Source organism: Vibrio sp. R10-SF1-ISO8 (genome assembly GCF_059833805.1).
In genome coordinates this window covers 57,672-980,417 of sequence record NZ_JCBDHL010000021.1, presented here as the reverse complement: position 1 = coordinate 980,417, position 922,746 = coordinate 57,672, and the positions used below count along the sequence as shown (strand labels likewise).

At 44.8% G+C, this 922,746-nt stretch carries 817 protein-coding genes, 31 tRNA genes, 2 other RNA genes, 4 pseudogenes, 2 riboswitches and 2 other annotated features (2 of these 858 running past the window's edge); of the genes and pseudogenes, 347 read left to right on the top strand and 507 right to left on the bottom strand.

All coding sequences use genetic code 11. The features are described from left to right. Positions 1 to 24 carry the 5' end (the start) of a heme o synthase gene (gene cyoE / locus AC6R00_RS22570; RefSeq protein WP_500642019.1) on the bottom strand. 891 nt of this gene lie to the left of the window's left edge, so 24 of the gene's 915 nt are visible here — the first part of the coding sequence; its start codon is at positions 22 to 24; its stop codon lies off the left edge, out of view. Then, positions 1 to 296 carry the 5' portion of a cytochrome o ubiquinol oxidase subunit IV gene (gene cyoD / locus AC6R00_RS22565; protein ID WP_500642018.1) on the bottom strand. It extends 16 nt beyond the left edge of the window, so 296 of the gene's 312 nt are visible here — the first part of the coding sequence; the start codon lies at positions 294 to 296; its stop codon lies beyond the left edge, outside the window. Before cyoD ends, cyoE begins: the two co-directional genes overlap by 40 nt. Further along, on the bottom strand, positions 296 to 895 hold the full coding sequence (gene cyoC, locus AC6R00_RS22560; protein ID WP_500642017.1) for a cytochrome o ubiquinol oxidase subunit III: 600 nt from the start codon (positions 893 to 895) through the stop codon (positions 296 to 298). The genes cyoD and cyoC overlap by 1 nt, the downstream gene beginning before the upstream one ends. After that, positions 885 to 2,921 carry a cytochrome o ubiquinol oxidase subunit I gene (cyoB, locus tag AC6R00_RS22555; RefSeq protein ID WP_500642016.1) on the bottom strand — a complete coding sequence of 679 codons (2,037 nt, stop codon included), beginning with the start codon at positions 2,919 to 2,921 and terminating at the stop codon, positions 885 to 887. Before cyoB ends, cyoC begins: the two co-directional genes overlap by 11 nt. A 4-nt stretch (positions 2,922 to 2,925) precedes the next feature. Continuing rightward, positions 2,926 to 3,807, bottom strand: a complete 882-nt coding sequence (gene cyoA, locus AC6R00_RS22550; RefSeq protein ID WP_069666485.1) for a ubiquinol oxidase subunit II — start codon at positions 3,805 to 3,807, stop codon at positions 2,926 to 2,928. 597 nt (positions 3,808 to 4,404) lie between these two features. After that, positions 4,405 to 4,878: a hypothetical protein gene (locus AC6R00_RS22545; RefSeq protein ID WP_500642015.1), complete on the bottom strand. Its 474-nt coding sequence runs from the start codon at positions 4,876 to 4,878 to the stop codon at positions 4,405 to 4,407. 332 nt (positions 4,879 to 5,210) lie between these two features. Between AC6R00_RS22545 and AC6R00_RS22540 the strand changes: the two genes are divergently transcribed. Further along, positions 5,211 to 6,965 (top strand): Na/Pi cotransporter family protein, encoded by a 1,755-nt coding sequence (locus tag AC6R00_RS22540; protein ID WP_500642014.1) that lies wholly within the window; start codon positions 5,211 to 5,213, stop codon positions 6,963 to 6,965. A gap of 96 nt (positions 6,966 to 7,061) precedes the next feature. On the opposite strand, the gene AC6R00_RS22535 is transcribed toward AC6R00_RS22540, so the two are convergent. Further along, entirely contained in the window at positions 7,062 to 8,000 is a 939-nt protein-coding gene (locus tag AC6R00_RS22535) for a LysR family transcriptional regulator (protein WP_500642229.1), read from the bottom strand. A 100-nt stretch (positions 8,001 to 8,100) separates the two neighbouring features. On the opposite strand from AC6R00_RS22535, the gene accD reads away from it, so the two are divergent. Beyond that, positions 8,101 to 8,970 (top strand): acetyl-CoA carboxylase, carboxyltransferase subunit beta, encoded by an 870-nt coding sequence (gene accD, locus AC6R00_RS22530; protein WP_500642013.1) that lies wholly within the window; start codon positions 8,101 to 8,103, stop codon positions 8,968 to 8,970. A 62-nt stretch (positions 8,971 to 9,032) separates the two neighbouring features. Here the strand turns inward: accD and AC6R00_RS22525 are convergent, their stop codons facing one another. The 6 genes from AC6R00_RS22525 to nrdH form a co-directional block, all read right to left on the bottom strand. After that, positions 9,033 to 10,742 (bottom strand): protein adenylyltransferase SelO, encoded by a 1,710-nt coding sequence (locus AC6R00_RS22525; RefSeq protein ID WP_500642012.1) that lies wholly within the window; start codon positions 10,740 to 10,742, stop codon positions 9,033 to 9,035. 84 nt (positions 10,743 to 10,826) lie between these two features. Beyond that, entirely contained in the window at positions 10,827 to 11,705 is an 879-nt protein-coding gene (locus AC6R00_RS22520) for a 6-pyruvoyl trahydropterin synthase family protein (protein ID WP_500642011.1), read from the bottom strand. A 264-nt stretch (positions 11,706 to 11,969) separates the two neighbouring features. Next, positions 11,970 to 12,941 carry a class 1b ribonucleoside-diphosphate reductase subunit beta gene (nrdF, locus tag AC6R00_RS22515; RefSeq protein WP_486793926.1) on the bottom strand — a complete coding sequence of 324 codons (972 nt, stop codon included), beginning with the start codon at positions 12,939 to 12,941 and terminating at the stop codon, positions 11,970 to 11,972. A gap of 13 nt (positions 12,942 to 12,954) precedes the next feature. Further along, positions 12,955 to 15,087, bottom strand: a complete 2,133-nt coding sequence (nrdE, locus tag AC6R00_RS22510) for a class 1b ribonucleoside-diphosphate reductase subunit alpha (RefSeq protein WP_500642010.1) — start codon at positions 15,085 to 15,087, stop codon at positions 12,955 to 12,957. Continuing rightward, positions 15,080 to 15,478 (bottom strand): class Ib ribonucleoside-diphosphate reductase assembly flavoprotein NrdI, encoded by a 399-nt coding sequence (gene nrdI / locus AC6R00_RS22505; RefSeq protein ID WP_239855628.1) that lies wholly within the window; start codon positions 15,476 to 15,478, stop codon positions 15,080 to 15,082. The genes nrdE and nrdI overlap by 8 nt, the downstream gene beginning before the upstream one ends. Next, positions 15,478 to 15,699, bottom strand: coding sequence for a glutaredoxin-like protein NrdH (gene nrdH, locus AC6R00_RS22500; protein WP_004746201.1), 222 nt, complete (start codon positions 15,697 to 15,699; stop codon positions 15,478 to 15,480). Before nrdH ends, nrdI begins: the two co-directional genes overlap by 1 nt. 186 nt (positions 15,700 to 15,885) lie before the next feature. On the opposite strand from nrdH, the gene AC6R00_RS22495 reads away from it, so the two are divergent. The 7 genes from AC6R00_RS22495 (at position 15,886) to azu (ending at position 21,952) form a co-directional block, all read left to right on the top strand. Beyond that, the gene (locus AC6R00_RS22495; RefSeq protein WP_500642009.1) at positions 15,886 to 16,254 is read left to right on the top strand and encodes an iron-sulfur cluster assembly accessory protein; all 369 of its coding nucleotides are present in this window, start codon (positions 15,886 to 15,888) and stop codon (positions 16,252 to 16,254) included. Positions 16,255 to 16,256: 2 nt separating this feature from the next. Further along, positions 16,257 to 17,720 (top strand): Fe-S cluster assembly protein SufB, encoded by a 1,464-nt coding sequence (sufB, locus tag AC6R00_RS22490; RefSeq protein ID WP_500642008.1) that lies wholly within the window; start codon positions 16,257 to 16,259, stop codon positions 17,718 to 17,720. 4 nt (positions 17,721 to 17,724) lie between these two features. Next, positions 17,725 to 18,471 (top strand): Fe-S cluster assembly ATPase SufC, encoded by a 747-nt coding sequence (gene sufC, locus AC6R00_RS22485; RefSeq protein ID WP_500642007.1) that lies wholly within the window; start codon positions 17,725 to 17,727, stop codon positions 18,469 to 18,471. Beyond that, positions 18,446 to 19,717, top strand: coding sequence for a Fe-S cluster assembly protein SufD (gene sufD, locus AC6R00_RS22480; RefSeq protein ID WP_500642006.1), 1,272 nt, complete (start codon positions 18,446 to 18,448; stop codon positions 19,715 to 19,717). The genes sufC and sufD overlap by 26 nt, the downstream gene beginning before the upstream one ends. Next, positions 19,710 to 20,942, top strand: coding sequence for an aminotransferase class V-fold PLP-dependent enzyme (locus AC6R00_RS22475; RefSeq protein ID WP_500642005.1), 1,233 nt, complete (start codon positions 19,710 to 19,712; stop codon positions 20,940 to 20,942). The genes sufD and AC6R00_RS22475 overlap by 8 nt, the downstream gene beginning before the upstream one ends. A 5-nt stretch (positions 20,943 to 20,947) precedes the next feature. Next, the gene (gene sufE, locus AC6R00_RS22470; RefSeq protein ID WP_500642004.1) at positions 20,948 to 21,373 is read left to right on the top strand and encodes a cysteine desulfuration protein SufE; all 426 of its coding nucleotides are present in this window, start codon (positions 20,948 to 20,950) and stop codon (positions 21,371 to 21,373) included. Between the two features lie 129 nt (positions 21,374 to 21,502). After that, a complete protein-coding gene (gene azu / locus AC6R00_RS22465; protein WP_239825655.1) occupies positions 21,503 to 21,952 on the top strand; it encodes an azurin in 450 nt (149 codons plus the stop codon). An 89-nt stretch (positions 21,953 to 22,041) separates the two neighbouring features. Here azu and AC6R00_RS22460 read toward each other — a convergent pair whose 3' ends face one another. Then, complete coding sequence (locus AC6R00_RS22460; protein ID WP_500642228.1) at positions 22,042 to 23,934, bottom strand: methyl-accepting chemotaxis protein; 1,893 nt, start codon at positions 23,932 to 23,934, stop codon at positions 22,042 to 22,044. Positions 23,935 to 24,349: 415 nt separating this feature from the next. Here AC6R00_RS22460 and AC6R00_RS22455 point away from each other — a divergent pair, with 415 nt between their 5' ends. After that, positions 24,350 to 26,248 carry a PLP-dependent aminotransferase family protein gene (locus AC6R00_RS22455; RefSeq protein WP_500642003.1) on the top strand — a complete coding sequence of 633 codons (1,899 nt, stop codon included), beginning with the start codon at positions 24,350 to 24,352 and terminating at the stop codon, positions 26,246 to 26,248. A gap of 76 nt (positions 26,249 to 26,324) precedes the next feature. On the opposite strand, the gene AC6R00_RS22450 is transcribed toward AC6R00_RS22455, so the two are convergent. Further along, a complete protein-coding gene (locus AC6R00_RS22450) occupies positions 26,325 to 26,693 on the bottom strand; it encodes a VOC family protein (protein WP_500642002.1) in 369 nt (122 codons plus the stop codon). Between the two features lie 364 nt (positions 26,694 to 27,057). After that, the gene (locus AC6R00_RS22445) at positions 27,058 to 27,609 is read right to left on the bottom strand and encodes a sugar O-acetyltransferase (RefSeq protein ID WP_500642001.1); all 552 of its coding nucleotides are present in this window, start codon (positions 27,607 to 27,609) and stop codon (positions 27,058 to 27,060) included. A gap of 183 nt (positions 27,610 to 27,792) precedes the next feature. Between AC6R00_RS22445 and AC6R00_RS22440 the strand changes: the two are divergent. Both AC6R00_RS22440 and AC6R00_RS22435 read left to right on the top strand, forming a co-directional pair. Beyond that, positions 27,793 to 28,853, top strand: a pseudogene (locus AC6R00_RS22440) (cytochrome-c peroxidase). After that, complete coding sequence (locus AC6R00_RS22435; RefSeq protein ID WP_500642000.1) at positions 28,840 to 31,173, top strand: ATP-binding protein; 2,334 nt, start codon at positions 28,840 to 28,842, stop codon at positions 31,171 to 31,173. Before AC6R00_RS22440 ends, AC6R00_RS22435 begins: the two are co-directional and overlap by 14 nt. A gap of 73 nt (positions 31,174 to 31,246) precedes the next feature. Here the strand turns inward: AC6R00_RS22435 and AC6R00_RS22430 are convergent, their stop codons facing one another. The 5 genes from AC6R00_RS22430 to tssI all read right to left on the bottom strand — a co-directional run bounded on the left by AC6R00_RS22430 (position 31,247) and on the right by tssI (position 39,273). After that, a complete protein-coding gene (locus AC6R00_RS22430; protein WP_500641999.1) occupies positions 31,247 to 31,603 on the bottom strand; it encodes a PilZ domain-containing protein in 357 nt (118 codons plus the stop codon). A gap of 209 nt (positions 31,604 to 31,812) precedes the next feature. Beyond that, positions 31,813 to 32,781 carry a hypothetical protein gene (locus AC6R00_RS22425; protein WP_500641998.1) on the bottom strand — a complete coding sequence of 323 codons (969 nt, stop codon included), beginning with the start codon at positions 32,779 to 32,781 and terminating at the stop codon, positions 31,813 to 31,815. A gap of 57 nt (positions 32,782 to 32,838) precedes the next feature. Then, positions 32,839 to 36,375, bottom strand: coding sequence for a hypothetical protein (locus tag AC6R00_RS22420; RefSeq protein WP_500641997.1), 3,537 nt, complete (start codon positions 36,373 to 36,375; stop codon positions 32,839 to 32,841). Next, positions 36,365 to 37,168, bottom strand: coding sequence for a DUF4123 domain-containing protein (locus AC6R00_RS22415; RefSeq protein WP_500641996.1), 804 nt, complete (start codon positions 37,166 to 37,168; stop codon positions 36,365 to 36,367). The genes AC6R00_RS22420 and AC6R00_RS22415 overlap by 11 nt, the downstream gene beginning before the upstream one ends. Continuing rightward, positions 37,165 to 39,273 carry a type VI secretion system tip protein TssI/VgrG gene (tssI, locus tag AC6R00_RS22410; RefSeq protein WP_500641995.1) on the bottom strand — a complete coding sequence of 703 codons (2,109 nt, stop codon included), beginning with the start codon at positions 39,271 to 39,273 and terminating at the stop codon, positions 37,165 to 37,167. Before tssI ends, AC6R00_RS22415 begins: the two co-directional genes overlap by 4 nt. A 261-nt stretch (positions 39,274 to 39,534) precedes the next feature. Here tssI and AC6R00_RS22405 point away from each other — a divergent pair, with 261 nt between their 5' ends. Further along, positions 39,535 to 40,494 carry an AEC family transporter gene (locus tag AC6R00_RS22405; protein ID WP_500641994.1) on the top strand — a complete coding sequence of 320 codons (960 nt, stop codon included), beginning with the start codon at positions 39,535 to 39,537 and terminating at the stop codon, positions 40,492 to 40,494. 123 nt (positions 40,495 to 40,617) lie between these two features. Next, positions 40,618 to 41,508, top strand: coding sequence for an EamA family transporter RarD (gene rarD, locus AC6R00_RS22400; protein WP_500641993.1), 891 nt, complete (start codon positions 40,618 to 40,620; stop codon positions 41,506 to 41,508). Positions 41,509 to 41,555: 47 nt separating this feature from the next. Here rarD and AC6R00_RS22395 read toward each other — a convergent pair whose 3' ends face one another. Together AC6R00_RS22395 and AC6R00_RS22390 are read right to left on the bottom strand one after the other, a co-directional pair. After that, positions 41,556 to 42,974, bottom strand: coding sequence for a basic amino acid/polyamine antiporter (locus AC6R00_RS22395; protein ID WP_500641992.1), 1,419 nt, complete (start codon positions 42,972 to 42,974; stop codon positions 41,556 to 41,558). Between the two features lie 496 nt (positions 42,975 to 43,470). Continuing rightward, entirely contained in the window at positions 43,471 to 43,692 is a 222-nt protein-coding gene (locus AC6R00_RS22390; RefSeq protein WP_500641991.1) for a hypothetical protein, read from the bottom strand. Positions 43,693 to 43,984: 292 nt separating this feature from the next. Between AC6R00_RS22390 and AC6R00_RS22385 the strand changes: the two genes are divergently transcribed. Next, positions 43,985 to 44,851 carry a patatin-like phospholipase family protein gene (locus tag AC6R00_RS22385; protein WP_500641990.1) on the top strand — a complete coding sequence of 289 codons (867 nt, stop codon included), beginning with the start codon at positions 43,985 to 43,987 and terminating at the stop codon, positions 44,849 to 44,851. A gap of 339 nt (positions 44,852 to 45,190) precedes the next feature. Here the strand turns inward: AC6R00_RS22385 and AC6R00_RS22380 are convergent, their stop codons facing one another. The 8 genes from AC6R00_RS22380 to AC6R00_RS22345 form a co-directional block, all read right to left on the bottom strand. After that, positions 45,191 to 45,793 (bottom strand): 2OG-Fe(II) oxygenase, encoded by a 603-nt coding sequence (locus tag AC6R00_RS22380; protein ID WP_500641989.1) that lies wholly within the window; start codon positions 45,791 to 45,793, stop codon positions 45,191 to 45,193. A gap of 113 nt (positions 45,794 to 45,906) precedes the next feature. After that, the gene (locus AC6R00_RS22375) at positions 45,907 to 46,245 is read right to left on the bottom strand and encodes a DOPA 4,5-dioxygenase family protein (protein ID WP_171321471.1); all 339 of its coding nucleotides are present in this window, start codon (positions 46,243 to 46,245) and stop codon (positions 45,907 to 45,909) included. Positions 46,246 to 46,342: 97 nt separating this feature from the next. Beyond that, positions 46,343 to 46,981 carry a response regulator gene (locus AC6R00_RS22370; RefSeq protein WP_004746224.1) on the bottom strand — a complete coding sequence of 213 codons (639 nt, stop codon included), beginning with the start codon at positions 46,979 to 46,981 and terminating at the stop codon, positions 46,343 to 46,345. Further along, a complete protein-coding gene (locus AC6R00_RS22365) occupies positions 46,974 to 48,335 on the bottom strand; it encodes a cache domain-containing protein (protein WP_500641988.1) in 1,362 nt (453 codons plus the stop codon). Before AC6R00_RS22365 ends, AC6R00_RS22370 begins: the two co-directional genes overlap by 8 nt. A gap of 89 nt (positions 48,336 to 48,424) precedes the next feature. Next, complete coding sequence (locus AC6R00_RS22360) at positions 48,425 to 49,708, bottom strand: TRAP transporter large permease (RefSeq protein WP_239855442.1); 1,284 nt, start codon at positions 49,706 to 49,708, stop codon at positions 48,425 to 48,427. Between the two features lie 12 nt (positions 49,709 to 49,720). After that, positions 49,721 to 50,254 carry a TRAP transporter small permease subunit gene (locus tag AC6R00_RS22355; RefSeq protein ID WP_500641987.1) on the bottom strand — a complete coding sequence of 178 codons (534 nt, stop codon included), beginning with the start codon at positions 50,252 to 50,254 and terminating at the stop codon, positions 49,721 to 49,723. A gap of 112 nt (positions 50,255 to 50,366) precedes the next feature. Continuing rightward, entirely contained in the window at positions 50,367 to 51,413 is a 1,047-nt protein-coding gene (locus tag AC6R00_RS22350; protein ID WP_500642227.1) for a TRAP transporter substrate-binding protein, read from the bottom strand. A 450-nt stretch (positions 51,414 to 51,863) separates the two neighbouring features. Then, complete coding sequence (locus tag AC6R00_RS22345; RefSeq protein ID WP_171321467.1) at positions 51,864 to 52,238, bottom strand: MarR family transcriptional regulator; 375 nt, start codon at positions 52,236 to 52,238, stop codon at positions 51,864 to 51,866. Positions 52,239 to 52,459: 221 nt separating this feature from the next. Between AC6R00_RS22345 and AC6R00_RS22340 the strand changes: the two genes are divergently transcribed. After that, positions 52,460 to 53,128: a DUF2982 domain-containing protein gene (locus AC6R00_RS22340; RefSeq protein ID WP_239825631.1), complete on the top strand. Its 669-nt coding sequence runs from the start codon at positions 52,460 to 52,462 to the stop codon at positions 53,126 to 53,128. A 45-nt stretch (positions 53,129 to 53,173) separates the two neighbouring features. Here the strand turns inward: AC6R00_RS22340 and AC6R00_RS22335 are convergent, their stop codons facing one another. The 18 genes from AC6R00_RS22335 to AC6R00_RS22250 form a co-directional block, all read right to left on the bottom strand. After that, entirely contained in the window at positions 53,174 to 53,830 is a 657-nt protein-coding gene (locus AC6R00_RS22335) for an MBL fold metallo-hydrolase (RefSeq protein ID WP_500641986.1), read from the bottom strand. A 77-nt stretch (positions 53,831 to 53,907) separates the two neighbouring features. After that, complete coding sequence (gene mepK / locus AC6R00_RS22330) at positions 53,908 to 54,450, bottom strand: peptidoglycan L,D-endopeptidase MepK (protein WP_500641985.1); 543 nt, start codon at positions 54,448 to 54,450, stop codon at positions 53,908 to 53,910. A 183-nt stretch (positions 54,451 to 54,633) separates the two neighbouring features. Next, a complete protein-coding gene (locus tag AC6R00_RS22325) occupies positions 54,634 to 56,205 on the bottom strand; it encodes a L,D-transpeptidase family protein (protein WP_500641984.1) in 1,572 nt (523 codons plus the stop codon). 108 nt (positions 56,206 to 56,313) lie between these two features. Next, positions 56,314 to 57,390: a DUF1513 domain-containing protein gene (locus tag AC6R00_RS22320; RefSeq protein ID WP_500641983.1), complete on the bottom strand. Its 1,077-nt coding sequence runs from the start codon at positions 57,388 to 57,390 to the stop codon at positions 56,314 to 56,316. Continuing rightward, positions 57,380 to 58,411 (bottom strand): imelysin family protein, encoded by a 1,032-nt coding sequence (locus AC6R00_RS22315; protein ID WP_500641982.1) that lies wholly within the window; start codon positions 58,409 to 58,411, stop codon positions 57,380 to 57,382. Before AC6R00_RS22315 ends, AC6R00_RS22320 begins: the two co-directional genes overlap by 11 nt. 9 nt (positions 58,412 to 58,420) lie before the next feature. Further along, positions 58,421 to 59,812 (bottom strand): di-heme oxidoreductase family protein, encoded by a 1,392-nt coding sequence (locus tag AC6R00_RS22310; RefSeq protein ID WP_500641981.1) that lies wholly within the window; start codon positions 59,810 to 59,812, stop codon positions 58,421 to 58,423. A gap of 119 nt (positions 59,813 to 59,931) precedes the next feature. Beyond that, positions 59,932 to 61,194: an imelysin family protein gene (locus AC6R00_RS22305; RefSeq protein WP_500641980.1), complete on the bottom strand. Its 1,263-nt coding sequence runs from the start codon at positions 61,192 to 61,194 to the stop codon at positions 59,932 to 59,934. 168 nt (positions 61,195 to 61,362) lie between these two features. After that, positions 61,363 to 62,010, bottom strand: a complete 648-nt coding sequence (locus AC6R00_RS22300) for a GTP cyclohydrolase II (protein WP_500641979.1) — start codon at positions 62,008 to 62,010, stop codon at positions 61,363 to 61,365. 162 nt (positions 62,011 to 62,172) lie between these two features. Continuing rightward, positions 62,173 to 62,346, bottom strand: coding sequence for a hypothetical protein (locus AC6R00_RS22295; RefSeq protein ID WP_500641978.1), 174 nt, complete (start codon positions 62,344 to 62,346; stop codon positions 62,173 to 62,175). Between the two features lie 180 nt (positions 62,347 to 62,526). Continuing rightward, positions 62,527 to 63,486: a GGDEF domain-containing protein gene (locus tag AC6R00_RS22290; RefSeq protein WP_500641977.1), complete on the bottom strand. Its 960-nt coding sequence runs from the start codon at positions 63,484 to 63,486 to the stop codon at positions 62,527 to 62,529. Between the two features lie 104 nt (positions 63,487 to 63,590). Continuing rightward, a complete protein-coding gene (locus AC6R00_RS22285) occupies positions 63,591 to 64,064 on the bottom strand; it encodes a DUF2947 domain-containing protein (RefSeq protein ID WP_500641976.1) in 474 nt (157 codons plus the stop codon). 19 nt (positions 64,065 to 64,083) lie between these two features. Further along, complete coding sequence (locus AC6R00_RS22280; protein ID WP_500641975.1) at positions 64,084 to 64,671, bottom strand: HD domain-containing protein; 588 nt, start codon at positions 64,669 to 64,671, stop codon at positions 64,084 to 64,086. A gap of 2 nt (positions 64,672 to 64,673) precedes the next feature. Then, on the bottom strand, positions 64,674 to 65,252 hold the full coding sequence (gene rimJ, locus AC6R00_RS22275) for a ribosomal protein S5-alanine N-acetyltransferase (protein ID WP_500641974.1): 579 nt from the start codon (positions 65,250 to 65,252) through the stop codon (positions 64,674 to 64,676). Further along, positions 65,253 to 66,797 carry a transcriptional regulator TyrR gene (tyrR, locus tag AC6R00_RS22270; protein ID WP_500641973.1) on the bottom strand — a complete coding sequence of 515 codons (1,545 nt, stop codon included), beginning with the start codon at positions 66,795 to 66,797 and terminating at the stop codon, positions 65,253 to 65,255. A 100-nt stretch (positions 66,798 to 66,897) separates the two neighbouring features. After that, the gene (locus tag AC6R00_RS22265; RefSeq protein ID WP_500641972.1) at positions 66,898 to 67,947 is read right to left on the bottom strand and encodes a YcjF family protein; all 1,050 of its coding nucleotides are present in this window, start codon (positions 67,945 to 67,947) and stop codon (positions 66,898 to 66,900) included. Continuing rightward, complete coding sequence (locus AC6R00_RS22260; RefSeq protein WP_500641971.1) at positions 67,944 to 69,320, bottom strand: YcjX family GTP-binding protein; 1,377 nt, start codon at positions 69,318 to 69,320, stop codon at positions 67,944 to 67,946. Before AC6R00_RS22260 ends, AC6R00_RS22265 begins: the two co-directional genes overlap by 4 nt. Before the next feature lie 119 nt (positions 69,321 to 69,439). Next, entirely contained in the window at positions 69,440 to 69,625 is a 186-nt protein-coding gene (locus AC6R00_RS22255) for a hypothetical protein (RefSeq protein WP_004746177.1), read from the bottom strand. Positions 69,626 to 69,747: 122 nt separating this feature from the next. Beyond that, positions 69,748 to 71,271: a fumarate hydratase gene (locus AC6R00_RS22250; protein ID WP_500641970.1), complete on the bottom strand. Its 1,524-nt coding sequence runs from the start codon at positions 71,269 to 71,271 to the stop codon at positions 69,748 to 69,750. 169 nt (positions 71,272 to 71,440) lie between these two features. On the opposite strand from AC6R00_RS22250, the gene pabB reads away from it, so the two are divergent. Then, on the top strand, positions 71,441 to 72,805 hold the full coding sequence (gene pabB, locus AC6R00_RS22245; protein ID WP_500641969.1) for an aminodeoxychorismate synthase component 1: 1,365 nt from the start codon (positions 71,441 to 71,443) through the stop codon (positions 72,803 to 72,805). Between the two features lie 301 nt (positions 72,806 to 73,106). Here the strand turns inward: pabB and AC6R00_RS22240 are convergent, their stop codons facing one another. Further along, a complete protein-coding gene (locus tag AC6R00_RS22240; RefSeq protein WP_500641968.1) occupies positions 73,107 to 74,804 on the bottom strand; it encodes an ATP-binding protein in 1,698 nt (565 codons plus the stop codon). A gap of 5 nt (positions 74,805 to 74,809) precedes the next feature. Next, positions 74,810 to 75,352, bottom strand: a complete 543-nt coding sequence (locus tag AC6R00_RS22235) for a heme NO-binding domain-containing protein (protein ID WP_500641967.1) — start codon at positions 75,350 to 75,352, stop codon at positions 74,810 to 74,812. A gap of 84 nt (positions 75,353 to 75,436) precedes the next feature. Here AC6R00_RS22235 and AC6R00_RS22230 point away from each other — a divergent pair, with 84 nt between their 5' ends. The 5 genes from AC6R00_RS22230 (at position 75,437) to AC6R00_RS22210 (ending at position 82,841) form a co-directional block, all read left to right on the top strand. Then, on the top strand, positions 75,437 to 76,045 hold the full coding sequence (locus tag AC6R00_RS22230; RefSeq protein ID WP_500641966.1) for a CoA pyrophosphatase: 609 nt from the start codon (positions 75,437 to 75,439) through the stop codon (positions 76,043 to 76,045). 289 nt (positions 76,046 to 76,334) lie between these two features. Beyond that, positions 76,335 to 77,588, top strand: coding sequence for an aromatic amino acid transport family protein (locus AC6R00_RS22225; RefSeq protein ID WP_494504859.1), 1,254 nt, complete (start codon positions 76,335 to 76,337; stop codon positions 77,586 to 77,588). A 95-nt stretch (positions 77,589 to 77,683) separates the two neighbouring features. Beyond that, positions 77,684 to 79,045, top strand: coding sequence for an L-serine ammonia-lyase (locus AC6R00_RS22220; protein ID WP_004746169.1), 1,362 nt, complete (start codon positions 77,684 to 77,686; stop codon positions 79,043 to 79,045). Positions 79,046 to 79,272: 227 nt separating this feature from the next. Continuing rightward, a complete protein-coding gene (gene tpdA / locus AC6R00_RS22215; RefSeq protein WP_500641965.1) occupies positions 79,273 to 80,985 on the top strand; it encodes a cyclic di-GMP phosphodiesterase TpdA in 1,713 nt (570 codons plus the stop codon). 248 nt (positions 80,986 to 81,233) lie between these two features. Further along, positions 81,234 to 82,841 (top strand): endonuclease, encoded by a 1,608-nt coding sequence (locus tag AC6R00_RS22210; RefSeq protein ID WP_500641964.1) that lies wholly within the window; start codon positions 81,234 to 81,236, stop codon positions 82,839 to 82,841. Positions 82,842 to 82,904: 63 nt separating this feature from the next. Here AC6R00_RS22210 and AC6R00_RS22205 read toward each other — a convergent pair whose 3' ends face one another. The 4 genes from AC6R00_RS22205 to AC6R00_RS22190 form a co-directional block, all read right to left on the bottom strand. Beyond that, positions 82,905 to 84,059, bottom strand: a complete 1,155-nt coding sequence (locus AC6R00_RS22205) for an amino acid permease (RefSeq protein WP_500641963.1) — start codon at positions 84,057 to 84,059, stop codon at positions 82,905 to 82,907. 416 nt (positions 84,060 to 84,475) lie between these two features. After that, on the bottom strand, positions 84,476 to 85,102 hold the full coding sequence (locus AC6R00_RS22200; protein ID WP_500641962.1) for a hypothetical protein: 627 nt from the start codon (positions 85,100 to 85,102) through the stop codon (positions 84,476 to 84,478). 125 nt (positions 85,103 to 85,227) lie between these two features. After that, complete coding sequence (locus AC6R00_RS22195) at positions 85,228 to 86,718, bottom strand: SulP family inorganic anion transporter (RefSeq protein WP_500641961.1); 1,491 nt, start codon at positions 86,716 to 86,718, stop codon at positions 85,228 to 85,230. Between the two features lie 177 nt (positions 86,719 to 86,895). Further along, a complete protein-coding gene (locus AC6R00_RS22190) occupies positions 86,896 to 87,363 on the bottom strand; it encodes a hypothetical protein (protein ID WP_500641960.1) in 468 nt (155 codons plus the stop codon). 758 nt (positions 87,364 to 88,121) lie between these two features. Between AC6R00_RS22190 and AC6R00_RS22185 the strand changes: the two genes are divergently transcribed. The 3 genes from AC6R00_RS22185 (at position 88,122) to AC6R00_RS22175 (ending at position 91,637) form a co-directional block, all read left to right on the top strand. Further along, on the top strand, positions 88,122 to 89,735 hold the full coding sequence (locus tag AC6R00_RS22185; protein ID WP_500641959.1) for a methyl-accepting chemotaxis protein: 1,614 nt from the start codon (positions 88,122 to 88,124) through the stop codon (positions 89,733 to 89,735). A gap of 180 nt (positions 89,736 to 89,915) precedes the next feature. Next, a complete protein-coding gene (gene asnS, locus AC6R00_RS22180; RefSeq protein ID WP_494504853.1) occupies positions 89,916 to 91,316 on the top strand; it encodes an asparagine--tRNA ligase in 1,401 nt (466 codons plus the stop codon). Positions 91,317 to 91,445: 129 nt separating this feature from the next. Continuing rightward, the gene (locus AC6R00_RS22175; protein ID WP_138922207.1) at positions 91,446 to 91,637 is read left to right on the top strand and encodes a hypothetical protein; all 192 of its coding nucleotides are present in this window, start codon (positions 91,446 to 91,448) and stop codon (positions 91,635 to 91,637) included. A gap of 40 nt (positions 91,638 to 91,677) precedes the next feature. On the opposite strand, the gene AC6R00_RS22170 is transcribed toward AC6R00_RS22175, so the two are convergent. Together AC6R00_RS22170 and AC6R00_RS22165 are read right to left on the bottom strand one after the other, a co-directional pair. After that, entirely contained in the window at positions 91,678 to 91,887 is a 210-nt protein-coding gene (locus AC6R00_RS22170) for a hypothetical protein (protein ID WP_004746160.1), read from the bottom strand. Between the two features lie 82 nt (positions 91,888 to 91,969). Beyond that, positions 91,970 to 93,358, bottom strand: coding sequence for an aminotransferase-like domain-containing protein (locus AC6R00_RS22165; RefSeq protein ID WP_500642226.1), 1,389 nt, complete (start codon positions 93,356 to 93,358; stop codon positions 91,970 to 91,972). A gap of 187 nt (positions 93,359 to 93,545) precedes the next feature. On the opposite strand from AC6R00_RS22165, the gene AC6R00_RS22160 reads away from it, so the two are divergent. The 3 genes from AC6R00_RS22160 (at position 93,546) to AC6R00_RS22150 (ending at position 96,937) form a co-directional block, all read left to right on the top strand. Then, positions 93,546 to 93,845: a hypothetical protein gene (locus AC6R00_RS22160; protein ID WP_500641958.1), complete on the top strand. Its 300-nt coding sequence runs from the start codon at positions 93,546 to 93,548 to the stop codon at positions 93,843 to 93,845. Positions 93,846 to 94,053: 208 nt separating this feature from the next. Next, complete coding sequence (locus tag AC6R00_RS22155; RefSeq protein ID WP_500641957.1) at positions 94,054 to 95,544, top strand: HD-GYP domain-containing protein; 1,491 nt, start codon at positions 94,054 to 94,056, stop codon at positions 95,542 to 95,544. Positions 95,545 to 95,746: 202 nt separating this feature from the next. Then, on the top strand, positions 95,747 to 96,937 hold the full coding sequence (locus tag AC6R00_RS22150; protein WP_500641956.1) for an amino acid aminotransferase: 1,191 nt from the start codon (positions 95,747 to 95,749) through the stop codon (positions 96,935 to 96,937). Between the two features lie 59 nt (positions 96,938 to 96,996). Here the strand turns inward: AC6R00_RS22150 and AC6R00_RS22145 are convergent, their stop codons facing one another. The 3 genes from AC6R00_RS22145 to AC6R00_RS22135 form a co-directional block, all read right to left on the bottom strand. Beyond that, on the bottom strand, positions 96,997 to 97,650 hold the full coding sequence (locus AC6R00_RS22145) for an outer membrane beta-barrel protein (protein ID WP_500641955.1): 654 nt from the start codon (positions 97,648 to 97,650) through the stop codon (positions 96,997 to 96,999). Between the two features lie 294 nt (positions 97,651 to 97,944). Beyond that, positions 97,945 to 98,322, bottom strand: a complete 378-nt coding sequence (locus AC6R00_RS22140) for a transporter (protein WP_500641954.1) — start codon at positions 98,320 to 98,322, stop codon at positions 97,945 to 97,947. A gap of 215 nt (positions 98,323 to 98,537) precedes the next feature. Then, positions 98,538 to 100,883, bottom strand: coding sequence for a helicase-related protein (locus tag AC6R00_RS22135; RefSeq protein ID WP_500641953.1), 2,346 nt, complete (start codon positions 100,881 to 100,883; stop codon positions 98,538 to 98,540). Between the two features lie 156 nt (positions 100,884 to 101,039). Here AC6R00_RS22135 and AC6R00_RS22130 point away from each other — a divergent pair, with 156 nt between their 5' ends. The 3 genes from AC6R00_RS22130 to AC6R00_RS22120 all read left to right on the top strand — a co-directional run bounded on the left by AC6R00_RS22130 (position 101,040) and on the right by AC6R00_RS22120 (position 103,942). Continuing rightward, the gene (locus tag AC6R00_RS22130) at positions 101,040 to 102,728 is read left to right on the top strand and encodes an NAD-dependent malic enzyme (RefSeq protein ID WP_500641952.1); all 1,689 of its coding nucleotides are present in this window, start codon (positions 101,040 to 101,042) and stop codon (positions 102,726 to 102,728) included. Positions 102,729 to 102,866: 138 nt separating this feature from the next. Next, the gene (locus AC6R00_RS22125; RefSeq protein ID WP_038197444.1) at positions 102,867 to 103,187 is read left to right on the top strand and encodes a DUF3392 domain-containing protein; all 321 of its coding nucleotides are present in this window, start codon (positions 102,867 to 102,869) and stop codon (positions 103,185 to 103,187) included. Further along, entirely contained in the window at positions 103,160 to 103,942 is a 783-nt protein-coding gene (locus AC6R00_RS22120; RefSeq protein ID WP_500641951.1) for a SanA/YdcF family protein, read from the top strand. Before AC6R00_RS22125 ends, AC6R00_RS22120 begins: the two co-directional genes overlap by 28 nt. Here the strand turns inward: AC6R00_RS22120 and AC6R00_RS22115 are convergent. Then, positions 103,923 to 105,203 carry a GGDEF domain-containing protein gene (locus tag AC6R00_RS22115; RefSeq protein ID WP_500642225.1) on the bottom strand — a complete coding sequence of 427 codons (1,281 nt, stop codon included), beginning with the start codon at positions 105,201 to 105,203 and terminating at the stop codon, positions 103,923 to 103,925. The two genes, AC6R00_RS22120 and AC6R00_RS22115, sit on opposite strands and share 20 nt — an antisense overlap. Positions 105,204 to 105,520: 317 nt before the next feature. Between AC6R00_RS22115 and AC6R00_RS22110 the strand changes: the two genes are divergently transcribed. Next, on the top strand, positions 105,521 to 106,345 hold the full coding sequence (locus AC6R00_RS22110) for a DUF2797 domain-containing protein (RefSeq protein WP_069666569.1): 825 nt from the start codon (positions 105,521 to 105,523) through the stop codon (positions 106,343 to 106,345). Positions 106,346 to 106,402: 57 nt separating this feature from the next. Here the strand turns inward: AC6R00_RS22110 and AC6R00_RS22105 are convergent, their stop codons facing one another. Continuing rightward, the gene (locus tag AC6R00_RS22105; RefSeq protein WP_500641950.1) at positions 106,403 to 107,638 is read right to left on the bottom strand and encodes a cysteine desulfurase-like protein; all 1,236 of its coding nucleotides are present in this window, start codon (positions 107,636 to 107,638) and stop codon (positions 106,403 to 106,405) included. Next, positions 107,622 to 108,278, bottom strand: a complete 657-nt coding sequence (locus AC6R00_RS22100; protein WP_174329880.1) for a 2OG-Fe dioxygenase family protein — start codon at positions 108,276 to 108,278, stop codon at positions 107,622 to 107,624. The genes AC6R00_RS22105 and AC6R00_RS22100 overlap by 17 nt, the downstream gene beginning before the upstream one ends. A 398-nt stretch (positions 108,279 to 108,676) precedes the next feature. Here AC6R00_RS22100 and trxB point away from each other — a divergent pair, with 398 nt between their 5' ends. The 4 genes from trxB to AC6R00_RS22080 all read left to right on the top strand — a co-directional run bounded on the left by trxB (position 108,677) and on the right by AC6R00_RS22080 (position 113,545). Beyond that, positions 108,677 to 109,639 carry a thioredoxin-disulfide reductase gene (trxB, locus tag AC6R00_RS22095; protein WP_500641949.1) on the top strand — a complete coding sequence of 321 codons (963 nt, stop codon included), beginning with the start codon at positions 108,677 to 108,679 and terminating at the stop codon, positions 109,637 to 109,639. 112 nt (positions 109,640 to 109,751) lie between these two features. After that, on the top strand, positions 109,752 to 111,539 hold the full coding sequence (gene cydD / locus AC6R00_RS22090) for a heme ABC transporter permease/ATP-binding protein CydD (protein ID WP_500641948.1): 1,788 nt from the start codon (positions 109,752 to 109,754) through the stop codon (positions 111,537 to 111,539). Beyond that, complete coding sequence (gene cydC / locus AC6R00_RS22085; RefSeq protein WP_500641947.1) at positions 111,532 to 113,253, top strand: heme ABC transporter ATP-binding protein/permease CydC; 1,722 nt, start codon at positions 111,532 to 111,534, stop codon at positions 113,251 to 113,253. The genes cydD and cydC overlap by 8 nt, the downstream gene beginning before the upstream one ends. Positions 113,254 to 113,344: 91 nt before the next feature. Next, positions 113,345 to 113,545, top strand: a complete 201-nt coding sequence (locus AC6R00_RS22080) for a DUF1289 domain-containing protein (protein ID WP_500641946.1) — start codon at positions 113,345 to 113,347, stop codon at positions 113,543 to 113,545. A gap of 60 nt (positions 113,546 to 113,605) precedes the next feature. On the opposite strand, the gene rluB is transcribed toward AC6R00_RS22080, so the two are convergent. The 3 genes from rluB to rnm form a co-directional block, all read right to left on the bottom strand. Next, a complete protein-coding gene (rluB, locus tag AC6R00_RS22075) occupies positions 113,606 to 114,544 on the bottom strand; it encodes a 23S rRNA pseudouridine(2605) synthase RluB (RefSeq protein ID WP_004749286.1) in 939 nt (312 codons plus the stop codon). Between the two features lie 106 nt (positions 114,545 to 114,650). Then, entirely contained in the window at positions 114,651 to 115,271 is a 621-nt protein-coding gene (locus AC6R00_RS22070) for an L-threonylcarbamoyladenylate synthase (RefSeq protein WP_500641945.1), read from the bottom strand. A gap of 36 nt (positions 115,272 to 115,307) precedes the next feature. Then, positions 115,308 to 116,174: an RNase RNM gene (rnm, locus tag AC6R00_RS22065; protein ID WP_500641944.1), complete on the bottom strand. Its 867-nt coding sequence runs from the start codon at positions 116,172 to 116,174 to the stop codon at positions 115,308 to 115,310. An 82-nt stretch (positions 116,175 to 116,256) separates the two neighbouring features. Here rnm and trpL2 point away from each other — a divergent pair, with 82 nt between their 5' ends. From trpL2 to AC6R00_RS22025, 8 genes are all read left to right on the top strand, one after another. After that, complete coding sequence (trpL2, locus tag AC6R00_RS22060; protein ID WP_500641943.1) at positions 116,257 to 116,382, top strand: tryptophan operon leader peptide; 126 nt, start codon at positions 116,257 to 116,259, stop codon at positions 116,380 to 116,382. Continuing rightward, positions 116,329 to 116,432 (top strand) — a sequence feature (Trp leader region). (Overlaps the previous gene by 54 nt.) Positions 116,433 to 116,560: 128 nt before the next feature. Continuing rightward, positions 116,561 to 118,123, top strand: a complete 1,563-nt coding sequence (locus tag AC6R00_RS22055) for an anthranilate synthase component 1 (RefSeq protein ID WP_500641942.1) — start codon at positions 116,561 to 116,563, stop codon at positions 118,121 to 118,123. A 7-nt stretch (positions 118,124 to 118,130) separates the two neighbouring features. Beyond that, positions 118,131 to 118,721, top strand: coding sequence for an aminodeoxychorismate/anthranilate synthase component II (locus tag AC6R00_RS22050; protein ID WP_500641941.1), 591 nt, complete (start codon positions 118,131 to 118,133; stop codon positions 118,719 to 118,721). Between the two features lie 11 nt (positions 118,722 to 118,732). Then, complete coding sequence (trpD, locus tag AC6R00_RS22045; protein WP_500641940.1) at positions 118,733 to 119,731, top strand: anthranilate phosphoribosyltransferase; 999 nt, start codon at positions 118,733 to 118,735, stop codon at positions 119,729 to 119,731. 25 nt (positions 119,732 to 119,756) lie between these two features. Next, positions 119,757 to 121,184 carry a bifunctional indole-3-glycerol-phosphate synthase TrpC/phosphoribosylanthranilate isomerase TrpF gene (gene trpCF, locus AC6R00_RS22040; protein ID WP_500641939.1) on the top strand — a complete coding sequence of 476 codons (1,428 nt, stop codon included), beginning with the start codon at positions 119,757 to 119,759 and terminating at the stop codon, positions 121,182 to 121,184. Between the two features lie 50 nt (positions 121,185 to 121,234). Then, entirely contained in the window at positions 121,235 to 122,425 is a 1,191-nt protein-coding gene (gene trpB, locus AC6R00_RS22035; RefSeq protein WP_004743950.1) for a tryptophan synthase subunit beta, read from the top strand. After that, positions 122,425 to 123,231 (top strand): tryptophan synthase subunit alpha, encoded by an 807-nt coding sequence (gene trpA, locus AC6R00_RS22030; RefSeq protein WP_004743949.1) that lies wholly within the window; start codon positions 122,425 to 122,427, stop codon positions 123,229 to 123,231. The genes trpB and trpA overlap by 1 nt, the downstream gene beginning before the upstream one ends. 293 nt (positions 123,232 to 123,524) lie before the next feature. Beyond that, positions 123,525 to 124,829, top strand: a complete 1,305-nt coding sequence (locus AC6R00_RS22025; RefSeq protein WP_500641938.1) for a dicarboxylate/amino acid:cation symporter — start codon at positions 123,525 to 123,527, stop codon at positions 124,827 to 124,829. Positions 124,830 to 124,873: 44 nt separating this feature from the next. On the opposite strand, the gene AC6R00_RS22020 is transcribed toward AC6R00_RS22025, so the two are convergent. The 6 genes from AC6R00_RS22020 to AC6R00_RS21995 all read right to left on the bottom strand — a co-directional run bounded on the left by AC6R00_RS22020 (position 124,874) and on the right by AC6R00_RS21995 (position 134,223). Then, positions 124,874 to 125,227: a VOC family protein gene (locus AC6R00_RS22020; protein WP_500641937.1), complete on the bottom strand. Its 354-nt coding sequence runs from the start codon at positions 125,225 to 125,227 to the stop codon at positions 124,874 to 124,876. Positions 125,228 to 125,258: 31 nt separating this feature from the next. Continuing rightward, entirely contained in the window at positions 125,259 to 127,070 is a 1,812-nt protein-coding gene (locus AC6R00_RS22015) for an ABC transporter ATP-binding protein/permease (RefSeq protein ID WP_500641936.1), read from the bottom strand. Positions 127,071 to 127,227: 157 nt separating this feature from the next. Continuing rightward, entirely contained in the window at positions 127,228 to 127,719 is a 492-nt protein-coding gene (locus tag AC6R00_RS22010) for a porin family protein (protein WP_500641935.1), read from the bottom strand. Between the two features lie 102 nt (positions 127,720 to 127,821). Further along, the gene (gene hrpA, locus AC6R00_RS22005) at positions 127,822 to 131,658 is read right to left on the bottom strand and encodes an ATP-dependent RNA helicase HrpA (protein ID WP_500642224.1); all 3,837 of its coding nucleotides are present in this window, start codon (positions 131,656 to 131,658) and stop codon (positions 127,822 to 127,824) included. A 184-nt stretch (positions 131,659 to 131,842) separates the two neighbouring features. Continuing rightward, entirely contained in the window at positions 131,843 to 132,775 is a 933-nt protein-coding gene (locus AC6R00_RS22000) for an ABC transporter substrate-binding protein (protein ID WP_500641934.1), read from the bottom strand. 122 nt (positions 132,776 to 132,897) lie between these two features. After that, complete coding sequence (locus AC6R00_RS21995; RefSeq protein WP_500641933.1) at positions 132,898 to 134,223, bottom strand: MipA/OmpV family protein; 1,326 nt, start codon at positions 134,221 to 134,223, stop codon at positions 132,898 to 132,900. A gap of 118 nt (positions 134,224 to 134,341) precedes the next feature. Here AC6R00_RS21995 and AC6R00_RS21990 point away from each other — a divergent pair, with 118 nt between their 5' ends. From AC6R00_RS21990 to AC6R00_RS21980, 3 genes are all read left to right on the top strand, one after another. Next, positions 134,342 to 134,707, top strand: a complete 366-nt coding sequence (locus tag AC6R00_RS21990) for a VC1380 family protein (RefSeq protein ID WP_004743343.1) — start codon at positions 134,342 to 134,344, stop codon at positions 134,705 to 134,707. 3 nt (positions 134,708 to 134,710) lie between these two features. Continuing rightward, the gene (locus tag AC6R00_RS21985; protein WP_500641932.1) at positions 134,711 to 136,612 is read left to right on the top strand and encodes an alkaline phosphatase D family protein; all 1,902 of its coding nucleotides are present in this window, start codon (positions 134,711 to 134,713) and stop codon (positions 136,610 to 136,612) included. Positions 136,613 to 136,689: 77 nt separating this feature from the next. Beyond that, positions 136,690 to 137,139 carry a tellurite resistance TerB family protein gene (locus tag AC6R00_RS21980; RefSeq protein WP_500641931.1) on the top strand — a complete coding sequence of 150 codons (450 nt, stop codon included), beginning with the start codon at positions 136,690 to 136,692 and terminating at the stop codon, positions 137,137 to 137,139. On the opposite strand, the gene AC6R00_RS21975 is transcribed toward AC6R00_RS21980, so the two are convergent. From AC6R00_RS21975 to AC6R00_RS21955, 5 genes are all read right to left on the bottom strand, one after another. Next, entirely contained in the window at positions 137,136 to 137,582 is a 447-nt protein-coding gene (locus AC6R00_RS21975; RefSeq protein WP_500641930.1) for a hypothetical protein, read from the bottom strand. The two genes, AC6R00_RS21980 and AC6R00_RS21975, sit on opposite strands and share 4 nt — an antisense overlap. Next, positions 137,575 to 138,252: a winged helix-turn-helix domain-containing protein gene (locus AC6R00_RS21970; protein WP_500641929.1), complete on the bottom strand. Its 678-nt coding sequence runs from the start codon at positions 138,250 to 138,252 to the stop codon at positions 137,575 to 137,577. Before AC6R00_RS21970 ends, AC6R00_RS21975 begins: the two co-directional genes overlap by 8 nt. 94 nt (positions 138,253 to 138,346) lie before the next feature. Further along, positions 138,347 to 139,012 carry a hypothetical protein gene (locus AC6R00_RS21965; protein ID WP_500641928.1) on the bottom strand — a complete coding sequence of 222 codons (666 nt, stop codon included), beginning with the start codon at positions 139,010 to 139,012 and terminating at the stop codon, positions 138,347 to 138,349. A gap of 307 nt (positions 139,013 to 139,319) precedes the next feature. Further along, the gene (locus tag AC6R00_RS21960) at positions 139,320 to 139,850 is read right to left on the bottom strand and encodes a 3'-5' exonuclease (RefSeq protein ID WP_500641927.1); all 531 of its coding nucleotides are present in this window, start codon (positions 139,848 to 139,850) and stop codon (positions 139,320 to 139,322) included. A gap of 88 nt (positions 139,851 to 139,938) precedes the next feature. Further along, complete coding sequence (locus AC6R00_RS21955) at positions 139,939 to 141,468, bottom strand: sensor domain-containing diguanylate cyclase (RefSeq protein WP_500641926.1); 1,530 nt, start codon at positions 141,466 to 141,468, stop codon at positions 139,939 to 139,941. Between the two features lie 320 nt (positions 141,469 to 141,788). On the opposite strand from AC6R00_RS21955, the gene AC6R00_RS21950 reads away from it, so the two are divergent. Genes AC6R00_RS21950 through AC6R00_RS21940 form a run of 3 tightly spaced genes read left to right on the top strand, consistent with a single transcriptional unit; the run spans position 141,789 to position 147,217 of the window. Continuing rightward, complete coding sequence (locus AC6R00_RS21950) at positions 141,789 to 142,421, top strand: DUF2760 domain-containing protein (protein WP_171321343.1); 633 nt, start codon at positions 141,789 to 141,791, stop codon at positions 142,419 to 142,421. Further along, positions 142,421 to 144,352 (top strand): Hsp70 family protein, encoded by a 1,932-nt coding sequence (locus AC6R00_RS21945; protein WP_500641925.1) that lies wholly within the window; start codon positions 142,421 to 142,423, stop codon positions 144,350 to 144,352. Before AC6R00_RS21950 ends, AC6R00_RS21945 begins: the two co-directional genes overlap by 1 nt. Before the next feature lie 57 nt (positions 144,353 to 144,409). Continuing rightward, positions 144,410 to 147,217 (top strand): Hsp70 family protein, encoded by a 2,808-nt coding sequence (locus AC6R00_RS21940; RefSeq protein WP_500641924.1) that lies wholly within the window; start codon positions 144,410 to 144,412, stop codon positions 147,215 to 147,217. A gap of 86 nt (positions 147,218 to 147,303) precedes the next feature. Here the strand turns inward: AC6R00_RS21940 and AC6R00_RS21935 are convergent, their stop codons facing one another. Next, positions 147,304 to 148,845, bottom strand: a complete 1,542-nt coding sequence (locus AC6R00_RS21935) for an ADP-ribosyltransferase (protein WP_500641923.1) — start codon at positions 148,843 to 148,845, stop codon at positions 147,304 to 147,306. A gap of 218 nt (positions 148,846 to 149,063) precedes the next feature. Between AC6R00_RS21935 and AC6R00_RS21930 the strand changes: the two genes are divergently transcribed. Beyond that, positions 149,064 to 149,495 (top strand): CesT family type III secretion system chaperone, encoded by a 432-nt coding sequence (locus AC6R00_RS21930; RefSeq protein ID WP_500641922.1) that lies wholly within the window; start codon positions 149,064 to 149,066, stop codon positions 149,493 to 149,495. Positions 149,496 to 149,633: 138 nt separating this feature from the next. Here AC6R00_RS21930 and sctB read toward each other — a convergent pair whose 3' ends face one another. The 12 genes from sctB to sctW are packed head-to-tail and all read right to left on the bottom strand — an operon-like array spanning position 149,634 to position 159,633. Beyond that, positions 149,634 to 150,974, bottom strand: coding sequence for a type III secretion system translocon subunit SctB (sctB, locus tag AC6R00_RS21925; RefSeq protein WP_500641921.1), 1,341 nt, complete (start codon positions 150,972 to 150,974; stop codon positions 149,634 to 149,636). 12 nt (positions 150,975 to 150,986) lie between these two features. After that, a complete protein-coding gene (gene sctE / locus AC6R00_RS21920) occupies positions 150,987 to 152,102 on the bottom strand; it encodes a type III secretion system translocon subunit SseC family protein (protein ID WP_500641920.1) in 1,116 nt (371 codons plus the stop codon). A gap of 3 nt (positions 152,103 to 152,105) precedes the next feature. Beyond that, positions 152,106 to 152,597, bottom strand: coding sequence for a SycD/LcrH family type III secretion system chaperone (locus AC6R00_RS21915; RefSeq protein ID WP_500641919.1), 492 nt, complete (start codon positions 152,595 to 152,597; stop codon positions 152,106 to 152,108). 11 nt (positions 152,598 to 152,608) lie between these two features. Beyond that, positions 152,609 to 154,507 (bottom strand): virulence-associated V antigen, encoded by a 1,899-nt coding sequence (locus AC6R00_RS21910; protein WP_500641918.1) that lies wholly within the window; start codon positions 154,505 to 154,507, stop codon positions 152,609 to 152,611. A 10-nt stretch (positions 154,508 to 154,517) separates the two neighbouring features. After that, positions 154,518 to 154,808 (bottom strand): LcrG family type III secretion system chaperone, encoded by a 291-nt coding sequence (locus AC6R00_RS21905; protein ID WP_004745553.1) that lies wholly within the window; start codon positions 154,806 to 154,808, stop codon positions 154,518 to 154,520. 60 nt (positions 154,809 to 154,868) lie between these two features. Beyond that, on the bottom strand, positions 154,869 to 155,279 hold the full coding sequence (locus AC6R00_RS21900) for an LcrR family type III secretion system chaperone (protein ID WP_500641917.1): 411 nt from the start codon (positions 155,277 to 155,279) through the stop codon (positions 154,869 to 154,871). Then, positions 155,279 to 157,405: a type III secretion system export apparatus subunit SctV gene (gene sctV / locus AC6R00_RS21895; RefSeq protein ID WP_500641916.1), complete on the bottom strand. Its 2,127-nt coding sequence runs from the start codon at positions 157,403 to 157,405 to the stop codon at positions 155,279 to 155,281. The genes AC6R00_RS21900 and sctV overlap by 1 nt, the downstream gene beginning before the upstream one ends. Further along, positions 157,389 to 157,730, bottom strand: a complete 342-nt coding sequence (gene sctY, locus AC6R00_RS21890; protein ID WP_500641915.1) for a type III secretion apparatus assembly chaperone SctY — start codon at positions 157,728 to 157,730, stop codon at positions 157,389 to 157,391. The genes sctV and sctY overlap by 17 nt, the downstream gene beginning before the upstream one ends. A gap of 6 nt (positions 157,731 to 157,736) precedes the next feature. After that, on the bottom strand, positions 157,737 to 158,114 hold the full coding sequence (gene vscX / locus AC6R00_RS21885) for a type III secretion system protein VscX (protein WP_004745557.1): 378 nt from the start codon (positions 158,112 to 158,114) through the stop codon (positions 157,737 to 157,739). Continuing rightward, positions 158,111 to 158,485, bottom strand: a complete 375-nt coding sequence (gene sycN, locus AC6R00_RS21880) for a type III secretion chaperone SycN (protein WP_004745558.1) — start codon at positions 158,483 to 158,485, stop codon at positions 158,111 to 158,113. Before sycN ends, vscX begins: the two co-directional genes overlap by 4 nt. After that, on the bottom strand, positions 158,472 to 158,756 hold the full coding sequence (locus AC6R00_RS21875; protein ID WP_500641914.1) for a TyeA family type III secretion system gatekeeper subunit: 285 nt from the start codon (positions 158,754 to 158,756) through the stop codon (positions 158,472 to 158,474). Before AC6R00_RS21875 ends, sycN begins: the two co-directional genes overlap by 14 nt. Next, a complete protein-coding gene (gene sctW, locus AC6R00_RS21870; protein WP_500641913.1) occupies positions 158,737 to 159,633 on the bottom strand; it encodes a type III secretion system gatekeeper subunit SctW in 897 nt (298 codons plus the stop codon). The genes AC6R00_RS21875 and sctW overlap by 20 nt, the downstream gene beginning before the upstream one ends. Before the next feature lie 190 nt (positions 159,634 to 159,823). Between sctW and sctN the strand changes: the two genes are divergently transcribed. The 8 genes from sctN to sctU are packed head-to-tail and all read left to right on the top strand — an operon-like array spanning position 159,824 to position 166,242. Then, a complete protein-coding gene (gene sctN, locus AC6R00_RS21865; protein ID WP_500641912.1) occupies positions 159,824 to 161,146 on the top strand; it encodes a type III secretion system ATPase SctN in 1,323 nt (440 codons plus the stop codon). Next, a complete protein-coding gene (locus tag AC6R00_RS21860) occupies positions 161,143 to 161,604 on the top strand; it encodes a type III secretion protein (RefSeq protein ID WP_500641911.1) in 462 nt (153 codons plus the stop codon). Before sctN ends, AC6R00_RS21860 begins: the two co-directional genes overlap by 4 nt. An 8-nt stretch (positions 161,605 to 161,612) precedes the next feature. Continuing rightward, a complete protein-coding gene (locus AC6R00_RS21855; RefSeq protein WP_500641910.1) occupies positions 161,613 to 162,497 on the top strand; it encodes a type III secretion system needle length determinant in 885 nt (294 codons plus the stop codon). Next, positions 162,497 to 163,456, top strand: coding sequence for a type III secretion system cytoplasmic ring protein SctQ (sctQ, locus tag AC6R00_RS21850; protein ID WP_500641909.1), 960 nt, complete (start codon positions 162,497 to 162,499; stop codon positions 163,454 to 163,456). Before AC6R00_RS21855 ends, sctQ begins: the two co-directional genes overlap by 1 nt. Before the next feature lies 1 nt (position 163,457). Then, a complete protein-coding gene (gene vscR, locus AC6R00_RS21845; RefSeq protein WP_004749292.1) occupies positions 163,458 to 164,108 on the top strand; it encodes a SctR family type III secretion system export apparatus subunit VscR in 651 nt (216 codons plus the stop codon). 14 nt (positions 164,109 to 164,122) lie between these two features. Then, entirely contained in the window at positions 164,123 to 164,389 is a 267-nt protein-coding gene (gene sctS, locus AC6R00_RS21840) for a type III secretion system export apparatus subunit SctS (protein ID WP_004745567.1), read from the top strand. Continuing rightward, on the top strand, positions 164,386 to 165,177 hold the full coding sequence (gene sctT, locus AC6R00_RS21835) for a type III secretion system export apparatus subunit SctT (RefSeq protein WP_500641908.1): 792 nt from the start codon (positions 164,386 to 164,388) through the stop codon (positions 165,175 to 165,177). The genes sctS and sctT overlap by 4 nt, the downstream gene beginning before the upstream one ends. 9 nt (positions 165,178 to 165,186) lie before the next feature. After that, the gene (gene sctU / locus AC6R00_RS21830) at positions 165,187 to 166,242 is read left to right on the top strand and encodes a type III secretion system export apparatus subunit SctU (RefSeq protein ID WP_367939686.1); all 1,056 of its coding nucleotides are present in this window, start codon (positions 165,187 to 165,189) and stop codon (positions 166,240 to 166,242) included. 55 nt (positions 166,243 to 166,297) lie between these two features. Here sctU and AC6R00_RS21825 read toward each other — a convergent pair whose 3' ends face one another. From AC6R00_RS21825 to AC6R00_RS21740, 18 genes are all read right to left on the bottom strand, one after another. Continuing rightward, positions 166,298 to 167,773 carry a CesT family type III secretion system chaperone gene (locus AC6R00_RS21825; RefSeq protein ID WP_500641907.1) on the bottom strand — a complete coding sequence of 492 codons (1,476 nt, stop codon included), beginning with the start codon at positions 167,771 to 167,773 and terminating at the stop codon, positions 166,298 to 166,300. Between the two features lie 11 nt (positions 167,774 to 167,784). Continuing rightward, entirely contained in the window at positions 167,785 to 168,243 is a 459-nt protein-coding gene (locus AC6R00_RS21820) for a type III secretion system chaperone (RefSeq protein ID WP_500641906.1), read from the bottom strand. A 390-nt stretch (positions 168,244 to 168,633) separates the two neighbouring features. After that, the gene (locus AC6R00_RS21815) at positions 168,634 to 171,411 is read right to left on the bottom strand and encodes an ADP-ribosyltransferase domain-containing protein (RefSeq protein WP_500641905.1); all 2,778 of its coding nucleotides are present in this window, start codon (positions 171,409 to 171,411) and stop codon (positions 168,634 to 168,636) included. A 14-nt stretch (positions 171,412 to 171,425) separates the two neighbouring features. Beyond that, positions 171,426 to 171,809 (bottom strand): hypothetical protein, encoded by a 384-nt coding sequence (locus tag AC6R00_RS21810; RefSeq protein ID WP_500641904.1) that lies wholly within the window; start codon positions 171,807 to 171,809, stop codon positions 171,426 to 171,428. Positions 171,810 to 172,163: 354 nt separating this feature from the next. Next, positions 172,164 to 172,796 carry an HrpE/YscL family type III secretion apparatus protein gene (locus AC6R00_RS21805; protein ID WP_004745574.1) on the bottom strand — a complete coding sequence of 211 codons (633 nt, stop codon included), beginning with the start codon at positions 172,794 to 172,796 and terminating at the stop codon, positions 172,164 to 172,166. Further along, the gene (vscK, locus tag AC6R00_RS21800; RefSeq protein ID WP_171321300.1) at positions 172,775 to 173,440 is read right to left on the bottom strand and encodes a SctK family type III secretion system sorting platform protein VscK; all 666 of its coding nucleotides are present in this window, start codon (positions 173,438 to 173,440) and stop codon (positions 172,775 to 172,777) included. The genes AC6R00_RS21805 and vscK overlap by 22 nt, the downstream gene beginning before the upstream one ends. Beyond that, complete coding sequence (gene sctJ / locus AC6R00_RS21795; RefSeq protein WP_004745576.1) at positions 173,433 to 174,176, bottom strand: type III secretion system inner membrane ring lipoprotein SctJ; 744 nt, start codon at positions 174,174 to 174,176, stop codon at positions 173,433 to 173,435. Before sctJ ends, vscK begins: the two co-directional genes overlap by 8 nt. Before the next feature lie 3 nt (positions 174,177 to 174,179). Beyond that, on the bottom strand, positions 174,180 to 174,524 hold the full coding sequence (gene sctI / locus AC6R00_RS21790) for a type III secretion system inner rod subunit SctI (protein WP_004745577.1): 345 nt from the start codon (positions 174,522 to 174,524) through the stop codon (positions 174,180 to 174,182). An 8-nt stretch (positions 174,525 to 174,532) separates the two neighbouring features. Continuing rightward, positions 174,533 to 175,162 (bottom strand): YopR family T3SS polymerization control protein, encoded by a 630-nt coding sequence (locus AC6R00_RS21785; RefSeq protein ID WP_004745578.1) that lies wholly within the window; start codon positions 175,160 to 175,162, stop codon positions 174,533 to 174,535. Then, positions 175,159 to 175,518, bottom strand: a complete 360-nt coding sequence (locus tag AC6R00_RS21780) for a YscG family type III secretion system chaperone (RefSeq protein WP_004745579.1) — start codon at positions 175,516 to 175,518, stop codon at positions 175,159 to 175,161. Before AC6R00_RS21780 ends, AC6R00_RS21785 begins: the two co-directional genes overlap by 4 nt. A gap of 3 nt (positions 175,519 to 175,521) precedes the next feature. Further along, positions 175,522 to 175,773: a type III secretion system needle filament subunit SctF gene (gene sctF / locus AC6R00_RS21775; RefSeq protein WP_004745580.1), complete on the bottom strand. Its 252-nt coding sequence runs from the start codon at positions 175,771 to 175,773 to the stop codon at positions 175,522 to 175,524. Positions 175,774 to 175,784: 11 nt separating this feature from the next. Next, entirely contained in the window at positions 175,785 to 175,994 is a 210-nt protein-coding gene (locus AC6R00_RS21770; RefSeq protein WP_500641903.1) for an EscE/YscE/SsaE family type III secretion system needle protein co-chaperone, read from the bottom strand. After that, positions 175,981 to 177,282, bottom strand: coding sequence for a type III secretion system inner membrane ring subunit SctD (gene sctD / locus AC6R00_RS21765; RefSeq protein WP_500641902.1), 1,302 nt, complete (start codon positions 177,280 to 177,282; stop codon positions 175,981 to 175,983). The genes AC6R00_RS21770 and sctD overlap by 14 nt, the downstream gene beginning before the upstream one ends. Before the next feature lie 5 nt (positions 177,283 to 177,287). Continuing rightward, positions 177,288 to 179,141, bottom strand: coding sequence for a type III secretion system outer membrane ring subunit SctC (gene sctC, locus AC6R00_RS21760; protein WP_171321291.1), 1,854 nt, complete (start codon positions 179,139 to 179,141; stop codon positions 177,288 to 177,290). After that, a complete protein-coding gene (locus AC6R00_RS21755) occupies positions 179,138 to 179,566 on the bottom strand; it encodes a YscB family type III secretion system chaperone (protein WP_239825558.1) in 429 nt (142 codons plus the stop codon). The genes sctC and AC6R00_RS21755 overlap by 4 nt, the downstream gene beginning before the upstream one ends. Positions 179,567 to 179,579: 13 nt before the next feature. After that, a complete protein-coding gene (locus AC6R00_RS21750; protein WP_500641901.1) occupies positions 179,580 to 180,560 on the bottom strand; it encodes a T3SS regulon anti-activator ExsD domain-containing protein in 981 nt (326 codons plus the stop codon). 150 nt (positions 180,561 to 180,710) lie between these two features. Continuing rightward, positions 180,711 to 181,571, bottom strand: coding sequence for a helix-turn-helix transcriptional regulator (locus AC6R00_RS21745; protein ID WP_004749294.1), 861 nt, complete (start codon positions 181,569 to 181,571; stop codon positions 180,711 to 180,713). Between the two features lie 645 nt (positions 181,572 to 182,216). Then, entirely contained in the window at positions 182,217 to 182,618 is a 402-nt protein-coding gene (locus AC6R00_RS21740; protein ID WP_171321284.1) for a YscW family type III secretion system pilotin, read from the bottom strand. A 471-nt stretch (positions 182,619 to 183,089) separates the two neighbouring features. Between AC6R00_RS21740 and AC6R00_RS21735 the strand changes: the two genes are divergently transcribed. From AC6R00_RS21735 to AC6R00_RS21695, 9 genes are all read left to right on the top strand, one after another. Then, complete coding sequence (locus tag AC6R00_RS21735) at positions 183,090 to 183,536, top strand: CesT family type III secretion system chaperone (protein WP_004742995.1); 447 nt, start codon at positions 183,090 to 183,092, stop codon at positions 183,534 to 183,536. Positions 183,537 to 183,543: 7 nt separating this feature from the next. Then, positions 183,544 to 183,819: a T3SS regulon translocated regulator ExsE2 gene (exsE2, locus tag AC6R00_RS21730; protein WP_425665894.1), complete on the top strand. Its 276-nt coding sequence runs from the start codon at positions 183,544 to 183,546 to the stop codon at positions 183,817 to 183,819. A gap of 306 nt (positions 183,820 to 184,125) precedes the next feature. Next, positions 184,126 to 185,103, top strand: a complete 978-nt coding sequence (trhO, locus tag AC6R00_RS21725) for an oxygen-dependent tRNA uridine(34) hydroxylase TrhO (protein ID WP_500641900.1) — start codon at positions 184,126 to 184,128, stop codon at positions 185,101 to 185,103. Positions 185,104 to 185,350: 247 nt separating this feature from the next. Continuing rightward, on the top strand, positions 185,351 to 185,599 hold the full coding sequence (locus AC6R00_RS21720; RefSeq protein WP_414931195.1) for a hypothetical protein: 249 nt from the start codon (positions 185,351 to 185,353) through the stop codon (positions 185,597 to 185,599). A 132-nt stretch (positions 185,600 to 185,731) separates the two neighbouring features. After that, a complete protein-coding gene (locus AC6R00_RS21715) occupies positions 185,732 to 186,568 on the top strand; it encodes a DMT family transporter (RefSeq protein ID WP_500641899.1) in 837 nt (278 codons plus the stop codon). Positions 186,569 to 186,643: 75 nt separating this feature from the next. Then, a complete protein-coding gene (locus AC6R00_RS21710; RefSeq protein ID WP_500641898.1) occupies positions 186,644 to 187,192 on the top strand; it encodes a DinB family protein in 549 nt (182 codons plus the stop codon). Between the two features lie 112 nt (positions 187,193 to 187,304). Further along, a complete protein-coding gene (locus AC6R00_RS21705) occupies positions 187,305 to 187,604 on the top strand; it encodes a DUF2834 domain-containing protein (protein ID WP_500641897.1) in 300 nt (99 codons plus the stop codon). A gap of 78 nt (positions 187,605 to 187,682) precedes the next feature. Next, positions 187,683 to 188,054 carry a hypothetical protein gene (locus AC6R00_RS21700; RefSeq protein WP_500641896.1) on the top strand — a complete coding sequence of 124 codons (372 nt, stop codon included), beginning with the start codon at positions 187,683 to 187,685 and terminating at the stop codon, positions 188,052 to 188,054. A gap of 88 nt (positions 188,055 to 188,142) precedes the next feature. Next, on the top strand, positions 188,143 to 188,742 hold the full coding sequence (locus AC6R00_RS21695) for a thiol:disulfide interchange protein DsbA/DsbL (protein WP_500641895.1): 600 nt from the start codon (positions 188,143 to 188,145) through the stop codon (positions 188,740 to 188,742). A 62-nt stretch (positions 188,743 to 188,804) separates the two neighbouring features. Here the strand turns inward: AC6R00_RS21695 and AC6R00_RS21690 are convergent, their stop codons facing one another. From AC6R00_RS21690 to AC6R00_RS21680, 3 genes are all read right to left on the bottom strand, one after another. After that, on the bottom strand, positions 188,805 to 189,506 hold the full coding sequence (locus AC6R00_RS21690; protein ID WP_500641894.1) for a substrate-binding periplasmic protein: 702 nt from the start codon (positions 189,504 to 189,506) through the stop codon (positions 188,805 to 188,807). A gap of 204 nt (positions 189,507 to 189,710) precedes the next feature. Then, positions 189,711 to 190,691, bottom strand: coding sequence for a Gfo/Idh/MocA family protein (locus AC6R00_RS21685; RefSeq protein ID WP_500641893.1), 981 nt, complete (start codon positions 190,689 to 190,691; stop codon positions 189,711 to 189,713). Then, positions 190,691 to 190,987 (bottom strand): putative quinol monooxygenase, encoded by a 297-nt coding sequence (locus AC6R00_RS21680; RefSeq protein ID WP_500641892.1) that lies wholly within the window; start codon positions 190,985 to 190,987, stop codon positions 190,691 to 190,693. Before AC6R00_RS21680 ends, AC6R00_RS21685 begins: the two co-directional genes overlap by 1 nt. Before the next feature lie 105 nt (positions 190,988 to 191,092). Here AC6R00_RS21680 and AC6R00_RS21675 point away from each other — a divergent pair, with 105 nt between their 5' ends. The 4 genes from AC6R00_RS21675 (at position 191,093) to AC6R00_RS21660 (ending at position 194,217) form a co-directional block, all read left to right on the top strand. Further along, a complete protein-coding gene (locus AC6R00_RS21675) occupies positions 191,093 to 191,959 on the top strand; it encodes a LysR family transcriptional regulator (RefSeq protein WP_500641891.1) in 867 nt (288 codons plus the stop codon). Positions 191,960 to 192,056: 97 nt separating this feature from the next. Next, a complete protein-coding gene (locus tag AC6R00_RS21670) occupies positions 192,057 to 192,743 on the top strand; it encodes a DNA-3-methyladenine glycosylase I (RefSeq protein ID WP_500642223.1) in 687 nt (228 codons plus the stop codon). Between the two features lie 13 nt (positions 192,744 to 192,756). After that, positions 192,757 to 193,371 carry a Crp/Fnr family transcriptional regulator gene (locus AC6R00_RS21665; RefSeq protein WP_500641890.1) on the top strand — a complete coding sequence of 205 codons (615 nt, stop codon included), beginning with the start codon at positions 192,757 to 192,759 and terminating at the stop codon, positions 193,369 to 193,371. 84 nt (positions 193,372 to 193,455) lie between these two features. Beyond that, entirely contained in the window at positions 193,456 to 194,217 is a 762-nt protein-coding gene (locus AC6R00_RS21660; RefSeq protein WP_500641889.1) for an SDR family oxidoreductase, read from the top strand. 46 nt (positions 194,218 to 194,263) lie between these two features. On the opposite strand, the gene AC6R00_RS21655 is transcribed toward AC6R00_RS21660, so the two are convergent. Next, entirely contained in the window at positions 194,264 to 194,812 is a 549-nt protein-coding gene (locus AC6R00_RS21655) for a GNAT family N-acetyltransferase (RefSeq protein WP_500641888.1), read from the bottom strand. A gap of 98 nt (positions 194,813 to 194,910) precedes the next feature. Between AC6R00_RS21655 and AC6R00_RS21650 the strand changes: the two genes are divergently transcribed. Next, complete coding sequence (locus tag AC6R00_RS21650) at positions 194,911 to 195,330, top strand: BLUF domain-containing protein (protein WP_500641887.1); 420 nt, start codon at positions 194,911 to 194,913, stop codon at positions 195,328 to 195,330. Here AC6R00_RS21650 and ohrR read toward each other — a convergent pair. Further along, positions 195,327 to 195,788 (bottom strand): transcriptional regulator OhrR, encoded by a 462-nt coding sequence (ohrR, locus tag AC6R00_RS21645; protein ID WP_500641886.1) that lies wholly within the window; start codon positions 195,786 to 195,788, stop codon positions 195,327 to 195,329. The two genes, AC6R00_RS21650 and ohrR, sit on opposite strands and share 4 nt — an antisense overlap. Positions 195,789 to 195,899: 111 nt before the next feature. Between ohrR and ohr the strand changes: the two genes are divergently transcribed. After that, positions 195,900 to 196,322, top strand: a complete 423-nt coding sequence (gene ohr, locus AC6R00_RS21640; protein ID WP_500641885.1) for an organic hydroperoxide reductase Ohr — start codon at positions 195,900 to 195,902, stop codon at positions 196,320 to 196,322. Between the two features lie 70 nt (positions 196,323 to 196,392). Here ohr and metE read toward each other — a convergent pair whose 3' ends face one another. Continuing rightward, positions 196,393 to 198,678, bottom strand: a complete 2,286-nt coding sequence (gene metE, locus AC6R00_RS21635) for a 5-methyltetrahydropteroyltriglutamate--homocysteine S-methyltransferase (protein ID WP_500641884.1) — start codon at positions 198,676 to 198,678, stop codon at positions 196,393 to 196,395. A gap of 281 nt (positions 198,679 to 198,959) precedes the next feature. On the opposite strand from metE, the gene metR reads away from it, so the two are divergent. Further along, positions 198,960 to 199,871 carry an HTH-type transcriptional regulator MetR gene (gene metR / locus AC6R00_RS21630; protein ID WP_500641883.1) on the top strand — a complete coding sequence of 304 codons (912 nt, stop codon included), beginning with the start codon at positions 198,960 to 198,962 and terminating at the stop codon, positions 199,869 to 199,871. Between the two features lie 35 nt (positions 199,872 to 199,906). Here the strand turns inward: metR and AC6R00_RS21625 are convergent, their stop codons facing one another. The 4 genes from AC6R00_RS21625 to AC6R00_RS21610 form a co-directional block, all read right to left on the bottom strand. Further along, complete coding sequence (locus AC6R00_RS21625) at positions 199,907 to 200,107, bottom strand: DUF4250 domain-containing protein (RefSeq protein ID WP_004742976.1); 201 nt, start codon at positions 200,105 to 200,107, stop codon at positions 199,907 to 199,909. Between the two features lie 86 nt (positions 200,108 to 200,193). Continuing rightward, positions 200,194 to 200,874 (bottom strand): HI_1241 family integral membrane domain, encoded by a 681-nt coding sequence (locus tag AC6R00_RS21620; protein WP_500641882.1) that lies wholly within the window; start codon positions 200,872 to 200,874, stop codon positions 200,194 to 200,196. Between the two features lie 55 nt (positions 200,875 to 200,929). Beyond that, positions 200,930 to 203,404 carry an EAL domain-containing protein gene (locus AC6R00_RS21615; protein ID WP_500641881.1) on the bottom strand — a complete coding sequence of 825 codons (2,475 nt, stop codon included), beginning with the start codon at positions 203,402 to 203,404 and terminating at the stop codon, positions 200,930 to 200,932. A gap of 53 nt (positions 203,405 to 203,457) precedes the next feature. Beyond that, positions 203,458 to 205,923, bottom strand: coding sequence for a bifunctional diguanylate cyclase/phosphodiesterase (locus AC6R00_RS21610; RefSeq protein ID WP_500641880.1), 2,466 nt, complete (start codon positions 205,921 to 205,923; stop codon positions 203,458 to 203,460). 206 nt (positions 205,924 to 206,129) lie between these two features. Between AC6R00_RS21610 and AC6R00_RS21605 the strand changes: the two genes are divergently transcribed. After that, complete coding sequence (locus AC6R00_RS21605) at positions 206,130 to 208,424, top strand: YgiQ family radical SAM protein (RefSeq protein ID WP_500641879.1); 2,295 nt, start codon at positions 206,130 to 206,132, stop codon at positions 208,422 to 208,424. A gap of 106 nt (positions 208,425 to 208,530) precedes the next feature. Here the strand turns inward: AC6R00_RS21605 and serC are convergent, their stop codons facing one another. Together serC and AC6R00_RS21595 are read right to left on the bottom strand one after the other, a co-directional pair. Further along, positions 208,531 to 209,613 carry a 3-phosphoserine/phosphohydroxythreonine transaminase gene (serC, locus tag AC6R00_RS21600; protein WP_500641878.1) on the bottom strand — a complete coding sequence of 361 codons (1,083 nt, stop codon included), beginning with the start codon at positions 209,611 to 209,613 and terminating at the stop codon, positions 208,531 to 208,533. 122 nt (positions 209,614 to 209,735) lie between these two features. Next, entirely contained in the window at positions 209,736 to 211,001 is a 1,266-nt protein-coding gene (locus AC6R00_RS21595; protein WP_500641877.1) for a DUF945 family protein, read from the bottom strand. Between the two features lie 173 nt (positions 211,002 to 211,174). Between AC6R00_RS21595 and AC6R00_RS21590 the strand changes: the two genes are divergently transcribed. The 3 genes from AC6R00_RS21590 (at position 211,175) to AC6R00_RS21580 (ending at position 214,355) form a co-directional block, all read left to right on the top strand. Continuing rightward, entirely contained in the window at positions 211,175 to 213,124 is a 1,950-nt protein-coding gene (locus AC6R00_RS21590; protein ID WP_500641876.1) for an ATP-binding protein, read from the top strand. Continuing rightward, entirely contained in the window at positions 213,125 to 213,622 is a 498-nt protein-coding gene (locus AC6R00_RS21585; RefSeq protein ID WP_500641875.1) for a response regulator, read from the top strand. A gap of 166 nt (positions 213,623 to 213,788) precedes the next feature. Further along, positions 213,789 to 214,355 carry a hypothetical protein gene (locus tag AC6R00_RS21580; protein ID WP_500641874.1) on the top strand — a complete coding sequence of 189 codons (567 nt, stop codon included), beginning with the start codon at positions 213,789 to 213,791 and terminating at the stop codon, positions 214,353 to 214,355. Between the two features lie 108 nt (positions 214,356 to 214,463). Here AC6R00_RS21580 and AC6R00_RS21575 read toward each other — a convergent pair whose 3' ends face one another. Next, the gene (locus AC6R00_RS21575) at positions 214,464 to 215,051 is read right to left on the bottom strand and encodes a TfoX/Sxy family DNA transformation protein (RefSeq protein WP_500641873.1); all 588 of its coding nucleotides are present in this window, start codon (positions 215,049 to 215,051) and stop codon (positions 214,464 to 214,466) included. 355 nt (positions 215,052 to 215,406) lie between these two features. Between AC6R00_RS21575 and AC6R00_RS21570 the strand changes: the two genes are divergently transcribed. From AC6R00_RS21570 to AC6R00_RS21550, 5 genes are all read left to right on the top strand, one after another. Next, positions 215,407 to 216,327, top strand: a complete 921-nt coding sequence (locus tag AC6R00_RS21570; RefSeq protein WP_500641872.1) for an HDOD domain-containing protein — start codon at positions 215,407 to 215,409, stop codon at positions 216,325 to 216,327. A 38-nt stretch (positions 216,328 to 216,365) separates the two neighbouring features. Then, positions 216,366 to 217,271, top strand: a complete 906-nt coding sequence (locus AC6R00_RS21565) for a LysO family transporter (RefSeq protein ID WP_500641871.1) — start codon at positions 216,366 to 216,368, stop codon at positions 217,269 to 217,271. A 116-nt stretch (positions 217,272 to 217,387) separates the two neighbouring features. Then, positions 217,388 to 217,900 carry a hypothetical protein gene (locus tag AC6R00_RS21560; protein ID WP_500641870.1) on the top strand — a complete coding sequence of 171 codons (513 nt, stop codon included), beginning with the start codon at positions 217,388 to 217,390 and terminating at the stop codon, positions 217,898 to 217,900. A 142-nt stretch (positions 217,901 to 218,042) separates the two neighbouring features. Next, on the top strand, positions 218,043 to 219,689 hold the full coding sequence (panP, locus tag AC6R00_RS21555) for a pyridoxal-dependent aspartate 1-decarboxylase PanP (RefSeq protein WP_500641869.1): 1,647 nt from the start codon (positions 218,043 to 218,045) through the stop codon (positions 219,687 to 219,689). Positions 219,690 to 219,982: 293 nt separating this feature from the next. Continuing rightward, on the top strand, positions 219,983 to 220,837 hold the full coding sequence (locus tag AC6R00_RS21550) for a MurR/RpiR family transcriptional regulator (protein WP_004749005.1): 855 nt from the start codon (positions 219,983 to 219,985) through the stop codon (positions 220,835 to 220,837). A 55-nt stretch (positions 220,838 to 220,892) separates the two neighbouring features. On the opposite strand, the gene AC6R00_RS21545 is transcribed toward AC6R00_RS21550, so the two are convergent. Continuing rightward, complete coding sequence (locus AC6R00_RS21545; protein ID WP_500641868.1) at positions 220,893 to 222,143, bottom strand: iron-containing alcohol dehydrogenase; 1,251 nt, start codon at positions 222,141 to 222,143, stop codon at positions 220,893 to 220,895. Between the two features lie 267 nt (positions 222,144 to 222,410). On the opposite strand from AC6R00_RS21545, the gene AC6R00_RS21540 reads away from it, so the two are divergent. Then, a complete protein-coding gene (locus AC6R00_RS21540; protein ID WP_004749003.1) occupies positions 222,411 to 222,677 on the top strand; it encodes a GrxA family glutaredoxin in 267 nt (88 codons plus the stop codon). Between the two features lie 189 nt (positions 222,678 to 222,866). Then, positions 222,867 to 224,549 (top strand): aspartate:alanine antiporter, encoded by a 1,683-nt coding sequence (locus AC6R00_RS21535; protein WP_500641867.1) that lies wholly within the window; start codon positions 222,867 to 222,869, stop codon positions 224,547 to 224,549. Between the two features lie 73 nt (positions 224,550 to 224,622). Here AC6R00_RS21535 and AC6R00_RS21530 read toward each other — a convergent pair whose 3' ends face one another. From AC6R00_RS21530 to AC6R00_RS21515, 4 genes are all read right to left on the bottom strand, one after another. Then, complete coding sequence (locus tag AC6R00_RS21530) at positions 224,623 to 225,300, bottom strand: ABC transporter permease (protein WP_500641866.1); 678 nt, start codon at positions 225,298 to 225,300, stop codon at positions 224,623 to 224,625. A 3-nt stretch (positions 225,301 to 225,303) separates the two neighbouring features. Beyond that, the gene (locus AC6R00_RS21525; protein ID WP_500641865.1) at positions 225,304 to 226,044 is read right to left on the bottom strand and encodes an ABC transporter permease; all 741 of its coding nucleotides are present in this window, start codon (positions 226,042 to 226,044) and stop codon (positions 225,304 to 225,306) included. Between the two features lie 87 nt (positions 226,045 to 226,131). Beyond that, the gene (locus tag AC6R00_RS21520; RefSeq protein WP_500641864.1) at positions 226,132 to 226,902 is read right to left on the bottom strand and encodes an ABC transporter substrate-binding protein; all 771 of its coding nucleotides are present in this window, start codon (positions 226,900 to 226,902) and stop codon (positions 226,132 to 226,134) included. Positions 226,903 to 226,971: 69 nt separating this feature from the next. After that, complete coding sequence (locus AC6R00_RS21515; RefSeq protein ID WP_272785268.1) at positions 226,972 to 227,742, bottom strand: ABC transporter ATP-binding protein; 771 nt, start codon at positions 227,740 to 227,742, stop codon at positions 226,972 to 226,974. Between the two features lie 670 nt (positions 227,743 to 228,412). On the opposite strand from AC6R00_RS21515, the gene AC6R00_RS21510 reads away from it, so the two are divergent. The 3 genes from AC6R00_RS21510 to AC6R00_RS21500 all read left to right on the top strand — a co-directional run bounded on the left by AC6R00_RS21510 (position 228,413) and on the right by AC6R00_RS21500 (position 233,752). Continuing rightward, on the top strand, positions 228,413 to 229,960 hold the full coding sequence (locus AC6R00_RS21510) for a DUF3360 family protein (protein WP_500641863.1): 1,548 nt from the start codon (positions 228,413 to 228,415) through the stop codon (positions 229,958 to 229,960). A 325-nt stretch (positions 229,961 to 230,285) separates the two neighbouring features. Beyond that, on the top strand, positions 230,286 to 232,562 hold the full coding sequence (gene pflB, locus AC6R00_RS21505; protein WP_239856136.1) for a formate C-acetyltransferase: 2,277 nt from the start codon (positions 230,286 to 230,288) through the stop codon (positions 232,560 to 232,562). 182 nt (positions 232,563 to 232,744) lie between these two features. Continuing rightward, entirely contained in the window at positions 232,745 to 233,752 is a 1,008-nt protein-coding gene (locus AC6R00_RS21500; RefSeq protein WP_500641862.1) for a lipid A deacylase LpxR family protein, read from the top strand. A 35-nt stretch (positions 233,753 to 233,787) separates the two neighbouring features. On the opposite strand, the gene AC6R00_RS21495 is transcribed toward AC6R00_RS21500, so the two are convergent. Further along, entirely contained in the window at positions 233,788 to 235,668 is a 1,881-nt protein-coding gene (locus tag AC6R00_RS21495) for a methyl-accepting chemotaxis protein (protein WP_500641861.1), read from the bottom strand. Between the two features lie 228 nt (positions 235,669 to 235,896). On the opposite strand from AC6R00_RS21495, the gene pflA reads away from it, so the two are divergent. The 3 genes from pflA to AC6R00_RS21480 all read left to right on the top strand — a co-directional run bounded on the left by pflA (position 235,897) and on the right by AC6R00_RS21480 (position 237,994). Further along, on the top strand, positions 235,897 to 236,637 hold the full coding sequence (gene pflA / locus AC6R00_RS21490) for a pyruvate formate lyase 1-activating protein (protein WP_500641860.1): 741 nt from the start codon (positions 235,897 to 235,899) through the stop codon (positions 236,635 to 236,637). A 65-nt stretch (positions 236,638 to 236,702) separates the two neighbouring features. Beyond that, on the top strand, positions 236,703 to 237,365 hold the full coding sequence (locus AC6R00_RS21485; RefSeq protein ID WP_500641859.1) for an energy-coupling factor ABC transporter permease: 663 nt from the start codon (positions 236,703 to 236,705) through the stop codon (positions 237,363 to 237,365). Positions 237,366 to 237,493: 128 nt separating this feature from the next. Then, positions 237,494 to 237,994 carry a YfbU family protein gene (locus tag AC6R00_RS21480; RefSeq protein WP_004743860.1) on the top strand — a complete coding sequence of 167 codons (501 nt, stop codon included), beginning with the start codon at positions 237,494 to 237,496 and terminating at the stop codon, positions 237,992 to 237,994. A gap of 58 nt (positions 237,995 to 238,052) precedes the next feature. On the opposite strand, the gene AC6R00_RS21475 is transcribed toward AC6R00_RS21480, so the two are convergent. After that, positions 238,053 to 239,939: a methyl-accepting chemotaxis protein gene (locus AC6R00_RS21475; RefSeq protein WP_500641858.1), complete on the bottom strand. Its 1,887-nt coding sequence runs from the start codon at positions 239,937 to 239,939 to the stop codon at positions 238,053 to 238,055. 183 nt (positions 239,940 to 240,122) lie between these two features. After that, on the bottom strand, positions 240,123 to 240,815 hold the full coding sequence (locus AC6R00_RS21470) for a MipA/OmpV family protein (RefSeq protein ID WP_500642222.1): 693 nt from the start codon (positions 240,813 to 240,815) through the stop codon (positions 240,123 to 240,125). A 434-nt stretch (positions 240,816 to 241,249) separates the two neighbouring features. Here AC6R00_RS21470 and AC6R00_RS21465 point away from each other — a divergent pair, with 434 nt between their 5' ends. The 3 genes from AC6R00_RS21465 to AC6R00_RS21455 all read left to right on the top strand — a co-directional run bounded on the left by AC6R00_RS21465 (position 241,250) and on the right by AC6R00_RS21455 (position 246,120). Then, complete coding sequence (locus AC6R00_RS21465) at positions 241,250 to 243,184, top strand: PrkA family serine protein kinase (protein ID WP_004747033.1); 1,935 nt, start codon at positions 241,250 to 241,252, stop codon at positions 243,182 to 243,184. Between the two features lie 116 nt (positions 243,185 to 243,300). Then, positions 243,301 to 244,572, top strand: a complete 1,272-nt coding sequence (locus AC6R00_RS21460; RefSeq protein WP_004747028.1) for a YeaH/YhbH family protein — start codon at positions 243,301 to 243,303, stop codon at positions 244,570 to 244,572. 9 nt (positions 244,573 to 244,581) lie between these two features. Next, positions 244,582 to 246,120, top strand: a complete 1,539-nt coding sequence (locus AC6R00_RS21455) for a SpoVR family protein (protein ID WP_500641857.1) — start codon at positions 244,582 to 244,584, stop codon at positions 246,118 to 246,120. 45 nt (positions 246,121 to 246,165) lie between these two features. On the opposite strand, the gene kdsB is transcribed toward AC6R00_RS21455, so the two are convergent. Genes kdsB through AC6R00_RS21430 form a run of 5 tightly spaced genes read right to left on the bottom strand, consistent with a single transcriptional unit; the run spans position 246,166 to position 252,041 of the window. Further along, complete coding sequence (gene kdsB, locus AC6R00_RS21450; protein ID WP_500641856.1) at positions 246,166 to 246,921, bottom strand: 3-deoxy-manno-octulosonate cytidylyltransferase; 756 nt, start codon at positions 246,919 to 246,921, stop codon at positions 246,166 to 246,168. Continuing rightward, positions 246,921 to 247,100, bottom strand: a complete 180-nt coding sequence (locus AC6R00_RS21445) for a Trm112 family protein (RefSeq protein WP_004747022.1) — start codon at positions 247,098 to 247,100, stop codon at positions 246,921 to 246,923. The genes kdsB and AC6R00_RS21445 overlap by 1 nt, the downstream gene beginning before the upstream one ends. Then, positions 247,081 to 248,091 carry a tetraacyldisaccharide 4'-kinase gene (lpxK, locus tag AC6R00_RS21440; protein WP_500641855.1) on the bottom strand — a complete coding sequence of 337 codons (1,011 nt, stop codon included), beginning with the start codon at positions 248,089 to 248,091 and terminating at the stop codon, positions 247,081 to 247,083. The genes AC6R00_RS21445 and lpxK overlap by 20 nt, the downstream gene beginning before the upstream one ends. Positions 248,092 to 248,093: 2 nt before the next feature. Further along, positions 248,094 to 249,842 carry a lipid A ABC transporter ATP-binding protein/permease MsbA gene (gene msbA / locus AC6R00_RS21435; RefSeq protein WP_239825509.1) on the bottom strand — a complete coding sequence of 583 codons (1,749 nt, stop codon included), beginning with the start codon at positions 249,840 to 249,842 and terminating at the stop codon, positions 248,094 to 248,096. Between the two features lie 33 nt (positions 249,843 to 249,875). After that, positions 249,876 to 252,041, bottom strand: a complete 2,166-nt coding sequence (locus AC6R00_RS21430) for a DNA internalization-related competence protein ComEC/Rec2 (protein ID WP_500641854.1) — start codon at positions 252,039 to 252,041, stop codon at positions 249,876 to 249,878. An 81-nt stretch (positions 252,042 to 252,122) separates the two neighbouring features. Here AC6R00_RS21430 and AC6R00_RS21425 point away from each other — a divergent pair, with 81 nt between their 5' ends. Further along, the gene (locus AC6R00_RS21425) at positions 252,123 to 252,653 is read left to right on the top strand and encodes a DUF2062 domain-containing protein (RefSeq protein ID WP_004747017.1); all 531 of its coding nucleotides are present in this window, start codon (positions 252,123 to 252,125) and stop codon (positions 252,651 to 252,653) included. Positions 252,654 to 252,799: 146 nt separating this feature from the next. On the opposite strand, the gene AC6R00_RS21420 is transcribed toward AC6R00_RS21425, so the two are convergent. The 6 genes from AC6R00_RS21420 to lolC all read right to left on the bottom strand — a co-directional run bounded on the left by AC6R00_RS21420 (position 252,800) and on the right by lolC (position 258,548). Further along, positions 252,800 to 253,297, bottom strand: a complete 498-nt coding sequence (locus tag AC6R00_RS21420; protein WP_500641853.1) for a GDYXXLXY domain-containing protein — start codon at positions 253,295 to 253,297, stop codon at positions 252,800 to 252,802. A 4-nt stretch (positions 253,298 to 253,301) separates the two neighbouring features. Continuing rightward, on the bottom strand, positions 253,302 to 254,345 hold the full coding sequence (locus tag AC6R00_RS21415; protein ID WP_500641852.1) for a DUF4401 domain-containing protein: 1,044 nt from the start codon (positions 254,343 to 254,345) through the stop codon (positions 253,302 to 253,304). Next, complete coding sequence (locus AC6R00_RS21410) at positions 254,342 to 255,307, bottom strand: DUF2157 domain-containing protein (protein ID WP_500641851.1); 966 nt, start codon at positions 255,305 to 255,307, stop codon at positions 254,342 to 254,344. Before AC6R00_RS21410 ends, AC6R00_RS21415 begins: the two co-directional genes overlap by 4 nt. Before the next feature lie 108 nt (positions 255,308 to 255,415). Then, the gene (gene lolE / locus AC6R00_RS21405; RefSeq protein WP_500641850.1) at positions 255,416 to 256,660 is read right to left on the bottom strand and encodes a lipoprotein-releasing ABC transporter permease subunit LolE; all 1,245 of its coding nucleotides are present in this window, start codon (positions 256,658 to 256,660) and stop codon (positions 255,416 to 255,418) included. Beyond that, positions 256,661 to 257,347 carry a lipoprotein-releasing ABC transporter ATP-binding protein LolD gene (lolD, locus tag AC6R00_RS21400; RefSeq protein WP_500641849.1) on the bottom strand — a complete coding sequence of 229 codons (687 nt, stop codon included), beginning with the start codon at positions 257,345 to 257,347 and terminating at the stop codon, positions 256,661 to 256,663. Then, a complete protein-coding gene (lolC, locus tag AC6R00_RS21395; protein ID WP_500641848.1) occupies positions 257,340 to 258,548 on the bottom strand; it encodes a lipoprotein-releasing ABC transporter permease subunit LolC in 1,209 nt (402 codons plus the stop codon). Before lolC ends, lolD begins: the two co-directional genes overlap by 8 nt. Before the next feature lie 197 nt (positions 258,549 to 258,745). On the opposite strand from lolC, the gene AC6R00_RS21390 reads away from it, so the two are divergent. The 4 genes from AC6R00_RS21390 to AC6R00_RS21375 are packed head-to-tail and all read left to right on the top strand — an operon-like array spanning position 258,746 to position 264,172. Continuing rightward, positions 258,746 to 259,312, top strand: coding sequence for a PilZ domain-containing protein (locus AC6R00_RS21390; protein ID WP_500641847.1), 567 nt, complete (start codon positions 258,746 to 258,748; stop codon positions 259,310 to 259,312). 8 nt (positions 259,313 to 259,320) lie between these two features. Continuing rightward, complete coding sequence (gene mfd / locus AC6R00_RS21385) at positions 259,321 to 262,782, top strand: transcription-repair coupling factor (protein ID WP_500641846.1); 3,462 nt, start codon at positions 259,321 to 259,323, stop codon at positions 262,780 to 262,782. 46 nt (positions 262,783 to 262,828) lie between these two features. Further along, positions 262,829 to 263,599 (top strand): peptidoglycan binding protein CsiV, encoded by a 771-nt coding sequence (locus tag AC6R00_RS21380; protein WP_500641845.1) that lies wholly within the window; start codon positions 262,829 to 262,831, stop codon positions 263,597 to 263,599. A 33-nt stretch (positions 263,600 to 263,632) separates the two neighbouring features. Continuing rightward, positions 263,633 to 264,172, top strand: coding sequence for a GNAT family N-acetyltransferase (locus AC6R00_RS21375; protein WP_500641844.1), 540 nt, complete (start codon positions 263,633 to 263,635; stop codon positions 264,170 to 264,172). A 57-nt stretch (positions 264,173 to 264,229) separates the two neighbouring features. Here the strand turns inward: AC6R00_RS21375 and AC6R00_RS21370 are convergent, their stop codons facing one another. The 7 genes from AC6R00_RS21370 to hinT all read right to left on the bottom strand — a co-directional run bounded on the left by AC6R00_RS21370 (position 264,230) and on the right by hinT (position 270,319). Next, entirely contained in the window at positions 264,230 to 265,519 is a 1,290-nt protein-coding gene (locus tag AC6R00_RS21370; RefSeq protein WP_500641843.1) for an NAD(P)/FAD-dependent oxidoreductase, read from the bottom strand. Positions 265,520 to 265,916: 397 nt separating this feature from the next. After that, the gene (ycfP, locus tag AC6R00_RS21365) at positions 265,917 to 266,459 is read right to left on the bottom strand and encodes an alpha/beta hydrolase YcfP (RefSeq protein WP_500641842.1); all 543 of its coding nucleotides are present in this window, start codon (positions 266,457 to 266,459) and stop codon (positions 265,917 to 265,919) included. A 100-nt stretch (positions 266,460 to 266,559) separates the two neighbouring features. Next, complete coding sequence (locus AC6R00_RS21360; protein WP_500641841.1) at positions 266,560 to 267,414, bottom strand: phosphotransferase; 855 nt, start codon at positions 267,412 to 267,414, stop codon at positions 266,560 to 266,562. Between the two features lie 31 nt (positions 267,415 to 267,445). Then, positions 267,446 to 268,036: a penicillin-binding protein activator LpoB gene (gene lpoB, locus AC6R00_RS21355; protein ID WP_500641840.1), complete on the bottom strand. Its 591-nt coding sequence runs from the start codon at positions 268,034 to 268,036 to the stop codon at positions 267,446 to 267,448. Positions 268,037 to 268,075: 39 nt separating this feature from the next. Further along, positions 268,076 to 268,465 carry a YcfL family putative periplasmic lipoprotein gene (locus tag AC6R00_RS21350; RefSeq protein WP_500641839.1) on the bottom strand — a complete coding sequence of 130 codons (390 nt, stop codon included), beginning with the start codon at positions 268,463 to 268,465 and terminating at the stop codon, positions 268,076 to 268,078. Further along, a complete protein-coding gene (locus AC6R00_RS21345; RefSeq protein WP_500641838.1) occupies positions 268,462 to 269,859 on the bottom strand; it encodes a COG3014 family protein in 1,398 nt (465 codons plus the stop codon). The genes AC6R00_RS21350 and AC6R00_RS21345 overlap by 4 nt, the downstream gene beginning before the upstream one ends. Positions 269,860 to 269,968: 109 nt before the next feature. Further along, positions 269,969 to 270,319: a purine nucleoside phosphoramidase gene (hinT, locus tag AC6R00_RS21340; protein ID WP_004746983.1), complete on the bottom strand. Its 351-nt coding sequence runs from the start codon at positions 270,317 to 270,319 to the stop codon at positions 269,969 to 269,971. A gap of 224 nt (positions 270,320 to 270,543) precedes the next feature. On the opposite strand from hinT, the gene AC6R00_RS21335 reads away from it, so the two are divergent. Beyond that, positions 270,544 to 272,535: a methyl-accepting chemotaxis protein gene (locus AC6R00_RS21335; protein WP_500641837.1), complete on the top strand. Its 1,992-nt coding sequence runs from the start codon at positions 270,544 to 270,546 to the stop codon at positions 272,533 to 272,535. Between the two features lie 143 nt (positions 272,536 to 272,678). After that, positions 272,679 to 273,851 carry a DUF1887 family protein gene (locus AC6R00_RS21330; RefSeq protein ID WP_500641836.1) on the top strand — a complete coding sequence of 391 codons (1,173 nt, stop codon included), beginning with the start codon at positions 272,679 to 272,681 and terminating at the stop codon, positions 273,849 to 273,851. A gap of 69 nt (positions 273,852 to 273,920) precedes the next feature. On the opposite strand, the gene fadR is transcribed toward AC6R00_RS21330, so the two are convergent. Continuing rightward, positions 273,921 to 274,760 (bottom strand): fatty acid metabolism transcriptional regulator FadR, encoded by an 840-nt coding sequence (gene fadR / locus AC6R00_RS21325; RefSeq protein ID WP_500641835.1) that lies wholly within the window; start codon positions 274,758 to 274,760, stop codon positions 273,921 to 273,923. Between the two features lie 675 nt (positions 274,761 to 275,435). On the opposite strand from fadR, the gene nhaB reads away from it, so the two are divergent. Then, positions 275,436 to 277,025: a Na(+)/H(+) antiporter NhaB gene (gene nhaB, locus AC6R00_RS21320; RefSeq protein WP_500641834.1), complete on the top strand. Its 1,590-nt coding sequence runs from the start codon at positions 275,436 to 275,438 to the stop codon at positions 277,023 to 277,025. 92 nt (positions 277,026 to 277,117) lie between these two features. Then, positions 277,118 to 277,636 (top strand): disulfide bond formation protein DsbB, encoded by a 519-nt coding sequence (gene dsbB / locus AC6R00_RS21315; protein ID WP_500641833.1) that lies wholly within the window; start codon positions 277,118 to 277,120, stop codon positions 277,634 to 277,636. A gap of 378 nt (positions 277,637 to 278,014) precedes the next feature. On the opposite strand, the gene AC6R00_RS21310 is transcribed toward dsbB, so the two are convergent. Next, complete coding sequence (locus AC6R00_RS21310; protein WP_500641832.1) at positions 278,015 to 280,960, bottom strand: DNA translocase FtsK; 2,946 nt, start codon at positions 280,958 to 280,960, stop codon at positions 278,015 to 278,017. Positions 280,961 to 281,143: 183 nt separating this feature from the next. Then, positions 281,144 to 281,638: a leucine-responsive transcriptional regulator Lrp gene (gene lrp / locus AC6R00_RS21305; protein WP_004414493.1), complete on the bottom strand. Its 495-nt coding sequence runs from the start codon at positions 281,636 to 281,638 to the stop codon at positions 281,144 to 281,146. A gap of 174 nt (positions 281,639 to 281,812) precedes the next feature. Between lrp and ald the strand changes: the two genes are divergently transcribed. Beyond that, on the top strand, positions 281,813 to 282,937 hold the full coding sequence (ald, locus tag AC6R00_RS21300; protein ID WP_004747491.1) for an alanine dehydrogenase: 1,125 nt from the start codon (positions 281,813 to 281,815) through the stop codon (positions 282,935 to 282,937). Between the two features lie 333 nt (positions 282,938 to 283,270). Here ald and yfbV read toward each other — a convergent pair whose 3' ends face one another. Next, a complete protein-coding gene (gene yfbV, locus AC6R00_RS21295; protein WP_004747489.1) occupies positions 283,271 to 283,723 on the bottom strand; it encodes a terminus macrodomain insulation protein YfbV in 453 nt (150 codons plus the stop codon). Between the two features lie 346 nt (positions 283,724 to 284,069). Between yfbV and AC6R00_RS21290 the strand changes: the two genes are divergently transcribed. The 3 genes from AC6R00_RS21290 to AC6R00_RS21280 all read left to right on the top strand — a co-directional run bounded on the left by AC6R00_RS21290 (position 284,070) and on the right by AC6R00_RS21280 (position 288,727). After that, on the top strand, positions 284,070 to 285,266 hold the full coding sequence (locus AC6R00_RS21290; protein WP_004747487.1) for an acetate kinase: 1,197 nt from the start codon (positions 284,070 to 284,072) through the stop codon (positions 285,264 to 285,266). A gap of 119 nt (positions 285,267 to 285,385) precedes the next feature. After that, the gene (gene pta, locus AC6R00_RS21285; RefSeq protein ID WP_500641831.1) at positions 285,386 to 287,551 is read left to right on the top strand and encodes a phosphate acetyltransferase; all 2,166 of its coding nucleotides are present in this window, start codon (positions 285,386 to 285,388) and stop codon (positions 287,549 to 287,551) included. Between the two features lie 138 nt (positions 287,552 to 287,689). Then, positions 287,690 to 288,727, top strand: a complete 1,038-nt coding sequence (locus AC6R00_RS21280) for a GGDEF domain-containing protein (RefSeq protein WP_500641830.1) — start codon at positions 287,690 to 287,692, stop codon at positions 288,725 to 288,727. On the opposite strand, the gene AC6R00_RS21275 is transcribed toward AC6R00_RS21280, so the two are convergent. From AC6R00_RS21275 to AC6R00_RS21250, 6 genes are all read right to left on the bottom strand, one after another. Further along, a complete protein-coding gene (locus AC6R00_RS21275; protein WP_500641829.1) occupies positions 288,692 to 289,645 on the bottom strand; it encodes a glutathione S-transferase family protein in 954 nt (317 codons plus the stop codon). The genes AC6R00_RS21280 and AC6R00_RS21275 overlap by 36 nt on opposite strands. 173 nt (positions 289,646 to 289,818) lie before the next feature. Then, positions 289,819 to 290,811: a murein tripeptide/oligopeptide ABC transporter ATP binding protein OppF gene (gene oppF, locus AC6R00_RS21270; RefSeq protein ID WP_004747474.1), complete on the bottom strand. Its 993-nt coding sequence runs from the start codon at positions 290,809 to 290,811 to the stop codon at positions 289,819 to 289,821. Then, positions 290,808 to 291,779 carry an ABC transporter ATP-binding protein gene (locus AC6R00_RS21265; RefSeq protein WP_272785302.1) on the bottom strand — a complete coding sequence of 324 codons (972 nt, stop codon included), beginning with the start codon at positions 291,777 to 291,779 and terminating at the stop codon, positions 290,808 to 290,810. Before AC6R00_RS21265 ends, oppF begins: the two co-directional genes overlap by 4 nt. Before the next feature lie 50 nt (positions 291,780 to 291,829). Then, on the bottom strand, positions 291,830 to 292,732 hold the full coding sequence (gene oppC, locus AC6R00_RS21260; protein ID WP_494504756.1) for an oligopeptide ABC transporter permease OppC: 903 nt from the start codon (positions 292,730 to 292,732) through the stop codon (positions 291,830 to 291,832). 15 nt (positions 292,733 to 292,747) lie between these two features. Beyond that, the gene (gene oppB, locus AC6R00_RS21255) at positions 292,748 to 293,668 is read right to left on the bottom strand and encodes an oligopeptide ABC transporter permease OppB (RefSeq protein ID WP_171321180.1); all 921 of its coding nucleotides are present in this window, start codon (positions 293,666 to 293,668) and stop codon (positions 292,748 to 292,750) included. Between the two features lie 135 nt (positions 293,669 to 293,803). Beyond that, the gene (locus tag AC6R00_RS21250) at positions 293,804 to 295,474 is read right to left on the bottom strand and encodes an ABC transporter substrate-binding protein (protein WP_500641828.1); all 1,671 of its coding nucleotides are present in this window, start codon (positions 295,472 to 295,474) and stop codon (positions 293,804 to 293,806) included. Positions 295,475 to 296,092: 618 nt separating this feature from the next. Between AC6R00_RS21250 and AC6R00_RS21245 the strand changes: the two genes are divergently transcribed. The 4 genes from AC6R00_RS21245 (at position 296,093) to AC6R00_RS21230 (ending at position 301,965) form a co-directional block, all read left to right on the top strand. Beyond that, positions 296,093 to 298,285 (top strand): alpha/beta fold hydrolase, encoded by a 2,193-nt coding sequence (locus AC6R00_RS21245; protein WP_500641827.1) that lies wholly within the window; start codon positions 296,093 to 296,095, stop codon positions 298,283 to 298,285. A gap of 15 nt (positions 298,286 to 298,300) precedes the next feature. Further along, positions 298,301 to 299,509: an outer membrane protein transport protein gene (locus AC6R00_RS21240; protein ID WP_500641826.1), complete on the top strand. Its 1,209-nt coding sequence runs from the start codon at positions 298,301 to 298,303 to the stop codon at positions 299,507 to 299,509. 172 nt (positions 299,510 to 299,681) lie between these two features. Further along, positions 299,682 to 301,724, top strand: a complete 2,043-nt coding sequence (locus AC6R00_RS21235) for an NHL repeat-containing protein (protein ID WP_500641825.1) — start codon at positions 299,682 to 299,684, stop codon at positions 301,722 to 301,724. A gap of 10 nt (positions 301,725 to 301,734) precedes the next feature. Continuing rightward, on the top strand, positions 301,735 to 301,965 hold the full coding sequence (locus AC6R00_RS21230) for a hypothetical protein (protein ID WP_500641824.1): 231 nt from the start codon (positions 301,735 to 301,737) through the stop codon (positions 301,963 to 301,965). 26 nt (positions 301,966 to 301,991) lie between these two features. Here the strand turns inward: AC6R00_RS21230 and AC6R00_RS21225 are convergent, their stop codons facing one another. From AC6R00_RS21225 to AC6R00_RS21180, 10 genes are all read right to left on the bottom strand, one after another. Then, entirely contained in the window at positions 301,992 to 302,696 is a 705-nt protein-coding gene (locus tag AC6R00_RS21225) for an ABC transporter ATP-binding protein (RefSeq protein WP_500642221.1), read from the bottom strand. 19 nt (positions 302,697 to 302,715) lie between these two features. Continuing rightward, complete coding sequence (locus AC6R00_RS21220) at positions 302,716 to 303,999, bottom strand: ABC transporter permease (RefSeq protein ID WP_500642220.1); 1,284 nt, start codon at positions 303,997 to 303,999, stop codon at positions 302,716 to 302,718. A 2-nt stretch (positions 304,000 to 304,001) separates the two neighbouring features. Next, a complete protein-coding gene (locus AC6R00_RS21215; protein WP_500641823.1) occupies positions 304,002 to 305,216 on the bottom strand; it encodes an ABC transporter permease in 1,215 nt (404 codons plus the stop codon). Further along, a complete protein-coding gene (locus tag AC6R00_RS21210) occupies positions 305,213 to 306,484 on the bottom strand; it encodes a TolC family protein (RefSeq protein ID WP_500641822.1) in 1,272 nt (423 codons plus the stop codon). Before AC6R00_RS21210 ends, AC6R00_RS21215 begins: the two co-directional genes overlap by 4 nt. Further along, complete coding sequence (locus AC6R00_RS21205) at positions 306,477 to 307,610, bottom strand: efflux RND transporter periplasmic adaptor subunit (protein ID WP_500641821.1); 1,134 nt, start codon at positions 307,608 to 307,610, stop codon at positions 306,477 to 306,479. The genes AC6R00_RS21210 and AC6R00_RS21205 overlap by 8 nt, the downstream gene beginning before the upstream one ends. Positions 307,611 to 307,789: 179 nt before the next feature. Beyond that, positions 307,790 to 308,326, bottom strand: coding sequence for a copper-resistant cuproprotein CopI (gene copI, locus AC6R00_RS21200; RefSeq protein ID WP_500641820.1), 537 nt, complete (start codon positions 308,324 to 308,326; stop codon positions 307,790 to 307,792). Positions 308,327 to 308,388: 62 nt separating this feature from the next. Then, a complete protein-coding gene (locus AC6R00_RS21195; RefSeq protein ID WP_500641819.1) occupies positions 308,389 to 311,559 on the bottom strand; it encodes an efflux RND transporter permease subunit in 3,171 nt (1,056 codons plus the stop codon). Next, a complete protein-coding gene (locus AC6R00_RS21190; protein WP_500641818.1) occupies positions 311,556 to 313,268 on the bottom strand; it encodes an efflux RND transporter periplasmic adaptor subunit in 1,713 nt (570 codons plus the stop codon). The genes AC6R00_RS21195 and AC6R00_RS21190 overlap by 4 nt, the downstream gene beginning before the upstream one ends. Before the next feature lie 17 nt (positions 313,269 to 313,285). Beyond that, positions 313,286 to 314,575, bottom strand: a complete 1,290-nt coding sequence (locus AC6R00_RS21185; protein ID WP_500642219.1) for a TolC family protein — start codon at positions 314,573 to 314,575, stop codon at positions 313,286 to 313,288. A gap of 147 nt (positions 314,576 to 314,722) precedes the next feature. Then, positions 314,723 to 315,100 carry a hypothetical protein gene (locus AC6R00_RS21180; protein ID WP_500641817.1) on the bottom strand — a complete coding sequence of 126 codons (378 nt, stop codon included), beginning with the start codon at positions 315,098 to 315,100 and terminating at the stop codon, positions 314,723 to 314,725. Positions 315,101 to 315,321: 221 nt separating this feature from the next. Here AC6R00_RS21180 and AC6R00_RS21175 point away from each other — a divergent pair, with 221 nt between their 5' ends. Then, positions 315,322 to 316,104 (top strand): substrate-binding periplasmic protein, encoded by a 783-nt coding sequence (locus tag AC6R00_RS21175; RefSeq protein WP_500641816.1) that lies wholly within the window; start codon positions 315,322 to 315,324, stop codon positions 316,102 to 316,104. A 56-nt stretch (positions 316,105 to 316,160) separates the two neighbouring features. On the opposite strand, the gene AC6R00_RS21170 is transcribed toward AC6R00_RS21175, so the two are convergent. The 4 genes from AC6R00_RS21170 to AC6R00_RS21155 all read right to left on the bottom strand — a co-directional run bounded on the left by AC6R00_RS21170 (position 316,161) and on the right by AC6R00_RS21155 (position 319,659). Then, positions 316,161 to 316,442: a hypothetical protein gene (locus AC6R00_RS21170; RefSeq protein ID WP_500641815.1), complete on the bottom strand. Its 282-nt coding sequence runs from the start codon at positions 316,440 to 316,442 to the stop codon at positions 316,161 to 316,163. An 86-nt stretch (positions 316,443 to 316,528) separates the two neighbouring features. Further along, positions 316,529 to 316,625, bottom strand: an RNA gene (gene ffs / locus AC6R00_RS21165) — signal recognition particle sRNA small type. A 127-nt stretch (positions 316,626 to 316,752) separates the two neighbouring features. After that, entirely contained in the window at positions 316,753 to 318,762 is a 2,010-nt protein-coding gene (locus AC6R00_RS21160) for a diguanylate cyclase domain-containing protein (protein WP_500642218.1), read from the bottom strand. Positions 318,763 to 318,918: 156 nt separating this feature from the next. After that, positions 318,919 to 319,659, bottom strand: a complete 741-nt coding sequence (locus tag AC6R00_RS21155; protein WP_272785322.1) for a VP0952 family biofilm-associated protein — start codon at positions 319,657 to 319,659, stop codon at positions 318,919 to 318,921. Positions 319,660 to 319,708: 49 nt separating this feature from the next. Here AC6R00_RS21155 and AC6R00_RS21150 point away from each other — a divergent pair, with 49 nt between their 5' ends. Beyond that, positions 319,709 to 320,011: an MGMT family protein gene (locus AC6R00_RS21150; RefSeq protein WP_500641814.1), complete on the top strand. Its 303-nt coding sequence runs from the start codon at positions 319,709 to 319,711 to the stop codon at positions 320,009 to 320,011. 18 nt (positions 320,012 to 320,029) lie between these two features. On the opposite strand, the gene AC6R00_RS21145 is transcribed toward AC6R00_RS21150, so the two are convergent. Then, complete coding sequence (locus AC6R00_RS21145; RefSeq protein WP_500641813.1) at positions 320,030 to 320,458, bottom strand: YbaY family lipoprotein; 429 nt, start codon at positions 320,456 to 320,458, stop codon at positions 320,030 to 320,032. 193 nt (positions 320,459 to 320,651) lie between these two features. Between AC6R00_RS21145 and tesB the strand changes: the two genes are divergently transcribed. Continuing rightward, on the top strand, positions 320,652 to 321,512 hold the full coding sequence (gene tesB / locus AC6R00_RS21140; RefSeq protein ID WP_500641812.1) for an acyl-CoA thioesterase II: 861 nt from the start codon (positions 320,652 to 320,654) through the stop codon (positions 321,510 to 321,512). 41 nt (positions 321,513 to 321,553) lie between these two features. Here the strand turns inward: tesB and AC6R00_RS21135 are convergent. The 3 genes and pseudogenes from AC6R00_RS21135 to AC6R00_RS21125 all read right to left on the bottom strand — a co-directional run. Then, positions 321,554 to 322,225 (bottom strand): annotated as a pseudogene (locus AC6R00_RS21135) (YHYH protein); the annotation flags it as partial. Positions 322,226 to 322,246: 21 nt separating this feature from the next. Beyond that, entirely contained in the window at positions 322,247 to 322,585 is a 339-nt protein-coding gene (locus AC6R00_RS21130) for a hypothetical protein (RefSeq protein WP_500641811.1), read from the bottom strand. 97 nt (positions 322,586 to 322,682) lie between these two features. Further along, positions 322,683 to 323,150 carry an Lrp/AsnC family transcriptional regulator gene (locus AC6R00_RS21125; protein WP_272785327.1) on the bottom strand — a complete coding sequence of 156 codons (468 nt, stop codon included), beginning with the start codon at positions 323,148 to 323,150 and terminating at the stop codon, positions 322,683 to 322,685. Positions 323,151 to 323,273: 123 nt separating this feature from the next. Between AC6R00_RS21125 and AC6R00_RS21120 the strand changes: the two genes are divergently transcribed. Continuing rightward, positions 323,274 to 324,341 carry a pyridoxal-phosphate dependent enzyme gene (locus tag AC6R00_RS21120; protein ID WP_494504726.1) on the top strand — a complete coding sequence of 356 codons (1,068 nt, stop codon included), beginning with the start codon at positions 323,274 to 323,276 and terminating at the stop codon, positions 324,339 to 324,341. A 93-nt stretch (positions 324,342 to 324,434) separates the two neighbouring features. Here the strand turns inward: AC6R00_RS21120 and AC6R00_RS21115 are convergent, their stop codons facing one another. Next, complete coding sequence (locus AC6R00_RS21115) at positions 324,435 to 324,755, bottom strand: DUF1244 domain-containing protein (RefSeq protein ID WP_004748255.1); 321 nt, start codon at positions 324,753 to 324,755, stop codon at positions 324,435 to 324,437. 124 nt (positions 324,756 to 324,879) lie between these two features. Then, positions 324,880 to 325,764: a Tim44 domain-containing protein gene (locus tag AC6R00_RS21110; RefSeq protein WP_500641810.1), complete on the bottom strand. Its 885-nt coding sequence runs from the start codon at positions 325,762 to 325,764 to the stop codon at positions 324,880 to 324,882. A 194-nt stretch (positions 325,765 to 325,958) separates the two neighbouring features. On the opposite strand from AC6R00_RS21110, the gene AC6R00_RS21105 reads away from it, so the two are divergent. The 3 genes from AC6R00_RS21105 (at position 325,959) to AC6R00_RS21095 (ending at position 329,485) form a co-directional block, all read left to right on the top strand. Then, complete coding sequence (locus AC6R00_RS21105) at positions 325,959 to 326,549, top strand: WHG domain-containing protein (RefSeq protein ID WP_494504724.1); 591 nt, start codon at positions 325,959 to 325,961, stop codon at positions 326,547 to 326,549. 7 nt (positions 326,550 to 326,556) lie between these two features. Next, positions 326,557 to 328,428, top strand: a complete 1,872-nt coding sequence (locus AC6R00_RS21100) for an MFS transporter (RefSeq protein WP_500641809.1) — start codon at positions 326,557 to 326,559, stop codon at positions 328,426 to 328,428. A 133-nt stretch (positions 328,429 to 328,561) separates the two neighbouring features. Beyond that, a complete protein-coding gene (locus AC6R00_RS21095) occupies positions 328,562 to 329,485 on the top strand; it encodes a YeiH family protein (RefSeq protein ID WP_500641808.1) in 924 nt (307 codons plus the stop codon). On the opposite strand, the gene AC6R00_RS21090 is transcribed toward AC6R00_RS21095, so the two are convergent. Both AC6R00_RS21090 and AC6R00_RS21085 read right to left on the bottom strand, forming a co-directional pair. Next, positions 329,477 to 329,653, bottom strand: coding sequence for a hypothetical protein (locus AC6R00_RS21090; RefSeq protein WP_500641807.1), 177 nt, complete (start codon positions 329,651 to 329,653; stop codon positions 329,477 to 329,479). The two genes, AC6R00_RS21095 and AC6R00_RS21090, sit on opposite strands and share 9 nt — an antisense overlap. A 110-nt stretch (positions 329,654 to 329,763) precedes the next feature. Next, positions 329,764 to 330,645, bottom strand: a complete 882-nt coding sequence (locus tag AC6R00_RS21085; RefSeq protein WP_239856032.1) for a LysR substrate-binding domain-containing protein — start codon at positions 330,643 to 330,645, stop codon at positions 329,764 to 329,766. A gap of 170 nt (positions 330,646 to 330,815) precedes the next feature. Between AC6R00_RS21085 and nagE the strand changes: the two genes are divergently transcribed. Further along, complete coding sequence (nagE, locus tag AC6R00_RS21080; protein WP_500641806.1) at positions 330,816 to 332,270, top strand: N-acetylglucosamine-specific PTS transporter subunit IIBC; 1,455 nt, start codon at positions 330,816 to 330,818, stop codon at positions 332,268 to 332,270. Between the two features lie 109 nt (positions 332,271 to 332,379). On the opposite strand, the gene menE is transcribed toward nagE, so the two are convergent. From menE to AC6R00_RS21050, 6 genes are all read right to left on the bottom strand, one after another. Next, on the bottom strand, positions 332,380 to 333,750 hold the full coding sequence (gene menE, locus AC6R00_RS21075) for an o-succinylbenzoate--CoA ligase (RefSeq protein WP_500641805.1): 1,371 nt from the start codon (positions 333,748 to 333,750) through the stop codon (positions 332,380 to 332,382). Next, positions 333,750 to 334,736, bottom strand: a complete 987-nt coding sequence (gene menC / locus AC6R00_RS21070) for an o-succinylbenzoate synthase (protein WP_500641804.1) — start codon at positions 334,734 to 334,736, stop codon at positions 333,750 to 333,752. Before menC ends, menE begins: the two co-directional genes overlap by 1 nt. A 175-nt stretch (positions 334,737 to 334,911) precedes the next feature. After that, complete coding sequence (menB, locus tag AC6R00_RS21065; RefSeq protein ID WP_004746667.1) at positions 334,912 to 335,778, bottom strand: 1,4-dihydroxy-2-naphthoyl-CoA synthase; 867 nt, start codon at positions 335,776 to 335,778, stop codon at positions 334,912 to 334,914. A 37-nt stretch (positions 335,779 to 335,815) separates the two neighbouring features. After that, positions 335,816 to 336,595, bottom strand: a complete 780-nt coding sequence (menH, locus tag AC6R00_RS21060) for a 2-succinyl-6-hydroxy-2,4-cyclohexadiene-1-carboxylate synthase (protein ID WP_500641803.1) — start codon at positions 336,593 to 336,595, stop codon at positions 335,816 to 335,818. Continuing rightward, positions 336,585 to 338,315, bottom strand: coding sequence for a 2-succinyl-5-enolpyruvyl-6-hydroxy-3-cyclohexene-1-carboxylic-acid synthase (gene menD, locus AC6R00_RS21055; RefSeq protein WP_500641802.1), 1,731 nt, complete (start codon positions 338,313 to 338,315; stop codon positions 336,585 to 336,587). Before menD ends, menH begins: the two co-directional genes overlap by 11 nt. Then, positions 338,316 to 339,623 (bottom strand): isochorismate synthase, encoded by a 1,308-nt coding sequence (locus AC6R00_RS21050; RefSeq protein WP_500641801.1) that lies wholly within the window; start codon positions 339,621 to 339,623, stop codon positions 338,316 to 338,318. A 220-nt stretch (positions 339,624 to 339,843) separates the two neighbouring features. Here AC6R00_RS21050 and AC6R00_RS21045 point away from each other — a divergent pair, with 220 nt between their 5' ends. Both AC6R00_RS21045 and yfbR read left to right on the top strand, forming a co-directional pair. Then, positions 339,844 to 341,058, top strand: a complete 1,215-nt coding sequence (locus tag AC6R00_RS21045; protein ID WP_486785735.1) for a pyridoxal phosphate-dependent aminotransferase — start codon at positions 339,844 to 339,846, stop codon at positions 341,056 to 341,058. A 71-nt stretch (positions 341,059 to 341,129) separates the two neighbouring features. Further along, positions 341,130 to 341,729: a 5'-deoxynucleotidase gene (gene yfbR / locus AC6R00_RS21040; RefSeq protein ID WP_239855041.1), complete on the top strand. Its 600-nt coding sequence runs from the start codon at positions 341,130 to 341,132 to the stop codon at positions 341,727 to 341,729. Here the strand turns inward: yfbR and AC6R00_RS21035 are convergent. Further along, positions 341,722 to 342,630, bottom strand: a complete 909-nt coding sequence (locus AC6R00_RS21035) for a LysR family transcriptional regulator (RefSeq protein ID WP_500641800.1) — start codon at positions 342,628 to 342,630, stop codon at positions 341,722 to 341,724. The two genes, yfbR and AC6R00_RS21035, sit on opposite strands and share 8 nt — an antisense overlap. A gap of 122 nt (positions 342,631 to 342,752) precedes the next feature. Between AC6R00_RS21035 and AC6R00_RS21030 the strand changes: the two genes are divergently transcribed. From AC6R00_RS21030 to AC6R00_RS21020, 3 genes are read left to right on the top strand one after another with little or no spacing between them, the layout of a single operon-like run. Further along, positions 342,753 to 343,811: an HlyD family secretion protein gene (locus AC6R00_RS21030; protein ID WP_500641799.1), complete on the top strand. Its 1,059-nt coding sequence runs from the start codon at positions 342,753 to 342,755 to the stop codon at positions 343,809 to 343,811. A gap of 2 nt (positions 343,812 to 343,813) precedes the next feature. Continuing rightward, positions 343,814 to 345,361, top strand: a complete 1,548-nt coding sequence (locus AC6R00_RS21025) for a DHA2 family efflux MFS transporter permease subunit (RefSeq protein ID WP_500641798.1) — start codon at positions 343,814 to 343,816, stop codon at positions 345,359 to 345,361. A gap of 56 nt (positions 345,362 to 345,417) precedes the next feature. Next, positions 345,418 to 346,734 (top strand): anti-phage deoxyguanosine triphosphatase, encoded by a 1,317-nt coding sequence (locus tag AC6R00_RS21020; RefSeq protein ID WP_500641797.1) that lies wholly within the window; start codon positions 345,418 to 345,420, stop codon positions 346,732 to 346,734. A gap of 47 nt (positions 346,735 to 346,781) precedes the next feature. Here AC6R00_RS21020 and AC6R00_RS21015 read toward each other — a convergent pair whose 3' ends face one another. Next, positions 346,782 to 347,795 (bottom strand): adenosine deaminase, encoded by a 1,014-nt coding sequence (locus tag AC6R00_RS21015; protein WP_500641796.1) that lies wholly within the window; start codon positions 347,793 to 347,795, stop codon positions 346,782 to 346,784. Positions 347,796 to 348,012: 217 nt separating this feature from the next. Then, positions 348,013 to 348,112, bottom strand: a riboswitch (purine riboswitch). 109 nt (positions 348,113 to 348,221) lie between these two features. Then, positions 348,222 to 348,833 carry a DTW domain-containing protein gene (locus tag AC6R00_RS21010; RefSeq protein ID WP_494504707.1) on the bottom strand — a complete coding sequence of 204 codons (612 nt, stop codon included), beginning with the start codon at positions 348,831 to 348,833 and terminating at the stop codon, positions 348,222 to 348,224. Positions 348,834 to 348,836: 3 nt separating this feature from the next. On the opposite strand from AC6R00_RS21010, the gene rrtA reads away from it, so the two are divergent. The 3 genes from rrtA to AC6R00_RS20995 all read left to right on the top strand — a co-directional run bounded on the left by rrtA (position 348,837) and on the right by AC6R00_RS20995 (position 351,886). Next, the gene (gene rrtA / locus AC6R00_RS21005) at positions 348,837 to 349,403 is read left to right on the top strand and encodes a rhombosortase (protein WP_500641795.1); all 567 of its coding nucleotides are present in this window, start codon (positions 348,837 to 348,839) and stop codon (positions 349,401 to 349,403) included. A gap of 107 nt (positions 349,404 to 349,510) precedes the next feature. After that, positions 349,511 to 350,947 carry a DEAD/DEAH box helicase gene (locus AC6R00_RS21000; RefSeq protein WP_500641794.1) on the top strand — a complete coding sequence of 479 codons (1,437 nt, stop codon included), beginning with the start codon at positions 349,511 to 349,513 and terminating at the stop codon, positions 350,945 to 350,947. 222 nt (positions 350,948 to 351,169) lie between these two features. Next, positions 351,170 to 351,886: a GntR family transcriptional regulator gene (locus AC6R00_RS20995; RefSeq protein WP_500641793.1), complete on the top strand. Its 717-nt coding sequence runs from the start codon at positions 351,170 to 351,172 to the stop codon at positions 351,884 to 351,886. Positions 351,887 to 351,920: 34 nt separating this feature from the next. Here the strand turns inward: AC6R00_RS20995 and AC6R00_RS20990 are convergent, their stop codons facing one another. Further along, on the bottom strand, positions 351,921 to 353,120 hold the full coding sequence (locus AC6R00_RS20990) for an enolase C-terminal domain-like protein (protein ID WP_500641792.1): 1,200 nt from the start codon (positions 353,118 to 353,120) through the stop codon (positions 351,921 to 351,923). Positions 353,121 to 353,405: 285 nt separating this feature from the next. Between AC6R00_RS20990 and AC6R00_RS20985 the strand changes: the two genes are divergently transcribed. The 3 genes from AC6R00_RS20985 (at position 353,406) to AC6R00_RS20975 (ending at position 356,480) form a co-directional block, all read left to right on the top strand. After that, positions 353,406 to 354,812, top strand: a complete 1,407-nt coding sequence (locus tag AC6R00_RS20985; RefSeq protein WP_500642217.1) for a PTS transporter subunit EIIC — start codon at positions 353,406 to 353,408, stop codon at positions 354,810 to 354,812. A gap of 72 nt (positions 354,813 to 354,884) precedes the next feature. Next, complete coding sequence (locus AC6R00_RS20980) at positions 354,885 to 355,841, top strand: sugar kinase (protein ID WP_500641791.1); 957 nt, start codon at positions 354,885 to 354,887, stop codon at positions 355,839 to 355,841. A gap of 9 nt (positions 355,842 to 355,850) precedes the next feature. After that, positions 355,851 to 356,480: a bifunctional 4-hydroxy-2-oxoglutarate aldolase/2-dehydro-3-deoxy-phosphogluconate aldolase gene (locus AC6R00_RS20975; protein WP_500641790.1), complete on the top strand. Its 630-nt coding sequence runs from the start codon at positions 355,851 to 355,853 to the stop codon at positions 356,478 to 356,480. 42 nt (positions 356,481 to 356,522) lie between these two features. Here the strand turns inward: AC6R00_RS20975 and AC6R00_RS20970 are convergent, their stop codons facing one another. Continuing rightward, positions 356,523 to 357,470, bottom strand: a complete 948-nt coding sequence (locus AC6R00_RS20970) for an NAD(P)H-dependent oxidoreductase (RefSeq protein WP_500641789.1) — start codon at positions 357,468 to 357,470, stop codon at positions 356,523 to 356,525. A gap of 131 nt (positions 357,471 to 357,601) precedes the next feature. Between AC6R00_RS20970 and AC6R00_RS20965 the strand changes: the two genes are divergently transcribed. Continuing rightward, positions 357,602 to 358,498 (top strand): LysR family transcriptional regulator, encoded by an 897-nt coding sequence (locus AC6R00_RS20965; protein WP_500641788.1) that lies wholly within the window; start codon positions 357,602 to 357,604, stop codon positions 358,496 to 358,498. A gap of 70 nt (positions 358,499 to 358,568) precedes the next feature. Here AC6R00_RS20965 and AC6R00_RS20960 read toward each other — a convergent pair whose 3' ends face one another. The 5 genes from AC6R00_RS20960 to AC6R00_RS20940 all read right to left on the bottom strand — a co-directional run bounded on the left by AC6R00_RS20960 (position 358,569) and on the right by AC6R00_RS20940 (position 361,944). Then, positions 358,569 to 359,210 carry a transmembrane anchor protein gene (locus AC6R00_RS20960; protein ID WP_500641787.1) on the bottom strand — a complete coding sequence of 214 codons (642 nt, stop codon included), beginning with the start codon at positions 359,208 to 359,210 and terminating at the stop codon, positions 358,569 to 358,571. Between the two features lie 15 nt (positions 359,211 to 359,225). Further along, on the bottom strand, positions 359,226 to 359,969 hold the full coding sequence (locus AC6R00_RS20955; RefSeq protein ID WP_500641786.1) for a HupE/UreJ family protein: 744 nt from the start codon (positions 359,967 to 359,969) through the stop codon (positions 359,226 to 359,228). A gap of 52 nt (positions 359,970 to 360,021) precedes the next feature. After that, positions 360,022 to 360,378, bottom strand: a complete 357-nt coding sequence (locus AC6R00_RS20950) for a hypothetical protein (protein ID WP_500641785.1) — start codon at positions 360,376 to 360,378, stop codon at positions 360,022 to 360,024. A gap of 86 nt (positions 360,379 to 360,464) precedes the next feature. After that, entirely contained in the window at positions 360,465 to 360,815 is a 351-nt protein-coding gene (locus tag AC6R00_RS20945; RefSeq protein ID WP_272785353.1) for a DUF3147 family protein, read from the bottom strand. Positions 360,816 to 360,867: 52 nt separating this feature from the next. Further along, positions 360,868 to 361,944, bottom strand: a complete 1,077-nt coding sequence (locus tag AC6R00_RS20940; RefSeq protein ID WP_500641784.1) for a nickel/cobalt efflux protein RcnA — start codon at positions 361,942 to 361,944, stop codon at positions 360,868 to 360,870. Between the two features lie 134 nt (positions 361,945 to 362,078). Here AC6R00_RS20940 and rcnR point away from each other — a divergent pair, with 134 nt between their 5' ends. Then, positions 362,079 to 362,351, top strand: a complete 273-nt coding sequence (rcnR, locus tag AC6R00_RS20935; RefSeq protein ID WP_069666778.1) for a Ni(II)/Co(II)-binding transcriptional repressor RcnR — start codon at positions 362,079 to 362,081, stop codon at positions 362,349 to 362,351. A 71-nt stretch (positions 362,352 to 362,422) separates the two neighbouring features. Here rcnR and sohB read toward each other — a convergent pair whose 3' ends face one another. Beyond that, on the bottom strand, positions 362,423 to 363,484 hold the full coding sequence (gene sohB, locus AC6R00_RS20930; protein WP_500641783.1) for a protease SohB: 1,062 nt from the start codon (positions 363,482 to 363,484) through the stop codon (positions 362,423 to 362,425). An 89-nt stretch (positions 363,485 to 363,573) separates the two neighbouring features. Between sohB and AC6R00_RS20925 the strand changes: the two genes are divergently transcribed. The 4 genes from AC6R00_RS20925 to AC6R00_RS20910 all read left to right on the top strand — a co-directional run bounded on the left by AC6R00_RS20925 (position 363,574) and on the right by AC6R00_RS20910 (position 369,636). After that, the gene (locus tag AC6R00_RS20925) at positions 363,574 to 364,317 is read left to right on the top strand and encodes a YciK family oxidoreductase (protein ID WP_004746632.1); all 744 of its coding nucleotides are present in this window, start codon (positions 363,574 to 363,576) and stop codon (positions 364,315 to 364,317) included. Positions 364,318 to 364,468: 151 nt separating this feature from the next. Then, complete coding sequence (gene imuA, locus AC6R00_RS20920; RefSeq protein WP_500641782.1) at positions 364,469 to 365,146, top strand: translesion DNA synthesis-associated protein ImuA; 678 nt, start codon at positions 364,469 to 364,471, stop codon at positions 365,144 to 365,146. Between the two features lie 2 nt (positions 365,147 to 365,148). Beyond that, a complete protein-coding gene (locus AC6R00_RS20915; RefSeq protein WP_500641781.1) occupies positions 365,149 to 366,549 on the top strand; it encodes a Y-family DNA polymerase in 1,401 nt (466 codons plus the stop codon). Positions 366,550 to 366,564: 15 nt separating this feature from the next. Further along, positions 366,565 to 369,636, top strand: a complete 3,072-nt coding sequence (locus AC6R00_RS20910; RefSeq protein WP_500641780.1) for an error-prone DNA polymerase — start codon at positions 366,565 to 366,567, stop codon at positions 369,634 to 369,636. 285 nt (positions 369,637 to 369,921) lie between these two features. Here AC6R00_RS20910 and AC6R00_RS20905 read toward each other — a convergent pair whose 3' ends face one another. Both AC6R00_RS20905 and mlc read right to left on the bottom strand, forming a co-directional pair. Then, positions 369,922 to 370,866: a chemotaxis protein CheV gene (locus AC6R00_RS20905; protein WP_004746626.1), complete on the bottom strand. Its 945-nt coding sequence runs from the start codon at positions 370,864 to 370,866 to the stop codon at positions 369,922 to 369,924. A 131-nt stretch (positions 370,867 to 370,997) separates the two neighbouring features. After that, entirely contained in the window at positions 370,998 to 372,215 is a 1,218-nt protein-coding gene (gene mlc / locus AC6R00_RS20900) for a sugar metabolism global transcriptional regulator Mlc (RefSeq protein WP_500641779.1), read from the bottom strand. Between the two features lie 503 nt (positions 372,216 to 372,718). On the opposite strand from mlc, the gene pyk reads away from it, so the two are divergent. Continuing rightward, entirely contained in the window at positions 372,719 to 374,161 is a 1,443-nt protein-coding gene (pyk, locus tag AC6R00_RS20895) for a pyruvate kinase (RefSeq protein ID WP_004746621.1), read from the top strand. A gap of 40 nt (positions 374,162 to 374,201) precedes the next feature. Here pyk and AC6R00_RS20890 read toward each other — a convergent pair whose 3' ends face one another. Then, on the bottom strand, positions 374,202 to 375,353 hold the full coding sequence (locus AC6R00_RS20890) for a patatin-like phospholipase family protein (protein ID WP_500641778.1): 1,152 nt from the start codon (positions 375,351 to 375,353) through the stop codon (positions 374,202 to 374,204). A 7-nt stretch (positions 375,354 to 375,360) separates the two neighbouring features. After that, a complete protein-coding gene (gene cydH / locus AC6R00_RS20885; RefSeq protein WP_004746619.1) occupies positions 375,361 to 375,453 on the bottom strand; it encodes a cytochrome bd-I oxidase subunit CydH in 93 nt (30 codons plus the stop codon). 133 nt (positions 375,454 to 375,586) lie between these two features. On the opposite strand from cydH, the gene AC6R00_RS20880 reads away from it, so the two are divergent. Beyond that, complete coding sequence (locus AC6R00_RS20880) at positions 375,587 to 376,177, top strand: outer membrane beta-barrel protein (protein ID WP_500641777.1); 591 nt, start codon at positions 375,587 to 375,589, stop codon at positions 376,175 to 376,177. A gap of 43 nt (positions 376,178 to 376,220) precedes the next feature. Here the strand turns inward: AC6R00_RS20880 and AC6R00_RS20875 are convergent, their stop codons facing one another. The 15 genes from AC6R00_RS20875 to yceD all read right to left on the bottom strand — a co-directional run bounded on the left by AC6R00_RS20875 (position 376,221) and on the right by yceD (position 389,615). Then, complete coding sequence (locus tag AC6R00_RS20875) at positions 376,221 to 376,643, bottom strand: hypothetical protein (protein WP_500641776.1); 423 nt, start codon at positions 376,641 to 376,643, stop codon at positions 376,221 to 376,223. Between the two features lie 421 nt (positions 376,644 to 377,064). Next, positions 377,065 to 378,495, bottom strand: a complete 1,431-nt coding sequence (ptsG, locus tag AC6R00_RS20870; protein WP_500641775.1) for a PTS glucose transporter subunit IIBC — start codon at positions 378,493 to 378,495, stop codon at positions 377,065 to 377,067. A gap of 444 nt (positions 378,496 to 378,939) precedes the next feature. Beyond that, on the bottom strand, positions 378,940 to 379,707 hold the full coding sequence (locus AC6R00_RS20865; protein ID WP_500641774.1) for a TatD family hydrolase: 768 nt from the start codon (positions 379,705 to 379,707) through the stop codon (positions 378,940 to 378,942). Further along, positions 379,698 to 380,660, bottom strand: coding sequence for a DNA polymerase III subunit delta' (holB, locus tag AC6R00_RS20860; RefSeq protein WP_500641773.1), 963 nt, complete (start codon positions 380,658 to 380,660; stop codon positions 379,698 to 379,700). Before holB ends, AC6R00_RS20865 begins: the two co-directional genes overlap by 10 nt. Before the next feature lies 1 nt (position 380,661). Continuing rightward, on the bottom strand, positions 380,662 to 381,291 hold the full coding sequence (gene tmk / locus AC6R00_RS20855) for a dTMP kinase (RefSeq protein WP_500641772.1): 630 nt from the start codon (positions 381,289 to 381,291) through the stop codon (positions 380,662 to 380,664). After that, complete coding sequence (gene mltG / locus AC6R00_RS20850; RefSeq protein ID WP_500641771.1) at positions 381,288 to 382,304, bottom strand: endolytic transglycosylase MltG; 1,017 nt, start codon at positions 382,302 to 382,304, stop codon at positions 381,288 to 381,290. Before mltG ends, tmk begins: the two co-directional genes overlap by 4 nt. Continuing rightward, the gene (pabC, locus tag AC6R00_RS20845; protein WP_500641770.1) at positions 382,301 to 383,104 is read right to left on the bottom strand and encodes an aminodeoxychorismate lyase; all 804 of its coding nucleotides are present in this window, start codon (positions 383,102 to 383,104) and stop codon (positions 382,301 to 382,303) included. Before pabC ends, mltG begins: the two co-directional genes overlap by 4 nt. 116 nt (positions 383,105 to 383,220) lie before the next feature. After that, positions 383,221 to 384,462, bottom strand: a complete 1,242-nt coding sequence (gene fabF, locus AC6R00_RS20840; RefSeq protein WP_500641769.1) for a beta-ketoacyl-ACP synthase II — start codon at positions 384,460 to 384,462, stop codon at positions 383,221 to 383,223. A 90-nt stretch (positions 384,463 to 384,552) separates the two neighbouring features. Then, complete coding sequence (acpP, locus tag AC6R00_RS20835) at positions 384,553 to 384,786, bottom strand: acyl carrier protein (RefSeq protein WP_004406112.1); 234 nt, start codon at positions 384,784 to 384,786, stop codon at positions 384,553 to 384,555. A 306-nt stretch (positions 384,787 to 385,092) separates the two neighbouring features. Next, entirely contained in the window at positions 385,093 to 385,827 is a 735-nt protein-coding gene (fabG, locus tag AC6R00_RS20830) for a 3-oxoacyl-ACP reductase FabG (protein ID WP_004746550.1), read from the bottom strand. Between the two features lie 27 nt (positions 385,828 to 385,854). Then, positions 385,855 to 386,778: an ACP S-malonyltransferase gene (fabD, locus tag AC6R00_RS20825; protein ID WP_500641768.1), complete on the bottom strand. Its 924-nt coding sequence runs from the start codon at positions 386,776 to 386,778 to the stop codon at positions 385,855 to 385,857. A gap of 84 nt (positions 386,779 to 386,862) precedes the next feature. Then, complete coding sequence (locus AC6R00_RS20820; protein ID WP_500641767.1) at positions 386,863 to 387,843, bottom strand: beta-ketoacyl-ACP synthase III; 981 nt, start codon at positions 387,841 to 387,843, stop codon at positions 386,863 to 386,865. Positions 387,844 to 387,848: 5 nt separating this feature from the next. Beyond that, entirely contained in the window at positions 387,849 to 388,874 is a 1,026-nt protein-coding gene (gene plsX, locus AC6R00_RS20815; protein WP_500641766.1) for a phosphate acyltransferase PlsX, read from the bottom strand. Between the two features lie 9 nt (positions 388,875 to 388,883). Then, positions 388,884 to 389,054, bottom strand: a complete 171-nt coding sequence (gene rpmF / locus AC6R00_RS20810; RefSeq protein WP_004414666.1) for a 50S ribosomal protein L32 — start codon at positions 389,052 to 389,054, stop codon at positions 388,884 to 388,886. A 30-nt stretch (positions 389,055 to 389,084) separates the two neighbouring features. Next, a complete protein-coding gene (yceD, locus tag AC6R00_RS20805; RefSeq protein WP_004746543.1) occupies positions 389,085 to 389,615 on the bottom strand; it encodes a 23S rRNA accumulation protein YceD in 531 nt (176 codons plus the stop codon). 148 nt (positions 389,616 to 389,763) lie between these two features. Here yceD and AC6R00_RS20800 point away from each other — a divergent pair, with 148 nt between their 5' ends. Then, on the top strand, positions 389,764 to 390,345 hold the full coding sequence (locus tag AC6R00_RS20800) for a Maf family protein (protein ID WP_500641765.1): 582 nt from the start codon (positions 389,764 to 389,766) through the stop codon (positions 390,343 to 390,345). Between the two features lie 237 nt (positions 390,346 to 390,582). On the opposite strand, the gene rluC is transcribed toward AC6R00_RS20800, so the two are convergent. Continuing rightward, positions 390,583 to 391,527, bottom strand: a complete 945-nt coding sequence (gene rluC / locus AC6R00_RS20795; protein ID WP_500641764.1) for a 23S rRNA pseudouridine(955/2504/2580) synthase RluC — start codon at positions 391,525 to 391,527, stop codon at positions 390,583 to 390,585. A gap of 570 nt (positions 391,528 to 392,097) precedes the next feature. On the opposite strand from rluC, the gene rne reads away from it, so the two are divergent. Continuing rightward, the gene (gene rne / locus AC6R00_RS20790; RefSeq protein ID WP_500641763.1) at positions 392,098 to 395,049 is read left to right on the top strand and encodes a ribonuclease E; all 2,952 of its coding nucleotides are present in this window, start codon (positions 392,098 to 392,100) and stop codon (positions 395,047 to 395,049) included. Between the two features lie 298 nt (positions 395,050 to 395,347). After that, the gene (locus tag AC6R00_RS20785) at positions 395,348 to 396,907 is read left to right on the top strand and encodes a SulP family inorganic anion transporter (protein WP_500641762.1); all 1,560 of its coding nucleotides are present in this window, start codon (positions 395,348 to 395,350) and stop codon (positions 396,905 to 396,907) included. 51 nt (positions 396,908 to 396,958) lie between these two features. Here the strand turns inward: AC6R00_RS20785 and rnd are convergent, their stop codons facing one another. From rnd to AC6R00_RS20745, 8 genes are all read right to left on the bottom strand, one after another. Beyond that, the gene (gene rnd, locus AC6R00_RS20780) at positions 396,959 to 398,074 is read right to left on the bottom strand and encodes a ribonuclease D (RefSeq protein WP_500642216.1); all 1,116 of its coding nucleotides are present in this window, start codon (positions 398,072 to 398,074) and stop codon (positions 396,959 to 396,961) included. A gap of 103 nt (positions 398,075 to 398,177) precedes the next feature. Then, positions 398,178 to 399,866, bottom strand: a complete 1,689-nt coding sequence (fadD, locus tag AC6R00_RS20775; protein ID WP_500641761.1) for a long-chain-fatty-acid--CoA ligase FadD — start codon at positions 399,864 to 399,866, stop codon at positions 398,178 to 398,180. A 112-nt stretch (positions 399,867 to 399,978) separates the two neighbouring features. Further along, complete coding sequence (locus AC6R00_RS20770; RefSeq protein WP_500641760.1) at positions 399,979 to 400,833, bottom strand: alpha/beta fold hydrolase; 855 nt, start codon at positions 400,831 to 400,833, stop codon at positions 399,979 to 399,981. After that, positions 400,833 to 401,387: a Slp family lipoprotein gene (locus AC6R00_RS20765; RefSeq protein ID WP_500641759.1), complete on the bottom strand. Its 555-nt coding sequence runs from the start codon at positions 401,385 to 401,387 to the stop codon at positions 400,833 to 400,835. The genes AC6R00_RS20770 and AC6R00_RS20765 overlap by 1 nt, the downstream gene beginning before the upstream one ends. A 21-nt stretch (positions 401,388 to 401,408) precedes the next feature. Then, positions 401,409 to 401,711 (bottom strand): hypothetical protein, encoded by a 303-nt coding sequence (locus AC6R00_RS20760; protein ID WP_004746527.1) that lies wholly within the window; start codon positions 401,709 to 401,711, stop codon positions 401,409 to 401,411. A 34-nt stretch (positions 401,712 to 401,745) separates the two neighbouring features. Beyond that, positions 401,746 to 402,447: a tRNA (adenosine(37)-N6)-threonylcarbamoyltransferase complex dimerization subunit type 1 TsaB gene (gene tsaB / locus AC6R00_RS20755; protein WP_500641758.1), complete on the bottom strand. Its 702-nt coding sequence runs from the start codon at positions 402,445 to 402,447 to the stop codon at positions 401,746 to 401,748. Positions 402,448 to 402,531: 84 nt separating this feature from the next. Further along, complete coding sequence (gene yoaA / locus AC6R00_RS20750) at positions 402,532 to 404,445, bottom strand: DNA repair helicase YoaA (protein ID WP_500641757.1); 1,914 nt, start codon at positions 404,443 to 404,445, stop codon at positions 402,532 to 402,534. A gap of 92 nt (positions 404,446 to 404,537) precedes the next feature. Further along, positions 404,538 to 404,741 carry a hypothetical protein gene (locus AC6R00_RS20745; RefSeq protein ID WP_004746521.1) on the bottom strand — a complete coding sequence of 68 codons (204 nt, stop codon included), beginning with the start codon at positions 404,739 to 404,741 and terminating at the stop codon, positions 404,538 to 404,540. A 197-nt stretch (positions 404,742 to 404,938) separates the two neighbouring features. Here AC6R00_RS20745 and purU point away from each other — a divergent pair, with 197 nt between their 5' ends. Next, positions 404,939 to 405,772: a formyltetrahydrofolate deformylase gene (purU, locus tag AC6R00_RS20740; RefSeq protein ID WP_171321097.1), complete on the top strand. Its 834-nt coding sequence runs from the start codon at positions 404,939 to 404,941 to the stop codon at positions 405,770 to 405,772. A gap of 64 nt (positions 405,773 to 405,836) precedes the next feature. On the opposite strand, the gene AC6R00_RS20735 is transcribed toward purU, so the two are convergent. Beyond that, on the bottom strand, positions 405,837 to 407,849 hold the full coding sequence (locus AC6R00_RS20735; RefSeq protein WP_500641756.1) for a 2,4-dienoyl-CoA reductase FMN-binding domain-containing protein: 2,013 nt from the start codon (positions 407,847 to 407,849) through the stop codon (positions 405,837 to 405,839). Positions 407,850 to 408,049: 200 nt separating this feature from the next. On the opposite strand from AC6R00_RS20735, the gene sppA reads away from it, so the two are divergent. Beyond that, complete coding sequence (gene sppA / locus AC6R00_RS20730; RefSeq protein ID WP_500641755.1) at positions 408,050 to 409,900, top strand: signal peptide peptidase SppA; 1,851 nt, start codon at positions 408,050 to 408,052, stop codon at positions 409,898 to 409,900. 156 nt (positions 409,901 to 410,056) lie between these two features. Then, the gene (ansA, locus tag AC6R00_RS20725) at positions 410,057 to 411,073 is read left to right on the top strand and encodes an asparaginase (RefSeq protein ID WP_004749650.1); all 1,017 of its coding nucleotides are present in this window, start codon (positions 410,057 to 410,059) and stop codon (positions 411,071 to 411,073) included. 64 nt (positions 411,074 to 411,137) lie between these two features. On the opposite strand, the gene AC6R00_RS20720 is transcribed toward ansA, so the two are convergent. After that, the gene (locus tag AC6R00_RS20720) at positions 411,138 to 412,478 is read right to left on the bottom strand and encodes an aminotransferase-like domain-containing protein (RefSeq protein WP_500641754.1); all 1,341 of its coding nucleotides are present in this window, start codon (positions 412,476 to 412,478) and stop codon (positions 411,138 to 411,140) included. A gap of 160 nt (positions 412,479 to 412,638) precedes the next feature. Here AC6R00_RS20720 and AC6R00_RS20715 point away from each other — a divergent pair, with 160 nt between their 5' ends. From AC6R00_RS20715 to AC6R00_RS20705, 3 genes are read left to right on the top strand one after another with little or no spacing between them, the layout of a single operon-like run. Continuing rightward, positions 412,639 to 413,658 (top strand): TauD/TfdA family dioxygenase, encoded by a 1,020-nt coding sequence (locus tag AC6R00_RS20715; protein WP_004748906.1) that lies wholly within the window; start codon positions 412,639 to 412,641, stop codon positions 413,656 to 413,658. A gap of 14 nt (positions 413,659 to 413,672) precedes the next feature. Beyond that, positions 413,673 to 414,545: an NAD(P)-dependent oxidoreductase gene (locus AC6R00_RS20710; protein ID WP_500641753.1), complete on the top strand. Its 873-nt coding sequence runs from the start codon at positions 413,673 to 413,675 to the stop codon at positions 414,543 to 414,545. A 16-nt stretch (positions 414,546 to 414,561) separates the two neighbouring features. Continuing rightward, the gene (locus AC6R00_RS20705; protein WP_500641752.1) at positions 414,562 to 415,347 is read left to right on the top strand and encodes a sulfite exporter TauE/SafE family protein; all 786 of its coding nucleotides are present in this window, start codon (positions 414,562 to 414,564) and stop codon (positions 415,345 to 415,347) included. Between the two features lie 57 nt (positions 415,348 to 415,404). On the opposite strand, the gene AC6R00_RS20700 is transcribed toward AC6R00_RS20705, so the two are convergent. From AC6R00_RS20700 to AC6R00_RS20680, 5 genes are all read right to left on the bottom strand, one after another. Then, on the bottom strand, positions 415,405 to 416,892 hold the full coding sequence (locus tag AC6R00_RS20700; protein WP_500642215.1) for a M28 family metallopeptidase: 1,488 nt from the start codon (positions 416,890 to 416,892) through the stop codon (positions 415,405 to 415,407). Positions 416,893 to 417,110: 218 nt separating this feature from the next. Then, positions 417,111 to 418,418 carry a serine--tRNA ligase gene (gene serS, locus AC6R00_RS20695; RefSeq protein ID WP_239852157.1) on the bottom strand — a complete coding sequence of 436 codons (1,308 nt, stop codon included), beginning with the start codon at positions 418,416 to 418,418 and terminating at the stop codon, positions 417,111 to 417,113. A gap of 96 nt (positions 418,419 to 418,514) precedes the next feature. Then, positions 418,515 to 419,861, bottom strand: coding sequence for a replication-associated recombination protein A (locus AC6R00_RS20690; RefSeq protein ID WP_500641751.1), 1,347 nt, complete (start codon positions 419,859 to 419,861; stop codon positions 418,515 to 418,517). 2 nt (positions 419,862 to 419,863) lie between these two features. Beyond that, positions 419,864 to 420,460, bottom strand: a complete 597-nt coding sequence (gene lolA / locus AC6R00_RS20685) for an outer membrane lipoprotein periplasmic chaperone LolA (protein ID WP_004748912.1) — start codon at positions 420,458 to 420,460, stop codon at positions 419,864 to 419,866. 103 nt (positions 420,461 to 420,563) lie between these two features. Continuing rightward, complete coding sequence (locus AC6R00_RS20680; RefSeq protein ID WP_004748913.1) at positions 420,564 to 421,178, bottom strand: SEC-C metal-binding domain-containing protein; 615 nt, start codon at positions 421,176 to 421,178, stop codon at positions 420,564 to 420,566. A 262-nt stretch (positions 421,179 to 421,440) separates the two neighbouring features. Here AC6R00_RS20680 and AC6R00_RS20675 point away from each other — a divergent pair, with 262 nt between their 5' ends. After that, complete coding sequence (locus AC6R00_RS20675) at positions 421,441 to 421,992, top strand: prepilin-type N-terminal cleavage/methylation domain-containing protein (RefSeq protein ID WP_004748914.1); 552 nt, start codon at positions 421,441 to 421,443, stop codon at positions 421,990 to 421,992. A gap of 68 nt (positions 421,993 to 422,060) precedes the next feature. Next, on the top strand, positions 422,061 to 423,011 hold the full coding sequence (gene dusC / locus AC6R00_RS20670; protein ID WP_004748915.1) for a tRNA dihydrouridine(16) synthase DusC: 951 nt from the start codon (positions 422,061 to 422,063) through the stop codon (positions 423,009 to 423,011). On the opposite strand, the gene AC6R00_RS20665 is transcribed toward dusC, so the two are convergent. From AC6R00_RS20665 to cysB, 6 genes are all read right to left on the bottom strand, one after another. Beyond that, positions 423,008 to 424,468: a GGDEF domain-containing protein gene (locus AC6R00_RS20665; protein WP_500641750.1), complete on the bottom strand. Its 1,461-nt coding sequence runs from the start codon at positions 424,466 to 424,468 to the stop codon at positions 423,008 to 423,010. The genes dusC and AC6R00_RS20665 overlap by 4 nt on opposite strands. Before the next feature lie 140 nt (positions 424,469 to 424,608). Beyond that, positions 424,609 to 425,403 (bottom strand): ABC transporter ATP-binding protein, encoded by a 795-nt coding sequence (locus AC6R00_RS20660; protein WP_500641749.1) that lies wholly within the window; start codon positions 425,401 to 425,403, stop codon positions 424,609 to 424,611. Then, entirely contained in the window at positions 425,400 to 426,344 is a 945-nt protein-coding gene (locus tag AC6R00_RS20655; RefSeq protein WP_500641748.1) for an ABC transporter permease, read from the bottom strand. Before AC6R00_RS20655 ends, AC6R00_RS20660 begins: the two co-directional genes overlap by 4 nt. 68 nt (positions 426,345 to 426,412) lie before the next feature. After that, the gene (locus AC6R00_RS20650) at positions 426,413 to 427,378 is read right to left on the bottom strand and encodes an ABC transporter substrate-binding protein (protein WP_004748919.1); all 966 of its coding nucleotides are present in this window, start codon (positions 427,376 to 427,378) and stop codon (positions 426,413 to 426,415) included. Positions 427,379 to 427,648: 270 nt separating this feature from the next. Continuing rightward, positions 427,649 to 428,842, bottom strand: coding sequence for a methyltransferase (locus AC6R00_RS20645; protein WP_500641747.1), 1,194 nt, complete (start codon positions 428,840 to 428,842; stop codon positions 427,649 to 427,651). 45 nt (positions 428,843 to 428,887) lie between these two features. Further along, entirely contained in the window at positions 428,888 to 429,862 is a 975-nt protein-coding gene (gene cysB / locus AC6R00_RS20640) for an HTH-type transcriptional regulator CysB (protein WP_004749651.1), read from the bottom strand. Positions 429,863 to 430,159: 297 nt separating this feature from the next. On the opposite strand from cysB, the gene AC6R00_RS20635 reads away from it, so the two are divergent. Both AC6R00_RS20635 and miaE read left to right on the top strand, forming a co-directional pair. Further along, positions 430,160 to 430,924, top strand: coding sequence for a hypothetical protein (locus AC6R00_RS20635; RefSeq protein ID WP_004743671.1), 765 nt, complete (start codon positions 430,160 to 430,162; stop codon positions 430,922 to 430,924). Positions 430,925 to 430,996: 72 nt separating this feature from the next. After that, positions 430,997 to 431,767 carry a tRNA isopentenyl-2-thiomethyl-A-37 hydroxylase MiaE gene (gene miaE, locus AC6R00_RS20630; protein WP_500641746.1) on the top strand — a complete coding sequence of 257 codons (771 nt, stop codon included), beginning with the start codon at positions 430,997 to 430,999 and terminating at the stop codon, positions 431,765 to 431,767. A 66-nt stretch (positions 431,768 to 431,833) separates the two neighbouring features. Here the strand turns inward: miaE and AC6R00_RS20625 are convergent, their stop codons facing one another. From AC6R00_RS20625 to tig, 14 genes are all read right to left on the bottom strand, one after another. Further along, a complete protein-coding gene (locus tag AC6R00_RS20625) occupies positions 431,834 to 433,018 on the bottom strand; it encodes a hypothetical protein (protein WP_500641745.1) in 1,185 nt (394 codons plus the stop codon). A 193-nt stretch (positions 433,019 to 433,211) separates the two neighbouring features. Then, entirely contained in the window at positions 433,212 to 433,907 is a 696-nt protein-coding gene (gene pyrF / locus AC6R00_RS20620) for an orotidine-5'-phosphate decarboxylase (RefSeq protein WP_500641744.1), read from the bottom strand. A gap of 85 nt (positions 433,908 to 433,992) precedes the next feature. After that, a complete protein-coding gene (gene lapB / locus AC6R00_RS20615; RefSeq protein ID WP_500641743.1) occupies positions 433,993 to 435,162 on the bottom strand; it encodes a lipopolysaccharide assembly protein LapB in 1,170 nt (389 codons plus the stop codon). A gap of 26 nt (positions 435,163 to 435,188) precedes the next feature. After that, complete coding sequence (locus AC6R00_RS20610; protein ID WP_004743675.1) at positions 435,189 to 435,467, bottom strand: LapA family protein; 279 nt, start codon at positions 435,465 to 435,467, stop codon at positions 435,189 to 435,191. Between the two features lie 141 nt (positions 435,468 to 435,608). Beyond that, positions 435,609 to 435,890, bottom strand: coding sequence for an integration host factor subunit beta (gene ihfB, locus AC6R00_RS20605; RefSeq protein ID WP_006881264.1), 282 nt, complete (start codon positions 435,888 to 435,890; stop codon positions 435,609 to 435,611). A 211-nt stretch (positions 435,891 to 436,101) separates the two neighbouring features. Further along, positions 436,102 to 437,772: a 30S ribosomal protein S1 gene (gene rpsA, locus AC6R00_RS20600; protein WP_004748546.1), complete on the bottom strand. Its 1,671-nt coding sequence runs from the start codon at positions 437,770 to 437,772 to the stop codon at positions 436,102 to 436,104. Positions 437,773 to 437,875: 103 nt separating this feature from the next. Continuing rightward, a complete protein-coding gene (cmk, locus tag AC6R00_RS20595; RefSeq protein ID WP_500641742.1) occupies positions 437,876 to 438,556 on the bottom strand; it encodes a (d)CMP kinase in 681 nt (226 codons plus the stop codon). Between the two features lie 152 nt (positions 438,557 to 438,708). Next, positions 438,709 to 439,002 (bottom strand): ComEA family DNA-binding protein, encoded by a 294-nt coding sequence (locus AC6R00_RS20590; RefSeq protein ID WP_500641741.1) that lies wholly within the window; start codon positions 439,000 to 439,002, stop codon positions 438,709 to 438,711. Positions 439,003 to 439,137: 135 nt separating this feature from the next. After that, the gene (ppiD, locus tag AC6R00_RS20585) at positions 439,138 to 440,997 is read right to left on the bottom strand and encodes a peptidylprolyl isomerase (protein WP_500641740.1); all 1,860 of its coding nucleotides are present in this window, start codon (positions 440,995 to 440,997) and stop codon (positions 439,138 to 439,140) included. A 174-nt stretch (positions 440,998 to 441,171) separates the two neighbouring features. Then, positions 441,172 to 441,444 (bottom strand): non-specific DNA-binding protein Hbs, encoded by a 273-nt coding sequence (gene hbs / locus AC6R00_RS20580; RefSeq protein ID WP_004414742.1) that lies wholly within the window; start codon positions 441,442 to 441,444, stop codon positions 441,172 to 441,174. Positions 441,445 to 441,637: 193 nt separating this feature from the next. Continuing rightward, a complete protein-coding gene (lon, locus tag AC6R00_RS20575; RefSeq protein ID WP_500641739.1) occupies positions 441,638 to 443,989 on the bottom strand; it encodes an endopeptidase La in 2,352 nt (783 codons plus the stop codon). A 129-nt stretch (positions 443,990 to 444,118) separates the two neighbouring features. Beyond that, the gene (gene clpX / locus AC6R00_RS20570; protein WP_004748541.1) at positions 444,119 to 445,402 is read right to left on the bottom strand and encodes an ATP-dependent protease ATP-binding subunit ClpX; all 1,284 of its coding nucleotides are present in this window, start codon (positions 445,400 to 445,402) and stop codon (positions 444,119 to 444,121) included. Positions 445,403 to 445,491: 89 nt separating this feature from the next. Continuing rightward, a complete protein-coding gene (gene clpP, locus AC6R00_RS20565) occupies positions 445,492 to 446,118 on the bottom strand; it encodes an ATP-dependent Clp endopeptidase proteolytic subunit ClpP (protein ID WP_239825371.1) in 627 nt (208 codons plus the stop codon). 105 nt (positions 446,119 to 446,223) lie between these two features. Next, a complete protein-coding gene (gene tig, locus AC6R00_RS20560) occupies positions 446,224 to 447,528 on the bottom strand; it encodes a trigger factor (protein ID WP_239852130.1) in 1,305 nt (434 codons plus the stop codon). Between the two features lie 514 nt (positions 447,529 to 448,042). Between tig and AC6R00_RS20555 the strand changes: the two genes are divergently transcribed. Next, positions 448,043 to 449,821 (top strand): sensor histidine kinase, encoded by a 1,779-nt coding sequence (locus AC6R00_RS20555; protein ID WP_500641738.1) that lies wholly within the window; start codon positions 448,043 to 448,045, stop codon positions 449,819 to 449,821. Between the two features lie 12 nt (positions 449,822 to 449,833). After that, entirely contained in the window at positions 449,834 to 451,180 is a 1,347-nt protein-coding gene (locus tag AC6R00_RS20550; protein ID WP_239852126.1) for a sigma-54-dependent transcriptional regulator, read from the top strand. A gap of 171 nt (positions 451,181 to 451,351) precedes the next feature. Here AC6R00_RS20550 and AC6R00_RS20545 read toward each other — a convergent pair whose 3' ends face one another. From AC6R00_RS20545 to AC6R00_RS20505, 9 genes are all read right to left on the bottom strand, one after another. Further along, positions 451,352 to 452,713, bottom strand: coding sequence for a TRAP transporter large permease (locus tag AC6R00_RS20545; protein WP_171321070.1), 1,362 nt, complete (start codon positions 452,711 to 452,713; stop codon positions 451,352 to 451,354). A gap of 3 nt (positions 452,714 to 452,716) precedes the next feature. Beyond that, positions 452,717 to 453,388 carry a TRAP transporter small permease gene (locus AC6R00_RS20540; protein WP_500641737.1) on the bottom strand — a complete coding sequence of 224 codons (672 nt, stop codon included), beginning with the start codon at positions 453,386 to 453,388 and terminating at the stop codon, positions 452,717 to 452,719. Positions 453,389 to 453,466: 78 nt separating this feature from the next. Then, positions 453,467 to 454,462: a TRAP transporter substrate-binding protein gene (locus tag AC6R00_RS20535; protein ID WP_004748532.1), complete on the bottom strand. Its 996-nt coding sequence runs from the start codon at positions 454,460 to 454,462 to the stop codon at positions 453,467 to 453,469. 416 nt (positions 454,463 to 454,878) lie between these two features. After that, positions 454,879 to 455,994, bottom strand: a complete 1,116-nt coding sequence (locus tag AC6R00_RS20530; RefSeq protein ID WP_069666843.1) for an ABC transporter ATP-binding protein — start codon at positions 455,992 to 455,994, stop codon at positions 454,879 to 454,881. 5 nt (positions 455,995 to 455,999) lie between these two features. Further along, on the bottom strand, positions 456,000 to 456,857 hold the full coding sequence (locus AC6R00_RS20525; RefSeq protein ID WP_069666844.1) for a carbohydrate ABC transporter permease: 858 nt from the start codon (positions 456,855 to 456,857) through the stop codon (positions 456,000 to 456,002). Beyond that, a complete protein-coding gene (locus AC6R00_RS20520) occupies positions 456,854 to 457,777 on the bottom strand; it encodes a carbohydrate ABC transporter permease (RefSeq protein WP_500641736.1) in 924 nt (307 codons plus the stop codon). The genes AC6R00_RS20525 and AC6R00_RS20520 overlap by 4 nt, the downstream gene beginning before the upstream one ends. Before the next feature lie 118 nt (positions 457,778 to 457,895). Next, on the bottom strand, positions 457,896 to 459,143 hold the full coding sequence (locus AC6R00_RS20515; protein WP_004748526.1) for an ABC transporter substrate-binding protein: 1,248 nt from the start codon (positions 459,141 to 459,143) through the stop codon (positions 457,896 to 457,898). 143 nt (positions 459,144 to 459,286) lie between these two features. After that, positions 459,287 to 460,747, bottom strand: coding sequence for an ATP-binding protein (locus AC6R00_RS20510; protein ID WP_500641735.1), 1,461 nt, complete (start codon positions 460,745 to 460,747; stop codon positions 459,287 to 459,289). Further along, positions 460,737 to 461,459, bottom strand: coding sequence for a response regulator (locus tag AC6R00_RS20505; RefSeq protein WP_004748522.1), 723 nt, complete (start codon positions 461,457 to 461,459; stop codon positions 460,737 to 460,739). Before AC6R00_RS20505 ends, AC6R00_RS20510 begins: the two co-directional genes overlap by 11 nt. Before the next feature lie 652 nt (positions 461,460 to 462,111). Between AC6R00_RS20505 and AC6R00_RS20500 the strand changes: the two genes are divergently transcribed. After that, positions 462,112 to 464,109, top strand: a complete 1,998-nt coding sequence (locus AC6R00_RS20500; RefSeq protein ID WP_500641734.1) for a methyl-accepting chemotaxis protein — start codon at positions 462,112 to 462,114, stop codon at positions 464,107 to 464,109. A 208-nt stretch (positions 464,110 to 464,317) separates the two neighbouring features. On the opposite strand, the gene AC6R00_RS20495 is transcribed toward AC6R00_RS20500, so the two are convergent. The 3 genes from AC6R00_RS20495 to AC6R00_RS20485 all read right to left on the bottom strand — a co-directional run bounded on the left by AC6R00_RS20495 (position 464,318) and on the right by AC6R00_RS20485 (position 467,179). After that, a complete protein-coding gene (locus tag AC6R00_RS20495; protein WP_500641733.1) occupies positions 464,318 to 464,926 on the bottom strand; it encodes a DUF2913 family protein in 609 nt (202 codons plus the stop codon). 118 nt (positions 464,927 to 465,044) lie between these two features. Further along, positions 465,045 to 466,694, bottom strand: a complete 1,650-nt coding sequence (locus AC6R00_RS20490) for a response regulator (RefSeq protein WP_500641732.1) — start codon at positions 466,692 to 466,694, stop codon at positions 465,045 to 465,047. Positions 466,695 to 467,102: 408 nt separating this feature from the next. Further along, a tRNA-Arg gene (locus tag AC6R00_RS20485) sits at positions 467,103 to 467,179 on the bottom strand. 201 nt (positions 467,180 to 467,380) lie between these two features. On the opposite strand from AC6R00_RS20485, the gene folD reads away from it, so the two are divergent. Continuing rightward, on the top strand, positions 467,381 to 468,241 hold the full coding sequence (folD, locus tag AC6R00_RS20480; protein ID WP_004748512.1) for a bifunctional methylenetetrahydrofolate dehydrogenase/methenyltetrahydrofolate cyclohydrolase FolD: 861 nt from the start codon (positions 467,381 to 467,383) through the stop codon (positions 468,239 to 468,241). A 190-nt stretch (positions 468,242 to 468,431) separates the two neighbouring features. Here folD and AC6R00_RS20475 read toward each other — a convergent pair whose 3' ends face one another. The 4 genes from AC6R00_RS20475 to AC6R00_RS20460 form a co-directional block, all read right to left on the bottom strand. Then, entirely contained in the window at positions 468,432 to 469,631 is a 1,200-nt protein-coding gene (locus AC6R00_RS20475; RefSeq protein ID WP_500641731.1) for a NupC/NupG family nucleoside CNT transporter, read from the bottom strand. 228 nt (positions 469,632 to 469,859) lie between these two features. Continuing rightward, positions 469,860 to 470,801, bottom strand: a complete 942-nt coding sequence (locus AC6R00_RS20470) for a LysR family transcriptional regulator (protein ID WP_500641730.1) — start codon at positions 470,799 to 470,801, stop codon at positions 469,860 to 469,862. Between the two features lie 56 nt (positions 470,802 to 470,857). Further along, a complete protein-coding gene (locus AC6R00_RS20465; protein WP_494504652.1) occupies positions 470,858 to 471,823 on the bottom strand; it encodes a lytic murein transglycosylase in 966 nt (321 codons plus the stop codon). A 47-nt stretch (positions 471,824 to 471,870) separates the two neighbouring features. Further along, positions 471,871 to 472,158: a YcgL domain-containing protein gene (locus tag AC6R00_RS20460; protein ID WP_486787631.1), complete on the bottom strand. Its 288-nt coding sequence runs from the start codon at positions 472,156 to 472,158 to the stop codon at positions 471,871 to 471,873. 161 nt (positions 472,159 to 472,319) lie between these two features. Between AC6R00_RS20460 and minC the strand changes: the two genes are divergently transcribed. Genes minC through minE form a run of 3 tightly spaced genes read left to right on the top strand, consistent with a single transcriptional unit; the run spans position 472,320 to position 474,077 of the window. Beyond that, a complete protein-coding gene (gene minC, locus AC6R00_RS20455; RefSeq protein WP_500641729.1) occupies positions 472,320 to 472,982 on the top strand; it encodes a septum site-determining protein MinC in 663 nt (220 codons plus the stop codon). Between the two features lie 18 nt (positions 472,983 to 473,000). Then, a complete protein-coding gene (gene minD / locus AC6R00_RS20450; protein ID WP_004748505.1) occupies positions 473,001 to 473,813 on the top strand; it encodes a septum site-determining protein MinD in 813 nt (270 codons plus the stop codon). Next, positions 473,814 to 474,077 (top strand): cell division topological specificity factor MinE, encoded by a 264-nt coding sequence (gene minE, locus AC6R00_RS20445; RefSeq protein ID WP_171321054.1) that lies wholly within the window; start codon positions 473,814 to 473,816, stop codon positions 474,075 to 474,077. It begins immediately after the preceding gene. A gap of 252 nt (positions 474,078 to 474,329) precedes the next feature. On the opposite strand, the gene AC6R00_RS20440 is transcribed toward minE, so the two are convergent. Together AC6R00_RS20440 and adhE are read right to left on the bottom strand one after the other, a co-directional pair. After that, positions 474,330 to 476,504: a CHASE3 domain-containing protein gene (locus tag AC6R00_RS20440; protein ID WP_500641728.1), complete on the bottom strand. Its 2,175-nt coding sequence runs from the start codon at positions 476,502 to 476,504 to the stop codon at positions 474,330 to 474,332. 201 nt (positions 476,505 to 476,705) lie between these two features. Then, positions 476,706 to 479,408: a bifunctional acetaldehyde-CoA/alcohol dehydrogenase gene (gene adhE / locus AC6R00_RS20435; RefSeq protein WP_004748499.1), complete on the bottom strand. Its 2,703-nt coding sequence runs from the start codon at positions 479,406 to 479,408 to the stop codon at positions 476,706 to 476,708. Positions 479,409 to 480,020: 612 nt separating this feature from the next. On the opposite strand from adhE, the gene AC6R00_RS20430 reads away from it, so the two are divergent. Beyond that, on the top strand, positions 480,021 to 480,659 hold the full coding sequence (locus AC6R00_RS20430; RefSeq protein ID WP_500641727.1) for a YchE family NAAT transporter: 639 nt from the start codon (positions 480,021 to 480,023) through the stop codon (positions 480,657 to 480,659). Positions 480,660 to 480,708: 49 nt separating this feature from the next. Beyond that, entirely contained in the window at positions 480,709 to 481,557 is an 849-nt protein-coding gene (locus tag AC6R00_RS20425; protein ID WP_500641726.1) for an ion transporter, read from the top strand. Here AC6R00_RS20425 and AC6R00_RS20420 read toward each other — a convergent pair. Then, entirely contained in the window at positions 481,554 to 481,964 is a 411-nt protein-coding gene (locus AC6R00_RS20420; protein WP_500641725.1) for a hypothetical protein, read from the bottom strand. The two genes, AC6R00_RS20425 and AC6R00_RS20420, sit on opposite strands and share 4 nt — an antisense overlap. Positions 481,965 to 482,035: 71 nt before the next feature. Then, positions 482,036 to 483,151: an aspartate-semialdehyde dehydrogenase gene (gene asd, locus AC6R00_RS20415; RefSeq protein ID WP_486795466.1), complete on the bottom strand. Its 1,116-nt coding sequence runs from the start codon at positions 483,149 to 483,151 to the stop codon at positions 482,036 to 482,038. Positions 483,152 to 483,599: 448 nt separating this feature from the next. Between asd and nhaC the strand changes: the two genes are divergently transcribed. Further along, complete coding sequence (nhaC, locus tag AC6R00_RS20410) at positions 483,600 to 485,036, top strand: Na+/H+ antiporter NhaC (RefSeq protein WP_239853216.1); 1,437 nt, start codon at positions 483,600 to 483,602, stop codon at positions 485,034 to 485,036. Between the two features lie 51 nt (positions 485,037 to 485,087). Here the strand turns inward: nhaC and AC6R00_RS20405 are convergent, their stop codons facing one another. The 3 genes from AC6R00_RS20405 to yejK form a co-directional block, all read right to left on the bottom strand. Continuing rightward, positions 485,088 to 486,239: a chemotaxis protein gene (locus AC6R00_RS20405; RefSeq protein ID WP_500641724.1), complete on the bottom strand. Its 1,152-nt coding sequence runs from the start codon at positions 486,237 to 486,239 to the stop codon at positions 485,088 to 485,090. Between the two features lie 68 nt (positions 486,240 to 486,307). Then, positions 486,308 to 487,609 (bottom strand): Hpt domain-containing protein, encoded by a 1,302-nt coding sequence (locus AC6R00_RS20400; protein WP_500641723.1) that lies wholly within the window; start codon positions 487,607 to 487,609, stop codon positions 486,308 to 486,310. A 105-nt stretch (positions 487,610 to 487,714) separates the two neighbouring features. Next, positions 487,715 to 488,716, bottom strand: coding sequence for a nucleoid-associated protein YejK (gene yejK, locus AC6R00_RS20395; RefSeq protein WP_500641722.1), 1,002 nt, complete (start codon positions 488,714 to 488,716; stop codon positions 487,715 to 487,717). An 84-nt stretch (positions 488,717 to 488,800) separates the two neighbouring features. Here yejK and AC6R00_RS20390 point away from each other — a divergent pair, with 84 nt between their 5' ends. The 4 genes from AC6R00_RS20390 to AC6R00_RS20375 all read left to right on the top strand — a co-directional run bounded on the left by AC6R00_RS20390 (position 488,801) and on the right by AC6R00_RS20375 (position 491,340). Continuing rightward, positions 488,801 to 489,025: a YejL family protein gene (locus tag AC6R00_RS20390; RefSeq protein WP_004748486.1), complete on the top strand. Its 225-nt coding sequence runs from the start codon at positions 488,801 to 488,803 to the stop codon at positions 489,023 to 489,025. Positions 489,026 to 489,053: 28 nt separating this feature from the next. After that, a complete protein-coding gene (locus AC6R00_RS20385) occupies positions 489,054 to 490,859 on the top strand; it encodes a DUF3413 domain-containing protein (protein WP_500641721.1) in 1,806 nt (601 codons plus the stop codon). Positions 490,860 to 490,913: 54 nt separating this feature from the next. Beyond that, positions 490,914 to 490,990 (top strand) — tRNA-Pro (locus AC6R00_RS20380). Between the two features lie 259 nt (positions 490,991 to 491,249). After that, positions 491,250 to 491,340, top strand: a tRNA-Ser gene (locus AC6R00_RS20375). 160 nt (positions 491,341 to 491,500) lie between these two features. Here the strand turns inward: AC6R00_RS20375 and AC6R00_RS20370 are convergent. Further along, entirely contained in the window at positions 491,501 to 491,983 is a 483-nt protein-coding gene (locus AC6R00_RS20370) for an NUDIX domain-containing protein (protein ID WP_500641720.1), read from the bottom strand. A 9-nt stretch (positions 491,984 to 491,992) separates the two neighbouring features. Continuing rightward, positions 491,993 to 492,916, bottom strand: coding sequence for a histone deacetylase family protein (locus AC6R00_RS20365; protein WP_500641719.1), 924 nt, complete (start codon positions 492,914 to 492,916; stop codon positions 491,993 to 491,995). 565 nt (positions 492,917 to 493,481) lie between these two features. Between AC6R00_RS20365 and AC6R00_RS20360 the strand changes: the two genes are divergently transcribed. From AC6R00_RS20360 to AC6R00_RS20305, 12 genes are all read left to right on the top strand, one after another. Further along, a complete protein-coding gene (locus tag AC6R00_RS20360) occupies positions 493,482 to 494,810 on the top strand; it encodes a carbohydrate porin (RefSeq protein ID WP_500641718.1) in 1,329 nt (442 codons plus the stop codon). A gap of 361 nt (positions 494,811 to 495,171) precedes the next feature. Further along, complete coding sequence (locus AC6R00_RS20355) at positions 495,172 to 496,167, top strand: LacI family DNA-binding transcriptional regulator (RefSeq protein WP_049843552.1); 996 nt, start codon at positions 495,172 to 495,174, stop codon at positions 496,165 to 496,167. Positions 496,168 to 496,191: 24 nt separating this feature from the next. Beyond that, a complete protein-coding gene (locus tag AC6R00_RS20350; RefSeq protein ID WP_049843551.1) occupies positions 496,192 to 497,436 on the top strand; it encodes an ABC transporter substrate-binding protein in 1,245 nt (414 codons plus the stop codon). Between the two features lie 62 nt (positions 497,437 to 497,498). Beyond that, positions 497,499 to 498,488 (top strand): carbohydrate ABC transporter permease, encoded by a 990-nt coding sequence (locus AC6R00_RS20345; protein ID WP_500641717.1) that lies wholly within the window; start codon positions 497,499 to 497,501, stop codon positions 498,486 to 498,488. 1 nt (position 498,489) lies between these two features. Continuing rightward, the gene (locus tag AC6R00_RS20340) at positions 498,490 to 499,371 is read left to right on the top strand and encodes a carbohydrate ABC transporter permease (RefSeq protein ID WP_004748472.1); all 882 of its coding nucleotides are present in this window, start codon (positions 498,490 to 498,492) and stop codon (positions 499,369 to 499,371) included. Between the two features lie 16 nt (positions 499,372 to 499,387). Then, a complete protein-coding gene (locus AC6R00_RS20335; RefSeq protein ID WP_500641716.1) occupies positions 499,388 to 500,737 on the top strand; it encodes a GH1 family beta-glucosidase in 1,350 nt (449 codons plus the stop codon). Beyond that, a complete protein-coding gene (locus AC6R00_RS20330; RefSeq protein WP_008077974.1) occupies positions 500,737 to 501,831 on the top strand; it encodes an ABC transporter ATP-binding protein in 1,095 nt (364 codons plus the stop codon). The genes AC6R00_RS20335 and AC6R00_RS20330 overlap by 1 nt, the downstream gene beginning before the upstream one ends. Positions 501,832 to 501,960: 129 nt before the next feature. Continuing rightward, positions 501,961 to 502,980 carry a LacI family DNA-binding transcriptional regulator gene (locus tag AC6R00_RS20325; RefSeq protein ID WP_272785432.1) on the top strand — a complete coding sequence of 340 codons (1,020 nt, stop codon included), beginning with the start codon at positions 501,961 to 501,963 and terminating at the stop codon, positions 502,978 to 502,980. 50 nt (positions 502,981 to 503,030) lie between these two features. Beyond that, positions 503,031 to 503,711 (top strand): SDR family oxidoreductase, encoded by a 681-nt coding sequence (locus AC6R00_RS20320; RefSeq protein WP_500641715.1) that lies wholly within the window; start codon positions 503,031 to 503,033, stop codon positions 503,709 to 503,711. A 176-nt stretch (positions 503,712 to 503,887) separates the two neighbouring features. Further along, positions 503,888 to 504,436, top strand: a complete 549-nt coding sequence (locus AC6R00_RS20315) for a YbhB/YbcL family Raf kinase inhibitor-like protein (protein WP_500641714.1) — start codon at positions 503,888 to 503,890, stop codon at positions 504,434 to 504,436. Between the two features lie 16 nt (positions 504,437 to 504,452). Beyond that, positions 504,453 to 505,271 carry an AraC family transcriptional regulator gene (locus AC6R00_RS20310; RefSeq protein ID WP_500641713.1) on the top strand — a complete coding sequence of 273 codons (819 nt, stop codon included), beginning with the start codon at positions 504,453 to 504,455 and terminating at the stop codon, positions 505,269 to 505,271. Further along, positions 505,268 to 506,245: a DUF3080 domain-containing protein gene (locus tag AC6R00_RS20305; protein ID WP_500641712.1), complete on the top strand. Its 978-nt coding sequence runs from the start codon at positions 505,268 to 505,270 to the stop codon at positions 506,243 to 506,245. The genes AC6R00_RS20310 and AC6R00_RS20305 overlap by 4 nt, the downstream gene beginning before the upstream one ends. A gap of 142 nt (positions 506,246 to 506,387) precedes the next feature. Here AC6R00_RS20305 and AC6R00_RS20300 read toward each other — a convergent pair whose 3' ends face one another. Together AC6R00_RS20300 and AC6R00_RS20295 are read right to left on the bottom strand one after the other, a co-directional pair. Beyond that, positions 506,388 to 508,361: a DNA topoisomerase III gene (locus AC6R00_RS20300; protein WP_500641711.1), complete on the bottom strand. Its 1,974-nt coding sequence runs from the start codon at positions 508,359 to 508,361 to the stop codon at positions 506,388 to 506,390. A gap of 369 nt (positions 508,362 to 508,730) precedes the next feature. Beyond that, positions 508,731 to 509,066 carry a Grx4 family monothiol glutaredoxin gene (locus AC6R00_RS20295; RefSeq protein WP_004748458.1) on the bottom strand — a complete coding sequence of 112 codons (336 nt, stop codon included), beginning with the start codon at positions 509,064 to 509,066 and terminating at the stop codon, positions 508,731 to 508,733. Positions 509,067 to 509,369: 303 nt separating this feature from the next. Between AC6R00_RS20295 and sodB the strand changes: the two genes are divergently transcribed. The 3 genes from sodB to AC6R00_RS20280 all read left to right on the top strand — a co-directional run bounded on the left by sodB (position 509,370) and on the right by AC6R00_RS20280 (position 511,457). Beyond that, positions 509,370 to 509,954, top strand: coding sequence for a superoxide dismutase [Fe] (gene sodB, locus AC6R00_RS20290; RefSeq protein WP_004748456.1), 585 nt, complete (start codon positions 509,370 to 509,372; stop codon positions 509,952 to 509,954). 132 nt (positions 509,955 to 510,086) lie between these two features. After that, on the top strand, positions 510,087 to 510,590 hold the full coding sequence (locus tag AC6R00_RS20285) for a VC2046/SO_2500 family protein (protein ID WP_500641710.1): 504 nt from the start codon (positions 510,087 to 510,089) through the stop codon (positions 510,588 to 510,590). 204 nt (positions 510,591 to 510,794) lie between these two features. Then, positions 510,795 to 511,457: an SDR family oxidoreductase gene (locus AC6R00_RS20280; protein WP_069666881.1), complete on the top strand. Its 663-nt coding sequence runs from the start codon at positions 510,795 to 510,797 to the stop codon at positions 511,455 to 511,457. A 26-nt stretch (positions 511,458 to 511,483) separates the two neighbouring features. On the opposite strand, the gene AC6R00_RS20275 is transcribed toward AC6R00_RS20280, so the two are convergent. Beyond that, positions 511,484 to 511,933: a low molecular weight protein-tyrosine-phosphatase gene (locus AC6R00_RS20275; protein ID WP_500641709.1), complete on the bottom strand. Its 450-nt coding sequence runs from the start codon at positions 511,931 to 511,933 to the stop codon at positions 511,484 to 511,486. Between the two features lie 111 nt (positions 511,934 to 512,044). Here AC6R00_RS20275 and cobO point away from each other — a divergent pair, with 111 nt between their 5' ends. Beyond that, positions 512,045 to 512,650, top strand: a complete 606-nt coding sequence (gene cobO / locus AC6R00_RS20270) for a cob(I)yrinic acid a,c-diamide adenosyltransferase (protein ID WP_367937640.1) — start codon at positions 512,045 to 512,047, stop codon at positions 512,648 to 512,650. 48 nt (positions 512,651 to 512,698) lie between these two features. On the opposite strand, the gene AC6R00_RS20265 is transcribed toward cobO, so the two are convergent. From AC6R00_RS20265 to apbC, 4 genes are all read right to left on the bottom strand, one after another. Next, complete coding sequence (locus AC6R00_RS20265) at positions 512,699 to 513,490, bottom strand: hypothetical protein (protein ID WP_500641708.1); 792 nt, start codon at positions 513,488 to 513,490, stop codon at positions 512,699 to 512,701. A 156-nt stretch (positions 513,491 to 513,646) separates the two neighbouring features. Then, positions 513,647 to 515,809, bottom strand: a complete 2,163-nt coding sequence (locus tag AC6R00_RS20260) for an AsmA family protein (protein WP_500641707.1) — start codon at positions 515,807 to 515,809, stop codon at positions 513,647 to 513,649. A 156-nt stretch (positions 515,810 to 515,965) separates the two neighbouring features. Then, positions 515,966 to 516,607: a uridine kinase gene (gene udk, locus AC6R00_RS20255; RefSeq protein WP_004748444.1), complete on the bottom strand. Its 642-nt coding sequence runs from the start codon at positions 516,605 to 516,607 to the stop codon at positions 515,966 to 515,968. A gap of 248 nt (positions 516,608 to 516,855) precedes the next feature. Further along, a complete protein-coding gene (apbC, locus tag AC6R00_RS20250) occupies positions 516,856 to 517,929 on the bottom strand; it encodes an iron-sulfur cluster carrier protein ApbC (protein ID WP_500641706.1) in 1,074 nt (357 codons plus the stop codon). 156 nt (positions 517,930 to 518,085) lie between these two features. On the opposite strand from apbC, the gene metG reads away from it, so the two are divergent. From metG to AC6R00_RS20235, 3 genes are all read left to right on the top strand, one after another. Then, on the top strand, positions 518,086 to 520,146 hold the full coding sequence (metG, locus tag AC6R00_RS20245; RefSeq protein WP_500641705.1) for a methionine--tRNA ligase: 2,061 nt from the start codon (positions 518,086 to 518,088) through the stop codon (positions 520,144 to 520,146). Positions 520,147 to 520,346: 200 nt separating this feature from the next. Then, the gene (locus tag AC6R00_RS20240) at positions 520,347 to 521,159 is read left to right on the top strand and encodes a hypothetical protein (RefSeq protein WP_500641704.1); all 813 of its coding nucleotides are present in this window, start codon (positions 520,347 to 520,349) and stop codon (positions 521,157 to 521,159) included. Positions 521,160 to 521,308: 149 nt separating this feature from the next. After that, a complete protein-coding gene (locus tag AC6R00_RS20235; RefSeq protein WP_500641703.1) occupies positions 521,309 to 522,067 on the top strand; it encodes a substrate-binding periplasmic protein in 759 nt (252 codons plus the stop codon). A 68-nt stretch (positions 522,068 to 522,135) separates the two neighbouring features. Here AC6R00_RS20235 and udp read toward each other — a convergent pair whose 3' ends face one another. The 5 genes from udp to nrtS form a co-directional block, all read right to left on the bottom strand. Further along, complete coding sequence (udp, locus tag AC6R00_RS20230; RefSeq protein ID WP_500641702.1) at positions 522,136 to 522,894, bottom strand: uridine phosphorylase; 759 nt, start codon at positions 522,892 to 522,894, stop codon at positions 522,136 to 522,138. Positions 522,895 to 523,154: 260 nt separating this feature from the next. Then, positions 523,155 to 525,455: a zinc/cadmium/mercury/lead-transporting ATPase gene (locus AC6R00_RS20225; RefSeq protein ID WP_500641701.1), complete on the bottom strand. Its 2,301-nt coding sequence runs from the start codon at positions 525,453 to 525,455 to the stop codon at positions 523,155 to 523,157. 57 nt (positions 525,456 to 525,512) lie between these two features. Beyond that, a complete protein-coding gene (locus AC6R00_RS20220) occupies positions 525,513 to 526,979 on the bottom strand; it encodes an MATE family efflux transporter (protein ID WP_500641700.1) in 1,467 nt (488 codons plus the stop codon). An 86-nt stretch (positions 526,980 to 527,065) separates the two neighbouring features. After that, on the bottom strand, positions 527,066 to 527,482 hold the full coding sequence (locus AC6R00_RS20215; RefSeq protein WP_500641699.1) for a CBS domain-containing protein: 417 nt from the start codon (positions 527,480 to 527,482) through the stop codon (positions 527,066 to 527,068). A 126-nt stretch (positions 527,483 to 527,608) separates the two neighbouring features. After that, positions 527,609 to 527,812, bottom strand: coding sequence for a nitrate/nitrite transporter NrtS (nrtS, locus tag AC6R00_RS20210; RefSeq protein WP_500641698.1), 204 nt, complete (start codon positions 527,810 to 527,812; stop codon positions 527,609 to 527,611). Positions 527,813 to 527,896: 84 nt separating this feature from the next. Between nrtS and AC6R00_RS20205 the strand changes: the two genes are divergently transcribed. After that, a complete protein-coding gene (locus AC6R00_RS20205; protein WP_500641697.1) occupies positions 527,897 to 528,874 on the top strand; it encodes a sensor domain-containing diguanylate cyclase in 978 nt (325 codons plus the stop codon). A 24-nt stretch (positions 528,875 to 528,898) separates the two neighbouring features. Here the strand turns inward: AC6R00_RS20205 and moaE are convergent, their stop codons facing one another. The 5 genes from moaE to moaA form a co-directional block, all read right to left on the bottom strand. Further along, positions 528,899 to 529,360 (bottom strand): molybdopterin synthase catalytic subunit MoaE, encoded by a 462-nt coding sequence (gene moaE, locus AC6R00_RS20200; RefSeq protein ID WP_500641696.1) that lies wholly within the window; start codon positions 529,358 to 529,360, stop codon positions 528,899 to 528,901. 2 nt (positions 529,361 to 529,362) lie between these two features. Continuing rightward, positions 529,363 to 529,608 carry a molybdopterin synthase sulfur carrier subunit gene (gene moaD, locus AC6R00_RS20195; RefSeq protein WP_500641695.1) on the bottom strand — a complete coding sequence of 82 codons (246 nt, stop codon included), beginning with the start codon at positions 529,606 to 529,608 and terminating at the stop codon, positions 529,363 to 529,365. Further along, positions 529,605 to 530,084 (bottom strand): cyclic pyranopterin monophosphate synthase MoaC, encoded by a 480-nt coding sequence (gene moaC / locus AC6R00_RS20190; RefSeq protein ID WP_069666900.1) that lies wholly within the window; start codon positions 530,082 to 530,084, stop codon positions 529,605 to 529,607. Before moaC ends, moaD begins: the two co-directional genes overlap by 4 nt. Positions 530,085 to 530,099: 15 nt before the next feature. Beyond that, positions 530,100 to 530,612: a molybdenum cofactor biosynthesis protein B gene (moaB, locus tag AC6R00_RS20185; RefSeq protein WP_004748419.1), complete on the bottom strand. Its 513-nt coding sequence runs from the start codon at positions 530,610 to 530,612 to the stop codon at positions 530,100 to 530,102. A gap of 76 nt (positions 530,613 to 530,688) precedes the next feature. Beyond that, positions 530,689 to 531,678, bottom strand: a complete 990-nt coding sequence (gene moaA, locus AC6R00_RS20180; RefSeq protein WP_500641694.1) for a GTP 3',8-cyclase MoaA — start codon at positions 531,676 to 531,678, stop codon at positions 530,689 to 530,691. After that, positions 531,667 to 531,802, bottom strand: a riboswitch (molybdenum cofactor riboswitch). It overlaps the preceding gene by 12 nt. Positions 531,803 to 531,969: 167 nt before the next feature. On the opposite strand from moaA, the gene AC6R00_RS20175 reads away from it, so the two are divergent. Beyond that, the gene (locus tag AC6R00_RS20175) at positions 531,970 to 532,857 is read left to right on the top strand and encodes a YvcK family protein (protein ID WP_500641693.1); all 888 of its coding nucleotides are present in this window, start codon (positions 531,970 to 531,972) and stop codon (positions 532,855 to 532,857) included. Here the strand turns inward: AC6R00_RS20175 and luxU are convergent. From luxU to uvrB, 3 genes are all read right to left on the bottom strand, one after another. After that, positions 532,843 to 533,184, bottom strand: a complete 342-nt coding sequence (gene luxU, locus AC6R00_RS20170; protein WP_500641692.1) for a quorum-sensing phosphorelay protein LuxU — start codon at positions 533,182 to 533,184, stop codon at positions 532,843 to 532,845. The genes AC6R00_RS20175 and luxU overlap by 15 nt on opposite strands. Further along, the gene (luxO, locus tag AC6R00_RS20165) at positions 533,184 to 534,578 is read right to left on the bottom strand and encodes a quorum-sensing sigma-54 dependent transcriptional regulator LuxO (RefSeq protein ID WP_500641691.1); all 1,395 of its coding nucleotides are present in this window, start codon (positions 534,576 to 534,578) and stop codon (positions 533,184 to 533,186) included. Before luxO ends, luxU begins: the two co-directional genes overlap by 1 nt. Before the next feature lie 261 nt (positions 534,579 to 534,839). Continuing rightward, positions 534,840 to 536,870 (bottom strand): excinuclease ABC subunit UvrB, encoded by a 2,031-nt coding sequence (gene uvrB, locus AC6R00_RS20160; protein WP_500641690.1) that lies wholly within the window; start codon positions 536,868 to 536,870, stop codon positions 534,840 to 534,842. Between the two features lie 547 nt (positions 536,871 to 537,417). Here uvrB and AC6R00_RS20155 point away from each other — a divergent pair. The 14 genes from AC6R00_RS20155 to AC6R00_RS20090 all read left to right on the top strand — a co-directional run bounded on the left by AC6R00_RS20155 (position 537,418) and on the right by AC6R00_RS20090 (position 549,946). Then, positions 537,418 to 537,493: transfer RNA gene (locus AC6R00_RS20155), tRNA-Asn, on the top strand. 734 nt (positions 537,494 to 538,227) lie between these two features. Then, positions 538,228 to 539,280 carry an ABC transporter substrate-binding protein gene (locus AC6R00_RS20150; protein WP_500641689.1) on the top strand — a complete coding sequence of 351 codons (1,053 nt, stop codon included), beginning with the start codon at positions 538,228 to 538,230 and terminating at the stop codon, positions 539,278 to 539,280. Further along, positions 539,270 to 540,253 (top strand): hypothetical protein, encoded by a 984-nt coding sequence (locus tag AC6R00_RS20145; RefSeq protein WP_500641688.1) that lies wholly within the window; start codon positions 539,270 to 539,272, stop codon positions 540,251 to 540,253. The genes AC6R00_RS20150 and AC6R00_RS20145 overlap by 11 nt, the downstream gene beginning before the upstream one ends. Before the next feature lie 2 nt (positions 540,254 to 540,255). Continuing rightward, positions 540,256 to 541,002 carry an SDR family oxidoreductase gene (locus AC6R00_RS20140; RefSeq protein ID WP_500641687.1) on the top strand — a complete coding sequence of 249 codons (747 nt, stop codon included), beginning with the start codon at positions 540,256 to 540,258 and terminating at the stop codon, positions 541,000 to 541,002. A 75-nt stretch (positions 541,003 to 541,077) separates the two neighbouring features. Further along, a complete protein-coding gene (locus AC6R00_RS20135) occupies positions 541,078 to 541,737 on the top strand; it encodes an HAD family hydrolase (protein WP_500641686.1) in 660 nt (219 codons plus the stop codon). 267 nt (positions 541,738 to 542,004) lie between these two features. After that, positions 542,005 to 542,586: an electron transport complex subunit RsxA gene (gene rsxA / locus AC6R00_RS20130; RefSeq protein ID WP_004748403.1), complete on the top strand. Its 582-nt coding sequence runs from the start codon at positions 542,005 to 542,007 to the stop codon at positions 542,584 to 542,586. After that, a complete protein-coding gene (gene rsxB, locus AC6R00_RS20125; RefSeq protein WP_500641685.1) occupies positions 542,586 to 543,170 on the top strand; it encodes an electron transport complex subunit RsxB in 585 nt (194 codons plus the stop codon). The genes rsxA and rsxB overlap by 1 nt, the downstream gene beginning before the upstream one ends. A gap of 8 nt (positions 543,171 to 543,178) precedes the next feature. Then, entirely contained in the window at positions 543,179 to 545,893 is a 2,715-nt protein-coding gene (rsxC, locus tag AC6R00_RS20120; protein WP_500641684.1) for an electron transport complex subunit RsxC, read from the top strand. Then, positions 545,893 to 546,939 (top strand): electron transport complex subunit RsxD, encoded by a 1,047-nt coding sequence (rsxD, locus tag AC6R00_RS20115; protein ID WP_500641683.1) that lies wholly within the window; start codon positions 545,893 to 545,895, stop codon positions 546,937 to 546,939. Before rsxC ends, rsxD begins: the two co-directional genes overlap by 1 nt. 9 nt (positions 546,940 to 546,948) lie before the next feature. Continuing rightward, the gene (gene rsxG, locus AC6R00_RS20110; RefSeq protein WP_500641682.1) at positions 546,949 to 547,584 is read left to right on the top strand and encodes an electron transport complex subunit RsxG; all 636 of its coding nucleotides are present in this window, start codon (positions 546,949 to 546,951) and stop codon (positions 547,582 to 547,584) included. Beyond that, positions 547,577 to 548,269 (top strand): electron transport complex subunit E, encoded by a 693-nt coding sequence (locus AC6R00_RS20105; RefSeq protein WP_004743382.1) that lies wholly within the window; start codon positions 547,577 to 547,579, stop codon positions 548,267 to 548,269. The genes rsxG and AC6R00_RS20105 overlap by 8 nt, the downstream gene beginning before the upstream one ends. A gap of 50 nt (positions 548,270 to 548,319) precedes the next feature. Next, positions 548,320 to 548,961 carry an endonuclease III gene (gene nth / locus AC6R00_RS20100; protein ID WP_004743383.1) on the top strand — a complete coding sequence of 214 codons (642 nt, stop codon included), beginning with the start codon at positions 548,320 to 548,322 and terminating at the stop codon, positions 548,959 to 548,961. 12 nt (positions 548,962 to 548,973) lie between these two features. Next, complete coding sequence (gloA, locus tag AC6R00_RS20095) at positions 548,974 to 549,390, top strand: lactoylglutathione lyase (protein WP_500641681.1); 417 nt, start codon at positions 548,974 to 548,976, stop codon at positions 549,388 to 549,390. Positions 549,391 to 549,508: 118 nt separating this feature from the next. Further along, the gene (locus AC6R00_RS20090) at positions 549,509 to 549,946 is read left to right on the top strand and encodes a DUF2753 domain-containing protein (protein ID WP_500641680.1); all 438 of its coding nucleotides are present in this window, start codon (positions 549,509 to 549,511) and stop codon (positions 549,944 to 549,946) included. A 58-nt stretch (positions 549,947 to 550,004) separates the two neighbouring features. Here AC6R00_RS20090 and motY read toward each other — a convergent pair whose 3' ends face one another. Then, positions 550,005 to 550,856: a flagellar protein MotY gene (gene motY, locus AC6R00_RS20085; RefSeq protein ID WP_500642214.1), complete on the bottom strand. Its 852-nt coding sequence runs from the start codon at positions 550,854 to 550,856 to the stop codon at positions 550,005 to 550,007. Between the two features lie 228 nt (positions 550,857 to 551,084). On the opposite strand from motY, the gene rnt reads away from it, so the two are divergent. Continuing rightward, positions 551,085 to 551,747, top strand: a complete 663-nt coding sequence (gene rnt / locus AC6R00_RS20080; RefSeq protein ID WP_004743387.1) for a ribonuclease T — start codon at positions 551,085 to 551,087, stop codon at positions 551,745 to 551,747. A 26-nt stretch (positions 551,748 to 551,773) separates the two neighbouring features. Further along, the gene (locus AC6R00_RS20075) at positions 551,774 to 553,099 is read left to right on the top strand and encodes a Na+/H+ antiporter NhaC family protein (protein WP_494504609.1); all 1,326 of its coding nucleotides are present in this window, start codon (positions 551,774 to 551,776) and stop codon (positions 553,097 to 553,099) included. 85 nt (positions 553,100 to 553,184) lie between these two features. Here AC6R00_RS20075 and bamC read toward each other — a convergent pair whose 3' ends face one another. Next, positions 553,185 to 554,207: an outer membrane protein assembly factor BamC gene (gene bamC / locus AC6R00_RS20070; RefSeq protein ID WP_500641679.1), complete on the bottom strand. Its 1,023-nt coding sequence runs from the start codon at positions 554,205 to 554,207 to the stop codon at positions 553,185 to 553,187. Between the two features lie 58 nt (positions 554,208 to 554,265). Next, positions 554,266 to 555,144 (bottom strand): 4-hydroxy-tetrahydrodipicolinate synthase, encoded by an 879-nt coding sequence (gene dapA, locus AC6R00_RS20065; protein ID WP_494504607.1) that lies wholly within the window; start codon positions 555,142 to 555,144, stop codon positions 554,266 to 554,268. Positions 555,145 to 555,443: 299 nt separating this feature from the next. On the opposite strand from dapA, the gene AC6R00_RS20060 reads away from it, so the two are divergent. Further along, positions 555,444 to 555,986 carry an ACT domain-containing protein gene (locus tag AC6R00_RS20060; protein WP_494504606.1) on the top strand — a complete coding sequence of 181 codons (543 nt, stop codon included), beginning with the start codon at positions 555,444 to 555,446 and terminating at the stop codon, positions 555,984 to 555,986. 12 nt (positions 555,987 to 555,998) lie between these two features. Next, a complete protein-coding gene (gene bcp / locus AC6R00_RS20055; RefSeq protein WP_494504605.1) occupies positions 555,999 to 556,469 on the top strand; it encodes a thioredoxin-dependent thiol peroxidase in 471 nt (156 codons plus the stop codon). 68 nt (positions 556,470 to 556,537) lie between these two features. On the opposite strand, the gene AC6R00_RS20050 is transcribed toward bcp, so the two are convergent. From AC6R00_RS20050 to AC6R00_RS20040, 3 genes are all read right to left on the bottom strand, one after another. Next, positions 556,538 to 558,409: a methyl-accepting chemotaxis protein gene (locus AC6R00_RS20050; RefSeq protein WP_494504604.1), complete on the bottom strand. Its 1,872-nt coding sequence runs from the start codon at positions 558,407 to 558,409 to the stop codon at positions 556,538 to 556,540. A 207-nt stretch (positions 558,410 to 558,616) separates the two neighbouring features. Continuing rightward, positions 558,617 to 559,681 (bottom strand): AI-2E family transporter, encoded by a 1,065-nt coding sequence (locus AC6R00_RS20045; RefSeq protein ID WP_004747045.1) that lies wholly within the window; start codon positions 559,679 to 559,681, stop codon positions 558,617 to 558,619. Beyond that, complete coding sequence (locus AC6R00_RS20040; RefSeq protein WP_425665995.1) at positions 559,682 to 559,924, bottom strand: sulfurtransferase TusA family protein; 243 nt, start codon at positions 559,922 to 559,924, stop codon at positions 559,682 to 559,684. It lies immediately after the preceding gene. Between the two features lie 245 nt (positions 559,925 to 560,169). Here AC6R00_RS20040 and bepA point away from each other — a divergent pair, with 245 nt between their 5' ends. The 4 genes from bepA to AC6R00_RS20020 are packed head-to-tail and all read left to right on the top strand — an operon-like array spanning position 560,170 to position 562,980. Further along, complete coding sequence (gene bepA / locus AC6R00_RS20035; protein WP_425666860.1) at positions 560,170 to 561,624, top strand: beta-barrel assembly-enhancing protease; 1,455 nt, start codon at positions 560,170 to 560,172, stop codon at positions 561,622 to 561,624. Between the two features lie 17 nt (positions 561,625 to 561,641). Next, positions 561,642 to 561,986: an arsenate reductase (glutaredoxin) gene (arsC, locus tag AC6R00_RS20030; RefSeq protein ID WP_494504603.1), complete on the top strand. Its 345-nt coding sequence runs from the start codon at positions 561,642 to 561,644 to the stop codon at positions 561,984 to 561,986. Beyond that, complete coding sequence (gene wrbA / locus AC6R00_RS20025) at positions 561,983 to 562,552, top strand: NAD(P)H:quinone oxidoreductase (protein ID WP_500641678.1); 570 nt, start codon at positions 561,983 to 561,985, stop codon at positions 562,550 to 562,552. The genes arsC and wrbA overlap by 4 nt, the downstream gene beginning before the upstream one ends. Positions 562,553 to 562,554: 2 nt before the next feature. Beyond that, positions 562,555 to 562,980, top strand: a complete 426-nt coding sequence (locus tag AC6R00_RS20020; RefSeq protein WP_069666930.1) for a DUF2069 domain-containing protein — start codon at positions 562,555 to 562,557, stop codon at positions 562,978 to 562,980. A gap of 69 nt (positions 562,981 to 563,049) precedes the next feature. Here the strand turns inward: AC6R00_RS20020 and AC6R00_RS20015 are convergent, their stop codons facing one another. Further along, on the bottom strand, positions 563,050 to 564,312 hold the full coding sequence (locus tag AC6R00_RS20015) for a DUF2066 domain-containing protein (RefSeq protein WP_500641677.1): 1,263 nt from the start codon (positions 564,310 to 564,312) through the stop codon (positions 563,050 to 563,052). 260 nt (positions 564,313 to 564,572) lie between these two features. Here AC6R00_RS20015 and AC6R00_RS20010 point away from each other — a divergent pair, with 260 nt between their 5' ends. After that, the gene (locus tag AC6R00_RS20010; protein ID WP_239854691.1) at positions 564,573 to 565,817 is read left to right on the top strand and encodes a uracil-xanthine permease family protein; all 1,245 of its coding nucleotides are present in this window, start codon (positions 564,573 to 564,575) and stop codon (positions 565,815 to 565,817) included. A 285-nt stretch (positions 565,818 to 566,102) separates the two neighbouring features. On the opposite strand, the gene ybaK is transcribed toward AC6R00_RS20010, so the two are convergent. The 8 genes from ybaK to hemA all read right to left on the bottom strand — a co-directional run bounded on the left by ybaK (position 566,103) and on the right by hemA (position 574,284). Next, positions 566,103 to 566,576: a Cys-tRNA(Pro) deacylase gene (ybaK, locus tag AC6R00_RS20005; protein ID WP_425665998.1), complete on the bottom strand. Its 474-nt coding sequence runs from the start codon at positions 566,574 to 566,576 to the stop codon at positions 566,103 to 566,105. Positions 566,577 to 566,660: 84 nt separating this feature from the next. Beyond that, positions 566,661 to 568,322, bottom strand: a complete 1,662-nt coding sequence (gene ushA, locus AC6R00_RS20000) for a bifunctional UDP-sugar hydrolase/5'-nucleotidase UshA (RefSeq protein WP_500641676.1) — start codon at positions 568,320 to 568,322, stop codon at positions 566,661 to 566,663. A gap of 569 nt (positions 568,323 to 568,891) precedes the next feature. Beyond that, positions 568,892 to 569,743, bottom strand: a complete 852-nt coding sequence (kdsA, locus tag AC6R00_RS19995; protein WP_500641675.1) for a 3-deoxy-8-phosphooctulonate synthase — start codon at positions 569,741 to 569,743, stop codon at positions 568,892 to 568,894. Between the two features lie 46 nt (positions 569,744 to 569,789). Next, on the bottom strand, positions 569,790 to 570,599 hold the full coding sequence (locus tag AC6R00_RS19990) for a SirB1 family protein (RefSeq protein WP_500642213.1): 810 nt from the start codon (positions 570,597 to 570,599) through the stop codon (positions 569,790 to 569,792). Between the two features lie 33 nt (positions 570,600 to 570,632). Next, the gene (locus AC6R00_RS19985) at positions 570,633 to 571,016 is read right to left on the bottom strand and encodes a SirB2 family protein (RefSeq protein WP_004747076.1); all 384 of its coding nucleotides are present in this window, start codon (positions 571,014 to 571,016) and stop codon (positions 570,633 to 570,635) included. A gap of 17 nt (positions 571,017 to 571,033) precedes the next feature. Further along, positions 571,034 to 571,888 carry a peptide chain release factor N(5)-glutamine methyltransferase gene (prmC, locus tag AC6R00_RS19980; RefSeq protein WP_500641674.1) on the bottom strand — a complete coding sequence of 285 codons (855 nt, stop codon included), beginning with the start codon at positions 571,886 to 571,888 and terminating at the stop codon, positions 571,034 to 571,036. A gap of 4 nt (positions 571,889 to 571,892) precedes the next feature. Continuing rightward, on the bottom strand, positions 571,893 to 572,981 hold the full coding sequence (prfA, locus tag AC6R00_RS19975; protein ID WP_004747078.1) for a peptide chain release factor 1: 1,089 nt from the start codon (positions 572,979 to 572,981) through the stop codon (positions 571,893 to 571,895). 46 nt (positions 572,982 to 573,027) lie between these two features. Continuing rightward, positions 573,028 to 574,284: a glutamyl-tRNA reductase gene (gene hemA / locus AC6R00_RS19970; RefSeq protein ID WP_500641673.1), complete on the bottom strand. Its 1,257-nt coding sequence runs from the start codon at positions 574,282 to 574,284 to the stop codon at positions 573,028 to 573,030. A gap of 161 nt (positions 574,285 to 574,445) precedes the next feature. Here hemA and lolB point away from each other — a divergent pair, with 161 nt between their 5' ends. From lolB to AC6R00_RS19845, 25 genes are all read left to right on the top strand, one after another. Next, positions 574,446 to 575,060 (top strand): lipoprotein insertase outer membrane protein LolB, encoded by a 615-nt coding sequence (lolB, locus tag AC6R00_RS19965; RefSeq protein ID WP_500641672.1) that lies wholly within the window; start codon positions 574,446 to 574,448, stop codon positions 575,058 to 575,060. Then, a complete protein-coding gene (gene ispE, locus AC6R00_RS19960; RefSeq protein WP_500641671.1) occupies positions 575,057 to 575,929 on the top strand; it encodes a 4-(cytidine 5'-diphospho)-2-C-methyl-D-erythritol kinase in 873 nt (290 codons plus the stop codon). Before lolB ends, ispE begins: the two co-directional genes overlap by 4 nt. A gap of 29 nt (positions 575,930 to 575,958) precedes the next feature. Beyond that, entirely contained in the window at positions 575,959 to 576,903 is a 945-nt protein-coding gene (locus AC6R00_RS19955; protein WP_004747085.1) for a ribose-phosphate pyrophosphokinase, read from the top strand. A 139-nt stretch (positions 576,904 to 577,042) separates the two neighbouring features. Further along, entirely contained in the window at positions 577,043 to 577,633 is a 591-nt protein-coding gene (gene pth / locus AC6R00_RS19950; RefSeq protein WP_004747087.1) for an aminoacyl-tRNA hydrolase, read from the top strand. A 10-nt stretch (positions 577,634 to 577,643) separates the two neighbouring features. Continuing rightward, positions 577,644 to 578,735: a redox-regulated ATPase YchF gene (gene ychF / locus AC6R00_RS19945; RefSeq protein ID WP_004747089.1), complete on the top strand. Its 1,092-nt coding sequence runs from the start codon at positions 577,644 to 577,646 to the stop codon at positions 578,733 to 578,735. 269 nt (positions 578,736 to 579,004) lie between these two features. Further along, positions 579,005 to 579,081 (top strand) — tRNA-Met (locus tag AC6R00_RS19940). A 39-nt stretch (positions 579,082 to 579,120) separates the two neighbouring features. Next, positions 579,121 to 579,205, top strand: a tRNA-Leu gene (locus AC6R00_RS19935). 29 nt (positions 579,206 to 579,234) lie between these two features. Next, positions 579,235 to 579,309: transfer RNA gene (locus tag AC6R00_RS19930), tRNA-Gln, on the top strand. Positions 579,310 to 579,387: 78 nt separating this feature from the next. After that, positions 579,388 to 579,464, top strand: a tRNA-Met gene (locus AC6R00_RS19925). 52 nt (positions 579,465 to 579,516) lie between these two features. Next, positions 579,517 to 579,601, top strand: a tRNA-Leu gene (locus AC6R00_RS19920). A gap of 31 nt (positions 579,602 to 579,632) precedes the next feature. Further along, positions 579,633 to 579,707, top strand: a tRNA-Gln gene (locus tag AC6R00_RS19915). Positions 579,708 to 579,757: 50 nt separating this feature from the next. Beyond that, a tRNA-Leu gene (locus tag AC6R00_RS19910) sits at positions 579,758 to 579,842 on the top strand. A 31-nt stretch (positions 579,843 to 579,873) separates the two neighbouring features. Continuing rightward, positions 579,874 to 579,948 (top strand) — tRNA-Gln (locus AC6R00_RS19905). A 50-nt stretch (positions 579,949 to 579,998) separates the two neighbouring features. Then, positions 579,999 to 580,083: transfer RNA gene (locus AC6R00_RS19900), tRNA-Leu, on the top strand. 31 nt (positions 580,084 to 580,114) lie between these two features. Next, positions 580,115 to 580,189 (top strand) — tRNA-Gln (locus AC6R00_RS19895). A 50-nt stretch (positions 580,190 to 580,239) separates the two neighbouring features. Beyond that, a tRNA-Leu gene (locus AC6R00_RS19890) sits at positions 580,240 to 580,324 on the top strand. A 31-nt stretch (positions 580,325 to 580,355) separates the two neighbouring features. Continuing rightward, positions 580,356 to 580,430: transfer RNA gene (locus AC6R00_RS19885), tRNA-Gln, on the top strand. A gap of 50 nt (positions 580,431 to 580,480) precedes the next feature. Then, a tRNA-Leu gene (locus tag AC6R00_RS19880) sits at positions 580,481 to 580,565 on the top strand. A 31-nt stretch (positions 580,566 to 580,596) separates the two neighbouring features. Continuing rightward, positions 580,597 to 580,671 (top strand) — tRNA-Gln (locus AC6R00_RS19875). A 50-nt stretch (positions 580,672 to 580,721) separates the two neighbouring features. Then, positions 580,722 to 580,806 (top strand) — tRNA-Leu (locus tag AC6R00_RS19870). Between the two features lie 3 nt (positions 580,807 to 580,809). Then, a tRNA-Met gene (locus AC6R00_RS19865) sits at positions 580,810 to 580,886 on the top strand. A 49-nt stretch (positions 580,887 to 580,935) separates the two neighbouring features. Further along, positions 580,936 to 581,020, top strand: a tRNA-Leu gene (locus AC6R00_RS19860). 25 nt (positions 581,021 to 581,045) lie between these two features. Then, positions 581,046 to 581,130: transfer RNA gene (locus tag AC6R00_RS19855), tRNA-Leu, on the top strand. Between the two features lie 2 nt (positions 581,131 to 581,132). Beyond that, positions 581,133 to 581,209: transfer RNA gene (locus AC6R00_RS19850), tRNA-Met, on the top strand. Positions 581,210 to 581,261: 52 nt separating this feature from the next. After that, positions 581,262 to 581,346 (top strand) — tRNA-Leu (locus AC6R00_RS19845). Between the two features lie 192 nt (positions 581,347 to 581,538). Here the strand turns inward: AC6R00_RS19845 and AC6R00_RS19840 are convergent. The 15 genes from AC6R00_RS19840 to AC6R00_RS19770 all read right to left on the bottom strand — a co-directional run bounded on the left by AC6R00_RS19840 (position 581,539) and on the right by AC6R00_RS19770 (position 597,575). After that, positions 581,539 to 582,672 (bottom strand): flagellin, encoded by a 1,134-nt coding sequence (locus AC6R00_RS19840; RefSeq protein WP_500641670.1) that lies wholly within the window; start codon positions 582,670 to 582,672, stop codon positions 581,539 to 581,541. A gap of 499 nt (positions 582,673 to 583,171) precedes the next feature. Then, entirely contained in the window at positions 583,172 to 584,317 is a 1,146-nt protein-coding gene (locus AC6R00_RS19835; protein WP_500641669.1) for a flagellin, read from the bottom strand. Between the two features lie 372 nt (positions 584,318 to 584,689). Beyond that, complete coding sequence (flgL, locus tag AC6R00_RS19830; RefSeq protein ID WP_500641668.1) at positions 584,690 to 585,883, bottom strand: flagellar hook-associated protein FlgL; 1,194 nt, start codon at positions 585,881 to 585,883, stop codon at positions 584,690 to 584,692. Positions 585,884 to 585,893: 10 nt separating this feature from the next. Further along, complete coding sequence (flgK, locus tag AC6R00_RS19825; RefSeq protein ID WP_500641667.1) at positions 585,894 to 587,768, bottom strand: flagellar hook-associated protein FlgK; 1,875 nt, start codon at positions 587,766 to 587,768, stop codon at positions 585,894 to 585,896. A 267-nt stretch (positions 587,769 to 588,035) separates the two neighbouring features. Next, complete coding sequence (gene flgJ / locus AC6R00_RS19820; RefSeq protein ID WP_500641666.1) at positions 588,036 to 588,944, bottom strand: flagellar assembly peptidoglycan hydrolase FlgJ; 909 nt, start codon at positions 588,942 to 588,944, stop codon at positions 588,036 to 588,038. A gap of 10 nt (positions 588,945 to 588,954) precedes the next feature. Further along, positions 588,955 to 590,046, bottom strand: coding sequence for a flagellar basal body P-ring protein FlgI (locus tag AC6R00_RS19815; RefSeq protein ID WP_500641665.1), 1,092 nt, complete (start codon positions 590,044 to 590,046; stop codon positions 588,955 to 588,957). 67 nt (positions 590,047 to 590,113) lie between these two features. After that, complete coding sequence (gene flgH, locus AC6R00_RS19810) at positions 590,114 to 590,893, bottom strand: flagellar basal body L-ring protein FlgH (RefSeq protein ID WP_500641664.1); 780 nt, start codon at positions 590,891 to 590,893, stop codon at positions 590,114 to 590,116. A gap of 25 nt (positions 590,894 to 590,918) precedes the next feature. Further along, positions 590,919 to 591,707, bottom strand: a complete 789-nt coding sequence (flgG, locus tag AC6R00_RS19805; protein WP_004746763.1) for a flagellar basal-body rod protein FlgG — start codon at positions 591,705 to 591,707, stop codon at positions 590,919 to 590,921. Between the two features lie 19 nt (positions 591,708 to 591,726). Continuing rightward, positions 591,727 to 592,476, bottom strand: a complete 750-nt coding sequence (gene flgF, locus AC6R00_RS19800; RefSeq protein ID WP_069666949.1) for a flagellar basal-body rod protein FlgF — start codon at positions 592,474 to 592,476, stop codon at positions 591,727 to 591,729. A 204-nt stretch (positions 592,477 to 592,680) separates the two neighbouring features. Next, entirely contained in the window at positions 592,681 to 593,985 is a 1,305-nt protein-coding gene (gene flgE / locus AC6R00_RS19795) for a flagellar hook protein FlgE (RefSeq protein WP_500641663.1), read from the bottom strand. Positions 593,986 to 594,024: 39 nt separating this feature from the next. Continuing rightward, complete coding sequence (gene flgD, locus AC6R00_RS19790; RefSeq protein WP_069666951.1) at positions 594,025 to 594,735, bottom strand: flagellar hook assembly protein FlgD; 711 nt, start codon at positions 594,733 to 594,735, stop codon at positions 594,025 to 594,027. Positions 594,736 to 594,750: 15 nt separating this feature from the next. After that, positions 594,751 to 595,167, bottom strand: a complete 417-nt coding sequence (gene flgC / locus AC6R00_RS19785) for a flagellar basal body rod protein FlgC (RefSeq protein WP_171383551.1) — start codon at positions 595,165 to 595,167, stop codon at positions 594,751 to 594,753. Further along, positions 595,168 to 595,566 (bottom strand): flagellar basal body rod protein FlgB, encoded by a 399-nt coding sequence (gene flgB, locus AC6R00_RS19780; protein ID WP_100753759.1) that lies wholly within the window; start codon positions 595,564 to 595,566, stop codon positions 595,168 to 595,170. It lies immediately after the preceding gene. 242 nt (positions 595,567 to 595,808) lie between these two features. Further along, a complete protein-coding gene (locus AC6R00_RS19775; RefSeq protein ID WP_004746773.1) occupies positions 595,809 to 596,636 on the bottom strand; it encodes a protein-glutamate O-methyltransferase in 828 nt (275 codons plus the stop codon). Between the two features lie 12 nt (positions 596,637 to 596,648). Beyond that, positions 596,649 to 597,575 carry a chemotaxis protein CheV gene (locus tag AC6R00_RS19770; protein WP_004746774.1) on the bottom strand — a complete coding sequence of 309 codons (927 nt, stop codon included), beginning with the start codon at positions 597,573 to 597,575 and terminating at the stop codon, positions 596,649 to 596,651. 80 nt (positions 597,576 to 597,655) lie between these two features. Between AC6R00_RS19770 and flgA the strand changes: the two genes are divergently transcribed. The 3 genes from flgA to AC6R00_RS19755 all read left to right on the top strand — a co-directional run bounded on the left by flgA (position 597,656) and on the right by AC6R00_RS19755 (position 599,245). Next, a complete protein-coding gene (gene flgA, locus AC6R00_RS19765) occupies positions 597,656 to 598,402 on the top strand; it encodes a flagellar basal body P-ring formation chaperone FlgA (protein WP_500641662.1) in 747 nt (248 codons plus the stop codon). An 84-nt stretch (positions 598,403 to 598,486) separates the two neighbouring features. Continuing rightward, entirely contained in the window at positions 598,487 to 598,801 is a 315-nt protein-coding gene (flgM, locus tag AC6R00_RS19760; protein WP_500641661.1) for a flagellar biosynthesis anti-sigma factor FlgM, read from the top strand. An 18-nt stretch (positions 598,802 to 598,819) separates the two neighbouring features. Continuing rightward, positions 598,820 to 599,245 carry a flagella synthesis protein FlgN gene (locus AC6R00_RS19755; protein ID WP_500641660.1) on the top strand — a complete coding sequence of 142 codons (426 nt, stop codon included), beginning with the start codon at positions 598,820 to 598,822 and terminating at the stop codon, positions 599,243 to 599,245. A gap of 65 nt (positions 599,246 to 599,310) precedes the next feature. Here AC6R00_RS19755 and flgP read toward each other — a convergent pair whose 3' ends face one another. Then, positions 599,311 to 599,742, bottom strand: coding sequence for a flagellar assembly lipoprotein FlgP (flgP, locus tag AC6R00_RS19750; RefSeq protein WP_004746782.1), 432 nt, complete (start codon positions 599,740 to 599,742; stop codon positions 599,311 to 599,313). 8 nt (positions 599,743 to 599,750) lie between these two features. Next, entirely contained in the window at positions 599,751 to 600,386 is a 636-nt protein-coding gene (locus AC6R00_RS19745; RefSeq protein ID WP_331425247.1) for a FlgO family outer membrane protein, read from the bottom strand. A gap of 163 nt (positions 600,387 to 600,549) precedes the next feature. On the opposite strand from AC6R00_RS19745, the gene AC6R00_RS19740 reads away from it, so the two are divergent. The 5 genes and pseudogenes from AC6R00_RS19740 to AC6R00_RS19720 all read left to right on the top strand — a co-directional run bounded on the left by AC6R00_RS19740 (position 600,550) and on the right by AC6R00_RS19720 (position 606,734). Further along, on the top strand, positions 600,550 to 601,686 hold the full coding sequence (locus tag AC6R00_RS19740; protein ID WP_500641659.1) for a flagellar assembly protein FlgT: 1,137 nt from the start codon (positions 600,550 to 600,552) through the stop codon (positions 601,684 to 601,686). A gap of 53 nt (positions 601,687 to 601,739) precedes the next feature. Continuing rightward, positions 601,740 to 601,816, top strand: a tRNA-Arg gene (locus tag AC6R00_RS19735). 238 nt (positions 601,817 to 602,054) lie between these two features. Continuing rightward, positions 602,055 to 602,246 (top strand): annotated as a pseudogene (locus AC6R00_RS19730) (hypothetical protein); the annotation flags it as partial. A 123-nt stretch (positions 602,247 to 602,369) separates the two neighbouring features. Then, entirely contained in the window at positions 602,370 to 604,877 is a 2,508-nt protein-coding gene (locus AC6R00_RS19725) for a DUF8727 domain-containing protein (RefSeq protein ID WP_500641658.1), read from the top strand. A gap of 105 nt (positions 604,878 to 604,982) precedes the next feature. Then, complete coding sequence (locus AC6R00_RS19720; protein ID WP_500641657.1) at positions 604,983 to 606,734, top strand: hypothetical protein; 1,752 nt, start codon at positions 604,983 to 604,985, stop codon at positions 606,732 to 606,734. 157 nt (positions 606,735 to 606,891) lie between these two features. Here AC6R00_RS19720 and AC6R00_RS19715 read toward each other — a convergent pair whose 3' ends face one another. From AC6R00_RS19715 to AC6R00_RS19675, 9 genes are all read right to left on the bottom strand, one after another. Next, the gene (locus AC6R00_RS19715; RefSeq protein WP_500641656.1) at positions 606,892 to 607,722 is read right to left on the bottom strand and encodes an MBL fold metallo-hydrolase; all 831 of its coding nucleotides are present in this window, start codon (positions 607,720 to 607,722) and stop codon (positions 606,892 to 606,894) included. Positions 607,723 to 608,771: 1,049 nt separating this feature from the next. Beyond that, complete coding sequence (locus AC6R00_RS19710) at positions 608,772 to 609,158, bottom strand: hypothetical protein (RefSeq protein WP_500641655.1); 387 nt, start codon at positions 609,156 to 609,158, stop codon at positions 608,772 to 608,774. A gap of 51 nt (positions 609,159 to 609,209) precedes the next feature. Beyond that, on the bottom strand, positions 609,210 to 609,935 hold the full coding sequence (locus tag AC6R00_RS19705) for a hypothetical protein (RefSeq protein WP_500641654.1): 726 nt from the start codon (positions 609,933 to 609,935) through the stop codon (positions 609,210 to 609,212). Beyond that, entirely contained in the window at positions 609,932 to 611,884 is a 1,953-nt protein-coding gene (locus tag AC6R00_RS19700) for a lipase family protein (protein WP_500641653.1), read from the bottom strand. Before AC6R00_RS19700 ends, AC6R00_RS19705 begins: the two co-directional genes overlap by 4 nt. Positions 611,885 to 611,886: 2 nt before the next feature. Further along, positions 611,887 to 612,759, bottom strand: a complete 873-nt coding sequence (locus tag AC6R00_RS19695) for a DUF4123 domain-containing protein (protein WP_069666970.1) — start codon at positions 612,757 to 612,759, stop codon at positions 611,887 to 611,889. Between the two features lie 169 nt (positions 612,760 to 612,928). After that, positions 612,929 to 614,176 (bottom strand): VapE domain-containing protein, encoded by a 1,248-nt coding sequence (locus AC6R00_RS19690; RefSeq protein ID WP_272275825.1) that lies wholly within the window; start codon positions 614,174 to 614,176, stop codon positions 612,929 to 612,931. After that, positions 614,169 to 614,408, bottom strand: coding sequence for a helix-turn-helix transcriptional regulator (locus AC6R00_RS19685; protein ID WP_069667283.1), 240 nt, complete (start codon positions 614,406 to 614,408; stop codon positions 614,169 to 614,171). Before AC6R00_RS19685 ends, AC6R00_RS19690 begins: the two co-directional genes overlap by 8 nt. Before the next feature lie 75 nt (positions 614,409 to 614,483). Beyond that, positions 614,484 to 615,491, bottom strand: coding sequence for a hypothetical protein (locus AC6R00_RS19680; RefSeq protein WP_500641652.1), 1,008 nt, complete (start codon positions 615,489 to 615,491; stop codon positions 614,484 to 614,486). A gap of 21 nt (positions 615,492 to 615,512) precedes the next feature. Further along, positions 615,513 to 616,742 carry a site-specific integrase gene (locus AC6R00_RS19675; protein WP_500641651.1) on the bottom strand — a complete coding sequence of 410 codons (1,230 nt, stop codon included), beginning with the start codon at positions 616,740 to 616,742 and terminating at the stop codon, positions 615,513 to 615,515. Between the two features lie 391 nt (positions 616,743 to 617,133). Between AC6R00_RS19675 and AC6R00_RS19670 the strand changes: the two genes are divergently transcribed. Further along, on the top strand, positions 617,134 to 617,640 hold the full coding sequence (locus tag AC6R00_RS19670) for a Fe3+-citrate ABC transporter substrate-binding protein (RefSeq protein WP_500641650.1): 507 nt from the start codon (positions 617,134 to 617,136) through the stop codon (positions 617,638 to 617,640). A 64-nt stretch (positions 617,641 to 617,704) separates the two neighbouring features. Here the strand turns inward: AC6R00_RS19670 and AC6R00_RS19665 are convergent, their stop codons facing one another. The 5 genes from AC6R00_RS19665 to AC6R00_RS19645 all read right to left on the bottom strand — a co-directional run bounded on the left by AC6R00_RS19665 (position 617,705) and on the right by AC6R00_RS19645 (position 623,741). After that, positions 617,705 to 618,676, bottom strand: coding sequence for an OmpA family protein (locus AC6R00_RS19665; protein WP_500641649.1), 972 nt, complete (start codon positions 618,674 to 618,676; stop codon positions 617,705 to 617,707). Positions 618,677 to 618,904: 228 nt separating this feature from the next. Continuing rightward, entirely contained in the window at positions 618,905 to 619,882 is a 978-nt protein-coding gene (locus AC6R00_RS19660) for an OmpA family protein (RefSeq protein ID WP_500641648.1), read from the bottom strand. A gap of 433 nt (positions 619,883 to 620,315) precedes the next feature. Next, a complete protein-coding gene (gene gltX, locus AC6R00_RS19655; RefSeq protein ID WP_239825276.1) occupies positions 620,316 to 621,743 on the bottom strand; it encodes a glutamate--tRNA ligase in 1,428 nt (475 codons plus the stop codon). A 121-nt stretch (positions 621,744 to 621,864) separates the two neighbouring features. Continuing rightward, positions 621,865 to 622,521, bottom strand: a complete 657-nt coding sequence (locus AC6R00_RS19650) for a DUF2057 family protein (protein ID WP_500641647.1) — start codon at positions 622,519 to 622,521, stop codon at positions 621,865 to 621,867. Between the two features lie 74 nt (positions 622,522 to 622,595). Continuing rightward, complete coding sequence (locus tag AC6R00_RS19645) at positions 622,596 to 623,741, bottom strand: porin (protein WP_500641646.1); 1,146 nt, start codon at positions 623,739 to 623,741, stop codon at positions 622,596 to 622,598. Between the two features lie 481 nt (positions 623,742 to 624,222). On the opposite strand from AC6R00_RS19645, the gene AC6R00_RS19640 reads away from it, so the two are divergent. From AC6R00_RS19640 to AC6R00_RS19625, 4 genes are all read left to right on the top strand, one after another. Beyond that, positions 624,223 to 626,919, top strand: a complete 2,697-nt coding sequence (locus AC6R00_RS19640) for a heavy metal translocating P-type ATPase (RefSeq protein ID WP_500641645.1) — start codon at positions 624,223 to 624,225, stop codon at positions 626,917 to 626,919. Beyond that, positions 626,916 to 627,359, top strand: a complete 444-nt coding sequence (locus AC6R00_RS19635; protein ID WP_500641644.1) for a DUF411 domain-containing protein — start codon at positions 626,916 to 626,918, stop codon at positions 627,357 to 627,359. The genes AC6R00_RS19640 and AC6R00_RS19635 overlap by 4 nt, the downstream gene beginning before the upstream one ends. Positions 627,360 to 627,637: 278 nt before the next feature. Beyond that, positions 627,638 to 628,264, top strand: a complete 627-nt coding sequence (locus tag AC6R00_RS19630; protein WP_500641643.1) for an outer membrane beta-barrel protein — start codon at positions 627,638 to 627,640, stop codon at positions 628,262 to 628,264. Between the two features lie 145 nt (positions 628,265 to 628,409). Next, positions 628,410 to 629,909, top strand: coding sequence for a winged helix-turn-helix domain-containing protein (locus AC6R00_RS19625; protein ID WP_500641642.1), 1,500 nt, complete (start codon positions 628,410 to 628,412; stop codon positions 629,907 to 629,909). 59 nt (positions 629,910 to 629,968) lie between these two features. Here AC6R00_RS19625 and AC6R00_RS19620 read toward each other — a convergent pair whose 3' ends face one another. From AC6R00_RS19620 to htpG, 4 genes are all read right to left on the bottom strand, one after another. Further along, entirely contained in the window at positions 629,969 to 630,652 is a 684-nt protein-coding gene (locus AC6R00_RS19620) for an oligogalacturonate-specific porin KdgM family protein (protein WP_500641641.1), read from the bottom strand. Positions 630,653 to 631,131: 479 nt separating this feature from the next. Next, the gene (gene hemH, locus AC6R00_RS19615; protein ID WP_500641640.1) at positions 631,132 to 632,091 is read right to left on the bottom strand and encodes a ferrochelatase; all 960 of its coding nucleotides are present in this window, start codon (positions 632,089 to 632,091) and stop codon (positions 631,132 to 631,134) included. A gap of 132 nt (positions 632,092 to 632,223) precedes the next feature. Then, entirely contained in the window at positions 632,224 to 632,868 is a 645-nt protein-coding gene (gene adk, locus AC6R00_RS19610; protein ID WP_004748977.1) for an adenylate kinase, read from the bottom strand. A 316-nt stretch (positions 632,869 to 633,184) separates the two neighbouring features. Further along, on the bottom strand, positions 633,185 to 635,089 hold the full coding sequence (gene htpG, locus AC6R00_RS19605) for a molecular chaperone HtpG (RefSeq protein WP_500641639.1): 1,905 nt from the start codon (positions 635,087 to 635,089) through the stop codon (positions 633,185 to 633,187). Between the two features lie 266 nt (positions 635,090 to 635,355). Between htpG and AC6R00_RS19600 the strand changes: the two genes are divergently transcribed. Genes AC6R00_RS19600 through AC6R00_RS19585 form a run of 4 tightly spaced genes read left to right on the top strand, consistent with a single transcriptional unit; the run spans position 635,356 to position 637,833 of the window. Continuing rightward, on the top strand, positions 635,356 to 636,222 hold the full coding sequence (locus tag AC6R00_RS19600; protein WP_500641638.1) for a winged helix-turn-helix domain-containing protein: 867 nt from the start codon (positions 635,356 to 635,358) through the stop codon (positions 636,220 to 636,222). An 11-nt stretch (positions 636,223 to 636,233) separates the two neighbouring features. Then, the gene (locus tag AC6R00_RS19595; protein WP_069666989.1) at positions 636,234 to 636,749 is read left to right on the top strand and encodes a regulatory protein ToxS; all 516 of its coding nucleotides are present in this window, start codon (positions 636,234 to 636,236) and stop codon (positions 636,747 to 636,749) included. Between the two features lie 39 nt (positions 636,750 to 636,788). Continuing rightward, positions 636,789 to 637,544: a sulfite exporter TauE/SafE family protein gene (locus AC6R00_RS19590; RefSeq protein WP_500642212.1), complete on the top strand. Its 756-nt coding sequence runs from the start codon at positions 636,789 to 636,791 to the stop codon at positions 637,542 to 637,544. Between the two features lie 10 nt (positions 637,545 to 637,554). After that, complete coding sequence (locus AC6R00_RS19585) at positions 637,555 to 637,833, top strand: Rdx family protein (protein ID WP_500641637.1); 279 nt, start codon at positions 637,555 to 637,557, stop codon at positions 637,831 to 637,833. 57 nt (positions 637,834 to 637,890) lie between these two features. Here AC6R00_RS19585 and yfcE read toward each other — a convergent pair whose 3' ends face one another. The 5 genes from yfcE to AC6R00_RS19560 are packed head-to-tail and all read right to left on the bottom strand — an operon-like array spanning position 637,891 to position 640,756. Further along, positions 637,891 to 638,439 carry a phosphodiesterase gene (yfcE, locus tag AC6R00_RS19580; RefSeq protein ID WP_500641636.1) on the bottom strand — a complete coding sequence of 183 codons (549 nt, stop codon included), beginning with the start codon at positions 638,437 to 638,439 and terminating at the stop codon, positions 637,891 to 637,893. A 50-nt stretch (positions 638,440 to 638,489) separates the two neighbouring features. After that, on the bottom strand, positions 638,490 to 638,894 hold the full coding sequence (locus AC6R00_RS19575; RefSeq protein WP_239853754.1) for a CBS domain-containing protein: 405 nt from the start codon (positions 638,892 to 638,894) through the stop codon (positions 638,490 to 638,492). Beyond that, on the bottom strand, positions 638,891 to 639,241 hold the full coding sequence (locus AC6R00_RS19570; RefSeq protein WP_004748985.1) for a P-II family nitrogen regulator: 351 nt from the start codon (positions 639,239 to 639,241) through the stop codon (positions 638,891 to 638,893). Before AC6R00_RS19570 ends, AC6R00_RS19575 begins: the two co-directional genes overlap by 4 nt. Next, on the bottom strand, positions 639,231 to 640,025 hold the full coding sequence (locus tag AC6R00_RS19565; protein WP_500641635.1) for a DUF1538 domain-containing protein: 795 nt from the start codon (positions 640,023 to 640,025) through the stop codon (positions 639,231 to 639,233). Before AC6R00_RS19565 ends, AC6R00_RS19570 begins: the two co-directional genes overlap by 11 nt. Next, a complete protein-coding gene (locus tag AC6R00_RS19560; RefSeq protein ID WP_500641634.1) occupies positions 640,022 to 640,756 on the bottom strand; it encodes a DUF1538 family protein in 735 nt (244 codons plus the stop codon). The genes AC6R00_RS19565 and AC6R00_RS19560 overlap by 4 nt, the downstream gene beginning before the upstream one ends. 230 nt (positions 640,757 to 640,986) lie before the next feature. Between AC6R00_RS19560 and AC6R00_RS19555 the strand changes: the two genes are divergently transcribed. The 6 genes from AC6R00_RS19555 to AC6R00_RS19530 all read left to right on the top strand — a co-directional run bounded on the left by AC6R00_RS19555 (position 640,987) and on the right by AC6R00_RS19530 (position 645,987). Next, the gene (locus tag AC6R00_RS19555; protein ID WP_171325294.1) at positions 640,987 to 641,901 is read left to right on the top strand and encodes a TIGR01777 family oxidoreductase; all 915 of its coding nucleotides are present in this window, start codon (positions 640,987 to 640,989) and stop codon (positions 641,899 to 641,901) included. Between the two features lie 46 nt (positions 641,902 to 641,947). Next, complete coding sequence (locus tag AC6R00_RS19550) at positions 641,948 to 642,775, top strand: SDR family oxidoreductase (RefSeq protein ID WP_500641633.1); 828 nt, start codon at positions 641,948 to 641,950, stop codon at positions 642,773 to 642,775. Positions 642,776 to 643,105: 330 nt separating this feature from the next. Then, positions 643,106 to 643,960, top strand: a complete 855-nt coding sequence (locus tag AC6R00_RS19545; protein WP_500641632.1) for a co-chaperone YbbN — start codon at positions 643,106 to 643,108, stop codon at positions 643,958 to 643,960. Positions 643,961 to 644,101: 141 nt separating this feature from the next. Further along, positions 644,102 to 645,025, top strand: coding sequence for an SPFH domain-containing protein (locus tag AC6R00_RS19540; RefSeq protein ID WP_171325300.1), 924 nt, complete (start codon positions 644,102 to 644,104; stop codon positions 645,023 to 645,025). Positions 645,026 to 645,033: 8 nt separating this feature from the next. After that, on the top strand, positions 645,034 to 645,489 hold the full coding sequence (locus tag AC6R00_RS19535; protein WP_500641631.1) for an NfeD family protein: 456 nt from the start codon (positions 645,034 to 645,036) through the stop codon (positions 645,487 to 645,489). 330 nt (positions 645,490 to 645,819) lie between these two features. After that, positions 645,820 to 645,987 carry a hypothetical protein gene (locus AC6R00_RS19530; RefSeq protein WP_239853765.1) on the top strand — a complete coding sequence of 56 codons (168 nt, stop codon included), beginning with the start codon at positions 645,820 to 645,822 and terminating at the stop codon, positions 645,985 to 645,987. Positions 645,988 to 646,075: 88 nt separating this feature from the next. Here the strand turns inward: AC6R00_RS19530 and AC6R00_RS19525 are convergent, their stop codons facing one another. The 4 genes from AC6R00_RS19525 to zipA form a co-directional block, all read right to left on the bottom strand. Continuing rightward, positions 646,076 to 646,882, bottom strand: coding sequence for a DUF2057 domain-containing protein (locus AC6R00_RS19525; RefSeq protein WP_500641630.1), 807 nt, complete (start codon positions 646,880 to 646,882; stop codon positions 646,076 to 646,078). A 136-nt stretch (positions 646,883 to 647,018) separates the two neighbouring features. Beyond that, a complete protein-coding gene (locus AC6R00_RS19520) occupies positions 647,019 to 648,167 on the bottom strand; it encodes a porin (RefSeq protein ID WP_500641629.1) in 1,149 nt (382 codons plus the stop codon). A gap of 495 nt (positions 648,168 to 648,662) precedes the next feature. Beyond that, positions 648,663 to 650,672, bottom strand: a complete 2,010-nt coding sequence (gene ligA / locus AC6R00_RS19515; protein ID WP_500641628.1) for an NAD-dependent DNA ligase LigA — start codon at positions 650,670 to 650,672, stop codon at positions 648,663 to 648,665. 151 nt (positions 650,673 to 650,823) lie between these two features. Beyond that, positions 650,824 to 651,714, bottom strand: coding sequence for a cell division protein ZipA (gene zipA, locus AC6R00_RS19510; RefSeq protein WP_500641627.1), 891 nt, complete (start codon positions 651,712 to 651,714; stop codon positions 650,824 to 650,826). Between the two features lie 194 nt (positions 651,715 to 651,908). Between zipA and cysZ the strand changes: the two genes are divergently transcribed. From cysZ to crr, 5 genes are all read left to right on the top strand, one after another. Beyond that, a complete protein-coding gene (gene cysZ / locus AC6R00_RS19505; protein WP_500641626.1) occupies positions 651,909 to 652,646 on the top strand; it encodes a sulfate transporter CysZ in 738 nt (245 codons plus the stop codon). Between the two features lie 462 nt (positions 652,647 to 653,108). Next, positions 653,109 to 654,077 carry a cysteine synthase A gene (gene cysK / locus AC6R00_RS19500; RefSeq protein WP_004746230.1) on the top strand — a complete coding sequence of 323 codons (969 nt, stop codon included), beginning with the start codon at positions 653,109 to 653,111 and terminating at the stop codon, positions 654,075 to 654,077. A 300-nt stretch (positions 654,078 to 654,377) separates the two neighbouring features. Further along, entirely contained in the window at positions 654,378 to 654,635 is a 258-nt protein-coding gene (locus AC6R00_RS19495) for an HPr family phosphocarrier protein (RefSeq protein WP_004415108.1), read from the top strand. A gap of 137 nt (positions 654,636 to 654,772) precedes the next feature. Continuing rightward, positions 654,773 to 656,497 carry a phosphoenolpyruvate-protein phosphotransferase PtsI gene (ptsI, locus tag AC6R00_RS19490; RefSeq protein WP_500641625.1) on the top strand — a complete coding sequence of 575 codons (1,725 nt, stop codon included), beginning with the start codon at positions 654,773 to 654,775 and terminating at the stop codon, positions 656,495 to 656,497. A gap of 104 nt (positions 656,498 to 656,601) precedes the next feature. Further along, entirely contained in the window at positions 656,602 to 657,111 is a 510-nt protein-coding gene (crr, locus tag AC6R00_RS19485; RefSeq protein WP_004746232.1) for a PTS glucose transporter subunit IIA, read from the top strand. A 63-nt stretch (positions 657,112 to 657,174) separates the two neighbouring features. Here crr and AC6R00_RS19480 read toward each other — a convergent pair whose 3' ends face one another. Continuing rightward, positions 657,175 to 658,353, bottom strand: coding sequence for a 2-octaprenyl-3-methyl-6-methoxy-1,4-benzoquinol hydroxylase (locus tag AC6R00_RS19480; RefSeq protein ID WP_500641624.1), 1,179 nt, complete (start codon positions 658,351 to 658,353; stop codon positions 657,175 to 657,177). A gap of 286 nt (positions 658,354 to 658,639) precedes the next feature. On the opposite strand from AC6R00_RS19480, the gene miaB reads away from it, so the two are divergent. From miaB to lnt, 5 genes are all read left to right on the top strand, one after another. Continuing rightward, on the top strand, positions 658,640 to 660,064 hold the full coding sequence (gene miaB, locus AC6R00_RS19475; protein ID WP_004746234.1) for a tRNA (N6-isopentenyl adenosine(37)-C2)-methylthiotransferase MiaB: 1,425 nt from the start codon (positions 658,640 to 658,642) through the stop codon (positions 660,062 to 660,064). A gap of 108 nt (positions 660,065 to 660,172) precedes the next feature. Beyond that, positions 660,173 to 661,282, top strand: coding sequence for a PhoH family protein (locus AC6R00_RS19470; RefSeq protein WP_500641623.1), 1,110 nt, complete (start codon positions 660,173 to 660,175; stop codon positions 661,280 to 661,282). After that, on the top strand, positions 661,279 to 661,743 hold the full coding sequence (ybeY, locus tag AC6R00_RS19465) for an rRNA maturation RNase YbeY (protein ID WP_004746236.1): 465 nt from the start codon (positions 661,279 to 661,281) through the stop codon (positions 661,741 to 661,743). The genes AC6R00_RS19470 and ybeY overlap by 4 nt, the downstream gene beginning before the upstream one ends. A gap of 76 nt (positions 661,744 to 661,819) precedes the next feature. Continuing rightward, entirely contained in the window at positions 661,820 to 662,719 is a 900-nt protein-coding gene (gene corC, locus AC6R00_RS19460; RefSeq protein ID WP_004746237.1) for a CNNM family magnesium/cobalt transport protein CorC, read from the top strand. 36 nt (positions 662,720 to 662,755) lie between these two features. Beyond that, the gene (gene lnt, locus AC6R00_RS19455; protein ID WP_500641622.1) at positions 662,756 to 664,273 is read left to right on the top strand and encodes an apolipoprotein N-acyltransferase; all 1,518 of its coding nucleotides are present in this window, start codon (positions 662,756 to 662,758) and stop codon (positions 664,271 to 664,273) included. A gap of 325 nt (positions 664,274 to 664,598) precedes the next feature. Here the strand turns inward: lnt and AC6R00_RS19450 are convergent, their stop codons facing one another. Continuing rightward, a complete protein-coding gene (locus AC6R00_RS19450) occupies positions 664,599 to 665,069 on the bottom strand; it encodes a zinc ribbon-containing protein (protein WP_171325340.1) in 471 nt (156 codons plus the stop codon). Positions 665,070 to 665,258: 189 nt separating this feature from the next. On the opposite strand from AC6R00_RS19450, the gene leuS reads away from it, so the two are divergent. From leuS to AC6R00_RS19385, 13 genes are all read left to right on the top strand, one after another. Beyond that, complete coding sequence (gene leuS, locus AC6R00_RS19445) at positions 665,259 to 667,832, top strand: leucine--tRNA ligase (RefSeq protein ID WP_500641621.1); 2,574 nt, start codon at positions 665,259 to 665,261, stop codon at positions 667,830 to 667,832. A 144-nt stretch (positions 667,833 to 667,976) separates the two neighbouring features. Beyond that, complete coding sequence (locus AC6R00_RS19440; protein ID WP_500641620.1) at positions 667,977 to 668,624, top strand: LPS-assembly lipoprotein LptE; 648 nt, start codon at positions 667,977 to 667,979, stop codon at positions 668,622 to 668,624. An 8-nt stretch (positions 668,625 to 668,632) separates the two neighbouring features. Beyond that, on the top strand, positions 668,633 to 669,646 hold the full coding sequence (gene holA, locus AC6R00_RS19435; protein ID WP_500641619.1) for a DNA polymerase III subunit delta: 1,014 nt from the start codon (positions 668,633 to 668,635) through the stop codon (positions 669,644 to 669,646). 45 nt (positions 669,647 to 669,691) lie between these two features. Beyond that, the gene (gene rsfS / locus AC6R00_RS19430) at positions 669,692 to 670,036 is read left to right on the top strand and encodes a ribosome silencing factor (RefSeq protein WP_408068355.1); all 345 of its coding nucleotides are present in this window, start codon (positions 669,692 to 669,694) and stop codon (positions 670,034 to 670,036) included. Positions 670,037 to 670,039: 3 nt separating this feature from the next. Then, positions 670,040 to 670,510 (top strand): 23S rRNA (pseudouridine(1915)-N(3))-methyltransferase RlmH, encoded by a 471-nt coding sequence (rlmH, locus tag AC6R00_RS19425; RefSeq protein ID WP_171325349.1) that lies wholly within the window; start codon positions 670,040 to 670,042, stop codon positions 670,508 to 670,510. Positions 670,511 to 670,516: 6 nt separating this feature from the next. Then, positions 670,517 to 672,403 carry a penicillin-binding protein 2 gene (mrdA, locus tag AC6R00_RS19420; protein ID WP_500641618.1) on the top strand — a complete coding sequence of 629 codons (1,887 nt, stop codon included), beginning with the start codon at positions 670,517 to 670,519 and terminating at the stop codon, positions 672,401 to 672,403. A 2-nt stretch (positions 672,404 to 672,405) separates the two neighbouring features. Then, positions 672,406 to 673,527 carry a rod shape-determining protein RodA gene (gene rodA / locus AC6R00_RS19415; RefSeq protein WP_004746246.1) on the top strand — a complete coding sequence of 374 codons (1,122 nt, stop codon included), beginning with the start codon at positions 672,406 to 672,408 and terminating at the stop codon, positions 673,525 to 673,527. Further along, positions 673,528 to 674,310 carry a septal ring lytic transglycosylase RlpA family protein gene (locus tag AC6R00_RS19410; RefSeq protein WP_500641617.1) on the top strand — a complete coding sequence of 261 codons (783 nt, stop codon included), beginning with the start codon at positions 673,528 to 673,530 and terminating at the stop codon, positions 674,308 to 674,310. A gap of 90 nt (positions 674,311 to 674,400) precedes the next feature. Then, on the top strand, positions 674,401 to 675,579 hold the full coding sequence (locus tag AC6R00_RS19405) for a serine hydrolase (protein ID WP_004746248.1): 1,179 nt from the start codon (positions 674,401 to 674,403) through the stop codon (positions 675,577 to 675,579). Between the two features lie 148 nt (positions 675,580 to 675,727). After that, positions 675,728 to 676,006, top strand: a complete 279-nt coding sequence (ybeD, locus tag AC6R00_RS19400) for a DUF493 family protein YbeD (RefSeq protein WP_004415161.1) — start codon at positions 675,728 to 675,730, stop codon at positions 676,004 to 676,006. 178 nt (positions 676,007 to 676,184) lie between these two features. Beyond that, a complete protein-coding gene (lipB, locus tag AC6R00_RS19395) occupies positions 676,185 to 676,853 on the top strand; it encodes a lipoyl(octanoyl) transferase LipB (RefSeq protein ID WP_500641616.1) in 669 nt (222 codons plus the stop codon). A 7-nt stretch (positions 676,854 to 676,860) separates the two neighbouring features. After that, positions 676,861 to 677,826, top strand: coding sequence for a lipoyl synthase (gene lipA / locus AC6R00_RS19390; RefSeq protein ID WP_500641615.1), 966 nt, complete (start codon positions 676,861 to 676,863; stop codon positions 677,824 to 677,826). 242 nt (positions 677,827 to 678,068) lie between these two features. After that, positions 678,069 to 678,395 (top strand): hypothetical protein, encoded by a 327-nt coding sequence (locus AC6R00_RS19385; protein WP_500641614.1) that lies wholly within the window; start codon positions 678,069 to 678,071, stop codon positions 678,393 to 678,395. A gap of 156 nt (positions 678,396 to 678,551) precedes the next feature. Here AC6R00_RS19385 and glyA read toward each other — a convergent pair whose 3' ends face one another. Continuing rightward, on the bottom strand, positions 678,552 to 679,802 hold the full coding sequence (glyA, locus tag AC6R00_RS19380; RefSeq protein ID WP_500641613.1) for a serine hydroxymethyltransferase: 1,251 nt from the start codon (positions 679,800 to 679,802) through the stop codon (positions 678,552 to 678,554). Positions 679,803 to 680,165: 363 nt separating this feature from the next. Between glyA and AC6R00_RS19375 the strand changes: the two genes are divergently transcribed. Next, positions 680,166 to 680,765 (top strand): YitT family protein, encoded by a 600-nt coding sequence (locus AC6R00_RS19375; protein ID WP_500641612.1) that lies wholly within the window; start codon positions 680,166 to 680,168, stop codon positions 680,763 to 680,765. 294 nt (positions 680,766 to 681,059) lie between these two features. Here the strand turns inward: AC6R00_RS19375 and vexH are convergent, their stop codons facing one another. Together vexH and AC6R00_RS19365 are read right to left on the bottom strand one after the other, a co-directional pair. After that, positions 681,060 to 684,182: a vibriobactin export RND transporter permease subunit VexH gene (vexH, locus tag AC6R00_RS19370; protein WP_500641611.1), complete on the bottom strand. Its 3,123-nt coding sequence runs from the start codon at positions 684,180 to 684,182 to the stop codon at positions 681,060 to 681,062. Continuing rightward, entirely contained in the window at positions 684,182 to 685,252 is a 1,071-nt protein-coding gene (locus tag AC6R00_RS19365) for an efflux RND transporter periplasmic adaptor subunit (protein WP_500641610.1), read from the bottom strand. The genes vexH and AC6R00_RS19365 overlap by 1 nt, the downstream gene beginning before the upstream one ends. 287 nt (positions 685,253 to 685,539) lie before the next feature. Between AC6R00_RS19365 and AC6R00_RS19360 the strand changes: the two genes are divergently transcribed. The 4 genes from AC6R00_RS19360 to AC6R00_RS19345 all read left to right on the top strand — a co-directional run bounded on the left by AC6R00_RS19360 (position 685,540) and on the right by AC6R00_RS19345 (position 686,186). Continuing rightward, positions 685,540 to 685,624 (top strand) — tRNA-Tyr (locus AC6R00_RS19360). A gap of 102 nt (positions 685,625 to 685,726) precedes the next feature. Further along, positions 685,727 to 685,811, top strand: a tRNA-Tyr gene (locus tag AC6R00_RS19355). 102 nt (positions 685,812 to 685,913) lie between these two features. Further along, positions 685,914 to 685,998, top strand: a tRNA-Tyr gene (locus AC6R00_RS19350). A 103-nt stretch (positions 685,999 to 686,101) separates the two neighbouring features. Beyond that, positions 686,102 to 686,186: transfer RNA gene (locus tag AC6R00_RS19345), tRNA-Tyr, on the top strand. A 128-nt stretch (positions 686,187 to 686,314) separates the two neighbouring features. On the opposite strand, the gene treC is transcribed toward AC6R00_RS19345, so the two are convergent. From treC to gmhB, 5 genes are all read right to left on the bottom strand, one after another. Continuing rightward, on the bottom strand, positions 686,315 to 687,997 hold the full coding sequence (gene treC / locus AC6R00_RS19340) for an alpha,alpha-phosphotrehalase (protein WP_500641609.1): 1,683 nt from the start codon (positions 687,995 to 687,997) through the stop codon (positions 686,315 to 686,317). Between the two features lie 74 nt (positions 687,998 to 688,071). Continuing rightward, positions 688,072 to 689,496, bottom strand: a complete 1,425-nt coding sequence (gene treB / locus AC6R00_RS19335; RefSeq protein ID WP_500641608.1) for a PTS trehalose transporter subunit IIBC — start codon at positions 689,494 to 689,496, stop codon at positions 688,072 to 688,074. Between the two features lie 209 nt (positions 689,497 to 689,705). Beyond that, positions 689,706 to 690,653, bottom strand: coding sequence for a trehalose operon repressor TreR (gene treR / locus AC6R00_RS19330; protein ID WP_500641607.1), 948 nt, complete (start codon positions 690,651 to 690,653; stop codon positions 689,706 to 689,708). Between the two features lie 70 nt (positions 690,654 to 690,723). Next, positions 690,724 to 691,068: an MliC family protein gene (locus AC6R00_RS19325; protein ID WP_500641606.1), complete on the bottom strand. Its 345-nt coding sequence runs from the start codon at positions 691,066 to 691,068 to the stop codon at positions 690,724 to 690,726. A gap of 48 nt (positions 691,069 to 691,116) precedes the next feature. Further along, positions 691,117 to 691,668 carry a D-glycero-beta-D-manno-heptose 1,7-bisphosphate 7-phosphatase gene (gene gmhB / locus AC6R00_RS19320; protein ID WP_004744827.1) on the bottom strand — a complete coding sequence of 184 codons (552 nt, stop codon included), beginning with the start codon at positions 691,666 to 691,668 and terminating at the stop codon, positions 691,117 to 691,119. 222 nt (positions 691,669 to 691,890) lie between these two features. Between gmhB and metN the strand changes: the two genes are divergently transcribed. From metN to AC6R00_RS19305, 3 genes are read left to right on the top strand one after another with little or no spacing between them, the layout of a single operon-like run. Further along, complete coding sequence (metN, locus tag AC6R00_RS19315) at positions 691,891 to 692,925, top strand: methionine ABC transporter ATP-binding protein MetN (protein ID WP_500641605.1); 1,035 nt, start codon at positions 691,891 to 691,893, stop codon at positions 692,923 to 692,925. Then, entirely contained in the window at positions 692,915 to 693,592 is a 678-nt protein-coding gene (locus AC6R00_RS19310) for a methionine ABC transporter permease (protein WP_004744825.1), read from the top strand. Before metN ends, AC6R00_RS19310 begins: the two co-directional genes overlap by 11 nt. 47 nt (positions 693,593 to 693,639) lie before the next feature. Next, entirely contained in the window at positions 693,640 to 694,449 is an 810-nt protein-coding gene (locus AC6R00_RS19305; protein ID WP_004744824.1) for a MetQ/NlpA family lipoprotein, read from the top strand. 44 nt (positions 694,450 to 694,493) lie between these two features. Here AC6R00_RS19305 and AC6R00_RS19300 read toward each other — a convergent pair whose 3' ends face one another. From AC6R00_RS19300 to AC6R00_RS19285, 4 genes are all read right to left on the bottom strand, one after another. Continuing rightward, the gene (locus tag AC6R00_RS19300; protein ID WP_500641604.1) at positions 694,494 to 695,276 is read right to left on the bottom strand and encodes a substrate-binding periplasmic protein; all 783 of its coding nucleotides are present in this window, start codon (positions 695,274 to 695,276) and stop codon (positions 694,494 to 694,496) included. Positions 695,277 to 695,498: 222 nt separating this feature from the next. Continuing rightward, positions 695,499 to 697,085, bottom strand: coding sequence for an AbgT family transporter (locus AC6R00_RS19295; RefSeq protein WP_500641603.1), 1,587 nt, complete (start codon positions 697,083 to 697,085; stop codon positions 695,499 to 695,501). Positions 697,086 to 697,473: 388 nt separating this feature from the next. Beyond that, complete coding sequence (ykgO, locus tag AC6R00_RS19290; protein ID WP_004744821.1) at positions 697,474 to 697,599, bottom strand: type B 50S ribosomal protein L36; 126 nt, start codon at positions 697,597 to 697,599, stop codon at positions 697,474 to 697,476. Beyond that, the gene (locus AC6R00_RS19285) at positions 697,600 to 697,860 is read right to left on the bottom strand and encodes a type B 50S ribosomal protein L31 (RefSeq protein WP_004744820.1); all 261 of its coding nucleotides are present in this window, start codon (positions 697,858 to 697,860) and stop codon (positions 697,600 to 697,602) included. Between the two features lie 116 nt (positions 697,861 to 697,976). Between AC6R00_RS19285 and tsaA the strand changes: the two genes are divergently transcribed. Beyond that, entirely contained in the window at positions 697,977 to 698,672 is a 696-nt protein-coding gene (gene tsaA, locus AC6R00_RS19280) for a tRNA (N6-threonylcarbamoyladenosine(37)-N6)-methyltransferase TrmO (protein ID WP_500641602.1), read from the top strand. 111 nt (positions 698,673 to 698,783) lie between these two features. Continuing rightward, positions 698,784 to 700,499, top strand: coding sequence for a proline--tRNA ligase (locus AC6R00_RS19275; protein WP_500641601.1), 1,716 nt, complete (start codon positions 698,784 to 698,786; stop codon positions 700,497 to 700,499). 47 nt (positions 700,500 to 700,546) lie between these two features. Here AC6R00_RS19275 and AC6R00_RS19270 read toward each other — a convergent pair whose 3' ends face one another. From AC6R00_RS19270 to lpcA, 3 genes are all read right to left on the bottom strand, one after another. After that, complete coding sequence (locus AC6R00_RS19270; RefSeq protein ID WP_500641600.1) at positions 700,547 to 701,944, bottom strand: serine hydrolase domain-containing protein; 1,398 nt, start codon at positions 701,942 to 701,944, stop codon at positions 700,547 to 700,549. 117 nt (positions 701,945 to 702,061) lie between these two features. Then, on the bottom strand, positions 702,062 to 702,907 hold the full coding sequence (locus AC6R00_RS19265) for a class II glutamine amidotransferase (RefSeq protein ID WP_500641599.1): 846 nt from the start codon (positions 702,905 to 702,907) through the stop codon (positions 702,062 to 702,064). 105 nt (positions 702,908 to 703,012) lie between these two features. Continuing rightward, a complete protein-coding gene (gene lpcA / locus AC6R00_RS19260; RefSeq protein WP_004744815.1) occupies positions 703,013 to 703,594 on the bottom strand; it encodes a D-sedoheptulose 7-phosphate isomerase in 582 nt (193 codons plus the stop codon). Between the two features lie 307 nt (positions 703,595 to 703,901). Between lpcA and fadE the strand changes: the two genes are divergently transcribed. Then, positions 703,902 to 706,355: an acyl-CoA dehydrogenase FadE gene (gene fadE, locus AC6R00_RS19255; protein ID WP_500641598.1), complete on the top strand. Its 2,454-nt coding sequence runs from the start codon at positions 703,902 to 703,904 to the stop codon at positions 706,353 to 706,355. Between the two features lie 158 nt (positions 706,356 to 706,513). On the opposite strand, the gene AC6R00_RS19250 is transcribed toward fadE, so the two are convergent. Beyond that, a complete protein-coding gene (locus tag AC6R00_RS19250) occupies positions 706,514 to 707,764 on the bottom strand; it encodes a TIGR03503 family protein (RefSeq protein ID WP_500641597.1) in 1,251 nt (416 codons plus the stop codon). An 8-nt stretch (positions 707,765 to 707,772) separates the two neighbouring features. Further along, entirely contained in the window at positions 707,773 to 708,510 is a 738-nt protein-coding gene (gene dnaQ / locus AC6R00_RS19245) for a DNA polymerase III subunit epsilon (protein ID WP_500641596.1), read from the bottom strand. 56 nt (positions 708,511 to 708,566) lie between these two features. On the opposite strand from dnaQ, the gene rnhA reads away from it, so the two are divergent. Next, the gene (rnhA, locus tag AC6R00_RS19240) at positions 708,567 to 709,031 is read left to right on the top strand and encodes a ribonuclease HI (protein ID WP_171322916.1); all 465 of its coding nucleotides are present in this window, start codon (positions 708,567 to 708,569) and stop codon (positions 709,029 to 709,031) included. Here rnhA and AC6R00_RS19235 read toward each other — a convergent pair. After that, positions 709,028 to 709,765 (bottom strand): class I SAM-dependent methyltransferase, encoded by a 738-nt coding sequence (locus AC6R00_RS19235; protein ID WP_500641595.1) that lies wholly within the window; start codon positions 709,763 to 709,765, stop codon positions 709,028 to 709,030. The genes rnhA and AC6R00_RS19235 overlap by 4 nt on opposite strands. Positions 709,766 to 709,817: 52 nt before the next feature. Between AC6R00_RS19235 and gloB the strand changes: the two genes are divergently transcribed. From gloB to AC6R00_RS19220, 3 genes are all read left to right on the top strand, one after another. After that, positions 709,818 to 710,576 (top strand): hydroxyacylglutathione hydrolase, encoded by a 759-nt coding sequence (gene gloB / locus AC6R00_RS19230; RefSeq protein WP_500641594.1) that lies wholly within the window; start codon positions 709,818 to 709,820, stop codon positions 710,574 to 710,576. A 70-nt stretch (positions 710,577 to 710,646) separates the two neighbouring features. Next, entirely contained in the window at positions 710,647 to 712,209 is a 1,563-nt protein-coding gene (locus tag AC6R00_RS19225; RefSeq protein WP_500641593.1) for a LysM peptidoglycan-binding domain-containing protein, read from the top strand. Then, the gene (locus tag AC6R00_RS19220) at positions 712,206 to 712,892 is read left to right on the top strand and encodes a YIP1 family protein (RefSeq protein ID WP_069667046.1); all 687 of its coding nucleotides are present in this window, start codon (positions 712,206 to 712,208) and stop codon (positions 712,890 to 712,892) included. Before AC6R00_RS19225 ends, AC6R00_RS19220 begins: the two co-directional genes overlap by 4 nt. Here the strand turns inward: AC6R00_RS19220 and AC6R00_RS19215 are convergent. The 21 genes from AC6R00_RS19215 to rpsB all read right to left on the bottom strand — a co-directional run bounded on the left by AC6R00_RS19215 (position 712,889) and on the right by rpsB (position 735,348). Next, on the bottom strand, positions 712,889 to 713,740 hold the full coding sequence (locus tag AC6R00_RS19215; RefSeq protein ID WP_500641592.1) for an endonuclease/exonuclease/phosphatase family protein: 852 nt from the start codon (positions 713,738 to 713,740) through the stop codon (positions 712,889 to 712,891). The genes AC6R00_RS19220 and AC6R00_RS19215 overlap by 4 nt on opposite strands. A 55-nt stretch (positions 713,741 to 713,795) precedes the next feature. Then, positions 713,796 to 714,134: a nitrogen regulatory protein P-II gene (gene glnB, locus AC6R00_RS19210; protein WP_004744805.1), complete on the bottom strand. Its 339-nt coding sequence runs from the start codon at positions 714,132 to 714,134 to the stop codon at positions 713,796 to 713,798. Positions 714,135 to 714,235: 101 nt separating this feature from the next. After that, on the bottom strand, positions 714,236 to 714,550 hold the full coding sequence (locus AC6R00_RS19205; RefSeq protein ID WP_500641591.1) for a c-type cytochrome: 315 nt from the start codon (positions 714,548 to 714,550) through the stop codon (positions 714,236 to 714,238). A 50-nt stretch (positions 714,551 to 714,600) separates the two neighbouring features. After that, on the bottom strand, positions 714,601 to 715,920 hold the full coding sequence (gene tilS / locus AC6R00_RS19200) for a tRNA lysidine(34) synthetase TilS (RefSeq protein WP_500641590.1): 1,320 nt from the start codon (positions 715,918 to 715,920) through the stop codon (positions 714,601 to 714,603). 93 nt (positions 715,921 to 716,013) lie between these two features. Continuing rightward, positions 716,014 to 716,973, bottom strand: a complete 960-nt coding sequence (gene accA, locus AC6R00_RS19195) for an acetyl-CoA carboxylase carboxyl transferase subunit alpha (protein ID WP_004744802.1) — start codon at positions 716,971 to 716,973, stop codon at positions 716,014 to 716,016. Positions 716,974 to 717,011: 38 nt separating this feature from the next. Then, positions 717,012 to 720,491, bottom strand: a complete 3,480-nt coding sequence (gene dnaE / locus AC6R00_RS19190; RefSeq protein ID WP_500641589.1) for a DNA polymerase III subunit alpha — start codon at positions 720,489 to 720,491, stop codon at positions 717,012 to 717,014. 90 nt (positions 720,492 to 720,581) lie between these two features. Continuing rightward, positions 720,582 to 721,199: a ribonuclease HII gene (gene rnhB / locus AC6R00_RS19185; RefSeq protein ID WP_500641588.1), complete on the bottom strand. Its 618-nt coding sequence runs from the start codon at positions 721,197 to 721,199 to the stop codon at positions 720,582 to 720,584. Beyond that, a complete protein-coding gene (lpxB, locus tag AC6R00_RS19180; protein WP_500641587.1) occupies positions 721,192 to 722,346 on the bottom strand; it encodes a lipid-A-disaccharide synthase in 1,155 nt (384 codons plus the stop codon). The genes rnhB and lpxB overlap by 8 nt, the downstream gene beginning before the upstream one ends. 91 nt (positions 722,347 to 722,437) lie before the next feature. Beyond that, complete coding sequence (gene lpxA / locus AC6R00_RS19175) at positions 722,438 to 723,226, bottom strand: acyl-ACP--UDP-N-acetylglucosamine O-acyltransferase (protein WP_239853844.1); 789 nt, start codon at positions 723,224 to 723,226, stop codon at positions 722,438 to 722,440. Between the two features lies 1 nt (position 723,227). Then, entirely contained in the window at positions 723,228 to 723,680 is a 453-nt protein-coding gene (gene fabZ / locus AC6R00_RS19170; RefSeq protein ID WP_139152290.1) for a 3-hydroxyacyl-ACP dehydratase FabZ, read from the bottom strand. A gap of 96 nt (positions 723,681 to 723,776) precedes the next feature. Beyond that, positions 723,777 to 724,808 (bottom strand): UDP-3-O-(3-hydroxymyristoyl)glucosamine N-acyltransferase, encoded by a 1,032-nt coding sequence (gene lpxD / locus AC6R00_RS19165; RefSeq protein ID WP_500641586.1) that lies wholly within the window; start codon positions 724,806 to 724,808, stop codon positions 723,777 to 723,779. A 7-nt stretch (positions 724,809 to 724,815) separates the two neighbouring features. Beyond that, entirely contained in the window at positions 724,816 to 725,325 is a 510-nt protein-coding gene (locus AC6R00_RS19160) for an OmpH/Skp family outer membrane protein (protein ID WP_500641585.1), read from the bottom strand. Positions 725,326 to 725,342: 17 nt separating this feature from the next. Beyond that, complete coding sequence (bamA, locus tag AC6R00_RS19155; RefSeq protein WP_500641584.1) at positions 725,343 to 727,754, bottom strand: outer membrane protein assembly factor BamA; 2,412 nt, start codon at positions 727,752 to 727,754, stop codon at positions 725,343 to 725,345. Between the two features lie 37 nt (positions 727,755 to 727,791). Further along, the gene (rseP, locus tag AC6R00_RS19150) at positions 727,792 to 729,150 is read right to left on the bottom strand and encodes a sigma E protease regulator RseP (protein WP_500641583.1); all 1,359 of its coding nucleotides are present in this window, start codon (positions 729,148 to 729,150) and stop codon (positions 727,792 to 727,794) included. After that, positions 729,147 to 730,355, bottom strand: a complete 1,209-nt coding sequence (gene ispC, locus AC6R00_RS19145; protein WP_500641582.1) for a 1-deoxy-D-xylulose-5-phosphate reductoisomerase — start codon at positions 730,353 to 730,355, stop codon at positions 729,147 to 729,149. Before ispC ends, rseP begins: the two co-directional genes overlap by 4 nt. A 41-nt stretch (positions 730,356 to 730,396) precedes the next feature. Further along, positions 730,397 to 731,239: a phosphatidate cytidylyltransferase gene (locus tag AC6R00_RS19140; protein WP_500641581.1), complete on the bottom strand. Its 843-nt coding sequence runs from the start codon at positions 731,237 to 731,239 to the stop codon at positions 730,397 to 730,399. 11 nt (positions 731,240 to 731,250) lie between these two features. Beyond that, entirely contained in the window at positions 731,251 to 732,024 is a 774-nt protein-coding gene (uppS, locus tag AC6R00_RS19135) for an undecaprenyl pyrophosphate synthase (RefSeq protein WP_500642211.1), read from the bottom strand. Between the two features lie 78 nt (positions 732,025 to 732,102). Further along, on the bottom strand, positions 732,103 to 732,660 hold the full coding sequence (gene frr, locus AC6R00_RS19130) for a ribosome recycling factor (protein WP_004744789.1): 558 nt from the start codon (positions 732,658 to 732,660) through the stop codon (positions 732,103 to 732,105). Positions 732,661 to 732,761: 101 nt separating this feature from the next. After that, positions 732,762 to 733,493: a UMP kinase gene (pyrH, locus tag AC6R00_RS19125; protein ID WP_004744788.1), complete on the bottom strand. Its 732-nt coding sequence runs from the start codon at positions 733,491 to 733,493 to the stop codon at positions 732,762 to 732,764. A gap of 152 nt (positions 733,494 to 733,645) precedes the next feature. Next, on the bottom strand, positions 733,646 to 734,488 hold the full coding sequence (gene tsf, locus AC6R00_RS19120) for a translation elongation factor Ts (protein WP_500641580.1): 843 nt from the start codon (positions 734,486 to 734,488) through the stop codon (positions 733,646 to 733,648). A 131-nt stretch (positions 734,489 to 734,619) separates the two neighbouring features. Beyond that, positions 734,620 to 735,348, bottom strand: a complete 729-nt coding sequence (rpsB, locus tag AC6R00_RS19115; RefSeq protein ID WP_004744786.1) for a 30S ribosomal protein S2 — start codon at positions 735,346 to 735,348, stop codon at positions 734,620 to 734,622. A gap of 353 nt (positions 735,349 to 735,701) precedes the next feature. Between rpsB and map the strand changes: the two genes are divergently transcribed. The 3 genes from map to AC6R00_RS19100 all read left to right on the top strand — a co-directional run bounded on the left by map (position 735,702) and on the right by AC6R00_RS19100 (position 739,825). Continuing rightward, positions 735,702 to 736,580, top strand: coding sequence for a type I methionyl aminopeptidase (gene map, locus AC6R00_RS19110; protein ID WP_500641579.1), 879 nt, complete (start codon positions 735,702 to 735,704; stop codon positions 736,578 to 736,580). Between the two features lie 98 nt (positions 736,581 to 736,678). Continuing rightward, positions 736,679 to 739,300, top strand: a complete 2,622-nt coding sequence (gene glnD / locus AC6R00_RS19105) for a bifunctional uridylyltransferase/uridylyl-removing protein GlnD (RefSeq protein ID WP_500641578.1) — start codon at positions 736,679 to 736,681, stop codon at positions 739,298 to 739,300. Between the two features lie 141 nt (positions 739,301 to 739,441). Beyond that, entirely contained in the window at positions 739,442 to 739,825 is a 384-nt protein-coding gene (locus AC6R00_RS19100; protein WP_004744783.1) for a DUF3461 family protein, read from the top strand. Between the two features lie 284 nt (positions 739,826 to 740,109). Here AC6R00_RS19100 and pgpA read toward each other — a convergent pair whose 3' ends face one another. The 15 genes from pgpA to vcdP form a co-directional block, all read right to left on the bottom strand. Then, positions 740,110 to 740,616 carry a phosphatidylglycerophosphatase A gene (gene pgpA, locus AC6R00_RS19095; protein WP_239825209.1) on the bottom strand — a complete coding sequence of 169 codons (507 nt, stop codon included), beginning with the start codon at positions 740,614 to 740,616 and terminating at the stop codon, positions 740,110 to 740,112. A gap of 12 nt (positions 740,617 to 740,628) precedes the next feature. Continuing rightward, positions 740,629 to 741,594, bottom strand: a complete 966-nt coding sequence (gene thiL, locus AC6R00_RS19090) for a thiamine-phosphate kinase (protein ID WP_500641577.1) — start codon at positions 741,592 to 741,594, stop codon at positions 740,629 to 740,631. Positions 741,595 to 741,668: 74 nt separating this feature from the next. Next, the gene (gene nusB / locus AC6R00_RS19085; protein ID WP_004744878.1) at positions 741,669 to 742,136 is read right to left on the bottom strand and encodes a transcription antitermination factor NusB; all 468 of its coding nucleotides are present in this window, start codon (positions 742,134 to 742,136) and stop codon (positions 741,669 to 741,671) included. Continuing rightward, positions 742,136 to 742,606: a 6,7-dimethyl-8-ribityllumazine synthase gene (gene ribH, locus AC6R00_RS19080; RefSeq protein WP_004415274.1), complete on the bottom strand. Its 471-nt coding sequence runs from the start codon at positions 742,604 to 742,606 to the stop codon at positions 742,136 to 742,138. The genes nusB and ribH overlap by 1 nt, the downstream gene beginning before the upstream one ends. A gap of 208 nt (positions 742,607 to 742,814) precedes the next feature. After that, a complete protein-coding gene (ribBA, locus tag AC6R00_RS19075; protein WP_500641576.1) occupies positions 742,815 to 743,924 on the bottom strand; it encodes a bifunctional 3,4-dihydroxy-2-butanone-4-phosphate synthase/GTP cyclohydrolase II in 1,110 nt (369 codons plus the stop codon). Between the two features lie 66 nt (positions 743,925 to 743,990). Then, entirely contained in the window at positions 743,991 to 744,641 is a 651-nt protein-coding gene (locus tag AC6R00_RS19070; RefSeq protein WP_500641575.1) for a riboflavin synthase, read from the bottom strand. Between the two features lie 2 nt (positions 744,642 to 744,643). Further along, positions 744,644 to 745,750, bottom strand: a complete 1,107-nt coding sequence (ribD, locus tag AC6R00_RS19065; RefSeq protein WP_500641574.1) for a bifunctional diaminohydroxyphosphoribosylaminopyrimidine deaminase/5-amino-6-(5-phosphoribosylamino)uracil reductase RibD — start codon at positions 745,748 to 745,750, stop codon at positions 744,644 to 744,646. Between the two features lie 12 nt (positions 745,751 to 745,762). Then, positions 745,763 to 746,212 carry a transcriptional regulator NrdR gene (nrdR, locus tag AC6R00_RS19060; RefSeq protein WP_004744882.1) on the bottom strand — a complete coding sequence of 150 codons (450 nt, stop codon included), beginning with the start codon at positions 746,210 to 746,212 and terminating at the stop codon, positions 745,763 to 745,765. A gap of 104 nt (positions 746,213 to 746,316) precedes the next feature. Then, positions 746,317 to 747,567 carry a glutamate-5-semialdehyde dehydrogenase gene (locus AC6R00_RS19055; protein WP_500641573.1) on the bottom strand — a complete coding sequence of 417 codons (1,251 nt, stop codon included), beginning with the start codon at positions 747,565 to 747,567 and terminating at the stop codon, positions 746,317 to 746,319. 11 nt (positions 747,568 to 747,578) lie between these two features. Beyond that, the gene (gene proB, locus AC6R00_RS19050; RefSeq protein WP_004744884.1) at positions 747,579 to 748,712 is read right to left on the bottom strand and encodes a glutamate 5-kinase; all 1,134 of its coding nucleotides are present in this window, start codon (positions 748,710 to 748,712) and stop codon (positions 747,579 to 747,581) included. Positions 748,713 to 748,879: 167 nt separating this feature from the next. Continuing rightward, positions 748,880 to 749,269: a sigma factor-binding protein Crl gene (gene crl / locus AC6R00_RS19045; protein ID WP_500641572.1), complete on the bottom strand. Its 390-nt coding sequence runs from the start codon at positions 749,267 to 749,269 to the stop codon at positions 748,880 to 748,882. Positions 749,270 to 749,372: 103 nt separating this feature from the next. Next, positions 749,373 to 750,620, bottom strand: a complete 1,248-nt coding sequence (frsA, locus tag AC6R00_RS19040; RefSeq protein WP_500641571.1) for an esterase FrsA — start codon at positions 750,618 to 750,620, stop codon at positions 749,373 to 749,375. A 100-nt stretch (positions 750,621 to 750,720) separates the two neighbouring features. Continuing rightward, on the bottom strand, positions 750,721 to 751,185 hold the full coding sequence (gene gpt / locus AC6R00_RS19035; RefSeq protein WP_004744887.1) for a xanthine phosphoribosyltransferase: 465 nt from the start codon (positions 751,183 to 751,185) through the stop codon (positions 750,721 to 750,723). A 237-nt stretch (positions 751,186 to 751,422) separates the two neighbouring features. Next, positions 751,423 to 752,712, bottom strand: coding sequence for an NCS2 family permease (locus AC6R00_RS19030; protein WP_500641570.1), 1,290 nt, complete (start codon positions 752,710 to 752,712; stop codon positions 751,423 to 751,425). 479 nt (positions 752,713 to 753,191) lie between these two features. Next, the gene (vcdP, locus tag AC6R00_RS19025) at positions 753,192 to 753,278 is read right to left on the bottom strand and encodes a small protein VcdP (RefSeq protein WP_500642210.1); all 87 of its coding nucleotides are present in this window, start codon (positions 753,276 to 753,278) and stop codon (positions 753,192 to 753,194) included. A 465-nt stretch (positions 753,279 to 753,743) separates the two neighbouring features. Here vcdP and AC6R00_RS19020 point away from each other — a divergent pair, with 465 nt between their 5' ends. From AC6R00_RS19020 to AC6R00_RS19005, 4 genes are all read left to right on the top strand, one after another. Beyond that, on the top strand, positions 753,744 to 755,216 hold the full coding sequence (locus AC6R00_RS19020) for an aminoacyl-histidine dipeptidase (protein WP_500641569.1): 1,473 nt from the start codon (positions 753,744 to 753,746) through the stop codon (positions 755,214 to 755,216). Positions 755,217 to 755,481: 265 nt separating this feature from the next. Further along, positions 755,482 to 755,922 (top strand): ATP-dependent zinc protease family protein, encoded by a 441-nt coding sequence (locus tag AC6R00_RS19015; protein ID WP_500641568.1) that lies wholly within the window; start codon positions 755,482 to 755,484, stop codon positions 755,920 to 755,922. Beyond that, positions 755,922 to 756,827, top strand: a complete 906-nt coding sequence (gene rimK / locus AC6R00_RS19010) for a 30S ribosomal protein S6--L-glutamate ligase (RefSeq protein WP_049842825.1) — start codon at positions 755,922 to 755,924, stop codon at positions 756,825 to 756,827. Before AC6R00_RS19015 ends, rimK begins: the two co-directional genes overlap by 1 nt. Then, positions 756,787 to 757,878, top strand: a complete 1,092-nt coding sequence (locus tag AC6R00_RS19005; RefSeq protein WP_500641567.1) for a succinylglutamate desuccinylase/aspartoacylase family protein — start codon at positions 756,787 to 756,789, stop codon at positions 757,876 to 757,878. The genes rimK and AC6R00_RS19005 overlap by 41 nt, the downstream gene beginning before the upstream one ends. A gap of 75 nt (positions 757,879 to 757,953) precedes the next feature. Here the strand turns inward: AC6R00_RS19005 and AC6R00_RS19000 are convergent, their stop codons facing one another. The 4 genes from AC6R00_RS19000 to AC6R00_RS18985 all read right to left on the bottom strand — a co-directional run bounded on the left by AC6R00_RS19000 (position 757,954) and on the right by AC6R00_RS18985 (position 762,378). Then, complete coding sequence (locus AC6R00_RS19000; protein WP_500641566.1) at positions 757,954 to 759,318, bottom strand: sodium-dependent transporter; 1,365 nt, start codon at positions 759,316 to 759,318, stop codon at positions 757,954 to 757,956. Between the two features lie 111 nt (positions 759,319 to 759,429). Continuing rightward, positions 759,430 to 760,983, bottom strand: coding sequence for a sensor domain-containing diguanylate cyclase (locus AC6R00_RS18995; RefSeq protein ID WP_500641565.1), 1,554 nt, complete (start codon positions 760,981 to 760,983; stop codon positions 759,430 to 759,432). A 119-nt stretch (positions 760,984 to 761,102) separates the two neighbouring features. Then, the gene (locus AC6R00_RS18990; protein ID WP_500641564.1) at positions 761,103 to 761,846 is read right to left on the bottom strand and encodes a YggN family protein; all 744 of its coding nucleotides are present in this window, start codon (positions 761,844 to 761,846) and stop codon (positions 761,103 to 761,105) included. 55 nt (positions 761,847 to 761,901) lie between these two features. Further along, positions 761,902 to 762,378 (bottom strand): transcription elongation factor, encoded by a 477-nt coding sequence (locus AC6R00_RS18985; RefSeq protein WP_500641563.1) that lies wholly within the window; start codon positions 762,376 to 762,378, stop codon positions 761,902 to 761,904. A gap of 79 nt (positions 762,379 to 762,457) precedes the next feature. Between AC6R00_RS18985 and AC6R00_RS18980 the strand changes: the two genes are divergently transcribed. Beyond that, entirely contained in the window at positions 762,458 to 764,395 is a 1,938-nt protein-coding gene (locus tag AC6R00_RS18980; protein ID WP_500641562.1) for a RecQ family ATP-dependent DNA helicase, read from the top strand. Between the two features lie 12 nt (positions 764,396 to 764,407). Here AC6R00_RS18980 and dinB read toward each other — a convergent pair whose 3' ends face one another. Then, positions 764,408 to 765,472, bottom strand: a complete 1,065-nt coding sequence (gene dinB / locus AC6R00_RS18975) for a DNA polymerase IV (protein WP_500641561.1) — start codon at positions 765,470 to 765,472, stop codon at positions 764,408 to 764,410. Positions 765,473 to 765,627: 155 nt separating this feature from the next. On the opposite strand from dinB, the gene AC6R00_RS18970 reads away from it, so the two are divergent. Continuing rightward, the gene (locus AC6R00_RS18970) at positions 765,628 to 766,842 is read left to right on the top strand and encodes a GGDEF domain-containing response regulator (RefSeq protein ID WP_500641560.1); all 1,215 of its coding nucleotides are present in this window, start codon (positions 765,628 to 765,630) and stop codon (positions 766,840 to 766,842) included. Positions 766,843 to 766,915: 73 nt separating this feature from the next. Here AC6R00_RS18970 and nqrM read toward each other — a convergent pair whose 3' ends face one another. The 9 genes from nqrM to bolA form a co-directional block, all read right to left on the bottom strand. Continuing rightward, positions 766,916 to 767,149, bottom strand: a complete 234-nt coding sequence (gene nqrM / locus AC6R00_RS18965) for a (Na+)-NQR maturation NqrM (protein WP_004744900.1) — start codon at positions 767,147 to 767,149, stop codon at positions 766,916 to 766,918. 21 nt (positions 767,150 to 767,170) lie between these two features. Then, positions 767,171 to 768,175 (bottom strand): FAD:protein FMN transferase, encoded by a 1,005-nt coding sequence (locus AC6R00_RS18960; protein WP_500641559.1) that lies wholly within the window; start codon positions 768,173 to 768,175, stop codon positions 767,171 to 767,173. 190 nt (positions 768,176 to 768,365) lie between these two features. After that, positions 768,366 to 769,592 (bottom strand): NADH:ubiquinone reductase (Na(+)-transporting) subunit F, encoded by a 1,227-nt coding sequence (gene nqrF / locus AC6R00_RS18955; protein WP_500641558.1) that lies wholly within the window; start codon positions 769,590 to 769,592, stop codon positions 768,366 to 768,368. 33 nt (positions 769,593 to 769,625) lie between these two features. Continuing rightward, positions 769,626 to 770,222 carry an NADH:ubiquinone reductase (Na(+)-transporting) subunit E gene (gene nqrE, locus AC6R00_RS18950; RefSeq protein WP_004744903.1) on the bottom strand — a complete coding sequence of 199 codons (597 nt, stop codon included), beginning with the start codon at positions 770,220 to 770,222 and terminating at the stop codon, positions 769,626 to 769,628. A 7-nt stretch (positions 770,223 to 770,229) separates the two neighbouring features. Further along, positions 770,230 to 770,862, bottom strand: a complete 633-nt coding sequence (locus AC6R00_RS18945) for an NADH:ubiquinone reductase (Na(+)-transporting) subunit D (RefSeq protein WP_004415330.1) — start codon at positions 770,860 to 770,862, stop codon at positions 770,230 to 770,232. Further along, positions 770,862 to 771,632: a Na(+)-translocating NADH-quinone reductase subunit C gene (locus tag AC6R00_RS18940; RefSeq protein ID WP_004744904.1), complete on the bottom strand. Its 771-nt coding sequence runs from the start codon at positions 771,630 to 771,632 to the stop codon at positions 770,862 to 770,864. The genes AC6R00_RS18945 and AC6R00_RS18940 overlap by 1 nt, the downstream gene beginning before the upstream one ends. Continuing rightward, entirely contained in the window at positions 771,622 to 772,866 is a 1,245-nt protein-coding gene (locus AC6R00_RS18935; RefSeq protein WP_500641557.1) for an NADH:ubiquinone reductase (Na(+)-transporting) subunit B, read from the bottom strand. Before AC6R00_RS18935 ends, AC6R00_RS18940 begins: the two co-directional genes overlap by 11 nt. Before the next feature lie 5 nt (positions 772,867 to 772,871). Next, positions 772,872 to 774,212 carry a Na(+)-translocating NADH-quinone reductase subunit A gene (locus tag AC6R00_RS18930; RefSeq protein ID WP_500641556.1) on the bottom strand — a complete coding sequence of 447 codons (1,341 nt, stop codon included), beginning with the start codon at positions 774,210 to 774,212 and terminating at the stop codon, positions 772,872 to 772,874. Between the two features lie 434 nt (positions 774,213 to 774,646). Continuing rightward, entirely contained in the window at positions 774,647 to 774,955 is a 309-nt protein-coding gene (bolA, locus tag AC6R00_RS18925) for a transcriptional regulator BolA (RefSeq protein WP_500641555.1), read from the bottom strand. Positions 774,956 to 775,093: 138 nt separating this feature from the next. Between bolA and AC6R00_RS18920 the strand changes: the two genes are divergently transcribed. The 4 genes from AC6R00_RS18920 (at position 775,094) to AC6R00_RS18905 (ending at position 778,866) form a co-directional block, all read left to right on the top strand. After that, complete coding sequence (locus tag AC6R00_RS18920) at positions 775,094 to 776,224, top strand: methyltransferase (protein ID WP_500641554.1); 1,131 nt, start codon at positions 775,094 to 775,096, stop codon at positions 776,222 to 776,224. 62 nt (positions 776,225 to 776,286) lie between these two features. Then, positions 776,287 to 776,856: a YajG family lipoprotein gene (locus AC6R00_RS18915; RefSeq protein WP_004744909.1), complete on the top strand. Its 570-nt coding sequence runs from the start codon at positions 776,287 to 776,289 to the stop codon at positions 776,854 to 776,856. Next, positions 776,856 to 777,401, top strand: coding sequence for a peptidylprolyl isomerase (locus tag AC6R00_RS18910; RefSeq protein WP_500641553.1), 546 nt, complete (start codon positions 776,856 to 776,858; stop codon positions 777,399 to 777,401). The genes AC6R00_RS18915 and AC6R00_RS18910 overlap by 1 nt, the downstream gene beginning before the upstream one ends. Positions 777,402 to 777,474: 73 nt before the next feature. Then, positions 777,475 to 778,866 carry an AmpG family muropeptide MFS transporter gene (locus tag AC6R00_RS18905; protein WP_500641552.1) on the top strand — a complete coding sequence of 464 codons (1,392 nt, stop codon included), beginning with the start codon at positions 777,475 to 777,477 and terminating at the stop codon, positions 778,864 to 778,866. 55 nt (positions 778,867 to 778,921) lie between these two features. Here the strand turns inward: AC6R00_RS18905 and AC6R00_RS18900 are convergent, their stop codons facing one another. Genes AC6R00_RS18900 through AC6R00_RS18890 form a run of 3 tightly spaced genes read right to left on the bottom strand, consistent with a single transcriptional unit; the run spans position 778,922 to position 780,803 of the window. After that, positions 778,922 to 779,584, bottom strand: a complete 663-nt coding sequence (locus AC6R00_RS18900) for a ChrR family anti-sigma-E factor (protein ID WP_500641551.1) — start codon at positions 779,582 to 779,584, stop codon at positions 778,922 to 778,924. A gap of 1 nt (position 779,585) precedes the next feature. Further along, positions 779,586 to 780,164: a sigma-70 family RNA polymerase sigma factor gene (locus AC6R00_RS18895; RefSeq protein WP_500641550.1), complete on the bottom strand. Its 579-nt coding sequence runs from the start codon at positions 780,162 to 780,164 to the stop codon at positions 779,586 to 779,588. Positions 780,165 to 780,221: 57 nt separating this feature from the next. Then, the gene (locus tag AC6R00_RS18890) at positions 780,222 to 780,803 is read right to left on the bottom strand and encodes an LON peptidase substrate-binding domain-containing protein (RefSeq protein ID WP_500641549.1); all 582 of its coding nucleotides are present in this window, start codon (positions 780,801 to 780,803) and stop codon (positions 780,222 to 780,224) included. Positions 780,804 to 781,147: 344 nt separating this feature from the next. On the opposite strand from AC6R00_RS18890, the gene AC6R00_RS18885 reads away from it, so the two are divergent. From AC6R00_RS18885 to csdA, 4 genes are all read left to right on the top strand, one after another. Then, positions 781,148 to 781,924 (top strand): outer membrane protein OmpK, encoded by a 777-nt coding sequence (locus tag AC6R00_RS18885; RefSeq protein WP_004744916.1) that lies wholly within the window; start codon positions 781,148 to 781,150, stop codon positions 781,922 to 781,924. A 105-nt stretch (positions 781,925 to 782,029) separates the two neighbouring features. Next, positions 782,030 to 782,917 (top strand): 2-dehydropantoate 2-reductase, encoded by an 888-nt coding sequence (panE, locus tag AC6R00_RS18880; RefSeq protein ID WP_500642209.1) that lies wholly within the window; start codon positions 782,030 to 782,032, stop codon positions 782,915 to 782,917. After that, entirely contained in the window at positions 782,917 to 783,516 is a 600-nt protein-coding gene (locus AC6R00_RS18875; protein WP_500641548.1) for a DJ-1 family glyoxalase III, read from the top strand. The genes panE and AC6R00_RS18875 overlap by 1 nt, the downstream gene beginning before the upstream one ends. After that, positions 783,516 to 784,727 carry a cysteine desulfurase CsdA gene (csdA, locus tag AC6R00_RS18870; protein WP_500641547.1) on the top strand — a complete coding sequence of 404 codons (1,212 nt, stop codon included), beginning with the start codon at positions 783,516 to 783,518 and terminating at the stop codon, positions 784,725 to 784,727. Before AC6R00_RS18875 ends, csdA begins: the two co-directional genes overlap by 1 nt. 251 nt (positions 784,728 to 784,978) lie before the next feature. Here the strand turns inward: csdA and radA are convergent, their stop codons facing one another. After that, on the bottom strand, positions 784,979 to 786,358 hold the full coding sequence (gene radA, locus AC6R00_RS18865; protein WP_171323012.1) for a DNA repair protein RadA: 1,380 nt from the start codon (positions 786,356 to 786,358) through the stop codon (positions 784,979 to 784,981). A gap of 155 nt (positions 786,359 to 786,513) precedes the next feature. Here radA and AC6R00_RS18860 point away from each other — a divergent pair, with 155 nt between their 5' ends. Next, the gene (locus AC6R00_RS18860) at positions 786,514 to 788,859 is read left to right on the top strand and encodes a PilZ domain-containing protein (protein ID WP_500641546.1); all 2,346 of its coding nucleotides are present in this window, start codon (positions 786,514 to 786,516) and stop codon (positions 788,857 to 788,859) included. A gap of 214 nt (positions 788,860 to 789,073) precedes the next feature. On the opposite strand, the gene serB is transcribed toward AC6R00_RS18860, so the two are convergent. Then, positions 789,074 to 790,054, bottom strand: a complete 981-nt coding sequence (gene serB, locus AC6R00_RS18855; protein ID WP_500641545.1) for a phosphoserine phosphatase — start codon at positions 790,052 to 790,054, stop codon at positions 789,074 to 789,076. 104 nt (positions 790,055 to 790,158) lie between these two features. Here serB and AC6R00_RS18850 point away from each other — a divergent pair, with 104 nt between their 5' ends. Continuing rightward, on the top strand, positions 790,159 to 790,764 hold the full coding sequence (locus AC6R00_RS18850; RefSeq protein WP_500641544.1) for a YtjB family periplasmic protein: 606 nt from the start codon (positions 790,159 to 790,161) through the stop codon (positions 790,762 to 790,764). 256 nt (positions 790,765 to 791,020) lie between these two features. On the opposite strand, the gene deoD is transcribed toward AC6R00_RS18850, so the two are convergent. From deoD to deoC, 4 genes are all read right to left on the bottom strand, one after another. Beyond that, positions 791,021 to 791,740, bottom strand: a complete 720-nt coding sequence (deoD, locus tag AC6R00_RS18845; RefSeq protein WP_171323020.1) for a purine-nucleoside phosphorylase — start codon at positions 791,738 to 791,740, stop codon at positions 791,021 to 791,023. Positions 791,741 to 791,829: 89 nt separating this feature from the next. Then, complete coding sequence (locus AC6R00_RS18840; protein ID WP_004744925.1) at positions 791,830 to 793,050, bottom strand: phosphopentomutase; 1,221 nt, start codon at positions 793,048 to 793,050, stop codon at positions 791,830 to 791,832. Positions 793,051 to 793,238: 188 nt separating this feature from the next. Next, positions 793,239 to 794,567: a thymidine phosphorylase gene (gene deoA, locus AC6R00_RS18835; protein ID WP_004744926.1), complete on the bottom strand. Its 1,329-nt coding sequence runs from the start codon at positions 794,565 to 794,567 to the stop codon at positions 793,239 to 793,241. A gap of 224 nt (positions 794,568 to 794,791) precedes the next feature. Continuing rightward, positions 794,792 to 795,568, bottom strand: a complete 777-nt coding sequence (gene deoC, locus AC6R00_RS18830; RefSeq protein WP_004744927.1) for a deoxyribose-phosphate aldolase — start codon at positions 795,566 to 795,568, stop codon at positions 794,792 to 794,794. Positions 795,569 to 795,683: 115 nt separating this feature from the next. On the opposite strand from deoC, the pseudogene AC6R00_RS18825 reads away from it, so the two are divergent. Further along, positions 795,684 to 795,915: pseudogene (locus AC6R00_RS18825) on the top strand (hypothetical protein). On the opposite strand, the gene AC6R00_RS18820 reads toward AC6R00_RS18825, so the two are convergent. The 6 genes from AC6R00_RS18820 to AC6R00_RS18795 all read right to left on the bottom strand — a co-directional run bounded on the left by AC6R00_RS18820 (position 795,835) and on the right by AC6R00_RS18795 (position 801,266). After that, positions 795,835 to 796,005: a XapX domain-containing protein gene (locus AC6R00_RS18820; protein ID WP_004744928.1), complete on the bottom strand. Its 171-nt coding sequence runs from the start codon at positions 796,003 to 796,005 to the stop codon at positions 795,835 to 795,837. The pseudogene AC6R00_RS18825 and the gene AC6R00_RS18820 overlap by 81 nt on opposite strands. Before the next feature lie 426 nt (positions 796,006 to 796,431). Further along, positions 796,432 to 797,694 (bottom strand): NupC/NupG family nucleoside CNT transporter, encoded by a 1,263-nt coding sequence (locus AC6R00_RS18815; protein ID WP_500641543.1) that lies wholly within the window; start codon positions 797,692 to 797,694, stop codon positions 796,432 to 796,434. Positions 797,695 to 797,898: 204 nt separating this feature from the next. Next, a complete protein-coding gene (locus tag AC6R00_RS18810; protein WP_500641542.1) occupies positions 797,899 to 798,672 on the bottom strand; it encodes a TatD family hydrolase in 774 nt (257 codons plus the stop codon). Beyond that, entirely contained in the window at positions 798,672 to 798,818 is a 147-nt protein-coding gene (locus AC6R00_RS18805) for a DUF5363 family protein (RefSeq protein WP_500641541.1), read from the bottom strand. Before AC6R00_RS18805 ends, AC6R00_RS18810 begins: the two co-directional genes overlap by 1 nt. 16 nt (positions 798,819 to 798,834) lie before the next feature. Next, a complete protein-coding gene (yaaA, locus tag AC6R00_RS18800; protein WP_500641540.1) occupies positions 798,835 to 799,608 on the bottom strand; it encodes a peroxide stress protein YaaA in 774 nt (257 codons plus the stop codon). A gap of 227 nt (positions 799,609 to 799,835) precedes the next feature. After that, a complete protein-coding gene (locus tag AC6R00_RS18795) occupies positions 799,836 to 801,266 on the bottom strand; it encodes an alanine/glycine:cation symporter family protein (protein WP_500641539.1) in 1,431 nt (476 codons plus the stop codon). 707 nt (positions 801,267 to 801,973) lie between these two features. Here AC6R00_RS18795 and AC6R00_RS18790 point away from each other — a divergent pair. Continuing rightward, the gene (locus AC6R00_RS18790) at positions 801,974 to 802,156 is read left to right on the top strand and encodes a DUF3545 family protein (protein ID WP_004744935.1); all 183 of its coding nucleotides are present in this window, start codon (positions 801,974 to 801,976) and stop codon (positions 802,154 to 802,156) included. A 36-nt stretch (positions 802,157 to 802,192) separates the two neighbouring features. Here AC6R00_RS18790 and AC6R00_RS18785 read toward each other — a convergent pair whose 3' ends face one another. The 3 genes from AC6R00_RS18785 to nfo form a co-directional block, all read right to left on the bottom strand. Continuing rightward, positions 802,193 to 802,744, bottom strand: a complete 552-nt coding sequence (locus AC6R00_RS18785; RefSeq protein WP_500641538.1) for a hemerythrin domain-containing protein — start codon at positions 802,742 to 802,744, stop codon at positions 802,193 to 802,195. 100 nt (positions 802,745 to 802,844) lie between these two features. Next, complete coding sequence (gene ung, locus AC6R00_RS18780) at positions 802,845 to 803,531, bottom strand: uracil-DNA glycosylase (RefSeq protein ID WP_500641537.1); 687 nt, start codon at positions 803,529 to 803,531, stop codon at positions 802,845 to 802,847. A gap of 244 nt (positions 803,532 to 803,775) precedes the next feature. After that, positions 803,776 to 804,669, bottom strand: a complete 894-nt coding sequence (gene nfo / locus AC6R00_RS18775; RefSeq protein WP_500641536.1) for a deoxyribonuclease IV — start codon at positions 804,667 to 804,669, stop codon at positions 803,776 to 803,778. 322 nt (positions 804,670 to 804,991) lie between these two features. Between nfo and grcA the strand changes: the two genes are divergently transcribed. After that, entirely contained in the window at positions 804,992 to 805,369 is a 378-nt protein-coding gene (gene grcA / locus AC6R00_RS18770; protein WP_049842864.1) for an autonomous glycyl radical cofactor GrcA, read from the top strand. A gap of 591 nt (positions 805,370 to 805,960) precedes the next feature. After that, the gene (locus AC6R00_RS18765) at positions 805,961 to 806,962 is read left to right on the top strand and encodes a TetR family transcriptional regulator (RefSeq protein ID WP_500641535.1); all 1,002 of its coding nucleotides are present in this window, start codon (positions 805,961 to 805,963) and stop codon (positions 806,960 to 806,962) included. Between the two features lie 64 nt (positions 806,963 to 807,026). Here AC6R00_RS18765 and AC6R00_RS18760 read toward each other — a convergent pair whose 3' ends face one another. Then, positions 807,027 to 808,094: a 3-deoxy-7-phosphoheptulonate synthase gene (locus AC6R00_RS18760; protein ID WP_500641534.1), complete on the bottom strand. Its 1,068-nt coding sequence runs from the start codon at positions 808,092 to 808,094 to the stop codon at positions 807,027 to 807,029. Positions 808,095 to 808,473: 379 nt separating this feature from the next. On the opposite strand from AC6R00_RS18760, the gene AC6R00_RS18755 reads away from it, so the two are divergent. From AC6R00_RS18755 to AC6R00_RS18735, 5 genes are all read left to right on the top strand, one after another. Beyond that, complete coding sequence (locus tag AC6R00_RS18755; protein ID WP_500641533.1) at positions 808,474 to 809,094, top strand: isochorismatase family protein; 621 nt, start codon at positions 808,474 to 808,476, stop codon at positions 809,092 to 809,094. Continuing rightward, entirely contained in the window at positions 809,094 to 811,022 is a 1,929-nt protein-coding gene (locus AC6R00_RS18750; RefSeq protein WP_500641532.1) for an anthranilate synthase family protein, read from the top strand. The genes AC6R00_RS18755 and AC6R00_RS18750 overlap by 1 nt, the downstream gene beginning before the upstream one ends. Before the next feature lie 28 nt (positions 811,023 to 811,050). Continuing rightward, a complete protein-coding gene (locus AC6R00_RS18745) occupies positions 811,051 to 812,532 on the top strand; it encodes an MFS transporter (RefSeq protein WP_500641531.1) in 1,482 nt (493 codons plus the stop codon). A gap of 79 nt (positions 812,533 to 812,611) precedes the next feature. Continuing rightward, on the top strand, positions 812,612 to 816,007 hold the full coding sequence (car, locus tag AC6R00_RS18740; protein ID WP_500641530.1) for a carboxylic acid reductase: 3,396 nt from the start codon (positions 812,612 to 812,614) through the stop codon (positions 816,005 to 816,007). Positions 816,008 to 816,103: 96 nt separating this feature from the next. Then, a complete protein-coding gene (locus AC6R00_RS18735) occupies positions 816,104 to 816,970 on the top strand; it encodes a LysR family transcriptional regulator (RefSeq protein ID WP_500641529.1) in 867 nt (288 codons plus the stop codon). A gap of 8 nt (positions 816,971 to 816,978) precedes the next feature. Here the strand turns inward: AC6R00_RS18735 and AC6R00_RS18730 are convergent, their stop codons facing one another. From AC6R00_RS18730 to secA, 6 genes are all read right to left on the bottom strand, one after another. Beyond that, positions 816,979 to 817,761, bottom strand: a complete 783-nt coding sequence (locus AC6R00_RS18730; protein WP_500641528.1) for a TSUP family transporter — start codon at positions 817,759 to 817,761, stop codon at positions 816,979 to 816,981. 182 nt (positions 817,762 to 817,943) lie between these two features. Next, the gene (gene carB, locus AC6R00_RS18725) at positions 817,944 to 821,174 is read right to left on the bottom strand and encodes a carbamoyl-phosphate synthase large subunit (protein ID WP_004744941.1); all 3,231 of its coding nucleotides are present in this window, start codon (positions 821,172 to 821,174) and stop codon (positions 817,944 to 817,946) included. A 16-nt stretch (positions 821,175 to 821,190) separates the two neighbouring features. Next, positions 821,191 to 822,330: a glutamine-hydrolyzing carbamoyl-phosphate synthase small subunit gene (carA, locus tag AC6R00_RS18720; protein ID WP_500641527.1), complete on the bottom strand. Its 1,140-nt coding sequence runs from the start codon at positions 822,328 to 822,330 to the stop codon at positions 821,191 to 821,193. Between the two features lie 482 nt (positions 822,331 to 822,812). After that, on the bottom strand, positions 822,813 to 823,622 hold the full coding sequence (gene dapB, locus AC6R00_RS18715) for a 4-hydroxy-tetrahydrodipicolinate reductase (RefSeq protein ID WP_171381838.1): 810 nt from the start codon (positions 823,620 to 823,622) through the stop codon (positions 822,813 to 822,815). 108 nt (positions 823,623 to 823,730) lie between these two features. Next, a complete protein-coding gene (mutT, locus tag AC6R00_RS18710) occupies positions 823,731 to 824,129 on the bottom strand; it encodes an 8-oxo-dGTP diphosphatase MutT (RefSeq protein ID WP_171323043.1) in 399 nt (132 codons plus the stop codon). A 123-nt stretch (positions 824,130 to 824,252) separates the two neighbouring features. After that, positions 824,253 to 826,982, bottom strand: a complete 2,730-nt coding sequence (gene secA / locus AC6R00_RS18705; RefSeq protein WP_500641526.1) for a preprotein translocase subunit SecA — start codon at positions 826,980 to 826,982, stop codon at positions 824,253 to 824,255. Between the two features lie 585 nt (positions 826,983 to 827,567). On the opposite strand from secA, the gene AC6R00_RS18700 reads away from it, so the two are divergent. Beyond that, entirely contained in the window at positions 827,568 to 828,026 is a 459-nt protein-coding gene (locus AC6R00_RS18700; RefSeq protein ID WP_004744947.1) for a DUF721 domain-containing protein, read from the top strand. 90 nt (positions 828,027 to 828,116) lie between these two features. On the opposite strand, the gene lpxC is transcribed toward AC6R00_RS18700, so the two are convergent. The 16 genes from lpxC to rsmI all read right to left on the bottom strand — a co-directional run bounded on the left by lpxC (position 828,117) and on the right by rsmI (position 846,319). Then, on the bottom strand, positions 828,117 to 829,034 hold the full coding sequence (lpxC, locus tag AC6R00_RS18695; RefSeq protein WP_500641525.1) for a UDP-3-O-acyl-N-acetylglucosamine deacetylase: 918 nt from the start codon (positions 829,032 to 829,034) through the stop codon (positions 828,117 to 828,119). Positions 829,035 to 829,131: 97 nt separating this feature from the next. Next, complete coding sequence (ftsZ, locus tag AC6R00_RS18690) at positions 829,132 to 830,367, bottom strand: cell division protein FtsZ (RefSeq protein ID WP_004744949.1); 1,236 nt, start codon at positions 830,365 to 830,367, stop codon at positions 829,132 to 829,134. Positions 830,368 to 830,397: 30 nt separating this feature from the next. Continuing rightward, complete coding sequence (ftsA, locus tag AC6R00_RS18685) at positions 830,398 to 831,660, bottom strand: cell division protein FtsA (RefSeq protein WP_069667120.1); 1,263 nt, start codon at positions 831,658 to 831,660, stop codon at positions 830,398 to 830,400. Continuing rightward, entirely contained in the window at positions 831,653 to 832,435 is a 783-nt protein-coding gene (locus AC6R00_RS18680; protein WP_494505395.1) for a cell division protein FtsQ/DivIB, read from the bottom strand. The genes ftsA and AC6R00_RS18680 overlap by 8 nt, the downstream gene beginning before the upstream one ends. A 186-nt stretch (positions 832,436 to 832,621) precedes the next feature. Further along, positions 832,622 to 834,082 (bottom strand): UDP-N-acetylmuramate--L-alanine ligase, encoded by a 1,461-nt coding sequence (murC, locus tag AC6R00_RS18675; protein ID WP_500641524.1) that lies wholly within the window; start codon positions 834,080 to 834,082, stop codon positions 832,622 to 832,624. Next, positions 834,079 to 835,155, bottom strand: coding sequence for an undecaprenyldiphospho-muramoylpentapeptide beta-N-acetylglucosaminyltransferase (gene murG / locus AC6R00_RS18670; protein ID WP_500641523.1), 1,077 nt, complete (start codon positions 835,153 to 835,155; stop codon positions 834,079 to 834,081). The genes murC and murG overlap by 4 nt, the downstream gene beginning before the upstream one ends. Next, positions 835,142 to 836,338 carry a cell division protein FtsW gene (ftsW, locus tag AC6R00_RS18665; RefSeq protein ID WP_171381843.1) on the bottom strand — a complete coding sequence of 399 codons (1,197 nt, stop codon included), beginning with the start codon at positions 836,336 to 836,338 and terminating at the stop codon, positions 835,142 to 835,144. The genes murG and ftsW overlap by 14 nt, the downstream gene beginning before the upstream one ends. Before the next feature lie 14 nt (positions 836,339 to 836,352). Then, positions 836,353 to 837,675, bottom strand: a complete 1,323-nt coding sequence (gene murD / locus AC6R00_RS18660; protein WP_500641522.1) for a UDP-N-acetylmuramoyl-L-alanine--D-glutamate ligase — start codon at positions 837,673 to 837,675, stop codon at positions 836,353 to 836,355. 14 nt (positions 837,676 to 837,689) lie between these two features. Next, on the bottom strand, positions 837,690 to 838,772 hold the full coding sequence (gene mraY / locus AC6R00_RS18655; protein ID WP_069667126.1) for a phospho-N-acetylmuramoyl-pentapeptide-transferase: 1,083 nt from the start codon (positions 838,770 to 838,772) through the stop codon (positions 837,690 to 837,692). After that, positions 838,769 to 840,127, bottom strand: a complete 1,359-nt coding sequence (locus AC6R00_RS18650) for a UDP-N-acetylmuramoyl-tripeptide--D-alanyl-D-alanine ligase (protein WP_500641521.1) — start codon at positions 840,125 to 840,127, stop codon at positions 838,769 to 838,771. The genes mraY and AC6R00_RS18650 overlap by 4 nt, the downstream gene beginning before the upstream one ends. After that, on the bottom strand, positions 840,124 to 841,608 hold the full coding sequence (murE, locus tag AC6R00_RS18645) for a UDP-N-acetylmuramoyl-L-alanyl-D-glutamate--2,6-diaminopimelate ligase (RefSeq protein WP_500641520.1): 1,485 nt from the start codon (positions 841,606 to 841,608) through the stop codon (positions 840,124 to 840,126). Before murE ends, AC6R00_RS18650 begins: the two co-directional genes overlap by 4 nt. Before the next feature lie 11 nt (positions 841,609 to 841,619). Beyond that, on the bottom strand, positions 841,620 to 843,344 hold the full coding sequence (locus AC6R00_RS18640; RefSeq protein ID WP_004744959.1) for a peptidoglycan glycosyltransferase FtsI: 1,725 nt from the start codon (positions 843,342 to 843,344) through the stop codon (positions 841,620 to 841,622). Continuing rightward, the gene (gene ftsL, locus AC6R00_RS18635; protein ID WP_004744960.1) at positions 843,341 to 843,658 is read right to left on the bottom strand and encodes a cell division protein FtsL; all 318 of its coding nucleotides are present in this window, start codon (positions 843,656 to 843,658) and stop codon (positions 843,341 to 843,343) included. Before ftsL ends, AC6R00_RS18640 begins: the two co-directional genes overlap by 4 nt. Before the next feature lie 3 nt (positions 843,659 to 843,661). After that, positions 843,662 to 844,612, bottom strand: coding sequence for a 16S rRNA (cytosine(1402)-N(4))-methyltransferase RsmH (gene rsmH, locus AC6R00_RS18630; protein ID WP_004744961.1), 951 nt, complete (start codon positions 844,610 to 844,612; stop codon positions 843,662 to 843,664). A gap of 183 nt (positions 844,613 to 844,795) precedes the next feature. Next, an RNA gene (gene rnpB / locus AC6R00_RS18625) (RNase P RNA component class A) lies at positions 844,796 to 845,226 on the bottom strand. Positions 845,227 to 845,455: 229 nt separating this feature from the next. Next, positions 845,456 to 846,319, bottom strand: coding sequence for a 16S rRNA (cytidine(1402)-2'-O)-methyltransferase (gene rsmI / locus AC6R00_RS18620; RefSeq protein WP_500641519.1), 864 nt, complete (start codon positions 846,317 to 846,319; stop codon positions 845,456 to 845,458). Between the two features lie 63 nt (positions 846,320 to 846,382). Between rsmI and AC6R00_RS18615 the strand changes: the two genes are divergently transcribed. The 4 genes from AC6R00_RS18615 to AC6R00_RS18600 are packed head-to-tail and all read left to right on the top strand — an operon-like array spanning position 846,383 to position 849,716. Further along, complete coding sequence (locus AC6R00_RS18615) at positions 846,383 to 848,197, top strand: penicillin-binding protein activator (RefSeq protein WP_500641518.1); 1,815 nt, start codon at positions 846,383 to 846,385, stop codon at positions 848,195 to 848,197. Further along, entirely contained in the window at positions 848,181 to 848,549 is a 369-nt protein-coding gene (locus AC6R00_RS18610; RefSeq protein ID WP_500642208.1) for a YraN family protein, read from the top strand. Before AC6R00_RS18615 ends, AC6R00_RS18610 begins: the two co-directional genes overlap by 17 nt. 3 nt (positions 848,550 to 848,552) lie before the next feature. Further along, positions 848,553 to 849,143, top strand: a complete 591-nt coding sequence (locus tag AC6R00_RS18605) for a phosphoheptose isomerase (protein WP_004744965.1) — start codon at positions 848,553 to 848,555, stop codon at positions 849,141 to 849,143. A gap of 3 nt (positions 849,144 to 849,146) precedes the next feature. Then, positions 849,147 to 849,716: a BON domain-containing protein gene (locus AC6R00_RS18600; protein WP_500641517.1), complete on the top strand. Its 570-nt coding sequence runs from the start codon at positions 849,147 to 849,149 to the stop codon at positions 849,714 to 849,716. 46 nt (positions 849,717 to 849,762) lie between these two features. On the opposite strand, the gene sspB is transcribed toward AC6R00_RS18600, so the two are convergent. From sspB to zapE, 8 genes are all read right to left on the bottom strand, one after another. Continuing rightward, a complete protein-coding gene (gene sspB, locus AC6R00_RS18595; RefSeq protein ID WP_500641516.1) occupies positions 849,763 to 850,257 on the bottom strand; it encodes a ClpXP protease specificity-enhancing factor in 495 nt (164 codons plus the stop codon). Between the two features lie 11 nt (positions 850,258 to 850,268). Continuing rightward, on the bottom strand, positions 850,269 to 850,904 hold the full coding sequence (gene sspA / locus AC6R00_RS18590; RefSeq protein ID WP_004744968.1) for a stringent starvation protein SspA: 636 nt from the start codon (positions 850,902 to 850,904) through the stop codon (positions 850,269 to 850,271). 97 nt (positions 850,905 to 851,001) lie between these two features. Next, entirely contained in the window at positions 851,002 to 851,739 is a 738-nt protein-coding gene (locus tag AC6R00_RS18585; protein WP_500641515.1) for a cytochrome c1, read from the bottom strand. Further along, on the bottom strand, positions 851,736 to 853,001 hold the full coding sequence (locus AC6R00_RS18580; protein ID WP_069667137.1) for a cytochrome b: 1,266 nt from the start codon (positions 852,999 to 853,001) through the stop codon (positions 851,736 to 851,738). The genes AC6R00_RS18585 and AC6R00_RS18580 overlap by 4 nt, the downstream gene beginning before the upstream one ends. Then, positions 853,001 to 853,594 (bottom strand): ubiquinol-cytochrome c reductase iron-sulfur subunit, encoded by a 594-nt coding sequence (gene petA / locus AC6R00_RS18575; protein WP_004744971.1) that lies wholly within the window; start codon positions 853,592 to 853,594, stop codon positions 853,001 to 853,003. Before petA ends, AC6R00_RS18580 begins: the two co-directional genes overlap by 1 nt. Positions 853,595 to 853,924: 330 nt before the next feature. Beyond that, on the bottom strand, positions 853,925 to 854,317 hold the full coding sequence (gene rpsI / locus AC6R00_RS18570) for a 30S ribosomal protein S9 (RefSeq protein ID WP_004415472.1): 393 nt from the start codon (positions 854,315 to 854,317) through the stop codon (positions 853,925 to 853,927). 15 nt (positions 854,318 to 854,332) lie between these two features. Further along, the gene (gene rplM / locus AC6R00_RS18565; protein ID WP_004744972.1) at positions 854,333 to 854,761 is read right to left on the bottom strand and encodes a 50S ribosomal protein L13; all 429 of its coding nucleotides are present in this window, start codon (positions 854,759 to 854,761) and stop codon (positions 854,333 to 854,335) included. A 245-nt stretch (positions 854,762 to 855,006) separates the two neighbouring features. Beyond that, positions 855,007 to 856,113, bottom strand: coding sequence for a cell division protein ZapE (gene zapE / locus AC6R00_RS18560; RefSeq protein WP_500641514.1), 1,107 nt, complete (start codon positions 856,111 to 856,113; stop codon positions 855,007 to 855,009). Between the two features lie 152 nt (positions 856,114 to 856,265). Between zapE and zapG the strand changes: the two genes are divergently transcribed. The 3 genes from zapG to degS all read left to right on the top strand — a co-directional run bounded on the left by zapG (position 856,266) and on the right by degS (position 859,408). Continuing rightward, positions 856,266 to 856,724 (top strand): Z-ring associated protein ZapG, encoded by a 459-nt coding sequence (gene zapG / locus AC6R00_RS18555; protein ID WP_500641513.1) that lies wholly within the window; start codon positions 856,266 to 856,268, stop codon positions 856,722 to 856,724. Between the two features lie 123 nt (positions 856,725 to 856,847). Beyond that, entirely contained in the window at positions 856,848 to 858,215 is a 1,368-nt protein-coding gene (locus tag AC6R00_RS18550; protein ID WP_500641512.1) for a DegQ family serine endoprotease, read from the top strand. 128 nt (positions 858,216 to 858,343) lie between these two features. Beyond that, positions 858,344 to 859,408: an outer membrane-stress sensor serine endopeptidase DegS gene (degS, locus tag AC6R00_RS18545; RefSeq protein WP_500641511.1), complete on the top strand. Its 1,065-nt coding sequence runs from the start codon at positions 858,344 to 858,346 to the stop codon at positions 859,406 to 859,408. 71 nt (positions 859,409 to 859,479) lie between these two features. Here degS and parC read toward each other — a convergent pair whose 3' ends face one another. The 6 genes from parC to nudF form a co-directional block, all read right to left on the bottom strand. Further along, complete coding sequence (gene parC, locus AC6R00_RS18540) at positions 859,480 to 861,762, bottom strand: DNA topoisomerase IV subunit A (protein ID WP_494505408.1); 2,283 nt, start codon at positions 861,760 to 861,762, stop codon at positions 859,480 to 859,482. 3 nt (positions 861,763 to 861,765) lie between these two features. After that, a complete protein-coding gene (gene parE / locus AC6R00_RS18535) occupies positions 861,766 to 863,646 on the bottom strand; it encodes a DNA topoisomerase IV subunit B (RefSeq protein ID WP_004744978.1) in 1,881 nt (626 codons plus the stop codon). 226 nt (positions 863,647 to 863,872) lie between these two features. Then, complete coding sequence (gene yqiA, locus AC6R00_RS18530; RefSeq protein WP_500641510.1) at positions 863,873 to 864,454, bottom strand: esterase YqiA; 582 nt, start codon at positions 864,452 to 864,454, stop codon at positions 863,873 to 863,875. Between the two features lie 9 nt (positions 864,455 to 864,463). Next, complete coding sequence (gene cpdA, locus AC6R00_RS18525) at positions 864,464 to 865,285, bottom strand: 3',5'-cyclic-AMP phosphodiesterase (protein WP_500641509.1); 822 nt, start codon at positions 865,283 to 865,285, stop codon at positions 864,464 to 864,466. An 11-nt stretch (positions 865,286 to 865,296) separates the two neighbouring features. Continuing rightward, the gene (locus tag AC6R00_RS18520; protein WP_004744981.1) at positions 865,297 to 865,737 is read right to left on the bottom strand and encodes a DUF1249 family protein; all 441 of its coding nucleotides are present in this window, start codon (positions 865,735 to 865,737) and stop codon (positions 865,297 to 865,299) included. After that, positions 865,725 to 866,354, bottom strand: a complete 630-nt coding sequence (nudF, locus tag AC6R00_RS18515; protein ID WP_500641508.1) for an ADP-ribose diphosphatase — start codon at positions 866,352 to 866,354, stop codon at positions 865,725 to 865,727. The genes AC6R00_RS18520 and nudF overlap by 13 nt, the downstream gene beginning before the upstream one ends. Positions 866,355 to 866,586: 232 nt before the next feature. Between nudF and tolC the strand changes: the two genes are divergently transcribed. Continuing rightward, positions 866,587 to 867,906: an outer membrane channel protein TolC gene (gene tolC, locus AC6R00_RS18510; RefSeq protein ID WP_500641507.1), complete on the top strand. Its 1,320-nt coding sequence runs from the start codon at positions 866,587 to 866,589 to the stop codon at positions 867,904 to 867,906. Between the two features lie 96 nt (positions 867,907 to 868,002). Here the strand turns inward: tolC and AC6R00_RS18505 are convergent, their stop codons facing one another. The 4 genes from AC6R00_RS18505 to mnmL all read right to left on the bottom strand — a co-directional run bounded on the left by AC6R00_RS18505 (position 868,003) and on the right by mnmL (position 873,673). Beyond that, positions 868,003 to 868,449, bottom strand: coding sequence for a hypothetical protein (locus AC6R00_RS18505; RefSeq protein ID WP_500641506.1), 447 nt, complete (start codon positions 868,447 to 868,449; stop codon positions 868,003 to 868,005). A gap of 17 nt (positions 868,450 to 868,466) precedes the next feature. Then, the gene (arcB, locus tag AC6R00_RS18500) at positions 868,467 to 870,812 is read right to left on the bottom strand and encodes an aerobic respiration two-component sensor histidine kinase ArcB (protein WP_500641505.1); all 2,346 of its coding nucleotides are present in this window, start codon (positions 870,810 to 870,812) and stop codon (positions 868,467 to 868,469) included. 99 nt (positions 870,813 to 870,911) lie between these two features. After that, positions 870,912 to 872,660, bottom strand: coding sequence for a sensor domain-containing diguanylate cyclase (locus AC6R00_RS18495; RefSeq protein ID WP_500641504.1), 1,749 nt, complete (start codon positions 872,658 to 872,660; stop codon positions 870,912 to 870,914). 65 nt (positions 872,661 to 872,725) lie between these two features. Further along, a complete protein-coding gene (gene mnmL, locus AC6R00_RS18490; RefSeq protein WP_500641503.1) occupies positions 872,726 to 873,673 on the bottom strand; it encodes a tRNA modification radical SAM protein MnmL/YtqA in 948 nt (315 codons plus the stop codon). A gap of 532 nt (positions 873,674 to 874,205) precedes the next feature. Between mnmL and gltB (AC6R00_RS18485) the strand changes: the two genes are divergently transcribed. From gltB (AC6R00_RS18485) to AC6R00_RS18465, 5 genes are all read left to right on the top strand, one after another. After that, the gene (gene gltB / locus AC6R00_RS18485; protein ID WP_500641502.1) at positions 874,206 to 878,753 is read left to right on the top strand and encodes a glutamate synthase large subunit; all 4,548 of its coding nucleotides are present in this window, start codon (positions 874,206 to 874,208) and stop codon (positions 878,751 to 878,753) included. Next, positions 878,753 to 880,222: a glutamate synthase subunit beta gene (locus tag AC6R00_RS18480; protein ID WP_486795311.1), complete on the top strand. Its 1,470-nt coding sequence runs from the start codon at positions 878,753 to 878,755 to the stop codon at positions 880,220 to 880,222. Before gltB (AC6R00_RS18485) ends, AC6R00_RS18480 begins: the two co-directional genes overlap by 1 nt. Before the next feature lie 429 nt (positions 880,223 to 880,651). Then, complete coding sequence (gene gltB / locus AC6R00_RS18475; protein ID WP_500641501.1) at positions 880,652 to 885,115, top strand: glutamate synthase large subunit; 4,464 nt, start codon at positions 880,652 to 880,654, stop codon at positions 885,113 to 885,115. A gap of 21 nt (positions 885,116 to 885,136) precedes the next feature. Further along, positions 885,137 to 886,549 (top strand): FAD-dependent oxidoreductase, encoded by a 1,413-nt coding sequence (locus AC6R00_RS18470; RefSeq protein WP_500641500.1) that lies wholly within the window; start codon positions 885,137 to 885,139, stop codon positions 886,547 to 886,549. A 95-nt stretch (positions 886,550 to 886,644) separates the two neighbouring features. Next, positions 886,645 to 887,073 carry a DUF1499 domain-containing protein gene (locus AC6R00_RS18465; RefSeq protein ID WP_500641499.1) on the top strand — a complete coding sequence of 143 codons (429 nt, stop codon included), beginning with the start codon at positions 886,645 to 886,647 and terminating at the stop codon, positions 887,071 to 887,073. A 197-nt stretch (positions 887,074 to 887,270) separates the two neighbouring features. Here AC6R00_RS18465 and truB read toward each other — a convergent pair whose 3' ends face one another. From truB to ubiT, 10 genes are all read right to left on the bottom strand, one after another. After that, positions 887,271 to 888,218, bottom strand: coding sequence for a tRNA pseudouridine(55) synthase TruB (gene truB, locus AC6R00_RS18460; RefSeq protein ID WP_500641498.1), 948 nt, complete (start codon positions 888,216 to 888,218; stop codon positions 887,271 to 887,273). Further along, complete coding sequence (rbfA, locus tag AC6R00_RS18455; RefSeq protein WP_005472794.1) at positions 888,218 to 888,625, bottom strand: 30S ribosome-binding factor RbfA; 408 nt, start codon at positions 888,623 to 888,625, stop codon at positions 888,218 to 888,220. Before rbfA ends, truB begins: the two co-directional genes overlap by 1 nt. 114 nt (positions 888,626 to 888,739) lie before the next feature. After that, on the bottom strand, positions 888,740 to 891,427 hold the full coding sequence (gene infB, locus AC6R00_RS18450; RefSeq protein WP_500641497.1) for a translation initiation factor IF-2: 2,688 nt from the start codon (positions 891,425 to 891,427) through the stop codon (positions 888,740 to 888,742). Between the two features lie 21 nt (positions 891,428 to 891,448). Further along, entirely contained in the window at positions 891,449 to 892,936 is a 1,488-nt protein-coding gene (gene nusA, locus AC6R00_RS18445; protein WP_239825146.1) for a transcription termination factor NusA, read from the bottom strand. A 24-nt stretch (positions 892,937 to 892,960) separates the two neighbouring features. Continuing rightward, the gene (gene rimP / locus AC6R00_RS18440; protein WP_004744998.1) at positions 892,961 to 893,416 is read right to left on the bottom strand and encodes a ribosome maturation factor RimP; all 456 of its coding nucleotides are present in this window, start codon (positions 893,414 to 893,416) and stop codon (positions 892,961 to 892,963) included. A 222-nt stretch (positions 893,417 to 893,638) separates the two neighbouring features. Next, positions 893,639 to 893,715: transfer RNA gene (locus AC6R00_RS18435), tRNA-Met, on the bottom strand. 56 nt (positions 893,716 to 893,771) lie between these two features. Beyond that, positions 893,772 to 893,855: transfer RNA gene (locus AC6R00_RS18430), tRNA-Leu, on the bottom strand. Between the two features lie 31 nt (positions 893,856 to 893,886). After that, positions 893,887 to 894,219 (bottom strand): preprotein translocase subunit SecG, encoded by a 333-nt coding sequence (gene secG / locus AC6R00_RS18425; protein WP_004415521.1) that lies wholly within the window; start codon positions 894,217 to 894,219, stop codon positions 893,887 to 893,889. Between the two features lie 223 nt (positions 894,220 to 894,442). After that, a complete protein-coding gene (locus AC6R00_RS18420) occupies positions 894,443 to 894,946 on the bottom strand; it encodes a GNAT family N-acetyltransferase (protein ID WP_500641496.1) in 504 nt (167 codons plus the stop codon). Beyond that, positions 894,930 to 895,457, bottom strand: coding sequence for a ubiquinone anaerobic biosynthesis accessory factor UbiT (gene ubiT / locus AC6R00_RS18415; protein WP_500641495.1), 528 nt, complete (start codon positions 895,455 to 895,457; stop codon positions 894,930 to 894,932). The genes AC6R00_RS18420 and ubiT overlap by 17 nt, the downstream gene beginning before the upstream one ends. Positions 895,458 to 895,653: 196 nt before the next feature. On the opposite strand from ubiT, the gene AC6R00_RS18410 reads away from it, so the two are divergent. The 3 genes from AC6R00_RS18410 to AC6R00_RS18400 all read left to right on the top strand — a co-directional run bounded on the left by AC6R00_RS18410 (position 895,654) and on the right by AC6R00_RS18400 (position 899,737). Then, the gene (locus AC6R00_RS18410) at positions 895,654 to 897,693 is read left to right on the top strand and encodes a sensor domain-containing protein (RefSeq protein ID WP_500641494.1); all 2,040 of its coding nucleotides are present in this window, start codon (positions 895,654 to 895,656) and stop codon (positions 897,691 to 897,693) included. A 117-nt stretch (positions 897,694 to 897,810) separates the two neighbouring features. Beyond that, a complete protein-coding gene (gene ubiU / locus AC6R00_RS18405; protein WP_500641493.1) occupies positions 897,811 to 898,824 on the top strand; it encodes a ubiquinone anaerobic biosynthesis protein UbiU in 1,014 nt (337 codons plus the stop codon). 34 nt (positions 898,825 to 898,858) lie between these two features. Continuing rightward, complete coding sequence (locus AC6R00_RS18400) at positions 898,859 to 899,737, top strand: U32 family peptidase (protein WP_500641492.1); 879 nt, start codon at positions 898,859 to 898,861, stop codon at positions 899,735 to 899,737. A gap of 49 nt (positions 899,738 to 899,786) precedes the next feature. Here AC6R00_RS18400 and AC6R00_RS18395 read toward each other — a convergent pair whose 3' ends face one another. The 5 genes from AC6R00_RS18395 to rpsO form a co-directional block, all read right to left on the bottom strand. Next, complete coding sequence (locus AC6R00_RS18395) at positions 899,787 to 901,124, bottom strand: MATE family efflux transporter (RefSeq protein ID WP_500641491.1); 1,338 nt, start codon at positions 901,122 to 901,124, stop codon at positions 899,787 to 899,789. A 45-nt stretch (positions 901,125 to 901,169) separates the two neighbouring features. Beyond that, complete coding sequence (locus AC6R00_RS18390) at positions 901,170 to 901,580, bottom strand: MarR family winged helix-turn-helix transcriptional regulator (protein ID WP_500641490.1); 411 nt, start codon at positions 901,578 to 901,580, stop codon at positions 901,170 to 901,172. A gap of 108 nt (positions 901,581 to 901,688) precedes the next feature. Next, entirely contained in the window at positions 901,689 to 902,618 is a 930-nt protein-coding gene (gene nlpI, locus AC6R00_RS18385) for a lipoprotein NlpI (RefSeq protein WP_500641489.1), read from the bottom strand. A gap of 133 nt (positions 902,619 to 902,751) precedes the next feature. Beyond that, on the bottom strand, positions 902,752 to 904,884 hold the full coding sequence (pnp, locus tag AC6R00_RS18380) for a polyribonucleotide nucleotidyltransferase (protein WP_500641488.1): 2,133 nt from the start codon (positions 904,882 to 904,884) through the stop codon (positions 902,752 to 902,754). 308 nt (positions 904,885 to 905,192) lie between these two features. Next, positions 905,193 to 905,462 (bottom strand): 30S ribosomal protein S15, encoded by a 270-nt coding sequence (rpsO, locus tag AC6R00_RS18375; protein WP_005472830.1) that lies wholly within the window; start codon positions 905,460 to 905,462, stop codon positions 905,193 to 905,195. 346 nt (positions 905,463 to 905,808) lie between these two features. On the opposite strand from rpsO, the gene mtnN reads away from it, so the two are divergent. From mtnN to AC6R00_RS18355, 4 genes are all read left to right on the top strand, one after another. Continuing rightward, a complete protein-coding gene (gene mtnN, locus AC6R00_RS18370) occupies positions 905,809 to 906,504 on the top strand; it encodes a 5'-methylthioadenosine/S-adenosylhomocysteine nucleosidase (protein ID WP_500641487.1) in 696 nt (231 codons plus the stop codon). Positions 906,505 to 906,518: 14 nt separating this feature from the next. Continuing rightward, a complete protein-coding gene (locus tag AC6R00_RS18365) occupies positions 906,519 to 907,472 on the top strand; it encodes a cobalamin biosynthesis family protein (protein WP_500641486.1) in 954 nt (317 codons plus the stop codon). After that, positions 907,473 to 908,294, top strand: a complete 822-nt coding sequence (btuF, locus tag AC6R00_RS18360; RefSeq protein ID WP_500641485.1) for a vitamin B12 ABC transporter substrate-binding protein BtuF — start codon at positions 907,473 to 907,475, stop codon at positions 908,292 to 908,294. Between the two features lie 74 nt (positions 908,295 to 908,368). Further along, the gene (locus AC6R00_RS18355) at positions 908,369 to 908,989 is read left to right on the top strand and encodes a TRIC cation channel family protein (protein ID WP_239850900.1); all 621 of its coding nucleotides are present in this window, start codon (positions 908,369 to 908,371) and stop codon (positions 908,987 to 908,989) included. Positions 908,990 to 909,361: 372 nt separating this feature from the next. Here AC6R00_RS18355 and thrC read toward each other — a convergent pair whose 3' ends face one another. Genes thrC through thrA form a run of 3 tightly spaced genes read right to left on the bottom strand, consistent with a single transcriptional unit; the run spans position 909,362 to position 914,073 of the window. Continuing rightward, a complete protein-coding gene (thrC, locus tag AC6R00_RS18350) occupies positions 909,362 to 910,645 on the bottom strand; it encodes a threonine synthase (RefSeq protein ID WP_486787313.1) in 1,284 nt (427 codons plus the stop codon). Then, complete coding sequence (gene thrB, locus AC6R00_RS18345; RefSeq protein WP_500642207.1) at positions 910,642 to 911,598, bottom strand: homoserine kinase; 957 nt, start codon at positions 911,596 to 911,598, stop codon at positions 910,642 to 910,644. Before thrB ends, thrC begins: the two co-directional genes overlap by 4 nt. Positions 911,599 to 911,613: 15 nt before the next feature. Continuing rightward, a complete protein-coding gene (thrA, locus tag AC6R00_RS18340; protein WP_500641484.1) occupies positions 911,614 to 914,073 on the bottom strand; it encodes a bifunctional aspartate kinase/homoserine dehydrogenase I in 2,460 nt (819 codons plus the stop codon). Between the two features lie 30 nt (positions 914,074 to 914,103). After that, positions 914,104 to 914,223: a sequence feature (Thr leader region), on the bottom strand. Between the two features lie 284 nt (positions 914,224 to 914,507). On the opposite strand from thrA, the gene AC6R00_RS18335 reads away from it, so the two are divergent. After that, positions 914,508 to 914,969, top strand: a complete 462-nt coding sequence (locus AC6R00_RS18335; RefSeq protein ID WP_500641483.1) for a hypothetical protein — start codon at positions 914,508 to 914,510, stop codon at positions 914,967 to 914,969. Here AC6R00_RS18335 and AC6R00_RS18330 read toward each other — a convergent pair. After that, positions 914,966 to 915,451, bottom strand: coding sequence for a putative 4-hydroxy-4-methyl-2-oxoglutarate aldolase (locus AC6R00_RS18330; protein ID WP_004744732.1), 486 nt, complete (start codon positions 915,449 to 915,451; stop codon positions 914,966 to 914,968). The two genes, AC6R00_RS18335 and AC6R00_RS18330, sit on opposite strands and share 4 nt — an antisense overlap. A gap of 37 nt (positions 915,452 to 915,488) precedes the next feature. Beyond that, on the bottom strand, positions 915,489 to 915,878 hold the full coding sequence (locus AC6R00_RS18325; protein WP_239850889.1) for a DUF3293 domain-containing protein: 390 nt from the start codon (positions 915,876 to 915,878) through the stop codon (positions 915,489 to 915,491). A 326-nt stretch (positions 915,879 to 916,204) separates the two neighbouring features. Between AC6R00_RS18325 and arcA the strand changes: the two genes are divergently transcribed. Further along, a complete protein-coding gene (gene arcA / locus AC6R00_RS18320) occupies positions 916,205 to 916,921 on the top strand; it encodes a two-component system response regulator ArcA (protein ID WP_038202903.1) in 717 nt (238 codons plus the stop codon). Between the two features lie 116 nt (positions 916,922 to 917,037). Here the strand turns inward: arcA and hldE are convergent, their stop codons facing one another. The 3 genes from hldE to AC6R00_RS18305 all read right to left on the bottom strand — a co-directional run bounded on the left by hldE (position 917,038) and on the right by AC6R00_RS18305 (position 922,729). Then, positions 917,038 to 918,468, bottom strand: coding sequence for a bifunctional D-glycero-beta-D-manno-heptose-7-phosphate kinase/D-glycero-beta-D-manno-heptose 1-phosphate adenylyltransferase HldE (gene hldE, locus AC6R00_RS18315; protein ID WP_500641482.1), 1,431 nt, complete (start codon positions 918,466 to 918,468; stop codon positions 917,038 to 917,040). Positions 918,469 to 918,520: 52 nt separating this feature from the next. Next, complete coding sequence (gene glnE, locus AC6R00_RS18310) at positions 918,521 to 921,361, bottom strand: bifunctional [glutamate--ammonia ligase]-adenylyl-L-tyrosine phosphorylase/[glutamate--ammonia-ligase] adenylyltransferase (RefSeq protein ID WP_500641481.1); 2,841 nt, start codon at positions 921,359 to 921,361, stop codon at positions 918,521 to 918,523. A 111-nt stretch (positions 921,362 to 921,472) separates the two neighbouring features. After that, entirely contained in the window at positions 921,473 to 922,729 is a 1,257-nt protein-coding gene (locus AC6R00_RS18305) for a methyl-accepting chemotaxis protein (RefSeq protein ID WP_500641480.1), read from the bottom strand. Positions 922,730 to 922,746 lie beyond the last annotated feature (17 nt).

Sequence of the window (922,746 nt, the reverse complement as noted above, 5' to 3'; positions counted from 1 at the left end):
ACGTTCATGTTGTAGATGATCCACACCGAGCCAGCGATGAGGATCAAAACGACAATGGCGGTAAACATCAATGAAACCAAATTCCAGCGACCATCGGAAGTTTTGGCTTCCATATGTAGGAAATACTTAAAGTGGACAAAGATCTGCACGATGGCACAGCCAAACAAAATCACATAGGTCGCACCATCAGGCAAAGATTGCGCCCAAACAAAGTAAAACGGGATGACGGTTAGAATCAACGATGCCACAAAGCCTTTCACGTAATCCGACGCACCGGTTTCTAGATACTGTTCCATTACATTACCCCCAAGAGATAAACGATGGTGAATACACAAATCCAAACGATATCGAGGAAATGCCAAAACAAGCTCAGGCATTGGAACCGCATCGACATATTCTCATTCAAGCCTTTGGTAGATAGTTGGTGATAACACACCGCTAACCAAATCAAACCAAAGGTCACGTGTAAACCGTGCGTCCCAACCAACGTAAAGAAAGCCGATAGAAACGCACTTTGCTGTGGACCATAACCTTCAACAATCAGATGATGGAACTCATACACTTCCATGCAAATAAAACCCAAACCAAGTAAGAAGGTTACTTTTAACCAACGTTTTAACCCAGTGACATCATTGCGCTTGAGGGCGATCATGCCAAAGCCAAACGTGATGCTGCTAAAGAGCAGCAACATGGTTTCAACAAACACGAAAGGCAACTCGAAGATGTCTTTACCTGTGGGACCTGCAATCGACGCGCTTTCCAATACGGCGTAAGTCGCAAACAACGTCGCGAACAATACGCAGTCGCTCATCAGGTACACCCAGAAGCCAAAGAGCTTGTTACCTGTAGCATCATGGTGGTGTTCGTGGTCATGAACGGTAACATTAGTTTGCATACGTCACCTCTAGATCATCGTTGTTTTCATTGTCTTTCACTTGTTTCTTCTTCGCCTGCTCCAATTGCTCTCGACGCTGTGCTTCAATCGCTTTTATCTCGTCAACTTCCACGTAGTAATCCACATCCTCGTTGTAACTGTGTTCTATACACGTCACAATGATGCCGACGAGGCTCGCAGCGGCAAGCCACCAGATGTACCAAATCATCGCGAATCCAAACGCCAGTGCCCAGGCAGACACATAGATGCCAGTTGGCGTGTTCTTCGGCATATGGATACGCTCATATTCCACTGTTTTGGTGGGGTCAAAGTCCCCGTTCTGTTTTTGGTACCAGAACGCGTCTAACACGTCACCTTTCGGTAAATGTGCAAAGTTATAGAATGGCGGTGGTGATGAGGTCGCCCATTCGAATGTACGCCCTCCCCACGGATCACCCGTTAAATCGCGATTCTGCTCACGATCACGCACACTGACATAGAACTGAACAAACTGACACACCACACCTAAGGCAATCACAGCAGTACCAGCAGCGGCCACGGCCAGCAGCGGGAAGTATTCAGGATTGAGGTCTTGGCTTAACCGACGTGTCATCCCCATAAAACCCAAAGCATATAGTGGTAAGAAGGCCATAAGGAAACCAACAATCCACAACACAAACGCGCGTTTACCCCAAGTTTCGTTAAGGGTGAATCCAGTCGCCTTCGGGAACCAGTAAGTGATAGCGGCGAAACAGCCAAATACCACGCCACCAATAATAACGTTATGGAAGTGGGCAATTAGGAACACTGAATTGTGCAACACGAAGTCAGCCCCCGGAACCGCCATCAATACGCCCGTCATTCCACCGACGGTAAAGGTAATCAAGAAGCCCACCGTCCACATCATTGGCGTTGTAAAACGGATACGACCTTTATACATCGTGAACAGCCAGTTAAAGATCTTCACGCCAGTTGGGATGGAGATAATCATGGTGGCAATTCCAAAGAAGGCATTCACATTTGCGCCCGAGCCCATGGTGAAGAAGTGATGAAGCCAAACGACAAACGCTAAAATCGTGATCACTATCGTTGCCCACACCAAAGAGGTATAGCCAAATAACTTCTTGCGTGAGAAGGTCGCGGTCACTTCAGAGAACACTCCAAAGATAGGCAAGATCAGAATATACACTTCCGGATGACCCCATGCCCAAATCAGGTTGACATACATCATGACATTGCCACCCAGATCGTTGGTGAAAAAGTGCATGCCCAAGTAGCGGTCAAGCGTTAACAGCGCGATGGTTACTGTCAGAATCGGGAAAGAAATGATGATCAGGATATTGGCACACAAGGATGCCCAAGTGAACACCGGCATCTTCATCATTGGCATCGATGGCGTACGCATACGCAAGATGGTGGCAAAGAAGTTCACCCCAGTCAGTGTGGTCCCTACTCCTGAGATTTGCAAAGCCCATATCCAGTAGTCAACGCCGACTCCCGGACTGGCATCGATCCCAGACAACGGAGGATAAGCCAACCAGCCAGTTCGGCCAAACTCACCCAAACCTAGCGACATGTTGGTCAAGATCACTCCGACCACAAACAGCCAGAAGCTAAGGTTATTCAAGTAAGGAAAAGCTACGTCGCGGGCACCTATTTGCAGAGGAACAATAATGTTCATCAGACCAATAACCAACGGCATCGCGACGAAAAAAATCATGATTACGCCATGGGCGGTAAAGATTTGATCGTAGTGATGAGGAGGTAAATAGCCGCTCTCACCAGCGGCAGACAGGAGCTGCTGACTGCGCATCATCACCGCATCAGCAAAACCACGGATCAGCATAACCATCGCCACCGCGATGTACATAAAGCCCAGTTTTTTATGGTCAACTGAGGTAAACCATTCGTGCCATAAATATTGCCACTTACCCGCTTTGGTAACGGCGGCCACAATAGCTAAACCCACTAAGGCAATCACCGCTAGTGTGACGACAATAATCGGTTCGTGATAAGGGATTGAATCAAGTGTTAGTCTTCCAAACATGCGATTATCCTTGGTTTTCCGGCAAACAGTTCATGGAACCCGGATGCTGGGTCACGACGTCAGTGAATAAAAATGGGGGCACGCTCGAGAACAGAGTCTTCGGCTCTGCAACCGAGGGCGCGGCCAATGCACGAAACTGCTCCCAGTCTTCGATTCGATTAGGACTGGCTTTCACCTGCTGCACCCAGTTAAGGAAAGCAGTGCGATCTTCCATGGCTGTTGCGGTGAACTTCATGTGTGAAAAACCTTCTCCGCTGTAGCTTGAGCCAAAACCTTTATAATCCCCTGTATGGTTGGCGATCAGGTTGAGCTTGGTCACCATGCCCGGCATAGCGTAAATTTGCGTGCCAAGCCGAGGAATAAAGAACGCGTTCATGATGTTGTCGGACGTCAGTTTAAACTGAACAGGCACATTTTTTGGGAACGCGACGTAGTTGACAGTGGCAATGTGCTCATCCGGATAGATGAACAGCCATTTCCAATCAAGCGACACCACCTCAATGGTCATCGGAGTAACGTCACTGGCGATCGGCTTGGAGGGCTCGAGTTCGTGGGTTGAGCGCCATGTGATGGTGGCAAGGATCGCGATAATGATAATGGGGATCGTCCACACCACGATTTCAATTTTTGTTGAGTGCGCCCACTCTGGTGCGTACTCTTCGTTGGTGTTTGACTCGCGATAGCGATACGCGAAGTAAATTGTCATCAAAATCACTGGGATCACGACAATTAACATCAGCAGTAGTGCTGTAATGATTAGTTCTTTTTCTTGAACGCCAATACTGCCCTTCGGGTCAAGTAGTGCAGAATTGCACCCCGAGAGGATAAGTATGGTGCCAAGCAAACTTATCCTCGCAAAGAGGCGTGTGTACCTTGAAACTTCCATTCACTTTCTCAAAATTTTTCCGACTTTAGGTAGTACCTAAAGGTCGGTTGTTATAGTCATTAGAATGCTTATGTGTTTAGGATGTAAGATTGTGAAGAGCAAAATGTAGGGTTTTCAATCACACCACTGAGTTAAAAGCCCTGTGATTTATATGGATTAATTGTTACATTTTGAAACACATTGTTACATTCGGCGCATTATGCTGATCTCCAATAAGAAACTCACCCGCTGAAATTGGAATCTAATCTTCTAAGAATGAAAGACACTCTCAGTGATGAGGTCGTGCGAGTTTCAGATCAACATTGACGTGCTACAAGATAAAGCCATAGCCAATAAGGGATAGCCACCTCTTGCCTAACAGCCGATAAGTTGGAAGTAGACACACTTTACTCCGCTTAGCTAACGTTCACTGTGGGTGCAAAAGTGTGATCTGTTTTAAATTAATGAATTCACGCAGTAATTACATGGTATTGATGGGAGAAAACCTAAACGCCCACCATTCATTGACATAGATAATAAATGCCGCCCTGATGGTGAGGAGGTGTTAAAAGCTGTTGGCTAAGCTTGCAATATTACCAACAGCTTGGAGGTAGGATTCTATTCCGGAGCTTTAAAAGACATATTCAAGTTAAACAGATAGTTTGCCGTCTTAAACATTGGGTCGCTATCTTGCTTTTGTTCATGCTTGGGATTGGTTTCAAACACACCTTCCCATGTCATATTCTTATCCTCATCACACGTTACTTTTCGCGCCATAACTATCTGATTGGGCGGAATAGCGTTACAAGCAATTTCCATTTGTGTGTAAGCATTGGGTAAAGCGGCATGCTTCCCTTTCTTGTAGAGTTCTTCTACCACATCGACCGATTTATCGTCGGTGTATAGAGCATAAACGTACCCACCATACAAAGATGCATACTTCATCGCTATCGTAATATCTTTTGAAGTTGAAATACCCCCTATCATCTGCCCCCCATCTTGGATCTGAATCCCCCCTTTAAAGCGTGGCTTGAAGCCCACGGAAAAGATGGTTGAAGGGGGACGAGTATCAGCTCTATAGACTATACGCATACGCTGTTTGTCTCCTTGTTGCGAATGATTTAAGCGGTGTAAAAGGTCTGTCAGCACTTCTAGCTGAGTTAACCAACAACCCGCCAATAAGAAACAAGTTTAATATACACTAACTTGCTATTCCAAGTATCTCTGAGTTATCTAGCACTGTTTCTATCACAAAGCTAGGTAACAACAAACAGATGTTGTTTTGATTCAATAACTTTCAATTACCACGATGGCACAGATAAAAAGTTCTTATTAGCCGATATAGGACAAACAAGATAAAGGAGATGTACATACGGAAAGCAGCATTTCACCTATGCTTATAAAAAACAATAATAAGTGTCGATATGAAATTCTGCATTCTGCTTACTCTACTATTACTCCCTTTCTCATCTAACGCATCCATCACTGAGCCAGATCAACTGGATTACTTTTCCATGCTTATGGGGCTATTTGGTGGCTTGGCAATGTTTCTGTATGGCATGGAAAAAATGTCTGATGCCTTAAAAAGAACCGCAGGCAGTCGTATGAAGCAGGTTCTTGGTACATTGACTACAAATCGAATGAGTTCCGTTGCAACTGGTGCCGGACTGACTGCCGTTATTCAATCATCCTCAGTAACAACCGTGTTGGTCGTCGGCTTTGTCAGTGCTGGTTTGATGTCCTTAAACCAAGCAGTTGGCGTAATTATGGGCGCAAATATCGGTACCACCGTCACTGCTCAGATTATTGCATTTAAAGTCACCAAAGCAGCCATGGCAATGATCGCGATTGGTTTTGCAATAGAAATGACCTCCAAACGACAACAGAGCAAAAACTACGGCAATATTATTTTTGGACTGGGATTACTATTTTTGGGTATGAACCTGATGAGTGAAGCCATGTCTCCCCTGCGGGTTTTTCAGCCCTTTATCGACTTTATGGCAAGAATGGACAACCCAATTTTTGCGATTTTACTGGCCGCTTCGTTCACTGCCTTAGTCCAGTCATCGTCGGCGACCACAGGTATTGTCATAGTCCTTGCGAGCCAAGGCTTTATTACACTTGAATCTGGCATCGCAATGTCGATGGGAGCCAATATCGGTACATGTGTAACAGCACTACTAGCAGCTATTGGTAAAAGCACAGAAGCAAAGCAAACTTCTGCTATTCATCTTTTATTTAACCTTATCGGCGTTGTTATTTGGCTACCTGTAATCAGTCTTATCGCGTTCGCGGCTACCTCCATATCCCCCAGCCACCTTGATTTGGACGGTATAGAGCGCCTTGCCGCAGAGACACCGCGTCAGATAGCTAATGCAAATACCATGTTTAATATCGCAAATACACTAATCATGCTCCCATTTAGCGCCTTATTTGTTGCCGCTGTTAAAAAGCTAGTGCCGCACCACACTGCAAAAAAGGAACACAAAAAAATCCAGCTTAAGTACATAAAAAAGGAATACTTAGCAACGCCTGATATCGCCCTAGAGCAAGCACACTTAGAAATTGGTCGACTTGGCCGTCGCGTAACCAATATGGTTAATCGTCTTCCTCCTTTGGCAGACCAACCTAAAGATGAAAGCGACAAAAAAACTGTTCGGCAAACACTACGTGAGATTGAAAAAGTAGAGGATGAAGTAGATATCTTACACGCCAAGATCCTTTCTTACTTGGGTAAGTTACGTCAATCTCCACTTAGCCAGAATGAAAGTCGCAATCAAATCAAGTTAGTCAGCATCACAGACCAATTGGAAAGTATTGCTGATCTCGTGGTCAACAACATGCTACCTCTTTGCTACAAGGCATTAGATGCCAACATTCAAGCCAGCCCTGAAATGCGCGATACGCTTGACCGTACCCATTCGAGAGTCAATCAAGCACTCCTCGATAGCGTCAATGCGATACGCCGAGAAGACACCCAGCTCGCCGAGAGTGTGCTCAACGCTAAACGTGAAATTAATGTACTTCTTGAATCGATTCTCGAACTTCAAGCACAAAGACTCTCTCAAGCTACGGAGAAAAGGTTGGATATTTTCCGTGTTCAAATGGAGTGGGTAGAAGCACTAAAACGCATTTACACTTTGAGCAAACGTATTGCCAAATTACAGTTGAGAAAGTAACACCATCTGTCTTCAGTGATAATATTCGTTGAAACCTTGTCAGCTCCTAGATATGGGTAAGATTTGCTTTGTCAGCTTGTAAACATGTCGGAGCAATCAACCCTTCTCGTCACGTATACTTAAGGATTTACCAGCGCTAATGAGTCTGGCTTGTCGTTGCAAATACTCTATAAACACAGGGATCTTTTTGGCGACATGCTTTCTAGACGCGTAGAATGCATACAACACAAGATCTTCAGGTTCGTATTCTAGATCAACGACTTCAAGCGCTCCAGATTCGATCTCGCTCGCGCAAGACTCTTCTGCGAGTATCGCGAACCCCAATCCAGATAACGCCCCTGCTTTAGCAAGATTGCCACTATTTACCTTAAATGATGATTGTACCTTTTGCGTTAACAAGTCACCGTCACCCTTTTTGAAAGTCCATGGTGTTCCGTTAAGTGCCGATAAGCTGCTAATACATGGCACATGTTTTAAGTCCGTGATGTGATAAGGCCTCGTGCAGGTTTGTAACAGCTTGGGCGAAGCAACAACAACACTTGACCAGCGTTCAATCTCTTTTGCTATCCAGTTGCTGTCTGTTAGCTTTCCTCGATTGAAAGTTAACACAACATCAAAACCATCAAGTAAGTCTTCTTTTGGGCTGACGCTCGTGTCGCAGCATAGTGAAATAGCCGAATGCTCTGCACAAAACGATGCCACCACCTGAGATAAAATTGGCGAATCTGGCATTAAGACTCTCAGCTCACCCACAATATCATTGGACGTTTGCATGACCTCGATTAAAGCATCGTTCAACTTCTCCAAGAGTGGTTGAGTTCGTAGGTAGAGAGCTTCTCCCGCTTCGGTAGGAAAAATTCGACGTGTCGTTCGATCAAACAATCGAGTGGCGAGCTTTTCCTCAAGCAAAGCAATATGGCGGCTGACATTTGATGTTGGTAAGTCCAAAAACTCAGCAGCTTTTTTGAAACTATTGCTCTCATATACACAGTGAAAGCTCTTTAGCCATTTCTGATCAATATCCCCAAACACCATTAATCCCAATTTGTTGGATTTACAATCCCAAATAAGCCACTTTATTACCATATTTGGGCTTATACAATACGAGTTTGATTAATACTTAATAAGATGGGTTATGAATTGGTTAGATAAGCTGCTCGATAAGAAACGCATTATCGGTGCGCAAAAAGCATCGATACCAGAAGGTGTTTGGAAAAAGTGCCCTGAGTGCGAACAGATTCTCTACCACTTAGCGCTAGAATCTAATTTGGACGTCTGCCCTAAGTGTCATCATCACATGAGGATGAGCGCCCGACGAAGATTAGAAACATTTCTAGATAATGGGAGCAGCACTGAAATTGGAGTTGAACTAGAACCGAAAGACATACTCAGTTTTAAAGATCGAAAGCGCTACAAAGAACGTCTCGACCTTGCGCAAAGAGAGACGGGAGAAAAAGATTCGTTGATCGCGATGAAAGGCACTCTTGTTGGTTTGCCGGTTGTTGCCTGTGCTTTCGAGTTTAATTTTATGGCTGGCTCAATGGGCTGCGTAACGGGAGCACGCTTCGTTCGCGCTATTGAGGAGGCAATCAATGCCCAGTGTGGGCTCGTGTGTTTTTCCGCTTGCGGAGGCGCTAGAATGCAAGAATCTTTGATGGCTTTACTGCAAATGTCCAAAACAAGTGCCGCATTAGATCGCTTAGCCCAAAAGGGGCTACCTTATATTTCTGTCCTCACTGATCAAACTTTCGGTGGTGTTTCCGCAAGCCTAGCGATGCTGGGCGATATTAATATCGGCGAACCAAATGCCAGAATCGGTTTTGCTGGTCGTCGTGTCATTGAGCAAACGGTTCGAGAGAAACTGCCCGAAGGCTTTCAACGTAGTGAGTTTCTTCTAGAGCACGGTGCTCTAGATATGATTGTTGATAGACGAGAAATGCGTGAGAAAATAGCAGGGCTGCTTGCCAAGATGACTTATAATCCAGCCCGCGAAAAATTCTCTTAACTTCGTAATTGATAAAGTTCCCACAGCGCTAGTTATGCTATAACTAGCGCTATTCAAAACGGCTATGATGAACAGCTGTAATGAGACACACCACCAGCGGCAAAATATTCCATCGGTCTTAGCTGATAGTACTTAGCTTCAATCTCTTCTGATTGCTCGTCATACGGGTTAGCCAGAATGCTTTGCAGTTCTTGGATTAGGCTAAAGTCCCCTTTCTGCGCTTGTTCATAAGCCGGAACAATCAACCACTCTCGCCAAGTATACTTAGGGTTCACCTGTTTCATTTGGCGCGAAACATCCTCAAGGCTTTTCTCCCCAGCCGAGCTCAGTAACTCTCGCCAAGATTTAAGCCACTGATTCCACGCCAGTTCTAACTCCTCACTTAATTGCGCATAGAAGCATGCAGATAAGTCAGACACCTCTGTTGGGATCTTAGAAAGTTCGCGGAAGAAGATAGTGTAGTCAACATGGCTTTTGATCATCAAAGCGAGCAGTTGGTTAAATAGATCGCTGTTTAGTGCCTCTAAACCGAGCTTAGATGCCCACATACGGCTCGCTTTCGCCTGCATAACTGAAGAAAAACCTTCAACAATTTGTTCCAGCTTTTCTAACGCATCCGGTTGCGATTGCATTAGAGGTTTCAAGGCACCACAGAATGTCTCGAAGTTCTTCTCGGCGGCCTGAGATTGGTTAAGAAAGGCGAAATGACGACCACCACCAGTCCAAGGTTGGAAAAATGGTTCAAAGTACTCGCAGAATCCGAAAGGCCCATAGTCTAGGGTAAATCCGCCCACTGAGCAGTTATCACTATTAAAATTACCCTGACAGTAACCGACACGTAACCAGTTAGCGATTAGAGAAGTAAGCCTGTCTCTAAACTCAGTCGCTAGAATCAGTATTTTTTCAGCCAATGGTAAGCTGGAGTCAATTTGCTGTTTGTACTCTCTTTCGATGATATGCAACACCATCATCTCTAGCTCAACCAACGCGTTCGGATGCTCGTTCACACGTGCTCTGCGGCTAAATAGCTCTAGTTGCCCTACCCGCAAAAATGAAGGCGCAACCCGAGTCGAGATAGCAACCGGATTAGCGATCATAATATCTGGATTCTCTGACCGTGAACCTTCACTGTACCAAGGGCGATCAACCGTTTCCGTTTGTGAAGCAAATAGGCTCAATGAACGTGATGTTGGGATCCCTAAAGCATTCATATACTCTTGCGCTAAAAACTCGCGAACGCTTGAACGCAATACCGCTCTACCATCAGCTCCGCGGCAATACGGTGTTGGGCCGCCACCTTTGAGCTGCATTTCCCAACGCTTGCCGTTCAATACCCCTTCGAAAACCGATACAGCGCGACCATCACCATAACCGTTCCCCGTTTTGAAAGGACACTGATCGATATATTCATTGCCAAATATGGAAAGCGCATAACCCGTCGCCCACCCTATCGTTCTCATCGGTGCAGGCACGTTAGTCACGTCTCCAGAGAACAGTTGTTTGAACGCTTCAGTTTTAGCTAAACGATCATCAAGACCTAGCTCACGAAACAACTTTTGGCTGTGAGCAATGTAAACAGGATCTGCAATTGGCGTGGGCATCACTGGTACATAATGCCCAGAGAACACTTGTCTCGGATAAAAGTCTAGGCCATCTTCCGTTGCATCAGGATCAGGAACAAGCGAATTCAACAACGAATAATCTGCGGCTTTCGCAAGGTCATTCAGTTCAAGAATGCGTGCAGAAGTTTCTGTACCTGCTTTATTACTCATTGCGCTACTACTCCATGTATTTTAAAGACCAAAAGTGGTCATACGTCCATCACTAGCAAAAAGTATCAACGCTAGTTCAAGGTTTTATCGAAAAGCCATCGCCCCTTTACCTACACCTTCATAAGCGATAACTTGTAATGATTGACCTTCTGCAACCGTTGGTTTTACTTCATCAGCAATGTAACCCGCTAATAGCTCAACCGTTGTATCCGTTGGCAGAATTTCAGTTTCACTTTTGGCGATGGCAAGCTCAAACTCACCCTGCGGCGCTGTGTATCGGAAACCATAATGGCTTTCGTCGGAAATTGCCTTAGCACCTTCGCTTAGATTCAGCGTTGAAACAGAAACCTGGTCTTCCTTTGAACCTAAATAGATATCTTCCCAGCGTTTGGCAAAAGCCACTTCTTTGTCGTTGTCTCGCTCCCCATCGACAATAATTTCGATTGGTGAACGGTGTCCGTGTGCGATACGTTGGCAGTTACCATCGTGCTTTTTCAAACCATGCGTGTAATGGTAGAAGGCACCTGCAATATTCTCATGACGCAGGGTAATTTCCAGCCCTGTCACATTGCTAGGCAGGTTGTTTCGCAGAATCTGGTATACGTGTTTAGTAATGCTCTCGATGGTGACGGCTTCAGCATCAATCAAGCAATACGCTTCATTTGGGCAGTTTAGGTGGATACTCCCCTCACCACGCAGAACGTCAAGTGTGGAGTAACCCGTTTTACTTGGTTTGTAAACGATAGCCGCGTTTTGCACTGGGATAAGCAAACGATGATCGACAAACTCATCAACGAGTTGTTTGATTTGCTTCTTCACCCTACCGAAATCCAACACCATACTCATTTCATTAAGCTCACCAGACATGATGACATCGACTATCCAGCTGTCTCCGACGACTCCTCTCTGTTCACAGATGTATGAAGAATCGATAACGGTGAGATCTCTTACAAATAGGTTCAAGTTGAACTCCTTACTGCTTTAATGAGATACGGGAGGCTGATTATCATGTCAGCAGGCACTTCGTCTCATTGTTTAGGGTGAATAAAATGGAGTGGCAGAATGTATCAACGACTATATAAAGTCCACCTTTTTCATTGCTACCTATTAAGAAAAGAACAAAGTCTATACAGTTGCCACTGTAACTAGCCCAAGATACGGCAAATAGCCATAAATTGGGCAGGGAGAACAGCGTATAAAAGCAAGAATCGAAACTGAGTTTAGGCCTTAAAAATCCCAATCTTCGTCTTCAGTAGCGACAGCTTTGCCTATAACGTAAGACGAGCCAGAACCGGAGAAGAAGTCATGGTTCTCATCGGCATTTGGCGACAACGCTGCCATAATGGCAGGATTAACCTGACATAACTCATCAGGGAATAGAGGTTCAAATCCAAGGTTCATCAAAGCCTTATTCGCGTTGTAGTGTAGAAAGTGTTTTACATCTTCTGTTAAACCGACTTGGTCATACAGTGACTCTGTATACTGGCTTTCAATTTCGTACAAAGAGAACATTAAGGAGTAGGCTTCGTCTTTGACCTTAGCTTGCTCTTGTTCCGTCAGTTCGTTAAACGCTAACTGGAACTTATAACCTATGTAGTAACCGTGAATGGCTTCGTCACGAATGATCAGGCGAATCAAATCTGCTGTATTGGTCAACTTTGCTCGGCTCGACCAGTGCATTGGTAGATAAAAACCGGAGTAGAACAAAAAGCTCTCAAGAAATACACTTGCCACTTTTTTCTTAAGTGGATCGCCTTCAGCCAGATAGTCTTCAAGCACTAATTGAGCTTTCTTTTGCAGTAACGGATTCTCTTCAGCCCAACGAAATGCTTCGTCGATCTGTGGTGTAGTGCACAAGGTCGAGAAGACAGACGAATAGCTGCGAGCATGCACAGCTTCCATAAAGGCAATATTCGTTAGCACAGCTTCTTCATGTGGCGTTCTGGCATCTGCCATTAATGCCGGGGCACCCACCGTATTCTGAATCGTATCGAGCAAGGTTAAGCCAGTAAAAACTCGAATGGTTAATGTCTGCTCTTCTTCAGTCAGCTGTTTCCACGTCTGAATATCATTGGATAAAGGCACCTTTTCTGGAAGCCAAAAGTTAACCGTTAATCGGTTCCATATTTCAAGGTCTTTATCATCTTGCATTCGGTTCCAGTTGATAGCGCGAACCGGTTCAGCGTATGTAGTACTCATGGTGATTCCTTGTTTACAGAGAGCAAGAGACGCAACCTTCAACTTGCGTACCTTCGAGCGCTTTTTGGCGCATACGTATGTAATAAAGCGTTTTGATCTTCTTCGTCCACGCATAAATTTGCGCTTTATTGATATCACGAGTCGTGACTTCATCACTGAAGAAGAGCGTCAAAGATAAGCCCTGATCGACATGCTCTGTTGCTGCAGCGTAAACATCAATAATGGCTTTAGGACCAATCTCATAAGCATCTTTGAAGTACTCGAGGTTTTGGTTATTGAGGTATGGTGCCGGGAAGTAAACTCGCCCAATCTTGCCCTCTTTACGAATCTCAACTTTCGCTGTCACTGGGTGAATCGAAGCCGTCGCATCGTTGATGTAACTGATTGACCCTGTTGGTGGAATCGCTTGCAGGTTGCGATTGTACAATCCAAACTCAACAACCTTGGCTTGCAGTTGTTGCCATTCTTCAACAGTGGGCACGCGCATATCGAGTCGCTCAAACATCTCTCTGACGGTATCCGTCTTAGGTGAATAGTCTTTCTGCACATACTTGGTGAAAAACTCACCGTTAGCGTATTGAGATTGTTCGAAGCCAACAAATACTTGCTGTTTCTCTTGAGCCAATTTGTTTGAAGCCGTTAAACAGTGGAACAAAGTGGCGGCGAAGTAAGCACTGGTAAAGTCGATCGCCTCTTCGCTGTCATAATGAATCTGCTCTCTAGCTAGAAATCCGTGCAGGTTCATCTGACCTAAACCGATAGCATGACTTTCATCATTCCCTTTGCGTATCGACGGCACACTGTCTATCGCACTCATTTCAGAAACGGCATTGAGTGCCCGAATTGAAACCTCTACCGTATGAGCTAATTGCCCACCATCTAGAGCTTTAGCAATATTAACCGAACCTAAGTTGCAGGAGATGTCCCGCCCTAAATGCAGGTAACTCAAATCATCATTAAAGTAAGAAGCCTCGTTGACTTGCAAAATCTCGGAACAAAGATTCGACATGTTAATGCGTCCCTCAATCGGGTTGGCAGCGTTTACCGTATCCTCAAACATGATGTAAGGATAACCAGATTCGAACTGAATTTCGGCCAGCGTTTGGAATAAGCCTCGCGCAGGAATTTTGCTCTTGCGAATGCGTGGATCGTCGACCATTTCATGGTATTTCTCGCTCACGCTGATTTCAGAGAAAGGCATACCATAGACTCGCTCGACATCATGTGGTGAGAACAAATACATATCTTTGTTCTGTTTGGCTAACTCCAGAGTAATATCCGGGATCACAACGCCTAGACTTAGTGTTTTGATACGGATTTTCTCGTCTGCGTTTTCTCTTTTGGTGTCCAGAAACTGCATAATGTCAGGATGGTGCACATTCAAATACACCGCTCCGGCACCTTGGCGAGCCCCGAGTTGATTCGCATAAGAGAAGCTATCTTCTAGCAACTTCATAACAGGCACAACACCGGAACTTTGATTAAGAATACCTTTGATCGGAGCCCCTTGCTCGCGCAGGTTACTTAATAAGAGTGCAACGCCTCCCCCTCGGCGAGACAGTTGTAATGAAGAGTTAATCGCCCTACCGATGCTCTCCATATTGTCTTCGATGCGCAGCAAAAAGCATGAAATCAGTTCGCCACGACTCTTCTTACCCGAATTGATAAAAGTAGGAGTCGCTGGCTGAAAACGCTGAGAAATGATCTCTTGCATGAGATCGAGAGCGAATTCTTTATCTCCCCGAGCAAGTGTCAGCGCCGTCATCACAACACGATCTTCAAAACGCTCTAAATAACGTTTTCCATCGCGCGTTTTCAGTGCATAAGAAGTAAAGAATTTGTAGGCACCAAGAAATGTTCTGAAACGGAACTTAACTTGATAAGCGCGATCCCATATTTGCTGCAAAAACTCTCTATCGTATTGTTGTAAGACTTCTTTTTCGTAATATCCCTCATTGACGAGGTAATCCAGCTTTTCACCTAGATTGTGAAAAAAGACTGTGTTCTGGTTGACGTGCTGTAAGAAGAATTGTCGAGCGGCCTGTCGGTCGGCATCAAACTGAATACCGCCTTGATCATCAAGTAAATTAAGCATGGCATTGAGCGCGTGGTAGTCCAACGGCTCGGTGCTGAATTGGTTATCCATGGTGTTTCCAAAATTGTTCTAATCCCTGCTGCACGGCTTGGACATCGTGCTGGGTTCCCGAAAGTTCGAAGCGATAAAGCACTGGGACATGGCATTTATTCGCAATTATTTTTCCAGCCTGAGCAAACAACTCACCAAAATTTCGATTACCAGAAGCAATGACACCCTTTAGGTGAGCACGGTTTTCCGCTTGATTGAGTACTTTGATCACCGATTTTGGTACGGCACCACGCCCTTTCCCGTCAGCATATGTCGGGCAGATAAGAACATAAGGCCGACCGATAAGCAGCGTGGGTTCGTCTTCGCTGATAGGAAGTCGAATCGCTTCAACATTTAACCTCTCAACAAATCGCTGGGTATTGCCCGAAGCGCTGGAATAATAAACAATCATTACGCGATCTGGCTGATCATATCTGGGCGAAAACCAGACCAATGACGTTCACCTGCCACGACGACAGGCGCCTGCCTATAGCCCATGGATTGCACCGACTCCATCGCCGAGTCATCTAATGTTAGGTCTACAACTCTATGAGCAATACCCTTCGCTTGTAGTGCTCGAACCGTTGCGGTGCACTGAACGCATTGGGGCTTAGAGTATACGATGATATCCATATTTCATTACCTTTTGTTAAACTTCGTAATGACAACCATTATCAATTACATCCATATATAGTATTACTAGATCTTACTTTGTCAATATGTAGTGCAGATTAGCATTCTCCACACTAAATTCATGGTTGATAATGAAATGATAATCAATATCATTCTCGTAAATTTAAGAACAAAAGGAACTTTGTAATGAGTATTCCAAGTTCAAATTCTACTCAAATATCTATTCATGACATGGAGTGGCAAGGTGTCACGCTGACCGAGAACGCAGCCAAAAGAGTTTCGCATTTGACGCAAGATGGGCATCACTTTCACCTCAGCGTTAGACCATCTGGATGCACTGGTTTTGCCTATGAAGTGAAGTTGGTAGAAGAGATTTCTAGTGAAGATTTGAGATTTGAGTCACATGGCACGCCTTTTTATGTCTCTCTGTCCGCGATGCCAATGTTAGACGGCACAGAACTCGATTTCGTCCGTCAGGGCTTAAACAGCACTTTTGTTTACAACAACCCCAACGTAAAAAATCTTTGCGGATGCGGTGAAAGTTTTGGAGTTTAATCATGTGTGCAGTTGAAACACAGCCTGAAGTAGAGGAATTCTTCCAAAGCAGTCACTATAAGGAAGGTTTCTATACGCAGCTTTCCTCCGACACGCTATCAAAGGGGATAAACGAACAAGTTGTTAAAGCTATTTCAGCCAAACGCAATGAGCCTGATTGGATGCTTCAGTTTAGGCTAGATGCCTTTAGGAAATGGCTACAAATGGAGGAACCGCACTGGCTCAAAGCTGACTACCCTAACCTCGATTATCAAGACTACAGCTATTACTCAGCACCAAGCTGCGGCAGTTGTGAATCTGACTGTAATGATGACGGATCAAATGAATACCTGACCAAAGAAGTTGAAACCGCATTCGAGCAGTTAGGTGTTCCAGTTCGTGAAGGGGCTGAAGTTGCAGTCGATGCCATTTTTGACTCTGTTTCAGTCACAACCACCTATAAGAACGAGCTAAAAGAGCTCGGAATTATCTTCTGTTCATTCAGTGAAGCAATTCAAGAACACCCGGAGCTCGTTCAGCAATATTTGGGCACAGTCGTACCACCAGAAGATAACTTTTTTGCTGCATTGAACGCCGCCGTGGCCTCTGATGGTACCTTTGTTTACATTCCTAAAGGGGTACGTTGTCCGAGAGAGCTATCGACTTACTTTCGAATCAACCAAGCCAAAACAGGCCAGTTCGAGCGTACCATTTTGATTGCCGATGAAGATGCGTATGTCAGCTATATTGAAGGCTGCTCTGCCCCAATGCGCGACACCTATCAGCTACACGCCGCAGTCGTGGAAGTGATCATCCATGCCCGAGCAGAAGTGAAATACTCAACAGTACAAAACTGGTTCTCTGGGAAAGAAGATAGCCAAGGTGGCATCTTAAACTTTGTCACTAAGCGAGCGGTTTGTGAAGGTCGAAACAGCAAAATGTCATGGACTCAGTCCGAGACAGGTTCCGCTATCACTTGGAAATATCCAAGCGTCATTCTTAAGGGTGACTACTCCGTTGGTGAGTTCTTCTCAGTTGCTTTAACCAACGGGAGCCAACAAGCCGATACAGGTACCAAGATGATACATATTGGTAAGCACACCCGTTCAACTATCATCTCCAAAGGGATCTCTGCGGGTAAGAGCGAAAACAGTTACCGAGGTTTGGTAAAAATATTACCCACAGCAGAAGGCGCAAGAAACTTCACGCAATGTGATTCCATGTTAATTGGTACAGATTGTGGTGCTCACACCTTCCCTTACATCGAAGTTAAAAATCCGTCAGCACAAGTTGAACACGAAGCCACGACATCAAGAATTGGTGAAGATCAGCTCTTTTACTGTGTGCAACGCGGCATCAGCGAAGATGACGCTATTTCAATGATCGTAAACGGATTTTGTAAAGACGTATTTTCAGAACTACCCCTTGAGTTTGCTGTAGAAGCACAAAAACTGCTTTCAATCAGCCTCGAACATAGCGTGGGATAATCCAATGTTAGAAATTAAAGATTTGCACGTCAGTGTAGAAGACAACCCTATTCTAAAAGGTATTAGCCTGTCGGTAAAACCAGGCGAAGTACATGCCATTATGGGGCCAAACGGCTCGGGTAAAAGTACCCTATCTTCTACGCTCGCAGGTAAAGATGATTACCAAGTCGATTCCGGAGAAATTGTTTTTAAAGACAAGGATCTGACTGAACTCGATCCGGAAGAGCGCGCTGGTGAAGGGGTATTCCTCGCATTTCAATATCCAGTAGAAATACCTGGTGTAAGTAACAAGCTATTTCTTAATACTGCCTTAAATGAAATTCGTGATTATCGAGGCCAAGCCCCTCTAGACCGTTTTGATTTTGAAGATTTGTTAGAGGAAAAAGCACAACTACTAAAAATGCCAACCGATCTCCTACAACGCTCGGTCAATGAAGGCTTCTCAGGAGGAGAGAAAAAGCGTAATGACATTTTGCAAATGGCTGTGCTCTCTCCCGACCTGTGCATTCTGGATGAAACTGATTCTGGCCTAGACATTGACGCTCTAAAGGCAGTCTCATCAGGTGTAAATGCCCTACAAGATGGCAAACGTGCTTTCATTCTAGTGACTCACTATCAGCGCATTCTCAACTACATTAAGCCCGACTATGTGCACGTTCTTTATAAAGGCAAGATTGTCAAATCTGGCGATCATACATTGGCACACGAACTAGAGGAGAAAGGCTATGGGTGGATTACTGGTGAAGAGTAACCAACACGGTTTTGATTCTTTGGCGCACCTAGTACAGCCTCAAGAGTGGCAAAAAAAGCAGTTTGGTAAGGCCGTTGAATTAGGAATTCCTACTTCAAAAGACGAGGCGTGGAAATATACTTCTCTCAATGATTTTAATGCCTTGCCACTCCAATTAGCGATGCTTCAATCGGCCGAGAATATCTCTTATGAAGGGTTAAGCTTAGGAATAGATGCCTACCGACTCGTCTTCTTCGACGGACATTTCTCTGCAAGGTGCTCTGATTGGATACCTAAAGTTCGCGTTACTCCTCTCAACGTTCTGACTTCAGTGGAAACGTATGAGCTATCGCAGTCAGTTCGCCCAGACGCATTCACTCATCTCAACGATGCTACCGCAACTGGTGGAGTCTTGATTGAAGTTGAGCCCAATACCCAGGTCAATAAACCAATCTACCTACTGCATATTAGCTCTGGTCAGAAAGGTGAAGTGTGCAGTTATCGTCATCACATAGAAATTGGACCACTTTCAGAGCTTGAGGTTATTGAACATCACATATCGCTCGATCAAGGTGGTGGAGTAACGCTGTCACGTTTAACCAACTACGTTGGAGAAGGTGCTTGTTTTCATCACACCAAACTAATCGAAGAGTCACCGCAACATCATCATTTTGGGCACAACGACATTCGCATTCAGCGAGATGCAAAAGCTAGCTCGACATCACTACTTCTTTCAGGTCTATTGCTAAGAAATCAAACAAGCAGTGAACTTTGTGGAGCAAATGGTGAAATTGCCATGAACAGTATCTCGCTGCCTACCGATAAGCAAACCTTTGATACAAGGACTTATCTCAAGCACAACGCCCCTCACTGTCAAAGTGAACAAATGCACAAGATTATTGGTCGTGACCAATCCAACGCCGTATTTGACGGGATGATTTACGTCGCTCCAACTGCATTGAAAACCGATGGTCAAATGGACACACATAGTTTACTGCTCAGCGACAAAGCACAAGTCAACTGCAAACCTCAACTTGAAATTTATGCGGACGATGTGAAATGTAGCCATGGTGCAACGACTGGTCAGTTAGATCCTAACCAAATCGCCTATATGAGAGCGAGAGGCTTCAATCGCTTTAATGCCGAGCAAATGTTGATGTCCGCTTTCGTCTGCGAAGTTGCAGAAAAGATTCACCATCCGAGCTTGCGAAATTACGTTATCTCTCAGCTACACAACTCATTACATGGAGAAATCCGTCATGGTTGATTTGCGCTATCTTGAAAGCCCATGGGCAAGTGATTTTCCTGCTCTAACAACTGAAGTCTATGGAAAACCGCTCGTCTACTTAGATACCGCAGCCACAGCACAAACACCAAACTCTGTTATCGAGCGCATGACTCAATTCTATCAGCGTGATTATGCCAGCGTGCACCGCGGAGCCCATTACTTAAGTGCTAAAGCAACGGAAGATATGGAGTTGGTACGCAAGCAAGTCGCAGATTTTATACATGCAAAAGAGGCGAGCAATATTGTCTTCACTAAAGGGACAACCGAAGCGATTAACCTAGTGGCTAACAGCTACCTTAGACCTAAAGTGGATGCCGAAGACGAAATCATCGTCACAGAGATGGAGCATCACGCGAACTTGGTGCCATGGCAGCTTCTTTCTGACATCTGCGGCGTTAAAATTCGAGTCTGGGTAATGAACAGCCAAGGTCATCTTGATCTATCTGAACTAAAGACCCTTTTGAATCGCAAAACTCGCTTGGTTGCGATTAGCCACGTATCAAATGTCTTAGGCCAGATTAACCCGATTAAAGAGGTGGTCAAACTGGCACATAAAGCGAACGTTCCTGTGCTTGTTGATGGCGCTCAAGCGGTTATGCACCAAGAAGTCGATGTGACTGCCCTTGATTGTGATTTTTATGCTTTCTCAGCTCACAAACTTTACGGCCCTACAGGGACTGGTGTTTTATACGCAAAATCAAAGCACCTAGACTGCATGGCCCCTTGGGAAGGTGGTGGCGCAATGATCGACCAAGTCACCTTGCCTCTTGGGACATCTTATGGTCAAGCTCCATGGAAGTTTGAGGCAGGAACGCCCAATATCGCAGGTATATTAGGCTTAGGCGCTGCCATTGAATACGTAGACAGTATTGGCTTAGATAATATTGCTGTCTATGAAGCGCAATTGATGCAGTACATGGAGCATTCCTTATCACGAGTTACCGGCATCGAGATCTACGGAGACACAAATAATCGTTCAGGGTTAGTTTCTTTTAACCTCAATGGGCTTCATTCATTTGACGTTGGTGCCTTCTTAGATAGATATGGCATTGCCATTCGCACCGGACACCATTGCGCGATGCCATTAATCAAACGACTTGGGCAATCTTCTGTATGTCGTGCATCTATCGGTATGTACAGTCAACCCCATGATATCGACCAGCTCTGCCAAGCTCTGCGTCGAATCAACCAATTGCTAAGGTGATTAATATGATGACACCTGAAAAAGTGATCCGAAACTTTAACCGCTGCGTAGGTTGGGAAGAGCGTTACTTGTACCTTATCGAACTTGGTGAAAGACTAGATGAATATCCCGCTGAAAAGAAAGACGACGACCATTTAGTAGCAGGGTGTCAAAGCCAAGTTTGGGTGTGTAGCAAGTTAGATGAACACGGAAAAATTGCTCTTAAGGCGACCAGTGATTCTTCTATTGTTAAAGGTGTCCTGTCACTGGTCTTAGTGGCTTATAACAACCAAAGCGCTGAGGATGTTCTTTGTTTTGATATTCACAACTGGTTCGAACAACTTGATATCAAATCGCATCTGACTCCAGGGCGAACTCAGGGTTTAGAGGCGATTGTAAAATCCGTTCGTAATCTAGCTTTCATTTACCAACAAGGTGTGCCAACTCTTTGAAGTTAACCCAGATCTGTAGACATTTATTTAAAGAATCGCACACTTTTTCGATCGACAATTGATGATAATAAGAGCTATTTGAGAAAAGGTCGGATGTAAACAAAACATAATATAATGGAGAATCTAAATATGTCTTTTCGTATCCTTACTGCAGCCCTAGCCCTTGCGAGTTTAAGTTTTGGTGCTCAAGCTAGCGAATGTGAAGTATCTGTTGATGCCAACGATATGATGCAATTTTCTGCCACGACACTAAGTGTTCCGGCAACATGTAAAGAGGTTAAGTTGACACTTAACCACACGGGTAAGTTACCGGCTCAATCAATGGGACACAACGTTGTAATTACCGACACTGCCGCACTTCAAGCAGTTGGTACGGAAGGTATGTCTGCTGGAGCAAGCAACGACTATGTTAAGCCAAACGACGAGCGTGTCTATGCCCATACAAAAGTCATCGGTGGTGGCGAGTCAACAACCATTACCTTTAGCACAGAAAGAATGAAAGCTGGTGGAGACTACTCATTCTTCTGTTCTTTCCCTGGTCACTGGGCAATCATGAAGGGTAAATTCGAATTTAAGTAAATCTCTACTCAAGCTTTGTTAGAACATTTCGCTTAGCTAACTGTAATATGGAAAAAGCTGGGAGTACTTCTCCCAGCTTTATTTTTTAGTTAACTCAGTTTGAAGTTGGCTACCTGACGCTTAAGATCGTCGTTAGTATCATTGAGCCTTTCTGCTGCCTGTACCGTTTCTTGTCCGCTATCGACAAGTGACTCGACAATATCCCTTATGGACAACATGTTTCTGCTTAGCTCTTCAGCCACGGTACTCTGCTCTTCTGTTGCGGCGGCTATCTGAGTACTCACATCATCAATTTCTTTGACCGAGTCACTCATCATAGAGAGGCTTTGAGAAACGTCTGACGTTTTATCTGCCGTTTCTTGGCATTGGTTTTTCGTTGCGTCCATGGCAGTAACAACACTCTCCGTCCCACTTAGGAGCTGGCTGAGCATATCCGAGATTTCCATCGTGCTGTTCTGAGTTCTTGCTGCAAGCGCTCTAACCTCATCCGCAACCACGGCAAATCCTCGTCCTTGCTCCCCTGCTCGAGCAGCCTCAATTGCGGCATTTAAAGCAAGCAAATTTGTTTGCTCTGAAATTTCCCCAATAACATTGAGCACATTGCTGATTTTATTTGCGTCTTGATTCATGCGCATGATGCTGTTGGACATCTCATCAACCTCTGAAACGAGTGCACTTACCGTATCAACCGCATTATTTACTATTTTCAAAGACGATATGGCTTCTTTACTGGCTTCATCAGTAATACGATTTGACTGATTAACGTTCTCTGCCACATTTCGCGCACTCTCACTCATTTCTGTAATCGCGGTAACGACCTGCTCAGTCTCTTTCGAATGAGAGATGAGCTTGGACTCGTTACTTCTCGCTGTAGAACCAAGCTGCTCGACACTTACAGAGATGTTTTCACTCGCATGAGAAATATGAAGCATCATTTGTTGCAGGTTTTCGACAAACTTATTGAATCCCGCACTGATTTGCGCCAAGTCATCATCGCCATTAACATCCAACCTTTGAGTCAAATCACCATTACCATGGGAAAGATCGAGAACAGCGGATTTGAGTTTCAGTAACGGACGATATGCATAACGGAGAATGAGGAAAATAGCGCCACAGCTGATAAGGAGCAATAGTCCGCCAGTGGCGAAAGATTCGTACATAGCACTATAAACATCGGTCAGGGCAGATTCCTGATCCACAAACACCATTAACGTCCAGTACATACCCGAAGCTAGATTCACTCGCTCAAAGTAGCCGTCAAATTGAATACCTAAATATGGAAAGGTTAGATGCCCTGACTGCTCGGCAAAGAACATCTGCTCCATTTCCTGAAAATTAGGACTAATTTGAGATGGCGTTCGCCCAATATCATTAGGATCATCACTGGCAAAAAAGACTGCATTTCTATCAGTAAGCGTTGCCGCTCCACCAGCAAACCGCATGTTACTTACTGCCGTTACAACATCGCCTAACTGGACATCCCCTAGCAATACACCAGTAAACTGACCATTCTCGACCACTGGCATGGTTACGCTCACCACTTTTTGCTTAGTGACTTGGTCTTGGTATATATCAGTTAGTGAAACGCCAGAGGCATTCTTTGCGGCTCGGTACCAGTCTCGGGTGCGAAAATCAAACTTGGTCCCATCTAATGACATATAAGTGCGTCCATCATCGTAAGTCATAATGACATTTGAAATGGAACTGCTCTCTGCCAGTAAAGTAACTAGGTGTTGGTTTTCCGTGTCACTAAGCCGGGAATTAAAGCTCTTGGCACCTTGAGCAATGGCATTTGTTTTGAATTGCATCATTTGCTCGAGTTCTGATACGTGAAAACTCAGTTTGTCTGATGTTTTAGAAACAAGGCCGCCAATCATCTTGTCTCTCATCGCTAAGATGTTCAGCGTACCTAATACGATCAATGACACAGCAACCAAAGTGCCAACGCCAATGTAAATCCTTGATTTAAAGCCTAAGTTCATCATAAACCTCACTTGCTAAGCGAGCTAACATGGAATTATGAATGACATTCGGTTGTTTTAGTTGTTATGTAGCGGCGCCATATTGTTATTGTATGCGCGCAATCAACCCATCACCCAGCCAACGATAACTTTCCTGCACAGTATGCAACTGAGTTATCAATAGAACATCTAGTTGCAGATGAGTGAATTTTCAATATTTAACTAGCGAAATGTATAAATAATCACTCTTATTTACCACTCACTCATTTATATACTGAATATATGAGATCTCATAGATACTTTTAGATCTATAAATATAGAGCCTCTACTCAGTGTCTATATTCACCTATACACGAGTTTTCGTGTTGGCTAGGTAGCGAAAAACACTCTCGCTGCTTGTTCCTGATACTAAGTACTTAAATCTTGGAGCAAAATTATGAGTAACGATAACAATATAAACTATGGTCCGAAACGAACACCTTGGATTGAACAAGTTCCAGAGTTCGCTGTAGGTAAAATAACCGCACCTTCTGCTGATCCTATAGAGGTATACGCAGAAAGAAACTATGACTTTCACTATACCGAACAGGCAATTAATGGCTTTGACGTTGAATTACCACCGACAGGCCAAAACTGCGGTGAGCAAAACAATGTCTATGAACAGATACAAGCCTATGTCGATTCACAGAAGGAAAGGTTTTTAGGCTATCAGACGGAAGAGAATATTAGCTATAAAAACCGCTTAGCGCCTTTTCTTAACGTCAGCTTAAACAATGTTGGTGACCCATTCGTCAATGGCAACTATACGATCAACTCTAAGTGCGTCGAGCGCTCTGTCCTCGATTATTACGCTTCACTTTGGAACGCTCAGTGGCCATCGCAAGGCCCTTACATAGATGAAGATGGCAACTTCCAAAAAGGAGTAGGCGAAAGCTATTGGGGCTATGTACTCACTATGGGGAGTACAGAAGGCAATTTATACGGCATGTTAAATGCGCGAGATTATCTCAGCGGAGTGATGCTGCTAGAAGAGGAAATACGCGCTGAAACCGACGATGGTGAGACAATTTCAAATTGCCAAGTGTATGCGCACCACCCTTCTCCACCAATCCACACCCCTCACGCATACACTCCGGTGGCGTTTTTCTCTGAAGACACTCACTACTCCATCGTCAAAGCAATGGCTGTAGAGAAAATAGAGACCTTTGGTGAACTTGGTAATCGGCTTTATCCTGATGAGAACCCAGTCAGTCCGGGTAAGCCTTGGCCTGCTGAAGTAGAATCAGAAGGACCAACCGCTGCGCTGCCTGCAGGCTCTGGTGCAATAGACGTGGATAAACTAATCCAATACGTCACCTTCTTTGCTGAAAGAGGATACCCAATACTTCTAGTCCTCAATTGCGGAACAACATTTAAAGGCGCATATGATGATGTTTCGACAATTACCGCCAGGCTAAAACCAATCCTTGAAAGAAATGGACTATGGAAAAGAGAAGTACCTATCGATCCAGACGACCCAACTCATGGATATGAGACTCGGACTGGCTATTGGCTTCATATTGACGGAGCGCTTGGAGGAAGTTATGTCCCCTTCATAAAAATGGCGAAAGATTGTGATGAGTACCAATCCTTCTTTAAAGAGCATGGTGACTATACTGGCCCTAATTTCGACTTTACTAACCCTATGGTGCACTCAATTGTAACCAGTGGGCATAAATTTCCCGGAGCACCGTGGCCAACGGGTGTCTATATGACCAAGCAGCAGTATATGGTCTCTCCTCCGGATAACCCAGAATATATCGGTTCACCAGACACGACGTTTGCTGGCTCACGAAATGGGCTATCGCCATTAGTGTTATGGGAATACTTCGCCCGCAATAGCTACAAAGAGCAAATTAGGCTGACAATGAAAGCTCAAGAAGTCGCCCAATACGCTCAGGAGCAGCTTGCGCTGGTTGCTGATTATTGGGCCGAAAAAGGATCACCTCTTCCTGAAGGGCTGTGGTTGCAACGTACTCCGCTTTCTTTGTCACTCATATTTTGCCAGCCAAATGAAGAAATCATCTTCCGCTATTCTTTGGCAAAAGAAAGCACCACAGTGACGACTTACGAGGATGGTAAGGAGATTGATCAAGTTCGACACTATGTTCACTTGTTTACGATGTGGGATGTCGATAAACAACTTATAGACAGTCTATGTGAAGACTTAAAGCAAGAAGGAGCATTTGATACTCGACTGTTTAAAAAGATCAAACATACGACTGTGCATAAACCGAGAGTGAAGAACGCTGTGAGGCAAATTCAGCTGCCACTTAAGGGGCGGTCCTTTCGTTAGAGAGCTAGAAACATTGGAATATTAGTAATATGCTTAGCTCACTTAAAGTGAGCTAAGCGACTGTTAATCTATCCATTTAAAGGTAGGTACTAACCTCAATCAGGTTTGAGTCAGGGTCGAGAAAGTAAACAGACTCAATCGCGCCAGTCGCGCCCGACTTCTCAACAGGCCCCTCAACGATGGTTACTTGCTCTGCTTTAAGATGATTGATGATCTCTTCCATTTTCCATGAAGAGATCAAACACAGATCTCCAGAGCCTACTCTTGCCCTGTTTCTTGGCTCTTGCCCAAGTAATTGAAAGTTGATTTTCTGGTTACCAAATTGAACCGCTTTACGCCCACCAGAAAAAGTGAGCTCCTTCATTAGCAGTACACGTTGGTAAAACGCCACTGACGCGTCAATATCTGAAACTGTCAGCACTATGTGGTCAATATGGCTAATCATAAAATCCCTCGATTATTAGGGTCTGTTGACCTTTTGCGGTTAAATTTTGTTCGAGATAAAAGCGCTTTAATCGCGGCGAGTGGCGGACGGCTAGTTGTTTGTCGCCTAGTCATTCTAAGCAAAACACCTCTCAACAAAGAGTAAAGCGCTTTTAGCCGACCCCTTCGGGCAGCGTTTGTGGCTCCTTTCTGCTGCGTTATCGGCTTATCAGGTAGAGCAACTACAATTCAAAGCCTCTGCCTTGCATTAAGAACCCACAAACTGCTGCAAAAATCAGCTCAAAAGGTCAACAGACCCTAGACTCCGACTTGCCCTCTCGCATATTGAAACTTGTTCATGGAGGAGTCAAACCCGCCGAGTATTATTAATCCTGATTTAAACGCCGTATCAGTTTTGCTGGCGTACCGCCATATAAACAATCTGCTGGTACATCGCTGTTCACCACTGAATTTGCCGCTATTACCGAACGTGCTCCTATTGTTACTCCCTGATTAATAACACAATTGCCACCAACCCAAACGTCGTCTTCGACGATAATCGGTTTACAGTACGTTTCCCACTCTCTTCGCTTGTTAAAGTCTAATGAGTGTGACGCAGTGTAAAATTGTGTGCTAGGACCAATCAGTACATTATCACCAATGGTAATTTTTGCCCCATCTAGCATAACTACATTCATGTTGATAAAGGTGTTGTCGCCTATTTCGACGGTTTTACCAAATTCACAATGAAACGGAGATTGGACAACGCTATGACCAAAGCCTGCAAATAGAGATTTAAGAAGCTTCTGCCTCTCGCTTGCCTCTATCTCTAGATTAAGGCTTTTCAATGTATTTAAGGCATGATTTCGAAGCGTATCGATTTCTTGATCAGCACCATCAAACCGCTGACCTGACATCATTTTTTCTAGTTCAGACATGACAACTACTCTTTGATTAAGACACTGCGAAGCTAACAGCTTTATAGAAGCTTAAAAAGAGTAAAGACAGAGAAACAGTTTTCCTATTTTCAGTCGAAATTTATAGCACAACGCCAATATGAAACTATATTTATAACTATAACCATAAGAAATACCTTTGGCTTAAAAAATACGGACTAATAAATGACAAAAAATCAAAGGTCAGTTGCCATAATACTTGCCATAGCATTGGTAGGTATCGCTCCGCTATTTTGGCTAATACTGTATAGCGGAGAAAACGCTCATAGCCACGACGATGAGCACCAACATCACACTCTTTCAGCAAATATTCGGAAAGACCAATCTCCGAGTACAAATCTTGTGTCTCCAATCCCTTCAGACCATCAAGTGGATAAGGCTCAAGCAAAAATAGGCTGGCTACTATTCAAAGATCCGCTACTCTCTTCCAATGGGCAAATCAGCTGTGAATCATGCCATGATTTGAGTAGTAATGGGGCAGAGCCAACCGCGGTGTCTACTGGTGTCGAAGGGAGCGGAGATAGAAACTCTCTTACCGTTTTTAATGCAGCATTGAACTACCGCTTTTTTGGGATGGACGAGCTAATTCTTTGAATGCTCAAATTGATGGCCCTATACACAGCAACGTTGAGATGAACTCTAATTGGAAAGATATCAGCGAATATGTTGCAACCTCCCCTCAATATTCCCAACTCTTTGATGAGCAGCAAGTCGAAGTCAATGAAGCGACAATTAAATCTATGCTCGTCGAGTTTATGAACGCCCTTGTCACACCAGACTCTCCTTTTGACAAGTATCTATCCGGCGATAAAAGTGCCTTAACCACGCAGCAAATAGAAGGATGGAAACTCTTCCAACAGCACGGCTGTATTCGCTGCCATCGTGGCACCAATATCGGAGGTGGTATGGTGATGAAATTTGGCTTGTATGGACAGGAGTACAACGGACAAGAGCGTTCCGCTGATACTGGCCGTCATATGCATACTAATAAGCCGGAAGACATGTATATCTTTAGGGTAGCAAGTCTAAGGAACGTCGCCACAACCCCACCCTATTTTCACGATGGGCAAACACACAACCTTGAAGACGCTATTGAGATTATGGCGCGCAGTCAGCTTGGACTTTCACTGACAGCGAAAGAAGTAGACGCTATTAGTGCTTTTTTAAATACCTTGACGGCCGAACGGCCTGCCATCCTTGAGGAGTTTGAAAATGAACTTTACTAAAATCTTGTTTTCGCTCGCTTCAGTATTGTCTTTATCAATTGGCACTCTAGTGTACTTTCTCTACCAAGAACATAAGCAGATTAGTCAATACTCCTCCTCTGTTAGCGCTTTAGGTCATGAGCTCATTGAAGTTCGTGACGCAGTAACCAATCATGCCCTCTCTCCCCAGCTAGACCCTTACTTTCTAAATGCTGAAATCGTCAATCTGGAAAAGGAGAGTAAAGATTTGCTCACTCACTACCAAGAAACGTCCAAATTTGGCCTCTACAAAGAACAAACAAGTGAAGTCATGACCCAGTTCCACCAGTCTTTGCTGCGTTTGTCAGAAACGCTGGATAAGGTAGTCGGGCTGATTATTGTTAAAGATGCCTTACTCACATCAGTTCTAGAACATGTAGAACTCGGCACCGAGAGTTCTGGTTTAGAGCGAGATGCCATGGCCAAGAAAATACATCAAGACTCGAAACTGGATAACATTCCCGCCAAATTGGAATCAACGGTTTCAACCTTTAAACAAGTAGACACACAAAGACGTGAACTCTTTACGGCACTACTATCGCCCCAAAATTCAGAGTTTGTCGAACATACCGAGAAACAACTAAGGCAACAAGCGATCAGTGTTCAGAATAAAGTGTTTCAGTTACTCGCAGTATTAGCCGTCGTGATTTTTTTGTTCGTCATTTACACCTACATACACAGACTACAAGAATTAAGAAGAAACAATCGTGCTTATCAAGAGGCCATTGATCGAACAGAAAAAGCTAATCACGCTAAATCTATTTTCTTGGCCACCATGAGTCATGAGCTAAGGACACCTATGAGTGGTGTACTCGGTGTCGCACAGATGATTCGTGAAGACACCAAAGAGTTAGAAACTAAAGAACACGCCGACATAATTATTAACTCAGGCAATCATTTGGTCACGCTGCTTAATGACATTCTTGACTTCTCTAAAGTTGAGGAAGGTAAGCTTGAACTCGAACACACTCCATTTTCAATGAGAGAGCTTGTACAACCTTTGGAAAGCACGTTACGACCTTTGGCGCAAAAAAAGAATATCACACTGACTATCCCGCATTACCCGTCCGATGATTTAAAACTGGTTGGGGATGTCGCACGTACAAGGCAATTGCTATTCAACCTAATTGGAAACGCGATTAAGTTCACTCAACAAGGAAAAGTCGAAGTCGACATCAGGGTTAACGATTCTGGCTCAATCGGCGTACTATTTACCGTAAGCGACACTGGCATAGGAATTGAGGACGATAAGCTAAACAATATTTTCATTCCTTTTGAGCAAGCCGAACTTTCCACTACTCGAAAATTTGGTGGTACAGGCCTTGGTCTTTCTATTGTGAAAAAATTGGTCGACTTAATGGAGGGCGATATTTCAGTCTCAAGCCGAGTTGGCTACGGTTCTAAGTTCGATATTTTCTTGCCTTTAGAAGTCCAACAAGAAGTTGTGGATTTAGGTAACGTCGGAGAACCCGCTCTAAATGATTCTGAACTTTTTCATAAAAAGCGCATACTTTTGGTTGAAGATAATCGCGTTAACGCCGTCGTCGCGAAAGGTTTCCTTAAAGATTACGCACAAGACATCACTTGGGCAGAAGACGGATTGCAAGCCCTAGAGGTTTTAGAAAACGAACAGTTCGATCTTATTGTTATTGATAACCACATGCCCAACCTAAGCGGTGTTGAAACCATCAAGCGAATTAGAGAAACGCTAAAGCTCAATACGGTGATTTTCGCCTACACCGCTGACGTCTTTAAAGAAGCTCACGACTCGCTTATCGCAGCTGGCGCTAATTTTGTGCTGACTAAACCTCTTCAGAAACCTAGCCTAGATGTAGCACTAAAACAGTTTTCTAGGGAGATAATCGCAAGTTCGTATAATGACAATAACGGAGATACTGTCATACCGTTGATTCGCCACCCAGCGAGTCAACTCGCCCTGACAGAAGAGGAGTTATCTGCAAGTTTTGCCTTCAACGACCCGTCATTAAGTCGTGTTACTAAGCTGGAGTTGCTAATAGGGTTAAAGGCAAAACTCAATACTCTCACAGACCAACTCATTGATGCCTACTCAAGTTCAAATCTACCGTTATTAATTGAAGCTTTACGTCAAGTAGAAGCATCTGCATCTGAGCTTGAACTCGAAGAGGTGCAGGCTCTGGCTAACATGGCTAAAGAGAGTTGTGAAAAGAACGAGCTACCCAACGTCGAACACTTACAGCAGTTGATCAATCGTATGTTGGTGAATCTCCATCAAGCTCAGCGGCTTACTATGGAGTTAAGTCGATCAACGAAACATGCATAATCTTTTGAGAATCTAGGCATCCTTAAAACGACAAACGGAGCCTTCAGGCTCCGTTTATATATTATTAGTGAGATCAGGCTGCGGCTTCTCTTAACCGAGCAAAGAAAACGGGATATTTACTTCGAATCTTTCTTTGTTCATCAACCATGATTTTGAAAGTCGGGCCTTTACGTAACTGAACAATTACTTCATCACGATCAAATCGCAAGACTGCACCTTCGATTTCCACGCGACTCTCATCATTAAGGTTAAGCATTCCTTTAACCGTAAGACCTTTGTACATAGTGTTCGAGTTGGCTATCACCATTCTAATACCACCTTCAGAAACTTCCGTTACCTGAAACAGCTCATCTCCGAGCCTAACAAAAGGCCTAGCGCGTTTCGGGTACCTTAAACGGTAATACTGTCGTTTCTGTATATAGCTACTCATGGTCCTGCTCCGTGCTACTCATAGCTAGGTATAATCCTTAAGTATACCCTTTCTACGTAAAAAATGATGCAAATAAGCACTCGTTATTCTACTTCCACTTTACTATATCGGCAATGAATTGGTTTTTTGAAGGTTTGAGCTAGGTTGAGGTTGTAAGAATGTGAGACTGGTTAGTTTTGACAAAGCCGCTCGGGAGAGCGGCTTGTTAGCTAAGAAGCTATGGCTTTGGCGTCTTCGGAAAAAATATTAATTGCAGGCCCTGTGGCTGGCTGTGAACGTTGTTTCTCTTCGAGTTGTTTCATCTCTTTTTCAAACTGTTCATCCGTCATATCACGCCAATATCTAGGATTACGATGAGTAGATTTATCATACGCAGCCGTGGTTGGGTCTTTCTCTCGAGCTGGTTCAAGAACCATAATATCTGGCATTGGCTGGCTAACGTCCATATACCTTTGGATCATATTCCATAACCGATGATATTCAGACACCATCTGGTTGGTACCGACAAAATTATGTAGAGGAACACCAACAGAGTATTCATGATAGCGATGAATGAGTACTAAATTGTAATTTAAATGCCCTTGCGGAGAAGGAGCAGAGATAAGGACACAGTCAAACTCGATAAATGGATGCTCAAAACGCTTTCTATTGCCCTTTTTAAATAAAGTGACCATACCAGTTTGTCTATTCAGCTCGAAAAGTATTTTACTTTTTAAGAAAGGTGCTAAGAACAAATACCCTCTATCAATCAGCTTAAAATGCCCATAGATAAGTAAGCACGGCAACAAACCATAAAATGATAAACCATAAAATAGCGAAGACATAGCTTCCCAGCCTCCTTCATCAATAGCTAGCGTAAAAATTATTATAAGTAAATATGCAAACGGTAAGAAAAACAGCAGTCCCATTTTAGCCGAGCCTGCAATAAATAAATAAAACTGCGACCAGTTTGATAGTGTTTCACAAGTTAATGTCTCTTCATTCCAAAACATCGGCTTATCGTTGTTTTCTTCGAGTACTTCCATTGAGGACGGTTTAGTATCTTTCGCGAATGAGGTTGCAATGCTGGTGTTGGCTTTGCTAAAACCGAAATCTTGCCCCTTAGTCAATACCTGACGCAGAAAGCCTTGAGGAGCCTTTCGAGCCTGAGGTTCAAACTGTTCTGAGTTGTAAGCCATTTTATTGCCTATCCTTTTGGTGCTTTATTTTTTAGTAGAGAATCAGGGATATTAACGTTAACTGGATGCTGGAATCACCATATTGATCCAACGCTTATCCTCTTCGGTAAAATCTGGATTAGTTGTTGGTACGCTCGGTTCATCTTGTTTCTCTAGGGGAAGTGCCGGCAAGTAGAGTTCTTCAACTTGCAGCCGAACTCGGATAACAAAGACGGGTAAGAACTCATACGTATATGATCGATTCATCCAAACACTATAGTCACTATATGATTCTGGGACTGCAAGATTATGTTGGATAAAGTATGCGATCCCTCCCTCTACGTCTTCCTGATGAATGATTGCTAGATCATGCTTGCCCTGATTAATAACGTTAGTTTCAATATCTGGGCCGTATACACTCGCTCGGCTTATTGTTTCTGTTTTACGCTGAATAGCCTGTCTGGCGTGGAAGTGTATATCGATAGAGTTTATGTTCAATAAAGACGCCAGGTTAGTGTTGAGATAAACAACATGGGTAGCGCCTAGTACTTTGAGCCGATTAGTGACTTCTTCAGAGAAAGAAGTTTCAGCCTCAATTCGGTATGACTTAATTGACACGTTAAATACCAAACTAATAAATCGATTATATGCCACCTTTGGATCTTGCAAGTGATTGTAATCTGAAGAAGGGTCAGCGCCAAATGGCCCATTCTTTAGCCATATTTCTATCGGTGAATCTTTAAAAAAGGTATAGAGCGCTAAACCAGTAACAGCAACCCCTATGCCTATCCATGCTATAGGTCCCATACCAAATAGAACTGGCGCACTGGTCGTAAACAGACCCGTCGCTATAGTCGTCACCAATGTACCGGTCGCGACCATTCCCATCGCTATACTCGCATCAATATCATTATTTTTAGCTAACTTAAACGTGTCCCATGCAGCAATGCCAGCTGTCAGAACACCTGCCCCGATGCCGATAAAATTTAAGCGACTGAGATTGTTTACGAGTCGCACAGCACCTTTTTGAAAAGTCAGTCGACTTACTGTACTTTCCGAAAATGCTATGACAGTTTTATGCGAGTTTGTCGCTAGCCAAGATGCATTTTTAGTGTATAGGTTAGATGCATGGGTAATTGCGACTCCTAGGTCTAGTAACGCACTAGAAAAGTTAGCAAACGAATATAATATGTCTTCTTTCTCTAAGACACTTTCCACATGTTTCCAGTTGTTCTTCAGATTAATCATCTCAATTACAACGATAAAATAGGGAACCCTGAATTTTTCGTAGGCGTTACTTGCAGTCAATCCAGACTTGTTTAAATCCTCTAATGTTCTTCTCGTATTAGCCTGATTTAATGCGTTAGCGATAGCGTTGTTTTCTGATACCACCACAACTTTTAATGGAAGTTTCGGACCAGTATCAGCTTTAACACCAGTGATGAGGTCGGAGCTTTTAAACGCATTTCTCCCAGTGGAAACAAACAGTTTTCCAGACTTATCGTAAAGGCGTCCCATAGGTGTCTTTTTATTACGGGTTTTAATGTAGTCACGGTCAGTTGCACTCAATCCATAGCTAAGACCATGACCATGTACGCCGACAACAGTTCCTTTATACTCAGCTCCACCCACTGGAGTGTACAATATATCCCCAAAAAACTTAGAGTTAGTCGCTTTCATTAAACCCAGTACAGGAGCGTAAGCACTATTGAACGCTATAACTTTTGCGTGTTCAGTTAAGTCTTTGCTTAGTGCTTGCAGGGCATCAAAGTAACCTTTAAATATTCCATCAGTAACATTAGCCAAACGTCTTTCTGTGTTGAACGCTCCTTCTTCATTATCATTAGCCTTGGACATAAATGCTAGATCCATGAATTGCAGCTTCTCATCATTTATAAGAAAGTCTTCTTGTGCCCAAATAGCTAAAGATTCTGGTGTTGCAAAACCTGAACCAGAGTTGTTCGGTGCAGGTGATATATAGTTCCCGTCTAATGTGATGCTGCTTTCTGGTGGAAACAAAACGGCATGCAACGGATGGTTGCTATTTGAAGTAATTATTTGCTTTACCGTCTCTAAATGCTGAGATGGCTCTTTGTTGGTGTTATTAGACATTTGATCTAGCTGATCTATGCTAGTACTTAATGCACCGATAGCATTACCTACGATGACATGCGCCGCCGCAGCGTTTATATCATTTAGTGAGCTTATATCTCGTAACACTCGTGCGATGCGTGTGTCTTGCAGTTTGTTATTTAGCTTCTCTTGGAGTAATTTCGTATCTCTACAGCATATTTGGCGCTCTACCGTTCTAAGAGTTCGATGAAAGCGTCCTCCTAAGTATTGATCAATATCATCTTTGTGTTCATAAAATGGATTGCCTTGCTCACCAAAGCTTTTTGGCATAACCATTTTTTGTACAAGTTCAGCACACTGATAGTATTTTTGGGTACTCATATCAACATATACTTGTTGCAGGTAACCCATTGCGAATAGTGTTAAGAATGTATGATGTCGCAAATCAAACAGCGGATCGTCTAATACAATCGCTCTCAATTGCCGTTGTTTGGCATCTTCTAAAAAATCATTGCTTTGTGACGTTGACCATGTGTCCTCTGTATTTAAATCTGGCGTTAATATTTCTTTTAAAACAGATTGTTTTACGCCGTATTCATACTGGAACGGTTTATTGTATTTTAGTATGTCTAATGCTCGGCTCCCGTCTGCGTTCGCCGAAGTTATTTCATCTTTGATTTCCTGATAGGTCTTTTTAAGCCAATTTCCACTTAGGTCTCGGCTCAGTTTGGAAGGTTCAGCTAGAAAAAACTCAAGATCTGGTTCCCGAACTCGCATCTCAGGTAGATCTTTTGTCCTTAAAACATCTATATCTCCTTCAATATTGAGTTTATGAAAAGCAATCGCCCGTTGAGTTAACTCATTTACGTTTTCTTCCAAATAGTTAAGATACTGTGAGCTCCACTGTGATTCTGAGAATGCGATATGTACTCTCGCACCCTGATTATTATCTTTAGCGGGAATCCATAGTTCCTTTAGTGGTAACCCCGTCGCAATTCGTTCTACATCTTTGAAAGGTTTATCTTTGCCTGTCCGGTATTTATATAGATGAATATCTCGGAGGGACATATTGCCATCATCTCCCGGGTGAACATCCACTTCTCGCCATGCTTTGTTGTTATAAAATATATAAATAAAACCAGCTCTAATCGGAGCGAGTCTGTCTTCATAAGTTACTTCATCTTGATATGTAGGAAGAAGAGTCAAAGGTAAGACTGAATGAACCAAGTAATCTTGCTCATCTTGCTTTCTAGGTATTGCCGTAACGTCTTGGAACAAAGGTAGCTTTATTGGGCCGTCTTCTGCTTCAATTTTTAGCCAAACATTGCGGTTTTTGCTTTCATCACACCAATCCCAGCTGTAGACAGTGGTATCGTCTAATTCAGGGTCGATAAGTTTTTTGTTTTCAAGAGCAGATTGCTGTGACATGTCAGTAAGATCGTAAAACTCAAAATCTTGCACTGAGCCGTGTTGAATGCCTGTAACTTCAACATAAAACTTTTTACCTTCACAAGCTGGGTTTGAAGCGAACTTAGCAGACATAGTTATACTCCCTAGATATCAACTGCTCTAACTGTTTCACAATATTCTCTGATGTTGGGTTGGTGTCCACCTGGTAGCGGTTATCTAGAGATATGTTATAGGTATGCACTAAATGGCGTAGTTTCGACAATAGTTTTGGTTGTTCAATTTGATGTTGTGTGCAAAAAGAACTTACGCTTTTCTGATTTTTCCAATCAAAAGCCTGTATATCCTCAGCTTGTGCCCAAGCATCTATTTCTTGTTCGATAAACTTATCGTTTAAACCTTGTTCCTGAGATTGGGTTAGTAGCCAAGTGGCTGAAGAGAAAGGGCTAAATTCCCCTTCGATATGTATCCATTCATTTGCTTCACTCTTTACTTGTTTATAGAAGCAGACAGCAGATAAACAGCCCAGCCATTTGCTTGAGTCCTCTTGACTAGCTCGGTAAAAGAAATAACTGGCTACCGATGGTAAATAATAGTGAAATAGCCCTTTTCTATCGCCATCGAACTGTATTTGCAATCGGTTTCGCAACTGATCCAACACTTGCTCAAAACTGATATCTAAGGATGCAGCAAAGTAGAGAGTTTCTTTCTGTGGTAATGAATTTATCAGTGCATCACCTTTCTTAAGTGAAACAACCAAAGGACTTCGATCAAGCAATGATTCTAGGGAGGTTGTTAAATATAAAGGCTCTACTGTGTGGTCTGAGATTTTTTGAAAAACTTCTGCCAACATATTGTCGTAATAATTCACTAATGCATACCAATTGACTCTTTGCTTTTGCTGCTTTTCATAGAGTGAGAGTTTCATGAATTGTTACCACACGGGCAGTCACTTAAGGGACAACTGCCGTCTGCCCGTTTTTGACACAATTGAGTGATAGGCATGTCAGCTTTAATATCAGCAATCACATGCTGGATAAGCGTCGGTGTCGGGTTGGCTAGAACTACCTCCTCCGGCGCCACCAGCGCCTCTAACCCCAACGGTAAAACAGGTGCTAACCCACCGTAGCCGCTGCCGCTTCCTGCGCTGCCACCAGAGTTAAGGTTGATAGCAGAGCCAACAACGTGAACACCGCCGGCATCGACTTTAACGAAGCTTCCACCAGCTTTAATCGTGATGGCGCTACCCGCGTCTAATACGATTTTGTTGCCTGCTTTTAGGTGTACTTCGTCACCTGCATCGATAGCCGTTTTACTTTTCACCTTTTGTTGCAGTCCACCACCAATATTGACGGACTTGTCGGCGATCACTCTTTCTCGGAGTTCGCCTTGAACTGTTAAGTGCCGATTGTTTTTCGTCAGTTCAAACTGGTCATTTTCTACGGTGAGATGTGAGTCATGCTTAATTTCTAACGAGTGATCGTTTTTTACCTCTATGTCGAAGTCTTTCTGCGCATGAACATAAATACGCTCTTTATCTGCTTGGTCTTCGAAGCTCAATTCATTGAAACCCTGTCCTTGGTAGGTCTCTGTTCGAATCGCGGTTTTAGTTTTATGTTCCGGGAGTGGATAGGGAGGAACATTCGTGGCGTGGTAAGTTCGACCTGTAATGATCGGTTGATCCGGATCGCCATTTAAGAAAGAGACGATAACCTCATGCCCCACACGTGGTAGCGCGACCATCCCATATTGATTACCCGCCCAGCCTTGCGACACTCTCACCCAACATGAGCTATTTTCATCATTGTTCGAATAGCGATCCCAATGGAAATGCACTTTTACTCGGCCGTACTCATCACAATAGATGTCTTCCCCTTCGGGCCCTGCTACAGTCGCTACCATTGGTCCGTCGACCTGAGGTTTTACAGTTGGTTCAGCTTGCCAAACATAATCTGTCGGTATCACTTTAAACTGATTGCTATAGGTAGTTTCACCACTGCCACCCTCTTCTTCTAGAGCTTGAGGCTGCTTTCCGACATGTTCTACACAAACAACTAGCCATTCACGATTAACTTCAGCGGTAATGTGTTCTTGCAGCTCGAACTTTTTGCCCGCAATAAGACCGGCATGGTTACTTTTTCCCAATGCAGTTCTCGCATCTCGACGCAGGTACGCTAGGCGCGCTGTATTAAATAAAGTTCCTGATGCGTCGTCTTTAAATCTCCCCGGGAAATCAAAGTGTTCGTATACGTCTGCTCTTTGGTAATCCATTTTAGTGCCGCGTGCGTTTTGGGCAAACGTATAAGTCGGCTTTTTAAAACTGTAGTCTTGAAGGTCGTTGTGACTGACTTCGCTGCGCACCCGAGTAGAAAACGTATTAATGAAAGGCTGCTCAACCACTCCCCCACTTATGCTGTTGTAAGGAATGGGCTGTGTCAGTTTGATAAGACCATCGTTAGCGTCGGTGAATAAAAGCGTATGTTTGCCTTGCTCATGGACAAAGCTATATACCATGCCTTCCTCTGCAGCCAATCGATGGAGGAAGTCGAGATCAGACTCTCTATATTGCACGCAAAACTCTCGCTGAATGTGTTCGTTCTTAAGCACAAAAGCGTATTCATTGATGCCCATTTCTTGCAGCAAAATAGACAGAATTTCGGGTACCGTTTTTAACTGGAAGATACGTGAATTACGTCGTAGTGCGAGTCGCTCTAGTGCTGGCACCATAGTCAGGGTATAGAAGGTATGATGATGACCTGTGTCCCCCTTGCCAAACTGGCGCACGATGCCATTTAGCCGTTGAACAATCACCCCATCTCGAACGATTTCAAAATCAACGCAGCGATCAACAATGTCGTTAGGTGATAGGTTAGGTTGACGGCTAGCAAGTTGAAATTCGAAGCGAAAACCATTGCAGTCAACACCATTACTTAACTTCGTGTGCGAGAACGAGTCTCGACCCGAATACTCGATAACACGCAATGTGTCTGGCTCTTGTCCATCGATTTGAATATTGAAGCTAAGCGTTGGCATTGTAACGTCCTTCTATTAGAGGCTTTCGACAGATAACTGTCCGAAGCAGTTACAAAGCAAACTTAATACCAAGAGTAATTATCAAAGTTTCAACAACTTACGTCGTTTCGAGACCTTCAATGAGCAACGAATTACCTCAATCAAGCAAACTCTTGCTCAGAAAGACCAATTAGTTAGCTAGCCACCAATTAATTATTATCCACCAAACACTTACAGTCTGGTATGGTGTAACCTAGGTTTTGCTTAGACTAGATGGAACTGATGGATATTCTTAACCAATTGCAATTTTCTCTCTCTATTACCGGGCCTATTTGTTTGATGCTCATATTGGGAATCGTGTTTAAGCGCATTGGTTTGATTAACGAAAACTTTATTGATATCGGCTCAAAGCTGGTCTTCAAAGTGACTCTCCCAACGATGCTGTTTTTGAGCATCGTGGTTTCTGAACACGACTTTTATGCGGCCAGTAGCTTTATTGCTTTTGGGGTTGTCTCTAGTGTGTTGTTTTTTATATTCTCCTCCATCGCTGTTAAAGGTCTTTTTTCCCAATCGCCAGATCAAGGCGTTATCGTTCAAGGCAGTTTCAGAGCCAATACGGGCATCATTGGCATTGCATATGTAGCTAACGCATTCGGCGAACAAGGCGTTGCGTTGGGAGCCATCTACGTTGCTGCTATTACTCTCACCTACAATATTCTGGCGGTCATCTGTTTGACACCTAAAGGGGCTGAGTCTGGTGAGAACGTTGGGAAGATGATGATTTCCACCCTGACAAAGAACCCGTTAATCATATCTATCCTTCTTGGACTGGCAGTTTACCTGCTCTCTATTCCTGTTCCTGATATCGCAGTGGATGCGGGTAACTACCTCGCTAAAATGACCCTCCCCCTTGCATTATTGTGTACTGGCGGTTCACTAAACTTAGGTTCATTAAAAAAGGAGCCCGGCCCCTCTTGGTTTGCCAGCGTCAATAAGTTGGTGATTGCCCCCGTGCTCATCACAGCTTCTGCTTATTGGCTTGGATTTCGCGGCCTTGAGCTTGGGGTTCTGTTCTTTATGAATGCAGCCCCCGTTGCCGCTGCAAGCTACGTAATGGCCCGTTCGATGGGAGGGAATTCAACTCTAGCCGCCAACATCATTGCTTTAACCACAGTGCTATCCACTTTAACGTGCACTGTGGGCGTCCTGTTGCTTCTTGGCCTAGATCTAATGCATACATAAAATCAATGCAAACCATTGTTATATAAAGATTTAAAACCCAATACTCTTTCATAAAATCTTTGCTTTACTTTTAGAAGGTTTAGGCTTAGATTTCGCTCAATTATTCCCCTTTTTGAGACTACTATGCCTGAGCAACGTTTAGGCAATGGAATGGCCGCTTTTTCGTTTTTACTATGGGGCCTGTTGCCACTTTATTATCAGTTTTTACCTAATGCCGCGACTGATGAATTGCTCGCGATGCGTTTGATTGCCTCGGTTCCGCTCGGAGCGTTGATTGTACTAGGCGTGACAAAGCGTCTACCAAATATTCGCGCTATCTGGGCAGACAAGCGCTCCCTTGCCTTTACCACTGCGGCCACAATCATGATGTCGATTTCGTGGTGTGCCTTTACGTGGGCGCTGACCAATGATCGAGTCATTGATGCCAGTCTGGGTTTCTTTATCAGCCCGATTACTATGATGGCTCTAGGTGTGTTTTTCTTGAAGGAGTCGCTATCCACGGGCAAGAAAGTCGCTCTAGTCCTCGCTTGTATTGGTCTCACCTATCAAATAATCCACTATGGCGAGATCCCATACATTGCATTAACAATGGCGATTTTCTTTACCTTTTATGGTTGGTGTAAGAAGAAAATTAATTATAACTGGAGCACCGGACTGTATGTTGAAGCTTTGGTGTTATTGCCTATCGCGCTTTTCTATATGGGCTACAAAGAAGTCACGGTCGGTACTGAGTCTTTGCATCAAGGCGCAACCACGCTCGCGCTATATTTAGGGGCTGCTCCCGCTACTTTGCTTCCATTAGTGTTTTATTCAATTGCAATTCGTTTGACCACTATGTCAACCATTGGGTTAATGCAGTACATCGAGCCGACTATCCAGTTTTTCCTCGCGATTTACTTGTTTGGGGAAGCCTTTGATGAGGTGAAGTTAATCAGCTTTAGCTTTATATGGGCGGGGTTAATCTTTACCATTTTTGACAGTTTGCGCTTTAAATATAGCGCCAAGTACAGATAAAAAAATCCCCTACCTTAATAGGTAGGGGATTTCTTCTCATAATCAGCTTAGAAAGCCAAACTCAAACTACCTTGCCAAATCATGCCTACGGCTAGCATTGCTATAACGCCTAACATGCCTGCTCCTAGCTTCTCGCGGCCTTCAAATGGGTTTATCCCCTGCTCTTTTTTCGCCTGTATGTAAAAGTAAAGTCCAGGGAGGTAGAGGATTGCAGAGAGCAGCAAGTAATTTAAACCCGATGCATAAAGCAACCAAATACCATAGAGAGTGGCACCTACACCAATAATTAATAAGCTACCTCTGTTTTTTTCCGCAATCGCAATCTTTAATACGAAAGCGCCGACAAAAAAATACGGCACTAAGATCATTTCTGAAGCGATGATCAATAAAGTGTCATAAGTACTGCCAGCAAACATGACGAACACGAGAGAGATTTGAATCCAAACATTGGTCAACGTAAGTGGCTTAACCGGGCTGCCCGCATTGTTTAACTCGGCATAGCGCTTAGGGAACATCTTCTCTTTCGCACACAAATAAGGCGCTTCGGATGCTAAAACCGTCCAGCTAAGAAATGCACCACAGACTGAAATCAGTAGGCCGACACTGATAATGTACTGACCCCAAGGCCCTAATATTTCGGTTAACACTTTCGCCATAGATGGGTTTTGATAGCCTGCCAGCTCAACAGGTTTTATCACCCCCATAGACAGCAATGTCACAAACACATAAATCGCTAACGCAGTAAGGAGACCAAGAATCGTCGCTCGGCCAATATCTTTGCGATTTCTTGCACGACCAGAGACAACGACGGCGCCTTCAATACCAATGAAAACCCAGACCGTTACCAACATGGTACTTTTTACTTGAGACATCAAATCATGCCCTTCACCAAAATGAAGCCCCGCGAAATCCAAAGTAAAAGTGTTCCACTGAAAAGCAAAAGCTGCGCAGACAATAAAGATAAACAAAGGCACTAACTTAGCGTAGGTCGTCACCATGTTAATCAGTGCTGCGGTTTGAACGCCTCGCAGCACCAAAGCGTGTACCATCCAAAGCAAACATGAAGCACCGACAACTGAAACAAGCGTATTCCCTTGGCCGAAAATGACGTTGTCTGGTGTATCAAACAACATTCCAAGTGTGCTAAAAACAATCACTAGATAAGAAACGTTAGCCAGCATGGCACTTAGCCAGTATCCCCAAGCAGAGCAAAAACCAACAAAATCACCAAAGCCTTCTTTTGCGTAGCCAAAAACGCCGCTATCGACATTCGGCCTATGTGACGCAAGCTTTTGAAAAGAAAGGGCGAGAAAGATCATGCCTACACCCGTTATCGTCCAACCGATCATTACTGCTGCTGGGCTGGCAACCGATGCCATATTTTGAGGCAAGCTAAAAACACCTGCACCGATCATCGAACCGATGACGATCGCAGTTAGTGAACTCAAGCCGAGTTTATTATCCATTATAGTTTCCGGTACAACCGTTTAGGAGGTGCAATACTACGCTGAAACAGATTCATAAGGCAGAGCTGATGTGAGCTAAGTCGCACATATGATTGGCAAATCGTAGATTTCATTGTCACCGATCAATTCAGGTTACGCATTATAATATCTTTACAATAATTAATGAAAAGAAATTAGCATTAAACACCACTCTAAAGATGTTTTTGCAAAATATATAACCACAAACAAAACATTTACAAACATATAATAGAAATGAAATTTAACAAGGATAACGACTAATTATCCATTTTTTTCGTAAGTTATTCATAGACCCAAGCATTCTTGTCAGATTCAACTAAGCTATTAAAAGGTAAAGGTGACTGTTCCGCACATTACCTCTCAATGATATCCATTACTTCCTGTTTGTGGGGTCGCTGAAAGGCGACCATTTTTTTGTGCCTGCTTTATGTAGCAAGCAATAAAAAAGCAGCCGAAGCTGCTTTTAGAATTCTACGATTTAGTGTTTAGAGCTTTCAGACCTGTGCCCGAATTCAGCTTGTTGATATATATCTGCCAGACTGCGATCTTTTCTCTGCTTCGCACTCTTTACTTTGGCGGCATAATGGTAATTTTGATCTTTGAGCGCCTTTTCATGAGCTTTTGCCGATTGGATAAACTCTGGATCGGACAACGCTTGTTGGCGTAGGCGGTTAACGCGTTCGATGGTTTCCAACAACATAATACACCCCCATTTACCTGTATTTATAACCAGTATAGTTCTTTGATGTTTCAAATCAAGAAAACACTGTATATAAAAACATGAACTAACTTTAATCTCTTGTTATCAATAACAATACTCTTAGGCAGTCCATAGGTAAAAGCGCCAATCTCTATATATTCAATAGTTCATACCTATTAAAAACTAAGAGCCGTTCATAGTTAATAGCTATTACAGTGATTCGTAACATCCATTTCTCACCACTTATCTAGCTCGATAAGATGCTTATCAAATCGAGAAATTGGATAAAGTTATGAAAGCGCTCGTCGTAGAAGGTGGAGCAATGCGCGGTATTTTCGCTGCAGGTGTTTTGGATTCATTTATTGAAAACGGCTATCAGCCGTTTGATTTTGCCATTGGTGTTTCTGCTGGGGCGTCTAACCTTGTGGGTTACTTGGCACAGCAGCACAAACGCAGTTATCAGGTCATCACCCAGCTAGCAACCAACCGCGAATTCTTTAACCCCAAACGCTTTATCAAGGGTGGAAACTTAGTGGATGTGAAATGGCTTGTTTCAGAATCAGACAAGCTGTTTCCTTTGAATAGAGAACAACTTTTTTCGAGTACACCTTTAGTTGCAACAACGACGAACATTGAGACCGGAAAAGCGGATTATTATCAAGTCACACCCGGCAACCTCAATTTGGCACTTGAAGCAACCAGCGCGTTACCCATCGCCTATAAGCAAACACCTTGCTTTTCGGGCGGATGCTATACCGATGGAGGCGTAGCGGACTCTATTCCCGTAATGGAGGCATATCGACGCGGAGCAAAAGAAATTACGGTGGTTTTGTCGCATCCTTTAAGCTATGAAATGCCTCAAACAAGAGCATCTTGGTTACTCAAAAGGTTGCTTGCGAAATACCCCATGATTGGTAAAGCGATGGCGAATCGAGCAACAAGCTACAACAAATCACTAGAGTTTATTCGTCACCCACCGAAAGATGTCACCATACGAGTGATTGCTCCGCCAGAAGATTTTGCCGTAAAACGCTTAACCATGAAAAAAGAGTTGCTCGACAAAGGCTACCAAATGGGAGTTCTTGAAGGAGATAAACACCTCGCAAGTCGCGATGGGGTCTATGGATTAACGGAAGAAAACTGTCATTTCTGTTTATAAAGCCTAGTAATTGCGGATTATGTTAGACTCTACGGGCTACATCCTATTATTTCCATCTGTATGAAACTAATTAAAGCTTTAAAACCATTAGGTTGGTTACTGCTCCACTTTTTCATTGGCGTCGAGCTCGCCTACATTTCTATCATCTTAATTGCTATTTTTGGCGCGGGTTATGATGGAACCATAGAGGAGATTCAACGAGACGAGCTAATGATAAACCTGGTGTACGCGGTTTTCATCCTCTATCAATGTTGGTCTGTCTATCGGTTTGGCTATAAAGGCCTTGTTCCCATATTAGTAAAGTCTCGAAATTAACAAAGGTCGCACTAAGCGACCTTCTTAATGCGCAATATCTAATGAATTATCTTTGACGCCATTGACTCGAAACCAACCAGCGATGCTGTAACGCTCAGTATTAGTTGGCAACACTTCATGTGGGAACTGCTCGGATAAAAATACAAACAGTCGTCCCGATTTTGGCGGAATCGTCGCAACATGCTTGTCGGCCAGATCATAAACCACCAGCTCGCCGGCATCTTGCTCCGACCACGCTTCATTCATATAGAAAACCGTGGTGAGACGACGATTTTCGTTACCTCTAAAGCAATCCAAATGTTTCTGATAGAAATCGCCTTTTTCATACTTGGCAAAGTGCGCTTCATACTCAAACAAGCCTAAGAAAAAGTGGCGGTTAGCTTCTAGGCGGATCTGCTCCATCTTGGACAGAAAGCTGGCTACTGGCGCTCCCATATCAGAGTGTAACCACTGAATTTTATCGCTACGAATGGCGCTTTCTCGTGTCAGTTCTTCATTACGCCCGATCCGCGCTTTGCTCCAGTCTTGAGGAATGCAGTCGCGTAGCTCAGCCACTTCTTGGCTTGAAAGAAAGTCGTCCCAAACGTAATAGCCCTGAGCAAACAAGGCGTCAATCAATTGGTTCATAGGTGTTGGAGTCCAATGATTAAATCAGAAGACGCCTTATACACAAGCGTACCATGAACCTACAAATCAGATTAATTGTCGTGACGACAAGCGAAGTGGTGCTGCTCTAGTCGTTAAAAGCGAGATAAATCAATTTTGACAGGCTCACCAAGCCAATAAGCGTACTCAGTGTGATCTTTGACATCATCGTCAGTGAGCGCATGAACCAATACCGTTAAACCTTCACGTTTGCTATCTAACCATGACACAACAGACTCAAATTCACTTGCCGTAAACGTGATTGAAAAACTCCACATAGTATGAGGGCCAACTCGCTTCTCGTTAAATCGACCTACTGGCAAATCAAATTGACTCAACACTTGTTCTCGGATTTGCCGGGCGAACTCGCAAGTCTGTTGATCGAAGTAAACATGAGCATGATAATTTTGATGAATATTTTTTGGATAAGACACAGGCAGTTAACCTATCGAGTGGATCATGGCGCTATCCTATCACTGTAGCGGATAAGACTCGCGCCAACTTACAATCATTACAAAACTTACGAGGCTTCTAAGCCACTATGCCCTGCTCGACCGCGTATTTGGCTAGCTCTGCGGTACTATGGAGATCGAGTTTATGTTTGATATTTTGACGGTGAGTTTCAACCGTTCGATAACTAATATTAAGTAGTGAGGCAATCTTCTTGCTGCTGTTTCCTTCGGCAACAAGTTTAAGTATCGCTTCTTCACGGCGACTAAGCGGATTCGGCTTTTGTGCAACGGGCACCACCTCTTGAGAAAAAAGCGTTTGCGTCACTGATTCACAAAAATAAGTGGAACCTTGATAGACAGTCTTGATGGCTTGCACCATGCGTCGCGCGCAAATCTCTTTGAGCATATAGCCCACAGCCCCTACTTGCATCACCTTCATGATGTATTCGCGGTTATCATGCATGGTGAGCATTAACACTTTTACGTCAGGCATGGACTCCTTAATGACGCGAGTCGCATCGATACCGTTCATCATTGGCATACTGACATCCATCAGCACTACATCCGGCTGCAATGACTTAACGACGTCTATTGCTTCTAGGCCATTACTGGCTGAACCAATCACTTCAATCTCAGGCTCTGTTTGAAGTCGCGCGATAAATCCATCTAAGACAACTTGGTGATCATCAACGATCACCACTTTAATTGGTTCATCCATATACTAATCCATCCAATTCCAGTAATACGGTAATCTCTGTACCAAAGCCCGGTTCACTTTCTATTTCAAAGTCACCACCGATAAACTCAACTCGCTCACGCATATTGCGTAGCCCAATACCACTTTTTCTCAGCGATGCGTTTACGTCAAAGCCCACGCCATCATCGCGAATAATCAGCTGAAGCATATTACCCATCTGATGCAATATCACGCTTACTGTATTGGCATGGGCGTGTTTTTCGATGTTAGTCAATGATTCTTGAGCAACACGATACAATGTGGTCGCTACTTCTGATTTTAGTTTTCCTGGCTGAGTCGTCAAAGAGGCTTCCACCTCAACACCAGAGTGGGATTTAAAATCTTGCAGTAAGGTGTTCATGGCGGCTTGTAAGCCAATGTCATCGAGTGCGCTCGGGCGTAGGTTATGAGAAATATGCCTCACTTCATTAATCGCTGTCATCAAGGATTGTTGAGACTTAGCTAAATGCTGTTGCAAGGGTGCGTCCGTAATCTTGCTTGATAGCAGCTCTAAATGGCATTTGCTCGACACTAATAACTGATTGATTCCGTCATGCAGTTCGCGTGCTAGATGTTTCTTTTCGTCTTCTTGAAACATCACTGTTTTGTGGGCTAACTCTTTTAAACTTCTATCTGCCAGACGATGTTCATGCAAGTTCACCGCTAACGTAATGACTACGATCACCCCTACCGTCACTATCATAATCACGATAACGGAGAAGAAAGTAGTTTCGATGTTTCTGTTCACCTCAGACTTAAGATTAGCGACCTCATAGGTGATGTCTTCAATGTATAAGCCAGTCCCGACCATCCAGTTCCATTTATCGAGCCAAGCAGCGTAACTTAATTTAGTTACGTTTTCCCCAGTAGAAGGTTTCTGCCACAGGTAACGATGGAATCCCCCGCCACTTTGCGCTTGTTGCAAAAGCGCCTCTATCAGCAAGTCACCATTTTCATCTTGAAGATCGATCAAATTCTTACCAATTAGGTCAGGCATAATTGGGTGAACTAGGTTGGTTCCTTGCTCGTCATAAGCAAAGAAATAGCCATCTTTGTCTTTTCCGTAACGAAGTTTCGACAATACCGCTTTGACTTGCTGTTTCGCGGTCTCTTCATCAAGGCTCTCATCATTGTAGATGTGTGAAATCGCATCAAATGCCAAATCTACGTGATCTTTGAGTGCCGTTTCCTTAGAGCGAATCAACCCGTCTTCAAAAATTTGAATTTCTTTTTCACCCAAGGTTTTCGCCTGATGAATCGAAATCCAACTGGTTAACGCAGTAACCAACAGTAAAGGCAGCAGGCTAAGTAGAATTAGTTTGGCTTGTAGAGGCATCCCTTTCCCCCAATGACAACAGAGGCTGCTCACCGAATGGCAAGCAGCCCCACTTTAACAGGAGTTGTTAATATTACGTAACTAAAGGATCACATTCCGTAGAATTCAGGGAACACGAGCAGCGAAGCGAGTACCAGAATCTGAATCGCAATAAATGGCATCACACCTCGGTAAATATCTCTTGTCGTCACGCCTTTTGGTGCCACCCCTTTCAAATAGAATAAGCTGAAGCCAAATGGTGGGGTCAAGAACGAAGTTTGTAGGTTCATAGCAATTAGAATCGCAAACCACGTCATGTTAATACCCATGATCTCAGCCACTGGAGCAAGTATTGGCACGATGATGAAACAGATCTCTACGAAATCGATAAAGAACCCAAGGATCAGAATCACAAGCATAGTGATGATTAAGAAGCCCCACTTCTCACCCGGAATCTGTAGCATCCACTCTTCAACTAAGTAGTCACCACCTGTATAGGTGAATGCCATAGAGAAGGCCGTTGCACCCAGTAGAATCGCGAATACCATCGCAGTCACTTTAACCGTCTCTTTTGATGCCTCATACACCATCGACCAGCTAAATTGACGGTACAAGATCGCCAGCACAATAGCACCCGCTCCACCCAGAGCCGCAGACTCTGTCGGCGTTGCTACACCGGCAAAAATGGAACCCAATACCACGACAATAAGTGCCAATGGTGGAACAACCGCTTTAAGCGCTGCGATGATCTCTTGCTTACGGCTTAAGTTGCCATCACTTGGCATAGGCTGCGCTGCTTCAGGGTTAAGCTTGGCGTAGATAAGGATGTAAATCACATAGGCACCAACCAAAACTAGCCCTGGCCAAACCGCTGCTTGAAATAGGTCGCCGACTGGCACACCAAGCACATCGCCGAGCAAGATAAGGACGATAGAAGGTGGAATGATTTGCCCCAAAGTACCTGACGCACAAATGGTGCCGCACGCTAACCCCTTGTCGTAGTTGTATTTAAGCATTACTGGCAACGAGATAAGCCCCATAGCCACAACCGATGCACCAACAACGCCAGTCGATGCGGCAAGAAGCGCTCCAACCAAAACCGTTGAAATGGCTAAACCACCTCTAACGCCACCAAACAGCTTGCCCATAGATTCAAGCAACTGTTCCGCCAATCGAGTTTTTTGCAGAACCAAGCCCATAAATACAAACAGCGGCACTGCCATGAGTACGGTGTTTTCCATAATGGACTGGATACGGTAAGGCATGAAAGCAAACATATCCATGCCTTCTGCCCAAACCCCAAAGATTAATGCGATACCACCGAAGGTAAACGCAACAGGAAAGCCAAGTAGCAGTGCAAACAAGGCGACGAAAAACATTACTATACCGACCATTTTTAGCCTCCTTTATTTGCGTTCTAGCGAGTAGACAAGGTGTGGATTGACGATTCTATTTAATGAGTGCAGCAGTAAGCCAACGCCGCTGATTGCCATAAAGAAAAATGACAATGGGATCATCGCTTTAATAATCCAGCGGTAAGGTAAGCCACCCGGGTCACCTGAAGTTTCACCTAACGCATAGCTTTCTTTGGCAAAGTCAATCCCGTAGTAAGCCACTAGTAAGCAAAATGGCAAAAGGAAGACTAGCGTCCCAAGCAAATCGATAATCGCTTGAGCTCGATTTGATAGACGTTCATAGAAGAGATCGACTCGAACATGACCACCTGCTTTAACTGCGTAAGGAACACCAAGTAGGAATACTGCTGAGAACAGATGCCACTCCATTTCCTGAAACGCTATGGAAACATCGTTAAACGCATAACGCATCACAACGTCATAGACGACATTCGCCAGTAGCAAGATAAATAATATGCTTGATAACCATCCTAGGAAGTCACCAAAGCGATTAAATACTCGCTCGATATAGATTAGGCTTCTCATTCCCTACTCCATGGAATTTTGAATATGCGCCACTATGAATGTGTGGCGCTTTTAAATGATAAGTTTTCTTGGGCTTTAGAATAGGTGACAATGTCACCTATTCTATTTATTGTTATTGAGCTTGGCTGTTTAGGTACGCGCGGTGAGAAATGTCAGTCCACGAACGTACTTGCTTAAGGTAGTCAGCTTGAGATTTTTGAATCTCTTTCGCTAACTCGTCTTTCTCTGCATGTTTCGCTAGCAGACGACCGTTTGCTTCACGAAGTGCGTTCATCACTTCTGGCGGGAAGTCTTTAACTTGAACATCAGGGTATTCTGACTTAATAGATACCCAGTTCTTACCACTTTCGTGAGTTGCTTGAGTGTACATATCGTAAGCGGCGGTACGCATTGCGACACGTAGAATTTCACGAAGATCTTCTGGTAGACGCTCATAGGTACGCTTATTTACTAGGAACTGCAGTTCTGAGCCTGGCTCATGCCAACCTGTGTAGTAGTAAGGTGCAATTTTGTGGAAGCCCATACGAAGGTCAAGAGATGGACCTACCCACTCCAGTGCATCGATCGTACGACGCTCTAGAGAAGTATAAAGCTCACCCGGTGCAATGTTGGTTGGCTTAGCGCCTAGCTCTGCTAGGATCTCGCCCGCGAAACCAGGGATACGCATTTTCAGACCCTGTAAATCTTCAACCGAGTTGATTTCTTTTTGGAACCAACCACCCATCTGAATATCGGTGTTACCACCAGGGAAAGAGAGAAGGTTATGTGGAGAATAAACTTGCTCCATCAGCTCCATACCACCACCATGATAGAACCATGCGTATTGCTCCGCTGGGGTCATACCAAACGGCATAGAAGTGAAGTAAAGGGTGTTCGGTACTTTACCTTTCCAATAATAAGAACCAGAGTGCCCTAGGTCGTACTGCCCTGATTTCACCATATCGAAAATACCGAGCGGCGCTTTGTGCTTATTGGCTGAATCAATAGTGATAACTAGTCGACCATTTGACATTTTCTCTGCCATTGCGGCCATGTTCTTAGTTGCATCACCAAATACTGGGAAGTTTGGCCCCCAAGTCTCAGCCAACTTAAGCTTATACACTTTGTCAGGTTGGCTAGCTTGCTTACTTTCTTGCTTACTTTCTTCACCACACCCCATCAGCAATGCTGATGCCGTGATAACGGCTATGCTGCTCTGAACAACTTTTCTAAGAGATGAATTTAATGATCTCATGTTCACGTCCTTTGTTAACGGGTCATACCTTTTTGGGCATGTTCTATTTCTCATACAGAGTGGTTCATCAATAACCAATATGAAATAGGCGCGAACACGCACTGGTTTTAACAACAAAGATGACGTATAGACGAAAAACTACGTAGTATTACGTAGGAAATACGCCCTAAAAACTAAATTAATCATATAGATCAGTTAGATAAAGATAATCACCAAAATTGACGATTACAGATTCTACGTAGTTATGTGCACAGGAAAGAATTGATGAAAAATGTGACAAAAGTATTAAACATAATTTATAGAAATGAAAAAGCCCCGACACTGTCGAGGCTCCGAAGGTGCTAGAATCCAATTAAATGGATTTGCTAGTGGCAATTAAACTGCTTTATAGATAACTTTGTTGCCAGCTAGTTGCTCTTTAACCACTAGGTTTTCTTCTAGAAGCTTCTTAAGAGCGCCTGTTGCCCAAGATGCTGCTTTAGCGTCTTCTTGACCAGCCGCTAGGCCGATACCTTTCGGGTTGATACCTTCAGCGTTGTTAACAACGATATCTAGAACTTGTTGCTGCTTTGGAGTAAGCGCAACGTCAGTTGTTTTAGCTGCTGCTACAACTTTCTCCGCTGCTGGTTTTACAGCTACTTTCTTCTCAACTGCAGGCTTAGCTTTCTTTGTCGCTTCAACGTTCGCAACTGTCGCTTTAATGCGTTTTTGCAGTTTAAGCTGCACTTTACGCTTGTGAGCAAGTCTCATCGAGTATTTCTCCATTTCACTGCATACGGAGCAGTGGTGAAAATTTGAAGCGCGATTTATACCAAAAATTTGCTCGCATTTACAGGGTATGAGCGGCTTTATGCCACAAAAATACGCGATACAGCGACATGCGACTACAATTTAATCAATAACCCAAGTGATCGAATCTTCAACTACTGATTATATAAACAGATGTATTTGTTGTTGTGAGAAAAGCCTGTATGCAAACCGTACACCTAACCAATCAACCCTTTGTTTTTTCATCTATCACAGTGAGATGGCTGAGTGGAATTTTCACGATTGGCTGTCTTTTTTTGCTGCTTTACGCACCAGGTTGGCAACAAGCTCTACTGACCGCTGTCGCTGTCGCAGCACTGCTTGGATTTGGCTATGTGCTCATTCTAAAAAGCACCGTCAAGTTCACCCTTACCGCAACCCATTTTCAGCAACATTTGTTCAAGGGAGGTTGGGTCATCCAGTGGAGCAACGTACAAAAGATTGGTATTTGTACCTATGAGCAAGATGGGTGGCATCAACCTTTGCCTTGGATTGGCATTAAACTCAAACACTACTCGCCCTACTTAACCAGCATCTGCCCGCGGATTGCTACGGAAATCTTACTCAGTCAGCGTGCGCTTTTATACCTTGGAGCTCGTCAACATCAGCAAGGTGAGCAGTTCGAGGACATCGTGCTCGACTCACACGCCTATCGCAATTCTGACGGAAAAGAGTTTAAAGGGCTGTTAGCTATGTTAGCGAACAGAATGAGATATCAGCGAGAGTATTATGACTATGATATTTTTATCTCAGCCAATGACCTTGACCGCTCACCTGAAGAATTTGTTGGCTTAGTGCGCCGATATCTTGCAGCGGCGGAAACTGAGGTATAAAAAGGCCACAAAAAGTGGCCCAGTTCGAAAGATCATTTCTACTGTTTAATACAGAGGCATTTCATCAGCAACAAATGGGTTTGATGCGCGCTCACGACCAAAGGTTGACTCAGGTCCATGGCCTGGCACGAAGCGGACTTCACTACCTAGCGGCCATAACTTACCTTTAATCGAAGCAATCAAAGTATCAAAGTCACCTTTAGGGAAATCGGTACGACCAACTGAGCCGTTAAACAGAACATCACCAACAAAAGCGAGCTTAGATTCCTCACTAAATAAAACCACATGACCTGGCGTGTGCCCCGGCGTATGAATAACATCCATAACCTGATTACCAAACGTGACTTGATCGCCATCGTTTAGCCATTGGTTTGGCTCAAAAGCTTCTGTTAGTGGGAAACCAAACATCTGGCTCTGCCCTTCTAGGCCTTGTAGCCAAAAGTTATCATCCTTATGAGGACCGACGATTTCCACGCCACCTAACTCACGAGATAAAGGCTCTGTTCCGCCAACATGGTCGAGGTGACCATGAGTTAAAACAAGATTAACAACCTTCACACCAAGCTCTTTGACCAGCATTGCTAGTTGTTTAACATCACCACCGGGATCGACAACAATACCTTCCATGGTTTCATCACACCAAACAATGGAGCAGTTCTGAGAAAAAGAAGTAACAGGAACGACTTGGTACTTAAGTGACATAGCTTAACCTTGATATAAATCTAAACTGGCTGAACTATGACACTTGCCCGCCATTTTGACAACTCTGAACAAGAAGTTTACGCCCAGTAGCGAACTGGCCCTGTATCGATGTGAACAAAGTTACTCTTGGGATAATAGCCCACCCCGCCAAACTTAAGCTCACGTGCAACATCTCGAACTTGTTTCAGATTCACACCATCAAGACGGAAATCTATCGCTTGACCTAGCATGTGGTAGCTCTTCTTTGCCACACCGCTCGACTTACCGCGTAGAGCCTCGTTTGTTGCAGGCGAACGATAACCAGAGATGATTTGTACTTCAGCTTCGACGCCGAGCTCTTTTTGAATTTGGCTGATGTGATCGAACAAGCGCTTGTCCATCGCGTGCACTTCATTGCGTCTAAAGTCACGGCATAGATGATTCAAACGGCCAAGCTCTTTGTCGATATAGTTGTTACCATCGAAATAACACGTTTCAAGCGCTTCGCGGGTATGTAGGTTGGTTAAGGCTAATGAGCGAGGTTGATCAGGATAAGATGCCCAAGCCACACTTGGAGCGCAACTCGCTACGACTAAACCACTTCCGGCCAGCTTAATAAAATCTCGTCGGGATAATGCCACTTTAAATTTCCTTCACAATCTTGTTGCCCTAACGTGTCAAACGGCGACACTACCGAACTCTATTGTGAAGTGCAAATGCATAAAACATGCTCAAAGTCGCATTGTATTCGCTATTTTTTGCTTAACTATTGAACCTATTAATAAAATTAGTTTTGGAAAATAAACGTAAAGAGTCTGTCAATTCTAGCCCTTTGTGTAACGAAATCTGTCTAGGCGGTAAATATCTTCCCTGTAGTGGACATTCCCTTCCTCATACCATGCCGTTTGATAAATGATATGTACCGGAATGCGACTTTTTAGCGGAATCGAATGATTGGAGATAGGCTCTACTGGCTCACTCTCTTGCGCGGTATCTTCCTCCTCGATGTTTAGCCCTTGAGATTCAAGCAAGGTCACCGCAAATAAATCAGCGTTCTCAACTCGGATACACCCAGAGCTAAACGCCCTTTGTGTTTCATCAAATAACCCTTTGCTCGGTGTATCGTGGAGGTAAATGGCACGTCGATTAGGCGTATTGAATTTATACAACCCTAACGCATTAACATTACCGGACAGCTGTGTCATTCGATACGGGAACGAACTCGGTCGTAAGTTCTCCCAATCAATTTCTTCAGGGTTAATCACCTCGCTAGAACCCCATTTAGGCACAATCTTAATATTTTGGCGAGTGAGATACTCAACGTCTTCCTTCACTTTTGGAATGATATCTTCCACCATAATCTTCCACGGTACATTCCAGGTTGGATTCAAGATGAGCGAATCTAATTTGGTGTTCATAACAGGTGTCGGTCGACCTTTGCGCCCTACCACCACTTTAGATTCAAATAGCTGCTCCCCTTGTGCCCAGTACTTCATTTCAAAGCTTGGGACATTGACTACGATGATGGTGTCGCGTTGATTTGGCCAGTATCGAATCCGCTCTGCATTAATTGCTAGCGTAGATAATCGCTTTTCGATTGGTAGATTTAGCCACTTGATCGTATCAGGGCCAATAATACCGTCTTCCTTTAAGCCATGGAGTCGCTGAAATTGTTTAATTGCGGTCTCTAGCGTGCTGTCAAACCAAGTGACATCCTTTCTGACATCAATCAGATCAACATCCACTACCTCTAGTCGCTGCAGTAATGTTTCTCTATTGGTGAGCTTGTCCCCTACTTGCTTTAATCCTTGTTGCTCGTACAAAGGGGTATCCAACTTCTGAAACTTAATCAGGTGGAGATAGGTATCGATCAGGTACTGGTAGCCAGTAGAATCGGGGGTGTAACTGTCAATAAGACCGCCTAATGATTGCTGCGCAATTGCTCGATGGGTAGCAATCAATGAACTATTTGGCGGCAGCGGTAAGGTGCGGGCCATTTTCTTGTCGAAGAACCACTTGTTGCCGCTGTTTTTGGAGTTCTCCGCATAACTTAAATAGAGAAGTAAAGTGTCCGTTGCAAGTACATCGTATTCAAACCAGCGATTACTCTTTCGATAAAACTGCAAATAGCTAAGTTGACGAGAGAACAGAGAACTAAAACTGGCGTGATGAATAACCTCTAATTGAAACTCCAGCTTGCTGCTCTGCTGGAGATCAAACCAAATCATCTGAGAATCATTGTTGCGGTAAATGTCTTCGACGACAGCGGGGTATTGGAGTAAACGGTGCAGTTGACTGTCAGGTTCAAGCCAACCGATTTGAGTAAAGTATTGCGAGGCAAAGGTCGTCGAAGGTGCTAGGCACAGTACTAATAACCAACAAGTCCATTTTCCCATTGCTTCAACCTCCGCCATACTCTGAATATAAAGTATGGCAGAGTTAAACAGTGACTGTATGACTTGTTTTTGAAACTTTCGTTGGTCTCTCTAAAAACACATGAATTATTAACTAATTACCGACCAATGATTGTCCCACTGAATACCAGAGCGGACCACTTGCTTATTGCCCGGCTGACGTTGGCTAACGACTCCCCCAGCACCCGAACTTACCTTAAAGGTCTCGCCTTGCACAACAACACCTGAGGCATCAGGTAACGGAGAAAGCTCAACTAACTGTTGGGTATGTTTAGACCAAATACCGTAGCAATTACCACGAGGTGACGTGGCTAATATCCAGTCTTTTGTTGCAGCAATACTCGCAATGTAGTGATTAAAACGTGCCCACTGTTCCGGCTCCGCATGAAGAGAGACTAACTCGCCTCCTTTAGTATGCATCGCAAGTAGAGAAGGATACTCGTCGGGCTCTCCTCGGTATTGCTGGCCACACAAAACCGTCTCAGATCCATCATGCGCTAAATGGCGAATACTCAGCTTATGGTCACTCAAGCCCACTTGTTCAACCAACTCTCCATTGCGATCCAAATAACTTAGGCTCGGAGTCATCGAGCTTAAGTTGAGTGGCTCTCTTCCATTAGTGTGAACGCCACCAACCCCTATCACGAGTGAATCATCTGGCATGACAATCACTTCATGGGGCCCCAAACCGAACCCAGTAAACTCTGCGACCTTTTCATATCCTGCGATGACATCATAAACACCGATAATACCTCGGCTCGTCCCCCGCTCACCTTCGGTCGCATAGAGCCATTTTCCGTCATTGGAGTACACACCATGACCATAATAATGCCGTTTATTATCGGCAGGTCTGAGCTTTATTGACTCCCCTGTCTGATAATCAAACACTTGGAAATAAGTACCCGGCCTACGTGCAAAAGCGACGGCATGCCTTAGCGCCGCATTCGAAGCAACACCATGACCACGTTCAGGCAACGGCACTTGACGAATCGGCAACCCATTTTGATCGGCGACGACTGCATTAAAACGGTCGCGGCCAGAGATTGAACAACCAATTAACGTTGGCGTAGCGCTTTGCGTCGACGTCGAAACACAGCCAGCCAACGGATAAGCCGCCCCCAAAAGAGCGGCTTTAAGTAGTGAACGTCTTGCGTTATCAGTCACCATCGGTTGCGTTAAACCCTATAATGACGCCTAATTCAATCGCGACTTCCTCGTGGATCAAATACTTAAGCTGTTCTAGCTTGTTGTACTGTGAGTAAGCCTTCTGGTATCCCTGTTTAGTTTGCAACATATCGAATAGACTTTCATCGCCCGGCCATGTTTCAACTGTCACAGCAAACTGATTGGAAATACTGTCTGCTAGCGTCGCTTTGCCTTTTTCACGCAACAAAGCGTCTAAACCCTTTCCGTTGGCAAAATAGAGCGCTTGCATTGCTTCGACATTAGCTTTCAAGTTTTGCATAGAAGTTTCTGAGCGCCATGACTCAGCAAAGTACGGGCGTGGCTTACCAAATTTGGCAAGCGGACGGCTCATTTTTTTCATGCTGTAATCAAGCTGGTTCGATAACAGTGCGATATACTCTGATTCCCACTGTTTTTCATTAAGATCGACCCAAGGATTGATTGCCCACGCTTGGGCGATTTTCCCAGCATTCAACTCAATGTTAACGCTAATAGCTTGAGCAGTTTCACATGTCTGAGGATTGCCCGTCAGGTTTGACGCTTTGTCATACAGCAACCACTCAATAGAACCTAACCCCTGCACTGTCACACTCTGAAGTGCAATATCTTGCTGAGCCCAAGCTTTAGGTTGCTTGATCAAACTGCTCATCTTGCGACCAGTGGTGTTTTTCTTATCTGGCCAAAATTGGATATTCCAGCTTTGAGCCAATGCTGCTTCTGGGCCACGCTCTTGCCCTTGTAACGCCATCCACGCAAGCATGGTTTGATGCCACTGCTGTTTAACCATATTCAGGTCAGAAGTAGAAGCGCAGTAGCCTGAAACTGACTGTGCCAACTTAGCCGATTCATCCTTAAAGGCGTGTGCTGACGCGAACTCCACCTCATACACTCCTTGGCTAAGATGGTTGGTGCTTTGAGGCTGTCTATCTTCTGGTTGTGAAGTTTGACAACCAGCAATAGCAATGACAGCCGCAGCGACTAATACATAATGCTTTTGTTTCATCATCGAATCCTATAAAGAGTTGAGGAAAGCAATAAGTGCTTCTCTCTCTTTCTGGTTGAATTTCAACACTTTCTGTTTTGCTATTTCTGCTTCACCACCATGCCAAAGCACGGCTTCCATCAGGTTGCGCGCTCGACCATCGTGTAAGAAATAGGTGTGATCATTGACTTCGTTCGTGTAACCAATACCCCATAGAGGTTGAGTTCGCCACTCTTGACCATTAGCAAGATATTCTGGACGGTTATCCGCTAAGCCAGGCCCCATATCGTGAAGTAGCATATCGGTATATGGATGAATGGTTTGGTTGGACAATGCAGGTAAACCTTCGCGATTGCCGGTTTTCACATTCGTTTTGTGGCAGCTATCACAGCCTACTTTGGCAAACAGTTCCTGACCAAGTTTCACCTCTGGTTTGTCGACATTACGACGAATTGGTACCGCTAAGTGCTGAGAGTAAAACTCTACAAAATCAAGAATATTGTCACTGACTTCAGGTGAGCCACCATTAGGAAGATCATCACAGATAGTCTGTTTAGAGGTACAGTTTTCGTTGGGGAACAAGCTACTGGTTAAGCCCACATCCCCATTAAATGCCGCGGCATTCTGCTGCATTAGATTTGGTTGACCCGCTTTCCATCCAAAACGACCAATGGCAAAGTCATTGGTGCGCACATCCCAAACAACATTGGCCTTGCCCGAAATTCCGTCACCATTCTTGTCTTGTTCGTCTGCCCAAGTTTTCAGTGTTTCATCTGGGATACTTTCAAGAAGACCTAAACCTATCATTGGAGGCGCAACGCGGGCCGACATCTGCGTATCTGGATGCATCTCGCCGTAGCCAAGGTTCGTAATGGATAAGTCGGGTTTACGTAGCGTGACCACTGTACCATCAGCAAATGTCACTGGAACATCAGTATAGGTAATTTCGATCGTGCCTTCTGGAGTTTGATCTTGCAGCGCAAAGTCTTGTAGCTGACCACCATAGGTCGGCTCAGGAATTACGCCATCTTTGATAAAGGCTTTCTTTTGCTCTGGCGTCATTGCTGGAATACTTAAACGCACCAACATGGAAACCGCGTGAATGTCACCCTCTTCTGGTGGATGTCCGCGACCATCTTTGATGTGGCAGTTTTGGCAACCATTGGTATTGAACAAAGGCCCTAAACCATCACGTGCATCCGTAGACGCTGGTGCCTGAACCCAAGGGTTACGAAAGAAGCTGTTACCAACACTAAAGTCTAAGCGCTTAGACATAGGGAGGTTACCAGCAGGAAGTGAGAAAGCATTCGCACCGTCTTTTTTAACTGATGTACCACCACCAGATTTAATATCATAGGCAATGGCAGAAGAGGTGCTAATAGCGAGAAGGCTTGCTAGGACAGTTTTCGTGTACAACTTCATACGAGGAGTCTCAAAAGGGAATAACCCGACTTTTTAAATGGGAATAGTTCTCAAAAACACAGCGAGTAATAAACGGCAAAAGGGCTCAAATGAGCCCTTTGTTTTTTGTTCGTTCTAGTTTAGAACTCGTGATCAGCTGTATCTGGATTTAAGCTGTTAATACCAACGATTTTAGCTGCACGCTCAATTTGAGCTGTTTGTGCAACTAAAGACATAATCGTTTCATTCACCAGTGCGTTACCTTGCGTGTTACCCGCAGCGATAAGTTGGTCGAAGTACTGACCTTTCTTTTCTGCTGAAGTCACAAGTTGTCCTACTTGAGCACGTGTAACGTCAAACTGCTTCTGAATCTCTTTTGCCGCTTGCTTGTCTTTTTGTGCCACAAGATCATTGATGCTTGGACCAGAAAGTAGCGTACCATCTTCACGTTTGTAGATACCTGTATAAACGTTGTAGATACCTTGCTCGTTGTAGTAGTGAGAGTTATGAGTGTTGTCAGAGAAACAATCGTGTTCATCTTCAGTTGAGTTTGCTTCTAGAGCAACCTTCATACGTTCACCCGCAAGCTCACCTAGAGAAAGTGAACCCATACCGAACAGCATCTTACGAAGACCGTTATCTGCTGACTCGTTTAGAAGTTCTTCACGGTAATTACCTTTAACGTCTGAAGACCACTGCTTTTCCATCCACTCTAGATCTTGAACTAGCAAACCAGCAGCGGCTTTTAGGAAATCACCACGACGGTCACAGTTGTCGTTTGTACACTCAGCACCAACAACGAAATCAGTGTAAGCGCGTTGACCTGCACCAGCATTAGTACCGTTTAGATCCTGACCCCAAAGTAGGAATTCAATTGCGTGGTAACCAGAAGCGACGTTGGCTTCAGAACCGCCAACTTCGTTTAGGTCAGCGATCAACTCAGGAGTGATTTTCGCAACATCTAGCGTTGAAGCACCAATGGTTAGCTTTTGGTTAGCTACGATGTTGGCATTTGCACCTTCGTTGCCAAGCTCATATTGGTAGTCTGCTGATACATAGTCGATTAGACCTTCATCTAGAGGCCATGCGTTTAGTTGACCTTCCCAATCATCAACAATCGCGTTACCAAAACGGAATACTTCAGACTGTTGGTACGGTACGCGAGACGCAAGCCACACTTGCTTCACTTCTTCAAATTTAGCTGCTGTTGGGTTAGCGAGGAAAGATTCTATTGATTTATCCAAAGCTTTAGCGGTACTGAGTGAGTCAGCAAAAACTGCGTGAGCTACATCAGCGTAGTGCTCAACAACCTGTTCTTTGGTTACGTTTGCCGCAAAAGCTGAACCGCTAGCGATAAGTAGTGAAGCTGCTACAGATTGAGCTAATAGAGATTTTACATTCATTGAAAAAGCATCCTTGTTGAGCTTAATAATTATTCTATATTCTTAGTGCTAATTATTCTCATTTGCACTATTAGTTTCGAATAATACAAACTTACAATTTTTTTGCAAGCAGGAAACAAAAAAGCCTCACAAAAGTGAGGCTTTTATCAACATAGGCAGTTCAATGGCTTAAACGTCAAGGTTATGCTTTCCGTGAGATATTTTGGCTTTAAGGTAATTCTCATTACCGTCCTTAACATGCGCTAAGGTATTGACAACCTCTTCGATCTCAATGCCATGTTGCTTAAGATCACGAATCTTTTTAGGGTTGTTTGTCACTAAACGAATTCTTTCTACACCCAAAGCTTTCAACATCTGCGCAGCTTCAGTAAAGTCACGTAGATCATCACCAAACCCCAAGTGGTTGTTCGCTTCGTAGGTATTCATGCCCTCGCTTTGCAGCTTGTACGCATCAATCTTATTGTACAAACCGATACCACGACCTTCTTGTCTTAGATATAAAATAATACCGCCAGACTCACCCATACGATTGATGGTTTCGTCTAACTGCTCACCACAATCACAGCGAGATGAATGGAATACGTCCCCAGTGAGGCATTCTGAATGCATGCGGACAAGTGGTGTCGCTTGAGCTTGATCCGCTTGTTTGAAGATAACGGCAACATGCTCTTTATCTGTATTCAAACCATGAAAGGAAAGCAACTCCGCATCAATGTTGCTCTTTGCACCTACTTTGAAGTCGACTCTGGCTCTTACTTCCGCCATATTTTTACTCACTTGAATCTCTGTCTTTATTATATCTGTCGCTGCATTCATCGAAATGCTCCGCTATGAAGTTAACTATGGGGACTATTACTCATCTTTTCAATGATTAGATCACAAAATGTTATATTATAACATTTTAACATCAAGACAATAAAAAACCTCGATAACCTAAGTTACGAGGTTCATGAATCTTGTACCGTTAGCTTCAAGCAATTAGTCTTGTTGGTTTTTCCACACAGAAAGTGCTATCCAACAGGCCTCAAGTTCTCTGAGTTCTTCGTCAGTCAGCAAAGACAAAGTTGGCTTTGTTTGCGGTAGTGCATACGACTGTACCGCACTAATCTGAGCGTAAAAATCTTCGCGTAGTTGAGATAAATTCAAAGCCACTGCTTTTCCCTAAGACTCTAGTGATTTGTAAAAATAACGCGTTGGAAGCATTCGTCTAAATAATAATAACAAATTACATAATGGTCGCAAAAAATAGACAAATTATTGGGCTAAAAGTCACATTATTACTATGGATTTAATCTTTACTTTTCCTAAAGTTAGCATGATCAAAATGATCATTTAGAAGAGTTCTACGTCATTTCCTACATTGTCATAACGATCTAAGCATTCTGCATCGAAGAAGTGTACTCGATTTCTTCCATGTTCTTTGACGTAGTAGAGCGCGCTGTCTGCGTGATCCAGTATAGTCGGCAAGTACTCGTGAGGTGTGATACCGCAAACACCACAGCTAAAGGTTAAGCTGTTAATTTGAGGAAATCTAAAAGATTCAATATGGAGACGAAATCCATCAAGCGCAGTTCTACATTGCTCAACACTTTGTTGAGGTAACAGAATAACAAACTCTTCTCCACCATAGCGGAACAACTGTTCCTGTCCGGTGAAATAGTTGCTCATCTGCTGGGCAAACATCAATAGTATTTCATCGCCAATCATGTGACCAAAACGGTCATTCACTTGCTTAAAATGGTCTAAATCAATGATGGCAACCCAGGCAGTAATTTCGACTGGTGTATCAGGCATAACGTTAAAACAACGTGCTAAGCGCTCTTCTAGTGTCTTGCGATTCAACAATCCCGTCAGTTTGTCTCGCTCACTATCGTGTAAAACGGCTAAATAATTACGATAGATTTTCGCGAAACCATCAATCAATAACTCGTAGCTATTTGGACACTCTTGAAAAATCACGATGAGTTCGGCTGAGCTATCTTCAGAAACAGGAATGGGATGTGTCGAAACATATTGGCCCTTTTCATCAATAGAAGTCGTGGCCTTGTCGTTAAGGTGAGCACGATTACCGTTATAGACAGAAATAGAATCGTAAACCCAGTCAAACTCTTTCTGCCCGGGTGCTCGTGTTACCTTTGCAACTGTTTTTGCGGTGCTATTGATAAAGTAAGTCAACTCAATCGATTGGGCAGGTGTCATTTCTGCAAGTGTAGCGACAAGGCAATGACCTAGGGAAACCGAGTTACGTTGCTCTGTAATTTCAACGACAGATTGAATTATCTTATCTTCCATGACTTGTTCCATGTCACTTTGCGTCCATAGTCAAAGTATAGACAGACACTAAAAATATGAAACAGGTACCATAAAAAAGAGCAGCCTTCGCTGCTCTTTCCTTTCTATTTCCTGAAACCTAACTTTACGGTTCCTTGAGTATCGAACCAAAGTGCTTCCTTTCGGCGACGTCCAATTAAAATAGGACCATCATCATAGAATAAGAAGTTCTTCCAATGCTTCTTAAATACAGACCATTTCGTTTCGATAACATTGTATTTTTCATAGCAAAAATACACGGTCACATCATCTTGCCAGTCAATGAACTCTTCTAACTCGTGAGGCATGGCTTCCTCGTCCGCTTCCCATGCAGCCATCCAATCTATCGTTTGTTGCCAATTAGACTCTTTCATTGGCCAATCACTTGAACTTAAGCGTTCAGCATCAGGGCTTTGCGCACTAATGTTCTCTTTCCACAATTGAGACGCGCGCGCCTGTGTCATTGGCTTAATTGCAGCCAAATCCTCTTCTGGCACAGGCATAGATTGATGGGTGAAAATCCATTTTCTTTGGTATTCATCCAAAGTTAGGTAAGACATTAATTTTCCTCTTAAAGCATTACGCTTTTAGCCAGCCTTTATTTGTGGCGTCGTCAATAATTTGTTTCGCTTTGTCCCACAGTGCCTGCGAGCCAAATTCAATCTTTTGATTGATGGTTAAAGCTTGGTGTCTTGTGACACCATGCTCTTGCCAGCTTTGTCCTTGATTATGGTAGTTGAGCAGCATGGGAATAATTCTATCCAAAGCTTTAGCAAACTTTGCATCGGCAGTTTGCGCAGATTCAAACTCTAACCACAATTGCAACAGCGATTGTCCTTGCTCTGCGGGTAGCATACCAAACAGACGTTGCGCGGCATCGAGTTCCTTTTGCTCTTGTTCAGCGGTTGCGGCAACATCATAAACAAAGGTATCACCGGCATCAATTTCTACAACGTCATGGATCAGTAGCATCTTCACTACTCGCGCAATATCAACTGGCTCGTTAGCATGCTCTTCCATTAATATTGCCATCAATGCGACATGCCAACTGTGCTCAGCACTGTTTTCTAAACGTCCTTCGGCACTTTTTACCCGAGTCCGTCTTAACACCGACTTTAGTTGATCAAGGTCCATAAGTAACGCGAGTTGTTTCTCAAGTCGTTCCACTTTTACGCACCTTTCCAGTTCGGGTTAATAAGTGAAGTCAGATTGTGGTCTTCCCACTGACCATTAATCAATAAATAGTCTTTAGCAAAACCTTCTTTAGTAAAGCCAACACGCTCAAGAACGGCTTCACTACGATGGTTACGAGGCATGTAACTCGCCATTATTCTGTGAATGTTCTGAACGCTGAACATATAGTCAACGGCAAGCTTAAGAGCGCGCGTCATTGCTCCTCTGCCTTGGGCATTTGCAGCCAGTGAATAACCAACGCTACAAGCATGGAATGGAAAACGTGATATGTTACTAAACGACACAGTTCCCAGCATTTCGTTGCTCTCTTTGTCAATGATCAACAAATAGTAACCAAGGCCCATTCTGTGTAGCTCATTGAGTTTAATCAACTTTTGCGTCCAACCAGACAAGGTAAAGAAGCCCTCTTCACGCTTCGGCTCCCACTCTTTCAAGTGCGCTCGATTAGCAATAAAATATTCAGATATTAAATAGCCATCCGTTGGTTCCGCAGTGCGAACCACAATGTCGTCATCCACTTCATACACTGAAGTGGGGGTACTGATTCTTTCCATCTAGTTTTTTCTGATTCCATATTCGCGCAACTTGTTCGCGACTGATGTGTGCGAAACGTTTAAGCGCTTGGCTAACTTACGACTCGAAGGGAATGACTGATAAAGACGTTCCAAAACCTGAGACTCATACTCTTTCATGATTTCATCTAGAGAGCCATCTAGGTTTAGAGCAGGTGCATTCGAAGACGAAGATTCTAATTGAGGTAAGTGGAATAGCTCAGCAGTCAGGATGTCTGATTCAAGTTCAGTTAATGCACGAAGCACCATGTTTTCAAGCTGGCGCATATTTCCTGGCCATTGATAGCTCACCAACTGATCAACCAAAGTCTCATCAATTGAAGGTTTGCTAATGCCAAGCTGCTTTACGTACTTAGCCACAAACAACTCCAGCAACGGCGCTATATCATTCGAGCGCTCTCTTAGTGGTGGAATCAGCAAGGTCAGTACGTTTAGGCGATAGAACAGGTCTTCACGGAACGAGCCAGATTCAGCTAAATCTGCTAACTGATGACGCGTTGACGCAATTACGCGCACATCGACATGAATTTCATCTTCTTCGCCCACACGACGGAAAGTACCATCTTGGAGCAGGCGCAGCAGTTTGATTTGCAGGTGTGGGCTCATCTCACCGATTTCGTCGAGAAATACCGTCCCCCCATTTGCCTGCTCGAAGATCCCCTTGTGGCCTTGCTCATGGTTAAATGACCCTGGTGCGTGACCAAACAACTCTGTTTCGGCAACACCATCTGGCATTGAAGCACAGCTCAATACTAAGAAAGGATTGGCAGCTCTATGAGAACGATTGTGGCACGCGCGCGCGAGCATCTCCTTACCTGTACCTGTTTCACCTTGAATAAGCAGAGGCTGGTCAAGCATAGAGAGTTTCTTCGCTTGGCTGATCAGTGCTTTGTGTCGATTAGAGACGCCAACAAAATGTTCAAAGCCAAGGTTATTGTGTAGAGGGAGCGAGTCGTCAAACAGTGGTTTTTCTTGAGTAGAGCGAATGATCATCACAGTACTTGCTAACACTGACTCGTTTGACTCGTCTGAGATGTAAACAGGCATGATTTCCATCATGTAATCTAGCCCGCTAATAACGATTTCTTCACGTTGACGAGCAATCTTGCCTTCTACCCATTTGGTAAAATTAAAGCTTGGAAGTAGCGTAGAGATTTGGTGACCAATCATTTCACTCTCTTCACAACCAAACAGCGACAATGCCGCATGGTTCGCCATATCTACATGACCTTTTAGGTCAATCGCCAGTACTGGCTCTGGCAGGTTATTGAGAAGAGAAATAAGCTCGTTATTGTGACGTTCAATTGGCATGAACTGAATCTTGCGAACGTCTTTCACCCCTGAGATACGGCGAATCTCTGCCATCAACTCGCTAAAAGTATCAAAGTCGATATCTGGGCAGTTTAAGTAGATGATCCCGGAAACATCGATTTCAATGCCTCGAAGATCGAGATTTTTAGAAGCAAGAATATCGAGCAATTCACGAGTCAGACCAAGTCTGTCTTCACAGAAAACTTCAAGACGCACGGATAAGTCCCTAAATAAGGTGTCACGAAAAGTTGACAGTAGTTTCCCTTAAGCCTAGATCCTCGTCAAGCAAACAGATATTACCTGCTTCACATTCGCACTATTTGATAGTAATTGCGGCGACTTTTTCAACAATCTGTTTTCGTATTGCACCCAATTTAACTTGTCTGTCCTTGTGCCAAGGGATTGGACGTAACAATGACATTGCCTTCAACCCGAGCCTCGCGGTTAGAATCCCGACGCCTAGCCCCTGCCCTGCCCGAGCAGATACCTTTCCAGCTAAGTCCATAGACATCAGATCCATACTGGCATCAACCGCCAACTCACTCGCGCCAGCGGCCGCCATATTAACCAATGTCGCTTTAAACAATTTCAAACGTGACCAATAACCAAGCTCCACACCATAAACCTCAGCCAGATTGTCGATCATTTTGAAATTGCGCCAAGCAACTAACATCATGTCAGCAACAGCCAAAGGGCTTATCGCAACAAGAGCCGCAGATTCCGTTGCATGCTGAGATACGATTTTTGTCGCAACTTTATCTTGTTCAGCCACCACCATAGCGTCATACATGTCGAGGATTTCAGCATCGCTGTGCGACGTATTAATGCTGTTCACCCAACGGTCATAGCTCGGTGATTCTCGTTTAATACCAGACTGTTTTGCTACCGATTCGCAAAACGCCTGACCTTGACCAACACTGTCCGAGTTGACGAGTGCTTCACTTTGCTCCTGAACACTAAAGTGATTACGCAGCCTGCGAAGTTTAAACAACTCTTTGCCAATTGCACTAACACCAAGTAAAGACACCGTCGCGATAAAACCTGACCAACCCAAGGCGAGCCAGTCTGTGGTTTGAATTGCAGAGACAACATTGTCTACCGCTTGCCAACCGACCAAGCCCGCAAAGGTACCGACCAGAGTAGTCGCTAGCCATCTCGAACCTGATTTTGGTCTTATGACCTGCTCTAGCTCAGCTTCTGCTGCGGTATCCTCCTGTTCATTATCGATTTCAACAGGCACGAACTGCTCGGACTGCTGAAACTGCATGTGAGCGGTCAGATCAGGTTGTACGTCTTCTTGCTCGCTGTGCAAAGCATCATCGAAGACCTGCTTTTGTTTAAACTGCGCTTTATCACTGTTTGTCATTTCAGCTTATCTCCGATTAAGTATTCAAGTGCTTTATCCATACGGATATGCGGCAAAGGCTCATCCGGTGAAGATTGCTGGGGTCTAAAGGCGGCAAACTCGAAGCCCTTCTCATGCCAGTAATCTTGAGCCGGCAGCTTTTTGGGTACTTCTCCGGGAAATACTGTGAGAGCTTGCTCATCCATAGTTACCCCTTGAATCGCAGGGTAAGATTGTTCGCCCTTACTAATAAAACCTGCTTGCGTTGCCTGTATCGATGCCATGGTCATGCAGTTCATTTCAATATTCTCGTACGACGCGGTTTGCCATGCCGGATGCACCATCTGCTGCAACAAAGAAACCAAATTGGTGTGCTGCTCCGGCGTAACATGGTCAGCTTTGGTTGCTGCAAACAAGATTTTATCGATTCGAGGTGCAAACAAACGCTTCAAGATATTACTTCGTCCATAGCGGAAACTGTGCATTATCTGTTCTAGTGCATGACGCATATCGTGGAAAGATTCGTATCCCGCATTGAGCGGTTGTAAGCAGTCCACCAGCACGATTTGACGGTCAAAAGTCGAAAAATGATGTTTGTAGAACGCTTTAACCACTTTCTGTTGGTACTCCTGATAACGCGCTTTGAGCATAGCTAAGTTAGAGCCTTTCTCTACTTTGCTTTGTTGTTCAATCTGACACGGGAAAAACTGAAGCACAGGCGCTCCTTCTAAGTCTCCGGGCAACACAAACCTACCCGGCTGCACCCAATGCAAACCTTGCTCTTTGCAGTTATGGAGAAATTCAGTGTAAAGCTCGGCAACTTCTGCAAGAAGGTTTTCATCTAACTCCGCGGTTAAATCAATCTGTTCGAGCCGTTCTAGCCAAGGCTGCGCCAATTCTTTTCGCTTACCTTTCAACACCTCGAACTGACTTTGCGACCACTGATGAAAGTCCATATCAAGCAGGGGTAAATCAAGTAACCACTCACCCGGGTAATCGATAATATCAATGTGCAAAGTAGATGTGCTGCCGAACAATTTTTTGGTCTTTTTCTGCGGACGATATTTTATTGCCAGTCGGATCTCACTCACGTCTCGAGTCGGTTCCGGCCAGATCGGCGGATCTAAGTGTACATGCTGCATTGCCTCATCATAGGCAAAACGCGGAACAAGCATATTGGTTTGCGGTTCACGCTTGGCTCCGACTAATCTTTTGTCCCGTGCGGCGGAAAATAACGGTAGATTTTCATGAGTTGAAGTATGGAGAAGCTGATTAACGAGGGAGCTAATAAATGCAGTTTTACCGGCTCTAGAAAGACCTGTCACGGCAATACGGACATGGGAATCCATAGTACGGCTAAGTAAATCATTTACTTCTTGAGTAATTTGCTTCATTCACATTCTCTTTGTTTCAATCACACTGGTAGCTTAGCGACTCTAATCTTAATCCTAGATGAACAAAAAAGCCCCTGATAAAAATCAGAGGCTTAGTGTATCAGCGAAAACGATAAACGTTAGTCGTCTTCGATCAATTTGTAGATGACAAACAGGGCGATTTCTAACAGCACAAACAGAGCACAGCTAATCGTGACATACTTTTCATCGAAGATACTGATGCCATGGAGAATAAGGTCATATCCAACGAAAGCACCAATAACCACCGCAATGATGATCTGTAAGATTTGAATAAAGCGTGGCATTTTTACTCCTGACTTAGGGTTACAACTCTAAACTAGATAGACAAAAGGTGCAGCATTCGCTCCACCTTTGTCAAATATTCACTAATTAAATCAGTGATTTCTCACAAGCTAAACAACGACTGCTAAGCTTGGTCTTCCATTTCTTGGATTTTTACTTTCCAAGTGTCTGGACCAATCTGGTGAGCGTTTGCGCCACTTGAGTCAACCGCGACAGTAACAGGCATATCTTCGACTTCAAACTCGTAGATCGCCTCCATGCCTAAGTCTTCAAATGCAACCACGCGTGCTTTCTTGATCGCTTTAGCAACTAAATAAGCTGCACCACCAACTGCCATTAGGTACACCGCTTTATGCTTTTTAATCGACTCAACTGTTGCTGGTCCGCGCTCGGCTTTACCAATCATTCCCATAATGCCCGTCTCTTCTAGCATCATATCGGTAAACTTATCCATACGCGTAGAGGTCGTAGGACCAGCAGGACCAACGGCTTCATCACCCACAGCATCAACTGGACCAACGTAGTAAATAAATTTACCTTCGAAGTCGACGCCTTCTGGTAAGCCTTCACCACTTTGTAGCATGCCTTGAATGCGTTTATGCGCCGCATCACGCCCCGTCAGGATTTTGCCTGAAAGCAATACGGTCTCACCTGTTTTCCATTTTTCTACTTCTTCTTGAGTCACTTCATCTAGGTTGACGCGGCGCGTATTTGCTCCCGCTTCCCAAGTAATATCAGGCCACTCTTCAAGCTTAGGTGGTTGCAGATCTGCAGGGCCTGTTCCATCTAATGTGAAATGTACGTGACGAGTCGCGGCACAGTTTGGAATCAAGCACACAGGTTTAGAAGCGGCGTGAGTTGGTGCTGTTTTAATTTTAACATCAACAACGGTAGTCAAACCGCCCAGACCTTGCGCGCCAATGCCTAGCTTGTTAACGCGATTGAAGATGTCCAGGCGAAGCTCTTCTTCTGCATTTTGTGGACCACGGTCAATAAGCTCTTGGATGTCGATGTGCTCCATCAGAGATTCTTTTGCCAGTACCGCAGCTTTTTCTGCCGTACCACCAATACCGATGCCTAGCATACCTGGTGGACACCAACCTGCGCCCATTGTTGGTAGCGTTTTCTCTACCCATTCAGCAATATCATCCGATGGGTTAAGCATCACCATCTTAGTCTTGTTTTCTGAGCCGCCACCTTTGGCCGCAATTTGAATTTCGACCTTGTTACCCGGCACCATATTAATGTGAACAACGGCTGGTGTGTTGTCTTTGGTATTGATTCGCTTACCTGCTGGATCCATAAGAACAGAAGCACGTAGCGGGTTATCTGGGTTTGTGTAAGCTTGGCGTACTCCCTCATCGACCATTTGTTGAACAGTCAGATCGGTTGAATCCCACTGGACACCCATGCCCACATTCACAAAGCAGGTCACAATACCAGTGTCCTGACAGATCGGTCGATGGCCTTCTGCAGACATACGAGAGTTAATTAGAATTTGAGCAATGGCATCTTTCGCCGCTTGACTCTCTTCACGGTTATAGGCTTTTTCTAGGGCTTGGACAAAGTCTAATGGATGGTAATAAGAAATGTACTGGAGCGCATCAGCAACACTGCTGATCACATCCTGCTGGCGAATTACGGTCATTGCATGCCTCGTTATATTTATGCTTCCTTTTTGTGGTCGAACACAAACGTTTGCTCGTTGATTTTATATTTGCAAAACACTGTTGTAGCGACCTTTGTTGTCATTATGATACTCTTGCTTTCCTCAACACGCCACGTAATCAACGATCTCTTTGTCACAAATTAAACAAATGAATAACATCAAGCCAAATCGCCTAGAAATCAAACCGGTTTCTTATCAAGAAGACCTTGCAACTCAGCATTTTGCCAACATTCAACACCTGCCTTGGTCAATGTTGTTGCGCTCGCCTTCACGCACTCATGTTGATAGCCGATTTGATGTATTAGTGACAAAACCAAAAGCGACGATTACCACCCTTGGTAACGAGAGCTATATCGTCACTGAAGGCGTGGAGGAAACCTCCAGCGAAAACCCGTTTGAACTCCTTAACCGAGTGCAAGCTCAAGTTTTGCCTGAGCTCGACTATTGTGGTGAACTGCCTTTTGTTGGTGGTGCTTTGGGGTATTTTTCGTATGATTTGGGCCGCCGAGTTGAGCGGATGCCATCGATAGCCGCACAAGACCTTAAAACACCCGATATGGCTATCGGGCTATATGAATGGGCGATGATCGTTGATCATCAAGAGAAGTCTGCGTTTGTCGTTGGTATTGACGCAGAAAAGAATTGGCAGTGGCTTTGCAGTCAGCAAAACACCGACAAAGATACGTTCGAACTCATTGATGATTGGCAGTCCAATATGACCAAAGCGTCATACAGTGACAAGTTTGCTCAAGTTCAAGAGTACCTGCGTTCTGGTGACTGTTACCAAATTAACTTAGCACAAAGGTTTAGTGCATCATACCAAGGTAGTGAGTGGCAAGCGTATCAAAAGCTCGAAGGCGTAAACCAGGGTCCATTTTCCGCTTTTGTGAGAACCGGGCATGGTGCAATTTTGAGCGTCTCTCCCGAGCGCTTCTTACAGGTGAAAGACAGCAAGATTGAAACAAAACCCATCAAAGGTACTCGCCCTCGTAGCACGGACCCACAGTTGGATAAACAAGCGGCTTATGAGCTTGCTAACGCAGAAAAAGATCAAGCCGAAAATCTGATGATTGTCGATTTACTAAGGAATGATGTTGGCCGAGTTGCTAAACCGGGAACCGTTCATGTACCTAAGCTTTTCGATATTGAAAGCTTTCCTGCTGTTCATCACTTAGTGAGTACTATCTGCGCAGAGCTCGACGACCAATATAGCGCAGCAGACTTATTGAAAGCCTCTTTCCCCGGAGGTTCCATCACAGGCGCACCAAAAATTCGCGCGATGGAAATTATTGAAGAGCTTGAGCCTCACCGACGAAGCGCCTATTGCGGCAGTATTGGCTATATAAGTCGACATGGTCGTATGGACACTAGTATTACGATTCGTACGTTAGTCGCTGAGAATGGTAATATCCACGTATGGGCGGGGGGCGGTCTAGTTGCAGATAGCCAGTGTGACGCGGAGTATCAAGAAACGCTTGATAAACTAAGTAAGATCCTGCCGACCTTAGAGTAGAGAGTGATTAGAGGCAAACATCTAATGCCTATCGCGCATTCATTAACAAGAGAGTCGCATGGGCAGCCTTACTATAGACGTAGCAGTGAGAACCCCTTCAACACCAAAGCCTGAGAATTAACTAGCCCATGCAACAATTTGAAACTCTGCTCTCAGCTTAACGTTACCTACTTTAAGGCAGATACTACAAGCTAAGATACAAAGAGATGTTATAACATAACACAACCAAAGAAAAGTAATTCTTGCTCACCTTCTATCATCTCGAGATTGACTATAAAGGTGCCCGCAACCTAGGTGAAAGTTAGCTCCATTTTTCGAGCATCAATTTTAGATCTTTAGCCGTGTAGGGCTTTGTTAAAATATCATCCATACCGCACTGGATACATTTCTCACGCTCTTCGAGCGTAGTTCCAGCCGTTAACGCAATAATGGGTAAGGTATACGCTTGTTCTCTTAAGTATGCAGTTGCCTCAAAGCCATCCATTTCGGGCATGCGGCAATCCATAAAGACAAGATCATACTTGGAGGAGTTAAAAGCTTTGATTGCTTCAAGGCCATTATTAGCCATATCGGGAGTAATTGAGAGCTTCTTTAACATTTGATTGATGATGACTTGATTCATACGAATATCGTCAACCACCAGAATAGATAGTTCCTCTAGCGGCTTAATCAGGGGTTTGTGCTCTGCTTGTTCTGAGCTAACCGTCCACTCGGCGGTTTGTTTAAGCGGTAAGAGCACTGTAAACGTACTGCCTTTTCCTATTTCACTAGAGAGCGATATTTCACCCGACATAAGTTCGACAAGATTTTTGCAGATCGCGAGGCCTAACCCTGTCCCCTCAAAATTTCGCTTCGCTGTCCTATCTGCTTGTACAAATGGCGTAAACAATTGCGCTTGCGACTCTTCACTGATCCCAATCCCTGTATCCGTTACTGCGAAGAGTAGTCCCTCATTCTCCCATTTGACTTTAATGGTCACCTCACCTTGAGAAGTAAACTTAATCGCATTGCCCACCAAATTAATCAGAATCTGGCTAATACGTTCAAAGTCACCGATGAAGGCCGCTGGGATCGTATTTTGCTCAATGATCTCGAACCCCACCCCCTTCTCTAGTGCTTTCGTCTCAAATATCCCTAACAACATTTCACGCATTTCCGACCATAAAAACTGAGATGGGATCAGCTGCATCATCCCTGCACTCATTTTACTAAAGTCGAGAATGTCGTTGATGATATGGCGAAGCAGGTCGCCCGAATGTGAGAGGTTGCTTAGCAAGGTTTGTTGCTCTTCATCTAACTGAGTTCCGGCTAACAGTTCAGCACTGCCTAATAAGCCATTGAGAGGCGTTCGGAGTTCGTGGTTGATCATGGCAACAAACTCTTTGGTCGAGCGTTCAGACTCTTCAGCTCTCGCTCTCGCTTCTTGGTTACTTGTCACAATCAGTTGGCGACTTATCGCGCTGCATAGTAACTCTGCAACGAGCAATAGCTGATTTACGACAAACTCTCGGTCGATATCTTCGCTAAGTAAGTCGACCGTGAGTTCACCAACAATCTTATGTTCCACCTCGATCGGTAGCTTTAAAGAGTTATGCTGCCAAATAGCGTAGGGCTTCACTAAGTTTAAATCTTTAACTTGTGCAGAACCAAACACGTTACCTATGACGGAAGTCATAAGTTCAGCCTCAATGTACAAGCCAACGCCACATAGTGCCGAAGAAGCCATCAGACGTTCGAGCAAATTTGCAATTAAGCCATCATCGAGAGTTCTGCTCAAGAAGGCGCGCCCGAAGTGAATCAGCGCTTCACTGATATGTTGCTCAAATTCAAGCTTATGCAAATCACTGTGGGTTTGCTTTTTAAGCTGCGTTAATACCAACTTCAAGTGCTGGTTGGATTCATACAGCTCTAAGCTTTTTTGCTCCAGCAACGCTTCTGCTTGTTTACGCGCAGCTATTTCTCTGGCTAGCTTTCGTTCTAAAGGGGTGTCCTTTTCCATTTAGGTTATCCCACGACACTAACCTTGAACCGAACTTGACTACCGTCTTCGGACAAGTTTTCCATCGTCGTTGCGATTTTCTCTTTGAAAAACTCACCACAACCTTCAATTAGACCCAAACAGACATGCGACATGCAACGGGCACTGCGATAGTCAAAGACCAGCTCGCTTTCAGCCTCAGAAATGAATATAAAGGAAGGAGGGTTGGCTTCGGGATACAGCTTTTTGACTTCGATATGAATATAGTCTTCGACCAATTTGATAAATTGAAACGTCGACTTGCACTCTTGTAAGCTATTATTATCAGGTAAGGTGTTATAAAGGTTATTAAAAACTGATTGACCAAAAACTCGTTGAAGATCTTCTGGTGAGATACCAGTACGAATGCTGAGTTGCATGATGAGCTTAACCAAATTGCGATGATCATAACTACCAACGGATGTGTAGACGCCATCATCTCCCGCAGCAGAAAGTAAGCTATCAAGCTCTTCTAGACCAAACTTTTGTTCAACCAAGTCCATAAACTCAGTAAAGATAATGCCTTTCATTAAGTACGCTATCCTTGCGCTAATAGGTGTAGTAGAAAGCATGAGCCATATTGAAGGCTTTTTCAAATATCGACAGGAGCTAACGTGTTGTCTGAGCTAAATAAAAACCACTTGATCCAGCGATTTCAAATGCATCAAACCGTCAACTATCACCAAGAAGCTCTCAACCGTGTCTCACACCTTAATCAAACTCACTTACGTAAAGCCTCTGTGTTGGTTGGTTTTGTCGAACGCGAAACCGGCATTAATGTTCTTTTCACTCGCCGAGCCAAGCACCTGAAACATCACCCCGGTCAGGTCAGCTTCCCAGGAGGGAAATTCGAATCAGGCGACATCGATTTGTCTCACACTGCGTTACGAGAAACTTATGAAGAAGTGGGAATTGAGCAAAACCAAATTGAAATATTTGGTCAAATGCCAGAACTGGTCACAATAAGCCGATTTACGGTCACTCCTTTCTTGGGATTTATTTCTCCAGATTATCAAACACGCATTGACAAAAATGAAGTGGATGAAGTTTTTGAGGTACCCGCTTCTGTGGTTTTAGATAGAGAAAAATTACACAGTCAGCAATTTCGAGTTAACAATTTTTCACATCGAGTCTTTGGGCTTTCTTACAATTCTCATTTTATTTGGGGGATGACAGCGCAAATCATTCAAGCGATGCAAAATCACATTATGCATCAGCATTAATAACCCCAATGAATGAAACAAATCTGTTCACATTAGTTAAATTGTTTATCAATAACGGAAACGTTTTCTGAGACATACATTAAACAAATTCATAACAACATTAGATTTACTAATGAATCGCATTAGCATAAATCACTAGTAGCACATCATTTTCGTGAGCAAAAACCTGTTTTTGACATATCATGTTATAACTTGAATCAATTCATGATTTAGATCTAGTTTTCGTGCAAGGTTTTTATGCAAAATTGCCCCCGACTTATTTCCTGTTCCCAAAAATGAGTATCACAAAATGAATACTACAACTACTGCGGCTTCGACCGCACAATCGTCTAGTAAGTTTACTTACAAAGACTTCACTTGGTGTCTATCACTTTTCGGTACCGCTGTAGGTGCTGGCGTACTTTTCCTTCCTATCAAAGCTGGTGCGGGTGGTTTTTGGCCATTAGTTATCCTTGCTCTAATCGCAGCACCAATGACTTGGTTCGCTCACAAATCTCTTGCTCGTTTCGTACTTTCTGCGAAAAACCCTGAAGCTGATATCACTGACACTGTTGAAGAACACTTTGGTAAGACTGGCGCAAACCTTATTACTTTTGCCTACTTCTTCGCTATCTACCCAATCGTTCTTATCTACGGTGTTGGTATCACAAACACGGTTGACTCTTTCCTAGTTAACCAAATGGGTATGGAATCTATCCCACGTTGGTTGCTATCTGGCGCGCTGATCGCTGCAATGACTGCGGGCGTAGTGTTTGGTAAAGAGCTAATGCTGAAAGCGACATCTGCACTGGTATACCCACTAGTGTTCATCCTACTTGCGCTTTCTTTCTACCTAATTCCAGATTGGAACAGCTCAATGGTAGAAGTAGCACCAGACTGGTCTTCTATGCCATCTGTTGTTTGGCTAGCAATTCCAATCATCGTATTCTCTTTCAACCACAGCCCAGTAATCTCTCAGTTCTCTAAAGAGCAACGTCGTGTTCACGGTGAAAATGCAGTTCAGAAAACTGACACTATCACTGGCGGCGCAGCGATGATGCTAATGGGTTTTGTAATGTTCTTCGTATTCTCAGTTGTTCTATCTCTGTCTCCAGAGCAACTAGCAATGGCGCAAGAGCAAAACATCTCAGTTCTTTCTTACCTAGCGAACGTTCACGAATCACCACTTATCTCTTACATGGGTCCACTAGTGGCATTCGCAGCGATCACATCTAGCTACTTCGGTCACTTCCTAGGTGCTCACGAAGGTCTAGTAGGTCTAATCAAGTCTCGCTCTGAAACGCCAGTTAGCAAGATTGAAAAAGGCTCTCTACTGTTCATCGTTATCACTACTTGGATCGTGGCTATCGTTAACCCAAGCATCCTAGGTATGATTGAAACAATGGGTGCGCCAATGATTGCGGCAATCCTATTCCTAATGCCAGTATTCGCAATGCAGAAAGTGCCAGCTATGGCGAAGTACAAAACTTCTGCACCTGTACAGATTTTCACAGCAATCTGTGGTATTGCGGCAATTACTTCTGTAATCTACGGCGCTCTTTAATCTACGGCTTTATAAAGTCTGATTAAACCAAGAATATAACGATAATAAATAAGCCTCCCTTACCCCTTGGGAGGCTTTGTTCTGAGGTAATCGATATGATTAGTGTTTTTGACATCTATAAGATCGGCGTTGGTCCTTCTAGCTCACACACTGTAGGCCCAATGAAAGCAGGTAAAGAATTTATTGATGATTTACGCTCAATGGGAAAATTGCGCGACATCACTAAAATTACCGTCGACGTTTATGGATCACTATCACTGACAGGGAAAGGTCACCACACAGATATTGCTATCATCATGGGTCTTGCAGGCAATACCCCTGAGAAAGTTGATATTGACTCTATTCCGGGCTTTATTGCTCGCGTAGAAGAAACTGAGCGCCTTCCTGTTGGCATGCACTGTCACACAGTATCGTTCCCTAAAGAGGGTGGTATGAACTTTCATACTACTAACCTTGAACTTCACGAAAATGGCATGCAAATTCATGCTTGGATCGGTGAAGAGAAGATTTACTCTAAGACTTATTACTCTATCGGCGGTGGTTTCATCGTTGATGAAGAGAACTTCGGTAAAGAAGAAGAAAACCCAGTAAAAGCACCTTACGAGTTCACCACAGCTGAAGAGCTAGTGAATCAGTGCAAGGAAAGCGGTCTTTCTATCAGCACATTGGTAATGAAAAACCAAGCTGCACTTCATTCTGACGAAGAGTCTCGCACTTACTTTGCTAACATCTGGAAGACCATGCGTGAGTGTATGGATCGCGGCATGAATACGGAAGGTATTTTGCCAGGTCCTCTACGTGTGCCTCGCCGCGCAGCAGCGCTACGCCAGCAACTTCTAACTTCAGAGAAAACGACTAATGACCCTATGTCTGTTGTAGACTGGGTAAACATGTTCGCTTTTGCTGTTAACGAAGAAAACGCTGCGGGTGGCCGTGTGGTGACTGCGCCAACTAACGGTGCTTGTGGCATTATTCCAGCGGTATTGGCTTACTACGACAAGTTCATTCAAACTGTCACAGAGAAAGACTACATCCGTTACTTTGCAGCTTCTGGTGCAATCGGTGGTCTATACAAGCGTAACGCTTCTATCTCTGGTGCTGAAGTTGGCTGTCAGGGAGAAGTTGGTGTGGCATGTTCTATGGCGGCAGCGGGTCTTGCAGAACTTATGGGTGGTAGCCCAGAGCAAGTATGTATGGCAGCCGAAATCGCAATGGAGCACAACCTAGGTCTGACTTGTGACCCAGTTGCTGGTCAGGTACAGGTTCCATGCATCGAGCGTAACGGCATCGCTGCTGTTAAGGCGATCAACTCGACTCGTATGGCTCTACGCCGCTCTTCAGCGCCAACAGTTTCTCTGGATAAAGTAATTGAAACTATGCTAGAGACGGGTAAAGACATGAATGCTAAATACCGTGAAACATCTCAGGGTGGACTAGCAGTTAAAGTCATCTGCTAATCGCGCTAAACCTTATAGAATAAAGCCTGAGCTATCGCTCGGGCTTTTTTATTATCACTTCAAACAACGCCATTCACCAAATAAATACATCATTTGGTTTAGTTTATAAAAAAATATAAATATGTCGCTATATCCAAATACTTTGGATATGCCCGCATTTAATCACATCCAAACGCTTCATTTATTGATAACTTCATCCCCTTTTCAACTCAGGGGTTATTATTCGAATGATTAGGTTTGAACTTGGAAGTCAAATCTGTGTGTGCCTGTCGGAAGACGAACTCTTAATCGAGATCGATCACCAACGACATGCATCCCTTTCCATTACTGATAATGAATATCTAATATTAAGCACTATATCCGCATACGGAACGCTAAATTCTCCAATATGCCAGCGCGCCATCGAGAATAAGCTCACGCAAAATCACCAGGTAACATTGCCAGAAAACGGCTTTAAAAATGTTATCGCTTCATTGCGTAAAAAATTCAAAACGCTGATCAAGCCTCACTTAGAAACAAGAAAAAACATCATAGAAAACATCCATCGGGTCGGATATTTCGTTCCTTTCGAAAGTCACGACAATCAAAAAAATGGAGCAGACCAACAAAGAAGAGTCAATAAAGTCGCTAAGCATGCTGTGGTCACTGCGCTTAAACATTGCCTAACCAATCGAAAACTCTATTTCGATCTCGGGCTTGTTCTAATGCTATCTAGTCTTGGTTTTGTCTTTATTTGCTACATCACTATTAATGCCCTTATTAAGCAAAGCTACTTCAATGACGTTAACGACTTCACAGACGCTCTCGCAGAGCAAAGCTGTTTTACAGATCAAACAACACTGAGCTCTATGTTCGATCAAGTAGAGCTTGTTGAGTCAAGTATGATGATCGATCGTTACAATACTCGCTGCTTAGTAACGCCAGAACATGTTATGCCTGTAAGCAAACAACAATATGAACAATGGCTTGAGAACAGTAACTACATCATGCATGAGTTCGAAAAGAAAGGAACGTCTATGGTGGTGCGAGTAAAGAACATTAATCTATCTCGAAGTATAGAGGGCCATTTATCAAGTTTCTTTCTTAAAGGCATTAAGATCTGCACCAACACGGGTACATCACTCAAGGTGGGTAAAACAGACGGGCGACCGTCAATAAGCAAGGAAACAGATGCAGGTTATACGGAGCTTTTTTACATATCCAACCCTATACGTAATATCCTGCTGTTTACCGTGTTAATGGTCATAATGCTGCGGTACAAAAACTTGATTGCAATTAGCCAGTATTTCTTAGGTATTAGGCGATTTAGCATGAAACTTGAACCTATTTATGACACTGAGGGACACGTAAATCTGCACTATGAAGCCCTGTCCCGTTTCACAACTTCGAATACACAGAAGTTTATTGAAACGCTGATAGCAAGGGATTTACTGCTCACTCATACGCTATTGGTAATCAAAACCTTGTATGCTGAAGAGACTAACTTGCTTGCTCCAGTCAGTGTCAATGTTTGCCCTTCTCTATTGAAAGGCAACAATTTTCGCTCGCTATACCAATGTTTAACTCAATACGATTGCCATTATTTAACCATCGAGATTACCGAAAATGCGTCGATGTATTATACCGATGAGATTTACCACAATATCCGTCTAATCAAATCACTTGGCTGTAAAATTAGCATTGATGATTTTGGGACTGGCAATAACAACGTCGAATTAATTGGCAAAATTAAGCCAGACTACCTCAAAATTGATCGAGACTTTGTTATTGGCATGCGTCAAGACGAAAAGAAAATTGAAACTGTGCGCCAACTCATTGCTATGGGTAAAGCCTACCAATGTACGATTATTGTTGAAGGTGTAGAAACGGCAGAATGTGCTCACCTGCTGACAAAGCTAGGAGCCAAAATACATCAGGGCTTTTATTACGCCCTCGCCTAAAATTATAAACAAAGGTGGCTAAGCCACCTTTGTTCTCTGTAAGTAGGCCGCTCAGCATTCGCATCCCCCATTTACATCAGCAGATATATGTTGACGTAAATATCACCCCAATCTGTTGTTTGTGAGATATTCTGCATAATTTTGCAATACCAATTCATCCAATCAAATGAAAATGCGACGAACGTTAAACTTATTGACATAGTAAATACCTATCTTAGTTGTGATTTTTTAATCCAATGAGAAACCCTATGACAACAAAAATGAATAAACTCACCCTAGTCGCATTAATGTGTTCCCCTATGGCTTTTGCACAAATACAAAATGGCGACTTTGAGCAGTGGAATGGAAACACACCCGCTAACTGGACAACTATCGACTCTGGTATATCTGTTGCCCCATCGAGTGTCCAGATAAATAGTGGTGGTTTATCCGCTCTTATCACCATCAATACGGCTACTCAGAGTAACACCGACTTTTTGCAAACAATCTCTGTAGTGCAAGGCAAAACGTACCCAATCTCGGCCGCTATCTTTCATACAGAAGGCAAGGTGAAAGCGAGGCTTATCGTAGACGGATACCAGAATTATTCAGATCCATCCAAAACAAACCAGTGGCAAGATCTCACCTATACGTATACTGCCACCACGAATAAAGACATTCAGGTTGGACTCAGATTTTACGATGTCTCAGGTTTTGACGGTTCAGAAGCGGTGTACGTTGACAATTTCCAACCAACAAACTCCTCTACCCCTCAGCCATCGACGTGTGATAAGACTAATCTCACCCTCTCGTTGACTACTGACCAATATGGTTCAGAGACGTCTTGGAATATCAAAAACAGTGGCTCGACAGTTGTCGCTTCCGGAGAGGGTTACAGCAACTCTACCACCTATACCAAGGATATTTGTCTCGACGATGGCAGCTATCAATTCACAATCCTAGATAGCTACGGAGATGGGATTTGCTGTAACTCTGGTAATGGCGCTTATTCGTTAAAAAATGGTCAAGAAGTCATCGCGTCCGGTGGTCAATTCCAAGACAGCCAAACCACTAACTTTACTCTTGGCAGTACTACCCCACCGCCAACCAGCGACTACTATAAGTCTGCACAAGGGAAATCCGGATTTGAGCTAAAAACCGCGTTGTATAACATCATTAAGGATCACAACAGTCGCGGCTATTCCGCCATTTGGACTCTAGTTAAAGACGCCGACATCGATAACTACTACGAGAAAGATGGTTCAATTCTAGACGTCTATTCCGAAAAGCCAGAAACATCGGACGTCATTAACTTCACTAAAGTGACTGACCAGTGTGGCCAATATAGTAAAGAAGGCGATTGCTATAATCGAGAGCACTCTTTCCCTAAAAGCTGGTTTGGTGGCAAGGTAGAACCAATGAACTCCGATGCCCATCACTTGTTTGCTACCGACGGTTACGTTAATGCGAAACGCAGTAACTGGCCGTTTGGTGAGGTTACGAGTACAACATACGTCTCAAGCAATGGTTCAAAACTTGGCAGTGCAAGCAGTTCATTAGGTTACAACGGTACGGTATTTGAACCTATAGATGAATTCAAAGGAGACTTTGCTCGTGCGTATTTCTATATGGCGACTCGCTACGAAAATCTGATTGGAAGCTGGCAAAACAACAGCACTAATTCAGACGCAGTGCTCAACGGTACCAGCACGACTGTATTTGAACCTTGGCTTCTTTCAATGCTAAAGCGTTGGCACAAAGAAGATCCTGTCAGTACAAAGGAAGTAAATCGCAATCAGGCGGTATTTGAGTTCCAAGGAAATCGAAACCCATTTATCGACCATCCAGAGTTTGTCGCGCAGATATGGGGAAATTAATATAAGTATAAAAAAATAGGCGCTATTCACTAGCGCCTATTTTTCATTGTGCCAACAACATCGCTATATCATTTGCGACACAAGCAAGAACCCACCAAAAGTCAGCCCAAATAACATCATTGCATTACCGCCTTCAGCAGCATAACGCTCACTTAAGGTGTTCGCTATTCTTAGTTTGTAGACCATAGCAAGAGGAACAAAAACGGCCAGAAATACCAAGATGATTCCCGCGTAAGCCAGAACAGATAAGAACTGGTCAGCAGCCATGATCGCACCGATTAATGGCAATACGAAGGTCAGCACATAAGTGACTACACGATTTTGCTTGAAGGTATCGCTGTTTTGGTGAAACAGTGACATTGCAACGCCGAAGAAAGATGTCAGCAGCGCTAAGCCTGTAAACAGAGACAGCACCGTACCAATCCAAGGTGCGTCATGCTCAAAGCCTGCCATCAACTCAGAAACGCTAGCAAATTCTTTTAGCTGTTCTGGCGGCAAGTTACCGACGACAGCAAACAACCAACACAGGTAGCAAAACAAAGGGATTAAAGAACCAAGAATAACCATATTTCTTAGCTGCTTGTCTGTCGCGTCACTGTTGTAAGTCACCAAACTTGGGATCACAACCATAAAGCCAAAACTGGTAAACAGCACTGCACTGGTTTGAATCAAACCGACCTGATCGTTGTTGCTCACTTGCGCAAGATTTTGCGTTGAAAACTCTGGCAGAAGCACCAGTAAAGTAACCGCCAAGCTTGCGATCATAACAAAGAAAAGCGCTCGGTTAAGCTTATCGATCACGCCTGTACCACACGCAACAATCGCACCAGCAATCAGAGTAAATAGAATCTGACTTTGAGTGAAGCTAATCGACAATCCAAGAGCGGAAAGGCCCTGAGACAACAAATCTGCTGCGCCAAGAATGTATGCCATCAATAGGCAGATGAGCAGAGCATAGAGCAGACCATTGGAGACAAGTTGTCCGCCCTTGCCTAACGTTTTGCGAGCTATCGAGTTAAGTCCTAACCCGCCACCAGATTTGATGGTTGCTTCGAGCAAAAGTAATGCTGAATATGTGGTACCAAACCAAATCAGTACCATTAAAAGGGTTCCGTACAATAAGCCAAATTGGGCTAGTACCATAGGAATTGCAAGCATACCAGCGCCAAGCGCTGTACCAGAAATAATGAGCGCGCTGCCCAGAAGTTTTGTATTCATTTTCTCTAAAACCGTAAATATTATTTAAAATTTGAAGCTATGCGCTTGGTGCGCAGACGTACTGAAATAAGGGAGAATCAATACGAAAAATAAAATCGAGAAAATGAATAAGGCTGCAAGAGGGTATTGCAAAAGCAGAAGAGTGCTAAAGAAGAAAAAAGAGAGGTTACGTTGTTTGAAGCCTTATGCGGCGACCCTTCTGTTGGCTCCAGAATCGGGGTAGTAATTTTGAAAATCATTAAGATGTCCTAAGTAAAAGACAATCCGTTGGGAAAAGCATAGCAAATCCTGCGCTATGTTATCTCGATCTGAGATAACTTCATCTTATAGGCTGAAGCTATGATTGCAATGGGTTATTTTTTAACTGGTCAAATAACAACCTAACCCACTCATTAGATTTACGCCTGCTAGAAACACTATTCTTCCGTTGGCGCTACTCTTCCCTTTATCTCATTACCCGCATCACGAATCAGATCAATGGGCGACATAATCACGCCTTTTACGGCTCCCTGCGTAGCTTGTTGCGCAATATCTTGGCTTTTCTCAACAATCTGATCCGCTTTGACTAAAATTGGCGGTATTTCTTGGCGCAGAGCTTGAGATTCAGTCACCACGAGAGGGACTGTCTCTTGTCGGTAACCTTCACTCTCTACCAGTACTTTGGGGATTACGTTAATTCGGTACTGCTTGGTTTCTTCAATAACCGCTGGGATGACAGACTGGCGATACAAACTCACTTCTTCAACAATCGACGGAATTTTTGCGTCAATAGAAGCGGCGGTTTTATTAGTTGCATTCACCGCTGCAGTGACATCATCAATACTTTTCAATGCATTCGGAACAAGCTGCTCAAGCGTATCTGCAATGGCTAACCACTCATTTATCTGAAAGTTGTCTGAAAGCGTGCTGATGTCCGCAATAACTTGAGGGTAAGTTTCAACAATTTCACCAACCTTAGTGGTCATGCTGTGAATGGTATAACCCAAATAGAAGATTGAAAGCGCCAATACAAGTTGAATCGCCGAACCGATCTTTGATGCCATATGCCTACCCTGTTTGTTACTCGCTACGCTTTAATTCGATGAGCTTACACGTATATATTGTTTTGATATATAGATAATAGCTTGTTTTAGATGCAAAAAAAGCCAGCGAATACGCTGGCTTTAAGCTAGTGGGTTATCGAGACTGCCATTAACTCCTCATGTTTGAGGAACATGGCATGTTTTCTAATTAGCCGCTCGCTAACTTCATTCATCCCTGTTACTTCGACTTTAGAGCCCTTTTTCCTGAACTTGAAGACAACTTTATCCAACGCTTCAACCGCTGTGTTATCTAAGAAATGAGCGTTTGCAGTATCAATAGTGATTTTTGGGGTAGCAGATTCAAAATCAAACAGGTCGATAAACGCATCTGACGAGGCGAAAAATACGTGTCCGCTGATTTTATGAACCGACTGGACATCTTCAACAATCACCGTATCTGAAATAAACACCATTGACTTGCTTGTATGTGCATAAAACAAAGTCGACAATACAACGCCAACCAGCACGCCTATAGCTAAATTGTGTGTCACAACGACGGTTATGACAGTCACAATCATGGTTACATTGGTAGGCCATGTATGATCTTTTAGCTCTGCTATCGAACGCCAAGAGAAAGTCCCGATAGAGACCATGATCATTACCGAGACCAACGCTGCCATGGGGATCATAGTCAACCAATCAGACAGAAAGACAACCATCAAGAGTAAACCGAGCCCTGCAACTAAAGTAGACAAACGGGTCAATCCGCCGGATTTAATGTTTATCACCGACTGACCGATCATGGCGCAACCAGCCATACCTCCAAACAGCGACGAAACAATGTTCGCAATCCCCTGCCCTTTACATTCGTTGTTTTTGTCACTTTCCGTATCAGTCAAATCATCGACTATGGTTGCTGTCATCAGTGACTCAAGTACACCCACAATCGATAATGCAATGGAATATGGCAAAATAATAATCAATGTTTCTATGCTTAGCGGAACATCTGGAATGAGAAAAATGGGTAAAGAATCTGGTAACTTACCCATATCGCCAATCGTTCTTACATCGAGTCTAAACAGTAAGGCAGTGGTCGTCACAACAACAATCGCGACCAAGGGAGAAGGAATCGAACGACCCAACCCCGGGATGTAAGGAAAGAGATAAATAACGCCGAGCCCTAGCGCAACAAGCACATATATACTATTTGAAACATCTGTTAGCTCTGGTAATTGAGCTAAGAAGATCAGAATTGCTAGCGCATTGACAAAGCCCGTAATGACGGCCTTTGATACATAGTTCATGAGATTGCCTAACTTCAAATGACCTATCGCAATTTGAATCACGCCGGTCAAAAAAGAAGCTGCAAGAAGGTATTGAATACCATGTTCTTTAACAAGGGTTACCATTAGCAGAGCCATCGCCCCAGTTGCACCGGATATCATTCCTGGCCGACTACCCACCAAGGCGGTAATAGCACAGATACAAAATGACGCGTACAACCCCACTTTTGGGTCGACTCCTGCAATAATTGAAAAAGCGATCGCTTCTGGGATAAGGGCAAGCGCGACAACAATGCCAGCTAAACTATCTCCTTTAATGTTTGAAAGCCAATGTGTTTGTAGTGATTTAATCATGTAATTCTCTTTGTAATGATGTAGTTAACCCTACCCTGTTGCAGGTATAAGTTAGGTTATTAAGTCGATGAGCCTTAGCTCATTTAGTAAAAGTTAGAGAATCATGGCGTCTAAGGCGGCGTAATTAACACGTAGAGTTAAACTCCTCTTTTCATGTATCGGGCTACCAGATAACTCTTACAGTTCAGAGTTGTACTTAGTGCTAAGCAGATCTATCTTGAACGAAAGTTGTCGGTACCTTGCTAATAGGGTTTGGGAATGGCCTTGCTGCTCGAGTAAGTCAGCTAATAAATTCGCCTCATCGATCAGCTCATCAATCGTCAAAGCTCGCTCACCGTCATTGAGAGTAGGATTAAGGCTAGACTCGCCTTGTAGGTAAAGAAAGATATCGCACCAACGTGCATTTTGTTGGGGAGTTAACTGTTCACCAAGCTGCTCTAAATGTTCCAGCTCAGATTCCAATTGTTCCCTTTCATCGGTAGGTATTTGTGAAAGGCGTTTAGCAACGAGCCTTGCTCGCTGTTCATCGACATCTGGATTAGCAAGGGCATGCTTCTTCCAGAATCGTTCATCTTCATTCCACTTTGCTAATGCGCTAGCACCAGCAAGCAATACGAATAAAACAATAGTCATCAGCAACTTCATTACTAACATCCTTGTGTCGATGTTTGTTTTCTTAAGGCTCCTCTATCCATGCATAACTGTTTTTGAATTGGATATATGATCATAAAATTCTCTTTTTACGCGTACAGTAAACCCTGCCAATACAGACATCTTAAAGTTCACTCGTAGTTCAGATGAGCGGGCGCTCGGCTTAGGTGTAGGTTGGGAGAGAATTGATACTTAAGGCGGCGTAATTAACACGTGACGTTAAACTCCTTTGATGGGTTTAAAAACAATAAGCCAGATATGTCTTCCGCGCCAATATAATCTGTTGCTACGCTTTTATACATTTCGAAATTCAAAAACAATGATTGCATTTTTCCAATTTAATTCAGCTGAATTAACATATGTATGAGTCTTCATAAAATAAATATTCAGATTAAATAAAATTGCCACCATCTCTTAGCATGCGCTGAATCATCAAGTCTTGTTTGCCAACTCCTCTTTGTCATGCCCTATTAAACTTGAGTTGCTTACTACTAAAAGCCCCTTCACAGACAAAAACACTTGGCAACCTAACCCACTTATAAGCCACTATATTTAAACAACTTATCATCGCGTCTCAAGCACGTCGACTTTACGTCACTACGTCAAAGATTTGATTACACGTACCTTACATCACATTTACAATACCCTCACAGAGAGTGCGGTCACAGTATAAAATTTGACGCCTTTCTTCCTATCTGCATATAGGAGAATATGTTGATGTCTATTCCAATATTATAAATTTATATCCAATAATGCGCCTTACAATTACTACAAAGTTGCTTATTACATTGTTAACGGTATTTGGCTTAGTCCTCGTAGCGTCAACAACATACCAATACTTGCAGCAACGTGAATTAATAAACTCTGTCTTAAGTGAACAACTCCACGATAAGGCAAGTAACTATTTTGACAGCCTGAACATGATGATGCTGACTGGCACCATGGCTCAAAAAGAAACCTTGAGACAGAAAGCCCTAGCTCAAGATGGGATTGAACAAGTCAAAGTTCTCCGAGCAGAAGCGGTCAGCAAGCTCTACGGACCCGGGCAAGAGAACCAAAACCCTGTCGATGACATCGATAAGCGCGCTCTTGCAGGCGAAATGATTATTGAGCCTATCAGTGCTGAATGGGGCAAAGGTATTGTGGTCGCTCTACCGATGAAGTCTAGCGAAAACTATCGTGGAACTAACTGTGTTGCCTGTCATATGGCACCAGAGGGGGAAGTATTAGGGGCGATTCGTCTCGAGTACAACTTGTCCCATGTAAACCAACTCATCAGTCAACGTGCTTTTATCGCTTTGGCAATCATGTCAGCATTCGGCTTCGTCGGCTTTTTGATCACAATGGGATTAATCAGAAAGATCATCGTTCGCCCAATCCAAAAAACATCTGGCTTTATGCAGAGTGTTAGCAAAACAAAAGATCTCTCTCAACGACTCGACACCAAGCAAACCGATGAAATTGGTCAATTGTCCGGAGCAATCAACTCATTTATGGATACTGTCAACCATAGCCTTGAACAGGTTCAGTCAACATCTCACAAAGTTGCAGGCAGCGCGAGTGAACTGACGCAAGTCGCACAAGTCACTGATTCTGCTGCAAGTAACCAGCAAGCAGAAACGGCTGAAGTACAGGAAAATATCGAACAGATGCAGTCGCAACAAGTACAAGTAGAGTCTGCAACTGAAGAAGCGTCGACACTGATTAAACACACCACTCATATTGCAGAACAAAGTGCTCGTCAGGCGCATGGAGCAAGTCACGAAATTAAGAGCTTAGTGACCGACATAGAGCAAGTGAAAGAAAGTATTGTAGAGCTTAACGACCAAACCGCTGAAGTATCGAGTATTTTGGAGGTGATTAAAGGCGTTGCCGAGCAAACCAATCTACTCGCTCTCAACGCAGCCATAGAAGCGGCACGTGCTGGTGAACAAGGCAGAGGGTTTGCCGTAGTCGCAGACGAAGTACGCAATCTCGCAAGTCGCACCGCAGAAGCAACGGGCAGCATTGAAAGCATAATTGCTCAATTCCAAAAGGACAGCGAAGCATCACTTTCTTCCGTCGACACCGTTTGTGGCACAGCGCATCAACGCTCTAACGAAATCGAGCTGCTTTCACAAGCAATGACTGAAGTAGTGGAAGAGATGAAACAAGCACTCGCTCATGCGAACAGTATCCAGCGGCAATCCAGCAGCACTGCACACTTAAGTCATGAGGTTCAGGGGAAAGTTCAGGTGATAAACCAACATGCGAACCAAACGACCGAGTCAGCAGCACAAACAAGAGACATCAGTATGAATCTTGAGCAACTTTCAGAACATCTAGAGCAGTTGTTGGCTCAATTTACCCTTTCAACAAAGAAATAGGCAGATAATGGGTATTTTTGTTCGACTAAATGACAATAAAGGTTGAAGCATAATATTTGAAAGGTAATATGTTCCATTGAATCTATAGAATTCTATCCAACCCAATGTTTGCTCATTATTTATTCGATGAGTATTACGACATTGGGTTGAATTTTTACCTCAATGGAGAATATTGAAAACATGACTTACGCGCCTGTATCAGACGTTTTGAAAGGTCAGCTAGCAGTAGACAGTGAAGTAACTGTTCGTGGCTGGATCCGTTCACGTCGTGATTCCAAAGCTGGAATCTCTTTCCTTGCCATTTATGACGGCTCTTGTTTCGACCCGATTCAGGCCGTGGTCCCTAATAATCTTAATAATTACGAAGACGAAGTACTAAAGCTGACTACTGGCTGCTCTGTTGAAGTAACTGGTAAGATTGTTGAGTCTCCTGCGAAAGGTCAAGACTTCGAGCTTGCTGCAACTGACGTTAAAGTTGTAGGTTGGGTTGAAGATGCAGAAACTTACCCGATGGCAAAAACTCGTCACTCTATCGAGTACCTACGTGAAGTTGCTCACCTGCGTCCGCGCACTAACGTAATCGGTGCGGTAGCACGTGTACGTAACTGCCTATCTCAAGCGATTCACCGCTTCTACCACGAGCAAGGTTACTTTTGGGTATCTGCTCCGCTAATCACAGCTTCTGACGCAGAAGGCGCTGGCGAAATGTTCCGCGTTTCTACGCTAGACATGGAAAACCTACCTCGCACAGAAGAAGGCAAAGTAGATTACAACGAAGACTTCTTCGGTAAAGAAACCTTCCTTACTGTATCTGGTCAGCTAAACGGTGAAGCCTACGCTTGTGCACTAAGCAAAGTTTACACATTTGGCCCAACATTCCGCGCTGAAAACTCAAACACTAGCCGCCACCTAGCTGAATTCTGGATGGTTGAGCCTGAAGTTGCGTTCGCAGACCTAGAAGATATCGCTAAGCTTTCTGAAGATATGTTGAAGTACGTATTTAAAGCAGCACTTGAAGAATGTCGTGATGACCTTGAATTCTTTGCTCAACGTATCGACAAAGAAGCAATCACACGTCTAGAACAGTTTGTTTCTTCTGACTTTGCTCAAGTTGACTACACGGATGCAATTCAGATCCTTCTAGATTCTGGTCGCGAGTTCGAATTCCCTGTTGAGTGGGGTATCGATATGTCTTCTGAGCACGAGCGTTACCTAGCAGAAGAGCACTTCAAAGCGCCAGTTATCGTTAAGAACTACCCGAAAGACATCAAAGCGTTCTACATGCGCCTGAATGACGACGGTAAAACAGTAGCCGCTATGGATGTTCTTGCACCTGGTATCGGTGAGATTATCGGTGGTTCTCAACGTGAAGAGCGTCTAGATGTACTAGACGAGCGCATGCGTGAAATCGGTATCGACCCAGAACACATGAACTGGTACCGCGACCTACGCCGTTACGGCACAGTACCTCACGCAGGCTTCGGTCTAGGTTTTGAGCGTCTAGTCTCTTACGTAACAGGCATGGGTAACGTTCGTGACGTGATTCCATTCCCACGTACACCACGCTCTGCAAACTTCTAAATCGAAGTTAAGAATAGCAAAAGCCTCCGAACTCGGAGGCTTTTTTGTATCTGTCAAATACGCAAATCTTCCCCGATTGGATCATACTTAATACTGTGACGCAGTATGATCACAGTGAGGAAGATTGTTATGAGAGTATTCAGACTCGATGACTTGTCTTATAACGGAAGACATGAGCATTCAATGGATTGGGATCATCCCTCCGGAAGCCAACCTTATTACTGGCACCCTGACTGGCTACAAAATGCCGAGGACCTTATGGGAATCTATCCTAGTGACTCTGACCCTTCCGTTAGCCACCCAGACAATGTTAGGAACTAACAAAAAAAGAGGGCTAACCATTGGGTTAGCCCTTCACAACTCACTCTATGCTATCGGTCTTGGCAGCGTATCGAATCCCGTATAAGCAGATGGCAAACATCACAAATGGTATGGCCGCCGCCGTGTACTCAGTCCACGCTAAGGTGGCAAAAGACTTCGCCAAAATTAGGTGGCCAAACACCAGTAGGCTTGCACAAATTATCGCGACAAACACCAAACGGTACTCATGTTTATAACGTCGTTTTTCCATAACTAACCCCTCGCAATAGCAATGAGGCTATTTCACCACAGTTTGCTTCATGCATAACTGTACAGTTAAGCCGAAAAACGCCCTAGCAGTTGACTAGCTGCCCTATTTTTTTGAGCGCGCTCTTAACCTCATCAGTCAGTTCGAATGAGATGTTGATGCGCATACAGTTCTGAAATTGATTGTTGGCGACAAACAGATTACCGTACGCAATTGAGATATCGAACTTCTTCAGCTCTTGATAGATAAAGTAAGTATCAATTTCCTCATTAAACTCAAGCCAGAGAAAATACCCTCCTTCAGGCTTCTGAACTGCTACGACACCCGGTAAACACTTCTCTATCAGACTGAGATATTCTTTTTGCCTTGCATAGAGCTGTTTGCGAAGTTTTCGTAAGTGGTTGTCATAACTTTCGAATTGGAGGTAATGAGCAACACCTTGCTGGATAGGAGAACTCGCAGATAACGTTGAGGTAAGCTGTTGCTTTTGCAACCTATCACTCAGAGTTCTATTCACCACCCACCCTATTCGGTAACCAGGGCAGAGCGATTTGGACAATGAACCACAAAGCAGCACTTGGTCTTGCTCATCCCAATACTTGAGTGGATAAGGTTTGCGATCCTCAAAGTGTAATTCTGCATAGACATCGTCCTCAATCAGATAGACATCATATTGGTTTGCCAACTCAACCACCGAACGTTTGGACCTATCGCTTAAGGAGACACCGGTTGGGTTTTGATAATTCGCCATTAGCCAACAGGCTTTCACATCGTTTTGACTAAATGCTTGCTCAAGCAGAGGTAGATCTATCCCTGTTGAGGGGTTAACAGGTACTTGAATAACATTGAGCTTAAGCCGTTCAACCGCTTGCAGGGCACCATAAAAGGTTGGCGTTTCGATCACTACTGTATCACCCGGCTCACAAACCACCTGTAAGCTTAGATTAAGCGCTTCCATCGCTCCAGAAGTCAGCACAATGTCGTCATGGGAAACCGTCACACCATGAGTTATATAGCGCTGAGCAATCATTCTACGTAGTGCTTCATTACCCGGTGGTAAATTTTGTATCACACTTTCTGCCGGTACTTTTCTACCCGCACTGGCTAAATGGCGGTTGAGTGATTGAAGAGGAAACAAGCTAGGTGTTGGAAACGCAGAGCCAAAAGCGACCGCTGCTTGATTATTACTTTTTAGAAACTCGTAGAGCTCGTCATTGTATTCACTTCGTACTGTCGGTTGAGCTCTTTGTCGTTGTCCGTTCTCTATGGCTGGCGTAACAAAATAGCCTGACTGCGGCTTAGCCTTGATCCACCCTTCTGATTCAAGAAGCTGATACGCTTGTAATACGGTAGCTGAACTCACCGAAAAACTTCTGCTTGCTGCACGAAGCGAAGGGATTTTTTCTCCAGAGCGCCACGTATTATCTTTTATCTGTTGCTTTAATTTTTCTGCTAATTGCTGGTAGCGATTCATAGTACCCTCATCATTGGTCAGCAAAGATACCATAGTCAGAAGAATCATGGGCTTACAAGCTTCTCACTCTAAGGCTTTGGTTTTAACGAACCCTGTTTGTAGAGTTAAATCACATTAAATATTAAAAACTCTGTTACATTTATCAGGTAATAGTGATCCAAACAACCTTACATAAGGGATGATAATAATGAAAAAATACGATTCGTCGCATATCGAGTACAAAGGCGAGAGCAATGGTGTACATAGTTGGACAACACCGACTGGCCAACCGTATTACTGGCACCCTGATTGGCTACACATTGCGGAGGACGCTACTGGCTCTCATCCAAAGCAAGATATTGAAGTAACGGATGGTGAAAAACCAACTGAGAAACATGCTGCAAAAGCGATTCTATCTTACCTAAACAAGTGGGCGGCTGACAAACTGGGTAAAAACCCAGACATTGAAGCTAATGCCATTGAATCTCAGATGAACCTTAAAAAGTAAACCTCCGCGCGCACCTTAAAAGGTGCGCGCTTGCTTCTTACCCACTCACATCCTAAACCTAGTACTAAAGTTGCAAAAATGTATCAATAGACGAAACAAACCGATAGAATGCTCGGTCTTTTATTTAAGAGACAAATCTATTACTTAGTTTTCGTATTTGTCTACAGGCTAGTTTTCGTCATATTGATAATAATATAAAGGCTTTGACATGGTTAACTCACATTACAATGCGTCTTTGACCCTAAAGCTGTATGCACTTGCAGCTGTGGTTTTCGGTCTTTATGGTGGACGAGTATGTCCGATGTTGGAAACGTTGACATCTACAGAACTCTTCACACACGTAGCGGTAACATTTGGAGCCGTCTATCTACTCCGTCACTTCGTGCTTCAGCAGCACACACTTGTTAAAGAACAAAAGCATGCGCAACTCGATACGACATTGATGTTTTTCGCTAGCTTAATACTCGCTGCCTTCTATAACGTCTATTACGACTTTCCTCTCGACAGCAATCTTAAAGTTCTTTTTGGTATGAGCCTTTTCGGTTTCTTTACCGGAATACTGCTTCAACTAGACTCTAAGATCACATGTTTCGATAGCTTAAACAGCGCTGAACGTTACCAATTCGAACTCAGTGGTGAACGACAATCTATGGTCAAGCAGATGATTTTTCTTATTAGCCTGCTGTTAATCACATTGACCTCGATGCTCGCGATGGTTGCCGTTAAAGACATCTTTTGGCTTGAGCATAACCCCGAACGAATCCTAGACGGCACTGGAAAAATCAGCGTCATAAAAGAGTTTATCTATATATCCATTGTTCTGGGTGCTTACGTCATCGCGATCATGTTCCAATGGAGTAAGCTGATGCGAAAAGTATTAAGTGCCCAAGAATGTTCACTCATCGAAGTCGCAAACGGCAACATTTCCAAACGTGTTCCTATCTTCGAACATGACGAGTTAGGCTCAATGGCATCACTGACAAACCAAATGCTTGATAGCCTAGAGTCATCTCAAGATGAAGTAAAAACCACACGCGATGTAGCCATTGTCAGTTTATCGGCACTTGCCGAATCACGTGACAATGAGACAGGGGCTCATATTCTCCGTACTCAAGAATATGTCCGAGCGTTGGCAAAATACCTGTCTCAATTCGATAAGCACAAGCCTCTACTGACTGAAAACTATATTGAGCTGCTCTACAAATCCGCTCCGCTACATGACGTAGGGAAAGTCGGTATTCCTGACAATATACTTCTCAAACCAGGAAAACTCACTGACGAAGAGTTTGAAATAATGAAAGGTCATCCTGAAATCGGAGCAAAAGCCCTATCAATGGCCGAAGGGCAGCTAGGTAGTAACTCATTCTTACAGCTCGCGAAGGAAATCTCCCTGACTCACCATGAGAAATGGAACGGCAGCGGCTACCCTAATGGGCTAAAAGGGGAAGAAATACCGCTTTCAGGAAGATTAATGGCACTAGCGGATGTTTATGACGCACTCATTTCTGAACGTGTATACAAAAAAGCGTTTAGTCATGAGAAAGCAAAGTCAATTATACTTGAAGGTAATGAAGTTCATTTCGACCCTCAAATCGTTGAGGCTTTCCTGGCGATTGAAGACGAGTTCGTCGCAATAGCCAACAAATATCGAGAGTTGGAAGCAAGGGAAAATGAGCTAGAGCAACTGATGCACGCATAACGGATTTTCCTGCATTTAAAGTCCCTTTACTTTAAAAATAAAGGGACTTTTCATATAGAAAACTTGGCTTAAACAAAATCCTCTCCAAATTACGACGCTTTTTTAGATTTTCTTCACTTTCGCTGTTGTTTCACTTTACGTAGAAAGGTATAAATAACCGAGTTACTTATACCTATCCCTTCGATAAACATGGATGACCATTATGTTTGAAAAAGTAGTCGCTGCTCCTGCAGACCCTATTCTTGGCCTTACTGAAGAATTTAAAAAAGACGCTCGTGCTGAAAAGATTAACCTTGGCGTGGGTATCTATAAAAACGAACAAGGTGAAACCCCTGTTCTAGCAACCGTTAAAAAAGCGGAAGCGACACTTATTGAAACAGAAAAGACCAAGTCTTACCTAACTATCGAAGGTACTGCTGAGTACGCTTTAGCAGTTCAAAAACTTCTTTTTGGCAATGACGCAGAAATCGTTGCTAACAAGCGTGGTAAAACGGCGCAAGCTCCTGGTGGTACTGGTGCACTTCGCGTCGCTGGTGAGTTTATTAAACGCCAACTGGGTGAAGTAAAGATTTGGATCAGTAACCCAACTTGGGCTAACCACAACGGTGTGTTTGCCGCAGCAGGTATCGAGACTGCGCAGTACAGCTACTACAATGCTGAAACTAAAGACAAAGATTTCGCTTCTATGGTTGCTGATCTAGAGCAAGCATCTGAAGGCGATGTCGTTCTTCTTCACGGCTGCTGCCATAACCCAACAGGTATCGACCCAACAGCAGAAGAGTGGGAAACATTGGCTAAGCTTGTTGCAGAGAAAAAGCTTCTACCACTTTTCGACTTTGCTTATCAAGGTTTTGCAAAAGGCGTTGAAGAAGACGCAGCGGGTCTTCGTATCTTTGCTCAGTACAACAAAGAGATTCTAGTCGCGAGCTCTTTCTCAAAGAACTTCGGTCTATACAATGAGCGCGTAGGTGCATTCACACTCGTAGCGGGGTCAGAAGAAGTGGCAACGACAGCCTTCTCACAAGTGAAAGCAATCATTCGCTCTATCTACTCTAACCCACCAGCGCACGGCAGCGCAGTCGTAACTCACATTCTGAACAATGCCGACCTACGTGCAGAGTGGGAAGCGGAAGTGAAAGAGATGCGTGATCGTATTCAAGAAATGCGTGAGCTGTTTGTGGCAACACTTAAAGAACAAGGCGTTGACGCTGACTTTAGCTTTATCGAACGTCAAAATGGCATGTTCTCATTCTCTGGCCTGACTAAAGAGCAAGTTACGCGTCTTAAAGAGGAATTCGCAATTTACATCGTAGGTTCTGGTCGCATCAGCGTAGCGGGTATGACGAAAGCTAACATGCTTCCACTTTGTAAAGGTATTGCAGCGGTTCTATAACAGCTTACTTTCAAATACGAAAAAGCCAGCTATATAGCTGGCTTTTTGCTTCTATTGGTTTAGAAAAGGTACCGGAGAGATATGCCTCCCTCATTGGTGGTTGCACTACCTTTGATTCTTGCGGTTTCAAAATCACCGTCGCGATGGGTATAAAAAGCACCAACCGTAAATCGCTCTGCAAACTGATAATCTGCTCTTACGTTAAACAGCGTTTCTTCAAGCAGATCTGTGTAATTAAACTCTCCTCGCCCTGCTAACTCCCATTTCTCAGTCAGCGCATATTTGAGCTCTAAACTTGCGCCAATCGAAGGTTTACTATCGCTAAATAGCTTTTCTTCGGTACTATCGAGAGTCTGTTTTGCCCATAAGTAGCCTAATTTCGCTGTCGCGATAACATCGAGCTTTGCCATAAGTGGATAACGATAGGCAACGCCTGGTAGCAGTGTATATAGCTCAGTAGTGACATCTTGCGGATGTATAAATCTTGCCGTGTAGTCGAGCGTAAATAGAATGTTTTCGCTCCATACATAGTTACCACCCACAGCTAGAGCAGTCGCATTGTTATCACTGCCTAAGCTTTCATTCAGCGACCCTGAGCTTAAATCTGCGTAGAGGAAATCATAGTTTAGTTCGTTTATTTTATTGGGTTCTGCGGCATGCACCGAGCTAGCAAAGAGTAAAGGGGCTAATATCCAACGGTACTTCAATTCCATTACGACCTCTTAAGTCCATATACTGCACAAATTAACGGCGTCAAACTTTCCTATATCGAGGCAAGAATAGCGGCCAGTTTCCCTTACCAGAATCCACGTCAGATACTGGATATGTGATTTATATTGATAAGAAAATATAGAACAAGTAACCGTCAAGTTACTGAATAAATTGTGAGAATTATGATCTTGTACGAATTCAAATGCTCAGATAGCGAAAAAGATCTCATGTGAGATCTTTTTCCGATACGTATGGACAATAGAGACTAGTGATGGATTGTTGAAAAAATAGTCTTACTACAGTCTGATAATGAGCTCGTCTTGGGACAAGAGCGTGATATCTGCTTTGGATTTGGTTTTAAGTCGTTCGAGCAACTCTACATCCAACTCGTAAGGCATAACGAGCTTGAGCTCTTCTACTCCTTCACTTTTTGCTAACTGAAGCAGCGTAGCAATATTTGATTCATCACTACGATTCGCCGATAGCGATTTCATAGCTTGATCCCACAAGCGATCTTCAACCGATAGCGTCTCTTTTATCGTATTCTTCCAAGCAAGGCTGAATATCGGAGCAAACGTGCTCATCGCTTCCAAGAAAGTCCATTTCTTACTACAAGAAGCACCGAGAAAAGAAGTATAGTCGAATACAACACTTGTCTTGCCTAGATGTTCCATATCATCCCCCGTAATATCGGCAACACAGTGTACTCAATATCCTAGATCAAACTGGTTATAGCAATAGGATATAAAACAATGGTCTTTTATACCCTAGTTCTGTTTTAAAAAGCTATATAAAAACCAATGCGGTAACAAAATGTGTACAATAAAATGATATAAGGAACCGGTTGCTTAATATTTTAGATACCAAATAATATCTTGTTCCCTAAATACTATTTTACATCAACAATCTTGCTCGCTTTTTTGTACTGAATTCTCCAACCCTTCCAACTCGGTAGCTCCCAACGTTTTGGATACCCTTTACGCAGTCCATCGCGGTGTATGACATAAATCAGCTTTTTCTTAGCGTGGTATTCAACATCGAGATTAAGATCACCCAATGCGAGTTCAAAAGGGTACGCACTGGCGAAGTCTTCATACTCCCAATATGGAATGCCTTCGAAGGTAAAGTCCTCGGCGGTAAAAAGCTCAAGTTCGCTGACATCATCCAACTCAAGTAAGGTAAGCTGCTCTGTAAACCAACTTTCAAAGTTTAGCTCATTAACCTTATCATTCGATGTCCCAAGCCCTAGCGCGATATAAAGTTTCCAGTGCTCAATTTGCTTGTGACGAGTTTCTGCAAACCCAGGTAGTAATTGATTCGCAATGACGGCTTCAAGCATGGGCTGAATGGCAAGTTCACCTTGAGCTATTTCATGTCGAGTGGCAATGACTCTTCCAGCATAGTTCAATCTCATCTCGACCATTGGCTGTGCATCAACCGTTACCACATCCCCTTGTTGCCACTCACCTAAGCCAATCTTACTAATCGCGTTCAGTGCAATAGGCATAGTGAAGGTGGCTAAATTAAGGGTTTGCTTCACCCCCCTGCCCGGCAAACTATGAGTATCGAGGACAAGTGCGGCTTCAAATTTGTTTGGAAAACGAGTTTCTCTACCCAGCACTACTTCCATCACGCCATTACCCATTGCTTCTCTTCGTTTCAATCTTCGCACAAAAACGAGTTCTGGATGCAGGCGAGCAATTGCCTCAACCAGTTCTTGATGTGAATATCGAGAAGCAACACTGAGCTGAGGCAATTCAAACACTTCTCGCATTTGGGCTGAAAGGGCTTTTGCTTCCTTTGCGACATCTGCGTCAACCTTAATTCCAGAGAACTGGTCCCCCCTAAGGATTCCGATTGCCAGTTGTGCATCGCAGCCCAAAGGCTCGTCTTTCTCTAACTTTTCTCTTTCTTCTTCATTGCTAGATAAGCGATACAAGTTGGCTGGCGTAGCCAATACAGAGGTGAGGTCAACCATCGCCTCTTGGAGAGGTTTAGAAGGCATTCGAGTCACTAAATCGGCGTACAGAGCATCAATTGGTAATGGATAAATCCGTTGGCCATGCGCGGTGGCAGTCCCCGCATCGTTGATTGCCCCCATTGCAGTGAGTATTTCATTCGCTTGGTTAAGAGAGCGCTCAGGCAATAATTCCAAGAAATTTAGCTGTGCTAACGCCTTACCGCAACTTGCTGACGCGAGCATTGCTTCGGTTAATGACTCTCGATGCATCTCCGGCGGCGTTACTTCCGATAAAGCGGCGTGTTCACCATATAAGCGGATACAGATACCATCCATAACTCGCCCCGCGCGCCCACTACGCTGCTTTGCACTGGCTTTGGAGATATGCTTTAAACTTAGAGCGGTTCGCCCATTACGCTGTTCTGTTCTTCGTTCTAACCCTGAGTCAATTACCGCTACTATGTTGGGGATAGTCAGTGACGTCTCCGCAACATTGGTCGCCAAGACGACTTTTTTATAGGCTTGTGTATTAAGTGCGACTTCTCGCTGCTCATCCGTAACCGAGGCATGGAGCGGGACAGCCATCAAGCCTTCGATTCCTGCCAACTTACCCTGACATTGACTGATCTCTTTTCTACCCGGAAGAAACACCAAAATATCACCGTCAACATCACTAAGCGCCAACACTTCTTGCTTTACTATTTCATCAAGGTTTCTTGCATCAGGAAGCTGCCTTGAGTCGCCTGCTCGATGCCCTATTGAGACATTGAAGTTACGCCCCTCGGCATACATACGCTTCGCGCCGATGTAATTGGCAAGTTTTTCACCCTCAATGGTTGCGGAAGTGACGACTAATCTGTGTGTCTGGCTATCTTTAAGCAAAGCGACCAACAAATCGGTATCCCAGCGTCGCTCATGGAATTCATCGACGATAACCGTATCAAAGCCCTCAAGCTTGTTCTCAGAAAACCAACGCAACGCCACACCAGGCGTCACAAACACGACTTGCGTGTTTTCATCAAAGCGGCTCTCCAGCTTAATCGCATAACCAACTGACTGTCCCAGAGGTTGATTACTTTGCTCAGAGAGAAACTGAGCCAATGAGGTACAAGCGATGCGTCGTGGCTCGATCACCAAAACCCTACCTTGCTGCGCCGCCCAAATGGGTAAACGCGTCGACTTACCCGATCCTGTCTCTGCTTCTACGATGAGATGATGAGCGGAAAGCTGGGATAAAAATTCGGTTTTCAGGGTATCTATGGGTAGGCTAGTCATGATTTACGCGTGGGTAGTGCTAAAGCATGAAATTATATACGCAATCTTTGCCAGAATGCAGGAATATTCAGTTTACAATACGACAACGAATCCCTATCATTTTTATGTTCCTGTTCCCAAAGGTCTGTTGACCCTAACACCCTACTAAGGCATGTGATGAATAACGATAAACGCCCTCTATATATCCAATATGCAGGCCCTGCGCTTCTCAGTACTCCTCTTCTTAACAAAGGCAGTGCTTTCTCAGCTGAGGAAAGAAGCTCATTCAACCTTGAAGGTCTGCTACCAGAAAACACTGAAACTATTCAGGAACAAGTGGAACGCGCTTACCAACAATATCGTAACTTCGAAAGCGATATGGATAAGCACATCTACCTACGCAACATCCAAGACACAAACGAAACACTTTTCTACCGCCTTGTTCAGAACCACATCTCTGAGATGATGCCAATCATCTATACGCCGACCGTTGGTGCAGCTTGTGAAAACTTCTCGAACATCTACCGCCGTGGCCGTGGCCTTTTTGTCTCTTACGCTAACCGCGATCGCATTGATGACATTTTGAACAACGCTTCAAGTCACAACGTGAAGGTTATCGTAGTGACAGACGGTGAGCGAATTCTTGGTTTAGGCGACCAAGGTATCGGTGGTATGGGTATTCCGATTGGTAAGCTCGCGCTTTACACCGCCTGTGGTGGTATTAGCCCAGCTTACACACTGCCAATCGTACTCGATGTGGGCACGAATAACCCGCAACGTCTTGCTGACCCAATGTACATGGGCTGGCGCCATCCGCGTATTACTGGCGCAGAGTACGATGCATTCTTAGAAGAATTCATGCAGGCTGTTCAGCGCCGTTGGCCTGACGCGCTCATTCAGTTCGAGGACTTCGCACAGAAAAACGCAATGCCGCTACTAGAGCGTTACAAAGATCGTTTCTGCTGTTTCAATGATGACATTCAAGGTACAGCGGCAGTGACGGTAGGTTCGCTACTTGCGGCTTGTCAGGCTGCAGGAAGCAAGCTTTCTGAACAGCGTGTCACTTTCTTAGGTGCGGGCTCTGCTGGTTGTGGTATTGCTGAAGCCATCATTGCTCAAATGGTTTCGGAAGGCATTAGCGATACGCAAGCACGTTCGCAAGTCTTCATGGTTGACCGCTGGGGTCTGCTGCAAGAAGGCATGCCTAACCTGCTCGACTTCCAACAACGTTTGGTACAGAAGCATTCAAACACGGCAGATTGGGAAGCAGAAGGTAACGGCTACTCACTTCTTGATGTCATGCGCAATGCTAAACCAACGGTTCTTGTTGGCGTATCTGGTGCACCAGGTCTGTTTAGCGAAGACGTAATCAAAGAGATGCACAAACACTGCGCTCGCCCAATCGTATTCCCGCTATCTAACCCAACAAGCCGTGTGGAAGCGACACCTAACGACATTATTCGTTGGACTAACGGTGAAGCACTGGTTGCTACAGGTAGTCCATTCGATCCTGTGGTACATGACGGTAAGACCTACCCTATCGCACAATGTAACAACAGTTACATCTTCCCAGGTATCGGTTTAGGTGTATTGGCGGTTCAAGCTAAACGCGTGACTGACGAGATGCTTATGGAATCTAGCCGTGCCCTAGCAACATGTTCGCCATTAGCGATTAATGGTCAAGGCGCTCTATTACCGCCACTAGAAGCAATTCATTCTGTTTCTAAGAAGATTGCTTTTGCGGTTGCTAAAAAAGCGATTGAGCAAGGCGTCGCACTTGAGATCACAGACGAAGCGCTAGAAGAAGCGATTGATGCTTCATTCTGGCAACCTGTTTATCGCCGTTACAAGCGCACCGCTTTCTAAACGCACTGTTTATTCAAAACCCAGCACACGCTGGGTTTTTTATTCCTGCCACAAAGATCTCATGACGACAGACTGCACTGCCTTACACGCCAGCTTCATGATATCGTTACTCAATCGATGACATTCACATTAGTTTTCATGGAATACCTAGACCTTATGGGTGGATACCTACGCCCCTATCTGACAGAAATTTCGACAGCTTTAATCGCATGCATTTTGGTCATGGCAGGTGGAGAAATTAACGCACTACTGAGGAGATTATTAAGAAACACCAACTTTGCCCTCAGAACTGTTGCGTTTGTCTTGATTAACGCATTTGGTTACGGCTTAATCATTGTCAAAGCAACACCTTACCTATCTCGGACACTGCGTGGCCTAGAGGCTGGCATCATGTTTTCCATCGTATTGTTTTGCTTTATTTTTATAGGTCTATGGGCGCAGCGGAATCGACAAATTTAGTGCGAAGATTATTTCACCACGAAACCAGACAACAAACTTGGCTTAAGCTGGCGCTAAGAGCGTTAGCGTGGCTGCCTGTCGCGTTAGCGATCCTTGCCGTGTCTTTATTCGCAATTGATCGATGGGTCTCTTACCAAGCCAGAGACCAGCTATTTACCGACATCGAACAGATCGAGTCTTTTGATGTTGCGGTTGTTCTGGGAACCAGCAAGTATTTAGGCAAAATTCTCAATGAGTATTACACCCATCGTATCGACGCGGCGATAGAACTGTATCAGCAAGGCAAGGTGGACAACTTTCTTCTGAGTGGCGATAACGCGCATCGCTCTTACAATGAACCTTGGACGATGAAACGTGACTTGCTCAAGGCAGAGGTACCCGAAGAGAGTATTTTTTTAGATTATGCGGGGTTTAGAACTTTGGACTCCGTTGTTCGAGCAAAAGAAATTTTTGATACCAATAACTTCCTAATCATTTCTCAAAAGTTTCATTGCGAGAGAGCCATATTTATCGCCAATTCACACAATATTGATGCGAAATGTTTTGCGGTTGCAGGGCCTTCGAAACACTCTGGATTTCAGGTCAGAATGAGAGAAGTCTTTGCACGCGCAAAAGCGGTTCTGGACATCTATATTACCAATGCGAAACCAAAGTTTCTCGGTCCTAAGGAACCTATCTTGATCGAACAACTTCCTGAACCCGAAGCAAAACCAGAGCTAGCCGAACAACCTTTGATTAGTCAGTCTGAGAGCTAACCACAACCTGGTTTCTTCCTTGTCGCTTCGCCAAATACAAAGCTTCATCGGCACGAGTGATCATTGCGTTAGTGCGCTCCCTAGAGCGAGAAGCAACCCCTATACTGGTTGTCAGCGGGTCCCCATGTACCCAGATATGAGATTCAATTCGATGGCGGATTCGTTCCGCGAGCTCAGATGCCTCTTCCAAATTCAATCCTGGGCAAAAAACCACGAACTCTTCTCCCCCCCAACGGACGAGGCGTTCACTTGGACTAAGCATACTTAATATCACCATAGTGAACTCGCGCAGAATATCGTCCCCCATCGCGTGTCCATATTTGTCGTTGACGTCCTTAAAGTGGTCAATATCAAGGTATAGCGCCGCTAATGCCTTCTCGCGTCCTAATTTTCCTTCAAAATGTTTCTCTAGCCACTCCCGAATGGAGTGACGATTCATAGCCCCTGTCAGTGCATCGCGATTTGCCAATTCTGCAAAGTGGATATTCTGCTCTTGTAACTCTTTGTTTAGTTTGCGAAGGTGTTCCTGTCTAAAATGAGACTGAAGAATCAGATGGTGGCTACGTTTTATCTCCACGATACTGTATACAAGCGCTAGCGAAACCCAAAATACCAGCAAGGCCAACATGAGTGTTTCACCATCAATATAGTTTCCGATGAATTCGATGCTCTTGATAGTCATCTTGTACTCACCAGTAAAATGACCCGAGCCAGTCGCTAACTCCAACTTAGTCACGTTTGTGAATTCCGGTGCAGAATGAGCAATTGGTATCTCGTTATCCGCTAACCACCACGTTAACACCTGCAAATTAGCAATCGGGATCTCAATGATTCCGTTTCCCACCCCAGGGGAGTATGCCAGCCCATTGTATTTTTGCGTGTATTCATCCTCAGCAGAAGAGTACGCTGGATTAAAGTTGCGAAGGTAAAAGCGTAGCGTAGGTTCAGTGGCGCTATCGAGCTGCTCAAAGTCAATATTCAATCTAACCGTATGGTAGTTTTTTAAGTTGATACCTTGCTGCATGGTGTCACCAAGTTGTATTGAGACACCGCAATAAGGCCAAGGATAAACATCTGATTTATCTAACTGACAATTTAATACCACTTCAGATTCAGATAGCTCCAAACTTGCGGTACTGACGCCCCCTAAAGCTTGGTCGTCTGTGGCCAAAAAGGTAAACTGACTGGGGAAAATTTTAAAGACGTGACCACCTCCGTGCATCCAATATAACTGCACAACCAATATGGTCACAACGACCATGAAAAAGGTGACCTTATGAACAACTTTCAATACTAGAATCCAACCAATTATTGTGCTGAAAAACAGCGAACAGAATGCAATACCAATTAATAATACGACTTTGGTTCCATTTTATCGCGTTTTGGGTATATGACAGCAGGTAAATATTAGATCTGACTCATAAACTTAGTGCTTATTGACTTAAATATAACCAAACTAAACCACTACAGTTACATTATTGCTTACTGGCATAGATTTGCCCGAGTCTGGGTAAAAACTGCTACAATGGGGGTCTAAAAACAAAGAGGGTTAACCCTCATTAAAGTAAGAGCACTGTCATGTCTTTATTAGCTAAAGGTACGCTAAGTAAAATGCGCGCCTCTCTCGAAAATACGGTTCATTATCGCCTTCCAGTCGGTGACGAATTAGTTGACCTATCCCCTTTCATTGGTAAGAGCATCACACTCACTCATACTGGGAATATCTTTTGTAGTTCTTGTGGTAAAAAAACCAAAAAAAGCTATTCGCAAGGGCACTGCTTTGTTTGCATGAAGAAGCTTGCCAGTTGCGATATGTGCATCATGAAGCCTGAGACGTGTCACTACGATCAGGGGACTTGTCGCGAACCTCAATGGGGAGAGGAAAACTGCATGGTCGACCATTTCGTCTATCTATCAAACACTTCAAGTTTGAAAGTGGGCATCACTCGTCACACACAGATCCCAACCCGCTGGATCGATCAAGGCGCTACTCAAGGCTTGCCTATTTTCAAGGTCAAGACTCGCCACATTTCAGGCCTTATCGAAGTTGAACTGGCAAAACACATCGCGGATAAAACCAACTGGCGCACCCTGTTAAAAGGTGATGGAGAGCCAATGGCGCTAGAAGAGCGATTTGCTGAACTCTTGCCTTTGGTTGAAGACAAAATTGCTGAAATTAAACAGCAGTACGGTGAGGACGCGATTGAGATCCTAAGTGAGAATATCACTGCCATTAGCTACCCAGTGGAGCAACACCCTACAAAAATCACTTCTCATAACTTTGACAAAAACCCAGAAGTTACGGGGATTTTGCAAGGAATTAAAGGTCAGTACATGATCTTTGATACCGGTGTAATCAATATTCGTAAGTTCACTTCTTATGAAGTGGAAGTCAGCGCTTAAGCACTGCTTAGAAAAAGACCTCCACTAAGGAGGAGGTCTTTTTACTTATTGTATTATCTATTGCCCGATAATTATCTTCAGCTCATCGAACAGAATATCCACTTCTTCTAATGTGTTGTAATGCATAAAGCCAATTCGCACTACACCACCACTCGCTTCTAAATCAAGCTGGCGAACCAGCCCAAGTGCGTAGAAATGTCCATTCCAAACACAGATATTTCTTTCTCCGAGCTTCTTAGCAATAAACTCAGGTGAATGGTTATCAAAAGTTAAAGCGAAAGTTGGCGTTCTTAGCTCGCTGTTGGCTTCCAACTTACCAAACAGATGTACCCCTTCGAGTTCAGATAACCGGCTAAGAAAACGTTCACTAATCGCTGACTCATGCTGATTAAACTGCTTAAATGAGTCGACTAATCTTTCCCTAAGCGAAGCGTTGCTTTTACCCCACTGCGACAGATATTTCACAGCAGCAATTACGCCAGCTAAACCTTCAAAGCTTTGTGTACCCGTTTCGAAGCGCCCCGGACCTTCATCTTTTGCGGGTTCAACTTTGTAAGGTTTCAAACTCTGTAGCCATTTCGGCGCTACGTAGGCAATACCGACATGTGGACCAAAGAACTTGTAAGCAGAGCACGCTAAGAAATCACAGCCAAGCTTTTGCACGTCAACCAAATGATGCGGTGCATAGTGAACAGCGTCCACATAAACCTTTGCACCCACTCGATGCGCGGCTTCGACAACGCGTTGAACGTCAACAATTGAACCAGTTGTATTCGACGCAAAGGTCAAAGCAACAAGTACTGTTTTATCATTAATCAGCGAAAGTAAGTGTTCAATATCAAGACCACAGTCACTTTCGTCGACGCGAGCTTGATGAACAACCGCACTTTTATCTTCTGCGGCTTGTTGCCAGCTTGAGACATTCGAGTAATGGTCAAGAGCTGTAACAATCACTTCATCGCCGGCTTGCCAATCTCGGCTGATAGCTCTGCTCAACTGAAAGGTTAATGACGTCATATTTGCGCCAAACACTATGTTGCTGCTTGATTCTGCATTGACCAAGGCTTGAGCATGTTCACGTGCTTGCTTCATTAAATCAGTCGTTTGCTGACTCGAAAAGTAATGACCACCCAAGTTAGAGTTAAAGAAACCCAGATAAGCCTGCATCGCTTCAAGCACAGACTTTGGTACTTGAGAACCGCCAGGGCCATCTAAAAAGATAACTGGCAAATCATTATGTGTTTGACCAAGAGCGCTGAACTGCGCTCTTGCTAAATTAGGAGTGAAGCTCATTCACGCTGTCCTTTGCGGTTAACACAAATACATCCATATGCCCCGCTTCACCCTCAATAACCGAGCGAATTGGTGTCGCATTATGCCAAAGTTTGTCGTCAGCTAGCATGGCGACTTCACCACTATGCAAAGCTTTACGGAAGAATGGAGCTTCATTGAAGCTGCTGTAAACCATGATATCGCCACCCTCAATGTTGTGACGCCCCATGCCTACTACTGCGAGATGTTCAAATCCATCTTGGTGAACACCTTCTGGAGCAACCTGAGTCTCGTCGTAAACAGCCGAGATACGAATTTGGTGAATCTCAATTTCATGACCATCAGTGAGATGATTAGATTGCGCAAATAGCTGACACATTTCACGCATACCGTCACTATTCATGATCGGCTTTTCAATCGGTTCAAACTGGCGAACCACGTTACCCTGAAAGCGATTAATATCATCACTTTGAACGAACTCACTCTTATTTAAATCGACCACGTTGCCATCTTGCAATGTCACTACGGAATAACGTCTTAAACGATACTGGCCGTCAGCATGCTCGGTATGAGGCAGTTGAGTAAACGAAGGGGCCAGTTGTGAAATCGCAGCATCACTTAACTTGGTCAGTTGTAGGGTAGTTTCGCGCTGATGTAACATCATCATCTCCTTAATGAATGTACATACTTATAATGTGGTTAACATCTTATTCACATTTATTATTTGCGCACTTGTATTGCCAGATCAACTTTATTTAGCATTTCAATCCATCAATTATTATATTTTGGAATATATAACCATATTAAATTCAATACACAGTGATTAAATCCAGAATCAAAAAGCTGCAAGTTCAAAAACTAGATGACTTCACTAGAGATAATTAATTTTCTTATCAACATCAATGAGTTATAAACCTTAATACCAAATTAACTGATAACGTTTGCGTTCTAATCTATAACCAATTATTACATTCTCTTCCCTTGCTAACCCTTTAAATGGCCCCATATATTCCATACAATCGAGTCAAATAAATAAGCGTCACCGCTAATGGAGCACAAATGAGCGACGTAAAACATAGCAATCTTTTAATCCTTGGATCTGGTCCTGCTGGCTACACCGCCGCAGTTTATGCTGCCCGCGCAAACTTGAACCCTGTTCTGGTGACAGGTATGCAGCAAGGCGGTCAGTTAACGACAACCACTGAAGTGGAAAACTGGCCTGGCGATCCTGAAGGTTTGACTGGTCCTGGTCTAATGGATCGAATGAAAGAGCATGCTGAGCGCTTTGAAACTGAAATTCTTTTTGATCACATCAATGAAGTTGATTTCAGCCAGCGCCCTTTCCGTCTAAAGGGTGATAGCGGTGAATACACCTGTGATGCGCTTATCATTTCAACCGGCGCCTCAGCTAAGTACTTAGGCCTAGAGTCTGAAGAAGCATTTAAAGGTCGCGGTGTTTCGGCTTGTGCTACTTGTGATGGTTTCTTCTACCGCAACCAAAAAGTTGCCGTTGTTGGTGGTGGTAATACCGCAGTTGAAGAAGCGCTTTACCTATCTAACATTGCTTCTGAAGTTCACTTAATTCACCGTCGAGATAGCTTCCGCGCTGAGAAAATTCTAGTTAAGCGCCTGATGGATAAAGTAGAAAATGGCAACATCATTCTTCATACTGACCGTACTTTGGAAGAAGTCGTCGGTGACGACATGGGTGTGACTGGCGTGCGAATCAAAGATACTCAGTCAGACAATATCGAACAGATTGATGTAATGGGTGCTTTTATCGCCATTGGTCACCAACCAAACACCTCGATCTTTGAAGGTCAGCTAGAGATGAAAGATGGTTACATCATCGTTCAATCCGGCCTAGAAGGTAATGCAACACAAACGAGTGTACCGGGTGTTTTTGCTGCAGGTGATGTTATGGATCACAACTACCGTCAAGCGATTACTTCTGCCGGTAGTGGCTGTATGGCAGCTCTCGATGCCGAACGTTACCTCGATGCACTTGCTGATAGTAAATAATATTTTTCATTTTTAGCTCAAAACCTTAAAGCCCTGCGGTATTCCCGCGGGGCTTTCTTTTGTATAATGCCCAGTTCTAAAACTTTATAATAATTCTCATTAAGCCTTCACGATGGATAAAAAGAAACAACGCAGCTTGAATCAATGGCTTAAGCAGCAAAGTAAGCTCGCCAAGCGCTGGCTTATGATTGCTGTCGGTCTAGGTGTTCTTTCAAGCATATTCCTTTTAGTTCAGGCCGCTCTGCTTGCAACAATATTGCACCAACTCATTATCGAATATGTCGATAAATATGAATTAGTCCCTTACTTCCTTGGTTTAGTTGCCGTTATCGGTGCTCGTGCTCTTTGTTCATGGGGTCGAGAAATCGCAGGTTTTCGTTGCGGCGAACAGATTCGTGTTTATATCCGCCAGCTTATTCTCGATAAACTGCGTGAACTTGGGCCTGCATACATCAAAGGTAAACCCGCAGGTGCTTGGGCAACCTTGTTGCTAGAGCAAGTGGAAGACATGCACGACTTCTTCGCTCGCTATTTACCGCAAATGTCGCTTTCTGTCTTAGTGCCATTTGTCATCTTGATCGTTGTTTTCCCGGTCAACTGGGCAGCGGGTTTGATCTTCTTAATTACCGCGCCATTGGTTCCAATGTTTATGGCATTAGTGGGGATGAAAGCCGCTGACGCTAACCGTAAGAACTTTAAAGCACTGCAGCGTTTGTCCGGTCACTTCTATGACCGCCTTCAGTCAATGACAACCATCAGGCTGTTTGACCGAACCGCAGCAGAGACTGAAGTGATGCGCGGCGCATCGGAAGTGTTTAGAGTGCGCACTATGGACGTGCTCAAAATAGCGTTTCTCTCCTCTGCAGTACTTGAGTTCTTTACTTCTATCTCCATTGCGTTGACAGCGGTTTACTTTGGTTTTGCTTTCATTGGAGAACTTAACTTCGGTGACTATGGTGCGGGTGTCACGCTGTTTGCAGGACTATTCATTCTGGTCTTAGCCCCAGAGTTTTATCAGCCATTGCGAGACTTAGGCACTTTCTACCACGCGAAGCAGCAGGCGGTAGGCGCTGCTGAAAGCATTGTTGAGTTTATTGAAACAGACGTCGAAACCGTTCGCTCAGGTTCAACCAAGCTGGGTGACACAGACTCCATATCCATCACAGCAAAAGATCTCGAAGTATACTCCCCAGAAGGGCAGAAACTATTGGGGCCTGTAAGCTTTGAGCTTTCTTCTGCGCAAACCACGGCCTTAGTTGGGCCAAGCGGCGCAGGTAAAACGACCCTGATAAACGCAATCTTGGGTTTCTTACCTTATAAAGGGTCGCTGACGATTAACAACATTGAACGTACTGAGCTCGATCTTGAAAGTTGGCGTGAGAAAATCAGTTGGGTTGGTCAAAACCCACTGCTACTGCACGGCTCAATACGTGGCAACATTACGCTGGGTAAAACCAACGTCAGTGACCAAGTCATCAATCAAGCGTTAGAAGAGTCGTTCTCAGCAGAGTTCGTTAATCAACATGGTCTTGATTACGCTGTTTCCGACCGCTCTGGTGGTTTATCAGTAGGTCAAGCTCAGCGTCTTGCTTTAGCACGAGCTATGGTGCAAAACGGCCACTTCTGGTTGCTTGATGAACCAACGGCAAGCTTGGATGCACGAAGTGAGCGTCTTGTGATGCAAGGTTTAGAAAACCAAATCACAGGTAAAACCGCCTTGATGGTTACCCACCAGCTAACGCCACTTAAAAATGTCGAGCAAATCCTCGTTATGAAAGATGGTCAAATTGTTCAGTCAGGGCAGTTTGATCACCTCGCTAACTGTGAAGGACTGTTCCAAGAAATGCTTTCTGCTAACCAAGCACTTAACCAAACCAATAAGGGGAACTTAGATGCGTGAATTACTTCCCTACCTAAAACTGTATAAGAAGCACTGGTTTGGTCTTTCACTCGGTATGCTATTGGCGTTTCTAACTTTAGCCGCTTCTATTGGTCTTTTGACCTTATCAGGTTGGTTCTTATCTGCCGCTGCCGTTGCTGGTCTCACCATCGCAAGAGAAACCTTTAATTACATGCTACCAGGCGCGTTTGTGCGTGGATTTGCCATGGGTCGAACTGCCGGACGTTGGGGGGAGCGTGTGGTCAGCCATAACGCGACTTTCAAGCTGCTTACCGATCTGCGAATCTTTTTCTTTTCCAAGCTAGCCCCGCTGATCCCGGGCCGCGTATCTAACCTTCGCGATGCCGATCTACTCAACCGTCTAGTGGCCGATATTGATGCTATGGATCATGTCTACCTAAGGTTGGTAAGTCCAATGGTTGTCGGCACGTTAGGTATCTTAGGCCTTACTGCTCTCATTAGCTGGTTTGATTTAGAGCTCGGCTTAACATTGGGCGCTATTCTGTTCTCAATACTGCTGACGTGGCCAGTACTGTTTTACAAACTGGGTAAGCGCAACGGTGGTGAACTCACTCAAAACAAAGCCGATTTGCGTATCGCTACCCTTGATTGGTTACAAGGGTACAGTGAACTCACACTGTTTGGTGCAGAAGAACGCTACCGTAATGCAATCCTTGAGACACAACAGAAACTATTAAAGAATCAGTTCTTTAACGCTCACTTTTCTGGACTTGCACAAGCCTTACTATTGCTAGCTAACGGCTGGACGATTGTGCTAATGCTATGGCTAGCGGCGGACGGTGTCGGCGGCAATACGCCAGATCCTATGATCGCTCTGGTCGCGTTTGCCACAATGGCGAGTGTTGAGCTGTTAATGCCAATTGCTGGCGCGTTCCAACATCTAGGCCAGACTCTGACTTCGGCTCGCAGGCTCAACGATATCACTCAATCTGAATCAGATGTCTGTTTCCCTAAGAAAGAGACAGAGCATGAGCAGCAGTTCTCAATCGAATATAAAGGGGTTTCTTTCCACTACCCTGAAGCTAACAATGATGTCGTTAAACGCATCGAGTTAGCGATTCCAGCTCAGCACAGAATTGCGATTGTCGGTCAAACTGGCTCTGGCAAATCGACTCTTCTACAGTTGCTTAACCGCTATTGGGATGTTCAACAAGGCTGCATCGAAATTGCGGGTAAACCAATCCAAGAGTGGAGTGAGAGTCAGCTTCGCCAAGCCATTAGCGTTGTAAGCCAACGTGTCGATATTCTTAATGGCTCACTGCGTGACAACCTAGTCATGGCTAAACCGCAAGCAGAGGACGATGAGCTTGCTCAGGTGCTGTCGAAAGTCGGGCTGGCTAAACTTCTCGACGAGACAGGTTTAGACACATGGCTTGGCGACGGTGGTAGACAGCTGTCTGGTGGAGAAAAGCGCCGAATTGGTATTGCACGTGCCTTGCTACATAATGCGCCAATCCTATTACTTGATGAGCCTACCGAAGGTTTAGACAAGCAGACAGAACAGCAAATCATGCAATTGTTCGAGGAGCATTTTGTCGGTAAAACGGTGGTGTTTATCACCCACCGTTTAGTCAACTTAGACAAGATGGATTCGATTTGTTTAATAGAGCAAGGTGAGATTGTTGAGCATGGCACTCATCAACAATTGATAGAACAGCAAGGTCGCTATTTCGCTCTGAGCCAAACTCTCTAATAGATAAATATCTTAAATTAGCCCCAGCTTAACAACATGGTAAGCTGGTACTTTTTGTATACTTATACAAAAGGTGTTTTTGGTATGGCTTATGGCAGCGCAACCTTCAAATCGCTCTATTCCTAACCCCTGCATTCGTCACTGCTGTTTAGATCAGGACGATATTTGCTTAGGTTGCTATCGTTCGTTGGACGAAATCTTAAGATGGTCGCAGTCAACCAATGAGCAAAAACAGAACATTCTTGAAGTGTGTGCTCAACGCAAATCTGAGCGAAAGGGTCGCTGGAGTTAACAGTAGCTCAAAACGAAAAAAGCAGCCTAACGGCTGCTTTTTAAATCACTTTGCTTTTGCTTAACGCTGCTTATTGCGTGCGTTCGGCTGACCTGCGCCTTTTTTCGGCTTACGGCGTGATGGGTTGTTGCTACGACCACCACCACTGTTTACGCGTTCTTCGTGACGTTTAACTGCACGACGAATCTTTTGGCTGCGTGAGCGTTCGCGCTTACGAGATGAGTTTGCTTTGTTTTCATCAAGCAATGTCTCTTTCTCTGGGCGAAGTTCTACCAACTCACGTAGATAGTTAACCTCTTTAAGGTCGAGTTCCATCCATCCACCGCGAGGCAGTTTCTTGTCTAGGTAAATGTCACCGTAACGAACGCGTTTTAAGCGGCTAACCGTAGTATCTTGAGATTCCCACAAACGACGAACCTCACGGTTACGACCTTCGTTAATCGCTACGTAGAAAGTGTGGTTCATACCATCGCCACCCGCGTAGACAACGTCTTCGAAGCGAGCCATGCCGTCTTCAAGCTCAACGCCACGAACTAGGTTCTTCACCTTCTGCTCAGTCACTTCACCAAATACACGCACTAGGTATTCACGTTCTACTTGGCGGCTTGGGTGCATTAAGCGGTTAGCCAATTCACCATCAGTGGTAAATAGCAGTAAGCCCGAAGTGTTGGCATCAAGGCGGCCAACTGAAATCCAACGAGAACCGCGGATTTTTGGCAGACGATCAAAAACAGTACGACGACCTTCTGGATCATGACGGGTACACAGTTCACCTTCAGGCTTGTAGTACGCTAATACGCGACAAATCACTTCTTCCTGCGCTTTAGCAGAAACAGTGTGTCCGTCGATACGCACAACTGCATTTTCGTCTTCTAGTCGTTCGCCAAGTTTAGCAACGATACCGTTCACGCTCACACGACCCGCTTTAATCAAAGCTTCTAGTTCGCGTCGAGAGCCATGACCAGCTCGAGCCAATACTTTCTGTAGTTTTTCGTTCATTTATCTACCTATGTGTCGTCTTCTCAGACGTCGAATAAACAAGTGCGACCCAAAATCGCGGTCGCACATTATCGCAAAAAGTGTGGTGAAAATCACGCACTTTTGACTATTCGAATGGAGCAGGATCACCTGAACCAACACGGGCAATGATTGGTTCATCATTACTGAAATCAACCACTGTCGTTGGTTGCTCGCCTAGATAACCACCATTAAGAATACAATCAACCGCATGCTCTAGTTTGTCGCGAATGTCCTCTGGGTCAGATTCGGTCATATCGTTACCCGGTAAGATAAGCGATGTAGACATCAACGGCTCGCCAAGCGCTTCGAGTAAGTCGAGAGCAAGTTGGTTGTCTGGCACGCGAATACCAATCGTCTTACGCTTAGCGTTCATTAAGCGACGCGGCACTTCCTTAGTTCCTTTAAAAATAAAGGTGTATGGCCCAGGCGTATTGTTCTTCAGCAGACGAAATGCCGTATTATCTACACGAGCATAAAGAGAGAGCTCAGATAAATCTCGGCACAACAAAGTAAAGTTGTGCTTATCATCTAAACGACGAATCTGACAGATACGCTCCAGTGCCTGTTTGTTTTCAAGCTGACAACCCAATGCGTAGCCCGAATCCGTAGGGTAAATAACTACCCCACCATTACGAATGATTGCTACAGCTTGATTGATCAAGCGAGCCTGAGGGTTTTCTGGGTGTACGTAAAAAAACTGGCTCATTGTAATTCCTCATTATCGAGTCTCACGACTCTATAGTTAATTGGTATTGTTCGAATCCACTGATGAAGGCTCAATACCCCAATCTTTCCATACAGGTTCTACGCCCGACGGAAGCCATAAATTTCGTCCTAACTCCATCCAAGGTGAAGGATAATGAAAGTCGCTGCCTTGAGAGGCTAATAGATTGTATTGTATAGCATAATCCGCCAAGTTGCGCCTTTCTTGTTGCCCTTGTTGAGGTTGAGCAACTTCCATCGCATCTCCTCCAGCTTCAACAAAAGCACTGATAAGCCGTTTTATCCATTTGGCGGTTAGATCATAGCGCCCTGGGTGAGCCAGTACAGCCTGCCCACCAGCGGCATGAATTGCTTCAATCGCTTCTTTCATTGTGCACCAGTTTGGCGGCACATAACCCGGATTATTTCGCGTTAGGTATTTCTTAAACACTTGCTGCATCGTTTTGGCATAGCCGTTATCGACCAACCATTTAGCGAAATGCGCTCGCGTAATTGGCGCGTCACCAGCAATTGCTTTGACATCTTCGAGCACGCCTTCTTGCGTTGCTTTCTCAAGGCGATGAGCGATCAATTCAGCACGTGCCACGCGATGATTTTTCTGTTTTACGATCAGTTCGTTGAGAGCTTGAGACTCTGGGTCGATATTCAAACCTACAATGTGAATATCTTTATTCTGCCAAACGGTAGAAATTTCAATTCCGTTGATGATCTTCAAAGGCAGATTATTGTCTTGGACATATTGATGCGCGGTCGCTAGTGCATCGACGGTATCGTGATCGGTTATCGCTAACACATCAAGCTGAAAGCCAAGGGCTCTATCTATTAATTCATGTGGAGGCAGTCTTCCATCTGAGGCGGTCGTATGACTGTGTAAATCAATTCTCATAATTTTGTTTTTTTAGTTGACTTTTTACCTCTGCACTAGTTAACTAGTACACAAATACGAAGTACCTGATTTAAGGCTCACTATGTTACAAGACATTAACCAAAACCATAAAGCAAAAGTTGCTGCTGGCACTATGAATAATAGTTCAGCTGATCTTGCTTGGTGGCGCTCTTGGACAAGTTCTTGGTGGGCTAACGTGTACTTCTAATTCATAGAATTCAAGTTTCAAAAGCCCGCTACCAAAGCGGGCTTTTTTGTTTTGTAATCTGTCTCACATCTAAGTGCTTAAACAATCGTCAAATTTAACCAAATCCTGATTGGGTGACCGTTTGCTTTATGCGACTATGTACGGCAGGAAGTAAAAATTTTAGAGAAAAGGAGGTCTTGTGAACAAGGCCATTGAAATCAAGAAGCTAGGTAACATCGAGTTAATTCGAAGTACGGCCCCGTATGCCCAAGATCCTACGCAGCTGTTCCACACGCTATGTGAGAACAAAACCGACAGCCTGCTATTGGAATCTGCTGAAATCGACTCAAAGCAGGACCTACAAAGCCTTCTTATTGTTGACTCAGCGGTGCGCATCGTTTGTTACGGACATACGGTGACAATGACCGCGTTAACCGACAATGGTAAAAACCTGCTTTCTCACCTTACGCACAACATCAATCCAAGTATTGAACATACATTTAACGGCAGCGAACTGGTACTGGAGTACAGTGAACCGTGCAACACCTTGGATGAAGACTCTCGCCTACGTGAAGCCTCTTCCTTTGATGCTCTGCGCTTGATTCAGCACAGCTTCGATATTGCAGAGCTGCACAAGCACGCGATCTTTATCGGTGGCTTGTTTGCCTATGATTTAGTGGCTAACTTTGAGCCTTTGGGTAATGCAGCGCAATCAAACCAATGCCCTGACTACGTTTTCTATGTTGCGGAAACCTTACTGGTTGTCGACCATCAAAAGAAGTCATGTGAGCTTCAAGCTACCCTATTCGCCACCGACACTTGCAAACTTGAACTGACGGCTCGTATCGAAGAGATTAGTGCTGCCTGTGCCAATTTAAAAACACTACCAAAAGCAGTACCGGTTGCTGATACCCACGCAGAACCAAGCATTTCTGATACTGACTTCTGTCAGATTGTTCGCGACTTAAAAGAGTTTGTGGTTAAAGGCGATGTTTTCCAAGTCGTGCCATCACGTCGCTTTACCTTGCCTTGCCCTTCTCCGCTTGCGGCATATAAAGAGCTAAAACAGAGCAACCCAAGCCCTTATATGTTCTACATGCAAGATGAGCTTTTCACTCTGTTCGGCGCTTCGCCAGAAAGTGCCCTTAAGTACGAAACTCAATCAAACCAAGTTGAAATCTACCCTATTGCAGGTACTCGCCGTCGTGGTAAACGACCAAATGGCGAGATCGACTTTGATCTAGATAGCCGTATTGAACTAGAGCTGCGCACTGATAAAAAAGAGAATGCTGAGCACATGATGCTAGTCGATTTAGCACGTAATGATGTAGCTCGTATCTCTCAAGCAGGCACTCGCCACGTCGCTGACCTGCTTAAAGTCGACCGTTACAGTCATGTAATGCACCTAGTATCGAGAGTAGTAGGTCAACTACGTGATGACTTAGATGCCTTACACGCTTATCAAGCTTGTATGAATATGGGCACGCTAACTGGTGCGCCGAAAATCCGCGCAATGCAATTGATTAGAGATGTCGAGGGAGCGCGCCGTGGCAGCTATGGCGGCGCAGTGGGCTATCTTACTGGTGAAGGAACATTAGATACGTGTATCGTGATTCGCTCTGCCTATGTAGAAAATGGCATCGCGCAAGTTCAAGCTGGCGCTGGGGTTGTATTCGATTCAGATCCACAAGCTGAAGCCGACGAAACCCGCGGTAAAGCTCAAGCAGTAATCTCTGCTATTCAATCAGCACATAAGGAGTAGCATCGAGATGGCAAATATCGTTTTTATCGACAACTTTGATTCGTTTACCTATAACCTAGTCGATCAATTCCGCTCATTAGGTCACGACGTAACGATTTACCGTAACAACATCGCGGCAGAAGTGATTGAATCGACAGTCGCTAATTTAGATAACCCAGTAGTGCTGCTATCTCCAGGTCCGGGGGCTCCGTCAGAAGCAGGCTCAATGCCAGAGATTATTCAACGTCTTAAAGGCAAAGTACCTATGATTGGTATTTGTTTAGGTCACCAAGCAATCGTCGAAGCCTATGGCGGCACCGTTGCTGGCGCGGGTGAAATCATTCACGGTAAAGTATCGATGATGGAACACCAAAACCACGACACTTATGCTGAGCTACCTTCTCCTCTTGCGAGTGCTCGCTATCATTCGTTAGTCGCAACCGAAGTGCCATCGTCTTTAACCATCACGGCTGAGGTTGATGATTTGGTGATGTCTGTAGTACAAGAGCAAGACAAGGTGTGTGGCTTCCAATTTCACCCAGAATCAATTATGACTACCTACGGTGCGACGCTGCTAGCTAATGCCATTGAGTGGGCTCTAAAGAAGAACGACAAATAAGGAATAAGGTCATGGAACAGATTATCAACAAACTTTACGAGCAAGAGTCACTGAGCGAGCAGGAAAGCCAACAGCTTTTCGACGTTATTATCCGCGGTGAGTTAGACCAAATCCTGATGGCGTCAGCCTTAACTGCGCTAAAAATCAAAGGCGAAACTCCAGACGAAATTGCTGGCGCAGCAAAGGCCTTGTTAGCCAATGCGAACCCATTCCCACGTCCAGATTATGACTTTGCTGATATTGTAGGAACAGGCGGTGACGGTCACGACACCATTAATATTTCCACCACATCTGCATTTGTCGCAGCCGCATGTGGTTTAAAAGTCGCGAAACATGGTAACCGAAGCGTTTCAAGTAAGTCTGGTTCTTCAGACCTGCTCGATAAATTTGGTATTAACTTAGCAATGAGTGCTGAAGATACGCGTAACGCGGTCGACGAAATCGGTGTCGCATTCTTGTTTGCGCCGCAATATCACAGCGGTGTACGTCATGCTATGCCTGTGCGTCAAACAATGAAAACACGTACCATCTTCAATATCCTTGGCCCCTTGATTAACCCTGCTCGTCCAAACATCGAGCTAATGGGTGTATACAGTAAAGAGTTGGTTCGCCCTATCGCAGAAACCATGCTTAAGATGGGCATGAAACGCGCAGCGGTTGTCCACGGTAGTGGCTTAGATGAAGTCGCGATTCACGGTGAAACCACGGTTGCTGAAATCAGAGATAACCAAATTCATGAATACACAGTTTCGCCAGCGGACTTTGGCTTAAACCAGCATCCACTCGAAGCAATTAAAGGTGGCACACCGGAAGAGAACAAGGCTATCACGACCCATATCTTGACGGGTAAAGGCACAGAAGCTCAAGCAGGTGCTGTAGCCGTCAATGTGGCACTACTCATGCGTCTATTTGGTCACGAAGACCTTAAAGCAAACGCAGCGCAAGCTCTTGAAGCAATGAACTCTGGCAAGGCTTATGAGCTAGTGCAGAAATTGGCGGCTCACGCTTAACACCTCGAACAATAAGGTTATGAAAATGACTCAGGTAAAAGAAAAATTATCCGAACATGTTTCTGTTAAAGAAGCTGAGATGGCAGAAGTCTTAGCTAAGATTGTTCGCGACAAGTACCAATGGGTTGCTGAGCGTAAAGAGTCACAGCCACTTGAGACATTCAAGAGTGATCTAACGCCATCAGACCGCAGCTTCTATACAGCGCTAAAACAAGACAAGACTGTTTTCATCACCGAATGTAAAAAAGCCTCCCCTTCCAAAGGTTTAATTCGCGATGACTTTGATCTTGATTACATAGCATCAGTTTACAACAACCATGCAAACGCCATTTCGGTGTTAACCGACGAGAAGTACTTTCAAGGCAGCTTCGACTTCCTACCTCAGGTAAGAAAGCAAGCGAAACAGCCAATTCTATGTAAAGACTTTATGGTTGATACCTATCAGGTTTATTTGGCACGCCACTATAGCGCCGATGCGATTCTACTAATGCTTTCCGTGTTGAATGACGAAGAATATCGAGAACTGGCTGATGTGGCTCATTCACTCGATATGGGCGTACTGACTGAAGTTAGTAATGAACAAGAGCTTCATCGCGCGGTAGAGTTAGGAGCGAAAGTCATTGGTATCAACAACCGTAACTTACGTGACCTCTCGACCGACCTAAATCGAACCAAAGAATTGGCACCGACCATTCGTCAACTTGCTCCTGAAGCAACCGTGATCTCTGAGTCTGGAATCTACACTCACCAACAAGTGAGAGATCTTGCCGATTTCGCTGACGGCTTCCTCATCGGAAGCTCTTTAATGGCAGAAGAAAACCTTGAACTCGCCGTTCGTAAAGTAACATTGGGTGAAAACAAAGTATGTGGTTTGACTCACCCAGATGATGCCGCGAAAGCTTACAAATCAGGCGCTATTTTTGGTGGTTTAATTTTTGTTGAGCAGTCTAAACGCTTTGTGTCGTTAGAATCCGCACGACTAACAATGAGTGGCACGCCGCTTAAGTATGTAGGTGTATTCCAAAACCATCAACATGAGCAAATCATCACAACTGTCAACGAACTAGGCCTCGCTGCCGTTCAACTTCATGGCAAGGAAGATCAAGCGTTTGTTGACACATTAAAGACATCTTTACCTTCCGGTGTTGAAATCTGGAAAGCGTATGGCGTAAGCGAGAGTGTCCCTGCACTTATCGAGAATAACGTTGACCGTCACTTGCTTGATACTAAAGTCGGCTCTCAAGTCGGTGGTACAGGCTTAGTATTTGATTGGTCATTAATCGGCGACCCTTCAAAGGTGATGTTGGCCGGCGGCATTACACCGTTCAACGCGCAAAAGGCAGCGGCTCAAGGCTGTTTGGGATTAGACCTCAACTCGGGTGTCGAGCACTCCCCTGGTAAGAAAGATGGCGAAAAGCTAGAACAAGCTTTTGCAGCAATCAGAAATTATTAAGAATTTGTATAGCGCGTTGTATACGCGCTCTAAGTGAAAGGAATTTTAACATGGCAAAGCTAGATGCCTACTTCGGCGAATACGGTGGTCAGTACGTACCACAAATTTTGGTCCCAGCCCTTGAGCAGTTGGAACAAGCGTTTATTGATGCTCAAGAAGACCCAGAGTTTCGTAGCGAATTTATGTCACTGCTACAAGAGTATGCAGGTCGCCCAACAGCGCTTACACTGACTCGCAACCTAACTAAAGGCACAAAGACCAAACTTTACCTTAAACGTGAAGACCTGCTTCACGGTGGTGCGCACAAAACCAACCAAGTATTGGGTCAAGCGTTACTGGCTAAACGCATGGGTAAGAATGAAATCATCGCTGAAACCGGTGCAGGCCAACACGGTGTGGCAACAGCGCTCGCTTGTGCTTTGCTCGGTCTTAAGTGTCGAGTCTACATGGGTGCTAAAGACGTTGAACGTCAAAGCCCGAACGTATTCCGTATGAAACTGATGGGCGCTGAAGTCATTCCTGTTCATTCAGGTTCTGCGACGCTCAAAGATGCATGTAACGAAGCACTGCGTGATTGGTCTGCAACATATGAGGATGCGCACTACCTATTAGGTACAGCAGCTGGCCCTCACCCGTTCCCGACTATTGTTCGTGACTTCCAACGCATGATCGGTGAAGAGACGAAGAACCAGATCCTTGCTCGCGAAGGTCGTCTTCCTGATGCAGTTATCGCCTGTGTTGGAGGCGGTTCTAACGCCATTGGTATGTTTGCAGATTTCATTGAAGAAGAAAGCGTTCGTTTAATTGGTGTTGAGCCAGCAGGTAAAGGTATTGATACCGACCAACATGGTGCTCCTCTTAAGCATGGTAAAACGGGTATCTTCTTCGGTATGAAAGCACCATTGATGCAAGATCCAAATGGTCAGGTTGAAGAATCTTACTCAGTTTCTGCGGGATTAGACTTCCCTTCTGTTGGTCCACAGCACGCACACCTTAATGCCATAGGCCGTGCAGAGTATGACAATGTCACCGACGACGAAGCTTTAGACGCTTTCCAAGAGCTTGCGCGTAGCGAAGGTATCATTCCTGCGCTTGAGTCTTCTCATGCACTAGCGCACGCACTGCGCATGGCTCGCGAGAACCCAGAGAAAGAACAGTTATTGGTTGTTAACCTATCCGGTCGTGGTGACAAAGACATCTTCACCGTACACGCCATCCTAGAAGAAAAAGGAGTGATCTAATGAGTCGTTATGCGAAGATGTTTGAGCGCCTAAACGAGAAAAACCAAGGCGCATTTGTACCCTTTGTAACGGTTTGCGATCCAAACGCAGAGCAGTCTTACAAGATCATGGAAACACTCGTTGAATCAGGTGCAGATGCGCTTGAATTAGGTATTCCGTTTTCTGATCCTTTAGCAGATGGCCCAACTATTCAAGGTGCAAATATTCGAGCTCTAGATTCTGGCGCGACACCTGATATCTGCTTCGAACAAATCGGTAAGATTCGAGCTAAATACCCTGAACTGCCAATCGGCCTACTGATGTATGCTAACTTGGTTTACTCACGCGGTATCGAAAACTTCTACCAGCGCTGCGCTCAAGCCGGGATTGATTCTGTTTTGATCGCAGACGTTCCAACCAACGAAAGTGCTGAGTTCGTCGCGGCTGCAGAAAAGCACGGTATTCACCCAATCTTCATCGCACCACCAACAGCAAGTGACGAAACACTTCAGCAAGTTTCTCAGCTTGGTGGTGGTTATACTTACCTACTGTCTCGTGCAGGTGTAACTGGTGCTGAAACCAAAGCAAATATGCCTGTCGGCGATATGCTAAGCAAACTGAATCAGTTTGATGCACCTCCGGCACTGCTAGGTTTCGGTATTTCTGAGCCAGAACAAGTTAAGCAGGCTCTCGAAGCAGGCGCTGCGGGAGCAATTTCCGGCTCAGCCGTAGTCAAAATCATTGAAAACAATACTGAAAACCCAGCAGAGATGTTAAATCAGCTCGCAAACTTTGTTTCTTCAATGAAGGCTGCAACACAAAAGTAACGTGTTAGCCATCTAAACATCTATGAGATCAGCTTCTTATTAACGTAAGAATCTGATCTTTTTTTTAACATTTCTCCGCTTACTCAAGCCCCCTCGACTTCTCTTCTTTCGGCAAATAACTCTCCAAAATAGATAACCTCGATTTATAGCAAACGTTTTCTTTTGTGCAAAAACTTAGCACCAATCAATAAATCGATTACTAATCATCCGAACCCGCTATAACGCATATTGCTAATTGTAAAATTAAAGTGTACAAAGCAAGACGATATTATTATCCATTGTTAATAATCAAAATGGTGGGTAATTCTTGGATTTTAAATTTTATTAGCACAGAGGTTATGGAAGTGTTAAAAGAAAAGAGTTTGCTAAACAACATTGGTGTTCAAGTTGTCATAGCTATGATCCTAGGTACTGCCGTTGGTGCCTTGATGGGGAACAGCGCAACTATGTTCGCTCCACTGGGCGCGATCTTCATCAATCTAATTAAGATGCTAGTTATCCCGCTAGTTGCCGTTGCACTAATTTCTGGTGCTGCTGGCCTAGGTAACAGCCAATCCGCTGGTAAAGTTGGCTTGGTCACATTGGGCTATTTTGGTTTGACTTCAGCTCTAGCTGTAGCGCTAGCGCTATTTATGGGCGAAGTATTCAAACCTGGTCTTGGCATTGATGTGTCTGGTGTCGAGGGTATGTTCTCGGCTGAGTACGCTTCTAAAGGTGAACTTCCTACTTTCTGGGCAACCATTACTGGTATGATCCCAACCAACGTTTTCCAATCACTGAACGAAGCAAACATCCTACAGATCCTAGTTTTCTGTATGTTCTTTGGTATTGCTATTTCTAAGCAAGCAAAAGAGCGCCGTGAGCCAATCATGAACGGTGTAAACTGTATCGTTGATGCTATGGTTTGGATGATCAACAAGGTAATGATCATCGCACCAATCGGTGTATTCGGTCTTATGGCAGAAGCAGTTGGTACTTTTGGTTTTGCCGCACTTATGGTCGTATTCAAGCTATTCGTTGTATACGTCGCTGCTATCCTTATCTTTGGTTTCGTCGCTTACCCACTGATGGTACATATCTTCACTAAGACTTCAGCGAAGAAGTTCCTGACAGCAATGAAGAAGCCTCAAGCCGTTGCTCTGTCTACAGCCTCTTCAATGGCAACTCTGCCAGTGACTATGGACACGGTTGAGCACGAATTAGGCGTTAAGAACTCGACAGCATCATTCGTTCTGCCATTAGGCGCAACGATTAACATGTCGGGTAATGCGATTTACTATGGCCTAGTGGCAATCTTCTTTGCTCAGCTGTTCAACATCGACCTAGGCATGGGCGCATACATCGCAATCATCGTAACATCAACACTAGGCGCTGTTGGTCAAGCCGGTGTTCCAGGCCCATCTTTCCTTGTTGTTGCCGTACTTCTAGCAGCAGGTATTCCAATTGAAGGTCTACCGCTACTGTTCGCTCTTGACCGTATTTTCGATATGATTCGTACAGCACTGAACATCACAGGTGATGCAGCGTGTGCAGTCATTGTTGATGCGCTAATTGAAGAAGAAGAGCAAGAAGCTGAACTGCAAAAGCAACAAGCTTAATCGCTGATAATATTGAATTTGAAGCCACTCGATTGAGTGGCTTTTTAGTTTTTACGACCGCGTAATCCGATTAGATTGCCGAATGGGTCTTCAAGCTGAAGCATGATCATGCCATCTTCAATGTCGAGTGGGCCTCGATAAAGTTTTGCACCTAGAGCGCACAGCTCTTCGATTCGAGTTTGCAAGTTATCGGTAAGCCAATAAAGCACAGTGCCACTTTTCCCATTAGAGACCTTGGCATCCGCTTGTACCAATTCGATAACAAAATCCCCTAAGCGCAACAAAGTAAAATCGTAATCGGGTAAATAGACAGCCTCAGCCATGGGAAACGCTTTCTGGTACCAATCAAGGCCAGCTTCTACATCGGGCACATGAACAAACAACGCAGTAGGTTTCATCCCATCTCTCCTATAAACTTGCCACACATGGTCAGCTATGGCTCTCAAGGTGTTTAAACTGCAATTCAACTAGACGCTGATAGAGTTCACAACTTTCTAGCAGTGATTGGTGGTCACCAACATCGACTAGCCGGCCATGATCCAAAACTGCAATTTTATCGGCATGTTTAATGGTAGAGAGCCTGTGCGCAATGATGATCGTTGTTCTACCGCGCATCAACTCTTCAAGCGCTTGCTGTACATGATGTTCGCTTTCACTGTCGAGGGCACTGGTCGCTTCATCAAGCAAGAGGATATTCGGGTCTTTCAAAATCGCTCTAGCAATTGCGATGCGTTGTTTTTGCCCACCCGATAATCGGACTCCGCGCTCGCCAAGGAAACTGTTGTATCCTTCAGGTAAGTTCATAATGAAGTCGTGAGCGTGCGCTTTCTTTGCTGCTTCGATCACTTGTGCATCCGTCGCCTCTGGGTTGCCATAGCGAATGTTGTGGAAAACATCATGACTAAACAAGGCCGGTTGCTGAGGTACCAAGGCCATCTGGTTTCTTAGATCTTGCGGGGCGAACTCCCTTACATCCATATCACCTAACAAAACACTGCCCTGTTGAGGGTCATAGAATCGCTGCAAAAGTTCAAATAAGGTTGTCTTCCCTGCCCCTGAAGGCCCAACCAGCGCAAGGATTTTTCCTTCTTCGGCCACAAGATTAAGATCTTGCATCGCAGGTTGGTCAGGTCGTGAAGGATAGTGAAAGGACACATCATTGAATGAGACTTCCGCTTTCAGTATATCTGTGCTTTGGTTTATTGATTCTGGCGCGGTAATATGGCTTTCTACTTTCAGGATTTCGATCAGGCGTTCAGTGGCTCCCGCTGCGCGTTGCAGCTCTCCGAGTACTTCGGAAATTGTCGCTAGTGAAGAGGCAACCATAATCGCATAGAAAACAAAGGCCGCTAAATCACCCGCTGACATAACACCATTGATGACGTCACTACCACCAACCCATAGCATTCCTGAGATGGCGCTAAACACAATCACAATCACCCCAGAGATGAGGATCGCTCGTTGTAATACGCGTTTACGCCCTATCTCAAACGCTCGCTCTACCTCGTTGGAGAAAAAGCGTTTTTCTTGCGCTTCACGGCTGTAACTTTGCACTGTTTTAATATGCTCTATAGCCTCGCCAGCATAACTCCCCACATCTGCCATCGAGTCTTGGCTTTGACGAGACAAAGCTCGTACTCGTCGCCCGTAAAACAGAATTGGAACTAGGATAAATGGCACCGAAGCCAAAACGATAAGCGTGAGTTTAATGTTGGTTGCAAACAACATAATCACCGCGCCAATACACATCAGCGCACTGCGCATCGCCATAGAGAACGAAGAGCCAATAATGCTCTGAAGTAACGTGGTATCTGTCGTGATTCTCGACATAATGTCGCCACTACCATTGGTCTCGAAATAGCTCGGATGAAGAGTGATGATATGGTTGAATACCGCGAGCCGAATATCAGCACTTACTCGCTCCCCTACCGAAGAAACGAGATAGAAACGGAAAAACGTACCTATAGAGATCAGCAAGGTAACGACAAGGATAAATCCAATCGCACTACCTAGCTCCTGCACCGATTGCTGAGCAAAACCTTGGTCAATCAAGATTCTCACTCCTTGACCGACCGACAGTGTTAATGAGGCAGTGACAATTAACGCAATCAAAGCAGCGGCAACCTTCAACTTATAAGGTTTGATAAAGTTGACCAGTTCTAACAATATCCCCAAATTTTTCTTTGGTAACTCTTGAGCCGGGTTAGGCTGCTCAAGATTTGGAGCACTCGTTGATTGCATAGTTGTACCTTATTTCCTAATTGGCGACTTGTAACAAAGGCGCCTACCTATCATAAGGTATTGGGGTTAAATGAATAAATAGCAACCCGAGAGGTTACCAGATACAAAAAAGCCTGACCGAAGTCAGGCTTAGAAATTGAAATGTCTCTTCTCGCGCTTAGAAGAAGTGGAAAGTCGCGTTTAGAGAGAAGTTCTTAACGTCTTTCTCTTTCATATTGAAAACACTGTAGCTCGCGCCCATTGAGATAGGGCCCATCACGAAGTATTCAGCCCCAATGCCATACATCATATCGATTTCGTCTTCTTTAAAATTCGTACCTGTTAGCTCGTAAGAGTGCAGGCCTGCTTTCGCATAGACATGAAGAGGACCGAAATCGATACTTGGCTTTGCCGCAAAGTAGACACCTGAACCTTCAAGCTTGCCTGTAAAGTTTCCGTAAGTGATATTGTCGAATTTACCAAAGTTCTGGTAGCCCGCTTCAAGACCAATTAGCGGTAGAATACCTGTACCCACGTGAACGTTGTAAGAAGTCGATGAATCATTCGCTAGATCAGCTTGACCTACACTTGCACCACCGTAGATCCAAGAGTCCGCAGAAGCTGTAGCAGATGCGCCAATCAGAGCTAGCGCTAGTAGTGTCTTTTTCATAGTAAACCTTCTCTAGTTTCAAGGTGCAGGAACCAGTGTGGCAAGTCCCTGCCGTATTCGTCAAAATTATGAACTGTATAATTAGTTATGCAATATACATACCTAGCAAGCATCAATCGCCATTTTTACACGCTTGTCCGATACTGGGTATGGTGTGCCAAGCTGTTGAGCAAAATAGCTCACTCGTAGCTCTTGTATCATCCAACGTACTTCTTTGACGTTGTCGGGCACGACCACTCCTTTTGGAATTTTATTCAGTAACTCTTTGTAATCATTAGTAACTGACTCAATTTTCAGCATGTGTAAGCGATCTTTATTCGGGTCGATAGGTAACTTTTCCATCCGGCGCTCGATCGCCTTCATGTAACGCAAAATATCAGGCAGTCGCTTCCATCCACATTCAGTCGCAAAACCTTTGAAGATCAAGCTTTCAATTTGCGCTTTAATATCAGACAGAGCAAACGCCATCGTAAAGTCGATTTTACCTTTTAGCTTCTTGTTAATGTTAAATGCCGTCGTCAGAATTGTCTCAACTTGCTGGGCAATTTCTACCACAGTATCACCTAATTCAGCGCGAACATGCTCTTTGAGCTCTTCAAACTGTTCAGGTTGCCAAACCAATCCGCCCTTCTCTTCAATCAGCTTGTCAACACCACAAGCGATACAGTCATCGATAAGGTCTAGCACTTTGCCGTACGGGTTAAAGTACAAACCGAGTTTCGATTTGTTCGGCAAGTTCGAATGCAGATACTTAATTGGCGAAGGTACGTTAAGCAAGATCAGCCTGCGTTGCCCTGCTTGCATTGCTGAAACCTGTTCGTGCTCGGTTTCATACAGCTTAATCTCAACGCTATCTTTGGTATCAACAATGGCTGGGTAAGCTTTCACATCGTAACCACCACGTTTTTGCTGATACACTTTTGGCAACTCGCCAAAGCTCCACGTATGTAGCCCTTGCTGCTCAATATCATCGTCTGCCACTTTCGATAAGGTTTCTTGCACCTTGTCTTTCAAGCTCTCTTTTAGCTCATGCAGATCGCGATTTTCTTTTAGTTTACGGTTGCGATGATCAACGGCACGGAAAGTCACTTTCAAGTGGTCTGGCACTTGCTCTAAGTTCCAGTCTTCACGCAGTACTTCAACACCCGTCATTCTGCGTAGCTCTTTCTCTAGCGAATCAAGCAGCGGCGCTTCCATTGGTGTCGCACGCGCTAAAAACGCATCCGCGTAATTCGGTGCCGGAACAAAATTCTTACGAATGGTTTTTGGCAAGGACTTGATTAGGCTCACCACTAACTCATGGCGTAAACCTGGGATCTGCCAGTCAAATCCTGCTTGTTCAACCTGATTCAAAATCGGTAACGGGAGATGTACTGTCACACCATCGTTATCTTCTCCCGGCTCAAATTGATAGCTCAGCTTGAGCTTAAGTCCGCTCTGATGCCAGAAGTTTGGGTAATCGAGGTCGGTGATATGACTCGCATCGCCCTTAAACAGCATCTCTTTTTCAAAGTTAAGCAATTCCGCATTATCGCGAGATGCCTTTTTCCACCATGTATCAAAGTGCTTGCCAGACACAACTTCTGTACCGACACGCTGATCGTAGAAGTCAAACAGCTCGTCGTCATCAACAAGAATGTCACGACGGCGAGATTTGTGCTCAAGTTCTTCAACTTCTTGCAATAGCTTGCGATTTTGCTTGAAGAACGCGTGCTTGGTCTCCCATTCACCTTCAACAAGCGCGCTGCGGATAAAGATTTCGCGGCTTACGGTCTGGTCTATGCTGCCGTAGTTCACCAGACGCTTAGGCACAATTGGCACTCCGTAAAGCATCACTTTCTCGTGCGCCATGACTGCTGATCGCTTCTTCGACCAATGTGGTTCACTGTAGCTACGCTTGATCAGGTGCTTGGCTAAAGGTTCAATCCATTCCGGTTGAATCTTAGCAATGACTCTACCCCACAGCTTTGAGGTTTCCACCAGCTCTGCGGACATAATCCACTTCGGCTGCTTCTTGAAAAGGCCTGAAGCAGGGAAGATATGAAAACGAGCATTACGAGCGCCTTGATATTCATTCTTCTCTGCGTCTTTCATACCAATGTGAGATAGCAGGCCAACGAGAATTGCACTATGCACACCTTGATAACTAGCTGGTTCATCATTAAGTTTGAAGTCCATTTCACGCATCGCTTGATGGACTTGGAAATAAACATCTTGCCACTCACGCACACGTAAGCAGTTCAAGTAATCTTGCTTACACTGCTTACGGAACTGGTTACCAGACAGTTTTTTCTGCTGTTTCTGAACGTAATCCCACAAGTTTACAAACGTTAGGAAATCAGACTCTTCATGGAAGAAACGGCGATGTTTATCATCTGACGATTGCTGTTTTTCGCTTGGGCGCTCGCGCGGATCTTGAATAGACAAGGCAGAAGCGATGATCATCAGCTCTTTCAGTGCACCGTATTTTGGCGCTTCAAGCACCATACGAGCTAAGCGCGGGTCAATTGGCAGCTTGGCTAATTGACGACCGACTGAAGTTAGGCGTTTTTTCGGATCTTTGGCTTTTTCGTTGATCGCACCAAGCTCTTCTAGCAGCCTTACACCGTCTTGAATATTGCGTTTATCTGGCGCTTCTACAAATGGGAAGGCTTCAATATCGCCTAAACCGAGTGCAGTCATCTGCAGGATTACCGACGCTAGGTTGGTACGCAGAATCTCTGGATCGGTAAACTCAGGGCGAGAGTTGTAATCATCTTCCGAGTAAAGGCGAATACAGATACCTTCTTCAACACGGCCACAACGACCTCTACGTTGGTTTGCGCTCGCTTGAGAAACCGGCTCTATCGGCAAGCGCTGTACCTTAGTTCGATAACTATAACGGCTGATACGCGCTGTACCTGGATCAATGACATACTTGATACCAGGTACCGTTAACGAGGTTTCCGCGACGTTGGTTGCCAATACGATTCGGCGACCCGCATGGGGTTGGAATATCTTGTTTTGCTCACCCGCAGACAATCGCGCGTAAAGCGGCACAATTTCCGAGCTCTTTAGATTGCGTTTAGACAGCGCATCTGCAGTATCACGAATTTCACGTTCACCGTTCATGAAGATTAGGATATCACCCAGACCTTCATCGCATAGCTCATCAACCGCTTCAAAAATACCGTCTAATTGGTCGCGATCGACATCGTCTTCACCGCGCAGCGGGCGATAGCGAGTTTCAACTGGGTAAGTACGCCCCGACACTTCAATAATCGGTGCATTACTAAAGTGCTTCGAGAAACGCTCTGGGTCGATGGTTGCCGACGTGATAATCACCTTTAAGTCAGGGCGACGCGGCAAAAGTTCTTTCAAATAACCTAAGATAAAGTCGATGTTTAAGCTACGTTCGTGCGCTTCATCGATGATAATGGTGTCATACTGATTGAGGTAGCGATCGTGTTGGATCTCTGCCAGCAAAATACCATCAGTCATCAGTTTAATTTGGGTGTTCTCTGAGATTTGGTCGTTAAAGCGAACCTTGTAGCCGACATATTCGCCAAGTTTGGTTTCCATCTCTTCAGCAATTCGATTCGCCACCGAACGCGCCGCTAAACGACGAGGCTGCGTATGGCCAATCAAGCCAAACTTGCCACGACCGAGCTCAACACAGATCTTAGGTAACTGAGTCGTTTTACCTGATCCCGTTTCTCCCGCGACGATAACCACTTGGTTGTTCTCAATCGCTTGCGCAATGTCATCCTTCTTCTGGCTGACAGGCAGAATTTCAGGGTATTCAATCTTAGGGATGTAGCTTGTGCGTTGCTCTGCTTCCATCATAGATTTGGCAATATCGAGCGCGATCTCATCAAACACCGCATTACGTGAGGCTTCTTTTTTAATTTTATTTGCCCCGGAGATACGTTTGCTTAGACGAAATCTATCTTTCAGCATGCACTGGTTCAGCGCTTTGCGAAGAGAAGTAGCAGTGTTAGCCTGAACTTGGCTATCCGCTGCTTTTGAGTTTTCTGGCTGTGACGAAGTCAAAGCGTTTCCTATTCTTATCTTGATCTAAAACGCGCGAATTGTATCACAGAATACGAGATGTGGATGGGTGAGCCTGTGCTTTATTTATTCGTCACAAAGGCTTACAAGAGCTATGATTGAGCCAGTCTTGTTGCTCAGAAGCGAATCTATCCAACCATTCGAGCGCAGCTTTATTTGCTGAGAGTTTTTCTACGTCAGCGAGAAGCGCTGCAGACGCAACATGCTGATTTGTCAGTTTGAAAGTAGAAACAATATCAAAGGCACACAAAGACTTTTCTTTCAGTTCGTTGGAAACTGCTGTTTTCAGCCAACCACCTTTAGGATTGCCACAATCCCAGTTGAACTTACTGTTCACTCCCCATTCAGGCTCAAATTCACACTCCTTGCTGTACGGCGGAAACTCAACAAAACTTCCGTCATACTTCGCCTCTACCCAATTGGGTGACCAGTTAAAGATCAACAGAGGTCGATTGGCCTTAACGTAACTATGTATCTTCTTGTTGATTGATTCACCGTCTGGCAAAACGTGTACTTGCAAATTCAATTCTAGCGCCCTGATTCTTGCCGCATCGGGCTTTTCCCAGGGACCGGTATAGTAGATACCTTTGCCCCCTTTGTGCTCGGCAAATACTGAAGCACAAGATTTCAAAGCCTCCCATCTAGGCAGACCTGGACATTGCTGATCCACATAGCTCGGGTACCACCACTCTTCTCGCGTTTGGGCAAGATGGGTCGCTCCCTCTTGTATGAATCCTTTTGCTAAGAGCTGTTCGTACTTTGTCCCCATTGAACCTTGCCAAACTTCCACCTGAATATCTGCTTTACCTTGCGCAAGCAGGAACCATTGGGCATCAGATGTTGCGTGAACAAACTCCACCTCTATCCCCTGCTGCTCAATCAGTATTCCTAAAGCCTTTGTAATGACTTGCTGACTACTCCAATCGAGCGACAGTAAACGTATTGGTTCACTGGAAACACTTGAAGCGACCAAGGAAGCAAGCACAAATGGGAAGACTATTCGCATCCATTACCTCCGCTATTATTATGCTGCTACGTAGTAAGAGTAGGAAAAATTCACTGATCCAACCGATATCACGCCCCTAGAAACAAAAAAGAGCAGCGATATTGCTACTCTTCAGTATTTGTTTAGAAGTCTATTTGTAAATAAAGGGTATTGTAGTTACTGCCCCCTTTGATACGTCCATATTGGGAAGCACTTTCAAATATCGCACTACGGTGATGGATAGAATACCCCAACCACATGTTATCGAAGTCTCGATTGTTGATAAGATCACCAAGATTCACATCAAACGAGAAATCTAAGTAATTAAGCAAGTGGCTCGGGGTGTAGCCCTTGGATTTCATCTCTTCGTTTTCGACATAAGTCATGCTGTCGATGTATGACATGCCTTCTGCAACACCAAAACGCCACTTAGTTGGCCAGTCAAACGTGTAATACGCCTTAATCGCTGCAATATATTCTGTTGCGCTGGACTGAACCTCTGATGACCAATGATGAACGATACCCGGTGTAAAATAGATATCGAGAGGAATACCAAACAGCTCATCGGTCAATGGATGACCATAAAACACCGAAGTCATCTGGTTGTTGTACGGATCTTTTTCGGCATTAAATGTGATGATGTCACCGATATTCGATGGCGTCGCCCAACCATGTGCAAAGCGAACATACCGTTTATTAGTTAGCTCAGATTTTGGCGCTTTGGCCTTGTCATTAAAGAAACCAAAACCAATATAGAACTCACCTTGATATCTATCTTCGACTGCATCGGAGTTATAAGCACTATGGTCTAGCCGTGTCACACTGGTAGCCCCGAGTAGGTAAAGATTAGAATGCACGTGGTAACGTGCTTTTAGTCCCACTTTTGCATCAATCCCGGCGCCAATAGTTTGCTTAGTTGTCGCAGAAAATGCGTAATATTCACTGTTAAAATCTGCACCTTTGTAACGTAGCGTCGCGTGTGGCTCTAGCTCCCAATCGCCATATTCATACTTTGCAGATGCGCGTAAGTTGGCATGAAAGCGCAAATCTTTATCGCTCATTAGCTCAGTATCTAGCCACCACTTATCATCTAGCTTATATCTCAGCTGACCACCAAAATCGAACGAGTCACCTTCATTAGCATTTTGTACCGCTGCGGGAATATCGACAAAACGTAGTCTCATAAGAGCATTGAGCTGAAACCGTTCGTCTTCACTTTGATGAAGGTAAGCCCCACCTTCAAGACCGTTTACAAATACATAGTCATTGTTGAAGTACATCATGGGAACAAATGTACTTACTGTATGATCACCATCATGGGTGTCAAACGGAATGGTTGCCGTTCGATATACCGCCGCTATTCCCCAATTTTGTTCACTTGTCGCCGTGCTTTCTTCTGCACTCAGTGAAGTTGACATTAAGCTACTGACAGCAAAAGCTAACGCTGGCAGACGTTTACTAGTTATCATTTTTTGCCCAAAAGTGACTAAAGCACTCAAAAACTAACCAATTAAAACAGTTAATACTTATGTTTCTCGGTCATTCGTCGTTAAAATATAAAGATATGATCTCTTAAATCAAAAAATTGTGAAAGCCTCAGAACTAAAAAGATTACTCGAGTCCTTACCAGATAACGCCGATCCAGACATAGTCACTGGAGAGTGCTGGCTACCTGAGCGTCTACTCGATGCTAGTCTCGACGGCGATATGATGTTTCTTTCATTCGATAGCGCGCCTGAAGAGACGCAAGGTGAAGAAGAGGGTAGAGGGTTTGTTGAACATGAAATTGAAATGATTCGCCATCGATTCGAGCAAATTATAGAAGAGCAATCTGATACAAAGACCAAAGCAGACGCCATGCTGGCGTTATTTTTGATGGGACATGAACTTTCCAGTTCAGAAATCATCGAAATCCTAGAAGATCCCGAAGTCCCTGAGCCACCAACTGAGTAGTCAATGAATAGCAGTTTACCTTTCCTAATTGCCGGACCAATCCTACGTAAAATCACCTCTGAAGAACTTGTATTTTGGCTCGTGACTAGTGAGCCGCTAAGTGGTCATTTTGAACTCGACTTAGAGCCACAGTTAGGGACACTTTTCTCGCGAGACCTCAGCGAATGCCAGCAACTTGCCATTGGTAAACACTGTTATTTAACGCTTGCCCAATTCAAAGGTGACTTCCCGACCAATGTCGCTCTCAGCTATGATTTTATTACCCAACATGGCGCTCTGACATCACTCTATCCTGACCTTCTGTACAGCGATGAACAGAAGCTGACTTTTAAGATTTCGACTAAAGCAGACTATATCCTTCACGGGTCTTGTCGTAACCCACATCATCCCAGTAAAGATGCGCTGATTCAGATTAACGAGAAAGTGGCGCGTCAGACTGTGGAAGAGCGCCCAGACCTGCTCATGATGAGTGGTGACCAGATCTATGCGGATCATGTTGCAGGGCCAACACTTGATGCTATTTTACAGACCATCAAATTGCTTGGCCTGCCAGATGAGCAGTTTGTGCAAGCGCCCATCAGTTCAAGCCAAGAATTATACGCTCACCCTGATTGTTATTATGGTCGTGACAACATTCTGCCTCATTATGTTGACGATGGCAGTTGGCTTACGAAACTGTTCCCACACCGCAATACTCCTATTTTTAGTTCTCGCGAAGCAGAAAACCACTTGGTGACTTTTTCCGAGTTCTTCGCCATGTATTTATTGGTCTGGTCCCCCACTCTTTGGCCTTATCTCAATATCAACAACTTGCTTGATAAGAAATTTGTCCACGCGGGTAAGCTGATAACTCCACTATTTCAGCAACAGTGGCGTGAAGAGAAAACGGTTATTGAAGAGTTTGTCGCGGGGCTTCCTCAAGTCCAAAGGCTGTTTGCTCACATCCCGACCTATATGATTTTCGATGATCATGATGTGACTGATGATTGGAACCTAACTATTGGTTGGGAAAAAGCGGCCTACGGCAATCCGTTCTCTAACCGCATCATTGGCAATGGACTGGCTGCTTATTGGCTCTGCCAAGGCTGGGGAAACGAACCAGACAACTTCAATCAAGAATTCCTCGCTATCGCTGAACGGTTCTTAAGCCATCCCGGCGGCCAGCAGCAAGACAACTTTATCCAGTACCTCTATACCTTTGAGCGTTGGCACTACACGATTCATAGTTCACCTAAAGTGGTTGTGCTTGATACCCGCACTCGCCGTTGGCGCTCAGAATCTCGTATGAACAAACCTTCAGGTCTCATGGATTGGGAAGCATTGGTTGAGTTTCAACAAGAACTCATGCATCAAGATAAAGTCGTTATTGTCTCTGCGGCACCTATGTTCGGGGTCAAATTTATTGAGGCTCTACAGAAAGGTGCAACGATGCTTGGTCAGCCATTGCTCATTGATGCCGAAAACTGGATGGCTCACCCCGGCAGCGCCAATACACTTTTGAGTATCTTTACTCATACCAAAACGCCGACCAACTTTGTGATTCTCTCAGGCGATGTGCATTACTCGTTCGCCTATGACATAAAACTTAGGTTCCGACGCAATAGTCCTAACATTTTCCAAATTACCTGTAGTGGGTTTAAAAATCAGTTCCCCGAACCACTGCTTGGCTTTTGTGACCATGCGGATAGGCTGCTTTATTCTCCGCGGTCGCCGCTTAACTTTTTGACCAAGCGTAAGCGCCTTAAAGTCAAAAAACGCGATCCCAATACGGAAGGCGTACGTCGCCTAGTTAACACCAGTGCTGTGGGCGAGCTAAAACTGGATGAACATGGCAAGCCAAAACGGATTTCGATACTGACTGGCAATGGAGTCGAATGGGAGTTCCCCCCGATAAAAGAAAAGTAAGGTTTTTGTAAAGACCCTTGAGATGTTCTCGGATAAGCACTATTTATAAAAATAGTGTTATCGCAAAGGTTTTCAATATGCTCAATTCAATCACGTCGCTTTTCAAACAGTTACTTGAGGGCCACGACTTAAGTCACAACACCCAGCCTGATGTCAATCTTGCTATCGCTTGCCTACTTTGTGAAGTTGCCGGTGCGGACAATCAAATAGAACAGGTTGAAATTGAAGCGAAACGCCACCTGTTAACGCGTTTACTCGATTTAGATGAAACCGCTGCAACAACCCTGTTGAGCCGGGCAGAAATGCGCAGTAAAGACTCGGCTTCTCTCTACGATTTCACCTCCCAACTTCGAGAGTTGAGCCAAGAAACCCGCTTCGCGCTGATCAAAGCAATGTGGGAAGTCGCGAATGCAGATGGTGAGATTGACCCAATAGAAGATTCAGTGATTAGGAAAACCGCAGAACTACTGTATGTAGACCATAGTGAGTTTATTCGCGCTAAGATACAGGTCATCGATAAGAGCTAGAGTTGTCTTTCTGACCTAAAAATACCTTTCAGAGGAATACGGCGCTGATCCCAGGTAACGTAAGCTCCTCTAAGGTGACTAATCAATACAAACTGATCGTGATCAAGCTGTTCAATATATAATATTTTGATGCTCCAAGACTGTGGGCCAAGTGGATCACTTTGCTCTAGAGAAGCGACAAAGTAGTAGTTAAGCCACTTTAAAAACCAACCATTAAACATACGTGATGCCAAGACGTCACCATATTCGTCGTAGCCGAGGTAAAACATTTGAATTTTCATCCGGCTAAGGTTAACCCTTAAAGTTTCTTTTCCATCCAACGGATAATCGGTACGAAACTGAATACGTTCATTGGTAAAAAGCGCACCTCCAACCCCTAAGAAAAAATAGAGTACAACAGACAAGGTTACGACCAAAGTAAGCCTTCTTATACCACTATGCATCCGTTAGTTTCTCCATACAATCTGAGAGCTGATAATCGTCTGTCACGTCTTGCAGTTGACCTGCTCTGTAGACGACGATTTGAACTTCTCGGCAAGGTGTATGGGCAGGCATTAGGAACACTTTTTCAATGTTATCGTCCAATGCGTTTAACCACTGGAACTGAGGTTGTTCAATATCAATACCGTATGACACCACCTCAACCCTTCCCTTAGTCTCTTTGTCCAAAATGCATATCAGCTCAAACAACACAAACCAGATCAACAGTGGCAAAACCAAACAAAATACGCTCCTGACTCGTAACGAAAGCCTAGAGCGAGGTTTATTCTCTAAGTCTAAATGTGTTAGCTTTACATCTCTGCCGGCTGTGAAACGGGTGTTTCGCATTTGATAGCCAACGCGCGGCACGGTGTGTATTTCGATATCGACGCCCAGTGAAGCAAGAGCTTGACGTACGTTTTTGATAGCAACGTTTAAGGAGCTTTCCGTTACAACTTTCCCTGACCAACATTGTGTCAGTAGTTCCGCACGACTTATCACATCGCCATAAGCGCGCCACAACAACCAACAAATATGCAGTTCAGAATTGGACAATACGACCTTTTCATCACTGTTCGCAGCTTTCAACAGGCGATGCTCAAAACAAAACTCTAAAAGGGCTTTCTCATTCATGACTTTACTTAATTAGAAAAGGCTACTTCATAGCAGTAGCCTTCAATACAATATCTTTTTTATGTGTCTTGGTGTTGAACTCGCAAGCCAAGCGCTATATTTCTAGTTTGAATCCGAGCTTCATGACGCTGACTTTCGCTAAGCCTAGCCTTACTGCCTCAAGCTGATTAGCAATCGACTCGGCATCCTGCTCATTTTTTGCCAACACTGCAATTGAATACAGAGGTCGGACAAACTCGGTTCCTGCGATACCATCATTTTTCAAGTAGGCTGACGTCACTTTACCTTGATTCGTCCAATCGACTACTTTTTGCAAATCAGCCGCCAGCACTTTATCAACTAAAAGTGCATCGGTTGGCTCTTGCCACTCAAGCTCAAGCGCATAGTTTTCAAATGCTGGAACACTATCAAGCCACTTACTTCCCAAATCACGAATTTCCTCAAACTCCACCATTTGATTGTGTGAAAAAGGCAAGTTAGACAATTTACGTCTTACTTCTTGTTCGCTTTCCGCTTGCATAACAAATCGAATGATAGGGAAATCCTGCTCCCCGATACGACTTGAAGTAACAAACATGTCCTTGATGTAACCAGCATCTACCAAGTTCGCAAAAGCTTTTTTTTGCGCCGGCATCATGTCAAACACTGCTTGGGAATCTTGAGTTTTCCAAGCAACCGTGACAGCAAACGCCCCCGCTTGTGACTGCAAAGAAAAGCAGGTTAAAACCGCCAACAAAAACACCTTGTAATTTAGCTTCATTCAATACCTCGTTATTAAAAAATTAATGGTCTCCTAGAGATATCGATGTAAAGAAAACAGGCATCAATGTAACCATATTTACTTCTACTCCACCTCTTGTTAACAGACGTTTAGAGGCTATCAGGACTAGAAATCAGAGGAATGGCAAACAAGCACTTTTAATATTAAAAATCTATGAATTGTAGCGAGTAGGATCTTTAGATTAGGTATTTAGTTTTTTTTAGATACACCAAATTAGTTTGCTGTATCTTTCACTCGCTATTAGCAAACTACTTAAACACAAAAGGAGCCGAGGCTCCTTTTGTGTTTAAAGCATAGTTAAGGCCAGTTTGGCTAGGTTATAGGCATCAACATAACCCGAGTGCTGACGACCTTCCCACTCTATACCTTTGCTCTCTTGTGCCGCTTTATGCCCGATTCGCTTGTCTTTAAGACGATTTTGAATTCGGAATAAGGTCGCCAAGTTAATAAATTCATTGAATGGGGTATCAATGCCCTTATCTAAGCACTCTTGCCTTAGCACGAGATCATCTCGACCCCAAGCAGCGTATATTTTGTTCGTACCACCAAAATTTTTGACCATAGATTTGAGGACTTCTTCTAGTGGACGGCCCTGCTTTTCAATTTTACGTGGAGTGATTCCTGTTAACTGAGAACAAAATAGCGAGACTTCATCTGTTTCTGGTTTTACGTAGTATTGTGCCCGCTTAACGATTTCCCCTTTTACAAGGTCAATCTCTGCAAGCCCTACTTCAATGATTTCGCCAGTGGTACCGACACCGTCTTCATTCCAACAGCACATTTCTAGATCGAAACAAACTACACGGTTATGGTTCATGGTTCGCCTTTGTTCAAAATAATCTGAAAGCGCAAAAGTCTACAATAGAATACGTCAAAACTCGAATATCAACACACTGACTGGCTAGTTATTCTGCAATTGAAACGCAGTTTCGCCCTGCTTGCTTACTCTTATAAAGTTGAGCATCTGACGCTTGCATAATGTCCTCTTCGTTTTCTAACCGACGAATCGCAGCACCGATACTGAGTGAGCATTGGATAATTCTTCCATCAAACTCATACTTTGAACTTGCTACTGCGCGACCAATCCTGTCCAGATAGTTAAACAGCTCATAGCGATCAGTAATGTGAGAGATGATACAAAACTCATCGCCTCCCATGCGGACAAAGACATCCCCTGGCTCTAAGTGACTTTGAACAACCCTAGCGACATGACAGAGCATTTCATCTCCCGCTACGTGCCCGTGGTGGTCATTAATGAGCTTAAACTTATCCACGTCAAATCCCACTAAAGCAAAAGACTTCTGCTTGCTGACTTTATCTGTCAAATATCGACTGAACGCCCGGCGGTTATATATCCCCGTTAGCGTGTCGTGATCCACTAAGAATTGGAGCTCTTCGGTACGTTCATCAAGCAATACTTCAAGATGTTCTTTGTCACGAATTAATAGCAATACTATGTAACTTGATAGGCATGCGATAACAAGCCCAGCCATGAAGATTCCAACCAATACAAAACGATCATTATCCGTCACCTTTCTGTCGAGTTTGAAATCAACAATCCATTCTCGATTGGGTAATACGACGCGTTTGGTAATCTCAATGCCGCTAGTTGCATCCCAGTTATTGCTTTCATATAAGATCGGATCGTCTTCGGCGTCGAAGCCCATATCCGTCACTTTGACCAGCAAGTCTTGCTCAGTAGCGGTACGGACCACGATTGATTCGAAATATTTGGTAGAACGGATAACACCGATCACCACACCAACTAACTCTTTAGCATTTTCCGCACTAAACACCGGGTGATAAACCAGTAATCCTGTTTTTGCTAAACTTCTATCAAAGCCGTCTTGCAGCAAACGAATTTTATCAGACACACTTGGCTGCCCGGTTTCTCGAATGCCATCAAGCACTAGCTGAAAACGCAACCGAGACGAGTAATAGCCAAGCGCATTGAAGTTCGCCTGATTTCGGGGATAGACATCGGAAGCTGGGTAGATGGGTTCATCGTTACGCATGATGTAACCAAGCGTCTTCGGCCCGTCTTTCGGCACGGTATAAATCTCATAAAACGGGTAGGTTCGCTTAACCTTTTCAATATGGGCGGCGACTTGATGATGTTCAATGCGCGGCATCCATTGCAGCGCGATTAGCGTTTGAGAAGCTGAAACTATCTGATCGGCAAAAACTGGAAAGCGATGCCAATCTTCCGGCTGGGTAGCATGGAAGAAATTAGCACCAGCACCGATGAACTGTAAATCACTCTCCACTACCTGCTGAAGGTTTTCCGCTTGTTGCTCTGCCAGTTTATCTACCAATGAAACTGTGTACTTAAATTGTGATTGATAGACAAAATAGACCGCATATAAGGTCAACAGTAAGGTGAAATTAAACGCTAAGAACGGGTATAAATACTTCTTTTTAGTCAATTGTTGCATAAAGCATATTTGTGAAACGACGCATTAAAATAACCGCGACATTCTAGCCTTATCCATTTAGTTACATAAAGCGTAATTGTCGATTACATATGAAACTATTCACGTTCCGTGCAGTACGCCTCTTTTTGAGTGAATAATTGCATAAAAACTCATCACTTGAACTTTATAACACCGTATTAAGACGCTTTTATTAGCAGAATGGTGACTTGATTATGGTACTATTCGCCCCAATTTATCAGAACAAATAGGCTCATACCGTCTCTGAGCCAAAGCAGAGATTTACTTCATCTCTCCTTACACTAAACATTAAGAGAATTGTCATGACGTTCGATTTACAAATGATCCCTCAAACGTTCGATATGCTTCACGCGGGTCTTGCTGCTTCAAGTGTATTGCTGCTACTTATTGCGACTTCTCGCAAGTCAAAAGTCATTGAGAAAGTGGTAGAAAAACCAGTTGAGAAAATCGTTGAAGTAGAAAAGCCCGTCGAAAAGATCGTTGAAGTAGAAAAAGTGGTCGAAGTAGAAAAAGTCATCGAGAAAGTCGTTGAAGTTGAATCAAAACTGGCAACTGCCTCCACAGATTCAGCTATGCAACTCCTATCAATTATGCAGCAAGAAGCGCGTCTAATCGACTTCTTGCAAGAAGACTTAACCTCATTCTCTGACGAAGAAGTGGGAGCAGCTGCTCGCGTTATACACACCGGTGGTCAAAAGGTACTAAGTGACTATGTAACGCTTGAGCATATTCGTAATGAAGACGAAGAAACTCGCATCACTATTGAAGAAGGCTTCAACCCGCAGCAAGTTCGCCTAACGGGTAACGTAACGGGTAATGCACCGTTTAACGGTACTCTGGTTCACAAAGGTTGGAAAGCAAGCTCGATGAATCTACCAAAACTTGCAGAGAACTATGATGCGTCTGTTATTGCTCCAGCAGAGGTTGAGCTGTAATGGAACACCAAAATAACCAAGCGCAAAACACAGAATCTAACCCACCTAAATTTAGCGTCGGTATCGACTTAGGGACCACACATTGCGTACTGTCATATGTAGATACTAGCGTTGAAGATGCACGCGTTGAGGTAATGTCTATTCCTCAATTAACGGCACCAGGTACAGTAGAAAATCGCAGCCAACTCGGTTCATTTTTATACCAACCACACGAACACGAAATGAACCCAGCTTCGCGTGTTTTGCCTTGGTCATCTGAGCCAACGGCTCTTGTTGGTGCTATCGCGCGTAATTTGGGCGCTAAAACACCGATTCGTCTGATTGCCAGTGCGAAATCTTGGCTTTGTCACGGTGGCGTCAACCGTCGCGATGCGTTTCTGCCGGCAGGTAGTCCTGAAGAAGTTGAGAAGGTGTCACCACTGCGTGCCACTGAGCTTTATCTAGAACACCTAAAACAAGCTTGGGATCATTCAAATCCAAATAATCCTTTAGCCGAACAGGATGTGACCATCACTGTTCCTGCATCGTTCGATCCTGCAGCACGAGATCTGACTGCAGAAGCTGCACGTAACGTCGGCTTTGTACACCTAACATTACTCGAAGAGCCACAAGCTGCGCTCTACAACTGGATTGATAACAGCAACGACAAATGGCGCGATGAAGTCTCTGTTGGCGATATTGTTCTTGTTGTTGATATCGGTGGTGGTACTACCGACCTTTCTCTTGTCGAGGTGACGGAGGAAGAAGGTAACCTAACGTTGAATCGTATTGCTGTCGGTGAACATATCCTATTGGGTGGCGACAATATGGATCTTGCACTGGCTTATCGTCTCAAGATGAAGCTTGCTCAAGAAGGCAAAGAGCTTCAGCCATGGCAAGTTCAGGCAATGACTCATGCATGTCGTGATGCTAAAGAAGCCTTACTAAACGATAGCGAGCTTCAATCGGTGCCTATCGTGGTACCGAGTCGTGGTTCTAAGCTGCTAGGTGCGACACTTAAAACAGAGCTTACTCAGCAAGAAGTTCAACAAACGCTTGTTGATGGATTCTTCCCTAAAGTTGCTGTTAGCGAGCATCCTGTTCAGCGTAACCGTGGCGCACTGACTCAAATGGGTCTGCCTTACGCACAAGACGCAGGTATTAGTCGCCATATCGCCGCATTCTTAACCAAACAAGCCAACGCGCTTTCTGGTTCTGAAACACAACCAGAGTACAACCCATTTGCCAACATGCCAGGCATGCCGGGTGGTGACGTTGCTCAATCTTCTGATTTCATCAAGCCGACAGCGATTTTGTTTAACGGTGGCGTACTGAAGTCAGCCCTGCTTGCTAATCGTCTTGAAGAAACGCTCAATGAATGGTTGATTGACGCAGATTGCGAAATGGCGAAGCGTTTAACTGGCGTTGACCTCGATCTTGCAGTAGCGAGCGGTGCTTCATACTACGGCAGCGTTCGCCGCGGACAAGGCGTTCGAATTCGTGGCGGTATCGCATCTAGCTACTACGTAGGTATTGAGAGTGCTATGCCCGCTATTCCAGGTATGGCGCCACCGATGGAAGCGCTGTGTGTGGCTCCATTTGGTATGGAAGAAGGCTCCAGCGCTGATGTACCAAGCCAAGAGTTTGGACTTATCATTGGTCAGCCGGTTAACTTCCAATTCTTTGGTTCTACCGTTCGTCGTGACGACATCGCTGGTACTCACCTAGACCATTGGGCTCCTGAAGAGCTAGAAGAACTGCCTGAGATTCAAGTCACGCTGCCTGTTTCTGAAGGGCGCCGAGAAGGTGAAGTGGTTCCGGTAACTCTTGCATCACGTGTCACTGAACTCGGTACTTTGTATCTTGAAGCTATCGCTGCTGACAATGGGCAGAAATGGCATGTTGAGTTTGATGTCCGCGAAGACGCAAACTCGAACTCAGAACAAGCATAACGATTAACGGCACCTCTGGGTGCCGTTGTTTTAAGTTGTCCGCAAATAAGGTTATCTATGGCATCTCCTCGATTCTTAGTCGGTATTGATTTAGGTACAACCAACACGGTTGTCGCATTCTGTGAAATCACCGATGACCTACAAAACTCTGCCGTTTCCCTATTTGAAATAGACCAGTTGATTGGCCCAGGTGAAGTCGTCCGCAAGCCATTGCTGCCCTCTTTCCGTTATCACCCAGCGGCAGGTCAAGTCTCCCCATCAGACTTAACACTGCCATGGGATAGTGAACCCGTCTCTGGTGACATTAGCCAAGTGATTGTTGGCGAATGGGCCCGAGAGCTCGGCGCCAAAGTGGAAGGTCGCCAAGTTTCTAGTGCCAAAAGTTGGCTCTCCCACCAAGCAGTCGATCGAAGCTCTGACATATTGCCTTGGGCTGGCGCAGCCGATGTCGATAAAGTCTCACCTGTTATCGCCAGCGCAAGCTACCTGAACCACATTCGACTTGCTTGGAACTATCGCAATCCAAGCAATAAGCTTGAAGACCAAGAAGTGGTAGTGACGGTTCCTGCTTCCTTCGACGAAACAGCGCGAAAACTTACCCTTGAAGCCGCACAGCTCGCAGGGTTAAACAAGATTGTGCTTCTCGAAGAGCCTCAAGCGGTTTGCTACGACTGGTATGCGCGCCACCAGCAAGTTGCAGCAGAAGAGCTAAAAGACCTGCCGTTAATTCTTGTCTGTGATGTCGGTGGTGGTACAACCGATTTAAGTTTGATTGAAGCTAAACTCGATCAAGGTGAACTCTCTTTGGATCGCATTGGCGTGGGCGATCACTTAATGCTAGGTGGTGATAACCTCGACCTTGCGTTAGCGCATCTGGCAGAGCAGCGTTTCAATCAGAGTAAAAAGCTCAACGCAGCCAGCTTGACCAAGCTGATTCAGCAAACACGCAAAGCAAAAGAAAACTTGCTCTCGGCCGATGCACCTGAAGAAGTCAAGATCACTATGCTCGGCAGCGGTTCTAAACTGCTAGGCGGGACGAAGAGTATCGGCCTTTCAAAGCAAGAAGTTCATCAAATTGCTCTCGATGGATTCTTCCCACTGTCGGATTTCACAGACACGCCAGATAAAAGACGTAGCGCCGTCGTTGAGTTCGGTCTGCCGTACGTCGCCGATCCTGCGGTCAGTAAACACATCGCAGAGTTTTTGAGCCAACATCAGCAAGTTTCAATGGCAGCGCTCAATCAAGGCGATCCCAACAAACCCGCTATCCCTGTTGGCATCCTGCTCAACGGTGGTGTGTTCAATAGCGACCTTGTCACTCAGCGTGTTACCCAATTGCTTGGCAACTGGCGTGGTGAGGATATCACGGTGCTCGATAACCCTCATCCGGATTGGTCAGTCGCACTTGGCGCTGTCGCTTTTAGTAAGGCTCGTCGAGGCGCGCAACTTAAAATCGGTGGTGGAGCAGCACGTTCTTACTTCTTACATCTTCAAGAAAAGAACAAAATGGGCAAAGCACTCTGCCTGCTGTCAAAAGGCACCGAGGAAGGACACGAAATTAGGCTAAGCGGTCGCAGATTCTCGTTAACTTTGGGCGAACCTGTTCGTTTTAACCTTCTAACAACGACACACGACACGCTGTCCAACAATACCGCGATTCAAAACGGCGTCATGGTTGATATTGACCCAGACCTATTCGCGCCGCTACCCCCTTACATATCGACACTTGAAGGTGAAGGAATCGAACTGCAAGCCAACCAAAAAGAGCGAGTTGAAGTTCAGCTCGCCTGTCAGCTAACCGAAGTTGGCACGCTGAAAATGGAGTGTGTCCATGTCGAAGACGACACCAAGCGTTGGGAATTAGAATTCGAAGTTCGTAACCAACAAGCAGAAGAGCAAGTTGAAGAGAGTCTTCACCCTCGCCTGCCCGAATGTAAAGAGCTGATTTCTCGTATCTACAGTGGCAACAAGAAAAGCGCGGATTCGAAAGAAATCAAAACCCTAGCTAAAGAGCTAGAGCGAAAGCTTGGCAAACGTGATGAGTGGGACTTCACGACTTTACGTCAGCTGTTTGATGCTTTTGCACTCGGACGCAAACGCCGCCGCCGCTCTGAACCACATGAAAAAAACTGGCTACGTTTAGCCGGATTCTCGCTGCGTCCGGGTTTTGGCGATGCTACTGATTCTTGGCGTATAGAGCAAGTTTGGGGGCTATATCAGCAGGGAATTCAGTTTAAAAACCATCAAGGCTGGACTGATTGGTGGGTTTTCTGGCGCCGAATTGCCGGGGGGCTAAACCAAGATCAGCAAGAAAGCATCCTCGGTGATATTGCTAAATACCTTCACCCAGGGGCGATGAAAAACCCTCAGTCAGCCAAAGCGGCGCAAGACATGGGTTATGAATCTATGGTTAGACTTGCCGCTTCACTAGAGCACCTTGAAGTGGAAGATAAGGTGCTGCTCGCTTCTTGGTGCTTAAGTAAGGCCATCAACCATAACCAGTTCGAACAAGCGCATTGGTGGGCGTTAGGTAGGCTTGCTTCACGTACTCCACTGTATGGCAGTCAGCACAGCGTGATCCCTCGAGAACAAGCAGAACAATGGCTACCTAAGTTGCTGGAACAAAACTGGCAGAAAGAACCCATGATTGCTTTTGCCGCGGTCATGATCTGTCGAAAAACAGGCGATCGTCTGTTTGATATTTCTGATGATTTTAGAAACCAAGTTCTTGCGAAGCTAAAACAAAGCAAGGTGCCAGAATCTTGGGTTAGCTTGGTAGAAGAGGTGAAAGAGCTATCAGAAAGCGAATCTAAGCGTGTGTTTGGTGATGCTTTGCCTAGTGGGTTGACTCTTGTAAATCATTAATGCTGGAAAGCATTATAATCCTAAGACAAAAAAGCCCTTCTCATCGAAGGGCTTTTTTTAGTGTAAACAAAGCATGTAGACGTGGGTTAAGCCATCATCTCTTCCGTAATCCCCACCCTTAACAGCGCAGCTTTCTCAAAAGCAGTCAGCTCAGAAAGGTCGCTAATCATTGGTGCATCAGCAAAGCGAGCATCGGTCGGCTCACCTAGCTTTTCCTTTAGGGCAGTAATCAGTCCTTCGATGACATTACCATAGCGCATCGCACTAGATATAAGCACCGGATTTTCCTGTGCATCATCAGAAACCGGCACTTTTTCAGCAACTAAGCCCATAATACCCCTAAGATTCTGGCCAAAATCGCCTTCCAACTGAGCTAAGGCCTGCTTAAGATCGCTTTGCGACATACCATCAAAGCTTGATTTCATTAACTCTCTGTCAAACTTAGCATGAGCGTTTGCGTCAATAGCGTCTTCCGGCTTATCCGCTGTTTTTGCGTGCCACTGAGAGGCTGACATATCAATGAAGCCCTGAATACCTTGCATTACTGTTCCTGCATTTGGTCGACTATGACTTAACGAGTCTACAATCGAGCCTAGTTCGCCAGTATATGATGCATCTTGGTTTGAAACTGTTGACAGTGCGAGCTCCCGGATCATAGCTAAGTCTCCCTTATTAAGAGCGCCATTCTGTATCATACTAAAGGAAACAGTCCCGTCGGCGATTGCATCTTGCAGTGCATTAATCGATTCGCTAGACAGTGTAGGGGTTGTACTTGGTGCAATTCTGGTAGCAAGAAAGCTAACTGCATCCAGTGCAGTTTTAACACTGTTATCTTTAGCAGAGCGACCGCCTCCAATCCCAAGATCGTTATCCGCTTCATAGCGAGATTCAATTGAGTTCGCGACCTTCTCTTCACTTGCCGAAGCAGTCTGTTGAGGCTGTAAGTGAACAATTAATTCATCTTTAAGCTTGCTGATTTGTACAGTAAGTTGATTGATCTTGTCGCTGGCGGCTTGTAGTTCCTCGGATGAGGCATCGTTCAAAAACGTTGAAGCATCTTTAGCCTCACCACTACCTGTTGTCGCCCACTGCTGGAAAGGCTGACCACCCACCATATCGCTTAATATGTTGCTTGCTGCCGTTTTCTGAGTTTCGGTTCCGAACAGTTTGATGGTCTGAAGTGCTGTGACTGTTGAACGTAGAGCGCCATTGTTTGTCGCAAGCTCTCTATGCTGCTGTTTCAGTGACTCTCCATCAAGGCTCGATAAAGTATCTAACTGAGTTAGGCCATTTAGAGACTCTTTTATAGCTACCTTACCCATTTCTTCACGGGATAGTTGCTGTGTTTGACCTGTCGGGGTCATGCTTGATATAGGCTTATCTTTTGATACAAACAACCCCTTAATGGCGTTTACCGCACCGCTCAACCAGCTAATAACCTTGTCTTTTAGCGACGTTATCGGACTACTCTCCGTTCTTTCTGCTAACTGCTGAACTTCTTTTGGTGTTGCGATTGAAGTGACGGGTTTATCACCAAGTGCGCCAGTCTGAGCTGACATCTCTGTCTGATGATTTGAAACATTGGCAACCTGTGTTGCGCTTGAGTGAGTTGCATTTAAATGAGTCATACTGCTTTTCTTTATTGTTTAACACGCTAAGCAGTTTAGGAGCTTGCTGCAGGAGAAAATATCAGGATCGGTCGGAAATATATAACTGACAAATACCAGTCAGCTATCTCAGTCACTCACACCAAACAATATAAAAACTTCCTGCCGATACTGATAGTTGAGCCAGACGCTTTTTGTTGTACTGCCGTCAGATTTTCAGACCAACATAAGAGTAACGAATGAGTCAACAATACACTCAGGCAATTGAAATACTATGTCAGGAGTTAAACCTAACACTTTCAGGTAACATTGATACCGTTGTCAGCTTCAAGGTAGGAGAGCAGGAATGCCACATTACAGAGCACCCTGCAGGACGGTTACTTATGTTCAGCAATCTTGGTGAGTTAACCTCTAACAATGCGAAATCTCTGCTTGAGGTAGGTATGTTTAGCCAAGAAGAGAAAAAGCCTGTCGTTGGCTTTGATAGCAACAGCAATAACGTGATCCTCTGGAACCAGCAATCTCTGGTACAGGCTGACCGTCATAGCCTCTATCAGCAACTTGAGCTTCTTAGCCAATATTACGATCAAGTGCAAAGTGACTTACAAGAGTTGGCTGAACCAGAAGCCAAAGAGAAGTCTAATTTTAGCCAAGCTGCATTTCGAGTGTAATCATCGTTCACTAACAAAGAACCATCGCGAATCTAAGCAAAGTCACTCTGGCTTTGCTTTTTTGTGTACATAACCAATAAGAAAATTTACAAAAAAAGGCGCCACAATGTAGCGCCTTGAGGTTAGAACGATTTTAAGTTAAACCGTTGGAGCCGAAGCCCGCCATGCCTGGTTTTCACTATCAGCAATAGAGCGGAACAATTCACGAAGCTCTTTAAGCAGACCTTCTTGGAAACTGACATTTTCGTCTGCTTTCTGTTTTTCTGCTTGAGCCTGGGTAGCCTGAACTTCGTCTTCCTTACTTCGTGCCTGAGATTCGGCCTGTGAATAATTGGCAATCGCGTTACCAAACTGACCCAGAGTCTGAACAAAAGCAGTTAGCGCCTGGTTGATACCCGTCATACGATCAAACTTGTGATTGTTAGTCTGCAAGTATTGATTGCCTTCTGTCAGGTTCTTAGTACCTTCCTCCTTGAGTTTCGTCAACTGAACGCGCTCATGCTCAGGAAGGTCAGGTTTCTTCAATAGTTCATCTACCTGATTCATACCTTTCTGCTGGGTATTTACCTGCGCGTTTGCTGACATCTCTTTGCCAATTTTCTTGCCAGACTGAAAAGCGCCAAACGCGCCCGCGGCTACAGTTAACCCCGCCATTACGCCCGCAACGATAGCCATACCGATCATTGCCCAAGCGGCACTTCTCTGCTCATCAGCCTGGTTTTTCTGGCTAGTCACTGTCGCATCAACAGCAATTTCACGCTGTTGCACCTGCTGTTGACGGCTAAGTTTGGAAAGAGTGTACAGCAGAACAATCAAAGCCAGACCATCAGCGATAGAGTTGGAACTATCTTCTGCGTCGGCAACCTGTCCAGCATTGTTGGTCATTTTTCCGATCAGACTATTTAGCTCTTGCGTTAGCTTCCTGCCTTCTTCAGTACCATTAAGCATTGTTTTAACAGACTCAACAGCCTGAGTTAAGCGTGGAAGCATATCATCTAGGTTGTTTGATTTATTTGCTTCCCCTGCAGCACTCTGAACGATCGCAGTCACGAGATCATCCATCAAAGGAGCCATCTGAGCCATCAGCTTTTCAGAGACAGGATTACCCGCTAGTACCGTATCAATGCGGCCAAGAACAAAGTCTGCAACTGGCTTGATTTTTTCGAGCGAACTTATCAGCAACGAGCCTGAAAGCGTACCAGTGGCCAGAGAACCAACCGAGTTGATATTACTCAATGCAGTAGATAATTCACCAACTAACTTTTCTGCAGCCATCGCCATCTGGCCATTTACCTGGCCTGACGGAACCGAAAGCTGATAGTTTTTAAGATCGTTTGCCCAGCTCTGAACCGTTGTTTTCAGTTCTGCCGCTTCCTGCTTCGTGATAGCCCGCGTTTCACCAGCTTCAGTCTTCAAATTGTCAACAAGATCAAATACCTTTGTATAACCTGCAGTTATATTATTAACTTCATTTGCCATTGCAATTCCCCCTTAGACCGTAGCCGGACGGTTCAATACTGTCTGCATAGTTTCGCCTTTAGCCTGGATCATCTGCATAATAATCTCCATCAGCTCTTGGAAGCCCTGCAGGATGTTCTCAATCTCTTCTTTGAGTTTGTCTATTACCGACTGATCGAGAGTCATTTCAGCCCGAATGTCAGCGAGATCAGCCTGAATGTTAGCAACTTTCGATTGATTCACTCCGTTGGCAATGTCTGCAGCACTTGAGCCAATATTTGCCGCTGTATCGACGGTTTCTGCAACGGTACGAGTTACCTTGACAGCTGTGGACAGTGTTTTAGCCGCTACATCCACCGCACCCTTCAATGCATTAACGATATTGCCTATCGCAATACCAGCACTTGCGATAGCTAGTGCTCCCTGTATAGCCATCATGGCATAGCCAAAGGCCTTTACATCGACACCTGCAGCTTCCATCGCTTTTTGAACTTCTGGCATCTGCGTCACCTGACTGATGACCCCCATCAGACCTCCGGCAATCATCAGGGCGCCCGCAGCTGCACCAACACCTGTCGCGATCATAATGGCACCGACAATAATCGAGGCAACTGCACTGATCCAACCGAAGATTTTAGACGCAAGACCAGACTTCTTAGCTTCTTGCGCAGCTTCCTGAGACTCTTTGATCTTCTCTAGGTTTTCAGCCATTTCCTGCTCATGCTTAGCTTTAGCGACTTTCACTTCCTCAATTTTGAGTTTGTTCTGGGCACTTTTCAGTTTGTCAGTCAACGCTGCTAGCTCAACTTCAAAATCATCGGCAGAGCCTGAAATGATCTTTACAGCAATTGCTGTCGTTTCCTGATCTGTCGCTCGCATGGTTCCAGATAGAGCGCTAACAGCTTGCTGAAGCGTTGCGATCTCAGCCAGAGTTAGAGGGGTACTTTTTTCTGTCACCTGTACCTGTGGCACATTCAGCTGAGGCAGAACCTTGTCAGAGTTTGGCAGTTCTGCACCATTTTTCTGAACATTTCCCGCCGCAACATTAGTCTGTCCGGCAGTCTTCTGCTGGTTTTTTTCCAGCTTTGTTTCATCAGGGCCCTGGGTATAACCTGTGCCCTGGGAGCGGTCAATTAGCATAGAATTCATATTCTAGTTACTCCTTTTATTTCTCACCGCTTCCAACATGATGTCTGCACGTTTATGCAAATCTGCATAGTCTGATTTCCCGGCAGACATCTCCTTTGCACTGTAAAATCCACTTTCCGCTTCGGTCAGTTGTTCAAGCTTTAAGTGACACTCGGCCGAATGGAAAGGCGGACGCGGATCGTTAATATCCACCAGTGTGGCATAACTGTAGGCGTCAATCGCCTCCAGATATTCACCCATTTCCTGACGAGCCGCTCCAAGACCTACAAAAAAACGCGCCTGATAGTGATCTAACATGCAGAGTAATTGGAAAACCTTCGCCGCCTGGTCAGTCTTACCGGATTGAAAGAAGTTGTAGCCTACTGCATAGATGTGCTCAATAGTGTCAGGAGATACATCATGGAGCATCTTAATCGTGCCGCCCTCTTCCAAAAAAGAAAACAAGTCATTAGCATCAAATTGAGATGCATCGGTAGTCGCGTGTTCTGTAGTCATTGTGCTTATCCTTAAATAGCTCGTAGGATTTGTTCTAAAATACTGTGATATTTCTGAACGAATTTATTCATCGCCTCAACAGTTGAGTTATATTGAGAGCTGAGATCATTCAGTGTGGTTGTTTTGATCTGAACTTCGTCATTCAGCAGTTTGGACTTATCGCTGATTGAGCTTGAGAAATCAGTTAAGTAAGTGGGTTCATCTTTTTTATTCTGGTAGGTCTTGTTCTGAGCATCTACACCCTCATTTTTTAGAAAGTCCATATGACTTATCTCGCTCACCTGTTTATCAGGAGCTATGCTGTGCAGATATGCGTATTCAGGTGACTTTTTAAATGCCTCTTCTGAACCATAACCAAAGTCACTATGAGAAAATTTGTAGCTAGCAGGGTTGTATCCACTGTTATTACTCTGCTGAGTATGAATTTTCGACTGAACCTCTCCAAAAACCTTCAGGCGAGCGGTGAGATCCTGTAGGTCGTCTTTTACCTCATTACGCTTTTCAAGGCGGTTAACCCGTCGCTCGTTCAGTGCTAACAGCACCTGCTCGTCAAAACGGTTGGCGAGACTAGCATCGGTAATCGACAACAGATCCCGGGCGGTCAAAGCGTGTTCAGCCAAGATTTTATTGTCGTCAAGCTCTTTCTGGCTAACGTTGCCAAGCCTAGCTTTTAACTTTTCGAGATTTTCAGTCAGCGTCGTGTAGCGTTGCAAAAGCGTTTTGTCACCGGACATATCCTGCCCACTCTCGTATTTTTGAAACAGGACCTCTATATCGTTTCCAGCGCTTTCCTTAATCCTTTCGAGCTCCTGTTCCGAAACCTGACTCTGCTTCTGATCCTTCAGTCCACTAACAAGAGTATCAATCTGCAAATCTGTTAACGGCTTTGCAATACCGGCAAAGAAAGTGGAAATAGAGACCTCTATTTTGGGATCATCTTTCAGCAGCTTAACCATATCCGCAACACCTTTGGTAAGTGTCACTTCTCCTGATAGCTGACCCTTAACGCGGGCATAGGTGTATATCCCTTCAACCTGCCCGTCAAGATTGCTAAAGAGTTTCTCCAGCTCAGTCATTGACATACTGCCAATACCAGCTCTTACAAACTGGCCGGCTATCGCCTCTGCATCCTCTTTACTGATTAGCAGCGAACTTTGTAGAAGCTCGGTTACTTTGTTTGTAAACTGCTCTTTCGTCAGTAAAAGATTCTCTGACAGCAACTGTGATAGCGGGAAAGATTCTTTTCCCAGTCGCTCAAACATAGCTCGCAGGTACTGAGTGGCCTCAACAGGATTTTCTGAAAGCGGTAACCGCGCTTTGATACCAGCAAAAAAAGTACTAAGCTCTTCTGTTTTGCTTTTCAGGCCAACAGCGTCCAGATCCTGCATCTGCTCAGCTAAGGACAAAGAACCCGAACCCGTCAGCTGAATATTGCGGATAAACTCCGTCGGCATACCCGGCCCAACGCTCTGGTTTAGCAGGGTGGTAAACCAGCTTTCAAACTGAGTTGCTAGAGTAATATTCAGTTGTGTATTCAACTCACTCTGCGCAACTGTGCCCTTCGCATCACCTTCAGTGGGAACTTTAGCTTTAAGGTTATCAATCCACAGAGTCAGAGCACCCTGAAGCGGCATATCAGAAAAAGCCGCCTGCTTCTCAATCAGTGTCTCAATAGCTATCGCGTACTGTTGTGCAATCTCTTCTGCAGCCGCTAAGCCATTGATAGGGGGTAGCCCTTGCAGTGGAGTAAGAAGTGGGGCGATTAGAGTATACTGGTCTTCGGAGAGATTCTTTTTAAGCTTTGCTTCCAGTTCAGCCTGAAAGGAAAGAGGAACCTGAGGGTTGTCTACATCACCAGTGCCACTCGTTGCAACCGCGTTTAAGTCTGTCGTTGTTCGCATATCTGTCATATCAAAAACCTTAAATCACCATTCCGCGCATCATGGTCGGACGTTTTCTTCTTTTGCCTTTTTCACCCGGTGCCTGTACAGCATTCAACTGCTGACGCCTGCGCATCACCTCTTCTACCAGTTCCTGCTCTGCATGTTTCATAGTTTGTGGAGAGGCACTGATCCCTCCCAGCAGGATTTCACCGGCTACAGGCCCGACCCCAAGCCCTTCTAACAGTTCATTAAATACATCACTACGATCTCCGGCACTTTGGATCGCTAGTTCGGCTTGGTCTATCGTGTCGGTAAAGGGTTGTTTCATCTTGTTTTCCATCATAAAGGCAGTAAAACGTCGCGCGCTGTCAGTAACAGCCGAGACTTTTTACTTTTTTCTATTTTTCAACGGCCTATAGTCAGCTAAACGCAGTAAATACCAGTCAGCTTCTACATCATGGCTGGCGCCACAAGCCGTTAGATAAAATTGCGCAAGCCGTTGGTTACTCATGTTACTACCACGCAACACATCGACATTGCCTCGAATCACCCAGTCTGGTGGGTAGAGCCTAACCGCATGTTCAGCAAGCATGAACAGGCAGGAGAATGGGTTTCGAAGTCCTTGGTTGATGCTGGTTCTTCTAAGCAAAACAATAACGATCTCGCCCTCTTCAACCCGAAATACAAGCTCCATTCCATCAAATTCAATACGGTCACCGAGCTTGATGGCGCTTTGTTGCCAGTAGTATGGCGTCGCCTCTACCCCTGCGTCTTGCAAAGAGCGAATGAGTTTGTCCATTACATTCCAACCCGACCAAGTGGTTGAATGTTAATTTGCTGTGTCAACTCTTGGAAGGAAAGCACTGGCAACTCGTAATAGTCTGATTCAATCAGCTTCCTGACGTATCGACGTACATCCATCGAGACGACAAGCACTGGCTTATTAGGCATTCTGCTAAGATCCCCCACCGTCTGCTTTACATCGCTGACAAATTGCTGAGTAACCGAAGGATCCAGCGCCAGATAGCTGCCCGCTGATGTCTGTCTAATACCATTACGAATCGTATCTTCAAGGCTTTGATCTAGCAGATAAGCAGGGAGCATGTTTTGCCCACTGGCGTATTTGTAGCAAATGTATCGCTTCAAACTTGAACGAATATATTCGGTGAGCTGAACGACATCTTTTTCTTTTTGTCCCCACTCAACCATCGCTTCGAGAATAACCCTTAGGTTTCGGATAGATATGTCCTCCGAAACCAGACGTTGGAGGATCTCCGTCATTTTTTGCAAAGGTACGATTCGCTGTGCTTCTTTCACCAACTCGCCATAACTGCCTTCCATTTGCTCAAGTAGGTAACGAGTTTCCTGAATCCCAATAAAGTCTTGCGCATAGTCTTTCAACACGTGTGATAAATGGAATGTCAGGATTCGATCCGGAGTTAAGAAACCGACATGGCTTGTCTCTAGCTTTTCCCGATGGCTGTTTGCCACCCAGATACTCTTGACCCCTGGTAGGAAATCTTCGTCTTCTTCATAAGGTATCCCGAGCAACTCGAGCTGCTCTGCTCCCTCTGTCACGAGTAGTTTGTCTTGTTCTATTCGACCTCTTGCAACTGGTACTTCTTGTAGCTGAATTAAATATTCTCCGTTGCTCATTCCGTCATTGAAGCGCAGGTGGATACCAGGGAAAGGAACGCCCAGATCGAGGTATAGAGCGCGCCTAACCCGCGCAAGCTCATCGTTAAGTGCCACCGCCTCTAGGTGTACCTGCAAGCTTGAATCGAGGTCAATAAGCAACGGTACTGTCATCGCGAACTCTTCTTGTTCGGTTAACTTGCCTTTACTCACTCGAGACTGAGATGGTTTATTTGGCATCGCTGCAGGTGAACCCGCTCCTTGAGCGACAAACGTAGATAGGTCAGAGGTGTCAGTCTCATTTTGCTTTTTCTGTTGGTAAAAGAGAAACATTCCCCCTCCCCCAACCACTGCGGCTAGAACAAGGAAAGTTATCTTTGGAAAACCAGGTATCAAAGAAAACAGAATCAGAAGAACGCCACCAATAAGCAAGGCCCTTGGTTGAGCCGTTACCTGCCCACCAATATCTGAGCCTAAGTCTGATGACTCTTCATGAGACACGCGCGTAACAATGATACCAGCAGTAATAGCGATAAATAGCGCAGGGATCTGTGAAACTAGGCCATCTCCAACCGTTAGAATCGCAAATAATTCCAACGCTTCTGAAGCACTCATACCTTTCTGAGTGACCCCGATCATTACACCACCAAGGATGTTGACTACGATGATGATCAAACCCGCAATTGAATCTCCTTTTACGAACTTCATTGCGCCGTCCATCGAACCATACATCTGGCTCTCTTTCTCAATCAGAGAGCGGCGGTGCCTAGCTTCATTGACATCAATCACCCCAGCGCGCATATCACCATCGATACTCATCTGCTTACCAGGCATAGCATCAAGCGAGAATCTCGCACTAACTTCAGCAACACGTTCAGAACCTTTGGTTATTACCATAAACTGAACTACGGTGATGATTAGGAACACGACAATACCGACAACTAAGTTGCCACCCACCACGAAGTTACCAAAGGTATAGACAATTTGGCCTGCATCACCTTGTAGAAGAATAAGGCGTGTCGTTGTGATAGACAGTGATAAACGGAACAACGTCGTGATTAGGAGAACAGCAGGAAAAGCGGAAAACTCTAGCGGCGTGGTAATGTAAATCGCCAACATAAGTAGCACCACCGCAATACTCATGTTCGCACCGATCAAGACATCTACAAGTCCTGTCGGGAGCGGCAAAATCATCATAAAGACTATCGCTAGCAACATAACTGCTAGCATAATATCTTTACGCTGACCGACCTTATTTAATATATCAATCAACTTATTCATTGGATTCACTATTTAGTGATAGTAGGTAACGTCTGTGAGCCTGACGTGCCCCATCTTGATTATTCAGTTTCCATCTGGCCTGACTGAGGCAAAACCAAAGTCCCAGCTCATGGTCTTTTGAATCGACCTGTAGTAATTCTTCGCACAACATGGTTGAACGGGTGTAGCGCCCTGTCTGGAGACAAGCAACAGCGAGCAGACGTTTTGCTTCCCAATTGTCAGCGTTAAGCTCCAGTAGTGCATCGAGCAAAGAGATCGCGTTTTCTGGTTGTTGGTACTGAATTTGAAGCGCGGCATGCACAAGCAATAGCTCTGATTCTTTTTTACTTATCATTGCACGTTAGACCTGAATCAATAGATTAAGCGCCATGGTTAGATAACGTTGATCTAGTTGGCTGCTCTCTAGCGTTTTTGCTGCTGAAGTTAGTGTTTTAGAATCCTGCTGAACTGCTAACACCTTGATAGTGTCTAAAGTTTGGTCAAACTGTTCACGATACTTTTCTGGCCTCAATAGATCAGATTGCGTTAACTTTGGCTTAGCCAACTTTAAGAGGTATTGGTCAGATGGACGAAGATCATATAAACGTTCTAAGTGTGTTGCTATCGCTTGGCCATCGGGCAACAGTTGAAAACGTTGCGGAAAGTCGTGTTCAGCTTGTTCAGTTGTAAGATGACTAAATGCTTCGATTCCAACATTTAGTGTGCTTATTTTATTCATTGTCCAACCACTTCATTATGAAGTCGAATCAGTAACGCAAAAGCTTGTTCTAAGGACGGTATTGTCACCTCCTCACCATTGATTTGTGCTGAGAATACGAGAGTTTCTTCTCCTAACAGGCCCGTACGAACCGAAAACGGCCAGCCATTATCAAAGTTACACAGTGCTAATGCATCTTTAAGCAGGTCGCTCGATTGATGCCATGAGATCCCCCTTGAAAGCATCAAAAATAGGTTGTCCTGATGTCTTTCTATATGGAGAGTTCCACTCAGTTGGAATGTCAACTGCACCCGACCAGTTGATGCAAAATCAACTGTATCTAGCCCCATTCCTCGACAAAAATCATCCACTGATGAGTCAATCCAATTCATCTTCCCATGCTTCCTCTTCTTCTTTATCAACAGCTTCATCGAGTGCCGTTTGCACCGCTCGAATTAAGTTTTGTCTTTGCTCATCGTCTGCGAACACGTCTACAGGTATATATCGAACCAACTTGTGTAACTCGCGAAAGAAACCTATTTTTTGTTCAACCAAGATTAAACCCATTGATTCAGCTAACTTCCAAACCGCTTCAGCACCCACCCATCGCTGTTCAACCAAAGCGATGATGTCAGCCATTAAGTCAGAATCCTGATAAGCCATGACTCATCCTTTGCGGTTGAAACATTTGAAACAGACCGCGTACCTGGTCCTGAAGCGTGTTTAAGGTTTTTAGCTTCTGCATATCAGACATCAATAGTTGCAGTTTTACCGAGTCAATCGTGCTACCTTGAACACTCAAATCTGCACTCATGCCTTGCAACATGAACTCCACAGCGGTCGATACTTCTTGTGAACCGAATCGCTCGACGACGTCCTGATATGCAGCTCCTAAACCTTGATAGCTATGCACAGTGTCCCGATAGAAACCTCGCAACTGATGCAAGCTACTGAACTCTTGCTCCCGACTAAAATCATCTGCAAATTGCGAAACGCGGATTTCGGTATCGATCTGAGACCAGGAATCCGGACTTTGCTCCATCTTCGTTAAGGCTTGATCTATAACCGCCAGCAGGTGCTTATTGTCTGGGCCTGCTTTGAGGTACTCCTTCGCCGCTTTCAATGCGAGGTATTGGTGGCTTTTTTCTTCTGAAAAACCATTTAGATAAGCTTGCAATTGTGCAATCGTCGAAATATTGCCACCTGCCATCTTGGCAGCAAGGTCTTTAATTTTTTGGTTTTTCTCTAAATCAGGAACTTTCTTTAGATACTCAGAGACTAATTCGTGAACTTCATTAACACGTGAGCCACTATCTTTGACTTTACGTTTGCTAAGGTCTTTTTCTGCTTTTTCTGAGCCGAGTGACGTCAACTCCTCCATCGCATCGAATAGCGACTGAGTAGCATTGTGCACTCTGACCGTTTCTCCTCGATAGGCACCTTTGCTACTAGCAATATCAGGACGACCACTATCTTGGCTAACTCTTACGGACGCATCAAATTTCGAATTTGTAGTGACTTGATTGTTGATCGTACTCATTCACTCACGCTCCAATTTTCCCAATTTATAGAGCGATTATATGGAGCACCCTCATTCCAAGCTGTCAAAATCAGACGCGTTTTTTTAGCCCATTTTTAGTTTTCTAAAAACTCCCGACTAATAGTCACTATAAATAGAACGCCCTAAAACCTATTCTCGCAATCATCAATCATTGTGCATTAATTTTAGTTTGAACCAGTTTTCCTATATTACCGATACTCAGCAATCCGCTATCAAACAAACGCGACTGATCCAGATCCGAGGGCGTGTTACTCAAGTGACTGGTACGATCATCAAAGCTGTGGTTCCAGGGGTACGCGTGGGAGAGCTTTGCGAACTCCGTAATCCTGACCAAACTTTGTCTTTGTTGGCCGAAGTCGTGGGTTTCCAACAACACCACGCACTGCTAACCCCGCTTGGCAACATGTTTGGTATTTCGTCCAACACTGAAGTTAGCCCGTTGGGAAAGATGCACGAAGTTGGTGTCGGTGAACATTTGCTAGGTAAGATTCTTGATGGGCTTGGCCGTCCGTTTGATGGCGGACAGATGCAAGAACCTACCTCTTGGTATCCCGTCTATCAAGATGCGCCACCACCAATGCAACGCAAATTGATAGAAAAACCCATTTCACTAGGTGTCCGGTCAATTGATGGCCTACTTACCTGCGGTGAAGGCCAACGTATGGGTATTTTTGCTGCTGCTGGTGGCGGTAAGAGTACTTTACTAGCCAAACTTATTCGTTCTGCAGACGTCGATGTCACTGTACTTGCTCTTATAGGTGAACGTGGACGGGAAGTTCGAGAATTTATAGAGCATGACCTTGGTGAAGAAGGTATGGCGCGCTCTGTACTAGTTGTCGCGACATCAGATCGCCCTGCGATGGAGCGTGCAAAAGCTGCTTTCGTGGCGACGTCTATTGCCGAGTATTTTCGCGACCAAGGAAAACGCGTTCTTCTACTCATGGATTCAGTCACACGTTTTGCCCGCGCTCAACGAGAGATTGGCTTAGCAGCCGGTGAACCACCTACACGACGTGGATATCCGCCATCAGTTTTTGCAGCATTGCCTAAGTTGATGGAGCGCGCTGGACAATCAGATAAAGGCTCAATTACGGCTCTTTATACTGTGTTAGTCGAGGGTGACGACATGACAGAGCCCGTCGCCGATGAAACACGTTCAATACTCGATGGGCACATTATTCTGTCTAGGAAGCTCGCGGCAACCAACCATTATCCCGCGATTGACGTACTACGCTCTGCAAGTCGCGTAATGAACCAGATAGTTGATGATTCGCACAAAGAGTCTGCGGCTCATATGCGTGAAATGTTAGCAAAATACGAGGAAGTCGAGTTGCTAATTAAGATTGGTGAATACCAACAAGGCACAGACCCTAGAGCAGATATGGCAATTGCTCAAAACGAAAACATCCGCACTTTTCTTCGTCAGGGTACTCATGAGCCAAGCGACTTAACACGCGCGGTTGAACAACTTACGGGAATTGCTAACCAATGATTGCCCAGCTTCTGCACATCAAAAAAATTCGTGCTGACAAAGCCGATAAGGCCGTCAAGCAGCAAGAGTACCGAGTTTCCCGCGCTTCCGCGCTCGTGTTAAAAGCAGAACAAACGGTCAAAGAATACCATCACTGGCGCGAGCAAGAAGAAGAACGGCGCTTTGCCAAAGCCAAGCAAAGTACTGTCTTGCTCAAGGAATTGGAAACGTTACGACAAGAAATTGCTCTGTTACGAGAACGCGAAGCCGAGCTCAAGCAAAAATCTGCAGAAACTAAGAAAGCACTTGAAGAAGAACAGCGACTCTTGCAAGACAAGAAAAAAGCCGCCTTACAAGCACACAAAACCACCGAAAAATTTGTTCAGCTATATGAACAAGAGAGAGCAGAGAAAGAACTGCTAGCACAACATCAAGAAGAACTGGAACAAGAAGAATTTCGCACTGTCGCGGTAATGTAGAGGGAACAATGCAAATTAAGCAAAACATTGACGGTCAGACCCTAAATCCATCTCAAAAAGTACACTCTGAAAAAGCTTTAGAGCAGGACCCAAATCGCCTGCAATCTCGCTTCGAAAATGCGATGGCTGACAAAAAAAAGCTAAGCAAAAAGAAAAGCAACGACAAAGATTCAGAACAAACGAATACCGTAGAAAGCCGCTCTACTGGCGAGAAAAATCTCCCATCAAATCAAGAGGTTAACTCACCGGTCATTCAAAGTAATAGTCAAAGACAAAATTCCAATTTGTCACCAACGGATAAAAATTACAAAAATACAATGGTGGGCAACTCTGGTTCTTTAGGCAATAGCAAAAATGAATCAAATCTCTCAGCTTTAGGCCGTGGAGCATCCAGTACTGAAGTAAAAGAGATTACTTTTGAACGACTCGAGACACATTCAACCCCTAAAACAGATGCAATGCAAAGTCAGTCCTCTAATGTGATGACTCAGGGAGAACTCATATTAAGGAGCATGACCAATCAAGCTTCTCAGCCAACTCAACGCGAGCTGTCTCACCTCGTCAAACAGCTTGTAGAGCAGATCCAAGTATCGCTGCCGAATGCTACCACCTCGAAAGAGGTGCGCTTGCTTCTCAATGACGGTCAGCTAAAAGGTGGAGAGATCCAAATTAAGTTAGATAACCAAGGTTATAGTGTAACCATCCGTCAAGATAACGCACTTTCAGTCATTAACCAGCAAGCACGCCAAGAATTATCCGAAAGGCTTAATCGTCTTAACTTAGATCAACCGATTAGAATCTCCGTCACAGAACAAACAGACCAACAGCATGACCAGCAGCATTCACGTCAACAACGCAGCATTTATGAAGAATGGCAGCCGGAGGAAAACTGATGAAACTAGCGTTTCCTAAAGTCGAAGCCGAAAGCGTTGAACTGATTAATCGCCTTTGCACCAAACAATGTTACTTCCATGGCAATAATGGAGGGAGCTTATCAATCACCATCGCGGAAAAGCCGCAGTTTTCGGGGTATCGACTCACAGCGATAATTGGTAGTCAAACTCTACACATCGACTTGGCTTCGGCACAATTACAGCAATGGCTTGGCGATATCCTTAAAGAGACTTCTTTCGACTCACTACCAGATTCACTTCAGCTCGAGCTATTGGGTGCTCAGTTGGAGCCATATGTGCGTGAGTTAAAACAGCAGTTTGGGCAGCTTCCGGTTCTAAGCAAGTTGGAACCCATTACGATAGAAAGCACTCAAGGTGAAACCTTGATGTTAACTGCCAAGGATAACAACAATACACTTTGCCTTTGGCTGAGCCAAGGCAACAACGTTCTAGTCGAAGCTCTGCCACCTCTATCCTCCAAAATCAATCAGAAAATCACTCTGCCAATCTGGTTGTGCCTTGGCACCACTCAATTATCGGTGAGCGACTTCACTGCACTTGAACAAGGCGATGTTGTCTTTTTTGACCACTGCTATGTTGCTGAACAGCAAGTTGTTTTTCAGCTATCGGGCAAAAATCTATGGCGATGCAAGCTTGAAGACCAAACCATTCAAATACTGGAAAAAGAACCAACTATGAACGATTTACATAACCAAGAGCCGATTACCGATCATCAACAACTTCCAGTTGACCTTACTTTTGATGTTGGCCAGCAGGCGATAACCTTAGAGCAGCTTACTCAGCTTCAACCAGGCTATGTTTTTGAGTTAGACCAACCCATAACCAAACCGGTGACATTAAGAGCCAATGGCAAAGTGATAGGTCAATGTGAGCTTGTTAATGTTAACGATAAGCTCGGTGTTCGCTTGTTAGAAATTTTCATCGGCGAGAACGCTTAATATGATTCAGCTGCCAGACGAACTCAATCTCATCGTCAGCCTTGCGCTACTGGCGTTGATTCCTTTCATCGCAATGATGGCCACCTCTTTCGTCAAACTTGCGGTCGTCTTTTCATTGTTGCGAAATGCATTAGGCGTGCAGCAAATACCGCCTAACATGGCGTTGTATGGTCTTGCGATCATTTTATCTATTTTTATCATGGCACCCGTTGGCTTCGAAACCTATGACTATGTGAAGGCAAACGAGATTTCTCTAGAAGATTCAGCAAGTGTTGAGGGACTAATTGAAAGTGGGATGCAGCCCTATCGCGAGTTTTTAAAAAAACATATTCGAGAGACAGAAGCCGCATTTTTCACCGATGCTGCGCGAACTTTATGGCCGCAAAAGTACGTCGACCGACTTGAATCTGACAGCTTATTGCTCTTATTGCCTGCATTTACCGTCAGTGAACTCACTCGGGCTTTTGAGATAGGTTTTTTACTTTATCTTCCCTTTATCGCCATCGATTTGATTGTGTCAAACATTCTGTTGGCGATGGGGATGATGATGGTATCCCCTATGACCATTTCGCTGCCTTTTAAATTGCTGCTATTTGTACTACTTGATGGCTGGACCAAGTTAACTCACGGTCTCGTGTTGAGTTACGGTTGACAAGGTATTTAGCTATGAACCCTTCAGAAATCATTCACTTTACGACACAAGCACTAACACTTGTCTTGGTACTATCACTGCCTCCCATTTTAGTTGCTGCCTTTGTCGGTACTTTGGTCTCACTGATACAAGCGCTGACTCAGGTCCAAGAGCAGACTCTCGGATTTGTCGTTAAGCTGATTGCGGTCATCATTACTCTGTTTGTCACTACCCAATGGTTAGGTGCCGAGCTGCATTCATTTGCCGCGCTTACAATGGATAAGATCCCGCAGATACGATGAACTACGAAGATCTCCATCAAGCTTTATTTGTCTACAGCTTAGCGCTACCTCGAATGATGGCGTGTTTTATCTTTTTGCCTATTTTGAGCAAACAGATGTTAGGTGGCACTATGGTCCGCAATGGTGTCCTGTGCTCACTGGCACTATTTACTTTTCCAATCATAAATCAGCACGCCTTACCTACTGAGGTTGACGGGCTGTGGATTATGGTTATCCTCGGCAAAGAGATCTTATTGGGCCTTTTGATTGGCTTTATAGCAGCGATTCCATTTTGGGCAGTGGAAGCTAGTGGTTTCTTGATCGACAACCAACGCGGAGCTGCAATGGCAGGAATGTTTAACCCTACACTAGGGTCACAATCGACGCCAACAGCCGTTCTGTTGACGCAAACGCTCATAACCCTCTTCTTTTCTGGTGGTGGCTATATCGCATTTATGTACGCGATTTTCAAAAGTTATAACTCATGGCCCGTTATTGATTTCTTTCCAACGGTAACCGACGCTTGGGTAACATTCTTTTACGGGCAGTTCCAGCAAATGTTATGGCTTGGAGTCTTAATGTCTGCACCATTAGTATTAGCGATGTTCTTATCAGAGTTTGGGCTTGCACTCATTAGCCGATTCGCCCCTCAGCTCAACGTATTCTTCCTAGCTATGCCAATTAAAAGTGCCGTCGCGAGTGTTTTACTGATCTTTTATCTCGCTTTAATGATGGATCATTATCAAGACCTGTTCCCCAATATCACCTTGTTTGTCGAACTACTAAACCCCATTTGGCTAAGTCACTAGGATTGAGATATGAGCGGTGAAAAAACTGAACAACCCACCCCGAAAAAACTTCGTGACGCGAGACAAAAAGGCCAGGTAGCAAAAAGCCAAGAAATCGTCTCATCCTCATTGATACTGGTGCTCATTGCTGTACTGTTTGCATTTTCAGATTATTACCTTGAACACATTTCCGCCCTGTTGCTACTTCCCAGTGAACTGGCCTATCAAGGCTTTCAAGATGCGTTGCTTGATGTCGCCATCTCGATTGCTAAAGAAATGGCTTATCTCTTGGCTCCAATCATTCTTGTTGCAGCACTCGTTGCAGTTTTCGCCAACATGGGCCAATTTGGTTTTCTGTTTACCGGAGAATCTGTTAAACCTGAAATCAAAAAAGTGAACCCTGTCGAGGGGGCAAAGCGGATTTTTTCACTCAAAAGTGTTATCGAATTTATTAAATCGATACTTAAAGTCAGTCTGCTTTCATGCATTATTTGGGTTACCCTTCGCGGCAACCTGAATACATTGTTACAAGTCCCTACCTGTGGACTAAACTGCGTTCCAACCATAGCTGGCGTGTTGATTAAGCAGCTTATGATTATCTCTTCTGTCGGGTTTATAGTGATTGCTACAGCTGATTTTGCCTACCAAAAATACGATCACACTAAGAAACTGAAAATGACTAAAGACGAAGTTAAGCGCGAATATAAAGAAATGGAAGGTAGTCCAGAAATCAAAAGCAAACGCCGTCAATTACACCAAGAACTTCAAGCATCTAACCAACGTGAAAATGTTAAGCGTTCCAACGTATTAGTAACAAACCCTACCCACATCGCCATCGGTCTCTACTACAAAAAAGGAGAAACCCCTCTTCCAATCATCACTTTGAAAGAAACCGATGCCATGGCAAAACGTATGATTAAAATCGCACAGGAAGAAGGCATTCCGGTAATGCAGAAGGTCCCTCTAGCTCGGGCACTTTACGCCGATGGCCAACTTGATCAATACATCCCCGGAGATCTGATTGAGGCAACAGCAGAGATTCTAAGGTGGGTAGCTTCTTTAGATTCAGTAGAAGCCAACCAATAAAAACCGTTAAAACATACAGTTACATATATAATAAAAGGAGCTTGCGCTCCTTTTATTATACCCAGCCTTCTGCTAAATAGAGCAACCTTAATTGGCTTGGTGAACCCATTCTCTCCAGTGCATCAATTTGCTCATCTTTTAAGTTAGGACTCTTATCTAGCATTACGCGGCCATTGGGGGCGTCTAATGGCAATTTATAGGTCAACTTTTTATTGATCTGATCTGCCTTACCTTCGTCTAAGCAACGTACTGCTGGCATCAACCAGTTCCAATCTTCGTTGAGAAGTTTTCTCAGTGCGCCCGTCGCCACTTTCTCTGTTTCGCTAGGTTCATCTTCTTCGCTAAGCTTCAATATAGCGTCGGTGTCTGGTACCAAATGCTCACTAGGCGCCGAGCCGAGCATTTTCTTTAATGCTAACCGAGCATTCTCCATCTCTTTAGCTTCTACTGGAGCGTCCGGGCCCGTCAAGTTTGTGTCCTCTTTTGGCCCTAGATAAACCATAAGAGCTCTTACCGATGCGGCGTCTTGCATACTAAAAGTGAAGTTTCCTTTTGTATTGGCAACCTCAAGCCTTGGCAACACACCTGAGTTGGCCTCCTCAGCCAATGACTCAGTTGCTTCTTTGTTTAGAACATAACTACCAGCCTGCCCCGCAACAAAGCCGCCACCGCTAATAATACCCGACGCCGCAACAGTTCCGATTGCTTCCTTAGCTAAAGGAAGCACACCTGCTGTAGCCACTGGAGTTACACCAAATGTACCTAGTCCTCCTGTTGCCATTCCTAACGTGGCACCTATCCCTCCTTCAGCAGACAGTTTTGCGTGACCAATGGCAAGTGCTTGCTCCATTGGTAAAGATAAGCGTTGGTCTCGTCCTGGCAAGTGCGAAACCTGCTCTAATTGGTGATGATATGCCTCAGCATCCCCGTTGATAGAAGCTTTGTGCAATTCTCGACCCGTAGCGACAATCAACCCCACCCCCGGTAGAAGCAGGTTAATAGCCGCATTAACCCCAGGCCCTTTTAGTTTATCTTTCGCCATCTCGAGCAGCTCAGCACCAAATCCGTCCATCTTACCCGGATACTGGGTCTCTAAGCTCGCTTGAAGTCGAGCATCTTTGCTTATTGCATCAAAATTGTTTTTGAGCTCTTGGTAAGCATCTCCATCAACTTTAACTTCATCTAAAAGACTGACAACCTCTAAGATTTTTCGTTCTGTCAGAGGCTCCCCTCTATACCCTGAAGGGCTAATAAGAGAGTAGGCCAACATAGCTGTGTCGTACTTTTCTTCCTTTATCAGTGCTTGCTTTAAGTCTAAATGGGTTTTTATATTCTCTTGAAAGTACTTGTTGTATTTTTGCTTAAGCACATTTTCGCTAATCGCAGCGTATTTATGCCCTTTATGGAAGGTCGATGGCTCTTTAACCTCACCTTTTTTACTGATTACACGGTCATCTTTGGCAGCCGCAACCGCACGGAACTGGTCTAAATCTGGCACACTAGCTTGGCCAACTTTTACTGGATTCACCATAATATCTTCCTCTATACACGTAGTTGCTGAGCAAAGGCTTGTTGATTTGATTCATTGAGCGGAATATCACGGTCTAACATGGAAAATCGCGCTGACCACTCCGAGCTTTGTTGATTGAATTCATCGAACAACTGGGTGAGATTTGCTGCATCTAGCAATTCTAGAGCTTTTCGACCAAACAGAATGACTTGACGTCCATCTGGTGATATGGCGAGATTCAGACCGCCGCAACCTAACCCATAATAATTTGCTCTTGCCAACAGCTCTAAACCTCGGCTCCTTAAGCTACCCTGCTTTGGCAATGCACCCACACGAGCAGATAACAAAAGTTCATTGTCTTCTGTGGCGATAAAATAGAGCAGTGTGCGATCATCGACAAGCAACTGACAACGACCATTATTTTCAATATGCAGTGGTGGAAGCTCATTGAGAGAACAGAATTCATCAAGTAAACGTTGTATTGATTTCATTGTTTTTCCTTTTTGTTTCACTGAAATCTATTGAACAACGATTACTTATTGAACGATGTCGTAAATAGCTCTAATTTTGTTACTTTCGTCAATGCGCTGTGATACTTACCACAAAACTATCAAGCTGATTTTTGCAGCAGTTTGTGGGTTATTTATACAAGGAAAATTTTTGAAATGGCGCTGCCGTAACCAATGAACGGGTAACGCAGTAGAAAAGGTATACAAATGCTGATCGTAGAGTCCGGGCAAAATATAACCGCAAAAGGTCAGCAGACCCTAAAAGTTATGAGGGACATGAAATAGCCGAGCCTACTCCCATTAAATTGATAATGAGAGCAGGCCCGATTAATGACTCATAAATTAATGATGTCGTTTATAAGCATGATTCATCTAGCTTTTTACATTGAGTACCGCCACCTTGATCGGCTCACCAAAGTAGTTGGCTTTGGGCTTAGCTTTTATATCCGCAATCACATCCTTGAGAAGTACTTCACCTTCAGGAGAAGCCTGGCCATCTGACGTCATAACATTTATTTTGATTGGCGCCTGCCTCAAGCCCATTTCATACTGACGCCTTCTGATTCCGGTCGCCGTGCTTGGGATCTCTTTCGTTATATTAAGAGTAAATGTCTTATCCAACTGAAGCACTGTATCATCAGCCACAAGTACCTCTTTCTCAGCAGGCGCCTTACTTATACCCACTATATCTGCACCTAGAGAACCCGTTTTGGGCGGATTAATAACAACAAAAGCTCCATTAGCATAATCTAAGCCGACGCCCGGCTCTCTGGAGGTGCTCATAAATCCAGGGAATTTGTACTCTTCGCCAGGTTTAAGAGCTAGTAGTTCCTGACCAACATATTGAGAAACACCCCGGTAGACCGGCTCTGTTGTTCCTTCAAATAGTGGGGAATGGATAGCAGCCCTCAACATATTACGTAGTTTAATAGCCTCTTCACGTACATCATCAAGCTTATCAACAGATGGGCCCCCTTTGAGGTTGCGCATTGCCCCCTCAAAACGCAAGTTAAACTCAATGTCGTCTTTAGGTGAACCGTACTGCGATGAATAGCCTGGGTTAAAAGCTTCGGTCGGCTCACCCGTCCAGAAGCGCTGAACTGCTAACAGCATCCCTTTAATCAGTGCATCTTGGGCAGTACGGTTATCCCCTACAGCTCCCAGAACGGCTTGCTGACGGGCCTCCTGAGTGGCCTCCTTTCCAGCCAGTTTAACCAAAGCTGACACGTTACTCTCACCTGAATTATCTAGATTAAGCGCATCGCTATGCAGCAGCATGTTGGTTCTCTTGTCGAGAAGAAACGCCTCCAGCACATAGTTATTTGGGCTGTTTTCGCGTGTATATATGTGTCCCAAAGACTGCTCTTGAGACGACTCCGCGAAGAGAGAAGCAGCGTCATCTAGCAGTTTCTCGTACTCATCCGGAGACTGCTGGCTCAGCCAATCATTCATAGCCTTATCTTTATCGGCATCAAAAAAAGCCGCCGACATATCAGTTCCTGCATGTTCAGGGATAGAGACAGGCCGAGCCTCGCTGCTAGAGTCGAATAAAGCATTCGTCACCGGGTTGTATGCGCCATACATCACCTTTTCAGCAGCCAAACCGGAACGCACCGTAGAAAAACCCTTGTTCGAGAGATCATCACGGATAACTTTAAGGTTATCGCTCGTTGCGTACTGCGATGGGTAGCCGTCGCCGCCAGTGATCTTCCGATCGAACTCAGCCTTTGTCATATGCACCGCGGGTATCGCTGGCAGACGGATCTCCTGGCCTTTGACCCTGACTGTTTTAGCTTCCTGCGCTGGTAGATTAATGTCCTCGGTGAAAAGGTTCTCGTAAGCCGTTTCCCACTGCTTGGTTTTACGCATTTCCCAGGCCAGTTTCGCGTCACCGCTAGTAGTAGCCACGCCTCCTTCTTCTCTTTCCTTTGCATAAGCATCAAACGCGCCCATGATCTCGGTAAAACTGTGATCTCGGCCTTGTATCATCCAGCCTAGCAGCATCGCGCGGAATGACTGTACTTCATTGTCTGGTATATCCAGTAAGCGCACTACCTCATACATATAACTGGTTGTACTTGATGGCCCAGAAAACATAGGCAGACCTTTATCAAGGTTCTGCTTCTTCCAGTTGACCGAAACCTCCTTATCCTGACCGACGGTTTTTACTTCAGAATCACGCACCTCCCAAACAGAAAAACCCGGGGTAGCCTTCTCGCGCTCCGTTAAACCGCTGCTTTCATCACGATACAAGGCAGGTTCAACGTGTTTATACAGCTCGCTCGTATCGTACGTATCATGATTACGGGAAGCGACTATCTGCTGATGTCGTTCATGGCCCATGTTTTCAGTCAAGTTCCAGGTGGCGTATTTCAACCAGGCAGTACCGTGAGGCTGGACCGTGACTGGAGGGCCCTTTTTCAGGCTACTTGCGTTGAAAATATCAACACGCGCATTTTCAGGGCTGTTCTTCTCATTCCAGAGCGGTGTGTTAATCGAGTCAGCAATTTTGTCGAAATGAAGCCGGAAGTTCTCCTGAAACATATATCCAGCAGTTGTCAGAACACGGGCATTCACTTTTCCGTTAACCAGTTTGTTCATCTGCTCGCCCCACAACTGATCATCGCTAGTATCCCAACCTGCTAAAAATCCAGCTCCTCCCTCATCACCGAGATGAAGTTTCACGCCTGCATTCTCAAGCTTTTCTGCATTTTCTAAAACACGCCTGAGATACGACTGGGACATATACTCTACCGCGGGCATTGTGAGTAATTTATTGCCAAGGTGATTCATTTCGAAGCTATGGTTGGCCGCTTTGACTTTATCAGCGGCAGTGGAAGCAATATGCATCTGCATAGCAGGCGCTTCTTGCGGAAACTGCTGTTTCACTTTGGTGAGAATGCTGTCTACTACGCTGCCTTCGTATTCGGCGACCCGCATCACCGCTTTATTAAACTCAGCTTCAACCTGCTTGAGTGCAACGGGCTCGTGGTTACCTTTCGGTAAAGGGGGAAGATTCTGACCCGTTAGATTTACCGGGACGGACTGAACCTGAGAAAGCTGATTGGCCGCCGTACTCGCCTGCACCTGCACAGGTTGTACAGATACCCCCAATGTATGCTGAGTAACATTGTTATATGTATAAACCATATTGATCACTCAGCTTATCGGGAGAGAACTTCAAAGAGCGAATTGCGCAAATTAAGGCTGCTTTGCCAGAAATCCTGAAGATCAGTTGCTGGCAAGGCTTCATCGGAAACTGAAAAGTTAAGCACAATAGTGGCGTTATCTTCAGCAAGAGAAAAAGCGGCCATTCCTACAACGTCAGGGTGGCTGTTAAGCTGTAATAACTTGAGCTGAAGACTGTCTGATTCCAGCTGCTCTGAGGGGTGCAACGGAAACATAATCAATGTCCGACTCTGTAGCAGGTTGATTGTGGCGAAATGGCGGCCATCGTCACCAACTAAGTTGCACTGATCATTTAATAGTTGCCACTGACCTTCCGATATATCTAACAGCCACTGGTTAATAATTTCTTCTCTGTTCATAGCATATACCCTCTGTTTTTTATTAGTTTAAGCGCAGCCTCTACACGCCTATATAAGAATCAGTCGCCTTTTTTATCAACTTGAACCTCTTTTGCAGCACGAACATTATGGTGGTCAGCACTTAACATTCATCATGTTAGTGAAGATATAGCGCTACATTGAATGACAAAAAAATTGGCATTATTTGGTTTTGCAGACAAAAAAAGAGTGGCGATGGCCACTCTCTATTTTGTTAACAATTCTTAGTGCCTGACTTTATTACAAAGCAATTGTTGCCATTAGATTGAATAGATTTATCCAATCCAATAAATCGTCACACTCAAGCTTGGCGAGAGCAATAATAAAGAGGTTTAGTTACAACGAGCTTTGACGTTCACTGAGTTGCTTTTCCATAGCCTGCTTTAATGCCTGCAACTGACCATCAATACTTGCGTCGATGATGCCGACTTCCGTTTCAAGGATACAGCCTCCGTTTTTTAAACGCGCATCGGCAACCACTTCAACGTATCCTACTTCTGGAAAGTCACTCAATACCGATGAAACCTTTTCTCGAACGTCAATGACTTGTTCTGGATGAACATGCAAAATCACTTGCTTTTGGTTACTGACCAACTGTAAAGCTTCACGCACAACACTGACCGTCGTATCAACGTCATCAAAGGTATCGATGATCTTGCGTACAGCATCAAGCACCACACCGGTCATTTTTTGCTCTACCTGAAGGTAGTAATCATTACATTTGGCTAGGGTCGCAATCATGGTCTGGGCGTTTTCAATTTCCGCCTTTTGTAACCCATCTTGGTAACCACGTTGTTTTTCACTTTCGTAAGCCTGTTGAGCACTCTCGACAATGGTGCCTGCTTTAGCATGGGCAGCTTCAACCAAGTGCTGGGAGTCTAAGTAGCTCAAGTACTCTCGAGCTTTTAGTACCTTCAAACCCGGAGCAAGCTGTAAGTTGTCTGTTTTTATTTCAACAAATGAAACCATTGGGGAATAACCTGCTTTGCGATTTTTTTAGTTAGTCGATATGCCAAATCACGCTGAGTTTCTTCTAACCAAGCAACATTTGATGAGAATGCGAAATCTGACTGTTTGAGCTTAAAACGCCATCGCTGTTGAATATTGTCTGGAGAGTTTTTTAGAATGAAACTAAACCAAATCAAGCCAAGCTTTAACGCCTGCTCCTGAATGCTCACGCTGTCGAATTGACTAGGTAACTTGTGTTGCCATCCTTCCGGCCAATCAGAAAGTAGCATTGGACCTTGCTGAATACAGAATTGCATCCCTTCAGACCCAAACGCTGTATGTAGATGTTGCTTTGGCTCCTTGAGTATAACTTGACGCATCGATATACAATGCAGCACACCGCCAACCATGACCAATAGTTTCCTAAGGGACTCAGGTGGCAAAAGTGCTACGCTGTTTGTCGGTATGTTAAAAGTCGACTCGGAAATAGGCGTTAATTCCCACTCTTTTAGCACCCAGTTGTTAAGCATTGGTCTATGTCTCCAACCATCTAGGTTTTCTATCCAAGACTGCTTGTCAGTAAGCCAGCTACTGTCCATGTACTGACACGGGCAATAGTTGAACTGGTGAACAACCTGACTAAGCGGTGTTTCTGGGTTAGCCACGTTTTACATTCCTACGGCACCAAAGATAAGTTGCTACATTCGTTCCAATCATTAACGCCACCATGAAAAGAAGAATGACAATAAAATTATCTACCGAGTCTTTGGTTAGTTGAACAGACAGGATGCTCTCAAATTGATTCCCCTGAGGAGTGATTCGAACCTCAGCAGACGGCACCATTACAACACTAATACGATCGTAATTAAGACCTTCTATACTGTTGTTCACTAGCAACTTTATTTGCGGAACGTAAGAGTCTAGCGCCACATCGGCAGCATGCTTGATGAACACAGAAGCTGAAGCTGGCGTCGGACGCTCTCCAGGACGTAAATCTTTTTCTTCGAGAACCACGTGCACTCGTGCAACAAGAACACCATCAATCTGAGAAAGTGTCGACGATAATTCCTGAGACTTTGCATAGATAAGACGAGCGCGTTCAGCCAATGGTGATGATATTAGATCATCTTTAGGGAATACTTCTTTTAGTGTTGAAAACTCTTCACGTGGATAGCCTTTGCGCTTAAGCGCATCCACCGCGAACGCAATCTGCGAACTATCCACCATCAATTTTACGGTGTTGTCTTTACCCGGCTCTTTGGTTGCTACGACACCTTCAGATAGCAAAATAGATAACATCTCATTACCTTCTTTCTGGCTTATATTGGTGTAAAGCTCTGTTTGACAACCAGCAAGAAACACAACCATAGCCAAGGCGAATACACGCAATTTATTCATCATTTCTTACTGAGCCTTTAATAGGGTTTCTACATTTTGAGTGGTTTTGCCTACAGTCTTGGCAATCAACTCTTCTTGGAAAGTAATACGCGTTAGCGCCCATTGCATTTCCAGCAGTTTCGCAGGGTTATCTCCCACAGCTTCCATGCTGTCTTGTAATGAACTTTTAGCATTGTCGATATTTGACTTTAGTTCACTGATGTTTTCCAACAGCCCACCTTCAAGACCATTGTTGCTTTCAGGTAATGACATCGCTTGATCGAAACGTTCACTTAGTCCGTCTTCTATTTGGGCGTCTTGCACCTGTTCTAGGCTTGTTTGTACTACTTCAGTATATTGCGTGTTGATCATATGACCTCCTACGACAAATCTAACTTATGGCTATGGGTGAGCATGTTTTTAACAATGGCATTTTTTGAAATAACTAGACTCAACTCTTGGCGAACCAAATCAACAACGGGTTTCATCTCCGGAACAGCTTTTAGATCCTCCCAAGCATGCCAAAGGGCTTGTTCCTTATGAGCACTCAGTGAATATTTTTCAGATAGCATTTGCCTCAGCTGATCGTTATCGGAAGGAGGCACAGCTCTAAGTTCATTTGCGAAATCCCCAACAAGCTCCTGCTTAAGCGCATCGAGTAAATTCGAGTTTGCTTCGTCTGTCCCTTTTATTGACTTCTCTTTGTTATAGGCATACCACATAGCTTCTTTCTGCGAAGCAAGTTCGGGGAAAGCTTGTTTTAGTTCCGAGATCAAAGCTTGACGAGTAATATTTTGCTGAGTCTTAATATTCTCATACCAAGCTTTAACCATGGAAACGTCACTAGAAGCTTCAACAACAGGCGGATTTACTTCTTTTTTGGCGTTTATTTCTTGCTGGGTTGATTCCCTCATCAATGAACTCATTCGCGCTTCATCTTGGCGCCGATGTACGCTTAACTCATTTCTGCTCTTTAGGTCAGCAGCTTGCAAGCTTGAGTCAATGATCATCCAAAGTTCCTAAGATCATGACAAAAGCTTTCAGCAAACGCTTTACTCTGTGAACTTCCATTCGCTGCTTGTTGCAGCCAAAGCTCTGCCTTACTAGACAAACCCGCTTTACCCGCAGCCAGGGCAGCAAGAGGGATAAGAGATGCATGATCAGAACACAATGAAGCTAGATGCTGCTCAGCTTGTTCATACATGCCCCTATTCATTAAGCTCATCGCCAAAATCATCGCGACCACCTCTTCAGTCCCTTCTTCTTGTTCGAGACATTCGACGATTGATTGAGCTTCTTTATGGCAGTGCATACCTGTAGCCATCAAGGCCACTGCAGCCAAAAGCTGGCGCATTTCTCTATCCATCAGTTATACCTTTTGCAAAATGGACTGCATCACATCTTTAATTGCTCTGGTCGTTGTAGAGTTGATGTTGTAGATAACTGACCATTGGTTGATGGTGTGCTGCAACTCAGCTAATTTCGATGGATCGTCTGCATTGGCTGAGAGATTTGCGATAGCGTCGGTCACATTTTTATTCGCCGTTGTAGCCTGACTTGTAAGTTTACTTTTAACTTCGTCGAGATTGACTGTACTAGTACCATTGTAAAAAGATGTCATAGTATTTCTCCTTAACTTGGCTGGGAAACGTACTGTTCAAGGACTGCCTGTGCTGCTATATACGCTTCGTGTTGCTTGGTTAATAATTGATATTGCTGAGGATTACACCCTTGATCTAGCTTTCGCTTGACCGAAGTCTGTGCCTGGAAAAGTGTCTCCTTAAGCTTCTTCACTTCTGCTCCAGTTGGATCGTTATCTAAAATCTTTTCAAGATCTGTCATTGTTATTCTCTTCTGAATATCCGAGTTCAATATTGATGACCTGTCCACCTTTCACCAGTTCAATTCCGTCAGGTGTTACACTTGAAATGCGATAACCTTGAGGGGTTCGGGAACCCACCATATAGCGAACATTGTCTGTCAAAATCACATAAGGCACCTGACCAAAATTCACACTACGAAATGGGAAGTCAACGTTAGTTCCTTTGCTAACTTTTGGGATAGATTTCAAAACCAAGTACGGCTTTTCACCATACTGTTCCCTAAATTCTCGAGTTACGCTGTAAAAGCGTGTCGTCTCAATATCATCTAGCTCACCGCGTACTTCCACGCGATCACCACTGGTGACGATTTGGACTTTTTTGAGTAAGGATTCTTTTTCAAGCAACTGCTTCAGCGTATCCATGTACGCTCCTGCCCGCTGCAACTCAACCTTCCACGCGACGAGACCGGGGACATCCCTTTCTAAAATCTGTTCTACTTGACTCCAACGGCTCGCATCATCAATGTATCCTGTTAGCAGCACGGTCCCAGTTTCATCACCGTTCTCAACTTTGACCTGGTGATAACCCAAATTTCGAAGAATAAAGCGAACTCCGCGACGAATCTCTTCCATGGTGCGTAAATCGCTTTTGTAGTTAATCCCTAGTAAGTCAATTCGACGCAATAGTTGTAGTTTTTGGGCACTATCGTCCACATATCCTTCTAGCACCGCTTGGTGAACGTTCGCATTCCATTCGACACGTACATCGTCTAACCCAAGTTCCTTCAAAATATCCCTAACTTGAACAATCGGCTCTGCTTCCGTGGTAATCTCGTTGGCATTGCTATTCACCTGGCTATACCACATACCCGCAAGAATAGCGCTAGGCAGCATACTGCACATCGCTCCAATCAAAAGAGAGCGTTTCCAAGTCGAGGATTTCACCACCTTGTTGGATATATCTTTGGTCACAACTTCTGTTTCACTGCCCAAGATTGCCAAATCATCGTCTGCATGTCCGACAGCAAACTGAACTACCCCAACAGAAACCAAACTACCTCGCTCTAGCTCAACACCATCTTTAACAACATCAACCTGCTCACCCCGTAGCGAAGCTTCGCTACAGCCTTTCAAGATGACATTCTCTAACGTACACTCAAGCGTCAGATGATGACTCTCAACCCCAGCATCTGAAAGTACAAGGTCAGCACCAAAGTCGTCATTTCCTAGTACCAATGTACCTTGAGGTAAAGGGACCTCTACTCCGGAATGCACACCGGATAAGATACGAATTTTCCATTGTTGCATTCTTATCAAGGCTCCTTAGCCGGGCGCATACAGTGTGGTTCTGCATCGCACTGTGTCACTTTAACTCGCCAACCTGTTTGACCAGTTGGCAATTCACACTCTGACAATAGTGAAGACTGAGCGCTTTCCAGCAAATACTTTTGGTAACGCTGTGCTTGCTCTAGGGTCGAACAACTGTATAGCTCTACAGCGGATTTGAACTGTGTACTGTTATTGGAGATATTATTTAGCTGTCCAATATGAGGGCGCAGGTCGTGTTCATTGCCAATAAGCACACTGTCGCCAATGCCATCTACTACGATGCGCGGTTCAATGATGAACATTCGAACAGTGCGACGTGTTGTATTGGTGTTGCTTCTGAACAATGCACCTAAAAATGGTATATCACCAAGGAGTGGTACTTTGCGTAGCTGATGGCTAACTTCATCACGATATACACCACCAATCAGCAAACTTTGTCCTTGCTTCACGGTCGCTAAGGTACTGATTTCGGTCTTTCGAACTGAAGGCAAATCGTCAACACTTCCATCAGGGATCTCAGAACCATCTTCCAAATGCAGGCTTAAGTTAATTTCTGGACGTTCGGCAAAACGATCACCTACAATACGCGGCACAATTCTCAACAAGGTTCCATAAGTCACTTCTTCAAGGGCCGTCGTCTCTTTACCAAGCAGTTTCACATAGAATGTATTGCTGTTGTTTAGGACAGCCTCTACATTTTCTTGCGTTAATAGTGTCGGTCGGGAAACCACTTGGGCACTCCCTTGAGATTCCAATAGACGAATCTGAGCGAGCAAATAGTTCAAGTTACTTGCATCCAGCAGGGATTTAAAGGTCGCACCGCTACCTAAAGTAACATCGCCACCTGCAACATCACCGGTTGTTTTTATATCGATAATGCTATTGTTACCGACAGATACTCCCGCTCGCCAATCTACACCTAACTGACTAATGTCATTTGCACTTATATCTACGATTGAAACTGCAACTTCGATTCGTGATTGCGGTTGATCTAACTGGGCAATTAGCTTGCGATATAAAGGAAGCCTTGATTGCGTATCTCGCACAATGATCGCATTTAATCCGGGCTCAGCTTCAACTGTTGCGCCACCGTGAACAGAAGCAGGCTTTGTAATAACTTCTTGACCTTCACTATCTTCTGCGAGGTTTTGTTCCCTTGAGTCAACTACTTGCGTTTGCACACCAGATACCAATCGACGAAGCACTGCTGCTATGCCAGGTACAATAACTTTCTGATCCCGGTAAGAGATCTCTCTATCAGTAGCGGAAGCGTATTTTAGCGGGATCAACTCAACATAAAGTTCATCGGTAGAGTTTGCTTTCTGTAGCAAACGGCTCTCTAATGCTTCTGCTGTCTGTACGATGAGGTCTACATAACGAGGTGGACCTGCCAGATAAATAAGACCTTTATTCTCTACAGCGCGCCAGCGGTAACGTGAGTCCCAGACCCCGGTCGAAATTAGAGTACTGCGTAAATCCCGTGCTGTTAGTAGTTCAAGTTGCAGAAGCCGAGAACGTGTTTCTGTCGCCTTGTATACGTGCAATACAGCACCGTCAAAGTACCACATCAGGTTATAAATCTGTGCCAAATAATCTAGGAACTCAGCAGGCTTTTCTGGTGTGAATCTTCCACTGATTTTTTCACTGACCTTTTCACTTACAGCAACTGACACACCATAGTTTGCGCCAAAGTTATTAAGTAGTTCTTTAAGAGAGTCATTATCAGCAAAATAGCGAAATGGACGTTGTGGCCAATCAAGAGGAGCAGCCAATAAACTCGTCGAACTAGCACATAGCACAAAAAAAACTAAGCTGAACTTGGTAAGCAATGCTCTCATGGCAGCCACACTGTATGGTTAATTGCGCGGTTTACACGTTCATGCTCTAGTATTTCACTGTAATATTCACACATATTGACGTGTTGGGAGAGCAGTGAAGGAAAGATCACTGAAGACATTTGGTCAAAGGGAGCCTTACCTTGTAACACTAAACGCTGCTCCTTGTTTAGAGTTAACGTTTCTTGACCATCACGTACTGTTTTTAAAGATAACTGCATACAACGCTTAAGCATCTGTTCACTTTGATAATCTAAGTCTTTGTCAAAGTGGAAAGGCAATTCGGTTTCCCATAAAATCCAAGACGAGTGTTGTTTAACTTCGACGTTGAACTGATCGACTTCAATCTCGTAAGTGCCATTTTCATTGGGCGTAAAAGTCCTAACCTCTAGCGTATTTGCTAGAGATTTCATTATTTGATTTAGCATCGTTATGCCTTTATTAAATATGACTCATGTGATTGTAAGCTTGACCAAACTGACCACTTTGAACATCAAAGTAATACAGGTCCACGTCACCTACCGATTGCATGTCTTGGAACCATTGCCACAATTTTGCAACCGCATTTAGATCACGATATATGTGGTCACATGCCTCCCAAATTTCCCTAAGCTCGGGGGCAAGTTGTCTTGCCTGTTCACACCAAGTCTGCCAGGCCGTGAAGAACTCCGGAGAAGTCAGTGCAAACTCAGACAAGGCTTTTAGTGTACTAAGGCAGGGTTGCCATTTTTCCATCAAAACGCGATGCGACTCCGCAGCTTTTTTGTGCGTTTCCTCAAGGGTTCGAAGTTGCTCTTTCACCTGTTGTTGTTGAGACTTTATCAGTTCGAGTTGCTGCTCTACGTAAATCGCACTTGCTTCTTGACCCAGAAGTTTTTCCCAATAGCTACCTTGAATCTGCAGTTGATTCGCCAGTTGCTCAATTTCCACCACATCCAATAACACACCTTGGTCAGATTGGTGATTTACCCATTCGGCAATAGCACAGTGCAGACATAGTGTCAGTGATTTGGGGCTAGCCAGATTATATCGATAACCTACATGTTGATTGATGTATGCCACTCGCTGTTCGTGAGTTGCTAAAGCCTGACTTGCACCTAACCTTGAACCAATTTCCAAAAACAAGCGCATCGCAAATCTATCTAACGGTGCACCAAGCTTCTCATAAGTCTTAACTAGCTGGCTTGAGCACAAAGCATCAATCACATCTCTATTCAACAACCTTTGTAGTAGAGATAGCTGTTCCGAACTTAAGACACCTTCGCTTAGGAGCTGACGGTGACTGACATTAACAACATTTTTACCCTGCGTTTGTTTAGCGGCCTCTTGGTATCGAGCCCCTCTCTGCAAGACTGTGACCTTCCTTTTTGTCACAGAGTTGTCTGGAAAAAGCGAACGGCGTCGCCAATGCTGCTTTTTCATTTTGTCTTCTTTCTCCGCACTTCTTTCGTACACTCCTGAACGAAAGAGGTAAAATTAACATTGAGTATTCGTTTCTATGCTGATGATAATATAATGACTCGCGAACCGACACTTGTAATAAAAGTCAGAAAATTTTAGTCATAAGTCATTTCATTCAGCGATAGCTACCATTTCTTCACCTGATCGTACTTTACTCGGTGTCGTACCAAAACGACGGCGATAGCTCTGAGTAAAATAAGACTGGCTGGAAAACCCCGCTTCCATTGCAATATCGACAATACTCATCTTACTTGTTAGCAATAACTTATGCGCAAATAAGAGGCGGCGTTCACTGATCCATGCCCGAGGAGACATTCCATAATGCTCATTAAAAAGCTCTTTGAACGTCGTAAGACTTGCGCCAAACTCCTGAGCATAATCATTTAGTTTCCATTCTTTCAGATAATGCAATTCCATAAATCTACGCAGTCTTTCCGACGTGCGATTCATCTGTTGAGAGAGTAAAGCATAAAGTTGCTCTCCACCTGCACTATGCAATAGCAAGATCAACATTTCTTCGTATTTTAAGCGCATAATTGCACTTGGATAAGATTGCTCTTCCAACGCTTGCATGCCTGAAATAACTTGCTCGAGCAGGATATTTAAGTCAAATGGAAAAAGTCCCATAATGGCCTTATCCGATTTAGGCAATGTCATCAACAAATCGCTATGTTTTTGCAATAGCTGACTCACCAGCTCATTTTCAAATTCTATAATCATCGACTGGTACTCTTCCCCAAGAGCCGAGTATTCAAACAAATAATCGCCCTGAGACAAAAAAACACCACTGCCAGCAAGAATATTAACTGTACAATCTCCAGTCTGTATTTTTAATTGACCGCTACGAATAATAACAATTTGAGAATGATCTGAATGAAGCACCTCATCAAAGCTTTCTCGAGTTGAAAATCTATGAATTTTCTCAAAACAAGCGCCGAATTTGTCCGTGTTTAATTGGCCTGACACATTCATTTCCTAACCTTCGTCATATTCACTCCCTGCTTTTAAAGCGTGAGAGTTCCAAAGCACTATCAATCAGCGATAACACCCTAATAATGCATTAGTAATTTAAGAAGAAAAGAAAAGAGCACAGTAAGTTAGTAACCAACTATACCCCCCCGTATTTAAAGCAAAATGCTCAAAAACCTCGCATTAAAGCAAGGTAAATAAAACTAAGTATACGAGTTCCCTGAGTTAGAATTTTGGTATTACAGAGAACGCTAATTTTTTATTTAATTAGTAATAACTAAAGTTGTAGTTACTGAGTGTTATATTAATAACTTTGATTTATTATTAGAACAGAATGAATATACTTAACACTACATTCTCAAATTTGAGACACTGTGATTTACAAGCGCTAGTGCGCCCTAGAACATTCATTCTAGTCAAGCCAACCTATTGGAGAACTGAATTATAATCACAAAAATAGCAGTTTAGGCAATAATCATAGGTGATAAATTTCACTGTCCCGATGAGCTGAAAAGTTCAATGTATATCACCCGTGAAGAGTGAAAACCATGTCATATGACCGTATATTAACTATAAGAGAACCCTATTTTAGTAGGCCCTAATTAAGAAAAGACAAATAAACAGGATCTCATTGTCTCAGTTTTGTTGTTAATTTTTTATTGAACTTAACACTATATCAACACGTCTTTCACCAGGTTCAAAATGATATTCAACCAAGCTTTGAGCAACTACGTTTCCTTTATCCAACAACCTTGCTCGTATTTTCATACTTCCATCACCAGCCTGAAGAGGCGAAATCAAAAATGAATACTGAATTGGCAGTTGTATCCCTTTATACTCTTGCGCTGCCGACGTCAAACATTGATTATTAATCACTTGGCACATATCCACTTCTACTCTTGTTGCGACAGGAGAAAAGTAGTCATCTATAGAGATCCAACCGTACACCTGTGCTTGTGATTTCTTACTAAAATCTGAATTTGAGATGGATTGACTGCATCCACTCAAAGCAACCAGAAATATTAGACCGGACCATAAAGGCTTTTTCATTCAAAAAGATCCAAATTTAAATAAACCATAATAAATTGGCGTAAATTTATACAGCCGCCTAGCTAAAATCAACCTCTAAGAGTATATATTTTAAAAAATTGCACGCGTTTAAAAAAGTCAACCTATGGTTTAAAGTATAAGTAATTGTCAGTTCTTTGAATTTCTCAATAATATCTCCACTCTATACATACCGAATTTCTGATGGCACTAGAGTAGAATATCCTCAATCAACAAATAAGTTTTTTCTAATAAAGAAATCATTAATAATAGTCCGTATACAAAAATTAGAAATTGTTCTTAACTCATTGAAAGCACTAGCTGAGTAATGAGCTTCGGTGCACAATTACTGATTACTTCATATAAAAACAGTTAATTCCGGCCAGAATATAAAAAATTACAACGGATAATGATAAACCAAATCCACAGTCTCGCTTATGTTCAATGAGAAAAACCAGAATAAGGATCCAACATATGTCAGCGCGCCAAAAAATAGATGAGGTGCTAACCCAATTCGCTCATCAAATAGGCTTGCCTGAACTACGCTTAACTGACAATGAACTCAGCCTTGCATTTGATGACGCAATACGAGTTCACTTTCTATTTCACCCTGAGCAGGAGACACTTCAATTGGAAGCTGAAGTGGTTAACCTAAGCGTGCTGAGTAGCGATCTTTGCCGTTCTTTACTGGCTTTCAATCATCATTGGCCGGAGTACGAACTATTTTTTAGTCTCGACAACAATAGAAACGTTTTGTGTCTACATAAACTTCTAACTAATGAAAAGCTTGAGTACGCATACTTCGAGTCAGCACTTGCTGAACTTATTACACAGTGTGAATCTTGGGAGTCACTATTGACAGCGTTTGAGACTCCAGAGCAAAACCTTTGCTTGCCGAATACTGCTGACTTAAGGGTGTAAGAATACTATGCCAAATGATATTCAACCCACGAGCAACAACGCTCATGTTTATACCGTAAACTCGTCAACAGAGCGTAATAACGTATCAAAGAAAACCTTTTGTGGGTGCTCAGTCTCTTTACTTGGTTCTTCGGAACATCGGCAACACAAAGCTCAAGCAAAAATCACACTGAACAAACAACTAAATCAGCTAAGTAATATTGCACTTAGCAATGCAGTACTTAGTAATAATAAGCAGTCTGCGATCGACTCGCTCTATAAACGAAAAGTAGAAGTACTCTAAGAACTTTAGGCAGATTTTCAAGCTGGCATGAATGACCAACGTTCTACGCTTTTAACCATAGCCGAAGCATTCTCCATGGCAACGATTTCCGGTATCTCGCTAGCTCATGTTTCTCATACATCGCTAGTGCCATGAACACCTATATCGTGTTTTATTGATCTGCCTGCAATTCTAATGAAGTTCTTTACCTTCCTCTGATGTCATTCAACCAAAGCTTAACCCTATCTTCTGTCGGTATTTGTAGCATTCACTCTTCGCTATACTCAGCGCAAACTCAAGATTGAGAAAGTGAAACTAAGGCAAGATATGACTGACTACGTAGTCTGCGCACTCTATAAATTTGTGCAGCTTGAAAACTATACCGAACTTCAAAAACCTTTGATTGCTCTTATGGATAAGCATCGTATCCGCGGTACTTTATTGCTTGCGAGCGAGGGCATCAACGGGACAGTCGCATCAAGCAGAGAAGGTATCGATGAGCTTCTTGCATGGTTTAAACAAGACGAACGCTTAGCTGACATCGTCTATAAAGAGTCTTTCGATACTAAACAGCCATTTAATCGCAGCAAAGTTAAGCTCAAGAAAGAGATCGTAACTTTAGGCGTAGAAGGTATCGACCCACGCCATGTTGTTGGTACTTACGTTAAGCCTCAAGATTGGAATGAACTGATTTCTGATCCTGAAGTGTTTGTCGTCGATACACGTAATGACTACGAAATTGAAATTGGCACTTTCCAAAACGCGGTCAACCCCCAGACCGAAACATTTCGTGAGTTTCCTGAGTACGTCGCTAAGAACATGGACCCAAGCAAGCATAAAAAGGTCGCTATGTTCTGTACCGGTGGTATTCGCTGCGAAAAATCCACTGCTTACATGAAGCAGCAAGGATTTGACGATGTGTATCACCTTGAGGGAGGTATTCTCAAATACCTAGAAGAGGTGCCGGAAGAAGAAAGCCTTTGGCAAGGTGACTGTTACGTGTTTGACAATCGCGTTGCGGTTAATCATCAGCTTGAAAAAAGCGGTTATGAAATGTGTAAAGCCTGCCGCTTACCCATCACAGAAGAAGACATCAATTCATCCGATTACGAAGAAGGTGTAAGTTGCCCTAAGTGTGCCGACAAACATACTGATGAGCAAAAAGCACGCTTTCGTGAGCGCGAAAAGCAAGTAAAATTAGCTGTAGAACGCGGTGAGGTTCATGTCGGTGGTGATGCAAAACAGACCATTGCTCAACGTCGACAGGAAAAACTTGATCGCAAAGCGGCACAAAGAAAGGGGTAACCCCCCATTTCTTTTAGATTAAAGGGAGCTCTTGCTCCCTTTTTGATATTTAACGTTGTGGGTTTAATGGGCAAAACTTTGTAATAGTATGACATTAAACATAATTTTGTCATTACTATTGTCATTTTCGCGATTATGCCGCTTAAACATATCGCTTCACTTTGCCCATTCTATCTGACCACTAACATACTCTATTACACAATACATAATAATGATCATTCTTACTGCCGATTCATTGAACGTCTCAATGCCCCTTTTAAAAACTGTTAACTTCGAACAGAACCATTTTTACTTCAACAATGGCTCACGTAACTACCGGATAATTAAGCTACAGACTTGTTATGACGAGTTTGAAGTCAATGGCATGTACAGTGCCTGTGAGTCGCGCTATAAGCTCTCGTTAGAGGGTGAAAACGACCTTGAATTTTGGCTGAGTAACGGAAAACCTCTGTTCGCCGCAAACAGTTCTAGCACAGTTGTCAATGTACTAAGTTGATACTTAAACCATCACTTAACTTATAGAATCAATTATAAAAAGCGTTTAGACTTTGCTTAATCATTTGGACGAACTCGAAAGGCAGGATGCGTAGCAAAGGAGTTTGATATCAGCTTAAACGCAATAACATGGATGTTTGGCACTATCGTTTCATTTTGCTTGATGGCAATTGGAGCGAGAGAACTTAGTCAGCAGCTAGATACCTTCCAAATACTCTTTTTTCGCACCATCATTGCACTAATAATCATTAGTGTTGTTATTTTCGGGGCTAAGAGGCGCTACCTATTACGGACTCAACGTTTCAAACTGCATCTTAGTCGAAATCTGTTTCACTTTGCAGGCCAATATGGCTGGTTTCTTGGTATTGGTTTATTACCGCTTGCCGAAGTGTTCGCCTTAGAGTTTACGGTCCCTCTGTGGACTCTGCTGCTCGCATGCCTCTTTTTAGGAGAGCGCCTTACACGTAATAAACTTTGCGCTGCTTTACTCGGTTTTTCTGGTGTGTTGGTCGTCGTCAAACCAGGCCTTGGTATCATTTCACCTGCAGCTCTCATCGTTCTTTCCGCAGCATTTTGCTACGCCGTTGCCCATGCCTCGACCAAGTCTTTAGCAAGTACCGAACACCCGCTTACCATTCTGTTCTTTATGTGTGCAATCCAGTTGCCTATTGGTATTTTCTTTAGTCTTCTTAACTGGCACACCCCTCAAGGCATCGAATGGCTGTGGCTGTTAGTGATTGGATTTACCTCCTTGTCTGCCCATTATTGCATGACCAAAGCAATGCAGTGTTCGGAAGTCTCATTTGTTGTCACTATGGACTTTTTACGTTTGCCAATGATCGCCTTAGTCGGAGTTTTGCTTTACGCTGAACCTTTTCAGATTAGCGTGGTTCTGGGGGCAGGTTTGATGCTGTTGGGTAATTTGATCGGTATTTCATCATCCAAACCGTTGCTAAAGAACCGCAATTAGGCCCAATAAAAAACAAAAAATAGTAAAACCAAGGGTTAGGTTTACTGCACTGGATTAGAGCAAGGAAAGAGACAAATGGATTTATCTTCAAATTTTAGAATGCTGGCGCTTTACAACCAGCGTATGAATCAACAATTGCTCCAAGTCTGCGAGAAGCTCAGCCCACAACAACTCAGCCAAGAGACTCACTCTTTTTTCCCATCAGTCATGGCGCATTGGAACCATATTTTGTTTGGTGATTTAATCATGTTGCAACGCTTGGTCACCAATCAAATTCATCGATTGACTCCACAGCAAATTGAAGCGCTACCCACTGCGAAAGCCGTAGACGATACCTTTGCAACAAACATCGAAGAATTGAAGGCGCTTCGCTCGCTCGTCGACCAGATTTACATCGACATGACGAAGGATTTTACTGCCGAGACTTGTGCAAAAACGGTGATTTATATCACCACCGAAGGGGGAGAAATGAGGCGCAATGTTGGTGAGTTTTGCCAACATATCTTCAACCACCAAACGCACCATCGCGGTCAGCTTACCGCAATATTGGCGCAGCTTGACTGTGACTTTGGTTGTACTGACCTACCCGTTATTGTGCCTGAAGGCTCAAGTGCATTTGCTTAAGACTCAATCCCATACTCTTTCTTTTCTAAAGGATGAAATGAACGAAAGCGTCAAATTGTCTAGCGATAGTCTTTCTGTTTAGAAGATGCATAAACGAATAAGAAGGTTCTCAATGTCTCGATTTTATCTTGTACTCACTGTATTGGGGATTGCCGCTCCATACGCCGCATTCCTGCCTTGGCTGTTCGCTAATGGCCTAAACATTCCACTTTTGTTTGAACAGGCGATAGCCAATCCAATTAGCGCGATGGCATGGCTTGATGTGGTTGTTGCAGCGGTGGCCTTAATTGGCTTTATTCTTGTTGATGGGAAACAGAACCATGTTCGAGGCCGTTTTGTCGCGATCCTCGGGACATTGACTGCTGGCGTTTCGTTTGGCTTACCGCTCTATCTCTATTTAAAGCACAAATAAAGCTTAACCATAAGAATCTTGCAGTGATAACAAAACATTTATCTCAATGATAAATTCCGTTAAGCTGTCGTTACTTCAATGCTATGGATTGCTCAGTTGTTGTTTAGTCGTTCGATACTTTCTGTGTTTGCCGTAACCTGCCTGCTGCTCATCAGTAGTGCGGCGTTGAGCGTGCAAGCCAGTGAGCAAGTTTTCGATCCGATCTCACCTCAACGACTAAGTAGCGAGAACCAATACCAACTTAGCCCAATTGAATGTCCGAAATTGCAAGGCTACAGCGAAGCATCTGCCCATCACTGTTGTGGCTCAAGTTGCCTGCTGAAACTGACCAACAGCCAATCCATCTCTACCGAACAAGTTCCTCTACCGATCCTCGCACCATTAGGATTAGAAACGATTGGTAAAGCCATCACCCGCTCTCGCACTCTGTTTCGTCCTCCTATTGCTTAATTTCCAATTCTAATCACTCATCTCACCGCGACAGTCGCAGTGGGAGGTTAACGCTATTTGATAATCGGAATTTATATAGGAATAAGCGATGAAAAAGCTATTTACTCTTTTCTCTTCTTTGATTTTTGCCTTGTCGATACAGGCTGCGCAGTTTGAGGAAGGAACACATTACAAGGTATTAGACACAGATAAATCGACAACACCAAAAGTGACTGAGTTTTTCTCATTCTATTGTCCTCACTGCTACAAGTTTGAACCTGTTGTTGAGAACCTAAAAGCCTCTCTGCCTGACAATGCCAAGTTGGAAAAAGTTCATGTTGCCTTTATGGGCGCAAACATGGCAGTGCCGATGGCGAAGTCTTACGCCACCATGGTTGCTTTAGATGCGGAAGAAACTATGGTTCCTGCTATGTTCAAGCAGATACATGAACTACGAAGTGCGCCAAAAGATGAGCAAGCGTTACGCCAAATCTTTATTGATAACGGTATTGATGCAGAGAAGTTTGACGCGACTTACAACAGCTTTGTAGTCAACTCAATGCAACGCGGATTCGACAAGCAGTTCGCAAACAGCACGCTTACAGGTGTTCCGGGGGTTGTCGTGAACAACAAGTACATCGTCAAAGCGGATAAGATTCGATCTTATGAAGAGTACAATCAGTTAGTGAACTACCTTCTGACTCTTTAAATCTGATTTTTAAAACTAAAGCCAGAGCATATTGCTCTGGCTGTTTAGATTTCAACAGCTCGCTATCGCCTCTTAGTTTGACTAGCTCGTATTGCCCTGTTGAGTTTGTCCATGAACTGTGGATGACGATTAAGAAATGATTTGGAGATGTAAACACCAAACTCTTTCTCTTCCTGTAAGATAACTTTGTATCTGGGGTTATTTTTGAACCTGTGATTGTAGACTTCTTCTGCCACTAATACGGCATTCACTTCTCGCCTATCTAACATGCTAATTAACGATGTTATACCCTCGGCCGGATGCGCCAAGTTAAAACCCGTTTTCGTCAGCCAACGATTTGTATTGGTGTTTAGCAAGCTAGCGACTGTATACCCTGACTTGGGGAGAGAAGAAAACTCTTCATGATGACTGGTTAATACAACCCATACCCAGCGATTGATCATTACTGACTCTGAGAAAACCGCATATTTGTCGCGCTCATCGTTCTGAGAAGCCATAAAAAAGCCATCTGAGCGTCCAGTTTTTAGCTCAGCCAATGCACGCCCGTGATTAGAGTTAATTTCAATGGTGTAATCTACGCCGACTGAGTCCAGTATCGACTTCATTTTATCAAGCCCAATCCCAGTATGACTGCCTGTGCTGTCAACGGTGGTATAGGGTGGAAAGTCTGGACAGAAGAAGTGCATTTTATACTGTGCGTGTACGTAGCTACTGCCAAAACACAGCCAAGCGAATATCCAAGCGTATAAAGTCCTACTAATCATCAAACTAAGTTATTAAGAATCCATACCTTTAATATAGGCTCATCCGAAAATGTTCACCAATCTAGCGATATGACCTCACTAGCAACTTTTGCTATTGCCGTTATTCGCTACCAATAAGTAGGCACCTTGACCCAAATCGTGATATAGAGACACAAAAGCCAGAGCAAGTTGCTCTGGCTTTTGTGGATAGCGCACAGATGCCGCTCATTGTTCAGACGCTGCTCGCTCCCAATCGGTCAGCAGTTTCATTATCTGCGTCGAGTCATCTGGCGTGGCACTCGGTCTATCGAGTGACTTGCGGCCCAATTCCACTGCCTGTCTAATGTTTCTTACCTGATAATAGAACCCATCTCCTTTAGCCGGTACAGTAACTGTTTGCTGCGAGGTTTCATAAACTTCGACACTGTATTGGTTTTCTTCTGTAGGTAGCCAAGGGTTGGTCGTAAGATTGATTGCGCCTTTTGAACCAAGAATGGTGAAACCATGCTTTAACCCATGGTCTTCTGCTGTGTGCATTTGAGCTGTCACATTTTGGCCAAATTTGAAGATGGCGCTAGACTCACAAAGGTTTCCATCTTGCCCTTTGCGCCCAATGGCTTGAACCTCTGTATTTTCGAAGATACTGTCGCCAAATTGATTTTGCAGGACAAGATGCATCAGTGACACAGGATAACAGCCTAAGTTATACAGTGCGCCCTTACTCTCAGGGTTAACAAATTGACTAATCGCAGCAATGTAAGAGCCTTGGATGCTGCTCACCTCTCCAATTACGCCCTGCTTAAGCGACTCTAAAATGGATTGAATCAACGGGTGATTCAGATACATTAACCCTTCCGCAAAAAACACATCATGCTCGCGAACCGCATCTAACGCGGCATGAGTTTTTTCCATATCGATAGATAAAGATTTTTCACACAATATCGCTTTGCCTTTCTGCGCTGCTTTGATGACATAGTCATGGTGAAGATGGTTGGGCAATGCAATGTAAACCACCTCAACGTCACTATCTTCTATCAACTCGTCCATTGAAAGGTACGTCTTGGCAATAGAGTGCTTGATAGCAAATTCTTCAAGCGTCTGTGGGTTTCGGCCTGCTACCGCATAAAGCTCGCTTTCACTGTCTCCTGCAATCGCTGCTGCCATCACATCAGAGATAAAGCTCGTTCCTAGAATGCCCCACTTCATTATGCTTCTCCCACTTTATGACTGTTAGTTGCACTGACCAGCTCTGTCATACCTAGGGCGATAAACGCTTGTGTATGCGGCATAGCAAAATGCGCCTCAATCGCTGACTGGTCATCGTATCGCTCCCACAATATGACACGTCTAGGGTCGTTAACGTCAAACGTTGCTGTCGCCTGTTGGCAGCCTGACTCCGACTCCATATCCGAGCAAAGCTGTTCAATTGCTTTCCTTGCCACGGCTAGGTCAACATCAGAGTTTACTCTTAGCTCCGCAGTGACAAAAATTGTTGAATCCATTATTCAGTAAACCTTGTTTTCTTCACGTTAAGCTAACCATGTTATTACAGCGCTCAGATTGTTAAACTAGGTCAAAGTTTTTTATTTAACAACTCAGAGTGTTTAATGGACAAGCTCATCAGTATGAAGGTTTTTTGCCATGTCGCCGAACAAGGCAACTTTCGCCTTACCGCAAACTATTTTTCTATGTCAGCAACCATGGTTGGCAGACACATAAAACATCTTGAAGGGTTACTTAACACACCGCTGATTCATCGCACGACAAGAAAGCAAACCTTAACCGACTCTGGAAGAATTTACCTTAAAGAGTGCCAAAGAATACTGGAAGATATCAGCAATACTGAAAGCCTAATCTACGATTTGCAAAACAAACCTAAAGGCACGGTAAAAATCAACGCACCAGTCACTTTTGGGACTCAAGCGCTCGCTCCGATCTTGTCTGACTTTATCATTCAATACCCAGATATCAGTGTTGATCTGGAGCTAGACAACAGTGTTATCGACCCATACAAAAGTGAAGCTGATTTTATTATTAGAATTGGTCAGCTAAAAGACTCCAGTTTGGTGGCAAGATACCTAGGAGAGTATGAGCTTATCTACTGCGCTTCACCCGATTACCTAGCTAGGCATACCAAGATTATTCAGCCTGACGACCTGACTCATCACTCTTGCCTTGGTTTTCGCTATCACGATATTTCAGAGACTCCGAGTACGAAATCGGATTCACGGCAACATATCAAGTTGATGGCGAACAATGGAGAGGTGCTCCGAAAAGCCGCTTTGAAAGATGTTGGGGTTGTTATGCAGCCTCGCATTTTACTTGAGCAAGATCTGAAGTCAGGCGCACTTGAGCAAGTGCTAGAGAGCTTTCCTCTGCCAACAAAGCCTATTCATCTTGTCTATAAAGACAAACAGTTATCGCTAAAAGACCGAACCTTTGCCGACTATCTGCTAAGAGCTTTAAGACCTTGACAATACGCTCTCCAATCCGCTTTTACTACAGACAAACAATAGCTAGAAAGTTAGTATGTTCGCTAAAGTGGATAAAGATATTATGGAGAGCCTCACTGTGGCACTAGAAAAGTTCAACGATATTTACCAACGCGCAGCAGAGCGTAAAGGTGGGGAAGCAAACCTAGAGTCATTACTATCTAAGCCATTGCCATTGGATCAGCTGAGACAGATTTCCAATGATCGCTGGCTATCCGCATTCAGTATGAAGGTGTTTCAAAGTGGCATTTCTTGGAAGGTAGTGAGAAACAAATGGCCTAACTTTGAAGAGGTGTTCTTTGCTTTTAAGATTGAACCACTCTTGATGCTTTCTGACGAACAATGGGACAACAAAGCGTCCGATACTCGAATTATTCGCCATCACGCCAAAGTAAAATCCATTCAAGCGAATGCTCAAATGCTGCACGAAGCTTCTCTACAGCATGGCTCATTTTCCAACATGGTCGCCAATTGGCCAAGTGAAGACATTACGGGGCTGTGGAGTTATCTCAAGAAACATGGTAACCGCCTTGGTGGTAACACAGGCCCATACAGTTTGCGCCAGATGGGTGTCGATACCTTTATCCTCTCGGGTGATGTAGAAAGCTATCTACGTAACTACAAAATCATTGAAGGGGGCAAAGACACCAAACGCTCTCTTGCAGCAGCCAACAGCGCTTTTACTCACTGGCAACAAGAGAGTGGTCGCTCACTGACAGAAATTAGCCAGACCATTGCGTTCAGTTGTGGTGATAATCGAGTTTGACAGGAGCAGTGTGGTGAAAGATGACAACGAATTTGACAAGCTTGCTGATGTTTTAAGACAACTAACTTCACTTTCTGATCAGTCTCTTGCTCAAATCAAAGCCCATGGTCGTTACGTGAAATATGACTCTGGTGAGCACGTTTTTCTTCCCGGTGACGTGACACCAGAAATCAAATTTATATGCTCAGGTATGGCATGTCACTACTACGTTAAGCCAGATGGGACGAGGCGTAATAAAACTTTTCTTCAAACTGGCGAGGTCGCGTCTAGCCTTTCTTCGATGCAACAGCTTTCGCCTGCTCGTTTCGGTTGCGATGCTCTTTCAAATGTCATCTGCTTTTGTATTAAATACCAACAATTTCAGAATCTTCTAGCTAGCAACTCAGAGATTCAAGCTTTGTCACAAGCAATGCTAATGCGTTTAGCGCTAAAGAAAGAGAGCAGAGAAGCCGATTTGCTTTTATTGTCACTCACTGAGTTATATCAACAGTTCTGCGCGCAATATCCTGAATTAAGTCAATCACTTCCAAACTATCATATCGCATCTTATCTTGGTGTTTCCGAAGTGTCCTTGTCACGTGTACGCGCCAAGCTTGGCATACAAAACCCATACAACAGATCACCTTAACGGGCCATTTTAACCTTTGTTAAAGTTATCCCTATCGCCTTTGTTTATCTTGTTGCTAACAACAACAGACAAAGCGAGAACATCATGCGACATGAACCACTTATCGGCAAAACAATCGTTGTCACGGGCGGCAGTTCAGGGATCGGCTTGGAGCTGGTAAAACGTCTTCAAGCAGAGAACCAAGTGATTGTCATCGGCAGAGACAAAACGAAACTCTCACAATTGGAAGCTCGTGGCATTGTGACGTTTAGTATGGATATAAGCCAAAAAGAAGAACGAGGTGCATTTTATCGGTGGCTTGATGAACACTACCCACAATTCGATGTACTCATTAATAACGCGGGATGGAGCCAATCACACAAGCTTGCAGAAAGACTGCCTACCAGCCACAACGAAGACGCTTTAGACGATTATGAACTCGAGCTCAAACACAACTTAGAGGCTCATATTGGCATGTCACTAGACGCTCTTCCGCGTTTGCTTAAACAACCGAGATCATTGCTGATCAACGTAACAACAGGTTTGGTCTACAACCCCAAAGCATCCAATCCATTTTACTGCGCCGCAAAGGCTGGGCTACATAGCTTCACTCAAAGCTTAAGAGAGCAAACAAAAGATTATGACTTAAATGTCATCGAAGTTTTGCCACCTCTTGTGAATACTCCTTTCCATAAAGATGGCTTGCCAAATACCGTAAAAGCAATGACACCACAAAAAGTCGCGCAACAAATCTTGTCACAATTAAAATATAACCGCACAGAAATTAGAATTGGCCTATCAAAGTTAGCTTATGGATTATCGAGGTTGCTACCTAACCTCGGATTCCATATCGTTAACCGCGGCTAACCATGCTGGTTTGTAAACGGATGACAGCCTCAGCTGCCATTAGTTTCTATCTATTTAGCCACTGCTCGCGAGTGATTTTAAATAAGCAGTGGCGCTCTAATTCGTGACCTTTCGCTAACTTGGGATGGTCAAAGTCTTGCCCTGTGTTGCTCATGCCAATTTTTTCCATCACCCTTTGTGAAGGTAGGTTTGGCAAAGCAGTAAATGAGTAGACATGCTCTAGCTTCAATTCCGTGAAAGCAAACGCCAAGGCAGCTTGAGCCGCTTCGGGGGCATAGCCTTTACCCCAATGTTTGCTATCTAGTCGCCAGCCAATTTCGACAAACGGCGCATTAGGTAAACCACTTTCTTCACTTTGCGCAAGCAGACCCACAAAGCCAATAAACTCTTGAGTACTTTTTAGCTCAACCGCCCAAAAGCCATAGCCATTGTTATCTATATAGCTGCGTGCACGTCCTACTTGAGCTAGGGTCTCTTCGCTGGTCATAACTGAGGGGAAATAACGCATCACCTGCTCGTTAGCATTGATCAGGCAATAGGGTTCAATATCTGAATCTTTCCATTGTCTTAACTTGAGTCTTTTTGTTTCTAGCACAACTACTCCTCCTGATTAGCGTTGTTTATATTTTAATATGCACTATGTTTTATAGATAAATTCGAAATTTGAACTCACGAAGATGGAAAGGAATCTCTATGTTTCTAACGAGACTGATCTATGCAAGCACGATTTCAGAAGGGTTTGATCTTACAACAGTTGAAAACATCATCCATGCTGCGAGAGAGAATAATCAATCACTTGATGTAACTGGGCTACTTTGCTTCGATCACCACTTTTTCCTTCAATGTTTAGAAGGGTCAAGAACGAACGTCAATCATATCTATCAACGGATTCTCAATGATAAGAGACACAACAATATTATTATGCTCGACTATCAAGAAATCAGTGCTCGAGAGTTCAGCAATTGGTCGATGGGCTACATCCCCTCTTCCAGCCTGACAGCTCCAATCAATCTAAGATATTCGGGTTCGAGTGAATTCAATCCTTACAAAATGTCTGGAGAGAGCGCTTATAAGCTGTTGCTTGAGCTCAAAGAATCTCTACCATCCGTTTAATGCTCGAGTGTTCCTATCACTTTTTCGCATAACTTCTTGAGCATGATTAGTTCATCGAGGTCGAGTTGAATCTTACATTTCATCTCAGCGGGGATGGCGAGTGCTTTAGCTTTAAGTAAACGACCCTCTTCACTGAGTTTTAACACCCTAACCCTTTCATCTAATTCACTTCTTCCTCTTAGGACAAAGCCTTTAGCTTCAAGCCGCTTCAATAAAGGGGTTAACGTGCCAGAATCGAGATGCAATCTTGCACCAATATCCTTGACGCTAATCCCATCACTTTCCCACAGTACCATCATGACAAGATATTGGGAGTAAGTGAGGTCTAGGGAGTCTAATAACGGGCGATAGGTTCGAATCACCGCATTGGAAGCGCTATAGAGCGGAAAACAAACCTGATTCTCTAACAATAAACTCTCTTCTTCAGTTAGCTGTTTCTTGCTATCGCAGTAACTCATTCCACCACCCTTTTAAATTAAATTGCGCACAATATACTTGCATTCAAACTTTGTTTCGATCTAACATTGCAAACAATTAGATTGTGCACAACTTAAAATAAGGATACAAACATGACTACACTATACAAAACTCAAGCAACAGCACTAGCAGGCAGAAATGGTTCGGTTAAATCAGACGATGGCTTACTTGAATTAGAGCTTGCTTATCCGAAAGAAATGGGTGGTACTGGCGCTGCTACCAACCCAGAACAACTATTTGCGGCAGGTTACTCAGCCTGTTTTTCAAATGCTATTTTGCATGTGGCCCGCGAAGGTAAAGTGGCTTTAAAAGAAGCACCAGTGACAGCAGAGGTTGGGATTGGTCCGAACGAACAAGGCGGTTTTGCGCTAACGGTAAGCCTTGCTGCATCAATCGACCTACCTCAAGAACAAGCACTTGAGCTCGTGCGAGTTGCGCACCAAGTGTGCCCTTACTCAAACGCTGTGCGCGGTAACATCGACGTAGAAGTCACGGTAAATGGCCAAGCAATCTAATTTGATTTAATTGGTATAGACGAAAATGCCGACCCAAAAGGGTCGGCATCTGTTGTTTTAAAGCTCAAATTTACGCTTGGTAGCTTTTGCGCAGTTCTTTTGCCGCTAATACCATATTGGCCAGTGACGCTTCTGTTTCTGCCCAGTTACGTGTTTTCAGTCCACAATCTGGGTTCACCCATAAGCGCTGCGCTGGAATCTTCTCTGCCGCTTTATTGAGTAGGCCTTCAATCCATTCTTTGGTTGGAATGTTTGGTGAGTGAATGTCATAGACACCTGGACCAATCTCATTTGGATAGTTGAAGTCTTCAAATGCCTTAAGCAGTTCCATGTTTGAACGCGATGTTTCTATTGTAATCACGTCAGCATCTAGCGCGGCGACAGACTCAATGATCTCATTGAATTCTGAGTAACACATGTGAGTGTGGATTTGAGTTTCTGGTTTGGCACTTGCCGCTGAAATCTTAAACGCGTCCACTGCCCATTCTAAGTACTCTTTATGGTCGCGCTTCTTAAGTGGTAAACCTTCACGAATCGCCGGCTCATCAATTTGGATGATGTTAATGCCCGCATCTTGTAAGTCTGATACTTCATCACGCAGTGCGAGTGCAAGTTGATCCGCGATTTGCTTGCGAGTGATATCCTCACGGGGGAATGTCCAACAAAGAATCGTCACAGGCCCTGTTAGCATGCCCTTCATCTGTTTCGAGGTTAAAGACTGCGCATAGGTAGACCATTCCACCGTCATCGGTTTTTCGCGTTCAATGTCAGCAACGACAATGGCAGGCTTAACGCAGCGAGATCCGTAGCTCTGCACCCAACCAAATTTTGTGGTTTGGAAACCCGCTAAGTTTTCTGCAAAGTATTCCACCATATCGTTACGTTCAGCTTCGCCGTGAACCAAGACATCCAGATCCAACGCTTCTTGGCGTTTAACCGCATCTGCAATATGGCCTTTTAGGGCTTGATCGTATTCCGTTTGTGACAACTTACCTGTGCGATAAGCGCTGCGTTGAACTCGAATCTCGCTCGTTTGCGGGAAAGAGCCAATGGTCGTGGTTGGAAACAGCGGCAGCCCCAATACTTCACTTTGGTGCGCGGCTCGCTCAGCATAGGGAGCACTACGCTCTGCCAAAGACTTAGTAATACTATTTAAACGCGCTTGAACTTGTGGCTTATTGACATGAGTTGCGGTTTTACGTGCTTGGATCGGCGCACTATAGGTGTCACAAGCAAGAATGGCTTCTTGGCTACCATCTAGCGCCTTACCCAGTAGCGCCACTTCCGTTACTTTCTGCTTAGCAAAAGCAAACCAGCTGCGCACTTCTTCCGTCAATACAGGTTCTAACTCTAGATCCACCGGACTGTGCAGTAGTGAACACGAGCTCGCCACCCATAACTTGTCACCGAGCTTATCTTTAAGCGGTTGCAGTAACGCTAGTTGAGCGCTCAAATCTGCACGCCACACGTTACGCCCATTCACTACACCAGCAGACAGCACCCAATGTTCAGGCAGTTTTTCGACAACAGCGTCTAGTTGTTCAGGCGCTGCCGACAAATCAATGTGTAAGCCATCTACAGCTAGCTCGACAACTTTATCAAGCGTGTCGCTAACTGAATCAAAATACGTGGTAAGCAGAACCTTCACATCACTGCGAATGACTTGATACGCCAATTTAAACGCGTCTTGCCAAGGCTTGTTCAGCTCAAGAGAGAGGATCGGTTCATCAATCTGTACCCACTCAACACCTTGTTTCGCTAGCTTCGCTAAGATTGCCTGATAAGCAGTTAACAGGCGAGGTAGCAAAGACAGGCGATCAAATCCCTCTTCTACTTCCTTACCAAGGTACAGATAAGTCAGAGGGCCAAGTAATACAGGTTTGACTTTATGACCAGCTTTAACCGCCTCGTTCACTTCTTCAAACAGTTGCGGCCAGCTCACTTCAAACGTGTCTTCCTGACTGAACTCCGGCACAATATAATGGTAGTTAGTGTTAAACCACTTCGTCATGTCTGAAGCCGCGTGACCGCTACAACCACATCCTGCCTGAGATTGACCACGTCCCACCTTGAATAAGGTATCAAGGTCTGGGAAACCTTCGCGATGTCGCTTTGGAACGTGCCCTAGTAGCAAGGTGGTAGTAAGCACATGATCATACCAAGCAAAATCACCTGCAGTCACAAACTCTAACCCAGCTTCAGATTGTGTATTCCAGTTTTTGTTGCGTAGCTCAGCGCCCACGGCTTTCAGCTCAGCTTGGTCGATTTCTCCACGCCAGTATTTCTCTAGCGCGAACTTGAGTTCGCGTTTTTCACCAATGCGAGGGTAACCTAGAATATGTGTTGTCGTAGTCATCTTTCCAATCCTTGTCATTCTTAATTTTGCAATTTATTCATTCAGTGCAGAACACCACGTAAGATGTCTGGATGGCTAAACTATCTCGTCTTAAACAGATTTGGACAACTTCCAAATATTCAACTTGTTTATTAGAAAATTTCATAATCGCAAAACACCTGTTTCAATAACTTAATCAACAAAAATAGTTAGCATGATAGACGTCTAGATGTTTACACCTCTATAAAAACAAGGTAGGTTATAAATATTCATGCTGTTCACACATCATCTGAGGGAAATTCATGATTGAGCTCAAGCATCTGAAAACATTGACTACTTTGCGTGATACTGGATCGCTAACCGCGACAGCAACCACACTGCATTTAACCCAGTCAGCCTTGTCACATCAGCTCAAAGATCTGGAAGCAAGAATTGGTGGACAGCTATTTTTGCGTAAAACTCGCCCAGTGAAGTTCACTTCCGAGGGGGAGATCTTTCTAAAATTGGCTGATGATGTGTTGCCTAAAATTGCCAAAGCAGAAAATGAAATTGCGAGCTTGAAAGAGGATGTGAACGGTCGATTGCACATGGCGATTGAATGCCACTCATGTTTCCAGTGGTTAATGCCTGCACTGAAAGAGTATCAGGTGGCTTGGCCTAGCGTCACACTAGATTTCTCATCTGGTTTTGGATTTGAACCTTTGCCTGCTCTAATGGCTGGAGAGCTTGATTTGGTTATCACTTCAGACATTCAGCCTCGTTCAGAAGTGCACTACGAACCTCTGTTTGATTTTGAAATGCGTTTGGTCACGTCAACCTCTCACCCTTTAGCAGACAAAGAGTGTATAGAACCGGAAGAGCTCACGGAGCAAACCATGCTTTCGTACCCAGTACAAAAGTCGCGACTCGATGTTGTAAAACACTTTCTGCAACCTGCAGGGATAGAGCCAGCAAAATGGAAACAAGCAGACAATACCCTAATGCTGATTCAGATGGTGTCTGCCGGACTTGGCGTGGCTGCATTGCCCAACTGGGCAATCAGTGAGTTTTCAAGGCAAGGCTTAATTACCAGCATTCCACTCGGTAGCGGTTTATGGCGCCGCCTATTTGCCGCAACACGCAACACAGATAAAAACAAACGCTATTTGCAGGCGTTTTTCAACACCGCGAGAGTTCAGTCTCAAAGCCACTTAGATGGAATAAAAACTGTCTAGGGAATCAAAAAAGAGGCTAAACGCCTCTTTTTGATTTATCGGTTATACGATTTGAACTGATTGGTTAAAGGGTCATATTGATAACCAAGTACATCAAGTTTACCAATCACCGCTTCAACATCCATCTCGTACATAGAGACTAACTCTTCAAAAGAATCACACTCTAAGCGCAACTTTTCATTCACGATTCCCAATAAAATTGCGCTATCTAAGCGTCCTACATTGCTGAGATCCATCACCGCCTCCTTTAACGCCATCGCTCTTACAAGCGTAGACACAAATTGGCGGTTTTGAAGTGAACCAGCTCTAAACTCTAAGCAAATTAAAGAGCAAACACGGCCTGATTAGATGTTGCCGCTATCAGCATAAACGCCAAAGCAATACCAAGCTGCAATTTGTTGATTTCTTTAGAGGCTAGCATGTGCCAACACCACACAACAACGGAACTAATCATCAAAGCAAAGCCTACTAGCAAAGGCTGCATAACTGCGGCTAAGGTTCCATCGTCTAGGCCATTTGCTTTGAATAAAATAGCTAAGCACATCAACATAGCAGAGACAACGCCAGAAACGGGAAGAATGCGATGAAAAGCCTGCAGGCGCGTGCGCGCGACGGTAAGTAGTAAATGAGCAAGTAAAGCCCCTAAAAGGGTGATTAACACAAACACACTTACCCCACCAGCCAAAGACGCCTGAGAGCTAATCTCAATACCGACAAAGGCTAACGCGAGGCCATTTGCTAAATACATCACCCAAATCGGCCCTTGAACTCGTGTTTTTTTCGTCTGTACTTGGGAGTAAAAATAGGCAATAGCGAAGACAATCATCATAGCTTCAATGCGTAGAGACGCTACAGCAAGCCACATAATGGCTAAAGGCGGGAGGACTTTGTGAATGCGGCCTCTTTGCCCAGGGCAGATATCACCTTTGACGAGAATTAAAGTAAGAATGAGCTGCGCACCCAGTAACATAGGTGCGAACACCGTAAGTAATTGCTGAACCATAGTGTCATTGATTTGAATGAATTATAGGGTGCGGATAATAGCAGATTGAGCAATTTTAGCCATTGGCGAAGTGTTCCAAAATATCTTGATTGGTGACAATACCGAGATACTCTCCGGAATCATTCACAACTAGCCAAGGTGGCTTAATACCTGACTTAATGATTTCACTCACTTTGGACACCTTAGAGTGGTGTGACACGCTGAATACGTTGGTCCGCATGACTTGATTGAGACGTTTGCGACTGATCGATTGATCTTTGCTCGTTTCCAGCTTAGTGCCTAAAGTGGGTGACAAATGGTAATTTAACTCCTCCCTACCAACGATTCCGACACACTCTTTTCGGTCGACAATGGGTATTACCTCAAGTCGATATTGCTCAGAGTCGAACAATGATCTTGCTTTATCAAGCGTGTCATCTGGTGCCAACGTCGGGATATAAACTTGAGTCATACTCAAAATCCCAACTTGTCTTGCATGCCCGGCACTAGATAAGAAACTGTCGAGTTTTTCATAGTATCCCCAGGCACTCTCTAACTCATCAAAAGGCAGTGGTTTAGAAAAATAATACCCTTGGATATAGTCAACACCTAAGCCACAAACTACTTCTAACTCATTGCGAGTTTCGACCCCTTCAGCAACGACTTGAACGTTCAAAGTATGTGCAAGTTGCGTGATCATTTTGACGATGTGAAATTTGTGCGAGCCTTCTTTCAAGTCCTTAACGAACTCGCGGTCAATTTTAAGGATGTCGAAGTTACAATCACTCAAATAGGCGAACGAGCTGTAGCCTGTACCAAAATCATCAATCGCCACGCTGACTCCCCTACGCCTGATGTTTCGGATCAAACTTGATTGACGCGACTCACTGTCAAAGTAAGCACTTTCGGTCAATTCGATAGTGACGGTTTCTGGGTTTGAAGCATATTGATGAACCAATGAATTCGCACTTTGCAGCACCTCATCGACTTCAAGCTTTGTATTTAAAGAACGATTTATAGTCACTCCCAAATTGGGACCAAAACGCTCTTGAATTTTCTTGAGATCTTGCAACGCTTTTTTACCCACGCACCAATCTAAGTCTGACACCAAATCCAAATCTTCAGCAATCATCACCATCTCTTGGGTATTGAGAATCCTTCCATTCTGGTCTTTAAATCTGCTTAGCGCCTCAAACTTCACAATGTCCCAGTTTTTCACATCGACAATTGGCTGATAATACACTTCGATAGCTTGAGACTTAATTAACTTCTCGGCCCACTCCTCTAGCTCTTTTCGGCGTAATACTTCCTTATGAAGTGCTCCGTGATAAAAGGTAATCTGACCGCGTTGTGCGCTAGACTGCTCTAGCATCGCCTGCACTGAATGGGAGACAAGTTTTTTAGGACTGTGTGTATCATGCCCCAATACTGAGACGCCAACTCGCCCATTTATGATGGCATTGTGGATGGTTTTGCCCGCATCCTGATTGAGAGTCGCAAAAAAACGTCTAATAGTTTGATGAATCATTCTGATTTGAGATGGACCAGCAACCTTATCGCATTCCAAACAAGCAACGAAATGATTACTACCAAGATAACCGACAAACTTGGCGACTTTATTCTTATTTAAGTGCTCCGAGAGCATCGATTTCAGCTCAAAATCATCGACCTGAGAGAAGTTCGGGTGAAACGCGACCACCATGCTGATATTGGGCTCGGCCGCATCCATCCACTGATTGGCAATTGAACGCGTGAATTGCTTCTCTGTTGGCAATTGCGTAAGTAGTTCCACTCCACCGAGTTCTACATCAGCAATACGATAGAGATTATTTGACAGGTCAAGGTAAACACCAACATAAAATGTCCCTTCGACTAAGTTTATCTTCTGTAATGTTAAATCCTGGGGATACGTTTTGCCTTGGGCACTTTGAATGAGCACTACACCGGACCAACTGCCCTCTTGTTCGGTTTGTTGCCAAATTTTCTGATAGAACCCGTCACTATGCTTTGTGGAATTAAGCAAGTCCATGGGTTGATTCACCAACTGTTGATTGGAGTAATGGGTATGAGTAAGAAAGTAGTCATTACATGCGACGATCTTGCGTGAACTGTCTGCAAGTACCACCCCATGATGAGGGTTATTAAAAAGTTGCTCAAACAAAGCACTCAGTGTAGAGGTCGTGGCATGAACAAATAACAAAGGAGTAATACTGCCTGTCACTGTGTAGCGATCTAAGCCTTGAAAAGTCAACTCGACATAACAACATTGGTCATCACTCAGTTGTAAACAACAGCAAAATCGTTCTTTAGAACGAACCCTTCCCGACTGCGCTAACAAGGCAAGCAACTCTGTTTGGTCATGATAGCTCATGCAAGGTAATAGAGCGTTGCCAGTTAACGATGGAAGCTCCGAGTTTAAAATTTGCCCGCACAGAGCCTCATCTATAGTGAGTTGGTGATGTTCTAAGTCCCACACCCAATCCAGTGACTTTTCGACACTTGAATCATCACAGCTCGAAGAAAGCTGAGTGGAACCTAACTCCCTATACATAGGCTCATCCTTTAGTTTAGTAATCCCTAGTATTAAAGTTAGAACAAGATCCCCTAAGTGACAGAATTATTATTAACCAAATGCTCTAGTACAGTTTTCGAGCTCACAATGCCTTTAAATAATCCCTGTTCATCAACTAATACCCAAGGGAATGGCGTTGTTTTTGCCACTAAGCAAGGGATTTCAGATTGTGAGGTTTCCCAAGCGACCTTGGTTTTGACCGGTAACATCAGCCTGTTTGCGGGCTTATGCCAATAGGCGTTCTCTTTGTTGGATTCATGATCTGTACCCATGTTAGGCGTTAAGTGAAGATTCATATTGGCTCTATCTATATAGCCAACACACACCTTATCTTCTACCACAGGTAAATAGTCGTTGAATCCATCCGCGAAGTACTGATAGACCAAAGATAGAGGCTCACCTGCATCAACGTGATGGCTATGCTCGACAAGGTGAATTAGAGAATCGGCTTTGACTTCGGTTTCACCTAGTGAAAGCTGACAGTAGTTTGTCACTTGTTGCAGCTCTGATATGGGCAAAGGTTTAGAAAAGTAATAGCCTTGAATGTAATCTACACCTAAATTGCTTAGGATCTTGAGCTCTTCTTCAGTCTCCACCCCTTCCGCAACCACTTTAAGCTCTAATCTTTTTGCCAACTGAATAACAGATTGGACTATATGATACTGGCGAGACTGAAAAGTAATATTGCGGATAAAGTCGCGATCTATTTTTAGAATGTCAAAATAACACTCTTTTAGATAACGAAAAGACGCGCTACCTGTACCGAAATCATCTACAGCTATTGCGACACCTGCATCTCTCAAAACAGAGACTATTTGCTTGTTTTTATTAGTGCTCTCAAAGTAAGCACTTTCTGTAAACTCAAGCGTGATTGCCTCCGGATTAACCTTGGCGATATCAAGCAACATCGCAGTTCGTTCCAAGATTTGATTCATTTCATTTGATGTTTTTAGGGAACGATTGAGCGATAGTTTTACCTGTGATCCGAAAAGCCTTCGCAACTCTGGCAGCTGTTCAATGGCGATAGACATAACGATATCATCGAGCTGAACCACTTTATCTAAATCCTCTACAACACCGATCAACTCCTGTGTTGTCGCTGTATACTCTTCAGCATTTGGAAAACGACAAAGTGCTTCAAATTTATCAATTCTGTTTTGGTTGATATCGACAATCGGCTGAAAATAGACTTCAATTTCCTTATTCTCCAAAGTTCGCAACACGAACTCTTCCAGTGATTTTTTCCTTTCAATTTGATTGTGAATATGACGGTCATAGAAGTTGATGCGACGCGTTTGACCAGAATGAAGTTCGAGAACAGCCTGATACGCATGCGATACAAGCTGGTTGGGATTAGCAGCATCGACATCAAACACCGATACCCCAGAGGCCCCCTCTTTTAGCGCTGCGGCAACTGAAGCCGGTGCATGTTTGAAGCTGTGGAAGAGCTTTTTGATTGAACGACCAATAGCGGACACGACTTGAGTCGGTTGCTGGTAACTATAGGATAGAGCGACGACGAAACAGTCATGGCCAATATAACCGGTACACAGCACCTTGGTATTATCTTTCAAGTATGCTGCAAACTGACGCTTAACCTCTTGACTCAAATCTTGTGAGAAAGCAGCTTGTATCGCTAAAACGACTACCCCCTGACCTTTTTCCAACTGACGGCACACGTCAGCCGTCTGTTCTAGAAATGTTTCCTTGCTTGGCAGTTGCGTAAGTAGGTCAATTCCACCCGACTCTATGTCTTCGATTCTATCCAGTTGGCTGGATAAATCGGAAGAAAAGCCTACAAAGTAAGTTTCGCCATTACCTGGCCTAACTCTGTGGATGGTCAAATCTTGAGGAAATACCGTCCCATTGGCTCTTCGCGACAATATCGTTCCATTCCAATAGCCATTTAACTCTATTAGTTTCCATAGCTGTTGGTAATAAGCTTTGCTGTGCTTACCCGCGTTAAATAACTGAGTTTTTAAACCTACGATTTCGTTTCTAAGATAACCTGTTAAATTTTCAAAATGATGATTGCAAGCTAATATTCGTGTCTCCGAGTCCGTCACTATGATTCCGTGGTGAGGATTTTCAAACACAGAATAGAATACTTCTGCGGCTTCATGGCGCGAAGCAATGTTCAAGCAAGGAGAGATTGTACCTTTTAGCTCAAACGCACTAACGCGCTCAATCACTATTTCGACATAGACAAATAAGCTGACTGAGTTTAGCAAACAGCAATGGGTGTACGTTCGCTCCCCTGAGTCCAACGCAGCTTGAAAAGCATTTTTAACGACCTTTCTTTGCGATTTTGGCAACAAGTCAAACAACGCTTTTGCTGTCAGAGAGCTTGATGGCTCTCCTACCAATAAACATTTTGCTTCGTCATCGCATTCAAATACATGAGTTTTAAGATTTAAATACCAATCATAAACCGAGTATTTAGGTTTGCGCCCTTCGACCCGCCTCTCATCGAGCCTTTCTTCTAATACTGTTGTCATGATAACCAACCAACGCCATAACAATAATATGCATATTATAGGTCATTGAGCGGCATATGATCGTTACTCATTTAACACTTTAGTACCACGTATCCTTCCTATCACTGATTAAGGCAAATTTTGTCGAAATAACCAGAATCATATTGAGGTAGATAGTCATCGTCCAAGTCGCTATAATTCGCGCTCCCTGGAACAGAGAACAAAATATGTACAGCAATATCACTCCTATTCATGAGCATAAAAAATACTGGGCAGAATGCTATGGCACTGCGCCATTTCTCCCGACAAATCGTAAAGAAATGGATGCTTTAGGATGGGATAGCTGTGACATTATTATTGTAACGGGTGACGCTTATGTTGATCACCCAAGCTTTGGTATGGCGATTATTGGCCGCTTGCTCGAAGCACAAGGGTTTCGTGTTGGCATCATTTCTCAACCAGAATGGAACAACAAAGACGCTTTTACCGCACTCGGTAAACCAAATTTGTTCTTCGGTATTACTGCAGGCAACATGGACTCAATGATCAACCGCTACACTGCGGATAGAAAATTGCGTCACGATGATGCTTACACACCGAATAATGAAGGGGGCAAACGACCAGACCGTGCGACTTTAGTTTATTCGCAGCGTTGTCGCGAAGCCTATAAAGGCATCCCTATTGTATTGGGCGGTATTGAAGCGAGCCTGCGTCGCCTTGCTCATTATGATTACTGGTCAGATAAAGTGCGTCGCTCTGTTCTATTCGATGCAAAAGCCGATATCCTACTGTTCGGTAACGCAGAGCGAGCGCTTGTTGAAGTTGCCCATCGCTTAGCGGATGGCGAAGATATTTCCACCCTAACTAATATACGTGGTACAGCGGTCAATCTCGCAGCGGCTCCAGAAGGCTACAATGTGATTGATTCTTCTCGCATCGAGAAACCACGCAAAGAAGCATTTGTTCCACCAAACCCTTACGCAGTTGAAGAGCAGTGTGACACGAAAGCCAAAGCCGAAGAGACTGAAGCGAAACCTATTACTATTCGCCCGTCACGCCATGATGCAGCAACAACCGCGGTACGGATTCCACCGTTTGAAAAGCTAAACAACGACCGTATCCTTTACGCGCACGCGAGTCGAATCATGCACCTAGAGACCAACCCATACTCTGGACGTGCACTTATTCAACGTCACGGAGATCGCGAACTCTGGGTCAACCAAGCTCCAATCCCATTGTCGACTGAAGAGATGGATTACGTCTTTGGTTTGCCCTATGCGCGTGTGCCTCACCCTATGTATGGAAAGGCGAAGATCCCTGCTTACGATATGATTAAAACCTCGGTTAACATCATGCGTGGCTGTTTTGGTGGTTGTTCATTCTGTTCGATCACTGAACACGAAGGTCGCATCATTCAGAACCGCTCTAAAGAGTCGATTCTGACTGAGCTTGAAGAGATACGCGACAAGGTCCCTGGCTTTACCGGCACTATTTCTGACCTTGGCGGCCCAACGGCCAACATGTATCGTCTTGGCTGTAGCGATCCTAAAGCAGAAGCAAACTGTCGACGCCCATCATGTGTCTTCCCAGGTATCTGTAACAAACTCAATACCGACCACAAGCACACCATCGATCTGTATCGAGAAGCGCGTAAAGTTGACGGTATCAAGAAAGTTATGATTGCTTCGGGTGTACGATACGATTTAGCGATTGAATCTCCAGAGTACGTCAAAGAGTTGGTGACTCACCACGTTGGCGGCTACTTGAAGATTGCTCCAGAGCACACTGAAAAAGGCCCACTGGATCTGATGATGAAACCGGGCATGGGCACCTATGATCGCTTCAAAGAGATGTTTGAGAAGTACAGTGCCGAAGCGGGTAAAAAGCAGTACTTGATTCCTTACTTCATCTCTGCTCACCCGGGTACTGAAGATGAAGACATGCTGAACTTGGCCCTATGGCTGAAGAAAAATAACTTCGAGTGTGACCAAGTACAGAACTTCTACCCATCACCTATGTGTAATGCGACCTCTATGTATTACTCAGAGACTAACCCTCTCAAACGTGTGAAATACAAGAAGCGCGAAGAGGTACCTGTGGCTAAAGGTGAGCGTCAGCGAAGACTTCATAAAGCATTGCTGCGTTACCATGATCCTGCTAACTGGCCGCTAATTCGTGAAGCGCTAATAAACATGGGTAAAAAGCACCTTATTGGTGATAAGACAAGCTGCTTAGTCCCTGCTGAAGATGTAGAGGCAAAAACACCCGCTCAACGCCGCAAGTCTGGTCGTCATGGCTCACAACGTTTTGCCACTAAGCATACTAAGAGCCAACCTGGTTTTGAAAAAATGCATGGCGATAACAAAGGTAAAGGCAAAAATGGCAACGCCAAAGGGAACAACGGCGGACAAGCGTCTCGTGGTGGAAAACCCAACGGCAAACCGACCAATAGTCGTAGCGGCAAGCCCACAGGCAATGGTTCAGGCAAGCCACCAGCAGCACGTAAGCCTAAGCGCCGTTAACCTATAGAAACTATGGACAAAATCGCAGCTAATCAGCTGCGATTTTTTCTTACTAATAAAAAAGGCCCAACTTATCCCGTTGAGCCTTTGACGAAAGAATTGGCAATTAAGCGTTTTGAGCTTCGAACTCTTGCATAAACTTAACCAAGGCTTGTACCCCTTCAAGTGGTACTGCGTTGTAGATTGAAGCACGCATACCGCCTACTGCGCGGTGCCCTTTTAGAGCCACTAGTCCGCGCTGCTCTGCCTGTTCCAAGAACAATCCATCCAGTTCAGGTTTTGCTAGCTGAAACGGCACATTCATTCGTGAACGGTTTGCTTCGTGCACATTGTTGATGTAGAAGTCTGAGCCATCAATCTGGTTGTAGAGTAGCGATGCTTTCTCTTTATTGATCTTCTCCATTTCAGCAACACCGCCCTGCTCTTTCAGCCACTTAAAGACAAGGCCAGAGAGGTACCAAGCAAAGGTTGGTGGCGTATTAAACATGGAGTCCTTCTCTGCCAAAACTTTGTAGTTGATAAAGCTAGGAACCAGTTCACTTGCGAGCTCAAGTAAATCATCACGAACAATAGCAATACAAAGCCCTGCTGGACCGATGTTTTTCTGCGCACCCGCATAAATGACGCCATACTTAGACACGTCAATTTCACGCGACAAAATGTTTGAAGACATATCAGCGACAATCGGTTTGTCTGTTTGAGGAAGTTCGCTAATTTCAATACCATCGATGGTTTCATTAGGACAGAAATGAACATAAGCCGCATCTGAAGCGATGTCCCATTCACTTGCAGGTAAAACTGCCGTTTTGCCATCACGCTCTGTTTTGGCAACGAACGCGTCGACTTCACAGTACTTACTTGCTTCTTTAACCGCACTTTCTGCCCAATAGCCCGCGTCTATGTAGGTCGCTTTTTTTGATGAGCCCAATAGGTTCAGTGGCACTGCGGCAAACTGAGCACGCGCTCCGCCTTGGCAGAACAACACTTTGTAGTTGTCTGGGATATTAAGAAGGTCACGGAGATCTTGCTCTGCTTCTTCAGCAACTTTAATGAATTCTTTACTTCGATGGCTAATTTCCATTACGGAAGTGCCTAAGCCATTCCATTCGACGAATTCTTGTTGTGCTTTTTCCATCACTGCTTTAGGTAGGCCCGCTGGACCTGCGCTAAAGTTATAAACCTTGCTCATCTAGTCTTTCCTTGCGCATGCTTTTAAGAGATTAGTCGATTAATAGCATGTTTTATTGAGGATAAAAAGCAAGAAAAGAGGTCTTAAGACCTCTTTTCGCGTTAAGTAAGTAAATTTAACACTTAGGGTTGCATTAGCGCTGGTAAAAGTAGCGCCATTAGAGGGATCTGCTGGCCATTACCAAACACCAAATTTCCTTCTTTTAGCTCAGCTTGAATCTGATACCCTTTATCCGTTTCCTGAACCAGTTCCATAGCCATCGCTTCATCAACCCCCTGCTTGATAAACGGGTACTGAGTCACAAGTCCACTAGAGAAGAAAGTATCTAGGTCACCTGTTAACGCTGGCAAAATCATCGCAGGATTCTGAGTAACATTGTCGGTGCCTTGCGGGACAGTAATCTTCCACTTGGATTCAAACTCACTCTCTTCCCCTAGTTTCACCGCCATTTTATTCATAGCAAAGTAGAAACCTTTAGAAAATAGACTTTCTACATAAGGTATCGCTTCTTCAATGTCGGCGTCGGTTGGCATCGGATTATTCTGGTAAAGATTCACCAAATGTTCAAAAGCAACACTGTCTAAACCGCCGAAAGAGAGATCGATAGAAACACTGTCTACGTTACCATCTTCCATAACCAGCTTATTCATATCGACAATATGCTGGCTACTTACTGTCTTTGCCATCTCGTCAAATGAACTCAAGAAGGTATATTTACTGTCACTTAAAGAAAACAGAGGTGATTGGTCAACATTCAGGACTGAAGCTTCAGCCAGATTTAATGTTTGTTCGCCAATCCAGAAGCTGTTCATCTTCTTGCCTTGACCTTGCCCAGTGAGGCCAGACAACAGCATTTTCTCACCAGAATTAAAATCAATTTCCACCGACGGAATATCGAGGTCATAGGTAACATCACCCAGTACGCTAACGTGCCCTTGCAAAGTAGAAGGGGTAATAGACACAATTGCACCTTCTGGCCCTTCAGTGACTTGATTCCAATTAGCAAGGCTAAGCACGTAATCTGTATTACCGTTTAACTGAGTCACGGTATTGAGTGTTAGAGGTAAGTCAGGCACGTTTTCCATCATGGATTCAGCAGACAGGCTAAACAAGCCATGAGTAACGTTACTACTCACAATCACTTCTGACGGTAAGCCATCAATCGCAAGCTGCTCTGCCAATACAGGATCCACTATCGTGTAGCGAGTTTTGACCGTTGAGGATAGGTATCCACGGTCATATTCAACAATCTCCGCTTGCAGAGAATCATTGGATAGATGAGCAACACCATCTTGAATTACGGTTTGTCCTATCTGTCCAACAGCTAATGGCCAACATAACGCAAGCGAAATAGCACCACCTATGGCGCCAATTTTTTTTAAATCCATGGTAATAATGTCTTATATTGTGATTTCATTAAGTCTACACCAAAAAACATTGAGTTAAATCAGAGTATTGGCTTTCTATGTAAATCAAACCTAAATCTCATACTTAGCTCCCAATACTTTTGTACCTTCCTTGGTAGAGTAGAAAGTGTTGATGTTTAAATTGTAGCCTAGTCGTGAATCCATTCTCTGTAATCTGTTTAGATAACAACCCAATAAGCGTAGAACAGCTTAGGCGAGAGCTAAGCCCGCTTTCACCCAAATTCGACCTACATACGGCAGATAGCATCGAAGATGCGCACGCCGCGCTAGAGTATTGCTTTGAACAAAAGCAGACTGTTGCTTTAGTCATTGCCAGTCATCATGAAAACTTCAATGGTGCGGATTTTCTGGTTCAACTCGACAGAAATACCCATACCCAAAGTGCCAGAAAAGTTCTGATAAGTTGCGGCCAAGACATTCAAGCTATTTTGTCCGCGGTGAACGAAGGCCGTTTAGATCACTGTCTAACCAAGCCCTTGCAAGATAATTTAGTGCATAAAACGGCGCAAAAAGAGCTCACGACTTTTATCCTCGAAAATGATAAAGAGAACTTACTTTCCTATAGCCAAGTACTCGACCAACACCGTTTACTTCGAGCTCATATTGAACAAAAGATGCGAAGCTATCGTGAAGGATTTATTTCTGATCATCACAGCCTGTCTGATCAGGAGCTTGCAGAAAAAGTGACTACTGCACTACTCGATTTTTTTGCACAAGAAGATGAGACCCAGGCTTGTCGTACCTACTCTCCTGACCATTTGCTTACCATCGAAGGCGAAGAAAACCAATTTCTTTGGTTTATAACAAAGGGAGAAGTGGCGCTTTATAAAAAAGACGATGTAGGCATGCAACGCGAGGTGGTGAGGCATACTCAAGGTAATATTGTTGGCGGGATGTCGTTTGTGACAGGTGAACCTTCTTTTTCTACTGCGGTAACGCTTTCACAAACTGAGGTAATAAAGCTAGATAGAGAAGTCTTCTCTAAAGTCATGCACTCCAATATGACACTACTCCCTCTGTTCACTAACTTATTGCTGAGACATTTTAACCGACGTCTCCAACGCAGTATCAACACTAAGCTAGAGCTACAGAAAACGCTTGAATCACTCGAATCCGCTCATCAACAACTGATAGAACGAGAGAAAATGGCGATGCTCGGTCAACTCGTTGCGGGGGTAGCACATGAGCTCAATAATCCGATTGCTGCCATCCTAAGAGGTACAGAAACGCTCACCAATAAAATCCAACATCTAGTTGATGATCGATCAATACAAGAAGTGGGTTTAGAAGGCATATCAGTTCTCAAGGAAGGCCTCAACCAGAGGCCTCGCTCTACCGCTAAAGAACGCGAACTCACTAAAAACTTGGACGAACAGATACAAGACCGTAGAGTGGCCAAGAAGCTGGTCAAACTAGGGCTCGAAACAGACATAAAATGGATAGAACTTGCAATAAGTCAACCAGTGCAAGCCCTGCAATCACTTGAACGCTTAGAGGATTATTATTTGGCAGGCGCCACACTGCGGTCAATCAACGTCTGCGCCGGGCGCATCGCCGATATGGTTAAGAGCCTTAAAGGTTATTCTCGCCCCGATGACGAGAAGCTTCACCTAGTCGATATTCATGAAGGCATAGAAGATACGCTAGTCATTTTTGAAAACCGTCTGAAGTTTCATGCGGTTGAGCGCCTCTATCAAGACATCCCCCAAATACAGTGCCAACCTATCGCTTTGCAACAAGTTTGGACCAATCTCATTTCCAATGCTATCGATGCTTTTCCTGACAAAGGGAAGCTAAAGATACAAACCCAAAAGCTATCACGCTGTGGAACTGATTGGGTTGTGGTGTCTTTTACGGATAATGGTTGCGGTATTTCACCTGCGACGCAACAACAAATGTTTACCCTTAATTTTACCACCAAGAAAGAAGGCAACTTTGGTTTGGGAATTGGCCTGTCAGTGTGTCAACAAATTGTCCACCAACATGGAGGGCAGATTGAGGTTGACTCTGTGGTTGATCAATTTACTAAGATGTCAGTTTGGCTGCCCTTTCGCCAAGTACCACCAATCGTCAAGGAGCTCTAAATGAACAAATACCTTATTTTATGTGTCGATGATGAGCGAGAAGTGTTAGACAGCGTAATGCAAGATCTTGATTGTTTTGAAGAGCACTTCATTGTTGAAGCCGCAGAGTCCGTTCAAGAAGCGAAAGAACTGATTGCTGAATCTCAGCAGGAAGACGTAAAGTTGGCGCTGATTCTCTGTGATCACATTATGCCTGAACAAACCGGCATCCAATTTCTGATTGAACTGAATCAAGATGAGTCAACAAAGCCAACGAGAAAACTACTTCTTACTGGGCAAGCAGGGCTGGAAGACACTGTGGAAGCAGTTAATCATTCAAGTCTCGATTTCTATATCGCAAAACCTTGGCAAGGTGATGAACTGCGCCAAGTGTTAAAAAACCAACTCACCACTTACATGATACAACATGAGCCGGACTTAATGCCTTGGGCATCTGCATTAGAAACAGAACGAGTATTTGAAGCCATGGCGAAAAATCGACTCTATTACGGCGAGTAATTAACCACATTTGGCATATGAATTGCTTAAATCAATAATTAACGACAAAACAATGACATTTTTATAGTGACTATTGCTATGATGCATTATCATGTCGTAACTAACGTCATGGCGCTAATGTCGCTTAAGACCAAGGAAATTAACAAGATATAGGTTTATCGTCCATATGCGTAAAACAATCTTAGCTGCAGCCCTAGTGCTAGCATCTGGTCAAACATTTGCTCAAACTGATCCGAATAGCCCGGCGGTAATGAGTAACTTTAACTATGACTACGTAGAAGCTCGAATCGGTGCTAGCCCTGTCACCTTTGGTGCCGCGATGAGTAAGTCTATCCACCCTAACGCACATGTTCTCGGTCGCGTCGATTCTGAATTCGAAGGCGATTACGACGCAGCAGCCGGCTTTGGCTTCCATGCGCCAATCAACAACTGGGCAGATTTCACCGGTGAGATGCTTGTACGTCTGGTTGATACGGGTAACGAAAGCCGTTTCGGCTTAGACCGAGGTACAGAAACGGGAATGGAGCTAAACCTTGGCGTTCGTCAATGGCTTGGTCCTCAGTTAGAAGTTGGTGGTAAAGGTAGCTACATTTCTATCGACAACAAGAAAGAATGGGCTGGCTCCGCCTACGCGCGTTTCCACTCAACTGAGCTATTCTCTCTTGGTGCTGAAGCTCGTATTAACGACTTCTACGGTGACCAACTGATGTTCACAACTCGATTTAAATTCTAATCGAGTCCAAGATCGAAAAAACCGAGGTGAGTACCTCGGTTTTTTATTGCAAATCCTTTTGCATTTGAGCAGTTCGCCTCTTATTTTAACTCAGAAGCGATTAGAGATTTAGTGGCAACTCGCCAATAGTTGGCGTTTACGCGGCTCTTGAATAAGCTTCCAGTGAATACCTTCAATTGCACCAGCAAACTTCCACAGCAGTTTTACATCGACATCGCTGCCATAAGCCTGCTTCACTCTCGAAAATACTGCAGGCGCACCGAGTTCTAAAAAGGTATCCACATCCTCTACCCCTGCCTTTTTTACCATACGCTCTAAGGTCAGCTGCATATTAGGTAGATCACGCAGTCGTCTATTCGCCGATGAGCGCTTAAACTGACGTTGTGATACGGAAAAATTTATTGATTGTTCTACTAACTCACTCAGTCGCTGATGTTGGCTCGAAAAAAGCTGGGTTATATCGTAATAATTTACCGTCGCCGTAGTTTGTTTTTTAACATGACGGTATTTCTCACAACCTAGCTGGTTAAGCGTTTCATCTAATGCCTCTCCACCTCTGATGAATATTTTGTCTGCACTCAGTAGCGCGAACATCGCTTCGTCTCTAAACAACCCAGTACCACCAAACATGGATCGCTTTTGAAAGTCGCCAAACTTTTGTACGTATTGAATAAATTGTTGCTCTGTCATATCCATTGATCCTTAATCAAATACCCCGATTAGTTATGATCACCAGATAGCAGCAGTAATAAGCGAAAAAAATAAAACTCAACCAAACTATGTTATTAGTAATTTTTTAGCTCGATTGATAACAAGTACTAAGAATGATAGTTAACGAAACAAAATAAGTCTGTGCATTTGTCACACCAATGACATTCAATCGGTCTCATATCGTGAAGATTATCACAAGTTAATATATTAACTAAATTGCAAACTATCTAAAATAACGAGATAAAATGCTGCGCGAATTATCAATAACTAATATCAATTGTTTGCTAATATATGGTGTAAGACGTTACACTGTCAGGAGTAGCATAACCTTATAGTGTATATGAACCACTTATCTTTCTATTGGCTGCCTGAAAACGGCGAGCTTTTACTCAAAGGTATTGAATCTGAGTTTTCAACTTTGATTGAACACTCAATCAAGTCACGTACTATCTCACTCCCTCCGATTTCTGACGTAGTACTAAAGATTCAACAGCTTTGTACCCAAGACACAACAACGGTTTCTGACGTAGCAGACAGTTTGCTTGAAGATCCTGGTCTTGCGGCCATCGTCATTCGCGTAGCAAACTCCGTCATTTTTAATCGTCGCAATATCACTTGTACCGATCTCGTCACCGCGGTGTCTCGACTCGGCATTCTAAGGGTAAGAGACATTGTCACCGCCCAAGCAATAGAGCAACTAAAGCATTCCGTTAATCTGAGCCAATCCTGTAATCAAGTACTGGTTCAAAGTGCAATGAATTCTCGCGAGCTAGCTGCCACTATGGTGTTGGTAGTACGAGGCTTTAAAGAATCGGGCTCGCCAAGTTACAATCACCTGGAAACCGATAAAGCACTCCTGACAGGCCTGCTAGCCGATATCGGTCTGTTCTGTATTGTGAATGAGTACCACAACTATTTGGAACAGGGTAACTATCTCAACGAAGAAATTGCCTTCCAAATTTTTGAGCGTCAGTGCTCGAACGCAAGCAAGCTTGTGCTAGAAAGTTGGGGGTTTGACAACGACTTCCTTGCAGTAGCCTGCAATCAGGTTATTGACAATATAGATGTGTCAGTAAGTTATCTTGACGTAGCACGCATCGCGAATCACATCCTAATGTTCCGACGCCAAGATGAACAGATCACTGAACATACGGTAGAATTTGACATTACAGGCGCAGATATACTGTACAAACTCAGTAATTTAAGTGATATTGAGTTCAATGCACAGATAGATGAACTTATAAGCGCGAGTGGTCTGTAAATTCAAATAGGAACTTCAGACCCTAGACAGGAAGTACCATGTTTTCAGGGATGTTATTTATCTTTGCCCCACTTGTCGTGGGGTATTTTATTTCTATATCTAAAAAAGCTCTACTCAACACCATAAACTCAACCACATCAAACCTAATCTATGTGATTTTAGCCTTGATGGGTTTGAGCTTAGCCGCACTTGATAATCTGGGTCAGAATCTGCAATTGATCCTCAAGACAACGGCTGTCTTCTTTGTTTGCTTGAGTCTTGCCAACCTTGCCGTGCTCCCTTTCATAGATAAATGGCTACCGATAAAAACCGATGCCAGCAATACCAAATTGCCATTATCTGAAATGGCAATGGAGTCGGCAAAGCTGATCCTAGTCGTCGGAGGTGGTCTGATTGTTGGATTGTTGGTGCCCTTTGATCTCAGCTGGGTAGATACTGCCAGCGAGTGGATTTTGTTCCTACTACTGTTTTTTATTGGCATCCAGCTACGCAACAGTGGTCTCACACTGCGTCAAATCCTACTTAACAAACATGGAATGGTCATTTCTATTGTGATCATCGCTAGTTCACTACTTGGTGGCATTGTCTCTGCCCTTATTTTAGATATCGACGTGTATCGTGGCTTGGCAATGGCTTCTGGCTTTGGTTGGTATTCATTAGCAGGCATCTTGATGGGTGATGCTTTCGGCCCTGTTTATGGCGGTGCCTCTTTTATGATCGAGTTACTGAGAGAGTTGGTTGCATTGGTGCTTATCCCTCTCTTTATCCGTACTAAGCCATGTACTTCTATCGGTTATGCTGGCGCGACTGCGATGGACTTTACCCTACCTGTCATTCAAACCACAGGCGGGGTCCGTTGTGTCCCTATAGCCATTGTTAGCGGTTTCATATTGAGCTTGCTCGTTCCTGTTTTAATGTTGTTCTTTGTCTCTCTTGCAGGCTAGATCGCAGGAATTGTCATTCAAAAGCTCTATATTATGCGCTTACAAGCCCAACAAATTTAGCGAACGCTAAATTAGATAATTAGAAACTATAAGAATTAGCTTTAAAAGGAATCACTATGAAACGCACTATCGTTGCAATGCTGCTAGCTGCAACCTCAACCTTTGCGGCCGCTGCTGACAATGCTTGCCTATCAAAAAAATACGACGCTTACATTGATGCCTCTCTACACTGGTACGAAGATTTATCAACGCTAACTTCGGAGCAATACCCAGAGCTAAAAGAAGTAAGCAAGTGGTTCCTAGAGGGTCGTAAAAATCATTTCGAACTTAATCGTGCAGCAGTTCACTACTATCTAGAGCAAGATCCAGCAAAAGTTGCGACCAACCAGCCGGTAGAAGCTTGGCTGCAACTAGAGCAAAAAGACATTAAGGTTCTCGCCTCTCGCAGCGACGAATTGGGTCAATTAGCCAAAGTAACCTTCGGTGATCGTCAAGCTAAACCGCATGACAAAAACTATGAGCTTCGCTCTGCATTTGCAGACCTTCTCAGCCATCCGACCAAGATTGATGCCGCATTAAAACGCTACAATGCATCAATCAAAGACCTTGAAGCTATAAGCTGCAAGTAAACACAAGGCTTGTAGGGGCATTAACTTTTCGACCAACTTCTGCCCGGTAAAATCTAAGATTCGATAATTAAGACGGGACTTTGTTCCCGTTTTCGTTTAGATTGTCCCGCTGCAATAAAAATGATTAGAGCAATGTAGCTGTATGACATCGGAACATAAAACGGCTGACGTGAGTTTCGAGAGTTTACTCCGAATCTTCACCGTCCCAGAAGGACCAGACTCAACGCTAACTAAGATCGAAGAGAAGCTATCGCGCAACTTAAATAAGTTTTTGCGCGAACATATCGTGGCAGAAGAAAAACCGCTACGCGATATCGAAAAAGACTTTTCTCATGCGTCGATTCCAGAGCAACCTGAATTCGTATCAGATCATACGCAGCATCTACTCGATACATTAGTCTCCCATTCCGTTCATACCTCTGCGCCAAGTTTTATTGGTCATATGACTTCAGCACTGCCTTATTTCTTAATGCCGCTGTCGAAAATCATGATCGCTCTCAACCAAAACTTGGTAAAGATAGAGACCTCAAAAGCTTTCACGCCACTTGAACGTCAAGTATTAGGTATGTTGCATCGCTTAATCTACGGCGAAAACGACACCTTTTACAACCAATGGATGCACAGTGCTAACCACTCATTGGGCGCATTCTGCTCCGGCGGAACCATCGCCAACATCACAGCGCTTTGGGTTGCTCGAAATAACGCACTGAGAGCCACAGGCGAGTTCAAAGGTGTAGAAAAAGAAGGCTTATTCAAAGCAATGAAGCACTACGGCTACGAAGGGTTAGCTGTATTAGTTTCTGAGCGCGGCCACTACTCCCTTAAGAAAGCGGCAGATGTGCTAGGCATTGGTCAAGAAGGCTTGGTAGCGGTAAAAACAGACAGCAACAATCGAATTTGCCCGCAATCTTTACAAGAGCGTATCACAGAGCTCAAAGCGCAAAACATCAAGCCATTTGCAGTGATTGGTGTGGCGGGCACGACAGAAACAGGCAGCATCGATCCACTCAAAGAAATCGCTAAGATTTGCCAAAGGGAAGATTGCCACTTCCACGTTGATGCGGCATGGGGTGGTGCGACGCTAATGTCTAATAACTATCGACATCTACTCGATGGTGTTGAGCTTGCAGACTCTGTCACTATCGATGCGCATAAGCAGCTCTATATTCCAATGGGTGCAGGTATGGTGTTGTTCAAACAACCTGATGCCATGAAGTCGATTGAGCATCATGCACAATATATTCTGCGCAAAGGTTCGAAAGATTTAGGTAGCCATACTCTTGAAGGCTCTCGTTCAGGAATGGCAATGTTGGTGTATGCGGCAATGCATATTATCAGTCGTCCTGGCTACGAGCTGCTGATCGATCAAAGCATCGAGAAGGCTAAGTTCTTTGCTAACCACATTGAACAACAACCTGACTTTGAACTGGTCTCCGAACCAGAGCTTTGCCTCCTAACCTATCGCTACCTTCCGGAGAATATTCGGATCGCACTCGAACGTTCGACAGGTAAGCAGACTCAAGAACTTAATGAGTTACTTAACGAACTGACCAAGTTCATTCAGAAGCGTCAACGTGAAACGGGTAAATCTTTTGTCTCTCGTACTCGCTTAAACCCTGAAAAGCGGGACCGATTGAATACCATTGTATTCCGCGTTGTGTTGGCTAACCCTTTGACTGGTTGCGATATTCTAAGTGCCGTGTTGGAAGAGCAAAGAGAAATTGCTAAGCAAGCACCTAAGCTTATGGCAAGAATTGAGAGCTTATCAGAGCGTATCCTTGCTCATTAGTTATAAACTGAAATTTTATTTCTAGAAAAGTGTAATTTCTCTATCAAGACGAGCCGCAAGAATGAAGTTTCCAACCGCAGAACCGCTATTTCTGTAGTTTAGACAAAATTTTGTTTGAGGCTTGTCATATAATAGCCAATTGCCTCGTAGAAAAGTTCCCGCAAACCTTTTGCTTAGGTTTATACTGGTTCCATGGCGCTGGATTGCACTTACCTTTTTGGGTAACGCTTTGTTCCCCATCATTAATATTCGGGTATATCCAGTGAGTTGTTCTCTATACCCTCGTGAACACTATGAACACATTAGAAAAAATTCAAAAAAACCTAGAAAATTTTAGCAAGTCTGAGCGTAAGGTCGCTGAAGTGATCATGGCATCGCCACAAACTGCTATCCATTCTAGTATTGCTACACTGGCAAAAATGGCTGATGTAAGTGAGCCAACTGTTAACCGCTTCTGTCGTCGTTTGGACACCAAAGGTTTTCCAGACTTTAAACTTCATCTTGCCCAAAGTTTGGCTAATGGTACCCCTTACGTTAACCGCAACGTTGAAGAAGATGACGGTCCTGATGCTTACACCCATAAGATTTTTGAATCAACGATGGCGTGTTTGGATGTGGCAAAGAACAGCTTAGACCCTATGCAGGTTAATCGTGCCGTCGATTTGCTTACACAAGCTAAGCGTATCTCTTTCTTTGGTCTAGGTGCTTCGTCTGCTGTCGCGAAAGATGCGCAAAATAAGTTCATTCGCTTTAATATTCCAATTACTTGCTTTGAAGATATCGTAATGCAGCGCATGAGCTGTATTAACTGTACAGACAATGACGTGATTGTTCTAATCTCTCATACTGGTCGTACTAAAAGCCAAGTAGAGATTGCTAATCTAGCTCGAGAGAACGGTGCGACTGTCATTGCGATCACCGCTAAAGACTCTCCTTTAGATAAAGCAAGTTCGTTATCTATCTCACTTGATGTACCGGAAGATACGGACGTTTACATGCCTATGGCGAGCCGTGTCGTTCAAATGACGGTTATTGACGTTCTAGCAACAGGCTTTACTCTGCGTCGTGGTACAGGATTTAGAGAGAACCTTAAGCGTGTTAAAGACGTCTTAAAAGACTCCCGTTACGACAAGCTGTCGCAATTCTAATAAAACGGAGCACTCAGTGCTCCGTTTTTGCTTTTCTACTTTTATTAACACGCTATCAGCTGTCTTGAAAGCTGCCCTGATCTTTCTTGTCACCCAGTGAAACCACTCTCGCGTTTGATTCTGCCTTACGACTTTCACCGCAATTACAGCTATCTTGACACTGACAAACTTGGCGTAAGATATAAGTTAAGCGTTCTTTGGTCAGTGGCAGTGGGTTACCTTTTATGGCGACAGACTTAAGCGCGTCATCAGCAACTTCTTCGAAAGAAGTCGTGCATATGCCGAAACTATCAAGTTTGGGCAATGCCAGTTTCTCCAACATCATATTGACCCACAAGATAGCATCATCACGACAAGCGTTAACCCTTCCCGTCAAGATTTGGGCTACCTTAGAGTATCGATGCAACACATCCCCTCTTCCTGCCCGTTTTGCAGCTTTAATGTTTTCAGTCATCACAAACGGCGCCAGTCTGCCTGTAATGACACTATGCGGCGCATCAAGCTTGCCCCCCAAAGCAGAGGCGAGCCCGTGGGCAGCTCCAAGTTTAGCGTTCGTAATGGCCATACCACCAAGCATGGCAGCAAACGAGATATCTGCTCTCGCTTTATAGTCATCTTGTAAACAAGCGGGCAGTATCGATTGACTGAGCCTGCGTAATCCCTCTTCACAAATCATGTCGGTTAACGGGTTGGGATCGCCACACACATACGCTTCCATTAAATGGGTGAACGCATCCATGGCACCTCGTCCAGATGTTAACTTATCGGTTCCATAAGTTAATGTGGGATCAATGATCGCCACATCGGCAAGCATATCAGGACTACGCAGACTGACTTTGACTTGGTCTTGTCCCGAACGCAGCACGGCGTTACGCGTGACTTCAGAACCGGTACTTGCGGTGGTTGGAATGGCAATAAATGGAATCGGCTTAGACTTAAGCGGTACGTTACGCCCAACCACCTCAACATAATCATAAACATCGCCTTGATTAGGGATGACAGCAGCCAGCGCTTTGCCCATATCTAGGACACTCCCTCCACCCATAGCAATGACCATGTCAGGTTTAAACTTGCGACCAACCAATGCTGTTTCTTCGATCATGGTAATGTTAGGTTCGCCACTTATCGCGACGTGTTGATAGCGCATATTTTGCTGTTTAATGTAGTGGAGGATTGGGGAAGCGCGGTCGGTATTTTTGCCAGTAACAAGAAGGACACTGTAACCATACTGGTTAATAACGGATAACGAGGATTGTAATGCACCTTCACCGAAAATAATTCGAGTCGAGGTCATAAACTGGAACATACTCAACACACTCCCTGTGACAACCGAATATTAAGCTTGCACGGAATCAAACGAAATAAACATGACATAGTGCAACTTGTCGGCAAAAGCCTTTATTTTTATAGGGTTTTCTCGACTTGCAGCACAAACTGATAGCATTATTGACAGCGTGAAAGGATACTTTTTGTTCAATAGGAATTACCTATCAGAACAAGAGGCAAATCACCCTTTATTTCCGCCAATGATTCGGGCATAGTTGCACTTAACAAAATACAGGAGAAAGAGAATATGTTCGTAGTTATCTTTGGTCGCCCAGCTTGTCCTTACTGTGTTCGTGCAAAAGAGCACGCTGAAACACTAAAAGCTAAACGCGATGATTTCAACTACCGCTACGTAGACATTCATGCAGAAGGAATTTCTAAAGCGGACCTAGAGAAAACTGTAGGTAAGCCTGTAGAAACTGTTCCTCAGATTTTCATTGACCAAGACCACATCGGTGGCTGTGATGATTTCGAAGCTTATGCAAAAGAACATCTAGGTCTATTTGACGCGTAATCGCCAAGAACCTTTAAGAGCCGCTTATGAATAAGCGGCTTTTTTGTGTCCGAATTAAAACAAATTTACTCACTGCATTGCCTAAGTCAGCTAATAGTAAATTATAAAAATTTTCACTTATCTTTTTGCAATATTCAGATACAATTCGCACACTTAACCTATTCCCCGGCACCAACACAAGAATTGCCCGTGAACATTGACGTCGTACACTTGCTCGAACAAAACCCTATTCTTCTCATTTTCGTTGTACTAGCGATCGGCTTAGGCATCGGTAAAATTCGCTTTGGCAACTTGCAGTTAGGTAACTCCATCGGAGTATTAATCACCTCGCTCGTGATGGGTCATCTTGGTTTTAGCTTTAATGCCGAAGCACTTACTATCGGCTTTATGCTGTTTATCTACTGCGTTGGTATCGAAGCTGGTCCAAACTTTTTTGGTATTTTTTTCCGCGACGGTAAGCACTACTTCATCTTAAGCTTGGTGGTGCTCTCTACCGCGCTTTGTATTACCTATTATGCCAGCCACTTTATGGGCTTAGATTTTGGTTTATCAGCCGGTATGATGGCTGGTGCGTTAACCTCGACGCCCGTACTGGTAGGTGCGCAAGATGCACTGAACTCCGGGCTTGCCACTACGCCACGTAATATGGACTTTAACCAAGTAATCGAAAACCTCTCCGTTGGTTATGCGATGGCGTATTTGATTGGCCTGATCAGTATGATTATGTTCGCCAAACTTCTTCCAAAGCTGCAAAAGCAAAATCTATCAGACTCTGCCCAGCAAATCGCACAAGAACGCGGACTGGGTAGTTCAGGACAACGTAAAGTTTACCTACCTATCATTCGCGCATACCGAGTAGGCCAAGAGCTCATCGATTGGATTGATGGCAAAAACTTACGCGAACTCGGTATTTACCGTCAGACAGGGTGCTATATTGAGCGCATTCGACGCAATGGTATTCTTGCCCATCCTGACGGCGACGCGATTTTGCAGCAAGGTGACGAAATCGCACTGGTTGGTTTCCCTGATAGTCACGCACGTCTTGACCCTAGCTTTCGAAACGGTAAAGAGGTCTTTGACCGTAACCTCCTTGACCTACGCGTTGTCGAAGAAGAAATCGTGGTAAAGAGTGACTCTATCGCTGGGAAGCGCCTGTCAGATCTTAACCTATCTGAATACGGCTGTTTCTTGAACCGTGTGGTTCGCGCTCAAATCGAAATGCCAATGGATCTGGACATTGTTCTTGCTAAGGGCGACATCCTACAGGTCAGTGGTGAAAAGAGTCGCGTCCATGGTCTAGCGGAAAAAATTGGTTTTATTTCGATCCATAGCCAAATGGCAGACTTGCTGGCGTTTTGTAGTTTCTTCATCCTCGGCATTATGTTCGGTTTGATTACCATGACGTTTGGTCAAGTCTCCTTCGGACTGGGTAATGCAGTCGGACTTTTACTATCTGGAATTACGCTGGGCTTTTTACGCGCCAACCACCCTACATTCGGCTATGTTCCTCAGGGGGCGCTAAACATGGTCAAAGACCTGGGCTTAATGTTCTTTATGGTTGGTATCGGGCTAAGTGCGGGTGGCAAGATGTTCGAGCATCTCTCTCAAGTTGGCTTGCAGGTAATTGGCCTTTCGTTCGTGATCAGTGTGGTGCCTGTTGTGGTGGCATACTTAGTTGGAGCCTACCTGCTGAAAATGAACAGAGCACTGCTATTTGGCGCAATCATTGGTGCACGCACCTGTGCCCCAGCCATGGATATTGTTAACGACTACGCTAAATCAACCATCCCAGCTCTCGGTTATGCGGGTACATACGCCATCGCTAATATTTTGATGACTTTAGCTGGTACTATCCTCATCATTCTTAGCTAAGCTCATAAAACAGATACGCATAAAAAAGGCTTCCGATTGGAAGCCTTTTCTGTGTTTGTCATGTTGAACTCTGTTAGCTCAGCGGTCTGAGGTAAGCTAAGAAACGCTTTTCTGCGAACTTAAAGCAAGCAAGAATAATGAACGTCAATGCCATGTAGAACAGACCAGCCGTGAGGAATGATTCAAATGGCGCGTAGTAGCGAGAGTTAACTAGGCGTGCAGCGCCTGTTAGATCAACAATAGTTACGATACCCGCCACTGCACTACCGTGGAGCATAAAGATAACTTCATTACTGTACGCTGGAAGTGCACGGCGCAATGCACTTGGCAAAATAATGCGTCGATAGGTTTTAAATGTACTCATGCCATAGGCTTTTGCAGCTTCCACTTCACCTTTAGGTAAACCGTTGATAGCACCGCGAATAATTTCCGCGGTATAAGCGGAAGTGTTGAGTACGAACGCGACTAACGCACAGAACCAAGCGTTTTCCCATAAGGTATCCTTCACAGGGAAGAACTGATCCATACCGTAATAAATCAGATACAGCTGCACGAGCAACGGCGTACCACGGAAAAAGTAGATAAATGCCCAGCTCGGACCATTCAATAAATAGTTGTGGCTATTGCGCGCCACACCAAGTGGGATAGCGACAACTAATCCAATAATAAGCGCCAATCCGACTAACCACGTGGTCGTCCACAAGCCATCTAGATAAATCGGGAAGCTTTCTAAAATAAGTGAAAAGTCCATTCTTTACCTCGCATGAATACTGAATTTGCGCTCTACCATTTTCAGGAACCCTGTCGATACACTGGTAAAGAATAAGAAAATAATTGCCACAGCCATGTAGAAGGTAAATGGCATCTTGGTAGAGCCTGCTGCTAGCGAGCTCATACGTACCATGTCTTCAAGACCGATAATTGAAACAAGCGCTGTTGTTTTTAAAAGAACTAGCCAGTTGTTACCAAAGCCTGGCAGCGCATGACGAATCATTTGGGGTAACAAAATTCGACGAAACGCTAGCACTGAACTCATGCCGTATGCTTTTGCGGCTTCCAGCTCACCTTTGTCGACCGCCATTATCGCACCACGGAAAGTCTCTGCCATATATGCGCCAAAAATGAAGCCAATGGTGAGTACGCCCGCTACAAATGGGCTGACGTCAATATAATCGGGTAAATACGAGGTCCACTCATGATTAGGATCGCTTGAGGCAAACCATTCATTCAATGTTTCGTTGATGGAATACAAACTGTTGTTAAGAAGAATTTGTCCACCAAAGAAAATTAACATCATGAGGACTAAGTCGGGGATACCACGAATAACTGTGGTATAAAGCGTCGCGATTGCTCTAGCCCAGCGATATGGGGCCATTTTAGCTAATGCACCTAGCATGCCTAAAATCATCGCTAACAGTAGCGATAATAGCGCGACTTCGATGGTCACTACGGCCCCTTTTAATATCGAGGCTTCATATCCTTGTAGATCCAGCATAGGTAAGTTCCTGATCCCTAAACTTTATAAAATTCGACCGTTGGCTACTACTCCTAGGAACAAGAACCAACGGTCGCTTAGCAACGATTACTGACCGTAAACGTCGTAGTTGAAGTATTTAGCAGCGATGTCTTGGTAAACACCTTTTTCACGTAGAGAAAGGATAGCTGCGTCTAGCTTCTTAGTTAGGTCTTTGTCTTGCTTACGTACGGCAATACCAAAACCTTCACCGAACCACTTAGGATCGGTTAGTGACGGACCAACAAACTCGTATGCTTCGCCACCAGCTTTGTTAAGTACGCCTTCTTCCAATGCTGAAGCATCACCTAAAACGGCTGCAACGCGACCATTAGCAAGATCTAAGTAAGCTTCGTCAAAAGAACCGTAGCGAACGATTTCTACTTTGTCACCGTAGTTGTCTGTTAGGTATTTGTCGTGAGTTGTTGCGCGCTGTACCGCAATTTTTTGACCTGCTAGGTTATCAAAGTCTAAACCAGCGCCTTTCTTAGCGATAAATTTGTTAGGGATAAGTGCGTATTTGCCAGTGAAGTCAATTTTCTTTTTACGCTCTTCAGTAATCGACATCGCTGCAATAATCGCGTCATACTTACGCGCAAGTAGAGAAGGAATGATGCCATCCCAATCTTGAGCAACAATCTTACATTTCACCTGCATTTCAGTACAAAGCGCATTTGCCATGTCTACATCAAAGCCTTTGAGAGAACCGTCAGCCTCTGTCCAGCTAAACGGAGGATAAGCGCCTTCAATACCGAAGCGAACTGTTTTCCATTCTTTCGCTTGTGCGACGCCAGATACTGCTGTCGCTGCCAGTGTTGCTGCTAATAACCACTTTTTCATTTCCATACTCCTGTGATTGTGATTCTTATTTTAACTTGATTGTTTGTTGTGTTTACCGCTAAGCGGTGATTAATAAATCGATGAGATAAACTGCTGTAGACGCTCAGAGTCTGGGTTAGTGAATAGTTTAGCTGGGTCACCCTGCTCTTCCACTAAACCTTGATGCAGGAACATCACATGGTTTGATACGTCACGAGCGAAAGCCATTTCGTGTGTTACCACCAGCATGGTGCGACCTTCTTCAGCCAAGTCGCGCATAACGCCAAGCACTTCGCCAACTAGCTCTGGGTCAAGTGCTGATGTTGGTTCATCAAACAGCATAACTTCAGGGTCTACCGCTAACGCGCGGGCAATAGCGGCACGTTGCTGCTGACCACCTGAAAGATGGCCTGGGTAGTAATCTTTACGCTCGTAAAGTCCAACCTTTTTCAGCAGCAGCTCTGCATTTTCAATCGCTTGAGCTTTTGGTACGCCCAATACATGAACCGGTGCTTCTATAACGTTTTCTAACACTGTCATATGCGACCAAAGGTTAAAACCTTGGAAAACCATAGCCAAACGCGAACGGATGCGTTGAACTTGCTTTTCATTGGCAGGAACCGCCTCACCTTGGCGATTGTTTTTCATTTGAATTAACTCACCGTTAACCCAAATTTCACCTTCAGTTGGCGTTTCTAGAAGGTTTATACATCTAAGAAAGGTACTTTTACCGGAACCTGATGAACCGATAATAGAAATGACGTCCCCTTTGTGAGCTTCTAACGAGATGCCCTTTAAAACTTCATTTTGTCCAAATGTTTTGTGCAGTTCTTTTATGTCCAGCGCTGGTACATCTTTCATGCGCTTTTACTCCCTGTATTTATTATGACCAATTGCATCGTTTAAATGCTTTTGGTTGACTGCTGGGTTCCACCCACATTGCGATACAAACTAGCACTACCCCGCCCAACTTGCAACAAATTATTAACCTGCAAATCAGCAATATCTAGCCACTTTATATGACTAATAATGCATTCAATAGTCGAAAAAGCTTCAAAATTCGCATAAAACACTTCTCCAACCAAACAATAAACCAAATCTATTAATTAACAATTTTATAAAAACAAGATCTATCTCAATAAACCATCTCAAGTTTGATATTGGTCGCGATTTAACTCTTTGTAATACGCTAATAAAACTCACATTATGAAACTAAATTTCAATCAGATACGCTCTTGCCAAGCTGACCAGCAAATGTTGTGTAGTTTTCTTTCACAACCTTTCATAAAGTGATCTAAATCAATCACTCTTAAGGGTTAGCACGTTAAACTCGCGTCAAAGATAAAAGCCTCAATAGTCGTACTTTTTGTCTTTTAATCCTCTATGCTATAGCACATCAAGTGCACGCTACATGAGGTAGGCCGGGAATCAAAGGCAGGAAGCTACGCCGGGTTTTGCGGAGTGACCGACACAGAATAATAATCGGGTCACTCTTTGAAGAATCATTAACTTTTTAGAATATGAGGAATCTATGTCAGACGCAGTCAATAAACCGCACTCTGATTCGGATATCGAAAATAAGAGCTATCAAGAGCTGCATCGCCCAGCTTCTGAGTTTGAAAGCCGTTCAGACTATCTAGACCACGAACTGCAAATCATGAAGCCACGTCGCTTTGGTTTGAACCTTCCTGGTCGCGACTTCCGTTTCGAGCTTGAAGACCTAGTTCCAGCATTGGCAGGTACTATCGGTATTATCGCAATGTACTCTGCGGTAATGATGTCTTGGGCTGAGGGGCTAACTGCCGCTTGGGATCATATCAACCTAGGTAAGGAATTTGCGATTGAAGTAGCTCGTGTAGAGATGCTAATTCCTGCGCTGCTATTCTGTGTTCTAGCTTCTGGTTTCATTAACCCTAAAGCAAACCTTGCCGGTAACCACGGCCCAATGATCCCTCTTATTGGTACCATTGCTCTCGCTGGTGCCCACCCTCTTGCATTGGCGATCTTAATCGGTATTTTCGGTCTACTACTTAGCTTCCTCAAAGGTGGCTCTAAGCTAGTTAACCTAACCTCACAGGGCACCGCAGGCGGCTTGCTCATATTCCTTGGTTTAACAGGCACAATGAGCCAAATCAACTCCATTCAGTCTTGGGCAGTCGGCTTACAATCTGACACCGTAGCTGCTGGCAGCATGGGTTATGTTGGTCTTATCGTTCTTGCGGTCACTATCGCTCTGTACGCATTCTTAGCGAAAGTGAACAAGCGTTGGTTGGCTATCCCTGTTTGTGCATTTACCGGTCTGGCGATTGCTCTAGTTCTAGGCGCTGGTTTTGACATCAAATTCGTAACTGAAACAGGTCTACCTAACCTAAACCCTGTTTACTGGTGGGGCAGCACTGAAGAAGGTTGGATGTTAGGTCTGCCAAATGTAGAACACTTTATTGCGTCACTTCCATTTGCGATTCTTGCGGTAGCAATGTGGTCTCCAGACTTCTTAGGTCACCGTATCTTCCAAGAACTGAACTACCCTAAAAAGACTGAAAAAGTACTAATGGACGTTGATGACACAATGACTATGTGTTCAATCCGTCAAATGGTCGGTACAGCAGTCGGTGGTGGTAACATCACGTCATCTTGGGGTACATACATGATCCCAGCAGCGATCGCGAAACGTCCTATCCCAGCGGGTGCTATCCTTCTTGGTCTATTGGTTATGATCATCGCTATCCTTGGCTTCCCGATGGATATCGCAGTATGGCCGCCAGTAATGCGCGTCGCTCTACTGGTTGGTGTATCGCTTCCTCTACTTGAAGCTGGTATGCAGATGGTTAAAGACTCAAAAGACTCACAAGCGGCTGGTATCTGTATCTTCGGTTCTGCAGTTGTGAACCCGGTTCTTGCTTGGGCACTGACTATGTTACTGGATAACAATGGTCTGATTGGCGATAAAGAGCGTGCAGCGCGCCTATCGTTTGTCGATAAAATCGTGATTCCAGTTGGCGTACTTGTCATCTGTCTAGTAGCAATGCTAGCGGTAGGCATGCTTGAAGGCCAATACGGCATCCCTGCATTCCTATAATCAACATAAAGTTGAGAGTCCAATTCGGGCTCTCAACTTTTTTTTAATAAATTCAGAAATACTAAAAAAAACTTTGGATAAGGGACGATTTATTGATTTAGTTTAAGGTTTGCAAAATTTTTTTAGTTTATCCTTGAAACCAAGTTAATCGTTCACCATATAAAAAGTAGTGACAATATTTATAGTTTTGTGTCCTTTCGTTGATCGATTTTAAAGACTATACATATTGTTATTCATAAGAGTGTACCGCCCCGTTCAAGGGAGTCTGACTCGCTCAACGGATCAGATAGGTACGTGTTTTTTCTACTAAAAAGGTAGGTATGTCATGGCAGAGCAATTTGCTAAAGCTTGGGAAGGTTTTGCTGAAGGTGATTGGCAAAACACTGTTAACGTTCGCGACTTCATTCAGAAGAACTACACTCCGTACGAAGGCGACGAATCTTTCCTAGTTTCTGAAGGTACTGAAGCGACTAATACGCTTTGGGCTAAAGTAATGGAAGGCATCAAGCAGGAGAACTCTACTCACGCACCTGTTGATTTCGATACTTCTGTTATCTCTACCATCACTTCTCATGATGCTGGTTACATCAACAAAGACCTTGAAACTATCGTGGGTCTTCAGACTGAAGCGCCTCTAAAACGTGCAATCATGCCTAACGGCGGTGTACGTATGATCGAAGGTTCTTGCAAAGCTTACGGCCGTACACTAGATCCACAAGTATCTAAAATCTACTCTGAGTACCGTAAAACGCATAACCAAGGTGTTTTCGATGTGTACTCTCCTGACATCCTAAAATGTCGTAAGTCTGGTGTTCTAACTGGTCTTCCAGATGCATACGGTCGTGGCCGTATCATCGGTGACTACCGTCGCGTTGCACTTTACGGTGTAGACTTCCTAATGAAGGACAAAGTTGCTCAGTTCCACTCTACTCAAGAGAAACTAGAAGCTGGTGACGATCTACAGATGACTATGCAGCTGCGTGAAGAGCTTCAAGAGCAGCACCGTGCACTTGGTCAACTAAAAGAAATGGCAGCGTCTTACGGCTTCGACATTTCTGGTCCTGCGACTACAGCTCAAGAAGCTATCCAGTGGACTTACTTCGGTTACCTAGCGGCTGTTAAATCTCAAAACGGCGCAGCAATGTCTCTAGGTCGTACTTCGACTTTCCTTGACGTTTACGTTGAGCGTGACATCGCAGCTGGCATCATCACTGAAGAACAAGCTCAGGAAATGATCGACCACTTCGTGATGAAACTACGTATGGTTCGCTTCCTACGTACTCCTGAGTACGATGAGCTATTCTCTGGCGACCCTATCTGGGCGACAGAATCTATGGGTGGTATGGGTGTTGACGGTCGTACACTAGTTACACGTACTAACTTCCGTTTCCTAAACACGCTATACACTATGGGTCCTTCTCCAGAGCCGAACATCACTGTTCTTTGGTCTGAGCAGCTACCTGACGGCTTCAAGAAGTTCTGTGCGAAAGTATCTATCGATACGTCTTCTATCCAGTACGAAAACGACGACCTAATGCGTCCAGATTTCGACAACGATGACTACGCTATCGCTTGTTGTGTATCGCCAATGGTTATCGGTAAGCACATGCAGTTCTTCGGCGCTCGCGCGAACCTAGCTAAAACTCTACTTTACGTTATCAACGGCGGTGTAGATGAGAAGCTTAAGATCCAAGTAGGTCCTAAGACTGAAGCAATGACTGACGAAGTTCTAGACTTCGACAAAGTTTGGGCTGGTCTAGACAACTTCATGGATTGGCTAGCGAAGCAATACGTGACAGCGCTAAACGCAATCCACTACTCTCACGACAAGTACAGCTACGAAGCAGCGCTTATGGCTCTACACGACCGTGACGTACGTCGTACAATGGCTTGTGGTATCGCTGGTCTATCTGTTGCTGCTGACTCTCTGTCTGCAATCAAGTACGGTACAGTTAAGCCAATCCGTGACGAAGACGGCATCGCGATCGACTTCGATATCTCTGGCGACTACCCGAAATTTGGTAACAACGACGCTCGTGTTGATGACATGGCTTGTGAACTTGTGACTATCTTCATGAACAAGATCCGTAAGCTTAAGACTTACCGTGATGCGATCCCTACACAGTCTATCCTTACTATCACTTCAAACGTGGTATACGGTAAGAAGACAGGTACTACGCCAGACGGTCGTAAAGCAGGTGCTCCATTCGCTCCAGGTGCAAACCCAATGCACGGCCGCGATGAGAAAGGTGCGGTAGCATCTCTAACATCTGTAGGTAAACTACCGTTTGCTGATGCGAAAGATGGTATCTCTTACACATTCTCTATCGTGCCAAATGCACTAGGTAAAGAAGAGAACTCACAGCGCGCTAACCTAGCAGGTCTAATGGATGGTTACTTCCACCACGAGACTGGCATTGAAGGTGGTCAGCACCTAAACGTGAACGTTCTAAACCGCGAAACTCTAGAAGACGCAGTTAAGAACCCTGAGAAATACCCTCAGCTAACAATCCGTGTATCTGGTTACGCTGTACGCTTTAACTCTCTAACTGCAGAGCAGCAAAAAGACGTAATCGCACGTACATTCACTGAGTCTCTATAATCTCAGATTAATGAATGATTGAATAAGCCCCGCTTGATGCGGGGCTTTATTTTTTCTATCAAGCCCTTACTGCCAATTCAGAGATACGGTGCACAATTCACTTCACTGGTATACTTATTGCTATCGTTTAATTAAGTTAATCCTGTACTATCAGATCTCTAATTGAGTTAAACAACGAGCCTATGAAGTTAAATCGAACTCTAATTCTGCCACTACTGCTAGTTTCTACGACTGGCCTAGCTTCAGAAAAATCGACCGTTTCTTTCTCTCTCGACAACGATGGCATTTTCGGTGTCGACCAAGACTACACCAACGGCCTGTTTCTCAGCTACACCACTGGTGCTATTACGCCCTACCCTATGTTTGAACCTCTCAGCCTATCATTTTGGGGCGGGGCTTCGTTAGACAAGTTTGAATTTGTACTCGGCCATAAGATGTATACACCTTCAGACATTGAGTCAACGACACCGATGGTAAATGATAGACCTTACGCAGGTTTTCTTCATACCGAATTTAACTACATCAGCCTACACCCTGAGCAAGCGCAGCGTTTTAATCTGACTCTGGGTGTAACCGGTGATAAAGCGCTTTCAGAAGACGCGCAAAAGTTAGTGCATTCCATCACCAAGTCTGATGAACCAAACGGCTGGGCATATCAGGTTGACGATAGCTTTGCGGGTAGTGTCGGTTACCTAAGCCATTTTAATCTATGGCGTCAGCGCTCTATAGCAAATACCGACTGGGAGATATCTAACGTTTCAGAAGTCAACGCAGGTAACTTCCGAAGTGATGTGTCTACTGGGTTTATGTTCCGCTGGGGTTCGGACCTTGGTGGTAGTATGGGTGCAGCCAACATTGATAACGAAAATCCGTTTCGAGCCGGTATGCTTGGAGGTTCTCAAGGCGGTTGGTTTGTCTTTACCGGCATTGAAGCTCGCTATCGCTTCAATGATATTACCGTTGAAGGAGATCGTTCTGGCGTCAGGGATTACGCAATTCAAAAAGGTCACGATCCAAGCATCTACGACGTAACGTTAGAACACAATCAAGCAACCGCAGTAGCAGGTTTTGCTTGGTACAACCAAAGCTTCGGCGCAACCTTAACCGCTACCGCGAAAACGCCAGACTACAAAGAAGCAAAAGAAAGCATGTATGGCACGGGTGGTATTGCCTTATACGCTTTCTTCTAGCAATTTAAACGACCAGATATCTATTCTGATTGGTATCAAATAGTGAACTTCTGGCAGTCTTGATTCAAGCTGCCAGATCTTTCCTCAACCACTCCACTGACACTTCGCAGTTGTTCATTGTTCTGCTCTAACTCTTTCATAGCCGAAGAAATCTGCGTCATACTATCTGCCATTGACTGACTGGTCGTCGCAAGCTCTTTAATAGAAGAAAAAATGACTTCGGTTTGGTGAGATGCTTCATCTGCTTTTTCAGTAATCAACTTAAGCGCGTCCATTGCCTCTTGACCACGAGCACGCCCTGTTGCCATTGAAGATTCAGATTGACCAATATATTGAATAACTTCGGCACTTTCTTTCTTCATCGTGTCAATCGTGCCGGAAATTTCTGTTACTGCATCCACGGTACGTACGGCTAGGCTGCGAACCTCATCTGCCACCACGGCAAAGCCTCGTCCTTGCTCCCCTGCCCTTGCCGCCTCTATGGCTGCATTTAACGCGAGTAAGTTAGTTTGTTCAGCGATACCATTAATGATCTCCATTACAGAATCGACCTTTGAAGACGCTTCTTCTAACAATTGAATATGTCCTGCAGCAGACGTCAATATCGTCCCGACTTCTTCAAGTGACCCGATCGCAGCCCCAATAACTTTGGCCCCCTCTTCAGCCGCCTCCGTTGAAGAACGCGATATTTCAGAAACAAACTCCAACGAATTAGACACCTCTTGAGTCGTTACACTTACTTCCTCTGTTGCTGATGCCAATAGTTGAGTCTGCCCTAATACCTCTGATTGATGGTGAGCCAACATATCTAGGCCTTGATTTAACTCAACAGCATTGCCTGATAGCGCTTGACTGCTATCTTGGACACCTCGAACTAGCCCCCCCAGATTTTCACAGCTTTCGTTAATGCTGCTGGCCAATTGGTTAAATTCATCATTAGGGTTTTTTGTCATAGCCATACGCTGAGACAAGTCACCACTTGATACACCGTGCAATACCTGCCGAGTTCTCGCCAACGATTTAGCCAAAGAAGTACTTTGCATAACAAAAATAGCGACGGTAAACACAGCTAACAATACACAAGCCACCAGCACCGACCATAAGGTTTGTTCTGAAGTATTTTCGGCTGATGATTGGTACTGCTGAGAAATCGAACCGAGCTCATCAGTAATAGAGGCGATTAACTGCGTCAGTTGCGCTTTAGAAGTCAGTAACTGCTGTTCAACACTACCTAACTGCTGAGACAATTCACTGACCCTGATAAAGGTAGACTTATATTGCTCGATTTCCTTTTCATATAGTTCCAACATCGCATAAACATTAGACATGCTTTCAAAGCTGCCCATAGCGCGATTAAACAACTTCAAATTCTCTTCATTGGGTTGCAGCAAATAATTTTGTTGAGACTTTACCATTGCCTGAAAATCGGAATTAAGTGTAACCATCCCCGTCTCTTCGATTTTCTTTTCAATCGTATCTGCCAATTGTTTTAGTTCTCCAAGCTTTCCTTCATCGATGGTAAAACCTAGTTCTTGTTTCAAATTTAGCCACGGGTTAGCCGCTGACTCAAAATCATTCACATTCCGGGTTAAATTGTCTGCCTGCTGAGACAAATCAAGCTTGGTGAGAAACTCTGCATCCTTATTAACAGCAGCGACTATTGCTGAGATCTCTTGTGTGGCGGCAGAAACTTGCGAGCCGCTTAAATTATCCAAGTTGCTGCTCAGCGTAAGAATCTTACTCTGCGTTTGATAGATAGACATAGACCCCGTAGAGATATCGCTACTCAAATGATACTGGTCGCTCATTTGGGTCAGTCTTGATGAAGTAAATCCTGCTAAAGCGACAAAGCCCAATGCTAAAACAACCAAAAATAGCATCACCTTTTGCTTTTGCGAAAGTGCAAGCATATCCATAAATAATCCCTTAACATCAGTGGTATGCGTTAATACTTGCCTAGCCAATAATTATCTTTTTATTATTGATTTTCTTATATTTGCAACATTTTTATAACATACATTTTAGCCCAAGTATGTTTTTTTTTCTTATTTAGCAAAATGTTGTTTCTAGGAATCCCTAACTCTATTTAAACCTCACTTTTTGTAATAAAATAACGGGCAAATTACTAAATACGAGATGAGCACATGTCAACAACTGGTCGTATTCATTCATTCGAGTCCTGTGGGACAGTAGACGGACCTGGTATTCGTTTTATTGTCTTTTTGCAAGGTTGCTTAATGCGTTGTATGTACTGTCATAATCGCGATACATGGGATACTCACGGTGGTAAGGAAGTGACCGTTGAAGAAATCATTAATGAAGCAAAATCTTATCGTCACTTTATGAATGCTTCAGGTGGTGGTGTGACTTGTTCCGGTGGTGAGGCTATGCTTCAACCTGAATTTGTTCGCGATTTTTTCCGCGCAGCTCGTTCTGAAGGTATCCACACTTGCCTTGATACCAACGGCTATATTCGTAAGCACACCGAAGTCATTGACGAGGTACTTGAAGCAACAGATTTGGTCATGCTTGATCTTAAGCACATGAAAGATGAGATCCATCATGACTTTATCGGTGTCTCTAATAAAAGAACCTTAGACTTTGCTCGCTACCTGCATAAGATTGGGCAAAAAACATGGATTCGCTATGTCGTCGTCCCTGGTTATACAGATGATGATGAAGCAGCACATATGCTAGGTGACTTCATTAAAGACATGGACAACATTGAAAAGATTGAGCTGCTCCCTTATCACAAGCTTGGCGCTCATAAATGGGAAGCCTTAGGTATCGAGTATCCACTAGAAGGGACTAACCCACCGTCAAAAGAAACCATGGATAATATCGTATCAATTCTTGAGCAATATCACTCAAACGTTAAATACTGATACCACTCAACAACTAATTCGTAAAAAATACCAACCCTCTCGGTTGGTATTTTTTTGAGGTTTACATGGAGTTAAACGAATTACTTGCGCTCTCCTTCGTGCTAGTTGCTCTGTTCTTTGTAAGGCGAGATGTCAAAGAAGTATTCCTGCCGAAATTAATCAATGAACGCACGTTTCAGCACATCACCTTTGCGATCATATTCGCTTTATTTGTACTTTGGTCAGCTGACGCCGGGGTGAAAGAAGGGTTATCAATACACTTTCTGGGCATAACGGCGCTAACTTTGATGTACGGTTGGCAAAGTGCGTTTGCCCTCTCTATTATCGTCGCTTTGCTGATGGCTCTGTTTGGTGAGTTTACCTTCTATGCATTGCCAGAGTACCTGCTTTTTTCCTGTTTGATCCCTATTCTTATCAGCTATGGCGTATTCCTAGCGAGTTATCGGTATCTGCCAAGGAACATATTCGTGTTTATTTTCATTGCGGGTTTTCTCAATGGCGGTATAACAGGGACGTTTCATCTAATTATCAACTCAGTTTATTTTCTGATTGTTAGCGATTACGACTGGCAAACTATTTTCGATAACTACCTAGTGTTTACTCCTCTACTCGCTTTCCCTGAAGGGCTTCTAAATGGTATGACAGCAGCGGTGCTAACCGTTTTTAAACCCGAATTACTGCGGGTATTCTCTGATCGTGACTACATCTACAATCACTATCACAAGTAGTAACGAATTTTGTTGTCCAATCTTTGTGCTTTTCATATTAAATATGTGTTGAGATCATGTTTCACCCCGCAAAGAACAGATAACCTAAGCACATTAAAAATGTATTAGATTATTTTAGTGAGGCCACCATGGAAATGACTAACGCTCAACGTTTGATCCTTTCAAACCAGTATTACCTAATGTCGCAGCTCGACCAGGAGAACGCGGCAAAATACCAGCGTTTACAAACTATTGTAGAGCGCGGCTATGAGCTGCAAATGCGAGAGCTAAATAAAGACTTTGGTTGTTTAGTAGAAGCAGAATGTCGAGAAATCATCGACATCATGGAAATGTATCATGCGATGCAAGAATCAAACAAAATGCTCTCTGAACAAGAACAAGGTGAAGTTGACCAACGTCGTCTAACGTTCTTAGGGTTCGATATCGCTTCTGAAGCGCAACTTGTTAACTACGTACGCTTCTTAGTCGACTCGGAAGGTCTATACCCACAATTCAGTAAAGGCGAGCACCATTTTAACGCTCAAATGCCAATGCTTGAGAAATACCGCCGCATGCTAAATACATGGCGCAACTGCCCTCGCCAATATCATTTATGTGCCAACGAGTTAAAACAGATTTTTAACGCGTAAAAATAATATGAACACACAAAAAAGGGACCAAGCGGTCCCTTTTTCTTTGTGTCTGCCTTTATGACAACTTAAATGTAGCAACTTTCGCACTTAGCTCATCTGCTTGGCTCTTAACTTGGTAAGACTCCTCTGAACTTTGATTGACACCAACCACCAGTTGGTCGGCCACATCTTTTATTGATGTAATGTTTTGGGTGATTTCACTAGTCACATGCGTTTGCTCTTCAGCGGCCGTGGCTATTTGAGTTGCCATATCGCTGATTAACGTCACCGCTTGATTGATCTCGCCAAGCGCATTGGCAGCTCGATCGGCATCTTGTACTGACAGCCCAGCCAAATCAGCACTGCTGTGCATTATCGAGACCGCTCTACTGGTTGTTTCTTGCAGCACAGCTATCGTGTTTTTGATCTCTTCTGTCGAAGAATGAGTTCGTTGCGAAAGGACGCGAACTTCGTCTGCTACCACAGCAAAGCCTCTTCCTTGCTCACCCGCACGTGCTGCTTCAATCGCAGCGTTTAGAGCAAGTAAATTAGTTTGTTCAGCGATACCTTGGATGGTGGCAAGTACGGTTGAGATCTCTTGTCCGTGACGTTCTAACTCACCAACAATATCACTTGCACTTTGTAGCTCGTTGGCAAGTTTGTTGATTGAACCCTTCGTGTTTTCAACCAACTCATGACCATTTTCCGTACTCGCTGTAGAATCTTGAGCAGCTTGTGCCGTTTGCTCTGCATGGGACGCAATCTCTTGTGTCGCACTCGCCAATTCAGTGACTGCGGTCGCAACCATGGTTATCTCTTGTTGCTGGTGATGGATTTCATCCACCGCACTCTGAGCTCTACGAGCGCTGGACTCTGACTGCTGTGTAAGCTGAGAAGACTGCTCCCTTATGTGTCCTATCAGTTGCTGTAAGCTGCCAACAAAAGTATTGAAGTTATGGGCTAGTTTGCCGACTTCATCTTGCGACTCTACTTTAATACGCTGAGTTAAGTCACCGCTACCATTCGCTATCTGCTCTAAAGCCGCAGAGACATTGTTCAACGGACGGAAAAGCATGTTACAAAGAAGGTTAAATAGAATGGTACAGATAACCACAACAATACCGGTGACGAGTAACTGTCCCCAGACTGCACTAAACAACGGTGAAACTAATGAATCATAGTCAACCACAATAACAGTGGTTAAACCGCTATTATCAATAGACTTCGCATAAATAACGGACTCTTTTCCTAGTACATCAACATAGATGTCGTGACCAGAGCTTACCGCCTCCTTAATTGAGCTTTCATTTAAACCCAACTCCAACAAAGACTTGTTAAGTAACTTAGTATCTTGGTGAGCAAAGACGTTGCCTTTATCGTTGGCAATGAACATATAGCCTTCACCTGGAAGAATAACCTTCTCCATTCCACTCAGGATATCAGTAATCTCAACATCCGCACCTAACACAACTTGTTGTCCATGCAACTCTAGAGCCTTACCCAATGAAACAACGTTTGCGCCTGTTGCAGCTGCGATTGTTGGGTTGTCCATAAAGACTTTGCTCGGTTGTTTGACTGCATTTTTATACCAGCCCCACTCCCTCGGGTCATCGTTACCCGGAGGCAAAACCACACCATTGGCATTATCTTGCCCACCATCTGGGTAAGCGAGAAAAATGTTGTCGAAATTTCCAGAGTTTTTAACTTGCTTGAGGTGAGTGACAATATCTTCTTTCTTGGATTCTTGAGATAACGAAGTGAGTGCTCTCTCTTTTGACAAAATCCAATCGGAAACATACTGATTATAAGAGGAGGCCGTACTTTCTAGGCGTTGCTCCACTTCAACATTTAATCTTTCTAGTGAAGCTCGGAATGAAAGTCCCTCAACCAAAAGTCCCCCGATGACTATGGCAACACTCGCCGAAATTGCGAGCTTATTTTTGAGTGATAGTTTTTTTAGCATGCTTTATTCACTTTTGTTTTATTTATGTATTGAACTTCTATGAGTCACAGTCATTATATTTCGAGGGTAGAAATAAATAATGATCCAGCTCGAAAGTTAACAAATTTCTATCGTTAGTGAGAGCTGCACTCAAAAAGCATGCTTTGACGACTTCGTTAGCTAATTCGAATGACTGCGAAGAGTTTAAAACACATAGGCGACACCTAGGTTGGCTGAAGTCGTAACGCCACTTTCAATTAACGGGCTTTCTTCTATTCCACCTTCAATATTGGTGTATCGAACCCCTCCGGTAACACGTATTTGGGGGGTAACATGCAAATAGCCAGAAGCCCCGATGAAAAACTGACCATCCCAATCGGCATCGAACTCGTCAAAATTTGAACGAGCAGCCTCTTGAGAACTTACACCATATAAGTGGTTGTTCAATCGCTCACTGTTATAAGCAAAGCCCAATGACGGTGTGATACCCCACCCATTTCTTCGAATCGGCAACCGCCAAACCGTTTCGGCATAAATACCACTGTGACGATGTAAAATGTCACTACCCACAGTGGCTTCAAACAATCCAACTAAAGTGATCACTTGGTAACTTACCCCGCCTAAAACGGTCGCCTTGCGCTCATCCATAAGTCTGATATCAGGGTTGGTGGAGTCTTCCGGTTTTAGTGTACGAGGGTCATATGCGGCCCTAAAAACGATGTTTTGCGGGGAACCAACTGGGTACAAGCGGTATCCAGCAGTAAAGCCACGTAAAAAAAGATGCTTACCTTCATAACCGATAAGAGGAATAATGGTTTCATTCGACGGCGTATCTTTATAAACGGCCGGTGAGTAAGAGGCTGCGGCACCAATAGACCATTGGGAAGTTTTTGCCATAGCTTGTGGAGCAACTAACAAGATCGCTACAAGAAGTAACCTTTGCCAAAGAGATTTCAAAACAACACCTAATTCATAACTGGGGTGAATAACGGCGTAATTATATGGAACAGCATACATTTACGCAATAACTCATATTCAAGGCAATAATCAAGCCAGCATTATTGAAAAGTACTTATATTTTCTAAAACCACAAAACACTCAAATTGCATAAGCACTCAGCCGCACAAACCAAACAATAATAAGTGACGTAAATGTCTAATTTTGCACATTACATTCGCGGGTGGTCAGACAACTAGCTCTCGGTCACAAATTGCAATTAAACACATATTTTTTAAGCAAAATTCTAAAAACCAACTAATCTTAAGTAAGAAAGGATTTGCTTTTCTATGCGGGTTTATTGTCAGTTTGACAGGTTCAGAGGGGAATTCATTATGAGTATTTTCGACCATTTCCAAGCGCGCTACGAAGCCTCAAAGGATGAGGAGTTATCACTGCAAGAGTTTTTGGCTCTATGTAAGGATGACAAAAGCGCTTATGCCAACGCAGCTGAGCGACTATTAATGGCAATTGGCGAGCCAGAGGTCATTGATACAGCGCAAGACCCACAACTGAGTCGTATTTTCTCCAACCGCGTGATTTCTCGATACGACACATTTAAAGACTTCTACGGTATGGAAGATGCCATCGAGCAGATTGTTTCCTACCTCAAACATGCAGCCCAAGGGCTTGAAGAACGCAAACAGATTCTTTATCTGCTTGGTCCAGTAGGTGGCGGTAAGTCGTCTCTAGCCGAAAAACTAAAAGCATTGATGCAACAAGTTCCAATTTATGTGCTTTCCGCTAACGGTGAACGCAGCCCTGTTAATGATCACCCATTCTGTCTGTTTGATGTCAGTGAAGATGGTGAGCTACTTAAACAAGAATACGGCATAGAAAAACGTTACTTGCGTTCGATTATGTCCCCATGGGCGGCAAAACGACTCCATGAGTTTGGTGGCGACATTTCAAAATTCAAAGTTGTCAAAGTTAGACCTTCCATTCTAGACCAGCTAGCGATTGCTAAAACTGAGCCAGGTGATGAAAACAACCAAGACATTTCATCGTTGGTTGGTAAAGTCGACATTCGACAACTTGAGCACTTCTCGCAAGACGACCCAGATGCTTACAGCTACTCGGGCGCACTATGTCGAGCAAACCAAGGCTTGATGGAGTTCGTCGAGATGTTTAAAGCGCCAATCAAGGTGCTCCACCCGCTACTTACTGCAACCCAAGAAGGTAACTACAATGGTACGGAAGGCCTATCAGCCTTACCATTTGATGGCATGATTCTCGCCCACTCGAATGAATCTGAGTGGCAAACATTCCGCAACAACAAAAACAATGAGGCATTCCTTGACCGTGTCTACATAGTCAAAGTCCCATACTGTCTACGCGTTGCGGAAGAAGTAAAGATCTACCAAAAACTGCTCGACCATTCAGAGCTATCGAAAGCGCCATGTTCACCAAGTACGCTTGAGCTACTATCACAGTTCAGTATTCTGTCTCGACTTAAAGAACCAGAGAACTCATCGATCTTCTCCAAGATGAGAGTCTACGATGGTGAAACGCTCAAAGACACGGATCCTAAAGCGAAGAGCTATCAAGAGTATCGCGACTTTGCCGGCGTCGATGAAGGCATGTCAGGACTCTCAACCCGTTTCGCGTTCAAGATCCTATCACGGGTATTTAACTTCGATCAGACAGAAGTCGCGGCAAACCCTGTTCACCTGTTCTACGTTATCGAGCAGCAAATTGAACGCGAGCAATTCCCTCAAGAAACAGCAGAGAAGTATCTAGAATTCTTGAAAGGCTACTTAGTACCACGTTACGTCGAGTTTATCGGTAAAGAGATCCAGACTGCGTACCTAGAGTCTTATTCGGAGTACGGTCAGAATATCTTTGACCGCTACGTAACCTACGCAGATTTCTGGATTCAAGACCAAGAATACCGCGATCCAGAAACAGGTCAGCTATTCGACCGATCTGCATTAAACAATGAACTAGAAAAAATCGAAAAAACAGCCGGTATAAGCAACCCGAAAGATTTCCGTAATGAAATCGTTAACTTTGTGCTTCGTGCTCGCGCCAACAACAATGGTACCAACCCAGTTTGGACAAGCTACGAAAAACTGCGCACTGTGATTGAGAAGAAAATGTTCTCAAATACAGAAGAGTTGCTACCAGTTATCTCCTTCAACACTAAAACCTCTTCTGAAGATCAGAAGAAACACGATGACTTTGTCGCTCGTATGATGGAAAAAGGCTACACAGAGAAACAAGTACGCTTGCTATCTGAATGGTATCTACGCGTTCGTAAATCTTCGTAATAGCAGTGTTTTAGCCCATGAAATCCCTACCAGAGTATAACGCTCTGGTAGGAGATTGGATGAATAAGTGTCTGTCGACATGCAACGGCAGGTGCGTAAGAGATAAGGGGTGACTCATGGCGCAATTTATTGACCGACGACTGAACGGCAAAAATAAAAGTGCGGTAAACCGCCAGCGCTTTTTACGCCGCCATAAAGAACAGATTAAAGAATCTGTGGCGGATGCGGTAAATCGCCGTTCAATCACCAACACTGAAACCGGTGAAGACGTATCCATTCCGCATAAAGACATCAAAGAGCCAGTCTTTCATCAAGGCAAAGGTGGCTTAAAGGAACGTGTCCATCCGGGTAATGACCAATTCATTACCGGAGACAAAATCGAACGACCTAAAGGCGGCGGACAAGGCGGAGGTTCTGGCGAGGGCGAAGCCAGTGCTGACGGCGAAGGCCAAGACGATTTTGTATTCCAGATTTCTAAAGACGAGTACTTAGACATTCTGTTTGAAGATCTAGAGTTACCAAACTTAGAAAAAAACCAAATCGCCAAAATTACCGAATGGAAAACCCATCGCGCTGGCTATCAAACCGCTGGTGTACCTGCAAACATCGCGATTGTAAAATCGCTTCAACAGTCCCTTGCACGTCGAACCGCAATGACGGCAGGCAAAAAGCGCATGTTGCGTGAACTCGAAGAAGAGCTCGACCGCGTTAAAATGTCTGAGCCTGCACAGATGCTTGAAGAGAAGCGCCTTCAAGAAGAGATAAAAGCACTGCGTCGTAAGTTAGACACCGTACCGTTCATTGATACCTTTGATTTGCGCTTCAAGAACTATGAGCGCCGCCCTGTTCCATCTAGCCAAGCGGTTATGTTCTGTCTTATGGATGTGTCTGGCTCTATGGACCAAGCAACCAAAGACATCGCGAAGCGCTTTTACGTGCTTCTTTACTTATTCCTAACTCGTACCTACGAGAACGTAGAAGTGGTGTTTATTCGTCACCATACCCAAGCAAAAGAAGTCGATGAACACGAGTTTTTCTACTCGCAAGAAACCGGGGGAACTATAGTTTCAAGCGCGCTAAAACTGATGAACGAAATTGTTGCAGACCGCTACCCTGTTGGAGAGTGGAATATATACGCAGCTCAAGCCTCAGATGGTGATAACTGGGCAGACGATTCACCGCGATGCCGTGAGCTTCTCACCAAAAACTTATTGCCAAACTGCCAATACTACTCATACATCGAAATCACTCGCCGCTCTCATCAAACCTTGTGGCATGAGTACGAAAAGCTTGAGGGAGCATTCCCTAACTTTGCGATGAAGAACATTCGCAGCGTTGAGGATATCTTCCCCGTCTTTAGAGAGCTTTTCAAAAAAGAGACTGCTTAGGGAGGCTGTATGACAACGAAAACGAAAAAGCCAACAAAGAGTAAGGCGCTGCCAGATGGACCTGATTGGACATTCGATCTGCTTGACCAATACCACACTGAAATAAAACGCGTTGCTGATCACTATAAGCTTGATGCTTATCCTAACCAAATTGAAGTCATTACTTCTGAGCAAATGATGGACGCCTATTCAAGTATTGGTATGCCTATCAACTACAATCACTGGTCATTTGGTAAGAAGTTTATTCAAACTGAACAAGGGTACAAACATGGTCAAATGGGTTTGGCCTATGAAATCGTCATCAATTCAAATCCATGTATCGCCTACTTAATGGAAGAGAATACCGTTACGATGCAAGCCTTAGTAATGGCCCATGCTTGCTACGGTCACAACTCATTTTTCAAAGGCAACTACTTATTCCAGACTTGGACCGATGCGAGTTCAATCATTGATTATCTATTGTTTGCTAAAAACTATATTGCTGAGTGTGAGCAAAAATACGGTGTTCAAGAGGTTGAAGACCTACTCGACTCCTGTCATGCGTTAATGAACTTTGGTGTCGACCGCTATAAACGACCAGAGAAGATCTCGATTGCTGAAGAGAAATCTCGTCAAGAAGAGCGTGAAGCTTACCTTCAGTCGCAGGTTAATGACTTATGGCGCACGGTTCCGAAATCCACCGTTGAGCCTGAAAGCCAGAAAACACGTTTTCCGACCGAACCACAGGAAAATATCCTCTACTTCATAGAAAAACACGCGCCTTTACTTGAATCGTGGCAACGCGAAATCGTACGTATCGTACGTAAGATCAGCCAGTACTTCTATCCACAGAAACAAACTCAGGTTATGAATGAAGGTTGGGCAACTTTCTGGCACTACACCATTCTCAATCATTTATATGATGAAGGCTTGGTTACGGATAGATTTATCCTAGAGTTTCTCCATAGTCATACTGGTGTTGTCGCCCAGCCGGCCTACAACAGCCCTTACTTCAACGGTATTAACCCTTACGCATTAGGCTTTGCTATGTTCCGCGATATTCGACGAATCTGTGAAGAGCCAACTGACGAGGACAAAGAGTGGTTCCCAGACTTGGCTGGAACAGACTGGCTTGAAGCGGTGCATTTCGCTATGCAGAACTTCAAAGACGAGAGCTTTATCAGCCAGTACTTGTCACCTAAGCTAATGCGCGACTTCAAACTGTTTGCCATCGTCGACGACGACCGTAAAAACTACATCGAGGTGAGTGCCATTCACGACGATAGTGGCTATCGCGCAATCAGAGAAAAGCTTGCGGCGCAATATAACCTGAGTAACTTGGAGCCAAACATCCAAGTGTTTAACGTTGACGTGCGTGGCGACCGCTCACTCACGCTACAATACGTACCACATGACCGTATTCCTCTTGATGAGGGCTACGATGAAGTTCTCAAACACCTTTATCGCTTATGGGGATTTGACGTCATTCTTGAAGAGGTGAAAGACAGCGGTCGCCGAGAGATTCTCGGTACCTGCCCTAAACGAAACGACTATGATGGCAAAATATAAAACTCAACAATGACAAAAGGCCCCGAGGGGCCTTTTTTATACGGTCTAGCTATTTTTGGAGACAATGCTTCGAACCACTTCTAGGTCCTCTGGCGTATCGACACCTGCGGCTGGTGCTTCCTTCGCCACTTCAACATGGATCTTTTCCCCATACCAAAGTACACGTAGCTGTTCTAAACACTCTATCTTTTCAAGCGCTGTTGGCTCCCAGTTGATATAGGTGTTTATAAACCCTGCACGATAAGCATAAATACCGATATGGCGCATCAGTGGTTGTTTAATGATTTTGGTATCTTCCGCAAAGCTGTCGCGATCCCAAGGAATCGTTGCGCGGCTAAAATACATCGCATAACCATCTTTATCCGTCAGCACCTTAACCGCATTCGGGTTAAAGACTTCCGCTTCATCACTGATCTCAACTGCCAACGTGGACATAGGTGCTCGGCTATTCGCCAAGTTCTCTGCAACTTGAGTAATGATAGAAGGTGGAATTAAAGGTTCATCCCCTTGAACATTGACGATGATATGATCGTCTGGGATCGCCATTTTCTCAACCACTTCAGCAAGGCGCTCAGTGCCTGACTCATGGTTTGGTGAAGTCATGCAAACTTGCCCACCAAAAGACTCAACCGCTTGCTCTACTCGGCTATCATCAGTTGCAACGATTACCTTATCAGCACCCGCTTGGACTGCCTGTTCATAAACCCATTGAATCATAGGCTTACCACAGATATCCGCCAGCGGCTTACCAGGTAAACGGGTCGACTGATAACGCGCGGGGATAACAACCGTAAACGACATTATCTGCCCTCGTCCATACTAACTTTGCGCGCTTCAGGTTCTAGAAGCACCGGAATACCTTCTTTGATCGGATATGCAAGACGGTCTAATTTACACACTAGCTCTTGCTTGTCCTTATCGAACGTTAGTTTTCCCTTACATACTGGACATGCAACAATCTCAAGCAGACGATGATCCATACTGTTCCTTAACCTCTTTAATCTTATTTAAGATGCGCGCTTTATCTGCATCTTCAAACTCAGCACTGACAGGTAAATACCACCAGTTCTCTTTCGCATAATGCGCGCATTTTACCGCGTCTTTTTCTGTCATAATCAAGTGTTCGCCTTTGGCAGCGAGCGCCTCTAAATCAGACAGTTCAAAATCTTTATGATCGGCAAAGCCTTGTTGATAAGAAGGCTTTGCACCTAACTGTTCAAGTGTCTTGAAGAATCGTGGAGGGTGGCCGATCCCCGCCATCGCGACGAGATTATCTTTCAGCTCCATGACACTCAAACGTTGACCCGTTTTCATGTTGACCGCTTGAGTCGGCTTTAACACCATAGCGGCTTCATTTTGTAATGCTTGACCACCATTGGTAATGATAAAATCTACCTCAGCTAACCTAGCGGTAGACTCGCGTAGCGGACCTAACGGAATCAAACACTCACTACCAAATCGTCTCACACCATCAACCACGACAATCTCGATATCACGCTGTAGTGCATAATGTTGAAGACCATCATCGGTAATAACGATATCGACACCTAGCGGTAGTAAAGCCTTTACAGCTTCACTTCTAACTGGTGAAACGGCTACTGGCGCGCTTGTACGTTTAAAGATTAGCTTAGGCTCATCACCACAGTGCTTAGTTGACGTTTCATTGTCCACTAAGAGCGGATAATGCGGCGCTTTCGCCCCGTAACCGCGTGACACCACCCCAGGCTTGTAACCAAGCGCTTGAAGTTGCTCAACCAACCAAATGACTACTGGTGTCTTACCATTACCACCAGCGGTAATGTTACCCACCACAATGACAGGCACAGGAGCACGATAGCTTACGCTTTTACCTGTTTGATACTTGTTACGACGAGAACGACTTACCAATTCAAACAAAATACTGAGCGGCCACAATAGCGGCCATAATAAATATTTTAGTGGATGATTCTCAAACCAGATCTTTTCAATCAAAGCTATGCACCGAATTGAATTCGATGAAGCTGAGCGTAAGCACCATCTTTCTCAATCAACTCACTGTGATTTCCACGTTCGACGATTTCACCTTCATCCACAACCAAAATTTCATCGGCATTTTCAATCGTAGACAGACGGTGGGCAATGACCAACACTGTTTTGTTCTTTTGCAGTTCATCCAGAGCCGACTGAATTGCCTTTTCCGACTCAGTATCAAGCGCAGATGTCGCCTCATCGAGAATCAGTACAGGTGCATCACGTAATAGTGCACGTGCAATCGCGATACGCTGACGCTGACCACCAGACAGACTTGCGCCGTTTTCACCAATAACCGTATCTAAGCCATCATCCATCTTCTCGATAAAGTCCATAGCATAGGCTAAACGCGCGGCTTCTTCGATTTGCTCACGACTGTATTGCTCGGTTGCCGCATACGCAATATTGTTGGCGATGGTGTCGTTAAATAGATGAACATTTTGTGATACCAAAGCGAAGTGCGAACGCAGATTACTTAAGGTGTAATCACGGATGTCATGCTCATCAAGACAAATATTACCCGCATCTACATCGTAAAAACGGGTAAATAGGTTAGCAATGGTACTCTTACCCGAACCTGAACGACCCACAAGCGCAATGGTTTTGCCTTTCGGGATTTTAAAACTGACATTATTCAGTGCTGGCTTCTCTTTACCTTCATAGGTAAAGGTTACTTCTTTCACTTCAATATCACCACGTACTTTCTCTGTTTGGTACTTACCGTTGTCTTGCTCGGTTTCTAGATCCATCAGAGCAAACAAGGTTTGGCTTGCTGCCATACCACGTTGGAAATCAGAGGTAACATTGGTCAACGCTTTAAGCGGTCGCATTAGAGCAAACATGGCAGAAAACACGACGGTAAAAGTACCTGGAGTCAACTCTGTGCGGATAGAGTCCACACTCGCTAAGAACAGGACAACAACCAGAGCGATAGACGCAATCACTTGAATCACTGGGTTGGCAATCGCTTGAGCAGCGACCATTTTCATTGATTGCTGACGCATCTGATTGCTCACTGAATCAAAACGCTCACTTTCGACATGCTGTCCACCGTAGCTCAAAACCACTTTATGGCCTTTTAGCATCTGCTCTGCGGACGAGGTAACATGCCCCATAGTTTCCTGCATGTTTTTGGAGATTTTACGGAAGCGTTTCGAAACAAAACCAATTCCCCATGCCACGATCGGAGCAACAACAATCAATACCAGTGATAGCTGCCAACTGTTCCAGAACATAAGGATAAGCAAGCCAATAATACTTGCACCTTCACGCACAATACTCACCAATGCTCGACTCGTTGCCCCCGCAACTTGTTCAGAGTCATAGGTAATACGAGATAGCAGACCACCAGCGGATTCTTTATCAAAGTAAGAAACTGGCATATGCATGAATTGGTTAAAGATAGAGCGTCTCATCTCCATAACCACGTTGCCAGAAACCCAGCTTAAACAGTATGTTGAAACGAACCCACTCAGGCCTCGCACCACCATCATACCGAAAATAATAAAAGGGAGAATTCTTAGGAAGTTAGATTCTGCATCGCCAAAACCTTCATCAAGCAAGGGTTTAACCAACGACATCATGTAAGTGTCAGCAGCAGCATTAATAATGAGAGCAACAACAGCTACAGCAAGGCCCGCTTTGTACTGTCGAATATAAATCCATAGGCGTTGAAAGGTTTGCCACGTGGTTTCGTCTTGATTCAGAGACATAGAGTTGCTTATTTTTCTTTTACAATATTGCGGCTATTCTACTCCGTTACGCAGCATCTGCCTATACCAAGTCTTACCTTTGCGCTCCCTTAGCGCACTAACCTGATAACTTTGCGGATAAACATCGAACAACACTTGACCAGAATGCCCAGTATCCAACCATTTCGCACCTGCTTTTTGGTATCTCTTAACCACGTTTTCATCAGGTAACTTCCATCGTCCACCCTTAGCCAGAGAAGCAACTGCGACTTCGGGACTAACCGCTGCAATAAATGCCGGAATTGAAGAAGTTTTACTGCCGTGATGGGGAACGATCAGGATATCTGAATCCAGTTTTTCGCCCTCCCTAATCAAGATCCATTCGGCGATAGATTCAATATCTCCCGCCAACAGCAGCCTTGTTGAACTCTCTTGGTGCTGGAGTTTAAACACACATGAGTGAGGGTTATAGGCTCTGCTGGTCAATTTGGGTGGCCATAATGACTCAATGGTGATCTTTCCCCATTGCCAAGAACGCCCTACTACACACGGTTCAAAAGAGTCCCCTGACTGACTAGTCAGTATCTGGCTGGGACTCCACTGCTGCTTGATTGCTTGCAAACCTCCCGAATGATCATTGTCAAAGTGGCTGATAGCCAGATAATCTAGTTGGGTTATGCCCCTTGAGATCATTAATGGCGTCACAACCTGTTCAGCCATACTAGAGGTTTGCCAAGCAGCACCGGTATCATAAACAAGTGCCCTATTCTGTTGCTGAACTAGGATAGATAAGCCATGACCAACATCTAGCACCACAATTTGCCACAATGTCGAATCCCGCCACTCCACTAAGCTTAAGCCTATACTAAGCATCAGTAAGGTTGTAACTCGCCTTGATAGCAAGCGACTTATCGTCAGCACAACTAAGATGCAAAGAAGCCATAACAGTGTTTGTCTCGAAACATCAAACCAAGTCCAGATAGAATATTCCATCGCCCAGTTCACTGGCATTAGACTGAGATTTAGCCACTCCCAAGGGAATTCAAACCAAGGAAATATAAAGTGGCTAGCAAAGGAGAAAAAGACGAGCGGTATGACTAAAACAGTAAACCAAGGAACAAACACAAGGTTGTAGGCAATAGCGCCTAGGCTCACACCATGAAATAGATACATGACGATGGGAGCCATCAAAACCACCAGAAAAAGCTGAATTTTTACTGCCTGAACAACCAGATTGCCGCGTGCTTTCCCACTGACTTGATATAGAAAAATCACCCCAACCGCGACCATCGACATCCAAAGGCTAGGAGAAATAGCAGAAAAAGGATCGAGAAAAAGCAGCAGACTTAAAACAAGCAACCACTTAAACGAGTTGGGGAGCTGACCTGCAAGCGGCATTAAAATACACAACAGCAAACACATGGTGACTGCTCGCTCCGTTGGGATAGAAAAACCAGCGAGCCACGCATAGCCAATCGCAAATGCTAAACCCCACAAAACAGGCGCGTGCAAAAATAAGACATGGAGCTTAAGTATGCTAAGTCCAATAAACCAACCGATAGCAAATGCAATTCCGACGTGCAGACCAGATATCGCAATAAGATGACTAAGGCCGCTATTTTTAAGCAATTCCCAATGTTGCTGAGTAAGCCCTTCCCGCATACCAAACATAAGGGCCAATATCATCGCTTGATGTTCGAGTAATTGTGTTTTGTCTTTAACTGATTCAATCAGCCGCGTTCGAAGAGAAGGCTGACTCGTTATAAAGAAGCTTTTCTTTCTATCGACAGAGCCAGTGCCCACCACTCCTTGGATAAGTGCATGCTGCTCGGCATCGTACCCAACCCCATTCATCAAACCATAAATCGGTTTCACCGAGATACTTGCCGTCACTTGGTTACCCGGATTCAAAGAAATTGGACTGGTTAAACGCAGTTTAGGCTGGTGAAAAGTGGTCAAGGCTTCACCATTGATTGATCTGACTACAACAATACCTTGAAAGCCAAAATTTATTGGTTTAAAAAGGCTGTCAACGTCAGCGATTATGGTAATATCCTGACCAGCTTGAAAAAGTGCTTCTGTTTGATATCGCAATAAGTTGCCGTGCATCAGGATGACAACACACGCTAAAGCTAGTCCCAGACAGCCTCTTGCTCTCCTATACTTGGTTGAAACAACCAGTACAGCCAAAGCTAAAGGCAAATAATCTAATTTCGGCATTATCGGCCAATACGGACTAGTTGTGATCAACAAAGAGAAAGAAATTAGCGTCCAGTAATGTAAGTAGAGAGTCATTTCCCTATGCCAAGAAAATTTATTAAGCGCTTTATGCCTGACCACGAAGTAATTAAACGTCAAAAGGCACTAAAGATTTTTGGCAATGTGCTGTATAACCCAAACCTATGGTGCCTTAACCGTCGCTCCGCGTCTGGTGCATTCGCCGTCGGTTTATTTATGGCTTTCGTTCCACTTCCAAGCCAGATGATTATGGCCGCGGGCCTCGCTATTGCCTGTGGTGTTAACCTGCCACTCTCTGTTGCACTTGTTTGGGTGAGCAACCCTGTCACCATGCCCGTGCTGTTTTACTTTGCCTACAAAGTTGGCGCTTGGGCAATGCATGTACCTCCTCAGCACTTCCACTTTGAGCTTTCTTGGGAGTTCATTCTGCATCAAATGAGTACTATAGGCCCTCCATTCCTACTCGGTTGCCTAATCTGTGGCGTTTTGTCAGCAATGATCGGGTATTTTGGAATTAGGGCTCTGTGGCGTTATTCTGTAGTACGAAGTTGGCAACAAAGAAAAATCAGAATAGGCAACCTACTCAAGAAGTAAACACCAGCACGCACACTTTCGGCTTAGTTAATATCTGCTTGAAAAGTTATGAAACGAGAGTGTGATATGTGAGGTTAACCACTAGAATTAAACCAGAAAGGGAAAAGCCTTAGCTTTTCCCTTTTTATTGGTGACAATGAATTGTTTTATAACGGATTAAACTCAGCATCGCGTAGGGCTGAGAGTATTAACTCCCCATTCTCTGCGACTCTAAACTCCCCATATTGAGCAGCATTTAACTCGTCAGCTTTCCCTTCTTGAAAGAAATACGCGTTGGTGACGAATTTAACTTGCCCCGACCTCAGTCTAAACTGCAACGCGATTTCAGAACTAGGCGAACGCTCTATCGAAGTCGACACAAATTGAGCGACACGATTGCTATCGAGTTCGATGTTCACAAAGCCATCAACCGCCGCACTGTACCTGTCTCTCATTCCCTTGTCGGCTAATTCGCGGATGACATCTTCGCCTAGCTCAAAATTGAGTGTCATGTAGTCACCCTGCATCAAAGAACGAGGATCTACTGGGGCTAGCTTGAGCAGAACAATCTGCCCATTCTCCAAAAGCTGCTCTTTTTGATAAATGGACCAATTGACGGCGATTAACGCTAAAACAAGCGTAACGATATAGATAGTTCTTCGCATACGACTACCCCTTTGCTTGATTTAGCACTTTGTTGAACACTAAGTAGCTAACTAACATTATCAAGGCGACCGACATCAGTACTCCAGATTTAAACAGTAACGTCGTTTCCATCATGTAATAGTATGTTGAGCTATACACGAGCAAGGCTGTCGCCCCTAGCCCCATCATCATCCGGTTGCTTTGTGCGAAAGCAGTGACGAGTATGATCAAACTTACTCCTACCCCGGGAGCCATACTGGTTAAAACAGCCAAGAGAATAGTGAAGATGACTGCGAGTTTAGCCACCTTAGAGCGGAGCCGAATTTGGTGATAGTGAAGCAAGTACCCTGCCGAGATACAGATGCTCAACATATAGGTGATAGGCGCCACCCAATAAGGCAAAGTAAAAGTGGCGTTAGAGTTTGAAACCAACATACTCTCAACTTCAGTTCTAAAAACCTGAACACACAGTAATACAACGATCGATACCACCAAGCCGTACTTTATGCCCGATACGAATCGATAGGATGCTGGAAAGCGAAATTCATTCAGTGACAACCAAACCATTGGCAGCAGTAAAACACTGGTTAATAGACTCGGCAGCCCACATGAAATCAGTACCCCAGACATAGCCGCACAGCAGCTTAGGGTAGACCATACTCGATGAGTCATACTTGGCATGATAATCATAAGTACAGCTTGCAGAATTGCGAACGAAAGCAAAATAACTTGTATATGCTCAAGTGGCAGCAAGGCCCAACCATACAGAACTTGCGCCGAAAAGCTTAACGCGAGAGCAAGGTGCTCTAAAAACTCATTATTGCGTGCTGAAAGTATTCGCTGAGCGGCGACTAACATGATCAAAGCCACTACCGCGGAAGCCACTGCGCTTTGGAAAAATAGAGTAAACACGCCGAAGAAGATGCCTAGTAAACAGAGTCCGCCTAGCCAGCCAGAGATCGCCAGTAATAGCTTGATAGGCCAAGCAAAACCACTGGGGGTCTCATTAAACATACTTTCAGATACGACACCCTGATCAATCAGCTGTTTTTTTAACTGCTTACTCATGGTCGTCGCTCCTCACGTTGAACATTTTTGAGCCAAACCGCAGCGATTAGCCCAGACCCAATCACAACCACAGTGAGAATTAAGAAATAAGCCAGGTCATCAATTCCTCGCATTCTTTGTGCGACAAAAGTGACCGTAACCAAAACCAGGGACAAGCATCCACCAGCGAGCATAAATAGGTCTAAGTTACGCCTACGATAAAAATAGTAGACGCTAGCAAGCGAAGCGCCCCAAACTAACATCGGCATAGCAATATCGCTGCTTGAGTCAAGTAAAGAAGACCAAACGATATAGGTAATAATGATGCCAGATGTTGTACCTAGTAGATGCAGCATCCACTTTCTCTGCATCCACGCATGTGACGCGCTCAAAAATTGCCACACGCACAAGGCGCTCGTGTTTAACAAAAACAGCGCCCACGAATCACTATCTGAGAAGCTGAACAGCAAAAAGTGATTAGCTGAAAAGGTATTGAGGTAGAGAGCGATCGAGATATTACTTAAAGTAAGCCACAGTACCCACGCAGGGATAAACCGTGCGACCACAACCCAAGGTGTAATAATCACCAACCAGCTGGCGAAAAGCTGCCAAGTATCGGCACCTGTTTGATAAGTTTGGCCAAATAAAGCCAGCAAGGCACCCACTAATAGACACGAAGTAATCATTGCTGCATTGGCAACCAGCTTGTGTTGTTCAGCTTTGATATAGACGACAACAGATACTGTTAAGCAAGTTTCGACAATAGCAAACTTGGCGAATCGACTTAGATCGGCCCAGTTGTAGGCGAAAAAGAAAATCAAAGACAGACTGAAAGCTAGGCTACCCAGCCAAACAAACAATTGATTAAAAAAGTGAACCCAAGCTTGGGGAGCAGGCTTTATTTCAGCTAGCTCCTTCGCTCGTTCTATAGTGTCGGAAGTAACGATTCCACGCTCAACAAGATCAACAAACTCTTTTCTCATTGATTTGATTCCTTTTGCTCTATTGGCATTGTCTCCTCAACCAAATACTCAGAGGCACTATATGGCTGAGTAAACATCAGATTTGAGGCAAACGAATTTGCCTCATCATCACTTAGAGCTTAACACAGCAGCTGGGTTCAACTTACTGGCTCTAGAAGCGGGATACCAAGTGGCAAAAAGGCTCAGAGTGATAGCAGTCAAAGAGACAACAATGACATCACTAGGATTGACTTGAGATGGAAGGAAATCAACAAAATAAATATCACCAGACAAAAATTTATGTCCAATGAGATTTTCTAACGCGCTAATCATAGGGGTAAGATTTAACGCTATCAAAACGCCAAACACACTGCCTGCAACGCTTCCGAGCACGCCAGAAAAGACCCCTTGCCAAACAAATATCCGTTTGACCAGTCCATCTGTCGCGCCCATCGTGCGCAAAATCGCAATCTCAGCGGCACGATCTTTTACCGCCATCATTAGAGTTGATACGATATTGAAGCTTGCAACTCCAATCACCAAAACCATCACCAAGTACATAATGGTTCTAACCAGTTGGATATCACGGTAAAGAAAGCCGTATTTCTGCTGCCAGCTACGCAAGTAAACATAGACATCCAGTGTGTTGCCTACTTCACGAATAATTTGAGTCGCATTAAGTACTTCGGTCACACGCACGGAGACACCACTCACACCTTGGCCCATTTTTGCGTAATTCTGCGCATCTTGAAGCGGTACAAGCGCCAAGTTATGGTCAATCTGGCCATTTAACGTGAGTAAGCCTGCAACTTTTACGCGCACACGCTTTGGCGCCTGAACTTTTGTCGTGGCACCAGAGGTAGGGATCATCAAAGTTAAAAAGTCGCCTTTTTTAACCTTGAGTAGTTCCGCTATACCTTTACCAAGAATGACTTGCTGTTGGCCGGCTTGAAAACCGTCCCATACCTCAGAGTCAATAAAATCACTTAAGTTAGAAACCTTGCTTTCAAGTTTCGAATCGATACCTCGTACTTCAAGGGCTTTAAGCTGCGCGCCTTTCTCAGCAAGAGCAGTAAACTTCACATAGGGAGCCGCCGCTTCAATCTTTGGATGTTTCTCACTCTGGGATACCACGTTTTGCCACTCAATCAGTGGCCCTCTCACACCTTCAAACTCACCGTGAGAGATAACCGACAAGACGCGATTATTAAGCTCACGCTCGAAACCGTTCATCGCAGACAGTCCAATGATGATCATCGCCACACCGACGGCAATGCCTATGGTTGAAGACATTGAAATGAACGAAACCATTTTATTTCGTTGTTTGGCGCGGCTAAATCGCCCGCCAATAAACAGAGACAGGGATGAAAACACTTACGCCCCCTCAATGTTGAGTAGCAAACCGTCTTGCATATGTAGCTGACGATCCATTTTCGCCGCTAATTCGCCATCATGAGTAACAACCAAAAATGCAGTATCAGACTCTTGATTTAGCTCGCGCACCAGATCATAGATCGCTAATGCCGTCTTATGGTCCAAGTTACCAGTCGGCTCATCAGCCAAGACTAGAGAGGGATTATTCACCAATGCTCGCGCAATCGCCACACGTTGACGCTCACCACCTGAAAGCTCTGCTGGTCGGTGCTCAATTCGGTGACTCAAACCTACTTTATCTAGCAATGCTTTCGCTGCCGACTTGGCTTGATTCACTTTGACGCCACCAATAAGCAAAGGCATTGCAACGTTTTCTATCGCGCTGAAATCTGACAGGAGGTGGTGAAACTGGTAGACGAAGCCTAGGTGCTGATTGCGCAGCTTAGCTTGACGGTTCGAACTCAGTTTCGATAAATCTTGGCCTAAAAACTCGACATGGCCTTCGGTCGCATCATCCAGAGCACCCAAGATATGCAGCAGCGTACTTTTACCAGAACCTGAGGTACCAATAATCGAGGCTAGCTCGCCCTTCTCGATATCAAAGCTCACACCTTTAAGAACTTGAGTATCAAATGCACCCTCATGATAAGTTTTGCACACGTTGTGACATTGAAGAAGACTACTCATATCTTAAAGCCTCGGCTGGTTTTACTGATGATGCGCGGTATGAAGGGAACAAAGTCGCGACAAGGCTTAGCGCAATAGCCAATACCACAACAACAAAAATTTGAGCAGGGTTGATTAATATTGGCAGCTCACCACCCACCGCGAATAGAGCGATACCCGCACTTTCAAGTAACGAGTTAATATTATTGGCTAGCAAGACACCCAATCCACCACCGATGATGGCCCCTATTACGCCACTACTTGCGCCTTGAACAATGAAGATCGAAAGAATTTGCTTGTCGGTCATACCTTGAGTTTTTAAGATCGCGACTTCAGATTGTTTCTCCATCACCACCATAATTAGCGCAGAAATGATATTGAACGCTGCAATGCCCACGATGAGACCGAGCATTAAGCCCATCATGTTCTTTTCCATTCTTACCGCTTGGAAAAGCTCGCCTCTTTGATCGCGCCAATCTTGCCATTGCCAACCGTCAGGCAGTGGATTTTGGCTTAGTTCGCCAACCACAAATGGGTCATTAAAGAACAAGCGCCACCCTGTCATGGTGTCCGGCTTCAAACGCATCAATTTTCCAGCGTCTGAGATATGCGTGATCATCAGCTGTTTATCAACATCTGAGCCTGTATTGTAGATACCCGCCACAGTAAATAAACGCTGGCTTGGGATTCGACCTAGTGGCGTAAACTGACTCGCACTGGTGACCATCAAGCGGACTTTATCACCGACCGAGACGTCCATTGAACGAGCGAGCGAATGACCAATAAACAACTGGTACTCACCCGCTTGTAAGTCAGATAAGTGACCCGCAATTAAATGACGCTCAATAGGGTCATGCTCTGAAGGCTTAATACCAATCAGTAAGCCGGCGTTAAGTTGACTTGGGCTTTGGATAACGGCTTCACTCTGCACGATTGGCTCTGGATGCCCAGCAGAAGAAAGTTGCGCGATAAATTCAGGAGCACGTTCTGTTTTCGCCGTTTTACCGTCTATTTGAGAAACTATGGCTTGAGGAAGAACGCCAAGAATTCGCCCTTTAAGCTGCGCTTCAAATCCATTCATAACGGAAAGCACAGTCACAAGCGACATTACACCGATCGTAATGCCCGCCGTTGACATATAAGAGACAAAGCGGCTAAACCTATCACCGGAGCGACCTCGTAAGTAGCGCAAACCGATGAAGGTTGAGACTGGATGAAACATAGTAGAAACCAATGTTAGGGTTTGATGACCTCAGGGTCTGTTGACTCTGGTAATGGTGCTTACTCTACCGATTAAATCCCCTGGCGTGTAGTGTTTAATTGCCAATTAGTGGTTAAAATATGTAATAAACAAAGGGATAGCTTGATTACTTGTCAGCTATAACGATAATCAAAGTTATCAAGTAAAAGGAATCAAGCATGGCCGATCAAGAATTCTTTACCGTCAACCACACAATGACAGTCAATGTCGAAGCTTTGGCTGAGGGCGTGGGTTTCCCAAGTTATGAAAAGTTTGAAGGGGAAATCCCAGCACCTTTCATTGTTGCTAGCGAGTTTAGCAATCTTGATTTATTGAATGACAGCGCGCGTAATGAATTGAAAAATAGTGACTTTAAGCATGTGATTCAACTGCTAGATACGCAAAATTCAAAGCTCAACCTGCTGTTGACCTTTATGCTATCTCAGCAAGATGACCCATCTATGCGTCATAAAACTCACTCGTTTGGCGCCAGTCAGTTTACCTACATTTCAGATGCGGCGATAAGTCTTGATACCAAAGTTCGTGTAAAATTATTCTTAGAGCACCCTGCCGCAGCAATCTATTGCTACGGACACATATCGCAAGTAGAAGTGACCGAGGACACTCATCTCGTCACCGTGAAATACGATTTACTGCGTGATCTCGATGAAGATCTCCTTATCAAAGCCGCTCTATTCCAACAACAAAAGCTCCTTCGTCAGCGCTCACTTAATCGCGACAAATAAACAGAACTATGTCTAACACATCATTACTTAATCTGGCGTGCTCAGATCGCGCCGGAGACAAAAAGCAGATTGGTAACCTTCAAGGGGCAAGTTTAGCCCTTGCCATTGCTGAACTCTCACAACAGCACGACTCTCACACTCTGCTCGCCGTTCCTGATCCGCAAACCGCGTTAAAACTACAACAAGAGCTAGAACAGTTCGCCACTCAAGAGGTCGCCTTGTTCCCTGACTGGGAAACCTTGCCATACGATAGCTTTTCTCCCCATCAGGAGATTATTTCAGACCGAATTTCTCGGCTCTATCAGCTACCAACGCAATCGAGCGGAATCACTATCGTTCCGGTGAACACGCTGCTGCAACGCCAGTCCCCGCGCGACTATTTAATGCAGCATACGCTGATGGTGAAAATCGGTGATCTGTTCTCACTAGAAAAGCTGCGCATTCAACTTGAAAAGTCGGGTTATCGCCACGTCGACCAAGTGTTTGGCCCAGGTGAATATGCGAGCAGAGGCTCTATTTTAGATCTCTTCCCTATGGGCTCAAACGATCCATTTCGTATCGACTTCTTTGATGATGAAATAGATACGATACGTACTTTTGATCCTGAGAATCAGCGTTCAATCGAAGATAAACAAGAGATACGTTTACTTCCAGCGCATGAATTTCCGACTTCCGAGAGCGCAATTGAAGACTTCCGTATTCGCTGGCGTCAGCGTTTCGAGGCGCGCCGTGAACCTGAATCCGTTTACATGCAAGTCTCTAAAGGGACTTGGCCAGCAGGTATTGAATACTGGCAGCCACTGTTTTTTGAACAAACGGAGACTTTGTTTGATTACATCCCAGAAAACACGCAACTGTTAACGGTTGGTCAATTAGAGCCCGCAATAGACACCTTCTTAGATGACGTTGACTATCGCTACGATCAACGCAAAGTCGATCCGCTGCGCCCACTGCTGCCACCTGAAGAGCTATGGCTAAAGAAAGATGAGCTGTTTAGCCAGTTTAAACAGTTACCTCAAGTTCAGCTGTATGTTGAGCCAGTCAGTGAAAAACAGGGTCGCTGCAATCCTAATATCTCTCCCTTGCCAGAGCTTGCGGTACAGCACCAAAACAAAGAACCAATGGCCGCTCTGCGTCAATTTAGCGAAACCTTTACCGGTCAGATAGTCTTCTCGGTTGAGTCAGAAGGTCGCCGTGAGGCTTTGCTAGAATTGCTCCAGCGCATTAAGTTAAAACCGCAAGAAAGCGGCGACTTACAACAAGCACTGAGTAGTGGTAACAAGTTCAGTCTGATCCTTGGTGCCGCTGAGCATGGTTTCGTATTTGGTGACGAGCAAGTTGCACTCATCTGTGAAAGTGATTTACTCGGTGACCGCGTTATTCAGCGCCGACGCAAAGACCGCAAAACCACCAATAGCGATGCTGTCATTCGTAACCTAGCGGAATTACAGCCGGGACAGCCAGTAGTGCATATCGACCACGGTATCGGTAGATACATAGGACTGCAAACCCTAGAAGCTGGCGGTATGACGACAGAGTACGTAACGCTTGAGTACCAGAATGATGCCAAACTCTACGTGCCCGTTGCATCTCTCAACCTGATCAGCCGTTATTCTGGCGGTGCAGAAGAAAGCGCGCCACTGCATAAGCTTGGCGGTGAAGCTTGGGCTAAAGCAAGACGTAAAGCCGCTGAGAAGGTGCGTGATGTCGCGGCTGAACTTTTAGATGTCTATGCTAAACGTGAACTTAAGCCGGGTTACAAGTTTGAGTTAGACCGCGGCCAATACGCGACCTTCAAAGCGGGCTTCCCCTTTGAAGAGACCGATGACCAATCCATGGCGATCAACGCCGTCATGTCTGACATGTGTCAGGCTAAAGCGATGGATCGCTTGGTGTGTGGTGATGTTGGCTTTGGTAAAACAGAAGTTGCAATGCGTGCGGCATTCGTTGCTACCGACAATAGTAAGCAAGTTGCCGTCCTTGTACCAACGACCCTACTTGCCCAGCAGCACTTTGAGAACTTCCGCGACCGTTTTGCTAACTTACCAATTCGAGTCGAAGTCTTGTCGCGCTTCAAAACAGCCAAAGAGCAGAAGCAGGTATTGCAAGATATTGAAGAAGGTAAAGTGGACCTAGTGGTCGGAACCCACAAGCTTCTATCAAACGACATTAAGTTCAAAGATCTTGGTCTGCTGATCGTTGATGAAGAACATCGCTTTGGTGTACGCCAGAAAGAAAAGATGAAAGCGATGCGTGCCGATGTCGATATCTTAACCCTTACTGCAACACCGATTCCTCGTACCCTAAATATGGCCATGAGTGGCATGCGTGATCTTTCAATTATCGCCACGCCACCAGCGAGACGTCTCGCCATCAAAACCTTTGTCAGACAGAGCGATGACGCAGTAGTGCGAGAGGCTGTGCTACGTGAGATTATGCGTGGTGGTCAGGTTTACTTCTTACATAACCAAGTTGAGACCATAGAAAAAGTCGCTGCCGATCTGGAGAAGTTGATTCCTGAAGCGCGCGTGACTGTCGCACACGGCCAAATGCGCGAGAGAGAACTCGAACGCATTATGAATGACTTTTACCACCAGCGTTTTAACCTGCTAGTGTGTACCACCATCATTGAAACGGGGATCGATGTACCAACAGCCAACACCATTATTATGGATAGAGCAGATAATCTTGGTTTGGCTCAGCTTCACCAGTTGCGTGGTCGTGTCGGTCGTTCGCATCACCAAGCATACGCTTACTTAATGACGCCACATCCAAAAGCTATGACCAAAGACGCCGTTAAACGTCTTGATGCCATTGCTTCATTGGAAGATCTCGGTGCGGGCTTTACCTTAGCAACCCACGATTTGGAAATTCGTGGTGCCGGTGAACTGCTTGGTGACGAGCAAAGCGGTCAAATTCAGTCGGTTGGCTTTACTCTGTATATGGAGATGCTAGAGCAAGCAGTTGAAGCGCTGAAAGAAGGCAAAGAGCCATCACTCGACGAACTGCTTCGAGAACAAACTGAAGTCGAAATGCGCTTGCCTGCCCTACTGCCGGATGATTACATCCCCGACATCAACACTAGGCTCTCGATGTACAAGCAAATTGCTAGTGTGACCAGTGAAGATGAGTTAGGTGAACTTAAGATTGAGCTGATAGACCGTTTTGGTTTATTGCCTGATGCTACTAAGAACCTGCTCTCAGTAGCGAAGTTGAAACTGCAAGCAGCGGCGCTGAAAGTGAAGAAGATTGAAGCTCACGACAAAGGTGGCTTTATCGAATTCTATCCAGATGCTGACATTAACCCTATGTATTTGGTTAAACTATTGCAATCTCAGCCACAAAAATTCGCAATGGATGGACCCACTAAGTTCAAGTTTACGATACCATTAGTGGATAGACGTAAGCGCATCCAGTTTGTTAGTGACATGTTGGGTGAATTCCAGCAAAATTTATTGCCAAAAGCGTAAAGCCAAAATCAAATGGAGGTGCCTCGCACCTCACTATGGAGTTGTAATGAAGAAACTGATCCCGCTGCTGCTCATGCTTGTTGCAATGCCTTCTATGGCGCAGCGTCAATTCGATATCGAAGTGATCATTTTTAAACGTGCCGTGGATGCCGAGCAAACTGCTGAATCTTGGCCTACAGACGTCGCGAAAGTTAACCTTGAGAGAGCTGGCTCTTTTAGTGACGCAAGTTACCGCGCAAAGAAAGGTGTCCAAATGCTACCCGCTTCCGAGTATGCCCTTAATAGCGAAGTTAAAAAGCTGAATCAGCATGCGGGTTTTAAAGTGTTAATGCACAAAGCTTGGCGCCAAGGAGATCAAGGTCGTTTCGGTGCGCCTATCTTCCACGTGCAAGCAGGTCGAGATTATTCAGGCAAGTTTAATCCTGATGGCTCTATGATCGAAGAAAGTCAAAGCCAAGTCCTAGAGGGTATTACCGAAGAGAGTATTCCAAAGCCTTTGTATCAACTTGATGGAAAACTGCAAATCTATGTAGAGCACTACTTGTATGCTGATGTAGAGCTCGATCTTAAATCACCTAGTGTGAAAGAAGTGACTCTGCAAGAACATCAGCCAGAAATGTTGACGGCAGAACCTGCCACTGACAATCAGGTTGTTCAGGTCGGTTTGATGGAAGATGTCACTCCCACTGTTCACAAAGTTGAGTTCTTGAAGAGTTATCGATTTGACCAGAAGCGCCGTATGCGCAGTACGGAAACACACTTCCTCGATCACCCTCTAATGGGTGTCATCATTCAAGTGCGTCGCGTCAATCAATAATCGAGTAAGCCCTCCAACGAGGGCTTTTTGTTTATGAGTCCAGATTATCAAATCGTCACCCAACATTTAGTCTTGAGGCTAATCACCAGTGAAGAAAGTGAATCTCTACGAGGCTGTGTGATTAACTCGCCTAGCCTTCACCGCTGGATTGATTGGTGCAATGCCGATTTCTCTTTAGATGACGCCGAGCGCTTTGTCATAGCAACACGCTTAAACTGGGTAAAATCTGAAGCCTATGGGTTTGGCGTATTTTGCCGTACAAGCGACGAGTTAGTCGGAATGGTTGCGATTAATGAGCTCTACCATACCTTTAACATGGCAAGTATTGGCTATTGGATTGCCGATCAACATCAAGGTCAGGGACTCGGTGTAAAAGCGGTCAATGCTTTAATCGAGTTTTGCTTCGCCCAACTTAAATTAACGCGAATAGAAGTGGTCTGCGACCCAGATAACCTGCCTAGCCAAAAGCTGATAGAGTCTTGTGGTGGTCTGTTGGAAGCCAAAGCGCGCAATCGCTTTATCTTCAACGGTAAACCTAAAACAGGCCTTATATACTCAGTCATTCCTGATTAATCTAGCCCAAACCAAAAAAAGAGCGCTGAAGCGCTCTTTTTAGTATTTGTTCATTAATTAATGAAGTTTAAGATTCGGTCGTAGAACTCGGTTAATACGTCCCATTAGGATGATTAAACCTGTCTTGAACACGCCATGTAAAGCCATCTGGTGCAAGCGGTACAAAGAGATATAAACAACACGTGCAATACGCCCTTCGACCATCATAGAACCTTTGGTCAAGTTGCCCATTAAGCTACCCACAGTTGAGAAGCGACTTAGTGACACCAAAGAGCCTTTATCTTTGTAGATGTAAGGCTTCATATCACGACCATTAAGCTTAGCAACGATGTTAGCGAAAGCACGGCTCGACATCTGGTGCGCAGCTTGAGCACGCGGCGGGACAAAAGAACCATCCGCTTGAGTACACTGAGCCAAATCGCCGATCACGAAGATATCGTCATCGCGCGTAGTTTGCAGTGTATCTTTGACCACAAGTTGGTTGATACGATTGGTTTCTAGGCCAGCAATGTCTTTGATAAAGTCAGGTGCTTTAATACCTGCAGCCCAAACCATGATCTGAGCTGGAATCTTGTCACCATCTTTGGTCACTAAGCCATCTTCATCGGCTTGAGTCACCATAGTCGCAGTGCGGACGTTCACCCCTAGCTTAGTCAACTCCTGATGAGCAGCGCCTGAAATGCGTGGTGGAAGCGCAGGCAAAATACGTTCGCCAGCTTCAATAAGGTTCACGTTGAGCTTGCTTGAGTCAAGGTCACCAAAACCGTAAGTACGTAGCTCTTTTACCGCATTGTGTAGTTCTGCCGACAGCTCTACACCCGTTGCACCCGCACCAACAATCGCAATATCCACTGTGCCATTACCATTTTTAGCATGTAGCTTAAGGAACTCGTTGTTCATTTGAGTACGGAAGCGATGTGCTTGCTCGGGGCTATCTAAGAAAATACAATTGTCGCGAACGCCAGGAGTATTGAAATCGTTTGAAGTAGAGCCAATAGCCATGACTAGAATGTCATACTCAAGCTCGCGGCTAGGCATCAGCAGCTCATCGTTGTCATCTTTCAACTCACGCAGTTTAATCACTTTACGCTCGCGATCGATATTTTCTAGGCTGCCCATTTGAAAATCAAAGTGGTGGTTTTTGGCATGCGCGCGGTAACTAAGTGCATCCACACCTTCATCAAGAGAGCCCGTCGCCACTTCATGCAGAAGGGGTTTCCATAAGTGGCTCGCCTTACGGTCGACTAAAGTGACTTTAGCACGACCTTTACGGCCAAGTGTACGACCTAGTTTGGTAACAAGCTCTAGTCCGCCTGCACCGCCGCCTACTACGATAATTCGTGTCACAGCAACTTCCTCAAAAAATAAAATAAAACTGAATCAAGCCGAAAATCGACTCGATGGAATTCTGTATTTTTGGTCTAGGGGCGACTTTCTCTTCGCACACGGTCTAGACATAGAGGGCCAACAAATATGACACGCTTATTGGATAAAAGAGCCGAATCACTCAATGCTACACGTTTGACGTAGCTCACTAATGGGCAAGTTTTTTACTCGCTCTCAATTTTTTTTGATATTTATCAAAAAATTTGTAGTGAGTTCATTATATAGAGCAAAACATGACACGCAACTAAAGAATCGCGTGATCCCACTAAATTTTGTAAGGATTAGAGTTAATTGAACAATAAAAAGGCGACAGAGAGCACTCTGTCGCCTAGGGATTAGAAATCGAAAAAGCTAACGACTAGTTTGCTTCTTTAAATGCTTTCATGGTTTGCAGATGTTGGGAGATTTTTTTGAACTTGTGAGTCTGAGTTTCGTCCCAGATAATGTCGTAGTAATTCTCTAGCTCTGATGCCGTTTTACTGTTGTCGTGAATCTCATCTTCTTTCGACAAAATCACCAGACAATTCTCTTTGTTCTTGGTTCTAAACTCTGAAACACACTTAGTCGCGATATCTTCATACTCTTCAGGTCTGTCGATACGTCCTTGCATAGTTAATTCAGGGTGCAAGTTCGGATTAAAAATAACCTGTTTAATACCGCATAAGAAGCCAATTCTCTCTGACCAATAACCGCCAAGACCAACACCACAAATTATAGGGTTCCTATCACCTGACTGCTCGATCACTTTATGCACTTCCTTCAGCAAGTGTTGCATATCGTGCTTTGGATGGAGAGTACTGTAGTTAATGAAACGTACATCATCATCAATAAACTGAAGTTGAAGCACTTTTTCATGGTTGCCTGGACTGGTCGAATCAAAACCGTGTAAATAGATAATCATTGTAAATCCCTCGATCCTTGTGATTTTAATCTACCACGAAATATAAGGTTTAAAAGCTCACTGAGTAACTTTAAACACGCCGAACCACCAAACAGTGATCTTAGCTGCAAATTGTTTCTTGGAGTTTACGCGCTTGGGTTAAATATTGTTCATCTCCCCAGAGCTGATGGGCTAACAGATACCAAAGCATGGCCATCATCATCGCACGAGGTTGCCACGCCATTACACCTTCTACCCAATCATCAACGCCGTCTACTCCTCTCAACTGGCAATAACGATATACCGCCTCTAATGGCTTTTCGCTACAGACATCAATTGAGAGAGTAAGATCTAGTCGCGGGTCCGCCATCGCAGCATATTCCCAATCAATGACCTTATTTCCAGCATCAGTTTTAACCATGTTGTAGCCAGCTAAGTCAAAGTGACATAACGTTTGGCCGACATCCGCTAAGCTCGGAGCAGAACGCCACTGATTGTAAATCGACACATAGGGCTCGACTTTGTGGTCATCGTCAAGCAACATCCAGTAGTGATCGACACGCGCTGTAAAATTAAAGGGCGCAACAGGAATGCGTTGCGTGTCCATATCATGAATGGAGATCATGGTCTTGAGTAGCGAATCAAACGATAGTCCCTGCGTCAGAGACTCGCCTTCGATCCAAGTGACTAACAGTCCTTGGTCATTGATATGGACGGCTTGCGGAGATAAACCGCTAGATTCGATAGCAGTGAGAATTTGATACTCTTGAAAACGAGAGATCGAGAAGGCTTTGGTGATATTGGTTGTCGGTCTCCAGACAAAAGACTTTCCGTCTGAAGTGACCACTTTCCAGCAACGGTTAGTTAATCCCCCTGTTAGCGTTTGAGCATAGTCAGGAGGAATAGAAAAGAAGTGTTCTAGTGACAATAATGAACGATCGAGTTGGCATGCTTCACTCCACGACATTCGCGCCATAGTACACTCCTTTTGTTACATAAAGCTTGGCTTATAGGCCTAAGAAGCTTTTTGATTCTTGCTTACGGATCTCAGTCTCATCTGCCCATTCAATTAGACCAGTCTCTAGATCCATCAGACGCATCGTCATTTTGTAGTATACGTCTTTCTCGCTACCGGCGTTCTTGTTAATGCTTGAGAGGTTACCGTAGAGCATGTACTGAGCGCCAACCATCTTACCAAACTGAATTGCCGTGCTTTGGTTCACTAGCTCATCATTATTCTGGAAGTTTAGCTGTTCACGTACTGCTTCTACGCGATCCATATCTACAAAACGGAACTTACCAGAATTCAGCATCTTAGTGCTGATAGAATCGGTAATAGATTCAGTATCGATATGTTCACTAGTTTTATTTTTGATACGCTCAACAAAAACAATAGGGCGTGAATCGCGAGTGATAGCTGCTACAGAGCCCGACATCATCATGCTGTCGACCATTTCACCGGCAATTTTTTGCAAGTCTGTTGAACCAAAATCAATTGTTGTTGTTTCCACAGCTTGAGCGTCACCATAGCTTACTTGGTTAGAACAGCCACCAAGCACTACAGCCAAACCAAGTAATGCAATTACACTTTTTTTCATTGTCGGTTCCTTAGGATATCCTTGAGTTACTTCTTAAAATTAATTGTCTAGTTCACGGATTTGAACGCGGAATTGGCGCCCATTTGGATTGATCGAAATCTCTGAAATAGAAACCTCTTCAGCTCCGCGAAGAATGGCTTGTCGCCATGGGCTAAGCTTGTTGTTCACTTCTAGCCCTTGATCGTCATACCAATAGAAACGGTATTGAATGTGTTGGTCGCCTTTGGTTTGATTTGCCAAACGCACTATGCCTCGTGCGCGACCATCTACATCAATCGTTGAAATATCTTCGATGCTCACACGCCCTGCCAGAACGTTGTCCCCAAACAGAACCGTTTGAGAGGCGCCATCGATGCGCAGCCCAGCCGTATTGCTAGCACACCCCATTAAGGTCAGCGCTGCTGCGATTGAAATAAGCCATTTTTTCATCGTATATTTCCTAGTTGTTTATGCCAAATGGTTGCGTTGTTACCTTGGCGCGAAAGCCAAACAAGCGTTGTACGACCAGACTCAACATTGAAGGTATGAGTTTGACCAGCAACCTGTACAGATTGTTCCCCAGGTTCAACCACGGAGCTCGCGCTGTAGATTTCTCCAGGTAAGGTTATCCAACTGCGAGTATCAGGTTGCTCAGTTAGTGTGTTCCACACGTTAAACAGCGCATTACCTAAGTCATCAGGATTATCTTTGGTTGCCTCTCTACGCAATTCCTCTTTAGCCCATACTCGTAGTGCTTGGCGAATTAAGATAGATGGCATTCGCTCGGTCAAATTTTGCTTTGCCATTAGATTTACGTCAGTCAGTAGACTTTCGCTTACGCTGTTGTCATTGAGTACTACAGGGCTAAATTTTTCCGCAGGTACGTTTTCGTAATAAGGCAAAGCAACGGTATATAAGCCACGGTTACTGCCTCGCGAGATCGGCAGTGTTTGTGTCCACCCGTTCATTGCGTCTACCACGCCACGCTCATCTATAACAATTACCCTACCTTTATTCGTATCTAGGTAACTGGCTTTACCATAACGCTTTTCGAGTTTGGCTAGATCTTCACGCATACCTAAACGTTTAGCAACACGCTTAGTCCCATCAATTACCTGCTGATTGTCTGGCATAACGGCCAACGCGCGACGATAATCGACATAGGCTCCGTTTAAGTCATTGTCTGCCTCATAAAGCAGTGCAGACAAATAAAGCAAGTAGCCACTTTGTACTGCCTGCAGCTTTTTGCCGGCATCTGGGTAGTTAGCAAGAATACTACCAAGGTTTGGCGATACGCCTTGAGCTTGCATCTGGTTTTGAGCCGATTCAAGTTCACTCTCTCTATCTTTACGCGCGCGCTCTTGCACTTGATTAGCACGGCGCATCTCGATAATCGCACCTTCAAGGTCATTCTTTTGAAGATAGTTAAGACCTAAATAAAGATGTAAAAAACCCAGTTCGTAGTCAGCAGGTTGGTACGTTTTTAAGTTGTCATTAACTGCAAGCGCACTTAAGCTCATTGCCGTCTCTGAAACAGAGATCGTTGCTTGATCTTGTTGCACTCTGACCGCTCGGTCACTGACTTCAAACGCGCCCTTACTTTCAGGGTATTGCTGGTTTAGCAGATAAACTCTGCCTTTTTCCATGTTATCTAGAATGTCCCCAGCTATCTCCTCAGGTAACAACTCTTCGGCTTCGTAATAGCGACCGTTCTTGACTGTTTGGTGCAACTCACTATTTTGCGCACTGTAATGACTGAAAAGATTGCCCACAGATAAATTGGCACAAGCGGAAAGAGCCAAACTACTTGCTAAGGCGAACATGAGTCGAATGTGTTTATGCACTTTCTACTCCGATTTTTGTACTATTTGACACGATGACATGTCTCGTATTTTAAAAAATTTAAAGTTCGACATCAAACTATTTAAAAAGTTCCATTCATATCAAAAGTTTTTAACTCATTAGCATTGGGCCAAGCGGGCGTCCACCCACTAAGTGCATATGAATATGGTAAACCTCTTGTCCACCATGAGAGTTGCAGTTCATGATCAAACGGTAGCCATCCTCATCGATACCTTCTTCTTTCGCTAGTTTTCGCGCCACAGTAAACATACGACCCATGACTAATTCATCTTCTTCTTCGATGTCATTTACGGTTGGAATAAGTTTATTTGGGATGATCAAAATGTGACTTGGAGCACGCGGATTGATGTCTCTAAATGCGGTAACTAAATCGTCTTGATAGACAACATCTGCTGGGATTTCTTTGCGAATAATCTTGCTGAAAATGGTTTCTTCTGCCATGAAGGGCTCCATTGATACACTTGTTGTTGATTGAGTTGAAACGAGTATGCGTCAAGCTTCGCAAAATCACAATAAAAAACGCTGTTCAGTTCACTTATTCGACAATCCGTTATTACTCACTAGCTAAATATGTATTGTGCGTCAAAAAATGTGTGTCTCGGTATCAATACAATGGCTTTCTTTTTGTTAATTTTTTAAGACTTTATAATTACAGGGAGAGATCTATGAAGGGCTCAGTGATTAGGCGCATGTACGCTGGGTTTGCATTGATCATTATTATGTTCATCGTTACGACGTTGATGATGATGCGAGGAATGCAACAAATCCACCAAAACTTCGAAGGTGTCTCAAACACCTCGCTGCCACTAGTTTCACAATCAAACCAAACCAGCGTTGCTTTATTGTCTGCCGACAAACTTTTTAAAGACTTTTTGACAACTCAAAGCTTTGAGCGCATGGATCAACTTTCAGAGCAATTCGCTCAAATGAAAGAAGCATATAACCAACAGCTATCAGCTTTAGAACAAGTAAGCGTCGGCCAAGCTGAACTAGAGCAGTCAATTCTCCAACTCAAAGAGATGGAACTGAGTTACTTCGCTGAAGCGGAACAAGCAATGGGCAATTATCGCGCGATGTTTACCGCGCAAGAGGAAGTACAACAGTCTACTCGACGCTTCCAACGCCTGCATTCTGAATTAAGTGTCGGAATGAAAGAGTATGTTGATGACCAAAGCAGCATTTCAGTTAAAGTGATGGCCAAAAGCTATTTTATCAAACTAAAAGATGCTGAACTCACCACTTCAGATGCTTTAGCAAGCAGTGATACAGAGTTGGTAACTAAAGCGGTAGCGAAGAATAAGAAAGCCGTCACCCACCTTAACTACGCCTACCGCGGATTAACAACGCAAATGCCGGAAATAAAAAAGGCGTTTGACGAATCAGTTCAACAGTTTACTCGTGATGTCGGTAAGAAAGGAGGCGTATTAGACCAACACAGTGCTTACCTATTGGCTAAAGATGCCCTGTACGCCAATATCGCGAGTCTGACTCAGCAGGTTGATGCGACCATGGCCGTACTTGACTCATTCAGTGAAGTCGCAAAACAAGGCTTAAATGCGTCGCTACAAGAAGCCGGTGATGTATACGAACAGGGGGTGGTTCGCTCAATTGCAATTGGCGCGATCGTTATCTTAATGGCTATCGCGATTGGATATCATATTGCACATAGCGTACGCGACCCACTCACTCGCATTCTTGGCACTCTTGAGTCACTTACTGAAGGCGATATGACCAAGCGTATCGAGATTCGCTACAACAATGAGTTCAGCCGCGTTAGCAACCATATTAATTCTCTAGCCGATAACCTTCATGGTATTTTGGTCAAGCTCAATGATGCGTCCGATGATCTTACTCAGACAGCAACAACCAACCAACAAACCTCATCTCAAGCGCAATCACAGCTCAGCCAGCAACGTGAACAGACGGCAAATGTTGCAACCGCTATGACCGAGATGGCGCACTCTGTTCAAGAGGTCGCACAAAGCGCTCAAAGCTCACAACAAATGGTAGAGCAAGTCGAAAAAGCTTCTGAATCTGGCCGCCATATCATGGGCACCAACATTACGACTATCAATCAACTTGAAACGCGCCTCACCCAGTCTGTTGATGCGGTTAAAGACCTGCAAGCAATGAGTAGCCAAATCGGTAGTATCCTAGATGTTATTCGGAACATTGCCGAACAGACCAACCTGTTGGCATTGAATGCAGCTATCGAAGCAGCTCGTGCTGGTGAACAAGGCCGCGGCTTTGCGGTGGTCGCTGATGAAGTTCGAGTGTTGGCTCAACGTACAACAGAGTCTACCTCGGAAATTGAAAATATGATCAGCAATCTTCAAAGTAGCTCAACATCAGCCAATAAGGTGATTCAAAGCTGTATGGATGATATGGAGCTTTCAGTGGAGCAAGCTTCTAATGCCAATAGTGCAATGGAAGAGATCCAAGGGCTTATCATGGAGATTAGCCAAATGAGCGGCCATATCTCTCAAGCGGCAGCTGAACAGAGTGAGACGACTGGCGATATTGCTCGTAATATCGAAGAGATCAATCTTATTGCTGACTCAAGCTATCAAGCCATGGCACAAATAGCTCAGACGAGTGATAACCTTTCCTCACTGGCGAACCAACAAGGCGAGTTGGTCCATAGGTTTAAGCTCTAGAAAGTCAGAACAATGTAATTTATTGAGATTGGGCGGCTATTTTTCATAGCTGCCCTTGTTTTTTATTTCCCATGTCATTATATGGTTTATAGGCTTGCCCACTTTTCTTTCACTCTCTCGCAAGCCAAACATGAGGAAAAACTATGGCTGTTCATGTTGGCATCATCGATCAAGACCCGATTCGCTTGGTCACTCCACTTCTTGATAATCGCACCGTAAGCGATCATATCGTTTTCATTGGAGTCCCTGCTCAGGAAGATATGTATCTACGTCTACACAGCGTGTTGAGCAAAAGGAACATCACCTCGGAGTTTTTTGAAATTCCTAACGTCGCGAATCCATCAAAGATTAAGCAAGCCGTTTCAATTCTTGCAGAAGACCTAAAAGCAAGAGGTGAAGAAGTCAAGCTGAATGCAAGCTGTGGACTTCGCCATCGCCTACTATCGGTCTACGAGATTTTCCGCACCTATCACTGGCCTATTTTCGTTGTTGAACCAAACAGTGACCGTCTATGTTGGCTTTATCCTGACGGTAAAGAAGATACTCAAGTTCAGGACAGAATCACCATCGATGACTACCTTACCGTGTTCGGAGCTCGCGGTGAATTCAGTGACCAAGAATTACCCCCTCAACTTGATCAGAAACTGTATGAGCTCGGAGAGCGTTGGGCAAGCAATGCATTAGAGTTAGGCCCCGGCCTTGCCACACTCAACTATCTTGCGACAACTTGTCGTAAAGAACAGCGCCTTGATGTCGAGCTATCGGAAAAACAACAAGGTTATCGCGAGCTGAATATGCTGCTTAGTGACTTAGTTGAAGCCGAAATCGCGACCTATCATGGCGGCGTATTGACCTTTGCCAACGAAGACGCGCGCCGTTTCTCTAACGGAGAATGGCTCGAAACTCTCGTTCACAGCACAGTTCGTCAGATCCAACAAGATATGCCGACCATTCAAGACCGCTCACTTAACGTTCAAGTTTACCGTCAACTTGGGGAGCGCGAAGTGCGTAACGAATTGGATGTTGCTTCAGTCGTTAACAACAAACTTCACATCATCGAGTGTAAGACGAAAGGAATGCGTGATGATGGTGACGATACCTTGTATAAACTTGAATCGCTTCGTGATTTGCTCGGTGGCTTGCAAGCTCGTGCCATGCTGGTTAGCTTCCGCCCTCTTCGTCATAACGATATCACTCGAGCAGAAGACTTAGGTTTAGCACTTATCGGCCCAGATGAGCTTAAAGACCTTAAGTCACACTTAGCGGCTTGGTTCACTGAAGCTGGCGGCCGAGATGAAGCCTGTGCTGACTGCTAAAAACAGATTTTGAACAATAAAAAAACCGCCAACTGGCGGTTTTTTTAATACGAAAGCGACAAGCTCTATTTAACTGTCATCTTCAGTAAAGTTTGTTGGCAGAGTCGTCTTCATCTGGTTCCAAATCTGAGCACTCTCCATGCCATAGTGGCGCACTACAATTAGAATTTGGTCACGATTACCGGTTTCACACACCTCAAGTAAGTCTCGGTAGAACTGTAGGGCTAAGTCACGAGCCTGTGGGTTCGAAAAGTAGTAACTACCGACACGATCGTACAGTTTCTTTAGACCATTAAAGATCAAACCATAGATTTGGTTACCTGAATGGAACGCTAAACGTTGGAAAAGCATGTAGTCGTAAAAGTTGAATGTTTTCGCAACCAGTACGGCTTGGCGCTTTAACTCATCTTTCTCACCATCATCTTTAACATGCTGACGAATTTTTTCAGCGTAAGGAGACGACTCCATGAAAACATCCCACGACTCAGCATTGACCAAAGCCTCACACGAGCTGATCACACTAGAAATGGTTTTCTCAGAGTTTTCCTTATTGGCTTTAAACGCATAGCGCATAAAGATAGGACTGATGTTTGTGCGTGCTGCAAGCAAATCTTCAACAATTGAAGTCGCATTATCTGCGTCCAACGTCATTAACGTATCCAGAATATGAAGACCAGACGTTTCCATAAACTGGTTAACACGCGTCGGTTTACCATGTTGAATCGTTAACCAACCATCACGCGCTAAACGTTGGAGTACTTCTCGTAGAGTTGTGCGCGTTACGCCAATTAGTTCAGAGAGCTCGCGTTCTGCTGGTAAAATAGAACCAGGTGGGAATCGCCCTTTCCAAATACTTTCAATAATGTATTTCTCTGCGAATCCTGCTGGGCTCTTTGCCTTAATGACCATTTATATCTTATCCAAACTTGTATTTTTATGGGTCTAATAGAACTCATCATACCACTAGTTTTTCTATATCGGAAACCACCACACAGTAAACGTGCGGCAAAACCACAATAGAGCATTAACTCTAACGCTATGCAGATTTTATTGAAACATATTGGGTTATGAAATAGGATAATTTTCATATTTAACAAATAAAAAACATCCCGCAGAGCCCACCATTAGGCATTTCAGCCGCAAAAATTAAGTTTGTAAAATTACATAATTAAACTGTCATTTCCATTCAATATAATTACATATTCTTTCTTATTCTATGCTTTCGTCGTTTTGCTTGCATTAACCATTGTTTTTCACAACTCTCGTGATATGTTTACGCAACTTTGATCGCGTTTTTAAACAAAAGTTAGCGAATAAAATACTCAACACAATTTTCTCGTTGACTAAATTGTGTTGAAGAGTACAGTGGCGACCAAAGTAAAGGAGTGCTTGTCTTTCTCAGGGAGTGACTTGGCAAGACCACATGATCGTGAACGGAATGTTGTTTTTCTAAGTCACTGTTGAATCGGGTTTGTTTTCTACCTACGGGTAAATTTCCACTGGTCAGAAATTCTCAAGTTTCCGATTAAATGGATACAAGCGCGTGCAGTGTCTATTCATAACAACATTAAGAGTATCTAAATCATGCCGATGTCACTCGGAAATGCATTTATTAAGAATTTTCTTGGTAAGGCCCCAGATTGGTACAAAGTTGCCATCATTTCATTTTTAGTCATTAACCCAATTGTTTTCTTTTTTGTCGATCCTTTCGTTGCAGGTTGGCTGCTAGTCGCAGAGTTTATCTTCACCCTCGCAATGGCACTTAAGTGTTACCCTCTTCAGCCTGGTGGTTTACTTGCCATCGAAGCTATCGCCATAGGCATGACAAGCCCAGAACAAGTTAAACATGAACTTGTGGCGAACATCGAAGTACTGCTACTGCTTGTCTTTATGGTTGCAGGCATCTACTTCATGAAGCAGTTGCTGCTATTCATCTTTACCAAGATTCTTCTGGGTATCCGCTCTAAAAGCATGCTTTCCCTTGCATTCTGTTTTGCTGCTGCCTTCCTTTCAGCCTTCTTAGATGCACTAACTGTCATTGCGGTTGTTATCAGCGTGGCGGTTGGTTTCTATGCTATTTATCATAAAGTTGCTTCTGGTCAGGGCCCTCATGCCTCGCATGATCACACTCAAGATGATCACTTGTCTGAGCTCACACGTGATGATTTAGAAAATTACCGCGCATTCCTTCGCTCGCTACTTATGCATGCGGGTGTCGGTACGGCACTCGGTGGCGTAATGACCATGGTAGGTGAACCGCAAAACCTCATCATTGCGGACCAAGCAGGTTGGCAATTCGGTGAATTCATCATTCGTATGCTACCCGTTACTGCACCCGTATTTGTCTGCGGCCTGATTACCTGTGTACTGGTCGAGAAGCTAAAGGTCTTTGGCTACGGTGCTCGCCTACCTGAGAATGTTCGTCAAATCCTAGTAGATTTCGACCGTGAAGAGCGTAAAACGCGTACCAAGCAAGACGTTGCTAAACTATGGGTTCAAGGCTTTATTGCAGTATGGCTTATCGTTGGTCTAGCGCTTCACCTTGCAGCAGTCGGTCTAATTGGCCTATCTGTTATCATCTTAGCGACTGCCTTTACTGGTGTAATCGAAGAGCACTCTATGGGTAAAGCGTTTGAAGAAGCCTTACCATTTACCGCGCTTCTTGCCGTGTTCTTTGCTGTTGTAGCCGTTATCATCGACCAGCAACTATTTAAGCCTGTTATAGACGCCGTACTCCACGTAGAAGACAAAGGCACTCAGCTAGCGCTGTTCTATGTCGCTAATGGCATACTTTCGATGGTTTCAGATAACGTGTTCGTCGGAACGGTATACATTAACGAAGTGAAAACGGCTCTTATTGAAGGGGTTATCACTCGTGACCAGTTCGATCTATTAGCGGTTGCTATCAACACAGGTACTAACCTACCTTCAGTTGCAACACCAAACGGTCAAGCGGCATTCCTATTCCTATTGACCTCTGCACTAGCACCTCTTATCCGCCTTTCTTACGGTCGTATGGTAGTAATGGCGCTGCCTTATACCATCGTACTGGCTCTTGTTGGTCTTGCAGGTATCGTGTTTTTTGTCGAGCCGATGACAGCTTGGTTCTATGACGCGGGTTGGATTTCAGCGCACGTCGGAGAGTTGACTCCTGCCGTCTCAAGCGGACACTAATCTAAATTATTAAAAAGTTTTAGTTGATACCGAAACTTTTACACGATAAAAAGCTCTGATTACCCAGAGCTTTTTTATTACAGGATATCTGTGTGAACATTCTTTCCACTCTAAAAACATTTTCTCAAGGGCGACTATCTTGGTTGCTACTACTGCTTTCCATCATTTTCTTTGAAGCATGTGCCCTGTTTTTTCAGCATGTCATGATGCTTTCACCCTGTGTGATGTGTATTTATGAGCGTGTGGCTATGTTTGGTGTTGGAGGAGCCGCACTAATTGGTTTAATTGCTCCACATAACCCAGCATTCCGTTGGCTTGGTTTTATCGCTTGGGGCGCAAGCGCTTATCAAGGCCTGATGCTTTCACTAGAGCATGTTGATTACCAATTTAACCCTTCACCTTTTAAGACTTGTGACTTGTTCGTCAACTTCCCAGACTGGGCACCACTGAACCAGTGGGCACCTTGGCTATTTGAAGCATTTGGTGACTGCGGTAAGGTCGTGTGGCAGTTCTTAGGTCTTTCAATGCCACAATGGTTAGTGGTCATTTTCTCTGCATACCTAATTGCACTGGTACCTTTTGTCGTCGCGCAGTTTGTGAAGAGCAAGTAGCGAGAAGCGAGAAGCGAGAAGCGAGAAGCGAGAAGCGAGAAGCGAGAAGCGAGAAGCGAGAAGCGAGAAGCGAGAAGCGAGAAGCGAGAAATTAGAGAGGGTTGGCACTAAGTGTCAACCCTTTTTGTTTAATATAAATAACAAGCGTCATCCTCAAGACGAAGGGACGACCGAGTTGGAGAACTCCCAAAGTAAGCTAAGAGACCATAGCGATACCTACCCCGTCCTTTGTCGGTCTATGGAATGACGACCTCTTAGAGGCATTCCTTTCTCGATTCAGAACACCCTGCTTTGTCTTATCTCGCAGGGCGGAGCCCGCTCTCGCATCTCGGAGCGAAGCGTTCCATAGGGCGCAGCCCGTTCCTAGCGGCTTTGCCCTTAATTCATCTCACGCCCGGGAGCAGGAGCAAGCACTTCGCGGTTACCGTTATGGCCTGGCGCACTCACAATACCTTGCGCTTCTAACTGTTCAACGATACGTGCAGCTCGGTTGTAGCCTATCTTAAAGCGACGTTGTACACCTGATACCGAACCACGACGAGACTGCACAACATGCTCAACAACTTGATCAAATAGCGGGTCCATTTCTTCCTCACCTTCTGGCTTCTCGCCAGGCAGGAGTGCTTCAGGGCCTTGGTCACCATTAGTAATTTCGTCGATATAGTTCGGCTTACCGCGTGCTTTCCAGTTGTTGACTACCGCATGCACATCATCATCAGAGGCAAATGCGCCATGCACACGAACGGTATGGCTAGAACCCGGTGGGAGATAGAGCATATCACCCATACCCAGTAGCGATTCCGCACCGCCTTGGTCAAGGATGGTGCGCGAGTCCGTCTTAGTGGATACGGTAAACGCAACCCGAGTAGGAATATTCGCTTTGATAAGACCAGTGATAACATCAACGGATGGGCGCTGAGTCGCGAGGATCAGGTGAATACCCGCTGCACGCGCTTTCTGCGCTAGACGAGCAATCAGTTCCTCTACCTTCTTACCTACCACCATCATTAAGTCGGCAAATTCGTCGACAATCACAACAATGTAAGGCAACTTCTCAAGCAATGGAGGATGTTCATCCATACTGTCGCCAGCTTGCCATAGAGGGTCGTGAATTGGGTGCCCTGCCTCAGCTGCCATCTTAAGCTTGTCGTTAAAACCTTTAATGTTACGTACACCTAGAGCAGACATCAGCTTATAGCGACGTTCCATCTCACCGACACACCAACGCAGCGCATTCGATGCGTCTTTCATGTCAGTAACCACTTCAGACAGAAGATGCGGAATACCTTCGTACACCGATAGCTCAAGCATTTTCGGGTCAATCATGATAAAGCGAACATCTTCAGGCGTTGCCTTGTAGAGCATGCTCAAGATCATCACGTTTACACCCACTGACTTACCTGAGCCCGTTGTACCTGCGACGAGCACGTGTGGCATCTTCGACAAATCAGCCACCACAGCTTCACCTGCAATATCTTGGCCAAGTACAACTGTTGTTGGTGATTTGGCTTCAATAAACTGCTGACTACCGACAACATCTGAGAAGAACACCGTCTGTCTGCTCATGTTTGGCAACTCAAGCCCCACATAAGGTTTACCCGGTATCACTTCAACAACACGAACCGCCATAGCAGAAAGTGAGCGCGCTAAATCCATCGATAGACCGGATATACGGCTCACTTTAACGCCGGGAGCGAGGTCGAGCTCAAAGCGTGTAATTACCGGGCCCGGGAAGATATCCACGACTGTCGCTTTAATTTTATAGTCAGCCAGTTTCGCTTCGACCAAACGTGCAATATTCTCCAATGCTTCTCGGTCAATAAAGTTCTCACGCTTTTCAGGGTGGTACAGCAACTCAAGAGTCGGCATCGGTTCAGCGGGCTTTGGAAGATTCGCTTCTTGTTGTACTAAGAATGGGTTTTGCTGAGCGACAACTTTAGCTTGCGCTTCTGCAACCATATTGTGCAATGCTGCAGCGTCTTCATCCTCTGGTAATGTTGACTCTATCTCTTCGGTGACCATTACGCTTTCTTCAGCGACATCAAATGATGATATAACAGGTTCCTGATAATCATCTTCTGGTTCAATATCTGATGAAATCTGTTCCAGTTCAGATGGATTAATCCTTGGCTGAACAATCTCTTCTTCGGCGACCTCTTCAATCCAAGGCAAGTCATTAGCGTCAGCGACTTCAACAGCTTCTGTAAGCGCTTGCTCTGGCTGGTTTAATGCAGGTGGCTCGCTTGCAGTCTCTTCAACTTGCGGCTGTTCATAGAAAGACTCTTCTGGTTGCGGCGGCTGAGCGACTTGAGGAAGCTCATCACCATTCATCGCGGCGCGCTCAAGATCTTCAATAGTCGCCCCAAGGTGTTTGCTGCGCTCAAAGTCTGGCTCAATCGAATCTTCGATAACATTGTTAGTGATTTCGCCTGCATAAGCTGGCTTTTCAATAATCTCAGCGACTTCTTGTGTCAGTGGCTGTGCCATTGCTGTAGTCGCTAGCGCTGAGGCTGCGGCAGTTTCAGGCATATGAATGTTATAACGACGTCGTTCAGCGTTGGTTTCTTCTATGTGCTCTGCTGATTCGTGAGCTTCACGTTGTTCTTCAGCAATGACTGGCGTCGTTTCGGTTTCATACTCATAGTTATTGAGCTCAGCTTCTAGCGTTTCATCTTCGCGTCCACGTATTTTGTTGATTAGGCTAGTGAACAATCGAATCGCGCCCTCACCCAACCAATCGACAATGGATAACCAAGAGATGCCAGTCAGGAGCGTGAAACCCGCTCCCCATAGAAATAGAAAGACAAGCGTGGAGCCAAGCACATTTAGAGTCGGTAGTGCAAGACTGGTCAGTACATCGCCAATCACACCACCTGACGAGAAGTACCAGATGTCATCGAAGTTGATATCCGCTAAACCACAACTGGTTAGAATAAGAATTGTTAATCCGAGTAAACGCGTTCCCCAAAGCATAAAGTCGATTGATTCATCTTCATCACGGTTACGCAGCATTGCCCAAGCTGTACCGGTTACCACAAAAGGAATCACATACGCTAATGAGCCAAAGGTAAAAAAGAGTGTATCAGCTAGCCAAGCCCCAACTAGACCACCAGCATTATTTATCTCTCCCCCCCAAGCGGTTTGAGACCATGACGGATCGGCAGCGCTAAATGTGAAAAGTGCGACTGAAAGCAAAATTGAGGCAAGAACGATTACGATCAAACTGCATTCTTGAAGGCGCTGAGGACCGCTCAGGCGGGACGGTTGAGACTCTTCTCCCGTCTTAATGATCGTTTCTACTTTATTTTTGGTCTCTTTGAACATAACCAACTTTATCTTTATAAAACACCAATCGATTCAGAAGTCATCCTGATTGGTCGGAAAAAAATAGTCCGAGCAGCTATGCTACTCGGACTATCGATTTAACCATATCAAGGGACAAAACCCAATTGCTTAAAGTCAGAATATGGAAAGCTATTAAGACTTTAAGCCAAACTCATGCTTGAATTAGCGAGTTTTGATGACCAACTGGTTCGTTTGTTTCACTTCTTCCATAACCACGTAAGTACGTGTGTCATTTACCCCTGGTAAGCGTAGAAGCGTATCACCCAACAACTTTCGGTAAGCACTCATGTCAGATACACGAGTCTTAAGTAGGTAGTCAAAGTCACCCGATACTAAATGACACTCTTGAATGTCATCAAGTTTCTGAACCGCTGTGTTGAACTGTTCAAACACATCTGGCGCACCACGGTTAAGTGTGATCTCTACGAATACCAAAAGCGAAGCATCTAGGTATTGCGGGTTTAGCAATGCTGTATAGCCCGTAATATAACCTTGACGCTCTAGGCGACGCACACGTTCCAAACACGGAGTTGGAGAAAGACCCACTCGTTTTGAAAGCTCTACATTCGAAATACGACCATCTTTCTGCAACTCATTAAGAATGTTGCGGTCGATGCGATCTAGATCCTTGGACGGCTTTTTATTGTTGTCTGCCATTTTTTATTCCACCTTATTACTTCCTTGCAAAAAAATATACTACAACTTTTTAATATTCAGTATCAAATTTTATCCAATCATATCTATACTAGATATTAATTCGACAGAATTACCCTACACACAGTTAATACAACTAATATAGTTTATACAACCAATATAAAATGAGGAGTCAGGATGATCATTGGCGTACCTAAGGAAATCAAAAACCACGAATACCGTGTTGGCATGATCCCAGCGAGCGTTCGCGAGCTAGTGTCTCAAGGTCACCAAGTTTTTGTTGAAACTAATGCCGGTTCAGGCATCGGTTTTTCAGACGATGATTACATCGCTGTAGGCGCATCCATTCTTCCTACCGCTGCTGACGTTTTCGCGCAAGCAGAAATGATTGTAAAGGTTAAAGAACCTCAAGCTGTCGAGCGAGCTATGCTTCGAGAAGGGCAAATTTTATTTACTTATTTGCACCTAGCACCAGATTTTCCACAAACTGAAGAGCTAATCAAGAGCAAAGCTGTCTGTATAGCATATGAGACTGTAACAGATAATATGGGTCGCTTGCCACTACTTGCTCCAATGTCTGAGGTAGCAGGTCGCATGTCTATTCAAGCAGGTGCACAAACTTTAGAGAAATCTCACGGTGGTCGTGGTCTTCTACTAGGTGGTGTACCAGGCGTTGAGCCAGCGAAAGTTGTCGTCGTTGGCGGCGGTGTTGTTGGTGCTAACGCAGCTCGTATGGCTGTTGGTCTTCGCGCAGACGTAACTATCCTTGATCGCAACGTTGATACACTACGTCGTCTTGATGAAGAGTTCCAAGGTCGTGCAAAAGTGGTTTACTCTACAGAAGATGCTATTGAGAAGCATGTTCTAGAAGCTGACCTAGTGATCGGTGCAGTTCTAATTCCAGGCGCTGCAGCACCTAAACTAGTGACAAAAGAGCACATCGCTAAGATGAAGCCAGGTGCAGCAGTCGTAGACGTTGCAATCGACCAAGGCGGCTGTTTTGAAACTTCACACGCAACAACACACGCAGACCCTACTTACATCGTTGATGACGTAGTTCACTACTGTGTTGCTAACATGCCAGGCGCTGTTGCTCGTACTTCTACGTTCGCACTAAACAACGCTACGCTACCTTACATCGTTAAGCTAGCGAACAAAGGCTACCGCGAAGCGCTTCTAGCAGACAACGGCTTCCTAGAAGGTCTAAACGTAATCCACGGTAAAGTAACGTGTAAAGAAGTAGCAGAAAGCTTCGATCTAGAATACGTAGACCCAGCTGACGCTATCGCAATGTTCAACTAATGTTGAATAGTATTAAATAAGAGAAAACGCTCACTTCGGTGAGCGTTTTTTGTATGAGAAGCGAGAAGCGAGAAGCGAGAAGCGAGAAGCGAGAAGCGAGAAGCGAGAAGCGAGAAGCGAGAAGCGAGAAGCGAGAAGCGAGAAAATTTTAAAGGAGTGGCACTTAATACCAACCCTTTTCTTATAATTTTAGATAATTACGCTAAAACAGAAACCAACACTGCTAGCAACTTTCAGCACACTTACCACGAGTACATCTCGAAGGACGAAGTCCTGTTTCGACTCTCGAGCGCAGCGTTCTAGCTTCTCGCAGGGCGCAGCCCGTCTTCCCTCTTAAAACCAACGCTCCAAAGCATTTTTATCTAGCTGACGAAAAGCGCGGTTAAGGATCTGAGCGAGCTCTTTATAACGAGGGCGAGATTTCATAGGCTCTAGCGCGCAGCCGCTTTCAACTATCTTTTGGTAGATTTCGCGATACCAACCGGCAAGTGCCGGTGGAAGTTTCGTGTTGGCACGGTTGCCAAGCCACCACATACCTTGAATAGGCATACTAATAGCAAATAAAGCAATGATGACTGCTTGAGGCATAGATTGATAATTGTTGAACGCCATTTGAGTTAAGACACTGATTGCCGCGATTGCTGGCATCACTTTTACACCGAAACGCGTCGCTTTAATGATTCGCTGCTCTGGAAACAGCAAATTAAGCTCTTTACGCATTGGCCAAGTATCCATGTACTTTTGTCCATCTCGTAGACTATGAACTAAACCGGCTTTATTACTCATAGGGCTCTCTCACTCCAGTACAGGGTCCTAAACTAAAATTTAGTTGAAACTTTCAACTAAACGGACAAAAAATTGATGAAAGTTAATATTCTTTCAAATTTTTTTTGTTATCATTGCTTATTATCGTTATCCTTTGCGGACCCACAATCTCATTGTTGCCGTTATTTACAATTTAAGCAACTCTTGAGACCTTTCTGCAGCGGATGCAAGGGTGGTGATTTGGATCATCACTGTCTTTTATACGGAATTCGAAGTTTTTTTGACCAAGATTAGTACGCAGCTTCTATAGCATCGTCTATTCTTGTGATTAATTTTTATCCTAACTGATTATTACAGGTAGTCACTCATGTCAAAGCTAGTTTTAGTTTTAAACTGCGGTAGTTCTTCTCTTAAATTTGCTGTTGTTGATGCAGAAAACGGTGATGAGCATCTAACAGGTCTTGCAGAATGTCTGCACCTTCCAGAAGCTCGCATCAAGTGGAAACTTGATGGTAAGCACGAAGCTCAACTAGGCGACGGCGCAGCTCACGAAGAAGCTCTAGCGTTCATGGTAGAAACTATTCTTGCTTCTAAGCCAGAGCTTTCTGAGAACCTAGCAGCAATCGGTCACCGTGTTGTACACGGCGGCGAGAAGTTCACTCAGTCTGCACTAATTACTGACGACGTGCTTAAAGGCATCGAAGACTGTGCAACACTAGCACCTCTTCACAACCCTGCTCACATCATCGGCATCAAAGCAGCACAAAAATCTTTCCCAGCACTGAAAAACGTTGCTGTGTTTGACACTGCTTTCCACCAAACAATGCCTGAAGAGTCTTACCTATACGCTCTTCCATACAACCTGTACAAAGAGCACGGTATCCGTCGTTACGGCATGCATGGTACTTCTCACCTATTTATCACTCGTGAAATTGCTAACATCCTTGGCAAACCAGTTGACGAAGTAAACATCATTAACTGTCACCTAGGTAACGGTGCTTCAGTTTGTGCTGTTAAGAACGGTAAGTCAGTAGATACTTCTATGGGTCTAACTCCACTAGAAGGTCTAGTAATGGGTACGCGTTGTGGTGACATCGATCCTGCGATCATCTTCCACCTACACGACACTCTTGGCTACTCTGTTGAGAAAATCAACAACATGCTAACTAAAGAGTCTGGTCTAGCTGGCCTTACTGAAGTGACTTCTGACTGTCGTTTCGTTGAAGACAACTACGGTGAAAAAGAAGAAGCAACTCGCGCGATGGACGTATTCTGCCACCGCCTAGCGAAATACGTTGCTGGCTACACTGCATCTCTAGAAGGTCGCCTAGACGCGATCGTATTCACTGGTGGTATCGGCGAAAACTCTGGTCCTATCCGTGAAATGGTTCTAAACCGCCTAGGTATCTTCGGTATCGAAGTTGACGGTGAAGCTAACCTGAAAGCACGTTTCGGCGGCGAAGGTACTATCACGACTGAAAACAGCCGTATCCCAGCAATGGTTATCTCTACTAACGAAGAGCTAGTTATCGCTGAAGACACTGCAGAACTAGCAGGTCTTTAATTGACTTAACCGGCTGACAATCGTCAGCCGGTTTTCTAACTAAGGGGCTTAACTCCTATTCCACACAGTAAGGAATACGCAGTTAAGCTTTTATCCCAATAGCTATAGGTACTCTACGAATGTCTCGTACTATTATGCTTATCCCTGCAAGTGCTGGTGTTGGTCTTACTAGCGTAAGCATGGGTGTTCTTCGCGCAATGGAGCGCAAAGGCGTTAAAGTTTCTTTTTACAAGCCAATCTGTCAGCCACGTTCTGGCGGCGATCAACCTGATCTAACTTCAACTATCGTTGGCGCGAACAGCGATGTGAAGATCGGCCAACCAATGATGATGTCTGTTGCTGAAAGCCTAATCGGTAACGACAACATGGATGAGCTGCTTGAAACAGTGGTTGAGCGTTACAACCAAATCAACAAAGATGCGGACGTTACGCTAATCGAAGGTCTTGTACCAACTCGTAAACACCCATTTGCTAACCAAGTGAACGCAGAAATTGCTGCAACACTTGGCGCAGAGATCGTTCTTGTAGCGACTCCTGGCACAGATAACCCAGCGCAACTTAAAGAACGTATCGAAGTAGCATGTTCTAACTTCGGCGGCACTAAGAACAAAAACATCTCTGGCGTTATCATCAACAAGCTAAACGCTCCTGTTGACGAAGCTGGCCGTACTCGCCCTGACCTATCTGAAATCTTTGACGATGCGGATAGCGCGAAGCAAAACGAAATGAAAGTGATGGAAATCTTCAACACTTCTCCAATTCGTGTACTAGGTTGTGTGCCATGGAGCATCGACCTAATCGCTACGCGTGCAATCGACATGGCTGAGCACCTAAACGCTGACATTATCAATGCTGGTGACATCAATACGCGTCGTATTAAGAGCATCACATTCTGTGCACGTTCTCTGCCAAACATGATTGAGCACTTCAAACCAGGCTCTCTACTTGTAACTTCAGCAGACCGTCCAGACGTAATCGTTGCAGCAGCTCTAGCAGCAATGAACGGCGTTGAAATCGGTGCAGTACTTCTAACTGGCGGTTACGACATTCCAGAAGAAATCGCAGGTCTATGTAAGCCAGCATTTGATTCAGGTCTACCGATCTTCAAAGCACAAGGTAACACTTGGCAGACGTCTCTTAACCTACAGAGCTTCTCTATCGAAGTACCTGCAGACGATAAAGAGCGTATCGAGTTCATCAACGAGCACGTTGCTGGCAACATCGATGGCAACTGGATCGAGTCTATGACTGAGGGTACGCAGAAGTCTCGTCGCCTAAGTCCACCGGCATTCCGTTACCAGCTAACTGAGTTCGCTCGTAAAGCAGGTAAGCGTATCGTTCTTCCTGAAGGTGACGAACCACGTACAGTTAAAGCTGCGGCTATCTGTGCTGAGCGCGGCATCGCTGAATGTGTGCTTCTAGGTAACCCAGACGAAATCCGTCGTGTTGCTGCACAGCAAGGCGTTGAGCTAGGTGCTGGCGTAACTATCATCAACTCTGATGAAGTGCGTGAAAACTACGTTGCTCGTCTAGTTGAACTGCGTGGCGCGAAAGGCATGACTGAAGTTGTTGCTCGCGAGAAGCTACAAGATTCAGTATTCCTAGGCACAATGATGCTTGAGAACGACGAAGTTGACGGTCTGGTTTCTGGCGCTGTTCACACCACAGCAAACACTATCGTTCCTCCGTTCCAAATCATCAAGACTGCACCTGATGCGTCTATCGTATCTTCTGTATTCTTCATGCTGCTACCTGACCAAGTATTGGTTTACGGTGACTGTGCGATCAACCCAGACCCGACGGCTGAACAGTTGGCTGAAATCGCTATCCAATCTGCTGATTCTGCAGCAGCATTCGGTATCGACCCTCGCGTTGCAATGATCTCGTACTCTACCGGTGAATCTGGTAAGGGTGCAGACGTAGATAAAGTACGTGAAGCAACTAAGATTGCTCAAGAGAAGCGTCCTGACCTAGTTATCGACGGTCCTCTACAGTACGACGCAGCTATCATGGAAAATGTTGCAGCTTCTAAAGCGCCAAACTCTCCAGTAGCAGGTAAAGCGACTGTATTCGTATTCCCTGACCTAAACACAGGTAACACGACGTACAAAGCGGTACAACGTTCAGCAGACCTAGTATCTATCGGTCCAATGCTTCAAGGCATGCGTAAGCCTGTAAACGACCTGTCTCGCGGCGCGCTCGTAGACGACATCGTATACACAGTAGCTCTAACTGCAATCCAAGCAGACCAAGCGGCTCAAGCAGAAGAGAAAGTGGTTAACTAATCTCTCTCATCTGAGTACTTCTAACCCTCGCACCTGCGAGGGTTTTTTATATCTGTGGTTTTAGGTATCTCGCTGATATCGTCACCTTTTCTCATCCTGTTGCTACACTTTAGGTTCATCGTTCGAAAAGGAATTCAAATGGCACTCAAGCTATTTTCCACTACAGATACCGTTGAAAGAAGCGTCCTTAAGACCACCAGTTTTTTCCTCGCAATTACTGGCGCAGGCTTTACCATAGTTAACTTCTTTATCTGGGACGTACCGAAGTTTGGCTACATAGATTTTGCTTATACCCTGCTCTGCTTGTTTATCTATCTGAGAATTCAATTTGGCCATTACAAACCTTGGTATTCGGCTTTACTGATCTGCGGTCTGAGTCTGATTTTGATCTACAGCTTAGCGGTGGCGAAGGGCTATTCGATACTGGTGTTCTGGACTTTTTGTATGCCTCCCGTCTTCCACATCTTATTGAATCGATATGTCGGTTCAGCCGTCACTTTTGCCTTTTTCCTTATCGTTGTCTCTATATTCCTTTCCTATCCGCCCATCGTTCATTCAACCGCACATACGACGTTTAACTTCGCCATCCCCTACATTTTGATTTGGGCCATCGCCTTTGTACATGAGGATGTCAGAGCCAAAACACAGCAAAAACTCAGTGATGCCGCTCTGCTTGACCCTTTGACTGGTGCAAGAAATCGATTGTGTATGGAGAATGATTTCTCCCATCATCCTGAGTTTCTGAGTCATCACTACTTACTGCATATTGACCTAGACCATTTCAAACAAGTCAACGACAACTACGGTCATGCCTGTGGGGATGAAGTATTGAAGTCAGTTAGTAAAGCGGTGCTTTCGCAACCTAATGCTGAATACTTTTATCGTGTAGGCGGTGAGGAATTCTGTGTTTTGCTATGCGCAAAGAATGAGGAACAAGCAATGGAGATGAGCGAATCGATTCGACTCGCGGTAAAGCAACTTAAAATCGACTTCAACCATCAAGAGATTCGCGTCTCTTTCAGTGGCGGATTAAGGGCGTTGATCGTGGTGAACGACAGTATTCTCCTCGATCAAACCATGGCAGAAACGGATCAAGCCCTATACCAAGCAAAGGCACAGGGCAGAGATCAAATCGTGTTATCAAGCACCACTAACCAAATCTCGGCCGTGGGGTGAAGTTAAATCTAGCTCAGGACCAAGAGGAACCACTTGTGTCGGGTTAATCCCTGTGTGGCTAAAGTAGTAATGGCGTTTAATGTGGTAGAAATCGGTTGTCTCTTTGATACCGGGCACCTGATACAACTCTTTCATATAACCGTTAAGATTAGCGTAATCCGCGATACGTTTCTTATTACATTTAAAGTGTCCAACATAAACGGCATCAAAACGGATCAGCGTGGTAAACAAGCGCCAGTCGGCTTCAGTAATGCTGTCACCAGCAAGGTAGCGGCTATTCGCTAGATGATCATCCAATCTGTCTAGCGATTCAAACAGGTGGTTGTAGGCTTCTTCATAGGCATCTTGGGTTGTGGCAAATCCACAGCGGTAAACGCCATTGTTAACATGGGGGTAGACATAAGCATTCCACTCTTCAATGATTTCGCGCTTCTCTTGCGGATAGTAATCAGCTGTATTACCCGTGAGTTCATTAAACTCAGAGTTAAACATACGAATGATTTCAGAAGACTCATTGCTGACGATGGTGTTGTGTTTCTTATCCCAAAGTACGGGCACCGTTACGCGACCCGTGTAGTCTGGTTTGGCTTGCGTATAGATTTGGTGCATGCGTGTATGACCAAACAGAGGCTCAGGCAACCCCATTTGCCAACCTTCACCCATCATGTCAGGGCAGACAACGGTGACGTCAATATGCTCTTCAAGCCCTTTTAGCTTTCTAAAAATCAGAGTGCGATGAGCCCAAGGACAGGCAAGCGAAACATAGAGATGATAACGCCCTGATTCTGGTTGGAACTGAGCATCAGGTTTGTTTTCTACCCAATTTCTAAACCCAGCATCTTCGCGAACGAACTTACCATTGCTCGATTTGGTGTCGTACCACACATCATGCCATACGCCTTCAACTAGCTTACCCATTATTGTCTCCTAACCCGAATTCTTTGAATAAATTGAGTATAAATAAATACGCAACACAGGTGGTTAGAGACAGTTGGTTTAGTTGTTCGAATTATTTGAATAGTAGAAAGTGACTATACAAAAAAAGCGCGACCCCGTAAGGATGCCGCGCTTAAGCCCGTCACAGGCTGAAATTATACGCTCACGTGCAAGCAAGACACGGCATGAACGTCGTTACCTTCGATAGCAGGCTTAGTTTGAGCACACGCTTCCGTTGCCTGAGGACAACGCGTTCGGAACACACAACCCGAAGGAGGACTAATTGGTGATGGAAGGTCGCCCTCTAACATCTCAATGTGCTTGTTGCGCTCAAGCTTTGGATCAGGGATCGGTACTGCAGACATCAGCGCGCGAGTGTACGGGTGCTTAGGATCCGCGAATAGGGCTTCGGCTTCACCAAGCTCAACCGCATTACCAAGATACATAACTAGCACTCGGTCAGAGATGTGTTTCACTACCGACAAATCGTGGGCGATGAACACTAGTGATAAGCCAAGTTCTTTCTGCAACTCTTTAAGTAGGTTTACAACCTGAGCTTGGATTGACACGTCTAGCGCCGATACAGGTTCATCACAGATTATCATCTTAGGCTTAAGAATCAACGCGCGAGCAATACCGATACGCTGACACTGACCACCTGAGAACTCGTGAGGGTAACGGTTGATTACGTTTGGTAGTAGACCTACTTTCGCCATCATCTCTTTAACACGAGTTTTCACTTCATCTTTCGAAAGCTCTGGGTAGAAAGTTTCCAATGGCTCAGCGATGATGTCACCCACTGTCATACGCGGGTTGAGCGATGCCAAAGGATCTTGGAAAATCATTTGAATCTCTTTGCGCGTTTCACGGCGCTGGATTTCCTGCATCTTAGTCAGGTCTTGACCAAGCCACATCACGTCACCGTCAGTCGCTTCAACAAGACCAATGATTGCACGCGCGAAAGTCGATTTACCACAGCCAGACTCGCCTACTACGCCTAAGGTTTCACCTTCATATAAACGGACGTTTACGCCGTCTACTGCTTTAAGGTTTGCAGGCTTTGACCAAGGCCAAGCAGATTTTGATGCGATACTAAAGTGAACTTTAAGATCTTTTACATCTAGGATTAGGTTCTTATCTACACTCATTTGCTCCAAGCCTCCCATTCAGAAAAACATGCGCGCTGACGACCTTCACCAAATGGCGTCAAGATTGGCGCTTCTTGCTTACAACGATCCATTACACGGTGGCAACGCTCTTGATAAGGGCAGCCTTGTGGTAGACGAAGTAAGTTAGGCGGGTTGCCTGGAATCGTTGGTAGAATTTCACCCTCTGTATCCAGACGAGGAATTGCTTTTAGCAGACCTTCAGCGTATGGGTGGCTTGGGTTGTAGAAGATTTCATCGACCGTACCGTACTCCATTGTACGACCAGCGTACATAACTAGTACTTTGTCACACGAACCTGCAACCACGCCAAGGTCATGAGTGATCATGATAATCGCAGTGTTAAACTCCGATTTCAGCTCGTTAAGCAGATCCATGATCTGAGCTTGTACCGTTACGTCTAGAGCTGTTGTCGGCTCATCCGCAATCAACAGTTTTGGACGACACAACAGAGCCATGGCGATCATCACACGCTGACGCATACCGCCTGAGAACTCGTGTGGGTACATAGTGATACGCTTACGCGCTTCTGGAATTTTCACCGCTTCAAGCATGCGTACAGATTCTTCGAACGCTTCCGCTTTACCCATGCCTTTGTGAAGCATAAGTACTTCCATTAACTGATCACTAACCTTCATGTAAGGGTTAAGCGACGTCATTGGGTCTTGGAAGATCATTGCGATCTGTTCTGCACGTACTTTGTTGAGTGCTTTTTCTGGAAGGTTAAGAATTTCATTACCTTCGAATTTTGCGCTACCTGAGATAATACCGTTCTTTGCCAGTAGTCCCATGATAGCGAATACAGTCTGAGATTTGCCTGAACCAGATTCACCTACGATACCTAGAGTCTCGCCCTGATTCAGAGAAAAATTTAAATCGTTTACTGCGGTGACGATACCATCTTGAGTGGTAAATTCGACACGCAGATCTTTGACATCTAATAAGCTCATCATTGCTTCCTTAATCTTTTTTATAGATTTTGTAATTTATTGCTTTTTGATTATCTGTCTTTTGGATCCAGCGCATCGCGCAGGCCGTCACCGACATAGTTGAAACAGAAGAGAGTCACAACCATGAATATTGCTGGGAATGTAAGCTGCCAGATTGCTACTTCCATTGTCTGTGCACCTTCTTGAAGAAGAGCACCCCAACTTGTCATCGGCTCCTGAACACCAAGACCAAGGAATGATAAGAATGATTCAGTCAAAATCATGCTTGGGATTAGAAGCGTTGAGTAAACCGCTACAATACCCAGTACGTTTGGCACGATGTGACGAGTGATGATTTTCCACTTGCTCACACCACAAACGTGCGCTGCTTCGATAAACTCTTTGCTGCGTAAGCTAAGCGTCTGACCACGTACAATACGTGCCATATCTAGCCATGCAATCGCACCGATAGCGACGAAGATAAGAATGATGTTACGACCGAAGAAGGTCACTAGTACGATAACTAGGAACATAAACGGTACTGCGTATAAGATCTCAAGAATACGCATCATGATTCGGTCTACTTTACCGCCAATGAAGCCAGAAGCTGCACCGTAAAGCGTACCAATCAATACCGCTACAAACGCACCCATTACGCCGACCATCAGAGAGATTCGGCCACCAATTAAGGTACGAACGTAAAGGTCACGACCTAAACTATCAGTACCAAACCAGTGCTCTGCGTTTGGACCAACGTGCATCGCGTACCAGTCAGTATCATCATAAGTGAATGGCGCAATAGTCGGTAAAACGATTACCGCTAGCGTCATTAAGAATAGGATAAACAAGCTCACCATCGCCGCTTTGTTACGCATAAAGCGGATACGAGCGTCTTGCCATAGACTACGACCTTCGATCTCTAAGTTTTCAGAGAACTTTTCAATCGCTTCTAGGTTTTCTTTTTTCGTTAACATAACCAAACGTCCCTGTTAGTAGCGAATTTTCGGGTCAATCATTGCAAGTAGGATATCTACAATCGCATTGAATAGAATGAATAGGAAACCAATCAAGATGGTTACACCCATTACTAGCGAGTAGTCACGGTTAAATGCAGCGTTAACGAAGAGCTTACCGATACCCGGTAGACCAAAGATGGTTTCGATAACAACTGAACCTGTGATGATACCTACGAACGCAGGGCCCATGTATGAAACAACAGGAAGAAGCGCTGGTTTAAGTGCGTGCTTAATGATGATGTAACGGTAACTTAGACCTTTCGCACGAGCGGTGCGAATAAAGTTACTGTTTAATGTTTCGATCATCGAACCACGAGTGATACGTGCAAAAGTCGCGACGTAGAGTAGTGACATACCAATCACTGGTAGAACTAGATATTTCAAACTACCGTCATGCCAACCACCCGCAGGGAATAGGTTCCAATGCAGCGAGAAGAGATAGATCAGTGCCGGTGCCAATACAAACGATGGCATTACAACACCTAACATGGCGGTGGACATTATGGTGTAGTCAACCCAGGTATTTTGCTTTAAGGCAGCAATCGTACCAACCGTAACCCCCATGATGACCGTAAAGATAAACGCAATAAAACCAACTTTTGCCGATACTGGTAGTGCAACCGAAATCAGTTCGTTTACGGAGTAATCTAGGTACTTAAATGAAGGACCAAAATCACCTTGAATAACGTTTGTTAGGTAAGTGGTGTATTGCTCAAATACTGGCTTATCAAGCCCGTATTTAGCTTCGATGTTCGCCATAACTTCTGGCGGTAATGGACGCTCGCTTGAGAATGGGTTACCCGGTGCGAAGCGCATAAGAAAGAAAGATACGGTGATCAAAACCAACATGGTTGGGATCGCCTCAAATATCCTTTTCGCGATGAATTTAAGCATAAACTCACTCTTTCAGTCTGTGACAATTAAAAATTAAGAATCAATCAAATTTCTACGAATTTAGATTGTATAAAGGCACTGCATGTAATTTCTCACATGCAGGCCAATATTTTTATAGTTCTATCAGTTCAAGATTTACTTGATGATGTATAGATCTTTAGAGTAGATCTTCTCTTCTGGGTTGTTTGCTGGGAAGCCACCAACCTTAGGAGAAAGTAGACGTGATTTCACGTACTGGTAGATAGGTGCGATAGGCATGTCTTTCGCTAGTAGCTTCTCAGCTTCTAGGTACAGCGCTTGACGCTCTTCTTCTGACTGAGCGGCAATCGCTTTAGTCATGATCTCGTCGTAAGCTTTGCTGTCGTAGTGAATACCGCCAGTCGTGTTGTTACTCTTCATTAGAGTTAGGAATGAAGATGCTTCGTTGTAGTCACCACACCAGCCGGCACGTGCCACTTCGAAGTCGCCTGAATCTTTAGTAGATAGGTAAGTTTTCCACTCTTGGTTTTCTAGAGTAACGTCTAGGCCAAGTGTCTTCTTCCACATAGAACCTAGTGCTACAGCAACTTTCTTGTGGTTCTCAGATGTATTGTAAAGAAGGTTAAACTTAAGTGGGTTGTCTGAACCGAAACCTGCTTCTTCTAGAAGACGAGCCGCTTCTGCATCACGCTCTGCTTGAGTCATTTGGCCGTAAGCAGGCATTTCTGGATTGAATCCAGCTGTGATTTCAGGTGTTAAGAAGTAAGCTGGTTTCTGACCTTGCGCTAGGATAGCGTCAGTAACGATATTACGGTCGATTGCGTAAGAGATCGCCTTACGTACACGAACGTCATCAAATGGCGCTTTCTTAGTGTTGAAGATGTAGTAGTAAGTACACAGGTTGCCCGTAACCGATACTTCTTCAGGGTGCTCTTTCTTAAGACGCTTGAAGTGCTCAACAGGTAGTTCGTAAGAGATATCGATTTCGCCTGCTAAGAAACGGTTCATTTCCGCTACCTGGTTTTCGATAGGTAGGAAAGTTACTTTGTTTAGCTTGGTGTTTGCGTTGTCCCAGTACTGTTCGTTACGCTTAAGTACTAGACGCTCGTTAACAACCCAGTTGTCGACAACGAATGCACCGTTACCAACGAAGTTTTCTGGCTTAGTCCACTGGTCGCCGAACTTCTCAACTGTCGCTTGATGAACAGGTTTCACTGTTGTGTGGCCCATCATCATTACGAAGTAAGGAACAGCTGCTTCAAGTTCAACCACTAGAGTGTGGTCATCGACTGCTTTAACACCTAGCTCGCTCTTGTCTTTCTTGCCTGCGATGATGTCTTTCGCGTTCGCCATCTTGGTGTATTCCATGTACCAAGAGTATGGAGAAGCCGTGTTTGGATCAACTGCGCGCTGGAAGCTGTACACGAAATCGCCAGCAGTTACAGGATCGCCGTTAGACCATTTTGCGTCTTTACGTAGGTGGAAAGTGAACGTTTTGTTGTCTGTTGTTTCCCAAGACTCTGCAACACCAGGAATAGTGTTACCGTCAGCATCTTGGTTCACTAGGCCTTCTAGAAGATCACGAATTACGTGAGACTCTGGTACACCTTGAGATTTGTGCGGGTCGATTGTCGCAACTTCAGTACCATTACCACGAACAATTTCTTGTACGTCAGCAAGTTCTGTTTTCTGAGAGTCTGATTTAGCTTCAGGAGCAGGTGCTGGCTGTGCAGCTTGCTTTTCTTCTGGTTTGTCGCCACATCCAGTTAAAGCTAAAGAAAGGCCCGCGCCTATAAATAGAGCGCGTGTGATTTTGTTCTTATACATGCGTAAAACTCCAAGTTTTTCATTTGCATCCATGACTTCTTTGTACAGTACTAGAACGGACAGTGATTTAGATCTGTTTAGCTCAAATTTTAAGCATAAAAATCTAAAACCGTACAAAGATTGCGGCACACAGTATCAATCATTGAAGTAATTTGCCATAAAAATGTAGCAAAAAATCGTATAATTCCACGGTTACTTCAACAAAATGGTAAAAAACACCAGTAAAGATAAATTAGTCAGTTAATTAACTTATATTTCCCTCAACTAGCAGACTGAAGTGCCAAATTATCTAATAAGACACTTTTTTTTAGCATCTTATGCTAGATATTGTGCGGAAAAATTAACAAAAGTAATGTAATCTAGCTAACAGTTAGCTACATTCATCTCCGGAAAAACAGCGTTCTGTGAACTTAGTCACTCAGGTGCACTTAAATAGCGATCGTCTCCCCAAAACAAAGCATACCCACAACAAATTTCTATCCAAAAACTCATTTAGACACACTATCTAAATTACCATCCCTACAAGCCTTTAGATTTTTTTAGTGTTAAACATTTGTAAATAACCCCTTGTTCGCTCGATATATCAGGTCAATTTGAGCAACTAAACGGGTATCTCCTATGAGAGGATTTCATTCTCTATCTTTAGCTATTTCGGCTATCACACTACTTAGCGGGTGTGGGAGCGAGGAAAGCACTTCTGATAATATCGCTGTAGAAGTACCTTTTTCGTTGAGTAGCATTCCTATGCCGAATGACGGTTATGGCTATGATGCTGACGGGACAATCTCTTTGCCGGGTGAACCTTCTTCACCCAATGCATATTCAACCAACGCTGAATATGACGCTTATTACCAAGATTTCGAGACCAGTTTCGCCGCTGTTGACGGTTGGGGCTTATGTGTCGAACCGATTGAGATTCCGCTTAGCAGCGTCGGTTCTGAGCAGGTTATTGCACTTGATCCTCAAAGCATTATCACAGAAGCAAATAGCGCGACTGATACTGTGATGTTGTTTAAAGAAGGCGATCCAATGCCTCTCGATATCAAGGTTACTAATGATGGCCGTAGCCTTTCCATTCAGTGTGGAGAAGCTCTAAATCTCGATACGCCAACTCGATATCACCTTGTTGTAACTAACGGTGTGAAAACGGAAACGGGGCAGCCTCTAAGTGCGAGCAGCGAATTTACTCGCCTGATGAATAGCTCAAATGAAGAGTTGAGTGATTCTGAACTAGTAGTAAAACAAGACTCAATTGACCCAGCTGTAAGTCATTACCGCTCGTTGGCTAGTTCGGGTATTGCCTACGCTTCAACATTTACTACCCAAGATGCCTACTCTCCTCTTGATGCAATGGTTGAAGCAAATTCTAATGCTTTAGTAGCTATCAAAACTGTCACCTTTGACGACAGCAACTCAAACTATGAGTTCGTTACCGGAGTTCTAACGAGTAAACAGTACCTTCCATTTGACCAGCAAACCGCTGACACTGACCCTGCAGGATGTGTGCTAGATGAATATGACCCAATAGCATCTTGCCCAGCTATGTATCGTTGGATTACGCCCGAAGACACTAGTAAGGGAGAACATTTAACCAAGTTTAATCCTAATCCCAAAATCCATAATCCCACCAAGAAGCTCCCAGTGAACATTTATCTTCCAAAAGGGACCGCTCCACAAGATGCAGAACAAACTGCTAAAAATAATCCCGCAGTTATCTTCGTTCATGGCTTGGGGGGAGATATGTCGTCTACAAGCTTAATGGCAGCAGACTACACCAATAAAGGCTATGTAGTATTTGCAATTGATATGCCCTATCACGGCTCACAGATCGTGAAAGATAATGATGGTAATGAGATTAGCGCAAACGTTAATAGAGCCTTCTTTATTAATATCACCTCTCCACTCACTCTGAGAAGTAATCTTCACCAAGCTGTAGCAGACTTCATTGGACTGCGTTACGCATTAAACTTTGGAAACCCTCAAGCTCAACGAGAAGTCAGCCTAATTGGCCAATCTCTGGGGGGAATTGTTTCTGTGATGATTGCTGAAATGACCCAAGGAAAGGATGGGCTATCACTTAATACCGCAAACTATGTTGTACCTGGACAAGGGTTAGTTAACTTAACACTTAACTCATTACTTTTGGGCCCTGAAATGGAGCGTGCAATCAAAGACTCTCCTGATATTCAGCGCGCTATCGCCGAAACATTAGTTCCCAACCTTTGTTACGAAGGGGTAAGCAACGAAGATTGCATAATTGCACTTAACGACCATTCAGCAAGCTTTCCAGACAGCATCGCAATGCTAGAGGAAGAGATCTATGCAGCAGTGCTGCCATTGCTTAAAAAAGGTGTTCAAAGAACGATTGATAGTGCCGACCCGGCAGGCAAAGTCTACCGTCAAGTTTCAGAGCAACAACCAACACTGCTGCTTGAAGCATTCGGTACCTGTAAAAAAGACTGTGAAGTAGGTGTCGACTATATCCCGGACTCTGTCGTACCAAACTCAGCGACAAACAATCAATTGACCGGAACTGAACCACTTATCCGCGCTCTCAAGCTCGACCCTATTCTTGATGACGTTCCAGTTTCTGAAATCCGAGGGGTAGTAAGAGCAACCAAAGGTGGACATGGCACCTACCTGTTTCCTTATGAAGGGCCAGTCAACGAAGAAGGCGTCCCTGAACAAGAAATCACAATTGAAGGCATGCAAGCGATGGCTGCTCAGCAACTCGCCATTTCAAGCATGGTTATCGATCAGAAAGTCACATTAAGAAACAACTACTTTGTCGACAGCAGTGACTTCAATTAATTGGTAGGATTTATAATGAAAAAGTACATCATTCTTGGGGCAGGTCTTGTCTCTATCTCGCAAGTCCACGCCGCTGGCTTTCAACTTAATGCGCAGTCGGCAACGGGTTTAGGTCGCGCATTCGCTGGAGACGCGATTATTGCAGACAACGCTGCGGTGGTATCAAAAAACGCGGCGGCGATGAGCTTAATCGACCAGCCGATGATATCAGTAGGTGCAGTCAATATTGCTAGCCAAGTTGAGTTTAGTGATATGCGTTACACAACGCCAAACACAGTCACTCAATCGCTCGATGACACGACTCTCGACAACAATACCTTAGTACCTAACGCGAATATGGTGTTTCCGATAGAAGGAACCCCTTGGACGCTTGGAGCTACCGTACATTCAAACTTTGGTACCGACGTTGAATTTGAACAGGAGTTTGCCGCGCCAATCTTTGGCGGCAAAACTTACTTAAGTAGCATCAATGCGGGCTTTTCTGCTAGCTATCAAATTGATGACTCATGGTCAGTCGGTGGCGGTCTCGACATCATCTATGGAGAAGGCGATATCGCGCGCAAACACAATAATGCTCCATTGCTTACTATCGATGCCGACGGGTTTGGTTTAGGGTTTAATCTAGGTGTGGCTTATGTCCTCGATGAGAATAACCGCTTTGGTTTATCATATCGCTACAGCCCGGAGCTTAGAGCCGAGGGGCAAGTCTATCAAGCGGGGGCAGGTCAAGGGTTAACTGATAGTTTAGATATACCGCTGCCAGATATCATTGAGTTTTCCGGTTATCACAGACTCAATCCTCAATGGGCAGCGCACTACAGCTTACAGTATGTCGCTTGGTCTGAATTTGATAGCTTAACCTCGGAAGGTTATTCAGAAACAATCAAAGACTACCAATGGCAAGATGCCGGACACGTTTCAGTTGGTGTTACTCACTATCTGAATCGCTCTATCGAGCTAAGAGCGGGCTATATGTATGACTTGTCACCTGTTGATCAAATCAGTTCGCTGTCGATTCCTGATACTGACAGACATTGGTTTACCTTTGGTGGCACTTATAAAGCAACCGAAAACTTAAGCGTTGATTTATCATTAGGCTACTTAACAGGTGAACAAACGACGATTGATGAGTCGCAGGTACTCGTCGCTGACCCATTCAACATCGTTTCTACCGTCAACACCAGTGCTTGGTTAGCCGGTATTCAGCTTAACTACGCTTTCTAAATTTCCCAACGTATAGAAACGGCCTTCTGACTCAGAAGGCCATTTATTATCAATCAGTTCCTAATCTCGCGCACAATTCTAAATGTAACAATGACACTTCGTGGAACTGTCATTTAAGCCTGCTACATTTATACATCTAATTACATATAAGTTAACGGCATAAAGGCTTATTATGGGAATCGCATATCACACCTATATTGGTAAGCAGGTAACGCAATTACCTAACCTCCCCTGTCGTGCGGCAGGCAATGTTTCGCTCAATACACCCGTCGGCAACTGTGTCGACAAATTTGGTCGAATCTGGCTTGCGGACACTGCACACAATCGCGTACTCGTCTTCGACCGAAAGATGGACAAGTTGCTAGCTAGCTTTGGCAGTGTTGGCAATGGCAGCCAGCAGTTCAATATGCCCTTTCGCCTGCTACCCCATCCAGATAAACCTTGGATTTACGTCAGCGACATTGCCAACAAACGTATCCATATCCTTGAATACGATCAAGCACTCAACATCCGTTCGATTCGCAATTTTGGCAGCGGGGATCCCATCAACTTACAAGGCCCCAATGGATTAGCTTTCTATCAGGGTAAGCTGTGCGTGGCTGACGAGTTTTACGAAGGTGAAAACGGTGAAAGCCGGTTAGTGATTTTCAATGAGGAGGGCAAGTGGTTAAGAGACATCACGGTCATCCAAGCCAAGGAGCCGGTTCACTTTTTATGGCCTCAAGGACTGAGTTGCGATCTCGACGGGCATCTATACATCGCCAATACTGGCTTTGCGACTGTAGTTCGCTGTAATTGGGAGGGAAAGCCTGTCCCATTCGCGAATGGTAAAACTTATCTAGATGGTATCGACCTAGCTCGCGATGTCTCAATCATTGATAACCGAATTCTTATCCCAGGAGCCAAACAGTATTCAGTCTCTGTTTACGATATTGATGGCCATTTTTCAGGTAACCTAACGGGCTTCTTCTCGCCAATACAAATCACCAAACTTGACCAAAATCGCCTGTTGATCACCGAGCCCATTCTCGCTTCTTTACAGATTCATCAGATCAACTGGGCAGAATTATCACCTCAGATACCTATATCGACATTAGTGATTAATCAATTGGGCGATGAGCGAGATAAAAAAGGGCAGCTGCACTTTGTCACCTCGGTGGCTGGCGATACCTCTCCTGTTCCTGCAAATAACTCCGAAAGTCGTTACCCTATTGTCAGCGGATGGTGGGAAAAACACTTTGAGCAGCAAGATAAGTGGCTCAACTCGATTCACCAAATCGATGTGCCTTCCTGGGTTTCAATGACCTTAAGCACCCAGATGGAATGGACGCAAAAATGGCAACAAACCTGGGTACGAATCTTCCTTGGCGATAAGTTTGATGACCCAAACCAACTGCTTTGGCTGGTTGACGCTGGCAACTATCAGCTGCAAGCGACAGAAAACACTCAACCCGATACAGCTAGGCCGGGTAGCTTACCTCTTTTACCAGGCTCGCTTGGCATCTGCTCTTTAATCCCTTCTTCGCCATTGCTCGGCCAACTTAACCCAGACATACCTTTATTGGTTGTAAGCAATTACATAAGCGGTATTGTGACGATTTATCAATATGACGAGTTAATTGGCGAGCTCGTACCCTTTAGCTATTTTGGAGGTTTGGGTCACCAAGAGTGGCAGCTATTCAAGCCTCAGGGTGTTGCCGTCGATCCGATAAGCCGCGATATCTATATTGCTGATTCTGGCAATAATCGTATTAGTCGCTGGCGGCTCAATCAACAAGGGATCGCAGGCTTAATCACTACCTTTGGTGAAAAAGGCCATGGTGATAATGAATTTTTCACACCAACCGACATCACCATTACACCGGACGGTCAAAAGTACATAACCGATCAAAATAACAACCGCGTGTTGATTTACGATCGCCATGATCAATACGTTGGCAGTTTCGGCCAGCAGGGTTACGGAACGAACAATGACAACTTCCTGCTACCAACCAGTATAGATTTTGACCATGGTAAGTTGTTTGTGTCTGATTTAGTTAATCGAGCTATCAAGGTCTTCGACCAACAGGGACAATTTATTGATAGTTTTAGTGGCTTTGGTGCCGATCCAAGTAAAGGCCAGCTATGGATGCCATACCTACTTCACGCACATAATCATACCCTCTACCTACCCGACTGCGCTCTTAATCGAGTTAACATTTATAAGATTAGCTAAGGAGTCACTGATGACATCAGTATTCGACAAAGCCAGAGCGAAACGCTTAAAGCAGACAAATTCAGTCTCTCAGCAAGCAACGGAGGCGAGCGAAAAGCTTGCCAATCAATATCAATGCGTGACCCAGCATTGTTTAGAGCAACCTTCTTCTCATCAGACACGGGAAAAACTGGAACAGTGGCACAAAGCTCATCAAGAGCACGCCAATCACCACATTATGTCTCCACCTCACGAGAACTAAAAAAGCGAGCCAAATGGCTCGCTTACTCATGCGACTTGTGGGGTGGGGGTTCGGTCAGAAATCACTTTGCCATCTTTAATCGTAATAATGCGTTTGGTACGTTCTGCAAGCGCATTATCGTGCGTCACGATGATCAATGTTCGCCCCTCAGCATGAAGCTGATTAAACAGGGCTTCAATCTCTGCGCCAGATTTTGAGTCTAACGCCCCAGTCGGTTCATCGGCGAGAATAATCTGTGGATCATTAACTAAGGCTCTAGCAATCGCCACCCTCTGCTTTTGACCGCCCGATAATTGGTTGGGCTTGTGATCAAGGCGATCACCCAGTCCCACTTGTTCAAGCAATTTTGCTGCTCGTCTTCGGCGTTCTTTGGCTTTCACGCCCGAATAAACAAGAGGCAACGCCACATTGTCGAGTGCTGTCGCGTATTCGAGCAAATTAAAGCTCTGAAAGACAAAGCCTATTCTTTGATTGCGAATTCCTGCAAGCTCATTGGCACTTAAACTCGCCACATTTTGGCCTGCTAATTGGTAGTCACCTGCTGTCGGCTTATCTAAACAACCAAGCATATTCATCAGGGTCGATTTCCCCGAGCCTGATGGACCTAAAATAGATAGAAATTCACCTTGATTAATCGTGAGTTCAACACCATCAAGCGCGCGTACTTCCGCTTCTCCGCTCGAATAGTATTTGCAGATATTATTCAGCTCGACGAGCGATTGGTGTGACATCTTCTCTCCACTATTGTTCTTACTCACTTTGTAATGCCTCCAACGGACTGACTTTCGCTGCTCGATTCGCTGGCAACCAGGCTGACGCAACACCAATAATGATTAAGGTCGTAATCACCACCAGCACCACAATCCAAGACAGTTCAGGAACCGGTTTGCCTAGCTGCTCGTAAAACACATTGCCTTCCAAGCTTATTGCACTAAGTGCGGATACCAGCCCATAAGTCACGCCAAGACCGAGCACTCCCCCTAGCATCATGGTCATAAGTGACTGAACCAGATAATGCAAACGGATTGCAGTCGGGGTTGCTCCAACCGCCATTCTCACGCCAATATCACGGGTCGAGCGTTTCACTGTTGCGTACATAACGTTGGCAATGCCTACTCCCGCTACAGCGAGCGTGACAAAGCCAATAATGCCAAGAAAACTCTGCAAACCAATTAGGAACTGCTGCATGCTTTTCTGTTGCAGGAACATATCTTCGATTTGTACAACCTGCTCATCATTGACGCTTGCGCCATGCTTACGTGCTATCACTTGGCGAATCGTCTTTGCCAACGCCTTTCTATCTGCAGTCGCTTTAGGCTCGACATTAATACCTGCAATTTCACCGTTGGCGTGAAAACGCTGCCAAGTTGCCAGTGGAACAAAGCTTGAGTAATTGATTTGGTCGCCCTGCTCAATTTCAGCGCTGTTCTTTTTCAGTACTCCGACAACCTTAAACTCTTCACTGCCAATCTTGACCTTTTTCCCCACCGGATTGACTTGCAGTGTCACTGCTGCAAACCAACTAAAGTCTTCTACAGGATTAAATAGATCAGCAGCTAACGAGTAACCTAAAACCACGACTTTACGCATCTCTTTTTGATCGAGTGGGTTGAGCCAGCGACCACCAGCTAAAGGTTGCAAATTGGTCAGAGAAGCAAATTCCGTCGTCACCGCCAACGGCTCTTGCCATGAGCCTCGATCACCAGCACTAATACGCTCATTCCATCTTGCAGTGGGTACAACCCCTTTCACCTCGGGTAACGCGCGAACCACGTCCGCATCTTGCGCTTTAAGAGTTAAGAACTTACCTTGATGAAAAGCGCCGTAATCGACAGTAGCCATACCACCAGTCAGATAGATGAGATTACCGTTGCCATTTTGCGCGGTTCTCAATACACCCTGACGGATCCCTTCGCCAACAGATAACATCGCTGCGATACAAAGTGTCGCCCATGCCACAGCCAAAATTGTCAGACCCAACCTGAGCTTTTCTGCTGCCATCTCTTGGAAGATTTGTCTCATCGGTAACAGCATCATTAAGCCCTCGCACTCAAAGCGATAACCGGAGTCAAGCGTGATGCTCTCCTCGCTGGAAAGTATGAGGCTAGTAGAGCCAAAACGAGCGTCACCAACAGTGACCAAGCAATCGAATCTGGCGTAATCACCGGCGAACCTAACCAATCAGGTAAAGTTACTGTACTTAACAAAGACACAAGCGCGTAAGAGATGGTTAACCCCAGCCCTGTCCCAACGGCAACTAAGATTAACCCTTCGAGAATGAACTGACCCAATATCGAATTTTGCGTTGCACCAATCGCCAATCGAACCCCTATCTCGCGCGTTCTTTCCGTCACAGATAAAAACATGATATTGGCCACACCTAATGCCCCAACAGCCATCGTCATTGCCCCACTCGCGCCAAGGAAAATCTGAATACCGCGGAAAATCCCAGTTATCAATGCGCCGCCCTCACTGAAGTCGGGCAGATTTATCGCCTCTTTATCGCTCGGGTCAAAATGCAGCTGTTTGGCAAAGAAGGTAACTAGGCTCTGCCTAAAAGACGCGCTGTCCATACCTTCTATAGGTTTGAGTAACAACATCCACGGTTTAGCATCCCACAAATCGAGATAAGTGGTTTGCGGAACAAAGACCTTGCGGCTATCACCAAAGGAAATCCCCGCATCTTCATCCTTAATAACGCCTATGACCAAGAAAGGAATACCGTTGACTTTAACCTGTTCGCCGACCTTAATATTGCCCATTTTGGCAATTTGGTCGCCGAGAACAGCCACTCGCGTATGGTTAATGACATCACTCGGCGAGATGTTGCGCGAACCAGATTCAAGCTTACGCTGCACTAAAGAAAAGTAAGACGGATCTATCCCACTCACAAAACCAGATAACTTCTGCCCTCTAACGTTGGTTACACTGGCGTCCCATTTGGCGTACACCGTCGATGCTTGCGCGACAAAGCCCGACTGTTTGAGCATATCGACCTTGTCTTGCTCAATAGTGATTTTTCGTCGTGAGGGCATACCGTGCCAAGGCTTGCTAGTACTTGAAGGGAAAGCGATTTGCACGTTGTTAACCATAAACGACAATGACTGAGTTTGATGACGATAGAAGCCTTCACCGAGCGCAATCAAAACAACAACAGAAATCACTCCCCATGCAATGGCAATCATCGCTAAAATGCTTTTTAGCCTATGTGCCAACAAGGTTTGCCATGTTTGCTGTAACAAACTACTCATGAATCAAAAGCCTGAGAAATCAGAGCCATAGTGCTGTCATCTAATTTACCAGCAGTTTGCAGTAGTCCGACTCTCTGACGCCAGTAGTTATATAGGTTGGTTTGCAAGCTATTCTTTGCGTCGAACAGACTGTTGTGTGCATTGATCACTTCCGACACTTCAAGAAGACCAGCATCATAGAGCTTCTCTTTACTGCGCAGCACCTTAGCTCGTGATTCGACGAGTTCATCCGCCATCAATACCTGGCTCCAGTTGATATCAACCTGAGTAAAGCGTTGGATGATGCGTTTTTGGATATCTATTTCTACTCGACGCAAATCTTGTTTGGCACTTAAGATATTAAGCGATGCTTCATCAACTTTAGCGCGCGTCGCCCCATTAAGATCAATCGGCACACTGAGTGTAATCCCAGCATTGAACTCACCGCTTGAGCGTCTATCGTCATCACTGTAGCCTAGCTTGCCCTTAACCGTCGGGTAGTACCCTCCCTGCGCAGAATCTTTAGCAAATTCACTCGCTTTCACTTTCTGCATGGCAACCAATAACTCTGGGCTACTGTCTTTGGCTAGCTTGAGCCACTGTTCTTGAGAATCGACTAACATTGGCGGCTGAACAAGCGAGTCTGTTCGGACTTGGTCTACCTCTTCAGGCATCTGATTGATCAGTGCAGAAAGCTCTGCTTTTTTACTTTGCAATTCAGCTTGAGCCTTGAGAATCGCGGCTTTTTCCGAAACTTGAGTGGCTCTAATTTCTTCCACATCAATGGATTTCACTTTGCCCGCTTTGTATCGTTTCTCGATGATCTTAAGTAACTTAGCCCCTTCATCTAGTTTATTTTGCGCCAATACAAGGTCACCCTGAGCACTGGCTAAATCGAGATAGCTAGAAAGTAGTTTTTGCGCCAATTCATTGTGTGTTTGAGACAACTCCAATTGGGCTTTTAGTAAATTTGCTTCTGCTCGGTCTAATTCTGACCACAAGCTGCTATCCCAAATGGTCTGGGAAAGGTTGGCACCATAGCTGTTGGTATTGTGCGTCGTTTCATTCCAATTAGCAGAAGCATCGGCACTTAATGAAGGCAGTAGTGAGCTACGGCTAGAAGAAATACCCGTTTCACCTAGCTGAACCCCTATCTTGGCCTTTTCGTAATTAGGATCGCTCTGTTTTGCTTGTTGCCATGCCTGTTCAATAGATATCGCGTAACTCGGCAAACTGAGCGTTGTTGCCAGTAACACGGCACTAATTTTAGATAAGTGCAACTTAGCCATGGGCCGCCCCCATCATCATGCTGTTATCAATTATCTCTTCATCAAGTTCAACGCCATCCAGCACTTCCACATTAATACCGTCTGAAAGGCCTAACTTCACTTTCTGTTTGTGGAAACCTTGTTCCGAGTTATCAGGAATCAGAACATTGGGTGTCTCGCCCTCAAACTGAAGTACACGCTCAGGTAAAGTCAGTACATTTTCCGACTTTTTAAGCGTGATTTGTGCTGTAGAAGAGAACCCCGAACGTAGCAAAATATCTTGAGGAATTTTCAGTTCTCCGACTTCTACCCCGAAGCCATTATCGAAACTCTTCGTCGCTGTCGCATCCGGAGAGTTCAGGTTTTCTGACTGGATCGCCACCTTGGTCAGTACACCTTCTATTTCAACCTCTGGGTATGGGGCTACCGTAAGAATTACCGGCATACCCGGCGACAGTTGCGCCGCATCATGCTCACTGACACTGCCTTTAAAGATCAGACTTTTCATGTCAGCCAGCGACATCATCTCGGTCGCAGCTTGGCTAGATTCAGTTGATATAATTGGCTCACCGACTTCAACTTTTCGATTGAGGACTGTGCCGTCAATCGGTGCATAAATGGTGGAGGTTAAGCGGGCATTACCTATTGAAGCCTCACCACTTCGAATCAACTCGAGGTTTTGGCGTTTCTGTAACACATTGGCTTTAGCTGACTTAACGACCGAACGCGCAGTAACATATTCATCGTAATTACGTGGAATAATGTCTTGCTTAACCAAGCTCTCTAAGTTGGCGAGTTTTTGCTTCGCCGACTCCAGATCCGCTTCGCTACGCATTAATTCAGTTGAGGCATCTGTCAGTGCTTTAGGCGTTGGGTTTGGGCGTACTTTGATTAAAGGCTGGCCCTGTTTTACTTTCTCACCCACTTGGGCGTAGATTTCTCCAACAATCCCATCAATTTGTGACTTTATCGATACTGAGTGCGCCGGAACGATTTTGCCTACCGCTACCGCCTGTTTCTCAATGGTTCCTTTTACGACTGCCAGCTTAGGAAACGCTTGTGGCTCAGAAGAAGATTGCAGATAAAAATACGCGCCGCCACCTAGCAATGCGACACCGACAGCAGATAAAAGCCAACGTTTAGCCATGGTTTACTTCCAAAAATTGTTTTGCGTAGCCATCAGACTACCTCAAGATTATAAAGTTCCAGTGATGATAGCGTATGTAAAATCAAATAATACATATGAAGTTTGTATGAGTTTGTCGTGCTAAGTTGACAATAAAAAACGGCCAATTGGAATTGGCCGTTTTTGCGAAGCTATTGGGTCTATAAGGTGGCGCTTTTTACCATGCCAGCTTCAGCGTGACCCGGAATGTTGCAGGCAAATTCCACATTATTGTCACCATGGAAATGCCACAGTAACTGTTTGGCTTTTCCCGGTTCTACGGTCACTGTGCTGCCAGAATCATGAGCATGACCCGCCATCGTTTTCATCATCTCGCGGTGTTTGAGCTGCTCTTTTGCAGAACCAATTGAAAACTCATGATCTATCTTGCCCGTATTCATCACCACAAACTGGACCACATCATTAGGCTCAATCTTGACCTCTTTCTTAAAACGAATAGTCATATCATCGCTGAGAACAACGTGGACGACCTTGTCAGGTTTTGCGCCTGTCGCAGGCATACCAACGTCTGACATGCCTTCCATATTCATCATGTTTGAATGATCCATATTGGAGTGATCCATTGCCATCATCTGACCATGATCCATATATCCATGATTCATCATCGAATGGTCCATCTGAGCGAAAGCGTATGAACTAACCAAGGCTGTTGTGATCAATGCGAATGTCTTTTTCATCTTTTATATCCTTACGATTAGGTTGTAGGCAGCAACAATGACATTGCCACCTACGATTGAAGTTATTGGTTTGGAACTTGTTGATTTGAAGCCTGTTGTTTGTCATTAGATGGCTTTGAAAGCTCTCTTTGCTTCCAAAGCTTGAAGATTGCAGGCAGTACCAGCAGAGTCAGCAGTAGCGCTGATGCCATGCCGCCAATCATCGGCGCCGCGATACGTTGCATGACTTCAGAGCCAGTTCCATCGCCGTACATAATTGGCACCAAACCTATGATGACTGTCAGTACCGTCATCATCACCGGACGAACCCTAAGTCCGGCACCTTCACGAATGGCGTCCGTCAAATCATCTTTGTGTAGCGAATGCAGGTTTTGCGCGGCGTCGAGTTTACGTTGGTGCCAAGCTTGATTGAGGTAAACCAGCATGATGACGCCTATCTCTACCGCCACCCCAGCAAGAGCAATAAAACCCACACCGACCGCGATAGAAAAGTTGTACCCTAAGTAGTGCATTAGCCAGAGTCCACCCACCATCGCCAGTGGCAGAGTACACATGATGACCAACACTTCTCCTACTCGGCGGAAGCTGAAGTAAAGCAGCAACATAATAATGGCAATGGTGATTGGCACCACTACGCTCAAGCGCTGCTTAGCACGTTCCATATATTCATATTGACCAGACCAAGTGAGCGAGTAACCCGCAGGTAGCCGGAGCTGTTCACTGACAACGGCCTGCGCTTCGTTAACGTAAGAGCCTAAATCGCGACCATCAATATCAACAAACACCCAGCCGTTTGGACGAGCATTCTCGGTTTTGATCATCGGAGGGCCATCTTCATAACGAATGTCAGCCACATCCGCCAACGCGATGCGCGCACCATTAGGTGTTACTAGTGGGAGGTTTTGCAGTTTCACCACCGAATCACGGTAGTCTTGTGGGTAACGAACATTGATTGGGTAACGCTCTAACCCTTCAATTGTCTCGCCAACATTCATTCCGCCAATGGCCGTAGAGATAACTTGTTGGACATCCTGAATATTGAGTCCATAACGAGCAGCAGAGCGACGCTTAATATCAATCGTCACGTAACGACCACCAGCGACACGCTCAGCGTAGACTGACGCCGTTCCACTGATTTGATTTAAAAGCGGTTCAAGCTCGCCACCGATTTGCTCTATCACCTCAAGGTCAGGCCCAGCGATCTTAATGCCTATCGGTGTCTTAATCCCCGTCGCCAACATGTCGATACGCGTTTTGATCGGCATGACCCATGCGTTGGTTAAACCAGGGAATTGAACCAGTTGATCAAACTCTTTACGTAATGACTCCGTTGTTACCCCTTCTCGCCATTGAGCTTTGGGCTTGAGTTGAATAACGGTCTCGATCATGGTCAGCGGCGCCGGATCAGTGGCAGTTTCTGCCCGACCAATCTTGCCCCATACCGTCTCAACCTCTGGTACAGACTTAATTAACTTGTTGGTCTGTTGTAATAGCTCACGCGCTTTACCAATAGAGATCCCCGGATAGGTGGTCGGCATATACATCAAGTCACCTTCATCTAGAGGCGGAATGAATTCACTGCCGAGTTTACTCATTGGATAGTAAGCAGAGGCAAGCAGACCTAATGCCAATATAATCATGGCTTTAGGATAAGTTAAGCTTAAGTTAAGTAACGGACGATAAAGCGCAATGAGCGCCTTATTTACTGGGTTTTTGCTCTCTGGCAGCACTTTGCCACGAATGAAATAGCCCATCAGAACAGGCACTAGCGTAATCGCTAAACCTGCAGAAGCCGCCATCGCATAGGTTTTAGTGAACGCAAGTGGTGAGAACATCTTGCCTTCTTGGCCTTCTAGCGCAAACACAGGAACAAAGCTCAAGGTAATGATCAGTAGCGAGAAAAACAGCGGCGCGCCCACCTCTTGAGCAGCCTTACCTATCACTTCCCATCGGTTGTTATCATTGAGAGGCGTGCGCTCGATGTGCTTATGGACATTTTCAATCATCACGATCGCCCCATCGACCATTGCACCAATCGCAATCGCAATACCGCCCAACGACATGATGTTGGCGTTAATGCCCTGCCAATGCATCACAATGAATGCAGACAGAATCCCCACAGGTAAGCTCAGCGCAATCACCAACGACGAACGGATATGGAACAAGAACAAGGCACAAACAATCGCAACAACGATGAACTCTTCTGCCAGTTTTTTCCATAAATTCTCCACCGCCGAATCAATCAAAGTCGAGCGATCATAGGTCGCTTTAATCTCAACACCAGGAGGCAGACTTCGCTGCAGTTCTGCGAGTTTGGTTTTGACGTTAGTGATCACTTCACTGGCGTTTTCACCAAATCGCATCACGATCACGCCACCAACCGCTTCACCTTCACCATTAAACTCAGAAATACCTCGGCGCATTTGAGGGCCTAGGTTAATATCTGCGATATCACCGAGTAGCAGAGGCGTTCCTTCGTCTGTCACTTTAAGTGGTAAGGATTGAATATCTTCAACACTCGATAGGTAACCAGTGGTACGTACCATGTGTTCCGCTTCCGCCACTTCGATGACTGAAGCACCTGTTTCTTGGTTGCCTTGCTGAATTGCCTTGTTGACTTGTTGCAACGTCAGGTTGTAAGCACGGAGTTTGGCCGGATCAATTTGTACTTGATACTGTTTTACCATTCCGCCAACAGTCGCAACCTCAGACACGCCATCAACAGTTTGCAGCTCATACTTTAAAAACCAATCTTGCAGCGAGCGTAACTCAGACAGATCGTGTTGACCTGTTTTGTCTTGCAAGACATAGCTGTATACCCAACCTACCCCTGTGGCATCAGGCCCGAGCGTGGGCTTCGCCCCAGAAGGAAGATTCGGCGCCACCTGACTGAGATACTCAAGTACGCGTGAACGCGCCCAATACATATCGGTATCATCGTTAAAAATGATATAGACGTATGAGTCACCAAAGAATGAATAACCCCGCACTGTTTCCGCACCGGGAACAGCAAGCATAGCCGTTGTCAGTGGATAGGTGACCTGATCCTCCACAACCTGAGGCGCTTGACCGGGATAGCTGGTTTTGATGATCACCTGAACATCGGAAAGATCGGGTATAGCGTCCACTGGGGTGTTTTTCAGACTATAAAGACCACCTAAGGTTAAAGCTAAAGTCGCAATCAGTACTAAGAAGCGATTACTGATCGACCATCGAATAATCGCACTAATCATACTGGCTCCTCACTCACCGTGATTTGCTTAAGTAGGTAATCCGCCCCTTGCTTTTCAACTAGAAACCGAACTTTCTGACCTTCTTCAAACCCAGATAAATCCACTTCATCACCCACCGAAAAGTTCATCTCTCCGGCCTGCCAATCCCATTCCGCGACAGGTAAATGTTGTAAGGTAATCATGCCGAAGTCCGCCATCAACATGGTGATATCTCCGCTTACCCACACCTCATTGGCGACAACACTGTCACCGACTCGATAATCAACAATTTGATACTGACCCTCCGGCGTCTTTTGCATCTCAAACTCTATGGCTTGGCCCGATTTCAGCTCTTGCATGTTTAGCTGCTCAGCTACGCTAAAGTTCATCACCATGCCCGGCCATTGCCATTCAGGAACGGCTTGGTGATTGATGGTCAGCATTCGATGCCCTGCCATTACATCGGTAATTTCACCTTGAGCCCAAACAGTCTCAGCTGGTGGCTCAATGCCATTAATTCGCGACAGATCGGCAGATTGGCTAGATTCTGAATCCAACATAAAGTGCGCCGACGTCACAACACTATCGCCTAGGGTAAGTCCTTCAAGTACCTCGACACTCTCGCCTGCTTCTCGACCCACATTGATGCGCGCAGAGCGATACTTTCCGTTGCCTTCTGCAAGCACTACACGGGTCATTCCTCCGGAGCGAATCACGGCAGATTTAGGGACAGTTAATACCGACTCTTGGGTAACGGGCTGCAAGGCAATATTGGCAAACATATTCGGTTTGAGTTCACCATTGTGGTTGGGGAACTTCAGACGTACCCGCAAAGTTCGCGTACTCGGATCAAGAATGGGATAGACATAGTCCACTTCCCCTTGCCATCGACCATCAGGGATAGCGTCAAGTGTCATCGTGGCGATGCTGCCTGCTTGCATCCAGTGGGCTTGGCGCTCAAAGACTTCTGCATCAACCCAGACTTCTTCCAGCGGGCCTGCACTGATCACCGCTTGCTCTGGAGATAAGTACCCACCTTCGCGAATATTCAAGCTCGCGATAACGCCATCCGCTGGCGCTTTAATTTCGATAGATTGAGACGCTTTACCACGCTTCTTGATTGCTTTAATTTGTGCGCGATCTACTCCTAAGGTCACCAAGCGCTCGGTCGCCCCTGTCACCAAACCACTTCGACCGGTTCGATAGGCGTTGAGTAACTCTTCTTGCGCTTTAATTAGCTCTGGAGAGTAGAGCGTAAATAACACTTCACCCTTATCGACTTTTTCTCCTACCGCATTGATATTGAGCTTTTCAACCCAGCCGGCAACACGCACATTGGTTTGCCATAAACGACTTTCATCAAACGCAACGTAACCAACGGTTTCAATCCTCGGTGACAATCGCTGCTTCTCAACTGCCGCGGTTTTCACTCCGAGGTTGTTTTCTACCGATGGGTCTATCGTCACAGTGCCCGGCTTGTTGGTATCTGAAGTCATATCCTCGGCATAGACAGGGATGAGATCCATGCCCATCGGCGATTTACCCGGTTTATCGCGTTGGTAATTTGGGTCCATCGGTGCCACCCAATACAAAGGCTCATTTGAGTCCTTACTTGGAGCCGCAGCATCAGCCACTTTCATCAATGAGTGACTTGGCAAAAACTGGCTTACACCAAAGCCAATACCACCACCAATCAATAGTGCGATCGTCGCTACCTTAAATGTTTTCATCATTGTTCCTTATTGTTCTACTGAGTGATTTCAGGTAGCGAGACCTGAAACTCGAAAGCGCTAAATAGCGTCGCTAAGTTACTCTTGACGATGTTTAGATCGGTCAATAAACGTTGCTGTTCTAATTGCAAGGCAAGGTCATCTCTAGTGGCGCTTATCACGTCACTAAACTGCGCTGTGTTATTTTGATAGCCCCGCTCGACGGCGAGAATTCTTGCTCGCGCTTGAGGTAGTAAGGTGGTTTGGTAGCGTTCGAGTCGTTGATTTAAATTGCGCTCGTCAACCAGCAACGCGTTCACTTGGGCATTCATCTGCGCCAACAAAGTATCTTTCTGAGACTTAGTCGCCCCAACTTGATACTGCGCTGCGGCTAGGTTTCTATCTTGTCGATTGCCCGTAAACAGCGGAACATCGACAGTCAGATAGGCGCTGACAAGATCAGAGGCAGGCTCGCCCATCATGTTGTTTGCCTGTCGATAGGCATACATCACTTCAACACCAACTTGAGGTGTATAAGCTTGTTCGGCGATATTGACCTGAGTTTCATTCACAGCTATCGAAGCATCGATCATCTGCACCATTGGATGTCGTTTAAGTAACTCGAAGTGGTCGGTTTGGTTTGCGTTGCTATCTAGCTTAGTTGCCAAACTGTGCCAATCTAACTGATTGCTCGCTCGCAAATCACTGTGTTGATTGAGCCAGCCAATGCCTAGCCACTCAGAAAATTGAGAGATCAATCGAGTTTGCATTTGGCTGTTGGCTTGCAGTTGCTCATCAAGCTTGCTGGCTTGAAGCTGGGCATTGAGTAAGTCTTGAGATTCACTCTTACCAATTGAATAGTTGGTTTGAATAAAGCCCTGTAGCTCGACGAGTAACTGTTTGTTTTCTTGCAGAATCTGCTCAGCTTGTTGCAAATAACCCAACTCTAACCACAGCTGAGTCATCGCATTAGCAACCTCTAGTTCACGCGATTGCAATTGCAGTGTCACGCCATCTGCTTGTTGGTTCGCTTTCTTACGTTGCAGTTCGAGTGTCGAGCCCCGTTCAAACTGCTGCATCAAACCTACTGAAATGTTGGTCATTGGGTCTTCATCAAACTTAAAGCTTTCGGTTGGCAAACCGCCAAACCCCACTTTCAGTTTTGGGTCCATTAAGGTTGAGTTAGCAATACCCGTTTCTCTCATTGCGAGTGATTGGGCGTAGAGCTGCTTACGATTGGTGTCATTGTTTAACGCAGTATCAATCATCTGCGTCAGTAAATCGCGAGGTGGCTGCGTTGCTAAATCGGCCTTAGCCAATGCAGCAATCGGGGCAAACCACAAAGCTGCACTTAGCGTAAGTGCCAGACAGGTTGGTTTAGTCTTCACGTAGTAATCCGTTTCTATGTGCCTAAAAAGGCATAAAGGCGCCTCTTCACGAACAAATCGCAAAGAGATGAAGTAATAGAAAACGAGTTACGCTATTGGGGGGCGATACAGAGAGGACGTTTGGTTGATCGGCACACTCCTATCATCACGGACAATAAGAGCAAGGTGACTAGAAGTCGAGTGGACTGGCTGATAGTGATTAAGCAAAGCAAAGACTGTCATGCACATCACGTCGCAGCACATGTGCTGACTAGGCTCGGACTCACATTCCTCCATCATCATCGGGGAATGTTCTTCTAGATTAGATTTCATCGGCATATTGCATGCACTTTGAGAATGATGCATTGAGCTTGCGTCCATCATTTCAAAGCTCATTAAAGGCGCACTACTAGATAAGGTCGAAAACAGCATCGAAAGCATGCTGAACGCAACAATCCAGATTTTTTGGCTGACTCTGAACGTCATAACGCACCTAATAATGAACAATCTCGTTTATGCTAAACCTTACCCTAAGGGGAGGGTCAATCACTCTTTACCTATCCAATGACAAAAACTTAGACCCTAAGCCAAAACTCTGCGGCTTAAACCGCTTGTAATGAAACAAAAACGTCATATTGAGGTCCCAAACTACTTATTAAGTAAATTGTCATCTAAATTTGTAGGTAGGAATAATCAAGGTGCACACTATGGGTAAGCTTGTCGCATTACTACTGTTGTTGAGTTACTCATCGTTTTGCAGCGCAGAGGCTGTTAACAAATCCGTTAACCTTGTGGTCGGCGATTGGGAGCCCTACACCAGTAGCCAAGACAACTCCAATTATAAAATCTCAGAGACGCTAGTCCGCGCCGCTTTTGCCACACAGGGTTATCAAGTCAAAATTGAGTATCACCCTTGGAGTCGCGCATATCGCTACGCCCAAACAGACAAGTACGACGGGACTTTCCCTTGGTTTAAAAACAGTGAAAGGGAAGCATTATTCCTATTCTCATCACCATTATTTGTGCAAAAGATCGTGTTCTTTTATCACAGCAATAGCCAATTTGACTGGCAAGACATAGCCGACCTCAACCAATATCAAATCGGTGCGACTCAAGAATATGAAGTAACCCGCTTAATGCAATCTAACGGGGTAAAGCTCGAAATATCAAACTCTGATGACGTCAATTTCATTAAGCTTGGCAAGCATAGAATTGACGCCTACCCCGCAGGGCTAGAACGTGGCTACTATATGCTTGGCAATTTACTTCCAGCCATGCAAATTAATCAGCTCAAAGTGCATCCCAAACCGATTATCGAAAATGACATGTATGTGATGTTCTCAAAGCAAAACCTCAGCCGCAGCCAAGAACTCAAAGAAGCCCTTCGTTTAGGGATCGAACAACTCATAAAGTCAGGGGAGTATCAGAAAATCATTGATGTAGAGAAGCAGATCAATTCTTCACCATCTGGAGTTCAACCAGTTGATTGACACCTGTATTCCAAAAGCCCACTAGCATAGGCTAGTGGGGTGATTTGCGAGTAAATCTATTTAGCTAGCTGGTAAAAGATATTAAGCATAACTTGCTCACCTTTAAAGTTCTTACCGCCGTTGACCATTAAGAAGCTACCAATCGCAAAATCACGAGTGGTCATTTTCGCGGCGCCAGAAGCCATAGACTCTTTACTCACACTGGTACACATCGCCATATCGCCATATCGCCATATCGCCATATCGCCATATCGCCATATCGCCATATCGCCATATCGCCATATCGCCATATCGCTGGTAAAGCTACCTATCTGCAAAAAAGCTGCAAGGGCAAACATCGAAGAATTGAATAAAACTGCAAATAAAAAACTAGGTAGGCAGATAGCAAAACGCCGCTAGTAAAAGCGGCGTTTTAAATGGGTGGAAGCCCCAGCCACATCCCGGCACACAAGTCACTCGCTGCGGCTGCTTCCTTCCGGACCTGACCGAGTTCACGAGCTATTGTTGCGGGAGGACCAGGGCCTCCATAGATTCTGCTTCCTTAGCATCGCTAAGGAGTGAGGGGATTATCAAACATCCGCTGGGGTATTTCAAGTCTAACACCGAAGAAAACGCCTCATTTCGTTTCAACTGCTTAGTCAGTAACCATTAATTGAGGTAGTGGACGTTTTTATCGCCATGCACTTCTTCATTAGCGCACTGTTTTGACTGTTGTTTATGCTGATACATCGCTTCATCGGCTTCGTTGAGCACTTCTTGCAAACTCATAAATGTTCGCCTTGGCAATGAAATGCCAATAGCCACTGATATATCAAATGACAACTGTTGCTCTTGAGACTGAAAAGGAACACGCTGCAGTTTTTCAAGTAATGAGCTCACTTCTTCTCTGTCTACTTTACCAATCAGGATAAACTCATCACCACCGATACGATAGCAACGTCCCTTCCATACTTTTTCAATGTGCGCTGCGACACTTTTTAACACTTGGTCGCCCACCTCATGTCCATATGTATCATTAATTTGCTTGAATTTATTCACATCAAGATAGATGACCGTAAGATCAGCATTTACACCACTGAGAAACCTCTGATGCATGGACCGACGATTCTTTAGACGAGTCAAAGGATCAGTATTGGATTGGCTGTGTAGGTACATCGATACAATCAACATAAAACCAATCACCATGACAAAAAGGATATGGCTTTTCCGCGAGAAGGCTTGTTCTGCTTGCAACGTTGCACGCCAGTTAGGCTGATAGTCATATTGCTCTATCAGTGAAGCAATATCTAGCATCTTTATCGCACGGGTAAACAGCGGAGCTAAGCTCGCACCCATGTCATTTTTGGCAAAGCCAATCGCAATATCAGAGCGATAAAAACTGCCAATCATTTTATCTTCTTCTAGGGGCAATAAATCACTTGAGTCGCGCAATCTCTTGTTAAAACTTGCGCGAGTAATCGCCATATAGTCAATTTCTTCACTGAGTAGAGCATAAAACATTTGCTGCGATGTCGTGTAAGAACGCAGCTCTTTGTTTGGCAGTAATTGCGTCAAAAGATCCGCAAAAAAATCGTCTTTTAATACGCCTATTTCTTCTACGATTAGTTCAGAAACATTACTATAAACATTGTCTTTATAGCCTTCTCGCTTGATCATCACGACTTCAGGGAAGTAATAGGGGTCACTGAATTCCGCAATCTGTTTACGCTGGTGAGAAACAATTAGAGGAGCGAGAATATCGATTCGCTTTGCCACTAAGTCTTGATACATACTTTCCCATGTCTCTTCTGCATCACTCACCACTTGGCAGTTAAGCATCAAAATCTCACACGCTTGCAAGACCACATCGGCACTGATCCCTGTCACTTGTCCATTTTTGTGGTACATCGCGTATTGCCCTACGGGTTCGAGTTTTACTCGATAGGTGCGATTAAGATTTAGATTACTGTCTATGACTGATTGACGCAGCGCTTGCTGACGGAGTTCAAATTGATACCGTTTAACTGATTCACGAAGACGTTTCTGAATTCCAGCGGTATGAATGTAAGACTCTATAGTTTTAAGCAGATCTCGATGAATCTGCTTGGGTGCAATAATCGAGACAGGTTTGATCGACAGTTGGTGATTCAGAAGCTGCGCATCGTAACCTGCCAACAACATAGGCTTTAATTGGTTGATCGCATCAACAATACCATCCACTTTTTGAGTTTCTAGTAACGACTTTGCTTCATCATGACCAGCATACTCAATCTGAGTAATATGGGGATAATTTGCCGCAATAAGCTCACCATAGATGGTCCCTTCCGGGATACCAATAATGTCCGCCGAGTCTAACGTGTCATTATGGGCACTATATAAATAGGTAAATTCAATGTTGGTTGGACTTGAGAAGTCGAAGTACTTGGCACGCTCTGGGGTATAAGTCACGTTTGCGGCAAAATCTGCCTCTCCGCTCTTAACCGCCTCAAGAATGTCGCTAAAGCTCGTGTAGTAGACGTATTCAATCTCAATACCAAAGCGTTCAGAAACTGCATCAAAAAGGGTACGCGTGACGAAGTCATCGGCTTCAATCCCTACTTTATAGGCAACATTACTCATCGCTGAAGGCGCGCAGAATATGCTAATGATAAGTAGAGTCGTTCGCCAGATAAGACCCATTTCGCTCATAAATCCCTTTTGAATAGTTATGGCACGTCAGTAAGTTGCCATATTGGTTTAAGCCTTTCCTTAACTGACCAGAGCAGATTTTCGGCAATTCTGACACAACAAGTTACATATGCCAAGCCTGCATCTTCAGTCAAAAAAGTGGATTTATTATATATCTTGATTCTCTTCGACACTGCGGAGAATGTAGTCCGTCATCCAAGCCGTTCCTAGTAGGCAAATCCATACCACAAACACCGGGTTCGGTACTTCAATATTGGGCGAAACAACCAAGGCAGCAAAACCAACCGTTGGCAATGTCCAACAAAGTAACTTACTCCAGCGAAAGGTTTTAAGCTGAGATAAGCTCTCCATCGAAGCCATGATTCCGGTGATACATAAAGCGATTAATGCAGCATAAGAGAGATCTGCTATCCAGAGAGGAAGAATTAATCCAAGAGCCCACCAGCTGTGCTTGTTCGACGGTTTCCAGTGTGACGCGGCCCACCATATAACGGCAACCGATAGGGTTTGAACGAGCGTGACAATAGGCTCTCCTGCTAGCTTATCTCCGGCTTGCGTGACCATAATACCTATCAGTAAGGTCGCGACGATTAAGAAGCTAGTGAGTACCACACCGAGACTACTGCGTCTTGAAAAAGCCACCATTAACAAAGGAAATAAGACCCACAAGCTAACTGAAAGTGTGATAGGTTGATGAGGAAGGGTTAAACCGTAGGTTGTCATCGCGGCCATTAATACCAAGCCAACAAGACCGCCTTGAGGGAAAATCCATAGCGCAGGGATCACCAAGGCTAATACAGGAATATCGCCCTCGCTTATGCTGATAGCTCGAGCACAAACAACAGCTAACAGAGTTGTCACTAAGAACTGAAATGTAGAAAATACCATGCCCTCTCCTTATCCATTCCTTGGAAATCTGTACTAGGACACTGTCATTATGGACCAGTTTTTAATGCAAATCTTTGCAGTAATTCACCAAATTCCCTCAGGAAAAGTCAGTACTTACGGCGAGATCGCAAAAATGGCGGGTTATCCCGGTTACGCACGCCATGTAGGAAAAGCGCTAGGGAACCTACCTGCTGACAGTAAACTACCTTGGTTTCGCGTGATTAATAGTCAAGGTAGAATTTCACTAAAAGGGCAAGATTTAGTACGCCAACGTGAAGCGTTAATTGAGGAAGGGGTGGAAGTGACTAACGATGGAAGAGTGAAACTAAGGCTCTATCGATGGCAGCCCTAAAGCTGCCAGAGCAAATCACTAGTTACGAACGCCAACAAGTCGCAGATCAACATTCTCTGTCTTATCAGCATCCGTAATTACTGGGTAAATAGTATCAGTGATAAAGCGTAGCTTGCCGTTCACTTCGATACGAGCACTGACACTGTAGCGATGAAGCGAATCGATCTTTGAGGTGTGGTAAGCCAAATCAAACTCAAACGGCGACTGCGCTCCATTAGTTTCAAATCGATGTTTAGCGATCACCTTAGCAGGAGCATCCGCCAAAGAGACATCTTGCAAGGTCACTGTAATCAATGAACCTTTTGGCAATGCAATTCGCTCTCTATAGGAGACGGTTCCGGTCACGCTTTCGACTTTATTTTGTGCTTGCGTTGTCTCAGGAGATTGGCAGCCGACAAGTACTAAACTTAGTACTGCTGTAGCGACTAGCGCGAACATTTTCTTCATTGAATACTCTCTTAACTTATTAGATTTTCGAGAATTATAAGTAGCCTCTATTAGCTTGTCATTGCAATTCGATGATTATTGACAAGACTTTAACTATGTTGAGTTTTGCCTGACATAGAAATCAAACAACTGTTTTATTTGTCACTAAACCGGGTAAAATACCACCTAGATATAAAGATTAAAGGTAGAGAAAATGAGTAAACCTCTAAGTGAATTGCTGGACTTGCTCCAACTTGAAAAGCTAGAAGAGGGCCTGTTTCGAGGTCAAAGTGAAAACTTAGGGCTTCCTCAAGTCTATGGTGGTCAAGTAATCGGTCAAGCCTTATCAGCAGCGCGTTACACCGTTGATGAAGACCGTACTGTGCATTCATTTCACAGCTACTTTCTCTACCCAGGCGATCCTGAAAAGCCGATTATCTATGACGTGGAGAACCTACGTGATGGGCGTAGTTTTAGTACTCGCCGTGTTAAAGCCATTCAAAATGGTCGGCCGATTTTCTACTTAACGGCGTCTTACCACGGTGAAGCGCCAGGCTTTGAGCACCAAAATACCATGCCTGATATCCCGGGCCCTGAAAACTATGCTTCTGAGTCAGAGTTAGCGGAACGTATTGCTAATTTTTTACCAGAAAAACTTAAGAAGACCTTCTGTGGCGAAAAGCCAATTGAAATGCGTCCTGTCACTGTGGTCAATCCTTTAAAACCTGAGAAAGTTGAACCTAAACAGTACCTATGGATTAGAACGAACGGCGAAATGCCAGATAATCAATTGATCCATCAGTACTTGCTTGGCTATGCCTCTGACTGGGGTTTCTTAGTGACTGCTCTTCACCCTCACGGCGTCTCACTGATGACTCCAAAATTCCAAGTGGCAACCATCGATCACTCGATCTGGTTCCACCGCCCATTCAAGATGGACGAATGGTTGTTGTACGTCATTGAAAGCCCAACCGCGAGCAACACTCGTGGCCTAGTACGTGGCGAAATTTATAATCGCAATGGTGATTTGGTGGCCTCTGCGGTACAAGAGGGCGTCATGCGCTTTACTGAGTAGACTCTCCCATTTTCAAAATCAGCCTCCTAACGGAGGCTTTTTTAATGTGTATGTTCATGTGACCGTTCTATGCTAAAGCCACTAAAGCTGCTATCAACGCTAGCTTTAAAACAGTTTATCACCCAGGGGAATGTGTCGGTAACGTAATAGCCATACTGACCATTCACTGTCATACCGTTACATTCATCAAGGTCTCCCAACCCTGCAGAGTACTCCCAATCGCCGCGAAACTGCCCGTCATAATTGCTGCTCACAACGTTGCCACCCACAACAGGAGCCGTATAGCTACCCACATCAACACGCGCCCCCGTTTTCAAACGGTAGCTTGACGTCGCTTTACGAACCTGACTGGTTGAACTATCTAGGAAACAACTGCCATAAATTGGGAGCCCATCAGCGGCAAAGCCTATCACTGGAGAGGCTTCTCCCCCCACACAATCTTGGACAAACATAGCAACGGGATTACCGTGATAATGATATTCCCCAGTAGGTTGTACATGTGCATTGTGAATATCGGTACCAAAGCCGTTTAGAGACGACATCGGGTCGTAGCGCCAAGGATTGTTGATTTCACTCTGACCACACCCCGTACGTTCATCTCCCACGCCGTAGCAAGCCGCCGCCAACAGATCGACTTTAACGCCGTTGAGAAGAGTGGCTTCTGAGGTCCCTAAGCTTAACGCAGTAGTAGAACCTGCAAAGCTAGGTGAAGCGGTAAACTCATAGTAGGTCGATTACTCGGAGACGTTGGTGGCAAATGAAGCCGTCACATCATTGAAGTCATGGTTAGGAATCGCATTTGACTGAACAACGCACTTACTACCACTCGACGTTATCTGCGTTTGACCTGTGTAAATGAGGGAGCGTTGAATGTCATTCACGGTTGAAAAAAAGGTACCTAGATATTGTTGGCAATCACCCGAAAGATTAGTAAACAAAAGATTGGTGATGTTATTACCTGATACCGAAGGTGTAGATGTGGCGCTGCTTGAGTCATCTCCGCCATTGCAGCCACTAAGTAGTGCTGCTGCAATGGCTAAACTCATGGCATGAGTTGATGGTAACGCTGACATTTTATTCATCCCTGTTACGTGTGTTTGCTGTCAGATTAGTCACACTTAACAGGTTTAAAAATGAGCTTTACTTGGCTTTACCCTGCCATACACTTCTTTACGTATGGCATATTGGAAGGGCTGTGGTGTATTTAAGAGGTTCCATGGCAAACGTGGACGTCACATTGGAAATACCTTCGACAGAGTTAACCAGTTTTTTGTAAAAGTGGTCAAAGCACTGCATATCTTTTACCAACACTTTCATCATGTAATCGTACTCCCCAGCCATGCGGTAGAACTCCATCACTTCAGGGAACTCTGACGCAGTAGACACAAACTGGCTATACCACTCGTGAGAGTGATCACTCGTCTTAACGAGTACAAACGCAGTGAATGAAAGATCGAGTTTTTCTGGGTTAAGCAAGGCGACTCGCTTTTGAATAACTCCCGCTTCCTCAAGCTTTTTCAGGCGCTTCCAACACGGTGTCGTGGTCAGGTTAACCGCTTCCGCCAGTTCGTTGAGCGACAGTGTTGCGTCGTTTTGCAATAGGTCGAGCATCTTGCGGTCAATTTTATCAATATCCATATCCACACACTTCTCAAAGTAGAAAATTTTTCTCCATAATACGCAAATGACAACAAATTTAGCAAAGCTTTTCTCTCTATAACTAGGTAAATTAACCTCATAACGATTTGAAGGAGAAACCTTATGTGTACTGATCATAACTGGATTAACAATGCAGTTCGCAAAATCGAAGCCGATTACCAACGCAGCGCAGATACTCACCTAATCAAGCTAGACCTTCCAAGTATTGAGGGTATCGACGTCTATCTGAAAGACGAAAGTACACATCCTACAGGTTCTCTAAAACACCGCTTGGCACGCTCTCTGTTCCTGTATGCCATTTGTAATGGTTGGGTAGGCCCAGAGACAACAATTATCGAGTCATCTTCTGGTAGCACTGCCGTATCAGAAGCCTACTTTGCTCGCTTGCTTGGCCTGCCTTTTATTGCTGTGATGCCAAAATCTACAGCACGTAAAAAAATCGAGCAGATCGAGTTCTACGGTGGCCAAGCTCACCTTGTAGATCGCTCAGATCAAATTTATGCGGAGTCACACCGCCTAGCTAAAGAATTGAATGGCCACTATATGGATCAGTTCACCTATGCTGAGCGAGCAACCGACTGGCGTGGTAACAACAACATCGCCAACTCAATTTTCAGCCAGATGGAAATGGAAGATCACTCGGTACCCGCTTGGATTGTAATGAGTCCAGGTACTGGTGGTACCTCAGCGACTATTGGTCGTTTCATTCGTTACCAACAACACGACACCAAATTGTGCGTAGTCGATCCTGAAAACTCAGTATTCCACGACTACTTCAAAACAGGTGATAAGAGTTTAACCGGTAATAATGGAAGCAAAATTGAAGGTATTGGCCGCCCACGCGTAGAGCCAAGCTTTATTCCTGGTGTCGTTGATGAAATGCGCACTATTCCAGATGCAGCATCAGTCGCAACCGCGCATTGGCTAGAGAAAATTCTAGGTCGTAAGGTGGGTGCTTCTACCGGAACAAACCTTTACGGCGTACTTCAACTGGCCAGCGAAATGAAAGCGCGCGGAGAAAAAGGCTCTATCGTTACTCTACTATGCGATAGCGGTGAGCGTTACTTAGATACTTACTACAACGCAGAATGGGTTAAAGAGAATATTGGTGATACGCAGCCTTACTCTATCAAGCTAGAAGAATTTGAAACGACAGGCCAGATTAGCTAATTGGAAGTGATACCTCCGCTGTAAACGGCTTTAAAAAAAACGCCACTCATTGAGTGGCGGTTTTTGTATGTCTAGGGTCCGTGGACCTAATGATTACTTTTTGTTTTGACGCGCTTCAAATGCCGCTAATTGCTCTGGTGTCGCTTTCGGTTGATGGTTTTGCTTCCACTCATCGTAAGTCATGCCATAAACACGTTCGCGAGCGTCATCAATATCTAGATCTAAACCTTGTGTTTCCGCCTCAGCTTTGTACCACTTACTGAAGCAGTTACGACAGAAGCCTGCCAAAATCATTAGATCGATATTTTGCACATCTTTGTTGTCATCCAGATGTGTAAGCAGACGACGAAACACCGCCGCGTCTAGCTTATCTTGCTCTTCTTGGGATAGATTTTTGTATTTAAATTCAGCCACTTTACTTACCTTCTCATCGTTTGTTCGTTGTTTTTGTTCCAGGATTGTATCAGCCTACTTAGAGTAACCTCAATACAAAAACGCCCGAGCAAAATGCTCAGGCGTTTTTCGGTTTCAAAGCTTATTAAGCTTGAATACCAACAATTAACCAAGGCGCATTTGGTGCAGTAAGATCACGCTCTAAGTGCCATACGTCGGTAATATCTTCTTCAATACCTTCAACCGCGTCGCGGTAGCGACCGCTAAACTGAAGGCTTAGTTGAGCTTTGCTTGCATCGTAATCCGCACGTACAATCTCGGCATCAACATACATCACATCAGTGTGCTGCTCACCTTCAAGCTTAGCGCGCTCTGACTTGAGGTCTTGGTACAAGCTTGGCGATACGTATTCTTCAATCGTTTCAAGTTGATTGTGGTTCCAAGCACCTTGTAAAATACGGTAATGCTCACGAGAACCATTAACGAAAGCCGCTTGGTCAAAGCCCGGTGGGTAGTTATGTGGTACATCTGTTTGAGCACCAAAACCGAAACCACCCGTTTGAGCACCACTGTTTTGTGGCTGTTCAAAGTTGTGAACATTAGGTTGTTCAAACTTAGGCGCAGAAGAACCACCAAATGCTGGTTGTTGACGGTTCTGATTCATACTGCCCTGCTTAGCACCAAGCATGCCGCGCATCAGTTTAAAGATAACAAATGCAATCAGACCCATGATAAGAATATCCATAAACTGGATACCTTCAAATGCACCACCAAAGAATGCAGCAAGTAAACCGCCCGCAAGTAAACCACCTAGCAAGCCGCCCATCAGACCTTTTTTACTTGAGCTTTGCGTTTTACCCGCTTGGTCTTTGCCAATCGAGTTTGTGTTTTGCTGTTGCTGCTTTGGTGCTGGCGCCGTTTTGAAGCTCTTGCCGAACGATTTGCCGCCGCCAAACTTCTTAGCTTCTGCTACTGGAGTAATCGCAACCGATACCATCAGTAGAGCAACAAGGGAAAAGAGTCGTTTCATATTCTTCCTTTGAGGTTCCTGTCAAGGTTATAAACTTATACTTATTACACTATATTAACTCTAGCAGCCCCATATTCAAACCAAAACGTCTCCGACACATGTATCAGAATATTGCAAATAACCCATGCGGTTGTTGACGATATAGGTAGTGGCTCATTAGAATATTGAACATTGTTCATTTTAGATTACTCACCATGGCCCGAAGAAACGATCATACGCGAGAAGAACTTATCGCGCTTACGCTAAATACTGTTAAAGAATTTTTGGCAAGCAACACCTATCACGAGTTGAGCTTGCGAAAGATAGCGACGATGATCGGCTATGTTCCAAGTACTCTAGTGAATGTCTTTGGTAGTTATAATCTATTACTACTTCACGCTGTGGCTCAAACCCTAGATGAGCTTTCGGAAGAAGCGAAAGAAGTGGTTTCTCAGTGCCAAGATCCAAAGTCAGCGCTGTATGAACTTGCCTACTGCTATCATGATTTTGCGCAGCATCACCCACATCGCTGGCAGCTAATCTTTGAGCACAACATGAATGGTGAAACGCTGCCAGAATGGCAAGCCCAACGTATTGATTCCATGACAGGTATGCTTGAACAACTGTTGCAATTGATTGGACCAGAACGTAGCCAAGCGGAAGTGCTTCAAGCAAGTCGCGTATTATGGTCTGGCGTTCACGGTATAACACTGTTAAGTGTCGACGATAAATTCTTTGCTGCTGAACCGATTGATGGAAAAGAGCTGATCGAAAACCTACTCTCTAATTATTTGAGCAACTGGTAATCTATGCATGTCGAATAGCCAAACTTCCCTATTAGGACAGAAGCGCTTTCTGCCTTACTTCGTTACTCAGTTTTTTGGTGCCTTTAACGATAACATTTTCAAAAATGTCTTATTACTGTTCGTCGCATTTGCGGGAGCGGGTGCGCTACCTATTTCTAGCAACTTATTTATCAACCTAGCGGCAGGGCTGTTCATTCTTCCCTTTTTCCTTTTCTCTGCCTCCGCAGGTGTTCTTGCCGACAAATACGAAAAGGCTTGGTTCATTCGCAAGGTGAAGCTCGCTGAGATCGGCATAATGTGCTTGGGCGCAATCGGCTTTATCACTGAAAGCTACGTTATCTTGCTGATACTACTGTTTCTTATGGGCACACAATCGGCGTTTTTTGGCCCAGTAAAGTACGCCCTGCTACCCCAGCAGTTAAAGCCTAACGAACTGGTTCCAGGTAACGCGTTAGTTGAAACCGGTACTTTCCTCGCAATCTTGCTGGGTACGCTTGGTGCTGGGGTGATTGCGTCAGCTGAAAACGCCAAGTACGTAGCGGCGGCTTGTGTTGTGCTCTTTGCCGTGTTTGGTTACATCTCTAGCCGTTCTATTCCTGAAGCACCTGCAAGTGCGCCGGATCTTAAATTCAAATGGCAGCCAGTTAAGCAAACTAAGAAAACCATCGCTATTGCTAAAGCGGATAAAACTATCTTTCGCGCACTGATGGCAATCAGTTGGTTTTGGTTCTTGGGTGCGGCTTACCTTACTCAGTTCCCGAATTTCACTAAGCTCTATCTTAACGGTAGCGAAAGCGCGGTATCTTTCTTACTCGCATTGTTTTCTGTCGGTATTGCGGTGGGTTCGCTAGCTTGTGACAAGCTGTCTAACCATAGAATTGAAGTCGGTATTGTGCCGTTAGGTAGCTTAGGCATCACCATTTTTGGTGCTTTAATGGCAACGTCCGTTCCTCAGCAGTTACCTGAGTTTGCGAGCTTTAGCGAATTTGTCATGCACAAACCTTTGTGGTCAGTGTTTGCTTATCTGCTGTTACTTGGAGCTTCAGGTGGTATCTTTATTGTTCCCTTGTATGCTCTTATGCAGCAAAGAGCAAAAGTCACCGAGCGAGCTCAGGTTATCGCTGCGCTAAACATCTATAACTCACTGTTTATGGTTGGAAGCGCTGTTTTAGGCATTGTCTGCTTAACCATTATTGAGCTATCCATTCCACAGCTATTTTTGCTGTTGGCAGTACTCAACCTGTTAGTGGCGGGCTACTTGTTTATGCAAGTGCCTATTTTTGTGGTGCGTTTTTTAATGTGGGTTATCACCCATACCATGTACCGAGTCAACCATAAGAATACGCAAAACTTACCAGAAAAAAGTGGCGCTTTACTCGTGTGCAACCACGTGAGTTACATGGATGCCTTGCTGCTCAGCGCGGTGTGTCCAAGGCTGATCCGTTTTGTGATGGAAGAAGAGTACGCCAACTTGCCGCCACTAAAACGGTTCTTGCAACGTGCTGGTGTTATCCCTATTTCGGCCGGCAATCGTCGCTCAATCGTCAAAGCATTTAATGATGTTGAACAAGCGCTGTCTGAAGGTCATATCGTGTGTATTTTCCCTGAAGGACGCCTCACTTCCGACGGTGAGATGAATGAGTTCATGCGCGGGATGGATATCATTATTAAGCGCAGTCCTGTGCCTGTCATTCCAATTGCACTTAAAGGACTTTGGGGTAGTTACTTCAGTCGTCACAAAGGTTCTGCATGCAAAGGGTTACCAACACGTTTTTGGTCGAAAATTGAAATTGAAGTCGGCGAGCCGGTTGACCCAGAAAATGCTTCTACATCCGTTATGCATGATAAAGTAGCGACATTACGAGGCGATTGGCGTTAAACCCAATCACGATGCTTTTAACATGCGTTAAGTTTTTCTTAACGCATGTTCAATTCATTCAACTCTCTTTATCGTTTTGGGTTCGCTAAACTAGCGCTTTCCAATTTAATCTCCCCCTACACCAATAAAAATAATGAATGACTTCAATAAGCAACTCCCTTTTTGGCTTGCACTCACGATTTGCTTAACTCCATTTATCACTTCCCCCACCGCTTTGGTAATTGGGTTTCTACTCGCCTCACTTGGTTTAGTTCCAAAACAGTTCAATCTCGCTAAGTTAACCAAAAAGCTATTAGCCTACTCAATCGTTGGCTTAGGGTTTGGGATTCATTTCGAACAAGCGTTAGCCGTAACCTCTGATGGCATTGGGCTCATCATCGCAACCATTGTTGGTACGCTGGTTATTGGATGGTGGCTTGCTAGAGCAATAGGGTTAAACAAACAGACTGGGTATCTTATTTCTTCAGGGACGGCTATCTGTGGGGGTAGTGCGATTGCCGCGGTGTCTCCGGCCATCAAAGCCAACGACGAGCAAATTGGTTTATCTCTTGCAACGGTTTTTGTTCTTAACTCTATCGCGCTATTTGTTTTTCCAGTGATTGGACATGCACTCAATTTAGATCAACACACCTTTGGGACTTGGGCCGCGATTGCCATTCACGATACCTCTTCGGTAGTGGGGGCAGCTTCAGCCTATGGAGAAGAAGCATTGACGACGGCAACGACGCTTAAATTAGCGCGTGCGTTATGGATCATTCCTGTCGCTTTTGTCAGTGCATTCCTATTTCGCAGTGAATCGAAAAAAGTCACCGTCCCTTACTTTATCTTGTTTTACTGCGTAGCTATTGCGGTCAGTGATTTGTTACCGCAATTTGAAGTCATTTATCAAGGAATATTCGATATTGCCAAGCGAGCGCTCGTCGTTTGTTTGTTCTTGATTGGCTGCGGAATTTCAGTGGAAAAGCTTAAGTCAGCAGGTCCGAAGCCTTTAATGTTTGGTGTTACTCTGTGGGTTCTAATCTCAACCACATCTTTAGCTTGGTTGTTGTTAGCCTAAGCGGCCGATATCTTTCGCAGCTTGTGCTCGCTTGTTCTGCTTAAAGCTTAATACGAGTCCTAACACGAGCAAGAATGCCGAGAGTTCGGCTAATGCTCGTGTGAGCCCCTCAGTTTGAACTGCCACAATGATCTGTAAGATCACCGCAATAACCAAAATCGCTCTCATATCCTTATACCCTAGCTCTTAATTTTCTTGAGATATTATGAGTTAGGGTTATAAGAAAGCTAAATTCACATTTGGACTATGAAATTGCTAAATTAACTAAGTTGCTTTTTCTATTGCAACTGCCCTTCAATCCAATTAATAAAGGTACGAATTTTCGGCCTATCTTCGGTTCCCAAAGGGCAAAGCAAATCATAACTCTTGCTCGTAGGCATACTTGGATATGGGGTGACCAGCTCACCAGATTCAATCAAATCTTTGACAAAGTGGTATTTGCCCATACCAACACCAAGATTATGAAGCGCACTGATAAAACCCATCTCTCGGTGGCTTACGCAGTAAAACTGATTAAAAATATCAATATCGAGCTGCATATAGTCACGCCATCGCTGCCACACGTCTGAACCGACTGCATGAATAAAATTAATTCGTTTCAGCGATTCTAAACCATCTTCATACAGGCGATGTTTCTTCGCATACTGCGGTGTACAGACAGGAATGTACTCATCGCCAAACAAACGTTTTCTATACACATCTTTCATACTGGCAGAGTCATAATATATCGCTACTTCAATGTTATTCTTATGGAAATCTTCCTGCTCTTGGTAGCCCCAAATATTGAGATTGAATTTAGGATACTTGTTTTTGAAATCAGATAGTCTTGGCAGCAACCATCCATTTGCAAAGCCTGTCGAGGTTGCAATGTTTAGCTCCCCCACCATGTCTGTTGACTTTATCTCTTCAATTTCAGAGAAGATGCCATGCAAATTTTTTGACAAGGTACTGTGAAACCTAGCCCCTTCTTCCGTCAGTTCGAGCTGGCGAGTTCCTCTGACAAACAGGTTAAACCCCAACTCTTTTTCCAACACTTTAATTCTATGGCTGACCGCTCCTTGTGTAAGGTGAAGCTGCTTACCTGTAATGGTAAAGCTTAACGTTTTTGCCGCCATGTCGAAGGTATGTAGATTTCTGAGCAACAATTGCTGATTCGCCATACTGCCTCTATGGATTAATATTTTTAATTTATACTACTATCTGATTCGTTTGTTCGCACCATGAAATAACTCATAAAATGGCCCCAATCTATTAAATGTGACCTAGCGCTAGAGTGACTCTCACGGTGCTAGCTCATCAAAAAATCAATAATTGAAAACTAGGGGCATAAATGAACATACTCGGATACATGCAAAAAGTCGGTAAGGCACTGATGGTGCCAGTCGCGACCTTACCTGCAGCTGCAATATTGATGGGGATTGGCTACTGGCTCGATCCTGTTGGCTGGGGCTCAGAAAACATTCTCGCCGCTTTTCTGATTAAATCAGGCGCAGCCATCATTGATAACATGGCAGTACTATTCGCTGTCGGCGTTGCCTTTGGTTTAAGTAAAGACAAAAACGGCTCGGCAGCGCTATCGGGCTTTGTTATGTTTTTAGTCGTGACAACTCTATTGGCACCAGGCTCTGTGGCTCAGTTGATTGGTGTCAGCGCAGATGAAGTACCCGCTGTATTTGGTAAAATCAGTAACCAGTTTATTGGTATTATTATCGGTATTGTCTCTGCTGAGATTTACAACCGCTACTCTAGCGTTGAACTCCCGCAGGCACTCGCTTTCTTTAGTGGCAAACGCTTAGTCCCAATCCTTACTTCCGTGGCAGGTATGGCACTCTCTTTTGCGTTGCTTTACATCTGGCCTGCGGTATATGACGCGCTGATCCAATTTGGTATTAAACTCGAAAGCATGGGCGCGGTAGGTGCTGGTCTATTTGGTTTCTTCAACCGCCTATTCCTGTCTATCGGTATGCACCATGCACTTTACCCAGTGTTCTGGTTTGACGTCGTCGGCATCAACGATATCCCTAACTTCTTAGGCGGTGCTCAGTCGATCGCTAACGGTACAGGTATTCCTGGTCAAACAGGTATGTACCAAGCGGGCTTCTTCCCAATCATGATGTTTGGTCTACCTGCTGCAGCTCTGGCTATGTACCACTGCTCTGATGCGAAAAACAAGAACCAAGTGTTTGCGATTATGCTTGCCGCAGCGATGGCCTCTTTCTTCACAGGTATCACAGAACCACTAGAGTTTAGCTTTATGTTCCTTGCACCTGTATTGTTCCTAATTCACGCTGTGCTAACCGGTTTGTCTTTGTACATTGCTGCAACGATGGAATGGATGGCAGGATTCGGCTTCTCAGCAGGTTTTGTTGATTTCGTTCTATCAAGTCAAAACCCGTTAGCCACTAACTGGTACATGCTGATTCTTCAAGGTTTGGTATTCTTCTGCCTATACTACGCCATCTTCCGTTTCGCTATCGTCAAGTTTAACCTTAAGACACCAGGTCGCGGCGAAGATATGGCCAGTGAGTCAAATGAAGACATTTCAGGCCTTGCTAAGGAGTACATTCAGGCTATTGGTGGTGCTGAAAATATCCTAGAAGTGGACAACTGTATTACTCGTCTACGTTTAACAGTAAAAGATTCTGCTGTCGCAGACAGTGAACAACTTAAGAAACTTGGTGCGGCAGGAGTCGTTCCTGTTGGCAAAGGCGGTCTGCAAGTTATCGTTGGTCTTGGCAAAGTAGACAAGGTGGCAGAGCAGATGAAAACCATCCTTGCTAGCTAATCCAAGGTTTACTGAAAAATAGTTTATAAAGAATTGCGGTGACTTCACCTTCACCGCATCCCCCTGAAGTGCATTTTCGCTTAGTCACCGAGTCTGCACTTCTTTTTGGTTACTGAGCGAGTTGATCCAACAACCACTGCTTTACTTTCTGTCTTGAGATTTTAATCCCACCCTGTAACAGTTCATCCGGCATGGCATAGTAGGCAACAGGCCATTTAAGTTTGGTTAATGACCCTTTTAGATGAGCTGTTATTTGTAACTCATCAATCTCATCGGCTACCTTGATAACGGCAATAGGTCTGTGACCAAATTCACTATCTGGTATCGGTACAATGACCGACTGGCTGATAGAAGGAATCTGATTCAGCGCTTGTTCTATCTCTTCACAGTGGATGTTTTCACCGCCGGAGATAAACAGATTGTCTGCGCGGCCGATGATCTTTAGCTCTCGCCCGACCATCTCGCCCAAATCTTTACTATCAAACCAACCCTGTTCAGTAATTGGTGTTAGTTGCCCTTGTATATAGTAACCGGAGGCTAACGTCTCACCGCCAATATAAATCCTCTGCCCTTTAAGGCGAAGCTGACGCTTTGGTAGCAACTCACCAGCAGTGTATTCGGAGTCAATACGTTTTACCGTCACGGTTGACGCGGCCTCTGTCATGCCATAACCAAGCCATGTTTCAATACCTAGCTTTTCAGCTTGCTGGCTGAATTCCAAGGGCACATGGCTGCCACCGAGTAATACATGACTGAGTGACAGTTTCACTTCATTGTCGAGAAGCCGTTTAAGTTGGGTGGAAACTAAAGATGCGTGAGTGACACCCTGAATATCCTCTACCAGTTCACCTTTGCCCATTTTCAAGCTGGCGCCACTATGCAGCCAGCGATAGATAATCGCGAGTCCAGAGACATGATACATAGGTAGGCTCAGTAACCAAGTGTCTGCCTGCTTAAACGCAAAGCGCTGCAGCAAACCTTGAGCCGAGGCTAAATGTTGCTTTGAGGTATGAGCAACCGCTTTAGGAGCGCCTGTTGAACCTGACGTAAATACAATTGAAGCAAGCGCCTCGCTGCTGAACTTACCTTGACAACATTCAGTCACCAAAGGCTTCAGCTCTATGTTTTGTAAGCTTCGCAAGTCTGGGACGTCTGTTGATAGCCACACTTTGGCCTGCTTGGGTTCGGCATATAATGTCGCGAGTTTCTGGTTAAATTCAGCTTGTGTTTGCGGCATGGTTATCGCGCAGATTGCTTCTAGCTCTAGACAGGCGAGATAAACCAAAATCAGCTCAACACTGTTTTTGCCAACACAAGTGAGCACGCTTCCCGAACCAACACCTTGTCTTGCCAACGAAGCCGCCACTTGGTCAACGGCAGTTTCAAGCTCAGCCCAAGTGTAACTTTGGTTGGGGGTATAGAGAGCATACAAAGATGGGCTCGACTGAGCCCATTGACGTAGAGGAGATAACTGACTCATTACGACTGCCAGATTAATGCCTGATCAGACAAACTTGCGATAGGCAGTTCACAACCCGGCCATGGAACTTCTAACTGCTGAGCAAACAGCCCCACGGTATCCAGTCCCGGTACTTCTTCTGGAAGTTGCCAGTGCGCTAATCTTGCTAACTGGGTTAAACCAAGGCTAGATTCAATACTCGAACTTATTACCGCTTTAATGCCAAGTGACTTGGCTTTATCAATCAGCTCAATACAACGCTCAACTGTTCCAATCAGAGTCGGCTTAATCACAATCGCTTTCGCGCCATTGAGATCTTCTAGCTTGAAGTCTTCTTTGCGGATCGCGTGTTGCAGCGTTTCATCCCAAGCAATCGCAATGCCTGTATCAATGGCAAAAGAGAAGCTGTCTCCCGGTGCTTGGCATGGCTCTTCGATAAAGGCGATGCGGCCACGCAACGAAGGGGCAATCTTCTTAGCAAATTGCTGCGCTTTTTCTGCAGTCCAAGCTCGGTTAGCGTCTAAACGGAGTGTTAAGTCTGGAATCGATTCTAAGAAAAGGCTGACTAGCATCCCATCACGAATCGGCTCATACAGACCGACCTTAATCTTGGCCACTTTCTCACCCGTCATGGCATTCAGCTTAGGCAGGAGTTCGTCTGGGTCACCAGAACATAGCGGCGCAGCTTGAAAGCAGCCTTGTTCTGGCAGCTGTTTATTGAGCTCTAACTCGGCCATTGATAAACCAAAGGCGACCGATGGGTAAAGCTCATCAAAGTTGAACGCTTGACCTTGTTGCCACAAAGCCAGTTGCTCGACCAATTGCGAGTAAACATCGTCCATCGTCTCGATACTAAAACCAGGCAAAGGGGCAATTTCGCCTCGACCAAGCTCACCATCAAGAACAAGCTCAACGACAAATCCTTCTCTCTGCTTGAGCTTTTGTTCACGCAGTATCACGCCACTGTCCATCGGCAATTCATAGCGATACAGTTTGGCTGATCTCATAGCAATATCCCTTTCTTTGTTGATATAAATGTAGCTTGTATTGGATATTTCACCCATTTGTACGTTGATATCTAAGCTGTAGCCTCAAGAACAAGGAGAGGACGCTGAATATAGAAGCCTATATGAGCATCCTCGACACGGTTATTGAGGCTCAAGCGACGATATCAACAACAAATTAAGGGTTGCGTGGGAATTTATTAAAGTCAGGGCGACGCTTCTCATTAAACGCATTACGACCTTCCTGACCTTCTTCAGTCATGTAGAACATCATAGTTGCATTACCAGCTAGCTCCTGAAGGCCAGCTTGACCATCACAGTCTGCATTCAGCGCCGCTTTCAAGCAACGTAGTGCCATTGGGCTGTGCTGTAGAGTTTCACGACACCAGCGAACCGTTTCTTTCTCTAAATCTTCTACAGCAACGACTGTATTAACCAGCCCCATATCAAGTGCTTCTTGCGCGTCGTAGAAACGACATAGGAACCAAATTTCACGCGCTTTCTTCTGGCCGACGATACGTGCCATGTAAGAAGCGCCCCAACCACCGTCAAATGAGCCCACTTTAGGGCCTGTTTGTCCAAATTGAGCATTTTCTGCAGCAATCGTTAGGTCACACATCATGTGTAGTACGTGACCGCCACCCACTGCCCAACCTGCAACCGATGCGATCACTGGCTTTGGACAAGTACGAATTTGACGTTGGAAATCAAGAACGTTTAAATGGTGAGTACCTGAATCATCTTGATAGCCGCCGTAGTCACCACGAATCTTCTGGTCGCCACCGGAACAGAATGCTTTCTCACCTAAACCGGTTAGGATAATAACGCCCACACCTTCATCGTAACGTGCGTCTGCCAGAGCATTGATCATCTCTTTAACGGTTTGAGGACGAAAAGCGTTACGTACTTGAGGACGAGCGATAGTGATCTTAGCGATACCATCTTCAGATTTGTGGTACTGAATATCTTCATATTCACCTGTGCAGTCATTCCAGTTAACTGGAGCGTATAGTTCTTCTTCTGAGATACCGACTGTTTTTGCCATGGTGATTCCTAGTTTGTTTACCTACTGGCTCAGCATACTAACCAATGGTGTTCAGCTGAGTTTTAACAATATTTGCGAAAGCTTGTGGCTGTTCGACATGAACATTGTGCCCCGCTTTCGCAACTTGGCTAAAAGACAAACCGCTTTGTTTGGCCAACTGACTAAACTTATTGTCTTTTTCGCCACATATATAATGAGTTTTGATCCCCGAATGTTTCAGGGCATCAAGTAAATAGTCTTGTTTCGCAAGCGAAGTAGCCTCAAGCATATTCGCTACCGATGGGCCTAGACTAGCACTGCGCTTATCAATCAGTTTTTGTCTTTGCGCATGATTTAGCGAACTAAATACTGGCTGTTGATACCAGTCGCTTAATACCTGCTCAATAGGCTCGTTGCGAAAGCGATTTGCCCATTGGCTATCGTTTTGCCACCTTTGCTGCTTATCAGAATCGTTTTGCAAACCAAAGTTGCCACCCTCAACAATAAGTGACTGAATATTCAGGGCAGAAAAGTAGCCACTGGCTACACCAGACATCGCAATACGACCGCCCATTGAGTAGCCAACCAATACTATAGGCTGATGTGGCGTCACATGGGTAAGAAGAGTGTCAGATATTTGATCGCAGCAATGCTTAAAATTGCAACAATTTTCTAATACGCTGTATCCATGTCCCGGAAGATCAATGGAAATAACAGAGTAGTGAGATAAGTAAGATTGCGTTTCTTTCCAGTCCAAACCAGAACCCAGCAAGCCATGTAAAAATACGATCACAGTGCTTGTTGGATTGAGGTTTGAGCTAGCGTGACTATAAAGCATGAATTTGTTGGATAAACTCTTTCAATTGAGAAGACGCTTGCTCTGGAGGTGTTTGCACTTCAACCAGCAATGCTCCCTCACCATGACGTAAGTGGTCATTTACCATATGCGTGTAGTGAGCTAAGGTTTCTGGCTTGCTGTAACTCAATTTGAACTGCTTGGCAGCACTTTCAAAATCATAGCCATGTGGCATTTGATAGAGTGACTGCTTTTGCTGCTCAGGAACAGGTAGTAAATCAAAGATTGCACCACCATCATTGTTAGTCACAACCACCACAACAGGTGTTTTTTCGTGAGTAAGCAGCGCAAGTGAATTGATATCATAAAGCAGTGATGTATCACCGATATATACTAGGGTCGGTTGTTGGTTGGCTCGCACTACACCTGATACCGTGGCGATTAACCCATCAATACCAGACGCGCCGCGATTGCTATACACGGTATAGTCATCAAGACCACTAAACATGTCGACCAAGCGCACAAACAAGCTATTGCCTAGAAAGATCTGTGCCTGCTTGGCAACTAGGTTAACGCTTAACGCAAGTTCAATCTCATCTAGTGAGGAATCGGTATTGAGATGGAGCGCAGCTAGGTTCGCAACCTGCTGAGACACTTCCGTCAGCTCATTCGCCCAACCAGATTCCGTATTGCAGAGTGCAGGTATTGACTCAATAAAGACCTGTAGCCAAGCTTCAATATCAGCAACATGATGAGTTTGCATCAAATGCGATTGGTTGTTTCTATCAGCACTTGGCGCAAGGTAATGATATTGCGCGTTACGCTGCTCAACCTGATCAACAAGCCACTGGTTTAAGCGCTTCGACACGATTCTTGAACCGATCTGCAGTACCAATTCACATTGATTAAGTGATTCCGAGCGTTCACCATTTTGGAGCCATAAATCGTAATGAGCCCAAGCAGAAGTCACCCCTGATTGAGGATCGCTCAATAGCGGCCAACCTAACGTTTCGGCTAACTGCTTTGCCAATCGCGCTTCACTTAAGGTAACGCTACCAAGCACAATCACGCCTTTTTTATCAGCGAAATCACTAAAGTGGATCCGTTGTTCAATACCTGCTGACAACTGGCGAGTATAGGTGGTACTGCCCTGCCACCAGCTCGACACTGTTTCTATGTAATCTTGATAAATTGATTTGTCTTGAGCGCTATATAAGGGCTCAGGAAAAGGACAGTTGATATGCACTGCGCAGCCTACCTTCGCTTGACTGTGCATGAGGTTATCAACGGAAGTAAGTAACCACTTCAGAGGTGTTGTCAAACAAGGACTTGGTAGCTCAAGTGATGCTGTGGCATGTGACGAGAATATCCCCGATTGATTAATCGCTTGGTTAGCTCCACATCCAACCAACTCGATCGGTCTATCTGCCGTTAACACCACCAGTTTTTCACCAGTGAGTTTCGCCTCTGCAATCGCTGGCAACAAGTTCGCGACAGCTGTACCGGAAGTTACCACCACAGCAACAGGTTTTCGGCTTGCTTTCGCTAATCCAAGCGCAAGAAAGCCCAAACCACGCTCATCAAAATGGGTATGCAAAGTCAGATTAGGATTTTCATCAGCTTCTAAGGTCAATGGCGTTGAACGTGAGCCTGGAGCAACGCAAACCTCACTGACCCCAAAGCGCGATAGCTCTTCCAAAATAGTCTGACACCAAATGCGATTTACCACCGCCTGCTCGATTGAGTATGGACTACCACTCATCTATGAAGCTACTCCCAATGGAGGATTGTCAGAAATTAAAGACAGTAACGTCGACATTTTTTTATCGAGCTCCTGCCATTCATGTTCAGCAATAGAACCAGGAACAATTCCAGCTCCAGCAAAAAGCTGAACTTGATCGTTGAGTACTAGCGCACTGCGGATAGCGACGCAAAACTCCGCCCTTTGATGACTAATAAAGCCCATTGAACCTGCATACCAGCCCCGAGCAAACGGTTCATGCTCTTGAATGAATGCCATGGATTCTTCACGAGGTAACCCAGCAACGGCAGCAGTTGGCTGCAAAGCGCTAAGCAACTGCACCCCGTTAACCCCTTTATTGAGATGAGCATGAATACTGCGTTTTAAGTGCTGAACTTTACGTAAGCGAACTAACCTTGCTTCTTGCTCTACTTCAACATGCTCTGAGTGCGGAGTTAGGCGATCGATAATGTCGTCGACAACATACTGGTTTTCATTGAGGTTTTTAACGTCATTAGAGAGCCAGTTAGCCAACTCCATATCTTGACTGGCATTAGTGCCACGCCCAATGGTGCCTGCAAGCGCTTCAGTATAAAGCTCCTGACCTTGACGTGCATACAAACGCTCTGGGGTCGAGCCTAAAAAACTGTGTTTCTTATCTAATGAGAGTAAAAAGTGAAAACTGTGGTGGTTTTGCAGATAGCTAGCTTTCAGCAGCTGAGATGCGCACAGCGGTCTATCGAGGTTCACCTCGGTTTTACGCGCCAGAACCACTTTCTTGAATTGTTCGTTTTTGATGCCAGTCAGTACTTTATCTACCAACTGAGACCACTGCTCTTTTTCAGGCGTATGCTGGATGGTTTCTATATGCGAAGAGACTGGCAAAATAGCAGAAACCTCAAGCTGCAGCTTGTATAAACTTGCCAAAGTGCGATGTTTTTCTGCGTTGAGGTTTACCGCGAGTGACCACTGCTGATCGAAACGAATCAACTCAATTTGCGGTAAAAAGAAAAAAGAGGACATACAGCGGCGATTTTTCCCTGTATGACCATCAAACGAACGGCCTCCCCAAATGCGCTGATCGTCGGCGAGAATAGTATAAGCAGGCGCAGGTTCAACAAAGGTATGTAACTGGCCTAGAGCCACAACCTCTTCTCGAGTATCGCGAGATTGCCAGTAAAACTTTGGATATAGCGGCTGCGCTTCCAACCAATCTATAAATACAAAGTCAGGTTTTTCCTCAAGAACTTGAACCAGACGGTTTACACCATCTTCTGCTTCCTTTACGCGTTCGATCAGTTCAGCTACGGCTTGATGAAAGTATGACAAATCAGCCTCGTATGCATGGGGGTTATTATTTCATTATATGTCGCTACTCTATTTATAGACCCTACTCAAATCAAGGTTGAAACCAATGTTTTGCAAAATCCTGTGATAACGGGCGTGCTACAAGGCATTAAATGTTGTTATCTAATCAGATTTTTATTCTAAAGAACCTCTTTTTAGGGTACTTTAATAAAGAAATTCAATAATATTTAGGTTTTAATCAATGCAAAATATCGGGATGTCGTCAAAACTCGACAATGTCTGCTATGACATTAGGGGTCCTGTACTCAAACATGCTAAACGCATGGAGGAAGAGGGGCATAAAATACTGAAATTGAACATCGGTAACCCTGCCCCATTTGGCTTCGACGCCCCTGACGAAATTTTGGTTGATGTAATCCGTAACCTGCCAACTTCGCAAGGTTACTGTGATTCAAAAGGCATCTATTCGGCTCGAAAAGCGGTGGTTCAGCACTACCAACGCAAAGGGATACGCTCACTTGATGTCGAAGACGTCTACGTTGGTAACGGTGCATCAGAGCTTATCGTTATGGCAATGCAAGCGTTGCTAAACAATGGCGACGAAATGCTCGTCCCTGCGCCTGACTACCCGCTCTGGACGGCCTCGGTTGCCTTATCCGGTGGTAAAGCTGTTCACTATATGTGTGATGAAGAAGCTGATTGGTATCCAGACCTAGACGACATTAAAAGCAAGATAACGCCAAAAACTCGCGGCATTGTTCTGATCAACCCAAACAACCCAACAGGTGCGGTTTACAGTCGTGATTTCTTACTGGAAGTCATTGAGATTGCCCGCCAGCACAAGCTGATCATTTTTGCCGACGAAATTTACGACAAGGTTCTCTATGATGGTGCGACACACACATCGGTAGCGACCTTAACAGAAGATGTGCTAGTCGTGACTTTTAACGGTTTATCAAAAGCTTATCGTGTTTGTGGTTTCCGTGGCGGCTGGATGTTCCTTACAGGGCCCAAGCATCAAGCGCAAGGGTACATCAATGGCCTCGATATGCTTTCATCGATGCGCCTGTGTGCCAATGTACCGATGCAACATGCTATCCAAACCGCATTAGGTGGCTATCAGAGTATTAACGAACTGATCTTGCCTGGTGGACGTTTGCTAGAGCAGCGAGACAAAGCTTTTGAGCTAATCAATCAAATTCCTGGCGTCTCTTGCGTTAAGCCAAAAGGTGCCATGTACCTATTCCCAAAAATCGATACCAAGATGTACAACATCAAAGACGATCAAAAGATGGTACTCGACTTCTTGATTCAAGAGAAAGTGCTACTGGTGCAAGGAACAGGCTTTAACTGGCCAAAACCGGATCACTTCCGCATTGTGACCTTGCCGCATGTCGAAGATTTGGAAATGGCGATAGGTCGTTTTGAACGCTTCTTATCAACTTATAGTCAGTAGTAATTAGCGCTGAACTTTCATATGCTTAAAGGACACTCATCGAGTGTCCTTTTTTGTTTAGGGAGGAACAAATGCCAAACAGTAATCCAAAGGAAAGTCACTTTTTTGCCCACCTAGCACGTATGAAGCTGATTCAACGTTGGCCTTTGATGCGTTCAGTCTCGACGGAAAACATCTCAGAGCATAGTCTGCAGGTTGCGTTCGTTGCCCACGCCTTAGCTGTCATCAAAAATAAAAAGTTTGGCGGAACATTAAATCCGGAGCGAATCGCCATCCTTGGTATGTATCACGACACCAGTGAAGTGCTTACTGGCGATTTACCTACCCCAGTGAAGTACTACAACCCAGAGATCGCCAAAGAATACAAAAAGATCGAAGCTGCGGCAGAGCAAAAACTGCTCTCTATGCTGCCTGAAGAATTTCGCGATGATTTCGCGCCCTTTCTAGTCTCTCAGTCTGCCCATACCGAAGATGCCGCCATAGTGAAGCAAGCAGACACCATCTGTGCCTACTTGAAATGTCTAGAGGAACTCAGCGCCGGAAACCATGAATATGCGTTAGCCAAGAAACGTCTCGATGTCACTTTAAAAGAACGTCTCACACCTGAAATGGATTATTTCCTCAACACTTTTGCGCCTAGCTTCGAGCTATCATTAGATGAAATCAGCTAGTACGTGGATGCTCTTTATGGAAAGCATCTAACAAGTAGTCGATGAACACCTTCTTACGCTTTGGCATTAATCGTCTGTCTGCATAGACTAAGCTCACACTGACTTCTGGCATCGAGTATTGAGGCAAGAGATGTTTTAATTTGCCACTGTTAAAATGCTCTAAACAGATAAACTCTGGAAGCACTGCAATACCTAATCCGTCAATACAGGCATTAAGGCAAGATGTAATGGTATTCACTCTTAATTGATACGGTAAGTCGATCAAATAAGAGAATCCATCTTCTAAACTGAGTTGCCACTTTGGTAAACGTGCACCTTTGTTAAACACCTCAATCACTCGATGAGGCTCAGTGAGATCGAGATGGCTATCAATCTGACCAAATTTCCCTAGATACTCCGGACTAGCAACCAAAACCCGCTTTGACGACGTCAGATACCTTGAAATAAGACTCGAATCTTCCAACTCACCAATTTGCGCGTAAAGATCTATACCTTCGGTAATAATGTCCACCTCACGATTCGTCAGCTCCAGATTTAACGTTACATGAGGATAATCGGCCAAGAACTGGTGAATGTATTTACTTAACACTTGCTGACCAAGCTCAACGGGAAACACGACATTGAGCGGTCCTCTGATTAAGTCTTGGTTAGCACTCACTTCCAGCTCAGCCTGATTGAGAAGCTCCAGCATCTGCTGGCTAGATTGATAAAAGCGCTCCCCTTCCGGGGTTAACATTAAGCTACGAGTGGATCGAGTGATCAACCTCACACCTAGGTGTTTCTCTAACTCCCCTAACTTTCTACTGACCGTGGATTTAGTCATATTCAATGCCTCTGCCGCGTGGGTGAAACTTCCACACTCAACCACTTGTGCAAAAACGGTTATAGCGTTCAAGTCCATTGAATTTCCTCTCTCTTCATTAGAACGATTTGTGCAACAGTGTTTTCATTTTTTCCTATCTTATCAACCAATCCAATTCCTTTACAATTTGTTACATCCTTACTCCCCCAACGAGAATCACTATGACCGAAAACCATAACGCCCCAGCCATGCCTCGCAAACGCAACAAAGCCCCATTAATTGCCACCGCAATTATGCTGTCACTAGGCTTGCTAGGTGGTGGTTACTGGCTCACTTATGGTCAATACTTCGAGTCTACCGATAATGCTTACCTGCAAGGTGATATCACCAGTATCAGTCCTAAAGTTTCAGGCTATATCGCTCAGTCTTACATTACTGATAACCAAGCGGTAAAACAGGGTGACCTACTAGTACAAATAGATGACCGCGATTATCAAGCGGCTGTAGAGCAAGCTAAAGCACACCTAACCGTCACCGAAGCGAGTGAGCACAACCTCGTTGCTCAGCAAAAGCTGCAACGCAGCCAAATTCACCAAGCTGAGAGCCAAGTTGAGTCAGCGCAAGCAGAGTACGATCGCGCCGTTCAGCAAGTAGCACGCTCACGCAGCCTACTAAAACGCAACTACGCTTCTCAAGATGAAGTAGACAGCATGCTCGCTCAGCAAAAAGTCACAATGGCACAACTTGACGAAGCGAAAGCTAGCCTAGATGCAGCAAACGAGCAATTGAATGTCATTGCCAGTGAAATTGAACAAGCACGTGCTTCAGTAACCGAAGCGCAAGCAGGGCTAAAACAAGCTCAGCTAAACTTGGATTACACCAAAGTTTACGCACCAACGGATGGCATCATAGGCAAACGAAGCGTTCGCGAAGGTCTGTTAGTTCAGGCTGGCGCACCATTGATGAGCCTAGTACCGAATAACGCAGTGTGGATTGAAGCCAACTTTAAGGAGACTCAACTGAGCGGAATTCATAAAGGGCAAAAAGTCGAAGTCGAGCTCGATGCTTTTCCAGGTCAGCCTCTAGAAGGCGTTGTTGATAGCTTCTCTCCCGCCACTGGTGCGAAGTTCGCTCTACTACCACCTGAAAATGCGACAGGCAACTTCACCAAAATCGTTCAACGTGTCCCTGTCAAAATCACGATTCCTGATGCTAAAGAGTTAAAAGGCCGCTTGCTACCAGGTTTGTCTGTTATCGCGACCATTGATACGCGAGGCTAGTCATGGCAGATGCTGCAATTAGTCCCAATATTGAAGAGCAACAAGTGCCGACGCGTCACTGGATCGCCCTGTTTGGTGGTCTCATTGGCGCATTTATGGCAATTCTTGATATTCAAATCACCAACTCTTCGCTGAAAGATATCCAAGGAGCACTTTCTGCCACCTTGGACGAGAGTTCTTGGATCTCAACCTCTTATCTCGTGGCAGAAATGATTGCCATTCCGCTCAGCGGTTGGCTATCAAAAGCACTGGGAAAACGCCGATATCTCACTTGGACAACCGCGATTTTTACCCTTTCGTCCCTGCTTTGTTCATTCTCATGGAATATGACTTCGATGATCGTGTTCCGCGCGATGCAAGGCTTTAGCGGTGGCGCTCTGATCCCTCTTGCCTTTTCATTGGTCGTGCAGCTTTTGCCCCTCAATAAACGTGCGGTGGGTATGGCACTGTTTGGTGTCACTGCCACTTTTGCACCGTCTATTGGCCCAACTTTTGGTGGCTGGTTGACGGAAAATCTTTCTTGGCACTACATCTTTTATATCAACATTCCGCCCGCTTTCTTAGTGATTGCGATGATTCGCTATGGTTTGGATGATGAACCTCTAGAGCTAGCAACACTCAAAAATGCCGACTGGTTTGGTATAGCCACGATGGCTCTTGGTTTAGGTTGTCTAGAAGTCGTTCTTGAAGAAGGTAACCGCGAGGAGTGGTTCAGCTCTAGCTTTATCATTACCTTAGCGATCATATCCGCCGTGAGCTTAGTCTATTTTGTGATTAATGAACTGCAGCACAAAAAACCATTAGTTAACTTAAGATTGCTACGTGATGGACAGTTTGCGATGTCTTGTATCGCTTATCTGATTCTTGGTATGGCGCTGCTGGGCTCGATCTATGTGCTGCCGATGTACCTCACCCAGATTCAACAATACAACGCGATGGAAATAGGTGAAGTGTTAATGTGGATGGGCTTTCCGCAGCTGCTGATTTTTCCGCTTGTGCCAAAGTTAACTCAAATCATTAAGCCTAAATACTTAGTGACGTTTGGCTTTGCTATGTTTGGCTTGAGTTGTTACGTCAACACTCATATGACCGTTGATTTTGGTGGTCAGCAGCTGATTTTATCCATGGTACTGCGCGCCATTGGTAGTCCATTTATTATGGTACCGTTATCTTTAGTCGCTATGAAGAACATCGCCAAGCATGAGACACCTGACGCTTCCACCCTCACTAACGTTATGCGTAATTTAGGTGGTGCTTTCAGTATCGCGGTGATTGCTACTTTGCTTGATAACAAAACGCGCGAACATTTGGCTCATATCAAAGAGTCGCTACCCACTGTCAGTCAGTTAGGTTGGCAAACTCTGCAGCAACAACAGAGTTTCTTTATTCAAGCAGGCAGTGATAGCGCAACAGCGTTACAACAAGCCCAAGCCAGTTTGGTTGCTACAATGCAAAGAGATGCGGCGATTATGGCTTATAACGATGTGTTTCTGATGATGACTGGCTTTCTCGCTGTCGCAGCAATGCTGATTCTGACGATGCGCGACTGATCTTGCAGTCACTAGCGTATACGTGTACGGTAAGAAAAAACAGGGGAGCGGAGCCTATGACGTTTAAAATCAGCGATTTATGGCATGAACGCCACGATGATGAACATAAAATACGTCGTGATGACCATCGCAGTCCATATCAAAGGGATCGGGCGCGCATCCTGCACTCTGCCGCTTTTCGCCGCTTACAGGCAAAAACGCAAGTACATGGCAATAGCTTCGACGATTTTCACCGGACTCGCTTAACTCACTCATTAGAGGCCGCTCAATTGGGCACAGGTATAGTCGCCCAGTTGAAAAAGAAACAGCCTGAGTTTAGAGATTTATTACCCAGTGACAGCCTGATCGATTCGTTATGCCTTGCTCATGACATTGGTCACCCACCCTATGGTCACGGCGGCGAAGTCGCTCTCAATTATATGATGCGGGAACATGGAGGCTTTGAAGGCAATGCCCAAACCTTTCGCATTGTGACCAAGCTAGAACCTTACACTGAACAATTTGGTATGAATCTAGCGCGCCGTACTTTACTTGGCCTGATCAAATACCCTGCGATGATTAGCCAGACTCGCGCCGCAAAGATTCCAGACAGTGTTTCCCACCAGCGTAAATTAAGAGCGAAAGATTGGTCACCAGCAAAAGGCTTGTATGACTGCGATAAAACGTTGTTTGACTGGGTTGTCGAGCCTTTGAGTGAACAAGATAAGTTGCTATTCAGCCAGATGCGTGAAGAGAAAGTCAGTGGCACCCAGCATAGCAAAACTCGCTATAAATCGATTGATTGTTCAATCATGGAACTCGCGGACGATATTGCTTACGGTGTGCATGATCTTGAAGATGCGATTGTACTGGGAATGGTTAATCGCCACCAATGGATTGAAGGCGCTTCTAGCCACTTGTCGGAATGTGGTGATCCTTGGTTTGAAAAACACATCGCCTCGATCACCGAGATGCTTTTTGCCGGAACTCATTACCAACGCAAAGATGCGATTGGCGGCATGGTTAACGCACTACTGACCAGTATTTCTATTAAGCCAATTGATGCCCCGTTCCAAAGCGAACTGTTGGCTTTCAATGCCGTACTCGAGCCCACGATGGCAAAAGCACTCGATGTATTGAAGAAGTTTGTCAGTGACTACGTAATACAAGTGCCTCACGTACAAGTGGTGGAATACAAAGGTCAGCAGATCATTATGGATATTTTCGAAGCACTTAGCGCTGACCCAGAGCGATTATTACCTATCAATGTGCGCCAGAAATGGTTAGATAAAGAGAGTGAGAGTGCAGGCTTTCGAGTCATTGCTGATTACATATCTTCGATGACAGATGGGCATGCCCAAAGACTCCACCAGCAACTGTTTTCCTCTCACTAAACATAAAGGGCAGCGTTATCGCTGCCCTCTTGATTCATACCAGCGAATTAACTCACCGAACTAATAAATTCGCCCAGCTTTTCTCTTAGTTTTTGCTTCTCTTCATCACTGATGAAACTGGCGGCAATCGCATTGCGGGTAAACTTCGCCAGCTCTTGATTGGTCATTGAGTGTGCTTCGGCGACAGCCAAGAAATTATCTGTCATATAACCACCAAAGTATGCGGGATCATCAGAATTGATCGTCACGCAGATACCACGCCTTAGCAGCTCAACAATATTGTGCTCATGCATCTCTTCAAACACCTTGAGCTTAGTATTGGATAATGGGCATACCGTTAGCGGCATCTGGCTTTGCGCTAAAGCATGCAATAAGTTTTCATCATCAGAGCATCTAACACCATGATCAATACGGCTTACCTTCAATAGCTCTAAGCTGTCATAGATATTACTTACAGGGCCTTCCTCTCCAGCATGAGCCACCGTTAAGAATCCTTCCTCTATCGCTTTAGCAAATACGCGGGCAAACTTCTCTGGCGGATGTCCAAGCTCCGAGGAGTCCAAACCGACACCAACAATCTTGTCTTTATGTTCAAGGGCTTGGAATAATGTATCAAAGGCACTTTCTTCGTCTAAGTGGCGTAGGAAACACATGATGATCTGGCTAGTAATACCAAGCTGCTCACGGCCATCTTCTAGTGCGCGGTGAATACCGCTTATCACGGCCTCAAACGCAATCCCTCTCTCAGTGTGAGTTTGCGGGTCAAAGAATATCTCAGTATGGATGACATTATCTTGCTGACAACGTAACAAATAAGCCCAAGTCAGATCATAGAAATCTTGCTCATGAATAAGAACATTTGCACCTTGATAATAGATGTCTAGAAAAGATTGTAGATTAGTAAACTGATACGCGGCCTTCACTTCCTCTGGGGTAGTAAATGGTAACGCGATATTATTGCGCTGAGCGAGTTCAAACATCATCTCTGGCTCAAGGGAGCCTTCTATATGCAAATGCAACTCAACTTTTGGAAGTTGTTGGATAAATTGGGTTTGGTTCATGCTTGTCTCTCCATTCATATCAACCGAGATACCCAAAATAGTTGGAGTTGCAGCTAGGCGACCAATAAATTCAGCCCTATGAGCATAGAAGTTCTATGTGATTCGGGCGGCCGGCGTTCCGGTGAATTTATGCAGTCAACAACGCTGCAGCTTCAAATATGAAGGGTAAACAAGCACTTTTCTCTAAATTAGCTTTCTGACATACAAAGAGAAAAGCGCCATGCACTTAACTCTTCGTAATCTGAAATTTGAGGTTTCAGGTAGAGACTCCCGCACCTTATCAGCGGGATTATACGAAGCTTCGCCTAGTTGTAACTAAACGATTGCGCGGCATTGTACTTGGATAAAGTACTCATTGACAACATCGCACTTGGATCAAGTGTAGTCGCTTTGTTGAATTTTGCCGCTTACTCCCAATTCGCCTGTTCACTCTGCGCGATAGTTTTTTTCAAACACGCCCGGTGGCATTTGCTGAATTTGAAACTCGATCATTTGGTTGAAGGCATCGATTAAAGGTAGGAAATCTATCTCTGGTTCTAGTAGAGATAGAATGTGATAGCCTGCCTCGACTGTCGAGAGACTATTATCGCTTGGCGCTTTGCGAATACGATAATTACCTTGCAAGTCATCAGGTAAGTGAATTAACGTAAGAGCGTGTAAATTGGTTGATAGCTGCCACATCTTATAGGCTTTTTTCCAAGTGCCATCTAACAGGATCACCCTTACCTTTTGCTCGGCAGATAACTTTTCGGCGACTTGTGTATGGCTCACAGAGCCTTCTCCCGGATAGAGCACAAAGTGATGATAGGAGTCGTCGTTCAGCAATTGGTTGAGCTTATCATGAGCAGAAAAGTCTTCCCCTTCAAAGCAATAGCTATTGGTGAGTGACAGCTTGAGTATTCGCGCCGTTCCCATTGGTCTGTTTGTTTCACTGTGGTGTTGTAGGATGACCAACTCGACATTCGATGTTAGGCTTTGTATCCACTCACAGATACAAGCTTTGAGTGACTTTCCACATTGAGAACAGTATCGGGACATAGTGTGCGCTTATTACTTCTGTTAATTGTTATCAGCTTAGTTTGCCTAGGCCTTCAATTCGAACCTTTCGCTTCCCAAGTTAACTGGCAACGCTATTTTATTCTTGAAGGTCAGTGGTGGCGAATCCTAACAGGAAACTTCACGCATACCAACTTTGCCCATCTAGGGATGAATTTAGCTGGTCTTTGGGTGATCAGTTTTATCTTCAAGCCGTCACCCAAAGCCCTCCTTTTTAGCTTGATTACCGTTAGTCTTGCCGTCGGCGGACTGAACTTTCTTAGCAGCATGAATGGGTATGTTGGTCTTTCTGGAGTGCTTCATGGACTGTTTGCTTATTTTGCCCTTCAGGAAGCCTTAAACGGCAAAAAGAGCAGTTGGCTGTTGGTCGTTGGCGTACTAGCAAAAGTTGGCTGGGAGATGACAATGGGTGCGTCAGCTTCGACGAGTGAGATAATCAATGCGCGCGTGGCGGTGGAGTCTCATCTATTTGGTGCTCTATCTGGTCTTGTCTTGGCGACGACGGTTTTTCTGCTAACAAAAAAAGGCGTACTTTCTCCAACCAAGTCATAATTTGGTTGATGTTCACCGCTAAAGGGCTCAGAATGGCGCCCTTTTTCGTGGCGATACCTTTTTGTTGAGGTCTTGCCCGATCACACACCACTTACAGAGAACAATATATGGGTTTTACCTCTTTAGGCCTTTCTGCCCCAATCCTCAAAGCTATTGAAGAACAAGGCTATGACAAGCCGTCTCCGATTCAGGAGCAAGCAATTCCTGCCGTACTAGCAGGTAAAGATGTTATGGCAGCAGCGCAGACAGGTACAGGTAAAACTGCAGGCTTCACATTGCCGATCCTTGAACGTTTGGACAATGGTCAACGCGTGAAAGGCAATCATATTCGCGCCTTAGTATTGACCCCAACACGCGAGCTTGCCGCACAGGTTCAGGAAAACGTGTTTAAATACAGTCGCCACCAAAAACTGACCTCTCAAGTTGTGTTTGGTGGGGTTAAAGTTAACCCACAAATGATGAAGCTGCGTAAAGGCTGTGACGTGTTAGTGGCCACTCCAGGTCGCCTACTCGACCTCTACCAACAAAATGCGATCAAGTTCGACCAACTTGAAGTATTGGTACTTGATGAAGCCGACCGCATGTTGGATATGGGCTTTATTCGTGACATCCGTAAGATTCTCAACTTACTGCCTGCGAAGCGCCAAAACTTGTTGTTCTCTGCAACTTTCTCACCTGAGATCCGCGAGCTAGCAAAGGGCTTGGTCAACGACCCAGTAGAAGTCTCGGTGAGCAAAGAGAATTCAACTGCGGTAACCATCGAGCAAAGCATCTACCCAGCAGACAAACGTAAGAAAGCGCCAATGTTGGTCAAGCTAATCAAGGATGGCAACTGGCGACAGACACTGGTTTTCTGTCGCACTAAGCATGGTGCGAACCGCTTGGCTTTCTTCCTCAATAAAGAAGGCATTACAGCGGCGCCAATTCATGGAAACAAAAGCCAAGGCGCACGTACTCGTGCATTAGCAGATTTTAAATCGGGCGACGTTCGCGTATTGGTTGCTACTGATATTGCCGCGCGTGGTATCGATATTCCTCAGCTTCCTCAGGTGGTCAACTTCGAACTGCCGCACGTCTCTGAAGATTACGTTCACCGTATTGGTCGCACTGGTCGTGCGGGTGAAGTCGGTAAGGCATACTCTTTAGTCGAAGCCGCTGAAGCAAGCGAGCTATTTGGTATTGAGCGCTTAATTCAGCAAGTGCTTCCTCGCCTTGAATTAGAAGGTTTCAAACCCGTCAACGAGCTTCCTGAGTCAAAGCTAGATACTCGCCCAATTAAGCCAAAGAAACCTAAGAAGCCGAAAAAGCCTAAGCAACCTAAAGCCGAACATCAGGACGGTCAGCGCTCTGGCGATAACGCTCGCGGTAACAAGCCAGCCAGCAAGAACAAACGTCACTTTGGACACAGTAAGCCAAAGGGCGAGAACAAAAATGGCAGCGGCCAACGCGGAGAGGGGAAAGCGAAGCCTCGTTCAGGTAACGCGGGGAACAAACCTCGCCGACCTTCTAATCGCAAGCCTACAGGCGCGCAACCCAAAGCATAGTAACAACGAATAAGCTAGCCCCACATTCCGTGGGGCTAGTTTTATCGAATACATAGTATCTACATATCATGTTGTTACTTGCCATTCCAATAGCTTCAATTTGTTATGCCTTGAACTGATGAAATAATTGAAGATCATCAAAACCTCAATAAAAAGTATTTAATTAGGTTACAATTAACCAGTAAAGTGGTCTTGTGAAGAAAATAATCACCCCTAATTATTATGAAAAAATATGAAGAACTAGTTCAAGATATAGTAAGCAAAGTTTGCCAAGGTGTTATTTCTGTAAAGCTACCTTCAGAGAGGGAGTTGGCGGACAAATATGAGCTATCTCGATTTTCAGTACGAAAAGCACTTGCTAAACTTGAAGCCATCGGTATTGTAAAATCAAAAGTAGGTTCTGGTTACTTCGTTAATACATCTATAATTGGCTCACCACTTATATATAATTCCGTGACTGAGAATAAATTTGGTGAAATTTCTTATAAGAAAATAAAGCTGAATAAAAAGTTACCAACCCCACATGAAATTCAAGTATTTTCAATTGAAGATGATGAATATCTTTGGCATATAAAAAGGTTACGGTTAATTCAAGGAAAAGTAACTCAAGTCGAAGAAACTCGCCTACCCGTCCGCATTTTCCCTAAAATTGATGAAACTGTTATTGAAAGCTCTTTGCAAAAGCATGTCCTCTCGCTAGGACTGGAGATCGACAGCTACTTAACCACTTACCGAGCCATCAACTTATCTAAGGAAGACGCCGATTTACTTGGTTGCAAACGTTCAAAATCGGCAATGAATATCACCAATCGTGGATTCTTAAAGTCAGGTGAAGTATTCGTCGTCAGCGATATCATCGATATCGATTATCAGTGCACATACCACACAAAATTTAACTCTGAGAGCTTGAGTTACCGAGATCAAAACGACCGCGAATAGCGGTCGTTTCTTATCTGTCTTACACAATTTTATCTTACGGCGTATGAATCGAACCATCTGGTAAACGGCTTTGTGTCCATTCATGTGGTCGATAAGTCACTGGAAATTCTTTCGCCATTTCTAGATTCATCTCAACACCAATGCCAGGACGTTCCGAAGCATACAAGTAACCGTTGTCCGGTTCAGCAGCATTAGGAAAAACTGCTTGGGTATTTGGCTGGTATTCAACATGTTCTTGAATTGCGGCATTGTGCAAGTGAACATTAAGGTGTGTATTTACCGCGGCGCCAATGGGTGTCATATCTGGCGGACAGTGCCATGCAATACGTACCCCAAAGCTCTGGCATAAATGGCCGAGTTTCAGAGCTGGGGTGATCCCCCCTATTTGCGAAACATGGCAGCGAATGAAGTCTACCCTACGGTTAATAATCAACGCTTTCCATTCTTCTGGGTTGTTAAATAGCTCCCCTAACGCCAATGAAACACTAGACTGACTGCGAATGTTATCCAACCACTCAGTTTGGTTTGGTGGCAGAATATCTTCAATGAAATATGGTTTGTATTTTTCGACCTCTTTGGCAAATTGAACAGCTTGGTTAGGGAACAATCTTTCATGCACGTCATGCAGAATATGGAATGCATTTCCGTATTTGCTACGTAACTGCCTAAACATTGCCAACGTGTTATCAACATACTGATCTTGGTCATAGTATGAGCCAGATGTTGGAACTTGCGCTGTATGAATATTTTCAGGGACGCCACCATAAAAACCCAATTGGCAACGAATATGTTTGTAGCCCTGCTCTAGATATTTATCGATCTGCTCGTATAACCCTTCCATCGTATCGCTAGTAGCATGCGTATATACTTGAATAGCATCGCGAGACTTACCACCGAACAATTGATGTAGCGGCATACCAGCTTGCTTAGCTTTAATATCCCAAAGTGCCATATCAACACCTGAAATAGCATTATTGATAACAGGTCCATTACGCCAATAAGAATTAACCATCATCATTTGCCATAGGTCTTCAATATTATTAGCATCCTTTCCAATTAGTAATGGCTTGATATATTCATCAACCATTGTCTTAACGGCTAAAGGTCGCTGTTGAAAAGTCGCACAACCATAACCAGTCAGTCCTGACTGAGTTTCGACAATTACCGTTATTAGGTTATGTCTGTCAGGTTTGGTAATCACACACTCAATATTTGAAATGATATTTTTGTTCACTTTGAACTATCTCTAGATAACAGGATTTATTTTATCTAACAGTGAAAGAATGCAGATTTCAAGGGGTAAATTATACTTAAAAATGACTGGTTCGTTCCTGATTTACTTTCGCAAACAAAAACGAACCAATTGCCCCAAAATAGCCAAAAATAATTTTTCAGCTGTTTTAATGTGAGTTTTATCACTTTTTTGTCGATTGGCTTAAAATCCTCAACCGCTAAGATGATTGCAATAAACGAGCAGACAAGCACATAGGAAAGTATGATGCAATTGACAGAAACCAACATGGCTATTGGCGATAATACGCCAAACAAAGCAGACAGCTTTAGCATGAAACTACAAGAATTGGTCGCCGCACTTGGTGGTGAAAAGAACATCGCAAACATTACCCACTGTATGACTCGCCTACGCTTTAAGCTGGTCGATGAATCCAAAGCAGATAAAGTCAAACTTGAAGCTATCCAAGGGGTGAAAGGCGTTGTTCTCGCACAGGGACAAACTCAAGTCATCATAGGTGTCGATGTTGAGAAATGGTATCTAGCTCTTTCCGGTGCAAGTGCCGCCCCCATAGACGCCGATATTGAACAAGAGAAAGGCAAGCTGTTTCAAAATGCCATGCGCATAGTGGCTGGAATCTTTGGCCCTGTGGTTCCTGCTATCGCAGGTGCGGGGATGTTAATGGGACTTCTATCGGGGCTTATTGCAACCAATGTCATTTCTGAATCTTCTGACACGGTGTTTTTCTTCAGATCCATCTCCGTTGCCGTCTTCTTTTTCTTACCTATGCTGGTCTCTTTCTCGGCAGCGAAGGTGTTTAAGGTCAATGAGTATATAGCGCTTGCTGTTGCTGCTGCTATGATGTCACCAAAGCTACTTGAAAAAGCCACGCTGCTAACAGAAGCTGGGAGCAAAGCAGAGCTTAATGTGTTCGGCATGCTGCCTATTGAACTACTTAACTACGGCGGCGCTATTGTCCCGGCTATTCTAGCAGTTTGGGTTCTATCAAAAATAACCCCGTTGGTCGACAAGCTTGTACCAGCTTCTGCTAAGCCTGTATTTACGCCACTACTTGCCTTTACCGTGACTTCAACTCTTGTTTTATCAGTCGTTGCTCCAGCAGGCATGTGGCTTAGCAATGGTGCTGGCTGGGTTGTGAGTTCCCTACTGGAAGTCTCACCTACGCTTACTGGCTTTGTATTTGGCTTAACCCGACCAATTACTATTGTATTCGGCATTCACCACAGCATGACACCAATCAGCTTGAACAATTTCGCGTTGTACGGCAAAGATCTACTCATGCCAATCATGTGTCTTGGCAACCTCGCTATTGCTGGAGCCACTATGGCTATCTGGTACAAACAACGCAAAACAGCAACGAAAGAGCAATCTTCGATCACGGCTGGCTCGGGTATCACTGCGATTCTCGGTATTACAGAACCCGCTCTATTCGGTGTTTTAACCAAATACACAAAAGCTCTGTTCATGGCGAGTTTGGCAGCGGGTATCTTTGGCGCAATCTCAGTGACGATTGATACTCACCTAACTAGCTATATTCTATCGTCTGTATTTAGCTTACCGGCTTACCTAGCAGGTGGTACCCAAAACTTCATTCAAGCGATTATTGGTGTATGTGGTGTTTTCGCCTTATCTTTCGCTTTAACTATGATGTTCGTTCGCTTAGACAATAAGTAATCGCTTCAAGTCACCATCAGGTCTGCTCCCCCAACACAAGCAGGCCTGATGCGCTTTATAAGAATTTATACTATGAAGACAATCTCAATCATTGGCGAATGTATGATTGAACTCAATGGCAAACCATTTAGTCATATGCAACAAACGTTCGGTGGCGACACACTCAATGCCGCCATTTATCTTTGCCGAAGCCATCAAGGCTTGAGGCCCGCTCCAAAAGTACAATATGTCACTGCGCTAGGAAGTGACCCGCTGAGCAAAGAAATGAAAGCTCGATGGGAGCAGGAAGGTATCGACACTAACTTGGTGCTAACAGACAACAATCGCTCTCCTGGACTCTATCTGATTCAACTCGATGACAAGGGTGAAAGAACATTCCTGTATTGGCGTGAACAGTCTGCTGCAAAATACCTACTTCAGCATCAAGACTTTTCTTATGTTCGACAATCACTTAAGTTAGCTGATATGGTAATGATAAGCGGTATTAGCTTAGCCATATTGCCAACTCAAGATAGGCAGCAAATGATCCAACTGCTGAATGAGCTCAAAGCGTCTGGAACTGAAGTGGTGTTTGACAGTAACTACCGCCCTTCATTGTGGTCAAGTGAGAAACACTCAACCGTTAAGTCTGTATACCAATCGATGTACCAAGCCACAGATCTCGCTTTAGTCACCTTTGATGATGAACAACTCATCTGGGGTGATCAAACGCCACTAGACACTATTACTCGCATACAGTCTCTTGGTGTCAAAACTGTAGTAATAAAACTTGGGCCTAAAGGCTGTTTAGTCTCAGATCACAGCACTTTTGAACCTTATCATGTTGAAACGACTTTAATTGAAAACGTTGTCGATACTACCTCTGCCGGAGACTCATTTAACGGTGGCTTCCTTGCTACTTATCTCGAAGATGGAGATGTTAGACGTGCGTGCCACAATGGCAATCAACTTGCTGGAGAAGTCATTCAGCATAAAGGCGCTATCATTTCTAAATCACATACGAATACCGCAAAGCAAAACTTTAGATAGGAAAAAACAATGTCTAACTTAAACGAGCAGCTAAAAGCACTCAAAGTCATCCCAGTCATCGCTGTCGATAACGCAGAGGATATTTTGCCTTTAGGTAAGGTGTTAGTTGAAAATGGTTTACCAGCCGCTGAAATTACCTTCCGCTCCGATGCTGCGGTTGAAGCAATTCGATTACTAAGAGAAGCGCAACCTGAGATGTTAATTGGCGCAGGCACAGTGTTAAATAAAGAGCAAGCACTGGCAGCACAACAAGCCGGCGCTACCTTTATTGTCTCGCCGGGCTTTAACCCAAATACCGTTCGCGCATGCCAAGAGATCGGTATTGATATCGTACCTGGCGTCAACAATCCAAGTACTATTGAAGCCGCTCTCGAAATGGGCTTAACTACATTAAAGTTTTTCCCTGCTGAAGCATCAGGTGGTATCAATATGGTTAAAGCACTGCTTGCTCCTTACGGGGACGTTCATATTATGCCGACAGGTGGCATCAACCCTTCCAACATCAAAGATTATCTCGCTGTTCCTCGCGTCTTAGCATGTGGTGGGACTTGGATGGTTGATAAAAAGCTTATCGCTGAAGGTAGATGGGATGAGCTTGCCAAGCTCACACGTGAAGCAGTTGAACTAGTAAACCAATAAGACCGATCATTTGCCCCACATTGTCTGTGGGGCATTGTTTCACTATGCACTTATGACTGGCTCTACTTTGTAGCTCTCGATGCGTAGTTGTCCGTTATCTAAATCCACCTTCCACTCTTCATTCACGAGTACATTAATCGATTCACCCTGAGTGGTTTCCGCAATCAGTCTAACGCGAAGCTCTGCAATATGCGCTTCTCCCTGTTGCTTAATCACAATCTGCTCAAGTTGATGCTCGCAGTTTGGCTTGAAAGCCTCTCGTAGCATCTTGTACCAATCATTAAAGCCAGCAATGCCTTGGAACTCCCCTTCTGGTGCAGTGATCACAACATCATTACGCAACATAGGATGGAAAATACCTGAGTCCTCTTCTAGCTTGTCCATTTGCTCAAACCAAGTTCTCACTAACGCAGTGATGTTCGCTTCAGGTGACTCTAGTAGATGGGAAACCTGCTGAACAATACGCTTTGCATGATCGCGGGCTTTCTCTTCAACACCTTCTTGAGTGTTATAAACGCCCGGAATGTAAACCATACCATTGGTATAAACAGGCTTTTGATAGTTCATTCCTGCTAGGTAAGCCAATTGCTGAATTGGGTGAAGTAGCTGCTCAACCGTAAAGTGGTTATAACCTAGTGGATCATAAGACTCTGCCGGACCACCAATCGTGGTTGAGATAATAAAGTCTTTCCCTTTCAGCTTGTCACCTTCGGGGCCGTAAGCAAAATTGAAGCTGAATACATCATCAATCCACTTCTTCATCAATGCTGGTACTGAGTACCAGTAGAAAGGAAACTGCAGTATCACAACTTGTGCATCAAGTAGGGCTTTTTGCTCTGCTTCAACATCAATTTGATAATCAGCGTATAGCGCATCTAATCGACGTACATCAATACTCTCAACATCCTGTGTAAGCTGCTGCAATATAACCTTGTTGGTATAGGAAGATTCTAAGTTTGGGTGACCTGAAATAACGACGACTTTGCTCATAATTCGCTCCTGATAAAACTGGGGAATGCCACGCATTCGATGGAGCTACTTTACTGTTAGTCATTAATTGCTTGTAGGCCAGTAAAAATTATTTTTTAATTAGGTTAAACCTAACAAAAGAGTTGAGTGTAATGAAAGGGACCACCTACAACCAACTGCAAGTCTTCCAAGCTATTGTTCAAGAAGGCAGCATCCGCGGAGCAGCACGTAAACTTGAGATGGCTGCCCCTTCTGTAAGCCAGTCTTTAAAACTGTTAGAAAGCAACGTTGGCTTAACTCTATTTAACCGAACGACACGGAAAATCGAGCTCACCGATGCAGGGCGATTACTTCATGAACGCACTCTCACCGCCATGGAGTCACTGAATTATGCACTGGAAAGTGTTCAAGAGCTGACCGAAGAACCTAGTGGTAAGCTCTGTATCACCGTCCCTAAGTTCGTGTACAACACCTACCTGAAAACGATTTTTGCTAACTTCTGTCGTCAGTTCCCACAAATTGAGCTAGAGATATCCATCTCTGATGCCACTCTCGATATTATCAAGGAAGGTATCGATCTAGGGATTCGATTTGGCAGTATTATCGAAGAAGGGATGGTGGCGAAAAAACTCACGGAGCCGATGAAAGAAGCTCTGTTTGCCTCTCCCAAGTACTTAAAGAAATATGGGACACCCAAGTCATTTCAAGATCTCAGTAACCACAAGCTGATCCAATATCGCTTTATTACTTCCAACAAGTACGCCCAGCTAAACCTGATGGAAGACGGCCAGCAAATACGTGTAGAAATTCCTTATGGGCTGGTGGTTAATGACACTGATTTAATGGTGGATGCAGCCAAAGAAGGGCTAGGAATTGGGCGCTTGGTTCTTCCTGCTCTCCAATCCGAACTTGAGACGGGTCAGTTGGTGCCTGTACTCGAAGAGAAATGGCCCACCTACCCTGGTTTATATCTCTACTTCAGCCGCAATAGCCAAAAAGTGAAACGTGTTCGTGTGCTGATCGATTATTTAGTGGAGAGATTTGAATAACACTCTGATTACCACTTCTATCAAATCAGAAAAAGCTAGCCCAAGTTTTCTCGGGCTAGCTTACATTAAGTTAAAGCACTCTCTTCATTTGAGAGTAATCTCCTTTAGTCCTTAAAATGACCATGACTGTGTTGTCGGTACGATTTCTGAAGAACCAACCATGATTACCGGAAAAAGCAGCGGTTAACTCACCTTGATCGTTTGGAACTCCGCGACCTTTCTCGTAACTTATTGACTGACCATTACCGTCACCATGTGTATCAAAATTAACAGGGCCACCTTTAGCTGACCAAGTAAATTGAGCTGTTTGACCCTTGTCCATAACCAGTTTGACCTCTGCACCTTGTCCTGGTTTAAGCGACAGCAGGATCTTGTCCTTCCATACCACTTCAGCGGTATCATTGCTGTCTTTGCTTAGCGTCACTGAGTCAACGGTATCTGTAGAAGGTTGCTGTTCAACTTTCTCCACTGTCTTCATGGCTTCAGATCTCGCTTGATCTTCAGCCGCCTCTTGAGCTAATTGGGTCTTGATCTCCCCCATGTCGGTCAAACCTATCACTCGGCCTACTCCCGTCGGGTCAATTGCATATTCAGCAGGAAGAATGACAGTGATAAGAAGTAAAAAGGCACCAACCAAAGCAAGAAGCGTTGAACGAATTAATTGCTTAGCTGTTGGCAGTTCTGCTCGATTTGGCATATCTGAGTTATACATAATGAGTTCCTTATATTATTGAGCGGCAACATAGCCCGTTAATTGATATCCAATGAGCATGAAACCTAAGCTCATCATAACGACATTGACTGAGTAAGCTTGACGGACAAAGCTTGTATGCCTGCGCCAAAAGCCCATCACAATCAATATGGTGCCAAGCGCAATTAACTGCCCTATTTCTACACCTATGTTGAACGCCAATAGATTAGGAACTAATCCATCCGGCGAAATATCATATTCAATGATCTTCGAAGAAAGCCCGAACCCGTGGCAGAAGCCAAATATTAAGGTAGCAAGCTTAGTATTGGGCTGAACACCGAACCAGCGCTGATACGCGCCTAAATTGTCTAAGGCCTTATAAACCACCGACAATCCGATAATGGCATCAATGATGTAGCTGTTAATGCCAATATTGAAGTACACGCCAATCAGCATCGTTGTCGAGTGACCAATAGCGAACAGGCTGACGTACAGCGCGATGTGTTTCATTTTATAAAGAAAGAAAATAACACCTAATAGAAACAGGATATGGTCATACCCCGTCACCATGTGTTTTGCTCCCAAGTACATGAAAGCAATAATATTAGTGCCTGTTATTTCTTGTATGTAGCCTTTGTCACCTTGTGCTACAGCATGAGCCAAGGCATCTGAGCTCAAAATAGTCAGCGAGGCTAAAACGAGATAAAGCGCCCCTTTGCGCAGTGACGCTACCCAATTTACAGGCATAGCAATCACTTCGTCTAAAACGAATAAATTCATAGATAAACCATTGTTTGTTAATTGTTGATTTACCGCTTATCGCGGTGTTTTTTTAAGCAACTAACAAGGCTCTTGGGGGACGCTCTATTTTGAAGGGTCGGTAACTAGGGGTTCCGTCCACGTGCAGGGTGTATGGGGAATCCATTAAGTCAGACAGAGATATAACACTACTGCCCTTGATAGAAGCACTATCATAGCTGTGATGGTGATTACTTTTATCATGCTGGAACAAGTGCTCGCTATCGACTTCATGGTAGTGACCATGTTCGTGAGAGTGAGCGCTTTGCAGTGACTCTACCGCTAGTAAGCCGTGAGATAGAAACTCTCCAATTGCAGACGAGGTCATACATACTGCAACGATAAACAGCATCAGCAAGCTAACCGATTTTATTGTTACTTTAGAGACCATAACCACACAATCAATTGGAGGACAGATAAAAAACCAACATTGTTATATTATAACAATAGGAACATTTCAACAGGCAGTGCTCCTCATCATGTAAGGTCTATTCCAAACTGTCTGACCAAAATAGCGACCAATGCAAAGCAAGCTATTGAGATAACGGCACAAATAGACAAAGAAATCCAAAATGGATAGCGCGTCAGCAGCCAAGGAAAAACCAGAAACATTGGTAATGTAGGCAGCACATACCAGAAGGTGTAGAACGCGTGATTAGAAAGCTTTTGTTGACCTTGCCCTTCTACATACATCCAAATCAGAGCCAATATTGTTACGGTTGGAAGCGCTGCGATCAAAGCTCCAGCCTTATCACTTCTTTTTGCGACCTCGGAAATAAGCACGACAACGCCAGCAGTGAGCGCGTATTTGGTAATAATCCACATCATAAAGTTGCTACCTACAATTAGCCTTAAGACAAACTCGTCGCTACCTGTGAGCTTAGTTCATGAGTGAAGTGTAGCCATGCATTCCCATATACAAACCCACCGCACTGATTAAAACGCCTGATAGATAAGGAGCTCGACGAGCGATATCATTCAAACCACTCCATTTCGATGTCGCCTTGTGTACGCCGATAGCCGCAACAACTCCAACCGCAACTAGAGTCAGCGCTAAGCCAATACTGAATGACACGACTAAGGTTGCGCCTAATGTCATTGCCTTTAATTGCAAACAGATCAAGAGAACGGTGACCGCTGCTGGGCATGGGATTAATCCACCCGTTAGACCAAATAGAAGTATTTGTCCGTTGGTCACCTCTCTGTCTGCAAAACGTTTCTGAATATCCATTGCATGAGCGCGCTCATGGGCATCTTGGTACTCTTTCTCTTCATGGTTCAAATCCGAATTTGAGTGAAAGTGCACATCAAAGTCATGGGTATGATCGTGATGTCCAATCATCAGCTTGACCTTCACATCATCCCGCTGTATCAGAGATGAGGTCGATTCTAGGTAACCATCACGCTCAATAAATTCATAGACATCAATAGCTTGCTGACCCACATCAGATGGCACTAATTTTACACCCTCAGCTTTTAACGGCTTACTGTTTAGCGTTTTCAACTGAAATCTCTGGTCAAACCCCTCTCCCACAAGCGATAGCGCCACATGACCATGTCCGGTATCAACCACCTGAGTTTTCCAATCCTGTGAGTGATGGTGAGCGCTATGCCATGCGCGCTCTTCACTCCATGTTCTCCAGAACATCCATAGCCCGGTTGCAACAATGATGACACCTGAGATGAGCTGCATCCAAGGCTCGGCAGCTTCAGCAGTAAACTTCTGGCTGATGTACATACCACCAACAGCGATTAACCAGACGACAGCGGTATGAGAAAGTGTTGCAGCTAGCCCAAGCATCACTGCCTGTTTAACAGTGCCTTTCACCGCCACGATAAATGCTGCCATCATGGTTTTCGAATGGCCGGGCTCTAAGCCATGTAAAGCACCAAGTAAGATCGCACTTGGGATAAAAAACCAGCCGTTACCTTGTTGTAAAAGTGCTACAAAATCCATTGCTGTTCTCTATTGTTGTTTCAATCTGGTCGAAATCATACTCCCCCCCAGTAAAAAATACTACCCCCCAGTATAATTTAAGTGCTACATTATCGGTTAGAATCTTTCCGCCTAACACGTAAAGAAGATATACCATGTCACACACAGTAAAAGATCAGAAAAAACTTAAGGCCCGAGTAAGTAAGATCCAAGGTCAGGTCAATGGTCTAAAAAAGATGCTAGATGAAGAGCATGAATGTCAGGATGTTTTGCAGCAGATCGCGGCTATTCGTGGTGCCGTAAATGGTTTAATGCGGGAAGTGATTAAAGGGCATTTAATTGAACACGTCGTGCTCGAAGAAGATAAAGATCAACGCGAAACAGATATGGAAATCGTACTCAAGGTTCTCGACTCCTATATCAAATAAGGTTGAGCTTAAGCAGATACAAAAGCGCCCACCAAAATAGGTGGGCGCTCTAGTATTCAGTATGCAGAGAATTAGACAATCGGACGTTGGCCGCGATCAATCAGCTTCATTAATACATTGTCTGCCGCTTCACCTGCTAATCCAGCAAGCTTTGAGGTCAGTTTCTTTTTCTCTACGTAGTGAATCGCAAGTACGGTTTTGTCTTTACACGCTTCAACCACAAGATCGTCTGAGGTTTTGATCTCATCAACCAAACCTAAGTCGTGAGCTTGCGTACCAAACCAGTGTTCACCTGTTGCGACTTTATCCAACTCAAGCTCAGGACGACGCTCACGAATAAAGTCTTTAAACAGGCCATGTGTTTCTTCTAGCTCTTGTTTAAACTTCTCACGCGCTTTGTCCGTGTTCTCACCAAACATAGTTAAAGTACGCTTGTATTCACCCGCTGTAAGCTGCTCATACTCAATATCATACTTTTTCAGCACTTTATTGAAGTTGGGTAGCTGGGCAATCACACCAATGGAGCCAACGATGGCAAAGGGTGCTGACACAATCTTGTCCGCAATACATGCCATCATATAGCCACCACTTGCCGCGACTTTATCTACCGCAATGGTCAGGGGCAGATTGGCTGCTTTAATGCGATCTAACTGTGATGAAGCAAGGCCATAACCATGCACCATGCCACCACCAGACTCTAAGCGCAGTAGCACTTCATCACCTTCACGAGCCACAGCTAAGATTGCCGTCACCTCTTCACGTAATGAAGCGACCTCTTTAGCATCAATACTGCCTTTAAAGTCGAGAACAAACAGGTGAGGTTCACGTTTACTATCAAGATCGCCCTCTTTTGAGGCTTTCTTGATCTCTTTCTCGCGAGATTTGTTTTTCTCTTTCTCTTGTTTCTTTTCTGCCTTGTCACGCGCTTTAATAAACGCTTCATCATGCAGATGGTGCTCTAACTGCTCAACGGTCTGCTTGTGTTGATCCGTTAAGTTAGTAATTTCCAACTCACCTTTCGCGCCACCGCTTTTACCACCAACGGCTTTAGCAAGCACTAAAATCGCTACAATCGCGACCACAACAGTCACAATCTTGGCTAAAAACAGCCCATAGTCCAACAAAAATTCCAATGTGAGCATCCTCTATTGTGCGAATTAGTGTATTGTAACCACCATCTTACGGAATCATAAAGTAAATCATTACAATAAGGATACACATCGTGGAATATGCTGTTTCTTCAGATGCCTTGAAAGGTAAAGTCATACTGGTGACTGGCGCAGGTGCTGGCATTGGTAAGCAAGCTGCTCTCTCTTATGCTGAGCACGGTGCAACAGTGATTTTACTTGGTCGTACAGTGAAAAAACTGGAACAGACTTACGACGAAATTGAAGCGGCGGGATACCCTCAGCCAGCAATCATCCCACTCGATATGAAAGGCGCGACTAAGCAAAACTACCTTGATATGGTTGATACTATTGAAGGTCAATGTGGTCGCTTAGATGGCGTTTTACACAACGCAAGCCTACTTGGTGTGATTAGCCCATTCGACCAAATCGGTGAAGACACTTATGACGATATTATGCAGGTCAACGTCAAGGCTCAATTCTTGATGACTCAAGCATTGCTGCCTCTACTGCATAAATCAGAAGACGCGCGTATTGTCTTTACTTCATCAACGGTTGGTCACAGTGGTCGTGCCTTCTGGGGCACTTATGCTATGTCGAAATTTGCCACTGAAGGTATGATGCAGATCCTTGCTGATGAGCTTAGCGATACCACGATCCGCGTCAATGCGATCAACCCTGGTGCGACTCGTACAGGCATGCGTGCTAAAGCCTACCCTGCTGAAGATGCAGACTTGCTCAAAACACCACAGGATATTATGCCTCTCTACCTTTACCTGATGGCACCAGAAGGTAAAGCAGTCAATGGCGAATGTATTGATGCTCAGCCTAAAAAATAGATCCTAAAGTCTAGGCTACAAACCCCAATAAAATTCAACGCCTTGTGTTTTTATATATAAACACAAGGCGTTTTTTTATCCATTCGATCATTCATCCCCTTGCCGATAATTAATAATAATTTATACTGTATGTATATACAGGTATTTTGTTATGTATGAATTAATCGAACATCTTAAGCAAAAACAATGGCTTTGGTCGGGTTCTCAAACACCTGACAGCGGAGACTACTACTCAACTGGGCATGATCTTTTGGATCAAAAGCTTGAAGGCGGCTTTCCTAAGCATGGGGTTGTCGAGCTGCAAGGTGCCTCCAGTATTGGTGAATTACGCCTACTTTTTCCGCACCTAAAAAACACCAGCCAAGAGAGGTTATCTGTCTTCATTCAACCTCCTGGTTACCTGTGTGCTGAACAGATTAATAATGAAGGTCTAGATAACAATAAAGTCCTACTCATCTACCCACAAAATGATAAAGAGGCACTTTGGGCTGCCGAACAATGTTTACGCAGTGGTGCATGCAGCAATGTATTGCTTTGGCATCCCGAATTAGAAGTTCATCAAGCAAGACGCCTACAGGTTGCCAGTGAACATGGAAACTGCTTGCACTTTATCTTTAGAACGGCCAAAAAAAGTCTGTTTTCACTGCCTGTCAGTTTAAGTATGACACTCCTTCCACACGCGTTGGGAGTAGAAATCACCATCACCAAGCGTAAAGGTGGTTGGCCTCAAGGTAGCTTTGTGATTGATATGAGTGCAGCTTGGCCAAGCCTGACGTTACAACCTAAACCGCCTGTAATTATCCCTTTCCCAATTCGTCAGCAAGGGTAGTTATGCAAAGCTGGATCTACCTACACTTTCCAACTCTACAACTTGATGCACTTTTCTCAGAGCAGGCCCCCTTGCCACTAGCGATAGTTGAATCTAAGCGCTTTAAGATCGTCCAATGTAATGAAATCGCCCTTCAACAAGGGATACAAACGGGCATGGGTTTAGGCAGTGCGAGTGCGATGTGTCACCAGCTTCAAGTTCACCCTTATGATGAAAAGGTTGAGCAGCAAACTCTGCTTGATATTGCCCAGTGGCTATATATGGTCACCTCAGATATTTGTCTGTTACCACCGCAAGGCGTGTTACTCAAAGCCACCAATATGTTGTCACTCTACGGTGGGCTAGAACCCTATTGGCAGCGCGTTTCACAGCATTTAACGCAACTTCAGCTTAACTACTCTTATTCGAGCGGCTTCTCTCCTTTCTCGGCTATCGCCTTAGGGAAAGCCAATGCTGCCCTACTGACTCCAGAGAAAGAGCAACTCATCAAGATCATCAAACCTTTTCCTCTTAGTGCAACCGAGCTTGGTAGCAAGACGGTGGAAAAGCTCCAACGGGTTGGCATCACGACACTCAGCGATTTGCTCGACATCCCAATCAAAGAACTCGCTCGCCGCTTTGATATTGATTTGGTCAACTATGTTGGCAAATTGATGGGACAGTTTAAGCACCCTATTGATTTCTACCACCCACCAGAGCACTTCGAAAACTATCAAGAATTGCTCTTTGATATTGAAAACATTCAGTGGCTAGAAAAACCGCTCGCTAAACTACTCACCAAGCTAGAATGGTTTCTGACACTACGTAACCAAGTTGGCTATGAGTTAGAGCTGATCTTACATCAAAGAGACAAAGACGATGCGTCGGTGACATTTTACTCTGCCAGTGGCGATTACCTTGCCACTCGTTGGATGACGCTCTGCCAACTCACAATGGAATCATTAAAGCTCGATGCTCCCGTACAGGGGCTGACGCTGCGTTTGATTCGCAGTGGAGAGCTTGAGTCCACCAGCGCAGATCTATTTAAAGGCTTTCAAGGCGAGCAAACTGAGTTAGAGCTAATTGGCTTACTACAGGCAAAATTGGGCAAAGATAAGGTGCGTAAAGTGGCGCATAGTCACGACCCTCGTCCAGAAAAAGCCACCTTTCTCTGTGACCCTACCCTGCCTATTCCAACCAAGGCAGCAAGCCAAAGACTGCGACCGAATATTGTTTTGCCTACGCCAGAACCTTTACAAGAGAAAGTCTCCATCATGCAAGGCCCTGAACGTTTCGTGACAGGCTGGTGGGACGGTGATGATATGACCCGCGATTACTTTGTCGCTCGTAGTGATCAAGGGCGCTGGTTATGGGTATTTCGTAATCAAGACAAGCACTGGTTCGTCCATGGATTGTTTTGTTAGTCCGGAGCGAATGTGATGTCTTACGCTGAGCTTTTTTGTCAAAGTAACTTCTCTTTTCTCACTGGCGCCTCACACGCTGAAGAGCTGATCTTGCAAGCAGATTTTCTGCGTTATCACTCCTTAGCGATCACAGATGAATGCTCAGTTGCAGGTGTGGTACGTGCTTACACAGCAAGTAAGAAGCATCAGCTTAACATTGAGCTTATTGTCGGCAGTATGTTCTGGCTTAACCAAGAGTGTCAGGTCGTGTTGTTGTGCCCAAACCGAGAGGCTTACGCTGAGCTCTGCCGTATCATCACCAATGCGAGAAGGCGTTCCGAGAAAGGCAGCTATCAACTTTCTGAATGGGATTTAATGTCAGCCAAACGCTGCCTCATCCTCTGGTTACCCAGTCATACATCCAGTGACCATAAATGGGGAAACTGGCTTGCTCAGCATCATCAACACCGACTGTGGCTAGGTATTCAGCGCCACCTCAAATCTGATGATAAACAATACCTTGAACACTGCGAGCAGCTCGCTCAAGAGATACAACTACCGATTAGCGCCTGCGGTGGCGTGCTCATGCATACTGCAACCCGTTTGCCTCTACAGCATACGCTGACCGCTATTCAGTCCGGGTGTAGCGTTAATGAATTAGGCGAACAGCGACTAACCAATACAGAGAGAAGCCTGCGTAGTCAGGAAAAACTCGCCAAGCTATTTAAACCTGAATGGCTGCAAGAGAGCGTAAAAATCGCCGAGCGCTGCGAATTTAGCTTAGGTGATCTGCAATACGAATACCCTAACGAGCTGGTTCCCGATGGCTATACTCCAATGAGCTACCTCACCGCTTTGGTCGAATATGGCAAGAAACTACGCTTTCCTGAAGGTGTTCCAAGCGATATTCAGGCAACAATAGACAAAGAACTTAAGCTGATTGATGAGCTTAACTACCCGTTTTATTTTCTCACCATCCACGACATTGTGATGTTCGCTAAACGTCACCGAATTCTCTACCAAGGGCGCGGTTCTGCTGCCAACTCCGTGGTGTGCTATTGCCTTGAAATCACCTCTGTAGACCCTAGACAGATTTCGGTGCTATTCGAGCGATTTATCAGTGCCGAACGCGATGAGCCACCCGATATTGATGTCGATTTCGAGCATGAACGCCGTGAAGAAGTCATCCAGTACATTTACCAAAAGTATGGTCGAGAGCGTGCGGCTCTAGCCGCAACCGTGATCTCTTATCGCTTCAAAAGCGCGGTGCGTGATGTAGGCAAAGCGCTAGGCATTGAAGAGAGTCAGCTCGATTACTTTATTAAAAATGTTAATCGCCGTGACCGAGCACTCGGTTGGCAAGCTCAAATCGTCGAGCTCGGGCTACAGCCTGACTCTCTCAAAGGCGAGCAGTTCATCAACCTAGTCAACGAAATTCTTGGCTTTCCTCGTCATCTTTCACAGCATGTCGGCGGTTTTATCATTGCTGCTGGGCCCTTGTATGAACTGGTTCCAGTCGAGAATGCGTCAATGCCCGATCGCACCGTCATTCAATGGGATAAGGACGATCTCGAATCGCTCAAGCTGCTTAAAGTCGATGTACTGGCTTTAGGCATGCTCACTGCGATTCGTAAGTGCTTTGATTTAGTGCAGCGTCTGCATAACCAAACACTAACGATTGCTGAGATTACTCGCCGCCAAGATGACGAGCAGGTGTATAAGATGATCCAACGTGCAGACACGGTCGGCGTATTTCAAATAGAGTCACGAGCGCAGATGAGCATGCTACCACGCTTAAAACCCGCCACTTACTATGACTTAGTGATTCAAATCGCCATTGTCCGCCCAGGCCCGATTCAGGGGGATATGGTGCACCCATTTCTGAAGCGGAGAAATGGAGAAGAAGCGGTCGATTACCCTTCCGAAGAGGTTCGTGCCGTGCTAGAGCGCACCCTTGGCGTACCTATTTTCCAAGAACAAGTGATCAAGATAGCCATGGTTGCTGCCGGTTTTAGTGGCGGTGAAGCGGATCAACTGCGCCGAGCGATGGCAGCTTGGAAAAAGAGTGGCGACCTAGTCAAATTCAAAACCAAGCTGGTAGAAGGTATGCTCAGCCGTGGCTATCAACTGGAGTTTGCTGAACGCATCTTTGACCAAATCTTAGGCTTTGGTGAATATGGCTTTCCAGAAAGTCATTCCGCTTCCTTTGCCGTGCTCGCTTATTGCTCCGCATGGCTCAAACACTATTACCCTGAAGCTTTTTACACTTCACTGCTCAATAGCCTACCGATGGGTTTTTATAGCGCCTCACAGCTTGTACAGGATGCGCGGCGACATAAGGTCATCGTGTTACCTGTTTGCGTTAATGCTTCCATGTACGACCACCAAGTTGTCCATCATCAAGATAAACTGGCTATCCGGTTGGGTTTAAGACAAGTGAAAGGACTCAGTCAGCAGAGCGCACAGCAATTATTGCACGCCAGAGACAAGGGCCAATTTACCCATTCAGGACAGATCAAACATATCGGCTTATCCAAGCGAGATGTCGAATTGCTCGCTTCAGCTAATGCCATGCATATGCTCAGCCATAACCGTTATCAGACTCGCTGGGCAATGATGGATTCGCTTTCGGATTTACCTCTGTTTCAAAACATCGAAGAGCCTGAAAGCCAAATCATTGCCACCCCCTCAGAGAGCCAAACATTACTTGAAGATTATGCAGCCACTGGATTGTCACTCGCTAAACATCCTATCGCCTTACTCGATGACGCCGGTGAGCTGGGGCGATTTACACGGATGAAAGATTTGGTGCAAAAAGATCACCAATCTTTGGTCACTGTGACGGGGGTGGTAACAGGGAAACAGGCGCCGGGAACCGCCGCTGGCGTGACATTTTTCACGCTAGAAGATGATACTGGCAACATCAACGTTGTGGTGTGGAAAGCGACAGCTCGGGCGCAAAAGGAAGCCTATCTAACTGCCAAGATCTTACAGGTAAAAGGAATATTGGAAAAAGAAGGCGAGGTTCATCATGTGATAGCAGGAAGGTTGATTGATATGACAGATAAATTGCAGGGGCTTAGAAGTAAATCACGCGACTTTCACTAAAGCCATGTAAGCAAAAAAGGGAGCACAGGCTCCCTTTTGAATTAACGCTGACAAGTTACAACTCGTCTTCAGCTTCCATACTTCTTTTCTTGTATTCCCTGTACAGTAACATGCATAAGGTCATAACAACCTTAGACGTAAACCATATCATGAATAGAAACAACCTTAAGATTCTGATGAACAGTTGTATTTAATCGTTCTAGTCATTTCGCACTGCAAAATAACTTGGTTACTATAGCAGCAATGCAATAAATAAGCATCAGCAATAAGTGTTAACAAGTATTATCAGGATAATATATCTCTTAATCGATCCTGAGCGACTTCTACAAGCAAGTCTGGCTGGAATTTCGAGATAAAGCGATCACAGCCTACCTTCTCTACCATCGCCTCATTAAAGCTGCCACTCAGTGACGTATTGAGCGTAATGTAGAGATCTTTCATTCTTGGGTCTGAGCGCACTTCATGAGTCAGCTTATAACCATCCATTTCTGGCATTTCGGCATCGGTGATCATGAGCAGCAATTCTTCAACCACATTCTTCCCTTCATCACTCCAAGACTTAAGCAAATTCAGCGCTTCAAGACCATCTCGGCATTCAATGATATTCAGCCCTAACTGTGAAAGCGTGCCCTTAACCTGAGAACGCGCCGTTGAAGAATCATCAACGATAAGGACATTACGCCCCACCATCTCATTGACTAAGTTGTTGTCTAAAACGCCTTCAGAAATTGAAATATCGTAATCAATAATCTGTGCGAGTACTTTCTCTACATCAATAATCTCAACAATTTCAGAGCCTTTGCCGTCTTTAATTTGCGTAATTGCAGTGAGATAGTTCGCTCTTCCTGCTGTTTTCGGCGGCGGCTGGATCTCTGTCCATGCAGTATTGATGATGTTTCGAACCTGACCCACAAGAAAGCCTTGAACAGTACGGTTGTACTCAGTGATGATGAGGTTCTCTTCTTGGTTATCAAGGCGAGATGGAGGGAAACCAATTGCTGCACGTAAATCAATCACAGGAACAGAAACACCACGCAGAGAAGCAACACCGGTAATATGGTGGTGAGAGCCTGGCATTTTAGTCAGTGGTGGAACTTTAATGACCTCACGCACTTTAAACACGTTGATGGCGAAGACCTGTCGGCTATTCAAACTAAACAGCAACAGCTCCAACCGGTTTTCACCGACAAGATTAGTTCGCTGATCGACGGTATTTAATACTCCAGACATACTGCTTCCCAACAAATGTGTATATAACAAAAATAGTCTATAGCAAGACTAAGATAAAAATAAACCCATATATCATTCAAGATTATATGGGTTTACTAGAAAGATAAAGGAGAGCAACAGCTCAGAAAACACTATCCTTCTATTACTTTCATCAATAGCAGGCCGTCATACAAGGCTTGCTTAATCAATGCAGCGCCAGGCATAGTAGCTTGCTTGTAGAAACGCGACTCCACCAGCTCTAAGTCTTGATGGTAAACGGGTAAACATTGCTCTTCGATGCAAGTTTGAATCGCAGGATAAAGCACCTCTTTGGCCTGATTAATCGCGCCGCCGATCAACACTTTCTCAGGGTTAAAAAGATTAATCACAATCGCGATCGCCGATCCTAAGTAACCACCGAGTTTTTCAATCACATTGACCGCTAAAGGATCGCCATTTTCAGCAGCTTCACAGATATCTTCCACCGAAATTTCTTCAATGTCAGACAATGATGAGGCTTCCCCCTGAGCGATTCGTTCAGCAACTTCATTGCGAATCGCTTGCGAACTTGCCACCGTCTCCAAACAGCCACGATTACCGCAGTGACACTGCTTACCATTAGGATCGATCTGGATATGTCCGAGTTCGCCAATATTACCATGGCGACCTTGCAGAACACGTCCATCAAGAATGATACCCGCCCCTAAACCATGGTGTATTGAGATGAGAACCGAGTTTTCGTTCTCTTGAGAATGCCCAAATAGACGCTCTGCTAGTGCCCATGCGCGCGTGTCGTTAGCAATAAAGACCGGAAGCCCGGTCGCTTTATAAATCTCAGGGCCAAGTGGTAAGTTTTCGACATTGTAGTGAGGCATTTGCAGCACAACCCCACTTTCCGAATTGACCAAGCCAGGGAGCGTGATTGCAATACTGGTCACACGGTCAAGCTGCTCAGAGTAAGTTTGGAAAAACTCATCGATTTCATGCAATAGGCGGGCTAACACATCGTCTTGGTCGACTTCATGGATATCGATTTTGGTATCAATCAGGACATCACCACCAAGTTCGTGCAGTGCAATCGTCAGATATCCGCGCCCCAGACGCATCGACAAAAACTGCCAACCTTCGTTATTCACTTGTAAACCGACAGCAGGACGGCCACGACTGGTCGCTTCCTGAACCGTCGTTTCATGAATAAGGTGTGCCTCAATCAGCTCTCGGGTAATTTTAGTAATACTTGCAGGCGCAAGCTCACTCTGCTTCGAGAGATCGATACGAGAAATTGGGCCTTTTTGATCAATGAGTTTATATACACGGCCAGCATTGACCTGCTTGATATGATCAATATGGCCAGGTTGAGCCATGTACATGGAGTGCTCCGAATATCAACAACATGGTAATTTTTTTACTTTGCGAAGTAATTGTGAAGAGCTTTGATAGATTGCCGTGACAAGTGTCACGTATAAACATGTTTGTTTGTGTACCTAATCAAATAGCGAAGGATTTATCACAAATCCATTCCTATTTTTTTGCATAAATAAATATGTCTTCCATCACCTTTTCAAAGTCGTACACAAGATTGTCATCTGAATTATCAGCACAGATGCTAGGCCTGTATATACTTAATACTAATACATTTAGGAATGGAAACTGAATCATAATACCAATCGGGATAAATAGCTGATCAGATAATTGCGCAGGAAAAATCGCTTAGAGCAAGGCATAGATTGCAGATAGCTAGTTGCTCTACCTACAAAATCTATAACACCGCTATGAGTGATTTTAACCAGCAAGAATCACCAGATATTTGTTCTGGTTGGTATAAATGCCGCATACAATTCATCTTGCGGCAACATCAATCAAGGAGCTCCGAATGACCTCAATCCAAAGAAGAACAAAAATTGTCTCTACTCTTGGACCTTCTACCGATAAACCTGGTGTACTTGAAGCAATTCTAGAAGCTGGCGTCAACGTGGTGAGAATGAATTTCTCTCACGGAACCGCAGATGATCATAGAGAGCGCGCTACTCGAGTTCGTAACATCGCCGCAAAATTGGGCACTCATGTCGCCATTCTTGGCGATCTGCAAGGCCCCAAAATCCGCGTCTCTACTTTCAAAGAGGGCAAGGTTCAACTCAGCATCGGTGATATTTTCACCCTAGATAATAAACTCGAAGCGGGTCAAGGTGATAAAGATGCTGTCGGGCTTGACTATAAAGAGCTACCGAACGATGTATCTGCAGGTGATATTTTATTACTTGATGATGGCCGTGTTCAGCTACAAGTCATGGGCGTTAACGAGTCGCAAGTAAGAACTAAGGTGATTATTGGTGGGCCTTTGTCGAATAACAAAGGCATCAATAAAAAAGGTGGTGGCTTGTCCGCGGAAGCCCTGACCGAAAAAGATAAAAATGACATTAAACTCGCGGCTGAAATCAAAGTTGACTATTTGGCCGTCTCTTTCCCACGAAATGGCGAAGACATGAAATACGCGCGAAGGCTCGCGACAGACGCAGGGCTACAAACGCGCTTAGTGGCGAAAGTAGAACGCGCAGAGACCGTAGAAAGCCAAGAGAACATTGACGACATTATTCTTGCCTCAGACTCCGTGATGGTTGCGCGCGGCGACTTGGGGGTAGAAATTGGTGACCCAGAACTTATCGGGGTGCAGAAACAGCTGATTCGCCGCGCACGCGCCCTCAATCGAACTGTCATTACCGCAACACAGATGATGGAGTCGATGATGGAAAACCCTATGCCGACTCGTGCAGAGGTTATGGATGTAGCCAACGCGGTATTAGACGGCACTGATGCAGTGATGCTCTCTGGTGAAACGGCAGCGGGTAAATACCCATTAGAAACAGTGCGCTCTATGGCTGAAGTCTGCTTAGGTGCAGAAAAGATGTCGGCGGTTAACCGCTCTGGTTATCGTATGGACTCCGTGTTTGAAACAGGCGAAGAGACCATTGCCATGTCAACCATGTTTGCAGCCAACCACATGCGCGGAGTCAAAGGGATTGTCACTCTCACCGAATCTGGCCGTACCGCGCTAATGATGTCGCGTTTAAGCTCTGGGCTACCTATCTTCGCTCTTTCTCGTAATGAGAGCACATTGAACCTCTCTGCGCTTTATAGAGGCGTTTTCCCTGTGTTTTTTGATGACAAGTCAGATATCGGATTAGAAACTGCAGAAGCGGCTGTGGCAACCTTAAAACAGAAAGGACTTCTTGATGATGGCGATCTGGTGATTATCACCCAAGGGGATGTGATGGACGTCGTCGGCTCGACTAACTGTATGCGAATTCTTGCCGCGTAAGTTAAGGCCTCAAGACAACAAAGGGAGCATGGTGCTCCCTTTAGCATTTTAGGGAGAAAGTGGATTTAGCAATACATTGGGAAAAGGTATCGACAAAACGAAAACCTGCATCGAGCCCAATTTGATAATCATGGAGCAAATCCTCTCGTTCACTCATCAAGGAACTAGAACGCAAAGGTTGATCGGGTTTAATCTGGATGATGAAACAATCATCCGGCGGTGAGTGCAAAAAGTCTTGAGTCAATGAATAAGTCTGATAATGCACCATCAGCATATCTGCTAATCCCGAATCAAACTTATCTCCCAGCAGATGACTTAAGCGGTAAATATCATCAGCACCAAACAACCAGCGTCCACCGTTTAAGGCTTCTAAGTGCGTTTGTTCAGTTTTTTCCTGCCGAGACTTCTGCACTTGATCGCTAAAAAACGAACTCCAGTCTTGCTTCCACCGAGTTAACTTTTCTTGCCAGTGATCTTGGATCACATTGAACGAATCACGCAACCACTCGACGGGAGGCTCTTGATTAACCTCAAGCGTATCCGTCGTCAAATCCTCTCCCTCGGTACGAATCACGACAATACAACGAGCTTCTTTGCGCCATGCTTCCTGAACAGGGATCGAAGCAGAAACACCACCATCTACATACTCCCCATGAGCAAACCGTACAGGTTGATCGTACAAACGGGGAATCGCACAGGTAGCGATCAGTACTTTTTTCCAGTCATCTTGCAACATAGGGAGGTAATGGTCAGACAGCCTATTGGTCTCTGTGACTGCAGCATAAGCCTGACGATGAGCGAGCACTTTCTTTCCCATATCAATGTCAAGTCGATAGGGATATTCACAGATCTTATCGAGTGCCCAGTCTAACCCCATGTATTTTTTATGTCGGATATAACGAAACAAATGGAAGAACTCTGGATCTGTCGTAAGATCAAGAATAAAGGATTGCCCTATTCCTCTTTGGCGGCATAAGAATGCGCACAAGTTAAGAGCACCTGCCGAAGTGCCATAGAAAGAATGAAATGGGTCAAAATTAGATAGAAGGAATGCATCAAGCACACCAGACGTAAAAATCCCTCTTTGGCCACCCCCTTGAGCAACCAATGCATTTTTACCGCCGGTGTACTTTTTTAGTCGTTGAGCGTCAAGTTGTACAGCAGCGTTGGTAATAACACCGCAATTCTTCATTGATAGGCTACGCAGTAGTAATTGCTGTAATACCAAAACCTAGCAAAACAGCAAAGATAACGGCCGTAATCACTAGCGCAAATTTTAGATTGTGTTCCATAGACACCTCCTTATTGTGTAACAAAGTAATAACATCCTTGTGAGGTATCTTCAATTAATACCTATTTTTCGTGCGGAATTATGACGTTAGCGTCACAATTAGTAGCATATGGTTACCAAATGAAGGATAAAAAATGAACGCTATGAAAATAATACCTTTGACGTTGTTTTTGTCTGTCCTGAGCACTTCTGCAGTTGCTGAGGTTTACCTTTCCCCTTGGGTTGGATACACAGCAGGTGGTAGCGTTGAAGACCAAAAACAACAAGAACTCGACCTGAAAGGCTCTGAGAGTTTCGCGCTCTCGGTTGAAACTGATTTTGACACAGGACGACTTGGCTTATTCTACTCAACGCAAAGCACAGACGTAGAAAACACCAATGCGAGTAGCACCATCCATTACTTACATTTTCAGAGTAGTGTTTACTACCCCATCGAAGATAAGTTTTCTTCTTACTTAGGGATTGGTTTGGGGGGATCGTATATCGACGCAGATTGGGTTGATAAGGAGCTAGGGTTTTCAGCGAGTATATTTGGCGGCTTTGAATACAAGTTCTCAAATACTGTAGCACTCAATACCCAGCTTCGCTGGTTGGGGACGGTTGTTGACAACGACACCAGTGGTGTGTGCAATTTGACAGCCGGAGAGAACTCGTGCGTGATCAAATTCAAAACTGACTGGATGAATCAGTTTTCTGCAAACCTAGGCCTAACAGTTCGCTTTTAAGTTTCCTATCATCCGACTGTTAAGCCTAAGCTAGGCATAGCGATTAAAACGAGTATTTCACACCTAGTGCACCACCAATTTGCAGCTCTGGGCCGCCATATAGATTTAGTTCTGGGTGCACTTGGCCGTACATGTTCCAGCCTTTGCTCAAATTCCAATTCAATCCTAGCGGGACGCGAGCACCAAACTCTTTACCATCCCACTCACTCCAGGCACCAGCACCAACATACCAACTCACAGGAGTATTCGCATCGAACTCGCCGCGAGCAAGAATGTAATCAAATGCACCTCCGTCATTACCTGCAATAAAGCGGTACTGATTATCTAGTTCTACAACAACGCTCAAACCTTGGTCCAAGGCCATACCTACCGACAGATCTGTCGATTTAGGCTCTTCCGCCGCTACAGCAACACCACTCACCATCGCTATAACGCCAACTAAACTGGAGATTCCATATTTCTTCATGCTTATGCCATTTACTACAAAATAAAACAGCGTGCAATTATCCGTATTTGTCGGGAAAAGATGTCAGAGAAAGGTGAGGATAAAGACAGAAGGTGGGATGCGGGATGCGGGATGCGGGATGCGGGATGCGGGATGCGGGATGCGGGATGCGGGATGCGGGATGCGGGATGCGGGATGCGGGATGCGGGATGCGGGATGCGGGATGCGGGATGCGGGATGATTTTGCTATTCAGGAATAGTTAGTGTCAACAACTTGAGATAAGACACCAACAACCTCCTCTCGGAGGACGAAGTCAGTTCCCAGTTCTCGAAACGCAGTGTTCTCGCAGGGCGAAGCCCGTTCCATAAGCGAAGCGCTCCCGTTCCAAAAACAAAAAGGAGGCCGAAGCCTCCTTTTTCAAACTAGATGAGTCAGTGGGAATTAACCGTGGTTACGGATCCACTCATCCATTTCAGTTTTCAGGTTGTCAGACTTAGTACCGAAGATAGCCTGAACACCACCTGCTACAACTACTACGCCTGCTGCGCCTAGCTGTTTTAGTTTGTCTTGGTCAACAGCTTCTGTATCAGCAACTGCTACACGTAGACGAGTGATACATGCGTCTAGGCCAGTGATGTTTGCTTTGCCACCGAATGCTGCAACAAGCTCACCTGCCATGTCTGAACCAGCAGCAACAGCAGCTTCTTCAGATTCGTCTTCACGACCAGGAGTCTTAAGGTCCATTGCTTTGATTACAGCGCGGAATACTACGTAGTAGATTGCAGCGTAAACAAGACCAACAGCGACCATTAGGCCCATTTTCTGAGAGTTACCAGACAGAACTAGGAAGTCGATTAGACCGTGTGAGAACGAAGTACCGTGTACAAAACCTAGAGTGTTAGCAACAACGTATGCAGAACCCGCTAGAAGAGCGTGGATACCGTATAGTAAAGGAGCAACAAATAGGAATGAGAATTCGATTGGCTCTGTGATACCTGTTAGGAATGAAGTCAGTGCAGCAGAAGCCATGATACCCATTACTTTCGCGCGGTTCTCTGGCTTAGCAGAGTGAGCGATAGCGATAGCAGCAGCAGGTAGACCGAACATTTTGAACATGTAACCACCAGCTAGCTGACCGAAGCCATTACCAGCAGCACGAGATGCTTCATCAGCAACTAGGTAACAAGTAAGTACGCCGTTTTGAGTTTCGCCTGCAGCGTTAACACAAGTACCCGCTTCGAAGAAGAATGGTACGTTCCAAACGTGGTGTAGGCCGAACGGGATTAGAGAACGCTCAACGATACCGTAGATACCGAATGCAACTTGTGGGTTCTGGTGAGCAGCCCAATCAGAGAAAGATGCAATCGCGCCGCCAATTGGTGGCCAAACGATAGAAAGAACGATACCAAGACCGATAGCAGTGAAACCAGTGATGATTGGCACAGCACGCTTACCAGCGAAGAAACCAAGGTATTCTGGAAGTTGGATTTTGAAGAAGCGGTTGAATGCCCAAGCAGCCACACCACCGACAAGGATACCACCTAGTACACCTGTATCGATTTTTTCAACACCCATAACACCAGCCATAACGCCTAGCGTTGCAGTCATGATGCCGTAACCGACGATAGCAGCAAGACCTGCTACACCGTCGTTGTTAGTAAAACCAAGTGCAACACCCACAGCAAATAGCAGTGCCATTTGACCGAATACTGAACCACCCGCTTGTTCCATTAGGTTCGAAACGATCTCTGGAATGAAGCTTAGGTCGGCAGCACCGACACCTAGTAAAATACCTGCAACTGGTAGAACCGATACTGGTAGCATCAGAGCTTTACCAACTTTTTGCAGGTTAGCAAAAAGATTCTTAAACATGTTTATGCTCCTGAAAAGTTATAAGAATTATTGGGCTCTAACGGCACACCCCCGTAGCCTTAAATGTTAGCACCCAGAAAAAATGTAACCACTTATGTCACTATATTTTCTGCCTCTAAATATATCTTGTTGGTGATCAATCTTTCTACCGAGTTACGAAATTTAGTTTCAAACTAATAGCTAGATCACAATCAAAAGCGCTGTCTGAAATGCATTTCAATTCTTCAACATACTGTTTTTATTGATAATATTAAATCTATCGATTAATTTTGATGGGTAAATAAAATAGATACAGTTGTTATTTTATGTAACAAAATTACATGGGTAGTTTTTTTAGCTCTCAACTTCAACATTTTTAGTAAACAACGGCCAAAAAACGTTTGCCTGTGACGCTGATTACAAAAAAAAGGAGCCGAAGCTCCTTTTTTATACAAAACTCATTTTCTATCTCAAAAAAAGATTTCTAAAGTTTTCGCTGGTCTTTTCTCCAACTTCGCCCAATGAACACCCTTTAAGCTGTGCAATGTAGGCGGCAACCTCGACAACATACGCAGGTTGGTTCTGTTTTCCACGATGAGGCACGGGTGCGAGATATGGCGAGTCAGTTTCAATAAGCAATCTTTCAAGCGGTAGCGCTTTTACCACTTCTTTCAGCTCTGTAGCTTGCCTAAAAGTGACAATCCCAGAAATCGAGATATAAAAACCAAGATCCATCGCAGCTTCAGCAAACGCTAAGTCCTCTGTAAAACAGTGGATCACACCGCCGCATTGGTCAGCTTTACCATTTTTGAGAATATCCAACGTATCTTGTCGCGCGTTACGTGTATGTATAATCAGCGGTTTATTCAGCTTAACCGCCAATTCAACTTGTTGCTCAAACCTCAGCTTTTGCAGCTCAGCCGTTTCAGGCTGGTAATGGTAATCGAGCCCAGTTTCACCAACCGCCACCACCCTTGGATGTGATGCATACTCGTGTAAACGATCAAGAGCGAAATCACTCTCTACATCTAATGGATGAACACCACAAGAAGCGTAAATGTTGTCATAAGGCTCTATCATCTCCAACATATTAGGAAAAGAGTCCAGAGTAACGCCGACTGAGAGCAACTCACTCACATTAGCTGCTTTAGCTTTAGCAACCACATCGTCAATACCTTGGTGAAGATCTTGATAGTCTAATTTGTCTAGATGACAGTGAGAATCTACAAACATGTTTCCCCGTTAAATTTGAAAAGCCAATCCAAAATCAGAAGCTCAGCATTTAGCCCGGTATGTGTTCTTAATTGTTCGGAGAGTTTTAATAACTCCTGAGACTGAACATACATAGATTGGTAACCCACAACCTTCGCTAACTGCGCAGCGCCCGGCGTAAAGAAGGGCATCGCCAAACCGTAATGCACTTTCTGCGCATCAGTGAGCAGGTACCATAACCAACTTAAGTATTCAGTCGGCTCTGACGCTAACTCTTTAGCAAGCTTAGTCACATCCGCTTGATTCTGACAATGTGCGATGAGCTGCGATTCTATTGATAGATACTGCGACACTTTATCTTGATTAACGAAATCAAGCGTGGCTAACGGGGCATTACCATTTATGTGAGACGCGTAAGCAGGCACTGGCTTATTTGCTTGCTCACTTAACCAACCAGCCACCAATGAAGACTCGGGCGCAGTAAGGTGCCATTGTTGGCATCGGCTAGTGATAGTTGGCAGCAAGGCGTTGTTACGGTGGGAGACCAGCAAGAACATACAGGTTGCAGAGGGCTCCTCAAGCGTTTTCAGCAAGGCGTTCGCAGCCGATTCGTTCATGGCTTCTGCAGGTTCAATAACAAATAACCTTAACCCGGAAAGCTGTGAAGATTCCTGAGCGATTCGATTACACTGGCGAATTTGTTCGACTGTAATAGCCTTACCCTGCTTCTCTGGTTTAACAACATGGAAATCTGGGTGACTTTCAGACTCCATCAGTTGGCAACCATGGCAAAAGCCGCACGCTTCTGCGGGATAGTTCTGACACATCACCGCTCGGCTAAAATGCTCTACTAAGCGCTCGGAACCCATCCCTTCTTCAGAAATCAATAAAGCGGCATTTGAAAACCGATCCGCTTGAAGGTTTGATTGCCACTCTGTCCATAATGGAGAGAGCCACGGGTATAGCTCATTCATGCTATGCGCTCACCCAATTGCTCACTACTGCTGAGATGTCTGCAGCGACCTGGTCAATACTTTGCTCTGCGTTGACCACAACGACTGACTCATCATTCTCTGCAAGTTCAAGGTAACGCTCACGCGTGCGGTCGAAAAAGCTCATGTCCATTTTCTCTATGCGATCCAATTCTCCGCGACCACGAGCACGTTCAAGGCCAACTCGCGGATCAAGATCAAGATAGATCGTTAGATCAGGCTTAAACTCACCAAGTGTAGTTTGCTTAAGCGCAGTCATGGTTTCACGCGGTATCTGACGCCCGCCACCTTGATAAGCTTGCGAAGACATATCGTGGCGATCACCAACGACCCAGCTACCAGAAGCAAGTGCAGGTTTAATCACGTTCTCAACTAATTGGACTCGCGCTGCATACATCAGCAGCAGCTCTGTCATATCTTGCAGCTCTTCGCCTTCGTGCTCTTGTTTAACCAAAGTACGTAATTGTTCAGCTAAAGCGGTCCCACCTGGCTCACGTGTATTTTGGATGCGCTCAACACCGGCATTTGTTAGCGTTTCAAGTACCGCCTTAATCGCTGTACTTTTACCTGCGCCTTCTAGGCCTTCAATGACGATAAATTTGCCGTTTTTCATTTCTTACTTCTTAATTGCTTTAAATATGCGCGAACTGCTCGGTTGTGTTCAGCCAATGTTTTAGAAAACACATGTCCACCATTACCACTTGCGACAAAGTAAAGGTAATTACTGTCTTCTGGGTTAAGAGCAGCTTGAATAGAAGCTTCCCCTGGCATTGCGATAGGTGTTGGTGGCAAGCCGAAAATCGTATAGGTATTGTATGGTGTTGGCGTTCGAAGATCTTTCTTACGAATATTCCCATCGTACTTTTCTCCCATCCCGTAGATGACGGTTGGGTCGGTTTGTAATCGCATCCGCTTGTTTAAACGATTAACGAATACTGCCGCAACACGCTCACGTTCAGACTCTACCGCGGTTTCTTTCTCTATAATTGAAGCCAAGATAAGCGCTTCATATGAGGATTTTAGTGGCAATTTCTCTTGGCGAGTTGCCCAATGCTCATCAAGCACCATTTGCAGTTTGTCAGCAGCGCGCTTCAAAATATCGAGATCAGATGCACCGAAGGTGTAGTGATAGGTTTCTGCTAGCAATAACCCTTCTAACTTTTCGTGTGGCACGCCGAGTTTTTGCGCAATCTGAGCTTCACTTAATCCATCTAACTCATGCTCCAAATATGGTGCATTGTCGATGATTTGCTGCCACTCTTTAAACGTAGAGCCTTCGACGAAAGTTATCGAAAATTGGTGTTCCTTACCCTGCTTAAATTGCTCTAACGTCGATTTGAGAGTCGAACCTGAGTCCAATAAATAGGTTCCGGCGCGTAATTGTGTCAGTTCAGGGTGGAATCGACGAACAAGTTTAACCACATCACTACCAGTGATCATTTTAGACTCGGTAAGCTGTTCAAGGACACGATTAAAGCTCGTTCCGGAAGCGATGGTAAATATCTGTGACTGCTCGATTTGAAGAGGCTGGTTTACGTACTGCTCTACTTGTTTAGCGACATACACATAGCCGCCCGCTGCCAATGCAGCCACTAACAACAAAAAGAGCGTGATTTTTTTAATCACGAGTCGATCATCTCCTGAATTCGTTTAGTTGTTTTTCCAATATCAAACTGGTGTGAATCAATAGCACAAATCGGCGCTGCGCCTATGATGGAATTGGTCATAAACACTTCATCAGCATTACGTAAATCAGAGAGTTTATACTCCCCTATGTGAGTTTCAATCCCCTCTGCCTGCGCCCATTCCAATACAACGCGTCGTATAACTCCGCTGACACCTGCTTTATCTAAGCTAGGGGTGAACAGTGTTGCCCCCTTTACCCAAAACAAGTTTGCCATGGTGGTTTCAATCACGTTGTCATCAATATCAAGCGCGATCCCGTCAGCAAACGAATGCTGCTCTAGCTCAGCTTTAAGTAACACTTGCTCAAGACGGTTGTTATGTTTGTGCCCCGCCAATAAGGGGCTATGACCAAGTCGTCGCTCACAGATACCCAGTTCAATTCCTTGCTCACTCCATTGTTCATAGTAAGCAGGATAAATAAAGTCGCTAATAGTAACATTTGGTGAGGCTACATGAGTAGGGCTATATCCCCTTCCCCCTGTACCGCGGCTGATATGCAGTTTTAACCCCGCTTTTCGGTCGTTGCGAACTGCCTGAGCCAACCAACTTTCAACTTGAGTCCAATCAGGGCGGGATATCTCTAACACATCCAAACAAGCATTCATACGGTCAACATGCTTTGACCAATGAGCGATGTGCCCTTCTCGTGTCAGCATAGTGGTAAAACAGCCGTCACCATATTGAAACGAACGATCTGTCACCGAGATTGACTCACAACAGACACCATTGACTATGAACATGCGAAATCCTTTTTATCACCTTTGCTTGACCGCCAAGTTTTAAGAGACCATTAAATAACAAAACGGCTTAATGCCAAAGCATTAAGCCGTTTATTTAGTCTAATTCAGGCGCTTGTTTAGATTTTTTTAAACACTAGTGAGCCGTTAGTACCACCGAAGCCGAATGAGTTACAGATAGCGTAATCCATTGAAACTTCTTTAGCAGTATGCGGAACTAGGTCAATATCTAAGCCTTCTTCAGGGTTGTCTAGGTTGATTGTTGGTGGAACCATTTGATCAACCAGAGACATCACCGTAATGATCGCTTCTACAGAACCCGCAGCACCAAGCAAGTGACCAGTCATAGACTTAGTTGAAGACACTTTAACTTGCTTAGAACCTTCTTCGCCTAGCGCACGTTTAACGCCTTTAATTTCAGCGACATCACCAGCTGGTGTAGAAGTCCCGTGAGCATTCACATAGCCTACTTGAGTACCTGTGATACCTGCATCACGCATTGCCGCTTCCATAGCTAGTGCACCACCTGAACCGTCTTCACTTGGAGACGTCATGTGGTAAGCATCACCAGACATACCGAAACCGACAAGCTCAGCGTAGATTTTTGCACCGCGAGCTTTTGCGTGCTCGTATTCTTCAAGAACCATCATGCCTGCGCCATCACCAAGAACAAAACCATCACGGTCTTTATCCCATGGACGAGAAGCTTTTTGTGGTTCGTCGTTACGAGTAGAAAGTGCTTTCGCAGCACCAAAGCCTGCCATACCTAGAGGTGTAGACGCTTTCTCTGCACCACCTGCAACCATAGCTTCTGCATCACCGTATGCAATCATACGAGCCGCATGGCCGATGTTATGTAGACCTGTTGTACACGCCGTCGAGATCGCGATGTTTGGACCGCGAAGACCACGCATAATAGATAAGTTTCCTGCAACCATGTTTACGATGGTTGATGGTACGAAGAACGGGCTCACTTTACGTGGACCTTTCTCAACAAGCGCAGTATGGCCTGCTTCGATAAGGTCTAGGCCACCAATGCCTGAACCGATTGCTACGCCAACACGAGCAGCGTTTTCTTCGTTAATTTGTAAACCAGAGTCATCTAGAGCTTGGATACCAGCTGCAATGCCGTATTGGATAAATAGATCCATTTTACGTGCATCTTTTTTAGACATGTATTCAGTACAGTCAAAACCTTTTACTAGACCCGCAAAACGAGTAGAAAAGTTTTCAGCATCAAAGTGCTCGATATTCACGATACCGCTTTGACCTGCTAGCAGGGCTTTCCAAGATGATTCTACGGTGTTGCCTACCGGTGACAACATACCCATGCCAGTGACAACAACACGACGCTTGGACACGATATTATTCTCCGGAATTGAAATGATTCTATGGAAGGATAGAAGGGTTAAAGAGAACACAGGCGGCCAGAAGGCCGCCTGGGAGAGATATTACTGAGCGCTGTTTACGTAGTCGATTGCAGCTTGAACAGTAGTGATTTTCTCAGCTTCTTCGTCTGGAATCTCAGTGTCAAATTCTTCTTCTAGAGCCATTACTAGTTCAACAGTGTCTAGAGAATCAGCACCTAGATCGTCAACGAATGAAGCTTCGTTCTTAACTTCAGCTTCGTCTACACCTAGCTGTTCAACAATGATTTTCTTTACGCGTTCTTCGATGTTGCTCATTTTTTCTTTTCCTTTACAGATTTCGCCTAATGCGATGATTCAGTAGTTTATTCGAACTACCAAAAGTTGCAAGAGGGACCTTGCTGGTCAAACCACAATTTTAGCGATTTTAACCGAAATTCAATACATTTTTGACTTAAATCATGCACAAATCTTGCGCACGTTTATATCAAGAATCTCAAACTATAGGCCATTTTAATGACAATAAATAGCCAAGTTGGTGACATTAAGTGCAAATTCACTCTGCCCGCAGAAATTTGAATGAAATTTAATGAAAAAGTTCACTAATTCTGCAAGGTAAGCGATTTACACCATGTACATGCCGCCATTTACATGCAAAGTTTCGCCAGTAATGTATGCCGCTTCAGGAGAAGCAAGGAATACTACTGCCGATGCAATTTCACGCGGATCACCTAAACGACCTGCAGGGACTGCAGAAAGAGTCGATGCACGTTGCTCTTCGTTTAACGCTTTAGTCATGTCTGTTTCGATAAAGCCAGGTGCAACGGTGTTAACAGTTACACCACGAGAAGCAACTTCGCGTGCCATAGATTTAGTGAAACCAATTACGCCCGCTTTTGCTGCAGCGTAGTTTGCTTGACCCGCGTTACCCATAGTACCAACAACAGAACCTACGTTGATGATACGACCAGCGCGTTTCTTCATCATACCGCGAAGCACAGCTTTAGACATACGGAAGATAGGCGTTAGGTTGGTATCAATGATGTCATCCCACTCTGAATCTTTCATACGCATCAGTAGGTTATCACGAGTAATACCTGCGTTATTCACTAGGATATCAATCGCACCAAACTCATCGTTGATGGTCTTTAGTGTCGCTTCAATCGACTCAACGTCAGTAACGTTAAGTGCTAGACCTTTACCATTTTCACCAAGGTACTCGCTGATTGCAGCCGCGCCGCCTTCAGAAGTCGCAGTACCGATTACTGTCGCACCACGCTCAACCAATAGTTCAGCAATTGCACGACCAATACCACGGCTTGCGCCAGTGACTAGAGCAATCTTACCTTCTAGGTTCATCATGTTCTTTATTCCTATGTTCTTTAATTACTTAGCAGCTTCTAGAGATGCAGCATCATTCACTGCTGCGCCACTTAGTGTCTTAACAATTCGTTTTGTCAGGCCAGTTAGAACCTTACCAGGGCCAAGCTCTAGTAACTTCTCTACGCCTTGCTCGCTCATCAGTTGCACGCTCTCAGTCCAACGAACTGGGCTGTGTAGTTGACGAACAAGCGCATCTTTGATTTTCGCAGGATCAGTTTCCGCGGCTACGTCAACGTTGTTGATAACAGGGAATTGAGGTGCGTTGAATTCAATCTCTTCTAGTGCTACTGCTAGCTTGTCTGCTGCAGGTTTCATCAATGCACAGTGAGAAGGTACTGAAACCGGAAGTGGAAGCGCGCGCTTAGCACCGGCTTCTTTACATAGTGCGCCCGCGCGCTCTACTGCATCTTTACTACCTGCAATCACAACTTGGCCAGGCGAGTTGAAGTTTACCGGTGAAACCACTTCGCCTTGCGCTGCTTCTTCACAAGCTTTTGCGATAGCGTCATCATCAAGACCGATGATCGCGTACATTGCACCTGTTCCAGCCGGAACCGCTTCTTGCATTAGTTGACCACGTAGTTCAACCAGTTTGATCGCTTGCTTAAAGTCAATCACGCCAGCACATACTAGTGCAGAGTATTCACCCAAGCTGTGACCCGCTAGATTAGCTGGTTGCTCTAGGCCTTGCTCTTGCCATACACGCCAGATCGCAACAGATGATGCCAGCAGTGCTGGTTGAGTACGGTGTGTTTGGTTGAGATCTTCTGCAGGGCCATTCTGAACTAGAGCCCATAGGTCGTAGCCTAGTGCTTCCGATGCTTCTGCAAATGTTTGTTTAACGACTTCAAACTGTTCGCCAAGTTCAGCAAGCATACCCACAGCTTGTGAGCCCTGACCTGGAAATACGATAGCAAACTTGCTCATTTTCTTTTCCTTAAAACCGTTTCTTTATTTAAAAGAAGAAAGAAAAGATGCCCATCAAGGCATCTTAATTTTGAATTCTATAGCTTAGAACTTAACGAGAGCTGAGCCCCAAGTAAAGCCACCACCAAATGCCTCAAGCAACAGTGTTTGACCACGCTTAATTCGCCCATCACGTACCGCTTCATCAAGTGCTGTTGGCACTGTTGCCGCAGACGTGTTGCCATGGCGATCCAATGTAACGACTACTTGTTCCATCGGCATCGCAAGCTTCTTAGCTGTCGCGGAAATAATACGTAGATTTGCTTGATGAGGAACTAGCCAGTCTAACTCTGACTTGTCCATATCATTCTCTTTTAGTGTTTCTTTTACTAGACGAGAAAGCTGAGTAACGGCGACTTTAAATACTTCGTTACCAGCCATATGCAGCCAGCTGTTGATATCTTCGCTATGCTCCGACTCACTTGGCACTTTCTCATGGCGGTCTGGGAATTTGAGGCTTAATAGCTCACCAAAACGGCCATCAGAGTTAATCGTTGTTGATAAGATACCTGGTTCTTCACTCGCACCAACGACAACGGCACCCGCTGCATCCCCGAAAAGGATAATCGTTGAACGGTCGTTAGGATCACAGGTTTTAGACAAAGCGTCGGCACCGATCACTAGGATATTCTTACAGTGACCTGTTTTGATGTACTGATCAGCAACAGACAAGGCATAAACAAACCCTGAACATGCCGCAGCCATATCAAACGCAGGACAATGCTTAATACCGAGAAGCGCTTGGACCTGACATGCTGCTGATGGGAAAGCGTGAGAACCACTAGTCGTCGCTACAAGAATCATATCGATATCGTTCTTATCGATACCTGCCATCTCGATAGCATTTTTGGCTGCTTGATAACCCATGTCTGCAACTGTTTCGTTTTCAGCTGCAATGCGTCGCTCTTTAATACCCGTACGAGTTACAATCCACTCATCACTTGTATCTACCATTTTCTCTAAGTCTGCGTTTGAACGCACCTGAGATGGCAGGTAGCTGCCAGTACCTAAAATTTTGCTATACATGAAGACTAATAATGCCTCTCGAGTAAAACCGCTTCCAAACGATCGCTAATACGGCTTGGTACTTGTCGTTTGACCTCATGTAGCGCCTCACCAATTGCATTGATGACTGCGTCTACATCAGCACTTCCGTGGCTTTTTATGACAATGCCGCGCAATCCTAGCAAACTTGCGCCGTTATACTGGTCGGGGTTCAATGTTTTTAGTTCATTAAATAGTCCGGAAAACAATTTTCTTGCAATCCAACCCTTTATAGATGAGGTCATCATACTCGATTTCAACTTATCGATAAAAAGTTGCGCGGTGCCTTCACATGCTTTTAGACAAACATTGCCCACAAAACCGTCACAAACAACAACGTCTGCGGCATCATGGAGTAATTGGTTACCTTCAATATAGCCAACAAAGTTCACCGAACGAGTATTTTCCAACATTTCTGCACAGCGCTTGACGAGGTCATTACCTTTTATTTCTTCAGCGCCTATGTTGAGAATGGCTACTCGAGGTGGCTTGTCCACATACTGCTCTACAAGCGCACTGCCCATTACGGCAAATTGAAACAACGAATCCGCATCACTTGATACATTGGCCCCTAAGTCCAACATCCAAGTTCTACCACCTGAAGCGGTCGGTAATGCAGAGATAAGCGCAGGGCGTTCGATGCCCGGTAGCAATTTCAACTTAAATCGTGATAAAGCCATCAACGCACCTGTGTTTCCACAGCTAACACATGCATCGGCATGACTGTCGGCGACAAGATCAATCGCCATGCCCATAGAGCTGCCTTGATTGTTACGGAGTGCGAGGGAAGGTTTTTCTGTGTTGGAAATCACTCGGTCAGCGTGTTCAATACTCAAACGAGCATCTGGCTGGTAACCAAGAGAAGATAATTGAGATGTGATCGCGTTTTGATCACCAATAAGGATCACTTTTAGCTCTGGGAAATGCGACAGTGCCTGCACGGCGGCAGGCACTGTGACGCGAGGACCGAAATCCCCGCCCATTGCATCAAGTGCAACGGTTATATTTTGCAAAGGTCAACCTTACTTGTTGATAACCTTTTTGCCACGGTAGTAACCTTCAGCAGTTACGTTGTGGCGCAGGTGAGTTTCACCTGAAGTTGCGTCTACAGAAAGTGCAGCTGTAGTTAGGGCATCGTGTGAACGACGCATACCACGCATTGAACGAGATTTCTTGCTCTTTTGTACGGCCATTGACCCTACTCCTATGTAAGTATTAAAGAATTACTTCTTTAAGCTTTTTAAAACGTCAAATGGATTCGGCTTCTTTTCTTCTTCCACAATTTCTTCTGGAAGTTCACCAAACACCATATTATCTGAATCAACGCTACAGTCCGCTTCATCGTGCATTGCTATTTGAGGCAAGTTTAGAATGAACTCGTCTTCAACTAACTGTATTAGGTCTAACTCACCGTACTCGTTCAGATCTACCAAATCGTACTCTTCCGGTGCTTCCTCTTCAGTCTTTTCACCTTTGTAAGGTGTATAAGTGAATTGGACCTCGCACTCATGTGCGAAAACCTCATTACAGCGCTGACACTCTAAGTCGACTTCGATGTTAGCTTTACCAGAGATAACAACGAGTCGCTGCTCATCTAAGTCAAATGACAGTGACACTTGGGCGTCGCGTTTAACGCCTTCAACTGATTCATCTAAGCGCTTGAAGAGACTAACTTGAATAATACCTTCAACATCTAGTCGCTTCTGAGCAGCGCGTGACGGATCAATCGTACGCGGTATTTTTACCTTTTGCATAGGGCGCGAATTCTATCTTCCAAATCGTTTATAGTCAAAGAAAAAGGGCAAAAAAATGTACTTTTTTTCCTTATCAGCTTGAGAGCTAGTATCTAAGACGTAATATACATTAAGCTCTCACCAACTCTTGTTTTGATTGTAAAGAAAAATGCCGAATTACCAACTAGTTTTAGCCTCTACATCGCCATATCGTAAACAACTGCTCAATAAACTAGCAATAGAATTTGAGACAGCTTCTCCTGCTTTCGATGAAACTCCGTTAGAGAATGAAGCGCCAATTGAGTTGGTTAAAAGGCTAGCCAAGGGTAAAGCCGAGTCTTGCTCAGTGAGTCAGCCAAGTTTAGTCATTGGTAGCGACCAGGTTTGCGTAATTAACGGCAACATCATCGGTAAGCCCCATACACGCGAAAAGGCGATTGGTCAGCTGCTTGATCAAAGCGGTCAATCTATTCAGTTTTATACCGGCTTAGCTCTGCACAATACTCATACCGGGCTCACCGACATCAAGGTCGATACCTTTACGGTCCACTTTAAAGCTCTAAGCAAAAAGCAGATCGAAAATTATGTAGATAAAGAGCAACCTTTTTACTGTGCGGGAAGCTTTAAAAGCGAAGGATTAGGTATTGCTCTGTTTGAACGATTGGAAGGTAAAGATCCAAACACCTTAGTTGGACTGCCACTGATTGATTTGATTGATATGCTCGCCGCACAAGGGGTTGAGGTGCTTTAGCGGGATGCGAGAAGCGAGAAGCGAGAAGCGAGAAGCGAGAAGCGAGAAGCGAGAAAAGTTTAAAGGGTTGGCACATAGCTTCAACCCATTATTTTAGTTTTAGATTATTACGCTAAAACAGAAGACAACACTGCCAGCAACTCTCGACATATTCGCCACGAAGGCATCTCGAAGGACGAAGTTCGCTCTCGATTCTCGAAACGCAGTGTTCTCGTAGGGCGCAGCCCGTTCCCATTTTTATAGCTTACGCAGCCCCGCTAGCGCTTTTTCCAACTTTGGCTCCATCGGCGCGTCAATTTCCATCCACTCATCATTTGATGGGTGTTGGAACTTAATATTAGCCGCATGAAGGAATAAGCGGTCTAAGCCAACTTTGCCCGTATAGGCATCAAATCGTCGGTCGCCATAGCGATCATCCCATGCAATTGGGTGACCCGTGTATTGGGTATGAACGCGAATTTGGTGCGTACGACCTGTAATCGGACTCGCCTGAATCAGCGTTGCATTGGCAAACTTCTCAATGATCTTAAATCTTGTTTCCGAAGGTTTACCGTTGGGGTTTACTCGCACAATACTGTTCACTTCGTTCTTAAGCAAAGGGGCGTTAACCTTTTTACAGTTCGCTTTCCATTCGCCCATCACCAGTGCAAAATAGTACTTCTGTACTGTCTTTTCACGAAACTGGGCTTGCAAATGACGCAATGCCGAACGTTTCTTTGCCACCAGTAAAATGCCAGACGTGTCTCGGTCAATACGATGCACTAATTCTAGAAACCTTGCTTGAGGGCGCAGAGCACGAAGTGCTTCAATCGCACCAAACTTTAATCCGCTACCACCGTGAACGGCGGTTCCTGAAGGTTTGTTAAGGATTAACATATGGTCATCTTCATGGATGATCATATTTTCAAGCTCTGCGACCTTATTTAGCTTGGTACTCGGTGCAACTTCTTCAGGCTTATCTTCAATAGTAACCGGTGGAATCCGGACAAGATCGCCAGCCTGGAGCTTATATTCCGCTTTTACGCGCTTTTTGTTCACTCGTACTTCGCCTTTACGCAAAATACGGTAAACCATACTTTTAGGGATACTTTTCAATTGGTTGCGTAAGAAGTTATCAATACGCTGCCCTGCCATGTCGTCGTCAATGTCGACGAGTTGGACTTTTGTTCTAATTTCACTCATGAACTTATTCTAACACTCTAAGTTGCGCAGATTCACATTTTCTTCGCAACAAAATGGAAAATTGCTCGATAAGAGTGGATTCAAATTCTGCTACGAATAAAAATCCATCAGTTTTATTACAATTTTCAAAAATATCTCTAATTAAACCTATAAAACAGTTACTTACAAAAAATAAAATCAGCTTTTTTAGCGTTTTATTATAAAGCAGATTGCTGAGTTTAGTGGGTACTGCTATAGTTCACACCTGCAATATATGATTTGGTTGCATTTTATACAAACCACCTCATATTTGAGCAATAAATTGAGTAGCCCGTTAATTTACCAAAATGCAGCACACGGCGTAAGACATTTTCGAGATTAACAAACTTGTCACCCTACTCGTCGCTCATCATGTTGAGTGTTTACCGCCGCCGATGCGGCGCACAAGCTGAACGAGAAAAGTTTGTGAGACTGAAGTGCCCCAGAGCATCCCTCCAGCCGGGAGGCTGCACCGATTAAGCCATGGGATCAGGCACCTTGAAAGCGATCGAAGTGACAAGAAAAACAAAAGAATGACAACGAGATTTATCAATGAAAAGAATGTTAATTAACGCAACTCAAAAAGAAGAGTTGCGTGTTGCTTTGGTTGATGGTCAGCGCTTATATGATTTGGATATCGAAAGCCCTGGACATGAATCTAAAAAAGCAAATATCTACAAAGGACGTATCACTCGCATCGAACCAAGCCTAGAAGCGGCTTTTGTTGACTACGGTGCAGAAAGACACGGTTTCCTCCCTCTTAAAGAAATTGCCCGCGAATACTTCCCTGAAGGTTACACCTACCAAGGCCGTCCTAGCATTAAAGAAGTGCTAACTGAAGGCCAAGAAGTAATCGTACAAGTTGAGAAAGAAGAACGTGGTAGCAAGGGCGCAGCTCTAACTACGTTTATTTCTCTTGCGGGTAGCTACCTTGTTCTTATGCCTAACAACCCTCGTGCCGGTGGTATTTCTCGCCGTATCGAAGGCGACGAGCGCACTCAACTTAAGGCAGCTCTAAGCACATTAGAACTACCTCAAGGTATGGGTTTGATCGTACGTACTGCAGGTGTTGGTAAAAGTGCCGAAGAGCTAGAGTGGGATTTAAACGTACTTCTGAACCACTGGGGCGCAATCAAGCAAGCTTCTGACTCAAACGCTGCACCTTTCTTGATTCACCAAGAAAGTAACGTGATTGTTCGTGCAATTCGTGACTACCTACGTCGCGATATTGGCGAAATCCTTATCGACAGCAACACAATTTACGAGCGCGCACTAGACCATATCCGCCTAGTTCGTCCTGATTTCGTAAGCCGTGTGAAGAAATACGATGGTGAAGTACCGCTGTTTAGCCACTACCAGATTGAAAGTCAGATCGAATCCGCGTTCCAACGCGAAGTTCGCCTGCCTTCTGGTGGTTCTATCGTTATTGACCCAACAGAAGCCCTGACTTCTATCGATATCAACTCTGCCCGTGCAACTAAGGGTGGCGATATCGAGGAAACCGCTTTAAACACCAACCTAGAAGCAGCAGAAGAAATTGCTCGTCAACTTCGCCTGCGTGACTTGGGTGGTCTGGTGGTTATTGACTTCATCGATATGACGCCAGTTCGTCACCAACGTGAAGTTGAAAATCGCTTACGTGATTCTGTTCGTATGGATCGCGCTAGAGTACAAATTGGTCGAATTTCTCGTTTTGGCCTATTAGAAATGTCTCGTCAGCGTCTAAGTCCGTCACTAGCAGAAGCGAGTCACCACATCTGTCCACGTTGTAGTGGTACTGGTGTTGTTCGTGACAACGAATCTCTGGCACTTTCTGTACTTCGCTTGATCGAAGAGGAAGCACTGAAAGACAACACAGCGCAAGTTCTTGCTGTTGTGCCTGTGCCGATTGCTTCTTACCTGCTTAACGAAAAACGTCGTTCGGTTAACCATATTGAGCGTATCCAAGAAGTTAAGATCACGGTTGTGCCAAACTCAGACATGGAAACACCGCATTTCGATGTGATTCGTGTCCGTGAAGGCGAAGAGTTCGACTTACTTTCTTACCTACTTCCTAAGAAGCTAGAAGCGATGAAGGAAGCAGAAGGTAAAGAGGTAGCGGTCGAAACTGAAGCCAAACCTAAGAAGATTGAAGAGCCAGCTCTGAAAGGCTTTGCGTCTCCAAGCAACTCTGCACCAGCGCCTGTTAAACCAGCGCCGAAAGCACCAGAGAAGAAGAAAGAATCACAAGAACCTCAAGCAGGTCTCGTAAGTCGATTCTTCAAAGCTCTAGGTGGCTTCCTATTTGGTTCTGCTAAAGAAGAAGAGAAGCAAGAAGAGCAAAAACCGAAAGAGCGCAAAGAAGGTAGCCGCAACAACCGCAATCGTCGCAACCGTAACGATAACCGCCGTCGTGGTAATCGTGACAACCGCAACGACAATCGTGAAGACAAACGCGATAACAAGCGTAAAAACACGCGTGATGAAGCAGCAACTGAAACGAAGCCTAACGAACGCAAACAGCAAAATCGCAAACCTAAGCAAGATCGCCGTAATAAGCGTGACGAAGCTAAACCTAGCAAGGTAGCTGAAGAAGGTCTTAAGTTAGCGGCTGACGCTCAGCAAGGCGATAAACCTGAAGCACGCAAAGAGCGTGCGGAAGAAAAAGCGGCAAAAGTAAAAGAGCGCCGTCAACGTCGCAAACTGTCTAAGCAGGTTCGAGTTAAAGACCAAGCTGCAAAAGCTAAAGCTGATGAAGAAGCAAAGCAAGTTGCAGTAGAAGCTAAAGCAGAAGCGGTTGAAGAAAAAGCACTGGATACTGAAGCGGATAACGCTGAAGAGCAGCCGAAACAACGCCGCAACCGTCGTTCTCCACGTCACCTACGTGCAAGTGGTCAACGTCGCCGTCGTGGTCGTGATCGCCGCCCTAACCCATTCCGCCTACGTAAAGGTGGTGTTGCATCTCCTGAAATGGCGATGGGTAAAGTGATGCCAAGTTACGGTATTACTAAACCGGCACCGAAGCAGCAATCAAAAGCTGACAAGGTAGAAGCGCCTGTAGAGACTACAGTGACTTCATTGGGTGGTTTTGCATGTCCAGAAATGGCGATGGGTAAAGTGATTGTCCGTCGTGAGCAGCCTGTCATTGAAGAACCAGTAAAAGAAACTGCAGTAGCAGCTCAACCTGAACAAGTAGAAGTACCACAAGCGGCAGTTGTCTCAGAGCCTGTTGCAGCGGTAGCTGAAACCGTTGAGCAACCAGTTCAAGCTGAAGTTAAAGTTGAAGCACCTGACGTTAAGCAGCCTACTGAAGAAGTAAAAGCTGAAACTTCAGACATTGTTGTTGCACAGAGCTTTAAAGGTCACGCGTCTGCCGCTATGGCAAAAGCGCCTGGTAGTACAGAAATGAAAGAAATCACTGTAATAGCAGCTCCGTTTAAAGCACAGCGTTACGAGTCTCGCGGCGCTGGTAGCCAAGTCGCTCGCAACCAAGCTGGTGCAGCAATGACTAAACCTCAGTTTTAGCCATTCGCTTTTCGAATAAAAACAGCCTCCTCGTGAGGCTGTTTTTTTATGTCTATTTAAAACAATTAAGTAAACACACCGTTATCACGCTGCTAGTTTTATTGAGAGCAATTATTTGTCACAAATATTAGTCAATATCTGTATCAATCTTGAACTTAATCACACTTTTCGGTAGCATGCGCCGACTCGATCTGAATTGTTATATCGACTCCCTCTGCTCTTTTACATTGCATTTTTGCCCGGTGGCGACTAAATACAATTCAGAATACTTTTAAACACTTAGCCAAACTGAGCAAATATGTTTGAATTTCCCCAATTTTCTAAACACTCTGTGAAGAACGATGTGTTGTCAGGTTTGACCGTTGCACTCGCTCTCGTCCCTGAAGCCGTCGCTTTTGCCTTCGTTGCTGGCGTTGACCCTATGGTTGGTCTGTACGCAGCATTTATTGTAGGTTTAATTACCTCAATCTTCGGTGGTCGCCCTGGTATGATTTCAGGTGCAACGGGTGCCATGGCTGTAGTTATGGTGTCACTGGTTGCTTCACATGGCGTACAGTACCTGTTTGCTGCCATCATGCTTGCCGGTATCCTTCAGGTCGCTGCAGGTATATTTAAACTGGGTAAGTTCATCCGTATCGTGCCTCATCCGGTTATGATTGGCTTCGTTAACGGCTTAGCGATCGTTATCTTCCTCGCTCAATTGGGCCAATTTAAAGCACCAGACTTAACTGGCGCATTAACATGGCTGCCAACAGACCAGATGATGCTGATGCTGGGTCTCGTTGCTTTAACCATGGCAATCATCCACTTTTTGCCTAAGTTCACGACTGCTGTACCGTCATCTCTTGTCGCTATCGTAACCGTCACTGCGCTAGTGGTTGGTTTAGATCTAGAAACTCGTACGGTGGTTGACTTCCTACGCACTATGTCCGGTGACGAGGCTGCAACACTTGCGGGTTCACTGCCTACTTTCTCTATTCCTACCGTTCCACTAACACTTGAAACGCTACAGATCATTCTTCCGTACGCGATTATTCTTGCTGCAATCGGTTTGATTGAGTCTCTATTGACTCTAACGGTGCTTGACGAAATGACTAACACTCGTGGTCAATCGAACCGCGAATGTATCGGTCAGGGCATGGCAAATATGACGTGTTCTGTGTTTGGTGCTATGGGTGGTTGTGCGATGATTGGTCAATCAATGATCAACGTAAACTCGGGTGGTCGTGGTCGTCTATCTGGTATCGTTGCCGCTGTGGCACTACTGATGTTCATCTTGTTTGCCTCTTCGTTGATCGAAATGATCCCTCTGGCAGCACTAGTAGGCGTAATGTTCATGGTCGTGATTGGTACCTTTGAGTGGGCAACATTTAAACTGGCACGCCGCGTACCAAAACAAGATTTCTTCGTTATTGTTCTAGTAACGGTAGTAACGGTTCTTACCGACCTTGCTATTGCCGTATTTGTTGGTGTTATTGCCTCTGCACTTATGTTTGCATGGCAACACGCTAAGCACATCTACGCTGATACCAGCATCAATGAAGAAGGCTCAAAAGAGTACAAAATCCATGGTCCAGTTTTCTTCGGCTCGGTTGCTAACTTCTTAGAGATCTTCGATGCACACGGAGACCCAAGCGATGTGATTGTCGATTTCGCTGATTCTCGCGTAACTGACCACTCAGCCATTGAAGCGATTGAAACACTTGCAGAGCGCTACTCAGCTCAAGGTAAGACACTTCACTTGCGCCACCTAAGTCCAGACTGTCGCAAGCTACTCGACAAAGCAGGCAGCTTAGTAGAAATTAACGTTAAAGAAGATCCAAGCTACAAGGTAGCGACTGACGTTCTAGCGGGTTAATTTGACCGAACATAAAACGGGCTTCCAATTGGAAGCCCGTTTTTTTGTTTTCTAGAGAAGCTTGTTTAGCTTTTCACCAAACAGTTCTAGTCGCCAGCTTTGCATAACATCGGGTAGCTTGGCGGGATCTCTGTCTTTTTTCCACACCCAAGTCATTAGCTGATTAAGCTGCTTCTTAGAAGCTAAGAACTCTGTGGCTAACCCGCTAGCCTGCGATGCGCGTTTTACTTCATCTTTTAGCACTTTGAATTTCTGTTTGTAACCCGGCATATCCATTAGGCGTTCAATCTTCTCTGGATACTCATCGACGGGTGTCTTCTTGGCCGATTTTACGATCGAGATAATGCGTGCGCTGTGGCGTTGTACCGAGCGATAATCCATGCCCTCTTGTTCCATCTGGCTATGGTTTTGAATACCCAAACGCGCAACAGTGAGTAGGTCGTTTTCTTTAAAGATAAAGTTAAGTGCTAAATCTCGACGTAATGCTTCTTTCAAACGCCACGTAGCTAAAGGCTTAAGAATTGAAAGCTCTTTTGGCTTGAGTTGCCAGGCGCCCTTCACATCAAGATACGCCATCTCTAGGTTGACAGTTTTAATGCGTTTGGAAGCGAGTAAATCACTCTCTTGCTGCGCGGCATCCCACCAGCCAGCTTGAGTAATTTTCTCAAACAGTTGTTCATACAATGGCTGTAAGTAGTACACATCCGCAGCTGCGTATTCGAGCTGTTTATCAGTCAGTGGTCGCGCCAACCAATCGGTACGAGACTCACTCTTATCTAGCTCAACACCTAAATAGCTTTCAACTAAAGCCGCAAAACCTGTCGATAAACCATGACCAAGGAAAGCAGCCATAAGTTGGGTGTCGACCATAGGATATGGCAAACACTCAAAGCTGTTATGGAACACTTCTAAGTCTTCACCACAGGCATGAAGCACCTTTAATACGGACGTATCTTTAAGCAGTTCAACAAACGGAGCCATATCTTCTATTACCGTTGGATCGATAAGAGAAAGATTCTGTCCATCAAAGAGCTGAATAAGACCAAGCTGCGGATAGTATGTACGGGTACGGACAAACTCTGTATCCAACATAACAACATCAGCTTGTCGTGCACTTTGACAAACGGTATCGAGCTGCGCCGTTTGAGTAATAATCTGATAATTCACTAACTTCTCACCATGAGCGATTTCTTGCGGCCATAAAAAATGCCGACTAAGTATAGTCGGCATTCTACCATCAAACACTTAACTGTGCTTAACTCTCATCGAGTTACTTTGACTTGGCTAGGTTTGCGTCGTTTTCTTCACGCAATACGCGGCGCAGGATCTTACCAACGTTGGTCTTCGGTAAGTCTTCTTTAAACTCGACAAGTTTTGGTACCTTGTAACCCGTTAAGTGTTCACGACAGTGAGCAATAATCTCTTCTTTAGTTAAGCTAGGATCGCGCTTAACTACATAAATCTTAACTAGTTCACCCGACACTTCATGTGGCTGACCGATCGCTGCCACTTCAAGGACTTTACCGTGAAGCGCGACAACATCTTCGATCTCGTTTGGATAGACGTTAAAGCCAGAAACAAGAATCATATCTTTCTTGCGATCAACAATGTGGAGCAAGCCTTCGTCGTCAAACTTAACAATATCACCCGTAGATAACCAACCCTCAGCATTGATCACCTCTTTAGTCGCTTCTGGACGCTGCCAGTAACCTTGCATAACTTGCGGACCACGTACCTGAAGTTCACCCACTTCGGTATTTGCCACTGGATTACCTTCGTCATCAACAATACGAACTTCGGTAGAAGGAACTGGCAAGCCAATTGCTCCCGTGTAGTCAGTAAGATCGTACGGGTTACCTGTAACTAATGGAGAACATTCTGTTAGCCCGTAACCTTCAAGTAAGTGAATCCCTGTGGTCTTTTTCCACTGTTCTGCGACTGCACGCTGCACAGCCATACCACCGCCCACAGAAAGTTTGAGTTTGCTGAAGTCGAGCTCTTGGAAATCTTCGTTGTTCACAAGTGCATTAAACAGGGTATTAACGCCGGTAATTGCCGTAAACGGGTATTTCTGTAGCTCTTTAATAAAGCCAGGAATATCACGAGGGTTAGTGATCAGCAGGTTCTGCCCACCCATCTCAATAAACAGCAAACAGTTTACCGTCAGTGCAAACACATGGTAGAGCGGTAATGCAGTAACAACCAGTTCACGACCTTCAGATAAAACAGGGCCATAAGCGCCTTTTGCTTGTAAAACGTTAGCAATCATATTGCGATGAGTCAGAATAGCGCCTTTTGCGACCCCTGTTGTGCCACCGGTATACTGCAAGAAGGCGATATCATCACCAGACATGAAAGGCTTTACATACTGTAGACGACGACCATTGTGAAGTGCCTTACGCATGGAGATTGCGCCAGGTAGGTCATACTTAGGCACCATGCCTTTAACATACTTAACGACGAAGTCGACCAAGGTCCCTTTTGCACGAGGCAACATCTGCCCTAGACTGGTTAACACCACATGCTTAACAGGCGTGTTATCAACAACTTGCTCAAGCGTATTGGCAAAATTCGATACTATAACAATCGCTTTTGCGCCGGAGTCATTTAGCTGATGCTCTAGCTCACGCGGGGTGTATAGCGGGTTCACGTTGACCGCAATTAAACCTGCACGTAGCACACCAAACAAGGCAACTGGATATTGCAGCAGGTTAGGCATCATCAAAGCGACACGATCACCCTTTTGTAACTTCAGTTCATTTTGCAAGTAAGCTGCAAACGCTCGGCTACGCTCTTCCAGTTTGCGAAATGTCATCACCGAGCCCATGTTCATAAAAGCAGGCTGGTCGGCATACTTTTGAACTGACTGTTCAAACATTTCCACTAATGATGGGTATTGATCTGGGTCGATATGCTCTGGCACATCTTCTGGATAGCGTGATAACCAAGGTTTATCCACGGTAAAACTCCTCGAAATTAACTGGCTGTCATCTGAGTGAAAAGCTCTATTTTCAACGTCGTCTATTACAGCACAGGCGAAGCCCTTGAGCACGAAAGTCTCAAACACTTGTTTAAATTTTGTTAACTAAACCAAAAATTAGGTTAGATACTCTAGAAGGAGCTTGCAGATGACAGTGATGACCCCCTTCGATCATCTCAAAATGAGTGGAATCTGAAGCATCATGCTGAAAAGACTGCAAATAAGAAAAACCTTCGTCACCAAGGATGACAAGTTGCGGGCAAGTCACTTGTTGGCGAAAAGACTCGGCATGTTCAAATGACATTCGATAAAGAGACTGGCTTTGCAGCTTTACATCGTGCCGCCATATCCAGCCAGACTGATGAGATTCAAGCCCACGCAGTATAATTGGAGCAATTAACTCAGAATCTATCTGATTTACCTTTGCTCGCCTCTCTATCGCTTCTTGTTCGGACAACATAACGCGAGTTGGCTTTCTACGAATTCTTTGACGACTCAGCACGCCTTCTCTTAAACGAGAAACCGTATCTTGCGCTTTTTCAGCCAAAGGTCCGTATCCTTCTATCTGAACCAAGCCACTGACTTGTTCAGGAAAGGCGGCACTATAGCAACTTGCAATCAAAGCACCAAGAGAATGCCCTACTAGCACCAGTCTGTTTGGTGATAAGTTAGCCAAAAACTGATAAACATCGTCAATATAGTCGTGAAAAGGATAGAAATTACTGGCTTCCTTGTGACTAGAAAGGCCGTGACCCGGTAAATCGATTGCGCATAAATGACAATCGGGATTGAGAGCGTGAAGAGCGGCCATCACGGATTCAAAACTCGCCGCGTTATCTAACCAGCCATGCAAAAAAACGACCGAAAGTTCGGCCGTTTCACTGCATCCATATTCGATGGTTGCGATATGTCCATTAAGGATCTCGCGTTTTCGTTCGTCGCGCATTACTTCACTTCTTGAATCACTTTGCCCTGTCTGGTTCCATAACGAACATCGCTACAGTAGAGACCGCGACAAGGATAGAGGTAGCTGTCGAAATCATGAACTATGATACGCTCTTCAATACGCCACAAATGAAAGCCACTCGCCTTCATCACTGGGAAATCATAAGAATAGTCACCAACTTTACCTTGCTCTCGGCCTTGGCTTTTTCCAAGCAACGAGATAAGACGTCCCTCAGACAATGTCACTGGATCAGCAAAACCGTCGACATAGGCGACAAAACGGCCTTGTGGCTCTTGGTTGATATCTGGTTTGCCCACAGAGTTTATCGGCAGATTAACCACTTCTATGCGGGTTTGATCTTTGAGATTCTTTACATCAGCGATCAGTCCACCAAGTCTTACTTCAGCGTTGGCTTGAGCCTCTGGTTGCCACTCTTGATAACGGGTGACAACATCTGGGTTTTCGGTTTTGAGGTTTTCAGGTAAAGAACTGCAAGCGGAAAGCAAAACTACGCTAGCCAGCGCACACAAAAAGCGAAAAGGTCGTTGAGTCATAACGTCACACAAAGTCTTAATTTAGATATAGATATCGACACCCAGCAGCTGTGAAAGTTCCTCGCGCTTAGCTTGGTTCATCACGTCCATATACTCTTCCATCGCTTTACGGCTGCGGCCTTCAGGAAGATCATATTGGACTTGCGCCTTATGAATCTCAGACTCATTGACATGACGGATAGAATGCGCCACCGCGTTAGCCACCTTAGTAGGTTGGCTAACCGCAGCTTTATCGCCAGATTTTTTAACCTCGTTCTTCTTATTGGCTTTGTTGGCCCTATTTGGTCCAGGAACCGAAGGAGGTAATCCGTTGATTGATACCATACTTTCCGCTTATGCCTTATTTATCCTGTATGAACTACTCTCTACCTGGTAGTTTTTTCCAAGCAACCGTATCACGCAGATAGACTGGGCTCGCCTCTTCCGCATCAACCGTATTGCCTTTCAATAGTTCAAACTTCGCCAGTTGAACAATGTCTTCCGCGTCTGGGAATAAAACATCACTCTTCTCTGTCGTAAATTTTACGCCAGCAAGTTGTTCTGTATACGCATCCCAACCTGTACCTGCCGTCAACCATTGCTGGTCATCCGCGGCGCTGTTGTCCGAAACTAATTGAGGGGGAGTGACACATTCAGCATCTACAGCATGCCAAGTGCCATCTTCTTGACGAGTAAAACGTCCCCAGTAAACCTCACTCATTCGCGCGTCAATCGCTGTCGCGACATGGCTTACACCGTGTTTTCGGTATACACCTTGTGCCATTGCTTCCAACGTAGACACGCCAATCATTGGTAAATCTGCACCGAACGCTAAACCCTGTGCAATACCAATGCCAATTCGAACACCAGTAAAACTGCCAGGACCGCGACCAAATGCGAGCGCGTCCAAATCAGTAAGCTTAACCCCAGCTTCTTTTAGTACTTCATCCACCATCGGCAGTACTTTTTTAGTGTGGTCTCTAGGTGCAACTTCACTGCGCACGTAAACTTTATCGTTAACTAAAAGAGCAACAGAACAGTTCTCGGTTGCTGTATCTAGAGCAAGGATCTTTACACTCATTGATATCTCTGGTTATTCGTTTGTATTGGTTGTCAGCTTGTGGGAACAAACGGCTCAAGCGAGTCGTTAGCTTGTCACAAACCATCATTGATTATGTTCGAGAAAATCCTGCACCAAAGCTAAGTCTCGGGTACGAGGTATCGGTGGTAAACTCGCTAGGAAAACGCCACCGTATTCACGGGTCACTAATCGATTATCGCAGATAATCAGTGCACCTTTATCGTTCTTATCTCGAATGAGTCGCCCTACTCCCTGCTTCAAAGTGATGACCGCATCTGGAATTTGAACCTGAGAGAACGGGTCACCGCCTTTAAGCTGACAATCTTCAATTCGCGCCTTTAACAGCGGGTCATCAGGAGCAGTAAACGGTAATTTGTCGATGATAACACAGCTCAGCGCATCACCTCTAACATCAATCCCTTCCCAAAACGCCCCCGTCGCAACAAGCAAAGCATTACCTAGTTCCATAAACTCAGCGAGGGTTTTCTGTTTGCTGGTTTCCCCTTGCATCAATACAGGAACGCTTAAGCGCTCTCTAAATCTTTCTCCTAGCTCTTTCATCATGCTGTGGGAAGTACAAAGGAAAAAACAGCGTCCTTGGTTTTGCTCAATCACTGGCGTCAGCATATTAACCAGTTTATCCGCCATACCCGGACTATTAGGCTCTGGGAGATACCTTGGCACACATAAGCGCGCTTGAGTTTGATAGTCAAAAGGGCTTGGCAGTGACATTTGTGCCTGAGGTTTTAAACCTAAACGAGACGTAAAATGGCCGAAGTCATCATTCACAGCAAGCGTCGCCGAAGTAAATACCCAAGCCCCCTGCTTTAACTCAATCTGTTCGTGGAACTTATCGGCAACCGTAAGCGGCGTAATGTGTAAGGTGAAATGGCGCGGTGTTGTTTCGTACCAGTATGAATATCCTGTAATGGAGACGTCACATACTCTATCTAGTCGTGCCTTAATGGTATTGGCTCTTTCAAAAGCGCTATCGAGTAACTGGCTACGACCAAGAGCGAGTTTGACTACTTCAATAACAAAATCGAGCGAGTCTTCTAGGCGTCGTAACTCACGCCCGATAGATGGAGAAGTGACCGCCTCACGCCAATTGCCACGAAATCCAGGCTCTCCCAGTACGATTCTCAAGTCCATTGCGGTTTGATAAAGCTTCTCTCCCGCTTTTTGCAATTGACGCATGTCTTTTGCTTCCGTGCGATAAGCAATTTCAATATCTTTGCATAACTCTTGAATCTGGCGGCTAGACAGCGACTGACCGAAGTACTGGCTGGCAATATCCGGGAGCTGGTGCGCTTCGTCGAAAACAAACACTTCAGCTTCAGGAATCAACTCACCAAAGCCGGTTTCTTTAATCGCTAGATCGGCAAGAAACAAGTGGTGGTTGACCACAACTACATCAGCGTCCATCGCCTTTTTTCTCGCTTTAAGCACAAAGCAATCTTGGTAGCTCGGGCAATCCTTACCTAGGCAGTTGTCGTTGGTTGAGGTAATGGTTGGAATAACCGGACTGTCTTCAGCAATGGCATCACAATCACCAAGGTCACCAGTTTTTGTTTCTGACGACCAACTGCGCACCTTTACCAATTGACTTAGCAATGTCGGATCCGCGCTTTGATGGTGGCTTTCAACCATCTGGCGACTCAAACGGTCTAAACAAAGGTAGTTTGCGCGACCTTTCAATAACGCGACCTGACCGTAAAAACCTAACGCATTGGTCATTAACGGCAAATCACGGTGAAACAGTTGTTCTTGGAGGTTTTTCGAGCCCGTGCTGATGATGGTTTTCTTACCACTTAACAAAGCTGGCACTAGATAGGCAAAGGTTTTACCTGTCCCTGTTCCGGCTTCAACGACCACCTGACTTTGGCTTTTGATTGCACTTGCCACCGCTTCAGCCATATCGAGCTGAGCTTGACGCGGTTGAAAGCCAGGTATTGCTTTACCTAGCGCTCCCTCAGAGGAGAAGGTCTTTGAAATCATGCACAACAGAGAGTTAACAAAGGGGGGAGAGATTATGGCAGTTTTTGCACCAAGGCGCGAATGAGATTTTCGCGCCTAAGCAGCCTCAGATATTAGCGTTTATTGAGGTAACGGTTTAACCAAGCAGGTCCAGAAAAGCCATCTTGTTGGTCATCCATCATGGCACGTGCAGCTTCACTTGGGGAGGCACGGTTTTCCCACATTTCATCTAAGATTTCTTCGTCTAGTTCTTTTCCGCCAGTTAAGGCGCTTACTCGTTCAGAATACAATTTACGGGCTAGTAGCTCTTTATCCATACATACCACCTAAAAGACACGCTAAGAGAACAAACACTCTTCAAATAACCTCAGCCAATCGGTTAACTCAGATTAATTGTTGAAACCAACTCGATATTAGTTTAATTGTAGCTTCAATACTGCGGGTGAGCTCACCGTTCGGTTGCCCGTAAAAATTTCACAATACAAAAAAAATAATTCACGGAAGTTTGAACCTAATGGAAAAGAAAACACTACTGACACACTGCACTGACGCCCCTGGTCTTATTTCAAAGATCACCAACATTTGTTACAAACACCAACTCAATATTATTCACAACAACGAGTTCGTAGATAACACAAGCGGTCACTTCTTTATGCGTACCGAGCTTGAAGGTTACTTCAATGATCAGACCTTTTTAGCTGACCTCGACCAAGCTTTACCTGAAGGTGCTAAGCGTAAATTGATTGGTTCAAATCGCAAACGAGTCGTCATTCTTGTCACCAAAGAGGCACACTGCTTGGGTGACATCTTGATGAAAAACTATGACGGCAGCTTGGATGTCGAAATCGCTGCTGTCGTGGGTAACTACGACACTTTACAAAGCCTAACTGAGAAATTTGATATCCCTTATCACCACGTTTCTCATGAAGGATTGAATCGTGAAGAGCACGAGAAGAAAATGCTGGAAGTCATCGACCAGTACCAAGCGGACTACTTAGTTCTTGCTAAATACATGCGCGTATTGACGCCATCATTTGTCGAGAAGTACCACCATAAGATTATTAATATTCACCATAGTTTCTTGCCTGCTTTCATTGGTGCTAAACCATACCAGCAAGCTTATGAGCGCGGTGTAAAGATCATTGGTGCCACAGCACACTTTGTAACTAACGATCTCGATGAAGGCCCAATCATCAAGCAAGACGTTATTCCTGTTGATCATAACTTTAGCGCCCAAGATATGGCACAAGCGGGCCGTGACGTTGAAAAGAACGTATTGAGCAAAGCTCTCAACAAAGTGCTCAATGATCACGTCTTTGTTTACGGCAATAAGACCGTAATCCTTTAAGACGCACAGATACGAAAAAGGTCTCTTCTCGAAGAGACCTTTTTTATGATAATCAGATCGTAAATTACAACTTAACTGCCAGTTCTACACCTTGCTTAATCGCGCGCACCGCATCCAGCTCACCAGCGTAGTCAGCACCACCGATCACATGGAGTTTATCGCCTAGCAGATGCCATTGATTCTCGAACGGTCGAACTGATTCCTGACCTGCACAAATAATCACAGTATCCGCATCGAGCAATTGCTGCTTGTCATCTACAGTGATATGTAAGCCTTGTTGGTCTATTTTGTCATAGCTGACACCGCCTAGTAGATTCACGCCACGTTTCTCTAATGTACGTTTATGTATCCAACCTGTGGTTTTGCCCGGCCCTTTACCTACGCGACCTTTGCGGCGCTGGAGCACCCAAACGGTTTTATCACTCATTGAGTCAGGATAAGGGAATAGTCCCCCTGGGTGAGAAATCTCTTTATCAATACCCCACTCATGCAACCAATCATCCAGATTATGTCCAGCAGGTTCAGTCAACATGGTCGCCACATCAACACCGATACCACCAGCACCAACAATCGCGACTTTGTCACCAACATAAGTTTTTTCTTTAATCAGAGTTTGGTAATCGACCACTTTTTCTGGCGTTTCGATACCATCAATATTGACTTTACGAGGCTCTACCCCTGATGCCATCACCACTTCATCATATTCAGCTAGAAGATCATAGTTTGCATCCGTTTCTAGGTGTAGCTTCACCCCTATTTCATCAATTCTATTGGCAAAGTAGCGAATCGTTTCTCTGAACTCTTCTTTACCCGGAATCTGCATCGCTAAGCGGAACTGGCCACCAATTCTGTCATTACGCTCAAACAGATCTACATGATGCCCTCTTTCAGCCAATGTTGTCGCACATGCCAAGCCTGCAGGCCCTGCACCAACAACCGCAATATTCTTTTTCAGATCGGTAGGGATAACCGTCAATTCAGTTTCTCGACACGCGAGTGGATTGACTAGACAGCCTGCGCGTTTGCCTTTAAACACATTGTCTAGACACGCTTGGTTACAACCGATACACGTATTAATCATTTGAGAGCGATTTTGCTCAGCTTTAATCACAAAGTGAGGATCCGCAAGGAACGGACGTGCCATCGAAACCATATCAGCATGGCCACTGGCGAGAATATTTTCGGCTTCTTCTGGAGTATTAATACGGTTACAGGTCACGATAGGCACATTGACATGAGGGCGTACCTTTTCTGTTACCCATGTAAAAGCCCCGCGAGGAACCTGGGTAGCGATTGTTGGAATCCGTGCCTCGTGCCAACCAATGCCCGTGTTGATAATCGTCACACCTGCATTTTCTAGCTCTTTTGCTAGCATAACCACTTCATCAAAAGTACTGCCTTCCTCAACCAGATCCAACATTGAAAGGCGGAAAATGATAATGAACTCTTTTCCTGCTGCTTGGCGTATCGCTTTCACCACTTCAAGAGGGAATCGAATACGATTTTCATAACTACCTCCCCATTCGTCATAACGTGTATTAGTACGCTTACAAATGAACTGGTTCAGCAAGTAGCCTTCTGAGCCCATTACTTCAACGCCATCGTAACCTGCTTGCTGCGCAAGGGCGGCGCTGTTGGCGAATGCATCAATGGTCTTTTTGATTTGACGAGTACTCATTTCACTTGGGGCGAAGCGAGCAATTGGGGCCTTAATCGAAGACGCGCTTTGGGCAAAAGGATGCATCGCGTATCGGCCCGCATGGAGTAACTGAAGCGCGATTTTACCACCATGTTGATGCACGGCTTCAGTGACAACTTTATGTGCTTTTGCATGTTTCGCTTTACTAAACTCAGCACTAAACGGGTGTAATCTACCACGTAGATTCGGTGAAAATCCGCCAGTTACAATGAGCCCTACACCACCCTTCGCACGTTCTGCATAAAAGGCTGCGAGCTTACCCAGTCCTTCTTTATGCTCTTCTAATCCGGTGTGCATAGAACCCATTAGCACTCGATTGCGAAGTTGGGTAAATCCTAGATCCAATGGCTGAAGTAAATTCGGGTACATGGTAGACATCACTTTACTCTTTTATTGTTGTGGTCTGACCACAATATGAAGAGCTTCAACAAAAATCAAACACCCGTTTACATTTTTGTAACACCGATCAATCTTCTGGTTGTTTGGGTATACTAGTTTAAGTAGGATGGAACTTATCTGAACTTAAATGCTCATAGAGCGGATAAGCCTTAATCTGCGGTTTCCGTAGCGGAGAAAAAATGAAAAAAATATTTAAATTTGTTGGCCTGTTTTTTAAAGGGATTTGGAAGCTCATCACTTTCATTCGACTTGCCCTAGTCAACTTGATCTTTTTGGCGAGTATCGGTGTCATCTATTTCATCTACACCAGCGCTGACACCCCAACGCCTACCGTGCCAAAAGAGTCGGCACTGATTCTGAATATTTCAGGGCCAATCGTTGAGCAGCCAACCTACGTTAACCCTATGGACTCGCTAACAGGCTCTTTCTTCGGCCAAAGCCTGCCTAAAGAAAATGTCTTGTTCGACATTGTCGATACCATTCGTCACGCTAAAGATGACAACCAAGTGAGTGGTATTGTCCTAGCACTGCGTGATATGCCAGAAACAAACCTCACTAAACTGCGTTACATAGCTAAAGCATTAAATGAGTTTAAAGCCTCAGGCAAGCCTATTTATGCTGTCGGCGATATGTACAACCAAAGCCAATACTACCTTGCAAGCTACGCAGATAAAATATACCTCGCTCCTGACGGCGCTGTAATGCTTAAGGGCTACAGTGCCTATACTCTGTACTACAAAACCTTGCTAGAAAATCTGGATGTGAATACGCATGTCTTCCGAGTTGGTACTTACAAATCAGCTATAGAACCGTTTGTCCGCGACGACATGTCTAAAGAAGCCAAAGCTTCAGCCTCGCGTTGGCTTGGTCAGCTTTGGGGAGCCTATGTAGATGACGTCGCAACAAATCGTCAGCTCTCTGCTGATGCGCTTACTCCAGATATGGATGAGTTCCTAGCTCTACTCAAAGAAAACCAAGGCGACCTTGCTGCTCTTTCATTAAACGTCGGCTTAGTTGACGAGCTCGCAACACGCCAGCAAGTTCGTAAACAGCTAATCGATGTCTTCGGTAGCAATGGAGAAGACAGCTACAACTACGTTGATTATTACGAGTATCAATCAACCATGAGCCCAAGCTTTGACTTAGCAGCGGACGACATTGCCATTGTTGTCGCAAGTGGCGCTATTATGGATGGTTCCCAGCCACGCGGAACAGTGGGTGGTGACACGGTTGCGGCACTTCTGCGCCAAGCTCGTAACGATGACAAAGTTAAAGCCGTAGTGCTACGTGTAGACAGCCCTGGAGGCAGTGCATTTGCCTCTGAAGTGATTCGTAATGAAGTAGACGCGCTCAAAGAAGCAGGGAAACCGGTTGTTGTATCGATGTCTAGCCTTGCTGCCTCTGGTGGTTACTGGATTTCGATGAGTGCTGACAGCATTGTTGCACAGCCAACCACGTTAACCGGCTCTATTGGTATCTTTAGTGTTATTACTACCTTTGAAAAAGGGCTCAACAAGCTAGGTATCTACACTGACGGTGTGGGCACATCACCATTCTCTGATGTTGGTGTTACCACCGGACTTTCGAAAGGCGCTTCGCAAGCATTCCAAATGGGCATCGAGCATGGCTACAATCGATTTGTCGGCTTAGTTAGTCAATCGCGTGAAATCCCTCTCGATAAAGTGGATAGCGTTGCTCAAGGCCGAGTTTGGACAGGACAAGATGCGTTAGAGCTTGGTTTAGTTGATAAAATTGGCGACTTCGATGATGCCGTGGCGTTAGCCGCTAAAATGGCTGAAGTAGAAAACTACAACTTGTACTGGGTTGAAGAGCCACTTTCGCCAGCGCAGCAATTTGTCCAAGACTTCATGAATCAAGTTAGCGCATCATTAGGTATCAATGCCACAGCGTTACTGCCAGCCGCATTACAACCAGTTGCAACACAAGTGATTCAAGATGCCAATATGCTGCAAAGCTACAACGACCCTAAAGGTCAGTACGCTTTCTGTTTAAACTGTCAGGTTCAGTAGTCAGTAACTCTGGTCAGACCTAGATTAGTTTCGCAGCGACTACAATGCTAAGTATCAAGATAGGGGGATTCCTGTGCGGGAGCCCCCTTTTTATTGGCTTGGATTGATATATAATCCCACGCTCTGTTCCCCCTACAATTAACTGGTTTCAAAGCAATGGCAAGAAAACATATTTATATCGCCTACACTGGCGGTACCATTGGTATGCAAAAATCCCATGATCACGGTTATGTCCCAGTCGCTGGCTTCATGGAAAAACAACTAGCAAGTATGCCAGAGTTCCACCGTCCAGAAATGCCTGAGTTTACCATTCATGAGTATGACCCACTTATCGACTCATCGGATATGACACCAGCAGATTGGCAGCAAATTGCTGACGACATCCGCGCTAACTATGATAAGTACGATGGTTTTGTCATCTTGCATGGCACCGATACCATGGCGTATACCGCCTCTGCACTTTCGTTCATGCTCGAAAACCTTGGCAAGCCTGTTATCGTCACTGGCTCGCAGATTCCTCTGGCAGAACTTCGTTCTGATGGTCAAGCAAACCTGCTTAACGCGCTGCACATTGCTGCTAACTACCCGATCAATGAAGTGACCTTGTTCTTCAACAATAAGCTTATGCGTGGCAACCGCAGCACTAAATCTCATGCTGATGGTTTTAACGCCTTTACGTCACCAAACCTTCCACCACTGCTTGAAGCGGGTATCAACATCCAAATTAGTAGTGAGATTGAGGTGGGGGCTAAGCCTGAAGGTGAGTTCAAAGTTCATGACATCACACCGCAGCCAATCGGTGTCATTACTATGTACCCTGGCATTTCGCACGAAGTAATCCGCAATACGCTACTGCAACCTGTTAATGCCATGATATTACTGACGTTTGGGGTAGGTAACGCACCGCAGAACCCTGAGCTGTTAGGCCACCTGAAAGATGCGTCTGAACGTGGTGTTATTGTCGTTAACCTAACTCAATGTTTAGCTGGTAAAGTCAATATGGGTGGCTACGCAACTGGCTGTGCTCTCGCTGAAGCAGGGGTAATCAGCGGTTACGACATGACACCAGAAGCTGCGCTAGCAAAGCTTCACTTCCTACTCAGCCAAGGGCTTAGCTACGAGCAAGTAAAAGTGAAGATGCAGCAAGTTCTGCGTGGTGAAATGAGTATTTAGGTACCGAGTTCTATAAAAAAACCGGCGACTATGCCGGTTTTTTTGTAGTTAGGTCAACTCGATACTAGAAAGGAAATACCGTATTCATATTGGATGACATTAAATCTCTTAGCTTCAAGAGCCCTTCCTCTAAACGTTCATCAGTACTGACCGACATCAGTGATAAACGTATATGGTTTGTCCCCTCTCCACTCGCGTCAAAGTAACTTCCACTGCTAACAATAACACCACGATTTTTGGCTTCCATCATAAACCTTTCCTGTGGCCACGATTTTGGCAAAGGAACCCATAGATGATACCCCGCCGCCGAGCTATCAACGTCAGTCAAAATTTCTCGTGCTATTTTTTGCCGCCTCTGGGCAACGCTTCTTTGAGTTGCAGCGATTTCGAACGCCTCGCCAGAGTCGATCATATTTGTGGCAGCAATATAATTAATCGGAGAAGACAACCAGATGTTTGCGCGTATATGAGCATTGATCAACGCCACCTGTCTATCGGGCACTTTGACATACCCACAACGCATTGCGGGACTAATTGCTTTGGACAGTCCCGAAATATGAAAGGCATAATCTGGTGCAAAGTTACTCACTGCTGGCAAAGTCATTTGATCCAGAAAACAATAAATATCATCTTCTATAAGCCAAACTTCATTGTCTTTGACTACTTTAGCAATCTCTTTTCGGCGAGACTCTGGCATTGTTATCCCTGTCGGGTTTTGGTGAGAAGGAACGACAATAACAGCCTTGATATCATGCTGAAGAATTGAATTCTCTAGTTCCGTAGGCGACATCCCTGCTTCATCCATAGGTATAGCGACTACTTGTCTTCCAGACAAACTGGCAATCGCTAAAATCCCCGGATAAGTAAGCGCCTCAACAGCAATTGCATCACCAGGTTTCGTTAACGCGTTTATCAGTAAAGATAAGGCGTGTTGCGCCCCATTAGTGAGCAGAGTATTTTTCGTGTTTCCACCCTCAAGCCCAAAGTATTTCGCCCATTCAACACCTGCTCGCCTATGTTCTTCATGTCCCGAGTGCTCCGTATAACCAATCAAATCAGCAGACAGCGTTTGACTCGCCACTTCTAGCGCCTTCTTTAGTTGTGGAACATTTTTGTATAGACAAGGCTGAAGAATCGAAAAGTTGTAATCCTTCTCATCTTCTGGCGGTTGAATCGCTTGATTTAGCGTTACATCACCACACACAAATGTGCCTCTTCCTACAAAAGACTCCACTCTTCCTTTTTCAGCAAGCAACTTGTAAGCCTTCGCTACTGTCGCTGGCGTGGTATCAAGTTCATCAGCAAGAGTACGATGCGGTGGCAATTTAAAGTTAACTGGATATTCACCTCGGTCAATTCTTAGCTCAATTGCCTCGGCTATCTGATTAAACTTATTCTCACTCACCTTGAATTCCTCTCTGTCTCACGGTTAAGAACATTATGACCTAGTTTAATTGGTATTGAAATTCAATTAACATTTTAAAACAAAAATATTGACATATGTCATTACAAACAATTACATTAGCCAAATAAATAATAACAACGTCAAACTAGGCATACGGAAAATGTTACATTTACAAAAAGAGCCCCAAGAAACGCTCGAAATACAGGAAATCTACATCCCATACGACTCTGCTCAGAGGTTAAAAAGCGCATTTTCACATCTACGAATGAGTGATGATAGTGCATGGTTAAATTCTAAAGAGTGGTTAGGAAGTACTGTTAAACACAGCCTCCCCAATAATATTGTGGAGACCATTGAAGATTTCACCCGCTCAGAACAACAGTCAGCGTTGATCATTCGAGGGCTTCCTGTCGATGCTGACCTGTGTTCAACTCCTTACCAAGGCTACCTACCTCCAAGTAAAACGCCTTTAGCAAGCGCCTGTCACATTGGCATATATCAATTGGCCAAAATCGAACCCATTGCTTATAAGACCGAAAACAATGGATTTCTATTTAGGCATGTTGTTCCTTCCATTCATTCTAGGAACGAAAAGTCTTCTCACGGTTCAACACATACTTTTGGCCATCATGTAGACAATCCAGACCTCCCCTTATTGAGTGAAAACATAAGTCAGAAAAGTGGTTGTCCTGAATACCTATCACTTATGGCCCTTCGCACAGATCTAAGAGTTCGCTCTAACTTCGTGCTGTTAGACGACATCCTGAGCAACCTAAGTCAAGGAGTCATTGAGGCACTGAGCTTACCTCAATTCCAGATAGCTCGACCTGATTCATTTGGACAAGACATTCGCACTGTATTGCCTCTCCTCACTTACGATAAGTCTGGGATCGCACTTTGCCGTTACGACAAGGAAAATACAACGCCGCTCAATGAACAAGCTGCTGCAGCATTGGTGATGCTAGATGCACAGCTGAAAGAGACTAGCTTGCAAAATTCAATTACTTATCAGCCAGGAGACCTACTGATTATTAAGAATCAAAGATTGCTTCATAGCAGAGAAGGATTCTCTCCACGTGACGACGGTACCGATCGCTGGCTAATGCGTCTGTTTGGTATGAAGTCACTATCACGACTAGTGCAAGCCTACCCTGACGTAAAACACATAGGAAAAGACTAAAAAGGAAAATTATCATGGAAATAAAAAATGTAGCGTTTGTTGGCTTAGGTGTTATGGGTTACCCAATGGCCGGGCATATTTCTAAAGCCGGATTTAACACTCGCGTTTTTAACCGTACGGAAACCAAAGCGAGAAAATGGGCGACTGAATATTCTGGTGAATTTGCCATTACACCCGCTGCGGCTGCGAAAGGCTGCGATGTGGTTGCAATCTGTGTAGGGAATGACGACGACGTTCGAAGTGTAGTCTTTGGGAAAGATGGCGTACTAGTCAGCATGGAAGCTGGGGCAGTGCTGGTTGACCATACAACCACTTCTGCTGAGTTAGCCCTTGAACTCGCAGACGCCTGCTCGGCTAAAGGAGTACAGTTCATTGACGCTCCTGTTTCAGGCGGTCAAGCAGGTGCAGAGAACGGTGCGCTGACCATTATGTGCGGAGGAGATGCAAATACGTTCAAAAGCCTATCTCCCTTACTTAATACATACGGCAAGCAATCTGTGTTGCTAGGAGAAAATGGGCAAGGTCAGCGTTGCAAAATGGTGAATCAAGTTTGTATCGCTGGGATATTGCAAGGCTTAAGCGAAGCACTTCAACTTGCTCAATCGTCAGATTTAGACGTAAAGCAAGTCGTCAATGTACTCAAGCATGGCGCTGCAGGTTCTTGGCAAATGGAAAACCGCGCAGTCACCATGTCTAAAAATGAATTCGACTTTGGCTTTGCCATTGACTGGATGCGCAAAGATTTAGGCATCTGCCTAAACGAAGCAAAGAAAAACGATCTTCGCCTCCCAATGACTAAAGAGGTGGACGGTATGTATCAAACACTTCAAGAGCAAGGGTTTGGTCGAATGGATACATCCGTTTTAATACAAGCATACCAAAAATAATAAGGAGCAAAATACTATGGAATGGCTAGGTAATGATATTACCCTTTGGATCTTACTTGCTCTGATGATTTCAGCGTTCGCTGCTGGTTTCATTGACAGTGTGGCAGGTGGTGGTGGTCTTATATTAGTTCCATCTTTCATATTGGCAGGGTTGCCGCCTCAAATTGCTTTGGGTCAAGAGAAGATTGTCAGCACTCTAGGCACTATCGCTGCAATACGTAATTTCATGCGAAATAAATGTGTTGTTTGGACTGCCGTTGCGACGGGTATCCCTGCAGGACTCACCGGAGCTTACTTCGGTGCTGAGGCTATACTATATTTCGAGCCAGATACTATTGGTAAGATCATTTTGGGAATGCTGCCTATTGGTATCGTGTTATCGTTTATTCCAAAGAAAAGCAACGCTTCATCTGAAGAGAAACCACTCAATAAGCATGTTATTTTGTTCGGCGTGCCATCAGCTGTTTTTGTGATTGGTTTTTACGATGGCTTCTTCGGACCAGGGACCGGGAGCTTCTTAATTCTTGCTCTGCATTACCTTTTAAGGTTTGACTTAGTCTCTGCATCGGCAACATCGAAACTGTTCAACTTTGCTTCCAATATTGGTGCGCTGATTGCCTTTATGCTGGCGGGGAACGTCCTATATGCGTTGGCTTTGCCTTTGGTTGCAATGAACTTACTAGGAAATCACTTTGGAAGCGCTTCTGCAATGAAATATGGTGCAAAGCTTATCCAACGAACAATCTCACTCTCGTTGACGCTTCTCATGTGCTCACTTGGCTATAAATTTTTAGTCGCGTAATCCATGTATAAGGTTCGCGTCAAACTAAGCGGCCCATCGGCCGCTTATAATTTGAAACTAGTTTGAAGATGCCTGAAGCGTCACACCAGTGTAAGCACTGTAAGCATCAAGCATGACATGGTAAGTACCTGGTGCGGCTTGGTTAAAGCGACAAGTCTCACTGTTGCCATTGCGATAAGGTCGACAATCCCAATTTGACTTCGATGCAGGAGAGCCGTACTTAACATAGAGGTCAACATCACCACTGCCTCCTTGGGTTGTAAAGGTTAAGCTCTTTTGAGTAGCAAGTTCAAAGGTGTAACTTTGCTGACTTGAGCGTGCTCCAGACAACCCTGTTTTCGGCACGCCATCTTTTAGCACGTTGTCAACGGGAGGCTCAATATCGGATGCATTTGCTAGTTCAACCACATACGACAGTCCAAGCTTTGTAAACTTTACCGCGTGACCACCCGTTGGGTCAGAGTTCTCTAGTGTATCTTGAGAAGTATGAATCTTAGGGTTGTAGTCATTAAACTTAGATTCAAAAGGCATTGCCGCAGAGTAACCCGCATTATGCCAAGAGGCATGATCTGAACATGCGTAACCACATCGATCATATCCATAAGTCAGATTTGGAATATAGGTATCAATTAAGCTAGCTAAGAACTGAGTCAAGTTACTGTCGGTGTAGTCTGTAATAAAGACAATGTCCTCTGCAGATCCTTTGTAGTTAGTCATATCCAGTTGCAATACAGAGACGACATTTTTGCCCTGAGCTTTATAGCGATTTGCGATATCTTGCGAGCCTCTTAAACCAACCTCTTCTGCCGCATATGCCATAAATGCAACGGAACGTTTGGGCTTGAAGTTGTTCTCAGCTAACACTCGAATAATTTCACTCACACTAGCGATCCCCGAAGCATCATCGTCCGCCCCTGGAGCAACTGTATGTTCATCGGTGTGCGATCCAATTGTCGAATCTAGATGTCCGCCAACAATCACCCACTCATCTGGCTTTTCACTACCTTCGATAGTTAGAACAACCGATTTTTGGTTGTATCCTGAGTGAGCAATTTGCTCTACGTTTGACTTTGTCATCGACGAAGACAAATTACGCCATTCATTGGCTATCCAATCTGAGGCTTGTGCTCCTGATGTTGTAGTGTAAAAACGGTTATTAAAGCTTGTTAAAGAACGGATTGTGTTAGTGAGTTGCGATGCACTGACCAATGGTAGCCAAGCATTGAGGGTCGACTGCTGAGAAGGCTTGGGTAATATGAACTGCGCCCTGCTTTGTGGCATTGCGCTCGCGGCCATGGCGCTTTGCGCTGAAGCATGAACCATATAGCCGCCGCATCGGTGATGCTCTTCATGCATGTTATGCGACAGCTCAGCCAGTTGAGCAGTCTGAACTTGACCAACCCACACGTCACCACTGCTCGCAATTGAGTGAGGCAGAATAGATTCTGCTTGCGCTTTCGCGACGGTACTAGCAGCATCGGCACCAATAGAAATCCAAACTTTATCTTCTGCATAAACATTTAAGCATGCCGTAGTTAATGCCATCGCCAACAGCGTTTTTGTATATTTCATTATCCTCTCCAAAGGGGTTTTAAGCCCTAAAAAGTTAGAATAATTATTCAAACATTGAGAAATATTGCTTTTTCATCAGTTTGTAGAGAAAAGTTGTCACCGTTTTATCAATAGATAAGCTGAATATTTAACGTGAAATAGATATAAAAAAGGCGACTCATTGAGCCGCCTTTCATTACTCACTTTGGCTATTAGCCGATGTGCGTTGCGCCGCCCATGTACTTCTGTAGTACAGCAGGGATTGCGATACGACCATCTGCTTCTTGGTTGTTTTCTAGAATAGCAACCATAGTACGGCCAACAGCAAGACCAGAACCGTTTAGTGTGTGCACTAGCTCTGGCTTCTTCTCGCCCTTACGACGGAAACGCGCTTGCATACGACGAGCTTGGAAGTCCCACATGTTTGAACAAGATGAGATCTCACGGTAAGTCTCTTGAGCTGGAACCCAAACTTCTAGGTCGTAAGTCTTACGCGCGCCGAAGCCCATGTCACCCGTACATAGAACCACTTTACGGTAAGGAAGCTCTAGAAGTTGCAGAACTTTCTCAGCGTGACCAGTTAGCTCTTCAAGTGCATCCATTGAATCTTCTGGCTTAGTGATTTGTACTAGCTCAACTTTGTCGAACTGGTGCATACGAATCAGACCACGAGTATCGCGACCGTAAGAGCCTGCTTCAGAACGGAAACATGGCGTATGCGCCGTCATCTTCAGTGGCAAGTCTGCTTCATCAGAAATAGTGTCACGAACCATGTTCGTCACTGGCACTTCAGCAGTAGGGATTAGAGACAGCTTACGTGGCTCTTCATCGTTTACTTTCTCTTCTAGTGGTTCAGTGTGGAACAGGTCTTTACCAAATTTAGGTAGCTGACCAGTACCAAATAGGCTGTCAGAGTTTACTAGGTAAGGCACGTACATTTCTGTGTAGCCATGCTCATCTGTGTGAAGATCCAGCATAAACTGAGCGATTGCACGGTGTAGACGCGCAAACTGGCCTTTCATCACGATAAAGCGAGCACCAGTGATTTTTGTCGCGCTAGCGAAATCTAGGCCACCACCAAGCTCACCTAGATCAACGTGATCTTTCAGTTCAAAGTCATAAGTTTTTGGCTCACCCCAACGAGAGATTTCAACGTTGTCATCTTCGTCTTTACCCGCTGGCACATCGTCAGCTGGTAGGTTAGGGACAGAAAGCGTGATCTCTTCAAGTTTAGCCATTACTTCATCAAGTTCAGCTTTTTTAGCGTCAAGATCGCTACCTAGAGTACCGATTTGCTTCTTGATCTCTTCAGCGCCTTCTTTGTCACCAGCTGCCATTTTTTGGCCGATTTGCTTGGAGATGGAGTTACGCGTGGATTGTAAATTTTCAACTTCTACTTGAATCGACTTACGTTGTTCTTCAAGTGTACGGATTGTCTCTACGTCTAGCTTAAAGCCACGACGCGCTAGTTTTGCAGCTGTATCATCCAGCTCTGTACGAAGTAATTTAGAATCCAGCATTGTTAATCCTATGCTTTTTTAGTAGTGAAATCGCGCTTAAGCATCGTGCTCAAGCGCTAAAAATATTAACCGAACAAATGTATCTAAAATGGAAGCTTATTCATAGCGCTTTTGTGGGCTTTTTGCGTCTAAACTAGCCAAGTAATCTAACTTTTCGCCAATTTTGGTTTCTAAGCCGCGGTTGGTCGGATAATAGTAACGCGTTGCTGCCATTTCAGGTGGTAGGTAACGCTCTCCTGCCGCATACGCTCCCGGCTCATCATGGGCATAACGATACTCCGCGCCATAGCCGAGATCTTTCATCAAATTAGTAGGCGCATTGCGAAGATGTGGCGGAACTTCATACTCAGGCTCATTATGCGCGTCGCGTAGTGCTTGTTTCCACGCCGTGTAGACCGCATTACTTTTTGGTGCACAGGCAAGGTACACAATCGCTTGTGCAATCGCTCGTTCACCTTCCGCAGGTCCAACACGGGTAAAGCAATCCCAAGCCGATAGTGCTACCTGCATTGCTCTTGGGTCTGCATTACCAATATCTTCTGATGCAATCGCCAGCAAGCGACGGGCAATATAAAGCGGGTCACAACCTGCAGCAATCATCCTTGCTGACCAATAAAGCGCAGCGTCAGGATTTGACCCGCGGATAGATTTATGCACCGCTGAAATCAAGTCGTACCAAATGTCACCTTTATTATCAAAACGCGAGACTTTTTCCCCGGCAACTTCAGCCAATAGCTGCAAAGTGATTTCTTTGTCGCCTTGGTCATCTTCTTGAGCCATATCGTATAACAGCTCAAGATAGTTAAGAGACATTCGCGCATCACCATTAACCAGCTCTGCTAGCCTGTCGAGAACGTTGTCAGCAAACTTCGCCGAGACTTTGCCTAAGCCACGATTTGAGTCGGAAATCGCTTGCTGCAAAGCCAAATGAATATCTTCTGTCGATAGGGAGGTAAGCTTATACACCCTAGCGCGAGACAACAGTGCGTTGTTTAACTCGAAGGAAGGGTTTTCAGTTGTCGCGCCGATAAAGGTTACCGTGCCATCTTCAATGTGGGGAAGGAATGCATCTTGTTGGGACTTGTTAAAACGGTGTACCTCGTCTACAAACAAAATAGTCCGACGACCACCCAATTTGTTTTCGCGCGCTTTTTCAATTGCTGCCCGAATCTCTTTAACCCCAGACGTCACAGCAGAGACTCGCTCCACTTCTGCATTGGCGTAGTTAGCAGCCACTTCCGCCAGCGTGGTTTTTCCTGTGCCAGGTGGCCCCCAAAGGATCATTGAGTGTATATGGCCCGCTTCTAGCGCTCGTCTAAGTGGCTTGCCCTCTCCCAGAATATGTTGCTGACCTATGTATTGGTCTAACGTTTCTGGGCGCATTCTTGCGGCAAGGGGACGAAAATCTTCATCCCCAGAAAAGTCCAATGAGTAGTTACTCACATTTAATTCCTTTGGTCATCGACCTCAACACCTTCTGGCACAACGAAAGTAAATCGTTCTGGTTTTGGCTTACTGAGAACAATGTTGTTGAACACAAAGTTACTTTGCTGACCATCTTGCTCTACAACACTAAAACCTTGTACCGCGCCCTTGGCATCAATCTTCAGCTTGAATTGACCTTGATTAGAGTCCACTGCGCTTGGCGTTAGCGTGAATGTATCGCCGTTCTGTTCAACGTTGTAGTTATCCCAGTCGCTGGCACGATTACGAGTCAGCAGAACAAAAGGCGTTTGCTCGGTTGCTTGTTCTTGCCAGTAAATGCTCACTTGCTCGATAAACGGGCTGTAGTACCACAAAGATTTACCGTCTGAAACAAGGACATTTTCGTCAGGCGTTGTTGTTGTCCAACGAAACAAACTTGGGCGAGCAATTTCAACATTGCCCTCACCTTCCATTACGACGTCACCTTCTGGGCTAATTAGCTGCTGAGAAAAGTCAGCGCTAAAACCTTCATTTTTCTGTAATCGTTGGCTCAATTCGTCTTTTGGCGCTGCCATCACTGAAAAACTCATCAGTAGTAATGCGGCAAATTTTTTCATTAAAACTCTTCCTAGTTGTGCGCGTTTAGCTTTGTTATATCGCAATTGAATAACGAGTTTGACCGAATAAAGTTAACTTGGTTCGATTTAAGAATTCAATAACTTAACAGCCGCAGCACTGTTTGAACTTCTTACCACTGCCACACGGGCAAATATCGTTACGGCCAATGTCTTTGTACGGGTTAACGCTTTGAGATTTAGCCCCCATCATTGCTTCGTCTGCCGCTTGCGCGACTTCAGATATCATCAAGTCAATTTGCGGAGACATCTCTTCAAGCGCTGGTGGTGTTTCTATACCTGACGCTTTCATCTGTTCGTGAGTTTGTTCTTCATCAATGGCTAGCATTAACGTAGTCAGCAGAGCTTGAAGCATCCGCAGTGTACCATCGCCAAGGTTCACCTCTGCCCACTGCTCTTCAACCGTAGGCCAAAGCGTCATAAACCCTTCTGCAAAATCGGCTAACTGGTCTCGCTGGCTCGACTCATCCAACAAAGCGAGAAGCGAGTACTCATTACGTTTTAAATAGCTATATTGCTGGTTAATATGGGTTTCGACATCTGCTCGTGCTTTATCAGCCTGCTCTGCAAACACAGACGGCAGCCATGTTTCAGGTGCTAAAGGCTGAGTTGCGAGGTTTGCGGCCAGCGTAAGACCTTCAATAAACAGTGGTGATTCTTCAGTAATTGAGCCTTCGAGTGTCAGTAATTGATACTTCATTATCTTAATCTAGTTTTAACCATAGTTTGGGCGCATTATACCCCTAAGCAAGGCTTGGGGTCACTTCGATACTTTACTCCCTGATTTGATAACCTCTCCTTGTGGTAATTCGACACTCTTCCCGTCACGGCTAGCTATTTGATTTAGTAACTAGCCCTTTTTCTTACTAGCACTTATTTCTCTTTGAGAATTTGCTCATTAGGTGCATCATTCGCCAATGAAACATTTCCTTACATCCTATTGATAGGTTGCGGTCATCAATATGAAAAGATCTAGAATACGCGGTTTCACGCTGATTGAACTGGTTGTCGTGATTGTGATTTTGGGCGTGCTGGCTGTAACAGCTGCACCAAGATTCCTCAATTATCAGCGTGATGCCCATGTTGCCCGTGCCGATGCTGCGTTTGGCGCTTTTGCGAACTCCGTACAACTCTATCAAGCTAAATGGTTAACTCAGGGTGAACCAGAAACACCTGTTAGCTATGGCTCTGGCACTATTTACCCTTCCACTCCGGGCTACCCAATGTCAGTCGGTAGTGCGCCCATTGACCCAACGGTAGGGCCGGTTCGTGGTAGTGACTGTGTTGCAATGTGGAATGCACTAATGCAAGTCGACCTAACCATTCGTCCGTTAACTGGCACCATACTCCCATCAGATACCGATATCGTCTCTTGGTATACCACCAGCAACCAATGCACTTACTATTACACCACTGGCTATAGTAATGGTGAGGAAATGCCTCTATTGCTTTATTCTCCACTAACTGGTGTTATCGAAAAAACCACCGGCAGAAATAATGCGCCGAGTAATTAGACTTCTGAGTACTAAATCTCTAAAATCACGCCTCTTAATTTGAAGACTGATGTTGTGAGAAGAGCGTTATGCGACTAGTGTTGGGCCCAATGGAGGGCGTGTTAGATCATTTGATGCGCGAAATCTTAACAGATATCAATGACTACGATTTATGTGTCACTGAGTTTGTTCGCGTTGTTGATCAGCTACTCCCAGATCATGTTTTCCATCGCTTATGTCCCGAACTAGAACAAGGCTCACAAACTAAGTCTGGTGTACCTGTTCATGTTCAATTGCTCGGACAAGATCCAAACTGGATGGCAGAAAATGCCATTAAAGCGGCGCAATTAGGCGCAAAAGGGATCGACCTAAACTTTGGTTGTCCTGCTAAGTTAGTCAACAAGAGCAAAGGTGGCGCGGCACTATTGCAACACCCTGAACTGATTCACAACGTCGTAAAAGCTTGTCGTAACGCTGTCCCGTCACACACTCCCGTGACTGCAAAAATCCGCCTAGGATGGGACAACCCTGAAGATTGTTTTGAGATTGTTGATGCTATCCAATCTGCGGGCGCCAACGAATTAACAGTGCATGCTCGAACCAAAACCGGTGGTTACAAAGCGAGTGAAATCAAATGGGAATACATCAATCAAATTCGTGAGCGCTTTTCGATTCCGTTGATCGCCAATGGCGAGATTTGGAATTACCAAGATGGTCAAGCTTGTATGGAGACGACGGGTGTCGATTCACTCATGGTATGTCGCGGCGCGTTCAATGTGCCGAATCTAGGGAACGTGGTAAAACACAACCATACTGTGATGCCTTGGTCTGAAGTTGTTGAGCTACTATTGGTTTACTCACAATATGAGATGAAAGGTGATAAAGGGCTCTACTACCCGAACCGCGTTAAGCAATGGTTTTCTTACCTGCGCCACCAATACCCACAAGCCGATGCCCTGTTTAGAGAGATTCGCACTTTTAATAAGGCAGCTCCGATTGTTGAACACATCACTCGCTATCGTGACGAGCTAGCCGCTTAAAACACCAGCTTGTTTTTACCACTGGTTTTTGCCTGGTACAGCTTTTCATCCGCAGCTTTGAACAATTTATCAAAGCTGCTTTGTACATCTCCCTGAATCACTTCGACACCACCAGATACAGTAAAGCCACCTTCTACAGCCTGATGAGACTGAAAACAAATGGCGTGATGAACTCGGTTGATGCTCTTCTTCAGCGCCTCGATGTTGTTACCAGATAAATAGATAACAAACTCTTCTCCACCAATTCGCGCAGCGGCATCACTATCCCGGATACTGAGTGAAATAGTCTCTGCCATATAGGTGATCACACGATCCCCGACATCGTGCCCATAGGTATCATTGATGGCCTTAAAGTCGTCAATATCGAGCACGGATAAAACCGCATACGAGGCATTGGAGCTACCCTGCAGAAAATCTTCTAAGCCACGGCGGTTAAGTAAACCCGTCATTGGGTCTTTAGCAGCAAGCTCCTTAAAGTAGCCGTGCTCGACTCGTGTATTAATGAAGAATAGAACGATGACCGAGAAAACGTAGATAAATAGAGTGACGATTAAACTATAACGTTCAAATGAAAAAAAGTTGCCAATTTCTTTCGGTAAATCAAGCAAGTAGTACAGTGAGTGCTCGCAAACGACTCCATCAATATCAATCGTTTCTAGCCGTAGTGCATTCTGAGGTGGCGCTAATCTAGCACTATCAATAATACTAAGATTTCCCGCCAGTGTTCCTTGGCTATCAAGCAACTCATCATAAGCGATATCAACAGACAGCATCCCTTGATGAACACCTTTATTGAACACAGGCATGGTCATACTCATCACTAAATCGCTCGTCGTGGCAATGGGGGCTGGGCCCGTGAGCGTCACCAAGTCTCGGTTATGAGCCGTTTGATGCCAGAAAGGACGCGCTTTAATGGTCTTGAGTAGATCTAACGTAATGCTTTTTGCGTAGGTGTCTGGGGAGGACATGATATAGCCTTCTTTATCGATGTAGTGAATCCCCAACAAATAGGAGTCGATATCATGCAAGAAAGAGAGTACAGGCGCTAATGAGACCTGACCTGAGACTCTTTGGTAGTCGGCGCTTGACGGATCGCACAACGACACATCGCCCACCAACATGTAGTTGATATCTACCGCTGGTATTTCTTGATGACGCCCATCAGAGAGCAAAGCAGCATCGATCGGCCACATCTGACATAAATCACCTTTGATTTGTCGATTATGCTCGACTAACAGAATATAGTTGGATTTTGAGTAGTTGGAAAAACTGTAATCAAGAGCCGAAATAACTTTCGCCGCTCTGGATAAAGCAGCATTAATTCGCTCATACTCGTCATTAATGTCTCGATTTACTGAGTCATAGTAGTTTTTGATCGTAAGTGCCAAAACGATCAAAGCGATGACCAAGGGCATCAAGAAGACAAACTTTAAACTGAAATGCCTGTTAACTTGCATTCCCTTACCACTCATATTAGAAATTTTAAATTAAAAAGCCCATCAATACTGTATAACAGCAGATAGGCTTAGTAGACAAATTAACGCCAATTGTGTCACAAATCAGCATCATAAGTTGGTTAATGACTGTCAGTAAATACCTAATTTAGTAACAAACTGTCGTCAGCCAGTTCTTCTCCTCGCACTTTGGTGAACATCTCAAGTAGATCAGGTACCTGCATATTGGCGCGCTGTTCACCCGCCACATCCAGCACAATTTCACCTTGATGGAGCATCACAGTACGATCACCACACGCTAATGCATCTTTCATCGAGTGTGTCACCATCATTACCGTCAAATTAAACTCTGCGACAATTTTCTTCGTTAAATCAATAATAAAAGCTGCCATACGAGGATCTAGTGCGGCGGTATGCTCGTCGAGTAACAGCAGTTTACTATCGGACAAAGTCGCCATAACCAAGCTCACCGCTTGACGCTGCCCACCAGAAAGAAGCCCGATACTGTCACCTAAACGATCTTCTAACCCTAGCCCCAGGATGCTGATTCGCTCTTGAAACAACTTGCGACGCTTGCTCGAAAGAGACAAACTCCAACCGCGTTTTTTGCCACGCATATAGGCAAGCGCCATGTTCTCCTCAATGGTAAGGTCGCCACAGGTTCCAGCTAATGGATCTTGGAAAACCCGAGCACATTGCTGAGCTCGTTGATCAACCGTACGCTTGGTCACATCTAACTCATCAATAATGACACTTCCCCCCACCATTGGGGTTTCTCCTGTGACCGCCCCAAGAAGTGTGGACTTACCCGCACCATTTGAACCAATTACGGTTAAAAACTGGTGTTCTGGCACCTCTAAGCTGACGCCACGTAAGGCTCTATTTTCTAAAATCGTACCCGGATTAAAAGTCACCTGAATATCTTCTAAACGAATCATGCTACTTCTCCTGACTCTTTATCCTGCTTGATGTCGCTTTTACCGTCAGCAGGAGGACTAAGCTTTTTTGATTTGAGATTTCCTTTAATTTTTGGTGCGATAAGGGCAATCGCGACCAAGACTGCGGTGACTAAATTTAAATCTGACGCTTGTAAGCCAAACATTCCGGTACTTAGTGCAAAGGCAACGGCTAAACGGTAGAGAACTGAACCAACAATAACCGCAACGACTGCAACCCATATTTTTCTGCCAGGTATCAAAGTTTGCCCGAGAATCACTGCGGCTAGGCCAACTACGATAGTACCCACCCCGGAAGTCACATCGGCAAAACTGTTGGTTTGAGCAAACAAAGCGCCCGCAAAACCCACAAAACCGTTTGATAGCGCTAGACCGAAGTAAGTGTAAAACGCAGTGCTCGCCCCTTGAGCCGAGACCATACGCGCATTGACACCTGTCGCTCTAAGCCCTAAGCCAAAATCACTGTTTAGCAGCCTTACCACTAGCCATCCCGATATCAAGACCAAGACTCCAACAATCAATGGACGAATCAACATAGGATCGCCGATGGCTTCAAACGGGGTCAAAATAGTCTCTTCCCCAAGTAAAGCAACGTTAGGTCTACCCATAATTCTGATGTTGATTGAGAAGGCAGCGATCATAGTTAAGATAGAAGCAAGTAAATGTAGAATACCGCAACGAACAGCTAAGAACGCGGTGACCCAACCCGTTGCGGCCCCTGCTAAAATAGCCATAAGGGTCGCGAGCCAAGGGTTAATCCCCGCAACTATCGCTGTCGCAGCGACAGCCGCTCCCATAGGAAAGCTTCCATCAACACTTAAGTCCGGAAAATCAAGTACGCGAAAGGTGAGATAAACGCCCAGAGCAACAAGGCCATATAGCAAGCCAATTTCTAGAGCGCCAAAAAATGCAAAAGCAGACATACCAACTCCCTTTTCTGCTAAAGATCAAGACGCCTCAAGCATGTGTTGAACACACTTGAGGCTGAGGTTTATTTCACGCTTGTTGCACGATCTAGAACAGATTGAGGAATAGAAATACCTAGTTTAGTTGCTGCGCTCTTATTGACCACAAGATCAGAACCCTTGGCGACTTTTACGTCCAGTGAACCTGGGTTCGAACCTTCTATAATAGCAGCGACATAATCTGCGGTTTGCACACCCACTTGGTAGTAATCAAAGCCTAAGCTTGCAATGGCACCTTTATCAACATAAGAAGTCGCACCACCAAGCACTGGGGTCTTCGCTTGGTTCGCCGCAACAATCATACCTTCGATTGCACTCGCGACTGTGTTATCCGTTGGCGCATAAAGAACATCTGATTTTGCAGCAATGGCTTGAGTCGCCGATTGTACATCAGCGCTTTTCAACGCCGTTGCTTCAATCACTTCAATACCCTGCGCAGATGCACTTTGTTTAAGTAACTCGACCAGTGTGACTGCGTTCGCTTCACCTGGGTTAAACACCACGCCGATAGACTTAGTGTCTGGCAAAATTTCTTTGATCAGCTCGACATGCTGACTCACTGGAGAGAGGTCAGAAAGCCCAGTGACGTTTTTGCCCGGTTGCTCTAGTTGTTTAACTAGTTTCGCGCCTACAGGGTCAGTTACCGCTGTAAAGACAACCGGAATAGAGCGCGTTGCAGAAACCAATGCTTGCGCAGTTGGCGTAGCAATACCAACTAAGACATCGGGTTTCTCTCCAACATATTGGCGGGCAATCTGCACTGCAATCGCTGGGTTTCCTTGCGCAGTTTTATAATCAAACTCAAGGTTCTTACCCTGCTCGTAACCTTTAGCTTTTAAGCCATCGATTAGACCTTGGCGTGTGGCATCCAAAGCTGGGTGCTCAACGATCTGTGACACGGCAACTTTCGCTGTTTTCGCCATAATACTAGCGGATGAGAGTAATGTGACACCTGCAAGAGCGGCTGTTGCAATGACTTTTGCTGCTTTCATCTTAACTCCTTGATGTAATACCAACGTCCTTGTTCGCTCAAACATCTATCTCTAAGCCTGATAGGCATTAACCCAGTCAGCTGTTTTCTTAGACGCCATAACGTGAGCCCATTCATTGAACTTGGTATAAGCAATAATGTTGTGTGAGGGTATATTTAGTATTGTTGTTATTGCACAAATTATGTGCACATCAATATTATTACCAACATGCTGTTCAAAAGAAAAGCAACTTTTAACATTAAAGCAACAAAAGGAGAGCCGCGTTGTCGTTTACTGTTTCACAGCATGAATCAATAAGTTGCGCGGGGTTGTCTCTCTAGAGCAAAACTCAGATAAAGTCACCGTGTAGCCTTGTTCTTGCAGATACAGCGCCTTATCTAGCACTAGCCACAGTTCCAACACGCGGCGAAAAGGTTGCTGTACCAAACTGATACGCTCCATCTGCCAGTATCTTTCTAAGCCCAACTTTTCGTAGTAGCCAAAATCTACTTCGGGCAAATTGATTCCCTTCTGCTCACAGGCCCAGCGACAAAAAGCTTCAAACCCTTCTGCCAACTGAGACTTTTTGATACTAGGAACAGGTTGATACCTGTCAGTTCGCGTGATCTCGCGCGTCAATAGGTCGAAGCCAAGACGAAAAGTCATCTCTTCTATACGATGGCGTTTGACACGCTCACCACCCGTCACCGTTTCCTGTAGAGGGATTCTTAGCTCTTGGCGCGTTAGAGTTAGTATCGAAGCTCGACCAAGCTCAGATAATGCTTGGTAGGTGTCACAGTTTACCAAGTGATAGCAGCATGGCGATAAGGTAACGGCAGGAAGTTGCTTTCGCGTTGCGTGGTTGATCAGTGAAACATGCAAATCACCGCATGCATGCAAGGCAACCGCATGTTGATTACTGTTGAATGCCGCTTCGGCTTGCTCACTCAGCGCATCACCTTGAATGAATTGCATCGCGAGACCTTGTTTGTCTGCCTCACGTTGGCCAGACTCGCACAACGCTTGCTGATATTCAAAACTAGTGACTTTTTTCTGAGTTTGGCTTGCAAGAATTCGCCCTAGAAACCCCTTGCCTGAGCACCACTCAAGCCACTCACCACCATGATGGTTGTTGATAGCCGCTTCTCCCATCGAGAGAATTTGCGCTAACTTCCGCCCGGGAACGCCACTTTCAACCCCTCGCGCTAACTCAAGACCTTTGCTGTCAATTTGTGGCAATGTTGTCCAGCCACTAATCTGCTCAAGACAAGGTAGGTAGCATGACATATCGTTAAGCAATGAAGCGTTGTCTTGCTTATAGGAGGTAATTTTCTCTGGGGAAAGACTCTCTAACCAGCCGCACAACGCGGAACTTTGACTAAGCCAAGGCAAAGATTGTTGGTCAGATAGAAAAAATGGCTCGAAGCGCCAGTAGGCTTGATGCTCAATCAAGAACTGATTGAGTAATTGGAATTGGTTTAACATGGCTTCCCCCTGAATGGGTATTTTAGAGGGAAGCCAATCGAGATGCTAGCGTACCGGTAGATCGATGTCTTTAAACATCTCTTCAATTTCGGCGTTTGATTTAAGTGATAAAGCTTGCTCTACCACAGGTCGAGTCAAGTGAGGGGCAAATCGCTCCATAAAGTCAAACATGTAAGAACGCAAGAAAGTACCGCGCCTAAAGCCAATGCTTGTTGTACTCGCACCAAATATATGACTTGCATCTATCGCGACTAAATCAGTGTCTTGTTCTTGGTCAATCGCCATACTCGCAATGACACCAACACCAATTCCCATGCGCACGTAGGTTTTAATCACGTCAGCGTCAGTGGCAGTAAACACCACTCGCGGCGTTAGGCCATATTTATTAAAGGCAGTATCAAGCTCAGAGCGGCCGGTAAAGCCAAATACGTAGGTGACAAGCGGGTAGCTGGCTAAATCTTGAATCGTGACTTTCTCTTTTTGCGCCAATGGGTGTGACTTAGGTACAACGATTGAACGATTCCAGTGGTAACAAGGCAACATAATGGCGTCTTGATACAAGTGCAGCGCTTCTGTCGCGATAGCAAAGTTTGCCGTCCCTTTCGCAATGGCCTCAGACATTTGCGAAGGCGTACCTTGGTGCATGTGCAGCGATACTTTTGGATAGCGCGCAGTAAAGCCTTTAATCACATCTGGTAAGGCGTAACGAGCTTGAGTGTGAGTGGTCGAAATATTGAGAGTGCCCATCTCTGGGTGAGTATGCTCACCTGCAACCGCTTTAATGCTTTCTACACGAGCTAAGATCTCTTGGGAGATACGAATAATATCTTGCCCTGCACTGGTCACTTGGGTTAAATGTTTACCACTACGTTCAAAGATTTGAATACCAAGTTCATCTTCCAATAAACGTACTTGTTTACTGATACCCGGTTGCGAGGTATATAAGCTCTCTGCGGTTGCTGATACATTTAGGTTATGATTAACAACCTCAACAATATACTTCAATTGTTGTAATTTCATTCTCGACCTCGCAATCCCTTATCGACGCCCCATAGTGAGCAAATATAGTTTATAATATTTAGTTATAACGCCAATAGGTTTAAATTGATAGTCCAATCGCGATTAAGGTAAGGAAATACAGGCTGTTTTTGCGCTTGATTGCCCATTTTGCAATCAATTACTCAGAATGAGCTTTTCAATCCGAGTTTTCATTAATAAAATTTATCAATTGGGCGATAATACAAAACAGGTGCAGTAGCTTAGCGGAATCGTGTATGCTTATCTGCTAGCCATTAAAAAACATAAGATACGGAATTTATGAATATTGGTTTAATCATAGCTTTAGTTGCCATCTTACTCGTCTTGATCCTTGGCTATAACATTATGCTCCAGTATAAAGTTAAAGCTGAAACAGCACGAAAACAGGAAAGTTCACGCTACTTACAGATCATAGATGCGACCGAAGAACTCATTGGGCATGCACATCACATGCCTTACAGTAAAGAGCTACTGATGTGTCTCAATACCCGTATTCTAGACGCACTACAGAGTATGCACGAACTCGACCCGAAAAATAAGCAATTAGAACAACGAGTTGAACACGTAAAGCAACAAATTAAGCAGCTTGAAGAGAATTTCAAAGGTGGCGAAAGTGCGACCTTCAAAGTTCCGTCAAGTGATAAGCAAGCGATTGTTATGCTCAAGTTGGTTAAGCGCTTGCGCGATACTATTCGCAGCGAACACAACAAAGGTCGCTTCGAAACTCAAGCGTATGTTGCTGAGAATGCTCGACTAGAAACCATTCAGATTCGCATCAATATAGAGAACGTCATTAAGCGTTCCAATGATGCTATCGTTCGTGGTCAGCCTGGTACCGCTATTCAGTTGCTGAAAAAAGGTCTTGATGCGTTAAGTACCAAGAATGATAGCTACTCAACACAAGCTCGCGAGAAGCTACAGACCATGTACGATGAGCTTGAAACAAAACGTCAAAGTCGCAATGCTGAAGAGCTTCATCAAATTGAAGAAGATCAACGCAAAGACGATATGGATGCGCTCTTTGGCGAAAAGAAAAAGTGGTAATATAATCCCACTCAACCTATCTAAAAAGGTCGCAATTGCGGCCTTTTGTTTTTAAATAAGCTGTAAAACACGATGATTGAACTAGAACAATATCAAAGCTTACTGGAACCGATTAATGGTTTCCTACAGTGCTCAACGCCAGATAAATGGGTAGAAGAAGCTCGCAAGCCTGAAAACCTTAAAGTCGTTTTGATTGACCATTTGCTGTGTGAGCTTAAGGCAGGTCAGTCAGCCATGTACCTGATTCGCAAGTACGCAGTAGATAAACAAAGCGCGCATAGCCTACTTGATTGGTTTAAACCCTATGAAGACTTTGCTTATCGCAAGACGGGCAGCCTAGAAACGCTCAAAGGTAAGAGCAATATCTCTAAAGCGATAATGGCGAAATCTGACTCGCCATATAGCCAAGATCTGATCGATAAAATGGTTTTGTTGATCAAAGAAGAGCTCCACCACTTCTATCAGGTGCTCGAAATCATGGACAACAGAAATATCGCCTATGAGCCAGTTCAAGCTAGCCGTTATGCCAAAGGCTTGATCGCTAAGATGGCTACTCACGAGCCACAAACCCTGATTGATAAGCTTATTATCGGCGCCTACATAGAAGCTCGTTCATGCGAACGCTTTGCCAAGCTGGCACCACATATGGATGAAGACATCGCTAAATTCTACGTATCCCTATTACGCTCAGAGGCTAGGCACTATCAAGACTATCTCACACTTGCTGAAGACATCGCCGGTGAAGATATCAGTGAACGCGTTGACTACTTCGGTAAACTAGAAGCTGACTTGATTGCTTCACCTGACAGCGACTTTAAATTTCATAGCGGAGTTCCAGCTTAACGCTTGCCTCACCAGACTAAAAAAGGATGCTTGTCAGCATCCTTTTGTCGTTAATTCTAATTGGCATTAAGTATCGAGTAATGCTTCGCCTAATCCAGCCGCATAAAGCTTCTTGCTGATCCGGTTGAGTGCTTCTGCGTGTTTTGGCTCAACCACCAGGGTACCCTTACTTTTCAAAACATCCATCATGGCTTCAACACAGTTAGCATCGTTATCGACACCATCTAACTTAGAGCGGATAAACTGGAACCAATCTTCATCCATTTTCTTCTTAACTTTATCAATCACTTCTTGGCTTACGACCTCGAACTGTTGGCGATTATCAAAAGAGTCTTGGTTGGTTCGCGCTATATCGTAAACGATGTGTGCCTTCTTCTTCGCAATCAGCATGCCGGGAATATTGAGTTGGAGTTCTGCAATCTGTCCGTTACTCATTTTTAAGAAAAACTTAATATCTTTGTAGCCACTGCTATCAGGAGCTACATTGTGTTGTTCTAGATTACTGCCCCCTCGCGCTAGCTGATAGCGATCTTTCAGCGCTTTTTGGTGAGTAGCGACCGCTTGAAATTCTTCCGTACCACAAATAAACAACTTGGCACTCTGAAGGTCACGAAATCTTTTTACTTTGACTGTGATGCGCGCGCAGTCTTTCAAATCTCCGACATCATTTGCTCGTACTCGTGTGGTGATTTTCGCTAATGCTCCGCTATAGCTTTTAATTCCTCCGTAAGCACCGGGAGGGAAACTCACCTCTGCACCAAATGCCACTTTCAGCCTTTCGGCGAATGTATTGAGCTCGACCTGTGCTTGGATTATCTCTTTAAACATCAAAAATAGTTGCTTACGTTTCAGTTTGGCATTGGCAACTTGGTTTTTGCCATGGAAATCCATTGCCTTAGTATTCAATACCTGTTTACCTGCTGCATTGGTTTCTAGGTACTGAGATAGGTCTTCATCTAGGTACTCCACTAAATGAGCATCGTCTGTAAGGATATCGTGCATGAGTTTGCACATTTTGCCTTCTTCCGTCTGTTGGAAGCTCTTAGACTTTAGCTGGGCACGCAACTCAGCCAAGCTCGACTGATATTCGGTTTGATTGACAAGGCGAAACCCTTGCGAAAGATGAGCGGATTGGTTGATTCTTTTTAAAACTTCAGCTTTGACTTTCGCAACATCTCCAACCGTCATTTTTTTCGTGACAGCGCCACCTAAAGCTTCACTGCCCACTGATGCGACTAACGTATCTGCCATTAATCAAACTCCTTCTCTAAAGTTACGCTTATACGTATGACTACACTGCAACTCATTCATAATATTGATTAAAGATCATATCTGGACTTGTAGACAGCGCGAGTAATAAGATTGAGATAAAGATCAGCAAATTGTTATTCGAATAGAGATAGAGGGTACAAAAAAGCCAGCGAACGCTGGCTTTAGAAAGGGGTTACACGAGAGTCGCGTTAATGTCTGCCAATACCGCTGCTGGTTCAGCGGCCTGAGTAATCGGACGGCCAATAACAAGATAGTCAGATCCCGCTTGAATCGCATCAACTGGCGTCATAACACGCTTCTGGTCACCTACCGCTGCACCTGCTGGGCGAATCCCTGGGGTTACGAGTTTAAACTCTTTACCTAGCTCGTTCTTAAGCATAGAGGACTCCTGCGCAGAACAAACCACACCGTCTAAGCCAGAGTTTTTTGTCAGGTTTGCTAGGCGGATAACTTGCTCTTGTGGAGCGATGTTTAGACCTATTCCGGCTAAGTCGCTCTGTTCCATACTGGTTAACACTGTCACACCAATAAGTAGCGGACGATCTTTACCATAAGGCTCAAGAATCTCACGAGATGCCGTCATCATGCGCTCGCCACCACTGGCATGTACGTTTACCATCCATACACCTAGCTCTGCAGCAGCGCGTACCGCTTTAGAGCAAGTGTTTGGAATATCGTGAAACTTAAGATCTAAGAACACTGAAAAGCCGCGCTTGTGCAATTCTTTGACGAAATCAGGACCAAATAGCGTAAACATCTCTTTACCTACTTTGAGTCGGCATGAGCTTGGGTCAATTCTATCAACAAAAGCGAGTGCATCAGCTTGGTTATCATAATCAAGTGCAACTATTACTTTTTGGTCGATCATTTCATCTCCTAACTTACTTTAAACAAATCGAAAAAAAGCAGCGGGATCACCGCTGCCATTTTGTGATGGGATTACCCCATAAAAACTATTCACCATCCAATCCTCGGATTGGCTTGATCGTCCCCCACCCTTTACATGAAGGACAATGCCAATACATGGAATGGGTCGAAAAACCGCACTTACGACATCGATAGTGAGGCTTAACCTTAAGCTGTTCCCCGACCAGTTTCTGCAACGTGCCAAGGCTGGCCTTCGCTCTACCCTCTTCAGCTTCCGCTAAATGATAGTCCATTAAGCGGTAAAAGCCTTTCATGGTCGGGTTTTTGACCAGTTGGCGAGTCAATAACTCTTGAGCAGCACCAGCGCCATCATGTTGCGCCACAAGTTGAGCAAGCATGAGTTCGGCCGATACACCCGCCTTGTTAACGATACACTGGCGCAAGAAATTTAGTAACTCATCTTCTTGGCCTAGATGATGGTAGCACTCAGCTAAAGTAGGCAAAACTTCGCTAACAAAGTCACTATCTTGCTCTAACACCATCTCCATATACTTGATGGTATTGTTGTAATCTTCGTCATCAAGATACAACTTACCTAAAGCAATACTGGCACGGACACACTTTGGATCTTCAGACAAAGCTCGCTTGAAGTTTTGCATCGCTACTGCATGATTGCCATCTGCTTTTTCTTGCATTGCAAGTTCGCACCAAAAATGGCCAATACTGGTTCGCATTCGCTTGCGCCCCATCTTAACGAGCAAGGAGGCATAGTGGATAGCTTTGTTCCACTCACGTGTCTGCTGATAAATCGCTACCAACTGCTGCAAAGCCGCTTCACGATGATCGGGCTCGTCAACCAACTGCTCAAAGATTTTTTCAGCGCGATCAAGAAAACCTGATGCCATGTAATCTTTAGCAAGTTGCTGTAAAGCAATATTTTTTTGGTCAATTGTTAACCCAGATCGGGAGATTAGATTTTGGTGGATACGAATGGCGCGATCGACTTCGCCTCTAGAACGAAATAGGTTGCCTAGCGCTAAGTGAGTATCAATCGTTTCATTATCAACTTGAAGAAGTTCGATAAAGTGATCAACAGCTTTGTCAGATTGATCTGACAAAAGAAGGTTCAAACCCGTCACATACTGACGTGATATTTGGTTTGATTGTTTCTGCTTGTCTTGCTGGGCACTTCGATTACCCATATACCAACCGTAAGCGGCAGCAATTGGCAATAACAAGAAGAGAATTTCTAACATCAAGTAACAGCCTACCTAATACAACTTTAAGCTTTACCTTGGCTTGCTTCACTCACTGACGGAGATAACTTATTAAGCTGCTTCTTCAGTTTACGCACCTGCAACTTAGATTTAAGGTGCAAACTGCCGAAAATTATCCATGCTACTGCGAAGCCACCAATAAAGACGCCACCAAGCAGCGTAGACAGATGGAAGTCACCTTGCGCAATTAGATAGTTAAAATTAACGACTGCCTGATTCTGAGAGCCTAATGCCAATGCAATTAAAAATAGGGCCAGTACAAGAACGATTTTTATAATTTTCATAGTCCATCACCTAAGATAAGTTCTGCCGATACGATTATGCAGTAAAAGCTACAAACAAACCATGGTTATCTCTGTAATTCCAATGATAAAAAAGCGGCATACGCTTTGTATGCCGCTTTTTTATCAGTCTTTTACAAATATCTAGCCGATATTGACGCGCTCTCGCAACTCTTTACCTGGCTTGAAGTGAGGAACAAATTTGCCTTCCAACTCCACTTTGTCACCAGTTTTTGGGTTACGCCCGACACGAGGTTCACGGAAGTGTAAAGAGAAGCTACCAAAGCCACGAATCTCGATTCTGTCGCCACTTTCCAGTGTTGACGCCATATGCTCTAAAATGTCTTTTACAGCATCTTCTATCTCTTTCGCTGAAAGGTGCGTCTGCTCTGCGCACAGTCTTTCAATCAATTCAGACTTAGTCATAGTTGCCCTCGTAGAGTAATTTATCACTTATTATAGTAAGTAATACCAGTTCCAACAAACACTTGCTTTCAATTTTAGACAATAATTGAGCAATATGTGTAATGAAAAATTGCTTTTTTTAGAACACTTTGAAGAGATTGGTATTACTACTAGTAATCTTTCGAACATAAAAAAGGAGCCTTTCGGCTCCTTTTTCTTAAAAGCGATTTAATTATTCGCCTTTAGCTGCTTTGAAAGCGTCAGCCATAGCGTTACCGAATGAAGCATCGTCTGCTTTGTTCAGTGAAGCCATTGCTTCTTGCTCTTCAGCTTCGTCTTTAGCTTTGATAGATAGGTTGATTACGCGGTTCTTACGGTCTACACCTGTGAACTTAGCTTCAACACTGTCACCAGCGCTTAGGATTAGAGAAGCGTCTTCTACGCGGTCACGAGAAACTTCAGAAGCGCGGATGTAACCTTCTACGCCTTCTTCAAGCTCGATAGTTGCACCTTTAGCGTCAACAGCAACAACAGTACCGTTAACTAGAGTGCCTTTCTTCTTCTCAGCAACGTAAGCGTTGAATGGGTCGTTTTCCATTTGCTTAACGCCTAGAGAGATACGCTCACGCTCAGCGTCTACTGCTAGTACTACTGCAGAGATTTCGTCGCCTTTCTTGTACTCACGTACCGCTTCTTCACCAGCAACATTCCAAGAAATGTCAGATAGGTGAACTAGACCGTCGATGCCGCCTTCTAGACCGATGAAGATACCGAAGTCAGTGATAGACTTGATCTTACCAGTAACTTTGTCGCCTTTAGCTTGCGCTTCAGCGAAAGATTGCCATGGGTTAGCTTTACACTGTTTTAGGCCTAGAGAGATACGACGACGCTCTTCGTCGATTTCAAGAACCATAACCTCAACTTCGTCGCCAACATTAACAACTTTAGATGGGTGGATGTTCTTGTTAGTCCAATCCATTTCAGAAACGTGTACTAGACCTTCAACGCCTTCTTCGATTTCAACGAAACAGCCGTAGTCAGTTAGGTTAGTAACGCGACCAGATAGTTTGTGACCTTCTGGGTAACGCTTAGCGATTGCTACCCATGGATCTTCGCCTAGTTGCTTAAGACCTAGTGATACGCGAGTACGCTCACGGTCGAACTTAAGAACTTTAACTTGGATCTCGTCACCAACGTTAACGATCTCAGAAGGGTGCTTAACGCGCTTCCAAGCCATGTCAGTGATGTGTAGTAGGCCGTCAACGCCACCTAGGTCTACGAATGCACCGTAGTCAGTAAGGTTCTTAACGATACCTTTAACTTCTGCGCCTTCTTGTAGAGTTTCTAGAAGCTCATCACGCTCAACGCTGTTCTCAGACTCGATTACTGCACGACGAGAAACAACTACGTTGTTACGCTTCTGGTCAAGTTTGATAACTTTGAACTCTAGCTCTTTGTTTTCTAGGTGAGCAGTGTCGCGGATAGGGCGCACGTCTACTAGAGAACCTGGAAGGAAAGCACGGATACCGTTTAGTTCAACAGTGAAACCGCCTTTAACTTTACCGTTGATGATACCAACAACAGTTTCAGCTTCTTCGTAAGCCTTCTCAAGTACGATCCAAGCTTCGTGACGCTTCGCTTTCTCACGAGAAAGTTGAGTTTCACCGAAACCGTCTTCTACAGCGTCTAGAGCTACGTCTACTTCAGAACCAACTTCAACTTCAAGTTCGCCAGCAGCGTTCTTGAACTGTTCAGCAGGGATTGCAGACTCAGACTTTAGACCAGCGTCAACAAGAACGAAACCGTTCTCGATAGCTACTACAGTACCTTTAACGATAGTACCTTGTTGGAATTCAGTCTCGTTTAGAAACTCTTCAAAGAGTTGAGCAAAAGATTCAGTCATTTATTTAATCTTCAATAAATTAAACGTCCACGGGTGTCCTACCGCGTGGGGTTATTAAATTCGCCAGTCATCATCCTTGCGACCAACGCTCTTACCTAGCCGCCTAAGCGACTAGCTTCGATTCGATATATTGTAGTGCTTTTTCTACCACTTCGTCGATACTCATCGTAGTAGAATCCAGCAAAAGCGCATCCTCAGCAGGGCGTAATGGAGCCACTGGGCGGTTACGATCTCGGTCGTCACGCTCTTGGATCTCGCGCAAAAGGTCGTCAAATCTAACATCTAACCCTTTGCCTTGCAACTGTTTAAGGCGGCGCTGCGCGCGCTCTTCTGCGCTAGCGTCTAAGAAAATTTTAACTTCAGCCTCAGGGAAAACAACCGTGCCCATGTCACGACCGTCCGCAATCAAGCCCTGTCCTTTAGCGAATGCTCTTTGACGACGTAATAAAGCCTCGCGCACTCGCGGTAATGCTGCAACTTTTGACGCCGCCATACCGGTTTCTTCTTTGCGTAGCTCTCCGGAGACATCTTCTCCTTCAAGGATCACTTTAACTAGGTCACCTTCAGCAACAAATTGAACATCAAGGTGAGTTGCAAGCGGAACAAGCGCTTCTTCTGACTCTAAGTCCACACCATGGTGAATTGCTGCAAGCGCAAGTACGCGATAAATCGCGCCAGAATCTAATAGGTGGAAGCCTAGCTTGTTCGCTAAAAGCATACAAAGAGTGCCTTTACCCGCACCACTCGGTCCATCAACGGTCACAACCGGTGTATGAGACGACATGTTTTACTCCGTGTTGGTTGCAGATCGACGCTCAAAGCGTAGACCTTAATTCGGCGACAAATTATAGAGGGAAACGCTATTAGGTTCTAGACGGGAATGACAGTAATTAGAAAAAAGAGCGCTGATGCGCTCTATCGTAACTAAATAGCAAATTAGAGTTGGATCCGAGATTGATTTTTGGCAACAATTGCTGCGCCAATTCCTTTCACTTGCGTTAAAGATTCTGCACTCTCAAACTCACCATGTTGCTCGCGATGTTCAACTATCGCTTGAGCTTTCTTGATTCCAATTCCATTGAGTAAATCTGCCAACTCCTGCGCACTAGCTGTGTTTATGTTCACAGTAATTTCAATGCCATCATATTTAGGGTCGGATTTAGGTTCATTGGCGAAAGAGAACGGCACGACACACATAAGTGCCGCGATGAGAAGGATCTGTTTTAGCATACTGGGCTCCTTGTTTATTGATCAACTCGCTCAGCATACGTTTAAACGCCACCCTGCCTATCTGCAGCAACCGAAAACAAAACGGACTGCTAATGCAGTCCGTTTTAAGCTATGTATCAATTACACAAGCTGTGCTTACTGAGTCACAACGTAGTACTCGATATCAATAGTCTTGCGTAAGATATTGATTAGGCCAGATAGGTCTTGCTGAGCATTAACTTGCGTCAATTGAGAACCGATTTGCTGGTTGTATTGAGGGTCAAACTCTGACGCGACTTTTGTCAGTTCAACCACAACAATGTCACCATTAAGATCTTTCGCTTGCGCAAAGCCAACTGTACCTTCTGCTGGTTTCGTCATTGAGAATACAACATCAGCAAGTGGTGAGCTGCGGTCAAGCGTTTCTACTTCACCAAAAGCCAAACCATTTTCACTAAGTAGCTCTTGCTTACCTTGCTTCAGTTCTTCAACCAGATTTTGCGCTAGTTCAATAGCCGTCTGCTCACCCTTAACATTCGCAAGCGCTTTAACCACATCACTACGAACATCTTCTAGAGGAAGTACTGTTTCATTGCGGCTATCTTCAACACGAACTACCACGATATGCTCAGGAGCCACTTCAATCGCTTCTGAGTTTAGGCCATCTTCTTTCACTTCAGGGCTAACAATCGCTTGCAGTACTGCAGGCGTTTTCAGCAATTCAGGAGCGTCACGCTCTGAAATAAAGTCAGTTGTTTGAATCTTCGCGCTGATAGCTTTAGCCGCATCATCCAGCGAATCTGGGTATTCAAAAGCCACTTTCTCTAGCTCGCTTTGAAGCTCGTAGTACTGATCGATCGCTTGCTGATCTTTAAGCTCTTGCTTAATTTCCGCAGCAACTTCTTGATAAGGCTTAGCGACAGAATCTTTTAGCTCATCAAGCTTGATGATGTGGTAACCGAACTCAGACTTAACTAAACCAGTTGTTTCACCCACTTTAGTCAGAGCAAACGCCGCTTCTTCAAACGTTGGATCCATCACATCACGTTCAATCCAACCTAAAGAACCACCTTCAGAGGCACTTCCAAAGTCATCTGATTTCTCTTCCGCAAGCGTAGCGAAGTCAGCACCAGCATTAAGTTCATCAAGAATTGCTTGAGCTTTCGCTTCGTCATTACCTTCAACTAGGATATGGCTTACACGACGTTGCTCTTCCGAAGAGTACTTATCTAGGTGCTCTTGGTAGTATTGCTTAGCTTGCTCATCTGAGATTTCAATCGAATCTTTAAGCTGCTGCGCTGACAGCTCAATGTAGGCTACTTTCACTTGCTCTGGACGCGTATAACGCTCAGGGTTTTGTTTGTAGTAGTCTTTAATCTCTTCTTCAGATAACTCTGCTTTCGCTGCAAAATCCGCGAGAGATAGCGTCACTTTTTTGATGTCACGAGTTTGAGTCAGCAGCTTGCTTTGCGCTTCAACTTCACCCGGTAGAGAAAAATCACTGCCTTGAATTGCTGTCAGTAGCTGATTACGAACTAGGTCACGACGTAGGTACTCAGCAAAACTCTCTGCCGAAAAGCCTGCACGACGAAGAGCAGTTTGATAAATGTCTTGGTCGAACTTACCGTCAACTTGGAACTGAGGCATTTCTAGAATCAGGCTGCGCACTTGCGTATCACTGACACGCAAGCCTAGTGACTCTGCATGTTGCTCTAGAAGTAAGTCATTCACCATGCGGTCAAGAACAGATTTACGGAAAGATTCTACATAGCTTGGGTCAGCCAGTAGGTTTGAGAAGTAATCGCCCAATTGCGCTTGCATACGATTACGTTCGTTTTGGTAAGCTTGTTCAAACTCACCACGACCAATTTCCACATTGCCTACTTTCGCTGCTGAGTTGTTTGAACCACCAACAATGTAGCTGCCCACACCTGCAAATACGAAAGATAGGATGATAAGTCCTAGGATAATTTTAACCGCGATGCTGTTAACGCCTTCGCGTAATCGGTCCATCATACTTAAACTACTCTCCGCTTATGCACCGTACTTAAGCCCTACAGCTGTGTACGATACACTTCATTAAAATAAAAATTGAATAGCGCGATAATACCAGAAAAAGAAATGCGCATCAGTATGATGCGCATAATTTAAAAAGGTTCGAAAAAATCCGCCTAACTGGCGATTTTTTGATTAGTTACAAGAGTCTTTCAGAGCTTTACCAGCTTTGAACGCAGGAACTTTAGCTTCTGCGATTTGGATCTCTTCACCAGTCTTAGGGTTACGACCTGTGCGCGCTGCACGAGTACGTACGCTGAATGTACCAAAGCCAACTAGAGCAACTTGGTCACCAGACTGTAGAGTGTCACCTACTGCTTCGATGAATGCGTCTAGAGCACGACCAGCAGACGCTTTTGATAGATCTGCATTTTCTGCGATTTTTTCTACTAATTGTGTTTTATTCACTGTGATTCCCCTTTGTGCCACCTGATTTTATTTTTGTCGGTGGCTTTACGTTCCATTTCATTTCAAATTAGCGACGAACCCTTATATTACAAGGCTTGAAGCTATAGTCGCTAAAGTTAGCGCCCAAAAAAAACGCTGACAAGCCTTTTTATGCTTATCAGCGTAATCTTTTACTTATTTTTGCTGCACATCACTATTTTACGGCTGCAAACTCGACACCTGACGGCTCTTTTTCTAATGCAACTTTCAATACTTCATCGATCCATTGCACCGGAATAACCTTCAGATCTGCAATAACATTATCAGGAATCTCTTCCAGATCACGTTCATTGTCTTTCGGAATCAGTACCGTTTTGATGCCACCACGGTGTGCTGCGAGCAGTTTTTCTTTCAAGCCACCGATCGGAAGAACTTCACCACGCAGAGTAATTTCACCCGTCATCGCCACTTCGGCTTTTACAGGGTTGCCCGTTAAGCTTGAAACAAGGGCGGTACACATCGCAATACCTGCACTTGGGCCATCTTTTGGTGTCGCACCTTCCGGCACGTGGACGTGAATATCGCGTTTTTCATAGAAATCTGAGTTAATGCCCAGTTTCTCAGCGCGCGAACGGACCACTGTCATTGCGGCTTGAATCGACTCTTGCATCACATCGCCTAGAGAACCGGTTTGCGTTAGCTTACCTTTACCCGGCATGGCTTCAGTTTCAATCGTCAGTAGGTCACCGCCGACTTCCGTCCAAGCAAGACCTGTAACTTGACCAATGCGGTTGCTGTCGTCAGCTTTGCCGTAATCAAAACGCTGCACACCCAAGTATTCTTTCAGGTTGTCCATCGTCACAGTCACGCTCTTAAGATCTTTATCCAGCAGGATGTTCTTCACTGCTTTACGACAGATCTTAGAAATCTCACGCTCTAGGCTACGTACACCCGCTTCTCGCGTGTAGTAACGGATAATGCCGATAATTGCCGAGTCTTCGATATCTATCTCGCCAACTTTAAGACCATTGCGCTTAATTTGCTTCTCAACTAAGTGGCGCTTAGCGATATTCAGTTTTTCATCTTCTGTATAGCCAGATAGACGAATCACTTCCATGCGGTCTAGTAGTGGGCCTGGGATGTTCATTGAGTTAGACGTTGCGACAAACATAACGTCAGACAGGTCGTAATCCACTTCTAGATAGTGATCGTTAAACGCATTGTTCTGCTCTGGATCGAGAACTTCTAGTAATGCAGACGATGGGTCGCCACGCATGTCTGAAGACATCTTATCGATTTCGTCCAGTAGGAATAACGGGTTTTTCACACCGACTTTGGACATTTTCTGGATAAGCTTACCTGGCATTGAACCAATGTAAGTACGGCGGTGACCACGGATTTCCGCTTCATCACGTACGCCACCCAATGCCATACGCGTGTATTGACGACCTGTCGCTGCCGCAATAGAGCGACCAAGTGAAGTTTTACCTACACCAGGAGGACCAACAAGACATAGGATCGGACCTTTCAACTTGTTGATACGGTTTTGAACCGCTAAGTACTCAAGGATACGTTCTTTAACACGCTCTAGGCCGTAATGGTCTTCGTTTAGAACCTCTTCGGCTTTGGCTAGATTTTTCTTAACTTTAGAACGTTTTGCCCAAGGTACGCCAAGCATCCAGTCGATATAGCCACGTACAACCGTCGCTTCTGCCGACATAGGAGACATCATTTTCAGCTTTTGTAGCTCTTGCTCTGTCTTCTCACGCGCTTCTTGCGGCATCTTAGAATCAACGATTTTCTGCTTCAGAGTTTCAAACTCATCAACGCCATCTTCGCTTTCACCTAGCTCTTTCTGAATTGCCTTCATTTGCTCATTCAGATAGTACTCACGCTGAGATTTTTCCATCTGCTTTTTAACGCGAGTACGGATGCGCTTTTCAACTTGAAGCAAGTCAATTTCAGATTCCATCTGTCCCATTAGGAACTCAAGACGCTCTGTTACGTCTAGAATCTCAAGCACATTTTGCTTTTCTGCCAATTTAAGCGGCATATGCGCGGCAATGGTATCAGCGAGACGAGCAGCTTCATCAATTCCGTTTAGCGAAGTCAGAACTTCTGGCGGAATCTTCTTGTTGAGCTTAATGAAGCCTTCAAATTGGTTGATAGCGCTGCGCACAATAACTTCTTGCTCACGTTCATCTAACTCAGATGTGGTTAGATACTCTGCGTCAGCAAAGAAAAATTCGTTTTCAATAAAGTGGTTTATTTTCGCGCGCTGCTGACCTTCTACCAGCACTTTAACCGTGCCGTCAGGGAGTTTCAGTAGTTGCAGGATGGTCGCTACGGTACCAACTTCAAATAAGTCCGCTTGAGTTGGTTCATCAGTGTCCGCTTCTTTTTGGGCTACCAACAATACTTGCTTGTTGTTGTCCATTGCCGCTTCTAGGCAAGCAATAGATTTTTCACGTCCAACAAACAATGGAATAACCATATGCGGGTAAACGACTACATCTCGTAGAGGTAGTACGGGGATCTCGATACGTTCGGAACGTTCCAAGTTCATATTCTTCTCTCTTCCGCTTTGTCCTATGAGCAGTATATGGGGGCTAATTGGTTGGATTCAATGAAAGAATAAAAAAAAGGGAGTAATTGATTACCCCCTTTCTACGTACATTAATTTATGTGAATCAGATTATGATTCTGCACCTGCTGCTTGGTTGTCAGAGTTGCTGTAAATAAGCAGTGGATCAGATTCACCCTTAATTACTGACTCATCAATCACAACCTTGCTTACGTCATCCATTGATGGCAGTTCATACATGGTTTCAAGTAGAACGCCTTCAAGAATTGAACGTAGACCACGAGCACCTGTTTTACGTTCCATTGCTTTCTTAGCAATCGCACGTAGCGCATCTTCACGGAACTCTAGCTCAGAATCTTCAAGCTCAAACAACGCTGCATACTGCTTAGTTAGCGCGTTCTTAGGCTCACATAAGATTTGAATCAGTGCGTCTTCATCAAGTTCAGTTAGCGTCGTCGTAACTGGTAGACGACCAATGAACTCAGGAATCAGGCCGTACTTAACAAGATCTTCTGGCTCAACTTGAGAGAACAGCTCACCAATAGTGCGTGTTTCGTCTTTAGAGCGAATATCTGCACCAAAGCCGATACCCGTACCTGTCGCAACACGTTGTTCAATCACTTTATCTAGGCCAGCAAATGCACCACCACAAATAAATAGAATCTTAGAAGTATCTACTTGTAGGAACTCTTGCTGTGGATGCTTACGACCACCTTGTGGCGGTACTGAAGCAACCGTACCTTCAATCAATTTCAGCAACGCTTGCTGAACACCTTCACCTGACACATCACGTGTAATAGATGGGTTCTCAGCTTTACGAGAAATCTTATCGATTTCATCGATGTAAACGATGCCGCGCTCTGCTTTCGCTACGTCGTAGTCACATTTTTGAAGAAGCTTTTGAATGATGTTTTCAACGTCTTCACCAACATAACCCGCTTCAGTTAGCGTTGTCGCATCAGCCATTGTAAATGGAACGTCTAGGAAACGAGCTAGCGTCTCTGCTAGTAGCGTTTTACCACTACCAGTAGGACCAATGAGTAGAATGTTACTCTTACCAAGCTCTACACCTTCACTGGTGGTGTCCCCATTACGTAAACGCTTATAGTGGTTATAAACGGCTACTGCTAACACTTTCTTAGCGTAATCTTGGCCAATCACATAGTCGTCAAGGTGTTCACGAATCTCTCTTGGCACAGGTAGTGCTTCAGATTGTTTTTTCGGTAGAACATCTTTGATTTCTTCACGGATGATGTCGTTACATAGATCGACACATTCATCACAAATGTAGACTGACGGACCAGCGATTAACTTGCGAACTTCGTGCTGGCTCTTGCCGCAGAAAGAGCAGTAAAGAAGCTTACTACTACCGCTCTCTTTGCTTTTATCTGTCATTCGCTAACCTCTTATTAGCTTTCACTGTCTTGCTTTGAGTTTATATCAATTTTGACCAAATTTCGCCTGCATCTTTTGGCGATATGGTATTACTCTTGGTGATGAGTTAAAACTGAGTCAACCAAACCGTACTCTACCGCTTGATCTGACGACATAAAGTTGTCGCGGTCGGTATCACGCTCGATAACTTCTAGCGGCTGACCAGTGTGCTCTGCAAGCAACTTGTTTAGCTTCTGCTTAATAGTCAGAATTTCTTGAGCATGGATCTGAATATCCGATGCTTGACCTTGGAAGCCACCTAGCGGTTGGTGAATCATTACACGAGAGTTTGGCAGTACATGACGCTTACCAGGAGCACCACCAGCAAGGAGGAATGCACCCATAGAGCAAGCTTGTCCCATACATACTGTGCTTACGTTTGGCTTGATGTACTGCATGGTGTCGTAGATGGACATACCCGCTGTCACGCTACCGCCCGGAGAGTTGATGTATAGGAAGATATCTTTGTCAGGATTTTCTGACTCTAGGAATAGCAGCTGAGCGACAACTAGGTTAGCCATTTGGTCTTCCACTTGGCCTGTCAGAAAGATGATACGTTCCTTAAGCAAACGAGAATAAATATCGTAAGAACGCTCACCTCGGGAAGTTTGTTCAACCACCATTGGTACTAGCGCGTTTAGGATTGGCGACATTGCATTTTTTTCTTGGTAGCTCATATTCTTATGTCCCTAAAATAAATGGCCCGGATGATACTTATCATACGGACCATTGTTAGCAGAATAGTTAACGCTAAGTCAACCTTGTAAGCACTTTATTGCTTATTACGCTGCTGGCTGCTGGTTCATTAGCTCGTTGAAGCTAACTTCTGTTTCAGAAACCTGAGCTTTAGCGATGATTGCATCAATAGCTTGCTCTTCTAGAGCAACGTTACGCATGTTGTTCATCATCTGCTCGTTTTGCTCGTAGTAAGCAACAACTTCTGTTGGATCTTCGTATGCAGTAGCCATTTCTTCGATAAGTGCTTTCACTTTCTCATCGTCAGCTTTTAGCTCTTCAGACTTGATTACTTCACCTAGTAGAAGACCTACTACTACGCGACGCTTAGCTTGCTCTTCGAATAGCTCACGTGGAAGCTGCTCTGCTGCTTCTGGGTTGCCACCGAAACGTTGTGCAGCTTGCTGACGTAGAGTACCGATTTCTTGATCGATAAGTGCAGCTGGTACGTCGATTTCGTTTTCTTTAACTAGACCGTCAAGCGCTTGCTCTTTGATGCGGTTCTTAACAGCTTGCTTAAGCTCACGCTCCATGTTCTTACGAACTTCAGCTTTAAGAGCGTCAACGCCACCTTCAGCAACACCGAACTTAGAAACGAACTCGTCGTTTAGCTCTGGAAGCTCACGCGCTTCAACTTTGTTTACTTTGATAGCGAATTTAGCAGCTTTACCTTTTAGGTTCTCTGCGTGGTAATCTTCTGGGAAAGTTACGTCGATTTCGAATTCCATACCAGCAGTTTTACCTGCGATACCGTCTTCAAAACCAGGGATCATACGACCTGCGCCCATTTCTAGAGGGAAGTTCTCAGCTTTACCGCCTTCAAACTCTTCACCGTCGATAGAACCAACGAAATCGATAGTAGCACGCTTGCCTTCTTCAGCAGCTTCTTCTACTTCAACCCAACCAGCTTGTTGCTTACGTAGAGTCTCGATCATCTCTTCAACGTCAGCGTCTTGAACTTCAGTTGTTGGTTTTTCAACAGTGATGTTCTCTAGGCCTTTTAGCTCAACTTCTGGGTAAACTTCAAAAGTTGCGTTGAATACTAGGTCTTCACCTTCTTTAGTCTCAACTGGAGCGAAAGTTGGTGCGCCTGCTGGGTTGATTTTCTCTTTAACGATCGCTTCGATGAAGTGACGTTGCATTACTTCACCCATTACGTCTTGACGTACTGCTTTGCCGTACATCTTCGCAACCATTTTTAGAGGCACTTTGCCTTTACGGAAACCATCGAAACGACGGTTTTTTGCGATGTTGCGTAGTTCTGCAGTAACAGCATCTTCGATGTTTGCAGCAGGAACAGTAATGTTTAGACGGCGCTCTAGGCCCTCTAGCGTTTCAACAGTAACTTGCATTATTCATTAACCTCAAAACTGGCTCAGATAACTGAGCGTATGTGCCCTATTCAATATAGAAAGGACCCATCCTTGTTTGTACTCTATGAGTACTCTTGTAAATCGAGTATCGATAATCGAGCAATTCAATCATCGGACTAATTAGCGATATCCTTTCGAGCTAGCTGTTTAGAATCTAGTCCGGTAAAGGTATCTCCGATTAGCCTCAGGATAAAAATTTAGACGCAGCATTCTACCGAGCAGATCGGTAGCTGTCGAGCCGATCCCCACGATCACTGCGGGATTACCCTAAAAACTCACTTAACTGCTAAAAAAAACATCAATAAAGCAGTCTTTGTTTCCAGAAATGGGGACATTAATGCCTTTTTCAAGAGAAACTAATGTTTTTTTTCATTTAAAGATCAAAACAAGATCTAAGTCCGGTTTTATCCCTCAGTTTGCCGCGCAGAGTACACACATTTGTAACAAAAACCTTTACGCTATGGATGTTTAAGGAAGTTTCACAGGAAAAGTGATGTTAACGTTCAGGCGCAGCAAGTTTTATCTGCTCATACTCTACCTGTTCATCGTTCTTGTCGGTTCGAGCTGGATATGGAATTCAAGCGAAAGCCACCAATTTTCGAGACACAAAGAGCAGCTTGAACGTTTTGCAGAATTTATTTCAAGCAAGCTCGATAAGTACGCTCACCTTCCTCAGCTGATAGCCAAAGATAAGGAGCTGATCGCAGCGCTGAAACACCCACACAATAGCGCTCAAATAGAGCTTACCAATCGCTACCTGGAGCAAGTCAACGAAACCATTCAGTCGACAGATGCGTACTTGTTAGACGAATTCGGCAACACCATCGCTTCAAGCAACTGGAATCTTGAGCGTTCGTTTCTTGGCCGTAACTATGCTTGGCGCCCTTATTTTTCCAATGCTATTCAAGGTAAACCTAGTCAGTATTTCGCGTTAGGCTCCAGTTCGAAACAGAGAGGGTATTACTTTTCTTACCCGGTGACTTATGCCGCAGAGATCATCGGCGTTATCGTTATCAAAATGGATCTCACCGCTATCGAAGCTAACTGGCAAAACAGAACCAACACCTTTGTCGCCACCGACAGCTACAACGTAATCTTCATGTCGAGCAATGATGATTGGTTGTTTAAAAGCCTGACGACGTTATCAGAAGCACAACGACAGTCCATCCTAAACAGTCGCCAATATTTGGATTCTCCCATACGTTCGTTTGGCTTAGATGGCGAGTTGGATTTGCCTCATACCGAGCTTAGTAACCCGCTTGCTTCTGGCTTCGAAAACTCATACTTAGTGTCATCACGCCCACTCGCTAAGCACGACCTGACTTTACGTGTACTAACTCCTAAGGTGACCTTACTTTGGTCAACGTTAAGCTTTTCATTGGTTGTGACACTATTGTTTGTCATTGCTTACCTTTCACTTCAGCTCACTTATCAACGCCAGCTTAAGAAACGCCAATTCGAACAATTGCAGTCAGAGGCAAAGCAAAAACTGGAATTCTTGGTCATGGAGCGGACTTCAGAGCTGCAAGCCGAGATCAATGAGCGCACGAAAACTGAGTACGCTTTACGCCAAACTCAAGATGAACTGATTCAAGCGGCCAAGCTCGCCGTACTTGGCCAAATGTCGGCCAGTATTAGCCATGAGCTGAACAATCCTCTCGCGGCAATCCGTAGTTTTGCTGACAATGGCCGACGCTTTTTGGAAAGAGATAAGTATGATCGTGTCGACGATAACTTATTGCGAATCTCGGCACTTACTGATCGTATGGCAAAAATCAGTAGTCAGCTTCGTTCGTTTGCACGCAAAAGCGACAGTAATGAGGTCAATCAACTCGATGCTGTTCCGCTGATTGTCGCCGCCAAAGAGCTATTGGCTCCACAATTTAAATCCAAGCAAGTTGCGCTTGAGACTCAACTCAATCAACCTTTACCTGAGGTAGAGCTGAATCCTATTCAATTCGAGCAAGTTCTTATCAATCTGATGACCAATGCAATGCAAGCTGTCGAAGACCAAGCACAGCGTCAGGTCGCCATTTCTACCTCAGTAGATGAAAAGCGGCTGTCCATTTTTGTTGATGACAATGGCCCTGGTATTGATAGTGATAAACAACAAGCACTGTTCGAACCTTTCTATACCACTAAGAAAAACGGATTGGGTCTAGGGCTGTCGATTTCGCAGCAGATCACCCAAGCTATGGGTGGCACACTCAAGGTCTCGACGTCCCCAATGGGCGGGGCGCGATTCACTATCTCTCTGCCAATTAAGGAATAACGAGGAATGCAGATGTATGATGTAATCTTCATTGATGACGAAAGTGATATTCGTTTAGCGATAGAGCAGAGTTTTGAACTAGAAGAAATTCCAGCGCGCTTTTTTGCAAGTGCCGAAGAAGCGCTGCTCGCAATTAAGCAAGACGGTTTGCCAAAAGTAGTGATCACGGATATCTGTTTGCCCGGACTTTCCGGGGAAAACATTTTATCGAGTATTTTGCATCAAGACCCCGATATTCCTGTAATACTCATCACTGGGCACGGTGATATTTCAATGGCGGTAAATGCTCTGAGAAACGGAGCCTATGACTTTATCGAGAAGCCATTTCCAATCGATCGCCTGATTGATACAACACGCCGAGCATTGGAGAAGCGAGACTTAACGATTGAGAACCAAGAGCTCAAACGTAGCCTGAAAGCGAGTCAAACGCTTGGTCCTAGGATTATTGGTGATACGCCCTCGATTCAAGCTCTGCGCGATACCATAGTTCATATCTCTGACACCAATGCGGACATCCTGCTGTTTGGAGAAACGGGAACCGGTAAAGAGCTCTTCGCTCGATCTATTCATGAGCAAAGCCCACGTAGAGATAACAACTTTGTCGCCATCAACTGTGGTGCGGTGCCAGAAAATTTGATTGAAAGTGAACTCTATGGTCACGAAAAAGGCGCCTTTACAGGAGCCGATGTTAAACGCGTCGGTAAATTTGAGCATGCTCAAGGGGGAACACTGTTCTTAGACGAAATCGAGTCTATGCCTCTGCAAGCGCAAATTCGTTTGTTACGCGTATTGCAAGAGCGTGTTATAGAGAGAGTTGGCTCCAATGAACTTATCCCGATTGATATTCGCGTCATCGCAGCCACTAAGGTCGACTTAAAACAAGCCGCCGAACAAGGGACATTTCGTGAAGACCTCTACTATCGACTCAATGTTGTCACCCTAGATTTACCACCGTTGCGACAACGCAAAGAGGATATCCCTACTCTATTTCACCACTTTTTATTGGTTGCAGCTTCGCGCTACGGTAAGTCAGCGCCAGCGATTGAATCTCAGCAAATTCATCAACTCATGAGCCATGACTGGCCGGGCAATGTACGCGAGCTAAGAAACGCAGCCGAACGGTTTGTGCTGCTTGGCAGGCTATCTCAGTTTGGTTCTGATGGCGCGGAGAATAGCAACCGAGAGTTAGGCTTAGCCCAACAAGTTGCCGAATTTGAGAAAAGCTTGATTGAACAAGCACTCAATCAGAATGAAGGCAGCATTAAGAAGACGATGGATCATTTGCAACTTGCCCGCAAAACCCTGTACGATAAAATGCAAAAATATGGCTTAGATAAGAGCAACTATAAAGGTGAATAATCTGTTCACCTTTTGTTCATTTCACATTTCATATATTGAACTCATCAAACGGAAGTGATGAATGGAGTTGCTGTCTTGTTAACTCCACTGTCCATAAATAGAAATGTCCTAAAAACAAAAGCCCCAGATAACTGCCTATCTGGGGCTTTTTATGTTGATTACGTTATTCAGTTACTTGGTTATGATCTCTGGTCCCATCAGTGTGGTCGGAAGCCATGTCGAAACCCAAGGCACGTATGTCACGATAATGAGGAAGAGGAACATCACCGCTACCCAAGGCAGTGCAGCTTTAACCACTTGCATCATCGACATCTTGGCTACCCCAGCGGTCACAAATAGGTTGAGCCCGACCGGAGGAGTAATCATACCTATCTCCATGTTCACCACCATCATGATACCTAAGTGGATTGGGTCGATACCGAGCGCGATAGCGATCGGGAACACTAAAGGTGCAACGATAATCAACAGACCCGATGGCTCCATGAACTGACCGCCAATCAGTAATAGAACGTTAACCACAATCAAGAAGGTAATCGGGCCAAGACCTGCTGATAGCATAGACTCGGTGATCATTTGTGGAATGCGCTCTTCCGTTAGTACATGCTTTAGAATCAGAGCGTTAGCAATGATAAACAGCAGCATGATGGTCAGCTTACCTGCTTCATACAAGGTATGCTTTGTGTCTTTATGGACAAACGCTTGGAAGATTTTCACTAATGCAGGTTTGGTGTTTTTCTTATCGGCAAACGGCCCCATATCTTTGTAGATAAAGTTGGCGATAAGGAAAGAGTACACAGCGGCTACTGCTGCCGCTTCGGTTGGGGTAAAGATACCGCCATAGATACCACCGAGGATGATAACCACCAGCAATAGACCCCAGCTCGCATCTTTTGCCGCTGCAAACATTTCTCCCCAACCAACGAATGGCTGTTTAGGTAGATTCTTTACGCGTGCTGCAATGTAAATGGCAATCATCAACATCACACCTGCAAGAAGACCAGGAATCACACCACCAAGGAACATACGCCCTACAGACACATCCGTCGCCGCGGCGTAGACAACCATTACGATTGAAGGCGGGATCAAGATACCCAATGTACCAGCGTTACAAATAACCCCAGCCGCAAAATCCTTTGAATAGCCGTTTTTGATCATACCAGCGATAACGATACTACCGATGGCCACTACCGTTGCAGGTGATGAACCAGATAGCGCGGCGAACATCATACACGCCACAACCGAAGCCATGGCTAGACCGCCGCGGAACCACCCCACCATTGCGATAGCGAAACGAATAATACGTTTTGCTACCCCACCGGTAGACATAAAGCTTGAAGCGAGAATGAAAAACGGGATTGCCAATAAGGTGTAGTGCCCAGCAAAGGCATTAAATAGAGTTTGAGCGACAGAGGCTAACGACGCATCTGAATGCATCATCAAAAAGACAATACTTGATAGGCCCAGTGAAATTGCGATTGGCACGCCAACAAGCATAAAACCAATCACCATGACGAATAAGAATAAGATTTCCATGGTTTAGCTTTCCTTGTTCTGGTTATTGTTGTTCTTCGGCTCCATCGCTTCACCAGCATCCTTGAGCTCTTCTTTTAGCGCTTCTAACTCTTCTTCCGCTTCATGACCAGCAATTAAGCGGTCCAACTTACCTGAGATGATTTGTAGCGTAATTTGAGCAAAACGGAATGTGAGTAGCGCCATGCCAATCGGCAGCGCCATATAAGGAATAAAGCGCGGCATTTTTTCGTAACGTTCACCTTCATTGAGCCAATCAGCAAGGAATTGCAGCATTTCTGGCATTGGAATATCGTCTGTTTCATACCAAGCGCGCTCGGTTGCAAACGGATACCAGTAGTTCCATGAACCAATCAACAGCAGAACTGAGAAAGCCAAACAACATGCCGCAGCAATCAAGGCATAGATTTTACGTAGTTGCTCTGGAGCAAGGTTAATCACCACATCGACACCGATGTGAAAATGCTTTTTAACACCGTAAGAAGCGCCGACAAGAACCATCCAAGCAAACATGAACACGGTAAGCTCCAGTGCCCATAAAATGTTGTCGTTAAAGACATATCTAAATACAACGTTGGCGAACGTGAGCAAGGTCATTGCTCCCAAAAAGAACGCAATCAATGTCTCTTCAATTGCGTCTGTCACCTTCCCAATTCTGGCAAAAATTGACTGTTCCATAAGTTACTTCACTATATCGCAGGTAAAGAAAGGCCCTCCTCCCGACAAGAGGGCCAATGTTTTTCTAGGTTTTAGTTATTATTTGTTTGAAGCTAGAGCCGCTTCAATGAGGTCAGAGCCAATGTCTTTTTCAAACTTCTTCCAAACTGGTTGAAGCGCAGTCACCCACTGCTGACGTTGCTCTGGTGTTAGCGTACGAACTTCACCACCAGCTTCGATGATGTTGTTTTTGTTCGCTAGGTTAACTCGTGAAGACTCAGAGTTACGCGTTTCAGTCACTTCTTGGATGATCTTGTTTAGCTGCTTACGCTGGTCATCCGGTAGACCTTTCCAGAAGTCTTTAGACGTCACCACTAGGTAATCGAGAATACCGTGGTTCGTTTCGGTAATACCGTCTTGAACCTCGAAGAACTTCTTACCATAAATGTTTGACCAAGTGTTCTCTTGTCCATCGATGACTTTAGTCTGTAAGCCACCGTATACTTCTTTAAACGACATTTTCTGTGGGTTAGCACCAAGCTGTTCAAATTGAGCAACCAGTACGTCAGAGGCTTGTACACGGAACTTAAGACCTTTTGCGTCATCAGGAGAGATTAGCGGCTTGTTCGCTGACATCTGCTTCATACCATTGTGCCAGAACGCTAGACCTTGCAGACCACGGCGGCGCATTGCGTTTTTCAGCTTTTCACCAGCCTGAGAGTTTTGGAAACGGTCAACGGCTTCTACGTCTTCAAATAGGAATGGCAGGTCGAAAATACGGTATTTCTTGGTGAACTTTTCAAACTTTGATAGAGAAGGGGCAGCAAGTTGCACGTCGCCGTTGAGTAGTGCTTCTAGAACCTTGTTATCATCATAAAGAGTCGAGTTAGGGAAAACCTGCATACACACTTTTCCGTTCATCTCTTCATTAACACGTTTTTCCAGTAATGAAGCCGCGATACCTTTCGGGTGTTTATCTGTATTCGTTACGTGACTGAACTTAATCACTGTCTCGCCCGGATCACAGTTCGCCGCAGCGTTAAAACTGGTCACAGCAAGAATCGATGCAGATAGTAGGGTCAATGGCTTAAACATTATTATTCTCCTTGTTAAATGAACAACCCCATCACTGGGTGTTGATACATTGATAAGGGCAATAACCGCGCCACATTAAAACATTTAGTAATATTACTTACTTTTCAAATAGTTAGAGTGAGAAACTATGAGCTGACGTTATCGAGTTCACATAAAGTTCTTTTGAATGGGTGGAATCCCACCCATCATAAATATCAATACGGGTGAATTTACACATATTTAACAAGCGCGCAAAAATAGAAAAACAAATGGCAGCTATAATAGCTGCCATTTTCGTTACTAGAGATGAGGTGAGCAATAAGGAGACATGACTGCCCACTTCGACTCACACTGCATGAAACTCACTTCATGCTATGCTACTAAGCTTAGTCGAGATCACCCATAGTTACTAATAAAGGAATCAATTAATTCACCCATTAGTGAAATTCGATACGTTGCTCGGTGGCCGCATCAAAGAAAACCGCTTTGGATAGATCAAAGTGCAAAGGCGCAACTTGACCCGCTGTCACATCGAACTCCGGAGAAAGACGGCACGCCACTTCTTGTTCGTTCACCTTAATCATCGCGATCGTATCTGGGCCGGTTGGTTCAAGCACTTCTAAGGTTAAATCTAACTGAGTCGTCGCATCAGATTCTTGGTTTTCACTGTCAGTAATATGCTCAGGACGAAGACCAATCACCACTTCTTTACCATCTTGCTCACGCATTGAAGCAGGTAAGTTAATGTGGTGTTCTTGCCCGTTACTGCCTTTCACTTTGATTACCGGCTTGTCTTCGCCATCGAGATCCACCATGGTCTTAATAAAGTTCATCGAAGGAGAACCCATAAACCCAGCCACAAACATGTTGTTTGGCTTATTGTAGATTTCTTGCGGCGTACCCAACTGTTGCAATTCACCATCTTTCATTACCGCGATTCTGTCCGCCAAAGTCATCGCTTCAATCTGATCGTGAGTCACGTAGACAATTGTGGTGTTGAGCTGCTGGTGCAGACGTTTGATTTGATGACGCATTTCAACACGCAGTTTCGCATCAAGGTTGGATAGTGGTTCATCAAACAAATAAAGCTTTGGTCGACGAGCTAAAGCGCGTCCCATCGCCACACGCTGGCGCTGACCACCGGATAGCTGCGAAGGTTTTCTATCTAGCAGGTGATCAATTTGCAGCATTGCCGCAACGCGCTCTACTTCTGCATCAATTTCCTGCTTTGGCATTTTACGTATCTTAAGGCCAAACTCGATATTGCCCCGCACCGTCATATTGGGATATAGCGCATAAGACTGGAATACCATCGCGATATCACGATCTTTCGGCTCAACCTCAGACACGTCATTGCCATCAATCACAATCTCACCTGAGCTGATGTTCTCTAGCCCTGCAATGGTATTCATCAAAGTCGATTTGCCACAGCCAGACGGCCCAACCAAGATCAGGAACTCTCCTGAGTCGATATTGATGTCGATACCTTTCAGCGTCTCTTGTTCCGCCTTTGGATAGGTTTTACGGATTTGTTTAAGTTCTAGTGTTGCCATAATAATTATCCTTTTACCGATCCAGCCGTTAGGCCGCGAACGAAGTATTTCCCTGCTAATACGTAAACTAAGAGTGTCGGCAGTGCGGCTATAATCGCAGCTGCCATATCAACGTTATACTCTTTCACCCCAGTACTGGTGTTGACTAAGTTATTGAGTGCCACCGTAATCGGTTGAGTTTCTGAACCTGAATAGACGACGCCAAATAAGAAGTCATTCCAGATTGCGGTGAACTGCCAAATGACGGTCACCATGATAATCGGTGTCGATATCGGCAGTAGAATCTTGAAAAAGATGGTAAAGAAGCCAGCACCATCAAGTTTGGCCGCTTTAACCAGTTCATCTGGAATACTGATATAGAAGTTACGGAAAAAGAGCGTAGTAAATGCCATACCATAGATAACGTGAACAATCACAAGTCCAGCGGTAGTGTTCGCCAAGCCAAGCTTACCTAGTACCGTTGCCATTGGTAAAAGAACGACTTGGAACGGAATGAAGCAGCCAAAAAGTAGCAAACTAAAGAAAAGGTTTGAGCCACGGAATTGCCATTTGGTCACAACGTAACCATTGAACGCGCCAAGCAAGGTAGAGATAGCTACTGCAGGTATCACCATTTGAAACGAGTTCCAAAAATACCCTTTTACCCCTTCACACTTCACACCGGTACAAGCACTGTCCCAAGCTTTAAACCAAGCATCGAACACCCACTCGGTCGGTAAACTCATTAAGTTACCGGCTTTAATGTCTGGCAAAGTTTTAAAAGAGGTAATCACCATCACAAACAGCGGCATCAAGTAAACCACACAGAAAAATGCCAGCGTTGAGTAAATAAACAGTCGAGAGAAATTGATTCCTTGCATCATGATTTTTTCTCCCTAAGTTCTGAATAGAGGTAAGGCACCAAAATCGCGAGTATTCCCGCTAACATCATCATCGCACTGGCGGCACCTAAACCAATTTGACCACGAGTAAATGAGTGCGCATACATAAACAGCGCTGGAAGGTCGGAAGAGTACCCTGGCCCACCCGCTGTCATTGCTGTGACTAAGTCAAAACTCTTAATCGCAATGTGGGAGGTAATAATCACGGCGCTAAAAAAGACCGGTCTTAGACACGGCATAATGATACGCCAGTAGATGGTTGGTAAGTTCGCACCGTCAATCTGCGCCGCTTTGATAATTGAAGAATCAATACCACGTAAACCTGCAAGGAACATTGCCATGACGAAACCTGAAGATTGCCATACAGCCGCAATCACTAAGGTGTAAACCGCCATATCGGAGTTCACCAGCCAATCAAATTTAAAGTCACTAAAACCCCAATCTTGCACCAGTTTTTCGATGCCAAGACCTGGGTTAAGAATCCATTTCCACGCCGTACCTGTAACAATAAACGACAAGGCCATTGGGTATAAATAGATGGTACGAATCGCACCTTCCTGACGGATATTTTGGTCAAGAAGAATCGCTAGACCAACGCCGAGTCCAATCGCAACTAGCATGAACAGCAGGCCAAAAACACCTAGGTTGGTAATAGAAGTGATCCAACGATCGTTATCCATTAGTTTTTCGTATTGGGCAAAGCCAACAAAATTAAAACTAGGTAGAAAACGGGAGTTGGTCATTGAGAGTGCCGCTGTCCAGAAAATATAACCATAGATACAAACCACAGTTACAAGAACGGTCGGGGCAAGAACGATTTTCGGCAGCCAATGTTGAAGTCGGTCGGCCAAACTGACCTTAGTTGTCGACTTCTTTTCATACCGATTTACAACATGCTCCATAACGAGTCCTTACGTCATAACGCGCCGATCAACATCCTGATCGGAAATAGAGGAAAGGGCGAACAGGCTCCCCACAAGCCTGAACGCCCTTTGGGGGTGTGATTTAACTACGAGATAGTTAGATCGCAGCTTTAACTGCTTTCGCTAGCTTTTGTGCTGCCTGTTGTGGATCCGCTTTGTCGTCATTGAAGAAGTTAGTAACGACGTCATAGATCGCGCCTTGAGCGTAGCTGGTAGTCGATAGACCATGCGCCATACTTGGCACTAGGTCACCTGACTTAGCACTCGCTTTGAAGGTCGCCATAGAGTCCAATGCACATTGGTCAAACTTCGACATGTCCATATCTAAACGTACTGGAATTGAACCTTTGTTTAGGTTGAACACTTCTTGGAAGTCTTTGGTTAGGATGGTGCGCGCTAGATCTTGCTGCGCTTTTTGGTTTGCTTTGTCGCTCAGTTCAAAGAACGCAAAGCTATCAATGTTGAAAGTAAACTGGCCGTTAGTACCTGGCGCTGGTGCACAGATGTAGTCTTTACCTGGGACTTTACCCGCAGCGGTAAACTCACCTTTCGCCCAGTCACCCATGATTTGCATTGCCGCTTCACCGTTGATGACCATTGAAGTGGCTACGTTCCAGTCACGGCCTGGAGAGTTGGCATCAATGTAGTCGCGAATTTTCTTAAACTTAGTGAACACTTCAACCATTTTGTCGCCAGATAGTGTATCCATATCCAGTTCAACAAACGCCTTGTTGTAATCTTCACTGCCTAGAACGTCTAGTGCTACTGCTTCAAATACCGTAGCATCTTGCCATGGCTGACCACCGTGCGCTAAAGGCACGTAACCTGCTGCTTTAATTTTGTCTGCGGCAACGAAGAACTCATCAAGCGTTGTTGGTAGTTCGACACCCGACTTCTTAAGTACTTCTGGGTTTGCCCAAATCCAGTTTACACGGTGAACGTTAACAGGAACCGCTACATACTCGCCATCAAACTTCATCACTTTAGTTACAACGGAAGGAAGGATTTCATCCCATTTCTCTTGCTGACCCGTGCTGTCTAGTGAGGTAAGGAAGCCAAGACCACCCCACTCTTGAATGTCATGACCTTTGATCTGCGCTGCAGACGGTGGGTTACCTGATACGGCACGCGTTTTTAGAACAGTCATCGCCGACTCACCGCCGCCACCAGCAACCGCGAAATCTTTCCATGTATGGTTTTGCTGCTCTAGCATATCTTTAAGTACAGCGGCAGACTTTGCTTCGCCACCCGCTGTCCACCAGTGAAGAACTTCAACTTCACCAGCGTTAGCAAAATTAGCAGCAGAAAGTAGAGAGAGGGTAAGTAGGGTTTTATTAAGTTTCATTATTATCTTCCATGTATTGGATTAGACATTCAGGCCAACTGCTTAATGACCCCAAGCGTTCTTGCTTGTACATAAGGGAGTCTATCCAATTAGAATTTTTTGATTGAAACAAACCGTAAAACCAATGTAACAACTATGTTACATTACACCTCAAGACTCGGTGGAATAAAGACTTGTGCTCTTAAGCCTCTATTTTGCAAGTTGTCAATAATGAGATCTCCGCCATGTCCATGGAGGATATTACGGCAGATTCCTAAGCCTAAACCGTGCCCATCTTCATCATTTGCCAAGCGATAATAAGGCTCAAACACAGCTTCCAGCTTTTCTTCAGGAATACCAGGGCCATGATCGCAGATGACCACTGTTATCCATTCATCATCAACCATGACGTTTACTTCAGCACGTAGACCATACTTGACCGCATTTTCGATCAGGTTGCTTAGTACCCGTTTCATCGCAAGTGGCTTGGCGACAATCGGGTCCATATCTCTTGGCTTAAACTCGACTTGGGTTTGATACTGGTTATAAGGTTCCGCGACGCTTTGTATCATTTCACTTAAATCAATATAGGCGTTGTTTTCATGCAGATCAGTATCACGGACACATTGCAGCGCCCCTTTCACCATCATCTCTAACTCATCAAGGTCGCGATTAAACTTCTCGCGCTTGGTATCACTTTCCAGAAGCTCAGCGCGTAACCTCAAGCGTGTGATAGGCGTTTTTAAATCATGTGAAATGGCCGAGAAAAGATGCTCACGATCGGCAACATAGCGTCGGATGCGTTGCTGCATGCGGTTAAATGCTCGGGTGGCAGTAATAAGCTCACTAGCCCCCTCTTCTTGCAGCGGCGCCTGTTCAATATCCATGCTCATTTCATTGGCAGCCTTGGCTAATCGCTTAAGCGGTTTGACTTGGCGGCGAACCAAAAGATAGGTCAGAGCAAGCAAAATCGTGGTCGAGAAAATCAGAAACAGAATCTGCTCACGGCCAATTAAGGTGTCATCTAGCGTAACGTAGGGAGCAGGCAACAGAGCCGCGATATAAACCCACTCATGCGAGGCAAGCTCGATCTGCACCACTAAAATTGGCGGGTCGATAGGATTTAACGTCAGGGTATGGTGCGCCCATGACTTTGGTAGATCATGCAGGTAGATATCGTTTTTCAATAAACGTAGGTTATCTGGATGGGAGAAATCGACCGAGATACTTTCTGCTTTACGCAGTTTGTTTTGCAATACTCCTTCAATCGCCTCGATTGATGCTCGTTTCAACGGCGTATCTTCGATCGGCTCAACAACAAGTTGCTCTTTATTGAAAGAAACGAAAAAGCGCGTTCCCCCCATATTGCGGATTTGGTCCAGCACGATATGACGGTAGCGAACGGGGAGAGATTGAAAAAAGGTCACTGTAGACGCGAACATGTTGGCCATGCTTTCAGAAGCGTCACGAATCCCTGCCAACTCTTTGTGTTTCGATTCCGTATACCAGATGCTGGTAGCAACGCCTTGCGCGAGAATCACTGCCAGTAAGGTTAAGCCTAAAGTTCGGCTGACTAATGAATTGGGCTTAAACTGTCGAAACCAGTTCCAAACACTAGCTCTCATAGCTCACCGGTACTGCCAACAAATAGCCATTACCACGCATCGTTTTAATATAATGAGGAAACTTGGCACTATCGCCCAGTCTCTGTCTTAATCGACTTAGCTGAACATCTATCCCGCGTTCAAATGGGAGCGCTTCGCGTCCACGAGTCGCAAAAGAGATCGTATCGCGATCTAACACTTCATTAGGACGCTTGAGAAATAGCATCAACAAAGCAAAATCACTACCAGACAAATCATGAGATTGATGAGTTTCTAAGTGGGTAATTCGGTGCGCTAACGGATCAAGCTGCCAATCACCAAACACAATCGACTTAGCATTGGCGCTGGCTGGGATTTCTTCCGTTACATTGACGCGGCGCAATACCGCTTTGATACGTGCGTTAAGGTGTCGAGGGTTAAATGGCTTGGCGATATAGTCATCTGCGCCGATCTCTAGACCAATAATCTGGTCAGTATCATCGGACACCGCCGTAAGCATAATAATAGGTACAGACGAGTGACGGCGCACTTGCTGGCACAAGGTAAATCCATCATCTCCAGGCAACATCACATCGAGTAAAATCAAGTCGGGATAGCCTTGTTGCTCTATATAGGCTTTCATTTGCTCACCATCATTAACGGCCGAAACCTGATAGCTTTGCTTGGTCAGATACTCTTCCAATAACTCACAAATTTCTTGATCGTCATCGACAACGAGAATTTTAGCTGACATACCCTTACCTATTACTGCACCGTATTGATAGAGCGAGTGTAATCACTTCTTATAGTCGTAATGAATGAAGATTCCAAAGAATTTGAACCTCTTGCGGACACACATCACATCTTATTAACAAAACAACGATTAACAATCATTCAAAGGCGCTAAAGGTTATATAGCCGAAAGATTGATCTCGTTGAACAACATGAAATCACGCAGAGCAGTCAAGCGAGGTAAAAAGGATTTGGACGTTGCACAAGAGTGAGAGCGCCTTGGAAATACGCAAACATAAATAAGTAGTCATTCACAAACCAAGGCATGCCTCTGGGCTTATTTCTATAGCAAGGTAAAAACGCTCACAATACCGATCAATGAAAATAAGCAAGTACGGCCTATTAGGCCAAAGTTGGAAGGTTGAATCATTTCTTGGTGCTGCATAGGCACTCCTCTCTTTTGTTACATAGTCATTACAATATGATGAAATTTCGATACTTTCTCAATGCATACTTAGATTAAATTTTTATGACAGCGCTAAGATTTATTTCTATTTCCCTTAATAAAGCTCCGGGGTTATCACAGACAATATGGCTTTGGTCACTCAACAAGGAAATCATTTCAACTATTATCAATGCATCATAATTATAAATTTAACGTTAGGAGGCCAATTATGCGTTCGCTCATAAAACGCTTTTCACTGCACCATATCTTTACCGCCTTAGCCGGAATTCCATTACTCTTAGCTATGCTAATGGCAGTTGAGCTTGCAGCTACTCAAAACAACACGGTAGAACAGGCTAATCGAGACCAAGAGATCATCAAGTTAACACTGCTCTACGATAACTTAGCGCATAACCTCGCCGTAGAACGAGGATTAACGGCAGGGGTACTCGGTAGTAAGGGTGCGCAAGAACAAGTCGCTAAACTTAAAGAACAGCGCAAAAATGCCGATCAACACATCGCAGCTTTTAACGCATTCAAACCTGAATACGTCTCTACAGAACTGGCAAATAAGCTTAAACAGTCCCTTGATACTCAGATCGCCGATATCAATCAAGTTCGAAACCAAGTAGACCAACTCTCACCTAAACGCTCTCCTTTTGCTTACTACTCCAATCTCAACCAGTTAGCGATTGACAATGCGGTTCTGCTGGTTTCTGGCGTAAACAACCCAGAGATTATAAGACTAGGCAACTCTTTAACCTCGGTGATGATAATCAAAGAAAGGGCCGGACAAGTTCGAGGAGCACTTAATGGGGCTTTTGCTCGTAAAAACTCCACTCTTGGTCAATACACCGCAATAGAGAATTATCTGAAGTCAGGGGAGTACGCAGAAAGATTGGCCACCTTATCCATGCCAAGTAAATTCTTAAACCAAATTGAGGCCGCAAAAAACAGCCCAACTTGGAAACAGGTTGTTGATATTCAAGATCAATACCTAGCTCAGAAAGACCAGTTAAAAGCTCTGCAAGGTCCTTCCGCATTGGACTGGTTTGGCTTAGCCACAGAACGAATCAAACTGGTCAACAAAATTCGCAACCAACTGGCAGCTACAATGACTGATGTAGTTTCAACTCAAGCAAGCTCTGCGCAGTGGTTACTCAGTATGATGATCGCTGCAATTATCTGTTTGGGCGCTATTTTGATCGGAGGATTGGTTATCAGTCTTTCAAGCCTTAAAAACCGAGTTGGCGAACTCACTAACAACTTAGCGAATATGTCAAAATCCAACGACCTGAGCATGGTGCTCAAGGACGAAGGAAAAAACGAACTGTCGCAAATTTCATCAAGCGTAAATGGCTTGGTAACAAGCATTAAGCACCTGATAATGAACGTCACTGAAACCAACGACCACAGCCATCAACGACTCGACCAAATGGTTCAAGGTGCCAATGATTTAGGTGACAGCAGTCGAGCAACGTCCGACAAGTGTGGCAACATAGCCGCCGCTATGACTCAGCTATCTCAATCAAGTTTAGAAATTGCCTCCTCTTCGGAGCGCGCATTAGAAGAAACTGAGCAAATGACCAATAAGGTTCTCACTTGCCAGAAACAAAGCCAAGACTCTTATGAGATTGTAAAAGCACTAGTAACTCAAATAGAGCAGACTCAGGAGTGCATGTCACAACTAGAGCAAGACGCACAAAGTGTCAGTAAAATTGTTGAAACGATTAACGGCATTTCCGAGCAAACCAACTTGCTAGCATTGAACGCTGCCATTGAAGCTGCTCGTGCTGGTGAGCATGGCCGCGGCTTCGCCGTTGTCTCTTCTGAAGTTCGAGATCTTGCTCAGCGCAGTAAAGAAGCAACCGAACATATCTCCCAATTGCTTTCCAATATTACTAATAATACTCAAACTGCCGTAAGCAATATGGATAAAAGCCGAGAGGCGACCGACTCCACTTTCAATTCCGTTTCTGAAGTCACCAACAGTGTCTCTCAACTCGAAGTATTGATTGAAACGGTTAATGAACACATCACCAGCATCGCCAACTCTACGGTTGAGCAGTCAAAAGCCAGTGAAGCGGTTGACCAAGATGTCGATGTACTCTCTGACATTGCACAAAATACCGGGCAACTCGCCGATAGCATGAACCAAATTGTCACTAACTATCGCCACGAAGTGAGCGAAGTGAGCGACCATCTAGAGAAATTTAAACTGGCTTAATCGAAGACAAACAAAAACGCCAATCAGTTTGCGCTCCATAGAGGTTTCTCCTCGGGTTCTTGGAGCGCTGAATGCTTCTCACAGAAAAATAAGCACAATGACATTTGAGCAATAAACGATTCAATAGGTCGCGGGATTAATTAGGGGTACAAAGTCCCTAATGAGCGAGTTGATAGACTTTGGATCTATTGGAAACAGAAAGTGGGAATTAGCGAAGTGAGAGTGTGATTCTTACAAAGTCACCATCTTCAAACTCAACGTGGTGATCAAATAGAGACGAAGAATATATTGTACGGAGGAAAGAGTGCTTTTCTCCGTGAGTGCCACGAAACAACATCGAAATATTCGCGACTAAGCGATTACGGTTATTGAAATGGGCATTGAGATCAGCAGAAAGCACACAAAGTAAGCACCCTTTGCTATTGTGTTGTAAGTCGACAGCTTCAGGGCTTGAGACAAGTACTGTGGTGTTGAGCTCTTTTTCAAGGGTATTGACCAGCAGCAAAAAGCTATCAAGGTGTGGCAGTTCATCCCCTTCGATGGGTGTCAGCAAATTGCCCAACATGGCTTCCATGTCCAGTCGCTGAGAACGCGCATGGCTGACAAGCGATTTCACCTTCTTTTTGAAAGGCTTATATTTTTTGCTGTTGGCGGCTTTGTTTAGCCACGCCGAAAGAATATCGTTGATTTGCGAGCGAGATTTGCTACCTAAAACGATCGCAGTATGGTTAGTACGCAAATGGAGTAAAGCATGAAGAGCGAGTTCCGCCAGTAACGGCTCGAATTCAGGTTTAATTTTGGTATGGATACTGCGCATGTTCTCTGAGCGTAAGGTGCCAAGCTTGAGCTTAGTCTATTAGAATTTGTTAAAGGAACGACATGCTACCGAAAAGCCTTACGTAAGTACAGTATTCAATCGATGTCTGAGCAACTATTCACCAAACCTCTCTGCTAGCGTGAAGCGGAGCTTGGAGGCGTTTCTGCACAATACGCTTTGCCTTTTGGATCTGTGTGACCTTCGGATGCATCGGGTCTTGCTTTATCAAGTTCTCTATTACAATCCCGACACTCACAGGAAATTGCTCTTTGAGCAACTCGATATTGCTGCTATCAGACACCTTAAACTTCAGCATGGCGTTAATAAAATGAGAGTGATGGTTGATAAAATAAGGTGCCTCTTTGGCCTTTATCGCTAAAGCATCAATCACACGACCTAGCGACGCCTTTTCCGTCGCTTGCTGCATTGCTTGTGCCTTAACACTCAGTATTGCTTCGGCTTTATCGAGAACAATGCAGCTAATCGTCATCGCGATATCTTTCTTGCTTGAATTGAGCAGCCTTAACTCATCTAACCAAGTTCTGGCTAAATCTAAGCAACCAATATGAAGTGCTACAGCTAGTAGAGCAAACTTGCGATGTTCTAGCTTAGTTTGGTTATACAGCAACTCAAGACGCTTTGGCGAGCAAACTGGGTTCACTCCATTGACTTGTAACAACAGCTGATACAGTCCTTTTGAGAGCTTATGGCTATCGATTAACTCATTCTCTTGAATAGCCAAAATTGCCTTTAGAGATGTTTTCAATGTCGCCGGATTCATTTTGTTGCGTGTTTTGATGGCGATAAGTGCTTCGAGAAACAACCTCAGCTCCTCAATAAACACTAACTCTTCGTCATCTAGCACCGAGTCATAGTCAATTTTGGCAAGAAACATCGACGCTTTTCGGTAGTCCGAGAGCATGATACACAGCATCACACATTTAAGCGTTAGATGAACAATATGTGGGTAGCGGATTGAAAGTTTGATCATTACCCGAACGGCTTTGTCTAAATCACAATCAAGCAATGAATGACGAGCAGTGATCTGAGAAACCAAAGGATCATCTGGGTAGCCCAAAAGCTCGTATTCGTGCGCCAATTCCAACGCTTCAAGCTCGTTGCCCAGCTCTTGATTAAGAGAAATAAGCTTCACCAACGGCCAACGATGTTTAACCTGTTGACGCAACTGTTTAAGCGTTAGTAAAGCCAAATCATATTTGTTTTGCTTTACATAGCAATCAACGACAACTTTGTGAAAGTCGAGCCATTCGACCCCTTTGCGTTTTGATTGTGCATTACAAAGCTCAATAGCTTCATCAAACCGCCCTTGGTCTAGCTTGTTGTGTACCGACGTCAAAATACTGCGTTTTAACAGGCTACTTGCAATGAGATGCTTAAATTGGTTGTAATTAAACGGGTGACCAAGAATATTGTCCGGCTCTAATTCTTCGGCGCCTCTAATTTGGTCATCATCACCACTATTGGCAATCACAACAAATGAGCAATCACGTGAGTAGGCTCGGCTTTGCTGATAGAGGTAGTGATATTTAGGGCCGACTATTTTCTTCTTACTTGCATAAGAACAAATGATCAGATCAAAGCGATGCTGGTTAACAAGCTGCTTAAAGGTCATGACATTTTGTGCCTTGTGCAATTTATCTTCTGCACCACCCATTTTCTTCAGCATGTTTTTTATCGACGAGGACAACATACTGTTCTCTTCTACGATAAGTATTCGCTTACCACTTAAATCTTTTTTGTCCGCCATCTAACTACATCTATCATCTAAATTTCGATTGGATGCTAGAAGGCCGACACATTAAAGCCTATCACTAGCAGCAGACTTAGATACATGAGCCTAAACGCTGTTACAAATTAATCATTATAAAAATCCATTTTATGTCTATATATCAATCAATTATCGACAAAAATAAACCTTTATAAATATTCACAAAGTCAAACCTAAAACAGCAACCATTCATTAAAGAGATGTGTATTGAGTAATACTTAAGCAAACAACTAAAAGATATGAGCAATCACGTATCAACATTGGCTCGATATCAAGCACTGAAAATGGCAGTCATTGACCACCTAACTACATGAGATAGACAAGTTGGAAAAGCACTAAAACGAAAAAACCCGACAACTCTATGAGCTATCGGGTTTCTAGAATAAATGGCACGCCCTGTAGGATTCGAACCTACGACCACATCCTTAGAAGGGACGTGCTCTATCCAGCTGAGCTAAGGGCGCGCTACAGGGAAAGGATTATACGAGTTCGAATTCTTAAAACAAGGGCTTTTAGTAACATTATGATCTGACTGACTAAAAAAAGGTCACAGAATTCTATTTTGATTAAAAACACCACAAAGCAAACGTTTGCTTATAGATGTTCGTCAAATAATTTGCGACAATGCGCTGCAAATAATTCGCCATTCTTATTAAAGGAAAGTCATGACCGCTCAAAATATTGATGGAACTCTAATTTCCCAAACTGTTCGCTCAGAAGTTGCAGCCCGCGTAAAAGCTCGTAAAGAAGCTGGCTTGCGTGCTCCTGGCCTAGCAGTGGTTCTTGTCGGCGAAGATCCGGCTTCTCAAGTTTATGTCGGCAGTAAACGTCGTGCATGTGAAGAAGTTGGCTTTGTCTCAAAATCTTTTGACCTTCCTGCAACGACGACAGAAGAAGAGCTACTGGCTCTTATTGATGAGCTTAACGGTGATGCCGAGATTGACGGTATCCTTGTTCAACTACCGCTTCCTGCTGGTATTGATGCAACACATGTCCTTGAGCGTATTCACCCTGAAAAAGACGTCGATGGTTTCCACCCATACAACGTAGGTCGTTTGGCTCAACGTATTCCTAAACTCCGCTCTTGTACGCCTAAAGGCATTATCACTCTACTAGAGCGCTACAACATCAACCTACGTGGTATGCATGCGGTTGTCGTGGGTGCGTCAAACATTGTCGGCCGCCCTATGACGCTTGAGCTACTACTGGCAGGCTGCACGACCACCACCTGTCACCGTTTCACTAAAGACCTTGAAGGTCATGTCCGCCAAGCTGACTTAGTCGTGGTTGCAGTAGGTAAACCAAACTTTATTCCTGGTAATTGGATCAAAGAAGGCGCAGTAGTGGTCGATGTGGGTATTAACCGCTTAGATTCAGGCAAGCTAGTTGGTGATGTTGATTATGACAACGCAAAAGAGCGCGCAAGCTTTATTACTCCAGTACCAGGCGGTGTGGGGCCAATGACAGTTGCAAGCCTAATTGAGAACACCATGCTGGCTTGTGAGCAGTTTCATACTAAGAAATAGAAGCGAGAAGCGAGAAGCGAGAAGCGAGAAGCGAGAAAAATTAAAGGATTGGCACCAAGTGCCAATCCTTTTTATTTTGGAACGCTTCGCTATGGATTCGGGATGTGGGAACGAAAAAATCTCGAAGGGCGAAGCCCGTTCCCGATTCTCGGAGCAAAGCGTTCTAAAGGACGAAGTCCGCCCTCGCCTCTTAAAGGCTAAGAATCACACCTGCAATTGACGCGCTCATAAGGTTTGCCATGACACCTGCCGCAATGGCGCGGAAGCCGTATTTGGAAATGAATGGACGCTTTTCAGGCACTAGGCTTCCTAAACCACCAATGAGCATCGCCATAGTTGAGATGTTAGCAAAGCCGCACAGTGCAAACGTGACGATTGCTTGTGAGTGCTCACTTAGCTGTGCTTTGACATCCATCAATTGGATAAAAGCGACAAACTCGTTCACAACAATCTTATTACCGATTAACGAACCTGCAGTGATGGCTTCATTCCAAGGAACGCCCAGTAGCCACGCCACTGGCGCGAACACGTAGCCAAGGATTAGCTCAAAACTCAGCTCTACTCCAGCTAGACTGCCAACCCAACCTAGCATGCCGTTAAGCATCGCTATCACACTGATAAAGGCAAGTAAGGTTGCGCCAACAGCGACTGCAATACGCAAACCAGACATTGCACCGTCTGCCATGGCTTCAACGACATTGGTTGCTTTAGGCATCTCGGCATTATCTAGCTCGGTGCTTGGGCTGATGGTCTCAGTTTCAGGTACTAAGATCTTCGCCATCAGTAAACCTGCCGGAGCCGACATAAACGCCGCCGCAATCAGGTAGTTGAGATCCACTCCTAGCGAAGCGTAACCAACCAAGGTACCACCAGCCACAGAGGCAAGACCACCACACATAACAGCGAAAAATTGCGAGTCCGTCATATGCTTTAAGTACGGTTTTACCACTAGCGGCGCTTCAATCATGCCGACAAAAATGTTTGCTGTTGCAGACAAAGACTCAGCACGACCAATACCCAATAGCTTTTGCAGCCCACCACCAATGAGGTTAATCACTTTTGGCATAAGCCCAATGTGGTACAAGCCAGAAATCAGCGCCGAGAAAAAGATGATGATGCCAAGAACGTTGATTGCAAACGTAAAGCCACCTGTTGCCAAGCCACCAAACAGGAAAGCGATACCTTCTTGACCATAGTTAATCAGGTTGGAGACAGCGCCGGTCACGCTGTTCAGCGCTTCTTTGCCTGCTGGTACGTACAACACCAATAGCGCAAAGGTAATTTGCAATGCAAACGCGAGCGATACCGTTTTAAAGTTAATTTTCTTTCTATTTGTAGAGAGCAGCCAAGCAGTAAATAGAATGGCTACAATACCGAGAATTGAGTTCATAACATGAATCCGACAGAAGGGGGAACAAGAGTGGCGTCGGAGTCTAGTGATCTAAAAATGAGATGCAAGTCACAGTTGTTAACTGGATGTATTTTACAGAGATTAAAATATAACCACAAAAATAACCCATTGATAATTAAACATATAAACGTTTGCTTACTGCTATCTTTTCCAAGTGGAAATTATGTTTATGGAGTAAGAAAAATTAATCTTGCCAAGATGCCGTAGTCAAGGTCTTTGAATATAGGGCGCTAGTTTCTTATCCCAATGGCAAGGGTTGCCAATTTTCTGCTTTATAAAATCGATCACGGCCACCGTCTTCTTAGGCAAGAAACGACGACTTGGATAGACTGCGTAAAATGGCATGCTTTGCGAAGCGTTCCAATCAGGAAACAGCTGGATAAGTTGCCCGTTTTTAAACTCATCGCCGATAAGATAAGTCGCTAGATAGGCGATGCCCCACCCTGCAACCGCGGCATCACGTACCGCTTCTGCTAAGTCGACCGAATAGTTCCCAGAGACTTTAATACTCAACTGTTCTTGATGGCTGCTAAATGACCATCGGGTATAGTCCCTTTCCCAGCTTCGATAAATCAGGCAATTATGTTCCGTCAGCTCACTTGGGTGACTTGGGGTTTGATGCTTAACTAAATAATCAGGAGAGGCTGCAACCACAAACTGCGAGTCCGCTAAGCGCTGAGCCACATAGCCTTCTGGTAGATGTTCATTGTTGGTAATCCACAGATCCAACCCCTCTTCTAGCATATCTACCTTGTAGTCGAACAAATGCACTTCAACCTGAAGGTTAGGATATTGCTGGCGCAGCTCATCAATTGCAGGAATGATGTGCAAAGTACCAAAAGATTGCGACAGACCAATTTTCACTAGCCCTGCCACCTCATCACGCTGGCTTTCAACCTCTAACTGAGCCTCCCCCACTATCGAAACTAACTGAGCACAATGTTCATAAAATTTTTGCCCAGCCTCGGTTGGCGTAAAGCTTCGCGTCGTACGTTGTACAAGCTTTACACCCAGCGATGATTCAAGCTGAGCTAATTGCTTACTGACATGAGATACCGAGACACCTAAGCTTTTAGCAGCCAAGGTAAAATTCTTATGTTTGAGCAAAGCGGCAAACACTACCATTTGCGCAGCACGTTCTGAAAGCACAGGATCTCCAAAAGAAAAAGGAGCTCAAGAGAGCTCCTTTTGTTTAAATTGTTTGTCTACAACGTAATTCTATCAGCCAGATGACTGACAGCTAAAGCGAAGTAGTAAGAGCGATTCCACTTCATCAGTACATTGTAGTTGTTGTAAACCAGATAGACTCGCCCATTGGCATTGTCTGGCGCGGTCAACCATGCATCCACATCCACTTGTGGCAGTGAACTGCCATCGTATCGAGTGATGCCAAGTTGATTCCATTCCGCTAGAGTTTTCTCTTTACCTTCAACACGGCCTTCTAGGTCCATGTCGAAACCTTGCGGTAGCTTAACCTGACGTCCCCAAGTGAACTTGTCATTCCAACCAGATTGACTCAGATAATTAGCGGCTGACGCGAACACATCCGCTTCTGTATTCCAAATATCTTTCTTACCATCACCGCTTCCGTCAGCAGCATAGGAAAGGAAGGAGCTTGGCATAAACTGACATTGCCCCATCGCCCCAGCCCAAGAGCCTTTAAAGTCGCTGACTGAAATATGTCCTTCTTGCAAGATTTGCAGTGCGGCCATGGTTTCTTTTCGGAAGAAGGCTTCTCGGCGACCATCGTAGGCGAGCGTCGATAGTGCATCGATCACTGGGTAGTTACCTGTGAACTTACCGAAGTTACTTTCGACACCCCAAAGCGCAACAATAAAACGTGGCTGTACACCGTATTCTTCGCCAATTCGGCTTAACTCAGCGTAGTGCTCTTTGTATAGCGCTTTCGCTTGTTTTACCTTCCAATCTGGAACTGCACGAGGAATGTACTCATCCAGTGTTAATTTCTTTTCAGGTTGGTTCTTATCCGCTTTTACAGCACGAGGCTTATGAGTCACATTGTCAAAAGCCTGATCGATAATTTGCTCCGAAATACCATTGGTTCGAGCTTCTTGTTTTAAGCCTTCAACATATTGCTCAAAACTGACCTCATTCGCATATACAGAGGTAGAGAGTGTTAATCCTAGAACGACTGACAGTAGTTTTTTCACATTGCCCTCCTTGAGCAATAGAAACCAACAATCCCAATATTGTTTATCTAATCTTCAGATTGCTGACGAGCTTGTTTTTGCTCTTTATATTCATCGAGTAGGTTTTTAGGCGGCGGTGGCAACTGCAAGAAAAAGCCATCATCTATTAAAGACTGTTTTACTTTCTCGACATCAACTTGTGCCAGCGTGCGCCCTTCCAGTTTGACCACCATAACCATAATAGGTTTGCCAAACATCTGCATTAAAGTGTCAGGAACTTGTGAAAAATCATCCTTTTTCGGGATATATAGGTAAGCGCCTTCTTTTTTAGAACTTTTGTAAATTGCACAAAGCATTGGAAGCCTTTTATCCATTTATTTCATTGAACGTCAATGTTTCGCTATTTTTTAAAGCAAAACACTCAATTGAGCGCAAGATAACTTGCTGTGCTTATTCTGGGAATATAACATGACACCCCTAGTCTCAGGCAACGCCCTTAAGAGGTTGTAAGTAAAAGATGTCACACACCCCAGACCTAAAAGGCAGCAGCTTTACTTTGTCAGTTTTGCACCTTTCTGACAACAATGTTGATAAAACTATTCATTTCTTACAAGAAAAGGTAGAGCAGGCACCCGCATTTTTTGCTCATGCGCCCGTTGTCATTAATATTTCAAAAGTCGATGGTGATATTGACTTTGTGAGACTGAAAGAAGGTATTTCCCAAGCAGGTATGATTCCCGTAGGCGTCACAGGCTGCAAAGACAAGCGCACACAGAATTTAGCCTCTGAAGCTAAGTTTGCCGTCATGTCTGCGAGCAAGTCGCCAGCTCAAGCTCCTGCGAAGATGGCACCAACCAAGATTATCCGTACGCCGGTGCGTTCTGGGCAACAAATATATGCCAAGGACAGCGATCTTGTGGTACTCAATCATGTTAGCGAGGGAGCTGAGGTCATTGCAGATGGTTCTATTCATATCCACGGTACTCTACGCGGCCGCGCTATAGCGGGGGCGAGTGGAAACACTGGCGCAGTCATCATCTGCAATAAGCTCAATGCCGAACTTATGTCGGTCGCAGGACACTACTGGCTCACCGAGCAGTTCGCCGACGAGTTCTGGCAGCAAAAAGTTATGTTCAGTTTGCAAGACGACTCGCTCAAGTTCGAGTTGTTAACGATTTAATCTTATAAGGAACACATAATGGCACGCGTTATTGTTGTCACTTCAGGTAAAGGTGGCGTGGGTAAAACCACGTCAAGCGCCGCAATCGCTTCAGGCCTTGCTGTAAAAGGAAAGAAAACGGCAGTTATCGATTTCGATATTGGTCTGCGTAACCTCGATCTTATCATGGGCTGTGAACGCCGCGTGGTTTACGACTTCGTCAATGTAATCAACGGCGAAGCGACATTGAATCAAGCGATGATCAAAGACAAGCGCACGGAGAACCTGTTCATTCTTCCTGCCTCACAAACTCGTGACAAAGATGCGCTAACGAAAGAAGGCGTTCGTCGCATCTTAGATGAGTTAGACGAAATGGGCTTTGACTTTATTATCTGTGATTCTCCAGCGGGCATCGAGCAAGGTGCACTAATGGCGCTATACTTTGCAGATGAAGCGATTGTTACCACTAACCCTGAAGTTTCTTCTGTACGCGACTCTGACCGCATTCTGGGCATCTTAGACTCTAAGTCTCGCCGCGCAGAAGAAGGTTTAGAGCCAGTGAAGCAGCACCTACTACTAACGCGCTACAACCCAGCGCGAGTTAACCAAGGTGAGATGCTAAGCGTCGAAGACGTTGAAGAGATTCTACATATCTCTCTACTGGGTGTTATCCCTGAGAGCCAAGCGGTACTGAATGCTTCGAACAAAGGCGTGCCAGTCATTTTTGACGAGCAGTCTGACGCAGGTATGGCATACAACGACACCGTTGAGCGCCTGCTAGGTCAGCAAGTGGATTTCCGCTTCCTGACTGAACAGAAGAAAGGAATCTTTAAACGACTATTCGGAGGCTAAATGTCACTACTTGAGTTTTTCCGTCCCCAGAAAAAAAGCTCTGCAAATTTAGCCAAAGAGCGTCTACAAATTATTGTTGCCGAGCGCCGTAGCCAAGGTGATCCAGCACCGTCGTACTTGCCACAGCTAAAAGAAGATATTCTTAAGGTGATCAGTAAATACGTCGCTATCGATCCTTCTATGGTTGATTTGTCATTCGAGCACAAAGATGACGATATCTCGGTACTAGAGCTGAACGTTAAGTTACCAGAAGACGAGAGCTAGAGAGAAGCGAGAAGCGAGAAGCGAGAAGCGAGAAGCGAGAAGCGAGAAGCGAGAAGCGAGAAAAGTTTGAAGGGTTGGTACATTGTATCAACCCTTTTCTTATCATTTGAGATACTTACGCTAAAACAGAAGCCAACACAGCCTGCAACTTTCGACATACTCACCACGCACGTATCTAGAAGGGCGAAGCCCGTTCTCGAATCTCGGAGCGCAGCGTTCTAGCCTCTCGTAGGACGAAGTCCGTTCCTTATCTTACACCTTAAACTGGTTAACGAGACGTTTAAGAGATTCAGCCTTCTGCTCTAGAGTTTGAGCTGAGCTCGCGGCCAAGTTGGCTTGCTCATTGGCAACAACAGACACCTCAGACACGCTTTCAACGTTCTTTGAGACTTCGCCACTGGCTACAGATTGCTCTTCGGCAGCCGCCGCAATGCTATCGATCATGTTAGCCACGGTTTGCGCGCCTTCGACGATTTCATCAAGGCTGACCCCAGCCTTTTTAACTAACTCTAGCCCTTCAGTGACTTGTGTTGCCCCTACCTCCATACGTTCAACCGCAAGTGAGGTTTCGTTTTGAATCGCTTCTATTGATTGCCCGATCTCTTGCGTTGCTGATGTGGTTCTATCTGCCAAGGCACGAACTTCATCCGCGACTACAGCAAAACCTCGCCCAGCTTCGCCAGCTCGAGCAGCTTCTATTGCCGCATTAAGTGCCAACAAATTCGTTTGCTCAGCGATTTCATTAATCACGCTGATAATTTCACCAATTTCAGAACCGCGTTTTCCTAGTTCTGCAACGCTATTTGAAGACGCTGTTACAGCCTCATTGATGGCGTTCATTCCCTCAATGGTATTTTGAACAACTTCGCCACCTGAATTAGCAGTAACACCTGCAGCTTGTGCATTAGCCGTGGCTTCTGAAGATTTCGTCGCTACCTCTTGAATGCTGTGGCTCATCTGTTCAATAGAAGATGAAATCTGAGCAATCTTCTCAGATTGAACCCCTAACTCATGTGACATGTTGGTATTGGCCTGTGTAATCGACATTGTGCCGTCAACTACCTCGTCTGTAGTGCGCAATACTTCGAGAATTGCCCCATTGGTTTTTTTCACAGCCTGATTGTAACTAGCGGCCATCGCCCCTAATTCATCTTTAGAATCGATATCGATAGTATTGGTTAGATCCCCCTCGGCCAAACGCTCAAGACCCGTTGCTACTTGTCTAACCGGGACAGTTATCGCTTTAAGCACCACCCAAGCAATTACAGAACCTAAACCAATCGCTATCAGCGTACCCAGCATTAAAGTCGTTTCTGTTGTTTTTGCAGCCGACTCGGCCGCCGCTTGACGCTCATCCATCAAGCCATCTTCCATTGCAACAAACTCAGCAATTTGGCTACGAAATTGATCGAAATAGACCTTGCCTCGCGCTTCACCGACAAGTTTTGCCATATCATTCATCGTTTTGGCGTCACCAATCTCTCGTCTCAACTTGATGATGGGAGTAACAACCTCAGTTTGCCATTCACTGATGGTACCGTTCATCTCTTCTAACAGCTTAACTTGATGAGGGTTGTCGCTGACCGTTTGTTTAAGTTTAAATATCAGTTGCTTAAACTTTCCACTGCCTTGGTTATACGGGACGAGAAAATCATCTCTGCCCGCTAGAAGATAACCGCGCATTCCGGTTTCCATATCAACAGCGGCGGCAAGTACGTCTTGCGCAGAAGCCATCACTTTATAGGTATGGTTGACCCAATCAGTAGATTCACTGAGTTGAGAAAACGAGCTAAGCAGCTCTTCTGTTTCTGACTTTTCTAGATAACCTTGCTCATTCAAGGTGACAAGGGAGAAAACACTGTTATCAAACTTATCTTTATTGTTTTTTTGTCGCTGCTCTAACAGCTGAGCCTCGCGCTCCGTAAACAAAGCAATTTGTCCGCGAAACTTATCGAAATAGACTTTTCCGCGCGCCTCCCCTACGAGGTCTGACACGTCATCCATGGTTTTAGCGTGCCCAATCTCACGCCTAAGTTCGATGATGGGTTCAGTTACATTGACTCGCCAATCATTGATCGTTTGTTCAATATCCTCTAAACGCTTGACCTGAACTGGGTTGTCATTAACCGTGTTCTTAAGCTCAGCCACCAGCTTAGTGAATCTCTGTTGACCATTCAGATAAGGATCTAAAAAGTCCTCCTTACCTGCGAGAAGAAACCCACGCATACCTGTTTCCATATCGACAGCAGCCGCTTCAATCCTCATCGCCTGCTGAATAACATTGTGAGTATGGTCAACCATGGCATTAGTTTGGACCTGGGAACGTGAACTTGTGATTGCAACAAAGGCCAAAAACACGAGGAGAATGAGCGGAGCCCCTGTACCTAGCGCGATTTTGAACCTTAAGGGAATATTATTAAAATTCATGGTTCTATCCTTGACGAGTAATCTTCTTCCATATGGAGCGTTACTTAACTATAGGTATAGACATAAATGAAAAGTTTATCGAACAATTAACCCTAACCAAGTAGACGAAAAAAGCCCCAGTCTTTCGACTGGGGCTTTGGTCTTTTCCCGATAGATAAGTGTCGTGCTAGCGAAAACTTATCTCATGCTGAATCTTACTTATTATGCTTCAGCTTTTGCTTTCTTAGCTTTTGGTGCTGCTTTCGCTGCTTCTTGGTCTGCTTTCTTCTTGATAACTGTAGTACCTTCGAAAGTTTCACCTTCAACAAACGCTTTACCGTAGTAAGAAGCAAGTAGAACTTCTTTCAGCTCAGTGATTAGAGGGTAACGTGGGTTAGCACCTGTACACTGGTCATCGAACGCTTCAACAGCTAGCTCGTCTAGTTTCGCTACGAAATCAGCTTCCGAAACACCCGCCGCTTGGATAGACATTGGAATGTCTAGGTTACCTTTAAGCTCATCCAACCATGCTAGTAGACGTTCAATCTTCTGAGCAGTACGGTCACCAGCTTGGCTTAGGCCTAGGTGGTCAGCAACTTCAGCGTAACGACGACGTGCTTGTGGGCGGTCGTATTGAGAGAACGCAGTTTGCTTAGTTGGGTTATCGTTCGCGTTGTAACGAACAACGTTAGAGATTAGTAGTGCGTTCGCCAGACCGTGTGGTAGGTGGAACTCAGCACCAATCTTGTGAGCCATAGAGTGACAAACACCTAGGAATGCGTTCGCAAATGCCACACCAGCGATAGTTGCTGCGTTGTGTACTTTTTCACGAGCGATTGGGTCGTTTGCACCGTTCGCGTAGCTTGATGGTAGGTATTCCTTAAGCATCTTAAGCGCTTGTAGAGCTTGACCGTCTGAGTATTCGTTCGCTAGAACAGATACGTAAGCTTCTAGAGCGTGAGTTACTGCATCGTAACCACCGAACGCTGTTAGAGACTTAGGCATGTTCATTACTAGGTTCGCATCTACGATAGCCATGTTTGGCGTGATTTCGTAGTCAGCTAGTGGGTACTTAGCACCAGTCTTGTCGTCGGTAACAACAGCGAATGGAGTAACTTCTGAACCCGTACCTGAAGTTGTAGTGATACAAACAAGCTCAGCTTTTTTACCCATTTTAGGGAACTTGTAGATACGTTTACGGATATCCATGAAGCGCATTGCTAGTTCAGCGAAGTGCGTTTCTGGGTGCTCGTACATTACCCACATGATCTTAGCCGCATCCATTGGAGAACCGCCACCTAGCGCTAGGATAACGTCTGGCTGGAAGCTCTTCATTGCTTCAGCACCTTTCTCAACAACAGATAGAGTTGGATCCGCTTCTACGTCGAAGAATACTTGAACTTCGATGCCTTGAGCTTTCAGTAGTTTCACTACTTCATCAGCGTAACCGTTGTTGAATAGGAAACGGTCAGTAACTAGGAATGCGCGTTTCTTACCTTCTAGGTCGCCAAGAGCGATTGGAAGGCTACCACGACGGAAGTAGATAGACTTAGGTAGTTTGTGCCACAACATGTTTTCAGCTCGCTTCGCTACAGTTTTCTTGTTGATAAGGTGCTTAGGACCTACGTTCTCAGAGATAGAGTTACCACCCCATGAACCACAACCTAGAGTTAGCGAAGGTGCAACGTTGAAGTTGTAAAGGTCACCGATACCACCGTGAGTCGTTGGGATGTTTACAAGAATACGTGCAGTTTTTAGCTTGTCACCGAAGTAACGGATGCGGTCTGCGTTTGTGTCTTGGTTTGTGTATAGGCCAGATGTGTGACCGATACCGCCGATTTCAACCATAGTTACCGCTTGAGCTACTGCGTCTTCGAAATCATCAGCGCGGAATAGACCTAGCGTTGGAGATAGTTTCTCGTGAGCGAATGCGTCATCGTAAGAAACTTTACCTAGACCTTCACCAACAAGAACTTTAGTGTCTGCAGGAACTTTAACACCTGCTAGCTCAGCGATTGCTGCTGCTGGTTGACCAACGATTTTAGCGTTAAGTGCGCCGTCGATAAGAAGGACTTTACGTACTTTATCTGCGTCAGCTTTGCTAAGTACAACCGCTTTGTGCGTTGCAAAACGCTCTTTCACTTCGTCGTATACTTCGTCAACTACGATTGCAGCCTGCTCAGAAGCACATACTACGCCGTTATCGAAAGTCTTAGACATTAGGATAGAAGCTACTGCACGTTTAACGTCAGCAGTTTCGTCGATTACTACAGGAACGTTACCTGCACCAACACCGATTGCTGGCTTACCTGAAGAGTATGCAGCCTTAACCATACCTGGACCACCAGTTGCAAGGATAAGAGCGATGTCGTCGTGCTTCATTAGACCGTTAGAAAGCTCTACAGATGGTTGGTCAATCCAACCGATGATGTCTTTTGGAGCACCCGCAGCTACTGCTGCATCTAGAACCAGTTTCGCTGCATCGTTGGTTGAGTTTTTCGCACGTGGGTGTGGCGAGAAGATGATGCCGTTACGAGTTTTTAGTGAGATTAGAGATTTGAAAATTGCAGTAGATGTTGGGTTAGTTGTTGGTACGATACCACAGATGATACCTACAGGTTCTGCGATAGTCATTGTACCTAGGTTGTCGTCTTCTTCTAAGATGCCACAAGTTTTTTCATCTTTGTATTTGTTGTAGATGAACTCTGACGCGAAGTGGTTTTTGATAACCTTGTCTTCAACAATACCCATGCCAGACTCTTCAACCGCTTGTTGTGCTAGCGGGATACGAGCGTGGTTAGCTGCTAAAGATGCTGCACGAAAGATTGCGTCTACTTTCTCTTGAGAGAAGGTTGCAAACTCTGCTTGTGCCGCTTTAACGCGAGCAACCATTGCATCTAGTTCAGCCATATTAGTTACAGGCATAGTGAATCTCCTAAATTGATAAATATTAAAAACTTTTTAGTAAGGCCACTGTGATTGTTAGAACAGAGTTCTTAGTAAATCGCTTTCAGGACTGAGTATATTATTTCAGGTTATGAAAAAAATTGACCCAGATCAGTTCTGAAAAACTATTTACCCACTTAGTGGTACAAGAATCTCAATTTTTCGTTTAAGTCCATATTTTTCATAGACTTAAATCACAAAATATCATTGAGCATTTTTGCATCAATTGAACAACTAAACTTGCAATCTGACCATATTTTGTAAAAAAGTTTCATTTTCTGACCACAGACTTACATGTAATCCATAAACTTTGTGCTACTGAGAGTATATCCAAAGCGAACTATCTCTCTATAATCGGACTTATTTTTTACTGAAAATGTGCGAATGTTAACGTTTATGTAAAACGCTCATTTTTTCAACCACATTCTACGTAACAAAGTATGTCATTAGTATTTACGTTTTTTTCAATAATAAGATTTTCTCAGTAATGGCATCGTTTTAACTTTAGTTTTTTTCATTCGTTCATGGGCAAATTTTCAACTATATTCCGCATGTAATCCGTTCCCTCTTTTACTTGTGTAGGCACACCGAATGCAAACGTTCGAAATCGCAATCTTTTTGCAGTTTTTTCTCGGTTTAGTAGCAGCTGTCAACCCTGTTGGTATCATGCCGGTCTTCGTCTCTCTCACCGGTCATATGACTCAAGAAGAGAAAAACAAAACGGCAGTGACCGCTAACTTGGCTGTGGCTATTATTCTGGTCGTCTCTTTAATGGCAGGTCAGATGCTACTCGATATGTTTAGCATCTCATTGGATTCGTTCCGTGTGGCCGGCGGATTGCTGCTGCTAAGTATCGCGTTCTCTATGATGAGCGGTAAGCTCGGTGAAGATAAGCAGAACAAACAAGAGAAATCGGAATACGTCAGTCGCGAGCAGATTGGCGTTGTGCCACTTGCAATGCCCCTTATGGCAGGTCCAGGTGCGATCAGCTCAACAATTGTTTATGGCTCTCGCTACCCGAGCATGTTTGATACTGTCGGCATTATAGTCACCATCGTACTGTTCGCATTGTGTACGTGGCTTCTATTCCGTTCTGCTCCGTTAATTGTGCGCTTTTTAGGGCAAACAGGCATCAACGTAATCACGCGTATTATGGGGCTTATTCTGGGCGCTCTAGGCATTGAGTTTATTGCCAACGGTTTGCGCAATTTGTTCCCAGGGTTAGCTTAAGCCCTATATTCAAGTATGATAGAGTGACCTAAATAAATATCGCTCTATCATGCCTAGAAACTCTTTAAAACATCATCTCTACGTCATTATCTTTGGTACCCACACAAAAGCGGGCCGAGCATTTGATCTTGCACTCATAGTAGCGATTTTGGCTTCTCTGGTCGTACTGGTCTTAGAATCTATCCCTTCCGTTAGGGCGGTTTGGGGCACACAACTGCGGTATATGGAATACACCTTTACCGCTCTGTTCACACTTGAATACCTATTAAGGCTTTATTGCTCACCAAAGCCGGTGGCATATGCAAAAAGCTTTTATGGTGTCATCGATTTACTTGCGATTCTCCCTACCTATTTAGCCATCTTCTTCCCGTCAGCATCATTTATGGGAGTAATACGGGCGCTAAGAGTCATGCGGATCTTCCGCGTTTTGAAATTAGTGCGTTACCTACAAGACTCGAATATCTTGCTCAGATCTCTGCTGATGGCAAAGCGTAAGATTTTTATCTTCTTTACCACAGTCGCAATTTTGGTCACCATTTTCGGTGCATTGATTTATGTGATTGAAGGACCACAGAACGGTTTTACCAGCATTCCACAAAGCATCTACTGGGCGATTGTGACAATTACTACCGTCGGTTATGGTGATCTGGTTCCTCAGACAGCACTAGGAAAAGCGATCGCCTCGATGACGATGCTGTTAGGTTACTCCATACTGGCTGTGCCGACGGGTATCATTACTGCGGAACTAAACCAAGAGATGAGCTCACATAAAACCTTAGTTAAGTGTCCTAACTGCATGCAAACAGGTCATGACTCGGATGCACTTCACTGTAAGCATTGTGGTAGTGAACTCGCAGACCCAGATATGCGTGTGGTGCCGGTGGAGAAATCGACTTAACTTAGCGTGCCGTATCGCTGGTCTAAGTATTTGACGGTCAGCCACCCGATGAGCAATGCACTAACCCATGAAGATACGGCAAGCCAACTTAACCAGGTGCTTATCACAAGCGCGCTCGCCAGTAACATACCAATGCAGTACGTCACCCTCGACACTCTTTGGCTATGACTATTTGCTGCCCACACAGCTGCTAATATGGTTGCACATGCTGACAGACCAACACCGAACACATCAACGACGAACACAACATCGTGCCACCAGCCCACATAACACTCACCGCTACTACCAAAGCCTTTAGGACAAAATAATATCGCGGCCAACGAAATGAGCTCGCCGATCAACATATGAGTAACGAGCCATGCCGCGATCGCCGCAACGACAGCAAGAAAGATACGTGGAATACTCATTGACTACCTTAATAAAAAAGACCCTACTAAAAGAGTAGGGTCTTGATTGATAAAGGCAAATCTAATTGAGGTTAAGCTTTTTCATTCAAGATAATACGTAGCGTACGACGTAACGGCTCAGCCGCACCCCATAGCAGTTGGTCACCAACTGTAAACGCGTTTAGGAAATCATCTCCCATTGCCATCTTGCGTAGACGACCTACTGGAATAGACAAGGTACCTGTTACTTTCGCAGGCGTTAGCTCTTGCGCTGTGATATCACGATCGTTCGGGATCACTTTAACCCAATCGTTGTGCGTCGCGATCATCTCTTCGATCTCGTCCATAGGCACATTTTGCTTCAGCTTGATAGTCAGAGCTTGAGAGTGACAACGCATCGCGCCAATACGAACACAGGTTCCATCAATTGGCACTGGTGCATCACTGAAACCGAGAATCTTGTTCGCTTCAACACCAGCTTTCCACTCTTCTTTGCTTTGACCATTGTCACGCTTAACATCAATCCAAGGGATCAGAGAGCCTGCTAGTGGCACACCGAATTTATCCGTAGGGAAAGAGCTGCCGCGCATGGTATCAGCGACTTTCTTGTCGATATCTAGAATTGAACTTGAAGGATTAGCAAGTTCAGAGCTGACGGAATCATTGATCACACCCATTTGCGAGATCAGCTCACGCATGTTTTGCGCACCTGCACCCGAAGCTGCTTGGTAAGTCATCGCGCTGGTCCACTCAACCAGACCTTTCTCAAATAGGCCACCTAAACCCATCAGCATCAAACTCACTGTACAGTTACCACCAACAAAGGTATTTGTACCACCGTGGATACCTTGTTGGATCTGGCTTAGGTTGACAGGGTCTAGTGTAATAATCGAATCTTGCGCCATACGTAAAGTTGATGCGGCATCAATCCAGTAGCCTTTCCAACCTGCTTGACGTAGTGCTGGGTAGACTTTTTCCGTGTAGCTACCACCTTGACAAGTGATCACTGCATCTAGCTGTTTTAGGCTCTCAATATCGAAAGCATCTTGAAGTAGGCCTGCCTCTTTACCTAAGTTAGGTGCAGGAATACCGATCTGAGATGTGCTGTAAAAAACTGGCTCAATAAGGTCAAAATCTTTCTCTTCAACCATTCGCTGCATTAGCACAGAACCCACCATGCCACGCCAACCGACTAAACCTACTCTCATTCTCAACTCTCCGTGTATTCAATTTTAAAAAGGGAATAGCTCAATATTCAATTTTCGCAGCAAAATCTCAAGAGAAAATTGCATCAAATCTGTAACTTTTATTTCTTATTTCGTTAATGCCGACCAGAAGCCTTATTTTGTCGACTTTTTCACCACTTGTTATTTACCTATACAAAAACGCGCCACAGACAAAACAACAACGAAAAGTTCGTGCTACACAATATTTACAATTAGAAACAACTATCGCGATAAGATTTAACGTTTAACCACATTTATAACTAGCAATAATTTAATCAACAGACACAACTCACACGAAAGCGACAATTTATCGAAATATTATTCTATCTAATGTAGAGTGCCCTACGTCCTTAAAAAGGGGTTAACACTCCTTCGTAAGCAGAATTGTTCCACTGTTTACATTTGCTAATAAACAATTAAGAGGCTCCGTATGACACAACATACTCCCCGTCTGCCAAGCTTGATGCAGGTTGTTGTCTCCCTTGGGTTATTCTTGCTAATGGCGTTTTCGTTCACCGCCAAACTTGATTTACCCATTCAGCTAGCTCTATACATTGGCTGGTTCATTATCATCGTTTTAGGTATCCGTTTAGGCCACAAATACAAAGAGTTAGAAAAAGCAGCTCTGAACGGAATTTCTAACGGACTAGGTGCCGTACTCATTTTACTTGCCGTTGGTGCTCTGGTCGGTACCTGGATCTCAGGTGGTATTGTTCCAACCATCATCTACTATGGTCTGAAAGCTATCCATCCTTCAATTTTCCTTTTAGCCACGATGATCATCTGTTCTCTAACCGCTCTGGCGACAGGTACATCATGGGGCGCTGCGGGTACTGCTGGTATCGCGATGATGGGTATCGGTCAAGGTCTTGGTGTTCCAGCACCAATTACCGCAGGTGCTGTCCTATCAGGCTGTTACTTCGGCGATAAGATGTCTCCGCTGTCAGACTCAGTTATCTTGGCTTCATCAATGTCTAATGTTGAAGTGGTTGAGCACATTAAAGGCATGCTGCCAGTAGCCCTGATCAGCTACATTATTACCGGTATCATGTTTACTGCGTTTGGCTTCCACTACGCGGGTAACGTTGATATGTCTCAGGTGCAATCTGTTATCCAAGCAATGGAGCAGCAATTCTACATTACGCCTTACTCTTTTGTGCCTGTGGTTATCGTGCTCGGCTTACTCGCAATGCGCATGCCTTCTTTCCCTGTTATCAGCTTTGGCTCACTGCTGGGTATTATCTGGGCAGTAATGATTCAGGACGTAGACTTCCTGCAAGCGTTCAATACCGCTTGGGCACCTTTTGAGATTGAATCTGGCGTTGGTTTCATTGATTCGATTCTTAACCGAGGCGGTATGTCATCAATGCTTGGTTCAGTGGCTGTTATCGTATTTGGTTTGGGTTTCGGCGGCCTACTAGATAAGGTCGGTGTATTAGAAACGATTGCTAAACTGTTTGAGCGTCGCGTTCAAAGCGCTGGTTCTCTAGCGACTAGCACCATTGGTACTGCCTTTATGGGCAACGTATTTGGCTCAGCGATGTACGTATCTCTTATCCTAACACCTAAGATCTGTGCTAAGAACTACGACCGTTTGGGTTATAAACGTAAGAACCTGTCACGTAACGCAGAGTTTGGTGGCACACTGACTTCAGGTATGGTGCCTTGGAGTGACAACGGCATCTACATGGCGAGTATTCTTGGTGTCGCAACCCTCTCTTACGCGCCGTTTATGTGGTTGAGCTTCGTATGTATCATCGTCACCATTATCACATCTTACATGGGTTGGTTTGTTGATAAGTGTGAACCGACGGCGACCGCAGAAGTTGCTGACGAAGAAACAGAGTTAGCTAAGCAAACAGCTTAAAAACACTCAACAAATAGCAAAAGCGCCTCAACTGAGGCGCTTTTTTATTGCTTATCGGTCGACCTTCTTGGCCGCACTCCGTTTACCTAACAGGTAACCTAAGCCTAATGGTGCGAAGAAAATAGCAACGATAAACAACACAAAGTAAATGATAGTGCTCTTAATCAATACCACGAGCTTATCCATCGCAAGAGCAACAACGTCTTGCGAAACTTTATCAATATCTTGGGTAAACTTTTCTCTTTCGGCACTGATGATTAAAGCAATTTCAGCCCGTTCACGGGCGACCATCTGCTCCAACGCCTGACGCTCGGAACTTAATTGCTCCAACCTATCCGCAGTACGATTGTCAATTTCTTGCACTAGCGGCTGCAGTTGAATCGACATTTGACGAGCTAGGTCTTCCATATACTGAGGGTTGTTGTTAACGAAATCTTGGAACGACTCAGAGGTGAGCTGAATACTCTTAAGCGTTTCTGTCAGTTGTTCACCGCTGACACTGCTGTTCATCGCGATAAGCTGCGCTTTCCAAGTCATGAGTTTAGGGGTTTGCTCAGAGACTAAACTCAATCGATCAGACACATCCCCTAGCGCTTCTGGCATAGTCCCGAGGGTTGAAACCGCTTCATCTTCACTAATTTCATGCGCTTGTAACCAAGCACGGTAGGCTGGAGTACGGATAAAAGAGAGATCTTCAAATGGATGAGCGCGAGCAAAATCCGTCACAAACTGCTTCGTCGATTTATAGTGCGTCCCTTTGAACAATGATTTCGCCAGTTTATCGATTTCACTGGTTAGCTGATTGGATACCTGCTGCGCATGTGATGTGGTAAATAGCCCTTTACCTGCTCCCGATACAAAAAACTCATCCATCTGTTCAGTAAACACCCAAGCATCCACTAGCGCAGCGGTAGGGTTCACTTGATAGGTCGACTGTTGAATACCCTCTTCCGCATTTATCTTCCATAATAAAACGTAGGATTGGTGCAACTTATCCTGCGCATCATAGCTAGCAGAGATAGCGTCAGCAGCTTGTTCGACTTGAGAAAAAAACTGTTGAGTGTACTCACGCGTCAGCAAACGCATGTTCAGCTCTTGCTGAGTTAGCGGCGTCGTTTGACTGTCAAGCTTAACCTCAAGCAATGAACAACCACCACTTAACAAGATAGCAGTGAAAAGCCAAACCTTTGCAAAACGGCTCATTTGAATGTTTAACCTCAGATAGACATAAAATACGCGCGATATTCTATACCTTAAAAGTCAGAAAACCGTTAACTATTGATAGTATTGCGCTCTTTTAAGAAAACTCTGGCTTCTTCAATCGCTCTATCGAGACGTATTTTAAGCTCTTCGACACTATTTGCGTCAACGTTATTGGTATCCTTGAGGGCGACTTCAACTTTACCAGCCGCTTCGCGTAACTTAGTGGCACCTAGGTTGCCACCCACCCCTTTTAAGCTATGGGCTTTTCGTTGTGCCTCTTCAGGTGATTCGTTAACTAGCTGAACGATTTTATCCGCATCTCCGGTATGATCTTCAATAAAGACCTCAAGCAACATACAAACAGATTCCATGTCGTTGTTTAACGACTCAAGCATCTTATCGAAATCAATTTCACATTCGCTCGTTCCCGTAATTGTGGTCACAGGCTCGGCTTGTGCAGTCTGTTTCTCGATAACAGGCTCAATAGATGCTTGTGGTGGGGCCACTACGCTGTTTGCAGCTGGTGACGAATTTGTAGCAATTTCTTCAGGTTCGGGGACTGATGGTTTTGCTTTAGTATCATCCTGTTGGGATCGCAAAGTAGTTGGTCTAGTGTCACTCGCACGCAGGAGTGATAAATAACCGCCCAGAATACACAAGGTAAGCAAGATCCCGAGGATAACATGACGAATAAGCAGTTGATCAAACTCCCCACGTAGCACACTGATCTGATTCAGCACATCGTGAGTTTGCAGTTTCTCAACAATATATCGACCTTGCGCGTAGCCACCTAAGACAGAAGATACTTGTGCCAATACCTGTTGTAGGTCTTGGCGCTCTTTAGCCGATAATTGATTAGATTGAGAGTATATATTGTCGAGGTCTCGATAAACTTGGGGGCTAGAGGCGCTATCACCAAACACTGCTTCAAGCACGTTGGTACTAAGGCGGAAGTAAACCACTTCTGTGCTCTGTCCCTGATAGCGCTCACGCATGGTACCAATCTGGTCGACCAAGCTCAGGAGATCAAGGTTGTTATCTAGATAGACTTGGGACTGCTCGATAAAGCGATCAGTGGTAAACAATAATCGGTTAATGTCTGGCAATAACCAACTGCTTTGATAGTGGGCATCAAGCTGAAGACGCAGCGCGTAGATAAGCTGCAAGTTAAGAGATTGAGAATCCGCCATGTTTTCTCTATATGGCGAATCAAAAGAAAAAGCATCACGCAATTCTTGGATGCTCGTGCCTAATTCATAGACCTGTTCTTTAGTAGCTTCGATTGAACGGTAACTGCTCGCGATTACAGCAATACTCACAACCCATACTGCTAACAATATCCAGCCAATTTTAAGCGCTTTCCCATCCATGCTCTTGCCTGTAGATAAATCCCTAGTAATACAAGAATATACACTATCAAGCAGAAGTGGAGGACTAACTAGCAAAATGTTGCAGTCAGTCCTATTCTATAGAGGCTATTTATTACGTGTTAACTGGTCACGTAGATTTGGTGGTGTGCCTTTGATCGTTAACGTATCGGTTTCTGGATCGTAAAAAATACGCTCACCAAGCAATAAACTATCAAAACTTACATTCAGGCCACCGCCCGCACCTACATACTTAGTCAGCTTGCGTACGGCAGTGCGATCACCAGGGAAACTCTCTTCTAGTTCGTAGCCTTGTTCTTTAGTGTAATCCAAGAAGCTAGTGCCATCTTGAGAAGGAGGCAGTTCACCGGACAGTTCACGAACTTGAACTTCATCACCTGATTTTATTTGCTCATTGCAGTAATCCGCGACTTGCTTTTTGTAGCTGATAGCTTCGTCTTTCTCTAACTTAGAGTCTGCACAGAAATCTTCGACCGCTTGCATCAACACTTGGTTTTGTACTTTGGTGTCTAAACCGACTTCTGCCTGTAGGAAATCGAGGAAAAAGTCAGCCACTTTACGACCAACACGACCTTTGATGTAAGCTAAATAACGGTTTGACTCTTTGTCAGTCTCAAAGCTGGTTAAGTCGATTCGCGCTGCAATATCCATCTTGCTTAAGTCAAGGTAGTCCGTTGCGCTGATCTCTAGACCTTCTGTCACCTTAAGACTTTGATTTGAAGGAATAATCGCCACAAAAAGATAATCTGTTGCCAGTGACTGATATTCAGCAAAGACTAAGATGCCTTCGTCAGCAAACGGGTATTTTGATAATTCATCTTTAAGGCGGTTAGCACTTAACTGTGAGAAATCGTAAAAGTTTTGATTTCCTTGACGAAGATCTTGCAACCAGTTGTTAAATTCGCTGTCAGACTTAAAAGAACCAAAGCCTTTACCGGCTTTCGAGTTGAACACTCTATGAAGCTCTGCAACTAGGTCTTCGGTCGAAGTATCGTTAGATAGAGACTCTGAACGAAAGTTAACAACTAGTTCATCTGCGTCGTTTTTCTGTAATTGATGTAGGATAACGTTTGAAAGATGAAGGCTCATGATGAAATTTATCGCCGCGTAGGTTTCAGTTGCGTGGCATTGTAGGTTATCATAAGCCGCTTTACTATCATCATTAGAGTCTTTATGCCGATTACATCTAAATACAGCGACGAGCAAGTAGAACAAATCCTTACTGAAGTGGCTGCGGTACTTGAAAAACATGCAGCGGGTCCAGAGCTTGCGTTAATGATTGCTGGAAATATCGCTACCAATGTCTTAAATCAAGATGTTGCTGCTTCACAACGCAAAGCAATTGCTGAAAAATTTGCAGAAGCGCTTGTTTCTTCAATTGAAGATAAAAAACACTAAAAATAATAACGGACAATAGAACACTTACATGGTCGATAACGGAAATACATACGGTGAACGCGTATCGCGTTTAGTGGGATGGGGACACTGGTTCGCCTTTTTCAACATCATCGCTGCAATGCTGATCGGTACCCGTTATATCTCTCAGTCTCCGTGGCCAGAGACCCTACTTGGTCAATTCTACTTGATGATTTCTTGGGTCGGTCATTTTGGCTTCCTTGTATTCGCCCTATACCTGTTGGTTCTATTCCCACTCACCTTTGTCATACCGTCACGAAAACTGTTCCGTTTAGTGGCGGTCTGTTTTGCAACTGTAGGGCTAACGATCCTACTTATCGATACGCAAGCCTACCAAACCATTAACTTGCACCTAACGCCTGTTGTTTGGGAAGTGTTGTTTAGTGATGAAGGTTCGACCATCAGCGTCGACCTACAGCATTTGTTTATTGTCTTACCACTGATATTTTTGCTCCAACTCGCGTTGTCTGAATGGGTATGGCGTAAACAACGTAAACTGTCACACAAGCATGTCGGCCGACCATTATCGGCGCTGTTTTTCGTTAGCTTTATTGCTAGCCACCTTATTTATGTGTGGGCGGATGCCTACTTCTACAATCCGATCACCGCTCAGCGTGCCAATTTCCCTCTTTCCTACCCGATGACGGCGAAGTCATTTATGGAAAGACACGGCTTATTAGATCGTGAAGAATACCTAAAACGCCTTGAACAAAGCCAAGATAGCATTGAGTTAGTAAGCTACCCGCTCGAAACCATCGAGTTTAATCGCCGCGCTAATCCGCTTAATATCCTAGTCGTTAGTGTTAACAACCTGCGATCTGATATGCTGACCGAACAGACCATGCCGGCGACTTACAAATTTGCGCAGAACAACCTGAACTTCACCAACCACTACAGTTCAAGCAACGACTCGTTTGGTGTGTTTGGCTTGTTTTATGGTTTACCAAGCAGCTACTCAAGCAGCATTAAAGCTCAAGGTTCAAAGCCTATCCTGATCGATACCTTACTTGAAAAGCAGTACCAATTTGGTCTGTTTAGTGCAGATAACTTCGACGAACCTCTATACGGTGAAACCGTTTTCCGTGGCATGAACTTCAATGGTATCGCTTTTAATGACGCAAAATCGGCAGATAACCAAGCGATAGATGCTTGGTCTGACTGGGTGCAGCAGCAGGGCAAGAAACCTTGGTTTAGTTACATTGAACTAACCACCGTAGATAATTTCAGTGCCTACAACGACAGCGACCAGCAGCTGCCTACTGGTGAGAAACTAAAAGCGGGATACAAAAACTCGGTTAGCCAAGCAGACACAGAGCTAAATAATTTGCTTGAGCAAGTAAACGCGCTAGAGCTTGATGAGTCGACAGTGATTGTCATTACCTCTAACCACGCCACTGAGTTTAATGAAACTAAGACGAATAGCTGGGGTTCAAACACCAACTACAGCCAATACCAGTTAAAGGTCCCTATGATTATCCATTGGCCTGGTAAACTCGCCGGTGAATACAAGCACAGAACCAGCCACCTTGATATGTCAGTTACCCTACTCCAAGATTTGCTTGGTGTATCATCTAACCCAACAGACTTTAGCAGCGGCCGAAATCTATTCGATGAGCGCAAGCGTCGTTGGATTCTAGCAGGTGATTCTCGTGAACTTGCTTTGATTACGGCGAAAAACACCACGGTGATTGATAAGTTTGGCAATTACAAACTGTACGATTCCAATTACCAACGCTTAAAAGATGAAAATCCGACACTACCTGTGTTGATGCAAGGTTTAACAGAATTGCAGCGTTTTTACGCAAAAAGTAACTAAATCATAGCCTTATAGGATTGACCCTCTAATCGTTTAGGTTTAGATTAAACACATCGGACTGTAGCGCAGCTTGGTAGCGCACCGTCATGGGGTGTCGGGGGTCGCAAGTTCAAATCTTGTCAGTCCGACCATTACACCTAAAGCCTGTTGCTTTTATGAGCAACAGGCTTTTATTTTGCGAGATAGCGAACTTCTCTCAGTCAATAGCGCCTTTTCCTTCCGCTTATATGCTTCTAAGACAACTGGCTGTTTTCACTCGTCAAACATTGTAAAAGTATAATAAATCGTCGCCTATTCAAGTTTTTACCGCCAAACGCTCATTATTAAAGCAAACAGTAAAATTAGGGGTTTACAACTTTTCTCAACCTCTATATGATTCGCTTCAACAACGGAGAGATGGCTGAGTGGTTGAAAGCACCGGTCTTGAAAACCGGCATACGTTAATAGCGTATCTAGGGTTCAAATCCCTATCTCTCCGCCACATTCAAAACCCTAGTCGAAAGACTGGGGTTTTCTCGTTTTAAAGCAGGAAAACTCGATAGGGATTTATTAAATCCCTAGTTGGGCGCAACCCTGGCACTCCGCCACATTCAGTAAAAAAGCCGCTAAGTAATTAGCGGCTTTTTTCGTTTCAACTCATTCTAAAGATAATCGATATCTTCATTTTCACCCTGGATATAACTGCCAAGGTGAGTAGAGAAGCGTTTGGTCTCAATCAATTCGATAAGCTTATCTTTGAGTTCTACTGGATACATTCTTTTATCTGCGAGTTCCGTTAGTGATAGCCACTCGACATCCTGAATATATTCCTCATCATTTAAGCCCGATAGATTATCGAGGTTCGGAACACCGCAATAAGATTCGATCAAATAGAAGAACTCAGCGTGGTAGCGCTGTTTATGCGTTTCGAGAAACTCCCTTACGCAGATAAGCTCTCCAACTTGAACATCTATGCCCGCCTCTTCTTTAAATTCACGAACCACACAGGCTTTCGAACTTTGATCGCTTGGCTCCATACCACCACCGGGTGGAATCCAATACTCACCGGTAAAGTCTTTCACTTTAACAAGTAGCATTGCACCGTCTTTAATCAGTATTCCTGCAGCTCGAATTCTGTGTTCCATGATAATCCTTTAACTTACGTATACGTTCAGTGCAGCGCGAATAAGCTGCATATGGATTGGGACAAGCGCTTGATGCTCTGTACGATACCCACCTCCAACCACACACGCTATCGGTAACTGTTTTTCCTGAGCCAGTTGAAACATAAACACATCTCGCGTGTAGATAGCGTCACTAGAGATATTCAAATACCCTAGCTCGTCATCTTCATGAATATCAACGCCTGCATCATATAGAATGAGATCGGGCTGATGTAGATTAACAGCCATTTCAACCACCGAGGTGAATGCCTCAAGAAACTCAGCATCCCCCGTTTCTCTGCCTAACGGTACATCAAGATCAGAATCTGGCTTGCGTGCAGGGAAGTTCTTATCACAGTGGAACGAGAGGGTAACTATCGCGTCCTCTTCTTCGCACAGTGTTGCCGTGCCGTCTCCATGATGCACATCGCTGTCAACAATCAATACCTTATCTATCCCTTCAAGAGTCAGTGCCCTTTGGGCTGCCAACACCAGATCGTTAACTAAACAGAAGCCACTACCAAAATCCCTGTGCGCATGGTGATATCCGCCGCTTAAATGGATAGCGACACCATGCTTAACGGCCTGATGAACCGTTTCGCACGTTCCACCTGCGGACGTCAGCGTCCGAGTAATCAGTGTTTCGCTCCATGGAAACCCAATTCGACGCATCTTTGGCGCAGGTAGTTCACCTGACGTAAGAAGTTGTATGTAGTCAGGACAATGAACTTGACTCACTTCCACACAATCAACTGGGGCTGGCTGCACATATTGAAAAGCCTGCTGCCATATTGGGTTTACAGCTCGTTGCTGTTCTATTGCTTCAAACAGGAGTCGATATTTATTGATTGGATAGCGATGCCCGTCAGGCAGCGGCAACTCAGAATAGAGAGAGTGGTAAATCAGAGGAATCATAACAACACAAAGTCCATAAGGTTGGATTCATGGTATCAGCTTGATTTGCGGTTGCAAAACAAGTTAAATGATAATAATTATCAATACAATGCAAGAGACTAATTTTGAATACTCGATACTACTTGTTACTAGGGGTTGCGGCTGGAACTTTATCTGCCCTGTTTTTGTTTCTAGCGATGTTATTAAGCAGTTGGTTTTTGATAAAAATGGTTCTTTCCTAGCCGTATAGAACTTCCTAGATTGTAAGAATTTTACGTTCTATGAAAACTTTCAGCATAGTGAAAGCATTCAAAGCAAGAGGCTTTTTTAAGCGCAAAGCATTTGAATGTAACGTGATATACCTTATAGAAAATCATGAAATGAAAGCGATTTCATTGAATTCATCACCGGTGAGAATTATAGATATCCAATTGTTTTTAATATTAATAAACGACTCATCATTCAAGAGTGTAGTTTCATGACAGTCTCCTCCTAGGCGTGGTGTGAAGCGCTCAAACCTTTTCATCCATTTCATTTTTTAAGATTCCCAATAGAACAAAAACACAATGTCATATAGGGAATTATCATGAAAAAACTTAAGCTATTGCCTATTTCAATTGCAGTGGCAGCTTCGCTTGCTTCCGTCACCTCTTTTGCTACTGAAACTGAACTACAGGCTCTCGAACAACGCATCCAGGAACTGGAAAGCCGGATGCAGACCGATTACGTCAACGACCAGCAACCTGCCGTGCTATCACCTGATATTGAGGTTCCTCTTGGAGTGGTCTTCTCTGGCTATGCTCGCTATGGCGCACATTACCAATCCGGTGACCAGAAATATGTTCAGGTCGATGGTTCATTTAATGGCTCGTCAGCGATTGGTCGTTTAGGCAACGAAGGCAATGGCGGGGAGTTTCAGTTGGCAAAGGTCTTTCAAAGTGACAACGGTGCTATCTGGGATGTTGTCGTGATGTTCGACCATTGGGGCGATGAGGTAAACATCAAAAAAGCCTACGCAGGTGCAACCAATGTATTTGAAAGCCAGCCCAACGCTTATGTATGGGCAGGGCGTGACTTCCACCAGCGTCCACAACAAGGCATTAATGATTACTTCTGGATGATGCACGATGGCCAAGGAGGGGGTATCAACAACCTAGAACTTGGCTCGGTCAAACTTGATTTTGGCGTAGTCGGTGCCGTTGACAGCTGTAGCCCAACGATAGAACCAGGTGCTAATCCTTCAATCAATTGTACTGGTGGTGCGGGTACTGGCGACAGTGGCGCTTACGCTTTCACTTCTAAACTGCATGGTATCAATCTTGGCTTCGCCGACCTTGAACTTTACGCTAACTACGGATTTGATTCAGAAGCGATTGATGATGCAAAGAGCATTAATGCGTACCAACTAGGAGCGGTTTTCTCTCGCCCACATAACAATGGCTCCAACCGACTGGTACTAAGATACTCTGATAACGCGGATAATGGTGTTTTCTGGAAAACCGATAATCTGACGACGCTCTATGCGAGCTTTGAAGGTAATTCTACTCTTGGTGAAAGTGCCGCTGTTGAGTACTTGCTTGCCTACCACGATTATTCAGTCGATGGCTCTTCAAAGGTCGAAGATGAGCGAACCAACTACAGTGCCATCGTTCGCCCTATGTACTTCTGGAATGATGTCCACTCGACTTGGTTGGAAGCAGGTTATCAAGTAGTAGACTACGCCAGAGCCTCTGATGACAACTCTGGTTGGAAAGTGACGCTTTCACAAAACATCGCCTTTGATTGGGGATCTGGTGCACGTCCAATGCTCCGCTTCTACGCAACTGCAGGTGAAGTCGACAATAAAGCAACCGCAACAACAACCGCTAAGCAAGATACCTTTAGCCTAGGCGCCATGTGGGAAGCCTGGTGGTAATCAGCACAATACTGTCCAACTATTTCGCTAGCAATCTAACAATATTCTGCTAGCCGCTTCAACTTAACTCCAAACCATTTGAGCCGCTTTTTAGCGGCTCTTTTTTTGTCGGTAACAAAACCTAGATTCAATCATCTCAGCAATACATTTGTGCATCAAATAACCATTTCATGAAACAGTTTCATGAGGTAGATAGAAACTGCATACCGCTTCATCCTTTGAACAATAAGGCTTTTCAGGGCTTATTTGAGTGTGATTTTTCTCACATAGGCTTTAACTAAGATCTTTAATACTAAGCCTCATGAAAGCGGTTTCGAAAACGTTCATGCGTTTAGGTGAAAAGCAGTTGTAGAGGTAAGTTGTGGCAACCATAAAAGATGTTTCTGAGTATGCAGGCGTTTCTCAAGCGACAGTATCTCGCGTCATCAATGGCACGAGTCGAGTAAGCCATGACAAAAAGCTCAAGGTTGAGAAAGCCATTCAAGTTCTGGGTTACCGCCCAAACTCGATTGCTCAGGCACTCGCATCTAGCCGCACTGGCAGCATTGGCATCATAGTCCCTGAGCTCGGTGGTCCGTTTTATTCTGGCATCCTGCATAGTATTGAAAAAAGGCTACGCCGTTTTGGCTATCACGTAATCGTCACTGCTGGCTCAAATACCGAACAGGGCCAACGTGAGTCGGTGGAATTTCTACTTGGGCGTCGAGTCGATGCAATGATTTTGCACACTCAGCACCTCTCAGATGACTACCTCACAGAGCTTGAAGCAAAAGGAGTGGCTTTGGTTTTGGTCAATCGTTTCGTACCAGAACTAGCACAGAACTGTATCGAAATTGATAACGAATTAGGGGGCCAACTGGCAACCGAATATTTGTTGCGAATGGGGCATCGCGACATTGCATGTATTACCGGCCCTCTGGACAAATCAGATGCACGGGGGCGTCTGCAGGGTTACCGCAAAGCGATTGAAGAAGCGGGACTCCTGTTCGACGAAGCACTGATTTCAGAGGCCGGTTTTACCGAAGAGTCTGGCATAAGCGCAATGCGCAAGCTGCTAAAGCGTGAACGACCTTTTACCGCCGTTTTTGCCAGTAATGATCATATGGCGTTCGGCGCTTTTGAGGTATTGAAAGAGCACAACATTCAGGTCCCAGATCAAGTGTCACTGATTGGCTTCGATGACATTTTGTTTGCTCGTTATATTTCGCCGCCGCTTACAACCGTGAATTTTCCCATTGAGCAAATGAGTGCCGAAGCGGTTCAACTGGTTATTCAAATACTCAACAAAAACAAGCGAGATGTGAGCTTCAAACTGTCACCTACCCTAGTGCCTAGAAGCTCAGTAAAACAACTCTAAATAAAGTCATTTAAGGACAAGAAGATGAAACTAAAAACTTTGACGCTTGCCACTGTCACCGCACTTGGACTTGCTACGACAGTCAACGCCGCCGACTCAATTATTCGCTTTGACGGCTTCCCAGATTTCGATAGCAGCCTCAAGGTTCTGCTGCCTGACTTCGAAAAGGAGACAGGAATCAAGGTCGATTATCTGATGAACAATCATGGCGACCACCACACCAAACTGACCACTAACCTTGCGACAGGCTCAGGTGCAGGCGATGTTATTGTCGTTGATGTCGAAAAAATTGGCCCTTTTGTCGCTTCTGGCGGTTTAGTTAACCTATCTGAAAACTATGGTGCCGATAAGTTTGCCGAGAGTTTTGCTCCTTATGCTTGGGCGCAAGGTAAAGGTGCCGACGGTGATGTTTATGGTATGCCTGTCGACCTAGGCCCTGGGGTAATGTACTACCGCAGTGATGTGTTTGCTAAAGCGGGCATTGATGTAAACCAAGCGATCAAAGACTGGGATTCTTACATCAAAGCGGGTGAAGAGCTGAAGAAAAAAGACGTTTACCTGATTGCTTCTGCGGCCGACGTTGCCCAAGCGATTATCTTCACCACAGTGCCTGAAGGAGAAGGACTCTACTTCGATGCAGACGGTAACCCTGTGGTCACCTCTGAGCGCTTTGTGCATGCTTTCGAAGTGGCAAAAGAGATCCGTGAAAAAGGCTTAGATGCGCGAATCTTAGCGTGGTCAAACGAATGGTATGAAGGTTTCCGCAATGGCACCTTTGCCACTCAATTATCTGGTGCATGGCTGCTTGGTCACCTCAATAACTGGATCGCACCTGAAACCGCAGGTAACTGGGGCGTTTCTCACCTGCCAGATGGTATCTATGGTAGCTGGGGTGGATCTTTCCTCTCAATTCCAACTCAGTCAAAACACCAAGATGAAGCGTGGAAACTGATTGAATACATGACAACGCGTCGTGATATTCAGCTTAAGCACTTTGAAACCATTGCGGCATTCCCAGCCAACACTCAAACCTACGATGATGCTTTGTTCCAAGAGGAAGTCGAATTCCTAGGCGGTCAAAAAGCTCGTTTGCTGTTTGCTGATGTGGCGAAAAACATCAAGCCTGTTGCTCCCGCTAAAGGTGACCATGTTGCTCGCTCGATAATCTTAGAAAATGCTCTGATGGAAGTACTTGATGAAGGTAAAGACATCAAAACTGCACTCAAAGAAGCAGAGCGCATGATTAAGCGTCGTACACGCAATCTTTAATTGGTTACATATTTGGTAAGAAAGGAAGGCGTACTGCGCCTTCCTGACTAGAGGTCGTTACTATGAATCATGCAGCGAGCAAGGTTATGGAAACATCACAACGCGAAAGCCTTTTTTCTCGCCTGAGTTTGAAAGCGCTTACACCGTATGGATTCCTACTGCCGTTTTTGATTATTTTCTCGGTATTTGGGATTTTCCCACTGCTTTTTTCTATCTATCTCTCTTTTCATGAGTGGAACCCGGTCGAAGGCCTTGGCGCTATGGACTATGTGGGGCTAGAGAACTACCACATTGCTCTAACCGACCCTTGGTTGTGGCGCTCATTAAAAAACACACTTTGGCTTGCGATTACGTCAGGAGTGGCACAACACTTAGTCGCTCTGCCCGTTGCCTACATTTTGGTCTCGATGAGTGATCGCCTTCGCCACTGGCTAACATCCGCGTATTTTCTGCCTTTCATTACCTCGACGGTTGCGGCATCGCTGATCTTTTTCAACATGTATTCGCCTAACTCAGGAATCATTAACCAAAGCTTGATGGTATTAGCGGATAGCTCTTTGTTTGGCTGGGCATTTACTTGGGTGAATGACTACCAACCAATTCGTTGGCTTGATGACGCCACCATGGTGAAACCGTCTATCGCAATTATGGTGTTCTGGAAATACACCGGGTTCAACATTGTGCTCTACACAACCGGTTTGATGACGATTCCAAAAGATATTCTTGAAGCCGCCCGTATGGATGGTGCTAACGCTTGGCGTCGCTTCTGGAGCATTTCACTACCTATGATTCGACCATTTATCTTCTTTGCAGTCACCATGACCATCATCGGCAACCTGCAACTGTTTGAAGAACCATTCGTGTTAACACGTGGTACGGGTGGTACCGGCCAATCTGGCTTAACCATCTCAATGTACTTGTACAAAGTGGGTTGGGAATGGCTTGAAATGGGCACCGCTTCAGCGATCTCTTGGCTGCTGTTTATGTTGATTGCTGGCTGTACCGCAATTCAATTCTTCTTCTTCGGTAAAAAAGGTCTGGGAGAGCAATAAGATGACCACAAACTCGATAACTTCTCCTCGCTGGCGACCAAGTGATCGTAGCCTAGAGATATTTACCAAACTGCTGATGGCATTACTTGCTGTAGTCCTGATTGTTTCTGCGATTATGACCGTGTTCCCTTTCCTGTGGTCTGCACTGCTATCCACGCGTGATAGAACGGAGATCTTTGGCTCTGGGATCAGCTTCGCTATCGGCGACAGCTTAGCGGTTAACTACGCCAAGCTATTGGAAATAATGCCATTCTGGCAAGCGATGTTTAACTCAATCTACATCGCGTTTTTGGGCACTACGATTTCATTGCTGTTTTGTAGCATGGGTGGCTATGCGTTTGCTGTCTACAAGTTCAAAGGCAAAACCTTGCTGTTTGGTATGTTGGTCGGCTCGATGATGATCCCACCAGTGCTCAGTTTGATCCCCTACTTCATGATCGTCAAATTCCTTGGCTTGCTCGATAACCATCTAGCTGTGTGGCTGCCGTTTACCACTACACCATTTGGTATTTTCCTGATGCGACAGCATGTGGTTGCGTCAGTACCTAAGGAGCTGTTAGAAGCGGCTAAGCTCGATGGCGCAGGCGAGTTTAGAACCTACTGGAGTGTTGTTCTGCCACTAATGAAACCCGCTCTAGCAACGCTTGCTATCGTTCAATTCGTTTTCTTCTGGAACATGTTTATGCAGCCTCTGGTTGTACTCACAACTCCAGAAAACTATGTCATTACCCAAGCGCTTCGCAGCGTCCAAGGTATCCCAAATACCCCTTGGGGAGCGGTCATGCTAGGTACAACCATTTCGATTCTTCCACTGGTTGTCACTTATCTATTCGCGTCGAAACAAATGATTAGCGGCCTGACGTCAGGCGCTGTTAAAGGTTAAAAAGGTTTAAATAACAATGAATAAATTCCAACTTCCTACTGATTCTAAATTACGCAGCCCAGAATTCTTGTTTGGCGTCGCCACGTCTTCTTATCAGATTGAAGGTGGCGCTCAACTTGGTGGACGAAGCCCATCTATCTGGGACACCTTCTGCAATAAGCAAGGTGCAGTAGATAACGCAGACAACGGCGATGTTGCCTGTGACCATTTCCATCTTTGGAAACAAGACATTGAGATGATTCAAGGGCTAGGTGTCGACGCATACCGACTGTCTATGGCATGGCCCCGCATCATTCCTCAAGACGGTGTAGTCAATCAAGAAGGGCTAAAGTTCTATGAACAGATCATCGATGAATGTCACGCGCGGGGTTTAAAAGTCTTTGTCACACTTTATCACTGGGACCTTCCTCAGTACCTTGAAGATAAAGGGGGCTGGCTGAACCGAGAAACCGCTTACAAATTTGAGCAGTACGCGAACGTAGTCAGTGAGTACTTCGGCGATAAAATCGATTCCTACGCCACGCTTAACGAACCGTTTTGCTCTTCGTATCTAGGTTATCGTTGGGGAATCCATGCGCCGGGTATAAAGGGCGAACGCGAGGGCTTTTTGTCGGCTCACCACCTAATGCTAGCTCATGGCTTAGCGATTCCTCACATGCGTAAGAATGCCCCTAATGCTATGCATGGTTGTGTGTTCAATGCCACACCAGCATACCCATTAAACGATAGCGATGTGGCTGCCGCTGAGTATTCAGATGCGGAAGGTTTCCACTGGTTTATGGACCCAGTCCTGAAAGGCGAATATCCGCAGTTAGTTCTTGAGCGTCAATCTCACAATATGCCGATGATCTTAGAGGGCGATCTCGACATTATCCGCACCGACTTGGACTTTATCGGTATTAACTTCTACACCCGCTGCGTGGTTCGCTTTGATGAAAATGGTGATATCAAAGACGTGCCTCAGCCAGAAAATGAACATACCTTTATCGGCTGGGAGATCTACCCACAAGCACTCACTGATCTACTACTCCGTCTTAACGACCGTTACGACAACCTGCCGCCACTTTACATCACTGAAAATGGGGCGGCTGGTGAAGACGATTGTATCAATGGTGAAGTGAATGACACCCAGCGTGTTAACTATTTCCAAGCACACTTAGAAGCAGTGGATAGCGCTATTAAATCTGGTGTCAACGTACAAGGCTACTTCGCATGGAGCCTAATGGATAACTTCGAGTGGGCATTTGGTTACAAGCAGCGTTTCGGTATCGTGCACGTTGAGTATGAAACCCAAAAACGTACGCTAAAACAGAGCGCCATTGCTTACCGTAACATGCTACTTGAGCGCCGAGAGGAGAATTTGTAATGGCTAAAGTTGAATTCAAAAACATCAAGAAGTCTTACGACGATGTCGAGGTAGTGAAACACTTTGATTTCACCGTCAACGATGGTGAGTTTGTGGTTTTCCTCGGTCCATCTGGTTGCGGCAAGTCAACCACGCTACGCATGCTGGCTGGCCTAGAAAGTATCACTGCTGGCGAGATACTTGTTGGCGATAAGCTGATGAATAAAATCGATGCTAAAGATAGAGACTTAGCGATGGTATTCCAGAGCTATGCACTTTACCCACATATGACGGTATACGAAAACATCGCATTTGCCCTCAAGCTCAAAGGTATGGCAAAAAGCCAGATTGATGTTGAAGTACGTAAAGCGGCAAAAATGTTGGAACTAGAGCCACTTCTCGATCGCAAACCTAAAGAGCTTTCTGGTGGACAGCGCCAGCGAGTTGCAATGGGGCGAGCTATGGTGCGTACACCTAAAGTGTTCTTGTTTGATGAGCCGCTTTCAAACTTAGATGCCAAGCTGCGTGGTACCATGCGCGAAGAGATCAAGCAGCTTCATCGAGAACTACAAACAACCACTATCTACGTCACCCATGACCAAATAGAAGCTATGACACTTGCTGATCGTATTGTCATTCTCAAAGATGGCTATGTCGCACAGGTAGGCACACCAACACAAGTGTTCCAGCAGCCTGCTAATAAGTTTGTTGCCCAGTTCATTGGTAACCCATCGATGAACATGCTTGACGCACAATTGGTTGGCGAAGAAGGCAATTGGCAGATAGAGCTTGGTGATGTTCGCATCCCACTTCCACAACGCTTCCACGCGCATGCCTCTAAAAATCTGGCACTTCACTTCGGTGTTAGACCAACGGATATCCACCTGCGTGCCGAACAGGTGGACCATGATCGGGTTCTGCCGTTACCGGTCAAGATCAAGGACAAAGAACTGCTGGGCGCAAGCATACTGCTAAAAACGGAAATAGCGGGGCAGCCACTGATGGTAGAAACACAAGCGGCGGAAGTTGATGTCAATGAACTGACTCTGTATCTCGATTTAGATGCGGTTCATCTATTTGATGCCTTGAGTGAAAATTCACTGGCCACCTTCTAATAGCATGAGTAAGCCGATGCTCACTTAGCATCGGCTTATTAATAGACCTCTCACTTCCCTATCAGCTGTATTGAGCTCTGACTGGGTGTTTTCTATATTCAATGTTTGGCTTGCTTTGTTGTTGGTTCGATGAAATCAAAAAAGAAGAATAAATCCCCCTCTATCTATGATGTCGCCAAACTTGCTGGCGTCTCACCCAGTACTGTTTCACGTTTTCTCAATCGGACAACTTACGTCTCTGATGAAAAAAGCTACAACATTGAGCAAGCAATAAAAACACTGGGCTATAAGCCTAACTACACCATGAATCAGGGCAGCAACACGCGTTCCATGACCATCGGCGTTCTAGTGCAAAACCCCGAAAGCCCGCATACAAGCCGTATTCTGAATGACATGGAGAAAGTCCTCAATGCACAAGGCTACTCTCTGGTTATCGCGACCGGACACTGGAAAAACAAACTTGAATCACATGCTCTAGACTACTTGTCTAAAAGTAATGTTGATGGCGTCATCATTGTCACCGGCAGCCTCACCGAGAAGCAAATCCTTGAATATGCAGAAAACATCCCTGTTGTCGCCGTTGGCTATGATGTGATTGGCGATCGAGTGCGCTGCGTTAACATCGATAACGTACTTGGTGGTTACATGGCTACCTTGCACCTACTTCAACAAGGTCACTTAAACATTGCCCATATTAAAGGTCTGCTCAACCAACCAGACGCGGTCGCACGCTTTGTCGGCTACAAGAAAGCGTTGCAAGAGGCAGGAATCAAGGTTCAGCCAAAACTGATTAAACAAGGCGACTTCAGCAGTGAATGTGGCTATCAACTGACTAAGGAACTGATTGAATCTAAGTGTCACTTCAGTGCCATTTTCGCTGCCAATGACCAAACGGCCTATGGGGTTATCAAAGCCCTGCATGACCACGGTTATCGAGTACCAGAAGATATCTCAGTGGTAGGCTTTGATGATCTTCCGACCTCATTTTACTTTACCCCTGCGCTCACCACGATGCGTCAACCCGTTGAAGAAGTCGGTGTTGTCTGTGCAGAATCAATTCTTAACTTGTTAAGTGGCAATAGACATGAAGTACGCCTGCCACCTATCGAGCTTATTATCAGGCAATCGACCAAGTCCCTTTACCGTTAGCTTTCTGATATTCTCCAATAAACACTCTAAGAATATCTAAAGGACTTGCGATGAAAACTGTTGTAATCACCGGAGCGAACCGCGGTATAGGGTTAAGCTTAGCGAAAAACTATCTTGCTCAAGGCTGGCAAGTTCACGCAACCTATCGATCAGAGAGTAGTTCGCCGGAGCTCCTAGAACTGGAAGGTACCAATCTGACCTGTCACCCATTAGATATAACGGATTATCAAGGACTGAGTGAATTTGCTAACGCACTATCTGCTATCGATTTGCTGATCAACAATGCAGGCTACTACGGGCCGAAAGGTTATGGCTTTGGTAACACCGATGTTGATGAGTGGCGAAAAGTGTTTGAAATCAACACCATTGCACCGTTGAAACTGGTGGAGACTTTATACCCTAACCTGCAAAAAGGACAGCTAAAGAAAATTGCTTGCCTCTCGTCTAAAGTCGGCAGCATGACTGAGAATACTTCAGGTGGTGGCTACATTTACCGCTCATCAAAAGCAGCCCTCAACTCTGTAGTTAAAAGCTTAAGCAACGATCTGACAGCTGAAGGGTTTACCGTGTTAGCACTTCACCCTGGCTGGGTACAAACTGAAATGGGCGGACCTAATGCGTTGATTGATACCGACACTTCCGCAAAGGGTTTAATCAAAGTGATTGAACAAACAGATCAAGCCTGTTCTGGTGAGTTTATTAACTACAACGGTAATCGTTTACCGTGGTAATCAACACGTGAACCACTTACTGGTTTAATAAAAATTCCCAAAAAACCCTAAGTATCAAATAAGCTACGCTTTAAGACAAATTTGATACTTTTTGTTGATTAAAATTGCTGTTCTTTCCTTAATCTGAATTGGCTTAACGCTATTAGATAAACAGATTAAAAATAAGGAAAGTCACAATGAAGACGATCAAACAACAACTTGGTTTCACACTACTATCTATTGCTGGCATCGCTTTTTCTGGCGTAGCTAGTGCACTTCAAATCTATAGTGATGACATTCAAGAAGGCCATCCAATAGCTAAGACCTTTGAATATTCAGGTTGGGGATGCACAGGAGATAACTTATCGCCTCAACTGAGTTGGAAGGATATCCCGGAAGGTACAAAAAGCTTTGCAATTACTGCCTACGATCCTGATGCGCCAACAGAAAGCGGCTTTTGGCATTGGATTGCATTAGATGTTCCAGCCAAAACAACTCAACTGCCAAGAGGCGTAAACATCACTGAGCTTGGTGGTCGCGAAGTTCGTATAGATTATGGTACTGCTGGATTTGGAGGTGCATGTCCTCCTGTTGCAGACGGTATGCACCGTTACCAATTTACAGTGTGGGCTCTGCCAAAAGCAAAACTTGGACTCGATAAAAACACACCAGCTGCTGTCGTTGGGTTTACCCTTAATAGTATTGCATTAGACAAAGCAACCTTGACCGCAACATACACCCGTTAAACAATCAGGAGAAGTGATGAATCACGTATATCAAATTGCAACATTTAGAGCTCAGCATTCACAAAAACTGCGCAATGTGACGATTCATTCTCCGAGCATCATCCAAATTATTTCTGGCAGTAAACGTTTGTTCCAGAGCGGTGGAAACATCGCACTTACTCACTCGAAACTGCTACTTTGCAGTCGTTCATCGCGCTTTAGTTTCGAGAACTCCCCAGAAAAAGGCGCGTTCCTTTCTCGGGTGTTCAGCTTTCACCAAGCGCCAGAAGAAAATCAAATATTGCTCAGTCAGGAAAATTCAGCAGGACAAAATAGGCAATGGACTAACAGCGACAAAGCTCTTGAGCAGACTTTGAACATCCTCTTTTCACTCAATCTATCGCCCATGAGCACAGAGACCCAACGTCTTTGGTTAGCCCCTTTGTATCAACAACTAGCTGAGCGCGGCGCTCTGCATCATCTTTTTGTCAGCCACTATACTTCCTTTAGCGAACAACTTACCCGATACCTCTCACTTTCACCTAGTAAAGCTCACCCTTTAGAAGAAGTAGCGGCTCATTTTGCAGTTAGTCGAGCTACTTTCATTCGTCGACTCAAGAAAGAAGATGTCCGATATAGAGAGGTTCTTAGTGATGTACGGCTTAGTCATGCACTCAGTTTGATGCAAGACCAATCATTAAGTGTGCTTCAATTAGCGTATATGTGTGGCTATAAATCTGAGCAACGCTTCAGCCAGCGTTTTAGGTCTAAGTTCGGTTTAACACCAATAGAGTATATGCGAACAATTCGAGGACATGCAGAACCATCAGAGGTAACTGACGGAGCATTGGTATGACAAAAGCGCGCTCAGTGTTGATATCAGTTATTTTGCTTACTCTCGTGGCTTGTCAAACAGACAGCCCAAGCCACCTTTTTGATGACTACTTAACTCGCGTTGCAAGAGTGCAAGACGCACCCAAAGTAAATAAAGATACAGTGAGCTACGCTCAGTTGCCCCGAAAGCGCGATTTATACGTTGACGTGCCTTCTGTCTCTATCGGCCTGCTCGACAGTTACCAATTAAGGCAGTGTGGTTTGTTTAATCTGATAGCGGAGAAGAACTCTGTTTTAGGAAAAGTTGCCGACGAGTTTCGTAATTATGACTACCAAACAGCGTTATTGGATGGCCTCTCTCAGTGCATAAACAGTAACGGCCTAGAACCAGATCTAGTAATGAAACTTGTCGAGATTCAACAACAAAAGCAGTCTCAGTTTGAGGTGCATCACTGGAACCTAATATTTGCGAGTGATGCGATGCAAAAGCAGCTCAGCGGAACTCAGTGGCTAGAACCCAACCTTGGCCAAACAGTGGTTGAAATCAATCAAGCGTTAGCAACTTTGAATCGCGCTTCTGACAGCGTAAGTAACCAAGTGATTGACGTTCAAGAGGTTCTTGAGAAAAAGGTTATTGTGGGCAATCTAAGTTACTCTCTCGCGATGGCAACGAGCAAACTAAACCACGTCACCCAGCAACTCACAGAATATGACCACAATATAATCTGCGCTCAAAATCGCGACACCACTAAGTTTAAATATCTAAACAATGTCTTTGAACAGCAATTTGTGGGTAAGGTGCAACCCTATATGGCTCAGCTCGACGGCTATTATCAGACCCTGTCATCAAACCTAAGTCTGTTTGATCCCAAGCCAAACATTCATAGGTATGTGTATCCGCTAAAGAAACACCATGTGGAGTTTCGTCAAGCTATACGCCGTCACGTCGATTATTGGCAACAACTATTTAAACGCTGTGGGCGCAAAGTAGGTTGATACCAAGCAGAATAAATATCTGATTATACTTGCTGGTTAAAATCGCTGATCGCTGTGTTATAGATTTTGTAGGTAGATCAACTAGCTAGCTGCAATCTATGCCTTGCTCTAAGCGATTTTCCCTGCGCAATTATCTGAACACCTATTTATCCCGATTGGTATTAGACTTCTTAGATGTGGACTTGGCAGAAGATTTCTTACGGTAGCCGCCTTTTTTGCGTTTGTATGCCGGGCGCTCTACTTTAGGTAGGTGACGCAAAGACTCAGGAACCTCTCCGCTACGAACTTGATGCATCAAACCATCAATTCGCTGCTGTAGAGCCTGCATGAAAGGTTGATAGGCTTGGTTACGCTCTGCCATACCCTGCAACTGGTGCTCCCAGTTTGCTGTCATATCTGGAAAGGTCGATTCAGATGGCAATGCATGTATCAAGCCTCTTCCAGCTGGTGTACTGAGAATAGACTTGCCTTGGCGCTGCAATAATTGGCGTTTAAACAGAGTATCAAGGATGCCTGCACGCGTCGCTTCAGTCCCTAAGCCATCGGTCTCTTTAAGTATTTTTTTCAGCTCTTTGTCTTCCACAAAACGGGCTATACCCGTCATTGCCTGAAGTAATGTCGCTTCAGTAAAATGTTTCGGCGGCTCTGTCTTACGATCTTTAATCTCACCTTCTCGGCAGGTTAGAACGCTCCCTTCAGGTAAAGGAGGAACCGCATCAACACTTGCGTCTTCATCATCAACTTTACCCATCAGCTCTTTCCAACCTGCCGATACAAGCTGACGCCCCTTGGCAATAAAGGTTCCACCTGCGATATCAAATACCAGCTTGGCTTCTGCATACACTGCCGCCGGATAGAACTGCATCAAATATTGGCGCGCAATCTGCTGATAAATCTTCATCTCATTGCCAGATAGCCCATTCACTGAAGTCTTTTTCGGCGTAGGGATGATCGCATGGTGAGCATCGACTTTTTTATCATTCCATGCTTTGGATTTAAGGCTCAGATTCGCCCCTGATACTGCACTGCCGAGTTCTTTGGTATTGTTGCTGATCGCATCACAAACACTACTCGCTTGGGAATAATGCTCCATCGGCAAATAACGACAATCAGAGCGCGGATAAGTAATCAACTTGTGCTTTTCATACAGAGACTGACAAGTATCAAGTACCTGCTGCGCGCTCATACCAAATCGCTTTGCGGCATCAATTTGCAGAGCAGATAACGAATAGGGCAGTGGCGCTGATTGCTTGGTTTGCTTTTGCTCTGATTCAACCACTTTTGCTGGTTGGTTAGCGATTCGATTAGCGACATTTTCCACCAGCTTACGATTGAGGACCCTACCCTCGTCGTCTTGCCAAGGTTTACACGCGTCACTCGGTTTCCAACGAGCGCGTATATCAAACGCGCTTGAGCCATCTTGATACGGGATAAGAGCGTGAAGAGTAAAATAATCGCGAGGGATAAAGTTCTCTATCTCTTCATCACGGCGAACCACTAAGCCAAGCACTGGAGTTTGCACTCGACCAACGGACAAAACACCTTGATAGCCCGCCTTTTGGCCTAGTAGCGTATAGGCACGAGACATGTTCATGCCATACAACCAGTCTGCTCTAGAGCGTGCTAAGGCAGAAACCGACAACGGCACGAAGTCGCGGTTGCTGCGCATTTGGCTTAAGGCGCGCTTGACCGCTGGCAAGTTCAAATCGCTAATCAGCAAACGCTGTGTCGCTTCTTTTTTCGTTTTGCTGACCTTGCAGTAATCGAGCACTTCATCCACCAGTAGTTGCCCTTCCCTATCAGGGTCTCCGGCGTGAACGATATGATTCGCTTCCTTCAAAAGCTTTCGTACTACTGTCAGCTGCTTACTCGCCGACTTTCTTGGTCGTAGCTGCCATTGCTCAGGGACAATCGGTAAATCAGCCAGATTCCACTTTTTATAGCGTTCATCGTAGGCATCAGGCTCGACTTGCTCAAGTAAGTGCCCAATACACCAAGTCACTACGTCGCCATTACCACAACGAATAAAACCCTGATCATTTTTCTTTGGTCCAGGGAGTGCAGCGGCAATTGCGCGGCCAAGGCTTGGTTTTTCAGCAATAAAGAGACGAGACATAAAGTAGGGTCTGTTGGCCTTTTGCGGTTAAATTTTGTTCGAGATAAAAGCGTTTTAATCGCGGCGAGAGGTTTGCCGCCTAGTCACTCTAAGCAAAACACCTCTCAACAAAGAGTAAAACGCTTTTAGCCGAACCCTTCGGGCAGCGTTTGTGGTTCCTTTCTACTGCGTTATCGGCTTTTCAGGTAGAGCAACTACAATTCACAGCCTCTGCCTTGCATAAAGAACCCACAAACTGCTGCAAAAATCAGCTCAAAAGGTCAACAGACCCTAGAGTCAGACAGATACAATAAGGGCCACATTATCGAATGTGGCCCTTAGAAATCAAGAAAAACTGTAAATTTAAACAGTATTCCTAATGAAGAAAGATTACTCTTCGCTTGTTCCTGCGCGCTCTGCTGCTTCTTTAACTAGAGGCTGCAGTTCACCTTTTTGGAACATTTCGATGATAATGTCACAACCACCGATCAGCTCACCTTCAACCCATAGTTGAGGGAAAGTTGGCCACTGTGCGTATGCCGGTAGCTCTGCACGGATATCAGGGTTTTGAAGAATATCTACGTAAGCGAATTTTTCACCACAAGCCATAAGAGCTTGAGCTGCTTGAGAAGAGAAACCGCAGCTAGGTAGTTTAGGCGAACCTTTCATGTAAAGAAGGATCGAGTTTTCTGCGATCTGCTGTTTGATTTTATCGATAGTTTCCATTGCTTCCTCTTAATGGAGTTACGGCAAATATTCTGCACATTCTAAACCATTAGCACAGAATAAAAAGCCTAATATGAGTAAGGTTATAGTGAACTTCGTGCTTTTTTGAGATTAACTGTCATTATCTAATAAAGAATTTTCATATAGAAATTTACAGCCTGAGCTTTTAATAAAGTAAAAACTTGCTAAACTAGAGCGCAAGTCAGCAAAATGACCATGGTTGGCACTGCGAGCCATGAATTATAAATAACACTGGAAGCAATCGAGAGGGGCAACCCTTTCATATAAATGGAGAATCGAGCAATGGCATTTGAACTACCAGCTCTTCCTTACGCGAAAGACGCACTAGAACCACATATCTCAGCTGAAACTCTAGATTTCCACCACGGTAAGCACCACAACACTTACGTTGTTAAGCTAAACGGTCTTATTCCTGGCACTGAGTTTGAAGGCAAATCTCTAGAAGAAATCATCAAGACTTCTACTGGTGGTGTATTCAACAACGCTGCACAAATCTGGAACCACACATTCTACTGGCACTGTCTAGCGCCAAACGCGGGTGGCGAGCCAACAGGTGCAGTAGCTGACGCTATCAACGCTGCATTCGGTTCTTTCGAAGAGTTCAAAGCGAAATTCACAGACTCTGCGATCAACAACTTCGGTTCTTCTTGGACTTGGCTTGTTAAGAAAGCAGACGGTTCTCTAGAGATCGTTAACACGTCTAACGCAGCAACACCTCTAACAGAAGAAGGTACAACTCCACTTCTTACTGTTGACCTATGGGAACACGCTTACTACATCGATTTCCGTAACGTTCGTCCAGACTACATGAATGCATTCTGGGCACTAGTTAACTGGGACTTCGTTGCAGAAAACCTAGCAAAATAATCCTCCTCCCTAGGATTTAAATTTAGTCATTTTAAAAGCCAGCACTTTGCTGGCTTTTTTTCGTTTCAAGCTATGATTTCCCTAAAGTTTCTCAGTACTAAGTCGCTATAAAAGCAACGAACGAGGAACATCATGCAAATTCACACTTTAGACAAAGCAGCCATCATCAGCGAGCTTCAGTTTGGCACGGGTATTAACCATGCCGTACATGAAGGACGCAGAGCTGACTTCGCGCTAATTTTGTCGATGTTTTCTGACGATGTTCGTGACAATACCCCGCTTGAAAAGGTCGATGAGATAGATACGAGCGAACAAGCACTGCGTAAAAAATTTGAGCTGCAAGCACCGCAACAGCTTCGCTCTGATCAAGACTCTTACCAAGTATCGGCGACGCAAGCTTCCCTATTTCACCGTTCCGGACTCCCTAGTACCAAGCTGAGCCACTACTTAAACCCTGACGCTTTAACTTACCTACCAGAAGACACACATAATCTTCCTGAAGAGGTGTATCACAATCTATCTGGACACCAACGTCGTGCAATGGGAGAGAAAGAGCCAAAAGAGCTAATGCCAATCGATCTTTATAATCAGCTAATAAAAGCTCAGCGTACTTTCCAGATCCAAATCCAAGCTTAAAGGATCGTTTTTGATCACACTTTTCGTGTCTCATTTTTCGGACTTGCTTAACAATAGGCCTGCATAATGTGAATAGCGCCAAATAATCGAACATTGTCATACTGAGCGAAGAGTTATTTGACGTTATTCACAACTAAAACACAGCTAATCTACCATGCTATGTGGACATCTTTTAGAGCATGCATTGCTTATGGGGGTAAGCCAATGGATATAAAAAATGCTGTAATTTTAGTGACATCTGCCGGTTCTCAGATCGGAAGCACTCTCGCTTATCACTTTGCTTCGCTTGGTGCGACGCTGGTTTTGTGTGATCGAAAAACACCTCAACTCGCGCAAACCTATCAGCTGTGCCAAGAGATATCAGACAGCGTCTATCAATGCCCTATAGATGATCACTCACTCAGTTCTATCCAATACTTATTCACATTCATGGATCAAACGGTCAAGCGGTCCCCCGACGTTTTGATCAATACGCTCACAGCAGAAGCGATGCCGAATATTTTTGATCATCAAGGCAGTGACCTGTTTACTCAAAGGCTCTCTTTGATGGCTGCGACACTGTTTAGCTTTGGTCAAGCAACCGCCGAAAGAATGCGTGAAGAACAGAAAAACGGTGTGATTGTTAATGTAATTTCTCATCCTGACTATCAGGATATGTCAGGCTTCGACAATGCAACATCGATGGTGGCGGGGTTTACCCAAAGTTGGGCTAAAGAACTCACCCCTTTCAACATTCGCGTTGGAGGCGTTGTCCCTGCTATTGAGCACGATAACTCACACTGGGCAGAAGTGCAGGATGAGTTGATTCGTAATACGGAATATATCGTCTCTAATGATTACTTTAGTGGCAGAGTGATGGCGGCGTAACAGACACCGCCATTCAACTCTCACATTCAAAGTGATTTCAACACATTCTCTGAAGCTTCTTCTATAAGATCCAATACCAGTTCAAATCCGGCATCCCCGCCATAGTATGGGTCGGGGATTTCTTCATATTCAGAATTGGAATAGTCGAGAAACAGTTTTACTTTGTGCTTCAAATGCTGAGGACATTGTTGAATTAAATCGGCAAAGTTGTCTCTATCTGCTGCCAAAATCAAATCAAAATCTTCGAAATCACCACTAACCACTTTACGCGAACGAATCCCTTTAAAAGAGTACCCCCTGTGCTCACCGGCTGCTTTTGCTCTTGAATCTGGTGGGTTTCCTTGGTGGTAACCAATTGTTCCTGCCGAATCCACCTCCACAGGAATACCGAGTTGCTGCGATTTTGCTCTAAGAATGGCTTCTCCGGTCGGAGAGCGGCAGATATTCCCCATACACACAACCAATAGCTTCTTCATTTCCTATTCACTCTCTTTTTACAGGTGCTTTCCCATGAAAATCATAGGTTTTTGCACTACTTTGATTGAGCTATCATAGACACAGATTTATTGAATAAAAAAGGATTTACCATGACCTCTGAAACCAACAAAGAAGTGCGTCACAAAGAGCGACAACAAAAAGTGAAAGAGCAAGTCGATGCTCGAATTGCCGCTGCGCAAGAAGAGAAGGGCCTATTCCTAGTAATCACTGGCAACGGTAAAGGCAAATCTACTTCTGGCTTTGGCACGGTTGCACGCGCTGTTGGACATGGTTTGAAGTGTTCGGTGGCTCAATTTATTAAAGGCACCTGGGACAACGGTGAACGTAATCTGCTGGAGAAACTTGGGGTTGAGTTCCAAGTCATGGGAACTGGCTTTACTTGGGAAACCCAAAGTAAAGCACAAGATACCGAAGCGGCGCAAAAAGTGTGGCAAGAGTGTAAACGTATGCTGCAAGACGAATCGATTGATGTCGTACTGTTTGATGAGATGACCTATATGGTCAACTATGGGTACATCGAATTAGATGAACTGGTCGAAGCGCTAAACAACCGTCCTAAGATGCAATCAGTCATCATCACGGGTCGCGGCGCTCATCGCACCTTGACCGAGATGGCTGACACTGTCTCCGAAGTACGTAACGTCAAGCACGCTTTTGAGTCGGGTGTGAAAGCTCTTAAAGGTGTTGATTGGTAATCCAGTTTTAGCCACTAGAGGCATACTGTTCTAGTGGCTACATCGATACTACTGACCTATGATCTTGATGTTTTGTTTGTGGGGGTAGTGTCCATCCGGCCACTTATGCGTCGGATAGTGATAATCTTTAGATTCCATTAGCGCCACCACCCCAGGTAGCTTATCTGTAAGCTCTGCTCTTGTCTTGAGGCTCAGTTCATCGGAATACAGATCGGCTTTAGAGCCCAAATAACTTGCCGTACTCAAGTAGAAAAACTCAACCGTTTTACATGCACTATCACACGTTGGATCATCATACTGATAGTAGTCGTGCTCATCGGCCATTTTCCACTGTTTGTAGAGCGCACTATTGGTTCGCTTTTGATCGCTAAACAGTTTGGGATACAAAGATTGCCAGCCCGCATTGACGATTAGATGATGGATTTCTTCTTGCGAGGCATCACGGCGATCGCTTGGATTGGTCTCATCGGCTGAAAGATCTTGACCAACGCGCCCTTCAATATCCATTGCATCGAAAGACTCTTCACTAAATCCGCTTTTACTCATGACCAAAACTGCTTGATTTCGGCGTAAGTGATCCAGTAGAGCGGGTTCATCGATAACCCCATCCTGATCATTATCTAACCATTGCGCAGTTACGCTTGCCGCATAAGCGAGCTTCTCTGAATTGACTTTCTGCGTTGCACATAGAGTTACTGCATCAAATACGATCGCTTTATGAGTAAAAAAGGCTGCTGGGCACCCATCGACGTGTGCAGATGTGGTATCAAACTCGCCTGCCGATGCAGTAGACGTCAACGCTGCTGTCATCAGTAGTGATGAATATATTAATGCTTTCATGCTCCCTCCTCTATTGAAAGTACACCTTATCAATGGCGAAAATCATTGACTGTATGAATGTGTCGTAACTTTGTCCAAGTGAGACTGACAGAGGAAAAACAGAGTTAAAAAAACGCGCCATAAATGGCGCGTTTAAAGTTGTCATTGGAAAGACGTTTAGTTAAACAGCCCTTTGATTAAGCTATTAACCGCTTCTTTGGTCTTCTCATCTTTGATTTTTTCACCAAGTTTCTCATCGAGCTTCTTCAATCCACGATCGATCTCTTTCTCAGCTTTCTGCTTAAGTACGTCGTCAAAGATAAGTTTGAACTTAGGCTGCGCCCAAGACCCCGAGATATTGATTGGAATTGTCACATCTTTCAGTTCATCAATGTCTTTGCCGCCTTGGCCTTTTAGCGAGCCAACGATAGAAGTACTGACTGTGAAATCAACCGTTTCGTTGAGGTAATTGGCACTGCCGTTACCACGGATGCGTAATAGTGGTGACTGCATATGAAGATCATTAGTAGACACATTGCCTTTGTTCAGCTTTAAGGTTGCTTTCATCGCGCTAAAGTCTGTTTTCTGGACTTCATTACCACCTTCTAGCTTCTCACCTTTGATCTTGGCGTAATTCTCACGAATTAACTGAGCAACGTTAATGCCGTTCACTGCGCCATCTTCAAAGTTAATGACGATTGTCCCGACTAGATTCTTCTTAATGCCTGTTGGCGTTAAGCTGCTACCTTTAACGTCGACATCAATATTGCCCGTACCTTCCAACATATCGTTGTTTGCTACGTCGGTCAGCAGAGGCTGTACTTTTACACCTTTGATGCGTTTTTTCGCGGTGTAGCTTGCAGGTGACTTACGCGCATCTAAACGAGCCGTAGCGCTGATAGAGCCTTGGTACAGGTTTGATGTAAATGACGTCAGTTCTGCCACACCTCGGTTAACTGAGAAACTCGCCTTTACGTTCTGCATTTTGGCGTTGTTAGCTTTGAACTTGTCGATGGTGATCTCGCCTTTCACATCCAACGTTTTCAGCGCAGAGAGATCAGGTTCCACTTCTTGAGCAGGTTTCTGTGGCGAAGTTTGTGCAGGCTTTTGCTGCGGTGCTTCTGAAGCTGGATCTGTGTCAGATGGCGCTTGCGCCGGAGCCGCTTTGCCCAATCCTAAAAACTCGTCCAAATCGATATTCGGGCTATGCAAAGCAAATCGAACTTTAGGAATATCACCTAGCGTCACATCAGCTTTACCATCAAACGCCAATGCATTTGCGGTCAGCTTTTCTAGCACAAAGCTTATGTGGTTCTTAGTCAGGTCAAACGTCAAGTCAGATGCCATATCTACCTTCATAGGTGACTGAGGTAGTGAGTCTCCTTTGAACGTGGCATCTAGTACCATTTGGTTCATCAGTACTTTGCTGATCGCTTGATCTACTTGCAATGAAGCCGATCCCTTCATATCGATATCCAGACCAGCCGCATTACCCACCACGGCATAACTGAGCGCATTGGCTTTATCGAACTCAAACGTTTCTAGCCCAATCTTAGCGCTATCGATTTTAGTTGCAGGATCGCTGAATGTCGCATCAAGGTTAATGTTGCGTAGCGCGTACTCTTTAAAGCCCTTTGCTAGCTTAAACTCAGCATCACCTTTGGCAGTAAATTTCTGCTGATTCGCTTCACCTTTGGCAGCGAAATCCGCTTTAGTCCAAGTATCAACTGCAAATTGAGACAGATTCAATGAAACGTCATACAGCTTAGTAAATGAACCCGCTTGCTTATCTTGTATTTCGACCGACGCATTAGAGACTGTAACTCCGGCCAAATTGATTGTCCAAGCCGAAGCGCCACCACTACTTTGAGACGCTTCTTCTGTTGCAGGCTGCGAGCTGCTTTCTGAAGTCGCAGGTGCCGCCGTCGTCTCAGCTTGAGCCGCTTGCGCTCGAGTTAGCGCATCAATGTTCTTGCTGCCATCAGGTAAGGTTTCTAACGAGAAAGCCGCGCCATCTAGCGTAATGTTGCCGATTTCAAGTTGTTGACTGAACAGTGGCATCACGGATACATCCACACCGACAGTATCCACCTTGAACATATTCAATTGTTCAAAGCCTTTCGGGTTACGAAGCTCGGTTTGACCTAGCTCGAAACCAATCGATGGGAAAAATTGCCAACTGATATCACCATCGATAACAAGGTCAAGACCAGTATGGGTTTTCGCTTGTTCAACAATAAGTGGTTTAAATTGGTTTGGGTTAACTAAAGTGACCAGTGCAATTAGAGCACCGAGAATAACAACCACTGGGATTGCTATGATTAGGAACAGTTTCTTCATCAGCATTATCCTTGCCTGGTGAGCACGCCTCTTCTGCTAAGGGTTAGCTCCAAGTATAAATGATCAGGTAAATATTTATGGTGACCATAAAAAGAAAGTGGCACTAAAAGTGCCACTTATCTCATAAAAAATAAAGTCTTAAGCGTCTTTTCAACGTTAAGCTTTCAAAAGTTTTGCAATATGAGCTTTTAACACATCGATCGCGATGCGGTTTTTACCACCACGTGGAACAATAATGTCTGCGTATTGCTTTGAAGGCTCGATAAACTGCATGAACATAGGACGAACCGTTTCTTGGTACTGCTTCAGCACAGAGTCCATAGTACGGCCGCGCTCTTCAACATCACGCTTAACACGACGAAGCAGGCAGATATCCAGTGGCGTGTCCATAAATACCGTCGCATGCATCAAGTCACGCAAACGAGGGTCAGTAAGCAGCAAAATACCTTCAAGAATAATGACTTTCTTTGGTGTCATTGTCGTCGTGTTGTCAGTACGGGTGTGTTCTGTGTAGCTGTACTCAGGTACTTCTACCGCTTGTCCCTTAACTAACTGCTCTAGATGCTCGCACAATAAATCATGATCTAGTGCGCTTGGGTGGTCGTAGTTGGTTTTTACACGCTCGTCCATACTAAGATGGCCTTGGTCGTTGTAGTAGCAATCTTCCGTAATCACACCAATTTGATGATCGCCCACTTTTTCACGTAGTTCATTGTAAATAGTGCTCGCGATTAAACTTTTTCCAGAAGCAGACGCGCCAGCAATACCTACGATGACGCATTGATTATTATCAGACATTATTCTTGCACCCGATGATTTAGATTGGTGTCATATGCTAATACTAGCAGTGCCCTTCGAAGTGAGACCTGCGTATTAGTATAAATTTAGATAAACCGCCTGATTATAGGGAGTTCAGCCATCGGTTGCCAGTCGCGATTGCCTTGATTTACTTAAATGGAATAAAAGATTTCAGCGCAATCGATTACACTGAATAAGAATAAAAAAGAGCGCTCGTCAGGCGCTCTCATTGCAGTGCATAAAGGTGTTTATTCGACCATGGTAAACATAATCGAGTCGGGTTTAGTTTTCCCTCGCCAATACAATCTGGAACTAACCGCTTCTGCCAAGGCAAGATACTGCTGAGCATGTTCAGATTCTGGTCTCGCAGCAACCGTTGGGATGCCTTTATCGATATCTTCACGCATCTGAATATGAAGTGGAACTTGAGCCAGAAGGTCAAGACCATACTCACTGGCCATTTTCTCTGCGCCACCCGCACCAAAGATATGCTCTTTTTCACCACAATGACTGCAGATGTGATAACTCATGTTTTCTACAAGACCAACGACAGGCACATCAACCTTGTTAAACATTGCCGCACCTTTACGTGCATCAGCTAAAGCTAAGTCTTGAGGAGTCGTCACGATGACCGCTCCGGTTACCGGAACTTGCTGAGCCAGCGTCAGTTGAATATCACCAGTGCCCGGAGGCATATCAATCACTAGGTAATCTAACTCAGGCCACTCAGTTTCATTCAATAGTTGAGCAAGCGCCTTAGCTGCCATCGGTCCGCGCCAAATCGCCGCTTCATCTTTCGATACAAGGTAGCCGATAGAGTGAGTAAAAATCCCATGGGCCGCTATAGGCTGCATCCATTTGTTATCGCGAACTTCAGGTTGTGCATTGGTTTGGCCAAGCATCAGTGGCACTGAAGGACCATAAATATCAGCGTCCAATAGCCCGACTTTGGCTCCGGACTTTGACAAGGCCAGCGCTAAGTTGACCGATGTTGTCGACTTGCCGACCCCACCTTTTGCTGACGTCACCGCAATAACGTTCTTAACCCCTTTAACTGCTGCAGTAACATGGGTTTCGAGAGGTTTCGGGGCAACAACAATGTTGTACGAGAATGAAGCAACCTCACCTTTGTTTTGGGAAGCCTCAATCCAATCAGACAAATCCTGAGTTAACGTATTGGCTGCAAAAGGAATTTCAATAGTAAACTGATTGGCATCAACTGAAACAAAGTTCGCCGTAGACGCCCATTCAGGGGCTAGGCTTGGGTGCTCAAATTGATTTAACCAATTACAGAAATCTTGCTTTGAAGTGAACTGACGCATAGGTCCTCCTTGTGCATCTAATCCTAACACTCCACCAGCCGATACTGAACCCTGAAAAAACTGGGGTTTCCCATATTGGAAGCCTTGGAGTCATTGGTGGGATAAGGTAGTATTACTCTCTATTTTTTTATACATCATTAGAAGCGAATATTAAGTATGGCGACTGATCCAAGAAAACTACTGGTCACTTGTGCCCTTCCGTACGCTAACGGTTCGATTCACCTAGGTCACATGCTTGAACACATTCAAGCTGATATCTGGGTTCGCTACCAACGCCTACGTGGCAACACTGTAAACTTCATCTGTGCTGACGATGCTCACGGCACGCCAATCATGCTAAAAGCACAACAGATGGGAATTACGCCAGAAGAGATGATCGCTGCAGTAAGTGAAGAACACCAAAAAGACTTCGCTGGCTTCGATATTAGCTTCGATAACTACCACAGCACACACTCTGAAGAGAACCGCGAACTGGCTTCGCACATCTACCTTGAGCTTAAGAAAAACGGCTTCATTTCTAGCCGTACGATTTCTCAGCTGTTTGACCCTGAAAAAGAGATGTTCCTACCGGATCGTTTCGTAAAAGGTACCTGTCCTAAGTGTAAATCAGAAGACCAGTACGGAGACAACTGTGACAACTGTGGTGAAACGTACAGCCCAACTGAACTGATTGAACCTAAATCAGCGGTATCTGGCGCAACTCCGGTAATGAAAGACTCTGAGCACTTCTTCTTCGACCTGCCTCAGTTTGAAAGCATGCTACAAGAGTGGACTCGCTCTGGCTCGCTTCAGTCTGAAACTGCAAACAAGATGCAAGAGTGGTTTGAGTCAGGTCTTCAACAGTGGGATATCTCACGCGATGCACCTTACTTCGGCTTCGAAATCCCAGGTGAAAAAGACAAGTTCTTCTACGTATGGCTAGACGCACCAGTTGGCTACATGGCTTCATTCAAGAACCTATGTAACAAGACTGAAGGCCTAGACTTCGATGAGTACTGGAAAAAAGACAGCACAACTGAGCTTTACCACTTCATCGGTAAAGACATTGTCTACTTCCACTCACTGTTCTGGCCTGCAATGCTAGAAGGTTCTGGTTTCCGTAAGCCAAACAACGTATTCGTACACGGTTACGTAACGGTAAATGGTGCGAAGATGTCTAAGTCGAAAGGCACATTCATCAAAGCAGCGACATACCTAGATCACCTAGATCCAGAATGTCTACGTTACTACTACGCAGCGAAACTAAACAGCCGTATTGATGACCTAGACCTTAACCTTGAAGACTTCACTCAGCGCGTTAACGCTGATGTAGTAAACAAGATCGTTAACCTAGCCTCTCGTAACGCTGGCTTCATCACTAAGCGCTTTGAAGGCAAGCTATCTGCTGACTTCGCAGAAACTGAGCTATACAACGAGTTCACTGCGGCTGCAGATCGTATCGCAGAGCTTTACGAAACTCGTGAGTTTGGTCGTGCAATCCGTGAGATCACTGCACTAGCTGACAAAGCAAACCAATACGTTGATGAAAAAGCACCGTGGGTTGTAGCGAAAGAAGAAGGTAAAGACCAAGAGCTACAAGACATCTGTTCTGTTGGTATCAACCTATTCCGCGTTCTAATGACTTACCTTAAACCGGTAATGCCAGAGCTTGCTGCACGTACAGAAGCATTCCTAAACGAGGAACTAACTTGGGAAGGTATCGCTGCACCGCTAACTGGTCACGAAATCACTAAGTTCAAAGCATTGTTCAACCGCATCGATCCTAAGAAGGTTGAAGCTATGGTTGAAGCTTCTAAAGAAGATGCAGCAGCAGAAGTTGCAGCAAAAGAGAAAGCAGAAGCTGAAAAGAACAAAGCGAGCCAAACAGAGCTAGACAAAGAACCAATCGCAGACGAGATTGAGTTTGACGCGTTCGCAGCAGTGGATATGCGTATCGCACGTATCATCTCTTGTGAAGAAGTGCCAAAAGCAAACAAACTGCTTAAGTTCCAACTAGATATCGGTGGTGAAACTCGTCAGGTATTCTCAGGCATCAAGTCAGCATACAAACCTGAAGAGCTAGAAGGCAAGCTAACCGTAATGGTAGCGAACCTAAAACCTCGTAAGATGAAGTTTGGTATGTCTGAAGGCATGATCCTAGCAGCAGGCCCGGGTGGCAGCGACCTATGGATTCTTGAACCGCACGAAGGTGCACAGCCAGGCATGCGTGTAATGTAAAAAGCATTACGATTATCGAAAGCCCCGCTGATTCAGCGGGGCTTTTTTGTGCCCTTCTTCACACTTTCAGTGCTATCTTGCACCAATTGAGTTCATCCCAGTGAACCAAAAAGCTATAAACAATTGAATTATATAGATATTATTTTTGGCACCAAACCTGCTCTACCACTTTATAGGTAAACTATAACAAGGAGTTGGTTATGTTTGTGCTCTTTTCAATCATCATTTCTTTTGTCGTGCTAGCGACTTTATTCTACTTTTCGAAAAAGCGACATTCAGGTTTAGAAAGAAAATTTGAGATTTTAATCCTGCTACGGCAGTTACTGTTACTGAGTCGTCAACATAGAGCAACCACCCATCAGGCGTTGACCAGCCACCACTTTGATATTCACCAAAGTCAGCTCGAAGAAAACTACGATGCCATGATGGAGCGCTCAAACGAACTCATCGCCAGCGCTCAGTTTGAAAACAAGCCTATGTACCGAATTCTTCAATTGAAGCTGAAAAAGCTCCACAAAGAATGGGATCAGAGAACTGTGGCCCGTAATCAGGTGATTCATGGTAAGACCATCAGACACTGTATGTTCTTAATGGATGAAATTGCTATCGCATGGTTAATCGAGTCGGGGCGAGAAGATATCAGTGATGAGTACCATATGAACTGGCAGCAGGTACTCGATAGTATGGAGGTCCTAACCCAACTAAGAATTTCGATTCAAGACCTCCACTATCCTGAAGGTATGCTGAGAGTGAAGTACTATTGCGATAAAACTAGGCGCAAGCTCAATCAACTATCGCTGATTAGCCCGCTTTCAATTGCTTCCCCAATAAGCTCTAAAGCAATGCATGCGCTTTCGGAAATCAATGCTAGTGATGAAATTTTAATGACAAACGAAGAGCTTTATCAGCTTACGACAGATATTTCGCTGATCATTTCTCAAGTCTACGATCAGATGTTGTCAGATATGACGGAAAGTTTGTATCAACCATTACCGAAACTAGCCTTCAGCTAACCCCTAAGGCTAAGGTGAGACGCTCCACAACACCTTGGCCTTATCTCCAAGCTCATTATAGATTCACCAATACCGCTTCTCTGCTACGCGCTTCTTTCACTAGCCATCTAAACTTGTTAGTAGGCGAATTCTGTATTTTAGGAATTGAGATGAAAAGGATAGCCGTAACGCTGTGTAGTTTGCTCTTAGTCTTTTCTGTTGAAGCAAACAACAAGATAGTTCGATTTGCGGTAGGAGACTGGGCTCCTTACACAAGCTCCTCTGAAAACCCAAGAGAGAAAATCTCCGAGCGCATAGTTATTAGAGCGTACGAAATCCAAGGTTATGAAGTGATTCTAAGTTACTACCCTTGGTCTCGTTCTTTGAGGTTAGCAAAACAAGGCACGTACGACGGAACTTTCCCTTGGATGTTCAATGATGAAAGAGAACAGTCTTTCCTATATTCAGACGCCATGTTTAGCCAAAAAGTCGTATTTTTCTCTCATAAAGAGGCAAATTTCTACTGGCAAACCCTGAGTGACTTAACGAACTTTCATATTGGTGCAACACAGGACTACCAAGCAACCCATATTTTAATAACAGCAGGTGTCGAGCCCACAATTGAAAATACCGAGGAAAGCAATTTCGATAAGCTCGCTAAGCATCGTATTGATGCCTATCCAACAGGCCTGATCCGCGGAAAATACCTAATAGAGAAGTTATTATCAAAAGAAGAAGCAAGGGCGATAAGCATTGGTGACAAGCCCTTAGTTGAAGACAATATGTACATAATTTTCTCTCGTCAAGACATACAACGCAGTAGAAAGTTAAGCGAAGTCTTTTCTAGAGGGTTAAAAGCGCTAATTGAAAGTGGGGAGTATGAATCGATTATTTTTGATAGTAATCGCATAAATGGAGCAGAAGATTAGACATCTATTCGATAAAAATAAAGCTCCGTAAAGTACGGAGCTTTAAAAGGAAAACTAGCGAGCTTTCTTTACATCATTTTACGTGCAGCTTCTACCACAACTTTGATAGAGCGCGCTTCTGTCTCTTTTAGTGTAGAGTGATCTGGAATCTCTTTCTGTGTACGGTTGATGATAACACCCGCTACACAGCCTGCTTTAAGGCCTGAGCTCGCACACATTGTCAGTAGCGTTGCAGACTCCATTTCGAAGTTAAGAACACCCATGTCTTGCCACTCTTTCATTGAGCCTTGGAAGCGCTTAACAACGCGACCAGAGAACGTATCGTAACGCTCCTGACCTGGGTAGAAGGTGTCACTTGATGCTGTAACACCCATGTGAACCGCAGCGCCAGACTCTTCTACAGCTGCTTTCATTGCTGTTGCAACTTCAAAATCAGCGACCGCTGGGAACTCCATAGGAGCAAAATGTAGGCTTGCGCCATCTAAACGAACCGAACCTGTTGATACGATCATATCACCCACGTTTACGTGTGGTTGAATCGCACCTGTTGTACCAACACGTAGGAAAGTACGCACACCAAGCTGCGCTAACTCTTCAACGGCAATTGACGTAGAAGGGCCGCCGATACCTGTTGAACAAACAACAACTGGTTTGCCGTCTAATTCAGCACGGTAAAGCGTGTATTCGCGGTGACTTGCTAGGAATACTGGGTTTTCCATTTCTTCTGCAATCTTTTGTACACGCGCAGGGTCACCTGGAATGATCGCTAGTGTTGCGCCAGCAAGATCAGATTCAGTAACACCAAGGTGGAATACAGCTTGAGACATAGGGGGCTCCTTATTGTGGCGTAGTTGGGTTGCACATAAAACAACCGATACGCTCTATAAAATTCATCGGGTACAAGACATACTCTAGCGAACTCCTTGAAGCATTAGAGTGATCATCTTCACAACAACAACCGCAACAAATACAACCTTTGCACATAAAAACGGTTTACATCACACTTTTACGCAATATCAAATCATTGGTTGCATAAAAAACAGCCCCTACATCAACAATGCAGGGGCTTTTTACCGGGTAGATTTATCTAGTCTTGTTTTGACTTAAATTTCAGCAGCCTTAATGCATTAAGAGTCACGATAGCAGTCGCGCCACTATCAGCCAGCACCGCAACCCAAAGTCCAGTGATCCCTAACAAACTCGTTACCAAGAACACGCCTTTCAAGCCAAGCGCGAGAGCAATATTCTGGCGAATGTTGTTCAAGGTAGCCCGCGAAAGCTCAATCATTCCTGCTAATTCAATCAGGCGGTTGTGGGTAATCGCTGCATCAGCGGTTTCTAACGCGACGTCAGTACCTCCTCCCATCGCAATACCAATACTTGAGGCTTTCATTGCAGGGGCATCATTGATGCCATCACCGACCATCGCAACATTACCGTTTGCAGAAAGTTGCTCGACATAGCTGACTTTATCTTGAGGAAGCAGACTTGCCTTATAATCGATGCCAATCATAGAACTGATGGCTAACGCGCTACGCGGATTATCTCCAGTGAGCATAATCGAGTGAATACCCAAATCATTCAGCGCTTTCACTGCTTTGGCAGAATCATCACGCAGCGTATCTTGCCACGCGACCAAACCAATAGCTTTGCGCTTCGCCTCGATAGCAACTACAACCGTCTTTCCTTGACCTTCGAGTTGCTCAATCGTCTCAACCAAAGTGCTAGGTAACGTGATATCCACTTTACTTGGTGCACTCACCTGATACTCAACACCTGATACCACACCGCGCACACCACTCCCGACCAGAGCTTGCTTGTCTTCTGCCTCAACTATCTCTAACTCGAGTTGTTTGGCTTTGTTTACTAGCGATACCGCCAGTGGATGGCTTGAACCCACTTCAATTGCTGCAACTTTTTCTAATAGCGACTGCTCGGTCCAACCCTCTAATACAACAATATCCGTTACTTCGGGTTTGCCTTTGGTCAGCGTTCCTGTTTTATCAAATGCAATGGTTTCAACGCGACCTAACTGTTCTAACGCTGCACCGCCTTTAATCAAAGCTCCTCGACGAGCGGAGGCGGCTAAGCCAGAAGTGATTGCGGCTGGCGTAGAGATCACTAATGCACAAGGACAAGCAATCAGAAGCAGTGCCAACCCACGATAAACCCAAGTTTCCCAAGGCTGAGCAAACAACAATGGTGGCGTAATGATCACTAATAGTGACACCAGCATCATCAACGGCGTATACCAGCGGCTAAACTTATCCAGAAAACGCTCTAATGGTGCTTTACGAGATTCTGCTTCTTCGATCAAATGGAGAATACGATCGATGGCATTCTCGCCCTGCTTGGAAGTAATGGTGAATCTCACCACTTTATCAACCGCCACCGCGCCTGCCATGACTGAGTCACCTTGATAGCGTTCTACAGGTATCGACTCACCAGTGAGTGCACTTTCATCAAAGCTCGCTACGTCACCGATAAGCTTACCGTCAGCAGGCAATCGTGCACCCGGTGAGACTTCAATTACATCACCAGGGTGTAATTCACTTGCCGAGACTTCAATGCGCTGACCATCAACGATTTTAATCGCATTTTCAGGAACCAACTCCATTAATGCTTGGACACCACTACGGGCACGTGAAGCAGCAAAGGCTTCTAGCCGTTCACCAATGAGGAACAATAGCAACACCATCGCCGCCTCTACGGTTTCTCCCAAATAGAGCGCCCCAAGTGCGGCAACACTCATCAAGGTTTCTATCGCAAAAGGGGTCCCTGAACGTGCAAGGCTGATGGCTTTTTTACCTATCGGGTATAGTCCCGCCAAGCAGGTAATAACAAACATCCATTCACTAATTTGTGGAAGTGCTGGTTTAATTGCCGCAGCGATCGCCATAGCAGAAGCAATAGCGATAATCTGCGCATTCTGCTCAAGCACAGACTTCCAACCTGTAGATACTTGTTTTGAAGACTTTGAATTCGGACTGGTAAAGGTAAATCCAGTATCAAGGATGGTTTGTTCGACTAACTGGGCAACACCGACGTTATCCGAAGTAATAATGAGTTTTTCGGTCGCAAAAAGGACTTTAGCCTCAACGATGCCATCGACTCGATTAACGGCTGTTTCTACTTTTCGAGCACAGGCTGGACAATCCATCCCCTCAATTTTCCAACTCTGGGTGTAACGCGCAGAGGAACTGGGCTCACCCTCTTCGTCAGCTGGGTCTGCACCACTGCTGCAGCTGTTTGAACTACAACAACTCGACTCGGCACTGGCAACCTCTGCCATTTTAATGGTTGAAATCTTAGGGCTAGCGCAAGAGCCCGATTGAGAGGGGTTAGCCGCAACTTTGTCTGAGCGGCATGCTTGATGTTTAGTGCACATATGTTTATCTCCATTCACTGTACACTATGAGTGTAAACCTTGGAGCCTACTCCAAGGTCAAACTTTTTCTGCTGTTTGTTGCGAAATTTCTGTTGTTGCAGCAACGTCATCAATTAAAACCGCATCATGACTACAGAAGGGCTGACTGTTTACACTGGTAATCGAAGGATCTGAAGCTTCATGTTCAAGGCAGGTTGAGCGCATCAAGTCCGAAATATGTTTACGCAGCACAACGATCGCTATCAAACCAAACACTACAGTGCCAATTGCCTGGCCGTAAAGCACCCCAAGAGCACCAAACCAGAACGCCCCCAAATGGACAAAGGGCAGAGTTCCCAGCGTCGCTTTGCCTAAGTTCAGAGCCGTTGAGTACAGCGGCTTGCCTAGATTGTTGAACGAGGTATTAGCAACGAACTGTGCGCCGTTGAAAATAAAGCTCACCGCAACATAGGTACAAAACACGGCAACAATAACTTGCGCATCTCCGTTTAGACTGAACATACGAATAATCAAATCTTGAGCGAAGTAGAGAATGATACAAACAACGATGGTGTAAAGAGTGGTGACAATTAAAGAGTTATTGAGTGTCTCTTTAACTCGATCCATACGCTCAGCGCCGTAGTTTTGACCGATAATCGGCCCAACCGCCCCTGAAAGCGCAAAAATTACCGCAAAACAGACTGGTGTCAGTCGACCTATCACGGCAAACCCAGCAACATAGTTCTCACCGAATTGAGCAATAGCTGAGGTAACAATCGCATTACCAATTGGCGTTGCAATATTGGTGATAATTGCGGGTATCGCAATGGCAATAATAATTTTCAGGTTGCTTAACCACACTTTGTAGTTAAATCTCGCTGCGAGTTTGTGTACACGGATAAGTGGGTAGATTGAGAAAAACAGCACAGTACAGCGAGCAAATACAGACGCAAGTGCCGCACCTTCTACATTCCAACCAAAACCGAAGATGAATATCGGGTCTAGAATCGCATTAACAATACCACCTGCCAGTGTTGCCCACATCGACCGTTTCGCATCGCCCGCGGCACGTAACCCCGCCCCCGCAGCCATAGCCACTGCGATAACAGGACCACTAGGTAATATGATTCTTAAGTAGGCTTCCGCTCTCTCCGCAGCGATCCCATGCGCACCTATGGCTTGAAGCAACTCTGGAATATAGGCAAACATCACCGCTGCGACTATCACACTGATCGTCACCGCAGTGAACATAATACTTGTGCTCAGTTCACGCGCATGTTGCCGCTGCTTGGCACCAATTGCTTTAGACACCAGCGCCCCCATCGCAATGGAAGTACCGATCGAGATGGAGGTTGAAAAGAAAACTAACGTTCCTGCAAAGCCTACCGCAGCGGCGAGTTCAACCTGACCCAACATACTGATAAACAACATGTCGATAAGGTCGACCACAAATAGTGCCATTAGACCAACCGACCCTGCCCCCGACATAACCAAAATATGTCGCATGGTTGATCCTTCAACAAATTTGGCACTTTGGTCAGACATTCAGCTCTCCTGTTAGGCTTTGCGCTTAGCAACAAAAAAGAAGAGGTGCAAATGAGCACCTCTTACCTATTTAGTGAATCAATATGTTACACCGGATGTTTAAAGCAATCTTCGATATTTTTACCAATAGCACGTAAAACATCTCTACGTGTGATGATTCCTACTAGTTTACCGGAGTCAATCACAGGATAAACTTTTGGTCGGCCTACTTTCATCATCTCTGCAAGTTCAATAATCGAGGTCTCTGAGGTAACCGACAGCACTTCTGGGTGCATACAGTCTGAGACGATATGGGTATCTTGGCAGTAATAGCTGACCTTGAGGAGCTTATCGAGTAAGTCCTGACCAGAGAGGAAACCAATCACTTCCTTTTTGTCGTTGAGAACCGGACCGCCCAAGTATTTTGAGTTCATAACCTTTTCTAGAGCGGCACTGAGCGACATCTCCGGCGTGAAGGTTACCGCTTGCAATGTCATATAGTCTTTTACTTTCAATGATTCCATCTGTGTCTCCTTAACGTGCAAGCTTCGCTGCATATATTGTAATTGTTGTCTAATTTCTTGATTTTACTAAATGGAAAACAACAATTTTTACAATAGGTGCTGACTATCACGTTTCACAAACCGCCACTATTCACATTGCGCCTTAGCATCACGATTAGCCAACCAGCTACTAAACAATGAAACACCAAAAGGCACACAGTAGGTCAGACAAGCCTTCAGCCAGTTAAAGCTCGATGTTCCAAAAATCGCGTCATATTGATTAATGATATTGAGCAAGGTTCCCACCACCAAGGCAATAATGATGGCTCTTTTAAACACAATCGAATTCATCTTTCATCCTTTAGTGACATGCGTTCCAAGATTAACTGTCTAAACTATAAGTAGTTGCATCACAAAATACATGGGGGATAAGACGTGCACTCTACATTTTCTGCTCAGATCGCCAATAACCCCGATATGATGCACGTTGTGTTTGAATCACTCCCAGAACCGACATTTCTTATCGACAAATCAGGTACCTACGTTGAAGCTTGGGGAGGGAGAGACAAAAAACGTCATCATGACCCTGCCGCGGTGGTTGGCCTCAATCAATATCAAGTGCTACCCGCTGACAAAGCTATTTGGTTTAGCCAAGTCATCGTTGACGTCATTGACAGCCAAACTGCATCCGAGCTTGAGTACAGTTTAGACCCAAAAGATCTGCGCTGCTTTGATGGCGTTGAAGGACCTCAACAGCTTCAACATTTTAGTGCGCTTGTGATCCCATTACCCAATACGTCGCTTGTACTGTGGACGGTGAGAAACATCACTGAATATAAAAGGGCTTTAGATAAGCTGGCTCTCCAGCAGCTAGAGCTCGAAAAGCTGACTTACATCGACCACCTCACCCAAATGTATAACCGCTACGCATTGGACGTGCTTCTGCCAGAAGCGATTGAACTGGCAAAGCTGAAATTGATTGGTTCAGCAGTACTGATGATCGATATCGACTGTTTTAAGCAGTACAACGACAGTTATGGTCACTTGAAAGGTGATAAAGCACTCGAAACATTGAGCAACGCAATTCGCGCTTGGGCAAAAAATGATGACCTTTGCTTCCGTTACGGTGGGGATGAGTTTTTGGTATTTATGCCTAATGTTACCGAATCAGGAAGCATCGAACGGGCAGAGTTACTGCAAGAGGTGGTAAAGCAGCTGGCAATCCCTCACCCTTCATCATCCGTCGGTAACAACTTTTCGATTACAATTGGCATTCAACACTGCCATATAGTGCCGCAAAATATGGACGCAGAAAGATTTATTTCGATAGCAGACAAAGCACTCTTCTACGCTAAAGGGCGTCAGCGTGGCTCAATTCATCAATTAACCGACAATAAAAAAAGCTCCTGTTGATAGGAGCTTTACATTTGAACTTGTTTAAGGTTCCTGTTGCCAGCGCTCTGCGGCTTTCGCATCTGAATCTCTCGAATCCACCCAACGGGTTGATTCTGTCGTTCGCTCTTTTTTCCAGAATGGTGCTTTGGTCTTAAGGTAATCCATCACGAATTCACACGCTTCAAACGCCGCACCTCGGTGAGCACTTGAAACACCAACGAAAACTATCTGATCGCCAATATCTAAATCACCGACACGGTGAATGACTCGAATATTGAGAAGCGGCCAACGCTGCTGAGCTTCGTCACAAATTTCACCAAGAGCCTTCTCTGTCATACCTGGGTAATGTTCAAGAGATAGACCAGTGACGTTATCACCTAGGTTCATATCACGTACTTTACCAGTAAAAGTGACAACAGCCCCTGCTGACGTGCCTTGCGCAAGAGCCTCATACTCACTGCCAACAGAAAAATCTTCAAATTGAACTGAAACGCGATTGTCCATGACTACCCCCCAGTTACCGGCGGGAAAAACGCCACTTCGTCACCTGACTGAATTGGGTGCTCAAGAGGAACAATCGATTGGTTCACCGCTGCCAGTAATTTGCCTGGCTCTAAAGCAAGATCCCACTTACCTTCTTGCTCTACCAAGTGACTACGCAATTCTTCTACCGTAGAGAAGTTACCTTCAAGCTGGAGTTCATCCATCCCTACTAATTCACGAGTTTGAGCGAAAAATAGAACCTTAATCATGACTCCACCTTAAAGTGTCCAGATTTACCACCCGTTTTTTCTAGTAAACGGACTTGTCCAATCACCATATCTTTCTGTACCGCTTTACACATATCATAAATGGTTAACGCAGCAACAGAAGCGGCAGTCAGGGCTTCCATTTCAACCCCTGTCTTACCCGCTAACTTACACACAGACTCAATACGAACCATATTTTCAGCTTCGATCGCTTCTAGCTGCACTTCAACTTTTGACAGCAGTAATGGGTGACACAGTGGAATTAAATCCCAAGTTTTCTTCGCTGCTTGAATACCGGCAATGCGCGCGGTCGCAAACACGTCACCTTTATGGTGAGAGCCAGACACGATCAATTGCAAAGTCTCAGGTGCCATATGCACAAAAGCTTCAGCGCGAGCTTCGCGCACCGTCTCTGCTTTGGCCGATACATCAACCATGTTTGCTTCACCAGAAGCGTTGATATGAGTGAATTCGCTCATTAACTGCTCCTAAGATTAAACCGCTAGGTGAGGCATAAAGTTACATGGGCGGTGGCTTGCATCGAGTTGCTGCTTGATGATCTTTGTCCAACCTGTACGACACGCGCCCGTAGAGCCTGGCATCGCAAAAATAACGGTATGGTTAGCAAAACCAGCGATTGCGCGAGATTGAATGGTAGAAGTACCAATCTCTTCATAAGAAACCATGCGGAAAAGCTCACCAAAACCTTCTACTTCTTTGTCAAACAGAGGTTTTAGCGCTTCAGGCGTACTGTCGCGAGAAGTAAAACCTGTACCGCCAGTGATCATTACAGCTTGTACATTTTCGTCCGCAATCCACTGAGAGACGATAGCGCGAATCTTGTACATATCATCAATAACAATCTTTTTATCGACAATGTTATGACCCGCTTCTTTTGCATTCTCAACTAGGTAGCCACCTGAAGTATCGTTTTCTTCAGTGCGCGTGTCAGAAACGGTTAGAACAGCGATATTTGCTGGTTGAAATTTGCTTTCTGCGTGACCCATTTGTTCACCTATTATTTTGTCAAAGTCAGTTTATGCCTACTCATATGCAGGCACAAAGTTTGATTAATGAAATGTATCAGCCGCCGATCGATGCCAAGTGTGGAGTCATGCCAGAATTTCCGTCATGGAGGAAGTGGCTGACTGACTTGGTCTGCAACTGCTGTTGAATTCGTTCAATTAGTTCTGGTTCTTGAGCATCTTGTTGGAGTAAATCGCGTAGCTCAACGCCATGGTCACCAAACAGACATAAGTGAAGCTTACCCGTTGCAGAAACACGCAGTCGGTTGCAGCTTTCACAAAAGTCTTTTTCATACGGCATGATCAAACCGATCTCACCTTGGTAATCAGGATGGACAAAAACCTGTGCCGGACCGTCGTTATGATCACGCACTTTTAAAAGCCAGCCATTGGCGATCAATTGATTGCGAATCGCGACACCGGAAACGTGATGACGTTGGAACAGTTCATCCATTTCTCCGGTTTGCATCAGTTCGATAAAGCGAAGTTGGATTGGACGGTCTTTAATCCAGTTTAAAAAGGCTGGTAACTCGTGAGCATTCAGGTCTTTCATCAAAACAACATTGACTTTGACCTGGTCGTAACCCACCTCGAAAGCACGGTCGATGCCCGCCATCACTTGAGTAAATTTGTTTTCACCTGTGATTTGATGGAACATGCGAGGATCTAAGCTATCAACGCTGACATTAATATGTGTCAGCCCCGCCTCTTTCCAATTAGCGACTTGCTTTTCCATGCGATAACCGTTGGTTGTCGTCGCCACTTTGCGAATGCCCTGCGTTGAAGCCACGGTATGAATAATATCGTTGAAGTCTTTACGTAGGCTCGGCTCCCCACCAGTAATTCGTACCTTTGAGGTACCGCAATCGGCAAACGCCCTAACGACACGCTTTATCTCAGGAAGAGCTAAAAAAGACGAGTTTTTTTGCCCGGAAGGCTTATAGCCATCAGGCAGACAATATGTGCATTTGAAGTTACAGACATCTGTAACGGAAAGTCGCAAGTAATAAAACTTACGATGGAATCTATCTTCGAATTGTTGCGCCACGGAACACCTTTCCAAACACGGGAGGCATAATCATTTCCAAGTATGCCCTTGTGACAACATGTCACTGGCTCAATAGGCTTATCACTTTGGACTTAGCTTATAGAGCTCGGAGTTATGGCAACTACCTATCATTTTCGGTAGTGCTGATAAATAAAATACTTAATAATTGTGTGTGATTCTACCCTCAAATTGAAAAAATCGTGCTTGGAGCCCAATTTACCCAATATTGAGTATTGGTTGTTAATGCAATAATCTAAATTGTAGTTGGTTATGAATAAAAAGAAGCTCAGCATGACAATTTACGCTAGCAATAAAGTGGTCGCTGTCGGTGGAGGCCACGGCCTTGGACGTATGCTCGCGGCACTCAAAGATTTTGGCTCAAACGCAACGGGGATTGTTGCCACCACAGATAACGGCGGCTCCACCGGTCGCATTCGCCATTGCCAAGGAGGCATTGCATGGGGTGATACGCGCAACTGTATCAACCAGCTTATCACTGACCCTTCCATCAGTTCGATGATGTTTGAGTACCGCTTCAAAGGTGCCGGTGAACTTGATGGACACAATCTAGGTAACTTGATGCTCACGGCTCTCGACAACCTTTCTGTCCGCCCTCTAGATGCCACAAACCTGATTCGAAATATGCTTAAGGTCGATGTCAATATCATCCCTATGTCTGAACACCCTTCTGATTTGAAAGCACTCGCACCAGATGGACGTTGGGTCACGGGCGAGACCAGTGTTGATGAAATGCCAGAAAAGCTGATTCGACTCGATCTTGAGCCCGAGGTCCCTGCGACCAAAGAAGGTGTACAGGCTATTGAAGAAGCTGACGCGATTATTCTTGGTCCGGGCAGTTTCCTAACCAGTATTATGCCGCCACTGCTGCTACCTGAAGTAGGACGAGCGATTGCAAATAACCGCAAAGCAAAACTGGTGTTTGTCGAAAACCTTTCCCCAGAGTACGGGCCTGCTGGACATATGACATTACAAGAAAAATTGGAATGGTGTGAACGTTCTTGTCAAGGACGCAAAATAGATGTGGTTTTAGGTGAAGAGCCTCACCCAGAGTTAGAAGGTTGGAATTGTGTGACAACACCGTTAGCTTCACCCAATCGCGACTGGCGTCACGATAGGGCTAAGCTGCAACAGGCCATCGAATGGTTACTGGTTGAATAACTGCTGATATCTCTGCTGGGTTTCACTCAGTAGAGATAACATTTGTTGCTTATTGCTTTCTGACTCAAGGGAAGTACCAGATTTAGCACTAGAGTCTACCTCTACCGAATACGCGCGAAGTGCTTCTGCGCCAAAACTCGCTGCACTGCTTTTTAACGCATGACTTATCTCTTTTAAGTATTGCTCTTGCTCTTGTCCTTCGATTTGCGACAGCTTATCGATATACATTTGCAACTCGTTCAAAAATATTTCAAGCAAAACAGGTACATTTTCCGCGCCAATTTCGCTAGCGAGTCGGTCGATTTTGCTTTGATCTAAGATGTCCACTATTGTACTTCCTTGGCATTCCACGCTTGTAGTTTTCTGTAAATCGTTGATGGGCTTACATCCAAATAGCCGGCAGCTTTAGGGATGTTACCATCACACGCTTTAATGGCTTGTTCTATGGCATTTTTTTCTGTCAGCCACAGAGGAAATATATCTTGTACCGATACTGTTTCGTTTTGCGGCCGAGTCACTCTAATTTCATTTTTTGATGGCTGATTGAGCGGAGGTGGCAGCATGGCTAAATCAATCTCACGGCCATTATTCAACACAACCACATTGCGTAATACGTTTTGCAATTGACGCACATTACCAGGCCATTCGTAGCGCGAGAATCGATCAACGACTTCTGGTGCTAAACGGACAAAATCTTTACCCTCTTCCTTGGACATGAAACCCAGTAGTGAGTAGGCAATCTCGATGATATCGTCGCCACGCTCACGTAGAGGTGGCAAATGCAGAGGAATAACATACAAGCGATAATACAAATCTTCTCGAAAACGCCCTTCTTCCACTTCTTTCCATGGATCTTTATTGGTCGCGCAAACAAATCGCACATCCACGTTCTTCATCTTAGAAGAACCCACTTTTTGGAAAGTACCCGTTTGGATGAAACGGAGTAACTTGGTTTGTAGATCCAAGTCCATCTCACACAGCTCATCAAGGAAAAGTGTTCCACCGTCGGCCAGTTCAGCAGCACCTTGTCGATCGGTCGCCGCTCCTGTGAAAGCACCTTTAACGTGACCAAATAGCTCACTTTCAATCAGATCTTTCGGGATTGCAGCACAGTTGATGGCAATAAACGGTTTATCACCACGTTTACTGGTAGCATGAATCGCTTCAGCACAAACTTCTTTACCCGTACCACTTTCTCCAGTGATAAAGATACTGGCTTTACTGGTCGCTGCAGAGTCAATAGTCCTGTAAACCGCTTGCATCGTTTGACTACTACCGATAAAACCTTGATAGCCCTGACTACCAGAATTGTCTCCGTCGTTTTTAAGCTTATTCGCTTTACGCAAAGCGTTGTTAACCGTTACACGGAGTCGGTCTGCTTCACAGGGTTTAATTAGGAAGTCTTGCGCGCCATGACGCATTGCTTCAACGGCGGTATCAATAGAACCATGCGCGGTCATAAAGATGACCGGCACATCCGGGTTCTTTTCTTTCACCGCGTGCAAGACATCCATACCTGTCATATCAGGTAACCGAAGGTCGAGCAGGATTAGATCGGGGGTTCTGAAATTGAGACTATCAATGGCATCACGACCGGTGCCAACGATGTTGATATCGATTTGTAGAGGAGTGAGATAAGAACGATACAGCGCCGCGACAGAGGCGGTATCTTCAACCATCAACAAATACTTTGAGTTTTTTGCTTGTGTATTATATTGCATAACCTAGCCAAGGCATTCTTCGCATTTATATAAATAATCGCATTGCGCTTTGCATTATGCAATTTAAAACACAAAATAGTCCTGAATAAGGTGATGAATGACGCATTTTGAGGCCAATTTAGTTTGGCATGCTATATGCTAAATCTACATTGACCCTCATGGGTCACCTAGCCAACTGACGTTGTTAGTGAACTTAGTATTCACAAATTACAGCCAGTAGAACTAAGTTTCTACTGGCTATTTTTTCGCCTTAAATTCGTGTTAGCTATTCACAATAAACTGTTTGCGAAGCTTATCTATCTCATCCCTTTTCTGTGCTGCAAGTTCAAATTCTAAGTCTTGAGCATGTTGATACATCTGCGCTTCTAGCTTACTAATCTCTTTATCAAGTTGTTGAGGTGTCATCACATCGTAGCTCTGCGAAGGCTCAGCCACTTTAGACAATGGCACTGTCTTGCTAACGCGTTGCTTCTTACTCTTAGTAATGTCACCTAGCTCCATAATGTCTTTAACATTGCGCTTTAGAGCCTGAGGCTCGATGCCCATCTTCTCGTTGTAAGCTTGTTGTTTTTCGCGACGTCGGTTGGTCTCACCCATCGCCTTGTCCATCGATTTGGTGATACTGTCCGCGTAAAGAATCGCTTTACCTGCCACATTACGTGCGGCGCGACCAATTGTCTGAATAAGCGAACGCTCTGAACGCAAGAAACCTTCTTTATCAGCATCCAAAATCGCCACTAAGGAGACTTCTGGCATATCTAAACCTTCACGGAGTAAGTTGATCCCCACCAGCACATCAAACTCTCCAAGACGCAAGTCGCGAATGATCTCAACCCTTTCCACCGTATCAATATCTGAGTGAAGATAGCGAACCTTTACGTCGTGCTCAGTGAGATATTCAGTTAGATCCTCCGCCATTCTCTTGGTCAGAGTGGTCACTAAAACCCTCTCATCTTTCGCGGCACGAATTCGAATTTCTGAGAGCAGGTCATCTACCTGTGTCGCAACCGGACGTACTTCAAGCTGAGGATCGAGTAAGCCTGTAGGACGAACAACCTGATCAGCGATCTCACCATCAGACTTCTCTAGCTCATAATTACCTGGCGTTGCAGAGACAAATATCGTCTGAGGCGAAATAGATTCGAACTCTTCAAACTTCATAGGTCGATTGTCGAGTGCCGACGGTAGGCGGAAACCAAACTCCACTAGCGTCTCTTTCCGAGATCGATCTCCTTTGTACATTGCGCCGATCTGAGGCACGGTGACATGGGATTCATCAATGATCAGCAAACCATCGTGAGGCAAGTAATCAAACAGGGTTGGTGGCGGCTCACCCTCACTACGACCACTTAGATAGCGTGAGTAGTTTTCGATACCTGAACAAAATCCCAGCTCGTTCATCATCTCAATATCAAACTGAGTACGCTGAGAGATACGCTGCTCTTCGAGCAGTTTGTTGTTATCAAGTAAGTGCTTCTTGCGCCCCTCAAGCTCCACTTTAATGTGCTCTATCGCATCAAGAATTCGCTCTCTCGGTGTGACATAGTGGGTTTTGGGATAAATCGTGTAACGTGCCAAGTCACGCTGTTTGACGGCCCCTGTCAGTGGGTCAAACACACTAATACAATCAATCTCATCATCAAACATCTCGATACGCACCGCATCTTGATCGGATTCAGCCGGAAAGATATCAATCACTTCACCACGTACACGGAACTGACCGCGCTCAAATGCGACATCATTGCGGCTATATTGAAGCTCAGCAAGACGACGCAATATATCACGCTGGTCCATCACATCACCGCGGCGGATATGTAACATCATTTGCAGATAGGATTCAGGGTCACCCAAACCATAAATCGCCGACACGGAAGCAACAATAATCGCATCTTTTCGTTCTAATAGGGCTTTGGTCGCAGAGAGACGCATCTGCTCAATATGCGCGTTAACGGAAGCATCTTTCTCGATAAAGGTATCGGTTGTTGGCACATAAGCTTCAGGTTGGTAGTAATCGTAATAAGAGACGAAGTATTCAACGGCATTGTTAGGAAAGAAAGATTTCATTTCACCGTAAAGCTGAGCCGCTAACGTTTTGTTTGGAGCAAGCAAAATGGCTGGGCGCTGAGCGCTGGCTATCACATTGGCAAGCGTAAAAGTTTTTCCTGAGCCAGTTACACCAAGTAATGTTTGGTGCGCTAAACCAGAATCAAGGCCTTCAAGCAATTGCTCAATAGCGGTGGGCTGATCGCCAGAAGGCTTATAATCAGACACTAAATCAAAAACTTTGCTCATACTTCATCTCTGTCTAGTCATAAGGTGTAGTCACTATTGTGGCTGTATATATATACAGACTCAAGCGATAAAGAAAAAATTAATCGCTGTTTTGCATAAAGTGGCATTTTGCCGCTAGATCATTACCTTTAATCCTGATATTATCTTTCGCCCTGCTAGAGATCCACCTCGAAATCAAACCCAAATCAGCTCACAGCTTATCCACATTTTTCCCTAAATTTCAATTTAGTCCACAAAACTCGAACGTGTTCCATTTGCTCGCTTTTCCGACAATCTAACGAACAAAGTGTTGCGCAACAAAGCTTTGCTGCTCTGAATTCCAAGCCCAACTAAAAACCAACAACTTCGATTTTGACACTTTTCTGACTTACTCAAATTTAACACACATAGTTATCCACAATTTTGGTGGATAACTAAATCTACCCCTTATTTGGTAAGGGCTTCAGGAAAGTAAAGTATTTTTTATGTGTTTTTTTTCGTTAGAATCGCATCGTTCGTGTTGACACTCCTCTGGCTGATAGCTAATATTCGCCTCGCTCAAAGCAATTCCCCCTTAGTTCAGTTGGTAGAACGGCGGACTGTTAATCCGTATGTCGCAGGTTCGAGTCCCGCAGGGGGAGCCAAATTCAGAAAAAAGCTCAATCGAAAGGTTGAGCTTTTTTCGTTTTCTACTGCGACATGCTTGTTCCAAGCAAATGTCTCAGAGCTGGCCGCCCGCGTTGAGTCCCAACAGCGGGATGCCAAATTTAGAAAAAGCCGTGTCGTAAGACGCGGCTTTTTCGTATCTAGTGCTCTTGGTTTGTAGCAAACAATGCTTCAGACCTGGCCGCCCGCTTTGAACAAACTGAATACACGAAAGCACCCAAAACAGATAAAGCCCGAACATATGTTCGGGCTTTATCTGTTTGCTGAGAATAATTTCCCAGTCTAACGCCTAGCCAGACGTGTTTTTATTATCTTGGTGCAACAGTCTTTCATTTTTGTGTTTGTATAAACATCACCAGTAAAAATACATTCTAAATATGACCTGTAAACCTGACTAATTACTAATCAGTCAGTCTCATTGCGTGCACTAATAATATTTCAGTCAGCAATAAGTTCAATTATAATCATCCTCGATATTAATTAAAAAAATAAAAAAACATCAAAACTAAAACAATTTCCTTTTAAAACAAAAACATAAGCTTAAAACCACATAAGTTTTAGTTTAACTAAATACAGGGACACTTGGATGAATTTTATTAAATTCTCCCCTAAACACATCAGGCTAATATGCAACGCTATGGGTTTGATGTGTTTCTTTCTGCTTGCTTTTCATACACACGCGAGTCAACACGACATATATAAAATTGGAGTCATGGTAGGACATACCTCAAAAAACAGCTCCAAGTCCAACACAGAGAAGATATGCATCCTTAAAAGTACAACAGATACGTTAACCAATACGTCTAGGGATGTTTCTGTAATATTTGTAGAAAACAACCGTTCGGCAAGTGGTAGTGCGCAAGCTGCCTTAGAGTTGATAGAAAAAGATGTGGATATAGCCGTTCTTCCACTGCTGTCAAAAGAAGCAGAAGCGGCTGCCGCCTTTCTGACTGAAGCCAAGATTCCATATATCACTTCCGCAACAGCAATGGAGGTCATTAAAGACACGAGTCTAGGTCTGTCTATAATGCCATCGAACTTATATCAGGCAGAAGTTCTGGCATCTTATTACTTGGCTCAGAACAACATGAATACTCTGCATATCGTCAATGCTCAGGCGAATCGATATTCAACAGAGGTATCAAAAGAGTTTTTACGCTTAGTGCTGACACAAAATCCCGAAATAGATGTACAAGTTCATCAGTTTACCTTTGAGTCTCAGAAAGAGATTGCTCAGAAAATAGACTCTGGAGATGTTATTTTCGCTCCACTCTTTAATCCACACATTGCCTCTTTCTATCATGAGCTGGCGGTGACCGACAAAGAAAGCCTAACTATTTTAGGGCCCGACTCCATTGGCGGAAGGAAAGAGTTTTACGACATCATTGAGCAAGTTTCGCCGAACATAAGCGTAAAGTTCCTAAAAAACTGGGATGGAGAAGTTAAAGGCCCCAACGAAAAACTGTTTAATTCCTATGCCAATACTTACTGCCCATTCGAATATACGTCATTTCTCAGTGCCTACTCTTTTGATCTAATCCAACTCATCGAGAGCCAAATTGACCAGCTCTCGACACTGCAAGATAAAAAACAGGCAATAAGTGTGCTTAAAAGTTCGAAATACAAAACCGCGATGGATGGTAAATCCATTGATATTAGCAACACAGGCCACAATAAAAAGCCAATGTACCTTTATCAGGTTACTAGCCAAGGCAATCAAAAAGTAACCACACTTTACGTCAATGAGAGCTCAGATGATAAATAGACGATTCACGGCTTCTCAATTGCTGGCAGTCGTTGGAACTCTGATTTTAGTCAGCCAACTATGGCTGATTTTAAGTAGTTTACAACTAGCAAAAAAGCAAGCGCCTAATCACGATTTAGCTGGCGCATTAATCGTTGCTTGGACAAAAACAGATTCATTTTTAGATGATGTTTATACATTCAATATTCCTGGTATTAAATCCAGCCTCGAAAACTTCCTAACCGCTTATGAGAAATCAAACATCAATGCAAAGATGTGTATACAGGTCGCTGTGAGTAGCTTTTCTGTTGATGACCGGGACGTATCTGAGCACTGTACCAAAGGCACCTCAATCGCTGAGCTTACTTCGAACGCCTCTCAGATAACCCTTCACTCAGGCTCTATTCCGATCACTGTCGCGAGCAAACAGCTTGCTGCCGTTAGCTACTACTTGAGTCAAGGTAAAGATTTGACGTACAGCGGAGTCAGCAGCTCGGTTATCACATCCATAGTATTTGCTGAAATGCTGCTAATTGGTTCATTGGTTTGGGTGGCAAAATGTTTGCTCAGTCAAGGTAACAACAACCGTCAAACAGAGACTGCTCCTCCCCTAGACACACCGAGTGACAAGCAGAATCTAAACAACATACTGAAGATAATTAACAGTAACAAACGGGCTTTCGCAATTAACGAAGACATTATGTTAGTTAACTACAAGCATCCTTACTCTGAAGTGATCTACAAATCGGGTCTATCAACCAAAATTAAATGTTCACTCACCGATCTTGAGCAGTCGTTTCCAATTCCTTTGGTTCGGCTAAACCGCTCTACTCTGGTCAAGAAAGAGCTTTTTGAGAGCGATGAAAATATCGATATCAAAACCAATAAAGATGGCCACACTGTGAGCATTTGGATCAAAGGTAATGAACATGAACTTAAAGTAAGTAGTCACTATCAAGACAACTTAATGCATTTAATTTCAAGAGGAACCTAAACTTGAAAACAACCTTAATTACTTGCGCGACGAGTGGAATGGGCAGCGCTATTGCTCAATCAATGTCTGGAAAGCTCATTCTTACTGGAAGAACTCATGAAAAGCTAGGCGCACTGTGTTCCGGTCTAAAGACCCCTTGTGAAGCGGTGCCTCTGGATTTCACTTGTGACGAGAGCATTGAGCAAGCGGCTTTCGCAATCTCAACTCATGAGAAGCTCGACCAGATCGTGTTTATCATCCCCAGAATCCCTCCCTCTTCAGAGCTATTTCCAGACAACGAGACTTGGCAAACCCTATACCAAAACTTCTTTATCCGCCCATTAAGTTTAATAAAATATCTGGTGGAAAATGATCGCCTTAATCAGGGCGCTAAGATCGTACTGATATCGGGGTTAAGTAGCAAAAACGCACTTACAAACTATAGTACCAATAACTGTCTTCGCTCCGCTTGGCTAGGGCAAGCTAAAACCATGGCGCTCGTCCTCGGAGAAAAAGGAATATCAGTCAATACGCTGTCACTAGGCGGAGTTATGACTGAAAGCTATACCAATAAGATGCACAACAAAGCGCAACAAAACGGTGTCAGCTTTGACCAACAAATAGCAGAAGAAGTCAGCAATATTCCGCTAAAAAAATACGCATCAGTTCAAGACGTCGTTGACGCTGTTAGCGCTTTACTTGGCCCACTAAGCAACCATATGACCGGACAGAATATTCTATTGGATGGCGGGTTCTTCAAAGGTTATTAGGGTCTGTCACATTTTCGACATTGTTTGCTGCTAGTGTCGCGAGAAATTGCCGTATCAGAATAAGAGAACCTAACCATGTCCAAACCTTTGTACGTATTCGATCTAGACGAGACCTTAATCAATGCCGATTGTGCGATGATTTGGAATGAGTTTATGGTTGACAAGGGTATCGCGACTGAGCCGAATTTTATCGAAGAAGATCTACGTTTAATGAGTTTGTATGCCGAAGGTAAGTTAGATATGCAAGACTACTTAACCTTCTCTATGGCACCGTTAGCTGACATGCCTGTTGAACAGGTTAATCTGTTGGTAGAAGAATGTGTAAAAACTCGTATTCTAGATAAACAGTTTCCTCAGTCTAAAACCTTAATCGAGCAACTATCTCGTGATGGTATTGATATGCTGATTATCTCTGCCAGTGTGACTTTCCTAGTTGAAGCGGTGGGGCGTCACTTAGGCATTCACACCGCACTTGGTATTGATCTCGTTTCGGAGGCCAATCATTACACCGCCAAGATACAAGGCGTACCAAGTTATCGTGAAGGCAAAGTCACTCGCTTAAAGCAGTGGTTAGAAGAGGGTTCAGAGTCGTATTCTGAATTGCATTTTTTCACTGACTCAATCAATGATTTGCCACTATGCCAATACGCTGATCACGCTTATCTGGTCAATCCATGCCCTCGTTTGAAAGCACACGCGAACCAACCAAATTGGACCATACTTAATTGGGGTTAACGCCAAGGTTTTGCTTGAACACATCACAATGGAATAACCCAAATTCAAAGAGCAGCCTAGTGTTGCTCTTTTCTCTCTCCTCAGCCAAACATTCACTAGGCAAAATCTAAATGCCAGTTTTCCTTTACTAAGTCGTATTTATTCAACTTTTTTAGCACAATCTCGTATAATTTTTATTCAACAATATAAAACCTTATCTTTCCTTGGTTGTTATTGAACAAGCAAAGCAGGATAATGTCGGGATCGGAATTTCTAAATTATATAACTATGACCGAATATCTTTTGTTGTTGGTCGGCACTGTGCTGGTCAACAACTTTGTACTGGTGAAGTTTCTGGGCTTATGTCCATTTATGGGTGTGTCTAAAAAACTAGAAACCGCTATCGGAATGGGGTTAGCGACAACGTTCGTTTTGACCTTAGCCTCCGTGTGCGCGTATCTCGTAGAGAACTACATTTTAGATCCGCTCAACCTGCAATATTTGCGCACCATGAGTTTTATTCTGGTGATCGCGGTAGTGGTTCAATTTACAGAGATGGTAGTACATAAAACTAGCCCGACTCTGTATCGCCTATTGGGTATTTTCCTTCCCCTGATCACCACTAACTGTGCGGTTCTGGGTGTAGCGCTACTTAACATTAACGAAAACCATAACTTTATCGAATCGATCATCTATGGTTTCGGTGCGGCTGTTGGCTTTTCATTGGTACTAGTGTTGTTTGCCTCTATGCGTGAACGCCTTGCCGCTGCTGACGTCCCTATGCCATTCAAAGGCGCATCAATTGCGATGATTACCGCTGGATTAATGTCTCTAGCATTCATGGGCTTTACTGGTTTGGTGAAACTGTAATGAGCTCAATACTAATCGCAATAATCGCCATCGCGGTTCTCGCCGCTATTTTCGGTGCGATCCTTGGTTTCGCTTCAATTCGCTTTAAAGTTGAAGCGGATCCTATTGTTGATCAAATAGACAGCATTCTGCCACAAACCCAATGTGGTCAGTGTGGTTATCCAGGATGCCGACCATACGCTGAGGCTATCGCCAATGGTGATGAAATCAACAAATGTCCTCCAGGTGGTCAGGCAACAATAGAAAAGCTTGCGGACCTAATGGGAGTCGAAGCAACCGACTCGGCGCACGACCTTGAAAACGCAGTAAAAACCGTTGCATTTATCCACGAAGATATGTGTATTGGCTGTACTAAGTGTATTCAAGCCTGTCCAGTAGACGCCATTGTGGGTGGGACAAAAGCACTTCATACCGTGATTAAGGACGAATGTACTGGGTGTGATTTATGTGTTGCTCCTTGCCCAACAGACTGTATTGAAATGATTCCTGTAGAAACCACTACAGCGAGCTGGAAGTGGCAGATGGACGCCATTCCTGTTGTTGATATTACCGATTCTGCGGCCAAGCAGAACAGCGGGAATTAAGGACTGGTATGCTGTCATTAATCGAACAAATCAAAACTGGCGCCTTGTGGACTTTCCCGGGTGGTGTTCACCCAGTTGAAAACAAATCTCAGTCGGTCAGTCATGCACTTTCGCGCGCGGCTATTGCCGAAGAAATTGTCCTGCCGGTCAAACAACACATTGGTAAACCTGGCACTATTACGGTTGAAGTTGGCGAGCAGGTACTTAAGGGTCAGTCACTGACTAAGTACGACACTAGCTTTATGCTGCCTGTGCATGCGCCAACTTCAGGCACTGTGGTTGCTATTGAACCAAGAACCACTGCTCACCCTTCTGGTTTAAGTGAAATCTGTATTGTTATTAAGCCTGATATGGCTGACAGCTGGATCGAACGTGATGGCTGGTCTAATTATGCTGAGCGCACTCCTGACGAACTGATTGAAAAAATTCGCCAAGCTGGTGTATCCGGTATGGGTGGCGCAGGTTTCCCAACGGCGAAGAAAATTCAATCCGGTCTGGCAAGAACAGAGATTCTGATCATCAACGCTGCAGAATGTGAACCCTACATTACTGCCGACGATATGTTGATGCGTGAACATGCCCAAGAGATCATCCAAGGAATTGAGATCGTTGAGCATATCCTCAAGCCGAAGCTAACGGTTATTGGCATTGAAGATAACAAACCTGAAGCGGTCAAAGCGCTTCAACAAGCCGCCGAGCACAAAGACATTGTCATCCGCGTTATCCCGACTAAGTACCCTTCAGGTGGTGAAAAGCAGCTGATCAAAATCCTGACCAACAAAGAAGTGCCAAATGGCGGTATTCCTGCAGATATCGGGATATTAGTGCAAAACGTTGGCTCACTGCATGCCATTAAACGAGCGGTTTGCGATGGCGAGCCACTGGTAGAACGTATCGTGACATTAACCGGTGCTACCTTTAAACAGCCAAGAAACGTTTGGGCGCTACTTGGCACGCCAGTGCAGGCTCTGTTGGATGAGTTTAGTTACAAAGCAGATAAGAAATTACCGCGCCTTATTATGGGCGGTCCTATGATGGGCTTCACTCTGCCTCATGCGCAGGTGCCAATCACCAAAACGTCCAACTGTATTCTGGCTCCCACTCGCAAAGAGATTTCACCGAATCAATATGAAATGGCGTGTATCCGATGCGGTCAGTGTGCCGAAGCCTGCCCTGCCTCTCTTCTCCCTCAGCAACTGGTTTGGCATGCCAAAGCAGAAGAGCTTGATAAATGTGAAGAGCTGAACATTAAAGATTGTATCGAGTGTGGTGCTTGTGCCTTCGTTTGTCCGAGTGAAATCCCACTGGTTCAATACTACCGCCAAGCAAAAGCTGAGATCCGTACTCGTAAAGAAGAAGCAGAAGCGGCAGAGCGCGCGAAGATTCGTTTTGAAGAGAAGAAAGCACGTCTTGAACGAGATAAAGCCGCTCGCGAAAATCGCTTCAAGAAAGCCGCAGATGATCGCCGTAAAGAGATGAAATCTTCTGGAGGCGATGATGCGATTGCAGCCGCCATTGCGCGAGTTAAGGCACAAAAAGCCCAACCAGCCACAGAAAAGAAGGCCGTTAAACCTGCTGTTGCTGCAGCGATTGCAAGAGCAAAAGCTAAACAAGCAGAAGCGATGCAAAGCGGTCAGGCTGAGCCTGATAACAGTGAAATGGCCAAGCTGCGTGAAGAACGTAAACGTCAAGCGAGAGAGCGCAAAGCTGAGAAAGCACAACAATCTGATCATACGTCAACAGACGACAAAAAAGATGCCGTCGCTGCTGCGATAGCGCGAGCTAAAGCGAAAAAAGCACAGCAAGATGGCTCTGACGGCGCTCAAGCACCAGCTACAGATAAAAAAGCTGCGGTCGCTGCAGCAATAGCCCGAGCTAAAGCGAAGAAAGCGCAAATAGAAGAAACTGACCAAGCGCCACCAGCTGAAGATAAGAAAGCTGCTGTTGCTGCCGCTATTGCACGAGCGAAAGCACGTAAAGCCGAGCAACAAACTCAATCTGAGCCTGTTGAGCCTGCGCCTGCTGCAGAAGCAACTGACGAAGATCCGAAGAAAGCCGCCGTTACTGCCGCTATTGCGCGAGCAAAAGCACGCAAAGCCAAACAGCAAACTCAATCTGAGCCTGTTGAGCAAGCGCCTGCATCAGAAGCAACTGAAGAAGATCCAAAGAAAGCCGCCGTTGCCGCTGCTATCGCAAGAGCAAAAGCACGTAAAGCCGAGCAACAAACTCAATCTGAGCCTGCTGAGCAAGCGCCTGCTGCAGAAATAGCTGAGGAAGATCCGAAGAAAGCTGCCGTTGCTGCCGCGATTGCACGAGCTAAAGCACGTAAAGCCGAGCAGCAAGAGCAATCTGAGCCTGTGGAGCAAGCGCCTACTACAGAGGCAACTGAGGAAGATCCAAAGAAAGCTGCCGTTGCAGCCGCAGTTGCACGAGCAAAAGCACGTAAAGCCAAGCAGCAAGAGCAATCTGAGCCTGCTGAGCAAGCGCCTACTGCAGAAGTAACTGAAGAAGATCCTAAGAAAGCTGCCGTTGCCGCCGCTATTGCACGAGCAAAAGCACGCAAAGCCGAGCAGCAAGCTCAATCTGAGCCTGTAGAGCAAGCGCCCGCTGCAGAAGCAACTGACGACGATCCGAAGAAAGCTGCTGTTGCCGCCGCTATTGCACGCGCGAAAGCACGTAAAGCCGAAAAAGAACAACAAAAACAATTTGAGGAGAAAGAGTAGTGGCCTTCTTTATCGCCAGCTCACCCCATGCGCACAGTCGCAGAAGCACTCCTGATCTAATGAAGTGGGTGGCGCTTTGCGCTTTGCCAGGATTGGCAGCACAAACCTATTTCTTTGGCTGGGGCACAATAATCCAGCTTATTCTTGCGATTGTGCTCGGTCTGGGTTTAGAAGCCTTGGTCATGCTTGCCAGAAAACGTCACCCAATGTCAGCACTACGTGATAACAGCGCCTTAGTCACTGCTTGGCTGCTTGCTATTGCGATTCCTCCGCTGTCACCTTGGTGGATCATTGCCATCGGGCTTATTTTCGCGATTGTGATTGCGAAGCATCTCTATGGTGGTATTGGTCAAAACCTATTCAACCCAGCGATGGTCGCTTATGTGGTACTGCTGATCTCTTTCCCAGTACAGATGACAAGCTGGATCTCTCCAAATGAACTGCAAGCAACGGCGATTTCGAGTGGAGATGCTTTTTCGCTGATCTTTACCGGATTTAACCTAGAAGGGCTTTCTCTCCAGCAAATCCGTACTGGCATTGATGGCATCACCATGGCAACACCTCTGGATGCCTTTAAAACAGCCTTGACGACGGGCAACACAGCTAGTGAAGCTTTAACCCAGCCACAATTTGGTAGCCTAGCCGGTATCGGCTGGGAGTGGGTCAACCTTGCTTATCTTGTTGGTGGTCTAATTTTGATCAAGGTACGAGTGATCAATTGGCATATTCCGGTGAGCTTTTTGCTAAGCCTGACGCTAATAAGCAGTCTATTCATGATTTTAACTCCGGGAACGACGGCGTCACCGCTTATTCACCTTCTGTCTGGTGCAACCATGCTTGGTGCCTTCTTTATTGCCACTGATCCTGTCTCTGCTTCAACGACCGTTAAAGGGCGATTGGTGTTTGGTGCATTTATCGGGGCGATGGTATTTATCATCCGAAGTTGGGGCGGCTTCCCTGATGGTGTGGCCTTTGCAGTATTGCTGGGTAATATGTGTGTACCTCTCATAGATTACTACACCAAACCAAGAACGTACGGTCACTAAGGTTTCATCATGTTAAATGCGATTAGAAAAAATGGTGTGGTTCTAGCGGTGTTTGCCTGTGCTTCGACCGGTGTAGTAGCGCTGACCAACTATTTAACTAAAGATCAGATTCAGCTGCAGGAACAAAAGCAGCTGCTTTCGGTGCTCAATCAAGTGATTCCTCACGAAATGCACGATAACGATCTTTATCAAGCTTGTACCTTAGTCAGTGACCCGGCACTTGGCGCAGACTCGCCGATGCCTGTCTATATGGCAACCATCAATAATGAACCATCGGCCTTAGCCATCGAAGCCATTGCACCGGACGGCTATAATGGTGCTATCAAAATTATTGTCGGTATCCAACAAGACGGAACCATTACCGGTACGCGGGTCTTAAGCCATAAAGAAACACCGGGGTTAGGTGATAAGATAGATTTACGTATCACCGACTGGATCCTCGGTTTTGCAGGTAAAACTGTCAGCGAAGACAATCTATCCGATTGGAAAGTGCGTAAAGATGGTGGTCAGTTTGATCAATTCACAGGGGCGACGATTACTCCTCGCGCTGTGGTGAAAGCGGTTAAAAATACCGTTGAGTACGTTAATACCCATCGTGAACAAATATTGGCACAACCACTAAATTGTGGAGGCAACAATGAGTGAGCATAAGACCTTAATTAAGAACGGCATGTGGGACAACAACCCTGCTCTAGTTCAATTACTAGGCTTGTGTCCATTACTTGCTGTTTCATCGACCGTGACCAATGCACTTGGGTTGGGAATTGCTACCCTACTCGTTCTGGTCGGTTCAAATGTGACCGTTTCATTGGTGCGTGACTATGTACCGAAAGAAGTACGTATCCCTGTATTCGTAATGATCATCGCAGCCCTAGTAACTTGCGTTCAATTGTTGATGAATGCCTACGCGTACGGCCTGTACCTTTCTCTGGGTATTTTTATTCCTTTGATCGTAACTAACTGTATCATCATTGGTCGCGCCGAAGCCTTTGCGTCAAAGAACGACCTACTTCCTGCTGCACAAGACGGCTTTTGGATGGGGCTCGGAATGACCAGCGTACTGGTCGTCTTAGGGGCAATGCGTGAAGTTATTGGTAACGGAACGTTATTTGACGGTGCAGACCTGCTACTCGGTGAATGGGCAACCTCATTACGAATCGAGGTGTTTCAGTTCGACAATAGCTTCCTGCTCGCCCTGCTTCCACCAGGTGCTTTCATCGGCGTCGGATTGCTCATTGCCGCGAAAAATGTCATAGATAAACAGTTAGAAGCTCGCCAACCGAAACAACAAAAACAAGCCATTGAGCGAGCTCGGGTGACCAATCAATAACAACAGTTTGAGCGTATCGCATCAAACGGAGCACTGGAAAGCAGCCTCAAATGAACAAAGATAAACGACGATTAATACTGGAGCGACTGAGGGAAAATAACCCTAACCCTCAAACCGAATTAAATTGGAGTACACCTTTCGAACTACTGATTGCAGTACTTCTCTCAGCTCAAGCTACTGACGTAAGCGTGAACAAAGCGACAGACAAGCTTTACCCTGTCGCTAACACCCCGCAAGGTCTTTTTGATTTAGGGGTTGATGGCGTAAAAGAGTATATTAAAACTATTGGCCTGTTTAACTCAAAAGCTGAAAACGTCATTAAGACCTGTAAGATCATACTCGAACAGCACAATGGCGAAGTCCCTGAAAACCGTGAAGCTCTCGAAGCGTTACCCGGCGTTGGGCGTAAAACAGCAAACGTAGTGCTAAATACTGCCTTTGGGTGGCCAACTATAGCTGTGGATACGCATATTTATCGCGTTTCAAATCGTACTAAGTTTGCAATGGGTAAGAATGTCGACCAAGTAGAAGAGAAACTACTTAAGGTCGTGCCTAAAGAATTTAAGTTAGATGTACACCACTGGCTAATCCTACATGGTCGCTATACGTGTGTTGCGCGTAAACCGCGCTGTGGTAGCTGCATCATTGAAGACCTTTGCGAATACAAAGAAAAAGTTTATCCAGAAAATTAGGAGAGCACGACAATGTCAAATGGACGTATCCTGCACACCATGCTTCGCGTCGGTGATCTAGACAAATCAATTCAATTTTATACTGACGTGATGGGCATGCAGCTACTTCGTACCAACGAAAATAAAGAGTATGAATATACTCTAGCTTTCCTTGGCTATGGCGATGAGTCTCAAGGTGCAGTCATTGAGCTAACGTATAACTGGGGTACAAAAGAGTATGACTTAGGCAGTGCCTTTGGTCATATCGCTATTGGTGTTGATGATATCTACACAACATGCGACGCAATCAAAGCGGTAGGTGGTAATGTGACTCGTGAGCCAGGCCCAGTTAAAGGCGGCACAACTCATATTGCGTTCGTCAAAGACCCTGATGGCTACATGCTAGAACTCATCCAAAACAAGCAAGCATCCGCGGGCTTAGAAGGTTAATTATTACTTCAGGCGATGTTTTAAATGGGACAGTATCACACTGTCCTATTTTTTTAGCTTTACTTGATAATAATTATCATTTAATCTCAAGCCTATTCGCGGTTAGGAGATTAGAACAATGGGCATCCAAGAGTGGGAGAAACATACCTTACTAGCAGACATGGCAATGAACGATGAAGATCACCTAAGAGGTATTCTTCATTATCAGCAAGCGCTTACGTTAAGTGAACGTATTGGAGACACCGAAGAGATCGATGTCGAAGATCGTCTGATGATTTCTGTAATTTCTTGCCACAATATGGCGATGTTTTGGCGTAACGTCGGTGATGTAAAGTATGAGCTAAAATATCTCCAACTCGCTTCTGAGAAAGTCTTAACTCTAGTACCACAATGTCCAAATACAGACTGCGACGCGTTAATCGACTCTATGGGCTGCTGTAAGAAGGCTCTGATTGAGTTTATGAAAAGACATCCCAATCCCAAGATTGCCCAGTTGGTACAAGATATCGATACCGCGACCAACTGTAACCTCATTGCTAAATTCCGTTTGAACTAATACCAATCGAAATAAAAAAGGCCAGATACTATCTGGCCTTTCTGATATACGATAGAAATTAAATTTGCGTTCTACCAAGCGAAATAACCACACGTCGGTTTTTATCTCTGCCAATTGGTGAAGCATTGTCATCGATAGGACGTCGACGACCATAGCCTTGGACCTGAATTCGGTCGTCAGGTAGACCAAGAGATTTAAAGTACTCTTCTAGGACGTCAGCGCGGCGCTCAGAAAGACTTTGACTGACACTTTTACCATCTTCCGCATCGGTATAGGTCGACACCAATACCAAATCGATGTCTTGATTATGCCTAATGTACTCGGCAATTTGTGCCAATCGTTTCTGTGACTGTTTATTGAGTTCGACACTAGTACGATCATAGTGAAGAATTGTAAAGGCAATGTCTTCAAAGCTGTATGGAAGCAGGTTGGCAACACAGTCGCTAAACACATTATACGATTGTTGGAACAGCACTGAAGAAAGTGCGACTTCTACACGTTGATCACGACTTCGCCACTCTTGATAGCTGAACGTTGGATAACGACCTTTCTCCAACTCACCCAAAATGTTCCAAGCGGTTTGACCACCGACATAGCCATCAAACTGTTGGAAGAAGCGGATGGTGGTCAATCTATCAGCACTGTCGCCAGGTCTCCAAGCGGGTGGCATGGAGATCAAGCTTACATCGCGAGTCTGTCCCATTGGGCGCTTCATCTTAAGCTCAAAATCGAGGTTGATTTTTTTGCTCGCATACGACGAAAAAACCGCATCGCCATAATTCGGAATAGGATGAACAAGACGACATTCTAGTGGCGTATTGGCAACCATTTGCCACATGGACTGCTGAGGTTTGGCCACATAGTGTTTCTCCAACGCTAACGCATTGGGAGTAAACGCTGTTATTGCCATTGCAATACTAGGAGCCAACCACTTCTTCATAGAATACTTCATCTCTTAACTCTATTTGGGCCGCTATTTTTGCCACCCGATTACCTTCACAAATATCAATGCAAAAATCCCGCCAACTGATTTGTATAGGACAAATTACCAATGATTCATTTTCAATCAGCATTAACGGTTTTTCTCGCTTAAAGAATCTGCAATAATGCCTGCCCTGTCACATAATTTTAAGCACACATGACTATTGAAAACGAAGCATTGACGCTAAAAAAACGATTTCGCGGCTACTTTCCTGTCGTTATTGACGTAGAAACTGCCGGGTTCAACGCTAAGACCGATGCGCTACTCGAAATCTGCGCCGTTACTTTAAAAATGGACGAAAACGGCGATCTTGTCCCTGCCTCAACCATTCACTTTCATGTCGAGCCATTTGAAGGCGCTAACTTAGAAAAAGAAGCTCTCGAATTTAACGGTATTCGAGACCCGTTTAGCCCACTTCGTGGCGCAGTGACAGAATCTGAAGCTCTCAAAGAGATTTATAAGTTGGTGCGCAAAGAGCAAAAAGCCGCAGATTGTAGCCGTGCAATTATGGTAGCTCACAATGCAAATTTCGATCACAGCTTCGTGATGGAAGCGAGCGAGCGTAGCAAGCTTAAACGCGTCCCTTTTCATCCCTTCGCAACGTTTGATACTGCAACGTTAAGTGGTTTGGCCTATGGTCAAACAGTACTGGCTAAAGCATGCAAGACCGCTGGGATGGAGTTTGACAATAAAGAAGCCCACTCTGCTCTATATGATACCCAAAAAACGGCAGAGCTCTTCTGCGGTATCGTCAACAAATGGAAAGCCCTAGGTGGTTGGCCGTTGATTGATGCTACTGAAGAAGAAATAAAAGAATAAATGTAAACACAACACACGAGTAAATTATGAACCCTGTTGTCATTTCTGTATGTGTCATGCTTGCCTTAGCACTGATGCGCGTTAATGTCGTCGTTGCACTGACATTTAGCGCCATTGTAGGTGGTTTGGTTTCTGGCATGGAACTTAATGAAGCGGTTGCTGCCTTCGAAAGCGGGCTTGGAGGCGGTGCGACTATCGCACTTAGCTACGCCATGCTTGGTACTTTCGCTGTTGCTATCTCCCGTTCTGGAATTACCGACCTTTTAGCAAATAGCGTTATCAAACGTATCCACGGCAAAGAGAATGCGTCAGCTTCAACTGGCCTAAAATACGCTGTGCTGATTGCTTTAGTGTTAGTCACTATGTCATCGCAAAACGTAATTCCTGTCCACATTGCCTTTATCCCGATCCTCATTCCGCCTCTGTTAGGCGTGTTTGCCAAGCTTAACCTAGACCGACGTATGATCGCCTGTGTGCTTACCTTCGGTTTGGTGACACCTTATATGGTTCTACCTATTGGTTTCGGTGGTATTTTCTTAAACAACATTCTGCTAAAAAACCTGCACGAGAACGGTCTGGAAAATGTTGTCGCTAGCCAAGTGCCAGTCGCAATGCTACTTCCTGCGGCTGGAATGATTTTTGGTCTGCTTACGGCGATTTTCTTTAGCTACCGTAAGCCTCGACAGTACCAAGAAACGGAATTGACTCATGTTGAAGAGAACCCTAAATCAATCAACAAGAAAAACATTCTTGTAGCTGCGGCAGGTATCGTCGCTGCATTGAGCGTACAGCTTTCTACTGGCTCTATGATCATCGGTGGTCTAGCTGGCTTTATGGTATTTACTTTTGGTGGTGTTATTGCATGGAAAGAAACGCACGACGTCTTCACTAAAGGTGTTCACATGATGGCGATGATTGGCTTCATTATGATCGCAGCAGCAGGTTTTGCCGCGGTAATGAAGCAGACGGGTGGCGTTGAGTCGCTAGTTGAAGCGCTATCAACAAGCATTGGTGATAACAAACCGTTAGCTGCCCTGTTAATGCTGGTAGTTGGCTTATTAGTGACTATGGGTATTGGATCATCATTTTCAACCATTCCAATCCTAGCAACCATCTATGTGCCTTTAGCGGCTGCATTTGGCTTCTCACCAATGGCAACTATCGCGTTAGTCGGCACAGCGGCGGCGCTTGGTGATGCTGGCTCTCCGGCTTCAGATTCAACGTTAGGTCCGACATCAGGTCTAAACGCTGATGGCCAACACGAACATATTTGGGAAACTGTAGTACCGACCTTTATCCACTACAATATCCCATTGATCGTATTTGGCTGGATTGCAGCTATGGTGCTGTAGCTAATCTTTGCCACCTTATGGCACATAAATATAAAAAAAGCTGACATCATGTCAGCTTTTTTTTGTAGGTTCTATCAGCTCGTTACTACTCTGCTTGTTCAGCAACTGCTGCAATAACAGGCACCATATCTTGTAGTAACGCCTCTTCTACCGGCTTACCCGCCGAGTCAGTGACGTTAATTGAAGTACGGTTACCAAGGTCACCAAGTAGGAAAGTATAAGTTCCCGATGCTAGTCCCATTGGTTTCACGCCAATTTCAGTCCAAAACTCGTCATCAGGCGTCGCATACTTCGCTTTCACAGTACCTTGAGACTGATTACGCTCTTCAATAGTAAAGCCCATCTCTGGAAGTAGCGTTGGCAGACGTAACCAAAGTACATTGTATGGTGTACGAGCAATAATAACTGGGAAGCCACTGCGGTCAGAGCCCATAGAGATAGGGATCTGCTTCACTAACTCTTGCGCTTTACGCGCCGCTTCTTCACGAAGATCTTGGTCATAGCGTGCAGTCACTAAGTTCGTCATCAACGCGTTATAACGCTCTTTGTTGGTCGCGGTAACAGGCACCTGTTTACCACCTTCACGCCAATCGATCAGGGAAATCTTGAAACCATGACGGCCACCAACCAAGATACGTTCGATTGCATAACGTGAACCTACTTCAACCTCTTCGTCTTCTTCAGTCCATGTCACCCAATCGGTTTCTAGCCGCGTGTCTGTCTGCTCACGAACTGCTATGCCCTGCTCTTGAAGCATCTTCAAGGCAGTTTGCCAAACTTTATTAAGCTCATCTTCACGAAGTAGCCAAAGCGTTGTTTCACCTTGTTTGCGTTCAGCACGCGCGCCTGGGATTAGCTCTAGAATTTGCTGAGGAGAACGAATATCAACCTCTTTACCAATTCCTCCCGTGAAGTTACCTTGAGGAATATCGTAGTTGGTGTAGAACTGAGGCGTAGCACCATCGGCTAGCTGCCACTCTTTTAAAGGTGGCGTGTTCAAATATTCGAAGTCATCCTTTGCCTGACGACGCTGCGCTGCGCTGCCTGAGCAAGCACTTAAAACAAAAACAGCTAGTGAACTGACGACTAGCTGGTGAGACAATTTCATTGAAACTCCTGATACATACATGCCGAAGTGGTTTCACTCCGGCAATCCATCTTTAAATTTAGTAAATGCAAGCTTCCGTCATTGCTTGTGCCACAATTGGGCGGGCATTTTCAGACAGCTCTGTCAGCGGTAAACGCAGACCACCGTGTTCAATTAGACCTAGTTTATGCGCGGCCCACTTCACTGGAATTGGGCTTGACTCTACGAATAGGTTTTTATGCAGCGGCATTAAACGTTGGTTGATGATTTCTGCTTCTTCATACTTGCCTTCACTCGCAAGTCTGAACATTTTCGCCATATCTTCAGCGGCAATATTGTTGGTAACAGAGATAACACCATTACCCCCTTGCTTAACAAATTCTAGGCCTGAAGAGTCATCGCCACTTAGTAAGATAAAATCTTCGCCACAAAGTTCACGATGAATTGCAATTCTGCTTAAATCACCTGTCGCGTCTTTAAGTGCAACAATGCTTTCAATCTCAGCAAGACGCGCAACCGTTTCTGGCAGTAAGTCTACCGCAGTTCGACCTGGTACGTTGTACAGAATTTGTGGTACATCGCTCTCTTCTGCGATCGCTTTGTAATGCTGGAACAAACCTTCTTGAGTCGGTTTGTTGTAGTAAGGAGTCACGCTTAAACAACCTGCGATGCCAGAGTTGTTTAATAGACGGCTGAAAGTCACCGACTCATGAGTCGCATTTGCTCCTGTTCCTGCAATAACAGGAATACGGCCTTCTGCAAACTCAACCGTCTTCATTACCACCTTGACATGCTCTTCAATCGTCAGCGTCGCCGATTCACCAGTGGTACCCACTGCAACGATGCCATCACTGCCCGCTGCTACATGGTACTCCACCAGTTTCTTCAGGCTCACGTAGTCTACTTCGCCATCATGATTAAACGGTGTAATTAACGCTACTATACTTCCTGAAAACATGTCTTTCTCCCTAATTTAGATACTAATCGCATGGTACTGTAAGGCGATTGATGAAGACAAGCACTTAAAGCCGCTTAAATCACCTAAATGAATGAATATTTATCAGATGTTAGAACTTTGGCAACTTACTCCTTTCATTTCAGCCCGTGTCAGTATCAAGTTAGGAATTAACCGAGTGCGACGAGTTAGACTAAAATACGTTCAAAGCTAGATAGAAAAGCGCACAGAGGCCATTTTTCTGCCAAACAACTGTGCTAAGCTATCTCATTAATAAACCTAACTTTGATAGAAGTGACCCTATGACTCAACATCTGGTGATTACTGCGGTAGGAACAGATCGCCCAGGCGTATGCAATCAAGTTGTACACCTGGTCACTCAGTCTGGATGCAATATTGTTGACAGTCGTATCGCCCTATTTGGCAATGAATTTACCCTTATCATGTTACTCACGGGCAACAACGCGGCAGTGACTCGCGTTGAAACCACTTTGCCACTGCTTGGTCAAGAGCATGATCTGATCACCATTATGAAGCGTACTTCTACTCACGCTCATCTTGATAATACCTACACCTTAGAGGTGTTTGTCGAGTCAGATGACAAGCCGGGGCTGACCGAAAAGTTCACCAATTTTTTCGCCGAGAAGAACATTGGGCTTTCGTCACTCAGTGCGCAAACCATTGATAAAGAAAAAATCAACTCTGAAAACGATCAGTTCCATATCGCGATTACTGCGACAGTAGACTCTGGTTGTAATCTTATGCAACTGCAAGAGGATTTCGATACTCTTTGTCAAAAGCTAAGCGTACAAGGCTCACTAAATTTCTTAAAAAACAGCCAATAAAAAGGAATCTCAATGAACACGCTCACAGCCGGTGCACCAGCGCCAGCCTTCTCTTTACTTGACCAAAATGGCGAAACCGTCTCTCTAGGTGATTTCAAAGGTAAAAAAGTACTGTTTTACTTTTACCCTAAAGCCATGACGCCTGGGTGTACCGTTCAAGCGCAGGGCCTACGCGATGTGAAAGCAGAGCTTGATGCTCACAATGTTGTCGTTTTAGGTGTTAGTATCGACCCAGTTAAACGCTTGGGTAAGTTTATTGAGCGCGATGAACTTAACTTCACTCTTTTGTCTGATGAAGACCATGCGGTTGCTGACCAGTTTGGCGTTTGGGGCGAAAAGAAGTTTATGGGTAAGGTTTACGATGGTCTGCACCGTATTAGCTTCCTGATCAACGAAGAAGGCGTGATTGAGCATGTCTTCAATAAGTTCAAGACAAAAACACACCATGAAGTAGTACTAGATTACTTGAACGACAATAAGTAACTAGCTTTCCCTAATAAAAACGCCAGCATTATCGCTGGCGTTTTTATTTATTGGGAGCAACAGGCTTACTAAACAATAAACTTGTTTAGGATGGCATCTTGCTCACGAACATTTTCAGTTTGAACCTGCATAGCCATGTTCGCTTCTTCTGCTGAATCCGCGACTTGAGTAGACAGATCTTTAATCTTCACTGTATTGCTGTTGATCTCTTCAGCTACCAAGCTCTGCTCTTCAGCTGCAGATGCGATCTGCATGTTCATATCACTGATGCGTTGAATCGCTTCGCGAATGCGCTGCAATGCACCATCGGCCGCTTGTGCTTTGTCTACCGCATCAACAGCAGTGTTTTTACTTTCATTCATCGCTGCTGATACCGAGCTAGCACCTGCTTGAAGCTGTTCGATCATGCTACGAATTTCTGTCGTTGATTCTTGAGTACGCTGCGCCAGAGTACGGACTTCATCTGCTACTACCGCAAATCCGCGTCCTGATTCGCCGGCACGCGCAGCCTCAATCGCCGCATTCAGTGCCAATAGGTTAGTCTGGTCAGCAATATCATTGATAACTTTTAAGATAGTCTCAATGTTGGCTGTTGCTGATTCAAGGCCTTGAACCTCTTCGACAGCTTGATCAATACGTGAAGAGAGCATATCAATCGAGTTAGTCGTATCACTCACTACCGATGAACCGTCTTGAGTCGCATCATCCGCCTCTTTCGCCGCTGCAGCTGCTCCTTGCGCATTATTTGCTACTTCGGTCGCCGTTACCGCCATCTCGTTCATCGCGGTCGCTAATTGCTCTAGCTCTTCAAGTTGACTACGCATTGCGCCAGCAGAATGCTGCGCGCCGACGACGGTCATCTCAGTGCCACGTAGGATTTCTGCACCAATCGCTTTCGATTGTTGAATCTGTTTCTGCAAGGTTTCAGTAAAGGTGTTAAATCCTTCCGCTAACTGGGCAAACTCTTGGTCAGTATTGGTATCCAGACGCTTAGTTAGATCGCCTTGACCTGATGCCACATCCTGGATCGCATCGTTTAGAGTCGCAAGGGGCTTCATCAGTGCTTTGATTAGGAAGCTTAGGACGACCACGCTGAGTATCACACCAATTACTACGTATAGGATTGAGCTGTTGCGCATATCAGCAACGGCAGCAAAAGCGATGTCTTCGTCAACAACAGCACCGATGTACCAGTTTTCTGAAGGAACTTTGGTAAAGTGAACAAGTAAGCGCTGACCATCTTGTTCAAACCTCTGGTTGCCTTCCTGAACTTTCGCTTGCGGCAAGTATTTGGTTAGGTTTTCACCATTGTTTTCCGCTTGTGGGTGAGCAATCGTCGTACCGTCTGCCGTTACAATGAATAGGTAGCCGGCATCAAGGAGATTCACGCTGTTGACAAGATCAGCCAAACCACCTAATTCCATATCGTAGAACATACCTGCCATAAACTGACCATTCTCTTTCACTGGCGTACCAATAGAAATGATCACTTTCTTGGAAGAGACATCTACATATGGGTCAGTAACAACTAACTTACCCTGTGCTTTCGCATCTTTAAACCAAGGGCGTACACGAGGGTCATAGTCAGGACCAGCTTCCCAACCATCATCATTTTCGACAACGAAGCCATCTGCCTCGTAGCCAAAGCCCACTGCGAGGAAACTTCCCTTTAGCTCTGGTTTTTCAAGAATCTGTTTCACAAGTTGTCGATTCTGAGGATCGAGCTCAAGAACTTCTGTCGTAGATTGAGCGAGAGATTTTTTACTCTCCATCTCTGATACGACTGTATTTTTCACCCCTTTAACCATCTCTGTGAGACTAGTATCGACGAGCGCTTCGACTTCCTGCTTTACCGTGCTTAGCTGTTGAATCGACAACAGGGTTACGGTTACCAGCAATAGCGCTGATGAAGCCGCAACGATTTTTTGGCTAAATTTCATATTTTCCCTCAATTAGTCAGCAAGCTTTTTGTTATTGTAATTAGTATAGTTATCGTCCCGGATAACGTTTACTTAAGAAATTTCTTACAATTCACTGCTTAAGTAAATTCTATTACTGTTCAAAATGCCAACTAGAGCACAAATAAAAAGCCCTAAAGCAGAAACTTTAGGGCTTTTTATGTAATCGTTTGCACTTGCCGAGACTATCTATGTCGGGACTTCATCATCATGACTTGGCAAAGCATTCCATACTGCTTTAACCAAAGTGGCGAGTGGAATCGCGAAGAACACCCCCCAGAAACCCCATAAACCACCGAATACAAGAACCGCCACAATAATCGCGACAGGGTGTAGGTTTACCGCTTCGGAGAATAAAACCGGAACCAAAACGTTACCATCAAGGGCCTGAATGATGCCGTAAGCAATCAGCAACCAATAAAACTGTGGCGTTAAGCCCCATTGGAACAGACCAACAATTGCGACAGGTACCGTTACCGCCGCTGCACCAATATAAGGGATCAGTACAGAGAAGCCGACCGCCACAGCCAGTAGCACTGAATAACGAAGGTCAAGGATGGCAAAGGTGACGTAACTGACACCACCGACGATGAGAATCTCCATTACCTTACCGCGAATATAGTTGGAGATTTGCTCGTTCATTTCATCCCAAACTTTAGTTGCCAAACGACGGTTGCGCGGTAAAACACCACTGGTCATATCCAACATTTCGTCTTTATCTTTGAGTAAGAAAAAGACTAAAAGTGGAACTAAAATCAAATAAACCGCCAAGGTGGCCAAGCTTACCAGTGACGCAAGTGAGCCCTTCACAACAGTCTCGCCCATCACAATCACTTGGTTTTTGGCGTTTGTGACAAGTGACTCTACGATTTGAAAGTTTTCTAGTTCTGGGTAACGGTGTGGCAACTCGGCGATAAAGGCTTGCAACCCGCCGTACATGGTTGGGATATCATTGATTAAGTTACCAACCTGCTCCCAGATCGTCGGCACCAAACCGAAAATGGCGACTAGCATTAGGCTACTAAAGCCGAGGATAACAAGAATAACCGCCAGTGTTCTTGGAATACCTAAGCGAGAAAGCTGCACCACAGGCCACTCAAGCAGATAAGCAAGCACGATTGCCACTAGCAACGGTGCAATCAAATTGCCGAAGAAGTAGATCGTAATAAAGCCGAAAAGAAGAATCGCAACAAGACTTACGGCGTGTGGATCAGAAAAACGTCGCTTATACCAGCGACTTACCATTTCAAACATTCAACATACTTCCTTTGGTTTTGTAGCTCGACTGACTTGCATTCGATAATAACCATCCTTCTCTTCACAGATTAGTTCAAATAAGTGTTTTTGAAGATACTGAGTAATATCTGCGAAAGAACTGGAATCAGAAACCAACAATAGAATTTGCTCTCCGGCAACCAAATCTTTTGTGTGACGCTTAGCAAGTAACAGTGCCATAGGGCAACGTTCTTGGCGTAAATCCAAAATATTCGGTTCCATTCTTTCGCTCGATGCTTATTATTACGGGTAGGTATTGTATAGTGTTTTTTTGCAGGCGTCAGTGCAAATAGTTGCGGCAAGCTCACGACTGTTAACTAATGGTGAATGAATGTTTTCACATTCACCGAATGAATCACTTATCGAATTGGAAACCATCTCTGCGATATGGTGTCCAAGCGTATACCCGTCTTGTTAAGATAAGCTTAGCAAGGATGAAAAAATCAACGGAGTATTACCTGTCCAATATGTTTAAACATACGCGCTCACTCGTTTGTCTTTGTCTCGCCACCGCATTAAGCACTCCGGCTCCAGCACTTGCAGACAACCTCAATCTTCCCGATATCGGCACGGCAGCTAGCGGCACTTTGACTATCGCTCAAGAGTTGCAGTACGGTGATGCTTATATGCGTATGCTTCGTAACAGTTCACCGATCATTAATGACCCGGTACTGAATGAATATATTGATAGTTTAGGTCATCGCCTTGTCGCCAATGCGTCTGATGTGAAAACTCCGTTTACCTTCTTTATGATTCGCGACCGAAATATCAACGCATTTGCATTTTTCGGTGGTTATGTCGCGCTTCATTCTGGCCTGTTTCTTTATGCCCAAAGTGAAAGTGAACTTGCTTCTGTTGTTGCGCACGAAATCGCTCACGTTACCCAGCGCCACTTAGCACGAAGCATGGAAGAACAAGCGAGACGTTCACCAGCGACATTGGCCGCTTTAGCTGGTTCTTTGTTACTCGCGATTGCTTCACCGCAAGCAGGTATGGCAGCAATAACCGCAACCACTGCGGGTAATATGCAAGGTCAAATCAACTATACTCGCAGCAACGAAAAAGAAGCAGACCGATTTGGTATTAGCACTATGGCGAAAGCAGGCTTTGATGTAAACGCAATGCCGAGATTTTTTGGCCGCCTAGCCGATGAGTTCCGCTACGCGAGTAAGCCACCGCCAATGCTGCTGACTCACCCGCTACCTGAAGATCGTATTACCGACAGCCGTGCCCGCGCGCAAAACTACCCCGCTCGTCGAGTTGACCCTTCGTTAAACTACCACCTTGCTCGCGCTCGCGTGGTTGCTCGCTATACGGGTATCGAAGGCAAAGCAGCCCTAGATTGGATGAATCGAAAAGAGAAAAGAGCACCAGAGAACATCAAACCTTCTCTTCAATATGGCAAAGCCTTGGTTTACTTAGACAGTAATCAACTTGAAGAAGCGCACACCATATTACAAAGCCTATTAAAGCTTGATGCTTACAACCGTTTTTATTTGGACGCGATGTCTGATCTCTATATCGCGATGAAACAACCCGAAAAAGCCGAGCAGATGCTGAAGCGCTCTTTAAAATCGGCACCTAACAATGCGGTACTGACGATCAATTACGCTAACGTTTTGATGGAGCAAGATAAAAACGAAGAAGCGATAAAAGTGCTGCAGCGTTATACCCATGATAATCCAAAAGATGTGAATGGCTGGCACTTACTGTCTGAAGCCAATATTCACCTAGGTGTCAGTGACGAAGACTTAGCCGCACGCGCTGAAATTCTCGCGCTAAAAGCAAATTGGAACAAGGCAATTCAGTATTACACCCAGGCTAGCCAAATCGCTGAGCTGGGAAGCTTGAAGCAAGCAAGATATGATGCCCGAATTGACCAACTGATGGTTCAAAGGGATCGTTTCTTAGCTTTACAATAATAAATGGAGAAAACTCTATGTCAGTCGTGATTTATCACAACCCTCGATGCTCTAAAAGCCGTCAAACACTGGCTCTGTTAGAAGAAAAAAACATTCAACCAGAAATCGTTAAATACCTAGATACACCACCGAGTATCGATGAACTGAAAACACTGATGGTTCAACTGGGTGTTTCAGAAGTCCGCGATATGATGCGCACCAAAGAAGATATCTACAAAGAACTTGAACTCAAGTCTGCGGATGACGAGACCTTGTTTAAAGCCATGGTTGAAAACCCAAAACTGATTGAGCGCCCTATTGTTGTTGCGAATGGTAAGGCGAAGCACGGTCGACCACCGGAGCAAGTACTAGACATTCTATGAGTTGCCAAATCGTCGTCTTGTATTACAGTCGGCATGGTTCGACACAAGCTATTGCCCGTCAGATAGCGCGAGGGGTGGAGTCCATCCCTCAGTGTGAAGCGATTTTGCGCACGGTTGATGAAATTGAGGGCGAAAGCTCCGCGGATGATCCGATCATCACGCTCAGCGAATTAAAGCAATGCCATGGCCTAGCAATGGGTAGCCCAGTTTGGTTCGGCAATATGGCGGCTCCGCTCAAGCATTTCTGGGATAAAACCACCTCTGCTTGGGTATCTGGAGACCTGATCGACAAGCCTGCGTGTGTGTTTAGCTCCTCATCAAGCCTGCATGGCGGTCAAGAGACTACGCTGCAAAGCATGATGCTTCCCTTGTTACACCACGGCATGATGATTATGGGTATCCCATACTCGCAGCCTAAGCTTCATACCACGCAAAGTGGCGGTACGCCTTACGGAGCGACATCAGTGAGTGCGAACGGTTCGACACTCAGTCAAGATGAGATTGAACTATCGCAGCAACTGGGTAAACGCTTAGCCCGAACTGCTTTAAAATTGAAGGACCAATAATCATGCAAGAGATGCAATCAACAACTAAGCTTTATCGCCTATTGGCTCTGTTTGGTAATCTTGCTCTACTCGCTTGGATCATGATTTGGCAGCTATCGCTTTCTCCGCATCCACATATCAGTAGTACCACGCTAGCGATTGCTTGGGCAGTTCCTCTATTGCTTCCATTACCAGGCATTTTAGCCGGAAAGCCTTACACTCACGCATGGGCAAACTTTGTTTTAATGCTCTACTTCCTGCATGGATTTACGATTTTGTACGTCGATGACGGTGAACGTTGGCTAGCGGTTGTTGAGCTTGTTCTTACTACGCTGGCTTTCTTTGGCAATATTCTTTACGCCAGAGAGAGAGGTAAAGAGCTAGGAATGAAATTGAAACGATTGTCTAAAGTCGAGAAAGAAGAAAAAGCACGCTTCGAGTCGGAATAAATGGATAGCCAGATTTTTATTCTGGTTGAGATAAAAAGGGTCTGGAATTCCAGACCCTTTCTCTATTTGTTACTGTTCGCTGATAACTTCTTGCTCAGTAATCTCGCTGTCCGTTGAGGCGTCTGTTTGAACCTCTTCAGCAGTCGGAGCAACATACGGCTTACCTTGCCACTCAAACAGTAAGATCATCTCAGTCGGAATCACTTCTGGGGCAGCTTCGATAGCCTGTACCGGCTCAAAAGGTTCTATCTCGTTGCCTTGAGCTAAGTTATCACCCTCGACAGGTAATGTCTCAATAGAAGGTTCAATCACTTCAGGAGCGATAACTTGCGGCTCATCCGTGACACTTTCAAGCTGAGTCACATCACGCATACGGCGCACTTCTTGTTCAAACTCTTGTTGAGTAGACAGTAGGTGCACGTTGAATGTCACTTGATTGCCTTGAATTTTAAGGATATCAATCGATGCCACTGAACTTAGCTTCTTCAGTTGGTTCTCTAAAGTAAAAAAGCTCACTGCATCATTAAGCTCAGTAAATCGAACTTTTACCGCTTCTGAAGACTCACTTGCAACCACAACCGCGCTCTTCTTGGCATAGTAATCACTGATCTGGTTAATCATTTTATCCGCAGCATCAATACCATTGTTAGAACCAGCTAATGGAGCCTGACGCGTAACACCAATTGAAGCAGGACGCTGATCATATAACGTCCATCTTAAGCTATTGCCTTGCGCTTTCACCACCAGCACACCATCAACTGGATAACGCTGACTCGCTTGGCCTACAGGTTGAATGAAACCACCCCACAAATCGGAGACGGCAACACCAGTGATATCATCAAAGTCACCGACAGGTACTGTGAGTGGCAGGCCGCGTTTTACCGCTTGCTGCTTCATTTGGTCTAACACCAATGATGGCGAGTGCTCCCAAATGATGTTGCGATCCGCTTGCCCTTCTTCGACTAACCAAACCAATAAATTCGCGCGAGCGGCAGGCCAAATCGGCAACTGAGCTTGACTCAGTAATGAACGAATATGAGGCGCACTAAACACCATGCGTAATGATTGCTGTTCATTGACTTGACCGTAGCTAAGTTGAGCTACGTATTGAGAACTCTGTTTTAGCGCCTTTTGCACCACTTCATTGGACACTGCATTACGGTCCCCTGAAGCACGCACTATCACTTCTTTCATGCCTTCAGCTCGCGCTTTGGCATCGGCATTGTCAGCCGCTTGGTCTAATACAACTTCCGTTTGGTACAGATCGACATTGGTTAAAGCCAATGCAGGTAGAGCGACCAGTCCCAAAATGAACAAAGCTAGATGACGCATACACTTCCTAAGATCAGTTTCTTACACGTTAAACGTTGATGATAAGCAACTATCGAGACTGGAGCAACTAAAGGTCAAGAAACTTGGCTTGATTCTAAATTTCCCCTCACAGTGTCATCACATTGACGAATAGATAAATAGTGAATTATTTGATCCAGTTCAGATTGCAAACGATTGGCATAATGATAAAATCCCGCGAATTTTATTTTTGTTGAGTAGTTTCATACTGCTTTTAGCTTTGCCACATAAAGGAATAACCCATGAAAAACGCCATTCAAGGTGCGCAGATGTTGTTTGTCGCATTTGGTGCTCTTGTATTAGTTCCATTGCTGACAGGATTAGATCCTAGTGTTGCTCTATTTGGTGCAGGTGTCGGAACCCTTCTATTTCAACTTGTTACCCGCCGATCTGTCCCTATCTTCCTTGCCTCTTCTTTCGCTTTTATCGCTCCTATCCTTTACGGCGTTCAAACTTGGGGCGTCCCTGCGACCATGGGTGGCCTAATGGCAGCAGGTTTTGTTTACGTTGCGATGGGTGCACTGATCAAAGTACGTGGCGTTGAAATCATTCACAAACTACTTCCACCGGTTGTGGTTGGCCCTGTAATCATGGTTATCGGTTTGGGTCTGGCTCCAGTCGCAGTCAACATGGCGCTGGGTAAGGTAGACGGATCTCAAGTCATCGACGCAGACGCCTCACTGGTTATTTCAGTGGCTTCGCTGCTTACCACGATTGTTTTAAGTGTGTTTGCCAAAGGTTTCCTAAAACTAACCCCTATTCTAGGCGGTATTGTTGTTGGCTACGCACTGAGTCTTGGCTACGGCATTGTCGATTTCACACCAGTACATGAAGCGGCTTGGTTCGCTCTACCAAACTTTACAACGCCTGAATTTAACATCAACGCGATCCTATTTATGATTCCGGTCGCGATTGCTCCGGCTGTAGAGCATGTTGGCGATATGCTGGCAATTTCGAACGTAACGGGCAAAAACTACATTAAGAAACCAGGTTTACACCGCACAATTACCGGTGACGGGGTTGCGACTATCGCAGCATCAATGGTTGGTGCTCCGCCAAATACCACCTACTCTGAGGTAACTGGCGCAGTCATGCTGACCAAAGCGTTTAACCCAGTCATCATGACATGGGCTGCAGTAAGTGCCATTGTTCTCGCATTAGTCGGTAAACTCGGTGCTGTGCTACAAACCATCCCTATGCCTGTTATGGGTGGCATCATGATCCTATTGTTCGGTTCGATTGCGACGGTAGGTTTAAACACGCTGATTAAGAACAATGTTGACCTTCACAAGTCTCGCAACCTAGTCATCGTTGCTATTACCCTAGTGTTTGGTATCGGTGGTATGGCTTTCGGTATCGGTGAGTTCAGCCTACAAGGTGTCAGCCTGTGTGGTATCGTGGCGATTCTACTTAACCTAGTTCTACCAAAAGATTTGGGTGAAAACCACGTCGTGGATAACGCTCAGATGGAAGAAGAAACGAAGTAGAATCGAGAATCGAGAATCGAGAATCGAGAATCGAGAATCGAGAATCGAGCAGTTTTGGAGGGTTGGCGTTTTGCGTCAACCCTTTTTTGGAAAACTGGAAAACTGGAAAACTGGAAAACTGGAAAACTGGAAAACTGGAAAACTGGAAAACTGTGTCTTCCAAAGGACAAGTCCTGTCAACATTCTGTAGAACTTCTAGCAGGGCAACGCTTTCCCGAAACGAAGTGTTCCATAGGGCGCAGCCCGTTCCAAAATCCCGAAGGACGAAGTCCGTTCCCTAATCCCCTACCCACACAGCTCGGCAAACTGACCGCGGGTTAGACTTGCTAAATCTTGCGGTGATAACTCAATTTCTAAACCTCGTTTACCCGCGCTAACACAGATCGTTTCTTGTCCAACGGCACTTTGATGGATAAACGTTGGTAGAGACTTTTTCTGTCCAAGTGGACTGATGCCGCCCACAACGTACCCTGTGGTTTTCTGCGCAATGTCCGGATTGGCCATCTCTGCCTTTTTGCCTTTTGCCGCTTTGGCTGCTTGCTTTAGGTTGAGCTTCTGGTCAACGGGGATCACCGCAACCGCGAGGTTTTTCGGCTCTCCATTTAAGCAAAATAGCAAGGTTTTGAAGACCTGTTCAGGGTTTTGCCCAAGAGCCTCTACCGCCTCTAAACCATAGCTTTCGGCTCTAGGGTCATGATGGTACTGGTGAATGGTGTGAGCAATTTTTTTCTTCTTAGCGAGATTTATTGCAGGAGTCATACTCCCTCCAACTTTAGACAAACAAAAAGCGCTGCTCATTTGAGCAGCGCTTTAGCTTAAAGACCGTTATAAGTTGGTGTCAACTTACTTGTAAACAATCTCACCTGATGGTGCGTATTTGTTCACGTCGATTGGGCTGTTTGACTCTAGGTACTCTTTTAGTACTTCTGCATCAACGAAACCTGTGTTAACAAAACCTGGGTGACCCATTAGTTTAGGGTAGCCGTCACCGCCTGATGCGTTGAAGCTAGGCACTGTAAAGCGGTACGTTTCATCTAGGCGAAGCTGTTTGCCACCGATGAACACGTTTGAAACTTTACCATCAGCAACTGTCATCGAGATACCTGCGAACTGAGCGTACGCACCAGAGTCTACTGGCTTAGTTGCAACAACGTTTAGGTAATCCATCACTTCTTGACCAGACATGTCTGTGTAAGTCAGGATATTGCCAAATGGTTGTACCGTCAGCACGTCTTTGTATGTCACTTCACCCGCAGCGATAGAATCACGCACACCACCAGAGTTCATTACAGCAAAGTCAGCTTTCGCGCGCTCCATATGAGCCGTTGCGATTAGACGACCTAGGTTAGTCTGTTGGAAACGAACTACGTTACGGTCACCTTCCAGCTTGCCGTTAGTTTCAGCAATCTTAACGTCTAGCTGCGCTTTACCTTTTTCTTGGTAAGGGCGTAGGAACTCTAGCAGTTCTGTATCTTCTGCGATCTCATCTTCGATAAGAACACGCTGTTTCTTACCGTCAATTTTAACCTTTTTCTTCAGGTTAACTGGGATTAGGTCGTAGCTCACCATTTGTAGCTCGCCGTTACGGAACTCGTAATCAGCACGGCCTACATATTTACCCCACTCGTGCGCCTGAACAATGTAAGTGCCGTTTTGTAGGTCTGGCTTACACTCATCGGAAGGCTTGAAGTTTTTCTTAACAACGTTTGGCGCTTCCATACATACAGGTTCTTGCGAGTGACCACCAACGATCATATCTAGAGAACCTTCATCTAGGTAACGAGCTAGTGCTACATCACCTGGCGCGTTTACGCCACGCTTACCATCTTCGTAGTGACCCATGTGAGTAACCGCGAAGATAAGATCTGGTTTTTCAGTTTTCTCAAGCTCAGCGATTAGCTGCTTCGCTTCTGCTTTAGGGTCACGGAAATCGATACCACCGATAAATTCTGGGTTACCGATTTTCTGCGTATCTTCTGTCGTTAGACCGATAACGGCAACTTTAATACCCTGTAGATCAAACATCTCGTAAGCCTGGAACATACGCTCGCCAGTCTCTTTATCATAGATGTTTGCAGAAAGCATTGGGAAGTTCGCCCACTCTTTCTGTTTCATTAGAACTTCAAGAGGGTTATCAAACTCGTGGTTACCAAGTGCCATTGCATCGTAACCAATTTTGCTCATACCTTTAAAATCTGGCTCAGCATCTTGTAGATCTGACTCTGGAACACCAGTGTTGATGTCACCACCAGATAGCAATAGCGAGCTACCACCTTCTGCAGCGATCTCTGCGCGAAGCTCATCAATCAGTGTTTTACGAGCAGCCATGCCGTACTCGCCGTATTTGTTCTGCCAGAAGCGACCGTGATGGTCGTTAGTGTGTAGAACAGTCAACTTATAAGTTTTGTCTGCTTCCCACTCGTGTTGTGGTGCCGTTGCACAACCAGCTAGAGTTGCCAGGATAGCTGCGCTAATAGCGCTTTTTACGATCAGGCCTTGCTTCATTGTCATACCTTTTGAACTTTTAGGGGTTTCCACTGCTTTTTTATACTGCTCTCTGTGAATAGACAGACTTGGAAAATAACAGGCTGAGAGAGCAGTAAAACTTGAACTAGTTTAAATTAAGGTGACGAAAGTGACACTTGAATTTCATATTTATGATGACTGGATCACTCTTAATAACCATTAATCATGTAATAAATGCCCAGAATTACACAGGCGCAAATATAAGATCACAAGCAAACGTTTGTCTGAGAGAAATAACGTTTTAAGCGCTATTGTGACTTAGGTTATTTAATCAACATAAAAGGCGAACTTCGTGAATGTTAACAACCAAACGCGACCAATTTTCGTTATGTTATAACAAAACAAATATCAAAAGATTAATTTAGCAAAGGCAACAGGATTAGAATTTCTATTGGATAATCAGGATCTAAATGAACGCACAAATGTTATATTATAACAATTTAAATTTATTTGATGGTAGACAGGTGAGTAAGGGCTATTAATTGATGAAGAACCAAGAATAAAAAAGCCAGCAAATTAGCTGGCTTGTTTAAATTCAATATTGAGCACTACTTAATATCGATATGGTCAAAACCTTTGATCAGATCATCAAGCGCTTTCATTTGCGCTAGGAACGGCTCTAGTTTATCCAGCGGTAAAGCAGATGGGCCATCGCAACGGGCTTGATCTGGGTTCGGGTGTGCTTCGATAAACAGACCTGCAATTCCCGTCGCTAAGCCTGCTTTTGCTAGCTCAACAGTTTGCTCACGGCGGCCACCAGAAGCAGCGCCAGAAGGATCACGCATCTGAAGTGAGTGTGTTACGTCAAAGATGATTGGATTACCGTTAGACGCTTTCTTCATGACGCCAAAGCCAAGCATATCAACGACTAGGTTGTCGTAACCATGGCAAGAGCCACGTTCACATAGAATGATGTTCTCATTACCACACTCGCTGAACTTGTCGACGATGTTACCAACCTGTCCTGGGCTCATAAACTGAGGCTTCTTAACATTGATCACTGCACCTGTTTTTGCCATTGCTTCAACAAGGTCAGTTTGACGAGCTAAGAACGCAGGAAGTTGAATAACATCAACCACATCAGCCACTGGCTGAGCTTGTTCTTCAGTGTGAACATCAGTGATGATCTTAACGCCAAAGGTGTCTTTCAGCTCTTGGAAGATTTTCATCCCTTCCTCTAAGCCAGGACCACGATAAGAGTGCACAGAACTACGGTTTGCTTTATCAAATGACGCTTTGAATACGTAAGGAATACCTAGCTTTTCTGTGACTTTTACGTAGTGCTCACAAATCTGCATTGCTAGATCGCGCGACTCTAGTACGTTCATGCCTGCAAACAGCGTGAATGGTTTGTCGTTCGCTACTGGAATATCACCAACGTGAACAATTTTCTGTTCCATGTTCTTCTCTCTATTTCGATGTCGTGCCAGCTCCGAAGAGGTGGGCTTAATGTAAGGTCACCTGAGTTTCACTCATGGCGTTGACTTGATTCTTGAGCAGCTCTGCCGCTGGGTCATCAGGGCACTGGTCAATAAAATACTGATAATCACTCAATGCAATTTGATGACAATCAAGCTGCTGATAAATAAATCCACGATCGCGAATTTCATACGGGTCATCAGGGACGAAGGTCAGCGCAAGATCGGTACACTTTAACGCCAAAGTATAGCGCTCTTCTCTAAGCAGAGCACTTTTCAGTAAGGCTAACCATCGACCAATGACCGTTGGGTTATCCGTCTCTAATAGGTGCTTCGATTCTAGCTTAGCAAGCGGACCTTTGTGACCGATTAACCAAGCACCAAGCGTATGCTCCGTCACATACTCCCCATTGAATGGATTAATGTACAGCGGCTTCTCACCATACCACTCAAGCTTAACAAGAAACTGAGTTGGGAAAGTTACCCCTACCAGAGGAAAGCCGAGTTTACGGGCAATATAGAGTAAAATTGCCCCTAAGCTGACAGGAATGCCTTTACGGGTTTCAAGTACTTTATCGACAAAACCATTTTCTGAATGGAAGTAGCTTTCTCTATCACCTTGGAATCCCCACTCGTAGTAGAAGAGACGCAATAGGGATTCAAAGCGCTGCTTGTCGTTCCCTTCATGAACCAGAGCAAGTTCAGCTTCTTGTACCAGCCGATTTAACTCTGCTTCTGCCCAATGGACTTGGGTTTGAGGATTGATCGCTTTATTTAACGCCAATGCACCTTCGGCAAGCTCCATGGCATCAAAGTCTTCATCAAATAACTCAAGCATATGGGTTGTCATAACCTCGTTAACCAAAAAACATTATCCAAAGAACATCGGCGTCTTAGTGACAGCAACTTTACCTGCCATCGCAAGCCATCCTAATGCACCAAAGAATGAGAAGGTTCTTAGCAGCTTATTCTTGCCAAGTTTTAGGGCGAAGAAACCAAGAGCGATGTAGGCCAAAACACAAGTGATCTTTTCCGTCAGCCAAGGTGCCGCTGGGGTAAATGGAATAAAGCCAGTAATGAAGATCAGGCCAATACCCGACAACAGTAAGCACGTATCATTAATGTGCGGGAATACTTTGAAGAACTTCTTTTCTAACAGTTGTGAATTCGCCATCATCATGGCAAATCGTACCGATAATAATGTAGCGCTGATGGCGATAGTGAGCAGGTGAAAATGTTTTAAACCTTCGTACATTGATAGTCTCTCTTACTTCAGTGGTGGTACTGGCCGATAGTTACTCGGTCGTTGTCACCATAGTCCTTGTAGGTTTCCACTTGATCGTAGCCAAGTGATAATAATAAGTTCCTTACCGCCTCACCCTGTTCAAATCCATGCTCGAACATCAGCCACCCCTCATTGATGAGATAGGATCTCGCTTGTGTTGCGATGTGTCTGATGTCTGCGAGACCTTTCTCTTCAGCCACCAAAGCACTTAACGGTTCAAAGCGCACATCTCCTTGAGTCAGATGTGGATCTTCTTTCTCAATATAAGGAGGGTTGGATACAATCAGAGCAAACTCTATGCCACTGGGTAAAGGCTCAAACCAACTACCGGCTAAGAATTGGGTATTGGTTAAGTTGAGGGCTGTTGCATTAGATAGAGCGAGTTGCTGGGCATCTGTTTTAAGGTCTACCCCCCAAACATTCCTGCTTGGAAGTTCAGAGGCTAACGCCAAAGCGATCGCACCTGTCCCCGTTCCTAAATCGAGGATATCCCCCTGATTTAATAACGCTTTATCCAAAGCAACCTCAACCAAGCGCTCCGTATCTGGTCTTGGAATCAGTGTCGTCGGCGAGACTTTCAGCGGCAATGACCAAAACTCACGTTCACCCGTGATGTAGGCAATCGGTTCGCCACTTAATCTGCGCTGCAATAGATTTTGGAAATCACTGAGCTGCTCAGCCTCGAGAATTTCGTCTGGCCAAGTCAACAGAAATGAACGGGGTTTATCTAAGGCGTGGCAAAGTAGCACCGCGGCATCAAGAGAGGGCGAATCACTGCCACTCTCCTGAAGTTGCTGTACGGCCTTTTTTAGTGTGCTTTCAACACTGTTGTCAGCCGACATTGGTTTAGTTGTTCTCTGCTAGTGCAGCTAACTGATCCGCTTGGTGCTCCTGAATAACCGGATCAATCAAGCTTGCTACCTCACCTTCCATCACTTCGTTTAGGCGATAGATGGTTAGGTTAATACGGTGGTCTGAAACACGGCCTTGAGGGTAGTTATAGGTACGAATACGGTCACTACGGTCACCAGAACCTAGAAGGTTACGACGTGTGTCAGACTCTTCAGCCGCGCGCTTCGCCTCTTCTGCTTGAATAATACGAGCCGCGAGAACAGCCATCGCCTTTGCTTTGTTCTTATGCTGTGAACGTTCGTCCTGACACTCAACAACCGTACCTGTTGGTAAGTGAGTAATACGAATCGCTGAGTCAGTGGTGTTAACGTGCTGACCACCCGCGCCTGATGCACGGAATGTATCGATCTTAAGGTCTGCCGCTTTGATTTCTGGGATTTCCGCTTCTGGAATCTCTGCCATAACCGCTACAGTACACGCAGAAGTATGAACACGACCTTGCGATTCTGTTGCTGGAACACGTTGTACACGGTGACCGCCCGACTCAAACTTCAATACGCCATATGCGCCATCACCAGAGACTTTTGCGATCATCTCTTTGTATCCGCCATGCTCTGCTTCATTTGAAGACATCACTTCTACGCGCCAGCCTTTCTTTTCAGCAAACTTGCTGTACATGCGGAACAAGTCGCCAGCGAAGATACCCGCTTCGTCACCACCCGCACCCGCGCGGATTTCTAGGAAACAGTTGCGGTCATCATTAGGATCTTTAGGTAGCAGTAAGATTTGTAGTTCGTCATTTAGACGTTCAATCGTCTCTTTCGCTTCTTTGATCTCTTCCTGAGCCATTTCGCGCATTTCTTCGTCATCTTCTTTTGCCATCTCTTCAGCAGCAACCAGATCTTCTTGCGCTTGCTGATAAGCTTGGAAACACTTAGTGACTTCCTCTAGCTGAGAATACTCTTTTGATAACGCACGGAATTTGTCTTGGTCACCGATCACATCAGGATCGCCAAGTAGATGTTGAACTTCTTCGTAACGCTCAACCAGGGTTTCTAGCTTAGTTAAAATAGAGGCTTTCATAGTTTTCTTTAACTCAGGGGTCTAATGAAGTCTGTCACTCTTATACCTAAGAATGATCAAGACCTAAACTTTGTCTAATAGTAGCAAGCCTTGCAGGCTCACCTTTCTCGGCGGCACTTTGCAGTGCACGGGTTGGCGCATGAATCAACTTGTTGGTTAATTTATTACTCAGCTCTAGCAGAACTTTTTCTGCATCCGCACCCGCTGCGAGAGACTGTAAACTTTTATTGAGAAGCTCTTCTCGAATGTCGTTCGCTGACTGACGGTACTCTCGAATACTGTCGACAGCTTGCAGAGAACGCATCCACGACATAAATGCCGCACTTTCTTCACTGACGATCGCTTCCGCTTGAATCGCTTCGATTTTTCTCTGCTCCATGTTGCTATCAACAATAGTTTGCAGGTCATCAACAGAGTAAAGGTATGCGTCATTTAGCTCACCCACTTGCGATTCAATATCACGAGGAACAGCAATGTCGACCAACAGCATAGGTTGGAAACGACGCGCTTTTAATGCTGTTTCGACCATCCCTTTACCAATAATTGGTAGTGGGCTGGCGGTTGAACTGATCACGATATCTGCACGAGGGAGATGATCGGGAATTTCAGGTAAACCAATAATTTCAGCGCCAAACTGCTCGGCCAAAGGAAGCGCGCGCTCCTTAGTACGGTTTGCAACGATCATCTTGCTACAACCATTGCCTGCTAAGTGCTTGGCCACCAATTCAATGGTTTCACCCGCGCCAACCAGTAACACCGTCGACTTCTCTAGCGATTCAAAAATATGCTTTGCGAGAGTACATGCCGCATAAGCAACAGATACGGCGTTGCCGCCAATGTCTGTCTCAGTACGCACTCGCTTAGCAACCGAGAAAGCTTTTTGAAACAGCTTCTCCATTGCCGCGTCCACTGCCTTACTCTCTCTTGAGTCAGAATAGGCTTGTTTCACCTGTCCTAAGATTTGAGGCTCACCCAGTACCAAAGAATCCAAGCCACACGAGACTCGCATTAAATGACGAATCGCAGCTTGCTCTTCATGGATATAAAGGCTGGGTTTAAGATCTTCAGGACTAACTTGATGAAACTGACTCAACCAATCGACGATTTTGCTCTTGCCGCCACTTTTCACATCACAATAGATTTCGGTGCGATTACATGTAGACACAATCACACTTCCATTTACGTTTTGGTTTTGGCCGAGCTGGTCTAACGCTTCAGGTAACTTTTCCGGACCAAACGCGACTTTTTCACGAAGTTCGACTGAGGCCGTATTATGGTTGATACCTATAGCAAGCAAAGACATGTATCGTTGGTTCTCTGAATCAGACAATGGACAAATAAGGTCGGAATTTTACTTGATGCCCCCGTTTATTGAAAGGGGAATCAGGATATGTTTTCTTGAGTTCGTGATTTCAATGATATAGTGAGCAGATACTTTGGCTAAAACTGGATAAATAATCAGCAATGGTGAAACATTTTCGATCTATTTTTCTCTTGCTCGTCGGCACACTATTTTTGCATGGCTGTGCGACTATTGACAGCACCACCAATGTCGAGTGGCAAACTCATCAACAACGTTTAGCCACCATTCAAGATTACCGAGCCAATGGCAAACTCGGCTACATTGCACCCGAGCAAAGACAGTCACTTAACTTCCAATGGGCTCACTCGCCGACATTAACCCATTTAAGAATGACCACCTTTCTCGGTCAAACTGCGCTTAACCTAAAATCCACTCTGGATGGTGCTAGCGTCGAAACTTATGATGATCAAACCTTTTACGCTTCAAGCCCAGAAGCCTTGATTAAGCAGCTGACGGGGCTAAACATTCCAGTAGAGCAACTCAATGATTGGATGTTAGGTCGACCGACTCAAGCCGATGACTACCAATTAAACCAAACCAATACCCTTGCATCTTTAACCAAGAAAGTGGGCGCCCAAGTATGGCAGCTTAGTTACGCCAGTTATCAAGATGTGCTAATCGACGGTATTGCTCTCCCATTACCGAAAAAGATGAAGCTCATACAAGGCGATATCTCTATAAACATCATTATTTCGAAGTGGAATACAAACCAATGATCTCGGAAACCACTCACTGGCCTTCTCCAGCAAAACTTAATCTGTTTCTTTACATCACCGGACGCCGTGACAACGGCTATCACGAGCTGCAAACCTTATTTCAGTTCCTTGATCATGGTGACGATCTCACCATCACCGCCAACAATACCGGCAAAATTACCCTATCACCACAGATCCCAGGTGTTGCCCTTGAAGATAATTTGATCTGGAAAGCCGCAACCGCTCTGAAGCAAAAGTCTGGTTGTCCTTTCGGCGCTCATATTGAACTTAATAAGGTTCTTCCTATGGGAGGTGGTATCGGAGGAGGGTCATCAAACGCCGCAACGACACTTGTCGCCCTTAATCACCTTTGGCAAGCAGACCTCTCGGAAGATGAACTGGCAGAGATCGGATTAAAGCTTGGGGCGGATGTTCCAGTCTTTACACGCGGATTTGCGGCCTTTGCGGAAGGCGTCGGTGAAGAGCTGACTCCTGCACAGCCCGATGAAAAATGGTACTTAGTCGTCAGGCCTAATGTCTCGATTGCCACTGTCGATATTTTCACTCACCCCGATTTAACGCGAAACACGCCAAAACGAACACTGGCAACCCTTCTTGACAGAGATTACGGAAACGATTGCGAAAAAATTGTTAGAATGCTGTACCAAGAGGTTGATAAGCAACTTTCTTGGCTGCTACAATACGCGCCGTCGCGGTTGACCGGGACGGGATCATGCGTTTTTGCCGAGTTTTCGAGCAAAAATGAAGCTGAAACTACCCTCGGGAAACTGCCAGACACTGTCTCCGCATTTGTCGCTAAAGGCAAGAATATTTCGCCTTTATACGAGACACTGGCTAAGTATCGCTTAGCCCACTCACAATCTATTTAAAAACTGGACGCAACCCTGAGGTTTCCACCGTGCCTGATATGAAGCTATTTGCTGGTAACGCTACACCTGAACTAGCCCAACGTATTGCTGATCGTCTATACATCTCTCTTGGTGATGCTACTGTTTCTCGTTTTTCTGATGGCGAAGTCGCTGTTCAAATCAACGAAAACGTACGTGGTAGTGATGTTTTCATCATCCAATCTACTTGTGCACCAACTAACGACAACCTAATGGAACTTGTAGTGATGATTGACGCAATGCGCCGCGCTTCAGCGGGCCGTATTACAGCAGTTATCCCTTACTTTGGTTACGCTCGCCAAGACCGTCGTGTACGTTCTGCTCGTGTGCCAATCACTGCTAAAGTTGTTGCAGATTTCCTTTCTAACGTTGGCGTTGACCGCGTTCTAACCATCGACCTTCACGCAGAACAAATCCAAGGCTTCTTCGATGTTCCAGTTGATAACATCTTCGGTACACCTGTACTGCTAGAAGACATGGAAGCTCGCGGCCTAGAGAACCCAGTAGTGGTATCTCCAGACCTAGGTGGCGTTGTTCGTGCTCGCGCAACTGCAAAAGCACTAGGTGACATCGATATTGCTATCGTTGATAAGCGCCGTCCACGTGCTAACGTTTCTGAAGTGATGAACCTAATCGGTGATGTTGAAGGTCGCGACTGTGTGATCGTTGATGACATGATCGACACAGGCGGTACGCTATGTAAAGCAGCTGAAGCGCTAAAAGAGCGCGGTGCTAAGCGTGTATTCGCTTACGCAACTCACGCTGTATTCTCAGGCAACGCAGCCCAAAACATCGGTAACTCAGTGCTAGACCAAGTTATCGTGACTGACTCAATCACGCTACCTAAAGAGATGGAAGCAACAGGTAAAGTGACTTGTCTAAGCCTATCTCGCATGCTTGCTGAAGCAATCCGTCGCATCAGCAATGAAGAGTCAATCTCAGCGATGTTCAACTAATCGCCTCTGCGGTTAAATCGAATTGAAAACACCCCTTCTTGGGGTGTTTTTTTATTTGTGCTTATTGCTCGTCTCGCCCGAGACAAGAATTGTATGCTATCATACCGCGCTTTTTGAGATTCCAAGAGAGATCCTAACCTTGAGTCAACAAATTAAACTTCTTGTCGGTCTTGCTAATCCTGGGCCTGAATATGCCAGAACCCGTCACAATGCGGGGGCATGGGTAGTAGAAGAACTCGCACGTATTCACAACGTCACTCTAAAGAACGAAGCCAAGTACTTTGGAATGACAGGACGAATTATGGTTAACGGTCAGGATCTCCGTTTGCTTATCCCAACCACTTTTATGAACCTCTCAGGTAAATCTATTGCTGCTTTGGCAAAGTTTTATCAAATTAAACCAGAAGAGATCATGGTTGCGCACGATGAGCTAGATTTACCACCAGGTGTCGCTAAGTTTAAGAAAGGCGGTGGCCACGGTGGGCATAACGGCTTACGCGATACCATTAGTAAGCTTGGTAATTGCAAAGATTTCTATCGCCTTAGGATCGGCATTGGCCATCCTGGGCACAAAGACAAAGTTGCTGGATTTGTATTAGGCAAAGCTCCAGCAAAAGAACAAGAGCTTCTTGATGCAGCGGCAGATGAATCTGTCCGTTGTTTAGACATCCTGATTAAAGATGGTCTATCAAAAGCGCAAAATCGTTTACACACGTTCAAAGCTGAATAAGGTTACTATCATGGGTTTTAAATGTGGCATCGTTGGTCTACCAAACGTAGGTAAGTCAACTCTGTTTAATGCACTCACTAAAGCAGGTATTGAAGCGGCAAACTTCCCGTTTTGTACTATCGAGCCAAACACAGGCGTAGTACCTGTGCCAGATCTGCGCTTAGACGCACTAGCAAAGATTGTTAACCCACAAAAAGTACTGCCAACCACAATGGAATTCGTTGATATCGCGGGCCTCGTTGCTGGTGCTTCACGTGGCGAAGGTTTAGGTAACAAATTCCTAGCAAACATCCGTGAAACTGACGCGATCGGTCACGTTGTACGCTGTTTTGAAAATGAAAACATCGTTCACGTTGCAGGTAAAGTATCACCAATCGAAGACATCGAGGTGATCAACCTAGAGCTTGCAATGGCTGACCTAGATTCTTGTGAGCGCGCGATTCAGCGCAATGCTAAGAAAGCTAAAGGTGGCGACAAAGACGCGAAGTTTGAACTGACCGTTCTTGAAAAGCTACTTCCAGTTCTAACTGAAGGTGGCATGGCGCGTACCGTTGAGCTATCTAAAGAAGAACTAGCAGCAGTGGGTTACCTAAACTTCCTAACGCTTAAGCCGACTATGTACATCGCTAACGTTAACGAAGATGGTTTCGAGAACAACCCGTACCTAGACGCTGTACGTGAATACGCAGAGAAAGAGAACAACGTCGTTGTTGCAGTGTGTGCAGCAATCGAATCTGAACTTTCTGAGCTTGACGATGAAGATCGTGAAGAGTTCCTTGCAGATATGGGCATCGAAGAACCGGGCCTTAACCGCGTGATCCGTTCAGGCTACGAGCTATTAACTCTGCACACTTACTTTACTGCTGGCGTTAAAGAAGTTCGTGCATGGACTATCCCTGTAGGTGCAACAGCTCCGCAAGCTGCAGGTAAGATCCATACTGACTTCGAGAAAGGCTTCATTCGAGCTGAAGTTGTTGGTTACGATGACTTTATCCAGTTTAATGGCGAAAGCGGTGCGAAAGATGCAGGTAAATGGCGTTTAGAAGGTAAAGATTACATCGTAAAAGATGGCGATGTTGTTCACTTCCGTTTCAACGTTTAATTTACGCCCAAGTCATTGACTTTAAAAGCCAGCACTTACGCTGGCTTTTTTATTGCCCTTTAACAAAGAAACAAATTAACTCTTCGAAGTGATGTCAATTTGTTATCAGTTTTCGATCATTAACACGCCTCTTTGTTTAAAAAGAAACCGAACGGTTGATTTCTGAGGATTTATTCAAAAAAACTATTGACGGCCTTGCCTCAACTTCGCATAATGCGCGCCGTTCCCAACGATAAGGCAACGAATCGGAGAGAACAAAAATATGGTATGGCTACGTAGCTCAGCTGGTTAGAGCACATCACTCATAATGATGGGGTCACAGGTTCGAATCCCGTCGTAGCCACCATTCCTAAACACTTTTCTTTTAAAGTCGTTAGGAATTGATGCGGAAGTGGCGGAATTGGTAGACGCACCAGATTTAGGTTCTGGCGCCGCAAGGTGTGAGAGTTCAAGTCTCTCCTTCCGCACCATATTTTATAGCTTTTTTAGCTATGCCTGCAGGTCTATCGCCAAGCGGTAAGGCAGCGGCTTTTGATGCCGCCATTCCCTGGTTCGAATCCAGGTAGACCTGCCACTATTTAAAGTGCTGAGCCTAATTAAAAAAGGGCTTGTCACTAAGAGCTAGAGAGTTTATATTGTCTCGCTCACGAGTGGCTACGTAGCTCAGCTGGTTAGAGCACATCACTCATAATGATGGGGTCACAGGTTCGAATCCCGTCGTAGCCACCATTTACAATTTCATATGGCTTTTACCAATTAGCGGTATGAATACAAAATTGATGCGGAAGTGGCGGAATTGGTAGACGCACCAGATTTAGGTTCTGGCGCCGCAAGGTGTGAGAGTTCAAGTCTCTCCTTCCGCACCATTATTTGAAGCCTCTTTAATTAGAGCACTGCAGGTCTATCGCCAAGCGGTAAGGCAGCGGCTTTTGATGCCGCCATTCCCTGGTTCGAATCCAGGTAGACCTGCCATACAATTTCATTACGCTTTTACCAATTAGCGGGATGAACACAAAATTGATGCGGAAGTGGCGGAATTGGTAGACGCACCAGATTTAGGTTCTGGCGCCGCAAGGTGTGAGAGTTCAAGTCTCTCCTTCCGCACCATTATTTGAAGTCTCTTTAATTAGAGCACTGCAGGTCTATCGCCAAGCGGTAAGGCAGCGGCTTTTGATGCCGCCATTCCCTGGTTCGAATCCAGGTAGACCTGCCATACAATTTCATTACGCTTTTACCAATTAGCGGGATGAACACAAAATTGTTGCGGAAGTGGCGGAATTGGTAGACGCACCAGATTTAGGTTCTGGCGCCGCAAGGTGTGAGAGTTCAAGTCTCTCCTTCCGCACCATTATTTGAAGTCTCTTTAATTAGAGCACTGCAGGTCTATCGCCAAGCGGTAAGGCAGCGGCTTTTGATGCCGCCATTCCCTGGTTCGAATCCAGGTAGACCTGCCATACAATTTCATTACGCTTTTACCAATTAGCGGGATGAACACAAAATTGTTGCGGAAGTGGCGGAATTGGTAGACGCACCAGATTTAGGTTCTGGCGCCGCAAGGTGTGAGAGTTCAAGTCTCTCCTTCCGCACCATTATTTGAAGTCTCTTTAATTAGAGCACTGCAGGTCTATCGCCAAGCGGTAAGGCAGCGGCTTTTGATGCCGCCATTCCCTGGTTCGAATCCAGGTAGACCTGCCATACAACTTCATTACGCTTTTACCAATTAGCGGGATGAACACAAAATTGATGCGGAAGTGGCGGAATTGGTAGACGCACCAGATTTAGGTTCTGGCGCCGCAAGGTGTGAGAGTTCAAGTCTCTCCTTCCGCACCATTACTTGAAGTCTCTTTAATTAGAGCACTGCAGGTCTATCGCCAAGCGGTAAGGCAGCGGCTTTTGATGCCGCCATTCCCTGGTTCGAATCCAGGTAGACCTGCCATACAACTTCATTACGCTTTTGCCAATTAGCGGGATGAACACAAAATTGATGCGGAAGTGGCGGAATTGGTAGACGCACCAGATTTAGGTTCTGGCGCCGCAAGGTGTGAGAGTTCAAGTCTCTCCTTCCGCACCATTTGGCTACGTAGCTCAGCTGGTTAGAGCACATCACTCATAATGATGGGGTCACAGGTTCGAATCCCGTCGTAGCCACCATTTATTTCGATCATTTGTAGTTATACACATGATCACGTAGTTTCAAGATGCGGAAGTGGCGGAATTGGTAGACGCACCAGATTTAGGTTCTGGCGCCGCAAGGTGTGAGAGTTCAAGTCTCTCCTTCCGCACCATCTTGAAGACTACAGCCATATTTATGCGGAAGTGGCGGAATTGGTAGACGCACCAGATTTAGGTTCTGGCGCCGCAAGGTGTGAGAGTTCAAGTCTCTCCTTCCGCACCATTGGCTACGTAGCTCAGCTGGTTAGAGCACATCACTCATAATGATGGGGTCACAGGTTCGAATCCCGTCGTAGCCACCATTTACAACTTCGTATTGCTTTTACCAATTAGCGATATGAATACAGATTTGTTGCGGAAGTGGCGGAATTGGTAGACGCACCAGATTTAGGTTCTGGCGCCGCAAGGTGTGAGAGTTCAAGTCTCTCCTTCCGCACCATTATTTAAAGAAACCCGGCTATTTAGCTGGGTTTTCTTTTATCTGCAATATGCTCTCCTCTACATTTCACTAGTATTTCGCGAATAGCGGGTTACCTCAAATTGCATTTTGAAGCGCTACAAACATAAAAAATCCAGCCGAAGCTGGATTTTAATTAAGTCATGACTTTAATTGTGCTAAGAGACTAACTCTTTAGCCTAAAAGCCCCAACGCTGAGTTGGGCGCTTGCTTTGCTTGAGCAAGAACAGAACTTGATGCTTGCGATAGGATCTGAGACTTAGTAAGTGCCGTTGTCTCTTTCGCAAAGTCTGTATCCTTGATACGGCTCTTAGACGCATTCACGTTTTCGTTGATGTTATCTAAGTTGTTAATCGCATGGTTGAAACGGTTTTGGAATGCACCAAGCTCAGCACGATGGCTATCAACAAACTTAAGTGCAGAGTCTACAATCGCTACGGCTTGTTGCGAACCACCAACAGTAGTCACGTCCATCGTGTCGACTGTCACTGCCTGCGCGGCACCAATACTTAGCTCACCAGCAAGTGCACCACCAAATGTTGCAGCACCTTCGACTTGGTTGTTATCGGTAAATAACTGAAGCTTACCATCTTCGTCAACAGACGCTGTTACTAAGTCTGTTTGACCGTTGATATAAGTGGCTAGCTCTTCGATATCATCACCTTCTTTGGCATTAATGGTAACGTTTTGAGCCTGGCCAAACTTGTCAGTCAGTGCAATGGTCAGATCATTCGCGCCCGCTTGTACGCTCCAGTCTTTGTCTTGACCGTTTGCGGCAATATAACTATTACCACCCATCATTGAGTTGTCACTACGCATGTTGTTCATGGTTAGCATTACTGCCTCACCATTATCAGCACCAATCTGGAATGATTTGGTAGCAAATGTGCCGTTTAGTAGCTTGTTACCACCAAATGAAGTGGTTTCAGCAATACGATTTAGCTCATCGTTTAGAGCCGTTACTTCCTCTTGGATAGCAACGCGCTCAGACTTAGAGTTTGAACCGTTAGCAGATTGAAGTGACAAGTCACGCATACGTTGCAGAATGTTAGTCGTTTCGTTCATAGCACCTTCAGCGGTTTGTGCCATCGAAATACCATCATTCGCGTTACGTACAGCGACATCTAAGCCACGGCTTTGCACATTCAAACGGTTAGAGATCTGAAGACCTGCCGCATCGTCTTTTGCGCTGTTAATCTTAAAGCCAGATGAAAGTCTTTCCATCGACGTCTGTTGGGCAGTAGTCGCACTGTTTAAATAACGTTGTGCTGTCATTGCCGAAACGTTTGTATTTACATTAACCGCCATAGTGGTTTCTCCTATTGATTTCCGTACACCGGAGGTAAAGGGTTTCCGACGTCTCGGTAAACCAATTAGTTCTCTCAAAGTAACCTTATTAACGACGTAAAATTGATTAACTTTAGAGCTAAATAGGCAAATATTTTAAAAACCTAACGATTAGAAAGAGATATTGACACAACCGACAGATATGAAATCAATTGCTAAAGATTTTTTGCTTTCAGCCGATAAGGCGCGATTTTGAAATAGATGGGAGTACGAAAAAAGGAGCTAGAATTTTCTTTGGGCAAAAGAAAAGCCCCTTTCCTTTGAGAGAACCGGGGCTATTTGGTAGCCAATGCCAATATGGAGATCGAGAGAAATGATCACAGCCTGGCTGCCGTGCTACATAAGTGACTCCAGTTATGGAGCAGGTGTGAGAGAGAGCTCCATTACCTAATCACCTATGTTTGCCGTCAAAATCACACTGACCCTACGTCTAGGTTAATGTCGGTGCAAAGTTTGACTATTACTGCAATAGTGACATTGCAGAGTTAGGCAACTGTTTTGCTTGAGCAAGTATTGATGTACCCGCTTGTTGCAGAATTTGTGCTTTCGTCATCGCCGTGGTCTCTTTCGCGAAGTCTGTATCGCGGATTCGACTGTTCGATGCTTCAACGTTTTCTTGAATATTCGCTAAGTTGTTGATGCTGTGGCTTAGACGGTTTTGTTTCGCACCTAAATCCGCACGTTGTGAGTCAACATACTTAAGAGCCGCATCAATAATACCGACCGCATTTTGCGCACCACCTACAGAGCGAACATCAATGTTTTGCACCGTGGTTTGAACACCCGGCCCACCATTAAGTCCAAGCTCTCCAGCTAATCCACCCGAAATGTTCAAATTACCTTGAAGGTTTGGTTCGGCGGCAAAGATTTGCAGTCTACCATCTTGGTCTACAGACGCTTTAAACTTGTCTGTCTGACCATTGATGTAAGTTGCTAATTCCTCAATATCATCACCCTCTTTAGCTATGACATCTAAGGTAATTGCTTCACCATCTTTAGTGGTAAATTCAAACTTAAGATCTTTCGCCGCAGCAGGCACTCCCCAGTCTTTATCTTTAGCTTTTTCCAAGTCTGAGATAAATGACTGACCACCCATTCGAAAATCATCCGCACGGACACTTGTTAAGCCCATGATGATTGCTTCACCAGAACTCGCACCGATTTGGAATGACGCTTCACCAAATGAACCGTTCAACAGTTTTCGACCACCAAATGAAGTGGTTTCAGCGATTCGGTTAAGCTCATCTTGCAGAGCAGAAACTTCTTCATGCAAAGCTTGGCGCTCAGATGCTGAGTTTGTGCCGTTTGCCGATTGCAGTGACAAGTCACGAATACGTTGAAGAATCGAAGTTGACTCATTCATCGCACCTTCTGCTGTTTGAGCGATAGAGATACCATCGTTCGCGTTACGCATTGCCACATCTAAACCACGGGACTGGGCCGTTAGTCGGTTCGAGATCTGTAGGCCAGCCGCATCATCTTTAGCGCTATTAATTTTTTGACCTGATGACAGACGTTCCATGGAAGTGTTTAGCTCCCCTGTCGCCTTATTCAAGTAACGTTGGGCGGTCATCGCCGACACGTTAGTATTAACTGTAATGGTCATACTTTGCTCTCCTATTGAGTTCGCAAGTGCTTGCGAAGCGGCCAGCTTTGTCTCATTTGGAAGCACTGACCGTAAATGACTTGCTAAGTAGATCTATTGCCTACTTAAAACTAATTTGTTTAACTCTGCACTAAACAATTCAAGTTATGTGCCAATTTTAAAATAGTTACCAAACAAATATTTTTCCCTTTATTTATTAGCAACTTAAGAAGTAAGCTTGTTATTTGCTCGCATCGAACAAATATTGCCCACTTAAACCGGCAAAATGATTGCCGCCCTTTTTGCCACTAGATTGCCACTATGTATCCTGGCCACTTTATCCAATAGCAGTATCTATCTCGCACTTACGGCATAGCACATAAGGCAATGAGCTTAGATATAGTTAAATAGAGTGAGGTCTTTGGTCTTGCCAAATGCCTGTTGAGACGCCTGAAGCGCGCGTGAGTTTTCATTGAACTCAATGATTGCTTCTGCGTAATCAAGATCTTCAAAATTACTTTTAGATTTGGCTAAAGTCATATTGAAATCGTCATGCTGCTCTTCTTGAATATCTAGCGTACTTAATCGAGCGCCGACATCCGTACGCGCTTTAGTCAAGTGAATGAAGGCAGAATGAAATTCTTCCACAACTCGGTGTAGTTGAGCTGTATTAGATACATCCGACACTGAGCCTTGTGACAGCGCCATCGCATCTTTAAAGGTTTCAAAAATGCTATAGGTACGTTTGGGCTCTAAAGTAATTTGGTCACCTTTAGTAATTTGCCCTTTAACCTGAATAGACACATCTTCAAACTTAATACCCACGGCAGGATCAAAAGTATCGGCCTTCACCACAGAACCATCGCGCTCAAGTTGATAGCCGTACTTCCCATCTGGCATATCAACAAATGTCACTCTATAGCTCGAGTTGTCATCTGGATTGATATTGTTCGCTCGTTCAAGTAAAAGATCTGAAGTCTCGTTTAGATTGTATTTAGGCTCAAAATCACCAAATGGGTTATCGATCTCCATAAACAATTTGCTGCCAGGGTCATTGATTGGCATTTCTAAACTGTTAGAGATTTTCATCTTCCGCTGATAGTCGTCGCCTGCATACACCACATCGCCATCTTTATCACGAAAGAAAGGCTGATTCTTCGGCTTAGTTCCGGCAAATATATAGTTACCAGACTCATCCTGGACATTGACTAAGTTCAGAAAGTTGTTGGCGATTTCCTGCATTTCACGACGTTTAGCCAAACGGTCTTCCGGTGATAATGAACCATTGATCATTTCCATTACCGTTCGTTTTGCTTCATCAGCAAAGTCTTCCGCATTGGAGATAATGACTTCATGGTGTTCAAGGCGATTACGAGAAAGAGTAATTGCATCGGTAAACTGACGCAGTTGCTCTTTCTGTTGACCGATGTTCTGTATGTAATGCGTTGCGAGTGGATCGTCACTCGCTTTCATTAATTTTTTACCTGACGCTAATTGTGCTTGGTTGTGATGCACTTTGGCTTCCGAGCGACGTAAATCGTTCTGTACCGACTGATAATTATGGAAGCTAGAAATACGATTCATCATTTATGCCTACTTATCTCAGCGCAAGGATGGTGTTAAAAGTGTCGTTAGCCGCCTGCATAATACGAGACGACGCCATATAAGCTTGCTGAAACTTCATCATGTTGGCAGCTTCTTCATCCAAGTTAACACCTGCAATCGATGCAACTCTTTCTTGTGCGGCTTCTTTCTCCAAACGCGAAACATCGGTTAAGCGCGAAGCCGTAGACATTTGAAGACCGACATCGGTATTGAGGTTGTGGTAAATGTCGAGAATGGTCGACTCACCATCATTAAGTTTTTTATCCGTTTGGATGTTTTGCATTTTTAGTAGGTTGCCGTTATCACCTTCAGAAGGGACAAGGTTTGCCGTAAACTTGTCATTCGGCAGAGCACCACCTGTTAGCTCAAATGAGGTACCCTGCACAGTTACAGCGCCACTAGGCGGATAAGCTTGTGGTTGAAGTAGAATGTTCCCTTTAGTATCAGTTACAGCAAACTGCTGACCGTCAGGTGAAATGATCACTTCAAACTCTCGCAAATTACCTGCTTGAGCAATGCTAAATTCCGCACTGCCTTGAGCAAAAGTTGTCGAAGCTTCGTAGCTCTGTGCTGCAATATCACTAGGATCATTAGTCGCCATTTGCATCTGAGCGGCTCCGCTTCGGGTCGGGCGAATCAGTACTCTTTCACCAGCTTCTAAGTCATTACGAATATCAATTCGTAAGCCATCTAGGGCAATAGCATTGTCTACAACCGGAACTATGAACTGCTCTCCTGATGGACGTGTGACGTAATAATCACCACCTACATATTGCAAAGAATATTGCCCACCAACGAGCTGGCTAGTGTCCTCGATGTAAACCGCCAAGTCCGCTTTTGAGTTAGAAGAAGTGACAACACGAGATTCTGCAATAAAATCAGAGTTCACATCAGTAAACATCAACCCACCAATGTTTCCGCGTAAATCTAGACCTTGGGACTGTAAGCTGTTCACTTCATAAGAGAAGGAAGTGGCGAGCTTACCCAGCTCATCCATTAACTGAGGAATTTTCTCGTCACGCATTGTTAGCATGGCACCGATCTTTCCATCAATATCTTTGGTGGTAATCGCTTTGATACCCTTACCTTCAATCATGGCTAAGCGACGTTGATGAACATCTGGGTATCCATCAATCATTTTTAGTTCACTGGCTTCGGTACCTGACACCAAGGTATGCCCGTTACCAATATGAACATTAAAACCTTCTGCATTTTTGCGCGGTGTGACGGTAACTTTTGTGTACTCAGAGAGTTCAGCGATAAGCTTCTCATGCGTATCCATCAAATCATTATGTGGACCAGGCGTACGCATCATAAGACGATGTAAGTCTCTAATCTCTAAGGCAAGCTGGTTTACACGCTCGATACCTAAATCAAGCTTCTTGTTAGTCACATCCGACTGACGACGAATCGTTTCATGGAAGTCGTTTAGGTTCTGAGTAATCAAGTTTGCTTTTTCAAGCACCACTTTACGTGCACCCACGTCATTTGGACTATCAGCGAGTGATTTCACGGCATCAAACCACTCGTTAAGGTTTTCTGGAATTTTTTTCGAGGCGACCGATGACAGCATATTTGAAAGCATTTCCAAATTGGCTTCGTCATCGACTTTATGCGCGTAATTGGTTGTTGAGACATTCAGTTCATTAACGGCAAACTGATCCCAAGAGCGGCGAACTTTTTCCACATGAACGCCCATACCATAGGTTTCCCCGCCATATTGGCGTGGCATATTTGTGCCTTGTATCACCGACTGACGGCTATAACCCTCTGTATTCACATTAGAGATGTTATGACCGGTGGTGTTTAGTTGTCTCTGAGCTGTGAGAACGCTTTGCGAACCAAGATTCAGAAGATCAGACGACATATTGCCCCCAAGAAACCTTTTAAAATCAGCGTTAACTGAACATCTGACTTAGATTTTGCAATATGTGTGCCAAGTGCGGGATGCGGGATGCGGGATGCGGGATGCGGGATGCGGGATGCGGGATGCGGGATGCGGGATGCGGGATGCGGGATGATTTTATCTAGTTAGAGAGAAGCTCTGTCAATAGCTCCTCTCGCCTCTCGAAACGGAGTGTTCTGTAGGACGAAGTCCGTTCTAGTACCTGTGGGACGAAGTCCGTCCTTCACTTTACATCTGATCAATGCGCGCTTTTACGCTAAGAACTTTATCTGCGTATCTAGGATCAGTCGCATAGCCTGCTTGATGGATACCACGAATAAATTCTTCGTTGTTACCACCGTGGCGTAGCGCGGTTGTATAACGAGGGTTTTCATTAAGAAAACGTACGTAGTCGTTAAAGCTCTCTTCATAGTTAGCGTAAGAGCGAAAAGCGGCATTCTCTTTAACCGGCACACCTTGATGATACTCTAAAGTTTGAGTAGAGACTTTATCACCTGACCAGCTTCGATCAGCCTTGATATTAAACAGGTTATTACTGCTACCACGAGAGTTATTAACTACTTTCTGCCCCCAACCCGTTTCTAACGCGGCCTGCGCTAATAGAAGCGATGAGTCGATACCAAGCGCTCTTGCCGCCTTTTCAGCATAAGGCTTCATTGAAGTCACAAAGGTTTCCGGCGACTCAAAGCGAGATGGGTGAGGCTGTGAAGGTAATTCAACGCTGGTTGCATCAGCACGTTCATGGCGAATACGGTCAATTTTCTCCATCATAGCTTCAAAATCTTCATTGCGCGCTTTAGCACTCTGGTTTTCGACGCTACCTGTAGAAAGTTGAGCGACAATCATATCAGCCAGGCCGAGCGAGCCAGAAGCGCTTAGCTCACTGGACATTTGCTCGTCCATCATTTGTCGATAAAACTGCTGATTTTGACTGTCCATCAAACCCGACTCAAAAGTCGAGTTGGCATCACGCATGGATTTGAACAGCATCGAGGTAAAAATCGCTTCAAATTGCTTCGCTGCCGCGGTTAGCGCTGCTTTTTCACTACCTTCGTCACCTTCCACTGCTTGCTTACGTAATTTATCTAAGCCTGCAATATCGTGAATAAAGCCGATGTCATTGCCATTGTTAATCATGCTCTACTCCTTAGATAACGATCAGTTGACCTTCAATCGCCCCTGCTTGCTTAAGCGCTTGCAGAATCGCCATTAAATCAGAAGGCGCTGCGCCAACCTCATTTACCGCTCGAACCAGATCATCCAAAGTCAGACCCGGCTCAAACTTAAACATTTTACCTTGCTCTTCCGTTACCTCGATATCCGTATCTGGCACGACAACAGTCTCTCCACCACCAAACGCGTTAGGCTGACTAACATTGAGGTTTTCTTTGATCGCCACCGTCATACCACCATGAGTTACTGCAGCGGGCTTCAAACGAACATGCTTGCCCACCACTATCGTACCAGTACGTGAGTTAACAATGATTTTTGCCGAACCTTCAGCAGGATTAAATTCGATGTTTTCAATTGCAGATAAGAAAGCCACGCGTTGAGTAATGTCGCGCGGTGCACGTACTTTCACAGATGTCGCATCAACCGCAGAGGCCATTTGCGGACCAAGGAAATTGTTTACCGCATCAGCCATGCGCTGCGCAGTAGTAAAATCAGATTCTAGAAGGTTAAAGGTAATGTAGTCACCACGACTAAACGGAGTGGGTATCTCACGTTCAACCATAGCGCCATTAGAAATCATACCCGCTGTCGGGTTATTACCGACGATTTTTGAACCATCCGCACCTGTTGCGCTAAAGCCACTGACGACAAGATTACCCTGTGCAACGGCATAGATTTGCCCGTCGAGGCCTTTGAGCATTGTCTGCATTAGCGTACCGCCTCGTAGGCTTTTAGCCGAACCAATCGAAGAGACGGTCACATCAATGGTTTGACCTTGCTTTGAAAACGCAGGCAGCTCAGCAGTTACAATAACAGCAGCAACGTTCTTACTTTTTGGCTTTGTGCCTGGCGGCATTTGAATACCAAAATTCTGCAACATTGCATTAAAGCTTTGATCAGTAAAGGGGGTTGATTCTCCGGTTCCAGGCAAGCCTGTAACCAAACCATAGCCAACCAATTGGTTGCTACGAACACCAGCGACTTGCGAGACATCTTTGATACGCGCCGCCTGAGCCGACGTCGCGATAAACATCATACTGGTTAAAAGGAGAAACAACTTTTTCATGATCATACCCTTGTTCTAATCTCTATGCCCACTTAACACGCTGCCAAAAAAGCGGCATCAGATGGATTTATAGGGAGACATTAAAGAATCGTGCCAAGAATCCCGGTTCTTGCATATCTTGCTGCGTTCCAGTGCCTGAGTACTGAATACGAGCATTAGAAATTCGATTCGACGCTATTGTATTATCGTATTTAATGTCATCTGGACGGATAGTGCCACTTAAGCGAATATACTCATCACCAGTATTCAGGGTTAGCCACTTTTCACCACGGATAATCAAGTTGCCGTTGGCCAGTACCTCGATCACCTCAACCGTAATTGAGCCAGAAATACTGTTGCTCTGATTAGCCGCCGCACTGCCCTTGAACTTGTTATCGTTGCTTAAGTTATACGAGAAATTATAGTCACCAATATTCAGTTGCTGACCGCCGACCTCTAGCGGATCCATTGACGCGTCATTGTTTTTCGATAAATCTGCGTCAGAGCTTTTAGCCGCTTTGGTGCTCTCATCAAGTGTTACGGTAATGATGTCTCCGATGCCACGTGGTTTTGAGTCATCATATAAGCTATTAGTGCTTGCCGTGTTGAACAGTGAACCTGTTTCCGCAGCGTAATGCTCTGGCTTGTGTTTAGGGTGAATTGGTGCCCAAGCTGGGTCGCCTGAAACTGGGTCTGCTCGGCCACGAAGAGTATCTATAATTCCCGAGCTCTCTTGTGCAGACTTATCCCCTTCGACCGCATCAACGGTTGTTGTGCCTTGGGTTACATCCGGAGTTTCAATTGGCGGCTCTAACATCGAGCATCCAGACATCACTGCCACTGTAAAAACTGCGATTATTCGTTTCATTTGTTATCCCAACCCTAAACCGTGATTACAGCTGCTGATTAACGAAGCTCATCATCTTATCGACTGCAGAGATGACCTTAGAATTCATTTCATACACACGCTGAGCTTCGATCATGTTAACAAGCTCTTCGGTCACGTTGACGTTTGAGGTTTCTAGCATCGATTGTCTGACCTCACCAAAACCGTCAAAACCCGGTACGCCCTCTTGTGGATCACCACTCGCACCTGTTGGCAAGTAAAGGTTTTGACCTATTGGTTCCAAGCCACCTGGGTTAATAAAGTCGACCGTCGCAATCTGTCCAACCACTTGGTTATCTTGCTGACCACGAACGCGAACAGAAACTTCACCATCCGTACCGACCGTAATACTGATGGCGTCTTCTGGGATAGCAATTTCAGGCTCAAGGGCATAACCTGCACCTGAAGTAACAATGACCCCTTCATCGTTAACAGTAAACTGCCCGTTACGCGAATAACCAATATTGCCGTCTGGCATCAGAATCTGGAAGAAACCGTCACCTTCGATCATCATATCCAGGCTATTGTTGGTTGTTTGAGTGTTGCCTTGAGTATGGACTTTTTGTGTCGCGACAACTTTAGAACCAGCGCCTAGCATCAAGCCGCTTGGCAATTCAGTATTCTGAGAAGACTGACCACCTGGCTGATTGATATTCTGATAGAACAAATCTTCAAAAACCGCACGGCTCTTTTTATAACCAACGGTTGAAGCGTTCGCCAAGTTGTTTGAAATGGTTGAAATGTTAGTTTGTTGAGCGTCTAAGCCCGTTTTACTTACCCATAGTGCCGGATGCATAACTCTCTCCTAGAATCTGTTAGCTCATACGAAGCAGAGAATCAGACGCTTTGTCCATGTCTTCTGCTGTGCTCATCATTTTTACTTGCATTTCAAACTGACGTTGCAAGTCAATTAAATTGGTCATTTCGCCAATAGCATTGACGTTACTACCTTCAATTGCGCCTGTGAGCAGTTTTACACTGGCATCCGCTTCGTATGCCGCATTAGGATCTTTTGCACGGAACAAGCCGTTAATATCTTTGAATAGTGATTGATTGTTAGTGCGAGTGAGTTTAATACGGTCAACCACTTCAATTGCATCGGCTGGAGCGCCTTGAGGAACAACAGAAATCGTACCGTCGTTACCAATCTCAACTTTACTAATTGGGATTGGTAATGTAATTGGTGCACCCGTTTCACCCAGAACAAGATTACCGTTGCCACTGACTAACAAGCCATTGACATCAATCTTTAGGTTACCGTTGCGCGTAAGACCTTCTTTACCCGTTTTATCCAGTACAGAGATCCAGCCATCACCTTGGATGGTGACATCTAAGTCACGCCCAGTAGTAATCACGCTGCCTTGTTGGAAATTATGTCCCGGACGTTCTGTCATGCTAAACACACGGCTTGGTAGACCATCGCCATACGCTTGCATTGAGCGAGCTTGCGCCAAATCAGCACGGAAGCCCGTGGTACTGACGTTCGCCAAGTTGTTTGCTCTAAGCTGCAAAGCCTGCATATTTTGCTTGGCGCCGCTCATAGCGAGAAACAGTGCACGATCCATAATTTGCTCCAAAAATCACAATTCAGATCAATAAAAGCAATTGTCGTGCCAAATTTATTTTGTTTTTAATATCAGGGTTTTAATTGAAAAACGGCAAGGGTTTTCGGAGGGAATTGCCGTAGTGGCAACAATAGCAAGCTGATCATTGCCACCAGCTTGCTATTCAGATGATTGCGACATCCCGCTAGGAATACCTTACAAAGATTAACGAATCTGTAGGATGTTCTGTTGCGTTTGGTTGTGCACTTCTAGCGAACGAGAGTTAGCTTGGAAGTTACGTTGCGCAGAAATCAAGTCAACTAGCTCTTGCGTCATGTCGATATTCGACTGCTCTAAAGTACCACTAGTAATCGTACCGAAAGAGCCTTTGTTAGATTCACCCCAGATCTTATCACCAGAGAATTGAGTCGAATCCCATTGAGTACCGCCCTTCTTATCTAGACCTTGCTCATTCGCTACTCGAACCAATGAAACACGCCCTAGAATGATGTTTTCACCGTTAGAGTATGTACCCAAAACGCTACCATTCTCATCGAAGTCAACCTTAGTCAAGAAACCCGTTGTTGCGCCATCTTCATCAAATTTAGTCAATTCAAATGGAGCGGCAAATTGAGTCGCATCTTGTAATCCAAATGACAGAACCTGGTTAATATCAGCACCATTGAGTTCAACAGGATTCGCACCTGCGCCCAGAGCTTCAGAGACTATGTTCTGACCATTGTTCAGACTCGCTAAGGTACCATCATTGTTAAACTTCATGGTATGACCAACTTGGCCTGTTGGTGATGTAGCATCACCACCCACAATATTGATCGGCTTCTCACCCGCACTGTCAGTGACCGTGTAATAAGTCTGCCAAGTGTTTGGTTGAGTTTGATCTTTTAGGTAGTAAGTCGTTAACTTGTACGACTGCCCCATAGAGTCATAAATGGTCGATGAAGTCGAACGGTTGTACGTTTCTGGGTCTGAGAAATCAAACAACGCCGGATCCTTCAGGTCACCACCAGCAGGGAGGTTGACACCCACATCAATGTTTGATGTCTGCTTTGGCTTACCGAACTCTTTTGGAATGTTGATTGGCGAAGGCTCGTAAGAGAGAACGTCACCAGTATCTTTGTTCACTTGATAGCCCAACAAAAACTCATCGTTAGCCGTCACCATGTAATTATCTTTGTTCAGGTGGAAGGCACCATTACGCGTTAATTCATTGGTGGTTGGCGTTAGACGATCTTTTGCTACAGAGAAAAAGCCTGTGCCACTAATACGCAGATCCATTGGGTTGTTAGTATAAATACTAGAGCCTTCGTGGAACTGCTGAGCAACCTTAGCCGCTTGAACACCTTGTCCGGGTGTTGTTTTCGCATGAGTAAAAAGTGAATTTGAGTAAACATCGCCGAACTCCGCACGAGACTCCTTAAAACCGTACGTGTTCGCATTCGCAATGTTGTTACTGGTTGTGTTCAGATCTAACTGAGCTGCGGATAGACCGCTTAGTGCAACATATGACATTCCAAAATCTCCTATCTAGCTAGCATATCTACTTAAGAGTTACGCTTTGCCAACTTCTAGTACTTCAGCAAGTCGAACTGGCGACTCAAAGCCAGCCAGATTGAGTAGTACGTTACCATCGCCTTTACCTAAGAGAACACTGTTTACATTAGCGTAGGTCGAAACCTCAAACTCTTTGGCTTTGCCATCTAGTAAACCCGATGCTTTCACATTGTATTTACCTGCCGGCAATGGATTACCGTTTTGATCTTTACCGTCCCATTCAACTCGGCTGTCACCCGGAGGTTTCGAACCAACATCAAAGGTACGGATTAGCTGACCCATTTGATCTTCCACTCGCACCATCAAGTTATCGACAGATTGAGGGAGTTTCACCATAGCAGCCATTGAGCCGTCATCCGCTTTCACTCCCGCTGCGCCTGGGACGAGAACGTCTCGACCAACAAGAGAAGAAGCTTGAAGCGCTTGGTTAGAAGTCATCGACGCATTCAGTGTTTCAAACTGATTGTTCATCTTGCCGATTCCGTCCACCGTCGCAAATGACGCCATCTGTGCAATCATCTGGTCATTGCTAACCGGCTTAAATGGGTCTTGCTGGGCAAGTTGCTTAGTGAGCAGAGATAAGAAGTCTTCTTGTTTAAGATCCTGCTTACCTGTTGTCTCGTTGGGCTTGTTCTTGTCCTGAAGCTGTTTAAGCTGGTCTACATAGGACAAGCCGCTTTGACCAACATTATTAATGCCATCGGCCATAGTTACCTCCTATCCTTATTGACCCATCTGCAGCGTACGCAGCAGCATTTGTTTGCTTGCATCTGCTACTTGAACGTTCGTTTGGTAAGAACGTGAAGCAGAAATCATGTTAGCCATCTCTTCCATCACATTAACGTTAGGCTTGTAGATATACCCTTCGTCATTAGCGAGTGGATGGTCAGGGTTGTACTCCGCATCAAGCGGCTTATCGCTTTCGACAATACCCATCACTTTCACTGGCACCGTATGGTCGCGGCCATACTTTGCCTTACTTAACTCCGCACCGAACACAGCGTGGCGGGCTTTATAGGTATCTTTCGCAGAGCTAGAGATACTGTCCGCATTGGCTAAGTTACTTGAGGTCGTATTTAGACGAACAGATTCAGCGCTCATGGCAGAACCAGTTACATTGAAAACGTTAAATAAGCTCATCTAGTTACTCCCCTTTAATGCTTTAGTTAAGTTCTTGAATTTACTTCCTAAGAAGTCAAGTGAGGCTTGGTGTCTGATTTGATTTTGCATAAACAAGTTACGCTCTAAATCCACATCAACCGTATTGCCATCACCTGTGTCAGGTTGTGTAGGAAGACGATACATTACTTCCCCTGTCACCCTAGTAGAGGCAGGAATATGCCGACTATCAGTTCGACTAAGCCCGATGCTTGCCTCTGATGTTGCCGCCTGCAGTGCCTTTTGGAAGTCCATTCCTTTCGATTTGTAGCCAGGAGTGTTCGCTTGTGCAATGTTGGTGGAAATCACCTCTGCATTGCGCTCACGTACGCCCACCGTGTATTGGTGGATACCTAATGCGTTGTCGAAAGAAATAGCCATGTTAACCTCTACTCAAGAACTGACCGTTACTATTAAATGTAAAAGCAATTAGCGTACCAACTTTAATAAAATTTGTTCCACTATTACTTTCAATTGGATAATTTGCAATAAGTACGCCAACTCAGATGGCGACATCATGCTAAAGAGTTTGGAATGACTCGTAGAAAGTATACAAGTTAACTAGGGAATAGATACAAAAATGCCCAGCATTAAGGCTGGGCATTTGAAGGATTAAGACTCGATTATTTGAGTTTGTAGATAATACCCGGGTTACATCTAACCATCTCAAATCGGTCAGTAAGGCCAGTTAAAGATTCGGAAGCCCCCAACAGCAGATACCCGCCAGGGTTTAAGCTATTTGCCATTTGGTTCAATACTTGAGACTTCATATCCGGCGAGAAGTAGATAAGCACATTACGACAGAAGATGATGTCAAACTTACCGAGCAGCGCATAGCTATCCATTAAGTTCTGTGGGCGGAAGTTAACCAAACGCTTCACGTTATCTTTGACCTTCATGCGGCCATCACCAGCATCTTCGAAGAAATTGCGTCGTCGTTCAGGTGAGAGACCTCGACCTAACGCCAAATTGTCATAAACACCAGCACGACACATATCAAGCATGCTCGCTGAGATATCAGTAGCGGTAATAGACACGCTAGGCAGCATGCCAGGTTTGCGTTGCTGGGTCTCAAGTATCGTCATCGCCATAGAATAAGGCTCTTGACCTGAAGAGCTTGCCGCAGACCAAATCTTAATTGGACGCTTATTGGCTGCCGCTTCTGGCAACAACTTGTTAGCAAGCACTTCAAATGGATAGGTATCACGAAACCACAGTGTCTCGTTGGTGGTCATGGCATCAACAGCGGCAACACGCAGTTCACGATTACGCCCAGTCACCACATCTCTAAGCAAGTCAGACAGAGTCGCTAACTTAAACTTAGTGACGAGCGGGCTTAGTCGGCTTCTGACTAGGTACTGCTTACTATCACCAAGCACAATACCACATTGTGACTCTAAGAATCGGCTGAAATCACGATACTCTTGATCGCTTATAGTTATCGCTGTCATTAACTTCTCTTTTTATTCTGTAAGTGCAGCTTTTACTGCATTACCAAGCTCATCAGGGTTGAATTTCGCAATAAAGGAGTTAGCTCCTACCCGCTCAACCATAGCTTGGTTAAATACACCACTAAGTGATGAGTGAAGAATAACATAAAGATCTTTAAGATCAGGGTTACGCCTTATTTCGGCTGTTAATGTATAGCCATCCATTTCCGGCATCTCAATATCTGAGATAACCAAAGAAATCTGATCATAGATACTGCCCTCAGCTGCCATTTCTACTAGCTTCTCATAAGCTTGCTTACCATCAATAACAGCAACGGCTTCAAATCCTAATGATGTAATTGCGCGCTCAACCTGCTTACGTGCAACCGTCGAGTCATCCGCAATGAGAATACGACGTACAATCTCTTTTTCTGCCTCAACCTGAGCAATCTCTTCGCCTATTGATGCATCCATTGTCTCGTCAACTGGCGCGATTTCTGCAAGAATTTTCTCTACATCGAGAATTTCAACTAGCTCGTTATCAATGTTGGTGACAGCCGTTAAGTAATTGGATTTACCAGCCCCTTCAGGTGGTGGCAAAATTGCTTCCCAGTGCATATTAATAATACGCTCGACAGAAGTAACCAAAAAGGCCTGAATAGTGCGGTTAAATTCAGCAATAACTACAAAAGCTTTTTCGACGTCAGTAGTAGGTCTGCCCCCCACCGCCAGACTTAAATCAATAACAGAAACGGTATGGCCACGAATATGAGCCACACCTTTGACGAGTCGGTGTAAGTTTGGCATTGAAGTAAGCTTAGGGCACTGAAGTACCTCTTTTACTTTAAATACGTTAATTCCATAACGTTGACGCCCCATCAGGCGAAAAGTTAGGAGTTCTAATCGGTTTTGTCCGACGAGTTGCGTACGCTGATTCACAGAATCAAGAATACCCGACATAAGCTCATCTCCATCTCAAACTTTAATGCTAAAAAAAATGGTAGTCTACTAACGGCCATGTAAAACTTCAGAGAAACAGAATGACATACTTTAAATCACACTTATGCTCATTTTCCATAACTAATTGTAGAGCTTTCTATAAAAAGTTTTATAAGTCTATCGGCTTTTTGTTGTTTTTCTTTAGTTTTTCAGCGACATCTGCAACAGAAAACCAAATTCAACTTATTCAACAAGCTGCAGAAGAGTACATTCTTGCAACTATTGAGTGGCCTTCAGGTGGCACACTTGAGGCCAAAGCGGCTAATTTAGATAGCCGAATTTTCGCGACAGACTGCCCTACTAGGCTCAATAGTTCTTCTTCATCGACCAACCCCAACGCCAGTAACATCACCGTATTGGTAGAATGCCCTGATGATGATTGGCGAGTCTACGTCCCAGTGCGTTTAACTCGCACCGGACCACAAGTTGTATTGACTACCCCTCTATCACGTGGACAAATCATTGCTGCTCAAGATATCACTATTAATATGGTAGACTTACAACGCTTTAGGCGGCAAGGCTTTTCCACAATTGATGCTGTAATAGGCGCAAAAGCAAAGAAAAACCTTCGCTCTGGTGACATTATAGAAGCTAGAGATATTTGCGTCGTATGTCGCAATGAAACCGTCACAATTAAAGCCGTCAAGTCTGGTATGACGATTACCACAAAAGGTGTTGCGCTCACAGATGGTTCACATGGTGAACAGATAAGGGTGAAAAATAGTAAATCCAACCGTATAATTGAAGGACGTGTAACTGGAATTTCAGAAGTGACGGTGATCTTTTAGAACTTTTAAAAAAAGCTAAAGTTTTAACCGTACGCGTCGATATTGACAGTACATATAGATAAATCTTCAAAAGGCTCAACAATTATGGCAGGTATCGACAACATACGTTCAGGGCAAACGCTATCAACTTCGACGCGCAGTTCTGTTCGTAACGAAAGCAGTCCAACAAGCAACTCAGACTCGGCAAAAAAGTCTGATGTCGCTCAGGATGCAGTTTCACTCAGCTCACAAGGCAAGGCGGTGGGAGAAATGCATAATCAAATGGTCAGCCAACCTAGCTTTGACAAAGCTAAAGTAGCCGCAATCAAAGAAGCGATTGCTAACGGCTCATACAATGTCGATCCTCAAAAACTTGCCGACAATATGATTAAGTTCGAAAAAGAGCTTGGCGGACTATAATCTGCGAGATTGTTGACCATGGCTGCGATACTAAGTTTGATCGAGTTCCAATTGAAAAATGCCCAAGAGCTTACCGATGTTCTTGAGCAAGAAAGGGTTGCGATTGCGAATCGAGTATCAAAAGATATCGAAGCTATCGCCAAAAACAAGATTATCTTAATTGAACAGTTACAGACTACTGACGAACGTCTTCGTCGCCACCCTGAAGTAGAAAGCTTATCGCACGATCCAGAGTTGAGCCCTCTGGTTGAGCAGATTCGCTCTCTAATCAGTGATTGCCAGCAAGCCAACGAAGTTAATGGTCAGGCGCTGCAACGTGCGCAACTTAGCTTTAACAAACTCAATAACCTAATGCAGCAATCTCAAGGCAAGTTAGGTATGACCTATACTGCTGAAGGTCAAACCAAAAATGTCACGACGTTAGGCACTAATATCAAAGCTTAGGAATAGAAATCAAAAAAAGCGGCAACCATTGGTTGCCGCTTTTTGTTTGTTCGGAGATTAAAGTTTTAAAATAGTGTCTGTTGACGTTTTTCAGGAACCGTTTGTACCTCGCCATAATCACGTAGCTTATTCATTTTCTGAATATCCAATCTTAGCTCTGTGACGTAGCTGTCGCCTACTTTGTAACTGCGTACCACTTCAGCACCACGTATTACACCATCAACAGCACCAGACGTCAGTTCAGTGCCCAGACGTTGATCTTGCAGGTCAGCACGGCCACTGACACGCATTCCGTAGACTTGCTCCGCTAGCTCGCGATACGCATCGATTTTAGAAGCGCGCATAGCGCGAACTTGCTTTTCTTCTTCATTGCGGCCTTTTTGCTCGCTGATGCTTGCGTAACCGACGGCTGTTAACCAGTCATCTTTACGCATATCGGTTAGAGGCTGGCAACCGACCATAACTAAAGCAACAATCAGGAGTAGTAGCTTTTTCATCTTGTCTCCTATGGACGCAATATAACCGTGTAAGGCTGAGTCATCGTGGGGTCAGAACGGATTAATACACCATCTTGGGTACGAATACTATTAAGGGTATCAAGATCTCGACCAATGCGATCCGCTGGTAAGAATCCTTGAGCCGTAGCAACCACGACTCGCGACTGCATACCGACGACTCGAGCGTTCACCAATACCCCGCCTTCTTGACGCAACATAGTACCCGTTAGGACGTATTGAATATCTTGCTCTTGCGCCAAGTCTTTCCAATCACGACTAAAGGCAAAATCACCTTGATGCGTCACCTGAATAGAACCCGTTGTTTTGAAGTCTACTACTTTAAATCCACGACGTTGGAACTGGTGGATAAAGCCTTCAGACACCGAGTTACCCAACCAGTTGGTTGCATCCATATTTTGTAGGTCAACAAACGAGGTCACCGCTATCGGTGTACGTGCAGACACACTGGTGTTCGAAATCATTAAGTCTTCCGTCATACTCTCTACAAAGAAGTCAAGAGTATGACGCGGGCTCTCCATTAGCATAAACTGCGAGCCTGGGTACGGTTCTTTACCGTTATATATTGGAGCATAGGCACAAGCGGTGAGAAACACCACAGGGACTAGCGATAGCCATTTTTTCATTCTCAAATCTCCGATACATTAAGGCTTAAAATGTCAGATCTTTTAGCTCTCTTCTAAAAGTGGAACATTCCTTGCTTTTCTATGTTTGCAACGACTTAGAAAGGCAACACCTAAATCAGCTACGATTTAACAAGCAAGAAATGAACCAACTTGGTAACTATATATGAAAAAATCGCTTCTTCTCTTCTTCTCCACACTTTACCTAAGCGTACTTGCCAACACGGCAACTGCGGCGTGGTTTGAAGTGACTGGGACGGCTACTGTCGTCTCTTCGGAAGAAGTCGCCCGTATACATGCCTTAGAGGACGCTCTATTCAAAGCAGTGAGCTTCTCTGGCGCAGATATTGGCAGTATCTCTAATCTACGCCCACTGTTAGAAAGCGATAGAAAGGAATATCAATTTACCAACAGCGAAGTACGCTATATCTTGGTTGATGAGCAGAAAACTCGCAGTGGCGTGATGTTTGTTAAAGCTCGCATTGATATTTACCCATCGGCAACGGGTTGCCACGTTAGCCAGTATAAAAAGACTTTTCTGGTCGGCAATATAGATATTGCCTCCCCTCAACAAGCGGTAATGGGGCAAATCTACAGCGTTGGGGATGACTTCGCCAATGTTATCAATCGTCAGCTAGATCAACAGTCTGCCAACTTCGTTTCTGTTGGTACCACTGATTTTGAAATTAACAAACGTTACCCAGAGCGGCTAAAAATGATCGCTGAAGATACCGGTGCTCAATACATCATCGGGGGCGTGATTACTGACTTAACAGCGACCATCGAAGCCGGAGGCTTGCTCAGCGACGACGTAATAAACCGCCAGTTTGCTTTAGAGATGCAAGTCTTTGACGGAAAGACGGGGAACGAAGTCTATAACCGTAACTATCGAGAAGTAGCAAGTTGGCCGTTTGCTAAGACCAGCCAAGTCGATACACGTAGTGCGCGCTTTTGGGCTTCGACCTATGGCGACATGATGCTGCGCGTTAGCCGTAACATTATGTTGGATCTAGAGTCAGAGGTCTCTTGTAAAATCACCTTGCCAGAAGTGGTTGCCAAATGGGATAACACCATCACAATCGATCTTGGGCGCATTCACGGTGTAATGGAAGGTGATAAGTTGCAACTATGGCATACAGGCTCATTTATTGATCAACGTGGGCTACCACGAAACAAAGTCACTGAAACCGATATTACTCTAACTGTATCACGCGTGTATGAGAATGAAGCGGAGCTTACTGTTGACCAAGCCGAACTTGCAGGGAGCATTCAAATCGGCGATGTCATGCACAAGATTCTTTAAAAACACCACTTCGTACTTAACTTATGATTTGAAATCAGTATCATAAGATTAATGCTCCCGTGGCACAGCTGGATAGCGCGATCCCCTCCTAAGGGATAGGTCACAGGTTCGAATCCTGTCGGGAGCGCCAGATAAATAAAGGCCTGAGAGCAGATTTTGCTGTCAGGCCTTTTTGGTATTTTGATTTTTGTGTAGCAAATATGTAGCAAATAATTGTACTAAAGGAAATCACCTAGCATAAATTTTGACAGAACCTTTTTAGACCAATCATTTATATTAGATAAATGCAGATAACTTTATGTATCGGAAAAATCGCTTAGTAAACCTGCTAGGGTAGATTGCATACCATCCGGTTATTATCCTAAACACCAAGTAGTACCTATGCGAGCACTAGGATTTGTAGCCTCACCGGAACCGCGAAAGCTAATGGTCTTATTCTTTACGATTATATGGTCAAATGCATAAGGGAGATAGTAAGTAAGGTGCATATTCCAATTGCCTCTTATCTTGAAGCTTCAGGCTCTAACAATGTCAGCCTGAGGGTTCATGGATGGGGATGATAAATGTCAAAAAGTAAGTGAAAACAACCTTATAAGCATTAACTTTTTAAAGCATTCCATCCCATGGATGGTGTAAAATATTTCAAGTTGGCTCAAAAACATTCGATCGTTTAGGTACATATAATGCAGGAAAAGAAGGTTCTTAATAAGCTAGTTGTTATAAAGTCTACGCAATTAAATGAAAATCAGGGCTTTGTCACACCAATACTAAGCATTTCAGACAATGAAGAGTTCGCACCAGTATTTCGACACGATTACCCACAAGATATATTGGTATCAAGAGGATACCCATACATTGACACTAATTATGAATCAAATGAGCTTTTCATTCTTAAATCCCATAACTTAGATGAAGGGAAAACTCAACAAAGTGGTTCACCTCGTTATTGGGCTCGAGATGAGTCAGTATTCTCGGATTTAACACCAAGTACTCTTCTACCAATCCTATCCGTACCACTTCCAAGCAAAGAAAATGGCATTTTACCCGCTGGAGTAACTCCTCCATCACGCCCATTTTTCATATTAGATGATGGCCACCTTTTCGGTCCCTTGACCAGTAGTCAAACAGAAGACGATAGATACATTGTCGAGCCCTATGTGCACCCAAGCTTATCATTTGGCAGAGGTTATATTGGTAAGTTTCCAATTATCGACATTACAAATTGCCTAGTTGAGACAAGAATTAACGATGAGTCAGTTTTATATGTATCTTCATTTAAACAACTCTCATCTCATCGTAACGACAAAACTAGCATTGATTATGTTTCTGATGATCAATTGATAAAAGTTGTAAATCAACTTGGCTTCGGTAAGCAGACTAAAGGGCTGGGAAAAAAAGAAGCAGAACGGCTTCAGCAAATTATTGCAGATAGTGAAAAAGCAAACAAATTTGGCAAGTACGATGAAAGACTAGAACGTCTTAAAGGTTTGTTGGACCGATACTTGAGTGAAGCAGACATTGGTTTTGAATTAGTGAAAAACTATCTTGATAGTAATTCCGGTCAATCGTTTCTCAATAATTATGTGGAAGTTAACAAGTCGACTCTATTGAGCGATTTTATAGACAAGGTTAAAGCCGATGCCAAAGCTGAAGAGAAAAAAATTCAGCAAAAGCTACAAGAACAAAAAGCTCAGATCACAGCTAAAGAGCAAGAAATCACACAAATCATAGAAAATGTAGCTCTGAAACGCAGAGAAGCTCAAGACGAAATTAAGCGGATTGCAGCAGAGACTGAAGATGAGGTAAGGCAAACCCTCAAATTAAAGCAGCAAGAACTGAGCGAGAATATCGCGGCTCTAGAAGATGAGCAAAACTCTTTAGAGAGGCAAATTAAAGACAAGGTTCAGCATTTAGAGCTAGTCAATGAAATAGAAACACTCAAAGAGGAGTGTAATTACTACGAGAAACACTCAAAAAGGCTTGAGTCTACAGTAAAAGGATTTGAGGCAACGCTTAAGAATAATGACACTGAAGAACTAGCAAAGAAAATAGGGGAAATGGAGGCTATTAACCGAGTATTAAGCGGTAAATCAGCTTCAGTATCTAAACCAGCCCAAAGGTATAGCCCTATTACATTTTGTGAGTCTGAACCAGACTCTGCGGAGCAAGTAGTAGATGCTATAGGTGCACACTTTGCTCAGGACAACGGTCGAATGTTCAGTAAAGAAGAGATGACAAACCTGATTGTTTCTGTAAATCAGTCATTTCTTACGATTCTATCGGGACCTCCGGGAACAGGTAAAACGTCCACAGCAACACGTTTAGCTAAAGCTCTACACTTGGGAAGTAGTAGAGGAGACCAAAATTTCCTTTACGTACCCGTAGGTCGTGGTTGGGTATCGAGTAGAGATACTCTCGGTTTCTACAACTCCTTAAAAGACGTATATCAAGAGTCTAGAACAGGGTTATATAGCTTCCTTTCAAGGCAAGAATCAAAAGATAGTGACGCGCTAAAGTTGATTCTTTTAGACGAGGCAAACTTGTCTAGTATGGAACACTATTGGTCAGACTTTCTTGCGTTATGTGATTTAGAAAACTTAAACCGCCCAATCGATACTGGTATCCCCCACGAAAGCCACCGCTTTCTAAAAGTTGGTGACAGCACAAGGTTTATTGCAACCATCAATAATGATGCAACGACAGAAAAGCTATCCCCTCGCTTGATCGACCGAGTACCAGTGATAACACTAGACTCACCGACAGACAAGATTGTGGAAACAACAAGCTTAGTTCTGGATGGATCAGTAAGAGCCTCAAAGCTTAGGGAGTTATTTGTTCCAGAATATGCAGAATTATCCAAGGCTGATGAATCTATTCTGGCAAAAATAGTCGATACGTTAACTACAAGAGATCCTGCTTTTGGAAAATCAATTCCAATTAGTAGAAGAAAAGTGAATGCGATTACAAACTACTGTGATGTCGCAGGTCAGATGATTGGCTCTGAAGCAGCAATGGACTTTGCTATCCAGCAACATATCCTACCTCACATTGAGGGCTACGGTGCTTCCTTCAGAAAACGGCTAGAACAACTACTGACCATCGTAAATAAAACCTACCCTCGCTCAGCCGCTCAGATTGAGAGAATACTTGCCACCGGTAACGAGTTTACAGGTTCATACTCATACTTCTAGGACTAGGCGAATATGCATTTAGAGCTACACATTAAATCAGGTAGTAGATCTGGAGAGGTTATTCGTCTAAACGAGGTTGGCTCCCAAATGGAGCCTTCCTCATGGGTGAAAGAAAACGAAGTTATTGAGTTACTTTTAAGAGCACCCGTAAAATTCCAGGGTGCGACGTTAAATCTCTACGATCATCGGGTTGCTGCTACTTACGTTGATTTTGATGAAAACCACACGAATTTTATTTGGAAACCCCAACGGCAGAAAAACCGCTCACTAGAGTGTCTGTTTATTAACTATTTTGGTTTAGCAGAACTTTCTGTTGAACTGGAAGACGAAGAAGAAAGCAAAGTAATCAAAAACTTTGCTCCACTTGAGATTTTTGCATCAAAGCTCAACGCTCAGAATGTTGAGGATATGCTTTCTTATCTGGCTACACTAGGGGACGAACAACTTCACTCTCTATTTCAAACAACAAAGCATGGAGCTGGCTTTAAGGAAGGCTCAACCTCCCCGAATGGGAGCTTAGAAAGGCTTGAGCACACAATAGACAAGTTATCATTTCTGTTTCAGAGCTTGTTTTCAAAACCTATAACTAAGCTTTTGCCGGAGCATCGTGTTCTGCAAGCTTCTGGAGAAGAGGACTTGGATGACAGTGCATTGGGGTGGTTATTAGACAACTTGTCGGTGGTAGAAGAAGTTGACGATATTGATCGTGCTCACTTCGAGTTCAATGAAAGAATGTATAAAGCTCATTCTGTACAAGTTCCTGTTCTCAAAGAAAGCTCTAACTTGTATGAGAATCAAGTAGTACACGGCTTTATCGTTACTCTTCTGAATGAAGCAGATAAACAGCTCACAAACTACAACAGAACCGGCAGTCTAAAATCAGCATTTAGTGAAGAGATGCCCGAGGGCTACTCATCTTTTTTTACCCAAGTAAACCGATTTAAAAAAGAGCTGCTTGGCAACCAAATAGAGAGATGTGTACGTGCGATTGACCGCCTAAAATTCCTTAAACATAGCTTGGACAAGTCGATTCCCGTGACCAATTACATACTTGATCGACCTATACTCACTCAAAAAGCAGAGGCTCATCAGAGTTATAGAGGCATTTTTATTGAGTATATAAATTGGTTTGAAAGAAGCTGTCCAGACTGGTCTGTATATCAAAATCTTTTAGCGATAAAGAGCATCCCGACACTATTTGAGTCTTACACTTACTATAGAATTGGTGAATCGCTGAACAATATCATAAACCCTACTAAAAAAGGTCAGAAACCAATTGGCTCTCTGATGCATGATCTAAATGGAAACGAGATCAGTTTGGTTAGGGAGCCGACTTATTGGATGCCGAAAAACTCTCGCTCGAATGAAAGCTCATATATCAACTCTGAAGGTAAAGTGCTAAAGAGAGGAAAAGTGAAGCTTCGCTCTAGCCAACACAAGTATTCACATAGACGCCCTGACGTTGTAATTGAAGTTCGGAAAGAAAATAAACCATCAAAACTAATAGTGCTAGATGCTAAGTATACATACCCGGCACTAGCTTTTTCGAAGTACCTACCAGAATGCACGATGAAATATGTTCACGGGATACACAATAGATCTAACAACAAAAGCCTAGTTTGTTCTATGACGATTGTACATCCTCTTGGAGATGCCGATGAGTCATTACAGAGCTTCCATACTTTAGACTACAGCATAGAAGGTAGTATGCCGGTGTCCCCATCATTACAAGCGTTGGGGCTTCAACTTGATTTGTCACAAGATTCTGATCGCTTAAGGGACACTTTAAAGCTTCTCTTAAAACAAGCTGGAGTAGCCATCCCTGAAAACCTACAACTCCCCCTGTTCATAAGCTAGATAGCAACAATTGCTCTCCCCCAACCTGAATACAAGGGAGAGCTAGAGCAAGTAAATAGTTAGCAAGGTGTATGCAGAATATCTCTAAATAGTGGTGGTCAAAGGTGAGCCAGCATAAATCCTACTGACTCGAAGTTGGATAGGAATGGTTTAGTGCTTAATTGAGCATATTTACCTTTCCTTTAGCTAAGCTTTTTTGTTGCTCAATGAATTTGAAAAAATTGCTTTCACTAATGAATGGATTTCCGTTGTTGCCAAGTTTATCTCTGTTCTCAAACAAATAGTTTTTGTGTGGATGGTTGGAAAGGTTAACACTGACAATTGGTGGCTGAAGCGCAATGTTTCTTACTTTATCCATACTGTTCAAAAACATGCTAATCATCTCTGGGTCTTTGCCACTGTAGCTATGACCACCAACAATGAAGGCTCTATATTCTTTGTCACTATCCTCGACAGTGAAATCCAATGAGTAGTCGCCAAGAGTATGACCAGGAGTAAGGTAAAACTTGAACTCTTTACCGCCAAGTTCCATTGATACATCGTCTTTGATCTCAATATCTAACTTTGGGGGTATGAACTTGTTTAGTTCCTTTGCTTCCTTCGATTGCTGTATAGATAGTTCGTAGGCACTCTTTGTCATCACTACCTTCGCATCATACATTTCTTGTAAGTACTGAGCTCCACCAGCGTGATCTGAGTGACCATGAGTCACTAGAACATGCGTAACTTCCTTGTCTTCAAGTCCTAGCTTTCTTAGGTTTATAGGAATCCACTTAGAATAAGGGAAATCAAGAGAATCAATTATCACTAACCCATCATTGGTTTCTACCGCGTAAGAGGAAACCCACTTGTCACCAACATAATACACATTATCGAACATCTTGAATGGTTCTATATAACCATTTTTATCAGTCATTTCTGGCGCTTGTCCGCTTGCCATTGAAAGCCCAGAACAAGACATAAGAAGACCTAATATAAACCTTTTCATTGAGTTACCATTTATCGTTCGTCTGATATTTGATTTGTATTTCGAGATGCTACTAATACGATTAGGATAACCATTACGTACATGGTGCCAGCTTATAGTGAGATAGCTAAAGCTATACAAGCAAAAAAGCTCCAACACCACAAAGAGTTAAGGAACATGATTACTTTAAATTTCGTCGAGTCAGTCTTGACTCTATGCTTTATAAAAGGGTAAGCGATGCAATAACGATGATATCGCCCACCGACAGATACAAGTGACTTACTTAACCAGCAGGCTTCTAGTTTACTGGGTTCTAATGCAAGCTGTTTATCCACGAACTTCATTCTCTCTGAATCACCAAGTATTGTTCTAGCTGAAATAAACACAAAAGGTAAAGTCCAGATGATCACATACCCCCAGAGAACCACTCCAATTATTTTTAACGCCAAATCTAATGAACCCAAATCAGATACTCATGTGAAGGCAAAGTAGATACTTGCTTACAGAAACTATGTGGCACTATCCAAACCCGTTAATCAGTTTAAAGGTGAAACCAATCAAAATTAACGCGATAGATGTGTAAGAAAACAAAGAGTTCATAAGCATGACACTATGCTCAATAGGATTTGCTAGCCTGTGTTCCGTCTTTCTAAATAAATACTTCCGCGAATATGAGATAAACCGTGAACCTCGGCCAAACGACAACGAATCTTGCATCTTAGTCTCTTCAAACCCAAACACCTCATCTAACTTAAAAATATGATGAGATCCCCCAAGACTAACTCTGAGAATCTGAAACGTATAGGGGAATACCCAAACTAGCCACAGAGCTACGATTAGGGAAAAAGGAACTCCTAATAAAACAACGACTAACTGAAACATTAATAACTACCTCAGTTCAGGAGTCTGTATGACCAAAGCTAGACATATACAGGCAAAGAAGCTCCAAAGCCAAATGGTCTTAAACCAAATTATCACTCTGAACCTTTGAGAGCGAGTTCTCACTCTATGCTGGATAAACGGATAGATAAAACAACACTGACTATCATGTCCTATCAGTTAACCTATCATTATCCAAAAGATTTTGAGATTCCGAGAGACTCAGAAATAAAGACTAGAACTAAAAAACCAACGACGCCCCACAACCAAAGAGAGTTAAGCCACATTAAAACCCAAAAGCTTTTTCTTTTAGTCGTAGCTCTATTCTTAATAAATGGAAACACAAAACAGTAACGATGAAACCTAGAGCCAATTGCTGGAAAGGTATAATCTAAACCTGCAATCAACTCAGAACTGTTTCGATTTTCAAATTCTTTGGAAGCAAGTTGTTCATCCAAAAACAGAATGTGTTTATAGGCTCCTAACGTTGTCCGTATAGACTGATACATGAACGGTATTAGCCAAATACCAACCCAAAATCCTAAAACAATTCTCAGATAAACCATGGCTTCAATCATGACCGATAATCACAGTATAGTATCCGCTCATGAACCGGGATAGACAGTAGACTATTCAGTCCCATGGTTCTCATCTACAGGCTCGGTTCGATAACCTTCTCCCGCTGAAATATCATAGTGAATAACTGTATCGTCATTAAACTTTGAGAAGTCGTAGTACACTGTAAAAGCATTAAACTCTTCATCTTTGGTTCTTTGCTTATTATCTATGTAAAAATAGCAACCAATTGCACCTACCCAAACTTTCCTAACACTTTTAAATACATTCGCATTGCAATCTTTAGCTGAAACCAAAGTATCTAGATTACTGGCTCGATTGTAGTAATCACTTCCCGCAGGAGAAACTCTTAACTGGGCAAAACCTGCTGTATCAAAAGCATTGAAAGCCTCAATGGTGAAGTTTCTTAATTCGATTTCACACTTTTCTGAATTCGTGGTGGTTTGATAAGGTATTCTGAATTCATAACGAGAGCTACTTTTGGAAAAGTCAAAGGTGATCTTCTGGCTTATCTTTCCACCTTTCTGAGCTTTTTGCCCAAACATGTCATAGGAATAAGCTTCACATGTATCCCCTGTAACCCAAAAATTTGCCCATACAACTAGATTGGCATCTTTAGGCTTATTTCCGGAAATAGTGATGAATGGCTCATCTGATTCATCTCCCCAAACGTTAGATTTAGAGCCAGAGAAAAAACTATACCCCACTAGAACCAACATAATAAGCAACACGATAATCCACATTTGCTTTTTCTTAGAAAGCATGTCCAATAACATCATTGCAATTGTTCCTTAATTTCATCAGGTAATGCTTGTTGAGCTACCAATAACTTGGCAAGAGGTAAACGTTCTGGGCTTGTAACAATAGCATTTAGTTCTTGCTTAATTCGATTCTTGTTTTCCACTAGTTCTTCAAGAGCACTTAACTCAATTTTCAAACGCGAGATATTAATATGAACCACTGGAGAATAGGGTTTACCTACCTCCTCCGCCCAAGCATTTTTAACCGTGATATAACTACTCTGCAGCCTAGCGAGATCTTGAGTTAGTGATGAGATAGCTTGACGGTATTTATCCATTAAACTCTCATCACTGAGTGCATGTAATTGCCACAACAGGTTTGGAACATAGAACTCCATACCATGATCGGCCACCGATGCCTCTGATAGGTTATCAACTAAGGCCACAGAGTCATTTTCTGCTAGCTTCGCGACATCCAGCATTGTTACTTGCGTTTGTCTTGGAGTAAGTAGAATCTGCTTTGATTCTTCATAGGTAAGTAACTGAGATAATCGGCCATGATGCATATAATTATCATCATCGTCATCAGTGAGCATTTTTTTTGCTAGCGTAACTCCACTACTGAATACATCCCAACCATCTAAACCTTCAGATAAGTCCGTGTTCGCCCAAACCATTGGAATTTGAGGTATTAAATCATGATTATTAACGTGGCGGTAATGCAGTATATCTCTGTAACGAGTAACAAAACTTCGCGTACCTGCTCGGGGCATCCCATATGTAAACAACTTTAAAACTGAAGGAGCATAACTATCTTTTATCAAGGCACTTAGTAGCAATGCACCTGCGCCACCTAAACTATGACCACAAACATAAAACTTCTTGCTTTTGTGGAGATCCAAGTCTTTTTCCATCTGCCCTAGCAGCGCCATCGTATATAGATAAAAACCACGATGTACATATGCTCCACCAAATTCCGAAGGAGCAATCTGAGCAGCGTCTAAATCTGTCAGTAGCAAGTCTTTTACTACTGGAGCATTGGCAATGTCTTTTATTTTCTTTTCCAATTGATCAACCATAGCGACTTGCATACCTGAAGCCGCTTTGATGATTTGCCATTTTGCATCTGTCGGTATCGGTGTTTTACTTTGTAGATAGGTTTCTGTTCCCCTGATCCCAATGATAGCAATCTCGTCATTAGCTATTATGTAACCTTCACTACCAATATTGGGCTCAGCATAGTATTTAGAACTCAATGCTTTACTGTATGGGATCTCCCTCAGCAACCACTTAACCTGTAAGTCCCCTGAATAAGTCGGTTTTTTTCTATGTTTTAACTGGAATATAACACTATCTATAGCTCCTTTGCTGTCATCAGTTTTGCCATCATCTTTGTTAAATTCATTCGTTGCGTAAGCCAATTTAGACAATAGGGCAAAGGTATAACTGTTTACCAAATTGAACTCATCAGTATCAATTATTACTGGCATATAACTGCGAAGTGCTTTCACTTCAAAAACATAGCTTTGGTTGTGACTCAGTCTGAAACCTTCTTTTTCCTCAGATGCATTAATATCTAGAGCGGCGTGATATTCCGTTAAGAACTCATCTTCAGGAGCTTCATCCCAAAAATCGCCTATGGTAGTGTTCTTATACTGCTTTGGTGGTTGTTCAGTAGAAGTTGGATCAGCGTTCTCCTTATTAACTCGTTCCTTAACCGGTGACTCTATCTCTTCATCTCGGCTGTCGTATTTTTCAACTTCAGTGAGTAAAGACGTTTGAGTTACCGATGCTCGCCACTCACCAGCTGGAATGTTGGTAAAGTGTACTTTTCCTGCACTAGTAGTTTGAGTTCGTGTATCAGAAAAGTCATTCAGCGTAATCGTTACGACAAGACCATCTATAGGCTCATCATTCTCGCTCATAAACTCTAGCTCTAACCAGTTTTTATCTGGGTTGCACTGTACACAACTGTTAAATGAATCCATTGTTAGACCTCACTTCCAAATTGTTGAGTTAGCACGTAAAGAGCGTACTGAGCCTCATCATTTTCATGCTCCTTGAGCAGCTCAGTCGCCGATGGTAAAACTAACTGCTCTTTGCCTGCAATTATCGCGAGCGCAGCGCTCATCACTCGGTACGTCAAGGTTTTATCTGGCTCGGAGAGGGTAGAAATAATAACTGAATCAATATCACGACCTTGATTAATAAGTTGGTTCATTTTTTTCGAGAAATGCTGCCACAGCCATGACTCTAGGTTAGATTGCACGAGCTTTAAGTTTTCTTGAGGGTCAAAGTGATGGGGCTTCATTATCCACCAACATCCTTGATGGGAGTGAACTTCTGATTGCAATTGATTGGTATAGGTAGTGAGAGAGTCTTTACGGCTTTCTAGCCCGACTAGTTGATGTATCTTGCCTAAAAACTGATTTACCTCCGAGTCATCCATATTACTTAGCATCGGTAAAATCACTGCTCTATCGTAGAAACGAAAAAGTACTTCCTCCCCATCCATAGCCGCTACCAATAGACTTCTAAGGTGACTAAGTACTTCTTCTACGCTAGCTGAACTCGAAAAAGCTAAACCTTGATTGAGCAAGGCTTCTGGTAGTGATATGACTGAATCGGAAACAGGAATTAACCATGGTGTCAACGACATCACATCTTTAAACATTGCCCCTTGAAACAAAGGCACAGACTCATCAAAACCAAAGCCATCATTCTGATTTACTGCTGACTTGTGTAGCTTATGATCAACAAGCCAATAACTATGCTTTTCATTGTCTTGAAGCCATGACTGGAGAGTCAGGTAGTCTGACTCCTTTGACTGATTATTTTTTGGCTCTACATATTCTAACGACATGATTTTAATACCAGTTCAACTAACGTTTTGGCGTAGCATACACTACGAATATTCAGGGTAAAAACTTGCTCAGACAGGCAGTTTTTCTCACCTAAACTCCCTTTGAACCTCCCCCACTTACCCCACTCCACAGCTGACAAGTGGGGTAAGTGGATTGAAGTTCTAACCTTCATAAAGACTCCAACGGCGTCACGGTGGGAAAGCAATATCTATTCGTTCCATTGAGCAATTTCCTTTCTATTTTTCCTTCCTTACTTAACAGGGATAGTGCTTTACCCACTGCATTACCTCTAGAGACATTTATGCCTATAAATTCACAGATCTGCTTGGTCGTCATCCACTCTCGCGCTTTGTCTTCACAAACATTGATATGTTCGGAAAGCATGTTGTACCAAACCCCTTTATCAACATACTTTTCGGAGTCTTCTGCAATAAGCCTTTGCTCATCTCTAGTCAACGTCCAAGCATAGCCTTCGTTTAAAAGTAGATGCTTTACCTCAAGCCAAAACTGCTTCAACCGTTCAGGATTGATTAACACCAACTCTCCAGAGCGAGAAAAGCGCCACCCTAAAACTTCATTGAGTAATGACATGTCTGTCTCTTTCACTAACTCAATCACCGCATATCTTGAGTTTCCCGTTTCATCTTTAAGGAAGTCGGTACCATTTACGGTGGCTATTAAGTTCGTCTGTCTGGGCTTTTTAATGTCCGTTCTCGCATACGGTGGTCTTATCGTGTCGCATGAGCGCGTAATAAATGCCTTCAACGCTCCCTGACAGTTTCGCGTCGAACGCTCTAACTCTCCGAGTTCAACAATCCATGAACGAATTACCGAAAGAACGTTATCTTTATTGTCAGGGTTAAGCTCCGAACCTTCTAAAAAGGCACCATGCATCACAGTGGCAATACGCTCCACAAACGCTGTTTTTCGAAACGACTGTTCCCCTTGCAGAACTGGCACTAACTTCGACTTAAAGTTAGGGACGTATAGAGATGCAACGCACCCCACTAACCATCGTTTCATAACAACGGAAGCAAGTCCGTTGTTTTTGGCTCTCAAACAACTGATAACTTTATCTACTCGCTTTTTTCCATCCCATGAGTCATTCAACCATTCCTCTATAGGGTGGTAACTATTTTCCAGTGCCACTGCTGCAAAGTGGTCATCAATTGAGGCTCTCGGTAGAGAGTGAATCGAGGCTAGGGATATCAATTCACTTCTGATGACTTCAGGAGTGCCTATGCACTCCTGACCACTATAGATATCCTGCTCCAATGTCATTTTGTTGTGTTTTGCTTCGTATCCCGCATATTCGAGTAACGCCTTCAGGTTGCTGGCTGTATTGAGTACGATTAGCTTTCCTGAATCCGTATACTTCACATGGGGAAATTGAAGTGTTTCCCCATCATTAGACATTGCTCAGCTCCCCCTGAAGAACATGCTCCAGTTTAGAATGGTTATCTAACCAGCTGTCTAGATCCTCTTTTAGATAGCGGACAGAACGGCCAATCTTGATAAATGGTGGTGCTGCAGTTCGATTGCCTCTCAGTCCTTCCATTCTCGCCTGTCTCAGAAAAGAACGACTCATTCCAATGTACTCGGCGGTTTCCTGCTCTGTATATGCTCGTTTGTTTAAGTAGACTGACATAACACTCATCTCCTTCGTTGTTCGTGACGGAACAATAAGAAAATGGATTATCTTCACGTGCATAAAACCGTGCATTTAGCCGTGCATGTTTTTCCTAACCTCACTCAAAATGTTTTGAAAACGTCGGTAAGACAGCCCTTCTTCTCCAGTACTTTTGTATATCAACCTTTCATCACTGATCTCATCTACGACCATATCAATATCGAATTCATAGGCTTCAGTCCGGATATCCTGACGTATGCGATTCCAGACTTCTCTAGACTGAGCATCTGGATACTTCTCTAAAACTCGTTTCTGAATTTCTTTTATAGGATGTGTCTCTACCGATTGGTTAAAGTCGGTTAGGTTTGGGTTGTCGTTTCGGTTAGCTAACCGCATAGAGTCTGGAGATTGATAACTTCCTACAGCGCCAGTATTCACTTGGTTTGCTTCGGTTACTGTAACCGAATCTAAATGGTTACCTAAACCGAAATGCTGATAGAGAGCTTGACGGCTTAACCTAATAGACTCTGTTTTTAAACTAATAGGTTGCAGTATTAAATTACGAGTACTCTTAGAAAAAGCACTGACCCCTGAGTCAAAGATCTTCAGCGCTGCCGCAAAGCCCACTTCATTTGGCTTTTCATCCAATCTACACCCCATTTCTTTCTCAAAGGAATGCTTGAGGCTCGATTGTTCAGGAATCCCGAGCACCACACGTGAAACAATGTATTCAAGGCCTTCAAGCTCATCTAAGGAAGTAGCAATACGATTAAAACAACCCTCAGCACATTTGGGAAAAACATCGCTAACTAATCTGTGTTTTGAACAACTCAAAGATTTAACGACTTCCAACTTTGTCAGCTTCAAGCTGCCGTCATTGATTAAAGAGAGAGACTGCTTATTGGTAAGTTTTACAATTCCTCTAAAATCAAAAATCGCTAGTAACGTGTTGTCGCTAGACACTCCACCTGCACCCTGTAAATTTACTAGTGCGTTCAAGCAGAATCTGTCGTACTCAATCGCATCCATCACTTGCTCACGGCTGACCGGAGTTATTTTTTCTAGCTCAGATAACCTTATAAACTCGCGCTTATCTTCCATGATTGATTCCAACATAATCGATTAGCCTATAAGACTAACGGCTGCGGCTTTGTGCTCCGGTGCTAAGTGGGCATACCTCAAGGTCATTTTCAGATCAGAGTGTCCCAATAGCTCACGTACCGTGTTTAAATCCACTCCAACCATGACTAATTTGCTAGCGAAGTGGTGACGGAGATCATGAAATCGAAAGTCGGTTATTTTTGCTTCCCGAAGAACCCTTAACCATGGCTTTTTAATATCTTTGATAGGAACATCAGACCTAGATGCAAACACATATTCGCGCTTCTTATTTTGAAGCTGCCAAGACTCCAAAACTTCTAAGACGGTATCATTGAGAGGGATATTGCGACTTTTTTTAGCTTTTGCGTTCTGGGCTCTCACGGAAAGATATTGCTGCTCAAAATCAACATCGTCCCACTTCAAAGCCAGTAATTCTCCTCTGCGTAAACCGGTGTTTATTGCCGTGATTACAAGGGGCTCTAGGTAATCGACAAATCTAACGTTATCAAAAGTTGGGTAAAGGTGTTGATTTCTCTCTTGTCGGTGTCGATTTCCAGAACGTCTCTGAGCTCTAATTTGCTCGTCTCTATTTCTAAGAGCTCGCATTAGTGTTCCTTCCTCCATCTCTGACAAATACCGAACACGTGTGTTTTCTTCTCTTACTAACTTAACTTTGTTCAAGTTATGAGATTCAATCCATTCCCATTCAACAGCACGGTTGAATGCGGCTTTTAATCGATTAACGGCGTAACTGATAGTAGCGGGAGAGCGACCAAGTTTACGCCGCTCGGTTACCCATTTCTGTATATCCCAAGCATTAACCTCAGCCAGCGGTTTCTTGAGGATTGATTTGAAACTAGACGTGATAACTCGATAAGCATGGCGAGATGTTTTGGGGTTTAAAGATTCAAGATAGGGTAAATACGTTTCTTCAAGGTAAGTACCAAGTGTTAGTTTGATTGTCTTTGCGGTTTTCAGCTCTCGCTTGTCGATATGAACATCAACACCACTAGCCACAAGCCCAGCGACTTCTTTTGCCCTGTCTCTTGCTTGATTCGGCGAGAGTACAGAACCAGAGCCAATAAGGTAGTTTCGTTGTTTGCCATCGACACGGTAGTAGAAGTAATACTTCACTTTCCCCTGCAATGAAATGCGAGCATGGAAGCCGTGAATTTCTGTATCATTAATTCTCCTATCCTCGATACGAAGACCCTTAATCGTCGAAACTGTTATCTTCTTTGTGACTGGCATTACGCGATTCCATGTAGCAAATATGTAGCAGATGAAGCGTAGTTCCATCGACAAAGATGAACAATGAAGAACAAGATTATTAAAGTTAATTTATACATTTCAAGGTGTTACAGCTCACCCTTGTACATCACTGTATATACATAAACAATTGAAAAATATACTCCTAAGGGATAGGTCACAGGTTCGAATCCTGTCGGGAGCGCCAGACTTTTTAAGGGGCTAAGTAATCATTATTTAGCCCCTTTTGCTTTATGTCAGAGTGTGCAACGACAACTTAATAAACAAGTTTGTCGTTTCGCCCGTACAAAACAGCTTCTATTAAAAATCAAACCTTCTACATTTGTGGACATTCAACTAAAATAGCTATTAACAAAACTATTTATAAAAATGAATGACCAAAAGTAACTTGACCACTAACACTGGTCACCGCTTTATTTCAAAAGCCAAGACAGCATTTAAGATTCATATCCACACACCTGACGACAAAGTTCTTCATCGTTCGGTGGGGTATGTGCGTATTGGCGAGAAAAAGGGACTGAAGAAAGCGATAAAACTTCGCAATGAGCTTGGTTCAGAAATGTGGGGCAAGTTTTGGCGTAAATTACTCAAAGATCCTTATTTGATGACTCGCTTACCGCATTCACTGGAGCCTAAAATTATCTTCAAGCCTAGGCCAACTAAAGATAACCCAACTGCAAAAGATGAGTGCTACATAGCGGCTTGGCGCAACTACGACGAAAACGGTAAGTTAATATACAAAAGTGTCGTCTGCTCAATCAAAAAACATGGTCGATTGGCAGCTTACTCAAAAACTAAGAAAGCCTTATTGGAAGCCAACAAAGAGAACCTAGAAATCCTCGAGTTTATGGGGCGTTTAAATAGTATTGATTTGAAGTGATATCCGACTTGATTGAAACAAAAAGCCTTGGCACAACGCCAAGGCTTTTTCGATTTTGTAGAGTTTACTCTGCTTCGTATTCAAATGCTGGAACGACGATTTCCACACGTCGGTTTTGAGCGCGCCCCTCTACCGTTTCGTTCGAAGCGATAGGGTTATTCTCACCTTCACCGGTCGCTGTAATACGAGAGCTGTCGATTCCTTCTTCTAGCAAGGCATTTTCAATCGATTTAGCTCGTTTTTCAGAGAGTTTTTGGTTGTAAGCAGCCGCACCACTTGAGTCTGTGTACCCAGTAATTTCAACATTGGACTGAGGATACTGCTTCATAAACTGAACCAATTCCTCTAGCATTGGTAAGCTTTCGGGCTTTAGTTCAGAACTATTTAAAGCAAATGCACCAGAATCAACGACCTTAGTTTCAAAAGTCTTAATCACAGGTGTAACAACCACAACCTCTTCTACGACTTCCTCAACCACTTTCTCTTCTGCCACATACGGTTCAGAAACTGGCTGCTCACTAGCACCAAACTTATAAATAAACCCAAGAGTGGCTGAATTCACTGCCGCTCTCACATAATCATTATTCACATCTGTCAGACGTTGGTATTCAAGACGAACTGTCACGTTTTTGTGCGAATCCAGTTCAAGACCAACGGCCCCAAGGAAAGAGTTATCATTCTTGCTACCATAATCTACACGGGCGCCACCAAACTTACCGTAAAGCGAAAAATCTTCCGTCAGAGACAAGTTGAGCTTAGGTGCAATAGTAAAGGCTTTTACTTTCTCATCTGCTAGACCATCCGCAGTGAACTCGCCCAGATAGTCATAACCCGCCTCAAGTGATAGATAATCCATGAACTGATAACCGGCTAAAACACCTGCCGTAATTGAGTCATCATCACAATTGGCGGTAATCGAAGTGCAAGCATCATCCAACCATGACTTACCGACTTTACCACCTAAATAAAAATCAGCATTTGCATTCATTGATGCAAGTGCAAGCGTACTAGAAATTACCACTGCTAACTTTTTCATGAGTCCTTCCCCATTTTTCATTATGTTTATGTTGTCTATGCCAATAGCCGACTAACTACCTTAGCCTAGCTTAGTATTTAGACACCTTTATTACTGTTGCATATAGCACACAAAATCAATCTATTGAATATAGCGATATCAATTATAAGTGGCCTGACCGTCTTACAAATAAGACAAAGCCCCAACCATGGGTTGAGGCTTAACTGACGCTGTTATTTCTCGTTAGAGTTATTGTTCAATTTGATATTCGAAAGCAGGGACTACAATTTCTACACGACGGTTCTGCGCACGACCTTCACGTGTTTCATTTGATGCAATAGGATTACTTTCCCCTTTCCCTTCTACAGTGATACGAGTGTCATCAATACCCTTATCAACTAAAGCGCTTTCCACTGCGGCCGCACGTTTTTCTGACACCTTCTGGTTGTATTCGGCTCGGCCTGACGTATCTGTATACCCCGTAACCTCAACGCGAGCTTGGGGGTAATCGTTTAAAAAATCCACCAGCTCATCTAATTTAGCAACGCTCTCTTGGCTAAGCTCTGTACTATTAAGCGTAAAGCTCTCTGTACCTATCACTTGTGATTCATAAATCTTCGTAACGATGACTGGTTGAGCTGGCTGTTCCTCTACCACCGCTTCAATCATTTCTTCTTGTACGACGGTAACTGGCTCCGCCGTTTGTTCGCTGCCGCCAAATTTGTATACAAAACCGAGCGTTGCAGTGTTACCCATAGCGCGTACTTGATTATTGTTAATATCTGTCAACGTTTGGTATTCGACTCTCACAGCTACGTTTTCATGTGAGTCAAATTCGATACCTGCTGCACCTAAGTACGAGTAATCATCTTGGTTACCATATTTTACATACGCACCACCTAGTTTACCGTACAAAGAAATTCCGTCGGTGATTGGAAGGTTTACTTTGGGAGCAAGTGTAAAGGCTTCCACTTTATCGTCGTTAAGTCCATCCGCGGTAAACTCACCCAAATAATCGTATCCTCCCTCAATCGACAAGAAGTCCCACATTTGATAACCCGCGAAGACACCTACCGCTGAAGCTTCATCATCACAATTGGCAGTCGCAGATGTACAGGCGTCATCTAACCATGACTTACCAACTTTACCACCTAGGTAAACTTCTGCCATCGTCGGGGCAGATGCTATAAGAAGTGATGCTGAAATGACCGCTGCTAGTTTATTCATAATTAAATCCTTAGTTTTTAAGCTTTTCTAGTTAACTCCAGTGCGTTTAGAACGACTTTCTAGATAGGACAAGTCTCCAATCAAAACGCTAAACCACTTCCTAATGTGCAATTGTTCCTACTGTTACAAAACGTAACTCGCTTGTAACCAGCGAAAGCACTATAGGGATTTTTTACCGCGAGAAAAGAGGCGAATTGTCAGCATTGAGTGAGCTAAAAATCAGAGAAAAATAAACTAGTTCGCTCCGCCTTTGTGGCACAAGGGCTGACAAGCAATGAAAATTAACTGTTAATAATCAGTCAATTAACCAAGTAACGTTATAAGTCTCGTTATTGAGACGGTCACGTATAGGCTATTTCTGAGCACGCTCTGTTTAGGAAATAAAAAAGCCGCAGCGATTGCTGCGGCTTTTATGATAATAACGTTGAGCCTGTTATGCGTTAGCTTCGCGCTCTGCAATAAACTCTAACGCCATCTTGATACGAGCGATGACGCGTTCTTTGCCTACTAGCTCCATTACCGCATCAACTGATGGAGATTGACCACCGCCAGTTACCGCAACACGAAGTGGCATACCAATTTTGCCCATGCCAATCTCTAATTCTTCACAAACCGCTGCGATCACGCCTTGCTTGATGTTGTCCGTTGTCCACTCTTCTAGTGCTTCAACTTTCGCTAGTGCCAATGCAAGTGGCTCTTTCGCCACACCACGAAGATGCTTCTTCGCTGCACCCGCTTCGAACTCAGAGAAATCTTCGTAGAAGTAGCGAATCTGCTCAGCTAGCTCCACAAGCGTATTGCAGCGCTCACCTACTAAGGTGATCACTTCCGTGATTGCTGGGCCGTTTTCAACATTTAGGTTTTGGTTATCTAGGTGCCATTGCAGATGCTCAGCTACGTATTCAGGAGCTGAAGTCTTGATGTAATGGTTGTTCAACCAAAGTAGCTTTTCAGTATTGAAGGCAGATGCTGACTTCGAAATCGCGTTCAAGCTAAATAGATCGATCATCTCTTGCTCTGAGAAGATCTCTTGGTCACCGTGAGACCAACCTAGACGTACTAGGTAGTTGTTCAGTGCATTCGGTAGGTAACCTTCATCGCGGTATTGCATCACAGAGACCGCACCATGGCGCTTAGATAGCTTGGCACCATCATCACCAAGAATCATCGCACAGTGTGCAAATGTTGGTACAGGTGCACCTAGCGCTTCGTAAATGTTGATTTGACGAGGCGTGTTGTTGATGTGATCTTCACCGCGAACAACGTGAGTAATGCCCATATCCCAGTCATCCACCACAACAACAAAGTTGTATGTTGGAGCACCGTCTGTACGACGAATAATCAGATCATCTAACTGGCTGTTTGCGATTTCAATGCGGCCACGGATTTGATCTTCAAATACGACACTGCCTTCTTTTGGGTTACGGAAACGGATTACAAACGCATCACCCTCTTTCGCTTCTGCGTTTGCAGCTACGATTTTTGGATGGTTTGCATCGTAGCGAGGCATCTCTTTCGCCGCTTCTTGCTCAGCACGGATCTCATCTAATAGTTCTTTAGATGCGTAACATTTGTATGCTTTGTCTTCAGCTAGCAGCTTATCAACCATTTCGTTGTAACGGTCAAAACGCTTAGATTGGAAGTAAGGACCTTCATTCCACTCTAAACCCATCCATTGCATACCTTCTAGGATCGCATCTACCGCTTCCTGAGAGTTACGTTCTAGGTCTGTATCTTCGATACGTAGAACAAATTCGCCACCTTGGTTTTTAGCGTAAAGCCAAGAGTAAAGTGCAGTACGAGCACCACCAACGTGTAGGTAGCCTGTTGGGCTAGGAGCAAAACGAGTTTTAACCGTCATGTAAAATACCTTGATTGTCTAAATGACTGCACCATTTAGCTCTTATTGAGCATGGTGCCAAAATTGCGCGTTATTTTAGCACCGATATGCAAATCTACAATCCATCTACACCATGTTTTGTTTATTCATTGATATGTTTGACTGCCCAAGAGATAAACTCTTGGCGCTGAGTTGGTGTCATAGACAAAAAGTCGCTTTTAATGGAACCGCTTGAACTAGCAATAGCCGCCTTCATCTCTTCTTGAGCACTTGTACCCTTGATTTCCTCGTTACTGCCTATCTGAGATGTTACAGCATCTGTGTGGGAGATAGAGGCAACCCCTCCAACTTGGTTGTACTCCATCACTGCTGCTTCATAATCGTTGAACTGTGAAAAACCATTTATATTCAGAAGATCAACTTGGTACTCCACAGCCTTACCCTGAGCATCGAGTAGTGAGAAATCCAATGCAGTGCGAAACGTTTTCGCTTGATCAACATGACGGAAAACCGGATAGCTAAGCGTGGCCGGAGCAGAGACTGAATCAAACTTAATCACGACTGTCGGAAATACCAGTTTGTTGCGACGGCCATCTTCTACCACCAGTTGGTCAAGGGCGAACAAGAGCTGGTTTTGCCCCTCTTTTAGGTTAATTACTTGAGCGCTTTTATAATCGTTGCGAGTCAGATTTTTTCCGTTTAGGACTAAAGGTTCAATTTCATCAATAATGGTAAGTTCGGTAGCTCCTAAAGGCAGTGCCATCGCACCAAATAAAAATGCGGTTGTAAGTTTTTTCATAGATTCCTCGACGTCAAAGCGAATAGTAAACAACGAAGGGCGGCACATAGCCGCCCATATAATTTTCATTAATATTAGAACCAGTATTCGATACCGACAGAAGCTTCATCAAAGCTGTCTGATTTACCACGTCCATCGTAGCCTTTACCCGTGGTGCCTGTGTTTTCTAGGTCATTCATTGCGTAGCGAGCATACACAACTGCATTAGTATCAACCGAGTACATTAGCTGCATCGAAGTCACATTGTCTTTGGTGCCTTCTATGTCTTTACCGTCAACTTCTAGGCCGAGGTTCTCAGCACGAGCGATCTTCGCCTGCCACTTGTTCCCCTCACCAAAGTTGTAGGTTAGACCGACAGAGTATGAGTGTTCAGTTTCATCGCTGCCTTTGGTATCTTGCGCTTCAGCAATACGGTAGTAAGCGAAGTAACCTAAACCGTTCGAGAAACCACCTTGAGAGCCCAATAGGTAAGTTTGGTTATCCCAGTACTTTTCGTTGTCACCTTCCATTGTGTCGTAGTTCATTTCATACGCTAAATCGAACTGAACCCAGCCCCAGTCACCGTTGAACTGCTGGTGAGCCGCCATACCGTGCCAGTAGTTGCTACCCGCTTTTGTACTGTCTGTACCGCCCGCACGATCTTGACCTGCACCTGCTGCGATATCCATGGTGAAGCCTTTCCACAGTTCATTTGTGTCCCAGCGAATGGTATCGGATTGACGGTCATTAAACTTGTTACCACCAATATTGCCCCCCCAATCCCAAACGTTACCCATACCTGGGTTGGTTGCAGGCCAGTCAACAAGCTCATAGATCGGAGTTAACACACGCCCCAAGCGAACTTTACCAATCGTGTCATGCTCAAAACCAACAAACGTATCTCGCTTACCTAGGTAGCCGCTGCCACCATTTTCACCAGCAAAAGATTCATCCACATAGCCAGACTCGATTTGCCATAAGAAAGTCCAGTTGTCCCAGCTATCAAACTTCGCTGTACCACGCCAACCAAGGCGAGACTCGTTGTTGAACTGAACACCATCGTTTTGTGGTGAGTTGTCGTAATCGCGGTTTGCTACCTGCATAGCAATCAAACCATAGATACCTTGCTCATATTTAGCTTCTGCTGGGTTTAGGCTTGTATCTGCGGCGGCCATGCCAGAGAAACCTAATACAACGGTCGAAACCGCTGCGCCAAGAAGTGTCTTTTTGAACATAGACATAGTATTAACCCCTAGTAATTATTCATTTTGGTCGTTTTTCTTAGTTCCCCTTCCTACACGCTTAATGGACGTTAAGAAGGGGGACCATTTATGGACAGGGGCATGGTTGCAAACTTTTTTCGCTTCAAAAAATGAAGCAAAAAATAATCTGACTACGTTCAAATCAAAAAAAACACAAACCGCATAAAGCAATTGAAAACAACAAGTTAAAAACACAAATCAATAAACAAAAACGTCAAAACACTCAGTTACAATCAAATCAGATAGTTAATTCAAGGAAATTTTCGGCGCAGATCACCGTAAATTTTTATTCCTTTACAGGTATTAACAAGTTTCCCAGTAAAAGTTTGAAATCTCTCGCAATCATCCGACCTAACTATTTTCAAATAATTCTAATTTTGACGTTTTGGTTTAAAGGCTTGACCTTACCCTTGAGGTAAGGTTTAGGCTAAGTAACAGTTCCATTTTTCGAGGTGTTGATATGTCTAAGTTTGATATTCCATTGTCAGGGTTAAACTGCATGGGATGCGCACGTAATGTAGAGCGAGCCCTTACCGCAGAACACCAAGTACAGATTCACCAACTGTCGCCAACCTTCATCTCGTTGGAAACTGACAGCTCATTCTCATCGATTGCAAATGTAGTGGAGAAACTCGGCTACTCAGCGGGCAATCAGCATCATTTTTTCTTAACTGGGCTAAATTGTGGTAAATGCGTTGACAAGCTTGAGCAAACATTGGCACAGGATCCACTCAATGGCACATTCACAGCATCGAAAACAGAATTAACCATTACTACCCTGCGAACAGTGGATGAAATTACACAGTTAGTGGCATCGCTTGGTTATCAAGCTAACCAAGAGACAGTTGAATTTGATGAAATTGAGACTTCTAACTCTGAGGCAGCTCCCCCTGCCAGCCCTATAGAAGAAGGGGCGGCTCACTCCTTCCACTTACTTATATCCGGTATGACCTGTGCCAGCTGTGTCTCGTCTGTGGAGAAGGCTCTCGCTTCTGTTAAAGGCGTTCAAAAAGCTCAGGTCAATCTAGCGGAACAAAGCGCGCTAGTATTCAGTGCACAACCAAAAGAGCAAATTGAAGCTGAGCTTATTAACACGGTAAAAGATGCAGGTTATCAAGCTCAATTTATTGATGACCCAGCAACGCAGCAACAAAAACAGATTGAGCAACAAGAGCAGGCTCAAACACAGCATAGAAAAAGTGCGTTAGCAGGTATTATAGTCGGCGCTCCATTGATGCTGTGGGGTGTGTTTGGCGGCAATATGATGATTCGCAACAGCCAAGACCAGCTGGTTTGGGGGGTCATTGGAGTCATCTGCTTTTGGCTATTAGCTACAGCTGGGCGAAACTTTTTTACCAATGCATGGCAAGCACTTACTCACAAACGAGCGACGATGGATACGTTAGTCGCGCTAGGCACTGGTGCTGCTTGGCTGTTTTCCATGTTAGTGGTTACTATCCCCGAATGGTTTCCGCTTGCTTCAAGACATGTGTACTTTGAAGCCAGCGCGATGATCGTCGGATTAATCTCGCTCGGTCACTATATAGAAGCCAAAGCCAAAGCCAAAACGACCCGCTCACTACAAGCCTTAGTAAATCTTCAACCGCAAAATGCCACCCTAGTCACTGGGGATGGTGAGCGTGAGATTCCGCTTGAGCAAGTCACGTTAGGTATGAAACTAAGGGTCAAACCCGGCGATAAGGTGCCCGTCGATGGTGTAGTCGAGAGTGGCGAGTCTTATCTGGATGAATCTATGCTCACCGGTGAACCGATTCCTGTCTACAAGGCATTAAGTGAAAGTGTATCAGCAGGCACAATCAATCAAGATGGCAGCTTAGTGATAACCGCTTCTGGCATCGGTAGCGATACCATGCTGTCGAGAATCATCACTATGGTCCGAGAAGCTCAGAGCAGTAAACCCGCTATTGCCAAGCTCGCTGATCAAATTTCATCGATATTCGTACCGGTTGTGGTTGCCATCGCGATTGTCTCTGCACTTGTGTGGTTTATGTTTGGTCCAGAGCCCAAGGCCAGTTATATGTTAGTGGTCACTACCACTGTACTGATCATCGCTTGCCCTTGCGCACTCGGGCTCGCCACGCCATTGTCAGTTACAGTTGGAATAGGTAAAGCCGCCGAGATGGGCATTTTAATCAAAGATGCCGACGTGCTTCAGTCCGCAAGCAAAATAGATACGGTGGTATTTGATAAGACCGGAACCTTGACCAAAGGGAAACCGCAAGTTCAATCCGTTTATTCAGTCTCCAATGACGTTGACCGCCTACTTGCCTTGGCCGCTTCTGTTGAAAAACACTCAGAACATCCATTGGCTAAAGCCATCGTTAATCAAGCCAAAGAGAAACAGCTCACTCTCGTTGATGTAGAGAACTTTGAGAACCGCCGTGGGCAAGGCGTGTTTGCCCAGTCTCAACAGGGAGAGATTGCGATTGTCTCGCTTAACTATGCTCAGGCGCAGTCGTGGGAGATGTCCTCAATAGATTTGGAAATCCATCAATACTTAGCCAATGCTTGGACCCCGGTTGTTATCGCGGTTAACTCTGAAGTCATCGGCACGATCGCTATTGCCGATCCGATTAAAGAAGACGCTAAGCAAGCGGTTTCGATGTTAAAAGCGATGGGAATTACTCCCGTCATGCTCACTGGAGACAACCAATTAGTCGCACAAGCAATCGCGACGCAACTAGGTATTGAACGCGTCATCGCTCAAGTGTTGCCAGATCAGAAAGCGAGCCATATTGAACAGCTTCAAAGTGAAGGCTGTAACGTTGCCATGATTGGTGATGGCGTCAACGATGCTCCCGCTCTTGCGTTAGCTAATATCGGTATAGCCATGGGCAGTGGCAGCGACGTCGCAATTGAAAGCGCGCAAATTACCTTGCTCAATTCATCGCCAGTCTCTGTTATCAAGGCTATTGAGTTGTCGAAAGCAACACTGCGTAACATGAAACAAAACCTGTTTGGTGCGTTCATCTATAACTCACTAGGCATCCCAGTCGCTGCTGGAGTGCTTTACCCAACGTTTGGCTTTTTGCTTAGCCCTGTTATCGCTGGCGCTGCAATGGCTCTTTCATCTATAACGGTGGTAAGTAACGCCAACCGTCTAAGACTATTTAACACTTCCGAGAGGTCACTATGAATAGAAAAACTCTAACTTTGGCTGCCCTTGCGCTCTTGTCTGGTCAAGCGTTAGCTGCTGATGTTATCAACCATAAATCCCCTTACTGTGGTTGCTGTACTGAGTGGACCAAACACATGCAAGATGCTGGGTTCAATGTCGATGAAAAGCTACATGAAAACATGAACCCAATTAAACAGAAACTCGGAATCACACCAGGGCTTGCTTCTTGCCATACTGCTGAGATCAACGGCTATGTATTTGAAGGACATATTCCTGCCGAAGACATCAAAGCCTTCTTAGAAAACCCGCCACGTAATGCAAAAGGGCTTGCGGTTCCAGGTATGCCGATGGGTTCTCCAGGTATGGAATATGGCAATGAAAAAGACGAGTATTCCGTGTACGCATTCAATGAAAAGGGTCAAGTGTTCACTTACCGACACTACGAAGGTAATAAATAACGGATTCTGTTGACTCAGTTTGTGTTGCACTTTGGCTCTCCACGGAGAGTTAAGGTGCAATAGACTTCCCTAAAAATCATAGATATAGATCTAAATTAACATCAAGTGTAACTACGTTTACTTTTGTTTTTCGCATTATTCCTCTCTCTCAGATAACTTTCTCGCCAACTTAGCGACGCCCAGTAAATGGCGTTCAATCAACTCTAGTTGCCACCCGTCTACTTTAATCGGAAGGCTGCAATGAGTACTCGTTACCCAACAAAATATTGAGAAACACTATGCGTAAACATCTACTGATTGCAGCAACGGCTGCTGTGGTTTCACTTCCAACTTTCGCTAACTCACCTTACGTTGCAGTTGAGCTTGCAGGCGGTAAATACAACACTTCAGAGGCAGATGCCGAAAGCAAAACCATCGTTGACAAACTTGATAACGCGGGCTCTTTTGCAGTTAAAGGCGGCTCTTACCTAACTGAGAATGTACGTGTTTATGGTTACCTGCAATACAACGGAGAGTCCGAACTAACCATCACAGACCCAGAAGATGGTGATCAGCTTAAGTTTCAGTTAGATGGATACCAATTTGGCGCAGGTTCTGACTACGTATATCACATTGACAAAAGTTTCTATGTATTAGCTGGTGGCTCATTAGGTTACTACCACAGTGAGTTGGAAACTAAAGTAACACCTGTTGGTGGTATGAGTGCTTCAGTAACAAGCAAAAATTCGGGTTTAACTTACGGTCTGAATGCAGGTTTGGGTTACATGTTTACAGAGCACTTTGGTATGGAAGCAGGCTACCGATTCAACTACTTTGCTGGCAACGAGCATAAGGTTGGTGACGAAGCTCTTGGTAAATTTAAGTCTTCAAACCAAGGCTATATCAACGCAACTTACAAGTTCTAATTAATGAGATTAACTCGGCGTGTGTTCCCCTAACACGCCGAGTTTCTCAAAAGTGATACAACCAAGCTTACTTATGAAGGGATCTATAAGTCGGAAGAATATTTTTGTAAAATGCGCGGCGTCTTTTCGCTCTCCTGTGACTCGTATGAATATACTCGCTCAAGCCAAGCAAAGCGGCCAACTCATCGCTATTGCTCACTTACTCTATGATCCTGAACATAAAACGCTGACTAATGGCAACAGCGAAATTGCGCTAGAGCCACGTAATGTCGCCTTGTTAGAAGTCTTGCTGTCCAATGTAGGTGAACCAACTTCCATCGAGCAATTCATTGAACAAGTTTGGGAGAACCAGTACATCTCAAAAAATGTGGTCACAAACCGCATTAGTTTGCTGCGCAACCTCTTAAGAGAAAACGTCCCAGATATTGATTCTACCAAGCTGATCGTGACCTACCCTAAACGAGGCTACTACATACCGAACAGTCATGTTCAATTAGTCAGTTCATCTCACTTAAAAGTAGACTCTGGTAAACAAGCCTCTGCAAGTCATAAACAGAAGCTCAAACCATCAAAGTTGGCATTTTGGAGTTCGGCTTTTGCTATTGCAGCTCTTTTAGCGACAGTGACCATAGTCAATACATTCTTTGAGGTAAAAGTTGAATCAAAAGATCAGGCCCTGTATGTACCTCAGGTTCGCTTGCTGCTCGATCAAATTTCCTCATCACGACAATCAATGCAGGAAGATGCTTTAAAGCTCAAGGTACTGTTGCTCCACGCATACAGCCACTCTCCTTATATCCACTTAGCCAATATGCGCTCACCGAGTTACTACTTGATGAGCTTAAGCGAGCACCATCACTTCCCAGGTTCAGATGCGATCAATGATTCGGATTACAAACTGACATTCAACCTGTTAAAGGATAAAGGTGAAGCAGATACGCTAGAGGTCATTCTGTACCATTCGGCGTCCGATCGTGTGGCTTGGAGAAACTTATATTCACTTCAAAAAAGCAAGTTGGTTGCCACCGTCAACGAGTTAAACTCTGATTTGACAGAGTACTTCAAACTGCCAACGCCTATTTTGCGCATTAATCAAGAGCTGAAAACCAGTCTAACCCAACTGTCTGAAACCGAGTTTGATAAGTTAATTGAACAAAATATGAGTGGTGCAGAGATCAGCTTCTATACCCGAGAGCTACTATTTAGTGATCAGCCTTCTGATGTGCTTCGCCATTGGATTGATAAGGTTAAGCAAAGTACGCCAACACCATCTCCAGAGCTGCATATGTTGTTAGCCCTACTCACCTATCGCTCAGGAGAGGTAGAGAAAAGCTTACAGATGTTGCAGCGCGAGTATGTGGCAGAAATCCCCAATAACGCGCTTATATTAATGCTGCAAGCCAATATTAGCCGCAAAAAACGCAATATAGAGCAGTATCTAAGTAACTACCTAAAAGCAACAGCAGCGCTCACGAGTAGCATTTCGGCTAAGCAAGTATTAGCGCACTACACGAGTGATAACAAGCAAGCAGCCTGCTTAGGTTTATGGAAAGACGCGCTATCAAACATCGAATACATGCAAATGCCGGATAGTATACTTTGGCAAGGTGTAGAACGCTTCTGCGCTCCAATCAAAACAGCATGATACGAAAAAGGCCCAGTAGAAACTGGGCCTTATTATTAGGACAGTAGATTTAGGCTGGCTTAGAAGCCGTAAGAAGCACCGAATACAAATGCAGTGTTCTCTTTCTTATCTGAACCATCATCGTTTTTCGCACCGTGGCCTTGGCTACGTAGCTCGAAGTACGGCTGAACGCCTTCACGAGTCCAAGTTGCACGGAACTCGTGGTCCATAGTGTTTGCTGTTTCATCGTTACGAACATAAACGTTGTTGTATGCGAGAGTTAGAGGCATATCTGCTACTGCATAACCGATACGGTTGTCAAAACGCAGTTGGTCATTGTCGCCTTCTTTCATATCGTGGTAACGAGTTCGGTTGCTGATCGCAATACCGTTATCGAAGTTGTAACCAATTTTAACTAGCGGACGATGTTGAACAGTTTTGCCATCATTTAAAAGGTGGTGGTAACCCGCAGCAACCCATAAGTTGTCATTGATTGAGTAGCTCTGCTCGATACCTAGTGTAATGTATGGTGTTGCCTTAGCACCTGTATAGTTATCTTCGTAGCTACCGAGAGAAATACCATCAAACTCAGTCAGTAGTGTTGTACCAGTATCAAATGTGTGGCCCGCTTCTAGTGTAGAAGTCGCATTAGGGTTTTTGTTTTCACTGTGGAACTGAACGTTACCTGTTACGTAAGAAGAACCCGCATATGCAGTTGATGCGAAAGCAAGTGTGATTGCGCTAAGAGTTAGTAGTTTTTTCATTGTATTCTGCCTTTAAATACTAAAATTTGCTGCGGTTTTCACTCGGGTAATTCTTCACCACTTACCGCTAAATAGGTTTGCCTCCCTGGCTTGGCAGTCATAATGTCGGATTTAATTCACGATAAAAAATTAATCCATTTTTTGTGCGACGAACTTCAACGTAAAAAAGAGAAAAGTAATTTAATTCTTATCATTCATACAGTTATAAAAACAAAAAAAATAGTAAAACAGCTATTGGTGATCCCTATCACCTAGAGAATCCCTATTAATCACATTAACAGTATCGAGATCACACTGGTTTTATCTTTTCATTAATTTTCGATAATAATAATCTGATCTTGATCACCAAAATATCGATCAGACAAATAACTCAATCAGAGAGTTTTAACGGGAAGCTATGTGTGTTTGACGTCGACTATAAAGCTACAAGCAATAAAAAAGGCCGCTTTTGCGACCTTTAGAGATGACCAGTCATGCCTTTAACTGCTCGATATCAAGTCAACCATCATTTGAATATGCAGCTCATCATCGTTGAGACACGGGATATAAGTAAACTGCTCACCACCATGCTCCATAAACAACTCACAACACTGCTCTGAAATCTCTTCTAATGTTTCAAGGCAGTCTGCTGAGAAGGCTGGCGCCATAATATCGAGTTTTTTGATCCCTTTAGCTGGTAAGGTTTCTAACGTTTTATCTGTGTAGGGCTGCAACCATTCCTCGCGACCGAAGCGCGATTGATAGGTCATACCAATTTTATCAGGTGACAAACCGAGTTCCTCGCCAAGAAGCGCAGTCGTTCGCTCACAATGTTGCGGGTAAATATCGCCATTATCGGCAAAGCGCTTAGGAATGCCGTGGTATGAACAAAGTAGATAATCACCTTGGCCATTCTCTTGCCAAGAACGCTTAACACTATCAGCCAATGCTTTGATATACAGAGGGTGCTCGTGGTAATCACGAATAAACTGAAAACTAGGCATAACTGGAATTTGCTTGAATGCTTTAGTTAATCCATCAGATACCGCAGCCGACGTGGTTCCTGAATACTGAGGGTATAGCGGCAAGACAATAATGTCTTCGACACCTTGGTCTAACAAGGCCTCTACACCAACTTTCAGGCTAGGGTTACCGTAAGTCATGCCTAACTCAACCGGGATACTAACCTGCTTACGAAGTTTTTCAGCTTGCTTCTTGGAGTAAACAAGAAGTGGAGAGCCCTCTTCCATCCAAACGGTTTGATACAGCTTCGCCACTTTTGGCGCGCGAATTGGCAAAATCACACCATGCAAGATTGGACACCATAACCAACGCGTCATATCGACAACACGCTTGTCATGCAGAAACTGACTTAAAAAGCGCTTAACCGCAGGAGCGGTGGCCTCATCGGGCGTACCTAAGTTAACCAGGAGTACACCTTGTTTTTTGTTATTTTGCATAGCTTCCTATCGACACTAAAAAGGCTCTCTACGTACCTATCTCAGAAATGGATCAAACTAAGAGCATAAAAAAAGCGACCCTAAAAAGGATCGCTTCACTATAGCAAATTTTCAAAATTCGCGGTTAGCTATTTATGCTAGTGCTTTCTCGATATCTGCACTAACTTCAGCAACTTGCTTAGTACCGTCGAACTTAAGGTACTTAGTATTACCTGCTTCCGCTTCTTTACCGTAGTAAGAGATCAGCGGTGCAGTTTGCTCATGGTATACACCTAGACGAGCGCGTACTGTCTCTTCTTTGTCATCATCACGAACAACAAGATCTTCGCCAGTTACGTCGTCTTTGCCTTCAACTTTAGGTGGGTTGTAAACAACGTGGTAAGTACGACCAGAAGGTAGGTGAGCACGACGGCCAGCCATACGCTCAACGATTACATCGTCAGCAACATCAAATTCGATTACGTAGTCTACGTCTACACCCATTTCTTTCAGACCATCTGCCTGAGGAATAGTGCGAGGGAAACCATCTAGTAGGAAACCTTTTTCGCAGTCATCTTGAGCGATACGCTCTTTGATTAGACCAAGGATGATTTCATCAGAAACTAGCTGACCAGCGTCAATAACAGCTTTAGCTTGTTTACCAAGCTCTGTACCTGCTTTGATAGCAGCACGTAGCATGTCACCAGTAGAGATTTGCGGAACACCGTATTTTTCCATGATGAAATTAGCTTGTGTGCCTTTACCTGCACCTGGAGCACCTAGAAGAATGATGCGCATGTTGAATCCTCTTAAGATAATAATGATTTATACCGAAGCTCACTATGACGTTACCAAATGAACACATCTAGCGCTCACGGTAAGTTTCGGTATAACTGTTCTACAGTTAACAATAAAGCAGGCGTGCACATTACACGCCTGCTCATTGGGTTTCAAGATTGCATTCTATCATACAAATTCAAACCAAGGTGCGGATTACGACTAAAGAATGCTTAAACACTCACACAAGTCTGCAACTTCACGCGGTTTTATTCATGATTAACGCAAATAAATCAAAAAGCCCGCAAGATGCGAGCTTTTTGGTGTTTTTTAACTATTAGCCCTTAGTCAAAAGCGTGTTGATTGCACCTAAGAACTGCGATGGGTCTTCCATCGAACCGCGTTCAGCCAACATCGCTTGACCTAACAGTAGTTCTACCCAGCGACCAAACGCTTCTTGATCTGCTTCGTCGGCCATGCGCTTGACTAGAGCATGCTCAGGGTTAATTTCAAAGATGTATTTCACTTCTGGTGCTGCCTGACCTGCTGCTTCAAGTAGCTTAGCCATTTGTGTGCCCATCTCGAAGTCATCCGTTACCACAACCGCTGGAGTATTGGCTAGCTTAAAGGTCGTGCGAACCTCTTTCACGCGCTCACCTAAGTACTCTTTGGTACGCTCAACGACAGACTTAAACTCTTCTTCCGTCTCTTTCTGCTTTTCTTTCTCTGCTTCGTCTTCAAACTTGCTCAGATCAAGACCCGCTTTAGTGATTGATTGGAACTGCTTGCCATCAAACTCAGTCAGGTAGTTCATCAGCCACTCATCAATGCGGTCAAACATCAGAATGACTTCGATGCCTTTGGCTTTGAACTGCTCTAGGTGCGGGCTGTTCTTAGCCGCTGCGTAGCTGTCTGCAGTCAAGTAGTAAATCTTGTCTTGATCTTCTTTCATGCGTTCTACATAAGACGCTAGACCAACAGTTTGCTCAGCAGAGTCAACTTCTGTAGACGCAAAACGAAGTAATGATGCGACTTTCTCTTTGTTGCTCATGTCTTCTGCTGGGCCTTCTTTTAGCACCAGACCAAACTCTTTCCAAAACGATTGGTATTTCTCTTCATCGTTTTTCGCCATACGCTCAAGCATAGTAAGAACACGCTTAGTACAAGCATTACGTAGCGATTGGGTGACTTTGTTGTCTTGCAGAATTTCGCGCGATACGTTGAGTGGCAGATCGTTTGAATCTATTAGACCGCGAACAAAGCGTAAATATGAAGGCATAAACTGCTCAGCATCATCCATAATGAATACACGCTGCACATACAGTTTAAGACCAGATTTGTGGTCACGGTTCATCATGTCCCAAGGTGCTTTCGCTGGGATGTACAGCAAGCTTGTGTAGTCGTTTTTACCTTCTACGCGATTGTGGCTCCATACCAATGGATCAGCGAAGTCATGAGAAACATGCTTGTAAAACTCTTGGTATTCTTCTTCAGAGATATCCGATTTATTACGCGTCCAAAGTGCCTGAGCTTTGTTAATCTGCTCCCACTTTTTCTCACCGGTTTCTTTACCTTCTTCATCACGCTCAGCGGTCTGAATCGCCACAGGAATACCGATGTGATCAGAATACTTGCTGATCACTTCACGCAGACGCCACTCGTTTAAGAACTCTTTGCCCTCTTCACGCATGTGAAGAATGATGTCTGTACCACGGGTCTCTTTAGAGATACTTTCAATCGTGTACTCACCTTCACCCGCAGAATGCCATTGAACGCCCTCTTGAGCATCTAAACCTGCTGCACGGGTTCGAACGGTGACTGCATCTGCCACAATGAATGCAGAGTAGAAACCAACACCAAATTGACCAATTAGCTGCGAGTCTTTCGATTGGTCTTCAGATAGCTTTGAGAAGAATTCAGCCGTACCTGATTTGGCGATAGTGCCTAAATGCTCAATCACATCATCACGGCTCATGCCAATACCGTTGTCAGAGAGAGTCAGTGTATTCGCAGCTTCATCGAAAGAAAGCTTCACACCAAGATCAGCATCGCCTTGGTAAAGTTCTGGATTTGAAAGTGCCTGAAAGCGTAGCTTGTCAGAAGCGTCAGACGCATTAGAAATTAGCTCACGAAGGAAAATCTCTTTGTTTGAGTAAAGAGAATGAATCATAAGGTGAAGTAATTGTTTTACTTCAGACTGAAAGCCACGAGTTTCTTTGTTTTGAGTTGCTGTATCGCTCATGATAACTCCATAAGTTCTATACTTATCAAGCCAATACATTCATAATGATGATGTCTATTTGGCCTAAATCTGCCAATTAACATGAGGGTGACAAATGTAAATTCAAGGTCAAGAATCATAAAAACAGTGTTTTTTTTGTTTTATTTTGACTATCCTTTGCCACGCCAAAAAAATCAAAAAATATAAACTGATTTCACTAGAATCGGTTGTATTGAGCGCTTTAACAACTTAACTGTCTGAAACCTCTAATATAGTGGCCGCAATTAATGAGTAACATAGGTACTAAGTTTAATCTTGATAATAGATTTACCTTTGACCCAAACACCAACTCTCTCGTCGACAAAGAGAATAACAACGAGCTAATTCGCTTAGGTAGTAACGAAAGCCGTATCCTGCTGCTGTTGTGTGAGAAGCCAAGCGAGATTGTATCTCGTAACGATCTGCACGACTTTGTTTGGCGTAAACAAGGCTTCGAAGTTGATGATTCGAGCTTGACTCAAGCAATCTCTACGCTGCGAAAACTACTAAAAGACTCAACAAAGTCGCCGATGTTCGTTAAAACGGTGCCAAAACGTGGTTATCAGTTAATTTGTTCTGTAGAGCGCGCAACCACACTAATGAGTGGTGAGTCCCTTGACGAAGATAGCTCAGAGCTGGAAGCTGTTGAAGTGACCGAGCAAATCAAAGTTGAAGAATCAGTTGAAACACCTGTACCGCCAAAGACAGTTAGTGCTATCAATGACACCGCTGAAGTGCAAGCTCCGGTACGTAAACCAAGCTCATTACTTTCTAAACTTCTGATTGTGGTCGCGATACTGATTCCTTTGTGTGTCATCTTATTCACCAACCCTGCTGAATCTAAGTTTAGACAGTTAGGTGTCTTCGATAACACCGTCGTGAAAGCGCCCATGAATCACCCTGATCTAAGCAAGTGGTACCCTTCTATCGAACAGTGTGTGAAGAAGTACAATGAAACACATATTGAAGCTCTTGCTCCTGTAGAGGTGATCGCAACAGGTGGTCAGAACAATCAACTTATCCTGAACTACATCCACTCTTTGGATAATTCAGGTGAAAATATTACTTTGCGAATATTCGCAGAGCAGCAAGATCTCAGTAAAGTTTGCCAGTAGGAAAAACACCGATGAATCAAAAAATTGCAGCTAGCCTACTTGTTATCTCCGCTGTATTTAGCGCTTGGTTATACTGGGGCAGCGATCTTAAAGTTGAACAGGTTCTTACTTCAAAAGAATGGCAATCTAAAATGGTGACTGTCATTACCGAACCACTTCAAGAAGAGTCTGTTGGCTCACTTCGTAAAGTCGACGTGGTGTCAAACGTTAAGTACTTGCCAAACAACACTTACATTCGTGTTGCGACAGTACGTTTGTATCCTTTCAATGCTAAGACAGAGAGCGTGATAAATATCTCTGAAACTGGCGAGTGGGACATCAGTGATAACTACCTGCTAGTCTCTCCGACAGAGTTTAAAGATGTTTCTTCTGCGCAAAGTAAAGACTTTACCGCAGAGCAGTTAGACTTGATTACTCAGATCTTTAAGATGGACGCTCAGCAAAGCCGTCGTATCGATATTGTTAACGAGAAGACACTGCTCCTGACGAGCCTAAGTCACGGCTCTACCGTTCTATTTTCTAACTAAATTCAATAAAGGGGCATGATGCCCCTTTTCTTTTTTCATATGGATTGGATTAACACCCTCGGCCTGTTGTTGGGCTCACTTATTGCGAATACGCTCGCCTCGCTCTCTGGTGGTGGTGCCGGGTTACTGCAATTCCCACTACTGATTTTCTTTGGACTACCTTTCTCGATCGCTTTGGCCACCCATAAGATCGCCAGTGTCGCCCTTGGTCTCGGGGCTGCCTACACCCACATCAAACAGAAAAGCTTCAGCTACCAAGTAGCTTTGTATCTTATTGGTGTGGGAAGCTTCGGCGTCATCATTGGTGCTAACATTGTCTTGCTTATTCCCGGTGATATTGCAGAGAAATTGCTTGGTGGAATGATATTGTGCCTTGGTATCTATTCACGTTTTAAAAAGCAGCTTGGACAACAAGAGCTACCGTTAAATCGCGACACTAAAGGCTGGGTGATTGGCGGACTTGGCCTAATGCTAATCGGGGTGATTAATGGCTCACTGACGGCGGGCTCTGGCTTATTGGTTACACTATTTCTAGTCCGCTGGTTCGGTTACAGCTATAAGCAGGCTGTTGCGCTCACCATGCTGTGTGTCGGCCTGTTTTGGAATGGTATTGGCGGTATTGCAATAGTTCAGGCAGGCGCTCCCGTATATTGGCCTTGGTTACCTGCTCTTCTACTAGGCTCATTCATTGGCGGTAGTTTAGGGGCTTACCTAACCACTCGTTACAGCAACCAATTCATCAAGGTATGCTTTGAAATACTGACCTTCGCCGTTGGTATCAAGCTTTTGTTTTAAAGGAATTTTCATGGATAAAGCCATCATTGATATTTACTACTGCCGCCAATGTAATTGGATGCTGCGTTCAACGTGGCTATCTCAAGAGCTACTGCACACTTTTAGTGAAGAGATAGAGACAATTTCACTCCACCCAGACACGGGGGGTCGTTTTGAGATTCATTGTAATGGTCAGCTTATTTGGGAGCGCAAACGCAATGGCGGCTTCCCTGAAGCGAAAGTACTAAAGCAAAAAGTACGTGATATCATCGACCCAGAAAGAGACTTAGGTCATTCAGATTCGAAATAGCGCGAAGTTAAATACAAAGGCAGCTCACTGAGCTGCCTTTGTTTCATTTAGGCTGATTTAGTTGATATGTGCCGAGGCTAGTACTTCACCAGAGAAGGTCACGACTTTGAGTTCATTACCTTCTAACAAGCCGTAACTTGCGGAAAATCCATTGCGCGGAAAGGTGATTGAGCCCGGGTTAAATATAAACTGCTCCCCCTCTCGCTGAGCAACAGGAATATGGGTATGCCCATGAGCCAACACATCTCCCTGCTTTAACGCTGGGCGCTTACTCGAATTGTATAGATGACCGTGAGTTAGAAATAATCTCTGACCTGATTCCAATAGTACCCAAGCGTAATCCATCATCATTGGGAACGAGAGCAGCATCTGATCAACTTCGCTGTCACAGTTACCACGCACCGCAATGATTTGATCATCATATTGGTTGAGCAGCTCACTCACCGCTGGAGGATTGTAACCTTCAGGGACAGGATTACGTGGGCCATGGTTTAATATGTCACCAAGTAGTACTAACGTCTCAGCACCAGATTTTTCATATTCAGCAAGAACTTGCTGGGTTGCAGGCAAGCTGCCATGCAAGTCAGAGGCAAAAAAGAGTTTCACGACATCATCTCCTCAAAATTAATGAGGAGATTCTACGCACTCTCCTGCCATTAGTCATCATGTACCATGCCGTTTATGACAATGTTATTGTAACTGACCATTCCGATGATTTTACCCGCTTCAATCACTGGCGCTCGGCTAATACCAAAGCGTTCGAATAAACGGGCGCAGTATTTTACATTCATATCAGGGTCGACCGATAACGCAGGCTTAGTCATGATCTCATAGATATTCGTACGGTCTGGCGAGCGGTTTTGCGCAAGCACTTTTTTAGCGATGTCATTCATCAACACCACACCATACTCATCATCTTCATTACGCTTATTAACCACCAGCGCTTTAACTTCATGACTACGGGCTAACTGAATGCCTTCTTTTACCGTTGTTAAGCCGTCGATGACTACATAATTATTGGTCATCACGTCACGAACTCGAACCTTTTTGTGTGTGCTCATAACTCATCCTCTACCACTTTGGTTAACTTCTCGACTTGATGCGCGACCCCAACGGCATCTTCAATATCAATCTGAACTGCAATACCTTGACCTGACTCTTGATCAAATTCACCCACTTCGCCAATCGTCTCTAAGATATGTCGGGATAAATGTTCTTCAACCACAAACAGTAAAACGTCTTTTTGCACATCTAAGGTAAGGCCAAAAAAGGTTTTCTTTTGATTCAGCCCCTCCCCTCTTGCGTTATTGATCACTGTTGCCCCTGTTGCTCCAGCCTTGCGAGCAGCATCAAGCACCACGTCTGTTTTACTGTCTTCAACGAAAGCCAATAACAATTTAAAGCGCATTTTCTTCATCCTCCCGCTCAGCACCTTTGTTTAGCCGCTGAGTGATTTGTGCATACCCCATAACGGAAATCATGGGAAATAAACTAGCGAATGCTATCAGTCCAAAACCATCTATCATTGGATTACGTCCCGGAACCGTTGAGGCCAAACCTAAACCTAACGCCGCGACTAACGGAACTGTAACCGTAGACGTTGTCACCCCCCCAGAATCGTAAGCAAGGGGTATAATGAGCTTTGGCGCATAAAAGGTTTGGATTACTACTACGATATAGCCAATAATAATGTAGTAATGAATGGGGTCACCAACGACAATTCGGTAACTGCCTAAAGAAATACCTACCGCAACACCAATCGCCACCGCAATCCTTAATCCGTTGACACTGATACTCCCACCAGAAACCTGATTGGCTTTAATCGCAACAGCTATCAGAGAGGGTTCTGCAATCGTGGTGCTAAAGCCAATGAAGAAGGCAAACAGATAAACCCAGTAGTAATCCATCCATTCAAACACAGTTCCAGCAGAGAGCTTGAACTGCTGAATAAAGCTTGGAGCGGTAAGCTGCTCAGCCATCGTCTCGCCAAGAGGAAACAACGCCAAATCGAGGCCGATTAAAAAAAGCGATAAGCCAAGAATGACATAGAAAAAACCGAGAATCACTTTCGGCAGGTTGGTTACAGGGCGTCTAAGAACGGCAAACTGAAAACCAAAAATGATGGTAGCTATCGGCAAAACATCGGTAATCGTACCAACAAAGGTATCTAAGAAATGAGTCCACTCGATCATGCCACCACCATTCCATAGACCATTACAAACATCATGGGTAACAGTGAGGCAAAAGCAATCAGACCGAATCCATCTATCATTGGATTACGCCCCTTAATCGCTGAAGCAAGGCCGACACCGAGTGCTGTCACCAATGGTACAGTAATGGTTGAGGTCGTCACTCCACCAGAATCATAAGCCACACCAATAATGCTCTGTGGCGCAAACATAGTAAGAACCACCACACCGATATAGCCGCCAATGATCATATATTGAATGGGCCACCCTTTAAGAATACGCAACACACCCAGCAATATCGCTATCCCAACGGATAAAGCGACGGTGTAGCGCAGTCCATTAGCGTAGTCCTCCATTGACTCCTCGTTGTGGAGAATCATCCCTCCTTCTGCAGCCACTTCTGCCGCTTCATCGGCAACAGCAGTTAATGCGGGCTCTGCAACGGTGGTACCAAAGCCTAAACAAAATGCAAATATGAGCAGCCAAAACACGCTTCCCTTACGGGCAAAAGCTTGAGCCATAGTTTCACCGATGGGGAATAAGCCCATCTCTAGGCCAAAGATAAAAAACGTTAAGCCAAAAACAACTAATACAAGACCAAACAAAATAGACAATAAATTGGGGAGAGGCTCTTGCAATACAACAAGCTGAAAAAAAGCGATGACAACAATAATGGGTAATAGATCCCGTAAACTTCCTAATAGCGCTTTAAACAACGCCGTCGCTGCTTCCACTGAACCTCCTTGCAAGTCAGTTAATCGCTAATCTTTTCTCTAGCATGGCAAACAATTTCGCTTTCTTATGTGATACCCGCAACGTCGATAAGGATAAACGTAACAAAATGTGAATTTTGTGATATTGCCACGAGTGATCACATTTGCTGCTAAGTAACTATAATTAGTAACAATAGTTCACTATGGTTAAAATTGGACTTGTCTGCTCTGCACAAAAAAGAGGATTAGGAATGAAGGTATTGCTCACTGGGGGAACCGGCTTCATTGGTCGAGAATTGCTAAAGCATTTAACTACTCATGAAGTAGTCTTGCTTACTCGTGAGCCAAGACATGCCAAAATGGTCCTTAGCCATACAGATATGGGCAATGTCACTTACATTTCTTCACTGGATGATTTTCATCACCTCAACGATTTTGATGCCGTCATCAACCTCGCAGGAGAACCGATCGCTAATAAGCGTTGGACTAAAAAGCAGAAAAAAAACATCTGCGACAGTCGCTGGAAACTGACCGAAACCTTGGTCGAACTTATTCATGCCAGTACTACCCCACCTGAAGTCTTTATCAGTGGTTCTGCGGTAGGCTACTACGGAGATCAACAAGAACATCCTTTCGACGAAAGCCTTCATGTGAATTGCCAAGGCTTTCCACACCATGTGTGCAGCAAATGGGAGCAAATTGCTAACCGTGCCCGCTCTGAGATGACGCGTGTCTGTATTTTGCGTACTGGTGTGGTACTCGCTCCTCAAGGAGGAGCTCTGCTGAAAATGCTTCCTCCTTACCGTTTGGGTTTAGGTGGACCATTGGGCCATGGTCGCCAATACATGCCGTGGATCCATATGTTAGATATGGTCCGTGGCATTATCTATTTGCTCGAAACACCCCATGCACACGGAGAGTTTAACCTCTGTGCGCCGCACCCTGTCTCGAATAAGCAGTTCAGCCAAACATTGGCTAAAACACTCAAGCGTCCACACCTTCTTTTTACACCTAAATGGGTAATGTCAGTAGCAATGGGGGAAAGCTCGGTACTACTATTTGATAGTATTAGAGCCAAACCCAAGAAGTTAACTGAACTCGGGTTTCGCTTCAGCTACTCACGCCTTGAGCCTGCACTGAAAAACTTGTTACAACACCACGAATAATCCAGTAACCTAACTACAACTAAAAGAATCAACGGGTTAGCTTGCTATGGATAAATCGATATTAATTACTGGCTGTTCAACCGGAATTGGCTATGTCTGTGCCCACGCTCTTCATCAGCGAGGCTATCAAGTCATTGCATCTTGTCGCCAACAACAAGACGTTGAAAGACTGCAAGCAGAAGGGCTTACCTGCATCCAGATTGATCTCACTGACAGCCAGAGCATTTCCAAAGGAGTAGAGCAAACATTAGCACTCACCAATGGCAAGCTTGATGCTTTGTTTAATAATGGAGCTTATGGCCAACCTGGAGCGTTAGAAGACCTGCCTACTGATGGTTTAAGAGAACAGTTCGAAACCAACTTTTTTGGCTGGCATCAATTGGTATGCGAACTCCTTCCAACCATGCGTAAACAGGGTTATGGTCGAATTGTCCAAAACAGTTCCGTGCTCGGCTTTGCGGCGATGAAATATCGCGGTGCCTACAATGCTTCTAAGTTTGCGATAGAAGGTTGGAGTGACACGTTAAGACTCGAATTGATGGATACCAATATCCACATAAGCCTGATAGAGCCTGGGCCAATTGAAACCGAGTTTCGTTCTAATGCCCTTATCGCCTTTAAGAAATGGATCACTGTTGAAGGCAGCGCTCACGAAAAGCAGTACCGTCAGCAAATGGAAAGGCTGAACAACGACACCTCAAGCAACGCGTTTGTTTTACCGGCAGAATCATGTATAGCTCCCCTTGTTCATGCGCTAGAAGCGAAGAAGCCTAAGATTCGTTACCGTATTACTACGCCAACTAAGGTGTTTGCTATCTTAAAGCGCCTACTGCCAACCCGAACACTAGACAAAATATTGCGACAAGCTGCATGATATTTTCTGCAACTTTGTAATTATTCCGTAACAATAAGACGTTAGATTAATACTTAGGGCAAGCCCTAGTTATTAAATTCAAGCGCTACATTCGGTATAATAATATGACTTTAAACCAGTTAAACTGGCTGAGTGTGGGTGTTGCGCTAACGTTGTTTATCGTTTTATAGACACCTTCGCTTACCCTTTCGGGAGAACATTAACACCTCCGTCGCAGGCGGTGTTTTTGTTTCCGCCAACAATATGATCTCAATTTCAATCTCTTACCTTGAACTCTCCCGCCCTAGCCCATATCTTTGATTCATAGAATATGTTGCAAGGAACTCATAGATGCAATCTCCATTTATTGTTGAGCTAAACGAACAAAACTTCCGCCAAGTTTTAGAAGGGTCAATGCAGACCCCTGTATTAATCCACTTTTGGGCGCCAATGAGCGAAGAAAGTGCGCAAGTGATTCCTGATCTGCAAATGCTAGCGCAGCAATATAACGGAGCCTTCACATTAGCTCTTTTGAACTGCGAGCAGGAACAAGCGATTGCAAGCCAGTTTGGTGTTCAAGCCTTGCCTACCATAGCCCTATTCGTAAATGGCCAGCCTGTCGATGGTCTTGGTGGTCCGCAGACAATTGCCGCTATTCAACAAATGCTAGCGAAACATCTCCCTAGCCAAGACGAACTAAACTTAAAGCAAGCACTTGAGCTCATCCAAGCAGGTCAACATGCCCAAGCTCTCTCGCTTCTAGAAGCTATCGCCGAGGAATTGAAACAAAAAGGCGATGTAAAACTTGCTCTGGCAGATTGCTATTTAGAAACACAGAATTTTGACCAAGCTAAATTGCTGCTAGAAAATATTCCTCTTGAGTACCAAGATAATTACTACAAAGGCTTAGTCGCTAAATTAGAGCTTCATGCACAAGCAGCAAACAGCCCTGAGATTCAATCTTTAGAAGAAGCCTTGGCACAAAACCCAAGTGACCTAAAACTGGCTAACGAACTGGCGCTTAACTACCACCAAGTGAATCGCGACGAAGAAGCACTTGAGATACTTTGGAACGTCTTACGTACTGACTTGAACGCGCTAGATGGCGAAATGAAAAAGTCATTTATGGATATACTTGCCGCGCTTGGGCAAGGTAATCCAATCGCAGGTAAATACCGCCGTCAACTTTACTCCATTCTTTATTAGTTCATTCTAAATCATAGACTTAAAGCCGGTAGTAACCGGCTTTTATTTTGTCCGATTTTCGCTAAAGTTCTCATTTCTGCCATTGTCACAAGCGACTCTATAGGCAACAATCAATAGACTATTCTCATAAGGAACTCAGATATGGCTATTGACTCATTGATTACTATCGGCGTATTTCTCGTTGTTGTGATTGCACTGATTATCGCTGGTGTAAAAACCGTCCCTCAAGGCAACAACTGGACCGTTGAACGATTTGGTCGCTATACCCACACCCTAAAGCCAGGCTTAAATATCATCATTCCATTTATTGACGGTATTGGTCACAAGATCAATATGATGGAGCGAGTACTTGATATCCCCGCTCAGGAAGTTATTTCTAAGGATAACGCCAATGTCACTATCGACGCGGTCTGCTTTGTTCAAGTGATTGATGCAGCCCAAGCGGCTTACGAGGTTAACGATTTAGAGCATGCAATTCGTAACTTAACACTGACCAACATTCGTACTGTTCTGGGTTCCATGGAACTCGATGAAATGCTCAGTCAGCGTGACATGATCAACACTAAACTGCTATCTATTGTTGATGAAGCGACCAATCCTTGGGGCGTAAAAGTTACGCGTATCGAAATCAAAGATGTTCAGCCGCCGTCAGATCTCACCGCGGCAATGAACGCTCAAATGAAAGCGGAACGAAACAAGCGTGCAGAAGTACTCGAAGCGGAAGGCATTCGTCAGGCTGAAATTTTAAGAGCAGAAGGCCACAAGCAATCAGAGATCCTTAAAGCGGAAGGCGACAAGCAAGCAGCAATTCTTCAAGCAGAAGCTCGGGAACGTGCGGCTGAAGCCGAAGCTCGTGCAACCACTATGGTGTCAGAAGCGATCGCTAAGGGTGACATGCAAGCCGTTAATTACTTTATTGCGCAAGGCTATACCGACGCACTTAAGTCAATCGGCCAAGCTGAGAATGGCAAGATCATCATGCTTCCACTTGAAGCTTCTGGCCTAATGGGCTCTGTCGCGGGTATCGCTGAAATGTTTAAGCACTCGAAAGAGTCAACTAAGTAGAGGCTAATGTGTTTGAATTACTAGACAGTATCAACCATTGGCATTGGCTAGCCTTCGGGCTAGCTTTACTTGCCATCGAACTGCTTGGCACCGCAGGCTATTTTTTATGGCTTGGGCTGTCAGCCTTAATCGTGGGTATTTTGCTCACATTTATTCCAATCAGTTGGCAACTACAGTGGGTCGCTTTCGCAACATTTGCTTTAGTAACCACTTGGCTGTGGTGGCGTAGACAATTTAAATCGGACAAAAAGTCCGATGCTAACCGTGAACTTAATCAGAAAAGTAAGCAGTTAGTCGGTCAAATCATTCGTCTCGATGAGGATTTTCCAGCAGGGAAAGGACGCTTAAAGGTGGGGGACACCACATGGAGTGCTCAGTCAGAAAGCGCGATTAGAGCAGGTCAACAGGTTGAAATTACCAAAGTAAGCGGAATTATTTTAACCATAAAGCCATGTGATAATTAGACTAATAACTTCAATTGACGTGTTTTATTCGCTTTTAATTAAAATTAAGTAGGTAACTAGTTAAATAAGCTCTATTTTTTAGGTTTAATTCGAGAAATTAAGTATTTAACTAGTTGCCCAAATACATAAATACACTTATCAGAACCTTTAAGCCTTAAAAGTAATAACCAAAACTTTCATATATTTAAAAACAGCCTTATCTTTCGTCCTCTAACTTAATAAACTTTAAAAAATTTGATTTCTTGCAATTATTTTTGATCCTTCGTGGTCTATTGCCATACTAGTCAATATCTCTGACTAGGAGATTGTTAGACACATGGAGAAAACGTTATGAGAAAACTAGCTTCAATATTTGTCGGTTTATTGTTTAGCGCTGCTGTTTTGGCAGGAAATGGAAGTGGTCAAACAGGGCCAAATGTAGAGTGTGAATTAAAAGATGGAAAGGTTCGTTATATTCCTATCATGATTTGCAAAGCCGAGGGTGGGAAGGTTTTATAGACTAATCCTCATCCCATTTAAATAGAATACTCACGCTTCACCTAAATATAAAAAGGAACCATATTGGTTCCTTTTTATATCAGTTAATCTATTTATTGATCAGTTCAACCAGTATCGTTTTCTTTTCAGATTCATTGGCCTTGTTAAACCAATAAGAGAACATTTGCTCAGCCTGATCGGTGGTGTCTAGTTTAGCCGCTGCGTTTTTACGATTGGAAACCGCCCAGTTAGTTACGCTTTCTTTCTGCTTATCGTCAAGCTGTTCGAACCAATACATTGCCATCTCTTGTGACTTAGACTTCTCTGTTAAGTCTTGGGCAATTGCTGTTGTTGCAACAACTGGCGCTACGATAGTCGCTGCACTAGGCACTGGCTTATTATCTACACTATTTCTAATTGCTTTGATGTAACCAGCGGCTACGTCAAAGAAGACTTTATTTTGTTCAGATGAAGCTAAAGCAAATCTCAGCCCTTGCTGCTCGCCCTTAGCTAAAGACTCTTCTGAGACATCAAACCTAAATAACTGTCTTTGTGTACAAATATCACTGCATGTTTCAGCTGTAGGAGCTAAAGACTTCAGAGGGGTTTTCTTACCGTCAATTTCAACATATTTGTATTCACTGTAATTCTTAAAATACTTTACTTCCATGACGATAAACGAGCTAGGAACGGCTGCCTGACCATGAGGTGCGACATAGTTTAATGCTAAGTTAGATTGCGTAAGCTGTGCACCTTTACTAACTTCCACATCTGGCAAAAAGCTCTTGCCCTCTACCAAATAATAGTTTTGCTTAGTTTCAACTTGGGCTACAACATCAGTGAAGCTACTGTCTGAATCCAGTGTGGTGCAACCAACCATCAATGCGACTAAAGACGCGATTACGCATTTTTTCATATTAATTCCCTATTTGAAAACTTCTTTTTATATTACAAACATTTAACTAATTTCGACAGAGAATAACTCCACATATTAGAGACTAAAACGCTGGCCTCTGGGGCCAGCGTGAAGACAGTAGGTATCTGATACTCTATTAGAAGCCGTACTCTAGACCTACACGAACAACGAAGATTTCACTGTTTTTGCCGTCAGACTTAAGGTCACGCTGAGCAACTCGAACATATGGTACAAAGCCATTGTGTACATACATTAGCTGACCGGAAACAATGCTATCTGCATCATCTTGTTTCACTCCGGCTTTCTTCGACTCTTCGTTAGCCGCATAACCTAGCTTGAAGCCCCAAGGACCGCTCCAATATTGACCGATAATAGAGTAAGAAGCTTGCTCAGATTTAACGCCACTTGTATCTTTAGACTCACCAGCTTTGTATGCTGCTGCCAAGCCGAAACCAGCTGGAAGTGAAGCTTCGAAGCCTAGAATATAACCAAATGTATCAGCATTAACTTGAGCAGCTTCATTTGCAGATTTGTAATTGCTACCTTGAGCAATGCTGTTACCATCTGCATCTTTACAACCCGTTGGTGTAGCACAGTAAGAGTACGCCTCAGCAACACTGTCTGAAATCTTACGATCCTGCTCAGACTCTAATGCTGCATGGATAGTAAAGCTATCTGCTAGTTTGTAGTGAGCATTAGCACCATAGAAGTAGTTATCTTTAACAGAAGATTCGCCACGACCTGTCGCCAGTGCAAAACTAAACCCGTTGTAATCTTTAGAGTCAAAACGAGCCATATCGCCATGACGGTCGCGGTTGTATTTAACATCAGCGCCCCAGTCAAAGGCAGCACCTAGACCTGGGTTAGAGTATGGCCAGTCAATGATTTCGTACATTGGCGTAAGCATACGACCAAAACGTACTTTACCCCAGTCACCTTGTAAACCAAGGAAAGTATCACGATTACCAAGTGTCGCACCGTCACCGTTTTCGCCAACATAGCCCGACTCGATTTGCACGAATACGTTTACGTCATCGAACATATCTTTACTTGCACGGAAACCGATACGAGATTCGTTTTCGTAGTCGTAACCAGTACTCTTGTCAGTTACCACACCAGTACTCATTACTGTTTCATCTGTGTCATAGTTAACAACAGAGATTGCCGCAACACCGTAAGCTTCAACTTGGAAGTCACTGTTCACACCAACTTGCTTAGCCATTACACCAGTTGACGCTACTGCCACTGCTGCACCTAAAAGTGTACGTTTAAACATTTTGTCCATGGAAAAACTCCTAAAAATGGATATAGCTGTCTTATTCTTTTTCTCACCTTAAGTTGGCCGCCGAAGGGAGAAATCATTTCCTATGTGAAAACTTTGGATTAATCATTAATTCTTAGTTTTCTATTTCCTGCATACACACCGTGTATCCATGTCTCTCAGACTAACTTCGCAGCGAAAAACATCAACCAGAACTTAATTTCCATATAAAAAAATATGACCCGCTACAAATTTTTATAATTCCAGTGATCCAGATCGACAATCAGTCCCATCACAAGTTCAGAAAATATTTAAATCAATAAAAACAAAAACTTAAGTTAAAAAAACTTCTAAATCATATTGAAGTGCGTCGCATAATTTTATTTAAAATTCACATAATTACATCTAACAAGATCCTCATCACAGAAGATCTGAGCATATTATGAGGTCCAAAAGGGCGCTTTATTTATGACAAAAAAAAGCCACCAAAGTGGTGGCTTTAAGATAGGGTTTAATCGGTTACATTAATGAAATAAGGTCTTCTTCGGTACGAATTTCAATGCCCAAGTCTTGCGCTTTAGCGAGCTTAGAGCCCGCATTTTCACCAGCAAAGAGAATGTCCGTTTTCTTAGAAACACTTCCGGTTACTTTTGCCCCAAGCGCTTGCAGAGCAGCTTTTGCATCAGAACGAGAGAGCTGAGATAATGAGCCAGTTAAGACCACCGTTTTACCTTCAAGCGGCTGAGGTGCGTCATCATCTTTCTCTTCTATATCAGGCCAACTTACCCCTTGCTCAATCAGTTCATCAATCACACTTTGGTTTTTATCTTGAGCGAAAAATGCCGTGATATGACTCGCAACTATATCGCCAATATCTTGAACTTCGACAAGCTTTTCATGGCTTGCAGCTTTAACTAAGTCTAGAGTTTTAAAATGTTGAGCAAGGTTTGCCGCCGTGGCTTCACCTACTTCACGAATGCCTAATGAATATAAGAACCGAGCTAAGGTAGTTTGCTTAGCTTTGTTGAGAGCATCAACCACATTTTGTGCAGATTTTGGCCCCATGCGATCAAGCACAGTGATCACACCGGCAGATAGTTTAAACAGGTCGGCTGGTGTCTCTACCATTTCGCGATCAACAAGCTGCTCAATTACTTTCTCACCTAGCCCATCAACATCTAGTGCCTTACGTGATACAAAGTGCTTCAATGCTTCTTTACGTTGCGCCTGACAAACGAGACCACCACTACAACGTGCAACCGCTTCACCTTCGACTCGTTCCACTTGCGAATTACACACAGGGCAATTTTGCGGAAAAGCTATCTCGCGGGCACTCTCCGGACGACGATCAGTCACCACGGAAACAATCTGTGGGATAACATCACCCGCTCTGCGTATCACAACCGTATCGCCAACCATAACGCCCAAGCGCTCAATTTCATCAGCATTATGAAGAGTTGCATTACTGACGGTAACACCGCCTACAAATACAGGCTCCAGCTTAGCAACAGGCGTGATCGCACCTGTACGTCCTACTTGGAACTCGACATCATTTAGCGTGGTGATTTCTTCTTGAGCAGGGAACTTGTAAGCAATCGCCCAACGTGGTGCTCTAGCGACAAAACCGAGTTGTTCTTGTAGAGCGACCTCATCAACTTTAATCACCACCCCATCGATTTCATACGCTAAGGACTCACGGCGCTCGAGGATATCTTGATAGTAAGCTTTCACTTCACCGAGATTGTTTACACGCTTCGTCTCAGGGCACATTGGCAATCCCCAGCCTTTCAGCTGGATGAATCGTTGATAGTGGCTCGAAGAGAGCTCAACACCTTCAACCACACCGACACTGTAGGCATAGAAGCTCAATGGGCGAGTAGCTGTTATACGTGAATCCAATTGACGTAAGCTACCTGCCGCTGCGTTACGCGGGTTAACGAAAACTTTCTCGCCTTTCTTTAGTGCTTGCTCGTTCAGTTTGTCAAAACCCGCTTTAGGCATGAACACCTCACCGCGCACTTCAATACGCTCTGGCCAACCTTCACCTTGAAGCTTTAATGGAATGGCTTTGATGGTGCGAACGTTCTCGGTGATATTTTCACCTGTAGCACCATCGCCGCGTGTTGCAGCTTGGACCAGAACACCGTTTTCATACAGCAGACTTACCGCGAGACCATCTAACTTAGGTTCACAACAGAAAACATCAAACATGGCAGTTGGAATACGATCGCCCATCCGCTTATGGAAGCTTTCTAGCTCACCATCATCAAAAGCATTATCTAATGACAGCATTGGAATCTCGTGCGTGACTGAGTCAAAACCGCCTAATGGCGCGCCGCCGACTCGTTGGCTTGGTGAGTCTATGGTGACAAGTTCTGGATTTTGAGACTCAAGCTCCATAAGCTCACGCATAAGCCTGTCATATTCAGCATCCGGTATTTCTGGATTATCCTCGACGTAGTACTTCACTCCATGATAGTGGAGCGTTTGACGCAATTGATTAAGCTTCTCTTGAATCTCTGTAGACATAGCTAACTCTATAATTATTACTTCTAACGGTGCTAAGAACGGCTCGTTCTTAGCGGCCAATGCAGGCAGTATGAACACGCCTTGCAACGTTCGCAACTGAGAATGAAAGAAAAAAGGCTCCATACGGAGCCTTTCTAACGAATAGGAATGTTTAGGCTTGTTGCGCCGCTTTAAACTCTTGAATCTGAGCTCGGTAGCTGTCTAGTCGATTGGGCGTCATCAAGTTACGCGCATCATCTAAAACATTGGCACCTAAGTCATCAGCTATTTGCTGAGCAGTCTTGAGCATCAGCTTGAAGTTTTGTTCTGCATCGCCGAAACAAGGCATGGTCATAAAGAAAGAGATACCCTTAGTAGAGAACTCAGCAGGGTCATCATGCTTTAACGTGCCCGGCTGCATCATGTTGGCAACACTAAACAGGACTTTGCCTGTACCTGATAGATCAGCGTGGCGATGGAAGATATCCATTTCACCGTAAATCAGGCCGTTTTGCTGCATACTGTCAAACAGTTTAGTGCCAACAAAAGGCTCTTCACCGGAGCAATGTACATTGAGGACAATGACTTCTAACGGCGCTTCTTCTTCCGCTTGTTGCGTTTCAGGCTCTTGAATTGGTGATGGTTCGACAATAGGTTCAAGCACTTCTTCGTGTGCGGCTTCGACGACCTCTTCAACTTCATCCAATGACTTACTTGAAAAAGAAGGTACATCCAAATCTACGTCATCTTTATCAGTCGTAGATGGATTAACTTCTGGTGATGTATCTTGGTAAGTATCGATGAGCGGATCTGCGATGACTTCATCTCTGTCTATAAAACCGGGCTCTTTACGCTCTTTCTTGATGATTTCGAAATCATCTTCTGGAGCAAAAGCGCGCTCAGGGACTAGGTCCGAGTCTTCATTGTCGACATCCAGCTTGCCAATCGGTTTGCTACCAAACTTGGCTTTCCCTTCTTTTTTACTCGTCCATAAACCGTGGAACAGCAAAGCGGCAATCGCCAAAGCTCCAACAATTATGAGTACAAATCGCAGTTCCTGCATTTTTAGCTCTCATTTGTTCGATAGTAAGCGAGTTACATCGAATCTGTTTAAACCTAACTTTGAGTTACTCTACCAAAACTCGCCCCTGTTTTAGAACAACTTAATGTGAGAAGTTCCTGAAATGTTGTGATTTTGAACACGCTTTTTTCTTGTTAAGATAGAAAACGTTCGTTTTTACACCACAAAAGCAAAATATGAATACACAGATTAGACAGCGTTCTGGCTTTGGCTACTTCTTCCACGGTTTAGAACTGGCACGCACTCCGGGCATTCGCCAATTTGTTATATTGCCTCTACTGGCCAATATCATCTTAGTTGGCGGAGCTCTCTACTACCTGTTCTCCAACCTAGATGCTTGGATCGGACAGCTGATGGGACAGTTACCCGAGTTTTTGTCTTGGCTTAGTTACCTACTCTGGCCACTCTTGGTCCTGACGATACTCGCAACGTTTTCATACTTCTTTAGTACCTTGGCCAACTTTATTGCTGCTCCATTCAATGGATTACTGGCTGAAAAAGTGGAAGAACATCTAACCCAGCAGAAAGTCAATGAAGATGGCATGATGGCCGTCATTAAAGACACGCCAAGAATCATGGCTCGTGAATGGCGCAAACTGGTGTACGTTCTACCTAAAGCCATTGGTCTCTTTCTGCTACTTCTAATCCCAGCGTTAGGTCAAACCATCGGTCCGTTTTTATGGTTTATCTTCACAGCGTGGATTTTGGCGATTCAATATTGTGACTACCCATTTGATAATCACAAAGTGCCATTTAATGACATGCGAAACAATTTGAAACAAAAACAGGGCAAAGCCTATAGCTTTGGCGCTTTGGTCTCTGTTTTCACCACAATTCCAATTTTGAACTTGTTTGTGATGCCAATTGCCGTCTGCGGTGCCACCTCAATGTGGGTTGCGGAGTTTAAGGAGTAAGAGAGAAGCGAGAAGCGAGAAGCGAGAAGCGAGAAGCGAGAAGCGAGAAGCGAGAAGCTTTGAGGGGTTGGCATTTTGCGTCAACCCTTTTATTTCAATAAATTAAGCAGTCACCCTCAAAAGTGAGGTACGAACGAATTGGGGATCTCTTATGACAAATCGAAAAGTAATGAGATTCCCTACTCCTTCCTGCGTCAGTCTAGGGAATGGCGGTATATAGCGACACTCTCCTCTCGAAGGGCGCAGCCCGATCTCGACTCTCGAGCGCAGCGTTCCCGTATCCCGGAGGACGAAGTCCGTTCCCAGCCACTACCCTTTCATATCATATAACTATTTAATCCTTTTCTCGTTTTTTAACCTAGCCTAATCTCTACCCTACAAATCAATTCACTAGAACTGCATCTATTTGAAGCGTTTGCTTTAAAATAGATTTGAAACAGAACAGAGATGAAGGATCACACCATGAGTAAAATCTACGAAGACAATTCTCAAACTATTGGTAATACACCTCTTGTACGCCTAAACAAAGTAAGTAACGGCAAAGTGCTCGCAAAAGTCGAAGCACGTAACCCAAGCTTCAGCGTTAAATGTCGTATCGGTGCTAACATGATTTGGGAAGCGGAAAAGGCTGGCACACTTAAGCCTGGTGTAGAGCTTGTTGAACCTACAAGCGGTAACACTGGTGTGGCACTGGCTTTCGTTGCTGCTGCTCGTGGTTACAAGCTAACGCTAACTATGCCTGAATCAATGAGCCTAGAGCGTCGTAAGCTACTTAAAGCACTAGGTGCAAACCTTGAGCTAACAGAAGCTGCAAAAGGTATGAAAGGTGCGATTGCTAAAGCAGAAGAGATTGTCGCTAGCAACCCTGAAAAATACCTACTACTACAACAGTTCAACAACCCTGCAAACCCACAAATTCACGAGAAGACGACTGGTCCTGAAATTTGGGATGCAACGGACGGTGAAGTTGACGTATTTGTAGCGGGTGTGGGTACAGGTGGTACTATCACTGGTACAAGCCGATACATTAAAGGCGAAAAAGGCAAGAACATTGTTTCTGTTGCAGTAGAACCTGCAGAGTCTCCAGTGATTGCTCAAGCGCTTGCAGGCGACGAAATTCAACCTGCTCCGCACAAAATCCAAGGTATTGGTGCTGGATTTATCCCTGGCAACCTAGATTTAGAGCTTGTAGACCGTGTTGAGGCTGTTACATCAGAAGAAGCGATTGCGATGGCTCGTCGCCTAATGGAAGAAGAAGGTATCCTAGCCGGTATCTCATCAGGTGCAGCTGTTGTTGCAGCAAACCGCTTAGCAGAACTCCCTGAATTTGCAGGGAAAACAATTGTTACAGTTCTTCCAAGTTCAGGTGAACGTTACCTAAGCACAGCCCTGTTTGCGGGCATCTTTACCGAGAAAGAGAACGAACAGTAATATGTGTTCAAATCAATTTTTCGTCTAAAAAAGCCCCATTCAGGGGCTTTTTTGTTGATCCCTGCCTCACCTTTGGTAATATCAGGACTGTTTTATTTCTAGCATCAAAATAAAGAGCTAGATGAGAATTTCTCTCAATGGCGAACAACAGCATAGACTGGCGACGCGATTGTTAAATTTACAACCAGTATCAGTTCTGACACGAAATGAACGTTATGCGCCTAGCAGAATAGTACATTTACCGTTAAGCTAAATCTGGTTAAGAAACTATCAAAATATAAATCAATTGGGGTATATAACATGTACGAGAAGCAAGTAGAAATCACTGCAGAAAACGGTCTTCACACTCGTCCAGCTGCACAGTTCGTTAAAGAAGCTAAAGCATTCGACGCGGACATCACTGTGACTTCTAACGGTAAAAGCGCTAGCGCGAAGAGCCTTTTCAAGCTACAAACTCTTGGCCTAGTAAAAGGTACAGTAGTTTCTATCTCAGCTGAGGGCCCACAAGCTCAACAAGCTGTTGACCACCTAGTTGCTCTAATGGATCAACTACACTAATCCGGTCTCCTATTTTCAAAGCCATTTTGTGAAAGCAAAATGGCTTTGTTGGAAATAGGGCCAAATATAAGCTACAAATATTCGTTAGCGCACTCATTATTCTCCCGTTTTAAAGTTGACCAATTTAAGGTAAGGCTATGATTTCAGGCATCCTAGCATCTCCTGGTATTGCTATCGGTAAAGCACTACTACTTCAAGAAGATGAAATTGTCCTAAACACAAACACTATTTCTGATGATCAAGTAGAAGCAGAAGTTGCCCGTTTCTTCGAGGCGCGTAACAAATCATCTGCTCAGCTTGAAACTATCAAGCAGAAAGCACTTGAAACCTTCGGTGAAGAAAAAGAAGCGATCTTTGAAGGTCACATCATGCTTCTTGAAGACGAAGAGCTAGAGGAAGAAATCCTAGCGCTAATCAAAAATGACAAGATGCACGCAGATAACGCTATCCACACGGTTATCGAAGAGCAAGCATCTGCTCTAGAATCTCTAGACGACGAATACCTAAAAGAACGTGCAACAGATATCCGTGATATCGGCACGCGCTTTGTTAAAAACGCACTAGGTATCAATATCGTTTCTCTAAGCGATATTAACGAAGAAGTTATCCTAGTTGCTTACGACCTAACGCCATCTGAAACAGCACAAATCAACCTAGACTACGTTCTTGGTTTCGCTTGTGATATCGGCGGTCGTACTTCTCACACTTCTATCATGGCACGCTCTCTTGAGCTTCCAGCGATTGTGGGTACTAACGACATCACTAAACAAGTTAAGAACGGCGACATGCTGATTCTTGATGCGATGAACAACAAGATCGTTATCAACCCTTCTGAAGGCGAACTAGCAGAAGCGAAAGCGGTAAAAGCTGCCTTCATCGCTGAAAAAGAAGAGCTAGCGAAGCTGAAAGACCTACACGCTGAAACAACTGACGGTCACCGCGTAGAAGTTTGCGGTAACATCGGTACTGTTAAAGACTGTGACGGTATCATCCGTAACGGTGGTGAAGGTGTTGGTCTGTACCGTACTGAGTTCCTATTTATGGACCGTGATGCTCTGCCAACTGAAGAAGAGCAGTACCAAGCGTACAAAGAAGTTGCGGAAGCAATGAACGGTGAATCCGTAATCATCCGTACAATGGACATCGGTGGTGATAAAGATCTTCCATACATGGATCTTCCACAAGAGATGAACCCATTCCTAGGCTGGCGTGCAGTACGTATCAGCTTAGACCGTCGTGAAATCCTTCGCGACCAGCTACGCGGCATCCTACGTGCTTCTGCACACGGTAAACTGCGTATCATGTTCCCAATGATTATCTCTGTAGAAGAAATCCGTGAGCTTAAGAAAGCAATCGAAGAGTACAAAGCAGAGCTTCGCGCTGAAGGCCACGCATTCGATGAAGAAATCGAAATCGGTGTAATGGTTGAAACTCCTGCAGCAGCGGCTATCGCGCACCATCTAGCAAAAGAAGTGGCATTCTTCTCTATCGGTACTAACGACCTAACTCAGTACACGCTAGCGGTAGACCGTGGTAACGAGATGATCTCTCACCTTTACAACCCACTATCACCTGCTGTTCTAACCGTGATCAAGCAAGTTATCGACGCGTCTCACGCCGAAGGTAAATGGACTGGTATGTGTGGTGAGCTTGCAGGTGATGAGCGTGCAACACTTCTTCTACTAGGTATGGGTCTAGACGAGTTCTCAATGAGCGGCATCTCTATTCCTAAAGTGAAGAAAGTCATCCGTAACTCTAACTTTGCTGAAGTGAAAGCAATGGCTGAAGAAGCACTTTCATTACCAACAGCAGCAGAGATTGAAGCGGTTGTAGAAAAATTCATCGCAGAGAAAACTCAATAATCAGCTAATTCCAATAAGATAGGCGGCAAAAATTGTCGTCTATCTTCTGAGATTGGTATACTATAATTCGACAGAATTAAATAAAACGTTAGGAGCATGACACAATGGGTCTGTTTGACAAACTTAAGAAGCTAGTATCTGACGACAGCGCAGAAGCAGGTGCAATCGAAATTATCGCACCTCTATCTGGTGAAATCGTAAATATCGAAGATGTGCCAGATGTTGTTTTCGCTGAGAAAATTGTTGGTGACGGTATCGCGATCAAGCCTGCTGGCAACAAGATGGTAGCTCCTGTAAACGGTACTATCGGTAAGATCTTCGAAACTAACCACGCATTCTCTATCGAGTCTGACGATGGCGTTGAACTATTCGTTCACTTCGGTATCGACACTGTTGAGCTAAAAGGCGAAGGCTTCAAGCGTATCGCTGAAGAAGGTCAATCAGTTAAAGCTGGCGACACTATCATCGAGTTTGATCTAGCGCTACTAGAAGAGAAGGCAAAGTCTACTCTAACTCCTGTTGTTATCTCTAACATGGACGAAATCAAAGAGCTGAACAAGCTTTCTGGTTCTGTAACTGTTGGTGAAACTCCAGTACTACGTGTAACTAAGTAATTCCTACTTAGCAACGCACAAAAAAACGCAGCCAATCGGCTGCGTTTTTGTTTTCTATCTCTCTCACTTCAAACCCAAAGCATATTTCAGCACTTGTGTTTTAAGAGGCCCGGTATTCTCAGCGATTTTAAGTGCCGCATTCCGAACCAGTTTGAACGGGCCAATATCGTTACTGAACCCTTTGTAGAACAGATCCATTCCTGATTGCATTAACAGATTATCTGGTCGGCGTTTGCGCTCATACTGTTTCAGTACAGAGCCATCAATAGAGGTTTTACCCTCACACTCCGCCAGTAAGATTGCGACATCTTTAAATCCAAGATTGACGCCCTGCCCTGCCAATGGATTAATGGTATGTGCAGAGTCACCCACCAGCACACAGTTCTTATTGAAATAGGCTTGCGCATGACGACGAGTTAAAGGAAAAGAGCCAAACTGCAGCACTTTAATATCGCCAAGTTCAGCAGGAAAATGGGTTAAGACTTCTTCCCTCAATTGTTCTGGCGTCAGCGAACAGAGCTGCTTTATGCGCTTCGGGCTGTCATACCAGACTAATGAACCTTGTCCTGTTCCCTGTGATTGAGAAGCTAATGTTGCTAAAGGCAAAAAGGAGCGAGGCCCATGGGGGGTAAACTGCTGCCAAGTAATGTCCTGCTGAGCAAGCTCCGTTTCGACATTAATCAACATACAATGCTGCCTGTAATCCCAAGCGGTAACACCGATTCCTGCCAATTGACGTACTTTAGAATTAGCTCCATCAGCGCCAACGATCAATTCGGCGTCAAAGCACTCTCCAGACGTGAGTTCAACTCGATTGACCTCATCAAACTTGATGCTTTCTAACGTGTCGGGGCAAAACAGCGTAATATTTTCGAACTGCTCTAGTTGTTGCCACAAACCAAGCTGGATCAGTCGATTTTCAACGATATAGCCAAGTTGCTGCATGTTTAGAGCATCAGAGTGAAAACGAGTGCGGCACTCAGGGTGTTCCCACGTTTCTAAGCGGCGATATGGGCAGACTCGCATTTGCTCAATCTTTTGCCAAGCGCCAAGTTCATCGAGTATGGAAACAGAGTGCTCAGAGATAGCAGAAACACGAATATCCATTGGCTGCTCTGGAGAAAAAGCTTTTGGCGCGTAACCTTCTACAAGCGCGACTTTTCTACCCTGCTTGGCAAACCCGATAGCGGTAGCCGCTCCAACCATGCCACCACCAATCACTGCAACATCAAACTTGGTCATAATTTATACTTCATCATATTGATTATTTGGCTGTTTTTTATTGTACGTTTTCATTACTAAAATGTAACGAAAAACCTCAAGCGCACTATGGGCAAATCCCTTGATTGATAACGCTTTGAATAGATTTTACAGCAACACTAGTCAGTAGGTTTTTAAACCAGTACAATACGCCGCTTGCCAATCTATAGGCACAAAATTTAGTCATACATTAAACTCAAATGGATGACTTACTGGAAACATTGGGCGATTTGCTCCCTTAATTTAAACTAACGATCGAGCGAACAAAATGAGTAAGAAACTGCTAATTAAAACCTGGGGCTGCCAGATGAACGAATACGATTCATCAAAAATGGCGGATCTACTGAACGCGGCTAACGGCTATGAGCTGACGGAAGAACCAGAAGAGGCAGATGTACTACTTCTTAATACCTGTTCAATTCGCGAAAAAGCGCAAGAAAAAGTATTCCACCAGCTTGGTCGTTGGAAAACGCTAAAAGATAAAAAAGAAGGTGTGGTTATTGGTGTTGGTGGCTGTGTTGCTACTCAAGAAGGTGACCACATCCGCGAGCGTGCACCATTTGTTGACGTTATCTTTGGCCCACAAACACTGCACCGTCTACCTGAGATGATCAAACAGTCACAGTCAAATGAAGCACCTGTTATGGATATCTCTTTCCCTGAGATCGAGAAGTTTGACCGTCTACCAGAGCCTCGTGCTGAAGGTGCAACAGCGTTCGTTTCAATCATGGAAGGCTGTTCTAAGTACTGTACTTACTGTGTAGTACCTTACACTCGTGGCGAAGAAGTTAGCCGCCCAATGGATGACGTACTATTCGAAATCGCGCAACTTGCTGATCAAGGTGTACGTGAAGTAAACCTATTAGGCCAGAACGTAAACGCGTACCGTGGCCCAACCCATGAAGGTGATATTTGCTCTTTCGCAGAATTGCTTCGTCTTGTTGCCTCTATTGATGGTATCGACCGTATTCGCTTTACGACTAGCCACCCACTAGAATTCACTGACGACATCATCGCCGTTTACGAAGATACGCCAGAGCTTGTTAGCTTCCTGCACCTACCTGTACAAAGTGGTAGTGACCGTATTCTGACGATGATGAAGCGTCCACACACAGCGATTGAATACAAGTCGATCATTCGTAAGCTGCGTAAAGCGCGTCCTGATATTCAGATCAGTTCTGACTTCATTGTTGGCTTCCCTGGTGAAACGGCGAAAGACCACCAAGATACTATGAAGCTAATCAAAGACGTTGATTTTGATATGAGCTTTAGCTTTATCTTCTCTCCTCGTCCAGGCACGCCAGCGGCGGACTACCCATGTGACGTACCAGAGCAAGAAAAGAAAGAACGTCTATACGAACTGCAGCAAACCGTAAACGCGCAAGCTATGCGTTACTCACGCTTGATGCTCGATACTGAACAACGCGTTCTTGTTGAAGGCCCATCGAAAAAGAATCTAATGGAACTTCGCGCACGTACAGAGAACAACCGCGTGGTTAACTTCGAAGGCAGCGCAGACTTAATCGGTCAGTTTGTTGACGTGAAGATCACTGACGTTTTCGCTAACTCACTACGTGGCGAATTGGTTCGTACTGAAAAAGATATGGACCTACGATCTATCATTTCACCAACGCAAATGATGGCTCGCACCAAACGTGAAGATGAGCTAGGTGTAGCGACTTTTACGCCTTAAGCTTGAAAATAGCTGTATAAGTTACCATCTTAGAGATAGGTAACGATCGCCATTAGAAGCCCGGTCTAAATCGGGCTTCTTTCGAATGGCATATTTTGAGAGGCAACTTTGAGCAATAAAATTGTAACTCTAGAAATCAATCTAGAACCTTCTGATAACCGCCGCTTAGCCAGTTTGTGCGGTCCTTTCGATGACAATATCAAGCACTTAGAGCGTCGTTTAGGCGTCGAAATCAGCTACCGTGGTAACTTCTTTACTATCGTTGGTAAACCACATACTAGCGCTGCAGCACTTGAAATCATCAAAACACTTTACGTCAATACCGCTCCTGTTCGTGGCAATATTCCAGATGTAGAACCCGATGAAATTCATCTTGCGATCAAAGAGACAGGTGTTTTAGAGCAAGACCTTGAGTCAAGCTTCGAGCATGGTAAAGAAGTGTTCATCAAAACCAAAAAGGGTGTCATCAAACCACGTACACCAAACCAAGGTCAGTACCTGATGAACATGGTGACTCATGACATCTCTTTCGGCATTGGTCCTGCGGGTACAGGTAAAACCTATCTAGCGGTTGCGGCAGCGGTAGATGCTTTAGAGCGTCAAGAAATTCGTCGCATCTTGCTGACTCGCCCTGCGGTTGAAGCGGGTGAGAAACTCGGTTTCTTGCCGGGTGATTTGAGCCAGAAAGTCGACCCGTACCTTCGTCCGCTCTATGACGCCCTGTTCGAAATGCTCGGCTTCGAGAAGGTTGAAAAACTGATTGAACGCAATGTGATTGAAGTTGCCCCACTGGCTTATATGCGTGGTCGTACACTCAATGATGCTTTCATCATTTTGGATGAAAGCCAAAACACCACAGTGGAGCAGATGAAAATGTTCCTAACGCGTATTGGTTTTAACTCGCGCGCCGTGATCACAGGTGATATCACCCAGATCGACTTACCGCGTGGTGCGAAATCTGGGCTACGCCATGCCATTGAGGTGTTGAGCGAAGTTGATGACATCAGCTTTAACTTCTTCCTGTCTGACGACGTTGTTCGCCACCCAGTTGTTGCACGTATCGTCAATGCGTATGAGAAATGGGAAGCGAAAGATCAAAAAGAACGCAAAGAGTTCGAAAAGAAACGTCGTGAAGAGCGCGAAGCACAATTGATCGAAACGGCTAAAGCTGAGCTTTCAAAAAAAGTACAAGCAGAAACCGCTGAAGGTAAATCATGAGTATCGAACTAGATCTACAATTAGCGGTCGAAGATGAAAAAGGCTTACCAAGTTTTGATGATATTCATCTCTGGTTAAGCTCAGCGGTGACAAAATTCCAACCTCAAGCTGAAGTGACTGTGCGTTTGGTTGATGAACAAGAAAGCCATCAACTTAACCATGACTACCGTGGCAAAGATAAGCCGACCAATGTGCTCTCTTTTCCATTTGAAGCGCCTCCAGGTATTGAGATGGATTTGCTCGGCGATCTGATCATCTGCCGACAAGTTGTAGAACGTGAAGCGGTAGAGCAAAACAAACCTCTAATGGCTCACTGGGCGCATATGGTTGTACATGGTAGCCTGCATCTGCTAGGTTATGATCATATCGATGATGACGAAGCTGAAGAGATGGAGTCACTCGAAACAGAAATCATGCAAGGTATGGGTTTTGAAGACCCCTACATTGATGAGAAAGCGTAAAGTCGAGACTGTTTTCAACTCGGTTTTACCAACGTGAGCTATCACACATCTGATAGCGTTACTTAAATGAGAAACAATGAACGAAGACAATTCGCCCTCTTCTCTAGAAGGTAAGAAAGAAAAATCTGAAGGTCCGAGTAGAAAGTCCTTCTTCGGACGCCTAGGTCAACTTTTTCAAGGTGAACCAAAAGATCGCCAAGAGCTTGTGGATGTTATCCGTGACTCTGAAGAAAATGACCTGATCGACCACGACACCCGAGACATGCTTGAAGGTGTTATGGAGATCTCTGAAATGCGTGTGCGTGACATCATGTTACCGCGTTCGCAAATGGTTACGGTTGACCGCAGTGACGATTTAGACGCACTAATCAACCTTATCACTGATGCTCAGCACTCTCGCTACCCAGTAATTAGTGAAGATAAAGACCATGTTGAAGGTATTCTGTTAGCGAAGGACTTACTTAAATACTTAGGTTCTGGCAGCGAGCCATTTGATATCGAGCAAGTTATCCGCCCAGCGGTCGTTGTTCCTGAGAGTAAGCGTGTCGATCGCTTACTCAAAGAGTTCCGCGAGGAACGTTATCATATGTCTATCGTTGTTGATGAATTTGGCGGCGTATCTGGCCTTGTCACCATCGAGGACATCCTTGAAGAAATCGTTGGTGAAATCGAAGATGAATTCGACGATGAAGAAGAACTGGATATTCGCAAGCTAAGCAAACACACTTTTGCAGTGAAGGCTCTAACCACTATCGAAGAATTTAACGATACGTTTGGGACCTCTTTCAGCGACGAAGAAGTCGACACTGTAGGTGGTATGGTTATGACAGCATTTGGTCATCTACCTTCTCGTGGCGAGGTGGTAGAAATTGAAGGATATAACTTCAAAGTGACTTCAGCAGATAACCGTCGTGTTGTGCAACTACAAGTTACCATTCCTGACGAAGAGCTCATTGCAGACTCTACTGAAGAGTAACGCTAATCTCCCTTAGGGGAAGAGATAATATATACGATGATAAATTCCCTTTTTCATCGCCTAAAACGGCCGCTTGCGGCCGTTTTTGTTGGCGCTTTAACCACACTTGCATTTGCACCTTATCAATTATGGCCACTAGCGATTGTTAGCCCTGCCATTCTTTTGTTACTCATCCACCAGCAATCAGCGAAACGTGCACTATGGATCGGTTACGCATGGGGGCTTGGTCAATTCGCAACCGGCATCAGCTGGGTTCACGTCAGCATCGATAATTTTGGCGGTATGCCGAAAATTGCCAGTGTCTTTCTCATGGCGCTGCTAGTCGGTTATTTAGCCATCTACTCAGCCCTGTTCACTTGGAGTCTTAATCGCTTTTTCCCTGCGTCAACACGTACTCGATACATGTTAGTCGCACCTGCTCTCTGGCTTATCTGTGACTGGCTCCGTGGTTGGGTCATGACGGGTTTCCCGTGGTTATGGCTAGGTTACAGCCAAATAGACAGCCCATTGGGTAATTTCGCTCCACTTGGCGGTGTAGAGTTTATAACCTTACTAATAGTTTTAAGCGCAGGAGCGATCGCTTATGCCAGCTTACATCGCCAATGGTTACTGCTGCTCATCCCATCAGTGATCTTTATGACAGGTTTTGGTTTGCAGTCTGCTGCGTGGGTAACGCCAAACCCAGAGCAAACCACCAAAGTTGCACTCATTCAAGGTAACATCGCGCAAGAGTTAAAGTGGCAACCAAGCCAACGCTGGCCAACCATTATGAAGTACACCGACCTTACTCGTGAGAACTGGGATGCGGACATCATCATTTGGCCAGAAGCCGCGATACCAGCGCTTGAGTATGAGATTTCCTCTTTCCTAAGTAATCTCGATTCCGCAGCGCGTATGAATAACAGTGCGGTGATAACCGGAATCGTCAATCAAGGCGAAGATAAGAAGTTCTACAACAGTATTCTCACACTCGGTAAAAACCCGAATGGGGATTACAGCTACGACATGAACCTTCGTTACCATAAACATCACCTACTGCCGTTTGGTGAGTTTGTCCCATTCGAAGAAGTGCTGCGACCGATCGCGCCGTTTTTTAATCTGCCGATGTCTTCATTTAGCCGTGGTGATTTTGTCCAACCCAACATTGACGCCAATGGCAAACAAATGGCTCCAGCTCTTTGTTATGAAATCATCTTCAATGAGCAGGTAAGACAAAACGTCAATCAAGACACGGATTTTATCCTCACCTTGTCTAACGACGCTTGGTTCGGGCACTCAATTGGCCCGCTGCAACATATGGAAATCGCCCGTATGCGAGCGCTTGAGCTTGGTAAACCTGTTATTCGCGCCACCAATAACGGTGTCACAGCCGTGACTGACTATAAAGGTCATATCACAGCCCAAGTTCCGCAATTCGAAACCGCAGTGTTACGCGCCGAGATCCCATCAACATCCGGTGAGACCCCTTACCGTCAGTTTGGCACCTGGCCGATGTATATTTGGGTTGTGTTGAGTTTGGTTGTTGGGTGGAGAGCTAGAGAGCTAGAGAGCTAGAGAGCTACAGAGCTACAGAGCTACAGAGCTACAGAGCTACAGAGCTACAGAGCTACAGAGCTACAGAATTTTGTGGGTTGGCGCGTGCGTCAACCCTTTTTTGTTTTCAATAAATTACTCTGTCATCCTCAAGAGCGAGGGACGAGCGAGTTGGGGATCTCTAGAAGCGAGTCGAATACATTAAGGGATTCCCCACTCCTTCCTTCGTCAGTCTAGGGAATGACGGTATATAGCGTCGCTGTCCTCTCGAAGGGCGCAGCCCGGTCTCGACTCTCGAGCGCAGCGTTCCTGCATCCCGTAGGACGAAGTCCGTTCCCTGTTCCGCCTAAGGCTTAAGCGCCTGACGACTAAACCCTTTATGTCCGCAATTGGTACAAGGGATGATCACCGTTGGGTGATTGTATTGGGTCTTGTGTCCACATTCATCACAGACCAATACTCCTAATCCAATCACTTCCCCTGCCTGATAAAGCCCCTGATGTTCGAGATCTTGGAACAGCTCTACCCACTCCACTTTCGTCCGGTCAGTAATATCTAACAGACCTTGCCAAATCGAGTCAGCGACCATCAAATAGAATGGTCCACCTTTGGATTCTTCGTAGTTATCAGCGAACTCTTTTAAATCCGACTTCACGTACGCCGAAACCAAAGCCAACTCATCTTTAGTCAGATCATTGGCGGCTTGCGCTACTTTCCCTGAAGTTTCAATAACATTATTAACTTCATCTGGGCTGTGCTTGAGCGTTTCCACAACGTCTTCAAGCATCTCTTCATAACCTGCTTTTCTTTTTGGCATCGCTGACCTCCGTAATGAATCTCACAAACAAACTCGATATGTCGACTCAAGGTCGCTCCCTAACCATTTAAAGCTAAGGAGAGTATGGATTGGCTATTGTTGTGCACCTTTCCTTTAGGTATTCTATGACGATCTATTTAAGTCTGTTCTAACCGAACTCACAAATTCCAAGATAACCGGACATCATCGATGCAAGAACAATACAACCCGCAAGATATTGAACAAAAAGTTCAACAGCACTGGGACAACAACAAGACCTTTGTTGTAAGTGAAGACCCAAATAAAGAAAAATTCTACTGTCTATCCATGTTCCCTTACCCAAGTGGCCGACTGCACATGGGTCACGTGCGTAACTACACTATCGGTGATGTAGTCTCTCGTTTCCAACGCCTGCAAGGTAAAAACGTAATGCAACCAATCGGTTGGGATGCATTTGGTCTACCTGCAGAAAACGCAGCTGTAAAGAACAACACAGCACCTGCGCCATGGACTTACGAAAACATCGAGTACATGAAAAACCAGCTTAAACTTCTAGGTTTTGGTTACGACTGGAACCGTGAGTTCGCGACTTGTACGCCTGAGTACTACCGTTGGGAGCAAGAGTTCTTCACTAAGCTTTACAACAAAGGCTTAGTTTACAAGAAGACCTCTTCAGTTAACTGGTGTCCAAACGACCAAACTGTTCTTGCAAACGAGCAGGTTGAAGATGGTTGCTGCTGGCGCTGTGATACTCCAGTAGAGCAAAAAGAGATTCCACAGTGGTTCATCAAGATCACTGAATACGCTCAAGAGCTTCTAGACGATCTAGACAACCTTGATGGCTGGCCTGAAATGGTTAAGACCATGCAGCGCAACTGGATCGGTCGCTCTGAAGGTGTTGAGCTTAAGTTTGAAGTTAAGGGTCAACAAGACCTAGAAGTTTACACAACACGTCCAGACACACTAATGGGTGTGACTTACGTTGGTATCGCAGCAGGTCACCCTCTAGCGGCAATCGCAGCTGAGAACAACCCTGAGCTTGCAGCCTTTATCGAAGAGTGTAAGAACAACAAAGTAGCAGAGGCTGAGCTTGCGACAATGGAGAAGAAAGGTATGGCGACTGGCCTTACTGCTATTCATCCATTGAACGGCCGTGAAGTCCCAGTTTACGTGGCTAACTTCGTATTGATGGACTACGGTACAGGCGCTGTAATGGCAGTACCTGCACACGACCAACGTGATTACGAATTCGCAACTAAGTACGGCCTAGATATCGTACCTGTGATCAAGCCAGCTGACGGCGGCGAGCTGAACATCTCTGAAGAAGCCTACACAGAAAAAGGCGTACTCTTCGATTCAGGTGAGTTCGACGGCCTTGAATTCCAAGCAGCATTCGATGCAATCGCAGCCAAGCTAGAAGCTGAAGGCAAAGGCACTAAGACAGTTAACTTCCGTCTACGTGACTGGGGCGTATCTCGTCAACGTTACTGGGGAGCACCAATCCCAATGGTAACCACTGAAGATGGTGAAGTTCACCCAGTACCAGCTGACCAACTACCAGTGATTCTTCCAGAAGACGTGGTAATGGATGGCGTAACAAGCCCAATCAAAGCTGATAAAGAGTGGGCAAAGACTACCTTTAACGGCGAACCTGCTCTACGTGAGACAGATACGTTCGATACCTTCATGGAGTCTTCTTGGTACTACGCACGTTACTGTTCACCACAAGCTGACGATATTCTAGATCCAGAAAAAGCGAACTACTGGCTACCAGTAGACCAGTACATCGGTGGTATCGAGCACGCTTGTATGCACCTACTGTACTCTCGTTTCTTCCACAAACTACTACGTGACGCAGGTTACGTAACGTCTGACGAGCCGTTCAAGCAACTACTATGTCAAGGCATGGTACTAGCAGATGCGTTCTACCACGAGAACGACAAAGGCGGTAAAGAATGGGTTGCTCCAACTGACGTTGCTGTAGAGCGAGACGGTAAAGGCCGCATCACTTCTGCTAAAGACAACGAAGGTCGTGACGTAACACACTCAGGCATGATCAAGATGTCTAAGTCGAAGAACAACGGTATCGACCCACAAGAGATGGTAGACAAGTACGGTGCTGACACAGTACGTCTATTTATGATGTTTGCATCACCTGCAGACATGACGCTTGAGTGGCAAGAGTCTGGCGTAGAAGGAGCTAACCGCTTCCTAAAACGTGTTTGGAAACTTGTTAACGAACACGCATCGAAAGGCGCAGCAGAAACTGTTGATGCATCCGCACTGTCTGGCGACCAAAAAGCACTTCGTCGTGACGTTCACAAGACAATCGCCAAAGTGACTGACGATATCGCTCGTCGTCAAACGTTCAACACAGCAATCGCTGCTATCATGGAACTGATGAACAAGCTAGCGAAGGCACCTCAAGAATCTGTACAAGATCGTGCAATCCTTGATGAAGCACTGAAAGCGGTTGTTGCAATGCTTTACCCAATCACCCCACACATCTCATTCGAAATGTGGGCAGCGTTGGGTCAAGAAGATATCGACAATGCAGCATGGCCAACTCACGATGAGAAAGCACTGGTTGAAGACGAGAAGCTCATCATCGTTCAAGTAAACGGCAAACTACGTGCGAAACTGACTGTACCGGCGGATATCTCTAAAGAAGATATTGAAGCTCTTGGTCTAAACGATGAAAACGTTACTAAGTTCACAGAAGATAAAACGATTCGTAAAGTGATTTACGTACCGGGTAAACTTCTAAACATTGTTGCAAATTAAAGAATGGTTGCGAACTAATCGTCGCTTCTTAAGTCATAAGCAGGGTATATTGTTACCCTGCTTTACTTATCTTAGTGTTTTATCAGCTATTCTAGGTATTAGAACCCTAAGATAAGTATTCCAATAATCGAGAGCCCTAAATCCATGTTTCGTAGTGCGTCGCGCCTTATTTCATTTTCTTCTGTAAAACTCACCAGTGTTGTTCTAATGGCAAGTTTATTGTCAGCTTGTGGTTTCCATCTACGTGGTGATTACTCGGTTCCTGAAGAGTTAAAAACGATCTCTTTAACCAGCTACGACCAGTACAGCAGCTTTACACGTATGATGAAAGGGCAACTACGTTTGAGCGAAATTGACATAGTTCCACCATCAGCTAGTATCCCTAACCTGCACCTACTTAGCGAAGGTGTGGGTGAGCGCACATTATCGCTCTACCAAAACACTCGTGCAGCAGAAAAAGAGCTTACCTTCCGTGCCTCTTACCGCGTAACGGTTCCAGAGCTAGGCTCAAAGACCTTCTCTACCAGCGTAACGCGTAGCTACCTAGATAACCCGTTAACCGCACTTGCTAAGTCAGTAGAACGAGACATGATTGAAGATGAAATGCGTAAGCTAGCCGCCTCACAGATCATTCGTCAAATGGCTCGCTTGAAAGCAGACATCGAAGCAAACGAGCTGTTGGAAGAAGAACAAGAAGCTTTACTCAAAGTGGAAGAAGAGCAATACCGCGTGAAAACATTTTACGCTGAAGATGCTCAGGGTAACGTCACTTCTGAAGTCCCAGCTAACTAATTACCATTATGCGAATCTTCGCCGACCGTTTAGTGGAGCAGCTTAACAAGCAGCTCCACCCTACTTACCTTATCTTTGGCAACGAACCACTCCTTATCCAAGAGTCTCGCCAGTCGATTCAAAAAGCCGCCTTTGCACAAGGATTCGAAGAAAGACACCGCTTTGCTATCGATAGTTCATTTGACTGGAATCTTGTTTATGACAGCTGTCAGGCCATGAGCTTGTTTTCAGCCAGACAAGTCATTGAACTGGAACTGCCTGAGTCAGGAGTCAATGCCGTGATCGCTAAAGAGCTAGTTGCTGTTGCTGAAATGCTTCACAGTGATGTGTTGTTAGTTGTCATTGGTAGCAAACTGACCAAAGCTCAAGAAAACGCAAAATGGTTTAAAGCGCTATCTGCTCAAGGATGCTGGGTGAATTGCTTAACACCTGATATCCAGAGATTACCGCAATTCGTGCAAGCGCGTTGCCGAGCACTCACCCTTAAGCCAGATCAAGAAGCGGTACAGATGCTCGCCCAATGGCATGAAGGCAACCTGTTTGCTTTGACTCAGAGCCTCGAAAAGCTTGCATTACTCTACCCTGATGGCGTGTTGAATTTGGTGCGTTTGGAGGAATCTCTAAGTCGCCACAACCACTTTACCGCTTTTCATTGGGTTGATGCCTTATTAGCGGGTAAGGCCAAGCGTTCACAACGTATTTTACGCCAACTTGAGGCGGAAGGAATTGAGAGCGTGATACTCGCGCGTACGATACAAAAAGAGCTCACTCAGCTTCTTAACATGGCGACCCAAGTTAAAACTAAGCCAATAGGCCAAGTTTTTGAAAGCTACCGTATTTGGCAATCAAAACGCCCACTGTACTCGTCAGCTTTAAACCGCTTGCAGCCCGAAAAAATCATGCAGCTTCTCCAGTTGCTCGCAAAGATCGAGCTATTGGTAAAAACACAATACGACCAGTCTAGCTGGCCACTATTACACCAGTTGAGTACTGAGATTTGCTTGCCACAAGTGAAGCTTTAAAAAGCGTGATATACTTCGCCGCCGCAAACAATCAACCCTGTGTAAATGCACAACACCAACGAGGACAACACCTTGCAATTTGAAGAGTTAAACAACTTCCTTGCTGACAAAGCTGACGACATGAAAGCTCAAGACATCAAAACTATCGATGTTCAGGGTAAATCAAGTATTACAGACTTCATGATCGTTTGTACTGGTACATCAAAGCGCCACGTTGTTTCTATCGCCGAGCATGTTGCTAAAGAATCTAAACTAGCAGGTCTGGAGCCACTGGGTATTGACGGTGAAGCCGAAGGCGAATGGGTCGTAGTGGATATGGGCAGCACTATTGTTCATGTGATGCAAGAAGAACATCGTGAGCTTTACCAACTGGAAAAGCTTTGGGGCTAAGCGATGAAAATACAGCTCGTTGCCGTTGGAACTAAGATGCCCAAGTGGGTCGAAGAAGGCTTCCAAGAGTATCGCCGCCGCTTTCCTCATGATATGCCACTTGAACTTGTCGAAATAAGCGCCGGAAAACGCGGAAAAAATGCCGATATTGCAAGAATTCTGCAAAAAGAAGGCGAAGCCATGCTGGCAGCCGTGCCAAAAGGCAATCGAATTGTTACTCTCGACATCCCTGGCAAAAAGTGGGATACCCCACAATTAGCGCAGCAACTAGAGAGCTGGAAGCTAGACGGAAGAGATGTGTCGATTCTAATCGGTGGTCCTGAAGGTCTCGCCCCGGCATGTAAAGCAGCAGCCGATCAAAGCTGGTCTTTATCAGCATTAACTTTGCCTCACCCATTAGTACGCATTGTCATGGCTGAGAGTTTATATAGAGCGTGGAGCATCACTGCTAACCACCCTTACCATCGAGAATAACGATTAATGTTAAGGAAGCGTACCCGGATAAGGGATTACCATGAAGAAGCACGACTTTTTACAAGTCGTGCTATCGTCGCTTTCATTGGTATTGTGGCATTAGTTGGCGTGTTGATTACTAACCTATACAACATCCAGATCAATCAATACCAAGACTATAAAACTCGCTCTAATGACAACCGCATTAAGGTTGTGCCTATCGCCCCTAACCGCGGGCTGATCTATGATCGCAACGGAAAGCTACTGGCAGAAAACCGCCCAGTGTTTAGTCTTGAGATCACCCCAGAGAAAGTTAAGGATATGGACGACACAATCCGTCGTCTACAAGAGATCCTAACCATTACCCCCGAGCAGATAGAACGTTTTAAGCGTGAACGTCGTCAAACACGTCGCTTTAAATCCGTCCCAATCCTAACTCAGTTGACTCAAGAACAAGCAGCGAAGTTCTCGGTCAATCAGCACAACTTCCCTGGGGTATCGATAAATGCCGCTCTTAAGCGTCACTACCCTTATGGTGAAGTACTTACTCATGTGATCGGCTATGTCTCTCGAATCAATGACCGCGACATTCAACGCCTGATACGTGAAGAAAAAGAAGCAAACTATCAAGCGACACGTGATATCGGTAAACTAGGTATTGAACGCTTCTACGAAGACTTACTGCATGGAACAGCCGGCTACCAAGAAGTTGAAGTTAATAGCCGTGGCCGAGTGATTCGCACCCTTAAATATGTACCCCCTGTTCCTGGCAAAGATATCGTTCTCAACCTCGATATTGATTTACAGCTTTATATTCATGAACTGCTTGCCGATCGTCGTGGCAGCGCAATTGTTTTAGATCCTAAAGACAATGGCGTTTTAGCAATGGTATCGAGCCCAAGCTACGATCCTAATGCGTTTGTACATGGTATTTCAGGTAAGGCCTATAGTGCACTCTTGAATGATAAAAACCGACCGCTGGTTAACCGTGCGACGCTTGGTATTTATCCTCCAGCCTCAACTATCAAACCATTTATGGCGGTCGCGGCACTAGAAGAGGGTGTTATCACCCCTTACACAACACGTAATGACCCCGGTTATTGGAGAATTCCAAACTCAAAAACAAGGCCTTTCCGAGACTGGTTACGTTGGGGACATGGCAAAGTTGATATCGTTAAATCGATCGAGGAATCTGTCGATACCTTCTACTATCAAATCGCTTATGACATGGGCATTGACCGTATATCTCGTTGGATGATGATGTTTGGTTTTGGTGACTATACTGGCATTGATATCCACGAAGAGAGCAAAGCCAATATGCCAACCCGTGAATGGAAAATGGCTCGCCACAGAGTACCATGGTATCAAGGTGACACGATTCCTGTCGGTATCGGGCAAGGCTATTGGACGGCGACTCCGATGCAGATAGCCAAAGCGACGTCTGTTTTGGTTAACCGAGGAACGCGCGTTGCACCGCACCTTCTAAGAGCGACAATCGTTAATGGTGATAAGTTCGATAAGCACGAACTGTCTACATTAGAAACATACACCTATCCTCCGATTGAAGGCGTGAAAGATCGCTTTTGGAACCTATCCATTGAAGGAATGCGCTTAGCAAACCATGGCAAAAAAGGAACGGCACGTCGGGCGTTTTATAAAACACCTTATATGAGTGGAGGAAAGTCAGGTACCGCTCAGGTCTTTGGTCTCGGCGAAGACGAGGAATACAACGCCGATGAAATTGCTGAACACCTACGCGATCACGCTCTATTTACCGGCTTTGCTCCTATTGAAGATCCAGAGCTAATCGTCACAATCGTTTTAGAAAATGCCGGCGGTGGTTCTTCTCAGGCGGCTCCTGTAGTAAGAAGAATATTTGATCATGTTCTCGTAGATAATGAAGAGGCGAAATAACCATGGATTTGAACCCAGCAACTGGTCAAAACCGCGCTCTGTTTGAACGTTTCCACCTCGATCTCCCTCTGTTACTGGGAATATTGGTACTAATGGGCTTTGGCCTTGTCGTTATGTACAGTGCGAGCGGACAGAGCTTAGCCATGATGGACAGACAAGCGATGCGTATGGCACTTTCACTTGGTGTCATGCTAATCCTTGCTCAGATCCCGCCGAGAACCTATGAGGCTCTTGCGCCTCTGATGTTTGTCGGTGGCGTTATTTTGCTACTTGGGGTGCTGTTCTTCGGTGAAGCCTCCAAAGGAGCACAGCGTTGGCTGAACTTAGGTTTTGTTCGCTTTCAGCCTTCCGAACTATTAAAGCTCGCGGTGCCACTGATGATCGCTCGCTACATTGGTAAACGCCCTCTGCCCCCGACTTTCCAAACTCTGGTCATGTCGTTGGTGATGGTGTTTGTACCAACTATCTTGATCGCGAAACAACCAGACTTAGGCACTTCAATCCTTATTGCTGCATCGGGCATATTCGTTATTTTCTTAGCGGGTATTAGCTGGAAAATCATCTTTGCTGCGGCGTGTGGATTAGGCGCTTTCCTCCCTATTCTGTGGTTCTTCTTGATGCGCGAGTATCAGAAAGTTCGCGTGAGGACTCTGTTTAACCCAGAATCCGATCCTCTCGGTGCGGGTTACCATATTATCCAGAGTAAAATCGCCATAGGTTCAGGCGGTATCTCAGGAAAGGGTTGGCTGCAAGGGACGCAATCCCAGTTGGAGTTTCTTCCAGAACGCCACACCGACTTTATTTTCGCGGTGATAGCAGAAGAGTGGGGGCTAATTGGTATCCTTATTCTCCTTAGCCTCTACCTATTTATCATTGGACGTGGGCTTGTGCTCGCAAGTAAAGCCCAAACGGCATTTGGTCGTATGATGGCGGGCAGTATTGTTCTCAGCTTCTTCGTCTATGTTTTTGTCAACATCGGCATGGTAAGTGGCATATTACCCGTGGTAGGTGTCCCACTGCCTCTTATTAGCTATGGTGGTACCTCAATGGTAACCCTCATGGCAGGCTTTGGCATCTTGATGTCGATTCATACCCATAGAAAAGCATTCTCTAAGGCAATCTAAATGATAAACAAGCAATTATTGCTCATAACAGCAGCCACTAGCCTGATCTTGGCTGGCTGCTCTTCAGCACCGTCAAAGCGCTACACCATTGACGACGACATTGCCCCTGATGCACCAATCAGTGTTGAGCATATTGAAGATGCCACACCTATGTATGAATCGTACAGCCTTGGGGGGAACAGTAATTACACCCTAAGAGGTAAAGATTACACCATCATAAAAGAGCCAAAAGGCTTCCAACAACAAGGTATCGCTTCTTGGTATGGCAAGAAATTCCACGGCCATTTAACCTCTAACGGTGAAATCTATGACATGTACTCAATGTCGGCTGCGCATAAAGAGCTGCCGATTCCGAGCTATGTCAAAGTCACCAACAAGGATAACGGCAAAACGGCCATTGTCCGAGTCAATGACCGAGGTCCTTTTCATGAAGGGCGAATCATTGATCTCAGCTACGCGGCGGCGCTAAAACTCGACGTGATTCGCACCGGCACCGCCAACGTTGCCATTGAAGTGATTACTGTCGACAGACCAACCCAAGCACACAAACAAGAGGCCTTGCCAAAGTTTGTTGTACAGGTAGCTTCATCACAACATCAAGACCGAGTTGAAACTTTAGCGCAAGATTTGAGTCAAAAACTTTCGGTTGAGAGTTATGTCAGTTCTGGCGACAAGCTTCACCGAGTGTTTTTAGGTCCATTTAGCGACTATATGCATAGCCAAAAAGCACTTGAGCAAGTGAAAGACTTGGGTTACACCAGTGCTTTCATAAAATCCCACTAGTCCTCAATCCAGTGTATCCAAACACCTACACTGGCTTGAGAGATTGATTCTGTTAAGATATGGACAGTAAACGATAATTCTGTAGTCAATATGAAAAAAACAACGCTAATTAAATCAGCTTTTGCGTCTTCTATTGCGCTTTCTGCAACTTTCGCATCTTCTGCATTCGCATCACCAATTGTGGTTCCTGACGCACCTCAAATCGCAGCTAAAGGCTACGTATTGATGGATTACCATTCAGGTAAAGTACTTGCTGAAAAAGAGATGAACACTAAGTTATCTCCAGCAAGTTTGACTAAGATGATGACCAGTTATGTCATCGGCCAAGAATTAGAGCGTGGCAACATCTCACTTCAAGATGATGTCACTATCAGTAAAAACGCTTGGGCGAAGAACTTCCCTGATTCTTCAAAAATGTTTATCGAAGTAGGCACTACGGTAAAAGTAGAAGACCTAAACCGCGGTATCATTGTTCAGTCTGGTAACGATGCTTGTGTTGCCATGGCAGAGCACATTGCAGGTTCAGAAGACGCATTTGTCGACCTGATGAACGCTTGGGCAGACACTATCGGCATGAAAGACACGCACTTTGCTAACGTGCATGGTCTAGATAACCCGAACCTATACTCAACGCCTTACGATATGGCTTTATTGGGTAGCGCGCTGATCCGTGACGTACCAGACGAGTACCGAATCTACTCAGACAAAAAGTTCACTTACAACGGCATCACCCAATACAACCGCAACGGTCTGCTTTGGGATAAGAGCATGAACGTTGACGGCATCAAAACTGGACACACGAGCAACGCAGGTTACAGCCTAGTTAGCTCAGCGACAGAAGGCAAAATGCGCCTAGTTGCGGTAGTTATGGGAACTAAAAATGCAAATGCGCGTAAATCTGAAAGCAAAAAGCTTCTGAGCTACGGTTTCCGTTTCTTCGAAACAGTTGCTCCTCACAAAGCCGGTGAAACCTTCGTTGAAGAAAAGATCTGGATGGGTAACAAAGATACAGTTGCGTTAGGTCTGGACCAAGATACCTATGTAACCCTACCTCGCGGCCAAGCGAAAAACCTTAAGGCAAGCTTCATCCTTGAAAAAGAGCTAGAAGCCCCAATTATGAAAGGTGACGTAGTTGGTAAGCTATACTATCAACTAGAAGGTGAAGATATTGCAGAGTACCCACTTCTTGCTCTAGAAGATGTGGAAGAAGGTAGCCTATTCAGCCGCCTATGGGATTACATTGTAATGCTTTTCAAAAGCTTCTTGTAATTCGAGTACTTAGCTTTGAAAAGCCGCCTAGTGCGGCTTTTTTGTTTTTCACGCTTTCGACATAGCGCAGAGGGTATCTTGAGTTCATCCTCGATAGACAGTACTATTCCGCGCTGCTAACAACGACTTCCCAACTTGGAGTTTCAAAATGCTGAACATTAATTCAGATGCAAAACTGAAAGACCTGCTTGAGTTCCCTTGTTCGTTTACCTACAAGGTAATGGGCTATGCTAAGCCTGAGCTTCCTGAAAAGGTTCTTGAAGTCATCCAACGCCATGCTCCAGGTGATTACAGCCCAACCGTAAAGCCAAGTGCTAAGGGCAATTACCACTCAGTGTCTGTCAATATCACCGCAACTTCTATCGAGCAAGTTGAAACGCTTTACAAAGAGCTCGGTGAGATCGACATTGTACGCATGGTGCTATAAAAAATTTGAGTTAATTCAATTTTTTTTGAAGGCAGCGAAAGCTGCTTTCTTTTTAGATATCAAACAGATAATTATCCTGCAAAAAGTCTAGGGTTAAAAATGTGTTACTGGTATATAGTCCCTTGACCAGAAGCAGTTTATAATCCGTTAACTTTATTAACCGACGATGGAAAGCGGAATGCAAAACCAGCTTGTTGTGAAACATCTAGGAAGACAAGATTACGAGCCAATTTGGCAAGCAATGCATGACTTCACAGATAACCGGACAGAAGACACCGCTGACGAGGTATGGCTTGTTGAACACAATCCAGTCTTCACACAAGGGCAAGCAGGTAAGGCGGAACACCTACTTAATACGGGTGATATCCCCGTTGTTCAGAGCGATCGTGGTGGCCAAGTCACCTACCACGGACCTGGTCAGCTTGTTGCGTACTTTCTGATTAACCTTCGTCGTAAAAAAATGGGAGTACGAGATCTTGTTACTCATATTGAGGATCTCGTAATTAATACCCTAAAAGCATACAATATCGACTCAGCTGCACGCCCTGATGCACCAGGTGTCTATGTAGATGGGAAGAAAATCTGTTCCTTAGGATTACGAATCCGTAAAGGTTGTTCGTTCCACGGCTTAGCACTAAATGTGAATATGGATCTTACGCCATTTCTACGTATAAACCCTTGTGGTTACGCTGGAATGGAAATGGTTCAAGTCAGCCAACTTGGCGGACCTGACGACATGACTCAAGTAGAGACAAAACTAGTCGAAGAACTGGTTGATTTACTTAACTATGAACAGGTTAATGTCGACACACAAGCAGGCCACAAGACCAACAATAACGAGAAGTAAGAGAAGCATGAGTAAACCAATCCAAATGGAAAAAGGCGTTAAGTACCGCGACGCTGATAAAATGGCACTGATTCCAGTAAAGAACATGCCTACAGAGCAAAAAGAAGTTCTTCGTAAACCAGACTGGATGAAGATCAAGCTACCTGCGGACAGCCAGCGCATTCAAGATATTAAATCGGCAATGCGTAAAAACAACTTACACTCCGTTTGTGAAGAAGCTTCATGCCCTAACCTTGCAGAATGTTTTAACCACGGTACTGCAACCTTTATGATTTTGGGTGCAATTTGTACCCGTCGTTGCCCATTCTGCGACGTTGCTCATGGACGTCCACTGACTCCAGAAGCAGACGAACCTAAGAAACTGGCTAAAACAATTCAAGACATGAAACTGAAGTATGTCGTGATTACTTCCGTTGACCGTGACGATCTCCGTGATGGTGGTGCACAACATTTTGCCGACTGTAACCGAGAGATCCGCGAACTAAATCCAAACATTAGGATTGAAACGCTTGTACCAGACTTCCGTGGTCGTATGGACGTGGCTCTTGAGTTGCTAAAAGACAATCCGCCGGATGTTTTCAACCACAACTTAGAGACCGCACCTCGCCTGTATCGTAAAGCGCGTCCAGGTGCGAACTACAAGTGGTCATTACAACTGCTACAGAAGTTCAAAGAGCAACACCCAAACATTCCAACTAAATCAGGCATTATGATGGGATTGGGCGAAACAAAAGAAGAGATCGTCGAAGTATTGAAAGATCTTCGCGCTCACGGTGTCACCATGCTGACGTTAGGCCAGTACCTAGCACCGAGCCGCCATCACCTACCTGTTGAACGCTATGTTCCGCCGTCAGAGTTTGATGAGCTAAAAGAAATCGCACTTGAGCTCGGTTTTACTCACGCAGCATGTGGTCCATTTGTACGCTCTTCGTACCATGCTGACCTACAAGCTCAAGGCGTAGAAGTAAGCTAAATTACAGTAAGACAATCACTTATCTATGCCTCTCGTTTTTGAACGTGAGGCATATTTTATTTGTAGCGATTTTACTCACCCGCCACAATCCACTACCATATCAAGTATTGAAACAACTTTGATACTAGAACGAAACTCTAGGTTTGATATAATACCTAAATCAAACTTTATTCACGCCAGTAACGTTATGTTCAGATAAATAATGGGATTGGCTTTAAATACTCGAAATATTGGATAGACGCATGAAAAACATTTTTGCAGCCACTGTTGTGGCTATTACTCTTGCAGGTTGTGCATCTGAACCCACTCAGCAAGACAACTACATGGACGCTTCTTTCGAACTTTGTAACACTGAAGTGAAAACTTATTCAGTCAGTGATGATGGTCGAGTACGCATTGTATGTGCTGATGGCTCTAAGTTTGCTCTTCGCACTGAAGCAACCCTAGACACCATGCGTGATATCAACGCTGACTACTGTAGTGGTGAAGGTCTATCTAAGTTCAACGAAAGCACTAAGTACTACCAGTTCCGTTGTAAATCTGGTGAGACAATCAGCGTAAACAAATAAGCTGAACTAAGATTTGAAACGGCAGCCCAAAAGGCTGCCGTTTTTGTTTTATCTCAGTCAGGATAAATAGGTGCTCAGAGATTTATTCTGGTTGTTATTATAGACATAAAAAAACACCTCCAAGCTGGAGGTGTTTTTTATCAAGCAGAAACCTGATTAAGCGTAAACTGGGAGACGCTTACAAATTTCAAGAACCTTAGCTTTAGTCGCTTCGATAACTTCTTCATTACCGATGTTATCTAGAACGTCACACATCCAGTTCGCTAGATCTTTTGCATCTTCTTCAGTGAAACCACGGCGAGTGATTGCTGGAGAACCTACGCGGATACCAGAAGTAACGAATGGGCTACGTGGGTCGTTTGGTACTGAGTTTTTGTTTACTGTGATGTTTGCTGCACCTAGTGCTGCATCTGCATCTTTACCAGTGATGTCCTTGTCGATCAGATCAACTAAGAACAGGTGGTTCTCTGTACCGTTAGAAACGATTTTGTAACCGCGCTCTTGGAACTGAGCAACCATAGCTTTTGCATTCTTAACAACGCGTGCTTGGTACTCTTTGAACTCTGGCTCCATTGCTTCTTTAAATGCAACCGCTTTGCCCGCGATAACGTGCATTAGAGGACCACCTTGACCACCTGGGAATACAGCTGAATTCAGTTTTTTGTACATCTCTTCGCCAGCGTTAGACAGGATTAGACCACCACGTGGACCTGCTAGCGTTTTGTGTGTCGTTGTTGTCACAACGTGAGCGTGTGGCACTGGCGTTGGGTATACACCTGCAGCAATTAGACCTGCTACGTGAGCCATATCGACAAACAACCAAGCACCGGCTTTGTCTGCAATTTCACGCATACGAGCCCAATCTACGATTTGAGAGTAAGCTGAGAAACCACCGATAATCATCTTAGGTTTGTGCTCAAGAGCTAGTTGCTCCATTTCGTCGTAGTTGATTTGGCCCGCTTCGTCGATACCGTAAGGAATAACGTTGTAGTGCTTACCAGAGAAGTTGACTGGAGAACCATGAGTCAGGTGACCACCGTGCGCTAGGCTCATACCTAGAACAGTATCACCAGGGTTTAGAAGTGCCATGTAAACAGCACTGTTTGCTTGAGAGCCAGAGTGTGGCTGTACGTTCGCATACTCACAACCGAAAAGCTCACTTGCACGGTCGATAGCTAGAGCTTCTGCTTTATCTACGTACTCACAACCACCGTAGTAACGCTTGCCTGGGTAACCTTCAGCGTATTTGTTAGTTAGCTGAGAACCTTGAGCTTCCATTACACGTGGACTTGTGTAGTTTTCAGAAGCGATTAGTTCGATGTGTTCTTCCTGGCGAAGAGTTTCTTCTTGGATTGCTGCGAACAGTTCCGCATCGTAATCTGCGATGTTCATATCACGCTTTAGCATCTGTATCTCCTGACTCAGATTAAGACTTAAAGTTTTAAAAAACTGATTTATGACCTCAATACCGACGTTTTTACCTGACGCAAACGTTTGCATTAAGCTAATGACGCGCATTCTACATAATTTGATCTAGGTCATAAAGAGAAAATTTAAATTTTTCTCATGCAGTTTTTTCATAATGCTTTACAAGGAATGTCATATTGAACATTTCTCGAAATGAAGATTGAGAAAAGTGTCAATTTTATCCTTTACACTCCGTAAAACGATAATTACATAGGTTTACCCTAATTTTCCCTCTCAAGCTACCGAAATCCTCAATTTTTAAATAGTATGCACGCCAATATTCAGCGGTTAAATTTAAAATTGATGGAAAAACACTCAAGAAGAGAAGACTGGATCGCAATTTTGACTGGGACTTTTCTGGTTGCCCAAGGGGTTTTCTTTTTACAATCAGCATCATTGCTCACAGGCGGCACAACCGGCCTGGCACTGTTAGCCAGCCAATTTGTTTCGTTCTCTTTTGGTACACTCTACTTTATTGCAAATTGCCCTTTTTACCTTTTGGCATGGAAGCGGTTCGGTTCTCGTTTTGCTTTTAATAGTGCAATTTCTGGCGCCTTGGTCTCTATATTTGCCGATCACCTCTATTTAGTGATTAGCTTAGATACCATTAACGAAGTCTACTGTGCAGTCGCAGGTGGTTTATTGATGGGACTAGGTATGTTGATTCTCTTCCGCCATCGCTCTAGTTTGGGCGGCTTCAATGTTCTATGTCTATTTATCCAAGATAAATTCGGCATTTCGGTTGGAAAATCTCAGCTAGCTATCGATTTTACTATTTTAGTCGCATCGTTTTTCTTCGTGTCACCGCAAGTTATCGTGCTTTCTATCATTGGTGCAATCGCGTTAAACCTAGTGTTGGCAATGAACCATAAACCAACGCGTTATAGTGTGAATTACGGTTAGCGAGAAGCGAGAAGCGAGAAGCGAGAAGCGAGAAGCGAGAAGCGAGAAGCGAGAAGCGAGAAAAGTTTGAAGGGTTGACACTATGTGTCTACCCTTTGCTTTTTTTAATCTCGTCATCCTCAAGAGTGAGGTACGAACGAGTTGGGGATCTCTTAAAGTAGATGGGCAACCTTGTTAGAGATTCCTTACTCGCTCCTTCGTCACTCTAAGGAATGACAATTTTCTAGAAGGACGAAGTCCATCTCAACTCTCGAAACGCAGTGTTCTCGAAGGGCGAAGCCCGTTCCGGGCCCTTTACTCCAACTCTCCGTGCGAAACACGTGCTTTCACATCGTGGCTTAGTTCTTTGTTTAGCTCAGCTTCCACATGACCAGGCGACTGAGTCGTTGCCGAAATCAAGCGGTACATTGCAGGGATAACGAACAAGGTTACTAAAGTCGCAAAACCCATACCAAAGAAAATCACCGTACCCACAGCCACACGGCTTTCATAGCCTGCCCCCGTTGACATAATCAGTGGTATAGCGCCTGCGAGAGTAGTAAATGCTGTCATCATGATAGGGCGTAGACGACGCGCAGACGCATCAACAATAGCTTTCTCAAACTCAATGCCGCGATCGCGAAGTTGGTTAGCAAACTCAACAATCAAGATACCGTTCTTAGTTACCATACCGATCAGCATAATCATACCAATCTGACTATAGATATTGAGACCTTGTCCCATCACAAACAGTCCGAGGAAGCCACCAAATACCCCCATAGGGACGGTAAACATAACCACTAATGGGTTGATAAAGCTTTCAAACTGCGCAGCCAGAACGAGATAAGCCACCAGCAGCGCTAAACCAAACACCACTAAGATACTCGACTGGTTCTCTTTGTAATCTTTTGACTCACCAGAGTAGCTCACGGAAATATCACTAGGTAACTGCTCTATTGCTTGTTGGTCTAAGAAATCGAGCGCATCCCCTAAGGTGTAGCCGTCAGAAAGGTTAGCAGTAATCGTCACTGCCTTCTGCTTGTTGTAGTGCGATAGACGAATCGAGGAGGCAACCTCTTCAATCTTAGTGACCGCATCAAGAGTGACCAATTCACCAGAAGCCGTACGCATATAAATTTGGCTCAGATCCGCGGCATTGTTAAAACTATTCTCATCACCACGCAAATAAACATCATACTCTTCACCGCGCTCAACGAAGGTCGTTTCACTCTTACCACCCAACATGATTTCAAGTGTTTCAGAGATCGCTTCCACGCTAATCCCAAGCTCGGCTGCACGCTGTTTATCTACTGACACAACTAGCTCTGGCGTTCTTTCTGAGTAGTTGATGGCTGCGCCTTCCATAAACGGCGAATCTTCAGCAAGTTGTTCTAGTTTTTCCGCCCACGTCTTTAGTTCAGCATAATCAGAGCCACCGAGAACAAACTGAACGGGTTCGCTAGAGCCACCACGGAAACCAGGCATAAATGGGAATACTCTAACATCCGCAATACCCTCTAGCGCTTTGCGCACTTCACCTAACGCTTGTTGCGCGGTGACATCACGATCATTCCAATCTTCAAGGATCATGATAACAAAGCCCGTTTGGTCACCTGCATTACCACCAAAAGCTGGTGATTGAATACTGAAAGATTTCAGGAAACCTTGCCCAAGCAGAGGCATCAAGCGGTCTTCAATGATATCCATGTTCGCAGCCATACGGTTGTAACTGGTAGCATCAGCACCGCGAGCGAAAGCAAAGATAACGCCGCGGTCCTCTGAAGGTGCTAATTGAGCTGGAACTTGCTGCATTAAGCCCCAACTACCACCGACACACGCCATGATGACAAGTGGTGCGGCCCATTTCCAACTCAGAGCCCCTTTCAAAACCTTACGGTAGCCTGATTCAAGGTGGCTAAACATATTGTCGATAAACAGATTAAAGCGGTTTGGTTTGACATTGGCTTTTAGCAGCTTGCTGCCTAGAACTGGCGTCAAAGTCAACGCAATCAACGAGGAGAAGATCACCGACATCGCCAACAGTACCGAGAACTCCGTGAACAGTAAGCCGACCATGCCATCCATAAAGGAAATTGGCAGGAAGACCATGACTAGCACCAAGGTCGTCGCTACAACCGCGAAACCCACTTCTCGTGTCCCTTTGTAAGCAGCGAGCAGGGGTTTCTCTCCACGCTCAATATGGTGGAAGATGTTCTCAACGACCACAATCGCATCATCCACAACCAGACCAATCGATAGGATCAAGGCCATTAAGGTAATTAGGTTGATCGAGAAACCAAAATAGTAAGCGGCGATAAATGATGAAATCAAAGAAACAGGAACAGTTACCGCTGGGATTAATGTCGCTCTTGCTTGGCCGATAAAGATATACAGCACCAAGATAACTAAACCACCGGTAATAAACAGCGTGCTGTAGACTTCCGCAATTGAACGCTCGATAAACACCGTTGAATCATAATCTATGGCTAAGCGCGTTCCTTCAGGCAAGAACTGTTGAATATTCTCGACCTCTTTGTGTACTCTTGTCGCAACTTCAAGCGGGTTGGCATCCGATTGGGGTACGATACCCATACTTACGTTAACGACACCATCACTTTTAAAGGTCGAGTTTTCGTTCTCTGCGCCAATGAAAACATCCGCCACATCTTTCAGATAGATTGGCGAGTTATCTGAAGCACGCTTGACGACCAGATACTCAAAGTCTTCAGCTTGGTTATAGCTGCGAGCAGTACGTACAGACATAACGATTTGATCGTTACGCACTTCACCGCCCGGGTTTTCGACGTTTTCACTGCGTAAGGCGGTTGTAATATCGGATGCCGTCACGCCACGCCCTGCCATTTGATCAGGTTTAAGCTTGACGTACATCACCTTGTACAAGCCACCAGAAACATCAACCGAGCTCACCCCTGAGATAAGGCTAAAACGGTCAAGTAGCACTCGGTCAACGTAATCGGTTAGCTGAGTCCGATCCATCTCAGATGAACTTAGGTTGATGTAAAGAGAGGCTTCACCTGAGCCGTTGTTCTTAAAAACAACCGGATCATCGGCTTCATCAGGCAACGCTCGCTGAGCCCTTGCTACCGCATCTCGAACGTCGCTGACGCCCGTATTCAGATCGTAGCCAAGCTCAAACGTAATAGTGATTCTCGAACTACTATTACGTGTTGTCGAAGAAATTTCATCGATACCACTGATGCCCGAAAGCTGATCTTCAAGTACCGACGTTATTTGGCTTTCAATGATGGTTGCCGAGGCTCCATCGTAACGTGTGTTGATCGAGACCACAGGGCTTTCAATATCTGGCATCTCGCGCACTGCTAGCTTGCTAAATGAGACAATACCAAACACACACAGTAGAAGGCTGAGTACAACCGCAGCAACAGGTCTCTTTACTGAAACATCAGATAACAGCATTAGTTAGACCCTTCTTGGCTCTTTTGCGCGTTTTTAGGACGTCCATCGCTGCCTAACTCAGAAACGGCCACACCATCACGCATATTGACGATACCTTGCACAACGATCTTATCGCCGATAGAAAGCCCTTCTTCAATTACTACTTGGTTATCGACGCGCGCACCCAAAATAACTTCTGTACGTGTCGCCGTCCCCTCTTCAGTTACGACATAGACGAAACGCTTGGTTCCTGAATACTCAAGAGCTTGGACAGGAATAATAGGAGCTTCAATGGCAGGAAAGTCCATTGCAGCCGAAACTAGCATACCCGGTTTTAATTGCTGCTCTGGGTTAGAGAAGTGAATGCGAACCCGAAGGTTCAAGGTTTCTTGGTTAATGCGAGAGTCTATACCGACCACTTCACCACTGAAGGATTGACCTTGCCACGCTGCCGTCGTTGCAGTGACTTGCATACCATTAGAAAGTTGCGACAAATGACGCTCTGGCACTTGAAGATCTAAGCGCATGATCGATAAATCGTCTAAACTCAGTAGCTCTGTGCCGGCGCTCACCATCTTACCGCGGCTAAAATCAATAAAACCCACGGTTCCTGAAAACGGCGCGCTAATATGTAAATCGTTAAGATCAGCATTAGCAGCATCTAAACGCGCTTTGGCGATGTCGACACTTGCCTCTTGCGCATCGATCTCTGTTTGAGTAATCGCATTACGCTTAACCAAACGCTCAAATTCTTTAAGTTTACGTTGCTCATCTTTGAGATATGCTTTCGCTTCAGCCACTGAAGCCTTAGCTCTGTCATCGTCAAGTTGAATCAACAGTTGCCCTTCTCGAACAACTTGATTGGCTTTAACGGCAATCACGTCAACTTTACCAGCCACTTCAGGAGAAATGATAACGGACTGCTCTGCATCCAATTTACCGACGAGTACAAGAGACTGGGATACTTGATGGGTTTGTACTTGCTCAGTGACAACAGTTACCTTCGATGGACCTTGTCTCTTGGCATACGATGCAGGAGCAGCAGCCAAAATAGACAGAGACAATAAACTCAGAACAATTTTATTTTTCATGGTTAGATTCTGCATAGATAAACTAGACATATTGTATCCGGTAATTCGCATTCTGAACGTCAACTAATGTAAAGAGCGAGAAATATTATGTAAGTAAAGCCGTTGATTGTTTGTGCTTTATGGTTAATTCCTGCCATCTTTGCCCAAAAAGGCATCATTCAATTCAAAATTATAAGAAAACGCTTTACAGCTTTTACGAGTTTGCTATGATGCGCTCCGCACTTGAGAGATGTGTTGGGAAAACATCACTTAAGCCTATTCCTTGATTGAGAATAGGAAAACACCCTGGAGGGGTTCCCGAGTGGCCAAAGGGATCAGACTGTAAATCTGCTGGCACTGCCTTCGATGGTTCGAATCCGTCCCCCTCCACCATATTTCTTCTTATGACTACTCTGAGTGGATAACCCATTCAATAAGTTGTGAGAAACACTTGAATAATGTGTTGGGAAAACGTTACCAAGTATAAAATACCCTGGAGGGGTTCCCGAGTGGCCAAAGGGATCAGACTGTAAATCTGCTGGCACTGCCTTCGATGGTTCGAATCCGTCCCCCTCCACCATATTTTCTTATAATAGTCTGCTCGGTGGATAAACCGTTAGATATGTTGTGAGAAACACTTGAATAGTGTGTTGGGAAAACACTACCAAGTATAAAATACCCTGGAGGGGTTCCCGAGTGGCCAAAGGGATCAGACTGTAAATCTGCTGGCACTGCCTTCGATGGTTCGAATCCGTCCCCCTCCACCATATTTCTTCTTATGACTGTTCTGAGTGGATAACCCATTCAATAAGTTGTGAGAAACACTTGAATAGTGTGTTGGGAAAACGCTACCAAGTATAAAAGTACCCTGGAGGGGTTCCCGAGTGGCCAAAGGGATCAGACTGTAAATCTGCTGGCACTGCCTTCGATGGTTCGAATCCGTCCCCCTCCACCATATACAGAAAACCAGCTCATTGAGCTGGTTTTTTTATACCTATCGAAAATCTAAGCGCACTCCTATTCTCGCAAGCATAAAAAAAGCCCCGTCCTGCGAGGCTAAACAAACTAACAACTATAGGGGGGTTAGTTTTCTAAAAGAATAATGCGTGTTTCATAAGGGCGAAGAACTTGATGCTGAGATACATTTTCTCCAGAAAGCTCGTAGTTACCCAAAACGTATTGTGCTCTATCGCAATCAAACCCTTCAGGTAAGACACATTCTGTTTCGTCTGCGTAATAGTTATTCAAACAAATTAGGGTCTGACTTGGCGACTTACGCTGATAACCGAACACCGCCTTATGCTCAGGATAGAGATCGACATAGCTACCTGTAGTGATCACTTCAATCTCTTTACGTAGCTGAATCAACTGCTGATAAAAATAGAATACCGAGTTTTTATCTGCTACTGCTTTATCTGCGTTAATTTCTGCATAGTTACTTGCCACTTCAAGCCAAGGCTGCGCTTTTGAGAAGCCAGCATACTGATCCCCATTCCACTGCATCGGCGTACGAGAATTATCACGAGATTTTTGTGCCAGAATCGCCATCATTTCTTGATGTTCAACGCCTTGCTCATTGACCATGATGTCATACATATTGGTGCTTTCTACGTCACGATATTGCTCGATAGAGGTGTAACCTGGGTTGGTCATACCGATCTCTTCACCTTGGTAGATATATGGCGTCCCTTGCATCATGTGCACTGAAGCTGCGAGCATTTTGGCGGATTCTAAACGATAGTGTTTGTCGTCACCCAATCGGCTTACCACTCGTGGTTGGTCATGGTTACACCAGAATAGTGCTCCCCACCCTTTGCCATTTAAACCTGTCTGCCAATGATTAAAGATCTGCTTCAACTGAGAGAAATCGAACGGCGCCTTGGTCCACTTTTCACCATTTGGATAATCGACCTTTAAGTGGTGGAAATTAAACACCATCGACAACTCTTTGTTGTCAAGCGATGAATATTGCTGACAATGCTCTAGGGTCGTCGAAGACATTTCACCCACCGTCACACTGCCGTACTTCTGGAATACCGCTTCGCTGATCTCTTGCAGATATTCGTGTACGCGAGGTCCATCGGTATAAAAGCGTCGACCATCGCCGAGGTGATCATTGGGGAAGTCCTGCTGTTTAGAAATTAGGTTGATTACATCCAGACGGAAGCCATCTACACCTTTTTCAGCCCAGAAGCTGATCACTTCTTTGACTTCGCCGCGAACTTTCGGGTTTTCCCAGTTTAGGTCGGCCTGCTCTTTGGCGAATAGATGCAAAAAGTACTGACCCGTTTTTTCATCAAGCTCCCAAGCACTACCACCAAATTTTGATTGCCAGTTGTTAGGGATTCCTCCTTCAACCGGATCTTTCCAGATGTAGTAATCACGGTAAGGGCTGTTTTTATCACCGAGCGCAGACTGGAACCACTCATGCTCAGTCGAAGTGTGGTTGACTACGATATCCATAATAATACGAATACCACGCTGATGAGCTTCAGCGAGAAGCTGGTCAAAATCATCCATGGTGCCAAAATCTGGATTGATCGCGTAGTAGTCCGAAATATCGTAACCATTATCAATCATTGGAGACTGATAAACAGGTGTTAGCCAAATCGCATCAACACCCAATAGTTTCAAGTAATCAAGCTTAGAAATAATGCCTTGAATATCCCCTGTTCCTTTACTGCCACTGTCGCAAAAGCTCTTAGGGTAAATCTGATAGATCGAGGCGGTTTTCCACCAATTTGCATCATTAGCGATAGTTGTCATTGCTAAACTCACTTACCAAAAAATAATAAACTTTGAAAAAGGAGCGACGGAATGCCGCTCCAAAAAATGATGGGTTACGCGTTCGCTGGCTCTAACTCGCCTTTCATTTGCGCACGCTTGTAGAAGAACAGGGTCAATGCGGCAGGTACGGCAATTGCCACTAGCATTGCGATTGCAAAAATGCCCCAGAACTGTGGTTGGATAGATAAGATACCCGGTAGACCGCCCACACCAATACCGTTCGCCATAACGCCCGCACTACCACAGATCGCTGCTGCAATTGCACTACCAATCATTGCGCTTAGCATTGGGAACTTGTACTTCAAGTTAATACCGTACATCGCAGGCTCAGTTACACCTAAGTAAGCAGAAATCGCCGCTGGAACTGAAATATCGCGCTCACCATGTTTTTTACTGATGATGATAATGCCGACAACCGCTGAAGCTTGAGCAATGTTTGATAGAGCGATCAATGGCCAAATTGGCGTACCACCTAGGTCTTGCATTAGTTGCAGATCGACGGCATTAGTCGTGTGGTGAATGCCAGTGATAACAAGTGGTGCGTATAGGAAACCAAATACCATCGAACCTATTACCGCGAAGTCTCCAGTCATCGCCGCTTTCGCTGCAAATGCCACACCATCGCCTAATACACGGCCAAACGGACCAATTAGAGAGTGAGCCAATACCACAGAAACAATGATAGAAACGAAAGGAACAACAACTAAGTAAAGGTAAGAAGGAACAAGACGTTTCAGGTTAGTCTCAATAAACGCCAGCGCCATACCCGCTAACATCGCAGGAATCACCTGAGCTTGATAACCGACTTTTTCAATCACGAACAGGCCAAAGTCCCACACTTCTGGGGCTTGCTTACCGATAAGATAGGCATTCATCAACTGCGGAGAGACCAGAGTCACACCTAAAGTGATACCTAGAATTGGTGTGCCTCCTAGCTTCTTCACTGTTGACCAACATACCCCAACAGGCAGGAAGAAGAAGATCGCTTCACCAATTAACCATAAGAAGCTATGAACCGTTGCCCAGAACTGACTAATTTCAGTTAGCGACTGGCCATCAAACATCTTGATGTCACCAATCACATTACGGAAACCTAAGATCAAACCACCAGTGATGATTGCAGGAAGTAGTGGTACAAAGATTTCAGCAAGATGGGAAATACCACGTTCCAATACGTTCATGTTTTGGCGAGCAGCAAGTTTCGCTTCGTCTTTTGACGCTTCGCTCTTACCTGATAGCTCAATCAGCACTTTATACACTTCATCAACTTCAGTTCCGATCACTACCTGGAACTGACCCGCATTGGTAAAGCAACCTTTTACGATTGGCAACGCCTCTAGCGCTTTCTCGTCTGCTTTATCGGTATCATTCAGTACAAAGCGAAGGCGAGTTAGACAGTGGCTTACACTCGCGATGTTTTCGCGACCACCAACTAATTCAATCAGACGCTCAACTTCTTGTTTCGCAATCTTACTCATATCCATGTCCACCCTAATTGGATTCTCATTCATCTGTTGTCAACAATGTTGACGATTCAAACTGACTAAGCTTGTTGTTTTTCTATTTATGGGAACATTCCCAAATGTACTTATTATACTGTCAGATCTATTTACAGATAAAAATGGGAACAGTCCCATTAATTGAAAGAGATCACAGTATAATTTTAAATCACTTTGAAAATAATGGCTTAGATTGAGATAGGTTCTTGAGTGATATGAACTTGCTCAAGCTCACCATTAATTTGAGAAATCAGCAACTTAGCAGCCCTTTCGCCGGCTAAAGAGTAACCTGGGTCAATACTAAATACTTTGGGAAATAGGAAGGAAAGCAGTTCATTTCCACCCACGCCAGTGACAACCACATCCTCACGATTAAGCTCTTGTAAACGCTTAATGACCCCTAAAGCTAAGGTGTCACTGGCACAAACAATCGCTTGAACGTCTTGGTTCAAGACATCGTCCACCAGCAAATAAGCGCTCTCGTGGTTTAGTTGCCCTGTCTGATAGTTCGGTGAAATAGAGTGAGATTGGCACCAATCGAGGTAAGCGCCTAAACGTAACTTGCCCGTAGTTTTATCACTCGGATCGACACCAATAAATGCGACGTTCTTGAGGCTCTTTTGCTCTAAGAACTGCAACGCCTTAACAATGACCTGTCTATTGTCGTAGTTGATTGACGAAACTTTATCTGTGTCCATCGCGATAACCACAGTGCGATTATGCCAGCTAGCGAGTTTAGCAATATCAAAGTCACTAAAACCGAACACAATGACACCATCAACATTGCGCTTTTTCAGCACATCCAAATGGTCGTTGGTCTTTGCTCGGTCGAATTGGCTCTCCATAATGACAACGTCATAGCCCGCGCTATATAAGGTATTGAGCATACTCCCTACGGCTTTGTTTTCTGATGGAGAATCGAGACGAGAGATAATGACCCCCACCACTTTTTGACTTCCTCCACGCATCGCTTGCGCTGATTTTGAAGGAACATAACCAGATTCCTGAATCACCTGTTCGACCTTAGCACGTGTTTCTGGCTTAACTTTAGGATCGTTAGTCAGAACACGAGAGACGGTCGATTTGCCTACGCCGGATAACCGGGCAATATCAAGAATGGTTAGTTTTTTGCTCATAAACTCGTGGGTCTAGTAGTTGAACGTTGCAAGGAGGCGATACGCCTCCAGACACGCTATCGTAAAAGATCTATTGGGTAATGCAATTTTTATACACCAAGTGGCTAAGTTCTAAGCGGGCTTCTTTGCCTTTGGTATAGAGGGTCACTGGGTTTTGTATTTCTGCGGAGCCATCGTCGAGAATGTATTTAGTGCCAGAGCCAGAGGGAACCTGGATCATGCGATAATCTTTCTTTGGTAACCTTAGCAGTGCCGTATAATCATTGGGCATTAAGGCTAGCTTGAAGGTTTCGCCACCACTACATTGATACAATAGAAAATCACCTTGGTAGTGGTTTTCACGTTCCATCGAAGTAAAAGAGCACGCTGACACGCTCAGCCCTACTGCGAGTGCAATTAACAACCGATATCTCATGATTCCCTCCAAACAAAACAAAGGCCGCCCTAGGCAGCCTTTTTCAGTTTATTTTGCTAAATACGCTGGGACTTCTTTAATACTGTCGAGTACCACAGACGCGATAGCTTCGCCTTTCTCTGTGACAGGTTTGCCTGTACGGACAAGGATTTTGGTGCCAACACCGGCTGCTTCGGCTGCCATCATGTCTTCGGCTTTATCGCCCACCATAACAGAGTTCGCCATATCAATTTTCAAGAAGTCACGCGCTGAGATAAACATACCAGGCTTTGGCTTGCGGCAGTCACAGTCTTGCTTATATTTGCCTTGACCGTGTTCAGCATGGTGCGGACAGTAGTAAATACCATCAAACTCAACGCCGTTATCGACAAAGTTCCAGTCCATCCATTGGGTCAAAGATAGGAAACGATCTTCACTGAACTTACCACGAGCAATCCCCGACTGGTTTGTCACCAATACCAGTTGGTAGCCCATATCTTTCAGTTTTTTGGTCGCTTCAAATACGCCATCAACAAACTCAAAATCGTGCTCATCATGAACATAGCCGTGATCGATGTTAATCACGCCATCTCGGTCTAAAAAGACTGCTGGTTTTGCCAAAATATACTTCTCTATGTACTTTGCTTTACAAGAATTATTGCACGCTTTATTTCTTTCATCACTATCTAATTACTAATCGATTGAGCAAAAGATACGTTTAGACGTCTAGACGTAAAAATATCTATTGACAGAAAACATGTAAGACCATAGCATCATCTACCAAATGAGATGTAGCTCAACATTATCTGCTGCTCTTCATCTAATCTGATAGCGGGTCTCTCGATGATTGAAATTAATCAAGTAAATAAGGTGTTCTACCAAGGCAGTAAGGAAATACATGCCTTAAAGGAGATCAACCTTCATATTCCACAAGGAACAATCTTTGGTGTTATTGGCTCATCGGGAGCAGGGAAAAGTACGCTTATTCGTTGTGTAAACATGTTAGAAGCACCGACAACAGGCTCGATTGTTGTTGATGGTGTCGATCTCACAACACTCAGTAAATCGCAACTTAGCGAAGCTCGCCGTAACATCGGTATGATCTTCCAGCATTTCAACCTACTGTCATCGCGTACGGTTTTTGACAACGTTGCTCTACCACTTGAGTTAGCAGGCAAAGATAAAGCGCACATCAGCACTAAAGTGACTGAGCTGTTGAAACTGGTCGGCCTTGAAGATAAGCATGAAAGCTACCCTTCAAACCTAAGTGGTGGTCAAAAGCAGCGTGTCGCGATCGCACGTGCTCTTGCGTCTGATCCAAAGGTTCTTCTGTGTGATGAAGCGACTAGCGCATTGGATCCGGCAACCACTCAGTCGATTCTAGAGCTGCTAAAAGAGATCAACCGCAAGCTGAACATCACTATGCTTTTGATTACTCACGAAATGGACGTTGTAAAAAGCATCTGTCACGAAGTAGCGATCATTGGCGATGGCGAGCTAGTCGAAAAAGGGACTGTCGGTGAAATTTTCGCTCATCCAAAAACAGAACTGGCGCATCAATTCATTCGTTCTACGCTCGACTTGTCGATTCCAGAAGATTACCAAATTCGCTTGCAAGCAACGCGTGTGGAAAGCAGTTACCCATTGGTGCGTCTAGAGTTCACAGGCGCAACGGTTGATGCTCCTTTGATGACGCAAATTGCCCGTAAATTCAACATTGATGTCAGCATTCTCAGCTCTGACCTCGATTACGCCGGTGGTGTGAAATTCGGCATGATGGTCGCAGAACTATTTGGTAATGAACAAGATGACAATGCAGCGATTGAGTTCCTGCGTGAGCACAAGGTAAAAGTAGAGGTGCTAGGCTATGTCCTTTAATGAAATTTCACAGTGGCTGAGCTTAAACAGCAATCTACTTATCGGCGCGACTTGGGATACTATCTACATGGTTGCTGTGGCGGGCATTGTTGGCTTTGCCGTTGGTATTCCACTCGGTGTGATTCTGCATATCACCAAGAAAGGTGGCTTACTTGAGAACACGAAACTAAACAGTGTACTCGGCGCTATTGTTAACGTGGGCCGTTCCGTACCTTTCCTAGTGCTGATGGTCGCCATTATTCCAGTTACCAAGCTATTAGTTGGCACATTCATTGGTACAACAGCAGCCATCGTGCCTCTTACAATCGGCGCGATCCCATTTGTTGCTCGTCTTATCGAAGGTGCTCTACTTGAAGTCCCTACGGGATTAGTTGAAGCAGCACAATCGATGGGCGCAACTCCCATTCAAATTATTTCTAAGGTACTGCTTCCTGAAGCAATGCCTACCATCGTTAACTCGGTAACCATTACTCTCGTCACGCTTGTCAGTTACTCAGCAATGGCAGGAACGGTTGGCGGTGGCGGTCTAGGTGACGTCGCCATTCGATACGGTTTCCACCGCTATGACGTGGTCATTATGGCCGTGACTGTGGTAATGCTTATCGTGCTAGTTCAAATCATTCAGTCCATTGGTGATGCGATTGTCCGTCGCGTCGATCACCGCTAAGAATACAATAAAGAATACTCACAGATTTAATTTATAAGGAGATAGTGATGAAATTCAGTCTTAAAGGTCTATTAACTATCGCAGCTGCTGCATCAGCATTGGTACTAGCAGGTTGTGGTGAAAAAGAAGCAGATACAAGCAAGATCAAAGTTGGTGTTATGGCTGGTGCAGAAGCACAAGTTGCTGAAGTTGCGGCTAAAGTCGCTAAAGAAAAATACGGCCTAGATGTAGAGCTGGTTACTTTTACTGATTACGTAACACCAAACGCAGCACTAGATGATGGCTCTATCGACATCAACGCGTTCCAACACAAGCCATACCTAGATCAGCAAGTTGCCGATCGTGGTTACAAACTGACTATCGCGGGTAACACTTTTGTTTACCCAATCGCAGGTTACTCTAAGCAAGTGAAAGCGGTCGACGAAATTGAAGAAGGTGCTCGTATCGCTGTACCTAACGATCCAACAAACCTAGGTCGTTCACTGATTCTACTTGAGCAACAAGGACTGCTGAAACTTCGTGAGAACGTTGGCCTGCTAGCAACTGTACGTGACATCGTTGAAAACCCGAAAAACATCACTATCGTAGAGCTAGATGCAGCACAGCTACCACGCTCTCTAGATGACGTTGCGCTTTCTGTTATCAACACAACTTACGCAAGCTCTATCAACCTAACACCACAAAAAGACGGTGTATTTGTTGAAGACAAAGAGTCTCCATACGTAAACCTAATCGTGTCGCGTGAAGACAACGCACAAGCTGAAAACGTCCAAAACTTTGTTAAGTCTTACCAGACTGAAGAAGTTTACACAGCGGCTTCTGATATCTTCCAAGGTGGCGTAGTTAAAGGTTGGTAATCACTTACTTTTGCTAACATAAGCTCTCAAGGGTTGACGTAATGTCAGCCCTTTTCTTTTGGTGGCACTGTTTTTAGACTATCGAAGTAGTCATCAATGATGGCTTCATAGCGTCCATCATCCTTCATTTCTCTTAGCACTTGGTCGAATCTGTCTCTAAGCCACTGATGCTCTTTCAGCTTAGAAAACGCGATATAGCTGGGCGTGGCCTCGATTGGCGGCGAAAGTATTTCCAGAGCTTGTTCCATTTGTTCACTAGCCAGAATGCTTCGCGCACCAAAATCATTATTTACCCACACATCAGCACGCCCCGCCCTGACCAAGCGAGCGCAATCCTCAGTTCGGTTGCGCCAAAAGACTAGCCTAAAGCGTCCATCCGCCAATAAAGCATCCATCTGCTTACCATAACTGACTCGATTGACAGCGCAGATAGCGACCGCCGAAACATCACGGGATAAAAAATCATAGCTACTCATTTTACTGCTTCTTTTTACTACTAAGCTGATATTCTGCGTAAACAGAATTTCATTAGAGTAATCGGCAAACTTTTCACGCGTTGGATTTTTAAATGCGGTAAAGATAGCGTCGGCACGACCAAACTGAACATTACTCAAGGCTCTTGCCCAAGGTAAAACTTCTATTGATATCGGGACATCGAGTTCATCAAATACGGCCTCAACAAGCTCGACAGCCACACCAGATAACTCCCCTTCGCGATGGACGATATAGGGTGGATAGTCAAGCGTGACTAACTGCACTGAGGTTGAACTGACTGCGGGAAGAGAGCACAACCATATCAATAACGACAAAGCCCAAAGCTTACCCATGCTCGTTGGCTTGAATTACGGAGTGATATGAGCCTGAAGAAAACTCAGGATTGAAAATAGCTGGGTTTGTTGATTCATTTTACCTCCAAGGCATAGCGCTCTACCGATAAGTAAAGTTCACCCCTATCACTTGTCAACTCATCAGGCTGTTTGAAAAATCTATAGGCACAAAAAAGCCGGAGCAATGAGCTCCGGCTAAATCGTTCAATAAAGTACGTGTGATTAAGGCATGTAGTACGTCGCCGCTCCAGGACCTACAGGTAGACCCAAGATAAACACCCAAACGTAGAACAGTAAACTCCAACCCACGATGAACACGATTGAGTAAGGTAGCATGGTCGCAATCAGCGTACCTATACCTAGGTTCTTCATGTATCGCGTTGCTACAGCAAGGATAAGACCGAAGTAGCTCATCATAGGCGTGATGATGTTAGTAGTAGAATCACCGATACGGTAAGCCGCCTGAATAGTTTCTGGCGCGTAGCCAACTAGCATCAACATAGGAACAAAGATTGGTGCTGTTACTGCCCATTGTGCAGATGCTGAACCGATCATTAGGTTGATGAAGCCACACATAAGAATGAAGGCGAAGAACAGCATTGGGCCAGTTAGACCAATCTCTTGTAGGAAGCTCGCGCCTGCAACAGCGAAGACTTGACCAAAGTTAGTCCACTTGAAGAATGCTACAAACTGAGCAGCGAAGAATACCAGTACAATGTACATGCCCATTGAAGACATAGACTTAGACATTGCATCGATAACATCGCGATCTGTCTTCATCGTGCCAACAACTTTACCGTAAACAAAGCCAGGTACAGCAAAGAATACAAAGATAAAGGCTACGATACTCTTCAGGAATGGTGAGCCAGCAATAGTACCTGCGTCAGAGCGAAGGATGCCGTCTGCTGGAACGACTGTCCATGCAAGAAGCGCTGAAACCGCTAGTACCGCAAGACCAGCAAGCTTAAGACCTTTTTTCTCTACAGCAGTTAGACCCCCCATCTTGTCTTGAGACAGGTCTTCTGACGCTTCTTCATCATTGTATTTGCCTAGCTTAGGCTCAACGATTTTCTCAGTAACAAAAGCACCAGTGATCGCAATGAAGAAAGTCGACACAAACATGAAGTACCAGTTAACTTCAGGTCCAACCGTGTAAGTTGGGTCAATCATTTGCGCAGCAGTTTCTGTAATACCCGACAGAAGTGGATCAACAGTACCGATTAGCAGGTTTGCAGAGTAGCCACCTGAAACACCAGCGAATGCCGCAGCAAGACCAGCTAGAGGGTGACGACCTAAAGAGTGGAATAACATTGCCGCTAGCGGGATAAGTACCACGTAACCTAGCTCAGATGCCGTATTAGAAATGATACCTGCGAATACAACCGTTACTGTAACCATGCGCTTAGATGCGCCCATTACCATGCCGCGCATTGCCGCTGACAATAGACCAGAATGTTCAGCAATCGCAACACCTAGCATAGCAACTAACACTGTACCTAGCGGTGCAAAACCAACGAAGTTTTTCACTAGGTTAGTAACGATTAGCTCCAAACCATCAGCATTTAAAAGGCTGACAACGTGGATCATGCCGTCTGCTGCACGACCTTTCGCACCTTCAGGGCGTGGGTCCATAACAGATACTTCAAAGTAACCTGCAATACCAGATAGCACTAAGATAGCTAAACAGAAGATGGCGAATAGAGTGATAGGATGGGGTAATAGGTTCCCCAAATATTCAACAGCGTCTAAGAAACGCGTAAATAGCGGCTTCTTAGGTGAATTTTGTTTAATTGAAGCAGATGAACTCATCTGTTCCCTCCTTGTAGTTATTCCTGCGCAAATGTGACAAAAATGTTCCAAATGCCAGCGCAGGGTACTCGACAAAATACTCAATTAGAAATGCAAAATGTTACAAAGTGTGTAACAAATCATATTATTTAACGCATTTTGCACAAATAATTAGCAAATATCACCAAAACAAAACCAAATAACAGAATTATAATTTATATAAATACATTCATTCTGTTTATTTAATGGCCTTTAAGTCGTTGATTGGTATAAGGAGGAAACTCAACCACCAAAGAGAGGCATAAATTACGCTTATCTATAACCAAGCACTCTGGTGGTTTAAGAGCAGGGGAAAAGCCTCAAACTGTGATAGTCAAAAATGAGAGCTTTATCCGATTGAGACTGGAGGTTACTTTTGCACCGCTTTAAATCTTGGATTGGTTTTGCAGATAACGTACAAACGCCCTCTTCTTTTGACGATTTGACAATCAGGATGGCGATTTTTAGCACTCTTAAGAGATTTTACGACCTTCATTTACTTGTCCCCTTTAGAAAATTGACCAAATCGACGCTTAAAGTTAGCGACACGACCTTCCTGATGGATGACACGCTGCTTACCTGTGTAGAAAGGGTGTGATTTAGAAGAAACTTCAATCGTAAAGTACGGATAGGTTTTGCCATCTTTCCACTCAATAGTGCGGTCAGTTTGCAATGTTGAACCGATAAGGAAGTACTCATCAATGCTTGTATCATGGAAAACCACGGTTCGGTATTCAGGGTGAATGTTGGGTTGCATAATTACCTCATTAGAAACCGTTATGTTATAACATTTTAAATAATAATCATTATCAACAAGTTTTACTACTCTTTTTTGTGATACTTTTTCCTCATCACCAAATTGAGAGAAAAGAGATGTATTCCATAGAGCCGATCGGTTTTATTGAAAGCCCATACAAAGAGAAGTTCGCCGTTCCTCGACAGCCGAGCTTAGTGCCAGCTGCTCGCTCGCGAGTAAAACTAGTTGGAGAGGCGAATAGTCCCGAAGCAGTGCGCGGGTTGGAGCAATTCTCCCATGCTTGGTTATTGTTTCTGTTTGACCAGAATTTAGCGGCAGGATGGAAGCCAACAGTGCGCCCACCTCGTTTGGGCGGCAATGAGCGTATAGGTGTGTTTGCTTCACGTTCGACTTTTCGCCCGAATGGCATTGGTATGTCAGCAGTAGAAGTTAAAGGTATCAGCAAGGAAGGCGATCAGATCTATTTGGATCTGGGTAACGTGGACTTGGTCGATGGCACGCCAATTGTTGATATCAAGCCATACATCCCCTATTCAGATTCTATTGCAGAGGCACAAGGTGGCTATGCAGCAGACGAACCTGAAAAATCACAGGTCGACTTCTCTCCAGTCGCTCTGGCAGCACTCGAAAAGCGTGGCGATACTGAGTATGTCAAAACGGTGATCGAGCAGGTTCTGGCGCAAGACCCTCGCCCGGCGTACAAAAAGAACAAACCTGATAGTAAAGAATATGCGGTAAATTTGTTCGATCTGAATGTGAAGTTTACCGTTAACGATAACTTAATAACGGTTACTGCGATTGAAAGCTTTTGACAATGGCATTTGGCTGATATTATAAGCGGCTAACAATTTTCCCCTCGTGGGACTTCCATACTCCTGTCCATTCTGGCTTGAGTATCTAACTTTAATAAACGGATAAGTTAAATGCGTACCAGTAATTATCTTCTTTCTACTCTGAAGGAGACTCCAAACGACGCAGAAGTAGTGAGCCACCAGCTCATGCTACGTGCAGGTATGATCCGTAAGCTGGCTTCAGGTCTCTACACCTGGCTACCTACTGGTCTACGTGTACTGCGTAAAGTCGAAAACATCGTTCGTCAAGAGATCGACAATGCAGGCGCAGTCGAAACATTGATGCCCGTTGTTCAGCCGTTTGAACTATGGGAAGAGACAGGCCGCAGCGAGAAGATGGGTCCTGAGCTACTTCGCTTTACTGACCGACACACTCGTCCGTTTGTTCTTAGCCCAACAGCTGAAGAAGTAATCACTAGCCTAGTGCGCAATGAAGTGAGCTCTTACAAACAGCTACCGCTAAACCTGTACCAAATCCAAACTAAGTTCCGTGATGAGCGTCGCCCACGTTTTGGCGTAATGCGTGCACGCGAATTCTGCATGATGGATGCGTACAGCTTTGATATTGATAAAGAAGGTCTACAGAAGTCTTACGATGCAATGCACGATGCTTACTGTAAAGCCTTCGACCGCATGGGACTTGAGTACCGCCCAGTACTGGCTGACTCAGGTGCTATCGGTGGTAGCGGTTCTCAAGAGTTCCACGTACTTGCGGAAAGTGGTGAAGACCTAATTGCCTTCTCTACTGAGTCTGACTACGCAGCGAACATCGAAAAAGCCGAAGCACTCGCTCTGGCTGACGAAGCTGCGGCTCCAACTCAAGAGATGACATTAGTTGACACACCAAATGCAAAGACAATTGCTGAGCTTGTTGAACAGTTTGAGTTGCCAATCGAGAAGACGGTTAAGACTCTATTTGTTAAAGCATCTGATGAAGTTGACGCTGACCTAATCGCGCTTATCATCCGTGGCGACCACGAACTGAACGAAGTGAAAGCAGAAAACCTTCCTCAAGTTGCAGCTCCTCTAGAGATGGCAACAGAAGAAGAGATCCGTGCCATAATCGGCGCTGGCCCTGGCTCACTAGGCCCTGTAGGTCTTAAACTGCCATTCATTGTTGACCGCACTGTTGCTGTAATGAGTGACTTTGGCGCAGGCGCTAACGTAGACGACAAGCACTACTTCGGTATCAACTGGGGTCGTGATGTTGAGCTTGGCCAAGTTGAAGACTTACGTAATGTAGTTGAAGGTGATCCAAGCCCTTGTGGTAAAGGTACCATCGCACTGAAACGTGGTATCGAAGTAGGCCACATCTTCCAACTAGGTAATGTTTACTCTCAAGCAATGAACTGTGGTGTTCTTGGTCCAGACGGTAAAAACGTTATCCTAGAGATGGGTTGTTACGGTATCGGTGTTTCTCGTGTTGTTGCATCTGCAATTGAGCAGAACCACGACAAGTACGGCATCATCTGGCCAGACGCACTTGCACCTTTCCAAGTCGCGATCGTACCAATGAACATGCACAAGTCAGAAGAAGTGAAAGAAGCTGCTGAGAAGCTGTACGCTGAACTGACGGCAATGGGCATCGAAGTGCTATTCGACGACCGTAAAGAGCGCCCTGGCGTAATGTTCTCTGATATGGAGCTAATCGGCGTTCCTCACACTATCGTCATTGGCGACCGTTCAATGAAAGAAGGTAACTTCGAGTACAAGAACCGCCGCTCTGGTGAGAAAACCGCTGTCGCAATGGCTGATATCGTTGAGCATGTTAAAGCTCAGCTAGCGTAAGTTAGCCCTAGAAATACAGAAGGCCGATGGAGACATCGGCCTTTTTTCTATTTTACTTTTTTGGCAAAGCCATTATAAAACGGCGCCTCTTGGGTTAGCCCTGTCAGTTTGCCTGTTTTGCTGAACTTAAAGTAAAACGTCGATTCAAACTCCAAAGGCTTGAAATGGTTTTCTGCTACTTTGTGTAACGCATAGGCGTCTTGCTGGTAACCTTGAATATAGAGCACCCCATTACGAATAAAGACATCAGCATAAAAATCTTCACTGTATTGATATCTTCCAATCAATGGCTTTAACTCCTCAAGGTCCACTTTCAACACTTCGGTTTGATATAGTGGGAAGTCAATCCAACCTTCCGTAAGCGAAACCGCACGTAAGATCTCTTGCGCAAGCTGATCGCCTCTTTGACCATTGGTCAAAACTACTGCCCCGGTACCAAGCTTCGGATAGAGGACAAAGTGCCCTTCAAAGCCGTGGTTGATTCCGCCGTGGAACACATAGCCTTCTTTGCTACTATGATTACGGAAAAAACCAAGTCCCATAAAGCTTGTCCCAGGGTAATCAATTTGCTGGATACTCTCTTGGCTTAGCCAGGACTCATCTTCTCCAATGTAGGCTTGGTGAACGGCCAGAAGCATACGTGTCAGATCAGTAGGTGTTGTCCACAAACCAGCCGCACTTTTAGCCGCGTATTTGTGCCACCCTTTTGCAACCCATTCGCCATATCGGTGAGCGTGGGCAAACTTTGTGTTCTCTTGATTTTCTGTAGGCTGAACAAAACTAGAGTTGACCATTTTTAATGGCTCAAACACCTCCTGATCCGCTATCACTTCGAACGGCTTATCGTAAACCTGTTCAAGAATGTGCTGGACGAGAATGTAACCGCCATTGGAGTAATGATAGTCCCCCACTACAAACTCTTGCTTTAAAACACCAAGCTTGGAATCGCTACGAGTAAAGATATTCAGCTTAGGGAGCGCTTGATCGCTCTCGACCCCCATATAACCAGTATGGTTAAGACCCGCTTTATGTGACAATAACTGACGCAGCGTAACAGGAGACGTTACTACTTTTGCAAACTCCGGTGCAAGCAGGGGCTGGATATACTCATCTAACGTTAGTAAACCTTTCTCCATGGCTCTCAAAGTGATTAAAGTGGTGACGGGTTTACTCATTGAGGCTACTTGATAGCGGGTCTCAGTGTTAGCTAGTTGACCTGATTTATGGCTCAAACCATGGCTGAATTGCCACTCTTTTTGACCCTCTTTGAATGTACTAACACTCACACTGGGGATCTGCCAAAACGCCATTCGTTCATCTAATGAGTAACGTAACTCGGGATTAGACGCATACTTATAACTGGCGACTAAGCTAGAAAATGCCTCTGGCTGCTGTGCCAGTACCGACGAACTGAACAGCACAATAGACAGTAAAAAGCCTCTCATAAACACCTACCTTAAATAATAAAAAACCCATTGATATTATTTTTATATCAATGGGTTAAATATAAACTTTCGACTTGTTCTCAATGATTTTAGAAGCACATCTCGAAATTTGGTTTATTACTCTAACGGTTCGGTAGGTGCCTGACTGGCCACTTTTTTGGGCGCATAAGCGACGTCAGCCAGTTCATCGGCATTACCATCGATCAGTTCACCAAAATGGAAAATGCCAAACTCGCCCGGCTTCATGCGATGCCAAGTTTCATTACCTGTCAGCGGTTGAGTCGCAATGACAGACACGATGTCATTAGGCGTTGTTTCTTCTTGGAAGTTGATTTCCACATCTTCATCAAGTAACGCGGCTTTACCAAATGGTGCACGACGGGTGATCCAATAAAGGTGGTTAGTACAGTAGGTCATGACATACTCACCGTCTGAAAGCAGCATGTTAAACACGCCCTTCTCTCTCAGCCTGTCACAGCACTCGGCAACAAAACGAAACACCCCCACCATATCTTGCGGTGGTTCTGGATACTCATCTTCCATCTGCTTAAGCAACCAACAAAATGAGAGTTCACTATCTGTCTGCCCAACGGGGCGATGTCTACCCGTTACTAGATCTTGGTAATCGCTCAATTGACCATTGTGAGCAAAGGTCCAATAACGTCCCCACAGCTCACGGGTAAAGGGGTGGGTATTTTCAAGATTCACTGCACCGCGATTCGCCTGACGAATATGGCTTATCACCGCACAGCTTTTAATCGGATAATTCTGTACCAACTCAGCGATCTTTGAATCGCAACTTGGGTTCGGATCTTTGAAATTACGAAAGCCTTTGCCCTCGTAGAAAGTGATTCCCCAACCATCACGGTGCGGACCGGTATTACCGCCGCGCTGCATCAGCCCGGTAAAACTAAAACAGATATCGGTTGGCACATTGGCGCTCATTCCGAGCAGTTCACACATGTTTTACTAAACTCCCTTAATCCTTGCGTGCGGTTTCTTCTTTAATAGCATAAGCGCCAGCAAGTTTGCTAGCGCTTATAGTTATATAAAAGATGCTTTCGACAATTAAGCGTTTTCCATCTCTTTTTCGATCAGTTGAATCACAATGTGGATGATCTTAATGTGAATCTCTTGAATTCGGTCAGCGTAACCAAAATGAGGAACACGGATTTCGATGTCCGCTAGGCCTGCCATTTTACCGCCATCTTTACCCGTTAGGGCGATGGTTTTCATGCCTTTAGCTTTGGCTGCATCAATCGCTTTTAAGATGTTACCTGAGTTACCCGAAGTTGACAGACCAAATAGCACATCACCTTTGGCACCCACGGCTTCAACATAACGAGAAAATACGTGGTCGTAACCAAAGTCATTACTTACACATGATAAGTGGCTTGGATCAGATATAGCGATACCTGGTAAACCCGGACGATTTTCGCGATAGCGACCCGTTAGCTCTTCCGCAAAATGCATGGCATCACAGTGTGAACCGCCGTTACCACAAGAAAGCACTTTACCACCTTGCTTAAATGAATCAGCCAGCATCTTCGCTGCCGCTTCAATTTGCGCAATGTTGTTTTCATCGCTTAAAAACTTATTCAGAACGTCAGCAGCTTCGGTCAATTCGTTTTTAATTAGGTCCTGGTACATAGGTTAATCTCTAATTTTTGTAATAAATAGTTCTGTGTGAAATACAGAAAACGTTACCTACAGAGTTTACTCAAACAATTCTCACTGTCGATAGCTTGCTGATAACAATTCCCGCTTTGTTGCAAATCTTGGTTCACAAAAACCGCATAGCCCATCATTTTTAGACTTTTCACTCTACTTAGATCACTTTTTAAGCAAATACCGGTTTTACATTTTATTAATATTTTGATTACACTTAACTGGTTAGACCTCTTACATGTTATCGGCATAAAACAGATTAAATTCCGCCGTAATAAGGAACATAAATATGGACATCTTGCTCTCTCTACTTGGCTTTACCGCAGTTCTCGCGATCTGCTTGTACCACCGCAGTTCACTGCTGCTCTCCATCGCTGCATTAACTGCCACAATGGTTGTGCTCTCTATCTTTGGTAGTGCTGGCTCTCTTAGCTGGATCTTATTCATCGCTGCCATTGCGACCCTAGCAGTACCATCCATCAGACAGTCACTAATCAGTAAAAAAGCCCTCGCTCTATTTAAGAAAGTGCTTCCTGCTATGTCGCAAACAGAAAAAGAAGCGCTTGATGCCGGTACCGTTTGGTGGGAAGCAGAGCTGTTCAAAGGTAAGCCTGACTGGAAAAAGCTGCACGACATTCAAAAGCCTCAGCTAAGCGCCGAAGAGCAAGCCTTCTTAGATGGCCCAGTGAACGAAGTCTGCGCTATGGTCAATGACTACAAAGTGACTCACGAGCTAGCCGACCTCCCACCTGAAGTTTGGCAATACCTAAAAGACAATAAGTTCTTTGCGATGATCATTAAGAAGAAATACGGCGGCCTTGAGTTTTCTGCTTACGCTCAGTCTCTGGTACTGCAAAAGCTAACTGGTGTCTCTAGCGTGCTTTCTTCGACGGTTGGTGTACCTAACTCATTAGGCCCTGGCGAACTGCTGCAACACTACGGTACAACAGAGCAAAAAGATTACTACCTACCTCGTCTTGCAGAAGGTAAAGAGATTCCATGTTTTGCTTTAACTAGCCCTGAAGCTGGCTCAGACGCAGGCTCTATTCCTGACTTCGGTGTGGTGTGTAAAGGACAATGGGAAGGCAAAGAAGTGTTAGGTATGCGCCTGACTTGGAACAAGCGTTACATTACTTTAGCGCCTGTTGCGACTGTTCTAGGTCTAGCCTTTAAACTGCGCGATCCTGAAGGATTACTCGGCGAGCAACAAGATCTAGGCATCACCTGTGCTTTGATCCCAACTCATCTAAAAGGTGTTGAAATCGGCAATCGTCATTTCCCACTTAACGTTCCATTCCAAAACGGTCCAACACGTGGTGAAGACCTGTTTGTGCCACTCGACTTTATCATTGGCGGCCCGAAAATGGCCGGACAAGGCTGGCGTATGCTAGTGGAGTGTCTGTCAGTAGGTCGTGGGATCACTCTACCATCAAACTCTACCGGTGGGATTAAAACCGCCGCATTGGCAACAGGGGCTTATGCAAGAATTCGTCGTCAGTTCAAGCAACCTATTGGTCACATGGAAGGGGTTGAAGAGCCATTGGCACGTTTAGGTGGCAATGCCTACGTGATGGATGCGGCAAGTACCTTGACCGTTGCAGGTATCGACCTTGGCGAAAAACCATCCGTTATCTCAGCGATCGTCAAATATCACTGTACTCACAGAATGCAGCGTAGCGTTATTGATGCGATGGACATTGTTGGCGGTAAAGGTATCTGTATGGGGCCAGCAAACTTCCTTGCGCGTGGCTATCAAGGTGCACCAATTGCCGTTACTGTTGAAGGCGCAAACATCTTAACCCGCTCTATGATTATCTATGGTCAAGGCGCGATTCGCTGCCATCCATATGTACTCGAAGAAATGAATGCCGCCTACTCAGATGCATCCGATGCCCTAGATAAGTTTGATAGTGCGTTAGCAGGCCACGTGAGCTTCACCATGAGTAACCTTATTCGCAGCCTATGGTTAGGTCTGACCGATGGTCGTTTCTCTGATGCGCCAGTGAAAGATTCAACCACTCGTTACTACCAGCGTTTGAACCGCTACAGCGCTAACATCGCTTTCCTATCTGATATTTCAATGGCTGTTCTAGGTGGCTCACTGAAACGTAAAGAGCGCCTGTCTGCACGCTTAGGCGACATTCTAAGCCAACTGTACTTAAGCTCAGCAACGCTAAAACGCTATGAAAGTGATGGTCGTATTGTAGAAGATCTTCCGCTGGTACACTGGGGCCTACAAGATAGTCTTAAACAGACCGAAATCGCTGTCGATGAGTTCTTAGCCAACTTCCCGAATAAATGGTTGGGCAAAGCACTGCGCGTTTTGATTATGCCATTTGGTCGAGTACGCAAAGCGCCAAGCGACAAGCTAGATAGCCAAGTAGCTCAAATCCTGCAAACGCCAAGTGAAACTCGCTCTCGCATTGGTCGTTACCAATACTTTGAAGCCAGTGAATTTAATGCCGTTGGTCGTATCGAGCAAGCGCTTGAAATCATCCTTAAAGCAGAGCCTGTTTTCGATAAGATTTGTAAAGAGACAGGTAAACGCCGCCCATTCCTGCGCCTAGACGAGGTTGCAGCGATGGGACTAGAGAAAGGTATTATTGACACCAACGAAGCGAAGCTGTTGCGTGAAGCTGAAGAGCAGCGACTCTACGTGATAAACGTTGATGATTTCAGTCCTGAGGAATTAGCAGCAAAGCCTCAACCGCAGCTTTCTTCAGCAATGGATGAAGTCGCGTAAACCTTATCTAGAATAGAACTTACCAAAACCAACAAGGGCTGCGTTTGCAGCCCTTTTTATTATCAACCCTAATGTTAGTTTCTACTACGAGTATTAGTTGCAACTAACATCATCAGCGTTTTTATTCGTTGAATACGACGATTCGTACGCGAAAAATATTACTTCTTCGGCATTTCCAATTGCATCTCAGGTATCGCTTGCTTGCTCGCCTTAAGCTTACGCCTAACAAACCAGACCACCAAGCCGAGAATAACCACCACAACGTTACCAACTCCGATAACAATCATGGTGCGAGTACGCTTTTCTTCGCGCATTTGCATCAGCTCCATCTCCTCTAACAGCTTCTGCTGTTTTAGGCGCTCCTCTTCCTGCAATCGACGAGTCTCCGCCATGTCGACTTCCGCGACAACACTGTAAGTATGATCTGTCATTGAGAAGATTAGTGGCCTCTGAGAGCCCATTTCAGTAGCAAATGCCTCTCCGGTCCACGAGTAAAGGCCAATCGCCTCACTATACGGAATCTCCAGTTCAAGCTTATTGCTTTCGGCATCAGCCGAACCTTGAACTGACGTCAGCTCACCGCTTGGAGAGGTATGTTCTATATGCCCTGCAATTGACCCAGGTAAGATCATTCCCTGCTCACCCGCAATCACAACCTTATTTGGACTCATTGCATCACGTGACTGGATAAAGGTCGTTTGCAGAGGCGTTGGGTAAACCAGCACTTCTTGCTCTTGAGCACGCAAGAACACACCATTACCCGAAGTGATTCTTACCCGATACTTACCCGGTGCGCTAGTAATGGGTAGAGAGACGGTGAATATGCCATCCCCTGCCACTTCATCAAGCCCTTGCCCATCATCGGAAAACTCACCTATCACTTCTGGAACTGGCTTGGCCTCTTTGATCAACTCATCTTCATTTTCAATATATTTGGTAAAGGTCACTTTGAGTTTGACCCGGTCAAGAAAATCTCGTAGTACCAAAGGTTGGTCATCCGACGTCAATCTGGCGTTAAACTTAATCGACTCCCCTTGAAAAAGGCGATTCGGGAGTTGGTCGGTTGTCAGTTCAAGGTGAGAGATAAGCTTAATTTTATTCTTCGGTGTGACTCGACCGATAGCTTGCCACGGCCCTGGCATTGGATTATCAATCGACACGATGTCCATTGAGGACTCTTGATACCAACGAACATTGTCTGGGCTACGCCACGCGTAATACTTTTTACCATCAGGTCTAACAAGAACCACTGGCTGAGAACGTTTTGCACGATAGATTACAAAGGTGATCTGTTTGATGGAGGGGTCAACTCTAAAACGGTTGTCCAATAAAGATATTGAGGACTCTTCAGCGCTATAACTGAAAGCGCTAAACAACATAGCAACTATGGCAATCCAAATCCTCAACATCCTTTCTCCTATTGACGCCAGAGGCAGCTTCCGCTTTTCTCGACGATATCTAATCTACTTTGATGGGCTTCTATTTCATCGGCGCTTGCACGCAAAACCTTTAGCGCTTTTCGTCCACTTGCTGCACGTTTTATCGCTTCGCCGCCCTCTTCGTTGCCATTTCCGGCATTAAACTGCAAAGAAGTCTGCCCACCTGTCATTAACAGGTATACGTCGGCCAGAATCTCCGCATCGAGCAAAGCCCCGTGGAGCGTACGGTGCGAGTTATCGATTCCGTATCGATCACATAACACATCAAGGTTGTTTCGCTTGCCCGGGAAGATCTTCTTCGCCATCGCAAGCGTATCGGTCACCTTACAGAAATCGCTCGTCTTACCAATCTGCGGATCGAGCATAGAAAACTCGTAATCCATAAAGCCGGTATCGAAGGGGGCATTGTGAGCCACCAGCTCAGCATCTTTGATGAAATCGAGAAACTCTGCGTGAACATCTTGGTACTCTGGCTTATCAACCAAGAATTCATCGGTAATACCGTGGACTTCGACTGCATCAGGCTGTATTTCTCGATCTGGCTTGATGTAACAGTGGAAGTGACGCCCTGTTAGTTTACGATTGATGATCTCGACCGCACCGATCTCGATAATGCGATGGCCTTGATAGTGAGGCCCGCCTTCGCGGTTCATACCGGTTGTTTCGGTATCGAGTACCACGATACGGTGTTGCTTAGAATTGTTGCTGGTATTCATAACAAAATGTGTGTCAGACTATGCCAATAATGTGCTTAACCCAATAGTATCAAATCATGACAAAACAGGTGGAAATTTTCACTGATGGTTCCTGCTTAGGCAATCCTGGCCCTGGTGGCTACGGTGTGGTTCTTCGCTACAAACAAACCGAAAAGACATTAGCCAAAGGTTATACACTCACAACCAATAATCGTATGGAGATGCTGGCGACCATTGTTGCACTGCAAGCCCTTAAAGAGCCATGTGATGTAATTCTCACCACAGATAGCCAGTATGTACGCCAAGGCATTACCCAGTGGATTCACAACTGGAAAAAACGCGGTTGGAAAACCGCAGATAAAAAACCAGTTAAGAACGCCGATCTTTGGCAAGCACTCGACAAAGAAACTGAACGTCACAGCGTTGACTGGCGTTGGGTTAAAGGTCACGCAGGCCATCGCGAAAACGAAATGTGTGACGAACTAGCCCGAGCGGCTGCAGAGAACCCGACCGAAGAAGACAGCGGCTACAAGCCTAGCTAATGACTTTGCTTATTCGACACTTTGTAATTGACGCCAACTGGCGTCAATTTTCTTTTTAACTTCCAGTGTGGCTTAATCGGCTTAAGTGGGTAGGTTCGTTTACGTGCGACAATAAAATACAAACTGCCCAGCGGCGAAGCCCATTCACCTAAACTGTTCTCAAGCCATGTCCACATAGTACGATATTTCTGCATCGGGAACAGCGCGTAGCTATCACATTCAATCACTTGATAATTGAGTAACCCTAGCCAATCTCTAATGCGATTTGGTGTAAACATCCTACCACTCCACGGAAGGTTGTTCTTTCTCCACGGCATCAAGCTCGCCAATCCGGTAAAGCTGATAGGGTTGAATCCAGTGATAATCAAATAGCCATCATCAATCATCACCCTATCCACTTCACGTAACATACGATGCGGATCATTACAGTAATCTAACTGGTGCGCCATCAATACCGCATCGAAGCTTTTCTCTAAAAAGGGCAAATCGTAGCCATCTGCAATGACATTATGCAACGGGTTCTGGATATCTAGATGAACTTGATGTTGAATATTACAATTGAAACTGGTTAACTCGCAGCTCAGGCCTCCCAGCTTTAGTAAATGATAACCGAACAGCTTAGGGCACCATTCGTCAACGCGGGTTTGAATGGATTCATTCACCCACTGACCATTTTTTAGCTGAGACCATGAATGAGGCTTTTCAAGCTTTTTACTACTACGTGCTGGCTTCATAGTTACCTGCTTCACCCAAGCGTCTGTTGACCGATATACTGGAGACACAACCATGTTGAATATCAAAAGCATACCTGCATTTAATGATAATTACATCTGGCTGATCGAAAATAGCGATCGCCGTTGTGCCGTTGTCGACCCAGGTGACTCTGCGCCAGTTTTGGCGTATCTCAAAGAGCATGACTTGAGTTTAGAAGCGATTCTCATTACCCACCATCACAATGACCATATCGGCGGCGTCCCGGAACTAGTGAGACAGTTTCCAGACGTCGATGTTGTCGGCCCAACCAATGAGCCAGTGCCTACCTTGACGCATGCTGTTGATGCTGGTGATCAGATAGAACTGTTTGATGAAATCTTCTTTGTGCTCGGCTTAGAAGGCCATACTCGCGGTCATATTGGTTATGTGGGTGATGGTAAACTTTTCTGTGGTGACGTGCTGTTTTCGGCGGGTTGCGGACGCGTCTTTGAAGGTACGATGAAGCAGATGCACACTTCTCTCACCAAAATTGCCGCGCTACCAGAAGAAACCGAGGTCTACTGCGCGCACGAATATACCGCAAGTAATATCGCTTTCGCTCTTGCAGTAGAGCCAGATAACCAGCAGCTTCAGCAATATCGTGACGAGGTTAACCGACTAAGAGCACAGAACAAGCCAACCTTACCGACCACGATTCGGCGTGAGAAATGGATCAACCCTTTTCTGCGTACCGATCAACAAACTGTCATCCGTTCTGTCGCAAATCGTACTACTCAAAGCGACTCACTCGCAATTTTTAGCGCATTACGTGAGTGGAAGAACGAATTTTAACGTTTTGCCGCTTGTCACCTACTAATTGGGACAAGTATTATCAGCAGCCAAGTAAAAAAAGGGCTGTGCAATGCGAGTTAAACACAGCTGGGTATTAGCGCTATTATTATCAGGTTGTCAGCTTACCCAGCCGACTGATTCTGGAGAAGCCGTCTCTCCAGAAACAAACAATCCAACAGTTAAGCAAACTGAGCCAAGCGCTCAACCAGCAAAACCTATCGTAAAATCCGAGCCAGTGGTGACTCCACAGACACAACAAGATGTCTGGAAGCGCATCGCTATGCAGTTAGAGATGCCAATCCCTGACCACAAGCTCGTTGACTACTACCGTACATGGTATCTAAAACACCCTAACCACCTAAAAACTGTCTCACAACGTGCAGAGCCGTTCTTGTATCTAATTACAGAGAAGATAGAGCAACGCAATATGCCGTTAGAGTTAGCGCTATTACCAGTGGTAGAGAGCTCTTTTGATGCTTTTGCCTACTCTCATGGTAGTGCTGCGGGTTTATGGCAATTCGTTCCGGGAACGGGTAAGCAACAAGGCCTTAAGCAAAACTTTTGGTACGACGGACGTCGTGATGTCGCCGCTTCAACCGATGCCGCCCTAGATTACCTTACCTATCTCAACAAACGTTTTGATGGCGAATGGACTCACGCCATTGCTGCCTACAACAGTGGCGGCGGACGAGTATCTAGTGCAATTCGCAAAAACACCAAACTCGGCAAGCCTACAGATTTCTTCTCGCTTGATTTGCCTAAAGAAACTAGTGGTTACGTACCAAAGCTGCTTGCTCTAGCAGACGTTGTCGCTAACCAAGAAAAGTATGGTATCAGTATTCCAACGATTGCTAACAAGCCTGTCGTTGAACTCGTTGACCCTAAAGAGCAACTTGACCTCGCCATAGCCGCTAACTACGCGGGTATCAGTGTTAAAGAGCTACAAGGCCTCAACCCTGCATACAACCAATGGGCGACAGCACCGGACGGGCCTCACCAATTGCTTCTTCCAAAAGATAGCGTCGCTAAGTTCAATAAAGCGGTAGCAGAAAACCGTGGTAAAGGAATGAAAGTCGTTCGCTATAAGGTGAAGTCCGGGGATAGCCTGAGTGTCTTAGCGCAAAAGTATAATACCACTGCCAACGTGATTCGCACGGCGAATAACCTCAGTGGCAACAACATTCGAGTCGGCCAACACTTGATGATCCCAACTTCGACACGAGACGACAAAGCCTATGCTCTTAGCGCGTCGAACCGATTAGCGAAAACACAGGCTAAGTCTCGTGGTCAATTTAAGCTCACTCACACAGTTCGCTCTGGCGATAGCTTATGGTCGATTGCTCGCGCCAACAAAGTGTCACACCAATCATTAGCGAAGTGGAATGGCATGGGACCAAGAGACACCTTGCGCGTTGGTCAAAAACTGGTGATTTGGAAAAACAGCTCTGATGGCGCGATCATCCGCACTGTGTTCTACAACGTCCGCACAGGTGACACTATCAGTGGTATTGCGAGCAAATTTAAAGTCAAATCGAACGACATCGTTAAATGGAACGATCTCAGCAGACAGAAGTACCTTAAGCCAGGTCAGAAACTTAAGCTGTATGTAGACGTAACTAAGGTAAGTGTATGAACCCGTCAAGTAACCCGTTGATCATGCTAGTCGACATTTTCCGTTCGCCTAGCGCCTGTTTCTTAGCCCTCTACCAACGTGGTGCTTGGGGCTGGCAGCCGTACATTTTCTTGGTACTTTCCCCGTTTCTTTTCTGGGGCGCTTACTTCGACATGGTTGATTTCGAGTGGCTAAGGCAAGGGCTTGCAGCGCAACTGGCAGAAACCAACCCAAAACAGCTAGAACTACTTGACGCCAATACCTTGATGGCGAGTGAAATCATTAGTGATATTGCTGGTAGAACGCTGACCATTCTGATGCTTGCTTTCTGGTTCAATCTCGCGACAAAACCAAGCCAGCATCAGCATGGTTTCTGGAAATGGTTCGCAGCCAGCGCGGTGATCACTTTCCCTGCGATTATCGGTGACTTGGCAAGCTACGTGAGTGCGCTACTAAAACATGGCCAAGTTATGGTGTATGCCGCCGATTTGAATAGCCTCAACGGGCTGTTAAAGCTACCACTAACTAACGAGTGGTCACAGTTTGCTAGCTCATTCCCACTATTACTGCCTTGGTACATTGCCTTAGGCTACGCCGCGGTAGGAACTTGGACTGAATTTGAACGCGGTCAAGCACTGGTTATTTCCGCGCTGCCTTGGCTTGCTTACTACCTAATTTGGGCACTGTACATCCTGATATTCTAAAGTGCTAAGCGAAAGCTAACTAAAATTGGATTATGATCAGAGGCGTCAGAAATTGGCGCCTCTGCTGCTTCCACGTTTAAACCACGATAAAAGACATGATCGAGTGGCAAGCCAGTCACAAACTGAGTGCGATTATCTGGTTGATAATCGACTTCTTCTAATCCTAGTGACGTTAGCGCTTTTGACATCACAGCGAAACGCTCTTCACTCCAACTATTGAAGTCTCCAGCGACAATAATTGGGCCTTGATGCTGACCCAACTCTTTGGTCAACGCCGTTAACTGAGAATGGTATTCCTTAGTACCATAGGTAAAGTTTACCGCATGAATATTTACCACAGCTAACTGTTCCCCTGAAGAAAGCGGATAGAGTGCGTATAGTGCCGATTTAGGCAAACGTAGCCATGGCTCTAGTTCAGTGTAAGCACAAGCTTTGCTTGGCGTATTCAAAGACAAATTCAATACCCCTGCGGATGTATCAAACGCTTTAAACGCATCTACCTGACTACCAAACCAGCCCTGTTTCGCCACCCAATCGATGAGTTCAGGTGTCATGCTCGCTTCTTGCAACAAGACCAACTGCTTTCCATCCGACAGTTCAGTTAAGCTTTGCTGCCAGTTTTCTCTATTTTGCTTGTAGATGTTCCAGACCAGTAGCTTAATTTGCCCGCGGTTATCTAAAACCGGTGCTTGTTCATTGCGATAGCATTGCAAAGATAATGCGACATTGTTGCCTGAAATAGACGCGACCTGAGCTTGTTGAGTGAAGCTAAAAATCGATTGGTAGCCGGCAACGACCACTAAGGATAAGACCAGAGACAAGATGATGAAGTAAGCGCTTTTCTTCATTGCATTACCTAAACAAAAAAGAGCCTTACGGCTCTTTTTTAACAATATTCATGGGTTAGATAGCGTCTTCGTCTTCTTCGCCAGTACGAATACGGACAATACGCTCCACATCAGTGATAAAAATCTTACCGTCACCGATTTTTCCGGTTTGTGCCGTTTCGATGATGGTATCAACACATTGATCGGCCACGTCATCCGTAACTACGATTTCAAGCTTAACCTTAGGTAGAAAATCAACCATGTACTCTGCACCACGGTATAGCTCAGTATGACCTTTCTGACGACCAAAGCCTTTAACCTCAGACACTGTCATACCTGTAATGCCCACTTCAGCGAGTGCTTCACGTACGTCGTCTAACTTAAACGGCTTAATGATGGCTTCAATCTTTTTCATGTTCTTCCCTTAAACTATTGTACCTAGCGTCATTATCCCATGTTCATTGGCTAATAAAAAGCCCGAGCTTTGTAGCTCGGGCTCGCAATCTATCTTATCGACTATTTCAAACTAGCGTAATAAGCCGCTAGGTTAGCGACATCAGCATCGCTTAGCATCGCTGCTTGCGCTTGCATGACTGCTGCGAGTCCACCATTTCGCTCTTTGTTTTTGTAAGCGTTTATAGACGTCACAAGATACTGCTCATTTTGGCCTTTAAGGTTTGGGTAGCCAGGGATCACTGCAATACCATCGGCACCATGACAAGCAGCGCAGATGGCCGCTTTTGCTTGACCTGCCGCAACATCACCTGCAGCCAGCGCATTACCACTAAGTAGGCCCATTCCAAGTACCAATCCTATAGCGAATTTCTTCATTGCTCTTCCTTATAATTCCATGATAGTTGTACGTTTTTATGTATACAATTTTACATAAAGCGTGATCCCTTGTCCCAGACAAGTTCACAATCCTGACCTATAAAGTGGCGATCAATAAACAAATCCCCCACGGCAACGACCCTATCACCACACATCAAGATAGGGGTTCTGCGTCGTAACCAACTTGGCACACCATACTCTTGGAACAGCTTTTTCAGTTTGCGGCTATGCCCACGCTCTGCTGGGTGTGCACTTAATCCCTCTGGGTTAAAAGTGACACGCAACGGACTTAGGGCTAATGCCTGTCGAGACAATCTCCCCTCACTCGAAGGGACGAGCGCTAAGCTTCCTAATTCATCAGGCAAAGGACAAGGCTTATCAATATCGAGCGGTTGCTGCCACTCGGCAAGTGATTGCCAATCTCTAACGATGTAGAGCTTGTTTAAATAGCGGCGTACTTGCACCTCAGGAAGCTGCAGCTGCGGATTGGCATCCGCTTTCGCCTTTGCAACTTCCAACCAAACCTTACTCAATTGCTCACGAGTAGGCATACGCAGGTGATTTTGCTCAAGCCACATACGAATTAATCGACTGCGGATCAGAGTTGAGGCACTTTCCAGCATCGCAATAGATAGGCTTCCATCGTCACATATACATTGCTGGTACTTCTCAGCCAAGAGTTCATCTAACAACTGTTCCTGTTCAGAGCAGAGTTCGGCTGTACGTTGAACTGCTTGCCTAATATGAGGCCAACGCTCCACTAAAGATGGCGTTAGTGAGTGACGAACAAAATTACGCTCAAATCTCTGGTCTTGATTACTCTCGTCTTCTACCCAAGCCAATTGCTTAGCGTGAGCAAACTCTTCAATTTCGTGACGTGAGATAGTCAACAGCGGACGCAGCAAATTCGCCTGACCAAATGGCATGCTCTGCGCCATTGAGGACAAACCTTTCGGGCCGCTGCCGCGCTTGAGAGCAAGGAAAAAAGTTTCGAGCTGATCATCAGCATGCTGACCGGTGAGTAGTAAATCATTATCCTGCAGATGTTTTTTAAGTGCTGTATATCTGGCTTCACGAGCACTCTCTTCAATACTTCTGCCTTGAGTCGCCAGTTGAACCTTTTCTAACACGAATGCGACACCAAGCTCCTGACACCAATGTTCACATTGCTCAGCCCAACTGTCTGCATTCTCGCTTAGACCATGGTGAACATGGACAGCCAGACATTCGAGCTTGCGCGATTTACAGTAGCTTGCCATCAGTTCAAGCATAACCCGAGAATCAAGCCCACCACTTAGGGCAAGGACAATTCGGCTACCGGCTTGATAGTGTTGGTCTAGAGAGTGTTGAAAAATAGATTCGAGCTTCATAGCGAGTAACATTTGGAGTTGTTAGCGCTAGTTTATCACTGGCAATAAAAAAGGCTGAACCTAAGTTCAGCCTTTTTCTAACATTTGTGCCGATTAACAGTAACCGTAGCTCATTAGACGCTGGTAACGACGCTCTAGCAAGGTGTCGTTATCAAACGCTTCTAGCTCTTCAAGCTGACGAACTAGGGTCGCTTTCATGTTCTGCGCCATCTGCAGGTGATCACGGTGTGCACCACCTAGAGGCTCGTCGATGATCTCATCGATCAGCTCTAGCTCTTTAAGACGTGGAGCAATCAGACCCATTGCTTCTGCGGCCTGTGGCGCTTTATCTGAATCACGCCATAGGATTGAAGCACAGCCTTCTGGAGAGATAACAGAATAGGTTGAGTATTGCAGCATGTTGACGTAGTCGCCTACACCGATAGCAAGTGCACCACCAGAACCGCCTTCACCGACAACGTTACAGATAACTGGTACTTTAAGACCCGCCATCACTTTTAGGTTAGTCGCGATAGCTTCTGATTGACCACGCTCTTCTGCACCAACACCTGGGTATGCACCCGCCGTATCGATGAAAGTAATGATTGGCATGTTAAAGCGCTCTGCCGTTTGCATCAAACGCAGCGCTTTACGGTAACCTTCTGGCTTAGGCATGCCGAAGTTACGTTTTACTTTCTCTTTAGTCTCACGACCTTTTTGATGACCAATGATCATTACTGGACGGCCATTAAGACGTGCCATACCACCTACGATCGCTTTGTCATCTGCGTAGTGACGGTCACCCGCCATCTCATCAAACTCTGTAAATACGTGCTCGATGTAATCAAGCGTGTAAGGACGCTGTGGGTGACGAGCAAGCTGGGCAGTTTCCCAAGCACCAAGATCGCTGAATGTTTTCTTTTTAAGCTCTAGGCTTTTCTTCTCTAGCTGTTCAATCTCTTTTTCAAGATCAACACCAGACTCACCGCCATGACGAGATACGTCACGAAGTGCTTCAATTTTTGCTTCTAGCTCTGCGATTGGCTTTTCAAATTCTAAAAAATTCAGGCTCATCTATAGATCCTTTATGATTCGGTGGCGTTTTACCGAACTTAGTTAAATTCGAGTTCTACCTGGCCTTTCCCAAGTAGTTGTTTTAAATCATCTAATAATGCGTCACTTGGCGTCACTCGCCATTCTGTACCCAACGTCAAACGCGCTCGTGCATCAGAGCGTTGGTAGTATACATGGACAGGAACGCTCCCCGCCCGATGAGGCTCTAGTATTTGACTAAAACGCTCAAAAAATCGGTCATTGATTTGAGATTGATCGATGGAAACTGATAATCCCCGTGCATATTTTTCACGAGCAGTCCCGAGATCCATAACCTCGCGCGCGGACATTTTAAGACCACCATTGAAATCATCAAAGCTGACCTGTCCAGAAACAACCAAAATTTTATCTTTTTCTAACAATTCTGCATATCGATCTAACGCATCGGAGAATAACATCACCTCCATACGCCCGCTTCGATCATCCAGTGTCATAATACCAATACGTGTTCCGCGCTTAGTGGTCATCACACGAGCCGCAATTACCAGACCCGCGACAGTGACACTTTGATCCCGTCTGGTTGGTGTTGCGTCTTTTAGTCGACAACTGGTGTACTTACCAAGTTCCTTTATGTAGGCATTTATTGGGTGCCCGGTCAAATAAAGGCCTAAAGTATCGCGCTCACCTTCAAGCCACACTTTTTCCGGCCAAGGTTCAACTTTGGTGTATTTGTGCTCAACTTCTTCAGGTGCTTCGGTCAACACGCCGAACAAATCGGTTTGACCAAAGGCTTCTGCTTGGTGATGTTGGCTCGCCGCTTTAACAGCATCGTTCAGTGAAGCCATCATTGCTGCGCGGTGCGGACCAAGGCGATCCAATGCGCCGGCGTAAATGAGTTTCTCAATGACTCGCTTATTAACCTTTTTCAGGTCGATACGAGCACAGAAATCGAATAGGTCTTTAAAGTGGCCGTCTTTGTTACGCGCTTCGAGAATGGCATCAATTGGACCTTCACCCACCCCTTTGATAGCACCGATGCCGTAAACAATCGCCCCATCGTCATCGACATTAAAGCGATACAAACCTGCGTTGATATCTGGCGGCAGCACTTTGAGTTTCATGCGGAAACACTCATCGACCAGACCGACGACTTTCTCAGTGTTATCCATATCGGCGGTCATTACCGCAGCCATAAATTCCGCTGGGAAATGAGTTTTGAGCCACAGCGTTTGGTAAGAAACCAGAGCATATGCAGCCGAGTGCGATTTGTTGAAGCCGTAACCTGCGAACTTTTCTACCAAGTCGAAGATCTTCATCGCCAATTCGCCGTCTACGCCGTTGGCGACCGCGCCTTCTTCGAACGTCGCACGCTGCTTGGCCATCTCTTCTGGCTTTTTCTTACCCATCGCACGACGAAGCATATCTGCACCACCAAGCGTATAGCCAGAAAGAACCTGAGCGATCTGCATTACCTGCTCCTGATAGAGGATAATGCCGTAGGTTGGCTCTAGAATCTCTTTTAGCGACTCGTGCTGCCACTGCTCATCTGGGTAAGAAACCGCCTCGCGTCCATGTTTACGGTCGATGAAGTTATCTACCATGCCCGACTGAAGCGGTCCCGGACGGAACAGAGCAACCAGTGCGATAATATCTTCAAAACAGTCTGGCTGAAGGCGTTTTATTAGCTCTTTCATACCACGCGATTCAAGCTGGAATACCGCAGTGGTTTCTGAGTTTTGCAGTAAATTGAAAGAAGCTTGGTCTTCCAATGGGATAGACTCAATGGCGACTGGGGCTTTGCCTTCCTTCTCTAAGCGTGGGTTAATCAAGCCCAACGCCCAGTCAATAATGGTCAGCGTACGTAAGCCCAAGAAGTCAAACTTCACCAGACCCGCGGTTTCAACGTCGTTTTTATCGAACTGAGTCACCGGGAAGTGACCTTCCGCATCAGCATAAATCGGCGCAAAGTCAGTGATGGTGGTTGGCGATATTACAACACCACCAGCGTGCTTACCTGCGTTACGTGTACACCCTTCAAGGATGCGACACATATCGATCAGCTCTTTAATTTCTTCGTCGTTTTCGTACAGCTCAGGCAGTGCAGGTTCTGCTTTGAATGCTTTTTCTAGCGTCATGCCCGGGTCTGGCGGAACCAGTTTCGAGATGCGATCAACAAAACCGAAACCATGACCAAGTACACGGCCTACGTCACGAATTACCGCCTTCGCTGCCATCGTACCGAAAGTGATGATCTGCGATACCGCATCACGACCATACATTTCTGCAACGTGATCAATTACTTGGTCACGTTTATCCATACAAAAATCGACATCGAAATCGGGCATGGAAACACGTTCTGGGTTGAGGAATCGCTCAAACAGAAGATCGTATTCTAGCGGGTCGAGATCGGTGATTTTTAACGCATATGCCACCAAAGAACCGGCACCTGAACCACGGCCAGGACCTACAGGGATGGCGTTATCTTTTGACCACTGGATGAACTCCATTACGATCAAGAAGTAACCTGGGAATCCCATGTTATTGATTACTTCCAGTTCAATTTTAAGACGATCATCGTATTCAGGTCGCCTTTCTGCACGCACCGCCGGATCGGGGAATAAGAATTCCAGTCGCTCTTCCAAACCTTCTTCAGATTTTTTAACCAAGAACTCGGTTTCTTCCATCCCTTCGGTTGGGAACGCGGGCAGGAAGTATTCACCCAAGCGGACTGTCACGTTACAACGCTTAGCAATCTCTACACTATTTTCTAATGCTTCAGGGATGTCAGAGAATAGCTCACACATCTCCTCTTCAGTACGAAGATATTGCTGAGCGCTGTAGTTTTTTGGTCGACGTGGATCTTCTAGCGTGTAACCATCATGAATCGCAACACGAATCTCGTGCGCATCAAACAGTGTCTCATCAAGAATCACTACATCATTAGTAGCAACAACTGGTAAGTCATGTTGTTCTGCCAGCTCTAACGCAAAGTGAAGATAGGTTTCTTCATCGGCTCTGCCAGTACGAACCAGTTCTAGATAGAAACGGTCTGGAAAATGGGTTTGGTAGAACTCGACGCACTGCTCGACAACATTCTGGTTGCCTTTCAACAGCGCTTTGCCTATTTCACCACTCTTAGCTCCGGAAAGTATAATTACCCCTTCTGAGAGCTCAGCCAGCCACGCTTTATCAATCACAGGTTGATGCTGAACGTGGCCTCGTAGGTAGGCTTTTGAGATCAGTAAAGTCAGGTTCTTATAACCGACGTTATCCGCAGCAATCACGGTCAGCTTAGTCAGCTCATCACCAAACTCAGGTGACTGCATCACGAAGTCAGCACCAATGATCGGTTTGATACCACAACCGTGGGCCGTGCCATAAAACTTCACTAGACCACATAAGTTAGTAAAGTCAGTCAGCGCCATCGCAGGCATGCCCAACTCAGCCACTTTCTTAACCAAGGGTGGCACTTTTGAAAGGCCATCGACCATGGAAAAGTCACTATGAACTCGAAGGTGGATAAACTTAGGGTCTGACATGGATAGAGTCCGGAACGGTTATAATTGATGGAGATATTTGGGGTATTTTAAGTGAAAAACTTCGACTTATATACCCCTGAAACAGTATTGCTACTCAATGCCAAGCGCACGCTTAACGGGTTTGAAACTCTTACGATGCTGCTCAATGACACCGTGTTGCTCAATCGCTTCAAAGTGCGCCTTAGTTGGGTACCCTTTGTGCTTAGCGAAACCAAACTCAGGGTGAAGCTTATCCAGCTCCTCCATCTCTTGATCGCGAACCACTTTAGCAATAATCGAAGCAGCACTGATCTCCGCAACACGCAAGTCTCCCTTAACCACGGCTTGCGATTGCATAGGTAATTGGGGACAGCGGTTGCCATCTATCAATACGAAATCAGGTTGAACTTCTAAACCTGCGACAGCTCTTTGCATTGCGACCATAGTGGCTTGAAGAATGTTCAGTTCGTCAATTTCCTCTGGAGAACAACGACCTACCGACCAAGCTAAGGCTTTTTGCTTAATTTCAGGCAGTAACGCCAGACGTTTCTTCTCAGACAGTTTTTTCGAGTCGTTTAATCCTTCAATCGGATTACTTGGATCTAGAATGACCGCAGCGGTCACAACATCACCGACCAAGGGACCGCGCCCTACTTCATCAACACCAGCGATACGAAGGTATCCCTGAGGATATTCAAAAGGCGGTAATTCTTTGCTTTGTTTAGTCATCTTGTTTATCTCGGCCGATGAGCTTAAGTACGGCTTTAGCGGCTTGCACATCGGCATCTTTGCGAATCAGTTTGTGCATCTCAGTAAAGCGGTCGATAAGTTCTTGGTTATCACTAGTTAGCATCTTATCGACGGCAGGAACTAAGTATTCAGGATCACATTCATCAAGAATAAATTCCTTCACCAACTCTTCTCCTGCCAAGATGTTAGGCAAAGAAACGTATTTGGTAATAGCCAGTTTCTGTACTAACCAACCGGTTAAGCGATTGACTTTGTAACCCACCACCATCGGCCGCTTGAGCAGCATACATTCCAGCGCCACGGTACCTGAAGCGAGTAACACAGCATCTGAGGCAGTGATAACGTTACGTGCCGTATCTTGAACGATGACGAAATCGAGTTCTGGCGCCACAGATCGCCATATCTCTTCAAACTGCTGGCGACGTTTATCATTCACCGCAGCCACGACAAAGCCAATGTCCGGATGCTTTTGCTTAATTTCACGACAGGTTTGAATGAAGGGTTCCGCAATCAGGCCGACTTCACCACCACGACTGCCAGGCAGCACCGCTAACCACTGCTTGTTTTTCTCTAGGCCAAGCAAGGCTCTCGCTTGTTGTTGATCCGGTACAAGCGGGATAGCGTCTGCTAAGGTATGACCAACAAACTCACAAGCCACTTGATACTTATCGTAGAAGGCTTTTTCAAACGGTAAAAAGGCCAGCACAAGGTCGGTCGCCGCATCAATTTTGAAGATACGCTTTGGACGCCACGCCCAGACAGAAGGACTGACATAATGTACTGTTTTAATGCCTTTTTTCTTCAGATCAAGCTCAAGGCGTAAGTTAAAATCTGGCGCATCAATACCGACAAAGACATCCGGTGGATTATCGCTAAAATACTTTACCAACTGAGCTTTCACTTTTAACAACCTTGGTAGTCGTCCCAACACTTCAACCAAGCCCATAACCGCGAGCTCTTCCATATCGAACAGAGACTCACAGCCTTGAGCGATCATCTTCGGACCACCAATGCCAACAAACTCTGCATCCGGATATTGGGCTTTGATCGCTTTGATAAAGCCTTCACCCAAAGTATCCCCTGACAGTTCGCCGGCGATAATGCCAATACGTAGTGGTTTTTCCATTGCTGAATGACCTACCTAATTTGTTGCTTTAAAAAGTAAAAAAGACCGCAACCGTAAGATTGCGATCTTTTATGCAGCTTCACAAGTGTTATTAACGAATAATACCGCGCTCAGAAATCTCTAGCATCTCTAGCATAGGTTTGATTGATTCAAACTCTTTTGCCATTTCAACTAGGCTTGCTTTTGCGTCTTCAAGCGTTTTACCCGAACGGTAAATTTCTTTGTACGCTTTCTGCAATGCACGGATTTCTGGCTTCTCAAAACCGTTACGCTTAAGGCCTACTAGGTTTAGGCCAAACGGTGTTGCGTGGTTACCTTGCGCAAGTACGTAAGGAAGTACGTCTTGAACAACAGCAGAGCAGCCGCCTGTGTATGAGTAAGCACCAATATTACAGAATGGATGAATCGCTGAAAGAGCCATAACACCGGCATAGTCACCAAGGGTAACGTGACCACCAAGGATAGCATTGTTGCCAACGTGAGTATGGTTACCAACAATAACGTCATGGGCGATGTGCGCGTTAACACACAGCAAGTTATCATTACCAATCACAGTTGTTGCTTTATCTTGAGTAGTACCACGGTGGATTTGTACCGCTTCGCGGATTACGTTGCGATCACCGATCACTACCGTTGTCTCTTCTCCACCATACTTCTTGTCCTGGTTCTCTTCACCAATCACAGCATGGGGGAAAATACGGTTCTCTTTACCGATGGTTGTATGACCTTTGATCACAACATGTGACATCACTTCAGTACCTTCACCAATCTCGATCGTTCCCGAGATATAGGTGAATGGACCTACAGTCACATTCGCTGCGATTTTTACATCACCTTCAATGACAGCAGAAGGGTGAATTTGAGCCGTTTCATGAATCATATTAAAACTCTCGACGAGCACATTTTAGTTCAGCAGAACATACTACTTCGCCGTCAACTTTTGCTGTGCCTTTGAATGCAGCAATGCCACGGCGCTCTTTTAAGAACTCTACTTCAATTACCAACTGGTCACCAGGAACCACTGGCTTGCGGAATTTAGCACCGTCTACACTTGCGAAATAGTATAGCTCATTGTCTGAAGGGGCACCGAATGATTTGAATGCCAATAGACCAGTTGCCTGTGCCATTGCTTCAAGGATCAGTACACCTGGGAATACAGGTAGTTGAGGGAAATGACCTGTAAACTGAGGCTCATTCACTGAAACATTCTTAATCGCCGTTAGGTATTTCTCTTCTTGGAAATCAATCACGCGATCAATTAGTAAGAATGGGTAGCGATGCGGCAACAATTCCTGAATTTCAGTGATGTTCATCGTTTTGTTTTCAGTAGTCAAAGTCATATTCCTATATTGAATGCTAATTTTGTATCTGGCGGGCATTATAGATGAAAAAGACCCGCAATACGCGAGCCTTTTTGATCCAACCTAGAGCTAAGCGTCTTTATTACTCTCAAGCTGCTTTTCAACTGCCTTAAGACGTTTATTCATGTCATCAATACGATGAACACGTGCAGCTGTTTTGCGCCACTCTTTGTTTGGCTGTAGTGGGATACCGGAAGAGTACATACCTTTCTCTTCAATGCCACGCATGACCATGCCCATGCCAGTAATGGTCACGCCATCGGCAATCTCAATGTGACCATTGATCACGGTACCACCACCAATAATACAGTACTTGCCAATCTTAGTACTGCCCGCAACAATCGTACCACCCGCCATAGCTGTACCATATCCGATGTGTACGTTGTGAGCGATTTGCAGTTGGTTATCAAGAATAACGTTATCTTCAATTACGGTATCGTCTAACGCACCGCGATCAATCGTCGTACATGAACCAATTTCTACGCGATTACCGATGCGCACGGAACCAAGCTGAGGGATCTTAACCCACTCGCCTTTTTCATTGGCGTAACCAAAACCGTCCGCACCAATGACTGTATTCGCTTGAACCAGACAGTCTGAACCAAGTGACACTTCATGGTAAACCGAAACGTTTGACCACAGTTTGGTGTTACTTCCAACCTTAGCATTCTTGCCAACAAAGCAGCCCGCACCAATAACAACGTTATCACCTAGCTCGACACCTGATTCAATCACAGCATTGGCACCGATTGAAACATTGTCTCCCAGTTTAGCATCAGCAGCGATGACCGCTGAAGGAGCAATCTCATGGGCTGGCGATGGTGTGGTGTCAAGAGCTTGCGCTACTTTAGCAAAAGCAACGTAAGGGTCATCAACCACAAGCACATTACCTGAACAAAGTTCACGTTGTGCTTCTTTAACCATCACAAGTGTCGCTTTACATTCAGCAAGATGTTTGGCGTATTTTGGATTGGACAGGAAAGTTACATGACCTTCCTGCGCAGCGTCCATAGGCGCTACCATAGTGACAACGGCTGTCGCGTCACCATGTAGCTCGCCCCCAGTAATCGTAGCCAATTCGGCCAAAGAAAGAGTCGTCATAAATCGTTTATTTTAGTGAGTCAATTACAGCTTTAGAAATATCGTTTTCTGGCTTAGAGAAGCGCACTGCTTGTTGCTCTAGAACCATATCAAAGCCTTTTTTGTCAGCAACCTTGTTAATTGCATCTTGAATTGTTTTAAACAGTTTTTGCTCTTCTTCTGCTTGGCGACGCTGTCTTAGCTTTTCGAAAGACTGTGCTTTTAGCTTAAGTTCATTCTCTAGTTGGCCAATTTCTAGACGTAGCTTGTCGATATCATCTTGGCTCATTAGTTCGCCATCACGCTTTAGCTTTTCAACTTTGCTTTTACCTTTAGCTTGAATCGCCTGAAGCTCTGCTGACTTGTCTTTAAACTCATCTTGAAGCTTTTGTGCTACCACTTCACGTTGTGGAAGCGATTGGAATACTTGAGCAGTGTTTACATAACCAATTTTCTGCGCAGCTTCAGCAGCATTAGCAAAGAAAGAAGACGTCATTACTAGAAGGCCAAGACCAGCCGCTTTAATTGTTTTATTCACTGTATTTTCCTTTAAATTTAGAAGGTTCTACCGATGGTGAAAGTGAAGAACTCTTCATCATCACCTTCGTAAGATTTAATTGGTTTCGCAATCGAGAAGACTAGCGGCCCCATTGGAGACATCCACTGCAACGCCGCACCATATGATGCGCGGTAGTTCATTGGATCTGAGTAATCGTTGTAGTAGCGATCGCCAGCGTATTTAGCATTATAAACAAACTCAGTATCCCAAACACTTGCTGCATCAACGAACATACTGGTACGAATCTGACTTCTAAAGTCATCCGAAACAAATGGCGTTGGGACAATCAGTTCCATACTCGCTAATGCAATAGCGTTACCACCGACTGAATCATCAGTCGCGGTCAAGCAAGAGTCTGTATTACAAGTACTTGGGTTACCGTTAACCGTGTACACCGCTTTAGGGCCTGCACTATTGGATCGGAAACCGCGTAGCGTAGTAAAGCCACCTGCGTAGTAGTTTTCGTAGAATGGGAACAAGTTATCGTTGCCATCCGTCTTACCATAACCGTTTCCGTAACCTAAACGACCACGCATCAATAAGGTAAACTCATGCTTCTTAGTTAGTGGCACGTATTGTCTAACATCATATTGCAGTTTGAAGTACTGCGCATCTGAGCTAGGTACGGTCGCTTTAGCGAAAGCACGCTGGTAGTTACCTGCTGTCGGGAAGTAGCCACGGTTTAGATTGTTACGTGTCCAGGAGACGTTCACATCGAAGTCATTGGTAATAATATCGCCATTCGGTTGGCCGATGCTTTGTGCAAACAGCTGCGCTTGGTCATAAGTTGGCACGTTGCCGATCTTGTTATGGGTCAATCCCACACCAAATTCAAAGCGGTTCAGCTCATCAAATGGGAAACCCCACGTTAAGCTAGCACCATAACTTTCGTTGGTATAGTCAACAATGTTTGCCTCTGACGCTTCAAACTGGTTGTAGAAAATCTTACCACCAAGACTGACACCATCGAGGTTCCAGTATGGGTCACGGTAGTCTAAGCTGATGTTTTTCTGGTAGTCGTTCATCATCGCGTTAATACCTACGCGGTTACCACTACCTGCAAAGTTATCTTGCTGTAGGCCAACTTGGAAGCTGATACCTGATTCAGTACCATAACCAACACCAAAGTTGATACTACCCGAGTTGGCTTCTTTAACGTTGTAAACCAAATCAACCTGGTCTTCACTACCAGGAACACGTACGGTTTGTACGTCTACGGTTTCGAAGTAACCTAAACGGTTAAGGCGGTTTTTACCGGTTTCGATCGATTTCGAGTTTAACCAGCTGCCTTCCATCTGACGCATTTCACGGCGCAGAACTTCATCTTTGGTTGCATTATTACCCACAAAACGAATATCACGCACATAAATACGTTTACCCGCCTCAACGTTAACGACCAGAGATACTGATTGATTTTCATCATCAAACTCAGGAATAGTACGAACTTGAGGGTATGCGTAACCTGCTTCACCCAGTAGGCGTTTAACGTTCTCTTCTAGGCTAGTCACCGCTGAGCCGTTATAGGTCTCACCGGGTTCAAAGGTCACTAATTGTTCAAACTCAGCTTCTTTACCCAGTAACTCACCACGGAATTTTACGTCCTTAACGGTGTAAGGCAGCCCTTCATTCAAGCCAAGTGTGATATAAACACCTTTCTTGTCAGGCGAGATTGCAACCTGAGTTGAGTCAATTTGAAACTTCAGATAGCCTCGATCTAGGTAATAAGATTTCAGCGCTTCAATATCACCCGCAAGGACTTGCTTCTGGTATTTATCGTCTGCAAGGAAGTTCCACCACGCCACATCGACGTTCAGCTCAAACCGACTTAACAGCTCTTCGTCGGCAAATTTTTCATTGCCGATAAAGTTTATTTGCTTAATTTTGGCTGATACGCCTTCGGTAAAGACAAACTTAAGGTCACTACGGTTACGAGGCAGTGGCGTTACAACCGCTTTAACGGTCGCGTTGTACTTACCTACGCTGTAGTAGAAATCTTCAAGGCCTTTTTCAATCGTCGACAGCGTTGTACGGTCGAGGGCTTCACCAACGCGAATACCGGAAGCGTCGAGGTTCTGTTGTAACTGCTCTTCTTTGATCGCTTTATTGCCCGAAAAAGAAATACTTGCAATGGTAGGACGCTCTTTGACTTGTATAACAAGCACGTCATTATCACGCAGTACTTTTATATCTTCAAAGTTACCTGTTGCATATAAGGCTCTAATCACCTCTGAGACATCTTGGCTATCAACAGAATCACCAATACGTACCGGCATTTTCAACAACGCAGCACCAAGTGCTACACGCTGTAAGCCTTCAATTTTAATATCTTGAATTACAAAGTTTTCGGCACCGTTTGCGCTCACGCTTGTCGCTAACAGGGTCGCAAACAGAATATTTTTCATCGCCATTTTGTTCTAGTTATTCCTTTCTTCAACCTTTACCCGATTACAGACGGGCAAAATCATTGAAAATTGCCACTGCCATAAGAGAGAAGATAATTGCACCGCCTACACGGTAACCCATTTCCTGAATTTTTTCTGGAACTGGACGTCTTATTACAGCCTCAATAGCAAAAAACAATAGATGTCCGCCGTCCAACATTGGCAACGGTACAAGGTTAATAATCCCTAAGTTCACACTGATTAATGCCAGGAACCCTAGGAAGTAAACTAAGCCATAATCGGCTGTTGTTCCGGCTCCTTTCGCGATCGAAATAGGCCCACTTAAATTATTCAGCCCAACATCACCAACAATAAGCTTTTTCAGCATACTTATGGTTAAGTCGATGACCTGACCCGTTTTTTCAACTGCCTTTCCGATTGATTCAATTACACCAAATTGAAGATCGAAGCGATAGTTTTCTGGCCATTCTGCGACCTCGGGGGTGATTCCAGCAAACCCAATCACGCGCTCATTTGATAACTCACGGCGATCTGGTGTAATGACTAAAGATAGAAGCTTCCCATCACGCTCTACTTCCAGCTGCAAAGGCTGGTTTGGGCTGTTGTGAATACTTTCTACTACTTGCTGCCATTGGGTAATGTTTAAATCCCCAATTTTGGTCAGCAGGTCGCCAGTTTGTAAACCTGCCCGCTCACCAGCACCGCCAGGCGAAACATTCGTGAGTTTAGCCTTTACAGGTGGTGTAAATGGCACAAAACCCAGCGCTGCCATAGCAGACTCTTTCTCTGGGTCAAAGTTCCAATTGGTTAAATCAAAAACCTTAGCCTGCTCGACTCCAATACCATCCGCTGGAGCAACCGTCATAGTTAGCCGCTGATCACCAATATGAGAAATCAGCCCCATATTGACTGATTCCCAATCCGCAGTTTTGACGCCAGAAACCGCTTTTAGTTCCATCCCTGGCTCTAAACCCGCTTCAGCTGCTATCGAGTAAGGCGTCACTTGGCCCACAACCGGCTTAACCGCAGGCACACCAATCAAGAAAACTAACCAGTATGCAAAGATCGCAAACAAGAAGTTAAATACGGGACCTGCTGCGACAATGGCCGTACGTTTCCAAAGTGGCTTGCGGTCGAACGCAAACTCATGCTCACCTTCAGCCAATTCATCCACACGACCATCGAGCATTTTTACATAGCCGCCAAGCGGAATAACTGAAACGCTATACTCGGTACCATCTTTACCGACCTTGCTCCAGATAGATTTGCCAAAACCAATCGAGAACTTTTCGACTTTGACTCCGCAGCGGCGTGCTACCCAAAAGTGACCAAACTCATGCACGGCAACTAAAATGCCAAGCGCAATGATAAAAGAAACAAAATTCCAGATGATACCCGTCATTGCTTACGCTCGCTTATGGTATTGATCGCTAACTCTCTTGCCATTCTATCTAGCTCCACAATGCTTTCCAAGTCACGACAATGTGACGAGCTAACAGATGCGGTCAGCTTGGTTAACACTTGTTCGTTAACCACTGCAATATCAGTAAATCTAAGTCGACGCTTTAAAAAGGCATCAACAGAAACCTCATTCGCCGCATTGAGCAGTGTGGTCGCATGTTGCCCTTCGTAACAAGCATCAATCGCAAGTTTAAGGCAAGGATAACGAGCAAAATCAGGTTCAAGGAAGGTCAGTTCACCGACTTTAGTGAAATCGAGCGGCGCTACTCCCGCATTGACACGCTCAGGATATGAGAGTGTTAATGCAATAGGTGTTGCCATATCTGGCTCACCCATTTGAGCGAGTACCGAGCCATCTCGATACTGCACCATAGAGTGAATCACTGATTGAGGGTGAATTAAGACTTTAAGTTGCTCGCGAGCAGTATTGAATAGCCACTTGGCTTCAATATACTCGAGACCTTTGTTCATCATGGTCGCTGAATCCACTGAGATCTTTGGCCCCATAGACCAGTTAGGGTGAGCAATCGCCTGCTCAGGAGTCACTCTGGCTAGCGAATCAATATCGCTATAACGAAATGGCCCACCAGAGCCAGTCAGCAAAATATGAGAGATACCATGTACATTTAGATCACAGCGGCCAAGATTGTTTTGAATATCACTAGGTAAGCACTGAAAAATAGCATTGTGTTCACTATCTACAGGGAGAAGCTCAGCGCCATGCTTTTCAACCGCATCGATAAACAGTTGACCAGACATGACTAGTGCTTCTTTGTTGGCAAGCATTACGCGTTTACCCGCTTTGACTGCCGCCATGGTTGGTAATAAACCAGCCGCGCCAACGATCGCTGCCATAACAGTATCAACCTCATCACAAGATGAAATCTCGCACATGGCATCGATACCCGATCTCACTTCAGTACTAATTTTCAGTTCGATTAGGTGAGTTTTCAGTTTCAATGCAGCTTGTTCATCAGCCATGACTGCATACTTAGGTTGCCACTTCTGACACAACTGACGCATTTTATCGACATTCTGCCCAGCAGCAAGCGCTACAACAGAGAACTTTTCAGGATTTTGCTCGATGACTTTGAATGTGCTTGCTCCAATTGAGCCTGTCGCACCTAAAATCGTTAACTTACGCATAGCAAGAAACCGTTAATGAATAGGGCAAGCCGAAGCTTGCCTTAAAATGTGAAGTAGAGGAATGCAAACACAGGGAAAGCGGCGGTTAAACTGTCTATACGATCAAGGACGCCACCATGTCCTGGGATAATGTTGCTGCTATCTTTAATACCAGCCACTCGCTTGAACATGCTCTCAACCAAGTCTCCAAGCACTGAAATCACGACAGTAACAAGAGTAATACCGACCATGACCCACGCATTGGCGAATTGAATATCAAACCAATAAGCCGTTCCCCAACCAACGAGAATTGCAGTAATAATCCCGCCGATTAACCCTTCAATGGTTTTATTTGGACTAACATGTGGTGCCATCTTATTCTTGCCCAAGCTTTTACCAGCAAAGTAAGCACCGCTGTCCGCTGCCCAAACAATAAAGCAGACATATAAAACCAGTCTAGCACCGTGATAAGGATCAGCCTCTATTGCTTCTGCGCGTAACATGAGTACGCTCCAGAAGAAAGGGAGTAAAGTCAAAATGCCAAAGCTATAGCGAAACAAGTTGGAGTTTTGCCAGAGGCTCGACGATTTGGGATAAGTGATGGCAAGCGCACTGGCAGCCAACCACCAGATACATCCGATGGCCAAGATGATGTAATGAGGTTGGGTAACGAGGTTGAGGCTTAATGCATCAGATGGCACTAACCAAACCGTCGCAGCACTCACTAATACGGTAGGTATCAGTGCAGCCATTCGAGAAGGCGCTTCAACAAACTGAGTCCATTCCCAAAATCCAATTAAAGTCACTGCCGCTATGGCAATCATAAATAGAGGTAGAGAAAGTTTGAATATCCCTAATATTACCAATGGCGCCAGAATAAGTGCCGTTATAATTCGTTGTTTCAAACTTTGATCCTTTATTCGCTTTCCATTAGAGCTTTAACTTGCTCACCGGTGCAGCCAAAACGGCGTTCACGGTTAACAAACCAAGTTACAGCTTCTATCAAGCTATTTTCATCAAACTCTGGCCAGTAAATCGGTGTAAAATACATTTCCGCGTAAGCCATCTGCCACAGCATAAAATTACTGATGCGGCATTCACCACTGGTTCGAATCATTAAATCAACTTCAGGTAAATCTGCCATTGTGAGGTGCTGCGTGATGAGTTCTTCACTAATCTCATCTTGACTGAGCTCACCAGCGGCAACCTTAGCTGAAATTGCTTTCGTCGCCTGCATAATATCCCACTTACCACCATAGTTGGCCGCAATATTGATCACCATGCCTGTATTGCCTTCGGTCAAAGCCTCGGCTTGAGCAATCTTCTTTTGCAGGCGCTCGTTAAAGCGCGAAGTGTCACCAATAATGCGTAAGCGTAAGTTGTTCTTGTGCAGTTTTTTAACTTCTGTAGAGAGAACTGTAATAAACAGCTCCATCAAGACACCCACTTCCTCTTCTGGTCGTCTCCAGTTTTCACTACTAAATGCAAACAGTGTGATCGCTTTGATACCAAGTTTTGCAGAAGTCGAAATCGCTTTACGTACCGCAGCAACACCATTCTTGTGACCAAAGACTCGTGGCTTACCTTGAGCTTTAGCCCAACGGCCGTTGCCATCCATGATGATTGCGATATGTTTCGGGAGTAAATCAGGAGAGAGTTGTGAGTTTTGCATAAAACGTTGATTATTAATCAGCAGGGGACAGAGAGTAGCATAAAAAAGCGCTGTGCAGCGAGCACAGCGCTCTATATAGATAAAGATTATGGAGAATTAGACTTCCATCAACTCTTTTTCTTTTGCTGCTAACACTTCATCAACTTGTTTTACAGCTGCGTCAGTGATTTTCTGGATTTCGTCTTGACCTTTACGATCTTCGTCTTCAGAAATTTCTTTGTCTTTTAGTAGCGCTTTCAGTTCACCGTTAGCATCACGGCGGATGTTACGGATAGCAACACGACCACCTTCAGCTTCGCCACGAACAATCTTAACTAGGTCTTTACGACGCTCTTCCGTTAGCGGTGGAAGTGGAACACGAATGATAGTACCTGCAGACATAGGGTTTAGACCTAGGTCAGACATCATGATCGCTTTTTCAACTTTTGGCGTTAGCTCTTTATCAAATACTGTGATTGCTAGCGTACGAGCATCTTCAGCAACGACGTTTGCTACCTGATTTAGAGGCGTTGGTGCACCGTAGTACTCTACTGAAATGCCAGAAAGTAGGCTTGGATGTGCACGGCCTGTGCGAACTTTAGAAAGGTTGTTTTTTAGAGCTTCAACACTCTTATCCATGCGCTCTTGAGCGTCTTGTTTGATTTCGTTAATCACAATATCACCTTAATGTGTAAATCTTTCTTCAAGAAAGCTTAATAGGGAGTCTTCAAAAGGCAATACCGCAGCACAATTGATTTATGCTGCGGCGATTAGAATTACTCAGCGTCGCTGATTAGCGTGCCTTCTGCTTCACCCATAACCACGCGACGTAGTGCGCCTGGCTTATTCATATTGAATACACGGATTGGCATTTTGTGGTCACGTGCTAGTGTAAATGCTGCCAAATCCATTACTTTCAGTTCTTTTTCAAGAACAGCATTGAACGAAAGCTTATCATACAGCTCTGCGTCTGGGTTTGCTACTGGGTCAGCAGTAAATACGCCATCGACTTTTGTCGCTTTTAGAACTACGTCCGCTTCGATCTCGATTCCGCGCAAACATGCAGCAGAATCTGTGGTAAAGAATGGGTTACCTGTACCTGCTGAGAAGATAACAACGCGGCCTTGACGTAGCTCACGAATCGCATCTGCCCAGTTGTAGTCGTCACAGACACCTTTTAGAGGGATTGCTGACATTACACGAGCGTTCACGTATGCACGGTGCAGCGCATCACGCATCGCAAGACCGTTCATTACCGTCGCTAGCATACCCATGTGGTCACCAACAACACGGTTCATACCCGCTTCAGCTAGACCAGCACCACGGAACAAGTTACCACCACCGATAACTACACCTACTTGAACACCAAGCTCAACCAACTCTTTTACTTCTTGGGCCATACGATCAAGAATTGCTGGATCGATGCCAAAACCTTCTTCGCCTTGAAGTGCTTCACCACTTAGTTTTAACAGAATACGTTGATATGCTGGTTTAGGGTTCGTAGTCATGGAGTTTACCTTCCAAAAGAGAGTTGTTGATTAACAGTCATGGATAAAGACTTATCAAAAGTCCGCATCCATCACAGCTAAAGGTTATGCCTTTAGTCGTAAAAAGACCGCAGCCTTGGCTACGGTCTAAACTTTGTGCGTATCTCTAAGGATTAACCTTTTTGAGCAGCAGCTACTTCTTCAGCGAAGCTCATTTCTTCTGCTTTCTCGATACCTTCACCTACTTCTAGGCGAACGAATGTAGCAACAGAAGCGCCTTTTTCTTTCAGCATTTCGCCAACAGATTTCTTAGGCTCCATGATGAACGCTTGACCAGTTAGAGAGATTTCGCCAGTGAATTTCTTCATGCGGCCAACAACCATCTTCTCTGCGATCTCAGCAGGCTTGCCTTCGTTCATAGCGATTTCAACTTGAACTTCTTTCTCTTTAGCAACTACGTCAGCTGGTACGTCTTCTGGGTTAACGTACTCTGGCTTAGAAGCTGCAACGTGCATTGCAACGTGCTTAAGAGTTTCAGCGTCGCCTTCACCAGCAACAACTACACCGATCTTCTCGCCGTGACGGTAAGAAGCGATAGCAGAACCTTCAACGTATTGAACGCGACGGATGTTGATGTTTTCACCGATCTTAGCAACTAGAGCAACACGCTCTTCTTCGAATTTAGCTACTAGTTCTTCAACAGAAGCTTTAGATGTTAGAGCGTCAGCCGCAACTTTCTCTGCAAATGCAGTGAAGTTACCATCTTTAGCAACGAAGTCAGTTTGGCAGTTAACTTCAAGAAGAACAGCAACACCGTTTTCTTCTTTGATGATGATTGCGCCTTCAGCAGCAACGTTACCTGCTTTCTTAGCAGCTTTAGCAGCACCTGATTTACGCATGTTTTCGATTGCTAGTTCGATGTCAGCGTTTGCTTCAACAAGCGCTTTCTTACATTCCATCATGCCTGCGCCAGTACGTTCGCGCAGTTCTTTAACTAGAGCAGCAGTAACAGCCATTCTCTATTCCTCAGTTGATTCTGTATTTGGTAAAAAACAGGGGCCTACATTTTCGGCCCCTGCTGATAACTATAACTCAGTTTATGCTACAACTGGGTTGCACATAATCTAAGTGTGACTCGGAGCCGCTATTATTCAGCTTCTACGAAACCATCTTTTTCAGCAGCAACAGCTACGTCTTTGTTACGACCTTCAGTTACTGAAGTTGCAGCAGCGTTTAGGTAAAGCTGAACTGCACGGATCGCATCGTCGTTACCTGGGATGATGTAGTCAACGCCGTCTGGGTTAGAGTTAGTATCTACTACAGCGTAAACTGGAATACCTAGGTTGTTCGCTTCTTTAATCGCAATGTGCTCGTGATCAGCGTCGATTACGAATAGAGCGTCTGGTAGGCCGCCCATGTCTTTGATACCACCAAGAGACTTCTCTAGCTTCTCCATTTCACGAGTACGCATTAGAGCTTCTTTCTTAGTTAGCTTATCAAAAGTACCGTCTTGAGCTTGAGCTTCAAGATCTTTTAGACGCTTGATTGACTGACGAACAGTTTTGTAGTTTGTAAGCATACCGCCTAACCAGCGGTTGTTTACGTAGAACTGGTTGCTTGCGATTGCAGCTTCTTTAACAGCTTCAGATGCAGCGCGCTTAGTACCAACGAATAGAACTTTACCTTTCTTCTCGCCAACTTTAGCTAGTTCAGCTAGAGCGTCGTTGAACATTGGTACAGTTTTTTCTAGGTTGATGATATGAACCTTGTTACGAGCACCAAAGATGAATGGCTTCATTTTTGGGTTCCAGTAACGAGTCTGGTGACCAAAGTGAACACCAGCTTTTAGCATATCGCGCATTGATACAGTTGCCATTTTAAAATCCTCTATGGGGTTAGGCCTCCACATCCCCCATAACTCCGACTAGGCTTCTGCCCAGCACCCCGGAATATGTGACGGAATGTGTGTGATTTAAAGATATAAGTTAGTTGGAAGTAACCAGCTTCGCCACTAAGATGAACTTAACAGAGAGAACTGACCACATTTCCGGCGCGCTTTATACCATATTTTCACCCGTGCTGGCTAGTAAAAAAACTTTTCCACATCCAACGACTGCACTATTCCTAATATGGCACGTATTAGAAGAATCATTCTCATTATGAAGTGTTCCTGCTAGAATGCGCCCATTCGCGCCACCAGTGTGCAACAAAATTAAGTAGAGAAAGCCAATGTCAATCAAGATTAAAACAGCTGAAGAAATCGAACGTATGCGAGTAGCGGGCGCTTTGGCCGCTGAGATCCTAGAGATGATCGAACCTCATATCAAAGAGGGTGTGACTACAGATGAATTGAACCAAATTTGTCACGATTACGGGATTGAAAAAGGTGCCTACTCTGCCCCACTTGATTACCACGGATTTCCAAAATCAATCTGTACTTCAATCAATCATATCGTCTGCCATGGCATTCCTGCCTCTGCGGACGAAGTAGGGAGCAACGGTCAACTAAAGCCTGCGGTACTTAAAAATGGCGACATCATCAACGTCGACATTACGGTTATCATTCCAAATGAAGAAGGCGCAGATCTCAGCGTTCGCCCACAAGGTTACCACGGCGACACGTCAAAGATGTTCTTTGTTGGTGATGTCTCTCCAGCAGACAAACGCCTATGTATGGTGACTCAAGAAGCACTGTATGTGGGTATGCGTAGAGTAAAACCTGGCGCAACAGTGGGTGATATCGGCACTGCGATTGAAAAGTACATCAAAGAAAACAACAAAAAGAACCCACGTAATAAGTTCTCTATTGTTAAAGACTTCTGTGGTCATGGCATTGGCAATGAATTCCATGAAGAGCCACAAATCGTTCACTACAAGAACAACGACCGCCGTGTTCTAAAAGAGGGCATGTGTTTTACCATTGAACCAATGATTAACGCAGGTAAGTTCGGTGTTAGCGTAGATGCTGAAGATGACTGGACAGTCTACACTGGCGACGGAAAGAAATCGGCTCAGTATGAGCACACGATTCTCGTCACTAAGACAGGTTGTGAAGTGCTAACACTGCGCAGCGATGACACAATCCCACGAATGATGAACAACGCCTAATCTCCTTTCAATATCCCCGCATCGTCGGGGATATTTTTTTATTGATGCCATTTTGTTAGATTAGTTCTCACTAGGACTATTTTGCATGGATTCGCTGTATGCCCTTTCAATCACCGCTCACACTCGAAGAACAACAAATTTCAATTAGTGAGCTAAAAAACCAACTCGAAAACTTTGCCAACTATCAGAAGCAAGAGTTTCTCGCTCACCACCCAGTGACCAATTTAGTACTCGGTCGGGCCGAATATATTGATTTACTACTCAACCGCCTCTGGGATCACTTTGGGTTTTCTAACCTGCCGAATATCAGTCTTGTCGCTGTAGGTGGCTATGGTCGAGGTGAGTTACACCCTCTTTCTGACATCGACATTCTTGTCGTCTCTCGTAAAGCACTTCCTGAGTCACTAAAAGGCAAGGTCAGTGAGTTCATCACCTTACTGTGGGATTTACGACTAGAAGTTGGTCACGCCGTTCGTAGCGTTGAAGAGTGTGCCGAGATTGGTAAAGACGACTTAACCGTAGCGACTAACTTACAGGAAGCGCGCCTACTCTGTGGCTGCGAGGATACCTTCCATCAGCTAAGGATGGTTATTCACTCAGAATCGTTTTGGCCAAGTGAGGTGTTTTACAAAGCAAAGGTCAAAGAGCAGCGTGACCGTCACGCGCGATACCATGACACCACCTATAACCTTGAACCTGACATCAAATCCACGCCAGGCGGCTTGAGAGATATCCATACACTAAGCTGGGTAGCACGTCGCCATTTCGGGGCTACTTCATTACTTGAGATGAGCCAATACGGCTTTCTAACAGATGCAGAATATCGTGAGCTCGTAGAGTGTCAGGACTTCCTGTGGCGAGTCCGCTTTGCACTGCATATTGAGCTTAAACGTTACGATAATCGCCTCACCTTCGCTCACCAAGCACAAGTCGCCGAAAGCTTAGGCTTTGCTGGCGAAGGCAACCGTGGCGTTGAGATGATGATGAAAGAGTTCTATCGCACGTTGCGCCGCGTGGCAGAGCTCAACAAAATGCTGCTCAAACTATTTGACCAAGCGATCTTAGAAAATGGCGTCGAGGCTGAACCAGTAGTTCTCAGCGAAGATTTTCAGCGCCGCGGCCATTTGATTGAAGCGCGCAAACCTGCCTTGTTCCAAGCTCGCCCGGAAACAATTTTGGATATGTTTCTACATATTGCCAACGATTCCACCATAGAAGGGGTCGCACCTCCTACTATGCGCCAGCTCCGTACTGCAAGGCGAAGACTCAATAAGTTCCTACATACCATTCCTGAAGCGAGAGAGAAATTTCTCGACTTATGTCGTCACCCTAATGCTCTGCATAAAGCCTTTAGCTTGATGCACAAACTAGGCGTGCTAGCTGCTTATCTGCCTCAGTGGAGCCAAATCGTCGGTCAAATGCAGTTCGATCTATTCCACGTGTACACCGTTGATGAACACAGTGTTCGCCTACTCAAACACATCAATACTTTTAGCGATCCGAACAATCATGGTAAGCACCCTATCTGTTGCGAAGTCTACCCGCGCATTCAGAAAAAAGAATTGCTGATCATCGCGGCGATTTTCCATGATATCGGCAAAGGGCGCGGCGGAGACCACTCTGTGATTGGTGAAGGTGAAGCCTATGATTTCTGTATCGAGCATGGGTTATCTAAACCGGAAGCCAAGCTAGTCGCTTGGTTGGTTAGGCATCACCTGTTGATGTCTGTGACCGCTCAACGCCGTGATATCTACGATCCTGAGGTAATTACTGAGTTCGCTAAGAAAGTTCGCGATGAGGAATACTTAGAGTATTTGGTCTGTCTAACTGTTGCCGATATCTGCGCAACTAACCCTGAACTGTGGAACAGTTGGAAGCGAACCTTGCTCGCTGAGCTCTTCTATTCAACCCAACGCGCACTTCGCCGCGGCTTAGAAAACCCTGTTGATGTTAGAGAGCGTATTCGCCACAACCAGCACTTAGCCTCAGCGCTATTGCGCAAAGAAGGCTTTAACGCGCGCGAAATTGAAGTGTTGTGGCAAAGGTTTAAGGCTGACTACTTCTTACGCCATACCCATAAGCAAATCGCTTGGCACTGTTCTCATCTGCTGCGTCACGACGATCACTCACAACCTCTAATCTTAATTTCAAAGAAAGCGACGCGCGGCGGTACGGAAGTGTTTGTCTATAGCAAAGATCAGCACGCGCTGTTTGCCTCTGTGGTCGCCGAGCTTGACCGGAGAAACTTTAACGTTCATGACGCGCAAGTTATGACCAGTAAAGATGGTTATGTCCTCGATACTTTCATGGTACTCGACCAAAATGGTGATGTGGTGGAGGAAAGCCGACATAAAGCGGTTATCAAACATCTTGCTCATGTGCTTGAAGATGGTCGGCCAACCAAAATTAAGACGCGTCGTGTCCCTCGAAACCTACAGCACTTTAAGGTCAAAACTAAGGTCGATTTCTTACCGACTAAAAGTAAGAAACGCACTTTACTTGAGTTTGTTGCCCTAGATACACCGGGCTTACTGGCCACTGTGGGTGCGACATTTGCCGACTCGGGCGTTCACCTGCATGCCGCGAAAATCACCACCATAGGTGAACGCGCAGAAGACTTATTCATCATCACCAGTGAAAGTGGCGGTAAGTTGAGTGAAGAACAACAGCAAGAGCTTAGAGATAAGCTCATAAAAAACGTCGCAGAACTAGCACCTTAAGCGATCTCGACCACAAGTTGCTAACTTGTTTCAAAAAGCGCTGTCTACCACGATCATAGGCTGCTACATTAATAGTGAATTGTTCATTCCCTGCTCATTTTTGGGGTAGGGATAATTACTGCAACACAATAGAGGTAGCCTATGTATCCACACCTCACTGGTTTAGGTATTCACGATCCTAAACAAATTGAGCGCTATTCCCTTCGTCAAGAAGCGCACAAGGATGTGTTAAAAATCTATTTTCGTAAGCAAAAAGGTGAGCTGTTTGCGAAAAGCGTCAAGTTCAAGTACCCGCGACAGGTGAAGAATGTCCTCGTCGACAGCGGCAGTCACAAGTACAAAGAAGTCACGGAAATTAACCGTAACCTCACTCTCGTGATCGATGAGTTAAACAAACTGACGAAACCTGAAAAAGCGGTCGAAGTTGATGTTAAAGAGAAGATACTGTCTGACCTACGTCATCTAGAGAAAGTCGTTTCAAGTAAGATTGCAGAGATTGAAGCGGATTTAGATAAGCTGAAGTAAAGGAACGCTGCGCTCCGAGATTCGAGATCGCTTCGCTTCGAGAAATCTAGTTATTTCAGAGGGTTGATGTGAGAGCATCAACCTTTTTTGTTTGCGAACGCTTCGCTATGGATAACTGGATAACTGGATAACTGGATAACTGGATAACTGGATAACTGGATAACTAACGTTGCTCCGATGTTGTTAAGGAATCAACTCTAGTTTCCAGCAGGGCGAAGCCCGATCCCGCTTTCCAGAAACGAAGTGTTCCATAGAACGCAGTCCGTTCCCGACGTTCCGTCGGCCTAAACCAACCACCCCGCGTATTTACCGACCAGATAAAGGGCCACACCTGCCATCACGCCTGCGACGATATCATCAAGCATAATACCTAAACCGCCGTGGACTCGCTTGTCTAACCAGCCAATAGGCCACGGTTTTACCATATCGAAGAAACGAAATAGAACAAAACCTGTCAGTAACCACTTCCAATCTGTCGCAGAAAGGTTAAACAGTGGCACCACCAGCATAGTAATCCAAAAACCTGCGAATTCATCCCAGACAATCGAGCCATGGTCATGCACGCCCATATCATCAGAGGTAATTTGACAAATCTTGATACCAATAAAGCACGAGGCGATGACGGCAATCACATACAGTGGCAGTGGTAGCTGAACAAGTAATAAATAAAAAGGGATAGCTGCTAAGGTACCCATCGTGCCGGGAACAACAGGCGATAATCCGCTACCAAATCCGGTTGCCAATAAGTGCCACGGATTCTTTAGAGAAATAAGAGTTAAAGGGTTAGTCATAGTTAATACTGTTTACTTGAAGTGATCATAGCCACTCAGATCCCAATCAATCGGTTGGCCACTGTTATGGAGTTCAAATGTTCCTTGTGGGCGAATTTGCCCAATACAGGTAACCTTAGCGCCACAGTGGGCCAAAGCACTCTCAATTGAACCCTTGTTCTGCTCTGGTACGGTAAAACACAGCTCATACTCTTCACCACTCGACAGCGCATATTGCTGAGCTTGAGAGTCCGAACCTAAGAATTGAACAAGTTCATTAGAAATAGGCAAGCTTGAAACGTCAAGACTAACGCCAACCTGAGAGCGTTGCAAAATGTGTTTTATGTCTGAGATAACACCGTCCGAAATGTCGATCGCCGAACTGGCTAGATCAAGCAGAGCCTGACCGACGAGCACTCTTGGCTCAGACAGGTAATGACGCTGTTCTAGCTCTTGCGCAAAGGGCTTGCTGCGCAGGTTGGAATCAAGAATAACATCTAGCCCAGCTTGGCTATCACCTAAATTTCCTGTTACATAAACCCAGTCGCCAACTCGCGCCCCATCCCGGCGCAGTGCTTTATCCGCATCAACCAAGCCTTGTACCGTTAAGGTTAAGCTCAGTGGGCCTTTGGTCGTATCACCGCCTATCAGCTGAATACCGAAATAATCAGCCAGCGCAAAGAAGGCGTCACAAAATGGCGCTAGCCAAGCTTCATCGGGTTCAGGCATTGTCAGGGCAAATGAAACCCAAGCTGGTGTCGCTCCCATCGCAGCTAAATCACTAATATTTGAAGCAAGTGCTTTGTGTGCTATCCATGCAGGGTTTGCGTTGGCAAGAAAATGAGTTCCTGCCACCAAAGTATCGGTACTAATAGCGACAGAAAGATCGTGTGGCACTTTAACCAAAGCGCAATCATCACCTGCGGCCAGCAAGACATCTTTACGCTGACTCTGGCGGCCGACAAAGTATTTGTCGATTAAATTAAACTCACCTGACATATCTTTCTTTTTCTGAATTAGTTTTGCATATAAAAAAGGTCAGCAAATGCTGACCTTTTCATAATCTGAATCGACTATTTCTTACGTACGTGTGGCGCTGCTTTATCTAGCACACCATTGACGAATTTGTGGCTCTCTTCTGCAGCGAATACTTTTGCAAGTTCAATCGCTTCGTTGATTACCACTTTGTAAGGTACGTCTTCACGACGAGTCATTTCGTACATAGCAAGACGAAGCAGTGCTAGCTCCATCATGTCCAAATCTTGCATTGGACGCGCTGTGTATGGACGAATCTTACAATCTAGCTCTGTGTGACTTAGCACAACACCTGTTAGCAGGTCACGGAAGTATGCAACGTCTGTGTCTGGAGTAGAAAGTGCCGGCTCTGAAGCATGATGTTCTTCTTCATCATACTTACCACCTGACAAAAATTGCTCCTCGATAGTAGCAACATTTTCTTTAGTAATTTGCCAAGAGTAGATCGCTTGTAGAGCGAATCGACGTGCATTACGACGTGCGGCTGGTTTCACACTGGCCCCCATTAGGAATCGATTTCTGAAAGAACGTTAATCATCTCAAGTGCGCTTAGTGCAGCCTCTGCACCTTTATTACCAGCCTTGGTTCCTGCGCGCTCAATTGCTTGGTCAATTGTATCAACAGTCAGTACGCCGAAAGCAACTGGAAGAGAGTATTCCAGTGAAACTTGCGCAAGACCTTTGTTACATTCACTACAAACATAGTCGAAATGTGGAGTGCCGCCACGAATAACAGTGCCAAGAGATACGATTGCATCAAATTTGCCTGTTTTAGCTACGCGTTGAGCAACAAGTGGAAGTTCTACTGCACCTGGGCAGCGAACAACAGTGATGTTGTCTTCGCTAACTTGGCCATGACGTTTTAAAGTATCGATTGCACCAGACAATAGACTTTCGTTAATAAAACTGTTGAAACGAGAAATAACGATAGCAATTTTTGCGTTTGGCGCTGGGAAGCCACCCTCGATCACTTTCATAAGCCTTCCTTTAACTATGTTCATCAAGTGAGAATCGCCGGATTCTAGCACAAATCTGTGAGCAATATCTAATAGAAATTAGCACAAATGGGTTTGCTGAATAATTCCAAGCGAGAGATTAAATTTCGCTTCATTGCCTGACAATGAAGCAACAAAATAAGAGCTTCGGCTAAAGTTTTGATTCCGCGAAGCTCTCTTAAGTAAATTGTTATTCGCAAACGTACTCAACAACGTTGAGACCAAAGCCACCCAATGCGTGATACTTCTTATTGGTTGACGAAAGTAAGCGCATATCGTGTACACCAAGGTCTTGCAAAATCTGCGAACCGACACCGACACGACGTGACGTGCCTTGTTTCTTAGCCAGTGTTGGCGCTTCGCCTTTATCTTGAGCTTCAAACATCTTAACGCGATGAATCAGTAGATCGGTTGACTCTTCATTACCAAGAATGACCAGTACCCCACCCTCTTTGCCAATACGAGTCATCGCTTTATCTAGCGTCCAGCTACGCTCAGCATTACGGTCGCTACGCAGTAAGTCTGTAAAGGTGTCTTGCAGGTGCACACGGACTAGTGGTGTTTCATTTTCCACATCACCTTTGCGCAGTGCATAGTGAACTTGGTTATCAATAGTGTCACGGTAAGTCACAAGATCAAACTCACCATATTCCGTTGGCAGTTTACACTCTGCTACGCGTTCAATGGTTGTCTCAGTATTGTTGCGGTACTCGATAAGGTCAGCAATTGTGCCGAGCTTAATGTCATGCTTTTCAGCAAAGATTTCTAAGTCAGGGCGACGCGCCATAGTGCCGTCATCATTTAGGATTTCAACAATCACCCCTGATGGCTCCAAACCAGCAAGCTTGGCTAGATCACAGCCTGCTTCTGTGTGACCTGCGCGAGTTAGCACGCCACCTTCTTGCGCTGCTAGCGGGAAGATATGGCCCGGCTGTACAAGATTGGAAGCCTTCGCATCTTTTGCGACAGCCGCTTGCACAGTACGCGCGCGATCGGCAGCAGAAATACCCGTGGTAACACCTTCAGCCGCTTCAATAGATACCGTAAAGTTGGTTGTGTACTGAGCATTGTTGTCTTGCACCATTGGCGGCAAACCCAAACGCTCACAACGCTCTTTAGTCATGGTTAAACAAATCAAACCACGACCATAGGTCGCCATGAAGTTAATCGCTTCTGGGGTAACATGCTCAGCAGCCATAATCAGATCGCCTTCGTTTTCACGATCTTCATCATCCATTAGGATGACCATTTTCCCTAAGCGGATATCTTCGATAATTTCTTGCGGCGTACTAATTGGCATTTTGGTATTCCTATTGTTATAGCTTGAGCGAATATGTTTTATTGTCGGCGACGCTTACATGACTTTTTACGCAAAACCGTTCTGTTGTAAGAAGTCCATGGTAATACGGGACTCAGGTTGTTCTTGTTGGCTTGTTAGCAGGCGCTCCATATAGCGTGCAAGTACATCTACTTCTAGATTAACTTTACGCCCAACATGGAAGTCCGCAATAGTTGTCTCTTCGCCAGTGTGTGGAACAATGGTCAGCTTAAATGCGTTTTTACGTAAATCGTTGACCGTCAGGCTGATACCATCAACAGTGATTGAGCCCTTCTCGGCAACGTATTTAGCAATGTCCGTTGGCATCGCAACCCAAAACTCAATCGCGCGGCCAACCATATTACGTTCAACAATTTCACCAACACCATCAACGTGACCAGAGACAATGTGTCCACCAAATCGTGAGGTTGGCAACATGGCTTTTTCAAGATTCACTTTGTCGCCGGCTTGATAGTCAGTAAAACCTGTTTTTTGCAAGGTTTCGAGTGACAAATCAGCGCTATAACTTGTTGCGTTATAGTCGACCACGGTTAAGCAAACGCCATTCGTTGCGATACTGTCACCCAATTTTACATCTGACATATCTAGTTTGCCGACTTCAACCGTCACACTGATGTCTTCGCCTTTTGGCGTTATCGCAGTAAGAGTACCTACTGCTTCTACAATACCTGTAAACATGATTACGATTCTTTGTTGTTTAACGTGGCAATGATGCGGATATCTTTCCCCACCTGCCTTACATCTTGAATATTTAGGTCAAGGACATGCGCCATAGATTCTAAGCCTAGAGCACCAAATAGACCACGACCATCACTGCCCATTATTTTAGGCGCGAGATAAATGACTAGCTCATCAACAAGGTTCTGTTTAATCAAGCTGCTTGCCAGTGTTGCCCCAGCTTCAACCCATAAGTGGTTGATATTATGCTGCTGAGAAAGTGCTTTAAACGTCGCGCTCAAATCCAACTGCTGATTCGCGTCAAGCTCAGGTGTGAGCACTCCATTTGGTGCGACAGTGATGATCTCTCCATCGACCTTAAATAGTTTAAGATCGGGAGTCAGGGTTTGCTGTCGATCCAAGATAACACGAACAGGTTGACGTAGGTTTGCTAGGTCGTAATGAGACTGGAGAGAAGGTGGTAAATCGTCCCAACGAACATTGAGTGAAGCATTATCTTCAATCACTGTTTTACTCGTCGATAAGATAGCGCCACTTTGAGCACGAAATTTCTGCACATCTTGACGCGCTTGAGGTGATGTTATCCACTGACTTTGGCCATTTTGTAAAGCAGTTTGACCATCTAAGCTGGCAGCCATTTTTAGCTGCACAAATGGCATACCTGTTTTCATCCTCTTAATGAAAGCAGGGTTAAGCGCCAGTGCATCTTGCTCTAATAGCCCAACCTCAACCTCGATACCGGCATCGCGCAACATTTTGATCCCACGCCCCGCCACAACAGGGTTAGGGTCTTGCATTGCACAAATAACTTTTGCTACTTGCGCCTTAATCAAACCTTCAGCGCATGGAGGAGTGCGCCCATAGTGAGAACAAGGCTCTAAAGTCACGTAGGCAGTCGCACCGACCGTTTTGTCACCAGCCATTCGCATTGCATGGACTTCAGCGTGAGGTTCACCCGCTCGGAAGTGGAAGCCCTCACCGACAATCTGATCATTATTGACGATCACACAGCCCACATTAGGGTTAGGTGCAGTGGTATAAATGCCGCCTTTCGCAAGGTCAATCGCTCGCGACATCATTTGAATATCTTGGGGAGTAAACTGTGCCATAAGAGTCCGTTTCTAATCTTCGAGTCGGGCGATTTCTTCACCAAATTCGCGGATATCTTCAAAGCTACGATATACCGATGCAAAACGAATATAGGCAACTTTATCGAGCTCTTTAAGCTGATCCATCACTAGATTGCCAATCATTTCACTCGGCACTTCACGCTCACCTGTTGCACGTAGCTGAGATTTAATCAGGCTAATAGCAACATCTACGGCATCAGCACTCACTGGGCGTTTTTCCAAAGCACGCTGCAAACCACCGACCATTTTATCTTCGTTAAATGGCTCGCGATTGCCATTAGACTTGATCACTCTTGGCATCACTAATTCAGCCGTTTCAAAAGTCGTAAAGCGTTCACTACACGCTAAGCACTGACGACGACGACGAACCTGATGGCCATCAGCCACCAAACGAGAATCGATCACCTTGGTGTCATTCTCGGAACAAAAAGGACAATGCATATCACCTCCATATAAGTGATAGACAGTTTACCGGATTAAACAAAGCTAGCAAAAGCAAAAGGGGCTAGATAGCCCCTTTTTCAACCAATGTGTAGCAAGATTTGTTAACTGCGCGGCAAGTAGTTCGCTTTACCTACCCACTTGTAGCTGGTTAACTCTTCTAAACCCATAGGACCACGAGCATGAAGCTTCTGAGTAGAGACCGCCACTTCGGCACCTAAACCGAACTGAGCACCATCAGTAAAACGCGTTGATGCATTGACATAAACGGCAGCAGAGCCAACCGAGTTAATAAACAGCTCTGAGTTTTCTAAGCTGTTAGTCATGATCGCATCAGAGTGGCTAGCATTGTGTAAACGCATATGGTCAATCGCTTCCTCAACGCCAGAAACAACCTTCACGCCCAAAGTGAAACTTAACCATTCTGTATCGAAATCACCTTCAGCCACATCACGCAACTCTTTCGCATCACCAAGTAGGGCCTTAGCTTTCGGCTCTGCGACCAATGCCACCTTGTCATTTAAGCGTGCCGCTAACATAGGTAAAAACTCTGCCGCAACTTGCTCGTGAACAAGTAAGGTATCGAGTGCATTACATGCTGAAGGACGCTGTACTTTCGCGTTCTCGACCACTTCTAAAGATTTAGCCAGATCAGCACTTTCATCAACGAAGATATGACTAATACCAAAACCACCAATAATCACTGGAATCGTGCTGTTTTCCTTACACATCTTGTGCAGGCCAGCTCCGCCACGCGGAATAATCATATCCACATAGTCATCCAGTTTTAGTAGCTGAGACACCAATTCACGGTCTGGTTTTTCGATGTACTGAACCGAAGCCGCTGGCAATTCCGCTTTCGCCAATGCCGATTGAATAACCTTAACCAACTCCATGTTGGAGAAGAACGTCTCTTTGCCGCCACGAAGAATACTGGCATTACCGGTTTTCAAACACAGAGCCGCGATATCAATTGTGACATTTGGGCGCGCTTCGTAGATAACACCTACCACGCCAAGTGGCACGCGGCGGCGAGACAAGGACATGCCATTTTCAAGCACTTTACTGTCTAGTTCACTGCCTACAGGGTCATTTAAGCTGATTACATTGCGCACATCATTCGCGATGCCTGTTAAACGCTCTGTATTTAACAATAAGCGATCAAGTAGCGCTTCCGTCAGCCCTGCGTCGCGGCCTTTCTCAATATCTTTTGCGTTAGCGGCTAAGATAGTCTCGGCATTCGCTTCTAGTTCATCGGCAATAATTGCCAGAGCTTGGTTCTTTTGCGCTGTTGACGCTGTAGCTAGTTGGAAAGCCGCTTCTTTAGCCGCTTTACCCATTGAAATCAGTTCCACTTTCTCTTTCCTTACTCTTGGATTACGACCATATCATCACGGTGAAGCACTTCATTGCCGTAGTCGTAGCCTAAAATTCCAATAATATCTTTACTATGCTTACCCACTATCTTCGCCATATCTTGGCTTGAGTAGCTTGCAATACCGCGAGCGATCAAGGTGCCTTTGTTATCGGTCACGCGTACAACATCACCGCGAGCAAACTGTCCACTGACTTTAGTTAGGCCTTTAGCAAGTAAGCTACTTCCTTTGCCCACCACAGCATTAACCGCACCATCGTCAATCACGATGTCGCCTGAAGCCGCAGGGCCTGCAAGAATCCAGCGTTTACGGTTTTCTAATGCTTCAGCACAAGGTAAGAAGCGTGTGCCTTGTGGATTGTCACCCAGTGAGTCAAACACCACATTTGGTGCACTACCGGCAGCGATAATCACTTCAATCCCAGCACGACGCGCAATGTCTGCCGCCTGCAGTTTCGTCGCCATACCGCCTGTACCTAGCGTAGTACCACTGCCACCAGCAATTTTGCGTAAGGTATCGTCGATGGTTTTGACTTCCTTGATCAACTCTGCATTTGGGTCTTTGCGTGGATCTGCGGTGAATAACCCTTTCTGGTCAGTTAACAGCAAAAGCTTGTCTGCGCCGCATAAGATACCAACCAATGCTGAAAGGTTGTCGTTGTCACCTACTTTGATTTCACTGGTGGCGACCGCATCATTTTCATTAACCACTGGAATAATGTCATTTTCTACCAGTGCATTGATCGTATCGCGCGCATTCAAAAAGCGCTCACGATCTTCAAGATCGGCACGAGTTAGCAACATTTGGCCGATTTTTAGGCCATAAATAGCAAACAGTGATTCCCAAGTTTGAATCAACTGGCTCTGACCAACCGCCGCCAACAACTGTTTGCTTGCCATAGAGTTGGGCAGTGCGGGGTATCCTAGGTGCTCACGTCCGGCTGCAATTGCACCAGACGAAACCATAACCACTGAGTGGCCTTGTTTTTTCAGTTCAGCACATTGACGAACCAACTCAACCATATGAGCGCGATCCAACTCCAATGTGCCACCAGTTAAAACACTAGTACCTAGTTTCACCACCACAGTCTGAGACTGAGAGGCTTTTCCGCTTTGTTTAGTCATTGCCTTTCTACTATGAAAAAAATAAAAACCGTCACAATCAAGAATCGCATTCATTGGCGAGAAAGATTGATTAGACCTGATGTTTTAGCAATCTACTGATAAATTCACAAGCAGAAAAGGCGCTAAAAAGCGCCTTTTTGGTCAAGAAGAATGATAAGCAAAGAAATTTAGACGAATTCGACAGATTCTTCGTGCATATTGACGGCGATTCCAAACTCGCTGTTTAGTGTATCAACCAGTTTCTGATGAAACACCTCTTGAGTTCGAGTCACATCTTCAATGGCTTTCTTAGGCAGCGACTTCTCTTGCCAGTCACCGGTTGTATCATAAAGGCCAGAGCGATAACGCGCTTCAAACGCTTCACCATTGCGCTCCAGCTCTAACCACCAGCCCCAAAATTCACGCTGCTCTGGTGATTTCTTGTCATTGACGCATACAGATAAGCAGTCAAATAAATACGCATCTTCCTTACTCTGTGACTCTCGTAAGTAAGGACCAATAGCTCTCAGTGTCGACAATAAGCGGTAATGGGTCGGACTTTTCGTCTGTTCAGACATAATGAATCTCCATATTCATTTCCTTATTTTTATACAGAGCGACTCAGGACTAGAAAGTCTGGGTAGCTCGTATACTTAAGTGTTGTCTAAATTAGTCGAAATGTCATCTAATTAGCTCCTCCTCCAACCACTTGATCGCTAAATCGAGGGATTGCTCATATCCTTGTGTAATTGTCTTGGCACTAATTTTCTTTGCTTTACCGTAGTCACTAAACAGCGCCACCATTTGGTTATCGCTGTGTGGCGAAACAGGGTCGTGCTCTAGGCTCATCGCTAAAATAGGTACCCGTGTCTTACGGCTGCCGAGAATACCTTGCACCTTAAGTGACCAAGCCATTAGCTGACCGGCTAAGCTATGAATATCGACCGCATTCTTACCAATGCGTGATGCCAACATGTCCAAATACATCTTGGGCATTTTTTTGAGTTTTTCTGGTGAAGAGAGTACGTCATGAATAGGCGCGCCAAGCGAGACACACGCTTTAATTTTGTCTTGCTCGATAAACGATAGGCGCACCATGGCATTACCACCAAAGCGAAAGCCAATCAAACCTACACGATGGTGATCAACCCATGGAATATTGTACAACTCGTTTAATACCACTTGATGAAGACATGAGGTATCTTCAGTCATATTCCAATGAGTGTTATGGCCTATCGACGGCATATCAACCGTCAACATCGCGATATTCTTTTCAGAAAGATAGTTTTTAAACAGGTTCCAAAGATCCGTTTGCAGGCTATCTAAGCCGGCACTGACCATAACGACAGGCTGAGGCTTATCTGTACTGGTTAAGTGCAACTGAGCGACGATGGTTTTACGCTGATATGGGATTTCAATGCGTTTAACGATGTACTTGGTTTTATTTGTCGCTTCGGTGTAAGCACTGCTCGCCAACACTTGAGCCTGAATCGCCAAGTTATCATTCTTTAAGTGTGGGTAACCCGCAATGCTAAAGCATAAAGAAGCATTAAACATTTCATCAGCGGCATCTTCGCCTTTTAGCTGAGCAGAGCGCTTCTGGTGTAGCATGCCCAGTTTTATCCACTCATAAGTCCAATTACCGCTGTGGTAGCCCATGACGGTATCGAGCCACTCATCATGGGTACGCGAATGCTTGGAAGCGGCAATTTTGGCTAACACAGCTTCAATTTCGATCGGATCAAGGCCCTGCCAAGCCCATTGCATACGACGCAAATTGCGATACCACTTGAAGCCATCCTCTTCTCGTTTTTGATCTAAGAAGGTTTCACTGGTTGGCATATATTGCGTGAGCGCCGAAGTCTCTTTGGCTTGTTTATGGTTAGCAAACAGAGACTCCGAGAGGTTCTTACTGACTTCCTCAGACATGGGCGATGACCTAAATAATTACGTTTATTAAATAGTAATAAAAAAAATGACCCAAGAAAGGGTCATTTATCAAGAAAGTGTCGCTATGTTGCTCAATCAGTTACTTTTGCTTGCGATTGATTGGCTCAATGTACTGAATTGACATATCCCATGGCTGCTCGATCCATGTGTCTTGAGCAATATCAACCACGTAGTCGTCAAGTAGCTCAACACCGGCTGGCTTAGCACATACTGCGATCAATTTTGCTTTCGGGTACATTTCACGCAGTTTACGCGCCGTATCACCGCTATCTACTAGGTCTTCAACGATTAGGAAACCTTCACCGTCACCCTCTGGTGCTTTTACAACAGTCATATCACGTTGGTGGTCATGGTCGTAGCTTGAGATACAGATAGTATCTACGTGACGAATACCTAGCTCACGAGCCAAGATTGCACCCGGCACTAGACCACCACGGCTTACTGCCCAAATTCCTTTCCATTGCTCTGCTGGCATTTGTTTTTCCGCCAACTCACGACAAAGTGTGTGCATTTGGTCCCAAGTGATAATGAATTTTTTACTCATTGTAATAACCTAATAGTTTTAAAATCTGCATCCCCTCAACACGTCAATGAAGTTTGGACGATTGCAACAGGCAAGTCTGGGGAAAAGCTACGCAAACGTTTATTTTAACGCAGGCGCTATACAATACCAATGGGGAATTTGTCCCTACGGCAAAAATAATCGCCATAACAGAGACTCCATTATGGCGAAAAATAGTGTACTGCCGACATTTAGCGAACGAAATCGCTAAAGCGAAAACTAAGCCACTAAATACTTAATGATGAATACTGCTGATAGTACCCATACACTGATTGATACTTCGCGACCACGGCCACTCAGTAGTTTGATTGCAGCGTAAGAGATAAAGCCAAGCGCAATACCTTCTGCAATTGAGTAAGTCAGCGGCATAAGTAAACAGGTCACGACAACAGGTGCCGCTTCTGTTAAGTCGCGCCAATCAACACTAACCAGCCCAGACATCATCAGAATAGCAACATAGAAAAGCGCACCTGCCGTTGCGTACGCTGGAATCATTCCAGCAAGTGGCGAGAAAAACAGAGCCAGAAGGAATAGTACACCAACGACAACAGCAGTCAGGCCTGTACGCCCACCAGCGGCAACACCAGCCGTGGACTCAACATAAGAAGTGGTGCTTGACGTACCAATCATTGCGCCAACAGATGTCGCAGTCGAGTCAGCAAGTAGCGCTTTGCTTAGACGAGGCAGTTTGCCATCTTCTTTAATCAGGTTCGCTTTTGTCGCAACACCCACCAAAGTACCTGCAGTATCAAACAGATCGACAAATAGGAAAGCGAACACAACCGAGATCATGCCAACTTCGAAAACGTCAGCAATGTTCATTTGCATAAAGGTCGGAGCAACACTTGGTGGCGCTGACATAATACCGCCCCATTGAACGTCACCAACGATCAAACCCAATGCGGTGATCGCTAGAATCGCAATCATTACCGCGCCACGAACACCACGGTAAACCAAGCCAATCGTTAGGAAGAAGCCTAATGCCGCTAAGGCAGGTTGCAGGCCAGTGATATGACCAAGACCAACTAACGTTGCTGGATTATCAACCACAATGCCTGAGTTTTGTAGGCCAATAAACGCAAGGAACAAACCGATACCAGCCGAGATACCCGTACGTAATGACATAGGAATCGAGTTAATGATCCACTCACGAACCTTGAAAATACTCAAAGCCATGAAGATGATACCGGAAACAAAAACGGCACCTAAAGCGACTTGCCATGAATGACCCATACCAAGAACAACGCCATAGGTAAAGAAGGCGTTCAGTCCCATGCCAGGTGCTAGTGCAATTGGGTAGTTAGCAACGAAGCCCATGATGAAACAGCCAATCGCCGCAGCAAGACAGGTTGCAACAAATACAGCGCCTTTATCCATACCAGCGTCTGCAAGCATTGCAGGGTTGACAAAGATGATGTAAGCCATCGTCAAGAAGGTGGTCACACCTGCAATGATCTCAGTTTTGACGTTTGTGCCGTTTTCACTGAGTTTGAACAGTTTTTCGAACATAATCGAATCCTAAAAGGGTAAAAAGTAAACGGTTGCGTAATCGATTGGCTGGAATTATAAAGTCATCAAATAGTAAATTCCAGATAGAATTAAGACTCTAATCAATATTTCTGCTGTTCATTGCCGCTTTCAAACAAGGGCCAGATGATGACATAAAGAAAAATACTTTATATTTCATATAGTAAAATCATTGATGATTTGAATTTCAAAAAGGTGTTTTTTTATACCATGTCATAAACTTTCAATGGCATTTGGGATATTTATGCGTAAGGCAATATGAGTTTATGCGAATAAAATAGAGAGATAGGAGTTAGCGACAGGAAACCACAGAGTTTGTGGGCAAATTGTGAGCGCACTTTTGCTTAGATAAAAAAACGCCACTCAATTTGAGTGGCGGTTGAATCATGTCAGCGATAAAAGCTGTAAAAAAATTCCAATAATAGGGGTGAACAAACTGTTCGAGAGTCACAAGCTAGGGTTTAGTAACCGAAGCTTGTTGGGTAAGTAAAGCTGCCTGTGTAAACAGAGTTGTTTAGCCAGAATGCTGCACTTGGTAAACCTTTCATAACTATCACCTTCTAAATCAATTAAAACAGATTACAAATATTGATTTCTCGGTTCCTTGGAGGCGACAAATCGGACTCATCCTTTGAGCATTTTCTCTTCGCTTTCGAAGTTGGTTATAAATATACCCCAAAGAAATTTAATTACAAGCATAAAAGTGACAAAAGTCACAAAAAGTTCAAAAAATGACTTAGATCAAATGGATTTTGTAATTTAATTACAAATGTATCAATTTATTGTTTGGGTTTAGTACAAACGTCACCTCATCATTAACACATCCCGTGTCAATTAGAATCTACAATTTGTGATTACATCGAAACATTTGCTTGCCGCTTTTACTACACCCTTTAGTCAGGGAGTGCTATTCTGTGCTCCTCTACCCAATAGGTCAGATTTAGGTTTTTGTTCCAGATGAATAGCAAAAATCAAACACATAATCTGGCATTATTCTTTTTAAGGAGTCATCCGTGTCTGAATTCCATTCTGAAATCAGCAGCTTATCACCTGCTCCACTTTGGCAATTTTTCGATAAGATCTGTTCTATCCCTCACCCTTCAAAACACGAAGAAGCCCTAGCACAATACATCGTTGATTGGGCTAAAGAGCAAGGCTTAGATGTTCGCCGTGATCCTACAGGCAACGTTTTCATCAAAAAGCCAGCTACGCCGGGTATGGAAAATAAGAAAGGCGTCGTTCTGCAAGCACACATCGATATGGTGCCACAGAAGAATGAAGACACAGATCATGACTTCACAAAAGATCCGATTCAACCGTACATTGACGGTGAATGGGTAACAGCGAAAGGAACCACACTAGGCGCTGACAATGGTATGGGTATGGCATCTTGTCTTGCGGTACTGGCTTCAACAGAAATCAAGCACGGTCCAATTGAAGTGCTGCTAACGGTAGACGAAGAAGCAGGTATGACAGGCGCATTCGGTCTTGAAGCGGGTTGGTTAGAAGGTGATATTCTTCTTAACACCGATTCAGAGCAAGAAGGCGAAGTCTACATGGGCTGTGCTGGCGGTATTGATGGTGAAATGTCTTTCGATATCAAACGCGAAGCGCTTCCAGCAGGCTTTACAACTCGCCAGCTGATTCTAAAAGGTTTAAAAGGTGGTCACTCAGGCTGTGACATTCATACTGGTCGTGGCAATGCCAATAAACTACTTGCTCGCTTCCTAGCAGGTCACGCGCAAGAACTTGACCTTCGTCTTGTCGAGTTCCGTGGTGGTAGCCTGCGCAACGCTATTCCTCGTGAAGCGTTCGTAACGGTAGCAGTACCAGCGGAAAATGAAGCGAAGCTTGCTGAGTTGTTCGAGTTCTACACTAACCTACTTCGTACAGAGCTAGGTAAAGTGGAAACAGACATCGTTTCATTCAACCAAGCGATCGACGCAGAGACACAAGTACTAGCGGTTGCCGACCAGCAGCGTTTCATCGCCGCATTAAATGCATGCCCTAACGGCGTGATTCGCATGAGCGATGAAATTGAAGGCGTAGTTGAAACGTCTTTAAACGTCGGTGTAGTGACCACTGAAGCAAACCAAATCCAAGTGTTGTGCTTAGTTCGTTCTTTGATTGACTCTGGCCGTCAACAAGTAGAAGGTATGCTGACTTCTGTTGCTGAACTTGCAGGCGCTCAAATTGAGTTCTCTGGTGCTTACCCAGGTTGGAAACCAGACGCAGACTCAGAGATCATGGCTATCTTCCGTGACATGTACGAAGGCATCTATGGCCATAAGCCAAACATCATGGTTATTCACGCTGGTCTTGAGTGTGGTCTGTTCAAAGAACCTTACCCGAACATGGACATGGTATCATTTGGCCCAACCATCAAGTTCCCACACTCACCAGATGAGAAAGTGAAAATTGATACTGTTGCCCTATTCTGGGATCAAATGGTTGCCCTATTGGAAGCGATTCCTGAAAAAGCGTAATTTCCATTACTAAATCTAATCCTAAAAGCCAGCTTGCATTAGCTGGCTTTTTTATTTTTAACCATAAATATTTTTTGTCGTCACGGTGATTTCTTTTCGTTAGTCAGCGCGAATCATGGTTGCTACAGTCGCCCTCCTTGAAGCACCTAAGGGTAAATTCTCTGCCCTCTTCAGGCACTACACTCGGCATAAAACGACCGTGTTAAGTTGGGGATGCTCACTTCAATCGAGCATCTTAAATACTCTCTAAATTATTATTACTGCAATGAAAGAAAAACTACTTGTTGGTTGGCGAGAGACCCTCAGCTTACCGAGCCTTGGTATTGACAAAATTAATGCAAAAATCGATACCGGAGCCAAGACCTCGTGTTTACACGCATTCAAAGTAGAGAGCTTTAAGAAGGACGAAGCTCAATGGGTTCGCTTCTGGATCCACCCAATTCAGCATAATACGGACGTAGAAATTATGTGTGAGTCTGAAGTCATTGATGAGCGTATTGTTCGCGACTCAGGTGGCCATGAAGAATCGCGTTATGTGATCAGCTCTAGTTTGAGCATTGGTGGCGAAACTTGGCCAATTGAAATCACCTTAACTAATCGCGAAAACATGGCTTTTCGTATGTTGTTAGGCCGTACAGCCATGCACAACCGCATCGTTGTTGACCCTGTTGAATCGTTTTTAGTCCCTTTCGAGGAAAGCAAATAATGAAAATTGGTATTTTATCTCGTAACGCTAGCTTGTACTCAACCAAGCGTTTGATTGAAGCGGCAAAAAACCGTGGCCATGAGGTAAAAGTCATCGATGCACTTCGTTGCTACATGAACATCAATTCAGACAAACCTGAAATTCATTTTAAGGGTGAAGAGCTATCTGGTTTCGATGCCATCATTCCTCGCATTGGCGCTTCTGTCACTTTCTATGGCACAGCGGTACTGCGTCAATTTGAAATGATGGGCGTTTACCCAGTCAACGAGTCGGTAGCCATCACTCGCTCACGCGACAAGCTTCGCTCTATGCAGTTGCTATCTCGCAAGGGTATCGGCATGCCAATCACTGGCTTTGCGAGTAAACCTGATGACGTGAAAGACCTGCTTGAGATGGTTGGCGGTGCGCCTGTTGTAATTAAGCTACTAGAAGGGACTCAAGGCATCGGCGTTGTACTGGCTGAGACTCGTAAGGCGGCAGAAAGTGTTGTTGAAGCCTTTATGGGCCTGAAAGCCAATATCATGGTTCAGGAATACATTAAAGAAGCGGGCGGTGCTGACATTCGTTGCTTTGTGATTGGTGACAAAGTGATCGCTGCGATGAAACGTCAAGGTGCAGAGGGCGAGTTTCGCTCTAACCTCCACCGTGGTGGCAGCGCATCGTTAATTAAGATTACTCCAGAAGAGCGACGCACTGCGGTCGCGGCTGCGAAAATAATGGGTCTAAATGTGGCTGGGGTTGATCTACTAAGATCAGAACGCGGTCCATTAGTCATGGAAGTAAACTCATCTCCAGGTCTTGAAGGTATTGAGGCCGCAACTGGTAAAGACATTGCTGGAATGATTGTCGAATTTATTGAGAAAAATGCGGCAAGCAAAAGGACTAAAACTCGTGGCAAAGGCTAAAAAGAATAGCGCATTCGAATTTCTCGGCGAGTCTATCTCGCCGGGAGAGCGTAAGGTGATTGAGTTAGAAGCGGCAAAGCTTTACACCCATTCACCCTTATCGATCCCGGTCGAGATCATAAACGGTAAACAAGCTGGGCCCGTTCTTATGGTCAACGCAGCAATTCATGGTGATGAGCTTAACGGCGTTGAGATTGTTAGACAGTTAATCAACACCCTTGATGCTAACAAGCTCAAAGGCACCATCATTGCTGTACCCATTGTTAACGTGTTCGGCTTTATTCATAAGTCTCGTTATCTGCCAGACAGACGAGATTTAAACCGCTGCTTCCCGGGTAGCGAAAAGGGTTCGCTTGCTTCACGCATGGCGAACACCTTTTTCTCTCAGGTCGCTAAGCGCTGTGACTACATTTTGGACTTACACACAGGTGCCATTCACCGCACCAACCTGCCACAGATTCGGGCAGATTTAAGTAATCCAGAAACACTTCGTATTGCTCAGGCGTTCGCTACGCCAGTGATCGTTGATGCTCCACTACGAGACGGCTCTCTGCGTAGCGAGGCTGAACGCCTGGGCATTCCGGTTTTAACCTATGAAGCGGGAGAAGCGCTAAGGTTTGAGCCTATTTGTATCAGTGCTGGCTTTATCGGGGTTCAGCGTGTCATGCAGGCAATTGGTATGCTGCGTTCAAGTCGCAAAAAGTTGCCAACACCGATGATCGCTAAGTCCACCAGCTGGTTGCGCGCAGAAAATGACGGCATTTTGCGAACTGTGGTGACGTTAGGCGAAAAAGTAGAAAAAGGTCAGGTGCTGGCTTACATCAGTGCGCCGTTAGGCCACAGTGAGATAGAACTCACCGCACGCAAAGGCGGGATTGTTATCGGTCAGCAAACTTTACCTTTGGTTAACGAAGGTGACGCCATCTTCCATTTAGCTTACTTTGAACAAGACGATCAAGAAGTTGAGCAGGTAGTTGAAGAGTTTATCGAAGAAGTGATCGATGCTGATTTGGAGCCCTTAACCACAGGCCAGATTAACTCACCGTCTTAATCTGTGTAATGAGTAAAAAAATAGCCCGCATTTTTGCGGGCTATCTAGGGTATGTTGACCTTAATTTCGATTCATTTAGCCAAAAGAGGCCCAAATCACTGTGGCGACTAAGATAGGACAAACGAACTTCACATAGGCAGGCCACAGTTTGCCAAACCAGCCTTGAGTGAATTCAGGACAGCCTTGCTCTAGCTCTTTAATCTTAGAGTGACGATTCCATACCCAACCGCCAAATAGGCAGAACAAGAGCGCCGCTGCAGGCTGAAGATATTGGGTTGCGACCATCGCTACCAAGCCAAACATAGCCGCAAAGTTGTAGACAATTACGATACTGAACAGTGCAATCAAACCACCCAATACCCAGCTTGTTGGTGTTCTCTTGGTGTTAAAGCGCTCACTCACTAAAGCAACCGGACACTCCAGCATAGAGATAGATGATGTTAGTGCTGCGATGGTCAGTAGTAAGAAAAATACAATCGCAAACAATTGGCCAAGCAAGCCTAAGCTATCGAACATAAGTGGTAATACGGTAAACACTAGGGTATCGGAACTAAGCAGTGAGCCATCCTCAGCGTATATCTGTACCCCTTTTTGCATCGCGACAAACATGGCAGGCATAACCACAAGGCCAGCAATAAAGGCGACTGCGGTATCGACCAAGGTGACATTCATTGCCATCTTAGGCAGGTTCTCTTTTTTGCTTAGATATGAACCATAGATCAGCATCGAACAACCACCGATAGTTAGCGAGAAGAAGCCCTGCCCCATCGCCGCTAAGATCAGTTTACGATCCATCACTTTTTCAAAATCTGGAATCAAGTAGTGCTTCAAGCCTTCCATCGCACCGTTTTGCGTCATGATGTAGATGAATAGCAGAGCAAACAAAACAAATAGCGCGGGCATCAGTCGAGTTGACCACTTTTCGATCCCCTGCTTAACACCACCTTGAACAATGAGCACAGTGAGAACGTAAAAAGTAATCGTACCGAAAAGGTTGCGCTCAACACTAAAGCCTTTAAACCAAGCGGTCGCTGCTTCCATACCTAAAACATCTGTAATGGCACCAAGTAAGAAACAAATCAACCAGCCGCCGACGATGCTGTAGAAAGCAAGCACGGCACTTGGCACACTTAAGCCAATCCAACCTACAGCGGCACCGACGCGTTTTCCTACTGGATTCGCCGTTAAAGAACGCATACTGTCAACAGGGTTAGCCTGACCATGACGACCTATCGCCATTTCAACAACCAACATAGGAAAAGCGACCACTAAGATCATCACTAGATAAACCAGTAAGAAGGCGCCGCCACCGTTACTTGCCGCTTGAGTAGGGAAACCCCATATATTGCCTAAACCAACCGCGGCGCCTGCTGCGGCAAGAATAAATCCGAGACGAGAACCAAAATGTTCGCGAGATTGAGAATTGTCTACTTGTGCCATACCACTTAAATCGCACCAATGAACTAGTTGACTAGTACATTAATACAAAACGCCAATATTCACAATTAAAATAGCAAATCGTTAGGTAGATAAGGTTAAGTTATAGCCGATTTAACTCGTAACGTTCAGTTTACGCGTTGACTCTACTAAGTAAGGCTTAATCTTCGCTCTATTTCTTCCACTGTGTTTAGCTTCATAGAGCGCACTGTCGGCCACAAGGAAAATATCGTGCTGATTATCGAGAGGTTGACTCGCACAATCAGCAACCCCCACAGACACAGTGACATATTGCGCAGTAGGTGAATGTTCATGGGTAATGGCGAGGGTATTTATCGCCGAGAGCAACGCATCCGCTTCCTGCTTATTGTTGATTGGTTGCTCGGAGGAAAGGAGGATACAAAATTCTTCTCCGCCGTATCTAGCAATAAACTTGTCACAACTCGATTTGGCGTTAAATAAATGGGTCGCCACTTCACTTAAGATAAAATCCCCTTCAAGGTGACCATAGTTATCGTTGAAAGATTTAAAGTGGTCGATGTCAATTAAGACGACACTAACATACTGATTTTGAGAGCACGACTTGAGTTGCTGCCAATAGGCTTGGAGTCTGCGACGATTGCCAACTTTGGTCAAAGCATCATGGGTCGAAAGCCATTCCAGTTCGCTGCGATTTCGTTCTAACTCACCAAAAACCTCATTGATTCGGCTAGCAAAATCACGCATTTCATGGGAAATAAACTGATCTTCTTCAGTGATAGTTTGGCTATCTTTATTGAGATTACACAGCGCAAATCTCGCCTGCTTGATTGGTTTAATCATCACATGCACAACACACAAATTAAAACCAAACATAAATACAGCAAAAGCGAGCACAGCTGACAACTCACCCCATGTGATAAACGAAGGCATGGTGACACTATGATTTATCACAATACACACGGTTGAATTGTTCTGATAATCCAACCGTTCGAGAATGGTTATATTCTCTCGATTAGCAACCTCCGCAGCTTCTGCTTGTTGCTTGGTGTAAATTTCGACATTGATGCCCGTTGCTTGCTTTAGCATTCGTACAAAGCTACCGCCAATCGGCTTTATAAACATCATATAACCACGGTCACAGTCCGCACCATCACTATCACAGATCCTTGACGTTGCGAGGAGAGCGGGCTGATCATCAAAAACAAGAAACTTAACAAACGGAGTGATCTTGTCGGTTCTGGATTTCAAACTATCGGCTAACAATGCGCCAAATTTATAACGGATTTCATCGTAAGAACGATCCTGCAGGGCCTTTACATCGTAATGGCGACCCCAGATTAAACTAACATTTGGATCAAAAATGAATACACCGCTCAATTGTTGAGAGGTAAAGGTATGAGGGCTGATACTGCGATCGGTAAACTCTGGATCAGGCGAATGAATAAAGTCAGTGATACTTTCCCATGCCGCGTAGTTAATCAATGAGCGAGCGAGTTCAGATTTTTGTAGATCAATGACTGTTTTAACTCGATTCACTTCCTCAGCCTGGAGGAATTCAAAACGCTCAACCGCCTCATCATAGGTCCAGATATAGCGGAAAGAGAGATAACAAAAAACAAAAACACTCGCCATCATCAGCGAAGCAATGATCGTTAACTGTTTGAGAGATAGATGGGATATCTGCATCTAAACGTCATACCCTAAAAGCAAGAGCCAGAATTAAACACATTATTCACCAAGTTGTCTATAACAAGAGTGCCATAGGCACCCTGTTATGTGATCGCATACCTCGAGCAATCGTTACCTTAGATTGTGAAAATCTGATAGTCCTTAAGCTCAGGTATCTTCTTATGCAGTTGTTGTTCTTGTTCCGCCATCTGATCTAGCGAGTCACAAAACTCTTCGCCTTGCTGCTCAACCTCAACCGCATGTTGCTTTAAGCGTTCAGCGATACGCTCTTTTAGCTCACTCATAGAGTTCGCCATTTCGGTTAAGTTTAAACCACCCTCAGCTTTCATCTTTTCAGACATCGCATTGAATGCGCTAGAAATAAACTCTTCGTTAAACAGTGCTTTCGCTTTTTCAAAATCTTCAGCCCATGTTTCACTTAATGAGCCAAAACTGTCTGCTGGCAGAACAAGATCACCATTGTTGTAGTAGCGCGCTTCAATATCAGCGTAAAACTGCTTCATGGATTGCTTAACACCTTCGAACGCTTCTGGTGCATCAAAGCTCACCGCCACGTCATCAACAATATCATTGGCTAGCGCTAATCCATCCTGGGCAATCTTTTTCGCTCGAGGTAAGTAATCATTGAGATTTTCACGATACTGAGCAATCGCTTGCTGCTGCTCATTGTCTAGCTCTATCTTTTCACCGTGAATAAGTAGGTTATTGTTAGCATCAACTACCGCTTTGTCACCACCTGTCTGCACGATTTCAATCCGCTCACCATTGAGGTGAATTTCATTTTTTAAATCTACTTTACACTGCGCAGCGTAAACTTGGCTTGAAAGCAGTATCGGTAAGGCTAGTATTACTTTCTTCATTGTCATTCCACTTAATTCATTGATTTCGAGCTTATCAAACATGGCTAAAAGTATGTCAGCTGATGGTTTCTATCTCATAGCAATGCTCAATTTCACCAATCTTATAACTGATCTCATCTTCCACTTGTTTCGCTTTTAAAGCCTGACCAAGCGGAGATTCAAACGTAACTAGTACTATCATATGTTGTTGAAATTGGACTTTCATGCCACCAGCACATGGAGCGAGAAAGAACCAGTGACGATAGTCATCCACATCAATCAATGAAACCAAACAGCCTAATCCAACGGTATTCGGCTCGTGAGGTAGCAGCAAGTTAGTCATAGCCTGAATTTCCTGCTCACACTCCTGCACCCGCATCGCTTGACCATGAGCCAAATAAGAAGCTTCAAGAGCTAACGTATCATATTTGTGCTCTGGAACCGTCTCTTCATCAGTGGCTGACTCGATCGCTCTTTGTGCAGAGCTCACTGCAACTTCCAATTTACGTTGCAGTTGCGAGAGAATTACTTGCCGCAGCTCTAATTTATTCATACTAAAATCGTGTTCCATTGCTCTGATAGCCTTTAGAATACCTGTGACCAAAGCAGAAGAGAATAGTAGGAATCGCCTGATGGATAGTTCACCTCACCAGACAGCCATAGCACATACGCTTAAACACACATTTGGCTTCGATAGCCTAAGGGGTGGACAGCAACAAGCGATTGAGACCATTTTAGACGGACGCTCGTGCGCAGCGATTTTTCCTACCGGTTCAGGGAAGTCTTTGTGCTATCAATTACCTGCTACCCTGCTGCCAAACCTGACTTTGGTCGTCTCCCCTCTTCTCGCGTTAATGAAAGACCAACTTGCTTTTTTACACAACAAGCAAATACCCGCGGCTTCGATCGATTCGAGCCAAAGCCGCGAAGAGACGCTGCAAGTGATGGAGCAAGTTAGGCGTGGTGAGATTAAAATCCTCATGATCTCTGTTGAGAGACTGAAGAATGAACGTTTTCGTCAGTTTATCTCTCAAGTGGCGATATCACTGTTGGTTGTCGATGAAGCACACTGTATTTCAGAGTGGGGACATAACTTTCGTCCAGACTACCTAAAGCTACCTCAGTACCTAAAAGAATTTCAAATTCCTCAAGCATTGCTGTTAACGGCAACAGCGACTCAGTCGGTTATTGAGGATATGCGCGATAAGTTTTCGATCGCTGAGCAAGATCTGGTTGTGACTGGCTTCTACCGAGCAAACTTAGATATTAGCGTGGTTCCTTGTGAAGAAGACGACAAAGCAGAGCAGTTGCTCAACCTTATTGGCCCTGAACCCACCGCACCAACGGTGGTTTATGTGACTTTGCAACAGACCGCAGAAACGGTTGCTAAACAGCTGCTCAAAGGCGGCGTCAATGCTCACGCGTATCACGCAGGGATGAAACCCGATATCCGTGAATCGATCCAAGACCAATTTATGCGCGGTGAGATTGATTGCATTGTTGCCACTATTGCATTTGGCATGGGCGTTGATAAATCGGATATTCGCCGTGTGATCCACTTTGACCTGCCAAAATCCATCGAGAACTATGCTCAAGAAATTGGTCGAGCTGGTCGAGATGGCAAGCAGTCTCAGTGTATTTTACTCGCCAATCAAAACGGACTCAGCACGTTAGAAAACTTTGTCTATGGCGATACTCCTGAATTAGGCGATATTCACTCTGTACTCGAACAAGCATTAAGCAACAGTCCACAGTGGGAAGTGGTCCTTTCAAGATTGTCTGCGGAAACCAATATTCGTCAACTGCCATTAAAAACGCTGTTGGTTTATATGGAGATGGCTGGTGTTATACAAGCCAAGTTCAGTTACTTTGCCGATTATCGATTCAAATTTATCAAAGACAAGCAATTTATCATCAATCAGTTTGATCCAGCTCGTCAGCAATTTGTATCCGCTCTGTTTGATTGCTCAAGCCAAGCAAAGATCTGGTGCCAGGTCGACTTTGATGCTTTATGGAATCACTTTCAAGGTGAACGACACCGCGCAGTTGCCGCCCTCGATTACTTTAACGAAAAAGGTTGGATAGAGCTCGAAAGCAAGCTGATGACCGAGGTCTATACAGTAAACAAACCCGAGCAAAGTCTAGAAACGCTGTGCCAAAGCTTGTGGTCACTGTTTAAAGATAAAGAACGTAGCGATGTAGAACGAATCCACAATCTGCTTAGCTACTTTCAATCTGAGCAATGTTTAAGTGCAGGGCTCGCGCACTATTTCGCAGACTACAACTCCCCTACTGAATGCGGTCATTGTAGTGTTTGTCGTGGCGCCATCGCGACTCTGCCTCAGCCTATCGTAGAAGAGTACAACCCTGAGCAGGTATCAACGTGGTTAAAGGCGCTCGAAGATAAAACCAAAGGAAAACTCTCACCTCACCTTCAAACTAAGTTTCTTTGCGGTATCACCACGCCATTGTTCACTAAGATCAAAGCTCGCTCTTTGCCTGGATTTGCCAAACTGGAATCGACGCCATTCGCTGATGTTCTAGCGCAAATCATGCACATAGAAAGCTAGAGACAGTTAAGACTAAAAGAAGCTAAGTTGTTTCGCCTGTTCTTCCGGTTTAAGCATTACATTTAACCCCAACAGGCGGATCTCTCTGCCCTGTTGACGCTTCAAAATATCACTCAATAACTGTTTAAAATATTCCAGTTCAAGCTGCGGGTGAATATGTTCAATAGTGGTTAATTGGAAATCAGCGAACTTCAGCTTGATTCCTTGCTTAATGATGGCTTTTTCAGGCGACGCTTTTTCTAAACGTTTTTCGAGTTCAGGGAATAGCTTTTCTTCAATGACCTGCCAACACTCCTGATAGGTAGAAATGTTTTGGCTAAAGGTTCGCTCAACGCCAACCGATTTGCGCTCTCGCTCTACCACGACTTCACGATTGTCGATACCGTGGCTCTTATTCCATAGTGAAGCGCCCAAGCGACCAAACTTAAGCAGCAAATCACGATAGTTACTCTTTTTTATGTCTTCGCCGGTATAGAAACCCGCTTGGTGCAATTTTTCCAAACTTACTTTGCCAACGCCTGGTATTTTCTCTAGAGGGAGTTTATCAACCACCTCTTGAACCCTCTCAGGCGGAATCACAAATTGTCCATTGGGTTTGTTCATATCAGAAGCAACTTTAGCTAAAAACTTAACTGGAGCAATTCCAGCCGACGCGGTTAGCGAAAGCTCATGCCAGATGTCACGACGTATTGCTTCGGCTATCAAAGTGGCAGAGCCTTGGCACTGTGTACAGTCTGTGACATCTAGGTAAGCTTCATCCAGAGATAAAGGTTCAATCAATGAAGTGTAGCGAGAAAAGATGTCTCGGATCTGTTTTGATATCTCTTTGTAGACTTTCATCCTACCAGGAACGACAAGTAACTGTGGGCACAATTGCAATGCACGAGCAGTTGGCATGGCGCTACGAATACCATATTTCCTTGCCTCATAGTTGCAGGTACTAAGAACACCACGCTGTTTTTCATGGCCACCTACGGCAAGTGGTCGTCCACGGTAAGAGGGGTTGTCCCTCATTTCTACCGCAGCATAAAAACAGTCCATATCGACATGGATGATTTTTCTCACTTTTTCGCTCATCGTCACCGACAAATAAACCCACAAATAACTGTATATAAATACAGTTTAATTTATATTCTTGAGTTCTCATAGGGAAAATTGTCGATCAATTACCCGTGCAAGATCGATAGATGGGTTTATTATTAAAACTATAGCGACAAATAAGAGGCACGACTTTGAACAATAAAGTACTGGTTGTGGAAGATAGCCGTGCGTACCAAAACTACCTGACACAGCAGTTAACCGCTATTGGTTGTCAGGTTTATAGCGCCGAAACCCTAGCTGAAGCCAAGCATATCCTGCAGCAACACCGAGAGTTCCGCTTTGCCGTTTTAGACTATTGCTTACCTGATGCTCAGGATGGAGAAGTCATCGACCTCGTACTGGAGCACAAGCATAAAGCCATCGTCCTTACGGCTACGTTCAATGAAGATGCCAGAGAGCGTTTTCTCGCAAAAGGCGTTGTCGACTACCTGCTGAAAAATAGTATGGCTTCAGTTGCTTACCTAATTCCTCTCGCTAAACGACTACTCAACAACGATAAGCATCACGCTTTGATCGTTGATGATTCTTCGACCGTTCGTGCACATGTTATCCAGCTATTGGAGCACCAGTACATTAAAACGACTCAAGCGGAAAATGGCCAAATTGCACTAGAAAGGCTAAAGCAAGATCCTACCATTACCTTTGTGATTACTGATCATGATATGCCTGAAAAAGATGGCATCAAGATGATCCAAGAAATACGTCAATCTTATGACAACAATAGTTTGGGCATCATAGGCTTATCGGGCAGCAACTCTAAAACCCTTACAGCTCAGTTTCTAAAAGCAGGTGCCAATGACTTTTTAACTAAACCTTTTAATCAAGAAGAGTTTTATTGCCGGGTACATCAACTGCTAAACATGAAAGAAGCGACTGAAGAGCTGTATCAGCTTGCTAACCAAGACGCGCTTACGGGGTTATGGAACCGACGCTTTCTGTTTGCACAAGCTTGCTCCACGTGTACGGCTCGTAGTATTGCTATGCTCGATATTGACCACTTCAAAGCAGTTAATGATACCTACGGCCATGACGGGGGAGATGCTGCACTAAAGGTCATTGCCAATATCTTAAAGATCTATTTCCCTGATGACGTAGTGGCAAGGTTTGGTGGCGAGGAGTTTTGTATTCAGTCTCACATCCCTTTTGATGACTTTATTACCCGGATTGAAAACGTACGGTTACGGATAGAAAAAACTTTAATTAAGCATAACTCTAATACCATACAAGTCTCTGTCAGTATTGGCGTTTGTAGTAACCGCGAAAGTTTAAATGACCAGATAAAGCTGGCAGATGACAGACTATACGAAGCAAAAGCAGCGGGAAGGAATTGTACTGTTTACAGCTAACCATAAGATCATTCTTGTAGAAACAAAAACACCGACGTTATGTCGGTGTTTAACTTGAAATATTGCGCTAACATTAGGCGATACGATCTTTTTCCCATGCTGCTAGTTTTTCAGCTCTAGCCGCTTCACGCGCTTCACGCTTTTTACGTGCATCACATGGTTCAGGGCAATTACATACCTTGTCGATACCAACTGCACCAAGACCGCCACAGCTGCCTTTTACGACTTTCTTTTGGATGATATAGCCGATTGACATAGCAGCAATCACAGCCATAAACACACCAAAGGTAATTAGAAATGTACTCATAATGACATGCTCGTAGTTTTATTATTGATTCATAAATGGCTTGTAAGCTTCAGAAGCTAACTCTTTGAAGCCATCTTGGGTTTTAACAATCATAAACGCAGGAATGTTGTTTTCGTTGGCCACCTGCATACCTAGCTCTTCACCAAGAACCATAAGGCCCGTCGCCAAGCCATCTGCCGTCATGGATGACTTATCCAATACAGTCACTGAGACCACTTTATGGCGAATAGGCTTACCCGTTTGTGGGTTGATGATATGTGAGTATCGTACGCCATCTCGCTCGAAATAAATACGGTAATCACCCGATGTCGCCACCGCCATATCACCTGGCTCAATAATCTCCTGAATAGCACGTTCGTCAGTTGATGGTTTTTCAATTGCGATACGCCATTTCACGCCTTCACGATTTAATCCTTTCAGGCGCATTTCACCGCCGACTTCAACCATGAAATTCTCAACACCTTGAGATTGAATGTAGTCCGCAACCACATCCACACCCCACCCCTTTGCAATTGTCGATAGGTCGACATAAAGGTTAGGAATATCTTTTTTAAGTGTATTACCTTCAACAGAAAGGTGTTCAATACCCGTCATCGCTTTGCGCGCTGCCAGCTCATCATCGGTAGGGACGACTTCAGGTCGAGCTTCTGGACCAAAGCCCCAAAGGTTAACCAATGGACCTACCGTCACATCTAATGCACCTTGAGTAAGACCGTTTAAACGGATTGCTTCTTTCACCACAGTGACTGTTTGTGGAGACACTTCGAACGACTCCGAAGTTTGCAATTGGTTAAAACGACTCAACTCTGAATCTTTGCGGTAGGTCGACATCTGGTCATTGACCTCTTCAAGCAGTCGATCGACTTCTTGCTGAAGCACCTCTGGTGAAGGGATACCCTCCGCTGAGATGTATTTAATGTTGTAAGTTGTCCCCATTGTTGGGCCACTTAGATGAACCTGCTCCGCGGGCTTTTCACAGCCAGCTAAAACGAGTAGAGAAGCAAATGCAACAAGCCATTTTTTCACTTGTTAGACTCCTTAAATTCGAAACGGGAATAGCACATACGTTTTATATAGAACGCATCGACTATTACCACTCTTTAAAAAATAATGGCTGACTTAAAGCAGTCAGCCATCTTAGAGACGTAATTTCAAGTAGTTGGAGTTGTAGCTCGGAAGATTAACTCATCAAACTACAGCCCCAACTTACCGAAATTTAACCACCGAAGTCATCCAGTAGGATATTTTCGTCTTCAACACCGAGATCTTTCAGCATTCCGATAACAGCTGCGTTCATCATCGGTGGACCACACATGTAGTACTCACAATCTTCAGGCGCTTCATGATCCTTCAGGTAGTTTTCGTACAGTACGTTGTGGATGAAGCCTGTGTAACCATCCCAGTTATCTTCTGGCATAGGGTCAGACAGTGCACAGTGCCACACGAAGTTCTCGTTTTCAGCTTGTAGGCCGTCGAAATCTTCTACGTAGAACATCTCACGCTTAGAACGCGCACCGTACCAGAAAGACATCTTACGAGTAGAGTTTAGACGCTTAAGCTGATCGAAGATGTGCGAACGCATTGGAGCCATACCAGCACCACCACCAACGAAGACCATCTCGTTGTCTGTGTCTTTCGCGAAGAACTCACCAAATGGACCAGAAATAGTACACTTGTCGCCTTCTTTAAGAGACCAGATGAACGAAGACATGATACCTGGCGGTACTTCAGGATTATTAGGCGGCGGCGTAGCGATACGCACGTTCAGCATAATAATACCTTCTTCTTCTGGGTAGTTAGCCATAGAGTAAGCGCGGATTGTTTCTTCGTTTACCTTAGACTCGTAGCGGAACAGGTTAAACTTGTCCCAATCTTCGCGGTACTCTTCTGGTACATCGAAGTCAGCGTATTTAACGTGGTGAGCAGGAGCTTCAATCTGGATGTAACCACCAGCACGGAAAGGTACTGATTCGCCATCTGGAATTTGTAGCTTAAGCTCTTTGATGAATGTTGCTTTGTTATCGTTAGAGATAACTGAACATTCCCACTTCTTAACGCCGAAGATCTCTTCAGGAAGTTCGATGTCCATGTCAGTTTTCATTGCAACCTGACACGCTAGACGCTCACCTTCACGCGCTTCACCTTTAGTAATGTGGTCAAGCTCGGTTGGTAGAATGTCACCACCACCTGATTTAACTTTTACGCGACACTGGCCACATGAGCCACCGCCACCACAAGCAGAAGATACGAATACACCAGCACCAGCTAGAGCACCCAGAAGCTTACTGCCTGGTTGTGTAACGATCGCCAGATTTGGGTCGTTATTCACAGAGATTGTAATGTCACCTGATGGTACTAGTTTAGATTTAGCGAATAGAATCACTAAAACTAGCGCCAAGATAATCAGGGTAAACATCACTACACCAAAAATAATAGTATTCATGACTATTCCTTTAATTGCTGCCGTTTACCCGACTTACAGTTGAACACCAGAGAAAGACATAAAGCCTAACGCCATTAGACCAACTGTGATGAACGTGATACCAAGACCACGTAGACCTGGAGGTACATCAGAGTACTTCATCTTCTCACGAATACCTGCAAGAGCAACGATAGCTAGCATCCAACCCACACCTGAGCCGAAGCCGTATACTACTGACTCTGCGAAGTTGTAGTCACGTTGTACCATGAAAGATACACCACCGAAGATCGCACAGTTTACTGTGATCAGCGGTAGGAAGATGCCTAGCGCGTTGTACAGAGGTGGGAAGAAACGGTCTAAGATCATTTCTAGAATCTGTACTAGAGCCGCGATTACACCGATAAAGGTAATGAAGTTTAGGAAGCTAAGATCCACACCTTCAAGTAACGCATTCTCTTTAAGAACTAGGTTGTAAAGTAGGTTGTTCACAGGTACTGCAACAGTCAGTACGAAAACAACGGCAACGCCAAGACCGAAAGAGGTCTTAACTTTCTTAGATACAGCAAGGAATGTACACATACCTAAGAAGAACGATAGTGCTAAGTTTTCGATGAAAATCGATTTAACTAGCAAGCTAATGTAGTGTTCCATGACGTCCTTACTCCTTCGCTTCTACTTGCTCTGGTTTCAGAATACGGATTGCCCAGATAAGGAAACCGATTAGGAAGAATGCAGATGGTGCTAATAGCATCAGACCGTTTGGCTGGTACCAACCACCATTGCTCACTAGAGGTAGAACTTCCATGCCAAATAATTTGCCTGAGCCAAATAGCTCACGGAAGAAACCAACAGTGATAAGAACGAAACCGTAACCAAGACCGTTACCAATACCATCAATAAGTGATGGAAGAGGCTCAGACTTCATTGCAAATGCTTCAGCACGACCCATAACGATACAGTTCGTGATGATTAGACCTACGAATACCGATAGCTGTTTAGAGATATCGTATAGGTAAGCTTTAAGCACTTGGTCTACCACGATTACTAGAGATGCGATGATCGCCATTTGAACGATGATACGCACACTGTTAGGAATGTGGTTACGGATGACTGAAACGAAGAAGTTAGACAGTGCAGTTACAAAGATAACCGCTAGTGTCATTACAAAAGCCGTTTCTAGTTTAGTTGTTACTGCCAATGCAGAACAAACACCAAGAACCTGCAGCGCGATTGGGTTGTTATCCAATACAGGCGCTAATAGGCTCTTCTTAACGTTTTGTGCGCTAGACATTAGTTCAGACCTCCGTCACGAACTTTTGCTAGGAATGGACCAAAGCCCATGTCGCCTAACCAGAAATCAAATGTACCTTGAACACCGTTACCTGTTAGTGTCGCACCTGATAGGCCATCAACACCGTGTTCAGAACCTGCTGGAGCACCACCTTTAACAATCTTGATTGCTGGTTTGTGGTTCTCATCAAACAGTTTCTTGCCTTCAAACTGAGCGCGCCAAGAAGGGTTCTCAATTTCACCACCAAGTCCAGGAGTTTCACCCTGTTCGTAGTATGTGATTGCAGAGACAGTGTTACCGTCAGTTTCTACTGCAACAAAAGCGTACATCATTGACCATAGACCTGTACCGTGAACAGGTAGGATGATCTTAGATACTGCGTCGCCATCTTTCACTAGGTAAATAACACCCGTGTTTGCGCGACGTAGGATCTTCGCTTTGTCTTGGTCAGCGGTTAGCTTGATAGACTCAGCAGGATCTTTTGCAGCTTTACGTTGGTCGTATGACGCAGCGTCACCTTCAACGAAAGCACCGGTATCGAAATCAACTAGACGAGGCTCGATGTACTCAGCGAATAGCTCTGGTACTTTCTTGCCTGTAGCGTCGATACCTGCAACTTCAACGATCTTAGTTTGCTTATCTAGTACAGCGTTAGCTTTTTGCTTGTCACGTAGACCTACAGCTGCTGTTGATACGATGATTGAACAAACAAGGCTCAACCCGATAACAACACCCAGCGTCTTTTTAATGCTGTCGTTATTACTTGCCATAGCGTGCTAGTCTCCGCTTGATGTTCTTCTCGATAACTACATGGTCGAACAGAGGTGCAAACAGGTTCGCGAATAGAATCGCCAGCATCATACCTTCTGGGTAAGCTGGGTTTACTACACGGATTAGTACACACATCACGCCGATTAGCGCGCCGTACCACCATTTACCTTTGTTAGTAAATGAAGCGGATACTGGGTCCGTTGCCATAAAGAACATACCGAATGCAAAACCACCTAGAACTAGGTGCCAGTGCCATGGCATGTTGAACATTGGGTTAGTGTCAGAACCGATCACATTGAACAGAGTTGCTGTTGCAATCATACCGATCATTACACCCGCAATAATGCGCCATGAAGCAATTCGCATGTATACGATCATTGCTGCACCGATCATTAGAGCCAGTGTAGAAACTTCACCAATAGAACCAGGAATGTTACCGATGAAAGCGTCCATCCAAGTGATTGGAGCGCCTGTCACTGTATTCACTAGTGCACCGTTGCCACCTTGTGCCCATTGGCTAAGCGCCGTTGCACCAGAGAAGCCATCAGCTGCAGTCCACACTACGTCACCAGAGATTTGCGCAGGGTAAGCGAAGAATAGGAATGCACGGCCAGCAAGTGCTGGGTTAAGGAAGTTACGACCCGTACCACCAAAGATCTCTTTAGCAACAACAACACCGAAGGTAATACCTAACGCTGCTTGCCATAGAGGTAGAGTTGGTGGAACGATAAGTGCAAATAGAATAGAAGTAACAAAGAAACCTTCGTTAACTTCGTGCTTACGCACCATACAGAACAGTACTTCCCAGAAACCACCAACGATAAAGACCGTTGCGTAGATAGGTAGGAAGTAAGTTGCACCTAGGATCATCTTACTGCCAACGCCTGCATCGGCGGCTAAAGTGCCCCCAAGCATTTCCGTTAGCCAGTAGTGCCAGTTGCCAGCAACTACAGCTGCTAGCTGATCACCAGCATACATGTGATTAAGTGCTGCGATAGCTTGGCCACCCGCGTTGTACATACCCCAGAACATTGCTGGGAATACCGCGAACCAAACCATGATCATGATACGTTTTAGGTCAACGCTATCACGAACGTGCGAGCTTTTTTTCGTTACTAAGCCTGGCGTGTAGAAAAGTGTTGCTGCTGCTTCATATAAAGCAAACCACTTCTCATGTTTACCACCTGGCTCAAAATGATGCTCGATGTCTTCAATAAACTTTTTAAGAGCCATGAAAATTACCCTTCCTTCTCGATGGTATCTAGGCATTCACGAAGGAGTTCACCGTACTCGTACTTACCAGGACACACAAAGGTACACAGTGCTACGTCTTCTTCGTCTAGCTCTAGCGCACCGAGTGCTGCTGCACTGTCAGTATCGCCTGCACATAGATCACGAAGTAGCAGAGTCGGTTCCATATCTAATGGCATAACACGTTCGTAGTTGCCGATTGGAACCATTGAACGATCACTACCGTTAGTGGTAGTTGTCATGTTGAACAACTGACCTTTAAAGATATGACCAAGGAATGAGCGAGTCACAGAGAACTTGTTCTTACCAGGCATCGCCCAGCCAAACAGTTCTTTTTCACGGCCTTCACGTAATACAGAAACCTGTACGTGGTAACGACCTAGGTATGCGTGAGGACCAATTGCATGAGTACCAGTTAGTACTGAACCAGAAATCACACGAACTTCACCAGGCATTAGCTCGCTGTCCGTTACGTCATCAAGGCATGCACCTAGAGATGTACGCACTAGACGAGGGTTATTCACTACTGGGCCAGCCAGAGAAATAACACGGTCAGTGTAAAGTTCACCAGTTAGGAACAACTTACCGAACGCGATAACGTCTTGGTAGTTGATACTCCACGCCACATTTTCTGCATTCACTGGGTATAGGAAATGCATGTGGGTGCCAGCAAGACCTGCTGGGTGAGGGCCATCAAATACATGCTCTTCAACATTTGATTGAGAAGAACGAGGAAGACTTGTGCCAGATTTACATACGTAAACCTTGCCATCAGTCAGAGTTGAAAGCAGATCTAAACCTGCAACGAACGCTTCTTGTTGCTCATTGATGATCAACTCAGGCTGAGCCGCCAATGGATTGGTATCCATAGCAGTAACGAAAATAGCCTTAGTAGAAGATTCGATTGCTGGAACCTTGCTGAACGGACGAGTACGTAAAGCGGTCCAAAGGCCTGATTCAACTAGTTGAGTTTTCACCGCTTCACGGTCAAGACCTGCTAGTTTATCAGCTTCAAACTTATCGAATGTCACCTGCTCTTCACCTGCCACTTCAATCACTACAGATTGAAGTACACGTTTAGCACCACGGTTAATCTCGATCACTTTACCAGCTGCTGGTGAAGTAAATTTCACACCTGGGTTCTTCTTATCTTCAAAAAGAACTTGAGCTTTCTTTACTTCATCGCCTACGCGGACATGCATAGTAGGACGCATGCCGACGTACTCTTCGCCAAGCAAGGCGACTTTTTTGATGGTCTTACCATCATTAATCACCTGGGTAGGAGTTCCTGCAACAGGAAGGTCCAAACCCTTCTTTATTGTAATCATACGCACTTGCACTACTTTTATCGGGAAAAAGATTCTTTGTTTGCGTAACTTTTAGACACGACACTAGTGTCCGGTTTTGGTGAAGTTTTAAACACCAAAATCGCAACATCCTATTAAAAATCTCGCTACAAGAATTAAGCGGGATTTATCAGGTGCGGTAGTCTATCATCTTTTTAGAAGGTGATGCCATGATGAATGCTATGATTAACAGAGATATTTCGAGTGAATAGGGTTTAAAAGGCGATAGAATAGTCATAACTTTGAGCCACCGCACAAACATAAATCCGCACCCTATTTCCTATTTTTCTAATTCATTCACATCGTGAAACATTCTGTTTTAAAACTAACCATTGCATTTATTTGTTTCTACCTTGTTAACATCTAGACTATCGCTACCAATAAAAAGGGTAGCAAACGCTACCCCTTTTTGTGACTTATTTTGAACCGCCTAAACACATCGGGCTATCTGGCGCGAGCTGATTCTGCTCTTTCCATTCATCAGCCGTATAGGTGTGCATAGACAAAGCATGAATTTGGTTGGCTAACTCTTCAGCAAGCACTTGATTTACTTGGCGGTGGCGTGCAATCAAACGCGCCCCTTCAAATACTTCACTGACAATAACCACCTTAAAATGGCTTTCTGAGCCTGGCGGTACATTGTGCATGTAACTCTCATTGACGACGTTAAGGTAGTCAGGGCTAAAGGCTTCAGTCAGTTTGTTTTCAATAACTTCTTGTATCATCGGTTTTTACCATCAGATATGAACAACTTTATAAGGTTAGATAATAATCGCCTCTATCATAAAGCTAAAGGTTTTAGTTTCCTCTCCTCTCCGGTTTTGCGACAATTTAGCGATTAACGACTAGCTAGCATTCCAAATATGAAAACTGAGCTTACTTTGCACGAGCGTACTCTTTCTTTGTACCGATACCCAAAAAGAAATAATGAAACCCTGCAAGCATGGGATGCTGGAGACGAATATCTCATCAATCATGTTGAAGAGTTAGAGCTACCAAGTAATCAGAACATTCTGATTATTAACGATCACTTTGGCGCTCTGAGTTGTTGGTTTAGTCAACGCCATCAAGTCACTTTGATGAGTGACTCGTTTATCTCTCATCAAGGTGCAAACGCTAACCTTAAAGCAAATGGCTGCCCGACGATCAATTACTTGACCACGATGAGTCAGATTCCAAGTAAGGTCGATTTGGTGCTGTTTCAGTTACCTAAGAGTAATCGCCACTTAGTCTGGCTACTCAGTCAGCTGCACAATACGCTAGATAGCTCAGTCCCTGTGATTGCTGTCAACAAGGCCAAAGAGATTCACTCTTCAACACTGAAATTGTTCGAAAAACACCTTGGCGAAACCAAGACATCGCTAGCTTGGAAAAAACATCGCCTTGTCTTTAGCTATGCCAACAGTCAAACACCAATTAAGGTCTCCCCTGACACTCGTTGGTCTGTTGATAACGAACAGATTGAGCTAAACAATCTGCCAAATGTTTATTCTGGAGAGAGTCTAGATCTTGGCGCTCGCTTTATGCTTGAACACTTACCACAAAATCCTCAACTAAAACACGTACTCGATTTAGGCTGTGGTAATGGCGTGTTATCCGTAAAAATGGGCCAACTGAATCCTCAGATAAAACTGACCTGTGTCGACGAGAGCTTTATGGCGGTAGAATCCGCGCAACAAAACCTTATTTCAAACCTAGGAAAAGAGAGAGAAATCGACTGCATCGCCAACAACTGCCTCGATGGAATGCGGGCGCAAGATGTCGATCTAGTGATGTGTAACCCCCCTTTTCATCAACAACAAGCAATTACGGATCACATTGCATGGCAGATGTTCTGTGATGCAAAGCAAATTCTTAGTGTCGGTGGACAATTATTAGTTATCGGTAACCGTCACCTCGGCTACGATGGAAAACTATCTAGACTGTTTGGCAAGTCGAACGTAAAAGTTGTCGCTTCCAATAAGAAATTTGTTATTTTACAAGCGACTAAATAGTCCACTATTATCTGTCTATACGTTTCAGTAGGCTCGCAGAGTTAACAAGAAAGGAAATTACAATGAGAAAACTGGTTCTAGCCGCGTCAATGGCATTACTCACTGCGTGTTCGGCGCCGCAGCAAGAGCAAATCAACTTCATGCCTAAAGCGGTATTGAGCAACAGCGATATTGTTCAAGATGCAAGTTTTACTCTAACCAGTAAAGACATGCGTTCCGCTCAGTATGTTGCTTTAGTAGACAGTGGACGTTCAAACATTGAACCGATTCACTCTAAGCAAAATGTTCGCATCTCAATCGAAAACGCACTATTGGATCAGTTCAAATCACAAGGTTTCCGTAGCACTGTTAACAGCGAAAACTCCGTGGAAGTAGAAGTACAAGAAGCGCTAGTTTCGGTTAAGCACACCGTAATGGAAAACCAGATGGATGGAAAAGTCGTTCTGGAGATTACTGCGGAAACACCTCAGGGCAAGCTTGTTAAGACATACACGGGCACAGCAAAACGTACAGGTGCACTGAGCGCTTCAAACGAAGAGATCGAAGAAGTACTTAATGATGTCATCAACCTTGTACTTCAAGAAGTTTCTAACGACCGCGAACTTCAAAATTACATGCAGGAGCGATTCTAATGTGGAAAACAGCAATTGCCTCACTTGCGTTAGTTAGCAGTCTAGCATTTGCAGGTCCCAAGGTAGAATTCGAAACCAACCTAGGCTCTTTCACTGTTGAGCTAAACCAAGAGAAAGCCCCTATCACAGTGGCGAACTTTTTAAAGTATGTCGACGATGGCAGTTATGTCGGTTCTCAATTTCATCGCGTGATTCCCAACTTTATGGCTCAGGGCGGTGGTTTTGATAAAGAAATGAAGCCGCTAGCGACTTACTCGCCGATCAAAAATGAAGCGTCGAATGGGTTGAAGAACAATACGGCGACGATTGCAATGGCGCGTACCAACAACCCGAACTCTGCAACTCGTCAGTTTTTTATTAACTTCGTCGACAATAACTTCCTTGATTATGACCAACGTCCACCGGGTTACACCGTGTTTGGTAAAGTAACTCAAGGTTTTGACGTAATTAAAAAGATGGGTAAAAAGCCGACCCACTCAGTAGGACGTTACCGTGATGTTCCTGTTGAGCCAATCATAATTACAAAAGCGACTCTTCTAAAATAATCCTCTTAGGCTCTAACCTCCACGGTTAGAGCCTTTCTTCTTGCATACCGGAAACTCAAACAAGGAATAGTGTATGTCTTCTGACTCCCCTTCACTGTCTTGGCGAGAAACAATTCAAAGCTACATGGATAAACGCCTGATGTGGGTGTTCATGCTTGGCTGTTCTAGTGGATTTCCCTGGGTATTGATTGGTTCAAACATGTCTGGCTGGCTCAAAGATGCTGGCTTGACTCGCGCAGCAATCGGCTACTTTGGTAGCGTTTTCGCTGTCTACGCGATTAACTTTCTATGGGCGCCACTGGTTGACAGGGTTCGTCTGCCATTACTGCACGCAATACTAGGGCAACGCCGAAGTTGGATATTCTTATGCCAATCCGTGGTGCTGGTTTGTACCTTGTTTATTGCGGGTGTTGACCCATCGCAAAACCTGATGCTCACTTCAATGTTAGCACTGGGTATTGCCATCTCGTCTGCGACTCAAGATATCGCAATCGATGCGTTTCGTATCGATACTTTCCCTAAATCAGAGCCATCAAAATTGCCACAGGCTTCCGCGATGGCAGTGATTGGTTGGTGGACGGGCTACTCTGTGCCTGGTTACCTTGCCTTTATAAATGCCGATTCCATTGGTTGGAATGGCGTTTACTACGGCATGGCCGCCATTGTCGCCATTCTAATGGTATTCACCTTGCTCGTCGGTGAGCCAAAAACGCAACGTGATTCATTGCAAGCCCAAGCGGAACAGCGCCATAGCAAAGTAGTTGGCAATCGTGCCGTGGCATGGCTAACTGTAACCGTGGTGGAACCGTTCTTAGATTTCTTCAAACGTAATGGCTTCCGTGTCGCACTGACACTACTCCTGTTTGTCTTCCTGTTTAAGATTGGGGAGGCTTTCCTTGGCCGAATGTCGATTACCTTCTACAAAGAAATTGGGTTTAGCAATGAACAGATCGGCTACTACTCTAAGCTGATTGGTTGGGGACTAACAATTCTGTTCACCCTAGTTGGCAGTATGGTCAATGTGAAATTTGGTATTGTGCGCGGCCTGATGATCGGCGGAATTGCCATGGCCTCCAGTAACCTGATGTTTGCATGGATCGCTAAAGTGGGGCCAAATGAGCAACTGTTCTTAGCCACACTCGTGGTCGATAACTTTACCTCAGCCTTCTCGACGGTCGCCTTTGTCTCCTTCTTGACCGTGGTAACAGGACAAGCCTTCTCGGCAACGCAATACGCCCTGCTTGCTTCGTTGGGTAACTTCGGTCGTACCACGCTGGCTTCTTTCTCAGGTGAGCTGGTCGATTACCTCAATGACTGGTCCACCTTCTTTATCTTGACCGCATTGATGGTGATTCCAAGCCTGATTATGCTCTATTCTCTAAGGCACTATTTTTCAGACATGTTGGATAAGGCAAGAGAACGAGATAAACAGGAATTGCAGCAGCAAAGTACAGAAAGTAATTGATCAAAAAAGGCTTGGTTCAAATAACCAAGCCTTTGTTCTTTTCATGTTGCCCGCACTAAGGATACATGCCTTTGCCAAATAGGTTGAATACTCTTGCTACTCCTTGGGTGAATAACATCGGCTCAGTGAGCACGGTCAAGCACAGGCAATCTTCGCCGGCACGTGTGAACGGGCTATGTTTCACCGAACCATCTTTAAGTAAGTAATCACCCACTTCATAATGACCATCCTCGTCACTAAACCCACCATGCAAAACTAATGTTGACTCTAAGCCTTTATGGGTATGCTGTGGAATGGTGACATCTTCTGCTATGTACATCAGATTAATTCTCGCTTGCTCGGAGATATCTATAGAAGCGCTATAGACCTTACCTCCGTAGCTTTTCCATTCACCTATTTTGTCTCTAAAGCGTGTTAGCGATAAAGGGAGTCGAAATGTTTTATCATTAACTTCGATAAAAGTTGGTAAGCGCGGAGGCCTCAACGGTTCACTGTTTTGCTCCAAGCATACAATCTGCTCGAACATTGACTCCAAATCTAAGTTGGAATCAACGCTTTCACTGGCCAGATCTTCCCCGCACTGCATTTCAAATTGCTGAACTTGCTGCCTACACTTTGGGCAACTCTCAATATGAGTGGCAATTGTAAAAGCACTCACATCATCGAGAATGCCTTGAGCATAAGCCTGCAACATTGATGTTTGTGGATGGTAACTCATACTACTCTGCCTCAATTGAATTGCGTAATTTCTCTACTGCTAATCGCAATCGCGACTTAACGGTACCTAGGGGTATATCAAACATATCTGCGACTTGCTGATGGGGAAGCTCTTCAAGGTAAACGGCTTTGACCACCTTCTTCTGCGCTTCGGGCAAAATATCTAGATACTTGATAATCTGCTGTTTTAACCGCTCTGTTTCAGGGGAGTAGTGCTCGACCATATCTGGCGGACAATAGTCGTTAGGCCAAATATCTTCTGAGTGAATATGAGCTTCTCTACCCTTTTGTTTGCGTAAGGTGTCAAAACAGAGATTACGAGCGATAGTGTAAATCCAAGTCGATAACGAGCTTTTACTCCCATCGAACAAAGCACCTTTTTGCCACACGGTTGCCATCGCTTCTTGAACAATCTCCAAAGCAACCTGTTCATTGCCCATGTGCCTGAAGGCAAACTGTTTTAAACGTGGGGAGAAGTGAGAAAACACCAAAGCAAAAGCTTGCTTATCTTGCTGTTTCACTTTCTCCATACAGGACGCCCAGTCATTTTTGTTAAAAGCTTGGGTATCTATGTTGGCCATTTCGATATCCTTAATAAAGCCCTTGAACCCACTAATACGTTTGGCAAACCTTTTGGATCACTGTGGAAGTTCATCGCCTAAGGTTTTAGTTAGAAAGTTGACAGCATCTGTACAATCTTTTTTCCCAACCAAACTGTCAAATTGCTGATTAGTGAGTGGTAGTATTTCTAACCAACGTTGGCTAACCCAACTGGCGTCATCAAAAAACTTCTGTTCGTAGAGGTCGCCAATATCGGGGAATTGCTGATAAACCCGGCTCAAATAATGGCAGATGGGCTCAACATCTTTATCAACAGTAGAATATTCCCAGCTTGGAAGCCACTTTACTCTGGCATATCGCAAACCATCAAATTCAACTCTAACGTGCTTAATCTCAAACTTGGTTAAACCAGTAACAGAAATCCCTAGCAAACCATCATCGAGCTGCTCAAAATCGATCACTTTAACAAGCGTTCCAACTTTAGATAACTCACTACCAGTTGGCTCCTCACTCTTTTCGAACAAGCACACACCGAATGTTCCATCGGATTTCATAGCTTGTGAAACCAATCTTTTATATCGCGGCTCAAAAATCCTTAAACGCATTTTTCCTTCCGGCAACACAAAAGAACTCAAAGGAAAAAGCATAATCTCAGGCATAAATGTAACTCCCTATCTTTTTATTAACAGTTACGTTACAACACACCAACCCGATCATTCACCGAATATGTTGAATACATGATAAGCATAAAAATTTAGGCCAACGTTTGCGTAATCGATACCTATATCATTTTCTGTGCAATGCAATGAAAGTTCCGTTACATTTAAAATTTTAGTCTGTTAATGAGATCTTGATCACCGGTTTTATGTTTTTTTACATTGGTTGCACATGGCTTTTGAGATTTTTATCGATATTATTCCCTCCCATAAAGCACAGCTAAGATTGTGCAACCAAGTAAATATCTACTGAATATTTAAATTAACAAACATAGAGAGTTCCCATTATGCGTAAATCACTTTTAGCTCTAGGTGTTGTTGCAGCGGTATCAGCTGTACCAGCACAAGCAGAATACTTATTCGGTTTCGGTGGCATGTATGTTGACTACCAAGCATGGAACCACGGTATCGGTAACGATAAAGACAACTTTGGCGGCGAAATCGAAGATCGCAACCAAGCGGTAATCGGTATTGAAGGTGGTGCGGTATTCGATTGGGGCCAAATCTACGGCTTCTACGATTACGAAGGTGTAGATCGTGCTGGTGATGACCGTGGTGCATCTACGAAAGGTACAATCCACTACAACCTAACTGACTCAGGTATCTCTCTATACGCTCAAGTATACAATACAGATACAGACAAAGGTTTCCACGAGCAAAACCGCGTGTTAGGTCTAGGTTACACAGGCCTTAAAGGCGATGGTTGGGGCTTCACTCCATTCATTGGTGTACACCAAATCAACTCTGGTGATATCAAAGGCAGCAACGGCGGTATGTTTGGCTACGTTGGTTACTACAACACAGATATTGCAGGTCAAAACTTCACCTTCTCTACTTGGAATGAGCTAGAATTTGCGCGCAACGATGCTTACTCTACGCTTCAAAGCACAACTGCAGGCTCTAATGAAAGCTCAGAAAGCTGGGGTCTAAACGGCAGCCTAAATGCAATGTGGAATGTGACGCAAAACTGGTCAACAGGTATCCTATACCGTTACACAGTTAACAAGCTTGCACGTAAAGATTACCAAGATCTTGTAATCTACCGCGTACAATACAACTTCTAATTGTTGATGTATTGACTAAAAATGGCACCTTCGGGTGCCATTTTTATTGCTTTCCCCTTCGCTGACATTATCCTTGGTGCAAAGTTCTCTATTTGCGAGCGTTCAGTGAATATTCTTATCCTAGGCCCAGGGGCGATCGGCTCTTTATGGGCAACCAAGTTTCAAGCAGCAGGGCACAATGTTTATCTCTGGTCGACTTCTGTCGAACCAAGACTCACCCTTCAACTTGATCAGCAATCGCCGCAAACCTTTTCTAACCACAACATAGCCGACGTTGAACGAGCAGACCTGATTCTTATTACGGTAAAAGCGTGGCAAGTTGACTCTGCACTGACCCCGCTTATGCCAAGCATCAGCCCAGATGCCATCATAGTGCTAATGCATAATGGTATGGGAACGGCTGAAGCCGTAGCGCAGAAAATGCCTAAAAACCCGTTGGTACTGGCCACAACCACCCACGGGGCGTATAAGCCAAGTAAACAACAAGTTTTGCATACTGGCATAGGGCAAACACAGCTCGGTGGTTTTAATTCACTTGGTACTCACTGTTCCTTTCTTGAAGAAGTCTTTACTCATGCACTTCCACTTACAGATTGGAATGACAATATTCACCACGCGCTTTGGACTAAGCTCGCGATAAATTGTGCGATCAACCCCCTTACGGCCATTCATCAAGTCACTAATGGTCAACTTGCCGAACAAGACCACCAACTTGCAATTAATGAGCTACTGGATGAAATCTATCAAGTGTTAGCCGCTGAACAAATACCGCTATCACGTGAGCAACTGTCGCAAACAGTCAATCAGGTAATAACAGCAACTGCTGCCAATCACTCTTCTATGCAGCAAGATATTTTCCATCGCCGCCCAAGCGAGATAGACTTTATTACTGGATACTTACTTGAGCGTGCGCAGCATCATGGCATCTCGACGCCCAAGAATCGCAAACTCTATCAAGCAATCAAAAACATAGAACAAAGTTGGAATTCATAATGACTAAAAAAGTACTCGTCCCAATCGCTCCCGGTAGTGAAGAAATGGAAGCTATTACCATCATAGATATGATGATTCGTGCGGGCTATCAAGTTGTTGTGGCTAGCGCAGACTTTGATGGCAACCTCACTATGAAAGCATCACGAGGGGTCACTCTTAGTGCTGATTGTAAGTTAGTCGACATTGCTGATGATGAATTTGATGCCGTTATTTTACCAGGTGGCGTTGGCGGCGCTGAGGTATTCCGTGATAGCACTGTTTTGGTCGAGATTGTACGTCAGCAGATGTACGAAGGTAAGTTGGTCGCGGCAATCTGCGCTGCACCTGCCTTAGTGTTAGCTCACCATGGCCTTTACTCAGAAGCTTTAATGACTTGTCACCCTAGCTTCGAAAGTCATATTGAAAAGAAAAACTGGCGTGTTAAGCGTGTGACCTATGATGTAAACCATAATTTGCTCACTAGCCAAGGGCCGGGCACCGCGCTCGAATTTGCGATGGAGATTATCATTAATTTATCTGGCAAAGCACACGCGTGGACGGTCGCAGAGCCAATGGTCACCATCCCTACCCTGCAATACCATAAACTGGGTGATGAATAATGTTCGACGCCACGCTTATTGCTGATCAGTTCCCCGCTTTAAAGCAACAAATTAATGACCAGAGACTTGTTTATCTTGATAGCGCTGCGACAAGTCAAAAACCTCAGAGTGTCATCAAGGCGATTTCTGATTACTACAGCCAGCAAAATGCCAATGTCCATCGTGGCAGTCATAGCTTGACTGCCAAAGCGACCAGTGAATTTGAGAGCGCACGCGAAACGGTCGCTAACTTTGTTGGCGCAGCATCGGCTAGCGAGATTATTTGGGCTCGCGGTGCAACAGAAGCCCTTAACCTGATTGCTCAAACTTATGCACGGGCAATGCTTAGCTCTGGTGACGAGATACTGGTTAGTGAAATGGAACATCACGCCAACATAGTACCATGGCAAATTGTTGCTGAGCAGACCGGAGCAAAAGTAGTCAAAGTACCGATGACTCGGGAATGTCAGTTTGACTTTGCCGCGTATCAAAAACTGATCACGGATAAAACCAAAATCGTTGCACTCGCCCATATCACCAATGTAACTGGAACAAGACAGCCTATCGAGCAAGTCATTGAACTTGCCCACCAACACCATGCCATTGTGGTTGTTGATGGTGCACAGGGAGTCGTGCACGAGAAAGTAGACGTGCAAAAACTTGGTGCGGATTTCTATGTATTCTCAGGGCACAAACTCTTTGCTCCTGCGGGGATTGGCGTGCTCTACGGCAAACTTAGCTTACTAGAGTCCATGCCGCCTTGGCATGGTGGTGGGAAGATGGTTGAAAAAGTCTCTTTCAGCGGAACGACTTTCACTGGTGTTCCGGGAAAATTTGAAGCTGGAACACCCAATGTGGCCGGAGCAATCGCTTTAGCTACCGCGATCAATTGGTATACATCATTAGATCAGGCCCTAGTTGAACAACATATCCACCAGCTTGTCGAACGTGCGCACCAAAAACTAAGCCAAGTCGAAGATGTGCAAATCTTAGGCTTTCAGAAAGGCGCATCAGTCATCTCTTTCATCATTGATGGCGTACATCATCAAGATGTCGCCACCTTGTTAGATCAGCAAGGTATCGCAGTGAGAGCAGGCAACCACTGCGCCCACCCGCTAATGGATGCGTTAGGTGTGAAAGGCACTATCCGCGCCTCTTTTGCGGTATACAACACCATGGAAGACGTTGATAGATTAGTGGCTGCGGTTGAGAAAGCAGTGGATATGCTTTAGCGAGAAGCGAGAAGCGAGAAGCGAGAAGCGAGAAGCGAGAAGCGAGAAGCGAGAAGCGAGAAGCGAGAAGCGAGAAAGTTTGAAGGGTTGCCACATAGTATCAACCCTTTCAATTACAATTCAGAAAACTAACTCCAAAAAACACCTCATAGTGTCTGTGTTTTTAGATTCAATCATCGTAACTACTTCTCGAAGGACAAAGTCCGATCTAGATTCTCGAAGCAAAGCGTTCTCGCGAGCGCAGCTCGATCTTATAGCTCATCAAACGCTTCAATCGCTTCAGAGAGCTTTTTCACGCCATGGATCTGCATGCCTGGGATGCCGCCTTTTGGCATGTTAGCGGCAGGAACAATTGCCTTTTTAAAACCATGCTTGAAGGCTTCGTTTAAGCGCTCTTGTCCACTTGGAACAGGGCGAATCTCTCCCGCTAGGCCGACCTCCCCAAACACAACCACATCCTTAGGCAGCGGTCTATCTCTAAAGCTTGATAGCAACGCCATCACTAACGCTAAGTCAGCACTGGTTTCTGTTACTTTTACCCCACCGACGACATTAACAAATACGTCTTGATCGGCCATTTGCAGACCGCCATGTTTGTGTAGCACAGCAAGCAGTAACGACAATCGGTTTTGCTCTAGGCCAACTGCGACTCGGCGCGGGTTAGCCAATTGCGAATAATCGACTAAGGCTTGGATTTCTACCAGTAGTGGACGCGTGCCTTCCCATACCACCATAACCGAGCTGCCGGAGGTTTCTTCCTCGCCACGTGATAAAAAAATTGCTGAAGGGTTGCTGACCTCTTTGAGTCCTTGGCCCGTCATGGCGAATACACCCAGCTCATTCACTGCGCCAAAACGGTTTTTATGACTGCGAAGAGTTCGAAAACGGCTGTCTGTGCCACCATCGAGTAACACCGAACAGTCAATGATGTGTTCAAGTACTTTGGGGCCAGCCAAGGTGCCATCTTTAGTTACATGGCCAACGATAAACACTGACACATTGTTTTGTTTAGCATAACGAGTCAGTGCCGTTGCCGCTTCTCGTACTTGAGCCACACTACCCGGCGAGGATTGAACATCCGAGACATGCATAACCTGAATCGAGTCAATCACCATAATTTTAGGCTGTTCTTTTTCAGCAATTTGACAGATGCGATCAACATTGGTTTCTGACAACATTTTTAAGTTGTCTTTGGGTAACCCAAGTCGAGAGGCGCGCATCGCGACCTGTTGAAGAGATTCCTCACCGGTAACATAAAGAGTCGGCATTTGCGATGCCAAGTAGCACATGGTTTGTAACAAGAGCGTTGATTTACCAGCACCAGGGTTACCACCAATTAGAATCGCAGCCCCCGGGACCACCCCTCCGCCAAGCACTCGGTCAAGTTCTTTGAATCCACTCGTAAAACGCGGAACCTCTTGCAGATCGATCTCAGATAACGTTTGAACTTTCGCTTCTGTACTCGCCCCGGCATAGCCTGCAAGACGCTCGTTACGTGCTACCGTTGGAGATGCAGCTAAACGAACTTCACTGATAGTATTCCACGCTCCACACGCATTGCACTGCCCTTGCCAACGGGGAAAATCTGCTCCGCAGTCATTACAAACGTATGCTCTCTTCGCTTTTGCCATGTAACCTCAGGCCTCTTAAAAATATTGTATTTGTGACGCAAACATCGTCTACGCTTGCGTATCTCACCATCTCTACTTGATTCGCAGTAACATATCACTAAAGATCTTTATATCAAGGTCGATATTTTGAGTAAGGGATACTCTAACAAAAAAATATGCAGCAGCCAGAAATACTCTCTCTTGCGGAACGTTTGATTCCTGCTTACAACTCGGAAGATTTCGAATTTCTTCTTGGTCAAATGACTGAGGGAGACCCACCGTCTGTCAAAATCTTAGTTAAGATGGAACTTAACCGAGTCATGGCGCCATGCACTAAGCCTATCGACCTTCGCGGACGAGTGAAGGGAGAATGTAGAGAATACGAGCTCGATGGCCTTAAACATTGGCTCGATGACGTTGCATTTAATGCCTACCACAAGAACACGCGCAAATTCGGTGGCTATACCGAAGGGGTGTGGGAAGCGCTTTGTAATACTCACAACAATTTTAGAGTGATGCAAAAGCGTGGCAAACCACTCGGAACAGAAATCACTACCGATCTCAATGGTATTGATGTTGAAGCCGTCGTGATGGGTTATGACCTAAAAAGGAAAGAGAATCGTCTTAAAGTCTCTTCCCAGATCGAGATTGAATTACTGAGCGGACAGATTGTCCATGCGGTGACTGTCGATCTCTCACCTTCCGGCGCTAAGTTTAAAGTGCCCTCGGCATTCAATTACAAACTTGGTGAGGTGATTGATGTTCGTCTGGTTGAGCTAAGCAAAACCATTGAAGTGGAAGGGATAGACTCCGTCATTCCTTATCGCATCGTTGGTATCGATGAATCTTACGAGAACGACGCCGTTAAGTACCTTCGTCTACTGAAGTTGGATACCACGAATATAATTGACGAGGTGATTGAGCAACTGCTTAAAAGTGAAGGACAGAAGACTCGCCACGATAACCAAGACAAAATTATTCGCGCTCGTTCACGAGGCTTTGAGCATACCTACCTGAAACACACCTGTAACCTACCTGTATTCTTTAGTGGCAACGAGTTAAAGCTTGCTCTTATGACAGAAAACAACCAAAAGATTTGGCAGTATTGGCATGATGAGCGCAATCAACAAAGTTTAACTAACTTATTCAACAACCAACGAATGTCGTTGCTCACGACGGAAGGCATGAGAGGCAGTAGTAATGTGATCTACTCTTTCACTCATGACCATCAAGACAAAACCTTGTTCTTTTCCATGATGATGCCAGAAGCAACCCGTGAACTACGTCAGCTGTTTTGGCACATTGGTGCAAAAAAAGAGAGTTGGAAAGTATTCCGATTATCGGTGTTTGAACTGTCAGCTGAAGAGAGACTAGAACTTTCAGAGCATACCAACGAACTCGGGCTTGAAACCTCTTCACTGACTCATTGTGGCATCTTGCAAGAAATCGCGGATGACACCAGCCGCCAAGACTATCTACTGGCAGAAAAACCTCGTTTAGCGAGCAGCGAGCTCAACCAATTCAGGCATGCTAGAAATCCTGAGCACAACCCTGTGTGCATTTATTTCGACGCCCAGTCTCGTCGTAAAGAGCCACGATACCAATTTAAATCACCGATAACGCTCTCTGAGCCAGACACAACGACGTATGAAGGCATCAGCGTAGATATTTCTAAACATGGCGTTAGCGTCGCTCTGACGGCGCCATGTAAATTGAAAGCGGGCGAAACTTGCTCGGTCAATTTCAAAGAGCTTCAGCTCTATGATAAGAAATTACCTCTTGGCGAAGTGCCTTACCGCGTAATTAGAGTTAGCCCCGGAGGTAAGCAGTTACAACTGGCTATCATTGAAGATAGTCAGATTATGCGCACTATCGCTTTCTTTGGCACTCTGATCGATCATAACCAAGATAAATTGATCGCCAAAAAAGAGCTGCTACCAAGCAATGAGCTACTCGAAGGTCTGCATGATATCTTGCTCGATAAAATGGTCAGCTCGCCACTGTTTATCGAGAAGAAAGGCAAAAGCCTCAGACCTAAAGCGATTGGTATTAACTATCCGCTAAAACCTTACTTAACCATTTTGGCAAAACTGGGCGATGAGAAAAACTTCTCTCTCGGCCCCATTTATAAAGGCCGAACTAATACTTTACTCGCTCAACCAATGAAGAGAATTGAAGGGGCCCAACCTCAGTATCACGAGCTTTACCTCACTGCAGTCAAGTTCGGAACACGTATCCAATCGGTTGAATCAAAATTAAGCAGCGACTTCGATAGCCTGAAAGAGCGTATGAACTTCGTCAAAAATGCTCAAGCTATGGGAGAGTTTTATGCGATTAGAATCTGTGGAGCGCCAGTCTTTGACCCTATTACTGCCTTGGTGCGCAAAGATCTCGATGAGCTAACGCATATCAGTCTGCATCATGCACGCAGCCTCGAAAAAGACATCCATAACATCGTTGGTTATGGAGAGCTCACCGACATTACCGAAGAAGTGTTAATTCGCCTTGGATTAACCCAATAAAAAAAGCGAGGCCTAGTTTGCCTCGCTTTGAGTGCTTATACCAATCAGGATAAATAGGTGCTCAGATAATTGCGCAGGAAAAATCGCTTAGAGCAAGGCATAGATTGCAGCTAGCTAGTTCACCTACCTACACCATTCTTTGAAAACATAGCTATAACGCAGCTATCAGCGATTTTAACCAGCAAGAATGATCAGGTATTTATTCTGCTTGGTATCATGGTTGAGGATTAAAGCTGACCCGCTTTTGCTTCACCAGCAGTGCCGATAGAATACACACTATTCCACCTAAGCCTGCGTATCGAATGGCACTCTTAGCTTGCTGTTCAACTTTCGGTTTCGCATGATAAGCAATGCCTAAACCCGCCGCTTCCATCATCACCAAATCATTGGCGCCATCACCGACAGCAATCGTGTTGTGAGACTCAATATCGTACTTTTCTGCAAGTTCGATAAGAATATCAGCTTTAGTTTGGGCTGAAACGACATCACCAAGTACCTTACCTGTCAGTTTGCCTTTAACAATTTCCAACTGGTTAGACTGAGCATGGTCAAGCGCTAACAACTGTTTGAGGTGGTCTGAAAAATAGGTGAAACCGCCCGAGGCAATCGCCGTTTTCCAGCCATAATGTTTTAGCGTACCTATCAACTCAGGTAAATCAGGCATAAGTGGTAACTCGGCGCGTACTTCACTCAATATTGACTCATCGGCGCCTGCAAGCTTGCCCACACGTTGGCGTAAGCTCTGCTCAAAATCGAGCTCTCCTTGCATCGCACGTTCAGTAACTTCCGCCACTTCTTCACCCACACCCGCGAGTTTAGCGATCTCATCAATACACTCTATTTGAATCGCTGTTGAGTCCATATCCAACACGATCAAACCGGGTTTAGATAAGTCAGGCATATCAACCAATGTAGAGTAATCCAACTCTAAGCCTTGTAAGATTTCTTCATGCTCAGCTGTTAATTCGCCAGCCATCAAGGCCACTTCATAGTGCCCTACCTTCCAAACGTCGACCACAGCATTGTAGTAGCCAACGAAAAAGTCGATATCTTCAAACTGGCTTGGGCAGAGGTACTCGCCAAAAACAACCCAACCTGCATTGGCTTTATCAAACTGGGTAGCCAGTCGAGATTCTGGTAGGCGGTTAATGAGCGGGATGTGTTTACGTATAGAGAGAGTCTTTAACGTGTCCATGTCTACTATTCCTAAAAAGTCTCTCAACACGTTAACCTATTGCAATTTGGGTGCGCAAGTCTCAATATGCTCTAAAATATAATTAAGCTCTATTTAGGTGACAAATGGACTCATCTCTGTTTTCTTTTCGTACTGCGATGAAAGTATTCGCGATTATCTCTTTGATTGCTATGGTGGCGACCATTGGAATTAACAGCGTCAAAATTACGAAGGGTAACGAAGAGATTCAGGCCAACCAACTAGAGACACTGACCAATATTCTGATCTCACAGGCATCGCTTTCTGCCAGTGATATGATCATCAATCAAGATCAAGAGCGACTGCTCAAACTTTCCAATCAATTAGCTAAAGATGAGCTTGTAGTCGATGCAACCATCTATGACTCTGAAGGAGTAAAACTGGCAGCCAGTCAGGAGGCTAAATCAGTACGAGAGATGCTTGGTCTAGATACCCCGCTACAGACGGCGCGGATAGGCAAACAACAATTGGTAGAACCTGTTCTACACGATGGGTCAGTAATAGGCTTTGTCCGAGTTACCTTTGAAACCGGTAAACTTACCGCCTTCTCCGATCACTATTACCGAAAGAGTGACCGATACATGTACACCATGGTTGGCCTAAGTTTTATCGCAGGTCTACTGCTCACTCTGATTGTTCGCCGTAAGCCGAACAAGCGTAAAGGTGAGAATTTGTTGCTCAAGGATATGTAGCAGAAGCGAGAAGCGAGAAGCGAGAAGCGAGAAGCGAGAAGCGAGAAGCGAGAAGCGAGAAGCGAGAAGCGAGAAGTATTGAAGGGTTGGCACATTGTGTCAACCCTTTGCTTTTATATCCAAACAATTAGATCCTAAGAAAAGTATCACTGTCTGCAATTTTCGACTCACCTACCACGAACACATCTCGGAGGGCAAAGCCCGTTCTAGATTCCCGCGGGCGCAGCCCGATCTCGCAGCGAAGCGATCCTAAACTCTACTCTGCGTCACCTAGTAGAACAGAGTCTAGAGCGACGATCATCATATCGTTGAACGTTGTTTGGCGCTCATCAGATGTAGTTTGCTCGCCTGTCTTAATATGGTCAGACACAGTACAGATGGTTAGCGCTTTTGCACCGTATTCCGCACAAACGCCGTAGATGCCTGCGGCTTCCATTTCTACACCAACAATGCCGTATTTATCCATCACATCGAACATCTCTGGATCAGGCGTGTAGAACAGCTCCGCTGAGAACAAGTTACCGACTTTCACTTCAATACCGCGTGCTTTTGCTGCATCTTCTGCTGCGCGAACCATTTTGTAGTCAGCAATAGCAGCGAAGTCATGGCCTTTGAAACGGATGCGGTTCACTTTTGAATCCGTACATGCACCCATGCCGATGACTACGTCACGCACTTTAATGTCTTCACTTACCGCACCACAGCTACCGACACGAATGATCTTTTTCACGCCGAAGTCTTTGATTAGCTCTGTTGCGTAAATAGAACATGATGGGATACCCATACCATGACCCATTACCGATACCTTGCGACCTTTGTAAGTGCCCGTGAAGCCGTACATATTGCGTACATCACATACCTGTACAACATCTTCCAAGAAGGTTTCTGCAATGTATTTTGCGCGTAGCGGGTCACCCGGCATGAGTACGACGTCTGCAAATGCACCCATTTCTGCGTTGATATGTGGAGTTGCCATGATTCAATTTCCTTTTATTAATCGGATATTAGTGAGAATGGACAAAATAATAGAGGGCTAGGCCCTCTATCTAATTTAGTCGATTTTGATTACAAGAAGTTTTTACCGTAATCCATTGGTGATGTACCAAAATAGCTAGCCAAAGTTTGGCCGATATCAGCAAAGGATTCACGAAGACCTAACGAGCCTGCTGGCACTTTCTGACCGTAAACAATCACTGGGATGTGCTCACGAGTGTGGTCAGTACCTGGCCAAGTAGGATCACAGCCATGATCAGCAGTTAGAATCAGCACATCGTCCTCTTCCATCATCTCCATCACTTCGTGGATACGGCCATCAAAGTACTCTAGCGCCGCGGCATAGCCCGCAACGTCACGGCGGTGACCATAAGCAGAATCGAAGTCAACAAAGTTGGTGAATACGATCGTGTTGTCACCCGCTTCTTTGATTGCCTCTTTTGTTGCTTCAAATAGAGCAGGAATACCTGTTGCTTTGGTCTTCTTAGTGATACCGCAACCAGCGTAAATATCAGAGATCTTACCGATCGAGTGAACTTCACCACCCTTTTCATCCACTAACTTTTGCAAAATAGTCGCTGAAGGTGGCTCTACCGATAGGTCACGACGGTTACCCGTGCGCTCAAATTGACCTTTACCTGGGCCAACAAACGGACGAGCGATAACGCGACCGATGTTGTAGTCTTCAAGTTCTTCACGCGCGATCTGGCAAAGTTCAAGTAGACGATCAAGACCAAACGTCTCTTCATGACAAGCAATTTGGAATACAGAGTCAGCAGAAGTGTAGAAGATTGGCTGACCAGTCTTCATATGCTCTTCACCCAAGTCATCAAGAACTTGAGTACCCGATGCGTGACAGTTACCTAGGAAACCGTCAAGACCTGCACGCTCAAGAATGCGGTCAGTTAGCTCTTTAGGGAAACTATTCTCTTTGTCGGTGAAGTAGCCCCAATCAAACAGTACAGGTACACCTGCAATCTCCCAGTGACCTGATGGAGTATCTTTACCAGAAGAAAGCTCAGCTGCATGGCCATAAGCACCGATGATTTCCGCGTCTGCATCAAGACCTGGTGCAAAGCTACCTGTCGACTCTTTGTGTGCCATTGCTAGGCCCAGCTTGGATAAATTAGGTAGTTTTAGTGCGCCGCTACGATCAGCGTTATCCGCTAAACCTTTATCACATTGCTCAGCAATATGACCTAGGGTATCTGAACCAACGTCGCCAAAGTCTTTCGCATCAGCTGTCGCACCGATACCAAATGAGTCTAAGACTAAAATAAATGCTCTTTTCATTGCTCTCTTCCTTTAATTGGTCGAGAACAACAGCTCAATCGACCAATCTAATAATAATAGTAATTCAACTCAAAATAGTTGGACTTGCAGCAAAGCAACAAGCAAGCGAATCCCCTGAGCATAGCTCGTCTATGTGACTGGGGTGAGCGAGCGCAGTTAACGCCGCTGCAAGTTCAAATATGAAGAGTTTAAAGATCTTCAGCGCGAATCTGACGATACACCTCTGGCGTTGGTGTGTACTCACCACCAATCGTGATCGCGGCTTTCAGTGCTTGCGCTGCTTCCTGCCACTGCTCTTCATTGCGAGCGTGGATAACCGCTAGAGGCTTATCACTTGACGCCTCTTCACCTAAGCGGATAAAGCTGTCAAAACCCACGGCATAGTCAATAACGTCTGTTGCAACACGGCGACCACCGCCCATAGACACAACGGCCATACCAATCGCACGAGTATCCATCGCTGATACAGTACCGTTTTGATCAGCGTATACAGGCTTGATGATGTCCGCTTTTTCTAGGTAGTTATCGTAGTTTTCAACAAAATCAGCAGGGCCACCAAGGCCTGCAACCATCTTGCCGAAACACTCTGCCGCTTTACCGTTGTCAAGCACTTCCATCAACTTGGCACGCGCATCTTCCGTGTTATCAGCAAGCTTGCCTAGAACCAACATCTCCGCACATGACGCCATAGTCACTTCAAGTAGACGAGGGTTACGGTATTCACCCGTTAAGAACTGAACGGCTTCACGTACTTCAACCGCGTTACCCGCCGAAGAAGCCAATACTTGGTTCATATCGGTAAGGATGGCCGTTGTCTTAGTGCCTGCACCGTTTGCTACGGCAACAATAGATTTTGCTAGCTCTTCGGACGCTTCGTAAGTTGGCATAAATGCACCAGAGCCGACTTTTACATCCATCACTAGTGACTCAAGACCTGCTGCCAGTTTTTTGGAAAGAATTGAAGCGGTGATCAACGAGATGTTATCAACCGTCGCGGTAATATCACGCGTCGCGTATACGCGCTTATCGGCCGGTGCTAAATCGCCGGTTTGGCCGATGATAGCTACACCGGCTTCTTTGGTTACATCACCAAACACTTCGTTAGTAGGGGTAATGTTGTAGCCAGGAATTGACTCAAGCTTATCTAGCGTACCGCCAGTATGACCTAAGCCACGACCTGAGATCATAGGAACAAAACCACCACATGCTGCGACCATAGGGCCAAGCATTAGAGATGTTACATCACCGACACCACCCGTTGAGTGTTTATCAACGATAGGACCGCCAAACTCTTTGTGGCTCCAATCGATAACCATACCAGAGTCACGCATGGCACAAGTGAGTGCAATACGCTCAGGCATCGTCATTTCATTAAAGAAGATAGTCATAGCAAACGCCGCTATCTGACCTTCAGATACGGTGTTTTTCGCTACGCCTTGGATAAAGAAGTTAATTTCTTCCGCGGTAAGCACTTCGCCATCGCGTTTTTTACGAATGATTTCTTGAGGTAAGTACATTAGATCCTCCCATGCTTTAGCAAGCGATGGTTATAAGGTAAAGAGGTAATGTGGAGCAGCAGCTCGCTACTCCACCAAACAGACTTTGTTGTTATCATTTCTCTAAATATTTGGCGTTACAGCTAGGCGACAAGTAAGTTCATTCCTATGAGCATAGAAGTTCTATGTGATTAGGATGAACTTACGCAGTCAACAACGCTGCGGCGTCAAATATGACGAGAAAATTAGTAAGCTGCTGGATCAGCAGTTTCGTCTGTTACTTCTAATGTATTAAGTAGGTTTGTAAGCAGGCTTGACGCACCGAAACGGTAGTGACGAGCATCAACCCAGTTATCGCCCAGGATTTCATCAGCCATTGCTAGGTAGTCCGCTGCATCTTCAGCAGTACGAACGCCACCTGCTGGTTTGAAACCAACTGTTTGTGCAACACCCATATCACGAATCACTTCTAGCATCATGCGAGCGTATTCAGGTGTCGCGTTTACTGGCACTTTACCAGTAGAAGTTTTAATGAAGTCTGCGCCAGCTTTGATACAGATTTCAGATGCTTTCTTGATTAGTGCTTCTTCTTTTAGCTCACCCGTTTCGATGATCACTTTTAGAAGAATATCACCACAAGCTTCTTTACATTGCTTAACTAGCTCGAAGCCCACTTCTTCGTTACCTGCCATTAGAGCACGGTAAGGAAATACTACGTCGACTTCATCTGCACCGTAAGCTACTGCCGCTTTAGTTTCAGCAACAGCGATCTCAATGTCGTCGTTACCGTGTGGGAAGTTAGTTACAGTTGCGATGCGAACTTCTGGCGTACCTTGCTCACGAAGTGTCTTCTTAGCAATAGGAATAAAGCGAGGGTAAATACAAATTGCAGCTGTGTTACCTACTGCTGATTTGGCGTCATGACATAGTGAAATAACTTTCGCATCAGTGTCATCATCATTCAGCGTAGTTAGGTCCATTAGTTTAAGTGCACGTAGTGCTGCTGCTTTTAAATCGCTCATTTCTATCTCCGATCAATATTCAAAAAAGTTACTGTTCTAAAAACGTTTTTTAGAACTGCAGTCATTTATGAACGGACTTGGTTCCCTGAAGACTCGGCATATACAGCGAGTTTTAATATGCCAATTGCTATCCTTGTCACCGCACAGTACCAGTTTGGTCTATGGCACAACAATCTGCGATTGCGGTGTCTAACGTATATGGGCAAACGCCCAAGCAACGGTGTCGTTGCTGCCAGCGCCAATCATACTCCTTGTATCAATTATCGCTAGCTAAAAAACTTCTCAATAATCCATTGATAAGTTACGCCACCAAGATAAACACCAACGATGCCCATAACACCTGCTAAAACAGGCGGGGCTGGTATCGGCAACTTGATAGCGGAAAACAGGACTCCAACAACAAAACCGGCTAAGGTTGCGAGGAAAACTTCATTCATGAGTTTTACCCTACTTTCTATAGATACCTACATTATAGATATTTGTCGCAGAACTGTAGTCGCTCATAGAGCGCAAACGGTTTGTATCTCAAAAAAGATTCTGCTTAACGATTGCTCAATCTAATCAACTTCACAAACATTATGAATCTTGTTGTCCGAACTCATTCCAGACCTATCAAACAGAGCTCTACTTTGCGCAGGCTAAGTTTGACTCTTTCTAAGTCATTTGTTCGCTAACAAGGCAACAAGAATATGAGTCCCCATGAGTTTAGTGTTACTAAATGATTGGGGCGAATATTCGCAGTTAACGCAGTTAGCGGGCAAAAGACGACGAAAGAAAAAACGAAAAAGCCCCGTAGTACATAGCAAGCTATGCAACTACGGGGCTTTATAAAACGGCGTCTATATAATCTTTCGCTTAATCAATTAGAAAGATAGGAAGAAGCCAGCGATTGTCGCCGCCATTAGGTTAGACAGTGTACCTGCACAAACCGCTTTCACACCCATACGAGCGATGTCGTGACGACGGTTTGGAGCTAGACCACCTAGACCACCTAGTAGAATCGCAATAGAAGAAAGGTTTGCGAAACCACATAGAGCGAATGCGATGATTGCTTGAGTCTTCTCAGACATTACTTGACCTGTTGCTGCAACAACTTGAGCGCCGTCACCAACGTAAGGTACAAAGTTTAGGTAAGCTACGAATTCGTTAACAACCAGTTTCTGACCGATGAACGAACCAGCGACTGTTGCTTCAGCCCATGGCACACCGATTAGGAATGCTAGAGGTGAGAATAGGTAACCTAGTAGAATTTCTAGAGTTAGCTCTGGCATACCGAACCAACCGCCAACGCCACCTAGGATACCGTTGATTAGCGCGATTAGACCGATGAATGCTAGTAGCATTGCACCAACGTTTAGAGCTAGTTGTAGACCAACTGAAGCACCACCAGCTGCTGCGTCAATAACGTTAGCAGGCTTGTCGTCACCACCGTCGATGTCATCACCTAGATTTTCATCTGGTGTTTCTGTTTCTGGCTTAATGATTTTAGCGAACAGTAGACCACCTGGTGCTGCCATGAATGATGCCGCTACAAGGTACTCTAGAGGTACACCCATAGATGCGTAACCTGCTAGTACACCACCAGCAACAGACGCTAGACCACCACACATTACTGCAAATAGCTCAGATTGAGTCATTTTAGGAACAAATGGACGAACCACTAGAGGTGCTTCTGTTTGACCTACGAAGATGTTAGCTGCTGCAGACATAGACTCGGCACGTGAAGTACCTAGTGCCTTTTGTAGACCACCACCAAGAATCTTGATAACCCACTGCATTACACCAATGTAGTAAAGTACAGAGATAAGTGCAGAGAAGAAGATTAGCGTTGGAAGTACTTGGAACGCGAAGATGAAGCCGATACCGTCAACAGAGAAGTTAACTAGGCTGCCGAATAGGAAACCAGTACCGTCTTTACCGTAGTCGATAACGTTCTGTACACCAGCTGAGAAACCAGCTAGTAGGTCGCGACCCCATGGTACGTATAAAACGAAACCACCGATGAGGAATTGGATAGCAAATGCGCCACCCACAGTTCTTAGATTGATAGCTTTGCGGTTATCAGACAGTAGTAATGCAATTCCTAGCAATACTGCCATACCGACTAGGCTCATAAACAGGCTCATAGTTTATGACTTCCTTATATGTTATTTGTTGGCGTGTTACAAAATGGAGCTCAAAAGCGGAGGCAATTATACTCATCCGGCCAATGATAAAGTAATGCCGCCCTCACAGTTTCTAATAAGATTCACCATTCATTCACTCATTTACGTGAAGCCGATCACCATTCACCCTCTTTGTAATCATTAAAAGAACAATTTATTTAGAAATTATTCACAAATACCGAATGCTGAATTGCTATTTTTCCAAACGTTTTCAGCAATCGTTTGCTCCGGCATTCCTTTCAGAGATGCGAGACAGGACAAGGTTTGAGCTAACATCTTAGGCTGATTAAACTTGCCTTGATACCCATTTAGTGGCATGTCCGGCGAATCAGTTTCCAAGACGATATATTCAAGCGGTAACTGAATGATGGCTTGACGTGTCTTATTCGCTCTTGGATAGGTGATCATTCCTCCTACTCCGATGTAAAAACCCAAGTCTGTAAACTGCTTCGCTTGCTGAAAACTGCCGGAAAAAGCGTGTAACACACCTCCATACGAGAAACGATTCTGTTTAAGCAATTGTAGTAGGCGATTGTGAGTTTTCCGAGAATGAAGGATAAGTGGTAATTGGTAAGTTTGCGCCAGCTCAAGCTGCTGAATAAAAACACGCTCTTGAATCTGACTATTAACATCAACCATAGCATCAAGCCCGCACTCTCCTATGGCAACACATTTTCCAGAACGCTGACTGAGCAGTGCGTCTAACTGATCACGATGAGTATGGCTATCGGGACTAAGAAAATAAGGGTGTATTCCCAATGCGTAATAAATAGAGGGAAACTGCTTCGCAAGGTTCTCGACCCTGTTCCAGTTTGATGGGCCAATAGAGGGAATCAAAAAGCGCTCGACTCCAACTTGATTCGCTGACTTGATATGATTTTCTAAGCCGTTTGCGAATACTTCAAAATCGAGATGACAGTGGGTATCAAAAAGGCGCATTAACGCTGCGCCTTGTTGTTATTGCTTGTTGATGAAGTAGAGTCGCTACGATAGGGAACACAACTGCGTTTATTGTCTGGTGTTAGCCCCATTGACTGGCACCAAGCATCATACTTCGCTAGCCATTGCTTAAACCATTTGAGCATCATCTACTCCTATCAATTATTGCTCTTCGCGCTTAAAGACTAATTCGGTCGGTGTCGACTCACCTTCAACAAAGTAATATCCCGCAGTATCAAACTTAGTCAGTTCAGCGACGCTTGAAATTCGATTTTCAATAATGTAACGCGCCATCATACCGCGGGCTTTCTTGGCATAAAAGCTGATCACCTTATATTGACCATTTTTGCAGTCTTTAAATACAGGCGTAATCACTTGGGCATCGAGATTTTTGGGTTTTACCGCTTTGAAGTACTCATTCGACGCTAGGTTAACCAATACATTATCACCTTGATCAGCAATCGCCTCGTTAAGCTTATCGGTGATCACATTGCCCCAAAAATGATAAAGGTTACTGCCTTTATCGTTAGCAAGCTTAGTGCCCATCTCAAGGCGGTAAGGCTGCATTAAATCGAGTGGCTTAAGTAAACCATACAAACCCGATAGCATGCGTAGATGGCTTTGCGCGTAATCAAAATCTTGCTCAGATAATGACTGCGCATCTAACCCTGTGTAGACATCGCCTTTAAAAGCTAAGATAGCTTGGCGCGAGTTATCTGAGGTAAATGTCTCGCTCCACTCTTGAAAACGGCCAACGTTCAGATCGGCGATTTTATCGCTAACCTTCATTAAGCTCGCTACATCAGCCGGTGTCAGTTTACGGCAAACATCAATAAGCTGCTTAGAGTACTCAATTAAATCGGGTTGAGTATATTTCTCTGTTGCCAGTGGCGATTCATAATCTAAGGTTTTCGCAGGTGAAACGACGATTAGCATGACTTAACTCTATCTGTTTAATTATGTTGTTAGATATAGGTTACAAAAAAAGCCATGCAATGTCTGCATGGCTTTTTGAATCGTTTTAATAGGCAAAAGTTATAACCTAAATAATTGGAGCTGTTGCTAGGCGGCAAATCAATTCAGCCCTATGAGCATAGTGTTCCCATGTGATTAGGGGAATTTATGCGGCCAACGACGCTACAGCTTCAAGTATGACGGTTATATTAATCTTTTTTGCTCTGATCCCAGATACCATCCTCAAGCTGAGACTTCAGCTCTGGGAAGTCGTTTGAATCAAACGTCGGCACTTTACCTTCGTCTAGCTGACGGTTGTAGTCTTTCGCTAGCTTAATAACGATGCCTGATAGCAGAATAATCGCCACCAAGTTAACTATCGCCATTAGACCCATGGAAACATCTGCCAGAGCCCATACGACTGGTAGAGAAGCCACAGCACCAAACATCACCATACCCAAAACGATGATACGGAAAATACCAAGGCCCGCTTTGTGGTTGTGCTCTAAGAAGATTAGGTTGGTTTCTGCATAAGAGTAGTTGGCAATGATTGAGGTAAAGGCAAAGAAGAAAATCGCCACAGCAACAAAGATGCCGCCCCACTCACCAACTTGAGAACTCAAAGCCGTTTGCGTTAACTCGATACCTGTTACTTCACCGTGTGGTACATATTCACCCGACATCAGGATGATAGCTACGGTTGCCGAACAGATAACGATAGTATCCATAAAGACACCTAACATCTGCACGTAACCTTGTGATGCTGGGTGTGGAGGATATGGCGTTGCAGAAGCCGCTGCGTTCGGAGCTGAACCCATACCCGCTTCGTTTGAGAACAGACCGCGCTTAATACCGTTGATCATCGCCTGTGCGATTGCGTAGCCAAGACCACCGGCGGCCGCTTCTTGCAAGCCAAATGCACTCTTGAAGATCAGTGTAAGAACGGCAGGAAGTTTCTCTAAGTTAGTCAACATGACGAACATCGCCAGCAGTAAGTAAGCCAGTGCCATAAGCGGAACAATCAGCTCAGCCACTTTAGCAATACGCTTGATGCCACCAAAAATAACAATCGATGAAAGTAATACTACAGCGATACCTACGTAGGTATCTTCCCAACCGAAGGCATTGTTCATCGCATTAGCGATTGAATTTGCTTGTACTGCATTGAAAACTAGGCCAAAAGCGATAATCAGGAATACAGAGAACAGTACCCCCATCCAACGCATACCTAGACCTTTCTCCATGTAGTACGCTGGACCACCGCGATAGTTGCCATCATCATCTTTGGTTTTGTAAAGCTGCGCTAAGGTACTTTCGGCGAATGATGTTGCCATACCTAACATAGCAATTAGCCACATCCAAAAAATAGCGCCAGGGCCACCCGCAGTTAAAGCGACAGCAACACCAGCCATGTTACCTGTACCAACACGTGCAGCTAAACTTGTACAAAGTGCTTGGAAAGAAGAGATACCTGCTTTATCTGCTTTACGGCTGTTTTTTAGAACAGAGAACATATGGCCAAAGTGGCGGAACTGAATAAAGCCCAAACGGACTGTAAAGTAAATTCCCACACCGACCAGAAGGTAAACAAGAATAGAACCCCATAAAAGGTCATTCATTAAATTGATTAAGTCTGTCATAACATCCTCATAGTGAGTTTTCGCTGACCTCTGCGTCCAAGCCATCCATCTAACTGCTCGACTAAGTGTCAAGATTGCTTAGCATTGATTTTGTTGTTTTATGCAGTTTAGACCTGTAAAACTCGCTTCGTGCTTCCATTTTACGTGTCAGCGTATTTTTTGACGGGCGGATAATGCAGTGAAGATGTGGAAAAATCAATATGAAAATAACTGCGTATAATTGTTATTTTTCACCATATCATCACCACCAATTAACACGCAACAACACAAAAAACCAACAAACCACAAACAAACAACAAAAGAAATCACAACATCACACATATTAAGAAACATAATTTCATATGTGTCGTTAATCCATCGAATCCCCTTGCTAGATAAGGCGTCAAACCTCAATTACAAAATAATAGCCTGTAAAATGAGCTAACTTGATGACCAAAGATGCTCGCCTGATTGAATATCCACAATAGTGATAGTGATGTGCACACTGAATTAACATTCTCAAATGTTCAATTTAATCGTTTTCGTCAGTTTAAGTGTTCAAAAAAGCGCCAGTCCGATAGCAAAAATTTGTGACTTGCTCGGACAATATGCGTAAAAACTTCATTGAAACGTAACAAATGAGAAACGAATCAAAGTTACTGTTGTTTTGAATATGGTATTAAAAACCTACCCCATTTAGAGGGATAAAAATCATAAAGAGGTAGCTTATGGAAGGCTTAAACTTTGAAGAACTATTGGAACAGGACTTTCCCAAAGGACGCACGGCTCGTTCAAAACCCGTGAAGCGCAAATGGCGCGAAATTGAGGCGATAAAAGACCGTCAGCGCCTTCAAAAAGAGCTGATGGACATGGATATCGGCTTTGATGATCTAGATAAACTCGAATACTAAAAAAAGAGGCGATTGTTCGCCTCTTTTTTGTTTTCGCTAGATACACTCATGCTCAGTTTGGTGGATTCGTTCCGCTAGCTGAGCATATTCCTCTGCGATTGTTTCACCGAACACTGGGTCGTCTTCACAAACGCTCCATTGCTCTTCTACTGCCTGCCAATCTTTGACCGTGAACTTCTCTATTAAATAAGGAAAGACACGTTGTTCCTCGGTCTCAAGGTGGCGCTTCTGTGCTTCTAAAAACTGCTCAAGTTGTTCGATAAACATATCTTGGGGAACAACCGCATCTTGCAACACCATATCAACCACGTTTAAGAAGCCATGAGTCTTTTCCGATAGAGTCTGATGCTCAAGCTCTAGATTATCAATCTCATGGTGGTGGCCATAGTGCTCAAGATAATAGCGGTAAAGGATGTCCTCTTTAGGGTGGTGCACTTTTTCGGAATGATTGGCGAGATAGTCGACCAGCTCTCTAAGCACACCATAATTTACCTGACGCTCACTCTTGAGCATCGTAAGTTTATGGCGTAACACGGCTAATAAACGCACCATATAACCGTGCTCACGCCTAATCCTTTCAATCATCATAGCGTTTCTCCTTAACACCTACTTTTACTAAGTGTATAAGAGATACTACTGATGTGCTTTGAGCTTGTTCGAAATTTAGGCAAACGTCATAGAATCCGAGTTACTCTTCTATTTGTAACGGCAATCGCCACTCAATCATTTGTTTACCTTGTTGTTGCAATATTTGGTTGGTCTGCGAAAAGTGACGGCAACCAAAAAAGCCCCGATGAGCAGAGAGTGGCGAAGGGTGAGGTCCAGACAGCACAAAATGTTTGTCGCGATCGATAAAGCGCCCTTTTTTCTGAGCATGCGCTCCCCAAAGCAAAAACACCACGCCCGATTGGTGCTGATTGAGCGCTTCTATGACTTTATCCGTAAAGGTCTCCCAACCCGTTTTAGAATGTGAGTGCGCTTTGCCCTGCTCAACCGTCAAAACAGTATTCAGTAGCAACACCCCTTGCTCAGCCCAACTTTGCAAGTAGCCGTGCTGCGGAATTTGAAAGCCTTCTATATCTTGGGCAAGTTCTTTGTACATATTGACTAAAGACGGCGGCGTCTTGACCCCAGGTAGCACAGAGAAGCAAAGCCCATGCGCTTGGTTTGGTCCGTGGTAAGGATCTTGGCCGATGATCACGACCTTTACATCTCCAAACTCAGTGGCACGAAAGGCGTTAAAAACATCTTTCGCTGGCGGGTAAACGACCTTACCAGCCGCTCTTTCTTGCTCAACAAATGCCAGTGTTTGCTGAAAGTATTCTTGCTGTTTTTCTGCTCCAATAACATCTTGCCAAGTCAAAGACGCACCCATGCTCTGTTCCTCTTACTAAATATCTGCCTCGATTTTGGCAGAATATGTAAAAGGAACAAGGTATTTAGAGCTAAATTAACTAGTTTCTCTGCGGGGTACGATAATGACCTTGACCGGTAATGTGGCGATTCGGTGCAGGTAAGCGCGCTGGGCGTATACTAATGTGTCGGTATGAATATGGCATAGTGGCATCCTCATAATATTGTTTCATTGAAAACTATGAAAAATTGATGCCATCTTTTACTTAGTTAGCGATTTCTATTTGCGCTTGTGCGTGAAAAGCACGTAACTGATCGATCTCATCAGGCCAAATCTCAGGCTCAATCGTTTCTAAGATCAGCGGGATAGAATCAAAACGAGGATCTTTTGCGATGTACTCAAAACAGTCCCAACCAATCTCTCCTTTACCCAGTGCATGATGCCTATCGACCTTGCCGCCTAAGGCAATCTTTGAGTCGTTAATGTGCATTGCCCTTAAATAATGCATACCAACAATACGGTCGAGCTCAGCAAACGTTGCCTCGCAGGCATCAAAGCTGCTCAAGTCATAGCCTGCGGCAAAGGTATGGCAAGTATCAATGCAAACACCGACCCGAGACTTATCCTCTACCTGCTCGATAATCTCCGCCAGATGTTCAAATCGCCAGCCCAAATTTGTACCTTGCCCTGCAGTGTTCTCAATCACAGCAATAACATTGGGCACAGTTTGATGAGCAAGATTGATTGACTCCGCTATTCGCGCTAAACACTCTTTCTCAGATATCTTCTTTAAATGACTCCCAGGATGAAAATTGAGCAGTGTTAACCCCAACTGATTGCACCTTTCCATCTCATCTATAAAAGCCGCGCGAGATTTAGCTAGTTTCTCTTCTTCTGGAGCGCCAAGGTTTATTAAATAGGAATCGTGAGGAAGTATCTGCTCACTACTGAAGCCTAACATTTGGCAATTTGCCCGAAACGCTCGGATGGTTTTCTCTTCTAACGGTTTTGCCACCCATTGGCGTTGATTCTTAGTAAATAGTGCAAAGGCATTCGCGCCAATTTCTCTCGCTCTTAGCGGCGCTTGATCAACACCACCAGCAGCAGAAACATGGGCTCCAATATACTTATTACCAAACTGATTTTTACGCATTGTCATTTAATCACTTTATACTTTCAGACTATGAACCTATTTACAGTCACTTAGGTGACTCAGTTCAATTTTTAAACTTACTTTGTAGTAAACTTACTACAAAACTAGTTATTAAATATTTTTTATATTATCAAATATATTGTAAATATATTGTTTTTAAAGGTTTTATTGATTTAGGACAATAAATAACCTTTAGAAAAATGATGTTTTTGGTTGTTTTTTGACTTAAATCAATATTATCATAAGGGATATTCGCTATATAATACGTAGCTCAATAAAATTCGAAAATTAACACCAATAAACCACTAAAGTGGACTAGGAGATAGTGATGATCCAAGGTATTCAAATTACAAAAGCAGCTAACGACGATCTACTGAACTCAATCTGGCTTTTAGACAGCGAAAAGAACGAAGCGCGTTGTGTAGCTGCGAACTCTGGCTTCGAAGCAGATCAAGTTGTTGCAATCAACGAACTAGGCGAATACGAAAGCCGTGAAGTTGCTATCGAAACAGCACCACGCATCGAAGGCGGTCAGCACCTAAACGTAAACGTACTTAAGCGTGAAACTCTAGAAGACGCAGTGGCTAATCCAGAAAAATACCCTCAGCTAACTATCCGCGTTTCTGGCTACGCGGTACGTTTCAACTCTCTAACTCAAGAGCAGCAACGCGATGTAATCGCACGTACTTTTACCGAAAGCCTGTAATCTATCCAAGAGTTAAATATAAAGGCGCTGTACATCAAGCGCCTTTTTGCTATCTATTGAACTAAGAAAATCTACAGAACTTGTTTTTCTCAACTCCCCACTCATAAAAGTCGCTACACAGTTAAAACTCAAACGGAGCCTCACCCAGTTTTCTCCTAAGTAAGAAGCCAGTTTAGGGAGCGTAATGTCTTGATTCGTGATCTCAATAACTTCGCACTCATGAGTATGCCAGAGCGTGTTCATCGACTTCAGGACTGTATAGCGGTTCATTTGAAGCTAGCCTGATTGATACAGATAGCCGAAATCTTATGATAAAATCTTGTTACGAAAAACAATATTGCCCGCTAGAAGCACGAATTGTTCGCCTAAAAAACTGAGCAACCGACAAAGTTAACGATCAAAAATGGAAGTTTAGTAACGGAAAGTTTGTGCTAACAGAAACTCCACCCACAATACACATAAGCAAGCCTAAGCAATATGCATGTTGAAATTTTTCGGTATTCAATGAGGCTGATAGTTGGCACTTATAGTTAAGTGACGACATTTGCGCTGTGACGTGAGATGCAGAAACAATTTTAATTGAGGTATTGAATGATTTCATTTGCAAATAAGCAATTTCCACCTGCAACCATTATCATGGCTCTTCGATGGCACGTGTATAATAAATTGAGCTATCGAGAAATAGAAGAATTGCTAAATCGACGCGGTATCAATGTAGATCACGCCACAGTACAACGCTGGATTTCGGAATTCTGTCCTAAATTTGAAGGTAGTTTTTTTGAGGCTTCCCCACTTAAAACTTCTCCTTGGCGAATGGAACACAAAGAAATAAAGGTTAAGGGAAAAAACGTATTCCTTTATGAAGCCATTGATAAAAATGGTGTTTTAATTGATTTTCTAATAACAAATCGTATTGATGAGTCGATGACGAGACAGTTCTTTCAAGATAGCATGCATCTCGCCGATAAAGAGCCTCCTATTGCTCCGAAAGAAGTCAATCGCAGAGAAAGAAAGAAGCAAATGGTAAGGAATTCTCTTTTGGAAGCTTCCTACCAACTTTTTGTAAGTAAAGGCTTTGATGAAACTCGAATTGAAGACATTACAGACATTGTAGATATTTCGAGTCGAACATTTTTTAGGTATTTCTCTTGTAAGGAAGATCTCGTACTTGACTACTACGAAGTAGAGCAAAAAGAGATTTTAGTTGCTTTGGCTTCAAGACCTATGAGTGAATCAATCTATACTGCAATTCGCAAAGCTGCAGTAGAAGTGACCAAAGGTTGTGAAGAGGGTAGCTATGGTATTGATCCAAAGCGATTCACGACAATTAGAAGTCTGATACGTAAGCACCCTATGGTATGTGCGAGAAAACTTTCTCGTTCAGATAGCTATAACCAAGCACTTAGCGATCTCATTGCCGCTAGAATGGAAGTGTCGATGCTCAAGGATATTAGACCCAGGGTTCTAGCTGCGAGTATCGAGTTTGCATACAGCACTTCCTATGATCTATGGAAATCCGAGAGTCAAAATAATAAATCTTATTACGAAGTGCTCAATGATGTTTTTTTATTTTTGGAAAACAACGAATCATGAATGCGTAATTATCAAGTATTGATTAAGGAGAAACAAACTCTCCTTAATCGATTTAAATTATTGACTAAGCAACTGAAAGTAGATTATAGCGTTTATTTTTTATCGCATTAGCTAAAACGTCGATTATCTGCAACGTATCATCCAAACATAAACAATCATCTGTCACTGACTTCCCTTTTATCAGCTCATTTGAATTTATACACTGGTTGCCAGAAACCAAAAAGCTCTCAATCATCACACCTGAAACATTATCCTCTCCGTTGGAAATTTGCCAAGCAACATTATTGGCAACTATAGTTTGATTCTTTGCAACTTTCCCACTATTACCATGACTGCAATCAATAATAACCCTAGAGTTCAAGTTGTTATCCTTTAATTTTTTAGTCACATTTTTCACGTGCTTCTCTGTATAGTTTGGCTCTTTGCCACCTCGAAGAATTATATGTCCAAACTTGTTTCCTGATGTCGTTATTGCAATGGGACTCCCCTTTCCACAAGAGGTATATAATACGTGAGGCTCTAAAGATGAAACAATTGCATCTATAGCAATATCAATATTTCCATCGGTACCATTTTTAAATCCTATTGGACAAGGAAGCCCTGAGGCCATCTGCCTGTGAGGTTGTGATTCTGTAGTTCTAGCGCCAATAGCCCCCCAACAAATCAAATCAGAAATATACGGAAATAAGCCACTATCAAGAAATTCCGTGGCGGTCGGAAGCCCAAGGTTTAGAACTTTCTCTAAGAAACTTCTCGCTTCATATATACCCTTGCGAACATTAATCCCATCGGTTAAATCAGGCTCAATAAGCAACCCTTTCCAACCAACTCTGGTTCTAGGCTTCTCAAAATATGTCCGCATTACTATTAGCAAGTCTTCACTATACTTATCTGATATTGACGCTAGTTTCTTTGCATACTCAAAGGCATCAGATGTATTATGAATAGAACAAGGACCTACAATAACCAATAACCTTTCGTCTTCACCGGATATTATACTTTCTATTTCCTGTCTCTTTTTTGAAATAAATTCCTGTATTTTTTCTGAGATGGGTAGTTCATCTATTACCTCTTCCAAAATAGGTAAATTTTGATAGTTTTCATAATTAATCCGTTCAGCCAAACCACGCATTAAATAACTCCTCCTTTATTTTAGAAATAATTAATTTCACAAATCAGTTCCCTGGAATATGAGAGGCCAAATAATGATTGCTGTTTTTTTTCCTGTCAATAGTGAAGTGTCGCATAATCCTATACATTTTCTATTTCATCAAAAGTATTAATAAGAGATGCGAGACTTGTATTTAGTGGGTTTAGTGTGTTTTTTATCTCCAAGGTACTAATAAATATGTATAAAGTTAAATTTATTGATATGTGACAAGTTTCACATATCAGCAATAAGCTAGGCAAATACTTCTTGAAAAAAAGTGTCAGCAACATAAGTATGACAGCCAAAGAAAAGTGTCACGGACTGACACTTTATACATTCTTAATGTTTATAAGGGAAAGTAATGACTGGTATTCCAAAAATTTCACCGTATCCAATACCCAATAAAAATGAACTTCCAAGCAATCGCGTAGATTGGCAGTTTGATCCAAAGCGCGCTGTGTTATTGGTCCACGACATGCAGAACTACTTTGTCGAACCGTTTTCTGAAGAAATGCGCTCTCTCTTGACAGCTAGAGTCTTTAAACTCGTGAGCTACTGTCATGATAAATCAGTTCCTGTGTGTTATTCGGCACAACCAGGCTCGATGACTGGTAAAGAAAGAGGATTACTTAAGGATTACTGGGGAGAAGGAATGTCTCGTGACGCCTCTCATACATCGATCGTCGAACCGCTTTCTATTCGAGAGAATGATTGGCAAGTTGTGAAATGGAGATACAGTGCGTTTCAAAAAACGAACCTTTCCCACATGATGCAAGAAGCCGGGCGTGACCAGCTAGTTATTTGTGGCGTTTACGCTCATGTTGGTGTGTTAATGACCGCTGTTGATTCGTTTTCCAATGATTTTGAAACCTTTGTCGTCGCAGACGCTATTGCTGATTTTTCCCGTGAAAATCACCTGCTCGCTCTCGACTACGCTGCACGCAATTGTGCAGTGCTCACAACAACAGAGGAGTTCGTGTAATGGAGGTATGCGCTTCAACTCATGCTTTTAATCGAATATTAAAGGAAAGCTCTCAACCATTTGCAATCATACAACGCTCTGAAAATGGTAAAGATGGTCATATTGACATCATAAATGGAAAAATATCAGAACTTGAAGTTCTTTCTGATATCGATCGAACCAATAATAGCCCTACTCCTTATTCCCAGCTGGTGCTCGTTCCTTATCGTCAAATAAGAGAAAAAGGGTTTGAGTATGTTGATGATAAGACGCCGTTACTCTCTCTCTCTATTCAAGATCATCATACGATGACGTCTAGCACTTTTTTGTCATTGGCACCAGAGCTCGACATTGCTCTGGTAAATGAGCATTTCGATATAGATGATCATGAATATCAAAGCATCGTCACTCGGATCATTGAAGACGAAATTGGCATGGGCGCAGGTGCAAACTTTGTGTTGAAGAGGAATTTTCAGTGCCAAATTAACAACTTCGACCGCAGCTTGGCACTGTCTTTGTATCGTAAGCTCATCGAAAATGAATCGGGGTCTTACTGGACATATATTGTTTTTACTGGTGAGCGCTACCTTATTGGGGCTACGCCAGAAAGACACGTCACTTTGAACAACCAATCTGCTGCAATGAATCCGATTAGCGGAACCTATCGCTACCCAAATTTGGGCCCTGATAGGCATAGCTTTGAGCAGTTCTTAGATAACGGCAAAGAGAAAGACGAACTCTTCATGGTTGTCGATGAAGAACTGAAAATGATGTCTAGTATCTGTGAGCACGGAGGTGCTGTTCTTGGCCCCTTTATAAAGTCAATGTCTAAGGTCGCCCATACAGAGTATTTAATACATGGGCAATGCCATTTCTCACCATCAGAGGTTCTCAAACAAACCTTATTTGCCCCCACAATCACAGGAAGTCCATTAGAAAACGCATGTAGAGTGATTCGCAAATATGAGCCGGAAGGGCGCGGATACTATAGCGGCATCATTGCATTGGTAGGAAACGACGCATCCGGCCTTGCTACCATGGATTCTGCCATCCTTATTCGTAGTGCAGACATTACCCTTCAAGGCGAGTTAAAAATTGCTGTTGGTAGTACACTGGTTCGCCACTCTAACCCCAAAGAAGAGTCAGAAGAAAGTCGAGCTAAAGCTCAAGGTTTCCTCTCTGCAATTAAGAAGCAAACCAAAGGTAGACACACAGAGGACTTTCACTCATTTTTTGAACACACCACGCTTCAAGAGAAGTTAACGGCTAGAAATGCTCTAATTTCACCATTTTGGCTCACTCATGCCGAGAGAAGACAGAGTTCACATCCAAACACGTCCCAGTACCGAGTGCTTATCTTAGATGCTGAAGACACATTTACTTATATGATCGCTCATCAGTTTCGCGCGTTGAACTGCCAAGTTACCGTCAAGAGTTGTGAAGATAAATACGATACTGATGATTATGATTTGACTGTTCTCGGTCCCGGCCCAGGAAATCCTGCGGATTTTACCGACTTGAGAGTCACCGCGCTCAATAGAACATTAAACTATCTTCTTGAGCATCAAAAGCCTTTCATTGCCGTATGCCTAAGTCATCAAATCCTATCGATGAATTTGGGCTTTCAAGTTAAAAGAAAAGAGCAGCCGAATCAGGGCGTCCAGAAACAAATTGATCTATTTGGTTCTGCTGAAAACGTCGGTTTCTACAACTCTTTTTCTGCCTACGTGCCAGAAGATCACAGCAATAGATATTTTTGCAAAGGCATTCGCTTTAGCTACGACTTTGACTCCCTAGAGGTTCATGCGCTTCGTGGCGAGCACTTCGCATCATTTCAATTCCACCCTGAATCTCTTCTGACTCAACGAGGTATGGAGATTTGGCAAGGTAGCCTAAAACGTCTTTTAGGCGATAACAACACAATAATCACTCACAACGCAGTAGCTTAGTTTAATTAAAACCGGAGATTAATATCAAATGGATGATATAGCAGTAAAGCACTCTAGTGCTTCCGATAGTGCAACCCAAAAAGCTTGGTTAGGCTTGCTTATGGTTTTAGGCCCTGTCGGTCTCGTCGCCATGGACGGCTCAGTCCTTTATTTGGCCATGCCCAAGATTACTACGGCACTGATGCCGACAGCAGACCAAGCCCTTTGGATACTCGATATTTACGGATTCATAGTTGGTTCCTTACTTGTGGCATTCGGTAACATTGGTGATCGCTTTGGTCGTTTAAAACTGATGATGATTGGGGCACTTATTTTCGGCTTAGGTTCAGTCGGTGCTTCCTACTCCACCTCACCAGAAATGCTAATTGGATTTAGAGCGCTAATGGGGCTTGGTGGAGCGACTTTACTCCCTTCCGGTTTAGCTATCGTGAGTGAACTCTTTCCTAACCCAAAACAAAGAGCTCAAGCCATAGGTATATTCGCAGCAACATTTGCAGGCGGTTTTGCAGTCGGACCTTTAATTGGAGGGCTTTTACTTGGTAAGTTTGCTTGGGGAGTGGTTTTTCTTATCAATATACCCATAGTTGTACTATTTCTGATTTTTGCTCCAATTCTACTAAAAGAAGTTAGAGATGAAGGTGTTGGTAAAATTGATCTACTAAGCCTCGTGCTCTCTTTTGTCGGCATGCTGTTATTTACTTATTCAATTAAAACCGCAGCGGCTGAAGGTTTTTCAACGGAGCAGATGTTAACAGGTGCCATTGGCGTGTTCGCGATGCTTTGGTTTATTCGCCGTCAACGAGTACTTGATGACCCATTACTTGACCTTTCGCTATTCAAAGATCGTGTTTTCACCGTAGCAATCCTAACAGGGCTTCTTTCTCTCGTTGTTTGGTCTGCAACTGGCTACCTTGCGGGAATTTACCTTCAGTCAGTTCTAGGGTTGCCTGTTCTAACTGCCGCTTTGGTCACCATTCCAGGGGCTGTTGTCTTAACTGTCACATGTGTTATCACCAGCAAAATTGTTGAGCGAACCGGAAGGAAGTATGGCTTAGTTCTCACCCATTTTTTGATCAGTATCGGCTCATTTATTCTGTTGTTTACAACAACCGATAATGGGGTATTGCTATTTATCGCTTCAACCATAATTGCTGGAGTTGGCTATGGCCTATCTTTTAGTTTGGTTGCTGATATTGCAGTTTCTGCTGCGCCACCAGAGCGAGCGGGTGCAGCCGCAGCGATTGCAGAAACAAGTAATGAAATTGGGAATGCGCTTGGAATTACACTGTTGGGCTCATTGGCAGCACTAACGTTTCGTATTTCAGGACCGGGTGAAGCAGGGACTTTAAACGAAACTTTAGATGTAGAAGGGATCTCGATTGACACCATTGCACATGCTCAAAATGCCTATCTGGAAGGGATGCACCTAGCATTAGGTGCTGCCGGGATCATGACGCTAATCGTGGGTATTCTTGCCATTATTTGGGTTCCTAGAACACTCCCAGAATAATCTTTTCAATTATCTACCGCTATGCCTGAACGAACTTACCTTCGTTCAGGCTCTATACACTATTCGGAGAAACACCACGATGCAATTGCTCCAAATTGTACGCTCTGTAATGGAAAAATATGCTCACCGCCCAGCTATTTCAGAACGTAGAAGACTAAAGCCTTTACTAAACCAACAAACGGCTCCTCAACCATCGCTAGATAACGAGTACACTCATATGAGTTATCAGCAAGTATGGCAAAATGCTGAAAACGCGGCCAAAGCACTTTTCTTTTGCTCAAAAGCTTCAGTTTCTAATCAAACTAAAGTGGCATTCTTATCCTTTACAAGCGGTCAGTATGCGGTCTTTGATTTAGCATGTATTCGTTTAGGTGCGGTTTCAGTTCACTTACAAACTAGCTCTAACGAGGAACAGTTATCTCATATCATTACAGAGACGCACTCCAATACTCTAGCTGTTAGCCACAACTACCTTAGCACCACTCTCAGTCTTCTCGCAAACTGTTCAAGTATAAGAAGAGTCGTTATTCTAGATCATGACCACAGAGACAAAACACACCAAAATAACTACCAAGATGCACTTGAATCGCTGTCAAAACAACAGTCAGACATCGAGTTAACAAGCTTAGAGCAGTTAATTGCCGACGGTCGCTCCCTTAGAGAATCAATACCAGATTTTGAAGAGCAAGATGATGAACTATCTATGCTTATTTATACTTCTGGCAGTACAGGAACTCCGAAGGGAGCAATGTACACCAAGAAGCTAGCAGCAGGAATGTGGGGAGGTGCTTGGGCAAGCCTTTTTTCCGACCAACCAACTTCCACTTTTCACTATATGCCAATGAGCCACGTTGCCGGACACTCCTCCTTAAAAAACACATTTGTTCGTGGCGGAAACTGCTTTTTCGCCTCTGAAAGTAATTTATCAAGTTTCTTCGAGGACATCGTACTTGCACGACCAACTGAGCTGTCGCTAGTGCCACGTGTTTGCGAAATGATCTACCAAAAGTTCGTTTCAGAGTTGAATAGACGACGCCAAACTGAAAACCTAGTATCGAAAGAAATAGAACAAGCACTCAAACACGAATTTCGGACAGAAGTTTTTGGTGGGCAAGTCAACTGGATCAGTTGTGGTTCGGCTCCATTATCAGAGCAAATGCAATCTTTTATGGAATCATTGTTTGATCTGGAGCTCAACATAATATACGGCTCTACGGAAGCTGGAGCTATTGCAGTCTCTGGCCAATTATTGTCTCCTCCGGTAGAAAACTATAAGTTAGTCGATGTACCGGAATTGGGGTACTCAACGCAAGATTATCCCTATCCCAGAGGTGAGCTATTAATTAAAACTCAGTCGATCATTCCTGGATATTTTAATCATCCAGAGCTCGATAAAGAGCTGTTTACACCTGATGGATACTATAAAACTGGTGATATATTTGCGGATTATCAGAACGGAAAAATACATTATATTGATCGTCGCAGTAACGTTATAAAATTATCACAAGGTGAGTTTGTCACAACTGCAAGTCTAGAAGCTATCTACACCTCAAGCCCACTAGTACGCCAAATTTTTGTTTATGGTAATAGCCGGAGATCCAGCTTGCTCGCAGTGGTTGTGCCTAAAGAAGAGCTTCTTAACAAATACGAAAATGAACCAAATACGCTAAAGCGACTTATTTCAGAGTCTTTCCGCTCTCTGGCCAAAGCTTATTCACTGAATGGTTATGAGATTCCTAGGGACTTCATCATTGAACCTCAAGCCTTTACGCACGGTAATGGACTACTTTCGGATCACGGCAAGGCACTGTTCCCTAAACTCAGATTAAAATATGAAGATAAGCTAGAAAAACTATACGAAGGCTTGGAGCGGCAAGAATCAAGCTTAGTTAGTGAGTTACATCAAAACAGTGCACATTTAACAGTAGAAGAAATCGTCTTAAAAGCAGCCACCAGCCTCATTGGTAACGATAGCCATGAGGTTCTGACAAGTGATAATTTTCGTGACCTCGGTGGCGACTCTTTATCTGCAGTTTCATTTGCGACCATGCTAGAGGAGCTGTTCCAAGTTCGCGTACCTGTCGATATTATTATAAGTCCAGCCTATGACCTGAAATACATAATTGAACTTATCGCCAACAACAATCAAAACGGCAACGCACCCAGCTTTGAAGATATTCACGAAATAGGGGCAACTGATGTCTATGCCGAACAATTAAAAATAGATAAATTTATTGATGAAAGTATCCTAAAAAAAGCCCACAACCTACCTAGTTCAGACAAGCCAAAAGTGGCTCTATTGACTGGTTCAAGCGGTTATTTAGGGCGATTCCTACTATTAGATTTGCTTGAGCAAGCTGAGCAAACTGATGGGAAAGTCATATGCTTAGTTCGAGCCCGAGACAAAGAGCAAGCCATTAGCCGTATTCGTGATGCCTTTTCTTACCTCGACGAGAAAATAAGCATAAGACTAGATAAACTCATTTCACAGCGACTCGAGGTTGTCAATGGAGACTTATCACAGCCTAAATTTGGTTTAGATTCCACGCAATGGCAGTACCTTACAACCGAAGTGGATACCATTATCCATGCTGGTGCCTTGGTAAATCACGTACTGCCATACCGAGATTGCTTTGACGCAAATGTAGTTGGAACAGCTCAACTCATAGCTCTAGCCCTTGAAAATAAGATCAAACACTTCTCTTTTTTATCTAGTATTGCTGTCGCAGATAGAGGGGAGCGAGAACCAATTGATGAGTATCAAGACATTCGAATCGTCGAGCCAGTACGAGTCATAAGTGATAGCTATGCGAGTGGCTACGCAACGAGTAAGTGGGCATGCGAGGTGTTACTGCGTGAAGCACACCAGCATTGCGGTTTACCAGTGACAATATTTCGGTCAAGTATGATTCTCGCTCACAGCAAATACGACAACCAGCTAAACTTACCGGACATGTTTACTCGACTGCTAATTAGTTTAATTGAAACGGGAATAGCACCTAAGAGCTTCTATACCAATCAAGGAGTGCTTCCTCACTATGATGGTTTACCAGTCGACTATACTGCTAGTGCGATCATTAGACTGGGCTCAGAAAACGAATCTGAATTCCACACCTACAATCTAGTCAACCCTCACCATGATGGTATCTCGTTAGATACATTTGTCGATTGGCTAGAAGAGATAGGAGTAAGATTCCACAGAATTGAGCAATATTCCGCTTGGTATCAATTGTTTAAAGAGGCTCACCAACAACTAGGAGAAGAGCGTAAGGCTGAATCTTTGTGGCCACTTATTCATAGCTACCACTCACCGTTAGCTGCCGTTTCTGGCTCGCCTATTCCTTCAAAACACTTTGAATCAAAGGTAGCTAAAACCAAAATTGCTGATTTTGGAAATGGTATTCCAAGAATAGATAAAAATCTGATTAATAAGTACTTTAATGATCTCACTAGATTGAAAAAAGTAAGTATCTAATCACAAGTAGTATTTAGCTTCAGTCGGCGCTCATTGAGCGCCGCTTTTTTATTGGGTACAGTATCACACCTGTTCGACTCTTATGGATATGATGGCATGCTGTTAGAAGGTATAGAAACACTGTTAGCGCTCAGTAAGGCCAAAACCATGAGCCGTACTGGCAGCCAGCTCTATATTAGCCAATCAGCGGTCAGCAAACGCATTGCTAACCTTGAGAAGAAACTGGGCAAAAAGTTGATTGTTCCAGATGGAAGAAATGTTCAGCTAACACAAGATGCACTCAATCTTATCGAGAGTATTGGCCCAACCTTCAATGAATTGAGGGGCCGTATCTATGAGCAACAATCAATGGAGGAGCAGAGCACCATAAGCGTTGATTGCTCCGAAACTTTAGTCGCCAGCTACCTTGCAGATATCCTTGGTGAGCACTTTAAATCCGATCCTTATATTCGCATCACCACCAATCATACACCGCGAATCGTTGAGCATGTTCAGTCTGGCAAAGCGCACCTAGGTATTTGCGCGGGTTTACTTCCTCCGCAGCATGGACTCAAAACTTTTCACCTTATCGACGAGCCGTTTTTTATTGTATCTGATAGCCCTCTTAAGCAACTGCCAAGCAAGATCATTACCAATGATCTTACCAATACCGCCAATACCTACCAGCTAAAGATCCTCAAAAGTCTTGCCATGACACCAGTGATGGAGATGGACTCTTATGCTGCGGCAGCCCAGCTTGCCCTTTCTGGGATTGCTCCTGCTTTGGTGCCCTTATCCGTCATCCAAACGCTAAAGATCGAGCAACAGCATTGCCATCACTTTGAGCAGTTGCAGCCACTCTATCGCCCGCTGCATGTGTGCCTGCGCGCTTCTTCGTATAAGAATCAACGAATCAAAGCCCTAGTTGATAAAGTGGTTGCTTCGATAGCTAAGTCAGCAAATACATCACTTAATACTCACTAACTAAAACACTAAGCAATAAAAGAGAGTAACCACGGTGAATGCTCTTGCCACAATAACTTTGCTGCCATCAGTATCGACATCGTAATCACCAATGGGCGAATCCACTGTTGTCCTTTGCTAACGACCACTTTAGCGCCGAGCCGTGCCCCAATGAATCCTCCGACGGCCATCACAAGCCCCAACTCCCAAATCGGCAATCCGGCAAAAATAAAGAACAGCAGCGCTGCAATATTAGAGGTGAAGTTAAGCACCTTAGTACGCGCTGTCGCATCCACCAGCGAGAAGTGACCTAGTGCAACAAAACAGACAGTGAATATTGACCCAGTGCCGGGGCCAAAGAAGCCGTCATAAAAGCCGACACCTCCGCCAACCGAGAAAGCAAACATGGCTTCAGATAGCTTTGCCTCACCTTTATGTTGTTTCGCTTTAGGCATCATTAGGAAATAGAGCGAGATCGCAACCAATAAAATCGGAATTAGACTCGTCAGTACCCCTGCGTCTATGTACTGGACGGCTTCCGCACCCACCGCCGAGCCAATAAAAGTACAAACGATTGCAAGGCGCATCTCTTTAATGCTGACAATACCATTGCGCACGAAATACCAACTGGCAGAAAAGCTGCCAAATGAACTCTGAAGCTTGTTTGTCGCGAGCGCCTGAGTCGGAGGGACACCAGCCGCGAGTAGCGCGGGCAGAGTAAGTAGTCCCCCTCCCCCAGCCATGGCATCAATGAATCCCGCTGCGGTCGCCACGAAGAAAAGTATCGTCAGTATTTCGAGTGTCAGTTCCATTCTCAATCAATCGGTTATCAGTTTCTATCAGCCAAAATATCACTAAGTTAACAATTCTCTTAGAGAAAGATTAGACTTTAATTCATTCCAAAAATTCATCAATAAGAGTAAAAAAAAGCCCACTCAAATGAGTGGGCAATAAGGTTGTCATATAAGCTCTCAGTTGAGCTTACTGATTTTTATTACGCTTCGTTCGCTTTCACTTTTGCGTGTAGCTCTTGAACCGATGCTACAGATGCACAAGCGTCAGCAGTATGAGCCATAGAAGCTGCAAATGCTGCGTTTAGCGTTGTGGTGTAGTTCACTTTCTCTGCTAGTGCGCCACGGCGAAGTACTTTTGAGTCTTCAATCGCTTGACGACCTGCCGCCGTGTTAACGATGTAGGTGTACTCATTGTTCTTGATACGGTCAAGAATGTGCGGACGACCTTCGTGCACCTTGTTAACTAGACGTGGGTTGATACCCGCTTCACCGAGAATAACCGCTGTACCGTGAGTAGCATCTAGCTGGTAGCCAAGCTTAGACAGCTTAGACGCTAGGTCTACAACACGTTCTTTATCGCCTTCACGAACAGACAGTAGTGCACGGCCACCTTCTGGGTATACCTTGCCACAACCTAGTTCTGCTTTTGCGTAAGCTTCTGCGAATGTTGCACCGACACCCATTACTTCACCTGTTGAGCGCATTTCTGGGCCTAACAGTGGGTCAACACCTGGGAACTTGTTGAACGGTAACACCACTTCTTTTACAGAGTAGTATGGTGGGATGATTTCTTTAGTGAAGCCTTGAGCTTCTAGAGATTGACCCGCCATAACACGTGCCGCAATCTTAGCGATTGGTGCGCCTGTTGCTTTCGATACGAACGGTACAGTACGTGCTGCACGAGGGTTAACCTCGATTAGGTATACTTTGTTGTTCTTAACGGCAAACTGCGTGTTCATCAGACCACGAACACCCAACTCGAACGCTAGCTTTTCAACTTGCTCACGCATTACGTCTTGGATTTCTTGGCTTAGCGTGTATGCAGGAAGAGAACATGCTGAGTCACCTGAGTGAACACCCGCTTGCTCGATGTGCTCCATGATACCGCCGATAACTACGCGCTCACCGTCACAGATAGCATCGATATCCACTTCAACTGCATCGTCTAGGAAACTATCAAGAAGAACTGGAGATTCGTTCGATACGCTTACCGCTTCGTTGAAGTAGCGACGTAAATCTTGCTCGTCGTATACGATTTCCATCGCACGACCACCAAGAACGTATGAAGGACGTACAACTAATGGGTAACCAATTTCACGCGCTTTCTCTACCGCTTGTTCCATTGTCGTTACCGTCGCGTTCTCTGGCTGTAGAAGACCTAGACGGTCGACAGCAACTTGGAAGCGCTCACGGTCTTCTGCACGGTCGATAGCATCTGGGCTAGTACCGATGATTGGCACGCCTGCGGCTTCAAGTGCGCGAGCCAGTTTCAGTGGCGTTTGACCACCGTACTGAACGATAACGCCTTTTGGTTTCTCAACGCGAGCGATTGCTAGTACGTCTTCCAGTGTTACTGGTTCGAAGTACAGACGGTCAGAAGTATCGTAGTCTGTTGAAACTGTCTCAGGGTTACAGTTAACCATGATAGTTTCGTAGCCATCTTCACGTAGCGCTAGTGATGCGTGTACACAACAGTAGTCGAATTCAATACCTTGGCCGATACGGTTAGGACCACCGCCAAGAATCATGATCTTCTCTTTGTCAGTTGGGTTCGCTTCACACTCATCATCGTAAGATGAGTACATATAAGCGGTATCAGACGAGAATTCAGCCGCACAGGTATCTACGCGCTTGTAAACTGGGTGGATATCGTACTGGTCACGTAGACGACGGATTTCGCTTTCAGATACACCTAGAATCTTAGATAGGCGAGCATCTGCGAAACCTTTACGCTTCAGCTTTTTCAGTTCTTCTTTGTTCAAGCCTGCGAAACCTTTCACTTTAAGCTCTTGCTCAAGCTTCACTAGGTCTTCGATTTGAACTAGGAACCAACGGTCGATTTGCGTTAGGTTAAATACACCATCGACAGACATACCTGCACGGAATGCATCAGCGATGTACCAAATACGCTCAGCGCCCGCTTCTTTTAACTCGTGACGAATAGTTGTTAGTGCGTCTGGCGCATCTAGGTCAACCATTTCATCAAAGCCAGTCGCGCCAACTTCTAGACCGCGAAGTGCTTTTTGTAGCGATTCTTGTTGGTTACGACCAATCGCCATAACCTCACCTACTGACTTCATCTGAGTCGTTAGACGGTCGTTAGCACCAGCAAATTTCTCGAAGTTAAAGCGAGGAATCTTAGTCACTACGTAGTCGATAGTAGGTTCGAATGATGCAGGAGTTGCACCACCAGTGATGTCATTCTGTAGCTCATCAAGAGTAAAGCCTACAGCCAGTTTCGCTGCAATCTTAGCGATTGGGAAACCTGTCGCTTTAGACGCTAGTGCAGAAGAGCGAGATACACGTGGGTTCATCTCGATGATAACCATACGGCCATCTTTCGGGTTGATACCAAACTGTACGTTTGAACCGCCTGTTTCTACACCAATCTCACGCAGTACTGCTAGAGATGCATTACGCATCAACTGGTACTCTTTATCCGTTAGCGTCTGAGCTGGCGCTACTGTGATTGAGTCACCTGTGTGGATACCCATTGGGTCGAAGTTTTCAATCGCACATACGATGATACAGTTGTCGGCTTTGTCGCGAACCACTTCCATCTCGTACTCTTTCCAACCGATTAGGGATTCATCGATGAGAAGCTCGTTAGTTGGCGAAAGGTCTAGACCGCGACGACAAATCTCTTCGAACTCTTCTTTGTTATAAGCGATACCACCACCGGTACCACCCATAGTGAATGAAGGACGAATAATACAAGGGAAGCCAACCATCTCTAGGACGCCGTAGGCTTCTTCCATGGTTTTCGCCGTATCGGCACGTGGACACTCAAGGCCGATAGATTTCATCGCTTTATCGAAGCGAGAACGGTCTTCTGCTTTATCGATAGCGTCAGCCGTTGCACCAATCATCTCTACGCCGAACTCTTCAAGTACGCCGTGCTTTTCTAGATCTAGAGCACAGTTAAGCGCAGTCTGACCACCCATAGTTGGTAGTACCGCATCTGGGCGCTCTTTCTCGATGATCTTGCGAACCACTTCCCACTGGATTGGTTCGATGTAAGTTGCATCCGCCATGTCTGGGTCAGTCATGATGGTTGCAGGGTTAGAGTTTACAAGGATAACTCGGTAACCCTCTTCACGCAGTGCTTTACATGCTTGAGCACCAGAGTAGTCAAACTCACATGCCTGACCGATAACAATCGGGCCTGCACCTAGAATTAGAATACTTTTTAAGTCAGTACGTTTTGGCATTCTCTACTACTCCGAATTAAGCGCTGTGTTGTTTAATGAGTTCGATAAAGTGGTCAAATAGCGGTGCCGCATCTTCTGGACCTGGGCTCGCCTCTGGGTGACCTTGGAAGCTAAACGCTGGCTTGTCTGTACGGTGGATACCTTGCAGTGAGCCATCAAATAGCGACACGTGAGTGGCACGTAGATTCTCAGGTAGTGTTGCTTCATCCGCAGCAAAACCGTGGTTCTGAGAAGTAATCATTACAACGTTACGGTCTAGGTCTTTAACTGGGTGGTTTGCACCGTGGTGACCAAACTTCATCTTCACCGTTTGAGCACCAGAAGCTAGCGCTAGGATTTGATGACCAAGACAGATACCGAAAATCGGTAGGCCTTTATCTAGGAAGACTTTTGTCGCTTCAATCGCGTAAGTACATGGTTCTGGGTCACCCGGGCCGTTTGATAAGAACACACCATCTGGGTTAAGAGCCAATACTTCTTCTGCTGATGTTTCTGCAGGTACTACCGTTAGGCGGCAGCCGCGGTCAACAAGCATGCGCAGGATATTGCGTTTTGCACCGAAGTCGTAGGCAACAACGTGATATGGCAGTTCGCTGTCGTCTTTCGCCTCAGGAAGTCCACCCTCAAGCGTCCACGAACCTTGTTTCCATTGATACGCTTCTTTTGTTGTAACTTCTTTCGCAAGGTCCATACCTTTTAGGCCAGGGAATTCTTTCGCTTTAGCTAGCGCTAGAGCCTCGTCTAGGTTGTTACCTGCTACGATACAACCGTTCTGCGCACCTTTCTCACGCAGAATGCGTGTGAGCTTACGCGTATCGATATCAGCAATACCGACGATATTTTGCGATTTAAGGTAGTCAGAAAGGGATTGTTCGTTACGGAAGTTAGAAGCGATAAGAGGAAGGTCGCGAATCACAAGGCCTTGTGCGTGGATTGAAGAGGATTCTTCATCTTCGGAATTGGTTCCGGTATTGCCAATGTGAGGGTAAGTAAGAGTAACAATTTGTTGAGAATAGGAAGGATCAGTGAGGATTTCTTGGTACCCCGTCATCGAGGTGTTAAAAACGACTTCACCGACAGCAGAACCATCTGCGCCAATGGATTCACCGTGAAATACTGTCCCATCTTCTAGGACTAGCAGTGCTGACTTGCTCAAGACAACCTCCGGAATAAAAATGCATTAAAATTGATTTAATTTGCAAATCTACCTTCCTGCAACACTCAAAAGTGCGTGTTTATGGAAATTAGACAAATTGGCGGTATTCTAATGATGGTTGTGATTTGTGTCAACAGAGTCGTGAAAATAAGTTGGACATTTAGAGCAGTTAAATCAAAAAAGGGTTTTAGATGGCTAAAAAACAAAGTTTAGTCAGAGCAATGGAAGGGTGAGATGAAAAATTTATGAATTGTGTCATTTTTCACTCATTACAGATCACAGTTTTGTTTTCACTTTTTGCGCAAACGTTGAACAAACAAAGTTAACCAACACTTTTGAACACTTAAAGCAAAAAACACATCATAAAAGGCAAAATAAGCACTAAAAACTCATGTAACCAGCGTACTCCAGCAGGTTTATTAAACGAGCATTACTGGCTAGATAAAAAAAGCGCCGGGCAAGCCCAGCGCATAATTATTGATTTACAGCTCATTGAGCCCTAACACATCGGTCATGGTATAGAAGCCTGCTGGCTTCTCATTTAGCCAAACGGCGGCTTTAACAGCACCGTTAGCAAAAGTCATACGGTCGGTTGCTTTATGAGTCACCTCAACGCGCTCACCGATATCAGCAAACATGGCCGTGTGCTCACCAATAATGTCACCCGCTCGAATCGTCGCGAAACCTATCTCATCTTTAGTACGCTCACCAGTAATACCTTCGCGAGCATAGACAGCGACATCATTGAGCTTGTTACCCATCGCATCAGCAATCGCTTCACCCATGCCAATAGCCGTACCAGAAGGCGCATCCACTTTGTGACGGTGGTGTGCTTCGACAATTTCAATATCGCAGTAATCACCCATAACCTTGGCCGCTTTCTCAAGAAGCTTAAAGACCAAGTTAACGCCAACTGAGTAGTTCGGTGCCATCACTACAGGCACTTCTTTGGCAATCGTATCAATGAGTTCTCGCTCTTGATCGGTGAATCCCGTCGTGCCAATAACAATGCTCTTACCGTGTTGACGACACAGCTCCAAGTTAACAAGCGTGCTTGCTGGCGCCGTGAAGTCGATGATGACATCAAAGTTTTCAATCTCTTTTGCTAGGTCGTCAGTCAGAACAACATCAAACTTACCTTCGCCGCACAGTTCACCGACATCCACACCCACGAGTGAAGATTCTGGTCGCTCTGAACCAGCGCCAACATGCGCCTGCTGATTTAGGTAAGTTGCTTTAACTAGGTTACGGCCCATTCGGCCTGCTGCTCCTGCAACTGCAATACGTACCATTGCATATCTCCGTTTCGAATAATCGTTTTTTTTAGCCAATCCATTAAAACTAACAGTATTCACTACCGCTGGCTAGGGGGCTTTGATCGTTTAAGGAAATTTGATCGTTTAGGAAAACTCTTTAATCACACGCTCTAGGATCGGGACATTGGCTTCAGGAAACGCATAGTTAGAGAGATCAGCGATCGCCGCCCACTCTCCTTGTTGCCCTTCTTTGCCATAAGGCTGACCTTCAAACTGTGTCACCGTCATAAAATCAAACTTCAACGACTTGTCAGGGTAGTCAAACTCAAGGTGTTCAAACAGCGCTTGCTCAGTCGTGGTAATGCCAATCTCTTCTTCAAGTTCGCGAACCATGGCTTGCTCGATCGTTTCGCCCTGCTCGACCTTACCACCAGGAAACTCCCAAAAGCCGCCTTTATGTTTGTCATCAGGGCGCTTAGTAATAAACACCTGAGATTTATCTTGATTGAAGATAATTCCGGCGACGATATGAATTCGTTTCATCAGACTTCCTATTTACTTTCCATTGTCATGCCCTGCATTGTGGCTGACTATTTTTGAGATAACCATTAGATATAAAAAGAGCCGCCTAAGCGACTCTTCAACCTCTATACAGTGATGATCTAATTAGTTAATCTGACCATGACACTGCTTATACTTCTTACCACTACCGCATGGGCAAGGCTCGTTGCGGCCAACTTTACGCTCTTCACGAACCATAGGTTGGTGCGCGCCTTCGGCCTCTTCTTCACCATCTGCAAGCTGGCTTTGCGCTGACGCATGTTGCGCTTGAGCACGGCGAGCTGCTTCTTCCGCTTGAGCGCGACGCTGCTCTTCCATGCGCTCTACTTCTTCTTGTTGCTGAACGCGAACTTTAGACAGAATGGTAATCACGTCTGACTTCAACGCATCTAACAAACCTTCAAACAGCTCAAACGACTCACGCTTGTACTCTTGTTTCGGGTTCTTCTGTGCGTAACCGCGTAAGTGAATACCTTGACGAAGGTGATCCATTGCAGCTAGGTGCTCTTTCCAAAGCGTATCTAGCGTTTGTAGCATCACAGATTTCTCGAAGTTGCGCAGCACTTGCTCGCCAACCACTTCTTCTTTCTGTTTGTATACAGTGATCGCTGTTTCGATGATCTTCTCACGCAGTGCTTCTTCGTAAAGTTTGTCATCTTCTTCTAGCCACTGCTTCACTGGCGCATCAAGATCGAAGTCGTTCTTCAAGCGCTCTTGTAGACCTTCCACATCCCACATGTCTTCTAGAGATTGTGGCGGAATGTACTCATCGATAACCGCAGTTAGAACGTCTTGACGGTTCTGTTCGATCATCTCACTGATGTCTTCTACAACCATCAACTCATCACGTAGCTCGTACACCACTTTACGTTGGTCGTTGGCAACATCATCGTATTCAAGTAGCTGTTTACGAATATCGAAGTTACGGCCTTCAACTTTACGTTGTGCCTTTTCGATTGAGCGAGACAGCATCTTAGATTCGATTGCCTCACCTTCATCCATACCGCTTTGAATCAAGCTTGCCATACGATCAGAGGTGAAGATACGCAGTAGTGAGTCTTCCATTGATAGATAGAAACGAGATGAACCCGCATCACCTTGACGACCAGAACGACCACGTAGCTGGTTATCGATACGACGAGACTCATGACGTTCTGTACCAATAATATGCAGACCACCTGCTTCTAGTACTTGATCATGAACCACTTTCCAGTCAGCTTTAATCTTATCGATTTGCTCTTGAGTTGGGTTATCTAGCTTCTCAACTTGAGCCTGCCAGCTACCACCTAACACGATATCGGTACCACGACCGGCCATGTTAGTTGCAATTGTTACTGCACCAGGTGTACCTGCTTCTGCAACGATTTCAGCTTCTTTCTCGTGGAACTTAGCGTTAAGTACGTTGTGTTTAATCTTGGCTTTCTTAAGTGCATTAGAGAGAAGCTCAGATTTCTCGATAGACACTGTACCCACTAGAGATGGCTGGCCTTTGGCAACGCGATCTTTGATATCTTCAATAATCGCGTTGAACTTGTCTGCTTCGGTACGATAAACCACATCTGGCATATCATTACGAACCATTGGTTTGTTGGTTGGGATAACAACCGTTTCCAAGCCGTAGATAGACTGGAATTCGAACGCTTCAGTATCTGCCGTACCTGTCATACCTGACAGTTTTTCGTATAGACGGAAGAAGTTCTGGAAGGTAATCGATGCCAACGTTTGGTTTTCGTTTTGGATCTTAACGCCTTCTTTCGCTTCTACCGCTTGGTGAAGACCTTCAGACCAACGACGACCAGGCATAGTACGGCCCGTGTGTTCATCAACGATAACGACTTCGCCATCTTCATTTACGATATAATCGACGTTCTTTTCAAACAGTACGTGGGCACGAAGCGCTGCATTCACGTGATGCAACAGGCTGATATTTGTTGGGGAGTAAAGCGTATCGCCCTCTTCCATCAGACCGTTTTTGATCATCAGCTCTTCAACAAACTCTTGGCCTGTTTCTGTCAGGTGAACTTGCTTTGATTTTTCATCAACCGTGTAGTGACCATCACCGCGGTACTCTTCTGAGTCTTCCTGATCTTGCTTTTGCAGATGAGGAATCAAAGTATTGATACGAATGTATAGCTCAGAGCTGTCTTCTGCAGGGCCAGAGATAATTAGCGGAGTACGCGCTTCATCGATAAGAATCGAGTCCACTTCATCGACTACAGCGAAGAAACGTTCACGTTGTACACGGTCTTCAGCGCGGAATGCCATGTTGTCACGTAGGTAGTCGAAACCAAATTCGTTGTTTGTACCGTAAAGAATATCCGCTAGGTAAGCTTCTTTTTTCTCTTGAGGAGGCATGTTAGGTACGTTAACACCAACGGACATACCTAAGAATTCAAATAGAGGGCGGTTGGTTTCCGCGTCACGCTTCGCTAGGTAGTCGTTGACGGTAACAACGTGTACGCCTTTACCAGGCAGCGCATTAAGATAAGCAGGAAGTGTTGCAGTTAGCGTTTTACCTTCACCTGTACGCATCTCTGCAATTTGACCAGCGTTCAGTACCATACCACCGATAAGCTGAACGTCGAAATGACGCATGCCGTAAACACGCTTAGACGCTTCACGCACTGTCGCGAACGCTTCTGGTAGTAGTTTATCTAGAGTTTCACCCTGTTCTAAACGCTGACGGAACTCAACAGTTTTCGCTTTTAGCTCTTCATCAGAAAGCGCTTCAAATGTTGGTTCGTAGTTATTAATCTCTTTTACAATCTTTCTCAGACGGCGCAGTGTTCGGTCATTGCGACTACCAATCACTTTTGTCAGTAGCTTAGTTATCATTTGCTATGAATCTCTCTTTATCCAGATCGGGCCCGATCTACTTTTAATGCCTTCAGTCTCTAACAGTTTTGAACATAGGGCGAACTTACCTTTCGAGGTAAAATTTTGTTCGAGCTAAAAACGTTTTAGTCGCGGCGCAAGAAACGCAGTTTAGTACTCTAAATTAGTTTTTTGCAACAAAGAATAAAACGCTTTTAGCCGAACCCTTTGGGCAGTGTTTGTAACTTCATTCTGCCGCGTTATCGCTTGCTTATGTAGGCTAGCTACTATGCGCAAGCTCTGCCTTGCATAATAAAGTTACAAACTACTGCAAAAATCATCTCGAAAGGTAAGTTCGCCCTGCAATACTGAGATAAATCACTTTCCTCAGATATTGTGATGACAACTATAGATTTCAAGGCTTATATCACTATAAGTGGCGCATAGTTTATGAAATTTTGCCTCTTACAACCAATAACAAGGTGATTTGTTTGAAGCATTCTTTATTTTTTCTCGTTATATGATGGAAGTTTATTCGCATTAAGCTCTATCTTCGCTCTAGAGCATTGACTAAAATAGAGTTGTCGATTTGATTAGAGGCTCAACATGAGAGATCACCGCCCGACGTTAGGGGATGAGATAATCGGGGATTCACGACTATCTCAATTGCAACAACATGCCAAAGAGATCATGTTGATCAACAAAGAATTAAAATCGATCCTACCAAGAGGGACGGAAGATCATTGCCGGGTGGCAAACATTCGCGATAACCAATTGATCCTCGAGGTGGCAAGTGCCGGGATCAAGATGAAAATTGATTACGAACGGTTAAGTATTTTGAATCAGCTACGATCAAAAGGTTTTGCTCGCTTGATTGCGGTGAGCGTTCAAATCAACCCTGAACTGTATCGAAGTAAGAATCGCAGTGAAGATAAACCAAAACCTCGTGACCCAATATCAGGTACAGCGGCGCAGTATTTAGAAATGATCGCAACAGGCGCCTCGCCTAAAGTCAAAGCGAGATTAGAGAGCTTGGCAAAATTGGCTAAAAAAGATCAAGAGTAGCCGAGGCAGGCTACCAAAACCTAAAGCTATTTAGGAAAGACCAGAAAACAAAAAAGCCAGACTTTCGCCTGGCTTTTTTAATCAATTTTGTTATGCCATAACCATGTTTGGTTCTGCAAATGCAACTGGAGAGGTTGCTTCTTCTTCGAAGGTTACCCATTCCCATGCTTCTTGGTCTGCAAGCACTGAGCGAAGTAATTGGTTGTTCAAGCCGTGACCTGATTTAAATGCACGGAATTCACCAATGATTGGGTGGCCACACATGTAAAGGTCACCGATTGCATCCAACACTTTGTGAGTAACAAACTCATTGTCAAAGCGCAGGCCTTCTTCGTTAAGAATACGGTATTCATCTAGTACGATTGCACAATCGAAGCTACCACCTAAACATAGGTTTTGTGACTGTAAGTACTCAATATCGCGCATGAAGCCGAAAGTACGTGCACGAGAGATGTCTTTAACAAAACCTTGCGATGAGAAATCAAACAGTAGATGCTGTTCATCAGATTCAATCGCTGGGTGGTTGAATTCAATTTCGAAATCCATACGGAAGCCGTCGAATGGCACAAATTCTGCCCATTTATCGTCATCTTCAAAGCGCACTGGCTTTTTGATTCGAATAAAGCGTTTTGGTGCATTTTGCTCTTCGATGCCTGCTTGCTGAAGCAAGAATACGAATGGGCTAGCGCTGCCATCCATGATTGGAATTTCTGGTGCGTCAACTTCTACGACGATGTTATCGATCCCCATTCCCGCTAGAGCTGCGTTTAAGTGCTCAACAGTAGAGATACGTACACCTTCGTCATTAACCAGTGCTGTACATAGCATAGTATCGCGAACAGAAGCAGGATCCGCAGGAAAATCAACTGGAGGATTCACATCGGTACGGCGATAAACGATGCCAGTATTTGCAGCAGCAGGGCGCAGAGTAAGCGTGACTTTACGACCAGAGTGGAGCCCCACACCAGTTGTTTTCACTATTTCTTTCAGAGTACGTTGTCTGATCATCTACTTTGCCTCAGTAAAAGTGCTACAAATCACGGTCAATTGTGACATTGACCGTGCATGCTACCACAAAATTGAACAGTGTCAAATTGTAGTTATTTTAGTCAGCTTGACGACGTAAGAACGCAGGGATATCAAGATAGCCGCTTTCTTTATCTGCCTTAGGCGCTGCTGCACTTTGACCCGCACCCGAACCAGACGGTGTTGATGTCGTTGGCTGAGGAGTTACCTGAGGTTTTTCCTGCAAAGTTGGTGCCGCTTTTTCTTCCACTTTATTGACAGTCTGCTGAGCAGGCGCTGTTTGTGGTTGAGTCTGCGGTTGAGCAACAGGAGCGACTTTCGCTTTGCCACCCGCAACTAAAGTAATATCAGGTTTCTTCTCGTTGCCAATACCAGTAGCAACAACTGTCACACGGATTTCATCAGCCATATCAGGATCTAACGAAGTACCGATTACAACGGTTGCATTATCTGAAGCAAACGCTTTAACTGTGTTACCTACGGTCTCGAACTCATCTAGACGCATGTCTAGACCTGCCGTGATGTTGACCAACACACCGCGTGCTCCAGCAAGATCGATGTCTTCTAGAAGTGGGCTAGAAATTGCCATTTCTGCCGCTTCTTCAGCGCGATCTTCGCCTTTAGCAACACCGCTACCCATCATGGCATGACCCATTTCTGACATCACTGTTCTTACGTCAGCAAAGTCGACGTTAATCATGCCTGGACGAGTAATCAGTTCCGCAATACCTTGTACTGCATTCTTTAATACATCGTTCGCGCTAGCAAAGGCTTCAAGTAGTGTAATACCACGGCCAAGTACCTTAAGAAGCTTCTCGTTAGGAATCGTAATTAACGAGTCCACGTGCTTAGAAAGCTCTTCGATACCTTGCTCAGCAAAAGCTAAACGCTTTTTGCCTTCGAAGCTAAATGGCTTAGTTACTACTGCAACCGTTAGGATACCTAACTCTTTTGCCACTTCTGCAATAACAGGAGCTGCGCCTGTACCAGTACCACCGCCCATACCAGCTGCGATAAATACCATATCGGCACCGTTTAGCTCTTCTTTAATGCGATCGCGATCTTCGAGAGCTGCGTCACGTCCTACTTGAGGATTCGCACCAGCACCAAGACCTTTGGTCATATCACCACCAATCTGAATAACACTATTCACACTGGTTTTACGAAGCGCCTGAGCATCAGTATTAATACTAATGAACTCAACACCTTCGATGGATTCACGTACCATGTGTTCAACGGCGTTACCGCCACCGCCACCAACCCCAACGACCTTAATAACTGCGTCGTCAGACATTTCCATCATCGGTTCAAACATGTGTTATCTCCGTTTTTCCTGCCGCTCAGGTTAAAACTCTTTTTGTATCCAATTACGCAAACGACCAAACAACCCCGTTACTGACGAACGCGCTGGCTCGTTGTACTCAGTATCGTCGTTAATTTGACTGTCTCTTGCATAATGAAGTAAACCAACTGCCGTAGAATGATACGGCTCTTTTACATAATCCGTTAAGCCGCTTACCTCTAGAGGTTTGCCGACTCTGACTTGGTTGCGGAATACACGTTCCGCACACTCGACCAGTCCTTCTATCTGTGCCGCTCCACCAGTGAGCACCACACCTGCTGCTAGGTGATGTTTAATCCCTTCTTCGCGCAGCTTTTCTTGAACTGTATCGATGGTTTGATTAACCAGCCCCATAAGCTCAGTATAACGAGGCTCAATCACTTCAGACAGTGTCTGTCTTTGCAAACTGCGTGATGGGCGCCCGCCAACGCTTGGAACGTTAACCGTGTCATCTTTACTGACTAGCTCACTAAGAGCACAGCCATATTTTACTTTTATCTCTTCCGCATCACTCACTGGTGTACCGAAAGCAAAAGCGATATCGCTTGTCACTGCGTTACCGGCATAAGAGAACACTTCAGTATGACGTAGTGCGCCGCCAGTCCAAATGGAAACATCCATAGTACCGGCACCAATATCTACCACACATACACCGAGCTCACGCTCATCTTCGGTAATCACAGCATTACTTGCTGCTAAACCGGAATAAACAAGGTGTTCAACTTTAAGCCCGCAGCGCTCAACCGCCTTAATAATGTTTCTTGCCATATCATTGTGACAAGAAATTAGGTGTACGCTGACTTCCATGCGCACTCCTGATAAACCTAGCGGATTTTTAATCCCTTCTTGGTAATCAATCGTAAATTCTTGAGGAATTACATGCAGAATGCGCTGTTCGTCACCAATTTTGATCGATTTTGCCGTATGAATTGCACGATCCATATCTTCCTGAGAAACCTCTTCATCAGAGATAGTTCCCATGCCTTTTTCAATACGGCTCGCAATGTGGCGCCCTGAAAGCGAAATAAAAACATTGCTAATTTGGCACTCGGCCATCAATTCAGCTTGGTCAACGGCACGCTGAACCGATTTTACCACCGATTCAAGGTCGTTAACGCCGCCCTTATCCATCCCGCGAGACGGACTACTGCCTGCGCCAATAATGTTAATTTGACCATCAGGCAATACTTCGCCTACGAGAGCCGATACGGTAGCAGTGCCTATATCAAGACCAACAATAATGTTGTCATCAGCGGTCTTAGTCATCTGTAGTCTCTTGTGCTAACTCTTGTTCTGGGAACCATCCTATTGATGCTCCCGTATCATACCTGAGGTCTATGTAGCTCACTCGCTGAGTATCACTACCCAAATTCTTATAAAGCGAGATAAAGCGCTCTATTCGCTCTTCTAACGACTCTTTACCTAGCTCTAAACGAATTCCATTATCGAGGATGATTTGCCAAGCTCGACGATCATTTAAAACTAATGATGTGATCATTAGGTTAAGTGCTTCAAATCTCGGGCTTATGTCTCGCCATACCTGAAGAACTTCTTCACTGGTGCCTTGTGGCCCGTATAGCTTGACCCGCTCTTCTTCCAATTTGCCAATATCACCATCAAAAATCTGACCGTAATCATTGAGCAAAGCATTACCATTCCAGATCGCCTCTGCATGGTGCTCTGTCAGAAAAACTTTAACCGTGTCTGGCCACTGCTTACGAATAGAGGCATGAGAAACCCAAGGTATCGACTCCGCCATGTTCTGCAACACATCCACATCCTGAGACATGAATGTACCGACATGCTCAAGCCGAGCAAAAGCTCGTTGAACATCTAAAGCAGATACATAGTGTAATTCGCCCTGAAGCACGATTTTTGAAAGGGGTAGACGCTGGTCGTCCCACATCCAAGTAATCGTTGAGTAGAGGAGAGAGCCAATTAACAACAAGACCACCAGCAAAAAACTGCCACCGAAGGCATGTTCTTTTACCAGTGGCATAGCGGTTAAACGACGGCCTTCATTAAAAGCACTTTTAATCAAAGTCCATAGTCCTTGCCATTAGCTCGCTTATTCTTTCCCTATCCCAATTCGTATAATAGAGGCAAAAGCACTTACTTTAACCTTCGGATTATACTGGGGTCCTAGAAAGTATCAAACACTGAAAGTGATAAATCGCTACTTAAAATGCAATAAGTGACGCAAATACCCAAAATTCGATGTTTTAAACTAGGCCTGTGTCATCTTATCGATATTTAACTCAAAAGCAGCAAGCTGTTTAGCCACTTTACCGACATCACCCGCGCCCTGAGTTAGTACTAAGTCACCATCTTGTAAAACATTGGCGAGAACTGAAGGTAACGCCTTGCTTTCTGGGACAAAAATTGGGTCAAGCTTACCGCGACTGCGAATTGTGCGACATAGCGCTCGACCATCCGCGCCTGCAATTGGTTTTTCACCCGCAGAGTAAACATCCAGCATGATCAAAACATCAACTTGTTCTAGGACATTAGCGAAATCATCATAGAGATCACGTGTTCGGCTATAGCGGTGAGGTTGGAAGATCATCACTAGACGCTTCTCTTTCCAACCATTGCGTGCAGCTTGAATAGTCACATCGACTTCTGTTGGGTGGTGCCCATAGTCATCAACCAACATCGCCTGACCATTACCAGTGTCAAACTCGCCCAGATGATCGAATCGACGGCCTGTGCCTTGTGTGCCAGCCATCGCATTCAAGATCGCTTCGTCGGCAATGTCGTCTTCCGTTGCAACCGCAATAGCAGCTGAAGCATTCAAGGCATTATGGCGACCTGGAATATTGAGCGTAATATCGAGGTCAGCTTTGCCTTGACGGATTACCGTGAACTTACCTTGCTGACCTTCTTGACGGTAATTATCAATGCGAACATCCGCGTCTTCCGAGAAACCATAGGTAATCACTTGGCGACTGATCTTCGGCACTAATTCTCGTACAACAGGATCGTCAATACAAACAATCGCTTGACCGTAAAATGGCAGATTATGTAAGAAATCGATGAAAGTTTGCTTTAAGGTCTCGAAATCCCCACCATAGGTGTCCATATGATCCGCTTCGATATTAGTTACGATGCTCACCATAGGTTGAAGGTGTAAGAAGGATGCATCGCTCTCGTCTGCTTCCGCAATCAATATACGGCTAGAACCTAAGCGCGCATTAGTACCCGCACTCTTAACCAAACCACCGTTAACAAAAGTTGGATCAAGGCCTGCTTCAGAGTAGATCTGCGTGACTAGCGCTGTAGTAGTTGTTTTACCATGTGTACCCGCCACTGCAATACCGTGGCGGAATCGCATCAGCTCTGCCAACATCTCCGCACGGCGAACCACCGGAATACGCGCTGCTCGCGCGGCAATAATCTCTGGGTTCTCTTCGTTTATCGCTGTTGAGACGACAACAACGCTTGCTTTAGCAACGTTCTCTTCTGCATGGCCGATATAGACGGTGGCACCTTTTTGCGTTAAACGCTCTGTCACCGGGTTTTCAGCAATATCTGAACCTGAGATTTGGTAGCCTTCGTTAAGCAGCACTTCTGCAATGCCACTCATCCCTGCACCACCAATGCCGATAAAGTGAATACATTTCACGCGGCGCATCTCTGGCACCATAGCGCGAATTTGAGCTAAATCTTGAGTATGTTGAATTGTCATGAATCTTCTCGTTGTTTCGTCAGTGCAACAATGGCTTCAGCCACCACTTTATCTGCATCTAACTTAGCAGCCCTACGAGCCTCGCTCGCCATAGCCATTAGTTTGCTTCGATCTAGTGCCTCAATCTCTGACACCAGCTTGTCAACCGTCAGTTCAGGCTGCTCAATCATTTTTGCTGCGCCACATTCTACCAAGTGGTCAGCATTTAAAGCTTGTTGTCGGTCTTTATGCATAAATGGGATAAAGATTGCTCCTACCCCGGCAGCAGAGACCTCCGATACCGTTAACGCCCCAGAGCGGCAAACCAGTAAATCTGCCCAGTCATACGCCTTGGCGACATCGTCAATAAACTCGGTTACTTGTGCATTTTGTACATTATTTGTTTGATATGCCTGGGTCACTTCATCGCGGTTGTTCTTACCTGCTTGGTGGCGAATCTCAAATTCATCGCCTAGCTTAGCCATTACATCAGGTAAGGTGCGGTTAAGTATTTGCGCGCCTTGGCTCCCCCCCATGACTAGAATACGTACTTTGCCATCACGCTCAGCCATGCGTTGCTCAGGCTCGCTAATCGCAACCACATCTTCCCTCACTGGGTTACCAACAACCTCTGCTTTAGGAAATGCGCCTGGGAAAGCTTGAAAAACCTTTTTAGCTATCTTAGACAACCACTGGTTAGTTAAACCCGCGACGGCATTCTGCTCATGTAACACTACAGGAATACCCAGTAGCCAAGCAGCAATTCCACCAGGCCCGCTGACGTAGCCGCCCATTCCTAGCACAGCATCTGGCTGCCAACGCTTCATATGCGCCCGAGCTTGCATAATTGCATTTAGGATCTGAAAGGGTGCTTTAATCAAGCGAGCAATACCTTGACCTCGTAGACCTTTTACCTTGATAAAGTCGATCTCAATGCCATGTTTGGGCACTAGGTCGGCTTCCATTCTATCTGCGGTGCCTAACCAGCGGATCTCCCACCCTTGAGATTGAAGTTGTTTAGCAACGGCAAGGCCTGGGAATACGTGACCGCCAGTTCCACCAGCCATCACCATTAATCGTTTATTCTTTTTCATCGTTATCTGTGTTTTGTTGTGTTTCTGCGCTAGCTAAACGGCATTCATAATCAATGCGCAGCAATATCGATACAGCGACTGACATAATGATCAAACTCGAACCACCATAACTGATCAGTGGTAGTGTTAAACCTTTGGTTGGCACCATACCTGCCGCAGCGCCAACATTCACTAAGGTTTGAAAAGCGAACCAAATACCTATACCGAATGCCAAGTAACCGCCAAACAACTGATTGTTGTCAAAAGCTTTGCGACCAATAAATATCGCTTTCAGCACCAAGCTAAAAATCAGCATCAAGACTAAAACCACACCCACATAGCCCAACTCTTCGGCTAAAACAGCGAATACAAAGTCAGTATGTGCTTCAGGAAGGTACTCTAGTTTTTGGATTGAGTTACCTAGACCTTGACCAAACCACTCACCACGACCAAACGCCATTAACGACTGGGTTAGCTGGTAGCCACTGCCAAACGGATCTTCCCACGGGTCGAGGAATGAGGTGACGCGGCGCATACGATAAGGCTCGATGTAAATCAGAGTGGCAACCGAGAGCAGTCCCACCACCATCAAGGCCAGAAACTGAGTGAGTTTAGCGCCAGCAATAAACAGCATGCCGAATAGAGTCACCAACATCACGACCACTGTACCTAAGTCTGGTTGTAACAGCAGTAAACTGGCTAAGGTGGCAAAAACAATAATAGGTTTAATAAAACCACCAAAAAAGCTCGACCTCACTTCTTCATTTTTACGTACCAGATAACCGGACATAAAGATAAACAGCGATAGCTTGGCCACTTCAGCGGGTTGTAAGTTAAACAAGCCAAGGGGTATCCAACGTGATGCCCCATTTACTGACTTACCCGCCACCAGCACTACGAAGAGCAGAAATATCGATAGCAGCAACAACCAAGTGCTGTATTGCGCCCACCGCTTAGTGGGCACTTGTAGAATTACCGCAGACGTCGACAATGCCAGAACCAGAAAGATGGCGTGGCGGAACATAAAGTGGAACGGTTGATCCGTTAGGCGTGAGCTAATTGGGAAAGAAGCAGAAGTCACCATCACTAAGCCTGTTAGCATTAGGCCTAATGAAATCCATACCAATTGACGGTCATACAAAGCCTCGGGTGAAGCTGAAGTCACCCAACGTTTAATACTGCCAAAGACGTTTTGAATCTGCATATATCTCGGTGAATTTAAGCGTAAGCTTTTACAAGCTCGGTAAAGGCATCGCCGCGAGCCATAAAGTTATTAAACTGATCAAAGCTCGCACAAGCAGGTGATAATAGCACCATATCACCGGATGAAACTTGAGTGGCAACCCATTTGATGATTTCGTGCATGGTATCAAAACGTTTCGCACTACTATGTAGCGGCATAAACTGATCAGCATCTTCACCAAAGCAGCACAGCTGTACGTTGAGCGACTGCAAAATTGGGGCAAGTTCTGAGAAATCAGCACCTTTACCGACACCACCAACCAGCAAGTAGAGTTTACCTTCAAGCTCTAATCCTGCTAACGCTGCCATAGTGCTAGCAACATTGGTCGCCTTAGAATCATTGACCCACTTAACACCTTGATTATCGGCAACAACCTGGCATCTGTGTGTCAAACCGTTGTAAGACTTAAGTGCGGATAGCCCTTTCGCCACATCGACTCCCGCTTCGGTCAGCAGAGCTAAAACGACTAAAGCATTGGCGACGTTATGTCGACCAACTAAGGAAAGATCACTGCTCGCACAAATAGGCTTGCCATCAATGGCTAGATATTCTGTCTTGTCGTGTTCAAGTAGCGAGAAGCGCGTCGCTTGGTTAAGACTAAACTCGACTAAATTATTGGCCTGTTCAGGGTAGGTAGCTCGGTCATCAGCATTCACAATACAAGCGCTAGCATGATTGAAAATACGCAGCTTAGCTTGACGATAATCCTCCATCCCTTGGTAGCGATCCATGTGATCTTCGGAAAGATTAAGGAAAGCCGCCGCTTTCGGAGCGAGAGACGAGGTGGTTTCAAGTTGGAAGCTCGAAAGCTCCAATACATAAAGGTCAGCGTCTTGCCTTAGCAAATCTAAAGCAGGCACACCAATGTTGCCGCCAACCCCAACCTTTAAACCTGTCGCTTGAGCAACTTGACCAGTCCAGTCAGTCACAGTGCTTTTACCATTTGATCCAGTAATCGCAATGACTGGCTTGTTGACTTGCCAAGCAAACAGTTCGATATCACCAACGACAGGAATCTTGGCATTAATGACTTGCTCAATCTCTGGCAGCGCAAGCGCTATACCTGGATTAGTCACGACTAAATCTGCGGCCATCAACCACGCTTGATTCCAGCCCCCTGAGTGCAGTTCAACACCTTCAGGCAGAGCGTCACTGCCCGGTGGATTGTCTCGGGTATCGATAACGCGAATATCAAGTGCTTTAGGTAATTCTTGCAAGTGTTTAACAACAGAGAGCCCGGTAATACCGAGCCCTACAACCACCACTTTCTCAATACCTTGCCAGCGGTCAATGGTCATTGTGTATGATTTCCTTATCGAACTTTAAGAGTCGCTAGACCAATAAGAACGAGAACAATAGAGATGATCCAAAAACGTACAATCACTCGTGGTTCCGGCCAGCCTTTTAGCTCATAGTGGTGATGGATCGGAGCCATACGGAAGATACGTTGACCACGTAGTTTGTATGAACCAACCTGAAGAATCACAGACAGAGTCTCCATAACGAAAACACCGCCCATAATCACCAAGACAAACTCTTGGCGAACTAGCACCGCTATAGTACCTAGTGCACCGCCTAAGGCTAGTGAACCCACATCGCCCATAAACACTTGAGCTGGGTAGGTGTTAAACCATAAGAATCCTAATCCGGCGCCAACAATTGCGGTACAAACGACCACCAATTCAGAGGCTTGCGGAATGTGTGGGATATGCAGATAGTTAGCAAAGTTCACATTACCTGTCGCCCACGCAATAGCGGCGAAGCCAGCGGAAACCAGCACGGTCGGCATAATCGCTAGTCCGTCGAGACCATCGGTTAAGTTCACTGCGTTACTGGTACCCACGATAACAAAATAGGTAAGAACGATGTACATCAGTCCTAATTGAGGCATCACTTCTTTAAAGAAAGGCACCACTAACTGAGTCGCTGCGGTATCTTTACCGTGAGCGTATAGAGCAAAGGCTACCACTAGTGCAATCGCAGATTGCCAAAAGTACTTCCATCGGGCAATCAATCCATCGGTATTCTTGCGCACCACTTTGCGATAATCATCAACGAAACCAATCGCCCCATAGCCAAGCAGTACCGCAAGCACAGCCCAAACATAAGGGTTCGACAAATCAGCCCAAAGCAGTACCGTCGTCACGATGGCGGTCAAAATCATGATACCGCCCATGGTCGGCGTACCACGTTTACTAAAGTGAGATTCTGGCCCTTCGTTACGCACAACCTGACCAATTTGCAGCAGTTGCAAACGTCTGATCATAATCGGGCCCATCCAGAGTGAAATGCCGAGTGCGGTTAACACACTGACAATCGCACGGAACGACAGGTATTCGAATAATCGGAAGAATGAAAAATATGGCTGTAGCAGCTCAGCAAGCCAAATAATCATGTATACATCTCCTTGACAGCAGTAGCAATTTTGCTCATTCCTGCACTATTAGCCCCTTTGACTAACAGTGTTTGAGCTTGTTGATTCTGTTCAATCTGCTGTTTTATATAATCAATCATGCTTTGGTGATCTTCAAAATGAATCCCACCACACTCTTCACTGATCGCTTTTGCGTCAGCACCATAAGTAAGCACGTGTTCAAATTTGAATGGGGCAGCATGTTCCCCGACTTGACGATGAAGTGCAAGACTTTCATCACCTAACTCGGCCATATTACCCAAAATTAACCAACGTTCTCCGCTAAAGCCAGAAAGGAGATCAGCAGCCGCTTTCATAGCAGGTACGCTGGCATTGTAGCTGTCATCGATAAGCTTGACTGCCTCACTTAACTCAACCAACTCGACACGGCCTTTTACTTTGCCGAGTTGAGCCAATCCACTCTTGACCTGCTCAAGCGATGCACCGAGTTCTAACGCTAGTGCAGTTGCAGATAGCGCATTCGATACATTGTGCTGACCAATTATGCCCAACTTAACTTCAACACTGCCAATCGGTGCCACAAGCGTAAACTTCGCTTCACCCATTTCATTGAGTAAGATGTTGCTGGCAAAGTAGTCCGCAGAAGCGTCATTTACCGAGAAAGTCTTAATAGTTTTGTCTGCTAATACAGCTTGCCAATAGTCACCACCGTGACTATCAAGGTTAACAATCGCAACAGAACCCGCTTTTAAGCCTTGGTAGATTTCACCTTTGGCTTGCTTTACTCCATCCATCGAGCCAAAGCCCTCAAGGTGAGCAGCGGCGACATTATTGACCAGTGCGACATCAGGCTGAACCAGTTGAGTGGTGTAGGCAATTTCACCAATATGATTTGCCCCCATCTCAATCACAGCAAAGTCATCGTCTGGCGTTGAACGTAGCAAGGTCAGCGGAACACCAATGTCGTTATTGAAGTTTCCAGCCGTGAATAACACGCGGCCTTTCTGCTCCATAATACTGGCAACCATTTCTTTTACTGTGGTCTTACCGCAGCTCCCCGTAATAGCCACGGTAGGCGTTGAGCAAGTGTGGTGCACCAGAGAACCAAGTTGACCAAGAGCAAGCTTAGTATCTTTAACGAGTAATTGAGGGACATCAGCTTCAACAATGCGGCTCACCAATAGAGCTCCTGCTCCTGACTCAACGGCCTGAGCGGCAAAATCGTGCGCATCAAATCGCTCGCCAACTAAAGCAATAAACAACGCGCCAGTTTCAATGGCGCGCGTATCGGTTGATACTGAATTTATCACTAAATCATTACCGATCAGCTCAGCGTCTAGCGATTCAGCAATCTGGCTTAACATCAAAGAAATCATGCATTGTTCTCCAACAGTTGCTGCGCTGACTCACGATCCGAGTAGTGAACCGTCTCATTAGCCATCACTTGATAATCTTCATGACCTTTACCCGCAAGTAAAATGATGTCATCTGACTGACTATTCTCTAAAGCATGTTTCAACGCATCAAAACGGCTGTGCTGTACGATTGCGCTGTCAGGATTGGCCATGCCTGCGAGCATATCTTGGACGATCTGTTGCGGTGATTCACTGCGAGGGTTGTCATCGGTAAGAATGATATGATCCGCCAAGCGCTCACCTATACCCGCCATCATCGGACGCTTACCTGTATCGCGATCACCGCCACAACCAAAAATAGCCCAAAGCTTACCTTGGCAGTGAACTCGGAGTGCTTGCAGGGCTTTTTCTAGTGCATCTGGTGTGTGAGCGTAGTCAACGACAACCTTGGCTTTTTCTTTGGCAGCAAACAGTTCCATACGGCCAATTACAGGTTTTAGCGAACTTGCCGTTGCAATCAAATCTTGCTTATCAATACCAAGACAAAGCAAAGTCACCATAGCGAGTAAGACATTATTGGCATTGAATTCACCAATTAAAGGGACGCTAATCGTACCCGGGCCAAATACGCCTGCAAAATCGAAGGTAATGCCCGATTCAGAGTAACTCACCTGCTCTGCCCACACTGCACGTGAGTGCTCACTCGGCTTTAGGGTAACAGCAATGGCGTTATCTAGGCGATTGAACCACTCTGCCCCAACCGGGTCATCAATATTGATCACCGCTTTATTGCAGATATGTTGGCTAAATAGCGAGAACTTAGCTTCTGCGTACTCTTCCATCGTACCGTGATAATCTAAGTGATCACGGCTTAAGTTGGAAAAAGCACCAACCTCAAACTCCACGGCTCTAACACGCCCTTGGACCAAACCATGGGAAGAGACTTCTAAAGCGGTATAGTCAGCGCCTTGTTGCTCCAAAGCATGTAAGGTTTGAAGAATCTCAATCGCGCTACCTGTGGTGTTTTTCGCCACTTGAAGATCGGCAAGAAAACCGTTGCCTGTGGTTCCCATCACTGCCGCTTTTTTCTCGACAAGATCAAGCCACTGAGCAATTAACTGAGTAATGGTGGTTTTACCATTGGTGCCAGTGACACCAATGAGCTTATTGTTAGTCAACGGATACAGACGCTTGGCAAGCGCAGATAAATCCTGCCCTAAGTTGCCAAGATAGATCACAGGAACATCACCTTGCAGTTCAACCTGACCATGTGGGTGAGACTCACACGCCTCAGCAATAATTGCATTTGCGCCTTGCTCGATAGCGATTGGAATAAAACGTCGTCCATCGACTGCATGCCCTTTTACCGCCACAAAGGTTGAACCTTGCGAGACATTTCGGCTATCAAGTTCTAGGCTCTGAACAATCACACTTGCCTCTGGGCGGTTAGAGATATCCACCCACGGAGAAAGTAACATGGCTAAGGTCAGCTCCTTCGACATAGTAAACTCACTTAATCTTGTTTAAATCTATTCTCATCAGGGGCCACGTTGAGAATTTGCAACGTGCCCTTCAAAATTTCAGCAAAGACAGGGCCTGCCACTGAACCACCATAGTAGTTATCACCTTGTGGTTCATTGACTACCACCACTAGCGCTACCCTCGGGTCACTCGCTGGAGCGACACCTGCGGTATAGGCGAAGTACTCGTCACCATAGCCACCAGCAATTGCTTTACGTGAAGTACCTGTTTTCGCCGCAACGCGGTAGCCAGGTACCGCAGCCTTAGTCGCAGTACCACCCGGTTGAGTCACTGTCTCAAGCATATTGAGGACTTTTTGCGCATTGTCGTGATCAATGACCTGCTTAGATAAATCTTGCTGATTGTTTTCGATGATATGAATTGGCTGGTACTCACCAAGGTTACCTAGCGTCGCATAGGCGTGAGCAAGCTGAAGAGGAGTAATGGTCAACCCGTAGCCGAACGACAGTGTCGCAATTTCAAACTTCGACCAGCGGCGACGATTAGGGAAAATACCTTGCGTTTCACCGACCAAGTTCAGACCAGAAACTTCACCAAAGCCGACAGAGCTATACATACCTAGCAAAGCTTCAAGCGGCATCTCTAAGGCGAGTTTCGCCACACCAATGTTACTCGACTTCTTTAAAATGGTTGTTAGGTCAGCTTTGCCGACTTTGGACGTGTCACGTACACGGCTTCCGCCAATTTGCATAATACCGTTGCCGGTATCAATCACCGTATCGTCATCAGCAACGCCATTTTCTAACGCAGCTAAAACAACAAAAGGTTTCACCGTTGAACCCGGCTCAAATGCATCGGTAATCACTCGGTTACGCATTTTTGCTGACTGAAGGTCTGCGCGGTTGTTTGGGTTATATGAAGGAGCATTGACCATCGCCAACACTGCACCTGTTTTTACATCAAGAATTACCGCAGAGCCAGACGTCGCTCGATAGTCAGCGACCGCTTGCTTTATCGCGCGGTAAGCAATCGCCTGAATACGCTGATCAATGGTCAGCTCTAACGGCTTGCCTTCTTCACGCTCTTCAAGAGAGATGTTCTCCACTACGCGACCATAGCGATCTTTACGTATAATTCGCTTACCCGCTTCTCCCGTGAGCCACTTATCGTAACTGCGCTCAACGCCTTCAAGGCCATGGCCATCAATCCCTGTCACACCAACTAAGTGAGCACTAACTTCACCTGCTGGATAGTAGCGTCTCGATTCGGCTTTCAGACCTACGCCGGATAGCTTTAACTCACGAATGTAGTGCGCCATAGCAGGGCTTACTTGACGCTGCAGATAGATAAATCGCTTGCTCTTGTTACGGTTTATTTTGTCGATTAAGCCTTGGCGCTTTAGACCAAGAACATCTGCGAGAGCATGCCAGCGGTCGACATCTACTAACCCGCCAGCTTTAAAAATGGCAACCGGATCAGCCCAAACGGCTTCAACCGGAACACTTACTGCCAAAGGCTCGCCATTACGATCTGAAATGATGCCTCGTGCCGAATGGAGTGTCTTTGCTCGGATTGAGCGCAGATCACCCTGCTTGATTAAGTTGTCTGGTTCAACTATTTGGATGTAAGCAATACGGCCAGCAAGCGCCGCGAAAGCACAGAATACGAAAAATAGCACCAAGTAGAAGCGCCAACGGATTAACGTCGCTGGCGGCTGCTCGGTTTTAGACTCGACAGGTTTAACTTTTTTGCTCATGGAAGGTTGATAATGACTTCTTTGTCTGAATCTGGGCGCTTCATTTCTAGCTCCTTCTTAGCAACAGCTTGTACGCGGCTATGCTCCGCTAAGGCTGTTTCTTCGATAAGCAGATTACGCCACTCATTGTCCAATCTTTCACGCTCAACCAGTGCCTGATCCTTTTCGGTAATTGCCTGACGAGTGTGATGGGTAGTAAAAACCACCCCCATCGCGCTACTAAAAATCAGTACCAATAAAATCAGTGGCACTCGACCAACACTCAAAAGATCGAGTGCTATCAGTTTTGCGAGATTAGGAGCAGGCTTACTCATGGTTTATAGCTTTTCAGCCAAGCGAAGCACTGAACTACGTGAGCGAGCATTCACTTCCACTTCTTGTTTAGAAGGTTTGATCGCTTTGCCTACAGGTTTCAGGTTGGCACTGCCTAACGCTTTAATTTGGTCTTCCGTCATAGGAATACCATGAGGTACCTCAGGCCCTTTACTCTCTTTGCGAATAAAGCGCTTAACCATACGATCTTCTAACGAGTGGAAGCTAATTACTGATAGGCGACCTTGAGGAGCCAATATACTTGCTGCACCTTTAAGTGCCGTATCAATCTCTTCTAACTCACTATTGATGTAGATTCGGAACGCTTGGAATGCACGAGTTGCTGGGTGTTTCTTCTCTTTAAAGCTCTTTGGTGCAGCTTCAGAAATTAGTTTAGCCAGTTGACCTGTGCGAGTTAACGGTTCGTTCTCTTCGTTTTCACGGTAAGCAACAATCGCTTTAGCAATGCGGCGAGCATGTTTATCTTCACCAAACTCACGAATCACCCAAGTAATGTCATCAAGGTCAGCTTCCAATAGCCATTGAGAAACTGGAATGCCTGAGGTCGGGTCCATACGCATATCTAGCGGCCCGTCTTTCATAAAACTAAAGCCACGCTCTGCGTCGTCCAACTGGGGTGACGACACACCAAGATCAAGCAATACACCATCAACTTTACCGACCAGATCGTACTCAACGGCATATTCAGCCATACCCGAAAATGGACCATGAATAATAGTAAAACGCGGATCGTCAATCTTGTTCGCTTCGGCGATAGCTTGTGGGTCGCGATCAATACTGTATAGGCGACCGTTTTCACCGAGCTTTGAGAGAATTGTACGGCTGTGACCACCGCGACCGAATGTACCGTCAATGTAAATACCGTCTGGTTTTATTGCTAAACCATCGATCGATTCATGAAGGAGTACAGATATGTGTTTAAATGCTTCGGTCATAGTTATCTCATGTGGCTGACGCATTGACGAATTCAGATTCTCCAGTGTACTGATTTAATGGCTTATCGCCACCACTAGCGAGTGAGAACACGTGATTTTGCGCTAAGTTTAATAGTTAGAAAATAAATTTGGTCAATAAAAAGCAAAAAACCCATCATAACAAAGTTACGATGGGTCTCGAATAGGTGGAGCCGACACATAAGCCGGGTTCTGTTCCGCTTGCGCGGCGGTAGCCATTCGTCTAGGCCAGCAATCACTCACTGGCTCGAGCAACCTACCCGCCTCCTTACGCGAGCAACGCAATGTGGAGGCCTATTTGGTCTTGCTTCAGGTGGAGTTTACCCTGCTACGAACTATTGCTAGTCGTCCGGTGCGCTCTTACCGCACCCTTTCACCCTTACCTGTTCCCTTACGGGCCATCGGCGGTCTTCTCTCTGCTGCACTTGTCGTGGGCTTGCGCCCCCCAGGCGTTACCTGGCACCTTGCTCTATGAAGCCCGGACTTTCCTCCCCTTTGTCAGTCTCCCGAAGGACGTCAACGTCAGTCTCCTAAAAGGACCTCAACGTCAGTCTCCCGAAGGACATCAACAAAGCAGCGACTACCCAGTCGACTCCGAGGGCGGATTGTATAGAGTTCAGAGAGCAGTGTCTAGCGAGATCACAGATTTGCTGCAAACGGAAGGTTAAGTGGTCAGAAAGTAGACGAGAACGCTAGCGCTATGGAAAGCGGGATCGGGCTTCGCCCTACGAGAATCTGGAACGGACTTCGTCCTTCGAGAGTCGAGAAGTAGATATTAGAGCCGAGAACACATCTTCTCGATTCTCGACTCTAATTTCTCGAATCTTATCCCAAGTTCTCCAATCCCCACTTATACAGCGCATTCTTTTTTAGGTTGTAAATTTCTGCCGCCATCGCTGCCGCTTTCTTTAATGGCAACTCTTTGGTCAAAATGGTCACCGTGCGCTTAACTTCTTCAGGGATTGAGTCATCTTCTGATGCGCGGTAGCCATGAATCAGCAGCGCCATTTCACCTCGTTGCTGATTAGAGTCCGCTTTGACCCATTCAACCAGTTCACCTAGCGGCATACCTTGGATAGTTTCGAAGGTTTTAGTCAGCTCTCGCGCTAATACCACTTCTCTGTCTGGGCCTAAGATTTCAAGCATGTCGTCGAGTGAGTCTAAAATACGGTGTGGAGACTCATAGAACACACAAGTACGCTCAACTTTTGCGATTTCAAGGAACTTGTCCTTACGGCCCTTACTCTTAGCGGGTAAAAAACCTTCAAAGCTAAAACGATCAGAAGGTAAACCTGACGCACTTAATGCGGTGATAACTGCACAAGCACCAGGTAAAGGGACAACTTTTACTCCCGCCTGACGACATTGAGTCACAAGATGGTAACCTGGATCACTAATTAAAGGTGTACCTGCATCAGAAACTAATGCGATCGAGTGTCCAGCTAACAATTTATCGACTAACACTTGCGCTTTTTGCTGTTCATTATGATCATGAAGGGCAAAAGTTTTAGTTTGAATACTGAAGTGAGACAATAGTTTACCAGTATGACGAGTATCTTCAGCAGCAACGAGGTCTACATTGGATAAAACTTCAATCGCTCGTTGAGTTATATCGCCTAAATTACCAATCGGCGTAGGCACGATATAGAGAGTTGGAACCTCAGTTGGTAAGGTTTTGTTATCTGTCATTTGTTTACCATCACTTCAACGATTAATATAGACACAATCTTATACGGAATTAATAAAGAACTCATGGCCATGAATAACCACAAGCGTCTAAGTGTAACACGCTTACTGACTCCTGTAGCACTTGCTGTCACATTGGCAGCGTGTTCTTCTGCTCCTAAGACGCCGCGAAGTGTCGATATTACCTTAGATCCCAATCAATCGGTGCAAACCTATCTAATGCGCGCAGACAGCAGTCAGGGGAGCTTGCAAAATGATTGGCTAATCATGGCACTTAAAGCCTCTATTGACTCAGGTGACCTTGTTCAATCTGAACTTTTAATCAAGCGTTTGGCTCGCCAGTCTTTAAACGACATGCAACAGGCTGAGTGGCAACTCGCCCGTGCTGAACTGCTAGTCACTCAAGGGAACCATGCGGAAGCGTTACAAATACTTAACTTTAAACCATCATGGCAGCTAGGCGAAGATCAATGGCTTAACTACCACCAGTTGCGCTCCTCACTGTTTACCAAGCAGGGTGACTTCTTCAACGCGACACGCGAGCTCTCGTTGAGTAGCCAATATCTTCCAGAAAGTGAGCAAGCTTTTGTTGCACAAGGAATTTGGAACAACCTTACTCAGTACTCCGCTTCGCAAATCGAAACCCTGAAGCGCCAAGAGTCTGACCCGGTAATCTCCGGTTGGCTTGAATTAACGGGTCTAACTAAGACTTTGGCGAACAATCTACCACAGCTAAAATCTGGCCTTGAACAATGGCTGCTAGACAACCCAACTCACCCTGGCGCTACCTACACACCGCAAGCAGTGACTGATATTCTCGCGCTCAAAATCACTAAACCAGTAAACACTGCCTTGCTACTGCCACTCTCTGGCAAATTTTCCAAGCAAGCTCAGTTGATCCGCGACGGATTTATCCTTGAAATGATGAACGACGGAGAGCGGGATGAAAACGCAACGCTGACGGTGATTGACACCAACGCTACTTCTATCGAAGAGCTTGAAGCAACTTTGGTTGAGAAGCAGATTGATTCAGTTGTTGGGCCACTACTCAAGGACAACATTGAAAAGCTACAGCAAGCACAAGCTAGTTTCACCAACCCGCTACCGACGCTGGCACTTAACATTCCTGATGAAGTTGAAGCTGGTAACAACACCTGCTATTTGGCCTTATCACCAGAACAAGAAGTGGCACAAGCAGCTAAGCACCTTGCAAAACAAGGCTATCAATATCCACTCATTCTTGCACCTCAAGGTCGTTTAGGCTCAAGAGTCGTTGAAGCATTTGAGCAAGAATGGCAAAAATATAGCGACAACAAAGTTGCCATCAATCTCTTTGGTGATAAACGTCAGCTACAACGCGATATTAACAAAGTGTTTGGTCTGCAAAGTAGCCAGCAGCATATCGCTCAAATGGAATCCCTGCTTAATATCCCTCTAGAGAGTCAACCGCGCAGCCGCCGTGATATCGATGCGGTATATATCGTTGCAAGTGGCTCGGAATTAACTTTGATAAAGCCTTTTATCGAAGTGGCAATTAACCCAGATACGACTCCACCTAAACTCTACTCTAATTCGCGTAGTAATAGCGGCCGTCAGCAATACGAAGATCTCTCTGGTGTAATGTATAGCGATATCCCGTTATTGATTCAGCCTGATGCAGCATTGAAAGCTCAAATGGATCAACTTTGGCCAAAAGATTCCAACGCAGAAAAACGCCTTCAAGCACTAGGAATGGATGCATACCGCTTAATGGAGCACCTGCCACAAATGAAAGTTGTGCATGACTATACCGTTGATGGCAACACGGGCGTATTAAGCATCAATGATGATTGTATTGTCCAACGTGAAATAAGCTGGGCGGAGCATAGTGCTACTCAGTAAGCGCGCGCAAGGACAACATTACGAAGCTGCAGCTGAAAAGCATCTTATCAGTTGCGGCTTATCGCCAATTGAGAGAAACTTCCTTATCAAAGGAGGCGAACTCGACCTGATTATGAAAGATGGCGAGACGATTGTTTTCGTTGAAGTTCGCTACCGTAAAAGCCAAGCTTATGGCCATGCAGCGGAAACAGTCACCGCTAGCAAAATGAAAAAGCTCATCAAAACAGCAACACTGTGGCTGAGCAAAAATGGCTTATCTGTCTATTCAACCGATTTTCGCTTTGACTTAGTGGCTATCCATCAGCAAGGCGAGCAAATCGAGTGGATAAAAAACGCAATTACTCAAGGATAATCGATGCTAGACAGCATTAAAGACAGCTTTACTGAAAGTATTCAAATTCAAATCGCAGCAGCCGAAGCGCTTCCTGACGCCATTACTCACGCAGCGCAAGCTATGGTAGCGAGCCTACTCAACGGCAACAAAATTCTTTGCTGCGGCAACGGTGGTTCTTCTTCAAACGCACAACAGTTTGTTTCTTGTCTTCTCAACCGTTTTGAAACCGAGCGACCAAGTTTACCTGCTATGGCTCTGACTGCGGATAACACCACCTTAACCGCAGTGGCGAATGACTACCACTACGAAGAAATATTCTCCAAACAGGTACGCGCTTTTGGTCAAACGGGTGATATCTTACTTGCTATCTCAACCAGTGGTAACAGTAAAAACATCATCAAAGCGATGGAAGCTGCGGTAACTCGAGATATGACCATTATTGCCTTAACGGGTAAAGACGGTGGCGAGATGGCGGGTTTGTTAGGTGAGAATGACGTTGAGATCCGTATCCCATCTCACAGAACGGCAAGAATTCACGAAGTTCATATGGTGACCCTACACTGCTTGTGCGATCTTATCGACCAAGTACTGTTCCCAGCTCACGAAGAGTAAGTTATGAAAATATTTAAAGGACTATTGCTGTCATTGTTTGCCCTGAGTATTACCGGCTGTGCTGGTTTATTTGTCGCCGGGGCAGCAACAACTGCAAGTATTGTGATAGATCCAAGAACAACGCAAGAAATCTGGAACGACAACAACATTGAGTTTGAAATTGCAGGTATCGGTAACAAAGCGCCTTTTAGAGGCAACGCACGTATTACTGCGAGCTCTTACAATGGTAACGTTGTCCTAATGGGGCAAGCGAATACCGAACAGCTAAAGCGCGAAATTGAAAGCCGTGCGCGTGACATAAAAGGTGTCGAGAACATTTACAACCAACTGCGCGTTAAAGCACCACTCTCTGTTGGTGAGATCAGCCATGATAGTTGGATTACCACTAAGGTTAAATCGGCTTTAATCGCCAACTCTGAGTTGAGTGGAACCAAAATCAAGGTCATCACCGAAGATAAAGAAGTCTTCCTTCTTGGATATGTATCGGATGAGCACGCCAACATCGCGACCGATGTTGCACGTAACATATCTGGTGTAAAACAGGTGGTAAAAGCATTCCATCAAGGAAGCTAAACCATCTGCAGGCACAAAAAAAGCAGCGCTCGGCGCTGCTTTTTTATTACTTAACGACTCTAAGACTTGGTCGACCTTTTGGCCTTGGCGGCTCATCCTCATCAACACCAACATCTGCAGTTTCCGGTTCTGGTTCTACTTCTGTTGCTACTGACAATGGTTGAGGTTCATCAGTCACCTCTTCAATGCTTTCTTCCTCGTACTCAGCCATGTAAGCCTCTTCAGGCTCAAACATCGTACCAGCGCCGTTTTCACGTGCGTAGATAGCTTGTACGGCATACAAAGGAACAATCACCGAGTGAGGGCGACCACTAAAGCGAGCATTAAATGTAATCGCCTCGTTTCCGAGCTCTAAATTACCCACCGCTCTTGGAGCAATATTAAGGATAATTTGACCGTCTTGAACAAACTCCAAAGGTACGCGAACACCAGGTAACTCTGCCGCCACGACCAAGTGTGGAGTTAAATCGTTATCCACCAGCCAATCATAAAATGCACGGAGCATGTATGGTCGGCGTGGTGTCATATTAGCAATATCCATCTTCTCGCCAATTAACGAGCTAGACGCATTTCACGTTCAGCTTCAGTTAGAGAAGCTAGGAATGAATCACGCTCAAACACGCGGTTCATGTAAACTTTTAGTTCTTTAGAACCAGGGCCTACTAACTCGATACCAAGTTGAGGTAGACGCCATAGTAACGGTGCTAAGTAACAGTCGATCAGGCTGAACTCTTCACTCATGAAGTATTCGTACTCAGCAAAAACAGGGCCTAGAGTTAGCAGGTCATTACGTAGTTTGTTACGTGCTGCTTCTGCTTCTTCTGCGTTGCCTTTTACGATTTTCTCAGCAAGCGTGTACCAGTTTTTCTCAATACGGAAGATCATTAGACGACTATTACCACGAGCTACTGGGTACACCGGCATCAATGGTGGATGAGGGAATCGCTCATCTAGGTATTCCATAATGATCTTTGAATCGTAAAGCGCTAGTTCACGGTCTACTAACGTTGGTACTGTCTTGTACGGGTTAAGTTCAATAAGCTCTGCAGGTAGATTTGCTTCATCTACAAGTTCTACTTCAACACTTACACCTTTCTCTGCTAGAACAATACGTACCTGATGGCTATACATATCAGATGCACTTGAAAATAGAGTCATCACAGAACGTTTATTGGCAGCTACAGCCATGGAGCCCTCCAGCACACTTACAAATATAAAAACAATGGAGGCTAAGCCTCCATTGTTAAGTTCAAAAATTGGGAATTAGCACAGTATGATAGCACAATTAGTGCACATCACGCCAATACTCTTTCTTCAGTAGCACTACGACAATCGTGAAGATGACTAGGAAAGCCATTACCCACCAACCTAGTGCGTGACGCTCTAGCTTCACTGGGTCACCTGAGTACTCCAAGAAGTTTACTAGGTCACGTACCGCTTGGTCATACTCTTCACTGTTCAGTTCGCCTGTACCATCGGATTCAACGCCAACCACTTTTGTAACCTCTTTGCCATCTACGACATGAGTTTCAAAAACTGGCTTAGGAATGCCTTGCAGCTCTTCTAGTACGTGCGGCATACCAACACTTGGGAAAACAATGTTGTTAACGCCAAACGGACGGCTTGGGTCCTCATAGAATGAACGTAGGTAAGTGTATAGCCAATCGGTACCACGAACACGAGCAACCAGTGTTAGATCTGGCGGTGGAGCACCAAACCATTTCGCTGCTGACTTCTCAGGAATCGAGTTTTCCATCAAGTCACCCACTTTTGCTTCTGGGTCAAAGATTAGGTTTTCTTTAAGCAGTTCAACTGGGATACCAATGTCACGCGCTACACGCTCATAACGTTGATATTGAGCTGAGTGACAACCGAAACAGTAGTTCATAAACAGTTTCGCGCCATTTTGCAGTGAAGCTTGGTCACTCAGATCATTGTTTGCTTTATCAAGTGGTACGTTCGCACCCGCTGCCATCGCCAATGAAGGCAGCATTGCAAATAAAATTACAATCCATTTTTTCATTTGAATGTCACCCTTTCTGGTAGTGGCTTAGTCGCTTCGTTCTTACTGTAGAAGTACAGCAGTACGAAGAACATGAAGTAAGCTAAGCTGAAGATCTGAGCTAATAGCGTGTATGTTGGCGTTGCTGGTAGCGCACCAAGAATACCCAACGCGATAAAGCTGATCGTGAACTGGATGATATTGAATAAATGGAACTTACTGCGGTAGCGATAAGAACGTACACGACAACGGTCTAACCAAGGTAGTACAAAAAGAACCGCAATCGATGCACCCATCGCGATAACACCTAGTAGCTTGTCTGGAACCGCACGTAGAATCGCGTAGAACGGAGTGAAGTACCATACAGGAGCAATGTGCTCAGGTGTTTTCAGTGGGTTTGCTGCTTCAAAGTTAGGTGGCTCAAGGAAGTAACCGCCCATCTCAGGGTTAAAGAACAGCACATAACAGAAGAAGAATAGGAAACCAGCAACACCTACCATATCTTTCACAGTCCCGTACGGATGGAAAGGAATAGAATCGATGATGTCGTATTTCTTAGTGTAATCCTTGTGGAATGGGAACTGAGTTTTGTAGTCGTCGCCCATTGTACCTTTTGGCAGCTTAGTTTCGATACCATCAGGGTTATTTGAACCTACTTCGTGCAGTGCTAGTACGTGAAGAACGATCAGTAGCAATAGGACGATAGGAAGTGCAATTACGTGTAGTGCAAAGAAGCGGTTTAGCGTAGCACCAGAGATAACGTAGTCACCACGAATCCATAGCGTTAGGTCATCACCAATAACAGGAATAGCACCAAAGAGGGAAATGATTACCTGAGCGCCCCAGTATGACATCTGTCCCCAAGGTAGCAAGTAGCCCATGAATGCTTCTGCCATCAACACTAAGAAGATAAGCATACCGAAGATCCACAGTAGTTCACGAGGCTTCTGGTATGAACCGTAGATAAGACCGCGGAACATGTGCAGATAAACAACAACGAAGAAGGCTGACGCACCTGTAGAGTGCATATAACGCAGCAACCAACCGTATTCAACATCACGCATGATGTATTCGATTGAGGCGAAGGCTCCGTCGCCAGAAGGCACGTAGTTCATTGTTAACCAGATACCCGTTAGGATTTGGTTAACCAAGACAAGCATCGCTAGCGAGCCAAATAGATACCAGAAGTTAAAGTTCTTTGGCATCGGGTACTCAGAAAGGTGCTTCTTGTACGCATTCATTGCGGGTATGCGTTTTTCTACCCAATCAAGTAGAGCTTGCATTATGCCTCCCCTTCTTCGTCAACACCGATAATAATCTTGGTATCACTTAAGTATTGGTGCTTTGGAACAACTAGGTTTAATGGCGCTGGTACGCCTTGGAAAACACGACCTGCCATGTCGAACTTAGAACCGTGACACGGACAGAAGAAACCTGATTTAACACCCTGGACTTGCTCATTAAAACTGTCAGGCAAATACGTTGGAGAACAACCAAGGTGTGTACAGATACCTACCGCAACAAAATACTCTGGCTTAATTGAGCGATAAGCATTCTGAGCATAAGTTGGTTGTTGTTCTTCTGCTGAAGATGGGTCGCGTAGCTGACCATCGATAGCTTTTAATCCTTCGACTACAGACTGTGCACGACGGACAACCCATACAGGTTTACCACGCCATTCAACACGTACCATTTGCCCTTCTTCAAGTTTACCGATATCAACTTCAACAGGGGCACCTGCAGCTTTGGCTTTTTCACTTGGGTTCCAAGATTTAATAAAAGGAACGGCGACAGCAGCAGCTCCCAAACCACCCACAACGGCTGTTGTAGCGGTTAAGAAACGTCTGCGACCGTTATTTAAAGGCGCATTGCTCATCCAAACATTCTCCCATTTGCTCCTTGTGGATTTATTGTTATTCCGCTTAAAGAGCATGGCTAACAAAATACGAATTTAGTTGTATTTATTTGATGGCAAATGATAAATAAAACCCTACTTTTTGACAAGATAAAGCTACCTTTTTGTAACATTTGTGAGGCGAATCGCCAGTGAGGTCACAAAAGAAGGATAAGTAAGAGAAATCAAATGATAAGTGACGCTAAGAAAGGATTTTTTTAACAGACAAAAACAAAAAAGCCTGGCAAGAAGCCAGGCTTTTGGTACCACGTTCCAATGTAAACATTGGAAGCGAATCTTTTCGAAAAAAGATTAACGCTTAGAGAACTGTGGACGACGACGTGCTTTACGTAGACCAACTTTCTTACGTTCAACGCAACGAGCGTCACGAGTAACGTAACCCGCAGCACGTAGAGTAGGACGTAGAGACTCATCGTATTCCATTAGAGCGCGAGTGATACCGTGACGGATAGCACCTGCTTGACCAGAAATACCGCCACCTTTAACAGTAACGTATAGGTCTAGTTTCTCAGTTAGTTCAACTAGCTCTAGAGGCTGTTTAACAACCATGCGAGAAGTTGGACGACCGAAGTACTCATCAAGGCTACGCTTGTTGATTACGATGTTGCCGCTGCCTGGTTTAACAAAAACACGTGCAGCTGAGCTTTTGCGACGGCCAGTACCGTAGTATTGATTATCTGCCATTTTCGAAATCCCCGATTAGATGTCTAGTACTTGAGGTTGTTGAGCAACATGGTTGTGCTCAGCGCCAGCGTAAACTTTCAGCTTACGGTACATAGCACGGCCAAGAGGACCACGTGGTAGCATACCTTTAACTGCTAGCTCAAGAGCCATCTCTGGCTTGCGATCAATTAGCTTCTCGAAGCTGATTGATTTTAGGCCGCCAGGGAATTCAGTGTGACGGTAGTAAATCTTACCTTTAGCCTTGTTACCAGTTACAGTAACTTTCTCCGCGTTAACAACGATGATGTAATCACCAGTGTCACAGTGTGGAGTGTATTCAGCTTTGTGTTTGCCACGTAGGCGAGATGCAATTTCACTTGCTAGACGGCCAAGAGTTTTACCTTCAGCGTCTACAACGTACCAGTCGCGTTTTACAGTTTCTGGTTTAGCAACGAAAGTTTTCATGCTAATAATAACCCGTTCAATAATTAAATTTACACTTAAGGAGCTTTCGCTCCCACTGACTAAGAGTCCAGTTAACACCCCTTCGAGTGATTGGCACTCTCGACCCGTTATGTCGAAATACCTTCGATAATAAGGTCTGCAGTAACGGTGGGTCGCAGGATTATAGAGAAGTCAGTAGAAAAAATCACCTCTTTTCGCGTGAAAATTTCATTTTTTTTCAATTGAGCACAGTTCGCTTCCACCAGCTATGCTAAATGCTCTTTCGCCAAGTAATCATGGCTTTGCATTTCAATCAAACGCGACTGACAGCGTTTAAACTCAAACTCTAACTGACCACCCGCGTAAAGCGCCTCCAATGGCACTTCCGCAGATATAATCAGTTTGACATGACGCTCATAGAACTCATCAACCAGAGCAATAAAACGCCTCGCAGCATCATCTATAGTGCGATCCATCTTCTGCACATCCGCTAACAATACGGTGTGATAGATGCGTGAAATCTCAATATAGTCATTTTGACTTCGCGCAGATTGGCACAACTGTTCAAAGCTCGCATGCAACACATCTTCAGAAGCTTGAATGACATTGATATCTCGATGATTAATTTCGATGCTCTGAGCCCCTTTCTTTCCTTCCCCAACAAGTTGTTCATAATAGTGACGAAGATTTTTGTCTGCTTGTGCATCAAGTGGTGAGTGATAGATCTCTGCTTGTTCTAAAGTACGCAAGCGATAGTCAATCCCACTATCGACATTCAACACCCGACAGTTTTTCTGGATCAATTCAATCGCTGGTAGAAAACGGACACGCTGCAACCCGTTACGATACAAATCTTGCGGCGGAATATTCGAAGTCGCGACTAAGATAACACCACGCTTGAACAGCGCTTGAAATAGAGTGCCAAGAATCATCGCATCAGTGATGTCTGAAACAAAAAATTCATCGAAGCAGATAATTTCAGCTTCAGATTTAAATTTGTCAGCAACCAACTCCAGTGGGTCATTCACATCACCTAAGGCATTTAACTCATCGTGGACGCGATACATAAAGCGATGAAAATGGACACGCATTTTCTTGTCTGTCGGTAGAGCCTCAAAAAATGTATCAACCAAATAGGTCTTACCGCGCCCTACTCCTCCCCAGAAATAAAGGCCTTGCGGCGCTTGAGGCAACTCAGGCTCTTTTTTACTAAACCAAGCTTTCCATCCACTCGGCTTTTCAACCGGCGTGTTAACGTACTCGATGAATTCATGGTAAAGATTATCCAAGGCCGTGACCGCCTGAAGCTGCGCAGCATCCTTTTGAAAACCATGTTGTTTTATATCGTTGTTATAGATTTCTAGTGGTGTCATTGCTTCTTTACCTACTCAAGAAGACTGTCAAACTGCTATGTAGAGCACATGCATTTTTCTTTATTGGCTTAAGTTCTCATAGTACCATGTCAATTGAACATGTGTAACTAACCAGTAAAAAACATGTTAAATAACAATGATAAGGAGCAATTATGCCTTGGATTTATGCCCTCGTAGGTTTGCTTGTTGGTACGATTTTAGGTGTTGCGATTTCTCGCCTGACAACACCAGGATACAAGAAGCAAAAGAGCGTTCAAAAAGATCTCGACAACGCAAAATTTGAATTAGAGCAGCAAAAACAAGATCTTGCAGATCACTTTGCTCAAACAGCGGAAATGTTGGATTCACTAGGTAAAGAGTACACTAAGCTATATCAACATATGGCAAAGACATCTTCAGAGCTTTTACCAAACATTCCCGAACAAGATAACCCGTTCGTGAAAAAAATTGCCCAGCAGTCTGATGCAGAATCGGAAGAAGGCAATGATGTTAGTATTCAGCCGTTAAGCGAAGCGCCTAAAGATTATGCGTCAGGTTCAACCGGTTTACTAAAAGAGCAGAAGAAAGAAATTTTAGATTCTCAAGACGTTGTTTCAGCTAAAGCGTCATAACTGAAATCTATCTTTGATGAACTTTGCAAAGGTTTTTAAGTCATAACTCCTACAAGTGACCATTGAAATCTGATTTTTCGTACAAATGTCAGTATTAGGTCCTTAACCAACTAGGAGTATCCGATGAAAAAACCTTTGCTTGCTTTAACCGTCCTGTCATTAAGCCTAAGTTCAATCATCACACCAATGCAGGCTACAGCCGCTTTGCCTTTTACGGTTGATGGCGAACAGTTACCAAGCTTGGCTCCAATGCTTGAAAAAGTGACCCCTGCGGTCGTTAGCATTTCAGTCGAAGGCACACAAGTCTCCAAACAACAGATTCCTGATCAGTTCCGCTTTTTCTTTGGACCTGATTTCCCGACCGAACAGCTCCAAGAGCGTCCATTCCGCGGCCTAGGCTCCGGTGTAATCATTGACGCTAAGAAAGGCCAAATTGTCACTAACTATCACGTAATCAACGGCGCAGAAAAAATCCGCGTTAAACTGCGTGATGGTCGTGAATACGATGCTGAGTTGGTAGGTGGCGACCAGATGTCAGATGTCGCACTACTCAAGTTGGAAGAAGCGAAAAACCTGACCGAAATTAAGATCGCTGATTCAGACAAACTGCGTGTCGGTGATTTCACCGTGGCAATTGGTAACCCATTTGGTCTAGGGCAAACAGTGACCTCAGGGATTGTTTCAGCACTGGGTCGTAGTGGTCTTAACCTAGAGAATTTTGAGAACTTTATCCAAACCGACGCAGCTATCAACAGCGGTAACTCGGGGGGAGCTCTAGTTAATCTTAACGGTGAACTGATTGGTATTAACACCGCCATCTTAGGCCCCAACGGCGGTAACGTCGGTATCGGCTTTGCGATTCCATCCAACATGATGACCAACCTAACCGCACAAATCTTAGAGTTTGGTGAAGTTAAACGCGGCATGTTAGGCGTACAAGGTGGCGAAATCACCTCTGAATTAGCAGAGGCTTTAGGATACGAATCAAGCAAAGGCGCATTTGTTAGCCAAGTCGTGCCTGACAGTGCTGCAGATAAAGCAGGGCTTGAAGCAGGCGATGTTATCGTTTCTGTCAACGGCAAAGCGATTAATTCATTTAGCGAACTGAGAGCAAAAGTCGCCACCTTAGGTGCAGGTAAAGAGATCTCACTCGGCGTTGTGCGTGACGGCAAGAAGAAATCGTTCGATGTCACCTTAGGTGAGCAAACTAACATGAAGACTACCGCTGACAAGTTACATGAAGGTTTGTCTGGTGCTCAGCTGACCAACACCAATGCGAGCGACTCTGTCCAAGGTGTGAAAGTAACATCGGTAGAAAAAGGCTCTAACGCCGAAGCTTATCAACTACAAAAAGATGACATCATTATCGGCGTAAACCGCCAACGAGTTAAGAATCTCGCTGAGTTTAGAAAAGTGGTAGAGAAGCAGTCTGGTGTACTTGCGCTTAATATCCAGCGTGGTGAACGCAGTATTTACCTTGTAATTCGATAAACGCCATTTATAAAAAACGCGATATCGCTTTGAAAGGACAGTGGGAACACTCACTGTCCTTTTATTATTTTCTCATCTAGTGCTATTCTTCACCAACTTATCCACTTTATGACCTTGACGAGGAAAGCATGCTGCAATTTTTGTTGCGTTCTATTGGCTTAGGCTTAGCAACTGCTGCTTTGTTATTAATCGCTGTACCGTCTCTGCGGTCCAACATCCTTCCTCAAACCAATCAATCCGCTACAACTGATTACTCTCAGGTTCAGGTGTCATTTAATCAAGCTGTACGTAAAGCGGCTCCCGCCGTGGTTAATATTTATAGCCGTAAGTACCAAGAGAGTGATCGCTCAAAGCTGCTTACCCAAGGGTTGGGATCAGGAGTCATTGTCAGTAGTAAAGGTTATATTATTACCAACTATCATGTCGTCGCACAGGCTGATCAGATTATTGTCGCGCTGCAAGATGGTCGAGTCGCTGCCGCTCAACTAGTCGGTAAAGATCGTAGAACCGATATCGCCATCCTTAGAGTTGAAGGCGATAACTTACCTGTCATTCCGCTCAATCCTGAATACTCACCGAAAGTCGGCGATATTGTTCTGGCAATTGGTAACCCGTACAACCTTGGTCAAACCACCACTTTTGGCATTATCTCCGCCACTGGCCGCTCTTCTATCAGCGCCGATGGTCACCAAGCGTTTATCCAGACGGACGCCGCAATCAATGAAGGTAACTCTGGTGGTGCCTTGGTCAATACTCGTGGTGAGCTAGTCGGAATTAACACCGCCTCATTCCAACAAGCTACTGAGCTGGAAACTTATGGTATTTCATTTGCCATTCCATATGCACTTGCTAATAAAATCATGCAGAAAATCATTGCCGATGGTCGAGTGATTCGCGGCTATATTGGAATCGATGGCCAAGATATTAACTCCGTTACCTCACGACTACTGGGTAACGAACATCTAGGCGGCATTGTAGTATTAGGTATTGACCCTAACGGCCCTGCCGCAGATGCGGGATTCGAAGCTCAAGATATTATCTTGAAAATTGATGGTCAGAAGATCAATGGACGTCAAAGCGTGATGGACATAGTCACCGAGTTACGACCAGGTACCATTGTTGATGTGCTAGTACTTCGTAAAGGAGTTGAGAAAACTCTTAAAGTCACCATTGAAGAAGATACGCGCGAATAAGCTTTAGAGTGTGTTGACCTAACAAATACGATGAAAAATAAAAACCCATGCTATGCATGGGTTTTTTTGTTCTATTCAGACGCTTCGTTTTCAGGCTCTGGGGTTGAACCAGACTCAACCTCAATACGAGTTACGCGCTGAAGACCTCTAGGCAACAAGCCACCTCGACGTCCACGCTCTCCGCGGAAGTTCTCTAGGTCAGCCGGTTTTAGACCAAGCTTACGTTTACCCGCATACAGAGTGACCGAGCTCCCTTGAGGCAGAGCAATGAGGTGAGAAACAAGCTCTTCACGCTCTTTCGCTTTCGCAGCTGGAATGTTAATAATCTTATTGCCTTTACCTTTACCAAGCTGCGGCAGATCCTTAATCGGGAACAGCAACATACGACCTTGGTTAGTAATCGCTAAGATTTCGTCAGCGTCTAAGTTGCCCACCGTTTGCGGTGAAAGCACTTCAGAATTCTGCGGTAGTGTCACCAAAGCTTTACCACTGCGGTTTTTCGACAGTAAGTCACTTCCCTTACAAACGAAACCATAACCCGCGTCAGAACCGACTAACCACAGTTGCTCTTCTTCACCCATAACAACATGACGAATATTGGTCCCTGCGCTAATATTCAAGCGACCTGTAATTGGCTCACCTTGGCTACGCGCAGATGGCAATGAGTGAGACTCTAAAGAGTAGCTTCGACCATCACTACCAAGGAACACAGCTTGCTGATTACTCTTACCACGAGCATGGGCAAGGTATTTATCGCCCGACTTATAGTTCAAACCATCAGCATCAACATCATGCCCTTTAGCATGACGAATCCAACCTTTCTCAGAAAGCACAACCGTAATTGGTTCGCTAGGAACTAAATCACGCTCTGTTAGCGCCTTAGCTTCTGCGCGCTCAACCATTGGCGAACGGCGGTCATCACCATACTTGTCTGCGTCAGCTTTGATTTCTTTCTTCAGAAGAGTGTTAAGACGACGCTCAGAGCCTAATAGTTGCTCTAGTTTTTCACGCTCTTTTTCTAATTCATCTTGCTCACCGCGAATCTTCATCTCTTCCAATTTCGCTAAGTGGCGAAGTTTGGTATCGAGAATCGCATCTGCTTGAATATCGGTAATACCAAAACGTTCCATAAGCACCGCTTTAGGATCGTCTTCAGTACGAATGATCTCAATCACCTCATCAAGGTTAAGGTATGCAACCAACAATCCTTCCAAGATGTGCAAGCGAGCCATGACCTTATCTAAACGGTGTTGCAAACGACGACGTACTGTCGCACGACGGAATTCGATCCATTCAGATAGAATTTGAACGAGTCCTTTCACCTGAGGACGGTTGTCCAAACCAATCATGTTTAGGTTTACACGGAAATTCTTTTCAAGATCGGTCGAGGCAAATAGGTGATTCATCAACTGGTCACAGTCAACGCGGTTTGAACGCGGTACCACCACGATACGAGTTGGGTTCTCGTGATCGGATTCATCACGCAGATCGTCAACCATAGGCAGTTTTTTAGCGCGCATTTGGTTAGCGATTTGCTCTAGTAGCTTAGCGCCAGACACTTGGTGTGGCAGAGCGGTAATGACGATCTCTGAACCTTCTTTGTGCCATACTGCGCGCATTTTGATGCTGCCACGACCTGTACGATAAATCTTCTCTAAATCGGCTTTAGGCGAAATGATCTCTGCTTCTGTTGGGTAATCTGGCCCCTGAACAAAGTTCATTACATCCGCAAGTTCAGACTTTGGATTGTCGATAAGATGAATCGTCGCTTCAGCCACTTCACGTACGTTGTGTGGCGGAATGTCCGTTGCCATACCTACCGCGATACCTGTCACACCATTAAGCAAGATGTGAGGTAAACGCGCAGGCAACATTTGCGGCTCTTTCATCGTGCCGTCAAAGTTAGGCTGCCATTCAACCGTGCCTTGACCTAGTTCGCCAAGCAGAACTTCGGCAAACTTAGAGAGTTTTGCTTCGGTATAACGCATTGCCGCGAATGATTTAGGATCATCAGGCGCACCCCAGTTACCTTGGCCATCTACGAGTGGATAACGGTAAGAGAATGGCTGAGCCATCAATACCATGGCTTCGTAACAAGCCGAGTCCCCGTGTGGGTGGTACTTACCTAACACGTCACCAACTGTACGTGCCGATTTTTTGTATTTTGCCGCTGCCGAAAGACCAAGCTCCGACATTGCGTAGATAATACGACGCTGAACCGGTTTTAAGCCGTCACCAATATATGGCAACGCACGGTCCATAATGACGTACATCGAATAGTTGAGATAAGCGTCTTCGGTGAACTTGCGCATTGGCAACTGTTCAACGCCATCAAATGTAATTTCTGTAGACATTCGTTAAACCTCTGCCATGTCGCCGTTGTTTTGTAACCAAGAGCGACGATCATCAGCACGCTTCTTACCAAGCAGCATATCCATCATTTCCATGGTGGCTTGGTTGTCATCAATGGTTAGCTGAACTAAGCGACGAGTATTTGGATCCATCGTCGTTTCACGAAGTTGCAGTGGGTTCATCTCACCCAAACCTTTGAATCGCTGTACGTTGATTTTTGCTTTCTTCTTCGACAAGCGCTCTAGAATGCCTTCTTTTTCATCGTCATCAAGGGCATAGAATACTTCCTTACCACAGTCGATACGATAGAGTGGAGGCATGGCTACATAGATATGACCTGCTTCAACCAGAGATCGGAAGTGACGCGTAAATAGCGCACAAAGTAGCGTTGCGATATGCAGACCATCCGAGTCCGCATCGGCAAGGATACAGATCTTACCGTAGCGAAGGCCTTCAAGGTTTTCGCTATCTGGGTCAATACCTAGCGCCACTGAGATATCGTGGACTTCTTGAGAGGCGAGTACCTGATCAGGAGAGACTTCCCATGTATTGAGAATCTTACCGCGCAATGGCATTACCGCTTGGAACTCACGGTCACGTGCTTGCTTGGCTGAGCCACCTGCCGAGTCACCCTCGACGAAGAAGATTTCAGTACGGTTTAAATCTTGAACCGAACAGTCCGTCAGTTTGCCTGGTAGAGCTGGCCCTGAAGCCACTTTTTTACGCACCACCTTCTTGCTGGCACGCATTCGGCGGTGGGCGTTGGCAATACACACTTCAGCCAACTGCTCAGCCAATTGCGGTTTTTCATTCAACCAGAGGCTGAAGGCATCTTTAACCACGCCAGAAACAAAGGCTGCGGTTTGGCGAGAAGACAAACGCTCTTTCGTCTGACCGGCAAACTGCGGATCTTGCATCTTAACCGATAAAACGTAAGAACAGCGGTCGAAGACATCGTCACCGGTGAGCTTAACACCGCGTGGCAACAGGTTGCGGAACTCACAGAATTCACGCATTGCATCAAGTAAGCCCTGACGTAGACCATTTACATGGGTACCGCCTTGCGCGGTCGGGATCAGGTTAACATAGCTTTCGGTGATCATCTCACCGCCTTCTGGCTGCCAGATTACCGCCCAGTTAGCCGCTTCGGTTTCCGCTGAGAATTCACCCGTAAATGGTTCTTCTGGTAAAACGGTATAACCTTTAACACCTTCCGCTAGGTAGTCTTTTAAACCGTCTTCATACAGCCATTTGTAGTCATTGCCATTTACCTTATCAGTAAAGGTGATTTCTAAGCCCGGACAAAGGACAGCTTTCGCGCGTAAGTTATTAACTAAACGAGTAACTGAGAAGTTTGCCGAGTCAAAGTACTTCGCCTCAGGCCAGAAATGAACACTGGTACCTTTATTACGGCGGCCGCATGTCCCGGTAACCGTTAAGTCAGACACTTTGTCACCGTGTTCAAATGCAATTTCATACACCTGACCATCACGGCGCACCGTCACTTCCACACGCTTAGACAAGGCGTTCACCACAGAGATACCTACCCCGTGTAGACCACCAGAGAATTGATAGTTTTTATTCGAGAACTTACCACCTGCGTGAAGCTTACATAAAATAAGCTCCACACCAGAGACTTTCTCTTCTGGGTGGATGTCTACAGGCATACCACGACCATCATCAATCACTTCGAGTGATTGGTCAGCATGCAAAATTACTTGAACCTTTGAAGCGTGTCCGGCGAGCGCTTCATCGACACTGTTATCGATGACTTCTTGGCCCAAATGGTTTGGGCGCGCTGTATCCGTATACATCCCTGGTCGGCGACGTACTGGCTCCAAACCATTAAGAACCTCAATGGCTCCAGCATTATATTGTTCAGTCATAATACGGAATATCGTTATAAAGAATAAAAGGGTTACTTGTTGGGTGAAGTTTAAGGCGTTAGCTCACATAAGAAAGCAATGACTGCTGGCAGTCGTCCATGCGGCAACTATCTAATGGCGTCAAACCCACACAAGTACTGGTGAGACATAGTCTGGAACAGACCCAATTATGTCAAGAGAGATAACTAAGTAACAAGCAAAATTATGACTCTTCCCTCAATGAGGGTCAGAGTTGTAAGAATTCTATGATTTGAGCAGGATAGCGTTCGAAATCAACAAAGCTATGATCACCGCCTTGTTCAACGCTCTGCTTTGATCCGGAAAAATGCTCAACCGCTTGCTTATAATCTAACACTTCATCTTCGGTTTGCTGCAACAACCAGAAGTCGGTTGGCGTTGTTATTTTAGGCGTATCGAGTGTTTTTAGTTCCTCGATGTGTTTCGCCTCGAGTACATAGCGCTCTTTGGTGTATGGGTTTTCTTGCTCACCTAAGTAGTCCGCAAGCAGCTCATAGGGCTTCACAGCAGGGTTAACCACCACGGCTTTGAAACCAAACTGAGCATTGAGCCACATTGACATGTAACCACCTAAAGAACTGCCAACCAAGCCAATGGCATAGTCATCTTTATACTGATTAACAATATCAAGTAGGTGCTGAGCGGCTTGCTGTGGAAAGCAAGGTAAACCTGGCGTCACTAATTTAATATCAGGTCGATTCACTCGACAATACTCCTTCATCACATTGGCTTTATGCGATAAAGGTGAGCTGTTAAAACCATGAATATAAAGAAGTAATGACGGTTTCATTATGTTTCCTTAATAGCCTGCTGAATTGAAATCGGGTTGGAAACAGCCATAAGGTAGACGTTTAACTTGCGTGGTTAACTGACCATCACTATGCAGTTCTAACTCTCTCCAGCCAGGGGAAAGGGTATCAAGAGCAAAATCATCACTATTTGGCTTAAACTGCACACAGGTAGAAGGGGTCGCCATAACACGTACTCCCTGATGCAACACATTCATATCTTGATGAACGTGGCCGCAGAGTACCGCCTTAACATTGCTGTGCTTTTCAACCACCGCCCAAAAATGATGAGCATCTTTTAGCGTATGCTGATCTAACCATCGGCTGCCCACCAAGATTGGATGGTGATGAAGCAGCACCAAGGTATGTCTTTCAGGGTATTGAGAAAGTTTATCTTCAAGTAGGGCTAACTGCTGATCACTTAAGCGTCCATGCGGCACACCAACCACTTGAGAGTCTAGTAGCACCATTTGCCAATGCTCGCCAAGCAAAACATGCTCAACTTGTTTAATTTGAGTCGATGGCAACACGGAACTCATGCTAGGCTTAAAGTCATGATTACCTGGTAGCCAGAAACAGGTATTCTTCAGCGGAGCGATTCCGCGCTCAAAACGCTGGTAAGACTCGGCGGTGTGATCTTGAGAAATATCTCCGGTTGAGATGACGGCATCAAAGCTTTGATTTTCTTCAACGATCGCCTCAACCACAGCATGAAAGCTGTCTAATGTATTTACGCTGAGCAAACTACCATCAACTGGCTCAAACAAATGAGTGTCAGTAATCTGGAGTAGCTTAATACTGTCGCTATTTGATGAACTTGACGTTACTTTCAAAACAAAAAAACCTAAATATTCAATGGAGTGCGGCTAATACCCTGCTTTAAACAAAACGAAAGCCAATCGCCTAAAAAGCGGTTAAGTTGCACCTTCTCATCTTGTTGTAGCATCTTATCGTTCGGGTAATCATATCGGGCATTGACACGTTTCAAATGGTCGCAAGCAGAGACTTCAGCTACACGAGCATCGTGGTAGAGCCTGACAGACATTGTCGGTAATGGAAATACTGGAACGTCATCACTTTGACAAATATCGACCAAAGTTGTGTACTTTGTGACTTCTACCACTTGAATCTGATAGGTCAAATAAGCAGCTTGGTAGCAGCGCACATCACCGACACTCGGTTGATTAGGCAACAGAGCGTTAAGCTTGGCGTAATTTGTTTCGTATGTCCGCATCAAATCAGCAAGATCAACATGATACGGTTTCTTTAATGCTACTTGTGCCATTGTTCCTGTAGTCTGCGATGGTTTAGCTCTAGCCACTGCAATGCAATGATAGAGGCCCCATTTTCAAACTTTCCTTCTACTACCCATTGATACGCTTGTTGGCGGGAAACGACATGTACACGAATATCTTCCCCTTCATAGTCTAAACCATGAACGCCATACGCTGTACTCGCATCCACTTGACCAACAAAAACATCTAATTTTTCAGAGCAGCCACCTGAAGATGGGTAGTAAGAGGTCACTTTTTCCAGTTTCCCCACTTCAATTCCCGCTTCTTCTTCAGCTTCTCGCCTGACGACATCTTTAGCTTCTTCGCCTTTGTCTATCATGCCAGCGATGATTTCTAACTGCCATGGACTACGGTGCTCTAACGCACCAACACGAATTTGCTCAATAATAACAACCTGATCTCTTACAGGGTCATACGGTAGCATTGCCGCCGCATGTCCACGCTCAAACATTTCGCGCTCTATCGGCTCACTCCAGCCGCCTTCAAACAATTTATGTTTGAAGCGATACTTAATCATTCTAAAAAAACCCTGAAACAGTGTTTCTTTTGAGATTATTTCCACATCTTGGGGAGTAAACTGCTGATGTTGGTTGTCAGACTGTTGCATTTGGCACCTCTCTGAGTGAATCTTATAGTTTACGCAGACAAAAGCTTAACTTCCAAGGACATGGCTCAACTTTTTATACAATTTTTATAGTTTAAGTTAAATTGATGAATTATTTTTATTGCACGGGTGGACAATTAAGTGTAAAACTTTGCAAAGTTTTTGAGTGATTCGCAATCAATTGAGTTAAACTCTTGAAGACAAATATTTTTCGCATTTGGCAGGAATAGGAACTATGAAAAAACTGCTTCCACTATTTATCAGTGCAGCACTCGGTAGCTTGAGCACAAACGCTATCGCCGATACTCTCACGGACATTTATAACCAAGCAAAAGAGAACGATCCAACGCTACTTAGCGCTGCGGCAAAGCGTGATGAAGCCTTTGAAGCAGTGACTTCTAGTCGTGCAGCTCTATTGCCACAAATTAATTTAACCGCAGCTTATGACATCAACCGCGGTGAACGAAATAGTGCAGATAACGACTACAATACTTGGAACGCTGGGGTCGGCTTTACTCAAGAGCTATACAATCGCTCCAGTTGGGTAACCCTAGATACAGCGGAAAAGAGTGCTCGTCAGAGCGATGCTTCTTATGCAGCTGCGCAGCAAGCGCTAATTCTGCGTGTCTCGACAGCATATTTTGACGTGCTGCGAGCGCAAGATAACCTTGTATTCGTTCAAGCAGAAAAAGCAGCCGTAGGTCGCCAGCTAGAGCAAACTAAGCAGCGCTTCGAAGTGGGTCTTTCTGCAATTACCGACGTACATGACGCGCAAGCTCAATACGACTCAGTATTGGCAGATGAAGTTCTAGCGCAAAACAGCCTAGTCAATAGCTACGAAGGTCTACGTGAAATTACCGGTCAAGAGCACTCTAACCTAGATATTCTTGATACTGCACGTTTCTCAGCACAAAAAACGTCTGCTGCTATTGATGAGCTAGTGAACGAAGCTCAAGAAAAGAACCTAAGTTTACTTTCTGCACGAATCACTCAAGATATCGCCAAAGACAAAATCACGTTGCAGAGCTCTGGTCACTTACCAACATTAACTCTTGATGGTGGCTACACACTTGCTGAGCAAAACGACAGCACTAGTTCTGCGAGCGACTTTGATTCAGACAACCTCAATGTTGGCCTGAACCTAAATGTTCCGCTATACACTGGTGGTGCAACAACCTCGCTAACCAAGCAAGCTGAGTTTAACTATGTCTCTGCAAGCCAAGACCTAGAAAAAACTTACCGCAGCGTTGTTAAAGATGTTCGCGCATTCAACAACAACATCAGTGCTTCAATCGGTGCACTTCGCGCATACGAGCAAACTGTAGTTTCTGCTCAGTCAGCTCTTGAAGCAACAGAAGCTGGTTTCGATGTAGGTACTCGTACTATCGTTGACGTTCTAGATTCAACTCGCCGTCTATATGATGCGAACAAGAACCTTTCGAACGCTCGCTACGATTACATCCTAAGCGTACTGCAGCTACGTCAAGCTGTAGGTACTCTGAGCGAGCAAGATGTACTAGATGTGAATGCAGGTTTAAAGACAGCAAGCAACTAATCTAGCTGATTGAATGAAAAAAGGCTTGCTCCGATGTGGAGCAAGCCTTTTTATTTATCTGCCAATAACTTAGTGGCTAATGAACGAGCTTGATCACTAATAAACGCTATCAATCTTGACGTTCTTTTCTACTAACCATTCCACTTGACCGTTATTGTTAAGCATTAACGCCAAATTCACTGGCTTTGCAGCATCAATAGGGAACTGCCATACAAACGCCACTTCCCACTGATTTTGATTGTGTGTACGCAGCTCAAGCAAGTCACCATCAATCTGCCAAGTTTCTTCGCCCTGCTGAATAGAAATACTTTCTACATCAAGCTCCGCCGGGAGAGTTTTATCTGACTCAAGGTACAAAGCTCCATGTAGGGTATTGTCTTGAACCTCACCGATGGTTGGCATTTTATTCAGCCAAAGGTTACTTTTTAGCGAAACAGTCGCCTCAGAAATGACAACTTGATTATCTTGTTGCCAACCAACTGGCTCTGTCGCACAACCTGCTAGTAGAGCGGCACTTAATGATACCAATGCTAATTTTTTCATCTCTTTCACCTTTGACGTTACGACTGCTGTCCTAACCATTCTTTAAGTATTTGAATATCATTTTTATATTCATTCTTCATTTCTTCAACCCAATCATCAATATTTTCCCACCAGGCGGGTAAATCTGGCGATTGAGCTTTCTGGGCGACGCTCTGAATGTGCTTTAATCCAATAGAACCTGCCGCTCCTTTAATCTTGTGCGCTTCAGACACAATACCTTCTTGATGCTTAGCGATCATATTTGAGTCGAGAACTTGCAGGTAGTCAGGCATCATCTCTTCAAACATAGTAATACTATCGAGTACTGGCTGAGAACCCACAATGCTGACATAAGACTCAAGCATATCAAGGTCGAGTATACGTGAGTATATCTCCCCTCCTTCGACAACCGGCTCTTCTATGACAACATCGGTGGCGGTATCAGCCACTTCATGCTGAGTAAACTTGGCTAACACATCTTGAACCGCAGTCACTGAAAGTGGCTTACTGATGGCATCGTCCATTCCTTTATCAAGATACTCTCGTTTATTTTTCAACACGTTAGCTGTCAGAGCAACCAATGGCGGTAAATCAGAATAAGTACGTCTGAAGTACTCGGCAATATCGAAACCTGTCATGTCTGGTAGCTGAATATCAAGGAACACTAGGTCATAAATTTCAGGGTCGAACATCTCCATCGCTTCCGCGCCATTCATCGCAACGGAAACTTCATGCCCCATACTCTCAAGTAATGATCGAGCAACAGTAATATTGAGTTCAATATCTTCAACCATAAAGATTTTCAGCTCTTGCGACTGATTGACGACCTCCGCTGTAGGTTGTTCGCTTTCTGCCAATGGGACTCGAATGGTAACAGTGAAGGTACTGCCAAAACCTTCTTCACTTGAAACGGTAATGTCGCCATCCATCATATTGATCAGCTGTTTCGAAACCGCTAAGCCAATACCCGTTCCTACTGCATGAAGATTATCTTTACCTGATTTCACCTGATAATACATCGCGAAAATCTTATCCAGTTCAGCATCTGGGATACCAATTCCACTGTCCTCGATTTCCATTGTGATATGTGCGTACTCTTCATCAACTTCAGAGCTGACCGTCATCACCACACCACCTTCCTTAGTGAACTTCATCGCATTGCTGATCAAATTCCACAGAACCTGACGCAAGCGGGTCGCATCAACTTCAATCGCGGTCGGCAGTTCGCTTAAGCGCTCAAGATCAAATCTCAGCCCTTTTTGCGACGCCATAAGTGCGGAAATACTCTCCATTTCGGCAACAAACTCTTCGAAGTTCAGCGCTGCTGGGAAAAGCTCTAGCTTACGGCGGTCGAATTTATCCATATCGATAATGTCATTGAAGATATTACCCAGAGTAATCGCACTGACATTAATCGTCTGCATATGATTGCGCTGCTCTGCAGTCAACTGAGTATCCAGCAGCATACGGCTTAAACCTACAATACCGTTGAGTGGCGTTCTTAGTTCGTGGCTGATTGTAGAAATAAAGGTGGTTTTATCACGACTCGCTTTTTCGAGCGATTCCTCATGACGCTTACGCTCGGTAATATCGCGACCAAAACCAACCAGCCCTAAATGTCGGCCATCTTTGCTGTAAAACGGCACCTTACGCAGCTCGAAGTAGTTGCGGCGACCATCTGGATATTCAAGCCACTGTTCATACGTCAGAGCTTGGTTGTCGGAGAATACTTTTTGGTCTGTATCGACAATTTGCTGCGCGACCTCTTTGCTGTAAACATCCCAAGGTGTTAAGCCCACCAGCTGACTCTCTTTCTTACCGGTTAACTCTTCCATTGCGCGGTTACACCCAGAAAACACACCGTCCGCGTTGCGGTAATAGATAAGGTCTGGTGAAGCATCGATGAATGAGCGTAGAAGTGCGGTTCTTTCTGCAAGCTCGACTTGAGTTTTTTCACGCTGATAGACCTCATTCTCAAGATCTTTCATCGCCTCTTCGCGAGCTTCTTCCGCCTTGATCCTTTCTTCAATTTCCTGATTGAGCTTAGTGATGTTTTGCTGCAGCTTATTGTTGAGCTCTTGGTCACGTGAGCGCATATCTTTCAGCTTAGACACCAACTTAGAAAGCCGCTGGCGCGACTCTTCCAACTGATCAACCACTACAGATAAGAAATAGACCGCCCAAGGAGTAATTAGTAGACCGAAGAAAACAGAACGAACAATATCAATATCATCTACGTGGCCGCTTAAAACAAGGGTTATACCAACCTGAACCACAACGGCCAGAGCAACTAGGGCCAGAGCAAGAAGAATAGAGAAACGGAGGATGCCCAACTTAACCAGCAGATCGACATAGTATTGGGCAAGATTTTTAATCGGCTTCATTGAGAGCTCCGCACGAAAACATATAAGTAGGATCAACAGCCCCTAAATATTACCTGTTTTCATAAACGACAGCTAAAAGAATCCTTAGATAAGAAAAGCTTAATTCTCTGATGTGTGATGCACACAGGTTTGATTGCGACCATCCGCTTTCGCTTGGTACAAAGCACTGTCAGCTAAAGCAACAATAGAATCACTGTGATCCAAACGTTGTGGAATGATGGACACCAAACCAATGCTGACAGTAACTAAGTCAGAGACGGTTGAAGATTCATGTTCAAGCGCTAGATTTTGCACTTCCTCATGGATTTTGTCCGCAATAATCAAAGCACCTTCAATTGTTGTGTTGGGGAGTATAAAACCAAATTCTTCACCGCCATAACGCGCAACACAATCACTAGAACGGGTTAACACGTTGCGGAATACTTCCGCGACTTTAATCAAAGCATCATCGCCTCGCTGATGTCCATATTGGTCGTTGTAACCTTTAAAGTAATCTATATCACACAGCATAACGGTTAAAGGCTGCTGTTCCCGGACATGCAAATACCAAAGAGTTTCCAATTGCTCATCAAATCGGCGTCGATTGGAGATCTGAGTCAGTCCATCAATAAAGCTAAGCCTTTCTAGCTCTTGGTTTGCTTCTTCAAGTTTCTGCTCTGCAAGATATCGTTCAGAGACATCACGCGCCATTACCAGAACACCATTGGTTCCAGATGCGGGATCTCTAAAGGGCGACTTGACAACGTCATACCAAATACACTCCCCATTGCTACTGATTACGCGATCGATATAACGCAGGGATTTGCCTTCATAGAGTACTTTCTTGTCCGATTCAGATAATCGAGCATAAGTCTCATCAGGAATAACATCTTGCAGACGTTTTCCAATTAATTCATCGACATCAGAGATGCCTAATGCCTTAACAAAAGGTGGGTTACACGCTTGGTAAACCATGTTTTCATTAAAAATACCGATTGAGTCTGGGCTCGATTCTAGTATGTTCTGCAATATGGTATCTCTTTGCGCCAACGCCACTTCAGTGTCTTTACGCTTCTCCATTTCATCGCGTAGATTTTGCTGCATGTCGTGCCAATCGGTAACATCATGGCTAATCCCCAAAGTACCAACCTTTTCACCGTCTGAAGAGATCAACACCCTTTGGTAGCTTTCTAACAGGCAGCTTCTTCCATCAGGGTTTGTTGTCCAGCGGCGTTTACTCGCCCTGCCCTTAATCACGCTTTGAATATCGGCTGCGCCTTCCTCTTCTCTGTTGTTCCAGAAACGTTGAAAGGCTCGATTACTTGAAATAATTTCACCCTGATTGTTTTTTATAAACACCAGTTCAGACAGATTATCAAACGCACTTTTGATCATTGAAAGGGAATCAACTTCTCGTTTCAATTCAAGGTCAGTCACTTGATAAGGAGTAAAGTAAAGCAGCCACACTGTTCGTTGGCGGTAAGTGTTTTTTTGACCGCTGACTTTTAACTTAATCACGCGACTTTGTGAAATCGGCCAACTAAGCTTCTGTTCTTTGAAAGCATTGTCCGGAGTAGAAGAAAAAATCGAGAGGACAAATTGTGGAGTCACCATTTCTGGCAACATATAGCTCTTACCGACTTTACGTACACCCAAAACTTGATTTGCCGCTATGTTGGCTAACTTAAGTTCACCAGTTTTACTGTCGACAATAATTAACGCGGTAGGGTTGGCTTTTAAAAGCTGGAGTATATGCGTTTGAGTGCGGGTATAAAAAAGCACGACCGCAATAATAGAGAGCAGAATGATAACAAGATCAAATCCATGCCCATGGGAAGTATCCCATAACCAAACTAATACTTGCTCCATTCAGCTTCTCATACCTATCTTTGCTACGCTTTTGTGTAAGTGTATAAAAGATATCAGCTTATTGCTTAATAATCAGCCTTTAATATTGGTTTTGTATATGTAAATGACTGATCTATTAACGAACCTTGTGCGCCATCACGATTAAGTGCACGGCCAATTTCTGTCATTGCAAGCCAACGGTTCTCACACCAAAGTGGCGCTAGTAACGTCGGCCTTCGTGCTGCCGAAGATACTCGATGATAAACCACCTCTGGGGGAGTCATGCGGATCATTTTACTCGCGATAGAGACATACTCTTCGAGTGACGGTGCCTCCAATTTACCCGCTTTCCAAGCTTTTGCCATGGTGCTACCTTCAACGATGTGTAGCCCATGGAGCTTAATTCCATCAGTCCCCACTTCAAGCACCTTGTTCAACGTTTCGATATTTTCTTCACGGCCTTCTTTCGGCAGTCCTACAATAAGATGAGTACAGACCTTGATCCCCAGTGCACGAGCGCGCTCAGTAATCTCCGCATAACACTCAAAGTCATGACCACGATTAATACGTTTTAAGGTCTGGCTGTTGGCAGTTTGCAGCCCGAGCTCAAGCCAGATTTCATAACCTTGCTCTACGTAACTTGATAGCAAATCTAAGACGGCATCTGGCACACAGTCAGGTCGAGTCCCTACACAAAGTCCGACGATATCAGCCGCTTTAAGTGCTTCTTCATACATGTTCTTAAGCACCTGAACTTCAGCGTAGGTACTGGTGTAGGCTTGGAAGTAGGCGAGATAACGCTTGGCTCGAACAATTTCTCCCGCTCTATCGGTCAGTTGTTCATGAATGCTTTTGATCTGCGCCTCTTCGTCAGCAAAAGAAGCAACATTGCAAAAAGTACAACCGCCACGACCAATCGTCCCGTCTCTATTTGGGCAGCTAAATCCACCATGTAACGTTAGCTTATGGACTTTTTCACCGTAACGACGCTGAAGGTCTTGTCCGATGGTATTAACCAACTCATGAAGCTGCATGACTACCCCTTACTAGATCGAAATGAATCTCATTAAGATCAATGTAATTAAATTACAAATCTGAAAAAAAATGGAGGGGGAAAGGTAGCGATTTCAAACAGGCTAAGCATTAACCAATATCAATAAACATGCAAAAATAACGTGCCTCAGACAGATTGTTACGCAAAAGTTAAACATAATATTCATTTATAACCCAAAAAAAGTGGGCAACAGCATCGAGTTTTGATTGCATTTCATCCTTACTAAATTGTAGGATACTTACAGATTTCGCTGTTTTTTGTGATTTTACTTACATAAAAACTCGGTGAAACGTCGGTGTTATCCCACTCCCACCTATATAAATCACTAGATTGTGATACTAAAAAACGGGATTCCACCAAGGATTGTTTTTCTCGCAATATTTTTCTGCGAGATACGGAAAGGAATCAAAGTCGCCAACCTAGGCTGACTTCGAATCAAAACTATAAAGGACAGGACGTAGAACTAGTTTCGACTAGCACATTTGCGCCTACTGAACTGGAAGGATGTATCTATGGTAGATAGAGAGCAAAATGCCCAAGGTCTATATACTCCCGAACTGGAGCATGACGCTTGTGGTATCGGTTTTGTTGCTCACCTTAAAAACCGTAAATCACACGAAGTAGTTACTCAGGCACTTGATATGCTAGCCCGTATGGAACACCGCGGTGGTCAAGGTTGTGACCCATGTAGTGGTGACGGTGCAGGTATCTTATTGCAAAAGCCCCATGAATTTCTGTTAGAAGAAGCGGTAAAGCTTGGTATCAAGCTGCCCTCTTTTGAGAAATACGGTGTCGGTGTTGTACTTTTCCCTAAAGATGAACACAAACGCGCGCAATGTCGCGATATTTTAGAACGTAATGCAAAGCGCCTTGAGCTAGACGTTATTGGCTACCGTGTTCTACCTACTGACAACTCAATGATCGGCGCAGATCCTCTAAGCACTGAGCCTCAATTTGAACATGTGTTTGTCTCAGGCGGCCCAGGAATCACGCCTGAAGAACTAGAACGTAAGCTTTACGTACTGCGAAACTACACAGTTCGCGTATGTCTAGAAAGCGTTTCTAACATTGGTGATGATTTCTACATCAACTCTATGTCTTACAAGACAGTAGTGTACAAGGGTCAGCTAACTACGGAACAAGTCCCTCAGTACTTCCTAGATCTACAGAACCCAACGATGGTCAGTGCGCTGGCACTGGTTCACTCTCGTTTCTCTACCAATACATTCCCGAAATGGCGTCTAGCACAGCCTTTCCGTTACATTGCTCACAACGGTGAAATCAACACAGTTCGCGGTAACCTGAACTGGATGAAAGCTCGTGAAGCAATCATTGAATCTGACCTGTTCACTCAGGCCGAGATCGACATGCTACTACCTATCTGTCAGGAAGGTAGCTCGGATTCATCTAACTTCGATATGGCACTTGAGCTCCTAGTTCTATCTGGTCGCAGCCTGCCACATGCGCTGATGATGATGATCCCTGAAGCATGGCAAGAAAACAAAAACATGGATCCAACACGTCGCGCGTTCTACCAATACCACGCCAATGTGATGGAACCTTGGGATGGCCCAGCTTCAGTCTGTTTCACCGATGGTGTACAAGTCGGTGCAACCCTTGACCGTAACGGTCTGCGCCCATCTCGCTACACGGTGACTAAAGATGACTTCCTAGTAATGGCTTCAGAGTCTGGCGTGGTTGAAATTGAGCCAGAAAACGTTGAGTTCCGTGGTCGTCTTCAGCCAGGTCGTATCTTCGTTGCTGACCTAGAACAAGGTCGCATCATTTCTGATGAAGAAGTGAAAGATGGTATTGCGTCGGCACAGCCTTACGAAAAGTGGGTTGAAGAAAACCTACTGAGCTTGAAGAAGCTGCCCGATGCAAGCAACGAATTCAACCAACCATCGCCAGAGAAGCTACTGCACAAGCAACAAGCATTTGGCGTAAGTTCTGAAGAAGTTAACGAAATCATCGTACCGATGGCGAAAGATGGCAAAGAACCACTTTCTGCAATGGGTGCCGACTGGCCACTAGCAGTTCTTTCGCACCAGTCACAACATCTATCAAACTACTTTAAACAGCTATTTGCTCAGGTAACTAACCCGCCAATCGACCCGATTCGTGAGCGTATGGTTATGTCTCTGAACACTTACCTAGGTAAAGATCAGAACCTGCTTGCTGAGTCACCAGAGCACTGTCAAAAAGTAGAGCTTGAGTCTCCAGTTCTCTCTAACTCTGAACTTGAGAAATTACGTGCAATCGATAATGAGCACCTGCAAGCGAAGACGCTAGACATCGTATTCCAAGCAAGCGAAGACGAAGGCAAGCTAGAGCGCGCACTTAAACGTATCTGTCAGTATGCAGAAGATGCCGTCATCGATGGTTACTCAATAATCCTTCTTACAGACCGTGCGGTTAACTCTAACCACGCCGCAATTCCAGCTATGCTGGCGGTTGGCGCGGTTCACCACCACCTGATCCGTAAAGGTCTACGTGCCAAATGTGACATCGTAGTTGAGACAGGAGATGCACGTGAAACGCACCACTTCGCAACACTCATCGGCTACGGTGCGAACGCAATTAACCCATACCTAGTTATCGAAACTATGGTTGAGCTGCAGCGCACTAAGAAGCTTGATCCTGAAACCAATATTCGCGACCTCTTTGAGAACTACCGTAAGTCAATCAACGGCGGTCTGCTGAAGATTTTCTCGAAGATGGGTATCTCGACGCTGCAGTCTTACCACGGTGCACAGATTTTCGAAGCACTAGGTATCAGCAAGTCTGTTGTCGATAAGTACTTCACAGGTACAGTTTCGCGTATCCAAGGTCTAACGATTGACGATATCGCAAAAGAAGTACTAGTGCGTCACCGCATCGGTTTCCCTACACGTGAAATCCCAGTACAAGTGCTTGATGTGGGTGGTGTTTATCAGTGGAAACAGCGTGGTGAAAAACACCTGTTTAACCCTGAGACTATCTCACTGCTACAAGAATCAACGCGTAACAAAGACTACTCTCAGTTCAAGAAATACGCGAAAGCGGTAGACGACCAAGGTGATAACGCAGCAACACTGCGTAGCCAGCTAGACTTTGTTAAAAACCCAGCAGGTTCAATCCCGCTAGAAGAAGTCGAGCCAATCGAAAACATCCTTAAGCGTTTCGCAACAGGTGCGATGTCATTCGGCTCTATCTCGTACGAAGCACACTCAACGCTAGCTGTTGCGATGAACCGCATTGGCGCGAAATCAAACTCAGGTGAAGGTGGTGAAGACCCAACACGTTTCGAGCGCAAAGAGAACGGTGATTGGGAACGCTCTGCAATCAAACAGGTTGCTTCAGGCCGCTTCGGTGTAACATCTTACTACCTAACAAACGCAGATGAGCTACAGATCAAAATGGCTCAAGGCGCGAAGCCAGGTGAAGGTGGTCAGCTACCAGGTGATAAGGTTGATGACTGGATCGGTGCAACACGTCACTCAACTCCTGGCGTAGGTCTAATCTCGCCACCACCACACCACGATATCTACTCAATCGAAGATTTGGCACAGCTAATCTACGACTTGAAGAACGCCAACCGTGCTGGTCGCGTCAACGTGAAACTAGTATCTGAAGCTGGCGTTGGTACCATCGCATCAGGTGTAGCGAAAGCGAAAGCTGACGTTGTCCTTATCGCAGGTTTCGATGGTGGTACAGGTGCATCACCAATGTCGTCTATCCGTCACACAGGTCTGCCTTGGGAGCTTGGTCTAGCAGAAACGCACCAAACTCTAATCAAGAACGGTCTACGTAACCGTATCGTGGTTCAGTCTGATGGTCAGATGAAAACACCTCGTGACCTTGCAGTCGCAACACTACTAGGTGCTGAAGAGTGGGGCGTGGCAACAGCAGCATTGGTTGTTGAAGGTTGTATCATGATGCGTAAGTGTCACAAGAACACCTGTCCTGTTGGTATCGCAACCCAGAACAAGACTCTACGTGAGCGCTTTGATGGCCGCGTAGAAGACGTAGTGACATTCTTCCAGTACATGGCTGAAGGTCTACGTGAAGTTATGGCTGAACTTGGCTACCGCACTATCGATGAGATGGTTGGTCAGTCGCACAAACTGAAAGTTCGCGAAGACATCAAACATTGGAAATACAAGAACCTAGACCTATCACCTGTGCTTCACATTGAGCAAGCACGTGAAGGCGATGGCATCTACAACCAAACAGAGCAAAACCACAACCTAGAAGAAGTTCTAGACCGTAAGTTGATTCAAGCGGCTATCCCAGCCCTTGAAAAAGGCGAAGCAGTTAACGCTGAGTTCCCTATCATCAACACAGATCGTTCTGCTGGCACCATGCTGTCGAACGAAATCTCTAAGGTTTACAAAGACACAGGTCTACCACAACCGATGAACGTCAAGTTCACAGGTTCTGCAGGTCAGTCATTTGGAGCCTTCCTAGCTAAGGGCGTGAAGTTCGAAGTGGAAGGTGATGCCAACGACTACTGGGGTAAAGGTTTATCTGGCGGTACGCTTGTGCTTTACCCTGACGCGAAGTCAACCATCGTCGCTGAAGACAACATCGTAGTAGGTAACGTTTGTTTCTACGGTGCGACATCAGGCGAGTCTTACATTCGCGGCATGGCGGGTGAACGTTTCTGTGTTCGTAACTCGGGTGCAAAAGTTGTTGTTGAAGGTGTCGGTGACCACGGCTGTGAATACATGACTGGTGGTGTCGCCGTTATCCTTGGCTCAACAGGTCGTAACTTTGCAGCAGGTATGAGTGGCGGTGTCGCTTACGTTTGGGACAAGTCTGAAGACTTTGAAACTAAGCTCAACCCAGAACTTGTCGACCTCGATCCAATCGAAGATGAAGATCGCGCATTATTGAAAGAGATGCTTACTAAGCATGTTGAGTTCACAGGAAGTGAAGTTGCTCAGTCTTTCCTAGACAACTTTGAAGCAAGCCTAGCCTCTATGGTTAAGGTCATGCCGCGTGACTATAAAGCGGTACTTCAAAAACGTAAAGCAGAAGCAGAGCAAGCACAAACGGAACAGGCGGAGGCAGTATAATGGGTAAGCCTACTGGATTTTTAGAACATGGTCGCGAGCTTCCAAAGAAGCTCGACCCATCGGTTCGTATTGAAGACAACAAAGAGTTCGTTTTAAACGAAGAGTTTGGCGACAAGATCAATACTCAGGCTTCTCGTTGTATGGACTGTGGTGTTCCTTTCTGTCACAGCGGGTGTCCGATTGGCAACATCATTCCAGAATTTAACGATGCCGTTTATCGTGATAGCTGGGAAGAAGCGTGGAATATTCTAAGTTCTACCAATAACTTCCCTGAGTTTACAGGTCGTGTGTGCCCTTCTCCGTGTGAAAGTGCATGTGTACTGGGTATCAACCAAGATCCAATCACTATCTGTAACATCGAGAAAACCATTGTCGAAACTGCGTACCGTGAAGGGTACGCAAAACCTAAAACGCCTCGTTCTCGTACAGGTAAAACTATTGCAATCATCGGTTCTGGGCCAGCTGGTCTTGCGGCTGCTGAGCAGCTCAATAGTGCGGGTCACTCAGTGACAGTATTTGAGCGTGACGAGAAAGTCGGTGGTCTACTACGCTTCGGTATTCCTGATTTCAAATTGGGCATGGATGTGATTGATCGTAAGATCAATCTAATGGCTGAAGCGGGCGTTGAATTCAAAGTAAACCAACACATCGGTGTTGACGTAAATGCTCAGCAATTGCGCCAAGAATATGATGTCGTGCTACTAACAGGTGGTTCAACGGTTCCACGCGATCTCCCAGTTCCTGGGCGTGAGCTGAAAGGCGTTCATTTCGCAATGGAATTCCTAGGCCAAAACAACCGCCGTGCCAACGACATGGATCTTAAAGGTGAAGAAATTCATGCCAAAGACAAACATGTTGTGGTTATCGGTGGTGGTGATACCGGTTCTGACTGTGTTGGTACCTCTAATCGCCATAAAGCAGCGAGCGTTACTCAGGTTGAGATCATGCCGATCCCACCAGAAAAACGCCCAGCGAACATGCCTTGGCCTCAATACCCAATGATCATGAAAACAACCACTTCTCACGAAGAAGGTTGTGATCGTCACTGGAACATTCTGACTAAAGAGTTCATCGGTAACGATCAAGGTCAGGTAACAGGTTTACGCATCGCTGATATCGTATGGAAAGATGCAGCGCCAGGCGAGCGCCCTACTTTTGAAGAAGTAGCAAACTCGGAGCGTGTTATCCCATGTGATATGGCCTTCCTAGCCATGGGCTTCTTACATCCAGAACCAACAGGTGTACTTGCTCAACTTGATATCAAACTTGATGAGCGCGGTAACGTCGCAACTGAAGGCTTTGCAACCAACCAAAAAGGTGTCTTTGCAGCCGGTGATATGCGTACTGGCCAGTCTCTAGTGGTACGTTGTATCAATGAGGGACGTGAATGTGCAATTGCGATTGATGATTACCTAATGGGCAATTCGAATCTTGAAGCAAAAGCAGACTCACTGATGCTCTCAGCATAATGATTAGCCACCTAAGAAACTCATTTAGTAGATTCTAGGTGGTTAAGCATAAACAATCATTCCTTCCAAACTTTTCCGATTGACCAGTACATTGTGCTGGTCTTTTTTATTTTCCCAAAACACCCTTTGTTGCAAAATTGTAACAACAAAAACCTTAAGCTTCTGAATTATATAGGTTATTACAGCGCATTCAGTGGTAAATCGCATATTGACGTGATATTCCACCAAGAACTTGACCTTTTTTACAATAACCTATACGTTGTGAAGTCGATGAAAATGAATTCGTCCAATTTTGTTAAATATTTTAAGAATATTTACTGCATATCTATCCGATATATAACAATTAGAACGCATAGTTAGTCATACATACCAACCCTTTTGATGTTGGTAGTTCTGTCGGGATGACAGAGAAGCAAAGGGAGAATTGCAATGGCTTTATATGATCCTCGTCTTGAAAAAGACAACTGTGGATTTGGCTTGATTGCACATATGGAAGGTGAGCCAAGCCATAAACTGGTACGCACCGCAATTTCAGCACTTGACCGCATGACCCACCGTGGTGGTATCGCCGCAGACGGTAAAACGGGTGATGGCTGTGGTCTTTTATTACAAAAGCCCGACTCATATCTTCGTCTTATCGCTGAAGAAAATGGTTTCAACCTCGGCAAACAATATGCCGTAGGTATGATTTTTTTCAATCAAGACCCTCTAAAAGCGCAACAAGCTAAAGACATTATTAATCAAGAGCTTGCAAAAGAGACATTGACCGTCTCAGGTTGGCGAGAAGTGCCGACCAACTCGGCAGTGTTAGGCCCAATTGCGGCTGATTCACTGCCCAATATTCAGCAAGTTTTTATCTCAGCACCTGCCGGATGGCGTGAGCGCGACATTGAACGACGCCTGTATATCGCTCGCCGCCGAATTGAAAAACAGATCGTTGACGATAACGAGTTTTATATTTGTAGCTTGTCGACTCAAGTCATGGTGTACAAAGGTCTGTGTATGCCAGCAGACTTACCTAGGTTCTACTTAGACCTCGCCGACCTACGCATGGAAGCAGCTATCTGCTTGTTCCACCAGCGTTTTTCGACTAACACTCAACCGCGTTGGCCACTAGCACAGCCATTCAGGTATCTCGCCCATAATGGTGAAATCAATACGATTCAAGGCAATAGGCAGTGGGCGCGAGCGCGTGCTTATAAATTTGCTTCGCCGCTCCTACCCGACCTGCAAACGGCCGCACCTTTCGTCAATGAAACGGGATCAGATTCATCAAGCTTAGATAACATGCTCGATCTGTTCTTAGCCGGGGGCATGGATATCTTCCGCGCTATGCGAATGCTTGTTCCACCTGCGTGGCAAAACCACCCAGATATGGACCCTGATTTACGCGCCTTCTACGACTTCAACTCGAAACATATGGAACCGTGGGACGGCCCGGCTGGTATCGTACTTTCCGATGGTCGATATGCGGCATGTAACTTAGATAGAAATGGCCTGCGCCCTGCTCGTTATGTGATCACTAAAGACAAGCTGATCACTCTCGCATCAGAAGTCGGTATTTGGGATTACGCACCGGATGAAGTCGCGGAAAAAGGCCGTGTAGGCCCCGGTGAACTGCTAGTGGTGGATACTCGCCAAGGCAAGCTATGGCAATCAAGCGAAATTGATAATGATCTTAAAGGTCGCCATCCATATAAAGAGTGGATGGATAGCAATGTTCATAAACTTACACCATTCTCGCAGTTAGCCGAAGATCAAGTAGGTGAACGTAGCTTTGACGATGACCTACTTAAGACCTACCAAAAACAGTTTGCGATGAGCAACGAGGAAGTCGATCAGGTCCTTCGTGTTCTGGGTGATATGGGACAAGAAGCCGTTGGCTCAATGGGTGATGACACGCCAATGGCAGTGCTCTCTTCCAAAGAACGCCTTGTCACTGACTATTTCCGTCAGAAATTCGCTCAAGTAACCAACCCACCGATCGATCCATTGCGTGAAAAACACGTTATGTCGCTTGCAACCAGTATTGGTCAGGAGATGAATGTCTTCTGTGAAACCGATGGTCACGCCCATCGAGTCACCTTTGATTCACCTGTTCTGCTTTACTCAGATATGAAGCAGTTGCTCGAGCTAAACGATCAACACTATGGCAACTCAGTACTGGATATTAACTACGATCCTCAAGAGAAAGATCTCGAAAAAGCCATCTTAGATCTTTGTGAACAAGCCGAGCAGGTGGTAAAAGATGGCTCTGTGCTCGTGGTTCTTTCTGACCGAGCATTACGCAAAGGCATGTTACCTATCCCAGCTGCGATGGCAGTAGGCGCAGTGCAAAGCCGCCTAATAGAAGCTAACTTGCGCTGTGACGCTAACATCATTGCTGAAACAGGAACGGTGCGTGATCCGCATCAATTTGCGGTTCTACTTGGCTTTGGCGCAACCGCGGTCTACCCGTACCTGGCCTATGAAGCCTTAGGCAAAGTGATTGATGATGGTGCGATCGATAAGAGCTATCGCGAAGTGATGCAGAACTACCAGTACGGCATCAACAAAGGCCTGTACAAGATTATGTCTAAGATGGGCATTTCAACGGTCGCTTCATACCGTTGTTCGCAATTATTTGAAGCTGTCGGCCTAAGTCAGGAAGTTGTCGAGCTGTGCTTTAATGGTGTTACAACGCGTATTCAAGGTGCAAACTTTGAAGACTTTGAGCAAGACCTATACAACCTTTCTCGCAAAGCTTGGGCGAAACGCAAACCTATCGAACATGGTGGACTGCTCAAATATGTCCACGGTGGTGAATACCACGCCTACAACCCCGATGTTGTAGGAACATTGCAAACCGCAGTTAAGTCCGGCGACTCTTCCGACTATAAGAGTTTTGCCAAACAGGTCAATGATCGCCCTGTCGCTATGCTACGTGACTTAATGCAACTGAAGAAATCAGACTCACCGCTACCACTGGAACAAATCGAACCAAGCACTGAACTGTTCAAACGATTTGATTCCGCAGCGATGTCTATCGGCGCTTTAAGCCCTGAGGCTCATGAAGCTCTGGCAGCCGCCATGAACCGACTGGGTGGCTACTCAAACTCCGGTGAGGGTGGTGAAGATCCACGCCGTTTTGGTACTGAACGTAACTCTCGTATCAAGCAGATTGCCTCAGGACGTTTTGGTGTAACACCGCACTACTTAACTAATGCTGATGTCTTGCAAATCAAGGTTGCACAAGGGGCGAAGCCTGGTGAAGGCGGTCAGTTACCGGGGCATAAGGTCACGGCTGAAATCGCTAAACTGCGCTATTCAGTGCAAGGGGTAACCCTTATCTCCCCTCCTCCTCATCACGATATCTATTCGATTGAGGATTTGGCTCAGCTTATTTTCGACCTTAAGCAGGTCAATCCGAATGCTCTGGTATCGGTGAAGTTGGTTTCTGAACCTGGTGTCGGCACTATCGCAACAGGGGTTGCCAAGGCTTACGCCGATCTGATTACCATTTCTGGTTATGACGGCGGTACGGCAGCAAGCCCACTCACCTCAGTAAAATATGCAGGTAGCCCTTGGGAACTCGGCCTTGCCGAAACTCAGCAGGCTCTAGTTGCCAATGGTCTTCGCCACAAGATTCGCCTCCAAGTTGATGGTGGCTTGAAAACTGGCTTAGACGTGGTCAAAGCGGCAATTCTTGGTGCAGAAAGCTTCGGTTTTGGTACCGCCCCAATGGTCGCGATGGGTTGTAAGTTCCTACGTATTTGTCACCTAAACAACTGTGCGACAGGTGTTGCTACGCAAGATGACACCTTACGTAAAGAATACTTCAAAGGCCTACCTGAGATGGTGATGAACTACTTTGTCGGTCTTGCTGATGAAGTGCGCGAGCTGTTAGCTGAACTTGGTGTTGAAAAGCTAACAGATCTCATTGGTCGTACCGATCTACTGGAAGCAGTAGAAGGTATGACAGCCAAACAGAGCAAGCTCGATCTATCTAGTATTCTTGAAGCACCAGTGTCACCACAAAACCATCCGCTTTATTGGACCGAACCAAACGCTCCATTTGACAAGGCAGAACTCAATCAAAAGATCGTTGAAGATACCTTAGCGGCTGTAGAGGCTAAGCAAGGTGCTGACCTCTTCTATAACGTCATTAACACTGACCGTTCAATTGGCGCTCGTCTTTCTGGTGAAATAGCCAAACGCTACGGTAACCAAGGTATGGCTGCAACACCGATTAAACTCCATCTGGATGGTACTGCTGGTCAGTCATTTGGCGTCTGGAATGCGGGCGGTGTTGAACTCTACCTGACAGGTGATGCCAATGACTATGTCGGTAAAGGCATGGCTGGCGGTAAGATTGTTATCAAGCCGCACCAAGGTACCGCCTTTAGATGTAATGAGGCGACCATCATAGGCAACACCTGTTTGTATGGCGCAACAGGCGGCAAGCTATTTGCGGCAGGTACTGCAGGCGAACGCTTTGGAGTGCGTAATTCTGGCACCATCTCTGTGATTGAAGGCGCTGGCGATAATGCTTGCGAATACATGACAGGCGGTATTGTTGCCATTCTGGGTGCGACTGGTGTGAACTTTGGTGCTGGCATGACAGGCGGCTTTGCCTACGTCTTGGATGAAAACGACGACTTCCAAGGTCGCGTGAACCAAGAATCGGTAGAAGCAGTTGCCCTTTCTGAACTCTATATTCATCAGGAACATTTACGTGGCTTAATTGCAGAACACTTAGAAGAGACAGGATCTGCTCACGCAGAAAATATCTTAGCGAACTTTGATGAATGGATTCCAAAGTTCTACTTAGTGAAACCTCAAGCAGCAGACTTAAACACCCTGCTAGGCCATCAAAGCCGCAGTGCCGCAGAACTGCGCGTTCAAGTCCAATAATTCATGGAGGATGTTTGAATCATGAGTCAGAACGTATACCAATTTATCGACGTACAACGCGTAGATCCTGCGAAAAAGCCGATTAAAACTCGTAAGATTGAGTTCGTCGAAATTTATGAACCCTTTACTAAGCAGCAAGCTACTGCGCAAGCGGATCGCTGCTTAGATTGTGGTAACCCTTACTGTGAATGGAAATGTCCGGTTCACAACTATATCCCTCAATGGCTAAAGCTCGCCAATGAAGGGCGCATCTTAGAAGCCGTTGAGCTCTCTCACCAAACTAACAGTTTGCCTGAGGTGTGTGGTCGAGTATGTCCTCAAGATAGGCTGTGTGAAGGCTCTTGTACCCTAAATGACGACTTTGGTGCGGTAACGATTGGTAATATTGAAAAGTACATTACCGATAAAGCGTTTGAGATGGGCTGGAAACCAGACATGTCCAAAGTCGAATGGACAGATAGGAAGGTTGCCATTATCGGCGCAGGACCAGCGGGCCTTGCTGCGGCAGATATCTTAGTTCGTAACGGCGTCAAGCCCGTTGTTTTCGATCGCTACCCTGAAATCGGCGGTCTACTCACTTTCGGTATTCCATCGTTTAAGTTGGAAAAAGGGGTCATGGAGAATCGTCGTCGAGTCTTTAGCGAAATGGGTGTCGAGTTCAAGCTCAACATTGAGGTAGGGAAAGACATCCAAATGCAGGAGCTTGTCGATGAGTATGACGCAGTCTTCCTTGGCGTCGGCACCTACAAGAATATGCGTGCGGGTCTAGATAACGAGGATGCTCCTGGAGTCTATGACGCTCTACCTTTCTTAGTATCAAATACCTATAAGGTAATGAATTTAGAAGCTGACCAGCCATTTATAGATATGGCAGGACAAAAAGTGGTCGTCCTTGGTGGTGGTGATACCGCAATGGACTGTGTACGTACATCGATTCGTCAAGGTGCCGATAACGTCATTTGTGCTTACCGCCGCGATGAAGCCAACATGCCGGGCTCTCGTCGTGAGGTAAAAAATGCCAAAGAAGAAGGGGTTAACTTTATGTTTAACCTTCAGCCACTAGGACTTGAGGTCGACAGCTCAGGCAAAGTCAGCGGTGTCAAAGTGGTCAAAACGGCATTGGGTGAACCAGATGAAGCGGGGCGCCGTCGCCCAGAACCTGTAGAAGGCAGTGAACATGTATTGGAAGCCGATGCCGTTATCATGGCATTTGGATTCCAACCCCACCAGATGAGTTGGCTTGAACCATATGGCGTAGAACTCGATCAATGGGGACGTATCAAAGCACCATCTGATCAAGAGTTTATGTTCCAGACGAGCAACAAAAAGATCTTTGCCGGAGGAGATGCCGTTCGCGGATCTGATCTTGTTGTTACTGCGATTGATGAAGGGCGTAAAGCTGCTGAAGGTATACTTGATTACCTTGAGATATAGCCTTAACTCAACTCACAAAAGGATCCATTAATTGGATCCTTTTTTTATTTAAAACATATAATTGAATTCAATTAGAGTAAGACAAGGTATTCAAAATGAAGAACGCCGCTCTCCTTTCAATCACCCTATTGGGTTTAACCGCTTGTAGCCAAGGAGTACAAGATATGTCAGATCGCACAGCTTCACCTTGCGGTGACAAACCTAACTGCGTTTCAACACAAGATACTCGACCAGAGCATAACCTCGCGCCGTTTGAACTCAATGATGGCGTAACCTTAGATCAGATCGAAGCTGTGGTACTAGAACAACCAAGAACCAAAACTGCAGAAAAAAACACTGATTATTTACGAGTAGAATTTACCAGTAAGATCATGCGTTTCGTCGATGATTTGGAATTAAGAATAGAAGGGAGTAGCCTGATTGTTCGCTCTGAATCCCGCACTGGTCACTCTGATTTCGGAGTTAACCGTAAACGCGCTGACGCACTGAGAGCAGCACTGACTGAGGCTAAGCTGGTTAAGTAGCCTCTTACACTAGTATCCAGACTCCTTTGCCAAGGCTTGAGATTTCGACGCCTTGGTAAACCTTACAACAGGGTAACAACTGGATGAGATGAACTTTGTTGCTATTGCGGCCATGTATACGCGGACATTACTCTACACTGGTATAAAAAAACCGAAGCATTGAGCTTCGGTTTAATGTATTCAGTAACGATAGTCTGTTACTCAGCTTCTTCGCGGAAAACCACTAAGCGCTTAGGAGCAACCTTACCATCAGCATTGACTTCAGCAACACCGATAAAGAGCTTATCTTCACCTGAAGTCATACGCAGAGGCGTTCCTTCTGGTGCACCTAATACCTGTACTGGCATACCGTGTTGAACCAAGTTAGTTAACTCAGCGTTTAGATTCACTTCTGGTAAATCTTCTACGGCAGTGTCCATCGGTAGCAATAGCGGATCAAGTAACTCTTTTGGCGCGACTTCATCACGATGAGCTTGCTCTAGCAGTTCGTTGAGCTGCTCAAGCGTTACCATCTTCTCGTAAGGATATTTTGCAACTCCAGTACGACGAAGCATCGTCACGTGAGCGCCACAGCCAAGCATCTCGCCAAGATCATCGACGATTGTACGGATATAAGTCCCTTTCGAACAGTGAACTTCCATCTCGACTTCATCGCCTTCGAAACGATGTAGTACGATTTCGTACACGGTAATCTTGCGCGATTCACGCGGTACTTCAATACCTTTGCGCGCATATTCATACAAAGGCTTACCTTGGTATTTCAATGCCGAAAACATTGAAGGCACTTGATCAGATTCACCACGGAACTTATCAATGCAGGCTTCAAGCTTGTCGAGAGAAACGTCTACCGGACGAGTCTCAACCACTTCACCATCAGAATCCGAGGTATCCGTGCGCTCACCTAACTTGGCGATCACTCGGTAGCGTTTATCAGAATCCAACAAGAACTGAGAGAACTTGGTTGCTTCACCAAGACAGATTGGCAGCATACCTGTCGCTAGGGGATCCAGAGCACCGGTATGACCTGCTTTCTCTGCAAAGTAAATGCGTTTTACTTTCTGCAGTGCATCATTAGATGAAATGCCTGTTGGCTTGTCTAAAAGGACAACACCATTAATTGGACGACCTTTACGACGACGAGCCATTACTCTTCACCTGCCTGATCTTCTTCACGGCCAGCGTCATGCTGTTTACGCTTATCTTCGTTAACTACCTCTGACACTAGGTTTGACATACGCATACCCTCGACAAGTGTATTGTCGTAGTGGAAACGCACTTCAGGTGTTAGACGTAGGCGAATGCGTTTGCCTAGCATCATACGGATATGAACTTCATGCTCACGTAGTGCTTCTAGGCAAGACTCTGGAGTTTGCTCACCAACACATAGGAAAGTAACGAAAACTTTCGCGTATGCTAAATCACGTGACACTTCCACATCAGAAATCGTCACCATGCCAAGGCGAGAATCTCGAACTTCGCGTTGAAGGATCATTGCGAGTTCTTTTTGCAGCTGCTGTGCAACACGCTGCGTGCGGCTAAATTCTTTTGACATATCTTTTCTCTTATTAGAAAGAATGGGGGGATGGATAAATTCCAGCCCCCCATGGCGTATTCAACAACCAATTACTGCTTATCTATCAATAAGTAAGCCAGCAATGTTAGTCAATTAGTCTAGAGTACGTTTAACTTCAACGATTTCGAAGACTTCGATTTGGTCACCAACGCGAACATCGTTGTAGTTCTTAACGCCGATACCACATTCGTAGCCGTTCTTAACTTCTTGTACGTCATCTTTAAAGCGACGTAGTGACTCTAGTTCACCTTCGTAGATAACAACGTTATCACGTAGTACGCGGATAGGGTTGTTACGCTTGATGATACCTTCAGTAACCATACAACCTGCGATTGCGCCCAGTTTCGGTGACTTAAATACGTCACGAACTTCAGCAAGACCAATGATCTCTTGCTTGAATTCTGGAGCAAGCATACCGCCCATTGCTTGTTTCACTTCATCAATCAATTGGTAAATGATTGAGTAGTAACGAAGGTCTAGGTTTTCGTTTTCAACAGTACGGCGAGCTGTTGCATCAGCACGTACGTTGAAGCCAAGGATGATAGCGTTAGAAGCTGCTGCTAGTACGGCATCAGTTTCAGTAATACCACCAACACCAGAACCTACGATGTTCACTTTCACTTCATCAGTTGAAAGCTTGATTAGTGAGTCAGAGATTGCTTCCACAGAGCCCTGTACGTCAGCTTTAAGAACAACGTTCAGTTCAGCAACTTCACCAGCAGCCATGTTAGAGAACATGTTCTCTAGTTTCGCTTTCTGCTGACGAGCCAGTTTCACTTCACGGAATTTACCTTGACGGTAGTTCGCTACTTCACGCGCTTTACGCTCATCACGTACTACTGTTGCTTCATCACCAGAAGCAGGTACACCAGAAAGACCTAGGATCTCTACTGGGATAGAAGGACCAGCAGTCGTTACTTCTTTACCGTTCTCATCGCGCATTGCACGAACACGGCCGTACTCTTGACCACAAAGAACGATATCGCCTTTGTTTAGCGTACCAGACTGAACAAGTACAGTTGCAACTGGACCACGACCTTTATCTAGACGAGATTCAACAACCACACCAGACGCCATGCCTTCTTCAACTGCAGTTAGTTCAAGAACTTCAGATTGCAGAAGGATAGTTTCTAGAAGACCGTCGATGTTGGTACCCTGTTTCGCAGAGATGTGAACGAACATGTTCTCACCGCCCCACTCTTCAGGAATAACGTCGTACTGAGCTAGCTCGTTCTTAACGTTATCTGGGTTTGCATCTTCTTTATCGATCTTGTTCACAGCAACAATCAGAGGAACACCTGCCGCTTTCGCGTGCTGGATCGCTTCGATTGTTTGTGGCATTACACCATCGTCTGCAGCTACAACTAGAACAACGATATCTGTCGCTTGAGCACCACGAGCACGCATTGCAGTAAACGCCGCGTGTCCAGGAGTATCAAGGAAAGTGATCATGCCGTTGTCAGTTTCAACGTGGTAAGCACCGATGTGCTGTGTAATACCACCTGCTTCACCCGACGCAACGTGTGCTTTACGGATGTAGTCAAGCGTAGACGTTTTACCGTGGTCAACGTGACCCATGATAGTAACAACAGGAGCACGAGGAACTGATTCAGCGTTGTTATCACGATCTGATAGTACCGCTTCTTCTAGCTCGTTCTCTTTACGCAGGATTACCTTGTGGCCCATTTCTTCAGCAACAAGCTGCGCTGTTTCTTGGTCGATAACCTGGTTGATAGTCGCCATTGCGCCCATCTTCATCATTACTTTGATAACTTCCGTGCCCTTCACTGACATTTTGCTTGCCAGTTCAGAAACTACGATAGTTTCACCGATTACAACATCAGCTTTAGCAACCGTTGCTGTCTTATCGAAACCTTGCTGCATTGAAGTTGGTTTAGCTAGCTTACCTTTGTTGCGGTTTCTGCCGCCACGCTGGTTACGACCGCCACGATTTTGGTCATCGTTGTTAGAAGCTTTTTTCTTCTTCTTACGACGGCCACCTTCTTCTTTACGGTCTGCTGCATCTTCAGCTTCACGAGCGTAAGTAGAAGTGGTTACGTGGTAGTCAGAGTTTTCAAGCTCTTTCTTCTTCTTCTCTTCTTCAGTCCAACGAGCTTCATTTTCTTCAGCAAGTTTACGAGCTTCTTCAACAAGCTTAGCCGCTTCTTGTTCCGCTTTACGTTGGGCTTCTTCTTCCTGACGACGCTTCAGCTCGTCAGCTTCTTTCTTCGCTTGCGTATTAGCTTCCGCATTTTTTGCATTCATGTCTTTATTAGCCTTATCAGCTTGGGCGCGTTTAGCCTTTTCTTCAGCGTCGCGTTTTGCATCCGCTTCTTGCTTCGCTTTCTCTTCGGCCTCGCGTTTTGCTTTCTCTGCAGCTTCACGTTTCGCTTGCTCTTCAGCCTCACGCTTCGCAAGCTCTTCAGCTTCACGCTTTGCTGCTTCCTCAGCCTCACGTTTCGCGTCGTCTTCGATAATGCTGCGCTTCACATAAGTGCGCTTCTTACGCACTTCTACTTGAACATCCTTACTCTTGCCGCCACCAGCATTAACGCTTAGTGTGCTGCGAGTTTTACGCTGTAGCGTTAAGCGAGTTGGCTCCGCGTCACCTGAAGTGTCGCCGTGCTCTTTCTTAAGGTGAGTCAAAAGTTTCTGCTTTTCTTCATCAGTAACTTGATCACTACTCGCTTTCTTCATACCAGCGTCAGCAAGTTGTTCAACCAAGCGGTCCACTGGTGTACCAATTTCTTCACTCAGTGCCTTAACAGTAATTTGTGTCATCCGCTTTCTCCTTGCTGAAAATTATTCGTCGTCGCCGAACCAACAAATGTTACGAGCTGCCATAATTAGCTCACCCGCACGTTCTTCGGTTAGACCTTCAATACCTTCGATATCATCGATACCCTGATCAGCAAGGTCTTCTAGTGTTGCAACACCTTTAGCTGCCAGTTTAAATGCCATCTCACGCTCTAGACCTTCTAAGCCAAGTAAGTCTTCAGCAGGCTCAACACCTTCGAAAGATTCTTCTTGTGCAAGAGCAAGAGTCGTTAGTGCATTCTTAGCACGACTGCGTAGTTCTTCGACTAGATCTTCATCTAGACCGTCAACTTCAAGAAGCTCGTTTACAGGTACGTAAGCCACTTCTTCTAGAGTAGAGAAACCTTCTTCAACAAGCAGTTGAGCAAAGTCTTCTTCGATATCTAGGTGCTTCATGAAGCTTTCGATTGCAGCTTGAGACTCTTCAGCGTGTTTCTTGTGAAGATCTTCAACTGTCATTACGTTTAGTTCCCAACCCGTTAGTTGAGATGCAAGACGTACGTTTTGACCGTTACGGCCGATAGCTTGTGCTAGGTTGTCTGCTTCAACAGCGATGTCCATTGCGTTTGCGTCTTCATCAACGATGATAGAAGCAACATCAGCAGGTGCCATTGCGTTGATAACAAATTGCGCTGGGTTATCGTCCCAAAGAACGATATCGATACGCTCACCACCAAGCTCGCCAGAAACAGCTTGTACACGTGCACCACGCATACCAACACACGCACCAACTGGGTCAATACGCTTGTCGTTAGTTTTAACCGCAATTTTCGCGCGAGAACCAGGATCGCGTGCTGCACCTTTAAGTTCGATGATCTCTTCAGCGATTTCAGGTACTTCTACACGGAATAGCTCTGCTAGCATTTCAGGCTTAGAGCGAGTCACGAATAGCTGGAAGCCACGAGCTTCTGGCGCCACTTTGTAAAGTAGGCCACGAACACGGTCGCCTGGACGGAAGTTTTCACGAGGAAGTTGGTCGTCACGTAGGATAACCGCTTCTGCATTGTTACCTAGGTCTAGTACCACTGTTTCGCGGTTAACTTTCTTAACCACACCAGTCACTAATTCACCTTCGTTGTCGATGAACTGCTCTACGATTTGCGCGCGCTCAGCTTCACGTACTTTCTGTACGATAACTTGCTTAGCCGTTTGAGTCGTAATACGGTCAAACGTTACTGACTCGATGTCGTCTTCAACGTAATCACCTAGTTCAAGCTCTTCGTTTTCGAATTTCGCTGCTTCTAGAGAGATTTCTTTGGTTGGGCTCTCAACTTCTTCAACAATCAACCAGCGGCGGAATGTTTCAAACTCGCCCGTTTTACGGTCAATTTCAACACGAACATCAATTTCCATTTCGTGCTTCTTCTTAGTAGAAGTAGCCAGAGCAATTTCTAGGGCTTCAAAGATACGCTCACGAGGTACCGCTTTCTCGTTCGATACCGCTTCTACTACCGCTAAAATTTCTTTACTCATTTTAAATAGCCTCTAAGACTTTAATTAAAATTTAGGGATCAGGTTAGCTTTTGAGATGTTGCTTAGGGCAAACTCTTCTTCGTTACCTTCAACAGTAACTGAGATAGTTTCACCATCGACAGAGTGGATTACACCTTTCCACTTACGACGGTTGCCTACAGCCATCTTCAAAACGATGCTTACCTCGTGACCAATAAACTGTTCATAGTGTGCAGCTTTGAATAGTGGTCTTTCTAAACCTGGTGAAGACACTTCAAGGTTGTAAGCCACTGTGATTGGATCTTCAACGTCCATTACCGCGCTAACCTGGCGGCTAACTTCAGCACAATCTTCAACATTAATACCGTTCTCGTGATCGATGAAAATACGTAATGTTGAGTGTTCACCTGCGCGAACAAATTCTAATCCAACTAACTCATAACCTGATGCCGCTACAGGAGCTTCAAGCATTTCAGTAAGTTGTCTTTCTAAACCAGTCATTTAAACCACTCCAGAAACAAAAAAAGGGCTCAGAGCCCAATTTAAATTCCAAGCAAAGCTCTAAATTCTCAATGAGAAAATTTAGATAACAAAAAACCCCGAAAAGTCGGGGTTTTTTGTTGCTGGACCCTGATACGTTAAGTGATATCGATGCCACTTAACTCGCAATATCGCTATTGCGCAAACTTGTCCCAATCCACTTTCTAGAAAAGAAAAGGGATTTGGTTGCGGGGGCCGGATTTGAACCGACGACCTTCGGGTTATGAGCCCGACGAGCTACCAAGCTGCTCCACCCCGCGTCCGACTTGTCGAGCATTATACGCTCTCCAAGGTGTTTTACAAGTTTGTAAATCAATGGTGCCGAGAGAGGGACTCGAACCCTCACACCTAAGGCACTAGCACCTCATGCTAGCGTGTCTACCAATTTCACCATCTCGGCAGCTAATTCTATTTATCAGCTAGAAAATAGCTTATTGAGGAATTTCGTCGCCTTGAGGGGCTGGAATTTCGCTCGCATCGTCAGCTTGTTGGATAACCTGACCTTGAGTCGGGTCTACCCATTGTGACTCAGTTTTATGTGTAGACATATTACCAAGCACTAAGCTAAGGATGAAAAATACTGTTGCAAAAATTGCAGTCATTCGGGTTAGGAAGTTACCTGAGCCGCTTGCGCCAAACACTGTGTTTGATGCGCCTGCACCGAATGAGGCTCCCATATCTGCGCCTTTACCTTGTTGAATCAGCACTAGGCCGATTACACCAACCGCTGCCAACAGGTAAATCACAAGTAGAACTGTAAACATGATTTCCACCTATGTTCCAAATTGTTGAGCCAGCGCCGCTCGAAAACTCTTTAATGATGTTTTTGAACAAGGCTAGCGACCTCCTTACCGAAGGCCGAGCAATACTAGCGAAAGCCGATAACGCTGACAAGTAGATTTTTTCAAAAAAGTACGCCTTGAGGGCTAAGCGGTCAAAAAAAGGACAAAACCACAGTTTTATCTCTTTAGAATCACAGCATTGAAATTAAAGCTCTGAAAATTCAGGACTGTACTCAATCAAACCAGAGCGTCCGTCAAACTGACTTTCTTCTAGTGCTAGGACTTGAAATGCCCCTTGTGGGACTTCCCATTGACAGTGCATTTGCTGATTTGCACTATCCACAAAACCAAAACGGCCATAATAAGCTGGATCGCCCAACACAACACAGGCTGGGTAGCCAAATTCGCGCAAAGAAGCCAAACCTTCCTTTACCATGTCAGCTGCAAGACCTTGTCGGCGATACTTTTCATCGACAGCTAACGGAGCAAGTCCCTGCCAATTATAGTCACTACCGTCTAATGTCACTGGGCTAAACAGTACGTAACCGACTACCTCTCCTTCGTCATTGCAGGCAACAAGAGATAAGGTGCGACGTCCGTTTTCTCTTAGCTTCATGACCAAGTCAGCTTCCGCTTCAGTTTCAAACGTTGATTTAAGTAATCGATCTATGGCAAGTATGTCTGCCGGTGCTTCAGTTCGAATAAGCATTTACAACCTCATTATGTGTTGCAGGCGATTGTAATCCTTTTTGCACAAAATCGGCTAGTTGATTTAACAAGGTTTGAAGAGGTTTTGGCAAAGACTCCAGATCGACACTGTCCATCAAGTTCTTCACTTCAAGGCCTAGTTCGGTATCCCCTTCGATGGTCAAACGGCGCTGAAAGAATAAAGTGTCTGGATCTTCTTTGCGTCCAGCAATCAGCACCAGGTCATTAAGATTGCCGCTAAACAAGACATCTTCTCGTACTGGTTTATCTGCAACCACAATTTGCTCATCCTGATAGCTTATCAGCCAACTCAAACGCAGATCTTTTACCTCAACTTTTAACCACTTATCTTCAAGAAATTCAAAGTCACCATCCTCAAGTGCTTCTTTAAAAACAGTTTTAAGGCCTTCAAGCAAGGCTCTTTTTTGTACAGTTTGAGGCAAGAAGTGGACTGGAGATCGCAAAATTGATGCGGCATTTTGAACTAGTTGAGTGCGAATCTTGTTAATCACGCGAGATATCCGTTACTTTGTTAGCTAGAATTACTCATCATAGAGTATGTTTAACTAGAGATTCCTGTTATTTATCAAAGAATCTGCGCTAAGCCTTAACTCTTTAAACTCTAGGCAATGACAGTTATAGTTATAACATCACTCACATTCGCTCCACTAGTGGATAAATTGCTCTTTGGAGAGTCGGAAAAACTTGATGCTATCGCAACAATTACAGCACTGGTTTACAAAAATTACGGCCAATAGTCCGTTTTTTTTCGCCATTTTGGATAACCAGCATAACTATGCAATGGTTAATGGCCGCTATTGCGATATCGCAGGGCTAACTCCGACTGAACTGATTGGTATGTGTGATAACCAGATCATGGGACAGCAGTTCTATGATCATCTAAAGCCATACTACGATAGAGCTTTCAAAGGCGAGTCCATTGAAGCGGAAATGACCATGGGCGATCTCGACCTAGAGACGAGCCTGCATTTCAACATCTCTCCTATCGAAAACGAAGGCAATATAGAGCATGTTATTTTCCACGCTCTTGATACCTCCGAAAAACAAATTCTGATTCGTTCTCTTGAGGAATCTGAAGGCAAATTTTCCACGCTCACGACGCTTCTACCTGAAGGTATCTTTCTTGTAGAAGACGATTGTATTCTGTCAGCTAACCCAGCCGCCCTGCGCTTGTTAGGCTTTGACTCAATTCAAGATGTGCTAGGCGAAAGCCTTTCGCGCTTATTTGTTGATGAGAAAACCAAAACCGTTTTTTCAGAATCGTTAGCCACTATGCTTGGGGAAACGCCACTGACCTGTTTGACGAGCCCTCGCTGCGGATTTGAACGTAAAGTACAACTTCAAGCAGATGCAGCGATGATTCTGGGTAGCGATTCGCAACTGATACTGATTCATGATGCGGAAGCTGCGCCTACTGCGCTTGCAACCAATAAACAGGAAGATATCCACCTCGATTCGCTGACGGGTTTATACAATCGTTTTGGCTTTACCAAACGCTTAGAGCAACTGATCCACAACGAAACGCCTTTGATCATGCTTTACCTCGACATTGATAACTTTAAGAACATCAATGACTCGCTGGGTCATCATATCGGTGACAAGGTGATTAAAGAAGTCTCTTCTCGCTTGAAGCGTTTGTTACCACAACAAGCGGTGCTAGGACACTTAGGTGGGGACGAGTTTGGCATTATCTTGCCTGAACCTGAAAATAATCGCATGGCAGAAATGCTGTCGGAACGAATTATCTCCCTGATTAACCAGCCCTTTGATCTACACCATTTTAGCAAGCGCTTAGCCTGTTCGATTGGTAGTGTGGCTTACCCAGGAGATGGTAATGACGCACGTATTTTGCTGCAAAATGCCGACACGGCCATGTACGAAGCAAAAGATCGCGGCCGTAACCGTCTGATCAAGTTTAATGATCAGATGAACAAAGAAGCTCGCATGCGTTTGTGGCTTGAAATCGAACTACAAAAAGCGCTGCAGCAAAATGGGCTTGAGGTTTGGTATCAGCCAAAGGTTAATGCTCGCGATTTCAGTATCAACGGCGCAGAAGCCCTGATCCGTTGGAAGCACCCAGTCGAAGGCTATATCAGCCCTGGCGCATTCATTCCCGTCGCAGAACGAGCAGGCTTGATTGAGCACTTAGGTCGCGTAGTAATGCGTGATGTGTTTAGCACGGTTAAGCGCTGGAAGCTGCAGGGCATTTTACCTGGACGCGTGGCGATCAACTTGTCTCCAGAACAATTCGGTAATCCAAAGCTTATCGACTATATGGAAAAGCTGCTGCGCACCACTGAGCTTGACCCAAGTTGCATCACTTTCGAACTGACAGAAAGTGCAGTCATGAGTGACAGCGAACATACTGTGCAAATGCTTAATGCGATTAAGAAGCTCGGCTTTGCGCTGTCAATTGATGACTTCGGCACAGGCTACTCTTCGCTATCTTACTTAGCACGTTTCCCTATCGATGAGCTGAAAATAGACCGCGCTTTTATCTCTGATATTGATACGCTTCCTAAACAAATCACTGTCATCGAGAACATTATCAATCTTGGTAAATCACTCGATCTCACTGTAGTCGCTGAAGGTGTCGAAACTCAGCAGCAAGCCACTCTGCTGTCTAACCTCAACTGTAACTCTATTCAGGGTTTCCATTTCTACCGTCCTCAGCCTAGACAAGAGGTTGAAGAGCTATTTGCGCAAAATCGCCGCCACAAAAACTAACCCTATTTGAGTAATTAAGCCAGAAAGTCACGCAAACCTGCTGTACATCAAATTTGCCGTTCATATTTCTTCATAAAATGCTCAGCAAATTTAGAACAGACAGTCATGGTGCGAGCAATGGAACTCCTATGCCCAGCAGGTAACTTACCTGCCTTAAAAACGGCGATTGATTGTGGTGCTGATGCGGTGTACATCGGATTTAAAGATGACACCAATGCCCGCCACTTTGCAGGTTTGAACTTCACGGGTAAGAAACTCGAAAAGGCCGTTCAATACGTTCACGACAATAACAAAAAAATTCATGTTGCCCTAAACACCTTTGCTCATCCAGATGGGTTTGAACGCTGGACCGATGCGGTCGATCGAGCCGCGCAAAGTGGTGTAGATGCTCTGATCGTGGCCGATATTGCCGTACTTGAATATGCCGCACGAAAATACCCGCAACTTGAACTTCATTTATCAGTACAAGCCTCAGCAACCAATGTCGCCGCCCTTGATTTCTACAAGCAGAACTTCAATGTAAAGCGTGTTGTGCTGCCACGTGTTCTTTCCATTCATCAGGTAAAGCAGCTATCACGCAACATCGCCAGTGACGTTGAGCTAGAAGTATTTGCTTTTGGTAGCCTGTGCATTATGTCTGAAGGCCGCTGCTATCTATCGTCATACATGACAGGTGAATCGCCAAATACCGTCGGTGCCTGCTCCCCAGCCAAATATGTTCGCTGGCAAGAAACTGACAATGGCCTAGAATCTCGTCTTAATGACATCCTGATTGATCGTTACAGTGAAGGTGAAAATGCAGGCTACCCTACTTTGTGTAAAGGTCGATTCACAGCGGACTTGAACGAGCAAACTAAGGCTTATCACGCCCTGGAAGAACCAACCAGTTTAAATACATTATCTATGCTACCTGAGCTCTTTGCAGCCAACGTAGCGTCAGTAAAAATCGAAGGCCGTCAACGCAGCCCAGCTTACGTTGAGCAAGTGACCCGCACTTGGCGAGCCGCAATCGATCGTTACTTGGCGAACCCAGAAGGCTATCAAGTAGAGCCAAGCTGGAATGCAACACTCGCTAATGTATCAGAAGGGACGCAAACCACACTTGGCGCATACCACCGTAAATGGCAGTAGAGCTTTACTTGTAGAGAGAACAATGGAAAACAACATGAAATACGCACTCGGCCCGCTACTCTACTTCTGGCCAAAACATGATGTCGAAGCATTTTATGAGCAAGCGAAAACCAGCTCGGCAGATATTATCTATCTAGGTGAGAGTGTCTGTTCAAAACGCCGTGAAATGAAACCAGCGCACTGGTTTGAGATAGCGAAGGAACTCAGTAATACTGGTAAACAAGTCGTGTTGTCGACAATGGCACTGCTCGAAGCACCAAGCGAAGTCAACGTGATGAAAAAGTACATCGACAATGGTGACTTCGCCATTGAAGCCAACGATGTCTCTGCGATTCAACTTGCCTCTGAGCGTAACGTGCCTTTCGTCGTCGGCCCCGCCGTTAATACCTACAATGCACACACCTTGAACTTGTTCTTAAAACAAGGCATGACTCGTTGGTGCATGCCAGTAGAACTATCTCGTGAGTGGCTAGGTAATGTACTTAACCAATGTGATGAGATCGGTATTAAAGGCAAATTTGAAGTCGAGGTATTCAGTCACGGTTATCTTCCCCTAGCCTACTCGGCACGCTGCTTCACTGCCCGTGCAGAGAATAAAGCCAAGGATGATTGCGAGACTTGCTGTATCAAATATCCAACCGGCATTCAGGTAAGCAGCCAAGAAGGGCAAGAGGTGTTTAATCTCAATGGTATCCAGACTCAGTCAGGCTACTGTTACAACCTCATCAATGACTTACCAAGTATGCAAGGGTTAGTCGACGTGGTTCGCTTAAGCCCACTTGGTCTTGATACTTTCTCACAAGTAGATAAATTCCGAGCGAATGAGCAAGGTGGCAGTCCTAGTCAAATAGACAGTAGGCAATGTAATGGCTACTGGCACCAATTAGCCGGTTTGGAAGTTAAAACACTCTAAGTCTCGAACGTCATAGATACAAAAAGGGCTCAACAGAGCCCTTTTTCTATTAAGCAATCGCTTGTTCCGTCTGGTGAGTCCGATAACGACGCAGGTCTCTCATCAAAATCACTATGACTACCGCACTCAGTGCAATATTTGAAAGTGGGAAAGCAAGCCAAACTCCCGAGACACCAAGCAATTTCGGCATTAAGTATAAGAAAGGCAATTGAACTAAAATATTACCAACATTAACAAACATCGCCTTAGTGCCGTTGTTAATTGCCTGATAATAAGCCCCTGCAACCACTAGGAAACCGTCCAAGAAAAGAGCAAATAAATGCAGTCTAAAGCCTAATATTGTGTTCTCTATTAGTTTCTCATCGGTTGAGTTAAACACCGAAACAAATTCTCTAGGAAATAAGTTAATCACTGCGACAAAAGCAACACCAATCACGATAGCTGTTGTCATGGCAATTTTAAGTAGTGCTCGGATGTTATCTTTGTTTCGCGCACCATGGTTATAGCTAACCAATGGCTGCATACCGTTTGCCACACCTTCAACAGTAAGATAATAAACAGTCACTATATAGCCAAGAATTGCATAGGCTCCAATCATCATCACATCGCCATATTGGGCGAACAAGTTATTGTGCAGCGCGACCATCACCGCACCATAGGCATACATAAAGAAGCTTGACGTACCGATGGCAAATATTTGTGGAATGACGGGTAAGCTCAAACGAACGTCACTCCACTTAAGCCTTAAGTTGGCTCTAGATGAGAAAAAGTAGGCGAGACCGAGTAATGTCACCACAGCCTGAGCAATAGCGGTCGCCAACGCCGCTCCCGCGAGCTCCCAATCCCACACGGCAATCATTAGGTAATCAAGAGCAATATTAATGACAGCACCGATGACCATCAAAATCGTCGCTAAATTTGGGTTGTCATCATTACGCAACAAAAATGGCATCGCAATGGAGCCTAAAGTAAAGATACAAGCGCCGATTAACACATCCAGATATTGCAATCCAAGTTCATAAACTTTTCCGTCGGCACCCTGCCAGCGTAAGAAGTACTCTGAAAAGAAGTACAATATGCCTGAAACAATAGGAGCTAAAACGAGCAGGAGTAACAATCCAGTCGCAAGTATTTTTTTCGCACCTTGATTGTCTCCCTCACCTTGACGGATTGATACCAAAGCGCCAGTCCCGACACCCACCAACATGCCAATACCTAGAATTGAACCAATCACAGGCCAAGCTACGTTAATGCCGGCAAGGCCATCTGCAGCAACATAGCGACCAATAAAGATCCCATCCACCACTTGGTACAAACCGTTGACCAACATTGCCGCCACGGTTGGGATTGTGTATTTCCAAAATTGTTTATAAATGGATGTTTGCATGCTTCTCTGCTCTAGTTAGCAAGGCTAACTAAATAGTTAAATGTGTTACAACAATGTTTTGTTCAATAAGCTAACTAGCTGTGCCGCTTCTTGATCAGATAACTTTGCGTTCATCGTTTCTGCAACTTCTTTATAGACGACCTTTTCCAGCGACATCGCTTTAATCGCGTTTTCAGTTAAGACGACTTTCTTTGAACGAGCATCTTCATTGCACATGATTCGTTTAACGAGCCCTTTTTTCTCTAGCCGCACGACCATATTTGAAGCAGAAGGCTTGGTCACTTTCATTTCATCAGCTAAATCTGTAATTCGGACCCCTTCAGGATAGGCCTGAACGACACGCAAATAGTCGAACTCATTAAAACTCAATAGCGACAAAGGATCTTCTTTCGCATAGACGCGCCATGCCTTGGAGCAAAAACGCTCTAATTCTATTAAGCTAGTTTCTAAACTCATGGGTAAATTTATTTAGTTAGCCAAGCTAACAATATTAACGACAGATTGGCTAATACGCAATAAAAAAGCGCTGAGTTCAGCGCTTTTCTGTTCTAAGAGTCAATGGCTCTACTGCGTTGGGTTTGCCGCCTGCTGTGCTTTCGCTCTAGCGATGACTTGCGCTTGCAGATCTTCATAAATATTAGTCAATTCTAATATTGCGTATCTATGCTCTACATACTCAAAAACATTGAATGAGATCGCAAGACGGTAGAACGAAATCGCTTTGGCAATATCCTGCTCTGAGTCACTTTGTTGGTAGCGCTTACCTAGATAGAAGTACGCTTCTGTTAAGTGCTGGGCAAGAACAACTTTATCGCGTGTGCTCTCTACAATTGCTTTGAATGCTTGCTTTTCAGAAATTTCACCCAAGGTAATCGCGACCATAATCCAGCCCCACTTATCGTTGCGATTTTGGTAGCTCTGCTCAAGTTCTTGCCTAGCGATTTCCGGTGTAATCTCTGACTTAATAATGTAGAGCCACAATGCACTGAATGGGTCACTAGAATCTTGATTGTAATGCTGCTGCATCTCTTCTAAAGCGAGATCAAAACGGCCACCATAATAGAGTGCAATCGCTCTGTTGCGCGCCGCGTAGCTATTGTCTGGTGCTAGCTCTAAAGCTGAATCAAAAGCATCGTAGGCGGCATCGAAGTTTCTTTTTTCAGTGAAGTAAACACCAAGCAAGTTGAACAGATCTGCTTGAGCCGGATAGATAGCAAGAGACTGTTCGTAATCTAATCTGGCTAGATTGCGTAACCCGACACTGTCGTAGTAGTTGCCGCGTTCGTAGAGTATTTTAGCGCGTGTTTCGTTAGGTAAATCCGTTCTGCCAAGTAGTTGGCTTAAACGTGCGATCTGAACTTCTTGCTGCAAGCTAGGCTGAAGTGCTTCTACCATTGGAGGCAGCACCCACTCAGCTTGGTGGTTCGATGTTGATGCACAGCCTGCTGTCACTAATAATGCAAGGCTAAGCGTTGCGGTTTGAAACCATTTCACAAATAAATACTCCTGTTGCTAAGCCTCAACCTAGTGTCTTCCGCATAAAAAAAGGGAGCCTAGTGCTCCCTTTATAACATGCTTTTAGCAAAATAGGCTAATTCACAAATCCGGCCTATTCACTTAAATCGCATTATGCGTCAGTTGCTGGCTTCTCTTCTGTAGCCGCTTCTTCAGTCTTTTCAACTGCTTCTTTCATGCTTAGACGTACACGGCCTTGACGGTCAATTTCAAGAACTTTTACTTGAACTTCTTGACCTTCAGCTAGGTAGTCAGACACTTTCTCAACACGCTTGTCAGCGATTTGCGAGATGTGTACTAGACCATCTTTACCTGGCAGGATAGTTACGAATGCACCGAAGTCTGCTAGACGCGCTACTTTACCTGTGTAGATGCGACCAACTTCAACTTCTGCTGTGATCTCTTCGATACGACGGATTGCTTCTTTCGCAGCTGTACCTTCAGTTGCAGCAATCTTGATTGTACCGTCGTCTTCGATTTCGATAGTTGTACCAGTCTCTTCAGTTAGAGCACGGATAACTGCACCACCTTTACCGATAACATCTTTGATCTTCTCAGCGCTGATCTTCATTGTGTGAATGCGAGGAGCGAATTCAGAGATATCTTCACGAGCACCAGAAATAGCTTCATCCATTACAGATAGGATGTGCTTACGTGCACCTTGCGCTTGGTTAAGAGCAATTTGCATGATCTCTTTAGTGATACCTTCGATCTTGATATCCATCTGAAGTGCAGTAATACCAGTGTTAGTACCTGCTACTTTAAAGTCCATATCACCTAGGTGGTCTTCGTCACCAAGGATGTCAGAAAGAACAACGAAGTCGTCGCCTTCTTTCACAAGACCCATTGCAATACCTGCAACAGAAGATTTGATTGGCACACCAGCATCCATAAGTGCTAGAGACGTACCACATACAGAAGCCATTGAAGAAGAACCGTTAGATTCAGTGATTTCTGATACTACACGTACTGTGTATGGGAACTCGTCTACAGATGGCATTACTGCAGCAATACCACGCTTAGCAAGTTTACCGTGGCCGATTTCACGACGCTTAGGAGAACCTACGAAACCAGTTTCGCCCACACAGTATGGAGGGAAGTTGTAGTGCAGTAGGAAGTGATCTTTACGCTCACCAGTTAGCTCGTCGATGATTTGAGCATCGCGCTGCGTACCTAGAGTTGCAGTTACAAGCGCCTGAGTCTCACCACGTGTGAATAGAGAAGAACCGTGAGTACGTGGAAGAACGCCAGTACGTACATCTAGTGCACGAACCATGTCTTTCTCACGACCATCGATACGTGGGTTACCCGCGATGATGCTGCGACGTACCACTGTCTTCTCTAGATCGTGGAAGATAGTGTGAATTTCTTTGGTGTTTGCTTCAGGATCTTCAGCAAGTAGAACTTCGTTTACTTCACCAGCAATAGCGTGGATACGGTCGTAACGCGCCATCTTTTCAGTGATTTGGTAAGCTTCTACAAGTTTCGCCTCTGCTAGCTCAGCAATCTTGTTTACAAGCGTAGTGTTCTCTTCTGGAGCAACCCAATCCCATGCTGGAGTCGCTACTTCAGCCGCGAATTCGTTAATCGCGTTGATAACAACTTGCTGTTGATCGTGACCGTAAACTACCGCAGATAGCATCTCTTCTTCAGTTAGGTTGTCAGCTTCTGACTCAACCATAAGAACAGCGCCTTCAGTACCTGCTACCACTAGGTCAAGCTTAGACGTTTCTAGCTCAGTGTTGCTTGGGTTAAGAACTAGTTGACCATCGATGTGACCAACACGTGCTGCACCGATAGGACCGTTGAACGGGATACCAGAGATAGCAAGTGCTGCTGAAGTACCGATCATAGTTACGATATCTGGCTGAACGTCTGGGTTCACAGATACTACAGTTGCGATAACCTGTACTTCGTTTTTGAATGCATCTGGGAAAAGAGGACGGATTGGACGGTCGATTAGACGAGCCGTTAGCGTTTCGCCTTCAGAAGGACGACCTTCACGCTTGAAGAAACCACCAGGGATTTTACCTGCAGCGTAAGTACGCTCTTGGTAGTTTACTGTTAGAGGGAAGAAGTCTTGGCCTTCTACTGCTTCTTTTTTACCTACTACAGAAACGAATACTGACGTATCGTCCATAGTGACCATTACTGCTGCAGTAGCTTGACGTGCAATAACGCCAGTTTCTAGAGTAACCGTGTGGTTACCGTACTGGAACGTTTTAACAACTGGTTTTTCGAACATTGTTATTCCTTTTGGGTAGCCCTATTTAATAAGAGCATTGGAGTTAGCCCAAGGCATTACATGTTTAAACAGTCTAGAGTTTAGTTTTTAGCTCCCAATCGACCACTTACGACCAGAATCAAACGAGAAGCTAGAAACTAAATTCTATAACTGCATACGATGTAATTGTAATGCAATGAGCAAATAGAAAATGCCAATAAATATCAGCCGCCGTAGTATAGCGGGATAAATTCGGTTTGGCTAAATTTAGGCAACAAAAAAGGGGCTAAAAGCCCCTTTTTCGACAAACTGTTCTATGCAGCCGCTGATTAGCGACGTAGGCCTAGACGCTTGATTAGATCTTGGTAACGAGAAAGGTTTTTGCCTTTCAGGTAGTCAAGAAGCTTACGACGGCGAGAAACCATACGTAGAAGACCACGACGGCTGTGGTGATCGCCTTTGTGCGCTTTGAAGTGACCTTGTAGGTGGTTGATAGAAGCTGTAAGTAGAGCTACTTGAACTTCTGGTGAACCAGTATCGCCTTCAGTTTGAGCGTATTCTGCAACGATTGCTGCTTTAGTTTCTGCATTCAGAGACATAATTCTCTCCTAAATAAGAGTAGGTTAATATTTGTGCCAGCCGATCTCTGATTCAGCCGACACGAGGAGCGCGAATTATAGGGGATGTACACAGGTTAAGCAATAGGTATTTGAAAGGAAGCGAGAGTCTAGAATAGAGAGGCGAGAATCGAGAGAGTTTCCTATCAACACTTTCTAAACCAAAGTCTCATCTACCTACCTCCAAGTACGCACCTCTCGAAGGGCGAAGCCCGATCCCGTTTTCCCGAAACGAAGTGTTCCATAGGGCGCAGCCCGTTCCCATCCTTCCCTTTTCTGTTACACTTAGCCTATCCAAACCTACCTATTTGAATTAACAGGATTCCTTATGAAAATCGGCATCATCGGTGCAATGGAGCAAGAAGTCTCTATTCTTAAGCAAGCTATTGAAAACTGCCAAGAAGTCTCTAAAGCAGGTTGTACTTTCTACGCAGGTCAGCTTAATGGTGTAGAGGTAGTACTGCTTCAATCAGGCATAGGTAAAGTTGCTGCTGCAATTGGGACGACTATCCTACTTGACGAGTACCAGCCTGATGTTGTGATTAACACAGGTTCTGCAGGTGGCTTTGACTCTAGCCTAAACCTTGGTGATGTCGTTATTTCAACCGAAGTTCGTCACCACGATGCAGACGTCACAGCATTTGGCTACGAAATGGGGCAAATGGCACAGCAACCAGCGGCTTTCTTGGCTGATGAAAAACTGATGGATGTAGCTGAAAAAGCACTGGCACAAATGGGCGATAAACACGCGGTTCGCGGGCTTATTTGTACTGGCGATACGTTCGTGTGCACCGCAGAGCGTCAAACATTTATTCGCACACACTTCCCTTCAGTTATCGCTGTTGAAATGGAAGCTTCGGCTATCGCTCAAACCTGTCATCAGTTCAAAGTCCCATTTGTTGTTGTGCGTGCAATCTCTGACGTAGCCGACAAAGAAGCAGGCATGAGCTTTGATGAGTTCCTACCGCTAGCCGCTAAGAGTTCCTCTGAGATGGTGATAAAAATGGTTGACCTGCTGAAGTAAGCTGAAGCGATATCATGGAAGATATTTTCAATCAATTTTATTCTAATGGCGCGCTCCTCGTATTATGGGGCGCGTTGTTATTTCATCTAATCCTACCCTTCCCACGTGAGGCGCATCCCGCCATCTTGTGGCATAAGTTTGCTGAGCAGTTAGCGGACAAAGTCAACGTTAATTCCAATTATTCACAAAGCATCATCTCTGGCACTCTAGCTTGGTTGTTAATGCTATTTCCAATGCTCGCTGTCTTGATTGCGCTAAAACCGCTAGTTTGGCAACCAGAGTTGTTCGAATTGGCCTTTTTGCTGCTCGCGATTGATTGGCGTAATACTGACAAATTTACCGCCCAATTTGTCGCAGCAATGGCACGCGAAGATAAAGAGCATGCCAAAATGCTCATCAAACCGATCATCAATCGCTCGACCGCGCCTTTATCAATATTAGGGCTAGGTAAAGCGGGGGCAGAAACTCTGATCATGTCTTACGGCCGAAATGTCGTCGGCGTGCTTTTCTGGTATGCCATTGGCGGAGGTATCGGAGCTTTCATGTATCGCATGAGTGTAGAGTTGGCTCGGGCATGGTCACCAAGCAGACAACGCTTTTCACCATTTGGTATTCCCGCTATTCGTGCGGTGGCAGTGTTAGACTTTATCCCACTGAGGCTGTTTGCCATCATGATCACCCTAGGTCATAGAGCACAAGCAACCGCTCAACTACTTCGACAACAAGCCAAATCATGGCCTCTTCCCGGACCCGCGTGGTTGTTGGTTTCCGTAGGCGCTAAGCTTGAACTCTCACTCGGTGGCCCGGCGATTTATGATGGTCACAAAGCGGTACGCGCTAAACTTGGTGGTCGCATAGCACCATCAGCCATTCATATTGCTCAGGTACAAAAAACTCTTGCGTGGCGAATGTTCGCTTGGATTGTCATCCAAAGTATTATTACGGGCTTAATCTATCAAGGAATCTAAATGCGCATCACTATATTGCTCCTGACGGCTTTTGTTTCTCACTTTGCTGTTTCGGTTCCTGCCGAGCGCGTTATCAGCTTAGCTCCACATGCTACTGAACTTGCGTTTGCCGCAGGGCTTGGTGACAAACTCGTCGCCGTCAGTGAACGAAGTGATTACCCAGAACAAGCGCAAAAAATAGAAAAAGTCGCTAACTATCAAGGGATAAAGATCGAACGTATTATCGCCCTTCAGCCTGACCTGATTATCGCGTGGCTTTCAGGTAATCCGAATGGGGAACTCGACAAGCTTAAGCAATTTGGCCTCAATATTTACTACTCTCAAACCCATTCACTTGAAGATATTGCCGCTAACATTGAACAGCTAAGCGAATACGCTGAAGATCCGAATATCGGTAAAAACAACGCGCAAGGCTTTAGAAATCAATTAGTAGAACTAAAAAGCCGCTACAATACTGAGTCCAAAGTTCGTTACTTCTATCAACTGAGTGAACAACCTATTATCACTTTGGCGCAAGGAAAGTGGCCAAGCGAAGTCTTTTCATTCTGTGGTGGTGAAAATATCTTTGAGCGCAGCGCAGCGCCTTACCCGCAAGTGGGTAAAGAACAAGTCATCTTGCAAAATCCAGAAGTGATGTTTACCTCTCAGCATGCTATCGCCAATGGCAATATTTGGGCGCAGTGGAGTGAGCAGCTTTCTGCAGTCAAGAACAACTACATTTGGTCATTAAATTCAGACTGGATAAATCGCCCAACGCCAAGAACGCTCAAGGCTATCGAGCAAGTTTGTGAGCATTTCGAAACAGTTAGGCGAAATCGCTAACGGTTAAACGATGAGATCTCGTACAATCCCTGTTCGTTTTCGGTTCCCTTTTTTAAGTAAGAGATTTTAGTGTCATGGATTCCATGCTGCTTTATGTCGTCGACTTGTTCGGTACGGCTATTTTTGCAATTTCAGGTGTTCTATTAGCGGGTCGATTAAAAATGGACCCTTTTGGTGTAGCCGTACTAGGTAGTGTCACCGCGATTGGCGGAGGCACGATACGTGATATGGCTTTAGGCGCGACACCGGTATTTTGGATCACCGATACCAATTATTTATGGACTATCCTAATTACTTGCTTACTTACCATGCTCATCGTCAGAAGACCTAAGCGTCTCGCATGGTGGATTTTGCCTGTCTGTGACGCAATTGGTCTCGCGGTATTTGTCGGCATTGGTGTTGAAAAGACCATGGCTTATCAAGACTCTGCCCTTGTAGCGATCATTATGGGTGTAATAACAGGCTGCGGTGGCGGTATTATCCGTGATGTACTCGCCCGAGAAGTACCTATGGTTCTTAGGAGTGAAGTGTACGCAACTGCTTGTATCATTGGTGGTGCATTCCACACTACCGCTTTAGCCATGGGTCACAGTAGCGACAGCGCATTTCTCGCAGGTGTAGCCTCGACTCTGCTCATTAGACTTGGCGCCATTCGCTGGCACTTGTCACTGCCGACGTTTGCTTTGAATCGATAGCGAGAAGCGAGAAGCGAGAAGCGAGAAGCGAGAAGCGAGAAGCGAGAAGCGAGAAGCGAGAAGCGAGAAGCGAGAAGCGAGAAGCGAGAAGCGAGAAGCGAGAAGCGAGAAGCGAGAAGCGAGAAGCGAGAAGCGAGAAGCGAGAAGCGAGAAGCGAGAAGCGAGAAGCGAGAAAAGTTTAAAGGGTTGGCACTAAGTGTCAATCCTTTTTATTTAGGAACGCTTCGCTATGGACTCGGGATGTGGGAACGAAAAGCTCTCGAAGGACGAAGTCCGTTCCCGATTCTCGCGGGCGCAGCCCGATCTCAAAGCAAAGCGTTCAAAAAAAGAAAGGTCGCCTAAGCGACCTTTCTAATCTTCCATTCTTTAAGATTATTTCTGCACTCGACGCAGTACTTGTTTTAGCAAGTCAAAGTCGTTAGCTAGGTCTTCAGATAGAAGCTCCATTGCTGCGTGCTTAGCGAGTGGTCCTGGTAGTTCGATATCTGAACCGAGAATATCATCGACCACTTCTTTGAATTTAGCTGGGTGAGCGGTACATAGGAACAGACCCGTCTCGCCTTCTTGAAGTTGCTCATCTAAAACGCGGTAAGCGATCGCACCGTGCGGCTCACACAGGTAGCCTTGTTCATGCAGTTCTTTGACAGATTCAGCACTCTGCGCATCAGTGACCGCACCTTTACCAAGCGTCTCTAAGCCCCACTCTTTTACGCGGCATAGCTCTTCGATACGTGGCCAGTTGTTTGGTTGACTAACATCCATAGCATTCGAAGTTGTCGCCACTGTTGGCTTAGGATCCCACTTACCTGTTTCTAGGTAGCGCGGCACAGTATCATTAGCGTTAGTCGCTGCAATGAAACGTTTGATTGGCAAACCTAGTGCTTTAGCCAATAGACCTGCAGTCAAGTTACCGAAGTTGCCACTTGGTACAGAAACAACAAGATTCTCACGCTGCTCTTTGCTTAGCTGTGAAGCCGCTTCAAAGTAGTAACAGATTTGCGCCATTAGACGTGAGATGTTGATCGAGTTCGCTGAGTTAAGGCCAATCTCTTCACGCAGTGCCGCATCATCAAATGCTTGCTTAACCAAAGCCTGACAAGCGTCAAAGTCGCCATCAATGGCTACTGTGTGAATGTTCTTACCAAGCGTACAGAACAGCTTTTCTTGTAGCGGACTGATCTTACCTTTTGGATATAGGATAACGACATTGATGTCTTCCATTCCATAGAAGGCATGAGCAACTGCTGCACCCGTATCACCCGAAGTTGCGGTTAGGATGGTGATTTTACCGCCATCAGAAACAGCCGCGAGTGACTGCGCCATAAAACGACCACCAAAGTCTTTAAACGCTAATGTCGGACCATGGAATAACTCTAGCGCGTATACGCCCTCTTTAACTTTGTTAATTGGAGCTGGGAATTGGAAAGCAGCATCCACTAGCGAGTTCACTTTCTCTTCCGCAAGCTCATCACCAATTAACGCAGAAAGAATCTTTGTACTACGTGAAACAAAATCTTCTGCTAACAGGGCATCGATATCATCGAATTTAGGCAACTCTTGTGGAAAAAAAAGGCCTTGGTTACGACCTAACCCTTGGCGAACGGCTTGGCCAAAGGATACTTGTTCATCATTTTCTTTTATGTTGTACAGCTTCATAGCTCACTTCCTGTTACGTTCGAACCTTGTTTGTTGAGGCGACAAACATGGACGAATCCTTCTTCATTTTGTACGTAGTTCTGTTCAAGCCAGCGAGCAACTCGCTCAGCGACATCTTTATCTTTACAAATACTAAATAGTGTTGGGCCACTACCAGAAATACCAGTAGCTAAAGCCCCGGCTGTAGCTGCATATTTACGTGCATCAGAAAAGCCTGGTAGCAGTTTCTCACGATACGGTTCAGCGATCACGTCTTTGATCATCTTCGCTGCCAATTCAGGTTGATTTGAATGACACGCATGGATAAAGCCAGCAAGATGACGACCGTGAGCAATGATGTCTTGACGGCGATATTGAGAGGGTAAGATCTCACGCGCTTCAGCGGTTGAAACCTTGATCCCTGGGTAAGCCATTACCCAGTACCAATCATCAAAGCATGGCACTTCTTGGCTAATTATCCCAAGCTCTTCTAGCATAAGCTGAACGCCACCTAAGTAACATGGCGCAACGTTATCATAGTGGATTCCACCAGAAATTTGGCCTTCCATTTCACCCATGAGTGCGAGCAGTTCAGTCTCATTTAACGGCTCACCATGAAAACGGTTTAACGCATCAAGCGCGGCAACAATCGAACATGCACTAGAGCCTAATCCAGAGCCGATTGGCATGTTCTTTTCTAACGTCATTTCCAACGCCAGCAGCGCTTCACCTTTTTTGTCTAGCTCTCTGGCAAATACTCGCCAGCAGTCATAAACAATATTTTCTTTTGGATCAGCAGGCAGCTTAGAAACAAAGTTACCTGCTGTTTTCAAACTAAATGGCTCGCTACCTGATTTAACTAAAACTCGATCACCTAGCAGAGTGCCATCAATAGGGGACACGGCCGCCCCCAACACATCGAAACCGACACTAACATTACCAATTGATGCTGGAGCGTAAACTGCTACATCCATACCACGGCTCATATCCTAAACTCCTAGCTTCCAACCTAATGTACGCATCACATCTGAGAAAACGCCGGCCGCTGTTACTTCAGTACCCGCACCATAACCGCGTAATACAAGCGGAATTGGTTGGTAGTAGCGGCTGTAGAATGCCAGTGCGTTCTCACCATCTTTAATCTTAAACATTGGATCGTTTTCATCTACAGCGGCGATGCTTACGCGGCATTGGCCATCTGCAATTTCACCCACATAACGCAGTACTTTGCCCTCTTCAGCGGCTTGAGCGGATTGCTGTTTAAAGTAAGCGTCCGCTTCTGGAAGGCGAGCCATAAACTCTTCTACGCTGCCTGAATCATCAAAACCAGGTGGCAGTGCTTGATCGACGATCACATCTTCAAGTTCAAGGTTCATCCCCGCTTCACGCGCAAGAATAAGTAGCTTACGCGCGACATCCATACCTGAAAGGTCATCACGTGGGTCAGGCTCTGTAAAGCCATTGTCTTTGGCAATGTTGGTGGCTTGGCTAAGCGTCATACCTTCATCAAGCTTACCGAAGATATAAGAGAGTGAACCAGATAAAATGCCGCTAAAACGTTCAAGTTCATCACCCGCAGAAATAAGGTTCTGTAGGTTTTCGATAACTGGCAGACCCGCACCGACCGTTGTTTCGTACATTAGTTTACGGCGTGAACTACGAGCAACATCGCGAAGCTGATGGTAGTAAGCCATGCTTGACGTATTAGCTTTCTTGTTTGGTGTGACAACGTGGAAGCCAGCAGCCAAGAAATCGGCATATTGATTGGCGATAGATTCACTCGAAGTACAATCCACCAGCACAGGGTTGATAATGTGGTTACGCTGAACAAGAGAGATCAGACGAGCCAAAGTAAACTCTTCAGAAGCATCTTTCATACGATCGCGCCAATGATCGAGTGGAAGGCCTTCACTATCTAGCAATAGCCCTTTGCTGTTTGCTAGGCCACATACTCGAAGGACAATACCTTTTTCTGCCAATTTAGCTTGCTGGCGCTGAATCTGATCCACCAGCTCACCACCGACACCACCGACACCAACCACAAACACATCGAGGAAGTGTTTCGAGTTAAATAGATTCTCATGACACGCTTTGATCGCTTCAGAGATCTTATCTTCCGGAATCACCGCTGAAATAGCGCGCTCCGAAGAACCTTGTGCGATAGCGACAATGTTGACGTTCACTTCAGCTAACGAAGAGAAGAATTGTGAAGCCACACCGCGAGATGTGCGCATACCGTCACCCACTAGCGTTACGATAGCCACGTCACTGATAAATTCGACAGGTTCTAGTAAACCGTCTTTAAGCTCAAGCTCGAAAGTCTCACTCAGTGCTTGCTCAGCAATTTCTTTGTCTTGCGCTTCAATACAGAAACTGATGCTGTATTCAGAAGAAGACTGAGTAATCAGCACGATAGAGACACCTGCCGAAGACATTGCACCGAACACTCGGCTCGCCATGCCAACCATGCCTTTCATACCCGGGCCAGACACGTTAACCATTGTTAAGTCGCTAAGCGTCGTGATGCCTTTAATTGCTAGATTATCTTCACCTGTATCTTGACCGATTAAAGTACCCGCTCCTTGTGGGTTAAAGCTGTTTTTAATCAAACAAGGAATGTGGAACTGAGCGATAGGAGCAATGGTTTTAGGGTGCAGAACGGAAGCACCAAAGTAAGAGAGTTCCATTGCTTCTTGGTAACTGAGCGATTTAAGTAGACGCGCATCATCGACTAGGCGAGGGTCACAGTTGTAGACACCATCTACGTCGGTCCAAATCTCACAGCAATCGACGCGCAGACACGCAGCCAATACTGCCGCTGAGTAATCTGAGCCATTTCGACCTAGCGTGACCAACTCTCCATCTTCATTGCCCGCAGTAAACCCAGGCATGATGTTGACGTGTCCTTGAGGAAGAGGGTTTTGGCGGAAGTTCTGAGTTGAAACTTCAACATCAACCATAGCTTCTAAGTGTTCGCCACGAGCAAATAAGTACTGAACAGGGTCTATCAGACTTGCCGCTTGACCTTTCGCTTCTAAAACAGCTTTCATTAGCTGGATTGAAACGCGCTCACCTTTGCTGATAATGCGAGCATTAACGTTGTCTGGGCACATACCTAAAAGGTTGATGCCATGAACGAATTGGCGTAGCTGGGTGAGAGAAGTTTTAACTTGGTTGTCGTAACCACTACCATCAATATTTGGCAGCACTTGTTTGATATCTTGGAAAAGGTCGCGGAAAGAATCTTCTAGCTCGGCAATTTGTAGCTCAGCCTCACCATTTTTCAACGCACCTTCAATCACAGAAACTAACTTGTTGGTGGTTTTACCCGGTGCTGAAAGCACAACCGCCACTTCTTCTTGCTGGGCATTATTAGCAATGATATCTGCCGCTCTTAAAAAACGATCAGCATCTGCTAATGATGAACCTCCAAACTTTAAAACTCGCATCCCTTCCTCCAAATAGGTCATAAATTGGCATAAAAAAAGGCCTGTATCTGGTGGGATACAGGCCTTTTTTTAAAATTTCTTTCGCTTAGCAGCCTGCCCCAACAATAGCGATGTCGGTAATAATAATGGTTGTGGTCATTACTAGGCTTTGGTGCTGCATATTCTTAATTATCTATACGATGTGTGTTTGCTTACCTATACGTTTACCTTATTTTTCCCGCTCTCGTCAACGAAAAGTTACTATTTTTTGTTCACACTCAGGCTCACTCGCATTCACAACCTCTCATCATGTTAATCATTAATTCCAACAACCAATGAAACCATTAGCACATATCATAATAACTAATTGCTATATAAAACTTGCTACTAGTTCGCTCGTTTTATGCTTTAATTAGTTTTGCAGTGGAAAGCAGACAATAGCAAAGGAGTGGCATATGAAAATAATATTAAGCCTATCAGCGCTACTATGCGCCTGCCCGTTGTTTGCAACCGAACTGCCTCCCTTACCTTCTCAGCAATCCACTTCGCCACATAAGATCTTTTTATCAACTGAAAACGATCAGTATGATTTTGATTCTTGGAAAATTGATGGTGGCTACTCTTACAACCTGTTCGACAAAGTCGACCTTTATGTCGGGGCGCGACTTAACAACAGCGATAAGATTAACGAGACTGGTTTTTTAAGTGGTGTGAGCTATCAATTGACACCAAGAGTCTCAGTACAAAGTACCTTACATTCCTACAGTGATGAGACCTTATCAGAAGGAAGAGAATCCAGTATTGCGGCAGAAGTATCAAGCCGTATGAAGTTAACAGATAACTTGGATGTGCATGCCACTCTCGACTATCAAGAGTGGCAAAAAGGAGTTGAAGTAGGACTGGGCTTTAGATTCTAACTCCAATCTAGCAGTTCAGTTGACATCAAAACGCCATTCCAATCCGCATAGATATAATCACCCGGCTGAATCATTTGATTGTGTATTGTCAGTGTGACATTCACTTCGCCAGCTCCACGTTTCTCTGTCTTAAATGGGCAAGTCCCCAAGGCTTTAATACCCAGCTCCATTTCGGCCATCATGCCGACATCTCGAACTGCACCATTGACGATCACACCTTCCCAGTTGTTATCGATAGCCAAGATAGCCAGTTGATCGCCTAGCAACGCTTTCTGACAAGATCCATGCCCATCAACAACAAGTACTTTTCCAGTACCATCTTGGCTCAGCATTTCTCTTACTTTTGAGTTATCGTGATAGCAGCGCACCGTGACAATCTCGCCATAAAAGGCAAACTTCTGACCAAAGCTGTGCAGAGGTAACTCTAGCAAAGTAACTTTATCTTCATGCTTATCACAAATATCAGGGGTTATATCTTTCATTTTTCCTCCATGAACTTCCAAAATTAAAAATCGAATCCTATCGACAGCGGCTGCGCCAATTGCCTAGCGCAACCTTGCTTTGTTCTTCTGAGCAGGAGAGAAGGATCAGTCTTTCTCCTTCGACATAATAGATGGCGTTTTGTTGGTATTTTCGCCCTAACTCTAACGCCTCATGTTGGCTAATTTGAACCGCAAAACTCTCTTCTACCCAAGAAAAATCTTCATTGCCCACTTGAACACTACACCAACAAGTATGGCTCACTTCTTGAGCTAAGTGTTGATTATTTCTGTCATTATCACTTTTTGACAGCCAAACACTTTTCGGGTTCCAAGCTGTAATAATAGCAAACTGGCTGCACATTATCTGTCGCTCAAATCGAAAGTAAGGATCGCAGTAGGCTTGCCAGAGGTCAGAATCAATTGCCATAAAACCACAACTTATACATTTAATAGATACTATTAATATTTGTTACATTCTAACTCTTGATATAAATCAACAAAGTGATTGGAATTAACATTTCTACGTTGTTAGCATGCTGTTAACATTATAGAATCCGCCTCAAAGACTAATAGAATGCAGAGGAAAAGGGACCTCTTAAGCGTAGAAAGGCAACACCAAGGATGGCGGGCGATCAAAGAGAGTGTATTTTTACAGTCTTTGGTTTATTATCAACATCACATTACCTGTATGTTATGTTTTTGCCTAGAATTTATTCTATTAGCACAAATTTTTCACAAGTTTAGGTACCGCCAATGCAAACCCCGCACATTCTTATTGTTGAAGATGAGCAAGTAACTCGTAACACTCTAAAGAGTATTTTTGAAGCAGAGGGATACGCTGTTTTTGAGGCCAGTGACGGTGAAGAGATGCACCAGGTGCTGTCTGATAACCAAGTGAACTTGGTCATTATGGACATCAACCTACCAGGCAAGAATGGTCTACTGCTCGCTCGCGAACTGCGTGAGCAAGCTAACGTTGCACTGATGTTCTTAACAGGCCGTGACAATGAAGTTGATAAGATTCTTGGTCTAGAAATTGGTGCTGACGATTACATCACTAAACCGTTTAACCCACGTGAACTGACTATCCGTGCTCGCAACCTACTGAATCGCTCGATGAATTCAAGCGCAGTTAGCGAAGAGAAGCGCAGCGTAGAGAAATATGAGTTCAATGGTTGGGTACTTGATATCAACAGTCGCTCACTGGTTAGCCCAAGCGGCGATGGCTACAAGCTACCACGTTCTGAGTTCCGTGCTCTACTTCACTTCTGTGAAAACCCTGGCAAGATTCAGACACGTGCAGACCTGTTGAAGAAAATGACAGGTCGCGAACTTAAGCCACACGACCGTACTGTTGACGTAACGATTCGTCGTATTCGTAAGCACTTTGAATCAGTTTCTGGTACACCAGAAATCATTGCAACGATTCACGGTGAAGGCTACCGCTTTTGTGGTGATCTAGAAGAGTAATCAACTCTTTATCAAAAAATGGAGCCAATCGGCTCCATTTTTGTATGTATTAGATATAAAAATGCTCGCTATTTAGCGAGCATTTTTTCATCCGTTCTTAGGGTCGTTGACCTAGGTTAGCCGCGGCCACCTTTAATCGCATCAATGATCTCAGTCGTTGAACAGCCGTCTTCAAAGTTAAGTACTTCAACTTTACCGCCATTAGCGATCACTTCTTTACCACCAGCAATCTCTTCAGGTTTGTAGTCTCCGCCTTTTACTAGCAAGTCAGGTAAAACTTCAGAGATCAAGCGCTGTGGCGTATCTTCACCGAAAGGTACCACCCAATCAACCGCACCAAGACCTGCTAATACCGCCATACGACGATCAGTAGGGTTCACAGGGCGACCTGGGCCTTTAAGGCGTTTCACTGATTCGTCTGTATTAACAGCAACAATCAAGCGATCGCCTAGCTCAGCAGCGTGGTTTAGGTAAGAAACATGGCCTGCGTGAAGAATATCAAAACAGCCATTAGTCATGACAACCTTCTCGCCTTTTGACTGTGCTTTCTTAACCGCTTCAATCAGCGCCTGCTCTGCAATCACACCAAAGTCAGTATCTTGGCTACCATGTACCGCTTCAGCAAGCTCAATGGTTGAAACTGTCGATGTACCTAGTTTACCAACAACGACACCCGCGGCTGCATTCGCAAGTGCACAAGCTTCATCGAGAGGCTTGCCTGCTGCGACAGAGGCTGCCAGTACAGAAATAACCGTATCACCCGCACCCGTGACGTCATAGACTTCTTTCGCTTGAGTAGGAAGGTGGAAAGGTTCTTGCCCACGGCGTAGGAGTGTCATGCCATGTTCACTTCGAGTCACCAGTAGTGCTTCGAAGTCAAATTCTTCAATCAATGCCAAGCCTTTCTCGACTAGCTCTTCATCCGTTTTTACCTTACCAACCACATGCTCAAATTCTGCCATGTTTGGGGTCAGTAACGTCGCACCACGGTAACGTTCAAAGTCCGCACCTTTAGGGTCGATGAATACCGGTACTTTAGCGGCGCGTGCTTTTTGGATGAACTGCTGAACATGCTCTAGTGCACCTTTAGCGTAATCAGACAACACCACTGACTTCACTTTTGGTAACGCTTGTTCCATGCGATCTAGAATCAGCTCAGCATCAACGTTTTCAAATTTGTCTTCAAAGTCCAAACGAATCAGTTGCTGACCGCGGCTTAATACACGCAGCTTAGTAATTGTTGGGTAGTTTGGCAGTCCAACAAAGTCACACTTCACTTTTAGAGCAGAAAGCGTCTCGTTAAGCACTTTGGCGGGTTCATCAATCCCTGTTAAACCAACAATATGAGCATGACCACCAAGAGAGGCGATATTCATCGCAACGTTGGCAGCACCACCAGGACGCTCTTCATTGTTTTCTACTTTTACTACAGGTACTGGTGCTTCTGGTGAAATACGCCCCGTCGGCCCATACCAATAGCGATCTAACATAACATCGCCAATAATAAGCACGCCAGAATCACTGTAGTTCGGTAGGATTGGCTTCATTGTGGTTCTCCAAATTCTAATTCGGGCAAGAGTTTAACATAAAGGCTCGACGTTATTCTAACCACTCGTGCCATAGCTTAGTCACAAGCTCACGCTCTTTGACTAATTTTTCATCTGCCACATCGGCATCAAGGTTTAATAAGTTGCGATGGTGGATCTGATCTCGCATTGTCGTATAGGCATGAGTAAGCGCAATGGCAGCTCCTTCATCCATAATGCCTTGTGCCATCATGCTTTCAAATATACGCACATTGTCACTCCAACGAGTAAGCTTAGGCTTTTGATGGCTGTAGCGTAAGACAAGATATTGAGCTAAAAATTCAACGTCAGTGATACCGCCCGGATCTTGTTTAAGCATAAAGCGCCCTGCTTTCTTACCTCCCAAGTGATCACGCATTTTGACTCGCATTTCAGAGACATCTTTAACAAGCTTAGCTTCATCACGCTCCAAGCAGAGAATATCGTGGCGGGTTTGCGCAAAAGCTTGCTGCAGCGCAGCATCACCATAAATCATACGCGCCCGAACAAGCGCCTGATGCTCCCAAGTCCAAGCCTCATCACGCTGATACTCATCAAATGCATCTGTAGGGCTTACCAACAAGCCAGAAGCACCTGACGGACGTAAACGCGTGTCGACTTCATACAATATTCCTGACGCGGTTCGCGTAGAGAAGATATGAATTATGCGTTGCGCTAAGCGTAAGTAGAACTGGCGACCATCAATCTCTTTTTTACCATCGGTATAAACATGTACCGGGCAGTCATGCATAAAGACGATATCTAGGTCCGAGTTATAGCCAAGCTCCCAGCCCCCCACTTTACCGTAGCCCACTACTGCAAAGCCTTTACCATCGCGCTCTTTGATATGAGTCGGCTCACCATATTTCTCAGTCATCTGGAGCCAAGCTTGGCTCACTACCGACTCAACGATCGCTTCTGCGAGATAAGTTAAGTGGTCACTTACTTTCATTACAGGTAAAACACCCGCAATATCTGCGGCAGCAATTCTTAAGATACAGATCTGCTTAAACTGGCGCAGCGCCTCCATCTGCTGCTCCATATCATCTTCTGGGATACGAGCAAGGAAGTCGCGCAGTTCAGTGCGATAACTTTCGAGTGGTATTGGGTTGTATAGCTGCTGCGGGTCGATAAGCTCATCAAGCAAGATAGGATAACGACCCAGTTGCTCTGAAATCATCGGGCTTGCGGTACACAAACGAACAAGCTGGACTAGAGCTGCCTGGTGCTCATCGAGTAGCTCCAAATACGTTGTTCGAGTGACAATCTTATGCAGTAAATGCAACACGCGCGGCAGGCCAAACTTGGCATCTTGATGGCTATAGATAGCCGAGAAGATCTTCGGCATCAGCTTGTTAAGCACTTCACGGCCACGCGGACCGAGAGTTTTCTTAGCCAAATCTTGCTTAAATTGGATAATGGTTTGCGCCATTTGCTGCGGATCATCGGCTTGAATATCATGCTCTAAGATATGCTCAATCACATCTTGTTTGGCCGCCATGTCCCATAGCTCGGTAAAGTGCTTAGCAATATCTTGCTGCTCTTCCTCTTCTTCACCGATCAAAGTGGCAAACACGGCATGAACATTGGCCATATGCTGTTGCACATCAGCAATAAGACCTGCCCACTGGCGATAGCCCATCGCCACCGCTAACTGAAGCTGTTCAGTGTCCGATTCTGGCAAGGTCTGCGTTTGCTTATCATCCATTGCCTGCAGTAAGTTTTCTAATCGACGTAAGAACTTATAAGCATTGCGTAAATGATCTGTTTCGTTGGCACTAAGCTGCTCTAGCTCTTCAATTGCATCAAGTGTTTGCAACAAACCACGCTGGCGTAAGCTTGGCTCGCGTCCACCGCGGATAAGCTGAAACACCTGAGCGATAAATTCAATTTCACGTATGCCACCTGCGCCAAGCTTGATATTGTTACTTAGCCTGCGACGACGCACTTCGCTACTGATCATCGATTTCATGCGGCGCAATGATTGAATCGCACTAAAATCGATATAGCGGCGGAAGACGAATGGACGCAGCATTTGACGCAACTCTTGATACTCGGGGTACATCTCTCGTCCCATCACACGCGCTTTGATCATCGCGTAACGTTCCCAATCACGCCCTTGCTCTTGGTAATAATCCTCTAATGCAGCGTAACTCATCACCAGTGGTCCGCTATCTCCAAACGGACGTAGACGCATATCGACTCGGTAACAGAAACCATCAAAGGTTTGTTGATCAAGAGCCTTAATGATTCTCTGACCTAAACGAGTAAAAAATTGAGCATTGGCGATACTGCGACGAGCACCTTGTGTTTCGCCGTTTTCTGGGTAGGTAAAGATCAGATCGATATCCGATGAGAAGTTAAGTTCACCACCACCCAGCTTACCCATACCAATAATCAGCATAGGTTGCGCTTCACCTTGTGCATTGGTCGGCGTCCCCCACAACTCACAACACGCTTTGTACTGCCATTGGTAGGTTTCGAAAATCATCGCTTCTGCAAGCTGTGACAAATGCTCTAGGCTCTGCTCTAGTGGCCACGACGCAGTAAAATCTCGCCAAGCAATATAAGTCATCTCTCGGTTGCGAAACTGCCTTAACACGCGATGCCCTTGCATTTCATCACTGCACGATTCAAGTAACTGTGATAAACGTTGTCGGTACTGTTCGCAACGTGACTCCTCAGCCAACATAGCTGGAAGAGCTTGAAGCAGTTCTTCATCGCTACTTAAAGTCTGGCTAATAAACTTACTCAAGCCAGCCACATAACCAAGTTGTTGTTTTTGTTCAATTGACCAGCTATTTAACGCTTGAGAGGTAGAAAGTGATTCCAGAGCAGAGTGAGAAATTGCAGTAAGACTTTCGGGCAGTTGCATGATTCTTCCTTGTAGAGAAATACCAATCGAGAGAAGGGTAACCCCTTATTTATACCAATAAAAAACGCCCACTAGTAGCGAGTGAGCGTTTATAAGGAGTAAGTTGAGAAGCTAGACTCTAAATGAAGTGATCTTCTTGTCTAACTCTTCAGCGTTTTGCTGCATTATTTCAGATGTCTCAAGCAGCTCGGAAACCACAGTAACCGAGGCCTCAACCAGTTCACGAACATTGGTTAGGTTCTGATTCATCTCTTCCGCTACGCTGCTTTGTTGACCGGCTGCAGTTGCAATTTGGAAGTTCATGTCGTTGATCTGGTGAACTTGACCAACAATGCCATCCAACTCGCTGCCCGCATTAGTTACAAGTTCTACCCCCTCTGCCGCTTCAACAACGCTCTTCTCCATCAATTCAACCGCCGAGTTGGCACTTGATTGCAACTGGGTGATCATCTCTTGAATTTCAATAGTCGCTTGTTGAGTGCGCTGCGCAAGGTTACGCACTTCATCGGCAACCACAGCAAAGCCACGACCGGCTTCACCTGCACGAGCAGCTTCAATCGCCGCATTTAGTGCTAGCAAGTTAGTTTGCTCGGAAATACCTTGAATGGTACCGACCACACTACCGATAGAATCAACGCTCTCTTCTACTTGGTTCACCGCTTGGGCAGAAGCCGAAATGTCTTGTGACAGCTCACTAATCTTAACCACCGTATCTTGAACGAAGCGCTGACCCGTTGCCGCTTGTCCTGACGCGTTTTCCGTCAATGAAGAGGCGTTCTGCGCGTGATCCGCTACGGTTTGCACTGTCGAACTCATTTCACTCATCGCCGTTGCAAGCTGATCGATCTCATTAAACTCTTCTTGTGCCGACTCTTTGGTTTCAGACATGCTTAGCGTCATCACTTCCGTCAAGCCAGCTAACTCCTGTGAAGAATCAACCTGCAACTTAATCATCTCTTGCAACTGCACTCGGGTTTTTTCTAGCTCACGTGCAACGTCACCGTACTCGTCTTTACACTCCATTTCGATTGGCACTGATAAATCTTTCTCGGCCATGGTTTTAATCGAGTCACTTAGGTACTGAGTCTGGCGCAGCATCACACGTGCAGCAAACAACAGGAGAACGACGAAGACCACAATCATGATGACAGTTTGCCACACAACTTGGACTAAATAGGCTTCATAGTGCTGCTGTGCGACTTGCGCATTTTGTGTCGCTGCAAGCAGTGCATCATAAAATGTGCTCGCATCCCACAACTGCTTGCCAATGATCAGTATCGTACTGAACACCATCAGCATCACCATCTTGGGAACAAGGCGAATATCCGTGATCACTCGTTCCCATGGCTTAAATGCCATCTTGGTCATTGTCCATTCTCCATTTC

Excerpts from the sequence above, each read along its gene's own strand:
- AC6R00_RS22170 (WP_004746160.1), bottom strand. The coding sequence starts at position 91,887 with ATGGAAAAACGACGTTATAAACATGAGTACCGTTTGGTGTTTGTCGCG.
- AC6R00_RS20300 (WP_500641711.1), bottom strand. The coding sequence starts at position 508,361 with ATGTCTCGTCTCTTTATTGCTGAAAAACCAAGCCTTGGCCGCGCAATT.
- rimK (WP_049842825.1), top strand. The coding sequence starts at position 755,922 with ATGAAAATTGGTATTTTATCTCGTAACGCTAGCTTGTACTCAACCAAG.
- AC6R00_RS20950 (WP_500641785.1), bottom strand. The coding sequence starts at position 360,378 with ATGGTCTCTAAAGTAACAATAAAATCGGTTAGCTTGCTGATGCTGTTT.
- miaB (WP_004746234.1), top strand. The coding sequence starts at position 658,640 with ATGAGTAAGAAACTGCTAATTAAAACCTGGGGCTGCCAGATGAACGAA.
- AC6R00_RS21720 (WP_414931195.1), top strand. The coding sequence starts at position 185,351 with ATGCCCCTTTTAAAAACTGTTAACTTCGAACAGAACCATTTTTACTTC.
- secG (WP_004415521.1), bottom strand. The coding sequence starts at position 894,219 with ATGTTTACAGTTCTACTTGTGATTTACCTGTTGGCAGCGGTTGGTGTA.
- AC6R00_RS22220 (WP_004746169.1), top strand. The coding sequence starts at position 77,684 with ATGATTAGTGTTTTTGACATCTATAAGATCGGCGTTGGTCCTTCTAGC.
- AC6R00_RS21215 (WP_500641823.1), bottom strand. The coding sequence starts at position 305,216 with ATGAGTAGTTTGTTACAGCAAACATGGCAAACCTTGTTGGCACATAGG.
- AC6R00_RS21965 (WP_500641928.1), bottom strand. The coding sequence starts at position 139,012 with ATGAAGCTAAATTACAAGGTGTTTTTGTTGGCGGTTTTAACCTGCTTT.
- AC6R00_RS18760 (WP_500641534.1), bottom strand. The coding sequence starts at position 808,094 with ATGCGTGGTTTGGCTGAACGGATTAATTATGAAAACTATCAAAATTTA.
- AC6R00_RS21020 (WP_500641797.1), top strand. The coding sequence starts at position 345,418 with ATGACGTTTAAAATCAGCGATTTATGGCATGAACGCCACGATGATGAA.
- AC6R00_RS20520 (WP_500641736.1), bottom strand. The coding sequence starts at position 457,777 with ATGGAGCATGTTGTAAATCGGTATGAAAAGAAGTCGACAACTAAGGTC.
- AC6R00_RS19710 (WP_500641655.1), bottom strand. The coding sequence starts at position 609,158 with ATGATTGAAGCCATGGTTTATCTGAGAATTGTTTTAGGATTTTGGGTT.
- frsA (WP_500641571.1), bottom strand. The coding sequence starts at position 750,620 with ATGTCTGAGGAAGTCAGTAAGAACCTCTCGGAGTCTCTGTTTGCTAAC.
- moaB (WP_004748419.1), bottom strand. The coding sequence starts at position 530,612 with ATGGGTCACGCAGAAAGCAAATTTCAACCAGCAAATATCGCTGTTCTA.
- AC6R00_RS21275 (WP_500641829.1), bottom strand. The coding sequence starts at position 289,645 with ATGGGTAAGCTAGTTGAAGGCGTATGGCATGATGTGTGGTACGACACC.
- AC6R00_RS18325 (WP_239850889.1), bottom strand. The coding sequence starts at position 915,878 with ATGGCAATTGATTCTGACCTCTGGCAAGCCTACTGCGATCCTTACTTT.
- corC (WP_004746237.1), top strand. The coding sequence starts at position 661,820 with ATGAACGAAGACAATTCGCCCTCTTCTCTAGAAGGTAAGAAAGAAAAA.
- lolB (WP_500641672.1), top strand. The coding sequence starts at position 574,446 with ATGGTGAAACATTTTCGATCTATTTTTCTCTTGCTCGTCGGCACACTA.
- AC6R00_RS22390 (WP_500641991.1), bottom strand. The coding sequence starts at position 43,692 with ATGTTGTTGGAAACCATCGAACGCGTTAACCGCCTACGCCAACAAGCG.
- AC6R00_RS21290 (WP_004747487.1), top strand. The coding sequence starts at position 284,070 with ATGTCAAAGCTAGTTTTAGTTTTAAACTGCGGTAGTTCTTCTCTTAAA.
- pyrF (WP_500641744.1), bottom strand. The coding sequence starts at position 433,907 with ATGATCGACCAAAAAGTAATAGTTGCACTTGATTATGATAACCAAGCT.
- lpxA (WP_239853844.1), bottom strand. The coding sequence starts at position 723,226 with ATGATTCATGAAACGGCTCAAATTCACCCTTCTGCTGTCATTGAAGGT.
- rcnR (WP_069666778.1), top strand. The coding sequence starts at position 362,079 with ATGTCACACACAGTAAAAGATCAGAAAAAACTTAAGGCCCGAGTAAGT.
- rpsO (WP_005472830.1), bottom strand. The coding sequence starts at position 905,462 with ATGTCTCTGAATGCAGAAACTAAAGCAGCAATCGTTGCAGAATACGCT.
- AC6R00_RS20975 (WP_500641790.1), top strand. The coding sequence starts at position 355,851 with ATGTCTAACTTAAACGAGCAGCTAAAAGCACTCAAAGTCATCCCAGTC.
- AC6R00_RS19545 (WP_500641632.1), top strand. The coding sequence starts at position 643,106 with ATGCAATCTCCATTTATTGTTGAGCTAAACGAACAAAACTTCCGCCAA.
- AC6R00_RS22195 (WP_500641961.1), bottom strand. The coding sequence starts at position 86,718 with ATGATTAAATCACTACAAACACATTGGCTTTCAAACATTAAAGGAGAT.
- arcB (WP_500641505.1), bottom strand. The coding sequence starts at position 870,812 with ATGAAGCCGATTAAAAATCTTGCCCAATACTATGTCGATCTGCTGGTT.
- AC6R00_RS19990 (WP_500642213.1), bottom strand. The coding sequence starts at position 570,599 with ATGCTTGAGTTATTTGATGAAGACTTTGATGCCATGGAGCTTGCCGAA.
- AC6R00_RS22535 (WP_500642229.1), bottom strand. The coding sequence starts at position 8,000 with ATGGTGTTTGGGGATATTGATCAGAAATGGCTAAAGAGCTTTCACTGT.
- AC6R00_RS19985 (WP_004747076.1), bottom strand. The coding sequence starts at position 571,016 with ATGTACGAAGGTTTAAAACATTTTCACCTGCTCACTATCGCCATCAGC.
- AC6R00_RS18750 (WP_500641532.1), top strand. The coding sequence starts at position 809,094 with ATGGAGGTATGCGCTTCAACTCATGCTTTTAATCGAATATTAAAGGAA.
- AC6R00_RS19410 (WP_500641617.1), top strand. The coding sequence starts at position 673,528 with ATGATAAACAAGCAATTATTGCTCATAACAGCAGCCACTAGCCTGATC.
- AC6R00_RS20325 (WP_272785432.1), top strand. The coding sequence starts at position 501,961 with ATGAAATCAAAAAAGAAGAATAAATCCCCCTCTATCTATGATGTCGCC.
- AC6R00_RS21995 (WP_500641933.1), bottom strand. The coding sequence starts at position 134,223 with ATGATAACTAGTAAACGTCTGCCAGCGTTAGCTTTTGCTGTCAGTAGC.
- flgK (WP_500641667.1), bottom strand. The coding sequence starts at position 587,768 with ATGTCGTCTGATCTTCTGAATCTTGGTTCGCAAAGCGTTCTCACAGCT.
- AC6R00_RS21095 (WP_500641808.1), top strand. The coding sequence starts at position 328,562 with ATGAATGACTTCAATAAGCAACTCCCTTTTTGGCTTGCACTCACGATT.
- AC6R00_RS21745 (WP_004749294.1), bottom strand. The coding sequence starts at position 181,571 with ATGAATGTGTCAGGCCAATTAAACACGGACAAATTCGGCGCTTGTTTT.
- truB (WP_500641498.1), bottom strand. The coding sequence starts at position 888,218 with ATGGCTCGTCGTCGTAAAGGTCGTCCAATTAATGGTGTTGTCCTTTTA.
- AC6R00_RS19770 (WP_004746774.1), bottom strand. The coding sequence starts at position 597,575 with ATGTCGGGTATTCTTGATTCTGTGAATCAGCGTACGCAACTCGTCGGA.
- AC6R00_RS22450 (WP_500642002.1), bottom strand. The coding sequence starts at position 26,693 with ATGATTAGCCATATTGACCACATAGTGCTGACAGTTTCAGATATTGAC.
- AC6R00_RS19635 (WP_500641644.1), top strand. The coding sequence starts at position 626,916 with ATGAATAGAAAAACTCTAACTTTGGCTGCCCTTGCGCTCTTGTCTGGT.
- AC6R00_RS21785 (WP_004745578.1), bottom strand. The coding sequence starts at position 175,162 with ATGATCATTGACTCAAGCTTGCAAGCTGCTGACCTAAAGAGCAGAAAT.
- AC6R00_RS19755 (WP_500641660.1), top strand. The coding sequence starts at position 598,820 with ATGGCTGCGATACTAAGTTTGATCGAGTTCCAATTGAAAAATGCCCAA.
- AC6R00_RS20475 (WP_500641731.1), bottom strand. The coding sequence starts at position 469,631 with ATGAACTCAATTCTCGGTATTGTAGCCATTCTATTTACTGCTTGGCTG.
- ispC (WP_500641582.1), bottom strand. The coding sequence starts at position 730,355 with ATGCGTAAGTTAACGATTTTAGGTGCGACAGGCTCAATTGGAGCAAGC.
- yaaA (WP_500641540.1), bottom strand. The coding sequence starts at position 799,608 with ATGCTAATCGTCGTTTCACCTGCGAAAACCTTAGATTATGAATCGCCA.
- sctY (WP_500641915.1), bottom strand. The coding sequence starts at position 157,730 with ATGATAAGTAAAAAAGAATCAGAGCTATTGCTTGTGCATGCCGCGCTT.
- AC6R00_RS22190 (WP_500641960.1), bottom strand. The coding sequence starts at position 87,363 with ATGAAGTTGCTGATGACTATTGTTTTATTCGTATTGCTTGCTGGTGCT.
- flgG (WP_004746763.1), bottom strand. The coding sequence starts at position 591,707 with ATGCATCCGGCACTATGGGTAAGTAAAACGGGCTTAGACGCTCAACAA.
- AC6R00_RS22435 (WP_500642000.1), top strand. The coding sequence starts at position 28,840 with ATGAACTTTACTAAAATCTTGTTTTCGCTCGCTTCAGTATTGTCTTTA.
- udp (WP_500641702.1), bottom strand. The coding sequence starts at position 522,894 with ATGTCTCAAGCTGTATTCCACCTTGGTGTTACTGAATCTGATCTTGCT.
- AC6R00_RS20945 (WP_272785353.1), bottom strand. The coding sequence starts at position 360,815 with ATGATGTGGATTATTACCAAATACGCGCTCACTGCTGGCGTTGTCGTG.
- AC6R00_RS21525 (WP_500641865.1), bottom strand. The coding sequence starts at position 226,044 with ATGCTGGATCTACAAGGATATGAAGCCTCGATATTAAAAGGGGCCGTA.
- AC6R00_RS18615 (WP_500641518.1), top strand. The coding sequence starts at position 846,383 with ATGGCCATGAATAACCACAAGCGTCTAAGTGTAACACGCTTACTGACT.
- lipB (WP_500641616.1), top strand. The coding sequence starts at position 676,185 with ATGCAAAACCAGCTTGTTGTGAAACATCTAGGAAGACAAGATTACGAG.
- AC6R00_RS20335 (WP_500641716.1), top strand. The coding sequence starts at position 499,388 with ATGAATAAATTCCAACTTCCTACTGATTCTAAATTACGCAGCCCAGAA.
- AC6R00_RS21945 (WP_500641925.1), top strand. The coding sequence starts at position 142,421 with ATGGAACACCAAAATAACCAAGCGCAAAACACAGAATCTAACCCACCT.
- metR (WP_500641883.1), top strand. The coding sequence starts at position 198,960 with ATGATTGAGCTCAAGCATCTGAAAACATTGACTACTTTGCGTGATACT.
- pabB (WP_500641969.1), top strand. The coding sequence starts at position 71,441 with ATGAATAACATCAAGCCAAATCGCCTAGAAATCAAACCGGTTTCTTAT.
- AC6R00_RS21610 (WP_500641880.1), bottom strand. The coding sequence starts at position 205,923 with ATGACAACAGTATTAGAAGAAAGGCTCGATGAGAGGCGGGTCGAAGGG.
- AC6R00_RS20590 (WP_500641741.1), bottom strand. The coding sequence starts at position 439,002 with ATGCTAAAACAGATCCTTCTCATCGCGGCACTTATGTGTGTCGTGCCG.
- rsxC (WP_500641684.1), top strand. The coding sequence starts at position 543,179 with ATGCTGTCATTAATCGAACAAATCAAAACTGGCGCCTTGTGGACTTTC.
- yfbR (WP_239855041.1), top strand. The coding sequence starts at position 341,130 with ATGCCAAACAGTAATCCAAAGGAAAGTCACTTTTTTGCCCACCTAGCA.
- AC6R00_RS19570 (WP_004748985.1), bottom strand. The coding sequence starts at position 639,241 with ATGCGCTTTAAATTGTTATTGGCTTTCGTTGAAGACAGTAAAACAGAC.
- AC6R00_RS20735 (WP_500641756.1), bottom strand. The coding sequence starts at position 407,849 with ATGTCTACCATGTACCCGAATTTACTTCAGCCATTGGATCTAGGATTT.
- AC6R00_RS22155 (WP_500641957.1), top strand. The coding sequence starts at position 94,054 with ATGGTTAACTCACATTACAATGCGTCTTTGACCCTAAAGCTGTATGCA.
- tssI (WP_500641995.1), bottom strand. The coding sequence starts at position 39,273 with ATGCCAACGCTTAGCTTCAATATTCAAATCGATGGACAAGAGCCAGAC.
- AC6R00_RS18585 (WP_500641515.1), bottom strand. The coding sequence starts at position 851,739 with ATGAAAAAATGGATTGTAATTTTATTTGCAATGCTGCCTTCATTGGCG.
- AC6R00_RS21930 (WP_500641922.1), top strand. The coding sequence starts at position 149,064 with ATGAGTCAACAATACACTCAGGCAATTGAAATACTATGTCAGGAGTTA.
- sycN (WP_004745558.1), bottom strand. The coding sequence starts at position 158,485 with ATGAATTGGATTGACTCATCAGTGGATGATTTTTGTCGAGGAATGGGG.
- AC6R00_RS22125 (WP_038197444.1), top strand. The coding sequence starts at position 102,867 with ATGGAATACCTAGACCTTATGGGTGGATACCTACGCCCCTATCTGACA.
- rbfA (WP_005472794.1), bottom strand. The coding sequence starts at position 888,625 with ATGTCAAAAGAATTTAGCCGCACGCAGCGTGTTGCACAGCAGCTGCAA.
- AC6R00_RS21310 (WP_500641832.1), bottom strand. The coding sequence starts at position 280,960 with ATGTTCAAAGAGACCAAAAATAAAGTAGAAACGATCATTAAGACGGGA.
- AC6R00_RS21500 (WP_500641862.1), top strand. The coding sequence starts at position 232,745 with ATGAAGTTAAATCGAACTCTAATTCTGCCACTACTGCTAGTTTCTACG.
- AC6R00_RS22315 (WP_500641982.1), bottom strand. The coding sequence starts at position 58,411 with ATGAAACAAAAGCATTATGTATTAGTCGCTGCGGCTGTCATTGCTATT.
- dnaQ (WP_500641596.1), bottom strand. The coding sequence starts at position 708,510 with ATGAATACCAGCAACAATTCTAAGCAACACCGTATCGTGGTACTCGAT.
- AC6R00_RS19665 (WP_500641649.1), bottom strand. The coding sequence starts at position 618,676 with ATGAAAAAGTTAGCAGTGGTAATTTCTAGTACGCTTGCACTTGCATCA.
- ybeY (WP_004746236.1), top strand. The coding sequence starts at position 661,279 with ATGAGTATCGAACTAGATCTACAATTAGCGGTCGAAGATGAAAAAGGC.
- nrdI (WP_239855628.1), bottom strand. The coding sequence starts at position 15,478 with ATGATTGTTTATTATTCCAGCGCTTCGGGCAATACCCAGCGATTTGTT.
- AC6R00_RS21980 (WP_500641931.1), top strand. The coding sequence starts at position 136,690 with ATGCTCAATTCAATCACGTCGCTTTTCAAACAGTTACTTGAGGGCCAC.
- AC6R00_RS18745 (WP_500641531.1), top strand. The coding sequence starts at position 811,051 with ATGGATGATATAGCAGTAAAGCACTCTAGTGCTTCCGATAGTGCAACC.
- AC6R00_RS18390 (WP_500641490.1), bottom strand. The coding sequence starts at position 901,580 with ATGAGTTTAGAAACTAGCTTAATAGAATTAGAGCGTTTTTGCTCCAAG.
- AC6R00_RS18980 (WP_500641562.1), top strand. The coding sequence starts at position 762,458 with ATGGATAGTTCACCTCACCAGACAGCCATAGCACATACGCTTAAACAC.
- AC6R00_RS22345 (WP_171321467.1), bottom strand. The coding sequence starts at position 52,238 with ATGAGACTTGCTCACAAGCGTAAAGTGCAGCTTAAACTGCAAAAACGC.
- bepA (WP_425666860.1), top strand. The coding sequence starts at position 560,170 with ATGTTTAAACATACGCGCTCACTCGTTTGTCTTTGTCTCGCCACCGCA.
- rsxG (WP_500641682.1), top strand. The coding sequence starts at position 546,949 with ATGTTAAATGCGATTAGAAAAAATGGTGTGGTTCTAGCGGTGTTTGCC.
- mrdA (WP_500641618.1), top strand. The coding sequence starts at position 670,517 with ATGTTAAGGAAGCGTACCCGGATAAGGGATTACCATGAAGAAGCACGA.
- sctC (WP_171321291.1), bottom strand. The coding sequence starts at position 179,141 with ATGAGAGCATTGCTTACCAAGTTCAGCTTAGTTTTTTTTGTGCTATGT.
- ihfB (WP_006881264.1), bottom strand. The coding sequence starts at position 435,890 with ATGACTAAGTCTGAATTGATTGAAAGACTGTGCGCAGAGCAGACGCAC.
- AC6R00_RS19525 (WP_500641630.1), bottom strand. The coding sequence starts at position 646,882 with ATGAAAAAATGCGTAATCGCGTCTTTAGTCGCATTGATGGTTGGTTGC.
- car (WP_500641530.1), top strand. The coding sequence starts at position 812,612 with ATGCAATTGCTCCAAATTGTACGCTCTGTAATGGAAAAATATGCTCAC.
- minE (WP_171321054.1), top strand. The coding sequence starts at position 473,814 with ATGTCACTACTTGAGTTTTTCCGTCCCCAGAAAAAAAGCTCTGCAAAT.
- AC6R00_RS18810 (WP_500641542.1), bottom strand. The coding sequence starts at position 798,672 with ATGCGCCTTTTTGATACCCACTGTCATCTCGATTTTGAAGTATTCGCA.
- uvrB (WP_500641690.1), bottom strand. The coding sequence starts at position 536,870 with ATGAGCAAAGTTTTTGATTTAGTGTCTGATTATAAGCCTTCTGGCGAT.
- AC6R00_RS21175 (WP_500641816.1), top strand. The coding sequence starts at position 315,322 with ATGGGTAAGCTTGTCGCATTACTACTGTTGTTGAGTTACTCATCGTTT.
- glnD (WP_500641578.1), top strand. The coding sequence starts at position 736,679 with ATGCCCTTTCAATCACCGCTCACACTCGAAGAACAACAAATTTCAATT.
- AC6R00_RS21465 (WP_004747033.1), top strand. The coding sequence starts at position 241,250 with ATGAGTATTTTCGACCATTTCCAAGCGCGCTACGAAGCCTCAAAGGAT.
- AC6R00_RS18355 (WP_239850900.1), top strand. The coding sequence starts at position 908,369 with ATGGATTCCATGCTGCTTTATGTCGTCGACTTGTTCGGTACGGCTATT.
- AC6R00_RS19365 (WP_500641610.1), bottom strand. The coding sequence starts at position 685,252 with ATGAAAAATAAAATTGTTCTGAGTTTATTGTCTCTGTCTATTTTGGCT.
- AC6R00_RS18735 (WP_500641529.1), top strand. The coding sequence starts at position 816,104 with ATGCTGTTAGAAGGTATAGAAACACTGTTAGCGCTCAGTAAGGCCAAA.
- AC6R00_RS20760 (WP_004746527.1), bottom strand. The coding sequence starts at position 401,711 with ATGGTATCAATCAACGGATTACCTCCTTCGGTTCCTGGACCAAATAGG.
- nrdR (WP_004744882.1), bottom strand. The coding sequence starts at position 746,212 with ATGCATTGTCCTTTTTGTTCCGAGAATGACACCAAGGTGATCGATTCT.
- azu (WP_239825655.1), top strand. The coding sequence starts at position 21,503 with ATGTCTTTTCGTATCCTTACTGCAGCCCTAGCCCTTGCGAGTTTAAGT.
- AC6R00_RS19070 (WP_500641575.1), bottom strand. The coding sequence starts at position 744,641 with ATGTTTACAGGTATTGTAGAAGCAGTAGGTACTCTTACTGCGATAACG.
- AC6R00_RS20745 (WP_004746521.1), bottom strand. The coding sequence starts at position 404,741 with ATGGATAAAGAGCTACTAGCCCGTAAATTGTATTCTGAACGAGTAAGC.
- AC6R00_RS20370 (WP_500641720.1), bottom strand. The coding sequence starts at position 491,983 with ATGGAACACAGAATTCGAGCTGCAGGAATACTGATTAAAGACGGTGCA.
- AC6R00_RS21540 (WP_004749003.1), top strand. The coding sequence starts at position 222,411 with ATGTTCGTAGTTATCTTTGGTCGCCCAGCTTGTCCTTACTGTGTTCGT.
- AC6R00_RS21520 (WP_500641864.1), bottom strand. The coding sequence starts at position 226,902 with ATGAAAAAGTGGTTATTAGCAGCAACACTGGCAGCGACAGCAGTATCT.
- AC6R00_RS21825 (WP_500641907.1), bottom strand. The coding sequence starts at position 167,773 with ATGGTGAATCCAGTAAAAGTTGGCCAAGCTAGTGTGCCAGATTTAGAC.
- AC6R00_RS22205 (WP_500641963.1), bottom strand. The coding sequence starts at position 84,059 with ATGAATACAAAACTTCTGGGCAGCGCGCTCATTATTTCTGGTACAGCG.
- cyoB (WP_500642016.1), bottom strand. The coding sequence starts at position 2,921 with ATGTTTGGAAGACTAACACTTGATTCAATCCCTTATCACGAACCGATT.
- fabG (WP_004746550.1), bottom strand. The coding sequence starts at position 385,827 with ATGAACCTAGAAGGTAAGATTGCTCTAGTCACTGGCGCAAGCCGTGGT.
- holB (WP_500641773.1), bottom strand. The coding sequence starts at position 380,660 with ATGAATGAGCTATACCCGTGGCTCTCTCCATTATGGACAGAGTGGCAA.
- AC6R00_RS21160 (WP_500642218.1), bottom strand. The coding sequence starts at position 318,762 with ATGGGTCTTATCTGGCGAACGACTCTACTTATCATTAGCATATTCTGC.
- imuA (WP_500641782.1), top strand. The coding sequence starts at position 364,469 with ATGTATGAATTAATCGAACATCTTAAGCAAAAACAATGGCTTTGGTCG.
- AC6R00_RS22260 (WP_500641971.1), bottom strand. The coding sequence starts at position 69,320 with ATGAAGCAAATTACTCAAGAAGTAAATGATTTACTTAGCCGTACTATG.
- AC6R00_RS21090 (WP_500641807.1), bottom strand. The coding sequence starts at position 329,653 with ATGAGAGCGATTTTGGTTATTGCGGTGATCTTACAGATCATTGTGGCA.
- pflA (WP_500641860.1), top strand. The coding sequence starts at position 235,897 with ATGTCAACAACTGGTCGTATTCATTCATTCGAGTCCTGTGGGACAGTA.
- ftsL (WP_004744960.1), bottom strand. The coding sequence starts at position 843,658 with ATGAGTAAGCCTGCTCCTAATCTCGCAAAACTGATAGCACTCGATCTT.
- AC6R00_RS21445 (WP_004747022.1), bottom strand. The coding sequence starts at position 247,100 with ATGGATCATCGTCTGCTTGAGATTGTTGCATGTCCAGTATGTAAGGGA.
- AC6R00_RS19030 (WP_500641570.1), bottom strand. The coding sequence starts at position 752,712 with ATGTTCGAAAAACTGTTCAAACTCAGTGAAAACGGCACAAACGTCAAA.
- AC6R00_RS22305 (WP_500641980.1), bottom strand. The coding sequence starts at position 61,194 with ATGAATGTAAAATCTCTATTAGCTCAATCTGTAGCAGCTTCACTACTT.
- infB (WP_500641497.1), bottom strand. The coding sequence starts at position 891,427 with ATGACACAAATTACTGTTAAGGCACTGAGTGAAGAAATTGGTACACCA.
- AC6R00_RS20890 (WP_500641778.1), bottom strand. The coding sequence starts at position 375,353 with ATGAAGAATTGCGGTGTTATTACCAACGCTGCTGTACAACTTGACGCT.
- AC6R00_RS22200 (WP_500641962.1), bottom strand. The coding sequence starts at position 85,102 with ATGGCATCAAAGATCGGTTCGGCGATTCAACTTGTATTGGCGCTTTCA.
- AC6R00_RS20385 (WP_500641721.1), top strand. The coding sequence starts at position 489,054 with ATGGTCGATAACGGAAATACATACGGTGAACGCGTATCGCGTTTAGTG.
- sctW (WP_500641913.1), bottom strand. The coding sequence starts at position 159,633 with ATGAGTACGATCAACAATCAAGTCACTACAAATTCGAAATTTGATGCG.
- serC (WP_500641878.1), bottom strand. The coding sequence starts at position 209,613 with ATGAGCAAGGTTTATAACTTTAGCGCAGGTCCAGCGGGCCTACCTAAA.
- AC6R00_RS20145 (WP_500641688.1), top strand. The coding sequence starts at position 539,270 with ATGATAAATAGACGATTCACGGCTTCTCAATTGCTGGCAGTCGTTGGA.
- AC6R00_RS22050 (WP_500641941.1), top strand. The coding sequence starts at position 118,131 with ATGGCAAATATCGTTTTTATCGACAACTTTGATTCGTTTACCTATAAC.
- AC6R00_RS20700 (WP_500642215.1), bottom strand. The coding sequence starts at position 416,892 with ATGGCATTAACTACGGCATGCTTAAATGTTTATGCAGAAGATAAAGTT.
- AC6R00_RS20875 (WP_500641776.1), bottom strand. The coding sequence starts at position 376,643 with ATGAAGAAATATGGAATCTCCAGTTTAGTTGGCGTTATAGCGATGGTG.
- AC6R00_RS18550 (WP_500641512.1), top strand. The coding sequence starts at position 856,848 with ATGAAAAAACCTTTGCTTGCTTTAACCGTCCTGTCATTAAGCCTAAGT.
- AC6R00_RS20970 (WP_500641789.1), bottom strand. The coding sequence starts at position 357,470 with ATGAGCAAAGTCGTCGTTATTTCAGGTCACCCAAACTTAGAATCTTCC.
- AC6R00_RS19265 (WP_500641599.1), bottom strand. The coding sequence starts at position 702,907 with ATGTGTGAACTGCTCGGAATGAGCGCCAATGTGCCAACCGATATCTGT.
- glyA (WP_500641613.1), bottom strand. The coding sequence starts at position 679,802 with ATGCTAAAGCGTGATATGAACATCGCAGATTACGATGCGGAACTGTTC.
- AC6R00_RS22120 (WP_500641951.1), top strand. The coding sequence starts at position 103,160 with ATGGGCGCAGCGGAATCGACAAATTTAGTGCGAAGATTATTTCACCAC.
- AC6R00_RS20555 (WP_500641738.1), top strand. The coding sequence starts at position 448,043 with ATGTTAACGTTCAGGCGCAGCAAGTTTTATCTGCTCATACTCTACCTG.
- oppC (WP_494504756.1), bottom strand. The coding sequence starts at position 292,732 with ATGTTAACGAAAAAAGAAAACCTAGAAGCGATTGAAAAGTTCTCTGAA.
- flgP (WP_004746782.1), bottom strand. The coding sequence starts at position 599,742 with ATGAAAAAGCTACTACTCCTGATTGTTGCTTTAGTTATGGTCGGTTGC.
- AC6R00_RS20280 (WP_069666881.1), top strand. The coding sequence starts at position 510,795 with ATGGATATAAAAAATGCTGTAATTTTAGTGACATCTGCCGGTTCTCAG.
- AC6R00_RS19700 (WP_500641653.1), bottom strand. The coding sequence starts at position 611,884 with ATGGATTCATTTAACAGTTGTGTACAGTGCAACCCAGATAAAAACTGG.
- nth (WP_004743383.1), top strand. The coding sequence starts at position 548,320 with ATGAACAAAGATAAACGACGATTAATACTGGAGCGACTGAGGGAAAAT.
- AC6R00_RS22185 (WP_500641959.1), top strand. The coding sequence starts at position 88,122 with ATGCGCCTTACAATTACTACAAAGTTGCTTATTACATTGTTAACGGTA.
- flgJ (WP_500641666.1), bottom strand. The coding sequence starts at position 588,944 with ATGATTAACAATGGCAATGACATCGGCTTTATTCACGATATTGCAGGC.
- AC6R00_RS19620 (WP_500641641.1), bottom strand. The coding sequence starts at position 630,652 with ATGAAAAAACTACTAACTCTTAGCGCAATCACACTTGCTTTCGCATCA.
- AC6R00_RS22145 (WP_500641955.1), bottom strand. The coding sequence starts at position 97,650 with ATGGAATTGAAGTACCGTTGGATATTAGCCCCTTTACTCTTTGCTAGC.
- cysB (WP_004749651.1), bottom strand. The coding sequence starts at position 429,862 with ATGAAATTACAACAATTGAAGTATATTGTTGAGGTTGTTAATCATAAC.
- flgL (WP_500641668.1), bottom strand. The coding sequence starts at position 585,883 with ATGATGAATCGTATTTCTAGCTTCCATAATTATCAGTCGGTACAGAAC.
- bamA (WP_500641584.1), bottom strand. The coding sequence starts at position 727,754 with ATGGCGATGAAAAATATTCTGTTTGCGACCCTGTTAGCGACAAGCGTG.
- AC6R00_RS19300 (WP_500641604.1), bottom strand. The coding sequence starts at position 695,276 with ATGGGTAAGCTTTGGGCTTTGTCGTTATTGATATGGTTGTGCTCTCTT.
- AC6R00_RS18365 (WP_500641486.1), top strand. The coding sequence starts at position 906,519 with ATGGAAGATATTTTCAATCAATTTTATTCTAATGGCGCGCTCCTCGTA.
- ohr (WP_500641885.1), top strand. The coding sequence starts at position 195,900 with ATGACTACACTATACAAAACTCAAGCAACAGCACTAGCAGGCAGAAAT.
- AC6R00_RS21565 (WP_500641871.1), top strand. The coding sequence starts at position 216,366 with ATGTTTTCAGGGATGTTATTTATCTTTGCCCCACTTGTCGTGGGGTAT.
- AC6R00_RS18650 (WP_500641521.1), bottom strand. The coding sequence starts at position 840,127 with ATGATTTCTTTGATGTTAAGCCAGATTGCTGAATCGCTAGACGCTGAG.
- AC6R00_RS20545 (WP_171321070.1), bottom strand. The coding sequence starts at position 452,713 with ATGGAAATCTTATTCTTATTCGTCATGGTGATTGGTTTTATGCTTGTT.
- AC6R00_RS21955 (WP_500641926.1), bottom strand. The coding sequence starts at position 141,468 with ATGCAACAATTGACTAAAAAGAAGTATTTATACCCGTTCTTAGCGTTT.
- AC6R00_RS20265 (WP_500641708.1), bottom strand. The coding sequence starts at position 513,490 with ATGAAAGCATTAATATATTCATCACTACTGATGACAGCAGCGTTGACG.
- arcA (WP_038202903.1), top strand. The coding sequence starts at position 916,205 with ATGCAAACCCCGCACATTCTTATTGTTGAAGATGAGCAAGTAACTCGT.
- rnm (WP_500641944.1), bottom strand. The coding sequence starts at position 116,174 with ATGAGAATTGATTTACACAGTCATACGACCGCCTCAGATGGAAGACTG.
- acpP (WP_004406112.1), bottom strand. The coding sequence starts at position 384,786 with ATGAGCAACATCGAAGAACGCGTAAAGAAAATCATTGTTGAACAGCTA.
- AC6R00_RS22105 (WP_500641950.1), bottom strand. The coding sequence starts at position 107,638 with ATGAGCTTCACTCCTAATTTAGCAAGAGCGCAGTTCAGCGCTCTTGGT.
- AC6R00_RS21855 (WP_500641910.1), top strand. The coding sequence starts at position 161,613 with ATGCAAATTAAGCAAAACATTGACGGTCAGACCCTAAATCCATCTCAA.
- cydD (WP_500641948.1), top strand. The coding sequence starts at position 109,752 with ATGGATAAAAAGAAACAACGCAGCTTGAATCAATGGCTTAAGCAGCAA.
- folD (WP_004748512.1), top strand. The coding sequence starts at position 467,381 with ATGACCGCTCAAAATATTGATGGAACTCTAATTTCCCAAACTGTTCGC.
- AC6R00_RS22070 (WP_500641945.1), bottom strand. The coding sequence starts at position 115,271 with ATGAGCCAGTTTTTTTACGTACACCCAGAAAACCCTCAGGCTCGCTTG.
- AC6R00_RS19375 (WP_500641612.1), top strand. The coding sequence starts at position 680,166 with ATGGAAAAACACTCAAGAAGAGAAGACTGGATCGCAATTTTGACTGGG.
- AC6R00_RS20820 (WP_500641767.1), bottom strand. The coding sequence starts at position 387,843 with ATGTATAGCAAAATTTTAGGTACTGGCAGCTACCTGCCATCTCAGGTG.
- AC6R00_RS22540 (WP_500642014.1), top strand. The coding sequence starts at position 5,211 with ATGAAATTCTGCATTCTGCTTACTCTACTATTACTCCCTTTCTCATCT.
- AC6R00_RS18915 (WP_004744909.1), top strand. The coding sequence starts at position 776,287 with ATGAGAAAACTGGTTCTAGCCGCGTCAATGGCATTACTCACTGCGTGT.
- AC6R00_RS21030 (WP_500641799.1), top strand. The coding sequence starts at position 342,753 with ATGACCGAAAACCATAACGCCCCAGCCATGCCTCGCAAACGCAACAAA.
- AC6R00_RS21025 (WP_500641798.1), top strand. The coding sequence starts at position 343,814 with ATGGCAGATGCTGCAATTAGTCCCAATATTGAAGAGCAACAAGTGCCG.
- nqrM (WP_004744900.1), bottom strand. The coding sequence starts at position 767,149 with ATGAGTACATTTCTAATTACCTTTGGTGTGTTTATGGCTGTGATTGCT.
- sufD (WP_500642006.1), top strand. The coding sequence starts at position 18,446 with ATGGGTGGATTACTGGTGAAGAGTAACCAACACGGTTTTGATTCTTTG.
- ftsA (WP_069667120.1), bottom strand. The coding sequence starts at position 831,660 with ATGACTAAGACCGCTGATGACAACATTATTGTTGGTCTTGATATAGGC.
- AC6R00_RS21235 (WP_500641825.1), top strand. The coding sequence starts at position 299,682 with ATGGGAATCGCATATCACACCTATATTGGTAAGCAGGTAACGCAATTA.
- AC6R00_RS21770 (WP_500641903.1), bottom strand. The coding sequence starts at position 175,994 with ATGACAGATCTTGAAAAGATTTTAGATAACGATCCAACTGGAGCAGAA.
- AC6R00_RS22265 (WP_500641972.1), bottom strand. The coding sequence starts at position 67,947 with ATGACAAACAGTGATAAAGCGCAGTTTAAACAAAAGCAGGTCTTCGAT.
- AC6R00_RS18940 (WP_004744904.1), bottom strand. The coding sequence starts at position 771,632 with ATGGCAAGTAATAACGACAGCATTAAAAAGACGCTGGGTGTTGTTATC.
- AC6R00_RS21195 (WP_500641819.1), bottom strand. The coding sequence starts at position 311,559 with ATGATTAGTGCGATTATTCGATGGTCGATCAGTAATCGCTTCTTAGTA.
- AC6R00_RS19600 (WP_500641638.1), top strand. The coding sequence starts at position 635,356 with ATGAGTAACATAGGTACTAAGTTTAATCTTGATAATAGATTTACCTTT.
- AC6R00_RS21265 (WP_272785302.1), bottom strand. The coding sequence starts at position 291,779 with ATGAGCTTATTAGATGTCAAAGATCTGCGTGTCGAATTTACCACTCAA.
- bcp (WP_494504605.1), top strand. The coding sequence starts at position 555,999 with ATGAACACGCTCACAGCCGGTGCACCAGCGCCAGCCTTCTCTTTACTT.
- AC6R00_RS19385 (WP_500641614.1), top strand. The coding sequence starts at position 678,069 with ATGAAAAACATTTTTGCAGCCACTGTTGTGGCTATTACTCTTGCAGGT.
- yqiA (WP_500641510.1), bottom strand. The coding sequence starts at position 864,454 with ATGAAACCGTCATTACTTCTTTATATTCATGGTTTTAACAGCTCACCT.
- AC6R00_RS18875 (WP_500641548.1), top strand. The coding sequence starts at position 782,917 with ATGACTAAAAAAGTACTCGTCCCAATCGCTCCCGGTAGTGAAGAAATG.
- sctJ (WP_004745576.1), bottom strand. The coding sequence starts at position 174,176 with ATGATGAATAAATTGCGTGTATTCGCCTTGGCTATGGTTGTGTTTCTT.
- AC6R00_RS18790 (WP_004744935.1), top strand. The coding sequence starts at position 801,974 with ATGGAAGGCTTAAACTTTGAAGAACTATTGGAACAGGACTTTCCCAAA.
- cydH (WP_004746619.1), bottom strand. The coding sequence starts at position 375,453 with ATGGAACACAATCTAAAATTTGCGCTAGTGATTACGGCCGTTATCTTT.
- AC6R00_RS19480 (WP_500641624.1), bottom strand. The coding sequence starts at position 658,353 with ATGACCAAGTTTGATGTTGCAGTGATTGGTGGTGGCATGGTTGGAGCG.
- glnB (WP_004744805.1), bottom strand. The coding sequence starts at position 714,134 with ATGAAAAAGATTGAAGCCATCATTAAGCCGTTTAAGTTAGACGACGTA.
- adhE (WP_004748499.1), bottom strand. The coding sequence starts at position 479,408 with ATGCCTGTAACTAATATGGCTGAACTAGATGCAATGGTTGCTCGCGTT.
- AC6R00_RS18330 (WP_004744732.1), bottom strand. The coding sequence starts at position 915,451 with ATGAAAGATATAACCCCTGATATTTGTGATAAGCATGAAGATAAAGTT.
- AC6R00_RS21420 (WP_500641853.1), bottom strand. The coding sequence starts at position 253,297 with ATGCGAAGAACTATCTATATCGTTACGCTTGTTTTAGCGTTAATCGCC.
- lapB (WP_500641743.1), bottom strand. The coding sequence starts at position 435,162 with ATGTTAGAAATTCTCTTCTTGTTATTGCCAATTGCTGCCGCTTACGGT.
- AC6R00_RS20045 (WP_004747045.1), bottom strand. The coding sequence starts at position 559,681 with ATGTTTGAAATGGTAAGTCGCTGGTATAAGCGACGTTTTTCTGATCCA.
- yceD (WP_004746543.1), bottom strand. The coding sequence starts at position 389,615 with ATGCAAAAGGTAAAAATACCGCGTACGATTGATCCGTCACGCGCTGCT.
- AC6R00_RS21495 (WP_500641861.1), bottom strand. The coding sequence starts at position 235,668 with ATGGATATGCTTGCACTTTCGCAAAAGCAAAAGGTGATGCTATTTTTG.
- AC6R00_RS20010 (WP_239854691.1), top strand. The coding sequence starts at position 564,573 with ATGAAAAACGCCATTCAAGGTGCGCAGATGTTGTTTGTCGCATTTGGT.
- lpxD (WP_500641586.1), bottom strand. The coding sequence starts at position 724,808 with ATGACGACTCTTTCTTTGGCCGAATTGGCTACGATTACTGGGGGCGAG.
- AC6R00_RS21705 (WP_500641897.1), top strand. The coding sequence starts at position 187,305 with ATGTCTCGATTTTATCTTGTACTCACTGTATTGGGGATTGCCGCTCCA.
- AC6R00_RS21735 (WP_004742995.1), top strand. The coding sequence starts at position 183,090 with ATGTCAGCGCGCCAAAAAATAGATGAGGTGCTAACCCAATTCGCTCAT.
- pgpA (WP_239825209.1), bottom strand. The coding sequence starts at position 740,616 with ATGACTAACCCTTTAACTCTTATTTCTCTAAAGAATCCGTGGCACTTA.
- AC6R00_RS20240 (WP_500641704.1), top strand. The coding sequence starts at position 520,347 with ATGTTTGTGCTCTTTTCAATCATCATTTCTTTTGTCGTGCTAGCGACT.
- lolA (WP_004748912.1), bottom strand. The coding sequence starts at position 420,460 with ATGAAAAAATTTGCCGCATTACTACTGATGAGTTTTTCAGTGATGGCA.
- parE (WP_004744978.1), bottom strand. The coding sequence starts at position 863,646 with ATGACTGAACAATATAATGCTGGAGCCATTGAGGTTCTTAATGGTTTG.
- AC6R00_RS19685 (WP_069667283.1), bottom strand. The coding sequence starts at position 614,408 with ATGTCAGTCTACTTAAACAAACGAGCATATACAGAGCAGGAAACCGCC.
- AC6R00_RS20665 (WP_500641750.1), bottom strand. The coding sequence starts at position 424,468 with ATGCAAGTTAACAGGCATTTCAGTTTAAAGTTTGTCTTCTTGATGCCC.
- rsxA (WP_004748403.1), top strand. The coding sequence starts at position 542,005 with ATGACCGAATATCTTTTGTTGTTGGTCGGCACTGTGCTGGTCAACAAC.
- murG (WP_500641523.1), bottom strand. The coding sequence starts at position 835,155 with ATGAAAAAGAATAAACGATTAATGGTGATGGCTGGTGGAACTGGCGGT.
- AC6R00_RS20360 (WP_500641718.1), top strand. The coding sequence starts at position 493,482 with ATGAAAAAACTTAAGCTATTGCCTATTTCAATTGCAGTGGCAGCTTCG.
- nusB (WP_004744878.1), bottom strand. The coding sequence starts at position 742,136 with ATGGGGGCCAGTGTGAAACCAGCCGCACGTCGTAATGCACGTCGATTC.
- AC6R00_RS21750 (WP_500641901.1), bottom strand. The coding sequence starts at position 180,560 with ATGAAAAAGCAGCATTGGCGACGCCGTTCGCTTTTTCCAGACAACTCT.
- ribH (WP_004415274.1), bottom strand. The coding sequence starts at position 742,606 with ATGAAAGTGATCGAGGGTGGCTTCCCAGCGCCAAACGCAAAAATTGCT.
- sctI (WP_004745577.1), bottom strand. The coding sequence starts at position 174,524 with ATGATCAACACGCAATATACTGAAGTAGTACAAACAAGCCTAGAACAG.
- zapE (WP_500641514.1), bottom strand. The coding sequence starts at position 856,113 with ATGACACCACTAGAAATCTATAACAACGATATAAAACAACATGGTTTT.
- AC6R00_RS19745 (WP_331425247.1), bottom strand. The coding sequence starts at position 600,386 with ATGAAAAAATGGCTATCGCTAGTCCCTGTGGTGTTTCTCACCGCTTGT.
- sctU (WP_367939686.1), top strand. The coding sequence starts at position 165,187 with ATGAGCGGTGAAAAAACTGAACAACCCACCCCGAAAAAACTTCGTGAC.
- AC6R00_RS22255 (WP_004746177.1), bottom strand. The coding sequence starts at position 69,625 with ATGCCACGCTTTATTCAAATCTTACAGATCATCATTGCGGTGGTTATT.
- cmk (WP_500641742.1), bottom strand. The coding sequence starts at position 438,556 with ATGTCGTCTCATACACCGGTTGTGACCGTTGATGGACCGAGTGGTGCG.
- prmC (WP_500641674.1), bottom strand. The coding sequence starts at position 571,888 with ATGTCGGCTGACAACAGTGTTGAAAGCACACTAAAAAAGGCCGTACAG.
- AC6R00_RS19725 (WP_500641658.1), top strand. The coding sequence starts at position 602,370 with ATGCAGGAAAAGAAGGTTCTTAATAAGCTAGTTGTTATAAAGTCTACG.
- AC6R00_RS22360 (WP_239855442.1), bottom strand. The coding sequence starts at position 49,708 with ATGGTCGGTATAGTAATGTTTTTCGTCGCCTTGTTTGCACTGCTACTT.
- AC6R00_RS20040 (WP_425665995.1), bottom strand. The coding sequence starts at position 559,924 with ATGGAACCGAATATTTTGGATTTACGCCAAGAACGTTGCCCTATGGCA.
- lpcA (WP_004744815.1), bottom strand. The coding sequence starts at position 703,594 with ATGTACCAGGACCTAATTAAAAACGAATTGACCGAAGCTGCTGACGTT.
- AC6R00_RS19630 (WP_500641643.1), top strand. The coding sequence starts at position 627,638 with ATGCGTAAACATCTACTGATTGCAGCAACGGCTGCTGTGGTTTCACTT.
- lpoB (WP_500641840.1), bottom strand. The coding sequence starts at position 268,036 with ATGAAAAAAAGTGTAATTGCATTACTTGGTTTGGCTGTAGTGCTTGGT.
- AC6R00_RS20340 (WP_004748472.1), top strand. The coding sequence starts at position 498,490 with ATGACCACAAACTCGATAACTTCTCCTCGCTGGCGACCAAGTGATCGT.
- AC6R00_RS19325 (WP_500641606.1), bottom strand. The coding sequence starts at position 691,068 with ATGAGATATCGGTTGTTAATTGCACTCGCAGTAGGGCTGAGCGTGTCA.
- AC6R00_RS18890 (WP_500641549.1), bottom strand. The coding sequence starts at position 780,803 with ATGCCTGAGATTATGCTTTTTCCTTTGAGTTCTTTTGTGTTGCCGGAA.
- AC6R00_RS20400 (WP_500641723.1), bottom strand. The coding sequence starts at position 487,609 with ATGGATGGGAAAGCGCTTAAAATTGGCTGGATATTGTTAGCAGTATGG.
- flgM (WP_500641661.1), top strand. The coding sequence starts at position 598,487 with ATGGCAGGTATCGACAACATACGTTCAGGGCAAACGCTATCAACTTCG.
- AC6R00_RS20275 (WP_500641709.1), bottom strand. The coding sequence starts at position 511,933 with ATGAAGAAGCTATTGGTTGTGTGTATGGGGAATATCTGCCGCTCTCCG.
- AC6R00_RS20310 (WP_500641713.1), top strand. The coding sequence starts at position 504,453 with ATGAATCACGTATATCAAATTGCAACATTTAGAGCTCAGCATTCACAA.
- tilS (WP_500641590.1), bottom strand. The coding sequence starts at position 715,920 with ATGAAGCTCGAATCTATTTTTCAACACTCTCTAGACCAACACTATCAA.
- AC6R00_RS18795 (WP_500641539.1), bottom strand. The coding sequence starts at position 801,266 with ATGACAGACTTAATCAATTTAATGAATGACCTTTTATGGGGTTCTATT.
- AC6R00_RS18400 (WP_500641492.1), top strand. The coding sequence starts at position 898,859 with ATGAAATACGCACTCGGCCCGCTACTCTACTTCTGGCCAAAACATGAT.
- kdsA (WP_500641675.1), bottom strand. The coding sequence starts at position 569,743 with ATGGAACAGAAAATTGTTCACGTTGGTGATATTCCAGTAGCGAACGAC.
- AC6R00_RS19670 (WP_500641650.1), top strand. The coding sequence starts at position 617,134 with ATGACCAAAAGTAACTTGACCACTAACACTGGTCACCGCTTTATTTCA.
- AC6R00_RS21240 (WP_500641826.1), top strand. The coding sequence starts at position 298,301 with ATGAAAAAGTACATCATTCTTGGGGCAGGTCTTGTCTCTATCTCGCAA.
- tsaB (WP_500641758.1), bottom strand. The coding sequence starts at position 402,447 with ATGAGTGTAAAGATCCTTGCTCTAGATACAGCAACCGAGAACTGTTCT.
- AC6R00_RS22310 (WP_500641981.1), bottom strand. The coding sequence starts at position 59,812 with ATGAAGTTGTACACGAAAACTGTCCTAGCAAGCCTTCTCGCTATTAGC.
- AC6R00_RS21360 (WP_500641841.1), bottom strand. The coding sequence starts at position 267,414 with ATGGCGCGAATGTCGTGGAGTGAAGCATGCCAACTCGATCGTTCATTA.
- cysZ (WP_500641626.1), top strand. The coding sequence starts at position 651,909 with ATGAATACACAGATTAGACAGCGTTCTGGCTTTGGCTACTTCTTCCAC.
- AC6R00_RS19495 (WP_004415108.1), top strand. The coding sequence starts at position 654,378 with ATGTACGAGAAGCAAGTAGAAATCACTGCAGAAAACGGTCTTCACACT.
- ansA (WP_004749650.1), top strand. The coding sequence starts at position 410,057 with ATGGCAAGAAAACATATTTATATCGCCTACACTGGCGGTACCATTGGT.
- vscR (WP_004749292.1), top strand. The coding sequence starts at position 163,458 with ATGATTCAGCTGCCAGACGAACTCAATCTCATCGTCAGCCTTGCGCTA.
- AC6R00_RS21975 (WP_500641930.1), bottom strand. The coding sequence starts at position 137,582 with ATGCATAGTGGTATAAGAAGGCTTACTTTGGTCGTAACCTTGTCTGTT.
- AC6R00_RS21015 (WP_500641796.1), bottom strand. The coding sequence starts at position 347,795 with ATGAACCAAACCCAATTTATCCAACAACTTCCAAAAGTTGAGTTGCAT.
- copI (WP_500641820.1), bottom strand. The coding sequence starts at position 308,326 with ATGAAAAAGACATTCGCATTGATCACAACAGCCTTGGTTAGTTCATAC.
- AC6R00_RS19295 (WP_500641603.1), bottom strand. The coding sequence starts at position 697,085 with ATGAGTTCATCTGCTTCAATTAAACAAAATTCACCTAAGAAGCCGCTA.
- rluB (WP_004749286.1), bottom strand. The coding sequence starts at position 114,544 with ATGAACGAAAAACTACAGAAAGTATTGGCTCGAGCTGGTCATGGCTCT.
- hldE (WP_500641482.1), bottom strand. The coding sequence starts at position 918,468 with ATGAAGCCAATCCTACCGAACTACAGTGATTCTGGCGTGCTTATTATT.
- AC6R00_RS20535 (WP_004748532.1), bottom strand. The coding sequence starts at position 454,462 with ATGTTTAAGCCATTGACCCTACTATCTGCATCGATTCTTGCTGTGACC.
- murE (WP_500641520.1), bottom strand. The coding sequence starts at position 841,608 with ATGTCGAAGGAGCTGACCTTAGCCATGTTACTTTCTCCGTGGGTGGAT.
- AC6R00_RS19840 (WP_500641670.1), bottom strand. The coding sequence starts at position 582,672 with ATGGCGGTTAATGTAAATACAAACGTTTCGGCAATGACAGCACAACGT.
- AC6R00_RS18765 (WP_500641535.1), top strand. The coding sequence starts at position 805,961 with ATGATTTCATTTGCAAATAAGCAATTTCCACCTGCAACCATTATCATG.
- AC6R00_RS20430 (WP_500641727.1), top strand. The coding sequence starts at position 480,021 with ATGCAAACGTTCGAAATCGCAATCTTTTTGCAGTTTTTTCTCGGTTTA.
- AC6R00_RS19405 (WP_004746248.1), top strand. The coding sequence starts at position 674,401 with ATGAAAAAAACAACGCTAATTAAATCAGCTTTTGCGTCTTCTATTGCG.
- AC6R00_RS18410 (WP_500641494.1), top strand. The coding sequence starts at position 895,654 with ATGCTATCGCAACAATTACAGCACTGGTTTACAAAAATTACGGCCAAT.
- gltX (WP_239825276.1), bottom strand. The coding sequence starts at position 621,743 with ATGACGGTTAAAACTCGTTTTGCTCCTAGCCCAACAGGCTACCTACAC.
- AC6R00_RS21650 (WP_500641887.1), top strand. The coding sequence starts at position 194,911 with ATGTTTCTAACGAGACTGATCTATGCAAGCACGATTTCAGAAGGGTTT.
- gltB (WP_500641501.1), top strand. The coding sequence starts at position 880,652 with ATGGCTTTATATGATCCTCGTCTTGAAAAAGACAACTGTGGATTTGGC.
- rplM (WP_004744972.1), bottom strand. The coding sequence starts at position 854,761 with ATGAAAACTTTCGTTGCTAAACCAGAAACTGTAAAACGCGACTGGTAC.
- AC6R00_RS19690 (WP_272275825.1), bottom strand. The coding sequence starts at position 614,176 with ATGTCTAATGATGGGGAAACACTTCAATTTCCCCATGTGAAGTATACG.
- flgD (WP_069666951.1), bottom strand. The coding sequence starts at position 594,735 with ATGGCCGATGGCATTAATAATGTTGGTCAAAGCGGCTTGTCCTATGTA.
- AC6R00_RS22080 (WP_500641946.1), top strand. The coding sequence starts at position 113,345 with ATGGCAGCGCAACCTTCAAATCGCTCTATTCCTAACCCCTGCATTCGT.
- AC6R00_RS18305 (WP_500641480.1), bottom strand. The coding sequence starts at position 922,729 with ATGACCAAGATGGCATTTAAGCCATGGGAACGAGTGATCACGGATATT.
- AC6R00_RS19275 (WP_500641601.1), top strand. The coding sequence starts at position 698,784 with ATGCGTACCAGTAATTATCTTCTTTCTACTCTGAAGGAGACTCCAAAC.
- rpsA (WP_004748546.1), bottom strand. The coding sequence starts at position 437,772 with ATGACTGAATCTTTTGCTCAACTCTTTGAAGAGTTTCTAAACGAGACT.
- AC6R00_RS20460 (WP_486787631.1), bottom strand. The coding sequence starts at position 472,158 with ATGCTTTGTGCAATTTACAAAAGTTCTAAAAAAGAAGGCGCTTACCTA.
- gloA (WP_500641681.1), top strand. The coding sequence starts at position 548,974 with ATGTCAAATGGACGTATCCTGCACACCATGCTTCGCGTCGGTGATCTA.
- AC6R00_RS22365 (WP_500641988.1), bottom strand. The coding sequence starts at position 48,335 with ATGCCTCTACAAGCCAAACTAATTCTACTTAGCCTGCTGCCTTTACTG.
- trpA (WP_004743949.1), top strand. The coding sequence starts at position 122,425 with ATGAGTCGTTATGCGAAGATGTTTGAGCGCCTAAACGAGAAAAACCAA.
- AC6R00_RS19640 (WP_500641645.1), top strand. The coding sequence starts at position 624,223 with ATGTCTAAGTTTGATATTCCATTGTCAGGGTTAAACTGCATGGGATGC.
- AC6R00_RS19650 (WP_500641647.1), bottom strand. The coding sequence starts at position 622,521 with ATGAAAAAACTTACAACCGCATTTTTATTTGGTGCGATGGCACTGCCT.
- AC6R00_RS21905 (WP_004745553.1), bottom strand. The coding sequence starts at position 154,808 with ATGAAACAACCCTTTACCGACACGATAGACCAAGCCGAACTAGCGATC.
- wrbA (WP_500641678.1), top strand. The coding sequence starts at position 561,983 with ATGAGTTGCCAAATCGTCGTCTTGTATTACAGTCGGCATGGTTCGACA.
- AC6R00_RS19540 (WP_171325300.1), top strand. The coding sequence starts at position 644,102 with ATGGCTATTGACTCATTGATTACTATCGGCGTATTTCTCGTTGTTGTG.
- rnt (WP_004743387.1), top strand. The coding sequence starts at position 551,085 with ATGACTATTGAAAACGAAGCATTGACGCTAAAAAAACGATTTCGCGGC.
- ftsZ (WP_004744949.1), bottom strand. The coding sequence starts at position 830,367 with ATGTTTGAACCGATGATGGAAATGTCTGACGACGCAGTTATTAAGGTC.
- pyrH (WP_004744788.1), bottom strand. The coding sequence starts at position 733,493 with ATGACTACGAACCCTAAACCAGCATATCAACGTATTCTGTTAAAACTA.
- AC6R00_RS20995 (WP_500641793.1), top strand. The coding sequence starts at position 351,170 with ATGAAAAAATATGAAGAACTAGTTCAAGATATAGTAAGCAAAGTTTGC.
- AC6R00_RS21805 (WP_004745574.1), bottom strand. The coding sequence starts at position 172,796 with ATGGTTTCATTTGTTGAAATAAAAACAGACAACTTACAGCTTGCTCCG.
- motY (WP_500642214.1), bottom strand. The coding sequence starts at position 550,856 with ATGGCAATAACAGCGTTTACTCCCAATGCGTTAGCGTTGGAGAAACAC.
- AC6R00_RS22225 (WP_494504859.1), top strand. The coding sequence starts at position 76,335 with ATGAATACTACAACTACTGCGGCTTCGACCGCACAATCGTCTAGTAAG.
- AC6R00_RS19555 (WP_171325294.1), top strand. The coding sequence starts at position 640,987 with ATGAAGGTATTGCTCACTGGGGGAACCGGCTTCATTGGTCGAGAATTG.
- AC6R00_RS22545 (WP_500642015.1), bottom strand. The coding sequence starts at position 4,878 with ATGCGTATAGTCTATAGAGCTGATACTCGTCCCCCTTCAACCATCTTT.
- AC6R00_RS20260 (WP_500641707.1), bottom strand. The coding sequence starts at position 515,809 with ATGAAGAAACTGTTCCTAATCATAGCAATCCCAGTGGTTGTTATTCTC.
- proB (WP_004744884.1), bottom strand. The coding sequence starts at position 748,712 with ATGACTAAACAAAGCGGAAAAGCCTCTCAGTCTCAGACTGTGGTGGTG.
- panP (WP_500641869.1), top strand. The coding sequence starts at position 218,043 with ATGACATCGGAACATAAAACGGCTGACGTGAGTTTCGAGAGTTTACTC.
- lpxC (WP_500641525.1), bottom strand. The coding sequence starts at position 829,034 with ATGATCAGACAACGTACTCTGAAAGAAATAGTGAAAACAACTGGTGTG.
- holA (WP_500641619.1), top strand. The coding sequence starts at position 668,633 with ATGCGAATCTTCGCCGACCGTTTAGTGGAGCAGCTTAACAAGCAGCTC.
- AC6R00_RS18930 (WP_500641556.1), bottom strand. The coding sequence starts at position 774,212 with ATGATTACAATAAAGAAGGGTTTGGACCTTCCTGTTGCAGGAACTCCT.
- AC6R00_RS22100 (WP_174329880.1), bottom strand. The coding sequence starts at position 108,278 with ATGTTACATCAGCGCGAAACTACCCTACAACTGACCAAGTTAAGTGAT.
- AC6R00_RS22335 (WP_500641986.1), bottom strand. The coding sequence starts at position 53,830 with ATGTCACTTAAGTACCAAGTCGTTCCTGTTACTTCTTTTTCTCAGAAC.
- fabD (WP_500641768.1), bottom strand. The coding sequence starts at position 386,778 with ATGAGCAAGTTTGCTATCGTATTTCCAGGTCAGGGCTCACAAGCTGTG.
- ligA (WP_500641628.1), bottom strand. The coding sequence starts at position 650,672 with ATGTCTACAGAGATTCAAGAGAAGCTTAATCAATTGCGTCAAACGCTC.
- AC6R00_RS19625 (WP_500641642.1), top strand. The coding sequence starts at position 628,410 with ATGAATATACTCGCTCAAGCCAAGCAAAGCGGCCAACTCATCGCTATT.
- degS (WP_500641511.1), top strand. The coding sequence starts at position 858,344 with ATGCTGCAATTTTTGTTGCGTTCTATTGGCTTAGGCTTAGCAACTGCT.
- AC6R00_RS20295 (WP_004748458.1), bottom strand. The coding sequence starts at position 509,066 with ATGGAAACTATCGATAAAATCAAACAGCAGATCGCAGAAAACTCGATC.
- AC6R00_RS19715 (WP_500641656.1), bottom strand. The coding sequence starts at position 607,722 with ATGAAAAGGTTTATATTAGGTCTTCTTATGTCTTGTTCTGGGCTTTCA.
- lnt (WP_500641622.1), top strand. The coding sequence starts at position 662,756 with ATGATAAATTCCCTTTTTCATCGCCTAAAACGGCCGCTTGCGGCCGTT.
- rimJ (WP_500641974.1), bottom strand. The coding sequence starts at position 65,252 with ATGGAAAGAATCAGTACCCCCACTTCAGTGTATGAAGTGGATGACGAC.
- rsmH (WP_004744961.1), bottom strand. The coding sequence starts at position 844,612 with ATGACCGAAGCATTTAAACACATATCTGTACTCCTTCATGAATCGATC.
- trxB (WP_500641949.1), top strand. The coding sequence starts at position 108,677 with ATGAGCGACGTAAAACATAGCAATCTTTTAATCCTTGGATCTGGTCCT.
- bolA (WP_500641555.1), bottom strand. The coding sequence starts at position 774,955 with ATGATACAAGAAGTTATTGAAAACAAACTGACTGAAGCCTTTAGCCCT.
- AC6R00_RS21675 (WP_500641891.1), top strand. The coding sequence starts at position 191,093 with ATGGACAAGCTCATCAGTATGAAGGTTTTTTGCCATGTCGCCGAACAA.
- map (WP_500641579.1), top strand. The coding sequence starts at position 735,702 with ATGTCAATCAAGATTAAAACAGCTGAAGAAATCGAACGTATGCGAGTA.
- AC6R00_RS19705 (WP_500641654.1), bottom strand. The coding sequence starts at position 609,935 with ATGATGTTATTGGACATGCTTTCTAAGAAAAAGCAAATGTGGATTATC.
- rpsI (WP_004415472.1), bottom strand. The coding sequence starts at position 854,317 with ATGGCAGATAATCAATACTACGGTACTGGCCGTCGCAAAAGCTCAGCT.
- AC6R00_RS18335 (WP_500641483.1), top strand. The coding sequence starts at position 914,508 with ATGAAAATAATATTAAGCCTATCAGCGCTACTATGCGCCTGCCCGTTG.
- vexH (WP_500641611.1), bottom strand. The coding sequence starts at position 684,182 with ATGCTGTTATCTGATGTTTCAGTAAAGAGACCTGTTGCTGCGGTTGTA.
- AC6R00_RS20770 (WP_500641760.1), bottom strand. The coding sequence starts at position 400,833 with ATGCGCGACGAACGAAAACGCGAGATCCTTAATGGACATATCGCAACC.
- AC6R00_RS19205 (WP_500641591.1), bottom strand. The coding sequence starts at position 714,550 with ATGAAGAAATTCGCTATAGGATTGGTACTTGGAATGGGCCTACTTAGT.
- rpsB (WP_004744786.1), bottom strand. The coding sequence starts at position 735,348 with ATGGCAACTGTATCAATGCGCGATATGCTAAAAGCTGGTGTTCACTTT.
- AC6R00_RS22405 (WP_500641994.1), top strand. The coding sequence starts at position 39,535 with ATGGATATTCTTAACCAATTGCAATTTTCTCTCTCTATTACCGGGCCT.
- AC6R00_RS20955 (WP_500641786.1), bottom strand. The coding sequence starts at position 359,969 with ATGAATTTATTCGTTTTAGACGAAGTGATTGCTATGCCTGTAAATTGG.
- AC6R00_RS21820 (WP_500641906.1), bottom strand. The coding sequence starts at position 168,243 with ATGAAATCAATACAACGTTTACTTGATGAATTCTGTTCTCTCAATGAG.
- nhaC (WP_239853216.1), top strand. The coding sequence starts at position 483,600 with ATGACACAACATACTCCCCGTCTGCCAAGCTTGATGCAGGTTGTTGTC.
- AC6R00_RS19235 (WP_500641595.1), bottom strand. The coding sequence starts at position 709,765 with ATGAAGCCAGCACGTAGTAGTAAAAAGCTTGAAAAGCCTCATTCATGG.
- AC6R00_RS19775 (WP_004746773.1), bottom strand. The coding sequence starts at position 596,636 with ATGACAGCGATAACTATAAGCGATCAAGAGTATCGTGATTTCAGCCGA.
- AC6R00_RS18860 (WP_500641546.1), top strand. The coding sequence starts at position 786,514 with ATGCAGCAGCCAGAAATACTCTCTCTTGCGGAACGTTTGATTCCTGCT.
- AC6R00_RS20425 (WP_500641726.1), top strand. The coding sequence starts at position 480,709 with ATGCCTAGAAACTCTTTAAAACATCATCTCTACGTCATTATCTTTGGT.
- AC6R00_RS18730 (WP_500641528.1), bottom strand. The coding sequence starts at position 817,761 with ATGGAACTGACACTCGAAATACTGACGATACTTTTCTTCGTGGCGACC.
- mtnN (WP_500641487.1), top strand. The coding sequence starts at position 905,809 with ATGAAAATCGGCATCATCGGTGCAATGGAGCAAGAAGTCTCTATTCTT.
- AC6R00_RS20650 (WP_004748919.1), bottom strand. The coding sequence starts at position 427,378 with ATGAAAGCAGCAAAAGTCATTGCAACAGCCGCTCTTGCAGGTGTCACA.
- trpB (WP_004743950.1), top strand. The coding sequence starts at position 121,235 with ATGGCAAAGCTAGATGCCTACTTCGGCGAATACGGTGGTCAGTACGTA.
- dinB (WP_500641561.1), bottom strand. The coding sequence starts at position 765,472 with ATGAGCGAAAAAGTGAGAAAAATCATCCATGTCGATATGGACTGTTTT.
- AC6R00_RS21710 (WP_500641898.1), top strand. The coding sequence starts at position 186,644 with ATGGATTTATCTTCAAATTTTAGAATGCTGGCGCTTTACAACCAGCGT.
- sspB (WP_500641516.1), bottom strand. The coding sequence starts at position 850,257 with ATGGATATTGCTAATATGACACCACGCCGACCATACATGCTCCGTGCA.
- AC6R00_RS22290 (WP_500641977.1), bottom strand. The coding sequence starts at position 63,486 with ATGGAAGATAAGATAATTCAATCTGTCGTTGAAATTACAGAGCAACGT.
- AC6R00_RS20705 (WP_500641752.1), top strand. The coding sequence starts at position 414,562 with ATGGAATGGCTAGGTAATGATATTACCCTTTGGATCTTACTTGCTCTG.
- apbC (WP_500641706.1), bottom strand. The coding sequence starts at position 517,929 with ATGCGTCAGTTCACTTCAAAGCAAGATTTCTGTAATTGGTTAAATCAA.
- AC6R00_RS18840 (WP_004744925.1), bottom strand. The coding sequence starts at position 793,050 with ATGAAAAGAGCATTTATTTTAGTCTTAGACTCATTTGGTATCGGTGCG.
- AC6R00_RS22165 (WP_500642226.1), bottom strand. The coding sequence starts at position 93,358 with ATGAATCGCTACCAGCAATTAGCAGAAAAATTAAAGCAACAGATAAAA.
- trhO (WP_500641900.1), top strand. The coding sequence starts at position 184,126 with ATGACTGACTACGTAGTCTGCGCACTCTATAAATTTGTGCAGCTTGAA.
- AC6R00_RS21815 (WP_500641905.1), bottom strand. The coding sequence starts at position 171,411 with ATGGTTTATACATATAACAATGTTACTCAGCATACATTGGGGGTATCT.
- cyoC (WP_500642017.1), bottom strand. The coding sequence starts at position 895 with ATGCAAACTAATGTTACCGTTCATGACCACGAACACCACCATGATGCT.
- parC (WP_494505408.1), bottom strand. The coding sequence starts at position 861,762 with ATGTCTACAGAAATTACATTTGATGGCGTTGAACAGTTGCCAATGCGC.
- AC6R00_RS20540 (WP_500641737.1), bottom strand. The coding sequence starts at position 453,388 with ATGGAACAGTCAATTTTTGCCAGAATTGGGAAGGTGACAGACGCAATT.
- AC6R00_RS21335 (WP_500641837.1), top strand. The coding sequence starts at position 270,544 with ATGAAGGGCTCAGTGATTAGGCGCATGTACGCTGGGTTTGCATTGATC.
- AC6R00_RS21145 (WP_500641813.1), bottom strand. The coding sequence starts at position 320,458 with ATGAAGAAAATGTTCGCGCTAGTCGCTACAGCAGTACTAAGTTTAGTA.
- AC6R00_RS18815 (WP_500641543.1), bottom strand. The coding sequence starts at position 797,694 with ATGAGCCTGTTTATGAGCCTAGTCGGTATGGCAGTATTGCTAGGAATT.
- AC6R00_RS21150 (WP_500641814.1), top strand. The coding sequence starts at position 319,709 with ATGGACCAGTTTTTAATGCAAATCTTTGCAGTAATTCACCAAATTCCC.
- AC6R00_RS21480 (WP_004743860.1), top strand. The coding sequence starts at position 237,494 with ATGGAAATGACTAACGCTCAACGTTTGATCCTTTCAAACCAGTATTAC.
- AC6R00_RS18985 (WP_500641563.1), bottom strand. The coding sequence starts at position 762,378 with ATGAATAAATTAGAGCTGCGGCAAGTAATTCTCTCGCAACTGCAACGT.
- ushA (WP_500641676.1), bottom strand. The coding sequence starts at position 568,322 with ATGAAGCAAGGCCTGATCGTAAAAAGCGCTATTAGCGCAGCTATCCTG.
- AC6R00_RS21715 (WP_500641899.1), top strand. The coding sequence starts at position 185,732 with ATGTTTGGCACTATCGTTTCATTTTGCTTGATGGCAATTGGAGCGAGA.
- AC6R00_RS20015 (WP_500641677.1), bottom strand. The coding sequence starts at position 564,312 with ATGCGTCATCTAGCTTTGTTCATTTTGGGACTGGTCGCTCTACCTGCA.
- AC6R00_RS21210 (WP_500641822.1), bottom strand. The coding sequence starts at position 306,484 with ATGGCTAAGTTGCACTTATCTAAAATTAGTGCCGTGTTACTGGCAACA.
- AC6R00_RS21530 (WP_500641866.1), bottom strand. The coding sequence starts at position 225,300 with ATGGACTTTTCACTTATTTTAGAAAGCTTCCCGATTTATCTAGATGGC.
- AC6R00_RS19000 (WP_500641566.1), bottom strand. The coding sequence starts at position 759,318 with ATGGCACAAGTAGACAATTCTCAATCTCGCGAACATTTTGGTTCTCGT.
- AC6R00_RS20515 (WP_004748526.1), bottom strand. The coding sequence starts at position 459,143 with ATGAAACTTAATAAAACCCTACTTACCCTCTCTCTACTTTCTGCTGCT.
- fadE (WP_500641598.1), top strand. The coding sequence starts at position 703,902 with ATGGACATCTTGCTCTCTCTACTTGGCTTTACCGCAGTTCTCGCGATC.
- AC6R00_RS20150 (WP_500641689.1), top strand. The coding sequence starts at position 538,228 with ATGGTAGGACATACCTCAAAAAACAGCTCCAAGTCCAACACAGAGAAG.
- AC6R00_RS22235 (WP_500641967.1), bottom strand. The coding sequence starts at position 75,352 with ATGAAAGGCATTATCTTTACTGAGTTTATGGACTTGGTTGAACAAAAG.
- thrB (WP_500642207.1), bottom strand. The coding sequence starts at position 911,598 with ATGGATGTAGCAGTTTACGCTCCAGCATCAATTGGTAATGTTAGTGTC.
- ubiU (WP_500641493.1), top strand. The coding sequence starts at position 897,811 with ATGGAACTCCTATGCCCAGCAGGTAACTTACCTGCCTTAAAAACGGCG.
- accA (WP_004744802.1), bottom strand. The coding sequence starts at position 716,973 with ATGAGCCTGAATTTTTTAGAATTTGAAAAGCCAATCGCAGAGCTAGAA.
- lolC (WP_500641848.1), bottom strand. The coding sequence starts at position 258,548 with ATGTTTCATCCAGTCTCAACCTTCATCGGTTTGCGCTACTTACGAGGT.
- AC6R00_RS21910 (WP_500641918.1), bottom strand. The coding sequence starts at position 154,507 with ATGACAGATATGCGAACAACGACAGACTTAAACGCGGTTGCAACGAGT.
- ispE (WP_500641671.1), top strand. The coding sequence starts at position 575,057 with ATGATCTCGGAAACCACTCACTGGCCTTCTCCAGCAAAACTTAATCTG.
- AC6R00_RS21455 (WP_500641857.1), top strand. The coding sequence starts at position 244,582 with ATGACAACGAAAACGAAAAAGCCAACAAAGAGTAAGGCGCTGCCAGAT.
- AC6R00_RS22460 (WP_500642228.1), bottom strand. The coding sequence starts at position 23,934 with ATGAACTTAGGCTTTAAATCAAGGATTTACATTGGCGTTGGCACTTTG.
- crl (WP_500641572.1), bottom strand. The coding sequence starts at position 749,269 with ATGTCTGAACAGACGAAAAGTCCGACCCATTACCGCTTATTGTCGACA.
- glnE (WP_500641481.1), bottom strand. The coding sequence starts at position 921,361 with ATGCAACTGCCCGAAAGTCTTACTGCAATTTCTCACTCTGCTCTGGAA.
- AC6R00_RS18935 (WP_500641557.1), bottom strand. The coding sequence starts at position 772,866 with ATGGCTCTTAAAAAGTTTATTGAAGACATCGAGCATCATTTTGAGCCA.
- pabC (WP_500641770.1), bottom strand. The coding sequence starts at position 383,104 with ATGTTCATAGTCAATGGTGTCTGTTGTGAGTCAATCTCGGTGACAGAT.
- yoaA (WP_500641757.1), bottom strand. The coding sequence starts at position 404,445 with ATGATTTCAAAGACCTTCTCCTCTGAGGGAGCGCTAGGTAAAGCAATA.
- tpdA (WP_500641965.1), top strand. The coding sequence starts at position 79,273 with ATGATTAGGTTTGAACTTGGAAGTCAAATCTGTGTGTGCCTGTCGGAA.
- AC6R00_RS21560 (WP_500641870.1), top strand. The coding sequence starts at position 217,388 with ATGAAACGCACTATCGTTGCAATGCTGCTAGCTGCAACCTCAACCTTT.
- ychF (WP_004747089.1), top strand. The coding sequence starts at position 577,644 with ATGGGTTTTAAATGTGGCATCGTTGGTCTACCAAACGTAGGTAAGTCA.
- csdA (WP_500641547.1), top strand. The coding sequence starts at position 783,516 with ATGTTCGACGCCACGCTTATTGCTGATCAGTTCCCCGCTTTAAAGCAA.
- AC6R00_RS22015 (WP_500641936.1), bottom strand. The coding sequence starts at position 127,070 with ATGCAATCAACGAGTGCTCCAAATCTTGAGCAGCCTAACCCGGCTCAA.
- AC6R00_RS21410 (WP_500641851.1), bottom strand. The coding sequence starts at position 255,307 with ATGAGAAAAGAGTTTGTTGATCTTGTTGAGCGTGGAATCGTTACTTCC.
- AC6R00_RS21415 (WP_500641852.1), bottom strand. The coding sequence starts at position 254,345 with ATGAGTAAGCAGTTAAAAAAACAGCTGATTGATCAGGGTGTCGTATCT.
- sodB (WP_004748456.1), top strand. The coding sequence starts at position 509,370 with ATGGCATTTGAACTACCAGCTCTTCCTTACGCGAAAGACGCACTAGAA.
- AC6R00_RS20985 (WP_500642217.1), top strand. The coding sequence starts at position 353,406 with ATGGCTATTGGCGATAATACGCCAAACAAAGCAGACAGCTTTAGCATG.
- AC6R00_RS22150 (WP_500641956.1), top strand. The coding sequence starts at position 95,747 with ATGTTTGAAAAAGTAGTCGCTGCTCCTGCAGACCCTATTCTTGGCCTT.
- AC6R00_RS21035 (WP_500641800.1), bottom strand. The coding sequence starts at position 342,630 with ATGGACTTGAACGCTATAACCGTTTTTGCACAAGTGGTTGAGTGTGGA.
- AC6R00_RS20680 (WP_004748913.1), bottom strand. The coding sequence starts at position 421,178 with ATGAAGTATCAATTACTGACACTCGAAGGCTCAATTACTGAAGAATCA.
- AC6R00_RS19680 (WP_500641652.1), bottom strand. The coding sequence starts at position 615,491 with ATGGAAGATAAGCGCGAGTTTATAAGGTTATCTGAGCTAGAAAAAATA.
- menD (WP_500641802.1), bottom strand. The coding sequence starts at position 338,315 with ATGAGTGGTAGTCCATACTCAATCGAGCAGGCGGTGGTAAATCGCATT.
- ybeD (WP_004415161.1), top strand. The coding sequence starts at position 675,728 with ATGCTGAACATTAATTCAGATGCAAAACTGAAAGACCTGCTTGAGTTC.
- AC6R00_RS20490 (WP_500641732.1), bottom strand. The coding sequence starts at position 466,694 with ATGGCGGACAAAAAAGATTTAAGTGGTAAGCGAATACTTATCGTAGAA.
- metE (WP_500641884.1), bottom strand. The coding sequence starts at position 198,678 with ATGACTACGACAACACATATTCTAGGTTACCCTCGCATTGGTGAAAAA.
- AC6R00_RS18920 (WP_500641554.1), top strand. The coding sequence starts at position 775,094 with ATGAAAACTGAGCTTACTTTGCACGAGCGTACTCTTTCTTTGTACCGA.
- AC6R00_RS21220 (WP_500642220.1), bottom strand. The coding sequence starts at position 303,999 with ATGCTGTTACCGATGAGACAAATCTTCCAAGAGATGGCAGCAGAAAAG.
- AC6R00_RS20305 (WP_500641712.1), top strand. The coding sequence starts at position 505,268 with ATGACAAAAGCGCGCTCAGTGTTGATATCAGTTATTTTGCTTACTCTC.
- kdsB (WP_500641856.1), bottom strand. The coding sequence starts at position 246,921 with ATGTCGTTTACGGTTGTTATCCCCGCGCGTTATCAGTCGACCCGTTTA.
- AC6R00_RS22475 (WP_500642005.1), top strand. The coding sequence starts at position 19,710 with ATGGTTGATTTGCGCTATCTTGAAAGCCCATGGGCAAGTGATTTTCCT.
- AC6R00_RS21545 (WP_500641868.1), bottom strand. The coding sequence starts at position 222,143 with ATGTTCCAGTTTATGACCTCGACTCGAATTATTTTCGGTGAAGGTGCA.
- oppB (WP_171321180.1), bottom strand. The coding sequence starts at position 293,668 with ATGCTTAAATTCATCGCGAAAAGGATATTTGAGGCGATCCCAACCATG.
- AC6R00_RS18480 (WP_486795311.1), top strand. The coding sequence starts at position 878,753 with ATGGGTAAGCCTACTGGATTTTTAGAACATGGTCGCGAGCTTCCAAAG.
- gloB (WP_500641594.1), top strand. The coding sequence starts at position 709,818 with ATGTTGAATATCAAAAGCATACCTGCATTTAATGATAATTACATCTGG.
- msbA (WP_239825509.1), bottom strand. The coding sequence starts at position 249,842 with ATGTCTCTGAATCAAGACGAAACCACGTGGCAAACCTTTCAACGCCTA.
- AC6R00_RS20175 (WP_500641693.1), top strand. The coding sequence starts at position 531,970 with ATGACAATTTACGCTAGCAATAAAGTGGTCGCTGTCGGTGGAGGCCAC.
- ald (WP_004747491.1), top strand. The coding sequence starts at position 281,813 with ATGATCATTGGCGTACCTAAGGAAATCAAAAACCACGAATACCGTGTT.
- AC6R00_RS21155 (WP_272785322.1), bottom strand. The coding sequence starts at position 319,659 with ATGGTATTTTCTACATTTCAGTTCTTAGTGACAACTCTGTTAGCTGTT.
- ribD (WP_500641574.1), bottom strand. The coding sequence starts at position 745,750 with ATGGCACAGTTTACTCCCCAAGATATTCAAATGATGTCGCGAGCGATT.
- ptsI (WP_500641625.1), top strand. The coding sequence starts at position 654,773 with ATGATTTCAGGCATCCTAGCATCTCCTGGTATTGCTATCGGTAAAGCA.
- AC6R00_RS19015 (WP_500641568.1), top strand. The coding sequence starts at position 755,482 with ATGAAAGAAAAACTACTTGTTGGTTGGCGAGAGACCCTCAGCTTACCG.
- AC6R00_RS20225 (WP_500641701.1), bottom strand. The coding sequence starts at position 525,455 with ATGTGCACTAAACATCAAGCATGCCGCTCAGACAAAGTTGCGGCTAAC.
- sspA (WP_004744968.1), bottom strand. The coding sequence starts at position 850,904 with ATGGCTGTAGCTGCCAATAAACGTTCTGTGATGACTCTATTTTCAAGT.
- rarD (WP_500641993.1), top strand. The coding sequence starts at position 40,618 with ATGCCTGAGCAACGTTTAGGCAATGGAATGGCCGCTTTTTCGTTTTTA.
- AC6R00_RS18700 (WP_004744947.1), top strand. The coding sequence starts at position 827,568 with ATGAGAGATCACCGCCCGACGTTAGGGGATGAGATAATCGGGGATTCA.
- AC6R00_RS18520 (WP_004744981.1), bottom strand. The coding sequence starts at position 865,737 with ATGGCACAAGTAGCATTAAAGAAACCGTATCATGTTGATCTTGCTGAT.
- flgE (WP_500641663.1), bottom strand. The coding sequence starts at position 593,985 with ATGTCATATGTTGCACTAAGCGGTCTATCCGCAGCTCAGTTAGATCTG.
- AC6R00_RS18495 (WP_500641504.1), bottom strand. The coding sequence starts at position 872,660 with ATGGAGCAAGTATTAGTTTGGTTATGGGATACTTCCCATGGGCATGGA.
- AC6R00_RS20530 (WP_069666843.1), bottom strand. The coding sequence starts at position 455,994 with ATGGCAACACTAGAACTTAAACAAATCCGTAAAACCTATCCAAAGGCG.
- AC6R00_RS18910 (WP_500641553.1), top strand. The coding sequence starts at position 776,856 with ATGTGGAAAACAGCAATTGCCTCACTTGCGTTAGTTAGCAGTCTAGCA.
- ycfP (WP_500641842.1), bottom strand. The coding sequence starts at position 266,459 with ATGATTATCTATTTACACGGTTTTGATTCGACCAGTCCAGGCAACCAT.
- sctF (WP_004745580.1), bottom strand. The coding sequence starts at position 175,773 with ATGACATCTTTTTACAATGGTACTAGTACAGTCAATCTCGACGAAGTT.
- AC6R00_RS18420 (WP_500641496.1), bottom strand. The coding sequence starts at position 894,946 with ATGCTTATTCGAACTGAAGCACCGGCAGACATACTTGCCATAGATCGA.
- AC6R00_RS19815 (WP_500641665.1), bottom strand. The coding sequence starts at position 590,046 with ATGAAAAAGTTGTTTCTCCTTTTAACCAGTATGATGTTTATCGCGACG.
- AC6R00_RS20500 (WP_500641734.1), top strand. The coding sequence starts at position 462,112 with ATGCGTTCGCTCATAAAACGCTTTTCACTGCACCATATCTTTACCGCC.
- sppA (WP_500641755.1), top strand. The coding sequence starts at position 408,050 with ATGAAAAAAATATTTAAATTTGTTGGCCTGTTTTTTAAAGGGATTTGG.
- sufE (WP_500642004.1), top strand. The coding sequence starts at position 20,948 with ATGATGACACCTGAAAAAGTGATCCGAAACTTTAACCGCTGCGTAGGT.
- AC6R00_RS21605 (WP_500641879.1), top strand. The coding sequence starts at position 206,130 with ATGTACAGCAATATCACTCCTATTCATGAGCATAAAAAATACTGGGCA.
- rnhA (WP_171322916.1), top strand. The coding sequence starts at position 708,567 with ATGACAAAACAGGTGGAAATTTTCACTGATGGTTCCTGCTTAGGCAAT.
- AC6R00_RS21970 (WP_500641929.1), bottom strand. The coding sequence starts at position 138,252 with ATGAATGAGAAAGCCCTTTTAGAGTTTTGTTTTGAGCATCGCCTGTTG.
- AC6R00_RS21085 (WP_239856032.1), bottom strand. The coding sequence starts at position 330,645 with ATGGCGAATCAGCAATTGTTGCTCAGAAATCTACATACCTTCGACATG.
- AC6R00_RS22370 (WP_004746224.1), bottom strand. The coding sequence starts at position 46,981 with ATGGATGAACCAATTAAAGTGGTGATCGTTGATGATCACCAAGTTGTC.
- AC6R00_RS21485 (WP_500641859.1), top strand. The coding sequence starts at position 236,703 with ATGGAGTTAAACGAATTACTTGCGCTCTCCTTCGTGCTAGTTGCTCTG.
- yejK (WP_500641722.1), bottom strand. The coding sequence starts at position 488,716 with ATGAGCCTTCATCTTTCAAACGTTATCCTACATCAATTACAGAAAAAC.
- treC (WP_500641609.1), bottom strand. The coding sequence starts at position 687,997 with ATGACAACTATCGCTAATGATGCAAATTGGTGGAAAACCGCCTCGATC.
- AC6R00_RS19575 (WP_239853754.1), bottom strand. The coding sequence starts at position 638,894 with ATGAGCACACACAAAAAGGTTCGAGTTCGTGACGTGATGACCAATAAT.
- AC6R00_RS20910 (WP_500641780.1), top strand. The coding sequence starts at position 366,565 with ATGTCTTACGCTGAGCTTTTTTGTCAAAGTAACTTCTCTTTTCTCACT.
- AC6R00_RS20940 (WP_500641784.1), bottom strand. The coding sequence starts at position 361,944 with ATGGATTTTGTAGCACTTTTACAACAAGGTAACGGCTGGTTTTTTATC.
- AC6R00_RS20235 (WP_500641703.1), top strand. The coding sequence starts at position 521,309 with ATGAAAAGGATAGCCGTAACGCTGTGTAGTTTGCTCTTAGTCTTTTCT.
- AC6R00_RS21615 (WP_500641881.1), bottom strand. The coding sequence starts at position 203,404 with ATGTATAGGGAGTTAGGTTCCACTCAGCTTTCTTCGAGCTGTGATGAT.
- AC6R00_RS20315 (WP_500641714.1), top strand. The coding sequence starts at position 503,888 with ATGAAGACGATCAAACAACAACTTGGTTTCACACTACTATCTATTGCT.
- AC6R00_RS22285 (WP_500641976.1), bottom strand. The coding sequence starts at position 64,064 with ATGTCTTACCTAACTTTGGATGAATACCAAAGAAAATGGATTTTCACC.
- rseP (WP_500641583.1), bottom strand. The coding sequence starts at position 729,150 with ATGACGGGTATCATCTGGAATTTTGTTTCTTTTATCATTGCGCTTGGC.
- AC6R00_RS22495 (WP_500642009.1), top strand. The coding sequence starts at position 15,886 with ATGAGTATTCCAAGTTCAAATTCTACTCAAATATCTATTCATGACATG.
- btuF (WP_500641485.1), top strand. The coding sequence starts at position 907,473 with ATGCGCATCACTATATTGCTCCTGACGGCTTTTGTTTCTCACTTTGCT.
- AC6R00_RS22025 (WP_500641938.1), top strand. The coding sequence starts at position 123,525 with ATGGTGGGTAATTCTTGGATTTTAAATTTTATTAGCACAGAGGTTATG.
- AC6R00_RS20285 (WP_500641710.1), top strand. The coding sequence starts at position 510,087 with ATGCAAATTCACACTTTAGACAAAGCAGCCATCATCAGCGAGCTTCAG.
- sctE (WP_500641920.1), bottom strand. The coding sequence starts at position 152,102 with ATGAATTCTATGCTAATTGACCGCTCCCAGGGCACAGGTTATACCCAG.
- AC6R00_RS21130 (WP_500641811.1), bottom strand. The coding sequence starts at position 322,585 with ATGTCAGCGTTACCATCAACTCATGCCATGAGTTTAGCCATTGCAGCA.
- AC6R00_RS21170 (WP_500641815.1), bottom strand. The coding sequence starts at position 316,442 with ATGTTTGCCCTTGCAGCTTTTTTGCAGATAGGTAGCTTTACCAGCGAT.
- AC6R00_RS20645 (WP_500641747.1), bottom strand. The coding sequence starts at position 428,842 with ATGTTAAACCAATTCCAATTACTCAATCAGTTCTTGATTGAGCATCAA.
- rluC (WP_500641764.1), bottom strand. The coding sequence starts at position 391,527 with ATGAGTGAAATTAGAACAAAAGTCCAACTCGTCGACATTGACGACGAC.
- AC6R00_RS19835 (WP_500641669.1), bottom strand. The coding sequence starts at position 584,317 with ATGACCATTACAGTTAATACTAACGTGTCGGCGATGACCGCCCAACGT.
- carB (WP_004744941.1), bottom strand. The coding sequence starts at position 821,174 with ATGCCAAAACGTACTGACTTAAAAAGTATTCTAATTCTAGGTGCAGGC.
- zapG (WP_500641513.1), top strand. The coding sequence starts at position 856,266 with ATGCCTTGGATTTATGCCCTCGTAGGTTTGCTTGTTGGTACGATTTTA.
- AC6R00_RS21960 (WP_500641927.1), bottom strand. The coding sequence starts at position 139,850 with ATGAACCATAACCGTGTAGTTTGTTTCGATCTAGAAATGTGCTGTTGG.
- AC6R00_RS19645 (WP_500641646.1), bottom strand. The coding sequence starts at position 623,741 with ATGTCTATGTTCAAAAAGACACTTCTTGGCGCAGCGGTTTCGACCGTT.
- tesB (WP_500641812.1), top strand. The coding sequence starts at position 320,652 with ATGAGTAAACCTCTAAGTGAATTGCTGGACTTGCTCCAACTTGAAAAG.
- AC6R00_RS21740 (WP_171321284.1), bottom strand. The coding sequence starts at position 182,618 with ATGAAAAAGCCTTTATGGTCCGGTCTAATATTTCTGGTTGCTTTGAGT.
- tolC (WP_500641507.1), top strand. The coding sequence starts at position 866,587 with ATGAAAAAACTGCTTCCACTATTTATCAGTGCAGCACTCGGTAGCTTG.
- AC6R00_RS22380 (WP_500641989.1), bottom strand. The coding sequence starts at position 45,793 with ATGAACCAATTGATTGACGCCTTGTTTGCTCAGGGCTATTACGTTTGG.
- AC6R00_RS19005 (WP_500641567.1), top strand. The coding sequence starts at position 756,787 with ATGCGGCAAGCAAAAGGACTAAAACTCGTGGCAAAGGCTAAAAAGAAT.
- AC6R00_RS22425 (WP_500641998.1), bottom strand. The coding sequence starts at position 32,781 with ATGGCTTACAACTCAGAACAGTTTGAACCTCAGGCTCGAAAGGCTCCT.
- AC6R00_RS18785 (WP_500641538.1), bottom strand. The coding sequence starts at position 802,744 with ATGATGATTGAAAGGATTAGGCGTGAGCACGGTTATATGGTGCGTTTA.
- AC6R00_RS20635 (WP_004743671.1), top strand. The coding sequence starts at position 430,160 with ATGAATATTGGTTTAATCATAGCTTTAGTTGCCATCTTACTCGTCTTG.
- bamC (WP_500641679.1), bottom strand. The coding sequence starts at position 554,207 with ATGAAATTGTCTCACCAGCTAGTCGTCAGTTCACTAGCTGTTTTTGTT.
- AC6R00_RS22010 (WP_500641935.1), bottom strand. The coding sequence starts at position 127,719 with ATGAAAAAGACACTACTAGCGCTAGCTCTGATTGGCGCATCTGCTACA.
- secA (WP_500641526.1), bottom strand. The coding sequence starts at position 826,982 with ATGATAACTAAGCTACTGACAAAAGTGATTGGTAGTCGCAATGACCGA.
- AC6R00_RS21570 (WP_500641872.1), top strand. The coding sequence starts at position 215,407 with ATGAACCACTTATCTTTCTATTGGCTGCCTGAAAACGGCGAGCTTTTA.
- AC6R00_RS22175 (WP_138922207.1), top strand. The coding sequence starts at position 91,446 with ATGAGAGTATTCAGACTCGATGACTTGTCTTATAACGGAAGACATGAG.
- yfbV (WP_004747489.1), bottom strand. The coding sequence starts at position 283,723 with ATGAGTAATAAAGCCGGTTTAGTTCATAGTCTACGAGATGGACAAAAG.
- AC6R00_RS19285 (WP_004744820.1), bottom strand. The coding sequence starts at position 697,860 with ATGCAACCCAACATTCACCCTGAATACCGAACCGTGGTTTTCCATGAT.
- AC6R00_RS22250 (WP_500641970.1), bottom strand. The coding sequence starts at position 71,271 with ATGACCGTAATTCGCCAGCAGGATGTGATCAGCAGTGTTGCTGATGCG.
- AC6R00_RS19440 (WP_500641620.1), top strand. The coding sequence starts at position 667,977 with ATGTTTCGTAGTGCGTCGCGCCTTATTTCATTTTCTTCTGTAAAACTC.
- flgB (WP_100753759.1), bottom strand. The coding sequence starts at position 595,566 with ATGGCTATTTCTTTCGACAACGCATTAGGTATCCACCAATACACGGTG.
- AC6R00_RS22350 (WP_500642227.1), bottom strand. The coding sequence starts at position 51,413 with ATGGGGTGTGGTGAAGAAAGTAAGCAAGAAAGTAAGCAAGCTAGCCAA.
- nrdH (WP_004746201.1), bottom strand. The coding sequence starts at position 15,699 with ATGGATATCATCGTATACTCTAAGCCCCAATGCGTTCAGTGCACCGCA.
- AC6R00_RS20765 (WP_500641759.1), bottom strand. The coding sequence starts at position 401,387 with ATGACTCAACGACCTTTTCGCTTTTTGTGTGCGCTGGCTAGCGTAGTT.
- AC6R00_RS19530 (WP_239853765.1), top strand. The coding sequence starts at position 645,820 with ATGAGAAAACTAGCTTCAATATTTGTCGGTTTATTGTTTAGCGCTGCT.
- treB (WP_500641608.1), bottom strand. The coding sequence starts at position 689,496 with ATGAGTAAGATTGCGAAACAAGAAGTTGAGCGTCTGATTGAATTAGTT.
- sufB (WP_500642008.1), top strand. The coding sequence starts at position 16,257 with ATGTGTGCAGTTGAAACACAGCCTGAAGTAGAGGAATTCTTCCAAAGC.
- AC6R00_RS18900 (WP_500641551.1), bottom strand. The coding sequence starts at position 779,584 with ATGAGTTACCATCCACAAACATCAATGTTGCAGGCTTATGCTCAAGGC.
- dapB (WP_171381838.1), bottom strand. The coding sequence starts at position 823,622 with ATGGTACGTATTGCAGTTGCAGGAGCAGCAGGCCGAATGGGCCGTAAC.
- AC6R00_RS19565 (WP_500641635.1), bottom strand. The coding sequence starts at position 640,025 with ATGATCGAGTGGACTCATTTCTTAGATACCTTTGTTGGTACGATTACC.
- pflB (WP_239856136.1), top strand. The coding sequence starts at position 230,286 with ATGGCAGAGCAATTTGCTAAAGCTTGGGAAGGTTTTGCTGAAGGTGAT.
- cysK (WP_004746230.1), top strand. The coding sequence starts at position 653,109 with ATGAGTAAAATCTACGAAGACAATTCTCAAACTATTGGTAATACACCT.
- AC6R00_RS22320 (WP_500641983.1), bottom strand. The coding sequence starts at position 57,390 with ATGGTGACTGATAACGCAAGACGTTCACTACTTAAAGCCGCTCTTTTG.
- thrC (WP_486787313.1), bottom strand. The coding sequence starts at position 910,645 with ATGAAGCTGTACAACATAAAAGAAAATGATGAACAAGTATCCTTTGGC.
- nqrF (WP_500641558.1), bottom strand. The coding sequence starts at position 769,592 with ATGAATACTATTATTTTTGGTGTAGTGATGTTTACCCTGATTATCTTG.
- ftsW (WP_171381843.1), bottom strand. The coding sequence starts at position 836,338 with ATGCAGATTCAAAACGTCTTTGGCAGTATTAAACGTTGGGTGACTTCA.
- AC6R00_RS18605 (WP_004744965.1), top strand. The coding sequence starts at position 848,553 with ATGCTAGACAGCATTAAAGACAGCTTTACTGAAAGTATTCAAATTCAA.
- AC6R00_RS21625 (WP_004742976.1), bottom strand. The coding sequence starts at position 200,107 with ATGGATCTCAGCAATGTAGGACGCTTAGATAGCGCAATTTTATTGGGA.
- moaE (WP_500641696.1), bottom strand. The coding sequence starts at position 529,360 with ATGGACAATCGCGTTTCAGTTCAATTTGAAGATTTTTCTGTTGGCAGT.
- AC6R00_RS20610 (WP_004743675.1), bottom strand. The coding sequence starts at position 435,467 with ATGAAAATTATAAAAATCGTTCTTGTACTGGCCCTATTTTTAATTGCA.
- AC6R00_RS21380 (WP_500641845.1), top strand. The coding sequence starts at position 262,829 with ATGAAGAAACTGATCCCGCTGCTGCTCATGCTTGTTGCAATGCCTTCT.
- AC6R00_RS22420 (WP_500641997.1), bottom strand. The coding sequence starts at position 36,375 with ATGTCTGCTAAGTTCGCTTCAAACCCAGCTTGTGAAGGTAAAAAGTTT.
- miaE (WP_500641746.1), top strand. The coding sequence starts at position 430,997 with ATGATTGAACTAGAACAATATCAAAGCTTACTGGAACCGATTAATGGT.
- dusC (WP_004748915.1), top strand. The coding sequence starts at position 422,061 with ATGCGACTAGTGTTGGGCCCAATGGAGGGCGTGTTAGATCATTTGATG.
- AC6R00_RS21810 (WP_500641904.1), bottom strand. The coding sequence starts at position 171,809 with ATGAACAGAGAAGAAATTATTAACCAGTGGCTGTTAGATATATCGGAA.
- AC6R00_RS18820 (WP_004744928.1), bottom strand. The coding sequence starts at position 796,005 with ATGAATGAAGTTTTCCTCGCAACCTTAGCCGGTTTTGTTGTTGGAGTC.
- vscX (WP_004745557.1), bottom strand. The coding sequence starts at position 158,114 with ATGAATAAAATAAGCACACTAAATGTTGGAATCGAAGCATTTAGTCAT.
- AC6R00_RS20800 (WP_500641765.1), top strand. The coding sequence starts at position 389,764 with ATGCCGAATTACCAACTAGTTTTAGCCTCTACATCGCCATATCGTAAA.
- murC (WP_500641524.1), bottom strand. The coding sequence starts at position 834,082 with ATGACAATTCAACATACTCAAGATTTAGCTCAAATTCGCGCTATGGTG.
- AC6R00_RS21780 (WP_004745579.1), bottom strand. The coding sequence starts at position 175,518 with ATGGATAGAGAAATGCGCCAGCTTTTGGCTGCAGTGGCCTTGATGGCT.
- AC6R00_RS20135 (WP_500641686.1), top strand. The coding sequence starts at position 541,078 with ATGTCCAAACCTTTGTACGTATTCGATCTAGACGAGACCTTAATCAAT.
- AC6R00_RS18885 (WP_004744916.1), top strand. The coding sequence starts at position 781,148 with ATGCGTAAATCACTTTTAGCTCTAGGTGTTGTTGCAGCGGTATCAGCT.
- AC6R00_RS18640 (WP_004744959.1), bottom strand. The coding sequence starts at position 843,344 with ATGAGCAAAAAAGTTAAACCTGTCGAGTCTAAAACCGAGCAGCCGCCA.
- AC6R00_RS21470 (WP_500642222.1), bottom strand. The coding sequence starts at position 240,815 with ATGGCAAAAACTTCCCAATGGTCTATTGGTGCCGCAGCCTCTTACTCA.
- trpD (WP_500641940.1), top strand. The coding sequence starts at position 118,733 with ATGGAACAGATTATCAACAAACTTTACGAGCAAGAGTCACTGAGCGAG.
- rlmH (WP_171325349.1), top strand. The coding sequence starts at position 670,040 with ATGAAAATACAGCTCGTTGCCGTTGGAACTAAGATGCCCAAGTGGGTC.
- hinT (WP_004746983.1), bottom strand. The coding sequence starts at position 270,319 with ATGGCAGAAGAAACCATTTTCAGCAAGATTATTCGCAAAGAAATCCCA.
- AC6R00_RS20525 (WP_069666844.1), bottom strand. The coding sequence starts at position 456,857 with ATGATGCAAGGAATCAATTTCTCTCGACTGTTTATTTACTCAACGCTG.
- htpG (WP_500641639.1), bottom strand. The coding sequence starts at position 635,089 with ATGAGCGATACAGCAACTCAAAACAAAGAAACTCGTGGCTTTCAGTCT.
- ohrR (WP_500641886.1), bottom strand. The coding sequence starts at position 195,788 with ATGAGTTACTGCGATAGCAAGAAACAGCTAACTGAAGAAGAGAGTTTA.
- AC6R00_RS20710 (WP_500641753.1), top strand. The coding sequence starts at position 413,673 with ATGGAAATAAAAAATGTAGCGTTTGTTGGCTTAGGTGTTATGGGTTAC.
- clpX (WP_004748541.1), bottom strand. The coding sequence starts at position 445,402 with ATGACAGATAAAAGCAAAGAGAGCGGTAGTAGTAAGCTTCTTTACTGC.
- moaC (WP_069666900.1), bottom strand. The coding sequence starts at position 530,084 with ATGAGCGAATTCACTCATATCAACGCTTCTGGTGAAGCAAACATGGTT.
- minC (WP_500641729.1), top strand. The coding sequence starts at position 472,320 with ATGTCACACACCCCAGACCTAAAAGGCAGCAGCTTTACTTTGTCAGTT.
- AC6R00_RS19100 (WP_004744783.1), top strand. The coding sequence starts at position 739,442 with ATGTATCCACACCTCACTGGTTTAGGTATTCACGATCCTAAACAAATT.
- moaD (WP_500641695.1), bottom strand. The coding sequence starts at position 529,608 with ATGATTAAGGTTCTATTTTTCGCTCAAACTCGTGAATTAGTAGGGATG.
- sctB (WP_500641921.1), bottom strand. The coding sequence starts at position 150,974 with ATGGCAAATGAAGTTAATAATATAACTGCAGGTTATACAAAGGTATTT.
- AC6R00_RS21900 (WP_500641917.1), bottom strand. The coding sequence starts at position 155,279 with ATGGACAAACTCATTCGCTCTTTGCAAGACGCAGGGGTAGAGGCGACG.
- AC6R00_RS21045 (WP_486785735.1), top strand. The coding sequence starts at position 339,844 with ATGCAAAATATCGGGATGTCGTCAAAACTCGACAATGTCTGCTATGAC.
- ykgO (WP_004744821.1), bottom strand. The coding sequence starts at position 697,599 with ATGAAGGTCGTAAAATCTCTTAAGAGTGCTAAAAATCGCCATCCTGAT.
- AC6R00_RS22445 (WP_500642001.1), bottom strand. The coding sequence starts at position 27,609 with ATGTCTGAACTAGAAAAAATGATGTCAGGTCAGCGGTTTGATGGTGCT.
- hemA (WP_500641673.1), bottom strand. The coding sequence starts at position 574,284 with ATGTCTTTGCTTGCTATAGGTATCAACCATAATACGGCCTCAGTCGAA.
- AC6R00_RS22000 (WP_500641934.1), bottom strand. The coding sequence starts at position 132,775 with ATGCGAATAGTCTTCCCATTTGTGCTTGCTTCCTTGGTCGCTTCAAGT.
- lrp (WP_004414493.1), bottom strand. The coding sequence starts at position 281,638 with ATGGCAGACAACAATAAAAAGCCGTCCAAGGATCTAGATCGCATCGAC.
- menE (WP_500641805.1), bottom strand. The coding sequence starts at position 333,750 with ATGAGTCAGTTATCTCCTCTACGTCAATGGGCTCAGTCGAGCCCATCT.
- AC6R00_RS18470 (WP_500641500.1), top strand. The coding sequence starts at position 885,137 with ATGAGTCAGAACGTATACCAATTTATCGACGTACAACGCGTAGATCCT.
- AC6R00_RS21595 (WP_500641877.1), bottom strand. The coding sequence starts at position 211,001 with ATGGATTTAAAAAAAATTGGCGCCATAGGTGGTGCTATTTCGCTTGCG.
- AC6R00_RS21580 (WP_500641874.1), top strand. The coding sequence starts at position 213,789 with ATGCGTAAAACAATCTTAGCTGCAGCCCTAGTGCTAGCATCTGGTCAA.
- AC6R00_RS21330 (WP_500641836.1), top strand. The coding sequence starts at position 272,679 with ATGGCTGTTCATGTTGGCATCATCGATCAAGACCCGATTCGCTTGGTC.
- AC6R00_RS20905 (WP_004746626.1), bottom strand. The coding sequence starts at position 370,866 with ATGTCTGGAGTATTAAATACCGTCGATCAGCGAACTAATCTTGTCGGT.
- flgH (WP_500641664.1), bottom strand. The coding sequence starts at position 590,893 with ATGAAACGAATAATCGCAGTTTTTACAGTGGCAGTGATGTCTGGATGC.
- AC6R00_RS21685 (WP_500641893.1), bottom strand. The coding sequence starts at position 190,691 with ATGAAGTGGGGCATTCTAGGAACGAGCTTTATCTCTGATGTGATGGCA.
- AC6R00_RS19585 (WP_500641637.1), top strand. The coding sequence starts at position 637,555 with ATGGATAAAGCCATCATTGATATTTACTACTGCCGCCAATGTAATTGG.
- AC6R00_RS21660 (WP_500641889.1), top strand. The coding sequence starts at position 193,456 with ATGCGACATGAACCACTTATCGGCAAAACAATCGTTGTCACGGGCGGC.
- sctS (WP_004745567.1), top strand. The coding sequence starts at position 164,123 with ATGAACCCTTCAGAAATCATTCACTTTACGACACAAGCACTAACACTT.
- AC6R00_RS19305 (WP_004744824.1), top strand. The coding sequence starts at position 693,640 with ATGAAATTCAGTCTTAAAGGTCTATTAACTATCGCAGCTGCTGCATCA.
- nrtS (WP_500641698.1), bottom strand. The coding sequence starts at position 527,812 with ATGAATTCGATTGTGTTTAAAAGAGCCATCATTATTGCCTTGGTGGTG.
- AC6R00_RS19520 (WP_500641629.1), bottom strand. The coding sequence starts at position 648,167 with ATGGACAAAATGTTTAAACGTACACTTTTAGGTGCAGCAGTGGCAGTA.
- radA (WP_171323012.1), bottom strand. The coding sequence starts at position 786,358 with ATGGCAAAAGCGAAGAGAGCATACGTTTGTAATGACTGCGGAGCAGAT.
- lpxB (WP_500641587.1), bottom strand. The coding sequence starts at position 722,346 with ATGGAAAAACCACTACGTATTGGCATTATCGCCGGCGAACTGTCAGGG.
- grcA (WP_049842864.1), top strand. The coding sequence starts at position 804,992 with ATGATCCAAGGTATTCAAATTACAAAAGCAGCTAACGACGATCTACTG.
- AC6R00_RS20105 (WP_004743382.1), top strand. The coding sequence starts at position 547,577 with ATGAGTGAGCATAAGACCTTAATTAAGAACGGCATGTGGGACAACAAC.
- AC6R00_RS18945 (WP_004415330.1), bottom strand. The coding sequence starts at position 770,862 with ATGTCTAGCGCACAAAACGTTAAGAAGAGCCTATTAGCGCCTGTATTG.
- AC6R00_RS18895 (WP_500641550.1), bottom strand. The coding sequence starts at position 780,164 with ATGGCCAACATAGATACCCAAGCTTTTAACAAAAATGACTGGGCGTCC.
- lipA (WP_500641615.1), top strand. The coding sequence starts at position 676,861 with ATGAGTAAACCAATCCAAATGGAAAAAGGCGTTAAGTACCGCGACGCT.
- luxO (WP_500641691.1), bottom strand. The coding sequence starts at position 534,578 with ATGCAATATAATACACAAGCAAAAAACTCAAAGTATTTGTTGATGGTT.
- menB (WP_004746667.1), bottom strand. The coding sequence starts at position 335,778 with ATGGCAAAAACAGTCGGTATCTCAGAAGAAGAACTATACGCTCCAGTT.
- rne (WP_500641763.1), top strand. The coding sequence starts at position 392,098 with ATGAAAAGAATGTTAATTAACGCAACTCAAAAAGAAGAGTTGCGTGTT.
- gpt (WP_004744887.1), bottom strand. The coding sequence starts at position 751,185 with ATGAGTAAAAAATTCATTATCACTTGGGACCAAATGCACACACTTTGT.
- AC6R00_RS18990 (WP_500641564.1), bottom strand. The coding sequence starts at position 761,846 with ATGAAGAAAGTAATACTAGCCTTACCGATACTGCTTTCAAGCCAAGTT.
- AC6R00_RS20220 (WP_500641700.1), bottom strand. The coding sequence starts at position 526,979 with ATGTCTGACCAAAGTGCCAAATTTGTTGAAGGATCAACCATGCGACAT.
- AC6R00_RS21690 (WP_500641894.1), bottom strand. The coding sequence starts at position 189,506 with ATGATTAGTAGGACTTTATACGCTTGGATATTCGCTTGGCTGTGTTTT.
- AC6R00_RS22340 (WP_239825631.1), top strand. The coding sequence starts at position 52,460 with ATGCAAACCGTACACCTAACCAATCAACCCTTTGTTTTTTCATCTATC.
- AC6R00_RS22395 (WP_500641992.1), bottom strand. The coding sequence starts at position 42,974 with ATGGATAATAAACTCGGCTTGAGTTCACTAACTGCGATCGTCATCGGT.
- nqrE (WP_004744903.1), bottom strand. The coding sequence starts at position 770,222 with ATGGAACACTACATTAGCTTGCTAGTTAAATCGATTTTCATCGAAAAC.
- AC6R00_RS20050 (WP_494504604.1), bottom strand. The coding sequence starts at position 558,409 with ATGAAATTTAGCCAAAAAATCGTTGCGGCTTCATCAGCGCTATTGCTG.
- AC6R00_RS19590 (WP_500642212.1), top strand. The coding sequence starts at position 636,789 with ATGGATTGGATTAACACCCTCGGCCTGTTGTTGGGCTCACTTATTGCG.
- deoA (WP_004744926.1), bottom strand. The coding sequence starts at position 794,567 with ATGTACTTACCTCAAGAAATCATTCGTAAAAAACGCGATGGCGAAGTG.
- AC6R00_RS20510 (WP_500641735.1), bottom strand. The coding sequence starts at position 460,747 with ATGAGAGCTAGTGTTTGGAACTGGTTTCGACAGTTTAAGCCCAATTCA.
- AC6R00_RS20785 (WP_500641762.1), top strand. The coding sequence starts at position 395,348 with ATGTTTGAATTTCCCCAATTTTCTAAACACTCTGTGAAGAACGATGTG.
- tmk (WP_500641772.1), bottom strand. The coding sequence starts at position 381,291 with ATGAAAAACGGCAAATTTATCGTCATTGAAGGCCTAGAAGGCGCAGGT.
- fadR (WP_500641835.1), bottom strand. The coding sequence starts at position 274,760 with ATGGTCATTAAGGCAAAGAGCCCAGCAGGATTCGCAGAGAAATACATT.
- AC6R00_RS20960 (WP_500641787.1), bottom strand. The coding sequence starts at position 359,210 with ATGTATAACTCAGATATGCCAAATCGAGCAGAACTGCCAACAGCTAAG.
- AC6R00_RS22430 (WP_500641999.1), bottom strand. The coding sequence starts at position 31,603 with ATGAGTAGCTATATACAGAAACGACAGTATTACCGTTTAAGGTACCCG.
- metN (WP_500641605.1), top strand. The coding sequence starts at position 691,891 with ATGATTGAAATTAATCAAGTAAATAAGGTGTTCTACCAAGGCAGTAAG.
- AC6R00_RS20330 (WP_008077974.1), top strand. The coding sequence starts at position 500,737 with ATGGCTAAAGTTGAATTCAAAAACATCAAGAAGTCTTACGACGATGTC.
- AC6R00_RS21105 (WP_494504724.1), top strand. The coding sequence starts at position 325,959 with ATGGCCCGAAGAAACGATCATACGCGAGAAGAACTTATCGCGCTTACG.
- AC6R00_RS21110 (WP_500641810.1), bottom strand. The coding sequence starts at position 325,764 with ATGAAACGACTCTTTTCCCTTGTTGCTCTACTGATGGTATCGGTTGCG.
- AC6R00_RS20660 (WP_500641749.1), bottom strand. The coding sequence starts at position 425,403 with ATGATTCGTTTAGAAGATATTCAGGTGACTTTTAATCCGGGTACGATT.
- flgA (WP_500641662.1), top strand. The coding sequence starts at position 597,656 with ATGACATACTTTAAATCACACTTATGCTCATTTTCCATAACTAATTGT.
- AC6R00_RS20915 (WP_500641781.1), top strand. The coding sequence starts at position 365,149 with ATGCAAAGCTGGATCTACCTACACTTTCCAACTCTACAACTTGATGCA.
- AC6R00_RS21475 (WP_500641858.1), bottom strand. The coding sequence starts at position 239,939 with ATGCTAAAAAAACTATCACTCAAAAATAAGCTCGCAATTTCGGCGAGT.
- accD (WP_500642013.1), top strand. The coding sequence starts at position 8,101 with ATGAATTGGTTAGATAAGCTGCTCGATAAGAAACGCATTATCGGTGCG.
- mlc (WP_500641779.1), bottom strand. The coding sequence starts at position 372,215 with ATGTACATGGCTCAACCTGGCCATATTGATCATATCAAGCAGGTCAAT.
- AC6R00_RS22135 (WP_500641953.1), bottom strand. The coding sequence starts at position 100,883 with ATGACTAGCCTACCCATAGATACCCTGAAAACCGAATTTTTATCCCAG.
- AC6R00_RS22415 (WP_500641996.1), bottom strand. The coding sequence starts at position 37,168 with ATGAAACTCTCACTCTATGAAAAGCAGCAAAAGCAAAGAGTCAATTGG.
- AC6R00_RS20350 (WP_049843551.1), top strand. The coding sequence starts at position 496,192 with ATGAAACTAAAAACTTTGACGCTTGCCACTGTCACCGCACTTGGACTT.
- trpCF (WP_500641939.1), top strand. The coding sequence starts at position 119,757 with ATGACTCAGGTAAAAGAAAAATTATCCGAACATGTTTCTGTTAAAGAA.
- AC6R00_RS21230 (WP_500641824.1), top strand. The coding sequence starts at position 301,735 with ATGACATCAGTATTCGACAAAGCCAGAGCGAAACGCTTAAAGCAGACA.
- AC6R00_RS18465 (WP_500641499.1), top strand. The coding sequence starts at position 886,645 with ATGAAGAACGCCGCTCTCCTTTCAATCACCCTATTGGGTTTAACCGCT.
- deoC (WP_004744927.1), bottom strand. The coding sequence starts at position 795,568 with ATGAGCGATTTAAAAGCAGCAGCACTACGTGCACTTAAACTAATGGAC.
- sctQ (WP_500641909.1), top strand. The coding sequence starts at position 162,497 with ATGAAACTAGCGTTTCCTAAAGTCGAAGCCGAAAGCGTTGAACTGATT.
- ybaK (WP_425665998.1), bottom strand. The coding sequence starts at position 566,576 with ATGACTCCTGCAATAAATCTCGCTAAGAAGAAAAAAATTGCTCACACC.
- asd (WP_486795466.1), bottom strand. The coding sequence starts at position 483,151 with ATGAGAGTAGGTTTAGTCGGTTGGCGTGGCATGGTGGGTTCTGTGCTA.
- AC6R00_RS18995 (WP_500641565.1), bottom strand. The coding sequence starts at position 760,983 with ATGCAGATATCCCATCTATCTCTCAAACAGTTAACGATCATTGCTTCG.
- AC6R00_RS22385 (WP_500641990.1), top strand. The coding sequence starts at position 43,985 with ATGAAAGCGCTCGTCGTAGAAGGTGGAGCAATGCGCGGTATTTTCGCT.
- treR (WP_500641607.1), bottom strand. The coding sequence starts at position 690,653 with ATGAGCAAAAAACTAACCATTCTTGATATTGCCCGGTTATCCGGCGTA.
- AC6R00_RS21190 (WP_500641818.1), bottom strand. The coding sequence starts at position 313,268 with ATGAAAACATTTAAGGTAGCGACGATCGCACTATTGATTGGTGGTGGT.
- AC6R00_RS21100 (WP_500641809.1), top strand. The coding sequence starts at position 326,557 with ATGTCGAATAGCCAAACTTCCCTATTAGGACAGAAGCGCTTTCTGCCT.
- AC6R00_RS21680 (WP_500641892.1), bottom strand. The coding sequence starts at position 190,987 with ATGGATTCAACAATTTTTGTCACTGCGGAGCTAAGAGTAAACTCTGAT.
- AC6R00_RS21425 (WP_004747017.1), top strand. The coding sequence starts at position 252,123 with ATGCCAAGAAAATTTATTAAGCGCTTTATGCCTGACCACGAAGTAATT.
- AC6R00_RS20550 (WP_239852126.1), top strand. The coding sequence starts at position 449,834 with ATGTATGATGTAATCTTCATTGATGACGAAAGTGATATTCGTTTAGCG.
- AC6R00_RS20495 (WP_500641733.1), bottom strand. The coding sequence starts at position 464,926 with ATGCGCAGTATCCATACCAAAATTAAACCTGAATTCGAGCCGTTACTG.
- vcdP (WP_500642210.1), bottom strand. The coding sequence starts at position 753,278 with ATGAAAGGTTTACCAAGTGCAGCATTCTGGCTAAACAACTCTGTTTAC.
- AC6R00_RS21250 (WP_500641828.1), bottom strand. The coding sequence starts at position 295,474 with ATGTATAAGAACAAAATCACACGCGCTCTATTTATAGGCGCGGGCCTT.
- AC6R00_RS22525 (WP_500642012.1), bottom strand. The coding sequence starts at position 10,742 with ATGAGTAATAAAGCAGGTACAGAAACTTCTGCACGCATTCTTGAACTG.
- AC6R00_RS18505 (WP_500641506.1), bottom strand. The coding sequence starts at position 868,449 with ATGAAAAAATTAGCATTGGTATCATTAAGTGCCGCTCTACTAGCAGGT.
- AC6R00_RS20675 (WP_004748914.1), top strand. The coding sequence starts at position 421,441 with ATGAAAAGATCTAGAATACGCGGTTTCACGCTGATTGAACTGGTTGTC.
- murD (WP_500641522.1), bottom strand. The coding sequence starts at position 837,675 with ATGACCATTGACCGCTGGCAAGGTATTGAGAAAGTGGTGGTTGTAGGG.
- ribBA (WP_500641576.1), bottom strand. The coding sequence starts at position 743,924 with ATGCCAATTAGTACGCCGCAAGAAATTATCGAAGATATCCGCTTAGGG.
- AC6R00_RS21700 (WP_500641896.1), top strand. The coding sequence starts at position 187,683 with ATGCTATGGATTGCTCAGTTGTTGTTTAGTCGTTCGATACTTTCTGTG.
- AC6R00_RS21510 (WP_500641863.1), top strand. The coding sequence starts at position 228,413 with ATGTCAGACGCAGTCAATAAACCGCACTCTGATTCGGATATCGAAAAT.
- AC6R00_RS18395 (WP_500641491.1), bottom strand. The coding sequence starts at position 901,124 with ATGCAAACATCCATTTATAAACAATTTTGGAAATACACAATCCCAACC.
- nhaB (WP_500641834.1), top strand. The coding sequence starts at position 275,436 with ATGCCGATGTCACTCGGAAATGCATTTATTAAGAATTTTCTTGGTAAG.
- udk (WP_004748444.1), bottom strand. The coding sequence starts at position 516,607 with ATGTCTGATAATAATCAATGCGTCATCGTAGGTATTGCTGGCGCGTCT.
- AC6R00_RS20320 (WP_500641715.1), top strand. The coding sequence starts at position 503,031 with ATGAAAACTGTTGTAATCACCGGAGCGAACCGCGGTATAGGGTTAAGC.
- AC6R00_RS21550 (WP_004749005.1), top strand. The coding sequence starts at position 219,983 with ATGAACACATTAGAAAAAATTCAAAAAAACCTAGAAAATTTTAGCAAG.
- leuS (WP_500641621.1), top strand. The coding sequence starts at position 665,259 with ATGCAAGAACAATACAACCCGCAAGATATTGAACAAAAAGTTCAACAG.
- AC6R00_RS19450 (WP_171325340.1), bottom strand. The coding sequence starts at position 665,069 with ATGCCAAAAAGAAAAGCAGGTTATGAAGAGATGCTTGAAGACGTTGTG.
- rsxB (WP_500641685.1), top strand. The coding sequence starts at position 542,586 with ATGAGCTCAATACTAATCGCAATAATCGCCATCGCGGTTCTCGCCGCT.
- AC6R00_RS21010 (WP_494504707.1), bottom strand. The coding sequence starts at position 348,833 with ATGTCCCGATACTGTTCTCAATGTGGAAAGTCACTCAAAGCTTGTATC.
- adk (WP_004748977.1), bottom strand. The coding sequence starts at position 632,868 with ATGCGCATCATTCTTCTAGGTGCTCCAGGTGCAGGTAAAGGCACACAA.
- AC6R00_RS20090 (WP_500641680.1), top strand. The coding sequence starts at position 549,509 with ATGGGCATCCAAGAGTGGGAGAAACATACCTTACTAGCAGACATGGCA.
- trpL2 (WP_500641943.1), top strand. The coding sequence starts at position 116,257 with ATGTTACAAGACATTAACCAAAACCATAAAGCAAAAGTTGCTGCTGGC.
- AC6R00_RS22115 (WP_500642225.1), bottom strand. The coding sequence starts at position 105,203 with ATGGTCGTTGTGACCATATTGGTTGTGCAGTTATATTGGATGCACGGA.
- AC6R00_RS21225 (WP_500642221.1), bottom strand. The coding sequence starts at position 302,696 with ATGTCACACCAATCGCTCGTCGAGCTGAATAATATCTGCAAATACTAT.
- ppiD (WP_500641740.1), bottom strand. The coding sequence starts at position 440,997 with ATGATGGACCGATTACGCGAAGGCGTTAACAGCATCGCGGTTAAAATT.
- rsfS (WP_408068355.1), top strand. The coding sequence starts at position 669,692 with ATGCACAACACCAACGAGGACAACACCTTGCAATTTGAAGAGTTAAAC.
- AC6R00_RS19310 (WP_004744825.1), top strand. The coding sequence starts at position 692,915 with ATGTCCTTTAATGAAATTTCACAGTGGCTGAGCTTAAACAGCAATCTA.
- serB (WP_500641545.1), bottom strand. The coding sequence starts at position 790,054 with ATGGACACGTTAAAGACTCTCTCTATACGTAAACACATCCCGCTCATT.
- thiL (WP_500641577.1), bottom strand. The coding sequence starts at position 741,594 with ATGTCAGGTGAGTTTAATTTAATCGACAAATACTTTGTCGGCCGCCAG.
- AC6R00_RS22325 (WP_500641984.1), bottom strand. The coding sequence starts at position 56,205 with ATGGGAAAATGGACTTGTTGGTTATTAGTACTGTGCCTAGCACCTTCG.
- gltB (WP_500641502.1), top strand. The coding sequence starts at position 874,206 with ATGGTAGATAGAGAGCAAAATGCCCAAGGTCTATATACTCCCGAACTG.
- AC6R00_RS21940 (WP_500641924.1), top strand. The coding sequence starts at position 144,410 with ATGGCATCTCCTCGATTCTTAGTCGGTATTGATTTAGGTACAACCAAC.
- AC6R00_RS20865 (WP_500641774.1), bottom strand. The coding sequence starts at position 379,707 with ATGTTTGTAGATTCTCACTGTCATCTAGACAAATTAGACTATCAAGAT.
- clpP (WP_239825371.1), bottom strand. The coding sequence starts at position 446,118 with ATGAGCTACCAAGAAAAAAATGCAATGTCGCCAATCCTAAACGCGCTA.
- pnp (WP_500641488.1), bottom strand. The coding sequence starts at position 904,884 with ATGTTCGAAAAACCAGTTGTTAAAACGTTCCAGTACGGTAACCACACG.
- nrdF (WP_486793926.1), bottom strand. The coding sequence starts at position 12,941 with ATGAGTACTACATACGCTGAACCGGTTCGCGCTATCAACTGGAACCGA.
- dnaE (WP_500641589.1), bottom strand. The coding sequence starts at position 720,491 with ATGTCAGACCCTAAGTTTATCCACCTTCGAGTTCATAGTGACTTTTCC.
- AC6R00_RS19220 (WP_069667046.1), top strand. The coding sequence starts at position 712,206 with ATGAACCCGTCAAGTAACCCGTTGATCATGCTAGTCGACATTTTCCGT.
- tig (WP_239852130.1), bottom strand. The coding sequence starts at position 447,528 with ATGCAAGTTACTGTTGAAACGCTAGAGGGCCTAGAGCGCCGTCTAAAC.
- mraY (WP_069667126.1), bottom strand. The coding sequence starts at position 838,772 with ATGATTATTTGGCTTGCTGAGCTGCTACAGCCATATTTTTCATTCTTC.
- ung (WP_500641537.1), bottom strand. The coding sequence starts at position 803,531 with ATGGGTGCGTCTTTGACTTGGCAAGATGTTATTGGAGCAGAAAAACAG.
- mutT (WP_171323043.1), bottom strand. The coding sequence starts at position 824,129 with ATGAAACGAATTCATATCGTCGCCGGAATTATCTTCAATCAAGATAAA.
- AC6R00_RS20980 (WP_500641791.1), top strand. The coding sequence starts at position 354,885 with ATGAAGACAATCTCAATCATTGGCGAATGTATGATTGAACTCAATGGC.
- rodA (WP_004746246.1), top strand. The coding sequence starts at position 672,406 with ATGGATTTGAACCCAGCAACTGGTCAAAACCGCGCTCTGTTTGAACGT.
- AC6R00_RS20405 (WP_500641724.1), bottom strand. The coding sequence starts at position 486,239 with ATGAGCCGTTTTGCAAAGGTTTGGCTTTTCACTGCTATCTTGTTAAGT.
- metG (WP_500641705.1), top strand. The coding sequence starts at position 518,086 with ATGGCGACTGATCCAAGAAAACTACTGGTCACTTGTGCCCTTCCGTAC.
- crr (WP_004746232.1), top strand. The coding sequence starts at position 656,602 with ATGGGTCTGTTTGACAAACTTAAGAAGCTAGTATCTGACGACAGCGCA.
- AC6R00_RS21875 (WP_500641914.1), bottom strand. The coding sequence starts at position 158,756 with ATGGCTTATCAGGATTCTGACTTAATGGCTGACATCATCGCTTTGGTT.
- nudF (WP_500641508.1), bottom strand. The coding sequence starts at position 866,354 with ATGCAACAGTCTGACAACCAACATCAGCAGTTTACTCCCCAAGATGTG.
- AC6R00_RS22355 (WP_500641987.1), bottom strand. The coding sequence starts at position 50,254 with ATGAGAAGCCTAATCTATATCGAGCGAGTATTTAATCGCTTTGGTGAC.
- AC6R00_RS20215 (WP_500641699.1), bottom strand. The coding sequence starts at position 527,482 with ATGGAATCATTGAAAGTAAAAGACTATATGACATTGCAAGCGGTAACC.
- mnmL (WP_500641503.1), bottom strand. The coding sequence starts at position 873,673 with ATGCAGCTTCATGAGTTGGTTAATACCATCGGACAAGACCTTCAGCGT.
- AC6R00_RS21000 (WP_500641794.1), top strand. The coding sequence starts at position 349,511 with ATGGGTTTTACCTCTTTAGGCCTTTCTGCCCCAATCCTCAAAGCTATT.
- AC6R00_RS18580 (WP_069667137.1), bottom strand. The coding sequence starts at position 853,001 with ATGCAAGCTCTACTTGATTGGGTAGAAAAACGCATACCCGCAATGAAT.
- AC6R00_RS21585 (WP_500641875.1), top strand. The coding sequence starts at position 213,125 with ATGAACAAATACCTTATTTTATGTGTCGATGATGAGCGAGAAGTGTTA.
- AC6R00_RS22110 (WP_069666569.1), top strand. The coding sequence starts at position 105,521 with ATGTCTTTATTAGCTAAAGGTACGCTAAGTAAAATGCGCGCCTCTCTC.
- AC6R00_RS20965 (WP_500641788.1), top strand. The coding sequence starts at position 357,602 with ATGAAAGGGACCACCTACAACCAACTGCAAGTCTTCCAAGCTATTGTT.
- pyk (WP_004746621.1), top strand. The coding sequence starts at position 372,719 with ATGACCTCAATCCAAAGAAGAACAAAAATTGTCTCTACTCTTGGACCT.
- cyoA (WP_069666485.1), bottom strand. The coding sequence starts at position 3,807 with ATGGAAGTTTCAAGGTACACACGCCTCTTTGCGAGGATAAGTTTGCTT.
- minD (WP_004748505.1), top strand. The coding sequence starts at position 473,001 with ATGGCACGCGTTATTGTTGTCACTTCAGGTAAAGGTGGCGTGGGTAAA.
- AC6R00_RS22140 (WP_500641954.1), bottom strand. The coding sequence starts at position 98,322 with ATGGAACATCTAGGCAAGACAAGTGTTGTATTCGACTATACTTCTTTT.
- AC6R00_RS20880 (WP_500641777.1), top strand. The coding sequence starts at position 375,587 with ATGAACGCTATGAAAATAATACCTTTGACGTTGTTTTTGTCTGTCCTG.
- AC6R00_RS21180 (WP_500641817.1), bottom strand. The coding sequence starts at position 315,100 with ATGACGTTCAGAGTCAGCCAAAAAATCTGGATTGTTGCGTTCAGCATG.
- AC6R00_RS21620 (WP_500641882.1), bottom strand. The coding sequence starts at position 200,874 with ATGGTTCAGCAATTACTTACGGTGTTCGCACCTATGTTACTGGGTGCG.
- AC6R00_RS21350 (WP_500641839.1), bottom strand. The coding sequence starts at position 268,465 with ATGAAAAAATGGCTTATTTCAATCGCAGCAGCGCTGACCTTAATGGGG.
- thrA (WP_500641484.1), bottom strand. The coding sequence starts at position 914,073 with ATGCGAGTTTTAAAGTTTGGAGGTTCATCATTAGCAGATGCTGATCGT.
- ptsG (WP_500641775.1), bottom strand. The coding sequence starts at position 378,495 with ATGTTTAAGAATCTTTTTGCTAACCTGCAAAAAGTTGGTAAAGCTCTG.
- sctT (WP_500641908.1), top strand. The coding sequence starts at position 164,386 with ATGAACTACGAAGATCTCCATCAAGCTTTATTTGTCTACAGCTTAGCG.
- AC6R00_RS19225 (WP_500641593.1), top strand. The coding sequence starts at position 710,647 with ATGCGAGTTAAACACAGCTGGGTATTAGCGCTATTATTATCAGGTTGT.
- AC6R00_RS21755 (WP_239825558.1), bottom strand. The coding sequence starts at position 179,566 with ATGCTAAATCAAATAATGAAATCTCTAGCAAATACGCTAGAGGTTAGG.
- arsC (WP_494504603.1), top strand. The coding sequence starts at position 561,642 with ATGTCAGTCGTGATTTATCACAACCCTCGATGCTCTAAAAGCCGTCAA.
- nfo (WP_500641536.1), bottom strand. The coding sequence starts at position 804,669 with ATGACAATGCGTAAAAATCAGTTTGGTAATAAGTATATTGGAGCCCAT.
- nrdE (WP_500642010.1), bottom strand. The coding sequence starts at position 15,087 with ATGGATAACCAATTCAGCACCGAGCCGTTGGACTACCACGCGCTCAAT.
- asnS (WP_494504853.1), top strand. The coding sequence starts at position 89,916 with ATGACTTACGCGCCTGTATCAGACGTTTTGAAAGGTCAGCTAGCAGTA.
- AC6R00_RS20060 (WP_494504606.1), top strand. The coding sequence starts at position 555,444 with ATGACTCAACATCTGGTGATTACTGCGGTAGGAACAGATCGCCCAGGC.
- AC6R00_RS21515 (WP_272785268.1), bottom strand. The coding sequence starts at position 227,742 with ATGAAAGATGTACCAGCGCTGGACATAAAAGAACTGCACAAAACATTT.
- serS (WP_239852157.1), bottom strand. The coding sequence starts at position 418,418 with ATGCTGGATTCTAAATTACTTCGTACAGAGCTGGATGATACAGCTGCA.
- AC6R00_RS22020 (WP_500641937.1), bottom strand. The coding sequence starts at position 125,227 with ATGAAACCTACTGCGTTGTTTGTTCATGTGCCCGATGTAGAAGCTGGC.
- AC6R00_RS20020 (WP_069666930.1), top strand. The coding sequence starts at position 562,555 with ATGCAAGAGATGCAATCAACAACTAAGCTTTATCGCCTATTGGCTCTG.
- AC6R00_RS19695 (WP_069666970.1), bottom strand. The coding sequence starts at position 612,759 with ATGTCGTTAGAATATGTAGAGCCAAAAAATAATCAGTCAAAGGAGTCA.
- mfd (WP_500641846.1), top strand. The coding sequence starts at position 259,321 with ATGTCTAACACATCATTACTTAATCTGGCGTGCTCAGATCGCGCCGGA.
- AC6R00_RS19595 (WP_069666989.1), top strand. The coding sequence starts at position 636,234 with ATGAATCAAAAAATTGCAGCTAGCCTACTTGTTATCTCCGCTGTATTT.
- AC6R00_RS20075 (WP_494504609.1), top strand. The coding sequence starts at position 551,774 with ATGAACCCTGTTGTCATTTCTGTATGTGTCATGCTTGCCTTAGCACTG.
- zipA (WP_500641627.1), bottom strand. The coding sequence starts at position 651,714 with ATGCAGGAACTGCGATTTGTACTCATAATTGTTGGAGCTTTGGCGATT.
- lon (WP_500641739.1), bottom strand. The coding sequence starts at position 443,989 with ATGAACTTGGAACGTTCCGAACGTATCGAGATCCCCGTACTACCTCTA.
- AC6R00_RS22300 (WP_500641979.1), bottom strand. The coding sequence starts at position 62,010 with ATGAATGCAGCGACAGATATAATAAAGACAGAGATTCAAGTGAGTAAA.
- nusA (WP_239825146.1), bottom strand. The coding sequence starts at position 892,936 with ATGAGTAAAGAAATTTTAGCGGTAGTAGAAGCGGTATCGAACGAGAAA.
- nagE (WP_500641806.1), top strand. The coding sequence starts at position 330,816 with ATGAACATACTCGGATACATGCAAAAAGTCGGTAAGGCACTGATGGTG.
- AC6R00_RS21375 (WP_500641844.1), top strand. The coding sequence starts at position 263,633 with ATGAGTCCAGATTATCAAATCGTCACCCAACATTTAGTCTTGAGGCTA.
- rpmF (WP_004414666.1), bottom strand. The coding sequence starts at position 389,054 with ATGGCCGTACAAAAGAGCAAGAAATCTCGTTCAATGCGTGGTATGCGT.
- petA (WP_004744971.1), bottom strand. The coding sequence starts at position 853,594 with ATGAGCAATGCGCCTTTAAATAACGGTCGCAGACGTTTCTTAACCGCT.
- prfA (WP_004747078.1), bottom strand. The coding sequence starts at position 572,981 with ATGAAAGCCTCTATTTTAACTAAGCTAGAAACCCTGGTTGAGCGTTAC.
- rimP (WP_004744998.1), bottom strand. The coding sequence starts at position 893,416 with ATGACTGGTTTAGAAAGACAACTTACTGAAATGCTTGAAGCTCCTGTA.
- AC6R00_RS20365 (WP_500641719.1), bottom strand. The coding sequence starts at position 492,916 with ATGATTCCTCTGATTTACCACTCTCTCTATTCTGAGTTGCCGCTGCCT.
- AC6R00_RS19270 (WP_500641600.1), bottom strand. The coding sequence starts at position 701,944 with ATGAGAGGCTTTTTACTGTCTATTGTGCTGTTCAGTTCGTCGGTACTG.
- AC6R00_RS21985 (WP_500641932.1), top strand. The coding sequence starts at position 134,711 with ATGAATAGCAGTTTACCTTTCCTAATTGCCGGACCAATCCTACGTAAA.
- AC6R00_RS19250 (WP_500641597.1), bottom strand. The coding sequence starts at position 707,764 with ATGTTGAGGATTTGGATTGCCATAGTTGCTATGTTGTTTAGCGCTTTC.
- AC6R00_RS20715 (WP_004748906.1), top strand. The coding sequence starts at position 412,639 with ATGTTACATTTACAAAAAGAGCCCCAAGAAACGCTCGAAATACAGGAA.
- purU (WP_171321097.1), top strand. The coding sequence starts at position 404,939 with ATGGAAAAGAAAACACTACTGACACACTGCACTGACGCCCCTGGTCTT.
- AC6R00_RS22160 (WP_500641958.1), top strand. The coding sequence starts at position 93,546 with ATGAAAAAATACGATTCGTCGCATATCGAGTACAAAGGCGAGAGCAAT.
- AC6R00_RS20345 (WP_500641717.1), top strand. The coding sequence starts at position 497,499 with ATGAATCATGCAGCGAGCAAGGTTATGGAAACATCACAACGCGAAAGC.
- AC6R00_RS20505 (WP_004748522.1), bottom strand. The coding sequence starts at position 461,459 with ATGTCAGCTAAAATTCTCGTTGTCGATGACGATCAAGAAATTTGTGAG.
- flgC (WP_171383551.1), bottom strand. The coding sequence starts at position 595,167 with ATGAGCTTATTTAACGTTTTCAATGTAACTGGTTCTGCCATGAGCGCT.
- AC6R00_RS20390 (WP_004748486.1), top strand. The coding sequence starts at position 488,801 with ATGCCGATTACATCTAAATACAGCGACGAGCAAGTAGAACAAATCCTT.
- AC6R00_RS18755 (WP_500641533.1), top strand. The coding sequence starts at position 808,474 with ATGACTGGTATTCCAAAAATTTCACCGTATCCAATACCCAATAAAAAT.
- menC (WP_500641804.1), bottom strand. The coding sequence starts at position 334,736 with ATGAGATCAGCCAAACTGTATCGCTATGAATTGCCGATGGACAGTGGC.
- AC6R00_RS21460 (WP_004747028.1), top strand. The coding sequence starts at position 243,301 with ATGGCGCAATTTATTGACCGACGACTGAACGGCAAAAATAAAAGTGCG.
- sufC (WP_500642007.1), top strand. The coding sequence starts at position 17,725 with ATGTTAGAAATTAAAGATTTGCACGTCAGTGTAGAAGACAACCCTATT.
- rsmI (WP_500641519.1), bottom strand. The coding sequence starts at position 846,319 with ATGACAGATAACAAAACCTTACCAACTGAGGTTCCAACTCTCTATATC.
- AC6R00_RS22130 (WP_500641952.1), top strand. The coding sequence starts at position 101,040 with ATGAATAACGATAAACGCCCTCTATATATCCAATATGCAGGCCCTGCG.
- AC6R00_RS19215 (WP_500641592.1), bottom strand. The coding sequence starts at position 713,740 with ATGAAGAAAAGCGCTTACTTCATCATCTTGTCTCTGGTCTTATCCTTA.
- cobO (WP_367937640.1), top strand. The coding sequence starts at position 512,045 with ATGACCTCTGAAACCAACAAAGAAGTGCGTCACAAAGAGCGACAACAA.
- AC6R00_RS22210 (WP_500641964.1), top strand. The coding sequence starts at position 81,234 with ATGACAACAAAAATGAATAAACTCACCCTAGTCGCATTAATGTGTTCC.
- tsaA (WP_500641602.1), top strand. The coding sequence starts at position 697,977 with ATGTATTCCATAGAGCCGATCGGTTTTATTGAAAGCCCATACAAAGAG.
- flgF (WP_069666949.1), bottom strand. The coding sequence starts at position 592,476 with ATGGATCGTGCACTGTTTCTCGCTATGAGCGGCGCCAAGCAAAATATG.
- cydC (WP_500641947.1), top strand. The coding sequence starts at position 111,532 with ATGCGTGAATTACTTCCCTACCTAAAACTGTATAAGAAGCACTGGTTT.
- hrpA (WP_500642224.1), bottom strand. The coding sequence starts at position 131,658 with ATGCTGAAAGATAGATTTCGTCTAAGCAAACGTATCTCCGGGGCAAAT.
- AC6R00_RS21695 (WP_500641895.1), top strand. The coding sequence starts at position 188,143 with ATGAAAAAGCTATTTACTCTTTTCTCTTCTTTGATTTTTGCCTTGTCG.
- exsE2 (WP_425665894.1), top strand. The coding sequence starts at position 183,544 with ATGCCAAATGATATTCAACCCACGAGCAACAACGCTCATGTTTATACC.
- rnhB (WP_500641588.1), bottom strand. The coding sequence starts at position 721,199 with ATGACTAAACAAAGCAAAGAATTACCGCCTTTTGAATATCCTCAGGGA.
- AC6R00_RS21915 (WP_500641919.1), bottom strand. The coding sequence starts at position 152,597 with ATGACTACAGAACACGCGACTACCGATGCATCTCAATTTGATGCTAAT.
- AC6R00_RS20655 (WP_500641748.1), bottom strand. The coding sequence starts at position 426,344 with ATGTCTGCTTTTGCATTTTTTGGCGCTCTAGAAATTGGCTTGCTATAT.
- menH (WP_500641803.1), bottom strand. The coding sequence starts at position 336,595 with ATGCTTTATAGTCACGCTAGCTCAAACCTCAATCCAACAAGCACTGTG.
- AC6R00_RS19660 (WP_500641648.1), bottom strand. The coding sequence starts at position 619,882 with ATGAATAAACTAGCAGCGGTCATTTCAGCATCACTTCTTATAGCATCT.
- AC6R00_RS21245 (WP_500641827.1), top strand. The coding sequence starts at position 296,093 with ATGAGAGGATTTCATTCTCTATCTTTAGCTATTTCGGCTATCACACTA.
- AC6R00_RS22240 (WP_500641968.1), bottom strand. The coding sequence starts at position 74,804 with ATGGAAAAGGACACCCCTTTAGAACGAAAGCTAGCCAGAGAAATAGCT.
- AC6R00_RS18600 (WP_500641517.1), top strand. The coding sequence starts at position 849,147 with ATGAAAATATTTAAAGGACTATTGCTGTCATTGTTTGCCCTGAGTATT.
- AC6R00_RS21860 (WP_500641911.1), top strand. The coding sequence starts at position 161,143 with ATGATTGCCCAGCTTCTGCACATCAAAAAAATTCGTGCTGACAAAGCC.
- AC6R00_RS19550 (WP_500641633.1), top strand. The coding sequence starts at position 641,948 with ATGGATAAATCGATATTAATTACTGGCTGTTCAACCGGAATTGGCTAT.
- tsf (WP_500641580.1), bottom strand. The coding sequence starts at position 734,488 with ATGGCTGTTACTGCTGCTCTAGTTAAAGAACTGCGCGAACGTACTGGC.
- oppF (WP_004747474.1), bottom strand. The coding sequence starts at position 290,811 with ATGAGTGTAGATAAGAACCTAATCCTAGATGTAAAAGATCTTAAAGTT.
- pta (WP_500641831.1), top strand. The coding sequence starts at position 285,386 with ATGTCTCGTACTATTATGCTTATCCCTGCAAGTGCTGGTGTTGGTCTT.
- AC6R00_RS18850 (WP_500641544.1), top strand. The coding sequence starts at position 790,159 with ATGGACTCATCTCTGTTTTCTTTTCGTACTGCGATGAAAGTATTCGCG.
- lolD (WP_500641849.1), bottom strand. The coding sequence starts at position 257,347 with ATGAGTAGTCTTCTTCAATGTCACAACGTGTGCAAAACTTATCATGAG.
- AC6R00_RS21120 (WP_494504726.1), top strand. The coding sequence starts at position 323,274 with ATGTGTACTGATCATAACTGGATTAACAATGCAGTTCGCAAAATCGAA.
- AC6R00_RS21575 (WP_500641873.1), bottom strand. The coding sequence starts at position 215,051 with ATGGATATGACAGAGCAACAATTTATTCAATACGTACAAAAGTTTGGC.
- AC6R00_RS20440 (WP_500641728.1), bottom strand. The coding sequence starts at position 476,504 with ATGAATTTTAATAATATTCCCTTAAGGTTCAAAATCGCGCTAGGTACA.
- AC6R00_RS21125 (WP_272785327.1), bottom strand. The coding sequence starts at position 323,150 with ATGGATATTGATAAAATTGACCGCAAGATGCTCGACCTATTGCAAAAC.
- AC6R00_RS19675 (WP_500641651.1), bottom strand. The coding sequence starts at position 616,742 with ATGCCAGTCACAAAGAAGATAACAGTTTCGACGATTAAGGGTCTTCGT.
- AC6R00_RS21205 (WP_500641821.1), bottom strand. The coding sequence starts at position 307,610 with ATGGCTAAACGTTGGCTTTTATCTGCTGTCGGTGTCGCATTGCTAGGT.
- AC6R00_RS20420 (WP_500641725.1), bottom strand. The coding sequence starts at position 481,964 with ATGAGTATTCCACGTATCTTTCTTGCTGTCGTTGCGGCGATCGCGGCA.
- AC6R00_RS20625 (WP_500641745.1), bottom strand. The coding sequence starts at position 433,018 with ATGGCAGATACGTTAGTCGCATCAGTGGGCAGTGAAGCTTTAGGTGGC.
- AC6R00_RS21390 (WP_500641847.1), top strand. The coding sequence starts at position 258,746 with ATGGCCGATCAAGAATTCTTTACCGTCAACCACACAATGACAGTCAAT.
- AC6R00_RS18805 (WP_500641541.1), bottom strand. The coding sequence starts at position 798,818 with ATGCTCAAATGGTTTAAGCAATGGCTAGCGAAGTATGATGCTTGGTGC.
- dapA (WP_494504607.1), bottom strand. The coding sequence starts at position 555,144 with ATGTTTTCAGGAAGTATAGTAGCGTTAATTACACCGTTTAATCATGAT.
- AC6R00_RS19740 (WP_500641659.1), top strand. The coding sequence starts at position 600,550 with ATGAAAAAATCGCTTCTTCTCTTCTTCTCCACACTTTACCTAAGCGTA.
- AC6R00_RS21935 (WP_500641923.1), bottom strand. The coding sequence starts at position 148,845 with ATGACTCATTTAAATGCAACTCACTCAAGCGCAACACAGGTTGCCAAT.
- sctD (WP_500641902.1), bottom strand. The coding sequence starts at position 177,282 with ATGCAACAATGGAAAATTCGTATCTTATCCGGTGTGCATTCCGGAGTA.
- AC6R00_RS21950 (WP_171321343.1), top strand. The coding sequence starts at position 141,789 with ATGACGTTCGATTTACAAATGATCCCTCAAACGTTCGATATGCTTCAC.
- deoD (WP_171323020.1), bottom strand. The coding sequence starts at position 791,740 with ATGGCAACTCCACATATCAACGCAGAAATGGGTGCATTTGCAGACGTC.
- AC6R00_RS18905 (WP_500641552.1), top strand. The coding sequence starts at position 777,475 with ATGTCTTCTGACTCCCCTTCACTGTCTTGGCGAGAAACAATTCAAAGC.
- AC6R00_RS21430 (WP_500641854.1), bottom strand. The coding sequence starts at position 252,041 with ATGCCGAAATTAGATTATTTGCCTTTAGCTTTGGCTGTACTGGTTGTT.
- AC6R00_RS21280 (WP_500641830.1), top strand. The coding sequence starts at position 287,690 with ATGGCACTCAAGCTATTTTCCACTACAGATACCGTTGAAAGAAGCGTC.
- hemH (WP_500641640.1), bottom strand. The coding sequence starts at position 632,091 with ATGCAAAATAACAAAAAACAAGGTGTACTCCTGGTTAACTTAGGTACG.
- AC6R00_RS22455 (WP_500642003.1), top strand. The coding sequence starts at position 24,350 with ATGAGTAACGATAACAATATAAACTATGGTCCGAAACGAACACCTTGG.